The sequence below is a fragment of the Streptomyces sp. NBC_00483 genome, from assembly GCF_036013745.1.
GTDB lineage: Bacteria > Actinomycetota > Actinomycetes > Streptomycetales > Streptomycetaceae > Streptomyces.
Map to the genome: position 1 here is coordinate 2,565,339 of NZ_CP107880.1, position 908,939 is coordinate 3,474,277.

Here is a 908,939-nt window from a genome sequence, read left to right on the forward strand (position 1 = left end):
CGGCACGGCGAGGGCGCGCCCCTGAAGGCCGTACGACAGCGTCTTGAGGCCGAGCCGGAGTTCCTCAAGCAGGGGCCGACGGCGGTCCTGTACTCGGTCGCGGACGCCACGGTGGACCACTACCTGGAGGTCGCGGCCGAGCTGCAGACCGACCTGGAGGAGCTGGAGACGGAGGTCTTCTCCCCGCAGGGCGGCGGCACCCGTGACACCGCCGAGCGGATCTACACGTTCAAGCGCCAGATCCTCGAATTCCGGCGCGCGACCGGGCCGTTGACGGTGCCGCTGGACCGGCTCGCCGGGGTCGGACCGTGGGGCCTCGCCGCCGTGCCGTTCGTGCACGAGGAGGCGCGGCCGTTCTTCCGCGACGTGAACGACCACCTGACGCGGGTCAACGAGTCCGTGGACGGCCTGGACCGCCTCGTGTCGGACATCCTGTCCGCGCACCTGGCGCAGATGAGCGTGCGGCAGAACGACGACATGCGGAAGATCTCCGCGTGGGCGGCGATGGCCGCGGTGCCCACGATGATCGCGGGCGTCTACGGCATGAACTTCGACCACATGCCGGAACTGCACTGGGTGTGGGCGTACCCGGCGGTGATCGCACTGATGGCCGGCCTGGAACTCCTGCTGTTCCGCACGTTCAAGCGCCGCGGGTGGCTCTGAAGCGGCTCGGGCTCAGGCGAACTCGGCCGCCGTGGCCGCGGAACCGCCCAACGCATCCCGCCGCTCCGGCATCCGCAACGACACCATCCGCCGCCAGCCGCCCAGGCGCTCGTACGCGTACACGCCGTGGATCCCCGCAGCAAGCGCAGCGGCCTTCGGCTTCGGCCAGCCCAGGACGCGACCCATGTGGTCCATGACGGCGAGGCTGACGTCCCGGTAGACGGCGATCTCCGCCATGGCGCACTCGCGCAGGATGCGCTGGATGGTACGGCCGTGACCCGCGTACGCGAAACGCAGCAACTCCTCGTGGCAGTACGCGAGATGGTTGTCCTCGTCGTTGGAGATCATCTTGACGGCGCGGCCGAGGTCGGGGTCGTCGGCGAAGTGCTTGCGGAGCATCACCATCTGCTCGGAGGCCCGCTGCTCGGTGACGCGGCTGTGCGCCAGGTACGTCACGATGTTCTGCACGGAGAGCCGCTCGTCGCGCCGCAGCTGGTCGTGCGCGAGCCCGATCCCGTGCTTCTCCAGAAGCATCGTGTAGTCGGCCTCGGCGGGGACGGGCGCCGGCTCCAGACCGCGCTTCTTCATGAGGGCGTTGAAAATCCGCCCGTGCTTGTCCTCGTCCGCACCGTGCCGCGCGATCTTGGGGGCGAGGCCGCGCTCGCTCTCGGGGACCAGCGCGGCGATCCGCCCGTTCTCCCAGCCGCCCTGGGACTCACCGCTCGCCGCGATGGAGCAGAACAGCCGGAACGACTCGTCGTTGTCGATGATCTCCTGGAACAGACTCTTGGCCGACAGCATCCGCAACCTCCACCTCGCCGCACCCGACTCCGCAGTACTGCAAAGTCCGAGTCAAATGCGGGACATGAGGCAGGGCAACAGATATGCGGGTCAACTCGTCCGAACGGAGGACACGGGGCGCGGGACGAGCCGTAACCAGGCCCCTCGTGGCGCGTTGTGCAAGGCGTCGGCCGTGGCGGGGAAGACCCCCCGAGCCCCCACCACGGCCGCAGAAGAACTTTCCTGGATCCTTACGCCAGCCCGGCGCGCTCCATCGCCTCGATACCCGCGCGCAGCGAGGCCAGGCGGTCGGCGAGCGTGAGCCCGGCCGGGTTGATGGTCAGCGTGGTGACACCGGCCTCGGCGTAGGCCCGCATCCGGTCGGCGATCCGGTCCACGGAGCCGAGCAGCGTGGTGGAGTCGATGAGCTGCTGCGGGATCGCCGCGGCCGCGCCCTCCTTGTCGCCGGCCAGGTACTTGTCCTGGATCTCGGCGGCCTCCTTCTCGTACCCCATGCGCTGCGCGAGCTGGTTGTAGAAGTTCTGCTTACGGCTTCCCATGCCGCCCACGTAGAGCGCGGTGTACGGCCGGAACATGTCGGCGAGCGTGCTCACGTCCTTGTCCTCGCCAAGCGCAAGCGGAACCGTCGGACAGACGTCGAAGCCCTCCATGGTCTTGCCGGCCTTCTCGCGGCCCGCCCGGATGTGCTGGAGCGCGGTCTCCTCCAGGTGCTCGGCAGCCGGGAAGATCAGCAGGGCGCCGTCGGCGATCTCGCCGGTCTGCTCCAGGTTCTTCGGGCCGATCGCGGCGATGTAGAGCGGAATCTGCTCGCGCTCGGGGTGCACGATCAGCTTCAGCGGCTTGCCGGGCCCGTCCGGCAGCGGGAGCGTCCAGTGCGCACCGTCGTGGGAGACCCGCTCGCGGCTCATGGCCTTGCGGATGATCTCGACGTACTCGCGGGTGCGCGCCAGCGGCTTGTCGAACTTGACCCCGTACCAGCCCTCGGAAACCTGCGGACCGGAGACACCGAGGCCGAGCCGGAAGCGGCCCCCGGACAGCGAGTCGAGGGTCGCGGCCGTCATCGCCGTCATCGTGGGCTGGCGGGCCGGGATCTGGAAGATCGCCGAGCCGACGTCGATCCGCTCCGTCTGTGCGGCGACGTACGCGAGGACCGTGGCGGCGTCGGAACCGTAGGCCTCGGCGGCCCAGCACACCGAGTAACCGAGCTGGTCGGCCTCCTTCGCGACGGCCAGGTTGTCCGCGTCCATCCCCGCGCCCCAATAGCCGAGGTTGATGCCGAGCTTCATTGACCACATCCCCTTAACGCCTTGCCGGTTCCAGTGAATTACCCATGGGTAAGGTGCCTCGCCCGGCACCCTAACCCGGCGACCCCGGCGACAGATATCCACAGGGGCCCCGTTCCTGACCTTCGGCCAGTAACCTCAGCGCCCATGGAGCAGAGGCATCTCGGCCGCACCGGCCTGCGTGTGTCCCGGATCGGACTCGGCACCCTCCTGTGGGGCCGGGACACCGACGAGCACGACGCCGCCGACCTGATGAAGGCCTTCTGGGAAGCGGGCGGCACGCTCGTCGACACGGCCGACGTGTACGGGGACGGGGAGTCGGAGTATCTGCTCGGCAGGCTCATCGAGGGCCTGGTGCCGCGGCGAGATCTGGTCATCTCCACGAAGGCGGGCAGCGTGCCCGATCCCGACCGGCGCTTCGACGGCTCGCGCGGGCACCTGCTCTCCGCGCTCGACGCCTCGCTCGCCCGGCTCGGCACGGAGTACGTCGACCTGTGGCAGGTGCACGCGTACGACCCCGGGACCCCGCTCGAGGAGACGCTCCAGGCCCTCGACATCGCGGTCAGCAGCGGGCGTGCGCGCTACGCGGGCGTCTCGAACTTCTGCGGCTGGCAGCTGGCCAAGGCCGGTACGTGGCAGCTCGCCGCGCCCGGCACGCGCACGCGTCTCGCCAGTACGCAGATGGAGTACTCGCTGCTGCAGCGGGGCGTGGAGCGCGAGGTGCTGCCGGCGGCGCTGGACCTCGGTATGGGCCTGCTGCCCTCGTCGCCGCTGGGCCGCGGGGTGCTGACCGGCAAGTACCGCTCCGGCACCCCGACCGACTCGCGGGGCGGCTCGGACCACATGGCGCCGTTCGTCGAGCCGTATCTCGACGAGGCGGCAGGGCACATCGTGGCCGCGGTCGCGACGGCGGCGGACGGGCTCGCCGTGACGCCGCTGCAGGTGGCCCTCGCGTGGGTCAGGGACCGGCCGGGAGTGGCCGCGCCGATCGTCGGCGCGCGCAACGCGCAGCAGCTCACGGAGGCATTGTCAGTGGAGGCCCTTAGTCTTCCTGACGAGATCTGCCAGGCGCTCGACGATGTGTCGGCGCCCGTGCACCGCTATCCCGATCAGGACTGGAGCACGTTGTGAGTACGGAGTCCGCTGCCGCGGAGAACGAGTCAGGGGCCCGCCCCGACACGGATCCGGCTGCCGCCGCGAGCGCGGAGGCGGAGCCGGTGTCGGCGGACGGCGCCGGGGCCGGGGCTGCCGCCTCCGAGGCCGGAACCGCCGACGCCGAGGCGGCGGCCGGGACGGATGGCGCGGAGGACCGCGAACCCGAAGCCGCGGCGGCCGGGGCCGACGACGCCGAGGACTTGGCGGGCCGGGCCGACGGCGCGGAGGACAGCGCCGAAGGGGCGGAGGCCGCCGACGCGGGGGCGACGCCGGACGAGGTCGACGCGGAGGCCGAGGACGACGCGGACGACGCGGACGACGCGGACGACGCCGAAGCCTCTTCGAAGGATGGTGCCGCGAAGGGCGCCGAGGTGTCCGAGGCCGAGGCCGAGTTGGCGGCGCAGCGGGAGTTCCGGGAGCGGATCGCGGAGCGGAAGGCCGCCAAGGAAGGGCCGATCGACGCCGGGACGAAGCTGAGCGGGACCGCCGCCGACCTGCTGGCCGCCGTGCGCGCGGTGGAGAGCGGGGAGAAGCCGGCCGCCGCCCCCGTGCTCGCGCGGCCCGAGCCCGAGCCGCGGCAGGACGCCCCGGCCGCCGCCCCCGCCGAACCCGTGCGCAGGCCGCAGGCCACAGTTCATACGGGCGCCGACCCGGAAGCCGTCGACTCGGTGCGGGCCGTACTCGCCGAGGGCGGGGCTCCCGAATCGCTGGCCGGCGCGGCCGCCGCGGCCCTGGGCGAGGGCGCGGGCGACGAACTGCGCGCGGATCCTTGGCAGTTGCTGCGGGTGAGCGGGGTGCGCCCCGAGCAGGCCGACGGGTTCGCGCGGGCGCTGCTCGGCGCGGAGTGCGGGCCCGACGACGAGCGGCGGGGCCGCGCCGTCACCGTATGGCTGCTCGAGCAGGCCGCGAACGCCGGGCACACGGCCCTCGACCTGTCGGTGCTCGCCGAGGCGCTCGGCAAGCAAGGGGTTCCCGATGCGGAGGAGGCCGTGCAGAGCGCCGTCGCGGAAGGCGACGCGCTGATCTTCCACGACCCCCTGGAGGAGGCGCCGATCCCCGCGCCCGCCGCCGAGGAGGACGGCGAGGAGGAAGAGGCGGAGCGGCCGGTACGCGTCCTGGTCGGTCTTGAGCGGTACGCGCTCGCCGAGGAGAGCCTCGCCGACGGGCTGGCCCGACTGCTCAACTCCGCGCCCAAGGACGAGGGTTCGGCCACCGCAGGACTGGAGGAGGCCGCCGCGGTCGAGCGCGGCACGACGGCCGAGCTGATCCGGGCGATCGCCGCGCACCGCCTCGTCCTGCACACCGGCGGCGAGGCGGCCCGTGCCGAGCCGATCGCCGCGGCGGCCGCCGCGGGCAAGCTGGGCCTGCGGGTGTGCGTCGCCGCGCACGGTGCGGACGGCCGCCGCCGGGCCGCCGAGCTCCTCGGCCCGGACGCGCCCGAGACGGCCACCGCGACCGTCGCGGGCCTGCTCGCGCAGGCGGAGGGCCCCGGGCTCGACCAGGACGGGGCGTTCGCCCTCGACGTCCTGGTCGTCCTGGACGCGCCGCAGTTGGACGTGGGCGACGCCGCGATGCTCGTGGAACTGCTTGCCGACGGGACGTGCCTGGTGCTCAGCGGAGACCCGGGGACGCTGTGGTCGGCGGGCCCGGGCCGGGTCTTCGCGGACGTCGCCGCGGCGGAGATCTGCCCGCGCATCGCCTCCCGCACGCCGGACTTCGGACCGATCGGCGAGCTGGTCTCCGGTATCGGCATCGGTGAGCTGAACCAGGTGGAGGCGCCCGGCAAGGAGGTGGTGATCGTTCCGGTGCGGGACCCGGCCGAGGCGATCCACCGCACCGTGCAGCTCGTCGCGGACTCGGTGCCGCGGGCGATCGGAGTGCCGGCCGAGCAGACGCAGGTGATCACGCCGGGGCACGGGGGCGCCGCGGGGACGCGGGCGTTGAACGTGGCGCTGAAGGAGCGGCTCAACCCGGGGCCCGGGCGGTTCGGGGGCTTCGACCCCGGTGACCGGGCGGTGTACGTGACCGGGCGCGGGCGGATCCGGTCCGGCGTGGTCGTCGGGGCCGACGCGGAGGGCCTGCGGCTCGAGTGCGACGGCGCCCCCGTCCTCGTACCGAAGGAGCAGGTGGAGCAGGGGGCCGTGCGGCACGGGTGGGCCGTGACCGGACATCAGGCCGTCGGGGTCCGGTGGCCCGCGGCCGTGGTCGTACTGCCCGGCGATGCCACGCAGGCGCTCAGTCGCCCCTGGGTCTACACGGCCTTCGGTCGCGGCGAGCGGCACCTCTCGGTGGTCCACGGCGCGGACACGGCCCTCCCGCGAGCCGTATCGGAGATCGCAGCCAAGCCACGCACCACACGACTGCGAGGCTTGGTCGCTGCCCAGGTACCGCAGCCGTAAATCAAGCCCCGCGAATCCAGCCCGCTCTTCGGACGAGAGCTCGCGGGGTCCGGGGCAGAGCCCCGATCCTTCCAGCCCCGCCGGCGTTTGAGGCGCGGGGTCCGGGGCGGAGCCCCGTGGCGTGGGGCACCGCTCCGGCGGATGTCAGCGGTCCGGGTCCTCCAACGGCGCGTCCGGCCCGGAGGGCTCGTCGGGGTCGAACTCGTCGTCGTCGAAGACCGCGCTCACATCGAAGCGGCACACGACCCGCTGCGGGTCGACCTGCTCGAAGGGGGCCTCCAGCCACTCACCGGGATCCGTGGAGTCGTCCGACGCCGTGACCCAGAGCGTGGAGTCGCCCTCCTCCAGGCCGAACTCCTTGTGCCGGGAGGCGATTTCGTCGGGCTCGAACTCGCCGAAGAGGACGCCGAGCGCGGCGTGCACACTGCTGCCCGCCCCGTTCGCCGCCTCCGCGTCCGGCTCCGCCTCCAGGTCGGCGACCCGCCCGGCCTGGGCGAGGAGACGCTGCGGCTCGACCACGGCGTAGTCGCGTCGGATCAGCACGCTCAGCGCGTTCGGCTCCTCCGGTCCCGCGTACGGCGGCAGCGAGTCCTCGCTGCCGGGGATCTCGAAGGGGGTGACCTCGTCGTAGCGGTCGTAGAGGAGCTCGTCGTACTCCTCGGCCGCGGCGGCGAGTTCGTTGAACGCTTCGTAGACGGCCGGATCGTCTTCTCCCGACCGGCGCTCGACCGCCGCCAAGTGGACGTCGAGCGCAGCCTTGACCGCCTCGGCGGCGGCGCGTACCTCGGCAGCGGTGGGCTGCGCAGCATCAGACATAGTGCAGACGCTATCCGTACCGGGCCGCTGCCCGCACAATAGATGCGATGCCGGAATACGAATTCGTCGACGTGTACGTACCGCGCGGGGTCTCCCGCAAGGACGCGACACGTCTGCTGACGGACCATGCAGAGTACGGACACTGGGAGTTGGACCGATTGAGCCTGCGCCGCGACGGCAGTCGCCGCGTGCGCCTGCGCCGACGGATCATCCGCCAGGTGCGGGCCACATGGTGACCTGAGGGCAGGCCGAGCCCCTCGGGCAGGAATCGAAAACGGAGCGGGCCCCGTCCGTGCGGGGCCCGCTCCGTTTTCGTAGTGCCTGATGTCACGCCGCCGCGTTCGCCCGCCGGTAGAGCAGCGCGCCCGCGAGCAGCGCGCCGCCGGCGAGCGGGATGACCGCGCCGATCGGCACCGAGCTGCCGGTCTCCGCGAGCTCGCCGGTCGCCGCCCTCGGGCTGCCCGTCTGCCCGAGCTGGGACTCGCCCTTGGGCATGTCGACGGTCTGCGTGCCCGGAACGTTGCCCCCGCCCGAGTGCTCCGAGGAGCCTTGCGGGTCCCCGGCGCGCGAGGGCGGGGTGTTCGAGTCCACCGGGGGCGTGGTGGTGCCGCCGCCCCCGCCGTCGTCGGAGCAGCCGTTGCCGGTCGTCCCGTTGCCGACCGAGCCGGCGCCGATGGAGTTCCCGCACCCGTTCACCGGCACGTGAATCGGGACCGACACGTGGTTGCCGGAGCCGACACCGGGCGAGTCGCTGGTGTTCCCTCCGGTCTGCGCGCCGCCGTCCGAGGACTGGTCGCCGGCCTTGTCGCCGCCGCCCGAGCCGCCGCAGTCGTTGCCCGACGCCGGGTTGAGCAGTCCGACGACGTTGATCGTGTTGCCGCAGACGTTCACCGGGACGTCCACGGGCGCCTCGACGGAGTTGCCGGACAGGACGCCCGGCGAGTCCGACGAGCTTCCGTTCGCACTCGAGTCCGCGTGCGCGTAGCCGCCGGTGACGGCGAGTACGCCGGACGCGGCCGCCACGGTGATCAGGCCCTTCCGCATGACCTGTCGCATAGGTTTCCCTGCCTTGCCTTATTAAGTCTTGCCCTGGAACCGTGTCCAACCCGTCGGCCCCGGAGTGCATGGCTCGCACTCCGGGGCCGTGGGCTCAAACCCTCAAGGGGTGAGGCACAACAACGTGTCAGTCGTTGGCGCAGGTGTTACCGAAGGCAGGGTTCAGCAGCCCGATCACAGAGACCGTGTTGCCGCACACGTTCACCGGCACGTGGACCGGGACCTGGATGACGTTGCCCGAAACGACGCCGGGGGACTGCGTGGCAGCACCCTGAGCGCCGGAGTCGGCGACGGCCATGCCCGCACCCGCGAGAACCAGACCACCAGTGGCAGCCGCAGCGGCGATGACCTTCTTGAGCATTATTCCTCCTAGTTGGCAATGCAGTCCCAGCCGCGGACTGCACTCCCTGTAACGAGGAAGAACTGATGGGGCTACGAGCGTACGGAGCCTTTCACTCTTTCCGGTCCATTACGCACGCGCGAACGATTTCCGACCTTGTGCCGGGTTGACGTCAGGACGCGTCGATGAAGCGGTCCAGGACCCGCACACCGAACTTGAGGCCGTCCACCGGCACCCGCTCGTCGACGCCGTGGAACATGCCGGCGAAGTCCAGCTCGGGCGGCAGCTGCAGCGGCGCGAAGCCGAAGTTGCGGATGCCGAGCTCCACGAAGGACTTGGCGTCGGTGCCGCCGGAGAGCATGTACGGGATGGCCTTGCCGATCGGGTCCTCCGCCTCGATCGAGGTCTTCATGGCCTCGACGAGCGCCCCATCGAACGTGGTCTCGACGGCCTTGTCCGCGTGCACGTCCGAACGCTTGACCTTCGGGCCGAGGATCCGGTCGAGGTCGGCGAGGAACTCGTCCTCGTGGCCGGGCAGGAAGCGGCCGTCGACGTTGGCGGTGGCCTCGCCGGGGATCACGTTCACCTTGTAACCGGCGTTCAGCTGCGTGGGGTTCGCGGTGTTGGAGAGCGTGGCGCCGATCAGCTTGGCGATGCCGCCGAGCTTGGCGATGGTCTCCTCCATGTCCTCCGGGTCGAGCTCGGTGCCGAGGGCGTCGCCGAGCTCGTCGAGGAAGTGCCGGAGCGTCTTGGTGACGCGGACCGGGAACTTGTGGCGGCCGAGGCGCGCGACGGCCTCGGACAGCTCGGTGATCGCGTTGTCCCGGTGGATCATGGAGCCGTGTCCGGCGGTGCCGGCCACGGACAGCTTCATCCAGTGCATGCCCTTCTCTGCGGTCTGGACGAGGTAGAGCCTGCGCTGCTCGTTCACCGTGAAGGAGAAGCCGCCGACCTCGCTGATCGCCTCGGTGACGCCCTCGAAGAGGTCCGGGTGGTTGCGCACCAGGTGGCGGGCGCCGAAGACGCCGCCGGCCTCCTCGTCGGCGAGGAAGGCGAGGACGATGTCGCGCGGGGGCTTGCGGCCGGTGCGCAGCCGGTCGCGGACGACCGCGAGGGTCATCGCGTCCATGTCCTTCATGTCGACGGCGCCGCGGCCCCAGACACAGCCGTCGGCGATCTCGCCGGAGAACGGGTGGTGGGTCCAGTCCGCCGCGTTCGCCGGGACGACGTCGGTGTGGCCGTGGATGAGGAGGGCGGGCCGCGACGGGTCCTCGCCCTCGATCCGGGCGACCGTGGAGGCGCGGCCGGGGTGGGACTCGAAGATCTTCGGCTCGAGGCCGACCTCGGCGAGCTTCTCCGCCGTCCACTCGGCGGCCTTGCGCTCGCCCGGGCCCGAGTGGTCGCCGTAGTTACTGGTGTCGATCTGGATCAGTTCGCGGCAGAGGTCGACGACCTCGTCCTGTCCGGAGACCGCCCTGCCCGTGCTCGGCTCGCTCACGCTGGTTCCTCTCTTGCCGTGGATACCTCTCATCCTCTCTCCCCCGGCCCCCGGACCCAAGGCCGGGCGCCTCTCGTCACGTGCCGTTCACAGGCGGGGGCACCGGGCCGGGGGGCTGATCGAGGCACTCCGAATCCCTGGTAATGTTCTCTGTGTCGCCGCGGGAAACGCCCCGCACACAGGCGGCAGACACCTTGTCCGGGTGGCGGAATGGCAGACGCGCTAGCTTGAGGTGCTAGTGCCCTTTATCGGGCGTGGGGGTTCAAGTCCCCCCTCGGACACAGAGAAAGACCCCAGATGATTCTGGGGTCTTTTGCGTTGCCCGGCACCGACGGAGGGGTGCGTTGCGTCACGTGATGCAATGGACCTTCGACGCAACCTGGGGGTGCAGCGGGACGTGTGGGCGAACAGGGAGCCCGGCAACGGCGGTTTCCGTCCGCTGGACGACAAGGATCCGCGGACGGCCGGCGGATACCGCCTGGTCGCGGGGCTCGGCTCCGGTGGCATGGGCCGCGTCTATCTGTCGCACACGCCGGGCGGCCGGGCCGTCGCGGTCAAGGTGATCAGACCCGAGCTGGCCGAGGACCCCGAGTTCCGCCGCAGATTCCGTACCGAGGTCGCCGCGGCGAGCAAGGTGCACGGGCTCTACACGGCGCCGGTCGTCGACAGTGACACGGAGAGCCCGGTGCCGTGGTGCGCGACCGCGTACGTGCCCGGGCCCTCGCTCGCGGAGGCGGTGCGCGAGCACGGGCCGCTGCCGGTGGACACGGTGCTGCGGATGACGGCCGGGATCGCGGAGGCGCTCCAGGCGGTGCACGACGCGGGGATCGTGCACCGCGACCTGAAGCCGTCGAACGTGCTGCTGGCCTCCGACGGGCCCCGCGTCATCGACTTCGGTGTGGCGCGGGCGGCGGACGCGACGTCCGTGACGCGCAGCGGGTCGGCCGTGGGCACGGTCGCGTACATGGCTCCGGAGCAGGTGCTCGGCGGCTCCGCGAGCGGCTCGGCCGATGTGTTCGCGCTCGGCCAGACCGCGGTGTTCGCCGCCACCGGGAGCACCGCGTACGGGGAGGGCGATCCGCACGCGGTGCTGTACCGGGTCGTGCACGAGGAGCCGGATCTGTCCAAGGTCCCGGACCCCCTGCGGGAGTTGATATCCCGCTGCCTCAGCAAGCCGGCCGATGACCGGCCGACGGTGCGGGAGGTCATCGAGACGGTCCAGGTGATCCGTGAGTCGTTGCCCGGTGGTCCCGGGCCCGCGACGGACGCCTGGCTTCCGGGTGAGCTCGCCGAGGGGATCGCGGCGCGTGCCGAGGGGGCCCGGGTGACCGGGGCGGAGCCGACGGGTCATGCGACGCCGCCGCGCGGTGCCACGGGTCCCGACGAGACGCCCGGGAGCGCCGCCCCCGCCGGTGTGTTCGGGCCGCCCGTCGCGTTTTCCCAGGAACCGACCGCCGGGCAGGGGCAGCAGGGCCATCCGGCGACGGCCCCCGACAGCCCCTCTCCCGTCGCACCTCTGGGCGCCGAGACCGCCGCCGTGAGTACGGAGCCCCGACGCAGGCGCTCCCGTGCCTGGCTGATGGCGGCCGCCGGGGTCGTGCTGGTCGCGTGCGGCGCGGCCGCCACGCTGTATTTCGTGCCCGGTGGCCGGCAGGCCGACGGAGCGGCAGGTCCTGCGGCCTCCGGCCACCCCGAGGCGACGCGCTCCGCGTCGAAGTCGGCGTCCGCGTCGAAGTCCGCCTCCCCGAGCGCCTCGAAGTCGCCGAAAGCGTCCAAGTCGGGTGCGGCGCCCGCCCCTTCGGGCTCGGCCGCGGACCCCACGTCCGCTCCCCCGACGGATCCCACGAGCGGGCCCCCGACCTCGGCGCCCCCGCTCCCGTCGACGTACAACGGCATCGTGATGACGGACAGCCAGGACCTGTATCTCGCGGACGATCCGGTGCGGGCCAAGCCGGACGACGGGCAGTCGACCGAGGATCTGACCTACGCCGTCTACAGCAACGGCGCGGTGCTGGCGCCCGGCACCACCTCGGGGAGTTCGCTCGCGCTGCTCCCCGCCGGGCAGCCGGGCACCCGCGAAGCGTGCCGCAACGCGCATGCGGCCAAGGACTCCTACTGGGTCTACGACCTGCCGGTGGGGCAGCGCCTGTGCCTGGACGCCGGCTCGGGGGACGTCGGGCTGCTGACGCTCCGGGGCAAGACGGAGGGCAAGAACGTCACCCTGGACGCGAAGGTCTGGCGCAACGCCGGCCGGTAGACGCACCAAAAAGCCCGCCGGACCGCGAGGTCCGGCGGGCTTCGTGTGTGGCGCCTACTTGGACTCGACGGCGTGGCCGCCGAACTGGTTGCGCAGCGCCGCGATCATCTTCATCTGCGGCGAGTCCTCCTGGCGGGAGGTGAAGCGCGCGAAGAGCGACGCGGTGATCGCCGGCAGCGGCACGGAGTTGTCGATGGCCGCCTCGACGGTCCAGCGGCCCTCGCCGGAGTCGGCGGCGAAGCCGCGCAGCTTGTCGAGGTGCGTGTCCTCGTCCAGCGCGTTGACCGCGAGGTCGAGCAGCCAGGAACGGATGACCGTGCCCTCCTGCCAGGAGCGGAAGACCTCGCGGACGTTGTCCACGGAGTCGACCTTCTCCAGGAGCTCCCAGCCCTCGGCGTAGGCCTGCATCATGGCGTACTCGATGCCGTTGTGGACCATCTTGGAGAAGTGGCCCGCGCCGACCTTGCCCGCGTGGACGTAGCCGAAGTCACCCTCGGGCTTGAGGGCGTCGAAGACCGGCTTGACCTTGGCGACGTTCTCCTCGGAGCCGCCGACCATGAGCGCGTAGCCGTTCTCCAGGCCCCACACACCACCGGAGACACCGGCGTCGACGAAGCCGATGCCCTTGGCGGCGAGCTCCTCGGCGTGCTTCTCGTCGTCGGTCCAGCGGGAGTTGCCGCCGTCGACGACGATGTCGCCCTCGGAGAGCAGGCCGCCGAGCTCGTCGACGGTCGACTGGGTGGCAGCGCCGGCCGGAACCATCACCCAGACCACGCGCGGGCCCTCGAGCTTCTCGACGAGCTCCTGGAGGGAGGCGACGTCGGAGACCTCGGGGTTGCGGTCGTAGCCGATGACGGTGTGGCCGGCGCGGCGGATGCGCTCGCGCATGTTGCCGCCCATCTTGCCGAGACCGATGAGACCGAGCTGCATGTCAGTTCACTTACCTTCAGTGCTAGTTGAGGCTGTTTGAGGCTGGTTGCGGGCTACTTGCGGCCGCGCAGCGCGCGGTACGTGCCGACCAGGGACTGCGTCGAGGCGTCGAGGCCGGGAACCTCCGCGCCCTCGGTGAGGGCGGGCTCCACTCGCTTGGCGAGGACCTTGCCGAGCTCGACGCCCCACTGGTCGAAGGAGTCGATGTTCCAGATGGCGCCCTGGACGAAGACCTTCTGCTCGTAGAGGGCGATGAGCTGGCCGAGGACCGACGGGGTCAGCTCGCGCGCGAGGATCGTCGTCGTCGGGTGGTTGCCCTTGAACGTGCGGTGGGCGACCTGCTCCTCGGCGACGCCCTCGGCGCGCACCTCCTCGGCGGTCTTGCCGAAGGCGAGGGCCTGGCCCTGCGCGAACAGGTTGGCCATCAGCAGGTCGTGCTGGTCCGCGAGGGTGTCGGACAGCTCGTCGACCGGCTTCGCGAAGCCGATGAGGTCCGCCGGGATCAGCTTCGTGCCCTGGTGGATGAGCTGGTAGTAGGCGTGCTGCCCGTTGGTGCCGGGGGTGCCCCAGACGACCGGGCCCGTCTGCCACTCCACGCCGCGGCCCTGGCGGTCCACGGACTTGCCGTTGGACTCCATGTCGAGCTGCTGGAGGTACGCGGTGAACTTGGAGAGGTAGTGCGAGTACGGCAGCACCGCGTGCGACTGGGCGCTGTGGAAGTTGCCGTACCAGACGCCGAGGAGGCCGAGCAGCAGCGGCGCGTTCGCCTCGGCCGGGGCCGTGCGGAAGTGGTCGTCGACCAGGCGGAAGCCGTCGAGCAGCTCGCGGAAGGCGTCCGGGCCGATCGCGATCATCAGCGAGAGGCCGATGGCCGAGTCGAAGGAGTAGCGGCCGCCGACCCAGTCCCAGAACGCGAACATGTTGGCCGTGTCGATGCCGAACTCGGAGACCTTCTCGGCGTTCGTCGACAGGGCGACGAAGTGCTTCGCGACCGCCGCGTCGTCACCCAGCGCCGCCAGCAGCCAGGAGCGCGCCGCCTTCGCGTTGGTGATCGTCTCGATCGTCGTGAAGGTCTTGGACGCGATGATGAACAGCGTCTCGGCCGGGTCGAGGTCGCGGACGGCCTCGTGCAGGTCGGCGCCGTCGACGTTCGACACGAAGCGGAACGTCAGGTCGCGGGCGGTGAACGGGCGCAGCGCCTCGTACGCCATGGCCGGGCCGAGGTCCGAGCCGCCGATGCCGACGTTGACGACGTTCTTGATCGCCTTGCCGGTGTGGCCGGTCCACTCGCCCGAACGGATCTTGTCCGCGAAGGCGGCCATCTGGCCGAGGACCTCGTGCACCTTCGGCACGACGTTCTCGCCGTCGACCTCGACCACGGCGTCGGCCGGGGCGCGCAGGGCCGTGTGCAGCACGGCGCGGTCCTCGGTCGTGTTGATCTTCTCGCCGCGGAACATGGCGTCGCGCTGCCCGAACACGTCGGTGGCGGTGGCCAGTTCCTGGAGCAGGGCGAGGGTCTCGTCCGTGATCAGGTGCTTGGAGTAGTCGATGTGCAGGTCACCGACGTCGAGCGTGTAGCGCTCGGCACGGGCCGCGTCCTTCGCGAACAGGTCGCGCAGGTGCGTGCCGTTGAACTTCGCGCGGTGGTCCTCAAGGGCCGTCCACTGCGGGCGGCGGGTGAGGAAGGGGGCGGTGTCAGGCATGTTGAACGGACTCCTTGGTGACTTTGCCGTGGGCGGCTGCCTGCAGGGCCACGGCGTACATCTCGTCGGCGTCGAGGCGGCGGAGCTCCTCCGCGATCAGCTCGGCGGTGGAGCGGACCTTGAGGGCCAGGGTGCGCTCGGGCTGGCCGGGAAGGGTCAGCTTGGCGAGCGGGCCCTCGGGGCGGTCGATGCGGATCTCGCCGGCCGGCGTGCCGAGGCGGACCGCGGTGACGACGGGGCCGTCCGTGGTGACCCGCTCGACCTTGACGCCGAGCCGGGCGCCGAGCCAGCGCGCGAGCAGTTCGGCGCTGGGGTTGTCGGCCTCGGACTCGACGGCCGCGGAGACGATCTCGGCGCGGGCCTGGTCGAGCGCGGCGGCCAGCATGGAGCGCCACGGGGTGAGCCGGGTCCAGGCCAGGTCGGTGTCGCCGGGCGCGTAGGACTTCGAGCGCTGGGCGAGCGCGGCGACCGGGTCCTCGACGGCGTACGCGTCGGTGATCCGGCGCTGGGCGAGCGCGCCCAGCGGGTCCTTGGCGGGGTTCTCCGGCGCGTCCACGGGCCACCACACGACGACCGGGGCGTCGGGCAGCAGCAGCGGCAGGACGACGGAGTCGGCGTGCTTGCCGACCTCGCCGTACAGGCGCAGCACCACGGTCTCGCCGGTGCCGGCCTCGGAGCCGAGGCGGACCTCGGCGTCGAGCCGGTTGCCGTGGCGTTCGCGGGCCAGGCGCTTGGTGCGCCGGATGACGACGAGGGTGCGCGAGGGGTGCTCGCGGGACGCCTCCTGGGCGGCCTTCGTCGCGTCGTACGCGTTCTCCTCGTCCGTGACGATGACCATCGTCAGGACCATGCCCACGGCGGGGGTCCCGATGGCGCGGCGCCCTTCGACGAGCGCCTTGTTGACCTTGCTTGCCGTGGTGTCGGTCAGGTCGATCCTCATGGCCTGCGCCAGCTCCGTCCGTCTCGTGCGAGCATCTCGTCCGCTTCCTTCGGGCCCCAGCTGCCCGAGGCGTACTGGGCGGGCCTGCCGACCTTGTCCCAGTTCTCCTCGATGGGGTCGAGGATGCGCCAGGACTCCTCGACCTCTTCCGTGCGCGGGAAGAGGTTGGCGTCGCCCAGCAACACGTCCAGGATCAGCCGCTCGTACGCTTCCGGGCTGGACTCGGTGAACGACTCGCCGTAAGCGAAGTCCATGGACACGTCGCGGATCTCCATCGACGTACCCGGCACCTTGGATCCGAAGCGCACCGTCATGCCCTCGTCCGGCTGAACGCGGATGACGATCGCGTTCTGGCCGAGTTCCTCGGTGGCGGTGTGGTCGAACGGGGAGTGCGGGGCGCGCTGGAAGACGACGGCGATCTCGGTGACGCGGCGGCCGAGGCGCTTGCCGGTGCGCAGGTAGAACGGGACGCCCGCCCAGCGGCGGTTGTCGATGCCCAGCTTCACGGCCGCGTAGGTGTCGGTCTTCGACGCCCGGTCGATGCCGTCTTCCTGGAGGTAGCCGGGGACCTTCTCGCCGCCCTGCCAGCCGGCCGCGTACTGCGCGCGGACCGTGGACTTCTCCAGGTCGTCGGGGAGCCGTACGGACTTGAGGACCTTGAGCTTCTCGTTGACCAGCGACTCGGCGTCGAACGCGGCCGGCTCCTCCATCGCCGTGAGGGCGAGCAACTGGAGCAGGTGGTTCTGGATGACGTCGCGGGCGGCGCCGATGCCGTCGTAGTAGCCGGCGCGGCCGCCGATGCCGATGTCCTCGGCCATCGTGATCTGCACGTGGTCCACGTACGACCGGTTCCAGATGGGCTCGTACATCTGGTTGGCGAAGCGGAGCGCCAGGATGTTCTGGACGGTCTCCTTGCCGAGGTAGTGGTCGATGCGGAAGACCTGCTCGGGCGAGAACACGTCGTGCACGATCGCGTTCAGGTCGCGTGCCGACTCCATGTCGTGGCCGAACGGCTTCTCGATGACGGCGCGCCGCCAGGATCCCTCGGGCGCGTCCGCGAGGCCGTGCTTCTTGAGCTGCTGCACGACCTTGGGGAAGAACTTCGGCGGTACGGAGAGGTAGAACGCGTAGTTGCCGCTGGTGCCGCGCTTCTCGTCGAGCTCGTCGACGGACTCGCGCAGCTGCTTGAACGCGGTGTCGTCGTCGAAGTCGCCGGGGATGAAGCGCATGCCGTCGGCGAGCTGCTGCCAGACCTCCTCGCGGAAGGGGGTGCGGGCGTGCTCCTTGACCGAGTCGTGGACGACCTGCGCGAAGTCCTGGTCCTCCCACTCGCGGCGGGCGAAGCCGAGGAGCGAGAAGCCCGGCGGCAGCAGGCCGCGGTTGGCGAGGTCGTAGACGGCCGGCATCAGCTTCTTGCGGGACAGGTCGCCCGTGACGCCGAAGATGACGAGCCCGGAGGGGCCCGCGACGCGCGGCAGACGGCGGTCGCGGGGGTCCCTCAGCGGGTTCTGCCAAGCGGTGGAGCTCACTTGGACTCAGCCTCCGTCAGGCGGGAGGAGACGGTGGAGAGCAGGTCGTTCCAGGCGATCTCGAACTTGGCGACGGCCTCGTCCTCGAGCTGCTGGGTGACCTCGTCGAGGGAGATGCCGAGCGCGTCGACGGCGGCCAGCTCGACGCGGGCCTGCTCGTAGCGGCCGGTGATGGTGTCACCGGTGATCTCGCCGTGGTCGGCGGTCGCCTTCAGGGTGCCCTCGGGCATGGTGTTGACGGTGCCGGGCGCGACCAGCTCGTCGACGTACAGGGTGTCCTTGTACGCGGGGTCCTTGACGCCGGTGGAGGCCCACAGCGGGCGCTGCTTGTTGGCGCCCGCGGCCTCCAGCTTGGTGGCGCGCTCGGTACCGAAGGCCTGCTCGAACGCCTCGTAGGCGAGACGCGCGTTGGCGAGGGCAGCCTTGCCCTTCGCCGAAGCGGACTCGTCCGTGCCGATCTTGTCGAGGCGCTTGTCGATCTCGGCGTCGACGCGGGAGACGAAGAAGGAGGCGACCGAGTGGATCGTGGCGAGGTCGATGCCGCGCTCGTGGGCCTTCTCCAGGCCGGCCAGGTAGGCGTCCATGACGGCCTGGTAGCGGTCGAGGGAGAAGATCAGCGTGACGTTGACCGAGATGCCGAGGCCGATGACCTCGGTGATGGCCGGGAGGCCCGCGAGGGTCGCCGGGATCTTGATCATCACGTTGGGGCGGTCGACGAGCCAGGCGAGCTGCTTGGCCTCGGCGATGGTGGCCTCGGTGTTGTGGGCCAGGCGCGGGTCGACCTCGATGGAGACGCGGCCGTCACGGCCCTGCGTGGCGTCGTACACCGGGCGCAGGATGTCGGCGGCGGCGCGCACGTCCTGCGTGGTCATCATGCGGACGGCCTCGTCGACGGTGACCTTGCGGACGGCCAGGTCGGCGAGCTGCTCCTCGTAGCCCTCGCCCTTGCCGATGGCGGCCTGGAAGATCGAGGGGTTCGTGGTGACGCCCACGACGTGCTGGGTCGCGATGAGCTCTGCGAGGTTGCCGGACTCGATGCGGGTGCGGGACAGGTCGTCCAGCCAGATGGAAACGCCTTCGTCGGACAGCGACTTGAGGGGTGCGACGGCGTTGCTCATGTTCTGCTTCATCTTCTTTCGGGCGTACGGGGTGGTGTTTCTCAGTGTGTGAGGGTCAGGCGCGGGCGGCGGCGAGAGCTCGTGCTTCCTTCAAAGAGGCGCGGGCCTTGTCGGCGACGTTCTCGGCGGTGAAGCCGAACTCGGCGAAGAGCGTGCCCGCGTCGGCGGAGGCGCCGAAGTGCTCCAGGGAGACGATGCGACCGGCGTCACCGACGTAGCGGTACCAGGTCAGACCGATGCCGGCCTCGACCGCCACGCGGGCCTTCACCGACGGCGGCAGGACGGCGGCGCGGTACTCGGCGTCCTGCTCCTCGAACCACTCGACGGACGGCATCGACACGACGCGGGTGGCGACGCCCTCGGCCTCCAGCTGCTCACGGGCGGCGACGGCGAGCTGGACCTCGGAGCCGGTGGCGATCAGGACGACGTCCGGGGTCCCCTTCGAGGCCTCGACCAGGACGTAACCGCCCTTGGCCGCGTCCTCGTTGGCCTCGTACGTCGGCAGGCCCTGACGGGAGAGCGCCAGGCCGTGCGGGGCCGGCTTCTCGGTGCCGCGCTTGAGGATCTCGCGCCAGGCGATGGCGGTCTCGTTGGCGTCGGCCGGGCGGATCACGTTCAGGCCCGGGATGGCGCGCAGCGCGGCGAGGTGCTCGACGGGCTGGTGGGTCGGGCCGTCCTCACCGAGACCGATGGAGTCGTGGGTCCAGACGTAGGTGACCGGGAGCTGCATGAGGGCGGACATGCGGACGGCGTTGCGCATGTAGTCGGAGAACACCAGGAAGGTGCCGCCGTAGATGCGGGTGTTGCCGTGCAGCGCGATGCCGTTCATCTCGGCGGCCATCGAGAACTCGCGGATGCCGAAGTGCACGGTGCGGCCGTACGGGTCGGCCTCGGCCAGCGGGTTGCCCTTCGGGAGGAAGGAGCTGGTCTTGTCGATCGTCGTGTTGTTGGAGCCGGCGAGGTCGGCGGAGCCGCCCCACAGCTCGGGGACGACCGGGCCGAGGGCCTGGAGGACCTTGCCGGACGCGGCGCGCGTGGCGACCTTCGTGCCGGTCTCGAAGGACGGCAGGGCGTCCTCCCAGCCCTCGGGGAGGCGGCCCGCAAGCACGCGGTCGAGGGTCGCGGAGCGCTCGGGGTTGGTGTTCCGCCACTCGGCGAGCTGCTTGTCCCAGGCGGCGTGCGCCTCGGCGCCGCGGTCGAGGGCGCCACGGGTGTGGGCGATGACCTCGTCCTCGACGATGAAGGACTGCTCGGGGTCGAAGCCGAGGACGCGCTTGGTGGCGGCGATCTCCTCGGCGCCGAGCGCGGAGCCGTGCGAGGCCTCGGTGTTCTTCGCGGTCGGGGCCGGCCAGGCGATGATCGTGCGCATCGCGATGATGGACGGCTTGTCGGTGACGGCCTTGGCGGCGGCGAGCGCCTCGTACAGGGCCTTCGGGTCGACATCGCCCTCGGCGGTGGGCGTGACGCGCTGCACGTGCCAGCCGTACGCCTCGTAGCGCTTCAGGACGTCCTCGGAGAAGGCGGTCGCGGTGTCGCCCTCGATGGAGATGTGGTTGTCGTCGTAGACGAAGACGAGGTTGCCGAGCTTCTGGTGGCCCGCGAGGGACGAGGCCTCGGCGGAGACACCCTCCTCCAGGTCGCCGTCGGAGACGATCGCCCAGATGGTGTGGTCGAAGGGGGAGGCGCCCTCGGCGGCCTCGGGGTCGAACAGGCCGCGCTCGTAGCGGGCGGCCATCGCCATGCCCACGGCGTTGGCGACACCCTGGCCGAGCGGACCGGTCGTGGTCTCGACACCGGCGGTGTGGCCGTACTCGGGGTGGCCCGGCGTCTTCGAACCCTGGGTGCGGAACGCCTTCAGGTCGTCGAGCTCCAGCTCGTAACCGGAGAGGAAGAGCTGGGTGTAGAGGGTAAGGCTGGTGTGGCCGGGCGACAGGACGAAGCGGTCGCGGCCGGTCCACTCCGGGTCGGCCGGGTCGTGCCGCATGGCCTTCTGGAAGATGGTGTACGCGGCCGGGGCCAGGCTCATGGCGGTGCCGGGGTGTCCGTTGCCGACCTTCTGCACCGAGTCCGCCGCCAGGAGGCGCGCGGTGTCGACGGCACGCTGGTCGCGTTCGGTCCACTCGAAGGGCTTCTCGAAGGGGTCGAGTCCGTCCGGTGTCTGCGTGCTCATCTGTCCAGCTTCCTTCACATCCGTTGTCCTGCCGAGGTACCAAAAGGCACCGCCCGACCGGGACCAAAGTCCCAGGTCGAACCACCTACGAATGTAAAGGTCATACTTTTCGCTCGACAGGTGCCCCCGTGCCAGCGTTCGGTGAAAATGGGACACACACATCGGTCGAAGTCAAGGAAAGTGGATGACGGAGCAGGACCCCTCACAGACGAGCGCACATCTGGGAACGGCGGCGCACATCCGCACCTATCCGTTCGACCCGAGCGCGAGCCTGTCCGGCGTCGGGATACAGGTCGGGCCGATGGGCTCCGAGGGTCCATGGGCGGGTGGCGTCGGGCTGTCGCGGCGCGTGCACCGCATCGACTTCCACGTCCTGCTGTTCTTCCGCGAGGGCCCCGTCCGCCACATGATCGACTTCACCGAGTACGAGGTGGGGGCCGGGGACATCCTGTGGATCCGGCCGGGGCAGGTGCACGGGTTCTCCGCGGACGACGCGTATGTCGGCACGGCGTTGACCATGCAGCCGGGCTTTCTGCCGCGGGCGATCGTCGAGGCGACGGGGCTCTACCGCTACGACCGGCCGCCGCTGCTGCACCCCGACCCGCACCAACTCGCCGCACTGGACGCCTCATTGGAGCAGTTGCGGCGCGAGTACCTGGACACGGTCACGCTGCCGCTGAGCCTGCACACGTCGGTGCTGCGGCACACCCTGACGGCCCTGATGCTGCGGGTCGCGCATGTGTCGGCGCAGGCCGCGGCGGAGGCGGAGGACGGGAAGCCGCAGCAGGACGCTGTGGCCTCTGCGTTCTCGCGGTTCCGTACGGCGGTCGAGCACGGGTTCACGTCCAACCACAGCGTCTCCGCGTACGCGGATGAGTTGGGGTACTCGCGGCGGACGCTGGTCCGTGCGGTGCGGGCGGCGACGGGGCTCACCCCGAAGGCGTTCATCGATCGGCGGGTGATTCTGGAGGCCAAGCGGATGCTTGCGCATACGGAGTTGCCGGTGGGGCGGATCGGGGTTGCGGTCGGGTTTGCGGACTCGGCGAACTTTTCGAAGTTCTTCCAGCAACACGTGGGGGCTTCGCCGGCCGGGTTTCGGGCGGAGCAGGTGTGACGTCCGGGTGGGGTTCGGCCAGCCGTGGTTGACGACTCGGGGCTCTGCCCCGGACCCCGCGCCTCAATCGCCGGCGGGGCTTAATTTGCTCGATCGCCGCCGAGGCCTGATCCATTCGATCGCTGCCGAGGCTTGATCCATTCGATCGCTGCCGAGGCTTGAACCATTGGCAGAATGAGGGGATGTCACGTCACACCCCCACCTGTCCCTGCGGGCTCCCCTCCCCCTACGAGAACTGCTGCGGTCGCTACCACCGTGGTGACGCGGCGGCGCCCACCGCCGAGGCGCTCATGCGGTCCCGGTATGCCGCCTTCGTGCGGCAGGACGGGGCGTATCTGATGCGGACCTGGCACCCGGACACGCGGCCGCCGGGTATCGACTTCGGTGACGCGCCGCGGTGGACCGGGCTTGAGATCTTGGAGGCGGCTGACGGGTCCGCGTTTCATCAGCACGGCACCGTCACCTTCCGCGCCCGCTACAAGGGCGGAGAGCTGCACGAGCGCAGTCGGTTCTCCCGGGTGGACGGGGCGTGGGTGTACGTCGACGGGGACTTCATCGAGTAGCCCCGACGTGTGGCCCGACGCGTAACTCCCGTTCCCTATACGGGAGTTCAGGGTGCCAGGATGTCCAGCTCGTGCAGCGCGCCCACCGCGATCTCGCGCGTGAGTTCCTCCGCGCGCTGCGCGTTCCCCTCCCGTACCGCCTCCGCGACCTTGACGTGCAGGCTGACCGCCGCCGGGTCCGGGTCCTCGAACATGACCTGGTGGTGGGTGCGGCCCGCGAGGACCTCCGCCACCAGGTCACCCAGGTGGGCGAACATCTCGTTGCCCGACGCGTTCAGGACGATCCGGTGGAACTCGATGTCGTGGCCGAGGTACGCCTCCAGCTGCTGGCCCCGTGACGTCGCCACCATGCCGAGCGCGCACTCGGTCAGCGCCGCGCACTGCTGCGCGCTCGCGGCCCGCGCGGCCAGACCCGCGGCGACCGGCTCGACCGCCGAGCGGAGCACCGTCAACGAACGCAGCTGGCGGGGGCGGTCGGCGCCCGCGAGGCGCCAGCGGATGACCTGCGGGTCGTAGACGTTCCACTCCTCGGCGGGCCGCACCGTCACGCCGACCCGGCGCCGCGAGGCCACGAGGTGCATCGACTCCAGGACGCGCACCGCCTCCCGCATGACCGAGCGGGACACCTCGAAGCGCTGCGCGAGTTCATCCGTACGCAACACGCTGCCCGCGGGGTACTCGCCCGCAGTGATCGCGGGACCGAGGCTGTCCAGTACACGGGCATGGAGGCCCCGGCTGCCCTCTGTGGTCATGGGAATACCCTAGCCCCGAGTCCAATGGTCTGACTTATACGTCACACCCCCTTGAATTAATCAGACCTATTGGGTTTCAGTGTGGTGTCACAGCGATGTCGACGAAGACAGCGAAGCGAGGCAGTACCCGATGAGCACCCCCCACGTCGTCGTGGTCATGGGCGTGGCAGGAACCGGCAAGACAACGATCGGTCCCCTGCTCGCCGAACGACTCGGCGTTCCCTACGCCGAGGGCGACGACTTCCACCCCCAGGCCAACATCGACAAGATGTCGGCCGGCACCCCCCTGACGGACGAGGACCGCTGGCCCTGGCTCGACGCCATCGGCCGCTGGGCGCACAGCCGCGCGGGACTCGGCGGGGTGGTCTCCAGCTCCGCCCTCAAGCGCAGCTACCGCGACCGCCTGCGGGCCGAGGCCCCCGGCGCCGTCTTCGTCCACCTCACCGGCTCGCGCGAGCTGATCGAGGACCGGATGGGGCATCGCGAGGGGCACTTCATGCCCACCTCGCTCCTCGACTCGCAGTTCGCCACGCTCCAGCCGCTCGCGGCGGACGAGGCGGGCGTGGCCGTCGATGTCGCGGGATCGCCCGAGGAGATCGCCGACCGGGCCACCGCGGCCCTGGCCGGGCTCGACTCCCCCGCCGCGACCGCGTAACCCCCCACACCGGCAAGTTCTCCCCCTCCCCCCACTCGTTCAAGGGATAAGACCGTGACCAGACTCAGCGTCGAGATGCTGGCAGCGGACACCGTCGAGCCGATCACGTCCGCGGGCCATGCCCAGCTCGGGATCGCCGTGCTCGCGGGAATCGCCGTCATCGTCCTTCTCATCACCAAGTTCAAGATGCACGCCTTCCTGGCGCTGACCATCGGCTCGCTCGCGCTCGGCGCGTTCGCCGGTGCGCCGCTGGACAAGGTGATCGAGAGCTTCAGCGCCGGACTCGGTGACACCGTCGCCGGCGTCGGCGTACTGATCGCGCTCGGCGCGATCCTCGGCAAGCTGCTCGCCGACTCCGGCGGCGCCGACCAGATCGTCGACACGATCCTCGCCAAGGCCGGCAAGTCCGGTGGCAAGGCCATGCCGTGGGCCATGGTGCTCATCGCGGCCGTGATCGGCCTGCCGCTCTTCTTCGAGGTCGGCATCGTCCTGCTGATCCCCGTCGTCCTGATGGTCGCCAAGCGCGGCAACTACTCGCTGATGCGGATCGGCATCCCGGCCCTCGCCGGTCTGTCCGTGATGCACGGCCTGATCCCGCCGCACCCCGGCCCGCTCGTCGCGATCGACGCGGTCGACGCCAACCTCGGGCTCACGCTCGCGCTCGGCATCCTCGTCGCCATCCCGACGGTCGTCATCGCGGGCCCGGTCTTCTCGAAGTACGCGGCCAAGTGGGTCGACGTCCAGGCCCCCGACAAGATGATCCCGGCGCGCGCCTCCGACGACCTGGAGAAGCGTCCGAGCTTCGGCGCCTCCGTGGCGACGATCCTGCTGCCCGTCGTGATGATGCTGTCCAAGGCCCTGGTCGACGTCATCGTGGACAACCCGGACGCCACCGTCCAGCGCGTCTTCGACGTGGTCGGCAACCCGATGATCGCGCTGCTCGCGGCCGTCGTCGTCGCCATGTTCACCCTCGGCCGCCCGGCCGGCTTCACCAAGGGCAAGGTGCTCTCCACCACCGAGAAGTCCCTCGGCCCGATCGCGGGCGTGCTGCTCATCGTGGGCGCGGGCGGTGGCTTCAAGGGCACCCTGGTCGACTCCGGTGTCGGCGAGATGATCATGGAGATCTCCAAGGACTGGGGGCTCCCGACGCTGCTGCTCGCCTGGCTCATCGCGGTCGTCATCCGCGTCGCCACGGGTTCGGCGACGGTCGCCACGGTCTCCGCCGCCGGTCTCGTCGCGCCCCTCGCGGCCGACATGACCGACACCCACACGGCGCTGCTCGTCCTGGTGATCGGCGCGGGTTCGCTGTTCTTCAGCCACGTCAACGACGCCGGTTTCTGGCTGGTCAAGGAGTACTTCGGGCTCACCGTCGGCCAGACCGTCAAGACCTGGTCGCTCATGGAGACCATCATCTCCGTGGTCGCCGGTGCGCTGGTGCTGCTGCTGTCCTTGGTGATCTAGCCGAGGACCGACTGCCCGAGCATGCGAAGAGGGCGTCCCCGCCGGTCGGCGGGGGCGCCCTCTTCGCATGGCACGGTCTTGCACGGCACGGCACGGTCACGGCTCGTCGAGCCACTCGCCGTGCTCCCGCGCGGCCCAGTCCCGGTCCACGAATCCCGTACGCAGGCCCTTGCGCGCCTCGGGGTCGCCGACGGCCATGCCGATGTGCCCGGCGAGCACGACACCGAGGGCCAGCGCCAGCCAGTCGTGCACGAAGGTGCTGCCGGTGCGCACGGTGAGCGGGGCGAGGTGCGTGAACCACATGAGCAGGCCCGTGCCTAGCATCACCAGGACGGCGCCGGCGAGCCAGGCCGCCCACAGTTTCTGCCCGGCGTTGAACTTGCCCGCCGGGCGGTGGCCGGGGCGCCGGTGCAGAACGGCGCGGAGCCACGCCTTGTCGTGGGGGCCGAACCGGTTGAGCCGGCCCAGGTCCGCGCGGAAGGCGCGGGAGACGAGGCCCACCAGGAACGGCACCGGCAGCAGCAGGCCCGACCACTCGTGCAGCGTGACCACGAGGGCGCGGCGGCCGACGAGTTCGGCGAGCTGCGGAACGTAGAGGCAGGCGGCCGTCACGACGCACACACCCATCAGGGCGGCCGTGGCGCGGTGCACCCAACGTTCGGCGCGGGTGAACCGGCGGACGGTGGCCGTGAGTTGTTCAGTTCGTGGGCTCATCGTCGCGTCCGTTCGAGCGGCCGACCCAGGCGTCGACGTCGTAGCCGCGCTCCTCCCAGTAACCCGGCTGTACGTCGTCGGTGACGGTGATCCCGGAGAGCCACTTCGCCGACTTGTAGAAGTACATGGGGGCGGCGTAGAGGCGTACCGGGCCGCCGTGCGCGTGGCTCAGGTCCTTGTCCTGCATGCGCAGCGCCACCAGTACGTCGGCGCGGCGCGCCTGTCGGAGCGTGAGGCTCTCGCTGTACGTGCCGTCGAAGCAGGTCAGACGTACGGCTTTCGCGGAGGGGCGCACCCCCGCGGCGTCCAGGATCCGCGAGAGCCGTACGCCTTCGAAGGGCGTGTGCGGGACCCGCCAGCCCGTGACGCACTGGACGTCGCGGACGAGGCGGGTCTGGGGCAGCGCCCTCAGTTCGGGGAGCGTGTACGTCGACGGGTGGTCGACCAGGCCGTCGACCTTGAGGCGGTAGGTGTCCGCGCTCTTGTGGGGGACGGAGGCGGCGACCGAGTAGTAGCGGAAGCCGCCGCCGTTGGGCAGTACGCCCGTGAGGCCGGTGGGGTCCTTCTGGGCGACGCGCTCGAAGGCGTGTTGGAGGGCGGGGGCCGCGGCCACGGTGAGCGCGCCTGCGCCCAGCATGCCGAGGACTAGGCGTCGGCCTACCGGTGGACCTTGGTTCGGTTTCACGTCTCGATTGCAGCACCGTTTGGGGGACGGGTACCAGGGGTTACGGCCCGCCGTCAGGGTTTCGTCACTTGTGGTTGCGCTCGCGGGGCTCTGCCCCGGACCCCGCGCCTCAAACGCCGGCGGGGCTGAAAAGATCGGGGCTCCGCCCCGGACCCCGCTGGCTCTCGTTCGAAAGGCGGGGCTTGAAATACGGGGTTCAGCGGCCCCGTCGCTCAACCCCCGCAGGGCTTGAAATGCTCAGCCGCCGGAAGCGCTTGAACGTTGGTCCAGCTGGAAGGCCTCGTTGCCCAGGCCGATGCGGGCGTGGGCCTGGGGGTTTCGGCGGCGGAGGAGCAGGCCGTATGTCGCGCCCGCGAGTGCGGCCAGGGCGATGATGCCGGGGAGGATCCAGTTGAGTGGGGAGTTCGGGCCCGAGCCGACCAGGACGTCGAAGTCCTTGACCGTGTAGCCGGCGATCACCAGGAGGGCGACGCCCGCCACGCCGGACGCCACGAGGCGCCAGGCCTGCGCGGCCGCGGCCCCGCGGCGCGCGAAGAACACGATGACGGCCAACGACGCCGTGGCCATGAGGAGGATGACGCCGAGCGCGCCCACGTTGCCGCCCCAGGTGAACAGGTGCAGGACCGGCGCCGTCGGGTCGCCGAACGGGCCGTCGTCGGCGATCGCGAAGCCGACGACCGCGACCAGCGAGATCACCGACTGCAGCACCGAGCTCTTGCCGGGCGCGCCGGTCGCCGTGTTCGTCCGCCCGAATCCGGCGGGCAGCAGCCCCTCGCGCCCCATCGCGAACGCGTACCGCGCCACCACGTTGTGGAAGCTGAGCAGCGCCGCGAACATGCCCGTCACGAACAGGACATGGACGACGTCCGTGAACGCGCCGCCCAGCCGGTCCTCCGTCAGGCCGAAGAGGAGGCCCGCCGACTGCTTCTGCGCCGCGCCCACGATGCCCGAGGGCCCCGTCGCCACCGTCATCGCCCACGAGCTGAACGCGAAGAACAGGGCGACGCCGCCGACCGCGAAGAACATCACGCGCGGCACCAGGACGTGCGGCCTGCTGGTCTCCTCCGCGTACACGGGGGCCTGCTCGAAGCCGGTGAACGCGGCGATGCAGAAGCACAGCGCCGTGCCGAGCCCGACGCCCGAGAGGGTCTCCGGATTGAAGGCATGCAGGGACAGGCCCTGAGGACCGGGGTCGCCGATGGCCGCGATGTCGAAGACGACCACCACGGCGACCTCGATCAGCAGCAGCACGCCGAGGACCTTCGCGTTCACGTCGATCTTCAGCAGGCCGAGCGCGCCAACGGCGAGTACGGCCACCAACGCCGGTATCCACCACGCCAGTTCGAGGCTCAGATACTGATCGGCGAGGCCCGCGACCTCGTAGCCGAACAGGCCGAAGATGCCGACCTGGAGCGAGCTGTAGGCGACGAGCGCGACGAGGGCCGCCGCCGCGCCGGCGGTCGGGCCGAGGCCACGGGCGATGTACGCGTAGAACGCGCCGGCGTTGTGCACGTGCCGGCTCAACTCCGCGTAGCCGACGCTGAAGAGGGCGAGCACGACGCCGAGGAGGAGGAAGAGCAGCGGCATGCCGACCACTCCCATCACCGCGAACGTCGTCGGCATGACGCCCGCGACGACCATCAGCGGGCCGGTCGCGGCGAGCACGGAGAGCAGCAGCCCCGCCGTACCGAGCCGCCCGGCGCGCAGCGCGCTCGTCTCGCCCAGATACGTGTGAATGGCCGGATCCGCCGTGGCCTCGGGCGGTCGCTCGCTCGCGCTCATTGGGGGCGTCCCTTCCTTCGTGCAGTGAAGTGAGGTGGGGTGAAGTGGGGTGCGGTGGGGCTTGGTTGTTGGCTGCTCTGCGTCCGTGCTCTACGCCGAGCCGAGCGCGGCGCTGCGCGCGACCCGGAACGCCTCGTACGGGTCCCGGTCGGGATACGACCAGGGGTACGGCGTGCTGTGCCGGCCGATCCGGTGGAACAGGGCGGCCGCCTCTGCGGGGCGGCCCTCGCAGTACTTGGCGTGCGCAAGGTAGTTGAGGTCGATGCGGCCGCGCGGGTGCGAGGCGCCGGGCCGGTCGCGCGCGGCGCCCCACTCCAACCACCAGTCGAACGCGGCCTTCAGCACGAGCCGGGCGCGCCGCCCCGACCAGTGCCCGGACGCCTTCGGGTCGTCGGCGAGCACACCCGCGCGCGCGAGCACCCGATAGCGCTCGGCGTGCGCGACGACCGGGAGCAGAGCCAACGGCGAGTCCTGCGTGACCTGTTCGGACGCCCAGGACGCGAAGTCGTACACCTCGTGCAGCGGGTCCTGCCCGACGTCGGCGCGCCGCTCGGCGAGCCGCGCGACCATCAGGTGGTGTGCGTGGTGATGCCCGGGATGCCGCAGCCGCACCTCGTCGAAGAGCCGCACGACGTCCTCCTCGCTGCCCAACTCCCGCTCCAGGAGCATGAGTCCGAGCAGGGGCGTCGGGTCGTCGGGCACGAGCTCCGACGCCTCCACGCATGCCGCGCGCGCCTTCTCGGGGCGGCCGCGGCCCTCGACGGCGCGCAACACGCCCGCGCAGGCGAGCAGGACGACCGCGTCCGTGGAGTCGGGTTCGGCGAGCAGCCAGTCGCGGGCCCAGACCCGGGCCGTGGGTTCGCCCGCGAGGCCAAGGACCCGGTGGCCGCGCAGGTCCCAGTCGGAACCGGTGGCGCGGAGCAGGGATCTGACCTCGGTCCAGCGGCCGCGGGCGAGCGCGGAGCGGGCCGCGACGAGTTCGGCGTCGTCGAGTGCGGGGTCGCCGAAGGGAGGGGTGTGCGCGGGCTTCTTGCGGGAGCGCCCGAGCGGAGGCGGAGGTGGGGGCACCGCGGCGGGGTCCTTACGAATGTTCAGATGTGGGTGAGATGGACGGCAAGACGATGATCAAGCACAGCAAACCGGTACGGAGGCGTCCGCGTCAAGGGCAGCCCGTGACGCACCTCACCAACTCGCCGAACCAGCAGGTGAGTTCGGACAAGCGGAAGGAGGCCGTAAGGAGGCGGCGGTCGCTCGCGCGCGGGTGGCCGCGCGGGCCGCTATCGTCGTCAGCGTGTCGGTTGTCGTCCTCGTCCTCTCCGTGAGCGCGGCGTTCTGTCTGGGCATCGGTTTCGTCCTCCAGCAGAACGCGGCGGTGCGGGCCCCGCTCAGCGACTTCCTCTCACCCCGGCTGCTGCTCGACCTGGTGCGCGTGCCGCGCTGGCTCGGCGGGATCGGCCTGATGGTGTGCGGGATGGTGCTGGGCGCGATGGCCCTCGGCCTGGGCGAGGTGACCCTCGTCGAGCCGCTGCTCGCCACGAACCTCCTCTTCGCCCTGCTGCTGTCGCGCCGTCAGACGAGATCCCCGCTCGGCCGACAGGGCTGGGCCGGGCTGTTGCTGCTCGCGGGCGGTGTCACGGCGTTCATCGTGGCCGGTCAACCGCACGGCGGCAGCGCGGTCACCGATCCGCTGCGGCACTGGCTGATCATCGGCGTGATGGTCGGCGGGGCGCTGTCCCTCGCGGCCCTCGCCAAGCGCTCCCGACTGAGCGCGGGCCCCGCGCTGCTCGCGGTGGCGGCGGGCCTGCTGTACGGGGTGCAGGACGCGTTGACGCGGGTGAGCGGGCAGCGGTTCGCCGCGGGCGGCTGGCCCGAGCTGTTCACCGGCTGGCAGCCGTACGCGGTGGCGGTGTTGGGGATCACGGGGCTGGTCCTGGTGCAGAGCGCGTTCGAGACGGCGCCGCTGCGGAGGTCGCTGCCCGCGCTCACCGCGGCGCAGCCGCTGGCCGGGATCGTGTGCGGCGTGGGCTTCCTGGGCGACCAGTTGCGGATGGACACGGGGGCGCTCGCCTGGGAGGCGGCGGGCCTGGCCGGGATCGTGGCGGGCGTCGTCCTGCTCGGGCTGCACCCCGCGATGCCGGGCGCCGCCGCGACCGGACGGGACCGGGTGGGAGCGCCCCTCTAACCTGCGGGGCATGAACCCCGCCGAAGTGAATCCCACCGAAGAGAACCGCACCGAAGAGACCCCCGCCGCAGTGGACCCGGCCGAGGAGATCCTCGACATCGTCGACGAGCACGACCACGTCATCGGCCGGTCACCCCGCGGCGAGGCCTACGCGAAGAACCTGCGCCACCGGTGCGCCTTCATCCTCGCCAGGAACCCGGCCGGCGACATCTTCGTGCACCGCCGCACCCCCACCAAGCTCGTCTTCCCCTCCCACTACGACATGTTCGTCGGCGGCGTGGTCGGCGCCGGCGAGACGTACGACAAGGCGGCGCTGCGCGAGGCGGAGGAGGAACTGGGGGTGAGCGGACTCCCGCAGCCCACCCCGCTGTTCAAGTTCCTGTACGAGGGCGATGCCGGCCAGTCCTGGTGGTCGTACGTCTACGAGGTCACCTTCGACCTGCCGGTGCGCCCGCAGGTCGAGGAGATCGACTGGCACGCCTTCCTGAGCCCCGAAGAGCTGGAGCGGCGGATCGGCGAGTGGGACTGGACGCCCGACGGGCTCGCGGCGTACGAGCGGTGGAAAGCGCACGGGTAATGTGCCGCGAGTGATCGAATTTGTACGCAGTATCCGTCTCTGGTTCGTGCCGGAGCGGATCAGAGACGAGGGTGACACTCCCGACTACCGCTTCTCGCTCGCCAACGAGCGCACCTTCCTTGCGTGGGTGCGCACCGCGCTCGCGCTGATCGGTGGCGGTTTCGCCGTGGACCAGTTCCTGCCGGACCTGCGCTGGGGCTGGCGCGTCGGGCTCGCGCTGGCGCTGCTCGCGGCGGGCGCGCTGTGCTCACTGCGGGCCGTGGGGCACTGGGTGCGCTGCGAGCTGGCGATGCGGCGCGGCGAGGACCTGCCGGTGTCGAAGTTCCCCGCGGTGCTCGGCGTGGTGGTGGCGCTCGTCTCGGTGGCCATGGTCGTCATCGTGTTCGTGGGGTGGGAGGGGTGAGCGAGGCGGGCGGTCCCGTGCGCGACCCCGGCCTTCAGCCCGCGCGGACGCGGCTCGCGTGGCGGCGTACGACGCTGTCGGGCACGGTCGCCGCGGTGCTCGCGGTGAAGGCGACGCTGAACAGTGGCGTCGGGCCCACGCGGTTCGTGGCCACGGCGCTGTGTCTCGTGCTGTGGCTCGGCTTCGTGGCGGTAGCCCACCAGCGGATCACCGGGCTCGCCCGGAACGAGGCCGCGCCGCCCGTGATGACCCGGCGGCAGGCGGCGGCCGCCGCGCTCTGCACGGTGGCGATCACGCTTTGCGCGGCGGTGCTCATCGCGTGAGGGCGCGGGGGCGCTCGTTCCAGTACATGAGGGCGCGGGGTCACTCGTCCCAGTCGACCGTGACCACCACTTTCCCGCGCGTGCGGCCCGACTCGCTCAACTCGTGGGCACGCGCCGCCTGCTCCAGCGGAAGCGTCTCGTCGACGTGCACCGTCACCACGTCGGCCTCCGCGAGCGCCGTGAGGCGGGCGAGGTCGGCGGCGTCGGGGCGCACCCAGCAGTAGCGGCCGCCGAGCCCGACCACGTCGCCGTCGGCGATGGAGGCGAGCCGGCCGCCGGGGGCCAGCAGTTCGGCGGAGACCCGGAGCGTCTCGCCGCCCACCGTGTCGAACGCCGCGTCGACGCCCTCCGGGGCGAGCGCCCGGACCCGTTCGGCGAGGCCGTCCCCGTAGGTGACCGGTTCGCCGCCCAGTTCCCGTACGTAGTCGTGGTTGCGCTCGCTCGCGGTGCCGATGACGCGCGCGCCGAAGTGCCGGGCGATCTGGACCGCGAACGAGCCGACGCCGCCGGCCGCCGCGTGCACGAGGACCACGTCGCCCTCCTGCACCTCCAGGCCGCCGGTCAGCACCTGGAGCGCGGTGAGCCCGGCGAGCGGAAGGCCTGCCGCCTCCTCGAAGGTGAGGTTGCGGGGCTTGCGGGCGAGGGTGCGCACGGGCGCGGCCACGTACTCGGCGAAGGTGCCGCGGGACAGGAAGTCCTCGCGTACGTAGCCGATGACCTCGTCGCCCGGCGCGAACTCGGTGACGGCGACGCCGGGTTGGACCACCACGCCCGACACGTCCCAGCCGGGGATCACCGGGAAGACGGGGTCGAGCAGCGCGTCCAGGTGCCCGGCGCGGCAGTGCCGGTCCACGGGGTTCACGGCGGCGGCCCGCACCTTCACCAGGACCGAGTCGGGCCCGACCTTGGGGTCGCGGATCTCGCCGTATTCGAGGACTTCGGGGCCGCCGTACGAGCGGTAACTGATCGCCTTCATGGCCGGAGGTTCCCATAGCCGAGAATATGGGGCATTCCGGACTAGCCTGTGAGGGTCAGCCAGGCCGTCCGTCACCGAAGGTGAGCGTCATGACCACCCTCCACCAGGAACACCCCGTTCACGAGCACACGCACGGCCCGTCCTGCGGTCACCAGGAGGTGCCGCACGGGGACCACGTCGACTACGCGCACGACGGGCATCTGCACGCCCAGCACGGCGGGCACTGGGACGAGTGCGAGCCGACGGGGCACGTCGCGCACGAGGGGCACGAGCACCGGCACGGCGCGGACTGCGGCCATGAGGCGGTCACCCACGGCGACCACGTCGACTACCTCCACGACGGCCACCGGCACGCCGCGCACGAGGGGCACTGGGACGACCACTGATCCGCTCGCGCGGAGGAGGTGGAGGGAAGGGCTCGGCGTGTTCCGTCGGGCCCTTCCGTCTGCCCGCGCGGCAGGGCGCCGTAAGAACGATCACGTTTCCGAGAGGCCCTGGACGCCATACCGACTGGTCGGCATGATGGGGCGCACTGTTGGCGGAAGTAGCCCCGGACGCTGCCCGGATTCGCTGCCCGGATTCTCGGAGGACCGCAATGAGCCATCCCCCAGGCCTCGATCTCGACCAGCTGCGCGCCCACCTCGACCGGGAGCGCCCCGGCCTGGTCACCGGGCCGCTGACCGGGCGGCTCATCGAGGGCGGGCGCTCGAACCTGACGTACCAGGTGAGCGACGGCGCCACGAAGTGGGTGGTGCGCAGGCCGCCGCTGGGGCATGTGCTCGCGACCGCGCACGACATGAAGCGCGAGCACCGGGTGATCGCGGGGCTGCACTCCACGAACGTGCCGGTGCCGGAGCCGGTGCTGCTGTGCGAGAACCCCGATAACGCGGCCGCCATCGGGTCGCCGTTCTACGTCATGGAGTTCGTGGACGGGACGCCGTACCGGACCTCCGACGAGCTGGCCCCGCTCGGGCCCGAGCGCACGCGCGCCGCGGTGCTCGGCCTCGTGGACACGCTGGTCGATCTGCACGCGGTGGACCCCGCCGCGGTCGGGCTCGGCGACTTCGGCCGGCCCGAGGGCTTCCTCGACCGGCAGCTGCGCCGCTGGGGCAAGCAGCTGGACGCGTCCCGCAACCGCGAGCTCCCCGGGATCGACGAGCTTCAGGCGGCGCTCGGCCGTGAGCTGCCGACCTCGCCCGCGCCGACGATCGTGCACGGCGACTACCGGCTCGACAACGTGCTCGTACGGCAGGATCCCGACGGGGTCGACCGGATCAAGGCGATCCTCGACTGGGAGATGTCGACGCTCGGCGACCCGCTCACGGACGTGGGTCTGCTGGCGATGTACAGCGCGCAGCTCGACATGCCCGACTCGCCCATCTCCACGACCGCTTCGGCGCCCGGCCACCCCTCCCCCGCCGAGCTGATCGAGCGCTATGCCGAGCGGTCGGGCCGCGATGTGTCGGCGATCGCCTGGTACACGGCGTTCGCCTGGTTCAAGCTCGCCGTGATCCTTGAGGGCATCCACTACCGCTACACGCTCGGCCAGACCGTGGGCGCGGGCTTCGACCGCATCGGCGAGCTGGTCCCGGTCTTCATCTCCCACGGCCTGAACACCCTCAAGGAGGGCTGAGCCGGCGGGCCCCGGGCCCTACGGTCGCAGCGCCCGCAGCAGCAGGTCCGCCAGTTGGTCGGCCAGTTGCTGCGGGGTCAGTGGGCCGTCGGGGCGGTACCACGTGGACAGGTGGTGGATCGAGCCGAAGTGGTAGTCGACCACCAGGTCGGCCGGCGTCTCGGTCGTGAAGACTCCGGTCTTCTGGCCCTCTTCGATCAGCGCCCGGAAGCGCTCGTGGTAGCGGCGCCGCTCGGCCCGTACCTGCTTGTTCTTCTCCGGGCTCAGATGGTGCATGGAGCGGAAGAAGATCGACGCGTCGTCGAGGTTGTCGATCGTCGTGACGACCACGTCCGCGGCGGCGGCCCGCAGCCGCTTCTCGACCGGCTCGTCCCGGTCGGCGAACGCGTCGAGCCGCTCCTGCTGGAGGCGCAGCACGCGCGCGTACACCTCGTGCAGCAGATCGTCCTTCGAGCCGAAGTAGTGGTAGAGGGCGCCCTTCGTGACACCCGCCGCCTCCACGATCTCCTGCACCGACGTGCGGTCGTAGCCGCGGTCGGCGAAGAGCCGGGTGGCGGCCGCGAGGAGTCGTTGCGGGACGGGCGTGCCGTCGCCGTCGGTCGTCCTGGGCACTGCCGCCACCTGCCTTTCCGTAGTTCTCGGCCTGAGCCTCGTACTGACGGGAACGCGGTTCCCGCCGGAGGATCTTCCCACTCGCCGGCCGCTCGCCGTCCACTCGCCGCCCGCCACCTGCGTCACGGCCTCACTGCCGCAGCTCCCTGCGCAGGATCTTGCCGCTCGCCGTCTTCGGGAGCTCGACCAGGACCTCGACCTCGCGCGGGTACTTGTACGCGGCGAGGCGCTCCTTGCAGTACGCGGACAGGTCCTCGGGGCTCGCTTCCGCCCCGGGGCGCAGGCTCACGTAGGCCTTCACGCTCTCGCCCCGGTACGCGTCGGGGATGCCGACGACCGCCGCCTCGCGCACGGCGGGGTGGCCGTAGAGGACGTCCTCGACCTCGCGGGGCCACACCTTGAACCCGGACGCGTTGATCATGTCCTTCTTGCGGTCGACGACGTACAGCCAGCCGTCCTCGTCCATGAAGCCGATGTCGCCGGTGCGCAACTCACCGTCGGGGAAGCCCTCTTCCGTCGCCTCCGGACGGCGCCAGTAGCCGGGCACGACCTGCGGGCCGCGCACCGCGATCTCGCCCTGCTCCCCGAAGGGCACGTCCTTCCCGTGGTCGTCGATGATGCGGACCACCGAGTCCGGCCCCGGCACGCCCACCGCGAGCGTCCCCGACGCCGGGTCGACGGGCGCCTCGACGCCCGGCGGCACGGACGCGCAGGGCGCCGTGCACTCGGTCAGGCCGTAGCCGTTGTGGATGTACGGGCCGAAGGCGGCGCGGAACTTCTCCACCAGGGCGGGCGGCACGGGCGCGCCGCCCGACGAGATCGAGTGGAAGGACGCGAAGTGCTCGCGCGTCGCCTGCGGCTGCGCGCCGAGCGCCATGAAGGCCGTCGAGGGGCCGACCGTGTACGCGGGCCGGTGCTCGGTGAACGCGTCGAGGACGACGCCCGGCTCGAAGCGGTAGGCGAGCGCGAGGGTGCCCGCGTTGGCGAAGGAGGCGACGAGCTCGCAGACCATGCCGGTGATGTGGAACAGCGGCGCGAGCGCGAAGTAGACGGCTCCTTCGGGCAGGCCGAGGCCCGTGCGCTGGCGCTCCGCGTTGAAGGTGATGTTGCGGTGCAGGTTGGTGGCGCCCTTCGGGGTGCCGCTGGTGCCCGACGTATAGCTGATCAACGCGATGTCGTCGCCGGACAGGTCGCGGTCGGCCGGTGCCTTGTGCCCCGCGTGCGCGACCGCGACGAGGTCGTCGGCGTCCGACGCCCCCGGTTCGACCCGCTCGAAGTTCAGCACCCGCTCGTCGCCCCGCGTCTGGAGGTCCAGCTCGCAGGCGGTCAGGGCGATGCGTACGGGAGAGTCGACCGCGGTCTCGCGCAGATACGACTCCCAGGCCCGGTCCGAGCAGACGAGCCCGGTCACCTCGGCGTCGTGCAGGACGTGCCGCACCTCCCCCGCCTTGTACATCGGGTTCACCGGGACCACGACGGCGCCCGCCTTGAACGCGCCGAGCAGCGCGAGCACGAAGTGCGGCGAGTTCTGCAGCATGATCGCGACGCGGTCGCCGCGCTCCAGGCCGCGGGCGGCGAGATGACCGGCCACGGAGTCGGAGAGCGCGTCCACGTCGGCGTACGAGAGGCGGCCGTCGAAGTAGGCGAGGGCCGCGCGGTCCGGGGCGCGGCGCACCGCGTCGGCGAAGGCGTGCACGACGGTGGCGGCCGGGGTGATCGGGGCCTTCTGCGCGTCGTTGAGGACGCCCAGCCAGGGCCTGGCCTCGTAGATCGAAGCGGACTGTCCCTGCGAATCGTGCACCATCGATCTCCTTCGAAAGCTCCCCGAAAGCTCCGGCCTGCCGGGCAGACTAACCAGTCGGTATGTCGCTGCGAAAGGGCTTCAGGGTGTCGGTTCGTTCCGCAGCGGGGATTCCGCGACTAGCGTGCGTGGCCACGCCAGTCCCCAAGATCACGGAGGTTCACCCATGAACGTGTCGAGACGAGGGCTGCTCGCGGCGAGTGCGGGCGTCGCGGGTGGCCTGGGCGTCGGCGGCGCAGAGGCGAGCGCCGCCCCCGGCAGCGTCGGAGCCGGCGGCCCCGGCATCGGTGGTCCCCGCCTTCGCACCGGCTTCGAGCGCCTCGTGGACAGCGGCTACGCGCTGCTCGCGGGCCAGAAGGTCGGCATGGTCACCAATCCGACCGGCGTCACCCGCGACGTACGGCACATCGTCGACGTGATGCACGCCGACGAACAGGTCGACCTGAAGGCGGTGTTCGGGCCCGAGCACGGCTTCCGCGGCACCGCGCAGGCGGGCGGTTCCGAGGGGAAGACCGAGGACCCGGCGACCAAACTGCCGGTCTACGACACGTACTTGAAGAGCGGTCAGGCGCTCGCCGACATCTTCACGGAGTCCGGCGTCGACACGATCGTCTTCGACATCCAGGACGTGGGCGCGCGCTTCTACACGTACATCTGGACGCTCTACGACTGCATGGAGGCGGCCCAGCTCGCCGGCAAGAAGTTCGTGGTGCTCGACCGCCCGAACCCGGTCACCGGACGGAACGCCTACGGGCCCATCCTGGACCGGAAGTTCGCGAGCTTCGTGGGCCGCCGCGAGATCGCGCAAGCGCACGGCATGACGGTCACCGAGCTGGCCCGCCTGTTCAACGCCGAGTACCTGGAGCACCCCGTCGAGCTGGAGACGGTGCTGATGAGCGGCTGGAAGCGGCGGGACTTCTACGACGCCTCCGGCCTGCCCTGGGTGCCGCCGAGCCCCAATATGCCGACGCCCGACACGGCCCTCGTCTACTCCGGCACCTGCATGTTCGAGGGCACCCTGCTCTCCGAGGGCCGCGGCACCACCCGCCCCTTCGAACTGCTCGGTGCCGAGGGCATCGACGCGAGCTGGGCGGCGGCCGCCAATGAACTCGCCCTGCCCGGCGTGCACTTCAGGGAGGCGTACTTCGCGCCGACGTTCTCCAAGTTCCAGGGCAAGACGATCGGCGGCGTCCAGATCCACGTCGACGACCGCGAGGCGTTCGAGCCGGTACGCACCGGCATCGGCCTCCTGGTGACGGCCAAGAAGGCCTGGAAGGACTTCGGTTGGCGTCCCGACAACGCGATCGACCGGCTCACCGGGTCCACGCGGGTGCGCACGATGGTCGACGCGGGCGCGTCCACGGACGAGATCGTCGGGGCGTGGCAGCAGGAGCTGGCCGCATTCCGGGGCGTACGGCGCAAGTACCTCACGTACAAGTAGCCGCCGAGTGACCGGCATCTCGGGATCCGGGACGGGCATTCCGAGATATTGACTGGACGGTACACGGACAACGACAGTTCGGTCGTGCTCAAAGACGAATCGACCAGGGAAGACCTCGCCGAGGCGGAACCGGCGCAGGCTCAGCCGGAGAGCCTGCGCCGCGTGGCCGTGGCCAGCTTCATCGGCACGGCCATCGAGTTCTACGACTTCTACGTCTACGGAACGGCCGCCGCGCTCGTCCTCAACGCCGCGTTCTTCCCGAACCTCACCCCGATCAACGCCACCCTCGCCTCGTTCTCGACGTACGCCGTCGCGTTCGCGGCCCGCCCGATCGGCTCGCTGATCTTCGGCCACTTCGGCGACCGGATCGGCCGCAAGTCGGTCCTGGTGGCCTCGCTGCTCCTGATGGGCCTGTCGACGGCCTTCGTCGGCCTGCTGCCCGGGTACAGCACCCTCGGCCTGTGGGCGCCGATCCTCCTCGTGCTGCTCCGGTTCCTTCAGGGCGTCGGCCTCGGCGGCGAGTGGGGCGGGGCCGCGCTGCTCGCCGTGGAGCACGCGCCGCGCGGCAAACGCGGGTTGTTCGCCGCGTTCCCCCAACTCGGCCCGTCCGTAGGCTTCTTCGCCGCCACCGGCATCTTCTGGCTGCTTTCCGAGTCCCTCTCGGACGACGCCTTCAAGTCGTGGGGCTGGCGCATCCCGTTCCTGCTGTCGTTCCTCCTCGTGGCGGTCGGCCTGTTCGTCCGCCTGAAGATCAGCGAGACGCCGGTCTTCGCCAAGGTGATGGCGGAGCAGGAGGCCAGCAGGGCACCGGCGTTGGAGGTCTTCAAGCGGCACCCGAAGGAGATCCTGCTCGGCGCGGGCGGCATGATCATCGCGTACGGGCTCTTCTACACGGCCACGACGTACTGCCTCGCCTACGGCACCACGACGCTCGGCATCCCGCGCTCCACGATGCTCGCCGTGTCGCTTGTGGCGTGCCTGTTCCTCGCGGCCGGCACCTGGCTCGCGGCGACCCGCTCCGACGGTCGCGGCCGCCGCAAGATGGTGCTCATCGGTTCGAGCCTCGCCATCGTGTGGGGCCTGGCCCTGTTCCCGCTGATGGACACCGAGAAGCCGGTGCTCATCGCCCTCGCGCTCGGCGGCGCCCTGTTCTGCATGGGCGTGGTGTACGGGCCGATGGGCGCGTATCTGCCGGAGCTGTTCGGGGCGAAGGTGCGCTACTCCGGCGCCTCCTTCGCGTACAACCTGGGTGGCGTCCTCGGCGGCGCCGTCTCCCCGCTCATCGCGACGCGACTGCAGAGCGCGCTCGGCTCTTCGTCGGTGGGCTGGTACGTCAGCGCCATGGCGGTCGTGTCACTGCTGTGCGTGCTGGCCCTTCCGGAGACACGGGAGCGTCAACTTGATTGATACGTCCGTCAATTGACGGCGGAACATCTGGCCAACCCCCGGGTACGGCGGGACGATGCGCGGCACGCGTTGCCGCACGACGCCTACCACGGGGGTTCGCCATGTCCGCACCCAAGGCACGTCAAGCACCTGAAGTCCACGTCCGGCCCTACTGGGAGCTGAGGTTCGACGCCGACGGCGATCCGGATCCCCGGCAGCTCGCCACGCTCCTGCGCGAAGCGCGCCAGGTGCGCGATCTGGTGGTCTTCGCGCACGGCTGGAACAACAGCCGCTCCATCGCGATCCGCCTGTACGACCGCTTCTTCGCGCCGTTCCCCGGCCTGGCGCCCGGCGCCTCCCTCGGCTACGTGGGCGTCCTGTGGCCGTCCATGCGGTTCACGGACGAGCAGATCCCGGACTTCGACCGGTCGGCCGCCGACTCGACCACGGCCGCCACCGTCCCGCGGACCACGCTCGACAAGGGCACCCGGCAGGGGCTCGCCGAGGCCTTCCCGCGCAGTGGGCCCGTCGTGGACCTGCTGGCGCGGCGCCTGGAGGAGCAGTCGGACGCGGCGTCCGCCTTCGACGAGTTCGGTGGTCTCGTACGGCAGTTGGTCGGGGTCGGGCCCTCGGTGTCCGGCTCCGACACCTCGGAGGACGGCGGGCCGCACAGCACGCCCGCGATGCTCCACGAGGACACCCGGGCGATGTGCCTGGAGTTCGCGGCGGCCCTGGAGACGGCGGCGGGCCCGGGCGCGGCGGAGGCCTTCCGGCTGCCCGGCGGGCTCGCCAAGGCGTGGAAGGGGGCGCATGAACTGCTGCGCCAGGCCACGTATTTCGCGATGAAGCGGCGGGCGGGAAAGGTCGGCAAGGCCGGGCTCGGTCCTGCGCTCGGGCGTCTCGCCGAGGAGGCGCCGAAGGTGCGCGTGCACCTGGTGGGGCACAGCTTCGGCGCGCGGCTCGTCTCCTTCGCGCTCGCCGGGATGCCGAAGGGCGTCCACAACGTGAAGTCCGTGACGCTCCTTCAGGGAGCCTTCTCGCACTACGTGTTCGCCGGCCGGGGCGCGCTGAAGGGGCGGCAGGCGCGGGTGGACGGGCCGCTGGTGGCGTGCTTCTCGCGGCACGACACGGCGCTGAGCGTGATGTACCCGCTGGCCTCGCGGCTTGCGGGCGACGACAGGACGCTGGTCGATCTCGGCGAGCGCTGGGGCGCCCTCGGGCACGACGGCTTCCAGGACGTCGACGGCGCGGTGCGCTTCACGCTGGCGGACGTGCTGCGGGCCGGGGTGCCGGGAGCGGGCTGTGTGAGCGTGGACGCGGCGCAGGTGGTGCGCAATGGGCCCCCGCCTTCGGGGGCCCACAGCGACATCTGTCACGCCGAGTTGGCGCGGGTGGTGCTGGGTGCGGGGCGGGTCACTACGTAGGCAACCCTGCGGTCGCCCTGTGGGTGCCCGCCCCGCCCCGGTTCACTCGCGGTGTGCCGGGAACTCCACGACCTGCTGGTACGTGGGCCGGTTCTGCCACTGGATGTTGCGGTGCGTGATGCCGCCGACGGCGCGGTGCCCGATGCTGTCGGCGCACCACTGGTCGCCCGCCTTGCAGGTGTCGTCACCGGGGTACACCTCGGTGGCGGGCTTGGCGGCGGCCTCGGCCAGCGTGGCGAGGAGGACGTCCCGGCAGGCCGAGAGGTCGCCGGAGCCGCAGTACGTGGCGCCGAGCTTCCCCTTCACCGGCTCGCCGAGCACCGACCTGAGGTCCTTGTCGGCGTAGCCCCACCAGCCGTACTGGAAGGACGATCCGGCGTGCGAGCCGGTCGGCCCGTGTCCGGCGGACGGCGCCTCGTCGACGGTCAGTTGTGCGGTGAGGGACTTGTAGAGCTCGTCGCCGAGACCGGGCTTGAACTCGGCCTCGACCATCAGCGGCCACCAGGCGTCCATGATCCGTACGGCGTCGGGATGCGCGTACGTCTTGGATCCGGCGGACGTCTGGTTGCGCTGGGCGCCCGCCTTCTCCCATGCCTCCAACTGCTGGACGGCCTTGGTCAGTTGCGGGTTGTCGAGGTCGCCAAGCGGCTTGCTGCGGATGACCTTGAGCATCTCCGGCAGCACCTGCTCGCCGCGCAGGTCCGTGACGGCGGCCTCCTCCATGGCCCGGGTGAGCGCGGCCCGGGTGACGCCGCCCCGCTCGGTGAGCTTCTTCACCCGGTCGTTCAGCAGGTCGGCGCGGTGGACCGCGCCCATGCTGAAGTTGGGTGACGAGAAGCCCTTGGCCTGCTTGTTGTTCCAGGAGACGTAGTAGTCCTGGTCGACCGAGTTCGGGTGCTGGGACGGGGGCGTCACGGCGGACGTGTTGTTCGCCGGGTCGAAGTCCTTCCACTCATAGGCCTGTTCGCCCCGCACCGGCAGCGACATGTCGACGTCCTTGGCGCGCACCGGGTTGGTGCCGCTGTTGTAGTACGCGATGTCGCGGGAGTCGGCGTAGAACCAGTTGAACGCGTAGTTGATGTGCTGGGCCGCCTTCTGGAACGACGCGGCGTCCTTGACGTAGGTCGGGTCGTTCAGCATCTGGAAGCCGATGATCGAGTCGGCCTCGTGGCGGTACGTGGAGCGAAGTGCCGTGTAGGCGACGGGTTTTCCGTCCACGGTGGCGCGGTGGCTGACGATCCCGTACTTCGTCCGGAAGACCTGCATCCGGTAGGAGCCGGCGGCCGTGGAGTCGGCGATCGTCGGCTTCCAGGCGTTCTTCTTCTCCAGCTTCTCCATGGGCGTGCAGGTGCCCCGGTACAGGTACGAGGTCGACTGCCTGGTGGGCGCGGAGCCGTCGGGCTCGCACAGCGGGACCGCGTACGTGTCGGTGATGTCCTGGGTCGCCGAGGTCGCGGACCACGCGTAGTCCTGGCCGCGGCCGAGCTGGACGTACATGCCGACGCCGGCGAAGGAGACGCCGCGCGCGCTGATGCCGGGGCCCTGGAGCTCCTGCATCATCAGCAGCTGCGGCGCGAAGTAGCCGGTCTGCGGGCCGAACACGGCGACCGGGTTGCCGGAGGCGGAGTGCTTGCCGGAGACGAGGAGGGCGTTCGACATGCCCTTCTTGGACGCCGACTGAGTGAACAGATCGGAAGGCAGCACGCCGTCGTCGTTCATGCCCTGGAGCGGCTTGAGCTTGGCGGGTGCCTTGACGGGGTCCTTCTTGGCCGCCGCCGACTCCGCCGCCGAGCCCTCCTTGTCGTACACGAGGGGCTCCTTCTCCACCGAGCCCTTGTCGGGGAGCGCCTCCCCGCGCGCGTTCTCCGGCTTCTCGCCGTACGGGAAGCGGGTGCCGTCGTGGATCGTGGTGACGGCCTCGGGGTCCTCGCGGCCGCGGAAGGCCTCCCAGACCTCGGTGCCCTTCTGGACGCCGTACTTGTCCTGCGCCTTGAGCAGCGAGAGCGCCGCGTCGACCTCTCCGCCGCCGCCGTTGCCGAAGAGTCCGCCGACCACGGAGGCCAGCGCGATCATGTCGGTCACCTTGAACGGCTGGATCTCGCCCACGTTCGTGATCGCGTCGACCTTGCCGGTGAGCACGTACTCACCGGGGAAGTAGCGGCCGCTCTTCGACTTCTCCCGATAGGCGTTGAGGCCGTCGATATAGGCCTGCGCGTCGTCCATGGCCTGCTTGCCGCGGGCCCCGCCGGTCTCCTTGATGGACTCGACCTGCTGTTCGAGATCCTTTTCGGTGTACGGGGCCTGCGGCCAGAACTCCTGCTCCAGACCCCGGTTCGCGAGGGCGCCGCCCGCGAACGACGTCAATTCGCCGCGGCCGATGTGACGGAACAGGTCGATCAACCAGAGGCGGTCCTGACCTGCGGCGAAGCCGGCCCCGAATTCTGTTCCGTAGCGCGAGGAACCTTTGATGTGGGGTACGCCGTTCTTCTTGTCACGGGTGATCGTCACATCCTCGCGGGGACGGGTGACGGAACCGACTTGATCGTCCTTGACACCGAAGGAGGAATCGTTGAAGAAGTTCGTGAGTGTGTCGTCGGTGAGGGACGGATACCCGGACGACAGCGCGTCATAGGGACCGAGCTGATCGTCGGCGTGCGGAGGCTGGGTACCCAGCAATTTGTTGCCGAGGATCTGGGCGAGTGTGGCGCTGCCGTTCGCTCCGGGCGGCAGGATGTCCGCGCACTGGCCCTTGCAGTAGTCGGCGGCCGGGGTCGGTTCGTCGGCGGCGGTCGCGGTCGACGTCGGCGAGAGCAGTCCGGCGGTGAGCACAAGTGCCGCCAGGGCCGTAACTCTCTTCGTAAGGCTTCCCATAAGGCTTCCCATGGCGCCGGAGGTTACCGACGGTTAGCCAAGGACAGAAGATGAACATGCGTCACGTTTTCGGAAAGCAACAGGAGTCACTCGGGTACTCCCCGGCCTCAGAAGGTGACGGTGATGGGCCCCATCGGAAATCGGATGGGACTCAGTGGCCTTCAAAGGGATCCGAATCGCGTGTCGATACGTCTACTCGGCGACGTCGCTTCATGGCTGCGGCGACGCCGACGTACGTGTGACGGAGGTGCAGGGCGATGGCCGGATTCCGAAGTCTGGCGAGACAGGTGCGCGATCCGCTGAGCGATCTGGCACTGCGGCGCTATTCACTGCGCAAGTGCCTTGAGAGATTTGCCCCTTACGGGCACCGAGCAACCTGGGACCACCTCTGCTCCCGGGCGGGGTTCGACCCCGAGGACCGCTCCCCCGACCCGGCCCGCCTCGTCGCGGCGCTGGAGGAGCTTGAGGAGGCGCGGGCCGTCTGGCTCGCGTACGAAGTCGCCTTCGCGGAGCGCAGGCGCAAGGAGAAGCACGACGGACTTCGAAGCCCGGGCAGCGTGGACGACTGGCACCGGCTGACCTGGGGAGGCTTCGGAGTCGCCTGGTGCGACGACCCTTCCGTGCATCCCGCCGAGCCGCTGGCCGAAGTGCTCCGCAGGCTCATCACGGCACTTGAGCGCGACCCTGGCGCGTGCTGCCCGGTGTGCACGGGCAGCTGCCTGGTCTGGCAGCACGATCTGGCGCACGAACCCTCGTCGGGCCCCGTGTGCACCCACTGCGGCATCGTCGTGCCGCGGCCCGTCCTCACCCCCATGGCACTGGCGGAGGCCAGGCTGGCGCGGCTGCTTGTCTCCGCGTAGGCCGGCCCGCCGGAACCAGGTGACGTACAGCGCGACGGGGGTGCGGCCCCGAGTTCGGCGCACCCCCTGATCCAAACGACAGGCCCTAGCTTGCCGCGCCTTCCAGGCGCTGCCGGTTGAGCAAGTACCGCGGTAGGTACGGCAGATCGGTGCGGACCGGGAAGTCCATGTCGTACGCGAGGCACGCGAGTGCGAGCGGGCCGAGCGCCACGCGGGCGCGCGGCGCCCCCGACCCGCCCCAGTAACCGGCGTGCTGCACAAGGGATTCCGCGAGCGCCTCGCCGAAGGCCTCGTGGTCGTGCGTGAGCAGCCGGTGGAACAGCGCGACGGGCTGGTAGTCGACGAGGTTGAGGAAGTCCTTCGGCGCGAGCGTCGCGGTGTCGGGGTGCGAGGCCTTGATGGTGGTGACGAGCCGGTCCACCACGTCGTCGACGGGGCGGCGCAGCCAGTGGCTCTGGAGGACATCGATCCAGTGCGCCACGTAGTCGTCCACCGGGGCGCTGCCGCGCAGTGTCTCGAGCGGCACCTGGCACAGGCGGGTGGTGCGCTCGCGGTCGCGGGTGACGAGGGTGAGGTAGAAGGCGTCGAGCCAGGCGCGGGCGGGGTCTCCCCCTGCTCCCCCTGCCTCCAACTCCCCGTCGTCCACCGGGGGTTCACCGTCCTTGCCGTGCGCGAACAGGGCGCATCCGCGCTGCTGCGCCGCGACCCAGGCGTCCCACGTCTCGACGCGGGCGGCGTCGGGGTCGCTCTCCGCGTGCGCGAGGGCGTGGACGAGCGCGGCGTCGAAGGACTCCGGCTCGGCGTCGGGCGCGGGCGGCCCGTCGGAGGCAAGCCGGCCCGCCCGGTCGAGCGCGCGCAGCGCCTGCATCACGTCGACGAGTTCGCGCGGCGGTCGCTGCTCGACGGTGCGGGACGCGTCGTCGATGTCGGTGAGCGAGGTGAGGCGCCCGTCGTGCCACCAGTAGACGCGGGGCGAGAGTGGTCCCGGGCCTTCGTCGTGGGCCCGGACGGCGTACGTGGCAAGGTCGTTCAGCGCGTCGGCCGCGCTCCCGTCGACGATCGGGTGGAAGGCGAGCAGGTGCCGGGTGGGCACGGCGACGAGGGCGCCCGCGTCCGGCATCCGGCGCCCGGTGACCTCCGCGACGACCTCGGGCAGCACGACGGCCTTGGTCGCCACGGAGTGCGCGTCGCCGTACACGGAGTAGAGGACGGGGTGCCCGTCGAGCCGGACCTCCTCGTGCCGCATCGGCGCCCGGATCAGGGCACGCTGCGCGGCGCCCCACAGCGCGTCGGCGCCGGCCCGCTCCACATCCTCCTCGGTCAGCAGGCGTACGGAGTCGGGCCCGTCGAGCGCGAGCGCGAGGCGCAGCCCTTCGGCGACCTCGCGCGCGTGCACCGGCACGGCCCCGCCGGCGGCGTCCGCGGGCACGAGCCGCAGACACGTCCCCGCGAGCAGTTCCTCGGCGTCCTCGCCGCCCCGCGAGGCGTCCGCAAGCGCCGCGAAGTGGGCGTCTACGAGCGCGGGCCAGTCCTCCTCGGGCGCCTCCGCGCACCGCAGCGCCAGGTTCGCCAGCGGGAAGAGGTGACCGTCGCGCTCGACCGCGTCGCCGACGAGGACCAGGCCCGCTTCCGCCCCGGCTTCCGCCCCGAATCGCGCCCGCACGCTCTCGGCGACGAGCGACCGGAGCCGCTCGGCCTGCGGTGTCGCGAGCATGGGCAGGTGCGAATCCGGAGCCTCGTTCTCAATCACGGTGGCGACTCTACGAGGCGTGGGGCGCGCGTGACGGACGAGTGGGAAAACGCCCCCCGACCGCGTCAGGGCGTGATCACATCCGTCTGGATCGCCAGCTTGAACTCGGCCAGCGTGATCGGCACCTTCAGCGCGGTGTCCCCGGAGCGGGCCGAGACCTTGAAGCCGAGCGGGGTGCCGGGGTGCACGAACATCTGCCAGGTGTACGAGCGGTACTGGCCGCCGCCCGTGGGCGAGATGTCCGTGGTGGCGGTGGAGTCGTAGCCGGTGGAGAGGCGCAGCGGGTCGCGCACGAAGCGGGCGCGGTACTCGGACGCGCGGGTGTCCGCGTCCCAGAAGACGAGGGCGGACAGCGTGCCCCAGCCGTTGTGGCTGGGCCATATCAGCCCCGAGCGGGCGTCCGGGTACCTCGACGAGCCGCCGCCGCCCGCCGGGTCGTGCATGGTCCACGGGTCGTACGACTCCTCGGCCGCCGCGTACGGGAAGCGCACCAGGTGGTAGCCGTCGTTGTCGTAGACCAGTGATTGCGGTCCCGTGCGGGCGGACTCGTACTTGAGTGAAGTGATCGCCACTGCCATGCCGTTCGGCCTCCCCCGTCTGACGTGTGCGACGCATGGTCGCGCCAACCACGGCCACCGACAAGGGGTGTTGCGGACTCCCGTGCGGACTACGGTGCGACCTACTGTGCGGCGACCCCGACGATGAGGACCCGCGTCCCCGGCTCCAACGGGCGCCAGCGGTGGGCGAGTCCGGCGGCGCAGTACAGCGTGTCGCCGCGCTCCAGGACGTAGTGGGTGTCGTCCACCTCGGTCTCGATCGAGCCGTCGGCGACGTACATGACCTCGTCCCCCGCGTGCCGGAAGACCCGGTCCCAGTCGTGGTCGCCGGTGAACTCCAGGGCGTGCAGCCGCTGTTCACCCCGGACGAGCGGGCGCGCGCCGTCGGCCATCGCGGGCTTCTCCGCCGCGCGCACCACGTCGACCGGGCGGGGCGGCTCGGCGGACGCGAGGAGTTCGACGGCGGTGGTGTCGAGGGCGTCGGCGATGCGCTGCAGCGAGCCCATGCTGGGGCGCGAGCGCCCGTTCTCGACCTGACTGAGGAACGGGACGGAGACCCCGGCGCGGCGGGCCACCTCGGCGAGGGTCAGCTCCAGGCCGCGGCGCCTGCGTCGAATGCCCGGTCCCACGTTCATGAACTTGTAACGCCCTCTCGCTTCGGCCCCTGTTCCCCGGCACCCTACCGCCGTGGTTAACTACTTAACCAGTACTTAAAAAAGTTAACCACCGATGACAAGTACTGACGACAACCACTGACGTCACCACTGGATGGAGTGCCTCCATGGCTCGTGTCGACCAGAACCAGCGCCGCCGCCGCGGCACCGGACTCCTCGCCCTCGACGAGGACGCCGCGTACCGGGGTTACACGCTCTTCGCCCCGCTGACCGGCACCGGCGAGGTGTACCTGATCGACCTGCACGGCGAGGTCGTCCACCAGTGGAACCTGCCGAACCGCCCCGGCCGGCACGCGCGGATCCTCGCGAACGGGAACCTCGCCTACAACGGCGTACTGCCCGACGAGCCCGCTCTCTTCCCCATGTGGCACAAGTACCGCGGCGGCCTCATGCAGGAGATCACCCCGGACGGCACGGTGCTGCGCGAGCACCGCGACCCGCTTCAGCACCACGACGCCCACCACTACGGCGACGGCCGGATCCTCTACACGGCGCTCGAAGCCCTGACCGGTGACGCGGCCGCCGCCGTGCGCGGTGGCGTGCCCGGCTCCGAGGCGAGCGGCCAGGGCGGCGACACGATCTGGGCGGACACGATCGTCGAGGTCGACGCCGAGGGGAACACGACCTGGGAGTGGAAGGTCTCCGAGCGCCTCGGCCGCGAGGACTTCCCGCTGCACCCGGACTACGCCCGCGAGCACTACCCGCTCATCAACAGCGTGCTGCCGCTCGCCGACGGGAACATCCTCGCCAGCTTCCGCTCCGTGTCGGCCGTCGTCGTCATCGAGCGCGCCACCGGCGACATCATCTGGCGTTCGGAGCCGGGCGTCGTCTCGCAGCAGCACTGCCCGACCGAGCTGGAGAACGGCAACTTCCTCGTCTTCGACAACGGCGTCTTCCGCCCGCGCTGGGACGTGCCGTTCAGCCGCGTCATCGAGATCGAGCGCTCCAGCGGCAAGATCGCGTGGGAGTACCACGACCCGGCGCGCGAGTCGTTCTTCGCGCCGTTCATGGGCAGCGCCCAGCGCCTCCCGAACGGCAACACCCTGGTCACCGACTCCCCCGCGGGCCGGCTCTTCGAGGTCACGGCCGACGGCTACCTGTGCTGGGAGTACATCGTCCCGTTCTTCGGCGGCTACTCCGAGGAAGAGGTCCGCAAGCTCTTCCCGTCCGAGCCCAACGCCGTGTTCCGCGCCTACCGTTACTCCGCGGCCGAGCTGCCGTGGCTGAACCGGTGACCGCGACCGCCGCACCACCGGTCGCACCGGTCGACGAGCGGCTGCCTCTCAAGCGCCTCGTCCCCCTCGCCTGCCAGCACGTGCTGGCGGGCGTGGCCGCGCCCGTCTCCTCCGTCATCCTCATCGCGACGACGCTGAAGCTGTCGACGACGCAGACGGCCTCGCTGCTCAGCGCGACCCTCGTGCTGTGCGGCGTGGGCGCGCTGCTCCAGTCGCTCGGGGTGGCGGCGCTGCGGGTGGGCGCCCGGCTGCCGTTCCTGATGCTGCCGGGCGGCGCCGCGGTGGCGATCTTCCTGCAGATCGCGCAGGAGTACGGCCCGGCGACGGCCTCGGGCTCCGTCCTGGTCGCGGCCGCGTTCCTGCTCTGCGTACTCCCCTTCTACGGACGCCTGGTCCGGCTGTTCCCGCCCCTGGTGATGGGCACGACGGTCGTCCTCATCGGCATCAACATGATCAAGGTGACCGCGCCCATGGTCGCCTCCGGTCCGGGCCTCGGCTTCGCGACGCTCGGCGTGATCGCGGTGTTCTTCCTCGTGCTGCGGGGTGTGTGGCGGCAGATGGCGGTGCTGCTCGGCCTGGTCTGCGGCACGGTGATCGCCGCGCTCATGGGCACCGACCTCGAGGTGGCGCACGGCGGTACCTTCGCGCTGCCCGACCCCTTCCCGTACGGCGCCCCGCACTTCGACCTGCTCGCCGCCATCCCGCTCCTGGTCTTCGCCCTCGCCTCGCTCGCCGAGGCCACCGGGCAGACGGTCCTCAACAGCGAGGCCGTGGGCCGCACCCCCGACGCGGGCCGCGACGTGCCGCGCATCGCCCGCGCCGACGCGCTCGTCTCGCTCGTCTCCGGGCTCTTCGGTACGTCGCTGATGGTGACCAGCGCCGAGAACATCGGCATCGTCCAACTCACGCGCGTACGCAGCCGGTTCGTGACGGCGGCGGCCGGTGTGCTGCTGATCCTGTGCGGGCTGATCACGCCGCTGACCCGTGTGCTCGCGGCGATCCCGGAGCCGGTGGTCGGCGCCGCGGGCCTCGTCATCTACGCGGTGATCGCGGTCATGGGCTTCGGAATGCTCTCCCGTACGGACCTCTCGCACGGAACCGACAGCGTCGTCATCGCGCTCGCCCTCGTGATCGGCATGCTGCCGATCGTGTCTCCGGAGATGTACGCGGAGCTGCCGACGTGGGCCCGCACCCTGTTCGGCAGCGGGGTCGCGGCCGGGGCGATCGCGGCGGTCGTGCTCAGCGCGGTCTTCCGGGCGCTCGGCCCGAGGCTCACGCCTCCGCGGGACGCTCCCGGCGCTCCCCCATCAGACGGGAGCCCGTGAGGCGCTCGCCGAAGACGTCGTCCGGGTTGGACAGGACACAGGTCTCCAGGGAGAGACACCCGCACCCGATGCAGTCGGTCAGGTGATCCCGCAGCCGCCCCAACTGCTTGATCCGCTCGTCCAGTTCGGACCGCCAGACCTCCGAGAGGCGGGCCCAGTCGTCCCGGTTCGGGGTGCGCTCCTCGGGGAGTTCGGCGAGCGCGTCGCGGATCGTGGCGAGCGGGATGCCGACGCGCTGGGCGGCCCGGATGAAGGCGACGCGGCGCAGGGTGTCACGGCAGTAACGGCGCTGGTTGCCGGAGGTGCGGCGGCTGGTGATCAGGCCCTTGGACTCGTAGAAGTGGAGCGCGGAGACGGCGGCGCCGCTGCGCGCCGACACCTGGCCGACGGTGAGCTCGTGGATCTTCTCCGGAATCTGTGGCACCCACCCGAGAGTAGACGACCCTAGTGCGGGCGCGGCCTCGTTGTTAGAGTGCCAAGTGGTCTGAGCAAGCGCTTAGAAAACTCTCCTGGGAGGTCACTGAACATGGCGGAGCCGCGCGTTTTCAAGGACGTCGACGACCTGAAGGGCGCCGTCGGCGAGCAGCTCGGGTACAGCGACTGGGTCGAGATCGAGCAGAGCCGCATCGACCGGTTCGCCGAGGCCACGGGCGACCACCAGTGGATCCACGTCGACCCGGAGCGCGCGAAGGAGGGCCCGTTCAAGACGACCATCGCGCACGGCTACCTCACCCTGTCGCTGCTGCCCCTCTTCGGCCCGCAGCTGATGAAGGTCGAGGGCATGAAGATGGGCGTCAACTACGGGACGAACAAGGTCCGTTTCCCCGCCCCCGTCCCGGTGGGCTCGCGACTGCGCGCCACCGCGAAGGTCACGGACGTGGCGGACGTGGCCGGCGGCGTACAGGTCACCGTGGCGTTCAGCGTGGAGCGTGAGGGCGGCGACAAGCCGGTGTGCGTCGCGGAGTCGGTGTCCCGCTACTACCTCTGAGCTACCTCTGGGCGCTCACCATGCGCAGCACGAGGTCGGCGTAGAGAGCGCCGACCTCGTCCGGCGTGCGGGGGCCCTCCGCGTTGAACCAACGGGCGACGTCGATGCAGAGGGAGAGGATCGCGACGGTCGTGCCCGGCACGTCGGGGACATCGAACTCCCCGGCCTTCACACCGTCGTTGATGATCTCCCGCACCGAGGCGTCGCTCTGCCGGCGCAGCGCCACGATCTCGGGCCGGTTCTCCTCGCCCAGCGAGTCCAGCTCGTACTGGACGACGCGCGCGGTCATGTGGTGCCCCGCGTGCCAGCGGACGAAGGTCCGGACGGCCTCGGCGAGCCGCTCGGCGGCCGTGCCCTCGCTCTCGACCGCACGGCGCAGGATCGCCAGGGCCTTGTCGTGGCCGATCCGGCTGATCCTGAGGAGCAGCTCTTCCTTGGTCTTGTAGTGGATGTAGAGCGCGGCCGGGCTCATACCGGCGCGGCTCGCGATGTCGCGGGTCGTGGTCGCGTGGTAGCCGCGCTCGGCGAACGCCTGCACCGCCGCGACGAGCAGCCGCCGGGCCGCGTCGGGTGTGACATCGGCCCACGGCATCTCGTCCATGGCCTCGTCCGCACCGCGCTCGTCCTGCGTCATCGCTGCACTCACATCCTCCCGTGGGGCTGGTGCCACACCCTACCCTCCGGGGTGAGCGAGCGCTTAGAGCCCGGTTTCCGGGAACGGGACGCGATTCATCCGGCGTCCGCCGTCATGTCCGCCGTCATGTCCCCCACCATGTCGGCCAGGATCGTGCGCACCGTGTCCAGGCCGAGGTCCGGGTGGAGGAAGGCGAAGCGGGCCACCGTCTCGCCCTCCCACACCGTCGGCACCACGAAGGCGATCTGCCGTTCGAGGAGCCGGCGCGACCAGGCGTCGTAGTCCGCGGGCCCCCAGCCGGTGCGGCGCAGCAGCACGACCGAGAGTTCGGGATCGCGCAGCAGTTCCAGGCCGTCGGTGGCGCGGATCAGTTCGGCGCTCTCCTCGGCGAGCCGCCGCCCGGCCTCGACGGCCTCCCGGTAGGCCTCCGTGCCGTGCACCGCGAGCGAGAACCAGAGCGGAAGGCCGCGGGGGCGGCGCGTGAGGTGGTACGCGTAGTCGCTCGGGTTCCATTCCTGCGGGGCGTCGGTGTGGATGCAGTCCAGGTAGGAGGCGTCCTGGGTGTGGACGGCGCGGGCCAGGGCGGGGTCGCGGTACAGGATCGCGCCGCAGTCGAACGGCGTGAACAGCCACTTGTGCGGGTCGATGACGAGGGAGTCGGCGTGCTCGATGCCGGCGAACCGCTCGCGCAGCCGCGGCGAGAACAGGGCACCGCCGCCGTAGGCCGCGTCGACGTGGAACCACAGGCCGTGGTCGCGGGCCGCGTCGGCGATGCCCGCGAGGTCGTCGATGATGCCGGCGTTGGTGGTGCCGGCGGTGCCGACGACGGCGACCACGCTCTCGGGGTCACCGTCGGCCGCGAGCGCGGCGCGCACCGCGTCGCCGGTCAGCCGGTGGTCGTCGGTGGGCACCACGAGCGCCTCGACGCCCATGATCCGCAACGTGCTGCCGATCGACGAATGGGCCTGGTCGCTGACCGCGATCCGGGGCCGCTCCACGGGGCGCCCTTCGGCCGTACGGGCGGTGTCCCTGGCCACCAGGAGTCCGGACAGGTTGCCCGCCGACCCGCCGCTGACGAAGCAGCCCCCCGCCCCGCCGGGCATCCCCGCGAGATCGGCGAGCAGCCGCAGCACCTGGTTCTCGGCGGCGACGGCGCCGGACGCCTCCAGCCAGGAGACGCCGTGCAGCGAGGAGGCGGACAGCACCATGTCGAAGAGGGCGGCGGCCTTGGTCGGGGCGCCGGGGATGAACGAGAGGAAGCCCGGGCTGTCGCAGGAGACGACGGTCGGTTCTATGTGGTCGGTGAACAGCCGCAGCACGTCGTCCGGGGCGGACGGGCCGCCGCCCAGGGCGCCCTTGAGGGCGGCTTCGAGCTCGGCCGCGTCACCGAGCCTGCCGAGCGGCGCCGGGTCGAGGCGCAGCCGCTGCTCGACGTGGTCGAGGACCGTGCGGGCGAGGGCTTCGTCATGGCTGTGCAAGGTGCCGTACCTCCAGGGACGCGGGTGCCGGGGGTTCCCGGTGGGCACGGTTCGCTATTTGGACTCGGCCGGACCCATTTCGGAGGCTAACCACAACCCGCGTCGCTGGTCAACGAGTTCGCCCCCTCGGGGACCCTTCAGCTCCCGCCGTTCGCCTCGAAGTGGTCGAGCAGCGCGAGGAATTGCCGGCCGGAGTCCTCCAGGTGCTCGCGCATCCGGGCCTCCGCGGTCTCCGCGTCACCGGCCAGGACGGCGAGCGCGATGGCCCGGTGCTCCTCGCAGAACACCCGCGAGAGGTCCCGGTCCGGCGGGTAGACGAGGGTCCAGTCGCAGTCCAGCCAGAGCGCGTTGCCGCGGACGAACATCTCGGCGCGGGCCCGTTCCACCGCCTCGCCGAGGACCTCGTTGCCGGCCGCTGCGGCGACCGCCAGGTGGAAGCGCGAGTCGACCTGGTGATAGGCGGCGAGGTCGGCGACCTCCTCGTCGAGCATCCGCACCAGGGCCCGCCGGTCGGCGGTGGAGCCGCGCCGCGCCGCGAGCGCGGCCGCGAACGGTTCGACCGCCGTCCGGTACTCCATGTAGTCGCGGATGGTGGCCCTGAAGTCGGCGGCCACGGCCGCCCGTTCGCCCTCGACCGCCGGGGCGGGGCGCACCCGTGTCCCTCCGGAGCGGCCGAGCGTGGTGACCACGAGGCCCTCCTCGGCGAGCCTGCGCACCGCCTGGCGGACGGTGTTGCGCCCGACACCAAGCGACGCGGCGAGCTCGCGCTCGGCCGGCAGCCTGCTGCCCGGCGCGAAGCCGCCCAGGGCGATGCGCTTGCGCAGGATCTCGGTGACCATGTCGCGCGAGGGCCTGCGCTGCCCCGGCCGCTCCAGCGGATCGGGGCGGCGCGCCCCCGCGCCCGCGCCGTCGGTCCCGCTCCCGGCTTCCGCCTTCACCACGCGTCCTCCCGGTCGTCCTCGTCGCCATCGGATGGCCTCCGGACGCGAACTCGCCCGCCCCGAAGCCTTATTGGATTCGGTGCGGACCCTATTGACAGGGCTTCTCCGCCGCTCGTAGCGTCCCGGTACCACTTTATGGGTCCAATCGAATCCATAGTCCTTGGCCCTGTTCCCCGGTCGGCCGTCCCCGCCCCGCGCGCCCCCCGCGGGCCCGCCGTCCTGCCCTCAGAAGGAGCCCCGGTCCATGACGACTCCCCCAGCCCGACCACCCGCGGACGCGGACGCCCCGCCCGAAGTCGACGGCAGGCGCAGCCCGTTGCGCATCGCCACCGCCACACTGATCGGCACCACTGTCGAGTGGTACGACTTCGCCATCTACGGCACCGCCGCCGCCCTGGTCTTCCCCAAGTTGTTCTTCCCCGAGATGAGCCCCGCGCTCGGCGTGCTCAGCTCCTTCGCCACCCTCGCCGTGGGCTCCCTCGGCCGGCCGCTCGGCGCGCTCCTCTTCGGGCACATAGGCGACCGCTACGGGCGCAAGCACGCCCTCATCGGCTCCCTGCTCCTGATGGGCGCGTCCACGTTCCTGATCGGGCTGCTGCCCGGCTACGCGGTGGCCGGGGCGCTCGCCCCCGTACTGCTGCTGATCATCCGCGTCCTGCAGTCGCTCGCGGTCGGCGGCGAATGGGGTGGCGCGGTCCTCTACGCGGTGGAGAACGCACCACCGCACCGCAAGGCGCTGTACGGCTCCTTCCCCCAAGTCGGCGACGGCCTCGGCTTCTTCCTCGCCACCGGCGTCTTCACCCTCGCCTCGCTGCCGGGCCACGACGCGCTGCTCGCCTGGACCTGGCGCATCCCCTTCCTGCTGTCGAGCGTGCTCGTGGTCACCGGCCTGATCATCCGCAGCCGCCTGGAAGAGGCGCCGGAGATCAAGGAGGCGCTGCGCGAGGAGCGGGAGGCGGGCGGGGCCGCAGGCAAGCTGCCCGTCCTCGACGTCGCGCGCGGTTCGTGGCGGACCTGGCTGCTCGCCACCGGAGCCTTCCTCGTCACCGTCGGCGGCTTCTACGTGATCGTCACGTTCATGTCGGCCTACGCCGTGTCCCAGTTGGGCTTCACGGAGGCGCAGACGTCGGCCGCGGGGATGTTCGCGTCGGTCGTGGTGATCGTCTTCACCCCGCTCACCGCGCTGCTGGGCGACCGGTTCGGCGTCCGGCGCGTCACGCTCGTCGGGATGGCGGCCCATCTGGTCGTGGCGTTCCCGATGTTCTGGCTCGCCGGATCGCACACCCTCGTGGGCCTGTGGGCGGGCATGGGGCTCGGCATGCTCGCCAGCACCATCGCGTACGCCACCGTCGGCACGATGGTCACCGAGTGGTTCCCGCCGCGCGTGCGCTACACGGGGCTCTCGCTCGGGTACCAGATCGCCGGCCTGATCGGCGGCGGCGCGGTGCCGCCCCTGGCGCAGTGGATGGCCGGTTCCTCGGGCGCCTCCTGGACCCCTGTGGCAGTCCTGTTCATCGTGATGGCGCTGGTCAGCATCGGCTGCGTGGCCCTCCACCGGCGGATGACCGCACCGGATTCCGCCGCACCTGATTCCGTCGCACCTGATTCCGCCCAGTCCACCCCGTCCGTCGCCGACACCGTGCCGCAGGAGGCCCGATGACCGACACCACCACATCTCCCGCCGCTCCCGCCGCGAGTGACTCCGGGCGCGCCCATCTCGAGCGGATCGCCAGGCGAGCGGCCGACGCCGCGGCCTCGGCGCCCGCCTGGTCCTCCCCGTACGAGGGGGCGGGCCCCGAGGTGCACGCCCGGATCGACGCCGAAGTCGAGGACCTCGGCGCGGAGTTGCTCGGCCTCGGCCACGCCCTGCACGCCGACCCCGAGCCGGGCTTCGAGGAGCATCGCGCCGTCGCCCGCGTCGCCGACCTGCTGCGGGCCCACGGCGTCACGGCACAGGTCGGGGTGCACGAACTACCCACGGCGCTGCGGGCGTCGGCCGGTTCGGGCGGCGGCCCGACCGTGGCGGTGCTGGCCGAGTACGACGCGCTGCCCGGCATCGGTCACGGCTGCGGGCACCACATCATCTGCGCCGCGGCCGTCGGCGCCTTCCTCGCGCTGGTCCCCGTCCTGGAGCGGACCGGCGGCACGGCCGTGCTGCTCGGCACGCCCGCCGAGGAGAACGGCACCGGCAAGGAACTCCTCGCCCGCGCCGGGGCGTTCGACGGGATCGACGCCGCCGTGATGATCCACCCCTCGTCGGGGCCCGACCTCTCCGACGCGCCCTTCCTCGGCCTTCGCGAGGTGGTCGTCGAGTACACGGGGCTCGCCGCCCACGCCTCCGCCGCACCGTTCATGGGCCGCAACGCCCTGGACGCGGTGGTCGCCGCCTACCAGGGGGTCGCCGCGCTGCGTCAGCACATCCTCCCGGACGACCGGGTGCACGGCGTGATCACCGACGGCGGCTCGCGCCCCAACGTCGTGCCCGAGCGCGCGGCGGCCCATTTCTATCTGCGGGCCGCCACTGTGGAGTCGCTTGCGGAGCTCTCCGACCGGGTCCAGCGGATCTTCGAGGGCGCCGCGGCGATGACCGGCACGACCGTCACCACCCGCTGGGACGACTGCCCGCCCTGTGTCCCCGTCCGGCACAACGACGTCCTCGCGGCGCGTTTCGCCCAGCACCTGACGAGCCGGGGCCGCACGGTGCTGCCCGGCAGCGCCGCGCCGGACTCCGCCCGCGGCTCCACGGACCTGGGCAACGTCAGCGTCCGCATCCCGGCCATCCATCCCATGCTGTCCGTCGCCCCGGCCGGAACGGCCCTGCACACCGCCGACTTCGCGGCGTGCGCGCGGGGCGCGGAGGCCGACCGGGCGGTCCTCGACGGCGCGGCGGCACTGGCCCGCACGGCCGCGGACCATCTCGCGGACGCATCCCTACGGGCAGCGGTGGAAAGGGAGTTCGCGGAGGCGGGCGGCGCCCTGGACGTCCCGAAACTGCTGTCCGCTCCGGCGTCTTCCTGACCCCGTCACGCTGCCCCCGTCACACCACCGGTTTGAACGGGTCGTGGTCCGCCAGGATCTTCTCCAGGCGGGCCTGGTCGACGCGGCTCACGATCTGGCCCGCCTCCTGGCGGTCCCTGATCACCTTGGCCAGTGTGAACGCCGAGGTCGTGAGGTAGAGGACGGCGATCGCCAGGAACGCGCGGATCCAGCCGCTGACGTCGAGGCTGTAGATGCCGATGGCCGTCGCGGTGAGAGCGACGACGAAGGATGCGACGGCCTGTCCGTAGAAGGCCACGGTGTTCTGCTGCTTGACCGGTGTGTCACTCATGCCGCACAGCATGGAGCGGATGGGGTCGTGGCCCCATCCGCTCCCGTACTCAACTGCGTACTCAGAACGCCGAGACACCCGTCAGCGCGCGGCCGATGATCAGCTTCTGGATCTGGCTCGTGCCCTCGTAGAGGGTCATGACGCGGGCGTCGCGCAGCAGCTTGCCGACGGGGTACTCGTCGATGTAGCCGTAGCCGCCGAAGACCTGGAGGGCGTTGTTCGCCGCGCGGACCGCCGCCTCGGACGCGAACAGCTTCGCCTTGGACGCCGCCGTCGCGAAGTCCTCGCCGCGGTCGATGAGATCGGCGACGCGCCAGGTAAGCAGCCGGGCCGCGTCCACGTCGACGGAGATGTCCGAGATCAGCTCCTGCACCAGCTGGTACGAGGCGATGGACTTGCCGAACTGCTCGCGCTCGCCCGCGTATCCGACGGCCGCGTCGAGGGCGGCCTGGGCTATGCCCACGCAGCCTGCGGCCACCGACATCCGGCCCTTGGCGAGCGCGGACATGGCGATCGAGAAGCCCTTGCCCTCCGGGCCCATCAGCGCGGAAGCCGGCACGCGGACGTCCTCCAGGACCAGCTCGGCCGTGGTCTGGCCGCGCAGGCCGAGCTTGCCGTGGATGGTGTTGCGGGTCAGGCCCGGGGTGTCGGTCGGGACCAGGAAGGCGGAGATACCCTTGTGGCCCGGGGTGTCGTTGGTGCGGGCAAAGAGAAGGACGACATCGGCCCACGTGCCGTTGGTGATGAAGATCTTGGTGCCGTTGATCACGTAGTCGTCGCCGTCGCGGACGGCACGCGTCTGGAGATCGGCCGGGTTCGAGCCGTGGCCCGGCTCCGTGAGACCGAAGCAGCCGAGCGCCTCGCCGGCCGTCAGCCGCGGGATCCAGTGCCGCTTCTGCTCCTCGCTCGCCCACTGCTGGATCGGCTTGGTGACCAGGCCGAGGGAGACCGAGACGATGCCGCGCACCGACGAGTCCCCGCGCCCCAGCTCCTCCGTGACCAGCGTGTACGCGAGGTGGTCGCCGCCCGAGCCGCCGTACTCCTCGTCGATGGTCAGGCCCAGGAAGCCGACCTCGCCGAGCTTCTTGACGATGCCCCGGTCGACCTCCTCGGACCGGTCCCACGCCACCACGTTCGGCGCGATCTCGCGGTCCACGAAGTCCTTGGCGAGCCGGCGCACCGCCGTCTGCTCCTCGCTCAGCTCCAGGTTCATGGCCACTCCCGCGTGAATCGAATCGTAAAGCAGTTAATTAGCACTGCTAGTTTTTGGCTTGCAGCCCTACTATGTGCCGCATGGCCCGACCGCGCAAGCCCCTCCTGAGCAGAGATCGCATCGTCGACGCGGCCCGCGCCCTCGTCGACACCGAGGGCCTCGCCGCCGTCTCGACGCGTCGACTCGCCGCCGAGCTCGGGGTGAGCGGGCCCTCCCTGTACAACCACTTCCGCACGAAGGACCAGATCCTGGAGGCGGTCGCCGACTCGGTGAGCGCGCAGGTCGACCTGTCGATGTTCGACACGGACGACGGGCGGGACTGGCGCACCGCGCTGCACGACTGGGCCGTCTCCTACCGGGCGGCGCTGCGCGCGCACCCGAACATCGTCCCGGTGCTCGCGCAGGGCCCCGGCCGCCGCCCGGCCGGACTGCGGCTCGCCGACGCGGTGTTCGGCTCGATGGTCGACGCCGGGTGGCCGCCGCCGCAGGCCACGTCCATCGGCGCGCTCATGCGGTACTTCGTGACGGGATCCGCGCTCGGCTCGTTCGCGGGCGGCTTCCCCGACGACGAGGCGGCGTACGACCCCGCCGACTATCCGCACCTCGGCCAGGCGCATCTGCTCGCCGAGCGACAGGAGATCGTCGACGACCGGGCCTTCGAGACGGGGCTCACGGCGCTGCTCGACGGGCTCGCGGTGCAGTACGAGCAGGTGGCGGCGGGGACGCACTGATATTTCGGCAGCCCACCGGCCGCTGACGTATCGGCAGCCATCGACCGCTGTCGTATCGGCAGCCACCGACCGCTGACGTATCGGCGGCCGCCGAAGCGTGCCGGGGTCATCCTTGACGCATGGCCGCCTCGAAGGAACCCGGCGCTCCGCGCCTCGCCGCCCTCGCCTCGCTGATCGCCGACGAGACGCGGGCCGCCTGCCTGCTCGCGCTGCTCGACGGCCGGGCGTGGACGGCGGGCGAGCTGGCGCGGCACGCGGGCGTCGCGGCGTCGACCGCGAGCGAGCACCTCGGCAAGCTCGTCGCGGGCGGGCTGCTCGCCGAGGAGCGGCAGGGCCGCCACCGGTATCTGCGGCTCGCCGACGCGCAGGTCGCGCAGCTCCTGGAGGGCCTCGCCGGGTACGCCGTGCCGGACGGAGGCGAGCGGCCTCCCACACTGCGGGCCGCGTCGGCGCGGACCGCGATGGCCCGCGGGCGGACCTGTTACGACCACCTGGCGGGCCGGCTCGGGATCACGGTCACCGACGCGATGGTCGAGCGGGGGCTGCTGCGGGCCGACGCCGAATCCGGCGGATTGGGCGGATTGGGCGGATCCGGCGACTCCCCTACTCCCTCCACCTTCGCGCTCACCGACGCCGGGCACGGCTGGTTCCGGACGCTCGGGGCACCGCTGGAGCCCGGACCGCGGCGGCCGCTGACGCGCGGCTGCCTCGACTGGACGGAGCGCCGTCTCCACCTCGCAGGACGGGCGGGCGCCGCGCTGTGCGCCCACGCCTTCGCGGCCGGCTGGGTCGAGCGGGTCGGCTCCGAGCGGGCGGTGCGGGTGACCGGGGCCGGGGAGCGGGCGCTGCGGGCCGAGCTGGGAGTGACGGCGCCGCGCTGAGCGGGCGCCGTGGCGCGTTCCCGCCCCCGCCCGGGATCTTCCCCGGAAGTAGCTGTAGCGTACATTCGCCGGGCCGGGAAACATCTTCGTAACACGGGAGCGGCGCATGGCGCAGACGGTGGATGCCGCGATTCACCAGGAAATCGGGCAGAGTTGGGCGACTGGTTGTAGACAGTTCGCGCTGCGCGTGCTGCGCGGGATCGGGCAGGTGACGTTCCTGCCGCGCGCGCTCACCGGCGCACTGTTCGCCGCGGCCCTGTTCTCCGCCGGGTGGGAGTACGGGCTCTACGGGGTCGGGGGCGCGGCCGTCGGCACGCTGGTCGCGGCGCTGCTCGGCGTGGAGAAGGAGCGGCTCACGCTCGGCATGGAGGGCTTCAACGCCTGCCTCGTGGGCGTGAGTTGTGCCGTCTTCCTCAACCCCGACCAGCTGTCCTCGGTGCTCGTGGCCCTGCTCGGCTGCGCCGCGGCGACCGTGGCCACCGCCGCCGCGGGGCGGGCCCTCGGGGCGTGGGGGCTGCCCGCCCTGACGCTGCCGTTCTGCCTCGTGGCGAGCGTCATCACGCTGGCCGCGCCCGGGTTCGCGCGGGTGTGGACCGGCGGGGGCGGCATCGCCGCGTTCCCGCAGGCGGTGTCCGGGGCCAGGACAGGACTCCAACTCGACGATGCCGTGCGGGGGTTCTTCGCCGGATTCGGCCAGATCTTCCTGATGCCGCAGTGGTACGCGGGGGCCCTGGTGCTCGCCGGGCTGCTGGTGGCCGGGCCGCGGGTCGCGGGCGTGGCCTGCCTCGGGAACGTCGCGGGCATGGCGACCGCGTGGGCCCTCGGCGAGCCCGCCGCGCAGCTGGCCGACGGCACGTCCGCGTACAACGCGGTGCTGGTCGCGCTCGCGCTCTGCGGGGTGTTCCTCGAGGGCACGCGGCGTACGGTGCCGTATGCCGTGGCGGGGGCGGTCGCCGCGACGGTGTGCGCGCCTGCGTTCGGTGCCTTGGCGGCGCCGGTGGGCGGCCACATGTTCACGTGGCCGTTCGCACTGACGACGTTGGTGTTCCTCGTGGCGGCGCGTTCGTTTCCCCGGTTGGTGTCACCAGGGGCGGCCTGAGTTCCGTCTCGCGGGGTCCGTGGTGACGCTCTCGGGGCTCCGCCCCGGACCCCGCTGGGGATCGGCATATCCAGCCCCGCCGGCGTTTGAGGCGCGGGGTACGGGGCGGAGCCCCGATCCTTTAAGCCGACTCGAGCGCGGCGACGTCCAGTTTGCCCATCTTCATCATCGCGGCCAGCACCCTCGCGGCCCGCGCCTCGTCCGGGTCGGCGAGGAGTTCGACGAGCCGGCGCGGAACGATCTGCCAGGACAGCCCGAACTTGTCCTTGCACCAGCCGCACGGCCCGCCCTCGCCGCCGTCCGCCGTGATCCGCTCCCACAGCCGGTCGACCTCGGCCTGGTCGGCGCAGTCGACGGAGAGCGAGACCGCTTCGTTGAACTTGAACTCGGGGCCGCCGTTCAGCGCCTGGTACTCGTTGCCCGCGAGCCGGAACTCCATGGTGAGGACGGAGCCGGGCACACCGGGCCCCTCCTTGCCCCAGCGCTGGACCTCCAGGATCTCGGAGTCGGAACCGGGGAAGAGCGACATGTAGAAGTCGACGGCTTCCTCGGCCTTGCCGTCGAACCACAGACAGGGGCGGATCTTCTGAGCGGTGGCGGGCATGGTGGGCCTCCTGGTTCCCGATCCGGCGCGGTGCCGGCCTGTATCAGGCTTCTCCTTCTACAGACCGGACGCCAGCCGGGAACTCATCGGCCGCGGCATCGCCAAAACCGGAGCAACGCCAAGACCGAGGCATCGCCAAAACCGCGGCATCGCTAAAACACGACGAGCGCCCGGCCGCCCTTGCCCGCCACCATGTTGTCGAACGCCGCCGGGATCCCGTCCAGCGCGATCCGCTCGGTCACGAGCGTGCTCAGGTCGAGGCGGCCCTCGCGGATGTGCTCGGCGAGCACCGGGAGGTCCTGGGCCGGGTCGCAGTTGCCGTAGACGCAGCCGGACAGCGTGCGGCCCCAGTGGAAGATCTCCAGGGCGTTGAAGGTGACCTGCTGGTCCTTGCCGCCGATGCCGACGACGGTGGTGCGGCCGCCGCGCCGGGTGGACTCCCAGGCGGTACGGATCGTGACGGCGCGGCCGACGCACTCCACGGCCACGTCGACGCCCTGCTTGTCCGTGAGCCCGCGGATCTCGCGCGCGGTCGTCTCGGAGGCGACCACGTAGTCCGTGGCGCCGGCCGCGCGGGCCAGCGCCTCCTTCTCCGGGGAGACGTCGACCGCGATGATCTTCGAGGCACCCGCGATGCGCGCGGCCTGGAGCGTGGCGAGGCCGACGCCGCCGACGCCGTACACCGCGACGGTCTCCCCCTCCCGTACGCGGGCGGAGTGGTGCACGGCGCCGTAGCCGGTGAGCACGGCGCAGCCGAGCAGGGCCGCGTCGATGAGCGGGACGCCGTCCGGCACCGGCAGGACGCAGTTCGCGGCGACGACCGTCTCCTCGGCGAACGCGGCGACGTTCAGGCCCGGGTGGAGGTCACTGCCGTCGGACGCGCGCTTCGCGTGGATGTTGGCGGCGCCGGTGAGGGCGTTGGCGCACAGCCACACCTCGCCGAGCGTGCAGGCGTGGCAGCTGCCGCAGGAGGGCGCCCAGTTGAGGACGACGCCGTCACCGGGGGCCACGTGCGTGACGCCGTCGCCGACGGAGACGACGGTGCCCGCGCCCTCGTGGCCGAGGACCGCGGGGACCGGGACCCGCATCGTGCCGTTGGTCAGGGACAGGTCGGAGTGGCAGACACCGGCGGCGGCCAGCCGCACCCGGACCTGGCCGGGCCCCGGTTCGGGCAGGTCGATGTCGGCGATCTCCAGCGGGGAGCCGACGGCGGGCAGTACAGCGGCGCGGACCATGATGAGCACAACTCCCTGAGCGAGTGCGGGATGTCACGTACGTGCCGATCCAAACTAGCGTCGCTAGTTTCCGGGGTCCAGGGGGTACCGGGGTGGAGGCTCAGTGCCGCTGGTGATCCTTCTCGCGTCGACGGAGGCGCGGAGCCCGTGTCCTCGCCCGCACGGAGCCGCGCCTGTCGCCGCCCCGGACCCCGAGCCCGGCGGCCACGAACAGCAGCCCGCCCAGCATCACGAACGGCGCCGCCGTACCCGCCACGCCCGCGATCAGGCCCGCCGACGCGGGCGCCGCGACCTGGCCGAGGCGGTTGCCGGTCAGCCGGAGCGCCAGGGCGGTGGAGCGGGCCTCCGCGGGGGCGGCCTGGACGACCGTGGTCATGGAGAGCGGCTGGCCCACCCCGAGGCAGAAGCCGAGCACGATCAGCATCGCGCCGAGCGCCCACACCGGCACGGGCAGCGCGATGCCCGCGCACAGCACCGCCGCGAGCAGGCACGTGGTGGCGATCAGGGCCGTCCTGCCGAGCCAGTTGATGAGCGGGGTCATGACCAGGCGGCAGGCGACCGTCGCCCCCGCGCGCAGGCTCAGCAGCACGCCGACCACGGACGGCGCGATCCCCCGGTGCTCGCCCACTACCGGCAGATACGCCGTGAGGATGTCGGTGGCCGACAGGACGGCGAGGCTGATGAAGATGCCGCCGGGCACGCCGCGGGTGCGCAGGATGCGGTGCACGGGAACCCGGGAGGCCTCCTTCGTGCGCGAACCCGGCTGCGTACGACGGGACTCGATACGCCATAGCGACGTCACGGCCAGCGCGCAGACGCCCGCCGACACGAGGAGCGCGAGCGCGCTCGTACCCACCATGTCGTGGCCGTCGATCAGGGCGCCGGCGGCGATCGGCCCGACGAGCTGGCCGAGGGAGGCGCCGATGGTGAAGTGGCCGAAGTTCCGGTCCTGGTCCTCGGGCGCGGACTGCCGGGCCACGATCGACTGGGCGCCGATGACGAAGCACAGATGCCCGAGCCCCATGACACCGCTCCAAGCGGCCATCGACACCAGGCTGTTCGCAAGTCCGCTCATCGCGCACCCACCCGCGATGAGGACGACGCCCACCGGGAGCAGCGGCGCGCACCGGCCGTGGTCCGTGCGCCGGCCGAGCGGCACGGCGGCGAACAGCGGGAGCAGCGCGTAGACCCCCGCGATGACGCCGACGGCACGCTCGTCGGCGCCGAGCGCGAGGGCCCGGTAGGAGACCGCGGGCCGCGCCATCGACACCGCCCCCTGCGCGAAGCTGAAGGCGATGACGAGGCGGAGCAGCCAGGCACGGCTCATGAGGTCACAGGATTCATCGGGTCTCGGCACTCATCGGCTCTTGGAACTCATCGGGTCTCGGCACTCATCGACTCTCGGGATTCATCAGTTCTCGGGATTCATCGGTCACACGATTCCGAACAGCAGACCCGCGCCGAGGACGACCAGCGCGGTCAACGCCGCCCATTTCACCGTGAACTTGGTGTGGTCGCCGAACTCGACCTTAGCCATGCCCACGAGCACGTAGACCGCCGGGACCAGCGGGCTCGACATGTGCAGCGGCTGTCCGGCGAGCGAGGCGCGGGCGATCTCGAGGGTCGAGACGCCGTGCGCGTTCCCGGCCTCGGCGAGCACCGGCAGGATGCCGAAGTAGAAGCCGTCGTTGGACATGAAGTACGTGAACGGGATGGACAGCACGCCCGTGACGAGTGCCATGTGCGGGCCCATCCAGTCGGGGATGCCGCCCACGACCCACTTCGCCATGTGGTCGACCATGCCGGTGCCCTGCAGCACGCCCGTGAAGACGGCGGCGGCGAAGACCATGCCCGCGACGTTGAGGACGTTCTCGGCGTGCGCGCCGATCCGGGCCTTCTGGTCGGTCATGTTCGGGTAGTTGACCGAGAGCGCGAGCGCGGCGCCGAGCATGAAGAGCACCGGGATCGGCAGCAGCTCCATGATCATGGAGGCCAGGAGCACCACCGTGAGCGCGGCGTTGAACCAGTAGAGCTTGGGGCGCAGGGTGGCCCGGTTCGGGTCGAGCCCGGAGAACGTCTCGCCCTCGTCGTTCTCGTACGAGGGGGTGGAGGCGGATCCGCCACCGGCGCCCGCACCGGTCCCCTTGCTGCCGCTGCCGGCACCGACGAGCACCTTCTCCTCGACGGTCTCGGTGACCGTGAGGTCCTCGTCCAGGGAGAGGTAGCCGAGCCGCTTGCGCTCCCGGCGCCCGAGCACGTACGAGAGGGCGAACACGAAGAGCAGTCCCACGCCGAGCGCCGGGATCATCGGCACGAAGATGTCGCTGGCGTCCACCTTCAGGGCGGTGGCGGCGCGGGCCGTCGGGCCGCCCCAAGGCAGCGTGTTCATCACGCCGTTGGCGGTCGCGGCGACACCCGTCATCACGATGAGGCTCATCTTCAGGCGCTTGTACAGCGGGTACATCGCCGAGACGGTGATCATGAAGGTGGTGGAGCCGTCGCCGTCGAGCGAGACGATCGCGGCGAGCAGGGCCGTGCCGACGACGATGCGGATCGGGTCGGCCTTCGCGAACTTCAGGATGCCGCGCACGATCGGGTCGAAGAGGCCGACGTCGATCATCACGCCGAAGTAGACGATCGCGAACATCAGCATGGCGGCGGTGGGCGCGAGATCACCCACGCCCGCGAGGACGTACTCACCGAGGTGCGCTCCCTTGCCCACCAGTACGCAGAACAGCGCCGGGATGAGCACGAGCGCCGCGATGGGCGACACCTTTTTCATCATGATCAGCACCAGGAAGGTGGCGATCATGCCGAAACCGAGGATGGTCAGCATGGGGAGGGGCCCTCTCACGTCTACGTTCGCCTTCGAACAGCCGCCGTGGGGGAGGCAGCCAGCGCGACGCTAGGTGGGCCGAACAATCGTTAACAAGACGTTGACACGCGAGCAATAAGCGCAAAACTCCAGGTCACGAGCAGTTCGCGCGCGTGCTGCGCGCGAAAGGCGTCAGTCGAGCACCCGCGCCAGATACGCCCGCAGCAGCTCCCGCACCTCCCCGATCACCGCTGCGTCCCCGCGCTCCGGGTCGATGCGGAACGCGAGCCGGACCAGGGCGTCCGCGGATTCGACGGCGACCAGGAACGCGCGGCGCAGCGCGGGGTCCGGGGTGCGGTCGAGGCGTGGGGCGAGGAGGTCCGTGAGGGTGTCGGCGACGCGGTGGTTGGGGTCGGCGTCCGGGGCGCCCACGGGGAGCTGGGTGCCGAAGTCGACCAGGGAGAAGCCCGGCGCCGTGCGCTTCATCGCGAGGTACTCGTCGAGCACCGCGTCCATCGCGGCCCGCCAGTCGCCGGTGGGGACGTCCCTGAGGCGCGCGGTGACCCGCCGCACGTACCGGTCGAGATTGCGCTCGGCCAGCGCGTCGACCAGGGCCCGCTTGTTGCCGAAGAAGCGGTAGACCGAGCCGATGGGGACCTCGGCGCGGTGCGCGACGGCGCGGGTGCTCAGCTCGTCGTAGCCCGTCTCGTCGAGAAGTTCGGCACAGGCGTCGAGAATCCGGGACAGACGCTCGGCGCTGCGCCGCTGAACGGGCTTGCGGCGCAGGGGCGTTGGATGCTCCATGAAGGCCAGACTACGGTGACGCGGTCAGGTCCGCGGTGGCCTGGACGGGCTTGTCCGCGACCGCCCACACCGTGTGGTCGTCGGCGTAGAGGCGGGCGGTGAGGTGGTGGGTGCCGCGGTGCAGGCGGGTGCCGGGGAGGCGGTAGTCGACGGCGCGCAGCCGGGCGAGGCAGCGGCCGTCGAGGTAGAGCCGGGCGTAGCCGCGGCGCTCGACGGCCCGGGCCGGGGTGCCGTGAGGGCTGAGGCGGAAGCGGCGTACCCAGATGCGGACCTCCCAGCCGCCCTCGGGGCCCGTCTGCGGCTTCACGATCAGGCCGATCTCGGGTGCGCCCTCCACCGGGACCTGGCGGTAGTGACGGCCCGCGGCGTCGGTGCGCGAGAGGACCTCCCCGGCATCCCGCGGTCCGTTGTCATCGGCCCCGCAGCCCACGGCTCCGGCGAGCAGGGCGCAGGTCAGCAGCGCCGCGGCGGCCGCGCGGAGAGCAGGAAGGCTGGGCATGTTCGGGACGGTAGAGGACCGTTGGCGTTCGGCGGATCCCTCGCGGGGAGGACGCTCGCGGGCCTCCCCTCGGCCGCTGGTACCGCCGCGCGTCAGCCATACGACGGACGGTGATGGTCTTGCGCCACCCACCCGCGAATCCTACGGTGTTGCATAGGAATCATTGACCAGGGAGCGATGATGAGCGGGGACGTACGCAAGACCGCCGAGGGGCTGACCTACCTCTCCGGCTTCGGGAACGAGCACGGGTCCGAGGCCGTGCCGGGGGCCCTGCCCGAGGGGCGCAACTCGCCGCAGCGCGCGCCGCTCGGCCTGTACGCGGAGCAGCTCAGCGGCACCGCCTTCACCGAGCCGCGGGCGCACAACCGCCGCTCGTGGCTGTACCGGATCCGCCCGTCGGCGGCGCACCCGGAGTTCAGCCGCATCGACAACGGCGGGGTGCGCACGGCCCCGTTCACCGAGACCGCCCCCGACCCCAACCGCCGTCGCTGGAACCCGCTGCCCGAGCCGGCACCCGGCACGGACTGGCTGGCCGGCCTGTGGACGCTGGGCGGCAACGGCGACGCGACGCAGCGCACCGGCATGGCCGTGCACCTGTACCACGCCAACTCCCCCATGAACGACCGGGTGTTCAGCGACGCGGACGGTGAACTGCTGATCGTCCCCGAGCACGGCGGACTGCTGCTGCGCACGGAGTTCGGGGTGCTCGCCGCCGAGCCGGGCGAGGTCGCACTGATCCCGCGCGGCGTGCGCTTCCGGGTCGAGCTCCTCGACGAGTCCGCACGCGGGTACGTGTGCGAGAACTACGGCGCCCCGTTCCAACTGCCCGACCTCGGGCCTATCGGCGCCAACGGCCTGGCGAACGCGCGGGACTTCAGGGCGCCGGTCGCCGCGTTCGAGGACGCCGAGCGGCCGGTCGAGGTGGTCAACAAGTTCTGCGGGAACCTCTGGTCCGCGGCCTACGACCACTCCCCGCTCGACGTCGTCGCCTGGCACGGCAACCACGTCCCGTACGTATACGACCTGCGCCGCTTCAACGTCATCGGGACCATCTCGTACGACCACCCGGACCCGTCGATCTTCACGGTGCTCACGTCGCCGTCCGACACCCCGGGTCTCGCGGGCGTCGACTTCGTCGTCTTCGCGCCGCGCTGGCTGGTGGGCGAGGACACGTTCCGGCCGCCGTACTTCCACCGGAACGTGATGAGCGAGTACATGGGGCTCATCGAGGGCGCGTACGACGCGAAGGCCGAGGGCTTCGTGCCGGGCGGCGGCTCGCTGCACAACATGATGTCGGCGCACGGGCCCGATCGGGACACGTTCGACAAGGCGAGCGCGGCCGAGCTCAAGCCGCAGAAGGTCGACGACGGCCTGGCCTTCATGTTCGAGACGCGCTGGCCCGTCACCCTCGCCCCACAGGCCGGGGCCGCCGGGCATCTGCAACGCGGCTACGACGACGTATGGCGTGGCCTGGAGCGCCACTTCCGCGGATAGACCCCATGGCCGCCGCATTGCACCACTCCCCCGACGACCGGTACGGATAACCCGTGACGTCATTCGCCCCGGACTCGATCGTCCTGAACCGCAAATTGCCGCTCTGGTATCAGGTGTCGCAGTCCCTGCGCGCCTCGATACTCGGAAGATCGCCGCAGGACCCACTGCGCCTGCCCACCGAGGAGCAACTCGCGGGGCACTACGGGGTCTCCGTGCTCACCATGCGTCAGGCGCTGAAGGAACTGGAGGACGAGGGACTCATCACGCGGCACCGGCGCCGCGGCACGTTCATCGAGCCGGATGCCCAACAGGGCGCGCCGGTACGCCTGTTGGGCTCGGTCGACGCGATCGTCGCGCAGCAGTCCGGCATGACGACACGGCTGCTCGACCACGACACGGTGCCGGTCCCCGTGGCCTTCGCCGAGTACTTCCCGGGGGTCGGGGCCGTCCCCACGTACCACCGGCTGCGCTTCGACGAGAAGACCGGCGAACCGACGAACCACGCCCGCAACTACCTCCGTCCGGACCTCGGCGCCCGCGTGGACCTCGCGGACCTGGAGCGGTGGCCGATGACGAAGGTGCTGCGGGACGTGGTCGGCGTGCGGATCAGCCGGATCACGGACTCGGTGCAGGCGCGGCTCGCGGATCCGGAGACGGCGCGGCTCCTCGAAGTTCCGCTGCTCAGTCCGATCCTGCACTACACGGGTGTCACGTACGACGAGGAGGGCAGGGTGTTGGATGTGGCGGTGATCCATTACCGGGGGGACCGGTTCTCGTTCACGGTGACGTTGGACGCGGATTGACCAATTCAGCCCCGCCTGCGTTTGAGGCGCGGGGTCCGGGGCGGAGCCCCGCGACCGCAACACCGTTGCCGCGAAAGGGGGAGACGTACCATGCCGGTCGTGACGAACGACCCGCTCACCGAGGCCATCGGGCTCGCGGACCTCATGCCGTGGTCCGTGGCACCGCTGCGTACGGGACGCGGCTGGCCGGTCGCTCCGGACGCCGCGTCCCTGAAGGCCCGTTGGAACGCCTTCGTGCGCGCCGGGCAGGACGAGCGCGAGGCGCTCCTCGAACCCTCACGCGCCCGCACCCTGCACACCGCCGCCGCCCAGCTCCCCGGCCAACGCACCGGCACGGAGCCGCTCGCGCACGCCGACGGGTCCTGCCCGGACCCCGTACCGCTGCTGCACGGCCCGTTCGACGAGCAGTGGCTCATCCCCGACCAGCGACTGCTCGACGCGGCGCGCCCCGAGCTGTGGCGGGTCGCGGACGAGCGGCAACTGTTCATGGTCGAGCAGGGGTACGTGCCCGACGCCGGCGGCCCCGCGCTGCTCGCGTCCGCCGTCCTCCCGGAGGGCCGCTCCCCCGCCGGTCGGCCCGGCCGCATCCGCCCGCTGTACCGCCGCCCCGGCGGCGCGGAGCCGAACGTGGCGCCGGGCCTGCTCACCCACCTCTCCGGCGCGTACGACCAGGAGGTGACGGCGGCCGATCTGTTCGCCTGGATCCTGGTGGCGGGCGCCCGCGACGGCTCCCCCGACATCCGCGTGCCGCTGCCGGACGACGCGGACGTGTGGGAACGCGGGGTCGAACTCGGGCGCCGCGTCCTGTGGTTGGAGCGGCGCGGCACGGATGCCGACCGCCCCAAGCTGCCGGGCGGCCGCCGCCCGTATGTGCGCTCCCCGTTGCCGGCCCGGCCCACGGAGCTCCTCTACGACCGCGAGGAGGAGGCCCTGGTCTCCGGCGACGGACGTATCTCCCCGGTCCCCGCGGCGGCCTGGGCCTTCCACGTCAGCGGGGTCGGGGTCCTGGAGCAGTGGTTCGCGCGCCGCACCGCACCCGCCGAGGCCGGCACGCTCGCGGCCCTGCGCCCGTCGACCTGGCCACAGCCGTGGACGTCACAACTCCTGGAACTCATCACGGTCCTGACGCTCCTCGCGGAACTCGCCCCGCAACAGGACGAGTTGCGCGAGGCCGCCCTCGCGGACCCGATGACGACGAAGGACCTGGAACGGGCCCGCGTCCTCCCGGTCCCGGACTCCGCCCACCGCCCCGCCTCGGTTCTCGACCACCAAGAGGAGGGCCCGGGAGGCCAGTTCGCGATCCTCTGAACCCGCCCGGTGAAGCCCGCCCGGTGTGAGCGCGGCGGCTCACCCCGCCGCGAACCCCTCCAACGTCCTCCGCAGCGCCCGCTCGAACACCGCCTCCAGGTCGATCGGGCCCGCGTCCTCGGCGAACGACGCCGCGAGGCGCGGGTACCGGCCCGAGGCCACCTGCCCGCCCAAGTAGGCGATCCGTACCGCCTGTTCCTGCTCTGCGCTCCACGGTAGGGAGCGCGTCCGCTCGGCCGTCGCGATCTCGTTGGCGACGTACGTCGTGACCACGCTCGTCACCGCCGCGACCAGCTCCATCTTCGTGCCGTACGGCAGGTCGAGCGGGTCGAGGCAGGTCAGGCAGTACTCCAGGTATGCGAGCGCGTTCGGGCTGAAGCCGTAGACCGGTGACATCAGCCCCGGCAGCCACGGATGCCGGTGCATCAGCGCCCGCGACTGCCGGGCGAGGCCGAGGATGTCCGCCCGCCAGTCGCCGCTCGGCTCCGAGAACGTGTACTCGGAGCTGACGGCGTCGACCATCAGCTCGTACAGGTCCTCCTTGCGCGGCACGTAGTTGTACAGCGACATCGTGCCCATGCCCAGCTCACCGGCGATCTTCCGCATGGACACCGCGTCGATGCCCTCGGCGTCGGCGACGCGGACCGCCGTCGCCGCGACGTCGGCCCTGCTGTGCGCAGGCCTCGGCCCCCGCCCGGCGCGCTCGGGGCGCGCCCAGATCACTTCGGGTTCGGCCGCTCGGCCCGCCATTGATCATCACCTCGCGCACCATCCTAGTTACGTACACCGTACGTAGTGCGCTACGGTGGGGCCATGACTTCTACGTACGCTGTACTTAGTGAAGGTCTGGAGAAGCGCTTCGGGAAGGGACCGAAGGCCGTGCACGCCGTGCGCGGCCTGGATCTGGCGGTCCGCGAGGGCACGGTGTGCGGTCTGCTCGGGCCGAACGGGGCCGGCAAGACGACCGCGGTCCGACTGCTCACGACGCTGCTCCGCCCCGACGCGGGCACCGCGCGTGTCGCCGGGCACGACATCACCGCGGACCCGCAGTCCGTCCGCCGCCGCATCGGCGTCACCGGCCAGTACGCGTCGGTCGACGAGGACCTCACAGGCCGCGAGAACCTCCGCCTGTTCGCCCGCCTGCTGCGCGCGCCGGGCGGCCGGGCCCGCGCCGACGAGCTGATCGAGCGCTTCGATCTGACCGAAGCCGCCGACCGCACGGCCCGTACGTACTCCGGAGGCATGCGCCGCCGCCTCGACCTGGCCGCGAGCCTGATCACCCGCCCCGCCGTGCTCTTCCTCGACGAGCCGACCACCGGCCTCGACCCGCACAGCAGGAACGGCATCTGGGAGGCCGTGCGCGAGCTGTCCTACGAGGGCACGACCGTCGTCCTGACCACGCAGTACCTGGAGGAGGCCGACCAGCTCGCCGACGACATCGTGCTGATCGACGAGGGCCGCGCCGCCCACTCGGGCACGCCCGCCGAGCTCAAGGCGCAGATCGGCCACTACGCGGAGGTCGTCGTGGCCGAGGAGGCGGGCGAGCAGGCGCTGCACGCGGCGGCCGTCGTCCTCGACCAACTCACCGGTACCCGGCCCCGGTTGGACGCGGAGCGCCGCACCGTGGGCGCCGTCGTCCTCGACCCTGCCGTCACGCTCCCCCGCGTCGTACGCGAACTCGACGCGTCCGGCGTCCCGTTGCTCGACGCGACGCTGCGCCCGCCCACCCTCGACGAGGTGTTCCTGCGCCTCACCGTCACCGATCGCGCCCCCACAGGGACCCAGGAGGTCGCCGCATGAGCACCGCCATCCTCTACGACGGCACGGCCATGCTCGGCCGGCACCTCCAGCGCGTCCGGCACGCCCCGGCCATCCTGATCATGACGCAGACCATGCCGATCGTGTTCCTGCTGTTCTTCGGCTACGTCTTCGGCTCCGCGCTCGCCATGCCGGGCTCGGACTACCGGGCGTTCCTGGTGCCGGGCATGCTCGTGGCGACCGCGGCGAACGGGATCATGACCGGGATGTTCGGCGCCGCCCAGGACTCGCACCGGGGCGTGATGGACCGCTTCCGTACGCTGCCGATGAGCCGGGCCGCTGTGCCGCTCGGGCAGGCGGTCGCCGATGTGCTGACGACCGCGGTGGGCCTGGTGCCGCTCGTGCTCGTGGGGCTCGCGATGGGCTGGCGGATCGAGGGCGGGCTGCCTGCGGCGCTCGGCGCGTTCGGGCTGCTCCTGCTCTTCCGGTTCGGCGCGACGTGGGTCGGGATCCTGCTCGGGCTCGCCTCGCAGAGCGAGGAGGCGGCGGGGCAGTTGGGCGGCGCCACGTTCATGCTGCCGCTGCTGTCGAACGCGTACATCCCGACCGACGGGATGCCGGGGTGGGTGCGCACCCTCGCCGAGTGGAACCCGATCAGCGCGGTGGCCACGGCCGTGCGCGAGCTGTTCGGCAACGCGCCGGTGCCGCACGGCGCGGCCTGGCCCGTGGCGCATCCGGTGGCGGGCTCGCTGGCCTGGTGCGCGGTGCTGCTCGCGGTGTGCGTGCCGCTCGCCGTCCGCCGCTACACGCGCGGCGGACGGTGAACAGCCGTACGTTCAGGGCTACTTCTGCGGCTCGAGCGCCGGCCCCAGCGAGGAGAACTTCTCCTGGGACACGACCCGCTTCGGCGGCCACGTGATGTTGCTCGGCGGCCACTTCTGCCCGGTCTTCTTCTGGAACCACGCCGGCGGCTCGTACATGGGCGGCTCATAGCCGTCCGGGATCGCCGTCTTCCACTCGACGTCCTTCGTGCGGTCCTTGAACTCGTCCTTGATCGCCTTGAGCCGCTCCGGCTGGGTGATCAGGTCGACCGCCGTGGCCGCCAGATACTTCGCGGCGGCGAGCACGGCCGCCTGCCCGGGGGCCGCGGCGGCGCAGGCCGCGGTGGACCAGGTGTGCATCTTCGTGCCGATGGGGGCGAGCGCCGAACCCATCGACACGGTCGGCACGTTCCAGCTGATGTCCGCGACGTCGGTCGAGCCGCCGCCGAGGAACACCGGGTCCGGCGGCTTGAGTTCACCCACCTTGTCGTGCATCCCGGCTTCGGGAAGCCCGAGCGACTTCTGCAGATCCTTCGCCAACTGGTGCGCCTCCGCGCTGAATTTCGGCGGGCCGATCTGCCGCATGTTGTCGTGCAGCAGCTCCGCGAAGGACTTGGAGGGCAGCTGGTTCCAGCATGCGGAGGTGATGCGGTGCCGCACCGTGGTCTGCGAGGCCTTGGCGGCGGCCTCGGAGATCGCGATCACCTTGTCGAGCAGCACCTGGACGCGGGCGGTGCTGCCCTCACGCACGTAGTAGCTGATCTCGGCGATCTCCGGGGTGACGTTGGGGATGTCGCCGCCGTTGTTGATCACCCAGTGCAGCCGGGCGGAGGGCGCCATGTTCTCCTCGCGCAGGAACTCCGACATGGTCGCCATCATCACGGCGGCGTCGAGCGCGGACTTGTTCCCGAGCGGGGTGCCGCCGTGTCCCGCGACGCCGAGGAACGTGAAGGTCACGGCGGTCATGGCGTTGCTGGTGCCCCAGCCGGTGGCGTTGGCGGTGGAGGGGTGCCAGTCGAGGAAGGCGTCGAGGCCCTCGTACACGCCCTTGCTGACCGCGTACGTCTTGCCGATCAGGGTCTCCTCGGCGGTGGAGCCGAAGAACTTCACGGTGACCGGGAGCTTGTGCTGCTTGGCGGCCTGCGCGACCGCTGCCGCCGCGGCGGCGGCCGCCGTGCCGAGCGCGCTGTGCCCGCAGCCGTGTCCCGGGCCGTAGCTCGGGGCGAACGGGTCGTGGATGTACTCGCGCGGGTCGTGGTGTCCGACGCCCTTGTTCTGCGAGAGGCCGGGCAGCGCGTCGTACTCGCCGCTGAACCCGAGCACCGGGCCGCCGCTGCCGTAGGAGTAGGTCGCGGTGAACGCGGTCGGGAAGCCGGCGGTCCCGAACTTCACGTCGAATCCGGCCCGTTCGAGGAAGCCGGCCTCGGCGAGCGAGGAGTTCCACTCGCGCAACGACAGCTCGGCGTGCTCCCAGATCTCCTCGTTCAGGCCCGTGATGCGGGAGCTGTTGGCGCCGATCCAGCCGAGGGCGGCGGTCTTGGCCGGACTGTCCTCCGCGAGGCCTTCGGGCGCCTTGTATTCGAGCGGGGCCGCATCCGAGGCGTCCGCCGCGGCGGCCATCGCCGGGTCCGCCTGGGCGGTCATCGCCGCGGTGGTCACTCCGGCGGCGCCGAGCATCTGCATGATGCGGCGTCTGCTGATCTGCGGTCCGGGCGTGGACTCGGGCAGCTCGTGCTCGTGGTGGTCGTGCAGGTCACACACGCGTACCTCCCGGGGGTGAGGTGGGTGTAGCTGTAACTGCCATCGACGATCACGCGCCACAGTGGACCCTGGAGGTTGCCCCGTCAACATCTGTGCGTGACAAGGGCGTTACGCGATGTATGGAGACGCGGGCACGACAAAGGCCCGCATCGTCCTCCTTGCCGGAGTGTCCGCCGCGTGCCGTGGGGATGACGGTCGCTGTGATGCGCGGCGATACACCGGACGGCGCGGAGGCGCGATACGGGCCTTGTCTGTCGCTGGAGCGGCCGCTGTCTAGTGGCCGCCGAAAAGCGAGCGACGAAGCCGCCGCAGTGGCGCGAAGAGCGAGACCCTCCGCATCCGTGCGCGGCTGTCGCTGCGCTTGTGCGCTGTGTCACGCGTGGTCAGCTCGCGCATCAGCGACGTCGCCTCCACCGTCTCGCGCTGCGGGACGGCAGGACCGCCGAGCACCGAGAGATGGCGGTCAAGGCGCGAACTGGTCGCACTGTTCCCGCAGGTGATCGCAGGCACTCGCGGCCTGCTGCGCACTGTTATCTGTTCCATGTCACTCCCCACCCGTACGAGGGCACCCAGCCCGGGCAGGTTAACCCTATCGCCCCAGCGCGACACTCGTGTATCCCGGTCGCAGTATTCACCTCCCTCGTAAGGGGGTTGACGGTTCGAAAGCGATCACTCTCCGAATCCGACCGATTCCAGGGCGAGTTGGACAAGTGGGGCTCCTGAGGGGCGCACAGAACCGCCGTCCGGCTCCGTCGTGACAGCGAGTGAGGAGGTGTCCGGAGTCAAGCCGGTGGCCACCACCGGCGTGTCGGAGCCGTCCTCGGGCAGCACACCGAGGGAGCGCGGCGGCGCCGAGGGCTCCATCAGCCACAACTGGTGGGCCTTGCCGCGGGGCGGCGCTTCGAGACCTGTGACAGTGATCACCGCGCTGCCCCGCTCCGGCGACGCGACGACATTCAGCCCGTCCGCGCGGACCGCGCTGGCGTCCGGAGCCGCGAGCACCGCCGCCACCTCGCGCGCGGCGGCCCGCTGCTCGTCGAGTTGGTCCGAGGTGCGCTCCAGCTGTACGGCGAAGAGCGCGGCCACGGTGAGCGCGCCCGCCCCCGTGGCCACGCCGAGCGGAACGAGGAGCCCACGCGCGCGTGGCGCGGTGCGGGGCCGGTCCGCCGCGGGGGCATGGGCCGCGGGAACCTGGGCCGTGACCTGTACGGCGGTCAGCACCCGCTCGCGCAGCTCGGCGGGCGGGGCCACGGAGGCCGAGCAGGCGAGCCGCACCGAGCTCTCCGTCAGCGCGCGCACCTCGTCGGCACAGGAGTCGCAGCGCGTCAAGTGCCGCTCGAACCGCGCCCGTTCGCGGTGTTCCAGGGCGTCAAGGGCATAGGGCGCGGCGAGGGTGTGGGCACGCGGGCCCCAGAGGACCCTGTGGCTCTTCGGGATGCGGTCGTTCATGCGGCGTCCCCCAGGCAGGCGCGCAGCCGTGTGAGACCGTCGCGCATCCGCGTCTTGACGGTGCCGAGCGGAACGGAGAGGCGCTGCGCGACCTCCCGGTAGGTGTACCCCTCGTAGTAGGCGAGGGTCACGGAGCGGCGCTGGAGTTCGGTGAGCCCTTCGAGGCAGCGGCGCACCCACTCGCGGTCCAGGTTGGTCTCGACCTGCTCGGCGACCTCGTCGAAGGCGGTGCGGTGCCAGCGGCTCGCGGCGCGCTCCTCGCGCTCCCTGGACGCGCGGGCGCTGCGCACCCGGTCGACCGCTCTGCGGTGGGCGTGGGTGAGCACCCAGGCCATCGCGGTGCCCCGGCGCGGGTCGAAACGGGCGGCGTCGCGCCACAGTTCGAGGAACACCTCCTGGGCGACCTCCTCGGACTGGGCGGGGTCCCGAAGCACCCGGAGCACGAGCCCGTACACCGCGCCCGACACCAGCTCGTACAGCTCCTCGTACGCCCGCACGTCCCCCTGCCCGACCAATGGCAGCAACTTGTCCGCCCGCATCGGTTCCCCTCCCGCCCGGCGGCGCGGCCCGGTGCCGCGCCGCCCCCACTACGTGGTTCGCGGCCGGGCCCGGTCCGGATCGGGGGCGCCGCGAAGTTTCGTGAAGGAAGTACGGGCGGACGGGCGCGGAACGCGGGCCCGCCGCGCGGCAATCCGCTACGCATCGATCCGCGGACGACCAATCCGCCGGGCGCGGTGCGCCGAATGGCTTGGCGTCAACCGCACTTCGTGCACGGACCGCGTGAGGACGGACCCATGACCTCTCAGTCAGCGAAGCCATCGAAAGCATCGGCTTCGGAAAGCCCAGACATGGCACGCGGCGCACCCCGCGCACGCATGCGGCGCCGGGGGCTGGCGCTCCTGGTCTGCGGCGGCCTCGCCGCGGGCGGTGTCGCGGCCGCCGGCGCGACGGGCCTCGGCCCGCAGCGGGCCGAGGCCTCCAGCCACCGCGAGGCCCCCCTGATCTCGGGCCAGCCCCAGTACGACAACACCGACGTGTACGCGTTCGTGAGCCCCGACAAGCCGGACACCACGACCCTGGTGGCCAACTGGACCCCCTTCGAGGAGCCCGCGGGCGGCCCGAACTTCTACCCGTTCCCCGAAGACGCCCATTACGACGTGCACATCGACAGCGACGGCGACGCGCAGGGCGATCTGCTGTACCGGTGGACGTTCAAGACCCACACCAAGAACGGGAACACGTTCCTCTACAACACCGGCCCGGTGAAGAGCCTCGACGACCCGAACCTCAACGTCACGCAGACCTACGACATCGATCTGCTGCGCCTGAAGGACCAGAAGATCGTGTCCAAGTCGAAGATCGCCGACGATGCCCCGGTGGCGCCGTCGAACGTCGGCAAGGCGTCGATGCCCGACTACAAGACGCTGCGCGACCAGGCGGTCAAGAAGGTCGGCGGCGGCGTCACCTCGTACGTGGGCCAGGCCGACGACCCGTTCTTCCTCGACCTGCGCGTCTTCGACCTGCTGTACGGCGGGAACCTCTCGGAGGTCGGCCGGGACACGCTCAAGGGCTACAACGTGAACACGGTCGCCCTCCAGGTGCCCACCGCGTTCCTGACGGAGTCGAAGGACCAGCCGACCATCGGCGTGTGGTCGACGACCTCGCGCAAGGATGCGAAGGGCGACTGGACGCAGGTGTCCAGGCTCGGCAGCCCGCTGGTCAACGAAGTGGTGAACCCGCAGAAGGTCAAGGACCGCTTCAACGCGTCCTCGCCGTGGAACGACAGCCAGTTCCTGCCGTTCGTGACCGAGCCCGAACTGCCCAAGCTGATCGAGTCGATCTACAAGATCAAGGCTCCGAAGACACCGCGCAACGATCTGGTGGACGTCTTCCTGAAGGGCGTGAAGGGCCTCAACCAGCCGCCGGGCGTGCGCCCCTCGGAGATGTTGCGCCTCAACACGTCGATACCGCCGACGAGTTCACCGAAGCGTCTCGGTGTCCTCGAGGGCGACAAGGCGGGCTTCCCGAACGGGCGTCGGCTCTCCGACGACGTCGTGGACGCCGAGCTCCAGGTCGTCGAGGGCGAGCTCCTCGGCAAGAAGAACGACCTGGGCGACGCCGTCGACGCCAACGACAAGAAGTTCGAGTCGACCTTCCCGTACGTGGCGCTGCCCACGGAGGGCTCGCGCGGGCCGCTCGCCAAGAACAAGACGCAGAGCGACACCGAGGTCCGCGACCAGCTCACCGGCAGCTCGGTGTCCTCGGACTCCGGCGACGACGACACGCTCGTGACGGCCTCCCTCGCGGCGGCCGGCGCCGGCTTCCTGCTGATCGGCACCGCGCTCGTGTGGTGGCGCAGCCGGAGCAGGCGGCGCGCGGGCTTCGGTCCGCCGTTCTCCGGCTGAGCGCTTCTGGTCGTCCCAGGCAACCCACCGACCGGCGCGGCCCGCGTGCCTGATCCTCCCCACCGCGGGCCGCGCCTTCCACTCGTCTCTTTGTCTCTTCACCGCTTCGTCTCTTCACCTCGTCACCTCGTCACCTCTTCGTCTCTCGGAAATTGTCCCTAGGAGCGCGCATGCAGGCCTTGTCCGGCAAGGGGATCGGGGCGTCGGGGCTCGGGCGGCTGCTCGCCCTGGGCGCCGCGCTCGCCCTCGCCCTCACCGCGGGCGCCCTGGTCGCCGACGACGGCTCCCCGCCGAAGGCCGTGACCACGGGCAGCGCCCCGAACCCGGCACCGGCCCGGCTCGCCTCCGGCGACCTCGACCGGGGCGTGTCCCAGCTGCAGAAGCACCTGAAGGCCCAGCCCAGGGACCACGCGTCGTGGGCGTCGCTCGGCACGGCGTACGTCGAGCAGGCGCGGGTGAGCGCCGACCCGTCCCGCTACCCGCAGGCCGAGCGCGCCCTGGCCCGCTCCCTGAAGCTGCGCCCCGGCAACGACCCGGCGCTCGCCGGGCAGGCCGCGCTCGCCGCGGCCCGGCACGACTTCGACGGGGCGCTGCGCCTCGCGCGGGGGGCCCTGAAGGTCAACCCCTACGGCGAGGCGGCACTGGCACTCCGCGTCGACGCGCTCGTCGAACTCGGTGACTACAAGGGCGCATTGAAGGCGGCGGACGTCGCGGACTCGCGCCGCCCCGGCATCCCGAGCTTCACCCGCTTCGCATACGTACATGAGCTGCGCGGCGACGTCACGACGGCGCGCAAGGTCCTGGACCGGGCGCTCGCCGGCGCCACGTCGCCCGGCGACGTCTCGTACGTGGCCACCGCGCTCGGCCAACTCGACTGGCGCCAGGGCGAGTACAAGAACTCCCTGCGCCACTACGCGACGGCGCTGCGCGCGGACCCGGCCGCGGTCGCCGCCCTGGAGGGGCGCGGCAGGGCGCGGGCCGCGAGCGGGAACACGGCGGGCGCGATCCGTGACCTGAAGACCGTCGTCGCGCGCGCCCCGCTGCCGACCGCGCTGGTGGAGCTCGGCGAGCTCTACGAGGCGCGCGGCGACGACAGGGCGGCGAAGCGCCAGTACGCCCTCGTCGGCACCTGGCTGCGACTCGCGCGCGCGGGCGGCGTCGACGTCGACCTGGACACGGCGCTCGCCTCCACGGAGCACGGCGACCGGGCCGCGGGCCTCAAGGCGGCGCGCGCCGAGTGGCAGCGCCGGCACACCGTGCACACGGCGGACGCGCTCGCCTGGGCGCTGCACGCGGCCGGGCGCGACAAGGAGGCGCTGCCGTACGCGCGGCGGGCCACGGCCACCGGATTCGGCGAGGCCGCGTTCCTCTACCACCGGGGCGTGATCGAACTGGCCGCGGGCGACCGGGCCGAGGGCCGCGAGCTGCTGCGCGAGGCGCTGGACCGCAACCCCGCCTTCTCGCCGCTGGGCGCGAAGGCGGCGCGGGCGGCACTGGCCGGGGCCACGGGGAAGGAGGCGGGACGATGAGGCGCTGGAAGCGGTACGTCGCGCTGCCCACGGCTCTCGGCGCCGCCACGGTCGGGCTCCTCCTGGCCGGCGCCCCGGGGGCGGCCGCGCACCCGCTCGGCAACTTCACCGTCAACCACTACGACGGGCTGCTCGTCGGCCGCGACGCCCTGCGCGTCGACCACGTGGAGGACCTGGCGGAGATCCCGACGCAGCAGGTGCGGCCCGAACTCGACGAGCGGGGGCGGGCGGTGTGGGCGAAGGAACGCTGCGCGAGTGCCGCGCGGAGTGCCAAGGCCGACGTCGACGGGCGTCGGGCCGCCCTTGAGGTGCGTACGGCCGACGCACGCCTGCGCCCCGGCCAGGCGGGACTCAAGACGCTGCGCGTGGAGTGCGCGTTCACCGCGCCGCTGCGCGAGAAGCAGGGCGAGACACACGGCGAGAAGGTGCGCGTCGAGCTGCGCACCGGCGTCGCCAAGGGCCCGGGCTGGCGGGAGATCACGGCGCGCGGCGACCGGATGACACTGAAGGCCTCGAACGTGCCCGCCACGTCGATCTCGGACCGGCTGACGCGCTACCCGAAGGACCTGCTGTCCTCGCCGCCCGACCGGGTCGCGGCCTCGGTCACGGCCGTGCCCGGCGGCCCGGCGGCCCCTGCGACGGACGGCGCGGCCGACGCCGACGGCGGGCGTCCGATCGGCTCCGAGGTGCTCCCCCGCGGCGCCGACCGCTGGACCGAGGCCCTCACAGGACTGGTGTCGCGGCACGAACTCGGCCCCGGTTTCGGGGCGTTGGCGCTCGGCATCGCGATGGTCCTCGGCGCACTGCACGCGCTCGCGCCAGGACACGGGAAGACCCTGATGGCGGCGGCCGCCGCGGCCCGCAGCCGGGCGAGGCTCCGGGACGTGCTGCCGCTCGCCGCGTCGGTGACGGTCACGCACACGCTCGGCGTGATCGCCCTGGGCGTCCTCGTCACGGCCGGCTCCGCTGCCGCACCCTCGGTGATCGCCTGGCTGGGCCTGGCGAGCGGTGTGCTGGTCACGGCCGCGGGGGTGGGCCTGCTCCGCAGGGCGTGGCGCTACCGCGCGGCGGCACGGGCGCACACACACGACCATGACCATGAGCATGACCACGGGCACGAGCACACGCATGACCACGGGCACGGGCACGATCACGGCCACGCGCATCCGCATCCCCACCCGCACCCGCACCCGCACCCGCACCCGCACCCGATGCCTCAACCCACCCTCCGTGGAACCCTGTTCCTCGGATTCGCCGGAGGCCTCGTCCCCAGCCCCTCGGCCGTCGTCGTGCTCGTCGGCGCCTCCGCGCTCGGCAAGGCGTGGTTCGGCCTGTTGCTCGTGTTCGGCTACGGTGCCGGACTCGCGCTCACCCTCACCGCGGTCGGCTTCACGGTGGTGCGCATCGGCGGCCGGATCGCGCAGTCCCTCGCGGATCTGCCGCGGCCGGGACGCGGCCCGCTCGCCGCGTTCGTACGCCGCGGTCTGAGCCGCGCGGTGCCGTTCGGTTCGGCCTTCGTCGTGGTGGCCCTCGGCTGCGGATTGGTGTTCAGGGGGGCCGCAACAGCGCTCGGTTGAGCTACTTTTGTTCAGACTTGTCGTGTCGCGCTTGCTTGTCTTCCCACGAATGGGGGCGCCCGTGGTTGAGCGTGTGGTCGCCGGAAGGTACCGGCTGCTCGACCCCCTCGGCGAGGGCGGCATGGGCACCGTGTGGCGGGCCCGCGACGAGGTGCTCGGGCGCGAGGTCGCCGTGAAGGAGGTGCGCGCGCCCGCCGGGCTCCCGGACGCCGAGGTGCAGCGGATGTACGCGCGCCTGGAGCGGGAGGCGTGGGCCTCGGCGCGGATCACGCACCGCAACGTCGTGACGGTCTACGACGTGGCCACCGAGGAACAACGCCCGTGGATCGTCATGGAGTTGGTCCGCGGCGTCTCGCTCGCCGAGCAGTTGGACGCGGAGGGCCCGATGCCCCCGGCCTACGCCGCGCACATCGGCGCCGAGGTGCTCGCCGCGCTGCGCGCCGCCCACGAGGCGGGCGTGCTGCACCGCGACGTGAAGCCCGGCAACGTACTCCTGTCGAACGAGGGCAGGGTGGTGCTCACCGACTTCGGCATCGCCATGGTCGAGGGGACGCAGGCCCTCACCATGACGGGCGAGGTCATCGGATCGCCCGAATTCCTGGCCCCGGAAAGGGCGTTGGGGCGCACCCCGGGGCCCGAGTCGGACCTGTGGTCGCTCGGTGTGCTGCTGTACGCGTCCGTGGAGGGGCACTCGCCGTTCCGCCAGGACACCCCGCTCAGCACGCTGCGGGCCATCGTGGACGAGGAGTTGCCGCCGCCGCACCGCGCGGGGCCGCTGGCGCCCGTGATCGAGGGGCTGCTGCGCAAGGATCCGTCCCAGCGGACCCCGGCGTCCGAGGCCGAGCAGAACCTGCGCATCGTCGGTTCGGGCGGCACCCTGCGCGCCGGCCCGGTGCAGGCCTCCCCGCTCGCCTCGCAGCCGACGATGACGTCGCAGCAGGCGCACACGCCCGTCCCTCCCCCGACTCCGCTCCCGATGGGCGCCCCGCAGACGGCCACCACGGCCCCGGTCCGCGCCGAGCCCGACTCCCGCTACCCGCGCCGCGCATCGAGGGCCATGATCGCGGGCATCGTGGTCCTCCTCCTCGCCATCGGAGGACTCACGTACGCCATGCTCAACCGCGACGCGGACCCCAACGGGAACACGAGCAACGGCGGTGGCACGTCCGGGGGCGGAAACAGCGGGAACAACGGGGGCACCACGGGCGACAACAACGGCGGCAGCGGGGGCGACACCGGCGGCGGCACCACCGGCGACAACAACGGCGGCAGCAGCGGCGGTTCCACCAACGGAGGGAACGGCGGCGACGGCGGTTCCGGCAGCGGCGGCCACACGACCACCCCGGCCCAGTCCGTCAAGGTCAACGTCCGCGCGGTGCGCGGCAGTTACTAGGGCCCGTGCCCGCCGCCGGCCGCCGCGGCCCCGGCCTTCGCCGCGACGATCACGGTGGGCCGCGCACCCGCCTCCGTGCAGTACCGCTGGGTGGTGCGGGGCGGCGAGGCCTCGGACCCCGGCTGGAAGACGCTGATCGTCCCCAAGGGCGCCGCGAACAAGGCCCGTACGGTCACCACCACGCAGACTCACTACGAAGAGGGCGGGACGCTGCGCGGGCAGATCGGTGTCGAGGTGCGCAGCCCGGTGGCGGTGACGTCCAACTACGTCTCGTACGCGATCACGTGCAAGGTGGTGACCCCGACGACCGGGGCCACCACCGGTTCACCCACGTACTGAGGTCCGCGCACCGAGGTCCGCGGACCGGGATCCGGCTACGCGGCGGAGGCGAACACGGGCAGGTAGCCGCCCGACTGCCCGGCGGCCGTGGGGTGGTACGACTCGCCGATGTTCGCCCAGTTGACACTGTGCAGCCACGCGGCGCCGGAGCAGATCTCGTGCCCGGTAAACGTGCTGGTCACATCGCCGAAGGCGAAGCCCCTGGTCGCGGCGTTCTCCTTGATGGTGGAGTTGAGGAGGTCCGCGGCGCCGTTGATGGCCGAGCGCTCGTTCTCGGAGAGGCCCGCCACACAGGTGCCGCTGAGCTTGTAGAAGCGGGGGTAGCCGAGCACCACCACGTGGGCGGCGGGCGCCTTGGTGCTGATCGCCGAGTAGACGTCGGAGAGCTTGCTCGGCAGGGTCGAAGTGACGTACGCACGAGCCTCGTTGACGCGCTTCACGCAGGTGGACTCGGAGTACAGGACACAGGTCGTCATGACGTCGGCGAAGCCCGCGTCATTGCCGCCGATCGAGATGGACACGAGCCCGGTCCCCGCGCCGAGCGGGCCGAGCTGGTTGGCGATGACATCACCCGTACGAGCACCCGAGCACGCGGTGAAATTAAAGCTTGAGGGTGAGTGGGCCGCTGCCCACAAGGCCGGGTACGCCTTCGTGGAGCGCTTGCAGGCGCCGCTGTCGGCGTCGTAGCTGCCGGCGCCGACACCGGAGGAGTAGGAGTCGCCGAGGGCCACATAGCCCGTGGCGGCTGCGGAGTCGGCGGCTTGCGCGGCTGTGGCCCCGGTCAGGGCTGCCACCGCGGCAAGGACGAAAGAGGAGACGTGGGCCGCAATCCGGAAAGATCTCATGGAACCTCCCTTTAGCAGGATCAGCAGGGTCTCTGCCGCCCGCTCGCGTTGCAGGTTCATGCCAGGGATATGACATACCCTCAGCTCATCGACGCTACGCCCGTAGAGCGCCGACCAACTGGACCGCAGGGATCCGGAGTTGCCCCTGTGGCCTCCTTGACGCAGGCCCGGGACTGCGCCACATTGAAGCCCGGCATCCGGCGCGTCGGGGGGCAAAGTCGCCAATGCAGACCATCGGCATCAAGCCGTCTTCATCGGACGGCCTTCAGCTGCTCGCGGGGGCGGGCGTCGTCGCGGGAGGCGCGGGTCTCGTTCTCGCGCTCTCGCACGCCGGATCCCCGCTGCGCGGACCACTCGCGCTCTTCTTCCTGCTCGCCGCGCCCGGCGTCGCGTTCGCGGCCGCCCTGCGCGGGCTCGATCCGTGGGCCCGGGCGCTCACCTCGGTGGCCGGCGCGATCGCGGTCGTCATGCTGGTCGCCCAGGGCATGCTCGCCGTGCACCGCTGGTCGGTGGACGGCGGAGTGCTCGCCGTGGCGGTACTCAGCGCTTCCGCTTTTCTTTTGCAATGGATCATCCGACAGCTGCGTGGGGGCGCGGCCCAGGAGATTCGCAAACGGATCGGGAAAATCCACTAAGAGGGGACGGAAGTTAAGGAAATGGCCAAAACAATAAAAACGTGAGGCCTCGTTCCAGGTCTTGCCATACAGTCTCAATCATCAATACCGTCGTACATCCACCCGCATCGGACCAGCACGAAATGCGATCTAGGGGAGGGACCGAGGTCGCGAAGGTCCGGGGCGGGGCGCGGCAGGGGGGTGCCGCGTTCCGGTGAGCCCGCTCGCTCCGGCGTCCGGGGGAGCCGGGTCGCGTGCCGCGCGACCGGTCCGACAAACCGGTGTGCAATGCCAGCTCACCCGGCCTGTACGGAGAGGTCTTCCGGCACGGCCGTGAGTGAGAACCCCCCTTTCGAACCGGACACGAAGCCGGACCGCCCGGGGGCGGGCGGTCCACCGGACGAGAGGGACCAGACTCATGAGCAGTTCCGTTGTGCCTCCAGTGATACCCGAGGGGACATCGCCGGAAGGCAGAATTCCCGCCCGTTACCGGGCCATCTCCACGCACCTGGCGATCGCGCCGCGGGTCAGCGTGGTCATTCCGGCCATGAACGAGGCGGAAAATCTTCCGTACGTCTTCAAGACTCTTCCCGACTGGATCCACGAAGTCGTTCTGGTGGACGGAAATTCCACCGACAACACCGTGGAAGTGGCCAGGGAATTGTGGCCGGAAGTCGTGGTCGTACCGCAGCGCGGAAAGGGCAAGGGGGATGCCCTGATCACCGGCTTCACGGCCTGCAGCGGCGACATCATCGTCATGGTCGACGCGGACGGCTCCGCCGACGGCCAGGAGATCGTCTCCTACGTCTCCGCGCTCGTCTCCGGCGCCGACTTCGCCAAGGGCTCGCGGTTCGCCAACGGCGGCGGCACGGACGACATGACGCCCATCCGCAAGCTCGGCAACTGGGCGCTGTGCTCGGCGGTCAACGCCAAGTTCGGCGCCCGCTACACCGACCTCTGCTACGGGTACAACGCGTTCTGGCGGCACTGCCTGGACGACATCGACCTCGACTGCACCGGGTTCGAGGTGGAGACCCTGATGAACATCCGGGTCGTCAAGGCCGGCCTGAAGGTCCAGGAGATACCGAGCCACGAGTACCTGCGCATCCACGGCGCCAGCAACCTGCGCGCCGTCCGGGACGGCCTGCGCGTACTCAAGGTCATCATGAAGGAGCGCTCGAACCGTCGCGCCCTGCGCAGCAGGCAGACCGCATCGAAGCTCACCCTCGTGCGGGGGGACGGGTCTTGACGGAGCGACACGGCACGCGGATGACGGCGTCCGTCGTCATCTGCGTGTACACCGAAGACCGTTGGAGCGACATCCTCGCCGCCGTCGACTCCGTGCGCGCACAGTCGTACGCCGCCCTGGAGACGCTCCTCGTCGTCGACCACAACCCGGCCCTCCTCGACCGTCTCACCAAGGAGTTCGACGGCGAGCAGGGCGTCGAGGTGCTGGCGAACGCGGGGCCGCGGGGTCTTTCCGCCGGGCGCAACACCGGGATCGCCGCCGCGCGCGGCGACATCGTCGCGTTCCTCGACGACGACGCCGTCGCCGAGCGGGACTGGCTGCACTGGTTCGCCGCCGGATACGCCGACCCGCGCGTCCTCGCGGTCGGCGGGCACACCGAGCCGATCTGGGCCTCGGGGCGCAGGCCCCGCTGGTTCCCTGAGGAGTTCGACTGGGTGGTGGGCTGCTCGTACAAGGGCCTGCCGCGCGGCAAGGTCGAGGTGCGCAACGTGCTCGGTGGCAACGCCTCGTTCCGGCGCGGCGCCTTCGACATCGCGGGCGGCTTCGCGACCGGCATCGGCCGGGACGGCGACAAGCGGCCGCTGGGCTGCGAGGAGACGGAGCTGTGCATCCGGATCACGCGGGCGAGACCGGACGCGGTGCTCCTGATCGACGACCGGGCCGTCATCCACCACCGGGTGCCGGCCGGCCGTGAACGCTTCGCCTACTTCCGTACGCGCGCCTACGCCGAGGGCCTCTCCAAAGCTCTTGTCGCCCGAAGTGTCGGCGCGGGCAAGGGACTTGAGACCGAGCGCGCCTACTCGACGCGGGTGCTGCCGGTCGGAGCGGCGCGCGGCGTACGGGACTTCGCGCTGGGTCGGGCCGGGGGCGCGGGCCGCGCCGGGGCGATCGTGGCCGGGGTGCTGGCGGCGGCCGGGGGCTATGCGCTCGGCAGCTGGCGGGCGCGCGGCGCGGGCGCGACATTCACCGTGGCGGAGATCGACGCGCCCACGAAGGAAGTCGGGAGAACGGAGGCGGTGGCGTGAGCGCCCAGCAGCGGTGGTCCTACGGCGGGTCCGTGCCGATCCTCATGTACCACGCCGTCTCCCCCGACCCGAACCCCGAGACCCGTCAACTGTCGGTGTCTCCGGCCCAGTTCGCCGAGCAGATGGAACTGCTCGCCGATCACGGCTGCACGCCGCTGACCACCGCCGAGCTCGCCGGGATCTGGCGCGGCGGCGGCCGGGCGCTCCCGGACCGGCCCGTCCTGATCACCTTCGACGACGGCTACGAGGGCGTGCACACGCACGCCCTGCCCAGCCTCGCCAAGCACGGCTTCGCATCCACCCTGTTCGTCTCTACGGGGTGGCTGCGCGGCGCGTACGACACCGGGGGCGGGCTCGACGCGATGCTCGACTGGCCCCAGGTGCGGGCGCTCGCCGGGCAGGGCATGGAGATCGGCGGGCACAGCCACACGCATCCGCAGCTCGACCAACTCGACGACACGGACCTGGAGTTCGAGCTGCTGCGCTGCCGGGAGATCGTCGCCGGCGAGCTGGGCCCGGCGCCGGTCTCCTTCGCGTATCCGTACGGGCATTCCGACCGGCGGGTGCGGCAGGCGGTGCGCGCGGCCGGGTTCGCCCAGTCGCTCGCCGTCGGCAACGCGCTGGCCCGGCGGCCCCAGGGCCCCTACGCCCTGCGGCGGGTCACCGTGCGCCGCTCGACCGACGTCACCGAGTTCGAGCGGATCGTCGACGGCCGCGCCATCGGCCGCACCTTCGCCAGGGACCGTGCCCTCACCAAGGGGTACGCCGTGGTCCGCAGAGCCCGGCAGGCCCGCCGCAAGGCGACCGCCCTGCTGCCCGGCCCGCTCCGCCAGAAGGGCCCACGTACCCGTGTCTGACACGACGACCACCCGCGCCAAGGCCGACCCGGCCACCACGACCGACGCCGGATCCCCGGCCCTCGCAGGACGCCGGCTCAGGCTGCCCGGCATAGGGCGCGGCAAGAAGGGCACAGAAGACGGCATGGGCGGGTCGGGGGGCGGGAGCCAGCTGTTCCGGAACGCCTATGCGCTGATGCTGAACACCGGCATCTCCGGCGTGCTCGGCGTCGGCTTCTGGCTGGCCGCCGCGCACTACTACACGGCGGACGCGGTCGGTCAGGGCTCGGCCGCGATCGCGGCGATGAAGTTCCTCGCGGGCCTCACCGCCGTGACGCTGACCGGGGCCCTCGCCCGCTTCATCCCGGTCGCGGGGCGCGCCACCGGGCGGTTCATCTTCCGTACATACGCGGGGAGTTCGGTCGCCGTCGCGTTCGCCGCGCTGATCTTCCTGCTCACGCTCGACGTGTGGGGACCCTCGTACAGCTTCCTGCACGGGACGCTGAACGGGCTCGGGTTCATCGCCGCCGTCATCGCCTGGTCGCTGCTCACGCTGCAGGACGGGGTGCTCACCGGGCTGCGCAGCGCGCTGTGGGTGCCGGTGGGCAACACGGTGTTCTCGCTGGTGAAGTTGGGGCTGCTCGTCGCGTTCGCGGCGTCGTTCGCGGCGACCGGGGTGTTCGTGTCGTGGGTCGTCGCGATCGCGTTCTCGGTGGTTCCGCTGGGCCTGCTCGTGTTCCGGCGGCTCGTGCCGCGGCACATCGCGGCCACGGACAGCAAGGCGGAACCGCCGTCGCTGCGCGAGATGGGCCGGTTCCTCGCGGGCGACTACACGGGTTCGCTGTTCTCGCTCGCCGTCGTCTACCTGGTGCCGGTGCTCATCGCCTCGCAGGTCAGCTCGGCGGACAACGCGTACTTCTACATCGCGACCACCATCGGCGGCACGGTCAACCTGCTGGCCATCAACATGGGTGCCTCGCTGACCGTGGAGGGTTCGCACGATCCGGCGCAGCTCGCCGCCAACACCCGGGCCGCGCTGCGCCGCATGGCCCGCATCATGCTCCCGATCTGCGCCCTGCTCTTCATCCTCGCGCCGTTCGTGCTGCACGTCTTCGGCGCCGCCTACGCGGACGCGGCGACCCCGCTGCTGCGCTGGTTCGCGGTCGGGGCGGCGCTGCGGGTGGTCATGGAGACGTACTTCGCGGTGCTGCGCGCGCAGAGCCGCACCTCCGGACTCGCCTGGCTCCAGGGCCTGTTGTGCCTGCTCGTGCTCGGTCTCACGCTGCTGCTCCTGCCCCGGATGGGGCTCACCGGCGCGGGTGTCGCCGAGATCTCCTCGCTCGCCGTGATCGTGGCGATCGCCGCGCCGAAGCTGTGGCGCGTGGTGCGCGCCGCGCCCGCCACGGCGCCGCCCGAGGACGCGCCGCGCGACGGCGACCTGGCCGACCTCGGCACGCCGAAGTTGGAGCCGGCCACGAAGGACGGACCCAAGTGGGCGCTGCGGGACGCGATGGACTCGGACACGCTGCAGCTCGCGGTGCAGCTGAACCTGGACCACCAGGAGCGCCGGCCCGACATCCGCCCGGGACCCGTGACACCGCCGGCCGGCACCCGCAGGCCCACGTGGGTGACCACGCCGCCCTCCTCGCCCGCCGCCGCCTCCGCATCCGTCCCTGCCTCCGCTGCCGCCTCCGCCTCCCAGGCGTCGAGCGACATCCGCGGGGAGGACGACTCGACCGTCCTTCCCGACCCGTATCCGGAGGCCGTCGACCTGGCCTTCGACACCGAAACCGGATTCGAGCCCGAATCCGACCTCGAATCCGACTTCGAGTCCGAACTCGGCTCCGGACCCAGCGTCGAGCCGGACTCGGAGCAGGATCCGGACGCCCCGGTACGCCCCGCCCGGCCGGCGGAGCGGCCCCGGCTCACCCCCACCGTCGTCGTCCTCGCGCTGCTGCTCGTGGCGGCCATCGGGCTCTACTGGGGGCCCGTCCTCGGGATGGGCGAGGCCGATCTGGACCGGATGGGCGGGCTCGGACTGATCTCCGTCCTGCCCCCCGTGACGCTGCTCGGCGCGGCCCTGCTCATCGGCGTCTTCGCCTCGCTCCTGTGGCTCGAACGCCCGCACAAGCGCCTGCTGTTGCTCACGCTGCTCGCCACGGTCGTGTCCCTGCACGCGCTGCCCGCCGTCATCGAGGCGGAGCCGCGGTTCGCGACGGCCTGGCAGCACCTGGGCTTCATGGACTACATCGACCGCACCGGCTCCGCGGTCCCCGACCTGGACGCCCGCTGGAGCTGGCCCGGCTTCTTCGCCGCGGCCGCGTTCCTCGCGAAGGCCTGCGGCGTCAACGATCTGACCGAGGTCATTCGCTGGTGGCCGACGGCCATCCAACTCCTCTACCTGGCACCGATGTTCCTGCTGCTGCGCTCCCTGCGGGCGAGCTGGCGTGCCAAGTGGACCGGTGTCTGGATCTTCGTCCTGAGCGGCTGGGTGGGCCAGGACTACTTCTCGCCGCAGGGCTTCACGTATCTCCTCTATCTGGTCTTCGTGGCGATCCTGCTGGTCTACTTCCGGGCGCCCCGGATGCTGTGGTCGAAGCGGCGCCCCGGGGAGACCGAGGTCGCGCCGACCGACAGACGGCAGCGCGCGGTGCTGCTCGTCGTCCTGATCGCCCTGTTCGCGGCGACGGTCCCGGCGCACCAGCTGACCCCGTTCGTGATGCTGGGCGTCCTCGCGGTCCTGGTCGTGGTCGGCAGGTCCGAACTGCGCGGCCTGCCGCTGCTGTTCGGCGTCATCGTCGTCGTCTGGCTGGGCTTCCTCGCCGAGCCGTACTGGTCGGGGCACTTCAACGACCTGTTTGGCGGCATCGGAGGCGTCGGCGGCAATGTGACGTCCTCGGTCTCCGGCCGTATCCAGGACGGCAGTTCGTCCCACAAGCTCGTCCTCTACACGCGCGTGCTGCTCGCCGGCTCCGTCCTGGCGTTCGCCTGCTGGGGCTGGTGGCGGCGCCGCGACTGGAAGTACCGCGAGCGCTCGCTGCTCGTGCTGGCCTTCGTGCCGTTCCTGGGCTTCGGCATGCAGTCCTACGGCGGCGAGATGGCGCTCAGGGTCTTCATGTTCGCCCTGCCCGGCGTCGCGCTCCTCGCAGGCCTCGCGCTGTTCCCGCGCACCGGCATCACGGCGAAGGAACGCGACAAGGACCGCATCAGCCTCGCCCCGCTGGCCGCGCTCATGGCTGGCCTGGTACTCATGGGCGGCTTCCTGGTGGCCCGTTGGGGCAACGAGCCGTTCGAGCGGATCCGCCCGGGCGAGGTCGCGGCGATGGACTACGTCTACGCCCACGACGACCCGACCGTGCGGCTGCTGTGGATGAGCAACGACACCGTCGAGAACGTGACGCCGTCGCTGCCGTGGGGCGCCCGCGACATGGAGAAGGTCCAGTACGTGCCGACGCTCGCGCCCGTCGACCCGGTGCTCGTCGGCTCCCTCGTCAAGGCGCTCAAGGACGCGGGCCCCAACTCGTACCTCATGCTCAACAAGAGTCAGGTCGTCTATCTCCAGATGGACGTCGGCTACTCCAAGGCCTGGCCCACGCGCCTCGTCGAGAACCTGGACCGGCGCGAGGAGCTGAAGAAGGTCTACGTCAACGCGGACGTGACCATGTACCAGCTCCGCAAGGAACCGCCGGGCCCGGTCGCGAAGGCCGAGCCGGGGCCGATCGGGCCGCAGATCACCTGGACGCCGTGGTCGCTGGTGGGCGCGCTCGCGGCGGCCGCCCTGATCGTGCTGCTCACGGCGCGCGAGGTGGTCCGGGTCGCGCTGCGGCCGAGCGTGCGTCAACTCCAGTGGTTGCAGAGCACGTTCTGGTTCTCGCTGCCGCTGCTCGCGGTGGTGCTCGCGTCGCTGATCCAGCGGTTCATCACCATGGGCCTGAACTGAGGACGGGTCTGAACTGAGGACGGGCCTGAGCTGAGGACGGGTCTGAACTGACGACGCGCAGGGGGTGAAGTGGCTGCGGCGGCACTACCGCCGCAGCCACTTCACCTCGTAGCCCCGCATCTCGAACCGCTTGCCGTCGATCTTCGCGTTGATCGGCCGCTTCAGTGTGTTCACGACGAGCACGGTCTTGTCGTCGGCGAGCACCCGCACGTTCGGCACGTCGTCCTTGGCCACCGACACCTTCTCGAACTTCGTGCCGGGCCCGAACTCCTCGTTGAACCGCGACACCAGGCCGTACATCGGCAGCGCGCCGCCGCCGGAGGCACGGTCGGTCGGCCGCCACAGACAGCCGGCGCAGCCCGTGCCCTTCTCGTCCTCGGGGTTCCAGTAGAACCCGGACGTCGCCCCGCCCATCACCATCGCGATCATCCCGGAGGCCTGCACGGCGACGCGGTGCGGCTCGCTCCAGCCCTGCCGCTCGTCCCTGCTGTCGGCGGGCTCCACGTAGTACTCGGCCCACCACAGCGGCAGCCCGTCGGTCTCCCGCTCGATCCACTCGCCGACGTCGGTGAACTTGTCGGTGGCGGCGAACTCGTCCGGCAGCATCTCGTCGTCGTTCGTATAACTGGACCCGTCGACGACGACGAAGTCGGCGCCCGCCTTGTTCTTGTTCCAGTAGTCGAAGGCGTCGACGATCCGCTGGTCCATCCGCCCCCAGGCGCCCTTGACCTCGTCGGAGGTGCCGTCGGTCTGCTGGGGATGGTGACTGTCCATGACGAGATAGGGACCGCCGACCATGATGTCTCTGTCAACCTTCTTCAGGGCCTTGTAGACGAGGTTGTAGAGCTTCGTGTACCCCTCGTAGTCCCAGCGGCCCTTGCCGTCGTTCCAGAAGCCCTTGAACTCGTTCCAGACGATGAAGTGCCGTACGTACGGGTACCGCTTGGCGACCGTCGCCGCGAGGTTCGCGTAGTCCTTGTAGTGCTCGGGGGACGGCGCGGTCTCCAGGCTGGCCTGGCTCCAGTCCGTGTTGCCGACGCCGGCCTTGCCGCCCTTCATCCAGTCGGGCGCGCAGCAGAGCGTGACCACGGGTGTACCGCCGGACTTGCGGATGAAGTCGATCCGCCGGTCCATCTCCTCGAACTGGTAACGCCCCTTCACCGGCTCCGGGTTGCTCGCGCCCCAGCCCATGATGTGCTGGTTCTGCGGCATCGGCCGCTCCCCCAGCAGCTTCTCCGCTCGCTCGGTCGCTGCGGACGAGCCCTCGTCGGCGGAGAACTGCGTGTGCGTGAACCCCCAACCGACCTGCGGACCCAGCTCCTTCGGCGGCGCACCGGGCGTGCCGTGCACCCTGTCACCGTCCGTGGTGGTGCCCGCGGTGCTCTGTTTGCCGTCCGGAAGCGTGTTGATCACGGTCAGCACCAGCGCCAGTACGGCCATGCCCACGCCGAGCAGGGCGATGAGTCGCCATCGCCGCGCCCCCGATTCCCACCCATGACGTCCCATCAAGGACAAGGGTAACGAGGGGAGTTGGCGGAAGGACCAGCTCCGCTGCCACGGACTCGTAACGAGGTTCGACGGCCGGGGTGCGCGTGGCGGCCGGTACGAGGCCGGGGCACGCTGCGGAAATTGCCTGCGGGAGACCCGTTCGTGCCGGATCATGGCGGCATGTCTGCGAACCCTTTCGACGCGCTGCCGGTCCGGCTGGGCGTCGACGACAGCGACTCACCCTCCGACGTCGTCGACGCGCTGTTCCTCGGCCGCTTCGCCACGGGCGAGCAGCCCTACTCGCACGCGATGAACATCGACCGGGTGCGCACCGCCGCGACACTGCTGCCGCCGAACGCCCGGGTGCTGCGTTCCGCGCGCGACGAGGACCGCAGCGCGACGCTCGCCGAGGGCGACGGGTGGACGCTGCTCATCTCCCGGTGGAGCAGGGGCGCGGACGTCACCGTGACGGCGACGACGGCGGAGCTGGCGGAGAAGGTCCTGGGGCAGGCCACGGACGGTGCGGCCGACGAGCCGGAGCCGCAGCCGGAGAACGTGGCGATGGGCTTCTGGTACGTGTCCCCGCGCCGCGGCCCGCACCGCACGACGCGCCAGATCTCGGCCGGCACCTGGGAGGAGGTGCGCCCCAACTACACGGCGCCGGTCGCCGAGGCGATGGACGAGCTGATGAAGACGCGCCCCGAGGACATCGCGGGCCGCCTGCTCCTCCTGCACGGCCCGCCGGGCACGGGCAAGACGTCCGCCCTGCGCACCCTGGCCCGCTCGTGGCGTGACTGGTGTCAGGTCGACTGCGTCCTCGACCCCGAACGGCTCTTCTCGGACGTCGGCTATCTGATGGACATCGCGATCGGCGAGGACGACGGCTCGGCGAACGGGCGTTGGCGCCTGCTCCTCCTGGAGGACTGCGACGAACTGATCCGCGGCGAGGCCAAGCACACGGCGGGCCAGGCGTTGTCGCGGTTGCTGAACCTGACGGACGGCCTGCTCGGCCAGGGCCGCAACGTCCTGGTCGGCGTCACCACCAACGAAGACCTGGAACGCCTCCACCCCGCGGTGGTCCGCCCCGGCCGCTGCCTGGCCCGCATCGAGGTCTCCCCCTTGACCCGCCACGAGGCGACGGACTGGCTCGGCACGGACGAGGGCGTGGGCCGCGAGGGCGCGACACTGGCGGAGCTGTACGCGCTGCGCCGCGGAGTGTCTCCGACGTCGGTCCCGGACCAGCGGGGCGGGACGGAAGCCGGGCTTTACCTGTAGGCCCAGCCCCCCTACGCCACGGGGCTCCGCCCCGGCCCCCGCGCCTCAATCGCCGGCGGGGCTGGATTTGCCCCGCCTACGCGTACGCCGCGCGCACCGCGTCCCGGGCCGCGGAGAGGGCGGCGTCCTCCGACAGGCCAAGCCGCCGGACCCGCTCCGCGTACGCCTGCGCCGCCGCCGACGCCTCCCGCTCCGCCGCATCCCCAGCGGACGCGATAAGCGTGCCGTTGCGCCCCCGCGTCTCGATCACCCCGTCCGTCTCGAGGGCCCGGTACGCCTTGGCCACCGTGTTCGCGGCGAGGCCGAGCTCCTCGGCGAGCCCGCGGACCGTGGGCAGCCGGTACCCGACGGGCAGCACCCCCGACCGGGCGAGCTCGGAGATCTGGGCCCGCACCTGCTCGTAGGGCGCGGCACTGTCGTCAATGCGGATCTTCAAGGTCACGCGGTCGATTCTCCCGCAGCACCGAAAAATAGGAGGCACCCGGTGGCGCGCGGCGCGTAGCGTGCGCCCCCATGACCGTGATCGTGCGCGCGCTGCACCTCGACCGTCCGGCCGACACCGAGGCCTTCGCCCGGATCCGCCGCGCCTGCCTCCCCGCCATGCTCGCGACCCCGGCCTCCGTCGCGTACGCCGCCGCAAACGCCCACCCCGACGCCCACTACCGCCAACTGCTCGCGCAGACCGGCGACGGCGAGATGATCGGCACGGCGCAGGTGGGCGTCGCGTACGACAGCCCGGAACCCGGCCAGGGCTACGCGAACGTATACGTTCACCCGGAGCACACGGGCCGCGGCGCCGGCACCCTCCTCCTGCGCACGGCGGAGGAGCATCTCGCCCAGCACGGCGCCACGGAGGTGCACTGCTGGGCCCTGGACGCCCCGCGCAATCTCGCCTGGGCCGCCGCCCGCGGCTACCGCGCAAGCCGCAGCGCCCATTTCCTCCGCCTCGACCTCACGGCCGACACCCTCCCACCCCGCCAACTCCCTCCGCCGAACGTGGAGTTGCGCACCGCCTCCGACTACGCGGCGGACCCGCGCCCCCTCTTCCACCTGGACGCGGAGGCCACCAGCGACGAACCGGGCGACATCCAGGCCGAACTCACCGATTACGACCAGTGGTTGCGCGACACCTGGCACCAGCCCCTCCTCAACCACGACCTGACGACGGTCGCAGTCGTGGACGGCACCCCGGCAGCCTTCACCGCGGCCCTCACCGACGGCGAAGGGCGCTACCTCTCGGGCATGACCGGCACGGCCCGCGCCTTCCGCGGCCGCGGCCTCGCCAAGCTCGCCAAGAACGACTCCCTGCACCGGGCCCGCGCGGCCGGCATCACCGTGGCGTACACGGGAAACGACGCCGGCAACGAACCGATGCTCGCGATCAACAAATGGTTCGGCTACACACTCGACACGACGGAGATCCGCCATGTCCGCACCCTCGCCCTCAGCCTCCCTCACTGACAACGCCCTCCAAGTACACCTGATCAAAGCGGGCCGCACAAAGATCAGTTACCCGGTGGACCTCCTCCACGACGACGGCACCCGCATCACGGTCCGCGGCCCCTGGGCGGGCGACGGCGTACGCGACTTCGGCTTCGTCCAGTTCGCCCCCGGCGACGTCTTCACCGAGTACTACTGGCGCGACCGCTGGTACGCGGTGAAGGAGGTCCGCGCGGCGGACGGCTCCCTCAAGGGCTGGTACTGCGACATCACGCGCCCCGCCGTGCGTACCGACGACGGCGACATCCGCTCCGAGGACCTCGACCTCGACCTGTGGGTGTCGGCGGACGGCAGCCAGGTGATCCGCCTGGACGAGGACGAGTTCGCCGACAGCGGCCTCACCGACCGGGACCCGGCCGCCGCACAGGCGGCGACGCGGGCCCTGGACGACCTCGAACGCCTCGCCAAGCAGGGCGGGTTCACCGCCCTGCTCGCCCGCCAACCGCTCACATAACAGCAACCACCGCGTACCGCTCGTCCGCGACCTCCCGCCCCCACAGCCGCGCGTCCCCCGACAGCGGCTCCCGCCGGACGTCCGCGACGAGCGGCGCGAGCACGTCCGCCAGCCGCGCCGCAGGTATCCCGGCCGGACTCACCTCACCCCACACCCCCTCCACCAGCACGAGCCGCCCACCGGGCCGCAGCAGCGAAACCCACCGCCGTAGCACGGCCGCGACATCGGGCAGCATCCACAACACATGCCGTGCGAGCACCACGTCGTACGCCCCCGCCGCCACCGGCGGCTCCGCCGCGTCCCCGAGCAGAAACTCCGCGTCGCGCCCCACGAGCTTGCGCCGGGCGAGTTCCAGCATTCCCGGCGCACTGTCCACTCCGGTCACCCGATGCCCCCGCTCGGCCGCGAGGAGTGACATACTCCCCGTCCCGCAGCCGATGTCGACCACGTCACCGGCCTCCTCCGGCAGCCACCCGGCAAGCCTCTCGGCCCAGGCGGCACGCACCTCGGGATCCCGCAGCCCATGGTCGGGTTCGTCGTCGAACTCCCCCGCCATCGCGTCCCAGTCGATCGCGCCTTCGGACGTTCCCCCATATGTCGTCATGGCCCCACCGTGACATCCGCCACTGACAATTGCGCTTCGAAGGGCCACGCTCCGGGAAAAGGTCTACAACGACGCAACGTTGGAACGCGTGTAGGCAGGTACAGGAGGCACCATGCGCCGAGTGACCATGCACAAGCCGACCGGGGCGAGCACCATCACGCGCCGACTGCGCGAAGACACGGCCGACATGAAGCAGGACCGCCCCGAAGTGCGCAAGGACGTCCGCAAGACGTGGTGGCCGGACGAGTGAGCGGGGCCGGACGGATGCTGCTGAGACCCGAGACCCTGATCCGTCAGGACGACCCCAGCCGCTTGCGGTAATGGACGCGGTCGTAGGGGCCGTCCGCGCGGCGCTCCACGACCTCGTATCCGTAGCGCGGGTACAGCTCCTGGTTCTCCCACATGAGTGCGTTCGTGTACAGCCGCACCTCGAACAGCCCAAGAGCACGCGCATGCTCCTCCACGAAGGTGAGCAGGCGGCGGCCCACCCCCTGCCCGTGGGCGTCGGAGTGGACCGCGATGCTGTCGAGGAAGAGGTGGTCCGGGCGGGCCTCGACGACCACCAGGCCGAGCACGTCCGGTTCCCCGGTGACGTACACGCGGCCCGCCGTCACGTTCGCCGCGTGGTCGGCCTCCATGGGCGCGGGCACGACGCCGATGCGCTCGATGTAGTGGTGGTACGCCGCGTCCGTGACCGCCTTGACGGCGGGCACGTCCGCGGCCGTCGCCCGGCGGATCGCGGTTTCTCGGCTCTCGTTGGTCATGCCGTCCTGTTTACGTCACTTCCCCTCCCGCGCACCACCAGCTTCTTCAGCAGCGGCCACGCCACGATGAGCAGGACGACCGCGTAGACCGTCACGGAGAACGGCGTGTTGACCAGTCCGCTGACGCTGCCGTCGCTGATCTGGAGGGCGCGGCGCAGCTGTTGCTCGGCGTTCGGGCCGAGGATGACGCCGATGACGGCGGGCAGCACGGGGAGTCCGTAGCGGCGCATGCCGAAGCCGATGAGGCCGATGACCAGCAGGATGACGAGGTCGATGGCCTCGCCGCCGACCGCGTACGCGCCGACCGCGGCGAAGAAGAGGATGCCGGCGTAGAGGTACGGGCGGGGGATGCGCAGCAGCTTCGCCCAGACGGGGGCCAGCGGCAGGTTCAGGGCCAGGAGCAGCACCATGCCGACGAAGAGGGAGGCGATGAGGCCCCAGACCAGTTCCGGTTCGCGTTCGAAGAGGAGCGGGCCGGGCTGGATGCCGTACTGCTGGAAGGCCGCGAGCATGACCGCGGCGACCGCCGTGGTCGGGAGGCCGAGCGTCAGCATCGAGACCAGGGTGCCGGCCGCGGATGCCGAGGACGCCGATTCGGGGCCCGCGACGCCTTCGATGGCGCCCTTGCCCCACTCGTCCTTGTGCTTGGACAGGCGCTTCTCGGTGACGTAGGAGAGGAACGTGGGGATCTCGGCGCCGCCCGCGGGGATCGCGCCGAACGGGAAGCCGATGAGCGGGCCGCGCAGCCAGGACTTCCAGGTGCGCTTCACGTCGGAGGTGCCGAGCCAGGGGCGGCCGACCGGGATCGCCTCGCCGCTCGTGCGGCGCAGATGGGCGGCCACCCACAGGGCCTCGCCGATGGCGAAGAGGCCGACCGCGACGATGACGACGTCGACGCCGTCGGCGAGCTGCAACGAGCCGAAGGTGAGCCGCTGTTGGCCGGTCATCTGGTCGAGGCCGACCAGGCCGATGGTGAGTCCGATGAGGAGTGAGGCGAGGCCGCGTACGCGGGAGGAGCCGAGCACCGAGGTCACCGCGATGAACGCGAGGACCATGATGGCGAAGTAGTCGGGCGCGCCGATGTCGACGGCGAGCGAGGCGACCTTCGGGGCGAGGGCGACCAGCAGGATCGTGCCGATCATGCCGCCGGCGAAGTGTCCGATGGCGGCGGCCGCGAGGGCCTGCGCGCCGCGTCCGGACTTCGCCATGGGGTTGCCCTCCATGGCGGCGACCACGGCGGCGCTCTCGCCCGGGGTGTTGAGGAGGATCGAGGTCGTCGAGCCGCCGAACATGGCGCCGTAGTAGATGCCCGCGAACATGATGAACGCGCCGGTGGGTTCGAGTCCGTACGTCACCGGGAGCAGCAGGGCGACCGCCATCGCGGGGCCGATGCCGGGCAGGACGCCGATGGCCGTGCCGAGCAGGACGCCTATCGCCGCCCAGAGGAGGTTGATGGGGGTGAGGGCCGTACCGAAGCCGTCGAGGAGGGAGTTGAGGGCGTTCATGGGGTCACAGCACCTCCATCAGGGGGCCGCCCGGCAGGGGGACGCCGAGCAGGTTGTTGAAGAGGACGAAGGTGAGGAGGGAGAGCCCGGCGGCGATCAGGGGGTCGCGGGTGAGGTGGCGGCTGCCGAGCGCGTACGCCGCGCCCCAGAACAGCAGCGCGCCCGCGAGCGGGAAGCCGAGCGGTTCGATGAGCACGGCGGTGGCGAGGAAGACGCCCGCGAGCAGCAGCACGGTGCGCCAGTCGGCGGGTTCGGACAGGTCGACGTCCTCGCCGGCCTCGGCCTCTCCCCTGCCGCCGCGCAGTACGTCGACGGCGAGCAGGACGGCGACGGCGAGCAGCCCGATGCCGACGACGATCGGCACGGTCTTCGGGCCGACGGGGCCGCGCTGGGCGATGTCGACGTTCATGGTGAGCGCGTCGGTGAGGACGAGCAGGCCGAGCGCCAACAGCAGGACGCAGACGCCGAGTTCGGAGTGTTCGCGCAGCCAGGACGTGCGCGTGGCCTCGTCCGGGCGGGTCTCGGTGGCGGTCACGGGCTCTACCGGATTCACAGGCCCAGCTCCTTCAGTACGGACACGACCCGCTTGTCCTCGGCGTCGAGGAACGTCCCGAAGTCGTCGCCGACGAGGAAGGCGTCGTCCCAGCCGTTCGTCTTCAACGACTTCTTCCACTCCTTGGAGGCGTGCAACTTCCGTACCAGGTTGGTGAGTTTGTCGCGCTGGGTGCCGGACAGGCCGGGCGGGGCGACGATGCCGCGCCAGTTGGTGAAGTTCACGTCGTAGCCGGACTCCTTGAGCGTGGGCCCGTCGAGGCCGGCGGCGCGTTCGGGTCCCGTGACGGCGAGGAGGCGCAGTTCGCCGCTCTTGATCTGGTCCAGGTACTCGCCGACGCCGGAGACGCCGAAGGCGACCTTGTTGCCGAGGATGGAGGCGAGGAGTTCGCCGCCGCCGTCGAACGGGACGTAGTTGACCTTCTTCGGCTGGATGCCGGCGGCGCGCGCCATCAGCATGGGCGCCAGATGGTCGGGGCCGCCGGGCGAGGAGCCGCCTCCGACGGGCAGCTTGCCGGGGTCCTTCTTCCAGGCGTCGATGAGCTGCTTGATGTTCTTGTACGGGGAGTCCTTCGCGACCACGACGACATCGGGCTCCTCGGTGAGCCGGGCGATGGGCGTGGTGTCGGCGAGGGTCTTCGGGGAGTGGTTGGAGCGGGCCGCTCCTACGACGCCGAGGCCCATGGACATCGCGAGTTTTCCGTTGCCGTGTTCGCCGACGAGGCGGGTGAGGCCGACGGTGCCGCCGGCGCCGGGCAGGTTGAACACCTCGACGTTGTGGGTGAGTTCGGCGTCCTCCGCGTTCTTGGCGGCGGTGCGCGCGGTGATGTCGTAGCCGCCGCCGGGGGTGTTGGGGACCATGAGGCGCAGGCCGGGGATCTGGGTGCCGGTGTCGGCGCCGCTGCCCGTGGTGAGCAGCGGCGGCCCCACCAGGACGAGCAGCGCGGCCCCGAGCAGGGCGAGGGGTGTGCGCAGGCGCACGTGTGCCACCTACTTCTTGGGATCGTTTTGACGGCGGGCTGGTTGTGAGGTGGCCCACATGTTGCCCACGCGTTAACAAGCTGTCTCCCTTCCGCAAGCAACGGACGTTGTGGTCCTTGTGGTCGCGCACCTACTCTGCGCCAGTGACAAAGGTCTTGATCAAGGTCTTGATCGTGGACGACGACTTCATGGTTGCGAAGCTGCACAGCCGGTACGTGTCCGCGATGGACGGGTTCGTGGTGGCCGGGGTGGCGCACGGCGGCGCGGAGGCGCTGCGTGCCGCGGAGTCGCTGCGGCCCGATCTGGTGCTCCTGGACGTGTACTTGCCGGACATGGACGGCATCGAGGTGTTGCGGACGCTGCGGGCCGCGGAGGAGCGGGATCCGGCCCGTACCGCGGTGGACGCGCTGTTCATCACGGCGGCGCGGGACGCGGAGGTGGTGCGGGCGGCGCTGCGGGCGGGGGCGCTGCACTATCTGATCAAGCCGTTCAACCAGGCCGCGCTGCAGGAGCAGTTGAGGCATGTGGCGGCGCTGCGGACCCGCCTCGACGATCTGGACGAGGCGCGTCAGGAGGACGTCGACCAGATCTTCGGCGCCCGCCCGCCGGGTTCGCGGGAACTGCCGAAGGGCCTCGCCGCGCACACCGCGGACCTGGTGGAGCAGACGCTGCGCGCCCACCCGGACGGCCTGTCGGCGACGGAGTGCGCCCAGGAGGCGGGCTCGCTGTCGCGGGTGAGCGCGCGCCGGTACCTGGAGTTCTTCGCGGGGACGGGGCGGGCGCGGGTGTCACTCCGGTACGGCGGGACGGGGCGGCCGGAGCGGCGGTATCGGTGGGTGTCCTGAGGCGGGACGCATGGGCGCCCCGAGGGCGGTACGCGTGGGTGTCCTGAGCGGAGTCTGAGGGGCGTCTTAAGGGGGCCATAAAGATCCACTCGGAGCGCTCCCAAGGGCCGAACAGTGCGTTTTTTCGGGCTAACTTCCTTGCCGCACCCCCCGATGCACTCGATGCACTCGGTGCACCCAATGCACTCGATCAAGGAGTACCCCCATGCCCGCAAGCCGTCGCAAGCTCGCCGCGCTCACCACGGTCGGAGCGATCCCCCTCGCCCTCACCGCCCTGTCCGCTACGCCCGCGGCAGCGCACGGCACGCTCGGCGATCCGGCCAGCCGGGTCGCCGCCTGTTACGCGGAGGGCGCCGAGAGCCCCACGTCGGCGGCGTGCAAGGCGGCGGTCGCCGAGGGCGGCCCGCAGGCCCTGTACGACTGGAACGGCATCCGTGACGGCGAGGCCGGCGGCAAGTCCCAGGAGAACATCCCCGACGGCAAGCTGTGCTCTGCGAACTCCGACGAGTTCAAGGGCATGGACCTGGCCCGCGACGACTGGCCCGCGACGAAGGTCTCGGCGGGCTCGTACACCTTCAAGTACAAGGTGACCGCCCAGCACAAGGGCACCTTCAACCTCTACATGACGAAGCAGAGCTACGACCCGTCGAAGCCGCTGAAGTGGTCCGACCTGGACCTGGCGAACCCGGTCGCGACGAAGACGGACCCGACGGCATCGGGCGGCTACTACACGTTCTCCGGAAAGCTCCCGGACCGCACGGGCCGCCAGCTGATCTACGGCATCTGGCAGCGTTCGGACAGCCCGGAGGCGTTCTACTCCTGCTCGGACGTGACGTACGGCGGCGCGTCCACCGCCTCCGCCACGACGAAGGAGGCGACGACGCCCTCGGACGAGCAGATCGCGGCGGACGCCGACAAGTCGACGGTCGACCACAGCGGCATGGACATGGGCGACGACACCCACAAGACCCACGAGTCGGCCGCGCCCGCCGCCGACGCCAACTCCCCCGCCGCGCAGGGTGGTTCGCAGAACCTCGCGGAGACGGGCGGCGACTCCACCACCCCGTACATCGCGATGGGTGGCGCGGCCGCCCTGGCGATCGGCGCGGCGGGCCTGTTCGCCTCGATGCGCCGCCGCGCGACGGCGACCGGCCGCCACGGCCGCTGACCGCAGCGCCATCGACCGGACCGCCGTCTCCCTGTTCTTCGGGAGGCGGCGGTCCTCATGCATGGATCGGACGGACCGTCACCAGGTGGGCCGGATCGGCCCGTTGGGCGCAATGGCGAGCAACCGCTCCGCGAGCGCGTGAGCCTCCCCTTCCCCGAGCCGCTCCACCCAGGGCCGCACCGCTTCGGCGGCGGCCTCTTCGGCGGCCCGAGTGCAGTCCCACCCGCGCCCGGTCAGCACGACGAGCCGGGCCCGCGCGTCCTGCGGATGGGGCCGCCGCTCGGCATACCCCTTGCGCACCAGCTCGTCGACGAGCTGACTCGCGGCCTGCTTGGTCACACCGAGGTGGGCGGCGAGTTCCGTGGCGGTGGCGTCCCCGTAGGAGAGCCGCACGAAGGCGAAGCCGTGGGCGGGCCGGATGTCGCCGAACCCCCTGGCCACGACCCCTTCGTGGATACGTCGCGTCAACTCGCTCGCGGCGGCGAGCAGGGCGGAGGTCAGGCTCAGGGCTTCGGCGTTCTGCACGCGGCCATTCAAACACCCTTGACGAGATGGTCAAGCAGCCTGACTATATGGTCAAGCAGCTTGACCATCCCGCAAGACAAGCCGCTTGGCCATCGTGCAAGAAGAGCCGTCAAGACAAGCCATGAAGGAGAAGCCATGCCGGTGATCCGCGCCTCGGAGGCCGTCGTCCACGAACTGCACGGCGTCCGCTTCGTCTCGTACGCCACCCCCGCCACCGGCAGCAAGGAGCTGTGCGCCTGGCGGGGCGAGATCCCCGCGGGCACGAAGGGGCCCGCACACACGGTCTCCCGCGAGGAGATCCTCCACCTGCTGACCGGCACCCTGCGACTCTCCCTCGACGGCACCCCGCACACCCTCGCGCCGGGCGACACCGCGATCGTGAACGCGGGCACGGCGCTCGGGGTGGAGAACCCTGCGGACGAGCCGGCGACGATGTGGGTGACGACATCGGTGGGTCTTGAGGCGGAGCTGGCGGACGGGACGCGTATCGCTCCGCCGTGGGCCCGGTAGCGCCGTCCGGTCAGGCCGCGTGCGGGGGCGCAGCGGCCGGGCGGATCGCGGTCGGGCCGAATTTCCTTCGGGCGCGGTCGACCGCGTCCTCGATGCGGCGGTCCCGCTCGTCGGTCGGGTCGAACAGGAGCTGCCGGGAGGCCAGTTCGGCCGGGACCAGGCGGTCGGCGCGCAGGGCGATGGAGCGGACCCGGGCCCGCTGCAACCCGAGCCGGTCGTGGAGTTCGTACGCGAGTGAGGTCAGCGTCGGGGTGTGGGCGGACGCCTCACGCAGGGCGCGGGTACGCGTGGTCGCGCTGCGGTCCACGTAGCGGACGGTGAGGGTGAGGGAGCGGGTCGTCTGCTCCTCGGCGCGCAGCCGCAGGCCGAGCCGGTCGGTGAGGGCGAGCAGTGCGGCGCGCTGCCGGTCGCGGTCCAACTCGTCCTGCGGGAAGTCGTGTTCGACGCGGATCGAGCGGGCCGGGGCCGCCGGGACCACCGGTGTCGGGTCGAGTCCGCGGGCCGCGTCGTACAGTCGGCGCCCCGCGGCGGCGCCGAGGATCCGCTGCAGGGTGCCGAGCGGCGCGGCGGCGATCCTGCCGACGCTGTCGAGGCCGTACGAGGACAGGGTGCGGGCGGTCGCGGGCCCCACGCCGTGCAGGGCGGCGGCGGACTTATGGGCGAGAAAGGCGGCGACCGCGTCCAGGTCGTCGGGCAACTCCCGTACCGCCGACGGCGGCCCGTCGACGGCGACCATCCGGGCCAGCATCGGATTCGCGGCGACGCCGATGGTCGAACGCAGCCCGTAAAGACCTCCGGTCCGTGCCCGGATCCGCTCGGCCAGAGCCACCGCGTCCGTGCCGAAGTAGCGCAGGCCGCCCGTGACATCGGCGAGCGCGGCGTCCGGCGGCAGCGCCTGCACGAGGGGCGTGAACTCGGCCAGCAGGGAGAGCAGATGGAGGTAGAGCTGTTCGTCCACCAGGTCGTGGAAGTGGACGTACAGGATCTGCGTCGGCACCGCTTCCTCACTTCCTCGCGTCGTCCGCGTCATCCCGCGCTCCCCGGACTCTGATGCCACAACTTGCGGCTCTGCTTGACGGGTTCGCCGGGTGGCTGAAGGTCCGCCCAGGGATGCAGGTCGTAGCCCGTCTCCAGGCGGATGCTGCGGCCGTCCACCGCCGTGTCCGTCGCGGGGCGCTCCGCGGTGAGCCGGTCCGTCACCGCGGACAGGCCGCCCGTGCGGCGCAGTTCGGCCAGTTCGGCCAGGTCCCAGGCGGCGGATCCGGTGACCGACAGCGCCTTGCCGCTGCCGCCGCCCCTGCGCTGCACCACGCCGCGTACGAGCAGCAGCCAGGAGTGGAAGACGGTGTGCGCGCTCGCGTCGTGGCTGTCCTCGAAGAACGCGCAGTCGACAAGGCCCGAGGTGTCGTCGAGCGTCGTGAAGATGACGCGCTTGCCGGAGCGGACCGGCGGCGTCTGCACGGCGCCCTTCGCGCCGGCGACCAGGACCACCTGCCCGTGCGGCAGATCCTTCAGCCGGTGCGCGGAGGCCACCCCCAGCTCGTCGAGCAACTCCCGGTGGTCGCCCAGGAGATGGCGCGAGGTGTCCATGCCGAGCACGCCGAGCTCGGCGCCGAGCCGTTCGACGTCGTCGAGGTCGGGCAGCTGGGCGGGGGCGACCGTGTCGGGGGCCGCGTCGGTCTCGCCGAGCGCCAACTGCCCCTGCGCACCGCCCCGCCCGCTCCGCTGCGACTCGGCGATGTGCAGCATCAGGTCCCGCCGGTTGCGACCAAAAGCGTCCAACGCGCCTACCTGCGCGAGTCGTTCGGCGACCGGCCGGGACGGGCGGGCGCGGGAGAGGAAGTCCTGGAGCGAGACGTAGGGGCGCCCCGCGACGATCCGCTCCGCCTCGGCCTCGCTCATGCCGCGCACATCGTCGAGCGCAAGCCGGATCCCGTGAACGAAACCGCCGAAACGGCCGGAACCATCCCCACCATCAGACACCAGTTCGATTCGATAGGCCGGGTCCGACGCGTTCACATCGAGCGGCAGCACCGGCACCCCCCACCGCCGCGCGTCCGCGAGCAGCAGCCGCTTCGGGTACATGCCGGGGTCGTGCGTGAGCAACCCCGCGTAGAACGCGGCCGGATGGTGCGCCTTCAGCCATGCCGACTGGTACGACGGCACGGCGAACGCGACGGCGTGCGCCTTGCAGAACCCGTACGCACCGAACGCCTCGATGATCTCCCAGGTCCGTTCGACGACCTCCTCCGCGTATCCGCGCCCCCGCGCCTGCCGCCCGAACCAGGTCCGCACCCGCCCGACCTGGTCCGCCTTCGAGAGCGCCCGCCGCGTGTAGTCGCCGAAGGCGAGGCTGCACCCGGTCATCACGTGCAGGATCCGGATGATCTGCTCGTGGAAGACGACCACGCCGCACGTCTCCTCCAGCGCGTCCTTCAGATCCGGATGCGGGTACGCGGGTGCCTGCTTGCCGTGCCGTGCCTTGATGAACGGGTCGACCATGTTGGCCGCGACCGGCCCGGGGCGGAACAGCGAGATGTCCACGACCAGGTCGTGGAAGGTCTCGGGCAGCAGCCGCGCGAGCAGATCGCGCTGGCCCGGCGACTCGGTCTGGAAGCAGCCCAAGGTCTGGGAGGACTTGATGAGTTGATACGTCTTCGGGTCGCCCGGCGGCACCTGTTCCGGGTCGTCGAGTTCGATACGCCGGCCGGTCACCCGCTCGATCTCCCCCACCGAGTGCGCCATCGCGGACTGCATCCGCACCCCGAGCACGTCGAGCTTGAGCAGCCCGAGGTCCTCCACGTCCTCCTTGTCGAACTGGGACATGGGAAAGCCCTCGGTGCTGGTCGGCACGACCGGGGTGCGCCCCAACAGGGTCGTGTCGGAGAGCAGCACCCCGCACGGGTGCATGGCGATCCCGCGCGGCAGCGCGTCGAGCGCCTCGACCAGGTCCCACATCCTGCTCCCCCCATACGCCTCCGGGTCGATGCCGCGCAGCTCCGGCAGCTCCTGGAGCGCGGAGCGGGCGTCGCGGGCGCGGATGTGCGGGAAGGACTTGGCGAGCCGGTCCACCTCGGCCGGCTCCATGCCGAGAGCGAGGCCCACATCTCGTACGGCATGGCGGACCCGGTAGGTCTCCGGCATGGACACGGTCGCCACCCGCTCGGGCCCGAAGCGGTCCAGGATCGCCCGGTAGACCTCCAGGCGGCGGGCGGACTCCACGTCGATGTCGATGTCGGGCAGCTCCATGCGCTGCTCGGACAGGAAGCGCTCCATGAGGAGCCCGTGTTCGACCGGGTCGGCGGTGGCGATGCCGAGCAGATGGTTGACCAGCGAGCCGGCGCCGGAGCCGCGCGCGGCGACCCGGATGCCCAACTCCCGCGTGTCGGACACCACTTGGGCGACGGTGAGGAAGTACGAGGCGTAGCCCTGCCGTTCGATGAGGCCCAGCTCGTCCTCCAGGCGCTCCCAGTACCGGCGCTTGTAGTCGTAGCGGCGGGCCAGCATCGCGGCATCGCAGCGCGAGCGAAGCACCCGGTCGGGGGTGCGCCGGGCGGCGCCGACGAGGTCCGGTTCGGGGAAGTGCACCCGGCCGAGCCCCAGGTCGTCCTCGGGGTCGACACGGCAGGCCTGGGCGGTCTCCTCGGTGACGGTGAGGAGGCGGCGCGCGGTGTTCTCGCGGTATCCGGCGGCCTCGGCCACCTTCAGGGCGATGTCAGCCATGTCCCCTGCGGGCTTGAGCCACCGCTCGCCGCTGTCGAGCGTGCCGCGCGGGTCGATCGGCACCAGGCGGCGCGCGGAGTCAAGCACGTCCGCGACCGGCCCCTGTCCGGCGTCGGCGTAGCGGACGGCGTTGCTGAGTACGGGGGCGATCCCCTGGTCCGCGGCGAATCCGAGGGCGCGGGTGGCGTGCCGCAGGGAGCCGGGTCCGGTGCCGCTCAGGCCGTGGGAGACGACCTCGATGCGCAGCGCCGCGCTCCCGTACCGCTCCCGCCAGGGCGCGAGCAGCCGGGCCGCGCGGTCCGGGCGACCGGCGGCGAGCGCGCGGCCGACGTCCGAGTCGGGGCCGAGCAGTACGAAAACGTGCTCCGCGCCCTCTTCGCCGAGCGCGTCCCAGGGCAGCAGCGGGCGGCGGCCCTGTCCGGAAACGGCGGTGACATCCCGGTGCGCCGCGGTGACGAGCCGGCACAGTTCGGCCCAGCCGTCCGCGCCGTCCCGGGCGAGGAACGCCACACGCTGCGCCGTCTCGTCGACGAACGCGCCGCCCCTGGCCGGTGCGCGCCGCCGTTCGGTGCGCTCGGCCGCCTCGACGGGCGCGGCCACGGCGAGGTCCACCCCGAACAGTGGCCGGATGCCGGCCCGGCTCGCGGCCTTGGCGAAGCGGACGGCGCCGCCGAGGGTGTCCCGGTCGGTCAGGGCGAGCGCGTCGAGGCCGCGCGCGGCGGCCCGCTCGGCGAGCGCGTCCGGGTGCGAGGCCCCGTACTGCAGGGAGAAGCCTGAGGCGGTGTGCAGATGCGTAAAACCCCGCATCCGAACCACCTCGCCACTACTCCCCCCTCTATCCGACCTGTCACACCAGCCTCATCAGGGCCGATGCCCTCACCGTAAACCATGTTCGAATACTTGTGCGAGTCGAAACCGCCACCCGGGAGCCACCGCCCAGGAACCCGCCACCCACCCGTTCGGCCCTCCCCGACTGCATGAGCCGGGGCCTCACCCGAGCGTTGAGGCATGAAGTTCGCCGAAGAGTTCAAGAACGCCGTCACCCCCAGAGCCGCGCTCCTCGTCATCGGTGTCCTGGCTCTCCAGCTCCTGTTCATCACCTCGTACGTGGGCGCGCTGCACAATCCGAAGCCGAAGGACGTCGCGTTCGGCGTCGTCGCGCCGCAGCCCGCGGCGGCGAAGCAGCTCGCGCAGCAGCTGGACAAGCTGCAGGGGTCCCCGCTCGACGCGCGGGTGGTCAAGGACGCGAAGACGGCGCGCGAGCAGGTCCTGAACCGGGAGATCGACGGCGCCCTGGTGTTCCACGCGAAGGGCGCGCAGGACACCCTCTACGTCGCGTCCGGCGGCGGCACCGTTCTGGCGTCCGCGCTGGAGGGGCTGGCCACCACGATCGACGCCCAGCAGCAGCGCACGGTGAAGACCGTCGACGTGGCGCCGGCATCGGTGCAGGACTTCGACGGCCTCTCGGCCTTCTACCTCGTCGTCGGCTGGTGCGTCGGCGGCTATCTGTGCGCCTCGATCATGTCGATCAGCGCCGGGTCCAAGCCGGCGAGCCCGCAGCGCGCCGCCATCCGGCTCGGCTCGCTCGCGGTCTTCTCGATCGTGGGCGGCATCGGCGGCTCGCTGATCATCGGCGACTCGATCCTGGGCGCGCTGCCAGGATCCTTCTGGGGCCTGGCCGGGCTCGGCGCCCTGATCACCCTCGCGGTCGGCGCGATCACGCTCGCCCTGGAGGAACTCACCGGCGTCGTCGGCATCGGTCTCGCGGTGCTGCTGATCGTCGTCGCGGGCAACCCGAGCGCGGGCGGCGCCTTCCCGCTGCCGATGCTGCCGCCGTTCTGGCAGGCGATCGGCCCCTGGCTGCCGCCGGGCGCGGGCACCTGGGCGGCCCGCTCCATCGCCTACTTCAAGGGCAACGACCTCACCCAGTCCCTGCTCGTCCTGTCCGCGTGGGCGGTGGTGGGCATCGCCGCGACGCTGCTCGTGTCGGGCCTGCGCGAGAAGCGGCGGGGTGTGCGGACGGCGGCCGCGACGGAGCCCGCCGAATCGTGACGATCCCGCACCGCTCGCGCAGTTCCTCGACCGCCTTCGCGTACGACTCCACGCCCTCCTCGGGAGTGGCCGCCGACAGGCCGAGCATCTTCGCGATGTCCTGGAGCCGCTCGGGCGCCCTGTACGTCTCGGCCTTCGGCCACGAAAAAAGCCCCGCCCCCGGTCTCCCGGGGGCGGGGTACAAACGTGCCGGTCAGCCGATTTCCGTGCCCGTGGCGGAGAGCGCTTCCGTCACCGGCTGGAAGAAGGTCTCGCCGCCCGACGTGCAGTCGCCGCTGCCGCCGGAGGTGAGGCCGACCGCCGAGTCGCCCGAGAAGAGCGAGCCGCCGCTGTCACCGGGCTCGGCGCAGACATCGGTCTGGATGAGGCCGTTGACGATGTCGCCGTTGCCGTAGTTCACGGTGGCGTCCAGGCCCTTCACCGTGCCGTCGTGCACCTGCGTGGTGGAGCCGGAGCGGGTCACCTTCATGCCCACGGTGGCTTCCGCCGCCTTGGTGATCTGCTGCGCGGAGCCGTTGTAGAGGTTGACCTCGCTGGGGTGGTCGACGTCGGCCGAGTACTTCACGAGCCCGAAGTCGTTGTCCGGGAACTGGGAGTCGGCGTTCGTGCCGATCTCCTGGCCACTGGAGTCCGACCACGTGGAGATCGACTCGGTGCAGTGGCCCGCCGTCAGGAAGAACGGCTCGCCGCCCTTGGTCACGTTGAAGCCGAGGGAACAGCGGCCGCCACCACCGGAGATGGCGTCGCCGCCCGCGATGAACGGCTTGAACTCGCCCTGGCTGCGCTTGAGTTCGGCCTTGCCACCGAGCTTCTCGACGACCCCGGTGAGCTGGTTCCAGTCGGAGCCCTTGACCGTGCGGTCGGCGGTGACGACGACCTTGTTGGTGGCGGGGTCGACGGCCCAGGACGTGCCCGGGATGGTCGCGTCCTGCTTCAGGGTCGTCCGTGCGCCCTTGAGCTCGGCCAGCGAGTTCTGGACGACTCTGGCCTTCGCGCCGGCGGCCTGCGCCGTCTGCGCGGCCTCGTCGTTCAGGACATTGACGACGAGCTGCTTGGTCTTGGCGTCGTAGTAGCTGCCCGCCGATTCCTCGCCCAGGTCCTTGGTCAGGCTCGAGGCGAGAGTTCCGGCCTTGGCGATCGAGAGTTTCTGGGCCACCAGGTCGGGTGCGTCGGTGCTGGCGTTCGCAGTCTGGAAGGTGATGCCCGCTGCGGCCAGGGCGAAGATTCCCGCTCCGACCACTGCGGCGCGCCGCTTGGGTATGCGTCGGTGCTTCAACTCACGTCCTCCTGTGGGGGGTTGGGATACCGGTTCGAGTGGGGACGGACCGGATCCGTGAGGCTGACGGGCCCACTATCCCGACCGTCACAGGGAGCACACAAGGTCGACTTCCGGACGCGCGTTCGCCAAACGTCGTACGCCCTTCACCACTTGGGTGCGCCCCCGCGCCGCACGTCGATCCCCACTGCAAACACACCGTGCACCCGCGGATGAGCGGAGGGCGAGGTCTAGTCCTGTCCGGATTTCGCCCCTGCTTGCTCACCGTTGACCACGGGCTCGGGGGTGCCCGCCGCGCTCTTCTTCTCGAACACGGGCGTGGGCGCCGGTGTCTCGGTGAGCCCCGGCAGTGCCCCCTCGGCGAGTTGGGTGACGGCCGCCTTCGCCGCGTGCGCCGCGTCCCCGGGCGTGGCCCGCTCCAGGAAGCGAAGGAGCTCGACCGGGAACGGCAGCACCAGCGTCGAGTTCTTCTCGGCAGCGACCGCCACCACGGTTTGCAGCAGCCGGAGTTGGAGCGCGGCCGGCTGGTCGGACATCACCTCGGCGGCCTGGGCCAGCTTCTTCGAGGCCTGCAGCTCGGCGTCGGCGTTGATGACGCGGGCCCGCCGTTCACGGTCGGCCTCGGCCTGCCGGGCCATCGACCGCTTCATGGTCTCCGGCAGCGATACGTCCTTGATCTCGACCCGGTCGATCTGCACACCCCAGCCGACGGCCGGGCTGTCGATCATCAACTCCAGGCCCTGGTTGAGCTTTTCGCGGTTCGACAGGAGATCGTCGAGATCACTCTTGCCGATGATGGAGCGCAGCGACGTCTGCGCCATCTGCGAGACGGCGAACCGGTAGTCCTCGACCTGCACCACGGCCTCGGCCGCGTCGACCACCTTGAAGTAGATGACGGCGTCCACCCGCACCGTCACGTTGTCCCGCGTGATGCCGTCCTGCGCGGGCACCGGCATCGTCACGATCTGCATGTTGACCTTACGGAGCCGGTCCACGAACGGCACGACCATCGTGAACCCCGGCCCGCGCACCGACCGGGTGAGCCGGCCGAGCCGGAACACCACCCCGCGCTCGTACTGCTTGACGACCCGCGCCGCGGACATCACGTAGACCCCGCCGGCGCATAAGACGGCCACTCCCGCCGTCACCAGTTCCTCGACCATCTCACGGTCCCCCAGGGTCCGAAGTGGGCGCAAAAGGCGTGTACTTCGACGGTAGCCCCGTAAGGGACACATAGGGAGAGCCCGCACACAGGGAGAGCCCCCGCCCGGCCGAAATGGCCGGACGGGGGCTCCTGCTGCTGGCTGCGGCTGCCGAACGTGACGCGAGGTGGAGCGGTCGGATCAGTAGACGCTCACGCCGTACGCGCTGAGTGCCTCGGTCACCGGCTGGAAGAACGTGGTGCCGCCGGAGGAGCAGTTGCCGCTGCCGCCGGAGGTGAGGCCGTAGGCGGTGGAGCCGCCGTACAGCGGGCCGCCGGAGTCGCCGGGCTCGGCGCAGACCGTGGTCTGGATGAGGCCGGAGACGACGTCGCCGCCGCCGTAGTTCACGGTGGCGTTGAGGGCGGTGACCCGGCCGCTGTGGATGCCGGTGGTGGAGCCGCGGCGGGTGACGGTGGTGCCCACGGACGGCGTGGCGGCACGCGTGATGTCCACGCTGCCGACCATGCCGGGAGGCGTGGAGACCCCGGTCGCGTACTTGACGATGCCGTAGTCGTTGCCGGGGAAGCTGGACCCGGTGGTGCTGCCGACGGTCGTGGTGTGACCGGAGTTGGACCACCAGGTCCCGGCGCCGTCGGTGCAGTGACCGGCGGTCAGGAAGTAGTAGGCCCCTGCGCTGTTCTTGACGTTGAAGCCGAGTGAGCAGCGCCAGCTGCTCGCGTAGATGGCGTCGCCGCCGGACACCAGCTTCTTGAAGGTGCCCGCCGTGCGCTCGATCTTGAGTGCGCCCGCGGTGTCACCCGCTTCCTTCTGGATCTTGTTGATCTCGGCCTGCGAGACCGTGCTGTCGACGGTGACGACGACCTGTTTGGTCTTGGCGTCGACGGCCCACGCGGTGCCGGCGACATCGGCGGAGCGCACCGCGTCGCGGGTCTGCGTGAGTTCCGCTGCGCTGAACGTGTTCGCTGTGTCGGACGCGTTGGCGGAGGGAATCGCGAAAGCTGCCACGGCGAGGAGACCGGAACCGACGGCGATCAGCCGGGTCGATCTGGCTCTGCCGCTGCGGGGGGTACTGCGCTTGATCCTCACTGCTCGTTCCTCCCATAGGGAAGTCGGGGGCCCTCGTGGGGATGGGGCCCGTGAGGCGCAGCCAGGCGCACGGCGAGGATCCGGATTCCGGACACGTCGTGCTCCTGACAATCGCTGAACGGGAGTATTCGCCCGCTCAACTGCCTGCACAAGAGCGCCTTTTGGACTTCCGCCGGATCTCCGCAATACGCCCCCGCCCCGCTGGAGGAAGTGCGGGGCGGGGGCGTTCCGGGTCAACGGGACAGCGCAGGCACCCGCCGTGGCCGCGTGCGCACCCCGATCACCTGGTCCATCAGCGCGCCGAGCACATCGCGTACGGACGCCCGGGTCCGGGCGTCGCACTCGATGACCGGCACCTCGTCGCCGATGCCCAACGCCTCCCGAATCTCGGCCAGTTCGAACCGTTCGGCACCCTCGAACCGGTTCACGGCGAGCACGAACGGCGCCCCCTGCGCCTCGAAGTAGTCGAGCGCGGGGAAGCAGTCCTCGATCCGCCGGGTGTCGACGAGCACCACGGTCCCGAGGGCGCCCTCCACCAGGTCGTCCCAGAGGAACGAGAACCGGTCCTGCCCGGGTGTGCCGAACAGATACAGCGCGAGGGTCGGATCGAGCGTGATGCGGCCGAAGTCGAGGGCGACCGTGGTCGTCGTCTTGTCCTCGACCCCGTCGAGCGAGTCGACGCCCACGGAGACCTGCGTGATGGAGGCCTCGGTGTCCAGCGGTTCGATCTCGGAGACCGCCCCGATGAACGTGGTCTTGCCGACGCCGAGCCCACCGCTGACCACGATCTTCACGGCCAGCGGGGCGATGCGTTCAGAGCGCCCTGACATGGTCCCTGATCCTTTCGAGGGTGTGGAGCGGCAGCTCCGCGGGTTGCGAACACGACAGGCGGCCGCCGACGACGAGGTCGGCCACGAGCACCTTGGCGACTCCGAGCGGAACCCCCACCGCCTCCGCGACCTGCGCGACGGTCGTGGGTTCCTGACACAACGTCACGATGCGCTGGTGCTCGAACGCGAGCGGCGCGGCCCCCTCCGCCGCGTCGAGCGCGACCACGAGGGTCTCCAGGCGCAGATCGGACTGCGCGGGCAGGGAGCGCCCACCGGTGATGATGAAGGGACGGACGAACTGCCCCTCGTCCGGCACTTCGGATGGTTCGCTCATCGCGGCAGCGTCTCCCGTAGGTCGGCGATGAGCGTCGGCGTGAGGAGGTCTCCCGCCCGTTCGGCGAGGACTGCCATCTCGTAGCCCACGAGCCCGAGTTCACCGCTGCTGTCGGCGAGCACGCCGAGGCAGCTGCCGTCGCGGATCGCCGAGACGAGCAGGAAGCCGCGCCCCATCTCGATCATGATGAGTTTCACGCCGTCGAAGCTGTACCGCTTCGAGGCGCTGCGGGCGAGGCTGGAAAGGCCCGACACGATGGCGGCGAGCCGGTCCGCCTCGGTGCGGTCGAGCCCGTCCGACACCGCGATGAGCAGCCCGTCGGAGGAGACGGCGACGGCATCGCGCACACCGTCGGTGGAGCGGACGAAGTTGGCGAGCAGCCAGTTGAAGGTCTGCGAGTCGCCCCGCGTGTCGACGGTGGTCACTTGGTGTCGTCCTGCCCTTCGGCGCCGTCCCCGGCCTCGGTGTTCTCCTGCGCGGCGGCCTTCTTCTGCGTGGCGGCGCGCTCCTTCTCGACGCTGATGGAGCCGCGCATATGGGCGCTGCGCAGGCCCGACAGCATCCCGGACACGCCATCGGGGGTGCGCTCCGCGGCGGGTCCTTCGGGCGCGGGCGACGACGGCGGCGGGGCCGTCTCGTGCACGGCCTTGGAGATGGCGCTGCGCTGCGGCCGTTTGACCAGCCCGTTGCGGGTGCGGGAGGCGGAGGACGCCGAACCGGCGGTCTTCGTACGGGACTTGGCCTCGGCTCCCGCGGCGACCGGCGTCCGGGCCTCCTTGCGAGGGGCGGGCAGCGTGGCGGGCCGCACGGCCGACTCCTCGGGCTTCCCGGCCTTCTCGCCCATGTCGGCGATCTCGGCCTTCCCGACCTTGGGCCTGGCCTCCGTGAGCAGCCCCGCGGGCACCAGAACCCGGGCCACCACACCGGCGGCGGGCGCCTCGCCGAGCCGCACCTCGATCCCGCACTTGCGGGCGAGCGCGCCGACCACGAAGTGGCCGAGGAACCGGGTGGGTTCGGCCATGAAGCTGGCGTTCCCGGAGAGCCGTACGTTGGCCTCGGCGAGGGCCCGGGTGTCCATGCCGAGCCCGTGGTCGACGATCGCGACGAGATAGCCCTCGCTGGTGCGCCGCCCCTCGATCTCGACGTCGGAGTCCGGCGGCGAGAAGCTGAGCGCGTTCTCCACCAACTCGGCCAGCAGGTGCGAGAGTTCGGCGACGACCGAGCCGGAGATGTGGGCGGGCTCGACGCGCCGCAGCGTGACCCGCCGGTACTCCTCGACCTCGGACAGCGAGGCCCGCAGCACGTCCGTGACGGACAGCGGCGTCGACCAGGTGCGCGGGCTCGACTCGCCCGCGAGGACGAGCAGGGATTCGGCGTTGCGGCGCATGCGGGTGGCCAGGTGGTCGAGTTCGAAGAGGTTGGCGAGGGTGTCGGGGTCGGCGTCCTCGTGCTCCAGCTTGTTGATGAAGCTGATCTGCCGGCGCACCAGGTTCTGGTTCCGCCGCCCGAGGCTGACCAGCGAGTCGGTGGCGTTCCTGCGCAGCACGGCCTGCTCGGTGGCGAGGTCGAAGGCGGCGCTCTGCACCCGGTCGAAGGCGTCGGCGACCTCCCGCACCTCGGCGCCCGCGCGGGCGTCCAGGGCGAGCGGCGCGGGCGGTTCGGGCGAGGCGTCGCCGGCCGTCTGCACGGCGGCGACGGCCTGCGGCAGCCGCGCCCCCGCCACCTCGCGCGCCTCCCGGGCGAGCCCGGTGAGCGGCGCGGACACGGAGCGTACGCAGTCGTAGGCGAGCGCGCCGAGGGCGGCGATGACGGCGAGCGCGAGAAGCACGAACAGCAGCAGGTCGCGCTGGGCCGAACTCTCCAGCTGCGCGGCCCTGTTCTCGACGTCGGCCCCGATGGAGACCTGCACGTCCCGCAGCCCGTTGATGGTCGACGTCATCGTGTCCCACCAGGCCGAGGGCGGTACGTCGCGGGGGCTGAGCCGGCCCGCACCGTGCACGGCGGTCGACTCGTAGCCGAGGGCCCGCTCGGCGTCGGGCGTGCCGAGCGCCGCGTCCAGGCGGCGTTCCTGCGCGTCCGTCGCGGTGCGCGGGAAGGTGTCGAGCGCGGCGAGCCGGCCGGAGCGGATCTCCATGAAGGCGCTGTAGTCGTCGCCGCGGAAGTGCCCGCCGGCCCGCACCGAGCCGAGCACGATGGCCCGCTCCTGCCCCATGAACTCCTTGGCGGAGCCCAGGGTTTGGAGTGACTGGTAGGAGTCGCGCAGCGGTCCGTCGGCCACGTCGTCGAGGGCCCGGCCGAGCCCCACGAGCTCGGCGATGGTGTGCGTGAAGTAGTCGAAGGTGGGCTTCACCTGCCCGGAGCCGTCGTCCGCGCCCTTGCGGATCCCGGCGAGCGAGTCGAGCCGCCCGAGCGCGTCGGACGCGGCCGCGGAGGTGCCCCGCTCGTCGAGCGCGTCCTGAAGGGCGACGCGCGCGGTGTCGGTCGACTTGCGCTGGGCGGGCAGCTTGGCGCTGAACTGCCGCACCCCGCCGACGTATCCGGTGGTGAGGCCGCGCTCCTTCTGAAGCTCGTGGACGAGCCCCTGGAGGGTGACCTCGAGCCGGGCGTCGGCGGCGGTCGCCGCGGCGTTGCGGTAGCCGGAGATCTGCTCGGCCGCGAAGAAGCCGAGCAGGGCGAGGAGCACGGCCGTGGCCAGGGCGAGGATGCGCAGGAGTCGTGTGCGGATGGTTCTGGGTCGGGATGAGGCGGTGACGGATGCCGTCACCGACGAGACGAGGTCCACTGAAATGCCTTATGGAGGGGGCGAGTTGACGGTGCGGAAACGGTGCTTCCGCGCCGGGCCAACGAGCCCTCACCGGCCCCGGTCACCTCATCAGGTGGTTGTTTTACACCACCGAAACAGGCTTTCCGGAGGCGTGCAGGTGACCCCGCACCACACGTTCGGACCACCCCGGCCCGTATACAGGGCCAGCGCCTCACAGCCCGCAGTCAGAATCCACGGCCACAGCCCGCAGTCACAGACCGCAGTCACAACACGAGCAGCAGTCACAGCAGTCGCAACAATCGGGTCCGTCGCAGTTCCGGCAGCAGCCCTCGCGCTTCTTCCGGGACCACGCGCCCTCGTACTCCTCGGCGCAGCACACCTTGCAGGTGCAGCAGAGCCCGATCGCGACGGCGCACCCGGCGAGCAGCCCCCGCTTCCCCGGCTTCGGCGACTTCCCGAAGAAATCACCACCGCCCGGACCACCGGGCCCGCCGGGACCACCCGGGCCTCCGGATCCGCCTGGTCCGCCGACGCCGTTCGGATCGCCGCCGTAGGGGTTGCCACCGCCGTAAGGACTCCCGCCGCCATGGGCATCGCCGCCGCCGTACGGATTCCCGGACCCGTACGCCTCGTGGCCCCCATGCGCTCCATGCCCATGCGCATGCGCCTCGGCCCCGAACGCCCGGTCCACCGAGCGCCCCAGCTCGTGCGCGAGCAGCAAGTGCGCCAGCTTGCCGTCCACGAAGTCGACGTCGCGCAGCGCGAGCCGGATGCCGTGCAGGGCGTCGTCGGCGAGGCGCCGCGCCTCGGCGAGCGACGTGCCGGTGGCGGACAGCGGGTTCCAGGCGCCGGCCCCGGCATCGGCGTCCTGGTCCTCGACGGCGTCCAGCAGATGTGCGAGCCGCCCGAACAACCGGCCCACCTCGGCGAGCGGCTCGGCGTTCCCCGGCCGCCCGGCCAGCATCGCCGTGTGCGCGAAGGCGGCGGCGGTCGCGGTCTCGGTCGGCTCGGTCACGGTCAGGACGGAGCCGCCGGGCCCGGCGAGCGCCTCGATCCCGGCCTGCCGCTCGACGGCGTCGAGCAGGACCGCCGTGTCGAACCCGACGTCAGATCCGGTACGGGCACCGGCCCTTCCCCAGCTCGCGGCGACCCTCCGCGCGGCCACGGCCACCGGCCTGCGCGCGAAAAGACCGTCCCGGTCGTCGACGTGATCGCACACCTTCGCCGACGCGAGCACCAGGGAGACCGCGGCGGCGAGCCGCGCCCCCTCGCCCTGCGCGACGGACGCGCCGCGCATGCCCCGCAGCGGACAGGGCCCGGCCTGCCGCCGCCACGCACCGGCCGCACCGGACCGCTCGCTCTGAGCCTCCGTCAGGACGGAGATGAGCAAACCGTCGTAGTTGGTGACGACACGGGCGAACTGCCCGTGGTCGCCGCGCAGTGCCAGACAGAGCCCGCAGAGGTGGGCCATCCACTGGGTTTTGAGGCTCTCACCGAGCCGATGAGAGCAGGGCCGGACCATGCCGAACAAGAAGACTCCCCCGTACGCCGAATGACGGCCCGTCACCTGGACCGCGCGACGACGGCATCGTATCGAGCCCTTGCGCGACCTTCCCGTTCACCCGTACGCACCGAAGGTCACCCATACGCCGTGAAGAATCATATTTCACTCACCATCAGCAGCCGTGTCCCGTACAACCCTTGGGAACTCCGGCATGAACAAGCGCAGACTGTGCACCAGTACCGTCACGAAAGCCCCGCGCGGCGGCTATCCCCTTGGCGTCACGTCTGCATCATGGACGAACATTGGGGATGCACGACATGCGGAACGCAGAGGAACCGCTGTGAGAGGAGGCGTCCATGGGATCGGTGCGCAAGGCGAGTGCCTGGCTTGGCCTCGTCGACGACAACGATGAAGAGCGTTACTACGACGACGACTACGACGAGGGGCCCGAGCCCGCCACCGCCGGCGACGCAGCCTGGGTCACGGACCCGCGCGTGAAGGTCGCCTCCGAGGAGGCCCAGGAGAAGGGCCGCCGGATCGGCACCGTGACCCCGGACAGCTTCCGGGACGCGCGGCGCATCGGAGAGATGTTCCGGGACGGGGTTCCGGTCATCATCAACCTCACGGCGATGGAGGCGTCCGACGCCAAGCGCGTGGTGGACTTCGCCGCGGGCCTGATCTTCGGGCTCCGGGGTTCGATCGACCGGGTCGCCACGCGGGTGTTCCTGCTGAGCCCCGCGGACACGCAGATCGTCTCCGGCCGTGACACCAAGGAACCGACGGACGGTTTCTTCAATCAGAGCTGAGCGGTTCGGGGGCCTCCCCCGGACCGCACGTCACGCGGCCGAGGACGCCGAAGACTCCGCCGGTGACGAAGCCCGCCGCGGCGCCGCCACGTCCGCGTCGTCCGCCGCGGGCGCCTCGTCCGCCTCCTCGCACTCCATCCGCTTCGGCAGTCGCAGCGCGGCGACCGCCCCGAGGAACAGCAGCACCGCGCTGACGACCAGCGTGACGTGCAGACCGTGCACGAACGCGGCGCGCGCGGCCTCCCGCACTGCGTCCCCCGCCGCGCCACCGAGCTGCGCAGCGATCTGGTACGCCTCCCCCAGCGAGTGCCCCGCGGCGGTCGACGTGCCGTCGGAGACCCCCGGCACATGGCCGAGCCCGGGCGCGTACGCCGCGTTCATCACGGAGCCGAGCAGCGCGATACCCATGCCGGCGCCCAGCTGGTACGAGGTCTCGCCGATCGCGGCCGCACCGCCCGCGTCGTCCGCGGGCGCCTCCGTGAGCATCGACTCGTAGGCCCCGAACAGCGTGGTCTGGAAGCCGAAGCCGAGCAGGACGAAGCCGAAGCCGAGCAGCCACGGCTGGTCCTGCTGGCCCATCGCGCAGAGCATCAGCACCGCACAGGCGGTGAGCGCGAAGCCGGACGCGACCATGGCGCGCGGCCCGAAGCGGCGCAGGTTCGCCGAGCCCAGGACGCCCGCGGTCATCGCTGCGAAGGTCAGCGGCAGCATCCGCAGGCCGGTCTCGAGCGGGCTGAGGCCGAGCACCAGCTGGAGGTACTGGACCGCGATCAGTTCGAGGCCGACGAGGGCGAGCATCGCGATGACGATGCAGCCGACGGACGTGGAGAACGCGACCCGCGAGAACAGCTTCATGTCGATGAGCGGGTGCTCGCGGCGGCGCTGGCGGCGCACGAAGAAGAAGAGCAGCACGACGCCGACGACGAACGGCAGCACGGCCTCGGCGTCGAGCAGATCGCGCTTGGTGCCGAGCTCCTTGATGCCGTAGACGACACCGAGCACGCCGAGCGCGGCAAGCAGCGCGCCGAACAGGTCCCACGGACCGTCGCTGCGCCCCTTGGACTCGGGCACGAGGACCCGGCACAGCGGCAGCATGATCAGCATCAGCGGGATGTTGATGAGGAAGACGGAGCCCCACCAGAAGTGCTCGACGAGGAAGCCGCCGAGTACGGGCCCGGTGGCGGCGCCGACCGCGGCGACCGCGGTCCACACGCCGATCGCGACGGCCCGCTCGTGCCGGTCGGGGAAGACGTCGCGCAGGATCGAGAGCGTCGCGGGCATGATCATCGCGCCGCCGATGCCGAGGATCGCGCGGGCCACGATGAGCACCTGCGCGGTGTCGGAGAACACGGCGAGCGCGGAGGCCGCGCCGAACAGGCCGTAGCCGAGCAGCAGGATCTTGCGGCGGCCGACTCTGTCGCCCAGCGTGCCGAACAGGATCAGCAGCGAGGCGCACACCAACGGATACGCGTCGCCGATCCACAGGAGCTCGACGGAGGTGGGCTTGAGGTCCTCGGTGACCGCGGGCAGCGCGACGTAGAGGATGGTCGAGTCGAGGGCGACCAGAAGCAGACTTGTGCACAGGACGACGAGGACGACCCAGCGGTGGGGTCGGGTTCCCATGGCGGCCAGGCGCCCGAGTGCGCGCCCGGAGGCCGTGTTCGTCCCGGACATGTACGTACCTCCCAGTGTTCCTCGCGTTCGGCGGTTCCCAGGACTGGGGAGGCCATTGGCCTTGTCCTGGTTCCGGCTCGGGAGGAGCGGTCTCCCGGCCCCGCGGCGATAAGGCGAGTAAGCCGTCAGCGTACGCGAGTTCTCGCCAATGACACGTGGCGGACCTCTCAAGGCCCCCGCGAGCGGGTGTGGCGTGCACCACTCGCGGGAAAGGGGCCTGCTGGCGAGGCGCAGGGGACGGATGCCGATAATCGGGGCCGTGACGGAAGTGGACCAACGACATCGACCCTCGCCGCGGCATGCCGCGCCCGCCCTGCTCGGATACGCCGCGGTGCGGGCGCTCGGCCTGCTGGTGCTCGCGGTGTGGAGCGCGGCGACGGGCAAGAGCGCGCACACACTGCTCACGGCCCGCTGGGACTCGCTCTGGTACACGCGGATCGCCGAGCACGGCTACGGCTGGTCGGTGACGCTGCCCGACGGCACCGTGCACTCGAACCTCGCGTTCTTTCCGCTGCTTCCGTGGCTCGAACGCTTCGTCTCGGCGGTCAGTCCGCTGTCGTACGCGGACGCGGGCCTCGTGGTGAGCCTGCTGGCCTCGCTGGCGGCGGCGTGGGGGATCTTCGCCGTCGGGGATCTGCTGCACGGGCGGGCGGCCGGGATCTGGCTCGCCGTGCTGTGGGGTGCGCTGCCCGTCGGGATCGTGGCGTCGATGGCGTACAGCGAGGCGCTGTTCACGGCGCTCGCGGCGTGGGGACTGTACGCGGTGCTGCGACAGCACTGGGTGAGCGCAGGGCTGCTCGCCGCGCTCGCGGGTCTGACCCGGCCGATCGGGGCGGCCGTCGTGGTGGCGGTGTGGGTGGCGGCGGCGCTGTGGATCGCGAAGGAGCGGCGGGCTTCGTGGCGGCTCGCGCTCGGGGTGCTGCTCGCCCCGGCGGGTGCGGCGGCGTACGTGCTGTGGGTCGGGCAGCGAACCGGTGGCGGCCTCTTCGGCTATCTCGACGTGCAGGCGCAGTGGGGCAACGGCTTCGACGGGGGCGCGGCCTTCGCCGGGTTCGTCGCCGATCAGTTCACGTCACCGCTGGGCGCGCTGGCCGGGATCGGTCTGATCGTCGGGGTCGCGCTGGTGATCTGGCTGTACGTCGCCGGGGTGCGGCAGCGCCAGCCCGTGCCGGTGCTCGTCTACACGGGCATCGTGGTCGTGCTCGCGCTGTGCGCCTCGGGGTACTTCGGCTCGAAGCCGCGGCTGCTGCTGCCCGCGTTCCCGCTGCTGCTGCCGCTCGCGGTGGCGCTCGCCCGGTGGCGTACGGGCAGGTCGGCCTGGGTGGTCGGCGGTCTCGCAGCGTTGTCGGCGGCCTACGGAGCGTTCTGGTTGAACGGGTCCGGGCCGCCATGAGCGGTGAGTGAACGGCCAATTCCGCACGGGCATCAGATGAACGCATTCATAAGCGTCATATAATGGGCCCCGGAAACGATCTTTGAATTCAGGAATCTTTCCTTCCGGGTGGCTGAAATCGTGGGAATATTCGGCCACCTGAGATCAATCCCACATCACATCGTCATCACAAAGCCCCTGATTCGTTCTTGTCCACCTGCCGGTCGCTGTAGCGTCGATTGGGTGCGTACCGAACGAAACCTGACCCGCCGTGTGGAGCGGGTCTTCGCCAGGCTCGATCGCGAGCCCGAACGACCGACCCATGTGGACATGCCCCACATGAGCCGGCACCGGGTCGTGCTCTTCGGGCTGACCCTGTCCTTCTACCTCACGATCGTGGTGGCGGTGCTCACCACGTCGTGGCTGGTCGCTGTCGACTGGCAGGTCATGTTCTTCCGGCCGTACCAGCAGTGGCCGGACATCCACGCCTTCCTCGACTACTGGGTCGTCCTCGGCCAGCGCGGTCCGACGGCCGTGATGGTGATGTCGTGGCTGGGCTGGCGTTCGTGGCGGCAGCACACGCTGCGCCCGCTGCTGATGTTCGGCACCTCGCTGCTGCTGCTCAACGTGACGGTGGGCGCCGCCAAGTACGGCATGGGCCGCGCCGGCCCGCACTACGCCACGACCATCGGGTCGAGCGAGATGTGGCAGGGCGGCGACATATTTCCTTCGGGCCACACCGCGAACGCGGTGGTGACCTGGGGCATCCTCGCCTACCTCGCCTCCACCCCGCGGGCCAGGCGCTGGCTGTCCGCGGTCTCCGCGGTGATCTCCCTGAGCGTCGGCCTGACCACGGTCTATCTCGGTACGCACTGGCTGAGCGACGTGCTGCTCGGCTGGGCCGCGGGCCTGCTCATCCTGCTCGCGCTGCCCTGGTGCGAGCCGCTGGTGGCCCGCGCGGAGGCCTGGATCCTCTCCTGGCGTGACCGCCTGCTCGGCCGCCGCTCCGGCGCCCGGCTGCCACAGCCGGAGTCCGAGCCGGTTCCGGTCCCGGCGCTGACCACGGCCGCCCGCACACGCGAGTCCGCCGGGGCCACCAGATCGAGCCGCCAGCTGCTCCCACAGGGCCCGCACACCCCGCGTGGCGAGCGCACACCGATCACCCCGGCAGGCAGCCGCCGACCGAACACGGAGAGACTCACGCGCGGGACGCCGTCGACGAGAACGGTGTCCTGAGCGCGCCCACAGACGGCGGGGCCCGGTACGCACAGCCAAGCCCCGCACCACGAAGGCCCCCGAACCTCTTGCGGGTTCGGGGGCCTTCGCACGCTTCAGGGGCCTTCAGGCGGCCACTCAGGGGGCCTCAGCCCTTCCAGCAGCGCGTCACCTTTCCCTCGGTGACCTCGAAGTTGAGCCGCCCGGCCAGGTACTCCATGGTGATGATCGCGCCCGGCGGCAGCTGCCTGACGGTCGACCAGCCACGCGCGCCTGCCTGTGACTCGGCACTGGGCGCGTCGAGCCCGACGTACGCGTCCGGATTGTCCTGTGGTTCCGCCGGCGGGGTGGGGATGGGTGCCATGCGGCCACGGTAGGCCGCGGGTCACGCTTTTGTCACAAGATCACGACAGTTGTTTCTTAGGAGTTCCTCACACGATCGGGCGTTCCTTGTCTCTTACTTGCTCCTTACTTTCACCCGTAACACCCGGCCCTATCGAATTCCCGCGGTCCGCCTAAAAGCCTCCGCCGGGCCGCCTCCACGAGCCCTGCACGCTTTTGCGCAATTCCCCGGACATTCCGAATCCGACGGCGGCACGGGCGAGTTGAGGCCGTCCGGGAATTGTCTGTTCATGCCAGAAACAGCGGTACGCCCTCTGTCGCCACGGGGGCCGCGCGAGCATCATGGCCTGAGTCCGCAGCAGGCCCGAGGCGCGCAGCAGAGCAGCGAGGGGGCAAGCGATGGGTACGACCGGGGTGCAGGCCGGGCCTGCGACGGTGGGGGCCGCGCGCGAGCGACGTCCGGGCCGGGTCGTCGTGGACTGGCTGACCACGACCGACCACAAGAAGATCGGCCACCTCTACCTGGTCACGTCGTTCTGCTTCTTCCTCATCGGCGGGGTGATGGCCCTGCTCATGCGGGCCGAACTGGCCCGTCCGGGCATGCAGATGCTCTCCAACGAGGAGTACAACCAGCTGTTCACGATGCACGGCACGATCATGCTGCTGCTGTTCGCGACGCCGACCTTCGCCGGCTTCGCCAACGAGATCATGCCGCTGCAGATCGGCTCGCCGGACGTCGCGTTCCCGCGCCTGAACATGCTCTCGTACTGGCTGTTCGCCTTCGGCGGCCTGATCGTGCTCGGCTCGCTCATCGTGCCGGGCGGGGCCGCGGACTTCGGCTGGTTCGCGTACGCGCCGCTGAACAGCCTGACCCGCTCCCCCGGCATCGGCGCCGACCTGTGGATCATGGGGCTCGCGCTCGCCGGGTTCGGCACGATCCTCGGCTCGGTGAACTTCCTGACCACGATCATCGGGATGCGGGCGCCCGGCATGACGATGTTCCGGATGCCGATCTTCACGTGGAACACGCTGTTCACGTCGATCCTGGTGCTGCTCGCGTTCCCGGTGCTCGCGGCCGCGCTGCTCTGCCTGGAGGCGGACCGCCGGTTCGGGTCCGTGGTGTTCGAGGCCCAGTACGGGGGCGCGCTGCTGTGGCAGCACCTCTTCTGGTTCTTCGGGCATCCGGAGGTCTACATCATCGCGCTGCCCTTCTTCGGGATCATCAGCGAGATCCTGCCGGTCTTCAGCCGCAAGCCGATCTGGGGCTACTCGATGCTGGTCGGCGCGACGATGGCGATCACGGGCCTGTCGGTGGTCGTGTGGGCGCACCATATGTTCGCCACCGGCGGGGTGCTGCTGCCCTTCTTCTCGTTCATGTCGTTCCTGATCGCGGTGCCCACGGGCGTGAAGTTCTTCAACTGGACCGGGACGATGCTGAAGGGCTCGCTGTCCTTCGAGACACCGATGCTGTGGTCGATCGGCTTCCTGACCACGTTCCTCTTCGGCGGCCTGACCGGCGTCATCCTCGCCTCGCCACCGATGGACTTCCATGTCACCGACTCGTATTTCGTGGTGGCGCACTTCCACTACGTGGTGTTCGGCACGGTCGTCTTCGCGACCTTCGCCGGCTTCTACTTCTGGTGGCCGAAGCTGACGGGGAAGCTGCTCGACGAGCGGCTCGGCAAGATCCACTTCTGGACGCTGTTCGTCGGCTTCCACACGACGTTCCTGGTCCAGCACTGGCTGGGCGCGGAGGGCATGCCGCGCCGGTACGCGGACTACCTGGCGGCGGACGGCTTCACGGCGCTGAACACCCTCTCGTCGATCGGCGCGTTCCTGCTCGGCCTCTCCACGCTGCCGTTCCTCTACAACGTCTGGAGGACGACGAAGTACGGGGTGAAGGTCGAGGTCGACGACCCGTGGGGGTACGGCAGGTCCCTGGAGTGGGCGACGGCCTGCCCGCCGCCGCGCCACAACTTCGTCACGCTGCCGAGGATCCGCTCGGAGTCCCCGGCGTTCGACCTGCACCACCCGGAGTTCGCGGCCTTCGAGAACCGGCCGCTGGAGTCAGGGCAGAAGGAGAAGGACTAGGGCCCACCGGGTCCTAGCTCTGGACCGAACTCACCTGCACGGAAAGGTCGTTGGCCCCCGTATAGTAGGCCTCCGAGGCCAGTTCGCCGCGACCCTGGACGGTCACCCGCGTCACCGGGTACGTGAAGATCGGCTTCTTGTCGGCGATGTCGTCGAGCAGCCGGGCGAGCCGCACCTGCGGTCCGTCGTCCCCCGCGGGCCGCAGCCACAGGTCCCAACGGCCCTCGCGCAGCTCGTCGTAGCCGATGCGGAGCGTGAACCGCGGTCCGTCCCAGTCCAGTTCGCCGCGGAGCACGGGGCCGCGCACCGCGCGGGAGCGGATCTCCGCGTACGCCTTCGCCGTGAAGTCGGCGCCGTAGACCCGTCCGTGCACGGTCAGCTCGCCGTCGGCGATGAGCAGTTCACCGGCCTCCGCGTGCGGCGCCCGCAGCCAGCTGCGCACGGTGAGGTTGCCGTGCTTGGTGGCGTACGGGATGCGCACGGCGACGTAGCCGCGCGAGCCGCTGGGCGCCCGGTCCACCAGTGAGCGCAGGTCGTTGACGCCCGGCATGAGCCGCACCGGCTCGTCCCCCGAGACCTGTGCGTACGCGTCCCAGCGGCCCTCGGCGAGGGAGACGCTTATCGGCAGCGACGCACGCAGCCGCCCCTCGCCGGTCGGCGTCAGCGGCAGCCGCACCGTGTGTCCCGAGGCCCGGTCGACGAGCAGCAGGTGCGCCGGGTCGGGCGAACCGTGGTCGGTGACGTCGAAGGTGAGCCCGCCGGCTGAGTCGGCGATGCAGTCGGCTCGGGGCGGCATGCGGACGCTCCTGTCGCTGTCTTCGGGGCACGGCGGTGGCGGAGCCGTGGGGGCGGTCATACGGGATGTCCCTTCCGCTGCGGCCGGAGGGCGTCGCGCACCGCGTAGGCGCCGCCGAGGAGCGAGCCGCGGGCCCGGTGCAGCAGCCCGAGGGAGCCGCGGCCGGTGAGCGAGGCGAACAGGTCCTCGTAGCGCTGGGCGATCCGCGCCGGGTCGAAGCGCTCGGAACCCCTGAGGGCGCGGGCGCTCATCTCCTGGCGCAGGGTGTCGTTGTTGATGAGTTCGAGCAGGCCGCCGGAGATGGCATCGACGCTGCCGACCTTGACGAGCCGGCCGTCGACACCGTTGTCGATGATCTCGCCGGGGCCGTGCGGGCAGTCGGTGGCGACCACTGGCAGACCGCAGCGCATCGCCTCGACGATCGTCATGCCGAAGGACTCGAACCTCGACGTCACCGCGGCGAGGGAACCTTTCGCCCACTCCGGCTCTATGGGGTGGGCGGGCCCCATGAGGTACACGTGGTTGTAGAGGCCGAGCTCGTCGATGAGCGTGCGCAGCTTGTCCTTCTGCTTGCCGCCCCCGTAGATGCGCAGGCGCCAGTCGGGCCGCTCGGCGCGCACCTGGTCGAAGGCGCGCACCAGCAGGTCGTAGCGCTTCACGGGCGCGAGCCTGCCGGCCGCCACGACCCACTTGCCGCTGCCGTCGGCGGGCGCGATGCCGGGCTGCGGAACCGGGTTGGGCATCGCCTCTATGCGCACGCCCGGGAGGCGCAGCTGCTCGCGGTAGGCGAAGGCGTCTGCCTCGGTGGTCGTGGTCAGCGCGTCGAGGCGCGGGTAGCTGCCGCGCAGTTCACGGCGGAGCTCGGTGGAGTGCGTGCCGAGGGTGAGGTGCTCCTGGCCGACGCGCAGCACTCCGCGCCTGGTGTCACGGGCGAGGTGCACATTGAGCCCGGGCCGGGTGCCGACGACGACGTCGGCGTCCAGCGAGCCCAGGTGTTCGGCGATCCGCCGGTCGGTGAGCGCGCTGTACTGCTCGTAGCGCCCCTCGCTGCGCGGGAAGACCGTGGCGGGCAGCTGGAACTCCGGGTCGTCGCCCTCGTACCCCGCGGCGCCCTTGCGCAGGTCGACCAGGTGTCGGACCCGCACGCGCGGGTCCGGCGCGAACACCGGTTCGTCCCGGTGCCGGAAGACGGATACGACCTCCACGTCGTGGTGGTCGGCAAGCGCGCTGGCAAGGTTGTACGTGGTGCGGATCGTCCCTCCGATCCCGTACGCATTGTGAATCAGGAAAGAAATCTGCATGCGCCCTCGTATCTGTCTGAACAGTCCGTCTTCTCCGCCTACCGGGTAGTTAGACGGAGATGGCCTGGCGAGGGTTGTTCCTCATCATCATGTTGTTCCTGAACAGATGCGGAATTGGTAGCTGTTTTCGGGAACCAACTGGCCAAATCACCCATCTGGGGTCACATCATGGCTGGTAGGAGAGCTGCGGGACGTCAGAACAGGTGTGCGTCATACCACCGTTCTGGGTGACCCAGCCCTTCGTGTCGGTCCATCTCGCGACCGACAGGCACGTCTCTCGAGTTCTCGGCGGCTCCGCGAGCCTCGCGAATGTCACGGGAAGCAGCAGGCCATCGGCCGAGTACCGTACTCCGCGCTCCATGAAACGGTCGACGCACGCACGCGTGACCGTCCGGCAGGAGCGGACGGCGTCCGTGAACCACATCGCGGCGGCCCAGCCCTCCAACTGCCACTGCGAGTGCGTCCTCAGATGCTTCGTGGCATCGCGGAAGGCGCGTACGGCGGGGTGCCCGGTGTCCTCATAGTTGCGGCTCGCGCCGGTGACCCACAGGGAGGCGCGGCAGTGCGGCGCGTCCTTGTAGGCGGACCGGACGGACGAGGTCCAGTTCTGTACGTTCGTGACCTTCGCGGTGACGCGGGCGCCGACCTGGTCCATGGCCTCGCAGAGCCGTGCGTTGCCGTGCGCGTCGACGGCGTCGAAGACGAGGTCGACCTTCTCGTCCTTGAGGTCGGCGGCCGCGGCCCGGAAGTTGGGCAGCGCGAAGTCGAGCTGCTCGGTGACGACGCGGTAGCCCTCGGCCTTGAGTCCGCGCGTCACCAGGCGGGCGTACGCGGCCGAAGCGGCCTGGTTGTAGGAGACGACGGCGGCGGTGCGGGCGCCGTGCTCGCGCTTGAAGTAGCGGTAGACCTCGGTGCCGCCGTACAGCTTCCCGCCCCAGCCCGGCGTCCCGTTCCGCGGCGCGAGGCTGCCGTAGATCCCGTACAGGTGCGGGTAGGTGTCGTAGGCGGCGCCGATCGGCTGACCGCCGATGTCGGGCACGCGCGCGTGGGAGACGCGTTCCGCGCCCGCGTAGTCCAGCGCCGTGGTGGCCACCAGGGCGACGACCTTCTGCTCGTCGACGAGTTTGTGCACGCAGGACGTGTTGCCGACACCGCTGCCGCCGTCGTCGCACAGGTGCACCTCGACGCGGCGCCCCTGAATGCCGCCCTGCCGATTCAGGTTCCGGAAGTACGCCTGTGCACCGTCGCGGGTGTCGGTGAAGGTGGCGCCGCCGACGGGGCTGGTGGCGCTGGTGATGATGCCGACGTGGAGGGGCGCGGTGGAGCGTGGCGCGGGCGCGGAGCGGTCCTCGAAGTCGCTCTCCGGCAGCCGGGACCCGCAGGCCGCGACGGCCACCAGGGCCAGCCCCGCGACGAGGGCCTCAGCAGCCAGGGCCCGGCGACGCATTCCCGCTCAGCTGCACCAGCGCGCACAGGGTGTTGACGGACACCTTCCAGGTGCCGCCCTGCTCGACGGACGTCCCCTTGGCATCGGGCAGCACCGTCGCGCCCTTGAGGGCGAGTGCGTACGTCACGTCCGCCTCGCTCCCCGAGGTGAAGGCGACCTTGGTGACGGTGGCCTCCACCTGGCCTCCGCGCTTGTCGCCGCTGAAGCCCTTCAGGACCGGGCGCATCTTGGCGCCGTTCTCCAGGACGGCCTCCTTCTCCTCCATCGACACCTTCGGGTCGAAGAACTTCTTCCAGTTGGCCTTGATCTCCTTCTCGGCGGCGGCCCGGTCGGCGGGCCCGCTCCCACCGGGCCGCTCCGACGAGGGCTCCTTGCTCGTGGGCTCCTCGTTCGTGGGCTCCTTGCTCGTGGTCGGCTTCGAGCTCGGCGTCGGCGGGGCGCTGTCGTCACCGCCGCTGTCGTCGCCGCAGGCCGCCAGGGCGGGGCCGAGAACCAGGGCCAGGGCGAGCGCGAGCGCCGGGCCCCGTCCGCGAGTCGCGCGAGGTGTGCGGAGTGTGCGAGGTGTGCTCCCGAAAACCATCAGGCTCACCGCCGGGTGTCGGTCCGGGGGCGGGCCGACTGGATCAGAGTGATCGGCCAACTGTCCCCGGAGCTTTCCGAGTTGGACTCCAGAAGGCATAGTGCAAGCGATCGGCGGACAAGACCAGACACACGCGCACACCAGTGGGGGCCGGCGATGCGGACTGCCCGACTACGTTCTGTGCACCCGGCCCTGTGGGCGGGGCTCGCGGCGCTCGCCGTCGGGGCGGCGCTCTGCGTGGTCGGCTGGTACGGAATGTCGGGCGAACGCTTCGCCGAGCGCCAGCTCCCCTATCTGGCCTCCTGCACGGTGCCGGGCGCGGCCCTGATCGTCGCGGGCGCGGTGCTCCTCACGTACGGCAGGAACACACTCGCGACGTCGCGCGTGGAGCGCCTCTACGAGCTGCTGGTCACGGCCGATCCGGCGCCCGACACCCTGGATCCCGCACCCCTGGCCGCCTCCAGCGGCCGGCTGCTGATGATGCCGGGCGGCACGCTGTGGCACCGCGCCGACTGCCCGCTCGTCGAGGGCAAGCCGCGGGCGGTCCCCGCGGACGCGGGCGCGATCGCGGAGGCGGGCCTGGTCCCGTGCCCCATCTGCGAACCACCCAACGGGAGTTGAGGAGTCCGGGTCGTGTCGTCCCTCACGTACGACCTCACGCTCGCCGGACTCTCGGTGGGAGCGGCGGCGGCGCTCACCGGGATCGGCCTGATCGTCACCTACCGGGCGACAGGCGTCCTCAACTTCGCGCACGGCGCGATCGCGATGCTCTGCGCGTATCTGCTGCGGCAGTTGGTCGTGGTGTGGGAGGTTCCGCTGTGGGCGGCCGCGGCGCTGGTGCTCCTGGTGGTGGCGCCGGGGTTCGGACTCGCCCTGGAACGCTGGGTGTTCAGGCCGCTGGCCGTGTCGGGCGGCGATCCGGCGCGCACCCTGGTCGCCTCGATCGGCGTCTTCGTCCTCCTCGTCGGGGCCGCGGCGCTGCTGTGGGGCACGGGAGCGCAGGAGGACGCGCCGCGGCTGCTCCCCGGGGAGCCGTGGGGGCAGCTCGCGGTGGCCTGCGCGATCGGGGTCGCGGTGTGGGCGGTGACGCGCTGGACACGGTTCGGGGGTGAGCTGCGGGCGGTCGTCGACAACCGTCCGCTGGCCGTGCTCGGCGGGATCGACGCGGACCGGGTCGCGGCGGCGGGCTGGGCGTTCGGCACGTTCACCGCGGGCCTGACGGGCGTACTCCTGGCCCCCTACGTACGCCTCGACCCCTACGGTCTGCCGTTGCTGGTGATGGAGGTCGTGGCGGTGGCGGTCGCGGCGGGCATGCGGCGACTCGGGGTGGCGGTGGGGGCGGCGCTCGCGATCGGGGTCGCGCAGAGCCAGTTGACGCGGCTGCATCCGCGCGGGTGGGCCGAGCCGCTCGTCCAGGCGGTGGGGGCGAACCTGTTCGTGGTGGCGCTGCTGATCGCGGCGCTCGCGCTGCCGGGGGTGGGCGGGAAGGGGGCGTTGCCGACGGCGGTGACGCGCCGAACACGGGCCGCTCCGCGGGAGGCGTGGCTGGTGGCGGGAGTGCTGTTCCTGCTGCCGCTCGGTTTCGCGGGTTCGGACCTGCGGACGTCGATCCAGGTCCCGGCGCTGGCATTGATCCTGCTGTCGCTGGTGTTGGTGACGGGAAGGGCCGGCCAACTGGCCCTGGGCCAAGGCGCATTCGCAGGCCTGGGCGCCCTGTTCGCCACATTGCTGGCGACGGGGCGGTTCCCGGGCCTCCCCCAACTCCCGGGACTGGCAGCCCTCTTGGTGGCGGTTCTGCTGGTGGCCCCACTGGGCCTCCTGACCGCCGCGCCCGCGATCCGGCGACACGGCCTCGCGCTGGCGCTGGCGACATTCGCGGTGGGGGTCGGGGTGAGCCGATTCGTGTTCGCGCAGCCGTACGCGACGTCGGGCCTCACGCCGCCGCGCCCCGCGGGCTTCGGGGACGACCGGGCGTTCTACATACTCGAACTCGCGCTCCTCGCTGGGGCGTTGATGGTCATGGCAGGCCTGCGACGGGGACGAGTGGGCAGGGCGCTCGCGGCGGTCCGGGACCACGAGGCGGGCGCGTCGGCGGCGGGGGTCGGGGTGCCGGCGCTGAAGGTCGCGGTGTTCGTGGTGGGGGCGGGCCTCGCGGCACTGGGAGGCGGCCTGCTGACGTTCGGCCTGCACTCCTTCGACCCGTCGGCGTACGACCCGATACGCGGCCTGCTGTGGTTCGCGGCGATAGTGGTACTCGGCGCGGACAGCCCCTTCGCCGCACTGCTCGGCGCGGGCCTCTTGGTGGGCCTGGACGCGGGAGCCCGCGGCGGCGTGGCAGCACTGGCCATCGGGGTACTGGCGGTGCTGGTGGGACGGGGGTTGGGCGTACGGGGCTGGGGTCGGGACCGTGGTCGTCTGACCGGGCGGGGGGCGGCGGCCCGGGAGATGCTGGCATTTAAAGCCCCTGCGGCGTTTGAGCAGGCCTTTCAAGCCCCCGCGACATTTCAAGCCCCTGCGGCGTTTGAGCAGGCCTTTCAAGCCCCCGCGACATTTCAAGCCCCTGCGGCGATTGAGCAGCGGGGTCCGGGGCGGAGCCCCGTGACGTGGGTACGGACGACCGCAACGAGACCGGCCCCCGCCACACTCACCGCCACCCACCTCACCGTCACCTACGGCCCCCACCCCGCCCTCCAGGACGTACGCATCCGGCTCCCCAGCGGCAGCGTCACCGCCGTCGTGGGCCCCAACGGCGCCGGAAAGAGCACCCTGTTCCACTGCCTCGCCGGAACCGTCCGCCCCGACACCGGCCGGGTCCGGCTCGGACAACGCGACGTGACCCGGCTGCCGGCACACGCCCGGACCAGACTCGGCATCGCACGGACCTTCCAACAGCTCGTCGTCTTCCCCTCGTTGACCGTGGCCGAGAACATCCGGATCGGCGCCGAACAGGGCCGCGTACGGGACCCGGCAGCCACGGAACGGATGACGCGCCTGTTCGGACTGCGGGGCGAGCAGGAGACGCGCGGCCTCCCCACGGGAACGCTGCGCCGCGTCGAACTGGCCCGCGCACTGGCCGGCGACCCGCACGTGCTGCTGCTCGACGAACCGACCGCAGGCCTCGACCCCGCAGAGGTCGCCGCCCTCGCCCGGCTCCTGCGGGCGCTCGCCGCCGACGGCGTCGCCGTGCTCGTCGTCGAACACGATCTGGACCTCGTCGCCGAACTCGCGGACACCGTCCACGTGATGGCGGCGGGCCGCATCGTGGGCTCCGGCGCGCCGGACTCCGTCCTCGACCGCACCCCGGAGCCCTCATGACGTCCGGCACCGGCACCGGCACCGACGCCGGCATCCAACTGCGCGACGCCCGCGTCCGCTACGGCCCCTTGGAGGCCCTTCACGGCGTCACCCTCACCGCCCCCGCCCACGCGCTCACCGTGCTGCTCGGGCCGAACGGCTCCGGTCGCACCACCGCCCTGCGCGCCCTCGCCGGCACCGTACGGCTCGCCGCAGGGTCCGTCGTGTGGGACGGAGTCGACGTCACCCGGCACACCGCCCACGCCCGCGCCGCGGCGGGCCTGCGTTTCGTACCCGACCGGCAGGCCGTCTTCGCCGACCTCACCGTCGCCGAGAACCTCCGACTGGCAGCAAACAAAGCGACAAACAGAGCAGCAACCAAAGCGGCAACCAAACGGGACTTCGACGCCGCCCTCGACGCGTACCCCGAACTGCGCCCCCTCCTCGCCCGCCGCGCCGGCACCCTCTCCGGCGGTGAGCAGCGGATGCTCGCCGTCTCCCGCGCCCTGCTCGCCCCCGCCCGCGTCGTCCTCGTCGACGAACCCACCCAGGGCATGGCCCCGCCGGTCGCCACCCGCACGTACGCCCTCCTGCGCGAACTCGACGCCTGCGTGGTGCTCGCCGAGCAACGCCTGCCGCCCGGCCTGCGCGGGACTACGAACGAGGCGACGGTGATCGTCTACGAACTCGGCCGCGGCACGGTCGTGTTCCGCGGCGAGGCCACCGAGACCCCGCCGCGCCGACCGGACCCGATCAGCCCGACGACTTCCCGGGCTCGGGAATGACCAACGTCGCCCCCTCCTCCAGCCGGTCCGGGTGCGACCCGATCACGTCGCGGTTGGCCTTGTAGAGCGCCTGCGCGCCGCCCTCCACCTTGAAGCGCCGCGCGATGGACGACAGCGTGTCGCCGCGCTGCACCACATGGACGCGGCCCTTGAGCCCGTACCGCTTGGAGCAGACCGGCCACGCCTCCCAGCCCTGGGTGCGCAGCACCTCCTCCGCGACCTTGATCTGCTCGGCACGGGTCGCGAGGTCGGCGCGCGGCGCGTACTTCAGGCCGCCGTGCTCCTCCCACGTGGACTGCTGGAACTGGAGCCCCCCGTAGTAGGAGTTGCCGGTGTTCTCGTCCCAGTCGTTGCCGCTCTCGCACTCCGCGAGGCAGGACCACGGCCACTCGGTCTTGGCACAGTCGTACGGTTCGGCGGCATCCGCCCTGGCGTCGAGGGCCGGCAGCGCGGTCAGTGCGAGCAGCACGCCCAGCAGGGCCGCCGCCCACCGCCGCGGGCCGTGCGCCTTCGGAAACGTAGCGGTCACGTCCATAGCGCGGACGCTAGGCAGCCGGTGTGCGGCCGCCCGTCGTGCCGCGCCGTGCCCGCCGCGTGGCCCCACCCGGTCGGCGGACCGGGTGGGGCCACGCGGCGCATGTGCGGTCAGGCGAGGCGCAGCCGCTGCCCCGGCATGATCAGGTCGGGGTCACCCCCGACCACCGACTGGTTCGCGGCGTACAGGCGCTGCCAGCTGGTGCCGTGGGCCGCGGCGATGCTGCCGAGGGTGTCGCCGCTGCGGACGACGTAGCCGCCACCGCGGGCGGCGCCGCGGTTCGTGTGGCCGGAACCGCGCTGCTTCTGCGCGGCCCGGGGAGCCGCCTCGGGCGCGGCCTTCGGGGCGGCCTTGGGCGCCGCCTTGGGCACGGCCTTGGGCACGGCCTTGGGCGCCGACTGGACGCCCGGGGCGCCGCCGTACGCCCCGGCCCGTGCCGAACATGTGGGCCATGCGCCCCATCCCTGCGCACGCTGCACCCTGGTGGCGACAGCGATCTGCTGCCCCCTGCTGGCCCGGTCGGCCGTCGCGGCGTACGCACCGCCGCCGTACGCACGCCAGGTGCCTGCCGAGAACTGAAGCCCTCCGTAGTAGCCGTTCCCGGTGTTGATCTGCCAGTTGCCACCGCTCTCGCAGCGTGCGATGCGGTCCCAGACGCCACCGTCCGCCGCTTGGGCGGGGCCGGCGAGGGCGAGGAGACCGAGCGGGGCGGCGAGGGCCACCCCGGTGAAGACCGCTGTCGTGCGAGCCATACGGTTCGGCGCGGACATGAGAATCCCTCTCGTGGACTGCTCGTTGCGGACGGCGGTGGAATCTAGGCAGCGCAAGAGGGCCACGGCAACCAACGGCTCGTCCCGCCAGGCCAGTTCGCCGTTACCCCGGGTACCGGCGATTTTCGGCCAACCGATACATACAGTGATTTCAGTATTTGTCGACCTGTCGTCCTGGCGATCTGTGACTCAGCTCACCGGTCCAACTTCCTTGGAAAACCAACAAGTTGGCGGGGAGTGACGGATTCCGGGCGGTCGTTCACGGTGTGCGCCGGATGAGGTGATTCCGTTCCGATCCGGGCGTGACCGAGGACACAGATCATCCGTTGTCCCTTCATAAGCACTCGCCTGACCGCGACCGATCACCCCGATCGGTCCAACAGATCCCTGAGGAGTCCCCGTGCCTCGCTTGCTCGACGTCAGCAACGACGTACGCGCCGAGATCGGCGACGAAGAAGCCGACCGGCTGATGGCCGGTGACAACGCCCCCGGCAGTTACGACTGCACCTCCTGTCGCACGCCCGGCGACTCGCAGCAGCAGCCGACCAGCACCGTCCTGTTCGTCGGCGACGAGACCGCCGTGCTCGCCTTCGCCCATGCCACCTGCCTGCCCTCGCAGGTCGTCCAGGTCGCGGAGGACCAGCTGCAGGGCGCCGTGCAGTCCATCGGCGGCGGGCAGGACGCCGCCGACCGGCCGGACGGCGGCACCCCGGCCGCGGCATCGCAGGCCGTGCTCGGAGTGACCAGCGGCCTCGTGCTGATCGGTGACACGACGCACCCCGCCCTCGTCGTCGAGCCGACCGGCCCCATCGCCCGCCCCGGCACGACCACGGACGGGGACGACTTCCTGCCGCTCCTGATCGAGCAGGGCTTCATGCCGGCCACCACGCTGGACGCGGTCCCCTCGGTCCTCGGCGGCTGGTCGGTGCTGCTCGCCATGGGCCAGCTGCACGCGATCCTGCAGCCCGGTACCGGCGGCTCCCCCGGCCAGGTCGCCTGGTGGCAGGCGCACCAGCCGCTCCTGGTGACGGAGGGCTGGCGGACCGCGGCGAACAAGACGCAGACGGTGCTCGTCTTCGCCGCCTCCTCCGGCTCGATCGGCCACCAGCCGCGTGAGGACCTGCTCCGTCAGGCCCTCGACAAGGCCGCGGCGAACGGCCGCCTGGTGGCCGCCGCCATGCCGCTCGCCGGCACCTGAGCCACCCCGGCGGCACCGCACGGGCCCCCACGAATGCGCCGGTCACACCGCTGACAGCCCGCAACAGCGCAGGCCAAGGGCGCATCCGTCGGGGGCCCGGTTCGTTGGCACATACGTGCACCCATACGACCCCACCTCATCCCCCGCGCCCGGTTCCACCCCTTCGTCCCGACGACACCAGCCGTATCAGAACCCCATCCCGTCGATGCGTCCCGCGGCGGACCAGCCGGGCGGCCATTCCGGAGGTGGCCACGCGGGGGGCGGCCCCTCGGTGACCCCCATCTACGACGCCCTGTACGCGGAGTACAGCCGGTCCTTCCGGACGCTGCCCGGCGACCGCAGCGGCGAGGAGGACCTGGGGTTCAGGGGCTTCGACCCACTGCACGGCCCGCGCCCGCACCATCCGCCGCGCTGGCAGCCGTACCCGCCGCAGCACACCACGGGACGGCACTACCCCGCGGCGCTGCCGCCGGGTCCGCGCCGGGAGCACTGACCTCCCCAGGGCCTAGGGCCCTTCACAGAAAAACGCCGCCGAGTGGATGTCTCCACCGGCGGCGTCCGTCCGAGCGACCTCCTAAAGAGGCTGCCTACTTCTTCCTGCCGCGCTTCTCACGCACGCGTACGGAGATCTGGATCGGCGTGCCCTCGAAGCCGAACTCCTCGCGCAGGCGGCGCTCCACGAAGCGGCGGTAGCCGTGCTCGATGAAGCCGGAGGAGAAGAGCACGAACCGGGGCGGCTTGGAGGCGGCCTGCGTGCCGAACAGGATGCGGGGCTGCTTGCCGCCGCGGACCGGGTGCGGGTGGGAGGCCACGAGCTCGCCGAGGAAGGCGTTGAGCCGGCCCGTCGGGACCCGCGTCTCCCAGCCGTCGAGGGCCGTCTCGATCGCGGGGACCAGCTTCTCCATGTGCCGGCCCGTGCGCGCCGACACGTTCACCCGGGGCGCCCAGGCGACCTGGGCGAGCTCGGTCTCGATCTCGCGCTCCAGGTAGTAGCGACGCTCCTCGTCGAGGGTGTCCCACTTGTTGAACGCGAGGACGATCGCGCGGCCCGCCTCGACCGCCATCGTCACGATCCGCTGGTCCTGGATGGAGATCGACTCGGAGGCGTCGATCAGGATGACCGCGACCTCCGCCTTCTCCACGGCGGCGGCGGTGCGCAGCGAGGCGTAGTAGTCGGCGCCCTGCTGCAGGTGGACGCGCTTGCGGATGCCCGCCGTGTCGACGAACTTCCAGGTGACGCCGCCGAGTTCGATCAGCTCGTCGACGGGGTCGCGGGTGGTGCCCGCCTGCTCGTTGACGACGACGCGGTCCTCGTCGGCCACCTTGTTCAGGAGCGAGGACTTGCCGACGTTCGGGCGGCCGATCAGCGCGATCCGGCGCGGTCCGCCGAGCCCGGCGCCGCCGAACTGCTGCTGCGGGGCCTCCGGCAGCGCCTCCAGGACGGCGTCGAGCATGTCGCCGGTGCCGCGGCCGTGCAGCGAGGAGACGGGGTGCGGCTCGCCGATGCCGAGGGACCACAGGTACGAGGCGTCCGCCTCGCCGCTCGGGCCGTCGACCTTGTTGGCGCAGAGCACGACGGGCTTGTTGGCCTTGCGCAGCAGGCGCACGACGGCCTCGTCGGTGTCGGTGACGCCGACCTTGGCGTCGACGACGAAGACGACGGCGTCGGAGGCCTCGATCGCGTACTCGGCCTGCGCGGCCACGGACGCGTCGATGCCGAGCACGTCCTGCTCCCAGCCGCCGGTGTCGACGACCTTGAAGCGGCGGCCCGCCCACTCGGCCTCGTACGTGACGCGGTCACGGGTGACACCGGGCTTGTCCTCGACGACGGCCTCGCGGCGCCCGATGATGCGGTTCACCAGGGTCGACTTGCCGACATTCGGGCGGCCGACGACGGCGAGGACGGGCAGCGGACCGTGGCCCGCCGCGTCGAGCGCGCCATCGACGTCCTCGACGTCGAAGCCCTCCTCCGCGGCGAGCTCCATGAACTCCGCGTACTCAGCGTCGCCGAGCTCCCCGTGCTCGTGTTCCGGGGATCCCTCGGGCTGGATCTGGTCGTTCATGAAGTCCGTACCTCGTCGTTCATTCGTGGTGATCGGTGGACCGCCGTTTCGTGTACCGCGTTCCACTACTGAAAGTCTCGCTCAGCGCCCGGTCAGGCGCCTGGCATGGTCCAGGTGGCCGCTGAGCCGCTCCTGGATGCGCACGGTGGCTTCGTCGAGCGCCTTGCGGGTACGCCGCCCGCTCCCGTCGCCCGCGTCGAAGGGGTCGCCGAAGACGACGTCGACGCGGCTCCTGAGCGGGGGCAGCTTCTTTATCAACCGTCCCGGGCGCTCCGTGCTTCCCAGGACCGCGACCGGAACGATCGGCGCCCCGCTGCGCACCGCGAAGTACGCGAGTCCGGCCCGCAGCGACGCGAAGTCGCCGTCGCCGCGCGTGCCCTCCGGGAAGATGCCGAGGACGCCACCGTCGGCGAGGACGCCGAGCGCCCGCGTGATGGCGGTGCGGTCGGCGCTGGTGCGGTCGACCTTCACCTGCCCGATCCCGTCGAGGAAGGGGCCGAGCGGTCCGACGAACGCCTCCTGCTTGATCAGGAAGTGCGTCGGACGCGGGGCGACGCCCATGACCATGGGGCCGTCGATGTTGTGGGAGTGGTTCACCGCGAGGATCACCGGTCCGGCCGCCGGGACCCGCCAGGATCCCAGGACCCGCGGCTTCCACAGCCCGTACATGAGGCCGACGCCGATGCGCCGACCTACTTCGGCGCCTCGCTCGGAGGGCGCTTCCGTCACTTGGAGGCTCGCTTCTCCTCGACCAGGGTGACAACGCACTCGATGACCTGCTGCAGCGTGAGGTCGCTCGTGTCGACCTCGACGGCGTCGTCGGCCTTGGCCAGCGGCGACGTCTTGCGGCTGGAGTCGGCCTTGTCGCGGGCGACGAGCGCCTCCTGCGTGGCCTTCACGTCGGAGCCCTTGAGCTCGCCGGAGCGGCGGGCGGCGCGGGCCTCGGGCGAGGCGGTGAGGAAGATCTTCAGGTCGGCGTCGGGCAGCACGGTCGTACCGATGTCACGGCCCTCGACGACGATGCCCTTCTCGGCGCCGAGCGCGATGGTGCGCTGCAGCTCGGTGATCCGGGCGCGCACCTCCGGGACGGCGCTGACGGCGCTGACCTTGGAGGTGACCTCGCCGGTGCGGATCGGGGCGGCGACGTCCGTGCCGTCCACCGTGATGGTGGGGGCGCCCGGGTCGGTGCCGGAGACGATGTCGGCCTTGCCGGCGACGGCGGCGATCGCGGACGGGTCGTCTAGGTCGATGCCGTTGGTCACCATCCACCAGGTGATCGCCCGGTACTGGGCGCCGGTGTCCAGGTAGCTCAGGCCGAGCTGGGCGGCGACGGCCTTGGAGGTGCTCGACTTGCCCGTGCCGGAGGGTCCGTCGATGGCGACGATCACTGCTGCGGCGGCGGTCGCGGCGGTTTCCATAGGTGACGGACACCTTTCTCAGTGCACGGGGGCATGGGTACGAGGCGCGGAAGCGCCCCGCACAAGGTTACTGGCTCTGGAAGACCCCTTCTTACGTACCTCCACCGGCGCCCCTGCCGACACTGCTACTGACGCATCGCCCAGCCGCGCTCGCGCAGCGCGGCGGTCAGCTTCGGCGCCTGCACCGGCTGCACCATGAGCTGGACGAAACCGGCCTGCTGCCCGGTCGCGTGCTCGATCCGCACGTCCTCGATGTTGACGCCCGCGGCGCCCGCGTCGGAGAAGATCCGGGCCAGCTCGCCCGGCTGGTCGGAGATGAGAACGGCCACGATCTCGTACGCCGCCGGGGCCGCGCCGTGCTTGCCGGGGACCCGGGACTGGCCCGTGTTGCCGCGCCGCAGCATCGTCTCGACGCCGTCCACGCCCTCGCGGCGCTTGGCGTCGTCGGAGGACTGGAGGTGGCGCAGGGCCTGCACCGTCTCCTCCAGGTCGCCCGCGACGGCGGAGAGCAGATCGGCGACGGGGCCCGGGTTCGCGGAGAGGATGTCGATCCACATCCGCGGGTCCGAGGCCGCGATCCGTGTCACGTCGCGGATGCCCTGCCCGCACAGCCGTACGGCGGCCTCCTCGGCGTTCTCCAGGCGGGCCGCGACCATGCTGGAGACCAGGTGCGGCATGTGCGAGACGAGCGCGACGGCCCGGTCGTGGGCGTCGGAGTCCATCACGACCGGGACGGCCCGGCACAGGGCGACCAGTTCCAGGGCCAGGTTCAGGACCTCGGTGTCCGTGTCACGGGTCGGGGTCAGCACCCACGGCCGCCCCTCGAAGAGGTCGGCGTCGGCCGCGAGCGGGCCGCTGCGCTCACGGCCCGACATCGGGTGCGTACCGATGTACGGGGTGAGGTCGAGGCCCAGTTCCTCGAGCTCGCGGCGCGGGCCGCCCTTGACGCTGGCGACGTCGATGTAGGCACGGGCCAGGCCGCGGCGCATCGCGTCGGCGAGCGAAGCGGCGACGTGCGCGGGCGGCACGGCGACGATGCACAGGTCGACGGGCCCCTCGGGCGCCTCGTCGGTCCCGGCGCCGAGCGCGGCGGCGGTGCGGGCCTGCCCGGGGTCGTGGTCGGCGAGGTGCACGCTGACGCCGCGCGAGGCGAGGGCCAGGGCGGCGGAGGTGCCGATCAGGCCGGTGCCGATGACGAGTGCGGTTCTCACTGGGCGATGTCCTTGCGGAGGGTGGCCGCGGCACCGAGGTAGACGTGCGCGACCTCGGCCTTGGTCCGCTCGGTCTCGATGTGCGCGAGGATCCGGACGACGCGCGGCAGGGCGCCGGCGATGTCGAGTTCCTGCGCACAGATCAGGGGCACGTCGACGATGCCGAGCTTGCGGGCGGCGGCCGCCGGGAAGTCGGAGTGCAGATCGGGGGTGGCCGTGAACCAGATCGAGATCAGGTCGTCGGCGGTCAGCTCGTTGCGCTCAAGGACGGCGGTGAGCAGCTCGCTCACCTGCTCGTCCATGTGGCCGGCCTCGTCCCGTTCGAGTTGGACGGCGCCCCGGACCGCTCGTACCGCCACGTCACTGCCCCTTTTCCACGTACGCGCAATTGGATAGGAGGCCAGCGTAATCAAGCCGGGAGGCGCGGGTGCGCGGCGCCCGTCTGCCGAGACGGACGCCGCGGGGGTCCGCCGCCGCGTCAGAGCTTCTGCTGCTTGATCAGATGCTCGATTCAGAGCTTCTGCTGCTTGATGAGGTCCTCCAGGGACCCGGACGACGGCACCTGGCCCTCGGGGGTGAGCTTGTCGACGACCTGCGGCAGTTCCCGCGCCACCTGCGCGGCCGCCTCGTCGCGGCTGACGCCCGCCTCTCCCGCGACCCTGTCGAGGGTCTCGTCGGGCACGGCCTGCTTGACCTGCTCCGGGCTGAGCGCCTGGTTGTCGCCCGTGCCGACCCACGAGTCGAGCTGGCCCTTGTCGACCAGACCGGACTTCGTGATCATCTCGAGGAGGCCGCCCAAGGGGTTGGACCCGGCGCTCGTACCCATGCCGCTCGTGCCCGCCCCGCCCGCGCCCCCTCCGAGCAGCCCGCCCAGGAGCGAGCCGAGGATGTTGCCGCCGCCGGAACCCCCGCTCTGGCCGCCCCCGCCGAGGAGACCTCCGAGCAGACTGCCGAGATCGTTACCGGCCATGGTCACGCGCCTTTCGGGACATTCACCTGTGAGGAAACCCGGACCACCTCAATGTCACCCGAACCGCCCCCTGTCGCCACCCGGCCGGAGCTGCTTGCATGGAGCGGTACCGCTGCCGCCTCGGGGGGAGGCTCGGCCATGAAGCGCTCCGGGCCGTTGTACACACTGCTCGCCGGACTGGCCCTCGGCCTGTTCGTGTTGTCGCTCAACGCGACGACGGGCGAGGGCACTTCGTCGTACGGGGAGGCTCCCGCCGCGACGGCATCGCCCGCGCCCTCCACCTCACCCTCGTCCAAGGCCTCCGCCTCGGCCGAGCCGTCGGCGTCGCCCTCGAAGGCGAGCCCGACGCGGACGGCCCGCGCCAAGACGAGCTACGCGGGCCGCACCGACGACGACTCGTCCGCGATCTCCATATCCATCCGCGGCGACAAGGCGATCGCCTACTTCTGCGACGGCCGCACCAAGGAGTCGTGGCTGAAGGGGAACGTCGAGGACAACGGCGAGATGAAGCTCTCCGGCAAGCACGGCGCGAAGCTGGACGGCAGGCTCACCGGCGACCGGGTGCGCGGCACCACGACCGTCGAGAAGCGCCCCTACGGCTTCACGGCGAAGAAGGCCGTCAAGCCGTCCGGCCTGTACCGGGCGACCACCGAGGTGCGCGGCGCGGAGATCGACGGCGGCTGGATCGTGCTGCCCGACGGCCGCCAGGTGGGCATCGTGCGCCGTGACGACAAGCCGTCCGCCGCGCCGCCCATCGACCCGGATTCGGGGGCGGTGACGGTCGACGGCGACAGTCTGACGGCCCGCCCGGTCGTCCCTTGAGGAGCATGTAGAGGGTTCAGAGAGGGTTCCCATGACCGTCGACCCGAACGCCGCCACCCAGAACTTCCCGAACCCCGACCACCGCAGGCCGTCCGCGGCCCGCTATCTGGTCCCCGCGCTCGTCGCGGCGGCGGTGGCCGTGGCGCTCGGCGCGTACGGCAAGGTGCACGACCCGGCGGGCACGGCGTTCAACCTCGCCGGCTTCTCCAGCACGAGCGCGGTGAAGTCCTGGCTGGGGACGGCGGCCTTCGCCTTCGCGCTCGTCCAGATCGTCTCGGCGTTCATGGTGTACGGGAAGCTGGGCGGCCCGTCCTGGGCGCCTGCGCTGCACCGCTGGTCGGGCCGGATCGCGTTCCTGCTCGCGGTGCCGGTGGCGGTGCACTGCCTCTACGCGCTCGGCTACCAGACGTACTCGACGCGGGTCATGTGGCGCTCGCTCCTGGGCTGCTTCTTCTTCGGCGCGTTCAGCGCCAAGATGCTGCTGCTGCGCACCGAGCGGCTGCCGGGCTGGCTGCTGCCGGTGGTGGGCGGTCTTGCGTTCGCGGTGCTGACGCTGCTCTGGTTGACGTCTGCACTGTGGTTCTTCCGGACCGTGGGAGTGACGACATGAAGCGCACCACCACATCACGCAGGAGCGTCCTGATCGCGGGCGGCGCGGGCGCGCTCGCGGTGGGCTGCAGCAAGTACGGGGACGAGGACCAGGGCGGCGGAGGCGACGACCAGGCGCCGTCCTCCGAAGCGCCGGAGGAATCCGAGGCACCGGAGGGCTCCGAGGGGGCGGACGACTCCGCCAAGCCCTCCTCCGGCGAGCCCGAACAGCCACCCGCCGGCGACGAGTTGGCGAAGACGTCCGACATCCCGGTCGGAGGCGGCAAGGTCTTCCCCGACGACAAGGTCGTGGTGACGCAGCCCGCCAAGGGCGACTTCAAGGCGTTCACCGCGGTGTGCACGCACCAGGGCTGCACGGTCAAGGACGTCTCCGACGGCACCATCAACTGCCCGTGCCACGGCTCGAAGTTCAAGGTCGCCGACGCCTCGGTGGCGAACGGCCCGGCCCGGAGCCCCCTCGGAGCCCGCCAGATCAAGGTCACCGGAAATTCGATCACGCTGGCCTGACGGGCGTCCTACGCTCCGGGGATGAACCCGCAAGACCTGGTGCGCGACCACACCATCTACTCCTGCGTCATGGGCTCCCGCGCCTTCGGCCTGGCCACGGACGCGAGCGACACGGACCGCCGTGGCGTGTACCTGGCCCCGACGCCGCTCTTCTGGCGCTTCGAGAAGCCGCCGACGCACGTCGACGGGCCGGCCGAGGAACAGTTCTCGTGGGAGCTTGAGCGCTTCTGCGAACTCGCGCTGCGCGCCAACCCGAACATCCTGGAGTGCCTCAACTCCCCGCTGGTCGAGCACATCACGGACACGGGCCGCGAACTCCTGTCCCTGCGCGAGGCGTTCCTCTCCCGCCGGGCGCACGAGACGTTCGCCCGGTACGCGGCGGGTCAGCGCAAGAAGCTGGAGGCGGACGTCCGCACGCACGGCGCCCCGCGCTGGAAGCACGCCATGCACCTGCTCCGCCTCCTGACCTCCTGCCGCGACCTGCTGCGCACGGGAAAGCTGACGATCGACGTGGGCCCGGACCGCGAGTCGCTGCTCGCGGTGAAGCACGGCGAGGTGCCCTGGCCGGAGGTGGACCGCCGCATGACGCGCCTGGCAGCCGAGGCGGAGGAGGCGGCGTCCCACACCCCGCTCCCCGCGGAGCCGGACCGCGCCCGGGTCGAGGACTTCCTGATCCGCACGCGCCGGACCTCAGCCCTGGAGACGCAGCCGGACCACTAGGGCCCGTCGTCATGCTCGCCGACTCCCCCGCCCCGCCCCACCGAATTACGCCGCGTCCCACTCCGCCCCGAACCCCAGCAGCTCGTCCCGGTGCTCGATGCGCTCCATCCAGTCCGCAGGCCACGCGTCGGCGCCGAGGTGGGCGCCGGCGAAGGCGCCTGCCAGGGCCGCGATCGAGTCCGAGTCGCCGGAGGTGCACGCGGCGCGGCGCAGGGCCAGGACCGGTTCGCCCACGAACATCAGGAAACACAGCAGAGCCGTGGCCAGGGCCTCCTCCGCGATCCAGCCGGCTCCCGTGGCCAGGCAGGGGTCGGTCTCGGGGGACGGCTCACGCAGCGCGTCCCGCAGCCGGTCGAGCACGCCGAGGCACTCGTCCCAGCCCTGGGCGATGAACTGCTGCGGCGTGGGGGCGTCGCCGCGCCGCCACAGGTCGCCGAGCCAGGCCTCGTGGTACGTCTCGCGGTTCTCGTACGCGTACGAGCGCAGCATCCCGACGAGCCCGGTCGGCTCGGCGCCCTCGGCGAGGAGGCGTACGGCGTGTGCGGTGAGGTCGGCGGCGGCGAGGCCCGTGGGGTGGCCGTGCGTGAGGCCCGCCTGCAACTGGGCGCCGCCCGCCCGCTGTTCGTCGCTCAGGCCAGGAGCGAGCCCGAGGGGCGTGACGCGCATGTTGGCGCCGCAGCCCTTGGAGTGGATCTGGCTGGCCTCCTGCCAGGACCGGCTCCCGGTCTCGAGCAGTCCGCACGCGCGCAGGCAGGTGTTGCCGGGCGCGCGGTTGTTGTCGGGCGAGCGGTACCAGTCGACGAACTCCGCGCGCAGCGGCCGCGCGAAGCCCTCCGGCCCGAGCGTCCCGCTCCCCGTACCGGTGCGCAGCGCCCGCGCCACGGCGAGCGCCATCTGCGTGTCGTCCGTGATGTACGCGACGGGGTGTCCTGGCAGCTCCATCTCCCGCCAGGGCCCGTGCTTGTCGAGGATGGCGGGTACGTCACTGAACTCGGTCGGGTAGCCGAGCGCGTCCCCGAGGGCGAGGCCGAGCAGCGATCCGGTGGCGGGGCGGCTGGTCGTCATCGGCGGGACCTTTCCGAGGGCTCGTGCGCGGGGCGCAGCAGCGGTGGGTGCAGGGACGTGGCGTCTCCGGCCCGGTACAGCGCCGCGGGCTTGCCGCGCCCTCCGGTGAGCCGGGACGCGCCGGGGACCTGCTCGACGAAGCCGGGCGTCGCGAGCACCTTGCGCCGGAAGTTCGCCGGGTCGAGGTCGGTCCCCCACACCACCTCGTAGACCTGCCGCAGCTCGCCGAGCGTGAACTCGCGCGGGCAGAAGGCTGTGGCCAGGCAGGTGTACTCCAGCTTCCCGCCGACCCGGTCGTGCGCGTCGGCGAGGATCCGGTCGTGGTCGAAGGCGAGCGGGCCCTGCGTCCCGTACGGCAGCCAGTCGGCCCGCGCCGCGTCCCCGCCGCCGTGCGCCTGCGGGGCGTCCGGCACGAGCGCGGCGAACGCGACGGAGACCACCCGCATCCGGGGATCGCGCCCCGGTTCGCTGTACGTACGCAGCTGTTCCAGATGCAGCCCTGCGACATCGGCGAGCCCGGTCTCCTCGGCGAGTTCGCGCCGGGCCGCGCTCTCCGCGGACTCGTGCGGCTCCAGGAACCCGCCGGGCAGCGCCCAGCGCCCCGCGTACGGATCGTGACCGCGCTCGACGAGCAGGATGTGCAGCCGCCCGGACCGGAGCGTGAACACGGCCAGGTCGACGGTGACGGCGAAGGGCTCGTAGGCGTATTTGTCGTAGCCCGCCACGGGGCTGTTGTCGGACATGCGGAGACCCCCTCCCTTATTGGTCCAACAGACTCTAAAAGGAGGGGGTCACCGCACACAAGACCCGGGCGTGAACGCCCGCGGGCCGACCTACAGGTCGACCTCCTGCATCAGCATGCCGACCTCGGTGTTCGAAAGACGCCGCAGCCAGCCCGACTTCTGGTCGCCGAGCGTGATCGGCCCGAAGGCGACCCGCACCAGCTTGTCGACCGGGAAGCCGGCCTCGGCCAGCATCCGCCGCACGATGTGCTTGCGGCCCTCGTGGAGGGTGACCTCGACCAGGTAGTTCTTGCCGGTCTGCTCGACGATGCGGAAGTGGTCCGCGCGCGCGTACCCGTCCTCCAGCTCGATGCCGTCCTTGAGCCGCTTGCCCAGGTCACGCGGGATCGGGCCGACGAGGTGCGCGAGGTACACCTTCTTCACGCCGTACTTCGGGTGCGTGAGGCGGTGGGCCAGCTCACCGTGGTTGGTGAGCAGGATGACGCCCTCGGTCTCGGTGTCGAGCCGCCCGACGTGGAACAGCCGCGTCTCACGGTTGTTCGTGTAGTCCCCGAGGCACTGGCGCCCTTCGTTGTCCTCCATGGTGGAGACGACACCGACCGGCTTGTTCAGTGCGAAGAACTGGTACGACTGCGTGGCCACGGTCAGACCGTCGACCTTGATCTCGTCCTTCTCCGTGTCGACACGCAGGCCCTGCTCGACCACGATCTCGCCGTTGACCTCGACACGGGCCTCGTCGACCAGCTCCTCGCAAGCACGCCGCGAACCGTAACCGGCGCGCGCCAGCACCTTCTGCAGCCGCTCGCCCTCCTGCTCCGCGCCGGGGAAGGTCTTCGGGAGCTTGACCTCCGGCTTGCCCGCGTACCGCTCGCGGTTGCGCTCCTCGGTCCGCGTCTCGTACTCACGCGAACGCGAGGGAGCCGTGCGGCCGCGGCCGCCCGACTGCTGCTGCCCGCGCTTGGGGCCGCCCTTGGCACCGCCGCGCGCGGAGGCGCCGCGGCCCGACTTCGAACCCTCCCTGGAGGGGTTCGGCCCTACGTCGTAGAGCCGCTCCTCGGGACGCGGCCGCTTCGGGCGGGCGGGCCTGTCGTCACGCTTGTCGTCGCGCTTGTCGGCGCGGTTGTCGGCTCGGTTGTCGCCGCCGCGCCTGTCGTCGCGGTTGTTGCCGGCGCCGCGCTGGTTGCCGCGGCCCCCGCTGTTCCCGCCGCGGCCGCTGCTGTTGCCACCACGGCTCCCGCCGTTGTTTCCGCTGCTGTTCCTGCCGCTACTGCTTCGCATCAAAGTTCCGTCTAGTCGTGTACATCCCCGACACCCGGCGCATCGGGTGCGTCCGGGTCGAACGACGGGACCCCTTCCTGCGTATCGCCCTCGATCGCGTCCGCCTCGGGGAGGAAGGGCGCGAGTTCCGGCAGCTCGTCCAGGCCACGCAGGCCCATCCGCTCCAGGAAGTAGTTCGTCGTCCTATACAGGATCGCACCTGTTTCGGGTTCCGCGCCCGCCTCCTCCACCAGACCCCTCTGCAACAGGGTTCTCATGACCCCGTCACAGTTCACTCCGCGCACCGCGGAGACCCGGGAACGGCTGACCGGCTGCCGGTACGCGACGACGGCGAGGGTCTCCAGGGCCGCCTGGGTGAGCCTCGCCACCTGCCCGTCCAGCACGAAGCCCTCGACGGCTGCGGCGTACTCCGGCCGGGTGTAGAACCGCCAGCCGCCCGCCACGAGCCGCAGCTCGAAGCCGCGCCCCTGTACGCGGTACTCGTCGGCCAGCTCCCGCAGCGAGTCGGTCACGGCCCTCCTGGGCCGCTGCAGGATCTTGGCCAGGTGCTCCTCGGTGGCCGGCTCGTCGACCACCATGAGTACGGCTTCCAGGGCGGGCTTGAGATCGAGCTCCGCCACGCCACCGGGGTCCGGCTCGCTCACGTGGCAGCCTCCTTCTGGTCGGGTTGGTCAGGCACCTCGGGCGCCCGGTCGAACTCGTCCGTCACCACGGGCTCGGTCCCGCCCTCTCCCCCGGTCCAGCGCACGATCAGCTCGCCCAGCGGGGTCTCCTGCTCAAGGCCGACGGCCTTCTCCCGGTACAGCTCGAGCAGCGCGAGGAACCGGGCGACGACGGTGAGCGTGTCGTCGGTGTCGGCGACAAGCTCCCGGAACCGGGCCTCACCGACCTCTTTCAACCTGGCGACGACGAACTGCGCCTGCTCCTGCACGCTCACCAGCGGCGCGTGGATGTGCTCGACGTACACCTGCGGCTCGGGCTTGGGCTGCATCGCCTTCACGGCCAGCTTGGCGAAGCCCTCGGCCCCGATGTTGATGACGACGTCGGGCAGCAGCTCGGCGTGGTGCGGCTCGAGCCCGACGGTCCGCGGATACCGCCGCGCCTCGTCCTCCATCCGCCCGCTGAAGATGTCGGCGATCTGCTTGTACGCGCGGTACTGCAGCAGCCGCGCGAACAGCAGGTCCCGCGCCTCCAGGAGGGCCAGATCGGCCTCGTCCTCCACCTCGGCGGTGGGCAGCAGGCGGGCGGCCTTCAGATCGAGCAGCGTCGCGGCGACGACAAGGAACTCCGTCGTCTGATCAAGATCCCAGTCGGTCCCCATGGCCCGGATGTGGGCCATGAACTCATCGGTGACCTTGGACAGCGCGACCTCGGTGACATCGAGCTTGTGCTTGGAGATCAGCTGCAACAGAAGATCGAACGGCCCCTCAAAATTATCCAGCCGAACCTTGAACTTCCCGTCATCGACATCAGCGGCCCCCTCCCGGGAGCCAACCTCCGCCTCGGCCTCCGCACCGCCTCCGGACTCCGCACCACGTCCGGCCGCATCATCCGGCTCCGCCGCCCCCGCCTTGGGCAATCTGCCGCCTTGGGCGGCAGGGTGGGCAAGGCGGCCCCCGGCTCCGGCCGAAGGTTCCGACGGCGCCGACCCCGGTTCAGGCTCGACCGGCTCCGGCTCCGCCTCCGGCGAGGAGAGCGCACCACGGCCGAGCGCACGCCGAGGCGCACCCCGGTCGGGCGGAGACGCAGACGATTCGTTCACGGACATCAACGCAGGACGCTACCCGGCCAGGGGCTAGCGCCCCCGTAGCCGACGCACAAGAATGCTCGCGTCCCCACGGGACTCAAGGTCGGCCAGCACCACGGCAACCGCCTCACGCACAATGCGCCCCCGGTCGACCGCGAGCCCGTGCTCACCACGCAGCACGAGCCGCGCGTGCTCGAGGTCCATCAGCTCCTCGGCGGACACGTACACGGTGATCTTCTCGTCGTGCCGCTCACGCCCGCTGGGCCGCCGATTGGCCGCCCGCGCCCGCTTCCGCGCCGCGGCAGAACCCCGCCCACCGGAACCTTCCTGCGCCCCGCCGGAGGCCCTGCGAGCCGCCTTCTCCGCGCCTTCCGCGGCAGCGGCCCGGGTCCGCGACCCGGCGTCCGACTCGGCCTCGGAGGCGGAGTGCTCACCGGAACCGGAGGACGCGGGAGCCGCCTCGGCGTCACCCTCGGAGGCCGCGGCCGCCTCGTCGCTCTCCCCGGCAGGCGAGGGAACCCGCGCCTCCCCGTTCGCCGAGCGTCTCGGGGACGACGCCTGCAGCCCCATGCCCCCGGTCGTACGGAACAGTTCGTCGGCCCCCGGCAGACTCACTCGGCGTGACACCGGGCGAGCACCTCCCTGGCGAGCTGGCGATAGGCCGCGGCACCGACCGAGTTCGAGGCGTACGTCGTGATCGGCTCACCGGCGACCGTGGTCTCCGGGAAGCGAACGGTTCTGCCGATCACCGTGTGGTAGACGTTGTCGTCGAACGCCTCGACCACGCGCGCGAGCACCTCACGGCTGTGCACGGTCCGCGAGTCGTACATCGTGGCGAGGATCCCGTCGAGCTCCAGGTCCGGGTTGAGCCGCTCCTGGACCTTCTCGATCGTCTCGGTCAGCAGGGCCACACCACGCAGCGCGAAGAACTCGCACTCCAGCGGGACGATGACCTTGTGAGCCGCGGTCAGCGCGTTGACGGTCAGCAACCCCAAGGACGGCTGACAGTCGATCACGATGTAGTCGTAGTCGGCCATCAGCGGCTTGAGCGCCCGCTGCAACGTGGACTCGCGCGCCACCTCGCTGACCAACTGCACCTCGGCAGCGGACAAGTCGATATTGCTGGGGAGCAGGTCCATGTTCGGAACGGCGGTCTTCAGCAGGACCTCGTCCGCGGCCATCCCCCGCTCCATGAGCAGGTTGTAGACCGTGAGGTCGAGCTCCATCGGGTTCACGCCGAGGCCGACCGACAGGGCACCCTGCGGGTCGAAGTCGACGAGCAGGACCCGGCGCCCGTACTCGGCGAGCGCGGCACCCAGGTTGATGGTCGACGTGGTCTTGCCGACGCCGCCCTTCTGGTTGCACATCGCGATGATCTTCGCCGGGCCGTGGTCGGTCAGCGGTCCTGGAATCGGGAAGTACGGCAACGGACGCCCGGTGGGACCGACGCGCTCGCGGCGCTGGCGAGCAGCGTCGGGGGCGAGCGTGGCCGCGTACTCGGGGTCGGGCTCGTACTCGGCGTCGGGGTCGTAGAACGACCCCTCGGGCAGGGTGTCGTAGTCGGCGAAGTGGCTTTGTGTGTCGCCACTTCGGTCGCCGGCCATGGCGTTCACGTGATGGCCATCCATGCTCTGGTCTGCTGTCTGCGTCGGCGTCTGCTGGGGGATGCCCTGATAACTGCTCTGGTGGGCAGCGAAGGTACGCACAGCGACGGGGCCGACAGCCTGAAGCCCCGCGGGAACCTGTCCGCCTGGCTGGCCACCTCCGGGAGTAAATGTCGACTCATTCACAAGTCGTCTTACCTCCTTGGATATGACCAGGAACATTTATCGATAGGTCAGCGTGGCACCATGCCGACGGTTGGCGACTCTATGGCGTGTCACCGGTCCGCAGCAACACAATCCGCCGGACCCGGCCCGATGTGTCGGTAACGAAACACCCTCATGTCAAGGGCGTACGACGGCTCTTCGGTGCATTTCGTCGCCTCGCGAATCGGGTAAAGGGTTACGTTCGCGGCGAGTTGACCATGTCCGGACCCGTACCGATCCATTACACGTACGGCCGGACCCCTCACAAGGTCCGGCCGTAGGCGTGAGATTGACGACTTTTGTTGACGTCGCCCGCAAGATGGGTCAGCCGAGGAGGCTCTCAAGGTCGAGGTGCTCGAGGCCGTGCGCCTCCGCGACCTCCTTGTAAACAACCTTGCCGTCATGGGTGTTGAGGCCCAGGGCAAGGGCCGCGTCGCGGCGCAGGGCCTCGGCCCAGCCGCGGTTGGCGAGCTCCACGATGTACGGGAGCGTCGCGTTGGTCAGCGCGTACGTCGAGGTGTTCGGGACCGCGCCGGGCATGTTGGCGACGCAGTAGAAGACCGAATTGTGCACCTTGAAGGTCGGCTCGGCGTGCGTGGTCGCGTGCGAGTCCTCGAAGCAGCCACCCTGGTCGATCGCGATGTCGACAAGGACACTTCCGGGCTTCATACGGGACACGAGCTCATTGGTGACCAGCTTCGGCGCCTTGGCACCCGGGATGAGGACGGCACCGATGACGAGGTCGGCGTCGAGGCAGGCCTTCTCCAGCTCGAAGGCGTTCGACATGACCGTCTGGATCTTCGTACCGAAGATCTTGTCGGCTTCCTTGAGCTTGTTGATGTCACGGTCGAGCAGGGTCACGTGGAAGCCCATGCCGATGGCGATCGTCGCGGCGTTCCAGCCGGAGACGCCGCCGCCGATGACGACGGCCTTGCCCGCGTGCACGCCCGGCACACCGCCGGGCAGTACGCCGCGGCCGCCGTTGGCGGCCAGCAGGTGGTAGGCGCCGACCTGCGGGGCGAGGCGGCCCGCGACCTCGGACATCGGGGCGAGCAGCGGCAGCTGGCGGTTCGCGGTCTCGACCGTCTCGTACGCGATGGCGGTCGCGCCCGACTCCAGGAGCGCGTCCGTGCACTCCTTGGACGCGGCCAGGTGCAGGTACGTGAAGAGCGTCTGGTCCTTGCGGAGGCGGTGGTACTCCTCCGCGATCGGCTCCTTGACCTTCAGCAGCAGGTCCGCCGTGGCCCAGACCTCGTCAGCGGTGCCGAGGATCTGCGCGCCGGCCGAGACGTACTCGGCGTCCGTGATCGAGGAACCCACACCGGCGTTCTGCTCGACGAAGACCTGGTGGCCGTGGCGTACCAGCTCATGGACGCCGGCAGGGGTGATGGCCACCCGGAACTCGTTGTTCTTGACCTCGCGGGGGATGCCGACCTTCATCGTCGATCACGGTCCTTGGCTCAGGGATTAAACGGGCAATGCACTACATACCGGCACACCACGGGACGCACCGGAGACGCCACGGATGACCGCGGCAGAGCCAGTCTAATGAAGGTTATTGAGCTGTCTAGCCTTTCGATGCATCAATCTTCAGCGGATGCGCTACGGATTTCGCAGGTGTTAGCGGCTTGTTCCGAAGGGTTTGCTTCCGCTCCGTCGGAGCCGGTGAGCTCCTCTCCCAGCATGCGCTCGGCCGCACCCCGGTGCAGCTTGGCCGCGGCGGGATCGCCGAGCCGGTCAAGGGTGTCGGCGAGGCGCAGCTGGAGCGCGGCCTGCAGCCGTGCGTCCTTCGCCTGGCGCGCCCACTCGATCGCCTCCTGGCAGGTGTGCAGCGACTCCTCGGGCCGGCCTGCGTATTCGAGCACCCGCGCCAATTCGCTCAACGCCCGCGCCTGCGCGGGCACATCGCCCTCCTTGCGGTACCCGGCGACGGCCGAGCGCAGCGACCGCTGCGCCTCGCCGTAGCGGCCCGCGTACGTGTGGACTCCCGCGATACGTCCATGAAGGCGCGCGGCGTCGGCCCGCTCGCCGCGCGTGAGCCGCTGGGCGAGGGCCCTTCCGTACCAGTCGGCGGCCCGCTGCCAGTCCCCGAGCGACTGGTAGGCGCCGCCTACGGATTCCATCGCGCGGCCCGTCGCGTACGGGTCCTGTGCGGCGCGCCCGGCGTCGAGAGCGGCCCGGTAGCGGGCCAGTGCCTCGTGCGTGCGGCCGGTCTGCGCGTCGAGGTCGGCGAGGTTGAGCAGGGCCGCGGCCTTCTCCCTCGGCAGGTTCCGGCGCTCGGCGACATCGAGCACGAGCCGGTGGATCCCGTACAGCTCGGGCGCGGCGTCCTCGGTCCCCCGGTGCGCCACGATCGCCCGTACGAGAGCGGCCATCAGGCGCCGGGCCAGCGTGTCCAACTCCCCGTCGGCGACGGCCAGTCGGGCCGCGGCGAGCAGCGCGGGCTGCCGCGCGCGCAGCCACTCGGCGGCCGCCTCCCGGTCGGCGAAGCGCAGGGCGCTCGGCAGGCCCGCGAGCTTCTTGCGGGCCGGGGAGTCGAAGGGTTCGGTGACGGCGCGGCACGAAGTGAGCAGCCGCACGGTCCGCTCCAGCATCCGGGCGCGGGCCAGCTGCACCTCGCCCGGCCGGTCGACCGTCTCGGTGAGGCCGCGCAGGAACGGCGCGAGGCAGCCGGGCACCTCGTACTGCGGCAGCTCGGAGTCCAAGCCGCGGACCAGGCCGAGGGTGACGAAGGCGTCGAGGGTGGAGTGGGCCGCCGCGACCGAGCAGCCGGCGAGCGCCGACGCGGTGTGCGGGTCGACATATCCCTCTGGGGCGAGGCACAGGTAGCGCAGTATCCGGGCGGCGGGCCCCGGCAACGATTCGTAGGAGAACCGGAAGACGCGGGCGAGAGCGGACCCGTCGGGCTCCAGGGCGTGCAGCTGCTTCGCCAGGTCGGCGACGGATTCCTTGGGGCGTGCGGCGAGCCAGCCGCCTGCGATCTCCAGGGCGGCGGGTCCGGCGCCGCACAGTTCCACCAGGGACTCGGCCGAGCGCGGGTCGCAGGTGACGCGGACCGAACCGGTGTGCCGGGTGAGGAGTTCGAGCGCGGCCTTGGTGTCGAGGCCGCCGAGCGTGCAGGGCCGTACATCCGGGATGCCGGTCAACGGCCCTTCGGCGACGGCCACGGCGAGGCAGTCCGGGGTGTCGGGGAGCAGCGGGTCGACCTGCTCGGCGCTGCCCGCGTCGTCGAGCAGCAGCACCACGCGGCGCACCGCGAGTCCTTCGCGCAGCCGCTCGGAGAGGTCGTCGGCGTTCTCACCGGGTGGGGCGGGCAGTTCGAGGGCGTCCAGCAGGTCGCGGAGGACGCGTTCGGTGGGGACGGGGGTGCCGTCGGGGGCGGTGAGGCGGGTCCGCAGGGTGCCGTCGGGGTACTGCTCGCGGACCTCCCGCAACAGCTCTTCGGCGAGGGCGGTACGCCCCGTGCCCGGGCGCCCGGCGATGAGCAGCACCCGCGCACGAGGCGCCTTCCGCCCGGAGAGCGTGTCGAGCCCGGCCCGCTCGATGTCGGACCGAAGCTGCGACAACTCCCTTTTACGCCCCAGAAACTGACGCTCCGCCACCTCCTGCCCCCGACGGGTGCGACGCCGCTTGCGGGACCGTCCGGGGGCCGACTCGACCTCCGTCACGTCGTCCGACTCGACCGCCTGATCCGTCACGGGCCACGCTCCGTCTCACCCATCCCCTCCGGGGGTCGGCAGGGGGCGATCCCGAGCCTAGTTGAGGGGGTGAGGGTGCCCCTGGCGGGCGGCGCGCACATATCCCCTGATCGGATCAGCGGATGATGTGACCTACAACGGGGTTCCGCCCTGTTGGCCCACACCCTTGGGCGGTCCGCCGCCACCGCCTTGGGCAATCTGCCGCCTTGGGCGGCAGGGTGGGCAAGGCGGCGCCCCGGTGCCGCGCAACCAGTACCGCAGGGCCCCGCCCCGGACAGGGCTACGCCGTAGGTGTCACGCCTCGAACGGCCGCGCCGGCCACTCCGCCAGCGCCGGGCGGAGGGCGTCGAGGCCGTCGCCCGCCAAAGCAGCGGCCAGCGAAAGCGCGCCCACCACAAGGCAGTTGTTGTGCAGCTCACCCGCGAGCACACCCCGGACCAGCTCGGCCAGAGGAACGCGGGCGAACTCCATGTCCGCCTCTTCCTCCTCCACCTCGAACCGCTCACCCTCCGCCTCGGAGAGGTCCCGCGCGAGGAAGATGCGCACGGCCTCGGAGCAGCCGCCCGGCGTCGTGTAGACGTCGGTGAGGACCCGCCAGTCCTCGGCTTTGACGTGCGCCTCTTCGTACAGCTCGCGCTGCGCCGCGTGCAGCGGGTTCTCACCGGGGATGTCCAGCAGGCCCGCCGGGATCTCCCAGAGCTTCATGCTCACGGGGTGCCGGTACTGCTTGAGGAGGAGCACCCGGTCCTGGTCGTCGAGGGCCACCACGGCCACCGAGCCGGGGTGCACCTGGTAGTCGCGCCGGGCGACGGAGCCGTCCGGCATCACGACGTCGTCCGTACGTACGGAGGTCTTGTTCCCGACGAAGGGGGTGTCGGTCGCCCGGACCTCCCACTCCTCGGCGGTGTCCACGAGCGGCGTGTTGGCCGTCATACCGAAAGCCCTCCTACGTACGCATGAGCTGTACTCATAAGAAACCGGGGCGCACGCCACAAAAGGCGTACACCCCGGTTACCGTACATCGCTTGTGTTACAAGCCCCGCAGAGCCCTTACTTGGCCTTCTTGGCCCCCGCGGAACCGGCCGAGCCACCCTTCGCGGCAGCGACCTTGCGCTCCACGGCCGCCTTCACCAGACCGGCGAACAGCGGGTGCGGACGCGTCGGACGCGAGCGCAGCTCCGGGTGCGCCTGCGTGGCGACCAGGTACGGGTGGACCTCACGCGGGTACTCGACGTACTCGACGAGCTTGCCGTCGGGAGACAGGCCGGAGAACTGCAGGCCCGCCTTCTTCTCCAGCTCGGCGCGGTACGCGTTGTTCACCTCGTAGCGGTGACGGTGGCGCTCCTCGACGTACTCCTTGTTGTCGTACACCTCGCGCACGATGGAGCCCTCGGCGAGCTTCGCCGGGTACATGCCGAGCCGCATGGTGCCGCCCATGTCGCCCTCACCGGCGACGATGTCGAGCTGCTCGGCCATGGTCGAGATGACCGGGTGGGCGGTGGCGGCGTCGAACTCCGTGGAGTTGGCGTCCGGGATGTCGGCCAGGTTCCGCGCGGCCTCGATCACCGTGCACTGCAGGCCGAGGCAGAGACCGAGCAGCGGGATCTTGTTCTCGCGGGCGAACTGGATCGCGCCGACCTTGCCGGACACGCCGCGGTCGCCGAAGCCACCGGGGATGCAGATCGCGTCGACGTCAGCGAGCGTCTTCTTCGCGCCGGCCGGCGTCTTGCAGTCGTCCGACGTGACCCACTTGATCTTGACCTTGGCCCGGTTGGCGAAACCGCCGGCGCGCAGCGCCTCGGTCACCGACAGGTAGGCGTCGGGCAGGTCGATGTACTTGCCGACCAGCGCCATGACGATCTCGTGGTCCGGCTTGTGGACGCGGCCGAGCAGGTCGTCCCACTGCGTCCAGTCCACGTCGCGGAACGGCAGGTCGAGCTTGCGGACGGCGTACGCGTCCAGGCCCTCGCTGTGCACGACCTTCGGGATGTCGTAGATCGAGGGGGCGTCGGGGCAGGCGACGACCGCGGCCTCGTCGACGTCGCACATCAGGCTGATCTTGCGCTTGATCGCGGTCGGGACCTCACGGTCGCAGCGCAGCACGATGGCGTCCGGCTGGATACCGATATTGCGCAGAGCCGCAACCGAGTGCTGGGTCGGCTTCGTCTTCAACTCACCCGACGGGCCGATGTACGGCAGGAGGGAAATGTGGACGACCAGCACATTGTCGCGGCCGACCTCGTGGCGGACCTGGCGGACCGTCTCCAGGAACGGCAGCGACTCGATGTCGCCGACGGTGCCACCGACCTCGGTGATCACGACGTCGACCTCGTCCGTCGCCATGCGGCGGATGCGGTGCTTGATCTCGTTCGTGATGTGCGGGATGACCTGGACGGTGTCGCCCAGGTACTCGCCGCGCCGCTCCTTGGCGATGACCTGCGAGTACACCTGGCCGGTGGTCACGTTGGCCGAGCCGTCGAAGTCGATGTCGAGGAAGCGCTCGTAGTGGCCGATGTCCAGGTCGGTCTCGGCGCCGTCGTTGGTGACGAACACCTCGCCGTGCTGGAAGGGGTTCATCGTGCCCGGGTCGACGTTCAGGTACGGGTCGAGCTTCTGCATGACGACACGGAGGCCACGGGCCTTGAGCAGCATGCCGAGGCTGGAGGCGGTGAGGCCCTTACCGAGGGACGAGGCGACACCCCCAGTGACGAAGATGTGCTTGGTCGTCGAAGATTTCGGCTGCATGGCCAAGAGGGGGCTCCCGTGGTCGCGGTCGTGGGGGTGCGTGCCGACGCGCTCGCCCTGGTTTTCGGGAGGCGCCGTCGCTGCGGTTCGGGGGTTCTATGACCACCGGCTCACGGGCTACCAGGGTATCAGCGACGGGAGGAGGCTGCTTCCGGCCACGCTCCGCGCACAGCCCACCACGCAGGTGGGACAAGGCCCGGGCACTCACTCGTACGGCCGAAACCCGATGTACTGAGCGGCACGCGGATCACTTGAGCGCGTCGTATCCTGCTCGGACACTCGGCTGGCGAGTCACAACGGAATACGGCGTCACGACGGCAACACCCCCGCCCGTCCCCCACCGTTCACCGGAGCACTCCGTCCGTTCGCCACGCCCCACCCGGAACAACCGGCTCGTCAGATCGTTTGACAACGACGTATCCAGACGGCGTATCAACGGAAGAACACGATCCGTCGTCTCATCCCCCCACCACCCCCAACTCTTCGCTCCAACTTTTCCCTCCAACCGTGGCCGTTCGACTGGAGATGCACGTGGCCGGGCGCATCGAGGATTACGCACTCATCGGAGACATGCAGACCGCCGCCCTGGTCTGCCGGGACGGCACAGTGGACTGGCTGTGCCTGCCCCGCTTCGACTCGCATGCCATTTTCGCCGGGCTGCTCGGCACCGAGGACCACGGCTTCTGGCGCCTGGGTCCCGCCCATGCGTCCGATACCGAGCCGCCGAGAGCGGCGCGGCGCGGATACCGCGGCGACTCGCTGGTGCTGGAGTCGGAGTGGGACACGCCGCGCGGCACGGTGCGGGTCACCGACTTCATGCCGCCGCGCGACGGCGCACCCCAACTGACCCGGATCGTGGAGGGCGTGAGCGGGCGCGTGCCGATGCGCTCGACGCTGCGCATGCGCTTCAGCTACGGCCGGATCACTCCGTGGGTGCACAAGGTGGACGGTCGTACGGTCGCCGTGGCCGGGCCCGACTCCGTGTGGCTGGACTCGGAGACCGAGACGTACGGCAAGAACCTCACGACGTACTCGGACTTCACGGTGGCGCCCGGTGACCGGGTCGCCTTCACGATCCAGTGGCAGCCCTCGCACCACCAGCAGCCGCCGCTGCCGGACCCCCAGGGCGCCCTGGCGGCGACGGAGCAGTTCTGGCGGGAGTGGGTGGAGCACTGCACGTACCACGGCCCGTACCGCGAGGCCGTCGTCCGCTCGCTCATCACCCTCAAGGCTCTGACCTACGCGCCGACCGGCGGCATCGTCGCCGCGCCGACGACCTCGCTGCCCGAGGAGATCGGCGGCGTACGGAACTGGGACTACCGCTACACGTGGCTGCGGGACGCGGCGATCACCCTCTCGTCCCTGCTGCGCACCGGGTACCGGGAGGAGGCACGGGCCTGGCGCGAGTGGCTGCTGCGGGCGGTCGCAGGGGACCCGGAGAACCTGCAGATCATGTACGGCATCGCGGGCGAGCGGGAGCTCGGCGAGGCGGAGCTGGACTGGCTGCCCGGATACGAGAACTCGGGGCCCGTCCGGGTCGGGAACGGGGCGGCGCACCAGCTCCAGCTCGACGTGTACGGCGAGGTCACCGAGGCGCTGCACCTGGCGCACATGACGGGTCTCGCGAGGAACGACTACGCGTCGCTGCTGCAGTTGAAGCTGATCCGCTATCTCGAAGGCCACTGGGACGAGCCGGACGAGGGCATCTGGGAGGTGCGCGGTCCGCGCCGGCACTTCGTGCACTCGAAGGTCATGGCGTGGGTCGCCGTGGACCGCACCATCAAGCTCATCGAGTCCGGGGACGCCGACGGCCCGCTGGAGAAGTGGCGCGACCTGCGCGACGACATCCACAGGGACGTCTGCGAGAAGGGTTACGACAAGGAGCGCAACACCTTCACGCAGTCGTACGGCAGCAAGGAGCTGGACGCGTCGCTGCTGCTGATTCCGCAGATGGGCTTCCTGCCGCCCGACGACAAGCGCGTCATCGGCACCATCGAGGCGATCCAGCGGGAGCTGTCGACGCCGGACGGCTTCATCCTGCGGTACCCGACGGACAGCGAGGACGGCAGCGTGGACGGACTGCCCGGTGATGAGGGGGCGTTCCTCGCCTGCTCGTTCTGGATGGCGGACGACCTCGCGATGATCGGCCGGGTCGACGAGGCCCGCAAGCTCTTCGAGAAGCTGCTGGCCCTGCGCAACGATCTGGGCCTGCTCGCCGAGGAGTGGGACCCGCGGTTGCAGCGCCAGGTGGGCAACTTCCCGCAGGCGTTCAGCCACGTGCCGCTGATCGACACGGCGCTGCGGCTGACGGCTTCGGGCGCGTACGGCGGTTAGCGCGGGGCGACGGGCGGGGGCGGAGATGTTGCGCGGGCGTGTGCGCCGGTAGCGTCCGTGTCATGGACAGCACCTCGCCCGAGTTCTCCGCCTTCTCCTCGCCCGGTGGCATCACCGTGCGGCGCGCCCTGGAACTGCCGGGGCTACGCAGCGGTCTTCCCGAGGTGGTGGCGGGCGGGGAGCGTTTGCAGCGGACCGTGCGCTGGGTGCACGCCGGCGAGGTGCCGAACATCGCGTCGCTGCTCAAGGGCGGCGAACTGCTGCTGACCACGGGCTACGGGGTCGGGACGCGCCCCGCCGAACAGCGCGCCTTCGTGCGCAAGCTGGCCGAGCGGGGCATCGCGGCGCTCGTCATCGAGCTGGGTCAGCGGTTCGCGCGGCTGCCCGCGGCCCTCGTGGAGACGGCGCGGGCGGCGGGCCTTCCGCTGGTGCAGCTGCACCGCGAGGTGCCGTTCGTGACGGTGACGGAGGAGATCCACACCGAGATCGTCAACGGGCACTACGCGCTGCTGCAGCGGGCGGAGGAGGTGCACCGGCGCTGCACGGACGCGCTGCTTGGTGGCGGCGGGGTCCCTCAAGTCCTGCGAATTCTGGCCGAGTTCAGCGGGAACCCGGTCTTCCTTGAGACCGCCGACGGCCAGCTGCTCTACGCGGCCGGGGCCGACGACGACATCACCGATCCGCTCCAGGTGTGGGAGGGCATGCGCGGCACGCACCAGGACGAGCCGCCGGGCGGGGCAGTCCTCGTGGACGTGCCGGGCGGCGGCCCGGGAGCCGGGTCCGTGCGGGCCAGGCTCGTGCTGCTGCCCGTGTCGGGGGCGCTCGCGCCCGTGCACCGGATCGCCGCCGAACGGGCCGCCGGGTCGCTCGCCGTGGTGCTGATGCAGGCCCGCCAGGAGGAGGAGCTGGCCGCGCGCGGACGCGGCGACTTCCTCACCGACCTCGCGGAGGGCCGGATCACGCCGGACGACGCCCCGGCGCAGGCCCGCGTCCTCGGCTTCAAGCCGACCGGGAGCGGTCCGCTGCTGCCCGTGGTGATGAGGCTGCCGGGTACGCCGGAAACGCCGATGGGCCTCTCGCCGGGCGGCGGCTGGGCGGTGCTCGCGCGGGCCGTGTCGGAGGAGTTGGCCTCGGTCGGGGTGCCGGTGCTGCTTGGCGTGCGCCCCGTGGAGGGGCGGGTGCCGCTGCTGCTCGGGCTCCGCTCGGACTCGGAGCGCGCGGCGGTCGCTGACCGGGTCGCGGCGGCGCTGCGGGCGGGCGTGGCGCGGGCCGGGATGCAGCGGGCGGGCGGGCTGCCGCCGGTCGTGGTGGTCGGCGGGGCGGGCGGCTGGGCCGCGGCGGCGGCAGGACTGCGGCACGCGGCGGAGACGGCGACGGCGGCGCAGGGCCTGGACGACCGGCCGTGGTTCGACGCGCGGCGCCTCGACATCGACCTGCTGCTGTGGCGGCTGTCCCGCCGCGACGAGGACGCCCTGGCGGCGTTCGTGGAGCGGGCGATCGGCCCGCTGCAGGAGCACGACCGACGGGCGAAGCCGCCGCTGCTGCCCACGCTCCAGACCTATCTGGCGCACGCGGGCCGCAAGGCGGAGACGGCGCGCGAACTCCATCTGAACCGGCAGACGCTCTACAACCGCCTCGCGCGGATAGGCGAGTTGCTCGGCACGGACCTGGACGATCCGCAGACGGTGCTCGCACTGAGCCTGGCACTGCGCGCACGGCGACACACCTCGGCCACGCCCTAGCCTCCGCGGCAGCGCCCGGGGCTTCTAGTGATAGCCCGTCAACTCGTCATAGACGCTCAGCACTTGGGCGACCGTCGCGTCCTCGGTCGGCCAGGACGCCGCCTGCACGGCGCCGCGCTCCTTGAGTTGGTCCCGCCGCAGGGGATCGGCGAGGAGCCGCTCCACGGAGCGGGCGAGCGCGGGCGCGTCTCCGTAGGGAACCAACTCCGCGCCGTCGCCGACCAGTTCGGCCATGCCGCCGACATCGGTCGCCACTAGGGGTACGCGCGCGTGCAGCGCCTCCTGCGCGAGCAGCGAGCGGGACTCCCAACTGCTGGGCAGCACCGCGACATCGGCGGCGTGCAGCAGTTCCGCGACGTCGTCGCGACGCCCCGCGAGCCGCACCGGTAGCCCCTCGGCCTCGATGCGCCGCTGGAGGGCGGGCCGCTCGGGCCCCTCCCCCGCGATCACCAGCAGCGGCGCGGGGTCGAGCCTGAGCAGCGCGTGCGCGGCGTCGAGCAGTACGTCGTAGCCGCGGTGCCGCTCCAGGCTGCCGACGGCCATCAGCAACGGCCGGTCCACGCAGCCGAGTTCGGCCCGCGTCTTGCTGCGGATGCGCTCGGCCTCCTCGCCCTCTGGGAGCGGTCCGCGCGGCGCGGGGAAGGACACCGCGGCGAGCCGGGCGTCCCGCGCGCCGCGCGCCCGCGCCCGGTCCACCAGGTCGGAGGAGGTGCCGAGGACGACGGCCGCCGCCCTGGCCACGCGCCGCTCCAGCGCGCGCAGCAGGTGGGCGCGGGCCCCCTCGGCGTACGAGCGGGTGTGCCAGGTGACGACGAGCGGGACGCGGCGGCCGCTGAGCGCGAGGGCGGCGCGCAGCCCGGCGTGCAGCCCGTGCGCGTGCACGAGGTCGGCGTCGGTGCAGGCGACGCGGAGCGCGGCGACGGACGCCGGGTCGCTGCGGCGCGGCACCGGAAGGTGGTGGGCGCCCGCGTCCTCGAACCCGTACGCCCGCTCGGCCGCCATCGGCGCGCACACCGTGACACGCACCCCACGGGCCACCAACCCCGAGGTCAGGGACCGGACATGGGCGCTGCTGCCCGCACTGCCGCCGCCCAGCACCTGCACAGTGCGCAGCGTCGGCTGTCCGTGCGCTGACGGGCTGCTGGGGTGGCTCACGCGGCCGGGCTCCTGAGGGGTGTCGGCGAACTCGGTAGGTACGGAAGGGGTTAGGTATACGGAGAGTACGGGCTCAGGGATACGTATACCGTCGGTCCCCCAGGATGCCAGCCCGTACCGACGTTCCGGCACCGGTCGCCCTCCCTCACCGCCAGAGCATGGGCAACACGGCACACCGGACCACTCGCATGGGTGAGTTGAGAGGCCCGATGCTTACGTAAGCGGACGCTGGGCCAGCGCGCTCACCCGGTCCCCGTACACGGCCGCCGCGACGAGCCCGGCCGCGTGCGCCACCAGGCCGGGCCGCCCGTTCCCCGCGACGATGGCGACGCCGACGGCGGCACCGAGCGCGTGCGCGCCCGCGTCGCCGAGCATCCCGCGCTCGGCGAGATCGTCGGGCAGCACCGCGGCGGCGGCGCCCATCGGCGCGGCGGCGAGCGGGCCGCGCAACAGACCGGGAGCGCCCAGGGCGAGGGTCACTTGGGCCGCGCGCCCCGGTCGTACGTCGACGAGGTTGACGAGGTGCGCGGTGCCCGCGATGACGACGCCGGCGAGCGCCTTGTCGACAAACCGCTCCTTGAGCAGCCCGCCCGCGACGAGCCCCGCCGCCGAGATCCCGAACAACTTCACGGCGCCGCTGGTGAGTTCGCCGTCCCGCAGAGCACCCAGATGGGCCCGGAAGCCGCGCCGCGGATCACCGGCCCCCGCCACGTCGTCGTATCCACCGCAGGCCCCGGCCACGAGCGTGGCGAGCACTGCGGCGCCGCGCGCGCCCGGCTCCGCCGCGACGAGCGCCCCCGCCGCGACTCCCACCGTGGCGGCGGGCCCCGGACACAGATCGACGGTCCGCCCCGCGTAATTCTTCCGCTCCCCGACACCGTCGGGCTTCACACGCCGCAAAAGACTGAGCACACCACGGGTGACACCTGCAGCGACTGCGGCGGAATCAAGCCTCGCCAGTGGTCGAGGCGCAGGGCCCCAATCAAGCCCCGCCGGCGATTGAGGCGCGGGGTCCGGGGCAGAGCCCCGCGACCGGCGGACGCCCGACCGCAACGACAACATCACGCATCCGCCCGAGCCGCCGCCAACAACTCTTCCGCATGCGCCCGCGCCGTCTCCGAGTCCTCCTGACCCGCCAACATCCGCGACAACTCCCGCACCCGGTCCTCACCTTCGAGCACCGTCACCCCGGAACTCGTCACGGACCCGTCGTGGGTCTTCTCGACCAGGAGCTGCCGGTCGGCGAACGCGGCGACCTGCGGCAGGTGCGTGACGACCACGACCTGCGCCGACCTGGCGAGCTTGGCGAGGCGCCTGCCGATCTCGACGGCGGCCTTGCCGCCCACGCCCGCGTCGACCTCGTCGAAGAGATACGTAGGTACCGGATCGTTGCCCGCGAAGACGACCTCCACGGCGAGCATCACGCGCGACAGCTCACCGCCGGACGCGCCCTTCGCGATGGGCCGGGGCGGCGCGCCGGGGTGCGGGGCGAGCAGCAGCTCGACCTCGTCGACACCACTGGGCCCGCACACCACGTTCCGCCCGTCGACCTCGACGCCGTCGGCGGCGTCCGTCTCGGTATGCCGGATGTCGAAGGAGACCCGGGCGTGCGGCATCGCCAGCGAGGAGAGTTCCTCGGTCACCGCGGCCGCGAAGCGGTCGGCCGCCTCCACGCGCGCGTGGGTCAGTTCCTGCGCCAGTACGCCCAGTTCGCCGCGGAGCGACTCGCGCTCCGCGGTCAGCTCGCCGATCCGCTCGTCGTCGCCGTCGAGCTCGAGAAGGCGCGCGGCGCTCGCCTCGGCCCAGGCCAGCACCGCCGTCACGTCCTCGCCGTACTTGCGGGTGAGCGTCGTGAGTGCCGCCCGCCGCTCCTCCACCGCGGAGAGCCGCAGCGGGTCGGCGTCCAAATCGTCCGCGTAGCCCGCGAGTTCGGCGGCGACATCGGTGAGCAGGATCTGCACCTCGCCGATCCGCTCCGCGAGCGTGCCGAGCGACGAGTCGTGGGAGCGCACGGCCTCCAGGGCCCGGTGCGCACCGCCGACCAGCGTCTGCGCGTCGACGCCCTCCGGGTCCTCGGGGTTCCCTGCGAGCGCGGCGTGCGCGGCGGCCGCCGCCGAGGCCAGCGCCTCCGCGTGGCCCAGCCGGGAGGCCTCCTCGGCCAGCTCCACGTCCTCGCCGGCCCTGGGCTCCACGGCGCCGATCTCTTCGAGCCCGAAGCGCAGCAGATCCGCCTCCTGCGCCCGCTCGCGGGCGCGCGTGGTGATCTCCTCCAGCTCGGTGCCGACGGCCCTCAGCCGCTTGTATACGGCTCCGTACTTGGCGAGCGGCGCCGCGACGGCGTCCCCCGCGTACCGGTCGAGCGCCTGCCGCTGCCGGCCGAGCTTCAACAGTCCCTGCTGGTCGGTCTGGCCGTGCACGGCGACCAGTTCGTCGGCCAGCTCGCCCAGCACACCCACCGGCACGGACCGCCCGCCCAGGTGCGCCCGGGAGCGCCCCTCGGCGGACACGGTGCGGCTGAGCAGCAGCACCCCGTCCTCGAGCTCGGCCCCGGCCTCCTCGGCCCGCTCGCGCGCGCCCGAGTCGGCGGGCACGGCGATGCGCCCCTCGACCACGGCGTTCTTCGCGCCGATCCGTACGAGCGCGGGGTCGGCCCTCCCGCCCAGCAGCAAGCCGAGACTGGTGACGACCATGGTCTTGCCCGCGCCCGTCTCACCGGTGACCGCCGTGAAGCCGGGCGAAAGCTCGACCACGGCGTCGTCGATGACTCCGAGCGACCGTATCCGCATCTCCTCCAACACGCCTCTGACCTTACGAGGTCGAAGGCCGTCCGTGCGACGGACCCCGGCCCCCTACCCCGATTCCGCAGGTAGGAGGGCCGTTACGGCGACAAACCTTCACGCCGCCGTCACTCGAACGTGCCGGTCAGTGCGGGGCGCCGCGCCACCCGGCGACCGGGAGCGCGAACTTGGCCACGAGCCGGTCGGTGAACACCGCGTGGTGCAGCCTGGCCAGCCGGACCGGCACCTCGCCCCGGCGCACCTCGATCCGCGCGCCCGGCGGCAGCTCCACGGTCCGCCGGCCGTCGCACCACAGCACGCCGTGCGGCGTGTGCTGCTGCACCTCGACGGCGAGCACCGAGTCCGGCGACGTGATGAGCGGCTTGGCGAACAGGGCGTGCGCGCTGATCGGCACCATGAGCAGCGCCTCGACCTCGGGCCACACCACGGGGCCGCCGGCGGAGAACGCGTAGGCCGTGGACCCGGTCGGGGTCGCGCACACGATGCCGTCGCAGCCGAATCCCGTGACGGGCCGGCCGTCGATCTCGAGCACGACCTCCAGCATCCGCTCGGGCTCGATCTTCTGGACGGCCGCCTCGTTGAGCGCCCAGTCCCGGTGCACGACGTCGCCGTTGCGGTGCACGGCGACGTCGATCGTCATGCGCTCCTCGACCTCGTACTCCTTGGTGACGACGCGGTCGACGACCTTGTCCAGGTCGTCGCGCTCCGCCTCCGCGAGGAAGCCGACGCGGCCCAGGTTCACCCCGAGCATCGGCACCCCGGACGCCCGCGCGAACTCGGCGCCGCGCAGCAGCGTCCCGTCCCCGCCGAGCACGATGAGCAGCTCACAGCCGTCGAGACAGGCCGGCGTGGCCTCCTTCACCGTTTCCACGGAGTCGGGCAGCGGCAGGTCCTCGGCCTCGGACTCCAGTACCCGCACGCCGAGGCCGCTGCGCAGCAGCCCCTGTACGACGAGTTCGGCGCTGCGGATCGCAGCGGGCCGCCCCGTGTGGGCGAGCAGGAAAACCGTACGAGCTCGGGTCTGTGTCAACGCGGCCCCTCCGCCACTGCGCGATCTACGTCGGCCGGGTCGAGCTGATCCGCCCCGGCACGCAGCCACAGAAAGTACTCGACGTTCCCGGACGGTCCCGGCAGGGGGCTCGCGGTCACGCCGCGCACGCCGTATCCGAGCTTCCATGCCTGCTCGGCGACCCTGCGCACCGCCTCGGCCCGCAGTTCGGGGCTGCGCACGACGCCCCCGCTGCCGAGCCGCTCCTTGCCCACCTCGAACTGCGGCTTGACCATCATCACGAGATCCGCCTCCGGAGCCGCGCACCGTACGAGGGCGGGCAGCACAAGGCCGAGCGGAATGAAGGACAGGTCCCCGACCACGATGTCCACGGGTACGTCATCGATCGCCTCCAGCGTCAATTCGCGTACGTTCGTACGGTCCTTGACGGTGACGCGTTCATCGCTCTGCAGTGACCACGCGAGCTGCCCGTAGCCGACGTCGACGGCGACGACGTGCGCGACGCCGGCCCGCAGCAGCACATCGGTGAAGCCACCGGTGGACGCACCCGCGTCCAGCGCCCTGCGCCCCTTGACGTCGAGCCCCTGCGGACCGAACGCCTCCAGCGCGCCCGCGAGCTTGTGCCCGCCGCGCGAGACGTACTCGGGGTCGCTGTCGTCGGCCGCGACGACGATGGACACGCCCTCGTTGACCTGCGTCGCGGGCTTGGTCGCGACGATCCTGGCGACGCTGACCCGGCCCGCGGCGATCAGCTGGCTCGCGTGCTCGCGCGAACGCGCCAGCTTGCGGTTGACGAGTTCGGCGTCGAGGCGGCGACGTGCCACACCTGCCACGGTGGTTCAGCTCCTGTTGTCATACGTAGACGGGGACGGGGGACGTGCGTCCAGCGCGTTCAGCGCGTTCCGCAGCCCCTGATGTACATCCTCGTACACCTCGGCGTGCCCGTCCGCGGCGAGGTGGTCCACATCGCCGAGCCGTTCCAGCGACGCGTCCACCTCGGGGGTGCCCGTGGGGGTGCGCCCGATGCCGAGCGGGGCGGGGGCCGCGGGGTCGTACGAGGGTTCCGCTGCCGGTTCCCGCGCGGGTTCCGGCACGTCGGTGGGCTCGGTGGGCGTCTCGCTCATGCCCCGACGCTACCCCGAAGCGCCGGTGTACCGTCGATCACGATGGCGACGACTGAGGAGTGCCGGGCGGCGCTCGACAAACTCTCGGACAACATGGCGGGGGCCGACGGGGACGTGCGCACGGCCGCGGCCCTGGACCGCTCGCTGAGCTGCCGGATCACCGACCTCGACGTGACGTTTTCCGGCCGACTCAAGGACGGCCGGATCGAGGTCCTCGACACGCGCCCCGGGCCGCCCTCCGAGAAGGCGCAGATCCGGCTCGCGATGACCGGCGACGACCTGGTGTCGATGGTCGACGGCGAGCTGAACTTCGCTAAGGCGTGGGCGTCGGGACGCGTGAAGCTCGAGGCCTCGTTCCGCGACCTGCTGCGGCTCAGGACGCTGCTGTAGCGGTCTCCTTGCGGCGCGCGTGCCGCGCGGCCGGCACCACCAGCGGGGTCCCCGTCTCCGGGTCGTCGATGACCTGGCACTTCATGCCGAAGAGCTGCTCGACGAGCTCGACCGTGACGATGTCCTTGGGCGCGCCCTCCGCGATCACCGCGCCGTCGCGCAGGGCGATGAGGTGGGTGGCGTAGCGGGCCGCGTGGTTGAGGTCGTGCAGGACGGCGACGAGCGTGCGCCCCTGCTCCTCGTGCAGCTCGGCGCAGAGGTCGAGGACGTCGATCTGGTGCTGGATGTCGAGGTACGTCGTCGGCTCGTCGAGCAGCAGCAGCGGCGTCTGCTGGGCGAGCGCCATCGCGATCCACACACGCTGGCGCTGGCCGCCGGAGAGCTCGTCGACGTACCGCTCGGCGAGCTCGGCGACGCCGGTGGAGCCCATCGACTCCTGGACGATCCGCTCGTCGTCGGGCGACCACTGGCGCAGCAGTCCCTGGTGCGGGTAACGGCCGCGGGCCACGAGGTCGCCGACGGTGATGCCGTCGGGCGCCACCGACGACTGCGGCAGCAGGCCGAGCGTCTTGGCGACCTTCTTGGCGGGCATCGACTGGATGACGCTGCCGTCGAGCAGGACGCGGCCCGCGCTCGGCTTGAGCATCCGCGACAGGGCACGAAGCAGCGTGGACTTACCACAGGCGTTCGGGCCGACAATCACCGTGAAGGAGTTGTCGGGGATCTCCACCGACAGCTTCTCGGCGATGACGCGCTGGTCGTATCCGAGGGTCACGTCGTCGGCTATCAGCCTGTTCACTGCGGTGCTCCTTTGGTTCGTACGAGGGATGTGCGGGCCGCGCGAGGTCATATCCGCCCCGCCTTCCGCTCAGTGACCAGCAGCCACAGAAGATAGATGCCGCCGACGACGCCGGTGACCACGCCGACGGGCAGCTGGTCGGCGCCGAACGCCCGCTGCGAGACCAGGTCGGCGACGATCAGCAGGGCCGCGCCCAGGATCGTCGACGCCGCCAGGTTCGGCCCCGGCGACTTGGTCAGCCGGCGGGCGATCTGCGGCGCGGTCAGTGCCACGAAGGTGACCGGGCCCGCGGCCGCGGTGGCGGCGGCCGTCAGTACGACGGAGGCCGTGAGCAGCAGCAGCCGGGTGCGCTCGACGCGCACGCCGAGGCCGCCCGCCGCGTCGTCGCCCATCTCCAGCATCCGCAGCGGGCGCGCGGACGCGGCGACGATCGGGATCAGCACGACGAACATGATCAGCAGCGGCCAGACCTGCGTCCAGTCGCGGCCGTTGAGCGAGCCGGTCATCCACACGGTCGCGCGGGCGGCGTCCACGAAGTCGGCCTTGGTGAGCAGATAGCCGTTGATCGCGGTCACGAACGCGGAGACGCCGATGCCGACGAGGACGAGCCGGTAGCCGTGCACGCCCCGCTTCCACGCGAGGACGTAGATCGCGACCCCGGTGACGAGTCCGCCGACGAGCGCGCCGATCGCGACCTGTCCCGCGCTGCCCCCGAAGATCACGATCATCACGAGCGCGCCCGCGGTCGAGCCCTGCCCGAGGCCGAGCACGTCCGGGCTGCCCAGCGGGTTGCGGGAGACGGACTGGAAGAGCGCGCCGGACAGGCCGAGCGAGGCGCCGACGAGCAGGCCGACGAGGACCCGCGGAAGCCGCAGGTCGTTGATGATGAATTCCTGGCCGGCGTCGCCATTGCCCACGAGGGTGCGCAGCACGTCGGAGACCGGGATCGGGAAGTCGCCGGTGCCGATGAGGAAGACGCTCGCGGCGAGCGCCGCCACGAGGAGGATCGCCACGACGACGAGCGAGCGGACGTCGAGCCGGAAGGAGAGGCCGCCCGGGGTGCGTATCGCCTTGGTCCCGGCCTTCTTGGTACGGGTCTCGGTCGCGGTCACAGCTGGGCCATCCTTCGGCGACGTACGAGCACGATGAAGACCGGCGCGCCGATGACGGCCGTGACGATGCCGACCTGGAGCTCGGACGGGCGGGCCACGATCCGGCCGATGACGTCGGCGCCGAGCAGCAGGACGGGCGAGAGGACCGCCGCGTACGGCATGATCCAGCGCATGTCGGGGCCGGTGAACGAGCGGACCATGTGCGGCACCATCAGGCCGACGAAGGCGATCGGGCCGCAGGCCGCGGTGGCCGCGCCGCACAGCAGTGTCGCGGCGACCATGCTCAGGGCGCGGGTGCGGCCGAGGTGGGCGCCGAGCGCGCGGGCGGTGTCGTCGCCCATGGCCATGGCGTTGAGCGGGCGGGAGAGCAGCAGCGCGAGGACGGCGCCGACGGCGATGAACGGCCACACCTGCTCGATGGTGTGCATGGTGGACGTGGCCAGCGAGCCGACCTGCCAGAACCGCATCCGGTTGAGGGCCATGTCGTCGGTGATCATCACCGCGTAGAGATAGCCGGAGAGCGCCGCGTTGATCGCGGTACCGGCGAGCGCGAGCCGCACGGGCGTCGCGTTGCGGGTGCCGCCGAGCGCGTAGACGAGGACACCCACGGCGGCGGCGCCCGCGAAGGCGAACCATACGTAGCCGGTGAGCGAGGTCACCCCGAAGAAGCTGATGGCGGAGACGACGGCGGCCGAGGCACCCATGTTGATGCCGAGGATGCCGGGGTCGGCGAGGGGGTTGCGGGTCAGCGCCTGCAGGACGGCGCCGGCGAGGCCGAGCGCGATTCCGGCCAGCAGGCCGAGCAGGGTGCGCGACACCCGCTCACCGACGACCACGTCCGCGTAGTTCCCGGTGTCCTGGAACAGGCCGTGCCAGACCTGGTCCAGGGAGAGCGGTTTGGCGCCCACGGCGATGCTCGCCACAAGGACGGCCACCAGCACCAGGACAGACGCGAGCAGCCCGACGGTACGTATCACCGCACGACGGTCGGGGGGCGCGGGAGCGGTCACCGCGCTGGCTTCGGGAGGACTGTCGACCAACACGAAGTTAGGTTAGCCTACCCTGCAACTCCACGACATCACGGTCCCGCCGCCTTGGGCAATCTGCCGCCAGGGGCGGCAGGGTGGGCAAGGCGGCACCCCGATGCGGGGCGAGCACACGTCCACCCCCACCCCGTCGCGGCTCCGAAGCGCGGGCGCGCTAAACCCCCAACCGTGCCACCGCCTTCCCCGTATCCAGCTCGCAAACCCCGTCCCCGGCCGCACTCCACGCCGCCGCACACAGCGCCCGCAGCCCGTCGATCGCCTCGCCGTCCCCCTCGATGCGCAGCTCCCCGTCCCCGGCGATCGCGGTCCAGCCCCCGCACCGGAACCCGCCGTCGCCGCCCTGAACCTCCTCGACCTCCGGCTGCCCGGTGAGCAGGCCCCGCAGATCCACATCCACATACGTGGGCCGGTGCTGCGGCGGCGCGGCGAGCAACTGCGCGGCATCGGTGACACCGGTCAGTACGAGCAGCGAATCCACGCCCCCGTTGAACGCCCCCTCGATGTCCGTGTCGAGCCGGTCGCCCACCACCAGCGGGGTCTTCGCGCCGGTCCGCAGAATCGTCTCGCGGTGCATCGGGGGCAACGGCTTCCCCGCGATCTGCGGCTCAGCACCCGTCGCGATCCGGACGACCTCGACCGCCGCCCCGTTCCCCGGCGCGATCCCGCGCGCACTCGGAATCGTCAGGTCCGTATTGGAGGCGAACCACGGCACACCCCGCGCGATCCCGTAACAGGCCTCGGCGAACCGCCCCCACGCCATGTCCGGCCCGCCGTACCCCTGCACCACCGCGGCCAGATCCTCGTCGGCGGAGTCCACCGGCACGAGCCCCCGCTCACGCAGGGCCACCCGCAGCCCTTCGCCCCCGATCACCAACACCCGCGCCCCTTCGGGCACTTGCTCGCTGATGAGCCGCGCGACGGCCTGCGCCGACGTGATGACATCGTCGGCCCCGGTCGGGATCCCGAGCTCGGTCAGATGCTCGGCCACGGCGTCCGGCGTGCGCAGCGCGTTGTTCGTGACGTACGCGAGCCCCATCCCGCCGTCGCGCGCCACGGCCAGCGACTCGACGGCATGCGCGATGGCCTGCCCGCCCGCGTACACGACCCCGTCGAGATCCAGCAGCGCCGTGTCATACGCCTCGCTCAGCTCTCGCGCGCTACCACCGGGCCGCAGCCGGGCCCCACTGTCGGCCGTCCCGCTCGCACTGTGGCCCTGGCTCATTCCGCATCTCTCCTCGGTCGATCCCACTCCCCCGATCATCCCTCACGGCACTGACACTCGTACGATGCGGGGATGAACACTGCAGGTCGCACGGCACAGTCGGGCACCAACGGCCTGGATCTGATCCCGTTCAGGGGCGTCCGCTACGTCCCCGAACAGGTCGGCAGCCTCGCCGCCGTGACCTCGCCCCCGTACGACGTAGTCGTACGGCCGGACGGTCTGCTGCACCTGGAGAACGCGGACCCGCACAACATCGTCCGCCTGATCCTGCCGCAGGCCGTGGAGCCCCGGACCCGCAACGAACTGGCGGCCGCCACCCTGCACCGCTGGCTCGCCGAAGGCGTCCTCGCCCCCGACGCCGAACCAGCCTTCTACGTATACGAGCAGCGCAACGGCGACATGCTGCAGCGCGGCATCATCGGCGCCCTCCACCTCTCCGAGACCTCGGAAGGTGTGGTCCTCCCCCACGAGGACGTCATGCCGCATGTGGTCGAGGACCGGGCGGGGCTGATGCGCACGACGGCCGCGAACCTCGAACCGCTCCTGCTGACCTACCGGGGCAACGGCAACGCGACCGGCGCCACCGCCGTCATCGAGCGCACGGTCCAGCACGCCCCGCTCCTCGCCACGACCACCGAGGACGGCTACAGCCACCGCCTCTGGGCGCTCACCGACCCCGCCGACCAGCGCCAGGTCCAGGACGGTCTCGCCACCCACCAGGCGTTGATCGCGGACGGCCACCACCGCTGGGCCACCTACCTGCGTCTGCGCACCGAACACAGCTCGCCGGGCCGCACCCCCTGGGACTACGGCCTCGTCCTCCTGGTCGACACGGCCCGCTACCCCCTCCGGGTCCGCGCCATCCACCGCCTGCTGGGCCGCCTCCCCCTCGACCGGGCACTGGCGGCGGCCGGCCCGCACTTCCGCGTACGCGAGGTCGCCGGCCCGCTCCCGCACGCGATGGAAGCCCTGGCGAAGGCGGCGTCCCACGGCAACGCCTTCCTCCTCACCGGCACCGAGGACACGTACCACCTCCTCGACCGCCCCGACCCGGCGCTCCTGGACCGTACGATTCCGGCCGATCGCCCCGAGGCCTGGCGCACCCTCGACGCCACGGTGCTGCACTCCACGCTCCTCGGTGACGTCTGGGGCATCCCGGAGGACTCCCCCGCCGACGTCACGTACATCCACGACACGCAGGCGACGGTCGACAAGGCGCGCCACGACGGCGGCACGGCGGTCCTGATGCACCCGGTCCGCGAGGAGGTCGTCCGCGAGCTGGCCCGCCAGGGCGTGACGATGCCCCGCAAGTCCACGTCGTTCGGCCCGAAGCCGGCCACGGGCCTGGTACTGCGCACATTGACGGACGACTGAGAACGACGGCCGACAACGACGAACGGGCGGGCTCCCTGAGGGAGCCCGCCCGTTCTTCATGTCACGTTCTACCGCTCGTCGCGCTCTTCGCGCTCGACGCCGTCGCTGTCGGCGTCGCTGTCGGCGTCGCTGTCGTCCTGAGGCGCCGGGGCGCCGTCCTCGGCACTGTCGTCAAAGGCGTCCACGAACTCGACACCGTCCAGCTCGGCGAGCCGGTCGGACGCGTCCGTGCTGCCGTCCTTGTCGGACTCGACGGCCTTGGCGAACCACTCCCGCGCGTCGTCCTCGCGCCCGGCCTCCAGCAGTGCGTCGGCGTACGCGTAGCGCAGACGCGCGGTCCACGGCTGCGTGGCGTTCGAGGCGAGCTCGGGGCTCTGCAGGGTCACGATGGCGGCGTCCAGCTGCCCCATGTCCCGTCGCGCACCGGCGGCCACGAGCCGCATCTCGACCTGTCCGGCCTTGTCCAGCTTCGACACCTCGGGGGCGCCGGCCATGTCCAGCGCCTTCTCGGGACGCCCGAGCCCACGCTCGCAGTCGGCCATGAGCGGCCACAGCTCCGCGCTCCCGGTCATCCGCCGCGCGGCCCGGAACTCGGCGAGCGCCTCGCTGTACTTCTGGGTCCCGTACGCGGCGAAGCCAGCGGCCTCCCGCACGGCGGCGACGCGCGACGCGAGACGCAGCGCGATCCTGGAGTACGCGTACGCGCGCTCCGGGTCCTCGTCGATCAGCCGTGCCACCATCACGAGGTTCATGGCGACATCCTCGGCGAGCCCCCGCGGCAGGGACTGAAGCTCCTGCTGCACGCTCTTGTCGAGCTCGGCGCCGGAAACGTCGTCCGGGATCGGCAGCCGCTTGATCGGCTCACGGTCCCGCTCCCGGTCGTCCCGGACCCGGGGCCCACCACGCCGGTCGTCACGGCGGTCGTCGCGGCGGTTGTCCCGCCCGTCGTCACGCCGGTCGTCGCGCCCACGGAACCCACCGGGACGCCCGCCCCGGTCATCGCGCCGGAAGCCACCACCGCGGTTGTCGTCGCGCCGGTCATCGCGACGCGGCCCACGGTCACGGTCGCGGTCGTCGCGCCGGAAGCCGCCACCGCGGTTGTCATCACGACGGTCATCACGACGGTCATCGCGACGGAACCCACCGCCACGGTTGTCATCGCGACGGTCATCGCGCCGGAAGCCACCACCGCGGTTGTCATCGCGACGGTCATCACGACGCGGCCCACGGTCACGGTCCCGATCACCGAACGAACGGTCATCGCGACGGTCGTCACGGCGGAAGCCGCCGCCACGGTTGTCATCACGACGCGTGTCGTCCCGACGGTCGTCCCGACGGAACCCACCGCCACGGTTGTCGTCGCGCCGATCGTCACGACGCGGCCCACGGTCACGGTCGTCGCGCCGGAAGCCGCCACCGCGATTGTCATCACGACGGGTGTCGTCCCGACGGTCATCGCGACGGAAGCCACCACCGCGGTTGTCGTCCCGCCGGTCATCGCGACGCGGCCCACGGTCACGGTCGTCGCGCCGGAAGCCGCCACCACGGTTGTCATCGCGCCGATCGTCACGGCGGAACCCGCCGCCACGGTTGTCATCGCGACGGGTGTCGTCCCGACGGTCATCCCGCCGGAACCCACCACCGCGGTTGTCGTCGCGTCGATCGTCCCGACGCGGCCCACGGTCACGGTCGCGGTCGTCGCGCCGGAATCCGCCGCCACGGTTGTCATCACGACGGGTGTCATCACGACGGTTGTCGTCGCGCCGGAACCCACCACCGCGGTTGTCATCGCGCCGGTCATCACGACGCGGCCCACGGTCACGGTCCCGATCACCGAACGAACGGTCATCACGCCGGTCGTCACGCCGGAAGGGCGGACGCTCCCGGTCGCCATCCCGACGGTCCCGACGCGGGGCCCCGCTGTTGCCGCGGAACCCGCCCCGATCCCCCCGGTCACCACTGTCCCGTCGGCGCTGATCGCGCTCCGGACGCTCATCGGGAGAGTTGGTGGCCATCGGTTGACTCCTGTCTTCGGTACCGCAGTCATTCTCGCGCAACCGGGGTGCCGGCGCGCTCCGAGAAAAGCTCTGGAAATACAAAAAGGACCCTTGGTCCCAGCATGTGTGCCGGGACCAAGGGTCCTCTCAAAAATAGTTCGGCGGCGTCCTACTCTCCCACAGGGTCCCCCCTGCAGTACCATCGGCGCTGTGAGGCTTAGCTTCCGGGTTCGGAATGTAACCGGGCGTTTCCCTCACGCTATGACCACCGAAACCCTTTCAGACATCCCTCAAAAGGGATATGTGAACAGGGCGGCGAACTAGCACACTTTTCAATTGATAAGTGAAACTGTTCAGCCAGCACAACTGTTCGTTGTCTGGGAACAACACAGTGGACGCGAGCAACTGAGGACAAGCCCTCGGCCTATTAGTACCGGTCACCTCCACACCTTGCGGTGCTTCCAGATCCGGCCTATCAACCCAGTCGTCTACTGGGAGCCTTAACCCCTCAAAGGGGGTGGGAATACTCATCTCGAAGCAGGCTTCCCGCTTAGATGCTTTCAGCGGTTATCCTTTCCGAACGTAGCCAACCAGCCATGCCCTTGGCAGGACAACTGGCACACCAGAGGTTCGTCCGTCCCGGTCCTCTCGTACTAGGGACAGCCCTTCTCAATATTCCTACGCGCACAGAGGATAGGGACCGAACTGTCTCACGACGTTCTAAACCCAGCTCGCGTACCGCTTTAATGGGCGAACAGCCCAACCCTTGGGACCGACTCCAGCCCCAGGATGCGACGAGCCGACATCGAGGTGCCAAACCATCCCGTCGATATGGACTCTTGGGGAAGATCAGCCTGTTATCCCCGGGGTACCTTTTATCCGTTGAGCGACGGCGCTTCCACAAGCCACCGCCGGATCACTAGTCCCGACTTTCGTCCCTGCTCGACCCGTCGGTCTCACAGTCAAGCTCCCTTGTGCACTTACACTCAACACCTGATTACCAACCAGGCTGAGGGAACCTTTGGGCGCCTCCGTTACTCTTTGGGAGGCAACCGCCCCAGTTAAACTACCCATCAGACACTGTCCCTGATCCGGATCACGGACCCAGGTTAGACATCCAGCACGACCAGAGTGGTATTTCAACGACGACTCCACAACCACTGGCGTGGCCGCTTCAAAGTCTCCCACCTATCCTACACAAGCCGAACCGAACACCAATATCAAACTATAGTAAAGGTCCCGGGGTCTTTCCGTCCTTCTGCGCGAAACGAGCATCTTTACTCGTAGTGCAATTTCACCGGGCCTATGGTTGAGACAGTCGAGAAGTCGTTACGCCATTCGTGCAGGTCGGAACTTACCCGACAAGGAATTTCGCTACCTTAGGATGGTTATAGTTACCACCGCCGTTTACTGGCGCTTAAGTTCTCAGCTTCGCCACACCGAAATGTGACTAACCGGTCCCCTTAACGTTCCAGCACCGGGCAGGCGTCAGTCCGTATACATCGCCTTACGGCTTCGCACGGACCTGTGTTTTTAGTAAACAGTCGCTTCTCGCTGGTCTCTGCGGCCACCCCCAGCTCATGGAGCAAGTCCAATCACCAGGAATGGCCCCCCTTCTCCCGAAGTTACGGGGGCATTTTGCCGAGTTCCTTAACCATAGTTCACCCGAACGCCTCGGTATTCTCTACCTGACCACCTGAGTCGGTTTAGGGTACGGGCCGCCATGAAACTCGCTAGAGGCTTTTCTCGACAGCATAGGATCATCCACTTCACCACAATCGGCTCGGCATCAGGTCTCACCCTCATGTCTCCCGGATTTACCTAGAAGACGGGCTACACCCTTACCCCGGGACTACCATCGCCCGGGCTGGACTACCTTCCTGCGTCACCCCATCGCTCACCTACTACCAGCTTGGGCCGGCGGCTCCACCACTTTCCATTCCCCGAAGGGTCCGGAACGGCTTCACGGCCTTAGCATCACTGGATTCGATGTCTTTCGCGTCACAGCGGGTACCGGAATATCAACCGGTTATCCATCGACTACGCCTGTCGGCCTCGCCTTAGGTCCCGACTTACCCTGGGCAGATCAGCTTGACCCAGGAACCCTTAGTCAATCGGCGCACACGTTTCTCACGTGTGTATCGCTACTCATGCCTGCATTCTCACTCGTGAACCGTCCACAACTACCTTCCGGTGCTGCTTCACCCGGCACACGACGCTCCCCTACCCATCACAGCGGGCGTTGGCCCTATAGCTGCAATGACACGACTTCGGCGGTACGCTTGAGCCCCGCTACATTGTCGGCGCGGAATCACTTGACCAGTGAGCTATTACGCACTCTTTCAAGGGTGGCTGCTTCTAAGCCAACCTCCTGGTTGTCTCTGCGACTCCACATCCTTTCCCACTTAGCGTACGCTTAGGGGCCTTAGTCGATGCTCTGGGCTGTTTCCCTCTCGACCATGGAGCTTATCCCCCACAGTCTCACTGCCGTGCTCTCACTTACCGGCATTCGGAGTTTGGCTAAGGTCAGTAACCCGGTAGGGCCCATCGCCTATCCAGTGCTCTACCTCCGGCAAGAAACACACGACGCTGCACCTAAATGCATTTCGGGGAGAACCAGCTATCACGGAGTTTGATTGGCCTTTCACCCCTAACCACAGGTCATCCCCCAGGTTTTCAACCCTGGTGGGTTCGGTCCTCCACGAAGTCTTACCTCCGCTTCAACCTGCCCATGGCTAGATCACTCCGCTTCGGGTCTTGAGCGCGCTACTAAATCGCCCTATTCGGACTCGCTTTCGCTACGGCTTCCCCACACGGGTTAACCTCGCAACACACCGCAAACTCGCAGGCTCATTCTTCAAAAGGCACGCAGTCACGACGCATTGAGTAAACTCAATGCGCGACGCTCCCACGGCTTGTAGGCACACGGTTTCAGGTACTATTTCACTCCGCTCCCGCGGTACTTTTCACCATTCCCTCACGGTACTATCCGCTATCGGTCACCAGGGAATATTTAGGCTTAACGGGTGGTCCCGCCAGATTCACACAGGATTTCTCGGGCCCCGTGCTACTTGGGTGTCTCTCAAACGAGCCGTTAATGTTTCGACTACGGGGGTCTTACCCTCTACGCCGGACCTTTCGCATGTCCTTCGCCTACATCAACGGTTTCTTACTCGTCTCACGGCCGGCAGACCGTAAAAGAGAGATCCCACAACCCCGCACACGCAACCCCTGCCGGGTCTCACACGTATACGGTTTGGCCTCATCCAGTTTCGCTCGCCACTACTCCCGGAATCACGGTTGTTTTCTCTTCCTGCGGGTACTGAGATGTTTCACTTCCCCGCGTTCCCTCCACACTGCCTATATATTCAGCAGCGGGTGACAGCCCATGACGACTGCCGGGTTTCCCCATTCGGAAACCCCCGGATCAAAGCCTGGTTGACGACTCCCCGGGGACTATCGTGGCCTCCCACGTCCTTCATCGGTTCCTGGTGCCAAGGCATCCACCGTGCGCCCTTAAAAACTTGGCCACAGATGCTCGCGTCCACTGTGCAGTTCTCAAACAACGACCAACCACCCGTCACAACCCACCGAAGCGGATTTTTACCGGGGCCGGCACTGAAGGCGACCATCACGGCCGTACCTTCAGACACCCAACAGCGTGCCCGACACCCTCGCCACTCGTGATCAGCTTTCCACGCTCCGAAGAGCAGTACTTGCAGCCCGAGATGACTGACGGTGCCGAATAATCAACGTTCCACCCATGAGCAACCACCGTCGAACGTTTGCCGACGTAGTGGCCTCTGACCTCGTCCCGAAGGACTCGGTAAGAAGTGCTCCTTAGAAAGGAGGTGATCCAGCCGCACCTTCCGGTACGGCTACCTTGTTACGACTTCGTCCCAATCGCCAGTCCCACCTTCGACAGCTCCCTCCCACAAGGGGTTGGGCCACCGGCTTCGGGTGTTACCGACTTTCGTGACGTGACGGGCGGTGTGTACAAGGCCCGGGAACGTATTCACCGCAGCAATGCTGATCTGCGATTACTAGCAACTCCAACTTCATGGGGTCGAGTTGCAGACCCCAATCCGAACTGAGACCGACTTTTTGAGATTCGCTCCACCTTGCGGTATCGCAGCTCATTGTATCGGCCATTGTAGCACGTGTGCAGCCCAAGACATAAGGGGCATGATGACTTGACGTCGTCCCCACCTTCCTCCGAGTTGACCCCGGCGGTCTCCTGTGAGTCCCCATCACCCCGAAGGGCATGCTGGCAACACAGAACAAGGGTTGCGCTCGTTGCGGGACTTAACCCAACATCTCACGACACGAGCTGACGACAGCCATGCACCACCTGTACACCGACCACAAGGGGGCGCCTGTCTCCAGACGTTTCCGGTGTATGTCAAGCCTTGGTAAGGTTCTTCGCGTTGCGTCGAATTAAGCCACATGCTCCGCTGCTTGTGCGGGCCCCCGTCAATTCCTTTGAGTTTTAGCCTTGCGGCCGTACTCCCCAGGCGGGGCACTTAATGCGTTAGCTGCGGCGCGGACAACGTGGAATGTTGCCCACACCTAGTGCCCACCGTTTACGGCGTGGACTACCAGGGTATCTAATCCTGTTCGCTCCCCACGCTTTCGCTCCTCAGCGTCAGTAATGGCCCAGAGATCCGCCTTCGCCACCGGTGTTCCTCCTGATATCTGCGCATTTCACCGCTACACCAGGAATTCCGATCTCCCCTACCACACTCTAGCTAGCCCGTATCGACTGCAGACTCGGGGTTAAGCCCCGAGCTTTCACAATCGACGTGACAAGCCGCCTACGAGCTCTTTACGCCCAATAATTCCGGACAACGCTTGCGCCCTACGTATTACCGCGGCTGCTGGCACGTAGTTAGCCGGCGCTTCTTCTGCAGGTACCGTCACTTTCGCTTCTTCCCTGCTGAAAGAGGTTTACAACCCGAAGGCCGTCATCCCTCACGCGGCGTCGCTGCATCAGGCTTTCGCCCATTGTGCAATATTCCCCACTGCTGCCTCCCGTAGGAGTCTGGGCCGTGTCTCAGTCCCAGTGTGGCCGGTCGCCCTCTCAGGCCGGCTACCCGTCGTCGCCTTGGTGAGCCATTACCTCACCAACAAGCTGATAGGCCGCGGGCTCATCCTTCACCGCCGGAGCTTTTAACCCCCATCCAGGAGAATGGGAGTGTTATCCGGTATTAGACCTCGTTTCCAAGGCTTGTCCCAGAGTGAAGGGCAGATTGCCCACGTGTTACTCACCCGTTCGCCACTAATCCACCCCGAAGGGCTTCATCGTTCGACTTGCATGTGTTAAGCACGCCGCCAGCGTTCGTCCTGAGCCAGGATCAAACTCTCCGTGAATGTTTCCCCGTCATCGGGGTGACACACACGAGAGCGGAACAGTCGGAGGAATAATCCGACCGTTCACAGCGTCCTCGCTGTGCGCCTGCCGACCCAAAGGCCTGCAGGACTTTTCAAAGGAACCTCGCCCCAGCAGATGCTGGAGACGGGGTATCAACATATCTGGCGTTGATTTTTGGCACGCTGTTGAGTTCTCAAGGAACGGACGCTTCCTTTGTACTCACCCTCTCGGGCTTTCCTCCGGGCGCTTCCCTTCGGTCTTGCTATTTTGCGTTTCCAACTCTACCAGACCCGTTTTCCGTTCCGTTTCCGGTTCGGATTTCATTTCCGGTGGCCGTTGGAGGGCCTTTGCCTTTCGGCGTGTCCACCACATTAGCCGAATCTCCCGGCAACTCATAATCGAGTTTCGCAGGTTCGAATTTCGGCATGCGAGCACGCCGAAAAGACCCCGCCGAGGGAAGTCGTAATGAGTGGTTTGGCCGCTTCCGGAGGTTGGCTGAGCGCCTGATCCGGCTTCAGCGGCTCGGGCCACATTACGGATCCCGTAGGGGTGCGTCAAGTTGAGCGGCGGCGAGGCGTATGGGCCCGATAAGGGCTCACCGTCGGGTCGTTGGCGACCCAGAAGCGCCAGGGGTGGACGCCGCCCTCGCCGGACACTCCGGTGCGTGGACCGTTGCGTACCTGGTCAGCGGGGACGGGGGTGCCGTGCAGGACTCTCAGCGGGGAGTCCGTTCGGGCGCAGGCGTCGGTGCCGTCCAGGGATCGGTCCACGCCGAGGGCCGTGGCCATGCGGGCCGGGCCTTTGGCCAGTTCCTTGTCGTTCCGGGCCGATAGTCGACGTTTGCGGGCCAGTTCGGCGCCCTCGATGATCTCGCCGGCGCGGAGCAGCACGGCGCTCGCCCTGCCCTCCTCACCGCAGACCAGGTTCATGCAGTGCCACATGCCGTAGGTGAAGTAGACGTATACGTGTCCGGGGCGCCCGAACATCACGCTGTTGCGGGCGGTTCGGCCTCTGTATGCGTGGGACCCGGGGTCGTTCGCGCCGTCGTAGGCCTCGACCTCTGTGAGGCGGAGCTCGATCGGTCCGTCCGGAGTGGATCGGACCAGCGTGCGTCCGAGTAGGTCGGGGGCGACGTCCAGTACAGGTCGGTCGAAGAACTCACGTACAAGGGGCGTACGGTCAGGGGCCGCGATCATGCCCTCCGAGGGTAGTGGAGCGGTCGGGACAGGCGCTCGCGGAACCGGGCGCAGCTGTCCCGCGTATGTAGTGAGCAGTATCAGCAGTGGTTCGCACACGGAGGAGATCGAGGCATGGGGTTCAAGCGGCTGTTGGCGAGTCTGGGCGCGGGCGGGGCGTCCGTGGAGACGGTGCTCACCGAGGTCAATGTCGTGCCCGGTGGTGTCGTTCAGGGTGAGGTGCGGATCCAGGGCGGGTCCGTCGACCAGGAGATCGAGGGCCTTTCGGTCGGTCTGCAGGCGCGGGTCGAGGTCGAGGGGAACGACCAGGAGACGAAGCAGGACATCGAGTTCACCAAGGTGCGGCTCGGGGGCGCGTTCGAGCTCAAGGCGCAGGCCGTGCACGCCGTTCCGTTCGGGCTTGAGATCCCGTGGGAGACGCCCGTCACGATGATCGACGGGCAGCAGCTGCGCGGCATGAACATCGGGGTGACGACCGAGCTGGAGATCGCCCGGGCCATCGACTCGGGTGACCTCGACCCGATCAATGTGCACCCCCTGCCGTCCCAGCAGGCGCTTCTCGATGCCTTCATCCGCATCGGCTTCCGGTTCAAGAGCGCGGACATGGAGCGCGGCCACATCCGGGGTACGCGACAGAAGCTGCCGTTCTACCAGGAGATCGAGTTCCACCCGCCGCAGCAGTACCGGGGGCTCAACCAGGTGGAGTTGAGCTTCGTGGCCGACGACCGGGAGATGGACGTCGTACTGGAGATGGACAAGAAGCCGGGGCTGTTCAGCGAGGGCAGCGACACGTTCCGGTCGTTCGTCGTCGGGCACCAGGACTTCCAGGGCACGGACTGGTCGGCGTATCTGCACCAGTGGCTGTCCGAGGTCGGCAGCAAGAGGAACTGGTTCTAGGGTTTCAGGAGCAGGGTCGACAGACTCTGTGGAACCAGAGTTTCCGTAGATCCAGGAGGTGTCGTTGTGACCGAGCAGCCCCAGAGGGCTTCGCTTCCTCATGACTTTCATCCGCAGGTGCCGTCGTTCACCGTCGTGAGCCAGGACTTCGAGCCGGGCGGGACGCTGGACGACGCGCAGGTGTACGCGGCGGGCAACACCTCGCCGCACCTGCGCTGGGAGGGCTTCCCGGCGGAGACCAAGAGCTTCGCCGTGTCGTGCTTCGACCCGGACGCGCCGACCGGCAGCGGGTTCTGGCACTGGAGCGTGTTCGACATCCCGGCCTCGGTGACCGAACTGCCGGTGGGTGCCGGCAGCGGCAAGTTCGAGGGGCTTCCCGAGGGCGCCGTGCAGGTGCGCAACGACTATGGGACGAAGGAATTCGGGGGCGCCGCGCCGCCTCCCGGGGACCCCGCCCACCGTTATGTGTTCACCGTGTACGCGGTCGACCAGGAGAAGCTCGGCCCGGACTCCGATGGCACGCCGGCCTTCGTCGGGTTCAACCTGCGGTTCCACACGATCGCCCGGGCCCAGGTCATCGCCGAGTACGGGGCGCCCGCCGAGGGCTGAGCCAAACCTCGGCGTTCATGGAACGTTTGCCCGCCTCTGGTCATGGAATTGATCAGGGGCGGGCATTTTTCTGCCTGGGGCTACAGATATTGCGTTGTCCATCTCGGCGTGCACGGCCAGAGTTGACGCACGGACGCCGAGGGGTGATCCGGTGCGTATGTGTACGGGAGGTGGGCAGGGTGCGGGACACACTGGTGCTGAACGCGAGCTTCGAGCCGCTCTCCACGGTGACGCTCAATCGAGCCGTCGTGTTGGTGCTGCAGGACAAGGCCGTCGTTGAGCAGGTCCACCCCGAGCTGCGCATGCGTGGTGCCGCGATCGATATTCCGGTGCCCCGGGTGATCAGGCTGTGCAGGTATGTCCGGGTGCCGTTCCGAAGACGCGCGCCGTGGTCCAGGCGGGGCGTGCTCATTCGGGATCAGCACCGGTGCGCGTACTGCGGCAAGCGGGCGACGACCGTCGACCACGTGGTGCCGCGGTCGCACGGCGGTGCTGATTCGTGGTTGAACACGGTGGCGTCCTGCGCCGCCGACAATCACCGCAAGGCGAACCGGACGCCCGAGCAGGCGGGGATGCCGCTGCTGCGGCAGCCGTTCGAGCCGACTCCCGCCGATGCGATGCTGCTGTCGCTCGGTGCCGGTGGGCGGGCCGGGCTGCCGGAGTGGCTGGCGCAGACCGCCGCGTAGGGACATGACGCGAGGGCCCGCCGACCTGATGGTCGGCGGGCCCTCGCGTTGTTCGACGTACTAGTCGATCGGCGGCTGCTCGCGGCGCGGCTGGGGCGGCGTCGGCATGACCGGCGGTGTCTTCGCGTCGCTGGCGCCCGGCATGGAGCCGCCGAAGTTGCCGAACGCACCTGAGAGGCCCTTGAGGGCGTCGCCGATCTCGCTGGGGACGATCCAGAGCTTGTTGGCGTCGCCCTCGGCGATCTTCGGGAGCATCTGCAGGTACTGGTACGAGAGCAGCTTCTGGTCCGGGTCTCCGGCGTGGATGGACTCGAAGACCGTACGGATGGCCTGGGCCTCACCCTCCGCGCGCAGGGCCGCGGCCTTCGCCTCACCCTCGGCCCTGAGGATCGCGGACTGCTTCTCACCTTCGGCGGTGAGGATCTGGGACTGGCGGATGCCTTCGGCGGTGAGGATCGCGGCGCGCTTGTCACGGTCGGCGCGCATCTGCTTCTCCATCGAGTCCTGGATGGAGGTGGGCGGCTCGATCGCCTTGAGCTCGACGCGGTTGACGCGGATGCCCCACTTGCCGGTGGCCTCGTCGAGGACGCCGCGCAGCGCCGCGTTGATCTCCTCGCGGGAGGTCAGGGTCCGCTCCAGGTCCATGCCACCGATGATGTTTCGCAGGGTGGTGACCGTGAGCTGCTCGATGGCCTGGATGTAGCTGGCGACCTCGTACGTGGCCGCCCTCGCGTCCGTCACCTGGTAGTAGATGACGGTGTCGATGTTGACGACCAGGTTGTCCTGGGTGATCACCGGTTGCGGCGGGAACGGCACGACCTGCTCGCGGAGGTCGATGCGGTTGCGGATCGAGTCGATGAACGGGACGACGATGTTCAGGCCCGCGTTCAGCGTGCGTGTGTAGCGGCCGAAGCGCTCGACGATGGCGGCGCTCGCCTGCGGGATGACCTGGATGGTCTTGATCAGCGCGATGAAGACCAACACCACCAGAATGATCAGGACGATGATGATCGCTGACATCGAGTCTCCCGTGCCCCTCGTACCGTTCGTACCGTCGTGGTCCCGGCGCCCTCGCGCCGGAAGATCATGAGGTCTTGCGCAGTCGAGTGTGTCAGAACTGCCCACGTGGCGGGGCTGGTTCGGATCACCTGTCGGTTCACATGACGATCGCGGTGGCGCCTTCGATGTCGATCACGTCGACCTGCCGGCCCGGCTCGAACGCCGCGTCGGCGTCGAGGGCGCGGGCCGACCAGATCTCGCCGCCCAGCTTGATCCGGCCGCCCTCCTGTCCGTCGACGCGCTCGACGACGACGGCCTGTTTGCCCTTCAAGGCGTCCACGCCGGTGGCCAGTTGGGGTGGTTCCGCGCGCTGGCGCCTGGCGATGGGGCGTACGACCACGATGAGGGCGCACGACACGGCGGCGAAGACCACCACTTGGAGGACGGCACCGCCGCCGAGGCCTGCCGTGACGGCGCCCGCCACGGCGCCGACGGCCAGCATGCCCAGCTCGGGCATGGCGGTGAGGACGAGCGGGATTCCCAGTGCGGCCGCCCCGATCAGCCACCACACCCATGCGTCGATGTCTGCCACATGGCCATGGTAGATCCGCAACTCCCGCGCGGACAGGGGACGTCCGGCCTGCGCGGGAGCGCGAAGGGTCAGCTGAGGGGCAGGCCCGTGGCGGTCCAGCGGCCGTTGTTCTCCTCGACGACCAGCGGGAGGCCGAAGCACTTGGAGAGATTGCGGGAGGTGAGCTCGAGCTCGATCGGGCCGGCGGCGAGGATCTGGCCCTGGCGGATCATCAGGACGTGCGTGAAGCCGGGGGCGATCTCCTCGACGTGGTGCGTCACCATGATCATCGAGGGGGCGATCGGGTCGCGGGCGAGGCGGCCGAGGCGGCGCACCAGGTCCTCGCGGCCACCGAGGTCGAGGCCCGCCGCGGGCTCGTCGAGGAGCAGCAGCTCGGGGTCGGTCATCAGGGCGCGGGCGATCAGCGTGCGCTTGCGCTCTCCTTCGGAGAGCGTCCCGAACTTGCGGTCCAGGTACTCGCTCATGCCGAGCCGGTCGAGGAACGCGCGGGCGCGCCGCTCGTCCATCTCCTCGTACTCCTCCTGCCAGCCGGCCGTCATGCCGTACGCGGCGGTGAGCACGGTCTGCAGGACGGTCTGCCGCTTGGGCAGCTTGTCGGCGAGCGCGATACCGGCGACGCCGATGCGCGGGCGCAGTTCGAAGACGTCCGTGCCGGGCTTGCCGAGGGTCTCACCGAGGATCGTGGCGGTGCCGCTGCTCGGGTAGAGGTAGCTCGAGGCGACGTTCAGGAGGGTGGTCTTGCCCGCGCCGTTCGGTCCGAGGATGACCCAGCGCTCCCCCTCCTTCACCGACCAGGAGACCTGGTCCACCAGAGCCCGGCCCTCGCGGACCACGGATACGTCCTCCAGCTCCAGTACATCGCTCATGAGCGCGTTGTCTCCCATTGCAGTCTCGTCTGTTCGCCGCGTCCGTCATGCCTTCGCATAGTTCCTGCTCGGCACGGCCCCCAGGGAAAACTTACGCCACCGCCCCCACGGTCCATTCCATCGGTCGGGCTTTTGGCAGCTTTGCGGGCTTCTAAGGTGGGGCGCATGCTCACTGAACCACGCTCCGGACGCCTGGCGGCCTGGGGAAATGCCCTTCTTGGCGGATTTGTCGCGCCCGATGACGCGGCGCTCGCGATTGTCGCCGAGGACACATCGCACCGTGTGGCGGGGCTTCCGGGCGAGGACGGGCCCGTCGGTCTGACGCTGGCGCTCGGCCGACTGAGGGCGCTCGGCGTCGGCGGGCTGCGCGTGGCGCTGCCCGCGCCGGGCCATCCGCTGGGGCTCAGCGGGCCGCCGGAGTTCAACGCGCGGGCCCTGGAGGCCGAGGAGGCGGTGGTCTGTCACGGCGCCGCGCTCGGGCTCGTTCCCGACGTCTACGAGGTCGGCCCCGAGGGCGATCTGCACGTCTCGGTGACGTGGCACTGCCTGCCGGTGCGGGAGGCGCCGCCGGCGGATGTGCCCTCGCTCGGCGAGGCGGAGCGGGAGCTGGCGGAGGCGCTGCGGGACGCAACCGAGATGCTGACGCGGCTGGACGTCGCCGGGTCGGGGCCGGTGTCCGAGGCCGCCGTGGACGCGTACCGGGCGCGGGCCGAGCGGGGGCGCGAGGCGCTGGCTCCGGGGTATCCGGGGCGGGCGGTGCGGGTGCTCGAGCTGGCGCAGCGGGTGGGACTGCTGATCTCCGTGGCGTACGAGAGCGGGCACGGGGGCGCGGTGAGCGCGTCGGAGATGGGGGCGCGGGCGCTCGCACTGCGCCCGGTGGAGCGGACGGCCCGGCGCGCGCAGGTGGCCGCGTACAACGCGTTCGTGGAGGAGCGGGAGCGGGGCTGAGCACAGGGCCGGGAACGAGGGAAGGCCCCCACGGACCGGGTCCGTGGGGGCCTTCCTGTGCCTCGGGGGCAGCGAACCTCAGTTGTTCGCCGCGGTGTTGCCGAACGCCGGGTTCAGCAGGCCGATGACGTTGACGGAGTTGCCGTCGACGTTCACCGGGACGTGAACCGGAACGCCCACGTTGTTGCCCGAGCCGACGCCCGGGGAGTTCGCGGCCACGCCGTCGGCGCTCGAGTCGGCAAAGGCGGCACCGGCGGAGGCACCCGCAGCAATACCGGCGACGGCGACGGCCACGGCGGCCTTCTTGGCGATGTTCATGAGAAGCGTTCCTCCAGATATTGCGGTCCGACCCCAGCCGCGGGGTCGCACGCTGAGAAACGCGTGGGGCGCGTGGTGGACACGGGGCGAACGCCCGATCCGCCCGATTGGATCAATAGGCCGACGAATCGACCAGCCGCGCTATCGAACAGGGGAGCCGCCCCAAAACGCGGACCGGCCCCACGGGGAAAACCCCGGGGGCCGGCGAACCCTGAGCACACGTCAGCCGTTGTAGCCGTCGTTCGCGAACGCCGGGTTGAGCGCGCCGATCACCGAGACGGTGTTGCCCACGGCGTTCACCGGGATGTGGACCGGGGCCTGGATCAGGTTGCCCGAGCCGACGCCCGGGGACTTCACGGCGTGGCCGTGGGCCTGCGCACCGTCGGTGGCGGAGGCGAGGCCCGCACCGGCAGCGACAAGGCCGCCGGCCACGAGGGTGACGGCCGCGGCCTTCTTCAGGTTCTTCACTTCTGGATCCTCCTCAGCGGTCGCCGCGACATGACCGCCGCAGCACGCATTGGAGAACGCGCCACCGCCGGAAGGGATACGCCGTCCGGGGGACATCCACACGACGGTATGAATTCCAGAACGGAGCGCGACGCTCCGTGTTGCCGTCGCGTCCGTGCGCCCGCGCGTGCCTCTCGGCCCACGACGCCGCGTCTCAGCGCCCACGACGCCGCGTCTCAGCCCGCGGCGCCGTGTCGCACGGCCCACAGGGCGGCCTGGGTACGGTCCGCCAGGTCGAGCTTCATCAGGATGTTCGAGACATGGGTCTTCACCGTTTTCTCGGAGAGGACGAGGGCGCGGGCGATCTCCCGGTTCGAGCGGCCGTCGGCGATCAGGCCGAGCACCTCGCGCTCGCGCTCCGTGAGGGAACCGCCCCTCCCCTGCCCGCTGTTGGTCTCCTCCTGGGCCAACAGGGCACCAGCGACCTCGGGTTGCAGCAGGATGTGGCCCGCGTGGACGGAACGGATGGCGCCGGCCAGGGCGTCGGGGTCCACGTCCTTGTAGACGTAACCGGCTGCCCCCGCGCGCAGGGCGGGGACGACGGTGCGCTGCTCAGTGAAGCTGGTGACGATCAACACCTTCGCGGGGTTGTCGAGTTCGCGGAGCCGGCGCAGGGCGTCGACTCCGTCCATCACCGGCATCTTGACGTCCATCAGGACGACGTCGGGCTTCAACTCCTCGGTGCGGGCGACTCCTTCGGCGCCGTCCGCCGCCTCGCCGACGACCTCGATGTCGCCCTGCACCTCCAGGAAGGTGCGCAGGCCCCGGCGGACGACCTGGTGATCGTCGACCAGCAGTACCTTGATCTGGTCAGCCACCGGGGACCTCCATCTCGATCGTGGTGCCCTTGCCGGGCTCCGATTCCACTGTGAGTCTGCCGCCGACCCCGCTGGACCGGTCGCGCATGGAGACGAGGCCCAGGTGGCGGCCCGCGCTGCGGATCGCCTTCGGGTCGAAGCCCGCACCGTCGTCGGTGACGCGCAGCACGGCGCCCTGGCCTCGCTTGTCGAGCGAGACCCGGATCTTCTCTGCTCCGGAGTGGCGCAGCGCGTTGTGCAGCGCCTCTTGGGCGACGCGCAGCATCGCCTCCTCCTGGGCGGCGGGCAGCGCCTTTATGCCGCTGGTGGTGAAGGTGAGGTGCGCCGCGTGGGCGCGGTCGAGCACCTGGATCTGGGTGCGGAGGGTGGCGACCAGGCCGTCCTCGTCGAGCGCCGCGGGGCGCAACTCGACGACGGCGGCGCGCAGTTCGTCCGCGGCCTCCGCCGCGAGCTCCGCCACATGACCCAACTCCCCTTTGGCGCGCTCCGGGTCACGGTCCATCAGGGTCGCCACGGCCTGTGCGGTGAGGCGCAGCGAGAAAAGCTTCTGGCTCACCGCGTCGTGCAGTTCGTGGGCGATCCGGGAGCGCTCCTCGGCGATGGTGAGCTCGCGGCTGCGCTCGTAGAGGCGGGCGTTCGTGAGCGCGATGGCCGCGTGCTGGGCGAGGATCCCGAGCAGTTCCTCGTCGTCCTGCGTGAAGCCGCAACCGCCTTGCGGTTTGGGGCAGTTCTTGTTGGCGAGGAAGAGTGCGCCGATCGTCTCCTCGCCGTCCTTGATGGGCAGGCCGAGGAAGTCGGACATGTCCGGGTGGGCGGAGGGCCAGCCCTCGAAGCGGGGGTCCTCGCGGACGTCGGCGAGGCGCTCCGTCTTCGCGTCGTGCAGCATCGCGGCGAGGATGCCGTGCTGGCGCGGCAGCGGGCCGATGGCCTTCCACTGCTCCTCGCTGACGCCGTCGACGACGAACTGGGCGAAGCCCCCGTGGTCGTCCGGCACTCCGAGCGCCGCGTACTCGGCGTCGAGCAGCTCGCGGGCCGAGGCGACGATCGTCTTGAGGACGTCGCGCACCTCGAGATGCCTGCTCATGGCGAGGAGCGCGGCACTCACCGCGGCCAAGCCTGTACGTGGACCCTGACTCATGAGCTCACCGTACCGGCGGGGTGTGACAGCCGGATCGGACCGATGGCGCCCTCCGCCTAGGTCGGTCGGCGTAGGGCGAAGGGCCCTGCGTTGTTGCTGCTCGCGTACGAGGTGCCGAGGGCCGCCGCGTTCCTACGTTGAGGACACGACGCACAACGGTGACGTACTCAAGGGGACGGTTGTCATGACGGTAGCGATCATCACGGGGGCTTCGCGGGGGTTCGGCAGGGCGTTGGCGACGGCTCTGGCCGAGCGGGGCTGGGACCTGGTCCTGGACGCGCGCTCCGCCGGGCCGCTGGAGGACGTGGCGGAGCGGCTGCGCAAGCACGGTGGGGCGGTGACGGCCGTGCCGGGCGATGTCGCGGACGGCGGGCACCGGGTGGAGCTGATCGCCGCGGCATGGGAGCTGGGCGGGCTCGATCTGCTGGTGAACAACGCGAGCGTGCTGGGCGCCGAGCCCCTGGTGCCGCTCGGCCGTCACTCGCTGGACGACTTCAGGTCGGCGCTGGAGGTCAATGTGGTGGCGCCGCTCGGTCTGCTCCAGGAGGCGCTGCCGCTGCTGCGCGAAGCGCCGGCCGGGACGGTGATCAGCATGAGTTCGGACGCGGCCACGGAGGCGTATCCGACCTGGGGCGGCTACGGGTCGACGAAGGCGGCCCTCGACCAGCTCGTGGCCGTGCTCGCGGTGGAGGAGCCGGGCCTGCGCGTGTGGGCGGTCGATCCGGGCGGGATGCGGACGGACATGCTGGCGGCGGCCGAGCCGGACGAGGATCTGAGCGAGGTGCCGCGCCCCGAGGACGTGGTCCCCGCCTTCCTGAGCCTCCTTGACCGGCGCCCCGCGAGCGGGCGCTACTCGGCCCCGTCCCTCCTGGAGGCGTGATGGCGCTCGCGCTGCGGGTGCCCGAGGAGCTGTCGGCGCGGGTCCCGGCCGAGCAGCGGGGGCCCGGCCGGGACAGATCGTCCGTACGCCTTCTGGTGTCGCGCGGCACCGATGCCGCCCATCACCGCTTCCCCGAGCTGCCGTCCGTGCTGCGGGCCGGGGATCTGCTCGTCGTCAATACGTCTCCTACGTTGGCGGCCGCCGTGGACGGGACGGTGGGGCACGCGCGTGTAGTCGTGCATTTCTCGACGCGCGGCGACGACGGGCGCTGGGCGGTCGAGCTGCGGGACCCGGACGACCGGGGCACGACGCTGCCGCGCGCTGGAGGGCCCCCGGGGGCCGTGGTCGCGCTCCCCGGCGACGTACGCCTCACCTATGAGGAGCCGCTGGCGGCCGGGAGCGAGCGGCTGTGGTGGGTGCGGGCGACCGGGGACGTGCTCGCGCTGCTCGGCCGGCGCGGGCGGCCCATCCGCTACTCCTACACGGAGCGGGATCAGCCGCTGGCCGCCTACCAGACGGTGTTCGCGCTGCCGTACGCCGCGGGGGCGGGCAGCGCGGAGATGCCGAGTGCCGCGCGGCCCTTCACGGAGTCGATCGTGTCGCGGCTCGTGAGCCGGGGGGTGCAGTTCGCGCCGATCACGCTGCATACGGGGGTGGCGTCCGCCGAGTCGCACGAGCCTCCTTATGCGGAGCGTTTCGAGGTGCCCGAGGCGTCGGCCCGCCTGATCAACGCCGCGAGGGCCGCGGGGCAGCACGTCATCGCCGTCGGGACCACTGCCGTGCGGGCCGTCGAGTCCGCCGTCGACGGCGACGGGGCCGTACGGGCGGCGCGTGGCTGGACGGATCTCGTCGTGACGCCCGGGCGCGGTGTGCGGGTGGTGGACGGGCTGCTGACGGGGCTGCACGAGCCGGAGGCCTCCCACCTTCTGATGCTGGAGGCGGTGGCGGGGCGGGCCGCTGTGGACCGTGCGTATGAGGAGGCGCTGAGGGGGCGCTACCTCTGGCACGAGTTCGGCGACGTGCACCTCATCCTGCCGGAGGAGAGGCCTCACGCTGTGCGTTGCAGTGGCAACCACGAGTGAGTTCGGGAGGGGGCGCGTGTGACGCCGCGCATAGGGCCCACGTCACGTACGAAGGTCCGTAGTGGATGAGTAAGGGACTTTGGTCCGTTGCTGCACTGGGGCAGGAAGTCGGACATTGGCTTCTTGCCCCTTTTTGCGCCTCCCCGGCCCACTACCCGGGTTCGTAGGTCACACCTTTGCCTCGGCATTTTGCGGCCGCTAAGAATGTCCATCGTTGTTCGGCGCCGCGGGGTCCTACCCGCGGCGTTCGTGTCCCAAACACGACCGTCCGGTCCCCCGGCCCGCGAGCGACTTCCGTTCTTAGAGAGGTCCCCATCTCATGTCCAAGCACGCCAACGCCGGCCATAGTCAGCTGACCCGCACCCACAAGTTCTCGCTCGCCGGTGTCGCCGCTCTCGGCGCCGCCGCCCTCGCGGTGACGCTGGTTCCGGGTCAGGACACCCAGGCCCAGGCGAAGGACGAGACGGTCGCCGCCGCCCCGGTCGCGTTCACCACCGACGCCGGTGCGAAGCAGATCAAGGACGTCCACGCCAGCGTCACCGACCAGCAGGCCGCCGCCAGCGAGAAGGCCAAGCAGGCCGAGGCGAAGGCGAAGGCCCGCAAGGAGGCCGAGGCGAAGAAGAAGGCCGAGGCCGAGAAGAAGGCCGAGGCCGAGGCCAAGGCGAAGGCCGAGGCGCAGGCGAAGAAGGAGCGCGAGGCCAAGCAGGCCGCCGCGCGTGCCGCCGCCCGCAAGCCGGTCTACGCCAACAACCTGGACGGCTGGATCAAGGAATCCCTCGCCATCATGAAGGACAAGGGCATTCCGGGCTCGTACGACGGCCTGCACCGCAACATCATGCGTGAGTCGGGCGGCAACCCGAACGCGGTCAACGGCACGGACGTCAACGCCCAGAACGGCACGCCCTCCAAGGGCCTGCTGCAGGTCATCCAGCCGACCTTCGACACGTACCACGTCGACGGCACCGCCAACAGCCTGACCGACCCGGTCGCCAACCTCGTGGCCGCGGCCAACTACGCGGCCGACAAGTACGGCTCCATCGACAACGTGGACAGCGCGTACTGATTCCTGTAGTCGGGACCTCCAGGTCCGGCACACGCTGAACCCCCACGGCACGAAGGGCGGCACCCACAGGGTGCCGCCCTTCGTGTGTCCCTACGGACTCTCCTACTTGCGCATGACCTCGGGCTCGTGCCGGCGCAGCAGGCGCGCGACGGCGAAGCCGCAGACGACGGCGAGCACGATCAGGACCGTGAGGTTGATGCCCCACTGGGTGACCGAGTGCTCCCACAGCGGGTCGAGGTCGTTCGGGTTCTGCGGGTCCCACGGTGGCATCAGCTTGCTGAGGTCCAGAGTGGCGCCCGCGGCGCCCACCGCCCAGCGGGACGGCATCAGCCAGGCGAACTGCTCGAGGCCCACGGTGCCGTAGATCTGGAAGAGCACACCGGTGAACACGACCTGGACGATCGCGAACATGACCAGCAGCGGCATCGTCTTCTCGGACGTCTTCACCAGCGCGGAGATCACCAGGCCGAACATCATCGACGCGAAGCCGAGCGCGATGATCGAGATGCACAGCTCGGCGGCCGGCGGCAGCACGAGGCCTTCCTTCGGCAGCTCGCGCGGGATGAAGCCGATGGCGCAGATGATGACGCCCTGGAACGCCGTGATCACGCCGAGGACGATGACCTTGGACATCAGGTACGCGGAGCGGGACAGGCCGGTGGCCCGTTCTCGCTCGTAGATGACCCGCTCCTTGATCAGCTCGCGGACCGAGTTGGCCGCCGCGGAGAAGCACATGCCGACCGCGATGATCAGCATGATCGTGCCGGCGTCCCCGTTGAACTTGGCCGGTGGCTTGGGCGGGCCCAGGCCGAAGTCGGCCGGGATGACCACCGAGACGAGGCCGAGGACCGCGGGCAGGATCACCATCAGGCCGAGGAAGCCCCGGTCGGAGGCGATCACCGACACATAGCGGCGGATCAGCGTGAACAGCTGGGAGCCCCAGGGCTGCGTCTTGGGCGGTTTGATCGCGGAGGGCGGCGCCACCGGATCCGACTGCGCGGCGACGGCGTCGATGTCGGCCGCGTACATCTGGTAGTGCTGCGAGCCCTTCCAGCGGCCCGCCCAGTCGTAGTCGCGGTAGTTCTCGAACGCCGAGAACACGTCGGCCCACGTCTTGTAGCCGAAGAAGTTGAGCGCCTCCTCCGGCGGGCCGAAGTAGGCGACGGCGCCGCCAGGACCCATCACAAGGAGCTTGTCGCAGAGCGCCAGCTCGGCCACCGAGTGGGTGACCACGAGGACCGTGCGCCCGTCGTCGGAGAGACCGCGAAGCAGCTGCATGACGTCGCGGTCCATGCCCGGGTCGAGGCCGGAGGTCGGCTCGTCCAGGAAGATCAGCGACGGCTTGGTCAGCAGCTCCAGGGCCACCGACACGCGCTTGCGCTGGCCACCGGAGAGGGAGGTGACCTTCTTCTCCTTGTGGATGTCCAGCTTGAGCTCGCGCAGCACCTCGTCGATGCGCTGCTGGCGCTCCTGCTCGCTGGTGTCCGCGGGGAAGCGCAGCTTGGCGGCGTACTTGAGCGCCTTCTTGACGGTCAGCTCCTTGTGCAGGATGTCGTCCTGCGGGACCAGACCGATGCGCTGGCGCAGCTCGGCGAACTGCTTGTAGAGGTTCCGGTTGTCGTAGAGGACGTCGCCCTCGTTGGCCGGACGGTAGCCCGTGAGCGCCTTCAGGAGCGTCGACTTGCCGGAGCCCGACGGGCCGATGACGGCGATCAGCGACTTCTCCGGGACGCCGAACGAGACGTCCTTGAGGATCTGCTTGCCGCCTTCGACGGTGACCGTCAGATGGCGCGCGGAGAAGGAGACGTCACCGGTGTCGACGAACTCCTCGAGCCGGTCGCCGACCAGGCGGAACGTGGAGTGGCCCACGCCCACGATGTCGTTCGGCCCAAGGAGGGTCGTGCCGCCCTTGGGGATCGGCTGGCCGTTGACGTACGTGCCGTTGTGCGAGCCGAGGTCGTGGATCTCGAAGCGGCCGTCGGGCGACGCGTGGAACTCGGCGTGCAGGCGCGAGACCTGGAGGTCCGAGACCACCAGCTCGTTCTCCAGGGAGCGGCCGATGCGCATGACGCGGCCGAGCGACAGCTGGTGGAACGTGGTGGGGCTGCGGTCGCCGTACACGGGCGGGGCCCCCGCGACCCCGCCGGCGCCCTGCTGCTGCGGCACCCACTGCGCCTGCGGCGGCTGTTGCTGCCGTGGCGCCTCGCGCTGCTGGGGCGCCTGTTGGGACGCCTGTTGGGACCAGCTCGGCTGCTGCTGGTACTGCTGTGGTGACGGCTGCTGCGCGAGGCCCGCGGCCTGCTGCTGCGCCTGGTGCGGCGTGGCAACGGCGGCGGCGCGGGCGCTGCCCTGCGCGGTCAGGCACGGGCCGTCGGTGGAGTTGCCCAGGTGCACGGACGAACCGGGGCCGATCTCCATCTGGTGGATCCGCTGCCCCTGCACGAAGGTGCCGTTGGTCGAGCCGTGGTCCTCGATGACCCAACTGCGGCCGCCCCAGCTGATCGTGGCGTGACGCCAGGACACCCGGGCGTCGTCGAGCACGATGTCACCCTGCGGATCACGTCCGAGGGTGTACGGCCTGGACGCGTCGAGCGTCCAGGTCCTGCCATTCAATTCCAGTACGAGATCAGGCACTCCATGCCCCACTGAGTTGTCCCCCGAGTTTTTCCCCCGACATGGGGAGTCTAGGGATGTCGAACATCGTGAGGAACTATTTCAGGAAGCCCTCCGTGACCGAAAGGCGGGCCTTGCGCGAAGCCCGTTCGTACCTCCCGCACACCCCTTGGCTCCCGCCCCGTTGACGGTACGGATGCGGCCCCGGAGAGTGGTAAGAGCCCACAACTCCCCACGGATCATGAGCAACTGGGATCTCAGGGGGCGAGGCGGGGCGGATCGGGGGGTCCTTGATGGCCTTGGCGGACAGCGGCCAAGATGCGAAGCGGCGCGCGCGCCTGCCCGTCGGCGATGTCCTGCTGTCCGCCGTGGCCGCGGTGAGCTGGGCATTCATCGCGATGGCCGGAGTCGCGGCGCTCGGCCTGCACTTGCTGGAGGCGGATACGGCCGCTTCGCTCGGGCCGATGACGGCCGCCGTGGTGGCGCTCGCGGCAGGCGGCCGTGTGACGCCTGCCGGGGACGTCTCGGCCTTCGGAATCGAGGGCGCGCAGGCGGACGCCGCGATCGACATCGCGCCGCTCGGTGTGGGTCTGGTGGGCGCGCTCGCAATCAGCTGGTTCTTTCTACGCTCCCTGCGCGCGGCCGGAGTTGAGGTGGCGCCCGGCGAACTCCTCGCGCGCGCGGGCGCCGTGGTGGCGCTCTTCGTGGCGATGATGGGCGGCCTCGCCTGGGCCGGTCACGACGTCATCACGATCGACGGCTCGCAGCTGGGGCTCGACAAGATTCCGGGCGGCGGGGACAAACTTCCGGGGGGCATAGCGGACAAGCTGCCGGGCGGGATCGGTGACGCGCTGCCCGACCGGATCGGCGACCTGGTCGACGCGAAGGCCTCCGTCGGGTTCACCGTGGAGACGGTCCCTTCGTTGCTCGGCGCCGCGGCGTTCGTCGTGGGTGTTCTGGTGATCGCCCTGCTCGCGTCGCGGCGCACTCCGCTGCCGCGCGCGCTCGCCCCGCTGAACCGGACGGTCCGCCCGGCCGCTTCGGCGCTCGTGGCGGTGCTGCTGATGGCGGTCGTCGCGGGCCTGGCAGCGGCGGCGTACGCGGCGATCGGCGACGACCATCCGAAGCGGATCGCGGGCGCCGCGCTGCTCGGGGCGCCCAACGGGGTGTGGCTCGGCATTCCCCTCGGCCTCTTCGTGCCCTGGGACGGCAAGGCGACGGGTGAGCTCGCGAAGCTGCTGCCGGATCCGCTGGACGAGCTGCTCAGGGTGTCGTCCGACGAGCCGATGACGCTGGGGCGGCTCGCGGAACTCGACGGCAGGGTGTGGCTGTTGGGCGTCGCGGCGGCCGTGATGATGCTGCTCGCCGGGGTGCTGACGGCCGTGCGCTCACCCGTGACGAAGGGCGTCCTGGGGTTCGCGGGGCGGTGCGCGTTGCGACTGGGCGGCGTGACGGCGCTCGCGCTGCCGCTCCTTGTGTGGCTCACCGGGGTGTCGGCGGGGGCCTCGCTCTCGGTCCTCGGCTTCGACGCGTTCGGGGCGGGGATCGAACTGCACGGGCAAGTCGGGATGGCGGTGCTGCTCGGGGCGGCGTGGGGGGCGGGGGCGGGGGCGCTGGGCGCGGTGCTGGCGTATGTGACCGGGGCCGCTCGGCGGGCCGCTCCGCCGGGGGACGGGACAGTGGGGGCGGCGGGGCCGTATCGGCCCAGTAGCCCGTATCGGCCCGCCAACCCCGATACGAATCCGTATCTGCGGCCGTACGACCCGTGACGGGGAGCCGTGGAACGGTCGCGGGGCTCTGCCCCGGACCCCGCGGGTCTCGTCCACAAGGCGGGGCTTGAAAACCGGACCCCGCCGCTCAGTCGCCGCAAGGGCTTGAAGGGCCGGACACCTGCCTGAATCGCCGGCGGGGCTTACATAGTGGGCGTGATTGCGGGGGCCGTACACAGGACCGATAACGTAGGCGCCATCATGAGCGCTTCGCAGCCCCAGCCCACCGCTGATGCCCCTCCCGTGGACGTTCCGGCGGATGTCCCCACTCTCCTGGTCAAGATCTTCGGCAAGGACCGGCCCGGCATCACCGCCGGGCTCTTCGACACCCTCGCCGCCTACTCCGTGGATGTCGTCGACATCGAGCAGGTCGTCACGCGCGGCCGCATCGTCCTGTGTGCCCTGGTGACCCAGCCGCCGGCCGGGCTCGAGGGGGATCTCCGGTCGACCGTCCACAGCTGGGCCGAGTCGATGAAGATGCAGGCGGAGATCATCTCCGGCATCGGCGACAACCGTCCGCGCGGCACCGGACGCTCCCACGTCACCGTCCTCGGTCACCCGCTCACCGCCGAGTCGGCCGCGTCGATAGCGGCCGCCATCACCGGCACCGGTGGCAACATCGACCGTATCTTCCGGCTCGCGAAGTACCCCGTGACGGCAGTCGAGTTCGCGGTGTCCGGCACCCCGACCGAGCAGCTGCGCACGGCCCTCGCCACCGAGGCGGCGAAGCTGGGCGTGGACGTGGCGGTCGTCTCGGCCGGACTGCACCGGCGCGCGCAGCGGCTCGTCGTGATGGACGTCGACTCGACGCTCATCCAGGACGAGGTGATCGAGCTGTTCGCGGCGCACGCGGGCTGCGAGGACAAGGTCGCCGAGGTGACGGCGGCGGCGATGCGCGGCGAGCTCGACTTCGAGCAGTCGCTGCACGCGCGCGTGGCGCTGCTCGCGGGCCTCGACGCCTCGGTCGTGGAGAAGGTGCGCAGCGAGGTCCGGCTGACGTCGGGCGCGCGCACCCTGATCCGTACGCTCAAGCGCCTCGGTTACCAAGTGGGCGTCGTGTCCGGCGGATTCACGCAGGTCACGGACGATCTGAAGGAGCGCCTCGGGCTCGACTTCGCCCAGGCGAACACCCTGGAGATCGTCGACGGGAAGCTGACCGGCAGGGTCACGGGCGAGATCGTGGACCGCGCGGGCAAGGCGCGCCTGCTGCGGAGGTTCGCCACCGAGGCCGGGGTGCCGCTCGAGCAGACCGTGGCGATCGGTGACGGCGCGAACGACCTGGACATGCTGAACGCGGCCGGGCTCGGCGTCGCCTTCAACGCCAAGCCGGTCGTGCGCGAGGCAGCGCACACCGCGGTGAACGTACCGTTCCTCGACACGGTGCTGTACCTGCTGGGCGTCACGCGCGAAGAGGTCGAGGCCGCGGACGCGCAGGGCGCCTAGAGCGCGTAGGACGTCGTGCGTGGGGCCCGGTACCGGTCGTCGGTACCGGGCCCCACGTCGTACGTATGAAGGACGGGCGGTGGCGGTTACTCGCTCGGCGCCCAGTAGTCGACGAGCGTGGCGGTGCCGGGCTCCAGGCTCTTCCACGGTCCGGTGAACGTGAGCACGGAGAACGCGGCGGTCGGGAAGCCACGTCGGTCCAGCCGCTGCCGGGCGTCTTCGTCGGCGTCCGCGGCGAGGATCTCGGAGAGGGCCTGCACGCCGGGGTTGTGGCCGATCAGTACGGCATTGTGCACGTCGTCGGGGGTCTCGTTCAGCACGGCGATCAGTTCGCCGGGCGATGCTTCGTAGATCCGCTCCTCGTACACGGTCTTCGGTCGCTCCGGCATCTCCTGCACGGCGAGCTTCCAGGTCTCACGGGTACGCGTGGCGGTCGAGCACAGGGCCAGGTCGAAGGAGATGCCTGCGTCGGCCAGCTTGCGGCCGGCGACGGGGGCGTCCCTGCGCCCCCGCTCGGCGAGCGGCCGCTCATGATCGGAGACCTGCGGCCAGTCCGCCTTGGCATGCCGGAAAAGGACAATCCTGCGGGGTTCTGCGACGCTCATGTGTCCCAGCTTCGCATGAAACCCTCGGCCGGGCGCAGGGAGTTGACGGGGTCACCCGGCACGAGTGAACGGCCCTGTATGGGCCCTGGGGCCTGTCGTTTGGATCAGGCCCTAGCGGAGCACCAGGTCCTTCGCGCGGCCCAGGATGTCGACCAGGCTCGGTTCGCCCGCGACGGCCTGGGCGTCGGCCGGGTTGAGGATCAGCAGGAGCAGTGCCACGAAGGCCACGGCCGGCAGCACGATCGCCCACCACGGCAGCCGGATGTCGACGCGACCCGTGGCTGCCACGTCGGGCCGGGTGTGTGTGGGGGCTGACATCGACATGGCTGCTGCCTCCGGGGGCCGTGTTCCGTGGGTGCGCTTCGTCCGGTGCGCCGACTCTCTCGGCGACACTTCGAAGCTACGGAACCGGGGGCCTCGGGCCCATCCGGTGATCCACCCACTTCACCCTGACACTGGCCCCCTAGGGGATGGTGGAGTTAACCCCACCACGGCCCCGCGGACCCGCCCTACGGTGCGGCGATGGACGCGATGATGCCGACGACGACGGTGACGGCCAGCATCGCGCCGAGCACGAGGAGCAGCTTCTTCTGGCCGTTCTGGGGATTCGGCTCGAGCACAGGCGACATGCGCCAAGTGTCGCACCTGTCCCCGCCCCTCAGGACGCCGGGGCGGCCTTGGTCGTGTCGCCCGCCTCGTCCTCGACGGTGCGGTTGCGGCCCGCGAACACGCCCACCACGATCTGCGGCACCATCAGTGCGGCCATGAACGCGATCGGGACGCCCCAGCCGCCGCTGTGCTGGTTGAGGACGCCGACGAGCAGCGGCCCGGGGATCGAGATCAGGTAGCCGGTGGACTGCGCGAAGGCGGACAGCTTGGCGACACCCACGCCCGTGCGGGCCCGCATCCCGACCATGGTGAGCGCCAGCGGGAAGGCGCAGTTGGAGATGCCGAGCAGCACCGCCCACGCCCAGGCGCCGGAGGCCGGGGCGAAGTACAGGCCCGCGTAACCGGCGAGACCGCACAGGCCGAGGGCGATCACCATCGGCCCCTGGCTGGGCAGCCGGGCGGCCATCCGCGGGATGACGAAGCCGAGCGGGATGCCCATCGCCATGGTGACGGCGAGCAGTACGCCCGCGGTGGACGCGGAGACCCCCGAGTCGCGGAAGATCTGCGCCATCCAACCCATCGTGATGTACGCGGCCGTGGCCTGGAGCCCGAAGAAGACGGCGAGCGCCCAGGCGGTACGGCTGCGGGCGATGCGCAGACCGCTTCCTTCGGAGGCCGCGGCGGACTCGGCGGCGGGTGAGGCGGCGGCCGCCAGGGTGGACGTGTCCTTCTTGCCCACGAGCGGCAGCCAGGCCAGCGCCGCCGCGACGGCGAGCACCGCCCACACCGCGAGCCCGGCCTTCCAGTTCCCGCCGAGCGCCGAGGTCACCGGCACCGTCGCGGCGGCCGCGGTGGAGGTGCCGAGCGCGAGGGCCATCGAGTACAGGCCGGTCATGGTGCCGACCTTGTCGGGGAACCAGCGCTTGACGATGACCGGCATCAGCACGTTGCTGACGGCGATGCCCATCAGGCCGAGCGCGCTGGCCACGAGGAAGCCGGCGGTGCCGCCGGTGAACGGGCGGATGACGAGGCCCGCGGCGATGGCGAACATGCCGGCGCAGACGACGGCGCTCGGGCCGAAGCGCCTGGCGAGCCGGGGCGCCATCACGCCGAAGATCGCGAAGCAGAGCGGCGGCACGGAGGTGAGCAGGCCGGCGACGCTGCCGCTCATCCCGAGCCCGTCGCGGACCTCTTCGAGGAGGGCGCCGAGGCTGGTGATGGCGGGCCGCAGGTTCACCGCGGCGAGCACGATGCCGACCACGACCAGCCGGACCACCCACGCGCGCGGGGCGGGCTTCTCGGCCTGCACGGGGGTCTCGGGGGCGGCGCTCGGTGGTGCCATCGTCGGGGTTTCCTCACTAGCCATGAGACCCATCTTAGAATCATGGGATGATTGGTTGTCCAATCGGTTCGCTACCGTACGACCTCCGCCTGCACGAAGGAATGTCATGCCGCTGACCTCGCCCCAGCGCTCGGCCCTGTCCGAGCAGGTCATCTCCGCCCTGCGCGCCCAGATCTCCTCGGGCGAGTGGCCGGTGGGCTCCCGCATCCCGACGGAGCCCGAGCTCGTGGAACAGCTGGGTGTGGCCAGGAACACGGTGCGGGAGGCGGTGCGCGCCCTCGCGCACAACGGCCTCCTTGACATCCGGCAGGGCTCGGGCACGTACGTCGTGGCGACGAGTGAGCTGGCGGGCGTCATGCAGCGGCGGTTCGCGGAGGCCGCCCCGCAGGACATCGCCGAGCTGCGCGCCACGCTGGAGTCGAGCGCGGCGAAGTTCGCGGCGGAGCGGCGCACCGAGCGCGACCTGAAGCAGCTCGACGCGCTGCTCGTGCGGCGCGAGGAGGCCTGGTCGTCCGGGGACACGGAGGCGTTCGTGTCGGCGGACGCGACGTTCCACCTGGCCGTGGTGGCCGCGTCCCACAACGACGTACTGACGGCGATGTACGCGGACCTCGGCGAGGTCATGCGGGACTGGCTGCGCGAGGACGTCGGCGAGCGGCTCACCGCGGAGAACCACATGGACCACACGACGCTCGTCGACGCGATCCGGGTGGGCGACGCCGAGGCCGCCGCCAAAGAGGCCGCGCGCTATCCGTTCGACTGCCGCCCCGGCCGGCTCACCGCGCCGGCTTCCGGTGACTGACCCACGCGGTCCGCACGTTCTTCCAGCACCGCCCGTCCAGCCGCAGGGTCTCGGCCGGGAACACCGCCTTCGGGCGTGAATCGGTGTCGATGTCCCACCACTCGTCGCACTCGATGTGCAGGGCGACTCGGTCGATCGTGGGATACGGGTTGTGACAGGTCGCGCTCACGAGATCCCGGTCGATGTCGATCCGGCAGTCCGCGCCGAAATGCTCCCGCTTCTTCTCGGCCACGCGCGCGTGGCCGCCCTTTTCGGCCGTCGCCCCCTGCGCCTGCGCGCACGCGGCGACGTACGGCAGCGAGAGCAACAGGACGACGGCGGCGGTGAAACGGGGGTGCAGACGCACGTAGGGACCTCCTCGCACCAGCGTGCGCGGAGGTCCCTACCGCCCGCCCGGCCGGTGGGCCGAACGAGTGAGCTAGGTGTCAGGCCCCGATGGCGTGCAGACCGCCGTCGACGTGCACGATCTCGCCCGTCGTCTTCGGGAACCAGTCCGAGAGCAGCGCGACGATGCCCTTGCCCGCCGGCTCCGGGTCCTCGAGCTTCCACTCCAGCGGGGAGCGGTTGTCCCACACCGCCGCCAGCTCGCTGAAGCCGGGGATCGACTTCGCGGCCATGGAGCCGATCGGGCCCGCCGAGATCAGGTTGCAGCGGATGTTCTGCTCGCCCAGGTAACGCGCCATGTAGCGGTTCGTCGCCTCGAGAGCGGCCTTGGCCGGGCCCATCCAGTCGTACTGCGGCCACGCGAACTGCGCGTCGAAGGTGAGGCCGACGACGGAGCCGCCCTCGTTCATCAGCGGCAGCAGCGCCATCGTCAGCGACTTCAGGGAGAAGGCGGAGACGTGCATGGCGGTGGACACGGACTCGAACGGCGTGTTCAGGAAGTTGCCGCCGAGCGCGTCCTGCGGCGCGAAGCCGATGGAGTGCACGATGCCGTCGAGGCGGCCGCCGAGCTGCTCGCGGACCTGGCCCTCCAGGCGGGCGAGGTGCTCGTCGTTCGAGACGTCGAGCTCCAGGACCTTGACCTTGTCGGGCTCCGGCAGCTTCTTGGCGATGCGCTCGGTGAGCGTCGGCCGCGGCCAGGCGGTGAGGATGATCTCCGCACCCTGCTCCTGGGCCAGCTTCGCGGTGTGGAAGGCGATGGAGGACTCCATCAGCACACCGGTGATGAGGATCTTCTTGCCCTCGAGGATTCCAGCCATGGTGTCAGTGACCCATTCCCAGTCCGCCGTCAACCGGGATGACGGCTCCAGTGATGTACGCGGCGTCGTCGGAGGTCAGGAACTTCACCACTCCGGCGATCTCCTCGACCTGCGCGTACCGGCCGAGCGGCACCTGCGACACGATGCCCTTGCGCTGCTCGTCGGTGAGCGCCTGGGTCATGTCGGTGTCGACAAAACCGGGGGCGACGACGTTGAAGGTGATGTTGCGCGACCCGAGCTCACGGGCGAGGGAACGCGCGAAGCCGACCAGACCCGCCTTCGAAGCGGCGTAGTTCGCCTGCCCCGCCGAGCCGAGCAGGCCGACCACGGAGGAGATCAGCACGACGCGGCCCTTCTTGGCGCGCAGCATGCCGCGGTTGGCACGCTTCACGACCCGGAAGGTGCCGGTGAGGTTGGTGTCGAGGACGGACGTGAAGTCCTCCTCGGACATGCGCATGAGGAGCTGATCCTTGGTGACGCCCGCGTTGGCGACGAGGACCTCGACGTTGCCGTGCTTCTCCTCGATCTCCTTGTAGGCGGCGTCCACCTGCTGGGAGTCCGTGATGTCGCAGCGGACGCCGAGAGCGCCGGCGTCGACGAGCTCCTTGGGGGGCTCTCCGGAGCGGTAGGTGAAGGCCACCTTGTCGCCCTGCTCCAGGTAGGCGCGGGCGATGGCGAGGCCGATGCCCCGGTTTCCCCCGGTGACGAGAACCGAGCGGCTCAACGGATCACCCTTTCGTTTCGGCGGTCAGGTACGCCTTGAACCTATCCGGCCCCGGCACCGGGTGCCGAATCCGGGGGCGACAGGGCGAGGGGGTGCTGTCTGTGGGGTTCCCACAGACAGCACGTGTCGTGGTTCACTCACACGCACTGCGCCGCGACAGAAGGGGAAGCCGCCCATGGCCCACGAGATCGATCAGTCGTTCCTCGCACTGCCCTTGAGGGCACTCGCCGACGCCGCCCTCGCGCGCGCACGCGCGCTGGGAGCGGACCATGCGGACTTCCGGCTCGAGCGGGTGCGCGGCGCGTCCGTGCGGCTGCGGGACGCGAGGCCCTCGGGCTCCTCCGACAGTACGGACCTGGGCTATGCGGTACGCGTGGTGCACGGCGGGACCTGGGGGTTCGCCTCCGGTGTCGATCTGACGATGGGCGGCGCGGCGAAGGTGGCCTCGCAGGCCGTGGCGATGGCGAAGCTGAGCGCGCAGGTGATCAAGGCGGCCGGGTCCGACGAGCGCGTGGAGCTGGCCGATGAGCCGGTGCACGCGGACAAGACCTGGATCTCCTCGTACGAGGTCGACCCCTTCACCGTCCCGGAGGAGGAGCGGGCCGGGCTGCTCGCCGACTGGAGCGCGCGGCTGCTCTCGGCGGACGGGGTGTCCCACGTGGACGCCTCCTTGTACTGCGTCCACGAGAACAAGTTCTACGCGGACACGGCGGGGACCGTCACGACGCAGCAGCGCGTGCGGCTGCACCCGGAGCTGACGGCGGTCGCCGTGGACGACTCCAGCGGCGAATTCGACTCGATGCGCACGATCGCGCCGCCGGCGGGGCGCGGCTGGGAGTACCTCACCGGGACCGGCTGGGACTGGGACCGCGAGCTCGCCGAGATCCCCGAGCTGCTCGCCGAGAAGATGCGCGCGCCGAGCGTCAAGGCGGGCGCGTACGACCTGGTCGTGGACCCGTCCAACCTGTGGCTGACCATCCACGAGTCGATCGGGCACGCCACCGAGCTGGACCGCGCGCTCGGCTACGAGGCGGCGTACGCGGGCACCTCCTTCGCCACCTTCGACCAGCTCGGGAAGCTCAAGTACGGCTCCGAGATCATGAACGTGACCGGTGACCGGACGGCCGAGCACGGGCTCGCGACCATCGGGTACGACGACGAGGGCGTGGCGGGACAGTCCTGGGACCTGGTGAAGGACGGGACCCTCGCCGGGTATCAACTCGACCGGCGCATCGCCAAGTTGACCGGCTTCGAGCGCTCCAACGGGTGTGCCTACGCGGACTCCCCCGGGCACGTCCCCGTGCAGCGGATGGCGAACGTGTCGCTCCAGCCGGATCCGGGCGGGCTCGCGACGGACGACCTGATCGCGGGGGTCGACCGGGGGCTCTACCTCGTGGGCGACCGGTCGTGGTCCATCGACATGCAGCGCTACAACTTCCAGTTCACGGCGCAGCGCGCGTACGCGATCCGGGGCGGGAAGCTGGCCGGGCAGGTGCGGGACTTCGCGTACCAGGCGACGACCACCGACTTCTGGGGCTCCATGGCGGCGGTCGGCGGCCCGCAGACGTACGTACTCGGCGGCGCCTTCAACTGCGGCAAGGCCCAGCCGGGCCAGGTCGCCTCCGTCTCGCACGGCTGCCCCTCCGCCCTCTTCAAGGGCGTCAACATTCTGAACACGACGCAGGAGGCGGGTCGATGAGCCCCCGTACGTCCGGGACCAAGCCGTACGAGATCGTCGAGCGTGCCCTCGAGCTGTCGCGGGCCGACGGCTGCGTGGTCATCGCCGACGAGACGTCCACCGCCAATCTGCGCTGGGCGGGCAACGCGCTCACCACGAACGGCGTCACGCGCGGGCGCACCCTCACCGTCGTCGCGACGGTCGACGGCAAGGAGGGCACGGCGTCCGGCGTCGTGTCCCGGTCGGCCGTGACCGCGGACGACCTGGAGTCGCTGGTGCGCGCCGCCGAGGAGGCCGCGGCCAAGGCGGGGCCCGCCGAGGACGCGCAGCCGCTGGTCGGCGACGTACCGCACTCCCCCGACTTCACGGACGCTCCCGCCGAGACCTCGTCCGCCGTCTTCGCGGACTTCGCGCCGGCGCTCGGCGAGGCGTTCGCGCGGGCCAGGGCGGGCGGCCGGGAGCTGTACGGCTTCGCCAACCACGAGCTGACCAGCAGCTATCTCGGTACGTCGGCGGGGCTGCGGCTGCGTCACGACCAGCCCAACGGGACCCTTGAGCTGAACGCCAAGTCGCACGGCCGCAGGCGGTCCGCGTGGGCGGGGCGCTCGACGCGGGACTTCAAGGACGTCGACCCGGCGGCGATGGACGCGGAGCTCGCGACCCGGCTCGGGTGGGCCCAGCGGCGTATCGACCTGCCCGCCGGGCGCTACGAGACGCTGCTGCCGCCGACCGCCGTGGCGGACCTGCTGATCTACCAGATGTGGTCGTCGGGGGCGCGGGACGCGACCGAGGGCCGCACCGTGTTCTCCAAGCCGGGCGGCGGTACGCGGGTGGGCGAGCGGCTCAGCGAGCTGCCGCTGACCCTGCGCAGCGACCCTCGGGAGCCGGGGCTCGAATCGGCCCCGTTCGTCCTCGCGCACGCCTCCAGCGACGCGTCTTCGGTGTTCGACAACGGGCTGCCGGTCGGCGCCACCGACTGGATCTCCCGGGGAGAGCTCAAGCACCTCACGACGACCCGGCACAGCGCCGCGCTCACCGGGCACCCCGTCGCGCCCGCCATCGACAACCTGATCCTCGACGGCGGCGGCGCGAAGTCCCTCGACGAGATGGTGGCCGGTACCGAGCGCGGGCTGCTGCTCACCTGCCTCTGGTACATCCGCGAGGTCGACCCGGCGACGCTGCTGCTCACCGGCCTCACCCGCGACGGCGTGTACCTCGTGGAGAACGGCGAGGTCGTGGGCGAGGTGAACAACTTCCGGTTCAACGAGTCGCCGATCGGCCTGCTCGGCCGGGCCACGGAGGCGGGGCGCACGGAAAAGACGCTGCCCAGGGAGTGGGGCGACTGGTTCACCAGGGCCGCGATGCCCGCGCTGCGGGTGCCGGACTTCAACATGAGCTCGGTCAGCCAGGGCGTCTGAGCCGTCCCGGACAACTCGGTACGGCGCTGTCGGTGGGCGCCCATAGACTGGCAGGGTTCCAGCAGACCTGTTCAAGGAGACCAAGAACCGTGACCGACATCGTCGACGAGCTGAAGTGGCGTGGCCTGTGGGCCCAGTCCACTGACGAGGACGCACTGCGCAAGGCGCTCGCGGACGGTCCGGTCACGTTCTATTGCGGCTTCGACCCGACCGCGGCCTCCCTGCACGTCGGACACCTGGTGCAGGTCCTCACCATGCGCCGGCTCCAGCAGGCGGGCCTGCGCCCGCTCGCCCTGGTGGGCGGGGCCACGGGCCAGATCGGCGACCCGCGCCCGACGGCGGAGCGCACGCTGAACGACCCGGAGACGATCGCCCAGTGGGTCTCCCGGCTCCGCTCGCAGATCGAGCCGTTCCTCGACTTCGAGGGCGAGAACGCGGCGACGATGGTGAACAACCTGGACTGGACCGCCGGGATGTCCGCGATCGAGTTCCTGCGTGACATCGGCAAGCACTTCCGGGTCAACAAGATGCTGACCAAGGACTCCGTGGCCCGCCGCCTGGAGTCCCAGGAGGGCATCAGCTACACCGAGTTCAGCTACCAGCTGCTGCAGGGCATGGACTTCCTTGAGCTGTACCGCCGCTACGGCTGCACGCTCCAGCAGGGCGGCTCCGACCAGTGGGGCAACCTCACGGCCGGGCTCGACCTGATCCACCGCCTGGAGCCGGACGCGGTGGCGCACTGCGTGGCGACGCCGCTGATGGTGAAGGCCGACGGCACCAAGTTCGGCAAGACCGAGGGCGGCGCCGTCTGGCTGGACCCGGAGATGACGACGCCGTACGCGTTCTACCAGTTCTGGCTGAACGTGGACGACCGGGACATCTCGACGTACATGCGGATCCTGTCCTTCAAGTCCCGCGAGGAGCTCGAAGAACTGGAGAAGCAGACCGAGGAGCGACCGCAGGCGCGTGCCGCGCAGCGCGCGCTTGCCGAGGAGCTGACGACGCTGGTGCACGGCGCCGACCAGACGGCCGCCGTGATCTCCGCGTCGAAGGCGCTGTTCGGTCAGGGCGACGGGAACCTGGCGGACCTGGACGAGGCGACGCTCGCCGCGGCGCTCGCCGAGCTGCCGAAGGCCGAGGTCGCCGAGCTCGGTCCGGTCGTCGACCTGTTCGCCGAGGTCGGCCTCGTCGCCAGCAAGTCGGCCGCGCGCCGCACCGTGAAGGAGGGCGGCGCGTACGTGAACAACGTCAAGGTCGCCGCCGAGGACTTCGTACCGGGCGCGGACGAGCTGCTGCACGGGCGGTGGCTGGTGCTGCGGCGCGGCAAGAAGAACCTCGCGGCCGTGGAGGTCAAGGGCTCGTAGCGCGACATGTGAGTGCCCCGCACCCCTCTCGGGGTGCGGGGCACTCGCGCGTCTAGGCCTTGCTCTTGTTCCCGCGCAGCGCCACCCACAAGCGGTCGCCCACGCCGACCACGACCACCGCTCCGATCAGCTGCAGCAGGTGGCGGATCCAGTCGATGCCGCCGGTGTCGTTGACGCCCATCCCTGTGGCCGCCCAGTTGCCCAGGACGCTGCCGATGATGCCGAAGACCACCGTCAGCCACAGCGGGATCTGCTGTTTGCCGGGCAGGATCGCCTTTGCGATCAGACCGAGCACCAGGCCCACGATGATCGCCCACAACCAGCTCATGTCGTCGCCTCCTCGCGCGGTGCGGGATGCCGAACGGCCACCCACGCGATCAGTGTCACCGCGTACGCCATACGGCGCATGTCGGACAGCTCCGTACGTGGTACTGCGCAGGCCACGCCCCCAGGTCGGGCCCGCCCCCGGTCTCGTAGCCGACGCATACCGGGCGTACCGTGGACGCAGTCCGGTCCGGGGAGATGCCGGTTAGCTGGCGGGTGGTGGAGTGTGATGCGGAAGCGCAAGGACAACGGTGGGGCCGAGGTTTTCCGGATCACGGGCGCCCGGCAAGGGCTCGCCGACGACATCCGCGGCCGGCAGCGCCGTTACATCATCTCGATGTCCGTCCGCACCATTTCCGTGATCCTCACCGCAGTGCTGTGGAACGTGGAGCGCCACGTCGCCATCGTGACGCTGGTGCTCGGCGTACTCCTCCCCTACGTCGCCGTGGTCTTCGCCAACGCGGGCCGGGAGAACGCCCCCTCGCTTCCGTCGACCTTCGTGCCCGCGCCCTCGCGCCCCATGATCTCGCCGGTACCGGCCGCCGACGCCGCGGAATCCGCCCCGGAGGACCGGGTCTGAGCGAGGTCCGACCCGGGTGCACAATCGGTCGACAAAGCTCAAGAAAAGCTCAGATCAATCATGTTGTTCCGGTGCCGGGCAGCGGGTCCCCCGTGACATACTGCGTGAGCGCTCCGCATCCCCCGTCGGAGCGACGGACCGACGCCGGGCAGCTCCCCCCGTGGCTGCTCGGCGTCGCCATTTCTGTCGCCGTTTCCGGGGTCTTCCAAGGGCCTTTTCGGGGCGCGTTCCAGGGCGTTTAAGGTTGACGCGTGAACCTCGCGAACCTCTCCGGACCGTCGCCCGAAACTCCCCAGTGCTCGGCCAAGGGCTGTCGCGCCGACGCGGTGTGGGTGCTCGCGTGGAACAACCCGAAGCTGCACACTCCGGAGCGCCGCAAGACGTGGCTGGCGTGCGACGAGCACCGCGAGCACCTGACCAAGTTCCTCGACCTGCGCGGGTTCCTGAAGGATGTCGTGGCGCTGGCTGAGTGGGACGCCCCCGAGACCGAGAACGAGAGCGGGACCGAGGGCTGAGGCCTCGGCCCTCGCTCCCCCTCAGCCGCCGATCGCCGACATCGGGCGGTCCGGCTGAAGGAACGACGGGTCGTCGAGACCCGAGCCCGCCTTCTTGCCCCACATGGCGCGCTTCCATATAGCGGCCAGCTCCTCGTCCGGCATGTCGGAGCGCAGGGCTGCCCGCAGATCCGTCTCCTCCGTGGCGAACAGGCAGGTGCGGACCTGGCCGTCCGCCGTGAGCCGCGTGCGGTCGCAGGCCGAGCAGAACGGGCGGGTCACCGAGGCGATGACGCCGACGCGGTGCGGCCCGCCGTCCACGATCCAGCGCTCGGCCGGCGCGGAGCCCCGCTCACCGTCCCCTTCCTCGGTGAGCTCGAAGCGCGTACGCAGCGAGGTGAGGATGTCGCCCGCGGTGATCATGCCCTCGCGCTTCCAGCCGTGCTGGGCGTCGAGCGGCATCTGCTCGATGAAGCGCAGCTCGTAGTCGTGCTCGACGGCCCAGGCGAGGAGGTCGGGGGCCTCGTCCTCGTTCAGCCCCGGCATCAGGACGGAGTTGACCTTCACCGGGGTCAGGCCCGCGTCGCGCGCCGCTTCGAGGCCCTCGATGACGTCCTTGTGCCGGTTGCGCCGGGTCAGGGTCTTGAAGACGTCGGGGCGGAGCGTGTCCAGCGAGACGTTGACCCGGTCGAGGCCCGCCTCCTTGAGCGCCTGCGCCGTGCGCTTCAGCCCGATCCCGTTCGTCGTCAGGGACATCTTCGGGCGGTGCTCCAAGGCCGCGACCCGCTCGACGATGCCGACCAGACCGGGCCTGAGCAGGGGCTCGCCGCCGGTGAAGCGGACGTCGGTGATGCCGAGGTCGGTGACCGCGATGCGGATGAGGCGGACGATCTCGTCATCGGTCAGCAGGTCGGGCTTGGACAGCCACTGCAGGCCCTCCTCGGGCATGCAGTACGTACACCGCAGATTGCACCGGTCGGTCAGCGAGACCCGCAGGTCGGTTGCCACTCGGCCGTATGTGTCGATGAGCACGTGGGCCCCCTCCCTCGGCGTGTTCTTTCCCTACTGATCCCGAGCCTACGTGACAGGTATGACAGCGGCAGGCCTGCAAACCGACGAGTGTGCCGTGCCCCGCGTCGTAGGGATCTACGACGCGGGGCACGGCACACGGGGAACAGAGCGGGTCAGTGGGCTCCGGTGCCCGTCAGGGAGCGGACCTCGAGCTCCGCGTACTTGCCCTTGTCGGCCTTCTCCTTGCCGATGTACGTACCGAGGACGCCCAGCAGGAAGCCGACCGGGATCGAGATGATGCCGGGGTTCTCCAGCGGGAACCAGTGGAAGTCGATGCCCTTGAACATGGAGGTCTTCGGGTTGCCCGAGACGACGGGCGAGAAGAGGACCAGGAAGACCGCAGTGAACAGGCCGCCGTAGATCGACCACAGCGCGCCGCTGGTGTTGAACCGCTTCCAGAAGAGCGAGTACAGGATCGTCGGCAGGTTCGCCGAGGCCGCGACGGCGAAGGCCAGGGCCACCAGACCCGCCACGTTCAGGTCGCGGGCGAGCGCGCCCAGGGCGATCGAGACGATGCCGATGAAGACGGTGGCCCAGCGGGCCGCCTTCATCTCCTGCTTCTCGGTGGCCTGCCCCTTCTTGATGACGTTCGCGTAGATGTCGTGCGCGAACGAGGAGGACGAGGCGAGGGTGAGGCCCGCGACGACCGCGAGGATCGTGGCGAAGGCGACCGCAGAGATCGAGGCGAGCAGGATCGCGCCCCAGCTGGAGTCGACGCCGCCCAGATGGAGCGCGAGCAGTGGCGCCGCCGTGTTGCCCGCCGGGTTGGAGGCGATGATCTCCTCCGGTTTGATGAGCGCGGCCGCGCCGAAGCCGAGCGCGATCGTCATCAGGTAGAAGGCGCCGATGATGCCGATGGCCCAGTTGACCGACTTACGGGCCGCCTTGGCGGTCGGCACCGTGTAGAAGCGGATCAGGATGTGCGGCAGGCCCGCCGTGCCGAGCACGAGCGCGATGCCGAGCGAGATGAAGTCGATCTTCGACGTGGCGGTGATGCCGTACTTGAGGCCGGGCTCCAGGAACGCCGATCCCTTGCCGCTGGTTTCGGAGGCCGTGCCGAGCAGGTCCGAGACGTTGAAGTCGAACTTCAGGAGCACCAGGAAGGTGAGCAGAATCGTGCCCGCGATCAGGAGCACCGCCTTGACCATCTGGACCCAGGTGGTGCCCTTCATGCCGCCGATGGTGACGTACACGATCATCAGGACGCCGACGAGCGCGACGATGCCGATCTTGCCCGCGTCCGAGGTGATGCCGAGCAGCAGCGAGACGAGGACGCCCGCACCCGCCATCTGCGCGAGCAGGTAGAAGATCGAGACGACGATCGTCGAGGTGCCGGCCGCCGTGCGGACCGGGCGCTGGCGCATCCGGTAGGCGAGCACGTCGCCCATCGTGTAGCGGCCGGAGTTGCGCAGCGGTTCGGCGACCAGGAGGAGCGCGACGAGCCAGGCGACCAGGAAGCCGATCGAGTAGAGGAAGCCGTCGTAACCGAAGAGGGCGATGGCGCCCGCGATGCCGAGGAACGACGCGGCGGACATGTAGTCGCCGGATACCGCGAGTCCGTTCTGGAAGGCGGTGAACTGGCGGCCGCCCGCGTAGAAGTCGGACGCGCTCTTGGTCTGGCGGCCGGCCCAGACGGTGATAACGAGGGTCGCGAGGACGAACACCGCGAACAGGCTGATGATCAGCGGCCGGTGCTCGCTGGCCTCACCGGCGGCGAGTACGTGCAGTGCGGGGCTCATGCGCCGCCCTCCAGACGGGACTTGATGGCCTCGGCCTTGGGGTCGAGCTTCGCGGCGGAGTACCGCGAGTACCACCAGGCGATGAGGAACGTGGTGAGGAACTGGGCGAGCCCGAGGATGAGGGCGACATTGATGTTGCCGAACACCTTGGTGCCCATGAAGTCGCCCGCGTAGTTCGACAGCAGCACGTACAGGAGGTACCAGGCGATGAAGGCGACGGTCAGCGGGAAGGCGAACGAGCGGTGCGCGCGGCGCAGTTCACCGAACTCCGCGCCCTCCTGCACCTCGATGAACTTCTCGGTGGAGGGCAGCGCGGGCCCGTCGTGCGGGCTGCCCTGCTGCGGTGTTGGTGCGTCGGTGGCCACGGACTCTCCTCGCAATGGGGGTGCTGTCTCTCAAACCTCAACGTGATCTGGATCACGTGGGCCGGGTCGCGATGGTAGAGCTCCCCGACCCCCTGCACAACGGCACGGGAGCACGGTCGACGCGGTTCAACTCGCCTTGTTTCTTTCGGAACTCGTTGATGACCTGCGGCAACCAGGGATACGTTCACACCGCACCACGCGTCATGTACCTGCCCGGAACCCACTCGTGTACCGGGCATTTCCATAAACGACGGATGATGTGGAGACCCCATGGCTCATCTGCCTTCCAGACGCCTGCCCGCCGGACGCCTGTCGTCCCGGCGCCGCCTGGCCCTCGCCCTGCCGGTCGGTATCGCGCTGACGGCCTCCTTCGGTTTCCTGCCGTCCGCGTCGGCGACTCCCGTCGCCGACTCGCCCTCGGTGGCGACCAGTTCGGCCTCCTCACTCGCGTACGTGGTGAACACGCGCGGCACCGATGCCCGCACGATCTCCTCGGTGACCAAGGCGATATCCGCGGCGGACGGCTCCATAGTCGAGACGTACGCGAAGATCGGCGTCTTCGTCGTGCACTCCTCGAACCCCGACTTCGGCAAGCAGGTACGCGCGGCCAAGGGGGTGGCCACGGCGGGCGCGACCCGCACCGCGCCGTTCAGTGCGGCCGGCACCACCGAAGAGGGCGCCGTCCAGAAGCTGTCGAAGGCGGACGCCAAGTCCGTTGCCGCGCAGGCCACTTCCGCCCAGGAGCCGCTCGAGGCCGACCAGTGGGACCTGCGGGCGATGGGCGCCGACAAGGCCGCGAAGATCAACCCCGGCAGCAAGAAGGTCACCGTCGGCGTCATCGACACCGGCGTGGACGACACCCACCCCGACCTCGCCCCGAACTTCTCCGCCTCGCAGTCCGCGAACTGTGTCGGCGGCAAGGCGGACACCTCGCCGGGCGCCTGGCGGCCCGCGAACCCGGACCATTACCACGGCACGCACGTCGCCGGTGAGATCGCGGCCGCGCGCAACGGGATCGGCGTCGCCGGTGTCGCCCCGGGCGTGAAGGTCGCGGGCATCAAGGTGGCCGACCCGGTCAGCGAGCTGTTCTACCCGGAGAGCGTGGTCTGCGCCTTCGTGTTCGCCGCCGACCACGGCATCGAGGTCACCAACAACAGCTATTACGTGGACCCTTGGCTCTACAACTGCATGGACGACCCCGACCAGCGGGCCATCGTCGACGCGGTCAACCGGGCCCAGCTGTACGCCCAGAAGAAGGGCACCCTGAACCTGGCGTCGGCGGGCAACTCCAACCACGACCTCGACTCCGACGCGATCGTGGACGACTCGAGCCCCGACGACTCGACGCCGGTGAACCGCACGATCGACCCGCACACCTGCTTCGACATCCCGACCCAGCTGCCGGGTGTCGTCACGGTGAGCGCGACGGGCGTGAACAAGGCCAAGTCGTACTACTCGACGTACGGCAACGGTGTCATCGACATCGCGGCGCCGGGCGGCGACAAGTACCAGAAGCCGGCCGACACCCCGTCGAAGGACGGCCGCATCCTGTCCACGCTGCCGGGCAACCAGTACGGCTGGCTGCAGGGCACGTCGATGGCCTCGCCGCACGCCGCGGGCGTCGCCGCGCTCCTCAAGTCGACGCATCCGAAGGCCACTCCGGCGCAGCTCCAGTCCCTGATGAAGGCGCAGGCCGACAAGGAGCCGTGCCCGACCGCGTACGACGGGGACGGCGACGGCACGGTCGACGCGGTCTGCGAGGGCCCCGAGCGGCGCAACGGCTTCTACGGGTACGGGATCGTCGACGCGCTGAAGGCCGTCAAGTGACGTACGCCGTACGGAACATGTGAGGCGGGCAGGGGACGGGTGGCGCACGCCACCCGTCCCCTGTGTGTGCCGCCCGTGTGCCGGGGCCAGGTGCTGCGCGATAGTGCGGACATGACACATGCGCCCCATCTGCCGGTCGACACCCGGGCCGCGTGGGCGGCGCTCGGCGGCGACCCCGCCCTGCTCGCCCGCATTTCGTACCGCACGCGCGCGGGTGCGCTGCCTGCCCGCCTCCCCGCCGTCGACCTGGCAAGAGCCGTCGTCGGCTGCTGCTCCCTCGCCGCCGCCGAACTGGCCGCCACGCGCGCGAGGCACTCCCTCGGCGCCATACGGGTGCGGGTCGACGACGGCGCGGTGGCCACCGCGTTCACCAGCGAGCGGCATCTGCTGATCGACGGGCGCGTGCCGGTCAACTTCGCGCCGCTGTCGCGCTTCTGGCGCACGCGGGACGGCTGGCTGCGCACCCACGCGAACTATCCGCACCACCGGGCGCGGCTGTGCGCGGCCCTCGGGGTCGGCATGGACGCGACCGTGGACGAGGTGGCGCCGCTGCTCGCGGAGCGCTCCGCGCTCGAGATCGAGGAGACGGTCTACGCGGCCGGAGGCCTGGCCGTCGCGCTGCGCACGCCCGAGGAGTGGGCCGCGCATCCGCAGGGCGCTCAGGTGGCGGCCCGTCCGCTCTTGGCACTCGACCGGGTCGACGCGGCGCCGGCCAGGGCGCTGTCGCGCGGGGTGCTCTCGCCCGCGGCCGGGATCCGGGTCCTCGATCTCACCCGCGTCATCGCGGGTCCTGTCGCCACGCGCACCCTGGCGCTGCTCGGCGCGGACGTGCTGCGGGTGGACACGCCTCAGCTGCCCGAGGCGGCGGACGCGCACGCCGACACCGGTTTCGGCAAGCGCTCGACCCGGCTCGACCTGACGGACGGGGCGGACCGGCGCACGTTCGACGAACTGCTCGCCGGCGCGGACGTGGTGGTCACGGGGTACCGGCCGGGCGCGCTCGACCGGTTCGGGCTCGCTCCGGAGGCGCTCGCCGAGCGGCGGCCCGGGCTCGTGGTGGCGGCGCTGTCGGCCTGGGGCGGGTACGGGCCGTGGAACGGGCGGCGCGGCTTCGACAGCCTCGTCCAGGTGGCGGCGGGCATCGCGGCGACGGAGGGCTCCCCAGAGCGCCCCGGGGCGCTGCCCGCGCAGGCACTCGACCACGGTACGGGCTATCTGCTGGCGGCGGCGGTGCTGCGCGCGCTCACCGAGCAGACGGCGCAGGGCGGTTCGCGGGTGGTGCGGCTGGCGCTCGCGCAGACGGCGGCCTGGCTCGTGCAGGGGGCGCGCCCGAGCCCGAGTGGGTATGACGAGCGCGCGGAGCCGTACGAGGCGGACGATCCGGCCGCCTGGCTGACCGAGGCGGACAGCCCGGTCGGACGTCTGCGGCACGCCCTGCCGCCCCTGTCGTTCGACGGCGGACCGGCGAACTGGGCGCGCCCTCCCGGGTGCTGGGGCACGGACGAGGCCGGGTGGCTGCCGGCGGGGTGAACCGCGGGGCCGCGAAATCGCGTCCTACGTAGACGTGAACCGACGCAGCGCAGCACCGGACCCGGCCGCACCTGGTCCGGACCCGTATGACCCACTTGTTGGTCTGCGCTTGCCGGGGTCCGTGCCGCCTGGTGAAGATCCAGTGGTGAGTTCCATACCGCCGCCCACCGAGGCGCCCGTTTCCGTCGGGGCCGACGTCTCCCTGCGCAGACCCGGCGCGGGGCGCGCCGTCGCCCTGCTCGTACTCGTGGCCGTGGCCGCACTGATCCCGATGCTCGGACCGCGCGCGGCGCTCGACGGCACCGGTGAGGCGTCGGCGCCCGGCGTCGGCGTGATCGCGCTCCTGCGCACGGTCCTGTTCGCGGCGTTGTGCGTCCAGGCGGGCGAGGTGTTCGCCGGGTTCCTCGCGCGCAGGGTGGACCCGATGCGGGAGCCGCCCCGCACCTGGTCGGCGTACGCGCCGTGGGCGGGGTTCGCGGCAGCGCTCGGGCTCGCCTCCGTGGTGGCCTCCGGGAATCTGATCCCGCACAGCGTCGCGGCGTTGGACATCGGCGGCCTGGGCGGCACACGTGACGGCACGCTCGCGCTCGTGGAGGTCAACGGCTTTCTGCTCGCGGCCCTGTGCGCCCGCTGGCGGCGTCCCACGACGGCGCTCCTCCCGCTGGCCGCCGTGGCCGTGGCGGAGGCGCTGCGGGCGCACCCCGCGGCCGAGGACAGTGCGCTGCTCGGCTCGGGGCTCACCCTGGTCCATCTGGTCTGCGCCGCCCTGTGGGTGGGCGGACTGCTGTACGTACTGCGCACGACGCACGCTTGGCGCACGACCGCCCCGGAGGCGGGCACGGCGCTGCTCGGCCTCTACGCGCGCGTGGCCGCGGTACTGCTCGCGGCCATCACCGCGACGGGTGTGTGCAGCACGCTGCGCAGGATGCCGCCGAGCACGGTCGTCGACCAGCTGACGACGACGGCCTACGGGCGCGTGCTGCTCGCGAAGGTGCTCCTCGTCGCCGTCGTCGCGGCTCTCGCCCTGGTGTCGCGGCTGCGGCTGCGCCGCGCCCCTGACCGCACGAACGCCTACGCGCCCGCGCGTGCGGAGGTCGTGGTCCTGGCGGTCGTGGTGGCGGTGTCGGCGGCGCTGACGGCGTTGCCGGTGCCGATCCGCTGGTGAGCCGGCGCCTCCGTAGAGGCGCCCCGCACAGGCCCTAGTTGGTGACCATCACCTTGAGGGCGGTGCGCTCGTCCATCGCCTTGTAGCCACCGGGCACGCCCTCGATGTCGACCGTCATGTCGAAGACGGGCGACGGGTCGATGGTCCCGTCCAGGACGTCGGGCAGCAGGTCGGGGATGTACGTGCGGACGGGGGCGACGCCGCCGCGCAGCGCGATGTTGTGGTCGAACATGACGCGCAGGTCGACTCCGCTGCCGCTGCCGTGCGGGACGCCGACGAAGCCGATGGCGCCGCCGTCGCGGGTGATGTTCACGGCGGTGTTCATGGACTGCTCGGTGCCGACGGCCTCGATCACGGAGTGCGCGCCCTGGCCGCCGGTGAGTTCGCGGACCGCCGCGACCGCCGCCTCACCGCGCTCCGCGACGACGTCCGTGGCGCCGAAGCTCCGTGCGATGTCCGTACGCACCTGGTGGCGGCCGAGCGCGATGATCCGCTCGGCGCCGAGCCGGTGGGCCGCGAGGACCCCGCACAGGCCCACGGCGCCGTCCCCGACGACGGCGACGGTCGAGCCCTTGCGCACGCCCGCGCCGAGCGCCGCGTGGTGGCCGGTGCCCAGCACGTCGGACAGCGTCAGGAGGGCGGTCAGCAGACGCTCGTCGGAGGCGGCCTCGGCGGGCAGCGCGACGAGCGTGCCGTCGGCGTACGGGACGCGCACGGCCTCGCCCTGGCCTCCGTCGTGGCCGACCGCGCCCCAGAATCCGCCGTGCTCGCAGGACGTGGTCAGGCCCTCGCGGCAGTAGTCGCACACCCCGTCCGACCACATGAAGGGCGCGACGACCAGGTCTCCGCGCTTGAAGACGGACACCTCGGAGCCGGTCTCCTCGACGATGCCGAGGAACTCGTGCCCGATGCGCTGCCCGGGCTGCCGCGCGGCCTCGCCCCGGTAGGCCCAGAGGTCGCTGCCGCAGATGCAGGCGCGCAGGACACGCACCACGGCGTCCGTGGGCAGCGCGACGGCGGCGTCCGGAACGTCCTCCACGCGCATGTCGTACGGGGCGTGGATGGTGGTGGCGCGCATGGGCTGTTCCTTCGTGCAGGTCCCGCAATCGATGCAGGTCAGTGAGCGATGCGCCGGGTTTCGACGCGTCCTTCACGGTACGCCGAAGGGGCCGCGGCCCGCTCCCCGAGCACGCCACGGGCGAGCAGGTACTGCGCCGCTACGTAGGTGCCCATGACCCAGAAGTCGGGGCGCGGCAGGGCGGGCCAGTCGGCGATGCCCGTGGCGATGAGCGAGTCCGAGAGCAGGAACAGCGCGCCGCCGACGCCCGCCGCCACCCCGAGCCGAGAGGACGCGAACGCCATACAGGTCAGCAGCACGCTGTACGCGGCGACGGGTACACGCATGTCCGCCGGCAGATCGGGCCACAGGGCGGCCACCGTCACGACGAGCGCGACGCCGTAGGCGGCCCCGAGCAGCGCACCACGCGCGCGTACCGTCCCCTGCCGCTTGAACAGCACCAGATAGCAGACGTGCCCGACGGCGAAGGCGCCCATCCCGGCGAGGAACACGGTGTCCTGGTCGAACAGCAGCAGCACGTCGCCGCACCACCCGAGCAGCAGGGCGGCGCACAGCAGCCGGGGGCCGCGGCACGCGATCACGTAGGCCGCGAGCAGCGGCATGAGCAGGGGCTTGAGGACGACGTGCGCGCCTTCCGCGCCCGCGAGCAGCGCGCCGAGGTCGGCGGCGCACGCCACGAAGAACGCGGCGCGCCACATCGGGGCGGCAGGCCTCACGCGGCGCCCTCGGTGACCTTCTGCGGGGCGTTCGTGGCGCCGACGGGCTCCGGCTTCCACCCCGGCCCCCGGAAGACCCTCCCGGCCCGCTCACGCCAACCGGTCGCGGCCCTCAAGTCCTTGGCGATGGCCGCGTACTCGTGGGTGGCGACGCGCAGCGGGTTGTACGTGCCGATGTTCTTGGTGAGCCCGAACTCGGGGCGCTCGACCTCCGCCACCCACGACCCGAAGAGCCGGTCCCAGACGATGAGGATCCCGCCGAAGTTCCGGTCCAGGTAGCCGCCTTGGGAGGCGTGGTGGACGCGGTGGTGGGAGGGCGTGTTGAAGACGAACTCGAAGGGACGCCACATCTTGTCGATGCGCTCGGTGTGGATCCAGAACTGGTACACGAGGTTGACCGAGGAGCAGAACGCGAGCGCCGCCGGGTGCACGCCCAACGCGATGAGCGGCAGGTAGAACGGCCACACGGTCAGGCTCGTCCAGGGCTGCCGCAGCGCCGTGGTGAGGTTGAAACTGCGGCTGGAGTGGTGCACCACGTGGCACGCCCACAGGATGCGGATCACGTGGTGCCCGCGGTGCGACCAGTAGTAGAAGAAGTCCTGGCCGAGCAGCATCAGCGGGATCGTCCACCACAGGACGGGCACGTGCAGCGGCGTCAGTTCGTAGACCGCCGTGTAGATGGCGACGATCGGGATCTTCCACAGGAAGTCGAAGACCAGGCTTCCGAGCCCCATGGTGACGCTGGTCGCCGCGTCCTTGGTCTCGTAGCCGGCGGCATCCTCGTCGGGGTGGATCCGGACGCTGATGATCTCCACGATCGTGAGCAGCACGAAGGCGGGGATCGACCACAGCACGGCATCGGGCAGGTTCGGGGACGGCATGCGTGCACCGTAAGGGCGTGCAAGGCGCCCCGGCTAGAGGTAGTTACTGACAAGTATTACCCCCGGTAAAGGGTCAAACTCCGGCCGCACCCAACAAAGAACCCGCCGCATACGTGACGGCCATCGCGAGCACGGCGGCGCGCAGCCAGTTGAGTCGCGAGCCGAGCGCGCCGCCGTGGGACTCGTCATGGGTGGACTGCGCTCCGGGTTCCGTCACGCGGTGAGCATGCCGCCCGGCGCGTCACCACACGCGTACCGACGCCCCTGGTGCGAACACCGGGCTCGTCGCGTCCGCGGGCGTCTCCTTGAGCGGTTCGTCGATCTCCGCGACCGTGGGGCCCACGCGGGCCGCGATGGGGTCGAGGAGGCCGAGGTCGAACCCGTAGACCCGGGCCGCGTTGCCGCCGACCATCGCGGCGATCTCGTCCTTCGGGAGCCCCGCGTAGGCGATGCGCAGGCCCTCGCGCGTGTACGGGTGCGTGCCCTCGTCGTGCGGGTAGTCGCTGCCCCACATGATCTTGTCGAGGCCGATCCGGTCCCGTAGGGGCACTTCGTGGGGCCGCATGAAACTCGCGCCTACGTAGCAGTTCTCGCGCCACACAGTGGAGGGGCCCTTGCCCATCGAATCGGCAAGCCCCGCACCGAACTTGGCCTCGGCCGTGTTGGCCTTCGTGGCCGCCCTGACCAGGCGCGCGTGGTAGTAGTCCAGCATGTCCAGGACGCCGGGGATCCAGCCCGAGCCCTGCTCCGTGAGGACGAGCCTCAGGTCGGGGTGCTTACGGAAGGCACCGCCGAAGACGAGGTGCCACAGGGCGCGGTGCGAGAACCACGTCGTCTCGACCATGAAGACCGCGCGGGCGGCCGGCTCCTCGCCGAGCGGCGGGGACGCCGAACCCGCGTGGTGGTTGACCGGGACGCCGAGCTCGGCGCAGGTCCGCCAGATCGGGTCGTACGTCGACGAGTAGAGCTCCGGGAGGCCCGAGCCCGGCGGCGTACCGGGCAGCAACAGGCCGCCTTTCAGACCCGCTTCGGCCCCCCAGCGAATCTCCTTGACGGCCTCGTCGACGTCGTTGAGGAGGATCTGGAAGACGCCCGCCCTGCGGCCGGGGGCGGCGGCGCAGAAGTCCGCCAGCCACCGGTTGTGGGCCCGCAGCCCCGCCCAGCGCTGCTCGAACTCCTCACGCGTGGGCGCGGGCGCCATGAGCGAGGCCGACGGGAAGAACGGCGGGATGGTGTTCGGGAAGACGACCTCGGCGACGATGCCGTCCCGCTCCAGCTCCTCGACGCGCCTCTCGGAGTTCCAGTTCCGGTCGGCGGTGTCGGCGAGCAGGTCCGCGTACGGGTTCACGTAGCCGGCCGCCCACGCGTCGAACGCGTCGTGGTGCCGCGCCTCCAAGTACGGCTTGTAGTCGAGGAGATCGGCGCCCGCGTGGCAGTCCGCGGAGATGACGGTGTACCGGTCGTCGGAAGGGTGCGTAGGGCTCATGGGGTCACCCCGATGTTCGGGAAGTCGTGCTCGGTCAGCCAGTGCCTGCCCACCTCGCGCGAGCGCGCCCAGGACGCCTCCACGGCGCTCTGGTCGGCGTCTTGGCCGAGGTCGGCCGGTGTCGGGCCGATGCGGGCCGCGAGCGGGGCCAGCTTGGCGGTGTCGAAGCCGAACACCTCGGCGGCGGACAGGCCGAGCATCCGCCGGGTCTCGGAAACCGGGATGTCGTGGAAGGTCTTCTGCAACCACGCGCGCGTGTCGGGCCACGTCCCTTCGGGGTGCGGGAAGTCGCTGCCCCACAGGATGTTGTCGACGCCGATCTCATAGCGCTGGGCGAGTTCGCGGCGCTTGGTGTTGGTGGCGCAGACGAAGACCTGCCGGTCCAGATACTCCGCCGGGGAGCGCTTCAGCTCGGCGAACGGGGACAGCTTCTTGCCGCCGTGCGCGCCCAGGTAGAGGCGGTCCATGAACCACAGCAGGTTCGGCAGCCACCAGCAGCCGGACTCGGCGACACCGAACTTCAGCCCCGGATGCCGCTCGAAGGCGCCCGACCACAGCAGGAACCAGAGCGGCCTGGCCGGCCACCACGTCACTTCGCTTACGTAGATGCCGAGATGGTCTCCGTACTCGTGCCGCGGAGCCGCCCCCGAGTGCGTCACCACCGGCATCTCGCACTCGGCCGCCGCCGCCCACACGGGGTCGTAGCGGCGCGCGTGGTACGGGTCCTGGTCGACCCACATGGAGGGGATCATCAGGGCGCCGAGCCCCGACTCCTTGGCGCGGTGGATCTCGGCGACGACCTTGTCCGGGTCCGCGGTGACGGGCAACAGGGCGACGCCGCAGTGCCGTTCGGGGTTCTGCCCGACGAACTCGGCGAGCCAGCGGTTGTGGGCCTGCGCGCCCGCCATGCCGAGCTCGGGGTCCTGGTCGCCGGAGAGGCCGAGGCCGACGCCGAAGGGCGCCGCCGTCTGGCTGTCCACGGCGTCCGCGTCGGGGAAGACGACCTCTGCGGCCACCCCGTCGCCGTCGAGCTCCTTGAGGCGCTGTGCGGAGTCCCAGCCGCCGCGCAGGCCCTCTTCGTTGTCCTCGAACCACTTGGCGGCGAACGCGTCGTTGCGGATGCCGAGCCGGGTCGCCTCCTCGCGGCGCTTGTCCCGCTCGCCGAGGAACTCGTCGAAGTCGCGGTGGAAACGGCTGTCCAGGTAGGGCCGGTACTCCTCGGTGGGCAGCCCGGCGTGGCAGTCGGAGGAGATGATCAGATAGGGGTCCTGGTGGTCCTGATTGCTCATCGTGCGTCCCTCCTTAAGGGAAGGTCACTCGGACTCAGTCGAGAATTCGGACTCAGTCGAGAATGAAGCTCTCCAGGTACGCCGGGTTCGCCCGGTCCAGCATCGACTGCGACCGCCCCCGGATCTGCTTGTCGCTGTGCTCGCTCTCGGGAAGCAGCCAGAACCGGTCCGCCGCGATGCCTTCCGCGACGAAGTCGGCGACCTCCTCCACGGGTGTGAACGCGATCTCGTTCCCGGCCTCCTTCATGGCGGCCTCCCACTGGTCGAGGCTGCGGTAGGGCGTCTTACGGGGACGCTCCTTCGCGAACCGGTCGGGCCGGTTGCGGTGCGACTCCCACAGGCCCGTGCGCAACATGTGGGGGCCGGGGAACAGCACGGACGCGCCCACGCGCGCGTGCTCCGCCTTCAGATGCGCGTACAGCGACTCGGTCATGGTCACGACGGCCGCCTTCGTCACCGCGTACACGGACGCCGTCGGCAGCGGCGCGATGCCGCCGTCCCCGGAGGACGTGTTGACGATGTGGCCGGGTTCGCCGCCCTCGATCATGCGCGGAACGAAGGCCTGGATGCCGTGGAAGACACCCCACACGTTGACGTTGAACGCCCACTTCCAGTCGTTCGGTTCGTGCTGCCACATGCGGCCCTCGGCGCCCGAGCCGACACCCGCGTTGTTGCACAGCACATGGCAGGCGCCGAACGTCGCGTACGTGTCCGCCGCCAGGTCCATGACCTGCTCGCGCTCGCCGACGTCGACCACGCGCGCGTGCACGGTCGCCCCGGTGTCGCGCAGTTCGGCGGCGGCCGTCTCCAGGGCGCCCTTCTCGACGTCGGCGAGGACCACCTTCAGGCCGTCCGCCGCGAACCGCCGCGCCATGGCGAGCCCGATCCCGCTCGCCGCGCCCGTGACGACGGCGACCTGTCCTGCGCGGAGCTCCATGTCAGGCGCTCCCCTCGGGCGGGCCGTCGTGGATCTGCTGCGGGTCGTCGTAGCGCTGGTGGATGTACGGGAGCAGGGCCTCGGCGCTGACCCGCTCGACGACCTTGCCCTTCTGGTCGGTGGTCTTCTCGCCGATGGTGATCTCCACCAGGGAGCGCACCGGAAGGTCGGCGATCGGGTCGTACATGGACTCCCGCAGGACGATGTCCCCGGTGATCCGCTCCAGCTTCCTGACCTTCTCGTTGCGCAGGCAGTGCACGAGGACCGGCTCCGCGTCGAAGCCCGAACCGTCCACTCCTGGAAGGAACTTGAAGTAGAAGTCGGTCTTCTGCGACGGCTCGGGCAGCGGCAGGCTCTCGCTCACCGCGCCGCGCACCTCGACGAACGCGATGCCGTGCCGCGCGAGCGCCGCCTTCACGACGAGCCCTTCGCGCTCCACCGTGACCTCGCCGAGCTTCTTCGGTTCGCCGAAGACCTCGCGCCCGCCGATCAGCGCCCGCTCGTGCGTCATCGGCATGACGAGCGGATACCAGCCCTGCACTCCCCCGTGCTCGGCGGCGACGGCCACCGAGCCCGCGCCGAGCGGATAGCCCGGCAGGTCGACCTTGCTGATGTTGGCCCGCACCAGGGGCCGGCCCGTGGGCTTCAGCGGCGGCGGCAGCACCGCGGCCACCGCGTCCGGATCGGATTCCCACACGGCCACCACACCGGTGGACCAGATGTCGGGAAGCTTGCTGCTCGCCGAGCGCGAAGCGGCGATCTCCGCCTCACTGCGCGCTCCGTACCGTACGCGTGCCATGTCGTACCACCCTTCGTACGAGACGTGATGGGGGTCGTTCGGTCGTTCGCGAGGCGCCTGTAACACAGTTACACCGGAGGCGATGAAGGGTAAAGACACATGCACCGGCCGGTCGATGACACGACAGACCGCGGGAGACGGGGAGGGCGAGGCATGACGGCACGCGCACCGCTCACCCGCGAAGAGGTCGTCGCGGTCGCCGCCGACCTCGTCAAGCAGCACGGCCCGCAGGCGCTCACCATGCGCAAGCTCGCGGCCGAACTGGGCACGGCCGTCACGTCGATCTACTGGCACGTCGGCAACCGCGAGTCCCTGCTCGACGCCCTCGTGGAGCGGACCGTCGCCGACCTCGGCGGCTTCCGGCCCCGCGGGGCCACGCCACAGGACCGCGTCCTCTCCGTCGCCCGCACACTGCGCCGCCGGCTGCGCGCCCACCCGCATCTGATCGCGATGGTCCATGAACGCGGCCTCACCGAGCGGATGTTCCTGCCCGCACAGCAGGCGCTGGTGCACGAGGTGCACGCCGCGGGACTGCGCGGGGCGCCCGCCGCCGAGGCCGTGCGCGCGGTCCTCTTCCAGGTCGTCGGCCACGTCCTCGTGGAGCGGAACAGGGAGCGCGCCCCGGCGCAGCACCCGCGCGAGGAGGAACTCTGGGGCGCGGGCACGGCGGAGGAGGACCGGGTGCTGGCCCGCGCGCTCGCCGCGCCCGCCGACCCGGAGCGGATCTTCACAACTTCGGTACGCGCCCTGGTGAAGTCGCTCCTGGACCCGCCCACTTGAGCCGTGAGGTGATCCGCGACACGGCTTGCGGGGCAGGCGGCGACCGGAGTGTCAGTCACGGCCCGTATCCTCTGGGACCATGCTCGAAGACCATCCGACCGCAGCGTCCGCAGCCTCCTGGCCGGCCGCGTATCCGCAGGGATACGCGGTCGTCGACGTGGAGACCACCGGCCTGTCCCGGGACGACCGGATCATCTCCGCCGCCGTCTACCGCCTGGACGCGCGGGGCGATGTCGAGGACCACTGGTACACGCTGGTCAACCCGCAGCGCGACCCAGGACCCGTGTGGATCCACGGCCTGACGACGGACGTGCTGACGGCCGCCCCGCTGTTCGCGGACATCGCCGAGGAGTTCGCCGCGCGCCTGGACAACCGCGTCCTGGTCGCGCACAACGCGGTCTTCGACTGGTCGATGATCGCCCGCGAGTACGCGCGTGCGGAGCGCACCGCTCCGGTCCGCCAGCGCCTGTGCACCATCGCGCTCTCCAAGGAGCTGGGCCTGCCGCTGCCCAACCACAAGCTGGAGTCCCTCGCGGCGCACTTCGGCGTCGTACAGGAGCACGCGCACAACGCGCTGGACGACGCGCGCGTGCTCGCGGAGGCGTTCCGCCCGAGCCTGCGCACGGCCGCGGCGGACAATGTGCGGCTTCCGCTGCTCGAATGCCGCCCGCTCACCGAGTGGGCGGAGGGGTCGGTGCCGCGTCAGCCCGGGTCCTCCTCCTACCGGGGAGGCGGCGGGGGCACCTGGCGCGCCTCGCGCAAGCGCCCCGCCTGCCCGTACCCGAACCCGGGCCGCTACGAGCCGGACAAGCCGCTCAAGCAGGGCATGCGGGTGGCGTTCTCCGGGGACACTTCGGTCGACCGTGAGCTCCTGGAGGACCGGGCCGTCGACGCGGGCCTCCATGTGGCGACGAGCCTGTCCCGGCTCACCAGCCTCCTCGTGACCAATGACCCGGACTCGTACACCTCGAAGGTCGTGAAGGCGAAGCAGTTCGGGACGCCGGTCATGGACGAGGCGGCGTTCGGACAGCTGTTGCAGGACGTGGCACCGGCGGACGGCTCGTAGGCCACACGCGGGGGCCACTCGCGTAGGCCACCGGTCCTGGCAGACGGGTGAACGCGGGGCGACTCGCCCCGTCACCGCTCGCCCGGCGCCGCTTCGGACACCCACCCTGTGGCGCATGGCACGTTGTGAAGTCTGCGGAAACGACTACGGCATGTCCTTCGAGGTCCATGCCCAGGGAGCGGTCCACGTCTTCGACTGCTTCAGCTGCGCCATCCACCGCATGGCGCCGATCTGCGAGCACTGCCGGTGCCGCATCATCGGGCAGGGCGTCGAGGTCGACGGGCACTGGTTCTGCGGGGCGCACTGCTCCCGCGCGGAGGGGAAGGTGGGCATCGTCGACAACGTCTGAACCCTTCGGCACACGCCCGCCACAATCGGGCACACCCCACTGAAAGCACCCCATGCCCGCCGCTGTACGGTCATGGGGTGTACCGCTTCCTGTTGACCCGGCAGTGGGTGATCCTCACCCTGGTCGCCCTCGTCCTCATCCCCACGATGATCCGGCTGGGCATCTGGCAGATGCACCGCTACGAGGAGCGCGACGCCAGGAACCAGCTGGTCACGGACGCGCTCAACGCGAAGCCCGTACCCGTGGAGGACCTGGCGTCCCCCGGACACGTCGTCAACAGCCAGGAGCGGTACCGCTCGGTGACCGCGAAGGGCCGCTTCGACACCGACGACGAGCTCGTGGTGCGACGCCGCGTCAACGCCAACGAAGAGGTCGGCTACCACATCCTGACCCCGTTCGTCCTGAACGACGGCAAGGTCCTGCTGATCAACCGCGGCTGGATCCCGGCGAACGGGGCGCAGACCTCCTTCCCGAAGGTCCCCGCCCCGCCGCGCGGCGAGACCACCGTCACCGGCCGTCTGATGCCCAATGAGACGACCGCGGCCAGCGGCATCAAGGACATCAAGGACCTGCCCGCCCGGCAGGTCATGCTGATCAACAGCAAGCAGGAGGCCGAGCGCCTCGGCAGGACGGTGCTCGGCGGCTACGTCGCCCAGACCGCGCCCGAATCGAAGAGCGGAACCCCCGAGCTGGTCGGAGCCCCCGGCAAGGAGGACTCCGCGCTGAACTACGCGTACGCGATCCAGTGGTGGCTGTTCGCCGCCGCGGTGCCCGTGGGCTGGGTGGTGCTGGTGCGGCGAGAGCTGCGGGAGCGGCGTCGCAAGGAAGAGACGGCCACGTCCGAGGCCGAGACGCCGGCCGCCGTCGCCTGACCGGGCGCCGCGCGGGCCCCCGAAAAGTGGTCCACCCGAAATGTGATGCAACCCCGGGCCGATGACGGGGAACCCATGGCGTGTGCGCCCACATATCGAGGATTACGCCCTCATCGGTGACCACCAGACCGCCGCACTCGTCGGCAGGGACGGGTCGATCGACTGGCTGTGCCTGCCCCACTTCGACTCCCCCGCCTGTTTCGCCGCGCTGCTCGGCAGCGAGGAGAACGGCCACTGGCGGCTCGCGCCCAAAGGTGCGGAACACTGCACCACGCGCGCGTACCGCCCCGGCTCCCTCGTGCTCGACACCGAGTGGGAGACGCCGGACGGCAGCGTCCGCGTCACCGACTTCATGCCGCAGCGCGACCGGGCCCCGGACGTCGTCCGCATCGTCGAGGGCCTCAGCGGACGCGTCACCCTGCGCGGCACGCTGCGCCTGCGCTTCGACTACGGCTCCGTCGTGCCGTGGATGCGCCGCGTCGACGGGCACCGGGTCGCCGTCGCGGGCCCGGACTCGGCATGGCTGCGCAGCGAACCGCACGTCCACACGTGGGGCGAGGACTTCGGCACCCACTCTGAGTTCACGGTCGAGGCCGGCGAGACCGTCGCCTTCGTCCTGACCTGGCACCCCTCGCACGAGCAGCGCCCGCAGCCGGTCGACCCGCACGAGTCGCTGCGGCACAGCCTGGAGGACTGGCAGGCGTGGGCGGACCGCTGCCGCTACGAAGGCCCGCATCGGGAGGCCGTGCTCCGCTCCCTCCTCACGCTGAAGGCCCTCATCTTCGCGCCGACCGGCGGCATCGTGGCCGCCCCCACCTCCTCGCTGCCCGAGGAGATCGGCGGCGTACGGAACTGGGACTACCGGTACTGCTGGCTGCGCGATTCGACCCTGACGCTCGGCGCGCTGCTCTCGGCCGGCTATCTCGACGAGGCCGAGGCCTGGCGCGACTGGCTGCTGCGGGCCGCCGCCGGCGATCCGGCCGACCTGCAGATCATGTACGGGCTCGCGGGCGAGCGGCGCCTTCCCGAGCAGGAGCTCGACTGGCTGGACGGCTACCACGGCTCCCGCCCCGTGCGCGCGGGCAACGACGCCGCGCACCAGCTCCAGCTGGACGTGTACGGCGAGGTCGTCGACTCCCTCGCGCTCGCCCGCCGCGAGGGCCTTGAGGCCGGGCCGCACGCCTGGCGGCTGCAGTTGGCGCTGCTCGACTTCCTGGAGGAGACGTGGCGCGAGCCCGACGAAGGGCTGTGGGAGGTGCGCGGGCCGCGCCGGCACTTCGTGCACTCGAAGGTCATGGTGTGGGTCGCCGTCGACCGCACCGTGCGCGCCATGGAGGACGACCCGCGGCTGCCCGGCGACATCGACCGGCTGCGCAAGCTGCGCGACGCCGTCCACCGGGAGGTGTGCGAGCGCGGCTACGACGCGGAGCGCGGCACGTTCACCCAGTTCTACGGCTCGTCCGAACTGGACGCCGCGCTGCTGCTCATCCCGCGCGTGGGCTTTCTGCCACCGGACGACCCGCGTGTACTCGGCACGGTCGACGCGGTCCGCGACGAGCTGTCGTACGACGGTCTCGTGCACCGCTACAGCGCGGACGAGTCCGGCGTCGACGGGCTTCCGGGCCAGGAGGGCGCCTTCCTGGTCTGCTCGTTCTGGCTCGCGGACGCGCTGCACATGACGGGGCGCACGAAGGAGGCGCGCGAGCTGTTCGAACGGCTCGTGGCGCTCTGCAACGACGTGGGGCTGCTCGCCGAGGAGTACGACCCCGCGGCGGGCCGGCTGCTCGGTAATTTTCCGCAGGCGTTCAGCCATATCGGCCTCGTGGGCACGGCACTGACCCTGTTCGGCGCGGCGGACGAGGGAGAGGGAGGATAGGGCCATGGATCTTGGACTGAAGAACCGTGTGTACGTAGTCACCGGCGCGACGCGGGGCCTCGGCAACGCGGCCGCGCGCGAGCTGGTCGCCGACGGCGCCAAGGTCGTCATCAGCGGACGCGACGACCAGAAGGCCAAGGAGGCGGCGGCCGAGCTCGGGCCGAACGCGTACGGCGTCGCCGCCGACAACGCCGACCCGGACGTCGCCGAGCGCCTCATCGGGGCGGCCCGCGAGCAGTTCGGCGGCTTCGACGGGATTCTGGTGAGCGTCGGCGGGCCCGCGCCCGGCTTTGTCGCCGACAACACGGACGAGCAGTGGACGGCCGCGTTCGAGTCCGTGTTCCTCGGGGCGGTGCGGCTCGCGCGGGCGGCCGCGGCGCAGCTGGACGAGGGCGGGGTCATCGGGTTCGTGCTGTCCGGCTCCGTACATGAGCCGATCCCCGGGCTGACCATCTCGAACGGGCTTCGTCCCGGGCTCGCCGGTTTCGCCAAGTCCCTCGCGAACGAGCTGGGGCCGCGGGGCATCCGCGTCGTGGGGCTGCTGCCCGCGCGTATCGACACGGACCGGGTGCGCGAGCTGGACGGGATGGCGGCGGATCCGGAGGCGGCACGGACGGCGCAGGAGTCCCGTATCCCGCTGCGTCGGTACGGAACTCCGGAGGAGTTCGGGCGGGCCGCGGCGTTCTTCCTGTCACCCGCCGCGTCGTACCTCACCGGTGTGATGCTGCCGGTGGACGGCGGCTTCCGGCACGGGTTCTGAAAGAAGTCGAGCCCGCCCGGCGTCAATCGCCGGACGGGCTCGAAATGTGCTCGTTCTCAAACGCTGGGCGGGCTCGAAACCGGCTCAACTCACCCGTTCCGCACGGTGCTTGACCGCCCGCAGGCGGACCTCGGTCGGGAGTTCCTCCAGGCCCGCCGATTCCCTCGCCTGCCTCAGGGAGTCCTGGCTCAGGAGCCGGAGCGCCTCGCCGGGAACCGCGTGCGGCTCCAGGGTGAGGGTCGCGCGGGCCTGCGGAGTGGAGCGGCGGCCGGTCAACCGCACATGGGCCCGGTCGACCCCGTCCAGGGACTCCGCACCGCTCACGAGGACGTTCTCCAGGGCCCGGCCCCGCAGCAGCGCCCCCTCGCCGTCGCCGCTGTCGACCAGCACCTCGGCGAGCCTGCGGCGCCGCAATTGGGCCACCAGCCACCACAGGGTGAGCAGCACGACGACGCCGAGCACGGCGATCACCGTCGGCCAGAACCAGCCCTCGTCGTGCCAGCGCGCCCGGTCGGCATCGCTGACCAGCACATCGTCCGGGCCGTCGTGGATCCACCACGACGGCGGCTTCACCCCGAGCCCGACGGCGAGCACCGAGCCGCCGCCGACTACGAGGACGAGCCCGAGCAACCCGAGCACGATCCGGTTGACGGTCCTGAGCACGCCGCTCACCCTTTCTTCCCCGGCCGTGCGACACGCACGGACAGGCCGGGGGCCTTGCCGAGCCCGAGCTGCTTGATCCCGTCGCCGAGTGTGGCGTCCAAGTCGGCCCGTACGTCGTCGAGTTCACGGAAGTGCGAGAGCGCCCGCACGTCCACCTTGCGGCGCTTCATGCGGACCCGTGCGGACTGCACGCCCGCCACCTCCATGGCCCGGTCGCGCAGCACCATCGCGGCGGCGTCGCGGTGCAGCACCGCGCGAACCTCCGGATGTGTACGGCGCATCGGCAGCAGGGCGCGCAGTCCCGGCGTCGCCGCGAGCACGATCAGCCACAGGCCGAGCGCGGCCGCGACGCCCGCGCCGATGAGGACGGCGGTGTCGTCGAGGGTCCGCGTGGACAGCTCGTCGGCGAGCGTCCGCCGCCACTGCATGGACCCGTGCCCCGCCCGCACCGCTGCCACGTCGTAGAGCAGCAGTCCCGCGGCGGCCAGAATCACCAGGGCCACGATCGCGGCGGGGACGCGCCGCCCCGACCAGAAACGGCTCGCCTTCTGTTCGCTGTCCAGCGTGGGGTGCGGCTCGTACGAAGCGGCGGACGCCGACTGGTCGAGCTCGCTCTCCTCCCGCTCGACCACCGGAATCGGCCGGGTGGGTTCGCTCATCGGATCCTCCCCCGGTCCGTTCCACGGGTGTGCGCCGAGTGCAGCCGCTCGACCTGGACGGCCACCTCGGGCACTTCCATTCCCGCCAACTCCCTTACCCGCTGGGACACTTGACGACGCACGGCACCGCACTGGCGGCCGATGTCCGTCGGGTACTCCAGCTCAAGGCTGATCCGGACCCGCGCGCTGTCCTGTCGTACGGTGACCGTGGCGCCCGGCGCCGCCCCGTCCTCGGGGATCCGGTCGAGTGCCTCTCGTGCCGCGTGCGCGGCGATCTTCGCGACGACCCGGTCGGCGATCCGGGTCGCGCCGCGCTCGGCCGGCGCGACCTGTGCCGCCATCGGTCACCCCCGCCGATCGCCGCGCGAACGGAAGAACTCGCCGACTTCCAGGTCCCCTTCCAGGAACCTGCCCGCGACGAAACCGATGGCGCCGAGCGCCGCCACCAGCAGGAAGGCCCCGAAGCCGCCGAAGTATCCGGCGAATCCGAGGGCCATGCCGGCGATCATGCCGACCACGGCCAGATTCATCGTGCGCTCCTCCTAGGGAAGCCCGTAGCTACGCCCACAGATCTCATTGGAGTCGTGACTCCGGCTCTTCGTCCTCCTCGTCCGGCAGCTTCACGTCGCTGACGGCGATGTTGACCTCGACGACCTCGAGCCCGGTCATGCGCTCGACGGCGACGATCACGTTCTCCCTGACGGCGCGCGCGGTGTCCGCGATCGACACGCCGTACTCGACGACGATCTCCAGATCGAGCGCCGTCTGCACCTCGCCGACCTCGGCCTTCACCCCGCGCGACACGGACTTGGTGCCGCCGGGAACCCGGTCGCGCACCGCGCCGAACGTGCGGGAGATGCCGCTGCCCATGGCGTGGACGCCGTCGACGTCGCGCGCCGCGAGGCCCGCGATCTTCTCGACGACGCCGTCGGCGATGGTGGTCCGTCCCCTGCTGGCGGGGTCGCCACTGCCCCGCTTGGTCACATTGGTCCTGGCTGCGGTCGAACCGGGCGTCTCGCCCGGCTTCTGCGCGGTGTCACTCATCGGGCCGTCCCCTCGGTGAGGTGGGATCTCGGTGGGGTGCTGCTTTCTTTTGCCCACATTAAGTGCGGTTACCCGAAGGCGCGCCCGCTATGGGGCAGCCTGGGGCAATGACGGCTGATCGATGGACACAGGCAGTGCGTACGCAGCTGGGGCTCGGCAGGCTGTTGCCGCTCGGCGGGCCCGGTGACGGTGCGTGGATCACGGAACCGGCGGCGACACAGGCGCTGCGCCGTGCGGTGCAAGGGGTGCGCGGCGTACGGCTCGGCGCCCTGCGCCTCGGGCTCGCCGACCCCGACGCGGCGGAGGAGCCCGCGGTGCCGGCCCCACCGAGCGCGCTGCCGCCGGGGCCTTTGCGGCTCACGGCGGACTGTGCGGCGACGGCGGAGGAACCGCTGCCGGTTGCCGCCGATCGGCTGAGGGAGGCGCTCGCGGGGGCGGCGGATCGGGTCGGCCTGGTGGTGGCGGAGGTCGACCTCCAGGTCACGGCGCTGCTCGATGAGGCCGATCAGGTGGCGGACTCGGATCCCGGTGCCTCGGATGAGCCGGAGCCGGCGCCCGCTCCGAAGTCGGCGGGCGCCTCCGGGGACGCGGATCGGGTGGCGGAGGCGGTGCTCGGGGTGCCGGGAGTGACGCGGCTGACCGGGACGCTCGGTGGTCTGGGGCGGGCGGTCCACATCGAGGACCACTCCGGCGAGGCGTCCCTCCCCCGCCGTCACGTACGCGTGGAGCTGGGGGTGTCCGCGGACGCGCGGGCGATCGAGGTGACCGGGGCCGTCCGGGCGGCCGTGGCCAGGGCGCTTCCGAACAATCCGACCGTTGCGGTGCTGGTCACGGAGCTCACGACGTAGATCGCCCCCGCCGCCCCTTCCCGTCCCGTCCCTGGGGGCTGCGCCCCCAGACCCCCCTGCCCTCAAACGCCGGGCGGGCTGAAGTGGCGTCAGTAGACGTCGGACGGGCTGAAGTGGCTCTCAGTCGCCGAGACCCGCCAGGTCCCGGAGGCGGCGGCCCTGGGCCGCGCGCTCCGCGGTGCGCTGGTCGTCGAGGGTGCGGTCGGACGCTCCCTGGAGCAGTGCCTTCGTCTCGATCACGGCGTCGCGGGGCGCTGCGACGAGGGCCGCGACCAGGTCCTGGGTCGCGTCCGTGAGCTCGGCCGCGGGGACGGACACGTTGGCCAGGCCGCTGCGGACGGCCTCGTCGGCGTGGACGTAGCGGCCGGTGACGCAGATTTCGAGGGCGCGCGCGTATCCGACCAGCGAGACGAGCGGATGCGTGCCCGTCAGGTCCGGCACCAGGCCGAGGCTGGTCTCGCGCATGGAGAACTGCACGTCGTCGGCGACGACGCGCAGATCGCAGGAGAGGGCGAGCTGGAACCCGGCCCCGATGGCATGCCCCTGCACCGCGGCGACGGACAGGATGTCGCTGCGCCGCAGCCAGGTGAACGCGTCCTGGTACTCGGCGATCGTCGCGTCGAGGACGTCGTCGTCGCCGCGCGCCAGGTCGAGGAAGGACGGCTCACCGTCGAAGCCCTCGGGCGTGAAGGCCTGACGGTCGAGGCCCGCGGAGAAGGACTTGCCCTCACCGCGCACCACGACGACCCGCACGGACCCCGGCAGAGCACGCCCGGCCTCGCCCAACGCCCGCCACAGAGCGGGACTCTGGGCGTTGCGCTTGTCCGGGTTGGTCAGGCTGACCGTGGCGATCGCATCGTCGACGGTGAGCCGGACGCCGTCCTTGTCGAGCAGCGGTGCGGGCAGGTTCATCTGGACCTCCGGGTCTGCGCAGCCGTACGGCACGTAGTCGCACGAGACGTAAGTGACTGCACAGTAACCACCCGGCCGGACAGCGGACCGACCGGGTGGTCAGTTGGAGCCAGTGAGCTGGGCGAGCCCTGCGAGGGTCAGGCCGACGTGGCCTTGTTCTTGCCTCGCGTGGCCCCGCCGCGTCCCCGCAGCGTGACCCCGGATTCGCTCAGCATCCGGTGCACAAAGCCATACGAGCGACCGGTTTCCTCGGCCAATGCCCGAATACTCGCACCGGAGTCGTACTTCTTCTTCAGGTCTGCCGCGAGCTTGTCGCGCGCGGCGCCGGTTACCCGGCTGCCCTTCTTCAGAGTCTCGGCCACCCGTGCCTCCTCGTGGGAAGTGCGCTCTGGATTTCCCATGATCACCCCTTGCGGGCTTCCTGGCCACCCATTCGGCAAGGTCCATAGACCCTCAATTACCGGCGCGACGGGGATCCACACGAGTGGAATCGAGAATTCCGGCGGATTTTCGCGGCCCCGGAAAACGCATGCGCGACAGAACTGGCAGGTCAGCCACGGCCCAGGCGCCGCAAGGGCGCCATGCACGACGAGGCCCCGAATTCCGTGCACGACACACCTGGGTACGAGGAGATCTCACCCAGATGAAGGATCACGGATCGGCCGAATGATCCAGACGGAGTGGATCATTCAATGGATCAACCGGTGCCCACCGAGTGGATCACCCGGTGATCACCGAGTCGACCACCCGGTGATCACCGAGTTGATCATGCGAGGGCCACGAGATCCGCGTACGTCTGGCCCCACAGGTCCTCGATTCCGTCCGGAAGCAGAATGATCCGCTCCGGCTGGAGGGCCTCGACGGCGCCCTCGTCGTGCGTGACGAGGACGACGGCGCCCTTGTAGGTGCGCAGCGCGCCGAGGATCTCCTCGCGGCTGGCCGGGTCGAGGTTGTTCGTGGGCTCGTCGAGGAGCAGCACGTTCGCGGACGACACGACGAGCGTGGCGAGCGCGAGACGGGTCTTCTCGCCGCCGGACAGGACCCCGGCCGGCTTGTCGACGTCGTCACCGGAGAACAGGAACGAGCCGAGCGTCTTGCGGACCTGGATCAGGTCGAGGTCGGGGGCCGCGGAGCGCATGTTCTCCAGGACCGTGCGCTCCGGGTCGAGGGTCTCGTGCTCCTGCGCGTAGTAGCCGAGCTTGAGGCCGTGGCCCTCGATGACCTGCCCCGTGTCGGGCTTCTCCGCGCCGCCGAGGAGCTTGAGCAGGGTCGTCTTGCCCGCGCCGTTGAGGCCGAGGATGACGACGCGCGAGCCCTTGTCGATGGCCAGGTCGACGTCCGTGAAGATCTCCAGGGAGCCGTACGACTTCGACAGGCCCTCGGCCATGAGCGGCGTCTTGCCGCACGGCGAGGGCTCGGGGAAGCGCAGCTTGGCGACCTTGTCGGACTGGCGGACCTCTTCGAGGCCCGCGAGGAGCTTGTCGGCGCGCTTGGCCATGTTCTGCGCGGCGACGGTCTTGGTCGCCTTGGCGCGCATCTTGTCGGCCTGCGCGTTCAGCGTCGCGGCCTTCTTCTCGGCGTTCTGACGCTCGCGCTTGCGGCGCTTCTCGTCGTCCTCGCGCTGCTGCTGGTAGAGCTTCCAGCCCATGTTGTAGACGTCGATCTGGGAGCGGTTGGCGTCCAGGTAGAAGACCTTGTTGACGACCGTCTCCATGAGTTCGACGTCGTGGGAGATGACGATGAAGCCGCCGCTGTACGTCCTGAGGTAGTCGCGCAGCCAGACGATCGAGTCCGCGTCCAGGTGGTTCGTGGGCTCGTCGAGGAGCAGCGTGTCCGCGTCCGAGAAGAGGATGCGGGCCAGTTCGATACGGCGCCGCTGACCACCCGAGAGCGTGTGCAGGGGCTGGCCGAGCACACGGTCCGGGAGGTTCAGGGCGGCGGCGATGGTGGCGGCCTCGGCCTCGGCGGCGTATCCGCCCTTGGTGAGGAACTCCGTCTCCTGGCGCTCGTACTGCCGCAGCGCCTTGGCCTGCGTGGCGCCCGAGCCGTTCGCGATGCGCTGCTCGTTCTCGCGCATCTTGCGGATCAGGGTGTCCAGACCGCGGGCGGAGAGGATGCGGTCGCGGGCCAGCACGTCGAGGTCGCCGGTGCGCGGGTCCTGCGGGAGGTAGCCGACCTCGCCGGAGCGGCTGATGGTGCCGCCGGCCGGGATGCCCTCGCCGGCCAGGCACTTCGTGAGGGTCGTCTTGCCCGCTCCATTGCGGCCGACCAGGCCGATGCGGTCGCCCTTGGCGATACGGAAATTGGCGTTCTCGATGAGCATGCGCGCGCCCGCGCGCAGTTCGATGCCGGATGCGGTGATCAAGGGAGGTACTCCAGGACAGGATTAACGGCTGGTTGACAGGGCGGGGGGCCAATCAGCGCCGCTAATGCACCCAGAGAAGGAACGTCATACGAACCAGTTTACCGGTGACGTGCAAGCTCTTTTCCCAGGTGTGCGTGTCCCCCGTTCGGCCCTCGGATCCGACCTCTCTGACCAGGGACGTAACAGGATGAGGGGGTCGATGACCGGCGAGAAGGCGGTGCGCATGCAGTTCGACGACGACGCGCGTCTGGACACATCGGAGGTCCAGGACGTGCGCGGCAGCCGGCTTCCGGGCGGCAAGGCGGCCATGGGGGGCGGCTTCGCGGGTGTGATCGCGCTCGTCCTCGGGCTGCTCTTCGGCACGGACCAGTTCGGGCTCTCCGCCGAGGACACCAGTGCCCCTGTGGCGACGATGTCCAGCGAGGCGCAGGTCCAGGAGCAGTGCCGGACGGGCTCGGACGCGAACAGCAGGCAGGACTGCCGGACGGTCGCCGTGGTCAACAGCGTGCAGGACTTCTGGGGCGCGGAATTCGGGCGCAGGAACGCCACGTACACGCCCGCGTCGACGGTGTTCTTCACCAACCAGGTCGCCACCGCGTGCGGCTCGGCGACCTCGTCGGTCGGGCCGTTCTACTGCCCCGGCGACCGGCGGGTCTATCTCGACCTCGGCTTCTTCGACGAGCTGCGCACCAAGTTCGGTTCGAGCGGCGGGCCCTTCGCGCAGGCGTACGTCGTGGCGCACGAGTACGGGCACCACGTGCAGAACCTGATGGGCACGCTGACACGCGCCCAGGACGGGCGCACGGGCGAGAACAGCAACGCGGTGAAGGTCGAGCTGCAGGCGGACTGCTACGGCGGCGTGTGGGCGCGGCACGCGACGAAGACGCCCACCGAGTCCACCGGCCGGCCGCTGATCACGAGCCTCACCGACGCGGACATCCGCGACGGCCTGGACGCCGCCGCGGCGGTCGGCGACGACCGGATCCAGGAGCGGTACCAGGGGCAGGTGACGCCCGAGACGTGGACGCACGGCTCGGCCCAGCAGCGCCAGCAGTGGTTCTACCGGGGCTTCGAGAGCGGCGACATGGCCCAGTGCAACACCTTCCGGTGAGACCGGGCCGCTGACGTCCTACACGCCGCCGGTGTGCACCTGGAAGGCCGCCCTGCGGACCGCCTTCGCGAGGGCCGGGTCGGGGTGCGCGGCGGCGAGCGCGACGAGCACCTGCACCGTGCGCGGGTGCCCGACGGCGCGCACCTCCTCGATCAGCGCGGGCACGGTCGGCTGCACCGCGGCCTCCAAGTGCCGTACGAGGAGGAGGGCTTCGCCGTGGTCGGCGACGGCGGCGGCGGTGTCCACCCACAGCCAGGTCGCCTCCTCGCGGCTGAGCACCGTGTGCACGTCCTCGGGGTCGGCGCCCTCGTACTCGGCGAGCCACAGCAGGACGTAGGGCCGCAGGTGCGGGTCGTCGGCGGCGCGGCGGACCTCGGGCTCTGCGGGGGCGCCGACGACCCGCAGCGCCTCGAAGGCGAGGCCGCGCAGCAGGGCGTCCTCGCCGCGGGCGGCGTCGAGGAGGTCGGTGACGGCGGTGCCGATGTCGCGGGCGGCGAGCCAGGCCCGGTACTCGTCGCGTGCGGCCTTCGGGCGCAGCCGCGCGCAGCCGCGCAGCATGTCCTCGGCGGACACCTCGATGTTGCCCGCGGGCGACTGGGCTGCGACGCAGATCTGCTCCAGCTTGACCCACACCGCCCAGCTGCCCAGCGGGGTGAGGGTGGCGTGCCCGTCGTCGTACGTGAGCGCGCCCACGGCGGCGAGGCCGTGCAGGGACCAGTCGAGCAGCGGGCGGAGCGGGGTGTCCTGTGGGGGCGTCGGTTCCGAATCAGCAGGGGCGGCGCGCAGCGCCTCGTCCGAAGGGCGGTGGTGGGCGACGGGCGGGACGTAGGGGATCTCGCAGCGTTCCGTGCGCAGTTCCGTGACGCGCTGGTCGAGCAGGTCGAGGAGCTGGGCCGCGGCGACCCGGTCCGCCATCAGCTGAAGGAAGCTCAGCAGCTGCGGCATCGCCTCGACGACCTCGGCCACCGCGGCGGGGCCGACCTCCTCGGGCGCCGGGTGGACCAGCGACCAGGCGTCGAACAGGGCGACCCAGCCGCGCAGCACGGCGGTGTCGTCGCGGTCCCAGGCGCGCAGCCGCCAGCCGGGCCGGGCGCTGGCTCCGTGCACCTCGACGAGTCCGGCGAGGCGGGCCGTGTCCCAGTCCGCGCGGACCTGATCGACCGTCAGCCCGAGCTCTTCCGCGGCGCGCAGGGCGGTCACGTCGGAGAGAGTGCCCTTGCCGTCGCGGGCGGCCATGTTGTTGCCGGGGCCGATCCTGGTGTCCGCCCAGCGGGCCACGCGGACCGCCGCGGCGAGGTCGCGGCGCGCGGCGCGGGCGAGCTCCGCGGGCGGTGGGGTGCCCTCCGGTGGGCGGGGTGCGGGACGGCGTGCGGCGACCGGCCGCGGGGTCGGGGCGGCCAGGGGCTGGCGGCGCGGGCTGACGAGTCGGAGCCGGGAGTCGCGCGGGGTACGGGACGTCACGAAGGGCAGTCTCTCGGTTGACCCTGCCAATTCCCAAACGGGCGCCCTGTGGAGCCGCTACATCAACGGCGTCAGGAACCTTCTCAACGCCTCCTCATAGCCCTTCGCGTCCGCGTTCCACATCGCGTTGTGCGGGGCCTCGTCCACCTCGTGGAGGGTGACCAGGTCCGGGCGGTGGTCCGCGAGCCGGCGGGAGAGCGCCCACGGGGACACCTCGTCGCCGGGGCCGTGGATCAGGAGCGTGGGGACCTTGAGGGCGCGCGGGTCCGCGGCCTCCGAGAGGCGGTCGCCGCGCAGGCCGGTGCGGCCCTGGGCGGCGCGGACCGCGAGCGGGAGCAGCGGGCCCGGGGTGCGGCGGGCGCGGGCCAGGGCGCGCAGCGTCGCCTCCCAGCTGAGCACCGGCGAGTCCAGGACGAGGCCCTTGACGCGGTCGCGCAGCGCCGAGTGGGCCGCCGCGTGCAGGGCCATCGCGGCGCCCGTCGACCAGCCGAGCACGATGACGTCCCGGGCGCCGTAGCGCACGGCGTAGCGGATCGCCGCGTCCAGGTCGCGCCACTCCGTCTCGCCGAGGTGGCCGAGGCCGTCCGGGGAGCGGGGCGCGCCGAGGTCGCCGCGGTAGGCGAGGTCGAGCACAGGGAACTGGTGGTGGTGCAGGAACTCCATGAGGTTCATGGGGTGTTCGCGGGTGGTACCGAGGCCGTGCACGGTGATCACCCACGTGTCCCGGGTGCCGGGCACGAACCAGGCGGGCAGCGCGCCGAGTTCCCCGGGCACGTCGACGTCGGCGTGGTCCAGGCCGAGCGCGGCCTTGGGGTCACCGATGTGCACCTGGGGCGTGAGCCAGGCCTTGGCGCCGGGCTCCAGGGTGCCGTGGGTGACCCGCTCCAAGCGGCGTACGACGGTATCGGCGGAGGTCGTGGCCGATTCGACGACCGGACCGACCACCGCGTGGTAGCCGTCGCCCTGCAACCCGTACCTGCCGGGGCGCAGCGAGGCCAGGTCGCGGGTCAGGGTGACCTGGCCCGCGGCGGTGGCGTGCACGGTGAGTCGGGGTTCGGTGGGCAGCGGGCGGCCTGCGGGCGCCTTGAGCGCTGCGTCGCTGGCCAGACGGCCCGCGGCGATCGCGGCGGCCGAGGCCCCTAGGACGGCGGTGACGGCAGCGGCCGTCGCTTTGGCGGTGCGCACCCGTCCAGTGTCCTGGCCCGCGCCCGCCCCGGCCAGTGGGGCGACGGGTACGAGTGACACAAACAGCGCGGACCGGTCACCGCGCGCCCTGCTGTCCGTACCCGCTCAGCCGCTCCCCCACCTCGCGCAACTGCTCTCCGGTCAGCAGCGACGGGGTCAGGCCGGGGACGGAGTGGGCGGTGAGCCACAGGCGGCACATCCACTCAAGTTGGGCTGTGCGGTCGTAGGCAGCGGCGAGGGTGTCTCCGTATGTGAGGGCGCCGTGGTTCTGAAGTAGGCAACCCGTGCGCCCGGCGAGGGCGCGCAGCATGTTCTCGGCCAACTCCTGTGTTCCGTACGTGGCGTAGGGGGCGACCCGGACGGGGCCGCCGAGCGCCGCCGTCATGTAGTGCACGGGCGGGAGCTCGGCCACGAGCGTGGAGACCGCGGTGGCATGCACGGCGTGGGTGTGCACGACGGCGCGGGCGTCGGTGTGCCGGTAGACCGCGAGGTGCATGGGGAGCTCGCTGGTCGGCTTCAGGGTGCCGGCCCGCCGCTCGCCGTCGAGGCCGAAGGCGACGAGATCGTCCGGGCCGAGATCCTCGTACGGGACGCCGGTCGGCGTGACGAGGACCAGGTCGCCTTCGTCTCCGCGCACCCGTACCGAGACGTTGCCCGAGGTCCCGACGACCAGGCCGTCGGCCACCGTCCGACGGGCCGTCAGCACCAGTTCCTGCCATGCCTCGTCGAGTTCCTGAAGCTGTGTCATGGCGCGCATCCTGTCAGCCTCTTGGCGCGGCAGCCGGAGCGGATGGGCGTGGAGTCCGACCCTCCGGAATCCCCCATATGGGCATTGATCACTCTCTGGTGTTATCTGGCCGACCTTGGACGGGTAATTGATGATCTCTCGCTACTCTCTGGGAGTTCCCTGGGGATTTGTCATGTACGTCGTCACTTTCGGGGGTCACCATGGCTCGCAGCCGCACAGCGTCCTCGCGTCGCCGCCGCGCCGCCGCGCTCACGTCCGTCGCCGCACTGACCATCGGCGGCACCCTGCTCGCGGAGCTGCCGGCCCAGGGCGCGGACAAGCCGCGCGGGCACGACGTCTCGTCGCACCAGAAGAACGTGAACTGGCAGAAGGCGAAGAACAAGGGCGCCCGGTTCGTCTACGTCAAGGCGACCGAGTCCACGAACTACCGGAGCCCCTACTTCTCCCGGCAGTACAAGGGCGCCCGCAACGCGGGCATCGTCCGCGGCGCCTACCACTTCGCGCTGCCGCAGAAGTCCTCCGGCAAGGCACAGGCCTCGTACTTCGTACGCAACGGCGGGGCCTGGCGGCGCGACGGCTGGACGCTGCCGCCCGCGCTCGACATCGAGTACAACCCGTACGGCAAGGGCAAGCACCCCTGCTACGGGCTGCGGAAGTCGACGCTGGTGTCCTGGATCAGCTCCTTCAGCAACGAGATCGTCCGCAGCACCGGGCGCCGTCCGGTCATCTACACCAACGCGCGATGGTGGAAGCAGTGCACCGGCAACAGCCGGGCCTTCGCCGCCAACCACGCGTTGTGGCTCGCCCGGTACGACGAGCGCGCCGGCTCACTACCGGCAGGCTGGACCTACTGGACGTTCTGGCAGTACGCCGACAGCGGCCGGCTGCCGGGTGACCAGAATCTCTTCAACGGCTCGATGGCCCAGCTCAAGCGGTTCGCGAAGGGGTAGTCGAAAGGCCCGGCCGAAGGTCCCCGGAGCCCTTGGTTCCGGGGCCGTGGCGACCTCGAACCGGAACCGGCGGCGCCGCCTCGTGACAAGCCGAGCAGAGCCCCTCCGGATCGGGTCACCGGGGCGCCCGGCCCAGTTCATCTTCCGTTCACTCGGGCTCTTTACGTTCCAAAGAACCACTGACGTCCAACCGAAGCCTGGGTAAATGGAACACATCACGCTGCTCCTAGCGATCGTGATCGTTACCGCGCTGGTCTTTGATTTCACCAACGGTTTCCACGACACCGCCAACGCGATGGCGACGACCATCTCGACTGGCGCTCTCAAGCCGAAGACGGCGGTGGCCATGTCCGCCGTGCTGAACCTCGTCGGAGCGTTCCTCTCCGTCGAAGTCGCGAAGACGATCTCCGGCGGCATCATCAATGAGGACGGCCTCAAGACAGAGGTCATCTTCGCGGCGCTGGTAGGCGCCATCCTCTGGAATCTGCTGACCTGGCTGCTCGGCCTGCCGTCCAGCTCCTCGCACGCCCTGTTCGGTGGCCTCATCGGCGCCGCGGTCATGTCGATGGGCTGGTCCTCGGTCAACGGCGGCACGGTCGTCACCAAGGTGCTGCTGCCCGCGGTGGCCGCGCCGCTCGTCGCCGGCATCGCCTCGATGCTGGCCACCCGCCTCACGTACCGGATCAGCAAGAAGACCGACCAGAAGGCGACCGCCAAGGGCTACCGCGCCGGGCAGATCGCCTCCGCAGGTCTCGTCTCCCTCGCGCACGGCACGAACGACGCGCAGAAGACGATGGGCATCATCACCCTCGCCCTGATCACCGGCGGTGTGCTCGGGCACGACGCCGACCCGCCGCTGTGGGTCATCGTCTCGGCCGGTATGGCCATCGCGCTCGGCACCTATCTGGGCGGCTGGCGCATCATCCGCACCATGGGCAAGGGCCTCACCGAGCTCGCGCCGCAGCAGGGCTTCGCGGCGCAGACCAGTGCGGCGACCGCGATCCTCGCCTCCTCCCACCTGGGCTTCTCCCTCTCCACCACGCAGGTCTGTTCCGGCGGTGTGATGGGTGCGGGCCTCGGCCGCAAGGGCGGCGTCGTCCACTGGTCCACCGCCACCCGGATGTTCGTGGCGTGGGGTCTGACCCTGCCGGCCGCGGGCCTCGTGGGCGCGGGCGCCGAGTTCCTGACCAAGCAGGGCCCGTGGGGCATCGGCCTCACCGCCGCGCTGCTCGTGACCGGCTCGGCGATCATCTGGAAGCTGTCGCGCCGCAACTCCATCGACCACACCAACGTCACGGCGGACGAGCCGCACACCGCCCCCGCGCAGGAGGCCCCGGGTGTCGTGACGACCGCGATCGCCTCGGTCTCCCCGCCGCCGGTGGGCACGGTCGAGACGGTCGAGCCGGAGGCGAAAATACCCGCCCAGCCGAAGGCCGGTGCGGTGAGCGACCCCGCGCGCCCCGCCGGCGTCACGCTGTAGCGCAGAAGGAAGCAGGACAGGAATGAAGATCGACTGGGCGGCCCTCGGCTCCGTCTTCGGTGTCTCTCTCGTCATCACCGTGGCCCTCGTCGGCCTGTTCACCCTCGGCATCGTGGGCCTCTCCAAGCGGGAGTCGGCGGCGCGTGACGGTGGCTCGGCGGCGGTCGCGACGTCCGGGGCGTATGCCTGCTTCGCACTGTGCGCGGCGGCCGTGGCCTACGGGATCTATCTGATCGTGGCCTGATACGCAGTCATACGTGAGCGGGGTGCGGGACGCGACGTCCCGCACCCCGCTTGCGTGATCAACAGCAAGTTGACGTGCCAACTCGGAGCGTGGTGGACTTCCCCCGCCATATACGGCAGCAGTTGAGGAAGCCGGTGCGAATCCGGCGCGGTCCCGCCACTGTGAACCCCCTTCTTCAAAGGGGTGAGCCAGGAACTCTTGCTGCCGGTCTCGTCGAACCAGGGCGTGGACACCCTGAGTGAGGACACCTACCGCCATGCTCGCCCCGCGCGGCACTTGGCGGCACGAGCGCGTGTATGCGTGCGGTGCCGCCGCCGGAATCTTCACCGACCTTCTTCTCGGCGATCCGCGCCGTGGGCACCCCGTCGCCGGATTCGGACGCGCCGCCGCGGCCGTCGAGCGCGGGCTCTGGCGGGACCACCGTGGCGTGGGCGCCCTGCACACCGTGGTGTGTGCCGGTGGCGCCGCCGGTGTCGCGGCCCTCGCGTCCCGTCTCGTACGTCGCTCCCCCGTCGCCTCCGTCGCGTTGACGGCCGCAGCCACCTGGGCCGTCGTCGGCGGCACCTCGCTGGGCCGGGAGGCACGCGGCGTAGGGGCCGCCCTTGAGGCCGGGGACGTGGAGCGCGCGCGGGAGCTGCTGCCCCGACTGTGCGGCCGTGATCCGCAGGGGCTCGACGCCGACGGGATCGCCCGCGGCGTCGTCGAATCCGTCGCCGAGAACACCTCCGACGCCGTCGTGGGCGCGCTCGTGTGGGGCGCGCTCGGCGGGGTGCCGGGCCTGGTCGCCTTCCGCGCCGTGAACACGCTCGACGCGATGGTCGGGCACAAGTCCGTGAAGTACCGGCGGTTCGGCTGGGCCTCGGCCCGCCTCGACGACGTGGCCGGCTGGCCGGGGGCACGCCTCACCGGCGCCCTCGCGGTCCTCGCCGGTGGCCGCCCCCGGCAGGCGCTGGACGCGTGGCGGGCTGACGCGCGGCGCCACCCCAGTCCGAACGCCGGCGTCGTCGAGTCCTCCTTCGCGGGGGCGCTCGGGGTGCGGCTCGGCGGGACCTTGGCGTACGGCGGCCGGGTCGAGCACCGGCCGGTGCTGAACGCGCCGGGGCGCGCGGTCGAGGTGCGTGATGTGGATCGGGCCGTGCGCTTGTCGCGGCGGGTGTCTCTGTTGGCGTTGGGAGTCTGTGTGGGTGCGCGAGTCTTTGTGGGTGCGCGACGGATACGAGCGCGGGGGCGGCGATGACGGGCGGAGGGCTGCTCGTCGCGGGGACCACCTCCGACGCGGGCAAGAGTGTCGTCACCGCCGGGATCTGCCGGTGGCTGGCGCGCCAGGGCGTGAAGGTCGCGCCGTTCAAGGGGCAGAACATGTCCCTGAACTCGTTCGTGACCAGGGAGGGCGCCGAGATCGGCCGGGCGCAGGCCATGCAGGCTCAGGCCGCGCGGGCCGAGCCGAGCGCGCTGATGAATCCGGTGCTGCTCAAGCCCGGCAGTGACCGCAGCAGCCAGGTCGTGCTCATGGGGAAGCCTGTGGGCGAGCTGAGTGCGCGCGGGTTCTTCGGGGGGTCTGGGGGGTCGTCCCCCGGGGAAAGGCTGCACGGGGGGCGGCAGGCGGCGCTGCTCGACACCGTGGTGGGGTGCCTGGAGGAGCTGCGGGCCACCCATGACGCCGTGATCTGTGAGGGCGCCGGGTCGCCCGCCGAGATCAATCTGCGGCGGACCGACATCGTGAACATGGGGCTTGCGCGGGCGGCGCGGCTGCCGGTGCTTGTCGTGGGGGACATCGACCGGGGCGGGGTGTTCGCGTCCTTCTTCGGGACGACTGCGCTGCTGGCGCCTGAGGACCAGGAGCTCCTTGCCGGGTATCTGGTGAACAAGTTCCGGGGTGACGTGAGCCTGCTGGAGCCGGGGCTCGACATGCTCAAGTCCCTTACGGGGCGCGACACTTACGGCGTGCTTCCGTTCCAGCACGGGCTCGGGATCGACGAGGAGGACGGGCTCCGGGTGTCCCTGCGGGGGGCCGTACGGGAGTCGGTCGTGGCGCCGCCCGTGGGCGAGGACGTGCTGCGGGTCGCCGTGTGTGCGGTGCCGCTGATGTCGAACTTCACCGATGTGGACGCGCTGGCCGCCGAGCCCGGTGTCGTCGTGCGGTTCGTGGACCGGGCCGAGGAGCTCGTCGACGCGGATCTGGTCGTGGTGCCGGGGACGCGGGGGACGGTGCGGGCGCTGGAGTGGTTGCGCGAGCGCGGGCTTGCGGACGCGCTTGCGCGGCGGGCCGCCGAGGGGCGTCCGGTGCTCGGTATTTGCGGTGGGTTCCAGGTGCTCGGCGAAACGATCGAGGACGAGGTCGAGTCGCGGGCCGGCGTCGTGGACGGGCTCGGGCTGCTTCCCGTACGGGTGCGGTTCGAGGCCGAGAAGACGCTTGCGCGGCCGGTCGGGGAGGCGCTCGGGGAGTACGTCGAGGGGTACGAGATCCATCACGGGGTCGCCGATGTGCGGGGCGGCGAGGTGTTCTTGGACGGGTGCCGGGTTGGTTCCGTGTGGGGGACGCATTGGCACGGGTCGCTTGAGGCGGACGGGTTTCGGCGGGCGTTCCTTCGGGAGGTCGCGGCGGGGGCCGGTCGACGGTTCGTTCCGGCGGCGGATACGTCGTTCGAGGCGTTGCGGGAGGAGCAGCTTGATCGGCTCGGGGGTCTGATTGAGCGGCATGCCGATACGGATGCGTTGTGGCGGTTGATCGAGGGGGGTGCGCCTGGGGGGTTGCCGTTTGTGCCGCCCGGGGCGCCGTGATGGGAGTCGCCCCCGCCGCCCCTTCCCGTCCCGTCCCCGGGGGCTGCGCCCCCGGACCCCCGAACAGATTGCGCAGTTCCCCGCGCCCCTAGATACGTCCCACTCGCTGGAGGTTGTTGGCTGATGCCTACCCCCTTTCCGTTCACCGCTGTCGTCGGGCAGGACGATCTGCGGCTTGCTCTGTTGTTGAATGCTGTGTCGCCTGCCGTGGGTGGTGTGCTCGTGCGTGGGGAGAAGGGGACTGCCAAGTCCACCGCCGTGCGGGCGCTCTCCGCGTTGATGCCGGATGTCGATGTCGTCGCCGGATGTCGGTTCTCGTGTGATCCGGCGGGGCCGGATCCGCAGTGCCCGGACGGGCCGCACGCCGAGACTCCTGGTACCCAACGCGGCGCGCGCATGGTCGAGTTGCCCGTCGGGGCATCCGAGGACCGGCTCGTGGGCGCGCTCGACATCGAGCGGGCGCTCTCCGAGGGCGTGAAGGCCTTCGAGCCGGGGCTCCTTGCCGACGCCCATCGCGGGATTCTGTATGTGGATGAAGTGAATCTGCTGCATGACCACTTGGTCGACCTGCTGCTTGATGCTGCTGCCATGGGTGCCTCCTACGTAGAGCGTGAGGGTGTCTCCGTGCGGCATGCCGCGCGTTTTCTGCTCGTTGGGACGATGAATCCCGAAGAGGGCGAGCTGCGGCCGCAGTTGCTCGACCGGTTCGGGCTGACCGTGGAGGTCGCGGCTTCGCGTGAGCCGGAGCAGCGGGTGGAGGTCGTCAAGCGGCGGCTCGCCTACGACGACCACCCGGAGGAGTTCGCCGGGCGGTGGGCCGAGGACGAGGCCGAAGTACGGGCCAAGATCGTCGCCGCGCGTGAGCTGCTCCCCCAAGTACGGCTCGGTGACCGGGCGTTGACGCAGATCGCGGCGACGTGCGCGGCCTTCGAGGTGGACGGCATGCGCGCCGACATCGTGATGGCGCGCACCGCCACCGCGCTCGCCGCCTGGGCGGGGCGCACCGACGTGCTGGCGGAGGACGTGCGGCAGGCCGCGCTGCTCGCGCTCCCGCACCGCAGGCGCCGGAACCCCTTTGACGCGCCGGGTCTTGACGAGGACAAGCTCGACGAGACCCTGGACGAGTTCGCACCCGAGGACGAGCCCGAAGGGAACTCCGAGGGCGACGGGGACGGGGACGACGATCCCGACGGGGGGCCCGACGGTGGCGGCCCCGGTGGTGGCGTGCCGCCGCAGGACGGGCCGCACGACGCCCCGCAGGAGACCAAGGACCCGCAGGACACGCAGAACCCGCAGGACGACGCTCCGGCCGGTGACGACCGGGAGGACTCCCCCGAGGAGCCCGCCGCCGCCCCCGCGTCCGGCGGCGGAGCCCCCGAGGAGAAGCCCGTGGCGGCCGGCGAGCCCTTTCGTACGAAGATGCTGAGCGTTCCCGGCCTCGGCGAGGGAGCCTCGGGGCGGCGGTCCCGGGCGCGTACCGAGCACGGCCGCACCACAGGGGCGACGCGGCCCCGCGGCGCCCTGACGAAGCTGCACCTGGCGGCGACCGTGCAGGCCGCGGCCCCGCACCAGCGGGCGCGCGGCCGTTCGGGCCGGGGGCTCGTCGTACGCCGCGACGACCTGCGGCAGGCGACCCGCGAGGGGCGCGAGGGAAACCTCGTCCTGTTCGTGGTCGACGCCTCGGGGTCGATGGCGGCGCGGCAGCGGATGACCGCCGTGAAGGGCGCCGTCCTGTCGCTGCTGCTCGACGCGTACCAGCGGCGGGACAAGGTGGGACTCGTGACCTTCCGGAAGTCGGCGGCCGAGGTCGCCCTACCGCCCACGTCGAGCGTGGACGCGGCGGCGAGCCGCCTCGAGTCGCTGCCGACCGGCGGGCGCACCCCGCTGGCGGCCGGACTCCTCAAGGCGCACGAGGTGCTGCGCGTGGAGCGGCTGCGGGATCCGGCGCGGCGGCCGCTGATGGTCGTCGTGACCGACGGGCGGGCGACCGGCGGCCCCGAGCCCGTGCAGCTGGCGGGCCGCGCGGCCGGGCTGCACGCCGCCGAGGGGACGGCGAGCGTCGTCGTCGACTGCGAGACCGGCATGGTGCGGCTCGGGCTCGCCACCGAACTCGCGGGTCGGCTGGGCGGCACCGCCGTCACGCTGGACGAGCTGCGGGCGGACTCGATCGCCGGGCTCGTGAAGGACGTCACTGGAACGCAGAACACCATCAGGAGGGCCGCTTAAATGCCGCAGGGACAGCCGAGTGTCGTACCGAACGACGGGCTGACGACACGTCAGCGTCGCAACCGCCCGCTGGTGTTCGTGCACACCGGCATCGGCAAGGGCAAGTCGACGGCCGCGTTCGGGCTCGCGCTGCGCGCCTGGAACCAGGGCTGGCCGATCGGGGTGTTCCAGTTCGTCAAGTCGGCGAAGTGGAAGGTCGGCGAGGAGAACGCGCTCAAGACGCTCGGCGCGAGCGGCGAGGGCGGCACCGTGGCCTGGCACAAGATGGGCGAGGGCTGGTCGTGGGTGCAGCGCGACGATCAGGCCGACAACGAGGAGAAGGCGCGCGAGGGCTGGGAGCAGGTCAAGCGGGACCTGGCCGCCGAGACGTACAAGCTGTACGTGCTCGACGAGTTCGCCTACCCGATGCACTGGGGCTGGATCGACGTGGACGACGTCATCGAGACGCTGCGGAACCGCCCCGGGCAGCAGCATGTCGTCATCACCGGCCGCAACGCCCCTGAGAAGCTGGTCGAGTTCGCGGATCTCGTCACCGACATGTCGAAGGTGAAGCACCCGATGGACGAGGGCCAGAAGGGCCAGCGGGGCATCGAGTGGTAGTCGACGTTCCCCGCCTGGTGGTCGCCGCGCCCGCCTCCGGCACCGGCAAGACGACCGTGGCGACGGGCCTGATGGCGGCGTTCGCCGAGCGCGGGCTCGCCGTGTCGCCGCACAAGGTGGGGCCCGACTACATCGACCCCGGCTATCACGCGCTCGCGACCGGGCGTCCCGGGCGGAACCTCGACGCGTACATGTGCGGGCCCGAGCTCGTCGCCCCGCTGTTCGCGCACGGCTCGGCGGGGTGCGAACTCGCCGTCGTGGAAGGCGTGATGGGCCTGTTCGACGGTGCGTCGGGAGAGGGCGAGCTGGCCTCGACGGCGCACGTCGCGAAGCTGCTCAAGGCCCCCGTCGTGCTCGTCGTCGACGCCTCCTCGCAGTCGCGGTCGGTGGCGGCGCTCGTGCACGGCTTCGCCTCCTTCGACCCCGAGGTGCGCCTCGCGGGCGTCATCCTCAACAAGGTCGGCTCCGACCGCCACGAGGAGCTGCTGCGCGAGGCCATGGAGGAGGTCGGCGTCCCGATGTTCGGGTCCCTGCGCCGCACCCCCCAAGTAGCCACGCCGTCACGCCACTTGGGCCTGGTCCCGGTGGCCGAGCGCAGCACGGAGGCGGTGGACTCGGTCCGGGCGTCGGCGACGATGGTGCGGGAGGGGTGCGACCTGGAGGGGTTGCTGGCACTGGCCCGTACGGCGCCACCGCTGGAGACGGAGGCGTGGAGCCCTCCGGAGGTCGCCGCGACGCCGGACAGGCCCGTCGTGGCGGTGGCAGGAGGCGCAGCCTTCACCTTCTCGTACACCGAACACACGGAACTCCTCCGCGCGGCCGGCGCCGACGTCGTCACGTTCGACCCGCTGCACGACGAGGCCCTCCCGGAGGACACCGCGGCGATCGTCATCGGTGGCGGCTTCCCCGAGGTCTACGCCCCCGAGCTCTCCGCCAACGAACAGCTCCGCAAGGCCGTGGCCGAGCTGGCCCGCGGCGGCGCCCCCGTGATCGCCGAGTGCGCGGGCCTGCTCTACCTCTCCCGCTCGCTCGACGGCCGGCCGATGTGCGGGGTGCTCGACGCGGACGCGAAGATGTCCGGCCGGCTGACCCTCGGCTACCGGGACGCCGTGGCCCTGTCCGACAGTCCGCTCACCCCGGCAGGGGCCCGGCTGCGCGGCCACGAGTTCCACCGGACCGTCCTCGAGCCGGGCGCGGGGCCCACGCCCGCCTGGGGCATGCGGCTGCCGACGCCGCGCGTCGAGGGCTTCGCACAGGGCGGCGTGCACGCCAGCTATCTGCACACGCACTGGGCGGCGCTGCCGGACATCGCGCACCGTCTGGTCCAGTGGAGCGGCGCACGGTGAACGGGTCACCCCGCGAGCCCCACCACGAGCCAGATGAAGGCCGCGCCCGCGACGGTGCACAGCAGCGTCGAGCGGGCCGGGTGCTCGTGGTGGGCCTCGGGAAGGATCTCGGCGGCGGCCAGGTAGAGCAGCACGCCGCCGAAGAAGCCGAGATAGCCGCCGAGCAATTGCTCCGGAATGGTGAACAGGAGCGTGGACGCGGCGCCCACGACCGGCGCCGCGGCGTCCGCGAACAGCATGATCAACGCCTTGCGGCGGGCGTTCCCGTAGAGCCGGGTGATCGTGTACGTGTTGAAGCCGTCGGCGAAGTCGTGGGCGATCACGGCGAGCGCCACGGCGGTGCCCATGCCGCCGCCGATCTGGAAGGCGGCGCCGATCGCCATGCCGTCCATCAGGCTGTGCCCGACCATCGCGGACGCCGCTGTGATCCCCACCTCGGGGGCCCGGCCGCCCGACGCCCCTTCCTCCGCCCCGTGGGCGGCCTGGCGGCGGGCCAGCAGGTGCTCCATGATGTGCGCCCCGAGGAATCCGGCCACGAACAGCAGCAGCGCCGCCGGCACCCCGAACACCTCGCCGCCCGCCGCTTCCAGTGCCTCGGGCAGCAGGTCGAGGCCGACCACGCCGAGCATCAGGCCACCGGCGAGGCCGAGCACCAGGTGGCGCCGGTCGGTGACCCGCTGCGCGGTCCAGCCGCCGACCAAAGTCATCAAGAAGGCGCTCAGCGCCACGATCACGGCCATGGCCCCTTGCTAACCCATCCGGGGGCCTCCGCGCACATCCTGCGGGGCGTGGTCGTCGGTGTCGGGGCCCGGTCCGGCGCCCCGGCGGACGAAGTTCTCGGGCTCGTCCGGGCCGCGCTGGCCGAGGCGGGCGCGACGGATGTCCTGGCGCTCGCGACGGTCGACGCCAAGGGCCGGGAGCCCGGCATCGTCGCGGCGGCAGAGGCGCTGGGCGTGCCCCTGGAGACGTACGACGCCGAGCGGCTCGCCGCCGTTCCCGTGCCGCACCCGTCCGCGCGGGCCCGCGACGCGGTGGGCACCCCGTCGGTCGCCGAGGCCGCCGCGCTCGTACGGGGCGGTGAACTGCTCGTCCCGAAGCGGACGTCGGCCGGGGCGGGCGGGGGTCCGGGCCGGGTGACGTGTGCGGTGGCGCGGCCGGGGTAGGGACCGGCCCTGCTTCTCCCTCCTCCTGGATTCCCCCTCTCGACCTCCCCGCAAGGAGCCCGTCCCCATGCACACCCCTCCCCCGGCCCTGCTCGCCGCCCTGGAGCAACGGCTCGACGACGTTCTGGGCGGCGGCCCCCGCACACCGCGCGACCGGGCCGATGTGACCGTGCTGCTCGTCGGGGCCGGCTCGGCCGACTCCGCGGCCAACGCCGAACTCGCTGCCGCCGCACGGCTGTTGTGGGAGGGCAGCGGCTACGCGGGCGTGGAGCCGGCGTATGTGTCGGCGGCGCCGGACGTGCCCGCGGGGCTCGACCGGTGTGCGGCGCTCGGCGCGCGGCGGGTCGTCGTGCTGCCCTACGGAGCCCTGCCCGCGCAGCGGCTCCACGCGCAGGCCGTGGGGTGGGCCGCGGCGCATCCGGAGGTGGACGTGCGCTGCGCGGCCGCCCCGGACGTGGCGGACCCGGTCGGCGGACCCGATCTGCGGCACCACGGGGACGCGGAAGTCCGCGACGACGGCGAGAAGTTGACGGATCTCGCGGTGAACGTGCGCACGGGCACGCCGCCGTCCTGGCTGCGGGAGCACATCGCCGGGTCCCTGGAAGGGCTCGCGGCGTATCCCGACGGGCGGGCCGCGCGGGCCGCGGTGGCGGCGCACCACGGGGTGCCGGTGGAGCGGGTGCTGCTCACGGCCGGGGCGGCGGAGGCGTTCGTGCTGCTCGCGCGGGCGCTGCGGGTGCGCAGGCCCGTGGTCGTACACCCTCAATTCACCGAGCCCGAGGCGGCGTTGGAGGATGCCGGGCACGCGGTGGGGCGGGTGCTGCTGCGGGAGGAGGACGGGTTCCGGCTCGATCCGGCGCTCGTGCCGCACGACGCGGATCTGGTGGTCGTCGGCAACCCCACGAACCCGACCTCGGTGCTGCACCCGGCGGACGCGCTGACCCGGCTGGCGCGCCCCGGGCGGTTCCTGGTGGTCGACGAGGCGTTCATGGACGCCGTGCCGGGCGAGCGCGAGTCCCTGGCGGGGCGGACGGACGTGCCGGGGCTCGTGGTGCTGCGGAGCCTGACGAAGACGTGGGGCCTTGCCGGGCTGCGGGTCGGGTATGTGGTGGCGGAGCCGGAGGTGGTGGCGGCTCTTGAGCGGGCGCAGCCGTTGTGGCCGGTGTCCTCGCCCGCGCTCGTCGCCGCGCAGGCGTGCGTGTCCGCCCGCGGGGTGGCGGAGGCGGCGGACGCGGCGGTTGCCGTCGCGGCGGACCGGGAGTATCTGGTGGGCCTGCTGCGGGGGTTGGCGTCGTACGGGGTGTCGGTGGCCGGGCCCGCGGAGGGCCCGTTCGTCCTGGTGCGGATCCCGGGCGCGGGTTCCGTGCGGGAGCGGTTGCGGGGTATCGGTTTCGCGGTGCGTCGCGGCGACACCTTCCCGGGCCTCGGCCCGGACTGGGTCCGCCTCGCGGTCCGGGACCGCGGCACCTGCGACAGTTTCGTCGCCGCGTTGGCCGGGGTTCTGCATTCAAGCCCCTGCGGCGATTGAGCAGCGGGGTCCGGGGCGGAGCCCCGAAAACCCCGGCGCCGCAGGGGCTGAAAGTGCCGCAGGCGGCCCGAACAGTTACGCCCGGCTACGGCCCCGGCGGGCCATCGCCACCGCTCCACCGCCGGCGGCAAGCAGCACGATCGCGCCGCCCGCGATGTACGGAGTCATCTCGTTGCCACCCGTCTCCGCGAGGTCCTGCTTGTCGGCCGCCGGCTGCGCCTGCGTCTTCTGGACCGGGGTGTCGGCCTTCTCACCCTGAGGCTCCGGCTTCGGCTTGGGCGCCGGCGCCTCCGCCGCCTTCGGCGTCTCGCACGTGGCCTCCGCGAGCGTGACCTCGCCGTCGACCTCCGCCACGTTGAGGTTCAACGGGTTGACGTGCACCTTGAGTTGGAGGGCGGATGCCGCCGCCGTGGTGTCCGTCGTGGACCGGTTGGAGAGGCCGAGCGTCACCTCGCCGACCCCCGGGACCTTGATGGACGTCGTGCCGCCGGTCGACAGCGTGATCTTCTTGCCGAGGACGGTGACGCCGCCCAGCAGGTTCGACTCGGCGACCGGCTTCTCGCCCGCCACGCACGTCGCCTTGGACGTCACCTGGCCGACCTCGATCAGGGAGAGCAGCGGAAGGCCCGGGACGTGGACCTTGGCGTGGGCGAGCTCCGTGAAGCCCTCCGCCGTGTCGCCCTCGACCGTGGCCTTCGTCCGCGCCACGTCGGCGCGCAGCACGCTGAACGGCTGTCCGCCGTCGACCCCGTCCAGCTGGGCGGTCAGCGCGGTCTGGTCAGCGCTCTTGGGCGCCTGCACCTCGTTCAGCGAGACCTTGAGCGGGACGTTCACGGTCTTGTTGAGGAGGGATACGTCGAGTCCTGTGCGGAGCACGACCGCGCCGGCCTTGCCGCCGCTGTGCTCGGTGGCCGCGGCCGGGCCCGCGGTCGCGAGCACGGTGGGGCCGAGGGCGAGCGCGGTGACGGCGGCGGTCGCGGCGACGCGACGGGCGGGCGTGCGCAGGACGGTGGTCAGGGTGGAGCTGGGCATGCTGGTGGGACCCCCATAGAGAGCTGAACCGGGACAGCGCCGGGACGGGACGGTCCCGACTGGTCATCGTTGAGGGAATCTTTACGCACTGAGAGTGAACGGTCAGCAACGAGGCGTGAGTTCACCCCAACGGGGCGTTTCCGCGCACGTCTTCGAATCTTCGGGCTCGCGCGTTCCCATCCGCCCCACCGCTGTCGCCCACAGGTCGCTCGTACTGTCGATGCGCCGCTCGTACGCGGGTTGACCGCGCGGGCGCCGCCAAGTGGTGTGCAACGAGCCCCGGGGCGCGGGAGTAACGCTGCGTCAACCCACCACGTTGCCCCGCAGCACGATCCTGCGCGGCGCCGCCAACACCCGTACGTCCTCGCGCGGATCGGACCCGTAGACCACGAGGTCCGCGGGCGCGCCCTCCTCCAGGCCGGGGCGGCCCAGCCAGGAGCGCGCGCCCCACGCCGTCGCCGAGAGCGCCTCGACGGGCGGGATGCCGGCCCGCACCAGCTCCTCGACCTCGCCCGCAACCAGGCCGTGCGCGAGGGAGCCGCCCGCGTCCGTGCCGACGTAGACCGGGATCCCGGCGTCGTAGGCATTGCGGACGGTGTCGTAGCGGCGGTCGTACAGGCGGCGCATGTGGGCCGACCAGTCGGGGAACTTGCTCTCGCCGCCCGCCGCGAGCTGCGGGAACGTGGCGATGTTCACGAGGGTCGGGACGATCGCCACGCCGCGCTCCGCGAAGAGCGGGATGGTGTCGTCGGTCAGGCCCGTGGCGTGCTCGATGCAGTCGATGCCCGCCTCGACGAGATCGCGCAGCGAGTCCTCCGCGAAGCAGTGGGCCGTGACGCGGGCGCCCAGGCGGTGCGCCTCGGCGATCGCCGCCTCGACCGCGTCACGCGGCCAGCAGGCGCCGAGGTCGCCCGTCCCCCGGTCGATCCAGTCGCCGACGAGCTTGACCCAGCCGTCGCCACGCCGCGCCTCCTGGGCGACGTACGCGACGAGCTCATCGGGCTCGATCTCGTGCGCGAAATTGCGAATGTAACGACGTGTGCGGGCGATGTGGCGGCCGGCGCGGATGATGCGCGGCAGATCCTCGCGGTCGTCGACCCAGCGGGTGTCGGAGGGTGAGCCCGCGTCGCGCAGCAGCAGCGTGCCGTGGTCGCGGTCGGTCAGGGCCTGCTTCTCGGCGGTCTCGGCGTCGACGGGGCCGTGCGTGCCGAGCCCGACGTGGCAGTGCGCGTCGACCAGGCCCGGCAGCGCCCAGCCCTCGACCGTGGTGACGTCGGGGCCCGCCGTCACGGGCCGGTCGTATGCGATCCGGCCGTCCACCACCCACAGTTCGTCGCGTACGTCGTCGGGCCCGACGAGGACCCGTCCCTTCACGTGCAGTACCCCGCCAATACTCATGCGCGCAGCCTATGAGGCGGTGGGTACGCTCGACACCGGCACCCGTACGAACCCGTGAGCGAAGAGAGCACCACCGTGACGCATCCGTTTCTCGACCTGGCCCCGTTGAGCGCCGAGCATTTCGCCTCCATCGAGGACCGCGTGGCCCGGCTGATGGACACCTCGCAGAACGTCGTGATCATGCAGGGTGAGGCTCTGCTTCCGCTGGAGGGCGCGATCCGTGCCGCCGCGGGCCCCGGCACGGTGGCGCTGAACGTGATCACCGGCCCGTACGGACAGACCTTCGGCGACTGGCTGCGCGACTGCGGCGCCACCGTGCACGACCTGGCGGTGCCCTTCCACACGGCCGTCACCGCCGAGCAGGTCGGGCAGGCGCTCGCCGAGCACCCCGAGATCGACTTCGTGTCCCTGGTGCACGCGGAGGCCGCGACCGGCAACACCAACCCGGTCGCCGAGATCGGTGAAGTGGTGCGGGCGCACGGTGCGTTGTTCTACCTGGACGCGGTGGCGTCGATCGCCGCCGAGCCGGTGCTCCCGGACGCGTGGGGCGTGGACCTGTGCGTGATCGGCGCGCAGAAGGCGATGGGCGGTCCGGCCGGTGTCTCGGCCGTGTCGGTGAGCGCGCGGGCCTGGGAGCGGATGGCCGCCAACCCGAACGCGCCGCGCCACTCCTACCTCTCGCTCCTCGACTGGAAGCAGCGGTGGGTGGACGGCGGCCGCAAGGCGCTGCTGCACGCGCCGGCGCAGCTGGAGATGCTCGCCCTGGAGGCGTGCGTGGAGCGCATCGAGGGCGAGGGCCTGGACGCCCTGATGGCGCGGCACGCCTCGGCCGCCGCCGCCACCCGCGCCGGAACGCTCGCACTGGGCGGTGGACTTGAGCCATACGTCCACGAAGCCCGGGACGCCGCCCCTGTCGCCACTACACTGCGCGCTCCGGCCGGTACGGACGCCCGTGAGCTGGTGGCGAAGGCGCTGGCCGTGGACCCGGTCCTGCCACTGGTCGCGGGTGGTGGCGCGCTCGCCCAGGAGATGATCCGGGTCAACCACTACGGTCCGCAGGCGACCCGTGGCGTCGTGCAGTCCTCGCTCGCCGCGCTCGGCGGGGCGCTCGCGGAGGCCGGGTTCGAGGTCGATCTGGAAGGGGCGCGAAAGGCGGTCGCGGCCGCCTGGGAATAAGCGCCCCGGCGCGCGAACCCGCGCACTCACCACTAGGCGTCGCCCTTTTCGGGGCGGCGCCTTTGTTTTTATCCAGGAATTGTTCAGACAGAATTGTCCCGCGTTTTATCAGAGTCATCCGGCGAGGCTTCCTGTTCTGCTTCTGCCCGCTTTCCCGCACCGTAAACACTCAGGTTTCGTCAACGGGAACCGACGTAATTCGGACTCGTCTCGTAGCGATTACGACGCTGTGACGTACTCCACACGAATTTAGATACGCCCGTTTTGTCCGGCTCAAACCGGGACATATCGCCGCGATTTCGTGCGCGCGCCCACCTGCGCGCGATAACACAGAAGCCCTCGTTACGTAACCCCTTCCGCGGGTGCAATCCCGGAAATTGCTCGGTAAATTCAATTTGCATGACCGCCGCACAAGCGCAATTCCTGGAAGTCGCCGAAGTGGCCCCGGTCCCCGACGGACTGAAGATCGACCACCCCGAGGTGGCCGACGGTGCCGCGATCTGGCGTATCGCCCGCGACTCGAAGGTGCTCGACCTCAACTCCTCCTACAGCTACCTGCTGTGGTGTCGCGACTTCGCCGCCACGTCGGTGATCGCCCGCGACGAGAAGGGCGAGGTGGCCGGTTTCATCACCGGTTACGTACGTCCCGACCGACCCGACATCCTCGTGGTGTGGCAGGTCGCCGTGGACGCTGCGCAGCGTGGGCGCGGCCTGGCGGCCGCGCTGCTCGACGGGCTGGCCGCGCGGGTCGCGGCGGCGCGTCCGGTCACCACCCTCGAGACCACCATCACGCCCGACAACGCCGCGTCCCAGGCCCTGTTCACCTCGTTCGCCCGCCGGCACCGCGTCGGTGTGGCCCGCACGGTGCTGTTCGACGCGGGCCTGTTCCCTGACGACGGGCACCTGCCCGAGGAGCTGTACCGCATAGGCCCGCTGGCCTGAGCGCGCCCTCGACCCCACTCATCCCGCCCCCCCCTCATCTCCCCTCCCTAGAGGAGTTTTTGCTGTGACCATCACCCAGCCGGACCTGAGCGTCTTCGAGACCCTTGAGTCGGAGGTGCGCAGCTACTGCCGCAGCTGGCCCACCGTCTTCGATCGGGCCCAGGGCAGCCGTATGTACGACGAGGACGGCCACGAGTACCTCGACTTCTTCGCCGGTGCCGGATCGCTCAACTACGGCCACAACAACCCGGTCCTGAAACGCGCCCTGATCGACTACCTGGAGCGCGACAGCGTCGTGCACGGGCTCGACATGTCGACCTCGGCGAAGCGCAACTTCCTGGAGTCCTTCCAGAACATCATCCTGCGCCCGCGCGACCTGCCCTACAAGGTCATGTTCCCGGGCCCGACGGGCACCAACGCCGTCGAGTCCGCGCTGAAGCTGGCGCGCAAGGTCAAGGGCCGCGAGTCGATCGTGTCCTTCACCAACGCCTTCCACGGCATGTCGCTCGGCTCGCTCGCGGTGACCGGCAACGCGTTCAAGCGCGCGGGCGCCGGCATCCCGCTGGTGCACGGCACGCCGATGCCGTTCGACAACTACCTCGACGGGCAGACGCCGGACTTCATCTGGTTCGAGCGCCTCCTGGAGGACTCCGGCTCCGGCCTGAACACGCCGGCCGCCGTGATCGTCGAGACGGTCCAGGGCGAGGGTGGCATCAATGTCGCCCGCGCCGAGTGGCTGCGCAAACTGGCGGATGTCTGCGAACGTTGGGACATGCTCCTCATCGTGGACGACATCCAGATGGGCTGCGGCCGCACCGGTGCCTTCTTCTCCTTCGAGGAGGCGGGCATCACGCCGGACATCGTGACCGTTTCGAAGTCCATCAGTGGGTACGGGATGCCCATGTCCCTGTGCATGTTCAAGGCGGAGCTCGACGTCTGGGAGCCGGGCGAGCACAACGGCACGTTCCGCGGCAACAACCCCGCGTTCGTGACGGCCGCCGCTGCCCTGGAGACGTACTGGACCGACGGCGCGGCCATGGAGAAGCAGACCCTGGAGCGCGGCGAGCAGATCGACGAGGTCCTCGCCGCCCTGCGCACGGAGTACCACGAAGAGATCGTCGAGTACCGCGGCCGCGGCATGGTCTGGGGCATCGAGTTCCGTGACAAGGACCGTGCCAACAAGGTCGCCAAGCGGGCCTTCGAGCTGGGCCTGCTCATCGAGACCTCCGGCCCCGACAGTGAGGTCGTCAAGCTGCTTCCGGCACTGACGATCACGCCGGAGGAGCTGGACGAGGGGCTGCGCACGCTCACCCGAGCCGTGCGCGAGACCGTCTGACACGCACCACAAAGTTACGAGGAAAGGCAGCAACTCACCGTGATTGTCCGTTCGTTCAAGGAGATAGAGAACACCGACCGGCACGTGAAGTCGGCGACCGGCACCTGGGAGAGCAAGCGCATCGTGCTTGCGAAGGAGAAGGTCGGCTTCTCTCTGCACGAGACGATCCTCTACGCGGGCACCGAGACCGACATGTGGTACGCCAACCACATCGAGGCCGTGCTGTGCGTGGAGGGCGAGGCCGAGCTCACCAACCGGGAGACCGGTGAGACGCATTGGATCGAGCCGGGGACGATGTATCTCCTGGACGGTCATGAGAAGCACACCATGCGCCCGAAGACCGACTTCCGCTGCGTCTGCGTGTTCAACCCTCCGGTGACCGGACGGGAGGACCACGACGAGAACGGCGTCTACCCGCTGCTGACAGAGGACGAGGAGGCCTGATCCCGATGACGACCGCACCCGACATCACGGACCTGTACCCGACGCGAGGCGCCTCCGAGGTGGCCACGCCGCGTGTCGACCCGGTCGTCTGGTCGGCGGAGGGAGCGCGAGGGCCGATTCGCCAGTCGGACCTCGCTTCCTTCGAGCGGGACGGCTTCCTCGCCATCGACGAGCTGATCGGCCCGGACGAGATCGGCACCTACCAGGCCGAGTTGGACCGTCTGGTGACCCACCCGGCGATGCGCGCCGACGAGCGTTCCATCGTCGAGAAGCAGTCGCAGGAGATCCGCTCGGTCTTCGAGATCCACAAGATCAGCGAGGTCTTCGCCAACCTGGTGCGGGACGAACGCATCGTGGGTCGGGCCCGTCAGATCCTCGGCTCTGACGTCTACGTCCACCAGTCGCGAATCAACGTCAAGCCCGGTTTCGGGGCACGGGGCTTCTACTGGCACTCGGACTTCGAGACCTGGCACGCCGAGGACGGCCTGCCGAACATGCGGACGGTGTCCGTCTCCATCGCGCTGACGGAGAACTACGACACCAACGGCGGGCTCATGATCATGCCCGGCTCGCACAAGACGTTCCTCGGCTGCGCGGGTGAGACGCCGAAGGACAACTACAAGAAGTCGCTGCAGATGCAGGACGCGGGCCTGCCCTCGGACGAGGCCCTCGGCAAGTTCGCCGACGCACACGGCATCAAGCTGTTCACCGGCAAGTCCGGCTCGGCGACCTGGTTCGACTGCAACGCCATGCACGGCTCCGGCGACAACATCACCCCGTACCCGCGCTCGAACGTGTTCATCGTGTTCAACAGCGTGGAGAACACGGCGGTGGATCCGTTCGCGGCGCCGGTAAGGCGTCCGGAGTTCATCGGGGCGCGGGACTTCACTCCGGTGAAGTGATCCTCGTAGGCGCACGAGTTGGGGCGGGACCGTGATCGGTCCCGCCCCAACTGCTGTTACGGGTATTACCGGGCCGGGTAGTCCGTGTAGCCCTTCTCCGTGCCGCCGAAGAAGGTCGCCGGGTCCGGGGTGTTGTACGGGCCCTCGCTGCTGAGGCGGGCCGGCAGGTCCGGGTTGGCGAGGAAGAGGGCGCCGAAGCTGAGGATGTCGGCGACTCCCTCCTCGACCAGACCGAGGGCCCTGTGGTCGGTGGGGCCATCGGTGTGCGCGTTGAGCACGAAGGGGCCGCTGAACCGCTTGCGCAGATCGACGGTCACCTCGCGGCTCTGCTCGCCCACCTCCAGTACGTGCAGGTAGGCGAGGCCCAGCGGTTCCAGGGCGTCGACGAGCGCGGTGTAGGTCTCGACCGTGTCGTGGTCCCCCATGGAGTTGTACGGGTTTCCGGGCGACAGGCGGATGGCGGTGCGCTCGGCGCCGATGGCGTCGGCGACGGCCTTGACCGCCTCGACGGCGAACCGGATCCGGTTCGCGACGCTGCCGCCCCACTCGTCGGTGCGCAGGTTCGTGCCGGGCGACAGGAACTGGTGGATCAAGTAGCCGTTGGCCCCGTGCAGTTCGACGCCGTCGAAGCCGGCCGCGACGGCGCCGCGGGCGGCCTCGGCGAAGTCGGCCACGGTCGCGCGGACCTCGTCCGAGGTGAGCTTGCGCGGGGTGGTGAAGTCCTGGAAGCCCTCGTTCGTGAAGGCCTGGCCCTCCGGGGCGACGGCGGACGGGGCGACCGGAGCGCCGCCGTCCGGCTGCAGCGACGGGTGGCCGATCCGGCCCGCGTGCATGACCTGGGCGAAGATCTTGCCGCCCTCGGCGTGCACGGCGTCGGTGACCGGGCGCCAGGAGGCGACCTGCTCCGCGGTGTGCAGGCCCGGCGTCCAGGCGTAACCCTGACCCACGGCCGATGGCTGGATTCCCTCCGTGACGATGAGCCCCGCGGAGGCGCGCTGCGCGTAGTACTCGGCGGTCAGGGCGGTGGCTGTGCCGCCGTCGCCGGCCCGGCTGCGGGTCATGGGGGCCATGGCTATGCGGTTGGCCAGGCGGGTGCCGGGGAGGTCGATGGGGTCGAAAGCGGTGGTCATGGCTACTCCGTTCAACGGGATGCGACACAGGTCGACAAGAGGACGACACGTAGGCGACACAAGGCGGCAATAAAACATTGGTCGGCCAAGCAATTGAGCCGACTTCACTGTAGCTCATTAGTTGGCCGGCCAAGGTAATGTTGCGGACAAGCCGAAAGGAGCCCTCATGTCCCCCACCGCCGACGACCCCGCCTGTACCGGTCAGATCCCGGTCGCCGCCCGCAGCGGCCCCGTCAGCCTGGCCCTCTCCCGCGTCGCCCGGCTGCACCGGATCGCCGCCGGGCAGCGGTTGCGCGGGCTCGGCCTCTATCCGGGGCAGGAGTTCGTGATGATGCACCTGTGGGACAAGGGGCCCGTGCGTCAGTCCGAGCTGATCAAGACGCTCGACCTGGATCCGTCCACGGTCACGAAGATGCTGCAGCGCCTGGAACAGTCCGGGCACGTGCGCCGCACCCCCGACCCGGGCGACCGCCGCGCGTCCCTCGTCGAGGCGACGGACCGCAGCTGCGGGCTCCTGGAGGATGTGGCCGGGGTGTGGGGAGCACTGGAGGAGCAGACCCTTGCGGGGCTCTCCGAGCGGGACCGGGCGGAGTTCGCGCGGCTACTGGGCGTCGTCGAGGGCAATCTGTGCGCGGAGGCCGGGGCGGAGGAGTGCCCGTAGGGGTTACTCAGGGGCCGATGGGCCTGTGCTCGGTGGGCCTGTGCCGGACGGACCTTCGCCCGGTGGGCCCCCGGCCGCTCACAGCCAGGCCAGTCGGGCCGCCCGGTCCAGGAGGGTGCGGGCCGCCGTCGGGTCGCCGGTGCCCGGCGGGAGGGCGTCGGGAGTGGTGCGGCCGCCGATGAGGAGGCAGAAGTCGACCGGATCCAGGGCGAGTTCGGCCCGCACCGGTTCGTCCTCGGAGCCGAGGATCCACTCCGTGGTGCGGCTCGCGTCCGTGACGGTGAGGGCGACGGGCGGGGCCTTGGGGCCGAGCGCCTGGCCGAGGATCCGCACGGCCAGCCGGACCAGCTGCCACAGATGACCGGCGGGCGGCGGGGGCACGGGGCGGTCCAGGGCGCGGCCGATGTCGTAACCGTGGATCCACGTCTCGAAGGCGCGGACCAGATAGTGCTCGGCGACGGGCAGCCGCGCCCCCATCAACGTAGCGGCCTGCGCGGCGAGTTCGGGGTCGCGGGCGGCCGGAGCGGCGAGCAGCTCGGCGGCCCGGGCGTGCCAGACGGCGACGGTGGCGTGCGGGTCACGCGCGTGTTCGTGGGCGATGACCGTTCGGGTGCGGGCCTCCCAGACCGTGCGCCAGTCGCCGTCGCCCGCCGCGTCGGCGGGCGGTTCGTGGGCCGGCAGCCCCAGGTGGACGGCCAGCGGCTCGTCGGCCGCGATGAGGTGCGCGACCGTGTCGCGCACCGTCCAGCCGTGGACCACCTCCGTGGACCATGCGTCGTCCGCCTCGGCGAGCAGCGCCTGGAGGGCGGCGACGGTGGCCGCGTAGGGCTGGGCGTGCGGGGCGGTGGTGGGGGCGGCACGGGGTGCGGGCGGGCGGCGGGCCAGGGCCGCGGCGAGCGGTCCGGTGTCGGTGCGGAGCGGCGGGTGCCCTGCCGCGTCGTCCTGCGGCGCTCCGGCCGTGCCGTGCCCGTTCGCCCCGATACCGACTCCGGTCCCGTTCTCGTTCCCGTTCGTCCCGTGTTCGTTCGTCCCGTGTCCGTTCGGACCGTGTCCGTTCGGACCGTTCAGGGTCCGTACCGTCGCCCTCAGCCGTTCGGCCTCGGCGGCGCACTCCTCGCAGTCCGCCAAGTGGGCGGGGACTGTGCGCTGTTCGTCGGCCGGGAGGGCCTGAAGGGCCCAGGCGCCCAGGAGTTCGCTCACTGTCGCGTGGTCGCGCGCGTCCGTGGCCATCAGGCACCCCTTTCATGGGCCTCGTAGCCCGGCTCCGCCGGGTCCGCCAGGGTTTCGGCCAGGCGGTGCAGTGCCGTGCGCAGGCGGGTCTTGGCGGTCCCTTCCGGGATGCCGAGTTCCACCGCCGCCTGACGGTACGTCCGGCCCGCGAAGTACGCCAGATGCACCACCTGCCGCTGATGCAGCGGGAGTTGGGCCAGGGCCGAATGAAGGAGCAGCGAACGCTCACGGTCGACGACCCGCTCGTCGGGCCCCGGGTCGGGGGCCGGGATGGCGTGCAGCGCCGCGTCGTCCGCGGTGACGGCCTTGCGGTGCCGGGCCTCGCTGCGCACCCAGTCGACGGCGCGGCGGTGCGCCAGCATGCTCAGCCAGGTACGGAGCGAGCCGCGCTGTGCGTCGAAGGCATAGGGCCGCGCCCACAAATACGCGAAGACCTCCTGTGCCACGTCGTCCGCCGCCCCCGCCGAGCGGGTCACACGCACGGCGACGCCACGGACGAGCCCGTTGTACACGTCGTACGCCTCGGAGAGCGCGGCCTCGTCACCGTAGACGAGACGTCGGTGCAGGTCGGCGTCGTCCGCGACCCGTTCCTTGGGGTCGTACGCACCCGTACGGGCCACCGGCACCACCACCTCCGGGTCCTGTCCGCGGACGGGAGTCCGGCGGCAGGGCCTAGTGCCTTCCTAGCGTCCTGGGGAGCCGGGCGCCAGGGTCCGGCCGGACTTCAGGGGGAGAGCGCGTCGCTTCACGAGGAGAGCGCGTCGAGGAGGCGGTCGGCGTCGGCGGGCGTGTTGTAGAGGTGGAAGGAAGCCCGCAAGTTTCCTGCCCTATTGGAGAGTTCGATGCCTGCGCGCTGCAATTCGGCTTGCTTCACGCCGAGTTCGGGGACCGACACGATCGGGGAGCCGGGCGAGCGCACCGGCTCGTGCCCGAGCCGCGCGAGGCCCGCGCGGAACCGGTCCGCGAGCGCGAGGTCGTGGGCGTGGATCGCCTCCGGGCCCAACTCCTCGATCAGGGCGAGGGACCGGCGGGCCCCGGTGTACGCGACGAGGCTCTGGGTCTCGTCGAACCGGCGGGCCGAGCGGGCGGGTTCGGTGACGGGCCCGTAGCAACTGTCCCAGGGGTTCTCCCCCGAGACCCAGCCGCCGAAGACGGGCGTGAGCGCGTCGAAGCCCTCGGTGTCCTGCGGCCCCACGAAGAAGACGGCGCCGCGCGGGCAGGTCAGCCATTTGAAGCCGACGGAGGCCAGATAGTCGGCGTCGGCCGCCTGCGCGGCGACCGGGTACCAGCCCGCCGCCTGCGAGACGTCGACGTAGAGCCGGGCGCCGTGCGTGCGGGTGGCGGCGCGCAGTGCGGGCACGTCGGCGACCCTGCCGTCGGCCGACTGGGCCGCGCTCACCGCGACGAGCGCGGTGCCGGAGCGTACGGCGTCGGGCAGCGCGTCGAGCGGCACGGCGCGGACCTTGAGGTCGCCGCGTACGTGGAAGGGGTTGACGGTGGAGCTGAAGTCGCCCTCCGCCGTGAGGACTTCGGCGCCGGCGGGCAAGGATGAGGCGATCAGGCCGCTGTAGACGGCGACGGACCCGCCGGTCGCGACCCGGCTCACGGGCACGCCGACGATCCGCGCGAAGGCCGCCCGGGCCTCCTCGACGTCGGCGAAGAGCGAGTCCGGGGAACGGCCCTCGGTCATGTCGGTGATCGCGGCCCGCATCGCCTCCCCGGCCCGCGCCGGGAGCAGTCCGGAACTCGCGGTGTTCAGGTAGGTGGTGGCGGGGGTGTACTGCGCGCGGACAAGCTCCGCGTCGAGGACCTGGGCTGTGGCCTGAGCCTTGACCTGGGCCTTGACCTGGGCCTGGTGCTCACCGGAAGTCTCCATGGCACCCACTGTGCCCCGCCACCAACTACCCGTCCATTGCGAATAATTACGGAGTACGCCTAAGCGCTGCTTATGTGCGCAGGTCGGGTGGGTGCGTGGCGGGGGCCGAGTGCTGGGTGGTTCAGGCCTGCGGCACCGCGCAGCCGTCGGGGCCGCAGGCGTCGCCGCCGTCCGCGCTGTCGATGACGGTGAGCGGGGAGCGGTCGGCCCACGCCTGGGTCAGCGCCTGCGTGAACACCTCGGCGGGCTGGGCGCCGGAGACGCCGAACTTGCGGTCGAGCACGAAGAACGGCACGCCGTTCGCGCCGAGCTCCGCGGCCTCGCGCTCGTCGGCGCGCACCGCGTCCGCGTACGCGTCGGGGTCGGCGAGCATCGCCCGGACCTCGCCCTCGTCGAGACCGGCCTCGACGGCGAGCCGCACGACGGTCTCCTCGTCGCCGAAGACGGAGGACTCCTCGGCGAAGTTGCCCCGGTACAGGGCGTCGATCATCGCGTCCTGTACGCCCTTGTCCTTGGCGAGGTGGAGCAGCCGGTGCAGGTCGAAGCTGTTGCCGAAGTCGCGGCCCTCGGTGAGGTACGGCAGGCCGAGGGCGCCGGCCTGCTGCCCGAGGCCCTGCTCGTTGGCGGCGGCCTGGTCCTCGCTGATGCCGTACTTCTTGGCGATGTACGGGACCACGAGGCCGGTCTCCCCCGGCTTGGCGTTCGGGTCGAGCTCGAAGGACCGGTGCACGACCTCTACGTCGTCCTTGTGCGCGAACCCGTCGAGCGCCTCCTCGAAGCGGGCCTTGCCGATGTAGCAGAACGGGCAGTTGATGTCGGTCCAGATCTCGACGCGCATGGAGGTTCTCTCGGTCTCTCGTTCCGGGGTACGGAGCGTGTACGGGGGGCGGTGCGGGTGTGCGGGGTGCGGTGCGGGTGTGCGGGTTACGGCTGCGCAGGAGTGTGTCCCTGCGTTCCGCTACAACCGGATGGTCCCTCCGCTCATTCCCTGCCGGGCGTGAGCCGCATCCGGCGGTGTGTGCTCCCGCTGCCCTCCGGCCCCTCGTCGACCCAGCCGTGCCGGGCGTAGAAGGCCTGGGCGCGGGTGTTGTCCCCGTGCACGATGAGATGGACCTCGGCGACGTCGTCGACCCGCCACTGCTCGACGCAGGCGGCGTGCAGCTCCGTGCCGATGCCGCGGCTCCAGTGGTCGGGGTCCACCTGGAACTGGTACAGCACGGCCGTGTCGGCCGGGGCCTCGTCGGGCCGCCGGAAGGAGGCGAGCCCGACGACGACGCCGTCCCTGACACAGACGAGTACGTGCCCGTGCGGCCGGGCTATGGCCACCGCCCACCGCTCGACCCACGCGCTCGGGTCCCCCTCGTCCGGGAACCCTTCCCGGTAGTACGTGGCACGGGCTCTGCGGTGCAGGGCGGCGAGAACGGGGGCGTCGGCGGGGACGGCGGTACGGATCATGCTCCGAAGGACGCGGGGCGATGACCTCCGGGTTTCACCGGGGTGGGGGCGGGCGGCGTGTTTTTGTACGGGTGGGTGGAGCGGGGGGCCGTCCGGCCCTTGGGGGGATAGCGCTAGAGGTAGTGCCTGACCAGCCCCGGGGAGCGCCTTTACGTCCCAAGGGGGCGTCCGTCTTGTTGTCCGGGTGGGGCGGGGCCTGTTTGCCCAGGCGCTGGGCGGCGGGCTGTCGCGCAGGCGCCAGGCGGCGGGCTGTCGCGCAGGTAGGGCGGGGCCCATCGCCCAGGTAGGGCGGCAGCTTGTTGCCCGCGTAGGGCCAGCCGCCACGGTCGGCAAGCGGTACCGACCGGCAGGCGCCCCCACGGCACCGTGCAAACCGCCCCGGTCGGGAGCGCCCCAACCTCCCAGCGCGGCCGGTTTCCCGGAACAGGACCGGGAACGGGAACGGTCGGCCAGCGGTAGCGGTAGCGGTAGCGGCGACAGACGCCTCACGGCACCGTGCGAGCCGCCCCGGTCGTGCACCCCGTCAGTCCTCCGCTCCCTCCCTCGCCCATCTCCCACCCACCGCCCCCTCCGGGGGCGTCGGTCGCAGTGCGCGGGCCCGGCGCCCCCGGGCCGAAGCCCAACGCGCTCCCCCGCCTGGCGCCCACACCGCAGGCACGCGCGGCAAGGGACGCCGACTATCAGGAGCGGGCACTCCGCGGCAGGACCGAAGCCCCTGAGCGAGGAGGGGAACCGGCCGATCCACAGCCCCGCCCAAAGGCGTGACCGGGCGGGGTGGACAGTTGCCCGTGGCGTCCGGCCTCGCGAGGCCGGGACCGTCGGCCACATCGAGCGGGCAGCCACAGCAGGCAACGGCCCGAACCAACCGGCCCGCCCCGTCCGCCTCAGCCCCCATCCACGGCGAGCCCGTAGGGCCGAAACCCCCGGAGGGGCGGGTGGGTGAGAGGTGAGCGCGGAACGGGAGTCGGGCCGAGCCAAGCCAGGCCACGCGAAGCCGAGAGGCGGATGACCGGTCGGGGCCGACAGCCGTCCCCGGGTGGCCTGCCGACGCCGTCGCCCTTCTGCAACGGGGGCCGGCCCAGACTCCGGCGTGGCCACCCGGACCGAAGCCCCCGAAGGGGACGGGTGGGTCGGAGATGAGTAACGAACGGGACCAGGCCAAGCCAAGCCGCAGGCCACGCGAAGCCGAGAAGCGGGCGATCGGTCGGGGCCGACAGCCGTCCCCGGGGCGGCCTACCGGCACCGTCGCTCTTCTGAAACGGGGGCCGAGCCAGACTCCGGCATGGCCCCCGGACGGCCCCATCCGGACCGGGCCAACCGGGCGGTGCCACCCGGGCCGAAGCCCCCGGAGGGGGCGGGTGGATGGGAGATGAGCGAGGAACGGAAGCCGGGCCGAGCCAAGCCGCAAGCCACGCGAAGCCGAGAAGCGGGTGACCGGTCGGGGTGGGCAGTCGCCCCGGGGCGGACGGCCGGGGCGACTGCCCGTCTGGAACGGCGTCCGCGCCAGGCCCCGGCCCGGACCACCCGGACCACGTCCACCCCGACCGAACGCATCCGGGCCGAAGCCCCCGGAGGGGGCGGGAGGGTGGGAGGTGGGCGAGGAACGGGGCCCGGGGCTGGGCCACGGCGCAGGTAGAGCGGGCCGAGGGCGTTGGCTACCTCAAGCGGGTAGCCGCACCAGGCCGGGGGCATCAGCCACATCAAGCGGGTCACCGGTCGAGGCCAACAGCCTCAGCCACCCCAAACAGGTAGCCGACCGAGGCCAACAGCATCAGCCACCCCCAACGGGTAACCGACCGAGGCCCCCACCGGACCCCCCCCGTTATGTTTTCCGCGGTCCTGCAAGAGGGCCGCTGGCCTCCGGGCCCGGCATGGCTGTTCCCCCCTGTCGAAGTCGATGACCTGGGGGGTGGTGCCACCGGGCCCGAGAGGCGCCGTTGGAGACGCTGATGAGAGGCCCGACCACCGCCCCGCCGAGCGCAACGCCCGGCCATACACGGGTGGCAGGTCTGCATAACGTGGATGCGCGCACGACGCCAACGCCCAGGCCAGCACACACGAGATCCGTTCGGGAGGACGGCTTGATGGACCACGACGAGATAGGTGTCTTCCTGGGCCTGGACGTCGGCAAGAGCCACCACCACGGCCACGGACTTACCCCGGCCGGCAAGAAGGTCTTCGACAAGCAACTGCCCAACACCGAACCGAAATTGCGGGACGTCTTTGACAAGCTGAAGACCAAGTTCGGCACCGTCCTGGTCATCGTGGACCAGCCCGCCTCGATCGGCGCCCTGCCCCTGACGGTGGCCCGGGACACCGGCTGCAAGGTCGCCTACCTGCCCGGCCTGTCGATGCGGCGGATCGCCGACCTCTACCCCGGTGAGGCCAAGACCGACGCCCGCGACGCCGCGGTCATCGCGGACGCTGCCCGCACCATGCCGCACACCCTGCGCTCGCTAGAGCTGACCGACGAGATCACCGCCGAACTGACGGTGCTGGTCGGCTTCGACCAGGACCTCGCCGCCGAGGCCACCCGCACCAGCAACCGGATCCGCGGCCTGCTCACCCAGTTCCACCCGTCCTTGGAACGAGTCCTCGGCCCTCGCCTCGACCACCAGGCGGTCACCTGGCTGCTGGAACGCTACGGATCGCCTGCCGCGCTGCGGAAAGCCGGACGCCGCAAGCTCGTTGAGGTGATCCGGCCCAAGGCCCCGCGCATGGCGACGCGGCTGATCGACGACGTCTTCGACGCCCTCGATGAACAGACCGTCGTCGTTCCGGGCACCGGCACCCTGGACATCGTGATCCCGTCGCTGGCCCGCTCGCTCGGCGCCGTTCACGAACAACGCCGGGCCACGGAAGCCCAGATCAGCGCCCTGCTGGAGGCCCACCCTCTTTCGAAGGTCCTGACGTCGCTGCCCGGCGTCGGCGTCAGGACCGCCGCCACCTTGCTGGTCACCGTCGGCGACGGCACCGGCTTTCCCACCTCCGCCCACCTCGCCTCCTACGCCGGCCTCGCGCCGACCACGAAGGCATCGGGCACCTCGATCCACGGCGAACACGCGCCCAGGGGCGGCAACCGCGTCCTCAAACGCGCGATGTTCCTCTCCGCGTTCGCCGCCCTGCACGACCCCGCCTCCCGCGCCTACTACGACAAATGCCGGGCCCGAGGAAAGACCCACACCCAAGCCCTCCTCCGCCTCGCCAGACAACGCATCAACGTGCTCTTCGCAATGCTCCGCGACGGCACCTTCTACGAACCCCGAACGCCTCGCCTCGCTTGACGAAGGACATAGAGGCACCCCCCCGCCGAACCCCCCGGTCAGGACCCGTCCCGGAGGCCCCTCGGCCACGTCGGGCGGAACTCGATGTGGTCGTACGTGACCACGCAGCCCTCGCCCACCGGGGACTGGGCCAGGAAGCCGATCAGGGCCGCCGACGCGGACTTCTCGTCGCCCAGGGAGAAGATGCGGATGAACGTCCACGTCGAACCGTCGGTCGAGGCGTGGAACGCGAACGCCGAGCCCGTGCGGCTGACGCGGAGCCAGACCGAGGAGCCCGGCACCACGAAGGCGTTCGCATCGTCGGAGTGCCCCCGCGTCACCACCGTGCAGATCGTGGGCTCGTCCGGGGACCGCTCGAAGCAGAGCTTCGCCCACTCCCGGTCGCCCACGTGAACGTAGAGCACCCCCGCGTCGAAGGCCGCGGCGAAGCCGACCGTGACGCGGGCGATCAGCTGGAAGTCCCCGTCGGGAGCCCCGAGGAGGCGCGGCGCGTCCGACGCCGGTTCGAGCGAGGACCCCGTCGGCGGCACGAAGCGGTCCTGGCGGGGCCCCGCCCACCCGGTGAGCACCCCGTCCTCGTACGACCAGTGGCCGTCGGGTCCGTACGTGCGCAACGGGAAGGGCAGGGGCGGTATTTCGAGATCCATGCCGCCAGTCTCGCAGGGGCCCGCGGGCCCCGTCCGGTCGGAGCCTCAGTTCTCCAGGCGGCCGTTGAAGCGGCGCGGCAGCCCCAGCGGGTTGTCGTCGCGCAGCTCCTGCGGCAGGAGCGCCTCCGGCGTCGTCTGGTACGAGACCGGGCGCAGCCAGCGCTCGATCGCGGTGCCGCCCACCGACGTGGACGTCGACGTCGTCGCCGGGTACGGGCCGCCGTGGTGCTGCGCGGGCGCGACCGCGACACCGGTCGGCCAGCCGTTGACGAGGACACGGCCCGCGATGGGCGTCAGCTCGGCGAGGATCTCCGCGCCGCGGCCCTCGCCGGCGGCCTCGGACGAGGACAGCTGGACGGTGGCCGTCAGGTTGCCGGGGAGGCGGTTAAGCACCGCCGTGATCTCGTCGGCCGTCTCGTAGCGGGCGACGACCGTGACCGGGCCGAAGCACTCCTCCAGGAGGAGGTCGTGCGCGCCGCCCTCGGTCGCGAGGCGCGTGGCCGGAACCGTGAGGAAGCCGGGCGCCACCGTGTGCTCGCTGCCCGCGCCGGGGGTCACCGGGGCGTCCACGTCCGGGAGTTCGGCCCGCTCGGCGACACCGGCGATGAAGTTGTCGCGCATGCGGTGGTCGAGCAGCACGCCGGAGGCGGTGTCGCTGACGGCGGCCGTGAGGGACTTGACGAGCGTGTCGCCCGCCTCGCCCTTCGGCGCGAAGACGAGGCCCGGCTTCACGCAGAACTGGCCGACGCCCAGCGTCATCGAACCGGCGAGCCCCGTGCCGATCTGGTCGGCGCGCTCGGCGGCCGCGGCCTCGGTGATCACGACCGGGTTCAGCGAGCCCAGCTCGCCGTGGAACGGGATCGGCACCGGACGCGAGGAAGCGGCGTCGAAGAGCGCGCGCCCACCGCGTACGGAACCGGTGAAGCCGGCCGCGGACACCAGCGGGTGCTTGACCAGCTCGACGCCCGCGTCGAAGCCGTGCACGAGGCCGAGCACGCCCTCCGGGATGCCGTGCTCGGCGGCGGCCCGGCGGATGATGGAGGCGACCAGCTCGGAGGTGGCCGGGTGGTCGGGGTGCGCCTTGACGACGACCGGGCAGCCGGCCGCGAGGGCGCTCGACGTGTCGCCGCCGGGCACGGAGAAGGCGAACGGGAAGTTCGAGGCCGCGTAGACCGCGACGACGCCCAGCGGGATCTTGTAGCGACGCAGGTCCGGGATGGGCGGCGTCGCCGTGTCGTCCGGGTGGTCGATGACGACGCCGAGGAAGGCGCCCTCGTCGACGATCTCCGCGAACTTCCTCAACTGGAAGCAGCTGCGGGTGAGTTCACCGGTGAGCCGGACCGGGCCGAGCGCGGTCTCCGCGTCCGCCGCCTCGACGAGGTGGTCCTTGGCCTCTTCCAGGCGGTCGGCCGCGGTGCGCAGGAACGCGGCACGGACGGCACGGTCGGCGAGGGCGGCACGGGCGGCCTGCGCGGCGCGCACCGCCTCGTCCACTTCCTGCGCCGTGGCCTCGTCCGCGACCTGCTCCCGCTGCTTCCCGGTTCGGGGGTCGACACTCCAGACTGGTGTTGCTGCCACGGCACATTCCTCCAGCTTTTCTCGCCGCGCACCAGGGTGAGCAACGAGGATCGTTCGATATACTGAACGCTGTCTCTGATGATGAACTACTCACCGAGACTATTTCTCGTCGAACGAAGGGGTCAAGGGCGATGTCGGCAGACGAGACGGGGGCCGCGGCAGGCGGCGGACAGGTCAAGTCCGCGGTGCGGACCGTGGAATTGCTCGAGTACTTCGCGGGCCGCCCCGGGATGCACTCCCTGGCCGCGGTCCAGGAGGCCGTCGGGTACCCGAAGTCCAGCCTCTACATGCTGCTGCGCACGCTCGTCGACCTCGGCTGGGTGGAGACGGACGCGACCGGCACGCGGTACGGCATCGGCGTCCGCGCCCTTCTCGTCGGCACCTCGTACATCGACGGGGACGAGGTCGTGGCGTCGGCCCGCCCCACCCTCGACCGCCTCTCCGACGACACGACGGAGACCATCCACCTGGCCCGGCTCGACGGCACGAACGTCGTCTACCTCGCCACCCGCCAGTCGCAGCACTACCTGCGCCCCTTCACCCGCGTCGGCCGCCGGCTGCCCGCGCACTCCACGTCGCTCGGCAAGGCGCTGCTCGCCACCCACACCGACGAGCAGGTCCGCAAGCTGCTCCCGGAGACGCTCCCGTCGCTGACCGAGCACACGATCACCGACCGCGAGAAGCTCATCGAGGAGCTGCACCAGATTCGGGAGCAGGGCTTCGCGGTCGACCGCGAGGAGAACACGCTGGGCCTGCGCTGCTTCGGCGTGGCGATCCCGTACCGCACCCCGGCCCGGGACGCGATCTCCTGCTCGGTCCCGGTGGCGCGCCTCACGCCCGCCCACGAGCAGATGGTCAAGGACGCGCTGTTCGACGCCCGCGACCGACTGACCCTGGCGACGCGGAGGCTCTGATGGATCTGGCCCTGCGCCCTGTCCTCCCCGGCGACCTGCCGGCCCTCTTCCGTCAGCACAACGACCCCGAGTCGATGCGCACGGCCGCGTTCGTCTCGCCGAAGTCGGCGGACCGGGACCTGTTCGAAGCGCACTGGCACCGGATCCGCGAGCAGTACGTCGTACGGACCGTGCTGCTCGACGGCGCCGTGGCCGGCAGCGCGGCGGTCTACGGCGAACCCGGCGAGCTGGAGGTCACGTACTGGATCGACCGCGCGCACTGGGGTCGCGGCGTGGCGACGGCGGCGCTGCGGGCGCTGCTCGCGGAGGTCACCGAGCGTCCCCTGCACGCCCGTGCCGCCGCCGACAACAAGGGCTCGATCCGCGCCCTGGAGAAGTGCGGGTTCGTCGTCACCGGGCACGACCGGGGCTTCGCGCACGCGCGGGGCGAGGAGATCGAAGAGGTCGTGCTGCGGCTCGGCTGACCGGGCCGGCCGTCCGGTTCCCCACATGACTGGCCCGCCCCCCGTTCCCCACATGACCGGCCCGGCCGGCCGGTTCTCCACATGAACGTACGGTGAGAAATCGCACGGTCAGGAACGAATTGCGCCGGGCCACTCGTCTTTTCGTACGCAATGAACAAGACGATCAGGCGCGCCTCCGTCTTCACGCTGCTCCTCGTGTTCGCCCTGTTGATCAGGGCGACCTGGGTGCAGTTCTACGACGGCCAGGCCCTCGCCAACAGCGACGACAACCGACGGAAGACGATCTCGCAGTACGCGAATCCGCTCGGCGACATCATCGTGGGCGGAAAGGCGGTGACCGGCTCGAAGAAGACGGGCGAATCCAGCGACCTGAAGTACAAGCGGACCTACACGGACGGTTCGCTGTACTCGGCGGTGACCGGCTACACCTCACAGGTGTACGGAGCCACCCAGCTCGAGGGGATCTACCAGGGCGTGCTCGACGGCACCGACACGCAGCTGAAGAGTCCGCTGGACACACTCACCGGCAAGAGCAGCGACCCGGGTGACGTGATCACGACGATCGATCCGGGCGTGCAGAAGGCCGCGTACAGCGCGCTCGGCGACAAGAAGGGCGCCGCCGTCGCCATCGACCCGGACTCCGGCAAGGTCCTCGGCATGGTGTCGACGCCGTCCTTCGACCCGTCGAAGATCAGCGGTTCCGGTTCCTCGGACGCCGCGGCGTGGAAGAAGCTCGCCAAGGACAAGGAAACGCCGACCACGAACCGGGCGCTCAAGCAGGCGCTGCCGCCCGGCTCGACGTTCAAGCTGGTGGTCGCCGCGGCGGCGCTCGAGGACGGCCTGGTCTCGTCGATCGACCAGAAGACGAACACGCCGAACCCGTACAAGCTGCCGGGTACAGCTACGTACCTGAAGAACGAGACCACCTCGATGCCCTGCGAGGACGCCTCGGTCCGCACGGCGCTGCAGTACTCCTGCAACACCGTCTTCGGAAAGCTCGCCGACGAACTGGGCCAGGACAAGGTCAAGGCGATGGCCGAGAAGTTCGGCTTCAACGACGAGAAGACGGACGTTCCCGTGCGGGCCGCCAAGAGCAACTATCCGTCGAAGATGGACGACGCTCAGACAGCCCTGTCCGGCATCGGCCAGTTCGACGTGACGGCCACGCCGCTGCAGATCGCGATGGTCTCCGCGACCATCGCCAACGGCGGCGAGCAGGCGTCCCCGCACATGGTGTCGCAGGTGACGGACGCCGACGGCGACGCGGTCAAGTCCTTCGAGGACGGCGACGACACCCGCGTGATCAGCGAGTCGACCGCCTCGCAGCTGCAGTCCGCGATGCAGACCGTGGTCTCCAAGGGCACCGCCACGGTCGCGCAGATGGACGGCGCGACGGTCGGCGGCAAGACCGGTACGGCGCAACACGGCGAGAACAACAGCGAGACCCCGTACGCCTGGTTCACCTCCTACGCGAAGGACGACTCGACCGGCAAGCAGGTCGCCGTGGCGGTGCTCGTCGAGCAGTCGGACGCGGCCCGCTCCGAGGTCAGCGGCAGTGGCCTCGCGGGTCCTGTCGCCAAGGCGATGATGGAGGCGGCACTGAAGAACTGACGCCTCATCAATCACAGTTCCACCGAAGGGTGTCCGGTATCACGGACACCCTTCGGTGCTTCGTACACAACGCTGGTACGCTCACGCCTCCCCCATCGGGCCGCCACTGTGAGGGAGGGATCGTGTGAGCACGGTTGTGGACACCCGGGACGATTCCGCTTCCGCCGAGTTTCATGCCTTCTTCGAACGGCACCACCGTGAACTCGCCCGCCTCGCCCACCTGTTGACCGGAGAGGCGGATGCCGCGGACGACCTCGCGGCGGACGCCCTGCTCGCGCTCTGGCACCGCTGGGACCGGGTGCGGGACGCCGAGCACCCGGTCGCGTACGCGCGCGGCGTCGTCGCCAACCTCGCGCGCACCCGGATCCGCAGCGCGGTGCGCGAGCGGCGGCGCGTGGCCCTCTTCTGGTCCGGCCGACAGGACCGCACCGAGGGGCCCGACGTGCCGGCGGTCGTCGATGTGCAGGACGCGCTGCGCGAACTCCCGTTCCGCAAGCGGGCCTGCGTGGTGCTCCGGCACGCCTTCGACCTCTCGGAGAAGGACACCGCGCTCACGCTCGGCGTCTCGGTCGGTACGGTGAAGAGCCAGACCTCGAAGGGCATGGCCGAGCTGGAACGACGACTGGGACACGGCGAACTGAACGGTCGGACGCCCGGGCACGTACGCTCGGTCGGCGCCGCACTCGACGCCACGGAAGGAGGGCGTGGATGAGCGAGGAGCACCTTCGGCAGCAGCTGCGCGAGGCCGCCGACGCGCACCGGCCCGACCGTGCGCGGATGCTCGCCCGCGTCGAGCGCGGCATGCACGAGCAACCCGCCACGGACGAGCCCGAGCGGCGGCCCGCGGTGGGCTGGGTGCGGGTCGCCGGGATCACCGCGGGTGTCGTGGGGGCGCTCGCCGTGGGCGGCTTCGCGGTCGGTTCGGCGCTGCGCCCCGATCCGGCGCCGCGGCAACAGCAGGTCGCCGTGTCACCGACGCAGACGCCCCGCGGCGGCAACCCGCTGTGGGCGGACGGTTCGGTGGACCCCGGCTCCAACGCCTACTGGGCCCAGTCCAACGTCACGTTCAAGACAAAGAGCCAACTCACCAGTCTTACGGTCGAGTTGCGGGTGGCGCAGACCGGGAAGGTCAACAGCACGGGCCACTGGAGCTCCCTGCCCGCCGGCGACTTCACGGAGTCCGTCACCGAGCGGGACGGGTTCCTCGTGTACCGGTGGGTGCTGAGGCCGGGGCGTTCCGTGCCGGTGGGTGAGCATGTGTTCGCCGGCCAGTACAACCACGCCGAGGGCGGGCGGGACGCGGGGGACGACGACTATGTGGTGACCGGGCGGACGGGTGGAGGCCAACGGGTCTCCGTGGATGGGGACTTCGCTCCGGTTTCGGGACGCCGGGGGTGACGACTCGGGGCTCCGCCCCGGACCCCGCGCCTCAAACGCCGGCGGGGCTGATATTGCGCGGCAACCCTTCTTCCGTCGGTGACCACTGAAGGGCATGACCAACACATCAGGACACACTCATCGCCGCCGCACCACCCGTCGCAGAGCCCTGCTCGGAGGGCTCGGTGCGCTCACGCTCACCGGGGGCGCCCTCATGGCGAGCGGCATGCTCGGTACGGCCGGGGCCGCCTCTGCCTGGCCGACGGCCACCGGCACCAAGGCCGTCAGCAGCTCGATCTCCGTCTCGGGCACGTACGACGGCGGGCTCAAGCGCCACTACGGCTCCGGGGACCTCGGCGGCGACGGACAGGAAGAGGGCCAGGACCCGATCTTCAACCTGAAGGACGGCGCCACCCTCAAGAACGTGATCATCGGCTCCCCGGCCGCCGACGGCGTGCACTGCGCGGGCAGTTGCACGCTGCAGAACGTGTGGTGGGAGGACGTCGGCGAGGACGCGGCCACCTTCAAGGGCTCGTCGTCCGGCTCCGTCTACACGGTGTACGGCGGCGGCGCGAAGAAGGCCGACGACAAGGTGTTCCAGTTCAACGGCGCCGGCAAGCTCGTCGTCACCAAGTTCCAGGTCTCCGACTTCGGCAAGCTGGTCCGCTCCTGCGGCAACTGCTCGACGCAGTACAAGAACCGCAACATCACCATCAACGACGTCGACGTGACGGCGCCGGGCAAGTCGCTCGTCGGCATCAACTCGAACTACGGCGACACGGCGGCCCTGCGCAATGTGCGCATCCACGGCGACAGCAGCAAGAAGATCAAGCCGTGCGTCCGGTACGAGGGCAACAACACCGGCGCCGAGCCCAAGGAGCTGGGCAGCGGCCCCGACGGCACGTACTGCCGGTACACGGCCTCCGACCTGACGTACGACTGACCGAGCGTCCGTGGGGCGTGGCCGCCCGGCGGCGGCCACGTCCCACGGACCCATCGACGTCAGTCCACGTAGTACGTCGGGTTCGGGAGCTTGTACGTCCTGTCCGCGTAGCCGCCCTCCAGGTCCGAGTACTGGTCGCCGAAGTTGCCGACGATGTCGTAGCCACGGGACTCGATGTGCTTCCGCGTCCCCGCCTTGTACTGCACCGTCGTGCAGTTCCAGGCGGCGGCCGTGGCGCAGTCGGCCAGGTACGCGGGCGGGTCGGCCTTGTCCTTGAGGAAGACGTGGTCCGCGTCGAGATCGACGTCGATGCCGACCTTCTTCAGGTTCTCCACGGCGGCGGAGCGCTGCGTCTCACCGAGCCCCGAGTTGTAGAAGACCTCGACGCCCTTGGACTCGGCGTAGCGGATGAGCGCGGGCGTACCGAAGACGGCGGGCCGGTCCGCCTTGCCCACGTACTCCTTCCAACTGGCGTCGTTGTAGACGTAGTTGGTCTTCTTCTCGTAGTCGAGGCTGAGCAGCAGCGTGTCGTCGATGTCGAAGACGATCGCGGGCTTGCCGCCCTTGCCGTGGTGCTTCTTCGCCGCCGCGGCGATCTGCCGCTTCGCGCCCTTCTCGATGCGGGCGAGGTCCTGGGCGTACGGGCTGTCGGGCGAGGCCTGCCAGACGCCGTCGGCGTCCTGCTGCGCGCCGTAGTAGGAGTCGATCTCCTTGGTGAGGAGGCCGATGTTGTGCGGCTCCGCGGTGGACTTGTCGTTCGCTCCGCCCGCGTCGGCGGAGCCGGCGGTGACGACGCCGGCGAGTACGAGGGAAGCGACCGTCGCTGTGGCGGCGGCGAGATGGCGCTTACGCATCGGTGACGTGATCCAATTCTGGCCGTGACGGCTGTGGCAACCGTCGGGGTCGGGGGGACTCCGTGCAGGTGAATGCATGTCTACGCGCATCACATGAGTCCCGCGACCGGCTTTACCCGATCGATACCCGACGCCGATATGGCCGCACCATTGCTCCTGCATGGCGCCTTGTTGACCGTGCCTTGAAGGGGGCCCTTCTAGGGTCGGAGGAAGCGCTTCGACCCACAGAATGCGGGCTCCCACCGTGACCGTGACCCCGACGAGTCTCCTCCCCCTCGCCGCCGGCGACCGCGCCACCTCACCGGTGCTCCTCGGCCTCTTCGCCGTGGGCGGCCTCATCGCCATGGCGGCCGGTCTGAGCTGGGCGTTCGACGTCCGCGGCCTGGCCCCGGTGGGCTACCTCCGCGTCCTGGGCGCCGCGTTGACCCTCGCGGGTCTGGTGCTGCTGTTCGTCACCTACGCGTTGTGGCATCTGGGCTGAACCTGCGCGTTGTGGCACCTCGGCCGACGGGCGGCTACAGCACGTCGTCGAGCCAGCCGAAGACCGCCTCCTGCATCGGCTCCACGAAGACATGCCCGAGCCCCGGCCACGTCTCCGTCCGCAGCCGGTCGTCCGCGTGCCGGGAGCGCCACACGGTGTGCATCCGGGCGTACGCCGCCTCGACGCCCTCGGCGGTGAAGAGCGTGTCATCCGCGCCGTCGAGGAAGTACATCGGCCGGGGCGCGGCGATGCTCGCGACGTCGGGGATGTCGAGATGTCGAGCGAGCCCCGGGTGGAGCATGTAGTACGAGGACTGACCGCGCAGGGTGTTGTTGCCGGGCACCATCATTTCCTTCAGGCCGGTCATCCAGCACACGCTCACGGCGGCCGCGACGGCGTCGCTGAGCGCGGCCGTCTGCCAGGCGCGGTAGCCGCCCATGGAGAAGCCGACGGCGGCGACGCGGCGCCGGTCGACGCGGTCGAGCCCGGAGAGGAAGGCGGCGGCGCGGGCGTCCTCGCGGGCCACCAGCCCGGCCAGTGACGAGCCGAGGTTGTAGAAGTTACTGGCCAGGGCCTGCTGTTCCTCGTACGTGACGGGTCCGCGGTCGCCCCAGCCGTACGCGTCGAGGCAGAGCACGACGTAGCCGCGGCGCGCGAGTTCGTCGCCGACGAAGCGGCCGGTGAAGTACTTCTCGGCCCAGGCCTGCGCGGAGGCGAGGCGGGTGTCGTCGTACCAGGGACGGACGAACTTCTCCTTTCCGATGTCGAACCTGGCGCCGTGGTCGTGCAGGAGCAGCACGGCCGGGAAGGGACCCCGGCCGGCCGGGGTGAGCAGGGCGCCCCGCACCCGCTCGTAGCGGGTGAGGGAGACGTCGACCAACTGGCGGGTGAATCCTTCACCTTGGGAGGCCTCGCCGAAGCGCGGCGCGTACGGAACGTCGTCCTGCCGGTCGACGAGGAGCAGTTCCTCGACCTTGGCGCGTGCGGCCCGCCGCCATGCTCCGAAGTCCCGGACCGGTGAATTCCCCCACGCCAATGGGTAGTCGAGCTCGCGCTTGAGGAGTGGGTGGAAGTCCGGCAGGTTGCCGCCGACGAGTTCGGCGGCCTGTGCCTCGCCGGCTCCGCCCGCCCCTGCGGCGGTGGCGAGCGTCGCCGCGGCGGCTCCGGTCACGAACCGACGGCGGCCCATCGGAACCTCACGCATACGGCCTCCAGTCACCGAGGTAGGTCTTCCGGGTGTGCGAGGCGGCCTGCCCCGCGGTGAGCTGCGGGCGGTTCTCCGGAACCGAGATCGCGGCGCCCGGACCGGAGTTGGCGTACTCGGCGAACCGCATGCTCTGCCAGGGATACGCGTCCCGCATGTTGGTGTACGGCGCGGCCGGGTCGATGCCGGGGCCGAGCCACGAGTCCCGTACGACGAGGGAGGGCCGGGCCGTCGTCTCGTACGAGGGCACCCACGGCCTCGCCAGTTTGTACGCGGCGTCCTCGGCGCCGGAGGTGAACCGGCAGCGCACGGCCAGGAATCCGTGCGGGTTGGCGCGGGCCGTGGCCGGGGCGAAGACCATGCCCTTCGGGGTGAAGTCGACGTCGCGCGCGAGGGTGCGGAAGTGGCAGCGCTCGAAGACCGCGGTGCCGCGCCCGAAGACGAAGTCGACGTCTCCTTCGACGTAGCAGTCGCGGAAATACTGCCGGTCGAAGGCATCCAGCGTGGTGGTGTCGGCGAAGAGCGTGTCCTGGTGGCCGAGGAGGCGCACGTCCTCGAAGAGGGTCCGGTCGCCCGTCACATACGCGGCGACGGCCTGGGTGCCCGTGATCTCCGGGTGGTCGGCGCGCAGCCAGTCGTTGGCGAGGGTGAGGCCGCGGACGGTGAGGCCGGGCGCGGCGGAACTGAAGGTGGCGGAGCCGGCCGTGCCGTAGGTTCCGGAGCCGTCGGGCTTCTGCGTGCCGTTGGCGTTGTCGTACACGATGACGGTGTCGCGGGGGTCGGCGCCCTCGGCACCTCGTATAATCAAGTCCCGTGCGGTAGCGGGGACTTGGACGACTCCACGGTATGTTCCCGGGTGCACGACGATGGTGCGGCCCGGCCCGTCCACCGAGTCCACGGCCGCCTGCACCGAGTCGCCGCGCCTGACGTGCAGTGTGCGCGGATGAGGGCGGGGCCGGGCGGCGGCGACGGTGGACGCGGCGAGGGCGCCCGAGGCGGCGGCGAGCAGCGTACGGCGGCGGATCATCGGCGCGTCCCCTCCCCCGGCTCCCAGTCACCGAGGTAGGTGGCGCGGGTCGCCGACTCGGCCTGTGCGCGGGTGAGTTGGGGCCGGTTCTCCGGTACGGACACCTCGGCGCCGGGGCCGGTGTTCCGGTACTCCGCGAACCGCTGGTTCTGCCAGGGGAAGCCGTCCGACATGTTCGTGTAGGGCGCGACCGCATCGATGCCGCGGCCGAGCCGGGATTCGCGGACGACGAGGGCGGGCCTGGCCGTCGTGTCGGAGCTGGGCACCCAGGGGCGGGCCAGCTTGTAGTACGCGTCCGGGGCCGTGGAGTCGATCCGGGCGCGGCTCACCAGGAAGCCGCGCGGGTTGGCGCCCGCCGTGGACGGCGCGAACACGAAGCCGTACGGCGCCGAGGCCAGGTCGGTGCGGTCGAGCGTCCGGAAGTGACAGCGTTCGAAGACCGCCGTGCCGCGCCCGAAGACGAAGTCGACGTCGCCCTCCGCGTAGCAGTCGCGGAAGTACTGGCGGGCGAAGGCGGTGAGCGCGGTCGAGTCGGCGTACAGGGTGTCCTGGTGGCCGAGGAACCGGCACGTGAAGAATGCCGAGCGGTCGCCCATGACCTTGACCGCGACGGCCTGCGTCCCGGTGATCTCCGGGTGGTCCGCGCGCAGCCAGTCGTTGGCGAAGGTGAGGTGGTGCGCGGTGAAGCCGTCGGGGCGCAGGGTGACGGTGGCGCTTCCGGTGGTGCCGTATGTGCCGGAGCCGTCGGGCTTCGGGGTGCCGGCGGCGTTGTCGTACACGATGACCGTGTCGCGGGGGTCGCCGGAGGCGCCGATCCAGGTCGTGCCGGTGGCCGTGGCAGGGACGGTGACCGTTTCCCGGTAGGTGCCGGGGGCGATCACCAGGGTGTGGCCGGGGTCCGTTGCGGCGGAGGCGGCGGCTTGGACGGTGGTGAAGTCGCCCGCGCCGCGGGGGTGTACGTAGAGGGTGGTCGGGGTGAGGCGGGCCCTCGGTGAGCCGTAGCGGCCGAAGGGGTGTCGACGGTTCGGTGTGGCGTGGGCCGGTGTGGCGGTGGCGCTCAGGGCGAGCGCCGCGCCCGCGATGAAGCGTCTTCTGCCTAGGCGGGTGGGCATGGTGCGGCTCCTCGGAATGTGGCCGGCGATTGAGGCGCACGTCTCGGGGCTCCGCCCCGGACCCCGCGCCTCAATCGCCGGCGGGGCTCAATTGGCCGGACCGGCGCCCCGCGCGACCACCCGCGGCACCGACTTCACCGGGTCGACGTCCTTGCGGAGCGTCGGCTTCCAGCCCGCGCCTTCGCGGAGGGGGGCGTCCGCGTGGGTCGCGTTGTAGGCGGACACGAGGTCGGCCGGTTTGCCGTTGACCTGGTTGCCGGTGGTCGTCAGCGGATAGTCGTTCCAGCGGTGCAGGACGGCGCCCGCCCCGGTCCCCTTCGGCAGCGTGAACGCGTTCTTCTCCGCGTAGAGCTGCGATTCGAAGCCGATGCCGAACGAGTACGCGTAATCGGCGTTGCCCACATACGAGTTGTTGTAGACGTCGACCTGCCCGAAGCGGACGCGCGGGGCCCGCTCGACGAGGTTCTTGAAGAGGTTGTGGTGCAGCGTCACGCGCAGCTTGCCGCGGTCCGTGGCGGCCGCGCCGTCGCTGTTGCCGATCATCAGGGTCTTGTCGTGGTCGGCGAAGACGTTCCAGGAGGCGGTCACGTAGTCGGCGCCCTTGACGATGTCGAGCTCGCCGTCGTGCTGCTGGTAGATGCGGCCGTAGTAGCTGGGCAGCGTGGAGTCCGGGTGGTCGCCGTCGGTGAACTCGTTGTGGTCCAGCCAGACGTGCGTGGAGTTGTAGACGACGGCCGAGTCGTACTCGGAGTTCCAGTTGCCGGTGTCGCCGTCCGTCGGGTCCCACTGCGGGAAGCAGTCGAGCGGGGACTCCAGGGTGAGGCCGCGCACGATGACGTTGTCGACGCCGTTGATCTGGAGGCTGCCGCCGACGATGCCGGGGTTCTTGCCGACTCCGATGATCGTGGTGTTGGCGGGCACGTCCGCCTTGATGGCCTTGGCCTGGGCGGCGGCCGACGCGGCGCGCAGGTCCTCCTGCTCGCCGGTCACCTCCTTGTCGTAGCCCCAGGTGGCCGGGTCGTAGTCGGCGAGGTACTGGTCGAGGTCGTAGCCGTCGGCGGCGAAGTCCGCGCAGGTCGCGCCGTCCGCGTCGAGAGTGCCCTTGACCTTGATGATCTTCGGGGCTGTGCCGCCCGCGGCGAAGGCGGCCTTCAGCCCGGCCCAGGTGGTGACGGTGTAGACGTGCGCGGCGTCGGCGGTGGCGCCGCCCGTGGTGCCGGTGGTGGCCGAGCCCCAGCCGTCGCCCTTCGCGAGGGTCTGCCGGGCGGGGTCGTGCCCGTGTCCGTGGGGCTCGGCGGCGCCTGCGGAGGCGACCGTGCCGGTCATGGCGAGGACTACGGCGGTGCAGCCGGCGACACCGGCGGCGACGAACGCGTATGTCTTGCTGGATCTCATCTACGGCTCCTGGCGCACTGGTTGAGGGAAGTCAGGCGGGGGTGGTCCCGGCGAGCCAGGACAGGCGCGACTGCCACGCCGGGTCCAGCTCGTCGATCTCGTCTCCGACGCGGCGCACGTCGCGGTGCGCGAGCACCTTGCGGTCGAGCAGCTCGGTGGCGACGAGGCGGGCCACGGCAATCGCTCCGGGCGGATTGAAGTGCGTGTTGTCCTGCTCCGTGGCCGTCCAGTTGAAGTACGTCTGCGTCTCGTCGACGCCGAGCTTCTGCCACAGGGCGAGGGACAGCGCCTGGATGTCGAGCAGCGCGACGCCCTCCTGCTCGGCGAGGGCGCGCATCGCCGCCGGGTAGTCGCCGTGGGTGGGCAGGGAGTTGCCGCTCGCGTCGAACTTTCTGCGCTCGACGGCGGTGGCGAGCACCGGGCGGGCGCCCTTGGCCCGCGCCCCGTCGACGTACAGCTTCAGATACTCCTGGTACGTCGACCAGGGCTCGGTGTAGCGCGTGGGGTCGGCGCTCTTCTCGTCGTTGTGCGCGAACTGGATCAGGAGGAGGTCGCCGGGGCGGATGGCGGCGAGGATCGTGTCGAGGCGGCCCTCGTCGACGAAGCTCTTCGAACTGCGGCCGTTGACCGCGTGGTTGGCGACCCGGACGCGGTCGGAGAGGAAGAGCGGGAGGGCCATGCCCCAGCCGGTCTCGGGCTTGGCGTCGAGGTACTTCTGGGCGGCGGTGGAGTCGCCCGCGATGAAGAGGGTCCGCCGGTCGTGCCGGGCGGTGGCCGCCGACGCGGGAGACGCGAGGGCCGCCGCGAGCGGGAGGGCCGCGAGGGCGGCCAAGGTGGCTCTGCGGGTGGTTATTCGGGGGGTTCTTCGGGTGGTCGACACGTCGATGTGCCGTCCTTTCATGGGCGTGCTTCATGAAGGTGATGGGTGGTGAGGGGGGTGTGGTGGGGTCGGCGGCGGGAGCCGCGGGGCACGGGGCGTCCCGCAGCCGACCCGGTCAGCGGTGAACAGGCGCGCAGAGGCGGCTAGTTGGCCTGCTGCTTCCACTCAGCCTGCGCCTTGTTGAGCTGGTCGGCGAGCGAGTCCAGGAAGGCCTTGGCCGTCATCTTGCCGAGCATGACCTTCTGGAAGTCGTCCTCGTTGTCGGCCTTGGAGATGGTGTTCCAGTCGGGCAGGTAGTACGGCAGCTGCACGATCTTGGTGGTGCCGGACTGCAGGGCCTCGGCGGCGAGCTTCGTCGGCTCGGACTCCTGCACCCAGTCGTCCTTGGCGGCCTCGGTGTTGGCCGGGATCTGCTTGGCCGACTCGTTCCACTTGCTGTTCTCCGCGTGCGAGGCGGCGAACTCCATGAACTTCCAGGCAGCCTTCTTGTTCTTGCTCGCCTTGAACAGGCCGAGCCCGTCCACCGGGTTGGAGACCTGGACGCGGGTGCCGTCCGGGCCCGTCGGGTTGGGGATGCCGCGGAACTTGGTGCCGAAGGCCTTCACGTGGTCGCCGTACGAGCCGAGGTTGTGGCTCAGCATGCCGATCTTGCCGCTGTCGTACTGCGCGACCATCTTCGTGAAGTCGTTGTTGACGTCGGCGGACGGCGTCGCCTTCTTGTAGAGGTCGGCGTACTTCTGCAGCGCGGCCACGTTCTTGGGGTCGTTGACCGTGGTCTTCGTGTTGTTCGCGTCCCAGAACGACGTGATGCCGCTCTGCCCGTACGACGCGTCGAGGGCCTGCGCGATGGAGCCCTCGCCGCCGCGGATGGTGTAACCGAACTCGTTCTTACCGGTGTTGGTGAGCTTGGACGCCGCCTCGAAGAACTTGTCCCAGGTCGTCGGCGCGCCGAGGCCCGCCTTCTTGAACAGGTCGGTGCGGTAGTAGAGGACACCGTTGTTGGCGGAGGTCGGCAGCTCGTAGAGCTTGTCCCCGGCGCCCGCGGACTTCACCGACTCCATGAAGGCGTCGTTGAGCTTCCCGTTGAGCGGGCTCGTCGCTATGCGCTCGTCGAGCGGTTCGAGTGCGCCCTGCGCGGCGACACCGGCGAGCATCGCGGTGCCCACGCCGCCGACGTCGGGCAGGCCGCCGCCCTGGATGGCGGTGTCGTACTTGGACTGCACGTTCTCTGCGGGGATGCCGACGTACTTGACCTTGATGTTCGGGTACTTCTTCTCGAAGTCCTTGATGACCTCCATCCAGACGTCGCGGCGCACGGCCGTGTTGTTGTCCCAGAAGGTGATCTCGCCCTTGCCCGAGCCCTCGTCCCCCTTGTCACCGCCGGACCCGCTGCCGTCGTCGCCGCAGGCGGTGGCGGTCAGGGCGAGGACGGTACTGATGGCGACGGCCGTGCCGGTGCGCCGTGCGGATCTGCGGATGCCGCTGCGGGTTCCTCTGCGTGCGCTGATGGTCATGATCGGCTCTCTTCTTCTGGATCCAACTGGAGGGTGGTGCTGCGAAAGTGCGTGAACCGGGCGGCGCCGGCGGCCTGACCGCCAAGTGGTGCCGCCGCGAACAGGCCGAGCAGGGCGCCGACCCAGCGCCAGGGCTGCGCGGCGAACACCTGGCCCGAGCGCCGGAAGCCGTCTCCGGTGTCGACGAAGAAGCGGCAGCGGGCCCCGTCGGCGATGTCGACGCGCAGCCGCGCCGTCGCGTCGGGCGCCGCGCGGGGATGGGCCGCGTCCCGTTCCGCATCGGCGGTGGTCTCGGCGAACCGGTGCACCACGTGGGCCGCTCCGTCCGCCCCGCGTTCGAGGCCGATCCAGGAGTACGCGTCACCGAGCACCACAAGTCCGGCTCGGGCACCGGGAGTTGTGGCGTCGAGCCGCAGGTCGACCTCCACCCGGCTCGGCAGGAGCGGCAGCCGCTGGGTCAGCAGATGCGGTACGCGGCGCAGGTCGCGCACCCCGTCGGCGGAGCGCACGCAGTCGAGCAACAGCCCGTCCCCGTCGTGCGAACTCGTCCAGTCCGACTCGGAGTTGGCCGTCCACTGCCACTGCGGACCGAAGCGCCCGCCGGGAAAGGTGTCGTCCGTCGCGGGCGCCGCCGCCGGACACAGCGGCAGCGCGGGCTTCTCGTGTACGTCGACGGGGGCGCCGTCGTCGCCGATCACCGGCCACCCGGAGGCGTCCCAGCGCATCGGCTGCAGGTGCACCACCCGCCCGTACGGGCCGCGCTGCTGGAAGTGCAGGAACCAGTCCTCACCGGCCGCCGTGCGCACCCATGGACCCTGGTGGGGGCCGTTGACGTCGGTGTCGCCCTGTTCGAGCACGACCCGTTCCTCGTAGGGGCCGAAGAACGAGCGGGAGCGGAAGGCGCCCTGCCAGCCGGTCTCCACGCTGCCCGCAGGGGCGAAGATCCAGTACCAGCCGTCGTGCCGGTAGACCTTGGGGCCCTCAAGGGTGAACCAGCCGGGGATGCGGTCCCCGTCGATCAACACCGTTCCCTCGTCGAGGAGTTCGCTGCCGTCGGGCGCCATGCGGTGTCCAGTGAGCCGGTTCTTGATGCCGGCGCGGGACTTCGCATAGGCGTGCACGAGGTACGCCTCGCCGGTCTCCGCGTCCCACAGCGGGCAGGCGTCGATGAGGCCCTTGCCCGCCTTGAGCAGATGGGGTGCCGTCCAAGGCCCCTCGATCGAGGGCGAGTTGATCTGGTAGATGCCGTGGTCGGGGTCGCCCCAGACGATCCAGAAGCGGTCGTCGTGGTGGCGGATCGACGGCGCCCACACGCCGCAGTCGTGGCGCGGGGTGGTGAACGCCTCGGCGGGTTCGAGCCTGTCGAGGGCGTGCCCGACGAGCGTCCAGTTGACGAGGTCGCGGGAGTGCAGCAGCGGCAAACCGGGGACGCGGCCGAAGCTGGACGCGGTCAGGTAGAAGTCGTCACCGACGCGGACCACGTCGGGGTCGGACCAGTCGGCGGCGAGCACGGGGTTGCGGTACGTGCCGTCGCCCAGGTCACCGGTTCTGTTCGGCGCGCGGTTCATGCGGCCACCGCCTTTCGGACGAGCGTCGTGGCCCGCTTCCGGTCGAGCGTGCCGTCGGCGACGACCGTGACCACGCGGCGTACGGCGGTGTCACCGGGACCGATGGGCAGCCGGTCGGCGGAGGCGAGCGAGGAGCCGACGCCCGGGTACTCGTCGGTGCGGACGAACCACGGGTCGCGGCGGGTCTCGGCGGTGGCGCCCGCGAAGACGAGGGTCCAGCCGTCGCCCGCCATGGCCAGCCAGTCGGCGGGGCGGCCGTGGACGGCGGACTCGCCCGCACCGTCCGCGGTGAACACGGCCGGGGCCGCGGCCTCCTTCGGCGCCCGCCAGAAGAAGCCTCCGTACGCGGCGCCGGGGCGGCCGTTGGTCGCCGGGCTGCCGATGCTCAGCGCGTCGTCCGACGGGTTGGTGAGCGAGAACGTGAAGTCCAACGCCCAGGCGTCGTCGGCCAGTTGGGTGACGGCCACGGTGCGGCGCTCGCGCAGGAGCGGCACGTAGTCGTCCGTGATCCAGTCCAGGTCCTGCACGAACCCGTCCGGGTCGCACAGCTTGAACTCGCGGTGCCGCTGCTCGCCGTGGTTGTCGAGCTCGGTCGGCCCCCGGCCCTCGACGTAGGTGCGCCCGCCCCAGAAGTTGCGCCCCGCGACGTCCGGCACGGCGACGCCCACCCCGAGGTGGTGCAGGTGGTCGGCGGGCGCGGACTCGGTGACCGGGGTGCCGGCGAGCGTGGTCACCGGATGCAGGAAGGGGCGCGGCGAGAGGCGCCGTTCGACGTCGGGGCGGATCTCGTAGCGGGCGACGGGGCGGCCCGCGCAGCTCAGTGTCAGCGGGGCGGTGACAAGACCGTGCATGGTTCGGGTCATGACGAGGCCTCCGCTCCGGAGCGGGCCCAGGACGCGCCGAGCCCGGCGAAGCCGGTGAGTCCGTCGGCGCTCGCTGCGACGAGCCCGTCGGCGCCGTGCACCACCCGTCGTACGGTGTCGGGCCGGTCGGCGGGCACCACGCTCCACGCGTCCGCGGGCAGCGCCAGCGGGGCGGGAGCCCGCCGGATCGCCTCGACCACGCGCATGAACGCGCCGGTCGACGCGGGCGGCACGAGCAGCGGCGTCTCCCTGTCGGTGGCGAGGTGCTCGACGAGGTTCGCCAGCAGGTCGGTGCGCCCGTGCACGGTCTCCTCCGGGCCGTGGCCCGCGCGCTGCACGAGGACGCGGTCCTGCTTGTACCAGAACGTGATTCGGCCCTGACTGCCGTGCACGATCACGTACGGCTCGTCGGGCAGCTCGGCGCACAGGGTCGCGGCGACGGTGACGCGCGATCCGGTGCGGGTGGTCAGCTCGACGTACGAGGTGTCGTCGGCCTCGATGTCGTTGGCGCGGTACAGCTCGGTGCGGATCGCGGTGAGGTCGCCGCCGCCGGTCGCGCCGTCGAGGGCGAGGGAGGTGGCGACGGCGTGGGCGAGGGGGTTGGTGAGCACGCCGTCGACGACGTCGACCGTGCGGCCCGTACCGCTGCCGTCGTCGAGGCGGCGGCGCCCGGCCCAGGGGGCGCGCCGGTAGTAGGCCTCGTCGCGGGCCCAGGCTCCGGCGGCGCCGATGCCGAGGGGCTCACCGATGGCGTCGTCGCGTACGAGATCCCGTACATGGGACACCGCGTGCGAGCCGAGCGACTGGAAGCCGACCTGGCAGGCGATCCCCGCCGCGGCCACCCCGGCCGCCATCCGCTCGTATTCCGTATATGACGGCGCGGGCGGCTTCTCCAGGAGCAGGTGCACACCCCGCTCGGCGGCCACCAGGGCCAGATCCGTGTGCGTGGGGATCGGGGTGCAGATGATCGCGATCCGGGCGCCGGTGCGGTCGAGCAGCTCCCCGAAGTCGGCGGACTGCACGACGTCCCCGGCATCGAATCCTTCGAGCTCCGCCGCGTCCAGCGGCCGCAGCTCGCACACTCCGGCCAGCTTCACCCGCCCCGCTTCCGCGAGGTTGCGCAGGTTGTTCAGGTGCCAGCGTCCGTGCCCCCGCGCGCCCGCGAGGACGACGGGAACGGGCTCGTGCTCCGTGCTGCTGTTGCGTGTCTGCATGATCGGCTTGATCTTCATAGTGCTTGTCATCCCTTCACCGCCCCCGCGCTGAACCCCGTGACGAGCCATTTCTGAATGAATGCGAAAACGATCACGACGGGCAGCGCGGCCACGACGCCGCCGGCGGCGAGCGCGCCCAGGTCGACGGAGTCGGCGCCCATGAGCGTGGCGAGGCCGACCGGGATCGTCTGCTTGTCCTGGTTGGAGAGGAACATGAGGGCGAACAGGAAGTGGTTCCAGCTGTGCACGAAGGCGAAGGAACCGACCGCGATCAGCCCAGGTCGCAGAAGCGGGAGGACGACGGCGCAGAAGGCGCGGAAGCGTCCGCAGCCGTCGACCCAGGCGGCCTCTTCGAGCGTGTACGGCACGTTCTTGATGAAGCCGCTGATGAGGATCATCGTGAGCGGCAGCTGGAAGACGGTCTCGGCGATGATGACGCTGCCGAGCGAGTTGATCAGCCGCAGGTTGGCGAAGATCTGGAACAGCGGGACCAGCATCAGGGCGCCCGGAATGAACTGCGAGCACAGCAGCGCGAGCATGAAGCCCTGCTTGATCCGGAACTTGAAGCGGGCGAGCGCGTAGCCGCCGGCCAGCGCCACCACCGTCGTCATCAGCATCGAGGCGAGGCCGACGAGCAGGCTGTTCTGGAAGAAGATCGCGAACGACCGCTCGTTCCACACCTTGTCGAAGTGCTCGAAGGTGAGCGGCCACGGCACGAGGGACGTGGATCCGGCGGGCCGGAACGCGAACAGCAGCATCCAGTAGAACGGGATGAGCGTGAAGAGGAGATAGACGCCGAGCGGGACATAGATCTGCCAGCGCGGCACGTCCTCCCAGGAGGGCCCGCGGTCCTTCTTGGAGGGGCGGAGGGCGGCGCGGTGCCTGCCGCCGCCCGTCGTGGTGGCGGGCGCGGTCGTGGTGGCGGTCAATTCGGCTTCCTTGACGGTCACTTGTCCTCGCCCCCGAACTTGCTCAGGCGGAGATAGATCATCGAGCAGAACAGGAGGATCACGAAGGCGATGGACGTCAGCGCGGACGCGTAGCCGAAGTCGTGGCTGTCGACGGCGATGGAGGCGATGCGCAGCGGCAGAGTGGTCGTCTCACCCGCGGGTCCGCCGCCGGTGAGGGTGTAGAGCAGGTCGACGTTGTTGAACTCCCACACCGCGCGCAGCAGCGTGGACAGGATGATCGCGTCCTTGAGGTGCGGCAGCGTGATGTGGAAGAACTGGCGGAGCCGGCTCGCCCCGTCGACCTCGGCGGCCTCGTACAGGTCCTTCGACACGGACTGCAGGTCGGCGAGGATGAGGATCGCGAAGAAGGGGACGCCGCGCCAGAGTTCGGCGGTGACGACGGCGGGGAAGACGGTCGCGGTGTCCGAGAGCCATGAGGTCCCGTACGTTCCGATGCCCATGTCCGCGAGATAACGCGTGATGCCCGTCTGGGAGTTGTAGAGCAGCATCCAGACGGCGGAGGTCAGCACGCCGGAGACGGCCCACGGCGAGAAGACGAGCGCGCGGGCCATGCCGCGGCCGACGAACGTCTGGTTGACCACGAGCGCGAGCCCGAGGCCGAGCAGTAGTTGCAGCACCACCTGGACGACGACCCATTGGAGGCTGAAGCCCAATGTCCGCCAGAAGTCCGGGTCGTTGGTGAACGCGGTGACGAAGTTGTCGAGTCCCGCGAACCCGTTGCGCCACGGCTTGGTCGGGTTGAAGTGCTGCACGCTGTAGTAGAAGACGCTGATGACGGGATACGCGATGAAGCCCAGCATCAGCAGCCCGGCGGGCGCGATCAGCAGATAAGGGAGCCTGCGCGGGGTGGCTGACTTGCGGCGCCGGGGCGGCGAGGCGCCCCCCGGTGCTTTGGCCACGGCTGCGGCTTGGGCCATGACGGGAACTCCGTTCTCGGTGGCTCAGGTCGGTGCTTCGTTGGTTCTCTTGCTTTTCTTGCTTCTTCGCAGGCCGTAGAAAGCGCTTGCACGGCCCACACATCGAAGCGCTTCGCAAACGATGTTCGAGGTGTCGGTGACTCAGCTCGCGTACGGGTCCGCAACCGTGCCGGGCCCCGCCAGGAAGGCGAAGTCGCAGCCGGTGTCGGCCTGGGTGATCTGCTCGTTGTAGAGCACGCCGTAGCCGCGCTCGTGACGCTCGACGGGCGGCGTCCAGTCGCTCCTGCGGCGCTCCAACTCGTCGTTGCTCACGTCGAGTTGAAGAGAGCGAGCGGCGACGTCGAGCGTGATGGTGTCCCCGCTGCGGACCAGCGCGAGCGGTCCGCCGACGTGCGACTCGGGGGCGATGTGCAGGACACACGCCCCGTAACTCGTGCCGCTCATCCTGGCGTCGGAGAGCCGCACCATGTCGCGCACGCCCTGCTTGAGCAGATGGTCGGGGATGGGCAGCATCCCGTACTCGGGCATGCCGGGCCCGCCCTTGGGTCCCGAGCCGCGCAGCACCAGGACGCTGTCGGCGGTGATGCCCAACTCCGGGTCGTTGATGGTGCGTTGCATGGTCTTGTAGTCGTCGAAGACCACGGCCGTGCCGGTGTGCTTGAGCAGCCGCGGCTCGGCGGCGATGTGCTTGATGACGGCGCCGTCGGGGCAGAGGTTGCCGCGCAGGACAGCGACGCCGCCCTCGGCCGCGACCGGGTTCGTACGGGTGCGGATCACGTCGTCGTTGTGGACCTCGACGCCCACCACTTGCTCACCCAACCGCCCGTTGACCGTGGGTCGTTCGAGGTGCAGAAGGTCGGTGATCCGGGAGAGGAACGCGGGCAGGCCACCGGCGAAGTAGAAGTCCTCCATCAGATACGTCTGTCCGCCCGGCCGCACGTTCGCGAGCACGGGAACGGTGCGCGCGACGCGGTCGAAGTCGTCGAGGCTCAGCGGCACTCCGGCCCGCCCGGCCATGGCGATGAGGTGGATGACGGCGTTGGTGGAGCCGCCGAGCCCGAGCACCGTGGTGACGGCGTCCTCGAAGGCCTCGGGAGTGAGGATCTCGGAGGGCCTGAGCGCGGTCCAGGCGAGGTCGACGGCGCGCCGCCCGGAGGCCGCGGCCATCCGCTCGTGCGCGGAGTCGACGGCCGGGATCGAGGAGGCGCCCGGCAGCGTCATGCCGAGGACCTCGGCCGCCGCGGTCATGGTGGACGCGGTCCCCATGGTCATGCAGTGGCCGGGCGACCTCGCCAACCCGCCCTGGAGTTCCCGCAGTTCGCAGTCGGTGAGGTTGCCCGCGCGGTGCTCGTCCCAGTACTTCCACATGTCGGTGCCGGAGCCGAGGGTCTCGCCGCGCCAGTGACCAGGCAGCATCGGCCCGGCCGGCACGAAGATCGCCGGCACGTCGGCGGACGCCGCGCCCATGAGCAGGGCGGGGGTCGACTTGTCGCAGCCGCCGAGCAGCACCGCCGCGTCGACCGGGTAGGAGCGCAGCAGCTCCTCGGTCTCCATGGCGAGCAGGTTGCGGTAGAGCATCGGGGTCGGCTTCTGGTACGTCTCCGAGAGCGTGGAGACGGGGAATTCGAGCGGGAAGCCGCCCGCCTGCCACACGCCCCGCTTCACGGCCTCCGCCCGCTCCCGCAGGTGTACGTGGCAGGGGTTGATGTCGGACCAGGTGTTGAGGACGGCGACGACGGGGCGGCCCTCGTACTCCTCGCCCTCGTAGCCGAGTTGGCGCATCCGGGCGTTGTGCGACCAGGTGCGCAGCTGCCCCTCGGTGCCGTACCACTGGTGGGAGCGGAGCTGTTCGGGGCTCAGCCTCCGGTTGTCGGACCCTCTCCGGTCGGTACTCATATGGACCACCCCGCGGCGATCTCGGCGACCTCGGCGCGCGCCGCCTCCGGCAGCTCCTTGCTCGGCGGACGGACGTCGCGGCGGCACAGGCCGAGGGAGGCCAGGGCCTCCTTGACGACGGTGACGTTGTTGGCGGAGGCGTCGGCGCCGCGCAGTTCCTCGAAGCGGCGGATCTGCTCCCACACCTTCATGGCGGCGGCATAGTCGCCCGATCGAAGCGCTTCGATCATCGACAGCGAGACGCTCGGCGCGACATTCACGAGCCCCGAGGTGAAACCGGTGGCGCCCGCGGAGAAGTAGGAGGGCGCGTACGGCTCGGCGAGCCCGGCCACCCAGACGAACCGGTCGAGGCCCGCGTCCCGGGCGAAGCCGGCGAAGCGCGAGGCGTCCGGCACCGCGTACTTCACGCCGATCACGTTCGGGCAGGCCGCGCCGAGTTCGGCGAGCCGGGCGCCGGGGAGCGCCGCGTTCCTGAGGTACGGGACGACGCCGAGCTCGGGCACGGCCCGCGCGATCGCCCGGTGGTAGTCGACCCAGCCGACCTCGGAGACGTACGGGTGCACGGGCTGGTGGACCATCACCATGTGGGCGCCGTGCTCACGGGCGTGCCGGGCGGCCTCGATCGCGGTCGGCACGTCGTGCCCGACGCCGACCAGGACAACGCCCCGCTCCCCCACCTCGGCGAGGGTCAACTCCGTGACGAGGCGGCGCTCTTCGGGGGTGAGGGCGTAGAACTCGCCGGTGTTCCCGTTCGGAGTCAGAGTGCGCACGCCGGCGTCGAGCAGGCGCCGCAGCAGGGACCTGTACTGCACCTCGTCGACGGATCCGTCCTCGGCGAACGGGGTCACCGGGATCGCGACCACATCGGCGAGAGCGGCGCGCTGGGTCTCGAACACGGCCGGCGAGTGGGGTCTCCCCTGCTCGTACGGAGCGGAGAACGTGGGGATGGTCATGAGTGGTGCTCACCCTCTTCTTCCCGGTCCTCCCGCGCTTCGGGGAAGGCCCGTTGGACGAACGACGCGATGTGGTCACGCAGCGCGCGCGAGGCCCCCTGGGCGTCACCGGCGAGGGCGAGCTCCAGGATCTCCCGGTGCTCGGCGGCCTCCCGGTCCCACGAGGGGTCGGCGGCCCACGCCACCGCGGACACCAGGGCGGCCTGGTCGCGGACCTCGTCGAGCATCCTGCCGAGCAGCGGGTTGCCGCACGGGAGGTACAGGGCGCGGTGGAACTCCCGGTTGGCGAGCGAGCGTTGGGCCGTGTCGCTCGCGGTGGCGGCGCTGTGCAGCGCGTCGCGGGCGGCGTCGAGGGAGGCGCGGCGGCACACGGTGCGGCGCAGCGCCTCCGGCTCGAGCAGCAGCCGCACGTCGTAGACCTCGCGGGCCATGTCGGCGTCCACCATGCGCACCGTGACGCCCTTGTACTGGCTCATCACGACGAGTCCGGTCCCGGCGAGGGTCTTGAGCGCCTCGCGCACCGGGGTCTTGGAGACCCCGAACTGGGCGGCGACATCGGTCTCCACCAGGGCCTGGCCGGGTCGCAGCCGCCCCGTCAGGATGCGGTGCTTGATCTCCTCCAGGACGTACTGGGTACGGGAGGGGATCGGCGTGGGCACAGAGGTCATGCGGGCCTCTCGTATGGCGTATCGCGTCTCATATATGACGTACGAAGTACGACGCGTTGAAGCTAGAAGCACGGCCCTGTTTCGTCAACGCTTCCGACGAAAGAAGTTCACACAACTTCCATGAATCTTGCGGAAGTTGATCCTCCGCCGCGCTTCGCCGCCGAATGCCTGCCGCCGACCGCCTGCCACTACCGGCCGCCACCGCCCGTCAGAGCCCCGCGAGCGCCCCTGCCACCGCTTCCAGGTCCCCGTCCGACGCGAGCCCCGCGTGGTACAGCCGCAGCTGCGTCGCACCCAGGTCGCGCGCGGCCCGGACGTCCTCCGCGAGCGTGTCCGGGCTGCCGCCCATGCCGCGTACGACGGTGAAGTTCGCTGCGACGACGCCCCTGCCCTGCTCCGCGAACGGGCGCACCAGGCCCGCGCCGCCCGTGCAGGGCACGACGACGCCGTCGGCGACGGAGAGGATGTGCTCCGGGTCGACGCCGGCGTTGGCGCCGCAGTGGTACGAGACCGGGTCGGCGTGCAGCAGCACCTGGAAGTCTGCGGGGGCCGCGGCCCGTACCGCCGCCACGGCCGCTTCCTGGAGGGTGCGGGCCGTGGTGTCGCGGTACGCGCGCGTGGCGGCCGCGGTCTCGGCGCCGAGCAGCTTCTCGACCGTCGCCCAGCCGTCGTCCGTCACCCTCCCCCGCCATACGGGATCCAGGGCCGACCGAACGGACACCGCCAATTGCTCGGGATCCAGGCCGTGTTGCCCGTAGCCCTCGCGGCAGGATTCGCAGAAGCACAGCGACATCAGGTACTGCCCGGCCTCGCCGAGACCGACGCCGCCGATCTTGTCGTGGGCGTGCAGATGCGCGAGGCCGTACCAGCCGAGCGATTCGAGTTCGGTGCCGCGCGCGCCGGGGCGCGTCGCCGCCTCCGCCGCCAGGTCGACGAGGTACACGCGCGTGGCGGGCTGCGCGATGCACGGCGCCCACGGGTAGCGGTCTCCGTAGGCGTTGACGACGGAGGTGCCCGGATGCTCGGCGCCCATCCGGGAGTTGTGGGCGAGCACGACCCATGTGTGGACGTCGAGACCGGCGCCCGCGAGGGCCTCGGCAGCCTCTCCGTAGGCGTCGCCGGGGGCCCAGTCTCCGGCCTCGTGCGGCGCCAACTCCCGCCTTTGCCAGCGCTGTTGGTCGACGGGGTACAGCACGGCCGCGTGCTCCGCCGTCACGATGCGGTGGCGCGGATGGCGGGGCGTCAGCGCGCGCGTGGAGTGGTACGCGGCGGCGAGGGTGACCTGCTGGACGCCGAGGTCGGCGATGCGGCGGGCGGCGTCCGGGTCGCCGTTGACGTCCCAGGGGTAGACGAAGGTGGATGTCCTCATGCGTCGGCTCCTTCCACCAACTTGGCGCCCTGCTCGATGAGTTCGACGAGCCGCTCGATGTGTTCCGCGCGCGGCTCGTGCAGCGGCGGCCGCACCCCGCCGACATCGAGTCCGCTGAGCCGTACACCCGCCTTCACGAGGGAGACCGCGTACCCCCGCCCCTGGTTGCGGAGTTCGACGAGGGGCCGGTAGAAGCCGTCGATGAGCCGGTTGACCGTGCTGTCGTCGCCCGCGTTCAGCGCCTTGTGGAAGGCCTGCGCGAGCTCGGGCGCGAAGGCGAAGGCGGCGGAGGAGTAGAGGGTGACGCCGATGCCGCGGTAGGCGAGGCCGGTGAGTTCGGCGGTGGGCAGACCGTTGAAGTAGAGGAACTCCGGCGCCCCCTCCGTCCGTACGGCGCTCACGATCCGCTGCATCAGGTCCAGGTCGCCGAGCCCGTCCTTGAGCCCGATCACCTTCGGGTGGCGGGAGAGCGCGACGACGGTCTCCGGGGTGAAGACCGCGTTGTCGCGCTGGTAGACGATGGTGTCGAGGGAGGTCGCGTCGGCCAGCTCGGTGTAGTGCCGCAGCAGCCCCTCCTGTCCTGCGACGACGAGATACGGCGGCATCGCCAACAGGCCGTCCGCGCCCGCCCGTTCGGCCGCGCGCGCGTACCGGACCGCGAGTGCGGTGCCGTATCCGGCGCCCGCGACGACGGGTACCCGGCCCGCCGTCGCCTCGACCGCGGCCGCGACGCAGTCCTCGAACTCCTCGGGCGTGAGGGCGTGGAACTCCCCGGTGCCGCAGCAGGCGAACACGGCGGCGGCCCCGGCCTCGACGCCGCGCCGGACATGGGTGCGGTAGGTGTCGAGGTCCACGGCCCCGTCGGACCCGTAGGCGGTGACGGGGAAGAACAGCGGCCCGCTGGGAATGCTGAGGCGAGCGGCGAGAGGGGCTGAGGTCACGAGCTCTCCCTGAGCGCACACATCGCACGATGTGCACATTTGTGATCCGCGTTTACATTTCTGAACAACACCACGGTAGGACGCCCTTCAGGGGCCGGTCAAGCACACAAAAGACGCGAACTCACAAGGTACGCACGCCTCTTGACTGGCACTGCAGGGCTTCATAGCGTTGTCCCGCATCCATGAATGTGAATGCCGCTCACGCAACCGGAGATCACACGCATGCCAGTCCCTTCCCGTTCCCGCACCATCCTGCTCACCGGCGCGGCCGGCGGACTCGGCACCCTGATGCGGGAGCTGCTGCCCCAGTACGGCTACGAGCTTCGCCTGCTCGACGTGCGCCCCGTCGAGGACGCGCCCGACGCGATCGTCGCCGACCTCAACGACACGGACGCGCTGCGCGAGGCGGTGCGCGGCGTCGACGGCGTGCTGCACCTCGCCGGGATCAGCCTGGAGTCGACGTTCGAGAAGATCCTCGACTCGAACATCAAGGGCACGTACCACCTCTACGAGGCCGTGCGGGAAGAGGCCGCGTCCCGCGAGGACGGCACGGCCCCGCGCATCGTCTTCGCCTCCTCCAACCACGCGATCGGCTACACGCCGCGCCCGCACGTGGAGGACGGCGCGCCGCTGGTCCCGGTCGAGACGCTGCGCCGCCCCGACACGTACTACGGCCTGTCGAAGTCGTTCGGCGAGGACCTCGCCCAGTTCTACTGGGACCAGCACGGCATCGAGACCGTCTCCGTGCGCATCGGCTCCTGCTTCAAGGAGCCCACGGACGTCCGCATGATGTCGGTGTGGATGAGCCCCGCGGACGGCGCCCGCCTCTTCGACGCGGCACTGACCGCCGAGAAGGTCGGCCACACCGTCGCCTACGGCTCGTCCGCCAACACCCGCCTGTGGTGGGACCTTTCGAGCGCCCGCGCCCTCGGCTACGAGCCGCAGGACAACTCGGAGGCGTACGCGGAGAAGCTGCTGGCCGAATACGGCCCGCTCAGCGACGACAACCCGGCGCACCAGTACATGGGCGGCCGCTTCGTCAACGACCCGCCGATCTGGCCCTACTGAGCACGACGGAGCACGACTGAGCACGGCACTTCCAGGCGGGCGGGCACCGAACGGGCCCGCCCGCCGCCTTGTTCGGGCATCCGCCCCGCCCGAACCCACATGATCCCCCGCTCCCCCGCAGGTCCGCGCCGGACCGCGCGCCCCGCGAAACGGGCAGGAACGGGCGGCATCGGGCCCGCTAGGGGCCTGTTCACCTCGGTGTACCCCCGGTACAACTTCCGGTACGGGTCCTTCCGGGCCCGAACGGGCAGTGTCGGGTACGGAGGAGGTCGGCGGGCATGAGCGCGGAGGAACGACAGCGTGAGATCGTGCGGGCGGCGCGGCACTCCGGCTCCGTCGACGTCACGGAGCTCGCGGCCGCACTCGGTGTCGCGAAGGAGACCGTGCGCCGGGACCTGCGGGCCCTGGAGGACCACGGCCTGGTGCGGCGCACGCACGGCGGGGCGTATCCGGTGGAGAGCGCCGGGTTCGAGACGACGCTGGCGTTCCGCACGACGATGCACGTGCCGGAGAAGCGGCGGATCGCGGCGGCCGCCGCGGATCTGCTCGGCGACGCCGAGACGGTCTTCGTCGACGAGGGTTTCACGCCGCAGCTGATCGCCGAAGCGCTGCCGCGCGAGCGGCCGTTGACCGTCGTCACCGCCTCCCTCGCGACCGCGGGCGCGCTCGCCGAGAACGACAACACGACCGTGCTGCTGCTCGGCGGCCGGGTCCGCGCGGGCACGCTCGCGACCGTGGACCACTGGACGTCGAAGATGCTCGCCGGCTTCGTCGTCGACCTCGCCTACATCGGCGCCAACGGCATCTCCCGCGACCACGGCCTGACCACCCCCGACCCGGCCGTCAGCGAGGTGAAATCGCAGGCCGTCCGGGCGGCGCGGCGCACCGTCTTCACGGGCGTGCACACCAAGTTCGGCGCGACCAGCTTCTGCCGCTTCGCCCCGGTGGGCGCCCTGGAGACGATCGTCACCAGCACCCAGCTGCCCGCGTCCGAGGCCCACCGCTACTCACTGATGGGGCCTCAGGTCATCCGCGTCTGATCCACCCACGACTCCACCGGCACGGGGGCGGGTTCCGCACACCCGTCGACGTACCGCTTCATCCCGGTAAATCCCCTCCATCCCTTACGTCCAGGAGCATCGATGCGAACCCAGAGCCGACGCAGGCCACCAGGCCCCCTGCTCGTGATGGCCGCCGCAGGGACGCTGCTCACCCCCCTCCTGTCCGGCTGCTGGGCCGGCGCCGGCGGGCTCGGCACGGGCGGTGACTCCCTCAACGTCCTGATGGTCAACAACCCGCAGATGGTCGAGTTGCAGAAGCTCACCGCCCGCCATTTCACGCGGGAGACCGGCATCAAGGTGAACTTCACGGTGCTGCCGGAGAACGACGTCCGCGACAAGATCAGCCAGGACTTCGCCAATCAGGCGGGCCAGTACGACGTCGCGACCCTCTCCAACTACGAGATCCCGATCTACGCCCGCAACGGCTGGCTGCGCTCGCTCGGCCCGTACGTCGGCAAGGACAAGGGCTTCGACCAGAAGGACATCCTCGCCCCCATGCGCGAGTCCCTCACCGGCGACGACGGGAAGCTGTATGGCGAACCGTTCTACGGCGAGTCGTCCTTCCTGATGTACCGCAAGGACGTCTTCGCCAAGAAGGGCCTGAAGATGCCGGAGCACCCGACCTGGCAGCAGGTCGCGGACCTCTCGGCGAAGGTCGACGGCGCCGAGAAGGGCATGAAAGGCATCTGCCTGCGCGGGCTGCCCGGCTGGGGCGAGTCGATGGCGCCGCTGACCACCGTCGTGAACACCTTCGGCGGCACCTGGTTCGACAAGGACTGGAAGGCGCGCCTCGACGACAAGGGCTTCAAGGACGCCACCAAGTTCTACGTCGATCTTGTCCGCAAGCACGGTGAGTCCGGCGCCGCCCAGGCCGGCTTCGCCGAGTGCCTCAACAACCTCACCCAGGGCAAGACCGCCATGTGGTACGACGCGACCTCCGCGGCGGGCTCCCTCGAAGCGTCCAAGTCACCGGTCAAGGGCAAGATCGGATACGTGGCGGCGCCCGTCGAGAAGACGAAGTCGAGCGGCTGGCTCTACACCTGGGCCTGGGGCCTCCAGAAGGCCTCCCCCAACCCCGACAAGGCCTGGAAGTTCATCTCCTGGGCGTCCGGCAAGGAGTACGAGAAGCTCGTCGGCGAGAAGTTCGGCTGGGCCAACGTGCCCGCGGGCAAGCGCGCCTCCACGTACGAGATCCCGCAGTACCGCAAGGAGGCGGCCCCCTTCCAGGCCCAGACGCAGGCCGCCATCGAGGGCGCCCGGCCGCGCGACCCGGGCGTGCAGCCGCGGCCCGCGCCCGGCATCCAGTTCGTCGGCATCCCCGAGTTCACCGACCTCGGCACCAAGGTCTCGCAGGAGATCAGCGCGGCCGTAGCCGGACGCCAGTCGGTCGATTCGGCCCTGGCCAAGTCCCAGAAGCTCGCCGCCGAGATCGCGAAGGAGTACGAGGGCCGATGACCACGACCACCGCTCCGGCACCTCGCGCCACCCACGCGCCGGTCGCCCCGAACACCCCGAGCAAGCTGCGCGCGTGGGCGACCCGCGCGCCGCTGCTCCCCGCCCTGGTCTTCATGGTCGTGGTCACCCAACTCCCCTTCGTGGCGACGCTCGTGATCTCGTTCTTCGACTGGAACGCGCTGTACCCGGACGCCCGCGAGTTCACCGGACTCGGCAACTACTCCGAGGTCCTCACCGACCCTGACCTGCGCAAGTCCGTCCTGACCACGATCGTCCTGACGGTGTCGGTGGTCGTGGCGAGCCTGGTGCTCGGGCTGTGCCTCGCGCTGCTGCTCGACCGGCGGTTCAAGGGCCGCGGCCTGGTCCGTACGCTGCTGATCGCGCCGTTCCTGATCGTCCCGGTCGCCGCGGCCCTGCTGTGGAAGCACGTCCTCTACAACCCCGAATACGGGCTGCTCAACGGCCTGTTGCACTACGTGGGCGGCCCCCAGCCCGACTGGATCTCGAACACCCCGCTGCTCGCGGTGGAGCTCTCCCTCGTCTGGCAGTGGACGCCGTTCATGATGCTGATCCTGCTCGCGGGGCTCCAGTCGCGCTCCGCCGAGCAGATCGAGGCCGCCCGCGTGGACGGCGCGGGTCCGTGGCAGATCTTCCGCCATCTCACGCTGCCGCATCTGCGCAGGTACCTGGAGCTGGGCGCGCTGCTCGGTTCGATCTACATCGTGCAGAACTTCGACGCCGTCTTCACCATCACGTCCGGCGGCCTCGGCACGGCCAACCTGCCGTACACCGTCTACCAGTCCTTCTACCAGGCCCACGAGAACGGTCTCGCCTCGGCGGCCGGCGTCCTGGTCGTCATCGGCTCGATCATCATCGCGACGTTCGCGCTGCGCGTCGTGTCGTCGCTGTTCCGTGAGGAGGTGTCACGCTGATGACGTTCTCAACTTTCCTGCGCGGCAAGGGACTTGGGCTGCTCGCCTGGCTGGCCGGCATCCTCTTCTTCCTGCCGATCGCCTGGATGGCACTGACGTCCTTCCACTCGGAGTCGGACGCGGCCACCAACCCGCCCTCCTTCGCCGCCTCGCTCACCCTCGACGGCTACCGCGACTTCTTCGGCGCGGACGGCGGCGCGAGCCCCTGGCCCGCGCTCATCAACTCGACGGTGGCCTCGCTCGTCGCGACGGCGCTCGTGCTGGTGCTCGCGCTCCCGGCGGCGTACGCGCTGTCGATCCGCCGGGTCCGCAAGTGGACCGACGTCCTGTTCTTCTTCCTCTCCACGAAGATGCTGCCGGTGGTGGCGGGCCTGCTCCCGATCTACCTCTTCGCGAAGAACACCGGCTTCCTCGACAACATCTGGCTCCTGGTCATCCTCTATACGTCGATGAACCTGCCGATCGCGGTGTGGATGATGCAGTCGTTCCTGGCGGAGGTGCCGGTCGCGGTGATCGAAGCGGCGCAGATCGACGGGGCGCGCCTGCCGACGGTCCTGACGCGGGTGGTGGCGCCGATCGCCCTGCCTGGCATCGCGGCGACGGCCCTGATCTGCTTCATCTTCTCCTGGAACGAACTCCTCTTCGCGCGGGTGCTGACCGGCGTCGTCGCCCAGACCGCACCCGTCTTCCTGACCGGCTTCATCACCAGCCAGGGCCTGTTCCTGGCGAAGGTGTGCGCCGCGTCCCTCGTGATCTCCCTGCCGGTGCTCGCGGCAGGGTTCGCCGCCCAGGACAAGCTCGTCCAGGGCCTGTCCCTCGGAGCGGTGAAGTGAGCGGGGGATCGAGCGGGGGATCGAACAACATCCGTACGTGTCTTGGAGGTTGCACATGAAGGCCGCGATCGTCGAATCGGTGGGCAAGGTCGTCGTCGGCGAGGTGCCGGACCCGACACCGGGCCCCCGCGACGTGATCGTCGAGGTCGCCGCCTGCGGGCTCTGCGGCACCGATCTGCACATCCTGCAGGGCGAGTTCGCCCCCACGCTGCCGGTGGTGCCGGGCCACGAGTTCGCGGGCACGATCGCCGAAGTGGGGCGTGATGTCACTGAGTTGAGGGTGGGCGACCGGGTGGCCGTCGACCCCTCCCTGCACTGTCACGAGTGCCGCTATTGCCGGGCCGGGCGGGGCAATCTGTGCGAGCGGTGGGCGGCGATCGGGGTGTCGACGGCGGGCGGGGCCGCGCAGTACGCGGTCGCCCCTGTCGCCAACTGTGTCCCGCTCCCCGATCACGTAGAGACCCAGGACGCGGCGCTCATCGAGCCGCTTTCCTGCGCGGTGCGCGGCTACGACGTCCTGCAATCACGGCTCGGCTCGCACGTGCTGATCTACGGCTCGGGCACGATGGGCCTGATGATGCTGGAGCTGGCCAAGCGGACCGGCGCGGCGAGCGTCGACGTGGTGGACCTCAACGCGGACCGCCTCAAGACGGCCCAGCGCCTCGGTGTCTCGGCGTCGGCGGCGAACCCGGACGAGCTGGACCGCCCCACGGGCTGGGACGTCGTCATCGACGCGACCGGCAACGCGGCGGCGATCCAGGACGGCCTCGGCCGCGTCGCCAAGGCCGGCACGTTCCTCCAGTTCGGCGTGGCGGACTACGCGACGCGCGTGACGATCGACCCGTACCGCATCTACAACCAGGAGATCACCATCACCGGGTCGATGGCGGTCCTGCACAGCTACGAGCGGGCGGCGGAGCTCTTCGCGGGCGGCGTCCTGGACCCGTCCGTGTTCATCAGCGACCGCCTGCCGCTCGACAACTACCCGGGGGCACTGGACCAGTTCGCCTCGGGCGTGGGCCGGAAGATCGTCGTGGTGCCCTGACGCACGGCAGTGCGGGCCCGCCTCTTCGGCCGGGCCCGCCCGCTGCCTGCGGCCGTCAGTGTCGCGGTCCGCGACGGCCCTTGCCCTCACCGGGCATGCCGTCGTCCTTCGGGTTGTCGTACTCGATCTTCTCCTTGCGGACAGTGTCGGAGATCTCCTTCGTCTCCGTGACCTTCTCGGTCTCCAGCCGGACGCGCTCGACCGGGACGGTCTCCTTGCGGACGACCGCACGCTCCGCGTGCAGCGTCACCTCGGTCTCCGCCTCGCCGATCGTGGCCTTCGCGCCGTCGCCCTCACGGATCGGTTCGCGCACGACGCGGACCTCTTCGTGGGACACCGGCACCGACGTGGTGACGTTCTCCGTCTCCACCGTCTTGCGCAGGTGTGCGTGGCCGACCTCCTGCTCCTCGACGCCCACGCGCAGGCGCTCCTCGGAGCGGATCATCTCGTCGGCCTTGCGGTCGCCTTCGGCGTCGGGACCGGAACGCATGGCCGGCTCCCGCGCCGCGGCACCCGCGTGCCGCCCGGCGTCCGACCGGGCACCGGCTCCGGCGCCCATGGCACCGGCCGCGCCCGCGGCGCCCGCCGTGCCTGCCGCGCCCATCCGGCCGGTGTCCGCCTGACCCGGCCGCTGGGGCTGGGTGCCGGCGGCGCCCGCGGCGGGGCGCGTCATGCCGTAGTGCGCGTACAGCTCGCTCTTCTCGTCCTCGTCGAGGTGCTGGTCGGCGTCGACCCGCGGGGCGTCCTTGACGGCTTCCTTCGTGTACCGCACGTTGAGCCGGTCACTGTCGTGCGTGGCCCCGCTCAACGGCACGAAGGTCTCCTTCATACCGAAGAGGCCGGTCTTGACCGTCACCCAGTCGGCGTTGCCGGTCCTGTCATCCAGGTAGACCCGCTCGACGCTGCCGATCTTTTCCCCAGTGCGGTCGTAGGCGGTGAGCCCGACAAGGGCATCCGGGTTGTTGATCTCGCTCTGCGTCATGCGTGATCACTCCCTTCGGGACATGGAGGCGGCTGGTGGCCGCCGCGTGGGCCATGTGCCTCAGGTCCATCCCGCGCCGGACCCGGGGAGTTCGCAACAAGGGGCTTCACTGGGCGTAGCCGTAACACCTGGTGGGAGTGCCTTTGCGGCCCCGTGCGGGGCCGCAGGGCACGGCCCGGCCGAATTCGCCGGGCGCCGCCATACGGGTGAACAGTTGATGTTCACAACAGCCCCCGCGCCTCCTACAGCGACTTCGCCGCGGGCTTCACCATCCCGCGCACCGTCCGTGACTTCACGAACTCGCCGATCGCCGTCATCTCCCACTCGCCGGAGAACTGCTTGATGAGCTTCGCCATCATCACGCCCGTCTGCGCCTCGGCGTTCGTGAGGTCGAAGCGGACCAGCTCCTCGCCGCTCGCCGCATCGATGAGGCGGCAGTACGCCTTGGCGACCTCGGTGAACTTCTGGCCCGTGAACGAGTTCACCGTGAAGACCAGGCCCGTGACCTCCTGCGGGATGCGGCCCAGGTCCACGACGATCACCTCGTCGTCACCGCCGCCCTCGCCCGTGAGGTTGTCGCCGGAGTGCTTGATCGCGCCGCCCACGATCGAGAGCTTGCCGAAGTAGCAGCTGTCGACGTGGTTGCGCTGCGGCCCGTACGCGATGACCGACGCGTCCAGGTCGATGTCCTTGCCCCGGTAGGCGGGCTCCCAGCCGAGACCCATCTTGACCTGGGAGAGCAGCGGCTTGCCGCCCTTGACCAGGGACACCGTCTGGTTCTTCTGGAGGGAGACGCGGCCCTTGTCGAGGTTGATCTTGCCGGAGCCGGGCGCCGGGGCGGGCGCGGCGGCGGCAGCGGCGGGCGCTGCGGCCGGCGCGGGCGGGGCCGTCCGCGGGTCGAGCGGCGGCGTCGTCGGCGCGGGCATCGCGGCCGGCGGGGCGGGCGGAGCCTGCGGGGCCGGAGCCGCGGCGGGGGCCGCAGGCTCCTCGACCGACACACCGAAGTCCGTGGCGATACCCGCAAGCCCGTTCGCATACCCCTGGCCCACCGCGCGTGCCTTCCACGCGCCGTTCCTCAGGTACACCTCCATGACCACCAGCGCCGTCTCCGCGCCGAGCTGGGGCGGCGTGAACGTGGCGAGGACCGAGCCGTCGTCCGCGCCGCGGATCGTGGCCGTCGGCTCCACGCCCTGGAACGACTGGCCCTCGGCGTCCGGGCTCGCGGTGACGACGATCTTCTCGATGCCCGGCGGGACGGCGGCCGTGTCCACCGTGATGGAGTCCGGGGCGCTGCCGCCGCCCGATGTGTACGTCACACCGGGCCCCGAGGGCTGGTTGTAGAAGATGAAGTCGTCGTCCGAGCGCACCTTGCCGTCGGCGGTGAGCAGCAGGCCCGATACGTCGAGCCGCACGGGCGCCGTGACGTCCACCGTCACGCGCTGCACGGCGAGCGGGATGTTCGAGCCGGGAGTCATTGCGGTCATGCCTGGGGTAACGATCGACCCCGCTTTACCGTTCCCTTACCCGGGACTTTCGCAGAGGACTTTTCTCCCTCCCGCACGCCTGCGGCGCGTAGCTGCGACGCCGGGCGGTCAATTTGCGAGAGTGCCCTTCGTGAACATGCACAAAGGCCACCAAACCGGACCGGCGGGTGAAGACCCCCATCTGGACGACCCGACCACCGCCGAGGGGGTCACCGACGCCGGTGACCTCGGGTACAGCAAGAGCCTCAAGCCCCGGCACATCAGCATGATCGCGATCGGTGGGGCGATCGGCACGGGGCTCTTCCTCGGTGCGGGCGGCAACCTCGCCAAGGCGGGACCCGCCCTCGCGTTCGCCTATGCGATCTGCGGCGTGTTCGCCTTCTTCGTGGTGCGGGCCCTGGGCGAACTGGTCGTGCACCGGCCCTCCTCCGGCTCCTTCGTGAGCTACGCACGCGAGTTCCTCGGCGAGCGGGGCGCGTTCGTGGCCGGCTGGATGTACGTACTGAACTGGTCCTCGGCCGGGATGGCGGACATCACCGCCGTCGCCCTGTACGTGCACTACTGGTCGATGTTCACGACGATCCCGCAGTGGGTGCTGGCCGCGGTCGCCCTCGCGATCGTGCTGACCATCAACCTCATCTCCGTGAAGAGCTTCGGTGAGATGGAGTTCTGGTTCGCCATCGTGAAGGTGGCGGCCCTGGTGCTGTTCCTGCTGATCGGGATCTTCTTCCTGGTGACGGGCAAGCCCGTGGACGGGAACTACGACCCCGGCATCTCGCTCATCAGCGACAACGGCGGATTCTTCCCGCTGGGCGTCATGCCGGTCGTCCTCATCACGCAGACCGTGGTCTTCGCGTACGCGGCGGTCGAGATGGTCGGTGTGACGGCAGGCGAGACCGCGGAGCCGGAGAAGGTCGTACCGAAGGCCGTGAACTCGATCATGTGGCGTGTCGGCATCTTCTACGTCGGCTCGGTCGTGATGCTGACGCTGCTGCTGCCCTGGACGGCGTACTCGGCGGGCGAGAGCCCCTTCGTGACGGTCCTGTCGAAGATCGGGGTGCCGTCGGCCGGCGGGATCATGAACCTGGTGGTGCTGACCGCCGCGATGTCCTCGCTCAACTCCGGGCTCTACACCACGGGCCGCATTCTGCGCTCGATGTCGATGGCGGGCTCCGCCCCTTCGTTCACGGCCCGGATGAGCGGCAGCCACGTCCCGTACGGCGGGATCCTGCTGACGGCGACGGTGGCGATGTTCGGGGTCGCGCTCAACGCGTGGCTGCCGGAGGACGCGTTCGCGATCGTCACGAACATCTCCTCGCTCGGCGTCATCTCCACCTGGTGCATGATCATGCTCTGTCACCTGGTGTTCGTGCGGCGTGCCCGGGAGGGCGTCGTGCACCGGCCCGCGTTCCGGCTGTGGGCCTCGCCGTGGATCGAGCTCACGACGATCGCGTTCCTGCTCGCCGTGATCGTGATGATGTGGTTCGACAAGGACGGCGCGGGCCGCAACACGGTGCTGATGCTGATCCCGATCGCGGTGTGCCTGACGATCGGCTGGTACGCGGTGCGGGGGCGGGTCCACCGGATCGCCTCCGAGCGCGAGGCGCCGCCGGTGGACCCGCTCCAGTGACCGCTCAGCGCTGACGCTTCCAGGGGCCCTTGATCGCCAGCATGATGCCGGGGTTCTGGATGTTGGCGTAGAGGGTCGAGCCGTCGGGCGAGAAGGTCACGCCCGTCATCTCGCTGTACTCCGGCTCCGTCTCGGTGCCGATGTTGAGGTCGTTGCGCGCGATCGGGTACGTACGGCCCCGCTCGGTAGCCCCGAACAGGTGCTGGATGCCCTCGCCGTCCTCGGAGATGACCAGACCGCCGTACGGGGAGACGGTGATGTTGTCCGGGCCGTCGAGGGCGCCGTCCTTCGACGGGTCCGGGTTGACGCCGAGCAGCACCTTCAGGGTGAGGGTGCGGCGCTTGGGGTCGTAGAACCAGACCTGGCCGTCGTGCGCGACGGGGCTCTCCTCGCGGGCGTACGAGGAGACGACGTAGGCGCCGCCGTCACCCCACCACATGCCCTCGAGCTTGCGGGCGCGGGTGATCTCGCCGTCCTTGAACTGCTTGCGCGTGGAGACCGACTTGGCGTCGCGGTCGGGGACGTCGACCCAGTCGACGCCGTACGTCGTGCCGAGCTTCGTGGCGCGGGACAGGTCGTCGACGAAGCGGCCGCCCGAGTCGAAGCACCGGGTCGCCTGCAGCACGCCCGCGTCGTCGGCGAGGCCGCGCAGCTTGCCGCGGCCGTGCTCGAAGCCCTTCGGCGGAACCCAGCGGTAGAGCAGGCCGTTGGGGCCGGAGGCGTCCTCGGTGAGGTAGGCGTGGCCGCGCTTGGGGTCGATGACGACGGCCTCGTGGGCGTACCGGCCGAACGCCTTGATGGGCTTGGGCGCGCGGTTGGCCCGGTGGTCCGCCGGGTCGACCTCGAAGACGTAGCCGTGGTCCTTGGTGAAGCCGTTCTTACCGGCCTTGTCCTCGGTCTCCTCGCAGGTCAGCCAGGTGTTCCACGGGGTGTGCCCGCCCGCGCAGTTGGTGGCGGTGCCCGCGATGCCGACCCACTCGGCGACCTCGCCGCCGCGGCGCACCTCGACGACGGTGCAGCCGCCGGCCGCCATCGGGTCGTAGACGAGGCCCTCGGTCAGCGGCACCGGGTGCGGCCAGTCGGCGCGGGCGCCCGCCAGCTCGTGGTTGTTGACGAGCAGCGTGGCGCCGCGCGGGCCCGCGAAGGTGGCGGTGCCGTCGTGGTTGGAGGGGGTGAACTCGCCGGACTCCAGCTTGGTCTTCCCGCAGTACGTGATGACCTTGTACGAGAAGTCCTCGGGCAGCGCGAGGATGCCGTCGGGGTCGTCGATCAGCGGGCCGTAGCCGACGCCCTTGTCCTTGCCCTTGAATACGTCGACGTCCGCGTCGTCGGTGGCCGCGAGGGCGTTCGGCGCGGTGGCCAGGGAGCCGACGGACCCGGCGAGTGCGATACCGGCGCCGGTGGCCGCGGATCGTCTGGTGAAGTCCCTGCGAGTGAGCGACATGCTGGCTGTCTCCCGTAATGATCGATGAGAGTGAACGGGCCCTGTTTTCGGCCATACGTTCTCGCTCGCGTATAAACGGCGGTTGAACACCGTCCAACGCCAAGGGGCCCACCTCCATGACTTCCGTGAATTCCGTGAACCTTCCGCCGTCCGGCCGCCGCGTCCTCGTCTCCGGGGCCTCGCGGGGCCTCGGCCGGGCCCTCGCCCGCGCCTTCGCGGCGAACGGCGACCGGGTGGCAGTGCACTACGGCTCGCGGGAGGACGAGGCGCAGGCCACGCTCGACTCGCTCGCCGGGGAGGGGCACGTCCTCGTCGGCGGCGACATCTCCGACCCCGAGGGCGCGGCGTCCGTCGCCGAGCGGGCGGCCGAGGGCCTCGGCGGCCTCGACGTCCTGGTCAACAACGCGGCCGTGAACCTGCCGCATCCGCCGGCCACCACCCCGTACGAGGAGTGGACCCGGCTGTGGCAGAGCCATGTCTCCGTGAACCTGCTCGGCACCGCGAACCTCAGTCACCTCGCCGCGCAGCGCATGATCGGGCAGGGCACGGCGGGCCGGATCGTCAACATCGGCTCGCGCGGCGCGTTCAAGGGCGAGCCCGACCACCCGGCGTACGGAGCGACGAAGGCCGCCGTGCACGCGCTCGGCCAGTCCCTCGCGGTGGCGCTCGCGCCGCACGGGATCGGGGTGGCGTCGGTGGCGCCCGGCTTCATCGAGACGGAACGGGTGGCGCACCGGCTGACCGACGAGGTGCGCGCGCAGAGCCCGTTCGGCCGTGTGGCCTCGGCCGAGGAGATCGCCGATTCCGTCCTGTGGCTCGCCTCACCGGCCGCACAGTGGGCCTCCGGCACCGTCCTCGACCTGAACGGCGCTTCGTACCTGCGTACGTGAGAATCTTCGTAAAGAAGGTCAACAGGTGCATCACGCACCCAAACCCAAGATTTCACGCAGAACGCCTTGACCGGACTGCCGTGCGGCAATAGACAGACTGGAGCAGAGAGTCTCCTGCCCGCATCACCCACCGAGGGGGTGGCGAGCCGATGGACGTACGACAGGCACGCGGCCTCCATGAGAGCCGGCTGATGAAGCTGGCCCATGTCACCGGAGTCGGGACCGGGAAGGACGAGCACTCGGGCGAGGACGTCATCGTCGTCTTCGTGACCCGCAAAGTGCCCCGCGACCGGCTCCGTGCGGAGGATGTCATCCCCACAGCACTCGACGGGGTACCGGTGCGCGTGCTCGCGATCGGCGAAGTGCGCGCGCAGGATGACGAGTTGTGAGGTAACCCCCGCACTTCAGTGAAAGTCAGGGGAAGAAGAGGTGGTCTGGCGTGCGCCAGCCCGAATTGATGCGCGGACCCGCCGGAGGACAGCTCAGCGACAGCTCCCGGCAGCAAGCGACCAGTGACTTCCTGCGGCGCGAGGCGCCCCTTGCCAATGTGGTCGGCTTCGGCCACGGCGTGAAATGGCAGAACGGCGAGCCGACGGGCGAGGAGGCCGTTCTCGTCTTCGTGACCCAGAAGGTGCCCGAATCGCTGTTGCCCGAGCGGGATGTGATTCCGCGTCAGATGGACGACGGCACCCCGACCGACATCGTGGCCGTCGGCCACATCTCCGCCCAGCGCCGGCAGAGCCGCCCCTCCGGAGCCCGCTCCGAAGAGGTCACGTACGGCCCCGACGGCGGTATCTCCCAGCAGTTCTCCGGCGCCGGCCAGCCCCTGCTCGAAGACCTTGGCGGCCTGGGAACCTTCGAACCGCAGCAGCTCGTACGCCGCATGCGGCCGTGCCCCTCCGGCTTCTCGGTCGGCAACGTGTCCATCACCGCGGGCACCCTCGGCAGCGTGGTCTACGACTTCCTGCGGGGCGCCACGGTGGACCCGCCGGGACCCGGGCTCGGCACCCCGGCGAAGTTCTACATCCTCTCCAACAACCACGTCCTCGCCGACTCCAACCGGGCCCAACTGGGCAGCGCCATCGTGCAGCCCGGCCGGTTCGACGGCGGCACGGACCCCGCGGACCGCATCGCCACGCTGTCCCGCTTCATCACCATCCAGTTCGCCCCGCAGACCCCGCTGGAGCGCCAGAACAACGTGGTCGACGCGGCGCTCGGCGAGGTCCCGTTCCAGGACGCCACGCGCGAGCAGTACTTCAGCGGCGCGCCGCGCGCCTGGCGCCGCAAGGCGAACGTCGCGGTCGGCGACCTCGTGAAGAAGACGGGCCGCACGACGAACGTGTCCTTCGGCCGGATCATCTCGGTCGACGCCACGGTCGACGTCAACTACGGCACGGCGGGCACGGCCCGCTTCAAGGACCAGATCCTCACCACGGTCATGTCGGCCGGCGGCGACTCCGGATCCCTGGTCACGTCCTACGACAACGTGGCGGTCGGCCTGCTGTTCGCCGGTTCGTCGACGGTCACGGTCGAGAACCACATCGAGAACGTCCGCGCGCTGCTGCGTGTGGAGATCTCCGAGCAGCTGGCATAGGAGGTGACGTGATGAGCACTCAGGCACGCAAGGGCAAGGGCCAGACCCGCGGGGAGCACCGCTTCCACAACCCGCAGGGCGCGGAGGTCAAGACGCGCGACGAGGCGTTCGCCGCGCAGCGCGACGTCTCTGCGGAGGCCCTCACGGTCGACTGCAAGCTGGAGCTGAACAACGGCTCGGTCACCTTCGCCATCACCGCGAAGGTAAACCCGAACACGCACCCCTTCGTGGTGACCGGCGGCCAGATCACGTCCGGCATCTGCGGCGCCCCGTGGGACATCACGGGCGGCTTCATCGGCGACACCATCCGCCTGGACGCGAAGCGCTCGGGCCAGGGTTCCTGCGCCTCCACGATCACCGTGGTCGGCGAATTCCAGAACCCACCGTCGTACCGCGGCACGTACGGCTTCGACGGCGCGTCATCGTCGTTCAAGCACACGACGCGGTATCTGTGCTGACCCACTGAAGCCCCGCCTTTCAAACGAGAGCCAGCGGGGTCCGGGGCAGAGCCCCGGGTCCGCAACACCGTTGCGGACCCGGGGTGACGCCCCCTCAACTTCCGTTGGCGGACCGAGCCTTGAACGCCGCCTTACGCGCCTCCTTGGCCACCTTCTTATCCGGGTGAAGACGCCCCATCGCCTCCAACACATCCGCGGTAGCGGGATGCTCAACCCGCCACGCCGCAGAGAAAAACCCACTGTGCTGCGCCGCAAGCCCCTCCACCAACGCCTGCAGCTCGTCCGAGTTACCTTCCACCGAAAGCTGCGCAGCGATCGTGTCGACGGTCAGCCAGAACACCAGGTCCTGCGACGGCGCCGGCACACCCGCGAACCCGTGCTCGGCCAGCCACACCCGGGCAAGCCCACCCAGCTCCGCATCGTCGAGGACCTCCCGCAGCGCCGGCTCGGCCTCCGCGCCGACCAGCGACAGCGCCTGCTGACACCGCAGCCGCCGCAGCGGCCCCCACTCGTCGGCCCCACGCGCCGCACCCAGCAACTCCCGCGCCGCGCCCAGCGGTTCGCGCCGCGCGAGCCATCCCTCGATCTCGACCTGCGCCGCGGCCTGCGGAAACGCGGCGGTGCCGTCGAGCAGCGCGTCCGCGCCCTTGTCGGCGAGGTCGCCGACGGCCGGGGCGTCCAGACCGGCTTCGAGCATCCGCGCCCGGACCCCGTACAGGCCGAGAGGCGTGAGCCGCACCATCCCGTAACGGGAGACGTCACCGTCGTCGACGGGCTCGGCCACCGGCTCCTCGGCGTCCGCCATGAGCGCCTCGTCGACCGGCTGGAACTCCACGAGGCCGATCGGGTCGAGCAGCCGGAACTGGTCGTCGAGCCGCATCATCGCGTCCGAGACCTGCTCAAGGACGTCGTCCGTCGGCTCGCCCATGTCGTCGGGCACGATCATCGACGCGGCGAGCGCGGGCAGCGGCACGGCCTCCTCGCCGGCGCCGCCCTCGCTGACGGTCAGCAGATACAGATTGCCGAGCACGCCCTCCAGGAACTCGGACTCCGCCTCGGGGTCCCAGTCGAGCTGCGAGAAGTCGATCTCGCCGCCCTCCTCCATGGCTCCGACCAAGTCGTCGAGGTCGGGCACACTGGCGTCGGCGAGCACGGTGTCGAGCGCGCCCAGCCACAGCGTGAGCACGTCGGCGGGGCCGCCCGAGGTGAGCGTGCCGAGCTCCTCGCCGACCGTGACAGTGCCCTCCTCCTCGTCGACGATCTCCACGAGGCCGGTGTCGACGGCGATGCGCCAGGCCTCGCTCGCGTACGCGGCGCCATCTTCGTCGTCGGTGAGCGCCAGCTCGGCCGCGGCGGCGGGCAGCTGCTCCTCGACGAGTTCTCCGCCCGCGCCGACCCGGGTCTCGGGGCCGGCCCAGCGGGCGAGCTTCACCGCGCGGGACAGGAGGGGGGTGGCAAGGGCGTCCCGCGCCAGCTCCGCTTCGGCGGGCAGCCGCACCGGCGGCAGGGGGGAGCTGTCTGACATCGGCTGGTTCTCCTAGGGGGACGTACATGAGGCCTACGTTGCGACCGCCCAGCCTAGACGGATTTGCACCCATGCTGCCGGGTTCACTGACCGGTCGACTTCCCCTAACGTCCCCGACACCCGCGAAACCTTGACAACTCGCGCGCGCAGGACGGAAATTGACGCGCGTAGAAGTACACAAGGGCGTACGGCGCCCACGACGCGCCCCGCCCCGCGGCCCCCGCTCCGCCACCACGTCCCGGCACCCGCCGGCCGCACGTCCCCGGAGGATCCGTTGTCCCATTCGACGTCCCACCCGTTCTCCCGCTCGCGCCTCGCCGCGCTGACCGTCGCCTGCGCGGCGGTGTCCGGCACCCTCGCCACGCTCCCCGCCCACCCGGCCGCGGCCGCCGACGTCGCCATCCACGACATCCAGGGCGCCGCCCGCATATCCCCGCTCGCCGGACAGCAGGTCACGGGCGTGACGGGGGTGGTGACGGGCGTCAGAACGTACGGCTCGTCCCGCGGCTTCTGGTTCCAGGACACAAGTCCCGACGCCGACCCGGCCACCAGCGAGGGCGTCTTCGTCTTCACGAGTTCCACTCCCACCGTGAAGGCCGGAGACGCCGTCACCGTCTCCGGAACGGTCTCCGAGTACGTGCCCGGCGGCGCCTCCTCCGGCAACCAGTCGCTCACCGAGCTGACGAAGCCGACCGTGACCGTGAACTCGTCGGGCAACCCGGTGCCGGTCACCACGATCAGCGACAAGTCGGTCCCGGACGCGTACGCGCCGAAGGGCGACCCGGCGGCGAACGGTTCGATCGACAAGCTGCCGCTGCGCCCCAGGGCGTACGCCCTCGACTACTACGAGTCCCTGGAGGGCCAGAACGTCCGCGTCGGCTCCTCCCGGGTCGTCACAGCGTCCGACGCGTACGGCGAGCTGTGGGTCACGGTGAAGCCGCACGAGAACCGTACGAAGCGCGGCGGCACCCGCTACTCCTCGTACGAGGACCAGAACGGCGGACGCCTGCAGATCCAGTCGCTCGGGGCGATCGACGACTTCCCGGTGGCCGACGTCGGCGACACCCTGACCGGCGCCACCGAGGGCCCGCTCGACTTCAACCAGTACGGCGGATACACGCTGGTGGCACGGGAGTTGGGCAACCTGAAGCAGTCCGGCCTCCAGCGCGAGACGACCCGCGCGCAGAAGCCGGGCGAGCTGGCCGTGGCGACGTACAACGTGGAGAACCTCGACCCGTCCGACGCCACCTTCGACGCGCACGCGGCCGCGATCGTCGACCACCTCCGCTCGCCCGACATCGTGTCCCTGGAGGAGATCCAGGACAACAACGGCGCGAAGAACGACGGGACGGTCGCCGCCGACGCGACGATGGGCAAGCTGATCGACGCGATCGTCGCCGCGGGCGGGCCCCGCTACGACTGGCGGTCGATCGACCCGGAGAACAACAAGGACGGCGGCGAGCCGGGCGGCAACATCCGCCAGGCCTTCCTGTTCAACCCGGACCGCGTGTCCTTCACCGACCGCCCCGGCGGCGACGCCACCACGCCGGTGGGCGTGACCAGCAAGAACGGCAAGGCGGCGCTCACCGCGTCGCCCGGCCGCGTGGCGCCGGGCGACGCCGCGTGGGCGAACAGCCGCAAGCCGCTGGCCGGCGAGTTCACGTTCCGCGGCAAGCCCGTCTTCGTGATCGCCAACCACTTCGCGTCCAAGGGCGGCGATCAGGGCCTGACCTCCCAGTACCAGCCGCCCGCGCGCTCCTCCGAGACGCAGCGGCACGCGCAGGCGACGGCGGTGAACGCCTTCGCCAAGGACATCCTGAAGGCGCAGCGCAACGCGGACGTGATCACGCTCGGCGACATCAACGACTTCGAGTTCTCCGGCACGACGCAGCGCCTGGAGGCCGGCGGCGCGCTCTGGTCGGCGATCAAGAGCCTGCCGAAGCACGAGCGTTATACGTATGACTACCAGGGCAACAGCCAGGTCCTCGACCAGATCCTGATCAGCCCGTCGATCGTGGCGAAGGACGCGTTCGCGTACGACAGCGTGCACATCAACAGCGAGTTCCACGACCAGATCAGCGACCACGATCCGCAGGTGCTGCGCTTCCGCCCCTGAGGGGTACGGGGCCTGCGCCCCAGGCGGCCCAGGCGGGTCGGGCCGTCACGCGAAGATCTGTGCCAGCCAGTCGCCCCACTCGACCTCGTTCCGCCCCGCGTCCGCGTCCGGCGCGAAGTCGTGCACGCTGACGCCGACGGGGGCGCCCCAGTGGCCGCGCCCGAAGAAGCGGTACAGGGCGTCCTCGGTGCGCAGCCCGAGGAAGTAGGCGTTGCGGTAGTCGAGCACGGCGTCCAGGGCCTGTCCTTCCGGGCCCTGGACGCGGACCCGCGCGCCCTCCGTCGCATCGGCGGGCAGGTCGAGCGCGCGGCCGACGGCGGTGAGTGCCTCGCGGTTCGCGGAGCTGCGGGGCCCGTCGACCGTGGCGAAGGCGATCGGGCGGCCCGCGAAGTGCGTCACGTACTGGCGCAGCGTGTGCAGGTAGAAGTCGGTGTGCTTGTCGGCGCCGTCGTAGAGGTCGTCCCAGTTCTCGGTAAAGACGCCGCTGTGGACGTAGTGGACCCGGGACCGGCTGCCGCCGTCGCGCGGCTCGATGACCCAGTCGATCTGGTTGAGCGGCTGCCCCGAAGGCAGGGCGGCCGGGTCGTCGGAGCGGACGGTGAGCCGGCGCGGCGGGTCCCACACGGTCAGCACGGAGCGGAAGGGGCCCTCGCCGCCCTCCTTGGGCACGTACTCCATGGGCCACAGCCAGCCGCCGGCCCCCATGGTGACGGCGTCCCACAGCTGCTGGGGGCCGACGTCGACCTCGAACTCACGGGGGATCTCGAACGGCTTCGCGCCGGCCCGGGACCCGCTCATGACCGCCGCCTTCGTCGCATGGATTCACGGTCCCACAGGTCGCCCGACCCCGCCCCCGCGCGACTACCCACCGCCTCCCATCGCCCGCCCCAGGCGCGACAACTGCCCCTGGAACCAGTCGAGTCGGGCCTGGAGCAGCGCCGCCTCCGCGGCCAGTTCGGGCATCCCGGGAGCGACCCCCTGCGGCCCCGCGCCCGGTGCGGCGCGCACCCGCAGCCCGTCGCCCGCGAGCCGGGCGAACGCCTCCAGGGTCCAGCGCGGCCGCCCGCCCACGCACCCCGCGCAGGCGCCCTCCAGCACCAGCCGCCCTGCACGCCCCCACCCGGCGTCGGCGAGCACCGCCGCCTCGGCGCCGCACGGGCACGGACCGATGGTGGCGGAGCACACCCGCTGGCGCCCGTAGCGGAAACCGCGCTCGAACCGGATGTAGGGCCCGAGGACGGAGACTTCGAGCAGCGCCGCTCTGCGGTACTCCGCCTGCACCAACATCCCTTGCGCGCACCGGCGTTCGTGTACGCAGTGGAATCCGCAGTCGCAGCGCCGGTGCGGTGCGCGATGGCGCCGCCCGTACACGCAGCGCGCCTCGTCGAGCACCTTGTAGGGCGCGGCGGCGCCGAGCGAGACACCCAGAAATCCGGCGCTCCCACCGTCCGCGTCGATCACGGGGTGGGCGATTTTATAACCGGTGGGCGGCTCCGTCGGGCGCTCCTGAGGGAGCCGCAGCCTCATCGCGCGGCCGGGACCTCGGCGGGCTCCGGTACGGCTTCGCGCACGGCGGCTTCGGCCACCAACTCCTGAGCCTTGTCGTCCACTTCGGGCCGCTCGGTCTCCTGCGGCGCTTCTTCGGCGATTCCGGTGGCGAGTGCTTTGCCGAGCCTCATGGTGCCTCCCCTGAACGGCCTTCGGCGATCCGGTTGCCGGTCACCGGCCTCTCATGGTGGCGCATACGACCCGATTTGGCACCAGCGCGTTCGGCATCCTGTACGAGCAGGGCATGCTCGTCGGCCACCACGGCCTCGGCCACGGCCACCACCCGCTCCCCCGCGAGTCTCAACCCTGCCTGCGACCAGGGCTCGGGCGCCGGGTGCCGGCGCCGCCACCACACGGCGCAGGCCGCGTAGACCCCACTCGCACACATCACCGCGGGCGCGGCAAGCGCCATCACCACGTCTCGCACCACACGCACCTCGCGAACGGACCAGCATCTTCCATGCAGTTCATCGGGTTCCCGCCGCGCCACCTGAAGCGCACATCTCAGCCAAAACGGATGTCGGGTGACGAATTCAAGCCCCGGCGTTCCGCTTCCACGTCGACTCTTCAGCAGTGCTTGGCACCACCTCGTAGCAGAATTAAGTGGAGCTACATCGCGCCCGGGCCGACACTCCCCTCATGACGGACGCAACCCCACATCCCTCCCCCTTCAACCGCGCCCTGTGTGCCATGGTCACGCCCTTCACACGGACGGGGACGCTCGACCTGGGCGCCGCCCAGAAGTTGGCCGACCAGCTGGTCACCGAGGGCTGCGAGGGCCTCGTCCTCTCCGGCACGACCGGGGAGTCGCCGACCACGACGGACGCGGAGAAGGCGGACCTCGTACGGGCGGTGCGCGAGGCGGTCGACGGCCGCGCAAAGGTCGTCGCCGGCATCGGCACGTCCGACACCCGCCACACCGTCGATCTCGCCCATCAGGCCCAACAAGCGGGTGCCGACGGCCTGTTGGTGGTCACCCCGTACTACAGCCGTCCGCCGCAGGACGCGATCGAGGCGCACTTCCGCTCGATCGCCGACGCCACGGGCCTCCCCCTGATGCTGTACGACATCCCCGGCCGCACCGGTACCCGCATCGAGCCGGACACGATGATCCGGCTCGCGGGCCACCCCCGGATCGTCGCCGTGAAGGACTGCGCGTACGACCTTCTCGGCACCCAACGGGTCATGTCCGAAACGGACTTGGCGTACTACACGGGCTGCGACGAATACGTCCTGGCGCTGTACGCACTGGGCGGCGCGGGCTACGTATCGACGGTGGCGAACGTGGCGCCCGCCGCCTTCCGCGCCATCATCGACGCGTACGACGCGGGCGACACGGCGGAGGCCGCGCGCCGCCAACAACTCACCATCCACCTCACCCAGTTGATGATGAGCGCGGGCCTGCCGGGAGCGGTCACCGCGAAGGCCCTCCTCGGCGGCCCGGTCCGCGCGCCGCTGCGGCCCGCCGGCCAGGAGGCGACCGACGGGCTGCGGGCGGCGCTCGAGAAGCTGCTCGGCGCGTCCTGAAGGGTCAGGGCGCTCAGCGCGTCCTGATGGCGCAGGTCGCTCAGCGTGTCGCGAACTGGGGCTCCCAGCGCCCCGGATAGTCGGCCGACGCCTTGCGGAAGTCGCTCAGCTGGACGACCTTGTCGCTGCCGACCGTCACCAACAGCAGCTGGTTGTGGAACTCGCCCTTGCCGCCGCACTTCTTGGGGTCGCAGCCCCAGGCGATGAGCCGCTTGTCGTCGGCCCAGGCGAGCAGTTGCTGCGCGGGCAGCCTGTCGACGAGCTTGCCGGTCCGCGCGTCGTTCACGGCGACGGCGATCTTGTCGCCCTTGCCCGCGAAGTCCCCTCCGGCGAGCTTCCCGTTCGGCGAGAGCCCCGACTCGGAGTACATCAGCCAGTGCCGCAGCTTCGCGGGCGTCGGCACCTGCTTGCCGTCGAGGGCGTAGGCCTGCGGGCCACCGTTCGTGATCGAGGTCGTGACCACCAGGTCGCCGTCGGGCGAGAACTGGAAGTCCTCACGGGCGTTGTGGTCGAACTCGTCGCCCTTCTGCGGCGCCGCGGCCCACTTCCCCTTCCCGCTGTCCAGGTCGACGATCGAGAACCCGGTCCTGGACGGATGTCCGACGCTCGGCTCGTCCGGACCGCTGCCGTCGTTCATCGGCCGGTCCTTGTAGAGATGGTCCGGATCGGTCTTGTACGTCGTGACGACGAGCTTGGCGCCGTCCGCCGAGAACGCGGCCCCGGCGGCCCCCTGCGGCACCGGGATCCAGCGCGTCACCTTGTTCGTCGCCAGGTCGAGGATGCCGACCCGCTTCGCGGGCAGCTTCTTCTCCAGGACGGCGGCGGTACGCAGCCCCGGGGCGACGGTCAGCCAGGACCACGCGGTGGTCTTCCGGTAGGTCTTGGTCGTCGGGTCGAGCACCCCGTACGTGCGGGTCAACCGGCCGTCCCCGTCGGCGAACTTGACCGACTTGTACGTGACGAACGAGGCGAGCGCCGTGCGCCCCGCCGCGATGGCGTCCTTGGGCGGCGACTGGTCCGGGTGCGCGACGACGTCGGCGGAGCCGATCACGTCCGCGGGCGGGGCGTCCTCCGCGTCGTCCATCCGCGGCACCACCACCGCGGCGACGACCACCGCGGTCGCGGCCACGAACGCACCCACGGCCGTACCGGTCCGGCGCCTGCGCCGTGCCGCCAGGACCCGGTCGGCGAGGTCGCCGGGCGCGGGCCCGACGCTGTCGGCCTGCTCGCGCAGCGCCTCCTTGAGCATGACGTCGACGTTCACGGGCGCACCTCCACCGGGGCGTAGTCACGGGAGGACGGCGGCAGGTCGTCGCCGTCCTGTGCCAGTTCGGGGGCGAGCCCGCGCAGCTTGGCGAGCGCCCGGTGGGTCGTGGAACGCACGGTGCCCACGGAGATGCCGAGCACCCGGGCGACATCGCCCTCCGGCAGGTCCTCGAAGTACCGGAGCACGAGCACGGTGCGCTGCCGCGCGGTGAGCCGGGCGAGCGCGGCCCGCAGGACGACGCGCAGTTCGGCCTCGGCCGCCCCGTCGCTCCCCGCGGCCCCGTCCGGCACACTTCCGTAACTGACCTCCCGCTTCGGCCACTTCAGCCGCCACCGGCTGATCTGCTGCCGGTAGAGGACCTGGCGCACATACGCCTCCGGGTCCTCGATCCGGTCCCATCTCCCGGCCACCTTGATCAGCGCGCTCTGCAGCAGATCCTCGCCCGCGTGCCGATCGCCACCACTGAGCAGCACGGCGGTCTTCAACAACGCGGACGACCGCCCCGCCACGAACTCCCTGAACCTCTCCGCACCCGCATCCCGTACGGCATCCATCGCCACCTTCTCTTCCCCCCGGGATCCCCCGGCTGTTCCCGCTGTCACCCGTGATGACGTGTGCGACCCCGGGCCGCTATGCCTCCCCAAGGGGAAGAGATCGGCCAACATCTGTTCCGCGGTGCGCCTGTTTTCGCTCGATTGTGGCGGATGGAACGGGGACATCCGAATGAGAGGACACAGTTCCACTTCAGCGGAAAACCACGACTTTCCTGTCTATTTCAGTACCTTCCGGTGATCGCGCTCCGTCGCGACGCACATGAGGCGGGCACCACCCCTCACCGGAGAGATGTGCCCTTCGTGTGCGTCTTTCGTGCTGGCCACGTGATCCCCGGCGGCGCGTTTCCGTGCCGTGCCGCGCCACCCCTGCGTGAAGAACGGGGTAGCGGTGCGTGATCGGCGGGCCGGCGAAGGGCGGGAAGAGCTGGTTCAAGCCACCGAGATCAACTCCGTTGTTCCGGCGATGACCAGGCCCTTACATTCCTGCCTGGCGCCGCCTGGGTGATCGCGAGACCAATCCGGGTGGCGCCAACGACCGTAATCCGAACGGCAGTTGAAATTCCGAACACCGCCGTTCCCACGAAAGGACATGTCCATGCGTGTCAGAAGGCTGGCCCTGGCCGGCGCCGTCACCCTCGCGGGTCTCGGCACCGCGCTGTCCACCGCCGGTACGGCGAACGCCGCCGAGAGCTGCACCAGCGGTTACGCGTGCCTCTACTACAACAGCAACTACTCCGGTGCCTTCTACCGGCAGTACTTCAACATCTCCAACTACGCCAACTACTACTTCAGCGCCAGCGCCTCCGGCAGCGCCGGTGCCGGCCTCCCGGTGAAGAACAACGTCGCCTCGGTGGACAACTGGGACTTCTACAACGGCATCCGCATGTACTACAACAGCAACTACTCGGGTGCTTCCCAGCCCATCGGCGCCGGCGGCCAGGCCAACCTGAACACGACGCTCAAGAACGAGAACGCGTCGGGCAAGTTCTACTAGGCCGACCCGAGTTCATCGGAACGCCGCGTCTGTAACGCTTCGCGGCTCGCAAGGCGTCTAACGAAGAAAAGAAGGGGTGTGCTGCCCAATGCAGCTGGGCAGCACACCCCGCTTCGCAGTCTAGCCAGTGGCCCTCCCCCACCCGAGAGAACCAACGTCACCTGAAGGATGAGCATCACCATGCGCAGGCGCCCTCTTCCCCTGTCTCTGATCGCCTTCGGCGGCATCGCCACTGTGCTGGCCGTGGCCGGCTGCGACTCCTCCTCCGGTTCGGGTGGCTCCGTCGACACCGCCTCCGTACCCAGCGCCTCCGCCGCGCCCAAGCTGGCCTCCACGACGGACAAGTCGCTTCCCATCGAGGCGTACATGTACACGAAGGACCAGACCGACCAGCTGAACAACGCGGTCGTGACGCTCCGCCAGGACTGCATGCAGAACTTCGGGTTCACCTACGCGGACCAGAAGGCGCAGAAGATGTTCCAGCCCAAGAGCATCACGCAGTTCCGGTACGGAATGACGGACGCCGACGACGTGGCCGTGCACGGTTACAAGCCCGCGGGTTCGGAGAAGAAGGTCGTCAAGCCGGCCCCGGTGAAACTGCCTCCGGCCGCGACCACGGCCCTGACCGGCACCAACGACGCGAACGTCAAGCCGGGTTCGACCGAGGCCAAGGGCGGTCAGGACATCAACGGCAAGAAGGTCCCGGCCGGCGGCTGCATCGGGGAGGCCAACCGCAAGCTGGGCGCCACCTCCGCGCAGGGCTTCGGGGACGCGCCCGTCGTGGTGAAGGTCAACACCGACAGCTGGGCCAAGTCGTACAACGACAAGCGGGTCCGGGCGGTGTTCACCAAGTGGTCGGCCTGCATGAAGCAGAAGGGGTACGCCTACGCCGACCCGATGAAGGCCGGCGACGACCCCCAGTGGCAGAAGACGACCACCGCCACCCCTCGTGAGCAGCAGGTCGCCTCCGCCGACGTCGCCTGCAAGCAGAAGAACAACGTGCTGGGCGTCTGGTACTCCGTCGACGTCGCCTACCAGAAGCAGATGATCGAGCAGAACGCCGAGGCGCTGAACGACGTGAAGAAGCGGCTCGACAAGCAGTTGAAGCTGGCGGCCCAAGTCGCGTAACGCGGCAGGCACTTCGCGGCGTCCACGACGTGTGAAGTGCGCACCGGGACCTGACGGCCACCAGACGACGAGCGCCGGACGCCACCGGCCTGGAGAGACACGATGATCGAATCCGAGGCCCGCAGCGCCCGCGGCGCCGCCGACATGCCGGGCGAGGACACCCTGCCGGTCGAGGACACGGCGCCCGTCGACCGTCCTCCGCGCGCTGGGCGCGGCCGGCGGCGGCGCGGCGACGTACCGACGGACGGCAGTCCGGGCGGGGACGCCGGGCTCGGGCGTCGGCGCCGGGTCGTGGCCCTCGTCGCGGGCGGCGCGCTGGTGCTGACCGGCGCGGGTGTCGCCGCGTCGCTGGTGGTGCGGTCCCCCGCGCAGGTCGCGGCCGAGGCCAAGGCCCCGCACCAGGGGGTGCTGACCGCGCCCGTGGAGAAGCGGGTGCTGAAGGACTCCGTCGTGCTGCGCGGCACGGTGGCGGCAGGACAGTCCGTGGACGTCACGGTGTCGGGGGCGGCGGGCACCGCGGGCACGAGCCGCTCCGTCGTCACCAAGGCACCCAAGCCGGTCGGCTCCAAGGTCGTGGCGGGGCAGGTGATCGCCGAGATTTCCGGGCGCCCGGTGTTCGCCCTCAAGGGGAAGGTTCCGGTCTACCGGGACCTGAAGTCCGGGGCGACCGGTGACGACGTGGCTCAACTCCAGTCCGCACTCGCCCAGTTGGGTCATGCGTCGAACCCGGACGCGCGCGGCACGTTCGGCTCCGGCACCCGCCACGCCCTGGCCGCCTTCTACACCTCCATCGGCTACGACCCGGTCTCCGCGCAGACCGACGGCGCGACCGCCGTGCAGGAGGCACAGGACGCCGTGACCGCCGCGGAGCGGACGGCGCAGGACGCCGAGGACGCCCGTGCCGCGCACGCGACACAGGAGACCCGGCGGGCCGCGGACCGCGCGGACCAGGACCTTCAGCGGGCCCGCACCCGGCTGGGCAAGGCGCAGGCCGAGGCGGGACCCATGCTCCCGGCCTCGGAGGTGGTGTATCTGTCGGGGTTCCCTGCGCGGGTGGACAGTGTGTCCGCGGTCCTCGGCTCGGCGGTCACGGGCAAGGTGATGACGCTGTCCGCGGGACGCCTCGTGGTGGACGGCTATCTCCAGGAAGCCCAGAAGGGCCTGGTCAGGACGGGGCAGAAGGCGGAGATCCTGCAGGAGCAGACGGGTAAGACGACGCGGGCCGAGGTGCGGTCGGTGGCGGACACCCCCGAAGCGGCCGAGCAGTCCGACGACGGCTCCGCCGCATCGACAGCGGGTGGTGGCGGCGGCGAGGCGGGCTCCGGACAGCAGTCCGCGGCCCAGGGCTACCGAATGGTCGTGGCGCCCGACACCCCGCTCGCCTCGGGCGCCGTGGGCCAGGACGTACGGCTCACCGTCGAGGCGGCGTCCACCGAGGGTGAGGCGCTCGTCGTGCCGGTCTCCGCCGTCTCCGCCGCGTCGGACGGCGGCACGGTCGTCACCGTCGTCACGTCCGGCGGCAAGCAGCGCAGGGTCGCGGTCCGCACCGGCACCAACGGCGACGGTTATGTGGAGGTCAGGGCGGTGGACGGCGCGGCGCTCGGCGAGGGCGACCAGGTCGTCACCGGTATCCGGTCCGGCTCGGGGGACGCCGGGTGAGCGTCGACGAAGGAGCGGCGCGGCCGCCCGTCATCGAGTTCCAGCGGGTCGCCCTGACCTATCCGGGTCCGCCGCCGGTGCCCGCCCTGCTTCCCTGTGAACTACGTATCGAGCAAGGGGAGTTCGTGACCGTGGTCGGCCCGTCCGGGTCCGGCAAGTCGACGTTCCTGAACATCGCGGGACTGCTCGACGCGCCGACCGAGGGGCGGTACCTGCTCGACGGCATCGACACCGGCGCGCTGCGCGACGGCGACCGCACCGCGCTGCGCGGACGCCGCATCGGATTCGTCTTCCAGTCCTTCCATCTGCTGCCGCACCGCAGCGCCCGGGAGAACGTGCAGCTGGCCATGGTCTACAACGACACCCCGCGCGGTGAACGCGCGGGCCGCGCCCGCGAGGCGCTGGAGCAGGTCGGGCTCGGCCACCGCCTGGACGCGGCGCCGACCCGGCTGTCCGGCGGTGAGCGCCAGCGGGTGGCGATCGCCCGCGCCCTGGTGTCGCGGCCCTCCCTGCTGCTGTGCGACGAGCCGACCGGCAACCTCGACAGCAAGAACGCCGAGTCGGTCCTCGTCCTCCTCGAAGAGCTGCACCGCTCGGGGATGACGGTCCTCGTCATCACGCACGACCCGGCGGTGGCGGCGCGCGGCGCCCGTACGGTGGCCATCCGCGACGGTGTCCTGCGCGAGCAGGTGGCGGTATGAGCGGCCGCCGCGGCACCGGCCGGCGCCGCCCCGCCCTGCGGTGGCCGGGCCGCCGGCGCCGTGACCCCGCCGTCGAGCCCTCCGTGCTCAACCCCCGCGATCTGCTCGGCGAGTCCCTGGCCGGTGTGCTCCAGCGCCCGGCCCGCTCCGCCCTCACCGCGCTCGGCACCGTCCTCGGTGTCGGCACGTTCGTGGCGATCCTCGGCCTCACGGCGACGACGTCCTCGCAGATCGACTCCCGGTTCAACGCGCTGACCGCGACCGAGGTCAACGTCGACGACGTGGGCATCGAGCAGAACGAGTTCGTCCACCTCGCCTTCCCCAAGGACGCCGACGCGCGGATCGAGCGGCTCTCCGGGGTCGAACACGCGGGCGTGTACTGGACGGTGGACACCCGTGGCACCGACGCCACCGTCCGCTCCTCGCCCGTCGGCGACGCGGCGGACGGCGAGCGGGCGGGCATCGTCGCCGCTTCGCCCGGGGTCATCGAGGCGGCGGTGCCGCACATGGCCCAAGGGCGGATCTACGACGAGTACGCGGAGAAGACCGCCCAGCCCGTCGTGGTGATCGGCGCCGGGATGGCCAGACGGCTCGGCATCACCACCCTGGAGACCCGGCCCGCGCTGTTCATCGGGGACCAGCCGTTCACCGTCGTCGGCATCATCGACGATGTGGAGCGCAAGGCGGACCTGCTGCTCTCGGTCGTCGTCCCGCGCTCGACCGCGCTGAAGACCTGGGGCGAGCCGGAGTCCGGTGGGGCCAAGATGCTCATCTCCACGAAGATGGGCGCGGCCCGCCAGGTCGCCCACCTCGCCGCGACGGCCCTGCGCCCCGACCACCCCGAGTACTTCAAGTCGGTCCCGCCGCCCGACCCGCGCACCCTGCGCGGCAACGTGACGGACGACCTTCAGCAACTGTTCCTGCTGCTCGCCGCGATCTGTCTGGTCATCGGCGCCGTGGGCATCGCCAACACGACGCTGGTGGCGGTCCTTGAGCGCACCGGCGAGATCGGGCTGCGCCGCGCCCTGGGGGCCCGTGGCGGGCACATCACGGCGCAGTTCCTCGCCGAGTCCGGGGCGATGGGCGCGCTGGGCGGGCTGATCGGGACGAGCCTCGGCACCCTGACCGTCGTCGGGGTCGCCATCGCCCGGGACTGGACGCCGGTGCTGCACACGTCGACGGTGGCTTCGGCACCCGTCATCGGGCTGGTGACCGGTGTGGTGGCGGGCCTGTATCCGGCGTGGCGGGCGGCGCGCATCCAGCCGGCGGAGGCGCTGCGGCGCTGAACCCGCGAAACAGCGGCGCTGCTCGGGGCCTTCGGACCAGACCGGTCCGAAGGCCCCGATCGCGTTCGAGCACGGCGAAATTCGGCGTCCTGAGGGTGTAACGCGACGGCCGTGCCAAGGCGTCATCAGTGTGGAGCGTACGCACGGTCGGGAGGGGACACAGATGCGCGGATCAGCGCACCGGACCGAGGAGATCGAGGAGTTCATGCGGACCGTCAGCCCGAGCCTGTTCCGGGCCGCGCTGCTGGTCTGCGGGGACCATCATCTCGCCGAGGACCTGGTGCAGACGACTCTGGGCAAGGTGTTCGTGTCCTGGCGGCGCGTACGCAAGGCCGACCACCCACCGGCGTATGTGCGCGCCATGCTGATGCGCACCTACCTCTCGTATGTCCGGCTGCATCGGACATACGAGAAGCCGGTGGGCGAGCTGCCGGAGCAAGTGTCGGGCGCTCGCGACCCGGCCCTGCGGCTGACGCTGGTGAACGCACTGGCACAGCTTCCGCCGCAGGACCGGGCCGTGGTCGTCCTGCGCTACTGGGAGGACCGCAGCGTCGCCCAGACCGCCGCCGAACTGGGCCTGAGCGAGGGCAATGTGCGCATCCGCAGCATGCGGGCGCTGAAGATCCTGCGCGGCACCCTGGCGGGCCAGCACGACATCCTCACGGGGAAGTAGGTAGGGAGCAGCCATGAAGCGAGTGGAGCGGCCGGGACACCACCGGGCCGAGGGGGACGTGAGGAACCAGGTAAGCCAACTGTCGGGTGAGGAAACGGAGTTCGAGCGCCGCCTCGGTGCCCTCCTGGACGGTTACGCGGAGGACGCGCCCGCCCCCACCGACACCCTGGTGGCCGGTGGACTGGCCCGGGGCCGACGGATGCGCGCCCGCCGCAGGGCGCTGTGGGGCGCGGGCACCGTGGCCTGCGCGAGCGCGCTGGCCGCGGTGGTGGTCGTGTCCTGGGGCGCCCCGAACCGGGCACCGGCCCAGGCGGGCGGTGTGACCATCCCCGAGTTCGCGCCGGCCGCCGCCGCGACGGGGGCGCCGCCGGGCAAGACGGCGCTGACCGGGAAGGAGGCCGTCGCCGAGCTGCGCGACCTGCTGCCGGAGGGCGAGGCGACGGGAGCCCACTGGTGGGACGGCAACGACGACCAGGCACGGCCCGCCGCGGGCGGCCGGCTGCTGCTGGACGGCGCCGAGGTCACCGTCGACGTGCAGGGCAACTTCCAGCTGACCGGCGCCGACGGGCTCACCAAGGATGCGGCCCGCAAGGCGGCCCGGTCCACGGACGGTCGGCAGGACAAGAGCGGGAAGGCGGCACCCGACAAGTCGGCGGCGGCGCAGCGCGCCAAGGAGGAGAGCAAGAGCGACGGCAAGAACATACGCCCCGCCACCCGCGCCGAGCTGCGCACGTTCTACTCCTGCGCCGCCCGGACCGCGTCCGACGCCACCCTGTCCGGCTGCGCCGCCCGCAACCTCACCGACGGCTCGGTCCTGATCACATACCAGGAACGCCACGGCGACCTCGTGGAGCGCACCGCCGACCTGCTGCGCAAGGACGGCACCCGCGTGGTGCTGACCACCGCCAACGCCGCCGACGCAAAGAAGGGCCCCGCGAGCACCGCCACTCCCCCGCTCACGACGGAGCAACTGACTGACATGGCACGCAGCAAGACATGGCAGCCCTGGGTGTAGCCGGGTGTAGCCGGCCGAGCAGACCAGACAGTGAGGTCCCCGCCTCCCCGAACCAGGTACGGATACTCATGCCGACGTCGCGCCCCGGGGCGACCATGGAGAGAGACCGAGCACGGCAGCACCCGCTGCAGCACCCACGGGGAGACCGATGAACGCCCGCACTCTTCTGCGCCTGACCGTCACCAACCCGGCGTCGGCGATCTACCTGGGACTCGTCGGTGCGTCCGTCGTGTTCACGGCCGGTGTCGTGCTCTTCTCTTCGGACCCCGGCTTCGTCGGCGTCTGGCCCTTCTTCCTCACCGCCCCCACCTCCCTCATCATGATGGGGATCATGGGCGCGGTCGGGGGCCTGGACGCCCCCGTCTGGCTCCTCGCCATCGGCCTGGCCGTGAGCGCCCTGCTCCAGTCCCTGGCCCTGGGCGCCACCCTCCAGGCCCTGCGCGGCCGCCACCTCGGCCGGACCGCCTGACACCCTCCCGGTACAGGCGAGCGCCCTCCCGTGAACCACGGAAGGGCGCTCGCCTGTACCGGCTGCCGCAGGTCACGGCCGTCGATGATCAGTTGTGGCTGTGCAGCACCTCGTTGAGGCCGCCCCACACCGCGTTGTTCGGGCGGGCCTCGACCGTGCCGGTCACCGAGTTGCGGCGGAAGAGGATGTTGGAGGCGCCGGAGAGCTCGCGGGCCTTGACGACCTGGCCGTCGGGCATCGTGACGCGGGTGCCGGCCGTGACGTACAGACCGGCCTCGACGACGCACTCGTCGCCGAGCGCGATGCCGACGCCGGCCTCGGCGCCGACGAGGCAGCGCTCGCCGATGACGATGCGGACGTTGCCGCCACCGGAGAGCGTGCCCATCGTGGAGGCGCCGCCGCCGATGTCCGAGCCGTCGCCGACGACGACGCCGGCGGAGATGCGGCCCTCGACCATCGACGTGCCGAGCGTGCCGGCGTTGAAGTTCACGAAGCCCTCGTGCATGACCGTGGTGCCCTCGGCGAGGTGCGCACCCAGGCGGACGCGGTCGGCGTCGGCGATGCGCACGCCCTTCGGGGCGACGTAGTCCGTCATGCGCGGGAACTTGTCGATCGAGGTGACGGAGAGGTGCAGGCCCTCCGCACGGGCGTTCAGGCGCACCTTCTCGACGTCGTCGACGGCGACCGGGCCGAGCGAGGTCCAGGCGACGTTGGCGAGGAAGGCGAACTGGCCGTCCAGGTTCACGCCGTGCGGCTTGACCAGGCGGTGCGAGAGCAGGTGCAGACGCAGGTACACGTCGTGCGCGTCGAGCGGCTTGTCGTCGATGGACCCGATGACCGTGCGTACCGCGACGATCTCCACGCCACGGCGGGCGTCGGGGCCGATCGCCTTCGCCGCGCCCTCACCGAGCAGCTCCACGGCCTTCTCGGCGGAGAGCTTCTCGGTCCCGGCCGGGCCGGGCTCGGCGACGAGCTCGGGCGCGGGGAACCAGGTGTCGAGAACGGTGCCGTCGGTGGTGACGGTGGCGAGGCCGGCGGCGACGGCGCCGGTGGAGCGGGGACCTGCGGGGGAAGGTGAGGTGTCGGTCATGCCCCAAACCTAATCGGCACCGGCCCGCGGAGGCTAACCGGTCCTGGCCCCCGTCTCACGTGCCGGGCGCCGGCCGCCCGACCGCCCCTGTGTCACCGAATCAGCCGCGCCAGCATCTCCCGCGTGTACCCGGCGTCGTACTCGCCGCCGGTCAGCAGCACTTGGAGCGAGATGCCGTCCATCAGCGCGACGAGTGCCCGCGCGGTGACCGGGTCGGTGCGCCGGGCGACGAGCTCGGCGAGCTCCTCGCACCACTCGGCGGCGACGGGCCGCAGGGCGGGCCTGCGCAGCGCCGCCAGATACAGCTCGTACTCCAGCTCCACGCCGTCCCGGTCCCCGGCCAGCCACTCGCCGAGCACCTCGGCGAGCTCGTGCGGGAGGTCGCTGCCGGGGTCCTGGAGCCCGCCGTGCGCCGCGACGACCTTCGCGAAGCCCTCGTTGGTCTGCCGCAGCGCGGCCACCATCAGCTCGTCCAGGGTCTTGAAGTGGTACGTGGTGGAGCCGAGCGGCACGTCGGCCTCGCGGGCGACGGTGCGGTGGCTGAGCCCGCCGATCCCCTTCGACCCGACGACCCGGATCGCGGCGTCGATGATCCGCTGGCGGCGCTCGGGGTCGTAGCGGCGCGGCGCCATCAGTGCGCCCCGCCCAGATTGAGCAGCACGACCCCGCCGATGACGAGGACGATCCCGCCGACCTTGGCGAGCGTCAGCCCCTCCCCCAGGAACAGCATGCCGATCGCGGCGATGACGGCGGTGCCGGCGCCCGCCCAGATCGCGTAGGCGGTGCCGATCTGCACGGTCTTCAGCGTCTGCGCGAGCAGCGCGAACGCGACGATGTAGCCCGCGACGGTGACCAGCGAGGGCCAGAGCCTGCTGAACCCCTCGCTGTACTTCATGGCGGTGGTGGCCCCCACCTCGGCGGCTATGGCGCCGGCCAGCAGCACGTATCCCATGTGTACGAGTGTACACATCGATGCGTACGCCCGTACACAACCGGGGCAAAAACAAGCCCCTCCGGCGATTTCCGCCGGAGGGGCTTGATCAGCTCACACGAAGCTCACACGTTGAAGCCCAGCGCCCTCAGCTGCTCGCGGCCGTCGTCCGTGATCTTGTCCGGACCCCACGGCGGCATCCAGACCCAGTTGATCCGCAGCTCGTTGACGATGCCGTCGGTCGCGGACTTCGCCTGGTCCTCGATGACGTCCGTGAGCGGACAGGCCGCCGACGTCAGCGTCATGTCGATCGTCGCGATGTTCGCGTCGTCGACGTGGATGCCGTAGATCAGGCCCAGGTTGACGACGTCGATGCCCAGCTCGGGGTCGACGACGTCGTACAGCGCCTCGCGGACCTCCTCCTCGGAGGCCGGCTTCATCTCCACTGCCGTGCTGTCACTCATGCTGTCTTCGCCTCCTCCGCGAAGGCTTGAGCCGTCGCGTCCTTCCACGCCATCCAGCTCAGGAGGGCGCACTTGACTCGGGCCGGGTACTTGGAGACACCGGCGAACGCGACCGCGTCCTCCAGGATCTCCTCCATGTCGTCGTCCGGCTCCAGCTGCCCCTTGGACTGCATCAGCTCCAGGAACGTCGCCTGGATCTTCCGCGCGTCCGACAGTTCCTTGCCGACCAGCAGGTCGTTGAGGACGGAGGCCGAGGCCTGGCTGATGGAGCAGCCCTGGCCCTCGTACGACACGTCCGCGATCTTCTCGCCGTCGTACTTCACGCGGAGCGTGATCTCGTCGCCGCACGTCGGGTTGACGTGGTGCACCTCGGCGTCGCCGTCCCGCAAGCCCCGGCCGTGCGGGTGCTTGTAGTGGTCCAGGATGACTTCCTGGTACATCGAATCCAGCTTCACTGTCCCCAGCCCTTAACCGAAGAAGTTCCGTACGTGCTCCAGGCCGTCGACCAGAGCGTCGATCTCGCCGGGCGTGGAGTACAGATAGAACGACGCTCGCGTGGTCGCAGGAATTCCGTACCGCAGGCAGACCGGCCGCGCGCAGTGGTGGCCGACCCGGACCGCGATGCCCAGCTCGTCGAGAACCTGGCCCACGTCGTGCGGGTGGATGTCGCCGAGCGTGAAGGAGATCGCCGCGCCCCGGTCCTCGGCCGTGGTGGGGCCGATGATCTTCAGGTCGGGGACTTCCTGGAGGCGCTTGACCGCGTACTCGGTCAGCGCGTGCTCGTGGGCGAGGATCTTGTCCATGCCGATCGAGTTCAGGTAGTCGATCGCCGCACCGAGGGCGATGGCCTGCGAGATCGGCGGCGTACCGGCCTCGAACTTGTGCGGCGCCGGAGCGTACGTCGACGAGTGCATCGACACGGTCTCGATCATCTCGCCGCCACCGAGGAACGGCGGCAGGTCCTCGAGGAGTTCCTGCCGGCCCCAGAGCACGCCGATGCCGGTCGGGCCGCACATCTTGTGGCCGGTGAAGGCGACGAAGTCGGCCTGCAGGGCCTGCACGTCGAGCGGCATGTGCGGCGCGGCCTGCGAGGCGTCGATGCAGACCAGGGCGCCGACTTCCTGGGCGCGGCGCACGATGGCCTCGACCGGGTTGTGGGTGCCGAGGATGTTCGACACGAGCACGAAGGAGACGATCTTCGTCTTCTCGGTGATGATCTCGTTGATGTTGCTCAGGTCGAGACGGCCGTCGTCCGTCAGACCGAACCACTTCAGCTTCGCGCCGGTGCGCTGCGCGAGCAGCTGCCACGGAACGATGTTGGAGTGGTGCTCCATCTCCGTGATCACGATCTCGGTCTCGTGATCGACCTTGTACGGCTCGTCGGCCCAACCCAGCATGTTGGCAACGAGGTTGAGCGACTCCGAGGCGTTCTTCGTGAAGACGACCTCGTCGCGGCTCGGCGCGTTGATGAACGCGGCGACCTTGTCGCGCGCGCCCTCGTACAGCGCCGTGGCCTCCTCGGCGAGCACGTGGACGCCACGGTGGACGTTCGCGTTGTGCTGTGTGTAGTACTCGTCGATGGCGTCGAGGACCTGGCGCGGCGTCTGCGAGGTCGCCGCGTTGTCCAGGTACACGAGCTTCTTGTCATCGTGAAGCACCCGGTCGAGGATCGGGAAGTCCTTGCGGATCGCCTCTGTATCAAGGAGGCCCGGCAGCTGTGTCACGCAGATACGCCACCCTTCGTGTACTTCTCGTAGCCCTCGGCCTCGAGGGTGTCGGCCAGCTCGGGGCCGCCGGACTCGACGATGCGGCCCGCCGAGAAGACGTGCACGAAGTCCGGCTTGATGTAGCGCAGGATGCGCGTGTAGTGCGTGATCAGCAGCGTGCCGACCTCGCCGGTCTCGCGGACGCGGTTGACGCCGTCCGAGACCTGGCGCAGGGCGTCGACGTCGAGGCCGGAGTCGGTCTCGTCGAGGATCGCGATCTTCGGCTTGAGGAGCTCCATCTGGAGGATCTCGTGGCGCTTCTTCTCACCGCCGGAGAAGCCCTCGTTCACGTTGCGCTCGGCGAAGGCCGGGTCCATCTGGAGGGTCTCCATCGCGCCCTTGACCTCCTTCACCCACGTGCGCAGCTTCGGGGCCTCGCCGCGGATCGCGGTGGCCGAGGAGCGCAGGAAGTTGGAGACGGAGACGCCGGGGACCTCGACCGGGTACTGCATGGCGAGGAACATGCCGGCGCGGGCGCGCTCGTCGACGGACATCTCGAGGACGTCCTCGCCGTCGAGGGTGACGGTGCCCTGCGTGATCGTGTACTTGGGGTGACCCGCGATGGAGTAGGCGAGGGTCGACTTGCCGGAGCCGTTCGGGCCCATGATGGCGTGCGTCTCGCCCTGCTTCACGGTGAGGTCGACGCCCTTGAGGATCTCCTTCGTGGCGTTGTCGGCCTCGACGGTGACGTGCAGGTCTCGGATTTCAAGCGTAGCCATGGGTGTCTCAGGACTCCTGGGTGAGGGAGGCGGTGACGTCGACGAGGACGTTGCCCCCTTCGATCTGTACGGGGTAAACGGGGACGGGGCGCGTGGCGGGAAGGCCGGACGGCTTGCCGGTGCGCAGGTCGAAGGCGGAGCCGTGCAGCCAGCACTCGATCTGGCAGTCCTCCACCTCGCCCTCGGAGAGCGAGACGTTCGCGTGCGAGCAGATGTCGTTGATCGCGAACACCTCGCCCTCGGTGCGGACGACCGAGACCGGCGTGCCGTCGAGCTCGACCCGCATGGGGGTGTCGCTCTCCAGCTCGCTGAGGTCACAGGCGCGTACGAAGGCCATCAGACCGTGGCCTCCAGCTCGGCCGCGATCTTCTCGAGCAGGCGCTCCTCGATGTCCGGGACACCGATCTGCTGGACCAGTTCGGCGAAGAAGCCGCCGACCACGAGGCGGCGCGCCTCGTCGGCCGGGATGCCGCGGGCCATCAGGTAGAAGAGCTGCTCGTCGTCGAAGCGGCCGGTCGCCGAGGCGTGGCCCGCGCCGACGATCTCGCCGGTCTCGATCTCGAGGTTCGGCACCGAGTCGACCCGCGCGCCGTCCGTGAGGACCAGGTTGCGGTTCAGCTCGTACGTGTCCGTGCCCTCGGCGGCGGCCTCGATGAGGACGTCACCGATCCACACGGCGTGCGCGTTGTCGCCCTGGAGCGCGCCCTTGTAGACGACGTTGGACTTGCAGTGCGGGGTGGCGTGGTCGACCAGGAGGCGGTGCTCCTGGTGCTGGCCCGCGTCCGTGAAGTACAGGCCGAAGAGCTCGGCCTCGCCGCCCGTGGACGCGTAGTTCACGCGCGGGTGCAGGCGGACGACGTCGCCACCAAAGGTGACGACGACCGACTTGAAGGAGGCGTCGCGGCCGACGAGCGCGTTGTGCTGCGCCACGTGCACGGCCTTGTCGTCCCAGTCCTGCACGGACACGACGGTCAGCTTCGCGCCGTCGCCGAGCAGGAAGTCGACGTTGGCGGCGAGCACCGCGTCACCGGTGTGGTCGATGACGACGACGGCCTCGGCGAAGGCACCCAGCTCGATGACCTGGTGGCCGTAGGCGACGCCGCCCTCGCCGTGCACGGCGATCCGGATCGGCTCGTCGAGGACGGTCTCCTTGGGCACGGAGACGACCGACGCCTGCTCGAACGCGGAGTACGCCTGCGCGGCGACCCGGTCGACGGGCTTGCCGGCCTTGCCGACGCGGGCGTCGTCGCGGCCGACCGACTCGACGGTGACGCCGGCCGGGGCCTGGACGTCGACCTTCACGCCGGTGCCGGTCGCGGTGGCGGTGCCGTCGTGCAGCCCGCGCAGCCGCTCCAGCGGCGTGAACCGCCACTCCTCCTCACGGCCGTGCGGGACCGCGAAGTCCTGCACGTCGTAGGACGGGGGCGCGCTCATGCGCGTGGCGACGGTCGACTCGGCGGCGACCGCGATGTTTCCGGTGGTCGTCGACCCCGCCGGGATGTTCTGAGCCTCAGCCATGGCTGTCGTAGTGCTCGCTTTCGGTTACGTAAGTGACGTGATGGAGAAGGCAGTTGGCGGCCCTGGGGGCTAGCCGACCGCGCCCTCCATCTGGAGCTCGATCAGCCGGTTGAGCTCGAGCGCGTACTCCATGGGCAGCTCCTTGGCGATCGGCTCGACGAAGCCGCGCACGATCATCGCCATGGCCTCGAACTCGCTCATGCCTCGGCTCATCAGGTAGAAGAGCTGGTCCTCGGAGACACGGGAGACGGTCGCCTCGTGGCCCATGGACACGTCGTCCTCGCGGACGTCGACGTACGGGTACGTGTCGGAGCGCGAGATCGTGTCGACGAGCAGCGCGTCGCACAGCACGTTGGACTTCGAGCCGTGGGCGCCCTCACCGATCTCGACGAGACCGCGGTACGACGTACGACCGCCGCCGCGCGCCACGGACTTCGAGACGATGTTGGACGACGTGTTCGGCGCCATGTGGACCATCTTGGAACCGGCGTCCTGGTGCTGGCCCTCGCCCGCGAAGGCGATGGACAGCGTCTCACCCTTGGCGTGCTCGCCCATCAGGTAGACGGCCGGGTACTTCATGGTGACCTTGGAGCCGATGTTGCCGTCGATCCACTCCATGGTCGCGCCCTCGTACGCCACGGCGCGCTTGGTGACCAGGTTGTAGACGTTGTTCGACCAGTTCTGGATGGTCGTGTAGCGGCAGCGGGCGCCCTTCTTGACGATGATCTCGACGACCGCGGAGTGCAGCGAGTCCGACTTGTAGATCGGCGCGGTGCAGCCCTCGACGTAGTGGACGTAGGCGTCCTCGTCGACGATGATCAGCGTCCGCTCGAACTGGCCCATGTTCTCCGTGTTGATACGGAAGTAGGCCTGGAGCGGGATCTCGACGTGCACGCCCTTCGGCACGTAGATGAAGGAGCCACCCGACCACACGGCGGTGTTCAGCGACGCGAACTTGTTGTCGCCGACCGGGATGACGGTGCCGAAGTACTCCTTGAAGAGCTCCGGGTGCTCCTTGAGGGCCGTGTCGGTGTCCATGAAGATGACACCCTGCTCCTCCAGGTCCTCACGGATCTGGTGGTACACGACCTCGGACTCGTACTGGGCCGCGACACCGGCGACGAGGCGCTGCTTCTCCGCCTCGGGGATGCCGAGCTTGTCGTACGTGTTCTTGATGTCCTCAGGCAGGTCCTCCCAGGACTCCGCCTGCTTCTCCGTGGAGCGCACGAAGTACTTGATGTTGTCGAAGTCGATGCCCGACAGGTCCGAGCCCCAGTTCGGCATGGGCTTCTTGCCGAACAGCTTCAGGCCCTTGAGACGGAGCTTGGTCATCCACTCCGGCTCGGACTTCTTGGCGGAGATGTCCTTGACGACGTCCTCGTTGATACCGCGCTTGGCAGAGGCGCCGGCCGCGTCCGAGTCCGCCCAGCCGTATTCGTACTTGCCCAGGCCGTCGAGCTCAGGGTGGGCAGTCTCCTCGATGGGGAGAGTCATGCGGGGTTCCTCCCGGCCGTGCTTGCAGATGCGTTGGTGGTCGTGTTGGGGGTGTTCTTGGGGATGAACGTCGTGCAGACCCCGTCGCCATGGGCGATGGTGGCCAGTCGCTGTACGTGAGTACCGAGCAGCTGGGAGAACATTTCCGTCTCCGCCTCGCACAGCTGCGGGAACTGCTCGGCCACGTGGGCGACTGGGCAGTGGTGCTGGCAGAGCTGCTCACCGACCGGTGCGCTACGCGCCGTAGCAGCGTACCCGTCCGCGCTCAAGGCCCTCGCCAGGGCCTGGGCGCGCTCTTCGGGGGCTGCCGCCTCGATCGCCGCCTTGTAGGGACCTGCCTGTGCGGCGATCCGTGCGCGGGCGAAGGAGACGAGCGCCTCGTCGCCGCCGGCCTGCTCCTTGATCCAGCGGAGCGCTTCCGCGGCGAGCTTGTCGTAGGACTGGTCGAAGGCGTCCCGGCCGCAGTCGGTCAGCGCGAACACCTTGGCGGGGCGACCGCGGGTGCGGGCCCCGTAGACACGCTGGTCCCTGGGCTCCACGACCTTGTCCGCTCCCAGTGCGTCGAGGTGGCGGCGTACGGCGGCCTGGGTGAGGCCGAGGCGCGCTGCCAGCTCGGCGACGGTGGACGGGCCGTGGTCCAGGATGGAGCGCGCGACACGGTTGCGGGTGGACCGCTCCCCGGTCGCGAGCTCCTCAGGGACCTCGCCAACGTTTTTCACAACGCCATTGTTGCGTAATTCCTCAGACCCTGACAAGCGCGGCGGTGATCGGCGCTCGGTGCCGTACATCACTTAGGTGAACCTAAGTCATTACGTGCCGTGACCTGCGGAAACGATCTTTGATCGATCGGAACGCAGGTCGGACCGCCTATCGGGCCGCTCATGCGGGAAAGGCCCACGCCGACTAATTCCGTGGCGCCCGGACACCCCCGCGAGGACACTCTCTCCATGCCCACACCCCTCCCGACCGGCCCACTCGTCACGCAGGCGTCCCTCACGGCGGATCTCCGGGCGCTCGGCGTCCGATCGGGCGACACCCTCCTCGTCCACACCTCCCTCAGCAGCCTCGGCTGGGTGAACGGCGGAGCCGTCGCGGTCGTCCGCGCCCTCCTCGACGCGCTCGGTACCGAGGGCACCCTCGTCGTACCGACGCAGTCCGCGGACATCTCGGACCCGGCCGAGTGGAGCCGCCCGCCGGTCCCGCGCGCGTGGTGGGAGACGATCCGGGCGACCATGCCCGCGTACGACCCGGCGAGCACGCCCACGCGGGGCGTCGGCGTCGTCCCGGAGGCCGTACGGACCTGGCCGGGGGCCCTGCGCAGCGCGCACCCGCAGACGTCCTTCGCGGCGCTCGGACCGTGCGCCGCCACGGTGACCGAGGGGCACGCGGTCGACTGCCGGCTCGGCGAGCACAGCCCGCTGGCACGCCTGGAGGAACTGCACGCGCGCGTGCTGCTCCTGGGCGCCGGATACGAGGCGTGTACGGGCTTCCACCTGGCCGAGTACCGCGTCCCGGGCGGCCACGAGGACGCCGGGCGGCCGGGGCCCCACGGCTGGGAACACGTGCGCGAGGTGGCGATCGACTCCGACCGGTTCGACGAGCTGGGCGCCGCCTTCGAGCGCGACACCCCGGTCGTCCGCGGCCGGGTCGGCGCCGCCGAGGCCCGCCTCTTCCCGCTCGCGGACGCCGTGGCCTACGCGGAGAAGTGGCTGCCCGCGCACCGCCCCGCCGCCGTTTGACCGGTCCGCGGCCTTCTTGCGCCCCGCGCGTCCGGGAGCCGCGCCGCGTCCCTAGACTTGCCCACCATGCGAAGTGAGCCAGTCGTCCACATCACCGGTCTGGTGAAGCGGTACGGATCCAAGACCGCGGTCGACGGCCTCGACCTCACGGCTGCCCCCGGCATCACGGCCGTCCTCGGCCCCAACGGCGCGGGCAAGACCACCACGATCGAGACCTGCGAGGGCTACCGCAGGCCGGACTCCGGCACCGTCCGGGTCCTCGGCCTCGACCCGGTCAAGCAGGCCTCCGCGCTGCGCCCCCGGATCGGCGTCATGCTGCAGTCCGGCGGCGTCTACTCCGGCGCCCGCGCCGACGAAATGCTCCGCCACATCGCCAAGCTGCACGCCCGTCCGCTCGATGTGAACGCCCTCATCGAGCGCCTGGGACTCGGCAGCTGCGGCCGCACCACCTACCGGCGCCTGTCCGGCGGCCAGCAGCAGCGGCTCGCGCTCGCCATGGCCGTCGTGGGCCGGCCCGAGCTCGTCTTCCTCGACGAGCCGACCGCGGGCCTCGACCCGCAGGCCCGGCACGCCACCTGGGACCTGGTGCGGGACCTGCGCGCCGACGGCGTCTCCGTCATCCTCACCACGCACTACATGGACGAGGCGGAACAGCTCGCCGACGACGTGGCGATCGTCGACGCCGGCAAGGTCATCACGCAGGGCTCCCCCGAGCAGCTGTGCAAGGGCGGCGCCGAGAACACGCTCCGCTTCTCCGGGCGTCCTGGGCTCGACGTGGCCTCGCTCCTCAAGGCCCTGCCCGCCGACGCCGCGGCCGTCGAGCTCACCCCCGGCTCCTACCGCGTCAGCGGCAAGGTCGACCCCCAGCTCCTCGCGACGGTCACCTCCTGGTGCGCCCAGCACGGCGTGATGCCGGAGAAGATCTCCGTCGAGCGGCACACCCTCGAAGACGTATTCCTGGAAATGACCGGGCGGGAACTGCGCTGATGAGCACGAATGGAGCTGCGCCGATGAGCGCCACCGAGACCCAGCGCGGCACCGGTACGTACGCACCGAGCCCCGGAGCCGCCCCGCTCCCCCGCATGATCGCGACCCAGGCCGCGCTCGAGACGAAGATGCTGCTGCGCAACGGCGAACAGCTGCTGCTCACGGTCGTCATCCCGACGCTGCTGCTCGTGCTGTTCTCGGCGGTCGACATCGTCGACACGGGTTCCGGCAAAGCCGTCGACTTCCTCGCCCCCGGCATCCTCGCGCTGGCCGTGATGTCCACGGCCTTCACCGGCCAGGCCATCGCCACCGGCTTCGAGCGGCGCTACGGGGTCCTCAAGCGGCTCGGCGCCTCTCCGCTGCCGCGCTGGGGGCTGATGACGGCGAAGACGCTCTCGGTTCTGGTCACCGAGGTGCTCCAGGTCGTCCTCCTCACGGTCATCGCGTTCGCGCTCGGCTGGTCCCCGCACGGGAACCCGTTCGCCGTTCTCCTCCTCCTGGTGCTCGGCACGGCGGCGTTCTCCGGTCTCGGTCTCCTGATGGCGGGCACGCTCAAGGCGGAGGCCACGCTGGCCGCGGCGAACCTCGTCTTTCTGCTCCTCCTGGTCGGCGGCGGCGTCATCGTGCCGCTCGACAAGTTCCCCGACGCGGCCCAGTCGGTCCTCGGCCTGCTGCCCATCTCGGCGCTCTCCGACGGCCTGCGGGACGTGCTGCAGCACGGTGCGGCGATGCCGTGGGGCGACCTGGGGATCCTGGCCGTCTGGGCGGTCGTGGGGCTGGGCGCGGCGGGGCGCTTCTTCCGCTGGGAGTGAGCGCGCGGCAGGCCCGCGGGAGCGTAACTTGCGTCACAGATGGCCCAGTTACGTCCCCCTCGTGAAGCCGTGCACAAGCGGCCGCCTACGATGGGCCCGTGCCAAAGCTGACCCCCACCGACGCCGCGCGGGCGCTGCGCAATCCGCTCGCCTTCATCGCCGAGTACTGGACTCCCACTCAGCGGACCGTCCAGCGCGCGGCCATGTCCGCCGTCGTCATGACGGTGCTCATCGTCTGCACCGGCGGCGCCGTGCGCCTGACCGGCTCGGGCCTCGGCTGCCCGACCTGGCCCAAGTGCACCGACCAGTCGCTGACCGCGACGAGCGAGATGGGCTTCCACGGAGCCATCGAGTTCGGCAACCGCATGCTCACCTACGTGCTGTGCGCCGCGGTCGGCTGGGCGATCATCGCCGCCCGCTCGCAGAAGCCGTGGCGGCGCACGGTGACCCGGCTCGGCTGGGCCCAGTTCTGGATCGTGATGGGCAACGCGGTGCTCGGCGGCATCGTCGTCCTGGTCGGCCTCAACCCGTACACGGTGGCGGCCCACTTCGTCCTGACCACCACCCTGCTCACGGTCGCCGTCGTGATGTGGCAGCGCACCCGTGAGGGCGACTCCGAGCCGCGCCCGCTGGTCGGCAAGGCCATCAAGCAGCTGGTCTGGGCCCTGGTCGCGGCGGCGGCGCTGCTGATCCTCGTCGGCACGGTGGTGACCGGCGCGGGCCCGCACGCGGGCGACTCCAGCGACGTCCACCGGATGCCGCTGGACTGGGAGACGGTCGCGAAGGTGCACGCGGTCCTGGCCTGGATCGTGGTGACGCTGACCTTCGCGCTGTGGTTCGTCCTGAAGGCGGTCGACGCCCCCAAGGGCCCGCTGCACCGCACCCGCGACCTGTTCCTGATCCTGCTCGCGCAGGGCGTCATCGGCTACGTCCAGTACTTCACGGACCTGCCGGAGATCCTGGTCGGCCTGCACATGCTGGGCTCGGCGCTGGTGTGGATCGGGGTGGTGCGCGTGGTGCTCTCGCTGCGCGAACGCCCGGTGTCGGAGCCGGATCTCCTGTCGAAGCCGGGCCAGGAACTCTCGGCGGTCTGACGCCCCCGTACGGGTTCGGGAACGCTCAGGCAGCTCCGAGCCCGTACACCCTCCGCGCCGTCCCCGACGCGATCATCCCGGCGACCCGCTGCGCGTCGCTCAGCGACCACGCCCCGTCGGCGACCCACTCCCCGAGCACCCGCCCGAGCGCCTGCCGGAAGAGCCGCGCGCCCACCACATGCAGCTCGGGCAGCCCCTGCGCCCCGGTCGAGAACAGCAGCTTCCCGAACGGCGCCAGCTCCAGGAACTCCGCGAGCAGCCCCGCCGCCCGCGCCCCCGTACGGGCGAGCGCAGGCCCCAGGTCCGCGTAGACGTGCGGGAAGACGCCCGCCAGATGCGCCGCGTGGCGGTGGTACGGGTAGCCGTGCAGCAGCACCACGTCCGTGCCGAGCCCCGCCGTGGCGCGGGCGAACTCGGCGAGCGCCACCGGATCCGTGTGGTCGAGGTCCCCCCAGCGCAGTTGCAGCGGGCGCCCCGATGCGACCGCGACCCACAGCAGGTGCCGCAGCAGCACCGGGTCCCTGAGGGCGCCGCCGACCTGCCGCCCCGCCAGCCACCGCCCCGCCGCGCCGCGCACCTCGCCAGGTCCCGGCGGCTGCGGCTCGAGCGCGAGCCCGTGGCGTACGCCGGCGACCGAGGTGAAGGCGACCGCGCCGGAGGACGCGGCGTGCACCGATTCGGCGAGGTTGGCGAGGAAGGAGTCGACGGTCCCAGAGGTGTCCGCGACCTGCTCCGCGAGGAGTTCGAGGCGGACGATCTCGTGGGCCTCGCTCAGGGCTGCGGAGGCCAGCTCGGCGGGCCCGGTCAGATCGTCGGCGAGACCCGTGTCCACGAGATACGTGGTGATGCCGCTGCCGCGCAGCAACCTGCGCCCCGCCTCGACGACGCCCAGCTCGCGGCGCCTGGCCAGATAGCGGGCGGGCGGACAGTGGGGTTCCAGACCGAGCAGCGGCGGGCACCAGCGGCGCACCGCGAACCCGGTCTGGGTGTCGAAGAAGGTGGTGCCGGGAGCAGGCGGCCCCTCACCCCGGCCGAGGTGGGCCTCGAAAGTCCCGAGGCCCAGCTCCGTACGCAGCACCCCATGGCAGTACTGATCCACGAGGGACGGCGTTTCGATCATCCGGGCTCCCCGTATATGGACCGTGCTCCTACAGTCCTAACGGGTGAACGGGTGTTTGGTGTTGCTCGACATCGGAGCCGCACAAACGCCCGATTCAACCGCCGAGCTGGATGCCCGCCATCCGCTTCCATTCGTACGGGCCCGTCTCGACCTTGGCGGCGAAGTCGCCGTCGAAGTCCTCGTGGACGGTGATGCCCGCCTTCTCGACGGCCTTCTGCGCGACCTCGTACGTCGACGCCACCAGGTCGCCCCAGCCGCCGTCCTCGCCGACGAGCACGATGCGCGTGCCGTGCTCACCGATGTACGCGAGCTGTCCCTCGGCACCGCCGTGCGCCTTGGCGAACGCGCCGATCTGCTGGGCCAGCTTGGCCGCCCGGCGCTCGTCCTTGGCTGCCTTGCGGGGCGCCTCAATCGTCTGAGTCTCTGCCATGGACAGGATGCTACCGACGAGTAGTCAAACAAGCGATAAGTGGGGTGCGTGGCCTGGGCCACGCACCCCACTTATCGAGGACTTCTTATGAAGTTCAGCGCAGGAACGGATCCACCGCGATCGCCACGAACACCAGCGACACATAGGTGATGGACCAGTGGAACAGCCGCATCTCCTTGAGCTTCCCGCCCGTGACCTCGGCCTTGGCGCGGTTCTGCAGACCGTGCGCCTCCCACAGCCAGAACCCGCCGGCGAGCAGCGCGACCGCCGTGTAGAACCAGCCCGTGTAGCCGAGCGGCTGGAGCAGCAGCGAGACCGCCACCATCACCCAGCTGTAGGCGACGATCTGCCTGGCCACGACCTTGTTGGAGGCGAGGACCGGAAGCATCGGAACGCCCGCGCGCGCGTAGTCGTCCTTCACCTTCATGGAGAGCGGCCAGTAGTGCGGCGGCGTCCAGAAGAACATGACCCCGAAGAGGATGACCGGCGCCCACGACATGGAGTTCGTGACCGACGACCAGCCGATGAGGACGGGCAGACAGCCCGCGATGCCGCCCCACACGATGTTCTGCGCCGTACGACGCTTCAGGATCATCGTGTAGACGACTACGTAGAAGAGCAGTGCGCCCAGGGACAGCCAGGCGGACAGCCAGTTCACCGCGAAGCCGAACAGCAGCGTCGAGATCACCGCGAGGGCGATACCGAACGCCAGGCACTCGTTCGGGCTGACCATGCCGGTGACCAGCGGACGCTGCGACGTGCGCTCCATGAGGGCGTCGATATCGCGGTCGTACCACATGTTCAGGGCGTTGGCACCGCCCGCGGAAAGGTAACCGCCGAGGCAGGTGATCAGCACGAGCCGAAGGTCGGGCACACCCTGTTCGGCAAGAAACATCACCGGAACCGTGGTGATGAGAAGCAGTTCGATAATTCGCGGCTTGGTCAGCGCCACGAATGCCTTGACTCGGGCCCCGAACGGCCGCTGACCCCGGCTGCTGCTCGTGTTGCTCGTCCCGAGCGCTCCCGGTGGACGGGATTCGACGGCCGTCACGCACACCCCTGACAGAGACTCCAGCGAGCCCCCGATGCGGACCACTTGATGTGAAGTCCCGGTAAAGGCTCGCGCGTACCACGCCACTCTAGACGTTGCCCATACCCAGCCCTTCGTGGGGGTGGGTCGTGTTGGCCCGCATGCCGTAACGCCCCTTCGGGCCCCTCATTGGAGGCCCCTGCGGATGAGCAATTCCGACCACGGATGAGCCCCCATCTGAGCGGCCGCGTATTCACGTGTCGAAAGCGCGTCGATCCGCGTCAGGAGGCGGATCCGACAGACTCCCGGCAGTCTGGAATGACTCGAAAAAAAGCACGTTCAAGCGAGGGTAGGCTCGACAACGGCTGGTGACAGACGTCACCGGCATGAGACATGTGGAGAGGAGCCCTGACCCAGGGTGAGCACCAAGCCGACCACCACAGACTTCGAGTGGACCGATGTGGACCAGCGGGCCGTGGACACCGCTCGCGTCCTGGCCGCCGACGCCGTACAGAAGGTCGGCAACGGCCATCCCGGTACGGCGATGAGCCTGGCCCCGGCCGCGTACACCCTCTTCCAGAAGGTGATGCGGCACGACCCGGCGGACGCCGACTGGGTCGGGCGGGACCGTTTCGTCCTGTCCGCGGGTCACTCGTCCCTGACCCTTTACATCCAGCTCTACCTGGCCGGCTTCGGCCTGGAGCTGGACGACCTGAAGGCGTTCCGTACCTGGGGCTCCAAGACGCCGGGCCACCCGGAGTACGGGCACACCACTGGTGTGGAGACCACCACGGGGCCGCTCGGCCAGGGTGTCGCCAACGCGGTGGGCATGGCCATGGCCGCCCGCTACGAGCGCGGCCTGTTCGACCCCGAGGCCGCTGCGGGCGAGAGCCCCTTCGACCACTACATCTACGCGATCGCCGGTGACGGCTGCCTTCAGGAGGGCATCTCCTCCGAGGCGTCGTCCATGGCCGGGCACCAGCAGCTCGGCAACCTGATCCTGCTGTGGGACGACAACCACATCTCGATCGAGGGCGACACCGAGACCGCGGTCTCCGAGGACACCTGCAAGCGCTACGAGGCCTACGGCTGGCACGTCCAGCGCGTCGAGCCGAAGGCCGACGGCGACCTCGACCCCGAGGCCGTCCACAACGCCATCGAGGCCGCCAAGGCCGTGACGGACAAGCCGTCCTTCATCGCCCTGCGCTCGATCATCGCCTGGCCCGCCCCGAACGCGCAGAACACCGAGGCCGCGCACGGCTCGGCGCTCGGCGACGACGAGGTGGCCGCCACCAAACGCGTCCTCGGCTTCGACCCGGAGAAGTCCTTCGAGGTCTCCGACGAGGTCATCAGCCACACGCGCGGCGCCCTGGAGCGCGGCGCGCAGGCGAAGGCCGAGTGGAGCAAGCAGCTCGCCGAGTGGCGCAACGCCAACCCGGAGCGGGCCGCCGAGTTCGACCGCATCAACGCGGGCGAGCTGCCGGCCGGCTGGGAGGAGAAGCTCCCTGTCTTCGAGACCGGCAAGGGCGTCGCCACCCGTGCCGCCTCCGGCAAGGTGCTGCAGGCGCTCGGCGCTGTGATCCCCGAGCTGTGGGGCGGCTCCGCCGACCTCGCGGGCTCGAACAACACGACGATCGACAAGACGTCGTCGTTCCTGCCCGCCGGGAACCCGCTGCCGGAGGCCGACCCGTACGGCCGCACGATCCACTTCGGTATCCGTGAGCACTCGATGGCCGCGGAGATGAACGGCATCGCGCTGCACGGCCACACGCGCATCTACGGAGGCACCTTCCTGGTGTTCTCCGACTACATGCGCAACGCCGTGCGCCTGTCGGCCCTCATGTCGCTGCCCGTCACCTACGTGTGGACGCACGACTCCGTCGGCCTCGGTGAGGACGGCCCGACGCACCAGCCCGTCGAGCACCTCGCGTCGCTGCGCGCCATCCCCGGCCTCAACGTCGTCCGCCCCGCGGACGCCAACGAGACGGCGATCGCCTGGCGCGAGATCCTCAAGCGCGGCAAGAAGGAGTACGAGGTCTCGCACCCGCACGGCCTGTCGCTGACCCGCCAGGGTGTGCCGACGTACGAGGCCAACGAGGACACCGTCAAGGGCGGCTACGTCCTCGTCGAGGCCTCCAAGGCCACGCCGGACCTGATCCTGATCGCCACCGGCTCCGAGGTGCACGTGGCCGTCGAGGCCCGCGAGCAGCTGGAGGCCGAGGGCATCGCCACCCGCGTCGTCTCGATGCCGTGTGTCGAGTGGTTCGACGAGCAGGAGCAGGGGTACCGGGACAGCGTCCTGCCGCCCGCCGTGAAGGCGCGCGTCGCCGTCGAGGCCGGGATCGGTCTGACCTGGCACCGCTTCGTCGGTGACGCCGGTCGCATCGTTTCGCTGGAGCACTTCGGCGCGTCCGCCGACGGCAAGGTCCTCTTCAAGGAGTTCGGCTTCACCGCGGAGAACGTGGCAGCCAAGGCCAAGGAATCTCTCGCCGCGGCCAAGCGCTGACGCCCATACACGACCTGTAGGAGATGCAATTTCCATGACAGACGCACTCAAGCGCCTCTCCGAAGAAGGCGTCGCGATCTGGCTGGACGACCTGTCGCGCAAGCGGATCACGTCCGGCAACCTCGCCGAACTGATCGACGAGCAGCACGTCGTGGGCGTCACCACCAACCCGTCGATCTTCCAGAAGGCGATCTCCAGCGGTGACGGTTACGAGCAGCAGCTCGCCGACCTCGCCGCCCGCAAGGTCACCGTCGAAGAGGCGATCCGCATGATCACGACGGCGGACGTCCGTGACGCCGCCGACATCCTGCGCCCGGTCTTCGACGCGACGGGCGGCCAGGACGGCCGCGTGTCGATCGAGGTCGACCCGCGCCTGGCGCACAACACCAAGGCGACGGTCGCCGAGGCCCGCCAGCTCGCGTGGCTGGTGGACCGGCCGAACACGCTGATCAAGATCCCGGCGACCAAGGCGGGCCTGCCCGCGATCACCGAGACGATCGGCAACGGCATCAGCGTCAACGTCACGCTGATCTTCTCCCTCGAGCGCTACCGCGAGGTCATGGACGCCTACCTCGCCGGCCTGGAGAAGGCGAAGGCCAAGGGCCTGGACCTGTCGACGATCCACTCGGTCGCCTCGTTCTTCGTGTCCCGCGTGGACGCCGAGATCGACAAGCGGATCGACGCCCTCGGCACGGACGACGCCAAGGCGGCGCGCGGCAAGGCCGCCCTCGCCAACGCCCGGCTCGCCTACGAGGCGTACGAAGAGGTGTTCGGCAGCGACCGCTGGGCCGCGCTCGACAAGGCGCAGGCCAACAAGCAGCGTCCGCTGTGGGCCTCGACCGGCGTCAAGGACAAGGCGTACAAGGACACCCTGTACGTCGACGACCTGGTCGCTCCCGGCACGGTGAACACCATGCCGGAGGCCACCCTGGAGGCGACGGCCGACCACGGCCAGATCACCGGCAACACGATCGCGGGCACGTACGACCAGTCCCGCAAGGAGATCGAGGCCGTCGAGAAGCTGGGGATCTCGTACGACGAGGTCGTGCAGCTCCTGGAGGACGAGGGCGTCGAGAAGTTCGAGGCGGCCTGGAACGACCTGCTGAAGTCGACCGAGGCGGAGCTCAAGCGCCTCGCCCCCTCGGAGGGCTGATCCCTTGACCGCACACGGAGCGAACAACAATCCGCTCCGTGACGCCGCCGACCGACGGCTCCCGCGCATCGCGGGGCCGTCGGGCCTGGTGATTTTCGGCGTTACGGGCGATTTGTCACGTAAGAAGCTGATGCCCGCTGTTTACGACCTGGCGAACCGGGGTCTCCTCCCGCCCGGCTTCTCGCTCATCGGGTTCGCCCGTCGCGAGTGGCAGGACGAGGACTTCGCGCAGGAAGTGCACGACGCGGTCAAGCAGCACGCGCGCACGCCGTTTCGCGAGGAGGTCTGGCAGCAGCTCATCCAGGGGATGCGCTTCGTCCAGGGCAACTTCGACGACGACGACGCGTTCGAGAACCTCAAGTCGACCATCAACGACCTGGACAAGTCGCAGGGCACGGGCGGCAACTTCGCGTTCTATCTCTCCGTGCCCCCCAAGTTCTTCCCGAACGTGGTCCAGCAGCTGAAGAAGCACGGCCTCGCGGACGCGCCCGAGGGCTCCTGGCGGCGCGCCGTCATCGAGAAGCCCTTCGGCCACGATCTCGCCTCCGCCCAGGACCTCAACGCGATCGTGCACGAGGTGTTCGACCCGGACCAGGTGTTCCGGATCGACCACTACCTCGGCAAGGAGACCGTCCAGAACATCCTGGCGCTGCGCTTCGCCAACCAGATGTTCGAGCCGATCTGGAACCGGTCGTACGTCGACCACATCCAGATCACGATGGCCGAGGACATCGGCATCGGCGGCCGCGCCGGCTACTACGACGGCATCGGCGCCGCCCGTGACGTCATCCAGAACCACCTGCTCCAGCTGATGGCGCTGACCGCCATGGAGGAGCCCGCCTCCTTCGACGCGGACGCACTCGTCGCCGAGAAGGCCAAAGTGCTGGGCGCCGTGAAGCTGCCGAAGGACATCGGCAAGGACACGGTGTTCGCGCAGTACGCGGCCGGGTGGCAGGGCGGCGAGAAGGCCGTCGGCTACCTCCAGGAAGACGGCATCGACCCGAAGTCGAAGACCGACACGTACGCGGCCGTCAAGTTGGAGGTGGACAACCGCCGTTGGGCGGGCGTGCCCTTCTACCTGCGGACCGGTAAGCGTCTTGGGCGTCGCGTCACCGAGATCGCCGTCGTCTTCCAGCGGGCGCCGCACTCCCCCTTCGACCACACGGCGACGGAGGAGCTGGGGCAGAACGCGATCGTGATCCGCGTCCAGCCGGACGAGGGCATCACGGTCCGCTTCGGCTCGAAGGTGCCAGGCACGTCGATGGAGATCCGGGACGTCTCGATGGACTTCGCCTACGGCGAGTCCTTCACCGAGTCGAGCCCCGAGGCGTACGAACGGCTCATCCTGGACGTCCTGTTGGGCGACGCCAACCTCTTCCCGCGCACGGAGGAGGTCGAGCTGTCCTGGAACATCCTCGACCCGATCGAGGGCTACTGGGACAAGCACGGCAAGCCCGCGCAGTACCCGTCCGGCACGTGGGGGCCCGCCGAGGCGGACGAAATGCTCGCACGAGACGGACGGAGCTGGCGGCGCCCATGAAGATCGACCTGACGGACACCACGTCCAGCAAGATCAACAAGGCCCTCGTGAAGGGGCGCCGGGCGATCGGCACCCCCGCCGTCGGCATGGTGCTGACCCTCGTCATCGTCACCGACGAGGAGAACGCCTACGACGCCCTGAAGGCCGCCAACGAGGCCTCGCGCGAGCATCCCTCGCGCACCCTCGTGGTCATCAAGCGCGTCTCGCGCTCCCCTCGCGACCGTACGAAGTCCCGGCTCGACGCCGAGGTTCGCGTGGGCGCCGAGGCGGGCACCGGCGAGACCGTCGTCCTGCGCCTGTACGGCGAGGTCATCAACCACGCCCAGTCGGTCGTCCTGCCGCTGCTGCTGCCGGACGCCCCGACGGTGGTGTGGTGGCCCGTGGACGCGCCGCTGGACCCCGCGAACGACCCGCTGGGCGCCCTGGCCCAGCGCCGCGTCACGGACACGTACGCGGCCGAGCAGCCGGTTCACGAGCTGGAGGCCAGGGCCGAGTCCTACGCTCCCGGCGACACGGACCTGTCCTGGACCCGGATCACGCCGTGGCGCTCCATGCTGGCCGCCGCGCTCGACCAGGTGACCTGCGACGTCACCTCGGTCGAGGTCGAGGGCGAGGAGTTCAACCCGAGCTGCGAGCTGCTCGCGATGTGGCTCGCGGACCGGCTCGACGTCCCGGTGCGGCGCAGCCTGTCGGCGGGGCCCGGGCTCACCGGCGTACGCCTGGAGTCCACCTGCGGCCCGATCGTCCTCGACCGGGCCGACGGCACCCTCGCCACGCTCTCCATCCAGGGCCAGCCGGACCGCGCGGTCGCGCTCAAGCGCCGCGAGACGTCCGAGCTGATCGCGGAGGAGCTGCGCCGGCTCGACCCGGACGACACGTACGCGGCCGCGCTGCGGTTCGGCGTGGACCGGCTGGGCGAGCCCGAGGACCAGAAGACGGTGCCGGAGTCGGTGTCGTCGGCAGCCTCGGCCGCTCCGGCGGCGGCGCCCGCACAGAAGGCGGCCGCGAAGAAGGCACCGGCCAAGAAGGCCCCTGCCAAAAAGGCTCCGGCCAAGAAGGCAACGACGAAGTGAGCGCAGACAAGTGAGTGCAGCACCCCAACTCGTCGTCCACCGCGACAAGGAGCTGATGGCGCAGGCGGCCGCGGCCCGGCTGATCACCAAGATCGTCGACGCCCAGTCCGCCCGCGGCTCCGCCTCCGTCGTCCTGACGGGCGGGCGCAACGGCAACGGCCTGCTGGCCGCGCTGAAGGCGGCGCCCGCCCGGGACGCGATCGACTGGGGCAGGCTCGACCTGTGGTGGGGCGACGAGCGCTTCCTGCCGGACGGCGACCCCGAGCGCAACTACACGCAGGCGAAGGAGGCGCTGCTCGACGCGGTGCCGCTCGACCCCGCGCGCGTGCACCCCATGCCCGCGTCGGACGGGCCCTTCGAGGTGGAGGCCGCGGCCGAGGCGTACGCGGCCGAGCTCGCGAACGCCGCGGGACCCGAGGACCACGGCCCCGCGCCGACCTTCGACGTCCTGATGCTCGGCGTCGGCCCGGACACGCACGTCGCGTCGCTCTTCCCCGAGCTTCCGGCGGTCCGCGAGACGGAGCGCACGGTCGTCGGCGTGCACGGCGCCCCCAAGCCCCCGCCCACCCGCACCACGCTCACGCTCCCGGCGATCCGGGCCGCGCGCGAGGTGTGGCTGCTGGCCGCGGGCGAGGACAAGGCGAAGGCCGCGGCGATCGCGCTGTCCGGCGCGGGCGAGATCCAGGCCCCTGCCGCGGGGGCGTACGGCCGCTCGCGCACGCTGTGGCTCCTGGACGCGGCCGCGGCGTCGCAGCTGCCGCCGGAGCTGTATCCGCCGGCCGTCTCGTAACAGCGGCTGCTCGTCACAGCGGCTTACGTAGTCGAAGGCCCCGCTTCTTTAAGAAGTGGGGCCTTACGCGTACTGCGGCACCCGGTAGTCGGAACCGTCGTTCTCCCGTACGAGGAGGCCGTCCGTGACGCAGTAGCGGCGCAGCGCCGCCGTGTCGTCGTGGACCGTACGCAGCGCCTCGTTGACCTCGCGCTCGCTGTAGGTGCGCTCGGCGTCGAAGAGGGTGCCCGTGAGGTGCACCAGGAGTTCATGGCGGACGGCGGGCCGTACCGGTATGGCCGTCAGCCTGCCCCGGGAGAAGAATCCCGTGAGGTGACGCGGAACGCCCGTGGTGGGCTCAGGGGTCCGGTGGCGGCGGAAGACCTCGGGTCCCGCCCGCAACGAGCCGTCGTCGAGGCGCTCGACGAGGCCGGCGCCGATCAGCTTGCCGAGGTGCTTGCGGGCCACCGGGGAGTCGGCCTCGCGCGGCGGCAGGTCGTCGAGGACGATGCGCGCGTAAAGCCTGAGTCGTTCGGGGTCGGCGAGCGCCGACATGAGCTGATCCACAGGGTGCCTCCCGGCAGGGTCACGGACGGGCAGTCTCACCCGCCGGAAGGACTTTGCGCACCCCAATAATGCTTAACGTCCTCGCAGCTCCCGGTACTTCGCTACGAGCGCCTGCGTCGACGTGTCGAGACCCGGTACGTCCTCGCCCTCGGTGAGCGCCGGTTCGACGCGCTTGGCGAGCACCTTGCCGAGTTCGACGCCCCACTGGTCGAAGGAGTCGATGTTCCAGACGGCGCCCTGCACGAACACCTTGTGCTCGTAGAGGGCGACCAACTGCCCGAGCACGGACGGCGTGAGGTCCTTCGCGAGGATCGTGGTCGTCGGGTGATTGCCCTTGAACGTCTTGTGCGGCACCAGCTCCTCGGGCACCCCCTCGGCGCGCACCTCGTCGGGCGTCTTGCCGAACGCGAGCGCCTGGGTCTGCGCGAAGAAGTTGGCCATGAGGAGGTCGTGCTGGGCGACGAGCCCCGGCAGCAGATCGGCGACGGGCTCGGCGAAGCCGATGAAGTCCGCCGGGATCAACTTCGTTCCCTGGTGGATGAGTTGGTAGTAGGCGTGCTGTCCGTTCGTGCCCGGCGTGCCCCACACCACGGGGCCGGTCTGCCAGCCGACCTCCTCGCCGTTCCTCTGCACGTACTTGCCGTTCGACTCCATGTCGAGCTGCTGGAGGTACGCCGTGAACTTGGAGAGGTAGTGCGAGTACGGCAGCACGGCGTGCGACTGGGCGTCGTGGAAGTTGCCGTACCAGATGCCCAACAGGCCCATCAGCAGAGGGACGTTGGACTCGGCGGGCGCCGTGCGGAAGTGCTCGTCGACGAGGTGGAATCCGTCGAGCATCTCGCGGAAGCGGTCGGGACCGATCGCGATCATCAGCGCCAGGCCGATCGCGGAGTCATACGAATAACGTCCGCCGACCCAGTCCCAGAACTCGAACATGTTGTCCGTGTCGATGCCGAACTCCGACACCTTCTCGGCGTTCGTCGAAAGCGCCACGAAGTGCTTGGCGACGGCTTCCTGACTGGCCCTCAGCTCGGTGAGCAGCCAGTCGCGCGCGGACGTCGCGTTGGTGATCGTCTCGATGGTGGTGAAGGTCTTCGAGGCGATGACGAACAGTGTCTCGGCCGGGTCCAGGTCCCGTACGGCCTCGTGCAGATCGGCCCCGTCGACGTTCGACACGAAGCGGACGGTGAGGTCGCGGTCGGCGAAGGAGCGCAGCACCTCGTACGCCATCGCGGGCCCGAGGTCGGAGCCGCCGATGCCGATGTTGACGACGTTCCTGATCCGCTTGCCGGTGTGCCCGGTCCACTCCCCCGACCTGACGCGGTCGGCGAAGGCTGCCATCTTGTCGAGCACGGCGTGCACGCCCGGCACCACGTTCTCGCCGTCGACCTCGATCACGGCGTCCCGCGGGGCGCGCAGCGCGGTGTGCAGGACGGCGCGGTCCTCGGTCGTATTGATCTTGTCGCCGCGGAACATGGCGTCACGCAGGCCGAACACATCGGTCGCGGCGGCCAGCTCGCGCAGCAGCCGCAGCGTCTCGTCGGCGACCAGGTGCTTGGAGTAGTCGACGTGCAGGTCACCGACCCGCAGCGTCCAGTCGGACCCGCGCGCGGGATCGGCCTCGAACAACTCCCGCAGCTGTACGTCTCCCAGCTGCTCCCGGTGCTTGACGAGCGCCTGCCATTCGGGCGTCTGGGTGAGTGCTGTCTGCTTGTCGGACGCGTTCATCTCGAACTTCAGCCTTCTCTCGTACCTGCGTACGTACGGTGCCCCGCTGCTCCCGTCCAACCTAATTGATCAGGGTGAATCGGGCCTTTCCGCGGCCACACGAAAGAGGTACGAGAAAGGGCCGGGCACCTTCTCAAGTGCCCGGCCCTTTTCGGCCGGTCAGATCTCGCCCCGCAGTTTCGCGAGCGCCTCGGCGAGGATGGCCTCGCCGTCCGCATCGCTGCGCCGCTCGCGCACGTAGGCCAGATGCGTCTTGTACGGCTCCGTACGCGGCGGGGCCGGCGGGCTGTCCCGGTCCTGCCCGGCAGGGAAGCCGCAGCGCGGACAGTCCCAGGTCTCCGGCACCTGCGCGTCGGAGGCGAAGCTCGGCTGCGTCTCGTGCCCGTTCGAGCACCAGAAGGAGATGCGCAGGCGCGGCGCGGACTCGCCGCGCTCGGCCTCGCCCATCGGCCCCGCCCCGACCCGACTTCCTCGGATCGCGTTGCCACTTGCCACGGTCGTAACTCCCTGCGTGATGGTGCCGCGAAGCGTGTCGGCGTTCGCGCTTCGCCGCGGAGCGCCTCAGTCTACGTAAGGCCCAACGCGCGTCCAGTGCTTGGAGTTACATCGCTCCCCAGACGCAAGCCCCATGATAGGCCGCGTTGTTGAGCGCGTACCGAACATGGGGCTTTACGTGGGAGATATGCGGTTGTGACGGGCCGGCCCGAAGGACCGGGGCCCAAAAATTACCTGTTGATCTTCATCAGAATGCCGAGCACCACGATGCACGCGAACCACAGGAGACCGATCACGATCGTGATCCGGTCGAGGTTCCGCTCGGCGACCGAGGAGCCACCGACCGAGGACTGCATGCCGCCACCGAACATGTCGGAGAGGCCGCCACCCTTTCCCTTGTGCATGAGCACCAGGAGCATCAGCAGCAGGCTGAAGACGATCAGGGCGATCGAGAACCCCATAACCACGGCTGGACCAACTTCCTCGGAACTTTTCGGACGACGGGGCCGAAGCTCGGTATAGAGCTACGGCCCCGCCAGGGTACGACGTATGGCGGCTAGCGCCTACTCGCTGCTCGTGTCACTGCTCGTGGAAGCGAACGATCTTGACGAACTCGTCGGCGTCCAGCGAGGCGCCGCCGATCAGCGCGCCGTCGATGTCGGGCTTGGACATGATCTCCGCGACGTTGCCGGACTTCACCGAGCCGCCGTACTGGATGCGGACCTTGTCGGCGACGTCCTGCGAGTACAGCTCGGCGAGCTTGCCGCGGATCGCCGCGCAGACCTCCTGCGCGTCGTCGGCGCCGCACACCTTGCCGGTGCCGATGGCCCACACGGGCTCGTACGCGATGACGATGGTCTCGGCCTGCTCGGCGGGCAGGTCCTTGAGGCCGCCCTCGACCTGGCCGAGCGTGTGGGAGACGTGGTTGCCCGCCTCGCGGACGTCCAGCTCCTCACCGACGCACAGGATCGGCGTCAGGCCGTGCTTGTACGCGGCCTTCACCTTGCCGTTGACGATCTCGTCGGTCTCGTCGTGGTATTGCCGGCGCTCCGAGTGGCCGATCGCCACGAAGGTGCACTTGAGCTTGGCGAGCATCGGGCCGGAGATCTCACCGGTGTACGCGCCGGAGTCGTGCGCCGAGAGGTCCTGGGCGCCGTACTTGATCTTGAGCTTGTCGCCGTCGACCAGCGTCTGCACGGAGCGCAGGTCGGTGAACGGCGGAAGGACGGCGACCTCGACGGAGTCGTAGTCCTTGTCCGCGAGAGCGAAGGCGAGCTTCTGGACGTGCGCGATGGCCTCGAGGTGGTTGAGGTTCATCTTCCAGTTGCCCGCCATCAGCGGCGTGCGGCCCTGTACGGGAGCAGTCATGCGGGGTCAGTCCTCCAGTGCGGCGAGACCGGGCAGCGTCTTGCCCTCGAGGTACTCGAGGGAGGCGCCACCGCCGGTCGAGATGTGGCCGAATGCCTTCTCGTCGAAGCCCAGCGTACGGACCGCCGCGGCGGAGTCTCCGCCACCCACCACGGTGAAGCCGGGAGCGTCGATGAGGGCCTGGGCGACCGCCTTGGTGCCCTCGGCGTAGTCGGGGTGCTCGAAGACGCCCATCGGGCCGTTCCAGAACACGGTCTCGGCGTCGACGAGCTTCGAGGCGTACAGCTTGCGGGTCTCGGGGCCGATGTCCAGGCCCTCCTGGTCGGCCGGGATGGCGTCCGCGGCGACGGTGGTGGGGTTGGCCGGGGCCTTGGTCTTGAGGTCCGGGAACTCGCCCGAGACCAGGACGTCGACCGGGAGCACGAGCTCCACGCCGTTCTTCTCGGCGCGCTCCATGTACTCGGTGACGGTCGGGAGCTGGTCCTCCTGGAGGAGCGAGATGCCGACCTCGTAGCCCTTGGCCTTGAGGAAGGTGTACGCCATGCCGCCGCCGATGAGGAGGCGGTCGGCCTTGCCGAGCAGCTGGTCGATGACGGCCAGCTTGTCGGAGACCTTGGCGCCGCCGAGCGCGACCACGTAGGGGCGCTTGACGTCGTCGGTGAGCTTCTTGAGGACGCCGACCTCGGTGGCGATGAGGAACCCGGCGTAGTGCGGAAGCCGCTTCGGCAGGTCGTACACGGAGGCGTGCTTGCGGTGCACGGCGCCGAAACCGTCGCCTACGTAGACGTCGGCAAGGTTCGCGAGCTGCTCGGCGAAGTCGCCGCGCTCTGCGTCGTCCTTGCTCGTCTCGCCGGCGTTGAAGCGCAGGTTCTCGATGACGGCGACCTGGCCGGGCTCCAGGCCGTCCACGGCCTCGTTGGCCGCGGGGCCGACCGTGTCCTGGGCGAAGGCGACCGGCTTGCCGAGCAGTTCGCCGAGGCGCTCGGCGGCGGGCAGCAGGGAGAACTGCGGGTCCGGGGCGCCCTTCGGACGGCCCAGGTGGGAGGCGACGATCACCTTGGCGCCCGCGTCGGCCAGGGCCTTGATGGTGGGCAGGACGGCGCGGATGCGGCCGTCGTCGGTGATGAGGCCGTCGGCCAGCGGCACGTTGAGGTCGGCGCGGACGAACACCCGCTTCCCGTCGACCCCTTCGGCGAGAAGTTCCTCAATCGTCTTCATGGATGGGCTCCTTGAGAGGGCTGGTCGTGCACGTTCTTGAGAGGGCGAGCCTCGAAGGCTGAACCGTGGCGGCTGACGCGCGAAGGGTCCGGACTGTCGCGCGGCATCGCGCGGGTCCGGACCCTTCGCTCACATCTGAGTGCCTTGCTGCTCCAGAACCTTAGAGGTTCAGAGCTGGCCGCCGACGAAGACCGTGAGGTCGACGAGACGGTTGGAGTAGCCCCACTCGTTGTCGTACCAGCCGAGGATCTTCACCGAGTTGCCCTCCTGGACCATGGTCAGGGAGGAGTCGAAGGTGCAGGAGGCCGGCTCGCCGACGATGTCCGAGGACACGATCGGGTCCTCGGTGTAGTACAGGATGCCCTTGAGCTCGCCGTCCGCGGCCTTCTTGAACGCGGCGTTGACCTCTTCCTTGGTGGTCTCGCGCTGCAGCTCCACGACCAGGTCGGTGGCCGAGCCGGTCGGGACCGGGACGCGCATCGCGATGCCGTCGAGCTTGCCCTTGAGCTGCGGCAGGACCAGAGCGGTGGCCTTGGCGGCGCCCGTCGTGGTCGGAATGATGTTCTCCGCGGCGGCACGCGCGCGACGCAGGTCGCTGTGCGGGAAGTCCAGGATCCGCTGGTCGTTCGTGTACGCGTGAACCGTCGTCATCAGGCCACGGTTGATGCCGAAGTTCTCGTCGAGAACCTTCGCCATCGGCGCCACACAGTTGGTGGTGCACGACGCGTTCGAGATGACGTGGTGGTTCGCCGGGTCGTACTGGTCCTGGTTGACGCCCATCACGATGGTGATGTCCTCGTCCTTGGCCGGAGCCGAGATGAGGACCTTCTTGGCGCCGCCGGCGATGTGCTTCTCGGCGTCGGCCTTCTTCGTGAAGATGCCCGTGGACTCGATCACGATGTCGACACCGAGCTGGCCCCACGGGATGTCGGAGGGGTTGCGCTCGGACAGCACCTTGATGGTGTGGCCGTCGACCGTGATGGTGTCCTCGGTGTGCGACACCTCGGCCTTGAGGCGGCCCAGGATGGTGTCGTACTTCAGAAGGTGTGCGGTGGTCGCGGTGTCACCCAGGTCGTTGACAGCAACGATCTCGATGTCTGCACCCTGGTCAAGAAGGGCGCGGAAATAATTGCGACCGATGCGGCCAAAGCCGTTGATGCCTACGCGGATCGTCACGAACCGATCTCCTCGTTGGTACGCCGGAGTATCGACGCCGGCGAGATTTATTTGGGATGTCCCCGACCGCCTCCGACCCTACCTCCCATAAGCGCTCGGGGTGACATCGAGCGACTCCATGCAGGACACAGCGACCCGTACTCGTGAGTAACGTACGGGTCGCCGTGTATTTCGGGGGTAATTCAGACCCCGATCAGTCGCTAATTGAGCGCAGGGCCTTTCTGATGAGCGCATTTCTGTCGGCTGTCGCGGTGACGTGTTCCAGACCGAATCCGAGGAGCACGGTGTCCGGCGTGCTGATCGCCCCGTAGGTCGTGAACAGGTCCTTGGCGAGCGCCCAGTCCTTCACGGCGGGCGGGCTGCCCGCGGGTGGTCCGGGGACGCTCCAGACGCCCAGGGACGTCTCGAAGCCCTCGGTGTCGGTGGCCTGTCCCCCGATGACGACGGAAGCGTTGTCGGCGCGCACGCCCTCGCCGCCGGTGCCGGGGTCACTCACGTAACTCAGGGACACCTCGACGGACTTGCCGGCGTAGGCGCTCAGGTCGTACGTGACCGTCTTCCAGTCGTCCGAGGAGCCGGTGAGGCTGTTCCACTGCCCGGAGGTACCGGTGTTGCCGCAGGCGGCGCCGCCCGGTGTCAGGTAGCGGGTGAGCGCCGGGTGGTCCTCCAGGAAAAAGCCGGCCTCGCACTCGGTGGGCACCTTGTTCGAGGTCAGACCGTCCTTGTCCGGCAGGGTCGTCCAGTCCTCCGCACCGGTCGTGTGCGCCTCCAGGAGCACGTGGTCGTAGCCCGGTTCGGTGTCCCACAGGAGTTGCATCCGCAGGGACGGCTGCTGGGCCGCGGTGACCCCGGTGAGGTCGACGGTGCGGGTCAGACGCTTGTACGCGTCGTCCGTGTGGACGGCGGCCGCCATGCCCGCACCCTCGTACTGGCCGGCTCCCGCACTCTTGAACTTCGGCAGGGTCGCGGAGGTCGCCTCGTACAGGCCCGCGCCGTTCAGCGGGTTGCCGGGGGCGTCGCCGAGGGACGCGGCGATGCCTTCGAGGGCGCCGGAGCCGTCGAATCGGGTCGCCACAGGGGCGGCCGTACGCGAGTAGGCGCCCAGGTAGTACTGGCTGAAGTCGTTCGTCGTGGTGTCGCCGATGTCGACGGAGCCGCCCGCCTTCTCGCCGGCCTCGACGAGCTTGCCGCCCTCGTTCAGGTAGTCGCGTATGGCGAGTTGAGTGGCGAGGGCCGGACGGTCGGCGCTCGTGTAGTGGACGACCGCCTTGAAGTGGCCGAGGACGGCGAGGGGGTCGGGAGCGCCCTGCTTCGCGACGTTCCAGACGGCCGCGGAGTGGCCCGCAGCCTTGAGCGCGGCTACGTAGGCGGCCGATTGCACACCTGCGGCGTCGTTCTCCGCGACGACAAGAGTGTCGCCCTTGTCGCGTGCGGCGACGCTGTAGGTGAAGTGCTCGCTACTTGTGCGCTTTCCGGATTTCGTCCGTCCCGTGAACCACACCTCTACCTTGTCGCCGACATCGGCGTCCTCGACCTCCGCCCTATAGGCGTCGAAGTGCAGATTGTCTTCGCCGCCGTAGGTCTCGCCGCCCTTCCAGGCGCGCAATTTCTCATCGTGCGAACGGCCGCCATTGACGCGGTAGTTCAGCTCCTTGTCGGACACGGACTTCCGCGCGGTCACGGAGACTTCCTGGTCGCCACCGCGGGCGTACGAAGTCGTGAACTTCGCCGGGGTGAAGTCGGGCGCCTCCATGCCGACCGAGGACGACGGCTGGTCCGGGTGCGAGGCGGTCTCGGCGACCGACATCGCGAAGGGGATGTTCTTCTGGAACTCGGCCTGGATGAGCTTCTCGTCGTCCGGGAACGTGAAGACCGACGCGCAGTCGGCGGCGTTCCACGCGTCATTGGGGTCGACGTTCGACGCGGTCTGGCAGGTGCTCATCTCCGGCGTGAACATCGAGACGCCGTTGACGTTGCCCGCGTGCCCGTCGGCCTCGCCGTTCGTCGTGTACAGCTCCGAGGAGACCTGCGGGTGGTAGCCGGGGATCGCGGACTTCTCCGGGGTGCCGGCGAGCGCCTTGTAGAGCACGTCGTCCGGGGTCGGTGTGGCGACCTGCCAGCCCACTCCGTAGAGCAGCAGTTCGGCGGCCGAGTGGTAGTTGATGGCGTAGTCGAAGCCGACGCGCTTCTCGAAGGCGTCGACGGCCTTGGTCTCCGGCTCGGAGTTCGGGCTCGCGCCACGGTAGGTCTGGTTGGCGGGCTCGGGGGACGAACCCTCGTCGTCGTAGCCCCACTTGTAGGCGAAGTTGCGGTTGAGGTCGACGCCGTCGCCGGTGGTGTACTTGCCGTCGCCGTTGTTGTCGCGCATGTTCTTGCGCCACTGGCGGTTGGCGGCGTCCTTGAACGTCCAGTCGTAGCCGTCGGGGTTGGCGGAGAGGACGAACCACATCTCCGTGGAGTCGACGAGCTTCTTGATGCGCGCGTCCTTGGAGTAGTTGTCCACGTAGTGGTGCATCAGGCGGCGGGTCATCTCCGGGGTGATCCACTCGCGCGCGTGCTGGTTCGACATGTAGAGCACGGACGGCTTCGCGCCGTCCTTGACCTTCTTGGCGCCCTTGCTGAGCTTGAGCGCGAGGATGTCCTGACCCTGGAGCGTCTTGCCGATGGAGACGACCTTGGTGAGGTCGGGGTGCTCCTGGCCGGTGCGGAGGATCTCCTCCTGGAGGCCGCCCGTGCCGCTGTACGGGCGGAAGACGCCGTCGCCCGCGGCCTTCACGCGGGACGTGGCCTTGGCGGTCAGCTTGTGCTCGGTGAGCTCGACGCCCTTCTTACGAAGGCCGTCTGCCTGCTTGTCGGTGAGGTAGACCTCGACCTTCGAAGTGCCCTTGTCGGGCGCCTGCTCGCCGAGTTCGTGGCCGTCCTGGCCGGCCTGAAGGAGCAGCGGTATCTGCTCCTTCGACACGTCGGCGCGGAACACCTTGACGGCGTCCGCGCCGGGACTGTCCTTCGCCGGGCCGTTGTCCGCGTAGGCGACGGGTGCCAGTGCGGCGCCTCCCACCCCCAGAACAAGCGCTCCGACAGCGAGGATCGATCTCGCTCTTCGTCCCGCTCTTCCTGCTCTTCGACGCATGAGCCCCCCTTGCAGTTGTCTGCCACGGTTGTGGCGTGATGCCGCAGAAGCGAACAAGCGTCAGAATCGTGACAGTTCATGGTCAAGTCAAGGGGGCCTCAACTCCCGTTCGCGGACGCGGAAAAGCCGGTGGCGGCGCCCGGGATCGGGCGCCGCCACCGGCTTTTCGGAGCTGTCGTGCGGATCAGCTCACCATGTTGTCGTGCGGATCAGCCCACCATGTTCTGCGCGAGGCTCTCCGCCATCTCCTCCGTCATCTCCTCCGCCATGTCCTCCGTGATGTTGGACTCCGTGCCGGGGATGCCGAGGTCCTGGGCCCGCTTGTCCGCCATGGCCAGCAGGCGGCGGATGCGGCCCGCGACGGCGTCCTTGGTCAGCGGCGGGTCCGCGAGCGCGCCCAGCTCTTCCAGGGAGGCCTGCTTGTGGTCCATGCGCAGGCGGCCCGCGGCGGCGAGGTGCTCGGGCACGTCGTCGGCGAGGATCTCCAGGGCGCGCTGCACCCGGGCGCCGGCCGCGACCGCGGCGCGGGCCGAGCGGCGCAGGTTCGCGTCGTCGAAGTTCGCGAGGCGGTTCGCCGTGGCGCGGACCTCGCGGCGCATCCGCCGCTCCTCCCAGGCGAGCACCGACTCGTGCGCTCCCATGCGGGTGAGCAGCGCGCCGATCGCGTCGCCGTCGCGCACCACCACGCGGTCCACGCCGCGCACCTCACGGGCCTTGCTCGCGATCTGCAGCCTGCGGGCGGCGCCGACCAGGGCGAGCGCCGCCTCCGGGCCCGGGCACGTCACCTCGAGCGAGCTGGAGCGCCCCGGCTCGGTGAGCGAGCCGTGCGCCAGGAACGCGCCGCGCCAGGCCGCCTCCGCGTCACAGGTGGCCCCCGAGACCACCTGCGGCGGCAGGCCCCGGATCGGACGGCCGCGGCCGTCCACCAGGCCCGTCTGGCGGGCCAGCTGGTCGCCGCCCGCCACCACTCGTACAACGAACCGCGAGCCGCGGCGCAGCCCGCCGGGCGCCATCACGATCAGCTCCGAGCTGTGCCCGAAGATCTCGAGAATGTCCCGCTTGAGCCGCCGTGCGGCCATCGCGGTGTCCAGCTCCGCCTCGATCACGATGCGGCCGCTCACCAGGTGAAGGCCGCCCGCAAACCGCAGAATGGCCGAGACCTCGGCCTTCCTGCAGCAGGTCCGGGTGACGGGAAGCCGGGAGATCTCGTCCTTCACCGCTGCCGTCATCGCCATGGGCCGATCCTTCCATGCATCCGAAAAATACGGTCGTACGCGGCGGCCAACAGCTCCGGGTCGTGCCTCGGAGTGCCGTCGGGCCTGGCCACCGGCGCCAGCTCGACCGCGGCACCGAAACGCTCCTTGGCGGAGTCGATGAGCTCTTCGCGGTCGGGCACGGCGGCCTCGTCGGCCAGCACCACGTCCAGGGCGAGTTTAGGTGCGTGTCGTCCCAAAACTTCCAAATGACGCTGCGGGGAGAACCCCTCAGTTTCTCCGGGTTGCGGCGCGAGGTTCAGCGAGAGGACCTTGCGGGCCTTCGTCTCGACCAGCGCGTCGAGCAGCTCCGGGACCAGCAGATGCGGAATCACGGAGGAGAACCAGGAGCCCGGGCCCAGCACCACCCAGTCCGCGTCGAGCACCGCGGCGACCGCCTCCGGGACGGCCGGCGGATCGCGCGGCACCACGTGGACGGACTGGACCTCGCCGCGGGTGAGCGCGACCGTCGCCTGACCGCGCACGGTCTCGATGTCGTCCGGGCGTGTCGGATCGTGCCCCTTCACCAGTGCCTGGAGTTCCAGCGGGACGGCGGACATGGGCAGCACACGGCCCTGCGCGCCGAGCAGCTTGCCGACCAGGTCCAGGGCCTGCACATGATCGCCGAGCTGCTCCCACAGGGCGACGATCAGCAGATTGCCGACCGCGTGCTCGTGCAGCTCGCCCTTGGACTGGAAGCGGTGCTGGATGACGCGGGCCCAGGTCTGGCCCCAGTCGTCGTCCCCGCACAGGGCCGCGAGGGCCTTGCGCAGGTCACCGGGCGGCAGCACGCCCAGTTCGTCGCGCAGGCGGCCACTGGAGCCCCCGTCGTCGGCGACCGTGACGACGGCCGTGAGGTTGTTCGTGATGCGGCGCAGCGCGGCCAGGGACGCCGACAGGCCCATGCCGCCGCCCAGGGCCACCACCTTCGGGGTGGCGCCCTTGCCCGGCTTCACCGGCGAGGTCCTGCGGCGGATCCTGCTGGTGAGCCGCAGGGTACGTCCCGTCATTCCCGTCCCATGTCGCGGTGGACGACCACGGTCTCCACGCCCTGCGCGGCGAGGCGGGCGGCGAGCTTCTCCGACGTCGCGACGGAGCGGTGCTTGCCGCCCGTACAGCCGACGGCGATCGTCACGTAGCGCTTGCCCTCACGGCGGTAGCCCGCGGCGATCAGCTGGAGCAGCTCGGTGTAGCGGTCGAGGAACTCCTTGGCGCTGGGCTGCGAGAAGACGTAGTTCGAGACCTCTTCGTTGAGCCCGGTGAAGGGGCGCAGCTCGGGAACCCAGTGCGGGTTCGGCAGGAAGCGCATGTCGACCACGAGGTCGGCGTCGACCGGCAGGCCGTACTTGAAGCCGAACGACATGACGGTGGCCCGCAGCTCGGGCTCCTCGTCGCCGGCGAACTGGGCGTCCATCTTGGCGCGCAGTTCGTGGACATTGAGGCTGGAGGTGTCGATGACCAGGTCCGCGTCGCCCCGCAGCTCGCGCAGCAGTTCGCGCTCGGCGTCGATGCCGTCGACGATGCGGCCGTCGCCCTGGAGGGGGTGCGGACGGCGCACGGACTCGAAGCGGCGCACCAGGGCCTCGTCGGAGGACTCCAGGAAGACGATGCGCCGCGTGACGTGCTTGGCCTCCAGGTCCGCGAGGGACTGCCGGAGGTTGTCGAAGAAGCGCCGTCCCCGTACGTCGACGACGACCGCGATCCGCGCCACGTTGCCCTGCGAGCGGGCGCCGAGCTCCACCATGGTGGGGATCAGTGCGGGCGGCAGGTTGTCGACGACGAACCAGCCGAGGTCCTCCAGGCACTTCGCTGCCGTGGAGCGGCCCGCGCCGGACATCCCGGAGATGATCACGAGCTCGGGGATGGCGGCGTCGGGGACACCCGGCGCCTCGGCGGTCTTGCCGGCTCCCGCTCCGGTGTCCGAGTCCGCGCCCGTGGCGGTGTCCGAGTCCGCGCCCGTGCCCGCGCCTGGTTCCGTACCTGGTTCTGTCCCTGATCCGGTGCCCGTGCTCACTTGTGCTCCGTGCTGTGGTTGCGGCTGTTCCTGTGCTGCGGGGCCCTCTGGCGTGCCGCTGGTGTCGCTGCTCTCGTGGTCCTGCTCGCTCATGACTCCTGCCCCCGTCGTTCTTCCGGGGCACCCGCGCTGACGGGGTCCCCGCCGGTCGGCACGTCCGTCGTGCCGTCCTCGTCTTCCATGATCTCTCCGGTGGCCGTGTTCACCGCGGGCGCAGCGGGTGCGGCCTTGGCGAAGGCCACCACGATGGCCTCGGCCGTCTTGCGGCCTATGCCGGGGACCTCGCAGATCTGGTCGATGGTGGCGGCCCGCAGCCGCTTCACCGACCCGAAGTGCTTGAGCAGTGCCTGCTTGCGCGAGTCCCCGAGCCCCTGCACATCGTCCAGCGGGCCCGCCCTGAAGCGCTTGGCCCGCTTGCTGCGCTGGTAGGTGATCGCGAAGCGGTGCGCCTCGTCGCGGACGCGCTGGAGCAGATAGAGCCCTTCGCTGGTCCGGGGAAGGACGACCGGGTCCTCCTCGTCCGGCACCCAGACCTCTTCGAGGCGCTTGGCGAGGCCGCACACCGCGATGTCGTCGATGCCGAGCTCGTCCAGGGCCCGCTTGGCCGCCGCGACCTGCGGCTGGCCGCCGTCGACCACCACGAGCTGCGGCGGGTAGGCGAACTTCTTGGGCCGGCCGTCCTCCTCCGTGAGGCGCGACTCCTCGACCACCGTCTCCTCGCCCGCGTCCGGCTCCTCGTCGGACCAGTCGCGGGACTTCTCCTGAGCGGCAAGGTAGCGCTTGAAGCGGCGGGTGATGACCTCGTGCATGGAACGGACGTCGTCCTGTCCCTCGAAGCCCTTGATCTCGAAGCGGCGGTACTCGCTCTTGCGGGCAAGACCGTCCTCGAAGACGACCATGGAGGCCACGACGTCGTCACCCTGGAGGTGCGAGATGTCGTAGCACTCGATCCGCAGCGGAGCGCCGTCCAGGTCGAGGGCGCCGGCGATCTCCTCCAGCGCGCGCGAGCGCGTGGTGAGGTCGGAGGCGCGCTTCGTCTTGTGCAGGACGAGCGACTGCTGCGCGTTCCTGTGGACCGTCTCCATGAGCGCCTTCTTGTCGCCCCGCTGCGGGATGCGCAGCGACACGTTCGCCCCGCGGCGCTCCGTGAGCCAGGCCTGGACGGGCTCCAGGGGGTCGGGCAGCGCGGGGACGAGGACCTCCTTGGGGACGGCGTCCCCGGTCTCCTCCCCGTAGAGCTGCTGCAGCGCGTGCTCGACGAGGTCACCGCTGGTGACCGCCTCGACCTTGTCGGTGACCCAGCCGCGCTGGCCGCGCACGCGTCCGCCGCGCACATGGAAGATCTGGACGGCCGCCTCCAGCTCGTCCTCTGCCAGGGCGATCAGGTCGGCGTCGGTGGCGTCGGTGAGGACGACCGCGCTCTTCTCCATGGCCTTCTTGAGCGCCTCGACGTCGTCGCGGAGGCGGGCCGCCCGCTCGTACTCCATCTCGTCGGCGGCCGCGGCCATGTCCTTCTCCAGGCGTCGGATGTACGTCCCCGTACGCCCCGCCATGAAGTCGCAGAATTCCTCGGCCAGTTCGCGGTGCTCGTCGGGCGTGACGCGGCCCACACAGGGCGCCGAGCACTTGCCGATGTAGCCCAGCAGGCAGGGGCGGCCGGTGCGCTCCGCGTTCTTGAACACGCCCTTGGAGCAGGTGCGTACCGGGAAGACGCGCAGGAGCAGGTCCACGGTGTCGCGGATCGCCCACGCGTGCCCGTACGGACCGAAGTAGCGCACGCCCTTCTTCTTCTGGCCGCGCATCACCTGGACCCGCGGGAAGTCCTCGTTCATCGTCACCGCGAGGTACGGGTAGCTCTTGTCGTCGCGGTACTTGACGTTGAACCGGGGGTCGTACTCCTTGATCCAGGAGTACTCCAGCTGCAGCGCCTCGACCTCCGTGGACACCACCGTCCACTCCACGGACGCGGCCGTGGTGACCATCGTGCGCGTACGGGGGTGCAGGTTCGCCAGGTCCTGGAAGTAGTTCGCCAGGCGCTGGCGCAGGCTTTTCGCCTTCCCGACGTAGATCACCCGGCGGTGCTCGTCGCGGAACCTGTACACCCCTGGAGAGTCGGGGATCTGTCCCGGCTTGGGGCGGTAGCTGGAGGGGTCGGCCATGTCAGACACCCTACTGGCGGTGTGTGACAGTTCGGGGTGCCCGGCGGCGGTGGCGCCGGGCACCCCGAAGTCTTGTCGGGGGCTGGGCGGCACGCTTCAATGCCGGGTGACTTGTTCCCAGTGGCGGCCCGCGGGCGCAGCGCGCACAAGCAGGAGGCCCGGATGCGGCTCGGCGAACGACAAGTGAACGCGGCACAGGCACCGGACCTGGCGGGAGCCCTGCGCTCCGGCCCGTTCCACAGCGCCCTGCGGGCCGCGATCATCGCCCGGCAACTGCCGCTGCACCGCGTACGGCACCATCTGGCCCGCCGAGGCGTCACCATCGGCCTCACCAGCCTGAGTTACTGGCAGCAGGGCGCGCGGCGGCCACAGCGTCCGGAGTCGATGCGGGCGGTGCGCGCCCTGGAGGAGATCCTCGAACTGCCCGAGGAATCGCTGATCCGGCTGCTCGGCCCGGTTCCCGAAGCGGCCGTGCCCAAGCGCCCGGCGACCCGCTCGTACCGGTCGCTCATCGAGGCGTCCGGGGCCGTCGAGCGGCTGCTCGCGGAGCTGGAGACCCCGCTGGACGGCGGGCTGCACACCGTCGGGCACCACGAGCGGGTGCGGATCGGCGCGCACCGGCAGCTCCAGGGCAGGGACTCGCAGCAGATCGTGCGGGCGCACCGCGACGGCGTGGACCGTTATATGGCCATCCACCATGGCGCCCCGGGGTGTTCCCCGGCGGATGTGGCGGTGTACGCCATGGAGAACTGCCGTACGGGGCGGGTGCGTTGGGACGACGGGACGGGTGTCCTGGTCGCGGAGCTGCTCTTCGACGCGCGGCTGCGGGCCGGTGACACCCATATGTTCCAGTACGGCTTCGAGGACGGGACGGCCAGGTCCGCCACCGAGTACGTCCGCGGGTTCGGCTCCGCCGGGGGGGGGCAGTACGCGCTCCAGGTCCGGTTCGCGGACGACGCGCTGCCCGTGCGCTGTCACCGCTTCGTCCAGCGGTCGGCCGCGGGCCCGCGCGACGGCCGCCACGAACTCGCCCTGAGCGGCCCCCACCGGTCGGTGCACATGGTGGAGCCGCAGGTGCGGGCGGGCCTTGTGGGCATCGGGTGGGACTGGGAGTGAGGGGCCGGGAGTGCTGGGGCCGGGTGTGATGGGACTGGGTCCGGGAGTGGATCGTGCCCGGATGCAGGGCGTACGTGCCCGGGTCCGCGGCGTGCCTGCCCGGTTCGCGTGAGGCGGGTGCCGCGCCCGGCGTGAGGCTCTAGCGTCGACGTGAACAGCGGGCCCCACCACACCCGCCGCACGCACGCCCGCCCGAAAGGAAGCACCGTGATTGTCGTCGCCGGAGAGGCACTGATCGACCTCGTCCCACAGGGCGTGCCCACCGACGGCGGACCCGTCACCGAGCTGCCCGCCCTCGCCCCGCGGCTCGGCGGCGGCCCGTACAACACGGCGGTGGCGCTCGGCCGCCTCGGCTCGTCCGTGGCGTTCTGCTCGCGGGTGTCGCGGGACGCCTTCGGGGAGGCCCTGCTCGGCGGCCTGCGGACGGCCGGGGTGGATGTGTCCCCGGTGCAGCGGGGCGACGAGCCGACGACGCTCGCCGTGGCCTCGATCGGGGCCGACGGCTCCGCCGGGTACTCCTTCTACGTGGAGGGGACCGCCGACCGGCTCTTCGCGGTGCCCGAGGCGCTGCCGGCGGGCACGCGCGCGGTGTCGTTCGGCACCTGCTCGCTGGCGCTCGAACCGGGCGCCACCGCGTACGAGGACGTGATGCGCTCGGCCGCCGCGCAGGGCCTGTGCACGGCGCTCGACCCGAACATCCGGGCCGGCCTGATCCCGGACGCGGACGCCTATCGGGCCCGCTTCAAGAGCTGGCTCGCGTCGACGACGCTGCTGAAGCTCTCCGAGGAGGACGCCGAGTGGCTGGGCGGCACCCCGCAGGAGTGGCTGGCCGCGGGGCCCGCCGCCGTGGTGATCACGCGCGGCGGGGAGGGGCTCACCGCGCTCACGCGGGACGGGGGCGAGTACTCGGTGCCGGGCGAGCGGGTCGACGTCGTGGACACGATCGGCGCCGGTGACACCGTCAACGCCGCGCTGCTGCACGGGCTTTCGCGCCAGGACGCCCTCTCCCCCGCCGGGATCGCCGGGCTCGGCGGCGACGACTGGTCCCGGCTGCTGCGGTTCGCCGCGCGGGCGGCGGCGGTCACCTGCTCACGGGCGGGCGCGGAGCCGCCCTACGCCACCGAACTGGTGGGTCCCGCCTGGTGAGGACCGGCCGAGTACTGAACGCGCGGCGCCCCGTGGGGAGTTCCCACGGGGCGCCGTCGCTCGTCCACCGGCGGGGCCGGACCTCTGTCAGGCCTTGCGGGCCTTCCCGGTCGCCTTCTTGGCGGCGGGCTTCTTCGCCGCGGCCTTGGTGGACTTGACCGCCGTCGCCTTCTTCGCGGCCGGCTTGGCGGCGGCCGCCTTCGCCGTGGCCGTCTTCTTGGCGGGCGCCTTCGTCGCCGCCACGGTCTTCTTCGCCGCCTTACGGGGGCGCGCCGCGGGCACGGCCGCGTCGCTGACCCGGTCGGCGCCGAGGACATCGCGCAGGAACTTGCCGGTGTGGCTCGTCGGGACGGCCGCGACCTCCTCCGGAGTGCCCTCCGCGACGACGAGACCACCGCCGCTGCCACCCTCGGGGCCCATGTCGACGATCCAGTCGGCGGTCTTGATCACGTCGAGGTTGTGCTCGATGACGATGACCGTGTTGCCCTTGTCGACGAGGCCCGAGAGCACCGTGATGAGCTTGCTGATGTCCTCGAAGTGCAGACCGGTCGTCGGCTCGTCGAGCACGTACACCGTGCGGCCCGTGGAACGCTTCTGCAGCTCACTGGCGAGCTTCACGCGCTGCGCCTCACCACCGGAGAGCGTCGGCGCGGGCTGCCCGAGCCGGACGTAGCCGAGGCCCACGTCGTTGAGCGTCCTGAGGTGCCGAGCGATCGCCGGGACGGCCTCGAAGAAGCTCAGCGCCTCCTCGATCGGCATGTCCAGGACCTCGGAGATGGACTTGCCCTTGTAGTGGACCTCAAGCGTTTCCCGGTTGTAGCGCGCACCGTGGCAGACCTCGCACGGGACGTACACGTCCGGCAGGAAGTTCATCTCGATCTTGATGGTGCCGTCGCCCGAGCAGTTCTCGCAGCGGCCGCCCTTGACGTTGAAGGAGAAGCGCCCCGGCAGGTAGCCGCGGACCTTCGCCTCGGTCGTCTCGGCGAACAGCTTGCGGACGTTGTCGAAGACTCCGGTGTACGTCGCCGGGTTCGACCGCGGGGTGCGGCCGATGGGCGACTGGTCGACGTGCACGACCTTGTCGACGAGGTCGTCGCCGTCCACGCGCGTGTGCCGGCCGGGAACGGAGCGCGCCCCGTTCAACTCCCTTGCCAGGTGCGTGTACAGGATGTCGTTCACCAGCGTCGACTTGCCGGATCCCGATACGCCGGTGACGGCCGTGAGGACGCCCAGCGGGAACGACACGTCGATGTCCCGGAGGTTGTTCTCCTTGGCGCCGTGCACGGTGAGGCGGCGTCCCGGGTCCACGGGCCGCCGGATGTCCGGCATCGCGATGGCCTTCTTGCCCGCCAGGTACTGGCCGGTCATCGACTCGGGGTTAGCCAGCAGCTCCTTCAACGGACCGCTGTGCACGACCTTGCCGCCGTGCTCGCCCGCGCCGGGGCCGATGTCGACGATCCAGTCGGCGACCTTGATCGTGTCCTCGTCGTGCTCGACCACGATGAGCGTGTTGCCCATGTCCCGGAGCCGGACGAGCGTCTCGATGAGCCGGTGGTTGTCGCGCTGGTGCAGACCGATGGACGGCTCGTCGAGCACGTACAGGACGCCGACGAGTCCTGAACCGATCTGGGTGGCGAGCCTGATGCGCTGGGCCTCGCCGCCGGAGAGGGTGCCCGCCGCGCGGTTGAGCGACAGATAGTCGAGGCCGACGTCGACCAGGAAGCGCAGCCGCTCGTTGACCTCCTTCAGGACGCGCTCGGCGATCTTCTTGTCGCGCGCGTTCAGCTTCAGCTCGCTCAGGAAGTCGGCGCAGTCGCTGATGGACATGGCCGAGACCTCGGCGATCGACTTCCCCATGACCGTGACGGCCAGGATCAGCGGCTTCAGTCGCGTGCCCTCACAGGTCGGGCAGGGCACCTCGCGCATGTAGCCCTCGAAGCGCTCGCGGCTCGCGTCCGACTCGGCCTCGCTGTGCCGGCGCTTCACGAACGGGACGGCGCCCTCGAAGGGCGTCGTGTAGCGGCGCTCGCGCCCGTACCGGTTGCGGTAGCGGACCTCGATCTGCGTCTTGTGCCCGTTCAGGAGCGCCTTCTTGGCGCGCTGCGGGAGGCCGGCGAAGGGGATGTCCGTACGGAAGCCGAGCGCGTCCGCGAGGGCGCCGATGAGGCGGCCGAAGTAGTCCTTCGTGTGCCCGTGCGACCACGGGTGGATGGCCCCCTCGTCGAGCGACTTGTCCTCGTCGGGGACGATCAGCTCGGGGTCGACCTCCATGCGCGTACCGATGCCGGTGCAGTCGGGGCAGGCGCCGAAGGGCGAGTTGAAGGAGAAGGAGCGCGGCTCCAGCTCCTCGAAGGACAGGTCGTCGTACGTGCAGTACAGGTGCTCCGAGTACATGCGCTCGCGCTCCGGGTCGTCCTCGGGGAGGTCGACGAAGTCGAGCACGACCATGCCGCCGGAGAGGCCGAGCGCGGTCTCCACGGAGTCGGTCAGGCGGCGCTTGGCGGAGCTCTTCACGGTGAGGCGGTCGACGACCACCTCGATCGTGTGCTTCTCCTGCTTCTTCAGCGTCGGCGGCTCGGACAGCTGGATCGTCTGCCCGTCCACGCGCGCGCGGGAGTAGCCCTTGGTCTGCAGGTCGCTGAAGAGGTCGACGAACTCGCCCTTGCGCTCGCGCACGAGCGGCGACAGGACCTGGAAGCGGCTGCCCTCGGGCAGCTCGAGGACCTTGTCGACGATGGCCTGCGGCGACTGGCGGGCGATGGGCCGGCCGCACTCCGGGCAGTGCGGCTTGCCGACGCGCGCGAAGAGCAGGCGCAGGTAGTCGTAGACCTCGGTGATGGTGCCGACCGTGGAGCGCGGGTTGCGCGACGTGGACTTCTGGTCGATCGAGACGGCCGGGGAGAGGCCCTCGATGAAGTCGACGTCCGGCTTGTCCATCTGGCCGAGGAACTGGCGGGCGTACGAGGACAGCGACTCGACGTACCGGCGCTGCCCCTCGGCGAAGATCGTGTCGAACGCGAGGGAGGACTTACCGGAGCCCGACAGACCGGTGAAGACGATGAGGGAGTCGCGCGGGAGGTCGAGCGAGACATTCCGAAGATTGTGCTCGCGCGCGCCACGGACGATGAGACGGTCGGCCACGCCGGTCCGCACCTTTCTTGAGAGACAAGTGACAGGGGCGGGCCCCCGTCTCTCGAGGTCTGACTCTCAAGGGCGCTCACGCCACGATCGAGGCGGAGCAGCCCTGAGAAGACTGTCCTTCGAAGACTAGAGGGAGCCACTGACAACGCCGGTCGGATTCCCTGGGTGGTAACAAACTCGACCCACCAGAACTTCCAGCATGCCCGACGCCGCCCTCGACCATATAGCACGTACATTCGATTCACGCGGATCGTAGGCCTTCGTAGGCCACCTTCACCCGAACGTGTGGCGGGGCTATCGTCGGCGCCATGAGTGATCATGTGCGCGACCTGGCGTCAGTACGCGAAGCGACCGACCGGCTGCTCGCCGCGGTCGGCACCCTGGACAACTCCACTGTGACCGAGCCGTCACGGCTTCCGGGGTGGAGCCGCGGGCACGTTCTCGCCCACCTCGCCCGTAACGCGGACGCGCTCGTCAACGTCCTCGAGGGCCGCCCCATGTACGAGAGCGCCCGCTCCCGCGACGCCGACATCGACCGGGACGCCCCGCGCGGACTGCGCGAGCAGCTCGGCGACGTACAGGACAGCGCCGAGCGCTTCCAGCGTCTGGGGGCCGAGGACGCCGACTGGGCCCGCACGGTGGAGCTGCGCAACGGTGTGAAGGATCTCGCCTCGAACGTGCCGTTCCGGCGCTGGATCGAGGTCGAGCTGCACCACGTGGACCTCGGGATCGGATACGAACTGGAGGACCTCTCCGCCGAGTTCACCCAGCGGGAGATCAACTTCCTCGCGAAGCGGTTCCGCGACCACCCCGGCCTGCCGCCCCTGCTGATCAAGCAGGACGACGGCCGGATGATCTCCACGGGGGCCGTTCAGGCGCTCACCCTTGAGGAGATCAAGGCCGACGCTCCCGTCCCACTCGGCATCGTCATCCGGGGCCGCCAGGCGGACCTCCTGGGCTGGCTCGCGGGCCGCAGAGACGGCGGCGCCCTCACCGTCGACCGGGGCTCCCTGCCGCCCCTGCCCCCGCTATAGGCTGAATCCATGACGTACAGCGGAGCGGTGAAGGTCGGCGGCCCGGCGGATGTGCACGAGTTGCAGGACCTGATGATCTCCAAGGTCGCGGTCGGGCCGATGGACAACAACGCCTACTTGTTGCGCTGCCGCGCGACCGATCAGCAGCTCCTGATCGACGCGGCCAACGAGCCGGAGACGCTGCGGCACCTCATCGGCGAGGACGGCATCGGGGCCGTCGTCACCACGCACCGGCACGGCGACCACTGGCAGGCCCTCCAGGAGGTCGTCGAGGCGACCGGCGCGCGCACGTACGCGGGGCGCGAGGACGTCGAGGGGATCCCGGTGGCGACGGACGTCGCCGTCGCCGACGGGGACACGATCGAGTTCGGTCGGATCACGCTCACGGCCCGCCACCTGGTCGGCCACACGCCCGGTTCGATCGCCCTGGTCTACGACGACCCGCACGGCCACCCGCACGTCTTCACCGGTGACTGCCTGTTCCCGGGTGGCGTGGGCAACACGTGGAAGGACCCCGAGGCCTTCGCGAGCCTCATCGACGACGTGGAGACGAAGATCTTCGGCACGCTGCCGGACGAGACATGGGTCTACCCCGGCCACGGGGGCGACACGACGCTGGGCGCCGAACGTCCCCACCTCCAGGAGTGGCGCGAGCGGGGCTGGTGACTTGTAGGCGGGCCGTTTCGCCGCGGCCCGCCCTGTAGCGGCGTTTTACGCCTGCGCCGTCCCCGGTGCGGCGAGCGCCGCCACCCGCTCGACGCCGAACGCGTATCCCTGCACGCCGCATCCGGCGATCACGCCGTCGGCGCGCAGCGATACGTAGGAGTGGTGCCGGAACTCCTCGCGCTGGTGGATGTTGGAGATGTGGACCTCCACCACCGGCATGCCGTCACAGGTGTTGAGCGCGTCCAGGATCGCCACGGAGGTGTGCGAGTAGGCGGCCGGGTTGATGACGACGCCCACGTGGTTCTCGCGCGCCTCATGGATCCAGTCGACGAGCTCGCCCTCGTGGTTGGACTGCCGGAAGTCCACGGTGGCGCCGTGCGCGGCAGCCGCCTTCACGCACAGGGCCTCGACGTCGGCGAGGGTGTCGCGGCCGTAGATCTCAGGCTGGCGCTTGCCGAGCAGGTTCAGGTTCGGGCCGTTGAGAACCATGATCGGGGCGTTGGCGAGCGTGCGCGGCACGAGGGACCTCCGTAGAAGAGCGTTTGCTCCTTGAGGGTCTATCACGGCGCCACTACCTCCCGAAGGGCGGTGGGTAGAGGGCGGTCAGGGCGTGACGGCGAGCTCGATGTACGCGGCGAGGATCACCAGATGGACGCCGCCCTGCAGCGGTGTGGCACGGCCCGGAACGATGGTGAGGGTCGCGACCACCATCGTCAGCGCGAGCAGCACCATGTGGGTGGCGCCGAGCCCGAGGACGAGCGGCCCCGTCAGCCAGTACGAGGCGATGGCGACGGCCGGCACCGTGAGGCCGATGCTGGCCATGGACGAGCCGAGCGCGAGGTTGAGGCTGGTCTGCACGCGGTCCCTGCGAGCCGCGCGGAGCGCCGCGATCGTCTCGGGCAGCAGCACGAGCAGCGCGATGATCACGCCGACCACCGCCTGCGGCATGCCCGCCGCCTCCACCCCCTGCTCGATCGTCTTCGAGACGCCCTTGGTGAGTCCGACGACGGCGACGAGGGCGAGCCCGAGCAGGCCGAGGCTGAACAGGGCGGTCCGAGTGCTCGGCACGTCGGCGTGGTCGTCCGCGTCGATCACCTCACCGTGCTTGGTGATCGGCAGGAAGTAGTCGCGGTGGCGCACGGTCTGCGTCGCGACGAAGAGCCCGTACAGGACGAGCGCGGCGACGGCCGAGAAGACCAGCTGGGAGGTGGAGAACTCCGGGCCGAGCTTGCTGGTGGTGAAGGTCGGCAGGACCAGGCAGAGCGTCGCGAGCGTGGCCACGGTGGCGAGGGCTCCGCCGGTGCCCTCGGACTGGAAGATCGCCACGCGGTGCCGCAGCGCGGCCGCGAGCAGGCTGACGCCGACGATGCCGTTGCAGGTGATCATGACGGCGGCGAACACGGTGTCGCGGGCGAGTGTGGAGCTCTTGGCCCCGCCGTCGGCCATCAAGGTGACGATCAGCGCCACCTCGATGATCGTCACGGCCACCGCGAGCACGAGCGAACCGAAGGGCTCACCGACCCGGTGGGCGACGACCTCCGCGTGGTGCACGGCAGCGAGCACGGAGGCCGCGAGGACCACCGCGACGACGGCGACCACGGCCCCCGGCAGCTCGCGCCCCCAGGTGAACGCGAGCAGCACGATCGCGATCAGCGGCACCACCACGGTCCACTGGGTACTCAGCGCCCGCACTCTGGTGATCATTCATCGATGGTGCCGGTGGCGCGGCGGGGGCGCGACTTCGGCGGTGGCGGCGGACGGACGCAGGGCACCGGGAGCGTAGGTCACTTGAGTTCGCGGATGTCTTTGAGGTCGCAGTTGATGAAGGCCGGCGGGCGGGTGCACAGGGCCGAGAGGCGCTGGTTGAGCTCGGCCACCTCGGGGCGTTCGTTGCTGCGCATCGCGTCCTCGTAGGACTCGAACTCGATGACCGCGAGATAGCGGCCCGTGGTGTCCCGGTCCTTCAGCATCATGCGGTGCGTGGGGCCGCCCGATACGCCCTTCATCTGCTGCTCGAACGACTCGAGCAGCTCCCGCATCTCGCCGAACCGCTGGGACTCGAAGTCGATGATCTGGACGAACTTCATGGGGGCCTCCCCCGTCGTGCCCTCGCGCCCCTGCGGGACGCGCTCAGGACACAACGAAGCACCGGGAGGGGCACGCGGCAATCGGCCGCGCACCGCTCCCGGTGCTGGTAATTCCTACGCTCGACGCCGTCAGGCCTCGATGCTGTCCTTCTGAGCCTCTTCGGCCGCGTCCCTCTCGGCCTGCTTCTTCGAGGCGATGAGGCTGGTGATCGTCGTGATGATCAGGACGCCGCAGATGACGGAGAGCGAGACCGGGATGGAGATCTCCGGTACGTGCACCCCGGACTCGTGCAGCGCGTGCAGGACCAGCTTCACGCCGATGAAGGCGAGGATCACCGACAGGCCGTAGCTGAGGTGGACCAGCTTCCTGAGCAGGCCACCGATGAGGAAGTACAGCTGGCGCAGGCCCATCAGCGCGAACGCGTTCGCCGTGAAGACGATGTACGGGTCCTGGGTCAGGCCGAAGATCGCCGGGATCGAGTCCATCGCGAACAGCACGTCGGTCATACCGATGGCGAGCATGACGACCAGGAGCGGCGTCATGACCTTCTTGCCGTGCTGCCGGATGAAGAGCTTCGTGCCGTGGTACTGGTCCGCGACACCGAACTTCTTCTCGATCGACTTCAGGACGCGGTTCTCGTCCCAGTCCTCCTCTTCCTCGTCGGACATCGCCTCCTTGATGAGCTTCCAGGCGGTGTAGATGAGGAAGGCACCGAAGATGTAGAAGACCCACGAGAAGTTGGCGATGACCGCCGCGCCCGCCGCGATGAAGATCGCTCGCAGAACCAGGGCGATGAGCACACCGAACAGGAGCACACGCTGCTGCAGGTGGGTCGGGACCGAGAACTTCGCCATGATCAGGATGAAGACGAAGAGGTTGTCGACACTGAGCGACTTCTCCGTGATGAAGCCCGCGAAGAACTCACCGCCGGCCTGGCTGCTCCCCCAGATCATCACGCCGACGCCGAACAGCGCGGCGAGCACGATCCAGACGATGGTCCAGATGCCCGCTTCCTTGATCGATACGTCGTGGGGCTTTCGCCCGATGAAGAAGTCGACCGCAATGAGGGCGCACAGACCGAGAACGGTCAGCACCCACACAGTCATTGATACGTCCACTACTGCGCCTCCGGCGTCGTACGGCTACTGATCAGCGTCGTCGCTGCCGGAGGTCTCTTCCACCCGAGCGCCTTGGCGCGTCTCGGGCCGGCGCCCCGGGATCGACCGCCTTCTGGCCTGTCGTCCGTACTGACGGGAACGCCGCGTTGGAGTACTCCCCTCCGCGTCAAGGAGCGTACTAGAAACACCCATGGAAGGTAAAGGGGAAGGTAAAGTAGTCACCAAGTTCGCAGGTCAGAGGCCCCTCTGCCGACGGGCTTTCGTCACCTCCGCGAGCACCTGCCGCAGGATTCCGCTGCCCGGCGGGACCGTCGACGGCTCGTACGTCCATGCGTGGCCCACCCACGGGTCGGCGAGGTGTCCGTCGGGCACGGGCGTCAGGCGCAGCAGCGCGCGCCACAGCGGGTCGAGCAGCGGTCCGTACTCGGCGGCGTCCTCCCGGTCGGCCACGACCATCAGGTGCACGCCGACCGGCGGCCCCTCGTCCGCGAGGTAGCGCAGCCGGTTGATGTCCCGGTCGTCGAAGCCGTGCGGAAAGTCGTGCACGACCAGGAGCTGCTCGGCGACGTCCAGGTCCGGTGGCAGCGCGTCGGCCGCGCCCGCCCGGGCCGCCATCTGTACGAGGTCCACGCGCTCGGTCAGCCGGGTCAGCGTGTCCGCGACGCCCGCCGCGCCCCTGGCCGGCGGACCGGCGAGCACGCCCGCGTCCACGAGCGGCGCGAGCGCGCCCGCAGCGGTGCCCGCCGGGTCGATGACGTGCACGCTGAACTCGCCCGCCGGGTAGGCCGCGAGCAGCCGGGCCGCATGGAGGACGGCGGTGTGGGCGGCACGCGCGCGTAGTGCGTCGGCGTCGGCGAGGCCGTCGGCGGCGGACGGCCCCGCGTCGATCCACAGTCCGCGCTCCAGCGGCAGCCGTACGAGCATCGGGATGCGCAGCCCCACGCTCTCGCTCTCGGGCAGGCTCAGCTCCCCGAGACGGACGGCCATGGGGGTCTCCACGGGGCTGCGGTAGGCGTGCCAGCAGGGGCTGTCCCAGCCGGCGTACGCCGCCGGGAGGGCGGGCTCGACGACCTCGCCCTCGGCGGCGAGCTGCGCCAGGTCCCGGTCGAGCGCTTCCCTGGCCCGGTCGACCAGGGCGCCGTGCCTGGCGCGGGCGGCCTCGCGCGCGGCGTCGCCCCGGCCGTCGAGGCGGCGGCGTGGATCTGCGGAGTCGGCGAGGAGCCCGTCGAGCTCGCGCTCCAGGCGGGAGTCCGCGAAGTCGACGGCGCTGCGGTACGCGGCCGTGGTGCGGGCCAGGTCCTCGAACATGCCCCACACCTGGTTGTAGAGCCGCTCCTCCAGGGACCAGCCCGCCGCGTCCCCGGCGACCGGCGTTGCGGGCTGCTGCGCCGGCGCGGACGGTACGGGTTCCCGGCGGCCGGGGTGCGTGTAGTCGATGGGGTCGTCCGGTGCCGCGGTGGGAACGGTCGCGGGGGCGGCCGGGGGCAGGGCGCCGGAGGCGTGGCCCGCGGTGGCCGCCGCGCGGACGTGGGCCCCGTCCGCGGTTTCCGAGGTACGCGGCGGGGGCGCCACCGCGCGGTCGCGGCCACGGGCGACGGCGTCATGGATGGAGCCCGCGAGGGCCTGCGCGTCCGGCAGGCCCTGGTCGGCGAGGAGCCCGGCGAGGCCCTCGGCATAGCCCTGGCCCACGGCGCGCACCTTCCAGGCGCCGTGCCTGCGGTAGAGCTCCAGGGCGACGACGGCCGACTCCGTGTCGAGGTCGGTGATCGTGTAGCTGGCTTCCTCCGCGCCGTCCGGCCCCCTGACGGCGACGAACGGGGCCGCCGCGGCGCCGAACCGTGCCGGACCGGCGTCGCTCACGGGCAGCGCGAGCAGCACGGTGACGCGGTGCACGTCCTGCGGCAGCGCGTCCAGGTCGACGGCCAGGCGGTGGTCGGCCGCGGCCTGGCGCGGGACTTCGAGGCCCGGCAGCGCGGGCGCGCCGGGGTGGGCGATCCGGTCCGCGCCCCGCACGGCGCCCCGGTCGTCGGCGAGCGTGGCGCCCGCGACGACCGGGTGGCCGGCCGACACCCGGATCTCCAGACGGGTCTGGGTGAGGGGGTGGTTCTGGCCCCTCACCAGTTCGGCCGCCATCGTGGGTCCGCTACAGGCTGGGCAGGATCGAGGGCATCAGGTCCTGGAACGTGCGGCCGTTGGCCGCCTCGCCCAGGGCTGTCATCTTCCAGCCGGGGCCCGCACGGTGCACCTTCGCCATGATCTGCGCCGTGTACTTGCCGCCGCCGTCGAGCGTGTAGCGGGCGAGCTCCTGCCCGTTCGTCTCGTCGACCAGGCGGCAGAACGCGTTCTGCACCTCCTGGAAGGTCTGCCCCGTGAAGGAGTTGACCGTGAAGATGATCTGGTCGATATGGACCGGGACACGCTGCAGGTCGACGACGATCGACTCGTCGTCGCCGCCCTGTCCCGCGCCGCCGACCAGGTTGTCACCGGTGTGCCGCACCGAGCCGTCGTCGCTGACGAGGTGGCGGAAGAAGACCACGTCGACAGGCTGCTTGTCGGCGAAGAGAACCGCTGACGCGTCGAGGTCGATCTCGCGCGTGCGGGTGCCGAACAGGCCGCGCCGAGGGGCCGCCTGCCAGCCGAGTCCCATCCGTACCGCGGTGAGGGTTCCCCCGCCCTGCTTCTCCAGGCTGATGGCCTGACCCTTGGTCAAGTCGATGCCCACGCGCTGTCCCCTCTCGAACCGTCCCCTGTTGCCGCGCCATATGCGCGGTGAGGGCCTGTCGTTTGGATCAGGCCCTGGTCCAAACCCTAGAGGGCGGCACTGACAACGCCGCTACCACGGGCGGGGTTTTGTGGCGGTCCTGCAACACACCCCCGGCACCCCGCCCGTCGTGGCAGGTCAGGCGATGCCTGCCTCCTTCATCTGCCGCAGTTCCTTCTTCATCTCCGACACCTCGTCGCGCAGCCGTGCCGCGACCTCGAACTGCAGGTCCGCGGCGGCGGCCCGCATCCGCTCGGTCATCTCCTCGATCTGCTCGGACAGCTCGGCCGCGGGACGGTCGGTGGGAACCGTCTCGTCCGCCTTGCCGCGCTTCTTCTTGGCCGGTGCCTTGTCCGCCTTGCCGGCCGCTGAGACGGGGGTCTTGGCTCCCTTTCCGTCCTTGCCGCCCTTGCGGTAGCCGCTGCCGAGCAGTGCCTCCGTGTCGACGTCCTCGCGCGCGATGGACGCCACGATGTCGTTGATCTTCTTACGGAGGGGCTGGGGGTCGATCCCGTTCGCCTCGTTGTACGCGACCTGCTTCTCCCGGCGGCGGTTGGTCTCGTCGATGGCCTTCTCCATCGCCGGGGTGATCTTGTCGGCGTACATGTGGACCTGGCCCGAGACGTTTCGCGCCGCGCGGCCGATCGTCTGGATCAGCGACGTGCCGGAGCGCAGGAAGCCCTCCTTGTCGGCGTCGAGGATCGCGACCAGGGAGACCTCGGGCAGGTCGAGGCCCTCACGCAGCAGGTTGATGCCGACCAGGACGTCGAACTCGCCCGCGCGCAGCTCGCGCAGCAGCTCGACACGGCGGAGCGTGTCGACGTCGCTGTGCAGGTAGCGCACCTGGATGCCGAGCTCGATGAAGTAGTCCGTGAGGTCCTCGGCCATCTTCTTGGTGAGCGTGGTGACCAGGACGCGCTCGTCCTTCTCCGTGCGCATACGGATCTCGTGCACCAGGTCGTCGATCTGGCCCTCGGTGGGCTTCACGACGACTTCCGGGTCGACGAGGCCGGTGGGGCGGATGATCTGCTCGACGTAGCCGTCCGCGCGCGCGAGCTCGTACTTGCCGGGGGTCGCGGACAGGTAGACGGTCTGGCCGATGCGCTCCTGGAACTCCTCCCACTTCAGCGGGCGGTTGTCGAGCGCGGACGGCAGCCGGAACCCGTGGTCCACGAGCGTGCGCTTACGGGAGGCGTCGCCCTCGTACATGGCGCCGATCTGCGGCACGGTGACGTGCGACTCGTCGATGACGAGCAGGAAGTCGTCCGGGAAGTAGTCGAGCAGCGTGTTCGGCGGGGAGCCGGGCTCGCGGCCGTCGAAGTGCATCGAGTAGTTCTCCACGCCGGAGCAGGAGCCGATCTGGCGGAGCATCTCGAGGTCGTACGTGGTGCGCATGCGAAGGCGCTGGGCCTCGAGCATCTTGCCCTGCTTCTCGAGCTCGGCGAGGCGCTCCTCCAGCTCCTTCTCGATGTCGTTGGCCGCGCGCTCCAGGCGCTCGGGGCCGGCCACGTAGTGGGTCGCCGGGAAGATGTACAGCGAGTCGTCGTCGCTGATGACCTCGCCGGTGAGGGGGTGGAGGGTGGAGAGCGACTCGATCTCGTCACCGAACATCTCGATGCGGACCGCGAGCTCTTCGTAGACGGGGAAGATCTCGATGGTGTCGCCGCGCACCCGGAACGTGCCGCGCTGGAACGCCACGTCGTTGCGCGTGTACTGGATGTCCACGAAGCGGCGCAGCAGGTCGTCCCGGTCGAGCTCGTCCCCGACCTTCAGGGAGACCATGCGGTCCACGTACTCCTGCGGAGTACCGAGGCCGTAGATGCAGGAGACGGAGGCGACCACGACGACGTCCCTGCGGGTCAGCAGCGAGTTCGTCGCGGAGTGGCGCAGGCGCTCCACCTCCTCGTTGATCGAGGAGTCCTTCTCGATGTACGTGTCCGACTGCGGCACGTACGCCTCGGGTTGGTAGTAGTCGTAGTACGAGACGAAGTACTCGACCGCGTTGTTCGGAAGCAGCTCGCGGAACTCGTTGGCCAGCTGGGCGGCCAGCGTCTTGTTCGGCGCCATCACGAGCGTGGGGCGCTGGAGCTTCTCGATCATCCACGCCGTGGTGGCGGACTTGCCGGTGCCGGTCGCGCCGAGCAGGACGACGTCCTTCTCGCCTCCCGTCACGCGCTTCTCCAGCTCGGCGATGGCCGCGGGCTGGTCACCGCTGGGCTGGTACGGGCTGACGACCTCGAAGGGTGCCACCGTGCGTTCGATCTTGGATACGGGCCGCATGGAATCAACCGTACGACCCACCACTGACAACCGGGCCCGAACCACTGTCAGGCCCTATGGGTCACTAGTCCTGCGGTGCGCGCGAAGCCGATCGCCCGAGGGGGCGGCGCAGGCGCGAGGCGGCCGGCGCGGGGGTCCCGAGCCGGTCCTTCGCCGCTCGGCTGTCACGCCAGTCGGGGCGGCCCGTGACCAGCATCGGGTCGAAGACGACGACCACCCCGGCCAGGAGCAGGAAGCTCAGCGGGCCGATCAGCATGGGGGCGAGGATGGCGGTGGCCGGGTCCCCTCCGAGGGAACCGGCGGCATCGGTGTGCGCGTGGACGCTGACTCCCGCCATCGCCATGTAGTGCATCCCCGATACGGCGAGCCCCATGACCATGCTGGCGCCGAGGCTCCACATGATGCCCCGTACCTGGACGGCCGCCCACAGGGCGGCGGTCGAGGCCGCCATGGCGATCACCACTGAGGCTGCCACGGTGAACGTGTTGTAACTGATTGTCCCGTGAAGGCGCATTCCAGCCATTCCCAGGTAGTGCATCGATGCCACTCCGAGGCCCGTGATGGTGCCTCCGGTGAACAGAGCGGTGCCGGTCGCGCCCTTGTAGCCGACGATGAAGACGCCAATGCCGACCATCAGGATGGCCAGGCCGAGGCTCGCGAACGTCGTCAGCGGGTCGTAACGGATCGGCATGCCCTCCACGCTGAAGCCCATCATCGCGATGAAGTGCATGGTCCAGATCCCGGAGCCGATCGCCGCGGAGCCCAGCGCGAGCCATCCGACCCGCCAGGTGTTGGCGACGAGCAGGGATCTGGTGGTGCAGCGCAGTCCCAGGGCCCCTCCGAGGCAGGCCATGAGATACGCCACCACCGGGGTGACGAGCCCGTAACTGAAGCCGTCCACCGAGCCCTGCATGCGTGACAGCCCTTCCGCCTGGATTTCCGTGAGATGTGCAGCTCGTCCCTTCGCGCGCGGCGGCCGGAGCGACCGCGGGTGAGGCAGAGATTAAAGCGCACACGGGAACGTCCGAACGATTTTCCGGCAAAGAAACCGGCCGCACGACACGGGGGTCGACCGCACTTGAGTGACTCCATTCAACTCGTGACCATCCTGCGCCTACTTTTCGTTCGCTCTCAGCTGTCAATCTCGTACAGTCCGTGATCCCACGACGTATGAGGAGCACACGTGCACGCACGCGCAGCAGCCGCTCTGACCTCAGTGGCGGGCTCCGTCGTCATCGGTGTCCTGGTCCTGCCGACCGCCGCACAAGCCGCCCCCGCACACAACAGAACCGCGGTCGTCGCCCACCGCGGGGCCTCCGCCTACGCCCCCGAGAACACCCTGGCAGCCATCGACAGGGCGCACGCCCTGGGTATCACCTGGGTCGAGAACGATGTGCAGCGCACCAAGGACGGCGCCCTGGTCGTCCTCCACGACACCACGCTGGCCCGCACCACCAACGTCGAGCAGGTCTATCCCGACCGCTCCCCGTGGAACGTGGCGGACTTCACCTCGAACGAGATCGCCAAGCTGGACGCGGGCAGTTGGAAGGGCGTCGAGTACACGGGCGCCCGGATCCCGACGCTCCACGAGTACCTGCGGCGCGTCGACCGCAACCATCAGAAGCTGCTCATGGAGATCAAGTCGCCCGAGCTGTACCCGGGCATCGAGGGCCAGATCCTGCGCGAGCTGCGCAGGGACGGCTGGCTGGACTCCTGGGACGTCAAGCACCGGCTGATCATCCAGAGCTTCAACGCGGACAGCATGCGGACCCTGCACGCGCGGCGCCCGGACATCAAGACGGGCTTCCTCGGCACACCCGCCGTGTCCGAGCTTCCCGCGTACGCGAAATTCGCCGACCAGATCAACCCCTCGCACACGACGATCTCGGCGGACTACGTGAAGGCGGTGCACGCGCTCAAGGGCCCGCACGGCAAGCCGCTCGAGTCCTACACCTGGACCGTCAACGACGCGAAGACCGCGCAGCAGGTGGCCGGCTTCGGCGTCGACGGAATCATCAGCAACGCCCCTGACGTGGTGCGGGCGGCCGTCGGCGGCTGACCCGCCGGGCGTTGTCAGTGCCCGGCCGTACCGTGGTCGGCATGAACGCCACTGGACCAAGCGAGACCACTCCCGCCGCGCCGCGGCAGGCCGTGTGGGCCGTCGTGCGCAGTGACATCGGCCCGCTGCTGCTCGCCGCGACGGACGCCGGTCTGGTGAACGTGGTCTTCCACGCCACCGACGCGGTGCGGGACAAGGCACTCGACCGGCTCGGCTCCCGACTCGGGACCGAGCCCGTCGAGGCGCCCGAATCCCCCCTGCTCGCCGAGGCGATACGGCAGTTCGCGGAGTACTTCGCCGGCCGTCGGCGCGAGTTCGATGTGCCGCTCGACTGGTCACTGATCTCCGGGTTCAACCGGGAGGTGCTGCGCGAGCTGTTCGCCGGGGTGCCGTACGGGGCGGTCGTCGGGTACGGGGATCTGGCCCACCGGGTCGGACAGCCCGGAGCCGCGCAGGCCGTGGGCCTGGCGATGGGGTCGAATCCGCTGCCGGTCGTGGTGCCGTGCCACCGGGTCGTGGAGCGCGACGGCGGGATCGGCGGCTTCGGGGGCGGACTCGAGACGAAGCGGAAGTTGCTCGCGCTGGAAGGGGTGTTGCCCGAGCCGTTGTTCTGAGACGGTCCCGGGGCGGGGCGGATGCCTGCAGTCCGCGGGTTGATCGGGGCGGGGGTGTGCGTTGAGCACGGATGAGGGGCGGCTCGATCGGCCGAAGGCCGCGGAACCGGGGCCTGGGCCGGGGGTCGGGCCGGTGCAGCAGCGTACGCAGCGGGTGCTCGTCGCCTCGCAGATACTGGGCGGGCTCGGGACCGCCACCGGGATCGCGCTGGCCGCCGTGCTCGCCAAGAAGGTCAGCGGGGACGAGGCGCTCTCCGGCCTCGCGTCCACGGCGAGCGTCGCGGGGACCGCGGTCCTGTCGGTGCCATTGGCGGCGCTGATGAACGCGCGCGGACGGCGGGCCGGTCTCGTACTGGCCTATCTGATCGGCACGCTGGGGGCCGTGGTCACCGTCGTCGCCGCGGCGATCGGGAGCTTTCCGCTGCTGCTCATCGGCCTGATGGGATTCGGCGCGGCCTCGTCCGCCAACCTCCAGGCCCGGTATGCGGCGGCCGACCTGGCCGAGCCCGACCGGCGGGCCCGCGCCATCTCGACCGTCGTCTGGGCCACCACCATCGGCGCCGTCCTCGGCCCGAACATAGCGGCGCCCGCGGGCCGCAGCGTCTCCGGACTCGGCATACCGGCGGAGGCCGGGCCGTTCGTCTGGGCGGCCGGGGTGTTCCTGATATCGGCGGCCGTGGTGCACGTACTGCTGCGCCCCGACCCGCTGTTGACCGCGCGATCCCTGGCTCCCGCCGAGGATCAGTCGCCTGCCGCGCGCTCCATACGGGCGGGGTTCGCGGCCGTGTCCGCGTCCCCGCGCGCCCGGCTCGCGCTGGTGACCGTGGCGGTGTCGCACACGGCGATGGTGTCCGTCATGTCGATGACCCCGGTGGACCTCGAACACCACGGCGCGGGCATCGAGTTGATCGGGCTCGTCATCAGTGGGCACATCGCAGGCATGTACGCGTTCTCGCCGGTGATGGGCCGTCTCGCCGACAAGTTCGGGCGTCTCACGGTGATCGGGCTCGCGGTGGGCCTGCTCGCGTGCGCGGCGCTGCTCGCCGGGACCGCGGGCGGGCACCACGGGCAGAGCGCGGCGGCCCTGTTCCTGCTGGGGCTCGGCTGGTCGGCCGGGCTCGTCGCGGGCTCCGCGCTGCTCACCGACTCCGTGCCGCAGGCCGCGCGGGCCGCCGCGCAGGGGCTCTCCGATCTGACGATGAGCCTGTCGGCGGGCATCGGCGGCGCGGCGGCGGGCCTCGTGATGGCGACGGCGAGCTACGCGTGGCTGAACCTGGCCGCGGCGTGCCTGCTGCTCCCGCTCGGGGCGTTGGCCCTGTTCACGCGGCGGGCCCGACACCCGTAGCGGGACCCAACACCCGTAGCGGGAGGGGACGTTCGTACGCGGGTCAGCTCAGGGTGATGTGGTACGCCTTGCGCAGCGTCTCGTGCACGGTCCACGTCGTCCGGTCGCCCTCGCGCAGCACGGCGGCCGTGCCGGGGCCGAGCTCCAGGCTCTCGCCGCCCTCGACCGCGACGGTGGCGCGGCCGCTGACGACCACGAACAGCTCGTTCGCCTCGGTGTCGGTGACCACGCCGGGCGTGATCTGCCAGATGCCGCGCAGCTGCTTGCCGTCGGCCGACTCCCACAGCACCTTTCCGGTCACCTCGGGGGCGCCGGAGGCGATCTGGGCGGGGTCGAGAGGCTCGGGTTCGAGGTCCACGTCCGGGACGTGGACGGCGAAGGAGCCGAGGGCGGTTGCGGGTCGATCGTTCGTGGTCATGGCCAGTCACCGTAGATGACCTGCGCCCCTCCTCTCACTGGACGGCCTGTGCCGTACGGGCCCCGCCGACTGGACGGCTCGTCGAGGCTTCAACAACCCGTCCCGGAGGGCTCCTCAGAACGCCGTTTCGGTAGCAGACTCCGCCATGCGCACAGCCGGAGCATCCCGCAGAGCGAGTCACGGAGCCGAAGGGACGGCGATCAGGCATGAGCGGAAACAGGGCAGTCGCATATCTCAAGCCGGGAGCGGTGGAGGTCAGGACCATCGAGCACCCGACGCTCGAGCTGAAGGACGGGCCGGGGGTGGCGTCGGCGAACGTGGGCCGGACCTGTCGGCACGGCGTGATCCTCAAGGTGCTCGCCACCAACATCTGCGGCAGCGACCAGCACATGGTGCGCGGCCGCACCACGGCGCCCGAGGGCCTCGTCCTGGGGCACGAGATCACCGGCGAGATCGTGGAGAAGGGGCCGGACGTCGAGTTCCTGGACGTCGGGGACATCGTCTCCGTGCCGTTCAACATCGCCTGCGGGCGGTGCCGCAACTGCAAGGAGCGCAAGACCGGCATCTGCCTGAACGTCAACCCGGCACGGCCCGGGGCGGCTTACGGCTATGTCGACATGGGCGGCTGGGTCGGCGGTCAGGCCGAGTACGCCATGATCCCCTACGCGGACTTCAACGCGCTGCGCTTCCCCGACGCCGACCAGGCGCGCGAGAAGCTCCTCGACCTGACCATGCTCTCCGACATCTTCCCGACCGGATTCCACGGCGCGGTGACGGCGGGCACGAAGGTCGGTTCGACCGTGTACGTGGCCGGGGCCGGGCCCGTCGGGCTCGCGGCGGCGGCATCGGCGCAGCTCCTTGGCGCAGCCGTCGTGATCGTCGGGGACATGAACGCCGAACGGCTCGCGCAGGCACGGAGTTTCGGCTGCGAGACGGTCGACCTCACGCGCGGCACGGTGGAGGAGCAGGTCGCCGAGATCCTCGGCGTCCCCGAGGTGGACGCGGCCGTGGACGCGGTCGGCTTCGAGGCCCGCGCACACGGTCCGGACGCGCCCGAGGCGCCGGCCACGGTCCTCAACTCCCTGATGGGGCTCACGGCGGCCGGCGGCGCGCTCGGCATCCCGGGCCTGTACGTCACCGACGATCCGGGCGGCGTCGACCAGGACGCGCGCACCGGAACGCTGAAGGTGCGGCTCGGCCTCGGCTGGGCGAAGAGCCACCAGCTCACGACGGGGCAGTGCCCGGTGATGCAGTACAACCGGGGCCTGATGATGGCGATCCTGCACGAGCGCGTGCACATCGCGAAGGCCGTCAACGCGACCGTCATCGGCATCGAGGACGCGCCGCGCGGCTACGCGGAGTTCGACCAGGGCGCGAGCCGTAAGTACGTCCTCGATCCGCACGGTGTGTTGAGCGGCGCCCGACCGGTCTGAGGCCGGGTCTGAGGTCGGTCCGAGGTCGGTCGGCCGAGGAATGTGGGCTCCACGCGCGCGTGGGGCCCACATTCCGGTTCATGGAGCGTTTGGGGGCAACACGCGTCCGCCAGGGATGTCAGTGGAGCGGGGGAAGATGTCAGAGGTGGCAGTCAACTGACCGGAGGCGGAGGCATGTTGATCGTTTCGGAGGAGGTGCGGGACGCGGTCGGGGCGGGGCGCCCGGTGGTGGCTCTCGAGTCGACGATCATCGCGCACGGGCTGCCGAGGCCGCGCAATCTGCGGGTCGCGCACGAACTGGAGAAGGTCGTACGCGACGAGGGTGCCGTGCCCGCGACGATCGCGGTGCTCGACGGGCGGCCGCATGTCGGCCTGGACAAGCAGCAGTTGGAGCGGGTGGCGAACGACGACGCGATCCGCAAGCTCAGCCACCGCGATCTCCCACCGGCGGTGGCGACGGGCGCGAGCGGCGCGACGACCGTCTCGGCGACGGCGCTGCTCGCGTCGCAGGCCGGGGTGCGGGTGTTCGCCACGGGTGGGCTCGGCGGGGTGCACCGGGGGTGGACGCAGACGCAGGACGAGTCGGCGGACCTGGGTCTGCTCGCGCGGACCCGGATCACCGTGGTGTGCGCCGGTGTGAAGTCGATCCTGGACGTGCCCGCGACGCTGCAGCGCCTGGAGACCCTGGGGGTGTCCGTGGCGGGCTATCGGACCGAGCGCTTCCCCGGCTTCTATCTCGCCGACTCGGGCGAGCCGGTGGACTGGACACTGCGCTCTCCGGGTGAGGTGGCGGCTGTGATGCGCGCCCAGGACGACCTGGCCGCGGGCGATTCGGCGTTGATCCTCGCCAATCCCGTACCGGAAGCGGAGCAGTTGGATCCGGCGTTGCACGCGCGCGTGCTGGAGAGCGGGCTGCGGGAGTGCGAGCGGCAGGGCGTCGGCGGGCAGGCCGTGACGCCCTTCTTGCTCGACTACTTGGCGCGGCGGACGAAGGGCGCGTCCTTGGAGGCCAACCTGGCGGCCGTACGCGGGAACGTGCGGCTCGCCGCGCGCGTCGCGGTGGCCTGGGCCGCGGTGTGACGGGGGCCGGCGGCGGGGCGTTGCTGGTGGTCGGCGACGTCGTGACGGATGTCGTCGCGCGGCATCGTGGGCCGCTTGCGACGGGCACGGACACGGCGGCCTCGATCCGTACGGTGCCGGGTGGCGCCGGGGCCAACGTGGCGTGCTGGGCGGCGTACCAGGGCTGCCGGGACGTGGTGCTGCTCGGGCGGGTCGGCGTGGACTCCGCGCGGTGGCACGAGGAGGAGCTCGTACGGTGCGGGGTGCGGCCGCGGCTCGTGGTGGACGCGGAGGCGCCGACCGGGGCGGTGATCTGCCTCGTGGATGCCGGTGCCGGGGGTGAGCGGACGTTCTTGGCGGACGGTGGGGCTTCGGTGCGGGTGGGGCCCGAGGACTGGTCGCCGGAGTTGCTCGACGGGGTCGGGCTGCTCCATCTGTCCGGGTACCTGTGCTTCTCCGCCACCGGGCGGGAGTTGGTGTCCGCAGCCGTGGCCGATGCACGCGCGCGTGGTGTGCCGGTGAGTCTGGATCCGGCGTCGACCGGGTTCCTGCGGGAGCTCGGGGTCGAGCGGTTCCTTGCGCTGGTGGACGGGGTGGATGTGCTGGTGCCGAGCCGGGACGAGGCGGTGTTGCTGAGCGGGGAGCCGGGGGCGGAGGGGGCGGCGGCGAAGTTGAGCGGGCGGTTTCCCGTGGTGGTGGTGAAGGCGGGGGCGGCGGGGGCGTGTGTGGCGCGGGGCGGGGTGGTCCGCGAGCGGGTGGGCGCCGCGGCGGGGGTGGTGGTGCGCGATTCCACGGGGGCGGGCGACGCCTTCACCGGAACGGTCCTCGCTGCGCGGCTCCGGGGTGCGGGGTGGCGGGAGTCCGTGACTGAGGGGTGCCGGGCGGGGGCGGTGGCGGTGGGAGTGGTGGGCGGGAGGCCACCTGGGTGGTCGACCGGGCCCGCGTGACTGCTGCGTGGCACCGGGGTCGTTGAGCTGTATCGGGGCGGACGCCCACGGTGGCCGACGCGCGGCACCGGAGTTCGACGCTTTGCCGAGGTGGGCGCCTGTCGTTCTGGTTGCGCGGCACCGAGGTCCGCCGCTTTGCCGGGGTCGGCGCCTGTCGTTCTGGTTGCGCGGCACCGAGGTCCGCCGCTTTGCCGGGGTCGGCGCCTGTCGTGAGGGATGCGCGGCACCGGGGCGCCGCCTTGCCCACCCTGCCGCCCAAGGCGGCAGATTGCCCAAGGCCGCGCCGGCACCCCGTCGGGCCGACGCCCCCGGAGGGGGCGGGCGGGTGGGAGATGGGCCGGAGCCGGGCGATTGCCTGCGGGCGGGCGGGACAACTCAAGCCCCGCTCTGGGACGAGACTCGCGGGGCCGGGGCAGAGCCCCGAGGCCGTAACGCCGATTCGGCACCATCAGCCCCGCCGGCGATTGAGGCGCAGGGGCCGGGGCGGAGCCCCGTGGCGTAGGGCGGTCGGGCGCAACAGGCGGAGCCCCTGGGCGTAAGGCGATCCGCCGCAACAGGCAAGGAGCCGTATCGCGGCGGATCGGTCCAGGCCCCGCCGGAGGCGAGCGCGCCTACCTTTTGCCCCACGCCGAGATCAGCGGAGCCGTCGCCAGGTCCATCGTGCCCTCGGCCACGTTCGCCAGATGCTGGTCGATCTCGGCGTCCGTTGCCAGGCCCGCCGTCACGAGCTGCTCGCGGATCTGCCCGACCGTCGCCGTCTCCAGCGCCGTACAGGCCGGCGACGCCAGCGGAAAGTACGCGTCCGCCTCGACCTGCCGCAGGCCCGCCGCACGCAGCAGCCCCGGCAACTTGCGGCCGTACGACAGGTCGGCGCCACGCTCAGCAAGCAGGGAACGGAAGCCGTGCCGCAGGCGGTTGGCCAGCTCCTGCGCGGGCCCCGCCTCGTCCGGGCAGAGCAGGGGCTGAAGCGCCGGGTCGGCATCCTCGATGAGCAGCCGCCCGCCGGGGCGAAGCGCACGGATCATCGACGCCAACGCCCGCTCCCGGTCCGGGACATGGACCAGGACGAGCCGCGCGTGCACCAGGTCGAAACTCTCCGCGGGCGGCTCGTCGACACCGATGTCGTGGCGCCGCACCTCGACGGGCGTCCGCGGCGTGGCGGTCTGCCAGGACGTGTCGATGTCGGTGGCGAGGACCCGCCCGGTCGGCCCGACCTTCCGCGCGAGCCACGAGACCACCGACGTACCACCTGCCCCGACCTCCCAACAGCGCCAGCCGGAACCGATACCGAGACGCTCGATGTGCCGGAACGTCGTGGGGTCGAAGAGGACCGAGAAGGCGTCGAAGCGCCGCCCCGCCTCCGGCTGCTGGTTGTCGAGGAGGTACGCGTGCTCGCCTGATCGCATCATGAACCGATCATCCCAGCCCAATCGTTGGATACGGGACATTGCGCAGCGGAGCGGAGCCTTCCGTTCCCACAGGGGTGGACGCACTGTCGGTGACCGCTGGCAGACTGGCCCACCAAGTCATCTTCGCGACGGAATCGCGATGGAAAGCGGATGGGAAACGGGAGGGGCCGAGCATGTCGATGGCGGGCAATCTGCGGAAGGTCGGCGGTCTGCGCAGGGTGGGCAGCCTGCGCAAGGTCGCGCGGCTCGCGAGGCGGACGCCCAAGGTCGACCTGAGCCACCCGGCGCGCTCCCCGCTGGGCTCCGCGGTGGTCAACTGCGTGACCTATCGGGACGGCGTGCGCGAGTCGGGCGGCAGCGATCTCGTCGAGTCGGTGCGCGCGGTGCGCAAGGCGGCGGACGGATTCGTCTGGCTGGGGCTGCACGAGCCGTCGGAGCTGGAGTTCGCGGACATCGCCGAGATGTTCGACCTGCACCCCTTGGCCGTGGAGGACGCGGTGCACGCGCACCAGCGCCCCAAGGTGGAGCGGTACGGGCAGACGCTCTTCGCGGTCCTGAAGACGGTCTGCTACGTCGACCACGCGGAGCTCACCGCGACCAGCGAGGTCGTGGACACCGGCGAGATCATGGTGTTCCTCGGCCAGGACTTCGTCATCACGGTGCGGCACGGCCGGCACGGCTCCCTCGGCCCCGTGCGCGAGCGCATCGAGGCGGACACGGAGCAGCTGGCCAAGGGCCCGGCGGCGGTGCTGCACGCGATCGCGGACAACGTCGTCGACGACTACCTGACGGTGATCGACGAGGTCCAGGCGGACATCGACGAGGTCGAGGCGGACGTCTTCGCGCCGAACGGCGCGAAGGCCGACCCCGGCAGGATCTATCAACTCAAGCGCGAGCTGCTCGAGTTGAAGCGGGCCGTGGTGCCGCTGACCCGGCCGATACAGGAACTCTCGGGGCGCCCCTTCCCCGCCGTGCCGCCGGAGATACAGGCGTACTTCCGCGACGTGTCGGACCACTTGCTGCGGGCGGCGGAACAGATAGCGTCCTTCGACGAACTGCTCAACTCGATCCTCCAGGCGCATCTGGCGCAGGTGACGGTCGCGCAGAACGAGGACATGCGCAAGATCACGGCGTGGGCCGCCATCGTGGCCGTGCCGACGATGGGCTGCGGCGTCTACGGCATGAACTTCGAGAACATGCCGGAGCTGCACTGGCGGTTCGGCTATCCGCTGATGATGTCCGTCATCGCCGTGATCTGTTTCGTCGTCTACCGGGGATTCAAGCGCAACGGCTGGCTGTGAGCCGAAGAACCGCACGCGCACAGGGCCGCACGGGCCCCACGGCCGCACCGCGCGGGACAGTCACCCGCTCCACGCCGGGTGGCGCGGGTCGTCCGCGCGGATGACGACGTCGGCGCTCGCCGCGGGGTCCGTCTCGGAGTCGTAGCGCTCGAAGGCCGGGAGCGTCCACTGCTCGGACTCGGCGGTACGTCGTCGCAGCGCGCCCTGCGACAGGCTCACGTGAACGGTCAGGTCGAAGGGGAACCAGTGGTGCAGGAGGAGGGGGCCGTGCATCAACAGCACTCCGCCGGGCGGGAGTTGGACGTATCCGCTGCGGGTCGCGCGGTCCGCGACCGGGTCCCACAGGTCGGGCAGGACGCGGCCCGTGCCGTCCGGTTGGAGCGGTCCGAACACCTCGCGCCACAGGGCGCCCGTGTCGAACCAGCCGCTGTAGTACGCCTCGACGTCCTGGTGCCCGTACTCGAACCGGAGCGAGGCCGGGCGCAGAAAGCCTTCCGTGCCGACCGTGAGCGAAGACCGGCCGCGGACGCGCAGGGCCTCGGAGACGAGCGCCGCGAGTTCATCCGGGCGGGCGGCCTGTGCTCCGTCGAGGGCGACCTTCACCCACGGGCCGCCGTCGGCCGGCTTCAGGTCGAGCAGCCGCTCGGCGAGGGTGTCGCCGAGCCGTTCCCAGGTGATCGCTTCAAGTCGCACGCACTCCATGATGCAGGGCACGCCCGGGCGGGCATCACGCCCGTATGACCAGAGCCACCCCACCACTGCCCAGAGCCACCCCACCACTGCCCAGAGTCGCCCCGCCGCAGGCCGCACACACCACCCCCGCACCGGTCCTCGCGCGCAGCCCCCTCGTCTTCCAGCCGGTCAAGCGCAAGCGGTGCGGCGCCTGCCGTCGGGGGCCGCTCGGGCTCCTGACCCTGGAGGGCGGGCAGCCCCGCTGTCTGGACTGCGCCGACCTGGGGCACCTCGTGTTCCTGCCGCGCGGGGACACGGCGCTGACCCGCAGGGCACGCGAGGAGAGCGCGCTCTCGGCCGTCGTCGTGCGCTTCCATCGGCGGCGTGGGCGGTACGAGCGGCAGGGCGTGCTCGTCGAGGAGCAGGCGCTCGCGCGGGCCGAGGCGCGCTGTCTGGCCGACGCGGAGGCGCGGGCCCGGCGGCGGGCGCGGGACGCGGCGCGGCGGGCGGCGCAGGACGCGGTGTTCGTGGCGGAGTTCGCGGCGCGGATCCGGCGGCTGTTTCCCGGTTGCCCCGAGGACCGGGCGGCGGCGATCGCCGCGCATGCCGGGGCGCGCGGGAGCGGGCGGGTGGGCCGGAGTGCGGCGGGCCGGGCGCTTTCGGAGGGTGCGGTCGCGGCCGCGGTGCGGGCCGCCGTGCGCCATGTGGACACGCCCTACGACCGGCTGCTGATGGAGGGCGTACCCCGGAGGGAGGCGCGGTCCCGGGTGACCGAGGCCGTGGCGGCGGTACTGGACGGGTGGCAGGGGCCCACTCCCGCCCCATCCACCGCTCCCGACCCGTACGCCACCGGCACCCCCGCCACCCTCGACAGCTCCACCGCTCTCACGGCACTCCACGAAACCGCCACAACCGGCACCGTTCGCTCAATGTAATCGTGAAATCACTGTCCACAACCGACAAACTGCGGCATGATCCCTCTTGTTAGGGGGGCGCATGATCGAAGGTCCGTATTTCGCACTGGTCGTGCTGGGGGCGGTCTGGTGCGGGGTGAGCTCAGGGGTGTTCATCGCGTTCTCCACGTTCGTGATGCGCGGCCTTGGCGCGCTGCCCGCCGCGCAGGCGATCGCCGCGATGAACGCCATCAATATCGCCGCCCTCGCGCCGCCGTTCATGGTCGTCTTTCTCGGCGCCGCGGTGCTGTGCGCGGTGATCGCGGTCGTGACGTTCGTGCTCTGGCCCGAGGCCGGCACCGTCGAGCTGCTTCTCGGCTGCGCGCTGTATCTGGCGGGCACCTTCGGCGTGACGGTGCTGGCGAACGTGCCGCGCAACGCTGCGCTCGCCGGCCTCTCCGGCGACGAGGAGTCCGAGAGCAGCGCCGCGCAGTGGCGGACGTATCTCGCCGAGTGGGTGCGATGGAACCACGTACGGGCCGCGACGGGCGCCGCCGCCTCGGGCCTGTTCGTGCTGGCCCTGACGTGAGCTGACGTGAGCTGGGGCGCCCCGCGCCCACCCGACGTATCGTGACGAAAAGAGCCAAAGCCAGAGCCAGCAGTCACGGCGTAGGGAGACGGCCATGGCCGACCCCAAGGGCTTCCTCACCACGCCCCGGCGGGATGCGCCGCGCCGCGCCGTCGGGGAGCGGGTCCGCGACTGGGACGAGGTGTACGTCCCCGGCGGCCTGCTGCCGATCATCGAAGCGCAGGCCGACCGCTGCATGGACTGCGGGATCCCGTTCTGCCACGAGGCGTGCCCGCTGGGGAACCTGATCCCCGAGTGGAACGACCTGGTCTCGCGGGACGACTGGCAGGCGGCGAGCGAGCGCCTGCACGCCACGAACAACTTCCCGGAGTTCACCGGCCGCCTGTGCCCTGCCCCGTGCGAGGCGGGCTGCGTCCTCGCCATCAATCATCCCACCCGTCTCCCACCACCACCCTCAACCGAGGCCCTACGGGCCGCCCCTCCTTCTCCTGTGACCATCAAGAACGTAGAGGTCGCCATCGCCGACCGGGCCTGGGACGAGGGCTTCGTGTCCGCACAGCCGCCCGACCGGCACAGCGGACGGACCGTCGCCGTCATCGGCTCGGGCCCCGCCGGGCTCGCGGCCGCGCAGCAGCTGACGCGGGCCGGGCACACCGTCGCCGTGTACGAGCGGGACGACCGGCCGGGCGGGCTGCTGCGGTACGGGATCCCCGCGTTCAAGATGGAGAAGCACCATCTGGACCGCCGCCTCGACCAGTTGACCAAGGAGGGTGTGCGGTTCCGTACGTCGACGGAGATCGGCCGGGACCTCGAAGCCGCCGACCTGCGGTCCCGCTACGACGCCGTGATCATCGCGACCGGGGCCACAAAATGGCGCGAACTCGACGTTCCTGGGCGCGAGTTGGCAGGCGTCGAGCAGGCGATGGAGTACCTGCCGTGGGCCAACCGCACGTACGAGAACGCGAAGCGCACACCCCTGGACGCACAAGACACCCAGGACGCTCAAGAGACACAGGAGTCACCACTCACCGCCACCGGCAAACACGTCGTCATCGTCGGCGGCGGCGACACCGGCGCCGACTGCCTGGGCACGGCGGTCCGTGAACGGGCCGCGTCCGTCACGCAGTTGGACATCTACGACAGGCCGGACGACACGCGCGACGAGGACGTCGAGCCCTGGCCGACGTACCCGAAGCTGTACCGGCTCTCCGCCGCGCACGAGGAGGCCGGTGAGCTGCGCACGGCCCCGGCGGCCGACGCGGACGCCCGGCTCTTCGCCGCCTCCACGCTGCGCCTCACAGGGGACGCCGCGGGACATGTTCGTGCGCTGCACCTCGAGGAGGTGGACGCGGCGCGCCGGCCGCTGCCGGGAACGGAGCGGACACTGCCCGCCGATCTGGTGCTGCTCGCGCTCGGCTTTCATGGGCCCGAGCGTCAACCCGGTGGTCTCATCGACCAGTTGGGCCTCGACGTCGACGAGCGGGGCCGTCTCGCGCGCGATGCCGCCTTCGCGACGGATGTGCCGGGCGTGTTCGTCGCGGGTGACGCGGGGCGCGGCGCCTCGCTCGTGGTGTGGGCGATCGCCGAGGGAAGGGCGGCGGCCGCCGCGGTCGACCGCTGGCTGACGGGGCGGACGCAATTGCCGGAGCCGATCGGGGCGCACGACCGACCGATGACCGTCTGAGTGGCCCGAATCGCCCACCCGAACGCGGGCGATCCGTGGCGCGTCACGACAGCAGAAAGTCCGCGGCCCCCGACTTCGCCCCTTCGATGAACGCGGTGATCTCACCGATGGTGTAGATCAGCGCGGGCCCGTCCGGGTCCGAGGACTGACGTACGGCGACGCGCCCGTCGGCCAGCTTCATGGCTTCGAGGCAGTTGCCTCCGTTGCCGCCGCTCCACGGCTTGTGCCAGCCTTCGCTGCCGAGCTCGCGCGCGGGCATGCCGTTGTAGATCGGCTCGCCGTCGACGCCGCGTATTCGGTCCTTGATCGAGTCCATTCACAGCTCCTTGCGGAGATCGCGGAGGATCTCCTTTGTGCGTTGCGCCGTCGCGGCATGCGCCGCCATGCGGTCCATGACTTCCAGGTGGGTGGCCACCTCGGGGCGCGCGTCGAGATAGACGGCGCCTGTCAGGTACTCGCTGTAGACCATGTCCGGCAGTTCTGACATGGCAAATCGGAACAGGACGAAGGGTCCGTACGTGCCCGGGTGCGGGCCCGCGGCGAACTCCGCGACCTGAAGCGTCACGTTCGGCAGCTCCATCGCCTCGAGCAGCCGGTCGATCTGGGCGCGCATCACGTCCATGTCGCCGACGGGGCGGCGCAGGGCGGTCTCGTCCATCACGACCCACAGGCGGGGCGCGTCCTCGCGGGTGAGCAGGGCCTGGCGCTGCATCCGCAGGGCGACATGCCGCTCGACCACGTCCGGGTCGTCGGCGACAGCGCGGCCTATCGCCCCGGACGTGAACACCCCGCGCGCGTAGTCCTCGGTCTGGAGCAGGCCGGGCACGAAGTGCGGGTCGTACGACCTGATGAGCCGGGCCGCGCCCTCCAGGCTCACGTACATGGAGAACCAGCCGGGCAGGATGTCGTGGTACCGCTGCCACCAACCCGGCTTGTTCGCTTCCTCCGCGAGCTGCACGAAGGACGTGGTCTCGTCGTCGGCGACGCCGTAGGCCTTGAGGAGCAGCTGGACGTAGGGGATGCGCAGGGAGACCTCGGCGGTTTCCATGCGGCGGATCGTCGCGGCGGTCACGCGGAGTACTTTCGCGGCCTCCTCGCGCTTGAGCCCGGCGCCCTCGCGAAGGTCCTGCAGTCGGCGGCCGAGAACGACCTGGCCGACCGTCGGCGCGGACCGAGGTTCGCTCACGCCCCCTACCTCCCAGTAGTCCCGATGTCTGAATCCCGCCACTTTTCATCGCGGGAAAAGGTCCGAAAGACGTCCCTCACCGGCCGTTTCCCTGCGATTCACCCCCGATGGGGGCCGTGTGGCGCGCTGTTGCGAGCAGTCTGCCATGCCCACTCCACACGGCATACGCCACTCTGCACTTTTCAGAGTGGCCCTTGCCAAGTGTTCATGGCGGGGAGATAGTGGCAAGCGTGACTCCGTCTGCGCCTTTAGGAACAGAAGTCGGCGAAACTACGCTCGGTGACCGTTCGGGTACCCCGACAGGGGCCCACCCGTCGGCTGCCCGTCGCAGCAGTTTCGAACTGGCTCCCCACCCGGGCTCCGCCGCTCAGGCCCGGCGCGTGACGCGCACCCACCTCAGTGCGTGGGGCGCGTGCGAGGACACCTGTGACGCGGCGGCCCTTGTCGTGTCCGAACTGGTCACGAACGCGATCGTGCACACCGCGAGCCGGCGCATCCACTGCGAACTGCGCGAGCTGCGCGACGCCTCCGGTGACCGGCTGCGTATAGCGGTCCGGGACGAGGGGTGCATACCCGGCGACGCCCGCGTGGGCCGCGTCGCGCCCGAGGAGGAGCACGGCAGAGGGCTGCTCCTCGTGGCCGCGGTCGCCACGGCGTGGGGCGCCCAGGAGACCGGGCCCGGCCTCCTCGTCTGGGCCGAACTGCCCCGCGACGAGCGGGAGCCGCAGCCGCCTGGCCCCGTCCCCGGCGCATCGGACGGCGCCGGATGGGCTTGGTGAACGCCCGCCCCTGTCGGACGGCGGGCGGAGGAACGACGAACGTGCGAAACAGGATCGGATGGGCGTGGTGACAACGGGCAAGCGGACGATGCACTTGAACTCGCTGGCCGGGCTGGCCCGGAGGCGTCGCCCCCGGCGTCCGGAGCAGGCGGAGACTCCGCGTCCGGGCTGCGCGCCTCCCGTGCGGCTCAGCGTGCCCGCGGGCATGACCGCGCCGCTCGGCTGCGACGCCGTCGCGGTGCCCGAGGAGTTCGGCCGGGCGATGGCGAAGCGCCTGCCGCGGATGGGCTGTGTCTACGCGGACGGGGCGCACTGGTGGTGGCTCGTGCCCTCGGACTCCGATGTGTCCCTGGAGTGGCCCGCGCCCGCGCGCTACACGGCGGGCGCGCTGGTGCCGGACGTGCCGCGGGCACCCGCCCTGGTGCACCGTCCGGAGGGTTCGGTGCCGTACACGCCGCCGATTCCGCTGTATCTCGCACTGTGCCGGGTCACGGGGACCACGCCGGTGTGGTCGCGGTCGGTCGGCGCTTCGTAACGCACTCTTCCCGCGACGATGTCAGCCCACGAGATCGGCCACCGGCTCCCGCACGATCACCAGGAACGCGTCCGTCGCCAAGTCCATGATCACCTCGGCCGGTTGGCCCTCCTGGCGGCGCCTGTTCGCGTACTCCTCCGCGGGCCAGGAGCCGCGGGGCCCGCCTGCCGGGAATCGTTGCAGTACCACTCGTCCATTCACCATCGTTCGTCCCTGCCCCCGTGATCGTGCCGATGTACGGCGCCCCACGCGTCCGGGCGCTTCATGAGGGAGAACGCTGACAGGGGCACTCCCGGCTCGCAACGTGACGATAATGACACCGAGTTGATACGAGGTCAGGTCGCTCGGTCGACGTCTTCGGTCGACGTATTCGTCCTCAGTCGACGTATTCGTCGTGGTAGCGCACGCGCGCACTGCCCGCAGGGGCCCCGAGAGCCGACGCGCGCCCCTCCGGTTTCTCCCACTCCTCCTGGCGGCCCAGGGCGGTGAGGTCCAGGAAGTTCGTGGTGAACCCGATGTGGTCCATGCCGCGGGCGAACGTCGAGTACGTGTGGAACACCCGCTCCCCCTCGCGCAGGAAGCAGCTGATCGCGGGCTGCTCCTGGAGGGTGCCGTCCTCACCCGTGAACGTGGCGCCGAAGTCCTGGTTGAAATCGCTGAGATGGGACGAGTACCAGGGCACCGTCCAGCCCATCCGCGCCTTGAACGGCAGGATCCGGGTGAACGGCGCGCGCGACACCGCCACGAACTCCGTGCCGCGGGCCCGCAGATGCGCCAGGTGCCCGATCTGGTCGAGGAATCCGGAGCAGCTGGGGCAGCCCGCGTCCCAGTCGGGCGCGAACATGAAGTGGTAGACGACGAGTTGTGGACGCCCCTCGAACAGGTCGAGCAGCTCCGACTTCCCGTCCGGGCCCTCGAAGACGTACGACTTGTCGATCTCGACCATGGGCAACTCGCGGCGCCGCGTGTTCAGTTCGTCCCGCGCCCGGGTCGCCGCCTTCTCCAGGGCGAGCAGCTCCTCGCGCGCGGCGCGCCATTCCTCGCGCGTGACCACCTTCGGCAGCCCCATGCTTCCTCCTCGGGTCGTGTCTCTCGGAGGGGTGACCGGAGGGCTGTGCGGAACTCATCGCTTCGGCGAAAGTTTTTTGAAGTGGTCCCGATTTCCCCCGGAAGGGGCCCTGATTCTCCGGAAGCGGCCCTGATTCCTGAAGGAGCGCTGTCCTCCCGGCGGAGCCGCTGGCACGCTGGCCGCCCCGGCCCTTCCGGGCCGGCCCTAGGACGGAGCACACCATGCTCGTCGGTACCTGGAACCTGGAGAACCTCTACCGCCCCGGCGGCCCCTACGGCCCGCGCGACAAAGCCGCGTACGAGGCGAAACTGGCCTCGCTGGCCGCCACCCTGAAGAGCCTGAGCCCCACCCTGCTCGGCGTGCAGGAGGTCGGCGACCCGGCGGCGCTCGACGATCTGGTGCAGCTGCTCGACGGCCGGTACCGGGTGCTGCTGTCCGAGTACCCGGACGAGCGCGGGATCCGGGTCGGCTTCCTCACCAGCGTGTTCATGAACGTGGTCGGGGACACCGCCGAGTTCCCCGCAGGCCTGCGCCCGGTGCAGGTCGACGACACGGGCAGGACCGCGGACCGGATGGGGCGGGGCGTGCTCGCCGTGCACTTCTCGACGCGGGCGACGTGGCTCACGGCTGCCGTCTGCCACCTCAAGTCGAAGCTGCTCGGGTATCCGGGCGGCAGGTTCTTCCCGCGCGACGAGGGTGAGCGGGCGCGCTACGCGGCGTACGCGCTGCAACGGCGGGCGGCGGAGGCCGCCACCGTGCGCACCTTCGCGGACACCCTCATCGGGGCGGGCGGCCAGGGCGTACGTGTCGCTCTCATGGGCGACTTCAACGACGAGGTGGCCGCCTCGACCACCCAGATCCTGCAGGGCCCGCCCGGCTCCGAGATCGGCACGCCCGGCTTCGACCACCCCGACAAGGGCGACGCGCGGCGGCTGTGGAACGTGGCGCCGCTGATCCCCGAGGAGCAGCGGTACTCGCGGGTGCACGAGGGCCGCCGCGAGCTGATCGACCACGTCTTCGTCTCGCACGAACTGCTCGGCCACGTCGTCCGCGCGAGCACCGGCCCGTCCCGGGAGCAGTCCGACGCCGAGCTCGAAGCGCTGCCGTCGGTGAGCGACGATCCGGCCGAGCGGCGGGACGCGCCGGGCTCCGACCACGCCCCCGTATGGGTCGACCTGCGCCCCTGAACCCCCTGTCTGCGCCCCAGAACTCCCCGTTACGCGGCGAGTTCCGCGAGCAGCACGTCGATCCTGCGCGCGTGCTGCTCGGGCACCCGCCCGGTGTCGTCCACCTGCACCGCGCACGCGGTCGTCGCGTCGACGAGCCGCTCCAGCACGACGGTCACCTGCCGCGAGCCGTCCGAGTGCCGCGCGAGCACCGGCAGTTCGGCGGCGGCGAGGTCGACGGCGGCCCGCGCCTGCGCGAGCGTCCGGTACGCCTCGCGCCGCAGCGCCCACCGCCCGTGCCGGTCGACGCCCTCCGCTCCCCCGGCGCCCTTGGCTCCTTGCCCGGACTCGCTCAGCACATGCCGTACGTAGGCGTGGGCGGCGTCGTGCGCGACGTCGAGCCGCACCCGCACCCCGCCGCCGCGGTGCCCGCCCGGCAACGGCAGATGACCGGCGACCAGCACGATGGCGCAGGCGAGCAGCGTCTCGGTGATCCGGCCCCAGGACGCCTGCGGCTCCCCGCCCACCATCACCAGGGACAGTACGAGGACGGTGACGACGGCGGTCTGCGCGGCGAAGTGCCGGGTGGCGACGGGGATCAGCGCCCCGCAGGCGGCGACGAGCGCGACGAGCCCGAGGGGCTGCGGCAGCACGGCGGCGAGCCCCGCGAAGAGGACCGCGCCCGCGATGGTCCCGGCGGCCCGGCACAGCGCGCGCGAGGCGAGCGGCCCGAGGTCCGGCTTCACGAGAAAGACGGCGGTGGCGGGCAGCCAGTACCAGTGCAGCGGGTGCAGGGCCTGGGCGACGGCGGCGCTGGCGCCGAAGGAGAGCCCGACCCGGACGCCGTACTCGCGGCCTGCGGGACCGGCCACCCTGCGCAGCACTCCGCGCACGGACGCGCGCCGCCGGCCCGACGGCAGATGGACAGCGGCCCCGTCGAAGGCCTCGGCGGCCCGCAGCAGCGCCTCGTCGAGGGCGCGAAGACCCGCGCCGGCGCGGGCGGGAGCGGGCAGCGCGCCGGGCGCATCCCCGGTCCGCACGGCGGCGGCGAGCCGGCGCGGCCCCTCCCCGGCCCGCGCGGGCACCGGCTCCCCGGTCCAGGCGAGCGCGGTGGCGGCCTCGGCGAGCGGGAGGGCGGCGGAGTACTGGCGGCGCAGGCGCCGGGTGGCCGCCGAGCGGCCGGGCCGCAGGGCGTCCTGCGCCTGGTCGAGGGCGGCGGTCAGCGCGACGCGCCGGGCCTGGGCCTCGGGTCCGCCGACGGCGTCGAGCAGCCGGGCCACGGCCTCGTACACGGAGGCGACGGCGGCACGCTCACCGTCGTAGAGGTAGCCGAGCCCCTTCGTACGTACGGGAGAGGGCAGCAGCAGTCGCAGCAGGATCAGCCACGCGGCGCCCCCGGCGAACAGCAGCGCGCGCTGCCAGGCGGGCTCCGGAAGCGGCATCCCGGCGCCTATCGCGACGGTGACGAGGAACTGGGTCCCGGCGGAGGACGAGACGGGCCCGACGGCACTGAAGGCACCGCCCACGAGCCCGAGCACGGCGAAAAGGCAGGCGATGAGCGCTCCGGTCGGCAGCGCACCGCCGATGAAACTGCCGACAGTCATCCCCAGAGCACCGGCCAGCGCGGGCCCGCCGAGCCGCGAGACGGCGGCGAGCCGCGGACCCGGCCGGTCGTTGACCCCGGCGAGCATCGCCCCGAGCGCGAGCAGCACCCCACTGGAAGGCCGCCCGGCGGCGACGGCGACGAGCAGCAGCGGCCCGCCGGCCAGGGCCCCGCGCACGACGGCGGGCCAGGGCACGGGAGCGCGCTGGGCGCGCAGGGCGTGACTCAGCCAGGGCGGAAGCGAATGGGGGCGGCGCATGACGGTGAGCAGACTCCTGTCGTACGAACACGGAGGGTGCCGGGCGCCGTCGGCCAGCCTGAACTGGTTTCTCAAGCGTAAGCGGAGTTGTTGGAGAGGAGGAAACAGCGAGGTTTCCGGAATGTGACACTTGACCGTGCCCACGCGACGTACTCCTGAGAACCATGGCGGCTGGCCGGATCTTCCCGGCGACACGGCCTTGACCATCCACGTCCCGGAGGCGGACGCCCTGGTCCGCACGCCGTCGAGGGCCCACGTCACGCTCCTCTACCCGTTCCTCCCGCTGGACCGGATCACGCCGGAGGCGGACGCCGACCTGCGCGCCCTGTTCGCGGCCACCCCACAGATCGCGCTCAGCTTCACCGCGGTACGCCGCTGGCCGGGCGTCCTCTACCTGCCACCGACACCTGACGACCCCCTCCGCACCGTGACGAAGGCGATACGCGAACGCTGGCCGGAGGCGGTGCCGTACCGGGGCATCTTCGGCGACGAGGGCCTGGACCCCCACCTCACGCTGGCGAGCGGCGCGGGCACGGACGACATCCCGGAGACGGAGTTCACGGCGGCGCTGCCGCTCCATGCGCGCGTGGAGTCGGTGAAGCTGATCGTGACGGAGGGGGCGGGTACGGGGTGGCGCGACCTCCGCACGTACGCGCTCGGCCTTCAGGCCTGCTGAGCCTCGGCGACGGCCCGCGCCATCAACTCCCGCGCCCGGTCCACGAGTTCTTCGAGGCCGAGCGCCGGGTCCCCGACCACCCGGTCGATCCCCCGCAGCCCGGCCCGCTCCAGCAGCCGCTTCTCGTTGGTCACCCACTCCCCGCGCGCGGCGAGCACCGCGTGCCCGGCCTGCATCGCGGCGCCGGCCACGGCCCCGAGAACCTCGGCGCGCGCGCCGAGGGGCACGCTGTTCCCCTTCGCGTAATCGAGGGTGATCGAGGCGCGCCCCCACCACACCTCGGGGGCCGCCTTGCGCAGAGCGGCGGGGTACCCGTCGGGCCTGGGCATCTCGCCGCGCAGCACCCGGTTGACGGCGAGCTCGGCGACGACGAGATACGACGGAATCCCGGCGAGGTGGAACATCAACGGCTCCCAGTGGAACCGTCCGGCCTCGGCCTCGGCCAGCTCGTGCTCGACGCTGTCGAGATCCCGGTAGTGCACATCGACGCGCCGCCCGTCGACGCTGAGCCAGGCACCACCGTTGAAGACGCCCCCGCCCCAGCCACCGATCTCGGAGACCTCCCCCTCCCACCCGACGTCCCGCAGGTGCCGGGGCTCGAACAGCCCCTCGCTCCCCCGGTAGTACACGGCGGTGTCCCAGTCGCTCGCGGCGGTGTGCGTCCCTTGCGCCCGCGACCCGCCCAGCGTCACGGCGTGCACCCCGGGCAGGGCGTCGAGCCGGTCTGCGAGGCGGTCGAGGAAGACGTCATCGGTGACGGATTCGGCGGTCATGCGGCCACGCTAAGCGAGCGAAGGCTCCGGCGTCAGGCCGCCAGTGCGGCCGACTCGGCCCGCTCCCGCCGGCACACCACCCCGTACACCCCCGCCCCCACCGCCGTCCCGATGAACCACGAATACGCCGCCACCGAGTCGAAGTACGGGACAAGGGCGAGGACCACGGCCAGCGCCGCCGACGGGACGAACGCCGCCACGGCCTTCGGGTTCACCCCGTGCCGGTAGTAGTAGCGGGAGCCCGGCCGCGCGTCGAAGAGTGCCTCCGTGTCCACCCGGCCCCGCTTCACCCAGAAGTAGTCGAGCATCAGGATGCCGAAGAGCGGGCCCAGGAACGCGCCGAGGCCGCCCAGGAAGTAGTTCACGACGTCCGGGTTCGAGTACAGGTTCCATGGCGTGACGAGGAGGGCCAGCACGGTCGAGATCGCGCCGCCCACCCTGAACGTGATCTTCTGCGGCCAGACGTTCGCCAAGTCGTAGGCCGGGGAGACGAAGTTGGCGACGATGTTCACGCCCATCGTGGCGATCGCGAAGGTCAGGGCGCCGAAGACCAGCACCCAGGTGTTGCCGATCCTCGCCACCAGCATCGCGGGGTCGGTGATCGCCTCGCCGAAGACCTCCACGCTGCCCGCCGTCACGACAACGGACAGCACGACAAAGGCAGTTGAGTTGACCGGCAGGCCCCAGAAGTTGCCGCGCCGCACGGTCCGGTAGTCCGGCGCGAAGCGGGAGAAGTCGCAGAAGTTGAGCATCAGGGTGCCGTACGTGGCGAGGATCAGGCCGATCGCGCCGAACCACTGGCGGAATTGTTCGCCCGTGGAGACCGGGTGCGGTGTCGACGTCAGCGAGATCGTCCAGCCCGCCTTCGCCCAGATCCAGATCGCGAGGGCGAGCATCACCACCCAGATCGCGGGTCCGCAGAAGTCCTGGAACTTGCGGACCGACTCCATGCCGCGCGTGATGATCAGGGACTGAATCAGCCACAGGGTGAGGAAGGAGGCCCAGCCCAGCGCGTGCAGGCCGAGGAACGAGTGTTCCGTCCATGACTTCGTGCCGGGGAACGCCGCCAGCACCATCACGTTCACCGCCACCGAGGCCAGGTACGTCTGGATTCCGTACCACATGATGGCGATCACGGCCCGGACGAGCGCCGGGATGTTCGCTCCCCAGACGCCGAAGCTGATCCGACTGACGACCGGGAACGGGACGCCGTGGCGCTGGCCGATGCGGCCCATCGCGTTGCAGCCGATGTAGATCAGGACGAAGCCGATGAGCAGTGCGGTGAAGACCTGCCAGGCGTTGAGGCCGAGCACCAACAGGCCTGCCGCGAACGTGTAGTTGCCGAGGTTGTGGACGTCGGACATCCACAGGGCGAAGAGGTCGTAGACCTTCCACTTGCGCTCGCGGGCCGGCGCCAGGTCCTCGTTGGTCAGGCGCGGATCGGGCGGCACGTGGGTGATGGACTGGGAATGCACTGGCTCGGCCACGGACATGGCGCTCCTCCGACAAGAAGGTTTGGTATACCAATACCGCGCGATGGTCCCGCTGCCGACACCGCCCGGCCATGTCCGCGCGGTTACATCTCCGTAAATCCACCCCGCTTCCCCTGCCCCTCGGGGACATCGACGAAGATGGACCCATGACGACGGCAGGATCGGTGGAGCCCCTGGGCGCGGTGCGCGAGCGCGTGCTCACGGCCTTGCGCGAGGACATCATCGGCGGGCACCGGCGGCCCGGCGACCGGCTCGTCGAGCGGGAGCTCGCCGAGCGCTTCGGGGTGTCCCGGGTCCCCGTCCGCGAGGCGATCCGGGCGCTGCTCGCCGAGGGCTTCGTGACGTACGAGACGCCCCGCAGGGCCGTCGTGCGTACCCTGACCCGCACCGATGTCACCGAACTGTACGAGCTGCGCGAGGCCTTGGAGGTCTACGCCGCCGGGCTCGCGGCCGAGCGGGCCACCCCGGACGACCTCAAGGAGCTGGAAGGGCTGCTCGAACGGGCCACGCGTGCCACGCGCGAGGGCGACGCCGAGACCAACACGGACGTCAACTCCCGTTTCCACGACCGGCTGTTGGAGATGGCCCGCAACGAGCTCATCGTGTCCGTGATGCAGCCCGTCGGCGGGCGGCTGCGCTGGCTCACGCGGCGCGCCGAGGAATGGTCCCAACAGCTCGTCGAGCACCGGGAGTTGTACGAGGCGATGGCCGGCGGCGACGCCGAGCGGGCGCGGGCGGTCGCCCTCACGCACGTCCGCACCAACTACCACTTCACCGTGCGTCATCTCTTCGACGACGACCCCACCGCGTAGCAGCAGGAGTACTCGAGCCCGTGCGCACCACCACCCTCATCGGCGCCGCCCGCACCCGCCCCTGCACCCTCGTCGTGTGCCGGGGCTGCTGCTGCGGCGACGCCCGCAAGTACCCCGGCTACGACCACGACTGGCAGCTGGAGCGCTGGCAGGCGGCGGCGCGGACCTCGCAGGGGCGGTTCGCCGTGCGGGTCGTCGACTGCCTGGGGCCGTGCGACCAGGCGAACGTCGTCGTCCTCCAGCCCTCCGCCCAGGGCCGCGCCCGTGGCGGGAAGGCCACGTGGATCGGCTGGTCCATGGGCGACGACGCGACCGACGAGGTCCTGGCGTGGGCGGAGGCCGGCGGGCCGGGTCTCGCGCCCGCCCCGATCGCCCTGGAGCTGCAGTTCATCGAGGCGCAGGGCGAGCGCGTCAGGCGGCGCCGCTCCCGCTGAGCCTGTCCGGCCCGGCGAACCGGTCGCCCGGCCCGCCGAACCTGTCCAGGGCCGCGACCAGTTCATCGGTGATGCCGGGCGCGCCCGCGTTGTGCCCCACGTCGTCCACGACGATCAGCTCGGCGTCCGGCCAGGCCTGCGCGAGCCGCCACGGGATGCCGAGCAGATTGCCCAGGTCCACCTTCCCCTGCACCACCACCGCCGGAACCCCCTTGAGCAGCGGCAGGTCGCGCAGCACCGTGTCGGGCCCGTCCAGGAAGTGGTTGCGGGAGAAGTAGTGCGTGACGGTACGCGCGAAGCCGTACCGGAAGTCCGGGTCCTGGTAGCGGGGCACGGAGCGCGGCGGCTGCGAGACGCACGCCGTCTCCCAGTCGGTCCAGGCGAGCGCCGCCCGCTCGCGCACGGCCGGGTCGGGCGACTCCAGGAGCCGGTTGTACGCGGCAGCGAGGTCACCGTCCCGCTCCCCCTCGGGCAGCCCGTCGAGGAACGCGGCGAACGCCTCCGGGAACACCGCGCCGAGCCCCCGCGTCAACAAGTCGACTTCTTCCTGGCTGCCCGTCGCCAGGCCCGTCAGAACGAGTCCGGAGATGGCGTCCCGGTGCGTCTGCGCGTACCGCAGGGCCAGGACGGACCCGAAGGACACGCCCCACACCAGCCAGCGCTCGATGCCGAGGTGGGCGCGGAGCAGTTCCAGGTCGGCGATCAGCTTCGGCAGCGTATTGACGCGCATGTCGGTGTCGTACGCACTCGCCGGCGGTGTGGAGCGGCCCGCGCCGCGCTGGTCGAGCAGCACGATCCGGTAGCGCTCCGGGTCGAACAGGCGCCGGGTGAAGGGCGCGGCCCCGGACCCGGGCCCGCCGTGCAGCACGACGGCGGGCCTGCCCCGCGGATTGCCACAGGTCTCCCAGTGGATCCGATTGCCGTCACCCACGTCCAACAGGCCCTGGGCATAGGGTTCGAGCGGCGGATACAGAGGCATCCGGCGAACCTACTACCCGTCCGCCGCGCACCGCCTCCGAGTCAATGGACCTTGATGCTGCGCATCCGCCCGTACGCGTACACACAGCCGGCGAGTGCCAGGTCGGACAGCAGCATGAAGCCGATGGAGTACGAGTTCTGCGCGCTGTAGATCGCGCCCATGACCAGCGGCGGGACGAAGCCGCCGAGGCCGCCGATGGCGCCGACGATACCGGTGACCGAGCCGACCTGGGACGGTGGGGTGACCTGTGCGACCAGGGCGAAGACGGCGCCGCTCGCGGTGCCGAGGCCCGCGCCCATGACGAGCATGTCGAGCGTGCCGCCCGGGGCCAGATGCGGGTTGAAGGCCTGCACGATGGCGAAGATCGCGACGACGGCGAGCGCCCAGGCGGTGACGACCGCCGGGTGGACCCGGTCGGAGAGCCAGCCGCCGATCGGCCGGAAGATGACGGTGACGAGGGCGAACCCGGCGGCCTTGGTGCCCGCGTCGACGGGGTCGAGGTCGTACCAGGTCTTCAGGTACGTGGGCAGATACGTGCCGTACGCGACGATGCCGCCGAAGCCGATCGCGTAGAGCGCCGACAGCTCCCAGGTCACCTTCAGCTTCCCGGCCTCGCCGAGGCGCTGGCCGAGCGAGGTCGTCGGGATGGTGCGGCCGGGGTGGTCGCTGATGAGGAACCAGGCGATCACCACGAACGCGGCGAGCGCGATCGCGACGACGTAGAACGGCAGGTTCTCGCCGTGCTTGGCGATGCGGGGCGTGAGGTAGCCGGACAGCGCCGTGCCGCCCATGCCCATGCCGAAGATGCCGACCGCAGCGCCGCGCTTGGCGGGCGGGAACCAGGAGTTCACCAGCGGGACCCCGATGGCGAACGTGGTGCCGCCGAGGCCCAGCAGGAAGCCGACGAGGATCATGGCCAGGTACGAGTCCCTGGCCACCGTCACAAGCAGCACGGGGATGATCGTCGCCGCTGTGACCAGCGGGAACATCAACTTGGCGCCGAACTTGTCGGTCAGGGCGCCGACCGGGATCCGGCCCAGCGAGCCGACGATCACCGGCACCGCGACCAGGAAGGACTGCTCGAACGAGCTGAGCCCCAGGGACTCGCCGAAGGCACTGCCGAGCGGGGCGATGAGGTTCCACGCCCAGAACGTGAGCGCGAAACCCACGGTCGCCACGATGAGGTTGCGGTAGGCCGCCGCGGGCGGCTTGGACGTCGTCTCCTGCGCTGTCTGTGCTGCCACACGGCCACGCTAGGAAGCGGGCGGGCTCCCAGCCTGCGGAGTTGGGCCGAACGGGTGGAGCCCGGCGGCGCGCGCCGCGTCCCGCAGCACGCCGCGCAGCATCTCCGGGGTGAGCCGGCCGGTGAAAGTGTTGCGCTGGCTCACGTGGAAGCAGCCGAAGAGGGAGAGCCTCTCGATGCCCTCAGCCCCCTCAGTCCCTCCAGTCCCTTCGAGGTCGACGCGAGTGCCGTGGGCGAAGGTGGGGCGCGGGCGCGGTACCGCCCAGCCCGCCTCGGCGAAGGCCGGCAGCGCCGCCTGCCAGCCGAACGCGCCGAGCACGACGACCGCGCGCAGGGTGGGCCGCAGCAGGTTCAGCTCCTGGACGAGCCAGGGGCGGCAGGTGTCGCGTTCGGCCGGGGTCGGCTTGTTGGCGGGTGGCGCGCAGTGCACGGGCGACGTGATGCGGACGCCGTGCAGGGTCAGCCCGTCGTCGGCGCTCACGGCGTCCGGCCGGGACGCGAGCCCGATGTCGTACAGGGCCCGGTAGAGGACATCGCCCGACCGGTCCCCCGTGGCTGCTTCTACTGGGGGACGCCCCCAGACCCCCGGCCCGGCCCGTCCGGTTGGCGCCGTGCGCGGCGGGCGCGAGGCCGACGATCAGGAGCGGCGCGTCGTGCGGCCCGAAGCCGGGCACCGGGCGCCCCCAGTACGTCCAGTCGGCGAAGGCGGCGCGCTTGGTGCGCGCGACCTCCTCGCGCCACTCGACGAGCCGCGGGCAGGCCCGGCAGCCGCTGATCTGCTCGTCGAGTTCACCGAGACCGTCCATGCACCCGACGACAGGGCTACGTGAACGCGGCCCCCAGCGCCACGAACGCGCAGATCAGCACGAACAGGATGGCCAGCAGCGGCCACACGAACCGCAGGTACTTGTCGTAGCCGACCTTGGCGAGGGCCACGCCGCCGATGGTGACGGCGGTCGTCGGCACCCACAGGTTCATCCAGCCGCTGGCCGCCTGCCACGCCGTGACGACGACCGCGCGCGAGACGTCCGCGAAGTCGGCGAGCGGCGCGAGGATCGGCATGGCGAGGGTGGCGTGCCCGGACGTGGACGGGATGAGGAAGGCGAGCGGCAGGTTCACGAGGAAGACGATGATCGCGAAGACGCCGGACGAGGTGCCCTTCACGACGCCCTCGATCGCGTGCAGCACCGTGTCCGTGATCTTCGAGTTGTTCATGATCACGGTGACGCCGCGGGCCAGCAGGATGACGAGCGCGGGCGACACGAAGTCGGCGGCGCCCTGGACGATCGTCGAGCTGAGCTTCTGCTCGCCCATCCGCGCGACGATCCCCACGAGCACGGCCGCGACGAGGAAGAGCGCCGCCAACTGCGGGAAGGACCAGTCGAGTTCGAAGCCGTACGGGGTCGCGTCCGCGTCTCCGGTCAGGGCGCTCGCCCAGGGCACCACCGAGAAGATCATGAAGGCGAAGACCAGCGCCGTGGCGACCAGAACTCCCTTGTGCAGGCCGGTCAGTTCGGGCACATCGGCCGCCTCGGTGGCCGTCTCGTCGAGGTCCCGGTCCCCCGGCAGGAAACCCGAGACCGAGCGTGCCGGGTCGCTCCGCACCCGCTTCGCGTAGCGGATGACGTACGCGATGGTGACGCCGGTCAGCACGATCCACATCGCGAACCGCAGCGCGACGCCGTCGCCCAGTGAGATGTCGGCGGCCGAGGAGGCGACGCCGGTCGCGAACGGGTTGACCGTCGAGCACAGCACGCCGACGCCCGCGCCGAGGATGATCGCGCCGACCGCCGTCATCCGGTCGTAACCGAGCGCCAGCATCAGCGGCACGATCAGGCCGTAGAAGCCGAGCGTCTCCTCGGCGAAGCCCTCGACCGTGCCGAGGACGGAGAAGACGGCCATGACGCCCGCGATGAGCAGCGCCCCGCGTTCGCGAAGCCGGTGGGCGAGGCGGCCGATGCCGCGGTCGAGTGCGCCGGTCGCGAAGACGACGGTGATGAACGCGCCGATGGCGAGCACGAAGAGGAAGACGCCCGCACTGCCGTACAGATCACCGGAGTTGTCGGGCGAGACGAGGGCGGTCTTCGGGTCCTGGATGCCGTAGAGGCCGTTGACCGGGGCGAGGAACAGGTCGTTGAGACGGTCGACGAAGGACTGCCCGGAGTCGACGCGCTGATACGTGCCCTCGACGGGCGCGCCCTCACGGTTCCTGTCGTACTCCCCCGACGGGATCAGGAACGCGAGCAGCCAGATCGCGATCGTGACGACGGCGAGGACGGTGAGGGCACTGGGGAAGGTGAACTTCCTTTTGGCCGGGGGCTGTTCGGGGGCCTCGGTGGTGTCGGCGGTGCTCATGAGCCGCTCCGGAAGTCGGCCGCGTACTCGCGTACGAACGCGCACATCGCGACGACCGTGGCGTGCAGTTCGGAGAACAGGACGCGTTCGTTGGGGGCGTGCAGATTGCAGAGGTTGTCCTGCGCGCCGAAGAGCAGTACCTCGGCGTTCGGCGCGGCCTGCGCGAGGCCGTTGACCAGCGGGATGGAGCCGCCGGTCGCGACGTACGAGGCGTCGGCGCCCCACGCCTCCTTGAGCGCGGCGCGGGCGGCGCGGTAGGCGGGGCCGCCGGTGTCCGCCTCGTATCCGGGCCCGGTGTCGCCGGGGGTGACGGTGAGCGCGACGCCGAAGGGCCGCAGGGAGCGCAGATGCCGTACGAGGAGGTCCTGGGCCTCGCGCGGGTCCTGCTGGGGATGGAAGCGCAGGTTCAGCTTGGCGCGGGCGTGTGGGACGACGGCCGAGGCGGCGCCCGCCACGCTCGGTGCGTCGAGGCCGATGACGGTGATCGCGGGGCCGCTCCACAGGCGCTCACCGAGGGTGCCGCTGCCGAGCAGCGGGAGGCCCTCCTCGACGCCGGCGAGCTCGCGGAACTCCTCGTCGGTGTAGCCGGCGCCGGTCCACGGGTCGCGGCGCAGCCCCTCGACGGCGACGTCCCCGTGCACGTCGTGCAGCGTGGACAGGGCCTTGAGGAGGACGAGCAGGGCGTCGGGGGCCGCGCCGCCGAACTCGCCGCTGTGGCGGGCCTCTTCGAGCGTGCGGACCTCGACGGTGACCTCGGCGGCGCCGCGCAGGCCGGTGGTGAGGGTCGGGGTGCCGGGCCGGAGATTGCCGAGATCGGCGATGACCATCGCATCACAGGCGAACCGCTCGGGGTCGGTCGGCGGATAGCCGTCGAAGGGGCTGCCGTACTCCTCCTGCCCCTCGAACACGATCTTGACGCCGACGGGCGGTCGACCGCCGAAGGCGCGCAGCATGCCCAGATGCGCGATGACGTTCGACTTGTCGTCGGCGATGCCACGGGCCCGCAGCCCGCCCTCGATCGCGGTCGGCTCGAAGGGCGGCGACTTCCACAAGCTCTCGTCGCCGGGCGGCTGCACGTCGTAGTGGGAGTAGAGCAGGACGGTCGGGGCGTCGGGCGTGGGCGGCGGGATCTCGCCGAAGATCACCGGCGCGGTGTCGGGCAGGTCGAGGGTCTCGACGTGCTCCACGCCCGCGTCCCGCAGCAGCCCGACGAGCAGGTCGTGCGCCTCGCGCACCGGCTCCTCCGGGTAGCCGGGGAAAGCGACGGAGGGGATGGCGGCCAGCCGCTCCAGGTCGGACCGCAGCCCGTCCATCAGTCGGTCGACCGCGGCCCGCGGGTCGCCGGTCGGGTCGATGGCATCCGTGCCGTCCATGTCTTGTGCACCCCTCGCTGTCGATTACGCTCCTTTCGCCGGGATTATCCGGTCTGGGCGGGGGCGGTTCGGCCGGGGCTCGCCGAGGGTCACGACAACGGGTTCGGGGCGCGGCCCACGCGGGACTATCGTCGGACGCATGGCATCGCAGACACCGGGGACACCACAGGCGCCGGACGGGCCGGGCGGCGGCGGGAGCGTGCGGGTCGACAGCTGGATCTGGGCGGTACGCCTGGTCAAGACACGCTCGGCGGGCGCCGCCGCCTGCAAGGGCGGGCACGTCAAGGTCAACGGGACGAGCGTCAAGCCCGCCCACGCGCTGCGCATCGGCGACGAGGTGCGGGTGCGCCGGCCCGGCGAGCACGAGCGCCTGGTCGAGGTCAAACGCCTCATCCGCAAACGGGTCGGGGCACCGGTCGCCGCCGAGGCCTACGTCGACAACTCCCCACCGCCGCCCCCGCGCGAGGTGATCACCCCGATCGGCATCCGCGACCGCGGCACGGGCCGCCCCACGAAGCGCGACCGCAGGGAACTGGAACGCCTGCGCGACATCTTCGGCCAGGGCGGCCCGAACTAAGCCTCCACCTCCGGCACTTGAGCCACTTCAGCCCTGCGGCGGTCGATCCACTTCATGCCCCCTGCGGCACTTGAGCCATATCAAGCCCCGCAGGGGGCACCTCCCAGCGTTAGCTGGGGGAGATTGAGGCGCGGGGTCCGGGGCGGAGCCCCGTGGCGTAGGAGCGGCGCCCGGACCCAACGAACGCCCCGTGACGTGGAAGTGACGCCCGAGCCCCACCGACTCCCCGCCCCGTCACACCGGCACCGCCCGCACCCAGGACCCGTCCTCCGTCAGCATCCGGTCGACCTTCAAGTCCGCCTGCGCCAGCGCCTGTTCGAACTCCTCCGGGGTGAGCGGACGCGCCCGGTACGTCTGCGTCCACACCGCATCAGGGAACACGTACTCGACCTTCACCGACCGCACGCCGTCACCGACCGGCTCCGAGTGGAGCTTGCGGATCGTGAACCCGCCGCCGGGCCCGGTCACCTCACGCGGCAGCCCCTCGTGCGCCCCCGGCCGCTCGCGCTGGATCAACACGCAGCCGTCGTCGGCGACATGGCGCCTGCACGTGGCGAGCATCCCCGCCCGCACCTCCGCGTCCCCGGTGTGGACGAGGATGGACCCGAGCAGCACCGCGTCGAACGTCTCGCCGAGGTCGAGGCTCTCGATGGAGCCGCGCACCGTGCGCGCACCCCGGACCCGCTCCAGCATCTCCGACGACTCGTCCACCGCCGTCACCCGAAACCCCCGCTCGACGAGCGGGTGCGTCACGCGGCCGACCCCACAGCCGAGTTCCAGCAGAGTCGCGCCTGCGGGCACGGCGCCCGCGACGACATCCGGCTCGTCCTCGACCACGAGCCGCGAGTACAGCTCCACGGCACAGCCGTCCGGCGTGATCGCGCCCGGCCCCGTGCCCTCATATCCCGTACGCATCTCAAGACCCATGCAGAGCCAACGAACCGCCCGCGGGCGCCGTTCCCGCCCTACGCCGCTTCACCCGTGAGTGGCATGCTGGGAGGTGCAGCACCCCGAGGGGATGGTGACCATGCGCCCGACGCCCCCGCCACACTTGATCCGCACCGGTGACGAACCGGTCACCGCCCGCAGCCCGCTGCGCCTACGGCTCGGCCTCGCGCTGTTCGGGCTCGTGTGGACGGTCTTCGGCACCGTCGCGTTCCTGCTCGCGCACCGCCCGGGGTGGGCGCTGGCCTGCGGAGTCCTGTGGCTGATCACGACGGTCGACCTGTTCATGATCCTTCGGCACATCCGCCAGGGCCCGCACTACCAACCGGGCCGGGACGTTCCGCCGTACCGCAAGCCCCGGTAGGGCCCTGGCGGCCCTCAGTCGTCGAAGCGCGCCGCCGCCAGGTAGTCCGGCTGCGGGTCGAGCGCGGCGGCGAGGCGGAAGTGCCGCCGGGCCTGCTTCGGGCGCGACCACCGCTCGTACGTCCTGGCCAGCGCGAAATGCGCGAACGCGTTGTCCGGCTCGCGCTCCAGGACGATCGTGAACTCCAGCTCGGCCGCCCGCAGTTGCGCGGCGGCGAAGAACGCGCGGGCCCTCAGCAGCCGGGCCGCCGTGTGCTCCGGATAGAGGGCGAGCACGTCGTCCAGGAGCTTCACCGCTCCGCGCGGATCGCGCGCGGCCAAGAGCTGCTCGGCGGCGCGATAGTCGATGACGTGCGTCTCCGGGGTGGCATCGGGCACGACGAACCTCCTCCTGGTGTCGACATGGTCAACACCATGGACCGTAGGGGCTATTCCTGCCCGCGGCCCCTACAGAGAACACGTGCCCGGAACACGCGGCGCGATCAGCGCGAGCGGCTCAGGGACACCGTGAGCACCATGCCCACGAGCACGAGAAGGGCGCCGGCGATCATGAAGGCCCGGTCCACGCCGGGCCGTTCGCCACCGAGCAGCACGGTCTCGCGCGGGTCCTCGGTGTCGTACGCGACGCTGACGACCCGGCCGGCGGGCAGCGGCCGCCGCTTGCTGGGCGGCACCGGAGAGACGACCTCCACGACCTGCCCGTCGCCCGTCTCGAACTGGAGCAGCGGCCGCTCGGACCCCGGCTGCGGCGGTTTGACCAGGGCCTGCGCGATGTTCCCCGCGTCCTGCACGCGACGGCTCCGCTGAAGTCCGTACGCGCCCGCGATCAGCGCCACCAGACCGCCGAGCGCGGTGCAGGCGGCGAGAACGATCACGCGGTCGCGGCACGCGCCCGGCGCGCCAGCTCCGCCCAGACCTCGTCGGCCCGCTCCCGCAATCGCTCCAGCGGTACGTCGTTGTCGATCACGATGTCCGCGATCTCCAGCCGCTTCTCGCGGGTGGCCTGCGCGGACATCCGGGCCCGCGCGTCCTCCTCGCTCATGCCGCGAAGCCGGGTGAGGCGGTCGAGCTGGGTGTCGGGGCTCGCGTCGACGACGATCACCAGGCCGTAGAGCGGGGCCAGCCCGTTCTCCGTGAGCAGTGGCACGTCGTGGACGACGACGGAGTCGGGGCCCGCGGTGGCTTCGAGCTCGGCGGAGCGGGTGCCGACCAGCGGATGCACGATCTTGTTGAGGGTGGCCAGCTTGTCGGAGTCCGCGAACACGACCGAGCCGAGCTTCGGCCGGTCCAGGTTCCCGTCCGGGGCGAGCACCTCGGTGCCGAACGCCTCGACGACGGCCGCGAGCCCCTCGGTCCCGGGCTCGACGACCTCCCGCGCGATCTTGTCGGCGTCGATCAGCACGGCTCCCCGCTCCACGAGCAGCCGTGACACCTCACTCTTGCCGGCACCGATTCCGCCGGTCAGCCCCACCTTCAACATAAGCGGAAGCTTAGAGCCTGTGATCAGGCGTCGCCTTCGCGTTCCGCCAGGAACTTCTCGAACTCCTGGCCGATCTCGTCCGCCGACGGGATGTCCAACGGCTCCGCCAGCATGTTGCCCCGCTGGTCAGCTCCCGCGGACGCGTCGTACTGGTGCTCAAGGCCCTGGACCAGGGAGACCAGCTCCTCGTCGCCCTCCTGCACCTGCCGGTCGATCTCCGTCTGCGTACGGTGCGCGTCCGTGCGCAGCCCGTGCGCGACGCCCGGCAGCACCATGCCGGTCGCTGCGGTGATCGCCTCCAGGACGGTCAGCGCGGCGTCCGGGTACGCGGAGCGGGCGATGTAGTGCGGGACGTGCGCGGCGACGCCGAGGACGTCGTACCCGGCCTCCATGAGGCGGTACTCGACGAGGGCCGCGGCGCTGCCCGGCACCTGCGCCTCGTCGAACGGGCTGGCGTGCCCCGGCACCAGGTCGGTGCGGTTGCCGTGCGGGGTGAGGCCGACGGGGCGGGTGTGCGGGACGCCCATCGGGATCCCGTGGAAGTTCACCGCGAGGCGCACCCCGAGCCGCTCCGAGATCTGCCGCACCGCGGCCGCGAAACGCTCCCACTCGACGTCCGGCTCGGGCCCGGCGAGCAGCAGGAACGGCGCACCCGTCGCATCCTGCACGAGCCGCACCTCGAGCACCGGCACCTCGTACTCGGTCCACCGGTCGCGGCGGAACGTGAGCAGCGGGCGGCGGGCCCGGTAGTCCACGAGCCGGTCGTGGTCGAAGCGGGCCACCACCTGGTGCGGCAGCGAGTCGATGAGCCGCTCGACGATCTGGTCGCCGGTCTCACCGGCGTCGATGTAACCGTCGAAGTGGTAGAGCATGACCAGTCCGGCCGACTCCTGGGCAAGCGCCATGTCCACGGCGGCGAGCCCCTTCGGCTCCCATGAATACAGTTCCTGCGGATCAAGCACAGTGACCGCTCCTCCTCGTGTTCCACCACAAGAACGCACGGAACGGGTGCGGGCATTCCCGCCCGCACCCATTCTCAGCAGCCTCTTACGAACATAAGCAGCGCGTCAGTTGGCCATCACGCGCGCGTGCAGCTTGCCGACCGCCCGCCTGGCCGAGGTGAACGCCCCGTGCTGCCAGGCGTCCGTGTAGCTGAGCCAGTCGCCGGCGAAGTAGACGCGGCCCGTCGGTTCGTTGAGCGGCTTGTAGCGGGGGTCGTCGGGCCCGCCGGGGGTGTCGTGCCAGGCGGCCTCCAGGTGCGGGGTCTGCCGCCAGTGGTGCGAGAACGAGGTCGCCAGCTCGGTCCGGTACTTCTCGCCGTAGATCTTCACGCCCTGCGCGACGGCCCGCGCCTCGCGCGCCGCGGGGCTGAGCTTCGCGTACTTGTCGGCGTCGGTGTCGTAGTTGTAGTAGCCGATCATGAGGCCGCGCTCGCCGTGGAACCCGTACGACGGGTGCCAGATGTGGCTGAGGTCCATATCGGTCTCGGTGATGCCGCCGTAGATCCGGTGGTCGGTCTCCCACCACCGGATCCGGTACTCCAGGCCGATCTTCCCCGCGGACTGCGGTGTGATGGCCTGCAGGGCGCTCTGCACGCCGGAGCCGAGGTTGTGCGGGATCTTGGCGAGGATGTTGGGCGGCAGCGCGCCCACGCAGTAGTCCGCCTCGACGACCCGGGTCCGCCCACCCTGCGTATACGTGACGGAAACCCCGTCCCCCTTGTCCATGATCTTCGCGACGACGGCCCCGGTGCGTATCCGCTCCGCGCCGATCGCCTTCGTCAGCGCCTTCGGTATCTGATCCATCCCGCCGACCGGCTGGAACATCAACATGGCCTGGTCGTAGCCGAATTCGAAGGAGAAGTAGCGCCCGACCCCACTGGCGAACACGTCGGACGCGGACGGCACGTCCCCGAGGACCGTGCCCGGCGTCCCGGTCGCGGCGGGCACGGTGGAGTACCCGCGCCGGTCGCACCCTTCGTAGGTGAGCTTGTCCCCCAGCGACCCGAAGTCCTTCAGGAACTCCACGAGCCGATCCTGATCGGCAGCGGTCAGCTCCTTGTCCAGCGCCCCCTTGCCGGAAGCCTTCGCGAGCAACTCACTCACATACCCATAGACGTCGGCCTTGGCGGTCCGATACCGCACGGGCTTCGCCATCCCGGCGCCCTCGTTGAAGAGATAAGCGTCAGCATTCGTGTTGGTGAACACCTCGATGGGCACGCCGAGTTCACGACAGTAATCCAGGGTGACCATCCACTGCGGAAGTCTCGCCGGGCCCGCGTTCATGTACTGCCCGTCGCTGAACCGGGCGGTCTGCTTGTTCCCGTACGTGTCGACGGTCGAATCGCCGCCCCGCACCGTGAAGTTGCGGCCACCGGTCCGGCCCCTGGCCTCCAGGACCGTACAGTCGTAGCCGGCCTTGCCCAGCTCGTACGCGGTGGCGAGCCCGGCGATGCCGCCACCCACGATCACGACTTTCGCGGCGCCACGCCCGCTCAGCGAGAAGTCCCCCGACCGCGGCGCGCGATACGGCAGTTCACGCTGCGCCGCCTGCGCGGTGGGCGCGAGCCCGAGCGCCCCCATGGTGGCGAACATGGCCCCGGCACCCCCACTGACCCCCACGCTCCGCAAAAACGCCCGCCGACTACTGCCACCGACCTTTGCCTGTGCTGCCGCCACGATGCCCAGCTCCCCTCGGACCGCACTCGATCAAGAACGACCCGGGGATCGTGTCAACGCCCTGTTACACCCCGCCCCCACCTCGTGTATCCGCCACGTTTCTCTTGAGCCAGGGGGCAGGTAGCCCAGGGGCGCGGGGAACTGCGCGCGCAACCACGCCCTACGCCGCACAGCGGACAAGGCCCCCCTCTGTGGCCCAGGGCACAAAAAAACGGTTGGGCCGCACCAAAAGGTGCGACCCAACCGCTAACTACCTGCTAGCGCAGAGCGTTTCAGCTCTGGCCACCCGCCAGCTTCTCGCGAAGCGCGGCAAGCGCCTCGTCCGAGGCGAGCGCGCCGGAGTTGTCGGCCGTCTCCGAGGAGTACGAACCGCCGCCACCGCCGCCGCTGCCACCGGAGGCGGCCGGAGCCGCAGCACCGGCGGGAGCCGCAGCACCCTCGGCCTCGGCCTGAGCGTCGGCCTCGCGGGACTTGATGACCTGAGCCTGGTGCTGCTCGAAGCGCTGCTGCGCCTCGGCGTACTGGCCCTCCCAAGCCTCGCGCTGGGTGTCGAAGCCCTCGAGCCAGTCGTTGGTCTCGGGGTCGAAGCCCTCGGGGTAGATGTAGTTGCCCTGGTCGTCGTAGGACGCGGCCATGCCGTACAGGGTCGGGTCGAACTCGACGACCGACGGGTCGGCGCCGAAGGCCTCGTTGGCCTGCTTCAGCGAGAGGCTGATGCGACGACGCTCGAGGTCGATGTCGATGACCTTGACGAAGATCTCGTCGTTGACCTGGACGACCTGCTCCGGGATCTCCACGTGGCGCTCGGCCAGCTCGGAGATGTGGACCAGACCCTCGATGCCCTCGTCGACGCGGACGAACGCACCGAACGGAACCAGCTTCGTGACCTTGCCGGGAACGACCTGGCCGATCTGGTGCGTACGGGCGAACTGCTGCCACGGGTCTTCCTGCGTCGCCTTCAGCGACAGGGAGACACGCTCGCGGTCCATGTCGACGTCGAGGACCTCGACGGTGACTTCCTGGCCGACCTCGACAACCTCGGACGGGTGGTCGATGTGCTTCCAGGAGAGCTCGGAGACGTGGACGAGACCGTCGACGCCACCCAGGTCCACGAAGGCACCGAAGTTGACGATCGAGGAAACGACGCCGGAGCGGACCTGACCCTTCTGCAGGGTGGTGAGGAACGTCTGGCGGACCTCGGACTGGGTCTGCTCGAGCCAGGCACGGCGGGACAGGACCACGTTGTTGCGGTTCTTGTCCAGCTCGATGATCTTCGCCTCGAGCTCCTTGCCCACGTAAGGCTGAAGGTCGCGGACGCGGCGCATCTCGACGAGGGAGGCCGGCAGGAAGCCACGGAGGCCGATGTCGAGGATGAGACCACCCTTGACGACCTCGATGACGGTACCGGTGACGATCCCGTCCTCTTCCTTGATCTTCTCGATCGTGCCCCAGGCGCGCTCGTACTGAGCACGCTTCTTGGACAGGATCAGACGGCCTTCCTTGTCCTCCTTCTGGAGAACCAGGGCCTCGATCTCGTCGCCGACGGCCACGACCTCGTTCGGGTCGACGTCGTGCTTGATCGAAAGCTCTCGGCTCGGGATGACACCTTCGGTCTTGTAACCGATGTCGAGGAGAACCTCGTCCCGGTCAACCTTGACGATGACGCCGTCGACGATGTCGCCATCGTTGAAGTACTTGATCGTCTCGTCGATGGCGGCGAGGAATGCTTCCTCGTTACCGATGTCGTTGACCGCAACCTGCGGGGTGGTGGCGGTGGTCTCGGTGCTGCTCGTCATGTGGGAAAGGGCTCCGGCGGACATTGAAAGTCGGGGGGTACTGCTACGCCGGGAGCCCGTTTCGCTCTGAAGAAGCCAGACAGCCTTGGAAGCGCCGAATCCGGAGCTCCGTGAGGAAACCGGTGGCGCCTCGACAACCGAGGGGACATGCAACAGATGCGAGCACAGCCTGCTATGTCCGAGGTGCGCAGGCCCGCAGCGCAACTTGTAGCATACGGGGGCAGCCGGACAGGGTCAATGCGCGAAGGCGCACACCCGGGGCGGATCGCCGCATACCCGGCACAAAACCTGTCTCACAAGGCCACTGGCATCGCAGAGCGGCACATTATTACGAGGGAGCCGATCATCCAAGAGTCCGGACCAATGGAAGCGCACGACTCCCCCTCGACGGTCGACGACGACTCGACGGCGACCCGGCGGGACGCGGACACCACGGAGAGCTCGCGGGCCAACCGCGGCTGGTGGGACAGGAACGCGGACGACTACCAGGTGGAGCACGGCACGTTCCTCGGCGACGACCGTTTCGTGTGGTGCCCCGAGGGGCTCGACGAGATGGAGGCCGAGCTGCTCGGCCCGCTCGACGACCTCGCGGGCAAGGACGTCCTGGAGATCGGGGCGGGCGCCGCGCAGTGCTCGCGCTGGCTGCTCGCCCAGGGCGCGCGCCCCGTCGCCCTCGACCTCTCGCACCGCCAGCTCCAGCACGCCCTGCGCATCGACGGCGGCAAGGTGCCGCTCGTGGAGGCGGACGCCGGGGTGCTCCCCTTCAAGGACGGCTCCTTCGACCTGGCCTGCTCCGCGTACGGGGCGCTCCCCTTCATCGCGGACCAGGTGCAGGTGATGCGCGAGGTGCACCGCGTGCTGCGGCCCGGCGGGCGGTTCGTCTTCTCCGTCACGCACCCGATCCGCTGGGCGTTCCCCGACGAGCCGGGCCCCGAGGGCCTGTCCGTCGCCGCCTCGTACTTCGACCGCACTCCTTATGTGGAGCAGGACGAGGAGGGGCGGGCCGTGTACGTCGAGCACCACCGGACCATCGGGGACCGGGTGCGGGACGTGGTGGCGGGCGGCTTCCGGCTCGTCGACCTCGTGGAGCCGGAGTGGCCCGAGTGGAACACACAGGAGTGGGGCGGCTGGTCGCCGCTGCGCGGGAACCTGATCCCGGGAACGTCGATCTTCGTGTGTGAGCGAAGCGAGTAGCGAGTAGGGGTCGCCCCCGGCCGGAGGCTGGGGGCGAGACTGAGGGGGTGACCGCTCCCTCCTCCCCCTCTTCTGTTCGTGACGAGGCGCTGCAAGCCCTCCCCGTACGGTCCGCGCTGCCCGCGCTGACGTCCGCGCTCGACGCGGACGGGGCCGCGGTGCTCGTGGCGCCACCCGGCACCGGCAAGACGACCCTCGTACCGCTGGTGCTGGCCGGGCTGCTCGACGAGGACGCTCCCGTACGTCGTGTGGTGGTCGCCGAGCCGCGGCGGATCGCGGCCCGGGCGGCGGCGCGGCGGATGGCGTGGCTGCTCGGCGAGAAGGTCGGGGAGCGGATCGGCTACACGGTGCGCGGCGAGCGCGTCGTCGGGCCGCGCACCCGCGTCGAGGTGGTCACGACGGGTGTACTGCTGCAACGGCTGCAACGGGACCAGGAGTTGAGCGGCGTCGATGCCGTGATGCTCGACGAGGTGCACGAGCGGCACCTCGACGCGGACACCGTGGCCGCCTTTCTGTGGGACGTACGCGAGGCGCTGCGGCCGGAGCTGAAGCTGGTCGCGGCGTCCGCGACCACGGACGCCGAGGGGTGGGCCTCGCTGCTCGGGGGCGCCCCGGTCGTCGAGGCCGAGGGCGTCTCGTACCCGGTGGACGTGGTGTGGGCGCCGCCCGCGCGTCCGGTGCGGCCGCCGCACGGGATGCGGGTGGATCCGGCACTGCTCACGCATGTGGCGTCCGTGGTGCGGCGTGCGCTCGCCGAGCGGGACGGCGACGTGCTGTGTTTTCTGCCGGGCGTCGGGGAGATCGCGCGGGTGGCCGGGCAGTTGGGCGCCCTGGGCGAGGTGGACGTGCTGCAGGTGCACGGGCGGGCGCCGGCCGCCGTGCAGGACGCGGTGCTGTCGGCGGGTGCGCGGCGGCGGGTCGTGCTCGCCACGGCCGTCGCGGAGTCGTCGTTGACCGTGCCGGGGGTGCGGGTCGTCGTGGACGCGGGGCTCGCGCGGGAGCCGCGGGTGGACCACGCGCGCGGGTTGAGCGCGCTGACGACCGTACGGGCTTCCCGTGCGGCCGGGACACAGCGGGCGGGACGGGCCGGGCGTGAGGCGCCGGGTGTGGTGTACCGGTGCTGGGAGGAGGCGGAGGACGGGCGTCTTCCCCGCTTCCCCTCCCCCGAGATCAAGGTGGCGGACCTGACGGCGTTCGCGCTTCAAGTGGCGTGCTGGGGCGACCCGGACGCGTCGGGGCTCGCGCTGCTCGACGCGCCTCCCGGCGGGGCGATGGCGGCGGCGCGGGCCACTCTGGCCGTGGTGGGTGCGGTCGAGGGGGAATCCGGGCGAGCCACCGAGCGGGGTGGGCGGTTGGCTCGGCTCGGGGTGCATCCGCGGCTGGGGCGTGCCCTTGTAGACGCGGCTCCCGTGGTGGGCGCGCAGCGGGCGGCCGAGGTGGTCGCGCTGCTGAGCGAGGAGCCGCCGCGGGAGTACGGGGACGATCTTGGCGGGGCGTTGCGGGCCGCTCGGCGGGGACGGGACGCGTATGCCGGGCGGTGGGCGCGTGAGGTTCGACGGCTGGCCCGTCTGGTCTCGGAGTCCGCGCCTTCGGCGCGGGAGACGCCCCACCCACCCACGCGAAACGCCGCACCGGAAGGTTCCAGTAGCGACGATCACGTCGCCGGAGTCGTCGCCGCGCTCGCCTTTCCCGAGCGGGTTGCCCGGCGCGTCGGCGGCTCGTTCCTCATGGTTTCCGGGACCCGCGCCGACGTCCCCGACGGGTCCGCTCTGCGGGACGCCGAGTGGGTGGCCGTCGCCGTCGCCGACCGACCCGTGGGGGCCGGGCACGCGCGCGTGCGGCTCGGCGCGGTCGTGGACGAGGAGGTCGCCCGAAGGGCCGCCGCGTCACTGCTGCACAAGGGCGACGAAGTGGCGTGGGCGGGCGGCGAGTTGGTGGCCCGGCACGTCACCCGGCTCGGCGCCGTCGAACTCGCCGTACGGCCGCTCAAGAACCCCGCCCCCGGCCTCGTACGGGGCGCTCTGCTCGAAGGGTTGCGGCGCGAAGGGCTCGGGCTGCTGCGGTGGAGCAGGGACGCCGTGGCGCTGCGGGAGCGGTTGGCGTTTCTGCGGCGGCACGTCGGGGAGCCGTGGCCGGACGTGAGCGACGATGCGCTGCACGCGCGCGTGGACGAGTGGCTGGAGCCGGAGTTGAGCGCGGCGCGGCGCCGGGCGGACCTCGGGCGGATCGACGCCGGGGAGGCGCTGCGGCGGCTGCTGCCGTGGGCGGGCGGCCATGCGGCGCGCCTGGACGAACTGGCGCCGGAGCGCCTCGGGGTGCCCAGCGGCTCGCGGGTGCGGCTCGACTACTCCGATCCCGAACAGCCGGTACTGGCGGTGAAGTTGCAGGAGATGTTCGGGCTGCGGGAGACACCGCGGGTGGCCGGGGTCCCCGTGCTCGTACACCTGTTGTCGCCGGCCGGGCGGCCCGCCGCCGTCACCGCGGACCTGGCCTCGTTCTGGGGCGACGGCTACCGCTCCGTGCGGGCCGATCTGCGCGGCCGCTACCCCAAGCATCCGTGGCCGGAGGACCCGGCGGCGGCCGAGCCCACGCGGCACACGAACGCCCGCCTCAGACGCTGACCGGGTCGGGCTCCGGCTCGGTCACCGGCGCGTCTTCCGGCTCGCCGGGGCGCCGGCTGCGCGCCTCCAGCCACAGCGACAGCGCGAGCAGCACCACGCCGAGGGTGAGGAAGCCCCACGGCAGGTAGGACGTGAGCAGGAGGACGAGGACGCGCTGGGACTTGACCAGGTCGACCGTCGACTCGGTGAAGTCGGGGCGCATCTTGACGTGGCCGGCAAACGCGGTGATCTTCTTGTCGGGGTCGCTCGCGAGCAGCGTGCCGCCGCGCATCTCCTCCTTGTGGATCTCCTCCCCGTACACGGGGGCGCCGGTCGTCGGGTCGACCCAGAACTTGCGGACCGTCGTGTAGTACATCTTGGTGCCGGTCTTGGCGACGGACTCCGGGGTGATGCCCTTGACGGGGAGCTTCTTGGGGAAGGGGACCTTTGTCCACGGGATCGTCTGCTCGAAGTAGTAGACGTCCAGGCCGTGGAACTTCTGGGTGCCCTTGTAGTGGATGGGGCGGGTGACGCGGGCGCGCGCGTCGAAGTACTCGTAGTCGCGCCGCTCCGTCAGGAAGGGCCACTTGAACTCGATGCCCTCGCGCCTGACCGCGTCGCCGTCGACCGATTCGCCCTTGGCGTGCACGGGCGCCGAGCTGTGGGCGTCGAAGATGTAGCGCTCGGGGATCTGGGAGACCATCTTGCCGTCGGGCCCCACTACGTAGGTGAGGCCGTCCCAGACGACGACATCGCGCCCGGCGGACTCCTCCACCTTGTTCGACGCCTCGACGTTGCCCTTGAGGGTCTGCACGATGCTGAGCTTGGGGACCTTCTTCTCCTTCATGGTCCCGTAGTCGACGAGGGTCGCGTTCTTCGCCTCCAGGACCATCGTCTGGTACTGGCTCGGCGGGATCTTCGCGAGGCGCGGGAACGCGTACCAGCGCATCAGCGGGGACATCGCCGTGAAGAACACGGCGAAGGCGAGCAGGATCAGGCTGGCCTTGCGGCGCATCGCGGCGGCCCTCCTCAACTACGGTCGTGGCACGGGCTCTTACGGGTGTTTGGGCACGGAGTGCAGCAGTGGTTTCGGGGATGTCTCGCCCGGCGGGGCACCGACCGCGGTCATGGTGAGGACCAGGGCGAGCGCCGCGGCGAGACCGATCGCCGCGGCGACGAGAGCACGCATGTCCGACCTCCCTGCAGCCTTGCGGCACACGGAATCTGATGAGGCGTCAGGCCTCTGGGTCGGTGCACCGTAGCAACGCGGAGCGGGAATGAGAACACGTTGTACGGGACGTAGTTGAGCCCCCGACCGGTGTCCGGTCGGGGGCTCAACTCGGGGCCGTGCGGCAGGTGTTACGAGGAAGCGGGCGCGGTCACCTTCAGTTCGACGTCGAGCGTCGCGCCGCCCGTCGTGGTGACGCGCAGCAGGAACGTGCCGGCCGTGTCGTCCGCGTACAGCTTCGGCAGCGTGAAGTGTCCGTCGGCGTCGGCCTTCAGGCCCTTGAGGGTGCGGATCGTCTTGCCGTCCGCGTCCTTGAAGTAGGGGCCCTTGTCCGCCTCGGTCGCGTCCTCCTTGGACGTGATGAGGGTCGCGGAAGCGGCGACCTTGTCGGCTGCGGCGCCCTTGTATGTCGCCTTCAGCTCGACGGCCTTGTCGAAGGTGCCGCCCGCCTCGCAGGTCAGCGCGTCGGCGTCGGCCCGCTCCAGCTTGTCGGCGCGCGCGGTGACCGTCGCCGTGTGGGCGGGGCCGGTCACATTGCGGCCGACGACGGTGGTGCTGACCTTGAACTGGCCGGTCTTCTTCCCCGCCTTGAGCGCCGGTGCGGTGGCCACGCCCGAGCTGTTCGTGGTGACGGTGGCACTGGTGGCGCCGCCGGAGAACGTGGCGTCCGTGGCGCCGACGATCGCGAAGCGGATCTTCGCGGAGCCGACGGCGGAGCCCGCCGCGTTCTTCGCCTTCACCTTGACCCGCGCGCTGAAGGAGTCGTCCTGCAAAGCGGCGAGGGTGCCGGTGCCCGCGTCGGCGAGCTTGGTGACGGACGCGGTGGGGCTGGTGGTGGGCGGCGGAGTGGTCCCGCCCGGGCTCTCCGAGCCGCCACCGCCGGTGTTCCCACCGGGCTTGGTCGAACCGCCACCCGGGCTCGTCGAGCCGCCGCCGGGAGTCGTCGAACCGCCGCCGGACGGGGGCTTGGACGGGTTCTTCGTGGTCGGCGACTCCGACGGGCGGTCGGTGGGGCTCGGCGACGTGCTCGCGCCGCCGCCGCTCGGGTGCTTGGGCAGCACGCCGGTGCCGTCGGGGACCGAGTGGGAGTTCTTGCGGTAGAACTCCAGCCACTTCAGGACGGTGGCGAGGTAGTCCGAGGAGTTGTTGTAGCTGAGGATCGCCTTGTTGAGGTCCAAGGCGTTCGACAGGTCGCGGTCGGCACGGCACAGATAGTGGCCCGCGGCGAGGGCGGCGTCGTAGACGTTGTTCGGGTCCTTCTTGCCGTCGCCGTTGCCGTCGCGGCCGGCCCACTCCCACGTGGAAGGGATGAACTGCATGGGGCCCACCGCCCGGTCGTGGGTGGTGTCGCCGTCGTAGGAGCCGCCGTCGGTGTCGGTGATCTTCGCGAAGCCGTTGCCGTTCAGGGGCGGGCCGAGGATCGCGTGGAGCGTGGTGCCGTCCGCGTCGACGTCGCCGCCGCGGGCCTGGCCCGACTCGACCTTTCCGATCGCGGCGAGCAGTTGCCAGTCCAGATTGCAGCCGGGCTTCGTGGTGCCTATCTCGGATGCAGCCTTCTTGTAGGCGTCGAGGACGGTCGCGGGTATGCCGGAGTCGTCGCCGCCCTTCCCGCCCGTGCCGGGCGAGGTGGTCGGGTCGTCGGTGGGGCTGTCCAGCGAGGGCAGGTCGCTGTAGTAGTCCGGGTCCGTCGCCGAGTCCGGCGGAGTGCCGTCGGAGCGGTCCGCCGCGGAACTGCCGCCGTCCGGGTGCGGAGGGCTCACTCCGGGTGCCTGGGACGCGGACAGGGCCGCCACCGCCGCGGCGGCGACCGCGGCCGTCATGACTCCTCTGCGCAGTCGCCTGCCGAATACCGCCGCCATTCCGCGAGCCCTCCCCTTGTCGCCTTTACCGACCCGCCACGCTCCCCAGCGCACGGATCCCGCCGACCCTACGACAACTTCCGCCGCACAGACACCCGTTCGTGCCCGGTATTGAACGATTGCGCCACAACGGATGCCGTACGATTCCACGCTTGCACGTACGGGACGACAGGGGGCCATGTGCCGTTCACCATCAGCCATGCAGCGGCTGTGCTGCCCTTTGTGCGGCGGGACGGTTCGGGGCGCGGTCCGCTCGTTCCCGCGCTGCTCGTCGCCGGGTCGTTCGCGCCCGACCTCACGTACTACGCGGCGGGCGTGCTGCCGGGGGCGATGGGATTCGGCTCGTTCACGCACTCGTTCACGGGTGTGTTCACCGTGGACGTGGGGCTCGCGCTCGCGCTGGTGGCCTTGTGGGCGCTGATCCGGGAGCCGGTGCTCGGGCTCGTACCGGGGCGGGTGCGGGGCCGGGTGGGGGCGGTGCTCCGGCCTTCTCGGCGGCGTACGGGATGGTGGCCGCTGTGGTGGTACGTCTCCGCGGCGCTCGGCGCCACGACGCACGTCGTGTGGGACGCCTTCACGCACCCGGACCGCTGGGGCCTGCGCCTCTTCCCCGTCCTCGGCGAGACGTTCGCCGGGTCGCCGCTCTACTGGTACGTCCAGTACGCCGGTTCGGCCGCCGCCCTCGCCGTACTCGCCGCGTTCGCGTGGTGGGCGGTACGGGGCGCCACCCCCGCCGAGACGGGCCCGGCACCGTCCCCCGGCGAGCGGTGGCTGGCGTGGACCCTGATCGCGGGCTGCGCCTGTGTCGCGGGCGCGTTGCGGGTGGCGAACTGGCTGTCGTACGTCGACGGGGCCGGGCTCACCTGGCAACCGTGGGAGATCATCCCGGCGCTGTGCTTCGGGGCTGGGGCGGGCCTCGGCGTGGGGGTGGTGCTGTACGCACTGGTGAGCCGTTTCAAGCCCCGCCGACGCGCACAGTCACCTCAAGCGGCGCCGACGACTGCAGCCAATTCAAGCCCCTCCGGCGATTGAGGAGCGGGGTCCGGGGCAGAGCCCCGATCATTTCAGCCCCGCCGGCGTTTGAGGCGCGGGGTCCGGGGCGGAGCCCCGTGACGTGAGCCGGGCGCGGGCCGCGACAACGCAACCCGCACCCCGCACCCTCCCGACCGCCGGAGGCTAATGCGCCGCAGACTCCCAGTCCGCACCAAGCCCCACCGACACATCCAGCGGAGCGCGCAGCTCAACCGCCCCGGCCATTTCCCGCCGCACCAACTCCTCCGCCGCAGCGGCCTCACCGGGGGCGATCTCAAGCACGATTTCGTCGTGGACCTGAAGCAGCATCCGCGACTTGAGCTTCGCCTCCGTGAGCGCCTTGTCCACGTTCAGCATCGCGATCTTCACGATGTCCGCGGCGGTGCCCTGGATCGGCGCGTTGAGCGCCATCCGCTCGGCCATCTCGCGGCGCTGCCGGTTGTCCGAGTTCAGGTCGGGCAGGTAGCGGCGGCGCCCCAGCATCGTCTCCGTGTACCCGGTGGCGCGCGCCTCGTCGACGGCCCGCCGCAGGTAGTCCCGTACTCCGCCGAACCGCTCGAAGTACGTGTCCATCAGGCCGCGCGCCTCGCCCGGGTCGATGCCCAGCTGGCCGGAGAGGCCGAAGGCGGAGAGGCCGTACGCGAGCCCGTACGACATCGCCTTGATCTTGCGGCGCATCTCCGCGTCGACCGCGTCCCGCTCCACTCCGAAGACCTGCGAGGCCACCGTGGTGTGCAGGTCCTCGCCGGAGTTGAACGCCTCCAGGAGGCCCTCGTCCTCGGACAGGTGCGCCATGACGCGCAGTTCGATCTGGCTGTAGTCGGCCGTCATCAGCGACTCGTAGCCCTCCCCGACGACGAAGCCGCGACGGATCGCGCGGCCCTCGTCGGTGCGGACCGGAATGTTCTGCAGGTTCGGGTCGGTCGACGACAGGCGTCCCGTCGCCGCCACCGTCTGGTTGAACGTGGTGTGGATGCGGCCGTCCGCCGCGATCGTCTTGATCAGGCCCTCGACGGTGACACGGAGCTTGGCCTGCTCACGGTGGCGCAGCATGATCACGGGGAGTTCGTGGTCGGTCTGCGTGGCCAGCCAGGCGAGCGCGTCGGCGTCCGTCGTGTACCCGGTCTTGGTCTTCTTCGTCTTCGGAAGGTCGAGTTCCTCGAAGAAGACGGCCTGGAGCTGCTTGGGGGAGCCGAGGTTGAACTCGTGCCCGACGGCGTCGTGCGCCTCCTTCACCGCCTGCTGCACGGCGCCCGCGAACATCTGCTCCATCGACTCCAGGTGGGCGCGGTCGGCGGCGATGCCGTGCCGCTCCAGGCGCGCGAGGAGCGTGGACGTGGGCAGCTCGATGTCGGTGAGCAGATCGGCGGCGCCGACCTCGCCCAGGCGCGTGCCGAAGGCCTCGCCCAGGTCGAGGATCGCGCGGGCCTGCACCATGAGCGCGTCGGCCTCCGCCTGGTCGTCCTCGTCGGTACCGAACGCGAGTTGACCGTCGGCCGCGCCGGCCGGGGCCAGCTCGCGGCCCAGGTACTCGAGCGACAGCGCGTCGAGCGCGAAGGAGCGGCGGCCCGGCTTGACCAGGTACGCGGCGAGCGCCGTGTCCATGGTGATGCCGTCGACGCTCCAGCCGTGCTCGGCGAAGACCCGCATCACGGACTTGGCGTTGTGCAGCACCTTCGGCTTCTTCGCGTCGGCGAGCCACGCGGCGAAGGCCTTCTCGTCGCCCTCGTCCAGCGTCGACGGGTCGAACCAGGCGGCCTCTCCCCCGGCGGCGGCCAGCGCGACCTCGGTGACCGAGCCCGTACCGAGCGACCAGGTGTCGACGGACGCGAGGCCCAGGACGGCCTTGCCGTGCTCGGCCAGCCACGGCGCGACCTCGCCCGACGCAAGGACCTTCCCGTCGAGCTCGACGCCCGGCTCCGCCGGGGTCTCCTCGGCCTCCTCGGCCCCCGGGTCGACGGCGAACAGGCGCTCGCGCAGCGACGGGTTACGGATCTCCAGCGTGTCCAGGATCATCGCGATCGCCGTACGGTCGTACGCCTCGCGCCCCAGGTCGGTGACCGTCTTCGGCAGCTCGACGTCACGCACCATCTCGGTCAGGCGCCGGTTCAGCTTCACGGCCTCGATGTGGTCCCGGAAGTTCTGCCCCGCCTTGCCCTTGACCTCCTCGGCGCGCTCGACCAACTCCGCGAACGAACCGAACTGGTTGATCCACTTCGCGGCCGTCTTCTCGCCGACACCGGGGATGCCCGGCAGGTTGTCCGACGGGTCGCCGCGCAGCGCCGCGAAGTCCGGGTACTGGGCCGGCGTGAGCCCGTACTTCTCCTCGACCTTCTCCGGCGTGAACCGCGTGAGCTCGGAGACGCCCTTGGTGGGGTACAGCACCGTCACGTTCTCCGAGACCAGCTGGAACGAGTCCCGGTCGCCGGTGACGATGAGCACCTCGAAGCCCGCGGCCTCGGCCTGCGTCGCGAGCGTCGCGATGACGTCGTCGGCCTCGAAGCCGTCGACCGCGAAGCGCGGCGTGTGCATCGCGTCGAGCAGCTCGCCGATCAGCTCGACCTGGCCCTTGAACTCGTCCGGCGTCTTCGAACGGTTCGCCTTGTACTCGGTGAACTCCTCGGAGCGCCACGTCTTGCGGGACACGTCGAACGCCACCGCGAAGTGCGTGGGCTCCTCGTCGCGCAGCGTGTTCGCCAGCATCGACGCGAAACCGTAGATCGCGTTCGTCGGCTGCCCCGTCGCCGTCGTGAAGTTCTCCGCGGGCAGCGCGAAGAATGCCCGGTACGCCAGCGAGTGCCCGTCCATGAGCATCAGGCGGGGGCGCCCGCCCGAGCTGCTGTCTGCTGCCTTCGCCACCGGATCCACCGTCTTCTTCGCCGTCTTCGCTGCTGCTTTCTCTGCCACGCCCACGATCCTGCCACGCCCCACTGACAGCCCGCCCGTCTCCCACCCCCGCCCTTGCAAAGAATCGCTGCGCGATGCCCCTCCTGACTCCACCTCGGACCGCCACCGGCGTTGTCACACCCCCGTGCGAAGATCGGAGACGTAGCTCACAGCACGGCATCGCAGCATCGCAGGACCTGCTCAAAGGGGAGCCGAACCATGGCAAGCAAGCCGCCCGCATCCGACCCGGTACAGGACGCGCCGCAGGTCGCGGCGCCGCAGCACCATGCCGCCGGGCTCCCCGCCGTGAAGCACTCGCTCAAGATGGCCCGCGAGCAGATGGGCGTGAAGCGGACCGCGCTGACGCTGCTGCGCGTCAACCAGAAGGACGGCTTCGACTGCCCCGGCTGCGCCTGGCCCGAGCCGGAGCACCGGCACGCGGCGGAGTTCTGTGAGAACGGGGCGAAGGCGGTCGCCGAGGAGGCCACCCTGCGCCGCGTGACGCCGGAGTTCTTCGCCGCGCACCCGGTCAAGGACCTCGCGACGCGCTCCGGGTACTGGCTGGGCCAGCAGGGCCGGCTCACGCACCCCATGCTTCTGGAAGGAGGGGGTCCTGACGAGGGCGGCACCCACTACGAGCCCGTCTCGTGGGAGCGCGCCTTCGACATCATCGGCGAGGAACTCGAAGCGCTCGCCTCCCCCGACGAGGCCGTCTTCTACACATCGGGGCGCACCAGCAACGAGGCGGCGTTCCTCTACCAGTTGTTCGCCCGCGAGTTCGGCACGAACAACCTGCCCGACTGCTCGAACATGTGCCACGAGTCGTCCGGTTCCGCGCTCACGGAGACCATCGGCATCGGCAAGGGCAGCGTCCTCCTGGAGGACCTCTACAAGTCGGATCTGATCATCGTCGCCGGGCAGAACCCGGGCACGAACCATCCGCGCATGCTCTCCGCCCTGGAGAAGGCGAAGGCCGGCGGCGCGAAGATCATCTCGATCAACCCGCTGCCGGAGGCGGGGCTCGAGAAGTTCAAGAACCCGCAGACCCCGAAGGGGATGACCAAGGGCGCCGCGCTCAACGACCTGTTCCTGCAGATCCGCCTCGGCGGCGACCAGGCCCTCTTCCGCCTCCTCAACAAGATGATCCTCGACACTGGAGGCGCCACCGACGACGCCTTCATCGCCGAACACACCCACGGCTACGAGGAGTTCGCCGCGGCCGCCCGCGCCGCCGACTGGGACGAGACGCTCGCGGCGACCGGCCTCTCCCGCGCCGACATCGAGCGCACCCTGGAGATGGTCCTCGCCTCCAAGCGCACCGTCGTGTGCTGGGCCATGGGCCTCACCCAGCACAAGCACTCCGTGCCGACGATCCGCGAAGTGGTCAACTTCCTGCTGCTGCGCGGCAACATCGGACGGGCAGGCGCCGGCGTGTGCCCCGTCCGCGGCCACTCCAATGTGCAGGGCGACCGCACGATGGGCATCTTCGAGCGCCCCGCGCCCGCGTTCCTCGACGCCCTGGAGAAGGAGTTCGGCTTCGCCCCGCCGCGCGAGCACGGCTTCGACGTCGTGCGCGCCATCCGCGCCCTGCGCGACGGCCAGGCCAAGGTCTTCTTCGCGATGGGCGGCAACTTCGTCTCGGCCTCACCCGACACGGACGTCACCGAGTCGGCGATGCGCCGCGCCCGCCTCACCGTTCACGTCTCCACGAAGCTGAACCGCTCGCACACCGTCACCGGCGCCCGCGCCCTGATCCTGCCCACCCTCGGCCGCACCGAGCGCGACCTCCAGGGCAGCGGCGAGCAGTTCGTCACCGTCGAGGACTCCATGGGCATGGTCCACGCCTCCCGCGGCCGCCTCGACCCGGCGAGCCGGCACCTGCTGTCCGAACCGGCCATCGTCGCCCGCCTCGCCCGCCGCGTCCTCGGCGCCGAATCGGCCACGCCCTGGGAGGAGTTCGAGAAGGACTACGCGACGGTCCGCGACCGCATCGCGCGCGTGGTCCCCGGCTTCGAGGACTTCAACAAGAAGGTCGCCGATCCGAACGGGTTGGCGCTCCCGCACGCCCCGCGCGACGAGCGCCGCTTCCCCACCACCACCGGCAAGGCCAACTTCACGGCCGCGCCCGTCGAGTACCCGCGCGTACCCGAGGGCCGCCTGCTCCTGCAGACGCTGCGCTCGCACGACCAGTACAACACCACGATCTACGGCCTCGACGACCGCTACCGCGGCATCAAGAACGGCCGCCGCGTCGTCCTCGTCAACGCCGACGACGCCAAGGACCTCGACCTCGCCGAGGGCTCCTACGTGGACCTCGTGAGCGAGTGGAGCGACGGCGTCGAGCGGCGCGCGCCCGGCTTCCGCGTCGTGCACTACCCGACGGCCCGCGGCTGCGCGGCCGCCTACTACCCGGAGACGAACGTGCTGGTGCCGCTGGACGCCACCGCCGACACCAGCAACACACCCGCGAGCAAGTCCGTCGTGGTCCGCCTGGAACAATCCAGGACCGACTGAGCGTTTGCTCAGCCGCGTGGGCGGCTCAAGACGCCCACGCGGACGACTCAAGCCACGTAGACGACTCAAGCAAGGCACGACGAACGGAGCCGGGCGCCATGGGCGAGCAGAACCACACGCAGTTCCCGCAAGAGGTCATCGACGAGTACGCGGCACTCGGCATCGACCTCGTCGCCCTGTTCTCCGCCGGACACCTCGGCACGCGCATGGGCATCGAGATGAAGGAGGCCTCGGCCGAGCGCGTCGTCGGCACCATGCCCGTCGAGGGCAACACCCAGCCCTACGGGCTGCTGCACGGCGGCGCCTCCGCCGTGCTCGCCGAGACCCTCGGCTCCGTCGGCGCGATGCTGCACGGCGGCAGCGGCAGGATCGCCGTCGGCGTCGACCTGAACTGCACGCACCACCGCAGCGCCCGCTCCGGCCTCGTCACCGGCGTCGCCACCCCGCTGCACCGCGGCCGCTCCACGGCGACGTACGAGATCGTCATCACCGACGAGCAGGACAGACGGGTCTGCTCGGCCCGCCTGACCTGCATGCTCAAGGAAGTCGCGGACGCGCCCACCGCATAGCGGAGGAAGTCCCGGACGCGCCCACCCCATAACGGAGGAAGCACCGGAGCACCCACCGCACAGCGGAGGACAGCCGGACGCCTACCGCTTGGCGGTCGGCGCCACCGGCAGCGTCACCGCACTGTCCCCGGCGCGCACGGTCATCCTCGTGCCCGCCGGGTAGCGCAGCGTGTAGTCGTAATCGGTGGAGATCAGGACGACCCCGAGCCGGTGCCCCGCCTTGAAGACATAGTCCTCGGGCTGCATGTCCCACTTCAGCCGGTACTCGCGGCCCTCGACGACCTTCGACTGACGCGCGTACGACACCCGGTTCCGGGCATCGAGCCAGCCCCGCGTCACGATCTTGTAGTCGACCGTCTCGGTGCGGTGCTTCGAGCGGTACGCGCACCCCGTCTCACCGGCGAGGCCCGGCACGCCCTCGCCGTAGCAGACCTGCTGCGAGGTGTCGGTGACCGTGCCGGAGGTGGCGCGGGTGTCCCGCCCGTAGTCGACGAGCAGCGCGGTCACGTACGGCGACGTACCGGCCAGCGAGGCCCGCACATCGACCTCGGGCACGCCATTGAGCCGGACGTCCTTGTCCAGCGCCCCCGTCGTGTACGCGAGCCGGTTCGGGTTCGCGTCGTCCGGCGACGTCACCAGCTTCTCCGCGGCGACCGTCCGACCCGCGTCGGTCAGCGACTGCACGCTCTTGGGGCCCGCCTTGCTCCCCAGCGTGCCGTCGGCGCGCATCCGAAGCGTCGTCGAGCGCGTACCGGCCGCCGGCCAGTCACTCTGCTGCTTCCAGCTGAAGTCGGCCTGCTCGACGTCGACCCTGGGCTCCTTCGTGACGCCGTTGTCGATGCCGTACAGATAGTGGTCGAACCAGTGGTGGACCTGGCTCAGCCACTCCTCCATGCGCAGCGGCATCGGATTGGCGTGCCCGGCCTGGTGCAGCCACAGCTTGCGCGGCACATGGTTCTTCTTCAGCGCCTCCCACAACTGGCCCGCGTTCTTCGTCTTCACGTTCCAGTCGTTGAGGCCGTGCACGACGAACGTCGCCGCCTTGATCCGGCCGGCGTCCTTCAGATAGTCGCGCTCCTGCCAGTACGGCGACCAGTCACCGGTCGCCCGGTCCTGGTCACGCTCCAGCGAGTCGAGCACCGGTTTGCAGATCTCCCGGTCGGCCCGCGAGTACACGTACCTGGCGAGCACGTCGGTGTCCTCGCCCTGGTACGTGCCGGGCGCCACGACACCGCCGTTCGCGCGGTAGTAGTCGTACCAGGAGGAGATCCCGGAGATCGGCACGATCGCCTTCAGGCCTTCAACTCCCGTACTGGCGACGGCAGTCGGCAGCGTGCCGTTGTAGGAGATGCCCATCATGGCGGAGTCACCGGTCGACCAGTCCGCGCGGATCGGGTCGCCCTCCGTGTCCCAGCCCTTGGCGCGGCCGTTCAGCCAGTCGATCGCGGCCTTCGCGCCGAGCGTCTCGTTGCGACCACCCGAGGTCGGACAGCCGGTGGAGTCGCCGGTACCGAGGCTGTCGACCTCGGCCACGGCGTAGCCGCGCGGCAGGAAGTAGTTGTCGTAGTACCCGCCGTACGCCACGGCCGGTCCCGTCAACCCTGCCTTGTCCGGAGCCTGTTGGAACTTTCCGCCCGACTCCGGAAGCCCGTCCTCGTCCAGGTCGACGACATGGTTCGGGACATCGTTGCCACCCGCCCAGTACGGGCTCGCCTCGACGATCGTGGCGACCTTCAGGCCCGCCGTCTCGGTCTCCTTGGGCCGCAGAATCCGCATGCGCACGGTGTCGCGCTTACCGTCGCCGTCACTGTCGGCCTCCGTCTGGACGTCGACCTTCTGCAGCACGGCGTCCGCGCGCGAGAAGACGGGCTGCGTCTCACGATCCTTGATCTTCAACTCCGCCTGCCCGGCTGAGGGTTGCACGGCATACGCGGACGGGGCGGCCACGGCCGCCACCAGCGCACACACCAGGGCCAGGCCGAAGCGTCTCTTACCGGTGGATCTCACCATCGTGCCTCCAAGGGCGCGTTCAGGAGTTCACTCACGGGACGGGAGGTGACGTGAGGCATTCCATCGCGCCACGCCCTGTCCGACCAGGGGGCGTCCCCAACTCACGCGTCCTGTACCGCCACCACCGGACCCGATCTAACTCACGCGCCCTGTACCGACACCAACGGAGCCGCTCCAACTCCCCCACCCTGTACCGACACCGCCGGACCCGCTCCAACTCCCCCACCCCGCCCCACCATTGGCGGACCCACCCCCTCCGCCCTACCGTCGAGCATGACCGGCATCGGGCCCGTCGAGCCGCACGAACCGGCGGCCGACAGCCACCCCCGCGCGCCGCACCCCACCGACATCGTCGGCACCGACTCCCCGCGCCCGTACGACCGTTGGACCGCACAGCCCCCGCGCAGGCGGCACCTCCTCCTCGCCGGCCTCGTCGCCGTGACCGCCGCCGCGGGCACCCTCCTACTCCCCCGCCCCGAGCGGCCCCGCCCCGGCGCCACCCGACCCCTACCCCACGCCCTCGACATGGCCTACCTGGATCTCACACTCACCAACCGGCGGGCCAGAGAACTGCACAGCTTCATCTTCGTCGAGCGCTATCCGCACGACCTCCTCACCCTGCTGCGCGCCCGCTGCAAAGAACCTCGCGCCGAACTCACACAGCGGTAACACTCGGTTACCTCTGCCGCAACGAAGCAATGCGAACGTCGCACCGCGTAGCCCTGTCGACGCGCACGGGGCGTACCCGACCATGTCGATCTTGAGAACACCCCGCTCCACGACGGGACTTGAGGTGATCTTGGTCCGCCCCGCCCAGCCGGGACGCCCGGCATAACAAGAACGTCACAGCCTCTTCCGCACCCACGCTCCACCCCGCCACCTGCGCTTATAGTCACGGCCAGTCACCGCGCCGCCGGGCGCTCCACTTGCACGGCCCCTGTACCACTCCGTACGGCCCGGCGAGACACACGGCCCCTGGACCAGGGGACCGCGCCAGGGAGAGGAATGATCGTGCGACACCGTTCTTTGCTCATACTCACTTCCGTGCTCACCACCGGAGCACTCACGCTCACCGCCTGCGGTTCGCGCGACGACGACAAGAAGTCCAGCGGCGGAGACAACACCACCGTGGTCATCGGCGTCGACGCCCCGCTCAGCGGCGACCTCTCGGCCATCGGTATCGGCATCAAGAACTCCGTCGACCTGGCCGCGAAGACCGCCAACAAGAACAAAGAAGTCAACGGCGTCACCTTCAAGACCGAGCCGCTCGACGACGTCGCCAACCCCTCCACCGGCGGACAGAACGCCACGAAACTCGTCGGCATGGACGACGTCCTCGGCGTCGTGGGACCGCTGAACTCCAGCGTCGCCCAGTCGATGCAGAAGACCTTCGCCTCCGCCAACCTGGTCCAGGTCTCCCCCGCGAACACCGCACCCGAACTCACCCAGGGCGCCAAGTACGCGACCAAGAAGGCCCGCCAGTTCGACACATACTTCCGCACCGCGACCACCGACGCGCTGCAGGGCCCCTACGCCGCCCAATACGCGTACAAAACCCTCAAGTTGAAGACCGTCTACTCCGTCGACGACAAGAAGACCTACGGAGCGGGCCTCGCCCGCACCTTCCGCCAGGAATTCACCAAGCTCGGCGGCAAGGTCATCACCACCGACCACATCAACCCCGACGACCGCGACTTCGGCGCCATCGCCACGAAGATCAAGAACTCCAAGGCCGACTTCGTCTACTACGGCGGCGAATACCCGGCCGGCGCGCCCCTGTCCAAGCAGATCAAGGACGCCGGAGCCAAGATCCCCGTCATCGGCGGCGACGCCCTCCAGAGCGCCGACTACACCAAGCTCGCAGGCAAGGCCGCCGAAGGCGACTTCGCCACCTCCGTCGGCGCCCCGCCCGCGAAGCTCGACACCGCCAAGAAGTTCATCGCCGACTACAAGGCCGCCGGCTACGACGAGCCCTACGAGACCTACGGCGCCCTCTCCTACGACGCCGCCTGGACCATCATCCAGGCCGTCAAGCAGGTCATGGCCGACAACGACGGCAAGCTTCCCAGCGACCCCAAGGAAGCCCGCAAGAAGATCAGCGAAGCCACCCAGAAGGTCTCCTTCAACGGCGTCACCGGCCAGGTCTCCTTCGACAAGTACGGCGACACCACCAACCGCACCCTCACCGTCTACCAGGTCAAGGGCGGCGAGCACACCCCGGTCAAGACCGGCGAGCTGGAAGCGCAGTAACGCGAAGGGAGCGCCCGGCACCCCGGACGCTCCCCCAGTACCGCAGCAAGCGCGGGGGGCCCACCAACAGCCCCCCGCGCACCTGTACTTGACACCACCACCCACGGAGGCCCAGCGGTGCACGATCTGCCGCAACAGCTGGTCAACGGCCTGATCCTCGGAGCCCTGTACGGCCTCATAGCCGTCGGCTACACCATGGTCTACGGCATCATCCAGCTCATCAACTTCGCCCACGGCGAGATCTACATGATCGGCGGCTTCGGCGCCCTCACCATGTGGCTCTTGCTCCCCGGCGGAACATCACTCATCGTCGCCCTGCCCCTCATGCTCCTGATGGGCATCGCCTGCTCCGTCCTCATCGCCGTCGGCGCGGAACGTTTCGCCTACCGGCCCCTCAGAAACGCCCCACGCCTCGCCCCGCTCATCACCGCCATCGGCCTCTCCATCGCCCTCCAGCAGGCAGTCTGGGCCTTCTACCCCGACGCCAAGGCCGACCGCACCTTCCCCCAGTTCGAGGGCGGGCCCATCGACCTCGGCGCCATCACCCTCCAGCGCGGCGACCTCTTCCTCATCATCGCCGCCCCCATCTGCATGGCCGGCCTCGCCTACTTCGTCGCCAAAACCCGCACGGGCCGCGCCATGCAAGCCACCTCCCAAGACCCCGACACCGCCAAGCTCATGGGCATCAACACCGACCGCATCGTCGTCACCGCCTTCGCCATCGGCGGCGCCTTCGCAGCCGTCGCCGCCATGGCCTACGGCCTCAAATACGGCCAAGTCGGCTTCAAAATGGGCTTCATCGCCGGCCTCAAAGCCTTCACCGCAGCCGTACTCGGCGGCATCGGCAACATCTACGGCGCCATGATCGGCGGCCTCACCCTCGGCCTCGCCGAAGCCCTCGCCACCGCCTACATCGGCGACATCCCCGGCATGGAACTCTTCGGCGGCGGAGCCTGGAAGGACGTCTGGGCCTTCGCCCTCCTCATCCTCGTCCTCCTGCTGAGGCCCCAAGGCCTACTCGGCGAACGCGTCTCGGACAGGGCGTGACCACCATGACGACAACCACAACCACAGCCGGCGCCAAGACCGCCGCCCTCCCGCTCCCCGAAAAGGCAGCCCGCTACGGCACCGCGGCCGGAGCCCTCCTCACCCTCGCCAGCACCTTCCTCGCCTGGACCTGGACAGACGAATTCCCCGGCGACCTCACCGTCACCGGCTACCCCGGCGGACTCCAAGTCCTCACCCTCGTCGGCGCACTGCTCACCCTGCTGCTCGCCCTCTCCGGACTCGGCACCCGCGGCCTCCAATGGCTCACCCCCGGCGGCACCACCGCCCCCACCCTCCTCCTCGCCCTCGGCACCCTCGGCACCACCGGCTACACCATGGGCGCCATCTCCGCGAAACTCGGCGGCACCGCCAACCTCGAACCCGGAGCCTGGATCGCGGGCATCGCAGCCCTCGCCACCACCCTCCTCGCCCTCGGCCTCCCCGCCGACACCCCCGACCCCGAAGCCACCAACCCCTGGCGCCGCTTCCGGGCCGCCCTCAAAGCCCCGGCCCCACGCCCCAGCACCATCAAGCTCCCCGCGTGGGCCGAAATCCTCCTCATCGCCGTCGCCTTCGGCATCGGCCTCTACGTCTTCACGTACGGCATCGACACCGAATACGGCGAACTCTTCGTCGGCTACCTCATCATCGTCTCCTTCGGCGCAGCAGGCCTCGCCAAAGCCGGCCTCCTCGCCCGCATCACCGGCCTCACCAACAAACACCGCAACATCAGCCTCACCGCCGCCTTCGTCGCCGCGGCAGCCTTCCCCTTCACCCAGACCAACGACACCTACACCAACGTCGCCGCCAACATCCTCGTCTTCGCCACCGTCGCCCTCGGCCTCAACGTCGTCGTCGGCCTCGCAGGACTCCTCGACCTCGGCTACGTCGCCTTCCTCGGCGTCGGCGCCTACGCCGCAGCCCTCGTCTCCGGCAGCCCCGACTCCACCATCGGCGTCCACTTCCCCTTCTGGGCAGCCGTACTCACCGGCGCCGCAGCCTCACTCGTCTTCGGCATCGCCATCGGAGCACCCACCCTCCGCCTCCGAGGCGACTACCTCGCCATCGTCACCCTCGGCTTCGGTGAAATCTTCCGCATCACCATGAACAACCTCGACGGCGACTCAGGACCCGACGTCACCAACGGCCCCAACGGCATCCCCAACATCCCCGACCTCAAAATCTTCGGCTTCGACCTCGGCGAAACCCACACCGTCCTCGGCGTCGACCTCGGCCGCTTCGCCAACTACTACCTGCTGATGCTGTTCTTCACGATCATCGTCGTGACCGTCTTCCGCCGCGCCAGCGCCAGCCGCATCGGCCGCGCCTGGGTCGCCATCCGCGAAGACGAAACAGCCGCCCGCGCCATGGGCATCAACGCCTTCCGCCTCAAACTCCTCGCCTTCGCCCTCGGCGCCTCCCTCGCAGGCATGGCCGGCAGCGTCCAGGCCCACGTCCAATACTCGGTCACCCCCGACCAGTACAAATTCGTCGAGAACGCACCACCCAACTCCGCGTTCCTGCTCGCCGCAGTCATCCTCGGCGGCATGGGCACCGTCAGCGGCCCCCTCATCGGCGCGGCCCTGCTCTACCTCATCCCGGCGAAACTCCAATTCATCGGCGACTACCAACTCCTCCTCTTCGGCATCGCGTTGATCCTCCTCATGCGCTTCCGCCCCGAAGGCCTCGTCGCCGACAAACGCCGGCAACTCGAATTCCACGACACCGGCCAACTCGACGTCCCCGAACAAACAAGCCTCACCGGCGCCGGTACGGCACCCACCAAGGCCGGAGCGTGACCACCATGACCACAGCGACGACCAACACGGTGCTCCAGGCAAGCGGCGTCACCATGCGCTTCGGCGGCCTCACCGCAGTACGAGGCGTCGACCTCCACGTCGACCAAGGCGAAATCGTCGGCCTCATCGGCCCCAACGGCGCCGGAAAAACCACCTTCTTCAACTGCCTCACCGGCCTCTACGTCCCCACCGAAGGCAAAGTCTCCTTCCAGGGCAACACCCTGCCGCCCCAACCCCACCTCGTCACCCAGGCAGGCGTCGCCCGCACCTTCCAGAACATCCGCCTCTTCGCCAACATGACCGTGCTCGAGAACGTGTTGGTGGGTCGCCACACACGAACAAAGGAAGGCCTGTGGTCGGCCCTCCTACGAGGCCCCGGCTTCCGCAAAGCCGAACGCGGCAGCGAAGAACGCGCCATGGAACTCCTCGACTTCATCGGCCTCTCCCACAAACGCGACCACCTCGCCCGCAACCTCCCCTACGGAGAACAGCGCAAGCTCGAAATCGCGAGGGCACTGGCCAGCGAACCGGGCCTCCTCCTGCTCGACGAACCAACCGCCGGCATGAACCCCCAAGAGACCCGCGCCACCGAAGAGTTGGTCGTCGCCATCCGCGACATGGGCATCGCCGTCCTCGTCATCGAGCACGACATGCGCTTCATCTTCAACCTCTGCGACCGCGTCGCCGTCCTCGTCCAAGGCGAAAAACTCGTCGAAGGCACCAGCGAAGAAGTCCAGGGCGACGAACGCGTCATCGCCGCCTACCTCGGCACCCCCTTCGAAGGCGCCCCCGAAGACACCGCGATCGAAGAAGTCCAGGCCGCGGAAGCCCAGGCCGGCGGGGAAGGAAACGACCAGTGACCGCACTGCTCGAGGTCGAGGACCTCAAGGTCGCCTACGGCAAGATCGAAGCCGTCAAAGGCATCACCTTCAGCGTCGAAGAAGGCCAGGTCGTCACCCTCATCGGCACCAACGGCGCCGGAAAGACCACCACCCTGCGCACCCTCTCCGGACTGCTGAAACCCTCGGCCGGCAAGATCAGCTTCGCCGGGGAACCCTTGGCATCCGTACCCGCGCACAAGATCGTCGCAATGGGGCTGGCCCACTCCCCCGAAGGCCGCCGCATCTTCCCCCGCCTCACCATCGCGGAGAACCTCCAACTCGGCGCGTTCCTCCGCCGCGACCAGGCAGCCGTCGAAAAGGACATGCAGCGGGCCTACGAGCTGTTCCCGATCCTCGGGGAACGAAGGAAGCAGGCGGCGGGAACGCTGTCCGGCGGCGAGCAGCAAATGCTGGCAATGGGACGGGCGTTGATGTCCCAACCCAAGCTACTGATGCTCGACGAACCGTCCATGGGCCTCTCGCCGATCATGATGCAGAAGATCATGTCGACGATCTCGGAACTCAAGGCCCAAGGCACGACCATCTTGCTGGTCGAGCAGAACGCCCAAGCGGCGCTGTCACTCGCCGACCAAGGACATGTGATGGAAGTCGGCTCCATCGTCCTCTCCGGCAGCGGCGAAGACCTCCTCCACGACGAATCCGTACGGAAGGCCTACCTCGGCGAGGACTGATGGCTTTACGTGCTTTACGTGGATGTGGCTGAGGCCCGCACCCCCGAACCGGGATGCGGGCCTCACACACGTAACGAGCGACGTCAGCCCTTCGACGCCTTCTTCTCCTCGGCATCCTGAATGACCGCCTCGGCCACCTGCTGCATCGACAACCGGCGATCCATCGACGTCTTCTGAATCCAACGGAACGCAGCGGGTTCGGTGAGCCCGTACTCCGTCTGAAGAACCGACTTCGCCCGGTCCACCAGCTTCCGCGTCTCAAGACGCTGCGTAAGATCCGCGACCTCGTTCTCCAGCGTCTTCAACTCCGTGAAGCGCGACACGGCCATCTCGATCGCCGGAACGACGTCACTCTTACTGAACGGCTTCACCAGATACGCCATCGCACCGGCGTCGCGCGCACGCTCCACCAGATCGCGCTGCGAGAACGCGGTCAGCATCAGAACAGGGGCGATCGACTCACCGGCGATCTTCTCCGCCGCGCTGATGCCGTCCATCTTCGGCATCTTCACGTCGAGGATCACCAGGTCGGGCTTGTGCTCACGGGCCAGCTCGACGGCCTGCTCGCCGTCGCCGGCCTCGCCCACGACGGAGTAGCCCTCTTCCTCGAGCATCTCTTTGAGGTCGAGGCGGATGAGGGCCTCGTCCTCGGCGATGACGACGCGGGTCGTCAGCGGCGGGACGTGCGACTTGTCGTCGTCGACTGCGTCTACGGGCTCGGGCGTCTCGGGGGCGGTCACGGGGGCGCTCCTTGTTTGGGCAGGCTAGGGGCTGCCCCTAGAGCCTACCTAGCTGCGACTGCCTCCGATGACCCGGTACACTTCCCGACAGTTCGACAGCCCGCCCGGTTGGAGGAACTGGTCAGACTCGCGGTGCTCAAACCACCGTGCCTACGGGCATGTGGGTTCGAATCCCACACCGGGCACTTCGCTAGAAGCGGATGTTCACGTTCTCGTGAACATCCGCTTTTTGCTGCATGGCGTCACCGGCCGTCACGCACTGTGCTCACATGAACTATCACGGAACAGCCGTACGACAGCGGGCGCTCACACTGCTCAGGGACGGCGCCAAGAACGCAGACGTGGCGCGCAGCCTCGCCGTCCCTCTCGGCACAGTCTCGTACTGGCTCCACATGGACCGAGCGAAACGGGGTGAATGCCCCGGCTCACACGATCCGACCTGCCCGCGCTGTGACGGTCGGCCGCTGGACGCGGCCGCGTACTCGTACCTGCTGGGCCAGTACCTGGGCGACGGCCACATCAGCCACTACTCGGGGCACCGCGTCCCCAACCTGATGATCACCTGCGCCGACGCCTGGCCGGGCATCGCGGACGAGACGGAACGGGCGATGCGGGCCGTCCTCCCGGACAACAGCGTCTGCCGCGTACAGCGGACCGGCTGCCACAACGTCAAGGTGTACTCGAAGCACCTCCCCTGCCTCTTCCCCCAGCACGGCCCCGGCAAGAAGCACGACCGCAAGATCACGCTCGCCTCCTGGCAGCAGGAGATCGTCGATGCCCACCCGTGGGAGTTCGTCCGGGGGCTCATCCACTCCGACGGGTGCCGGATCACGAACTGGACGACGCGGCTCGTCGGTAGTGAGCGCAAGCGCTACGAGTACCCGCGGTACTTCTTCACCAACAAGTCGGACTGCATCCGGCAGCTGTACACCGACACCCTCGACCGGCTCGGCGTCACGTGGACGCACTGCACCCGGCACGGGAACCCGTACAACATCTCGGTCGCCCGCAAAGCGGACGTCGCTCTCATGGACGCCCACGTAGGTCCCAAGTACTGACCCCGCAATAGGAGCCGTCACACCCGCCCCGCCCACCCCCTGGGACCTGCCCCAATTCCCCCAGGAACCCTTGACCGCCCCACCCGCCTCAACGGAAGTTCGGGTTCACACCCACCACCCGCCCGAAGAGGTACGCATGAGCCCGATCAACCGGCGCCGCTTCGTCGCGGCCGCGGCAGGTGCCGCCGCGGCTGCCGTGGCCGTGAGCCCGGAGTCCGCGTTTGCCGCACACAGACCCGGCGGCGGCCAGGCCTCAGGGAACAGCATCAGCGCGACGGACGAGGGCGACTTGAACTACGACGACGACACCGACTTCACCAACGCCGACAAGGGCTTCATCGCGGCGCTCACGCCAGGCGTGATCAAGAACGCGGACGGCAAGGTCGTCTGGGACGCCGACGGGTACGACTTCCTCAAGAAGGACGCCCCCGCAACCGCCAGTAAGAGCCTGTGGCGGCAGTCGCAGCTCGTCAGCAAGCAGGGGCTGTACAAGGTCACCGACCGGATCTATCAGGTGCGCGGGCTCGATCTGTCGAACATGACGATCGTCGAGGGCGATACCGGGCTCATCGTCATCGATCCCCTGATCTCCGCCGAGACGGCCGCCGCCGCGCTGAAGCTGTACCGGGACCACCGCGACGCCGCGGACAAGAAGGTCACGGCGCTGATCTACACGCACCCGCACGTCGATCACTTCGGTGGCGCGTACGGGATTCTGCCGGACGGGGCCGGCGACGTACCTGTCGTCGCGCCCGAAGGGTTCCTGGAGCACGCGGTCTCGGAGAACGTGTACGCGGGTACGGCGATGACGCGGCGTTCCTCGTACATGTACGGCGCGCAGTTGCCCAAGTCGGCGAAGGGGCAGATCGGTTGTGGTCTCGGGCAGAACGTGTCGTTGGGGACTGTGGGGCTGATCCCGCCCACCAAGAGCATCACGAAGACCGGGCAGGTCGAGACGTTCGACGGGGTGCGGATCGAGTTCCAGATGACGCCGGGGACCGAGGCGCCGGCGGAGATGAACTTCGTCTTCCCTGATCTGCGTGCGGTGTGTATGGCGGAGAACGCGACGCACACGATGCACAACATCATCACGCTGCGTGGCGCGCAAGTGCGGGATGCTCGTGAGTGGGCGCATTACCTCAACGAGTCGATCGATCTGTTCGCGGGTCGGGTGGATGTGGCGTTCGCGTCGCATCACTGGCCGACGTGGGGTGGCGAGGAGATCACCGAACTACTCGCGGTACAGCGGGACTTGTATGCGTACATGCATGATCAGACGCTTCGGATGATCAATATCGGGATGACCGGTAAGGAGATCGCCGAGGAGATTCAGCTGCCGCCCGCGCTGAACGTGTGGGCGAACCGCGGTTACTACGGTTCGCTCAGTCACAACGTGAAGGGGATCTATCAGCGCTACATGGGCTGGTTCGATGCCAATCCGGCCCATCTCTGGGAGCACACGCCGGTCGATGAGGCGAAGCGGTACGTGAAGGCCCTGGGCGGGCGGACGGCGACTGTCGCCAAGGCGAAGGGGTTCGTGAAGGACGGCGACCTGCGGTTCGCCGCCACACTGCTCAATCATGTCGTGTTCGCGGATCCGGAGCACAAGGCCGCCAAGACTGAACTGGCCGCGATCTACGCGAAGTTGGGGTACGCGACCGAGAACGCGGTGTGGCGGAACTTCTATCTCACGGGTGCGATGGAACTGACGGACGGGGTCACGCCCGGTAGGTCGACGTCGGTGAGTCCGACGATGATGATGGCGCTGAGTGTCGACCAGTTGATCGATTCGGTCGCGATTCGGATCAATGGGCCCAAGGCGTGGGATCTGAAGTTGAAGATGGACTGGAGCTTCCCGGCGCTGGGTGTCGTCTATCACCTGACGTTGCAGAACGGTGTGTTGACGTACAAGAGCGACGACAAGGCCGACAGTGGTGCGGGTGTGACGCTGTCCATGACCAAGCCGCAGCTCCTCGCCTTGTTGGGCGGGAAGGGGCTGGGGGACATCGAGGTGTCGGGTGATGCGTCGCTGTTGCAGAAGTTGCTGGGCGTGGTCGAGAAGCCGGATCCGAATTTCGCGATCGTGACCCCGTAGTCGTGGCCTCGTAATCGGGGCCCCGTAGTCGTCCTGGGCATGTACGGGGTTCATGCCCAGGATCATGCGTAGGGGCCGCACCCTTTGCCGATGGGTCGCGGCCCCAATTACGTACAACTGCCTGCTACTTGGGGCTGTCGTCCTCGCCGATGTGGTGGATGCGGACGAGGTTCGTGGAGCCGGGGACGCCGGGAGGGGAGCCGGCCGTGATGACGACGGTGTCGCCCTTCTTGCAGCGGCCGATCTTCAGGAGTTGTTCGTCGACCTGGGCGACCATCGCGTCGGTGGAGTCGACGTGCGGGCCGAGGAAGGTCTCCACGCCCCACGTGAGGTTGAGCTGTGACCGCGTTGCTGCCTGCGGGGTGAAGGCGAGCAGGGGGATCGGGGAGCGGTAGCGGGAGAGGCGGCGGACGGTGTCGCCGGACTGGGTGAAGGCGACCAGGAATTTCGCGCCGAGGAAGTCGCCCATTTCGGCTGCTGCGCGGGCGACTGCTCCGCCTTGGGTGCGGGGTTTGTTGCGTTCGGTGAGGGGCGGGAGGCCCTTGGCGAGGATGTCTTCTTCGGCTGCGGTGACGATGCGGCCCATGACCTTGACGGTTTCGATCGCGTATTTTCCGACGCTGGTTTCACCGGAAAGCATGACGGCGTCGGTGCCGTCGATGACGGCGTTTGCGACGTCGCTCGCTTCGGCGCGCGTGGGCCGGGAGTTGTCGATCATCGAGTCGAGCATTTGGGTCGCGACGATGACGGGCTTGGCGTTGCGCTTGGCGAGTTTGATGGCGCGCTTTTGGACGATCGGGACTTGTTCGAGGGGCATTTCGACGCCGAGGTCGCCGCGGGCGACCATGATGCCGTCGAATGCGGCGACGATGTCGTCGATGTTGTCGACGGCTTGGGGTTTTTCCACCTTGGCGATGACGGGGAGGTGGCGGCCTTCTTCGGTCATGATGCGGTGGACGTCTTCGATGTCGCGGCCGCTGCGGACGAAGGAGAGCGCGATGATGTCGGCTCCGGTGCGCAGGGCCCAGCGGAGGTCGGCTTCGTCCTTGTCGGAGAGGGCGGGGACGGAGACGGCGACTCCGGGGAGGTTGAGGCCCTTGTGGTCGGAGACCATGCCGCCTTCGATGACGCGGGTGCGGACGCGGGGTCCGTCGACTGCGGTGACTTCGAGGGTGACTTTGCCGTCGTCGACGAGGATGCGTTCGCCGGTGGTGACGTCTTGGGCGAGGCCGTCGTAGGTGGTTCCGCAGGTTTGGCGGTCGCCTTGGATGCCGCTTTCGACGGTGATGGTGAACTCGTCGCCGCGTTCGAGTAGTACGGGTCCTTCGCTGAATCGGCCGAGTCGGATCTTCGGGCCTTGAAGGTCGGCGAGGATTCCGACGCTGCGGCCGGTCTCGTCGGAGGCCTTTCGCACGCGCTGGTAGCGCTCCTCGTGTTCGGCGTAGGTGCCGTGGCTGAGGTTGAAGCGGGCTACGTCCATTCCGGCTTCGACGAGTGCCTTGATCTGCTCGTACGAGTCGGTGGCGGGGCCCAGGGTGCAGACGATCTTTGCTCGGCGCATCTTTCGAGCCTAAACCTTACCGACGGGTAGAGATTTGGTCGGTCATGACTACTCAACGACCTTTGCGTGAAGGGCTATTGACAAGGCTTGAATTTGGGCGACACTGCGCTCTGATGAGCGGCTGTGTGGCTCAGAGTTTCGGCGGGTGCATCGTAAAGCGGGCGTTGACCTGGGCCCGTACGCGTTGGCGTTGGGGTTCGAGGTCGAGTGCGGGGGCGGGTTCGGGTTCGGCGCCGGCGAAGGCGGCCGTGCGCATCATGCCGCGGGGCATGGCGCGGTCGGACATGGTGGGGTCGTCGGCGCCGATGTCGGCGATGTCGATGAGTGCGGCGAGGGTGGTGTCGAGGGCTTCGGCGTATTCGCGGGCGCGTTGGACGGCTTCGCGGACGGCTTGTTGCCTTGCTCGGGCGTGTACGGGTGAGGTGGGGCGCAGGGACCACCAGGGGCCTTCGACGCTGGTGAGGTCGAGGTCGGCGAGGCGGGTGGTGAGTTCGCCGAGTGCGGTGAAGTCGGTGAGGTCGGCGGTGATGTGGACGCGGCCGTGGTAGGTGCGGATGCGTTCGCCGCGGCCGCGTTTGGTGAGTTCGGGGGTGATGGAGAGGGCGCCGGTGGCGGTTGTGTCGACGGCGTCTCCGTAGCCCTTGATGAGGTCGAGTACGTGGGTGTTGCGGTGGGTGAGGTCTTCGAGGGCGGTGCGGCGGTCGGTGCCGCGGGCGGTGACGGTGATGCCGATGCGGGCGAGTTCGGGTTCGGCTTCGATGTGGGCTTCTCCGCGTACCGCTATGCGCGGTGCGTTGGGAGTGGCGGTGGGGTGGTCGTTGGTCATGCGCCCACCTTGTCATCACCGAAACGAAACCTTGTGAGGCTGTTGCGAGTTGGGGTTGGTGAGTAAGAATCTACGCGCGTCATCATGGCGTACACGTAGACGAGGAGACTCCGATGTCGTTGGACCGTAGATCTTTTCTCGCCAGGTCGGCCGGTACGGGTGCCGGGGTGGCCCTGGCCGGTGCCGTCGCCGCGCCTGCCTCCGCCGCGGCAAAGCCGAAGAAGCAGAAGCGGTACGCGTTCACGGTGATGGGGACGACGGATCTGCACGGTCACGTCTTCAACTGGGACTACTTCAAGAACGCCGACTACGTGGATGCGGCGGGCAATGCGCAGGGTCTGGCGCGGGTTTCGACGTTGGTGGATCAGGTGCGTGCGGAGAGGGGCCGGGGGAACACCCTTCTCATCGACGCCGGGGACACGATTCAGGGCACCCCGTTGACGTACTACTACGCGAAGGTCGATCCGATCACGGCGGCCGGTGGTCCGGTGCATCCGATGGCGCGGGCGATGAACGCGATCGGGTACGACGCGGTGGCGTTGGGCAATCACGAGTTCAACTACGGCATCGAGACGCTCAGGAAGTTCGAGTCGCAGTGTGAGTTTCCGCTGCTGGGTGCGAATGCGGTGGATGCGAAGACGGAGAAGCCGGCGTTTCCTCCGTACTTCATGAAGCGGCTGCGTACTCCGCACGGCAAGGATGTGAAGGTCGCGGTTCTGGGGCTGACGAATCCGGGGATCGCGATCTGGGACAAGGCGTATGTGCAGGGTGTGTTGAAGTTCCCGGGGCTTGAGGAGCAGGCGGCGAAGTGGGTGCCGAAGCTGCGGTCGATGGGCGCGGATGTGGTGATCGTGTCGGCGCATTCGGGGGCGTCGGGGCAGTCTTCGTACGGGGATCAGGTGCCGTATGTGGAGAACGCGGCGGCGAATGTCGCGAAGCAGGTGCCGGGGGTCGACGCGATTCTGGTGGGGCACGCGCACGTCGAGATCGAGCAGCAGCTGGTGGCGAACGAGAAGACCGGGAAGACGGTCGTTCTCTCCGAACCACTGTGTTTTGCCGAGCGGTTGGCGCTGTTCGACTTCGATCTGGTCTGGGAGAAGGGTCGTTGGACCGTCGAGTCGGTGAAGGCGTCGCTGCGGAACACGAATGCGGTGGCGGACGATCCGGAGATCTCGAAGTTGCTGCGGGAGCAGCACGAGACGGTGGTGGAGTACGTCAATCAGGTCGTGGGGACGGCGAAGCAGGCGCTGACGACGGTTGATGCCCGGTACAAGGATGCGCCGATCATCGATCTGATCAACAAGGTGCAGGCGGATGTGGTGACGAAGGCGTTGGCGTCGACGGAGTACGCGTCGCTGCCGGTCCTGTCACAGGCGTCGCCGTTCTCGCGTACGTCGGAGATTCCGGCGGGGGACGTCACCATCCGGGATCTGTCGAGCCTGTATGTGTACGACAACACGCTGGTGGCGAAGTTGCTGACGGGTGCGCAGGTGCGGGCGTATCTGGAGTATTCGGCGGAGTACTTCGTGCAGACGGCGGCCGGGGCAGCGGTGGACGTGGACAAGCTGACGAACGCGAACAATCGGCCGGACTACAACTACGACTATGTGTCGGGGTTGACGTACGACATCGATATCGCGCAGGCGGCGGGTTCCCGGATCAAGAACGTGAAGTTCGACGGCAAGGATCTGGATGACGCGGCGCAGTTCGTGTTCGCGGTGAACAACTATCGGGCGAACGGTGGCGGCGCGTTCCCGCATGTGGCGTCGGCGAAGGAGCTGTGGTCGGAGTCGACGGAGATCCGGACGCGGATCGCTGAGTGGGTGACGGCGAAGGGCGTCCTCGACACGGCGGACTTCGCTTCGGTGGATTGGAAGTTGACGCGGGACGGGACGCCGGTGTTCGCGCAGTGAGCCGTAGCCGTCCGGCGGTCAGTCCTGGAGTTTGACCATGGTGCCGCGTTCCCTTGTCTGTTGTCCGGGCAGGGGGGCGCGGTTTTCGTGTCCGGTGAGGCCGAAGGTGGTGAAGGCGGTGCGCCGGGGCTGCGGGTAGGGGTCCTTGCCGGTCAGCGAGTTGAGGATGGTGGCGCTGCGCCAGGCGGCGAGTCCGAGGTCGGGGGCGCCGACGCCGTGGGTGTGGCGTTCGGCGTTCTGGACGTAGACGGAGCCTTGGACGCGGTCGTCGAGGACGAGGCGGAACTGGTCGTCGATGCGGGGGCGTTCGGAGTGGTCGCGGCGCAGGTAGGGGTCGAGGCCGGTGAGCATGCCGCTGAGGGGGCGTTCCTTGTAGCCGGTGGCGAGGACGACGGCGTCGGTGGTGAGGCGGGAGCGGGTGCCCTGTTGGCGGTGTTCGAGGTGGAGTTCGACCTTGGTGGTGGCGACGCGTCCGGCGGTGCGGATGCTGACGCCGGGGGTGAGGGTGGCGTCGGGCCAGCCGCCGTTCAGGGTGCGCTGGTAGAGCTCTTCGTGGATGGCGGTGATGGTGTCGGCGTCGATGCCTTTGTGGAGCTGCCATTGGGCGGGTACGAGGCGGTCGCGTTCTGCCTCGGGCAGGTGGTGGAAGTAGTGGCTGTAGTCGGGGGTGAAGTGTTCGAGGCCGAGCTTGCTGTACTCCATGGGTGCGAACGCGTCGGTGCGGGCGAGCCAGGTGATCTTCTCGTGGCCGGCGGGGCGGGCGCGCAGGAGGTCGAGGAAGATCTCGGCTCCGGACTGTCCGCTGCCGACGACGGTGATGTGTTCGGCTGCGAGCAGGCGTTCGCGGTGGGTGAGGTAGTCGGCGGAGTGGACGACGGGCACGGTGGGTGCTTCTTCGAGGGGCCTGAGGGGTTCGGGTACGTAGGGGGCGGTGCCGACGCCGATGGCGACGTTCTTGGTGTAGGTGCGGCCGAGGGCTTCGGCTTCGCCTTCGGCGTCGAGTTGGGTGAAGTCGACTTCGAACAGGGCGCGTTCGGTGTTCCAGCGGACGGCGTCGACCTGGTGGGAGAAGTGGAGTCCGGGGAGGTTCTCGCTGACCCAGCGGCAGTAGGCGTCGTATTCGGCGCGCTGGATGTGGAAGCGCTCGGCGAAGTAGAAGGGGAAGAGGCGCTCGCGGGTCTTGAGGTAGTTGAGGAAGCTCCAGTGGCTGGTGGGGTCGGCAAGGGTCACCAGGTCGGCGAGGAACGGGACTTGGAGCGTGGCGCCTTCGATGAGCAGGCCGGGGTGCCAGTGGAAGGCGGGGCGCTGTTCGTAGAAGGCGGTGTCGAGTTCGGTGAGGGGGTGGGCGAGGGCCGCGAGGGAGAGGTTGAAGGGGCCGATGCCGATGCCGACGAGGTCGCGGGGTTCTTCGGTGGGCCGTGTTGCGGGGTTGGGGGTGGGCGCGGCTGTCATCGCGGCGTGTGTCCTTCCACCAGTTCCAGGAGGGCGGTGAGGTCTTCGGGGGTGGCGTGCGGGTTGAGCAGGGTGGCTTTGAGGTGGAGCTTTCCGTCCATGCGGGCGCGGCCGAGGACGGCGCGGCCTTCGGTGAGCAGGGTGCGGCGGATCGCGGCGATGGTTTCGTCGGTGGCGCCGGTGGGCCGGAACAGGACGGTGGTGAGGGTGGGGGTGTCGTAGAGCTCGAAGTGCGGGTGTGCGTCGATGAGTTGGGCCAGGTGGTGGGCGAGGGCGGTGACGTCGTCGACGAGGGCGGCGAGTCCGGTGCGGCCGAGGGCTTTGAAGGTGACGGCCGTTTTGAGGATGTCGGGGCGGCGGGTGGTGCGCAGGGAGCGGCCGAGGAGGTCGGGGAGCCCGGCTTCGGTGTCGTCGTCCGCGTTGAGGTAGTCGGCCTGGTGGCCGAGCGCGCCGGTTTCGGCGATGTCGCGTACGGCGAGGACGCCGGCGGCGACGGGTTGCCAGCCGAGTTTGTGCAGGTCGAGGGCGACGGTGTGGGCGCGGGCGAGGCCGTTCAGTTTGGGGGCTTCGCGGGGGCTGAAGAGGGCGCCTGCGCCGTAGGCGGCGTCGATGTGGAGGCGGGCGCCGTGCCGCTCGCAGATGTCGGCGATTTCTGGGAGCGGGTCGATGAGGCCTGCGTCGGTGGTGCCTGCGGTGGCGGCGACGAGTTTGGGTCCCGGGAGTGCGGTGAGTGCCTCGTCGAGGGCGGCGGGGTCGAGGGTGCCGGCGGGGGCGGGCACGGTGACCGGTTCGGGGAGCCCGAGGAGCCAGGCGGCGCGGGCGAGGCTGTGGTGGGCGTTGGCCCCGACGAGGAGGCGGACGGGTTCGCCGGGGGCGGCGGCCTCACGGGCTAGGAGGACGGCGAGCTGGTTGGCTTCGGTGCCGCCGGTGGTGACGAGGGCGTCGGGTGTGGCGTGGGTGGGGGTGGCCTGCCCGCGTGCGGGGTGGGTGGGTGCGGCCTGCTCGCGTGAGGCGTGGGCGCCTGGGCCGTAGACCTCGTGGGCGAGGGTCGTGGTGACGAGGGCTTCCAGGGCGGAGGCGGCGGGGGCCTGGTCCCAGGAGTCCATGGAGGGGTTGAGCGCGCTCGCGGCGAGGTCGGCGGCGGTGGCGACGGCGAGTGGCGGGCAGTGCAGGTGGGCGGCGCACAACGGGTCGGCGGGGTCGGCGGCGCCTTCGGCGAGGGCGGTGACGAGGGTGCGCAGAGCCTCTTCGGCTCCGGTGCCGTGGACGGGCAGCAACTCCCCGACGTCGTGGTGGAGTTGCGCCGTGACGGCCTCGGGTCCGCCCGCCGGGAGTGGGCCGCCCCGGTGGGCGGCGCCCTTGTGCAGGGCGTCGAGGACGGTGGTGAGCAACGGCCGCAGGGCGTCGGGGCCTTGGGTACCCCCGGCGAGGGGCGGCGTGCTGCGCATACGGGTCCTTTGCGTGGTTGGCGTACGTGATGCCTCAGCTTGCCTTTTGCCTGCTGATGCGTCCGCCGTACCTACGAAGCTGACCCGAAAGGGGTATGGGTGGGGGCGGGGGTGGGGGGCCTGTGCTAGGGCCCTTCTGACGGATCAGGCTGGATGCGGGCGGCCGTGAATGTTCGGTGCCGGTGAGCGGGGGCTGGTGCGTGCAGCTGCAAGGCGGAGGAGGGCGTCAACGCGGAGCGTTGGCAACCGACGACAACGCCGCAGATGGGCGTGCCAGGGCCCGCGACTCCAGCAAGATCCGTCAGAAGGGCCCTAGGCCCGTCCGGGGGTGGTGCGGAGGAGGTGGCTTGCGCCGGGTGGGGTCGGCAGGGGTGAATCCGCCGCGCGGGGCTGGGGGTCGTCGTTCCGTCTTGGGTCATGTGCCGCTTGGCCTGTTTCCCGCTCATCTCCCACGGGGGCCCTCCGGGGGTTACGGCTCGTCTCGGGCTCCGGTCAGTCCGGGGCTCCGGTCCGTCCGGGAATGCGGCCCCTCCGGGACTCCGGACCGTCCAGGACTCCGGACCGTCCGGGGCCCGACTCCCGTGGGCCCTCACCGGGGTTGGGTCCTGAGGGCTGCGCGCCAGGTCCCGTCGCCCTGCGGGCTTGTCCTCAAACGCCGGACAGGCTTGATCAGGTCGGCCTCCGCGCCGCCTGGCAGTCCACCTCCCACCTCCGACCACGGCTTCCCGCCCGTGACGACGAAGACCACCCCGCCACCGCCTTGGGCAATCCGACGCCGAGCACGGCACCCCACCCGTGGCGGTGGGCCGTCACCGCCTTGGGCAATCTGCCGCCTGGGGCGGCAGGGTGGGCAAGGCGGCGCACGGTGCCGCGCGCTCATTGCCTCGGGGCCGACCACGGCAATCCCGGAACCACGGTGCCGGGCAACAAGGACGGCGGGCGTCGGCCACGGCGCTGCGTTCACACCCCGGTGTGGCGCGACCAGTACAACGACCCAGCGGAAACGTCCGCTACCCCGCGCGGCCGACGTCCCCGGAGGGGGCGGGTGGGTGGGAGATGGGCGGGGAAGGCGTGCGGGAGCACCGGGGGCTGTGCGCCCGTTGCTCCCTTCGCCCTCCCCCAGGTGCCGTCCCCGGCGGTATCCCGAAACCCCGGTTCCCGACGCCCGACTCCCGGCCCACGGCCCCGGCTCCCGGCTCCCGGCTCCCGGCTCCCGGCTCCCGGCTCCCGGCTCCCGGCTCCCGGCTCCCGGCTCCCGGCTCCCGGCTCCCGGCTCCCGGGGACAGTGCAACGGGCGTCGGCACCCAGCACGGGGCAAAGCGCCGGGGCCGCGCACCCGTTCCGAGGGCCCCGGCCCCGGTGACCCGCCCCTACGCCCCGCGTACCTTCAACGCCCGGCGCAGGTCGTCCAGTTGGTCGGACAGTTTGCGGCGCAAGGCGGGGGTGGCGTCCGCCGCGTGCTGCTCGCCCACGCGGAGCGTGTCCGTGTCGATGGCGTACACGGGGAACGCGTGGCGGCCCGCCGCCTCGGCGATCGCGGGGCCACGGCGCGCGGCGAGCGCGGTGGCGTCGGTGAAGTAGCGGGGGACGTAGCCCCGCAGGAGGTCGGCTTGTTCGGGCTGCCAGAAGCCCTGTGCGGTGGCGATGAAGAGGTAGTTGGACAGGTCGTCCGCGGGGTTCGTCGTGAACATCGCGGACCACGCCTCCGCCTTGGTCTGCGGGTCGGGCAGCGCGGCGCGGCAGCGGGCTGCGCCTTCTTGCCCGGAGGCGCTGGGGTCGTGGGCGAGTTCGGCCTCGATGACGGCTTCGTCGACGGCGCCGAGGACGCTGAGCCGGCCGAGGATGCGCCAGCGCAGTTCGGGGTCGAGTTCGGGTCCGCCGGGGACGGCCCCGGAGTCGTACCAGTCGCGGATGACGTCGGCGTGCCGGGCGGCGTCGATGAGGTGGCGTACGGCGGTGAGGCGGAGCCCTGGGTGGCTGCCGTCCTCGGTGCGGCGTACGAGGTCCTCGCACAGGGTGGTGATGAGACCGAGGGCCTCGGGCCGCTCCGCGGGGTCGGTGTAGCGGTCGGCGACCTGGGTGTGGGCGAAGGCGAGGACGCCCTGGACGAGGGCGAGGTCGCTCTCCTCGGGGAGGTGGGCGGCGACCGTCTCCAGGTAGCTGGCGGGTGCGAGTGCGCCGTCGCGGACCATGTCGCGCAGTGTGGTCCACACGATGGTGCGGGTGAGGGCGTCGGGGATGCCGGACAGGCCGCGCAGGGCGGCTTCCTCGGACGCGGTGTCGAGGCGGATCTTGGTGTAGGTGAGGTCCTGGTCGTTGGGGACGATCAGGGCGGGGCGTCGGCCGCCGAACGTCAAGTCCCCTCCAGCGAAGGGGACTTCCACGTCGAGGCGTTCGCGCAGGACGAATCCGCGCGGGTCGGCGGGAGCGTGGTCGTACAGGCCGATGGCGATGCGGTGGGGGCGGCTGCCCTGTCGGTCGACGGCGAGGCTCCAGGTGCCGTCGTTCTCGGTCACCGACGTGGTGAGGGTGTCGACGCCGGTGGTGCGCAGCCACGTGTCGGCCCAGGCGTGCACGTCGCGTTCGGTGCCGGAGGCGAGGGATTCGATGAAGTCGGCGAGGGTGGCGTTGCCGAATTTGTGGCGCTTGAAGTGGGTGTTGATGCCGGCGAGGAAGTCCTTCTCGCCGAGCCAGGTGACGAGTTGGCGCAGCGCGGAGGCGCCCTTGGCGTAGGAGATTCCGTCGAAGTTGAGGAGGGCGGAGGCCGTGTCGGGCACGGATTCGGGGGCGACGGGGTGGGTGGAGGGCCGCTGGTCGGCGTCGTATCCCCAGGTTTTGCGGGCGACACCGAAGTCGATCCAGGTGTCAGTGAAGCGGGTGGCCTCGGTGAGGGTCTGGTAGCCCATGTATTCGGCGAACGACTCGTTCAGCCAGATGTCGTCCCACCACTTGAGGGTGACGAGGTCGCCGAACCACATGTGGGCCATCTCGTGGGCGATGACCATGGCGCGGGTCTGTCGCTCGGTGTCGGTGACGGCGGAGCGGTACACGAACTCGTCGCGGAAGGTGACGAGGCCGGGGTTCTCCATGGCTCCGGCGTTGAACTCGGGGACGAAGGCCTGGTCGTAGGAGTCGAAGGGGTAGGGCTCTTCGAACTTCTCGTGGTAGCGGTCGAAGCACGCGCGCGTGACGTCGAGGATTTCGTCGGCGTCGGCGTCGAGGTGGGGTGCGAGGGAGCGGCGGCAGTGCAGGCCGAAGGGGAGGCCGCGGTGTTCGGTGCGGATGGAGTGCCAGGGGCCTGCGGCGACGGCCACCAGGTAGGTGGAGAGCAGGGGGGTGGTGGCGGCCTGCCAGCGGCCCTCCCCCACGTGTTCGGTGGTGCCGTTGGCGAGGACGGTCCAGCCTTCGGGGGCGGTGACGGTGAGGTCGAAGGTCGCCTTCAGGTCGGGCTGGTCGAAGGCGGCGAAGACGCGCTGCACGTCTTCCATGAACAGCTGCGTGTACGTGTACGTCTCACCGTCGGTGGGGTCGGTGAAGCGGTGCATGCCCTCGCCGGTGTGCGAGTAGCGCATGGAGGTGTCGATGCGCAGCTCGTGGGCGCCTTCGGTGAGGCCGGTGAGCGGGAGCCGGTTGTCGGCGAGGGTGGCGGGGTCGAGGGGCTGCCCGTCGAGGGTGGCGGAGCGCAGGGCGGCGGGCTTGAGCTCGACGAAGGTGTCGCCCGCGGTGTGCGCGGTGAAGCGGATCGCGGTGCGGGAGTCGAAGGTGTCGTCCCCGACGGTGAGGTCGAGGTCGACGGTGTATCGCTCGACGTCGATGAGCTGGGCTCGGGTCTGCGCTTCGCTGCGCGTCAGTACGGGCATGCGGTAATGCTGCCGCATGCCACTGACATCGGGACAGGGTGGATCATGTGGCGGTTCGCCGGGGTTGCGGCCTCGGGGCTCCGCCCCGGACCCCGCTCCTCAATCGCCGGAGGGGCTTGATCTGCTCAATCGCCGCAGGGGCTAAATTTGGTCACCGTTTCGTGTCCTCGGCGATGAGTTCGTGGTGGCGGATGACCTCGCTGATGATGAAGTTGAGGAATTTTTCGGCGAAGGCCGGGTCGAGTTTGGCGTTCTCCGCGAGTTGGCGCAGGCGTTCGATCTGGCGGGATTCGCGGGCCGGGTCCGCCGGGGGCAGGTCGTGGTGGGCCTTGAGGTGGCCGACCTGCTGGGTGCATTTGAAGCGCTCGGCGAGCATGTGGACGACGGCGGCGTCGATGTTGTCGATGCTGTCGCGCAGGCGGGCGAGCTCGGCGCGCACGGCCGGGTCGACCTCGTTCGGCTTGCTGGTGGTCATGACGGATCAGCCTACGTGGAGCATGGGTGGGTCGTCGGGGTCGGGGATCTTGTCGGACCAGCCGCCGGGCACGGCGCGGCCCTGTTGTTCGCGGAATCGGACGGGTGCGGTGCCGACGCGGCGGGTGAACAGGCGGGAGAAGTAGGCGGGGTCGTCGTAGCCGACGCGGCGGGCGACGGCGGCGACGGGGAGTTCGGTGGCGGCGAGGAGTTCCTTGGCGCGGCCGAGGCGGATGCCGAGGAGGTAGTCCTTGGGGCTGCAGCCGGCGCCGCGGCGGACGGCGGTGCGCAGTTCGGCGGGGGTCATGCCGTGCCGTGCGGCGTGTGCGGCGACGGAGAGGGGCTGGAAGGCGTCGCGTGCGAGGGCCTGGAGGACGGGGTGGCCGTCGGGGGCCAGGTCGGCGCGGGCGCGGCGCAGGGCGACGAGGAGTTCGTGGACGGCGGCGCCGGTCTCCACTTCGAGGAGCGGGTTGCCGCGGCGGGCGGCGCGGGCGATGCGGCCGACGGCGGCGCGGGCCTGGGCGGCGTCGGAGAGGGGGACGACGGGGCGGTCGGGTTCGATGTAGCCGAGTTCGGTGTAGGTGGCGGTGGCGGGCCCGGTGAAGTCGACGAAGCACTCGTCCCAGCCGGTGTCGGGGTCGGCTCCGTAGTGGTGGGGGCGGCCGGGGGTGAGCCAGATCAGGGCGGGTGCGGTGACGGTGCGGCGGGGTCCTTCGGTGTCCTGGTACCAGCCGCTGCCCGCGGTGACGACGACGGCGACGTGGTGGTCGAGGGTGCGGGGTCCGACGGTGGGCAGTGGCCCGTGCTGGAGTCCGACGCCGAGGCAGACGAGGCCGAGGCGGTGGTGGGCCGGGCTGGGCGTGAAGTACCGCATCCAGGTGTGGTACGTGGGCATTTGTCCCCTCCCGTGGTGGTGCGTGCGGGCGTCCCCGTCCAACACCGGCCGATCTTTGTCCATGGACCCCGTCGGCCGCCAGAGGTGAGGGTGGCGGCCGGTGGGTGCCGCGCCCATCGGGCAAAGAGGAGCACGTGATGACGGATTTCCGGGTGGGCGGGGACGACTTCGAGGTGGACGGGCGGCCGGTGCGGCTGCTGTCGGGGGCCTTGCACTACTTCCGGGTGCACGAGGAGCAGTGGGCGCACCGGCTGCGGATGCTGCGGGCGATGGGCCTGAACTGTGTGGAGACGTACGTGCCGTGGAATCTGCACGAGCCGCGTCCCGGTGAGGTGCGCGACGTGGCGGCGGTGGGGCGTTTCCTGGACGCGGCGCGGCGGGAGGGGCTGTGGGTGGTCGTGCGGCCGGGGCCGTACATCTGCGCGGAGTGGGAGAACGGGGGGCTTCCGCACTGGGTGACGGGGCGGCTCGGGGCGCGGGTGCGGACCGGGGACGCGGAGTTCATGGCGGCGGTGGAGCGCTGGTTCGGGGTGTTGTTGCCGCAGATCGTGGAGCGGCAGGTGGACCGGGGCGGTCCTGTGCTGATGGTTCAGGTGGAGAACGAGTACGGCAGTTATGGCTCGGACCACCGTTATCTGCGGGCTCTTGCCGATCTGCTGGTGGGGCTCGGGGTGTCGGTGCCGCTGTTCACGTCGGACGGGCCCGAGGACCACATGCTGAGCGGGGGTTCGGTTCCTGGGGTGCTGGCGACGGTGAACTTCGGCTCCCGCGCGCGTGAGGCCTTCGAGTCGCTACGTAGGCACCAGGCCACGGGGCCGTTGATGTGCATGGAGTTCTGGTGCGGCTGGTTCGACCACTGGGGTGCGAAGCACGTCGTGCGGGATCCGCGGGAGGCGGCGGACGCGCTGCGGGAGATCCTGGAGTGCGGGGCGTCGGTGAATCTGTACATGGCGCACGGCGGAACGAGTTTCGGGGGTTGGGCGGGCGCGAACCGGGGTGGCGGCGAGCTGCACGAAGGGCCGCTGGAGCCGGATGTCACGTCGTACGACTACGACGCCCCGATCGACGAGTTCGGCCGCCCCACGGAGAAGTTCTGGCTGTTCCGTGAGGTGCTCGCCGCGTACGCGGAGGGACCGCTGCCCGAGGTGCCGCCGCAGCCCCCGGCCCTCGCGGGTCCGGTCACGGCCCACCTGACGGTGTTCACGGCCCTGGACGGGGTGTTGGAGGCGCTGGGTGGTCCTGAGGCGGAGTACGCGGTGCCGCCGTCGTTCGAGGACCTGGACGTGGACCGTGGCCTGGTGCGGTACGCGGTGACGGTGCCGGGGCCGCGGCAGCCGTATCCGTTGCGGGCGCGCGGGCTGCGGGATCTGGCTCTCGTGTACGTCGACGGGGAGCGGGCCGGGGTGCTCACAGAGGAGGAGCCCGATCTGGCAGAGCCGGTTGCGGGGCACGCGCGCGCGGAGCTGTGGGTGGAGTCCCTGGGGCGGGTCAACTACGGGCCGCGCACGGGTGAGTCGAAGGGGATCACGGGCGGGCTGCTGCACGAGCGGCAGTTCCTGCACGGGGTGCGGGCGCGGGGGCTGCGCCTGGACGCGTTCACGGCTTCCGGGGTTGCCGGGCTGCCGTCCGCGGCGGCCGAGGGCGAGGGGCGGGGCCTGCACCGGGGGTCGTTCCAGGTGTCGGGGGCCGGGGACGCGGCACTCGAACTGCCGGGCTGGGGGCGGGGCTTCGTGTGGGTGAACGGGTTCTGCCTGGGCCGCTACTGGTCGGCAGGTCCGCAGGACGCCTTGTACGTGCCGGGTCCGGTGCTGCGCGAGGGCGTGAACGAGGTGTGGGTGCTGGAGCTCGATCGGGCCGGGGAGCCGCGGGTCGTGTTGCGTTGACGCGGGCGGGCCCCGGGGGACGTTCCCCGGGGCCCGCCTCGGCGCCTCAGACGATCTCGGCTCAGACGATCTCGGTTCAGACGATCTCGGTTCAGGCGAACTCTGTTCAGACGATCTCGGTGACCTCGAAGGCGTCCAGGGCGAACTCGGCGGTGCCGTCGTCGCCCGTCTTGCGCAGGCCCACCCAGGCCTCCCCCTTGTCCGGTGCGGTGAACTCGTAGGTGAGCGTCGCGGGTTGGGTGGCCACGGGCAGGTCCTCGCGGGACAGTTCCTTGGCCTCCGGGCTGTCGGCCGCGGTGATCCAGGCGTACTGGCCGGCCTTCTCGTTCTCGTAGCGGAAGGAGACCCGGTACCGCTTGCCGGGCTCGAAGCGGGCCGTGTGCGGGACGGTGCGGTAGACGAGGCCGGTGTTCTCGCCGCGCGACTTGAGGGACTGGGTGCCGTCGACGACGTCGTCGATCGCCTTCCCGTTCCAGCCGCGCTGGGTGTACGGCGCGTGCCGCTGGGCGATGTGGGTGCGCGGGTCGGTGGAGCCTCCCGCGTCGCCCTTCACGAACGGGCCCCAGCCCTGGGGGACGTGTTCAAAGTCCTCGTGGGCCACGGTTCCGGCGGGCAGGTTCGGTGCGGGCGACTTCACGATACGTACATTGTCGAAACGGACCCGCGCCGAACCGGCCGCAGCGCGCAGGGCGAGGGTGACCGGGCCGCCACCGGCCGGGACGGTGAAGTACGTGGTCATCCGCTGGAAGCGGGTGTCGTGCTTGCGGTCGGCGGCCACGTGGTTGCCGGCGGTGGAGGTGTCGGTCCGGTTCGTGGCAGTCACTCCGTCGACGGTGCGCACCTCCAGGGTGGCCGTGCGCCGCTCTCCCGCCTTGGCGCCGACCTCGACCTGCACGGACGCGGCGTAGCTGCCGGGGGCGAGCCGGGTCAGCCGCTGGGAGACGGTGGCGGCGGCGCCGGGGCCGATGACGAGTTCGTGGTCGCCGAGGTCGCTGCGCTCGACGGAGGCGGGCCCGGTGACCGTCCAGCCCTTCAGGGAACCGGAGTTGAAGCCCGGGTCGCGCAGCGGCGTGCCCTGGCCCCAGTCGGGCGCGCGGTCGAGGTCGGTGCGGTCCCGGTAGAGGACGTAGGGCCGGTCGGCGTCGGCCTTCAGCGTCACCTTGCCGCCGGACACGGTGACGTACGAGTCGAAGACGCGGCCCTGGTCGGTGAGCCGGTACAGGGCCACCTTGGCCCTGCTCTCCCACGCACGCGGGAGCCGCCAACTGGTGCTGCCGCCCTGCGGGTTGTAGTGGTACAGCTTCGTCGGGTCGGCGGCTCTGCGCGGTTCCCAGGGCAGCAGATAGGTGCCGGCGTCGTAGACGAGGCGGCCGTCGGTGGTGATGCGGCGGGCGCCGGAGGCGTCGGTGACGCTCGTCTTCGTGGCGCCGGAGAACGTGATCTCGTGCTCGCCCCAGGTCTTGATCGGCTGCGCCTGGAGGTACTTGGCGGGCAGCGAGTGCGTCCAGATGAGGCGGTAGAAGTCCGTCCAGTCGGTCTTGCCGGTCCAGCCCTCGAAGTTGCCCATGCGGGCGACGCCGAGGAGGGTGGGCCACTTGTCGGCGAAGACGTCCTTCTGGTGGTGGCGGATGAAGCGGATCAGCTTCGAGTTGATGCCGCGCGAGGTGTCGGGGCCGTAGTCGGTCTCGGTGGCCCAGTGCGACCAGAGCGAGGACCTCTCGAACCCGTGGCCCCACTCGGACGTGACGTTCCAGCCCTGGCCGCGGAAGGCGCGCTGGAGGCGGTCGGAGGTCCAGCCGGACTCCCGGAACACGTCGATGTAGAGGGTGTTGAGGCCGTCGTCGGTGTCGCGGCGCAGGTCGGCGAAGCGCCCCACGATGTCGCCGGAGACGAGGTCGCGGCGCTGGTCGATGCGGTAGCTCTGGTCGAGCCAGTCCCACTGCTCGTCGCTCTTGTCGACGAGTTTCTCGGAGAAGGCGTTCGCGACGGGGTAGGACTCGGTGGCGTTCACGTGGACGGCGAAGTCGCTGTTCCACTTCTTGCCCTCGCGGACCAGGGTGTTGAGATCGTCGAGGCCGCCCGCGCGCGCGTTGTAGTTCCCGGCGTAGTCGGGGTGCGCGGAGTCGTGGCCCTCTGACTGATAGCCCTTGAGGAGGGTGTACTGGCGCAGCCCGTCGGTGGCCAGGTGGATCCGTTTGACGTTGTCGAGGGTCGCGAGGAACGGGTTGGTGGCCTGTGACGCGAAGTTGAACGGGATGTGCGGGACGACCCGCAGGTGCTGTTCGTCGGCGCCGCGCGGGGTGTGGGCGATGTCGCGGAAGGCGATGGCGGCGTCCTGCCAGTCGACCTTGCCGTCGCCGTTCCGGTCGCCGGTCACGACGACCGTCGCGTACGGGAGGGGTTCGGTGGCGTCGACCGGGGCGGTGGCGGCGCGGTGTGTCCACTGGCCGGGGGCGAGTCGGGCGGCGGTGTGGCCTTCGCGGCGCACGGTCTCGCGCCACAGGCGGCCGTTCTCCCAGGTGGTTCCGGCGGCGCTGTCGGGCTTGTCGTAGCTGGTGTTGGTCTCGATCGCGCCGCCGAGCCGATCGTGGGCGACGACGGCGTAGGCGCAACCGGTGGGCGCCTGGGCGGGGCTGTCGGTGGTCGGGGTGACGAGGGTGTCGCCGCTCTTGGCCTTGTCGAGCTGCACGGTGGCGGCGAGGAGGGCGGCGCCGGGCTGGTCGCTGCGGACGGACAGCAGGGCGAGGCCGGGGAACTGGAGGGTGCCGACGCGCAGTTGCGCCGTGTCGCTGATCTTCGTGACGCGCCAGTCGACCTGGTGCCCCTCGACGGCGATACGGATGTCGATGGTGGTGCCGCCGGTCAGGGTGAGGCGGTAGTCGGCGCGGTCGGCGGCGGGCGTGCACGTCACCTTCGGGGTGTGCTCGGCGCCGTCGATCAGGAGCGTCGTGACCGGGTCGGGCTGTGCGTGCAGGACGGCGCCGGTGGCGCGGTCGGTGTAGGAGACGACGAGGGGGAAGGCGGTACTGACGCGGACGTCGAGGTCCCGGGAGCGGATGACCGCTCCGTCGGCGGCGGTCGCGGTGGCCGTGGGGGTCGCGGCGCGGGCCGTGCCGGTCAGGGCGAGGCCGAGTGCGGCACCGGCCCCGCCGACCGCCCCGGCGGCGACGAGGGATCTGCGGCTGGGGCCGGGCGTCGCGTCCCGCGGGTCGCTGCCGGGTCGGGCCGGCCGGCCGGGGCGGCCCGGCTCCACCTCCTCGCCCCTCGAACTCTCCGAGTTCTCCGACGGCTGGCCTTGGGGCTGCTCGGGCACGGCGCACTCCTTCTCACGGCGGCTTGGCGTGTCGATCACGATGCGCCGGGCGGGGCGGGAGAGCCCATGGACAAAGGGGCGGCAGGTCTTGGATTAATGGCCGTACTCTGGAGGCGCCGGGTACCGGCCCGGCGGACCCAGGGGGTGCGCGCGTGGCGGACGGCGGACCGGTGGTGCACGGCTATCCACATCTGGAGACGGTGCGGTCGGCGATCACCGCGCTCTACAAGCGGCTCTCCTACGACTCGGTGCACACGTTCTCGTCGAGTGTCGCCCCGGTCGATGTCGCGTTCAGCGACGTCGACGATCTGTATCTGGGTGTGCAGCGGGTGGCGCGTGAGCTGGTGCGGCACTATCGGCTCCCGGACGCGCGGATGATCGTGAGTTTCCGGGAGATGCGGCATGCGGCGAGCGTGGAACTGGCGGCGGGCCCCGAGTACTTCATCGAGTTGAACGACCGGTTCCGTACGCATCGCCGGGACATCGGCGCGGCGCTCGCCCACGAGATCATGCATGTGTATCTGCACCGTCTTGACCTGTCGCTGCCGGGGACGCGGGACAACGAGATCCTGACCGATACGGCGGCCACGTATCTGGGTGCGGGCTGGCTGTTGCTGGACGCCTTCCGGGAGGATGCGGCGTCCTCGCAGAAGCTGGGCTATCTGACGCCTGAGGAGTTCGGGTACGTGCTCGCGAAGCGGTCCCTCGTCTTCGGTGAGGGACCGGAGACGTGGTTCACCAGTCCGCAGGCGTACTCGGCGTACGAGCGGGGTCTTGAGCAGGCGCGGCGGGACGAGCGGCAGCCGCCGATGACCGCGGCGGGGTGGGCGGGGCGGCGGCGTTATGCGAAGGACCGCCGGTACGCGCAGGACCACGGGCCGCGCGGGCTCGACCCGGCGAGCCCCTACACGTTCTCGGCCGCGGCCGACGGCGACGGGGCGTCGCGGCGGGGTGGTGGGCTGCGGGTGGCGTTCGCGTGCCCGACGTGTCATCAGCGGATCCGGGTGCCGGTGCGGGGCCGGGTGCGGGCGCGGTGCGCGCTGTGCCGGACGGTGTGGGAGTGCGACACGTAGGCGCACCGCGCGCCTCTTGAAGACGCGCCTCCAGAAGGCGGCGACGGCGCTGCGGCGGGAGAGTGCGTGGCCGAACTCCCCCGCCGAACCGCCGAACCGCCTCGCGAGCGTCACGACGCCCCGTACACACCCCCCGGCACGGCCGCGCGCGCCAGCAGCTCACGGGCCACGTCCCCCGCGCCCGCCGGCGTCCACCGCTCCTCCTTGTCGACGGTCGGGCCCGGCCGCCAGCCCTCCATCACGGTGATCCGGCCCGCCTCCACCTCGAAGACCCGCCCGGTCACGCCGTCCGCCGCGGCCCCCGAGCCGAGCCATACGACCAGCGGTGACACGTTCTCCGGCGCCATCGCGTCGAAGGCTCCGGACCCGGGTGCCGCCATGGTCTTGGCGAACGTCGCCTCGGTCATCCGGGTGCGGGCGGCCGGTGCTATCGCGTTGACCTGCACGCCGTAGCGCCCCATCTCGGCGGCCGCGACCAGGGTCAGGCCGAGGATCCCGGCCTTCGCCGCGCTGTAGTTGCCCTGCCCGACGGACCCCAACAGGCCCGCTCCGGAGGACGTGTTGACGACCCGGGCCGCCGGTGTGCGTCCGGCCTTCGACTCCGCCCGCCAGTACGCGGCGGCGTGCTTGAGCGGCAGGAAGTGGCCCTTGAGGTGGACCCGCATCACGGCGTCCCAGTCGTCCTCGTCGAGGTTGACGAGCATCCGGTCGCGCAGGAACCCGGCGTTGTTCACCAGTGTGTCGAGGCGCCCGAAGGTGTCGACGGCCGCCGCGACGAGCGAGGCGGCACCTTCGGAGGTCGCTATGTCCGCGCCGTGCGCCACGGCCTCGCCGCCGGATTCCCGTATCTCCTGGACGACTTGGGCCGCCGGGCTGTCCGGGGCGGGGGCGCCGTCCAGGCCCACCCCCAGGTCGTTCACGACGACCTTCGCGCCTTCGGCCGCGTACGCGAGGGCGTGCGCGCGTCCGAGTCCGCGGCCCGCTCCCGTGACGGCGACCACCCGCCCCGCGCACAGGCCTCCGCCACCGGCTCCACCGTCTTCGCCGACCGGCTTCGCATCCGTCATCTCACGCCTCCTTGTTGGCAGTTGCCGCGTCCTTGTTGGCCGTTGCCGCGTCCAGGAACGCGGGGAGCTCGCCGCCGCCGTGCATCAGCAGGCTCGCCCCGGTGATGTACGAGGCGGCGTCCGACGCCAGGAACACGGCGGCGTCGCCGACCTCGCGCGGCTCGGCCAGGCGCCCCATGGGCACGGTCGCGCCCACCGCGGCGATGCCCGCCTCATCGCCGTAGTGCAGTTCGCTCAGTTCGGTGCGGACCATGCCGAGCACCAGGGTGTTCACCCGTATTCGGGGCGCCCACTCCACGGCCATGGACCGCGCGAGGTGCTCCAGGCCCGCCTTCGCGGCCCCGTACGCCGCGCTGCCCGGCGAGGGGCGGCTGCCGCTGACGCTGCCGATCATCACGATCGAGCCGCGCGCGGCGTCGAGCTTCTCGCGGGCGGCCAGGGACGCGGTCAGCGCCGCCGTCAGATTCAGTTCGAGCACGCGTGCGTGCCGGACCGCGTCCGCCTCGGCGAGCGGGCGGTACGGCGTGCCCCCCGCGTTGTTCACCAGCACGTCCACCCGGTCTAGGCCCGCGAACAGCTCCTCCACGGCGGCCGCGTCCCGCAGGTCGACCGGTATGAACTCGCAGCCGTCCAGCGGTTCTTCGGGCGGTCTGCGGGCGCAGATGATCACCCGCGCCCCGGCCCGCGCGAAGGCCCCGGCGATCCCGGCGCCCACTCCTCTCGTGCCGCCGGTGACGACGACGACCCGACCGCTCAGATCCATCCCGGACCCCTTCCCGACCCTTTCGGGTCCACTTGCGCCGACCGCTGCCCGCCCCATTCCGCTCCCCCTCGCCGCCTGCTACCGTCATCGACGTACCAAACAAACGTTAGGTGGAAAGGTAGCTGAACGCCATGGGTGTCTCCACCTCCTCACCCGAAAAGGGCATCGCCGTCGTCACGGTCGACTTCCCGCCCGTCAACGCGCTGCCGGTGCAGGGCTGGTACGACCTGGCGGACGCCGTGCGAGCCGCGGGCCGCGATCCCGATGTGCGCTGCGTCGTGCTGACCGCGGCCGAGACCTCCCGTGGGTTCAACGCGGGGGTGGACATCAAGGAGATGCAGCGCGAGACGGCTGCGGCGGGCGGCGGCCACAGCGCGCTTCTCGGCGCCAACCGCGGCTGCTACGAGGCGTTTTCGGCGGTGTACCAGTGCGAGGTCCCGTTGGTCGCGGCGGTCGCCGGGTTCTGCCTGGGCGGCGGCATCGGACTCGTGGGGAACGCGGACGCGATCGTGGCGAGCGACGACGCGACGTTCGGCCTGCCCGAGCTGGACCGTGGCGCGCTCGGCGCGGCCACGCACCTGGCCCGCCTCGTCCCGCAGCACCTGATGCGCGCGCTGTTCTATACATCCCGTACGGCCACGGCCGCCGAACTGCAGGCGCACGGCTCGGTGTGGCAGGTCGTGCCGCGGGGGCAGCTGCGCGAGGCGGCCCTGGAGCTGGCCCGCGACATCGCCCGCAAGGACGGCTATCTGCTCCGCCTCGCCAAGTCCGCGCTCAACGGGATCGACCCCGTCGACGTGCACCGCAGCTACCGCTTCGAGCAGGGCTTCACCTTCGAGGCGAACCTGAGCGGGGTCGCCGACCGGGTCCGCGACACCTTCGGACAGGAGACCGAGCGATGACGATGACCAATGGGGGCAAGGCCGACAAGACGCTGTCGCCCGACGACGTGGTCGGGCGGCTGCGCAGTGGCATGACGATCGGCATCGGCGGCTGGGGCTCGCGCCGCAAACCCATGGCGCTGGTGCGGGCGTTGCTGCGCAGCGATGTCACGGACCTGACCGTCGTCTCGTACGGGGGCCCGGACGTCGGGCTGCTCGCGGCCGCCGGGAAGATCCGCAAGCTGGTCGCGGCGTTCGCGACGCTCGACTCCATCCCGCTCGAGCCGAACTTCAGGGCGGCGCGCCAAAACGGCGCGTTCGAGCTGATGGAGATCGACGAGGCGATGTTCATGTGGGGGCTGCACGCGGCGGCGAACCGGATGCCGTTCCTGCCCGTGCGCGCCGGGATCGGCTCGGACGTCATGCGGGTCAACCCGGGCCTGCGGACGGTGACTTCGCCGTACGAGGACGGGGAGACGTTCGTGGCGATGCCGGCGCTGCGCCTCGACGCTGCTCTGGTGCACGTGAACCGGGCGGACCGCGCGGGCAACGGCCAGTACCTGGGCCCTGACCCGTACTTCGACGATCTGTTCTGCGAGGCGGCGGACAGCGCGTACGTGTCGTGCGAGCAGTTGGTCGACGGCTTCGGGGCGGACACCGTGCCGCAGACGCTGCTGGTCAAGCGGCATTCCGTGACGGGTGTCGTGGAGACGCCGAACGGGGCGCACTTCACGTCCTGCGTGCCCGATTACGGCCGCGACGAGGCGTTCCAGAAGCTGTACGCGAGCACGCCCTGGCCCGAGTTCGCCGAGCGGTTCCTGCCGCCCGGCGGTGACGAGAAGCAGTACCAGTCCGCCGTCCAGGCCTGGCACGAGGAGCAGAAGTGAGCGTCACCAGCAGTGTCACCGCTACGGATGTGTCCCGCGCCGAGTACTGCGTGATCGCGTGCGCCGAGGCCTGGCGGGACAACGGGGAGGTGCTGGCGAGCCCGATGGGACTGATCCCGTCCGTGGGGGCGCGCCTGGCCAAGCGCACCTTCTCCCCCGGCCTGCTGCTGACCGACGGCGAGGCGATGGTGGTCGGGCTCGACGGCGCGGCGGAGGGCTGGCTCCCGTACCGGCAGCATCTGACGATGGTCACCGGCGGGAAGCGGCACGTGATGATGGGCGCGAGCCAGATCGACCGGTTCGGCAACCAGAACATCTCGTGCATCGGCGACTGGGAGCGGCCCGACCGGCAGCTCCTCGGGGTGCGCGGCGCCCCGGTCAACACGCTGAACAATCCGGTGAGTTACTGGGTCCCCAAGCACAGCCGCCGGGTCTTCGTCGAGAAGGTCGACATGATCAGCGGGGTGGGCTATGACAGCGCGGCCGCGGCGGGCCCTTCGGCGACGCGGTTCCACCGCATCCCCCGTGTCGTCACGAATCTGGCCGTCCTGGACTTCGACACCGAGGACCACGCGATGCGGCTGGTCTCCGTGCATCCGGGCGTCACGGTGGAGGAGGTCCAGGAGGCGACGGGGTTCGCACTGGTGCTCCCGGAGGGCGGCGAGGTGCCGCGCACGCGGGAGCCCACGGCCGCGGAGCTGCGGCTGATCCGGGAGGTCATCGACCCGAAGGCGACGCGGGACCGGGAGGTCAAGCCGGTATGACGCCACCCACGCCGCCTTCCGAACCGGCCCCGGCCTCCGCCGCGTTCACGATCCCGACGCCCCTGACCCGGCTCACCGGCGTGCGCCACCCCATCGTGCAGACCGGCATGGGATGGGTCGCGGGGCCTCGCCTGGTGTCGGCGGCGGCGAACGCGGGGGCGCTCGGCATCCTCGCGTCCGCCACCATGACGCTCGACCAGCTGCGCTCCGCCGTACGCGAGGTGAAGTCGCGCACGGACCAGCCCTTCGGGGTGAACCTGCGGGCCGACGCGGGGGACGCGCGCGAGCGGGTCAAGGTGATCGTCGACGAGGGCGTGAAGGTCGCCTCGTTCGCGCTGGCCCCCTCGCGCGAGCTGATCGCCGAACTGAAGGACGCGGGCGCCGTCGTGATCCCCTCGATCGGGGCGCGCCGGCACGCCGAGAAGGTCGCGGCGTGGGGCGCGGACGCGGTGATCGTGCAGGGCGGCGAGGGCGGCGGGCACACCGGCGAGGTGGCGACGTCGGTGCTGCTGCCGCAGGTGGTGGACGCCGTCGACATCCCGGTGGTCGGGGCGGGCGGCTTCCGCGACGGCCGGGGCCTGGTCGCCGCGCTCGCCTACGGGGCGGCCGGGGTCGCCATGGGGACGCGTTTCCTGCTGACGTCGGACTCGACGGTGCCGGACGCGGTGAAGGCGAAGTATCTGGCGGCGAGCGTCAAGGACGTCACGGTGACGACGGCGGTGGACGGCCTTCCGCACCGCATGCTGCGCTCGGAACTGGTCGACTCCCTGGAGAACGCGGGGCGTACGCGCGCGTTGCTGCACGCCGTGCGTCGTGCCACGGGCTTCAAGAAGCTCTCGGGCCTGAGCTGGCCGCAGATGGTGCGGGACGGCCTCGCCATGAAGCACGGCAAGGACCTCACGTGGAGCCAGGTGCTGCTGGCCGCGAACACCCCGATGCTCCTGAAGGCCTCCATGGTCGAGGGCCGCACCGACCTGGGCGTCATGGCCTCGGGCCAGGTCGCGGGCCTCATAGAGGACCTGCCCAGCTGCGCGGAGCTGGTCGACCGCGTGATGACCGAGGCCCGTAAGACGCTGGAGTCCCTCCCCACCCCACCCTGACCGGGCACGACAACGGCCCGCCTCCGCAAGGGAGTTCATGTATGCCGCGCACGTACAGAACAGGGCACGCGCACGGAACAGGGAACACGTACGCAGCGGCGGCGCTCTCGCGGCGCCGGGCGCTCGGCGCCGCGCTCGGCACGGTCACGGCGCTCGCCGCGGCCCCGGTCGCCGCGGCGACGCAGGGCCGTCCGGCCACCGGTGGCATCCGGCAGATCCCCCTCAAGGGCGCGGTGAACGTCCGGGACATCGGCGGCTACCGGGCGCGAGGCCGCGGCCGGGTCCGGTACGGGCTCGTCTACCGGGCCGACGCGCTGAGCGATCTCACCGACGCGGACGTGGCGCGGGTCGACGGCCTGCGGCTCGCCGAAGTGGTCGACTTCCGGGTGCCGTTCGAGGTGCGCACGGACGGCGCCGACCGGCTGCCAGCAGGCCTTACGGTGACCGCGCGGTCCGTATCCGACGGCGGCCAGTACGAGCAGCTGATGGCCGCGATCGGTTCGAAAGACCCGGCGGTGCAGCAGGAGTTGCTCGGGAACGGCAAGGCTGCCGCGGCGATGCGCGCCACGTACCGGATGTTCGTGAACGACGCGGCCAACCGTGCGCGGTTCGGGGAGACGCTCCGGGACGCGGCGTACGGCGGTCGTGGCGCGCTGCTGTACCACTGCACGTCAGGGAAGGACCGCACGGGCTGGATGACGTACGTGCTGCTGAGCCTGCTCGGCGTGGACCAACGGGCCGTGGAGCGCGACTACTTGGCGTCGAACGCGTTTCGCTCCGCGCATGACGCCGAGGTGCGGGAGGGGCTGCGGCAGGCGGGGCTGATGCGGGACCCCGACCTGTTGATCCCCGTCCAGGAGGTGCGCATGGAGTATCTGGACGCGGCGCGTGAGCAGGTGCGGTACGCCTTCGGCGGGATGCGTCGGTACGTTACCGAGGGGCTTGGCGTGGATCGCCGCGCGGTGGGGATGCTGCGGGCGCGCCTGGTGGAGTGAAGGCCCCTCCGGGTGTTGCGCGGCCAGGGGGGCGGAGGTCACGGGGCTCTGCCCCGGGCCCCGCTCCTCAATCGCCGGAGGGGCTCTATTTTGGCTAAGCCGCCTGCTGGCGCGGGCCGCGGGGGCCGCGGCCGCGGCGGTTGCCGCCCGAGCCGGACGAGGCCGCACCGCCGTTGGCGGATCCGGAGCGGCGGCGGCCACCGGCCGCGCCACCCGAGTTCGTGCGCTGGCCCTCGGCGCCCGCGGCGCGACCCGCACCGGTGCCCGCGGCGCGGCCGTTGCCGCCGCCGTTGCCGGAGCCGCCGCGGGAGCGGCGGGAGCGGCGCGGCTTGGCCGCGGCGGCGGGAGCGGCCGGCTCCGGCACGGCGATGGCCACGGCGACACCGGACGGCTCGCGCGCGCCGGTGATCTCCGTCAGTGCCTCGTCCGTGGAGCGGACCTGCGTCGTACGCGGCTGGATCTTGGCGTCCCGCATCAGGCGCTGCACATCGCGCTTCTGCTCGGGCAGGACCAGGGTGACGACGCTGCCGGACTCGCCGGCGCGGGCGGTGCGGCCGCCGCGGTGCAGGTAGTCCTTGTGCTCGGTGGGCGGGTCGACGTTGACGACGAGGCCGAGGTCGTCGACGTGGATGCCGCGCGCCGCGACGTTCGTGGCGACGAGCGCGGTGACCCGGCCGTCCTTGAACTGCTCCAGGGTGCGGTTGCGCTGCGGCTGGCTGCGGCCGCCGTGCAGCGGAGCCGCGTACACGCCGGCGGCGAGAAGCCGCTTGGCGAGCCGGTCGGCGGAGCGCTTGGTGTCGACGAAGAGGATGACGCGGCCTTCGCGGGCGGCGATGCGCGCGGTGACGGCCTTCTTGTCGGTCTCGTCGGCGAGGTGCAGGACGTGGTGCTCCATCGTCGTCACCGCGCCCGCGGACGGGTCGACGGAGTGCACGACGGGGTCGCTGAGGAACTGCTTGACGAGCCGGTCCACGTTCTTGTCGAGCGTCGCGGAGAACAGCATCGTCTGGCCGCCCCGCTCGACCTGCTTCAGGAGCGCGGTGACCTGCGGCATGAAGCCCATGTCGGCCATCTGGTCGGCCTCGTCGAGCACCGTCGTGCGCACCGAGCCGAGCACGCAGTCGCCGCGCTCGATGAGGTCCTTGAGGCGCCCGGGGGTGGCGACGACGACCTCGGCGCCGCGGCGCAGCGCGCCGGCCTGGCGGGAGATCGACATGCCGCCGACGACGGTCGCGACGCGCAGCTTCAGCGCGGTGGCGTACGGGGTGAGGGCGTCGGTGACCTGCTGGGCGAGCTCACGCGTGGGGACGAGGACGAGCGCGAGAGGGGACTTCGGCTCGGCCTTGGCGCCGGTCGTGTGGGTGAGCAGCGGGAGGCCGAAGGCGAGGGTCTTGCCGGAGCCGGTACGGCCGCGGCCGAGGAGGTCCCGTCCGGCGAGCGAGTTCGGGAGCGTCGCGGCCTGGATGGGGAACGGCTCCGTGACGCCCTGCTCACCCAGCGTCTTCAGAAGGGCGGCCGGCATGTCGAGCTCGGCGAAGCTGTCCACCGCGGGCAGCGCGGGAGTGGTGTTCTCCGGCATGGTGAATTCGCTCGGCGGCGCGGACTGTTGCCTGCGGCGCTGCTCGGGGGCGCGGCGCTGCCCGGCTGCGGGACGGGGGCGGCGGGACGGGCGGGCAGAACTGGCCATGCGGCGATGCCTTCCGGGACGGGACAGCAGGAACCGGGGCCCGCACCATAGCGGTGCGGGCCCCGGCCCGGTGATGCTCGATCCGACACCCGCCGGTCAGCCCGGCGGTGTCGAGTGATCTACGAGCGAGATCAGGCGGGGAGGATGTTCTCCGCCTGCGGGCCCTTCTGGCCCTGCGTGACGTCGAACGTCACCTTCTGGCCCTCCTGGAGCTCACGGAAGCCCGAGGTGGCGATGTTCGAGTAGTGGGCGAAGACGTCGGCGCCGCCGCCGTCCTGCTCGATGAAGCCGAAGCCCTTTTCCGAGTTGAACCACTTAACGATACCGGTGGCCATGTCGTTCTCCTTAAGAACAGGTAGCAGTCCCCATTCCAATAACGCCCAGGTGAACGCCGGAAACCAGGAAATTTCCCGGGAAAACAATAATGCGCCTGAGGAACATTCCCGTCAGGCGCACATAAAGTCTATGGGTACCAAAACTGCAACGTCGTGAATCTTAGCATGCGACGTCACCGGACCGCGATCCCGTCCAGGACCATCGACAGATACTGGCGCGCGATCTCCTCCGGACTGTGCCTCCCGCCGGGCCGGTACCAGGACGCCGCGACCCACACGGTGTCGCGTACGAACCGGTAGGTGAGGCGGATGTCGAGGTCGGCGCGGAAGACCTGGTCGGCGACGCCGCGCTCCAGGGTGGTCAGCCAGGTCTTCTCGAACCTGCGCTGCGACTCGGCGAGGAACGCGAAGCGTTCCTGCGCGACGAGCTGCTGGGACTCCCGCTGGTAGATGGCGACGGCGGCGCGGTGCCGGTCGATCTCCCGGAAGGACTCGGTGACCAGCGCCTCCAGCGTCTCCCTCGGCCCGAGTGCGTCGTCGAGCACGGTGTCGTAGCCGGACCACAGCTCGTCGAGGAAGCCGCGCAGGATCTCCTCCAGCATCGATTCCTTGGAGTCGAAGTGGTAGTAGAGGCTGCCGGCGAGCATGCCCGCGTGGTCGGCGATCTTGCGGACCGTCGTGGCGTTGTAGCCCTGCTCGGCGAAGACCTCGGCCGCGGTGTGCAGGAGCTCGCCGCGCCGCTCGGGCGCGGCGTTCGTCGACTGGGACTTCTTCTTCGCGGGCTTCGCGGGCTTCGTTGACTTCGTAGGCACGGGCCCATTGTCCCGGGCATCGGGGTCGCCGGGCGAAGTGGTCCCCGCCCATCACCCCATCGGCACGGGCGAATCGTCATGTCCGAGGCATCCGTCCGGCCGACGCGCCGCCGTCGGCGGAGACCTCGGCGCCGGTGAGGTAGGAGGCGTCGTCGGAGGCGAGGAACGCGACGAGCCGGGCGACCTCCTCGGGCCGGCCGATGCGGCCGAGCGCGGCGGCCGGGTGCTCGGTGGTGCCGAGGTGGGCGGTCATCGCCGTGTCGATGGCGCCGGGGAAGACGGCGTTGACGCGGATGCCGTCGCCGCCGAGTTCGAGGGCGGCGGTGCGGCTCAGCCCGCGCAGCCCCCACTTCGCGGCGCCGTACGAGCCGTGCCCCCAGATGCCCTGGACGCCGGCCTGCGAGGAGATGTTGACGATCGCGCCGCCCCGCTCCCCCGCCCGCATGGCGGGGACGACGGCCTGGACGCCCAGGAACGGGCCGACGAGGTCGACCTTGAGGATCCGCTCCAGCTGGGCCGGATCCTCGTCGACGATGGGTGACGTCGTGTAGATGGCGGCGTTGTTGACGAGGATGTCGAGCTGCCCGTACGCACGGACGGCGACGTCGACGGCGTGCGCCCAGGAAGCCGCTTCGGTGACATCGAGTCTCACGAACCGCGCGGCGTCACCGAGATCATCGGCGACCTTCTCCCCTTCGGCCACGAGGACGTCCCCGAGCACGACCCGTGTCCCGCGCGCCACGAGTTCGCGGGTGATGGCCTCCCCCATGCCGCGGGCCCCACCGGTCACGAGGGCGACCTTCCCGGCCAGTTGCCCACGTTGCTCACTCGTCGTCGTACGAGGCGGGCTCGTCACAGGCGCTCGATGATCGTGACGTTGGCCTGGCCGCCGCCCTCGCACATCGTCTGGAGGCCGAACCGGCCGCCGGTGCGCTCCAGTTCGTGCAGCAGGGTCGTCATCAGCTTGCTGCCGGTGGCGCCGAGGGGGTGGCCGAGGGCGATCGCGCCGCCGTTGACGTTGACCTTCTCGGGGTCGGTGCCGGTCTCCTTGAGCCAGGCGAGGACGACCGGAGCGAACGCCTCGTTGATCTCGACGAGGTCGATGTCGTCCATGGTCAGGCCGGTCTTCTTCAGCGCGTACGCGGTCGCCGGGATGGGCGCGGACAGCATCCGGATGGGGTCCTCGCCGCGTACGGAGAGGTGGTGGATGCGGGCCCGGGGCGTCAGCCCGTGTTCCCGTACGGCCTGTTCGGAGGCGATCAGCAGGGCCGCCGCTCCGTCGGAGACCTGTGAGGAGCAGGCGGCGGTGATGGTGCCGCCCTCGACGACCGGGTTCAGGCCCGCCATCTTCTCCAGGGTCGTGTCCCGGCGCGGCCCCTCGTCTGCGGTGACGTCCCCGTAGGCGACGGACTCCTTCGCGAACCGGCCCTCGTCGATCGCGCGCAGCGCCCGCTGGTGGGAGCGCAGCGCCCACTCCTCCTGGTCCTGCCGCGTGATGCCCCACTTCTCGGCGATGAGTTCGGCGCCGTGGAACTGGTTGACGGGCGCGTCGCCGTAGCGGGCGCGCCAGCCCTCGCTGCCGAGGAAGGGGCCCTCGGTGAGGCCGAGCGGTTCGGCGGCCTGCCGGGAGGCGAAGGCGATCGGGATCATCGACATGTTCTGTGTGCCGCCCGCGACGACGAGGTCCTGTGTCCCGGAGAGCACGCCCTGCGCCGCGAAGTGGATGGCCTGCTGGGAGGAGCCGCACTGCCGGTCGACGGTGACGCCCGGCACCTCCTCGGGAAGCCCCGCGGCGAGCCAGCAGGTGCGGGCGATGTCGCCGGCCTGCGGGCCGACGGTGTCGAGGCAGCCGAAGACGACGTCCTCGACGGCGGCCGGGTCGACCCCGGTGCGCGCGACGAGCTCCTTCAGGACATGGGCGCCCAGGTCGGCGGGGTGGACTGCGCTGAGCCCGCCCTTGCGCCGCCCGACGGGCGTACGGACCGCATCGACGATGTAGGCCTCGGCCATGACGCATCAACTCCAGTCTCTTCTAAGGGTGGTGGGGTTGGGCTATCCCGTCGAGCACCATCGCGAGGTACTCGCGGGCGATCTCCTCGGGGCTGTGCCGGCCGCCCGGCCGGTACCAGGACGCGGCGACCCACACGGTGTCGCGCACGAACCGGTAGGTGAGCCGAATGTCGAGGTCGGCGCGGAACGCCCCGGCCGCCACGCCTTCTTGGAGGGTGGTCAGCCAGGTCTGCTCGAACTTGCGCTGCGACGCGGCGAGGAACGCGAACCGCTCCCTGGCCGCGAGCGCCTTCGACTCCTTCTGGTAGATGGCGACGGCGGGCCCGTGCCGGTCGATCTCCCGGAACGACTCGGTGACCAGGGCCCGCATCGTCTCGCGCGGCCCGTGTCCGGCGGCGAGCACGGTGTCGTAGCGACCCCACAGCTCGTCGAGGAAACCGCGGAGGATCTCCTCGACGATCGAGTCCTTGGAGTCGAAGTGGTAGTAGAGGCTGCCCGCGAGCATCCCCGCGGCGTCGGCGATCCGGCGCACGGTGGTGGCGTCGTAGCCCTGCGCCGCGAACACCCCGGCCGCCGCGGCGAGGAGCTCTTGGCGCCGCTCGGGCGTGGGGCTCATGCGCGCTGGCTGCTGACGGAGACGGTTTCGCCGGTCATGTACGAGGAGTAGCCGGAGGCGAGGAAGACCATCACGTTGGCCACCTCCCAGGGCTGTGCGTACCGGCCGAAGGCCTCCTTCTCGGTCAGCTCGGCGAGCAGTTCCTCGGAGGTGACCTTCGCCAGGTGCGGGTGCATGGCGAGGCTGGGCGCCACCGCGTTGACCCGCACTCCGTACTCGGCGGCCTCTATCGCGGCGGTCCTGGTCAGGGCCATCACGCCGGCCTTCGCTGCGGCGTAGTGCGCCTGTCCGGCCTGGGCGCGCCAGCCGATGACGGACGCGTTGTTGACGATCACGCCGCCGCGGCCGGTGTCGCGGAAGACGCGCAGGGCGGCCCGGACGCACCGGAACGTCCCGTTCAGGGTGACGTCCAGGACCTTCGTCCACTGCTCGTCGCTCATGTCGACGAGCGCCGAAGTGCCGCCGAGGCCCGCGTTGTTGACGACTATGTCGAGCCTGCCGTGCCGCTCCGCGGCGTGCGCGAAGAGTGCCTGCACCTGCTCCTCGTCGGTGACGTCGCAGGCTTGCGCGGAGACCCGGTCGGCGCCGAACTCGGCGGCGAGGGCCGCTTCGCTCTCCTTCAGTCGGCGTGCGTGCGCGTCGCTGATGACGACGCGGGCGCCCTCCTCCAGGAAGCGGCGGGCGGTGGCGCCGCCGATCCCGGCGCCTGCGGCCGCGGTGATGACGGCGCCGCGCCCGTCGAGCAGTTGATGCCCGGGCACGTAGTCAGGGGCGACGGAACTCATACGCGCACCTCTTTCGGCAGGGAAGGCCTCGACGCTGTCCACGCCCATAAGCTAACCTACCAAACACTTGTTAGGGAAGGATGATTCCGATGCCCGCAGCGCACGCCGCCGAGACCGGACCCGACGCCGGTCCCGGCACCGGTCCCGGCACTCCCGTCCTGTACGAGGTCAGGGGCCGGGTCGCCCACGTGACGATGAACCGCCCGAAGTACCGCAACGCCCAGAACTCGGCGATGACGTACGCCCTGGACTCCGCCTTCTACCGGGCCGCCGAGGACGAGGCCGTGAAGGTGATCGTGCTCGCGGGCGCGGGCGAGCACTTCTCGGCGGGGCACGACATCGGGACGCCGGAGCGGGACGCGCATCTGCCGTTCGAGCGGCGGGCCGGGCTGTGGTGGGACCACTCCGACAAGCGGGGCGCCGAGTCGCGGTTCGCCCGTGAGTCGGAGGTGTACCTGGGCATGTGCAGGCGCTGGCGCGAGCTGCCGAAGCCGGTGATCGCCTCGGTGCAAGGGGCGTGCGTGGCGGGCGGGTTGATGCTGGCCTGGGTGTGCGACCTGATCGTGGCGAGCGAGGACGCGTTCTTCGCCGACCCTGTCGTCCGGATGGGGATACCGGGCGTCGAGTACTTCGCGCACCCGTGGGTGATGCCGCCGCGGATCGCCAAGGAGTTCCTGTTCACGGGCGAGCGGATGAGCGCGCGCAGGGCGTACGAGGTGGGGATGGTCAACCGGGTGGCGCCCCGGGACGAACTGGCGGCGGCCACGCGTGACTTGGCGGACCGGGTGGGTGAGATGCCGCGGCTCGGGCTCGCGCTGACCAAGCGCGCGGTGAACCAGGCGGAGGATCTCCAGGGCCTGCACGCGGGCATGGACTCGGTCTTCGGCCTGCACCACCTGGCGCACGCGCACAACGCGGAGACGGCGGCGGACTCCCTGGGCGGCATGGACGTCCACGCCATGAAGGAGGCGGGCGCCCGATGAACCTGGAGTTCACCCCGGATCAGGACGCGTTCCGCGAGGAGGCGCGGGCGTGGCTCGCCGAGCACGTTCCGGCCGAGCCGCTGCCCTCCTTGGAAACCGCCGAGGGCTTCGCCGCGCACCGCGCGTGGGAGGCCGAGATGTCCGCGGACCGCTGGTCGGTCGTCTCGTGGCCCGAGGAGTTCGGGGGCCGCGGTGTCGACATCTTCAAGTGGCTGATCTTCGAGGAGGAGTACTACGCGGCGGGGGCGCCGGGCCGCGTCTCGCAGAACGGCATCAACCTCCTCGCGCCCACGCTCTTCGACCACGCCACGGACGAGCAGCGGGCGCGCGTGCTGCCGTCGATGGCGAGCGGTGAGGTGATCTGGGCGCAGGCCTGGTCGGAGCCGGAGGCGGGTTCCGACCTGGCGGCGCTGCGGTCGCGGGCGGTGCGCACGGACGGCGGGTGGCGCTTGCGCGGGCAGAAGACGTGGTCGTCGCGGGCGGCGTTCGCGGACCGGGCGTTCGGCATCTTCCGTACGGACCCGGAGGCGGCCAAGCCTCATCACGGGCTCACGTACTTGATGTTCGACCTGCGCGCGCCGGGTGTCACGGTCCGGCCGATCGGCCGCATCGACGGCAAGCCGGCCTTCGCCGAGCTGTTCCTGGACGACGTGTTCGTGCCCGACGAGGACGTGATCGGGGAGGTCGGCAAGGGCTGGCGCATCGCGATGTCGACGACGGGGAACGAGCGGGGGCTCATGCTCCGCTCCCCCGGCCGCTTCCTCGCCTCCGCGGACCGGCTGCTCGAGCTGTGGCGGGAGCGCGGCGCGGACCCGGCGGTGCGGGACCGGGTGGCGGACGCGGTGGTGGGGGCGCGCGCGTACCAGCTGTTCACGTACGGCAACGCGTCGCGGTTCGCGGCGGGTGAGCAGATAGGGGCGGAGTCGAGCCTGAACAAGGTGTTCTGGTCGGAGTACGACATCGCGCTGCACGAGACGGCGCTCGAACTTCTCGGCGCCGACGGAGAGTTGGCGGACGGCGAGTGGGCCGAGGGCTACACCTTCTCGCTCGCGGGGCCCATCTACGCCGGTACGAACGAGATCCAGCGCGACATCATCGCCGAGCGGCTGCTCGGCCTGCCGAAGGGACGCCGCTGATGAGGTTCCTCCTGGACGCGGAGCAGGCCGAGTTCGGCCGCACGCTCGACCGGATGCTCACGGCGGCGGACACCCCTTCGGTGGTCCGCGCGTGGGCGGGCGGCGACGCGGGGCCCGGGCGGGCGCTGTGGGGGCGGCTCGCGGAGGCGGGCGTGTTCGCGCTCGCGGTGCCGGAGGCGTACGAGGGGGTGGGCCCGCTTCCCGTGGAACTGGCCTTGTCGTACGTGGAGTTGGGGCGGCACGCGGTGCCGGGTCCTGTGGTCGAGACGGCGGCGGTGGCGACGTTGCTGAGCGGCACGGAGGCCGCGAAGGAGTGGCTGCCGCGGATCGCGGCGGGAGAGGTGGTGGCCACCCTGCCTTCCGGTCCTTACGCGCTGGACGCGGACGCGGCGGACGCCGTCTTCATGGTGGACGGTGACGCGGTGCGGCTCGCCGCCGGGTACGGGCCGCTGCGGGAGTCGGCCGACCCCGCGCGGCGCCTGTTCGTGCCCGAGGGGGGCGAGGTCGTGGCGCGCGGCGCGAAGGTGCGGGAGGCGTCGGAGATGGCGGCACTTCTGACGGCGGCGCAGGCGCTCGGCGTGGGCCTGGAACTACTCCGCCGCACGGTCGACTACGTCCGGCAGCGCGAGCAGTTCGGCGTGCCGGTCGGCTCGTTCCAGGCGGTCAAGCATCGCCTCGCGGACGCGCTGGTGGGCCTGGAGTTCGCGCGCCCGCTGCTGTTCGGAGCGGCACTCACGATGTCCCCGTCCGACATCGCAGCGGCGAAGCTCTCAGCGGGCGAGGCGGCCTACGCGGCAGCCCGTGCAGCTCTCCAACTCCACGGCGCCGTGGGCTACACGGAGGAGCTGGACCTGTCCCTATGGCTCCGCAAGGCCCGCCCACTCCGGGACGCATGGGCCACACCGTCCGCGTGCCGCGCGCGAATCGTGGCATAGCGGCCCCCGTAACGGTCACGCGGCACCGGGGCGCCGCCTTGCCCACCCTGCCGCCCCAGGCGGCAGATTGCCCAAGGCGGTGGCGATCGACCGCAACGGGTGGGGAGCCGTGCCTGCGGCGGATTGCCCATGGCCGTGGCGGCGTCGGCCGCAGCGGTTGGCGGAGGTTGCCCAAGACGGGGCGACGTCGACCGCGACGGGTGGGGAGCCGTGGCCGTCGCCGGATCGCCCAAGGCGGCGCCGGCACCCCGTCGGGCCGACGCCCCCGGAGGGGGCGGGTGGGCAAATCAAGCCCCTGCGGCGCTTGAGCAGCGGGGTCCGGGGCGGAGCCCCGAATCCGTAACGCCGGTCCGGCAAAACCAGCCCCGCCGGCGATTGAGGCGCGGGGTCCGGGGCGGAGCCCCGTGGCGTAGGACCGGTACCGGGTCAGGAACGGGCACCGGTCGCCAAGTCGCACAGACACTCGCTTAATGTGTGCCGCATGAAACGCGCAGGCTGCCTGCTCCTCTCCTTCGTCGCCGTGGCCCCCCTCGCCACCGCCGCCGTCTACCTCCTGTCACCGGACGACAAGCAGGACGGCGCGGGCCCACGCCCCACCACCTCCGCCCCGGCCCGCCCCGGCAACCAGTCGGAAGCGGAGCGCAAGGCCGACGACAAGGTGATCGCAAGCCTGCCTCCCGGCCTCGCCGCCCCGCAGAAGAAGGACCTGGCCCAGCAGATCGTCGCCAGCGCCGAGAACTCGACCCTCAACTGGCGTGGCCAGTACGGCTACATCGAGGACATCGACGACGGCCAGGGCTACACGGCCGGCATCATCGGCTTCTGCACCGGCACCCACGACCTGCTGACCCTGGTCGAGCGCTACACCAAGACCCACCCGGACAACGGCCTCGCCCGCTACCTCCCCGCCCTGCGCAAGGTCGACGGCACGGACTCCCACAAGGGCCTCGACCCCGGCTTCACCGCGGCGTGGAAGCAGGAGGCCACGCACAAGGCCTTCCGGGACATCCAGGAGAAGGAGCGCGACCGCGGCTACTTCGACCCCGCGGTCCGCCTCGCCAAGCTCGACGGCCTCGGCACGCTCGGCCAGTTCGTCTACTACGACGCGATGGTCCTGCACGGCCCCGGCACAAGCCCGAACGGCTTCTACGGACTGCGCGAGGCGGCCCTCAAGGAGGCCGACACCCCGTCGCAGGGCGGCAGCGAGAAGAACTACCTCGACATCTTCCTCGACCTGCGCCGCAAGGCCATGAAGTCCAAGAACCCCGACCGCGACACCACCCGCATCGACACGGCGCAGCGCCAGTTCCTCTACGACGGGAACCTGTCCCTGAAGACTCCGCTGACGTGGAAGGTGTACGGCGAGACGTTCCACGTCGACTGACGCGACCGAGCCCGAAGCCCCCCGAACGCACCGCGACGCCCGCCCAGCGTCCGGTCGGGGACTTTATAGGGCGAGCGTCGCGCTCAGTTCCGTACGCCGTTGTACGGGACGTTTCAGCGGCGGACCGTCACACGGCCAGCGCGCGGTCCGTCGGGCGGATCGGAGCGTGCAGCTCCGACACCCCGGTCAGGAAGCGGTCCACGCCGCGGGCGGCCGAGCGGCCCTCCGCGATGGCCCACACGATGAGGGACTGGCCGCGGCCGGCGTCGCCCGCCACGAACACACCCGGGACGTTCGTCTGGAACTCGTCGTCGCGGGCGACGTTGCCGCGCGCGTCGAGGTCGAGGCCGAACTGCGAGACCAGGCCGTTCTCCTGGTCCGTGCCCGTGAAGCCCATCGCGAGGGTGACCAGCTGCGCCGGGATCTTGCGCTCGGTGCCGGGCTTGTTGACGAGCTTGCCGTCGACGAACTCGACCTCGGCGAGGTGCAGCCACTGGACGTTGCCGTCCTCGTCGCCCTCGAAGTGGGTGGTGCCCGCAGAGTAGATGCGCTCGCCGCCCTCCTCGTGGGCCGAGGTGACCTTGTAGAGCATCGGGAACGTCGGCCACGGCTGCGTGGTCGTGTTCCGGTCGTCGTTCGGGCGCGGCATGATCTCCAGCTGCGTCACCGAGGCGGCGCCCTGGCGGTGGGCGGTGCCCACGCAGTCGGCGCCGGTGTCACCGCCGCCGATCACGACGACGTGCTTGCCCTCGGCGGTGATGGGCGGCTGGACGTAGTCGCCCTCCTGCACCTTGTTGGAGAGGGGCAGGTACTCCATCGCGTAGTGGATGCCGTTCAACTCGCGGCCGGGGACCGGGAGATCACGCGACACGGTCGCACCCGCGGCCACGACGACGGCGTCGTAGCGCTTGCGCAGGCCCGCGGCGTCGATGTCGCGGCCGACCTCCACGCCGGTGCGGAACTTGGTGCCCTCCGCGCGCATCTGCTCGATGCGGCGGTTGATGTGGCGCTTCTCCATCTTGAACTCGGGGATGCCGTAGCGGAGCAGGCCGCCGATGCGGTCGGCGCGCTCGTAGACGGCGACCGTGTGGCCGGCCCGCGTCAGCTGCTGGGCGGCGGCGAGACCCGCCGGGCCCGAGCCGATGACGGCGACGGTCTTGCCCGACAGGCGCTCGGGGATCTGCGGGGCGACGTCGCCCCGGTCCCACGCCTGGTCGATGATCGAGACCTCGACGTTCTTGATGGTCACGGCCGGCTGGTTGATGCCGAGCACGCACGCCGACTCACAGGGCGCCGGGCAGAGGCGACCGGTGAACTCCGGGAAGTTGTTGGTCGCGTGCAGGCGCTCCTGCGCGGCCGACCAGTCCTCGCGGTACGCGTAGTCGTTCCACTCGGGGATCAGGTTCCCCAGCGGGCAGCCGTTGTGACAGAACGGGATGCCGCAGTCCATGCAGCGGGACGCCTGCTTGCTGATGATGGGGAGCAGGGACCCGGGAACGTAGACCTCGTTCCAGTCCTTGACGCGCTCGTCGACCGGGCGGGTCCGGGCGACTTCGCGCCCGTGGTTGAGAAAGCCCTTGGGATCAGCCATTGGTCGCCGCCTCCATCATCTTCTCGGTGATCTCGGTCTCCGAGAGACCGTCTCGCTCGGCGGCGTCCTTGGCGGCGAGCACTGCCTTGTACGTGCTGGGGATGATCTTCGTGAACCGGGCCACCGAGGCGTCCCAGTCGACGAGGAGCTTCTCGGCCACCGTCGAGCCGGTCTCCTCGGCGTGGCGGCGCACCACGTCGTGCAGCCACTGCTTGTCGGTGTCGTCGAGGGGCTCGACCGCGGACTGGTTACCGGCGTTCACGTCGGCGAGCTTCATGTCGATGACGTACGCGATGCCGCCCGACATACCGGCCGCGAAGTTGCGGCCCGTCTCGCCGAGGATCACCGCGTGGCCGCCGGTCATGTACTCGCAGCCGTGGTCGCCCACGCCCTCCGAGACGACCGTGGCACCGGAGTTGCGGACGCAGAAGCGCTCGCCGGTGCGGCCGCGGAGGAACAGCTCGCCGCCCGTCGCGCCGTACGCGATGGTGTTGCCGGCGATCGTCGAGTACTCGGCGAGGTGGTCGGCGCCGCGGTCCGGGCGGACGATGACGCGGCCACCGGAGAGGCCCTTGCCGACGTAGTCGTTGGCGTCGCCCTCCAGGCGCAGCGTCACACCGCGCGGCACGAAGGCGCCGAAGGACTGGCCGGCGGAGCCCGTGAAGGTGATGTCGATGGTGTCGTCGGGCAGGCCCGCGCCACCGAACTTCTTCGTCACCTCGTGGCCGAGCATGGTGCCGACCGTGCGGTTGATGTTGCGGATGGCGACCTGGGCGCGGACCGGCTGGGCGTCCGTCTGGTCGTTGGCGGCGAGGGCGTCGGCGGCGAGCTTGATCAGCTCGTTGTCGAGCGCCTTCTCCAGGCCGTGGTCCTGCTCGATGATCCGGTGACGGACGGCGCCCTCGGGCAGGTCCGGCACGTGGAACAGCGGCTCCAGGTCGAGGCCCTGCGCCTTCCAGTGGTTCACGGCCTGCTCGGTGTCGAGGAGTTCGGCGTGGCCGACGGCCTCCTCGATGGAGCGGAAGCCCATCTCGGCGAGCAGCTCGCGGACCTCTTCGGCGATGAACTTGAAGAAGTTGACGATGTACTCGGCCTTGCCGGAGAACCGCTCGCGCAGCGTCGGGTTCTGCGTGGCGATGCCGACCGGGCAGGTGTCCAGGTGGCAGACGCGCATCATGACGCAGCCGGAGACGACGAGCGGCGCGGTCGCGAAACCGAACTCCTCGGCGCCGAGCAGCGCGGCGATCAGCACGTCGCGGCCGGTCTTCAGCTGGCCGTCGGTCTGCACGACGATGCGGTCGCGCAGGCCGTTGAGCAGCAGCGTCTGCTGGGTCTCGGCGAGGCCGAGCTCCCAGGGGCCACCGGCGTGCTTCAGCGACGTGAGCGGCGAGGCGCCCGTGCCGCCGTCGTGACCCGAGATCAGGACGACGTCCGCGTGCGCCTTGGACACACCGGCCGCGACCGTACCCACGCCGACCTCGGAGACCAGCTTCACGTGGATGCGGGCCTGCGGGTTGGCGTTCTTGAGGTCGTGGATCAGCTGAGCCAGGTCCTCGATGGAGTAGATGTCGTGGTGCGGCGGCGGGGAGATGAGGCCCACGCCCGGCGTCGAGTGACGCGTCTTGGCGACCCACGGGTAGACCTTGTGGCCGGGCAGCTGGCCGCCCTCGCCGGGCTTGGCGCCCTGGGCCATCTTGATCTGGATGTCGTCGGAGTTGACCAGGTACTCGGAGGTCACACCGAAGCGGCCGGAGGCCACCTGCTTGATCGACGAGCGGCGCGCCGGGTCGTACAGGCGCTCCGGGTCCTCGCCGCCCTCACCGGTGTTGGACTTGCCGCCCAGCTGGTTCATGGCGATGGCGAGGGTCTCGTGCGCCTCCATGGAGATGGAGCCGTACGACATGGCGCCGGTCGAGAACCGCTTGACGATCTCGGAGGCCGGCTCGACCTCGTCGATGGAGATCGGCTCGCGGCCCTCGGACTTGAAGCCGAACAGGCCGCGCAGCGTCATGAGGCGCTCGGACTGCTCGTTCACGCGGTCCGTGTACTTCTTGAAGATGTCGTAGCTGCCCGAGCGCGTGGCGTGCTGGAGGCGGAAGACCGTCTCCGGGTCGAACAGGTGCGGCTCGCCCTCGCGGCGCCACTGGTACTCGCCGCCGATGTCGAGCGCGCGGTGCGCGGGCGCGATGCCGGAGGCGGGGTACGCCTTGGCGTGCCGGGCGGCGACCTCCTCGGCGATGACGCGCAGGTCGGCGCCGCCGATCTTGGTGGTGGTGCCGTTGAAGTACTTCTCGACGAAGGCCTCGTCGAGGCCGACGGCCTCGAAGACCTGGGCGCCGCGGTAGGAGGCGACGGTCGAGATGCCCATCTTGGACATGACCTTGAGGACGCCCTTGCCGAGCGCGTAGATCAGGTTCCTGATCGCGTCCTCGGCCTCTATGTCCTTGAGGAACGTGCCGGCGCGGACCAGGTCCTCGACCGACTCCATGGCGAGGTACGGGTTGACCGCCGCGGCACCGAAACCGATGAGCAGGGCGACGTGGTGGACCTCGCGCACGTCACCGGCCTCGACGAGGAGGCCCACCTGGGTGCGCTTCTTCGTACGGATGAGGTGGTGGTGGACGGCCGCGGTGAGCAGCAGCGACGGGATCGGCGCGTGCTCGGCGTCGGAGTGCCGGTCGGAGAGCACGATCAGGCGGGCGCCGGCCTCGAGGGCGGCGTCGGCCTCGGCGCAGATCTCGTCGATCCGGGCGGCGAGCGAGTCGCCGCCGCCGTGCACCCGGTACAGGCCGGACAGGGTGACGGCCTTCATGCCGGGCATGTCGCCGTCGGCGTTGATGTGGATGAGCTTCGCGAGCTCATCGTTGTCGATCACCGGGAAGGGCAGGGTGACCGCGCGGCACGTGGCGGCCGTGGGCTCGAGCAGGTTGCTGCCGGGGCCCAGCGGGGAGCGCAGCGAGGTGACGAGCTCCTCGCGGATCGCGTCCAGCGGCGGGTTGGTGACCTGCGCGAACAGCTGCGTGAAGTAGTCGAACAGCAGCCGCGGGCGGGCGGAGAGCGCCGCGATCGGGGTGTCCGTGCCCATCGAGCCGATCGGCTCGGCGCCGGCCTTGGCCATCGGTGCGACGAGGATGCGGAGCTCTTCCTCGGTGTAGCCGAAGGTCTGCTGGCGGCGCGTGACGGAGGCGTGCGTGTGCACGATGTGCTCGCGCTCGGGGAGGTCGGAGAGCTCGATCTCGCCGGCCTCGAGCCACTCCTCGTAGGGGTGCTCGGAGGCGAGAGCGTTCTTGATCTCCTCGTCCTCGATGATGCGGTGCTCGGCGGTGTCCACGAGGAACATCCGGCCGGGCTGCAGGCGGCCCTTCTTGACGACCTTGGCCGGGTCGATGTCGAGGACGCCGACCTCGGAGCCGAGGACGACGAGTCCTTCGTCGGTGACCCAGTAGCGGCCGGGGCGCAGACCGTTGCGGTCGAGAACGGCGCCGACCTGGGTGCCGTCGGTGAAGGTGACGCAGGCCGGGCCGTCCCAGGGCTCCATCAGGTTGGAGTGGTACTGGTAGAAGGCGCGCCGGGCCGGGTCCATGGAGGCGTGGTTCTCCCAGGCCTCCGGGATCATCATCAGGACGCTGTGCGGCAGCGAACGGCCACCGAGGTGCAGCAGCTCAAGGACCTCGTCGAAGGAGGCGGAGTCGGAGGCGTCCGGCGTACAGACGGGGAAGGTCCGCTCGAGGTTGTCCGAGTCTCCGAACAGCTCGGAGCCGAGCTGCGACTCACGGGCGCGCATCCAGTTGCGGTTGCCCTTGACGGTGTTGATCTCACCGTTGTGCGCGACGAAGCGGTACGGGTGCGCGAGCGGCCACGACGGGAACGTGTTCGTGGAGAACCGGGAGTGCACGAGCGCGATCGCGGAGGCGAAGCGGCGGTCGGACAGGTCCGGGAAGAAGGGCTCAAGCTGGCCGGTGGTCAGCATGCCCTTGTAGACGATCGTGCGCGCGGAGAGCGACGGGAAGTACACGTCGGCCTCGCGCTCGGCGCGCTTGCGCAGCACGAACGCCTTGCGGTCGAGCGCGATGTCCTTGGAAGTGCCGTCCGCGACGAAGACCTGGCGGAACGCCGGCATCGTCGAGCGGGCGGTGGCGCCGAGGAGCTGCGGGGCGACCGGGACCTCGCGCCAGCCGAGGACGTTCAGGCCCTCTTCGGCGGCGATCGTCTCGATCCGCGAGACGAACTCCTCGGTGCCCTCCTCGGGCAGGAAGGCGATACCGACAGCGTACGAACCGGCCTCGGGGAGGTCGAAGTCGACCACCTCGCGCAGGAAGGCGTCCGGAACCTGGGACAGGATGCCCGCGCCGTCGCCCGAGTCGGGCTCGGAGCCGGTGGCACCGCGGTGTTCCAGGTTTCGCAGGACGGTCAGCGCCTGCTCGACCAGCGTGTGGCTCGCCTCGCCGGTGAGGGTGGCCACGAACCCGACGCCACAGGCGTCGTGCTCATTTCGCGGGTCGTACATGCCCTGGGCAGCAGGGCGAGCATCCATGTGCGACCAGGTCTGGCCGCTGTTGGAATGCTGGGACGGCTGGCGCGAGGTACGCATCGGCTCTCCCGTCGTCGTCGTGGCAAGGTACGTGCCGAGGGACGACGTTGGCCCTCTGCGGAGAAGTGCAACTCAAAAATTTCGTGCAAGTTACATGATGGAGCGGTTCTCGGGAACCGGATACTGCGTTCCAACATGCGGACACCGCGGGTGGCGGCGGGAGAGGCCTGGCCGGGCAGATCGATGACCGAGGGCCGGGGTGGTGCTGGCGTGCGCCGCGGGCCTCATTGCCCCCAGCGCTTACGGCTCATGCCCCGTGGTCTCGCAATCGAAACCGCGCGGTAACGACTACTTATGCAAGGCGCTGTATAGGCATCTTCAGGCCACGGCCGCGACCCGTCAACCAGCAAAAGTGCCGAAGATGCTCCCCAGGAGATACGTCACACCCGCCGCGGCACCACCGAGGACCAACTGCCGCAATCCGCTGAACCACCAGGAACGCGCCGTCACCTTGGCCACGACGGCCCCGCACGCGAAGAGTCCGAGGAGCGCGAGCAGCACGGCGGGCCACAGCGCGCTCGCCCCGAGCAGATAGGGCAGCACCGGGATCAGGGCGCCGAGCGCGAACGACCCGAAGGACGAGACGGCGGCGACCGTCGGCGAGGGAAGATCGCCGGGGTCGATGCCCAGCTCCTCCCGCGCATGTATCTCCAGGGCCTGCTCGGGGTCCCGCGACAGCTGCCCGGCCACCTTGTGCGCGAGCTCCGGCTCGACGCCGCGGGAGATGTACAGCTCGGCGAGCTCCCGCTCCTCGTCGGCCGGATGCTTCCTCAACTCGCGCCGCTCGACGTCGAGTTCGGCCTCGACCAGCTCGCGCTGGGAGGCGACGGAGGTGTACTCGCCCGCGGCCATGGAGAAGGCTCCGGCGGCGAGGCCCGACAGCCCGGTGATGATGATCGTCTGCTGCGAGACGGCGCCGCCCGCGACGCCGGCCATGAGCGCGAAGTTGGAGACGAGCCCGTCCATCGCGCCGAAGACCGCGGGCCGCAGCCAGCCACCGTTGACATCGCGGTGGGTGTGGTTGTCCCGGTGGGCGTCGTGCAGATCCGCCCCGGTCTCGATGATGGTCATGCTCGTGGACCCCGCTCCCCTGTGACTGCTGACTACCGACTGCCGTTTGCGAGCTGCCGTTGACGAGTCCGAAAGTACGCGCGAAAAATCGACCCTGCCAGCAAGGAAGGCCGTACTTACCTGCGGTTTTGCGCCCTGCGCAACACGCTGACCTCCACCTTCCCGGACTAGCCCGTGAGGTGGATCACATGATGGGTGCGTTGACGGGCAGGGAAACAAGGACGCAACATCCGTAAACGTTTACAGAAGCGGGAAACGTTTACAGCATGACGGCGACAGCATGACGGCGAAGGGGGCAGGCGCGGTGCCGAGGACCACGACGCAGGCGACGGCGGCGGCGACCGGTGGCGGTCAGCCGACGATCATCTCCATCGCCGAGCGCGCGGGGGTCTCCATCGCGTCCGTCTCCCGCGTGCTCAACGGGATCGGGGCCCGCCCCGCGACCGTCGAGAAGGTCGAGCGCGCCGCCGCCGAACTCGGCTATGTGCCGAACGCGGTGGCCCGCTCCCTCAAGGACGGCCGCACCCGCCAGCTCACCTTCGCGATGCCCGACATCGGCAACCCGGTCTATGTGGCGATGGTCCGCGCCATCCAGTCCGTCGCGAAGGCCGCCGGGTACCGCCTCCTCCTGCACTCCACGGACGCCGTCGCCGAGGACGAACTCGCCGTGCTCCGCAGCCTCGGCGACCGCACCAGCGACGGCCTCATCCTGTGCCCCATCCGCATCACGGACGCCCACGTGGACGCGCTGCGCTCGGCCTCGGGCCCGGTCGTCGTCATCGGCTCACTGCCCAGCGGCGTCCCCGTCGACAGCGTGCGCGCCGACTCCGTCGAGGGCGTCGCGCTCGCGGTGCGTCATCTGTACGAGACGGGCCGGCGCCGCATCGCCTTCGTCAACGGCCCCGCCGACACGGTTCCCGGCCGCAAGCGCGGCGAGGGCTTCCGCAAGGCCCTCGCGGACTGCGGCCTCGTATACGACCCGGAGCTCGTGGTGCACACGGACTTCGGCATCGAGTCCGGGGCCACGGCCGCCGAGTCGCTCCTCGACCTGCGGCCCGACGCGGTCTTCGGCGCCAACGACCAGCTGGCCCTCGGCGCCGCCCGCGCCCTGCACGCCCGTGGCCTGCGGATACCCGAGGACGTCGCGGTCGCGGGGATGGACGACAGCGTGCTCGCGCAGGCCGGCTGGCCCCCGCTGACCAGCGTCGACCTGGGCTCCACCGAGCGCGGGCGACGCGCCGCCGAACTGCTGCTGCACCGCCTCGACACCCCGGAAGCACCCGGAAGCACCGCAGAGAACCCCGCTCCCCGCTCCACCACCGCCCCTCCCCGCCTCGTCGTCCGCGCCTCCACGGGCCGGGCGGCGCCCGACAGTTGAGACATCGAGGATTCCCATGAGTCTCACCGCGCCCCGGGACAACGCCGTCCCCGGCAGCCGCGGCACACCACCACCCCGCACGCCGGGTCAGCGCAAGCGAGCGCTCGGCCTGGACCGGGGTGCGTGGTTCCTGCTGATGCCCGCGCTGATCCCGATTCTGATACTCAGCGTGGTCCCGCTCCTGTACGGCCTGTCGCTCGCGTTCACCGACTCGCAGGCCGGGCGGACCGCTCCCACGCAGTTCATCGGCCTGGACAACTTCCTCGACCTGCGCCACGACTCGCTGTTCTGGGAGTCGTTCCGGATCGGCCTGGTCTGGGCGGTGTCCGTGACGGCACTGCAGTTCGTCTTCGCGCTCGGCCTCGCGCTGCTGCTCAACCAGAATCTGCGTTTCCGCTGGATGGCCCGCACCCTGGCGCTGGTCCCGTGGGCGATGCCCGAGGTCGTCGTCGGCATCATGTGGCGGCTCGTCTACCACTCGGACGCGGGCATCCTCAACAAGACGCTGACCCAGCTCGGCCTGATCCACGAGAACGTCGACTGGCTCGCGGACCTGTCGTACGCGCTGCCCGCCGTGATCGTCGTGGGCGTCTGGGCGGGCATGCCGCAGACGACGGTGGTGCTCCTCGCCGGACTGCAGAACGTGCCGGTCGAGTTGCGTGAAGCCGCGCAGATCGATGGCGCGGGGATGTGGCGCCGGTTCACGGCCGTGACCTGGCCGGCCCTGAAGCCGGTGGTCATCGCCATCACCGCGCTCAACTTCATCTGGAACTTCAACTCCTTCGGCCTGGTCTACGTACTGACGCAGGGCGGGCCCGGCGGGAAGACGCGGCTCCCGATGCTGTTCGCGTACGAAGAGGCCTTCAAATACGGGCAGTTCGGGTACGCCGCCGCGATGGGCCTTGCGATGGTCGCGGTGATCGCGGTGCTGCTGACGCTGTTCCTCCGTAAGAAGCTGAAGGAAGACGTGGAGGCGGCGGCATGAGCGCGAGTACGACACTCCCCCGGGTCGCGGGCCGCGCAGGTCAGTACGTGGCGCTGCTCTGCTACATGATCTTCCTGGCCTTCCCGTTCCTGTGGCTGATCTCGACGTCCTTCAAGTCCCCGCAGGAGCTGGGCGCGATCGACCCGAGCTGGCTGCCGCAGCATCCGAGCCTGGACAACTACCGCGCCGCGTTCGACGCGCAGCCGCTGCTGCACTCGGCGCTCAACAGCCTGGTCGTCGCGGTCAGCGCCTCCGTGATCTCGGTGGCGATCGCGGTCCCGGCCTCGTACGTCATGGTCCGGTACAGGTCCCGGGTCAGCCAGGCGGGCACGGGCTGGATCCTGGTCAGCCAGATGTTCCCGTTCGTGCTGATCATCATCCCGCTGTTCCTCGTCCTGAAGAACCTGCGGCTGATCGACAGCCTCTTCGGCCTGATCATCGTCTACGTCGTCTGGAACCTGCCCTTCTCGCTCTGGATGCTCCAGGGCTACGTGAAGTCGGTGCCGCGCTCCCTGGAGGAGGCCGCGGCGGTGGACGGCGCGGGCCGGCTGCGCACGCTGACCAGCGTGGTCCTTCCGCTCCTCGCGCCCGGCCTGGTGGCCACGCTGATGTTCAGCTTCGTGACCGCCTGGAACGAGTTCTTCTTCGCCCTCGTCCTCCTCAAGTCCCCGGAGAACCAGACGATGTCGGTCATCCTCACCCGCTTCCTCGGCGCCGAGGGCGTCGCCGACCTGGGCCCGCTCGCCGCGGCCTCGGTCCTCGCCACGATCCCCAGCCTCGTCTTCTTCGCGCTGCTCCAGCGGCGGCTCGTCGGCGGCATGCTCAGCGGGGCGGTGAAGGGCTGATGCGCTCCAGGATCCTCGCGGCGGCCGCGGCCTCCCTCTCCCTCGCGCTGCTCGCCGGCTGCTCCGGGTCCGACTCGGACTCCGATTCGGCGAACGGCACGGTCACCCTCGAATTCCTCAGCCTCGCCTGGCAGAAGGAGTCCATCGAGGCGAACAAGGCCCTGGTCGCGAAGTGGAACGACACCCACTCCAAGGTCAAGGTCAAGTACGTCCAGGGCGTCTGGGACAGCATCCACGACCAGATGCTGACCTCCTTCGAAGGCGGCAAGGCGCCGGACATCTTCCACGACGACGCCTCCGACCTCACCGACTTCGGGCACGGCGGCTACCTCGCCGACCTGAGCCCCTACCTGCCGAAGTCGCTGCGTGCGGACATCCCGAAGGCGTCCTGGGCCACGACGACGTACGGAAAGAAGATCTACGGCATCCCGTTCCTCCAGGAGCCGCGCGTACTCGTCGTGAACAAGAAGCTCCTCAAGCAGTCGGGCGTACGTACACCCACGGTCCAACACCCTTGGTCCTGGGCCGAGTTCGAGCGTGCGAGCAAAAAGCTCACGCGCGACAGGAACAAGGACGGCAAGCCCGAGCAGTACGGCGTCGCCTGGTCGATGAAGGAGCCCGTCACCCAGTCCGTGAACCTCGCCCTGTCCACCGACGGCAAGATCTTCTACAAGGACAAGGACGGCAAGAACGAGATCCGCTACGGCGCCGCCGACTCGGCCGTCGCACGACTGATCAACCGGCAGGTCAACACGGCGCACAGTGCGCCCAAATCGGCGCTCGGCATGGCCGGTTCCGACACGCTGCCCGGCTTCTTCGCGGGCAAGTACGCGATGCTGCCGCTCAACTTCTCGTTCCGGCAGCAGGTCCAGCAGCAGGCCCCCAAGGGCTTCGACTGGACCGTCCTGCCGATGCCCTCCGGCTCCGGCGGCCTGGCCCAGGGCGTCGCCCCGCAGACCCTGTCCGTCTCCGAGGACAGCAAGCACAAGAAGGCGGCGGCCCAGTTCATCGCCTACCTCACACAGGCCGACCACCAGGTACAACTGGCGCGCGGCGACTGGCTGTTGCCCACCAGCCGCGAGGCACTCAAGGACCCGTCCCTGACCACCGACAAGTACGGCTGGAAGACCGGCTCCGAGATGGCCGCCTCGCTGCGCCCGTCCCCGGTGCTCGGGGTGCGGGGCTACGCCGAGTGGAAGGACAAGATCGCCACTCCGGCCTTCCAGGAGTACTACAACGGCGCGTTCGGCGTAACAGAGCTGCGCAAGCGCCTGGCGGACGACGGCAATCTGATTCTGAACCGCTACCAACGCTGAGCACCACCACTCGCACCACCAGCACAACCCCAGAGATGAGCACGAACACACCATGAGCGTCAGCGTCGAACCGGACCCTCCCTCGGAGGGACCTCCTTCGGAGGGGCTTTCCTCGGAGGGGCCGGCACAGCCACGCAGACTCCGTACCGTTCCGCACCCGCCCCCCGCGGCCGCGATCTCCCTGCGGGATCGCGCCCGCGGGGCGCTCCTCGGCCTCGCCGTCGGTGACGCGCTCGGCGCGCCCGCGGAGAACATGAAGCCGTCCCAGATCCGCGAACGCTGGGGCCGCATCGAGGGGTTCGTGTCCGCCGACCCGGCCGGCACGGACGACACGGAGTACGCGATCTTCTCGGGCCTGCTCCTCGCCGAGCACGGCGCGGGCCTCACCATCGGGCACGTGGAGAAGGCCTGGCACACGTGGATCGCCGACCGTGACGAGGGCCCCTTCAAGGGAGCCGGCTTCAGCGAACGCGGCACCCTCGAAAACCTCCGCCGGGGTCTCGCCGCCCCCATCTCCGCCCAGCACCGGCACGCCTGGAGCGACGGCCTCGCGATGCGCGCGGCGCCCTTCGGGGTGTACGCGGCGGGCCGCCCCGCGGAGGCGGCCCGCCTGGTGTCGATCGACGGCACGGTGTCGCACGACGGGGAGGGCATCCACGGCGGCCGCGCGGTCGCGGCGGGTGTGGCAGCGGCGATGGTGAGCCACAACCCGGACGCGGTGGTCCAGGCGGCGCTCTCGGTCGTCCCCGAGGACTCGTGGACGGGGCGCTCCCTGCACCGCGCGGTCTCCACGGCGCGGCGCGCGCGCCGCGACCCGGACGGCACGCAGCTCTCCATGGAGCGGGCGGTCCGCAAGGCCGTCGTCATCGGCGGCTACCCGTGGACGGACCTCGCCCCCGAGGCGGTCGGCCTCGCGTTCGGCGCGTTCGCGGTGGCCCGCGGCGACTTCCGCGAATCGGTCCTCACGGCGGTCAACATGGGCCGCGACGCGGATACGACGGCGGCGGTGGCGGGCGCGCTGGCCGGTGCCCTGTGCGGCGAATCGGCGATCCCCTCGCACTGGGCGACGGCGATCGGCCCGGTCCGCGGCAGCTGCCTCCCCTCCATGGCAGGCCGCCACGTCCTGGACGTGGCCGACCGCTTGACCCCACCTCCGCCGGACCGCGAGGGGGCGGTGGCATGACCGCCGACCACACCTCGGGTCTCCGCCCCGGAAACGGGGCCGCATCCACCAATCAAGCCCCTGCGGCACGCCCAAGCGCAGGTCCGGACATTCAAGCCCCTGCGGCGATTGAGCAGCGGGGCCCGGGGCAGAGCCCCGCGAGCGGGGCAACATCCGCCAATCAAGCGTCTGCGGCGCACTCAAGCGCAGGTCCGGACATTCAAGCCCCTGCGGCGATTGAGCAGCGGGGTCCGGGGCAGCGCCCCGCGACCGCAACCGCATCCGCCGCCACCGGCGCCGACCGTATCGAGGGGCTGCTCCTCGGAATCGCCGCAGGGGACGCGGCCGGGTGGCCCTCGGGGCGACACCGCGCGGCACGGCTCCCGGACTGGACGAGACGCCTCACCCGCGAACTGGACACCTTCGCGGAGCAGAACGCCACCACCACCCTCCCCGTCCCCATCGCCCTGAACCAACCCCCGGAACCCCTCCGCCTCGGCCCGTCGGACGACGCCGAATGGGCCGCGTTCACCGCACACGCCGTCCTCGCCGCCTACGCCCACGGCCTCGGCGACCTCCCACCCGACCACCGCGTCCGCTCTTCCCTCTCCCTCGCGTGGAACACCCTCTCCGACGAGATCGCCGCGGCAGCGGCCCGCGCCGACGAGATCGAATCCGCCGACATCCCGCTGCGCGCCCGCATCTCCGTACGCGCGGGCCTCGGCAACCTCGCCGCGGGCCTGCGCCCACCCGCCACCGGCCACGACAACCCGCACTACTTCGACGACGCCGCCTGCGTCCGCGCCGCGGTCCTCGCGGTCGTCCACCCCGGCCAGCCCGAACTCGCCGCGGAACTCGCCGAGTTCGACGCCCGCTACACCCAGGACGGCGACGGCGTGCACGGCGCCCGCGCGATGGCGGCCGCCGTCGCCACCGCACTCGGCGGCGCGGACGTCGACGCCTGCGTGGACGCCGCACTCGCCCAACTCCCCGCCGGCACCGAGATCCACCGCAACGCCCACAGGGCCGTAGAGCTCGGACGCGCCGCCGCGGCGGCCCGCCCAGGACAGCCCGGCAACGCGTTCGCGCTGGTCCCCGTCCTGGAACACGAGATCGTCGACCACGTCTACAGCTACGGCATCGCTGCGGCCGAGACCGTCCCGGTGGCGCTCGCCATGGCGACGGCCGCCGCAGGCTCGGTCACCGAGGCCGTACCCACCGCGGCCTGCCTGTCCCGCGTCGCCGACTCGGCGCCGGCCCTGACCGGCGCCCTCACCGGCGCGATCGGCGGCGCGGACGCGCTGCCGCACACCTGGCGGGACGCCTGCGACATCCTCGCGGGCTGCGCGCTGCCGCAACTCGCGGGAACCCAACTGACGACCGTGGCCGACCGGCTCGCCCGCGCCACCTCGAACTCCCTTGCAGCGGAAGGAACTTCAGCATGAGCTTGGAAGACCGCACCACCGGCGCCCTGGTCGGCGCGGCCGTGGGCGACGCGCTCGGCGGCCCGGTCGAGGGCTGGACACCGGAGGCCATCGCGGAGCGGCACGGCGGCCGGGTCCGCGGCATCGTGGAGCCGTTCCACAAGGACGACTGGAAGACGGCACGGCCCATCGCGCCGTACCACAAGGGCGACGGCCACGTCACCGACGACACCCTCATGACACACGCGCTGATCCGCGTCTACGAGAAGGTCCGCGACCACCTCGACGCGTACGCGGTCGCCGACCACCTGGTCCCCGACCTCATCACAACTCCCCGCTGGATCCCGGAACTCGAAGCGGAGGCCCTCCCCCTCCAGCGCCTCTTCCTCGCCGAGAAGTGGATCGTCGCGCGCATCCACTACGGGCACGTGGACCCGCGCGAGGCGGGCGTCGGCAACATCGTGAACTGCGGTGCGTCGATGTACATGGCCCCCGTAGGCGCGGTCAACGCGGGCAACCCGCTGAAGGCGTACGAAGAGGCACTCGATGTCGCCGGGGCCCACCAGAGCTCGTACGGCCGCGAGGCGGCAGGCGTCTTCGCGGCGGCGGTCGCGGCGGCGTACAAGCCGGGCGCGACGCCGGAGTCGGTGGTCGAGGACGCCCTCGCCCTCGCCAAGGACGGCACGCGGTCGGCGATCGAGGCGGTCTGCGAAGTGGCCGCCCGCTACGACGACTTCGAGGACGCGCTGAAGCCGCTGCGCGAGGCGGTCACCCCCTTCGACACGGTCGGCCCCGAGTACCGCAAGCCCTCGCTCGGCGCCCGCCGCCCCTCCCGCCTGCACGCCATCGAGGAACTCCCGGTCGCCCTCGGCATGCTCCTGGTCGGCCGCGGCGACTTCCGGCACACCGTGCTCGGCTCGGTCAACTACGGCCGCGACTGCGACTCGATCGCCACGATGAGCGGGGCGATCGTCGGCGCGCTGTACGGGGAGGGGGCCGTGCCCAAGGAGTGGAGCGCCGAGATCGCGCGGGCCAGCAAGCTGGACCTGCACGGTCCCGCGGCCTCGCTCGCGCGGGTCACGCGTGAGGTGTACGCGAAGGACGTGGACCGGCGCCGGGATCACGATGCCGCGTTCGCGGCGGTGGCGGGGCTGTGATGCTCCGCGTCACCTGGGTGCAGCCCGAGGATCTGATCGGCCATGAGTTGCGTCAGGCGGCGCAGGACGGCCGGGACGCGTCCGCGGTGCGGGACCGCTGGGTGGCGGCGGGCGGTCACCTGGCGCCCGACCGCGCCGGCGCGTCCGCCGTCCCGGCGTCACCCGAACTACGCGCCCTGGCCGAGCACTTGCTCGACGAACTCGCGACGCTTAGCTCACCGCTACCGGAGCCGACGGACCTGTCGGCGATCGAATCCGCAACGAAGGACTCTCCCCCACCCCGCCCCTTCCCGAAACTGGGGGCTCCGCCCCCAGACCCCCGCTCCTCAAACGCCGGAGGGGCTGAATACCCAGCCCCGCCGGCGATTGAGGCGGCCCGTCCGGCAGGACTTTCGGGAAGGGGCGGGGTGGGGGATCGCCTCCACGCCGCCTGGCTCGGCCGAGCCGTCGGCTGCCTCCTCGGCAAACCCGTGGAAAAGCTCCCGCTCGAGGGCATCCGGGCCATCGCCCGGTCCACCGGGAACTGGCCGCTGAGCGGCTGGTTCACGGAGGCCGGCCTGGACCCGGAGCTCGCCACCCGCTACCCGTGGAACCGCCGCAGCGCCCCCACCTCCCTCGCCGAAAACATCAACGGCATGCCGGAGGACGACGACCTCAACTACCCCCTCCTCGCCCTGCTGTTGATCCAGCGCCACGGCACCGACTTCACCACGGCCGACGTCGCCAAGCTCTGGCTCGACGAGCTCCCCGCGGGCCGCACCTTCACCGCCGAACGCATCGCCTACCGCAACCTCCTCACCGGCCTCGAACCCCCGCACACGGCGACCCACCGCAACCCCTTCCGCGAATGGATCGGCGCCCAGATCCGCGCCGACGTCTTCGGCTGGATCGCCCCCGGCGACCCGGCCCTCGCGTCCCGTCTCGCCCATCGGGACGCCGTTCTCACGCACACCGCGAACGGCGTGTACGGCGCGATGTTCACGGCCGCCACCATCGCCACCGCCGCTACGGGCACGGCCGACGTACACACCGCGCTCCGATCCGGTCTCGCCGTCGTACCACCGCAGTCGCGCTACGCCCAAGCCATCAACCTCGGCATCGAACTGGCCGCGAAACACCCGGACTTCGACACCGTCGTCGACGAGCTGCACGCCGCCTACGCCGACCACCACTGGGTCCACGTCCTCCCCAACGGGGCCCTCCTCGCAGCCGCCCTCACCCACGCCGACGGCGACTTCGAGGGCTCCATCTGCCGCGCGGTGTCCGGCGGCTGGGACACCGACTCCAACGGCGCGACCGCCGGCTCGATCGCGGGCCTGCTCGCCGGTCACCCCGAAGCGCTCGGCGACCGCTGGACGCATCCGCTGAAGAACCGCCTGTCGACCTCCGTCGCCGGCTTCGACGGCATCGGCTTCGACGAACTGGCCCGGCTCACCCTGGAGGCCCGCACATGACGAACCCTCAACAGGACACTTCCAAGGGCCCGTTGACCGGCCTGCGCGTCCTCGATCTCGCCACCCTCTTCGCCGGGCCGATCTGCGCCACGATGCTCGGCGACTTCGGCGCCGAGGTCATCAAGGTGGAGCACCCCCGCAGGCCCGACCCCTCCCGCGGCCACGGCCCGTCCAAGGACGGCATCGGCCTCTGGTGGAAGACCCTCGGCCGCAACAAGAAGAACCTCACCCTCGACCTGTCATCGCCCGGCGGCCGCGAGATCCTCCTCAAGCTGGTCGCCGAGTCCGACGTCGTCATCGAGAACTTCCGCCCCGGCACCCTGGAGAAGTGGCACCTCGGCTGGGACGAGCTGAGCGCCGCCAACCCGCGCCTGGTCCTCGCCCGCGTCACCGGCTTCGGACAGTTCGGCCCGTACGCGCGCCGCCCCGGATTCGGCACGCTCGCGGAGGCGATGAGCGGTTTCGCCGCGATCACCGGACAGCCCGACGGGCCGCCGACCCTCCCGCCGTTCGGCCTCGCCGACTCCATCGCCGCGCTCGCCACCTCGTACGCGATCATGGCGGCGCTGCGCGGACGCGACACGACGGGCCGCGGCCAGGTCGTCGACATGGCGATCATCGAGCCGATGCTGTCGATCCTGGGCCCGCAGGCCACCTGGTACGACCAGCTCGGCTACGTCCAGCCGCGCACCGGCAACCGTTCGACGAACAACGCCCCGCGCAACACGTACCGCACCCGCGACGAGAAGTGGGTCGCTGTGTCGACCTCCGCGCAGTCGATCGCGGAGCGTGTGATGCACCTGGTGGGACGGCCCGAGTTCATCGACGAGGAGTGGTTCGCGACGGGCTCGGGCCGCGCCCAGCACGCCGACGAACTCGATGCGGCCGTCGGCGGCTGGATCGCCTCCCACACCCGCGACGAGGTGGTCGCGGCCTTCGAGAAGGCGGAGGCCGCCATCGCCCCGATCTACGACATCCGCGACGTCCTGGCCGACGAGCAGTACCAGGCCCTCGACTCGATCACCGAGCTCCCCGACCCGGACCTCGGCACGGTCAAGATGCAGAACGTCCTCTTCCGCCTCTCCGAGACCCCCGGCTCCATCCAGTGGACGGGCCGCCCGCACGGTTCGGACACCGACGAGATCCTGGACGGCCTCGGCCTGTCGCAGGCGGACATCGTGTCCTTGCGGGAGGCTGGTGCGGTATGAGCGAGTCGCTGGAAAAGACGTTCCTGACCTGGCTTTACGTGCCCGGGGACCGCCCCGACGTCGTCGCCAAGGCGCTCGGTTCGGGCGCCGACGTCGTCCTGGTCGACCTGGAGGACGCGGTCGCCCCCGACCGCAAGACGTACGCGCTCGACGCCACCGTCGAACTCCTCGCCGACAAGCACAAGACACCGGTGCACGTCCGCGTCAACGCGCTGGACGGCCCGCTCGCCGAGCAGGAGGTACGCCGCCTCACCCCGCTCCCCGGCCTCGACGCGCTGCGCCTGCCGAAGGTGGGCGGCCCCGCGGACCTGACCCGCGTACAGGACTGGGCGGTCGAAGTGCCGCCCCTGTACGCCCTGTTGGAGTCGGCGACGGGCGTCGAGCACGCCTATGACATCGCCGCGCACCACGCCGTGCACGGCATCGCGCTCGGCGAGGCGGATCTCCGCGCCGACCTCGGCGTCACGGACGCGGCGGGCCTCGCGTGGGTGCGCGGCCGGGCCGTCGTGGCGGCCCGTGCGGCCCAATTGCCGCCACCGCCGCAGTCCGTCTACCCGGACGTCCGCGACACGGAGGGCCTGGCCCGGTCCTGCGCCGAGGGCCGCGCCCTGGGCTTCCTCGGCCGCACGGCGATCCACCCCCGCCAGCTCCCGGTGATCGAGGAGGCCTTCCGCCCGACCGAGGCGGAGGTGCGGGCGGCCGAGGAAATCGTGTGCGCGGCGGCCACGGAGGCGGGCGCCCTGGCCCTCCCGGACGGCCGCTTCGTCGACGCGGCAGTGGTCGCGGCCGCGCGCAGAACGCTGAGGCTGGCCCGATCGAGCCCGTCATCGAGCGCGCTCTAGGACATCAGGCACAAGCAAAGGGCGCCGAACCAACTGGTCCGGCGCCCCATGGACGTACAGCCGAAGACCGTCAGGTCTTCTTCGCCTCGCTCTTCGCCTCGCTCTTCGTGAGGTCGACGTCGTCCTCGACGGCACTGTCACCGTCACCGTCGCTCTCGTCCTCCGAACCGTCGGAGACCCCCGGCTCGACGACCTCCTCGCGTCCGGGACGCTTCTTCGAGGACACCACCATGTAGATCACCGCGAGTACGAAGACACCCAGCGCCGTCCAGTCGTTGAGCCGCAGGCCGAGGATGTGGTGCGCGTCGTCCACGCGCATGTACTCGATCCAGAACCGGCCCACGCAGTACGACGCGACGTACAGCGCGAACGCCCGCCCGTGCCCGAGCTTGAACTTCCGGTCGGCCCAGATGACAAGCAGCGCGACGCCGATGCACCACAGCGACTCGTACAGGAACGTCGGGTGGTACGTGCCCGGCACCCGCCCGTCCGTGTCCGAGGTGATCTTGAGGGCCCAGGGCACATCGGTGGCCCGGCCGTACAGCTCCTGGTTGAACCAGTTGCCCCAGCGGCCGATGGCCTGGGCGAGGGCGATACCGGGCGCGATCGCGTCGGCATAGGCCGGCAGCGGGACGCCGCGGCGGCGGGCCCCGATCCAGGCGCCGACCGCGCCGAGCGCGATGGCGCCCCAGATTCCGAGGCCTCCCTCCCAGACCTTGAAGGCGTCCACCCAGTCACGGCCCTCGCTGAAGTACAGCTGGTAGTCCGTGATCACGTGGTAGAGGCGACCGCCGACCAGGCCGAAGGGCACCGCCCACACGGCGATGTCGGCGACCGTGCCGGGCCGCCCGCCGCGGGCGACCCAGCGGCGGTTGCCGAGCCAGACGGCCACGAAGACGCCGATGATGATGCAGAACGCGTAGCCGCGCAGCGGAATGGGTCCGAGATAGACCACTCCGCGCTCGGGGCTGGGAATGAAGGCAAGTTCCATGGCAGGTCCGACGCTACCGTGCCGGGCCGCGCGCACGGCGGGCAGCCCGGCAACGGCTGAGTAACGGCTCCGACTACTTGTTCGCGGCCTCGACCATCTTCTTGAACTTGGCCGGGGTCAGGCTCTGGTCCTCCAGGATGTTCTTGCCGTTGAGCAGCACGGTCGGCGTGCCCGAGTGGCCCGCGTCCTGGAACGCCTTGTACGACTTGTTCACCCAGCTGTCGTGCTTGCCGTCGTTCACACACGACTTGAACGTCGACGTGTCCAGGCCGTCGACCTTGCCCGCGAGCTCGATCAGCTTGTCGTTGTTCGCGAAGGCGTCGTCGGTCTCCTCCGGCTGGTTCTCGAACAGCACGTCGTGGTAGTCGCGGAACTTCCCGGCGTCCTGGGCGCAGCCCGCCGCGTTGGCCGCGCGCAGGGAGCCGGTGCCCTTCAGGTTCGAGTCGATGAGCGTGACGAGGTGGTACTCGACCTTCAGCTCACCGGAGTCCTCCAGCTCATGGATCGTCGACCGGTACGCGTCCTCGAAGCTCTTGCAGGCGGGACAGCGGAAGTCCTCCCAGACCGTGAGCGTCGACTTCGCGGTGTCCTCGCCCGCCGGGATCGCCAGCTTGTCCTTGCCGGTGGCGCCCTTGGGCGCGACCACCGGCCCGGCATCACTGGAACTGTCGTCGCCCGAATTCGCGGCGACCACCCCGATCACCGCGGCCAGGCCGAGCACGCACACCACGGTGGCGCCCACGATCAAGGTCCTGCGCCGCTTCTCAGCGGACTTCTGCTTCTGGCGCTCGGCGGCAAGGCGTTCGCGGGCCGCGCGCTTTCCCTCTCGGTTCTTCTCGCTCACACCAGCGCCAACGAACCGGGAAGGCACGAGCGTGCCTTCCCGGTCCGGTTTCCATCCGTATGGGTGACGTAACTCCCTGTTACTACGGGGTGGTTACTAGGCCTTGGCCCGTACGCCCGCGGCGAGTTCACCGGCGAGGGCGCGCACCGCTTCGAGTCCGGCCTTCTCGTCCGGGGCGTCCAGCATCCGCTTCACGAACGCCGAGCCGACGATGACCCCGTCCGCGAAGCCCGCGACCTCCTTGGCCTGCGTCGCGTTGGAGACGCCGAGGCCCACGCACACGGGAAGGTCGGTCGTGGCCTTGGTGCGCTCGACGAGTTCCTTGGCCTGGTTGCCGACGGACTCGCGGGTGCCGGTGACGCCCATCAGGGACGCCGCGTACACGAAGCCCGAACCGGCGGCCGTGATGGTGGCGAGGCGCTCGTCCTTGCTGCTGGGCGCGACGACGAAGACGGTCGCGAGACCGTGCTTGTCCGCGTGCTCGCGCCACACCGCCGACTCCTGCACCGGCAGGTCCGGCAGGATGCAGCCGGCGCCGCCCGCCTCGGCGAGCTCGGCGGTGAACCGCTCGATGCCGTAGCGGTCGATGGGGTTCCAGTACGTCATGACGAGGACCGGCTTGCCGGTGGCCTCGTGCGCCTCGCGCACGGTGCGCATGACGTCCTTGATCTTCAGGCCGCCGCGCAGCGCGATGTCGTCGGCGGTCTGGATGACCGGTCCGTCGAGCACCGGGTCGGAGTGCGGCAGGCCCACCTCGACCACGTCGGCGCCGCCGTCGAAGGCGGCCTTGATCGCCTCGATGCCGCCGTCGACGGTCGGGAATCCGGCGGGCAGGTAGGCGATGAGGGCGGAGCGGCCCTCGGCCCTGGCACCGGCCAGGGTGTCGTTCAACAGCTGTACGTTGCCGCTCACTTGGCATCCCCCTCGATCTCGGCCTGCTCGCCCTCGGCGTCCGCGGCGACGGCCGCGTCCGTGTCGTAGAGGCCGAAGTAGCGGGCCGCGGTGTCCATGTCCTTGTCGCCGCGCCCGGACAGGTTGACGATGATCAGCCCGTCCTTGCCCAGCTCCTTGCCGACCTCCAGCGCGCCCGCGAGGGCGTGCGCCGACTCGATGGCCGGGATGATGCCCTCGCTCTGCGACAGGAGGCGCAGCGCCTGCATGGCGGCGTCGTCGGTGACCGCGCGGTACTCGCCGCGGCCCGAGTCCTTCAGGTAGGCGTGCTCGGGGCCGATGCCCGGGTAGTCCAGGCCCGCCGAGATCGAGTACGGCTCGGTGATCTGGCCCTCCTCGTCCTGGAGGACGTAGGAGCGGGAGCCGTGCAGGATGCCGGGCTCGCCCGCGCTGAGCGTCGCCGCGTGCTCGCCGGTCTCGATGCCGTGTCCGGCCGGCTCGCAGCCGATCAGACGGACGTCGGCGTCCGGGATGAAGGCGTGGAACAGGCCGATGGCGTTGGAGCCGCCGCCGACGCAGGCGATCGCGGCGTCCGGGAGACGTCCTGCCCGCTCCAGGATCTGGCGGCGGGCCTCGACGCCGATGACGCGGTGGAAGTCGCGGACCATCGCGGGGAACGGGTGCGGTCCCGCGACCGTGCCGAAGAGGTAGTGCGTGCGGTCGACGTTGGCGACCCAGTCGCGGAACGCCTCGTTGATGGCGTCCTTGAGGGTGCGGCTGCCGGACTTCACGGCGATGACCTCGGCGCCCAGCATGCGCATGCGGGCCACGTTCAGGGCCTGGCGCTGGGTGTCGATCTCGCCCATGTAGATGGTGCACTCGAGGCCGAACAGCGCGCAGGCGGTGGCGGTCGCGACGCCGTGCTGGCCCGCGCCCGTCTCCGCGATGACGCGGGTCTTGCCCATCCGCTTGGTGAGCAGGGCCTGGCCGAGCACGTTGTTGATCTTGTGCGAACCGGTGTGGTTCAGGTCCTCGCGCTTGAGGAAGATCCGGGCGCCACCGGCGTGCTCGGCGAACCGGGGCACCTCGGTGAGGCTGCTGGGGCGGCCGGTGTAGTTGACGAGGAGGTCGTCGAGCTCGCGGGCGAACTCCGGGTCGTTCTTGGCCTTGTCGTACTCGACGGCGACCTCGTCCACGGCGGCGACGAGGGCCTCCGGGATGAACTTGCCGCCGAACGCGCCGAAGTAGCCCTCGGCGCTCGGGATCTGACCCTCGGGGTCGGGAATGAAGTACTCGCTGGGCATGCGTAACCCTCACGGTGAGTTGGGTGGTGACTGGTCGCCGTGGGGGCGTGGGTGGTCGCTGTCAGGCACGGTCCCGCGCCCCTTGATGGGGCCAAAGGTACGTACTCGACCGCGGGCGGCGATGACGCACGCGCCCGCGTGGCGGTGGCCGCCTGTGAGGTGGCCGTCTGTCCAGTGGCCGACTGTGAGGTGGCCGCCTGTCAGGAGAAACCCGCGCCCCTAAAGGGCGCCTCGCCATCGCATGCCGTTGATCTGGCCCGGCTCCGCGCCGATGTGGTACCTGACCCGCCTGCCGCGCACACGGCGCGCCGGAGCCCGGCAGCCGCGGGGGCGGCAACCGGGAGCGAGGCGGGAGGCAATGGCCATGGCGGAGAGTTTACCGTCCGTGCCGCAGGGCGGGGTGGGCGCCGGCGGCGACGAGGTCGGCGACGGCGGACTTCGGGTCACGGCCGGTCACCAGGGACTCGCCGACGAGGACGGCGTCCGCGCCCGCGTTGGCGTACGCGATCAGGTCGTGCGGGCCGCGCACGCCGGACTCGGCGACCTTGACGATGTGGTCCGGGATGTCCGGGGCGACGCGCTCGAAGGTGCCGCGGTCGACCGAAAGGTCCTTGAGATTGCGGGTGTTGATGCCGATGATCTTGGCCCCGGCGTCGATCGCGCGCTCCACCTCGTCCTCGTCGTGCGCCTCGACGAGCGGCGTGAGGCCGATGGAGACCGCGCGCTCGATGAGGGACTCCAGGGCGGGCTGCTCCAGGGCGGCGACGATCAGCAGCGCGAGGTCGGCGCCGTACGCGCGGGCCTCCCACAGCTGGTACGACGTGACGATGAAGTCCTTGCGCAGGATCGGGATGTCGACCTTGGCGCGGACGGCCTCCAGGTCGGCGAGCGAGCCACCGAAACGGCGCTGCTCGGTGAGGACGGAGATGACGGCCGCGCCGCCCGCCTCGTAGTCGGCGGCGAGGGCGGCAGGGTCGGCGATCGCGGCGAGCGCGCCCTTGGAGGGGCTGGACCGCTTGACCTCGCAGATCACCTTGACGCCGTCGCCCTTGAGCGCGGCAACCCCGTCCTTGGCCGGGCGAGCCTTCGCCGCGCGCTCCTTGAGCTCGTCGAGGCTGACGCGCGCCTGCCGCTCCGCAAGGTCGGCACGGACTCCGTCGATGATCTCGTCGAGCACACTCACGCGAGCGGACTCCTTTCCGGGCATCCCCTGGGTGTTCATCTGGTCCTTGTGAATGGTATCCGTCAATGGGCGAAGGTCCCGCATCCGGTTGACGCCGGTCCCACTACCTGGACAAACGCAGTTGATCAAGGGGTTAGGAAGCCACCGAAGGGCAGGTTCCGGACAACGGTGAAGGCGAGCACGACCCCGCCGACGATCCACAGCTGTACGCGGCCCAGCGCGAGGCTCACGGCCCTGCCGCGGGCCGCCCGCACCGCCCACACCGTCCAGATCACCGCGAACAGCGCGTAGCCGACGACGGCGAGGGCATTGGCCCCGAACGCGCCCGAGAGGTCCCCGTGCGCGACCGCGTGGGCACTGCGCAGCCCGCCGCAGCCGGGGCAGTAGGCGCCCGTGAGCTGGAGGAACGGGCAGGCCGGGTAGTGGCCGGGCTCATTGGGGTCGACGGCGCCCACGTAGGCGAAGGCGAGGGCGACGCCGCCGAGCACGCCGAGCGGGACGGCGAGTCGGCGCAGAGCGCCGGAACGGGGGGTCTTCTCGGTCTTCTCGGTCTGCTCCGACATCTCCACGGTCACCCGTGAATTCTGCATCCGCGGGCCCGGGACCGCTCCCCGGAAAACACGAAAGGGGCGGGACGGCCGGTCGGTCGGCCGCTCCACCCCTTTCGCGGGTATGTGCGAGGACTCAGGCCTCCGAGCCCGCGGGGCGCGCAGCCCCGGTGGACTTGAGCTGCAGCTCGGCACGCTTCGGCTTGCCCATGCCCATGGCGCTCATCAGGCCGCCGGCGACCGCGGCGATCGCCAGCAGGGCCATGCCGGCCCAGAAACCGGCGACGTTGCCGATCACCATGAAGGCGCCCGCGACACAGAAACCGATGAAGGCGATGATGACACCGGTCCAGGCGGCCGGGGTGTGTCCGTGGCTGCTGTCCGCCATGGCTTGCTCCTCGTTGCTTATGGCCTATGCGTACGCATGACGTACGACGTTCCCATCTATTGTCCCGCACTCGCGCACCAGCTCGGAACGCGGGGTCCGGGCCTACGTCCAGGACCTGGTCCAGGACCTATGCGCCGGTCGGGTCCTCGCCGCGGTCGAGGGCCTTCCAGAGCTCCTCGGGGCGGTCCGGGTCCACGGCCTTGGCGCGGCGGGTCCGCGGGGCGCCGGAGCGCTCGTAGCGGCCGCCCATCGACGGCCAGGCCGCGCCGTAGATCACGGCGAGGATCCCGGCGATCAGGATGAGTGCGCCGCCGGCCGCGGAGACGTACGGCCACGCGGTGTTGCTGAGCGCGTGGATGGTGGCGGAGGCGTCACCCGCGGCCTGCGCCGCCTTCTCGTCGAGCGCGGCGCTGTCACGCGCGCCGAGCACGGCGGCGGCGACGGCGCCCGCGCCGCTGAGCGCGAGCAGGAGGGCGACCAGGACGCGGCCGACCTTGCGGACCGCGAAGACGGCGACGAGCGCGGCGAGGCCCACTATGGCGAGGGCCGCGGGCACGCCCGTGACGTCGCTGCCCTCGGCGGTCAGCGGCAGCTTGCCGCCGGCGACGGCGGCGACGCCCGAGCACCACTCCTGCCGGGAGGCGAGCAGGGCGATCGCGGCTCCCGCGGCCCCGCAGAGCAGGGCGACGGCGAGGCTGCGCCGGCCATTCGGCGAGGAAGCAGCCGGCTCGGCCGGCTCGGCGGCATCGTTACGGGGGTGCGGTACAGCAGTCACGTACTCCACTATCGCCTGTCTGTACGGGTTTACGTGACCCGGGGGCCGGAGTCGTGCGTCACTTCACAGCGTCCGATGCCTCACAGTCGGTTCGCCGTGTGCACGGCGCGCAGCACCGCCGCCGCCTTGTTGCGGCACTCGGTGTCCTCGGCGACCGGGTCGGAGTCGGCGACGACACCCGCGCCCGCCTGCACATACGCGGTCCCCTCGCGCAGCAGCGCGGTGCGGATGGCGATGGCGGTGTCGGAGTCGCCCGCGAAGTCGAGGTAGCCGACGCAGCCGCCGTAGACGCCGCGGCGCGACGGCTCCAGCTCGTCGATGATCTGCAGCGCACGCGGCTTCGGGGCGCCGGACAGGGTGCCGGCCGGGAAGCAGGAGGTCAGTACGTCGAAGGCGGTGTGCCCCTCGGCGACGGTTCCCGTCACGGTCGAGACGATGTGCATGACGTGCGAGTACTTCTCGATGGACATGAAGTCGACGACCTCGACGGAGCCGGGCTCGCAGACCCGCCCCAGGTCGTTGCGCCCGAGGTCGACGAGCATCAGGTGCTCGGCGCGCTCCTTGGGGTCGCCGAGCAGCTCCTCCGCGAGGTCGTGGTCCTCCTGCGGGGTCGCGCCGCGCGGCCGGGTCCCGGCGATCGGGTGCACCATGGCGCGCCCGTCCTCGACCTTGACGAGGGCCTCCGGCGAGGAGCCGACGACGTCGAATCCGTCGAAGCGGAAGAGGTACATGTACGGGGACGGGTTCGTGGCCCGCAGCACCCGGTAGACGTCCAACGCGCTTGCGGTGCAAGGGGTTTCGAAGCGCTGGGACGGGACGACCTGGAAGGCCTCGCCCGCGCGGATGCGCTCCTTGATGTCCTCGACGGCGTCCTGGTACTGCTTGCCGCCCCACAGCGCCGTGAACTCCGGGAGCTCGGACGGCGGGAGCGCGGCGGGGGCGGACTCGACCGGCTTGGAGAGGTCGGCCTCCATGGCGTCGAGGCGGGCGACGGCGTCGGCGTAGGCCTCGTCGACGCCGGTCTCCAGGTCGTTGTGGTTGATCGCGTTGGCGATCAGCAGCACCGAGCCGTCCCAGTGGTCGAGCACGGCGAGATCGCTGGTGAGCAGCATCGTCAGCTCGGGCAGCTTGAGGTCGTCCCGCTCCCCCGGGCCGACCTTCTCCAGGCGGCGCACGATGTCGTACCCGAGGTAGCCGACCATGCCGCCGGTGAACGGGGGCAGACCCTCGTAGCGCGGGGTGTGCAGCGTCTGGACGGTGGCGCGCAGGGCGGCGAGCGGGTCGCCGTCGACCGGGACGCCGACGGGCGGCGTGCCCAGCCAGTGGGCCTGCCCGTCGCGCTCGGTCAGCGTGCCGGCGGAGCGCACGCCGACGAACGAATAGCGGGACCAGGAGCGGCCGTTCTCCGCGGACTCCAGGAGGAACGTGCCGGGCCGCTCGGCGGCGAGCTTGCGGTACAGGCCGACGGGCGTGTCGCCGTCCGCGAGGAGCTTGCGGCTGACGGGGATCACTCGGCGGTCGGTCGCGAGCTTGCGGAAGGTCTCGAGGTCCATGGCAGGAGCCTACTTCCGTCGGGGGGACGCCCCGCGCGCCTGGTCGAGGGGTGGACGGCGCCCCGCTAGAAGGGAGCGGTGACGAAGACCAAGAGCTACAAAAACGCACGCATGGCGAGCGCCCTGTCCGGTGTCGCCCTCGCCGCCGTCGCCGTGACCGCGCTGACCGGCGCCGCTCCCGCCCCCGGCGACTGGGCCGCGCCCCCGCCCGGCGAGGTCGAGGCGCGGGTCGAGGCCGCGGGCCTGGAGATGCTCGACTCCGAGAAGCTGACCATGCACATCCACCCCCACCTCACCGTGTACGCGGGCGGCCGCCAGGTGACCGTCCCCGCCGACATCGGCATCGACCGCTCCGGCAAGAAGCCCCGCTTCAGCCCGCTGCACACGCACGACACGACCGGCACCGTGCACGTGGAGTCGGCCCAGTGGCAGGACTTCACGCTCGGACAGCTCCTCACGGAGTGGGGCGTGCGCCCCCAGTGCACGGCCGAGGTCGACGGGTCCCCGGTGGCGGGGGACCCGGCCCGGATCGTCTTCCGGGACCGTCAGGAGATCACGCTGCGCTGTCGCTGACCGGCAGCTCGTCGCGGTCGAAGCAGGTGCGGGCGCCGGTGTGACAGGCGGCGCCCACCTGGTCGACCTTGACGAGCACGGTGTCGGCGTCGCAGTCGAGGGCGACCGACTTCACGTGCTGGAAGTGGCCCGAGGTGTCGCCCTTGACCCAGTACTCCTGGCGGCTGCGCGACCAGTACGTGCAGCGGCCGGTGGTCAGGGTGCGGTGCAGCGCCTCGTCGTCCATCCAGCCGAGCATGAGCACCTCGCCGGTGTCGTACTGCTGGGCGATGGCGGGAACCAGGCCGTCGGCGCTCCGCTTGAGGCGGGCGGCGATGGCGGGGTCGAGGCTGCTGCTGGGTACGGGCGAGCTGGTCATATGGACCATTGTGCCGCGCCGAGTCGAACGTCCACTGTCCGGTGCGGCGCGGGCGGTCGTAGGCTGGCGACATGTCGACCCATGCCAAGCGTGAACGACTTCTGCTCGCCGACCTGTTGGAGGCGTCGGGCCCGGACGCCCCCACCCTCTGTGAGGGCTGGAACACCCGGGACCTCGCGGCGCATGTGGTGGTGCGCGAGCGCCGCCCGGACGCCGCGGGCGGGATCCTCGTCAAACAGCTCGCGTCCCGCCTGGAGCGGGTGCAGGCCGAGTTCGCGGAGAAGCCGTACGAAGAGCTGATCCAGCTGATCCGCACCGGTCCGCCGCGCTTCTCGCCCTTCTCCCTCAAGCAGATCGACGAGGCGTCGAACGCGATCGAGTTCTACATCCACACCGAGGACGTGCGCCGTGCGCAGCCCGACTGGACGCCGCGCGAGCTCGACCCGGTCTTCGCCGACGTCCTGTGGTCGCGCCTGGAGCGGATGGCGCGGGTGATGGGCCGCAAGGCGCCCGTCGGCCTGGTGCTGCGCCGCCCGGACGGCCAGACGGCGGTGGCGCACCGCGGCGCCCCCGTGGTCACGGTCACGGGCGCGCCCGCGGAGCTGGTGATGTTCGCGTTCGGCCGGCAGGAGGCGGCGGACGTCGAGATGGACGGCGAGAAGTCGGCCATCGACCGGCTCACGGAGACGAAGGCGCTCGGCCTGTAGCGGGTGTGCCGGTGTGGGGCAGGGCGTGCAGCGCCAGCCCCAGTTCGACGAGGTCGGCGGGGCGGGCGAGGCTCCGGCCCGTGAGCTGTTCGCAGCGGCGCAGCCGGTTCAGGACCGTGTTGCGGTGGCAGTAGAGGCGGGTGGCGGCGCGCTGCGCGGAGCCGTCGCAGTCCAGCCAGGCCGTCAGTGTGTCGAGCAGCAGGGTCCGGTCGGTCGGGGGCAGGGCGAGCAGGGGGCCGAGCACCCGGTCGGCGAGGATCCGGCCGAGTTCGGGCGCGGCGGCGACGAGCGCGGCGGGCAACTGCTCGTCCAGGAGTACGGTGCCGCCGCCCTCCGGGCAGATGCGCAGCGCGGTCTCGGCGAGCCGCCGGGCGCCGCCCACCGCGGCGAGCCCTTCGACGGCGGGGCTGATGCCGACGCGCAGGCCGGGCTTGCGGTGGCAAAACTCCCTTAGCGCGACGGCGAGTTGAGCCGCGCCCAGTCCACCCAGATCGACGATGGCGCGTTCGGTCCCGTCGGCCGTGTGCCACACGGCCCGTACGCCGTGCGGCAGGGTGGGCCGGGGCGCGCCCCGGCTGCCGCCGACGGCGATCAGCACCGCGTACCGGCCGCGTTCGGGCAGATCGAGTGCGGCTGCGGCGTCGGGCAGGTCGGCGATGCGGGTGGCGCCGTCGAGGAGGGCGGCGGCCATCAGGCGGCGCCGGTTCTCACGCCGCCAGGTGAGCTCGCGCTCGGCACGCCGATACGACTCGGCGACGTGCGTGCAATGTTCATCGACGAAGTTCCACACATCGACGGCAAGATGCACCAGCAGATGCGCATCCTCGGGATGCCGCAAGGTCACCTCGTCGACGAGCGCCTGCCAGACCAGGGCGCCGCCGAGCCGGAAGGCGTGCGACACGGCGTCGAGCGGAAACCCGCGGGCCGCGCGGGCGGCGCCGATCCGGGCGGTGCAGGCGCGGGCGGCGTACCGGTTGCGCGGAGGGTCGAGCAGGGAGGCGACGCTGTGTCCGAGCGAGCGGTGGATCTCCGCGCGTACGTCGCCGGGGTCGACCTCCAGTGCGGCGCGGTAGGCCGGCTCCTGCTCGTACAGCTCCGCCGTCAACCGGTCGGTGAGCGCGGGGAGTTGACCGAGGAGCGGGCGTGCGGCGCGGCGCAGCACGGCGACCGCGTCCGATCCGGCGCCGGTCCGTGGGTGTGGTCGGGGACGTACGAGATGCGCGGGCATGGTGGTCCTCCACGGCTCGGCTCACGAGTCCGCAGAATGACATACCGTCTGGTCGGTCTCCAGCCCTCTCTGCAAACGTGCAGGTGAGTGGGGGCGGGTACCGGGGTTACGGGCACCTCCACGGAGGCGGTCGACCTCCCTCACGCCACGGGGCTCCACCCCGGACCCCGCGCCTCAAACGCCGGCGGGGCTGGGATGATCGGGGCTCCGGCCGACCCCTGCGCCTCAAGCGCCGGTAGGGCTGGGAAGGCCAGGGTTCCGCCTGACCCCCGCGCCTCAAGCGCCAGCGGGGCCCAAAGATCGGGGCTCCGCCCCGGACCCCGCTGCTCAAGCGGCGCAGGGGCTCAAAAATGCCGACCTCCCCGCCCATCTCCCACCCACCCGCCCCCTCCGGGGGCGTCGGCCCGACCCCGTCACGGCAAGCGCCATCGGCACGGCACCCCACCTGTGACGGTCGACCGCACCCGCCTTGGGCAATCTGCCGCCTGGGGCGGCAGGGTGGGCAAGGCGGCACCCCGATGCAGCGCACCCCTCACGACAGGCCCCGACCCCGGCACAGCAACCGGGCCCCGGGCAGGCCGAAGCCCCCGGAGGGGGCGGGCGGGTGGGAGATGAGCAGGCACCGGCGCAGCCGGACAAGGACCGGTGCCGCGCGCTGAGCGCAAGGGCGCCCACCCCGGTACAGCCCCAAGACCCGGTGCCGCGCAACCAGGACGGGAGGCGCCGACCACGGCACGGTCAGACCCCGGTGCCGCGCAACAGCTACGACAGGCCCCGCCCCCAGCACAGCAGCCGGGCCCCCGGACGGGCCAAAGCCCCCGGAGGGGGCGGGAGGGCGGGAGATGACCGGGCACCGGCACAGCCGGAAAGGCACCGATGCCGCGCGCCGAGCGCAAGGGCACCCACCCCGGCGCAGCCGGACAAGGACCGGTGCCGCGCGCTGAGCGCAAGGGCGCCCACCCCGGCACAGCCCCAAGACCCGGTGCCGCGCAACCAGGACGGGAGGCGCCGACCCCGGCACGGCGGCACCCCGGTGCCGCGCAACAATTACTCGGGGACCGGCCCCGGGGCCCACGCGCGGCGCGCTCAGGCGCGGCCCGCCGCCTCCGTGCGGTCCACCAGGCGGGCCAGTTCCACGCGGGAGCGCACGCCGAGGCGGTCGAAGACGTTGCGGAGGTGGTGGTCCACCGTGCGGGGGCTCACCGAGAGCCGGCGGGCGACCTCGCGGTTGGTGTCACCCTTCGCGACGCGGCGAGCGATGCGCAACTGCTGAGGCGTCAACTCGGCGAGTCTGCCCGGAGGTTCACTGTCACCCGGGGACTCGCCCGTGGCGCGCAGTTCGGCCGCCGTCTGCACGGCCCAGACCGTCGCCCCGCACCGTTCGAAGGCGACCAGGGCGTCACGCAGCAACGCACGGGCCCGCGCAGGACGGCGCGTGCGGCGCAACCACTTGCCGTACAGGGCCAGGGTGCGGGCCCGCTCGAAGTCGCCGCCCGTCCGCTCGTGCCGGGCCAGGGACTCCTCGAAGCGGGACTCGGCCGTCGCCGGATCGCTCGCCGCCAACAGGGCCTGGCAGCGAGCGAGTTGTGCCGGAGCGAGCGGATCGTGGCCGCGTTCGACCCACACCGTGAACTCACCGACCGCGGCCTGCGCCCCACCCGGCTCACCCGCGAGCACCGCCGCCTCCACCAGACAGGGAACGGCCAGCATCCGGATGCCGAAGTGCCCCCGCCGCGGGCCGGGGCCGATGAGCGGCCCGAGTCGTGCGGCCGCCCGCGCCGCGTCTCCCCGCGCCAAGTCCGCACGGGCCAACGCCCATTGGGCGAGCGTCGCAGCCTGCACCAACCCGTGCCGGTCGGCAACGTGCTGCGCGGCGGCGGCATGCCGGGCGACGGTGTCGACGTCGCGGTCGAGCGAGGCGACGAGGGCGAGGACGGCGTGCTGATGCGCGAGCACGTTGCGCTGCCCCGCCGCGAGCGCGGTCCGCACCCCCTCCTCGGCATGGGCGCGAGCCCGTACGTGCCGCCCGGAGCGCAGCTCACCGTAGGCGAGCAGCTCCAGGGCGCGCGGCAGTTCGGCCCCCGCGTCCCGGTCCCGCGCGGCCGCGAGCGCACGGCTGCCGAGACGGCAGGCCGCGTCCACGTCCCCGGCGACGAGCGCGGCGGCCCCGGCCCGCAGCAGCACCCCCGGCTCCCGCTCCCCGGCGGACCGTGCCACGACCCGCCGCAACGCGACCCGCCCCACCCCGGCCCGCTCCCCGAGGGACGCTGCCATGCCGACCCGGTAGTCGAGAGCGGAGTCCGCCGGTCGCGCACGACCGCCGTGCTCGACCGCCTCCCGGTACCCCGCCGAGTCCCCCAGCGCCCAGGACGCCTCCGCCGCACCGAGGCGCGCTTCGAGGGCGGCCGGCTGTGCACAGAGGCGGGCCGCCAGCAACAGGGATTCACGGGCGTCCGCCACGGGACCGTCGCGCAGCGCCAGCAGGCCCCGGATCAGAGCGGCGCGGCCCCGTACGGCCTCAAGGCCCGCCAAGTCGCCGAACTCGCCCACCTGGTGCAGGAGTTCACGCACACGGTGCGGGCGGCCCGCCAGCCTCGCGTGGTCCGCCGCCGCGACCAGCCACTCGGCGCGGACCGCGGGGTCCTCGGCGAGTCCTGCCGCGTGGGCGAGCGCCGTGCAGCGCTCCCCGTGGGGCGCGCCCTCCGCCGCCGCCAGTTCCGCGCCGAGCCCCGGGTCCGGGTAGGCCGCGCCGAGCGACCGGTGCAGCAGCCTCGCCGACCGCTGCCGCTCCCCCGTCGCCGCGGCGGCGAGCAACCGGTGCGCTGCCCTGCGCCGCTCCGGCTGCACGGCCTCGTAGAGCCTGCGCCGCCCCGGCAGCCGCAGCCGGCCGTCCGGATCGCGCCTCAGGCCCGCCCGCTCGGCCGCATCCAAGGCGTCCGCGCCGAGCCCGGCCGCCGCGGCGGCCCGCAGCACGAGCCCCGCGTCGACGCCGGCCCCCTCGGGGTCGGCCTCGTACGCGGCGGCCGCAAGCAACAGCACGGTTCTTCCGCTCACTTGCCGCACGCTAGTGGCGAACCGCCGCACGCACAGCGCCGGTTGGGATAAATCCCAACCGGCACATTGTTGTCCTGTGCCACCGCACAGAACGTCGGAACCTCGTGACGTCGGAACCTCATGACGTCAGAACCTCGCGACGCCACGACATCACAACGTCACGACATCACAACGTCACGACGTGTGCGGGCAGTTGCCCCGGTACTCCGCGATCGTGAGGCTGGAGGCCGGCAGCGGGCAGAGGAACTGCTCGTACCGGGTGTCGTTGTCGATGAAGCGCTTGAGCCACGAGATGCTGTACTTCGCGATCGTGGTGTTGGACGAGTTGGGCGTGAAGTGCGTGGCCCCGCGCAGCTCCAGGTACGCCTTGTCGAGCGAGCTCGGCAGGCTTCCGTAGAACGGTTCGGAGTGCGTGGCGACCGGCGCGATGGTGTCACCGTCCGCGCCCACCACGAGCGTCGGGGTCTTGATCTCGGGCCAGCTCTTGTCGGTGTTCCAGCCGGTGAGGGGTATCGCGGCCTGGAGCGAAGGACGGCTCTTGGCCGCTTCGAGGGTGCCGCCGCCGCCCATGGAGTGGCCCATGACGCCGAGCCGACTCGTGTCGATGCGGGTGCGCACCGAGCTCTGCTGGGTCAAGTAGTCGAGGGCGGACAGGAGTTGGCGGCCCCGGCTGTCCGGCTGGTCGAGCGTGGTGTTGGTGTCGATCGTGAAGACGACGAAGCCCTGCGACGCGAGGCGCGGGCCCAGCCAGGCGATGGACGACTGGTACGCCGTGTAGCCCGGCGAGATCACGACGGCGCCGAACGTGCCGTCCGCCGTCGACGACGGATAGTAGATGGTGCCGCCGCCGAAGCCGCTCACACTCAGCGAGGACACACTGGCCTGCGAGACGGAGTAGGAGCCGCGCGAGGCCTCGATGCTGGAGACGGTCGGGGCGGGGCCACGCTCGTAGGGGTTCTCGGCCGCCTCGGCGGTCAGGGCCTGCTGGGTGGCGAGGCCGCCGAGGGCCAGCAGGGTGGCAAGTCCCGTACGGATCAGGCGGGTCCGGAACTTGCTCGCGGCTCGCCCGGCGTGCACGGGGGGCGCCGCACTTCTGTGCTGCTGCACGATGACGGGTTCCTCTCGGAAGGGCGGAGCCCGTCCCGAGGGCGCCGCCGTGGTCACTGACAGCGACCACGGTGGCGCCGGTTCCGCCTCACCCGCATCGGCGAAATCACCGGTCTCGCGGAGAAGTCACCGGTCTCGTACGGCAGTCGGGCAGTCGCCCCCTCCGTCAGCGGACGGGGTGACCCGCCTCGCGCAGCGCGCCCTTGACCTCACCGATGCGGAGGTCGCCGAAGTGGAAGACGGACGCGGCGAGCACCGCGTCCGCGCCCGCGGCGACGGCCGGCGGGAAGTGCTCGAGCCTGCCCGCACCGCCCGACGCGATGACCGGCACCGACACGTGCTTTCGGACGGCCTCGATCATCTCGATGTCGTAGCCGTCCTTGGTGCCGTCGGCGTCCATCGAGTTGAGCAGGATCTCGCCCGCGCCCAACTCGGCGGCCTGGTGCGCCCATTCGACGGCGTCGATGCCGGCCGACTTGCGCCCGCCGTGCGTCGTCACCTCGAAGGAGCCCGATTCCGTGCGGCGCGCGTCCACGGACAGGACGAGCACCTGGCGGCCGAAGCGCTCGGCGATCTCCCGGATGAGGTCCGGGCGGGCGATGGCGGCGGTGTTGACCCCCACCTTGTCCGCGCCGGCGCGGAGCAGCTTGTCCACGTCCTCGGCGGTGCGCACGCCGCCGCCGACGGTGAGCGGGATGAAGACCTGCTCCGCGGTGCGCCGCACCACGTCGTACGTGGTCTCACGGTTGCCGGAGGACGCGGTGATGTCCAGGAAGGTCAACTCGTCGGCGCCCTCGGCGTCGTAGACCTTCGCCATCTCGACGGGGTCGCCCGCGTCGCGCAGGTTCTGGAAGTTGACGCCCTTGACGACGCGGCCGTTGTCCACGTCGAGGCAGGGGATGACTCGGACGGCGAGCGTCATACGGAGACCGCCTCCAGCGCCTCCTCCAGCGTGAACGCCTTGGCGTAGAGCGCCTTTCCGACGATGGAGCCCTCGACGCCGAGCGGGACAAGGGACGCGATCTCGCGCAGGTCGTCGAGGGACGAGACGCCGCCGGAGGCGACGACCGGGCGGTCGGTGGCCGCGCAGACGTTGCGCAGCAGCTCCAGGTTCGGGCCCTGGAGCGTGCCGTCCTTGGCGATGTCCGTGACAACGTACCGGGCGCAGCCCTCGTTGTTGAGGCGCTCCAGGGTCTCGTACAGGTCGCCGCCATCGCGGGTCCAGCCGCGGCCGCGCAGCGTCGTGCCGCGGACGTCCAGGCCGACCGCGATCTTGTCGCCGTGCTCGGCGATGATCTTGGCGACCCACTCGGGGTCCTCCAGGGCGGCGGTGCCGATGTTGACGCGGGTGGCGCCGGTGGCGAGGGCGGCGGCGAGCGAGTCGTCGTCGCGGATGCCGCCGGACAGCTCGACCTTGATGTCCATGGCCTTGGCGACCTCGGAGATCAGGGCGCGGTTGTCGCCGGTGCCGAACGCGGCGTCGAGGTCGACCAGGTGCAGCCACTCGGCGCCGGAGCGCTGCCAGGCGAGGGCCGCCTCCAGCGGGGAGCCGTAGGAGGTCTCGGTGCCGGACTCGCCGTGCACGAGGCGAACGGCCTGGCCGTCGCGGACGTCGACGGCGGGGAGGAGTTCGAGCTTGTTGCCCACAGGGTTCACGCTCACAGTACGGAGATCCAGTTCTTCAGCAGCTGCGCTCCGGCGTCGCCGGACTTCTCGGGGTGGAACTGCGTCGCCCACAGCGCGCCGTTCTCGACGGCGGCGACGAACGGGCCGCCGTGCGTGGACCAGGTGACCTTGGGCGCACGCATGGAGGGGTTGTGGACTTCGAGCTCCCAGTTCTGCACGGCGTACGAGTGCACGAAGTAGTAGCGCTCGTCGGTGTCGACGCCCGCGAACAGCTGGGAGTCCCCCGGCGCGTCCACGGTGTTCCAGCCCATGTGCGGGACGACGTCGGCCTTCAGCGGTTCGACGACGCCGGGCCACTCGTCGAGGCCCTCGGCCTCCACGCCGTGCTCGATGCCGCGCGCGAACAGGATCTGCATGCCGACGCAGATGCCCATCACGGGGCGGCCGCCGGCGAGGCGGCGGCCGACGATCCAGTCGCCGCGCGCCTCCTTCAGACCGTTCATGCAGGCGGCGAACGCGCCGACGCCGGGCACGAGCAGCCCGTCGGCGTTCATGGCCCTGTCGAAGTCGCGGGTGATCTCGACGTCGGCGCCCGCGCGGGCGAGCGCGCGCTCTGCGGAGCGCACGTTGCCGAAGCCGTAGTCGAAGACGACGACGCTCTTGGTGTTGTCGGCCGACATCAGTAGAGCCACTCCATCCGCAGGATTCCGGCGACGAGACACATCGCGGAACCGATGCCCATCAGCACCACGACGCTCTTGGGCAGTCCTTGCTTGTGGAAGGACCAGGCGCCGCCGGCGAGGAAGAGGCCGACGAAGATCAGTACCGCGGACAGGCCGCTCACAGCGCGCCCTTCGTGGAGGGCAGGATCCCGGCGGCGGCCGCGCGCGGGTCGATCTCGCTGGCGTAGCGCAGGGCGCGCGCGAGGGCCTTGAACTGGCACTCCACGATGTGGTGCGCGTTGCGCCCGTACGGGACGTGGACGTGCAGCGCGATCTGCGCCTGCGCGACGAAGGACTCCAGGATGTGCCGGGTCATCGTCGTGTCGTACTCGCCGATCATCGGCGCCAGCTTCTCGGGCTCGGTGTGCACGAGGTACGGGCGTCCTGACAGGTCGACCGTCACCTGGGCGAGCGACTCGTCGAGCGGCACGGTGCAGTTGCCGAACCGGTAGATGCCGACCTTGTCGCCGAGCGCCTGCTTGAAGGCGGCGCCGAGGGCGAGGGCGGTGTCCTCGATGGTGTGGTGCGAGTCGATGTGCAGGTCGCCCTCGGTCTTCACCGTGAGGTCGAACAGGCCGTGCTTGCCGAGCTGGTCGAGCATGTGGTCGTAGAAGCCGACCCCGGTCGCGACATTGACCTTGCCGGTGCCGTCGAGGTCGATCTCGACGAGGACCGAGGTCTCCTTGGTCGTACGTTCAACACGTCCTACGCGGCTCATGCGCCCCGCTCCTGACTGTTCATTCGGTCCTTCTTCACTTCGCGAGCCGCGTCCAGGAACGCGTCGTTCTCTTCGGGGGTGCCGACGGTCACCCGCAGGCGTCCCGGGACTCCGTTGTCACGGATCAGGACGCCGCGGTCGAGGATGAACTGCCACACGGCGCCCGGGTCCTCGAAGACGCCGAACTGGATGAAGTTGGCGTCGGCGACGGTGACATCGAAGCCGAGCCCCTCCAACTCCCGGACGACACGGTCGCGTTCGGTCTTCAGCTGCTGCACGTACTGGAGCAGCGTGTCGGTGTACTCCAGGGCGGCGAGCGCCGTCGCCTGGTTCACGGCCGACAAGTGGTAGGGCAGACGCACCAGTTGGACGGCGTCGACCACGGCCGGGTCGGCGGCGAGGTAGCCGAGCCGAAGGCCGGCCGCGCCGAAGGCCTTGGACATCGTCCGCGAGATGACGAGGTTCGGGCGGCCCTCGAGGAGCGACAGCAGCGAGGTGCCGTGGCTGAACTCGGTGTACGCCTCGTCGACGATCACCATCGCGTCCCGCCCGGCGGCCTCGTACAGCGCGAGGACGTCCTCGGCCGCGACCGCGTTACCGGTGGGGTTGTTGGGGCTGGTGATGAAGACGACGTGCGGCTTGTGCGTCCGGATCGCCTCGACGGCGGCCGGTACGTCGAGCGAGAAGTCGGCGCGGCGCGGGGCGCTCACCCAGCCGGTGTTGGTGCCGCGGGCGAGCAGCGGGTGCATCGAGTACGAGGGCTCGAAGCCGAGCGCCAGCCGGCCGGGGCCGCCGAAGGCCTGGAGGAGCTGCTGGAGCACCTCGTTCGACCCGTTGGCCGCCCACACCTGCTCGTAGCCGACCTCGTAGCCGGTCGTACGGGTCAGGTACCTGGCGAGTTCCGTGCGCAGCTCGACCGCGTCCCGGTCCGGGTAGCGGTTGAGCTCGCGGGCCGCGTCGGCGACACGCTCGGCGATCCGCTGCACAAGGGGCTCGGGCAGCGGGTACGGGTTCTCGTTCGTGTTCAGCCGGACGGCCACGTCCAACTGCGGTGCACCGTAAGGGGACTTGCCGCGCAGTTCCTCGCGTACGGGAAGGTCGTCGATCTTGGTCACTGGTTCTTGGGTACCTTCCACCCGCTGTGCAGGTCTAGTTCGCCTCCGGCAAAACGGGCCTTGATCGCCGCGCCGTGCGCGGGCAGGTCCTCTGCGTCGGCGAGCGTCACCACGGTGGCCGCGACCTCGGCGAGGGCGTCCTTCGTGTAGTCGACGATGTGGATGCCGCGCAGGAAGGACTGGACGGAGAGGCCGGACGAGTGGCAGGCGCAGCCGCCCGTCGGCAGCACGTGGTTGGACCCGGCGGCGTAGTCACCGAGGGAGACGGGCGCCCACGGGCCGACGAAGATCGCGCCCGCGTTCTTGACGCGCTGGGCCACGGCGGAGGCGTCGGCGGTCTGGATCTCCAGGTGCTCGGCCCCGTACGCGTCGACGACCTTGAGGCCGTCGTCGAGCGAGTCGACGAGCACGACCGCGGACTGCCGCCCCTTGAGGGCGGGCACGATCCGGTCCTCGACGTGCTTGGTGGCGGCGACCTGCGGCTCCAGCTCCTGCTCCACGGCAGCGGCGAGTTCCTCGCTGTCCGTGACGAGGACGGCGGCCGCCAGCGGGTCGTGCTCGGCCTGACTGATCAGGTCGGAGGCGACGTGCACCGGGTCGGCGGTGGAGTCGGCGAGGACCGCGATCTCGGTCGGGCCCGCCTCGGCGTCGATGCCGATGCGTCCCGTGAAGTAGCGCTTGGCGGCGGCCACCCAGATGTTGCCGGGGCCGGTCACCATGTTCGCCGGGGCGCAGGACTCCGTGCCGTACGCGTACATGGCGACGGCCTGGGCGCCGCCGACCGCGTACACCTCGTCGACGCCGAGAAGCGCGCAGGCGGCGAGGATCGTGGGGTGCGGAAGTCCGCCGAATTCCTTCTGCGGCGGGGACGCGAGCGCGATCGACTCGACGCCCGCCTCCTGCGCCGGTACGGCGTTCATGATCACGGACGACGGGTAGACGGACCGGCCACCGGGCGCGTACAGGCCGACGCGCTCGACCGGCACCCACTTCTCGGTGACGGAGCCGCCCGGCACGACCTGCGTCGTGTGGCTGCTGCGGCGCTGCTCGCGGTGGACGATGCGGGCCCGGCGGATGGACTCCTCCAGGGCGGCGCGCACGGCGGGGTCGAGATCGGCGAGCGCCTTGTCGATGGCCTCGGCCGGAACCCGTACGGCTTCCAGCTTCACTCCGTCGAATTTCTCTCCGTACTCGATCAGCGCCGCGTCGCCACGATGATGCACGGCCTCGCAGATCGGACGCACCTTCTCCAGGGCGGCCGAGACATCGAAGTCGGCTCGGGGCAGCAGCGAGCGCAGGGCCTGGCCCTCGGGGAGGGCGGCGCCGCGCAGATCGATTCGAGAGATCACAGAACAATTCTCTCAGACGCGGGTTTACGCTCGGCGCCCTGTATCAGTGGCTGATACCCGCAGGGCGGTGTCACCGCAAGTGTTCAGACGGTCACACAGCGGGCATGAACAGTTGTACGAACCAGCGGGTGTCACGGGGGAGGCAGAACAGACGTGGTCGAGGGGACGACCGGCAACGGCAACGGGGACGTGCCGGACGGGCTGACCGCCACCGAGGTGGGGATGTGGCAGGCGTTCCGCAACGGAAGCGTCTACGACCTGCGCACCGGGGACAGCGGGCGGGACGATCCGCACGGCGGCCACCCCTGGGGCCCGGAGCGCAGCGTGCGGGCGCGCATCGTGGCGTGGCTGCTGCTCGACGGCCCGCCGGCGCTCGACGGGCGGGTCTCCTCGCTCAAGCTCCAGGGCGTACAGATCACGGACGTCTTCGACCTCGCGGGCGGCAACGTCGTCCCGTACCTGGAGATGAAGGGCTGCCGCTTCGAGAAGGAGGTGCTCCTCCCGGAGGCGCACTTCACGACCGTGCGGCTCATCGGCTGCTCGGTGCCCCGCCTGGAGGGCGCCCGGGTGCACACGGAGGGCGATCTGCACCTCGCCCGCTGCCGTTTCCACAAGGGGATCCGGCTCACGGACGCGCACATAGGGACGGACCTGCTGCTCAACCAGGCCGTCGTGTTCAGCGACCGGCGCGGGAAGTCGATCATGGCGGACGGGCTCACGATCGGCCAGGATCTCCAGGCCGAACTGCTCGAGACGCACGGCGAGCTGAGACTGCGCAGCGCGACGGTCGGCGTCTCGCTGTCGCTGCGCGGCGCCAGGCTGAACAGCAGCCGGGGCCGCTGGGCCCTGAACGCTCCGCAGATGTCGGTCGAGCGGACCCTGTACCTCGGCCCCGCCGCGCTCGGCGGCCCGCTCCTCAACGGCGGCATGACGCCCGCCCGCGGCACCCGCGTGCAGCGCTTCGAGTGCGTGGGCGGGGTGCGGCTCGACGACGGCCGGTTCGGCGACGCGCTCGACCTGGACTCGGCGCGCTTCACGATGGAGAACGAGCAGGAGGTCTCCATGCGCCGCGTCCAGACCCCGGAACTGCGCTTCCTCTGCGACAAGCCGAAGCGCGGCCGGATCGTGCTGTCCGGCGCGCGGGCGACGAACCTGGTCGACAGATCGACCAGCTGGCCGGGCCCCGGCCAGCTCCGCCTCGGCGGGTTCCAGTACGAGAACCTCATCGCGTCCGGCCCCTTCCCCCTCGCCCGCCGCCTCGACTGGCTCGCCGACGCGACACCCGAGTACAGCCCGGAGCCGTACGAGCAACTGGCCACCGTGCTGCGCAACAGCGGCGAGGACTCCGACGCCCGCGCGGTGCTGCTCGCCAAGCAGCGCAGGCGCCGCGAGACGCTGCCGATCGCGGCGAAGGTGTGGGGCTACGTCCAGGACTGGACGGTGGCGTACGGGTACCGCCCCGGCCGGGCCGCGCTGTGGATGGCGATCGTCTGGGCGCTCAGCACGGTCGCCTTCTCCCAGGCCCCGCACCCCCGCATCAAGCCCGGCGAGGGCCCGGTCTGGGACCCGGCCCTCTTCACCCTCGACCTCCTCCTCCCCGTCATCGACCTCGGCCAGGCCGGCAGCTGGCAACTCCGCGGCCCCTGGCAGTGGGCCTCGGCGATCCTGGTCCTCCTGGGCTGGATCCTGGCGACGACGGTGGCAGCGGGCGCAACGCGACTGCTCCGCAGAAGCTGATCAAGCGGCGCTGGCATATCAAGCCCCGCCGGCGATTGAGGCGCGGGGTCCGGGGCAGAGCCCGCGACGTCATCTCCGTTGCCGCGCACACAGCACCCCGCCCGGCCCCCGGCCAAGACGCGGCAAAGAACCACCCCACCCCGTGCAACCTTCCACCCACCCCAACCGTCAACCCACCGCGACCCGCACCCATGCCCCACGTCCCGCGCAGAAGGAGGCCCCGTGCCATTCCTGCGCGCCCTCATCCGCACCACCCGCATGCTCCGCCACACCACCTCCCTGGGCATCGGCCTCCCCCCGGACGAGGACCTCCTCCTCGACGCCCCGGACGACCGCCTCGCCCCCGCCCTCGTCGCAGCCGGCCGCGGCGACCACGGCCCCGCCGCGAAGGCCCTCGCCCTCACCCGCGAAGCCGCCGAGTGGGAGAACCGGGACCGCGGCGTGCAACGCCTCGCCGCGTTCGCCGCCGCCCGCCCCGAGTGGTTCGAGAACTGGCAGGAGGCCTCGCCGCACGACCCCGACCTGCTCCTCGTCAAGGCCGAACTCGCCGTCACCCGCGCCCTCGCCGCGCCCGCCCACGCCGAGCTCCTGCGCGAGGTCACCCCGCTGATCCTGGCCGCGGCCGAGTCCGACCCCCGCGACCCGGTCCCCTGGCGCATCGCCCTGGACCACGCCCGCGGCACCAACGCCCCGCACACCGAGTTCGAGCAGCTGTGGGCGCGGGCGGTGCGCCGCTCCCCGCACCACTACGGCTGCCACGTCGCGGCCCTGCGCTATCTGTCGGCCGCCTGGTACGGCTCGCACCGCGAGTGCTTCGACTTCGCGGAGCGCGCCGCGCAGGACGCCCTGCCGGGCTCGCTCCTCCAGGCGCTCCCGGCCCGCGCGGCCCTCGCGTATCTGACGTCCGGCGCCCCGCGCAGCGGCATCCCCCGCGCCCGCCTGGACGCCGCCGTCGACCTCGCCGTGGAGCTCTCCCGCTCGTACGAGCCCGCGGATCCGTGGCCCGCCGAGGTGCGCAATCTGCTGACCTGCGTACTGGTCGAACTCGAACGCTGGGAGGACGCCCTCGAGCAGCTGCGGCTCATCGGCCCGTACGCGACGTCGTTCCCCTGGGACCGGCTCACGGACGACCCGCTGGGCCATTTCATGGAGCTGCGCGGACAGGTCCGGCTCGAAGTCGCGGCGACGATGCCGCTGCGCGGCGGACCGCTCCGCTCCGACGACCATTACGCTTGACCGACGTGACCACCGTCCGACTTCCGCTGTTCCCGCTCAACTCGGTGCTGTTCCCGGGACTCGTGCTCCCGCTGAACGTGTTCGAGGAGCGCTATCGCGCCATGATGCGCGATCTGTTGAAGGCGTCGCCCGACGATCCGTCGGAGCCCGACACCGAACCGTCCACCTCTGAGGAGCCCCGCCAGTTCGTGGTCGTCGCGATCCGCGACGGCCACGAGGTCGCGCCCACCTCGTCCGGTATGCCCGACGAGGTGACCACGAAGGAGGCGGGCACGGGCCCGGCCGCGGGCTTCGGCGACGACCCCATCACGTCCTTCCACGCCGTCGGCTGCATCGCGGACGCCGCGACGATCAGGGAGCGCGCGGACGGCAGCTACGAGGTGCTGGCCACGGGCACGCGCCGGGTGAAGCTGCACTCGGTCGACGCCTCGGGCCCGTATCTGACGGTCGAGGTGGAGGAGCTGCCCGAGGAGGACGGCGAGGAGGCGGGCGCCCTCGCGGAGGGCGTGCTGCGCGCGTTCCGCTCGTACCAGAAGCGCCTCGCGGGTGCCCGTGAGCGCTCGCTGACGACGGGCGCGGAGCTGCCGGACGAGCCGTCGGTGGTGTCGTATCTGGTCGCGGCGGCCGCGGTCCTCGACGTACCGACGAAGCAGCATCTGCTGGAGGCCGAGGACGTGGCGTCCCGGCTGCGCGAGGAGCTGACGCTGCTGCGCGCGGAGACGGCGATCATCCGCCATCTGCCGTCGCTGCCGGCGACGGAGCTCACCCGGCAGTCGACCAGCCTCAACTGACGTCACTCAACTCACCCAGGGAAGCAGCACGTTGGCGAAGAAGGCCAAGAAGCAGAGCCAGACCGGAGGCACTCCCGCGACCGTCGCCCTGACCACCGCGGGCACCCCCTTCACGGTCCACTCCTACGAGCACGACCCCGCGCACGCCTCGTACGGCGAGGAGGCCGCGGAGGCGATGGGCGTGTCCCCGGACCGGGTGTTCAAGACGCTCGTCGCGGACGTGGACGGCGCGCTCGTCGTCGGCGTCGTGCCGGTGGCGGGCCAGCTCGACCTGAAGGCGCTCGCGGCGGCGGTCGGCGGCAAGCGCGCCACCATGGCCGACCCGGCGCTCGCGGAGCGCACGACCGGGTACGTACGCGGTGGCATCTCGCCGCTCGGGCAGCGCAAGAAGCTGCGCACGGTCATCGACTCCTCCGCCGAGAAGCACGACACGATCTGTGTCTCGGCGGGGCGTCGCGGGCTCGAAGTCGAGCTGGCGCCAAGGGACTTGGCGGCCCTCACGGATGCCGTGCTCGCCCCTGTCGGACGTGCGTGACCCCTCGACGCGCCCCGCTTCTTCGACTAAGCACCTGAACATGTCGAAGAAGACGCGCAAGCGGAAGTGGCGGATCAAAAAGGGCAAGGCCAACCACGGGCACCGGCCCGCCTAGGGTCTGTCGTTTGGATCAGGCCGGATCAGGGAGCGGGGTAGTGGGGCCTCCCCTGCTCGAGCGAAGCCGAGAGCTTGGGGAAGCGTGCGATCGCAAGGCGGAGGAGGGAGTCGACGCGGAGCGAATGGGGCCTCCCCTGCTCGAGCGAAGCCGAGAGCTTGGGGAAGACCGACGACAACGCCGCGAGCGTGCGTGCCAGACCCCGCGACCCCGGCCTGATCCAAACGACAGGCCCTAGGAGCCAGGGGCTCTCACGGTCAGCGCGCGCTCAACCGGCCGCGGATGTCGTCGAAGTGTGAATGCACGGCGGCCTCCGCGGCCTCCGCGTCCCCGGCCCGCACGGCGTCGACGATCCGGCCGTGCATCCGGGCCAGCTCCGCGCCGTCCGCGTCCTCGGGGGCGCGCCCGATGTCCTGCGCCCGCGACTGGTGAAAGGCGCTCCAGAACGCGTCGAGCAACTCGCTGAGCAGCCGGTTCGCCAGCGGCCCGTACAGCGCGAGATGGAACTCCCGGTCGGTCGCGGCGTCGATCGCCCCTCCCCCGGCGACCTCTTCGTGCATCCGCCGTACGAGCCCGTCGAGCACATCGAGCTCCGGCTTGCCGAGCCGACCCACGAGGCTGCTCATCAGGCCCGCCTCCAACGCCTCCCGCATCTGCAGCAGTTCGAGCAGGCTGTCCTCGCCCCTGCGGTGCCCGACGACGGTGCGGAACGCGAGCCCGTCGATCAGCGGCTCCAGCGACATCGACCCGACGTACGTCCCGAAGCCGCGCCGGATCTCCACGATGTGCTTGGCCTGCAGCGACTTCAGGGCCTCGCGCAGCGAGTTGCGGCTGACCGAGAACCGTTCCATCAGCTCGGTCTCGGTCGGCAGCGGATCGCCGGGGCCGAGACCGCCCTCGACGATGAATTCCTTGATCTTCTGCTGCGCGTCGTCCGCGACCAGCGCTCGCATTCAGGCCCCTCCTGTGATCTTTCCCGTGCTCTGCCGGATTCTTCGAACCCTTGACAGTGTGCTCGACGGTGGAGCACTGTCACCTCCAGGACGTAGGACATCCTACGTCCCATCTCCGTACACCATCAGTTAACCCTGGAGTCCACCGCCATGACTCTCCGAGCCCCGCTCCCCGCTCCCTTCCGGGGCGTCGTTCCGCCGCTGGTCACCCCGCTCACCGCCGAGGGCGAGGTGGACGTCGCGTCGGTGCGGCGGCTCGCCGAGCACCTCATCGGCGCCGGGGTGCACGGCCTCTTCATGCTGGGCTCCAGCGGCGAGACGGCCTACCTCACGGACGCCCAGCGCCGCACCGCCCTGGAGGCCGCCGTCGACGCGGCAGGGGGCCGGGTCCCGGTCCTCGCCGGCGTCATCGAGACGACGACGGCCCGGGTCCTGGAGCGGGCCCAGGACGCCGTGAAGGCGGGCGCCGACGCGCTCGTGGCGACCGCGCCGTTCTACACGCGCACCCACCCGACCGAGATCGCGAACCACTTCCGGCGGCTGCGCTCCGGCGCGGACCTGCCCCTGTTCGCGTACGACATCCCGGTCGCCGTGCACAGCAAGCTCGGCCACGACACGATCCTCGAACTGGCCGCCGACGGCACCCTCGCGGGCCTCAAGGACTCCAGCGGCGACGAGGGCTCCCTGCGCCGCCTGCTCGCCCCGCTGCGCGCCGCGGCCCCCACGTTCTCGGTGTTCACGGGCGCCGAACTGACCGTGGACGGCGCCCTCCTCGCGGGCGTCGACGGCGTCGTCCCGGGCCTCGGCAACGTGGACGCGCACGGCTATGTCCGGCTCTACGAAGCCGCCCTCGCCGGCGACTGGGACGCGGCCCGCACCGAGCAGAACCGGCTCGCCGCACTGTTCGCGATCACGGACGCCGGCGACCCGGCCGTCATGGGCGGCTCGTCCTCGGCACTCGGCGCGTTCAAGGCCGCCGTCCACCTCCAGGGCGTCATCGACTGCCCCGCCACGGCCGCGCCGCAGATCCCGCTCGGCGAGGCCGAGTTCGCGTACGTCCGCCGCCACCTGGTCGAGGCCGGCCTGCTGCCCGCCTGACCCTCCACCTCCCCGCCTCACCTGTCGCACCCTGGATTCGACGATGACTCCTGGCACCACCCCCGCGGCCGCCTCCGGCCGCTGGTACTCCGACATCGGCCCCGCCCGGTGGAAGTCCTTCTTCGCCGCCTGGATCGGCTACTTCCTCGACGGCTTCGACTTCGTCCTGATCACCCTCGTACTGACCGAGATCGGCGACGACTTCGGCCTGTCGTCGGTCGAGCAGGCGAGCCTGGTCTCCGGCGCGTTCATCACGCGCTGGCTGGGCGGCGCGGTCCTCGGCGCGCTCGGCGACCGCTTCGGCCGCAAGTCGGCGATGGTCGTCTCGATCGTGCTCTATTCGTTCGGCACGTTCGCCTGCGGTTTCGCGTGGGACTACACGAGCCTGTTCACCGCGCGCCTGCTGATCGGCATGGGCATGGCGGGTGAGTACAGCGCGAGCGCCACGTACGTCCTGGAGAGCTGGCCCGCGAAGCTGCGCAACCGCGCGTCCGGCTTCCTGATCTCCGGCTTCTCGCTCGGCGGCGTCGTCGCGGCCGAGGTGTACGAGCTCGTGGTCCCGGGCCACGGGTGGCGCTGGCTGTTCTACATCGGGCTCTTCCCCGTGGCGATCGCGCTGTGGGTGCGGCGGGCGCTGCCCGAGGCGGAGGAGTGGCAGGAGCAGGTGGCGGACGCCGGTGAACGGCCCAACCCGTTCCGCCCGCTGTTCGCCACGCGCCGCCTCGCGACGGTCAACACGGTGCTGGTGGTCGTGGCGACGGGCGCCCTGTTCGCGGTGTTCACGCCGCTCGGCGGAGGCGCGGTGCCGCTGCTCTCCGTGGTGGCGGCGGCCTGTCTGCTGGCCTTCACGGTCCAGCTGGGCGGCCGCAAGCGCTGGCTGCTGTACGTGGCGCTGACGGTGACCGTGTTCTGCGCGTTCCTCTACAGCTGGCCGGTGCAGGCGCTGCTGCCGACGTACCTGAAGACCGAGCTGGGCTACTCCCCCTCCGAGGTCACCGACGCCCTCTTCTGGGCGGGCTTCGGCACGGCGGTCGGCTGCGTCGTGGCGGGCTTCATCGGCGACCGGTTCGGCACGCGGCGCGCGTACGCGGTGACGCTGATCGTCGGCCTCGCCTTCGTCTTCCCGGTGTTCGCGGTCCACGACAGCCCGGTGGGGCTCGGCATCCTGCTGTTCTGCATGCTCGCGTGCATGCAGGGCATCTCGGGCCTGCTCCCCAAGTACATCGCGGGCCACTTCCCGACCGAGACCCGCGCGGCGTCCCTCGGCTTCACGTACAACGTGGGAGCCCTCGGCGGCGCGGTCGCCCCAGTGCTCGGCGCACGGCTGGCCTCGGGCATGTCACTCGGCCAGTCCCTGGCGATCCTGACGTCCGCCCTCACGCTGCTGGTGATCGTCCTGATCGGCTTCAACATCCCGACCCGGCTCAGCCGCCTGGTGGACAAGGAGGGGCCGAGCGATTATCTGGCCGAGGAGGGATCAGCGGCGGAGCACGTCACCGTGCCTCCCGCGCGGCACGACTGACTCCGTGGGTTACGGGGCCGTGGGCGCGGCGGAGCCGTCACCCTGCGTCCCGTACGGCGTCGCGAAATACGGATCCGGGTCCCGCGGCCCGAACAACCCGGTCAGTCCGAGATGCACGACCAACGCGGCCAGCGGCCACGCAAGCAACGCGCCCTTGGCGTTCAACTCCAGGGGCGCATCGAACACCACCCCCTTGCCAACGGCCTTCGCATGCGCCGCAACGTTCTGCGCAGGCCCGAGCCAGACGCCGAACCGCCAGGCGAGCACGCCACCGAGCAGACTGCCCAGGGCCAACCCCACAACCAGGGGAACGCCCCCGCGCCTGCGCCACAGGAAGACAGCCGCACCGGTGACGACGCCGAACGCGAGCCCGAGCAGGGTGAACGTTCCGTCGATGCCGATGGCCTGCTCGCCCTCGGTGTCCTTGAGGTAGACCGCCGACGCGTCCGAGACCAGCGGGACCCGGGGCGCGAGCCACAGCCACAGCGCGCCGAGCGCGAGCCCCACCACCGCGACGCCGACCGTCACGACGGCGGCCTCGCGCAGTTCGGCCCGGAGCCCGGGACCGTCCTCCTGGGGGTCCTGGGGCGCGGGCGGCAGATGTCCTGTCATGGGGTCGGGGGCCTGCCAGGGGTTGCTGTGCCCGTTGTTGTGCGGGGGCTGATGGGGTGGCGGTGTCAGCGGTGCGGTCACCCTGCCATCGTGCCAGGCGTCGCTGTGCGGCGCGTCAGGGCCTGTCTGAAGTTCCCCCGCGGGGGAACTTCAGACAGGCCCTAGCGGACGGCGGCCCGACGGTAGGCCCACGTCGCCACGGCCAGCGAGGCGACGCCGACGACCGCGCAGACGCCCAGGTCGAGCAGGACCACGCCCCAGTCGGGGTGCGCGGCGAAGGTACGCGCGAACGCCTCGACCCCGTACGTCGACGGGAGCAGGTCCCGCGCCCACTGCACGAACTCCGGCATCCGGTCGGCCGGAAGCACGCCGAGCAGCAGCGCCGCGGACATGCCCAACTGGCCGAGCAGCGTGGCCAGTTCGGGCCGGGGCGCGAGCAGGCCGAGCGCGGCACCGAGGCCGGCGAGGGCGGCGCCCGCCAGCGGGATCACCGCGGCGAGCACCCACAGGTGGGCGAGCGGCAGCTGGAACATCAGACAGCCGACGACCGCGGTGACCACGGTCCCCGGCACGGTGAACGAGGCGTACGCCCCCGCGGCGCCGAGCACCACGGAAGCGGGCGGCACCGGCAGCGTCGCGTAGTGGTCGAGCCCCCCGGCCGCCCGCAGCTGCCCGAAGTACTGGGCGAGCAGGTTCAGCGCGACGAACGCGACGACGAGCACCGCGGAACCGGCCACCACGGCCTGCGCCTCACGGCCGCCTTGCTCGACGACGCCGCGCATCAGGATCATGATGCCGATGCTCTGGAACGTCGCCACGAACAGCAGCGGGATCCGGGCCACGCGGGCCCGGCTGAGCTGCGCCCGGTAGACGGCGGCGAGCGCGGGCAGGAAGCGGGCGCGGGGCGCGAGCGCCTCTTCGGCGGGGCCCGGCGCGGGCGCGGGGCGCGCGGGCGCGGAGGCGACCGCGGGAGCGGTGGGAACGACGCTCATGCCTTCACCAGGCCCTTCACTCCGCTGCGGCTCCCGCCGAGCGCCAGGTACACGTCCTCCAGGCTCGGCGTCGCGAGCGTGAAGTCGTCCAGGAAGTCGAAGGCCGGGCCACCGGTGACGGCGGCGACGGCGGAGCGGGCCGCGTCCGGTTCGAGCCGCAGCGACCAGCGCCGCCCCGATTCCACGGCGTGTGGGCGCAGCCGCGCCACCTCGTCGAGCTCCATCGGAGCTTTCTCCCGCCACACGAGTTCCACGCGCACCTCGCCGGCGACACGTTCCTTGAGGCCCGCGGGGGTGTCGCAGGCGATGACGCGGCCCTGGTCGAGCACGGCCACCCGGTCGAGCACGGTCTCGGCCTCGATCACGTTGTGGGTGACGAGCAGTACGGTCGTGCCGCGCTCGGCCCGCCGCCGGTCGACGGCGCCCCAGACGGCGCGCCGGGCGACGGGGTCCATGCCGGTGGTCGGCTCGTCGAGCACGAGCAGCGGCCGCTCGCCGACGAGCGCGGACGCGAAACAGGCGAGCCGCCGCTGCCCGCCGGACAGCTTCTTGATCGGTCGCGAGGCGAGCGGGGTGAGACCCAGCTCGTCGAGTACGTCGTCGCGCGCGGCCCGGGCGTCCTTGAGCGGGAGCCCCCGCAGGCGCCCGGTGGTCTCGGCGGCCAGCGCGACGGTCAGCTCGTCCAGCGCGGTCGACTCCTGCCCGAGGTAGGCGAGGATCCGGGAGGCGCGCTCGGGGTGCCGCACGATGTCGTGGCCGAGGATCTCGACGCTTCCCGCGTCGGGGCGCATCAGCCCGGTCAGCTGCCGTACGAGGGTGGACTTACCGGCCCCGTTCGGCCCGAGGAGCCCGAAGATCTCCCCGCGCCGGATGTCGAGGTGTACGTCGTCCGTGGCCCGCAACTCCGGCGTACCGGGCACACCACGGCGCCCGCGCGAAGCCGGATACGTCTTCCGGAGCCCCCGCACCGCGCACACCACAGCACCCCCGTGACGCTGAGGGGCGACGGCATCGGTGCGCATACTCACGAGGAAGGAGCCTACGGGGTCCGGCGTTCACGATTGCACGCGGGGCGGGACATTTCCCACGCCTGCCGTACACCCGGCTCCCCCACACCTACGCCACGGGGCTCCACCCCGCCAACCCGCCCGCCTACTCGGCCGCAGCCGCGTGTTCGGCCGTCCGGACGTCGATCTCCCGCCAGAACCCCGCCCGGATCGCATACCGGTCGTGCTCGTCGATCTGGTCGTCCTTGTGCGCAAGCAACCCGAACCGCGCCGCGTACCGCAGCAACTCACCGTCGATCCGGTGCGGCACCCGCGGATACATGGTCGACAGCTTCTGCAACTCCGCCTGCTCCCCCAACCGCTCCCGCCACCGCCGCGCGAACACCTGCCCGACCTCGTACGGATCCCCGCCGACCGCGGTGATGTCCTCCTCGCGGTCGGCCCACCGCTGCTCCGCCGTGGTGAGCTGCGCCAGCGTCGGCAAGGACGCCACATCGGCCGGCTCCCCACCGCCCCCGGGCCGCTCGACCCACCCCTTGTCGGACGACCACCGCAGCGTCGCGTTCGCGGGATGCTGCGCGACCTGCGCCCCCGGCCCACGCAACGCGGCGAGGTCCTTGGGCGTGGGCACGCCCTTGCCGCCGCCGGCCCGGTCCTCCTCCGAAGCCTGCGAAGCCCCCGCACCGTTCTCACCGTGCCCGGCAGGCGCATGCTGCCCGGGCGCCGCGCCCCCGGCCTCCTCCACGGAACGCCCCGCGGAGGAGAGCGCCGACTCGGGCAGCGGCGCGGACAGGATCGCGGCGATCTCCGGGCGCGGCACGGGCGGCGGGGCGCAGATCCCGCCGAGCTCCTTGGCGCGTACGGCCTTGGTGATCCAGGACCGGTCGAGCACCCGCCGCTCGTCGGCCTCCGCGACCAGGTCCTCGGACTGGTTGTAGTCGCCGTCGGCGGCCTGCACCGCCCACAGGTGGACGGCGACACCGTGCTCCTTGGCGGCCATCATGCCGGGCAGCAGATCCCCGTCCCCGGTCACGAGCACAATGTCCGAGCAGGCACGATTGCGGGCCAGCTCGGTCAGCTCGGCGTGCATCGCCGCGTCGACACCCTTCTGCGCCCACCGCCCGTCGGACCGGGTCAGCGCGCCGAGCCGGACGGTGACCCGCGGCATCACCCGCAGCCGCCGGTGCTCGGGCTGCGGCACCCGGTCCGGCGCCCCGTCGAACCAGTAGATGCGCAGCAGATCCCGCCCGGTCTCGGCCTCGGCGCGCTCGCGCAGTCCCTGGATGAGGGCGGCATGGTCGACATGAATCCGGGAGCGGGACGGCTCGCCCGCGAGCAGGCTCGCCGCGGCCCCCAGCAGATATCCGGCATCCACCAGAACGATGCAACGATCCACGCGATCCACCCTCTTTCAGCCGACCTGCCAGCAGTCCGGACACGCTCCACGGGACGGCTCCCGCGGCTTCGCTTCGGGTTTCCTTCGAGTCTGCCCGACCGCGGTGGGGTTAACGGCCCGAACTGGATCTTCGGCGTGGCGGAAGCCGTGAACTCGGGGTGTCCACCCCGCGAAGATCACCCGTTACGAACGGTAATACCCCGAAATGCGTTCTTCCTCCGACTGTGTGAATCTGAAGCCGGCCCTGGCCCCTAGATCCCCCGCAGGAGGCAGATCACCATGGCCAAGAACCGTAAGCAGAACCGCCATCAGCAGAAGGCGGCCCAGGCCGCTCAGCCGGACGAGCAGGCCCGGTCCTCGGCCATGGAGGCCCAGGCCAAGTCGGCCGTGGAGGCGACTCCGGGCGACGTGGCCCGCAAGCACCGCGAGCGCCGCTTCGGTCACAACTGAGGCGCCTCGTAAGGCAGTTGACACAAAGCGAGGGGCGCACCCGGAAGTCCGGGTGCGCCCCTCGCGCGTGTCTCGGCGCGGTCAGCCTGCCAGGCAGGAAGGACCGAGCAGCACCTTCAGGTCGCCGTACAGCGCCGGATCGGGCTTCACCCGGTGCCGGTCGAGCCGCAGCACCGTGGTCTTGCGCGGCCCCTGGAGCTTGATCCGCACCTCGCTGTCGCCCCGGTGGTTGGTGAGGATCTCGCCGAGCCGGCTGATCATCGGCGGGGTCACCTTCAGGGCCGGGATCGTGAGGGTCACCGGCGCGTTGGTCCCCGCGTTCGACAGGTCGGGGACCTGCATCTCCATGGCGACCAGGCGCGGCACGTCCTCCCGCTTGTCGAGGCGGCCCTTCACGAACACCACGGCGTCCTCGACGAGCTGCGTGGACACCAGCTGGTACGTCGCCGGGAAGAACATGCACTCGATGGAACCGGCGAGGTCCTCGACGGTCGCGATCGCCCAGGCGTTGCCCTGCTTGGTCATCTTGCGCTGGAGGCCCGAGATGATGCCGCCGACCGTGACGACCGCACCGTCCCCGAAGTCGCCGCCGGTGAGCTGGCCGATGCCCGCGTCGGCCTTGTCGGAGAGCACGTGCTCCAGGCCGAAGAGCGGGTGGTCGGAGACGTACAGGCCGAGCATCTCGCGCTCCTGGGCGAGCAGGTACGTCTTGTCCCACTCGTCGGTGGAGAACTCGACGTCGAGGCCGAAGCCCGGCTCGTCGCTCTCCCCCTCGCCCATGCCGCCGAAGAGGTCGAACTGTCCCTCGGCCTCCTTGCGCTTCACCGCCACGACGTTGTCGATCATCGGCTCGTACTGGGCGGTGAGGCCCTTGCGGGTGTGGTTCATCGCGTCGAAGGCGCCGGCCTTGATCAGCGATTCCGTCGTCCGCTTGTTGCAGGCGGCGGCCTCGATCTTGTCCAGGTAGTCGGGGAACGAGGTGAACTTCCCCTTCGCCTTGCGGGCCCGGACGATCGACTCCACCACGTTCGACCCGACGTTGCGGACCGCCTCCAGGCCGAAGAGGATCACGTCGTCGCCCTGGGCGGCGAAGTTGTGCACCGACTCGTTCACGTCCGGCGGGAGGACCTTGATCTTCATGCGCCGGCACTCGTTGAGGTAGACGGCCGACTTGTCCTTGTCGTCCTTGACCGAGGTGAGCAGCGCGGCCATGTACTCGGCGGGGTAGTTCGCCTTCAGGTACGCGGTCCAGTAGGTGACCAGGCCGTACGCGGAGGAGTGCGCCTTGTTGAACGCGTAGCCCGCGAACGGGACCAGGACGTCCCACAGGGCCTGGATCGCCGCGTCGGAGAAGCCCTTCTTCTTCGCGCCCTCCTGGAAGAGGACGAAGTTCTTCGCCAGTTCCTCGGGCTTCTTCTTGCCCATCACGCGGCGCAGCACGTCGGCCTCGCCGAGCGAGTAGCCGGCGACGATCTGCGCGGCCTTCTGCACCTGCTCCTGGTACACGATCAGGCCGTAGGTCAGGCCGAGCGTCTCCTTCAGGGGCTCTTCGAGCTCCTTGTGGATCGGCGTGATCTCCTGCCGGCCGTTCTTGCGCTCCGCGTAGTTGATGTGCGAGTTCATGCCCATCGGGCCCGGCCGGTACAGGGCCGAGACGGCGGAAATGTCCTCGAAGTTGTCGGGCTGCATCTGGCGCAGCAGCGAACGCATCGGGCCGCCGTCGAACTGGAACACACCGAGCGTGTCACCGCGGCAGAGCAGTTCGAAGGTCTTAGGGTCGTCCAGCGGGAGATCGAGCATCTCCAGGTCGATGCCCTTGTTGGAACGCACCATCTTGACGGCGTCGTCCATGATCGTCAGGTTGCGCAGCCCCAGGAAGTCCATCTTCAGGAGGCCGAGCGACTCGCACTGCGGGTAGTCCCACTGCGTGATCGTCACGCCGTCGGTGTGCCGGGTCCACAGCGGGGCGTGGTCGACGATCGGCTCGCTGGACATGATCACGCCGGCCGCGTGCACACCCATCTGCCGGACCAGACCCTCGACGCCCTTGGCGGTGTCGATGACCTTCTTGACGTCCGGCTCGTTCTCGTACATCCCCCGGATCTCGCCGGCCTCGCTGTAGCGCGGGTGCTGGGAGTCGGTGATGCCGGAGAGGTCGATGCCCTTGCCGAGGACGTCGGCGGGCATCGCCTTGGTGAGGCGGTCGCCCATCGCGTACGGGTAGCCGAGCACGCGCGCGGAGTCCTTGATCGCGTTCTTGGCCTTGATCTTGCCGTAGGTGCCGATCATGGCGACCTTGTCGGCGCCGTACTTCTCGGTCACGTACCTGATCACTTCGACGCGCCTGCGCTCGTCGAAGTCGATGTCGACATCGGGCATGGAGACGCGCTCGGGGTTGAGGAACCGCTCGAAGATCAGGCCGTGCGTGATCGGGTCGAGGTCGGTGATGCCCATGGCGTACGCGACGATCGAACCGGCCGCGGAACCACGGCCCGGACCCACCGCGATGCCGTTGTTCTTGGCCCACATGATGAAGTCGGCGACGACCAGGAAGTACCCCGGGAACCCCATCTGGATGATGATGTCCATCTCGTACTCGACCTGCTTCTGGCGGTCCTCGGGGACGCCGCCCGGGTAGCGGCGGTTCATGCCGACCCGGACCTCCTCCTGGAACCAGGTGATCTCCGTGAAGCCTTCCGGGATGTCGAACTTCGGCATGAGGTCGCGCTTCTCGAACATGCCGGTCGTGTCGATCTGCTCGGCCACGAGCAGCGTGTTGCGGCAGCCCTCCTGCCAGGCGTCCGAGGAGTCGATGGCGTACATCTCGTCCGTCGACTTCAGGTAGTAGCCCGTGCCGTTGAACCGGAAGCGGTCCGGGTCGGAGAGGTTCTTGCCGGTCTGGATGCACAGCAGCGCGTCGTGCGCCGTCGCCTCGTTCGCGTACGTGTAGTGCGAGTCGTTCGTCACCAGCGGCGGGATGCCGACCTTCTTGCCGACCCGCAGGAGGTCCTCGCGGACCCGGTGCTCGATGTCGATGCCGTGGTCCATCAGCTCCAGGAAGTACCGGTCCTTGCCGAAGATGTCCTGGTACTCGGCCGCCGCCTTGACCGCCTCGTCGAACTGGCCGAGGCGCAGGCGGGTCTGCAGCTCACCGGAGGGGCAGCCGGTGGAGGCGATGATGCCCTCGCTCCACTGGGAGAGCGTCTCCTTGTCCATGCGCGGCCACTTCTGCAGCCAGCCCTCGGCGTACGCGTCCGACGACAGCTTGAACAGGTTGTGCAGCCCCGTGCTGTTCGCCGCCCACATCGTCTTGTGGGTGTAACCACCGGAACCGGAGACGTCGTCGCGCTTCTGGTGCGGCTGGCCCCACTGGACCTTCCGCTTGTTGCGCCGGGACTCCGGGGCGACGTAGGCCTCGATGCCGATGATCGGCGTGATGCCCGCCTTCTCCGCGGTGTGGAAGAAGTCGTACGCCCCGTGCAGGTTGCCGTGGTCGGACATCGCGATGTGCGTCATGCCCATGTCGCCGGCGGCCTTGAACATGTCATTGAGCCGCGCCGCACCGTCCAGAAGCGAGTACTGGGTGTGCACATGCAGGTGCGTGAAGGGCGGCTTGGACACGGTGGGGGCCTCCAAAGGAAAACACGATTCAAAAGGGGCGGCGCGCAGCGCCTCGTTGAGGGGTGGCGGTCGGGTGACGGGCGGGCCTGGGGGACAGCTTGGAAGTCTACGACCGGTCACTGACAACCGGCGGGCACTCCGGAGTACGGTCGTGCGTTGGACCGAACAGAACATCTGTCCCACGCATCAGCACCGCGTACCGCAGATCCCGCCCCACCCCGCACCAGGAGGCACCCAGCGATGTCGGAACCGCAGCCCACCGCTGAGCAGCGCGGCGAGCAGATTCTCTCCGTCTTCGACACCGCGTTCGGCGAGCTCCTCGCCGCCGACCCCGCGGCCTTCCGGGTCAAATTCCGCAAGATGGCGGCCTCGGCCTTCGCGTTCTACCGGGGCACGGCCTGCCTGTTCTACGGGGACGTGGAGCGCGAGCAGCACGGCGGGCCGTACCTGGACGAGCGCACCAGCCGGGTGTGGATCCACGGCGACCTGCACGCGGAGAACTTCGGCACGTACATGGACTCCACGGGCCGGCTGATCTTCAACGTGAACGACTTCGACGAGGCGTACGTGGGCCCCTTCACCTGGGACCTCAAGCGCTTCGCCGCCTCCATGGCGCTGGTCGGCTACTCGAAGGCGCTGAGCGACGAGCAGATCACGGACCTCGTGCGCACGTACGCGGCGGCCTACCGCGAGCGCATCCACGCGCTGGCGACCGGCGCCAAGAGCGACGAGGTGCCGCCCTTCACGCTGGACACGGCCGAGGGCCCCCTCCTGGAGGCGCTGCGCGACGCCCGCTCGCTGACCCGTTTCGGCCTGCTCGAGTCCATGACGGAGATCCGCGAGTTCGAGCGCCGCTTCGCCGAGGGCGGCGGCAGCATCGAGCTGGACGCGGCGACGCGCTACAAGGTGCTCGCGGCGTTCGACGGGTACCTGGAGACGCTGCCGGAGGCCTCCTTGTCCCGCCCCGACTCGTACCGGGTGAAGGACGTGGTCGGGCGCCGCGGCATCGGTATCGGCTCCGCGGGCCTCCCCTCGTACAACATCCTTCTGGAGGGCAACAGCGACGCCCTCGAGAACGATGTCGTGATCTATATGAAGCAGGCCCAGACCCCGGCCGTCTCGCGGCACATCACCGACCCGGCGGTCCGCGAGTACTTCCAGCACGAGGGCCACCGCACGGTCATCTCGCAGCGCGCCCTGCAGGCGCACGCCGACCCGTGGCTGGGCTGGACGGAGCTCGACGGGGCCGGGCAGCTGGTCGCCGAGATCTCGCCGTACGCGGTGGACCTGGACTGGGGCGACATCGACGAGTACGAGGAGATCGCGGCGGTCGTCGCCGACCTCGGCCGGGCCACGGCGACGATGCACGCGGCGGCGGACGACCAGTCCGGCGAGTCGCTCGTCCCGTTCTCCACGGAGCGCGCCATCGACGCGGCGATCGCCGCCGACGAGGAAGGCTTCGCGCCCCTGCTGGTCGACTTCGCGCACTCCTACGGGGCACGCGCGCGTGCGGACCACCAGATCTTCGTGGACCTGTTCCGCAACGGCCGGATCCCGGGGCTGTGAAAGGTGCTGTGAATCGGCCCCCTTTAGGCATCGCTTACAGGAAGCCATGGCACACTCTGCCGCGATGGACGACATATCCGGGACCCAGCTACGAGTGATGCGCGCGGCGCTGTTCACGGCCTGCGCCGTGACGCTGTCCGTCGCGTCGCACGTGCTGCTGTCCCGGGCCCCGCTGCCCCTCACGACGGTCGCCGCGATCACCGCGGCCGTCTTCGTGATCGCGTACGCGCTGGCGGGACGCGAGCGCGGCTTCGGCCGGATCGCGGCCCTGCTCGTCCCGCTGGAACTGGCCGCCGACACGGTCTTCACGACCGGCCAGCACGTCTGTTACGGCCGGGCGGGCGGCCCCGTCGCGGGCCCGCTGCGCCAGTTCGGCTTCGACGTCCTGTGCGCGGGGAACGTGGGCACACCGCTGGCCCGGATGACAGGCGGCAGCACGGAGCGGGCCGCGGCCCTCTTCGCGCACACCGACCCGGCGGCCTCCTGGCTGCTCCTCGGCGCGCACGTCGCCGTCGGTCTGCTCGCGGCCGCCTGGCTGCGCCGCGGTGAGCAGGCCCTGGCCCAACTGCTGCGCGCGGTGGCCGCCTTCGCGTTCCGGCCGCTGCTCATCGCGTTCGCCGCGGTCACCGTCCGGCGCGAGCCCACCGTCCGCCTTCCGCGCCCCGCCACGCGCGTACCGGCCTCCCGCACCCGGCTCTGGGTGCACTCCGTAGGACGGCGCGGGCCGCCGTGCCCCGCCGCCTGAGCCACCGTCCGGCTCGGGCTCCGGCACGGCAGTCCCCCATACGCATGTCACTCACCTACGGAGCACAACCATGAGCAAGCGCAACACCCAGGAAGCGAAGACCGCGGCCCGTGAGCGGCTGCGCGTCGAACGCGAGCGCCAGGCCAAGCGGGAGAAGACGAAGCGGCAGGCGATCGTCGGCGTCTCCATCGTCGCGGTCCTCGCGATAGCCGGCGGCGTCGGCTACGCGGTGATGCAGGCCAACAAGCCCTCCCACTGGGAGACGGCGATGGACGCCAAGTCCTCCGCCGTGAAGGCGCCCGCGAACACCTCGGGCAAGGACGGCACGACCGTCGTCATCGGCAAGTCCAGTGCCAAGAAGACCATGAAGATCTACGAGGACTCGCGCTGCCCGGTCTGCGCCTCCTTCGAGCAGACGGTCGGCCCGCAGCTCCACAAGGACGTCGAGGCCGGCAAGTTCAAGATCCAATACATCGGCGGCACGTTCCTCGACGGCGACAGCGCGGCCAAGGGCGACGTCGGCACCAACGGCGAGGGCTCGAAGAACGCGCTGAGCGCGCTCGGCGCGGCCCTCAACGTGAGCCAGGACGCCTTCCTCGACTACAAGACGGCGCTCTACTCGGCGAAGTTCCACCCCGAGGAGAGCGACGACAAGTTCAAGGACGACGACTACCTGATCAAGATCGCCGACACCGTGGACTCGCTCAAGGGCAACAAGGCGTTCCAGAAGGCCGTCACGGACGGTACGTACGACGACTGGGCCATGAAGATGTCCAAGTCGTTCGACACCAACAAGGACGACGTCACCGGCACCCCGAGCCTGGTCGTGGACGGCAAGAAGCTGACCGGTTCGGACGGCCAGAACGCTCCGATGACCGTGGCCGAGTACAAGACCGCGACGGAGAAGGCCCTCAAGGGCTGACGTTCTCAAGGGCTGACGTCCTCAAGAGCTGACGTCGGGTCCAAGCACAGACGAAGAGCGGGCGAACCTTTCGGGTTCGCCCGTTCTCTGTATCTACCAGTCAGTAGTCTGACCGGCTGTGACCAGTCGACTTCATCAATCCGTTCCCAGACCCACGCCGAGCACGGCGAGCGCCCCGAGCCGCCGTACGGTCGTCAAGGCCGCGGCCGCGGGTGCCGCGCTCGCCGGACCGCTCGCCGCCGCTGCCCCCGCCCACGCCGCCGAAGCCCCCGCCTTCCTGCACGGCGTCGCGTCCGGCGACCCGCTGCCCGACGGGGTCCTGCTGTGGACGCGCATGACGCCGGCCGCCGACGCGGTGCCCGGCTCCGGCAAGGGCCCCGATGTGCGGGTGGCGTGGGAGATAGCAGAGGACAAGGCCTTCCGTCAGATCGTCGGCCGGGGAACCGTGACCGCGAGCGCCGCCTCCGACCACACGGTCAAGGCCGATGTAAGGGGCCTGCGCCCGGCGACCGCCTATTACTTCCGCTTCTCCGTGGACACCGCCCACTCACCCGTGGGCCGCACCCGCACCACCCCCGCCGCCGACGCGTCCCCCGACGGCCTGCGCTTCGGCGTCGTCTCCTGCGCCAACTGGGAGGCCGGCTACTACTCCTCGTACCGGCACCTGGCCGCCCGCAGCGACCTGGACGCGGTCCTGCACCTCGGCGACTACCTCTACGAGTACAAGACGGGCGAGTACCCGACCGCCGATTACACCGTCCGCGAGCACCGGCCGACCCACGAGATCGTCTCGCTCGCCGACTACCGCACCCGGCACGGCCAGACCAAGACCGACCCCGACGTACAGGCGATGCAGGCCGTGCACCCGCTGATCGCGATCTGGGACGACCACGAGTTCGCCAACGACGCCTGGTCGGGCGGCGCGGAGAACCACACGCCGGACACCGAGGGCTCCTGGCAGGCCCGCCAACAGGCCGCGAAGCAGGCCTACTTCGAGTGGATGCCGGTCCGCCCGTCCACCGCGGGCACGGTCTTCCGCCGCCTGCGCTTCGGCAACCTGGCCGACCTCCACCTGCTCGACCTGCGCTCGTTCCGCTCGGAGCAGTCGAGCGTCGGCAACGGAGCGGTGGACTCCCCGGAGCGTACGATCACCGGCCGCGCCCAGCTCGACTGGCTGAAGTCCGGCCTCACCGCCTCGGACGCGCGCTGGAAGCTGGTCGGCACCTCGGTGATGATCTCGCCGGTCGCCTTCGGTTCGCTGCCCGCCCACATCGCGGGCCCGCTGGCCGAGCTGCTCGGCCTTCCGAAGGAGGGCCTGGCGATCAATGTCGACCAGTGGGACGGCTATACCCACGACCGCGCCGAGCTCATCTCCCACCTGCGCGAGCACGCCGTCCGCGACACCGTCTTCCTGACCGGCGACATCCACATGGCGTGGGCCAACGACGTGCCGGTCAAGGCGGCGACGTATCCGCTGTCCCCCTCCGCCGCGACGGAGTTCGTGGTCACGTCCGTGACCTCCGACAACCTGGACGACATCCTGCACGTCGCCCCGGACACGCTCTCCACGGTCGCCGAGGGCGCCATCAAGGCGGCCAACCGGCACGTGCGCTGGCTGGACATGGACCGCCACGGGTACGGCGTCCTGGACGTCACGGCCGAGCGCACACAGATGGACTTCTACGTGATCTCCGACCGCGCGGACCAGAGCGCGACGTCGGCCTGGCAGCGCTCGTACCGCACCCTCACCGGCACCCAGAAGGTCGAGCGGGCGGACTCCCCCGTCGCGTAAAGCGGACTCTCCCCCGTCGCGTAAAAGCGCCGCCTACAGCGTTTCGAGGAAGCCGAGCGCCACCCGCCAGGTGGCCTCGGCGGCCTCCTCGTCGAAGTCCGGCAGGTCGGGGTCGGTGTAGAGGTGGCCCGCCCCGGCGTACCGGTAGACCTCCACGTCGGCCCCCGCGCGCCCCATCTGCAGGTACCAGGCGGTCAGCCAGTCGTCCGTCTCGAAGGGGTCGGGCTCGGCGACGTGCAGCTGGACCGGGAGCTCGTCCACGGTGACGCCCTCCGCGATGTCGGACGTGCCGTGCAGGAGCAGCAGCCCCTTCGCCTTGTCGTCGCCGAGGGCGAGGGTCTGCGCGGTCGCGGCGCCGAACGAGAACCCGGCGTAGACGAGACCGCGGTCGGAGTAGGGCGCGGCCGCCAGGACGGCGCGCTTGAGCAGCTCGTCCTTGCCGATCTCGTCCTTGAAGGCCATGCCCTCCTCGACGCTGTCGAAGGTGCGGCCCTCGAAGAGATCAGGGGTCCACACCTCGTGCCCGGCGGCCCGCAGCCGGTCGGCAGCGGCCTCGACGGCGGGCCGCAGGCCGAACGCCGAATGGAAAAGCATGATGTTCATGGGCTCCATGGTGCCAGGGCCCCCGCAGGTTGGGCGCGCCCGATCCCGGTTACCGTCGTGGCATGGAGAACGTACTGCGTCCACTGATCGTCATTGGTGGCTCGGTCGTGCTCACGCTGTTGGTGGGGTGGGCGGTCGACCGGTTGCTGCTCCGCACCGACCAGCGCCACCACGAGACGCCGCTGTGGGGACTGCTGCGCCGCTGCCGGCTGCCGCTCCAGCTCGTGCTCTGCGCGGCGCTGCTGCGGGGCTCGTACGACCAGACGGGCGTCGCGAAGGAACACGGCGGCACAGTTGGAGAAACGCTCAACCTGGTCCTGATCGGCGCCACCGCCTGGCTCGCCGTCCGGATCTCCTCCGCCGTCGTCGAGTCGTCGTACGCCCGCTACGCCAACGCCCAGCGCGATCCGGCCCGGGTCCGCCGTGTACGCACCCAGGTCACCCTGATCCAGCGCGTCGTCATCGCGGTCGTCGGCGTGGTCGCGGTGGCCGCGATGCTCCTGACGTTCCCGTCCTTCCGGGCGGCCGGCGCCTCGCTGCTGGCCTCGGCGGGACTCCTCGGCATCGTCGCCGGTGTCGCCGCGCAGTCCACGCTCGGCAACCTCTTCGCGGGGCTCCAGATCGCGTTCGGCGACATGGTGCGGATAGGCGACACCGTGGTCGTGGACGGCGAGTGGGGCACGGTCGAGGAGATCACCCTCACCTTCCTCGCCGTACGCACCTGGGACGAGCGGCGCATCACCATGCCGGTCTCGTACTTCACGTCGAAGCCGTTCGAGAACTGGTCGCGCGGCGGTGCCCAGATGACCGGCACCGTCTTCTTCCACCTCGACCACAGCGCGCCCGTGCCCGAGATGCGCGAGAAGCTGCACGACATCCTGCGCGAGTGCGCCGCCTGGGACGGCCGCGACTGGGGCCTCGCCGTCACCGACACGACGCCCAGCACGCTCCAGGTCCGCGCCCTGGTCACCGCCAAGGACGCGGACGACATCTGGACGGTGCGGGTCACGGTCCGCGAGCAGCTCGTGCGCTGGCTGACCGATCAGCACCCGTACGCGCTGCCGCGGATCAACACGGCGACGGCCCTGGTCGCCCCGGACGAGGCGGACTCCCTGCCGGAGCACGTGCTCAGCCGCAACGGCCGGGCGCCCCGCACCGGCAGAGGCTAACGCCCCAGGCACTCCCCGCCGTTGACCTGGACGATCTGCCCGGTGACATGGCCGCCGCCCGGCGACGCCAGCCACAGCACGGTGGCCGCGATGTCCTCGGGCGTCCCGGCGCGGCCGGTCGGGATGGCGTCGACCCGGCGCCGGTAGTCCGCCTCGGGCATCGAGGGCCCGAAGAACTCGGTGTCCTCGATGTAGCCGGGCGCGATGGTGTTCACGGTGATGCCGCGCGGGCCGAGGGCCTTGGCGAGGTCGTACGTGTACGGGTGCAGGGCCGCCTTGGAGCCGCCGTACGAGCCCGAACCCGAACCGCGCAGCGCGGCGATGGAGGACAGGAACACGACCCGGCCGCCCGGCGAGGCGAGGTGCTCACGCAGCGCCTCGGTCAGCAGGACCGAAGTGAGCGTATTGATACGGAAGTTGGCGTTCCAGTCGTGGGCGACGGCGTCGAGCGGATCGGTCCCCTCCGGCGCCGGGAGCGACCGGCCGCCGATCCCGCCGGCGCTGTGCACCATCACGTCGACCGTGCCCTCGAACGCCTCGAGCGCGAAGTCGGCGGCGCCGCGCGCCCCTTCGACCGTGCCGAGGTCGGCCGGATACCTCATCGCACCGGGCACATCGGCCTTCTCCAGGACCTCGATCCGCCGCCCGACCAGCAGTACCCGGTCCCCCTCCGCGGCGAAGGCCTTCGCCGCCGCGAGCCCGATTCCCGTACCGCCTCCGGTGATTATCACGTTGCGTGCCATACGCACGAGCCTAGAACGCCACACCGGCCACAGGACAATCTCTAACGCAGACTGCGCACATCCAGTTTCCTGAGCACCCGGTCGACCACCTCCGGGTCGGAGCCCGGTTCGCTGCGGGCCGCGAGGACCTCGTGCCGGGCCGCCGACATCATCTCCGCCTGGATCCGGCGGATCCGCTTGATCCGGGCGACCCGCTTGGTCTGCTTCTCGCGCCGTTCGTCCGCGCCGATCTCCGGGTTGATGCGCAGGCCGATGTCGTAGGCGCGGCGCACCATCTGCTCCTGCACCTCCTCCGGCAGCTCCTCGACCTCCTCGATCTCCTTGAGCCGCCGCTTCGCCGCCTTCGCGGCCCGCAGCGCGAGCTGCCGCTCGAACTCCCGCTCGGCGGTGTCGTCGCTGCGCACCCCGAGCTTGCGCACCAGCCACGGCAGGCTCAGGCCCTGCAGCACCAGGGTCGCCATGATCACCCCGAACGCGAGGAAGACGATCTCGTCCCGCTCCGGGAAGGGCGAACCGTCGTCCATGGTCAGCGGGATGGCGAGGGCCAGCGCCACCGAGGCCACACCGCGCATTCCGGCCCACCACATGACGACCGTCTCGCGCCAGCTGACCGGAATGTCCTCGTCGACGTCGCGCCGCATGTGCATCCGCCGTGTCACCCACGTCATCGGCAACAGCCACAGCAGCCGTACGACGATGACGACCCCGACGACCGCGCCCGCCCAGCCGAACATCTCGCCCCAGCGGCCCTCCGCGGTCCTGACGACGTTGTGCACCTCCAGGCCGATGAGGCCGAACGCGACGCCCGTGACGAGGGTGTCCACGACGTCCCAGAAGGCCCGCCCGGTGAGCCGCGTCAGCACGTCGTCGGCGTCGAAGGCGTGCTCGGCCAGGAACATGGCCGTGGTCAGGACCGCGAGCACGCCCGAGCCCTTGAGCTCCTCGGCGAGTACGTACGAGGCGTAGGGGATCAGGAGCGTGAGCCCGATCTGGAGCGTGGCGTCGCCGAGGTAGCTGATGAGCTTGTTGGCGACCCAGCCGAGCCCCCAGCCGACGGCGATGGCGACGACCGCGGACAGGACCAGGTCGAGCGCGGCGCGCGGCAGCGAGAAGGTGCCGCTGACGGCGGCGGCGATCGCGACGTGGTAGAGCACGATCGCGGTCACGTCGTTGAACAGGCCCTCGCCCTCCAGGATCGACACCATGCGCCGGGGCAGGCCGAGTTGGCCCGCGACGGCGGTCGCGGCGACCGGGTCGGGCGGCGCCACAAGGGCGCCGAGCGCGACGGCCGCGGCGACCGGCAGGCCCGGCACGATGGCGTCGGCGGTGAAGGCGACCGCGGCCGTGGTGACGAATACCAGGGCGACGGCGAGCAGGAAGATCGGCCGTTTATTGGCCGCGAACTGGCGCCAGGACGTGCGGTGCACGGCCGCGTAGAGCAGCGGTGGCAGCACGAGCGGGAGGATCAGATCCGGGTTGATGTCGACATTCGGCACCGCCTGGATCAGCGCCAGGGCGATGCCGAGCAGGGTCATCAGGACCGGGGAGGGCAGGCCGAGCCGGTCGCCGAGGGGGACGGTCAGCACGGCCCCGAGCAACAGCACGAACAGCAGGGCCAATTGATCCACCGGGGGCTCCGACCAGACTCGACGATCATGTGCGTTCCGGCCTCAAGGGTGCCACGCGCATCGGATCAAACCGGTCTTATCGGGGCCCGGTGACCACGGTGCCGGGCCGCCGGGATGCCGCCGCTGTCTAGCCGAGCGTCTTCCGCATCGCACGGTGGTCGATGCCGGCGTCGAGGAACTCCGGCCCGTACGCGATGTATCCCAGGCGCTCGTAGAACCCCAGCGCGTGCGTCTGCGCGTGCAGGTCCACGGCGGCGAGCCCGCGCGCGCGGGCCGCGTCCTCGATGGCCCGCACCAGCGCGGCGCCGACGCCGAGGCCGCGCGCCGCCTTCGTCACGGCGAGCCGCCCGAGAGCGCCGACGTCCGCCGCCCCGCCGTTCTTCACGGCGGCGGCCTCGCCCGTCAGCAGGCGGCCAGTACCGAGCGGCTCCCCGTCCTGCCGGACGGCCAGGACGTGCACCGCCCCGGCGTCGTACGCGTCGTACTCGAGGTCCTCGGGCACGCGCTGTTCGACGACGAAGACCTCCTTGCGGACGGCGAAGCAGGCCTGCCGGTCCACTTCGTCCTCCGCGACGCGGGTCACATACGCGGGAAGGGGGGTGCTCACGCGCTCTCCGCCCTGACCCTGTCGAGGGCCGTCTGCAGATCCTCCGGGTAGTCGCTCTCGAACTCGACCCACCGGCCGTCCGACGGGTGCTCGAAACCGAGCCGCACCGCGTGCAGCCACTGCCGCGTGAGACCGAGCCGCTTCGCGATCGTGGGGTCCGCGCCGTACGTCAGGTCGCCCACGCACGGGTGCCGGTGCGCCGACATGTGCACGCGGATCTGGTGGGTACGCCCCGTCTCCAGCTTGATGTCGAGGAGCGAGGCGGCGCGGAAGGCCTCGATGAGGTCGTAGTGCGTGACCGACGGCTTGCCCTCGGCGATCACGGCCCACTTGTAGTCATGGTTCGGGTGGCGCCCGATGGGGGCGTCGATGGTGCCGCTCATGGGGTCGGGGTGGCCCTGCACCAGCGCGTTGTAGCGCTTGTCCGGGACGCGCTCCTTGAACTGGCGCTTCAGCGACGTGTACGCCCGCTCCGACTTGGCGACGACCATCAGGCCCGACGTGCCCACGTCGAGCCGGTGCACGATGCCCTGGCGCTCCGCGGCGCCGGACGTCGAGATCCGGTAACCGGCGGCGGCGAGGCCACCGATCACCGTCGTTCCGGTCCAGCCGGGGCTGGGGTGGGCGGCGACCCCCACGGGCTTCATGATCACGACGATGTCGTCGTCGTCGTGCACGATCTCCATGCCCTCGACGGGCTCGGCGACGATCTGTACGGGAGCGGGCGCCTGCGGCATCTCCACTTCCATCCAGGCGCCGCCGTGCACCCGCTCTGACTTGCCCACGACCGAGCCGTCCACCGCGACCTTTCCGGCGGCGGCGAGCTCGGCGGCCTTGGTGCGGGAGAAGCCGAACATGCGCGAGATGGCGGCGTCTACGCGCTCGCCCTCCAGGCCGTCGGGTACGGGCAGGGTGCGGACCTCGGGAATCGTGCTCACGCATCGAGTATGCAGGAGCGCACCGACACTCCCGCACACGAGCCCCGTGACCTCGGTCTTTGTGCGCCTCGGTGGTCCTGCGCCGCGGGCCCCGCGCCCCAGTCCTTGCCTCAGTCCTTGTGGACGGACCCGTCGGGGTCGATGCCGCGGAAGGACAGCAGCACGATCAGGATGCCGCCGCACACGATCGCCGAGTCGGCGAGGTTGAACACCGGGTAGTGCTTCGGCGCGATGAAGTCCACCACGGCACCCTCGAAGACGCCCGGCGCCCGGAAGATCCGGTCCGTGAGGTTGCCGAGCGCCCCGCCGAGCAGCAGGCCGAGGGCGATCGCCCAAGGTGTGCTGTAGAGCTTCCGGGCGAGCCGTGCGATCACGACGATCACGGCGGCCGCGATCAGGGTGAAGATGATCGTGAAGGCCTCGCCGATGCCCCAGGCGGCGCCCGGGTTCCTGATCACCTCGAGCTGCAGCCAGTCACCGATGATGTGGATGGCGTCGCGGTGCTCGAGCTTCGCCACCACGATCAGCTTGCTGCCCAGGTCCAGGACGTACGCGAGCGCGGCCACGACGAACAGCACGGCGATCCGCCGCCTGCCCTTGGGCCGGTCCTGGACCTGCTCGTCGACCTCATCGGGCCGCTCCGGCTCGGCTGCCCCCGCGTCCGGGGAATCCGGCGTACCGATGATGCGCTCCGCCTCTGCCACGTGAGTCCCTCAACCTAGTACCTGACTGAGGACGAGAGTACGGCACGCGGAGCCGCGCCCCCATGGGCCGGTGGCCCAAGTGCGGGCGCGGGCGCGGCGGTCGCTTGTGCGGGCGTGGCGGTCGCTCAGTTGCGGCGCTCCTGCTTCTGCTTGCACTCGACGCACAGGGTCGCGCGCGGGAACGCCTGCATGCGCGCCTTCCCGATCGGGTTCCCACAGTTCTCGCAGAGCCCGTACGTGCCCGCGTCCAGGCGCTCCAGGGCCCGCTCGGTCTGGAGCAGCATCTCCCGCGCGTTGGCCGCGAGGGACATCTCGTGCTCGCGGGTGATGTTCTTGGTGCCGGTGTCCGCGTCGTCGTCGCCGGCCCCGTCCCCGGAGTCGCGCATCAGCCCCGCGAGGCCCTCCTCGGCGGCGGCGATCTCGTGCCCGAGCCGCAGCACCTCGGTCTGCAGCTCGGCGCGCGCCTCCTCGGCCTCCTCCGGGGTCCAGGGGTCCTCGCCCGGACGGACGGCCAGCTCACCGGGTTCGGCGGTGCCGCGCGCCTTGGGAACCGCGCCCGGCTTCTTGGTCGCCGTGGCCGTGCCCTGAGTCTTCTTCGCAACCACTGTCGTGGCTCCCGTCTGCTTCGCGGCCTCGGCCGCGTCCTCGGTCGCGGAGGCGACCGTCTTCTTCGCGCCCTTGCGTCCGCCCGCCGGGCCGACGCCGTCCGCCTTCTCCCCCGTCTCCTCGGCGTGCGCACCCGTCTTCCCGGCCCCCGGGTCCTTGCCCTCCGCCTTCGCGGCTGCGGTGGACTTGGCCGCGGTCTTCTTCTTGGCTGCGGCCTTCTTGGCGTCCGCGGCCTCGGCTTCGGCCCCGGCCGCCGCCGGCGTGGCACTCTCCTCGGCCTCAGCCTTCTCCGCAGCCGCCTTCTTGGTCGCGGCCGTCTTCTTGGTCACGCTCTTGGTCGCGCTCTTCGCCGGCGCCGCCTTCTTGGTCGTGGCCTTCTCCGGTGCCGCCTTCGTAGACGTGGCCTTCGTAGGCGTGGTCTTCGCAGTCGTCTGCTTGCGGGTCGTCGTGTGCGACGCGGCGGACGACTTCTTCTTGCCGGTGGGCGTCTCCTTCGGCTCAGGCGTCGTCGACGCCTTCGCCCCGGCCGCGTCCTTCCCGGCACCGCCGGAGGCCGCCGCGCCCGTGGTTCTGCCGGACTCCGACTGCTGATCGGCGGTCTTCTTCGCCACCATGGTCGCGGCCCCTTCACAATTTGTGATCTTGCTCGCGAATCGTGCTGGGACGATAAATCGACTCCAGGCCCGCGGCAACGGGGCGCACCACGGGACCCGCCCCCGCGTGACGGCCTCGTGACCGACCCGCGAGGAACCTGCAAGCGTTGTGCCCAGCTCCCCGCTTGGTAATCCGCCGCTCTCACGGCCACCCCCGGCCCGCCCGGTGACCACCCAGGATCGGACAGCCGGCGTATGGCCATTCGGGTCACCGGACGCACCCGCACCCCGTCCTCCCGGGCCCCCGCGAAAACCGGTCTGCCGCCCCCTCCCGGGCGCCGTACACTGGGCGGAGCGAAAAGCGTGGATGGGGCCGAGTAGCGGCGTACGCAGCCAAGAGCGAACCGGGGACGGTGGAAGCCCGGCGGCGAGCGCGACGCGAAGATCACCCCGGAGCCGCCGGAAGAACACCGCAGCCCGCAAGGCGCGGCCAGTAGACCCGGCATCGCGACCCCAATGAGGGGGCTCACCGGAGCGCACCACGCCCCGGCGGGCCAAGGAGGGTGGTACCGCGGGAGCGCGCCGCACACGGCGCAGCAGCCTCTCGTCCCTCCGACGGAAGAAGGCAGATCCGCCGGAGGAAGACTGATGACGCAGTACCGCCAGGTGCCCGCCCAGGTCGACCTGCCCGCCCTCGAGCACGCGGTGCTCGACTTCTGGGACGAGCAGAAGATCTTCGCCAAGACCCTGGAGCAGTCCGAGGGGCGCCCCGAGTGGGTGTTCTACGAGGGCCCGCCCACGGCCAACGGCATGCCGGGCGCCCACCACATCGAGGCCCGCGTCTTCAAGGACGTGTTCCCCCGGTTCCGTACGATGCGCGGCTACCACGTGGCCCGTAAGGCGGGCTGGGACTGTCACGGCCTCCCGGTGGAGCTGGCGGTCGAGAAGGAGCTCGGCTTCAGCGGCAAGAAGGACATCGAGGCGTACGGCATCGCCGAGTTCAACGCCAAGTGCCGCGAGTCCGTGACCCGGCACACCGACGCCTTCTCCGACCTGACGACCCGCATGGGCTACTGGGTCGACCTCGAAGACGCGTACCGGACGATGAACCCGGAGTACGTCGACTCGGTCTGGTGGTCGCTGAAGGAGATCTTCAACAAGGGCCTGCTGGTCCAGGACCACCGCGTCGCTCCCTGGTGCCCGCGCTGCGGCACCGGTCTGTCGGACCACGAGCTGGCCCAGGGCTACGAGACGGTCGTGGACCCCTCGGTCTATGTCCGTTTGCCGCTCACCTCCGGTCCGCTGGCGGGCCAGGCCGCTCTCCTGATCTGGACGACGACCCCGTGGACCCTGGTGTCCAACACGGCCGTCGCCGCGCACCCCGACGTGACGTACGTCGTCGCCACGAACGGCGAAGAGAAGCTCGTCGTCGCCGAGCCGCTCGTCGAGAAGGCGCTCGGCGAGGGCTGGGAGACGACCGGCGAGTCCTTCACCGGCGCCGAGATGGAGCGCTGGAAGTACCAACGTCCTTTCGAACTCGTAGAGTTCCCGGCCGACGGTGCGGAGGCGCACTACGTCGTCAACGCCGACTACGTGACGACCGAGGACGGCACCGGCCTCGTCCACCAGGCCCCGGCCTTCGGTGACGACGACCTCAAGGTCTGCCGCTCGTACGGCATGCCGGTCGTGAACCCGGTGCTGCCCGACGGCACCTTCTCCCCCGAGGTCCCCCTCGTGGGCGGCGTCTTCTTCAAGAAGGCCGACGAACAGCTGACCGAGGACCTTCAGAACCGCGGCCTGCTCTTCAAGCACATCCCGTACGAGCACAGCTACCCGCACTGCTGGCGCTGCCACACGGCGCTGCTCTACTACGCGCAGCCGTCCTGGTACATCCGCACCACGGCCGTCAAGGACCGTCTCCTTCAGGAGAACGAGAAGACCAACTGGTTCCCGGAGACCGTCAAGAACGGCCGCTTCGGCGACTGGCTGCAGAACAACATCGACTGGGCGCTGTCCCGCAACCGCTACTGGGGCACCCCGCTGCCGATCTGGCGCTGCGAGGAGAACCACCTCACCTGCGTCGGCTCGCGCGAGGAGCTCTCGCGGCTGACCGGCACGGACCAGTCGTCCCTCGACCCGCACCGCCCGTACATCGACGACGTCACGTTCACGTGCACCCATGAGGGCTGTACGCAGACGGCGGTGCGCGTGCCCGAGGTCATCGACGCCTGGTACGACTCGGGTTCCATGCCGTTCGCGCAGTGGGGCTACCCGTACAAGAACAAGGAACTCTTCGAGTCCCGCTACCCGGCGCAGTTCATCTCCGAGGCCATCGACCAGACGCGCGGCTGGTTCTACACGCTGATGGCGATCGGCACGCTGGTCTTCGACAAGTCCTCGTACGAGAACGTGGTCTGCCTCGGCCACATCCTCGCCGAGGACGGCCGCAAGATGTCCAAGCACCTGGGCAACACGCTGGACCCGATCCCGCTGATGGACCGTCACGGCGCCGACGCTGTGCGCTGGTTCATGGCGGCCGGCGGCTCCCCGTGGGCGGCCCGCCGCGTCGGCCACGGCACCATCCAGGAGGTCGTCCGCAAGACGCTCCTCACGTACTGGAACACGGTCGCCTTCCAGGCCCTGTACGCGCGTACGTCGCAGTGGGCGCCCAGCGAGGCGGACCCGGCCCCGGCCGACCGCACGGTGCTCGACCGCTGGCTGCTGTCCGAGCTGCACCAGCTCACGGACGAGGTCACCACGGCCCTCGAGGCGTACGACACCCAGCGCGCCGGCAAGCTGCTCTCGGCGTTCGTCGACGACCTCTCCAACTGGTACGTGCGTCGCTCGCGCCGCCGCTTCTGGCAGGGCGACAAGGCTGCCCTTCGCACCCTGCACGACGTGGTGGTGACGATCACTCAACTGATGGCGCCGCTCACGCCGTTCATCGCGGAGCGCGTGTGGCAGGACCTGGTCGTGCCGGTCACCCCGGACGCCCCGGAGTCGGTGCACCTGTCCTCGTGGCCCGAGGCCGACCGCGCGGCGATCGACCCCGAGCTGTCGACGCAGATGGCGCTGGTCCGCCGGCTCGTGGAGCTCGGTCGCGCCACGCGCGCGGAGTCGGGCGTCAAGACCCGCCAGCCGCTCTCGCGCGCGCTGGTCGCGGCGACGGGCTTCGCCGGCCTCTCCCCCGAGCTCCAGGACCAGATCACGGAGGAGCTGAACGTCTCCTCCCTGGCCTCGCTCTCGGAGGTCGGCGGCAGCCTGGTGGACACCACCGCCAAGGCGAACTTCCGTGCACTCGGCAAGCGGTTCGGCAAGCGCGTCCAGGACGTGGCGAAGGCGGTCGCGAACGCGGACGCGGCGGCGCTGTCCCTGGCCCTGCGCGAGGGCAACGCCTCGGTGGAGGTCGACGGCGAGAAGATCGACCTCGCCCCGGATGAGGTCATCATCACGGAGACGCCGCGCGAGGGCTGGTCCGTGGCCTCGGACTCCGGCGCCACGGTGGCGCTCGACCTCGAACTCACGGAGGAGCTGCGGCAGGCGGGCCTGGCCCGTGACGCGATCCGCCTGATCCAGGAGGCCCGCAAGAACAGCGGCCTGGACGTGGCGGACCGGATCGCCCTGCGCTGGACGTCCACGGACCCGGCGGTGATCTCGGCCCTGACCGAGCACGCGGGCCTGATCGCCGACGAGGTCCTCGCCACGGACTTCGCCCAGTCCGAGGCGGACGACACGTACGGCTCCGCCTTCACGGACGAGGGCCTGAGCCTGACGTTCCACCTCCGCAAGGTCTAGCCGCACCGGGGTTGCACCCCGGGGGCTCCGCCCCCGGACCCCCTTGCCCTCAATCGCCGGGCGGGCTTGATAAATCAAGCCCCTGCGGCGATTGAGCAGCGGGGTCCGGGGCAGAGCCCCGAGGCCGGAGGAACGGCCGACCGTCACGATCCACGCCCCAAGGGCCGCCTCGCCAGAAACGTTTCTGTCGAGACGGCCCTTCGGCGTTTCGTACCCCCTACGCACACCAGAACGCCGACCGGAACGCACACCCCCACCGACCAGCAAAAAGGCCTTGGCCCGGATCGCAGAAACGATCCGGGCCAAGGCCTGAATGAATGCCGACGCCTAGCTACTACCTGGCGCTACAAGCAAACGCGCCGCTCAGTTGTCGTCCTCGTCGATGAGGAACCCACGCATCGGCGAGGGCGCCTGCCCCATCGGCGACGGGCCCTGGGGCCGCACCGGAGCCATCGGCTGCGTCATCGCGGGCGACATCTGCTGCTGGCCGCCGCCGTACGACGGACCGCCGTTCTGCTGGTTGCCACCGCCCATCGACTGGTTGCCACCACCGTAGGACGGCGCACCCGCACCGGCCGGAGCCATGGAAGGCGCCGGGGACGGCGGCAGGCTCGCGGTCGCCGGCGTACGCGGCGGAGCCAGCGAGTCGTCGGCCTGGGTCTCCAGCTGGCGCAGCTGCGACTCCAGGTACGACTTCAGACGCGTGCGGTACTCGCGCTCGAAGCCGCGCAGGTCCTCGACCTTGCGCTCCAGCGTGGCGCGGGCGGACTCCAGGGAGCCCATCGCTACGCGGTGCTTCTCCTGCGCGTCCCGCTCCAGGGCATCGGCCTTGGCACGGGCGTCACGCTCAAGACCCTCGGCACGGCTGCGCGCCTCGCCGACGATCTTGTTCGCCTCGGAGCGGGCCTCGGCGATCGCCTGGTCGGCGGTCTGCTGGGCCAGCGAGAGGACACGGGCGGCGCTGTCGCCACCGGGGCCCTGACCGGGCTGCGGCAGCTGCGGGCCACCGTGGCCGCCCATGGGACCGCCCATCGGGCCGCCCAGCTGCGGCTGCTGGCCCATCGGCCCCTGACCCATCGGGCCGGGACCCTGCGGGCCACCCTGCGGACCGTGTCCACCAGGACCGGCCGGCAGCTGCGGGGCACCGCTCGGCAGCTGGGGCGGGCCGCCCATGGGGCCGCCCATCTGCTGCTGCGGCGGGCCCGATATACCAGCGGGCACCGGGGCGCCCGGGCCTCGCATGCCCTGCGGGGGACCCTGCTGCTGGTCCTGCGGACCACCCTCGGGTCCACCGGGACCGCCAGGTCCACCGGGGCCACCAGGACCGCCGGGACCCTTGCGCATCCCGCCCTGCTGCTGGTTCTGCGCAGCGGCGCGGGTGGCTGCGGCTAGTTTCGCCCGCAGGTCTTCGTTTTCTCGGAGAAGACGGGTCAGTTCGGCTTCGACCTCATCGAGGAAGGCATCGACCTCGTCCTCGTCATAGCCTTCTCGGAGGCGGACGGTCGTGAACTGCTTGTTCCGCACGTCCTCGGGGGTCAACGGCATCTCTTCACCTCAACGTTGTCGTCGGCATTCGGCAAGACCGTAGTTGACATCGTGCTCACAGCCGGCTCACGACGGAGATCAGGATGTAGACGATGATCATCAGTACGAAGAAGGACAGGTCGAGCGCCACGCCCCCGAGACGCAGCGGCGGAATGACCCGCCGCAGAAGCTTGAGCGGCGGATCAGTGACAGTGTAGGTGGCCTCCAGAACGACCACCATCGCCTTGCCGGGTTGCCACGAGCGGGCGAACTGGAAGACGTAGTCCATGACCAGCCGGAAGATCAGCACGATGAGGAAACACATCAGCGCGATGTAGACCACATCAAAAACCACGCCCATGTCGGCGGTTCCCTCTCCCCTGTTACTCGTGCCTTGTGACTAGTTGGTAGCTAGCCGTCGTACTTTGCTGCGTCTCAGCTCTGGTTGAAGAACCCGCCCTCTGCGATACGGGCCTTGTCCTCCGCCGTGACATCGACGTTAGCAGGCGACAACAGGAACACCTTCTGTGTCACTCGCTCGATGCTCCCGTGAAGACCGAACACAAGACCGGCGGCAAAGTCGACAAGTCGCTTCGCATCGGTGTCGTCCATCTCCGTCAGATTCATGATCACCGGAGTGCCCTCACGGAAGTGTTCCCCGATGGTACGGGCCTCGTTGTAGGTCCGGGGGTGCAATGTGGTGATGCGGTAGGGCTCCCGCTCGGACACGACCTTGGGCATGATCACCGGTGCGTTCTTCTCCAGGCTCTGACGTTCAGGTGTGATGGATGCCACGGGGGCGATTCGTGCGGGACGTCCGGATTCAGCGGCAAGCGAAGCAGGTTGGCGCACCGGTTCACGCTGCGCCGGGGGCTGCACCACTCTGACCGATTCCTCCACATCCGTCGCGGCATGGGAGTTGTGTGACTGATGCGACGGCTCGTGCCGTCGACGGTCACGCTCGGGCTCCGGGTCGAGTTCGGGCTCGAAGTCGTCATCGGGGTCGAATCCCCGGCCGTCGTACCCATCGTCCTCCACGAGGCCGAGGTAGACCGCCATCTTGCGCATCGCGCCGGCCATTCTCTGAGTCCTCCGCTCTGTGGTGGATCGGCTGACGTCAACCAAAGTGCCCGCGATCCACGTGGCCTCCCCGCCCATCAGCGAGAATGACCATATTTTCTGCTGTGGTCCGACTTCTTCGCGACGTTACCCGAGCCGGGGTCGGACACCGAGGACCGCCGTACCGACGCGCACATGTGTCGCTCCGGCCGCCACAGCCTGCTCGAGGTCCGAACTCATCCCTGCCGAGACCATGTTCGCAGCCGGATGGGCCGCGCGCACGGCAGTCGACAAATCCATGAGCCGCTCGAACGCCGCCTGTTGCCGCCCCGCGTAGGCCCCGGTGAGCGGCGCGACGGTCATCAGTCCGTCGAGCCGCAACCCCGGAGCCTCGGCCACGCGCGCGGCCAACTCCTCCACTCCGCCGGGGCCGATGCCCCCGCGCTCCCCCCGGCCGTCCGCGCCGGCGTCGAGCGCGACCTGGATCAGACAACCCAGTTCACGCTCGGCCCGCACGGCCTCCTTGGAGAGCGCCGTGACGAGCTTGCCCCGGTCGACGGACTGCACCAGACCGGCGTAACTCGCCACGGAACGGACCTTGTTGGTCTGAAGCTGACCGACAAAGTGCCAAGTAAGCGGCAGATCCGAGCATTCCGCGGCCTTGGGCGCCGCGTCCTGGTCCCGGTTCTCCGCCACGTGCCGCACCCCGAGCCCGGACAGGATCCGTACATCGCTCGCGGGGTAGGTCTTGGTGACCACGATGAGGGTCACGTCGTCCCGCTTGCGCCCGGCCGCCGCACAGGCCGTGGTGATACGTTCCTCCACCGTGGCCAGGTTCGCGGCGAGCTCTGCCGTACGTTCCTGAAGGTTCGTCATGTCGTCTCAGTCCAGCCAGACATAGCCGGCGAGTCGGCCGGTGGCCTTGTCGCGGCGGTACGAGAAGTGATCGTGCGACTCAAGTGTGCACACCGGCGACCGCTCCCGGTCACGCACCCCGAGCCGCTCCAGCTGGGCATGCACACCCGCGGTCACATCGACGGCCGGGGTGCCCCAGCTGGTCTCGGCGTACGCCGCCGGTTCCACCGCCGCGACCTCGGCCCGCATCTCGGCCGGCACCTCGTAACAGCGCCCGCAGACCGCGGGTCCCGTACGGGCGATGATCCGGGCCGGCTCGGCGCCCCGCTCCACCATCGCCCGGACCGCAGCCGGCACCACCCCGGCGACCATGCCGGGGCGTCCCGCGTGCGCGGCGGCTACGACCCCGGCGACCGGGTCGGCGAGAAGAACGGGGGTGCAGTCCGCCGTCAGCACGGCGAGCGCGAGTCCGCGCCGCGTGGTGACGAGGGCGTCGACGCACGGAATGTCGGCTTCGGTGGGCCAGGGCCCGTCTACCACCGTCACGTCGGGGCCGTGCACCTGGTTCATCCACACGACACGGGAGGCCTCGAGACCGAGGGCCTCCGCGGCCAGCTCCCGGTTGCGCAGCACGGCTTCGGAGTCGTCGCCGACCGCGCCGCCGAGATTGAGCTCCTCGTACGGAGCGGCGCTCACCCCGCCCCACCGGTCGGTGAAGGCGAAGTGCGCGCCACTCTCGGAAGACACTGTGTGATGTTGTCCTGTCACTGCGGTGATCCGACCTGCTCCACGATCACGTTCAGAAACACGTGATCACTTGAGGAAGTCCGGCACGTCGAGCTCCTCGGCCTGGCTGTCCGGGTAGGACGGCCGCGGAACCTGCGGGGCGGTGGCCGGGGCCGCCGGGGCCTCGTTCACCGGGGCGGGCGCCTCGGCCGGCGGGGTCGGCGGCTGCGGCTGGGACTCCTCGCGCTGGGTGACGCTGCCGAGGTTGCCGAAGGCCGGACGCGCGGGCTCGGGGGCCGGCGTCGAAGGCCGCGGCGGCGCCGCCGACTCCTCACGCTTCGCGGTCGACGAACCGACCACATTGTCCCGCTTGTTCGGCGGCTGTCCGCCGTCGAAGCCGGCGGCGATGACGGTGACCCGCACCTCGTCGCCGAGCGCGTCGTCGATGACGGCGCCGAAGATGATGTTCGCCTCGGGGTGGGCCGCCTCGCTGACCAGCTGCGCGGCCTCGTTGATCTCGAAGAGACCGAGGTCCGAGCCGCCGGAGATGGAGAGCAGTACGCCGCGGGCGCCGTCGATGGACGCCTCGAGGAGTGGCGAGGAGATCGCCATCTCGGCCGCCGCCACCGCGCGATCGTCGCCGCGGGCGGAGCCGATGCCCATCAGGGCCGAACCCGCCTCGGACATCACGGACTTCACGTCCGCGAAGTCGAGGTTGATGAGCCCCGGGGTGGTGATGAGGTCGGTGATGCCCTGGACACCGGAGAGCAGGACCTGGTCCGCCGACTTGAAGGCGTCGAGGACGGAGACCTGCCGGTCCGAGATGGACAGGAGCCGGTCGTTCGGAATGACGATGAGGGTGTCGACCTCTTCGCGGAGCTCGGCGATGCCGTCCTCCGCCTGGTTCGCCCGGCGCCGACCCTCGAAGGTGAACGGCCGTGTGACCACACCGATCGTGAGGGCGCCCAGCGAGCGCGCGATGTTGGCCACGACGGGTGCGCCGCCGGTGCCGGTGCCGCCACCTTCACCGGCGGTGACGAAGACCATGTCGGCCCCCTTGAGGACCTCCTCGATCTCCTCGCGGTGGTCCTCGGCCGCCTTGCGTCCGACGCCCGGATTGGCTCCGGCGCCGAGTCCGCGGGTGAGTTCACGGCCGACGTCGAGCTTGACGTCCGCGTCGCTCATCAACAGGGCTTGCGCATCGGTGTTGATGGCGATGAACTCGACGCCCTTGAGACCGACCTCGATCATCCGGTTGATGGCATTGACACCACCGCCGCCGACACCGATGACTTTGATGACTGCGAGGTAGTTCTGCGGTGCTGCCACGTCGAAGGCCTCTCGCCTCGAGTTACGTGTCGCCGCCTCGCGTTCTACGGTGCGACGACTGATGCCGAATTGGGGCGGTCCGGACTACTAGTTGACTACTAGTCGACTGCCGACCCGAACCCTAACGCTGAAGTTTAGGGTTACCAGTGTGTCTGTTTCCTGGACTCTTCCGAACCTGACACTAAGTCGACAAGTGGCGCCCGTTCAACGAACACGCCGAACCTCCCGTTTTTCTTTTCACCCTATGTGATCAGCCATGTCGATGCCCAACCAGGGTGCTGGCCTGCATCAATGTGCGTCAACTCCCGGACGCGGCAGGGGCCGTGGGAACACTCACGTCCAAGTGCCTGCCCTTCGGCTCGGCTTTCATGAGTGCGGTGAGAGTGCGTGCCTTCGTGTCACCCTGCTCGGCACTCCCCCAGTCGACGGTCCGCTCTCCGGTCAGCTCCAGCGAGATGGCGTCGTACGAACGGACCTTGACGGTCCGCGTGTCACGCGCGACCGACTTCGGAAGCTGCCCTGCGACCCGCACCGCTTCCCGTACCAGCCGGTTGGGGCCGAAGCGCCGCAGACTCGCTTCGGCGCGCCCCTGATCCGGCGTCAATTCCAGGCGGGGAACGTGCTTCAGGGGCTTGTCGACCGTCGCGAACCGAACGCCTTCACGGTCCACTTCGACGAACTTGTCTGAATTTCTGCCGTCTTCGACAATCAGGACCGGCTTGCGCTCCGTCACTTTCAACCCGATTCCGTGCGGCCATAAACGGACCACATCAACCGAGTCAATTCGGGGCAATTTCCGGCGCAGCCGGTCCTCAATGGCGTCCGTGTCGACGGAGACCAGCGGGGCGCCGACCGGTACGGCGGCCGCGTCCCGGACCTGAGACGGCGTCAGGACCCGGGTGCCGGAGGGCTTGACGCGCTCCACGCGCAGCCACGGCGAGCCGTACAGCAGCCAGGTGCCGCCCGCGCCGAGCAGCACGAGCAGTACTCCGGCCACGACAAGGGTGCGCACGCTCGGCATGCGCACCCATCCCGCGGCGGGGGGCGGCTCGGACGCCTCCGACGACTCTCGTTCGCGATCGGTCGTGATGGGTCCGGCCACTGTCCCCTGCCCTTACATTCGTCGACTCGCTAACGACGCGAGTTGATCGCCTCGTACACCATCCCGACGAGCAGGTCGTCGGCGTCCCTGCGGCCGAACTCGGCGGCCGCGCGGGACATCTCGTACAGCCGGTGCGGGTCGGCGAGCACGGGCAGGACATTGGCCTGGACCCACTCGGGGGTCAGTTCCGCGTCGTCGACCAGCAGGCCGCCGCCGGCCTTGACCACCGGCTGGGCGTTGAGCCGCTGTTCGCCGTTGCCGATGGGCAGCGGGACGTAGGCGGCCGGGAGTCCGACGGCGGAGAGCTCGGCGACGGTCATCGCGCCCGCGCGGCAGAGCATCATGTCGGCCGCGGCGTACGCGAGGTCCATCCGGTCCACGTACGGTACCGGGATGTAAGGGGGCATCCCCGGCATCTGCTGGACCTGCGGCAGTTCGTTCTTGGGGCCGACCACGTGCAGCACCTGGATGCCGGACCGCTGGAGGAGCGGCGCGACGCGCGTGACGACCTCGTTCAGGTGGCGGGCACCCTGGGAGCCGCCGGAGACGAGCAGCGTCGGCAGGTTCGGGTCGAGGCCGAACGCGGCGCGCGCCTCGGGCCGCTTCTGCGCCCGGTCGAGCAGGGCGATGGTGCGGCGCAGCGGGATGCCGATGTAGCGCGAGTTGCGCAGCTTGCTGTCGGGCGAGGAGACCGCGACCTGCGCCGCGTACCGCGAACCGATCTTGTTGGCCAGGCCGGGCCGCGCGTTGGCCTCGTGCACCACGATCGGCACGCCGAGCCGCTTGGCCGCGAGATAGCCGGGCAGCGCCACGTAGCCGCCGAACCCGACGACCGCGTCCGCCTTGGTGCGCTCCATGACCTGCTCGGCCGCCTTGATGGTGCCGCGCAGCCGGCCGGGAACCGTGATCAGTTCGGGCGTGGGCTTGCGCGGCAGCGGTACGGCGGGGATCAGCGCCAGGTCGTAGCCGCGCTCCGGTACGAGACGGGTCTCAAGGCCGCGTTCCGTGCCCAGGGCCGTGATGCCCACGGTCGGGTCCTGCCTGCGCAGGGCGTCCGCGAGGGCGAGCGCCGGCTCGATGTGGCCGGCGGTCCCCCCACCGGCGAGTACGACATGCACCGAAATTCACCGCTCTCTGGACGGACGCGCCGAGGCGCGCCGTCGCATCGTGTTCCATCTCATCCCCCGGACTCCCGGGCTCCGCCGCATGGCGAGGGCAGCCCGCGCCGCCGGCTCGTCCCGCGCGAACGCGATCAGCAGCCCCACGGCGAACATGGTCGGAAGCAGCGCGGACCCCCCGTACGAGAACAGCGGGAGCGGGACTCCGGCGATCGGCAGCAGGCCGAGCACCGCACCGATGTTGACCACGGCCTGTGCCGTGATCCACGTCGTCACGCCTCCCGCGGCATAGCGAACGAAGGGGTCCTCCGTGCGTCCGGCCACGCGGATACCCGCATAGCCTAGAGCCGCGAACAGGGCGAGCACCGACAGCGTCCCCGCCAGGCCCAGTTCCTCACCGGTGATGGCGAAGATGAAGTCGGTGTGCGCTTCGGGAAGTTGTCCCCATTTTTCCACACTCGCTCCGAGGCCGGAACCGAAGAGTCCGCCGGAGGCCAGGGCGTAGATCCCGTGCAGTCCCTGCCAGCACATGTCGCCGGGCCCTGCATCGGCGCTGCCCAGGCAGGCGAGGCGGGCCATGCGGTTCGGGCTGGTCTTGATGAGGAGCAGGCCGATCATGGCGGCCACCGAGAGCACGCCCACGAAGAGCCGCGTCGGCGCCCCGGCCGTCCACAGCAGGCCGAAAAGGATCGCGGTCAGCAGGATCGCGGTGCCCATGTCGCCGCCGAGCATGATCAGCCCGAGCAGCATGAAGGCCACCGGAACGAGCGGCACCAGCATGTGCTTCCACTGGGTCAGCAGCCGCTTGTCGTGCTTGCGCGCCAGCAGATCGGCGCCCCACAGGATCAGCGCCAGCTTCCCGAACTCGCTGGGCTGCAGCATGAAGGGGCCGCCGAGCGAGATCCAGTTCTGGTTGCCGTTGATCGACACCCCTATCCCCGGCACCTGCACGAGGACCATGAGGAAGACGCTGACGGCGAGGATCGGGTAGGCGAGCGCCCGGTGCAGCTTCACCGGCATCCGCATCGCGACCAGCAGCAGGACGCCGCCGATGACGGCCGCGACGAACTGCTTGCGGAAGAAGTACGAGCTGGACAGGCCCATCTGCAGGGCCGTGATCATCGAGGCCGAGTAGACCATGACCAGGCCGAGGACCGTGAGCAGCAGCGCGGCACCGATGATCAGGTAGTACGCCGTGAGCGGCCGGTCCCAGGCGCGCTTGGCCTGGGCGTACAGGCGGTGCACGGGGTTGACCCGGGCCCGGTAGACCTTGCTGGTCCTCCGCGGCGGTGCGGCGGGGCGCCCGGTCGTGCGGGGAGGACTGCTACCGGCCATGACCGTCCCCCACCGATGAGCCGTACGTCTGCGCTGCCACGTTCCCCTCCCGAAGGGTGCCCGGCGTCACCGGGCGCCCTCTCGAGCCCCGTCAGACGCTGGTGGCGCCCAGTTCGCGGACCGCTTCCGCGAACGCCTCGCCACGCTTGTTGTAGTTCGTGAACATGTCCATCGACGCGCAGGCCGGGGCCATCAGCACGGTATCCCCCGTGCGGGCGAGCCGCGCGGCCTCCTGGACCGCCGCCGACATCGCCCCAGTGTCGGTCCGGTCGAGGTCGACGACCGGTACTTCCGGGGCGTGTCGCTGCAGGGCTTCCCGGATCAGGGCCCGGTCCGCGCCGATCAGGACGACACCGCGCAGCCGCTTCGCCGCGCCCGTCACCAGCTCGTCGAAGGTCGCGCCCTTGGCGAGCCCGCCCGCGATCCACACGATGGACTCGTACGAGGCCAACGACGCCTGGGTGGCATGGGTGTTGGTCGCCTTGGAGTCGTCCACGTACGCGACGCCGTCCACGTCGGCGACGTGCTCGATGCGGTGGGCGTCGGGGCGGAAGTTCCGCAGTCCCTCGCGTACGGCCTGGGGCTCGACGCCGAAGGCGCGGGCGAGGGCCGCCGCGGCGAGCGCGTTGGCGATGTTGTGCGGGGCCGGCGGGTTGACGTCGGTGACCTCGGCGAGTTCCTGGGCGTTCTTCTGCCGGTTCTCGACGAAGGCGCGGTCGACCAGGATGCCGTCCACGACGCCGAGTTCGGAGGGGCCGGGGGTGCCGAGGGTGAAGCCGATGGCGCGGCAGCCCTCGTCGACGTCGGCCTCGACGACCAGGTCCTCGGTCGCCTTGTCCGCGACGTTGTAGACGCAGGCGACCTGGTTGCCCTCGAAGATGCGGCCCTTGTCGGCGGCGTACGCCTCCATGGAGCCGTGCCAGTCGAGGTGGTCGGGTGCGAGGTTCAGGACGGCGCCGGAGTGGGCGCGCAGGGAGGGCGCCCAGTGCAGCTGGTACGAGGAGAGCTCGACGGCGAACACGTCGTAGGCGTCGTCGCCTTCGAGGACGACGTCGATGATCGGCGTACCGATGTTGCCGACGGCGGCCGTGCGCAGGCCCGCCGCGTCCAGGATCGACGCGAGCATCTGCGTCGTCGTGGTCTTGCCGTTGGTGCCGGTGATCGCGAGCCAGGGCGCGGCGTCCGGGCCGCGCAGCCGCCAGGCGATCTCGACGTCGCCGACGACGTCGACGCCGGCCGCCGCGGCCTCCGCGAACAGCGGCGAGGAGGGCTTCCAGCCGGGCGAGGTGACGACGAGTTCGGTGCCCTCGGGCAGTGTGGTCGAGTCCCCGAGCTGTACGGAAATCCCCGCTTCTTTAAGAAGAGCGGCCTTTTCGCGGTGCGCCTCGCTGTCGCCACCGTCCACGACGGTCACCGACGCGCCGAAGCCGGCCAGGGCGCGGGCGGCACTGATGCCGCTCACACCGAGACCGGCAACGGTGATGTTCTTGCCGTCCCAGGGGGAGGTCACTTCTTGGCTGCCCATCCTGCGTAGAAGAGGCCGAGTCCGACGATCACGCACATGCCCTGGATGATCCAGAACCGGACCACCACAAGGACTTCGGACCACCCCTTGAGTTCGAAGTGGTGCTGGAGTGGCGCCATCTTGAAGACGCGCTTGCCGGTCATCTTGAAGGAGCCGACCTGGATCACGACGGACATGGTGATCAGGACGAACAGGCCACCCAGGAGCGCGATCAGGAGCTCCGTGCGGGAGCAGATGGCGAGGCCCGCGAGGGCGCCGCCGAGGGCCAGCGAGCCCGTGTCACCCATGAAGATCTTGGCGGGCGAGGTGTTCCACCACAGGAAGCCGAAACAGGCGCCCATCAAGGCCGATGCGACCACCGCCAGGTCGAGTGGGTCTCTGACCTCGAAACACGCACCTGGGTTGGTGAGGGTCTGCGCGTTGGCGCAGGACTCCTGGAACTGCCAGACACCGATGAAGGTGTACGCACCGAAGACCATCACGGAGGCGCCGGTGGCGAGGCCGTCGAGGCCGTCCGTCAGGTTCACGCCGTTCGACATCGCGAGGATCATGAACAGCGCCCAGACCACGAACAGGACCGGGCCGATCGACCAGCCGAAGTCCTCCACGAAGGAGAGCTTGGTGGATGCGGGCGTATTGCCGCGCACATCCGCGAACTGGAGTGAGATCACCGCGAAGGCGATACCGACGATCAGCTGTCCGGCCATCTTGGCCTTGGCTCTGAGGCCGAGCGAACGCCGCTTGACGATCTTGATGTAGTCGTCGAGGAAGCCGACGAGACCCATGCCCGCCATCAGGCCGAGCACGAGCAGACCCGACAGGGTCGGCGCGGCACCGGTGATCAGCTTGCTGAGGAAGTACGCGATGAGGGTCGCCAGAATGAAGGCGATACCACCCATGGTCGGCGTGCCGCGCTTGCTGTGGTGCTCGCGCGGGCCGTCGTCACGGATGAACTGGCCGTAGCCCTTGCGCGCAAGGAGCTTGATCAGCAGCGGCGTTCCGGCAAGCGTCAGGAAGAGACCGATGACGCCCGCGAACAGGATCTGCTTCATCATCAGGCATCAACCCCACCCTGCACGTCCGCGAGCAGCGCCTGTGCCACGCTCTCCAGACCCACCGACCTGGATGCCTTCACGAGCACGACATCTCCCGGGCGCAGCTCGCTGCGCAGCAGGTCGATCGCCGCCTGTGCGTCGGACACGTGCACCGACTCCTCACCCCACGAACCCTCGTTATAGGCGCCCAGTTGCATCCAGGACGCTTCCCTGCCCCCGACTGCAACGAGCTTGCTGACGTTGAGCCGGACGGCGAGCCGTCCGACGGCGTCGTGCTCGGTCAGCGACTCGTCGCCGAGCTCGGCCATCTGCCCGAGCACCGCCCACGTCCGGCGCCCCCTGCCCATGGCCACCAGCGCGCGCAGCGCCGCTCGCATGGACTCGGGGTTCGCGTTGTAGGCGTCGTTGACGATCGTGACGCCGTCCGAGCGCTCGGTGACCTCCATCCGCCAGCGGGACAGGTTGCCCGCCTCGGAGAGCGCGAGGGCGATCTCCTCCACGGACATGCCAAGGTCATGGGCGACGGCGGCCGCGGCGAGCGCGTTCGACACGTGGTGCTCACCGTACAGGCGCAAGGTCACGTCGCTGCACCCGGAGGGTGTGTGCAGGCTAAAGGCGGGCTGTCCGGTCTCCGTGAGCCGGACATTCTCGGCGCGTACGTCGGCGCCGGCGGCCTCTCCGAAGAACAGCACCTTCGCCTTCGTGCGCGAGGCCATGGCGCGCACCAGCGGGTCGTCCGCGTTGAGGATCGCGGTGCCGTCGGCGGGAAGGGACTCCACCAGCTCGCCCTTCGCCACCGCGATCTGCTCGCGGCCGCCGAACTCGCCGATGTGCGCGGTCCCGACGTTCAGGACGACTCCGACCTTCGGGGGCGTAAGGCCCGTCAGGTACGTGATGTGGCCGATGCCGCGGGCGCCCATCTCCAGGACGAGGAACTGCGTCTCGTCGGTGGCGGTGAGTGCGGTCAGCGGCAGTCCGATCTCGTTGTTGAACGAGCCGGGCGTGAAGACCGTGTCGGCCTTGCGGCGCAGTACCTGGGCGATCAGGTCCTTGGTGCTGGTCTTGCCGGCCGAGCCGGTGAGGCCCACAAGGGTGGCGCCGAGGCGGGCGACCACGTGCCGGGCGAGCGCACCGAGCGCCGCCTGGACGTCGTCGACGACGATGGCGGGGGCACCGACCGGGCGCGACGCCAGCACGGCGACGGCTCCCTTGTCGACGACCTCGCGCGCGTAGTCGTGGCCGTCGACCCGCTCGCCCACGAAGGCGGCGAACAGGCTTCCCGGCTCGACCTTGCGCGAGTCGATGACGACCGGCCCGGTGACCCGGACCTGCGGGTCCGGTATGTCGTACGTCTGCCCGCCGACGGCTGAGGCGATCTCGGCGAGGGAGAGGGCGATCACAACTTCATCCCTGGGTTTTCTGGTGGTCGACGGTGGCTGCGGCCGCCTCGATGGACGCGCGGAGCACCTTGCGGTCGTCGAACGGGCGGACCACACCGGCGATGTCCTGGCCCTGCTCGTGGCCCTTGCCCGCGATGAGCACCGTGTCGCCGGGCTCGGCGCGCGCCACGGCGGCGGCGATGGCGGCGGCCCGGTCCTCGAACACGGCGACGTCGCCCCGCTCGTGGGCCGGCACGTCGGCGGCGCCCGCGAGCATCGTGGCGAGGATCGCGAGGGGGTCCTCGGAGCGCGGGTTGTCGGCGGTGAGGATGGCCGTGTCGGCGAATCGCGCCGCGGCCGCGCCCATCGGCATCCGCTTGGTCTTGTCGCGGTCGCCGCCGCAGCCGAGCACGATGTGCAGCTTGTTCTCTGTGACCTTGCGCAGCGCCCGAAGGACGGACTCCACGGCGTCGGTCTTGTGCGCGTAGTCGACGACGGCGAGGTACTTCTGGCCGGCCTCCACGCGCTCCAGGCGGCCGGGCACGCCGGGTACGGCGGCGACGCCGTCGGCCGCGGTCTGCGGGTCGATCCCGGCGACGGCGAGGGTGACGATCGCGGCGAGGGTGTTCGCGACGTTGAAGGGGCCCGCCAGCGGCGCCTTGGCGGTGATCCGCTCGCCCTTGGGGCCGACGACGGTCAACGTCGAGTCGAAGGGGCCGACTTCGACGTCCTCGGCGCGCCAGTCGGCGTCCGGGTGGCCCTCGGCGGAGAAGGAGACGACCGGGACCTCGGACTCGTCGATGAGCCGGCGCCCGTACTCGTCGTCGAAGTTCACGACGCCCTGTTTGCTGCGGGCCCGCGTGAACAGCTTCGCCTTCGCCTGGAAGTAGTCCTCCATGTCGGAGTGGAACTCCATGTGCTCCGGGCTCAGGTTGTTGAAGACCGCCACGTCGAAGACGCAGCCGTCCACCCGGCCCAGCACGAGGGCGTGGCTGGAGACCTCCATGGCGACGGCGTCGGTGCCGCGCTCACGCATGACCGCGAACAGCGCCTGGAGATCGGTGGCTTCCGGAGTGGTGCGCTCGGACTTGATCCGCTCGTCGCCGATCCGCATCTCGACCGTGCCGATGAGGCCGGTGCTGCGGACCGTCTTGAGACCGCCCTCGATGAGATACGCGGTGGTGGTCTTGCCCGAAGTACCGGTGATGCCGATCTGGAGCAGGTCCTTGCCGGGGTGGCCGTAGATCGTGGCGGCCAGCTCGCCCATCCGGCTGCGCGGGTTGTCCACGACGAGCGGCACCAGGCCGGCCTCGGAGACGCGCTCCCAGCCGGCCGGGTCGGTCAGCGCCGCGACGGCGCCGAGCGAGGCGGCCTGCGCGGCGAAGTCGGCGCCGTGCGCGCGGGCTCCGGGCAGCGCGGCGTACAGATCGCCGGGGCGCACCGCACGGGAGTCATGGGTGATGCCGGTGATCTCTGCTACGGCCCTGGGCGTGGAGACACCCAGTTGATCGGCGAGTTCCGCGAGGGATGTGGCGGAGACCTCAGCCGGTCGCGGCGGCCCGGGGTATGTCACGGGTGCGCCCTTCTGGGTGGTTTGGGACTGATCAGCGTGTGGCACGGCGTGAGCGTACCGGGCCCACCCCCCGCCGGGCGAAGCGAGGGGCGTGGCGCGGGGCGGTTCCCCGGATCGGAGGTGATGGCAGTCACGGCGCCCTCACGGCTAGTAAGTGATCATGGTCACGGCCCGTCCTGGCTGGAATGCGTCAGGGCTCGAACGTCACGGGCAGCCGGGCCGGCTTGTTGCCCGTGGGCGGGGCCTGAAGCGACTTCAGGGCGAACTCCATGACCTTCTTGTAGATCGGGCCACAGATCTGGCCGCCGAAGTAGCCGCCCTTGGTGGCGTTCTGGATCGCGCAGTAGACCGTGACGCGCGGCTTGTCGGCGGGCGCGAAGCCGGCGAACGACGACGTGTAGCCCTTGTAGCGGCCGGTGGCCGGATCCACGCGGTTGGCCGTGCCCGTCTTGCCCGCGACGCGGTAGCCCGGGATGCGCGCCTTCGCACCCGTGCCCTCTTCGTCGTCGACCACGGACTCCAGCATCTGCGCGACGGTCTTCGCCGTCTTCTTGCTGACGACGCGGGTCTCCTTGGGCTTCGCCGCGGGCGTGAACCGCCCGTCGGGGCCCTTGGTGCCGCGGACGAGGCTCGGCTCGACCCGTACGCCGTCGTTGGCGATGGTCGAGTACACGGAGGCGGCCTGCATCGCGTTGATCGAGAAGCCCTGGCCGAACGGGATCGTGTACTGCTGCGAGGTCGACCACTTGTCGGCGGGCGCGAGGATGCCGGACGTCTCACCGGGGGTGCCGAGGCCGCTCTCCCTGCCGATGCCGAACTTCCGCAGGTACGAGTAGAGCGTCTTGTTGGCCGCCGGCTGCGTCTTGCCGAGCTGGCCCGTCGCCAGGATGGTGCCGATGTTGCTGGACTTGGCGAGCACGCCGTTGAGCGTGAGGTGCCAGGTCGGGTGGTCGACGTCGTCCTGGAAGAGCCGGTCGCCGCGGTGCAGCCGGTTGGGCACGGTGACATGGGTCCCCGGCGTGGCCGCGTTCTCCTCGAGGACGGCCGCCATCGACATGACCTTGGCGGTGGAGCCCGGCTCGTACGCGTCCTGGAGCGCGGCGTTGCCGAGGGCCGAGGCCTTCGCGTCCGCCAGGTCGTTCGGGTCGAAGCCCGGCGCGTTCGCCATGGCCAGGACCTCACCGGTCTTGGTGTCCTGCACTATCACGTAGCCGCGGTCCGCCTTCGACTCCTTGACCTGCTCGTCGATCGCGTTCTGCGCGGCCCACTGGATGTCTCGGTCGATGGTCAGCTCGACGTTCGAGCCGGGGACCGCGGGCTTTTCGGTGCTGCCCGCGGTCGGCACCTGCTGGCCGCCGGACTGGGCGTAGCGGATCTTTCCGGCCTTGCCCGCGAGCTCCTTGTCGAGCTGCTGCTCCACGCCGCCGCCGCCCTTGCCGTCGGCGTTGACCCAGCCGAGGACGCCCGCGGCGAGGTCGCCGTTCGGGTAGACGCGCTTGCTGCTGGGATCGGCGACCACGCCGGAGAGCACGCTCGCCTCGCGGCCCGCGGCGTTCGCCTTCTCGTTCAGCGTGGTCCTGAGGTCCTTGATCTGCTTCCAGACCTGCGGCGTCTGCCGCGGGGCGAGCCGCACGTACCGCGTGTTCTTCGTCTTCAGCTTCTTGGTCAGCTCGGCCGCGTCGACCCCGATGATCGGCGACAGGAGCGCCGCCGCCTGCTCCGGCGCGTCGTCGACCTTGGTGGCCTTCTTCGTGAAGAGCGTCGGGTCGGCGGTGATGTCGTACGCGTCCACGCTCGCGGCGAGCTCGACGCCGCTGCGGTCCGTGATGCCGCCGCGCTCGGCGGCGATGGAGTGGCTGACGTACCGGTTCAGCGAGGCCTTCGCCGCGTACGCGCTGGCGTCCACGCCCTGCACCTGGAAGAGGCGGACGACGAAGACCATCAGGACCAGCGTGAGACCCAGGCTCACCATGCGCAGGCGCGGCCTGGGGCTGCCCAGACGGAGCCTGGAGGGCGCCTTCGGCTTCGGCGGGGCGGGGCGCGGGCGGCGCGCGGCCGGGCGGCCCTGCTGCGCGGCCTTGGACCCGGCCTTCGGCGCGGGCCTGGCGGTGCGCTTGGCCGCCCCCTTCGGCGCGGGCTTGGGCGCGGGCCGTCCGGTGCGCGGCGGGCGCGCGGGTCCTGGCACGCGGCGGCGCGGGGGCTCCCTGTCGGTCATGGCGTCACCTGCCGGTGCTCGAAGGGGAAGGCTCGACCGAGGAGTTCGGACTCGCCGACTCGGACGGACTGGCGGAAGGAGAGGTGCTGGCCGATGGGGACGGGCTCGTGGAGGGCGAGGCACTCGCGCTTGCGGCCACCGGCGCCTTCGTCGGCTCGACGCGGGGCGGGGCGGGCGGCCCGGCCGCAGGGCTCGGCCTGCCCTTGACGGTGCCGTTCGGCTCAAGGAACACGGGGTCCCCGCCAGGCACCATGCCGAGCCCGCGGGCGCGCCGCAGCAGGGCGTCGGGCGCCGAGTAGGAGTCGACGTCGCGCTGGAGTTCCTGCTCGTCGTCGGTGAGCTCGGTGGTCTGCTTCTTGAGCTTGGTGAGCTGGAACGAGCCCTCGTTGAGCGAGGAGTTCAGCATCAGGAGCGTGATCAGCCCGCCGCCGAGGAGCAGCACGACGAGGAGGACGAACGGGGTGCGTGCGGCTTGCGTGCCGCCGGACGGGCCGAGCGGGAGCAGCCGCGCAAGGCGGGCGGCCCTGCCGCGCAGCGAACCTTTCGAGCCACTGCTGGCGCTCATGACCACCCCTCCACGCGCGCGTACGTCACTCGGCCGTCACCCCTCGACATCCTCGCGGATGCGCTGCGCACCCCGCAGCCGTGCCGGAGCGGCGCGGCGGTTCTCCGCGACCTCTTCCTCCGTGGGGAGTTCGGCGCCACGCGTGAGCAGCGTGAGCCGGGGCTGGTACTGCTCGGGGACGATGGGCAGTCCGGGCGGCGCCGTATTGCCGGCTCCGGCCGCGAACACCTGCTTGACCAGGCGGTCCTCGAGCGAGTGGTACGACAGGACGGCGATCCGGCCGCCGACCGCGAGCGACTTCACGGCCCCCGGGATCGCCCGCTCGAGCACGCTCAGTTCGCCGTTGACCTCGATGCGCAGGGCCTGGAAGGTGCGCTTGGCCGGGTTGCCGCCGGTGCGCTTGGCGGCCTGCGGCAGGGAGTCGCGGATCAGCTCGACGAGCCGGGCGCTGTTGCTGAACGGCTCCTTCTCGCGCTCGCGCACAATGGCCGAAACAATGCGCTTGGCCTGCTTCTCCTCGCCGTACTGGCGGAGAATCCGCACCAGTTCACCCGGCGGGTACGTGTTGAGCACCTCGGCGGCGCTCATCCCGGCCGACTGGTCCATGCGCATGTCGAGCGGCGCGTCCTGCGCGTACGCGAAACCGCGGTCGGCCTCGTCGAGCTGCATGGAGGAGACGCCGAGGTCGAACAGGACGCCCTGCACCTTCGGGATGTCCAACCGGTCGAGGACTTCGGGCAGTTCGTCGTAGACGGCGTGCACAAGGGTGGCCCGGTCGCCGAAGGGCGCGAGCCGCTCGCCGGACAGCCGCAGCGCTTCCTTGTCGCGGTCGAGCGCGACGAGGCGGCAGGAGGGGAACGTGGAGAGCAGCGCTTCGCTGTGCCCGCCGAGGCCGAGCGTGCAGTCGACGACGGCCGCTCCCGGCTGGGCGAGTGCCGGAGCCAACACGTCCAAGCAGCGTTGGAGCATGACCGGAACGTGTCGCTGGCTCAAGGGTCCCTCTCAGGTCCGGCGTGGGGGCGTACGCACTGCCGGGTCCCCGCCCGCTCGTGAAGGGGAAGTGGTCCGTCGGCGCCGGGGAAGTGACGCCGGCCGACCGGAGCGGGAGGAGGCCGAGCCGTACGTACGCGCCGCGCACGCGGGGAGCGTTCCGACAGGTGCCAGGGCGGCAGTGCCGGGATCTCCGTGTTGCATCGTTGCGTGGTTATCTGGGGTCGGCGTCACTTTAGTCCACGGTGCCCCCCGGTCAATCAACCGGTCGATGAAGCGGACTGCGCGTCGCGGCCACGACGACCCGGACGCGCGAATCGGGTGAATTCACCCGAGCGGCCGAGGTCGCGGCCCTGCTGTGGGCTCGCTCACAACAAGGCTCAATGACGTTCTTTGTCCGCTCTCACAGCGGGCCCGGACCAGGCGTGACGGCTACCGTCATAGTCATGACGACTTCTGCTCACCTCCCCTCTGGAGCCCCCTCCGAAGGCGCCATACCCGCCGACGGCAGCGTGACCGACCGCCTCGTCGAAGCGAACGGGCAGTACGCCGCGGCGTTCTCCGACCCGGGCATGGACGCGCGCCCGGTGCTGCAGGTCGCGATCGTCGCGTGCATGGACGCCCGCCTCGACCTGCACGCCGCCCTCGGCCTCGAACTCGGCGACTGCCACACGATCCGCAACGCGGGCGGCGTCGTCACCGACGACGTGATCCGCTCCCTGACCGTCAGCCAGCGCGCGCTCGGCACCCGCAGCGTGGTCCTCATCCACCACAGCAACTGCGGCCTCGAAGGCCTGACCGAGGACTTCAGGACCGACCTGGAGATGGAGGTCGGCCAGCGCCCCACCTGGGCCGTCGAGGGCTTCCGCAATGTCGACCAGGACGTGCGCCAGTCCATCCAGAAGGTGCGCACCTCCCCGTTCCTGCTGCACACCGACGACGTGCGCGGCTTTGTCTTCGACGTGAAGACGGGCCTGCTGCGGGAGATCGAACCGGCCTGACACCCCGCCCGATCGCGGTCGACCTTCCTCTCAAATGACTCCAAGGCCTGACATATCGCGGCCAGTTGTCCACAGGCGAGTGACACGAACCGGTAACGCCAACAAGAATGCGTGTGTGACATCCGCACGAGCGGCGAACATCTCGTGCGCGCTGTCCGTGTATCGGGGTGGGCCGGTTCGCGTCGTTGCGCGTCGGCCCGGAAAGTACGGGCCGAGGAGGGCTGGGTGACGACCTATGACGATCGAGCGAGCCTCACTGATCTGACCACCACCGCGGAGCGTGTGCGCGGGTCGGTGGAGGCTGTGATCGAGGGCAAGCCAGAGGTCGTACGACTCTCGCTGACCGTGCTGCTCGCCGAGGGGCATCTGCTCATCGAGGATGTTCCGGGCGTCGGCAAGACGATGCTGGCGAAGGCGCTCGCGCGGTCCATCGACTGCTCGGTGCGCCGCATCCAGTTCACGCCCGACCTGCTGCCCTCGGACATCACCGGGGTGTCCATCTGGGACCAGCAGCGGCGGGACTTCGAGTTCAAGCCGGGCGCGATCTTCGCGCAGATCGTGATCGGGGACGAGATCAACCGCGCGTCCCCGAAGACGCAGTCCGCGCTCCTGGAGTCCCTGGAGGAGCGCCAGGTCACCATCGACGGGACGACCTACGAACTGCCCAGCCCCTTCATGGTGGTGGCCACCCAGAACCCGGTCGAGATGGAGGGCACCTACCCACTGCCCGAGGCCCAGCGCGACCGCTTCATGGCCCGCGTCTCCATCGGCTATCCGAGCCCGGAGGCCGAGCTGCAGATGCTGGACGTGCACGGCGGCGTGAACCCGCTGGACGACCTGCAGCCGGTGGCGCACGCGCACGAGATCGTGAAGCTCATCGACGCCGTGCGCACGGTCCATGTCGCCGACGCCGTACGGCGCTACGCGGTGGACCTGGTCACCGCCACGCGCACGCATCCCGACCTCAGACTCGGCGCATCCCCGCGCGCGACGCTGCACCTGGTGCGCGCGGCCAAGGCCGCCGCGGCCCTCGCAGGCCGTGAGTACGCGCTGCCCGACGACGTGCAGACGCTGGCCGTGGCAGTCCTGGCGCACCGTCTGCTGCCCACCGCCCAGGCCCAGTTGAACCGGCGCACCGCCGAGCAGGTCGTCCTCGACATCCTGCAGCGCACCCCGGTCCCGGCCGCGGAGCCCCGCGCCGCGCAGACCTACGACTCGACGACGCCCCCGCTGTACGGCCAGCAGCCGCCCGGTCCGCGGAGGCTGTGATGACACCGGGGGGACAGGCAGGGAGTTACGCGCCGGATCCGGGGGGCGGATTCACGGACGGTGGCGCGGGCAAGAACGTCGGCGACAAGAGCGGTCTGCGCACCGCCCTCGCCGGACTCACCACGCGCGGCCGTTCGTTCCTGGCCGCCGGCATCGCGGCGGGGATCTGCGCGTACGTCCTCGGGCAGAGCGATCTGCTCCGGGTCGGCCTGCTGCTCGCGGCGCTGCCGCTGGTGTGCGCGGGCGTCCTGTACCGCACCCGCTACCGGGTCGCGGGCAGCCGCAAGCTCTCCCCCGCGCGCCTACCGGCGGGTTCCGAGGCACGCGTGCACCTGCGCATGGACAACATCTCCCGGCTGCCGACAGGCCTGCTGATGCTCCAGGACCGGGTGCCGTACGTGCTCGGGCCGCGGCCCCGGTTCGTCCTCGACCGGGTCGAGGCGGGGGGCCGCCGCGAGGTGTCCTACCGGGTCCGCTCCGACCTGCGCGGCCGCTATCCGCTCGGCCCGCTGCAGCTGCGCCTGAGCGACCCCTTCGGCATGTGCGAACTGACCCGGTCCTTCTCGACGTACGACAGCCTGACGGTGATCCCGCGCGTGACGGCGCTGCCTCCGGTGCGGCTCACCGGTGAGGCCAAGGGGTACGGGGACGGGCGGCAGCGCTCGCTCGCGCTGGCCGGCGAGGACGACGTGATCCCGCGCGGCTACCGGTACGGGGACGATCTGCGCCGCGTCCACTGGCGCTTGACCGCGCGCTACGGCGAGCTGATGGTGCGCCGCGAGGAGCAGCCGCAGCGGGCCCGCTGCACCGTGCTGCTCGACACCCGCGCGCCCGCCTTCCAGGGCGCCGGGCCCGACTCGGCCTTCGAGTGGGCGGTGTCCGCCACGGCCTCCGCCCTGGTGCACATGCTCGAACGCGGCTTCTCCGTCCGCCTGTTGACGGACACGGGCAACGCGGTGCCGGGCGAGGGCACCGACGGCTTCGCGGGCGCGAGCCAGGAGTCGGCCGACGCGGCGGGCCTGATGATGGACACGCTCGCCGTCGTCGACCACTCCGACAGCGGCACGCTCTCCGCCGCGTACGACGTGCTGCGCGGCGGCAACGAAGGACTTCTGGTGGCCTTCCTCGGCGATCTGGACGAGGAGCAGGCCTCCGTCGTCGCCAAGATGCGCCGCCGCAGCGGTGGCGCGCTCGCCTTCGTCCTGGACAGCGACTCCTGGACCCAGGGGCCCGGTGCGCCGGTCTCGGAGCGCTGCACCGAGCGGCTGCGGATGCTGCAGGAAGCGGGCTGGACCGCGGTGGCCGTGCCGCACGGCGCCTCCCTCGAGGAGCTCTGGCGGCAGGCGGACCGGGAGCGTACGGGACTGTCCGCGCCGGCCGGTCCCCCGCGTTCCCCGAACACTTCAGGGGGTTGGTCATGAGCGGCGGCGCCCGCCTGTCGATCTGCGCCACGCTGGCCACGTTCCTGGCCTCGTGCGCGCTGCTCCCGCTGGTCGACCGGTCCACCTGGCTGTTGCAGACCGCGATCCTGCTGGTGATCCAGGCCGCGGTGGGCGCGCTCGCCCGCCGGGTGCCGCTCGCCCGCCCGCTGACCGTGGCGGCGCAGGCGCTGGTGTCGCTGCTGCTGCTCACCGTCCTCTTCGCCCGCGACCAGGCGATCGCCACGGTCCTGCCGGGCCCCGAGGCCTTCCGGCACTTCGGCGTGCTGCTCCAGGCGGGCGGCGAGGACGTGGGGCAGTACGCCATACCGGCGCCGCTGACCGACGGCATCCGGCTGATGCTGGTGGGCGGCGCGCTGGTGATCGGTCTTTTCGTGGACGCCCTCGCGGTGACGTTCCGCAGCGCGGCCCCGGCCGGGCTGCCGCTGCTCGCCCTGTACTCGGTCGCCGCCGGGCTCTCCGAGGGCGGCGCCGACTGGCTGTGGTTCCTGCTCGCGGCCGCCGGCTATCTCCTGTTGCTGCTCGCGGAGGGGCGCGACCGGCTCTCCCAGTGGGGCCGGGTGTTCGGCGGCGCCGGGCGGGCGCCCGGCGGGTCCACGCCCGTGCAGGAGGGCGGCGGGGGCGGCGCCCTGGCCCCGGTCCGCACCGGCCGCCGGATCGGCGCCGTCGCCCTGGGGATCGCCCTGGTGGTGCCGCTCGCCCTGCCCGCCCTGGACGGCGGGCTCCTCGGCCCGTCCGGCAAAGGTGTGCGCGGCGGGGCCGGGGGCGGCGGCACGATCTCCGCGGTCAACCCGCTGGTCTCGCTGCAGAACAGCCTGAACCAGCCGGAGGACCGGGAGGTGATGACGTACCGGACGAACACGGACGAGACGTCCGACATGTATCTGCGGATCGTGGCGCTCGACGAGTTCGACGGCACGACCTGGCGCCCCTCGGTGCGCAGCATCGACGACGTGCCGTCCCCCCTGCCGGATCCGCCGGGCCTGGGCGCCGACGTGCGCAGGACCCAGGTGCGGACGTCGATCTCGGCGGCCGACTGGTACGCGCAGGACTGGCTGCCGATGCCCTATCCGGCGACGCAGGTGGGGATCGACGGGCGCTGGCGGTTCGAGCGGGTCGGCCGGACGCTGGTGGGCGACCACGGGCAGACCACGCGCGGGAAGACGTACACCGTCGACAGCCTGATCGTGCGGCCGACACCGCAGCAGCTCGCCGCCGCGGGCGAGCCGCCCGGCGACATGGTCCGCGAGTTCACCAAGGTGCCCGCCTCGCTTCCGGACGTGGTGCGCACGACCGCGCTCAAGATCACCGAGGGCGCGTCGAACAACTACGAGCGTGCGGTGAAGCTGCAGGACTACTTCGCGGTCAGCGGCGGGTTCACGTACAACACGGAGGTGCGAGCCGGCAGCGGTTCCGCCGCGATCGCCCGGTTCCTGAGGCAGAAGGAGGGCTTCTGCGTCCACTTCTCCTTCTCGATGGCCGCCATGGCGCGCACGCTGGGCATCCCGGCCCGTGTCGCGGTCGGCTTCACGCCGGGCGTGCCCGCGGGTGAGGGGAAGTACTCGGTGGGCCTGCGCGACGCGCACGCCTGGCCCGAGCTGTACTTCGAGGGCGTCGGCTGGACCCGCTTCGAGCCCACGCCCAACCGCGGCACGGCCCCGGACTACACGGTCGAGAACAACCCGGCGGGCAGCCCCAGCAATCCGGCGGCGCCCAGCGAGTCCGCCTCCGCCACGCCCTCGGCCCCGGAGCCCTCGACGTCCGAGAGCTGCTCGGTGGCCCAGCGCAAGGAGGGCAGCTGCGCCAGCACCGCGCCTGCGGTCGTGGGCGGCTCGCCGGACGACGGGCCGCCGTTCGGCACGATCGCCGTGGCGGCTCTGATCGCGCTGCTGGTCGTCGCGGTGCCGCTGCTGCCGATGCTGTGGCGCAGGCGGGTCCGGGCACTGCGGCTCGGTTCGGCGGGCCGCACGGACGCCGATGCCGCCGGGCGCACCCTGGCCGCCTGGCGCGAGGTCACGGACACGGCGTGGGACCACGGCATCGCGCCGGACGACTCGCAGACCCCGCGGACGGCGGCGGCCCGCATCGTCCGGATCGGTGAGCTAGAGCCCGATGCGGCCGACAGCGTGCACCGGGTGGCCGCGGCGGTGGAGCAGGTCCTGTACGCGCCCCGGCCCCGGCCCGCGTCGGGTCTGGGCGAGGACGTGCGCCGCCTGCACGACGATCTGCACGCGAAATCGAGCCGGTCGACCCGGCTCCGGGCGACGTTCGCGCCCCGCTCGACCGTCCGGGTGGTGTGGGCGGCGGCGCGGCGCTGGGAGTCGTTCACCCTGAGCGTGCGCGGCCGGTTCACCCGGCCGACGCGACCGACCCGCCAGGAAGGCTGAGCGGGGCCGGCCCCCACGGCGGGGCCGGTCCACGACAGCCGGGCCGGTCCCCCATATCCAGGCCGGTCCTCCACGGCCGGGCCGGTCCCCCACGGCCAGAAGGCTTGTTACAACCAGAGAGGCTTGTTACGCAGAAAGGGTGACCGCACGACGCGGTCACCCTTCACACTCGTATGCCGACGGCCTGCTCCTAGCGGCCGCCGCCACCCTGCTCGTCCCGGCGGCGCTGCCAGCGCTGCTCGATGCGGTCCATCATGGAGCGCTTCTGTTTGCCCTGCCGTCGCGTCGCCGGCGCGCCCGGCGCGGTTCCCGCGGATCCGGCCGCCGGCTGCTCGCCTGGTTTGGGGGCCTTGCGCCAGCCGGTGACGGCGAGCACGGCACACCCCAGCATGACGAGGAACCCCACCACGCTGATCCAGATCTGCTGCGCGACCATTCCTGCCATGAGGAGCGCGATACCCACCAGGAAGCCCACGACTGCCTGGTAGACCCGACGTCGGGTGTATGTACGCAGCCCGCTTCCCTCAAGCGCTGTCGCGAACTTGGGATCTTCGGCGTACAGCGCTCGCTCCATCTGCTCGAGCATGCGCTGCTCGTGCTCCGAGAGCGGCACGGAGTCCTCCTCATCGTGCAGTCGCCGGGGCGACCGGGGGTCCCCTTCAGGATAGGCAGGGAATCGCCCCCGTGAAACCCGCCCCTCTACGCCAACTTCGCCATTGCCGACCACGACACGGCGTCCCGGCTCACAGGGCGACATGCCCCGGAGGCCGACCCGTCATGCCGGACCGTCACCTCAGATCATACGGCGCCGAGCGCCCGATCGGGGGGCCTGTGGCGTACTCCATCAAACGCTGCGCCGCTGATCAGCGGCAGCGCCCGGCCACCGGTCGGCCCGGTCAGCCCTCTTCGGCCACTCGCTTCTCACCGAGCACGTGCAGTTGCGTGGCCACGGCATGGAAGGCGGGCAGCTCCGCGGCGGCCGCCTCGAGCTTCAGCAGCTCCCGCTGCGCGCTCGGCTCGGTGTCCACGAGGACGCCCGGGACGAGGTCCGCGAAGACCCGCACACCGTGCACCGCGCCGACGTCCACTCCGGCCCCGACGAGGAGCTCCGTGAGCTGCTCGGCCGTGAAGCGGCGCGGCACCGGGTCGCCCTCGCCCCAGCGGCCGGCCGGGTCGTCGAGCGCGTGCCTGGCCTCCTTGAAGTGCCCCGCGAGGGCCCGCGCGATGACGGCGCCGCCGAGGCCCGCGGCGAGCAGGCTGAGCACGCCGCCGGAGCGCAGCGCGCCCACGGCGTTGCGCACGCCCTCCGCGGGCTCCTCCACGTACTCGAGGACGCCGTGGCACAGGACCGCGTCGTATCCGTCGCGCTCGACGACGTCGAACAGGCCCGAGACATCGCCCTGGACGCCGCGCACCCGGTCGGCGACACCGGCCTCCGCCGCCCTGCGCTCCAGGGCGAACAGCGCGTTCGGGCTCGGGTCGACGACGGTGACGCGGTGGCCCAGCTGGGCGACCGGCACCGCGAAGTTGCCGCTGCCGCCCCCGGTGTCGAGTACATCGAGAACCCCGTGGGCCTCGCTCCCCGCCGACTTGGCGCGCCGGTCGAGGGCGTCCTGGAGGACGTCCCAGACCACGGCGGTACGGAGGGAGGCGCGGGGCCGCGAGGAGTCGGAGCGCGGTGACGTGGTTCGAGGGTGGTGATCCGACACGGCAGGTGACTCCTCGGGGCGGCTCCGACCGGCGGCGGAGCAAGTACTGGTTCGGGCGCCTCCACCCTAATGGGCGCGGCCCTGCACCCATGCCATCCGTGCGCCGCCGGCCCGCTACCCCGCGTCCTGCACCTTTCCCGGGCTCGCGCGCTCGTCCCCCTCCCGCCGGGGCTGGGGCAGCACCGGCTGCAGCACGAGCGCGCGCTCGACCAGGCGCAGGAACATCGCCACGTCACGCAGCAGGTCGTCGGCGTCGCGTGCGGTGGCCGCGTCGCGGATGCCCGCCTCCGCGCGGGCCCGCTTGGTGGCGCCCGAGGCGAACAGGATGCTCCACTCCGCCAGTTCGGGGGCTATCTCGGGGAGCACTTCCCACGCGCTGCGGATCTTGGCGCGGCGCCTTGGCGTGGACTCGGGCCTGCCGCGCGCCGCGAGCACGGCGGCGGCGGTGCGCAGCGCGGCGAGATGGGCCGTGGCGTACCGCTCGTTCGAAGTCTCGAGCACGGACGCCTCGTCGAGTCCGGCGCGGGCCTGGGCGAGCAGATCGAGGGCGGCGGGCGGAGCACCGGCCCGGCGGAGCACCGGGTGGATGTCGCTCGCCGGTCCGGTGGGTGAGGGGGCAGGGCCGGTGGCGCCGCGGCGGCGGGTGGCAGCTGCGGTGGGTGCCTTGTGTCCAGCCATGACGAACCTCCTGTCGTCTGTGTGACGGCGCTGTGGCCGTATGTGTCCATCGTGGGGTACGCCACTGACAATCGGCCCTGACCAGGCATTTTGCTTCGATCGGAAGTTCGGGCTAACTTTTGCACTGACCAGTCAGTTCAAAGAGGTGCCCAGGGGGAACCATGGACGGCCCGGCAAGCGGGGCGACGAGCGCGGACGAGCACGGGGCGACGGCCGGAGCCTCGGTGGCCGCCACGGAGTTCGGCCTGAAGGGGCCGCGGGGCTGGGCCTTCCGGGGCATCGACGTCGACGCGGCGGCGGGCTCGCTCGTCGCGATCGAGGGCCCCTCCGGCAGCGGGCGCACCTGCCTGCTGCTCGCGCTGACCGGGCGGATGAAGCCGAGCGAGGGCACGGCGCGGGTCGGCGGGATGCGGCTGCCGAAGCAGCTGACCGCCGTACGCAGGATGAGCGCGCTCGCGCACGTGCCCGGCGTGACGGAGCTCGACCCCGCCCTGACCGTGGCCGAGCACCTGCGCGAACAGGCGCTGCTGCAGCGGAGGTTCGACGGAACGCTCCGCGGGCTGCTGCGTACGCCCGCCGAGCGGCGGGCCGAGGCGAGCCTGCGCATCGACGCCGCGCTCGCCGCCGCGGGGCTCGACACCGAGACGCTGCCGAAGGGCTCCCGCACCTCCGTGCGCGACCTGGAGCGCCTCGAAGCGCTGCGCCTCTCCCTGGCGCTCGCGCTCATCGCCCGGCCGCGCCTGATCGGCGTCGACGACACCGACCTGAAGCTCGCGGACGCCGAGCGGGCCGAGATCTGGGCCCAGTTGCGGGCCGTGGCCGACGCGGGCACGACGGTCGTCGCCGTGTGCAGCGAGGCCCCCGAAGGGGCCGTCGTCGTATCGACCGCCCCGGTGAACACCACGAACGACACCGCGAAGGAGACGGCCGATGCGCTCGCCGAAGCTCGCCGCGCTTGAACTCAGGCGCTTCGGCAGGGGAAAGCTGCCGCGTGCCGCACTCGTCGCGCTTCTGCTGCTGCCGCTGCTCTACGGGGCGCTGTACCTGTGGTCCTTCTGGGACCCGTACGGCAAGCTCGACAAGATCCCCGTGGCGCTCGTCAACGACGACCAGGGAGCGACGGCCGCCGGCAAGAAGGTCACCGCGGGCGACGACATCACCAAGGGGCTGTACGACAGCGACACCTTCCAGTGGCACGAGGTCGACTCCGCGCAGGCCAAGAAGGGCCTGGAGGACGGCACGTACTACCTGTCGCTGACCATGCCGAAGGACTTCAGCAAGCGCATCGCGTCGAGTTCGGGTGAGTCGCCCGAGACCGGCGCCCTCCAGGTGCGCACGAACGACGCGAACAACTACATCGTCGGGCAGATCTCCCGGACGGTCTTCTCCGAGGTGCGCTCCGCGGCGTCGAGCAACGCGTCGCGCTCGTTCCTCGACAAGATCTTCGTGTCCTTCTCGGACATCCATGACGCGACGCAGAAGGCGGCCAAGGGCGCGGACCAGCTCGAGGGTGGCATCGGCAAGGCCAAGAAGGGCTCGAAGGACCTGGCCGACGGCCTGAAGGACGCCAAGAAGGGCAGCGGCGACCTGGAGAGCGGCCTGACCAAGCTCACCACCGGAGCCGGTGACCTGGAATCGGGCTCCCGACAGGTCTCCGACGGCACGCAACAGCTCGCCGACAAGGTGAACGGCGCCGCCGATCAGGTACGCCCCTTCCTGAAGGGCAACAAGAAGGCGATCGCCGACACGGCGCGGCTCGTCGCCGACTCCGCGGCGGGCGTCCGGCACAACCTGGACGACCTGGTGAGGATCGCCCCCACCGCGCGCACGGGCGCGCACGCGGGGTCCGACGCCCTGGACGCCGTCTACGAAAGGCGCTGCGAGAAGGCGGTGATCAACGATCCCGCCTGCCCGGACCTGAAGAAGGCCAAGACGGCCGCGAACGACGTCGCCACGATCTCCGACGACCTGAACACGCTCATCCAGGACGAGCACGGGAACCTCGGCCAGATGGACAGCCACCTGGCGACGCTCCAGGAGCAGTCCGAGGCCCTGGCCAAGAACGCCCCGACGCTCGACAAGGACCTCGACAACGCGGTCGCCCAGATCAACAAGCTCAACGACGGGGCGGGCCAGGTCGCCGCGGGCGCCCAGAAGCTGCACACGGGGCTCGGCACGGCGCAGTCCGGATCGGCCGAACTCAACTCCGGGGTCGGCGAGTTGAAGACCGGTGCGAACGACCTGAACGGCGGCATGTTCCAGCTGGCCGACGGCTCGGGCAAGCTCGCCGGCGGACTGCACGACGGCGTGCAGAAGATCCCCGACTACGACAAGAAGGACCGCGATCAGCGCACCGGGGTGATGGCCGACCCCGTCCAGCTGGCCTCCCAGTCGCTGCACAAGGCGCCCAACTACGGGACGGGCTTCGCGCCCTACTTCATCCCGCTCTCCCTGTGGGTGGGCGCGATGGTCGCCTACATGTTGATCCAGCCGATGAACCGGCGCGCCCTCGCTGCCGGCTCCTCGTCCTGGAGGGTGGCGTTCGCGGGCTGGCTGCCCGTGGCCGCGCTCGGGTTCCTACAGGTGGCGGCCCTGATGTCCGTACTGCACTGGGCACTTGGGCTGCAGATGCTGCACGCGGCGGGAACCGTCGGCTTCCTGTTCCTGGTCACGGCGTGCTTCGCGGCGATCGTGCAGTGGCTGAACGCGCGCTTCGGGGCGGCGGGCCGCATCCTTGTGCTCGCCTTCCTGATGCTGCAGCTGACGTCGGCGGGCGGCACCTATCCGGTGCAGACGAGCCCCGGCTTCTTCAACGCGCTGCACCCGTTCCTGCCGATGAGTTACGTCGTCGAGGCCCTGCGGCGACTGATCTCCGGCGGCGGGCTCGGGCCCGTGTGGCAGGCCTGCGTGGTGCTCACGGCGTTCACGGTGGGCGCGCTCGCTCTCACGGCGTGGACGGCCCGGCGCAAGCAGGTGTGGACGCTGGACCGGCTGCACCCGGAGCTGAGCCTGTGAGCGCGCCCACATCGGCTCCTGTGAGAATCAGGGGCATGGAAAGCAGCACACGGCGCCAGGCCACCCGGCAGAAGCTCTACGAGGCCGCGGTCACGCTCATCGCGGAACAGGGCTTCTCCGCCACCACGGTCGACGAGATCGCCGAGCGGGCCGGGGTCGCGAAGGGCACGGTCTACTACAACTTCGCCAGCAAGTCGGTCCTCTTCGAGGAGCTGCTGCGGCACGGCGTCGGGCTCCTCTCCGCCTCCCTCCGGGAGGCGGCGCAGAAGTCGGACGAGAACGGCGGCAGCAAGGTCGACGCCCTGGACGCGATGATCCGTGCGGGTCTCGAGTTCATCGACCAGTACCCGGCCTTCACCCAGCTCTACGTCGCCGAGCTGTGGCGCACCAACCGTGCCTGGCAGTCCACGCTCGCCGTGGTCCGCAACGAGACGGTGGCCGTGGTCGAGGACGTTCTGCGGGCCGCGGTGGAGAGCGGTGAGCTGAGCGAGGAGATCGATGTGCCGCTCACGGCGGCGGCCCTCGTGGGCATGGTCCTCGTGGCCGCCCTGGACTGGCAGGCGTTCCAGCCCGAGCGCTCGCTGGACGATGTGCACGGCGCGCTCTCGCTGCTGCTCCAGGGGCGCGTGGGCGGCGGGCAGCCGCTGACGGGCAAGGCCTGAGGCACAGCTGCCGGGCCCTAGGGCCCTTCTGACGGATCTTGCTGGAGTCGCGGGGTCTGGTGCGTCAGAAGGACCCTAGCCCGGCACAAATGAAGCGCCGGTCCGGCAGGGCCTGTGGTCGTTCTCAGGCCTCACCGGACCGGCGCATCCCCCGTGGATCCCCGTTGTTCCCCCGTGGATCCCCCGTTTCCCCCGTTGGACCCCCGTTAGGTCTCCCTCCAGGGTCCCCCGTGCTCACTCCCGCCCTTGCGGGCGAGAGGAGCGGCAAGAGGCACTCGATCCGTTCCGCCGCCCCGTGTCGGCGGTGCCGCATCCGTGCCCCTCTCCGTGGTCTCCACTCTTCCGTCTGCGCAGGTCCGGACCCATCCGCGTATCTACTCATCTCCCCGACTAGGTACGGATACTCAGACGTCCGCGCTCAGGCCCAGGCGCACTGCGTGCCCGCACTCAGCGGTCCACCGGCCGCCGCGACCTGGCGGCGGTGTTGTCAGTGGTGGCGGATAAGGTCCCTGGCATGGCACGAATTGCGGTGATCGGCGCAGGGATGGGCGCCATGGCGGCCGCCGCTCGGCTGGCCGTCGCGGGCCACCGACCGGTGGTCTTCGAGCGCGCGTCGACGTACGGCGGGTCACTGGGCCGCATCGAGCGCGACGGCTTCGCGTTCGACACGGGCCCGGGGCTGCTCCATCTGCCCGCGGTCCACCGGGACTTGTTCATCAAGACCGGCAAGGAGCCGCTGGAGGACCTCGTCGGCCTCACCCAGATCGAGCCCGCCGTGCGGCACGTCTTCGCGGACGACACGACGACGGACCTGCCGAACGCGCGGCGGGCTGGCGTCGCCGAGGCGCTGGACGCGGCGATCGGTCAGGGCGCGGGCGGGCGCTGGTCGGCGTTCATGAACCGCGCGCGGGAGGCCTGGGACCGCTCGCGGCGCCCGCTGCTCGAAGAGCCGCTGTGGCCGAACTGGCAGGTGCTGGCCGACCGCGAGCCGTACCCCGCGGTCGTGCACAAGCGGGTCCTGCGCAAGGACCGCGCGGCGGCGACGCTCGCCGAGATCGGTGCGCTCGAGCTGGGCGGGGAGCCGCGCCTCGTGGCGCTCCTTGAGCAGTACGCGCTGGCGAGCGGTCTCGATCCCCGTACGGCCCCTGCGAGCGCGGCCGTGCTGCCCTACATGGAGCAGACGTTCGGGACATGGGCGGTGACCGGCGGAATGCGGGCCCTCGCGGACGCCGTGCACGCGCGCTGCCTGAAGCGGAAGGTCGAGTTCAGATTCGGCTCGGCCGTCACCCGGATCGTGGAGAAGGACGGGCGCGCGGCCGGTGTGGAACTGGCCGACGGCACGGTGGAGGAAGCCGAGTTCGTGGTGGCGGGCGTCGCCCCGGGCGTGCTCGGCGGGCTGCTTCCGGGTCGGCCCGTGCGCGCCGAGGGGCCGGCCCAGCGCGAGTCGGCGTGGCCGAGCCGGATGACCGTGCACCTCGCGCTGCGCGGGGCCCGGCCGACGGCCACCCCGCACCGGACGGTCGTGCACGGGGCGGACCGGGACGCCGAGTTGGCCTGGCTCTTCGAAGGCGGCGCGGCACCTTCGAGACCGACGGTGGCGGTGCTGCGCACCGATGAGGCGACGGCGGTGCCGGACGCCGAGCACGAGGCGGTGACGCTCACGGTTACGGTTCCGTCGCACGCGCGCGTGGGCGAGGCCGACGTGGAGCGGGTCCTCGCGGCGGCCGAGCGTGCGGTGCCCGACCTGCGCGAGCGGCTGCTGTGGCACGAGGTGCGCACCCCGCAGGACATCGCAGAGGCCACCGGGGCCGAGGGCGGCGCCGTGCCGGCCCCCGCGCTCGCGGCGGCGGGCGGCGAGCTGCTGCACGCGCCGAACACCACGGCCCTGCCCGGTCTGACGACCGTGGGCGGCTGGTCCCACCCGGGCGGCGGCCTGCCGCACGCGGGCATGTCCGGCGCGCTGGTGGCGGGCCTGATCGTGGAAGGACCGGACTTCCAGGGCTCGCAGTGAGCCATGGGCGCCTGCGTGAACTGCGGTAGCCCGCAAAGAGCCCCGAGCGCCTCAGGCTGCTCGGGGCTCCGCGTTCAGTACCTGGTTCGGTACCAGGTCCGGTACTTGGCTCAGTACCTGTACTGCTGCTCGTTGTACCCGTTGTTGTCGTAACCGGCGTTCGGGTCGTGCTGCGGGTACGCCGGGTACTGCTGCTCGGGCGGCAGTTCACCGCCGTAGGTCTGCTGCCCGTCGTTGTTGCGCTGCTGCGGTACCCAGACGCCGCCGGGAGGTGTCTCCCCGCCGTAGCCCGCGGCCGGCGCGTACGGGTCGGCGTAGCCCTGCCCGGCGGCGTACGGGTCGCCGTACTGGGGCTGCGCCGGGTAGGTCTGCGTCCCGATGTACGGGTCCGAGTACGGGGCGGCATACGGCTGCTGAGCCGGGTCGTAGCCGTAGCTCTGCTGGTCGTAGCCGTAGGCCCCGGCGTCGTAGCCGTAGTCCTGCATCCCGTGCGCCGCCTGGGCGGTCTGGGCGTACGGCGAGTCCTGATAGACGCCGTACTGGCTGGTGTCGTCGGGCATCGGCTCCGGGGCGTACACGGCCGTGCTCTCGGCCGCCGACTCCGGGACCGGCGCGTACTCGGGGACCGGCGCGTACTCCTGCGGCGCCTGCTCGTACTCCAGGTCCGAGACCTGGAGCGTCGGGTCCTGGTGCAGCTCCTTCTCGGAGCGCCGCCCCCGGTCGATGCCGGGAACACCCGGCACGCCCTTGAGGGACCAGCCCGCGGCGAACCCGCGGCGGAACGACAGCGTGACGTACGTCTGCCCGATCGCGAACGCGATGGCCCCGACCCCGATGACGTACACCGAAGGAATAAGGACACCGATCACGACTCCGAGGAAGCCGCCGAAGGCCAGCAGCCGCCAGCGCAGCCGCGCCTTGTACTGCAGCAGGACCTCACCGAGGAGCCACAGTGCCACCAGTCCGAACGCGACATAGAGGACCGCCCAGCCCATGTACGCCCCTCTCGTACGGCCGTAGCCCTGGTGGGTACGGCGAAGTCAGCCCCGCTCTTGGTGCAGGCCCAGGTTCTCGTAGATCTCCAACGTCGCCGTGGAGTTGTTGAGCGTAATGAAGTGCAGACCCGGCACTCCCTCGTCAAGCAGCTTGGCGCAAAACTCCGTAGCGAACTCGATGCCAATGGAGCGTACAGCGGCTGGATCGTCTTTTGCTGTGAGGATTCGCTCTTTCAACTCCGGAGGGAAGTCCGCGTTGCTCAACTTGGGCAGGCGTTCGAGCATGCGCACGCTCGTCACCGGCATGCATTCCGGGATGATCGGCGTCTCGCAGCCGGCCGCGGCGACCTTGTCGCGCAGCCGCAGGTACTCCTCCGGGTAGAAGAACATCTGCGTGATCGCGTAATCGGCGCCCGCGCGGCACTTGTCGACGAAGTGCCGCACGTCGGAGTCCCAGTCCGCCGAGCGCGGGTGCATCGCGGGGAATGCGGCGACACCGACGCAGAAGTCCCCGGACTCCTTGATCAATTCAACGAGTTCGGCCGCGTACGTGAGGCCTTCGGGGTGCGAGATCCAGTCACCCATGGGGTCACCGGGCGGGTCGCCACGGACCGCGAGCATGTTCCGGATACCGGCGTCGGCGTACTGGCCGATGATGTTGCGCAGTTCGGCGACCGAATGCTCGACGGCGGTGATGTGGGCCACCGGCGTCAGCGTCGTGTCGGCGACGATCTGCTGGGTCTCCTTGACGGTGCCCGCGCGCGTGGAGCCGCCCGCGCCGTACGTCACGGAGACGAAGTCGGGCGAGACCGCCTCTACCCTGCGCAGGGCGTTCCACAGGTTGCGCTCGCCCTTCGCGGTCTTCGGCGCGGAGAACTCGAACGAGAAAGCCGTCTTGCCGGGCGCGAGCATGTCGCGCACGGTGCGGGCACGATCAGTCCTGGTGGAAGCGGTACCTAGGGCCATACGGGCAGGTTACTGACGGATATCCAAAGCCCCTAATCCCCGTCCACCTTGCGGACAGGCCACCAGGACGGCCGTTACCGGCGGATTTCTTCGGGACCGCGCGGGTCAGACGGCACGCAGGCGCTTCGCGAACTCGGCTGCCGCGGCGGCCGGATCGTCGGCCTCCGTGATGGCCCGGACGACGACGGCTCTGCGGGCGCCCGCCTCCAGCACCTCGTCCAGGTTCGTGAGGTCGATGCCGCCGATCGCGAACCAGGGGCGGTCCGTGCCCAGACCCGCCGTGTAACGCACCAGGTCCAGGCCGGGGGCGTACCGCCCGGGCTTGGTCGGGGTCGGCCAGCAGGGGCCCGTGCAGAAGTAGTCCACGCCCTCCTGGACGGCGGCCGCGGCGGCCTCGTCCTCGGCGTGCGTGGAGCGGCCGATGAGCACGTCCTCGCCGAGGACGGCGCGGGCCGCGGGGACCGGCAGGTCGCCCTGGCCCAGGTGCAGCACGTCCGAGCGGATCGCGTGGGCGATGTCCGCGCGGTCGTTGACCGCGAGCAGCTTGCCGTGGCGACGGGCCGCATCGGCGAACACCTGGAGGTGCTCCAGCTCCTCGCCGGCCTCCATGCCCTTGTCGCGCAGCTGCACGATGTCGACGCCGCCGGCCAGCACGGCGTCGAGGAACTCCGGCAGATCACCCTGGCGCCTGCGCGCGTCGGTGCACAGGTAGAGCCGCGCATCGGCGAGCAGCGCGCGCTTGGACGATTCCGCCATGAAGTCCCCCCGTGGGTCGTGCGATGTCGGTGGCGTGCGCACCACGAGGCTCGCGGTGCGCACGCCGGACAGTTGTCAGGTCAGACGGCGAGCGCCTGGGCGCGGCGCTTCACCTCCGTGCCGCGATTCTCGCTCAAGGCCTGCGCGGGCGTGCCCGGCAGGCTCGGGTCGGGGGTGAAGAGCCACTCCAGCATCTCTTCGTCGCTGAAGCCGTCGTCCCTCAGAACCGTCAGGAGGCCGACGAGCCCCTTGACGATCTTGTCGCCGTCGATGAAGGCGTCGGGCACGTGCAGCGCCCTGTTCTCACCGCGGCGCACGGCGATCAGCTGGCCTTCCTTGACCAGCTGTCGCACACGCGTCACCTCGACATCGAGCTGTTCCGCGATGTCGGGGAGGGTGAGCCAGGCAGGGACAAGAGCATCGATCTTTGCGTCAATCTCGGTCACAGGACAAGCCTGCCATCCCGGACTGACACTCGGAAGCCGGGCCGGTGCGGATGGGCCACGGCTACTCCCGTTTCGCCCCTTCCGGCACGTTCTGTCACGCCTTGGATGTCACCGCGGACTTCAGCGGGCGGGCCGGATCCGCGAGGAGCTCCGGGTCGAGCGCGGTCTCCGCCTGGATGAGCTTGCGCCCTTGGGCCAGGTCACGCGGCTTGCCGACGGCGAGGACCGCCACCAGGGCGCCGCCACGCAGCCAGCACACCGACCAGGCGGCGCCGGCGGGGTTGCCGCGCCACACCGTCGTGTCGGCGCCCGCGTGGTGCCCGGCGTACTGCACGAACCGGCCGAACTGCTCGGACCAGAAATAGGGCACCGGGTCGTACACCGCCGGGGTCTCGCCGACGATGTTCGCCGCCACCGTGCGCGGCCCCTGCAGCGCGTTGTCCCAGTGGTGGACCATGAGGCGCTCCCCGTAGCGCCCCGAGGGGAACGAGGAGCAGTCCCCCACCGCGTACACGTCGGGCACGGACGTGCGCAGCCCGTCGTCCGCGATGACCTCGCGGTGGGCGCCGAGCTCGATGCCGGAGCCGGCCAGCCAGCGGGTGGCGGGGCGGGCGCCGATGCCGACGACGACGGCTCCCGCGGGCAGCCGCGTGCCGTCGTCGAGGACCACGATGCCCGGCTCGACGCTCTCCACGCGCGCGTTGGTGCGCAGCTGGGCTCCGGCGTCGGCGTACCAGGCCGCCATGGGGGCGGCGATCTCGGCGGGCAGCGCCCCGGTCAGCGGCCGTTCCGCGGCCTCCACCACCGTGACGCGGCAGCCGGCCTCACGGGCCGCGGTGGCGAACTCGGCGCCGATCCAGCCGGCGCCCACGACCACCACGTCGTGCTGCTCGGCGAGGACGGGCCGCAGCCGCTCGGCGTCGTCGAGCGTGCGCAGCAGGTGCACTCCGGGGGCGGATCGCGTGCCCGGCAGCTGGACGGGCTCGGCGCCGGTCGCCACGACCAGCACGTCGTACGGGACCGGGCCCTCGGCCGTGTCGAGCTCGTGGTCGCCGGGCCGCAGCCCGGTCACCTCGCGGCCCAGCTCCAGGGAGACGCCGAGCGCCTCGAAGTCCACGTCGAAGGCCGAGCCCTCGGCCTTGCCGAGCAGCACCGCCTTGGACAGCGGAGGCCGGTCGTACGGCTGATGGGGTTCGGCGCCCAGCAGCGTGACCGCGCCGGCGAAGCCTTGTTCGCGCAGCGCCACCGCCGTCTGCACACCGGCCATGCCCGCGCCCACGATGACGACGTTCCGCTGCCCCGAAGGCGCTCCGCTCCCGCTCCGCTGCTCACTCACGGGATCAACCTTAGGCACCTGATCTTTCGTCAGTCAGCGGTGCGGGCCACTCCCGCGCCGTGACGTCCTGCACATGTGCCGGCGGTTTAGCGATCAAGACAAGGGCGGCGCCGCGGCGCTCACACCCGGCCGGGGAGCTCCTCGACCACGCTGGTGCCGCTGCCCGCCTGCGACTCCCACTCCCAGGTCTCGTCGAGGCGCACCCGGCCGTCCGGGAGCTCGGACACGGTCGAGACGCAGTGCCCGGAGGAGGTCGTTCCGTCGGTCTTCAGCTGTACGTAGCGGAAGTCGATCCCGTCCCCGGAGCGCGTGCCCACAAGGTGCCCCTCCACGACATCGCCGCCTACGTAGGCGGCCGAAATCCGGCCGTCCCTCTCCCGGTACGTGAAGCGGGTCCGCGTACCCACCTGCCCCGGTGCCTGGTCGACAACAGGGGACAGAACAAGACCGTCGAGAGAACGGGCCACGGGCTGAGACTCCCTTACTGGAGGCCATGGTGAACGGCTAGGGTGGCCAACGTAGAGCACTCGCGGGAGCCCGTACGCAGCGGGCTGAGAGGGAGGCTGGAGCGGCCTTCGACCGTACGAACCTGATCCGGGTCATACCGGCGAAGGGAGGGGCTTGACGCCCATGTCGTCGACGCCATCCGTTCATTCGCACACCTGCGACGTCCTCGTCGTCGGTGGCGGCATCATCGGTCTCGTCACCGCTTGGCGGGCCGCGCAGCGCGGTCTCTCCGTCGCGGTCGCGGACCCCGAACCAGGCGGCGGGGCCGCCCAGGTGGCGGCCGGAATGCTGGCCGCCGTCACCGAACTCCACCACGGCGAGCAGACGTTGCTCGGCCTGAACCTCGCCTCCGCGCGCCGCTACCCGGACTTCGCGGCCGAGCTGTCCGAGGCCGCCGGGCAGGACCTCGGCTACCGCGCGTGCGGCACGCTCGCGGTGGCGCTCGACGCCGACGACCGCGCCCACCTGCGCGAACTGCACGCGCTGCAAACGAAGTCGGGGCTCGGGTCCGAGTGGCTCTCGGGCCGCGACTGCCGCCGCCTCGAACCGATGCTCGCCCCGGGAGTGCGCGGCGGACTACGCGTCGACGGGGACCACCAGATCGACCCGAGAAGGCTCGCGAGCGCCCTCGTGACGGCCTGTGAGCGCTCCGGCGTGACCTTCCACCGGTCGTGGGCCGAAAGGCTCTGTGTCGTCCGCGACCGGGCGCGCGGCGCGGTCCTCGCCGACGGCACCGAACTCGCCGCGGACCAGGTCGTGCTGGCGGCGGGCAGCCGCAGCGGGCAGCTCGCGGGGGTGCCCGACGCGGTGCTGCCGCCGGTCCGCCCCGTGAAGGGCGAGGTGCTGCGCCTGACGGTGCCGAAGCGGTACGCGCCCTTCCTCAGCCGCACGGTCCGCGCGGTCGTGCGCGGCAGCCACATCTACCTGGTGCCGCGCGTCAACGGCGAACTCGTCGTGGGCGCCACCAGCAACGAGCTCGGCTGGGACACCACGGTCACCGCGGGAGGCGTCTACGAACTCCTGCGGGACGCCCACGAACTCGTCCCCGGCATCACCGAACTCCCGCTCACCGAGACCCGCGCGGGTCTGCGCCCCGGCTCCCCCGACAACGCCCCGCTGCTGGGGCCGACCGTCCTGCCCGGCCTCCTCCTCGCCACCGGCCACTACCGCAACGGCGTGCTCCTGACGCCGATCACCGGCGACACCATGGCGCACGCCCTGACCACGGGTGAACTCCCGGAAGAGGCCCGCCCGTTCACACCGCAACGCTTCGGCACCGCCCTCTTGGAGCAGCCCGCATGAAGGTCCACATCAACGGCGAGCCACGCACGGTGGTCGCGGGCACCACGCTCGACCTCCTGGTCACCACGCTCACCACCGCCCCCAAGGGCGTCGCCGCCGCCCTCAACGAAATCGTCGTCCCCCGCACGCAATGGCCCGCCACGGCGCTCTCCGACGGAGACCGCGTCGAGGTCCTCACGGCCGTACAAGGAGGCTGAACCGTCCATGGCCGACGACACTTTCGTCCTCGGGGGCGACGCGTACTCCTCGCGTCTGATCATGGGCACGGGCGGGGCGCCCAGCCTCGACGTCCTGGAGCGCGCCCTGATGGCCTCCGGAACCGAACTCACCACCGTGGCGATGCGCCGCGTGGACGCGGGCGTGCACGGCTCGGTGCTCTCCGTCCTGGAGAAGCTGAACATCCGGGTGCTGCCGAACACGGCCGGCTGCTTCACCGCGGGAGAGGCCGTCCTGACGGCCCGCCTCGCGCGCGAGGCGCTCGGCACCGACCTGGTGAAGCTCGAGGTCATCGCCGACGAGCGCACCCTGCTGCCCGATCCGATCGAGCTGCTCGACGCCGCGGAGACGCTGGTGGACGACGGCTTCACGGTCCTGCCCTACACGAACGACGACCCGGTCCTGGCCCGCAAGCTGGAGGACGTGGGCTGCGCGGCGATCATGCCGCTCGGCTCCCCCATCGGCTCCGGGCTCGGCATCCGCAACCCGCACAACTTCCAGCTGATCACCGAGCACGCGCGCGTGCCGGTGATCCTGGACGCGGGCGCGGGCACGGCCTCCGATGTGACACTCGCCATGGAACTCGGCTGCGCCGGTGTGATGCTCGCCTCGGCGGTGACCCGCGCGCAGGAGCCGGTCCTGATGGCCGAGGGCATGCGGCACGCGGTGGAGGCGGGTCGGCTCGCGTACCGCGCGGGGCGCATCCCCAAGCGCCATTTCGCGGAGGCGTCCTCGCCCATGGAGGGGCGGGCGCGGCTCGACCCGGAGCGCCCCGCCTTCTGACACGGGCGCACGGCGACGCCGGTCACAGCTGTGCTGCAGGACGGGCCCAGTCCGGCAGCACGCGGTCTGCCTGTCGGTCACTCCTCGTACACTCGCCTGCGTGGACACGACCCTTCAGGACCCGTTGCTCGGGCACGTGCTCGACGGCCGGTACCGCGTCGACGCACGCATCGCGGTCGGCGGGATGGCCACGGTCTACCGGGCCGTGGACACCCGCCTCGACCGCGTGCTCGCGCTCAAGGTGATGCACCCCTCGCTGGCCGCCGACGCCTCGTTCGTCGACCGTTTCATCCGCGAGGCCAAGTCGGTGGCCCGCCTCTCGCACCCCAACGTCGTGGGGGTGTACGACCAGGGCACCGACGGCGCGTACGTGTATCTGGCGATGGAGTACGTCGCCGGCTGCACCCTGCGCGACGTGCTGCGCGACCGGGGCGCGCTGCGGCCCCGCGCCGCCCTCGACATCCTGGAGCCGGTCCTCGCCGCGCTGGGAGCGGCCCACCGCGCCGGCTTCGTGCACCGCGACATGAAGCCGGAGAACGTCCTGATAGGGGACGACGGCCGGGTCAAGGTGGCGGACTTCGGCCTGGTCCGCGCGGTGGACACGGTCACGAACACCACGGGCGCGGTCCTCGGCACGGTCTCGTACCTGGCGCCCGAGCAGATCGAGAACGGCACGGCGACACCGAGCGTCGACGTCTACGCGTGCGGTGTCGTGCTCTACGAAATGCTCACGGGCAGTAAGCCGCACGCGGGCGAGTCCCCCGCCCAGATCCTCTACAAGCACCTCCACGAGGACGTTCCCCCGCCCTCGGCGGCGGTCCCCGGCCTCCCCTTCGAGCTCGACGAACTGGTCGCGTCGGCGACGGCGCGCACCCCCGAGGTGCGCCCGTACGACGCCGTGGCGCTCCTCGGGCAGGCCAGGGGCGCCCGGTCGACGCTCACCGACGTCCAGCTGGACGCGGTGCCGCCGCAGGCGCTCGACACGGAGTACGTGGGGGCCGACGACCGTACGAGTGTGATCCCGCGCGCGCTGGGCACGCCCGTACAGCTGCCGCTGCCCACGGACTCCGCGGACCAGGCGCAGCTCAACCGGACGAGCCGCCTGGAGATGCCGCCGCCCCTGCCTCCCACGGCCCCCGGGCCGGCGCACGGCAGCGGTCGCGGCCCGCAGCGCCGCACCCTCGCGATTCTCGCGGCGGTCCTGCTGGTCCTCGGCCTCGGCACCGGCGTCTGGTACATCAACTCCGGCCAGTTCACGAAGGTCCCGTCCGTCCTCAACCAGACGCAGACGCAGGCCGAGAAGCGCCTGGCCGACGCGGACCTGGAGCGAGGCACGGTCACGCGCGCGTACAGCGACACGTACAAGCGCGGCACCGTCATGGACAGCGACCCGGGTTCCGGCGACCGCATCCGCAACGGCGGGACGGTGGACCTGACCGTGTCCAGGGGCGCGAAGACCGTGAAGGTCCCCAACCTCAGCGGCACCCCGCTGGACAAGGCGAAGAGCGATCTCAAGAAGCGCGATCTCGAACCGGGCATGACCACCAGGAAGTTCAGCGACCAGATCGCCAAGGGCTCGGTGATCAGCACGGATCCCGGCGCGGGCAAGACGCGCAAGGCCGGTTCCGCCGTCGCCCTGGTCGTCTCCAAGGGCTCCCCCGTCGACGTCCCCGACGTCACGGGCGAGTCCGAGCAGGACGCCATCGCCGACCTCGAGGACGCGAGCCTGAAGGCCGAGATTTCCACGAAGCGGGTCAACTCCGAAGAGGACAAGGGCAGTATCGCCCGGCAGTCCCCCGCGGAGGGCAAGCAGCTCGCCGAGGGCGACACGGTGACCCTGACGATCTCCAAGGGCCCCGTCATGGTCGAGGTCCCCGATGTCACGGGCCTCAAGGTCGACGAGGCGAAGTCTCAGCTCAGCGCGGCGGGCTTCGAGGCGGAGGAGAACCGCGGCCTGCTCGGCCTGTTCGGTGACACGGTCAAGAGCCAGTCGGTGGAGGGCGGCGACGAGGCCCCGAAGGGCTCCAGCATCACGATCACCATCCGGTAGCGGCGGCCCGGCCGCGGGCGTTCGAACACGCATGACACCCTGGGCCGGGTGAACAGCAGCATCCGCAACCCGATCGGCGGTCACGTTCCCGTGGCCGGCGGCCTCGCGTCCGTAGGCCTCTCCTACGCCCGTGACCTCAAGGCCGAAACCGTCCAGGTCTTCGTGGCCAATCCCCGCGGCTGGGCCACTCCGCCCGGCAACCCCAAGCAGGACGAGGACTTCCGCGTCCAGTGCGCCGCCGAGAACATCCCGGCGTACGTCCACGCCCCGTACCTGATCAACTTCGGCTCGCACACCGAGGCGACCGTGGACAAGTCCGTGGACTCCCTGCGCCACTCGCTGCGCCGGGCCCGCGCGATCGGCGCCCTCGGCGTCGTCGTGCACACCGGCTCCGCGACCGGCGGCCGGGAGCGTGAGGTCGCCCTCGCGCAGGTCCGCGAGCGCATGCTGCCGCTGCTCGACGAGCTGACCCACGAAGACGACCCGTTCCTGCTCCTGGAGTCGACCGCGGGCCAGGGCGCCTCGCTGTGCTCGCGCACCTGGGACTTCGGCCCGTACTTCGACGTCCTCGACCGCCACCCCAAGCTGGGCGTCTGCCTCGACACCTGCCACATCTTCGCGGCGGGCCACGACCTCACGGGCCCGGCCGGCATGAAGCAGACCCTCGACCTGCTCGTGGACACGGTCGGCGAGGGCCGCCTCAAGCTGATCCACGCCAACGACTCCAAGGACGTCGTGGGCGCCCACAAGGACCGGCACGAGAACATCGGCTCCGGCCACATCGGCGAGGACCCGTTCCGTGAGCTGCTGGCCCACCCCGCGACCGAGAACGTTCCCCTGGTCATCGAGACACCCGGCGGCAAAGAGGGGCACGCGGCCGACGTGGCCCGACTGCAGGGGTTGCGCAGCGCCTGACGTCAACGAGGACGTCAATCGCTCACGCTGCGCGGAGCACGCACGGCCCGGCGCCGACTTCATGTCGGCGTTCCGGGTCGCGCTCGCCGCTTCGCCGGCGATCGCCTTCGTGGTGACGACCCCGGTCAACCGCTGGATGGTCGGCCGCGGCAAGGGCCACGCGGTAGTGCACCAGTACCACTGACCCCCAGGGGGTACCGGAAGCCTGGCGAGAGGCCTAGAACTCGGGCCCTTCCCCGGGCCCCTCCTGGTACGAGTACCGCTGCTCACGCCACGGGTCGCCCACGTTGTGATACCCGCGCTCCTCCCAGAATCCGCGCCGGTCCGCCGTCATGTACTCGACGCCGCGCACCCACTTCGGGCCCTTCCAGGCGTACAGGTGGGGCACCACGAGGCGCAGCGGGAAACCGTGCTCCGCGGTGAGCAGTTCGCCGTCCTTGTGCGTGGCGAAAATGGCCCGCTCGGACGCGAAGTCGGACAGCCGCAGGTTGGACGAGAATCCGTATTCGGCCCACACCATCACATGGGTGACATCGGGCCCGGGAGGGGCGAGCTCCAGGATCGTGGAGGCGCGTACGCCGCCCCATTCGGCGGCCAGCATGCTGAACTTCGTGACGCAGTGCAGATCGCCGACCACGGTCCCGTACGGCAGCGCCGCGAACTCTTCGTGGTTCCAGCAGTGCTTGTCACCGTCGGCGGTCGCGCCGAAGACCCTGAACTCCCAGCGCTCGGGCCGGAACTTGGGCACCGGGCCGTAGTGCGTGACGGGCCAGCCGCGCTGCAGACGCTGCCCCGGTGGAAGCTCCGGCTGCACTGCTCCCCCAGACTCGCGACCCACCGGATGACCCATGCCTCCATCCTGACAGACCTGGAGCAGTGGACGTGACCACGCCCACTCCGCCCGGACCTGCCACGACCGTTGATTCGGGCAACTCCTACTAAGCGTGCACTTACTGGACGCACTCGTGTGCCGGTGCAAGGATGCGCGAAACCTGCCCAGTAACCGCTTGGAAGGAGCCTCTGCGATGCAGGGCGACCCCGAGGTCATCGAGTTTCTCAACGAGCAGCTGACGGCCGAACTCACGGCCATCAATCAGTACTTCCTGCACGCGAAGATGCAGGACAACTTCGGCTGGACGAAGCTCGCGAAGTACACACGCTCCGAGTCGTTCGACGAGATGAAGCACGCGGAGGTGCTGACCGACCGGATCCTGTTCCTGGACGGCCTGCCGAACTACCAGCGGCTCTTCCACGTCCGGGTCGGCCAGACGGTCACCGAGATGTTCCAGGCGGACCGGCAGGTCGAGGTCGAGGCGATCGACCGTCTGAAGCGGGGCATCGAGGTGATGCGCGGCAAGGGCGACATCACGTCTGCGAACCTTTTTGAGTCGATCCTCGAGGACGAGGAGCACCACATCGACTACCTGGACACGCAGCTGGAGCTGGTGGAGAAGCTGGGTGAGGCGCTGTACATCGCGCAGCTCATCGAGCAGCCGGAGGGCTAGAGCTAGGCCGCTTCCGGAAGTTCCGCCGACTCGGCCTGCGGCGCGAGGGCAACGGCCGAGTCGCCCTGCTCGACAAGCTCCCTGCGGGGGCACGCGCTCCGGCCGAGCAGTGCCTGGATCCGGCGGACGCAGGAACCGCAGTCGGTGCCGGCCTTGCAGGCCGACGCTATCTGGCGGGGGGTGCAGGCACCGTCCTCCGCGTGCTTCTTGACCTGCGCCTCGGTGACACCGAAGCAGTTGCAGACGAACACGCGGTTCACCTCCCGGTCGGACCGTCGTCGGGACTCATAGGCAGCGCCGTCCCGATTGATCGGTGAGGCTAACCTAACCTTACCCGGCCGACCGGAAGCACAAAAGTGCCGTGGGGCGCGGATCCTTGTGATCCGCGCCCCACGGCGTTACCCACGGTCAATGGCCGTCACTGGTCGCGGTACATCTCCGCCACCAGGAACGCCAGGTCGAGCGACTGGCTGCGGTTGAGGCGCGGGTCGCAGGCCGTCTCGTAGCGCTGGTGCAGATCGTCGACGAAGATCTCGTCGCCGCCGCCCACGCACTCGGTGACGTCGTCACCGGTGAGCTCGACGTGGATGCCGCCCGGGTGCGTGCCGAGCGCCTTGTGGACCTCGAAGAAGCCCTTGACCTCGTCGAGCACGTCGTCGAAGCGCCGGGTCTTGTGACCGGAGGCCGCCTCGTACGTGTTGCCGTGCATCGGGTCGGTGATCCAGGCGACCTGCGCGCCGGACGCCGTGACCTTCTCCACCAGCTCGGGCAGCTTGTCGCGGACCTTGTCGGCGCCCATGCGGACGATGAAGGTCAGCCGGCCGGGCTCGCGGTCGGGGTCGAGGCGCTCGATGTACTGCAGCGCGTCCTCGGCCGTCGTCGTCGGGCCGAGCTTGATCCCGATCGGGTTGCGGATCTTCGAGGCGAACTCGACGTGCGCGTGGTCGAGCTGACGCGTGCGCTCGCCGATCCAGACCATGTGGCCCGAGACGTCGTACAGATTGCCCGTACGCGAGTCCACGCGGGTCAGCGCCGACTCGTAGTCGAGCAGCAGCGCCTCGTGGGAGGCGTAGAACTCGACCGTCTGGAACTCGGCCGGGTCGGTGCCGCAGGCGCGCATGAAGTTCAGCGCGTTGTCGATCTCGCGGGCGAGCTTCTCGTAGCGCTGGCCCGACGGGGACGACTTCACGAAGTCCTGGTTCCAGGCGTGCACCTGGCGCAGGTCCGCGTAGCCGCCCGTGGTGAAGGCGCGCACGAGGTTCAGCGTCGAAGCGGACGCGTGGTACATCTGCTTCAGGCGCTCGGGGTCCGGGATCCGGGCCGCCTCGTTGAACTCGAAGCCGTTGACGGAGTCGCCGCGGTAGGTCGGCAGCGTGACGCCGTCGCGGGTCTCGGTGCCCTTGGAGCGCGGCTTGGAGTACTGACCGGCGATCCGGCCGACCTTCACCACCGGCACCGAGGCGGCGTACGTCAGCACGGCGCCCATCTGGAGCAGGGTCTTCAGCTTGTTCCGGATGTGGTCGGCGGAGACGGCGTCGAAGGCCTCGGCGCAGTCGCCACCCTGGAGCAGGAACGCCTCTCCCTTGGCGACGGCCGCCAGGCGGTTGCGCAGCTGGTCGCACTCGCCGGCAAAGACGAGCGGCGGATACGACTCGAGGTCCGCGATCACATCGCGCAGAGCCTCGGCATCGGGGTACTCGGGCTGCTGCGCCGCGGGCAGGTCTCGCCAGGTGTTGCCAGCGCTTGCGCTGGTCTTAGCGTTCACGGTCACCTCGTAAACATTACGGGGTCATGCCGCCCGTCCATCCCCCCGCTCATCTTTTGAGACGGACGCGACACGTCTGAGCCCCACGCGCGGGCATCGGGTACGGTGACGCTCATGTTCGCGCAACTTCTGCACCGCACCTGGTGGTGGACCGCACATCCGGCGGCCCACTGACTGCGCGTATCTGAAACCGCGAAGGCCGCCCGAGGGGCGGCCTTCAGTGTTTTACGACACCGGCTGTTCCTCCCGAACGACTCCCGACAGTCTCTGGAAGGAACACCCTCATGCTCGACTCACTGCTCACGGGCGACCGCCCCTTCGCGCTTCTGCGCCGCCGCACCCCTGGCCGCGAGCACGACACGGTCGAGGTCCTGACCGGCCCGGTCGCCGAGTACGAACGCCTCGCCGACATCCCCGAAGGGCTCGCCCTCGTCCCCTTCCGGCAGATCAGGGAACGCGGCTTCGACGTCCGCGACGACGGCACCCCGCTCACGGTCCTCACCCCCGAGGAGTCGTACGAACTCCCGCTCGCCGAGGCCCTCGAACAGCTTCCGCGGCACGACGTCCAGGTCCGCGACGGCGGCTTCGACGTCGACGACGACGCGTACGCCGACATCGTGGGCCGGGTGCTGCGTGAGGAGATCGGGCAGGGCGAGGGCGCGAACTTCGTGATCCGCAGGACGTACGAGGGTGAGATCGCGGGATTCTCGCGGGCCGACGCCCTCGCGCTGTTCCGGCGGCTGCTCGACGGGGAGCGGGGCGCGTACTGGACGTTCGTCGTGCACACCGGGGACCGGACGCTGGTGGGCGCGAGCCCCGAGGTGCACGTCCGGATGTCCGGCGGCACCGTCGTCATGAACCCGATCAGCGGCACGTACCGCTACCCGGCCGAGGGCCCGACGCCCGAGCACCTGCTGGACTTCCTCGCCGACGGCAAGGAGATCGAGGAGCTGTCGATGGTCGTCGACGAGGAGCTCAAGATGATGTGCACCGTCGGCGACATGGGCGGTGTCGTCGTCGGTCCGCGGCTCAAGGAGATGGCGCACCTCGCGCACACCGAGTACGAGCTGCGGGGGAAGTCGACCCTCGATGTGCGGGACGTACTCAAGGAGACGATGTTCGCGGCCACCGTCACCGGCTCGCCCGTGCAGAACGCGTGCCGCGTCATCGAGCGGCACGAGGTCGGCGGCCGCGGCTACTACGCGGGCGCGCTCGCGCTCGTCGGCAGGGACGCGGGCGGGGCGCAGACGCTCGACTCCCCCATTCTGATCCGCACCGCCGACATCGACGCCTCCGGGCAGCTCCGCGTCCCGGTCGGCGCGACCCTCGTGCGCGGCTCCGACCCGGCGAGCGAGGTCGCGGAGACGCACGCGAAGGCGGCGGGCGTGCTGGCCGCGCTGGGCGTGCGCCCCGCACGCCCGCGTGCCGAGAGCACGCGGCCCGCGCTCGCCGACGACCCGCGGGTGCGGGCGGCGCTCGACGGGCGCAGGTCGGCGCTCGCGCCGTTCTGGCTGCGGATGCAGAAGCGCGAGAACGAGCTTTCCGGGCACGCGCTCGTCGTCGACGGCGAGGACACCTTCACCGCGATGCTGGCGCACGTGCTGCGCTCGACGGGGCTCGACGTGACGGTGCGGCGCTACGACGAGAAGGGCCTGCGGGAGGCGGTGCTCGCACACGAGGGCCCGGTCGTGCTGGGCCCCGGCCCCGGCAACCCCTCCGACCTGACCGACCCGAAGATGCGCTTCCTGCGCTCACTGACCGCCGACGTGATCCGCACGCACGAGCACGGCGTGCTCGGCGTCTGCCTCGGGCACGAGCTGATCGCGGCGGAGCTGGGCCTGGAGATCGTCCGCAAGGAGGTGCCGTACCAGGGCGCGCAGACCGACGTCGAGGTGTTCGGGCGGACCGAGAAGGTCGGGTTCTACAACAGCTTCGTGGCGTCCTGCGACGACGCGGCGGCGACCGAACTGGCGGCGCACGGCGTGGAGATCAGCCGGGACCGGGCGACGGGTGAGGTGCACGCGCTGCGCGGGCCCTCCTTCGGGGGCGTCCAGTTCCACCCGGAGTCGGTGCTTTCGCTGCGCGGCGCAGGGATCGTACGGGAGCTGCTGGCTCAGCTGGTCGACGGCGCCTCTGCGGGGACCAGCACGTTCTCGGAGCGGCGCCCGGCCTGATAGTCGAGGACGTTCTGCACCGTGGTCTCGATGATCTGTCCGACCGCGTCCACGGTGTAGTACGCCTGGTGGGACGTGACCAGGACGTTCGGGAACGTGACGAGGCGGGCCAGGGTGTCGTCCTCGACGACGTCGAGGGACTTGTCGAGGAAGAACAGGCCCGCCTCGGCCTCGTACACGTCGAGGCCGACGCCCGCGAAGCGGCCCTCGCGGAGCTCCGTGACCAGGGCCTTCGTGTCGATGAGGCCGCCGCGGCTGGAGTTGATCAGGATCGCGTCGTCCTTCATGGCGCGCAGCGCGGCGGCGTCCACGATGTGCTCGGTGGCGGGCAGCAGCGGTACGTGCAGGCTGACGACGTCGGCCTCGGCGAACAGCTGCTCCTTGTCGACGTACTTCATGCCGAGGGCCGTGCAGTTCGGGTTCTCGGCGACGTCCCAGCCGAGCAGGTTCATGCCGAAGCCGTGCGCGATCCTGGTGAAGGCCTCGCCGATCTTTCCGGTGCCGAGCACGCCGACGGTGCGGCCCCGCAGATCGCGGCCCATCAGCCCGTCGAGGCGGAAGTCGAAGTCGCGGGTGCGGGTGCTGGCGCGGACGATGCGGCGGTTGACGGCCATCGCGAGGGTCCAGGCGAACTCGGCGACCGAGTACGGCGAGTAGTACGAGACGCGGGACACGGTCAGGCCGAGCCGCTCGGCGACCTGTAGGTCGATGTTGTTGAAGCCCGTGGAGCGCTGGGCGATCAGCTGCGTGCCGCCGGCCGCGAGGGTCTGCAGCACGCGGTGGTTGAGGGTGGCGTTGACGCTGGTGGAGACGATCTCGTAGCCGGCCGCGATCGGTGCGGTGTCCTCGTTGAGGAAGACGTCGAGGCAGCGGACGTCGTGGTGCCCTTCGAAGGCCTTCTCGATCAGAGGCTTTTCGTCGGATTGCACGCCGAATGCGAGGATCTCCATAGAGGGAGTGTATGTACGGCCTTTCCGTACGGCACACGGAGCCGTGGATCGGTTGCGCAGTTCCCCGCGCCCCTGAAGACGCCTACCCGAAGAACACGCCGACCTCTTCGTACAGAGCGGGATCCACTGTCTTGAGGCGGGCCGTCGCGTCCGCGATAGGCACCCGCACGATGTCCGTCCCCCGCAGCGCCACCATCTTCCCGAAGTCCCCGTCCCGCACCGCCTCGATCGCGTGCAGCCCGAACCGCGTGGCCAGCCAGCGGTCGAACGCGGACGGCGTGCCGCCCCGCTGCACATGGCCGAGGACCGTCGTCCGCGCCTCCTTGCCCGTCCGCTTCTCGATCTGTTTCGCCAGCCACTCCCCCACGCCGGAGAGGCGCACGTGCCCGAAGGAGTCCAGGGACTCGTCCTTCAGCACCATGTCGCCGTCGCGCGGCATCGCCCCCTCGGCGACGACCACGATCGGGGCGTACGAGGAGCGGAAGCGGGAGGTGACCCAGGAGCAGACCTGCTCGACGTCGAAGCGCTGCTCGGGGATGAGGATGACGTTGGCCCCACCGGCGAGGCCGGAGTGCAGCGCGATCCAGCCCGCGTGCCGGCCCATGACCTCGACGACGAGGACCCGCATATGGGACTCGGCGGTGGTGTGCAGCCGGTCGATGGCCTCCGTGGCGATGCCGACGGCCGTGTTGAAACCGAAGGTGTAGTCCGTACCCGAGAGGTCGTTGTCGATGGTCTTCGGTACGCCGACGACCTTGATGCCGTACTCGTCCGCGAGCCGGGCCGCGACGCCGAGGGTGTCCTCGCCGCCGATCACGATGAGGGCCCCGACCTCCTGCTTGGCGAGGTTCTCCTTGACGCGGCGGATGCCGTCCTCCGCCTGGAGGGGGTTGGTCCGCGAGGAGCCGAGCACGGTGCCGCCGCGGGGCAGGATGCCGCGCACCGCGGGGATGTCGAGAGGGACGGTGTCGTTCTCCAGGGGGCCGCGCCAGCCGTCCCGGAACCCTACGAAGTCGTAGTCGTACTCCTGCACACCCTTGCGCACGATGCCCCGGATGACAGCGTTCAGTCCGGGGCAGTCACCGCCTCCGGTCAGCACTCCGACCCTCATGGCGTAACTCCCTTGTCACGGCGAGTGGTTGGGGCCACTCTCCCGCGCGGGGTCAGTCGTCGTCCAGACCTCGCTCGATCGCGTACCGGACGAGTTCCACGCGGTTGTGCAGCTGGAGTTTGCCGAGGGTGTTCTGCACGTGGTTCTGGACCGTGCGGTGCGAGATGACCAGTCGCTCGGCGATCTGCTTGTAGCTCAGGCCCTTCGCGACGAGGCGCAGCACCTCGGTCTCCCGGTCCGTGAGCTGCGGGGCGGCGCCCGACTCGTCGGCGTCACCGGCCGGGGACGGGTCCGATGCGAGCCGCCGGTACTCACCGAGGACGAGGCCCGCGAGGCCCGGCGTGAACACGGGGTCGCCGACGGCGGTGCGCCCCACCGCGTCGATCAGTTCGTCCGTGGAGGCCGACTTGAGCAGATAGCCGGTGGCACCGGACTTCACCGCCTCCAGTACGTCGGCGTGCTCACCGCTCGCGGACAGCACGAGGACGCGCAGGCGGGGGTCGGCGCCGACGAGTTCCTTGCAGACCTGGACGCCGGGCTTGGCCGGCAGGTTCAGGTCGAGGACGAGGACGTCGGGCCCCGCGGCCTGCGCGCGGCGCACCGCCTGCTCGCCGTCGCCCGCCGTGGCGACGACCTCGAAGCCGGCCGCGCCCAGGTCGCGGGCGACGGCGTCGCGCCACATCGGGTGGTCGTCGACCACCATGACCTTGATGGATCCGTTCGGTTCGCTCATCTCTCCGGTCCTGCCTTCCCCCGTGGCCCGTACGGGCCGCTTTCGCTACTTCTTCGGTACGCGCAGTTCGACCTCGGTGCCCTGGCCGGGGACCGAGATCAGCTCGGCGGTGCCGCCGATGTCGCGCAGCCGGCCCCGGATCGACAGGGCGACGCCGAGCCGGCCCTCGCCCTCGGCCTGCGCGAGGCGGCCCTCCGGGATGCCGGGGCCGTCGTCCCGCACCGTCACGATCACCGCGTCCGACTCGTCCTCGACGAGGATCCACGCGCTGGCGTCCGCGCCCGCGTGCAGACGCACATTGTCCAGGGCGGCACTGACGGCGGCGGCCAGTTCGCGGGCCGCGGCGGGCCGCATCGGCACCGGGGCGCCCGGCTCCGAGAAAGTGATGCGTCCACCGGCGTGCCCGGCAAGGAGGGGGCGCAGATCGCGCGGGCCCGCGCCCTCGTCCTCGGCCGGTTCCGCCGGCTCCACCACAGTGCGTACGACGGCGCCGGCCTCCGCGTCCTCGGACGCACGCGAGGCGGGTACGAGGCCCCCGGCGACCAGCGTGCGCAGCGCGACCTCCTGCTCGCCCGCCATCCGGCCGAGCTCCGCCGCCTCACCGCCCAGGGCGGTGCCGCGGCGCTGCACCATCGCGAGGACCTGCAGCACGCTGTCGTGGATGTCGCGGGCGAGGCGCTCCCGCTCGCGCGTCGTCGCCTCGATCTCCAGGGCGCGGGCGAGGGTGCGCTCGGAGGCGCGGGCCACCTCCACGACGTAGCCGATCGCGATGGAGGCGATGCAGACCAGAAGGACGCTGTGGATGAGGCCGCGGGTGATGTCGCCGCGCTGCAGCACATTGGCGACGCCGATGAGCAGGGACGCTCCGGCTGCCCACCGCCAGCCGCCCTTGAGCGCCCAGGCGAGGACGGCGCCCGCCGTCCAGATCGACGGCAGCGTGGAGCCCCCGGTGACGGCCCGCTCGTGCCCGGCGACCGGCGAGAGCAGGATGCCGGCGACGGCGATCGTCAGGTCGGCGGTGAGGAACCGCTTGGTGCAGCGCCGGGCGCCCGACACCTGCGGCAGCGTCGCCAGCGTCCACACCGCGAGGACCGCGAAGTAGCCGGCGCCGACCCACGGGCGCTCGTACACCTCGTACGAGGAGGCGAACAGCCCGATCGCGTAGACGAGGGTCAGCAGGCGGTACCCGGTGAGCGCGCGCCACAGCGGCTGCTCGACCGACATCCGCACGACCCGCTCGCGCCCGACCGCGTTCCCCATGTCCCCTGTCCCCCCGTTGGCACTTCCGGGTACTTCTGCTCCTGCGCCCTCCTTGGGACGACGCGGCTAGGAGCCGTCCCGTTCCTTCTCCAACGCCTTCTTCGCCGCTTCCCTCTCGGCCTTGGCCGCCTTCTCCGCGTCCGCGATCTGCCGCTTGGCGGCCGTCGCGTACACGTCGACGTACTCCTGGCCGGAAAGCTTCATGATCTCGTACATGACCTCGTCGGTGACAGCCCTCAGGACGAAGCGGTCGCTCTCCATGCCGTGATAGCGGCTGAAGTCGAGGGGCTTGCCGATGCGGATGCCCGGGCGCATCAGTTTGGGCATCACCTTGCCGGGAGGCTGGATCTTCTCCGTGTCGATCATGGCGACGGGGATGACGGGGGCGCCGGTGGACAGTGCCACGCGCGCGAGGCCGCCCGGCTTGCCCCTGTAGAGGCGGCCGTCGGGGGAACGCGTCCCCTCCGGGTAGATGCCGAACAGCTCGCCGCGCTCCAGGACCTCGATGCCGCTCTTGATGGCGGCCTCGCCGGCGCCCCGCGAACCGGAGCGGTCCACGGGCAGCTGGCCGACGCCCTTGAAGAAGGCGGCCGTCATCTTTCCCTTGACCCCGGGGGTGGTGAAGTACTCGGCCTTCGCGATGAAGGTGACCTTGCGGTCGAGGACGGCGGGAAGGAAGAACGAGTCGGAGAACGAGAGGTGATTGCTGGCGAGAATCGCGGGGCCCTCGGCGGGGATGTTCTCGAGGCCCTCCACCCACGGCCGGAAACCGAGCTTCAGCGGCCCTCCGATGGCCACCTTCATTGCGCCGTAGATCAACCCACTGCCTTCCCTCGTGCCCGGACCTCGTACCGGGACCAGTCCGAGGATCCGACCTTAACCCGCGGGGCCGCCCCGGGGCCCGACGACCCTGGCCGACCTGCTTGCCCGGCCGGGGGTCCGGGGGTTGTCCCCCGGGAAGACACAGCACCCGCGGGGCCGCCCCGGGGCCCGACGACCCTGGTCGGTGTCAGTCCGGTCGCGTACCGTGAGGTTCACGTCGCTGTTGCTCGTCAGCTCGTTCCCCTGCACGTCCGTCCACCGTTTCTCTGCCATGAACAGGAGACCGAAGGTGCCGGTCCTTCCTGGAGCCGAGCCGTACCGCCACGACGGTGGCGAGGTCGGCGTCCTCCTCTGTCACGGATTCACCGGATCGCCCCAGTCGCTGCGGCCCTGGGCCGAGTACCTCGCCGAGCGCGGGCTGACCGTCTCGCTCCCGCTGCTGCCGGGCCACGGCACGCGCTGGGAGGACCTGTCCGTCACCGCCTGGCAGGACTGGTACGCGGAGGTGGACCGCGCCCTGCGCGAGCTCACCGACCGCTGCTCCCACGTCTTCGTGTGCGGCCTGTCGATGGGAGGCGCGCTCGCCCTGCGCCTCGCGGCCAAGCACGGGGACCGGATCGCGGGCCTCGTCCTGGTGAACCCGGGCAACAAGGTGCACGGCCTGTCCGCGTACGCGCTCCCGGTCGCCCGGCACTTCGTGAGCACGGTCAAGGGCATCACCAGCGACATCGCCAAGGAGGGCGCGGACGAGGTCGGCTACCCCCGGGTTCCGCTGCACGCGGCGCACCAGCTGCGCATCTTCTTCCGGATCGTGGACCGTGAACTGCCGCAGGTGACGCAGCCCCTGGTGGTGCTGCACAGCGTGCACGACCATGTGGTGCCGCCCGCCGACTCGGCGCGGGTGCTCGGCCGCGTCTCGTCCACGGACGTCACGGAGATCCTGCTGGAACAGAGCTACCACGTGGCGACGTTGGACCATGACGCGGACCGGATCTTCGAGGAGAGCTACGCGTTCTTCGACCGGCTCGCTCCCGAAGTCGGCAAGATCCCCAGCGAGGGCGTGGAAGGGACGAGCACCGGTGACTGAGCAGGAGCGGGGCGGGTCCGAGCGGCCGGACAGCTCGGAGCCGCACGACCAGGAGGAGACCGGCGGGCAGTCGCGCGATCCCCTGCTGCCGAGCGACGAGGACGCGGCGTGGGCGGCGATCGTCGCCGGTTACGGGGAGGAGCCGCCGGACCCGCCGGGCGCCAAGCCGTTCAAGTCGGTGGAGGACCTGGCGCTGCTCGAACCGGAGACCAACGATGCGCCGAAGCGGCCGTCGGACGCGCGGCGGAGCACCACGGAGAAGGACGCCCCGGACCAGGACCGCGGTCAGGACCGGGACCAGACCCAGTCCCAGGACCAGGACCCGGATCGGGGCAAGCAGGGCCCGCTCGGCTCCTCGGTCTCCTTTGCGCCGGGCATCGCCTCCACTCCAGGACCGCGCGACCACGCGCCGCCCGCGCCCTCGGACGACGACTTCGGCGGCGCCGACGAGGGCCACTTCGTCCCGCCCGAGCCGCCCCCGCTGCCGGAGGGCGACGTCACGGCCAGGTTCGCCTGGCTCGCGGTGGTCGGCGGCCCGATCCTGCTGCTCCTCGCGGTGCTGCTGGGCTGGGACATGACGTGGTGGCTGGCGACACTGTGCATCGGCGGCTTCCTCGGCGGCTTCGGCACGCTCGTCGCCCGGATGTCACCGGGCGACGACGAGGACGGCGACGACCCGGGCCGCGGCGCCGTGGTCTAGAACGTGATCTAGGACTACGTGGCGGGAACGCGGAGGGCGGCGAGCACCGGCAGATGGTCGGTGGCCGCCCTCAGCTCGTCCCGGTCCAGGAAGTCCGGCACCCCGCACCCCAGCACCTCGATGCCCTTGGTGGCGAGGATCGCGTCGATACGCTGATGGGGATCGGCCGGCGTCGAGGTGTACTCGCCGCCCCAGGGCCGGGTCGCCCAGGCGTCGTTCAGGGTGCGCGCGAGGCGCCGGAAGGTGCGCCCGCCGGGCCGCTCGTTGAGATCGCCGCCCACGACGGCGTGCTCCACCCCCATACCGGCGACCCGGTCGAGGAGCATCCCGCCCTGCGCGTACCGCTCGTCCTTCTGCAGGCTCAGATGGCAGCTGACGACACCGAGCCGCGCGTCCCCGAACCGCACGACGGCGGTCGCGAAGCCGCGCCGGTGCAGTCCCGGCGTGAGCGGCAGCAGTACGTCCTCGGTGCGCTCGACGGTGGCGCGCAGCGAGCAGAGCAGCGCGGGCCCTGCGGCGCTGCCGCCCCCGGAGAGGATCACCAGGTCGGCCGCGCGGGCGAGCCGGGCGAGCTGCTTGCGCCAGCGGAAGAACCGGGGCGCCTCCTGGATCAGTACGAGGTCCGGGGCGCAGGCCTTCATCACGCGGGCGAGGGCGACGGGGCTGTCGCGCATCGAGCGGATGTTGTAGCTGAGGACGCGAATGACGGCCGAACCGTCCGCTTCCGTACGGGACTTGGGAAGTTCGGTGCGTTCTTCGGGGAGCGAGCCGGAGTCCATGAAGATCAAGATACGCCGGTGCCCGCCGCCCCCACGGGGAACGACGGGCACCAGGTGCGCATGTACGTCACATGACGGGGTCGGGCTCCCGCGCCAGGTCGGCGGCGCCGACCATGCCCGCCTTATTGCCCAGCTCGGCCGCGATCACGTCGGCCACGGGCCGCCAGTTGCCGCCGACCAGCCACCGCTTGTACGACTTGCGGATCGGGTCGAGGACCAGCTCGCCCTCGTCCGAGAGGCCGCCGCCGACGATGAACGCCGACGGGTCGAACAGCGAGGCCAGGTCGGCCAGGCCCGCGCCGGCCCAGCGGGCCAGCTCGCGGTACGAGTCGACGGCCACCGGGTCGCCCTCACGGGCGGCCGAGGAGATGTGCTTGCCCTCGATGCCCTCGGGGCTGCCGTCGCCGAGCGAGAGCAGGTACGAGGCGTTCTCCGGCGTCGCGTTCGCCCGCTGCTTCGCGTAGCGGACGAGCGCGCGGCCCGACGCGTACTGCTCCCAGCAGCCCTGCGAGCCGCAGCCGCACAGCAGGCCGTCCGGCACCATGCGGATGTGGCCGAACTCGGCAGCCACGCCGAAGTGACCGCGGCGCAGCTTGTTGCCGATGATGACGCCGCCGCCGAGGCCGGTGCCGAGGGTGATGCAGATGACGTTGCGATGGCCCTTGCCCGCGCCGAACTTGTACTCGCCCCAGGCGGCCGCGTTCGCGTCGTTCTCGACGATCACGGGCAGCTTGACGCGCGCTTCGACCTTCTCCTTCAGCGGTTCCTGACGCCAGTCGATGTTCGGCGCGAAGTACACGGTGGAGCGCTGACGGTTGACGTAGCCGGCCGCACCGATGCCCACGCCCACGATCTCGTGCCCGGCCCTGGCACCTTCCACGGCCGAGGCGATCGCGTCGACGATCCCGTCAGGCGTGGAAGGCGTCGGCACCTTGAACGTGGAGAGGATGTTGCCCTCCTCGTCGACCACGCCGGCCGCAATCTTCGTGCCGCCGATATCGACGCCGATGGTGAGTCCCATGAATCCCTCAGTTCGGTCGAGCCCCGCTAGGGCCCACCCTAACCGAGCAGGGGCCCGGCCCCCGGCTCAGTCCAGGTCGATGTGCTCTCCACCGGGGCCTTCGTCCTCGGGGCCCTTGGGATCCTCGGCGTCCTTCGGTGGGGCCGGCTCCTGGGTGCGCTGGGTCCAGCGGCGCTCCTGGCCCTCGACCGCGGAGCGGTAGGCGGCGAGCAGTTCGTTGCCCGCGGCGGCCAGGTGGTCGAACACGTCGGCGTTCCGGTCGATGACCGGCTCGATGACGGAGCGGGCCTGCCGTACGGCCTGCTTGGCGACCTGCTCCGCGGTGCCCTGGGCGACCGGGCCGAGGAACGGGGCCTGCACGGACGAGAGCTTGTCGGTGACGGCGTCGACGAGCTTCTTCAGCTCCTCGGCCGCGGATCCGGGCGGCGGCCCGTACTCGGCCCTGCGGCGGGCCCGCTCCTCCTCGAGATCCTCGGCGCACGCCTTCTCCCAGGCGTCGGCGTCGACCTGCTGGGCGGGTTGCTCGGTGGCGTCGCTCATGACGGCTGACTCCTGCGGAGAGCTGGACCGGTTACCCCTTCGACGTTACCCGAACGGGTGCGCCCCGTTCACCGGGTCTGCGGCCACAGATCCGGATCGGGGGCAAAGCGGACCCGGAGCTCGCCGTCGACGAGCCCCGCGCCGGCCACGGTGCAGCGGCGGGGCGCGGAGGGCAGCGGGACGATACGCCGGAACGGGCCCGCGCCGACGACCAGTTCGTCGCCGCGCCGCATCAGGCTCAGCTCCTCGCGGACGGCCCCGGGCAGCGGTATCCGCCACACCAGGACGCCGTCCTCGCCGAGCCGGTCCTCCACGGGCCACGGGGTACGGGGGCCCGGCAGGGTCGCGGGCACCGGTACGTCCAGGTCCCCGGGGCGCGGGTCGCGGCCCAGGTGGGGCAGCTCGTGCGCGCCGGGCCACTCGGCGACGACCTTGCGCTGGCGGGCGGCTGCGTCGGCGAGCCACGGGTCGGTGGAGCCGTCGGGGAGCACGCGGTTGGCGACGACCGACTCGACGTCGAGCCCGTACAGGGCAAGGCCGGTGCGGGTGGTGCGCAGGGTCTCGGCGGCGGCCCGGGTGGGCTCGGCGACGAGTCGTACGCGGGTGGTGGCGGCCTCGATCACGGCCTGCGCGGCGGCGAGTTCGGCGTCCCAGCGGGCGGCGGACTCGTACAGCCACTGCCCGGGCATCGGCACCCCGGCGAGCCGGCCGAGCACGGGGCGCAGGGCGCGCGCGGCCTGCCGCTCCGCGGGGAGCAGGCGGCGCAGATAGCGGCGGAGCTGCTCGGGCAGGGCGAGCGTGTCGATGGCGCGGGGCGCGGGCGGCAGGTCGACGACGAGCAGGTCGTACGGCCCTTCGGCGCTGTCCCGCAGGGCGCGGAGCAGCGCGAGCTCCTCGCTGCCGGGGAGGGGCGTGACCTCGTCCGCGTCGAGCCGGGCGGCGCCGAGGAACTCGAGGCCGGAGGCGGCGCGGTCCTGGAGGGCGAGGAGGTCGCGGCGGAAGTCGTCGGCCGGGGTGAGACGGACGACGTCGACGTCCGTCAGTTCGGCGACCGGGTCCGCGGTGATCAACCTCGTACGCACCCCTTGCCGGGCGGCCCGTTGGGCGGTGGCGGCGGCGACTGTGGTGCGGCCGGCGCCGCCGGGGCCGGTGACGAGAAGGGTGCGCATGGAGTGTGAGGCTACCTGTGGTTCCGGCCACCGTTGTCTGCTGCCCGGAACCGGGGGCGAGGTCTCGGGGCTCTGCCCCGGACCCCGCGCCTCAATCTCCCCCAGCTCACGCTGGGAGGTGCCCCCTGCGGGGCTCTAACTGCCCGACTCCACCCGCTTCTTCAGGCCCGCCAGCGCGCGGTCGATGATGACCTTCTCGGCCTTGCGCTTGATCATGCCGAGCATGGGGATCTTCACGTCGACCGTGAGGGAGTACGTGACCTCGGTCCCCTCGCCCGCCGGCTTCAGCACGTACGAGCCGTCGAGGGAGCGCAGCATCTGGGACTTCACGAGGGTCCAGGAGACCTCGTTCTCGCCGGCCCAGGTGTACTTGAGCGTCTGGTCGTCCTTGATCGCCCCGGCGTCCATGACGAGCCGGACCTGTTCGGCGCGGCCGGCCTCGTCCTCGGCGATGACCTCCGCCTCCTTCACCTCACCCGTCCAGTCCGGGTAGCGGGCGAAGTCGGCGATCACCCCCATGACATCGGCGGGGGCCGCCTCGATCGTGATGCTCGAGCTGGTGTGTTCCGCCATCGCCGTGGCTCCTCCGGATACCGGTCTGGGTGCGCCGTGCCTGCCTGCGTGTGTGTCCCGTGAAGGCTATCGCGCGCATGCGCTGTCGCTGTCACCACTCCAGTGCCCAGGGCCTGCCCGACCCCGCGAAGTGGCCGACATTCACGCATTCCGTGGACCCGATCCGCATCCGTCGCGCGAGCGGCTGGTGGACGTGGCCGAAGAGCGAGTACCGGGGCCGGGTCCGGCGAATCGCCTCGAGGAGGGCGCGGCTGCCGCGCTCGAACCGCCGCGCCACGGTGTCGTAGACGAGGTCGGGAACCTCCGGCGGGATGTGCGTGCACAGCACGTCGACCTCGCCCACGGCCTCGATCTTCGCGGCGTACTCCTCGTCGTCGATCTCGTACGGCGTGCGCATCGGCGTGCGGAGCCCGCCCCCGACGAAACCGAAGACCCAGCCGCCGATCTCGACGCGCTCCCCGTCGAGCACGGTCGTGCCGGGGGCGGCGTACTCACTCCAGAGTTTCGGCATATCGACATTGCCGTAGGTCGCATACGTCGGTGTGGGGAACGCCGCGAACATCTCCGCGTACTGCTTCCTCACCGCTTTTTCGATGGCCGGCACACGGTCTATGCCCGCCCAGAGCTCCGCTCCGAAGGCACGCGCCTCCTCGAAGCGACGGGCGGTGCGCAGTTCAACGATGCGGTCCGCGTTCTCGACTCCGAACAATTCGGGGAAAATGCCGCGCGCATGATTTGCGTAATCAAGGAACAACACCAGGTCACCAAGGCAGATGACGGCATCGGCGCCGTCTCCCGCTCGTGCGAGGTCGGTGGAGTTTCCGTGCACATCGCTGACCACATGTACGCGCATGCCGATCACCCTAGGACGATGGGTCCCGGAATGGGTAGAGGCGGCCGGACCTGCGGTTACTTCCGAGTCGGTCGGCTTCTGGACTAGGGTGCGAGAACAGTCGCGGCGGCGTGTGACGCAGCGAACATCTGGTCCGACCCCCCTATCGAAGAAGCAGTACCGATGGGTAACGTCCGGGCAGTCCAGTCGTGTTCAGTTCAAACAATGAGCGCCGCCGAGTTGGAGCGGACAATTCATTGATGCACTGTGCACCTGCCCGATCTTGGACCGCACCGACGCATCACAGAAGAGTGGCGCCGGCGCCCTACGAGGAGCAGCAGTCTTGCGCGAGTTCAGCCTTCCCGCTTTGTACGAGGTCCCCGCGGACGGCAATCTGACCGACATCGTTCGCAGAAACGCCGCGCAGCACCCGGACGTCGCCGTGATCGGCCGAAAGGTCGGCGGCACGTGGCAGGACGTCACGTCCGTCCAGTTTCTCGCCGAGGTGCGCGCGGCCGCCAAGGGCCTGATCGCGTCCGGCGTGCAGGCCGGCGACCGCATCGCGCTCATGTCGCGCACCCGCTACGAGTGGACGCTGCTCGACTTCGCGATCTGGAGCGCGGGCGCGATCACCGTCCCGGTCTACGAGACGAGCTCGCCCGAGCAGATCCAGTGGATCCTCGGCGACTCGGGCGCGGTCGGCATCCTCGTCGAGCTGGACGCGCACGCCGCGGCCGTCGCCTCCGTGCACGACCGGCTGCCCGAGCTGCGGCACGTCTGGCAGATCGACGGCGGGGGCCTCGACGAGCTGTACCGCGCCGGTGCCGAGCTCTCCGACGGCATGGTCGACGACCGCAGCGCCATCGCGAAGGCCGACGACCCGGCGACCATCGTCTACACCTCGGGCACCACCGGCCGCCCCAAGGGCTGTGTCCTCACGCACCGCAGCTTCTTCGCGGAGTGCGGCAACATCGTGGCGCGCCTCGGCCCCCTGTTCCGCACGGGCGAGTGCTCCGTGCTGCTCTTCCTTCCGGTGGCGCACGTCTTCGGCCGCCTCGTCGAGGTCGCCTCGCTGATGGCCCCGATCAAGCTGGGCCACGCCCCCGACATCAAGCACCTCACCGATGAACTGGCCGCGTTCAGGCCTACGTTGATCCTGGGCGTGCCGCGCGTCTTCGAGAAGGTCTACAACTCGGCGCGGGCCAAGGCGCAGGCCGACGGCAAGGGCCGGATCTTCGACAAGGCCGCCGACACGGCGATCGAGTACAGCCGCGCGCTGGACACGCCGAACGGCCCGTCGCTGGCCCTGAAGCTCAAGTACAAGACGTTCGACAAGCTCGTCTACGGGAAGCTGCGCGCCGTCCTCGGCGGGCGCGGCGAGTACGCGATCTCGGGCGGCGCGCCGCTCGGCGAGCGGCTCGGCCACTTCTTCCGCGGCATCGGCTTCACGGTCCTGGAGGGCTACGGCCTCACCGAGTCCTGCGCGGCCACGGCGTTCAACCCGTGGGACCGCCAGAAGATCGGCACGGTGGGTCAGCCGCTGCCGGGGTCCGTGGTCCGGATCGCCGACGACGGCGAGGTGCTGCTGCACGGCGAGCACCTCTTCACCGGCTACTGGAACAACCAGGGCGCCACCGAAGAGGCCCTGGCCGACGGCTGGTTCCACACCGGCGACATCGGCACGCTGGACGAGGACGGCTACCTCCGCATCACCGGCCGCAAGAAGGAAATCATCGTCACGGCGGGCGGCAAGAACGTCGCCCCGGCGGTGATCGAGGACCGCATTCGCGCGCACGCGCTCGTCGCCGAGTGCATGGTCGTCGGCGACGGCCGCCCGTTCGTCGGCGCGCTCGTCACCATCGACGAGGAGTTCCTCGGCAAGTGGGCCGCGGACCACGACAAGCCGGTGGGCTCGACGGTGGCATCGCTGCAGAACGACCCCGACCTGCTGGCCACGATCCAGGCGGCCGTGGACGACGGCAACGCGGCGGTGTCCAAGGCGGAGTCGGTCCGCAAGTTCCGCATCCTCGGCGCCCAGTTCACCGAGGAGTCGGGCCACCTGACGCCTTCGCTGAAACTGAAGCGGAATGTCGTGGCGAAGGACTACGCGGACGAGGTCGAGGCGATCTACCGCGGCTAGCGGTACCGGGTGGCATCCGCCGCGGCGCGTTGGTGTGCGGTGCGGCGGATGTTGCGTTTACGCCTCGGGGCTCCGCCCCGGACCCCGCTGCTCAATCGCCGCAGGGGCTTCATTGACCGGCACCGGGGTGCCGCGCAACCAAAACGGCAGGCGCCGACCCCGGTACCCGGCTACAGCAACCCCCGCAACCGCTCCGCCAGCAAATCCCAGCGCCACTTCTCCTCGACCCATTCGCGGCCCCGCTCGCCCATCCGGCGGCGGAGTTCCGGGTCCTGGAGGAGCGTCACGATGCGGTCCGCGGACTCCGCTTCCGAGCCGCCACGGACGACCCACCCCGTCTCACCGTCGAGCACCGCGTCCGGCGCGCCGCCCGAGTCGCCGGAGACGACCGGGAGCCCGGTCGCGGAGGCCTCCAGGTAGACGATGCCGAGGCCCTCGACGTCGAGCCCGCCCCGCCGCGTACGGCACGGCATCGCGAACACGTCCCCCGCCCCGTAGTGCGCGGGCAGCTCCTCCCACGGCACGGACCCCGTGAAGCGCACCGAGTCCGCGACCCCGGTCTCGGCGGCCAGCTTGCGCAGGTCCTTCTCGTACGGCCCGCCGCCCACGATCAGCAGCACCGCGTCCGGCACGGCCGCCAGGATCTTCGGCATGGCGAGGATCAAGGTGTCCTGGCCCTTGCGGGGCACCAAGCGCGAGACGCACACCACCACCGGCCGGTCCGTGAGCCCGAGCCGCGCCCGTACGGCATCCCCACCCGACCCCGGGTGGAACGTCTTCTCGTCGACCCCCGGCGGAAGCTGCTCCATCCGCTCCGCCGCCGCGGGCGTGAGCGCCGCCGCGATGCGCGAGCGCGTGTACTCACCGAGGTACGTGATCGTGTCCGTGCCCTCCCCGATCCGCCGCAACAGCTGCCGGGACGCGGGGAGTTGGGCCCAGCCCGCCTCGTGCCCGTGCGTCGTCGCGACGATGCGTGAGGCGCCCGCCCTGCGCAGCGCGGGCGCCATCAGGCCGAGCGGCGCCGCCGCCCCGAACCACACCGACGTACAGCCGTGCGCCCGCAGCAGTCCCGCCGCGCGCTTGGTCACGCGCGGGGTCGGCAGCAGCATCGTCGTGTTGTCGCGCACCACGGTGAACGGCTGCTCGGCGTCGAAGGCCGCCGTGGCCTCGATGCCCTCGCGGGTGCGCTTCCACGTCGAGGCGTAGACGACGAGCCGCTCCGGATCCAGGCGCAGCGCCATGTTGTGCAGGAACGCCTGGATCCCACCGGGGCGCGGCGGGAAGTCGTTGGTCACGAGCAGTGTCTTCGGTGTCTGGCGCATCACCGCCGACAGTACCGAACGCGCCCGGCGGTGGCCGCCGCGCCGCGGGGTCCATGGCCAGGCCACAGGGCTTCCCGGCATCATGTATCGAATGAAGACGCGAACGCCCGCCGGGCTCCTGGTCACCTGGGTACTGACCCGCGCGCTGCTTCTGCTGTGCGTCTTCAAGGTGATCGTTGTTCCGGGTCCCGACGTCACCAGCGACGTCCACGTGATTTACCAGGGCTGGTTCGATGTGCTGCGCACCGGAACGTTCCCTCTGGACGACGTCACGTGGCAGTACCCGCCGGCCGCCGCGATGGCGATCCTCTCCCCCGCGCTGCTGCCCTTCCTGGAGTACGCCTCCGCCTTCTTCCTGCTCGCGTTCCTGGCGGACGCCGTCGTCCTGCTGATGCTCCTCTACGTCTCCGAACGGCGGGGCGGATCGCGGCGCGGCACCTGGGTGTGGGTCATCGGGCTGCCACTGCTCGGACAGACCGTCTACGCGCGCTACGACGTGATGGTGACGGCCGTCGCGATCGCGTCGCTGCTCGCGGCGGCCCGGCATCCGCGGGCCGCGGGCGTCTTCGCGGCGATCGGCGCGATGATCAAGGTGTGGCCGGCGCTGCTGCTGGTCGGCACGCGGCGCGGCCGGGCCGCCCGGCAGACGTGGGGCACGGCGGTCCTGACAGCGGCCGGGCTGCTCGTCGCCTTCACGCTCGCGATGCCGGGCGCGCTCGCCTTCCTCACGTTCCAGAAGAACCGCGGCACCGAGGTGGAGTCCCTCGGCTCACTCGTCTTCCACGTGGCGCGCCAGTTCGGCTGGAACGGCACGGTGCAGCTGAACTACGGCTCGGTCGAGTTCCTCGGCCCGTACGTGGACGTGGTGAGCACCCTGGCGCAGGTACTCACGGCGCTCGCGTTCGGCTGGCTGCTGCTGTGGCGGTTCAAGGCGCGCGCCTGGCAGCCCGCGACGCTCGCCGACGCGGGCCTGACGGCGGTGCTGCTGTTCACGACGACGAGCCGCGTGATCAGCCCGCAGTACATGGTGTGGCTGGTGGGCGTCGCGGCGGTCTGTCTCCTCTTCCGCGACAGCCGGATGACGCTGCCGGTGTGGCTGGTGCTCGCGGCGACCTTCGTGACGTTCCTGGAGTTCCCGCTCTACTTCGGCAACGTGGTCGCCAGCGACCCGATCGGCGTCACCCTCCTCCTCGTACGCAACGGCCTGCTGGTCGTGGCCTCCCTCAGCGCCTGCCGCCGGCTGTGGCGCGCCACGGTGACCGAACCCCGGCGCGCCGAGCACGCCCCTGCGCCCACCCCGACCTCGCGCGACAACGCGGTACCGACGCCCTAGGGCCCAAAAATCAGCCCAGCTCGGACCGCACGTACTCCCGCCACTGCGCCACGAACTCCTGCTCGTCGATGCCGAGGGCCTGCCGCAGCGCGCCGTCGACGGCCCCTTCCCGCTGCTTGTGGCCGCCGACCGCCTTGTAGAACGCGTTGAGCTTCGCCTCGCCCCAGCGGTCCGCGATCATCCGGCAGGCCAACCAGCCGCTCTCGTACGCGCGGGCGAGCTTGGCGGAGTCGCCGGAGAAGCCGAAGTCCTTGTCGTCGGGGAGCCGTGCCGGCGCCGCGCTCTGCTCGACCGCGCGGCGCAGTTCGGGCGCCGCCTGGCCCGGTGTGCGGTCGCTCTCGCGGTAGCCCGCCCAGTCCGCGTACCCCTCGGAGAGCCACAGCGGGGTCGCGGCGGACGTCGCGCGGCGGGTGGCGACGTGGGCGGTCTCGTGGGTGAGGACGACCTGCTTGCCGACCTCGCCGAGCACGCCGTACGCCTCGGGGTTGAGGATCACCCGGTCCGCGGGCGCCGTGCTGGGACCGCCCGCCTCGCCCGTCGTGACGGCCGCGATCCCCTGGTAGCCGGCGGCGGGCGAGCCCAGCAACTCGCCCATCTCGTCGAGGGACTCGGGCACCAGAACGACGACCCGGCGCGCCCAGTCGCCGCCCCATGCACGCTGCACCGAGGGCACCGCCTCGTCGGCGAGCTTCGCGTAGGAGCGCAGTTCGGAGCGTGGTTTGCCGACCCCGAGCACCAGGCTGTGCGCGCCCTTCACCGCGGCCACCTCCCCCTGCTCCCACAGCTGTTCGCCCGCCTTCTTCCCGGGCCGGTCCCCAATGACGTACCAGCCGTCGTCGCCGTGGCCGAGCGTCAGCCTGCGCTCGGCAACGACGGGCGCCTTGTCGTAGCCGTCGATGCGGTAGCGCAGTTCGGCGGTGGCGGTGGCGCGGGATCCGGAGCGCTTCAGGTGGGTGAGCTTGTACTGCCAGGAGTCGAGCGGGACCTCGGAGAGGTCGTCGAGCAGGCCGGGCTCCGCGCTGCCCGTCGACCGGTAGGCGGGCCCGTCCCGGGTGACGACCGCGTGCGCCCGCTGGTCGAGCACCCGCTGCACGGCGGACGCGTCGGCACCCTTCGGCCCCGCGTCCCTGCCGCACCCGGAGAGCGCGGAAAGCCCTACGAGCAGGGCGCCCAGTGCCACCGCACTCCCCGCCCTGCCCACCGCACGCCCTCGACCAGCCATCTTGTCGATCGTACGGCTAGGGTCCTTCTGACGGATCAGGCTGGACGTGGTCGGCTGTCATGTTCGGTGCCGGTGAGCGGGGGCTGGTGCGTGCAGCTGCAAGGCGGAGGAGGGCGTCAACGCGGAGCGTTGGCAACCGACGACAACGCAGCAGATGTGCGTGCCAGGGCCCGCGACTCCAGCAAGATCCGTCAGAAGGGCCCTAAGTCCCGCGGGAGGCATCAGACGCGGGTCACGGATGAGACGGGCATCATGCCGACCGGGTCGTAGCGCACCGGGGCGCCCGGGTGCGGCGCGTGGATCACCTGGCCGTTGCCCGCGTAGATGCCGATGTGGTGGGCGTCGGAGCCGTACGCCACGAGGTCGCCGGGCTGCGCCTGGGAGAGCGGGACCTGGCGGCCCGCGTACCGCTGCGCCTGCGAGGTGCGCGGCAGACCGATGCCCGCCTGCCCGTACGACCACTGCATCAGGCCCGAGCAGTCGAAGCCGGAGGGCCCTGTGGAGCCCCAGACGTACGGCTTGCCGAGCGCCGACTTGGCGGCGGCGAGCGCGGCGGCAGCGCGGTCGGAGGAGGCGGGCCCCGCACCGGCCAGATCGGGGCGGGCGCCGCCACGCGAGGCCCGGTCGTACGCGGCCCGCTCCCCGCTCGGCATCGCGTTGAGCAGTTGCCGCGCCTTGGCCAGCTTCTTCTCCACGGTCTGCTTGTGCTGCCTGACGGCCTTGCGGGCGGCCTCCAGCTCGGCGAGCTCGGACCGCGCCTCGGCCCTGCGCTGGTCCAGATTGCGCTGGGCGCCCCGCAGTTCGACCAGCTCGCCCGCGTGCCGCGCGCCGATCCGGTCGAGCGTGCCGGCCTTGTCGAGGTAGCCGTCCGGGTCGGAGGAGAGCATCAGGGCGAGCGAGGGGTCCATGCCGCCGGACCGGTACTGGGCGCCGGCCACCACGCCGAGCGCGCGCCGCATCGCGTTGATCCGCTCCTGCCCGCGGGCCACCTGGTCCTGGGTGTCGGCGAGTTCCTTGCGGAGCTTGTCCGTGCGCTCGTCGGCCCGGTTGAACGCCTCGGTGGCCTCCTCGGCCTGCTCGTACAGGCGGTCCACCGCGGCCTTGCCTGCGGCGGGCCTGTCCTGCGGCGCCGCGCCCGCGGGTGCTGCGCCGAGGGCCGCTGCCGCGGAGGCCGCGGCCACGCCCAGAACGGTCGCTCGCGTACTCCGGTCGAGGCCCGAGTGCCGAGAGTGCGAGATACGGCGATGAGAACCCACGGGTTGCCGCTCCCCTTCCGCTGACGGACCCCCGTGATCGGGGGAATGCGCGCCGACAGTAGTCGGGCGACTACCGCCTGACCAAAGACCGTTCAGGGGACACGCAGCGCGGCGCCCCGCCTCTGACGCAGGTCATGGGCGGGGCGCAGGGGTCAGCGCGGGTCCGTGGAATTCGCCCGAACGGGCGCGTTTCCAGGGCACGTTGGGAAGTGGAAAGCGGGCCCTTCCAGCGAGTCCGCCGGGAGGGCCCGCTTCGGCCGCGACGGTCAGATGCGGCGGGCGGTCTGGTAGGGACCGACCGTGTCCATCGACTCGTAGCGCACGCTGGCACCGGGGTGCGGGGCGTGCAGGACCTGACCGTTGCCCGCGTACAGGCCCACGTGCTCGGTGTTGTTGAAGAAGACCAGGTCACCGGGCTTGAGCTGGCTCCTGGCCACCTCGGTGCCCTCACCGATCTGCGTGTACGTGGTCCGGGTTATGGAGACACCGGCCTGGTTGTACGCCCACTGGGTCAGGCCCGAGCAGTCGTAGGAGTTGGGGCCCGAGCCGCCGGAGACGTACGGCTTGCCGATCTGGCTGGCGGCCGCGGACAGGGCGGCGGAGGCGCGGCCCGAGGCGGGCAGCGCGTCGCCGAGGTCGACACGGCTGGCGGAGTCGCGGCTGGCGCGCTCCTGCTCGGCGGCCATCTTGGCCCGCTGCTCGGCGGTCAGCGTGTTGAGCAGCTTGCGGGCCTCCGCGAGCTTGCCCTGGACCTGGTCCTTCTTCTTGCCGAGCTCGGTGCGCGTGTCGGCGAGGTCCTTGAGCTTCTGGGAGGCCTCTGCGCGCTCCTGGGCGAGCGTGCGCTGCTTCTCCTGGACCTTCTTGAGCGACTCGAGCTGCTGGGCGCTGAGCGAGTCGAGCGTGGAGGCCTTGTCGAGGTAGCTGTCCGGGTCCGAGGAGAGGAAGAGCTGGACCGAGGGGTCGATGCCACCGGAGCGGTACTGCTGCCCGGCGAGCGTGCCGAGGCCGGAGCGCAGCTCGTTGAGGTCGTCCTGGCCGCGGGCGACCTTGTCCTGGAGATCGCCGATCTCCGACTCGAGCTTCTTCTGCTTCTCCTTGGCCCCGTTGTAGTGGTCGGTCGCGAGACCGGCCTCTTCGTAGAGCTTGTCGACCTTGGCCTTGACTTCACTCTTGCTGGGCTTCGGTGCGGCGTTGGCGGCCTGAGAAGTAAGGGCCACGGCAGCGGCGGCGGTCGCGGTGAGCACGGTCACGCGGGTGCGGCTCGGCTGCTTGGGTCGACGGTGGGACGCCACGAAGGCGAGCTCCTTCTTCCTCCAGCCGCCTACCGATGCGCCGGCGGGCGGTGTCCCTCCACCGTCACCCCTTTTAGGTGATCACCCGAGCGGAGGTTCGAGCCGACCCTAGTGACCTCTTCGTGATCAGTTCAAATCCCTCAGAGAAAAAACTCCGTCACTCGCTGCATTCTTTGCACTCAACTCACATGCAGTGATGTCCGCTTGACGCTACGTTGCGTGAAGGTTTCGCCAATTCGGGCATTCGACACGGATGTTGCGCGTGTGACATAGGTAACTCGGGGCCCCTTTTGGTCGAACGTCAGCCGTGCGAGAGTCGTTTCAGGAGCACCACGGAGGCGACCGGGCGTGCCCCCGCCTTCGCGATGCCGTCCGCGACCTCCCGGTCGGTCGACACGACGATGACGGGGCGGCCCGACGGCTCGGCGCGCACGAGCTGACGGATCAGCTCGTCCGCCGTGACCCCCGGTTTGGAGAACAGCACCCGCACCCCGCGCGGCGGCGCGAGCAGTACGGGCGCGGCGAGTTCGGCCCCGTCGAAGACACAGGTCACCTCGGCCCCGGTCTGCGCCGCGAGCTGCGAGAGCGAACCGAGCAGGCGCAGCCGCTGCTTCTCCAGGGGCATCGTCGGATACCCGGTCTTCGTGACGTTGTAGCCGTCGACCACGAGGTGGGCCTGCGGAAGCGCCAGCAACTGGTCGAGGATCGCCGGGTCGTGCTCGTGCAGGGCGCGCGCCGCGATGTCCTTCGGCGTCATCCGGCCCGGCTCGACGGCGTCCACGGAGTCGGCGGGCCGCGAGGACACCGGCGGCAACGCGAGCTCCCTGCGCAGCCCCTGGGCCGCGTCCAGGACCGTGTCGAGCAGCAGCCGCACCCGCATGTCCTCGATGCTGCGGCCCTCGCGGGCAGCCCTGCGGGAGGACTCGAGGGCCGACTCCGCCTCGCCGAGCCGCGATTTGAGCCGGCGCGACTCGCTCTCCGCGGCGGACACCTGGGCCTGCCCCTCGGCGCGCACCGCGTCGGTCTCGACCTTCGCCTTGCGCACGGCGGCCTCGCCGCGCTTCACGTCACTGAGAGCGGCCCGCAGCTTGCGCTCCACGGAGGCGACCTCGCGCTTGGCGGCGTCGAGCTCCGAGCGGAGCCGCTCCGCCTCGGTCCTGGTGTGGGCCCTGGCCTCGGCCAGATCAGCGCGCAGCCGCTCCAGTTCGGCGCGGGTCTCGTCGTCGGCGCGCTCGGCGTCGGCCCGCTCCGCGTCCTCGCCCGCGGCGGCGACGAGCTTCACCCAGCCGACGGGCCGCAGCACGTAGGCGGCCGCCGCCACGTCGAGCGGATCGGCCGCGGGCGGCGGGGAGCTCGCCTCCAGGGCGGCCGCGAGCTCGGGCTGCGCGTCCCGCAGGCGCTCCCCGATGCGCTGCCGGAACAGCGGGTCGCTCTCCAGGGCCGCGGCCATCGCGTTGCCGGCGAACTTCATCCGCCGGGTCGGGGTGAACCGGGCATACTGCCGCAATTGCGCCGGAAGTTCACCTACCGTCAGACCGCCGAAGCCGTCCGACGCGATCTGCACGACCCGTCGTCGTACCCCTTCGGGCAGCGGTCGGTCGAGCACCTCGGCGGCGCCGCCCTCCCCGGCCTCCCCGCCTGTGCTCTCCACCATCCGTCACCCCAATGTCGCTGTGGAGCCGCTCCTCAGGAGTCGGCGCCCGGCCTGTCCACCAGTTCCACCTGATCCACCGCGTTGCACCAACGACAGCGCACCGACTCGATGGTCTCACTGACCACCTCGCGCTCCTCCACCTTCGGCTCACCGGCCAGGTCCAGGTGGACGTACTCGACGACCTTTGAGGACCGCGTGACGTCGAAACGCGTCAGATTGCCGCACAGGGTGCAGCGCCAGCGGGTGGTGGCGGTCGGCAGGGGAACCGTCATCGAGTGGTGCCTTCTTCCGGATGCATACGGATTGCGTGGTGCTGCTTTATTGCCCGTAACCCTACGGCCTGCCGTACGCCGCCCGCTCCCCGCCTTGCGTCATGCTCTGTCCATGATCGGCAATGGGCGCTCCGCGATCGACAGGCTGACCGCATTCCTCAGAGGTCACCCGGCTCCGGTCACGTACAGCATCATCGCGGTCTGCTGCGTGGTCTTCGTACTGTCCCCGGCCTCGGGTCTCAACCCCGGATACGGCACCGGGGACCAGCTGCTCGCCGCGCAGAGCGCCTACTTCGAGCGCTGGGGAGTGGTCCCCGACGAATTGTTCGACGGTTCACCAGCGGCCCTGCTCACCCCTCTCACGGCCTTGTTCGTGCACGGCAGTTGGCTGCACCTGCTGGGCAACATGCTCTTCCTCTACGTCTTCGGGGCAATGGTCGAGGAACACATGGGCCGCCTCTCGTACGCCCTGTTCTATGGGGTCAGCGGCTATGTGGCGCTGCTCGGGTACACGCTCGCGCACACCGATTCCGACCAGAGCCTGGTCGGCGCGTCGGGGGCGATCTCGGCGGTCCTCGGCGCGTTCCTCTTCTTGTTCCCCGAAGCCCGCGTGACGAGCCTGTTCCCCTTCCTCCTGTTTCTGCCGCTGCGGTTTCCGGCGTGGGTGGTGCTGCCGTTCTGGGTGTCGCTGCAGTGGGTGGCGGCGGGGCAGGACAGCCAGGGGCCGGGGGTGGCGTATCTGGCGCACCTCGTGGGGTTCTCCGTCGGGTTCCTCTACGCGTGGGTGAGGTACAGGGGGCGGGCTAGAGTTGAGGCGACCCATGCCACGGCCACCGAGGGAGACAGCCAGCCGTGATCACCGCGATCGTGCTCATCAAGACCAGCGTGGACCGGATCCCCGAGATCGCCGAGTCGATCGCGGCTCTGGACAACGTGAGCGAGGTCTTCTCCGTCACCGGCACCTACGACCTGATCGCCATGGTCCGGGTCGCCCGCCACGACGATCTGGCGGACGTCATCCCCGGGAAGATCAGCAAGATCCAGGGCGTCGAGGGCACGGACACGCACGTCGCGTTCCGTACGTACTCGCAGCACGACCTGGAGGCGGCGTTCGCGATCGGCCTCGACGCGTAGCGCCTCCGCGCGAAAAGCCCCGTATGAAGGAGACCGAGATCCGGGTGGCGTGCAATCCGTTCAACGTCCTGTGCGGGGAGCGCGGCGTCACCCGCGTCTTCGGCCCACAGAAGGGCGCGACGCCCACGCAGGTCGAACAGCCGGCGGCCGGCCTGGGCCGCGGCGGCGAGTTCCTCACGGACGCCACCGAGCGGGCCCTACGGATGATCGTCCTCGGCAGCCGACTCCGTACGGCCCCTCAGCCGGATCGGGCGACCCCCAATCCGGATCAGGCGCTCGCCGTGTCCGGCACGCAACGCCCGTCCTCGGTGCGGTAGTTCCACCGCGCGCCGTCCTGGACGAGCTCCTTCACGGCGGCCACGAAACGCTCCACGTGCTCGTCCGGCGTGCCGGCGCCGAAGCTGACGCGGATGGCGTTGAGCGACTTCTCGCCCGGCGCGGCCTCCGGGGCGCCGCACTCGCCCTGCTGCTGCGGGTCGGAGCCGAGCAGCGTGCGCACCAGCGGGTGGGCGCAGAACAGGCCGTCACGGACCCCGATCCCGTACTCGGCGGAGAGCGCGGCGGCAAAGTGCGAGGAGTTCCAGCCGTCGACGACGAAGGACAGCACGCCCACGCGCGGCGCATCGTCCCCGAACAGGGACAGCACCTTCACCTCGGGCACCTCGGCGAGGCCCTCCTGGACCTTGCGGATCAGGTATTGCTCGCGGGCGACGAGGTTGTCGAACCCGGCCTCGGTGAGCGCCTTGCAGGCGGAGGCGATGGAGTACACACCGATGACGTTCGGCGAACCGGCCTCGTGGCGGGCGGCGGTGGCGTGCCACTCGACGTCCACGCCACCGTCCGTGCGGCGCGCGACCTTCTTGGACGCGCCACCACCGGCGAGGTACGGCTCGGCCTCCGTCAGCCAGTCGGAGCGGCCGGCGAGCACACCCGAGCCGAACGGGGCGTACAGCTTGTGCCCGGAGAAGGCGACCCAGTCGACGTCCAGGTCCTGGACGGAGACCGGGTGGTGGGGCGCGAGCTGCGCGGCGTCGAGCACGATGCGGGCACCGTGCGCGTGAGCGGCCGCCGCGAGCTCGCGCACCGGCCAGAGCTCACCGGTGACGTTGGAGGCACCGGTGACGCAGACGAGGGCCGGACCGTAGGGGTCGCGGTCGGCGAGGGCGCGCTCCAGGGTGGCGACGGCCTCGCCGGGGGTGCGCGGCGCGTTCAGGTACGTCACGCGGGCGTCGCGCCACGGCAGCAGCGACGCGTGGTGCTCGGTCTCGAAGACGAACACCTCGCAGCCGGCGGGCAGCGCGGCGGCGAGCAGGTTGAGCGAGTCGGTGGTGGACCGGGTGAAGACGACCTGGTCGTCCTCGCGGCAGCCGAGGAACTCGGCGACGGCGACCCGGGAGTTCTCGAACAGGTCCGTCGACAGCTGCGACAGGTACCCGGCGCCGCGGTGCACGCTCCCGTAGTACGGCGCGTAGGCGGCGACGTCGTCCCAGACCCGCTGGAGGGCGGGCGCGCTGGCGGCGTAGTCGAGGGCGGCGTACGTGACCTCGCCGCCGTGGACGAGCGGCACGGTGACGTCCCGGCCGAGGACCTGAAGCGGGGCGATGGTCTGAGTACAGGCGGCGGCGTCGACGGAAACAGACATGAGTGAACTCCCTGGCGCGATAAGCGAATTGACCATGCCGGAACCAGAACCACGTGGCTCGACAGCATGGAAAGAAAGATGAAACGGGTACGCGGAGGCGGGGCCGAAACGCCCTATCGCATTCGCTTGCTCACGAGACTGCTCCCTTGAGGACCAGGACCCCAGGGCTGCGACATTCACCGATGTCGAGGGGCCCGCGCTTGCCGCACGCCTTGCTGCGCACGGCCTGGTCTTCACCCAGGGCACCCCGCCACGGACGGAGGGTTGCCGGACAGCGGGCTGGGGCCTTCTACAGTGAAATATCACCGCGCTGTCACTCATGACCTTGAAAAGCATCCTGCCACACGTCTCGGATACGGCAAGGGCGCAGTCCAAAATCCGGACTGCGCCCTGCGTCACATCTGACGCGTGCTCAGCGGTTGCTGGCCGCCACCCACCGCTCCAGGGCGGCCTTCGCCGCGCCGGAGTCGATCGACTCGGCCGCCCGGTCCATGCCGGCCCGGATCTGCTCCACGAGCGTGCCCTCGCCGGGCCGCACGGCCACCAGGGCCGCCGCCGAGTTCAGCAGCACCGCGTCGCGCACCGGCCCCTGCTCGCCGTCGAGGAGGCGCAGGGCGACCTCCGCGTTGTACGAGGGGTCGCCGCCGCGCAGCGCCTCGATGGGCACGATGTCGATGCCGACGTCGCGCGGGTCGAAGGACTCCTCGCGCACGGCGCCGTCGCGCACCACCCACACGCGCGACGTTCCCGTGGTGGTCAGCTCGTCGAGCCCGTCGTCACCGCGGAACACCAGGGAGGAGTTGCCGCGCTCGGCGAAGACCCCGGCCACGATCGGCGCCATCCGGGCATCGGCCACGCCGACGGCCTGCGCCTTCACCTTGGCCGGGTTGGTCAGCGGGCCCAGCAGGTTGAAAACCGTGCGGATGCCGAGCTGGCCGCGCGCGGCGCCCGCGTAGCGCAGCGCGGGGTGGAACTTTATGGCGAAGCAGAACGTGATGCCGGCTTCCTCGGCGACCTCGGGCACCCGCTTCGGCGACAGGTCGAGATTGACGCCGAGCTTCTCCAGTACGTCGGAGGAGCCCGAGGCGGAGGAGGCGGCACGGTTGCCGTGCTTGACGACCTTGGCGCCGGTGCCCGCGATGACGATCGCCGACATCGTGGAGATGTTGACGGTCTTGGCGCCGTCGCCGCCGGTGCCGACGATGTCGACGGTCTCGCCGGGCACCTCGATCACGTTGGCGTGCTCGTACATGCCGCGTACGAGACCGGTGATCTCCTGCACGGTCTCGCCCTTGGCGCGCAGCGCCACCGCGAACCCGGCGATCTGGGCGTCGGTCGCCTCGCCCCGCATGATCCGGTCCATCGCCCACGCGGTGTCGTCGGCGCTCTGGTCACGGCCTTCGAGCAGGCCGTTCAGGACGGCGGGCCAGGAACGGCCCGCCGCGGTGTTGCCTCCAGCGGGGTTCAAAGCGCTCATGGCCGCTCCTGTGTGCATCTGTGGGTCGAGGGTGGTGCCGACCCCACCCTATCCAGGTCCCGGGACCGCAAAGAGCCCCCGTCCAGGCACTGGACGAGGGCTCCCGCGGTGGCTTACAGCGACGATTCAGAGATCAGTGGTGGCCGTGGCCGCTGGTGATCTCCTTGTACTCCTCGGCGGTCGGCTTCGGGATCTGGTTGTTCTCCCCGTAGTAACCGCGCGAGAGCTTGCCACGCAGCTTCTGCAGCCGCGTGACCTTGCGCTCGACACCGTTCTCGTCGACCGCCGGGCCGAGCTCGACCGGCGCGTACTGCTCGTGCGCCGTGAGCGTGTGCAGGGCCTCCTGGTCGAGCGGCTCGTGCACCTCGACGAACTCACCGTGCGGCAGGCGCTTGATGATGCCGGACTCGCGTCCGTGCAGCACCTTGTCCTTGTCGCGGCGCTGGAGGCCGAGGCAGATCCGCTTGGTGACGATGAAGGCGATGACCGGTCCGACGAAGAACGCGATCCGGACGAACCAGGTGATCGCATTGATCGACAGGTGGAAGTGCGTGGCCCAGAGGTCGTTACCACCACCGATGAGCAGCACCATGTACCAGGTGATCCACGCGACACCGAAGGCCGTACGCGTCGGAGCGTTGCGCGGGCGGTCCAGGATGTGGTGCTCGCGCTTGTCGCCGGTGACCCAGGACTCGATGAACGGGTAGACCGCGATCGCGACCAGGACCAGCGGGAAGACCACGACCAGCGGGATGGCCACGCCCAGGACGAGCGTATGACCCCAGAAGTCGATCTCCCAGCCCGGCATCACTCGAATCAGGCCTTCGGAGAAGCCCATGTACCAGTCGGGCTGTGCACCGGTGGACACCTGGTCGGGCCGGTACGGTCCGATGGCCCAGATCGGGTTGATCGTGGCGATCGCGGCGATCACCGCGATGACGCCGAAGACCAGGAAGAAGAAGCCACCCGCCTTGGCCATGTAGACCGGCAGCAGCGGCATGCCCACGACGTTCTTGTTGGTCTTTCCGGCACCCGCGAACTGCGTGTGCTTGTGGTAGAAGACCAGGATCAGGTGGGCCGCCATCAGGCCGAGCATGATGCCCGGCAACAGCAGGATGTGGATCGAGTAGAACCGCGCGACGAAGTCGCCGCCGGGGAACTCTCCGCCGAACAGGAAGAACGACATGTACGTACCGACGATCGGCACGGACAGGATCGCGCCCTCCATGAAGCGGACACCGGTGCCGGAGAGCAGGTCGTCCGGGAGCGAGTAACCGGTGAAACCGGTGAACATGCCCAGGACGAACAGCAGGAAGCCGAAGACCCAGTTGACCTCACGCGGCTTGCGGAACGCACCCGTGAAGAACACGCGCATCATGTGCACGAACATGCCCGCGAGGAAGATCAGCGCGGCCCAGTGGTGGATCTGCCGGATCAGCAGGCCACCGCGCACATCGAAGGAGATGTGCATGGTCGAGTTGAAGGCCTCCGACATCAGCTGCCCCTGGAGCGGGACGTAGCTGCCGTCGTAGGTGACCTCGTTCATCGACGGGTGGAAGAACAGCGTCAGATACACACCCGTGAGGATGATGATGATGAAGCTGTACATGCAGATCTCGCCGAGCATGAAGGACCAGTGGTCCGGAAAGATCTTGCGCATGTTGGACTTGGCCAGGGAGTAGATCCCCAGACGTCCGTCGGCCCAGTCGGCTACGCGCTCGCCGGCCGGAGCCTTCTCGCGCGCAGGCGCGTCGTTCGTGGTCGTAGTACTCATCCGCGCTCCCAGAAGGCAGGACCGACGGGCTCAGCGAATTCGCTCAGCGCCTCGAGGTGACCCTCTTCGTTGACGCCGATGCGCAGCTGCGGCAGCGCGTGACCGGCAGGACCGAAGATCACCCGGGCGCCGTCGGAGAGGTCGAAGGTGGACTGGTGGCACGGGCACAGCGCGTGGTGCGTCTGCTGCTCGTACAGCGAGATCGGGCAACCGACGTGGGTGCAGATCTTCGAGTAGGCCACGATGCCCTCGTGGGACCACTCGAGTTCCTGCTTGTCCTTGATGTTCTCCGGCTGGATGCGGACGAGCATCAGGGCGTCCTTGGCGATCTTCTTCTGGAATTCCTCGTCGTGCTCCTCCAGGCCCTCGGGCTTGGCGAAGGTGAGCGAGCCGACCGCGATGTCCGAAGGACGCAGCGGCTCGTTCGTGTTCATGTTGACGAGGGTCAGGCCCTTCTTCCACGACGTGGTGCGCAGCTTCTTCTCGGGCAGCGGCCCGAGGTCACGAAGCAGGACCACACCGGAAAGGGGCACCAGCGCGAGCGCGCCGAACAGGGTGTTGCGGATCAGCTTGCGCCGGCCGAACTGCGACTCGCGGGCGCCGTCGGCGAAGTCCTGCAGGACCTTCGCCTTGACCTCGGGCTCCGCCTCGATCGGGTGCCGCTCCTGGATGACCTCTTCGTCGGACATCAGGGTGCGGGCCCAGTGGACCGCGCCCGCGCCGATGCAGAACAGGGCCACGCCCAGGGTCAGGCCGAGCGCGAAGTTGAGCGCGCTGATGTGCCCGATCGGGAAGACGTAGATGCTCGTGTCGACGTCGATGGTGACGTACGAGGCGATGAAGCCGACCGTGGCCAGCATCGACACCATGAACAGGAAGGCAACGACGCGCTCGGACCGCTTGGCGGCCCGCTCGTCGAGGTCCTGGATCCGGTGCTCGTGGGGCGGCAGACCCGGGTCGGTGAAGGGCTCGTCCTTCACCGCGACCGAGCCGTGCTCCTCGGCGTCCTGCTCAGTGGGCAGGTTCTCTTCTGGAATGTCTTGGCTACTCATGACTTCTTGGCCTTTGCGGTCCGAGCGGCAACCCAGATGGCGACGGCGATCAGACCGCCAAGACCGAAGATCCAGGCGAACAGGCCCTCACTGACCGGGCCGAGCCCGCCCAGCTTGAGTCCGCCAGGGCTCTCGGTCTTGTCACCGTTGACCGCGTCGAGGTACGCGATGATGTCCTTCTTGTTCTGCTTGGTCATCGTCGTGTCCGGGAACGACGGCATGTTCTGCGGGCCGGTCTGCATGGCCTCGTAGATGTGCTTCGGGGCGACACCCTCGAGGCTCGGTGCGAACTTGCCGTGTGTCAGCGCGCCACCCTCACCAGTGAAGTTGTGGCACTGCGCGCAGTTGGTGCGGAACAGCTCGCCACCCTTGGCGATGTCCGCGCCGTTGGCGCTGTAGTCCTTGGCGGTCGGCGTGACCGGACCGGCACCCAGCGACGCGATGTACGCCGCGAGCTGGTCGATCTCGGCCTGCGAGTAGATGACCTTCTTCTTCGGGACCTGCGCGCCCGGCTGCTGGGCCGGCATACGGCCGGTACCGACCTGGAAGTCGACGGCGGCGGAGCCGACACCCACGAGGCTCGGCCCGTCGGAGGTGCCCTGACCGCCGGTTCCGTGGCAGCTGGCGCAGCCTACGGAGAAGAGCTTCTTGCCCTCGTCGATGGCGAGGGACTGGGCGGTTTCATCGGCCTGCGCCTTGTCCGCGGGTGCGAACGCGGCGTACAGCCCCCCGGTGGCCGCCAGCGCGAGGAGTAGGACGACGACCGCCGCCAGCGGATGGCGTCGTCGTGCGGAGAGCTTTTTCACGGATTACCCCGGTGTCAGGATCTTCTGCGTCGGTGCTGCGGAAATGTGTCGGGTACTTCGCCCGATGCTGTGATCGTCGAACTACTTGATCAGGTAGATCGTGGCGAAGAGGCCGATCCAGACGACGTCCACGAAGTGCCAGTAATAGGACACGACGATGGCGGCTGTCGCCTGATGATGGGTGAACTTCCGGGCCGCGTACGTCCTGCCGAGGACGAACAGGAAGGCGATGAGGCCACCTGTCACGTGCATGCCGTGGAAGCCGGTGGTCAGGTAGAACACCGAGCCGTACGGGTCGGAGGAGAGCGAGAGCCCATCCTTCTTGACCAGCTCGGTGTACTCGTAGACCTGACCGCCGATGAAGATCGCACCCATGATGAAGGTGACGATGAACCACGAACGGAGCTTCTTCACGTCGCCGCGCTCAGCGGCGAACACGCCCATCTGGCACGTGAGTGAGGAGAGCACCAGGATCGTGGTGTTCGTCGCGGAGAACGGAAGATTCAGCGCATGCGCCATTTCCTTCCAGTGATCCGGCCCGGTCACCGATCGCAGGGTGAAGTACATCGCGAAGAGGGCCGCGAAGAACATCAGCTCGGAACTCAGCCAGATGATGGTTCCGACGCTGGTGAGGTTCGGTCGATTGACCGACGGGTGCGCGTGCCCGGTTTCTACTGTCGTTGCTGTCGCCACGACCGACATTATGTCGGTCGCTTATCTCGCCCTCACTCCGGGGGGTGCCGTTCGGAGTGTCTGGGTGGTGTGTCCAGCCCAAATGGCCCATCGGAGCCGCGTGCGAACCGGTGTTGACGGGGTGTCGGGAGGAGTAGGCTCCGCGCAGTTACGTTCTTGGGCTCCACCGACCGACAACGCCTCGGAGGAACGATGCAGTCGACCGCGACGGTTCTGGTCTACAGCGACGACGCCAACACGCGCGAGCAGGTGCGCCTCGCGACAGGCCGACGGCCCGCGTCCGACACCCCCGAGGTGCAGTTCATCGAATGCGCGACGCTTCCGGCCGTCATGAAGGAGCTGGACCGCGGCGGGATCGACGTCTGTGTGCTCGACGGCGAGGCCGCTCCCGCGGGCGGCATGGGCGTGTGCCGGCAGATCAAGGACGAGATCTTCCACTGCCCGCCGGTGCTGCTCCTGATCGGCCGCCCGCAGGACGCGTGGCTGGCGACGTGGAGCCGCGCGGAGGCGGCTGTGACGCTCCCTGTGGAGCCCGTGGAGTTCGCCGAGGCGCTGGCCTCCCTGCTGCGCTCCCGGCTCGCTGTCGGCGCCTGAGGCGCCCGCACGGGCCGGCTGCCGTCGGCTCCCGCACGCGCCGACTCCCGTACACCGATGGCGTACGGGAGTCGGAAGTCACACCGCTGATCCTGCCGGGCGGCCTCAGACCTGAGGGCTGAGCCGTGCCTGGAGGGCCGGGTCGGGCTTGTCGGCCTTCTTCGTGAGGGCGCTGCCCGCCTTCCACTTCTTCCAGCTGACGTTCCAGTCGCCGAACCCGTTCCCGAACGGGTCCATTTCCGAGCCGTAGCTGTTGACGACCTTCACGATGTCGCCCTGGCGCACGGTGTCGAAGAACCAGGCGGCGTTGTTGGTGCTCATGCCGGTGCAGCCGTGGCTGACGTTCGCTGAGCCCTGCGCGCCGACCGACCAGGGCGCGGCGTGCACGTACTCGCCGCTCCAGGTGACGCGGGTCGCGTAGTACACGGGCAGGTCGTACGAGTCCGAGGAGCCCTCGGAGATGCCGATCGTCTCGCCCCGCATCCGTACGTAGTACTCCTTGCCGAGCACCACCTTGACGCCGTTTCGGGTCTCGTAGCCGGCCTTGCCGGTGGTGACCGGGATGGAGTTGATCTCCTTGCCGTTGCGGTAGACCGTCATGGAGTGCGAGCCGGCGTCGGTGACGGCCACGATGCGGTCGCCCGTGCTGATGGTCAGCGGCTTGGAGCTGCCGCCCCAAAGACCGTCCCGGATCTTCACGCCCTCCAGCCTGCTGGAGGCGGTGATTTTCGCCTGTGTGGGCCAGTACCCCTTGGGGCGGTAGTGCAGTTCGGTGCTGTCCACCCAGTACCAGGAGCCGTCCACGGCGGGCTTGGAGTCGACCTGCAGGGAGCGCTCCACCAGCGCGCGGGACTTCTCGTCCCGGACGGGCTTGTTGAGTTCGGCGGTGATCGGCTGTCCGACGCCGTATGTGCCCTTCTGCGGGCCGAACGTGACCTTGAGGGCCTTCTCCTTGCCCGGGTGGCCGGTGTCGAAGCCCAGGACCTTGCGGCCGGGTCCGCCGTCCTCGTCCTCGGTGCTCACCCGGACCGTGTAGCGAGTGTCCGCGGTCAGCGGGGCGGTGGTGTGCCATCTCGTGCCGTCGACGGAGAGTTCGCCCGCGACATAGCGGCCCATGGCGTCCTGGGCGGTGACGTCGGTGATGCGGGACTCGTCGCCCTGGGCGGTGACCTCCAGCGGCTTGTCCGGGTCCGCCTTCTTGGCGCTGCCCGCGGGACCGCTGAAGGAGATCTGGCTCGCCGCGTCGTACGGCTTGGCGGAGAGCGGGTGGGAGGAGTTGCCGCATGCCGCTGTGCTCGCACCGAGTGCGGCCACCAGCACGGTGCAGCCCAGAACCGTACGGATACGCGGTGAGTGGTTCATGACCTCACCGTAAGAAGGAACTCCCGGTCCAGCGCGGCGAGTGAGCCGCACGGGGCAACAGACAACACACCGACGGGCCCGGACACTCCATCAGGAGTGTCCGGGCCCGTCGGTTACGGAAGTTCAGTACCGGTCAGCCGCAGCTCACTGGTTCTGGTTCTCGCCGCGGTAGTACTCGAAGACCCAGCCCCACAGGCCGAACATGATGATCGGGGCCGAGAAGTACAGCAGCCACCAGCCGATGGCCACGGCCAGGAACGCGAGCGCGCCACCGACCCCGAGCGCGAGCGGCTGCCAGGAGTGCGGGCTGAAGAAGCCCACCTCGCCGGCGTCGTCCGCGACGTCGGCCTCCTTGTTGTCCTGGGCACCGGTGTCGACACGCCGGGCCGTGAAGGCCAGGTAGTAGCCGACCATGATGCACAGGCCGAACGCCAGGAAGAGCGCCGTCGTACCGGCCGGCTCCTTCGACCACACGCCGTAGACACCGGCCATGATCAGGACGAAGAGGCTCAGCCAGATGAACATCTTGCCTTGGACCTTCACTTGCCGGCCTCCTTAGCAAGGGCCTTGTCGCCGTGACCGGCGTTCTCAAGCTGGTCCAGGGCGGCGATCTCCGGGTGGTGCAGATCGAACGCCGGGGATTCCGAACGGATGCGCGGCAGCGTGAGGAAGTTGTGCCGCGGCGGCGGGCAGGACGTCGCCCACTCCAGCGAACGGCCGTAACCCCACGGGTCGTCGACCTCGACCTTCTTGCCGTACTTGGCGGTCTTCCAGACGTTGTAGAGGAACGGCAGGATCGACAGGCCGAGCAGGAACGAGGAGATCGTCGAGATCGTGTTCAGCGCGGTGAAGCCGTCGGCCGCGAGGTAGTCCGCGTAACGACGCGGCATGCCCTCGACGCCCAGCCAGTGCTGCACCAGGAACGTGCCGTGGAAGCCGATGAACAGCGTCCAGAAGGTGATCTTGCCGAGACGCTCGTCGAGCATCTTGCCGGTCATCTTCGGCCACCAGAAGTGGAAGCCGGCGAACATCGCGAACACGACGGTGCCGAACACCACGTAGTGGAAGTGCGCCACCACGAAGTACGAGTCCGAGACGTGGAAGTCCAGCGGCGGGGCCGCCAGGATGACGCCGGTCAGACCACCGAAGGTGAAGGTGATCAGGAAGCCGATCGTCCAGAGCATCGGTGTCTCGAAGGACAGCGAGCCCTTCCACATCGTTCCGATCCAGTTGAAGAACTTCACGCCTGTTGGGACGGCGATGAGGAACGTCATGAAGGAGAAGAATGGAAGCAACACACCGCCGGTGACGTACATGTGGTGCGCCCACACCGTCACGGAGAGGCCGGCGATCGCGATCGTCGCACCGATGAGGCCGGAGTAGCCGAACATCGGCTTGCGCGAGAAGACCGGGATCACTTCGGAAATAATTCCGAAGAATGGTAGGGCGATGATGTACACCTCTGGGTGTCCGAAGAACCAGAAGAGGTGTTGCCATAGCAATGCCCCGCCATTACTGGCGTCGAATACATGGGCACCGAACTTGCGGTCCGCCTCCAGGGCGAACAGCGCGGCGGCCAGCACCGGGAAGGCCAGCAGGACCAGCACACCGGTCAGCAGCACGTTCCACACGAAGATCGGCATGCGGAACATCGTCATGCCAGGAGCGCGCATGCAGATGATCGTGGTGATGAAGTTGACCGAGCCGAGGATCGTGCCGAAGCCGGAGAAGGCCAGACCCATGATCCACATGTCGGCGCCGATGCCCGGCGAACGGACCGCGTCCGACAGCGGGCTGTAGGCGAACCAGCCGAAGTCGGCGGCGCCCTGCGGGGTGATGAAGCCACCCACCGCGATCAGCGAGCCGAACAGGTACAGCCAGTAGGCGAACATGTTCAGCCGCGGGAACGCGACGTCGGGGGCGCCGATCTGGAGCGGCATGATCCAGTTCGCGAAGCCGGAGAACAGTGGCGTCGCGAACATCAGCAGCATGATCGTGCCGTGCATCGTGAACGCCTGGTTGAACTGCTCGTTCGACATGATCTGCGTGCCGGGACGAGCCAGTTCGGCGCGCATGAAGAGCGCCAGGACGCCGCCGATGCAGAAGAACGCGAACGACGTGACCAGATACAGCGTGCCGATGGTCTTGTGGTCAGTGGTGGTGAGCCACTTGATCACCGTCGCGCCGGGGCTCTTGGGCCGGGCCGGCAGCTCGTTCTCGTACGAGTCGCTTGCTGCCGCGGCACCCTGGGGTTCGTTGAGGATGCTCACAGGTTCTTCGTCTCCCGGTCCTTCTCGTGGTCCGTCTGGGCGATGCCAGCCGGGACGTAACCGGTCTGCCCCTTCTTGGCGAGGTCCTTGAGGTGCTGCTGGTAACGCTCAGGAGAGACGACCTTCACGTTGAACAGCATCCTGGAGTGGTCGACGCCGCAAAGCTCGGCGCACTTGCCCAGGAAGGTCCCCTCCTTGTTGGGGGTCACCTCGAAGGAGTTGGTGTGGCCCGGGATGACGTCCTGCTTCATGAGGAACGGCACCACCCAGAAGGAGTGGATGACGTCACGCGAAGTCAGAACGAAGCGGACCTTCTCGCCCTTGGGGAGCCAGAGGGTCGGGCCGGGGTTGTTGGTCTGCGGGTTCCGCTCGCCAGGAGTACCGACCTCGTAGACACCACCGGCGTTCGCCGGGAAGTCCTCCTTGAAGCGCTTCGGAATCGCCGAGAGCTCCTTGGAGGTCTTGGCGTCTCCGTCGACACCCGGCACGTTCTCGACGTAGTTGAAGCCCCAGCTCCACTGGTAGCCGACCACGTTGACGGTGTGCGCGGGCTTGTCGTCGAGCTTCAGAAGCTTCGACTCGTCGCGCGCGGTGAAGTAGAAGAGGACCGACACGATGATCAGCGGAACAACCGTGTACAGCGCCTCGAGCGGCATGTTGTACCGCGTCTGAGTTGGAACCTCGATCTTGGTGCGGCTGCGCCGGTGGAAGATGACACTCCACAGGATCAGCCCCCACACCAGCACGCCCGTGGCGAGCGCTGCCGCCCACGAGCCCTGCCAGAGGGAGAGGATCCTAGGGGCCTCCTCCGTCACCGGGGTGGGCATACCAAGACGAGGGAAGTCCTTGTATGTGCAACCGGTAGCGGTTACCAGGATCAGGCCCGCAGTCAGCACCTGCGGCAGCTTCCGCCGCATCGGGCGCCGCGACGAGCGGTCGGAGCCGTTGGGACTCACGTAGCGCCTTCCCGAGAGTCTCGCCCGCGCTCTTTGGTTGGCTACGGCCGCCATCTCGCTGGTCGCTCGCCGCCCTGGCACACGGGCAGGGGTTTGGATGTTTATGCGGACCAAACCCTACTGGACGCTATTTGGGGTTGCGCGGGGAGGGTGCCTAACGCGCCGCGGGTCACTCCGAAGGGTGGGATCGGGCCGCGTTTGAGGGTTTCTGACGGGGGGTCGGGGTGGGGGTGACCTTCGGAGGTGGGGCTTGGCTGCTCCGGTGGGTGGGGGTCAGTCGTGGCTGGGGTGCGCAGTTCCCCGCGCCCCTGGAGGGAGGTGGGGCTTGGCCGCTCCGGCCAGTGGCGGTCCGGCGTGGCTGGGGTGCGCAGTTCCCCGCGCCCCTGGAGGGAGGCGGGGCTGGCCGGTCCGGCGGGTGGCGGCCGATCGTGGTTGGCGTGCGCAGTTCCCCGCGCCCCTGGAGGGAGGCGGGGCTTGGCCGCTCCGGCCGGTGGCGGTCCGGCGTGGCTGGGGTGCGCAGTTCCCCGCGCCCCTGGAGGGAGGCGGGGGCTGGCCCCTCCGGCGGGTGGGGGTCAGGCGTGGTTGGCGTGCGCAGTTCCCCGCGCCCCTGGAGGGAGGCGGGGGCTGGCCGACCGGCCTGTCTAGGTGTGCCCCGCGGTGGAGCCGGTGGTGTCACGGGTCCGCGGCCCTGAGGGGCGACTTCGCCCCGGCGCCCCTTAGCGTTGCGGCGTGGCGTACTTCGATGTTGCTTCGGCTGCTCCTCTTCATTCCGTCGCGCGGCAGGCGTTGCAGGCCTCGCTTGATGAGGGGTGGGCCGATCCGTCCCGTTTGTACCGGGAAGGACGACGGGCGCGGCTGTTGCTTGACGCCGCGCGGGAGGCGGCCGCCGAGGCCGTGGGGTGTCAGGTTGACGAGCTCGTGTTCACGTCGTCGGGGACGCGAGCCGTGCACGACGGGATCGCGGGGGCGCTCGCCGGGCGGCGGCGCGCCGGGAAGCATCTGGTCGTGTCAGCTGTCGAACATTCGGCCGTGCTCCATTCGGCGGCAGCACACGAAAACCTCGGCGGGTCGGTGACTCAGGTCGGGGTGGGGCGCGAAGGGCGCGTCACCGTCGAGGCGTTCCGGGATGCGCTGCGCGAGGACACCGCGCTCGCCTGCCTGCAGTCCGCCAACCATGAGGTGGGGACCGAGCAGCCGGTCGCGGAGGTGGCCGAGGTGTGCCGGGCTGCTGGAGTTCCGTTGTTCGTGGATGCGGCGCAGTCCTTGGCCTGGGGGCCGGTGGCGGGTGAGTGGTCGGTGCTCGCCGGGAGTGCGCACAAGTGGGGCGGCCCGGCCGGGGTCGGTCTGCTCGTCGTACGGAAGGGGACGCGGTTCGCCCCTCAAGGGCCCGCCGACGAGCGGGAGTCGGGGCGCGCCGCCGGTTTCGAGAACATTCCGGGCATCGTGGCCGCGGCCGCGTCGCTCCGGGCCGTCCGGGCGGAGGCCGCCGAGGAGGCGGCGCGGCTCAGGGAGTTGACGGAGCGGATCCGGACCCGGGTGCCGGAGCTGCTGTCGGACGTGGAGGTCGTCGGGGATCCGGTGCGACGGCTGCCGCACCTGGTGACGTTCTCGTGTCTGTACGTCGACGGGGAGAGCCTGCTGCACGGGCTCGACCGTGCCGGTTTCTCCGTTTCGTCCGGGTCGTCCTGTACGAGCAGCACGCTGACGCCCAGCCATGTGCTGCGCGCGATGGGCGTGGTGAGCGAGGGGAACGTACGGGTGTCGCTGCCTCTGGGCACGGAGGCTGCCGAGGTCGAGCGGTTCCTCGACGTGCTGCCGGGTGTGGTGGGCGACGTACGGGAGAAGCTGGGCGCGCCGGTCGCCGGTGCGGAGGGCACGGCCGATGCGGTGACCGTCGACGCGCTGGGACTGACCTGCCCCCAGCCGGTCATCGAACTCGGCAGGGCGATCGGCGGGGTGCGGGTGGGCGGCACGGTGACCGTCCTCGCGGACGACGAGGTGGCCGCGATCGACATCCCGGCATGGTGCTACACCCAGGGCCACGAGTACGTACGAGCAGAACCCCGGACTGCTGGGGGCGCGACATACGTGGTGCGCAGGACCGTGTAGCCCAGGGGCGCGGGGCTGTGTCGATATGCGGCTCCGCCGCGTGGGCGCAAACCCGGCCACGAACAGACCGCAGCCGCGCTACTCGGCACGAGAGCAGCAACGGCCGCGGTCCCGACCGAGGCGTCAGCCCAGGTGAGCCTCGACCTCCCCCGCGGCCACGTCCCCGTACTGCTTACGGAACCGGTCCATGAACGGCGCCCGCCGCAACTCGTACTCCTGGGTGCCGAGCGTCTCGATGACCAGCGTCGCGAGCATGCATCCGACCTGCGCCGCACGCTCGTGCGAGACGCCCCAGGCGAGGCCGGACAGGAAGCCCGCGCGGAACGCGTCGCCGACGCCCGTCGGGTCGACCTTGGCCTCCTCCTGCGGGACGCCGACCTCGAGCGGGTCCTCGCCGGCCTTCTCGATGCGGACACCGCGCGCGCCGAGCGTGGTGACGCGGTGGCCGACCTTGCCGAGGATCTCGGCTTCGGTCCAGCCGGTCTTGGACTCGATGAGTCCCTTCTCGTACTCGTTGGAGAAGAGGTACGTCGCGCCGTCGAGGAGCGTCCGGATCTCCTCGCCCTCCATGCGCGCGATCTGCTGCGAGAAGTCGGCGGCGAACGGGATCGACCGGCTTCGGCACTCCTCCGTGTGTCGGAGCATCGCCTCCGGGTCGTCCGCGCCGATGAGGACCAGGTCGAGACCGTCGACGCGGTCCGCGACGGTCTTCAGCTCGATGAGCCTGGCCTCACTCATGGCCCCCGTGTAGAAGGAGCCGATCTGGTTGTGGTCCGCGTCCGTGGTGCACACGAAACGGGCCGTCTGCAGGGTCTCGGAGATCCGGACGGACTCCGTGTCCACGCCGTGGCGGTCCAGCCAGGCGCGGTACTCGTCGAAGTCCGAGCCGGCGGCGCCGACCAGGATCGGGTTCGTGCCGAGCTGCCCCATACCGAAGGCGATGTTGGGGCCGACGCCTCCACGTCGTACGTCGAGGGCGTCGACGAGGAAGGAGAGGGAGACCGTGTGCAGCTGGTCCGCGACGAGCTGGTCGGCGAAACGGCCGGGGAAGGTCATCAGGTGGTCAGTGGCGATGGAGCCGGTGACTGCGATTCGCACGGCGTGAGCACGCTTCCTGAATAAGGGGAGGAGTTGACGCTTCACGCTACCCGCTCGGGGTGCGCGGGCTGAAGTATGGAAAATGCCCGATAGCGGGTCTTTCTTCGGATGTCACCTCAGGGCTACCGTGCCGTCATGACCTACGACGCGTCAGGCATGGTCCAGGACGATCTCGCGGCACTGCGCGGTGACTGCGTCCGGATGCTCCCGCACTGGGTGACACCGCCGGCGCCATGGGAGGTCGAGCGGCCCGGCGCCGCGCCCGGCCCCTCCGGAATTCACGGGGTCGTCGTGCCCGAGTCGTCCGCGCGGCTGATCGACTCCATGGCCGGTTTCGGCGACTGACGGGTTCCGGAAGGGAACCGCGCGTCCGCCCGCCCCGTCCCATCGGTGTCCCCGGTGAGAAGGAGCGATGCGGTGAGCAGCGAAGAGCGGACGCGGGACCGGCTCCCGCGACGGCGCACGGCGGCTGTCGTGTCGGTCGCGGCGGCCGTCCTGCTGGCCGGTGGCGGCGGCGCGTATCTGGCGGCGAACGCGATGGGCGGGTCCGAGGGCGAGGGGTCGGGCCGACCCGGCGACGCCGGCCCGGGCACTCCCCCGCCGCTCGCCCTGGACGGCTACTCCGACGCCGCCCCCTCCTCCGGCACGGCGCCGCCCGGCATCGCGCCCGGCGAGCCGGACCCGAACGGCACCCGCTACAAGGCGACCGGTGATCTCCCGGCGGGCCCGGGGAAGGCGCCCGTGTACCGGGCCCGCGGCGAGGTGACCGCCGCCGAGGCCGGCACGCTCGCCGAGGCCCTCGACGTACCGGGGAAGATGCAACGGTCGGGTGACGCCTGGAAGGTGGGTCCGGCGAAGGACGGTTCGGGGCCCTCGTTGCAGGTGAGCCGGAAGGCGCCGGGGACCTGGACGTACTCCAGGTACGCGCCGTCCGCCGGCAGCAAGTGCGGTGGCGTGGCGAAGTGTTCGGACCCGACGGGCGGGGGCAGTTCCAAGGACGCGGTCAGCGAGGCCGCCGCGAAGAAGGCCGCCGCTCCACTCCTGAAGGCCCTCGGCCAGGACGACGCCAAGCTGGATGCCGGTCAACTCATGGGCGCCACCCGCGTGGTGAACGCCGACCCGGCGGTCGGCGGGCTGCCGACGTACGGCTGGTCGACCGGGATCCAGGTCGGTTCGGACGGTCAAGTGGTGGGCGGGAGCGGCCAGTTGAAGGCGCCGTCCAAGGGTGACACGTATCCGACGGTGGGGGCGCGCGAGGCCCTTGAGCGGATGAACGGGGCGGCGGCCGGGGGCCGGGTGTCCGTCGGTGGGTGCGCGAGTCCGGTGCCGCTGGGCGAGGACAAGGACGCGGACTGCGCTTCGGCGCCGCCCAAGCCGTCCACGGTCGCCGTCACCGAGGCGACGTTCGGGCTCGCCGCGCACACCGTCGCGGGGCGGCAGGCGCTGGTGCCGTCGTGGCTGTTCGAGGTGCGGCCGAGCGGGTCGGACGCCGCGTTCACGGTGACGTATCCGGCGGTGGAGCCCAAGTACCTTGCGTCGCCGAAGAGTTCACAGCCGAGCACGAAGCCCACGCCATCGAATCCCTCGAAGCCCTCCGAGCCCTCCGACAAGGCGGGCGGTGACACCCGCACCGTGCACGTCCAGGGCTACAGCGCCAAGGGCAGGACCCTGACCCTGCACTTCACGGGCGGGGTGTGCGCGAAGTACACGGCGTCGGCGAGCGAGTCCGGGGGCCGCGTGAGCGTGAAGGTCACCGAGACGCAGAAGAAGGGCACCGTCTGCATCGAGCTGGCGAAGTTCTATACGTTGCAGGTGACGCTGGACGAGCCGCTGGGCGAGCGGAAGGTGGTGGCGGCCGACGGGGCCACCGTGCGGCCCGCGCAGAAGAACGCGCCCGGCGGGGTCGAGCCCGCGCCCCGCGGCTGAGCGCCCGGAGCAATGCCGAAGGGGCGGTCCCCGCGGGGGCCGCCCCTTCGCGCGTTACAGCTGTACGGCTTAGCTGAACGAGTCGCCGCAGGCGCAGGAGCCCGTGGCGTTCGGGTTGTCGATCGTGAAGCCCTGCTTCTCGATGGTGTCGACGAAGTCGATGGAGGCGCCGCCCAGGTACGGGGCCGACATGCGGTCGGTGACGACCTTCACGCCACCGAAGTCCTTCACGACATCGCCGTCGAGCGAGCGCTCGTCGAAGAAGAGCTGGTAACGCAGGCCGGAGCAGCCACCGGGCTGAACAGCCACACGCAGGGCCAGGTCGTCACGGCCTTCCTGGTCGAGCAGAGCCTTGACCTTGGAGGCGGCTTCGTCGCTGAGGATGATGCCGTCGCTGACGGTGGTGGTCTCGTCCGATACGGACATCTACATCTCTCCCGGGTTGTTCGGAGACTGCTTGCCGACCATTGCAACCGGCAAAGGCCCGGATCCATTCCGGGTTTCGCACTTCTTCTCTTCATGCTCGCACACCGTGCGCCGACGGGGCACGGCCTGGGTCCGGCGGATTGCGTCACATCGACGACATTGCCATCGTCAAACTGACGTGAAGCACGTATGATAGATAACGTCAAATCGACGAAAAGTCGAGCAGAGCGAAGAAAGGGTGCGTGACGTGACCACGGCCCAGTCCCCCCAGGCCCCCGTTGACCTGGATGTTTCCCCCACGCCTCTGGCGCTCCTGCTGCTCGGCCGCGAGGCCGACCCCAAGAGCGAGCGCGGCGTGGAGTGCCCCGGCGACCTGCCCTCACCGTCCGACCCGGACCTGGTGGAGCGGGCGCGCGCGGCCAAGGAAAAGCTCGGAGACAAGGTGTTCGTGCTCGGACACCACTACCAGCGCGACGAGGTCATCCAGTTCGCCGACGTGACCGGGGACTCCTTCAAGCTGGCGCGGGACGCGGCGGCCCGGCCCGAGGCCGAGTACATCGTCTTCTGCGGTGTGCACTTCATGGCCGAGTCGGCCGACATCCTCACCGGCGACGAACAGAAGGTGGTCCTGCCCGACCTCGCCGCCGGCTGCTCCATGGCGGACATGGCGACGGCCGAGCAGGTCGCCGAGTGCTGGGACGTGCTGACCGAGGCCGGCATCGCCGAGTCCGTGGTCCCCGTCTCGTACATGAACTCCTCCGCGGACATCAAGGCGTTCACGGGCAAGCACGGCGGCACGATCTGTACGTCCAGCAATGCCGAGCGCGCGCTGAACTGGGCGTTCGAGCAGGGTGAGCAGGTCCTCTTCCTGCCCGACCAGCACCTCGGGCGGAACACCGCGGTGCGTGACCTCGGCATGTCGCTCGACGACTGTGTCGTCTACAACCCGCACAAGCCGAACGGCGGTCTGAGCGTCGAGGAGCTGCGGGCCGCGAAGATGATCCTGTGGCGCGGGCACTGCTCCGTGCACGGGCGCTTCTCGCTGGAGTCGGTGGAGGACGTGCGGGCGCGCATCCCCGGGGTGAACGTCCTCGTGCACCCCGAGTGCAAGAACGAGGTCGTGGCCGCGGCGGACTACGTCGGGTCGACCGAGTACATCATCAAGGCGCTGGAGGCGGCGCCGGCCGGGTCGAAGTGGGCCATCGGCACGGAGCTGAACCTCGTACGCCGCCTCGCGAACCGGTTCGCCTCCGAGGACAAGGAGATCGTCTTCCTCGACAAGACGGTCTGCTTCTGCTCGACCATGAACCGGATCGACCTGCCGCACCTGGTCTGGACGCTGGAGTCCTTGGCGGACGGCCAGCTGGTCAACCGCATCGAGGTCGACCGCGAAACGGAACAATTCGCCAAGCTCGCCCTTGAGCGGATGCTGGCGCTTCCGTAGGTGTAATCCGCCGCCTTGGGCGATCTGCCCCGGTCAAGCCCCACCGCCTTGGGCAATCTGCCGCCAAGGGCGGCAGGGTGGGCAAGGCGGCACCCCGGCGCGGGGCGAGCGCTTCATCAGGCGCCCGCCCCGCTCCCCCAGCTCGAACTACACGTTCGCCGGCTCCGGCTCCGTGGCCGGGGACTGGGGCGGGACCCCGCCCCCGTCACCCTTCTTCGCCGCCCGCTTCGCCGCCCGCCGCTCCTTGCGGAGCTCCAGCATCGCGTAAAGCGTCGGCACGAGAAGCAGCGTCAGCAGCGTCGACGAGATCAGACCGCCGATCACGACCACGGCCAGCGGCTGCGCGATGAACCCGCCCTCGCCGGTGACGCCGAGTGCCATCGGGAGCAGGGCGAAGATCGTCGCCAGGGCCGTCATCAGGATCGGCCGCAGCCGGTGCCTGCCGCCCTCGACGACCGCCTCCACCACGCCCAGGCCCTGGGCCCGGTACTGGTTGATGAGGTCGATCAGGACGATCGCGTTGGTGACCACGATGCCGATGAGCATCAGCATGCCGATCATCGCCGGGACGCCCATCGCCGTGCCGGTGGCGACCAGCAGACCGATCGCGCCCGTGGCCGCGAACGGGATGGAGACCAGCAGGATCAGCGGCTGGGCCAGCGAACGGAACGTCGCCACCAGGAGCATGAAGACGATCGCGATCGCCGCGAGCATCGCCAGGCCCAGGTTCTTGAACGCGTCGTCCTGGTCCTCGCTGACGCCGCCGATGGTCGCCGTGGCGCCCTTCGGCAGGTCCAGCGAAGAGAGCTTCGTCTGCAGGTCGGCGCTGACCGCGCCCGTGTTGTCGCCGTCCGGCTTCGCCGTGATCGTCGCCGCGCGGGCGCCGTCGATCCGGGTCATCGAGACAGGACCGTCGACCGTCTTCACGGTGGCGATGTCCCCGAGGGTGACACCGCCGGGGCCCATCGGCAGCTTCTTCAGCTCGGCCATGGTGGTGGCCGGCTTCGCCGACTTCACGACGATGTCGCGCTCGGTGTCGTCGATCGTCGCCTTGCCGCTGGTGGTGCCGCGCACCGCCTGGGTGACGGCGGCACCGAGCGTGGTGTCGTTGAACCCGGCGGCGGCCGCCTTGGAGTTGGCCTTCACCGAGATCCGCGGCACCGACTGCGACAGGTCGCTTGAGACGTCGGTGACGTCGTCGAGGCCTGCAACCGCGTCGCGGACCTGCTCGGAGGCCTTGTCAAGGACGGTGCCGTCGGAGGCCTTCACGACCACGGACAGGTCCTGGCTGCCGAAGCCGTCACCGGCCGCGATCGTCGTCGTACCCACGCCGGAGAGCTGTCCGAGCTCGCGCTCGATGCGCTTCTGCGTGGCCTCGTACGTCGAGCTGTCCTTCAGCTTCACCTGGTACGACGCCTGGTTGGTGTCGGTGCCGCCGCCGAAGGCCGCCATGAAGCCGGAGGAGCCGATGGTGACCTGGTAGTCCTCGATCTCGTCGATGCCCGAGAGCATCTTCTCGATCTTCTTCGCGGAGGCGTCGGTCGCCGACAGGCTGGTGCCGGGCTGCAACTCCTGCTTGATAGAGAGGACTTCCTGGTCGCCCTGGTCGAAGAAGTTCGTCTTGAGCATCGGCGCCATGCCGAACGTGCCGACGAGCACGACCACCGCGATCAGCAGCGAGGTGAACCGGCGACGCGTCGCGAACCGCAGCACGGGAACGTAGATCCGCTGCAGCCAGGAGCGCGCCTCCTTCTCCTCGGCCTTGCGCCTGGCCTCCTCCGGGTCGACGCCGCGGGCCGCCTTGGGCGGACGCAGGAACCAGAAGGAGAGGACCGGGACGACCGTCAACGACACCAGCAGCGAAGCGAGCAGCGCCGCCGTCACCGTGATGGAGAACGAGCCGAACAGCTCGCCCACCATGCCGCCGACCAGGCCGATCGGCAGGAAGACCGCCACGGTCGTGAGGGTGGAGGAGGTCACCGCGCCCGCGACCTCGCGGACCGCCTTGAGGATCGCCTCCCTGCGTTCCTCGCCGTAGCCGAGATGACGCTTGATGTTCTCCAGGACGACGATCGAGTCGTCGACGACGCGGCCGATCGCGATGGTCAGCGCGCCGAGCGTGAGCATGTTGAGCGACAGGTCGCCGGTCCACAGGACGATCAGCGCGAGGACCACGGACAGCGGGATGGAGACCGCCGTCACGAGCGTCGAGCGCAGCGAGGCCAGGAAGATCAGGATCACGATGACCGCGAAGAGCAGGCCGAGCGCGCCCTCCGTGGTCAGGCCCGAGATGGACTTCGAGACCGCCGGGCCCTGGTCGCTGACGACGGTGACGTCGGCGCCGGAGCCGAGGTCGTCACGGAGCTGCGGCAGCTTGTCCTTGACGGCCTTGGAGATGGCGACCGCGGAGCCGTCCTGGTCCATGGTGACCGCGAGCGACAGGCTGGGCTCGCCGTCGGTGCGGGTGATCGAATCGGCCGTGGACGGCTGCTGCTTCACCGTGGCGATGGCACCGAGGCGTACGGGCTTCTTGACGCCCTCACCCGTGATCATCAGGTCCTGGAGCTGCTTCAGGGACGTGAAGCCGCCGCCGACCTGGACCGTGCGGTTCTTGCCCGCCTCGTCGAGCGAGCCCGCGGGCATGGTGGCGCCGCCGGCCTTCAGGGACTCGGCGAGGGTCTGGGGGTTCACCCCGGCCGCGGCCATCTTCCGGTCGCTGGGCGTGACGTCGACCTGAAGGTCGCGGACGCCGTCCACCGTCACCTGGGAGACGCCGTCGATGTCCTTCAGCGTCGGCACCACGGACTTGTCGAGCTGGTCGGCGAGCGCCTGCTGGTCCTTGTCGGAGGTGACGGCGAGGACGACGGTCGGGATGTCGTCGGTCGAGCCGGCCACGACCTGCGGGTCGACGTCCTCGGGCAGCTGGGCGCGGGCCCGGTTGACCGCCTGCTGGACGTCGGCGACGAGCTGCTTGCTGCCGTCCGAGCCGTAGTCGAACTGGGCCATCACCAGGGCGTTGCCCTCGCTGGCCGTCGACGTGACGCCGGTGATTCCGTCGACCGCGTCGATGGAGTTCTCAAGAGGCTCGACGACCTGCTTCTCCACCACGTCCGGGGACGCGCCCTGGTAGGGGGCGATGACGGAGACCATGGGCAGTTCGATCGAGGGCAGCAGCTGCTGCTTGAGTTGAGGGATCGCGATCGCGCCGAAGACGATCGCGATGATCGAAATCAGCCCGATGAGGGCGCGTTGGGCGAGGCTGAATCTCGACAGCCAGGACATGGATCGGGTCTCCGTGGGACGTGAGCGGAAGATGAGGGCCGGGCCATGACAACCGGTGCGGTGTCACGCGTGGGGCCCACGGTCCACCCTCGGTCATGCGTGCGACCCGATTCGTCGCTCCCAGGTCCCGTTCTTGTCCGTCACCTACTGCGCCCGTAGTACGCGCCCGTCAGGGTCACTCCACCCTTGGACGTACCAGGCCCGATTCGTACGCGATGACGACGAGTTGGGCGCGATCGCGGGCGCCCAGCTTGGCCATGGCACGGTTGACGTGGGTCTTCACAGTGAGCGGGCTGACCTCGAGGCGCTCGGCGATCTCGTCGTTGGAGTGGCCGCCCGCGACCTGGACGAGGACCTCGCGCTCGCGCCCGGTGAGCGCGCCGAGCCGCTCGGCGCTGCCGTCCGTGGGGCGGGCCCCCTCCTCGTAACCGTCCCCCTGCGCAAGGAACTTGGCGATCAGGCCCTTGGTCGCGAGGGGCGAGAGCAGGGCGTCGCCCGCGGCCGCGACCCGCACGGCGCCGAGCAGTTCGTCGGGCTCGGCGCCCTTGCCGAGGAAGCCGGAGGCGCCGGCCCGCAGCGACTGCACCACGTACTCGTCGACCTCGAACGTCGTCAGCATCACGACGTGTACGTGGCCGAGCTCGGGGTCGGCGCTGATCTCGCGGGTGGCGGCGAGGCCGTCGGTGCCGGGCATCCGGATGTCCATGAGCACGACGTCGGGGCGCTCGGAGCGGGCGAGCCGGACGGCCTCGGCGCCGTCGGACGCCTCCCCCACCACCTCCATGTCGGGTTCGGAGTCGACGAGCACACGGAAGGCGCTGCGCAGCAGGGCCTGGTCGTCGGCCAGCAGGACCCTGATCGTTGCGCTGGTCATGTGGTGGCGTCCTCGGAGGTGTCGGTGCCTTCGGCGGGGGCGGCGCCGCTGGTGCGGGCCTTGGTCGGAAGGATCGCATGGACGCGGAAACCGCCGCCGTAGCGCGGTCCCGCGGTGAGGGTGCCGCCGAGCGCGGTGACGCGTTCGCGCATGCCGAGGAGGCCGTGGCCGCCGTGCCTGTCGCGCTCCGCCGCCGCGTCGGGGTCGCTCGGGTAGTCGCCGTAAGCGGCCGTGGCGCCGGGGCCGTTGTCGAGGATGGTGACCTCCACGTTCGGTCCCACGCGCACGACGCTGACCTCGGCCTTGGCGTCGGGGCCCGCGTGCTTCTGTACGTTCGTCAGCGCTTCCTGCACGACGCGGAAGGCGGCGAGGTCGACGGCGGCGGGCAGGGCGGGGGCCTCCTTCGCGCGGGCCACCTCCACGGGCAGGCCCGCGTGCCGGAAGGTGTCGACGAGGTCGTCGAGCCGGTCGAGTCCCGGGGCGGGCTCGGTGGGCGCCTCCGGGTCCCCGGTCTGCCTCAACAGGCCGACGGTGGCGCGGAGTTCATTGAGCGCGGAGCGGCTGGCCTCGCGGACATGGCCGAGGGCCTCCTTGGCCTGGTCGGGCCGCCGGTCCATGACGTGTGCGGCGACGCCGGCCTGCACGTTGACGAGCGCGATGTGGTGGGCGACGACGTCGTGCAGATCGCGGGCGATCCGCAGCCGCTCCTCGGCGACGCGGCGTCGCGCCTCCTCCTCGCGGGTGCGTTCGGCGCGTTCGGCGCGCTCCCTGATCGCGGTGACGAAGGCGCGGCGGGAGCGGACCGCGTCACCCGCGGCCGCGGCCATGCCGGTCCACGCGAAGATCCCCAGATTCTCCTGGGAGTACCAGGGCAGCGGTCCCGCGAACATGGCGACGCCGGTCAGCAGCGCCATCGAGGCGAGGCCGACGCGCCAGGTGGTGGGGCGGTCCATGGTGGCGGCGACCGTGAAGAGGGCGACGACCGCGGACATCACGACGGGGGCGCGGGGGTCGCCTGTGACCAGTTCGACGACGGAGACGGCGGAGGTCGCCGCGAGTACGCAGAGGGGGGCGCGGCGGCGGAACACGAGGGCGGCGGCGCCGAGCAGCATCAGGACGAGGCTGAGCACGTTCGGGGTTCTGGCGCCCCAGGCGTACGTTCCCTCCGGGCCGTGCGGGTCGACGAAGGAGCCGGCGACCATGCAGAGGAGGACGCCGAGCGCGAGGGTGGCGTCCAGGGCCAGCGGATGCGTCCTGGCCCACCGTACGAAGCGGTTCACCGGGTTCACGGTAGCGCGCTCGCCTGCCGGCGGAACCGGGTGTCGGGGGTGCGGCAGCCGGGGGGCCTGAGCCGTGCCGGGGTCGACGCCTCCCGCGATCGGTGCGCGGGGCCGTGCGACCTGCCCGCACCGGTCCGGTGGCCGCGGTCAGCCTGGCGCGACACCGGGGTGGCGCCTCGACCGGGGCCAGGCCTCAGGCCATCGCCACGCCGAACGTCGCCGGGCTCGAGGCGGCCGCCCCGATCACGCGGCATCGGGGGTCGGCACCACCCGGCGCGAACCCCACAGGCACGCCCCGACCCTGCCCCCGCGGCGCCCTCGCCCATCTCCCAGGGGCTTCGGCCCACCGGATCCCCGGGTACATCGCGGCCGGCGCCTACCGCAAGTGCTGCGCTGAGCCGGGGCGTTGGGGCTCGCCGGTCGCTCTCAGGCCATCGCCACACCGAACGTCACCGAGCTCGACGCAGCCACCCTGATCACGCGACGCCGGGGTTCGGCCACCACCCGGCGCGAACCCCACGGGTACGCCCCGACCCTGCCACCCCGGCACCGTGCGACCTGCCCCGCACCGGGCCGACGGCCCCAGTCAGCCTTACGCGGCACCGGGGTGGCGCCTCGACCGAGGCCAGGCCTCAGACCATCGCCGCGCCGAACGTCGCCGTGCTCGACGCAGCCCTGGCCACGCGGCGTCGACGTTCGGCGGCCACCCGGCGCGAACCCCACGGGTACGCCCCGACCCTGCCACCGCAGCGCCCTCGCCCACCCGCCCCCTCCAGGGGCTTCGGCCCACCGGATCCCTGCGTACGCCGTGGCCGGCGCCTGCCGCAAGTGCTGCGCTGAGCCGGGGCGTTGGGGCTCGCCGGTCGGTTTCGTTGCGGCGCCAACGGGGTGACGGCTTCGGTGCGCAGTGCGCCGTGACGGTCCTTGTCCGCCGCGCCGATTGCCCGCCCACAGCCCACCCTCGGGTCCCAGGGGCGGGCGCCTGCCGTATCGGACACGCGGCACCGTGAGCCGGCTCGCCCACCCTGTCGCTCAAGCCAGCGGATTACCCAAGTCGGGGCAGGCCTCACCGCCTCGGCAGGGAAGTCGTGCCCGGCGGCAGAGCGGCCGAAGCGGCGCCCGCGGCTCGCCCTCACGGGAGGGAAACCTGGCCGGGCAGCGAGCGGCCGAAGCCCCGCCCGCGCCTCGTTCTCACGGGAGGGGGCCGGCCGGGCGGCCGAGCAACCGAACTGGCGCCCGAGCCTGGCCGTCACGGGTGGCGTCACGGATGGGGATCCGGGCACGGGCGGCGGGCGGCCGAAGCGGTGCCCGCGCCTCGCCCTCACAGGCGGAAAGCCGGGCCGGGCCGCGGGCGGCCGGAGGGGGCGGGTGGGTGGGAGATTGGCGGGGGAACGGGCCGGAAAACGGGTGAAGGAAATCGCAGCGCCATCGGCGAGGGGCCCGCAGCGTAGGGGCCGCAGCGTCGGTGGCCGCCAAGCCGACGGCGGAACGTCCAGGCCATGAGCGAGGGATCCCGCGCCAAGGGGCGGCGAGGCGAACCGGGGCCAGTGAGGTTCCGATGAGGCACACCGGACCCGTGAGGTTCCGGCGTTCCGCTGCGCCGCAGGCGACCGCGGCGCCGGGACTACCCCGGGATCAGGCCGTCGTCGCTGAGCATGTCGCGGACCTCCGCCAACGTGGCGTCCGCCGCCGGCAGGATCAGCTCCGACGGCTCCAGGGCGTCGTCCGGCAGCGGAGCGCCCAGGCGGCGGACCGCGTCCAGGAGAGCGGCGAGCGTACGGCGGAAGCCCGCCTCGTCGCCGCTCTCCATCTCCGCGAGGAGTTCGTCGTCGAGCTTGTTGAGTTCGGTGAAGTGGTCGTCCGCCAACTCCACCTGGCCCTCCCCCATGATCCGGACGATCATGTCGGCCTCCTCAAGGCACTACAGCTCTACCGCTCAACAGGCAGTACAGGCACTACTGCTTGTCGAAGCGCGGGGTGTCCTGGGGCTGCGCTTGCGAAGGCTGAGCCTGCTCCTGTCCGCCCTCGAGCGCCTGCTGCGACGAGGACGAGCCACCGGACAGCTCCGCCTTCATGCGCTGCAGCTCCAGCTCTACATCCGTACCACCGGAGAGCCGGTCCAGCTCGCTCTGGATGTCGTCCTTGGCGAGACCGGACGAATCGTCGAGCGCGCCGGAGGCGAGCAGTTCGTCGATGGCGCCGGCCCGCGCCTGCAGTTGGGCCGTCTTGTCCTCGGCACGCTGGATCGCCATGCCGACGTCGCCCATCTCCTCGGAGATGCCGGAGAACGCCTCCCCGATCCGGGTCTGCGCCTGCGCCGCGGTGTACGTGGCCTTGATCGTCTCCTTCTTCGTGCGGAAGGCGTCGACCTTCGCCTGCAGCCGCTGCGCCGCGAGAGTGAGCTTCTCCTCCTCGCCCTGCAACGTCTGGTGCTGCGTCTCCAGGTCCGTGACCTGCTGCTGGAGCGCGGCACGGCGGGACAGGGCCTCACGGGCCAGATCCTCCCGGCCGAGCGCGAGCGCCTTGCGGCCCTGGTCCTCGAGCTTGGACGACTGGGACTGGAGCTGACCGAGCTGCAGTTCCAGGCGCTTGCGGGACGTCGCCACGTCCGCGACCCCCCTGCGTACCTTCTGGAGCAGCTCAAGCTGCTTCTGGTACGAGTAATCGAGGGTCTCGCGCGGGTCCTCGGCCCGATCAAGGGCCTTGTTCGCCTTCGCGCGGAAGATCATCCCCATACGCTTCATGACACCGCTCATGGGCTTCGCGCGCCCCCTTCTGACAGATCCAGCGTTGGTCCAGCTCCAGCACTGCGACAGAAACCACAGTACGGGTCCTGCCTCTATTACCGCACTGTTCAGGTACGGATGCGCTCATCCCCGAGGACGACTGCTTCCGGCCCCGCTCCGGCGCAAGGAGTAGATGACCCCTGACGACAGGACGCGGGACGTTGCCGGATCGTTCCCCACTGCACAGTGGTCGATGCATGACCACCACGTACCCTGGCGATTGTGTTCCGTAGCCGATCCAAGGACGACAAGGCCCAGGCCGCGCAGGCCAAGGTGACCCAGTCCCAGCAGCCCAGAGACCCCCAGGCGCCCAAGGGCCGCCCCACGCCTAAGCGCAGCGCGGCCCAGACGCAGCGCCGCAGCGTGGCCAACACCAAGATGTCGCCGAAGGAGGCCCGCACCCGCTCGCGCGACGAGCGCCGCACCGCGATGCAGCGCCAGCGCGAGGCGCTGGCCAACGGCGACGAGCGTTACCTGCCGGCCCGTGACAAGGGCCCGGTGCGCAAGTTCGCGCGCGACTTCGTCGACTCGCGCTTCGCGATCGCCGAGTACTTCCTGCCTATGGCGGTGGTCATCCTCGTCCTGAGCATGATCCGCGTCGGTTCGCTGCAGAACATCGCGCTGCTGCTGTGGCTGTTCGTGATCGTCGCGATCGTCGTCGACTCGGCCGTGACCGGTTTCCGCCTGAAGAAGATCCTCGCGCAGAAGTTCCCGAACGAGCGCCGCAAGGGCGCCGTCGCGTACGCGCTGATGCGCACGCTGCAGATGAAGCGACTGCGCCTGCCGAAGCCGCAGGTCAAGCGCGGAGAGCGGCCCTGAGCACGGACAGCACAGAGTCTTTCGCCGGCGATGCTGTGCACTCCTGGCTGGACAAGCTCGGCGGACTTCGCAACATCGTGCGGCAGGAGCTCGTGGCCAGGCAGCTCGACGAGCAGCTGGCCGCGCGGTTCCCCGTCGGTCAGCGGCTGCGGGTGCTCGACGTGGGGATGGGCCAGGGCACGCAGGCCCTGCGCCTCGCCCGCGCCGGGCACAAGGTGACCGGCGTGGAGCAGGATCCGGAGATGGTCGCCGTGGCGGGCCGGGCGCTCGCCGCGGAGCCCGCGGGGGTCCGTGACCGGGTCCGCCTCGTGCAGGGCAACGGCATGGACACCGGTGTGCACTTCCTGCCGGGGAGCTTCGACGTCGTGCTCTGTCACGGCGTCCTGATGTACGTCGACGATCCCGACGCGCTGCTCGCGGGCCTGGCCCGGATGCTGGCGCCGGGCGGCCTGCTCTCCCTCGTGGTGCGCAACGGGGACGCGCTCGCGATGCGGCCGGGGCTCGCCGGTGACTGGATCGGTGCCCTCGCCGCGTTCGAGTCGGTGAAGTACACGAACCGGCTCGGGCTCGATGTCAGGGCCGACCGGCTCGATGCGCTCACGGAGACGCTTGCCGGGATCGGGGCGCCGTTGCATGCGTGGTACGGGGTGCGGGTCTTCACGGATCAGGCCGCGGATGGCGCGGGGGCGCCGGAGCACGGGGAGTTGCAGACGTTGCTCGCCGCGGAGGAGAAGGCCGGTCGGTCCGACCCGTACCGTCGGGTGGCGGCGCTTCTGCATTTGTGCGGGGTGCGTGGCTGAGGTCGACCGAGGGTTCTGCCTCGGCCGACCTCAGTTCGGCGGATGTGGTTGAGGTCGCGGGGCTCCGCCCCGGACCCCGCTGCTCAATCGCCGCAGGGGCTTGATTTGGGGCTCTGCCCCATACCCCGCGCCTCAATCGCCGGCGGGGCTCAAAAAGCTCAACCGCCCCAAGGGCTTGAAAGGCTCAGCCGCCGGCGGGGCTTGAAGGGTCAGTCGTCGGCAGGGGCCGCAGTAGCCGACGTGTCCTCCGCGTGGAGGCTCATCGGGCCGTAGATGACCTTGTCGTCCTCGCTGAGCGTGACCTGGTCGGCGCCGCCGTCCGCGAGTTGCTTCCAGTACTCGCCGATCCAGGACTCGGCGTCCCCCTGCGTGGTGAACTCCTCGGGCTGTACCGCGGGAGCCACCTCCGTCCCGTCGGACTTCTCGAACCGCCACGTCCACGCCGCCATGTCAGCCTCCCGGTTACGGATGTCCGATGTCCCCGGAAGCCTATCCGGGCGAGCGTCGATCAAGGGGGCGCGGGAGGATCTTCCTGTGGAACTGACACTGCTCGGCACCGGCGGCCCCGACGGGCTGCCCCGCCCCGACTGCCCTTGCGCCGCCTGCGCGACCGCGCTCGGCCGCGACGCCCGTGCCGCGACGGCGGTCCTGATCGACGGAACGCTGCTGCTCGACCTGACGCCCGGGGCCGCGTTCGCCGCGGCCCGTTCGGGGCACAGCCTCGGCGGCGTACGGCAGGTGCTGCTCTCGCATCCGCACGACGGGCCCGCGGTCGAGGTGCCCGCGGGGCTCCCGCAGCCCGGCCGGGTGCCGGACGGCCGGGAGCTCGCGCTGCTCACCGGGCACCGGGTGCGGGCGCTTGCCCTGGACGCTCCGGGCACCGGCTACGAGGTGACGGGGCCCGAGGGCGAGCGGCTGCTCTATCTCCCGCCGGGCACCGCGCCCGCGGGCTTCGAAGAGGCGCGGGCGCCGTACGAGATGGTCCTCGCCGATGTCGTCGGCCGCCCCGACGCGCTCGCCCGGCTGCGCTCCGCGGGGGCGATCGGCCCGACCACCGATGTCCTCGCCGTCCATCTGGACCACGACGTCTTCCCGGGCTCCGAGCTCGCGCGGCGGCTCGCGGCCGCGGGCGCGCGGGCCGTGCCGGACGGCACGACCCTGGACGTCGGCACGTACGAGGACGTGCCCGATGTGCCGCGCAGGACGCTGGTGCTCGGCGGGGCGCGGTCCGGGAAGTCGGTGGAGGCGGAGCGGCGCCTGGAGGCGTTCCCCGATGTGCTGTACGTGGCGACCGGCGGGACGCGCGGCGGGGACACGGAGTGGGCGCAGCGGGTGGCCGCGCACCGGGAGCGGCGGCCCGGATCCTGGCGGACGGCCGAGACCTGCGATCTGGTACCGCTGCTCGACGATCCCGAGGACACGGCTCCGCTGCTCGTCGACTGTCTGTCGCTGTGGCTGACGTACGCGATGGACGAGGTCGGGGCCTGGGACGACGCCGAGTGGGCGGGCGGTGGCGAGAAGGCGCTGCGGGAGCGGGTGGCCGAGCTGGTCGACGCGGTGCGGCGCTCCCGGCGCACCGTCGTCGCCGTCTCGAACGAGGTGGGGTCGGGGATCGTGCCCGCGACCGCGTCGGGGCGCCGCTACCGGGACGAACTCGGCCGTCTGAACGCGGCGTTCGCGTCCGAGTGCGAGCACGTGCTGCTCGTCGTCGCGGGTCAGCCGCTCGCGCTGCGCGGCTGACCCGGATCCGTTTCTCCTACTCCTACGCGTCCGGGTCGCGGCGCGCGATCACCCGGTAGGCGTTGGAGAAGCGGGTGCGGCGGGCCAGAGGTGCGAGGACCCGGTCGGCCGCGCAGGCGGCGAGGAACGCGGGTGCGACGGCGTACATGAGGACCTTGCGCAGGATGCGCTGGGCCCCGCCGGGGGCCTTGGTGCGCCACGGGTCGTCGGCGTCGGGCAGGTGCCGGCCCGCGAACAGGGCGAGTCCTGCCGCGAGATCCAGCGGGACGTGGGGCTCGCTGCGGTCGACGGCGACGACCGTGTAGCCGAGGGCGCGCAGTTCGGCGCGGAGGTTGGCGAGCGGGATCAGATGCAGGTGCTGCGGCTGGAAGTACGAGATCCACCACTTCCCGAGCAGCTTCGCGAAGCGGCTCTCGGGGTCGGGGAGCTCGATCATCAGATGCCCGCCGGGGCGCAGCACACGGTGCGCGGCCTTCAGTTCCTCGCGCGGATCGCGGGAGCGGCCCAGGTAATGGAACATGCTCAGCGCGTCGTAGCCGCCCTCGAGGCCGGGGGCGAGATCGGTGAACAGGCCCTGGTGGGCCCGCTCGACGCGGCCCGCCCTGCGGCCCTCCTCGACGCCTTCGCCGCTGTCGAGGCCGTCGAAGGCCGTGTACGGCAGGACCTCTTGGGCCACCGCGGGGAAGTGGCCCTGGCCGGTGCCGATGTCGAGCCAGCTCTCCGGTTCGATGAACGTGGCGAGAGCGCGGGCGCGGGACCGGTCGCGATGCGTGGAGGTGCGCGCGCGGAAGATCCACTCGGCCTGGTCGGCGTAGCGGCCCTCGCAGAAGTCCCGGTAGTAGAAGTCCAGGCCCTCGGGGGTGAGGCGGGGGTTCTGGAACGAGTGGGCGCAGGACCCGCACTGGACGAGGGTGAAGCTGCCGGGCTTGTGCTGGAGGAGGTCGGTGGTGCGCAGGCGGGTCCGCAGCCGGGTGCTGCCGCACCAGGGGCAGTCGGGGCGGCGTGGCTCGTGGAAGCGTTCGGTGCCCTGGGCGAGTTCGGTGAGGTAGGCGGGGCGGCGCTCGGCGACGGCCTGGGGGGTGGCGGGGGCGGTCAAGGTGAGGCCTCCAGTCATGGCAGTCATGGTCTGCGTTGCCGCAACGAGCGCGCGAGATATGACAATTCGACGCGAACATGAACGCAACCGATCATCTCCGAGCAGTTCATGACACCCGGGAGGCGACTCACCGGCCGTCGTCGGCGTCCGCCGGACGGACGCACCCATCGGTGTCCTGTGACGGAGGGTGCAGCTGGGGCCAGACCCTCGCGACGGCCGGTACTGTTCGGCGAATGAGCTCGCTGAACCTCGACGACTTCACCGATCTGATCGAGCGCCCCGACGGCGGCACCCGCCGCGACGCCGAGGAGCGCAGGGCCCGCTTCGCCGTGCCGCCGGGCGCCCTCGGCCGCCTCGACGAACTGGGCGAGTGGCTGAGCGCCGCCCAGGGCGCGGTGCCCGTGCGACCGGTCGCGCGGCCGCGCGTGGTCCTCTTCGCGGGCGACCACGGCGTGGCCGGGCTCGATGTGTCGAAGCGGCCCGCGGGCAGCGCGGCCGGCCTCGTACGGGAGGTCGTCGAGGGCGCCTCCGCGGGCGCGGTGCTCGCGCGCCGGCTCGGCGTCGGCGTGCGCGTCGTCGACCTCTCCCTGGACTGCGAGCCCGACGAGCTGCCCAAGACCGTCGACAACCGGCGCGTGCGGCGCGGCTCGGGGTGCATCGACACCGAGGACGCGCTCACCCTCGAAGAGGCGGAGGCCGCGTTCCGCGCGGGCATGGCGGTCGCCGACGAGGAGGCCGACTCCGGTACGGACCTCGTCGTCCTCGGCGACATCAGCGTCGGTGGCACGACGGCGGCGGCCACGCTGATCGCCGCGCTGTGCGGCACGGACGCGTCCGTGGTGACGGGCCGCGGCGGCGACCCCATCGACGACCTCGCCTGGATGCGCAAGTGCGCGGCGGTCCGTGACGCGCTGCGCCGGGCCCGCCCCGTCCTCGGCGACCAGCTCCAGCTCCTCGCCACGGTGGGCGGCGCCGACCTCGCGGCGGCGACCGGCTTCCTGCTCCAGTGCGCGGTGCGGCGTACGCCCGTACTTCTGGACGGCGTGGTCTCCGCGGCCTGCGCGCTCGTCGGCCAGCGCGTCGCGTTCCGCGCCCCCGACTGGTGGCTGGCCGCCCACGCCAGCGGCGAACCGGCCCAGGCGAAGGCGCTCGACCGCATGGCCATGGACGTACTCCTCGACCAGGACGTCCGGGTGGGCGGCGGCGCGGGGGCGCTTCTTGCGCTTCCGCTGGTCCAGGCGGCGGCCGCCTTGGCGGCGGAGCTGCCGGAGGGTGCGGGTGCGGCGGAGCCGGCCGACCAGGAGGCGTAAGGGGGCGGCCCCCCCGGCCCCACGCCACGGGGCTCTGCCCCGGACCCCGCGCCTCAATCGCCGGCGGGGCTGGATTGGCCCACCCGCCGCAGGGCTGGATTGACCTACCTGTCGCAGAGGCTTGATTGGTCCAGCCGCCGGCGGGGCTTGATTGGTCCAGCCGCCGGCGGGGCTGAAAGATCGGGGCTCCGCCCCGGACCCCGCTGCTCAAACGCCGCAGGGGCTGGAATTGCCCACCCAAAGGCCTGGTCACAGCGCCGGGTACGCTCCAGCGGTGTCTGCGACAACCTCCCCCGCCTCCCTTCCCGACGGCATGCGTTTTGCGTTTGGGACGCTCACCGTTCTTCGGGTGAAGGTCACCCGCTGGGACCGTGCGGCCGCCCGGATCGGGATGCTCTGCGCGCCGCTCGCCGGTCTGGTCGTCGGCCTCGCCGCGGCCGCGGTCGGTGTGGCGTTGACCTTCCTCGGAGCGGACGCGCTCCTCGCCGCCGTCGCCGCCGTCGCGGTGCCGGCCGCGCTGACCCGCGGACTGCACCTCGACGGGCTCGCGGACGTCGCCGACGGCCTGGGCAGCGGGAAGCCCGCCGACGACGCGCTGCGGATCATGAAGCAGTCGGACATCGGCCCCTTCGGCGTGGTCACGCTCGTCCTGGCCCTGTTCGCCCAAGTCGCCGTCCTGGCCGACCAGTTCGGGCAGTCGTGGTGGCGCGGCGCCCTCGCCGCGACCGTCTCCGCGGTGACCGCGCGCCTCGCCCTGACCTTCGCCTCCCGCACCGGCGTACCGGCCGCCCGCCCCGAGGGCCTCGGCGCGGCGGTCGCGGAGACGGTGTCGCGGCGGGCGGCGCTGATCACGGGGGCCGTGGTGGTCGCGGTGACCGCCGCCCTCTCGGTCCAGGCCGCCCTGGCCGTCGTCCTGGGCTGCGCCGCCGCCGAACTCCTGTCGCGCCGCTGCGTCTCCCGATTCGGAGGCGTAACCGGCGACGTCTTCGGCGCACTCGCCGAAACAGCGGCCACGGCGGCACTGGTGATCCTGGCCCTCGGCTGATCCCAGCGGCGGGGCGCACCTGGACGAAGCACCCCAAGAACGACGGGCGTAGGCTCGGCCCCGGGCGGGCCAACTACCCCCGGCCCCGGCGAAGAAGCCGGGGTTCACCCGATGAAAGAGGGACCTCACCACCGTGACTGCTCTGACTCTCAGCACCGCCGCGGCGACCGGCCTGCGCGCCGACGCGATCGTCGTCGGCGTCGTGAAGGGCGACAAGGGCCCGGTCGTCGCGCACGGCGCGGAAGCCGTGGACAAGGCGTACGACGGAAAGCTCGGTTCCGTCCTGGAGACCCTCGGCGCCAGTGGCGGCGAGGGCGAGGTGACCAAGCTCCCGGCGCCGTCCGGCCTCAAGGCGCCGCTCGTGCTGGCGGTCGGTCTCGGCGGCGAGCCCGAGAAGGACGGCGCGTACGACGGCGAGGCGCTGCGCCGCGCCGCCGGTGTCGCGGCCCGCGCCCTGGCCGGTTCGAAGAAGGCCGCGTTCGCGCTGCCGGTCGACGACGCCGAGGACGTCGGCGCGATCGCGGAGGGCGCGCTGCTCGGCGCGTACTCCTTCGACGCGTACAAGGAGTCCGCCCGGGAAGCCAAGGACGCGAAGGCCCCGAAGGACGCGAAGAAGAACGGCCGGGCCCCGCTCGCCGAGGTCGCGATCCTCGGCGGCAAGCCCCGCGACAAGGCGTACAAGGCGGCCGTCGAGCGCGCCCTCGCCCTGGCCGAGGAGCTCAACCGCGCCCGCGACCTGATCAACACCCCGCCGAACGACCTGAACCCGGAGTCCTTCGCCGCCGTCGCCCAGGCCGCGGCCAAGGAGCACGGCATCAAGGTGCAGGTGCTCGACGAGAAGGCCCTGGAGAAGGGCGGCTACGGCGGCATCCTCGGCGTCGGCGCCGGTTCCGCCTCGGCCCCGCGCCTGGTGAAGCTCTCGTACAAGAGCTCCAAGGCGAAGAAGCACCTCGCCTTCGTCGGCAAGGGCATCACGTACGACTCGGGCGGCATCTCGCTGAAGCCCGCCGGTCACAACGAGACGATGAAGTGCGACATGGCCGGCGCCGCCGCCGTGTTCGCCGCCGTCGTCGCCGCCGCGCGGCTCGGCCTCGAGGTGAACGTCACCGGCTGGCTGGCGCTCGCCGAGAACATGCCGTCGGGCTCGGCCACCCGCCCCGGCGACGTGCTGCGCATGTACTCGGGCAAGACGGTCGAGGTGCTGAACACCGACGCCGAGGGCCGCCTCGTCCTCGCCGACGCCATCGCCAAGGCCTCCGAGGAGACTCCGGACGCAATCGTCGACGTCGCGACGCTGACCGGCGCGATGATGCTGGCGCTCGGCGCCCGCACCTTCGGCATCATGGCCAACGACGACGCCTTCCGCGGCTCGATCCACGAGGCCGCGGAGGAGGTCGGCGAGCCGGCCTGGCCGATGCCGCTCCCGGCCGACCTGCGCAAGGGCATGGACTCGTCCACCGCCGACATCGCCAACATGGGCGAGCGGATGGGCGGCGGCCTGGTCGCCGGCCTGTTCCTCCAGGAGTTCGTCGGCGAGGGCATCACGTGGGCCCACCTCGACATCGCGGGCCCGGCCTTCAACGAGTCGGCCCCGTTCGGCTACACGCCGAAGGGCGGCACCGGTTCCGCGGTCCGCACGCTGGTCCGTCTCGCGGAGCGGACGGCGGCGGGCGACCTCGGCTGAGGCCCCGCGCACACCGCGCAATCGCTGCATAAGCGCTGAACAGCCCCCGGGTGCACGACCCCGGGGGCTGTTCGCTTTGAACGAAATCTGCGTGTTTGTCCCCGCTCGTCACAGCTGTTTCCGGTGTAACAGCCGTCTCACCCCCCAGCCCGACGTCCCGACTCCCGCCGACAAGTGCGAGGATGGGGTACGGCAGGACAGGGCCCTCACCCAGGGCCGAAGAACGAGCGGCCGAACACCCCGCCGCCCGGTCGTCGGAGACCGGCGTACGGCGCACATGCATGGAGGACGTGACGTGGCGAACGACGCCAGCACCGTTTTCGACCTAGTGATCCTCGGCGGTGGCAGTGGCGGTTACGCCGCGGCCCTGCGCGGAGCGCAGCTGGGCCTGGACGTCGCCCTGATCGAGAAGAACAAGCTCGGCGGCACGTGCCTGCACAACGGCTGCATCCCCACGAAGGCTCTGCTGCACGCCGGTGAGATCGCGGACCAGGCGCGCGAGAGCGAGCAGTTCGGTGTCAAGGCCACCTTCGAGGGCATCGACATCAACGCCGTCCACAAGTACAAGGACGACGTGATCTCCGGCCTGTACAAGGGCCTGCAGGGCCTCGTGGCCTCGCGCAAGGTGACGTACATCGAGGGCGAGGGCAAGCTCTCCTCCCCGACGTCCGTCGACGTCAACGGCCAGCGTGTCCAGGGCCGCCATGTCCTCCTCGCGACCGGCTCCGTGCCGAAGTCGCTGCCGGGCCTGGAGATCGACGGCAACCGCATCATCTCCTCGGACCACGCGCTGAAGCTGGACCGCGTCCCGGAGTCCGCGATCGTCCTGGGCGGCGGCGTCATCGGCGTCGAGTTCGCCTCGGCGTGGAAGTCCTTCGGCACCGACGTCACGGTCGTCGAGGGCCTCAAGCACCTCGTCCCGGTCGAGGACGAGAACAGCTCCAAGATCCTGGAGCGCGCCTTCCGCAAGCGCGGCATCAAGTTCAACCTCGGCACCTTCTTCGAGAAGGCCGAGTACACGCAGGACGGCGTCCGCGTGACCCTCGCCGACGGCAAGACCTTCGACGCCGAGGTCCTCCTCGTCGCCATCGGTCGCGGCCCGGTCTCCCAGGGCCTCGGCTACGAGGAGCAGGGCGTCGCCATGGACCGTGGCTACGTCCTCGTCGACGAGTACATGCAGACCAACGTGCCGACCGTCTCGGCCGTCGGTGACCTGGTCCCGACCCTCCAGCTCGCGCACGTCGGCTTCGCCGAGGGCATGCTGGTAGCGGAGCGTCTGGCCGGCCTGAACCCGGTTCCGGTCGACTACGACGGCGTGCCGCGCGTGACCTACTGCCACCCGGAGGTCGCCTCCGTCGGTATCACCGAGGCCAAGGCCAAGGAGATCTACGGTGCGGACAAGGTCGTCGCTCTGAAGTACAACCTTGCGGGCAACGGTAAGTCCAAGATCCTGAAGACCACGGGCGAGATCAAGCTCGTGCAGGTCAAGGACGGTGCCGTGGTCGGCGTCCACATGGTCGGCGACCGCATGGGCGAGCAGGTCGGCGAAGCCCAGCTGATCTACAACTGGGAAGCGCTGCCCGCCGAGGTCGCCCAGCTCGTGCACGCGCACCCGACGCAGAACGAGGCGCTCGGCGAGGCCCACCTGGCCCTCGCGGGCAAGCCGCTGCACTCGCACGACTGAGCCACGCCCCTGTCGCACCTGGGGCGCGACGACCGACCACCACAGACTTCCGCACTGCGTTGCCGCGCATTGCACATCGTTAAGGAGCAACCGAAACCATGCCGGTTTCCGTATCCCTTCCGGCGCTCGGTGAGAGCGTCACCGAGGGCACTGTCACCCGCTGGCTGAAGGCCGAGGGCGAGCGCGTCGAGGTCGACGAGCCGCTGCTGGAGGTCTCGACCGACAAGGTCGACACCGAGATCCCCTCGCCCGCCGCCGGCGTGCTTGCCTCCATCAAGGTCGCCGAGGACGAGACCGTCGAGGTCGGCGCCGAGCTGGCCGTCATCGACGACGGTTCCGGTGCCGAGGCCGCCGCGCCCGCCCCGGCCGCCGCCGAGGCCCCGGCCGCCGAGCCCGCCCCGGCCCAGGAGGCTCCGGCCCCCGCCGCCGAGCCGGCCCCCGCTGCCGCCCCCGCCGCCCCGGCCGGTGGCGCCTCCGGTACCGACGTCGTGCTGCCCGCGCTGGGCGAGTCGGTCACCGAGGGCACCGTCACCCGCTGGCTGAAGGAGGTCGGCGAGGAGGTCGCGGAGGACGAGCCGCTGCTCGAGGTCTCGACCGACAAGGTCGACACCGAGATCCCCTCCCCCGTCGCCGGCGTTCTCCTGGAGATCACCGTCGCCGAGGACGAGACCGCCGAGGTCGGCGCCAAGCTCGCCGTCATCGGTGCCCCGGGTGCCGCCCCGGCCGCCGCCGAGACTCCGGCTCCGGCCGCTCCGGCCGCCGCTCCGGCCCCGGCCCCCGCGCCGGCTCCGGCTCCGGCCGCCCCCGCGGCTCCCGCCGCCCCGGCCGCGCCCGCCGCCCCCGCTGCTCCGGCCCCCGCGCCGGCCGCGCCGGCCCCGGTCGCCCCGTCCGCCCCGGCCACCCCCGCCGCGCCGGCCACCCCGGCCGACGAGGGCGCGTACGTGACCCCGCTGGTGCGCAAGCTCGCCTCCGAGCACGGCGTCGACCTGTCCACGGTCAAGGGCACCGGCGTCGGTGGCCGCATCCGCAAGCAGGACGTCACCGCCGCTGCCGAGGCCGCCAAGGCCCAGGCTCCGGCCGCTGCCGCCCCGGCCGCCGCCAAGGCCGCCCCGACCCTGGAGGCTTCGCCGCTCCGTGGTCAGACGGTCAAGCTGCCGCGCATCCGCAAGGCCATCGCGGACAACATGCACAAGGCGCTGCAGGAGCAGGCCCAGCTGTCCTCGGTCATCGAGGTCGACATCACCAAGCTGATGAAGCTGCGCAACAAGGCCAAGAACGGCTTTGCCGCTCGCGAGGGCGTCAAGCTCTCCCCGATGCCGTTCTTCGTCAAGGCCGCCGTCCAGGCGCTGAAGGCCCACCCGGTCATCAACGCGCGCCTGAACTACGACGAGGGCACCATCACCTACTTCGACTCCGAGAACGTCGGCATCGCCGTCGACTCGGAGAAGGGCCTGATGACCCCGGTCATCAAGGGCGCGGGTGACCTCAACATCGCGGGCATCGCCAAGAAGACCGCCGAGCTGGCCGACAAGGTCCGCAACAACAAGATCGCCCCGGACGACCTGTCCGGCGCGACCTTCACGATCTCCAACACGGGATCGCGCGGCGCCCTCTTCGACACCGTCATCGTCCCGCCGAACCAGGTCGCCATCCTGGGCATCGGCGCCACGGTCAAGCGCCCGGTCGTCGTCTCCGACCCGGAGCTCGGTGACACGATCGCCGTCCGTGACATGACGTACGTGACGCTCTCCTACGACCACCGTCTGGTGGACGGCGCGGACGCCGCCCGCTACCTGACGACGGTCAAGCAGATCCTCGAGGCCGGCGAGTTCACCGCCGAGCTCGGTCTGTAAAGACAGCACGCGGTCTGTAAAGACAGCAGGTGCACGACGGCGCCCCCGACCGGAACCTTCCGGTCGGGGGCGCCGTCGTACGCGCGCGTGCGTAGCCGCACGCCCGGGCGGGCACCCCCTTCTGTAGCCCGCCCCGACAAACGCTCTCTGTAACCGGCATCACCCGTCGCATGCGCGGCCGTACCACGTCCGGCCAGGGCAGCGGCCGTATTGTCTAAGGGTCCCCGCCGACCCACCGGGTCCACCCTGCCAAGGAGCCCCCATGACCGCGCCCGTCGTCCACTCGCTTCGCGATCAGATCCGCGAGCACATCGTCGAGGGGATCGTCAGCGGCCGCTGGAAGCCGGGCGAGCGCATCGTGGAGCGCCGGATCGCGACCGAGCTTGAGGTCTCCCAGACCCCGGTGCGGGAGGCGCTGCGGGAGCTGGAGTCGCTGCGGCTCATCGAGTCGGCGCCGAACAAGGGCGTGCGCGTACGGAACCTCTCCGCGGCCGACCTGGAGGAGTCCTACCCCGTCAGGGCGGGCCTGGAGGCCATCGCGGCCGAGCTGGCGGCCGAGCGGCTCGCCGACGACTGCTCGGCCCTTGAACCCCACGTAGAGGCGCTCTACAGGGCCGACCAGGAGGCGGACGGGACCGCCCAGGTGCGGCACACGGTCGCCTTCCACCGGGAGCTGGTGCGGGCCGCGGACAACTCCGTGCTGTTCCACACCTGGGAGGGGCTCGGCATCGAGGTCTTCACCGCGCTGTCCATCCGCTGGCTGGGCACGGTGCAGCAGTCGTACGCGGAGGAGCACGCCGATCTGGTCGCCGCGTTCCGGCGGCGCGACCCGGAGATCGCGGCCTTGGTCAAGGCCCACGTACTGGGATGTGCGCCCCGCGCATGAGGGGTCACCGTCCGCTTCTCTGACCAGGCACTCCGTGCCCTGATCAAGAAAAACCGCCGACACTCTGTGCCGACTTTCTCGATCTGAAGAGATTTTGCGGGTGAATCCTTTGATCGATCATCGATCAGGGAGTTACAGTCACCGACGGGCCACGCGACGGCGTCGCATAACGACTCCGTACCGGGACCTCGCCCTGTCCTGCCAAAGACAAAGGGCACCCCCACCCCACCCCCTTCGACTCAGGAAGGCGTGCGGCGACTATGACCGACCCCATGCGCATCCAGCCGAGCGAGCTCGACCAGCTCCCGGACCGTGACCCCGAGGAGACCGCCGAATGGCGGGCCTCCCTGGACGCCGTCACCAAGGCGGCCGGGCCACACCGTGCCGCGTACCTGATGCGGCGCACCCTGGAAGGCGCCGAGGCGGGCGGCCTGGCGCTGCCGAAGCTTCTTGAGACGGACTACGTCAACTCCATCCCCACCGCCGCCGAGCCGGAGTTCCCCGGCGACGAGGAGATGGAAGCCAAGATCACCGCGTACAACCGCTGGAACGCGGCCGCGATGGTGACCCGTGGCTCGAAGCACGGCGTCGGCGGCCACATCGCCACCTTCGCCTCGGCCGCCTGGCTGTACGAGACCGGCTTCAACCACTTCTTCCGCGGCAAGGAGGGCGACGGCTCGGGCGACCAGCTCTACATCCAGGGCCACGCCTCGCCCGGCATCTACGCCCGCGCGTTCCTCGACGGCCGCCTGTCCGAGCAGCAGCTCGACAACTTCCGCCGCGAGGCCGGGGGCAACGGCCTGCCGTCGTACCCGCACCCCCGTCGTCTTCCCTGGCTGTGGGAGTTCCCGACGGTGTCCATGGGCCTCGGCCCGCTGTCGGCCGTCTACCAGGCGCGGTTCAACCGCTACCTGACGGCGCGCAACATCAAGGACACGTCGAACTCGCACGTCTGGGCGTTCCTCGGCGACGGCGAGATGGACGAGCCCGAGTCGACCTCGGCGCTCACGCTCGCCGCCCGCGAGGGTCTGGACAACCTGACCTTCGTCATCAACTGCAACCTGCAGCGCCTTGACGGCCCGGTCCGCCCGAACTTCCGCGTGGTGCAGGAGCTCGAGGCCCAGTTCCTCGGCTCCGGCTGGAACGTCATCAAATCCATGTGGGGCAACGCCTGGGACGAGCTCTTCCAGCTCGACACCACCGGCGCCCTGCTGCGCCGCCTGCGCGAGGTCCCGGACGCCCAGTTCCAGACGTACCAGACGCGCGACGTCGCCTACATCCGTGAGAACTTCTTCGGCACCGACCCGGCGCTCATCGAGCTCGCCAAGGTCCTGTCCGACGACAAGATCTCCGAGTGCTTCCACACCTCCCGCGGCGGCCACGAGCCCCGCAAGGTGTACGCGGCGTACAAGGCGGCCGTCGAGCACAAGGGCAAGCCGACCGTGATCCTCACCCAGACGGTGAAGGGCTTCACGCTCGGCAAGGGCTTCGAGTCCAAGAACGCCAACCACCAGATGAAGAAGCTGACGATCGACGAGTTCAAGGGGATGCGTGACCTCCTTGACCTGCCGATCCCGGACAGCCACTTCGAGGACGGCGTCGTCCCGTACGCCCGTCCCGCGGAGGGCTCCCCCGAGCTGCGCTACCTCGCCGAGCGTCGCGCCGCCCTCGGCGGTCCCGCCCCGGCCCGCCGTACGCAGCCGCTCGCGCCGCTGCCCGCGCCCGCGGACAAGGCGTTCGCGTCGTTCGACAAGGGCTCCGGCACGCAGACCGTCGCCTCGACGATGGCGCTCGTACGGCTCCTCAAGGACCTCGTACGGGACAAGACGTCCGGCAAGCGCTGGGTGCCGATCATCCCCGACGAGGCGCGCACCTTCGGCATGGAGTCGCTGTTCCCGTCGCTCGGTCTGTACTCGCCCAAGGGCCAGACGTACGACCCGGTCGACCGCGACCAGCTCATGTACTACAAGGAGTCCGAGTCCGGCCAGATCCTCAACGAGGGGATCAACGAGGCCGGTTCGCTCGCGGACTTCATCGCCGCCGCCACGTCGTACTCGACGCACGGCGAGCAGATGATCCCGCTGTACATCTTCTACTCGATGTTCGGCTGGCAGCGCACGGGCGACCAGTTCTGGCAGCTCGCCGACCAGATGGGCCGCGGCTTCGTCGTCGGCGCCACGGCCGGCCGCACCACGCTCACCGGTGAGGGTCTGCAGCACGCGGACGGCCACTCGCCGATGATCGCGGCCACCAACCCGGCGGCTCTCTCCTACGACCCGGCGTTCGCCTACGAGATCGCGGTCATCATGAAGGAGGGCCTGCGCCGCATGTACGGCGAGGCCAAGCCGGGCGAGGACCAGGACGTCTTCTACTACCTGACGGTCTACAACGAGCCGATGCCGCAGCCCGCGAAGCCGGCCGTGGAGGGTCTCGACGAGGCCATCATCAAGGGCCTCTACCGCTTCAACACGGCGGAGACCGCGGGTGTGGACGTGGCGGCCGCGAACGCCCCGCGCATCAACCTCATCGGTTCCGGTACGGCGATCCACTGGACGCTCAAGGCGCAGCAGCTGCTCGCCGAGGACTGGGGCGTGGCCGCCGACGTGTGGTCCGCGACGTCCTGGACCGAGCTGCGCCGCGACGCCCTGGAGGCCGACGAGGCGCTGCTGAACGGCGAGGAGCGGGTGCCGTTCGTCCGCCAGGCGCTTGCCGGCGCCGAGGGCCCGGTCCTGGCCGTGTCCGACTACATGCGTCAGGTCCCCGACCAGATCGCGCAGTGGGTCGAGCAGGACTACACCTCGCTGGGCGCCGACGGCTTCGGCCTCTCGGACACCCGTGAGGACGCCCGCCGCCACTTCGGCGTCGACGCCGAGTCGATCGTCGTCGCGTCCCTCGCCCAGCTCGCCCGCCGCGGCGAGGTCAAGGCGACGGCCGTGAAGGAGGCGCGCGAGCGCTACGGCCTGTAGTACCCGAAGCACGGGCTTGTGCGTGCCCCGTCCCGATTGCCGGGACGGGGCACGCGTGCGTGAATGGACGCGTCGTGGCGAAGGCCGTCCGCGGGAGGCGCTGTTCCGTGAAGATCTCCAAGACCCCCTCCGCTCCCTGCTGGGCGGACCTGTCGAGCACCGACCCGGAGGCGGCCCGGTACTTCTACGAGGCCCTGTTCGGCTGGCGTACGCGCTCGTCCGACGACCCCACGGTCGGCGGCCACGGCACGTTCGCGCTCGACAGCCCGGACGGACCGAAGGTGGCCGGGGTCGGCCCGGTGCTGCGCCCCGGACAGCCCGCCGCCTGGCTGCCGTACTTCCAGTCCAGCGGCATCGACGCGGTCACCGCGCGCGTGAGCGGCAACGGCGGCCGGGTCGTCTCCGGCCCGATCGGCGTCCCCGAAGAGGGCAGGCTCGCGGTCTGTCAGGACCGGGCAGGCGCGGTGTTCGGCTTGTGGGAGCCGCAGGAGCACGCCGGTTTCCAGGCGGTGAACGTGCCGAGCAGCTTCTGCTGGTTCGAGCTGCTCACCCGGGACGGCGCGGGCTCCGTCGACTTCTACCAGTCGGTGCTCGGCTGGGGCACCGAGCGGAACGGCGCCTACACGAACTGGACCGTCGCCGACGAGGCGTTCGGCGGCATGGTCGACATGTCGACCGGTGAGTTCCCGCCCGAGGTGCCTTCGTACTGGAATCTGTACGTGGCCGTGGACGATCCGGACGCGGTGGCGGAGCGCTGCGTGGAGCTGTCGGGGCAGGTCCTGGTGCAGCCGACGACGATCGAGCCCGGCCGGTTCGCGATGCTCGCGGACCCGCAGGGCGCGGCGTTCTCGGTGATGCGCTTCGCCGCTTGAGCGGGTCCCGTTGTCAGTGGGGCGGTTCATGATGGCCGTATGCGTGCTGCCCGCCTGATCAAGATGGTGCTGTTGCTCCAGTCCCGGCCGTCCATGACCGCGGCCGAGCTGGCGCGCGAGCTCGAGGTGTCCGAGCGGACGGTGACGCGGGACGCGCAGGCGTTGTCGGAGGCCGGGGTTCCGGTGTACGCGGACCGGGGGCGGGTCGGCGGGTACCGGCTGATCGGCGGGTACCGGACGCGGCTCACGGGGCTCGCGCGGGGCGAGGCGGAGGCGCTGTTCCTGTCGGGGGTGCCGGGGGCGCTGCGCGAGATGGGCCTGGAGGACGCGGCGTCGGCGGCGCACCTGAAGGTGTCGGCGGCCCTGCTGCCCTCCTTGCGGGACGCGCCGCGGACGGCGGCGCAGCGCTTCCATCTGGACGCGCCGGGCTGGTTCCAGGAGCCGCAGACGCCCGAGCTGCTGCCCGCGGTCGCGGAGGCGGTGTGGGAGGACCGTGTGGTGCGGGTCCGCTATCGCCGCACTTCACTGGGGCAGTCGGAGGACGTGGAGCGGGAGTTGGAGCCGTACGGGCTCGTGCTCAAGGCGGGCGTCTGGTACCTGGCGGCGGCGGTGCGCGGGGCGGATGTCTTCCGGGTGTACCGGGTCGACCGGTTCACGGCGGTGGAGCCGGGCGAGGAGCGGTTCGCGAGGGTCGAGGGGGAGGACGCGTTCGACCTGCCGGCGTTCTGGGAGGAGCGGGCGGCGCAGTTCGCGCGGGCACTGCTGCGGTCGGAGGTCGTCGTCCGGCTCACGCCCTCGGGGGTACGTCAACTGCCGTACGCCACCGATCCGGCGTCCGCGCGCGAGGCGCTGGAGTCGGCGGGGGACGCGGACGCGGAGGGGCGGGTGACGGTGACCCTGCCGGTCGAGTCGGAGGACGTGGCGTACACGCAGCTCATGGCGCTCGGGCCGGAGGCGGAGGTGGTGGCTCCGGCGGCGCTGCGGGAGCGGTTCGCGCTGGCCGCGCGGCAGATGCGGGAGTGGTACGGCTGACGGGTGCCTCGCCGCGAGGGGGCGTCCCGGGCGTGCCGTGGGCATGTGCATGCATAACGAAGTGGAGCAGCTCCCGCGCTCGGCGTGCGCCCCATCGGTACAGGGCCGATGCTGGTCCCGTGATGGACGAGACCGAGTTCTGGGAGATCGTGGACAGTACGCGTGAGGCCGCGGGTGGCGACCCCGAGGACCACGCCGAGCTGCTCGTCGAACGGCTGCTGCGGTCCGATCCGGATTTCGTGCTCGACTTCGCCCGGCACTTCGAGTCCCGGTACAACCGGGCGTACCGGTGGGACCTTTGGGGCGCGGCGTGGGTCCTGCTGGACGGGGCGAGCGACGACGCCTTCGACTACTTCCGGTGCTGGCTGATCGGCCAGGGCCGGGAGATGTTCGAGGGGGCGCTGCACGATCCGGATTCGCTGGCGGAACTCCTGGACGACTTCGACGAGGAGGTCGACGGGGACGGTGAGGAGATCGGCTTCGCGGCGGACGAGGCGTACGAGCAGCTGACCGGGGTGGTCGCACCGGACCTGGGCCTCGCCCCCGCGCCCCCGGAGCCGGAGGGCACGCCTCTGGACTTCGAGGACGACGGGGTGATGGCCCGTACGTATCCCCGCCTCACGGCCCGCTTCGGCTGACATCCGCGCCGGGGCCGGGGCCACCCGTTTCCGTTACGCGGCACCGTGGCGCCGACGCCCCCGGAGGGGGCGGGTGGTGGGAGGTGGGCGGGGCAAATCCAGCCCCGCCGGCGTTTGAGGCGCGGGGTCCGGGGCGGAGCCCCGTGGCCGTAACGCCGGTTCGGCACAATCAGCCCCGCTCTTGGACGAGAGCCCCGGGGCGTAGGGGCCCCGTCCGGCTCACGCCGCGTGGATCGCCTGGTCCACTCCGGGGTGGGCGAACTCGAAACCGGATTCCAGCAACCGCGTGGGCACGGCCCGGGTGGACCCAAGAACGTCACCCGACATCTCACCGAGCACCACCCTCAGCACCGCCGACGGAACCGGCAGCACCGCAGGCCTCCGCAGAACCCGCCCCATCGCCTCCGTCACCTCCCGGTTCGTCGCCGGCTGCGGCGCCGTCAGGTTCACAGGCCCGGCCACGTCACCCGCATCCAAAAGGTGCCGCAGCGCCGCCACATGATCGTCGAGCGCGATGTACGACCAGTACTGCCGACCGTCCCCCATCCGCCCACCGAGCCCCGCCTTGAACAGCGGGAAGAGCTTGCCCCAGGCCCCACCGCCCCGCGCCACGACAAGACCGGTGCGGGCGAACACCGTACGGATGCCCGCCTGGTGCGCGGGCGCTGCCGCCGCCTCCCACTCGACGCAGAGCGAGGGCAGGAAGCCGTCGCCCGCCGGCGCCGTCTCGTCGACCGTGCGGCTGCCCGTGTCGCCGTAGTAGCCGACCGCGCTGCCGTTGAGGAAGACCCGCGGCGGCGTGTCCAGCCCGGCCGCCGCCCGCGCGAGCGTCTGCGTACCGAGGACCCGGCTGTCGCGGATCTCCCGCTTGTACGCGGCCGTCCACCGATGGTCGCCGACCCCGGCCCCCGCGAGGTTGACGATCGCCTCGCAGCCGGCGAGCCGGGACGTGTCGACGTAACCCTCCTTCGGATCCCAGCGGGCCTCGTCCGCCGCCCGTGGCGCGCGCCGCACCAGGCGCACCACGTCGTGCCCGTCGTCCGTCAGGGACCGCACCAGGGCCGAGCCGGTGAGTCCGGATGCGCCCGCCACCGCGAAACGTGTCATGGGACCCATCCTGCCCGTCGTACAGTCGGCCGCATGTCAGCCCCCGAGGACTCCGTGGCCCACATACGTTTCGCCGTCCCCGAGGACGCGCCCGCGCTCGACCGCCTCGACCGGGACACCTGGTCGCATCTGCACGCGGTGACGGCGCTCGACCCGGCCCCTTCGCCGTTCTTCAACGAGCGTTTCGGCCCGCGCGACCACCTCGTCGCCGAGCTCGACGGCGTGCTCGTCGGCTACATCCGCCTCGGCCTCCCCACGCCCCTGGAGGCGAACGCGCACGTACGGCAGATCATGGGGCTCGCGGTCGCCGACGCGGCCCGCGGGCGCGGCGCCGGCCGGGCCCTGGTGCGGGGCGCGATCGAGCTGGCACGGCGGCAGGGCGCGCGCCGGATCACGCTGCGCGTCCTCGGCCACAACACCCCGGCCCGGAAGCTGTACGAGGCGGAGGGCTTCGTCATCGAGGGCGTGCTGCCCGGGGAGTTCCTGCTCGACGGGTCGTACGTGGACGACGTGCTGATGGGACAGCCCCTGTAGCCCGTCCGGCGCGGCGCAGTCACGGCGCGGTCACGGCGTGCGACGGGCCCCGACTCGTAGCAGGGTGAGGTGGAACGTCCGTCGCGAAGGGAGCCGAAGCCGGCATGACCTGGCCCGTGGCGCGCCGCAGGGACGAGGCGGAGCGTGCCTGGCTGCGCGGTGCGCCGCCGCCGCGCTGGTTGCGGTGGCTGCCGATCGCTCTGCTCGTGGTCCTGTACGCGCTTCAGGCCCCCACGGGATACCGGTTCGAGCTCGCGTTCCCGCTCGCGGCCATCCCCCCGCTCGCCGCGCTGTCGTACGGTCCCGTGGCCACGGCCCTGTACGGCGGCTTCGTCCTCCTGCTCCTGGAACTGCCTCGCACCGGCTTCGGGCGCCCCGGCGACAGTGACGTACTGACGGTGGGTCTCGTCGCCGTGCTGAGCACGGCGATCGCCCTGGTCCGCAGGCGCAGGGACGAGCAGCTGGTCACGGTGCGCACGGTCGCGGAGGCCGCCCAGTTCGCGGTGCTGCCGCCGCTGCCCGAGCGGGTCGGCGCCGTGTGCTGCGCGGGCCTGTACCGGGCTGCGCACCGCGGCGCCCTGGTCGGCGGCGACCTCTTCGACGTGCGCAAGGGCCCGACCGGCGTGCGCGCTGTCGTCGGCGACGTACAGGGGCACGGTCTGTCGGCGGTGGGCACGGTCGCGGGGCTGCTCGGCGCGTTCCGGGAGGCGGTGCTCGACCAGCCGGACCTGGAGGGCGTGGCGGCGCGGCTCGACCGGCGGCTCGTGGTGGACACGGCGGAGGACGAGCACGCGGAGCTGTTCGCGACGGCGGTGCTGCTCGAATTCCCCGACCCCTCCCCCGGCGAGGCGCCCGTCGTGCACGTCATCAGCTGCGGCCACCCGCATCCGCTGCTGCTGCGCGACGGACGGGTGACCGAGCTGGACGTGCCGTCGGGGGCGCCGCTCGGTCTCGGCCTCGCGGAGGTCGCGCCGCCCGAGCGGCTCACGGTCGAACTGCTGCCCGGGGACCGGCTGATCGCCCCGACGGACGGGGTGACGGAGGCGCGGAACCGGGTCGGGGACTTCTATCCACTCGCCGACCGGCTTCCGCAGTTCGCGGGCGAGGATCCGGCCGGGCTCACGGACGCGGTGTGGCGGGACGTCATCCGGTTCGCGGGATCGGTCAGGGACGACCTGACACTGCTCGTCTTCGCCCCTCTCGTGTCCGCTCCCGGCGCCACGCGGACCCCGGACGTGCCTCACGAGGCGTGAGGTGTGAACGTAGGCGCATGAAGAACCCGGGACTCCCGCGCCGCCAGGGACACCGCCGAACCGCGGTCACCGCCTCCGTACTGCTGCTGCCGCTCGCCGTCTCCACGTTGTCCGCCTGTTCCGACGACGACGGGGCGACCAATCCGCCGCCCACGGCCTCACCCGCCGCGACGGCGAGCGGCGCCCGCTGTGTGACGGACCGGCCGGCCGACGACAAGGGCCCGGACGCGAAGCCGCGCGCGAAGGCCGCGTACACGGTCGACGACAAGACCGTGAAGGCGAAGTCGCACAAGGAGTTCAAGACGACGAAGCGCGACGAGTCCGCGCTGCTCGTGTCCGGTTCCGGGAAGCTGACGACGCGCGACGCGAAGATCATCAAGCATGGCGGCACCTCGTCCCTCACCGCGTCCGACGGGCACGGCCTCAACGCGGCCGCGCTCGCCCGCGACGGGGGGACGCTCACGATGTCCGGCGGCCGGATGTCCACCCAGGACAAGGGCTCGATCGGGGTGTTCGCCGCGGGCAAGGACGCGAAGGCCACGCTCAGCTCGGGCGGCATCAGGACGCACGGCGCCTCCGCACACGGCGTGGCGGCCGCGCACGGTGGCACCCTCGGCCTGACGTACGTGGAGATCGACACGGCGGCCGCGCAGGCGGCGCCGGTGGCCGTGGGGCCCGGCGGCGGGAAGGTCACGGTGTCCGGCGGCACGATGACCTCGGCGGGCTGCGGGTCGCCGGGCGTGCAGACGGAGGGCGACGTCTCCCTGTCGCAGACGCTGTTCGACCTGGCCAACTCGGAGGCGTTCACCGTGGAGGCCGGGGGTTCGCTGTCCCTGAAGGACGTCCGGGCGTCCGCGGCGGCGGGCGGTGTCGTGCTGCGCGGCGACGGCGCGACCTCGTACCGGATGACCGGCGGGGCGGTCCAGGCGTCCGACGGTGACATCTTCGCGGTCCAACAGGCCGACGCCGACATCGAGTTGAGTGGTGGCGCCGATGTGAAGACGAAGGACGGCAAGCTGCTGCGGGTCACGGACAAGGGCACGGCGACGTTCCGCGCGAACAGCGAAAAGCTGAAGGGCAGCGTGGCCGTGACGAAGGGCTCCTCCGCCACCCTCGACCTGACAGGCTCCACCGACCTGGACGGCAAGATCGTGGGGGCGGCGTCGCTGACGCTCGGCCCCAGGACGCAGTGGTCCGTGTCCGGGGACTCGGCGCTGAAGGGCCTGAAGCTGGCCGACGGGGCGAAGGTCTCCGACGTGATCGTGGGCAACGGTCACACGGTGACGTACGACAAGGCGTCGAGCCCGGACCTGCACGGGAAGAAGTACCAGCTGGAGGGCGGCGGCACGCTCAAGCCCGCGTAGGACCGGGCCGGGCTGGAGCCGGGGCGCTAGCGCCGTTTTTGCAGCGCCGCGGCCCGCTCCCTGATCTCGGGCAGCTTCCCCATCAGGGCGAGGCCGGGGCAGAACGTCTCGTAGCCGTCACGGTGCCCGGAGACCGCGAAGAAGTTGTGGGCCGTGCCCGTCCTGAAGCGGGCCAGGTCGTTGCTGGACACCAGGCGCACGTGCGAGCGCGGGTCGATCCCGGAGAGGCCCAGCTTCCAGGCGGAGACGGCGGCGATCGCGTCGGTCATCGCCTTCGGCACCGGGGTGCCCTCGGTGAACGTGCCGATCGCGGCGATCCCCGCCGTGTCCCGGTTGAAGCCCTGCGTGTGGGCGCCGACGACGGGCCGTCCTGTGCCGCCCGCGCGCCCCTCGTAGACGGTGCCGCAGCGGTCGACGAGGAAGTTGTAGCCGATGTCGTCCCACTCCTTGCCGCCCGAGGCGCCGCTGCCCGCCTGGCCCGCGTACAGGTAGCGGATGATGCGCGGCGAGTCCGCGCAGTCGTAGTCGTTCGGCGAGTCGGTGTGGTGCAGGAAGACGGCCTTGACGCGGTCGCCGTAGCGGACCGGGTCACGGTGGTACGCCTCGGCTCCCGCGAGCCAGCGCGAGCGCGGCACGATCCGGGGGCGCTCCGCCGGCACCCGGCCGCCCATGCGGCTGCCCACGCGGCCGCCCACGGGCGCGACCCGCTTCGCCGACACCGCGGAGGCCGGCAGCTCGCCGCGGGCCGTGGCCGCGAAGCGCTCGGGCCCTGGCCGGTCGACCGTCGCGGCACACAGCAGAAGGAGCCCGAGGGCCAGGGCTCCGGGCAGCCAGCGCAACTTTCTCCGTACGAGGTGCACGCCTCCCACCCTGGGCCCGGCGCGGCCTGTGCGGTCAGCCACAGTGGGCCAGGTGGTGGAACCATCGGGGGCACCCGGGCGTTTCTTACCGGTATGGACCTCCACATACTCGACGTGCTGCTGCTCGTGGTGGCCCTCGCCTACGCCGTGTCCGGCTACCGGCGCGGACTGCTCGCGGGCTGCGTCTCACTGGCCGGGTTCGTGGGCGGTGCGGCCGTCGGCGTCTGGCTGCTGCCGTTCCTGATGGAGACGGTCACGCCGGGCACCACTTCGGCCACGATCGTCGCCGTCCTCACGGTGCTCGTGCCGGCGGTCGCCGGGCACGGGCTCGCCGGGCTGCTCGCGGCGCGGGTGCGCGGCGGGATGTCGCACGCGCCGGGCCCGCTGCGCGTGGCCGACGGGGTGGGCGGTGGCGCGGCGACCGCGGTGGCCGTCCTGGTGGTGGCGTGGGTGGCGGGCAGCGTCCTCGTCGCCTCGTCCTCCACGGTCCTCAACCAGGCGATCCGGAACTCCTCGGTGCTCGGCGCGGTGCAGCACTCCATGCCGTCGACGACCCCGTCCTGGTTCTCGCAGGCCACAGGGGCGCTCACCTCGGCGGGCTTCCCGCAGGTCTTCGACCCGTTCGCGAGCGAGCCACCCGCCAAGGTGGCCAAGCCGTCCGGGGACAACGTGACGGCGAAGGCGACCGGCGCGGCCCAGCGCAGCAGCGTCAAGGTGCAGGGCGCGTCCGGCACCCAGGGCCGCGAGGGCAGCGGTTTCGTGTACAGCTCCGAGCACGTCATGACCAACGCGCATGTGGTCGCGGGCATCGACGACCCGACGGTGCGGGTGGGCGGCACGGGCCACGCGTACGAGGCGAAGGTCGTCCTCTTCGACCCGGACAAGGACGTGGCGGTCCTCTACGTCCCCGGGCTCGACGCCCCGTCCCTCCGCTTCGACGACTCGGCCGGGCGCGGCGACGCCGCCGTGGTCGCGGGCTACCCGCAGGACGGCGGCCTCGACCTCCAGGCCGCCACCGTCGACGACACGATCAAGGCGGCGGGCCAGGACATCTACGGCTCCGGCAACGTCACGCGCGACATCTACTCGATCCGCTCCACGGTCCTGCCCGGCAACTCCGGCGGCCCGCTCCTCGACACGGACGGCGAGGTGTACGGAGTGGTGTTCGCCCGGTCCACGACGGACGACGGGACGGGCTACGTGCTGACGGCGGACGAGGTGTCGTCCGACGCGCAGCGGGCGGCGTCGGCGACGACGGCGGTGGACACGGGGGCGCTGGTCTCTTCCTAGGACCCGTCCCCTGGTCGTGCGGAGGTCAGCTCAGGGACTTCCCGGTCGGGACGACGACTCCGTACAGGTCGGTGATCGTCGCCATCGCCCCGAGGTGCAGCTGCTCGGCGGGCACCTCGACGCCGCCGACGGAGGTCAGGGGGCGCGTGGCGCAGGCGTCGGCGACCACGGTGGGCCGGTTGCCGCGCAGGAACGCGCCCTGCGCGGTGAACTGCACGCACATGTGCGACATGAACCCGATCACGATGACGTCCTTGTGGCCCGCGGCGTCGACGCGCTCGCCCAGGTCGGTGCCGACGAAGGAGTCCGGGGCCGGCTTGACCACGACGGCCTCGCCCTCGGCGGGCGCCACGTCCGGGTGGATCTCCCCGATCTCGGCGCGGATGTCGTACGCGGAGCCCTCGCCGCCGTCGTGCTGGACGTGGACGATCGTCGAGCCCGCCGCGCGGGCCCGGGCGAGGAGTTCGGCGGCGTTGTCGAGGGCGGTCCGCCAGCCCTCCAGCTCCATCACGCCGCGGGTGTAGGTGTTCTGGTAGTCGACCAGGATCAGCGTCGCGTCGGCGAGCGAGGCGGGCGTCTCGTCGAGGCCGTTGAGGGTGCGCAGAGTCGTTGTTGGCATGCCTGAAACGCTACGAGCGGCGCCGCCATGTCGGCAATGACGGCTAACATGCAGATTCGGACACAGCCAGGGAGAGGGGCCCACCGTGAGCGGCGGGAGCACCACCGAACGACTCGTCGTCATCGTGCTCTTCGAAGGCGTCGACACGCTCGACGTCACGGGCCCGCCCGAGGTGTTCGCGCTGGTCAGGCGCGAGGGAGACGCCACCTACCGGGTCCTGCTCGCCGCCGAGACCCTGGACCCGGTCACCACCTCCGCGGGCGTACGCGTCCTGCCCGACGTCACCTTCGACGACGCGGCCCGCCTGAGCATCGACACCCTCCTCGTGCCGGGCTCGGTCGAGGCCGACCCCGAGCGCGGGGTACGCGCCCTTGCGGAGCCCGCGGTGGTCGACCGGGTGCGGGCGCTCGCGGGGCGGGCCCGCCGGGTCGCGTCCGTCTGCGTCGGGGCGCATCTGCTCGCGGCGGCCGGGCTGCTCGACGGCAGGCGCGCCACCACCCACTGGTCGACCGCGCGCCAACTCGCCGATGAGCACCCGGAGATCGACGTCGACCCCGACCCGATCTTCATCCGCGAGGGGGACATCTGGACCGGGGCCGGCATCAGCTCCTGCCTCGACCTGTCCCTCGCCCTGGTCGCCGACGACCTCGGCGAGCCGACGGCGCTGCGGGTGGCGCGGCAGCTGGTGATGTACCTGAAGCGGCCGAGCGGCCAGAGCCAGTTCAGCGTGCCGCTGGCACAGGCCTCCACGACGCGGCGCGTGGAGGACCTGCGTCAGCACATCACCCGGCATCTCGGAGAGCCGCTCACCGTCGCGGACCTGGCCGGGCACGCCCACGTCAGCGAGCGTCAGCTCACCCGGATCTTCAAGTCCGAACTGGGCACGACACCGAGCGCGTACGTCGAGTCGGCGCGCGTCGAGCGGGCCCGCCAGCGACTCGAATCGTCCGACGACACGCTCGACCGCATCGCCTCCACCTGCGGTTTCGGCACGACGGACACGCTGGTGCGGGCGTTCCGCCGACAGCTCGACACGACACCGACGGCGTACCGGCACCGCTTCCGCGTCTCCGTATAGCGGCCCATCCGTATCGCGGCCCATCCGTATCGCGGCCCATCCGTGCGACGGCTCAGTAGTGGGTGCCGCCGTCGATACGGATCTCCGTACCGGTGATGAACTTCCCGTCCTCGGAGGCGAGCATCGCGACGACGCCGGCCACGGACTCGGGCCCGGCGAAGCCCGCACCCAGTGAGGGCGACAGCTTCGCGAACAGGCTCCAGTCGGTGTCCTCGGGCAGGCCGGGGCCCTGGCTCTGCCTGCTCTCGCCGGAACCGTCGGTCATGCCGGACGCGATGGAGCCGGGCTGCACGGCGGTGAACCGGATGCCCTGCTTGCTGTACTCGGCGGCCAGCGCGTGCGTCATGGACTGGATGCCGCCCTTGCTCGCCGCGTACGCCGCCATGTACGGGTGGGCGAACATCGCGGACGTGGAGCTGAAGTTGACGACGGCGGGGCCCTCGCCCCGGAGCAGCGCCGGTATCGCCTCGCGGATCATGAGGAAGGTGCCGGTGAGGTTGACCGCGAGCACCTGGTTGAACTCGGCGAGCGTGGTCTTCTCGGTGTGCGAGGAGCGCAGGATGCCGGCGGCGTTGACGAGTACATCGAGGCCGCCCAGCGCCCGCACGGCCCCGGCCACGGCGTCGCGCACGGACGCCTCGTCGGCGATGTTCACGACGACGGTGGTGAGGTGCTCGGCGTCGGCGCCGGCCTTGGTGACGGTGTCCTCGAGACCGGCCTCGCTGACATCGGCCGCGACGACCCGGCCACCCTCCGCCAGCATGCGCAGCACGGTGGCCTGACCGATGCCGGATCCGCCACCGGTGACCAGCGCACGACGCCCTTCGTAACGAGTCAGGTGCTTCAGGTTGTTGGGGCGGTTGGGGCGGTTCATGACGACTCCTTGCGTTCCTGTGTGCGTCCTCGCACGCCGGCCACCGTACGCTTCGGTGGCACGTTTTGCCATAACGGCGTTTCGTGCCAGTTCATTCCCGGTGCGGTTACGCTTCGTCGGGTGAACGAGCCCAGAACGCCCTCTCCGTCGCCTGCGCAGCCCTCACTGACCGAACGCCGCAAAGCGGCGACCCAGCTCGACATCGCCCGCGCGGCGATGGAGCTGTTCACCGAGAAGGGCCCCGACGGCACCACGGCCGAGGAGATCGCGCGCGGCGCCGGAGTCGCGCTGCGCACCTTCTACCGCTACTTCCGCAACAAGCAGGACGCGGTGGGCCCGCTGCTCGCGTCCGGCGGCGACCGCTGGCGCGAGCTGCTGGCCGCGACGGAGCCGGGCACGCCGCTGCCGCAGGCCCTCGAATCGGCCGCGGCGGCGACGCTTTCACCTCCGGACGAGGCGGCGGAGGAGGCGCTTCAGGGCACCCGGACGCTGCTGCGCGCGGCGCAGGACGACCCGGCACTGCGTGCCGTCTGGTACCGGGTCAACCAGGAGTCGGAGGAGAAGCTCCTCCCGGTGGTGACCCACCTCGCGGGCCCCGATGCGGACCCCCTGGAAACCCGCCTGACCGCAGCCGCGGCGACCGACGCGATCCGAGTGGCCCTGGAACTCTGGTCCACGACAAACGCCCCCACCTCCGGCCCGAACTCCCCGGCATCTTTGGCGATCCGCGGGTTGCGGCGTTTGGCGGCGGGTGACTGATGGCGGGGACCGTCCGGTGACCGGCCCGCGGAAGCCGTGTCGTACGGCCGCGGGACGCGTCGCGCACGGGGGCGCAGGGGCGTGCGACCGTCGTGCCCCCGTGCCGCCCCCACGCGCGACTGCCCGGTGCGTGCGCCGCGCCTACGCTCGAGTTCCCTGGTCCCCGAACTCAGGTATCCCGAGGGCGCGTTGAGGGCATGAGCCCCCGGACGCCAGCCACCCGACCCGCCGGAGGCACGCCGTGCTCGATCCTGCAGACGAAAGTTCGGGAGCCATCGTCGTCGTGGGCGCCGGGGTCGCGGGGCTCGCGGCGGCACGGCACCTGGCCAGGGCGGGCCTGCGCCCGCTGGTCCTGGAGGCCGCCACGGGCATCGGCGGCCGCATGTCCACCGAGAAGGTCGACGGGTTCCGCCTCGACCGGACCGGCCGGCCGCTGTGCACCTCGTACCCCGAACTGCGCCGCAACCCCGCCCTCGCTCCCCTCGCCCTGCGCCGCTTCTCCCCCGGCGCGCTCGTACACAGCGGCGGGCTGCGCCACCGGGCGGGCGAACCCACCGGCCCCCGGCGCACAAGGGGCGCACTCAACACGGCACGCGCCTTGGCGAGCGCCCCCCGGAGTCCGCGCGGCACGCGCCCCACCATCGGCAGCCCGCTCGACCACGCGCGCCTGGGCGCATCCCTGTCCCGGCTCGCGGCGACCGAGCCGTCCCGCCTCCTCGCCCGCCCCGAACTCCCCACCGCCCAAGCCCTCTTGACCCGAGGCCTGCCACCCCCGACCCTCCACGGTTTCGTACGCCCCCTGCTCTCGGCCCTGCTCTGCGACCCGGACCTCCGCACCTCCAGCCGGTGCGCCGACCTCGCCCTGCACGCGTACGCGGCGGGTCGGCTCGCCGTGCCGGAGGGCGGCGCCGACGCGCTGCCGGAGCTGCTCGCGGCGGGCCTGCCGCCCGGCACGGTGCACACCGGCGTACGGGCCACGGCGGTCGCCACGACCTCGGTCACGACGACCGAACTCGGCCAACTCCCTTGCCGCGCCGTGGTGTTGGCAACCAGCGCGCACGACGCCGCCGAACTCCTCCCCGGCCTGCGCGTCCCCGCCTTCCACGAGGTCACGGTCGTGCACCACGCCGTGCCCGAGCCGCCACTCGCCGAACCCGCGCTGCTGCTCGACGCGGACCGGCTCGGCCCGGTCGCGCATACGTCGGTGATCAGCCAGGTGGACCCCACGAGAGCCCCGGCGGGCCGCGCCCTCGTCTCCTCGACGGTCCTCGGCCCACCTCCCACGGACCGCGAACTCCGCACCCAACTCGGCGCCCTCTACGGCACGTCGACCGCCGACTGGGAAACCCTGGCCGTGCACCACGACCCCCACGCCGTACCGGCGATGCCGCCCCCGCACGACCCGCGCCGCCCGGTCCGCCTCCTCGACGGCCTGTACGTGTGCGGGGACCACCGGGACGCCGGCACGGTGCAGGGCGCCCTCCACTCGGCCCGCCGAGCGACCCACGCGCTCCTGACGGACCTGGGCATCCCCGCCCCCAACGCACCCCCGATCCCCAACGCCGCCTAACCCCTCATACCGCGCCCGCCTCCGTGGCCCAACTCCGGGGGCGGGCGCCCCCACCCTCCGGGGGTGACCCGGCCACGCCCCCGACCCCGACGCCGCGCAGCAGACCCCGACCCCGGACCACCCCCACCAACCTCACCCCAACGCCGCAACCCTCTCCCGATACCCCCGGACGGGCCCCGCATCGCGATACGGCTCCAACCGCCTCTCGAACTCCCGCACATACTCATGCGCCCGCACCGACCGCATGTCCGCCGCGGCCGACGCCGCCTCCGCCCCGAGCGCGCACGCCGAGTCCAGCTCGCCGAGACCCAGCCGCGCCGACGCCAGCACCACCCGGCAGAAGAGCCGGCTGCGCGCGAACCCCGGCGCCCGCAACTGCAGCGACCGCTCCGCATGCTGCGCCGCGGCCCGGTACTGCTGCAGGTCCCTGTGACAGTGCCCGAACTCGTCCGCCAACTGCGCCTCGTCGAAGAACCGCGCCCACGGCGGCACCTCGTCCCCCGGCCGCACCGCCCCGAGCGCCCGCTCGGCCCGCACCAGCGACGCCGTGCACGCCCGCACCTCGCCGAGCACCCCGTGCCCACGCGCCTCCACGGCGTGCAGCAGCGCCTGCACCGCGGGCGGCGCCGAAGCCCCCACGCCCTGCTGCGCCACCCGCGCGAGCTGCACCGCCTCCCGCCCGTGCCCGAGATAGACGGCCTGCCGGCTCATGGTGACCAGCACGTACGACCCGTACATCCGGTCCCCCGCCGCCTGCGACAGCCGCAGCGCCTGTACGAAGTACCGCTGGGCAAGACCGTGCGCCGCGATGTCGTACGAGGTCCAGCCCGCGAGCCGGGTCAGATCGGCGACGGCGCAGAACAGCCGCCGCCCGTGCTGCTCCCCGTACGCCCCGCGCAGCATCGGCTCGGCCTCGTGCTCCAGGTACCGCACGAGGGCCTGCCGCGCGTGCCCGCCCCCGTACGCGTGGTCGAGCGCGCGGAACAGCTCGCCCACGGAGCGCAGCGCCGCGATGTCCCCGCTCGTCACCCGGTGCCCGGGCCCGCGATCGGTCTGCCCCCGCTGCCGCGGCACGGCGACGCCCACCGCCTCCAGCGCCACGCCGGGCCGCCCCTGCACCGGCACCCGCTGCAACTGCTCACCGTGGGCCACCCGGTCGTCGGCGCGACCGATCAGCCAGTCGCGGCTGGGCACGACGAGCCCCGCCGGGGTGAACGCGATCTTGCGGAGTTCGGCATGGCTGCCGGAGTCCTTGCGCCACAGACCGCTGACGATGTCGACGGCCTCCTCCGGCGATGCCGCGAACTCCAGACCCGCGTACACGGGCGCACACGCGTCGAGCCCGAGGTCCTGCGCGGAGAGGCGGCGGCCGAGGCGGCGTGTGAACACCTCGGCGATGAGCGCGGGTGTCGTCCCTCTGGGCTGCTGTCCGCGCAGCCACCGGGTCACGGATGTCTTGTCGTAGCGCAGGTCAAGCCCGTGTTCGAGCCCTAGCTGGTCCACGCGGCGCGCGAGGCCCGCGTTGGAGAAACCGGCCTCCGCGATGAGCGCGGCGAGCTGGCGGTTCGGGGTGCGCTGCGGAGGTCGTTCCGTCATGCTGTGCGTTTGCCTTCCGGGCCCTTGGAAGCGGTAAAGGGGGGCCATTGAGTGCCCCCCTTTAGTCGCTGCTCCCTCATGGAACGGCGTGCGCCGTGACCGGCTCCCGCTCACGGACGGCGCTGAAATTATCACGGAGCGCACACGGCGTCCCCCAATCAGCCGAGCCGAACCCCTCCTTCATCCGATCGTGTGACAAACCGCGCGAGGGGTGGACGGCTGAGCCGTAATCCGGGAGCCGTACAGTTGCTCCGGGCGCGTTATATGCACGGTGAAGGTTCTTAGGGAGGCACTTGCCGTGAGTGAGTTCCGGTTCGTCCGCATGGGATTCGGTGCGGACATGGTCGATTACCAGGTCGCCTGGGACGAGCAGCGCCGTGTGCACGCCGCTCGCTTCGCCGACGAGGTGCCCGACACCTGCCTGCTCCTTGAGCACCCGCCCGTCTACACGGCCGGCCGTCGCACCGCCCCCGAGGAGCGCCCGCTCGACGGCACTCCGGTCATCGACGTGGACCGCGGCGGCAAGATCACCTGGCACGGCCCGGGTCAGCTCGTCGGCTACCCGATCCAGAAACTTCCGCGCCCCGTGGACGTCGTCGCGCATCTGCGCCGCCTGGAGGACGCGATGATCGCGGTCTGCGCCGAGTTCGGCATCGAGGCCGCGCGCGTGGAGGGCCGGGCGGGCGTCTGGGTCCTCGGCGGCCCGATCGAGGAGCGCACGACCCTCAGCGAGCACGGAGGCCTGTCCCTGGACTTCAATCCGCGGCTCAGCAGCGAGGACGAGGAGTTCGACCACCGCCTCGTCGGCCCCGAGTACGCGCCCTCGAACGCGGGCCAGCGGCACGAGGACCGCAAGATCTGCGCCATGGGCATCCGCGTCGCCAAGGGCGTCACGATGCACGGCTTCGCGCTGAACGTGAATCCGGACACGTCGAACTTCGACAAGATCATCCCCTGCGGCATCCGCGACGCGGGCGTCACCTCCCTCTCGTACGAGCTCGGGCGCGAGGTCACGATGGACGAGGTGCTGCCGATCGCCGAGAGGCATCTGCAGGACGTCCTGGGGAACGCGCACCTCGAGCCGCGCGCCGTCGAGAAGGCCTCGGTCTAGCCCGCACAAGGCCTCGGTCTGGTCCATACGGGGAATGCACCCCGCAGGCCGCCGGTTGGCCACCCGTAAGGGCCATGAACATCACGGGCGTACCCTGATGTACGCCGAGGAATCAAAGCTTTAGGGAGCCGGTCGTGTCCGCAGTCGCACCCGACGGACGCAAGATGCTGCGCCTGGAGGTCCGTAACGCTCAGACCCCCATCGAGCGCAAGCCCGAGTGGATCAAGACCCGGGCGAAAATGGGTCCCGAATACACGAAGATGCAGAACCTCGTGAAGTCCGAGGGCCTGCACACGGTCTGCCAGGAGGCGGGCTGCCCCAACATCTACGAGTGCTGGGAGGACCGCGAGGCCACCTTCCTCATCGGCGGTGACCAGTGCACCCGGCGCTGCGACTTCTGTCAGATCGACACCGGCAAGCCCGAGCCGCTCGACCGTGACGAGCCGCGCCGCGTCGGCGAGTCCGTCGTCACGATGGACCTGAACTACGCCACGATCACCGGCGTCGCCCGCGACGACCTGGAGGACGGCGGCGCCTGGCTGTACGCGGAAACGGTCCGGCAGATCCACCGCCAGACCACCAACCGCGCCGACGGCCGCACCAAGGTCGAGCTCCTCGCCCCCGACTTCAACGCGAACCCGGAGCAGCTGGCCGAGGTCTTCTCCTCCCGCCCCGAGGTCTTCGCGCACAACGTCGAGACGGTCCCGCGGATCTTCAAGCGGATCCGTCCGGGCTTCCGCTACGACCGTTCGCTGAAGGTCATCACCGAGGCCCGCGACTTCGGCCTGGTCACCAAGTCGAACCTGATCCTCGGCATGGGCGAGACCCGCGAGGAGATCAGCGAGGCGCTGCGCCAGCTGCACGACGCCGGCTGCGAGCTGGTCACCATCACGCAGTACCTGCGCCCCTCCGTGCGGCACCACCCCGTGGAGCGCTGGGTCAAGCCGCAGGAGTTCGTGGAGCTGAAGGACGAGGCCGAGCAGATCGGTTTCTCCGGCGTCATGTCGGGCCCGCTGGTCCGTTCCTCGTACCGCGCGGGCCGGCTGTTCCAGATGGCCAAGGAGCAGCGTCAATCAGCTGCTCCGCAGCGGGGAGGCTCGTACACGGCCTCGCAAGCCGTGTGAATTCAGGCACAAGAGGCTACTGATCGGTAGTGGCCGGTATGACGCGGTCCTGACGATCCCCGCAGCTGGGGGCACCGTCAGGGCCGCGTCTGCGTTTGCGGCGCGAGCGTCAAGGCTTCATTGGCGTTTGACCGTCCGGTCACGCCCTGGTAACACCAATCAGTGACTCTGGAATCACGCCCCGTACATCCCGTGCCACAGCCGTGATCACCCTTCGAGGGGGGACCTCAACCATGCAGGCCGCGCCCGTCCGCGCCACCGCCATCCCGACCGTCACCGACGCACTGCGCGCCGTCGAGTCGCTGCTCATGAGCAGCGGCCAGCGCACCGCTCGCCGCAATGCCTGGACCTCGGTCCTGGAGGACCGCCGCCGCGCCAAGGACCGTGTCGAGGCGCAGCGCGTCCTGGAGGCCGTCGCGGCCCGGGGCTGAGAGATCTCGGGGGCCGACGCGGGTTCTACCCGCTTCACCGGCCACGTAGACTTCAAGACATGGCGAGGAAGGAAACTGCAGCGGACGCTGCTAACACCGGGCGGCTCAAGCAGATCGCTCAGACCTACAAGATGACCCGCAGGGTCGACACCAAGATCGGTCTCATTCTCGCGGGTGTGGGAATCGTCACCTTCGGTGTCCTCCTCGCGATCGGCTTCTTGATCGGTCACCCCATCTACCTCGGAATTCTCGGCCTCCTGCTCGCTTTCCTCGCGATGGCGATCATCTTCGGGCGCCGAGCCGAGAAGGCCGCCTTCGGGCAGATGGAGGGACAGCCCGGCGCGGCCGCGGCCGTGCTCGACAACATCGGACGTGGTTGGACGACGACCCCCGCGGTCGCCATGAACCGCAGCCAGGACGTGGTGCACCGCGCGGTCGGCAAGGCCGGCATCGTGCTCGTCGCGGAGGGCAACCCGAACCGGGTGAAGTCGCTCCTCGCGGCCGAGAAGAAGAAGATGGCCCGCATCGTCTCCGACGTCCCGGTCCACGACTTCGTGGTGGGCACGAGCCAGGGACCCGAGGGAACGGTTCCGCTGAAGAAGCTCCGTACGACGATGCTCAAGCTGCCGCGCGTGCTGACCGGACCCCAGGTGACCGCGACCAACGACCGGCTGAAGGCGATGGGCGACCTCATGTCGAACATGCCGCTGCCGAAGGGTCCGATGCCCAAGGGGATGAAGATGCCCAAGGGCGGCGGCGGCCGGGCCCGCTGACACGCTCCGCTGCTTCTACGCGAACGAGGCGGGCCGGAACCTGATGGTTCCGGCCCGCCTCTCCTACGTTTCCGCGTGGGCTGGTCTGTGCTGATCGCGGTGCGGCTCGCGTGTCGCCGTGGTCCCGTTCGCGCAGTTCCCCGCGCCCCTAACTGCGGACCTGCACCGCCTTCGCGACGCGGTCGTGCAGGCCGCGGCCGTCGCGGTCCCAGATCAGCGCCGGGATGGCGACGCACAGCAGCACCGAGCGGGCCAGCACCCGGCCGATTCCGATGCGCCCGCCGGCCTCCGAGACGACCCGCAGGCCGAAGAGGCGCTTCCCGGGCGTGCAGCCGATGGTGCCGACCGTGAGCACGCTGAGTGCGAAGAAGATGAGCAGCGCCCAGTTCCCCGTCGCCTGGTTGTAGCCGTGCGTGACCAGGCCGTATGCGATCAGCATGCACAGCGCCCAGTCGACGACGAGGGCTCCGATGCGGCGGCCGGGGCGCGCGATGGAGCCGGGTCCGTGCTCGGGCAGGCCGAGCTGTTCACCGCGGTAGCCGAAGTCGGCACCCGCCTGTTCCATGGCCTCACGAGGCCCGGACAGCCACGATCCCATTGCTTCCCTGTTGTCCACGCGTCAACGGTACTGCGCCGCTCTCCTGATGCGGTCCCGACCCCTGCTCCGGTTAACTTGGGCGAAACAAATGGGTCATGCTTGAGAAATCACGTCTGCCTATGGTCGGGTCCCAGCGTGTGCCACCGCACTGGTCGCGCGATCGAGCTGCCAAGAGCTGCAACCCCGCCCCTCCCCGGGTGGGAGTAGGAGGAGTTGGATGTTCCAGAACGCCGATGACGCCAAGAAGTTCCTCGCGGACGAGGACGTCAAGTTCGTCGACGTCCGCTTCTGCGACCTGCCGGGTGTGATGCAGCACTTCACGGTGCCGGCTGCGGCGTTCGACCCGGACGAGGAGCTCGCCTTCGACGGCTCCTCCATCCGCGGCTTCCAGGCCATCCACGAGTCCGACATGGCGCTGCGCGCGGACCTCTCCACCGCCCGCGTGGACCCCTTCCGCCGCGACAAGACGCTGAACGTCAACTTCTTCATCCACGACCCGATCACGGGCGAGCAGTACTCCCGTGACCCGCGCAACGTGGCGAAGAAGGCCGAGGCGTACCTCGCCTCCACCGGCATCGCCGACACGGCGTACTTCGGCCCCGAGGCCGAGTTCTACGTCTTCGACTCGGTCCGCTTCGAGACCTCCGCGAACCGCTCGCTGTACGAGATCGACTCCGAGGCGGGCGCCTGGAACACCGGCGCCGTCGAGAACAACCGCGGCTACAAGGTCCGTTACAAGGGCGGTTACTTCCCGGCCCCGCCGGTCGACCACTTCGCCGACCTGCGCGCCGAGATCTCCCTGGAGCTGGACAAGAACGGCCTGCAGGTCGAGCGCCAGCACCACGAGGTCGGCACCGCCGGCCAGGCCGAGATCAACTACAAGTTCAACACGCTGCTCGCCGCGGCCGACGACCTGATGCTCTTCAAGTACATCGTGAAGAACGTCGCCTGGCGCAACAACAAGACCGCGACCTTCATGCCGAAGCCGATCTTCGGTGACAACGGCTCGGGCATGCACGTCCACCAGTCGCTGTGGCAGGGCGGCTCCCCGCTCTTCTACGACGAGCAGGGCTACGCGGGCCTCTCGGACATGGCGCGCTACTACATCGGCGGCATCCTCAAGCACGCCCCGTCCCTCCTCGCCTTCACGAACCCGACGGTGAACTCGTACCACCGCCTGGTGCCGGGCTTCGAGGCGCCGGTCAACATGGTCTACTCGCAGCGCAACCGCTCCGCGGCCATGCGTATCCCGATCACGGGCTCGAACCCGAAGGCCAAGCGCGTCGAGTTCCGCGCGCCGGACCCGTCCTCGAACCCGTACCTCGCCTTCTCGGCGCTCCTGATGGCCGGCCTCGACGGCGTCAAGAACAAGATCGAGCCGGCCGAGCCGATCGACAAGGACCTGTACGAGCTGGCTCCCGAGGAGCACGCCAACGTCCAGCAGGTCCCGACCTCGCTCCCCGCGGTCCTCGACGCCCTGGAGGCGGACAACGAGTACCTGCAGGCCGGCGGCGTCTTCACGTCCGACCTGATCGAGACGTGGATCGACTACAAGCGCACGAACGAGATCGCCCCGATCCAGCTGCGCCCGCACCCGCACGAGTTCGAGCTGTACTTCGACATCTAAGCCGTCCCGCAACCCCGGACGCGCTCGTCGTCGAGGGCCCGGTCTCCCCCATCAGGGAGGCCGGGCCCTCGGGCGTTTCGGGAGGCGGTGGGTCATGTCGGGGGCGGGGGAAGCTCGCCGGGCGGGAAACGGGTAAACGCCTTAAACTCGGGCAAGTCGCACACGCTGACAAGCCTCGGAGGAGTGCCGTCATGAGCAATCTGTTCGTCGTCGCCTATAACGACCTCGCCACCGCCGACCAGGTCCGCAACCGGCTTCTGGAGATGTCCAAGGAGCACCTCGTCGAGCTCGAGGACATCGTCGTCGTCGAGCGTCGGGAGTCCGACGGGAAGATCAAGCTGCACCAGGCCGTGAACCACACCACGATGGGCGCCACGGGCGGCGCGCTGTGGGGGAGCGTCATCGGCATGCTCTTCCTCGTGCCGTTCCTGGGGGCCGCCGTGGGCGCCGCGGCAGGAGCCGCCGGCGGGGCCGTCACGGACACCGGGATCAACGACAACTTCATGAAGGAACTCAGCCAGAACCTGAAGCCCGGCGCCGCCGCGCTGTTCGTCCTCGTCAAGCAGGCCGCCAAGGACAAGGTCGTGCCCGAGATCGCCACGTACGGCGGTCAGCTGGTGCAGACCTCGCTGAGCAACGACGACGAGGAGGCGCTGCGCGAGATGCTGCAGAAGAGCCAGTCGAAGGCAGAGGCGCCGGCGTCGGCTTAGGCGTCGGTCACTGGGCGAGGAGTTCGGGCAGTCGGCCCTCGGTGACCTCGCGGGCCACGTCGGCCAGCTTGCGCCGGTGGGAGCGCGCGTAGCCCCGCAGGCCGGAGAACGCCTCGTCCAGTGACAGTCCGTGCCGGGCGGCCAGGATGCCCTTGGCCTGCTCCACGACGACCCGGCTGGACAGCGCGTGCTCCAACTGGCCCGCGAGGACCTGGGTTTCGTTCAGTTCGCGCTGCAGCGTGAGGGTGTGCCCCGCGACCTCGGCGAAGAGCCGGACCAGAGCGAGGGCCTCCTCGTCCAGCGGCTTGTCCGCCGCGGTGAACAGCACCAGTGCGCCGATCTCCTCGTCCCTGCCGTGCAGCGGAAGCGCGGTCGCCCGGCCGAAGCCGAGAGCCTGGGCCCGGACGGACCAGCGCGGCCAGCGCAGCTGCGCGGAGTGCGTGGTCACATCGACGTCCACGAGGGCACAGCCCGTCGTACGGGCGTCGTAGCCCGCGCCCTCCCCCCAGCGGGCGGCATCGGCCGCGAGGGCGCCGAGCGAGGGATCCGTGCCGTCGGTGAGGAGGGGCGTGCGGCCGCCGGGCACGTACGCCACCAGCGCCCCGCGCGCATGGAACAGTCGCCTGCCCCCTTCGGCGAGGGTGGCCAGCAGGGTCTGTGTGTCAAGGGGGTCGCTAGCAGCTCCGCCCGTCAACTCGGCAAATACCGCGGCGACTTCCTGCTCTCGCAGTGTCACGGTGGAGACCTCTCAGCCGAGTTGGAGTCGTCCCTGGACGATATCCTGAGCGACGTCGCCGATGGGACGACTGTCCCCGAAGGCGCGTGCTTTGACCAGTTCCAGCGCGTCCGGTATGCGACAGCCGAGCTGGACGGCCACCATGCCCGCGGCCTGGTGGACCTCGGCGCGGTAGTCGATTCCTCCGAACAGGCCGGGTACCGCATCCGCGCCCAGGAAAACGTTGCGGGTCAGAGAATCTGCGACCTGTGTGATGGTCGCGGTGGACGTGGCGTCCGCGCGCACACCGAAGGCGGCCAGAGCGCCGATGCAGCTGTCGGCGGACCGCAGGGGAACGGCGAGGACATGGCCGATTCCGAGCCCCTCGGCCGCGGGACCGTACCCTGGCCAGCGGTCCGTCAGCACGTCCCCCGAGGCGACGACCGCGCAGCGGCCTTGCACCGCATCACGCGCCGGCCCCTCGCCGAGGATGTACTCCAGGTCCTGCGCGGCGCGCGAGGGGCCGTCCGACGAGGCGGTCGCGATCTGGTTCCGCTCGAGGTCGACGAGGGTGATCGCGGCACTCTCGGTCCCGCAGGCCTCCGCGACCCCCGTCATGAACAGCGGGGGCCGCCCTCCCGTGGCCGCCCAGCTGGCGGCGCGTCGGGCATGGGATTCCAGGAGCTCCGCGGCCACCTCGTGCCGCCTCGCGCTCGTCCGGTGGATGTGCGCCAGGCGGGCATGGAGGTCGCCGCCGCTCTCCTCGGCCAAGTTCGCATACCTGCGGGCAAGGCTCAGCTCGCGGTCGGCGCGTTCACGAGCGCGGGCCGCTCGCTGCCAAACGGCTGCCGCCTGTTCCGCCGAGCTCCCCCCGAGGGTCATGCCCTCAGCGTACGCCCAGGGAACGGATCAGGAGGCTCCGTTGCTCCGGCCGTCCTCCTCCATCAGCAGCACGACGCCGCCGTGGTGCCCGCCGAACGGGCTGCAGTTCACGGTGCAGTTGATGCTGCGGCCGAGTCGGTTCACGGCGGCGATCATCACCGGCTCGCCGCGGCTGCTGGTCCTGATGCACTCCTCCACGGCCTCCCGCAGCGGCCGGGTGGGCAGCCCGAAGTCGAGGTCGAAGAAGGGCTCGTCGACCGCCTCGTCCTGGCGCAGCCCCCACAGGTCGCTCGCGCCCCGGTTCCAGCTCTTGACCCTGAGGCTCTTGTCGAGGACGACGATGGCGGCCGCGATGGAGGTGAGGACCCCTTCCAGGAAGGCGCGGGTCTCGTCGAGCTCGTCGCTGCGGATCCGCATTTCCTCGTTCATCGTCTCCAGTTCCTCGTTGCCGGACTGGAGTTCCTCGTTCGTGGTCTCCAATTCCTCGTTCGTGGACTGGAGTTCCTCGTTGGTCGTCTCCAGCTCCTCGATGGAGGACTGAAGTTCCTCGTTGGTGGTCTCCAATTCCTCGTTCGTGGACTGGAGTTCCTCGTAGGCCGTCTCCAGGTCCTCGCGTACGCGCTTGACCTCGGCCTTGAGCTGGGTGGCCACGGTCACGTCGGTGAACGAGATGTGGGTGGCCGCCGGTACTCCCCCGACGCCGATCAGCGGCTGGACGACGATGTCGAAGTACTGGACGTCCTCGCCGACCCGGCGCTGCGCCCCGTTGACCCGCAGTGTGCGGCGCTCGTGCGTGGCCTGGTCGATCAGTGAACGCAGCTCGACGGGCCGGTAGGAGATCTCGAGGTCCCGGAAGGGGCGGCCGATGTCGTTCGTGGTGAGGGCGAACTGCACGCGCGCGTGGTTGTTGATGAGGACGACGATGCCCTCGGGGTCCACGGCGAGGGCGGCGCCGGGCGAGGCGTCGAGGACCAGGTCGCGCAGCTGGCGGTTGCGGGCCAGGCTCTGCGTCTCCCCGGGCTGGCTGCCGCGCAGCTTCACCGGGGCCGGCTGGTAGGTCGTCGTCGCTCCGCCCGGGCGGCGGCGGAAGATGCGCTGGCGCATGCTGATGACGTCGAACCGGTCCGCGTCGTTGAGCAGCATCTCGGCCTTGCCGAGGAAGAGGAAGCCGCCCTCGCGCAGCGCGAAGTGGAACCGGTCGACGATCTGCGTCTGCGCCTCGACGTTGAAATACATCAGGGCGTTGCGGCAGACCAGCAGGTCGAGGCGGGAGATGGGGGCGTCGCGGGTGATGTCGTGGCGGCCGAAGATGACACGGCGGCGCAGATCGGAGCGGAAGCTGAACTGCGAGCCGTTCTGCTCGAAGTACCTCTCGCGCAGTTCGGCGCTGAGCGACTCCAGGGACTTGGCCGGGTAGAGGCCCGAGCGGGCGTCGCGCAGCGCCTCGTCGTCGACGTCCGTACCGTAGATCTTGACGCGGTTGAGGGCGTCCTCAAGGCCGAGCGCCTCCGCGAACATGATCGCGAGGGAGTACGCCTCCTCGCCGCTGGAGCAGCCCGCGCTCCACACCCGGATCTCCTCCTCCGGGCCGAGCTGGGCCAGGAGCTCGGGGACCACCTCGTGCTGCAGATACGTCCAGGCGTCCGCGTCCCGGAAGATGGACGTGACGTTGATCAGGATGGTGTTGAAGAGGGCGCTGAACTCGTCGGCGTTCGTCTCCAACTGGTCGCGGTAGTCGGCGTACGAGTCGATGCCCACGTCGCTCATCCGCTTGCGGATGCGGCGCCCCAGGGAAGTGCGCTTGTATCCGGTGAAGTCGAAGCCGCGGGCGTCCCGCAGGAACCGGAGCAGTTCCTCCAGTTCCTCGTCGGTCTCCGCGTCGCGCGGCGCCTCGCTCATGGTCCGTCCTACCTACTGCCTCTTGATGTCGACGAGTCCGCGGATCGCCGCGGAGATTTCCTCCAGAGGTAGCACGAAGTCCGCCGCCCCCGTACCCACCGCCGCCTCCGGCATGCCCCTGAACTCCGCGGTCTCCGGGTCCTGCGCGATCACGGTACCGCCCCGCGCCTTCACGGCGTCCACGCCCTTGGCGCCGTCGTTGCCCGTGCCGCTCAGGACGACGGCGACGGCACGGGCCCCGTAGGCGTCGGCGACGGATTCGAAGAGCGGGTCGGCGGACGGCCGCAGGAAGTGCACCCGGTCCCCCAGGGAGAGGCCGAGGGTGCCGTCCCGGTCCACGAGGAGGTGCCGGTTGGGCGGCGCGATGTGGACGGTGCCGGGCCGAGCCTGCTCGCCCTCTTCCGCGAGTTTGACGTGCAGGCCGGTGCGGCGGTCGAGGATCTCCGCGAGCACGGTGCGGTGGTGCGGGTCCATGTGCTGGACGACGAGGACGGGCACGGGCAGGTCGGCCCCGAGCCCGCCGAGAACGGTGACAAGGGCATGGATGCCACCCGCGGACGCGGCAACTGCGACGATGTTGAAGCTGTCGTGGGTACGGTCGGCACTGATCGGTGACGGCACAGTATTGACCCTAAACTCCCGACGGGCCTGCGGCTACGGATACGGGGGGGCGGGCGGCCGTCAGGCGCCGGGCGCCGCCGTCAGCACCCCCGCCGAAATCGCGGACCGCAGCACCGCGTGGTCCCGGTCGGTCTGCTCGGCGTAATGCATCGCGAACGCGGCGACCGCACGGTCGAAGACGTCCTTGCCGCCGAGGTAGGACGCGAGGGCGACGCGGTCTCCGGAGCGGGCGTGCGCCCGGGCGAGGGCGGCGCCGCACAGCCGGGCGTAGGCGAGGAGTTCGTCGGGCGGCATGACGTTGACGTCGGCGGAGCCCTTCATGTCGCGCAGTTGACGCCAGTAGAAGGAGCGGCCCTGCGGTCCCGTCATCCAGCCGAGGAAGATGTCGCCCGCCGCCTGGAGGAGGCGCTGTCCCGACACGACGCGGTGGCCTGGATGGATGTACGGGCCGTGGTTCGGGATGTGGTCCTCGACGACGGACCGGGTGGCCTCCTTGATCTGGAGGAACAGCGGGTCGTCCGCGTCGCGTCCGGCGAGCAGCACGATGAAGCAGCGGGTGCCGACGCTGCCGACGCCGACGACCTTGCGGGCCGCGTCGACGAAGCGGTAGCGGTCGAGCAGCCGGCGGCGTTCCTCGGCGAGCGTGGAGCGGTAGTCGCCGAACATCTTGCGGACGGCCGCGGCGTCGGAGACCCCGGCCGGCTCGAGGAGCGGCGGGTCGTACGCGATGCGGCGGCGGCCTTCGGGGGTGGTCTCGGTGAGCTTGCCGAGGGCGTGCAGGCTGGTACGGCGGGTGGCCTGGGCGAGGGTGTGCTCGGCGCGGCGGCGGTGGCGTCCGGAGCGGATGAGCGGGAGCAGCGCGTGGGCGTCGATGCGCTCGTACCAGACGGCGAGCTCACCGAGCGGGGCCAAGCGGCGCATATTGGTGCGGTACGCGGTGACGGAGCCGAGGGCGGCGAGGTGGGCGTGCTTGTCGGAGTGGCCGTTGTCGCGGGCGGCGACGGCTATGGAGGCGGCGAGGCGTTTGACGTCCCATTCGAAGGGGCCCGGGTACGTCTCGTCGAAGTCGTTGAGGTCGAAGAGCAGGGCGCGGTCCGGCGCGGCGAACAGGCCGAAGTTCAACAGGTGGGCGTCGCCGCAGAGTTGGACGGTGAGGCCCGTGTGGGGTGTCGCCGCAAGGTCGTCGGTCATCACGGCGGCGGCGCCGCGCAGGAAGGCGAACGGGCTCGCCGCCATCCGCCCGTAGCGGATGGGCAGCAGGTCGCGGAGCCGGTCGGCGCCCTGCCGTTCCAGGGTGACGACGGGGTCGGGGCGGTCGGCGGACGGGATCCACGGGCCGTGCGAGGAGCGGGGGCTGTGCTTGCGGGCCCGTCTGCCCTGGTCGGCGCGTTCGGCGGGGCTGCTCATGGCGGGCGCCCCTTCGGTCAATGACGCAGGGCGCGGGAGACCTCGGCGGTGATGTCACCGTCGAGGGAGTGGGTGCTGCGGGCGGTCGCGTCCTTGGAGTCGCCGCCCTGCACATCGTTCACGTTGAGCACGACGGTGTCCACCAGCTTGTCGTCGCCGTTCCTGAAGCCGACCTGGACGACGTACGACTTGGTGTCCGACGCGCCGTTGCTGACGGTGACCGGGACCGTGGTGCGGTCGCCGTCGGATTTCACGTCGCCGAGCTTCACGTCGCCCTTGGCGTCGACGCCGTCCTTGAAGTCGTTGAACTTCTGCTGCGCCTCCGCGGTCGCCGACGCCACCACGTCCGCACCCCTGGACGCGGCCGAGGAGGCGGCGGAGGCGGCCTTCGACGCGGCGCTGGAAGGGCCATCGCCGTCGTCGGAGCAGCCGGCCGCGGCCACGGTCAGGGCCGCCACGCACAGGGCCGCGCCCACGGCCCGTACGCCTCGTGAGCCTCGTGCGCCTCGTCGTACGTCCGCCATCGCCGACTCCTCCGCTCGACCACCACTGCAGGTTGCCTCAGTCAACGTTGGGGCAGGGTCGGGGCGCATGCCAAGGGGGGCAAACAGGTGACCTTCGCGGCACCGCGGCAGGCAGGATGTGCCGCATGAACACGAAGAGCACAGGGACCGTGCGGCACATCGGTGACGACGAGCGGCGCGTGCGGCTCGCCCGCGCGCACCGCCTCGCCCCCTCGGCGCGTGCGGACCGCGCCGAGGACATCGCGCGCTCGCTCGTGGCGCTGCACGGCACGGATCCGGCGACCGTGTATCTGGCGGTGGGGGCGCGGCTCGCGGAGCCTTCCGGGACGGTCGCCGACGTCGAGCGGGCGCTGTACGAGGACCGCAGCCTGGTGCGGATGCACGGGATGCGGCACACGGTGTTCACGTTCCCGGCGGAGCTGGCGGCGACGGTGCACGCGTCGACCGGGCTCGCGGTGGCGGCGAAGGCGCGGGCCGGACTGCTCAAGGACATCGCGGGCGGCAGCGACGGGCGCCTCACGCCCGAGTGGCTGGCGGAGGTGGAGGCGTCGGCGCTGGCCGCGCTCGAGCGGCGCGGGGAGGCCACGGTGACCGAACTCGCGGGGGACGAGCCGCGGTTGAGGGAGCAGTTCACGTACGGCAGGGGCAAGAGCTACGAGGCCGAGCAGACCGTGTCGTCGCGGCTCATGCGGGTGCTCGGGGTGGAGGGGCGGGTCGTACGGGGCCGGCCGCTCGGCTCGTGGACCTCGACGCAGTTCCGGTGGGCGGTCGCGCCGCCGCACCCGGAGCTGCCGGTCGCCGAGGCGCAGGCGGAGCTGCTCCGGCTGTGGCTGGGGGTGTGCGGGCCCGCCACGGAAGGGGACCTCAAGTGGTGGACGGGGTGGAAGGTCACCGATGTACGCAAGGCGCTGGCCGCGGTGGGGGCGGTGACGGTGTCACTGGACGGCGGTGGCACGGGGTACGTGCTGGCGGATCAAGTGGACGCGCCGGAGGGTGACTTGGAGCCGTGGGCGGCGCTGCTGCCGGGTCTCGACCCTACGTCGATGGGGTGGCAGGAGCGCGACTGGTACTGCCCGCCGGAGCTGCGCCCCGCGCTCTTCGACGGCAGCGGGAACATCGGGCCCACGGTGTGGTGGGGCGGGCGGATCGTGGGTGGGTGGGGGCAGGGTGCGGGTGGCGAGGTGGTGTGGCGGTTGTTGGACGCGTCGGGTGGGCGGGTCGCTGAACGGGCGGTTGCCGCGGAGGCGGAGCGCCTCGCGGCGTGGCTGGGTGGGACCCGGGTCACGCCGCGGTTTCGTACGCCGTTGGAGAAGGAGTTGGCGTCGATGTGAGCGCAGGCGGCGACGAGGCCGAGGTCGCGGGGCTCTGCCCCGGACCCCGCGCCTCAATCGCCGGCGGGGCTTGATTGAGTTACCGGCTGTAACGCATCAGCGCCCGCACCATGTGGCACGTCGTGTCCGATGGCGGGTGGATGCCGACGCGTTCGGCCGTGGCGCGGATCCTGCGGTTGTGGGCCTGGTTGGGGAGGTAGACGCCGGAGTCGAGCAGGGCTATCGCCAGGCGCATGGCCTTCAGGCGGCGGTTGTGGGTGATGTACCAGTCGCGGGGGCGCCCCGCGGGGAGCGGCCTCTTCGCGAGTGGTGTGTACGGCAGATCGAACAGCAGCGGAGCGGCGGCAGCGGGCACAGGCATCCTCCTGTCGCGAACGTCCGAGAGCCCCCGTAGCCCTCGAACACTGCTTCTATTCTACCGCCGACCACTGACAAAAGCCGCTGGCCAGAGCCCAGTTGAGGGGCGCCGCACGGCTTCACTCGCGTACCGTTGACCCCATGGAGATCTGGATCAACCCGGCCTGCTCGAAGTGCCGCAGCGCGCTCACCCTGCTCGACGCGGAGGGCGCCGACTACACGGTGCGCCGCTACCTGGAGGACGTGCCGACGCCCGACGAGATCCGCGCCGTGCTCGGCCGGCTCGGCCTCGAGCCGTGGGACATCACCCGCACCCAGGAGGCCGACGCGAAGGAGCTCGGCCTGAAGGGCTGGGCGCGCGACGCGGACAGCCGTGAGCAGTGGATCGAGGCGCTCGCCGCCCACCCGAAGCTGATCCAGCGCCCGATCATCACGGCCGAGGACGGCACGGCGGTCGTGGGCCGCAGCGAGGAGTCGGTGCGCGAGGCGATGACGCGGCGCTAGCCTCACCCACCGCACGCGGCACATCGCATACAGGACCACGGGCCACTTCCCGCCCCGCACCACTCAGGTAACACGGGGTTCACAAACGAGCAACGGCCGAGAAACCCCCTGGTGACAGAGTTCCCGGCAGTTCGAGACCCGCGTGAATGAGGAAGTGGCCCCGTGACCTTCAAGGCTGAGTACATCTGGATCGACGGCACCCAGCCGACGGCCAAGCTCCGTTCGAAGACCAAGATAATCGGGGGTCAGCCGCAGGGCCTGGACACGCTTCCGGTGTGGGGCTTCGACGGCTCCTCCACCAACCAGGCCGAGGGCCACGCCTCCGACCTCGTGCTCCGCCCCGTCGCCCAGTACCCGGACCCGATCCGTGGTGGCGACGACATCCTCGTCATGTGCGAGGTCCTGAACATCGACATGACGCCGCACTACTCCAACACGCGTGCCGCACTCGCCGAGGTCGAGGAGAAGTTCGGCTCGCAGGAGCCGATCTTCGGCATCGAGCAGGAGTACACCTTCTTCGAGGGCGACCGCCCGCTCGGCTTCCCGGTCGGCGGCTTCCCCGCCGCGCAGGGCGGCTACTACTGCGGCGTCGGCGCGGACGAGATCTTCGGCCGTGACATCGTCGAGAAGCACCTCGAGCACTGCCTGGACGCCGGTCTCGCCATCTCCGGCATCAACGCCGAGGTCATGCCCGGCCAGTGGGAGTTCCAGGTCGGCCCCGTGGGTCCGCTCCAGGTCTCCGACGAGCTGTGGATCGCCCGCTGGCTGCTCTACCGCACCGCCGAGGACTTCAACGTCTCCGCGACCCTCGACCCCAAGCCGGTCAAGGGCGACTGGAACGGCGCGGGTGCGCACACCAACTTCTCCACGAAGGCGATGCGCGAGGGCTACGACGCGATCATCACCGCGTGCGAATCGCTCGGCGAGGGCTCCAAGCCGCTCGACCACGTGAAGAACTACGGCGCCGGCATCGACGACCGCCTCACCGGTCTGCACGAGACCGCCCCGTGGGACGAGTACAAGTACGGCGTCTCCGACCGCGGCGCCTCGGTCCGCATCCCCTGGCAGGTCGAGCGGGACCGCAAGGGCTACATCGAGGACCGCCGCCCGAACGCCAACGTCGACCCGTACGTCGTGACGCGGCTGCTCGTCGACACCTGCTGCACCGCCCTCGACAAGGCCGGCCAGGTCTGACGGCGCCGGCCGGGTCCGAATCCGGCCATCCGCTTCGGGAGGGTGTCCACATTGTGTGGGCGCCCTCTCGTTCGCGTGACGCATCTGTTTCAATGAGGGCATGGCCAGTCTTTACCGGAACAGCAGCTCGTGGGGTCGTCGGCACGACCTCGAGCCGTTCTGGCCGTCCCGCCAGCACCACGACTTCGACCGTGTGTGTCGCCGCGTGAGGAACGCGCGGGCCCTCTAAAGCCGTTGCCCCGGCCGCCCCGGCCTTCGGCCCGCGCGCATGACGTACGTCCCGCTCCCCGACGTCCTCTCGCGCGAAAAGAGTTGACCATGGCTTCTGCCCTGCTGACCGACCCGCTCATCTCCGTCGACACCGCCTGCCGCACGGTGCACGTCGCGGGCCGCCAACTCGACCTCACCTACCTGGAGTTCGAGCTGCTCGCCCATCTCGTCGGGCACCCGCACCGCGTGCACACCCGCGACACCCTCGTCCACACCGTGTGGGGATACGGGCATGTGGGCGACGGCCGCACCGTCGACGTCCACGTCGCCCGGCTGCGCCGGAAGCTGGGCGCCGAGCACCGGGACACCATCCGTACGGTGCGCCGCGTCGGCTACAAGTACACGCCACCCACCGGCAGTTGAGGTGAATTCCGGGGGCCGATTGAACAGGGTCGGCCCCCGTTGCGTACGTAGTCCCATGGGACGCACCTCACGGAAACGGCGCTCAACGCTGGCGACGCGCATGACCATCGCGTCGGCCGCACTGCTCCTGGGCGGAGGTGGGCTGGTCGCGGTCAACGTGTACGCGTCGGCCCACGAGAACTCGGCCGACGGGCAGGACGCGGGCAGCGGGACGCAACAGACACAGCAGACGCAACAAGTGGCCACCATCGACTGTCCGGACGTCGGCGCACAGCTGTCCGACGTACCGGGCGGCGCCCGCGACAAGGTCGACGGTGAACTCGCCACCCTGGACACCCAGATCACGCAGGCCTACAAGCGGCTCTCCACGACGCGGGACGCGGCCGCGCGGGACCCGCGGTTCGTACAGAACAGCATCATGGAACCGCTGAAGAAGAACCGGGGCGCCATCCTCGAGCGCATCCGCCTGGAGATGGAGCGCCGCGGCGGACAGGCCCCCGACGGCATGAACGACATGGCCGAGTGCACGGCCCAGCCCCAGGAGGGCGAACAGCAGCCCCCGGACGGGCAGGACGACGGCTCGGACCAGGGCGGCGGTGACCAGGCCGGAGGCGACCAAGGCGGCGGCGACCAGGCCGGAGGCGACCAGGGAGGCGACGACCAACAGCAGGGCAACGGCGGACAGGCCGGCAACGGCCCCTTGGCCGCCGACTTCGCCGACATCACCAAAGTCCAGCCCAACGTCCAGAAGCCCCAGAACGGCGACAACGCCTCGACCGGTACCTTCACGACCCGCTGCGGCGTGAACGACAACAAGAAGTTCAACACCGACAACATCATCGTGGCGCCCGGCGTGACCAACGGCGCGCACCACCTGCACGACTACGTGGGCAATCAGGACAACGACGCCTTCTCCAGCAACGACGACCTGGCGAACGCCGACACCACCTGCCAGAACCAGGGCGACAAGTCGACGTACTACTGGCCGGTGCTGCGCCTTCAGGACGGCACGGAGGACTTCGACGCCGACAAGGACGGCGGCGGCAAGGAAGGCAACGTCGGCAAGGTCCTCCAGGCCCAGAAGGCGAGCATCAAGTTCGCCGGGAGCCCGCAGAGCGACGTCGTCGCGATGCCGAAGTTCCTGCGCATCATCACCGGTGACGCCAAGGCGTTCACCAACGGAACGGCGAACGCGAACGCGCACTGGAGCTGCACCGGCTTCGAGGACCGCCAGCTGACGGACAAGTACCCGCTGTGCCCCGACGGCTCGAAGGTGGTGCGCAGCTTCGCGTTCCAGAGCTGCTGGGACGGGCAGAACATCGACAGTGCCAACCATCGCACTCACGTGGCATTCGCCGACCAGGCCGGCAACTGCCCGCAGAATTTCAAGGCCATCCCGCAGCTGAAGATGCGCCTGGTGTACGACGTGCAGACGCCGACCATCGAGAACGGGCAGGTGAAGAACCCGTTCGCCGTGGACGGCTTCCCCGAGCAGCTGCACAAGCCGATCACGGATCATGACGACTTCATCAACGTCTTCGACGACGCGACCATGCAGAAGGTCGTGGACTGCATCAACAAGGGCGATCGCTGCACCTGAGCGATCGCCCCACCCCGGCCGCTGCGCGGCCGGTTCAGCGGCGACCCTCGTACCCGGAGAGCTACCCCGCCTTGTGACCCCCACCACCACTACTCCCCGTGTGGTGCGAGGCGGGCTTCTCCAGGGTCCCGCCGAGCCGGCCGCGCAGCTTCGTGAGCTGTGCGGCGCCGCCGACCGCGATCCACTTGGGTCCGACGAGGTAGACGCCGCCGTAGTCGTTGGCCTGGTCGAACCACTGGGCCTGGCCCTTGTCGGTGGTGAAGGTGGCGAGGATGTAACGGCCGTCTCCCGCACCGCAGTTGGCCTGCCGGATGTCGGCCGCGTCGGTCTGGATGTCGGGGCGGCAGCCCGCCTCCTTCGCCAGGTGTTCCAGGCTTCCGGAGGCCGTACGGGGGATCTTCGGCGTGTCGCCCTTCGGGGCCCCGTCGGAGCCGCCCGCGCCGCATCCGGTCGCGGCCGCGAGCAGTACGGCCGCCGCCACCAGCATCTTCCTCATTGCGTTCTCCTGTCCCGTACGTTCCGTTGCTACCGTGCGCCGCACCAACCGCGACGCAAGGGGGGTACACGTATGTCCGCACCATCGCGACGCACTGTTCTCGGCACGACGGCCGCCATCGGCCTCGGCACGGCCCTGGGGGCCGGTGCCCCGGCCGCCCAGGCGGCTCCGCGGCCGACTGCCGCGGGGAAGGTGCCCGTTCTTGATACGGCTGAGGCGCGCGCGACACTCAACCGTCAACTGCCGCACCATGCGGACCAGTTCCGTCTCAGACTGATGGCCGCGAGCGGCACGGAGGACCGTTTCCGGGTGACCGGGACGCAGGGCCGCATCACGGTGTACGCGACGACCCCGGCGACGCTGCTCGCCGGGGTCCACTGTTTTCTGAAGTACGAGTGCGGGGCGCACATCGCCTGGAACGGCTCCCAGCTCGACCTGCCGGACCGCCTCCCGGCCCCCTCGAAAACGCTGGAGCGCAGCACCCCGCTCCCCCACCGCTTCGCGCTCAACGACACCAACGACGGCTATACGGCGCCCTTCGCCGACTGGTCGTACTGGGAGCGCGAGATCGACATCCTCGCGCTGCACGGCTGCAACGAGGTGCTGGTCATCGCGGGCATGGAGGCCGTCTACCACCGCGTCCTGAAGGACTTCGGCTACAGCGACGAGGAGGCGCGGTCCTGGCTGCCCGCCCCGTCCCACCAGCCGTGGTGGCTGCTGCAGAACCTCTCCTCGTACGGTGGTCCGCTCTCGCCCGAACTCATCGAGCGGCGCGCCGAGTTGGGGCGAAGAATCGTCGACCGGCTGCGCGCGCTCGGCATGAGACCGGTGATGCCCGGCTACTACGGGCACGTGCCGAAGGAGTTCGTGGCGCGGAACGGCGGGGACGCGCACGTCGTGCCTCAAGGGGTGTGGCACGGCTTCGAGCGCCCCGACTGGCTCGACCCGCGCACCGCGTCCTTCGCCCAGGTGGCGGAGTCGTTCTACGGGCACCAGAAGGACCTGTTCGGTGAGATCGGCGCCTTCAAGATGGACCTGCTGCACGAGGGCGGCACGGCCGGTGACGTGCCGGTCCCGGACGCGGCGCGCGGTGTCGAGGCGGCGCTCCAGAAGTACCGGCCGGGGGCGACGTGGGTGATCCTCGGGTGGGAGGCGAACCCGCTGCCCGAGCTGATCGACGCGATCGACAAGAAGAAGATGCTGATCGTGGACGGGGTGTCCGACCGGTTCACCTCCGTCACGGACCGCGAGAAGGACTGGGGCGGCACCCCGTACACGTTCGGCACGATCCCCAACTTCGGTGGCCGTACGACGATCGGGGCCCGCGCGCACATCTGGGAGCAGAAGTTCTTCGCGTGGCGCGACAAGGCGAACAGCGCGCTGGCCGGTACGGCGTACATGCCGGAGGGCACCGACCGGGACCCGGCGGCGTTCGAGCTGTGGTCCGAACTCGCCTGGATGGACGGGAAGTTGGACCGGGCGGACTGGTTCGCCTCGTACGCCGACTTCCGCTACGGGCGCCGCGACAAGGGCGCCCGCGCCGCCTGGCAGGCGCTCCACGACACGGCGTACCAGCACAAGGCGGTCGAGCGCTCGGACCCGCACGAATCGCTCTTCGCGGCCCGTCCCGACCTCGCGGCCGACCGCGCCTCCTACTTCGCGCCACGCGCCCTCACCTACGACCCGGGCCGTTTCGACGCGGCGCTCGCCGGACTCCTCGGCGTCGGCGGGAAGTTGCGGGGCAGCGCGGCCTACAAGTACGACCTGGTGGACGTGACGCGGCAGGCCCTCGCGCACCGCAGCCGCCAGCTCCTGCCCCAGTTGAAGGCGGCGTACGCGGACAAGGACCGGGCCACTTTCAAGGCGCTGTCGACGCTGTGGCTGAAGCTGATGCGGCTCTCGGACGACGTGACGGGCACCAACTCGGCGTTCCTGCTCGGCCCTTGGGTCCAGGACGCCCGGAACCTCGCCACGAACGACGCCGAACGCGCCGAGTTCGAGCGCTGCGCGAAGGCGCTGATCACGGTGTGGGGCGACCGGGCCACGTCCGATCCGGGCAACCTCCACGAGTACGCCAACCGCGACTGGCAGGGCCTGATCGCCGACTTCTATCTGCCGCGCTGGCAGAAGTGGCTCGACGAGCTGTCCGACGCGCTGGCCGCGGGCCGGGAGCCCGCGAAGGTCGACTGGTTCGCGTTCGAGGAACCGTGGACGCGCGAGCGCAAGGACTATCCGCTGCGGGCCTACGGAGATCCGTACCGGACGGCGTCGCAGGTCCGCGACGTCCTCGCGCGCGCCCCGTACCAGGGCTCCGTGACGGTCGCCGCCGAACCGTCCGCCTTCCCGCCGGGCGGGCACGCGCGCGTGGTGGCCACGTTCCATAACGTCAACGGGCTGCGCGCGACGGGCCGCGTCGACTTCGAGCTCAAGGGCATCGACGCCGAGCCCACGGGCTCCACATCCCTGCCGGGCGTGGCACCGGCCGGAGAGGGCACGGTGACCTGGCAGGCGAGCGCGCCCGGCACCCCGCTCGACAAACCGCTGCGCCCGCTCCCGTACACGATCGACGTCCAATACGGTCCGGCCGGCGAGAAGCAGGTCACCCACGTCCACAAGGGCACGCTGTTCGAGGCCGGGCCGCCGGCCGACATCTGGCGGACGTACAGCAACAACGCGGCGGTCTTCGGGCAGCTCGACGAGCGGTTCGCGATCGACGGCGGCGGCGCCGACCTGTGGAAGGGCACCGCGGAGTTCGGCGCGCTGTACCGCGCGAACGCGTTCAGGGACGGTTCGGCGGCCGTGGTGCGGGTGGACACGCAAGAGGTGACGGGTCCGTGGGCGCGCGCCGGGATCATGGTGAGCAACTCGATCGGCGGCTCGGGGGCCTTGGGCTTCGCGAACCTGTCGGTCACGCCCGCCAACGGCGTCGTCCTCTCCTACGACAGCAACGGGGACGGCACCCTCGACACGTACAAGCGGCTCACCGGGATCAAGGCGCCGGTGCTGCTGCGGCTGTCCCGGGCGGGCGACTCGTACACCGGGGAGTGCTCGACGGACGACGGCGCCACGTGGCGGACGGTCGCGACCGTGCCGGCGCCGAAACCCGCGGCCACGCAGGACGTGGGCATGTTCATGAGCGCGACGAACGGCGGGAACGGGACGCGGGGCACGGTGGAGTTCAGCGGGTGGAAGCTGAGCTGATCCGATCCACGTAACTCCGGTGACACCGGGGCGCCGCTGTGTGAGAGTGCCCCGGTGAGCACCGAGAGCAGTGACTGGGAAGAGCGCATCGCGGCCGCGTGGGCGACGATCGACACCTACGACGAGGCCGGCGCGGGTGAGTTCCGCGCGCTCATCGACGGGCTCGCCGCGGAGTTGCCGGCCGACAGCTCCGTCGCCCCGTTCGAGCGGGCCTCCGCCTTCGACTCGACCGGCCACTCCGACAAGGCGGTCCCGCTGTACCAGGAGGCGCTGCGCCTCGGCCTGAACGGCTACCGGGGGCGCCGGGCCAGGATTCAACTGGCCAGCTCACTGCGGAACATGGGGCGCCCGGAAGAGGGCGTCGCGCTGCTCGAACCGGAATTGACCGCTCCTGGCGACGAGTTGGACGACGCGGTGCGGGCGTGCCTGGCACTGTGCCTGTCGAGTCTCGGCCGCGACAGGGAGGGGCTCGCCCTGGTGCTCGGCGCGCTGGCGCCCCATCTGCCCCGATACCAGCGGTCGATGGCGAACTACGCGAAGGCGCTGGTCGTGTCCGAATAGGCCTGTGCGGGGAGTGACGGCTGTGACCATCCCACGATTCGCTCGTTCAGCTGAACGTGCAGTCAAAGGTGCAGCAGCAATCAACGCCCCCGTCCGCAGCGCCGGCCGCCGTCATCGACGTCGAGCAGGCCGAGGCCGCCCTGGTCGAGCACTACCCACGACTGGTACGGCTCGCCTACCTCGTGCTGCCGCCGGGCCTCGGCCGCAACCGCCGCGTGCTGACCGCCCACTCGGTAGTCCAGCGGGCCCTCCCCCGCGGCCGCACCGCGGACGCGCCCGCGCCGATTCCCGCCCAGCGCGACTCCGCGGGCCGCACCGGCGACCCCGGCTTCGCCTACGTACGCCTGAAGGTGCTGCGCAGCGCCCTGGAGGCGGGCCTTCCGCTGCGGCGCACGGCCTGGCCCAAGCGGGCGCAACTGCCGCCGCTGCTGCCGCAGGTGTGGGGTCTCAGGCTGTTCCCGAAGTCGGGCGGCGCCGATGAACTCGCCCTGGATCAGCAGCTTTCCGCGCTGAGCGGCCCCGCCCGCGCGGCCTACGTGCTGCGCGGCCTGGAGCGTCTCGACGACGCCGCCGTCCGCGCGGTCCTCACCGAGGCGGGGTGCACGCAGGAGGACGCGGCCGCGGCCCTCGCCGAGGCGCGTGGCCTCGCGGCCGACGCCGGGTCCTGCACGGAGCTCCTGGAGTCCCCCGAGTTCGACCCGTGCTCCCTGCACGCGCGGCCCACCGATCTGATGCGGCGCCGCCAGCACCTGAAGGCGGCGATCGCGGCGGTCGCGGCGACCCTCGTGTGCGGGGCGCTGCTCGGGCTGCCGGGCGAGGGCTGGGCCCCGGACGGCGCGGCGGCCCCGCCGTACGCGAAGAACCCTGCGGGTCAGGCGGCCCTGAACCCGGCGAAGCTGCACAAGGTCGCGCCGGACACGTGGAAGACGTCGGCCCGCACGGACTTCTCGGTGTGGCCCGCGCGCGGCTCGCTCACCGGGGACAAGGAGCTGCTGCGCAGGGCGCTCGCCGTGTGGGCGCGGCCTGGCGGCTCCGTGAAGGTCTCGGCGACACCGGGCACCCCGGCGGGCGCACCGCCAGGACCACCGCAGCTGCTGTACGCGGGCGAGCTCGACCAGGCCCGCGTCGTGCTGCTCTACGACGGGTTGCGCATCGTGCGCTACGCCGAGCCGAAGAACGGCACGAGCGGTGCCGCGCTCGACTTCGCGCGGGTCGACGGGGCGGCGGACGCCCAGTCGAGCGCCGTGGTGATGGACCGGGCCGACGGCAACGTCCGCTATCTGACCGCCCCTTGGGTGGCCGGGGCCGCCACCCGCGACCTCCTGAAGCCGTCCGCGGGGGCGCGGGCCCTGTCGCGTACGAAGGACGGCGTGACGGCGCCGTTCCCGAGCCCGGCGCTCGCGACGTCCTGCACGTCGTGGAACGCGCTCGCGCTGACCGACTCGACCGGCACCCGGCTCACCACCGACCTCGGCGAGCTCGTGCCCGCGCACCTCACGTCCGGCAGCCCCGCCGAGCCCCGCGAGGCGCGGCCCGCGGACTGGGCGACGACCGCGTGCTCGCTCGCGGCGGCGCGCTCGCACGGGGTGCGCTCGGTCAACTCCTGGGCGTACGCGCGCCAGGCCCTGCCGGAGTCGAACGGGACGGCGGAGTGGTGGTGCACGCGGGCCGACACGTGGCGGGGCGGCGGGCCGCGCACCCTCGCGCTGTTCCGGGCGCCGGGGGCGGACGCGGCTGTCGTCGCGGCGAAGTCGCAGTCGTCGCCCGCGTGCGGCTCGCGTGATCCGCAGGTGCTTGCGGGTGTGCGGTGGAAGTCGCGGGAGGGGGCGTGGTACCTGGTTGCCGCGGGCAGTGCGGGGGTGAACTCGGTGTCCGCGTCCGGGCGGTCGGCCTCCGGGCGGATGCTGGCGGTGCGGGTTGCGCGGGGCGCGGATGTGTCGTTGTCGGGGCGGACGGCTCGGGGGGCCAAGGTTCAGCCCTTGAGGTAGCTCACGTCGTGGGGCTCTGCCCCGGAGGCATCGTCGCTTGCTGACGATCACGTAAAGAAAGTCGCGCACGAGGGGTGTCCACTCGCCCTACCCGTCAGTACATTGACGCCATGTCTAATACGCGCGTCCCGTTGAAGGCACGCCAGGTGTCGTTCGCCTGGGACAGGACCCCGTTGCACTGGTTGCCGGACGACCCGTTCAGCACGCACACCATCAACGTCCTGCACCTCCTGCTGCCGGCAGGCGAACGCTGGTTCGTGCACGTCTACAAGCAGGTGCTGCCGTACATCACGGACGAGCGGCTGCGTGAGGACGTCATCGGGTTCATCGGCCAGGAGGCCATGCACTCGCAGGCGCACGACGAGGTGCTGCCGCATCTGCGGGAGCAGGGGCTCGACCCGACGCCGTACACCGCCCAAGTCGACTGGTTCTTCGAGAAGTTGCTGGGCGACCGGACGCTGCCGCCTGGCAAGGCGCGGCAGTGGTGGCTGATGGAGCGGGTCGCGCTGATCGCGGCGATCGAGCACTACACGGCGTTCCTCGGCAACTGGGTACTGAACGCCGAGGAGCTGGACCGGCGCGGCGCCGACCCCACGATGCTGGACCTGCTGCGCTGGCACGGCGCGGAGGAGGTCGAGCACCGGGCGGTGGCCTTCGAGCTGTTCGAGCACCTCGACGGCAGCTACCGGCGCCGGGTGCGCACCTGGGCTACCGCCTTCACCGCGCTCGTCTTCCTGTGGCAGCGCGGCGCGCGGTTCTTCATGGAGAACGACCCGACGCTGCTCGACGGCAAGGCCACCTGGAAGGACTTCTACCGCAGCGGCAAGCGGGGGGTGCTGCCGACGCCCGGGGCCATGGCGCGGTCCATCCCCCGCTATCTGAGCCGGAGTTACCACCCCGACCAGGAGGGTGACACCGCTCAGGCCGTCGCCTACCTCGCCTCGTCGCCCGCCGCGACCGCGGCCGAGACCCGGGAGGCCGCACGGCAGGGAGCCGCCCGATGAACGGCCGTACGCTGCGCAAGGCCGTGGTCGTCGCCGGGGCCGCGTACGTCGTGCGCCGGGCCATGCGGCGGCGTGTGCAGCGCTCGCCCCTGTGGCCGCTGCCCGCGCTGGAGGAGCCGACGTCGGGACGGCCGCGGGCCCGCGCGCTGAACCTGCTCGTCACGCGACACGAAGAGATCGCCGAGGGCGTCGTACAACTCCGCCTGGAAGGACGGGACTTGCCCTCCTGGAAGCCGGGCGCACACCTCGACCTCGTGCTCCCCTCCGGGCTCGTACGGCAGTACTCGCTGTGCGGCGACCCCGAGGACACGTCGTCGTACACCGTCGCCACGCGGATCGTCCCGGCGGACGAGGGCGGGCGCGGCGGGTCGAGCGAGGTGCACGAGCAGGTGCGCGACGGCATGGAGGTCGAGGTGCGCGGGCCGCGCAACCGCTTCCCGCTCGACGCGGAGGCGCCCGCGTACGTGTTCGTCGCGGGCGGCATCGGCATCACCCCGATCCTGCCGATGCTGCGGGAGGCCGCGGCGCGGGGTGCCGACTGGAGGCTGCTGTACGGGGGCAGGTCGCGGGCCTCGATGCCGTTCGTGGAGGACGTGGAGAAGCTGGGCGGCGAGGTCGCGGGCCGGGTCACGGTCGTGGCGGAGGACGAGGACGGGCGGCCCGACCTCGCCGCCGCGCTCGCGGACACCGCGCCCGGCACGGCCGTGTACTGCTGCGGACCCGAGGGCCTGATGGCGGCGGTGGAAGCCGCCCTCCCCGAGCACTGCACGCTGCACAGCGAACGGTTCACGCCACGCAATTCGGCCGAGGGCAACGGCCCGTTCGAGGTCGAGCTGCGGCGCAGCGGCAAAGTGGTGGACGTCTCCGCCGACACGACGGTGCTCGCGGCGGTCCGCTCGGCGGTGCCCGCGATCGCGTACTCCTGCGAGCAGGGCTTCTGCGGAACGTGCCAACAGCGCTTCCTGGAAGGGGAGATCGAGCATCGCGACGAGTTGCTCACGGATGCCGAGCGCGCCGACTCGATGCTGATCTGCGTTTCGCGGGCCCGTGGCGAGCGTCTGGTTCTCGACCTCTAGTGCGGGAGGGCGGGGGCGGTGACCGGGGGGCGGTTGGCAGGCCGGAATCGCTCGGTAGAGTGTTCGGCATGACTACCGGGGTGCGGCGCAGGATGGGAGTCGAGGAGCGGCGGCAACAGTTGATCGGGGTCGCACTCGAACTGTTCAGCAACCGCTCCCCCGACGAGGTCTCCATCGACGAGATAGCGGCCGCCGCGGGCATCTCGCGGCCGCTGGTCTACCACTACTTCCCGGGCAAACTCAGCCTGTACGAGGCCGCGTTGAGGCGGGCGGCGCAGGATCTGGCCGAGCGGTTCGAGGAGCCGCAGGAGGGGCCGCTCGGGGCGCGGCTGCTGCGCGTGATGGGGCGCTACTTCGACTTCGTGGACGAGCACGGGCCGGGGTTCTCCGCGCTGATGCGGGGTGGTCCTGCCGTCCCCGCGGGCGGAGCCTGCTCAATGAGCACCGCGTCGGCGACGAACGCGCTGATCGACTCCGTCCGGCAGGCGGCGTACGTCCAGATCCTCGCGCATCTGCGGGTGGCGGCGCCCTCCGCGCGCCTCGAACTCGTCGTCCGCTCCTGGATCTCGCTCGCCGAGTCGACGGCGCTGATCTGGTTGGACGGGCGCCGTATCCCCCGGGCGGAGCTTCAGCTCCAGCTCGTCCACGACTTCGCGGCGCTGGCCGCGGTGAGCGCGGCGTACGACGAGGAGATGGCGGGCCTCCTCCGCCACATCCTCGCGGACGAGCCGGTGGACGGTCCCTTCGCGGCCCTCATCACCCGCCTCGCGGCACTGGCGCCGTCCCCCGGGGTCCCCGCGGCGGCGGGCTGAGCCCGGACCTCATCGCGGCGCGGTACCGGGGTCTGACCGTGCCGTGGTCGACGTCGTCCCCACCATTACGCGGCACCGGGGTCTCACCGTGCCGTGGTCGGCGCCTCCTGTCCTGGTTGCGCGGCACCGGGTCTTGGGGCATTGCCGGGGTGGGCGCCCCTGCGCTCGGCGCGCGGCACCGGTCCTTGTCCGGCTGCGCCGGGGTGGGCGCCCTGCGCTCGGCGCACGGCATCGGCCCCTGTCCGGCTGCGCCGGTGCGGTCATTTCCCACCCGCCCGCCCCCTCCGGGGGCTTCGGCCCGTCCCGGGTCCGGGTCGCTCTGCCGGGGCGGGGCCCGTCGTAAGGGGTACGCGGCACCGGGGTGCCGCCTTGCCCACCCTGCCGCCCCAGGCGGCAGATTGCCCAAGGCGGGGCGGCGTCGGCCGCGACGGGTGGGGAGCTGTGCCTGCGGCGGATTGCCCAGGGCGGGACGGCCTCGACCGCAGCGGGTGCGGAGCCGTGCCTGCGGCGGATTACCCAAGGCGGTGACGGCCGACCGCAACGGGCGGGGGACCGTGCCGGGCGGCAGATTGCCCAAGGCGGGTGCGGTCGACCGTCACGGGTGGGGAGTCAGGGTTGGCGTTACCCCAAGTCGGCGGGCGTCGACCGTAATCGGTGGGGAGCCGTGCTTGCGGCGGATTACCCAAGGCGGTGACGGCCGACCGCAACAGGTGGGGCCGTGCCGGGCGGCAGATTACCCATGGCGCGTGCGGTCGACCGCAGTGGGGGGAGCCGTGGCGGGCGTTACCCAAGGCGGGGCGGCGTCGACCGCAACGGGTGGGGAGTCGCGGCTCGCGGAGGTTGCCCAAGGCGGGGGCGGCGTCGGCCACGGCAGGACGGGGAGCCGTGGCCGGCGCCGGATCGCCCAAGGCGTGGTGCGGCACCCCGTCGGTCCGACGCCCCCGGAGGGGGCGGGTGGGTGGGAGATGGGCGGGGGGCCGGGCGATTGCCCGCGGGCGGGACAATGCGAGCCCCGCGGCGGGTGGGTATTTCCAGCCCCGCTCTTGGACGGGAGCCCGCGGGGTCCGGCCAGGACCCCGGGCCCGTAACGCCGGTTCGGCGCATTCAGCCCCGCCGGCGCTTGAGGCGCGGGGGCCGGGGCGGAGCCCCGAGTCCGTAACGCCGGTTCGGCACAATCAGCCCCGCCGGCGCTCAAGGCCCGGGGGCCGGCCAGGACCCCGGGCCGTAACGCCGGTTCCGCACAATCAGCCCCGCCGGCGCTTGAGGCGCGGGGTCCGGGGCAGAGCCCCGTGGCGTAGGGGGACCTGCCGCGTCAGTCGGCGACGGCCGAGCGGTACGTCGGGTCCAAGTCCCGCACCTCGGCAGAGAGATGCACGCCCGCCGGCTCCTTGACGTGCGCCGGAAGCGCCGCCAGAACCGCCTCGGCGAGCGCCGTCTTCGCCTCCTCCGTACGCCCCGCCAACAGCGCGATCTCCACGTGCACGAGGGAGGCGGGACCGTCCCCGACCACCGTGGTCCCGACCTCGCGGAACCGCGTCTTGCACGCGGGGATGCGCGCAGCCACGATGTCGACGGCCGCCTGGTGCACGGCCGCGGCGAGCCCGGCCCGGTCGAGGCGGTCGTCGAGGTCCGCGGAGTGGTCGACGGTGATCTGCGGCATGGGGCCCTCCGAGGTGTCGTGGTGCGTGCGCACACGCGTGTCGGCGCCAACCTTCACCCGGAAGCGCCCGACCGCACAATCACGTCCCGCCCAGCGGACGCACCGCCGGACACCGCGGACCGCACCGCCGAACACCACGAAGCACGCCGCACCACCGAACACCCCGACACCCGGACACCGCGGACCGCACCGCACCGCCGGACACCACGGAGCACGCCGCACCGCCGGTCGCCCCGGAGCGCACCGCACCACCCGACATCCGCCACCCGCTCACCGCGAAGCACGCCACACCGCCGAACACCCGGCACCCGGCACCCGGCACCCGGCACCCGCCCCACCCGTCACCGCGAAGCGCGCCGCACCGCCCAACACCCGGCCACCCCGCCACCCCGCCACCCGCTCACCCCGAAACCCGCCGCACCGCCAACAGCGCGATGTCGTCCGCCCTGTCACGCTCGAACTGCGCGAGAAGCGCATCGCACAGGTCATCGGGCGCGGCAGGCGCACCCGTGGCGGCGCGGCGCAGTTCCTCCAGGGACACGGACAGATCGATGCCGCGGGTCTCGATGAGGCCGTCGGTGACCATGAGGAGGCGGGCACCGGGGGCGAGGTCGAGCACGGTGGGTTCGGGATGCGGCAGGCCGATCCCGAGCAACGGCCCCGCCGCGTCCGCGTACCGGGCCGCGCCGCCGACCGGCACGATCAGCGGCGGGATGTGCCCCGCGTTGGCCACCCTCGTACGGCCCGTCGCGGGGTCGACGAGGGCGAGGCACAGCGTGGCGGTGAGCTGCGGGTGGTAGTGCTGGAGCAACCGGTCGAGGCGGGTCGCCAAGCGGTCGGGGTGCGGGTCCTCCAGGCAGTAGGCGCGCAGCGCGTGCCGGAGCTCGACCATCACCGTGGCCGCGTCGAGCGAGTGCCCCACGACGTCGCCGACGCCGACGAGCACGCCCTCGGGGGTGGGCAGCGCCGCGTAGAAGTCGCCGCCCATCTCGGCCTCCTGGGAGGCGGGCTCGTAGCGGAAGCCGACCTCCAGGCCGGCGAAGGCGGGCAACACGGCGGGCAGGAAGTTGTGTTGCAGCGTGTGGGCGACATGCCGCTCCTGCTCGTACATGACGAGGGGTTCCGCGGCGAGCGCGATGGCGCGGGCGAGCTGGGCGACGAGCGGCCCCGTCCTGCCGTCCGGGTCGGTGAAGTCGGGCGTGGCCAGACACACGGGGAGCCGGCCGTCGCGGGTGCGGGAGAGGGTGAGCCGGGCGCCGCCGGGCCCGAAGTACGCCTGCGGCCACGCGGCCCCGGGCCGCAACGTGGTGCGCACGCCGCCGGGCCTGCAGCTGATCCGCCGCACCAGCTCGACGGCCCGCTCGCGCGCCGCGGCGTCGGGCCCTGCGGGCGCCGCCGCGCTCCGGCACAGGCCCGTGTGCACCGCGCCGCGGTCCCCGAGGACGAACACGGCGGCGTCGCCCCCGGTGAGCCGGGCCGTCGCGGCGGCCGCCGTCCGGGCGAGTTCGGCGAGGTCGCGGGCTCCCTGCACGTCGCGGACGACCCGGGAGAGCAGCGTGAGATGGTCGAACTGGGCCTGGGTGTCGGTGAGTTCGCGGGCCCCGCGGATCGCGGCACGCACCACGGCGCGGATCTCCTCCGGTTCGGCGGGCACCGTCAGATACGCCTCGCCGCCCGCGTCGAGCGCCCGGCAGCGGTCCGCGGGCGCGGAGGGGCGGGCGGAGAAGTGCACGACGGGGATCCCGGCGAGCGAGGGCAGCGCCTTGACCCTGCGGCACAGCTCGAACCCGCTGAGGTCGGGAAGGCCCACGTCCACGAGCGCCACATCGGGCAACTCCCCCGCGCGCAGCCGCACGTCGAGCTCGACGAGGGCCTCGCCAGCGGAGCCGACCGGGACGACGACATGACCCGCCCGGCTCAGGACGGCGCCCAGCGCATACCGACTGGCGGCACTGTCGTCGACCACCAGGACGGTGCATCCGACGTCGGCCCCAGGTCTCTGAACCTTGTCGTTCACGAGCAGGCCCCTCGGGGGAAACGGAGCGGCGCGGGCCCCCTAGGGCCCTTCCGACGGATCTTGCCGGAGTCGCGGGGTCCGGCACGCACCGGGCCCCGCTCGCCGACACCGAACGTGTGCGGCCACCCGCATCCAGCCCGACCCGTCAGAAGGACCCTCGGCTCGCCGGAACAAACTACCGCCGGACAACCCCTCCGCGACCTGCCCTTCGTCCGGTTCACCGTTCCGGGTGGCGGTGGCCCAACCCGGCTTACCCGCCCGGTACTTCCCGTTCGGTGGGCAATGCGGCGAGTGACGGGTAAGGTCGCGTCCCGTGACCGCACGCCTTGCCGACATCGCAGCACAAGCGGGGGTCAGCGAAGCGACCGTCAGCCGTGTGCTCAACGGGAAGGCGGGGGTCGCCGCGGCCACCCGCCAGTCCGTCCTCGCCGCCCTCGACGTGCTCGGCTACGAGCGCCCCGTGCGCCTCAAGCAGCGCAGCGCGGGCCTCGTAGGACTGATCACCCCGGAACTCGAGAACCCGATCTTCCCCGCGCTCGCCCAGGTCGTGGTGCAGGCCCTGACCAGGCAGGGTTACACGCCCGTCCTGGCCACCCAGACCCCCGGCGGCTCCACCGAGGACGAGCTCACGGAGATGCTCGTCGACCGCGACGTCAGCGGCATCATCTACGTCTCCGGGCTGCACGCCGACACCACCGCCGACCCGCAGCGCTACGAACGTCTCCGCGGCCAGGGTGTCCCCTTCGTACTCGTCGACGGGTACGCGCCGGCGGTCGCTGCGCCCTTCATCTCGCCGGACGACCGGGCCGCGTCCCGGCTCGCCGTGACGCATCTGCTCTCGCTCGGCCACACCCGCATCGGCCTGGCCGTGGGTCCGCGCCGCTTCGTCCCCGTACAGCGGAAGATCGAGGGCTTCGTACGCACGATGGCGGAGCGGCTCGACCTGCCGGAGGACCAGATCGAGCACGACTTCGTGCAGCACTCCCTCTACACCCTGGAGGGTGGGCAGGCCGCGACCTCCGCGCTGCTCGACCGGGGCTGCACCGCGGTGGTCTGCGCGAGCGACATGATGGCGCTCGGTGCGATCAGGGCGGTGCGCGAGCGCGGCATGGACGTGCCGAAGGACGTCTCCGTCGTCGGTTTCGACGACTCTCCGCTGATCGCGTTCACCGATCCGCCGCTGACCACGATCCGCAAGCCGGTGCACGCGATGGGTCAGGCAGCGGTGCACACGCTGCTCGAAGAGGTCGGCGGCACGCCCGCGCCGCCGAGCGAATTCGTGTTCATGCCGGAGCTGGTGGTGCGGGGGTCCACGGCCGCGTCAGCAGCGGTGTCCGTAGGGGTTCGGCCTCGTCCGTAGGGCGTAGCGGGTGCGCCCGTGACCCGCCCAAGGGATGATCGGTCGGGGGGTCGGAATCTGGCAGACTCTGTGCCTATGGGTGAAACGACCGTGACGACACGTGAAGGCCGAAAAGGGGCCACACCGTCACCCATCGCGGAAGACCGCGCGGGGCGTCGCCTTCGGGCGCCGCGGCGTCCGCGACTCTGGTTCGAGATCCTGCTGATCGCGGTGAGTTACTACACGTACTCCCTGATCCGCAACGCGGTCCCGGAGCAGAAGGCACAGGCGCTGCGCAATGCCGACTGGATCTGGCGGGCCGAGCACAGCCTCGGTATCGCCGTCGAGCAGGCAGTCAACCATGCCGCGAATTCGGTGAGTTGGCTCATCGTCGGCATGAACTACTACTACGCGACACTGCACTTCGTCATCACGTTGGGCGTCCTGGTGTGGCTGTTCCGCTGCCATCCCGGCCGCTACGCGGCGACCCGTCTCGCGCTGTTCGCGACGACGGCGGTCGCCCTCGTCGGTTATTACTTCTATCCGCTGGCGCCGCCGCGGCTGATGAGCGGCGGCCACTTCGTCGACACCGTCGCGGTGCACCAGACCTGGGGCTCGATGGCCTCGGGCAACCTGAAGAACATGTCGAACCAGTACGCGGCGATGCCGTCGATGCACATCGGCTGGTCGCTGTGGTGCGGCATGACGATCTTCGCGCTGGCCTCGGTGCCGTGGGTGCGGGTCCTCGGGCTCGCGTACCCGGCGCTGACCCTGGTGGTCATCGTGGCGACCGCGAACCACTTCTGGCTGGACGCGGTGGGCGGCGTGCTGTGCCTGGCGTTCGGGTTCGCGGTGGCGCGGGCCTGGTACGGGGCGCTGCCGTATGCGCTGCCGCGTCTTGTGGCACCACCACTGGTGCCGGTCAAGGCGTAGGGAACGGGGGCGTCGAGCGCCCCCGTTCCTCTGGGCTCAGGCGCCCCGGTGCGTGATCCGGCCGTCCGTCACGGTGAGGACGACGGGGGCCTCGGCGACCTCGTCCGCGGAGGCGGTGACCGGGTCGAGGCCGAGCACGGTGAGGTCCGCGCGCAGGCCGACCGCGATCCGGCCGCCTTCCGCCGCCCGACCCGCGGCGATCGCCGCGTGCGATGTGACGCCCTCCAGCGCTTCGAGGCCGGTGAGCCCCTGTGCGGGCCCGGCCGCGCCCTCCGGCACGCGCGCCATGGCGAGCACCTTCCGGGCGTCGTAGTGGGCGATCGGCCAGTCCGAGCCGAGCGCGAGGACGGCGCCCGCGTCCCGCAGGTCACGGGTGCGCCAGGCGCGGGCGGCGCGCGCGTCGCCGAGCCGCTTGGACCACTCGTCGCTGTGGTCGCCCTTCGTGTACGCGGTGTGCGGCGGCTGCATCGACGCGGCGACGCCGAGCGCGGCGAACCGCGGGATCGTGTCGTCGGGCACGGACTCGATGTGCTCGATCCGGTGCCCGCCCCGGCCGCTCTCCCCGAGCGCCTCGATGGTGTCGAGGGCGTGCCGGACGGCGGCGTCGCCGATGGCGTGCGTCGCGGTGCGCACACCGGCCGCGTGCAGGTGACGTACGGCCTCGCTGTACGCGGCCGGGTCCGGCCAGAACGCGTCGGTGCCCTGGCCGTGGCAGTCGGCGTGCTCCAGCCAGGCGGTGCCGCCCTCGACGGTGCCGTCCATGAAGAACTTGACGCCGCCGACCGTCCAGCGCCGCCCACCCCGCTTCTGCAACTCAACGAGCTCGTCGAGCCCGGCCTCGTCCACCCCCGGCATGCACCAGGGCGAGACGGTGAGCCTCATCGGCAGATCGGTGTCCTCCTCCACGGCGGCGAGCAGATCGAGCCCCGACCCGTCCATGACGTGCGCCCCGGTAAGGCCGGTGGCGGCCATCGTGCTCAGCAGCTCGACGAGCCCGGCGCGGCGGTCCTGGTCCGAGGCCCGGGGCGCGACCTCGTACACCAGGTCCATGGCGGCGTGCTCGACGAGGTACCCGGTGGGCCGCCCCTCGCCGTCGCAGACGACCTCGGCCCGCTGGTCGAACGACCGCGGCCCGGTGATCCCGGCGGCGTCCAGGGCGGCGCCGCTGACCAGCGCGGAGTGGCCGTCGTACAGCCGCAGGAAGGCGGGCGCGCCACCGAGCACGTCCTCGATCAGCTCGCGGTGGATGGGCCGCCCCTCGAAGGCGTTGTGGTCGAGCCCCCACCCGACGACCCACCCGCCGAGCCGGTCTGCTGTACGCAGGGCGGCCCGGAGTGCGTCGAGGTCCTGTACGCCGCTGAGATCGACGCCGGTCGCCATCTCCAGGCCCCAGACGGGGTGACTGTGGGAGTCGACGAGGCCGGGCATCACGTGGGCGCCGGCGAGGTCGAGCCGTTCGGTGCCGGGGCCCTGCCAGTCCCGTACGAGTTCGTCCGTGTCACCGACCGCCGCGATACGGCCTCCGGCCACGGCCAGGGCGGTTGCCTCCGGCCGGGTGGGGTCGAGGGTGCGGATGTGGGTGTTGGTGAGGAGGAGGTCGGCGGATGGCATGGTGCGGGTGACTCCGTTTCTGGTCGCGCTGTTGCGGGTGCCGACTACTGTCGCGTCGGCGAGTGCGGTTCTTGCTGTGGCCGGGTTTGCGCCCCGCGGCGGAGCCGCAAATCGACACAGCCCCGCGCCGGCCCCTAATCGCCGAACCGTGCGTACGTCTCCGGGCGGGAACGCCGTAGACGCCACGCCAAGGTCAGGCCCAGGACGAAGACTGCCGGGGCCACCGCCAGGAGGATCCAGTTGACCAAGGGGGACGCGCCCGTGAACAGGTCGATGTGGGTGGCGACCAGCCCGATCGCCACCGCCAGGAGCAGCGTCGCGGCGACCGGGGCGACGATCGTCCGCAGCGCGCCCTCCTGGTGCGTGATCCGGCGGAAGAAGAACGGGACGGCGAGCGCCGCGAGGAGTTGGAGGGCCATCAGGCCCAGCATGCCGGGGGTGTTGACCCACAGGAGGAGCTGGTCGTACGGGTCCGCCCCGGCCGCCCAGAAGCCGAGCACGACGACCGCGCCGAGCACCGTCTGCGCGAGCCCGGCGACGTACGGGGAGCGGTGCTTGGGGTGGATGCGGGCGACGGCGCGCGGCAGGACGCCCTCGTCGGCGAGGGCGAGCGCGTACCGGTTGATCGCGTTGTGGAAGGCGAGGAGCGAGGCGATGACGCTGGTGACGATGAAGACGTGCATCAGGTCCGCCGCCCAGCCACCGACGAACGTGGTGATCGCGGTGAAGAAGAGGTTCGCCGGGTCGCTGCCGGCCGCCTTGACGACGGCCGCGTCGCCGAAGGACTGGATGGCGATCCAGACGGTGAACGCGTAGAAGAGGCCGAGGAACGCGACCGCGATGTACGTGGCGCGGGGCACGGTGCGGTCCGGGTCGCGGGCCTCGCGCCGGTAGATGACGGTCGACTCGAACCCGGTGAACGCGGCGAACGCGAAGGCGAGGACGGCGGCCGTGCCGGGCACGAGGACGTTGCCGGGCGTGAAGGAGGCCAGGGACAGGCCGTGCGCGCCGCCCTTGAGGAGCACGCCGCCCGCGAGCAGGATCAGGATGCCCGTCTCCGCGACCAGCAGGACGCCGAGCAGCTTGGCGCCGAAGTCGATCGAGCGGAAGCCGCCGTACCAGATCAGGACCAGACCCACGAGGGAGACCGGCAGCCAGGGCACGTCCGCGCCGAACAGGGAGTGCACGGTGTCCTGGGTCGCCGAGCCGAGGAGCCCGTAGACGCCGATCTCCATGCCGTTGTAGCCGACCATCGCGAGCAGCGCCGCCCCGATTCCGGCCGGTTTGCCGAGGCCCTGCGCGATGTACGAGTAGAAGGCGCCGCCGCCGGTGACGTGGCGGCTCATCGTGGTGAAGCCGATGGCGAAGACGGCGAGGGTGATGCCGGCGAGCAGGTATCCGGCGGGCGCTCCGACGCCGCCGAGGGAGATGGCGATGGGCGCGACGCCCGCCATGACGGTGAGCGGGGCGGCGGCGGAGATCACGAAGAACGCGATGTCGGACGTGCCGAGGGTGCCTGTGCGAAGGCCGGTCGGCGCGCTCGGCGGTGCGGTCTTCGTCTTCGTCTTCGTCTTCGTCTTCGTCTTCGTCTTCGGGGAGGTCACGGGCATGCGGCAGGAAGCCCCTCTGGAGGACGGCCCGCACTGCGGCGGACGGGCGTAAATCTAAAGGCTTTCGGTTTTCGCAATGTAGCCTCCCGTTGGGCATACGGGAAGACCCGATTTTGTGGAGCCACTGAGGAGGGACCTGGATGGGGCGGCCGCGCACACCCCTCCTCGACCGGGAGCGGATCACCACGGCGGCGCTCGGCATCGTCGACGAGAACGGCGAGTTCAGCGTCCCGCAGGTGGCGCGCAGGCTCGGCGTACAGACGGGTTCGCTCTACCACCACGTGGAGGGCCGCGACGGCATCGTGGAGCTGCTGCGCGAGCGGATCTGCTCCGCGATCGACGAGACGCCGCTGACCTCGGGCCTCCCGTGGGACGAGGCGATCGCCGGGTGGGCCCGCTCCTACCGTGCCGCGTTCGCCGCGCACCCCAAGGCGATCCCGCTCCTGACGACCCACCCGGTGCGGGCGCCCCGGGTCCTCGCGCAGTACGAGCTGGCGGTGGCGCTGCTGCTCGACGCGGGGTTCGCGCTGCCGGACGTGATGCCGGTGATCATCGCCCTGGACAACATGGTGCTCGGTTCGGCGCTGGACATGGCGGCGCCCGACACGATGTGGGAGCCGACGGAGGAGGGCCTGACCCCGTTGCTCGAACGAGCCCTGGGCGCCGGACTCGAGGGGCGCACGGACGCGGCGTTCGAGCTGGCGCTCACCGGGTTCGTGGCGCGGTGCCGGGTGCTGCTGGACGCGTAGGGCCCGTGTAGGGGTCGCGTAGGGCGTCAGGACTTTAGTCCCGTGCGTTCACGACCGATGGCATCTGCCGTCGCGGCCCGTCCGAGGGGATCGTCGGAGGTCCAGACCTCGACGTACGGACGGAGGGCCGGTTTCATGGCACTGGCAACGGCGACAGCAGCGGTACGCAAGGGCGCGGCAGGCGCGAGGGTGGCGGCTCCGGGCGACGACGCCCACCCCTTCGGCGCGCTGCAGCGCAAGCATGCCCCCGACGACGAGCGGACGGCCGCGGCGATGGCGCTCGCCCACCGGGGGCCTTCGGGTCTGCCGTGGCTGTCGGAGACGACGTCGGCGAAGGTGGCGTAACCGAGCCGTCCGCTCCGCCACTGGGCCCCGCCGCCTTGGGCAATCTGCCGCCAGGGGCGGCAGGGTGGGCAAGGCGGCACCCCGGCGCCGGGCAGGCGCTACGCGAGGCCCCCACCACGGCCCCGCCACGCGGCACCCGGCACCCGGCACCCGGCACCGTCACCCGCCGTAGAACCGCTCCTCCATCACGGCCCGCGCCCGCCGCGTCGTACGCCGATAGTCGTCGAGCATGTCCCCGACGTGCCCGGGGTCGTACCCCAAGTACCGCCCGACCGCGCCGAGTTCACGCCCGTCCGAGGGAAACGTGTCGCCGGGCCTGCCCCGCACCAGCATCACCGCGTTGCGCACGCGCGCGGCAAGGACCCACGCCTCGTCGAGGATCGCCGCGTCCTCGGTGGGGATCAGTTCGGCGGCGCACGCGGCGGCGAGGGCCTCGCGGGTGCGGGTCGTACGCAGACCCGGTTCCACCCAACCGTGCCGCAGCTGGAGCAGCTGCACCGTCCATTCGACGTCGGAAAGACCCCCGCGGCCCAGTTTCGTGTGGAGCGTGGGGTCGGCGCCGCGCGGCATCCGCTCCGACTCCATGCGCGCCTTGAGGCGGCGGATCTCCAGTACGGCATCGTCGCCCAGGCCCTCGGCGGGGTAGCGCAGCGGGTCGATCAGGTCGATGAACGACCGACCCAACTCCTCGTCCCCGGCCACGTATTGGGCCCGCAGCAGCGCCTGCGACTCCCAGACCAGGGACCAGCGGCGGTAGTACGCCTCGTAGGACTTGAGCGTGCGCACCAGCGGGCCCGACTTGCCCTCGGGGCGCAGGTCCGCGTCGATGAGCAGCGGCGGATCGGCGCTCGGCAGGGCAAGGAGCCGGCGCATCTCGGAGACGACCTTGTTCGCGGCCTGCGCGGCCTCGTGGTCGTCGACGCCCTCGCGCGGTTCGTGCACGAACAGCACGTCGGCGTCGGAGCCGTAGCTCAGCTCGTGCCCGCCGAAGCGGCCCATGGCGATGACGGCGAAGCGGGTGGGCAGGGTGTCGCCCCAGCCGTCGCGGACCACGGCGCGCAGCGTCCCGGCGAGCGTGGCGGCCGTCAAGTCCGATACGGCGGAGCCCACTTGGTCCACCAGGGCGCCCTGGTCGGCGACCGCGGGCGTGTCCTCGGTGCCGTACGAGGCGATGATGTCGGCGGCCGCCGTGCGCAGCAGCTCGCGGCGGCGCACCGCGCGCGCCGAGGTGACCGCCTGCTCACCGGTGTCCGCGCGCCGCACCGCCGCGAGCGCCTCCTGCTCCAACTGGGCGTGCCCGCGCGGCTCCAGGCCCCGCTCGTCGCCGAGCAGCGCCACCGATTCGGGGGCGCGCATGAGGAGGTCGGGGGCGAGGCGCCCTGCGGACAGGATCCGCGCCAGGTTCTCGGCGGCCGCGCCCTCGTCGCGCAGCAGCCGCAGATACCAGGGCGTCTTGCCCAACGCGTCCGACACGTTGCGGAAGTTGAGGAGCCCGGCGTCAGGATCCGCCGAATCCGCGAACCAGCCGAGCAGTACCGGGAGCAGCGTCCGCTGGATGGCGGCCTTGCGACTGACGCCGGAGGCCAGCGCCTCCAGGTGGCGCATCGCGGCGCTCGGGTCCGCGTAGCCGAGCGCGACGAGGCGCTCGCGGGCGGCGTCGGCGCGCAACCTGGTCTCGCCGGGGGCGAGTTGGGCGACGGCGTCGAGCAGCGGCCGGTAGAACAGCTTCTCGTGCAGCCGGCGGACGACGGATGTGTGCCGCCGCCAGGCCCGCTTGAGGTCCGTGATGGGTTCGGTGCGCATGCCCATCGAGCGGCCGATGCGGCGCAGGTCGGCATCGTCCTCCGGCACCAGGTGGGTGCGCCGCAACTTGTAGAGCTGGATGCGGTGTTCGAGGGTGCGCAGGAAACGGTAGGCGTCGTCGAGCTGCACGGCGTCGACCCGGCCCACGTATCCGCCGTCGGCGAGTGCGGCGAGCGCCTTCAGGGTCGTACTGCTGCGCAGCGCGGAGTCCGAGCGGCCGTGCACCAACTGCAGCAGCTGGACGGCGAATTCGACGTCTCGAAGGCCGCCGGGCCCGAGCTTCAGCTCCCGGTCCTTCTCCCCCGGCGGGATGTTGGCCACGACCCGCTTGCGCATCTTCTGCACGTCGGGCACGAAGTTGTCCCGCTCGGACACCTGCCACACCATCGGCGACACGGCCGCGACGTACTCCTCGCCGAGTTCCAGGTCGCCCGCGACCGGGCGGGCCTTGAGCAGCGCCTGGAACTCCCAGGTCTTGGCCCAGCGCTGGTAATAGGCGAGGTGCGAGGACAGCGTGCGTACGAGCGGCCCGTTGCGCCCTTCCGGCCGCAGATTGGCGTCGACGGGCCAGATGGTGCCCTCGACCGTCGTGTCGGAGCAGATCCGCATCATGTGCGAGGCGAGCCGGGTGGCGGCCTGGATCGCCTTCCCCTCGTCGGCGGAGCCGTCGGCGGGCTCCCCGACGAAGATGACGTCGACATCGGATACGTAATTCAGCTCATGGCCACCGCACTTGCCCATCGCGATCACGGAGAGCCGGCACAGCGCGGCGTCGGCGGGAGACGCCGCTCGGGCGATGGCGAGGGCCGCGCGCAGGGTCGCCGTCGCCAGGTCGGCGAGTTCGGCGGCCGTCTCGGTGATGTCGGTCGTGCCGCACACGTCGCGGGCGGCGATGGACAGCAGGCAGCGCCGGTAGGCGACGCGCAGCGACACCTCGTCGGTGGCCTCGGCGAGCCCCTGCTCGAACTCCTCCACGCCGGGGTGCAGATCGCCCGACTCGTACGTGACGAGGGCCCGCCAGTCCTTCGAGTGCCGGGCCAGGTGGTCGGCGAGCGCCTCGGAGGAACCGAGCACGCCGAGCAGCCGGTCGCGCAGCGGCTTCGCCGCGACGAGCGTGTCGAGCAGCTCGCGCCGCGCCGTCTCGTCCTCCTGCGCCTCGACCAGCCGGACGAGGCCGAGGAGCGCCAGGTCCGGGTCGGCGGCGCCGCCGAGCGCGTCCAGGAGCAGCGGGTCGGAGCGCACGGCGGACAGGGCGGGGGCGTCGAGCAGTCGCTCAGCGGTGGACGGATCGGTGAAGCCGAGTCGCAGCAGCCGCGTGAAGGTGCTGCTCCTGCGGCCGCCCGTCCACCCTCCCCCTTCGTGCGGCACCGACGTCATTGCCCGGCCTCCTGTTCGATCAACGGTGGCCTTGAGCCTACTGCGCTCCGGGCTGCACCGATGAGTTGTGCGACCGCGGCAGGTCCCCACTCGTGTACGAGTGGCCCCGTACACGGAGAGGACCGCCCACGATGCCGCACGACGCCCGCACCGGCACGCCGCACACGTCGCTCGACCCTCGCTACAGCTCCCCCGGCGCCGAACCCACCTCGTGGGCGGCAGCCGAAAAGCTACTGACCGGCGCCGAACTCTTCTGGATCTCCACGGTGCGCCCCGACGGCCGCCCCCACGTCACACCCCTCCTCGCCCTCTGGCAGGACGGTTCCCTGCACTTCACCTCCGGCGCGCACGAACGCAAGTCGCTCAACCTCACCGCGAACCCTGAGGTCGTCCTCACCACCGGCACGAACACCTGGGCGGCGGGCTTCGACGTGGTGGTGGAGGGTCCTGCGACACGAGTCACGGAGCCGGAACGCCTCCACGCCCTCGCCAAGGCCTGGGAGGAGAAATACGGCCCGGCCTGGCACTTCGAGGTCCGCTCCGACGGCGCATTCCAAGGCCAAGAAGGCCCATCGCTCGTCTTCTCAGTCACCCCGAACACGGTCTTCGGCTTCGGCAAGGGCGAGGAGTTCACCCAGACCCGCTGGCAATTCGAGTGACCACCCGGCGCCGGTGGGCCGGAACCGACAATTCACCCCTACCGTTACGTCCATGGACATGACCCTGGAAGTGCTCACCATCCCGGTCTCGGACATCGACCGCGCCAAGGCCTTCTACGTCGACAAGGTCGGCTTCCACTGCGACATCGACGCCGAAGTGATGCCGGGCGCCCGCATCGTCCAGCTCACGCCCCCGGGATCCGGCTGCTCGATCGCCCTCGCCTCCGGCATCCCGAGCCCCACGGGCACGGCGACCCCCGGCACGTACCACGGCATGCAACTGTGCGTCACCGACATCAAGGCGGCCCACGAAGAGCTCCGCTCCCGCGGCCTCGACGTCTCGGAACCGATCCAGTACGCCCCCGACGACGGCGGCACCTTCATGCACTTCACGGACCCGGACGGCAACGGCTGGGCCATCCAGGAATACCGCAAACGCTCCGCTGTGCCGCTGCGGGACACCCTGTAGCCGCCCCGACCTCAGGACGTTCGACCACGCCCCCAGCCGCAGGCTCCGGTCCCGCCGCAGCAGGAAGCCCCGGCCGACCGGCCGACGAAGAAGCGCCGCGTCTTCCTCTGGTTCTTCCTTGCGGTCCAGGCCCTGTTCCTGGTGTGGATGATCGCGGGCGCGAACAGCGGCGGTTCCGGCGACTGCGGCACCCTCGACGCCCAGACCTGCAAGGACGCCGGCGACGTGGGCACCGCCATCGGCCTGGGCCTGTTCCTCGCCCTGTGGGCGGTCGTCGACATCATCCTCGGCGTCTCGTACGACATCTACCGCCTCTGCAAGCGCTGACGTAGCGGGCCGCCGAGACAGAACGAACGGGCCGGGGAAACCCCGGCCCGTTCGTCGTGGTGCAATGCCGCGCCCTACAACACCGGCAGGTTCTTCCGCAGCTCGAACGCCGTGACCTCGCTGCGGTACTCCTCCCACTCCTGCTTCTTGTTCCGGAGGAAGAAGTCGTAGACGTGTTCGCCGAGGGTTTCCGCGACCAGTTCTGAGCGTTCCATCAGGGTGATCGCCTCGCCCAGGTTCTGGGGAAGCGGCTCGATGCCCATCGCGCGGCGTTCCGCGTCGGAGAGGGCCCAGACGTCGTCGTCGGCGCCCGGAGGGAGTTCGTAGCCCTCTTCGATGCCCTTGAGGCCGGCCGCCAGGAGGACCGCGTAGGTGAGGTAGGGGTTCGCGCCCGAGTCGATGGAGCGGACCTCGACGCGGGCCGAGCCCGTCTTGCCGGGCTTGTACATCGGGACGCGGATGAGGGCCGAGCGGTTGTTGTGGCCCCAGCAGATGTAGGACGGGGCCTCGCCGCCGGCGCCCGCCGTGCGCTCCGAGCCGCCCCAGATGCGCTTGTAGGAGTTCACCCACTGGTTGGTGACCGCGGAGATCTCGGCGGCGTGCTTCAGCAGGCCCGCGATGAAGGAGCGGCCGACCTTGGAGAGCTGGTACTCGGAGCCCGACTCGTAGAAGGCGTTCCTGTCGCCCTCGAACAACGACAAGTGCGTGTGCATGCCGCTGCCCGGGTGTTCCGAGAACGGCTTCGGCATGAACGTGGCCTGGACGCCCTGCTCCAGCGCGACCTGCTTCATGACCAGGCGGAACGTCATGATGTTGTCCGCCGTGGAGAGCGCGTCCGCGTAGCGGAGGTCGATCTCCTGCTGGCCCGGCGCACCCTCGTGGTGGCTGAACTCGACCGAGATGCCCATCGACTCGAGCATGGTGATCGCCTGGCGGCGGAAGTCCATGCCCACGTTCTGCGGGGTGTGGTCGAAGTAGCCGGAGGTGTCCGCGGGCACCGGGCGGGTGCCGTCCAGCGGCTTGTCCTTGAGCAGGAAGAACTCGATCTCGGGGTGGGTGTAGAAGGTGAAGCCGAGGTCCGAGGTCTTGGCCAGGGCCCGCTTCAGGACGTAGCGCGGGTCGGCGAAGGACGGCGAGCCGTCGGGCATCAGGATGTCGCAGAACATGCGCGCCGTGCCGGGGGCCTCGGCCCGCCACGGCAGGACCTGGAAAGTGCCCGGATCCGGCTTGGCGATCATGTCGGACTCGTAGACCCGGGCGAAGCCCTCGATCGCCGAGCCGTCGAAGCCGATACCCTCGTCGAACGCCTGTTCCAGCTCGGCCGGAGCCACGGCCACCGACTTGAGGAAGCCCAGCACGTCCGTGAACCACAGACGTACGAACCGGATGTCGCGCTCCTCAAGGGTACGGAGCACGAATTCCTGCTGCTTGTCCATCTCTCGCTTCCACCCATCCTTGCTGGTCAGGCCTGCTGCTCCCACGCCGCCCAGAGGGCCTGGTCACATCCCACCACACGACCGTTTCCGACGCGTTGCCGACCTTGATCGTCACTGACCGGCCGGTGATGTGTTCATAGTGCCTGTCGAACACCCCAGGGTCATAGTGCCCGCCTTCCGAGCCGTGCCACCCGGTGGCCGACGCGGCACCGCACGACGGGCGGCGGACCGCCCACCGATGCGCCCAAATCGGCCTATCGCGACCGTAGTTGAGCCGACTTGACGTCTTCTTGATCGTCTCATTTCCCCCGCGTGAACGGTTGTTGGCAAGAGTGGGCTTTTCTTCGTGTGCATTACACATGCACCTCGGCGTCTCCAGCACCTCTATCCAGGGGGGACCACATGAGATCCAACCGCGGCACACGCCGCACCCGGGCAGGCCTGAGCATCGCGGCCACCCTTCCGCTGCTCGCCGGCGCCCTCGCCCTCGCCGCGCCCGCCCACGCCCAGCCGAGCCGCGACACCCTCTCCGGCACCAAGCCGCTGTGGGCCACCGGCGCCGCCGACAAGGGCGACACCACGGACAGCGGCAAGGTCGGCGCGCGCGTCTACCTCGCCGGCCGGGACGCGAAGGGCCTCGCCTCGTACGCGAAGTCCGTGGCCGACCCGTCGTCCGCGCAGTACCAGAAGTATCTGAGCGCCAAGGAGGCGCGCAGCCGCTTCGGGGCGACGAAAGAGCAGATATCCGAGGTCACGGCCTGGCTGAAGTCCGCAGGCCTGACCGTGACCGGCTCCACTACGCACTACCTCTCCGTGTCGGGCGACGTGGCCGCCATCGAGAAGGCCTTCGGCACCCAGCTGCACGACTACACCAAGGGCGGGCACACCTACCGCGCCCCGTCCGGCGCCGCCTCCGTGCCCGCCTCCCTCGACGGCGCCGTGCTCACGGTGACCGGCCTGGACAGCGCCCCGCACAAGGCGACGAAGCAGGACGAGCTGCCGCCGCCGAGCGCCGTGTTCCGCAACGCGGGCCCGTTCTCCACGTACTACGGATCCAAGACCGCGACCACGCTCCCGGACGCGTACGGCACCAAGGTCCCGTACGCCCCGAAGGGCTACACCGGCAAGCAGCTGCGCGCCGCGTACGGCGCCGGCAAGGCGACCGGCAAGGGTGTGAAGGTCGCGATCACCGACGCGTACGCCTCGCCGACCATCGCCAAGGACGCGGCGACGTACGCGAAGAAGCACGGTGACGCGCCGTACAACACACGGCAGTTGAAGCAGGTGCTGCCCAAGACGTACACGAAGACCGAGGAGTGCGACGCGGCCGGCTGGTACGGCGAGGAGACCCTCGACGTCGAGGCCGTGCACGCGATGGCCCCGGCCGCCGACATCACGTACGTGGGCGCGGCCTCCTGCTACGACGACGATCTGCTCGACTCGCTCGGCAAGGTCGTCGACAACCACCTCGCCGACATCGTCTCCAACTCCTGGGGCGACATCGAGGCCAACCAGACCCCCGAGCTGGCCGCCGCGTACGACCAGGTGTTCCAGCTCGGCGCCGTCGAGGGCATCGGCTTCTACTTCTCGTCCGGCGACAACGGCGACAACGTCGCGTCGACGGGTACGAAGCAGGTCGACACGCCCGCCAACTCGGCGTGGGTGACGGCGGTCGGCGGCACCTCGCTCGCCGTCGGCAAGGGCGACAAGTACCAGTGGGAGACCGGCTGGGGCACGCTGAAGTCCAACTTGGCGGCGGACGGCAAGAGTTGGACCGACTTCCCGGGCGCGTACAACTCGGGCGCGGGCGGCGGCACCAGCAAGACGGTCGCGCAGCCCGACTACCAGAAGGGCGTCGTGCCGGACGCGCTGGCGAAGGCGAACGGCGGCACGCACCGCGTCGTCCCGGACATCTCCGCCATCGCCGACCCGAACACCGGCTTCCTGGTGGGCCAGACGCAGACGCTGCCCGACGGCACGCAGGGCTACGACGAGTACCGCATCGGCGGCACCTCGCTCGCCGCGCCCGTGGTCGCCGGTGTGCAGGCGCTCGCGCAGCAGACCGGCGGCGGCAAGCCGCTCGGCTTCGCGAACCCGGCGATCTACGACCGGTACGGTTCGGCCAAGTACCACGACGTGGTGGACCAGCCCAAGGGCAAGGACCTCGCCGTGGCGCGCGTCGACTTCGCGAACAGCTACGACGCGTCGGAGGGTCTGCTCACCTCGGTGCGCAGCCTCGGCAAGGACGCCTCGCTGAAGGCCGTCAGGGGCTACGACGACGTGACGGGGGTCGGCTCGCCGGCTCCGGGTTACGTGAACTCGTACCGCCGCTGACCGAAGGACGTCCCGGCGGCGGGTGGGCGCTCACCTCGCCGCCGGGGCTCAGGACTCCGAGCCGATCGCCGGGTCGCGGTGGTCCGGGTGGATCCAGCTCGGCTTGCGGAACTTGAGGAACGCGACCGGCGCCGCGACGCCGAGGACGAGCAGACCGCCACCGACGATCAGCAGATAGCGCCACAGCGGCCCGGTGTCGTACTGGTCCGGCGGTACGAAGCCGATCACGAGCGCGAGCACCGAGGCCACGAACCCGATGCCCGCGACGGCGGTGACGGCCGGGACGACGAAGCCGCGCGGCACGTCCGGCTGCGAGCGCCGCAGCCGCACCACGGCCACGAACATCAGCAGATACGCGACCAGATAGATCTGGATCGTGATGACGGAGAACATCCAGTACTGGCTGGAGACGTTGTCGCTGAACGCGTAGAGGACGCCGATGAGCGTCGTGAGCACGCCCTGGGCGATCATCACGTTCTGCGGCACGCCGTACTTGTTGAACTTCTGTAGGACCGGCGGCAGATACCCCTCCTGCCGGGACAGCAGCACGAGCCCCTTGGCCGGTCCGGCGAGCCACGTCAGCATGCCGCCGAGCGCCGCGCACACCAGCATCACGCCGACGATCCTCGTCATCCAGCCGACCCCGAAGTGGTCGAAGAACGCCTGGAACGCCTGCATAAGACCTGCGGTCAGGCTGAGTTGCTTCGCGGGCATCACCCAGCTGATCGCGAGGGCGGGCAGGATGAAGATCAGGAGTACGAGTCCCGTGGCGAGGAAGATCGAGCGCGGGTACTCGGCGCGCGGGCTGCGCAGCGACGACACGTGCACACCGTTCATCTCCATGCCCGCGTAGGACAGGAAGTTGTTGACGATGAGGACGAGGCTGGCGAGGCCCGTCCACGGCGGCAGCCAGTGGCTGGAGTCCATGGGGGCGGCGGACGGGTTGCCCTGCCCGAGGAAGACGATCCCGAGCACGACGAGCACGACGCCGGGGATGAGCGTGCCGATGATGAGCCCGAGGGACGACAGGCCGGCGATGGTCTTCGTACCGCGCGAACTCACGTACACACCGGCCCAGTACAGGACGACGATGCAAATCGCGACGTACAGGCCGTTCTCGGCGAGGCTCGGGTGGATGACGTACGCGAAGGTGGACGCCACGTAGGCGAGCAGGCTCGGGTAGTACGCGATGGTCATGGCGAACTGGCACCACACGGCGATGAACCCGAGCGGCTTGCCGAGCGCCTCGCTGACCCAGCGGTAGATGCCGCCGGTCCAGCCGGAGGCCAGTTCGGCGCCGACGAGGGCGGTGGGCAGCAGGAAGACGACGGCCGGGAGCAGGTAGAGGAAGACCGCGGCGAGTCCGTACAGCGCCATGGAGGGCGAGGGCCGCAGGCTGGCGACGGAGGCCGTGGTCATCAGGCCGAGAGTGACCCACGAGATGAACTGGCGGCGGGTGCCGTCGTCCGACGCGACCGATTCCCCGTGCCCCGAATTATCCGTTGTCGTCATGGGCTCATGATCGGCTCGGGGCGGGGAGGGCGCACGTCGCGGGATACCGGTAGGGGGTAGGGTGCGGGCATGGCGAGGACGAGGAGCGGCACGGGGCGGTGGCAGCGGTTGCTGCTGTTCGCGGCGCTGCTCTTCGGGATCGTGGTGATGCATACGTTGGGGCATCCGTCGGGGCATTCGGCGGGGCGCGACGGGGCGATGCCGATGGGGAGCGCGCACGTCGCGACGGCCGAGCACGGTTCCCCGCACGACTCCGCCGCCACGGTTCACGAGCGCCCCGACTCCCCCGGCCACGGCGGCATGGATCCGCTGAACGTATGCCTGGCCGTGCTCGGCTCGTTCACGCTGCTGTTGCTGACGGCGGCGGTGCTGCGCCCGCTGCTCGTGGCGGCGGCTCCGGGACCGCGCGCCCGCGGACTCTCCTTCGCCCAGCGACCCAACCCGCCACCTCCCCGAGGACTCCTCTCCCGGCTGTCGGTGCTGCGCATTTAGGCCTGCGCACGGTTTCGCGCGCCTGAATCGCACCACACCCATCAACACCGACAGTTACCGACAGTTGAGGTACTCACCCATGCGCAAGCAGTCCCTTCCGCATGCCCCGGCCCGGCGCACCTTGCTTGGGGCGGCGATCGCCGCCGCCGGCACCGGAGCCCTGGCCGCCTGCTCCTCCGGCGCTTCGTCCGGCCACAACGGGCATGGCGCGCCCGGATCCGCATCCGGCGGCGGCTACGTCGACCCGGCGGGCGAGGAAGTCGCCGCCGCCGAACGGAAGCGCTCTGGGGGCGGCCGGGTCCGCGAGGTCCGGCTCACGGCCGCCGCGACTCGCCTCGACCTGGGCGACCGCACCGTCAAGTCCTGGTCGTACGGCGGCGATCTGCCCGGCAAGGAGGTCAGGGTCACGGCCGGCGACACGCTCGCCCTCACCCTCGCCAACCACCTCCCCGAGCCCACGTCGATGCACTGGCACGGCATCGCGCTGCGCAACGACATGGACGGGGTGCCGGGCCTGACCCAGAAGTCCGTGGCACCCGGCGCCGACTTCACGTACCGCTTCAAGGTCGCTCACCCCGGCACGTACTGGTTCCACCCGCACTCGGGCACGCAGCAGGACCGCGGCCTGTACGCGCCACTGATCGTGGAGGACCCCAAGGAGCCCCTTTCCTACGACAAGGAATGGGTGGTCATCCTCGACGACTGGGTCGACGGGGTGGCCGGCTCGACGCCGGACGCGGTACTGAAGGAGCTGCGCTCGGGGATGGACCACGGGGACGGCTCCGGCAGTTCGGACGGCGGCCACTCCGGCCACGACATGCCGGGGATGGAAGGCATGTCGATGCACTCCGCGAAGTCATCCCCCGCACCCTCGATGGAGGGCCCGTCCCGCATGATGATGGGCGCGAAGAGCGACCTGCTGGGTGGCGACGCGGGTGACGTGAAGTACCCGTACTACCTCGTCAACGGCCGTACGCCCGCGGCCCCTTCATCGTTCAAGGCCCGCCCCGGCGACCGCATTCGGATCCGGTTCATCAACGCGGGCGGCGACACGGCGTTCCGCGTCGCGCTCGGCGGCCATGAGATGACGGTGACGCACACGGACGGCTTCCCGGTGCGGCACGCGAAGACGGAGGCGCTGCTGCTCGGGATGGGCGAGCGGTACGACGTGCTGGTCACGGCGGGCGACGGGGTGTTCCCGCTGACGGCGCTCGCGGAAGGCAAGAAGGCGTCGGGCCTTGCGGTACTGCGTACGAGCTCGGGTACGACGCCGAAGGCCACATCCCGCCCCAAGGAACTGGACGGCCGCCTCCTCACGGCGGACAAGCTCCGCCCAGCCGACTCGGTGGCCCTCCCCTCCCGCAAGCCGGACCGCACGATCAGGCTCCGGCTGACCGGCGGGATGGCCAAGTACGACTGGGCGTTCAACAAGAAGCCGTACGACCCGGACGAGCGCTACCCGGTGCGCGCGGGCGAGCGGGTCCGCCTGGTCTTCGCCAACTCGACGTCGATGTGGCACCCGGTCCACCTGCACGGCCACACGTTCTCCCTGCCGAACGGCCCCCGCAAGGACACGGCGATCGTCCTCCCGAACCGCACCCTGACGGCCGACTTCGACGCGGACAACCCCGGCCTGTGGATGCTCCACTGCCACAACGTGTACCACTCGGAGGCGGGCATGATGACGGTCCTGGGCTACCGGCACTGACCACCGCACATGACTGAGGGGCGGGACACACGCCTGTGTCCCGCCCCTCAGCCGCGCCGTTGGCGGCGCCTGTCAGCGCCGCACCGTCTCCTGCTCCGTCGGGACATGGGAGGCCACCAAGCGGCCCGGTGTGGCCGTGGCGCGGCCGCGGTCGACCGCGTATGCGAGCGAGGCGACGGCCACGCCGAGGACGGCGAGGGCTGCGCCTGCGAGGGCCGGGGAGGTTACGGCGAAGCCGGCGGCGAGGGTGAGGCCGCCGATCCAGGCGCCGCCGGCGTTGGCCAGGTTGAAGGCTGCCTGGTTCGCGGACGAGGCGAGGGAGGGGGCCGCGGAGGCCTTCTCCATCACGATCAGCTGGAGCGGGGAGCCCGTCGTGAACGCCGCCATGCCGAGGAGGAAGACCGCGAGCGCCGCGCTCCACTCCGTACGCATCAGGAGGGGGAAGAGGGCGAGGACCACGGCCAGTGAGGTCAGGCCGCCGAAGAGCGTGCGGCGCAGGGAGTGGTCCGCGAGGCGGCCGCCCATGAGGTTGCCGATCGTGGCGCCGAGGCCGAAGAGCGCGAGCAGCAGGGTCACGGACGCGTCCGCGAAGCCCGCCGCGTCGGTGAGCATCGGCGTGATGTAGCTGTACGCGGCGAAGAGCGCTCCGAAGCCGGCGACCGTCGTGCCGAGCGCGAGCCAGACCGGGAGGGACTTCAGGGCGCGCAGTTCGCCTCGCAGACCCGCGGCCGTCTCGCCGTGGCCGTGGTCCGCGGGGACCAGCGCAAGCAGCGCCGCGATCGCGACGAGCCCGATCGCGCTGACCGCGAGGAACGTGGCGCGCCAGCCCAGCTGCTGCCCCATCGCCGTCGCGGCGGGCACGCCGACGACGTTGGCGATGGTCAGACCGAGGAACATGAGCGAGACCGAGCGGGCCTTGCGCTCCGGCGCGACGAGCGACGTCGCCACCACCGCGCCGACGCCGAAGAACGCCCCGTGCGGCAGCCCGCTCACGAAGCGGGCGAGCATGAGCGAGTGGTAGTCGGGGGCCGCCGCCGAGACCGCGTTGCCGACGACGAACAGTGCCATCAGGCCGATGAGGACGCGGCGGCGCGGCATCCGCGCGGTGACCGCGGCGAGCAGCGGCGCGCCGATGACCACACCGAGCGCGTACGCGGAGACGAGGTGTCCGGCATCCGGGATCGATATGTGCAGGTCGTCGGCGACATTGGGCAGCAGGCCCATGATGACGAACTCGGTCGTGCCGATGCCGAAGGCGCCCACGGCGAGCGCGAGCAGGGCGAGGGGCATGAAGGAACTTTCGGGTAGCGAGGGGGAGGTAGGTACGTAAGTTTACGTACGGAACAAAGTCTCGCCCATCGACTATTCCGTGAGGTTAAGGCGCCGTGACGAGCGGCGAACCGCTGAACGTCACAAGTCCACGCGCGCCGCGATCGGCAGATGGTCGCTCCCGGTCGCCGGCAGCGTCCACGACGTGACCGGCTCCACACCCTTGACCATGATCTGGTCGATGCGCGCCATCGGGAACGCGGCCGGCCAGCTGAACCCGAAGCCGCTGCCCGCCGCGCCCTGCGTGGACCGCATCTGCGCGGTGACCCCGTTCAGGGCGCGGTCGTTCATGGTGCCGTTCAGGTCGCCGAGGAGGACGACCTTCTCGATCGGCTCGTCGGCGATCGCCTCGCCGAGCGCGTCCGCGCTCTTGTCGCGCTGGCTGGCGGTGAACCCGGAGTTGAGCTTCACACGCACCGACGGCATATGGGCGACGTACACCGCGACCTTGCCCTGCGGCGTCGCGACGGTCGTGCGCAGCGCCCGCGTCCAGCCCAGCTTGATGTCGACGGCCTGGGTGCCGGCGAGCGGGTACTTGCTCCACAGCCCGACCGTGCCCTGGACCGTGTGGTACGGGTAGGCCTTCGCGAGCGCATCCTGGTACGACGGCAGCGCCTGCGCCGTCACCTCCTCCAGCGCGATGACCTGCGCGCCGGACGCGGCGACGTCCTTCGCGGTGCCCGCCGGATCGGAGTTCTCCGCGTTCACGTTGTGCGTGACGACGGTCAGATCGCCGCCGCTGCCCGTCTTGTCGGTGAGCAGCCCACCGAACAGGTTGAACCAGACGATCGCCGGGGCCAGCACCGCGATCACCGCGGTCGCCGACCTCCGTACGAGGCCCAGGACGAGCAGCACCGGAATGAAGACACCCAGCCACGGCAGGAACGTCTCGATCAGGGAGCCGAGGTTGCCGACGGTGTTGGGGATCTGCGCGTGCAGCAGCATGACGAGCGCGAGCAGGATCGCGAGCACCGCGAGGACGATGCCGCGCCGCCAGTAACCGCGGTCGCCCAGCGGTCGGCCGCCCTGACGCCGGAACCGGGCCCCGGGTCCGGTGGTCCCGGTTCCGCTGCTGTCGCCGCCCTTGTACGCCTGCGCCATGCCGTCGTCGCCTCACTGCCTGCCGTGCCCGCTGCCCCCGCCAAACAGTAGGCGATGAGCAGCGGCTTTCCGTTCCGTCACGCCCGCGCTGCCGAGCGCGGACGTCAACGTCTCTACGACCACGGTGACGTACGCGGTGGCGTGCTGAGTTCCGTACGACCGGCCCGGAAGGGACGCTGTGACGAAACCCGCACATCGGCCACCTGACATCGACACCCGGCACGGATACCCGGCGTCAGTGACCGGCGCGCAACCCCGCCAGCACCGTATCGACGATCCGCTCGGCCAGGTCCTCCGCCAGCGGCGCGTCGGACCGCATGACCGTGCGCAACAGCATCGGCCCGGTGAACAGATCCGCGGCGAACTCGACGTCCGTACCGGCCGGCAGCTCCCCGTCGGCGACCCCGCGCCGCACCACGTCGTGCGTCGCGCGCCGCCGCGGGTCCACGACGAGCTCGTGGTACGCGTCCCAGAGCCTCGGCAGGGTCTTCATCTGCGCGAGAACGTTGTGCAGCAGGGCGGAGGTGCGCATGCTGAGGCCGCGCCTGCGCATGTGCTCGAGGATCCGGACGAGGTCGTCGCGCATCGAGGTGCCGGGCAGTTCGGAGTCCGGTTCCTCGATGGAGGCGACGACGTCGACGAAGAGTGCCTCCTTGCCGCTCCAGCGCCGGTAGATGGTGGCCTTGCCGACGCCTGCGGTGCGGGCGATCCGCTCGATGGACAGCTCGGTGAGCGGCACGCCCTGTTCGAGGAGTTGGATGACGCCCTCGATGATCGCCTGTTCGACGGCCTCGCTGCGCGGACGGCCGCGCGCGGGGGCGGCAGGGGCCGGGGCCCCGGGGATCCTTCGCCGCCGCGTCTGCCCCTCGGCCCGTTCCGTGCCCGCGTCCACCGCGCTCCGCCTTTCGCCGCGCCCCGGGCCCCGCCGCTGTGGCGGGCCCCGGCGCATTCTCTCAACCAGCAGGTCAGTGGCGGATCAGTGGCCCGCGCCGACCTTCTCCGGCTGCTCGCCGCTCTGCCCGGCCGGCGGATCCTTGGGCTTGCGCGGCAGGAACATGCCGGTGAGGACGGCGCTGAGCACGGCGACGCCCGCACCGCACAGCGCGGTGATGTGCATGGCGTTCACGAAGGAGTCATTGGCGGCCCCCACCAGCGCCTCGCCGCGCGGCCCGAGCTTCTCGGCGACGCCGAGGGTGGCCTCGATGGACGCGCCCGCGGCGTCCCGGAGTCCGGCGGGCAGCGGCAGCAGCTGGTCCTCGATCCCGTTCTTGTACGCGGTGGACAGCACCGAGCCGAGCACGGCGATACCGAGCGCGCCGCCGACCTGACGGAAGGTGTTGCTGAGCGCGGAGGCCGAACCCGCCTTCTCGCGCGGCAGCGACTGCATGATGACGACGCTGGTCGGCGTCATGACGTGGGCCATGCCGGTGCCCATGAAGAAGAAGATGACCTCCATGATCCACATCGGACTGTCCTCGTCGAGCAGGGTGAACGCGGCGAGCATGGCCGCGAGCAGCACCAGGCCCCCGGTCGTGGTGACGCGCACGCCGAGCCTGTCGACGACGAGCCGGGCGCGCGGCGCGAAGATCAACTGGGCGGCGGCGAGCGGCAGCAGGAACGCGCCGGTCTGCAACGGCGAGTAACCGCGCACGCTCTGGATGTAGAAGGACGCGAAGAACGTGACACCCATCATCGCGAAGAAGACGAGCGCGATGCCGGCCATGGCGGCCGAGAACACCTTGTCCTTGAAGTAGTTGATGTCGAACGACGGGTGGTCGCTGCGCTTCTCGTACAGCACGAAGGCGACCAGGACGGCGAGGCCCGCGGCGATGGTGGCGAGCACCTGGGGGCTGGTGAAGTCGCCCTCGTCGCCGCCCTTGATGATCCCGTAGACGAGCAGCACGAGACCGACGACGGACAGTACGACGCCGACGAGGTCGACCCGGCCGGGTTTCGGGTCCCTGGAGTCCGGCACGAGCGCGAGCATCAGCACGATGGCGATGATCACGATCGGCACGTTCACGAGGAAGACCGAGCCCCACCAGAAGTGGTCGAGGAGCAGTCCCCCGGTGATCGGCCCGATCGCGATGGCGAGCCCGACGCCGCCGGCCCAGATGCCGATGGCCTTCGGCTGCTCGTCCCGCTCGAAGACGTTCATCAGGACGGCGAGCGTGGCCGGCATGACGAAGGCCGCGCCGAGTCCCATCACCGCGCGGAACGCGATGAGTTGGACCGGCGTGCCGGACTCGGCGGCGAGCGCGGAGCCGAGGCCGAAGACGACGAGGCCGCCGATGAGGACCTTCTTGCGGCCGATGCGGTCGCCGAGCAGTCCCGCCGTGAACAGCAGGCCCGCGAAGACGAGCGTGTACGCGTTGATGGCCCACTCGAGCTCGCTCTGCGAGGCGCCGATGCCGATGGGCTCGGGGGTCGAGATCGTCTTGATCGCGACGTTCAGGATCGAGTTGTCGAGGACGACGATCAGCAGGCTCAGCATGAGCACGCCGAGGATCACCCATCGACGGCGGTGCACGGACTCGGGTACGCGGGACCCCTGGGAGTCCCGGGAGTCCTGGGAACCCTGGGGGTCCCGAGGGGCGTCAGGAGTGGTCATGTGAACGACCCTAGCCCCATTACGATACGGAACCGTCTCGTATTTAAAGTCTCGCGGAAAGCCTTGCCGAGGCTTTACGTGGACGGGGCACGGGTTCGGTGGGGGCCTGGCGCGGGATCGGGATGGGGCCTGGCGCGGGGGCGGCACGCGGTGCCACCATGGAGGCGATCCGGGGACGCCGTCAGGGCGCCTCGAGACGACATGAAGGAGCCGTTGCGATGACGCAACCCACAGAGCTTTCGGCTGCCCAGAACACCCAGAACATCCAGCAGGCCCAGCAGGCCCAGCAGACATCGAACGACCAGAGCGCGCAGAACGCCCAGAAGTCCACCGTGCTGTACGGGGGCAAGGGCTCGCGGCGGGTCACGGTCCGGGACATCGGCCTCGCCAAGGAGCGGGGCGAGAAGTGGCCCATGCTCACCGCGTACGACGCGATGACGGCGTCGGTCTTCGACGAGGCAGGCATCCCCGTGATGCTGGTCGGCGATTCGGCGGGCAACTGTCACCTCGGGTACGAGACGACGGTGCCGGTCACCCTCGACCAGATGGTGCTGCTCTCGGCGGCGGTGGTACGCGGCACGTCCCGCGCGCTGATCGTCGGTGACCTGCCCTTCGGGTCCTACCAGGAAGGGCCGACGCAGGCGCTGCGCTCGGCGATGCGGCTGGTGAAGGAGGCCGGGGTCGGGGCGGTGAAGCTGGAGGGCGGCGAGCGCTCGCACGACCAGATCAAGCTGCTCGTCGACGCCGGGATCCCGGTCATGGCGCACATCGGACTGACCCCGCAGTCGGTCAACACGCAGGGCTACCGGGTCCAGGGGCGCGGCGAGGAGGCGGCGCAGCAGTTGCTGCGCGATGCCAAGGCCGTCCAGGACGCGGGGGCGTTCGCGGTCGTCCTGGAGCTGGTTCCGGCGGAGCTCGCGGCCGAGGTGACGCGCACCCTGCACATCCCGACCGTCGGCATCGGGGCCGGGGCCGGTACGGACGCGCAGGTCCTGGTCTGGACGGACGCGCTCGGCCTCACCGGCGGGAAGATGCCGCGCTTCGTGAAGCAGTACGCGGATCTGCGGGGCGTGATGTCCGACGCGGCGAAGGCGTTTGCGGAGGACGTCATCGGCGGAACGTTCCCTCAGGAGGAGCACTCCGTCCACTGAGCCAACCCGGTACGACCGCGGCCCGCCGAACTTCCCCCATCGGCGGGCCGCGCTGTGCTCCGCGGGTGACCGGGGGGGTGGGGGCGGCGCCGCGGGTGGTGGTGCGGGGGCGGCGCCGGGCGGTGGTGCGGGGCGGCGTCGGGCAGTGGCACTGGGGCGGCGCAGGGCAGCTCCGGGCGGTGGCGCAGGGGCGGCGTCGGGCAGTGGCGCGGGGGCGGCGTCGGGCAGCGCCGGGCGGTGGCGCAGGGGCTACGGGGGCCGTCCGGGGTGGGAGGTCTGCGGAGGCCGGGGCGAACGGGGCCGCGGTAAGTGACGGCGTCCCGGGGCGCCGGGCGGTTTCTCGCCGCTGGGCGACTCTTCGTTCCCTTCCCCCCGCCGTGCTTGCCTCCTTTCCGTGCCTGCCTCCTTTCCTCTCCTCCGCTCATCTCCCACCCACCCGCCCCCTCCGGGGGCGTCGGCCACGCGCTGCCCGGCCTGCACCGGGACCGCTCCCCCGGCCCCGGCGAAGTTGCGCCCACGGGGCTCCGCCCCGGACCCCGCGAGTCTCGTCCCAAAGCGGGGCTTGATTTGCGCCGCCCTTCCGGGACGTGAGCCTCACGGGCTGCCGCCACCCCACCTCGGGCAATCTGCCGCCCAGGGCGGCAGGGTGGGCAAGGCGGCCCCCGGTGCCGCGCACCCATCACGACAGGCGCCGACCCCGGCCCCGGACGGGCCGAAGCCCCCGGAGGGGGCGGGCGGCGGGAGATGAGCGGATGCCGACGCAGCCCGAGAAAAGACCATGCCGCACCGCCCCTCCGGGACGTCCGCCTCACAGGATGCCGCCACCCCACCTCGGGCAACTCGATTTGCCCCACCCCACCGGAACGTCCGCCTCACGGGCTGCCGCCACCCCACCTCGGGCAATCTGCCGCCCAGGGCGGCAGGGTGGGCAAGGCGGCCCCCGGCACCGCACACCCATCACGACAGGCGCCGACCCCGGCCCCGGACGGGCCGAAGCCCCCGGAGGGGGCGGGCGGCGGGAGATGAGCGGATGCCGACGCAGCCCGAGAAAAGACCATGCCGCACCGCCCCTCCGGGACGTCCGCCTCACAGGACGCCGCCACCCCACCTCGGGCAACTCGATTTGCCCCACCCCTCCGGAACCTCGACCCCACAGGGCGCCGCCACCCCAGCTCGGGCAATCCACCGCCCAGGGCGGCACCGTGGGCAAGGCGGCCCCCGGTGCCGCGCACCCATGACCGAAGGCGCCGACCCCGGCACCGCCCCCGCCCCGGACGGGCCGAAGCCCCCGGAGGGGGCGGGCGGCGGGAGATGAGCGAGGACCGGCACAGCCGGAGGAGGGACGGTGCCGCGTACTCGTACCGCAAACGCCCACCCCGACAATGGCCCGCTCCCAAGCGCCGCCCACCGGAAACGGGAGATGAGCGAGGGCCGGCACAGCCGGAGGAGGGGCGGTGCCGCGTACTCGTACCGCGGACGCCTGACCCGGCATTGGCCCGCGCCCAAGCGCCGCCCACCGGAAATGGGAGATGAGCGGGGACCGGCGCAGCCAGAGAAGGAGCGGTGCCGCGCACTAGTGCCGCAAACGCCCACCCCGACAATGGCCCGAGCCCAAGCGCCGCCCACCGGAAACGGGAGATGGGCGGGGACCGGCGCAGCCAGAGAAGGAGCGGTGCCGCCTGCCAGTGCCGTAGGCGTCCACCACCAACCCGCCCACCCCCTGTCGGCACCGTATCGGCGGCAGCCACCCGTTGTCGGTCGGGTGTCGGTGGGTTGTCGGTGGGGGCTGACACCTTGAGGGCATGACGCGAATCGACAAGAACTCCGTGAGCGACCGACCGGTCGCCGTATCGGTGAGGGGACTGGTCAAGCACTACGGCGCGACCAAGGCCCTGGACGGCGTGGACCTGGACGTACACGAGGGCACCGTCATGGGTGTCCTCGGTCCGAACGGCGCCGGCAAGACCACCCTCGTCCGCTGCCTCTCCACCCTCATCACCCCCGACGCCGGCACGGCGATCGTGGCGGGCTACGACGCGGTGCGCCAGCCCCGCCAGCTGCGCCGCGTGATCGGCCTCACCGGCCAGTACGCCTCGGTCGACGAGAAGATCTCCGGCCGGGAGAACCTGTACATGATCGGGCGGCTGCTCGACCTGTCCAGGAAGGACGCCAAGGCCCGCGCCGACGCCCTGCTGGAGCGCTTCTCGCTCACGGACGCCGCCGGCCGCCCCGCGAAGACGTACTCCGGCGGTATGCGCCGCCGCCTCGACCTCGCGGCGTCGATGATCGGCCGCCCGCACGTCCTCTACCTGGACGAGCCGACGACCGGCCTCGACCCCCGTACGCGTAACGAGGTGTGGGAAGAGGTCCAGAGCATGGTGCGCGACGGCGTCACCGTCCTGCTCACCACCCAGTACATGGAGGAGGCCGAGCAGCTGGCCTCCGAGCTCACCGTCGTCGACCACGGCAAGGTCATCGCGCGGGGCGGCATCGACGAGCTCAAGGCGAAGGTCGGCGGCCGCACCCTGCGGATCCGCCCGGCCGACGAGCTGGAGCTGCGCCCGCTGGCGCACGCGATAGACGACATGGGGCTCACGGGCCTCGCCACCACCACCGTGGACACCCACTCCGGGTCCGTCCTGGTCCCCGTACTCAGCGACAAGCAGCTCACCGCCGTGGTCGGCGCGGTCACCGCGCGAGGCATCACGATCGGCTCCATCACCACCGAACTGCCCAGCCTGGACGAGGTGTTCCTGTCCATCACCGGCCACAAGGCCTCCGCCCCGGAGGACGCCAGGCCCGAACTCGAGGAGGCCGCCGTATGAGTGCCACCACCCTTGCCGCTCCCACCGCGGCCCCCACGATCACCATCGAGGCCGACCCCAAGATCGGCCTGAGTGGCCATCTGCGTCACACGGGCGCGCTGATCCGCCGCAATCTGCTGTGGATCCGCAACGACCCGGAGTCGATGATGGACGCGGTCCTGATGCCGATCGTCTTCACCCTCCTGTTCGTGTACGTCTTCGGCGGCTCGATCGGCTCCGCGATGGGCGGCGGCCAGGACGCGTACGTGCAGTACGTGATCCCCGGCATGGTCGCGATGATGAGCATGAACATCGCGCAGGGCGTCGGCACCGGCTTCAACGAGGACTTCCAGAAGGGCATCATGGACCGCTTCCGGTCCCTGCCCATCGGCCGCGGATCGGTGCTCATCGCCAAGGTGGTCGTGGAGATGCTGCGGCTCCTCGTCGCCACCACGGTCCTGATGATCGTCGCGCTGCTCGTCGGATTCGACATCACCAGCTGGGCCGGTCTGTTCGGTGCCATCGGCCTGACCGCGCTGTTCGGCTCCGCCCTCATGTGGATCTTCCTGACGCTCGGCGTGGTCATGAAGAGCGCGCAGGCCGTGCAGGCCATGGGCTTCCTCGTGATGATGCCGCTGCAGTTCGGCTCGTCGATCTTCGCGCCGACCAAGTCGATGCCGGGCTGGCTGCAGGCCTTCACCGACTGGAACCCGATCTCGTCCCTCGCGGACGCCTGCCGCGGAATGATGGTCGGCGGCCCGGTCGCCCACGACCTGTGGGTGACCCTCGGGTGGACGGCAGTGCTGACGGCCGTCATGGCGCCGATCGCGATCCGTAAGTTCACCACCAAGAGCTGACCCCGCGCAGAACGGGTCCGGGCGACCGGGTCGATTCGCGTCGGTCGTCAGTCGTCCAACAGGGCGGTGGCCTCCTCCAAGGAGAGGCCGCCGCCCTCTGCGTATGCCCGCTCGTACGTCGCCTCGTCGAGCAGCGCGCGGGTCTCCGCCGCGGCGGCCGCGCGCCAATTTCGTTCGAGTACGGCCGGCTTGTGGCCCTCGGGCATCGCCGCGTCGGCCGCGCCCATGAGCCGCGCGGCGGCCACCGCGTCGCCCTCCCCGCCCCGCTGGACGATGGCCCGGGCCGCCGTGCACAGATGCAGCCCCACCAGTTGCGGCATGACGAGCGCGGCCAGCGGGTCCCGCGCGATGTCGAGGCAGCGCCGTACGTTCGCGACGGCGTCCTCGGTGTGCCCGTCGACGGTGTCGATCATCGCCTCCATGCCGATGGTCATGCCGTGGAAGAACCCGATCTGCACCACCCTGAACTCACTGCGCAGCAAAGCGAGTTGCTCACGGGCCTCGACGGTGCGGCCGGTGAACGAGAGATGGGAGACGAGGAAGAGGCGGGCGGCGGGCCTGGACTCGTTGGTGTGCCGGCGCCCGTCCTCCAGCGACTCCCACAGCAGCGCCTCGCCCCCCTCGATGTTCCCCTGCTCGATGAGCGTCTGGCCGAGCCTGACCTGGAGGATCGCGGCCTGGGAGTGGGCGCCCATGCTGTGCGCGACCTCACGGGCGCGCGTGTAGTCGGCGGCGGAGCCCTCGAAGTCGCCGAGCTTCTCGCGCGCCTCACCGCGCGCGGACAGCGCCTCGGCCGTCCCCCACTCGTCGCCGAGCCGACTGAACAGCTCCAGCGACTCGTCGGCGTACGCGAGCCCTTCCTCGGCCCAGTCGCTGCGGTTGGCGAACACGTTGGCCCGCATCTGGAGGACGAGCGCCAGCTCCCAGTCGTAGCCGAGCTCGCGGCAGGTCCGCGTGGACACCGCGGCGAGCTCCTGAAGCCGGCCCATGTCGCCGGTCAACAGGACGGCGAAGTACCAGATGTTGCCGGGCGGGCGGCAGGCCTGCGGGAGGTCGGCGCGGTAGGTCTCGAGGACGGCGCGCAGCCGGTCCTGGCCCACCTCCGTCTGCCAGTGGTCCATCTCCATGTCCATGTAGCCGAGCCGGCACAGATGGACCTGGCGGCGCGCCTCTTCGAAGAGCTCGCCGGTCAGCGGGGGCGGGGTGTCGGTGCAGCGATCGAAGATCGGCGGGGCGGGGCTGCCGGGCCCGGCGAACGGGTCGGGGCCGAGCGCCGCGGCCTCCCCCGTCCACGTACGGGCGTCGACGCGCAGGTCCCGCATCTGCCAGAACCAGGACAGGGACAGGACGAGGCTGAACGCCTCCTGCTCGTCACGCGCCGCGACCGCGTGCCGCAGGGCCGTGCGCAGATTCTCGTAGTCCCGCTCGATCCGGGCGATGGCGGCGCGCTGGCCGCTGCCGCGGAGCAACGGGTCGGTGGTGCGGGCGAGTTCGCGGTAGTACGTGAGGTGGGCGCGCTCGGCGGCGGGGCGCTCCCCGGACTCGTCGAGGCGGTCGTCCGCGTACTCGGAGACGGTTTCGAGGAGGCGGTAGCGCATGTCGCCGCTGCCCTCCTCCGGGGCGGCGACCACGAGCGACTTGTCGACGAGGGAGGCCAGGGCGTCGAGCGCGTCCGGACCGCAGACCGACTCGGCCGCGGACAGGTCGCAGCCGCCGCTGAACACGGAGAGGCGGGCGAGGGTGGCGCGCTCCGGCTCGTCGAGCAGGTCCCACGACCAGTCGACGACCGCGCGGAGCGTCTGCTGGCGGGGCAGGGCGGTGCGGGCGCCGGAGGTGAGGAGACGAAATCGGTCGTCGAGGCGGTCGGCGATCTGGCGGGGCGTGAGCATGCGCAGGCGCGCCGCGGCGAGTTCGATGGCGAGCGGGAGGCCGTCGAGGCGGCGGCAGATCTCGCCCACCGCGTCCGGGGCCTCGTCCACGGTGAAGCCGGGGCGCACGGCGGCGGCGCGCTCGCCGAACAGCCGCAGCGCGTACGGCTCCGGGAGCGGTTCCACCGGGTACAACAACTCGCCCGGTACGCCGAGGGGTTCGCGGCTCGTCGCCAGGATCGTGACACCGGGGCAGTGGGCGAGGAGGTCGTCGGCGAGGGCGGCGGCCGCGTCGATGACGTGCTCGCAGTTGTCGAGGATCAGCAGGAGCCGGCGGTCCTCGCAGTGCTCCACGAGCCGCACGAGGGGGTCGTCGCCCTGCCGCTCCCCCGCGACGCGAAGCTCTTCGGCGCCGGCGCCGCGCAGCACGGTCTCCCGGGCCCCGAGCGCACTGACGACCGCCTCCGGCACGGCGGCCGGATCACTGACCGGCGCCAACTCCGCGAGCCACACACCGTCCGGGGCGGTCCCGACCCCCTCCGCGACCTCCTGCGAAAGCCGCGTCTTGCCCGCGCCGCCGGGCCCGAGCAGCGTGACCAGCCGCACGCGGCCCAGATCGGCACGGATGGCATCGATGTCGCCCGTGCGCCCGACGAACGAGGTGAGCCGGGCGCGGAGGTTACCCGGGGCGGGGGCCGAAGTGGGTGCGGCCTGCGCCGGGGGCCGCCTTGCCCACCCTGCCGCCCCAGGCGGCAGATTGCCCAAGGCGGCGGACTCGTCCGCACCGTCCAGCCCCTGTGGCGGGTGGGCCAAATCCAGCCCCTGCGGCGATTGAGCAGCGGGGTCCGGGGCGGAGCCCCGTGGCGTGAGCAACTCCTCGTGCAACGCTCGGAGTTCCGGCCCGGGATCCGCCCCCAACGTGTCCGCCAACCCCCGCCGCACCCCCTCGTAAGCGGCCAGCGCCTCCGCCCCCCGCCCCGCGGAGCGCAACGCCCGCAGCCGCAGGACCTGCAACGGTTCGTCCAACGGATGCGCGTCACAGAGCGAGGTCAGCTCCGGCAGCACCTCATCCGCCCGGCCAAGCGCCAGATACGCGGCAAGCCGCGTGCGCCGGGCGTCGAGGTGCCGGGTGTCCCACCGCGTGGTCTCGGTCGACCGGTCCGGGAGATCGGCGAGGGCGGGCCCCCGCCACAACGCGAGCGCGTCGTCGAGAAGGTCGAGCGCCTTCTCCGGGGCACCGTCCGCGAGGGCCCGCGCCCCGTCGGCGGTCAGCCGCTCGAAGCGGAACAGGTCGACGTCGTCCGCGGCGGCGGCGAGCCGGTAGCCACCCTCGGACGAGGTGATCACCTCCGCCCCCAGAGCCCTGCGCAGCCGCCCGATCAACGCCTGCAGCGCACCCGCCGCGTCCGCGGGCGGCTCCTCGCCCCACACCTCGTCGACGAGAAACGCGACAGGTACGGCGCGGCCGGGCCGCAGCGCGAGCACCGTGAGCAGGGCACGCAGCCGCGCCCCGCCGACCGGGACGGCCGTGCCGTCGTCGCGGAATGCCTGGGTGGTGCCGAGGATGCGGTAGCGCACGGACCTATTCTCCCTGCTGCCGTTCGACCACCGCGCCTGGTACCTGCCTCGACCTCGTCATGCCCCTACCTTGTCCGGAACTCCCGCAGTACCGCGACACGTTTCCCGCATACAGCGAGTACGTTCGGTGAGCCAGCCGACCAGTCTGCCCCGGGAGTTCCACCCCATGACCACCGCCACCGCACGCCGCGGCGACAACAGGATCAGCCCCGTCTTCCTCGGCATCGCCGCGATCACGGCGGTGGCCGGCTGGGCGGTGTGGACGGACTTCGCGTCCCAGCCGGGCTTCGCGGTGTTCCTGTTCGTGACGGGCGCCTGGGTCGTCTCGCTCTGTCTGCACGAGTACGCGCACGCGCGCACGGCGCTGCACAGCGGCGACATCTCGATCGGCGCGAAGGGCTATCTGACCCTGAACCCGCTCAAGTACACCCACGCGCTGCTCAGCATCGTGCTCCCGGTCATCTTCGTGATCATGGGCGGGATCGGACTGCCCGGCGGCGCCGTGTTCATCGAGCGGGGGCGGATCCGGGGGCGCTGGCGGCACAGCCTGATCTCGGCGGCGGGACCGCTGACGAACGTGCTGTTCGCGATCGTGTGCACGGCGCCGTTCTGGCTGGACGCGCTGGACGGGGTGCCGGACACCTTCCGTTACGCGCTCGGGTTCCTCGCCCTGCTCCAGGTCACCGCGGCGATCCTGAACTTCCTGCCGGTGCCGGGCCTGGACGGGTACGGGGTGATCGAGCCGTGGCTGTCGCAGAAGGTCCGGCGGCAGGTGGAGCCGTTCGCGCCGTTCGGTCTGCTCGCCGTGTTCGCCGTGCTGTGGATCCCGGAGATCAACCAGTGGTTCTTCGACGCGGTCGACTGGGTCCTTGCCGCGCTCGGCGTGCACGAGTGGGACACGTACTGGGGCCTGCAGTTCTACCGGTTCTGGCAGGGCACCCCGGAGATCCCGACGTTCACGCAGTAGGCGAGATTCAGGCAGTGGGCGAGGTCAGGCGGTGGGCGCGGCCTGGGCCTGCGTGGCCTGCTTCTCGGCCTTCGCCTTGCGCAGGTAGAACCACGTCATGTTCGACGTGACACCCGCGATCAGCACCCACACGATCCCGAGGAAGCTGCCCTCGACGAAGGAGACCACGGCCGCCACGACGGCCAGGGCGCAGACGACCAGGGAGAACAGTGCGATGCGGGGCATGGGGGTCGGCTCCAGACGGCGGCGCGGCGGGTAGTACGCCGACCAGTGTCCCCCATGCCCCGTGAGCGCCGGAAGGCACCCCGTACGTGCCTATACGTCGGTTACGCGCAGTCCCGCGTGCGCCTTGTAGCGGCGGTTCACCGAGATGAGGTTCGCGACCAGGGACTCGACCTGGTGGGCGTTCCTGAGGCGGCCCGAGAAGATGCCGCGCATACCGGGGACGCGGCCGGCGAGCGCCTGGACCGTCTCCACGTCGGCACGCTCCTCGCCGAGCACCATCACGTCGGTGTCGATCTCGTCGACCTCCGGGTCGATGAGCAGCACGGCCGACAGGTGGTGGAAGGCGGCGGTGACCCGCGAGTCCGGGAGCAGCGCCGCGGCCTGTTCCGCCGCGCTCCCCTCCTCCGGCTTCAGGGCGTACGCGCCCTTCTTGTCGAAGCCGAGCGGGTTGACGCAGTCGACGACGAGCTTGCCCGCGAGGTCCTCGCGCAGGGCTTCGAGGGTGGCGCCGTGGCCGTCCCACGGCACGGCGACGATCACGATGTCGCTGCGGCGGGCGCACTCGGCGTTGTCGGCACCCTCGATGCCGAGGCCGAGCTCGTCGGCGGCGGACTGCGCGCGCTCGGCGGCGCGGGATCCGAGGATCACCTTCTGGCCCGCGCGGGCGAAGCGGTAGGCGAGGCCCTTGCCCTGGGGTCCGGTTCCGCCGAGGACGCCGACGACGAGTCCGGAGACGTCGGGGAGGTCCCAGGGGTCCTTGGCCGGGGCCTTCTGGCCGCTCGGGCTGCTTTCGGTAGAGGTCATGCAGCGACCCTACTCAAGGGTATGTGTCTCGTACGGGCGGACTTCCCTCGAACCAGACGAACCGGCAGACCACTTGAGGCACCATGCGACCCCATGGACGCCGTACGAGTAGCACTGCTGCGCGAGGTACTCGCCGGAACCGAATGGCCCTCCGCCACCCGCCGCTTCGCCGGGGCGCTGCGTTCCTCGGTCGCCGCGCACGGTGGCGGGCTCCTCCTCGTGGGCTCCCCGACGTACGAGCCCTGGCATCTGGCGGCCCATCTGGTCGACGAGGCGGCCTGGTCCGGGACGCCCGAGCTGGCCCCCACCCTCGTACGGCACGCGGCGCGTCCGGACGACCCCGCGCATCTGGCCGTCGGCCTCGGCCGGCTCGAGGCGGCGCGGCGCGGCGAGACGCTCCTCGTGGTCACGCCGACCGAGCCGGGCGCTCCTCTCCTCGAGCGGGTGCACGATGCGCGCCGCGCGGGGGCGACGATCCTGGCGCTCGACGCGGAGGCCGCCGGCGGTGGGGATCTGCACGCCATGGCCCATGACGGGCTGAGCGTTCCCGGCGACACCGACCTCGATCTCGACACGGTGCAGCATCTGGTCAGTGCGGCGGCCGGTGAGAACGCGGCAGCCGCTCCGCGGGGGCGGCGGGGGTTTCGGGATCGGCTGTCCCGGCTTGCGGATCACTTGACGGCGCCGCCGCCCGCGCGGTGGTGAGGTGTCGCCCACCCGCGCGGGGCTCTGCCCCGGACCCCGCGGGCTCTCGTCCTACTGCGGGCTCTCCTTATTCCACTTGGGATCGTTGTCCCACTCCAGGTTTCGTTCCTTCGCGGTGTCCATCGCGTGTTGGGCCTCCTCGCGGGAGGCGTAGGGGCCGAAACGGTCCTTGTTGGGGCACTCCGGCCCCTCCTCGACCTTCTTGTGCTCCAGGCAGTAGTACCACTCGCCCGGCTTTCCGACGGTTCGCTTCTTGAACAGCGCCACGGCGGCTCCTCTCGTCCCCGCCATGCTCCCCCACGCGCGCTCGTTACACTCGCTGGCATGTCTGGTCAGTCGGGGGCGTCGTCCGCCCTGCTCGTTCCGGGGGAGATCTCCCCCACCCGTTCCGTGCCCGGGAACATCCGGCGCCCCGAGTACGTCGGCAAGCCCGCGCCGACCCCGTACACGGGCCCCGAGGTGCAGACCCCGGAGACCGTCGAGGCGATGCGGATCGCCGGACGGATCGCCGCGCGGGCCATGGCGGAGGCGGCGAAGGCGATCGCCCCGGGTGTCACCACGGACGAGTTGGACCGGATCGCGCACGAGTACATGTGCGACCACGGCGCGTACCCGTCCACGCTCGGCTACCGCGGCTTCCAGAAGTCGCTGTGCACGAGCGTCAACGAGGTCATCTGCCACGGCATCCCGGACTCGACCGTCCTCAAGGACGGCGACATCGTCAACCTCGACGTCACCGCGTACATCGGCGGCGTGCACGGCGACAACAACGCCACGTACCTGGTGGGCGACGTCGACGAGGAGTCGAGGCTGCTCGTCGAGCGGACCCGTGAGTCCCTCGACCGCGCCATCAAGGCCGTCAAGCCGGGCCGCCAGATCAACATCATCGGCCGGGTCATCGAGTCGTACGCGAAGAGGTTCGGGTACGGCGTCGTGCGCGACTTCACCGGGCACGGCATCAGCTCGTCGTTCCACAGCGGCCTGATCATCCCGCATTACGACTCCCCGCAGGCCACGACCGTGATCCAGCCCGGCATGACGTTCACGATCGAGCCGATGCTCACGCTCGGCACGTACGAGTACGACATGTGGGAGGACGGCTGGACCGTCGTCACCAAGGACCGCAAGCGGACCGCCCAGTTCGAGCACACGCTCGTCGTCACGGAGAGCGGCACGGAGATCCTCACGCTGCCGTAGGCGACGCCTCTCGCGCATCGAGCCCGCCCCTTTGTGGGGCGGGCTCTGCTGTTTACGTTCCCCTGATCGGAGAACCGGGTAGGTTTTTACCGACAGCGTGTCGGGAAGGCTGTAATCTTAGGCAAGCCTAACCTAATTAATACTCATCGGCGGAGGCCCCCTTATGGACACCCCGTTCTCCACTCTGATCCGCACCGCTTCGCACGAGCAGCACACGGAGGCGGAGACGTCGACGTTCATGGGTGATCTGCTCGGCGGGCGGCTCGGCGTGGACGCGTACGCGCGGTACACGGAGCAACTGTGGTTCGTTTACCGGGCACTTGAGGACGGCGCCAAGCACCTTGCCGAGGATCCGGTGGCCGGGCCGTTCATTCAGCCGGAGCTGCTGCGCGTACCCGAGCTGGAGCGCGACCTCGCACATCTGCGGGGTCCTGACTGGCGGGAGACCGTGTCCGCGCTGCCGCAGACGCGGGCGTACGCGGAGCGGGTCGCGGAGTGTGCGGCGTCCTGGCCGGGTGGGTATGTGGCGCACCACTACACGCGCTACCTGGGCGACCTCTCGGGTGGGCAGATCATCCGCGACAAGGCGGAGAAGACGTGGGGGTTCGCGCGCAAGGGGGACGGCGTGCGGTTCTACGTTTTTGAGGGCGTTTCGAACCCTGCGGCGTTCAAGCGGCACTACCGGGAGCTGCTTGATGCGATCGCCGTGGATGAGCTGGAGAAGCAGCGGGTTGTCGCCGAGTGCAAGGCGGCGTTCGCCTTGAATACGGGGGTGTTTCGCGGGCTGGGCGAAGAGTTTCGGTCGGCCGCGTGATCGTTTCGCGGCACCGGCGTTACGGCCTCGGGGCTCTGCCCCGGACCCCGCGCCTCAATCGCCGGCGGGGCTGGAAATGCTCACCCGCCGCCGACCCGTCAAGCTAGCCGAACCCGGCCGCCCACCTCTATCGAACCCCCCGGCTGGGGTGCCGTCAGGATTTGGGAGCCGCGGCCCTGGCGGATGTTGAGGGCGCGGCCGAGTCGACCGGTCAGCGCCAGTGCCGCCGCTCCCGTCGCCTCGTCCTCCACGATGCCGTCGCCGCGGCCGGGGAAGCCGCGGGCCCTGACCCGGCCCGCCGCCTCGTCCTCCCAGGCCCACGCGTAGATCCACTCCCCCGCCGGAGGAACCGGCAGCGCGTCGACCTCGGCGACGGAGTCGTACTGCCGCAACGTACGGCCGGTCACCCACTCCGCGCGCGCCTCGACCCAGCTGAACTCGCCGTCCTGGCGCGCCCCGACGATCCCCGCGGGCACGACGAGTTCCGGTACGTCGAGCAGCCAGGCCGTGCCGACGCAGGGGTGCCCGGCGAACGGCAGGCGCGCGGTCGGCGTGTAGATGTCGATGACGCCGCGCTCGGGGTCGTCGACGAAGACCGTCTCGCTGAAGCCCAATTTGGTGGCGAACGCCTGCCGTTCGTCCCGGTCGCGCAGGCGGGAGCCGTCACGGACGACGCCCAGCGCGTTGCCCTCCCCGCCGTCGGGGGCGCAGAAGACGCGCACCACGTCGTACTCGATGCCGTACTCGTTCATGCCGGAAGTCAACCACGCGACATCCGGCGCTTGACCGGCACTTGACCCTCCCCTGACTTGCCCATGGGTGGCACTGAGGTAAGCCTCATATAAGTTAGGTCCGCCTTAGTTACCCCCTGTTCCTGTGCACCCCCTGTACTGCTGCTGTACGTCTTGGAGCCTGCATGCGCGCCGCCCGACTCACCGTTTCCACTGCCGTCGCCGCGGTCGCCGTTCTGACCGCCGTCACGGGCTGCACCCAGAAAAGCGACGCCAAGGGCGCCGGTTCCGGTTCGATCAAGGTGACCGCCGACGACGACAGCTGCAAGGTCTCGAAGAAGCAGTTCCCGGCGGGGCACGTGGAGTTGGCGGTCGAGAACAAGGGGTCCCGGGTCACCGAGGTCGAGATCCTCTTCCCGGACGACCGGATCGTCTCCGAGCGCGAGAACATCGGCCCCGGCACCAGGCACAGCCTCACCGCCGAGGTGAAGAGCGGCGACTACCGCATCGCCTGCATCCCGGGCATGAAGGGCAAGGGCCACCGCCAGGACGTCAAGGTGACCGGCGGGAAGAGCACGGCGAAGCGGGACCCGCGGCTCGACGACGCCGTCGCCGCCTACCGCCAGTACACCCAGACGCAGGCCGACGAGACGCTGCCGAAGGTGAAGACGTTCACCGACGCCGTCCGCGACGGCGACCTGAAGGCGGCCAAGAAGGCGTACGCCCCCTCCCGTATCGGCTGGGAGCGCACCGAGCCGGTCGCCGAGTCCTTCGGTGACATCGACCCGAAGGTCGACGTGCGGGCCGACGGCCTCGAAGAGGGCCAGAAGTGGACCGGCTGGCACCGCCTGGAGAAGGCGCTGTGGAAGGACAAGAAGATCGGCAAGACCGAGAAGGGGCTCGCCGACCGGCTCGACAAGGACCTCGAGGACTGGCAGCAGCGCGTCGGCAAGGCGGAGATCACGCCCACCTCCATGGCCAACGGCGCCAAGGAGCTGCTCGACGAGGTCGCCACCGGCAAGGTCACCGGCGAGGAGGAGCGCTACTCGCACACCGACCTCGTCGACTTCAAGGCCAACGTCGAGGGCGCCGAGAAGGCGTACGAGCTGCTCAAGCCGGTCGCGTCGAAGAACGACGCCGCACTGACCAAGGAGCTGGACAAGCAGTTCGCCGCGCTCGACACGCTGCTCGACAAGTACCGCGAGGACAAGAGCAGTTACGAGTTCACGTCCTACGACAAGGTCGGCAAGGCGGAGCAGAAGGAGCTGTCCGACGCGGTCAACGCGCTGGCGGAGCCGCTGTCCAAGCTGGCCGCCGCGGTCGTCAAGTAGCCATCGTCAAGTAGCCGAGTACATGCACACGCACCACGAGGAGAGGGCCGCCATGGCGGACGACGAGACCTCCAACTCCCCTTCCCCTTCCCGGCGTTCCCTGCTCACCGTCGGCGGCGCCGGGCTCGCGCTCGGCGCCGCGGCCGCGGGCGGCGCCGTCGCCCTGGCCCGGTCCGACGACGGCTCGGACATGCAGCCCGCCGGCGAGGCGGGCGGCGCGGTGCCGTTCCACGGCGCGCACCAGGCCGGGATCGCCACGGCGGTGCAGGACCGGCTGCACTTCGCGGCGTTCGACGTGAAGACGGCCGACCGCGAGGAGTTCGTGCAGCTCCTGAAGGACTGGACGAAGGCCGCCGCGCGGATGACCGAGGGGCACACCGTCGGCGAGGGCGCGTACGGCGGGCTCGTCGAGGCGCCGCCGGACGACACGGGCGAGGCGCTGGGACTTCAGCCGTCCCGGCTCACGCTGACGATCGGCTTCGGCCCCTCCCTCTTCGAGAAGCACGGGAAGGCCCTCGGCATCGCCGACAGGCGCCCGGAGGCGCTCGTCGACCTGCCGAAGTTCCCCGGCGAGAACCTGGAGAGGACCCGCAGCGGCGGCGATCTGTGCGTCCAGGCCTGCGCCGACGACCCGCAGGTCGCCGTGCACGCCATCCGCAATCTCGCCCGGATCGGCATGGGCAAGGTCGCCATCCGCTGGTCGCAGCTCGGCTTCGGCAAGACGTCGTCGACGACGCCGGACGCGCAGACCCCTCGTAACCTGATGGGCTTCAAGGACGGCACCCGCAATATCGCGGGCACCGAGAAGGGCCGCCTCGCCAAGCATGTGTGGGTGGACTCTCCGGGCGACGGCGCCGGCTGGATGAAGGGCGGCTCGTATCTGGTCGCCCGCCGGATCCGGATGAACGTCGAGACCTGGGACCGTACGTCGCTTCAGGAGCAGGAGGACGTGTTCGGCCGGGACAAGGGTGTGGGCGCTCCGGTCGGCAAGGCGAAGGAGCGCGACGAGCCGTTCCTGAAGGCGATGAAGCCGGACGCGCACGTGCGGCTCGCGCACCCCGACTCCAACCACGGGGCGACGCTGCTGCGCCGCGGCTACTCGTTCACCGACGGCACGGACGGCCTCGGCCGGCTCGACGCGGGCCTGTTCTTCCTCGCGTACCAGAAGGACATGCGCAAGGGGTTCATCCCGGTGCAGCGCAGCCTCGCGACCGACGCGCTCAACGAGTACATCCAGCACGTCGGTTCGGCGGTGTTCGCGGTGCCGCCGGGAGTGCGGGACGGCAGTGACTGGTGGGGCCGCGGCCTCTTCGAGCAGAAGCACAAGGAGGCGTGAGACGCGATGTTCGCGAACTATCTGATCGGGCTGCGTGAAGGGCTCGAAGCCAGCCTCATCGTGTGCATCCTCGTCGCGTACCTGGTGAAGACGGAGCGCAGGGACGCCCTGAAGCCGGTGTGGGCGGGGATCGGGGCCGCCGTCCTCGTGTCGCTCGCCTTCGGCGCGGGCCTGGAGTTCGGCTCGCAGGAGCTGACGTTCAAGGCGCAGGAGGCGCTCGGCGGTTCGCTGTCGATCATCGCCGTGGGCCTGGTGACGTGGATGGTGTTCTGGATGCGGCGCACGGCCCGGCACCTGAAGACGGAGCTGCACGGAAAGCTCGACAGCGCCCTGCAGATGGGCACGGTGGCGCTGGTCGTGACGGCGTTCCTCGCGGTGGGCCGCGAGGGCCTTGAGACGTCGCTGTTCGTGTGGACGGCGGTGCACGCCACCAGCAACGGCACGACGGACCCGGTGATCGGCGCGCTGCTCGGGCTCGCCACGGCGGTGTTCCTCGGCTGGCTGTTCTACCGGGGCGCGCTCCGCATCAACCTGGCGAAGTTCTTCACGTGGACCGGCGCGATGCTTGTCGTCGTGGCGGCGGGCGTCCTCGCGTACGGCTTCCACGATCTCCAGGAGGCCGGATTCGTCGGCGGCCTCAACAACCTGGCGTTCGACATCAGTTCCACGATCGCGCCCGACGGCTGGCTCGGCACGCTCCTGAAGGGCGTCTTCAACTTCCAGCCCGACCCGACGGTTCTTCAGGTAACCGTCTGGTTCGTCTACCTTGTCCCCACTCTCGCCCTGTTCTTCGCGCCTCCCGGACTGTTTTCCCGCAGGGTCGCGGCAGTGCGGGCCTCCTCTTCCCGGTAGGGTTCGGGCCCGTGGCAGGGGCTGGGAGCGGAAGGTGAGTCGAACGTCATGAGCGAGGCCAGGAACAGGTTCGGCCGACCGGTCGCGGCGGCTGCGGCCGCGGTCGTGCTGTCCCTCACCGCCGGCGGCTGTGTGACCGTGCACGGCGAGTTGGAGATCGTCCCGACGACCACGAAGGGGCAGGCGGCGCGCGCCGTCGACGCCTTCGTGGACGCGTACAACGAGGCGGAGAAGAACTACGACGCCGACGCCGACGCTAAGTACGTCACCGGGGCGCTCGGCGCGATCGACGCGGCGAAGCTGAAGGCCGGTCGCGCTCTCCACCCGGACGGCAACCCGAAGCACGTGCCGCTGGAGCTCACCGACACGCAGATCACGGTGCCGAAGAAGGCGGGCTGGCCGCGCTGGTTCGTGTCGAACTCGGACACCGAGCGGGTCCCCGGCTACCGCTGGGTGATGGTCTTCACCCGCAACGCCGAGAACGCGCCGTGGGCGGTCTCGTACCTGTCGCTGTTCCGCGAGGGCACGGTCCCCAAGTTCAAGCAGGACAAGGACGGCCTGGGCGAGGCCGTCGACCCGGACGAGTCGGGTCTCGCGCAGCGTCCGAAGGACATGGGCAAGAAGTACATCCAGTACCTCAAGAAGGGCGGGGACGGCTACGTCCCGGGCCTGCACACCACGCGCTGGCGCCAGACCCGCGACAAGATCGACACGCGCCCCGGCCTCACCACGCAGTTCATCGACGAGCCCCTCACCGAGGGCAACTACGCGCCTGTGGCCCTGCGCACCGAGAACGGCGGCGCCCTCGTCTTCTTCACGACCCGCCGCTACGAGAAGCTGACCGCGTTCCCCGGCAGCAACCTGCCCACGATCGGGGAGGACGTGAAGGCGCTGATGAAGGGCGAGCCCAAGCAGTCGGCGATGTACGGCTACGTCTCCGGCCAGGCGGCCATCGACCCGCCGAAGTCCTCGGGGAAGGTGAACGTGGTGTCGCGGGTGGAGGGCATCACGACGGCCGAAGGCAGCTGACGGTCACCCGTTGTCGCGGTCCCGGGGCTCCGCCCCGGACCCCGCCGGCTCTCGTCCAGATGCGGGCTTGATCACGGCCACGCCGACGTGTAGTCCGGCTCCTCCGCCCCCACATACCGCGCACACGCATCCGTCAACGTTTCCAACAACGTCAACGGATCCGGAAGCGGATGCTCCAGACCCCGCACCCAGAACACCTCCCGCTCACCGGGCAACCGCGCCGGCGGCACCAGAACGTACGACCCACGGCAGTGCCACCGCAGCCCGGGATGCTCGTCCATGGTCTCGGGATGGCAGTCCAGCTCGCAGGGCCACCACTCGTCCTCCTCGTCCGGCGTCCCGCGCGTCGCCGTGAAGAAGAGCATGCGGTCACCGCCGGACTCGGCGACGGGCCCGACCTCGATCCCGGCGGCAAGGAGCCGCTCCAGCGCCTCGTGCCCGGCGTCCAGCGGAACGTCGAGGACGTCGTGGACCATGCCGGTCGCGGTGATGAAATTGGCCTGCGGCTGATGCCTCGCCCAGCGCTCGATCTGCGCGCGGTCCGTCGTGGACTGGGTCTGCCAGGCGAAGGAGACGGGGTGCCTGCCGGGGGTCGGACAGCCGACGCGATTGCACGAACATCGGTAGTCGGAAGGGTACGCGGCCGGGGCCAGCGGCAGTCCGGCGGCGGCAGCGGCGAAGAGCAGGTCCTCGCGGGCCGCATCGGCGGCCGCGGTGTCCTTCGGGCCGCGCGCGCCCCTCAGCCACCGTGCGATGAGGCCGCCCGTCGTGCGCCCCTCGGTACCGCTCCGCCCGCCGAATCGGCGGCCCTGCTCCGCGCCCATCAATCCCCTCACCATCGCCGTCGAGCGACTGCTGTCGTGCCGAGTCCGGATGAACCTTGGACCAAAAGTGTCCCACCATCCTGCGCCTCGGGTGGCCACAGTCCATATCCGGGGTATGTGAGGGGTCTTCTCCGGCTAGTTGCGGGGGCCGATGCCGTAGAGGGCGTACTCGACGATCGTGTCCGCGTACGCGTGGTCCAGCGGGCCGGTGTTCTGCAGCCAGCGCTGGGCGAGCGGGCCGGAGAAGAGGTCGCGGGCGACCAGTGGGTCGACCCCGGCGCGGATCTGGCCGGCCTCCTGCGCGGCGCGCAGCCTGGCCGCGTACAGGTCGAGTCCGGGCATGAGGAGCTTGGCGACGAAATCCTCGGCGAAGTCGCGGTTGGCGAGTCCCTCGGCGGCGAGCGCGCGGGCCGGGGCCTCGAAGCGGGGGTCCTTGAGCTCGTCGACGGTGGCGCGCAGCACCAGCTTGAGGTCTGCCTCGATGTCGCCGGTGTCGGGCAGGGAGTCGAAGTCGAGCGGGTAGTCCGGGTGCTTCTCGGCGGCGGCTTCCTGGTTGCGCTCGCCGAGGTCGATGAAGGCCTCCATCAGGACCTCGGCCTTCGAGCCCCACCACCGGTAGATCGTCTGCTTGCCGACACCGGCGCGGGCGGCGATGCCCTCGATGGTGGTGCGCGGGTAGCCGATCTCTCCTACGAGGGCGAGGGCGGCGTCGTAGATCGCGCGGCGGGAACGTTCGCTGCGGCGGGTGGCGTCGGGGACGGCCTTCTTCGCCGACTGGCTCTTCGTGTCTGACATGGTTCGAATGTAGCAGCGCGCGAGCCGAGACGTTCCGTCTTGCGAGGCCTTGACAAGACGCACCGTCTCGCTCACAGTGGAGCACATCCAGGCAACGAGACGATACGTATCGTTGCGGCGCAGCGGCTCAATGACCCAAGGAGATACGACCATGACCCGAGGTGGAGCAGGCGGCATGCTGGGCGTCGGTGGCGCCCGCAGCAACATGTCCCGCAAGGCGATGCGCGGCGGCGGCCGTGGTGGCCGCGTCGGCGGCGGAGGCACCGACCCCGTGGCGCAGAAGCGTGAACTCCTGCGCAGGCTGCAGGAGAAGAACGGCACGCACGACGCGTCGTGATCAGAGCCGGCCGTGAACCACCCGTTCGGTTCACAGCCCCGAGGGCTCCTCCGACCGCACCATGGGCTTCACCCAGCCCTGCGGTCGGAGGAGCCCTCATTGCGTAATCCGAGCCTTGTCGAACGTCGCGCCACACCCCGGCGCTATCTCATGTGCCCACCGGCACACTTCAAGGTCACGTACTCGATCAACCCGTGGATGGACCCGACGAAACCCGTCGACGTCCCGCTCGCGGTCGCCCAGTGGGAGGTCCTGCGGGATCGCTACCGCGGGCTCGGTCACACCGTGGAACTGCTCGACCCGCGCCCCGGCCTCCCGGACATGGTGTTCGCGGCGAACGGCGCGACCGTGGTGGACGGCCGGGTGCTCGGCGCCCGATTCGCGCACCGGGAACGGGAGGCCGAGGCCGCCGCGCACCTGGAGTGGTTCCGGGCGCACGGCTACGCCGAGGTCCACGAGCCCGTCCACGTCAACGAGGGCGAGGGCGACTTCGCCGTCACCGCCTCGTACGTACTCGCGGGGCGGGGCTTCCGGGCCTCGCCGCTGTCGCACGGGGAGGCGCAGGAGGTGTTCGGGCGGCCGGTGATCGGGCTCGATCTGGTGGACCCGCGCTTCTATCACCTGGATACGGCGCTCGCGGTCCTGGACGACGCGGACGACTCCGTCATGTACTACCCGGCGGCGTTCTCGCCCGGGAGCCGGGCGGTGCTGCGGCGGATGTTCCCCGACGCGCTGATCGCCTCCGAGGAGGATGCGGGGGCCTTCGGCCTCAACGCGGTGTCGGACGGCCGGAACGTGGTGCTGCCGCAGGGGGCGGTGGGGTTGTTCGGGCCGCTGCGGGAGCGGGGGTTTGTGCCGGTGGGGGTGGATCTCGGCGAGTTGTTGAAGGGGGGTGGGTCGGTGAAGTGCTGCACGCTTGAGCTGCGCTGAACGGGAGGCGTGGCCGGGGTCTCGGGGCTCTGCCCCGGACCCCGCTCCTCAATCGCCGGAGGGGCTTGATTTGCCGGAGCCGCTTAATTAGGCCGAGGCCACTCGTCTCCCCACTCCACGTTCCGGGCCTCGCGGTAAGCGGTGCCGTGCTTCTTCGTCACCGTGGTCCGGGTCAGGCCCCCCTTCGACTCGCAGAGGTCGAGGAGGACCTGGCCCTTGCGGGTCTGGGGCTTGCGGATCACGCGGGCCTCGGCGGGTGTCGGGTCGAAGCGGGTCGCGGCGACGTAGGCGAACTTCTCGTCCTCGTACGCGAGGGAGCCACCCTTGACCTGGCGGTGGAGGGAGGAGCGGGCGACCCGGGCCGAGAAGTGGCACCAGTCCGTGCCGGGCACGATGGGGCAGGCGGCGCTGTGCGGGCAGGGCGCGGCCACCTGGAATCCGGCGGCGATGAGCCGGTCCCGGGCCTCGATGACGCGGGCGTAGCCGTCCGGGGTGCCGGGTTCGATGATCACCACGGCGCCGGTGGCGGCCCGCGCGGCGGCGTCGACGACGACCGCCCGGTCGGCCTCGGTCAGCTCCTTGAGCACGTACGAGACGGTGACGAGGTCGGCCTCGGGGGTGTCGTGCGCGCCGATCCGCCCCCGCTCCCAGCGTACGGAGTCCGCCAACTCGCCCTGGGTGGAGGCCAGTTCGCGGCCGAGGTCGAGTGCGGGCTGTGACCAGTCGACGACCGTCGTGGCCCGCTCCCCCGGCCACACGTCCTGCGCCGCCCACACGGCCGCGCCCGTGCCGCCCCCGATGTCCAGGTGCCCGGCGGGCCGCCAGTCGGCCGCGGCGTCCAGCGCGTCGAGCGCGGAGCGCACCGCCTCGAACGTGGCCGGCATCCGGTACGCCGCGTACGCCACGACGTCGGCCCGCTCGCGCAGGATCGGGGCGTCGGTCGGGGTGGTCCCCCGGTAGTTCGCGATGAGCCGCTCGACGGCCTTCGCCGCCTGCGTGGGCGGGAGGCCGTCGAGGAGTGCGGCGAGGGTGGACCGGAGGGTGTCGGAGGCCGACTGGAGCGGGGCGTTCACCCCGCGATTCTACGGAGCGGTGGCGGTGGTCACGGGTCCGCGTCAGACCACGGCCCGCGCCAGCCGGTTCGCCGCCGCCACCCGTGGGCCGTTGGCGGGACCGCGGCGGCGGGGGTGCACGGTGTTGGCGAGCAGGACCAGGAACGTGTCGGTCGCCGGGTCGATCACCAGCGACGTGCCCGTGAAACCGGTGTGGCCCGCCGCGCCGCGCCCCGCCAGTTCGCCCATGAACCACGACTGGTCGAGGCGGAAGCCGAGGCCGGGCGGGGTCAGCATCAGGTCGACGAAGTCGGGGCCGAGGATGCGGGCCGTGCCGTAGGAGCCGCCGGTCAGGAGGGTGCGGCAGAGGACGGCCAGGTCGTACGCCGTGGAGAAGAGGCCCGCGTGACCGGCCACGCCGCCGAGCGCCCAGGCGTTCTCGTCGTGCACCTCGCCGCGCACCATGCCCCGCTCCGCCTTCGCCCAGGGGCGGCGCTGGTCCTCGGTGGCGGCGGCGCCCGGGCACGGCCCGTACGACGTGGCGGTCATGCCGAGGGGGCGGGTGATGCCCTCGCGGATCAGGACGTCGAGGGGGTGGTCCGTGACGCGTTCGAGGACGTGCTGGAGGAGCAGCATGTTCAGGTCGGAGTAGAGGTAGTCGCCCGGTGGTGAGGACGGTGCCTCCGCGCGCAGCAGGGCCAGCCGCGCAGCGGCGTCCGGGGCGTCGTACAGCGGGAGTTCGGGGCGCAGGCCCGAGGTGTGGGTGAGGAGCTGGCGGACTGTGATGGCGCCCCTGGCGGCGGCCTTGAACTCGGGGACGTACGCGCCGACCTTCGCGTCGATGCCGAGTCTGCCGCGCTCGATCTGCTGCACGGCGGCGATCGAGGTGAAGAGCTTGGTGAGCGAGGCCAGGTCGAAGGGGGTGTCCACCGTCATCGGGACGCGGGCCTCGGGCGGCAGCTCGATGCCGGTGTCCGTCGCCTCGTCGTACGACGCGTAGCGCGCCGCCCAGCCGTGCGCCGCCTCCGCCGCGATCACCGGGCCGCGCCCCGCGAGCACGACGACCCCGGCGCACCAGGGCCGGGCGCCCTCGGGCAGCCGGCGCACATCGGAGAGGAGCCCGGCGAGCTGCTCCCCGTCGAGCCCCGCCCGCTCGGGGGTGTCGTGGCGCAGTCTCGGCGCGTTCAGCGCTGCTCACCCGCCGCGCGCTGTTGCCAGGGGCGGCACAGGGTCACGAAGGCGAGCGCCGCCACCAGGCCGCTGACGAGCTGGACCGTCGCCATCGGGACCGCCGTGTGCTCGCCCGCGATGCCGACGAGCGGCGAGGCGATCGCGCCGATCAGGAACGAGGACGTGCCGAGCAGCGCCGACGCGGAGCCCGCCGCGTGCGGGGTGCGCATGAGGGCGAGGGCGTTGGTGTTGGGCGTGGTCAGGGCCATGCAGGCCATGAGGACGAAGAGGCCGGCGGCGATGGGGGCGAGGCCGAGTTCCTCGGGCGTTCCGAAGGCGCCGCTCGCGGCCAGGAGGAGGAAGGCGGCGGCGAGGACGACCAGGGTGAGGCCGATGCCGAGCACCTTGTCGAGGTTGACCCGGCCGACGAGCACCTTGCCGTTGAGCTGGCCGATGGCGATCAGGCCGATCGAGTTGAGCCCGAAGAGGAGGCTGAACGTCTGCGGGGACGCCCCGTAGATCTCCTGGATCACGAACGGGGAGGCCGATACGTAGGCGAAGAGCGCCGCGAACGCGAAGCCGCCGACGACCGTGTAGCCGAGGAAGACGCGGTCGGCGAGCAGTCCGCGCATCGTGCGCAGCGCCTCCATGGTGCCGCCGCTGTGCCGCCGCTCCGGCGCGAGGGTCTCCGGCAGGAACTTCCACACGACGGCGGTGAGCGCGATGCCGATGACGGTGAGCACGATGAAGACGCCGCGCCAGTCGGTGAACCGCAGGATCTGGCCGCCGATGAGCGGGGCCACGATCGGGGCGATGCCGGAGATCAGCATCAGCGACGAGAAGAACCGGGCCATCGCGACGCCGTCGTAGAGGTCGCGCGCCACGGCGCGGGCGATCACGATGCCCGCCGAGCCCGCGAGTCCCTGGAGGAGCCGGAAGGCGATGAGGAGGGCGGCGTTCGGCGCGAAGGCGCAGATCGCGGTGGCCACGATGTAGATGAGCAGGCCGACGATCAGCGGTCTGCGCCGGCCCCACTTGTCGCTCATCGGGCCGACCACCAGCTGCCCGAGCGCCATGCCGGTCAGGCACGCGGTGAGGGTGAGCTGGGCGGTGGCGGCCGAGGTGTGCAGGACGCCCGTGACCTCCGGCAGGGCCGGGAGGTACATGTCCATGGAGAGCGGCGGTACGGCGGTGAGCCCGCCGAGGAGGAAGGTGACGAGGAGGCTCGCGCCGGCCCCGACCACCACCTTGGGAACGGGCGTCGGGGTGGCATCACGGACCTCACCGGTCGCGTTCTCCCCCATGGTGCTCCCGGTGGAACATCCGCTGTCCTTCATCCCGTTGCCCCTCGTTTCCCTTCGTCTCTCCCGGCCATCTGTGCGATTCCCTATGCTCTCAGCTCGGCGGTGCGGTCGAGACCAATATCTGGAGTGGGTGGGCACGATGGTGAAGCGGGTGCGCTGGGGAATCCTCGCGACGGGCGGGATCGCCGCGTCGTTCACGGCCGATCTGCTGGATCTGCCGGATGCCGAGGTGGTGGCGGTGGCCTCGCGCACGGAGGCCTCCGCGAAGGCGTTCGCGGAGCGCTTCGGGATCGAGCGGGCGTACGGCGACTGGGCCTCGCTCGCCGCGGACGAGGACGTCGATGTCGTGTACGTCGCGACGCCGCACGCAGCGCACCGGGAGGCGGCCGGGCTCTGTCTGGAGGCGGGACGCGCGGTGCTGTGCGAGAAGGCGTTCGCACTGAACGCGCGGGAGGCGGCGGAGCTGGTGACGCTGGCGCGCTCGCGGGGCGTGTTCCTGATGGAGGCCATGTGGATGTACTGCAATCCGCTGGTGCGGCGGATGAAGGCGCTCGTCGACGAGGGGGCGATCGGTGAAGTCCGCACGGTGCAGGCCGACTTCGGTCTCGCCGGCCCCTTCCCGCCCTCGCACCGGCTGCGTGATCCGGCGCAGGGCGGCGGCGCGCTCCTCGACCTCGGGGTGTACCCGGTGTCGTTCGCGCAGCTGCTGCTCGGGGAGCCCGCTGCCGTGACGGCGTCCGCGCAGCTCTCCGAGGAGGGCGTCGACCTCCAGACGGGGATGCTGCTCTCGTGGGACAACGGCGCCCACGCGCTGCTGCACTGCGCGCTCAACGCCGGTACGGGTGTGACCGCTTCGGTCACCGGGTCGGCCGGGCGGATCGACGTGCCGGGCGGGTTCTTCTCCCCGGAGCGGTTCGTGCTGCACAGGGACGGGCGGGACCCGGAGGAGTTCGTGGCGGCGCCGGAGGACGGGCCGCACGACTCGATGCGGCACGAGGCGATCGAGGTGATGCGGCGGGTCCGGGCGGGCGACACGGAGTCGCCGCTGGTGCCACTGGAGGGTTCGCTCGCCGTGATGCGGACGCTCGACACCGTCAGGGAACGGGTCGGCGTCCGCTATCCCGGCGAGCACTGAGGGTGCCTACGCGGGCTTGAGCCCCGGCTCACCGGCGGCCGTCACGAACGAGGCCGCCGTGGTGAGGGCCGCCCCCGGCGTGGTCACCGCGGACACCGTCTTGAAGTCGGCCCGTGCCGCCTCCTGCCCCAACTCCACGGTCACGTAGCCGCGTTGACCGTTGTAGTGCTTCATGTGCGGGTTGCGGTCGAGGTACCCGGCCCAGTTGGCCGGCTTGGCGGAGCCGTCCTTGCCGCTGGTGATCGACGTCGTGACGATCTCGGTGCCGACCGTGCGCGAGCCCTGGTCGGCGGCGTCCCGCTTGATGTCCATGGCGTACGAGACGTGGACGTCGCCGGTGAGGACCATCAGGTTCTCGACGCGGGCGGCCTCGGCGCCCTTGAGGATCCGCTCGCGGGAGGCCGGGTAGCCGTCCCAGGAGTCCATGGAGAGCGTGCCGTCGCCCGCGGGGTTGGCGCGGCGGGCGAAGGTGACCTGTTGCGGGACGACGTTCCACAGCGCCCGCGAGTTCCGCCAGCCGTCGGTCAGCCAGCGCTCCTGGGTGAAGCCGGGCAGCGTCTGCGAGGCGGCCTCGGACTCGGGCGTCGGGGCCTTCCAGCCGTCGCCGTTGGCCTGGTCGGTGCGGTACTGGCGGGTGTCGAGGATGTCGAACTGGGCGAGCCGGCCCCAGTGCAGCCGCCGGTAGAGCCGCATGTCGGGGCCGCTCGGCACCTGGGGGCGGCGCAGCGGCTGGTTCTCCCAGTACGCGCGGTACGCGGAGGCGCGGCGCAGCAGGAACTCCTCGGGCGGGTTGCCGTTCTCGTCGGTGTCGCCCGCGTAGTTGTTCTCGGTCTCGTGGTCGTCCCAGGTGACGACGAAGGGGTGCGCGGCGTGCGCGGCGCGCAGGTGCTCGTCGCTCTTGTAGAGGGCGTACCGCAGCCGGTAGTCCTCCAGCGTCACGGTCTCCCGGTTGAAGACGTCGGGCAGCACGCGGTCGGTGTAGTTCCGGGCGCCGCCGACGGAGGTGACGGCGTACTCGTAGAGGTAGTCGCCGAGATGGAAGACGACGTCCACATCGTCCTGGGCCAGGTGCTCGTACGCGGTGTAGTACCCGTCGTGGTACGCCTGGCAGGACACGGCGGCGAGGGTGAGCGCGGAGGTCTTCGCGCCGGCGGCGGGCGCGGTGCGGGTGCGGCCCGCGTCGCTCACCCAACTCCCCACGCGGAAGCGGTAGTAGTACACGCGCCCCGCATCGAGCTTGTCGACCTCGACGTGCACGGTGTGGTTGTACTCGGGGTGCGCGGTGGTGGTGCCGCGCCGCACCACGCGCCGGAACTTCTCGTCGAGCGCCAGCTCCCAGGCCACGTCGACGCGGGCGGCGGGCAGGCCGCTGCCGGTCTCGTACGGGGACGGGGCGAGCCGCGTCCACAGCAGCACGGAGTCGGGCAGCGGGTCGCCGGAGGCGATGCCGAGCGTGAAGGGATCGCTCTTGATCTTCCGGGCGTCGAGCTCGGCGGCGGCCGCGGTGCCCGCGGTCGGGAGGTTGGTCGCGAAGGCGAGCGCGGCGGCGGCGCCGGTGACGGTCAGGAATCTTCTGCGGCCCAAGTGCTGGGCAGCGACACGGAGTTCGGCTGCGTGCTGCGGTATGTGAGGCATGAAGCGTTATTGCAGTGGCCGGGGACGACGGTGGACTGTCGCGTACACAACAGCCACATGGCGGATCGATGATCTCCGCGTGGCCGCGCGACCCGTACGCTGCCGCCTCATGAACGCTTCGCAAACGGACACCGCTTCGCGCACCGCCGTCGTCACCGGCGCGGGCTCCGGCATCGGCCGGGCCGTCGCCCTCGAACTGCTGCGCGCGGGCTGGCGTGTGGCCCTCGCGGGCCGCCGCACCGAGACGCTGGAGGCGACCGCGGCCCTCGCCCCGGACGCCGACTCCCTCGTGGTCCGCGCGGACGTGTCGGACGCCGATGCCGTGGCGGCCCTCTTCGCCACCGCTGCGGACCGCTTCGGCCGCCTCGACCTGCTGTTCAACAACGCGGGCACGTTCGGCCCCGGCGGCGTGGGCATCGAGGACCTGGAGTACGACGCGTGGCGGCAGGTCGTCGACGTGAACCTCAACGGGGCGTTCCTGTGCGCGCAGGCGGCGTTCCGGCAGATGAAGGAGCAGGACCCGCAGGGCGGCCGGATCATCAACAACGGCTCCATCTCGGCGCACGCGCCGCGCCCGCGTTCGATCGCGTACACGACGACGAAGCACGCGCTGACCGGCCTGACGAAGTCGCTCTCCCTGGACGGCCGCCCCTACCGGATCGCCTGCGGCCAGATCGACATCGGCAACGCGGCGACCGACATGACCGAGGTCATGCAGCGCGGCATTCCGCAGGCGAACGGGGAGCTGGCGGCGGAGCCGGTGATGGACGTCGCGGACGTGGGCCGCACGGTGCGGCACATGGCGGAGCTGCCGCTGGAGGCGAACGTCCAGTTCGCGACGGTGCTGGCGACGAACATGCCGTACATCGGCCGCGGCTGAGTCCAGGCTCCTCCCACGATCCGGTGTGTGGACTTGATCCACTGCACTACTGTCACTCGAACGGGCCTGCGCACCAGGTGCGGGCCGGACGAGTGCCGGACGGTGAGGTCATGACCTGCTCACGTTTTCGTACATCTCGTAATTCCCGCTCCGGGCGCCTCGACCTGGGGCTGCTCGCGCTGCGCGTCGGCACCGGCGGGGTGCTCGCCGCGCACGGCGCGCAGAAACTCCTCGGCTGGTTCGGTGGCGGCGGGGTGTCCGGCACGGCCGCCGGCATGGAGGCCATGGGGTACCACCCGCCCAAGGCGAGCGCCATCGCCGCCGGGCTCGGGGAGGCGGGCGGCGGAGTGCTGCTCGCGCTCGGGCTCGCGACGCCGGTGGGCGGGGCGGCCGCCGCCGGGACCATGGCGGGCGCGGCCGCGGTGCACGCGCCGAACGGGTTCTTCGCGATGAGCGGCGGCTACGAGTACCCGGCGTTCCTCGGCTTCGCCGCGGCGGGCCTCGCGGTGACCGGGCCGGGCCGCTACTCCCTGGACCACGCGCTCGGCCACGCCCTGAACCGGCACTGGATGGTGCCGGCGGCGCTCGTCGGGGCGGGCGCGGCGGCGGTGGCCGTGGTGGCGTCCCGCAACAAGCAGGTGGCCGCGCGCCAGGACGAGAAGGAAGAGGAATAGCGTCGTCCCTCGTGACTACGGACGACGACAACGACCTGTGGGCGACGGTCGACCGGCTGCGCGCCTGGCTCGACGACAACAACGCGCGCCCGCCCCAAGAGGCCCTTCTCCTACGGCTGTTGAAGCTCTCCGAGGAGGTCGGCGAGGTCTCCCAGGCGGTGATCGGCGCGGTCGGCCAGAACCCCCGCAAGGGCGTCAGCCACTCTTGGGGCGACGTCGAGTCGGAGCTGTGCGACGTGGTGGTGACGGCCCTGGTCGCCCTCGGCACGCTTACGCAGGATCCGCGGGGGGCGTTGCGGGCGCACGTGGCGAAGGTGGCGGAACGCTCCCTGGGCCGTTCTAGTCCCGGCGACGGTTGAGCCAATTTAGCCCCTGCGGCGATTGAGCAGCGGGGTCCGGGGCAGAGCCCCGAGGCGTGTCGACGGGGAGCCGTCTGCTCAATCGCCGCAGGGGCTAAATCAGAGCCACCCCAACTCCCGCAGCAGCGGCACCACCTGCCCACCGACCGCCGGCGCGAGCCGTACGTCGCCCAACCCGTCGGTCCACCTCATCGCGGCCAGCTCCGCCGCAGGCGACGGCTCACCGGACAACGTGGCCCCGAAAACCACCATCCGCATCGGCACGCCCTCAAGCGCCGCCACGTCCTCCACCACGGCGAGCCGCTCGACGTCACCCGGCACGACCCCGAGCTCCTCGTCCAGCTCGCGCGCCAACGTCTCCTCGGGGCACTCCCCCGGATCCGGCTTGCCACCCGGAAGATAGAAGACGTCCGGCGCGGCCTGCTTGCTGACGACGAGCAGCCGCCCGTCCCGCACAACGGCCGCGGCTACCACGTCCATCACTGTTCCCTGCTGCATGCGGCGATTCTCTCCCGGCTACGCTGACGCCGTGGACAACGGCATCGTTACAGCGGTCAGCAGCAACGGCACCTACTCCTTCACCAAGCCGAACCGCGAGAGCATCACGCTGCTCGCGGGGCTCGGTGTCGACGGAGACGTGCACGCGGGCGTCACCGTCAAGCACCGCTCGCGCGTCGCCCAGGACCCGACGCAGCCGAACCTCCGCCAAGTGCACCTGATGCACGAGGAGTTGTTCGAGGAGGTCGCAGGGGTGGGGCACGCGGTGCGGCCCGGTGACCTCGGCGAGAACGTCACCACGCGCGGCATCGACCTGCTCGCCCTGCCCACCGGGGCCCTGCTGCACTTCGGCGAGGGCGGCGCCGTCGTCGAGATCACGGGCCTGCGCAACCCGTGCGTACAGATCGACGCGTTCCAGGACGGACTCCTCAAGCGGGTCGTGGGCCGGAACCCGGAGACCGGCGAACTGGTCCGGAAGGCCGGTGTCATGAGCGTCGTACGGGAGGGTGGCGAGGTCCGCCCCGGTGACGCGATCCGGGTGGAGCTGCCGGCCGAGCCGTTCCGGCCGCTGGAGAGGGTCTGAGATGCCCGAGCACGAGAAGCCCGTCGTCGTCCCGTACGACCCCGAATGGGCCGCCGGTGGGCGGGAGTTGTGCGCCCGGCTGCGGGAGCGCCTCGGCCCGTCGGCGCTGCACGTGGACCACATCGGGTCCACCTCCGTGCCGGGCATGGCCGCCAAGGACATCTACGACGTGCAGGTGAGTGTCGCGGATCTGGATGCGGCCGCGGACGTCTTCGAGGCGCCGCTGGCCGCGCTCGGGTTCGTACGCTCGCCGTATCTGCGCGATCACGTACCGGCCGGGCGCGAGGCCGACGAGGACCCCGCCGACTGGGCCAAACGGTACTGGTCGCGGCGGAGCGGCACCGCCCCGGACGTCAACCTGCATGTCCGCAGGGCGGGTTCGCCGAACGAGCGGCTCGCGCTGCTGTTCCGGGACTGGTTGCGCGCCACGCCGGACGCGGTCCCGGCGTACGCGCGCTTCAAGTACGCACTCGCCGAGAACGTCCCCGACACCGGCACGTACGCCGACGTGAAGGACCCCGTCGTCGACCTGGTCGCGGTCGTCGCTGAGCAGTGGGCGGCGGCCACCGGCTGGCGCCCCCACCCGTGACCCCGCGGCAGTGGAGCGCACAAGGTGAACGGCTACCATCGCCGCCATGACTGACAGGCACCGAAGCACCGAACTCCCGCGCCTGGGTGTGGCCATCGTCACCATGGGAAATCGGCCCAAGGACGTGGACGCCCTCCTGGAATCGGTGGCCAAGCAGGATGCGGTGCCGGCCCGCGTCGTCATGATCGGCAACGGGACGCCGCTGCCCGCGTATCCCGGCTACCCGTTCGAGGTCACGACGGTCGAGCTGGACGAGAACCTCGGCTGCCCCGGCGGCCGCAACGTCGCCCTCGCCCGGCTACGCGAATTCGGCGACGTGGACGTGGCCGTGGAGCTGGACGACGACGGGCTGCTCGTCGACGCCGACGTGTTCTCGACCATTCAGCGGCTGTACTCGGAAGACCCGAGGCTCGGCATCGTCGGCTTCCGGATCGCCGACGAGCTCGGTGAGACCCAGCGCCGCCATGTCCCGAGGCTGCGCGCAAAGGATCCGATGAAGCGGGGGCTCGTGACCGCGTTTCTCGGTGGCGCGCACGGTTTCTCGATGAAGATGCTCGACGAGACCGGCGACTGGCCCGCCGACTTCTTCTTCACGCACGAGGAGACCGATCTTGCGTGGCGGGCGCTGGATGCCGGCTGGAAGGTGCTGTACGAGCCGTCGCTGCTGCTCCAGCACCCGAAGACGTCCCCGGCCCGGCACGCCGTCTACCACCGGATGACCGCCCGGAACCGGGTGTGGCTGGCCCGCCGCCGCCTCCCCCTCCCGCTGATCCCGCTGTACCTGGCGGTGTGGACCGGGATCACGCTGCTGCGTACGAGGTCGCTCGGCGGCCTGCGCGCCTGGGCCGGCGGCTTCGCGGAAGGGCTGCGCGCCTCCGCCGGGGAGCGCCGCCCCATGCGCTGGCGGACGGTGTGGCGGATGACGCGGCTCGGCCGCCCGCCGCTGATCTGACGGGCGACGGACGGCCGGGCTCGGGCGGTCAGGACTGCGTGCGCCGCCTGCGCGTGGCGTACACCGTGCCCGCACCGGCCGCGGCGATCAGCGCGGCGGCAGCGGCCAGCGGACCGGCCGGGACGTCGGCACCGGTCGAGGCCAGCGAACCTCCGGTGGTGGAACCGGTGCCGCCCGTCGTCGAGCCGGTGCCGCCCGTGGTGCCCGAAGTGCCGCCGCTCGTACCGCCGTTGGGCCCTGTGGGGAGTTCGGCGTTCTCGTCGAGGGAGACGGCCGCGGTGACCGGGTCGAGCGCGGCGCCCGCCTCGTAGAAGCCGCCGAAGGCCTTCGCTCCGCCGGCGGTGAGGGTGGCGGCGGCGCCGTCCACCTCGACGACGTCGTTCTTCGCGGTCAGGGCGCCGGAGCCGAGCTTCAGGGTGGCCACGGTCAGACCGTCGTACGTGGAGACCTTCCCGGTCTCCTGGTCCTTGCTGGAGACGTCGGCGACGAGCTTGCCGCTGCCGCCCTCCGCCGTCACGCGCAGCTCGCTGAACTGCAGGTCGAGGGCGTACTCGCCGCCCTCCTCGTGGCCGAGGAAGCGGACCTTGCCGGCGAACTTCGCGTCCAGCGACTTGGCGTCGGCGTCGTAGCTGCCGCTCGCGTCGCCGAACCGGTACCCCGAGCCGTTCTTGCCCGCGCCGCCGGAGAGTTCGACCTTGCCCTTGGCGATCGGCCCGGTGATGTACGTACGGAAGGACTCCTTGACGCCCCAGTCCAGGTTGCCGTCGACGATCTCGCCGGAGACGGCGGCCGCGGGGGCCGTCGACGCGGCCGCGGTCGGCTTGCCGGTCGGGGTCGCGGTCTTCGTGGGCTTCGGCGCCGCCGTGGCCGTGTCGGTCGGGGACGGTGACTTCGTCGGGGGCTTGGTCGGCGCGGGCGAGGTCGGGGCAGAGGCCGCGGTGACGGTCAGCGTCGCCGGGTCGAGGGCGGTGCCCGCCTCGTACATCCCGTTGAAGGCCTTGGCGCCGTCGGCGGTGAGCGTCGCCGGGATGTCCTTGAAGGTCATGGCGCCGCCCGCGCCCTGGCCCGGCTTCACGGCGGACAGGTCGAGCGTGGCGAACTCGATGTCGTTCTGGGTGCTGCCGTTGAGCGTGACGTCGGCGTCGATGTGACCGGTCGTGCCGGAGGTCACCACCTTCACGTCGGCGACCTTGATGTCGAAGCGGTGGGCGGTGGAGGCGAACCGGACGGCGCCCTTGAACTTCGTGTCCGTGCCGTGCGTCGCCGTGTCGTACGTTCCCGTGCCGCCGCCGAAGGTGAAGGCGCCGTTGCCGGCGGCCTGCGTGGCCCCGTCGGTCGCCTCGATCTTCCCGAGGGCGATGCCGGTGACGTACTTGCGGAAGGACTCCTTGATGCCCCAGTCGAGCGTTCCGTCCTTCAACTCGACGCTCGGCGCGGCCTTTTCGGCACCGGGAGCGGCCTTTTCGGCGGCGAAGGCGGGCAGGCTCAGCGCGCCGCTGCCGAGCGCGACGGCGGTCGCGGCGGCGAGGGCTATGGGGTGTCTGGTGATCGGGTGGCCTGTGCGAGACATCTGCTTCTTTCCTCAACTCTTCGAGTGGGAGCGCCCGTTCAGGGGCGCGGGGAACGGCGCGAGCGAAGGACCAGGAATCCGACGGCGGCGAGCACGAGGGCCACGACGGCGACGATCCCGGAGACCGCGCCACCGGAGAGCCCCGAACTCTCGGCCGCCGAAGTGGACTTGGCCTTCGGGGCGTCGGAGCTGTGGGCGGGACTGGGCGAGGCGGAGCTGCCGAGGTCGGGCAGCGCGGGCAGTGCGGCGTCGGCGTCGAGCGCGACCGCGAGGGAGACCGGGTCCATCGCGACCCCCTTGCGGTACATGCCACCGAAGGCCTTCGCCCCGGCGGCGGTGAGCTTCGCCGGGGCCTCGTCGACCCGTACGAGCCCGTCCTTCGCGGCGAGTTCGTCGACGTCGAAGGTCACGAGTGCGGTGTCCTTACGGGTGCGGCCGTCGCCGGTGACGTCGGCGCGCAGCGTGCCCTTGCCGTCGGCCACGTCGACGGCCACGTCCGCGAACTTCAGGTCGAGCCCGTGTTTCCCGGTGAACCGCACGGACCCGGTGAACTCGGCGTCCAGGGTCTGCTTCTTCTTGTCGTACGACCCTTCGCCCTCGGGGAAGCGGAACAGCGCGCCGCCGTCCCGCGCCCCGTCGGCGAGCTTCCATTTCCCCTGGGCGATGTCCCCGGTGACGTACTCGCGGAAGGTGCGGCGCACGCCCCAGTCGACAGCTCCGTCCCGGACGGTGCCGGTGCCTGTGTCGGTGTCGTCCTTCTTGGCCTTCTTCTCCTTGGACCCGGCCGTCGCGGTGGGGGAAGGCTTCGCGGGGTCCTTCTTCGGCTCGACGTCGGCGGACAGGCTGACCGGGTCGAGCGCGGTGCCCGCCGTGTAGTAGCCGGCGAAGGACTTGGCGCCCTGCGAAGTGAGCGTGGCGGGAACACTGTTGAGGGTCACGGCGTCGCCGTCGCCCTTCATGTCGATCCCGCCCAGGGAGAGGGAGGCGAAGGGCACCTGGCGGGACGACGTGACCGTCCCGGTGCCCTTCGCCTTGCTCACGACATCGACGTAGAGCGTCCCGCCGCCGCCCGCGATACGGACGGACGGGTTGCTGATCGTCATGTCGAGTTCGTGCGAACCGTCGTCCTTCTTGTGTCCGACGAAGTGCACACCGCCGGAGAACGAGGAGTTGAAGGCGCCGGTCGAACCGTCGTAGCCGCCGCTGGCCGAGTGGAAGCGGAACCCGCTCGCGCCGACGGTCGCCGCTCCCCCGGTCAGGGTGTAACTCCCCTTCGCGATGGGCCCGGTGATGTAGCTCTGGAAGGACGACTTCACACCCCAGTCGAGCCGGCCGCCCTGCACGGTACGGGTCGCGGCGTGCGCTCCGGGGGCCGGCAGCAGGGCGGCGAGCAGGCCCGCGAACAGGGCGAGAGCAAAGACGCGTAGGGGTGCGCGTCGAATCATGACGGTTCCTCCGGGACTCCAGCACCAGACGCCACAGGGTCCTGACGCAGACTCTGGCGACTTAGGTAAGGCTAACCTAAACTATGATCGCTTCTGCCAACAGCCCCTCCGCTTGCAACAGCCCCTACGCTCACGACAGGACGGACCCCGCGTGCCGACGCCAGCCGCTCCCGCCCCGCCCGCCACCCGACGGCCCGGCCTGCTGATCTCCGTACTCGTCGCCGTCCTCGCGCTGGCCGCCACGGCCTGCGGCGGCGGCTCCACGAAGACGAATGCAGGGACGAACGCGGGGACGGACGCGACCGGATCCGGCGGCGGAACCAAGTCGTCCGCGACCTCGAACCGCCTCGAACCGCTCGCCCCTTCGCCGAAACCGGAACTCCCGGCGACCGTCACCTCGGCCGACGGCAAGAAGGTCACGGTGAAGCGGGCCGACCGGATCGTTCCGCTGTCGGGCAGCCTCAGCGAGATCGCCTTCGCCCTCGGGCTCGGCAAGCGGGTCGTGGCGCGGGACATCACGGCCACGTTCGACCAGGCGAAGAAGCTGCCGGTGGTCACCCGCAACCACGACGTCTCCGCGGAGAACGTGCTCTCGCTCAAGCCGGACCTGGTCCTCGCCGAGACGACCTCGGGCCCCGACGAGGCGATGGAGCAGATCCGCGACGCGGGCGTCCCGGTGGTCGTGATCGACCCGGCGAAGGGCCTCGACGACGTCGGCACCCGCATCCAGGCGGTCGCGAAAACACTCGGAGTCCCCGCCGCCGGGCGGGAGTTGACGCAGCGGTCGGAGGACCGGATCGCTGCCGTACAGAAGGACATCCCGGCGCGGCACGGCGACGAGCCGCGCGTCGCCTTCCTCTATCTGCGCGGCTCGGCCTCCGTCTACCTCATCGGCGGCAAGGAGTCCGGCGCGACCTCACTCCTGAAGGCGGCGGGCGCGGTCGACGCGGGCGCGGACTCGGGCCTGAAGAAGGACTTCACCGCGATCACCAGCGAGGCCCTCGCGAAGGCCGCGCCGGACGCGATTCTCGTCATGGCCAAGGGACTTGACTCCGTCGGCGGCATGGACGGACTGGTGAAGATCCCCGGCGTCGCCGAGACCCCGGCAGGCGTCGACCGCAGGGTCGTCTCCGTCGACGACGGCGTGCTGCTCAACTACGGCCCGCGCACGGACCAGGTACTGAGATCGATCGTGGACCAGCTGTACGGGAAGGACGGCGCGTGACATGGCGGCGACGGTGACGAAACCCACGGCGCCCGGAGCGCCACCCGCCGAACCGCGTCCCCAACACCGCAGCAGAGCATGGGTTCTGACGGCCTGTCTGATCGCGGCCCTGATCACCCTCGCCCTGCTCTCGGCGGGAATCGGCGCTTACCACATCGCACCCCTGGACGTGCTCGCCTCCGCCCAGCACCGCCTGGGCCTCGGCGGGCAGGCGCTCGACCGGGTCGGCGAATCCGTCCTGTGGAACGTGCGCCTGCCCCGCGTCGTCCTCGCCCTCCTCGTCGGCGCCTCGCTCGGCTGCGCGGGCGCGCTCATGCAGGGCGTGTTCGGCAACCCGCTCGCCGAGCCCGGCGTCATCGGCATCTCGTCGGGCGCGGCGGTCGGCGCGGTGGCCTGCATCGCACTCGGCCTGAACTTCTTCGGTACGTGGACCATCACGGCCTGCGCGTTCGCGTCGGGCCTCGCGACGGTCCTGATCGTCTACGTGATGTCCCGCTCGGGCGGCCGCACGGAGGTCGTCACGCTCATCCTCACGGGCATCGCCGTGAACGCCTTCGCGGGCGCCCTGATCGGCCTGTTCCTCTCCTACGCCGATGCCGCCGCCGTCAACCAGATCACGTTCTGGCAGCTCGGCTCGCTGGCGCAGGCGACCTGGCCGAAGGTGCTCGCGGTGCTGCCCTGCGCGGCCGTCGGCCTGCTGGTCGCGCCCTTCTACTCCCGGAAACTGGACCTGCTGTCGCTCGGCGAACGCCCGGCCCGGCACCTGGGCGTGGACGTCGAGAAGCTCCGGATCACGCTGATCCTCGTCATCGCACTGCTCACGGCGGCGGCCGTGGCGGTCTCCGGCGTCATCGGCTTCGTCGGCCTGGTCATCCCGCACCTGCTGCGGATGCTCGCGGGTCCGGGACACCGCTTCCTGGTCCCGGGCAGCGCCCTCGGCGGCGCCGCCGTCCTGGTCGCGGCCGACCTCGCCGCCCGTACGGTGGCGGCCCCCGCCGAACTCCCCATCGGGGTGCTCACCGCGCTGACCGGCAGCCCGTTCTTCTTCTGGCTGCTGCGCCGCACCCGCCGTAAGCAAGGAGGCTGGGCATGAAGGGCCGTTGGAGCACGCTGCTGCGGGGCCCGCGCCACCGCGCCCTGCCCGAGCGGTACGCCGCCGGGGACACGGTCGCCGAGGCCCGCGCCCTGCACGTGCACCTGGGCGGCAGGCCGGTCCTGTCCGGCGTCGACCTGGACGTGCGGGCGGGCGAGGTGCTCGCGCTGGTCGGGCCCAACGGGGCGGGGAAATCAACCCTGTTGGCGGCCCTGGCGGCGGATCTCCCGGCCGCCTCCGGCGAGCTGCGTGTCCACGGGCGGGCGGCCGACGCCTGGTCACCGGCCGAACTGGCGCTGCGCCGTTCCCTGTTGCCGCAGTCGGCGACGCTCTCCTTCCCGTTCCCGGTGGCGGACGTCGTCCGGATGGGCCGGGCGCCGTGGGCGGGCACGGAACGCGAGGACGAGGACGACGCGGCGGTCGCGGCGGCCCTCGCGGCGACGGAGACCGCGGCCTTCACCGCCCGCCCCTTCTCGGCGCTGTCCGGGGGCGAGCGCGCCCGGGTGGCGCTTGCCCGGATCCTCGCCCAGTGCGCGGGGCTGCTGCTCCTGGACGAGCCGACGGCCGCGCTCGACCTGCGCCACCAGGAACTGGTGCTGCGGGTGTGCCGCGAACGGGCCGCCGCGGGCGACGCGGTGGTCGTCGTCCTGCACGACCTGGGCCTGGCCGCCGCGCACGCCGACCGGGTGGCGGTGCTGCACGAGGGACGCATCACGGCGCTCGGCCCGCCGGCCGAGGTGCTCGAAGGTCCGCTGCTCAGCGACGTGTACCAGCACCCGGTCGAGGTGCTGCCGCACCCGCGGACCGGGGCACCTCTGGTGGTGCCGGTACGGCCGTGACTGGTTGGGTGTCCCCATGGTCGTCGTCATCACGAGCGTCATCGCGGTCCTCGGCACCCTGCTGGGCGCCGCACTGAGCCACATACTGCAGAGCCGCACGGCCGCCCGCGGCCAGGACTTCACGCGCACGGAACGGCTCCGCCAGGAACGCATCGACGCGTACTGCGCGTTCGGCGGGGCGCTCGCCAACTATCGGCGGGGGCAGCTGGATCGCTGGTTCCCCGAGCACGTCGACCGGCCCGGCGAGACGGCCGACGTGCACGAACTGCGGCGCGAGGCCTTTCGGTTGAGGGCGGCGGCGATGGAGGCGATGTTCCGCGTCGAGCTGCTCACCGAGGCCCCGTCGCTGGCCGTGCTCGCCCAGGAGGCGATGGCGTCCGTCGACCGCATCCCCACGGCCGACGACCGCGAGGAACTCCGGGTCGTACGCGACGAGTCGCGCGGCCTCATCCACCAGTTCATCGCGGCGTCCCGCCCCCACGTGAACCCGGCCTGATCCAAACGACAGGCCCTATGACCCGCCTCAGATCGACTCCAGACTCCGCCCCGTCGTCCGCGGCCCCAGGATCCGTACGTTGAGGCACAGAATCAGCATCAGCACACCCGACCCGATGAACACCGCGTCCGCGCCCAGGTCCTCGAGCACGTCGATCGCGATGAACGGCAGCACGACCGAGGTGAGCCGGGACAGCGAGTACGCGATGCCGATGGCGCTGGAGCGCATGCCCGTCGGGAAGATCTCCGTCTGGTAGACGTGGAAGGCGTTCGAGAAGACGTTGCTGCTGACGGTGAGCAGGAAGCCCGCCCCGACGATCAGCCAGGACGCCTCCGCGAACCCGAAGACCAGGCCGAACGCGGCGATCCCGAGCGCCGACAGGATGATGAGCGTGCGCCGCTCGATCCGGTCGATCAGCGGCACGGACAGCGCCGAGCCCACCGGGTAGCCGAGGTAGCTGAGGGCCGCGTAGGTGAGGGACTCCGTGACGGTGTGCCCCTTGGCCTGGAGGACGACCGGAGCCAGCGAACCGAAGCCGTAGTAGCCGACGGTCTGAAGGATCTGGAAGATCCACCACATGACGGTGCGGCGCGCGTACGGGGCCTTGAACATCTGGCCCAGCGGCACCTTCGCGGCGGCCGGTTCCGGGGTTTGGGCGGTCCCGGCGGTCTCGGCGCGCGGAGCCGGAATCGCCGCGGGTTCCGCACCCGCCTGAGCCTCGATGCCCCGCACGACCGCGTCCGCCTCGGCCGTCCGCCCTTGCGAGGCCAGCCAGCGCGGCGACTCCGGCAGCCGGGTCCGCAGGAGCTGAATGAACGCGGCACCGAGCGCGCCCCCGACGAGCAGCCAGCGCCAGCCGTCCACCCCGAACAACTCGTGCTTGGCCACGAGTCGGGCGCCGAGCAGCGCGGCGACGGGCACGCCGACGAAGCCGAGGGTGTAGGCCCAGGCGATGTAGCGCCCGCGCACCTTGCGGGGCAGGAACTCGGCCAAGTACGTGTCGACGAGGACCAGTTCGGCGCCGAGCCCGAGCCCGGCGAGGAAGCGGAGCACGGAGAGCTGGGTGGCGTCCTGCGCGAAGGCGCACGCCAGCGAGAACAGCGAGTAGAGCCCCAGGTTGACCAGGAACATCTTGCGCCGCCCGAACCGGTCGGCGAGCACGGACAGCACGTTCGCGCCGACGAACATGCCGAGGAACCCGGAGGCGATCAGCCACGACTTCTCGGTGCCGGACAGCTGCCAGGACTCGGCGAGCGCGGCGGCGAGTACGCCGCCGAGGAACACCTCGTAGAGGTCGAAGAAGGCACCGATGCCGACGATCGCGGTCAGTCGGCGGTGCCACGGCCCTACGGGCAGCCGGTCGAGCCTGCCGACCGGGTCCGTGCTGTCGATGTCGTTCGTGTCCGGGGTTGTGGCGGCCCCCGTGACGCCGTGCTCACTCATGCTCACAGACGCTAGCTGTAAGCGGCACGTAAATGAAGAGGCAATTCCCCCTCTCCGCACCTTCCTCACCTGCGCATACGCCCCGCATCTCTTTACACAGCCATTACTCGCATACTGGACATAACCCCTATCCACTTGAAAGGCGGACTCATGCCCACGGACGCCGACACGACCGAACCGGACACAGCCCTGGAAGTGGGCGAGTGGACCACGCTCGACAGCGGCCTCGCCGTGACGATCGACGAGATGGAGACCTTCTCGCCCACCTATCTGGACCGGGACCACGAGGACGGTGACACCTACGTCAGCTTCACGGTCCGCGTGAAGAACATGGCCCCGGGCGTGCGCCGCGCCATGCGTGCGCACCACGCCGAGCACCCGCGCCGCGCGCCGCGCAGGGGCTACTCCAGCGAGGCCGCGCACACGAGGGCGGTCGAGCAGCACACCAAGGCGCGCTCCGACGCGCTGCGCCGCGCGAAGGGCGGCGTACGGATGCGCCTCACCGCCCGCGTCCAGGTGTGGGCGGGCGATACCCGGGCCGTCCGCACGTACGACGCCGACCAGGACATCCTCACCGGCCTGCACACCGAACTGCGCCGCCGCCGCACCGGCACCACGACCTACGCCTTCCGCGTCCCGGCGGAGGGCCTGGACGACCTGCGCATCCGCGTGAGCCCCGCGGTGAACGGCGCGACCCGCGAGTCCGCGGACTGGGCGGCATCCCTCACGGCCCCACCGGAGGACCTCCTCGACGACTCCCTGATACGGGAGCCCGTGGAGCAGGCCCCCGCAGAGGAGGCCACGGACGAGGCCCACGAAACGGAGCACACCCCGAAGAAGCGCAAGCAGCGCCGTCAGGAGAAGCGGGACCACCGCCGCCAGCAGATCCGCTCCACGCACGGCGCGGCACTCTGACCGTGGTCGGAGGTGTGAGCGGCAGACGAGTCGGGCTGTACGCCGGGTTCTGTCACCCGAGGCCCTCGCGGGCCTCGGGGAGACGGCCATCCATCTAGGACCGGCGTTGCCACCGGCCTCCTGCGGTCTACCCGCGAACATCGGGCGGGCAGCCCTCGATCGTCCGCGCAGAACCGTCTCCGAAGAGGCGGTCCCTCTTGACCTTGCTCCAGGTGGGGTTTACCTAGCCGCCTGAGTCACCTCAGGCGCTGGTGGTCTCTTACACCACCGTTTCACCCTTACCGAGGGCCTTGCGGTCCCCGGCGGTCTGTTTTCTGTGGCACTGTCCCGCGGGTCACCCCGGGTGGCCGTTAGCCACCACCTTGCCCTGTGGAGCCCGGACGTTCCTCGGGAGGTTCCGAAGAACCCCACGCGGCCGCCCGCCCGGCTCGTCTGCCGTGCCGACCATGCTACCCGTGCCGGTGGTCCGTCCCGGACCGTGTCCGCCGCGCCGTCCGCACGGTCACGGCCGCAGCGCCTCCACCCCCGTCCGCCACGCCCTCGCCAGATCCGCGCCGCCCGGAAAGCGGCCGTGGATCTCCAGGATCACCATGCCGTGGGCGAACGCCCAGGCGGCGCGAGCCAGGTCCGCGTCGTCCGCGCAGGTGCGCATCAGGGGGGCCGCCGCGCGCTCCTCCAGGCCGGCGGGCAGCGCGTGCCGGGGCAGCGGGCGCTCAGTGGAGAGGCAGTAGAGGTGGGGGTGGGCGAGGGCGTAGGCGCGGTAGGCGTCGGTGAGGGCTTCGAGGGAGCCGGGGGCCCGGCGCTCCGCCTCCTCGCAGGCCTCCGCCGACTCCGTGAGCATCTGCGCGACGAGCTCCACCTCGACGGCCTGCTTGTCGGGGAAGTGCTTGTAGAGGGACGGGGCCTTGATGCCGAGGCGGTCGGCCAGGGCGCGCATCGTGAGGGCGTCGGGCCCGGACTCCTCCAGGAGGGTGCGGGCCTCGGCCGCGATCTCGGTGGCGCGGGGCGTGAGCCGCCGCCCTTCCTTCAGGTCAGGCACGCTGGAAGCCCTCCTTGGTCCGCAGCCCGTAGCCGAAGGCGCGATCGTACGAGATGTGGGCGAGCCAGCCGCAGAAGCCCGCGAAGAGCGGCGCCCACTGGATGATGGGCAGCACCGTGTACGCCGCCATGAGGGCGAGCGGGACCAGGGCGCGGTGGGCCGCGTTGTAGAACGGCACGGCGCGGGGCGGGAGTTGACCCTTCTCCATCGGCCGGGTCTCGCCGATGCCGGCCAGGAACGTGAAGTCGGGCGCAAGGAAGAAGGCGACGGCGAACAGACCCGCGAGCCAGCCGTGGTTCACGGCTTCCAGGACCGCGAACGCCGACCAGAAGAGCGCGTTCACGAGCCACGCGGTGCGCCGGACGACCATGAGCGGCTTGCCCGTGACGGTGGTGGTGGCGGGTGCTGTCGTGCTCATCGGGACCTCCCGGAGAGTCGGTGGCGTCGACGACGCCGCGGCTAACGTTGTTAGCCGAACCATGGGAAGACCGTACGGCTAACGTTGTTAGCCGTCAAGCCTTTGCCGTGCGGCTCGCTTGACCCTGCCGTAGCGTCAACGTTTCTACTGAGGTCATGCGGATCGGAGAGCTGGCCCGGATCGTCGGTGTCACCACACGCGCCATCAGGCACTATCACCACCTCGGACTGCTGCCCGAGCCCGAACGCCTTGCCAACGGGTACCGGGAGTACGGGCTGCGGCACGCCATCGAGCTCGCCCGGATCCGGCGCCTGACCGAGCTGGGGCTCGGGCTGCCCGAGGTACGGGACGTGCTCGCGGAGGACGCGGGGCGCGACCTCGTCGAGGTGCTCGCAGAGCTGGACGCCGACCTGGCCCGCCAGGAGGCCGCCATCCACGAGCGGCGGGACCGGCTGCGGGCCCTGTTGTCCGACGCCGAGCGGGGGCGACTGCCTGCCGAGGGACCGCTCTCCCCCGAACTGACCGCCTTCCTGGGCGGGTTGGAACCCGTGGACGAGGAGTCCCCCATGGCCGCGAAGGACCGTGAAGTACTGGCCCTGATCGACACCACCGCCCCGCCCGAGGTCCGCGAACAGCTGATGGCGGAGCTGGTGCCCGTCTTCGACGACCCGGCGACGCGGGAGGCGACACTCGACGTGTACGCCCGCCTCGACGCGCTGGCCGACGCCGACCCGGACGACCCGCGGGTGGCGGAGGCGGCCCGCGCCCTGCTCGCCTTCCTGCCGAAGGAGCTGCCGAGCGCGCCGCCGCCCGGCGTCCCCGACAGTCACGGCGCCGCTGTACTGGATCTCTTCCTCTCCGACTTCACCCCGGCCCAGGCCGAGGTGATCCGCCTCGCCCTGAGGATGGCAGCCGGGGACGGTGCGCCGTGACTGCGCTCCGGACGTCGCTGCGCGTCCCCGCCGGTGTCCGCCGGATCGTCGGGCACGAGCTGCGGGTGGTCGTGAGCCTTCTGCGGTGGGTGGCGCGACGCCCCCACGGCGTTCCGGTCGGGGCGAGCGCCTTTCCGTACGCGCGGGGTCAGGCCGTGATGATGTACGGCATCACGTTCGTGTGCGTCGTCGAGTCCGTCGGGATGTGGGCGCTGCTGCGCGACTGGCCCACGCTCCACCACGTCGTCCTGTTCCTCGACGTCTACACGGTGCTGATGGTCCTCGGCCTGCACGCGGCGTCCGTCACCCGGCCGCACGTGGTCACCGATGACGCGCTGCGGGTGCGCCGGGCCGCCCATGTGGATCTGCGGATACCGCTGGAGCTGATCGCCTCGGTGCGCCGCGAGAACAAGTACACGCACACGCCGCGCGAGGGCGAGCTGAATCTGGATGTCGGCGCCCAGACCAGCATCACTCTCGAACTCGCCTCCCCCGTACGGCACTTCACGTTCCTCGGGCGTCCGCAGGACATCCGCCTGGTGCGGTTGCACGCGGAGGATCCCGAGCGACTCGCGCGCACTCTGGAGCAGCGGCTCACGCCGGCGTGAACAGCACCTTCGTCGAGCCCGGGTCCGCCTGCGTGAGCCGGACCCGCAGCCGCTCCCCCAGCGGCAGCGCGGCCGCACCGCCCTCGACCCGGGCGACGACGGCGGGCTCGGTCAACTGCACGGTCCCGGCGGCCGGTTCGCGGTCCTTCACGTCCACCACCACCGCGTCGAAGACCTCGCCGACCCGGTGCCTGAGGAGCGCCGCCTCGACGATGTCGACGCACTCGCGCTCCACGGTGTTCGCCCGCCGGGTACCGTCCGCCATCTCCTTCGGGAGACCGTCAAGCGCCGTCAACACCCATTCGGGAACGCCTCGTTCGGCGCACGCGGCCAGGCACAGCTCGGACGCGTAGCGGTCGACGAGGCGGCGCAGCGGGGCCGTGCAGTGGGTGTAGGGCGCGGCGACGGCGGCGTGCGTGGCGAGGGCCGGGGTCTCGCCACCGCGGAAGGCCGTGTAGCCGGCGCCGCGCAGCAGCGTCGTGCACTCCTGGAGGAACGCGGCCTGGTGCGGAATGCGCGGGTCGAGGGAGCGGACGAGGTCGGAGTACGGGACGTGGTGCGGCCACTCGATGTGCAGCGCGTGCGCGGTGCGGCGCAGCCGGCCGACCGCGCCGTCGGGGGCGGCGGGCAGCGTGCGCAGGATGCCGGTACCGGCCGCGAGCATCAAGTCGGCGGCGGCCATGCCGGTGAGCAGCGAGATCTGGGCGTTCCACGAGTCGGCGGGCAGCGGGGCCCGGTAGGCGAGTTCGTACGCGGTGTCGCTCGCGACGATCTCCTGCTCGGGCACGTCGAGCGAGATGCCGCCGCGCTCGACCTCCAACTGTTCGCGCAGCAGCCCGATGTCCTTGAGCAGGGCGACCGGCTCCTCGGCGCTCCCGTCGTCGATGGCCTTCTGCACGCCCGCGTAGTCGAGCTTGGCGCGGCTGCGGACGAGGGCGCGGACGACATCGGTGGACTCGGCGCGCCCGTCGGCGTCCAGGTCGATGGTCCACAGGACGGCCGGGCAGGTCTGGTCGGGCAGCAGGCTGGCGGCGCCCTCGCTGAGCACGGTGGGGTGCAGCGGGACCTTCTCGTCGGGGAAGTAGAGGGTGGTGACGCGGCGGTGCGCCTCGAGGTCGAGGGCGCCGCCGGGTGCGACGTACGCGGCGACGTCGGCGATCGCGTACCGCACGCGGTAGCCGCCGCCGGGGCGCCGGGACAGGTGCATGGCCTGGTCGAGATCGGTGGACGTCGGCGGGTCGATCGTGAAGAAAGGGATCGCGGTCTCGTCGAGGTCCGGCAGCCACGGCGGATCGGCGGCAACACGCTCCGCTTCCGCGACCACGTCGGCCGGGAACTCCTCGGGCACCTCCAGCTTCGTACGCAGTTCGCGCAGCACGGCACCGAGCGGCTCCCGTGCCGCGCCGGTCACTCGCAAGTGGCGGCGGGGCATGGCACGAGCGTAGGCGCGGGTCGCGGGGACGGCACGCCGTAGGCTGGGGCGTCGATCGACCGTTGTTCCGTACGTGCTTGAGGAGTGCCCCGTGCTTGTGCTGTTGCCGCCGTCGGAGGGTAAGGCCGCTTCCGGACGCGGGGCGCCGCTGAAGCTGGAGGGACTCTCGCTGCCGGGGCTCGCCGAGGCGCGGGCGGCGGTCCTCGACGAGCTGGTCGAGCTGTGCGGTGCCGACGAGGAGAAGGCACGCGAGGTGCTCGGCCTGAGCGAGGGGCTGCGCGGCGAGATCGCCAAGAACACGGAGCTGCGCACGGCGGGCGCGCGCCCGGCCGGCGAGATCTACACGGGCGTCCTGTACGACGCCCTGGACCTGGCCTCCCTCGACGGGGCCGCGAAGAAGCGGGCGGCGAAGTCGCTGCTCGTCTTCTCCGGCCTGTGGGGCGCGGTCGGCGTCACCGACAGGATCCCCTCCTACCGGTGCTCGATGGGCGTGAAGCTGCCGGGGCTCGGCGCGCTCGGGGCGTACTGGCGCGGGCCGATGGCCGAGGTGATGCCGGAGGCCGCCGGGGACGGGCTCGTCCTCGACCTCCGCTCGTCGGCGTACGCGAGCGCGTGGAAGCCCAAGGGCGAGGTCGCGGAGCGGACGGCGACGGTGCGCGTGCTGCACGCGCCGACCCGCAAGGTCGTCTCCCACTTCAACAAGGCGACCAAGGGGCGGATCGTCCGGTCGCTGCTGATGGCGGGGTCCGCGCCGGCCGGACCCGCCGAGCTCGTCGACGTACTGCGGGACCTCGGTTACGTCGTGGAGGTCGAGGAGCCCGCGAAGGCCGGGCGGCCGTGGAACCTGGACGTACTGGTGGACGAGGTCCACTGAGACCCAGCGATCCAGGGGTCCACGGGTCCAGCGATTGCAGCATGCGCAACGCCCTTTGCGCATGCTGCTGCGGGCGGGGCAGGATGACCCCATGACCTCCTCCTCTGACGCCGCCGCCACCTCGGCCGCCTCCGCCTCCGTGCTGGATCTCGCCCCCGTCGTCCCCGTCGTCGTGGTGGAGGACATCGCCGACGCGGTGCCGCTCGCGCGGGCGCTCGTCGCGGGCGGCCTCCCCGCCATCGAGGTGACCCTGCGCACGCCCGCCGCGCTCGACGCGATCAAGGCGATCGCCGCGGAGGTCCCGGACGCCGTCGTCGGCGCGGGCACCGTGATCAACCCCGCGAACGTCGCCGACTCGGTGGCCGCGGGCGCCCGCTTCCTGGTCAGCCCCGGCTGGACGGACACGCTGCTCGACGCGATGAAGGAGTCGGGCGTGCCGTTCCTGCCCGGCGTCTCCACGACGTCGGAGGTCGTGGCGCTGCTCGAGCGCGGCGTGCAGGAGATGAAGTTCTTCCCGGCGGAGGCCGCGGGCGGCACCGCGTACCTGAAGTCGCTGGCGGGCCCGCTGCCGCAGGCCCGCTTCTGCCCCACGGGCGGCGTCTCGCCGGCCAACGCGCCCGGCTACCTGGCGCTGAAGAACGTCGGCTGCGTGGGCGGCAGTTGGATGCTCCCGGCCGACGCGATCGCGGCGAAGGACTGGGACCGGGTGGAGGCCCTGGCCCGCGAGGCGGCGTCGCTGCGCTGAACCGGCTGAACTATGTGAGGTGCGCTGTCTCGTTGAGGCAGCGCACGCTCGCGTTCCCGTCCGCGTAGTACGCGACCGTGGTCAGGGACGCCGCCGCGAGCTCCATGCGGAACATCGCCTCGGCGGGCGCGCCGAGCGCGAGCCGCACCAGCGTCTTGATCGGCGTCACATGGCTGACCAGCAGGGCGGTGCGCCCCCGGTACGCGGCGGTCAGCCGGTCCCGCGCCTCGGCGACCCGCTCCGCGACCTCGGCGAAACTCTCGCCCCCACCGGTCGGGGCGGCGTCGGGCGAGGCGAGCCAGGCGTTCAGGTCGTCCGGGTAGCGGGCGCCGGCCTCCTTGAACGTGAGCCCCTCCCACGCCCCGAAGTGCGTCTCGCGCAGCCCCTCGTCGACCTGTACATCGAGCCCGAGCCGCGCGGCGGCGACCTCGGCGGTCTGCCGGCACCGGGCGAGCGGCGAGACCACGATCACCTCGACGTCACCGCGGGCGGCCAGCGCGTCGGCAGCGGACTCAGCCTGCCGCCACCCGACGTCGGACAGCTCGGGGTCCCCGCCCCCACTCCCGGAGAACCGCTTCTCCGGAGTCAGAGCGGTCTCCCCGTGCCGCAGCAGGAGAAAGGTGGCGGGGGGACTCAGATCAGGGGGCGCCACATGTTCCTCTCGGGCATCGGCGATCGGGCATATTGAGCCCCTGCGGCGATTGAGCAGCGGGGTCCGGGGCAGAGCCCCGCGACCGCAACGCCGTCGGGCCGCAACATTCCTACAGCCCCGACTCCGACGTCCGCACCAGAATCCGCCGACAGTTCTCACACCGCACCACCGCGTCAGCGGCCGCCGCACGGACCTCGTTCAGCTCCGTGATGTTGAGCTCGAGCCGGCACCCCTCACAGCGCCGCTGGAACAGCTTCGCCGCGCCGACGCCGCCCTCCTTCTCGCGAAGCTTGCCGTACAGCTTCAGCAGGTCCTCCGGGATCGACCCGGCGACGACCTCACGCTCCTTGGTGGCGGCGGAGATGTCGGCGTCGAGGACGGCAGCCGCCTCGTCGCGCCGCGCGGTCGCGTCGTCGGCCTTGGCCTGCACCGAGGAGAGCCGCTCGGCCAGCTCACCCGCGCGCTCCTGCGCGGACTCACGGCGCTCCATGACCTCGAGGACGACGTCCTCCAGGTCACCCTGGCGCTTGGCGAGCGAGGCGATCTCGCGCTGCAGGTTCTCCAGGTCCTTGGGGGACGTGACCGCGCCGGAGTCGAGGCGCTTCTGGTCACGGGCGGCACGCTGGCGGACCTGGTCGACGTCCTGCTCGGCCTTGGTCTGCTCGCGGGCGCAGTCGCTCTCCTCGGTCGTCGCGGCGACGTGCAGGTCGCGCAGCTGCGTGAGGTCCTTGGTCAGCGACTCGATCTCGGCGTGCTCGGGCAGCGACCGCTTCTTGTACGCGAGCTGCTGGAGGCGGGTGTCCAGGTCCTGGACGTCGAGAAGACGGATCTGGTCGGCGGGCGCGGCGTTCAGTTGGGGGCTCCAAAAGTAGATACAGATGCGGGGTTGGACGCCGCGTGGGCGGTCCAGGGATCGGTGACCGTCTTCGAGACGTGGACCCGCAGGCCCCATCCCTCGCGGTCGGAGATCTCGTCGAGCTGAGCTGCGGCCAGCTCGCACCAGGGCCACTCGGTGGCCCAGTGCGCCGCGTCGAGCAGCGCGAGAGGTGTGGTTTCGCGGGCCTCGCTCACCGGGTGGTGGCGCAGGTCCGCGGTAAGGAAAGCATCGACGCCCGCCGCACGCACATCGTCGAAGAGGCTGTCGCCGGAGCCACCGCTCACGGCGATCGTACGCACGGTCGCGTCGAGGTCCCCCGCGACGCGGATGCCCTGCGCGGTGGCCGGCAGCCGGTCGGCGGCGCGGCCCGCGAGCTCGCGCAGCGTCAGCGGGTGCTCGAGCTCGCAGACCCGGCCGAGGCCGCGGCGGCCCGCGGGGTCGGTGGGGTCCGGGACCAGCGGGCGTACGACGCGGACGTCGAGGGCGCCCGCGAGTGCGTCGGAGACGCCGGGGTCGGCCTTGTCGGCGTTGGTGTGCGCGACGTGCAGCGCGATGTCGTTCTTGATCAGCGTGTGGACGGCTCGGCCCTTGAACGTGGAGGCCGCCACCGTCGTCGTACCGCGCAGGTAGAGCGGGTGGTGCGTGACCAGCAGGTCCGCGCCGAGCTTCACCGCCTCGTCGACGATCTCCTGGACCGGGTCGACGGCGAACAGGACCCGGCTGACCTCGGCGTCCGGATCACCGGCGACCGTGCCGACCGCGTCCCATCCCTCGGCGAGGGCCGGGGGCCAGAGGGCTTCGAGCGCGGTGGTTACTTCAGACAGACGGGGCACGCACACAGGTTACCTGCGCCGCCCGCCCCACCCCCAAGCCCGGCGGTCCCGGAAGAAGGCAGCAGGAGAGCACACCGCACTCACGGTTCACAGCCAATTCGGGGCATGGCCCACCTTTCGTGTGAAACGGCGGGCGCGAGGTGCCACGGAGGTTCGTGCGAAAACTAGCGTCGGCCCGAACAAGCGGAGGTGACTGATCCATGACGGCCCTGGCCACGGAACCCACGCCGGAGACTCGGGCACGACCGCCGCACACCGGATGTGTGCTCACGATGGACTCGACGTACGCGGCCCGCCTTGCGCAGCACGGCGCGAGCCCGGACTCCTGGTTTCCCGAGCGCTGGACCCTGGACGGACCCGAGCCGTACGCGGTCCCGCTGCCCGGCCCCCAGCCGGAGGAGCCCGGCACCGCCGTGCTGCCCCTGACCGACGGCCGGGTGCTGATCCACCGCGCCGCCGCCGGGCGCCAGCTGTTCTCGCTGCTCTACCCGACGGGCCCCGGCACGGGCGAGGTGCCGCTCGGCGCCGTGGAGTGCGAGGAGCTGACCCTCCTGCCGCCCGCGCCCGACGGGCGGTGTGCCTACGCGCTGGCGGCCGGCGAGGAGTCGACCGCGGTGTGGCAGGTGGCGGGCGCCGGCTTCGGGCCCGAGCTGCTCGCCGAGGTGCCGGGACGCTGCTCGGGCGGGGTATGGCTGTCCCGCGAGGCCCGGCTGCTCGCGCTCGACCGCGCACCCTCGGAGGCGGACGGCGGCGGCCCGGTGAAGACGGTGGTCGTGGACCTGGACCGGGGCGGCGAGGTCTCCCCGCTCCTCCAGATCGCCGAGGACAGCGAGGACCGGCTGCTCCTCGCCGATCTCGACAGCGGCCTGATCCTGCTCCACTCGGACGCCCCGACGCCGGGTGAACTCCGGCTCGGCTGGGGCGTGTTGGGCAGTACGCTGCCGATCCGCTTCCCGGAGTCCCTGCGCCTCGCCGACTGCGAGCTGACGCCGTTCGCCATCCAGCCCGGCCAGTCGCTGATGCCGGAGGGCTGCGCGGTGGCGCTGCACGTGGCGAGCGCGGAGGGCGGCTCCCCGTGGCTCGGCCTGTGGCGGCCCGCGGAGGGCCGGATGCACCAGGTGGCGGCGCCGGCCGGCTGGCTCGCGGGCAGCGGCTTCTTCTCGCGCGACGGGGTGCTCTCCCTCCCGTACGTCACCGAGGACGCGCCGTGCGGCCTCGCGAGGATCCCCATGCCCGAACCCTGCCCGCGGCGGCGGGAGCCGAAGGAGGAATCCGCACCGCCGGAGCCCACCGCGACACGCCCCGTCCCACTGGCGCAGGCGCCCCTCGGTGGCCGTACCACGGACCGTTAGACTCGCCCGGCTGCAACTGAAGGATCTTGTACGTGTTTACGGGGTGAATGTTCCGATGGCGGAAGGCAACGGCACGGATGTCGAGTTCGACTCGGAGGCGGCGCGCCATGCGCGGGGCGGCTCGGGTCGGCACCGCGGCGAGGTGTCCTCGCCGCCCATGGCGGGCGGCGACCAGGAGTCGAGGCCGCGCGGGCGGCATCGTGGGCCGCGCGCCGATGAGGCGTAACGCTCGACACTCGATGTGAGGAAACGTATCTCTGAGGGGCCCGGCACAAGCCGGGCCCCTCAGTCGTGTGTGCGGTCGGGCTCAGCCGTGCTTGAGGCCGAGCACCTCCGCGGCCGCGAACGTCTCGTTCGGGGGCCGGTCCTTGTAGTGCGGCGTGAGCACCGCGTCGAGCTCCTCGTACGTGAACGCGTCCTTGGCCGTGTCGAACTTCGCCTGCACCCTGGGCCGGTCGACGACGGCGACCATGCCGCCGTGCACCACGAGCAGCTGGCCGTTGACGTTCCCCGCGGCGGGCGAGGCGAGGTAGCCGACGAGCGGGGCGACGTGTTCGGGCGCGAGCGGGTCGAGCCCGTCCTCCGGCTCGGCGAACCCGGCGAAGACGTCCTCCGTCATACGGGTACGGGCCCGCGGGCAGATGACGTTGGCAGTGACGCCGTACTTGGCGAGGGCGAGCGCGGTGGAAGTGGTGAGCCCCACGATGCCGCCCTTCGCGGCGGCGTAGTTGGGCTGACCGGCCGAGCCCGCGAGGAACGCCTCGGACGAGGTGTTGATGATGCGCCCGTACACGGGACCACCGGCGGCCTTCGAGGCCTCGCGCCAGTGGCGGGCCGCGAAGTGGCTGGTGTTGTAGTGCCCCTTGAGGTGGACGTGGATGACCGAGTCCCACTCCTGCTCGGTCATCGAGAAGATCATGCGGTCGCGCAGGATGCCGGCGTTGTTGACGAGGATGTCCAGTTGGCCGTACGTGTCGATCGCCAACTGGACGAGTTCCTGGGCCTGTTGGTGATCGGCCACGTCACCGGTGTGCGCGGTGGCGGTACCGCCCGCGGCCTCGATCTCGGCGACGACCTGTTCGGCGGGCCCTGCGGCGGCGTCACCGGAGCCGTCCCGGCCGGGCTGCCCGAAGTCGTTGACGACGACGTTGGCGCCGAGGCGGGCGAGTTCGAGGGCCTCGGCGCGGCCGAGGCCGCGGCCGGCTCCGGTCACGATGGCCGTGCGGCCGTTGAGCGGCGTTGACATACGTTTCGGCTTCCTCTCGGGTCTTTGAGCCGCGGCGGTGCTGGTGGCTACAGCTCGATGCACGTCCTCAGGGCGGAGCCCGTCCTCATCTGGTCGAGCGCCTCGTTGATCTCCGCCAACGGCACCCGGTGCGTGATCAGCGACTCCAGGTCGATCCGCCCCGCCCGCCACAGCGCGATCGCCCGCTCGTAGGACTGGAGCACATCCCCGCCCCCGTACATCGACGGCAGGATCTTCTTCTCGTCGAAGAACAGCTCGAACATGTTGAGTTGAAGGAAGTCGTCCATGGCGCCGGCGCCGACGACGCAGAGCGTGCCGCCGCGCCGCGTCGTGTCGTACGCCGTGCGGGCGGTGGCGGACTTGCCGACGACCTCGAAGACGTAGTCGAAGCCCTCGCCGCCGGTGATGTTCTGCTTGGCGTCGGCCAGTTCGTCGGGCGAAATCGCCTGCGTCGCACCGAACTTGAGGGCCGCCTCGCGCCGCGATTCGACCGGGTCGACGGCGACGATCTGCGCCGCGCCCTTGAGCCGCGCGCCCTGGATCGCGGAGATACCGACGCCGCCGCAGCCGATGACGGCGACGGACGAACCGGCCGCCACATCAGCGGTGTTGATCGCGGCGCCGAGCCCCGTGGTGACGCCGCAGCCGATGAGCGCCGCGATGTCGAAGGGCACGTCGTCGGGGATCGGCACGGCGCAGGCCGCGTTGACCACGACCTCCTCGGTGAACGTGCCGGTCCCGGCGAAGCCGAAGACGTCGCCGCCGGGGCGCTTGAAGTTGGGGGTGCCCGCGTTCATGAACCCGGCGAGACAGAGCTCGGTCTGGCCGCGCTTGCAGGCGGGACAGGTGCCGCAGGCGGGCAGCCAGCACATGAGGACCCGCTGGCCGGGGGTCAGGTTCGTGACGCCGTCGCCGACGTCGATGACCTCGCCCGCGCCCTCGTGTCCCGGGATGAACGGGGCCGGCTGCGGCAGCACCCCGTTCATCGCGGAGACGTCGGAGTGGCACAGACCCGTGGCGCGCAGCCGGACCCGTACCTTGCCCGGCCCGAAGCCGACCGTCTCGACGTCGTCGAACACCTCGAGTTTGTCCTGGCCTATCTCCTGCAGTACGGCTGCTCGCATGGCGTGCGGCTCCTTCGTACGTCGTTGTACCGGTGGTCAGTTGTGCTCGACGAGCGTGTCCGCGAGCACCGGGGCGTCCTCGCGCTCCGCGGCCGTGACCGTCACCTGCACCCGGCCCGGCTCCTGCCACATGCGGATGCGCAGCGTCTCGCCGGGGAAGACGATCCCGGCGAAGCGGGTGCTGTAGCGGGTGATGCGGGAGACGTCGCCGCCGAGCGCCGTGTCCGCGACCGCCTTCAGCGTCATTCCGTACGAGCACAGGCCGTGCAGGATCGGCTTGTCGAAGCCGGCCAGCTTGGCGAACTCCGGGTCGGCGTGCAGCGGGTTCCAGTCGCCGGAGAGGCGGTAGAGGAGGGCCTGGTCCTCGCGGATGGCCCGTTCGACGGTGCGGTCGGGGGCGCGCTCGGGGACCTCAAGGCGTGCGGAGGGCCCGCGGTCACCACCGAATCCGCCCTCCCCCCGTACGAAGATCTGGGAGTCGCTGGTCCACAACGGGCCGTCCGCGTCGGCGACTTCGCTGCGCAGGACGAGCACGGCCGCCTTCGTCTTGTCGTAGACGGCGGCGACCCGCGACGTGGTCGTGGCCCTGCCCTTGACCGGGATGGGGCGGTGCAGCTCGATGGTCTGGCCGCCGTGCAGCACGTGGGCGAGGTTCACGTCGATGCCGGGCGCGGAGAGGCCGCCGACCACGCCCATGCCGGCGCCCGCGACGGTCGCGAAGCTCGGCAGGACGTGCAGCTTCGACTCGAGCGTGTAGCGCAGCTCATCGGGGTCGGTGGCGGGGACGCCCGCGCCGAGGCCCAGGTGGTAGAGCTGGATGTCCTTGTGGTCCCAGGTGATCTCGGCGGACCTGGGCTCGGCGGCTACGGCCTTCGCGGCGTCGATGGGCATAGAGGCTAACGCTCCTAAGGCTGGTCAAGACCTCGGTGCGACCGTCCGCACCGTCGGCCGCACCGAGGTCGTCACGGGCCGGAGACCAGTACGCGTACTGGTTCTAGAACCTGTTTCATTCCTCCGGCGATCCCCATGTATAGCCAAGTGCGGTTGGCTTGGGAAGAGTCGCGAACGGGTTTTCTGACGCTACGTCAGATGCGGACTATTGTGTGGGTGGGGCGCCCCCGCCGTCGACGGCCGTGACATTTGTACTGCTGATCCGGGGACAAGCGGATCTGCCCTCCCTTGGGTGCCCCTTCGTACGCTTCCGGCATGACATCGAAGACGAAGGCGGCCGGCCGGGAGTGCGACAGGCGGGACCGGGCGGGCAAGCAGGACTGGCCCGTCGCCGGCATCGGCGGCGCACGGGTGAACGGGTACTCGATGCTGCCCTGGCTGCTCCTCGGCCTCGGGGCGCTCTCGAACCTCCTCCAGGGCGACACCCCGAACCCCTGGGTCGGCGGCCTCGGCCTCCTGACCTTCAACTCCCTCTACATCTACGTGTCGTTCCGGTCCTTCGTCCCGGCCACCCGCGACGCCCTCTCCACCCGCCTCGCGCTGCTTGCGATGGCCGTCGTGACATGCGCGCTCGCGGGTCTGTACGGCAGCAGCTGGGTGGCGTTCTTCCCGCTGCTCGGGCTCGCGGCCGGGGCGGCGATGCGGGGGCGGCACCTCGCCAAGGTCGCCATCGTTCTCTCCTCGCTCGGCGGCGCCATCGCCGGTGCGCAGAGCCCGAGCGTGGGCGCGACCGTCGGCTACGCCACGTTCCTGTCGACGATGGTGACCGCGGCGATCCTCTCGCTCGGCGAGACCGTACGGGAGCTGCGCGCGACCCGGGAGGAGCTGGCGCGCAACGCGGTGGCCGAGGAACGGCTGCGCTTCTCCCGCGACCTGCACGATCTGCTCGGCCACACGCTTTCGGTGATCGTGGTGAAGTCGGAGGCCGCGCGCCGTATCGCGCCGCGCGACATCGACGCGGCGCTCGAACAGGTCACCGACATCGAGGCGGTCGGCCGGCAGGCGCTCACCGAGATCCGCGAGGCGGTGAGCGGGTACCGGGAGGGCAGCCTCGCCACGGAGCTGGACCGGGCGCGCTCGGCCCTCACGGCGGCCGCGATGGAACCCGTCGTACGGCAGTCGGGGCCGCCACTGTCGGCGCGGACGGAGGCGTTGCTCGGGTGGGTGGTGCGGGAGGCCGTGACGAACGCGATCCGGCACAGCGCGGCGACGACCTGCACGATCACCATCGAGGGTGCGATCGAGGGGGCGGACGACCTGGTCCGGCTCCGGATCACGGACAACGGGGCGGGCCCCGCACCCGGCGTCGGCGGCACCGGCCTCAAGGGCCTGACCGAACGCCTCGCGGCGGCGGGCGGCTCCCTGGAGGCGGGCGAGTCCCCTGCGGGCGGCTTCGAGGTCCGCGCGGAACTCCCGACGACGGACGCGCCCCTCCCCTCTTCCGGGCTCTCCCAGGACCCCCGGGGCGTCTCGTCCTAGAACAGCCCGCTCCACTGGGCTCCGCCCGAACCTGGCAGCCCCACGCCACGGGGCTCCGGCCCGGAACCACCCCCGGCCCCGCCACCGCGCAGCCCCGCACGGCGGACCGTAACCTCTCCCCCGTGACGGACATGCCGCAGGACCACCGCCCCGCCAAAAGCATCCGCGTACTGCTCGCGGAGGACCAGGGCATGATGCGCGGCGCCCTCGCGCTGCTCCTCGGGCTCGAACCGGACCTCGACGTCGTCGCCCAGGTCGGCAGGGGCGACGCCATCGTCGACGCGGCGCTCGAGCACCGCCCCGACGTCGCACTCCTCGACATCGAACTCCCCGGCCGCAGCGGTCTCGACGCCGCCGCCGAACTCCGCGACGAGGTCCCCGACTGCCGGGTCCTGATCCTGACCACGTTCGGCCGCCCCGGCTATCTGCGCCGGGCGATGGAGGCCGGGGCCGCCGGGTTCCTCGTCAAGGACGGCCCGGTCGAAGAACTCGCCGAGGCGATCCGCACGGTGCTGCGCGGCGAGACGGTCGTCGATCCGGCGCTGGCCGCGGCGGCGCTGGGCGCTGGACCGAATCCGTTGACCGCGCGGGAGGCGGACGCGTTGCGGGCGGCGGCGGACGGGGCGACCGTCTCCGACATTGCCGGGGAGCTTCATCTGTCGGAGTCGACCGTGCGCAATTACCTGTCGGCGGCGATCGGGAAGACGGGGGCGCGCAATCGGACGGAGGCGTTGCGGGCGGCTTCCGAGAACGGGTGGCTGTAACGGGGTTGCGGTCTCGGGGCTCCGCCCCGGCCCCCGCTGCTCAATCGCCGCAGGGGCTTGATGGCCCCGACCGTTCCCCGCCCCGCATACCCGCCAGCACCACCACCGCAGCCACCACCAAAATCCCCGCCCCCACCGCAAACGCCCCCGCATACCCCCGGGTCAGCGCAACAGGGTCCACCGAACCCGCGGCGCGACTCGTCGCCACCGTCGACAGGATCGCAAGGCCCAGCGAACCGCCCAGCGTCCGCGACGTGTTGACCAGGCCGGAGACCAGACCCGCGTCGCCCGCCGCGGCGCCCGACGTCGCCAGCGAGGCCAGCGGTGTCATCGCGCAGCCGGCGCCCGCCATCATCACGATTCCGGGCAACATGATGGCCGTGACGTACCCGCCGTCCGCGCTCATCGTCGACTGCCACAGGAATCCGGCCGCGGTCACGAGCACACCCACCGCCGCCACGTTCCGCGCGCCGTAGCGCGGCATGAGGCGCGGCGCGAACTTCGAGCCCGCGACGACCGCCAGCGAGCTCGGCACCAGCGCGAGCCCCGCCTCGATCGGCGTGTAGCCGAGCACGTTCTGCGCGTACAACGTCATGAAGAACCACATGGCGAACGAGCCCATCCCGCACACGAACATCGCCGCGTTCGCGACCGCCACCGATCGCACCTTGAACAGGCCGAGGGGCATCAACGGCACCCTCGTACGCGCCTCCACCACCAGGAACGCGACGATCAGCAGCAGCGCGACCCCCAGCGGCACCAGCGTCGCGGCATCGCCCCAACCCTGCTCCTCCGTCTGCACGATGCCGTACGCGAGGACCGCCGTGCCCGCCGTCACGAGCACCGCGCCGGGCAGGTCGAGCCGGCGCTCGCCGCCCGCGCGGGACTCCCGGATCCAGCGGGCCGCCGCCGCGAGGACGACCGCGCCCAGCGGAACGTTGATCAGAAGCACCCAGCGCCAGTTGAGCCCCTCCGTGAGGACGCCCCCGACGAGCCCGCCGGCCGCGCCGCCGCCCGCCCCGACGGCGGTCCACGTCGCGATGGCCCGCGCCCGCGCGGCCCCTTCCGGAACGGCCGACGTGAGGATCGTCAACGTAGAGGGAGCCAGGACCGCCGCGCCGAGGCCCTGCACCGCCCGCGCCGCCAGCAGCTGCCAGCCCTCCTGCGCGAGCCCGCCCGCGAGCGACGCCAGCGTGAACAGGCCGAGCCCGACCAGGAACATCCGCTTGCGGCCGAAGAGGTCGCCGGCCCGGCCGCCGAGGAGCATGAAGCCGGCGAACGCGATCGAGTACGCGTTCACCACCCACTGCAGCCTGCTCGCGCTGAGCCCGAGGTCGGCGCGCATCGACGGCAGCGCCACGTTCACCACGGACACGTCGAGGACGACGAGGAACTGCCCGGCGCAGGCCACGGCCACCACCAGCCAGGCGGGCGGGGCGGCGGGCGCGCGGCCACGGGAACGTATCGCGTCGTCGGAGGCCGCTGCGGAAGCGGCGTCGGGGGGAGTCTGGGCCATGCGTGTCATGGTCTCAGTCGCCCGGCACCCCGTACATCCGGATTTCGCCGCAGACGCCGTGGGCCGCCGGGCATAGGTCCACGGTCCTAGGTCCTGTCGTCAAACTCCCGTCGTCGCCCGGAGGGCGGTCCGGCGGCGTCTGGGGCGTGCGATCGCAAGGCGCCGGGAAGTCCTCGTAGCGGAGCTACTAGGACTTTTCGGCAACGCCGCGAGCGTGCGTGCCAGACGTCGCCGGGCAGACGGGAGTTTGACGACAGGACCTAGGCCCCGTCTTCAGGAGTCTTCGGCATCCCGACTGCGGGCCTCACGCCCGCCGCAGCATCGTCACCACCGCCGCGCCGCCGAGCCCGATGTTGTGCGCGAGCCCGACCCGCGCACCCTCCACCTGCCGCGCGCCCGCCTCGCCCCTCAACTGCCAGGTCAGTTCGGCCGCTTGGGCGATGCCGGTCGCGCCCAGCGGGTGCCCCTTGGAGATGAGGCCGCCGGAGGGGTTCACCACCCACTTCCCGCCGTACGTCGTCGCGCCCGCCTCGACGAGCTTGCCGGACTCGCCCTCCGCGCACATGCCGAGCGCCTCGTACGTGAGGAGTTCGTTGATGGAGAAGCAGTCGTGCAGCTCGACGACGTCCACGTCCTCGATGCCGAGACCCGACGCCTCGTACACCTGGCGGCCCGCGTCCCGCGACATGGGCTGTCCGACGACGTCGATGCAGGACCCGGACGCGAAGGACTCCTCGGTGTCCGTCGTCATCGACTGGGCCGCGATCTCGACCGCCTTGTCGCCCAAGTCCCTTTCCTCAACGAAACGTTCGGAGACCACGACCGCCGCCGCCGCTCCGTCCGACGTCGGCGAGCACTGCAACTTGGTCAGCGGGCTGTGGATGGTCTTGGCGGCGAGGATCTCGTCGACCGAGTACGCGTCCTGGAACTGGGCGTACGGATTATTGACGGAGTGCCGGTGGTTCTTCGCCCCCACCGCCGCCAACTGCGCCTCGGTCGTGCCGTACCGCTCCATGTGCTCGCGCGCGGCGTCGCCGAAGATCTGGGCGGTGGGCGGCGACATCTCGAAGCCGTGGCGGGCCGCCATGATGCCGTAGTGGCGGGCGACGGGCGACGTCTTGAAGTCGCCTCCGTCGGCGCCTCCGCCCAGCGCGCCGCGCTGCATCTTCTCGAAGCCGAGCGCGAGCACACAGTCGCTGATCCCGCCCTCGACGAACTGCCGCGCCATCATCAGCGCGGTCGAACCCGTCGCGCAGTTGTTGTTGACGTTGTAGACGGGGATGCCGGTCAACCCCAGTTCGTACGCGGCCCGTTGGCCTGCCGTCGAGGCCTGGAAGCAGTAGCCGACGGGGGCCTGCTGGACGTCCGCGTACGCGACACCGGCGTCCGCGAGCGCCGCCGTTCCCGCCTCCTTCACCATGTCCCAGTACTGCCAGTCCCGGGTCTCGGGCTTCTCGAACTTGGTCATGCCGACGCCGACTATGTACGACTTCATGGCTGCGAGCCCTCCTGCCATTAACTGACGATGCGTCAGATACTGGCAGGGTGGGCCGCCCAACGGAAGGGGCCTCAGGCGTTGGCCTAAGAGGGTGACCCCATGGATTGGCCTCAGCGACCCAGCAGCCCCTCGATCTCGCCCTCCCCATAACCGAGTTCGGCCAGCACCTCCCTGCTGTGCTGCCCCAGCGTCGGCGGCGCGGAGCGCACCGCCGGGCGGGCGCCGCGGAACGTGACGGGGAACGCGACCTGCTGCAACGGCCCCACGTCCGGGTGGTCCACCTTCTGCACCATGTCGAGGGCCGCCGTCTGCGGGCAGTCGTAGACCTCGTCGAGGGTGCGGATGGCCGTGACGGGCACGCCGAGCGGCTTGAGCAGGCCGACCCAGTGGGCCACCGACTCGTCGACGAGGACCGACTCCAGCTTGGCGTTCAGGGCCGTACGGTTCGCCACCCTGTCCCGGTTGCTCGCGAAGCGCTCGTCGTCCGCCCACTCCGGGTGGCCGAGGGCGGTCACGAGGCGCCGGAAGAGCGCGTCGTTGCCGACCGCGATCACGAAGTGCCCGTCGGCGGCCCGGTACGCCTGGTACGGGACGAGGCTGGGGTGGCCCGAGCCGAGGCGCCCCGGCCGCTCGCCCGTCGCGAAGTAGCCCGTGGCCCAGTTGATGTGCAGGGCGAGTTGGGACTCGTAGAGGGAGGTCGTGACGTACTGGCCGCGGCCCGTTCGCTCGCGTTCGACGAGGGCCGCGTTCACGCCGATGAGGCCGAAGAGGGCGGCGCCGAGGTCGCCCATCGCGTAACCGGCCTTGACGGGCGGCCCGTCCGGCTCACCGGTCAGCGACATCAGTCCGGCCGACGCCTGCGCCACCATGTCGTAGCCGGGTTCGTCGCGCAGCGGCCCGGTGTCGCCGAAGGCGGAGATGTGCAGGATGACCAGGCGCGGATAGCGGGCGCTCAGCTCCTTGTAGTCGAAGAGCCGGGCGAGCGACGACCCCGGCCGGAAGTTCTCCACCATGACGTCGGCGTCGGCGAGCATCCGGTGCACGGCGTCCTGCCCCGCCTCCGACTTGAGGTCGAGGGCGACCGAGCGCTTGTTGCGGTTGGCCGCCAAGTAGTAGGTGGCGTCGGGGCCGTTGAAGGGCGGACCCCAGGAGCGGGTGGGGTCGCCGCCCTCGGGGTGCTCGACCTTGATGACGTCGGCGCCGAGGTCGGCGAGCGACATGGTGACGTACGGACCCGCGAGGATCTTGGAGAGGTCGACGACCTTCATGCCGCTCAGAGGCGTGTCGGGCGTGTCACGCGTTTCAGGCACGGTGGGTCTCCTGGAGATCGGCGAGCGGGACCTGTCCACCGTCGGCCAGCGCGGCGAAGTGGTCCAGGGCGGTGCGGGGCAGCGCGGCCGGGTCGTCGGCGAGCGCCGTGTACGCGCGGGCGACGAGGAGGGCGCGGCCGTCACCGGTCGTACGGGCCTCGTGGTCGGCCTGGTCGTACAGGAGGGTCTCCATGACGGCGCGGGTGAGCTCGTCGGCATACCGACCGACCCTCATCTCCTGCTCATCTAGCGGGAGTTGGAGGAGTTCATCCCCCTTCTTGCGCAGCGTCTCCCAGCGGTCGACGGTTGCAGGGCGGTCGCCGTAGGTGTCGGCGAGGGTGATGTGGGCGCTCTGGCGGCGCATGCAGCGCAGGACGTCGAGGGCGATGACGTTCGAGGAACCCTCCCAGATGGAGCCGAGGTGGGCGTCGCGGACGAGGCGCGGGTTGACCCAGTCCTCGATGTAGCCGTTGCCTCCGCGGATCTCCATGGCCTCGCCGGTGACGGTGCGGGCGCGCTTGCACAGGGTGTGCTTGGCGAGGGGGGTGAGGGCGCGGACGAGCGCGCGGGCGTCCGCGTCGCCTTCGTCGGCGGCGCTCAGCCGGGCCGCGGCTTCCAGCACCAGGTGCAGGGCGGCCTCCGTGTCGAGGATCATCGGCAGCAGCGTGGCCCGCATCAGCGGCTGGTCGAAGAGGGGCTTGCCGAAGACCTCGCGCACGCGGGTGTGGTCGACGGACTCGCGGACGGCGCGGCGCATCAGGGCGGTGGCGCGCATGGCGTTGGAGAGGCGGGAGACGTTGAGCATCTCGGCCATCTGCCGGAACCCGTTGGCGAGTTGACCGACGGGCGTCGCGTACGCCTCGTCCAGTGTCACCTCGCCGCTGGCGATGGAACGCGACCCCAGCTTGTCCTTGAGCCGGTCGATGCGGATGGCGTTGCGCGTGCCGTCGGGGCGCAGCCGTGGGACGAGGAACATGCCGAGCCCGCGCGTCCCCTCTCCCTGCCCGGGGACGCGGGCGAGGGTGAGGATGACATCGGCGGACGGATTGGAGGCGAACCACTTCTTGCCGGTGAGGGTCCAGTGGTCGCCCTGCTCGGCGGCGACGGTCTCCGTCAGCCCTACGTCCGTTCCCCCCTGCTTCTCCGTCATGAACATCGCGCCGGAGGACCGGAGTTCGGGATCGGTGGAGGAGAGAGCCGCTATCTCGTCGGCGTACCGCTCGGGGTCGAAGAGGCGCAGGATGCGGGCGGCGGAGTCGGTCATGGAGAGCGGGCAGGCCATGCCGAACTCGGACTGTACGTAGAGGTAGGACAGCGCGTACTTGACGGTGTGCGGGACCTTGGTGGGCCAGCCGAGGACGCCGGGCCTGTGGGACATCGCGGCGAGGCCGAAGCGCTCGTAGGCGATGGCCGCCGCCTTGTCGTGGGCGGGGTGGAAGTCGACCTCGTCGATCCGGGTGCCGTCGGGAGCGTACTGGACGAGCCGCGGCGGGTTGGCGTCGGCGAGGGCGGCCTGGCGATTCAGCTCCCCGGCGGCCAGTTCACCGAGTTCGACGAGGAGCGGTTCGACCCGCTCACGATCCTCGACGGACAGCACACGCCCGAGGGCGGGACGCAGGACGGGGTCACGGTCGGCGTAGTTCATGGAACCTCCAGGTCCACATCAAGCCCCTGCGGCGATTGAGGAGCGGGGTGCGGGGCCAATCAAGCCCCTCCGGCGATTGAGGAGCGGGGCACGAGGCGGAGCCCCGATCTTTCGAGCTCCAGGGGCGTTTGAGCAGCGGGGTCCGGGGCGGAGCTCCGCTCTTCAAGCCCCGCCGGCGATTGAGGCGCGGGGTCCGGGGCGGAGCCCCGTGGCGTCAGAGGCAGCGGCGTCAGGGTCAGCCGGAGCGTTCTCACCCGTCCGCGCCAACAGCGGCAGCACACCCGCCAGCGTGATCCCCGTGTACGCCAGCCCAAGCGCAACAACCGGCCAGATCGAGTCGAACGAGGTCAACAGGTACTGCGAGACGATCGGCGCGGTCCCCGCGAAGAGCGTCGTACACAGCTGGTACGACAACGACATCCCGGTGTACCGGACTTCGACCGGGAAGACGCGCGCAAGGATCCCCGCAAGCGCCGCGTAGTACATGGCATGCGGGAAGGTCGCGATCCCCATCCCCAGAACGGCAAGCCAGAAGTTCCCCGTCCCCACCAGCACGAACATCACCGGCAGCACCACGAATTCAGGTATCAGCATCCACAACACGGCCTTGCGCACAGGCCACTTGCTCGCCAGCACCGCACCGAAGGGCTGCACAATCACCTGCACCACGAGCGCGAGCGCGATGACAGTGAGGAACGTCGACCGGTCGAAGTCCAGGTCGGACGTGGCCCACGACAACGCGAACGTCGTCTTCACGTAGGTGATGGCGACACCGGCGGTCCCCGCGAGCACGCCCAGGAACACCAGCAGCGGATAGCGACTCAGCACGGTCTTGATGGGCAGCTTGACCGGCTTGTTACGGGCGAGCGCGGCCCGCATCTCCGGCGTCTCGGCAAGCTTCAACCGAATGAAGAGCCCAACAGCAACAAGCACCGCCGAGAACAGGAACGGCACCCGCCACCCCCACGACTCGAAGGCCGCGTCCGGGAGTTGGGCGATGCCGAGGAAGGCGAGCGTGGCAAGCAGATTGCCGACCGGCGAGCCCTGCTGGGCGAACGCCCCGTACAGCAACTTCCGGTTGGGCGGCGCGTATTCGGTGGCGATGAGCACGGCGCCGCCCCACTCACCGCCCATCGCGACACCCTGGATCATCCGCAGCAGCACGAGCAGGATCGGCGCGGCGGCGCCTATCCGGTCGTATCCGGGCAGCAGCCCGACGCAGAAGGTGGCGCCGCCCATCATGGTGAGCGTCGTGATCAGGGCCTTCTTGCGGCCGTACTTGTCACCGAAGTGCCCGAAGATCAGTCCGCCGAGGGGGCGGGCGAGGAAGCCGACCCAGAACGTGGCGAAGGCGGCCAGCGTGCCGACGGCGGGCGAGGCGTCGGCGAAGAAGATCTTGCCGAGGAGCAGCGCGGAGGCCGATCCGTAGATGTAGAAGTCGAACCACTCGATGGTGGTGCCGACGAACGCGGTGACCCCGGCGCGGCGGGCATCCCGGGCGAGGTCCGGATCGGGGGCCGGATCGGGGGCGGGCGCCGCCGGCTCGGAGGCGGGGACCTCGTGCGGGGCGGGGGCGTCGTGCGGCATGCGAGCGTCCTCTCGGTGCGGCGGGTCCCGCCCGTCCGGCGCGGACACCGAGGCCCGTGCACGCTCCGTCGCGAGACGCAGATCACTCTGCCCTCACGCATTAGGCGCTGTCCAAGACCAATTCCGGGTCCGATTGAGCTGCGATCGCGCGCAATCAGCTCCCGGAGTCCGAAGCCGCCGGGGCGTCCTCCGGTGTCGGCAGCACCTCCTGTGCCACCCGCAGCACCGCCTGCAACGCCGCCGACGGGTTGCCGCTGCGCCAGCCGAGCGCGATCGGCAGGACCGGCACCTCGTCCCCGGCCAGCGGCCGGAACACCACATGTTCCAGGTGGATGTTGCGCGCCGACTCGACGACGACGGCGACGCCCACACCCGCGCCGACGAGCGCCAGCATGTTGTACGAGTCCGGGGCCTCCTGCGCGATCCGGGGCGCGAACCCGGCGTCGTGGCACGCCTGCACCATGGCGTCCCGCACCGCCGACTCGCGGGAGAGCGGGAAGGTGACGATGGGCTCGTCGGCGAGCGCGCGTACGGGGACCTCGGCGCGGTCCGCGAGGGGGTGGCTGTCGGGCAGGGCGAGGACGAGGCGCTCCATGCGGACGACGCGGGCGGTGATGCCGCGCCGCACCGGCAGCGCCACGAAGCCGATGTCGAGCGTGCCGTCGGTGACCCGGCGCAGCGCCTCGCCGCTGTAGGTCTGCCCCTCCAACACGAGCTCGATCCCGGGCAGTTGAGATGTCACGGCCCGAGTGAGCAACGGCAGCGCCGCATAACTACTGGCCCCGGCGAACCCCACCGAAACCCTCCCGACCTCCCCCAGGTGCGCGGCCCGCACCGTCCTGTGCACGGCGGAGGCATCCGCGAGCAGCCGCCGGGCCGGCTCCACGAGCGCCTGCCCGGCGGAGGTGAGGCGGACGGTGCGGGTGGTCCGGTCGAAGAGCTTCACGCCCAGGTCGCGCTCCAGCAGCTTGATCTGCTGACTGAGCGGCGACTGGGCGATATGCAACCGCTCCGCGGCCCGCCCGAAGTGCAACTCTTCCGCTACCGCTACGAATCCGGTGAGGTGTTTCAGCTCCACGGGGTGACCCTACGGGTGCGGCTGCCGGGGGCAGGTCGTCCCCGTGCGCGCCCACACGTGGCTGGGCGCGCAGTTCCCCGCGCCCCTTCTGGCCCACCTTCCGCCTCGGCCAGCGGGTCCGGGGCGGTGCCCCGCATTTTCAGCCCCTCCGGCGTTTGAGGAGCGGGGCGCAGGGGCGGAGCCCCGCTCTTTCAGCCCCTGCGGCGATTGAGCAGCGGGGTGCAGGGGCGGAGCCCCGCCGGGTGACCTCAGTCCCTCGGCAACCCCAGGATCCGCTCCGCCACCACATTCAACTGCACCTGCGTCGTCCCACCCGCAATCGTCAGGCACCGCGACAACAGGAACCCGTGGAGCGCCCGCTCTCCCGCCCCCTCGCGGAGCGCCCCCGCCGGGCCGAGGAGTTCGAGGGCCAGTTCCGCGACCTTCTGCTGGTGCGGCGTCTGCACCAGCTTCCGCACCGACGCACCGGCCCCCGGTTCCTCCCCTGCCACCTGAAGCATGGTCGTACGGAGTCCGATGCAGCCGAGCGCATGCGCCTCCGCCGCGAGGGCACCGATGCGGGCCCGGTACGCGCCGTCGAGGTCGCCCGACCGTGCGAGCAGCGCCTCCAGGCCCGTGTCGAACGTCAACTGGTCGGCCATGTGCACCCGTTCATTGCCGAGCGTGTGCCGGGCGACCCGCCAGCCGTCGTCGACCTCACCGACGACGGCGTCGGCCGGCAGCACCACGTCGTCGAAGTAGACCTCGTTGAAGAGGGAGTCGCCGGTGATCTCGCGCAGCGGCCGGATGTCGATGCCCTCGGTGTTCTTCATGTCGAGGACGAAGTAGGTGAGGCCCTTGTGCTTGGGCGCGTCCGGGTTGGTCCGGGCGAGCAGGATGCCGTGGTCCGCCCACTGCGCGGCGCTCGTCCACACCTTCTGCCCGTTGATCCGCCACCGCCCGTCGGGCATCCGCTCCGCCTTCGTACGCAGCGAGGCGAGGTCGGAGCCCGCGCCCGGCTCCGAGAACAGCTGGCACCACAGCGTCTCGCCGCGCAGGGTCGCCGAGAGATGGCGGTCGCGCTGCTCCTGGGTGCCGTACGAGATGAGGGAGGGCACGACCCACGTGGCGATGCCGAGGTCGCTGAGCTTCACCCCGGTCGCCTTCAACTCCTGCTGCACGGCGAGCTGTTGGACCGGTCCCGCGCCGAGTCCGTACGGGACCGGCAGGTGCGGCGCCGCGTACCCGGTGGGCGCGAGGGCCCGCCGCGCGGCCTTCGGGTCGAGCCCCCGCGCCCCCTCGATGACACCCCGGGCCGCCTCCCGGTACCCGTCCGCCTCGGCGGGCAGCGCGAACCGCAGCTCGCGGCGGACGCCGGACTCGGCAAGCCGCACGGCGCGCAGCCGGTGCGCGTCCCCCGCGCCGAGCAGCTGGCGGGCGACGACGGCTCTGCGCAGATAGAGGTGGGCGTCGTGCTCCCAGGTGAAGCCGATGCCGCCGAGGACCTGGATGCAGTCCTTGGCGCAGGAGTACGCGGCGTCGAGCGCGGTCCCCGCGGCGAGCGCGGCGACGAGCCCGCGCACGTCCTCGCCGGCGCCGTCACTCCCGCCCTCCCCCTCCCCTTCATCGAGCGCCCTCGCCGCATCCCACGCCAGCGCAGCCGCCTGCTCCACCCGCACCAACATGTCCGCACACAAGTGCTTGACGCCCTGAAACTGCCCGATCGGCCGCCCGAACTGCTCGCGCACCTTGGCGTGTTCGGCCGCGGCGTGCAGCGCCCAGGCCGCGGTGCCGCAGGCGTCGGCGGCCAGCAGCACACCCGCCAGGTCGCGCACGAGCGTGCCGTCCACGGCGAGGATCCGGTCGGCGGGCACGACGGCGCCGGTCGCCGTCACCTCGGCGGTGGGCCGGGTGGGGTCCCCGCTCTCGTGCGCGCGCACGGTGAGGCCGGAGGTCTCGGCGTCGGCGGCGAACCACACCACGCCGTCGGCGCTCTCCGCCGCGAGGACCAGCAGGTCGGCATCGGCGCCGGTGAGGACGGGTGGCGCCACGCCGTCGAGCACGAGCCCGTCGGGGCCCGCGACGGCGCTGAGCCCGCCGGGCCCGAACGCGACCGCGCCGATCCGCCCCCCTTCGGCGAGAGCGCCGGTGAGCTCACGCCGCCCCGCCCTGCGCAGCACTTCGGCGGCGAGCACGCTGCCGACGAACGGCCCGGGCAGCGCCGCGCGCCCCGCCTCCTCCACGACCACCGCGAGATCGAGCAGGGTCCCGCCCCCGCCGCCGTACGACTCGGGGAGGTGCACCCCGAGGAGGCCCTGACCGGCGAGACCGTCCCAGTAGGAGGGCCGGTGGCCGGGGGCGGCCGGGGCGTCGAGCAGCTTGCGCACCTCGTCGGGCGGTACGGCGCGCGCGATCCAACCGCGCGCGGCGTCCGCGAGTTCCCGCTGTTCCTGCGTGATGGCGATGCCCATGCGGCGCACGGTAGAACACGTTCCAGTAGACCGGAAGACCAAATCTGACACCGGGTCAGAAACAGGCGTTCACCGAACGGCGACGTAATGAAGAGGTAAAGGATTCCGCTCGTACGACGACCGTCGGAATAGTCGCCCCAGCAGACCGGTTCGACATACACACAACCTGCCCGCACCACGACCGCACACCGATCGCACAACGCGCGCCCCGAGCCCGGCGGCGCGCGTTCGCCGTCCTCAGCGACACGTCCCAGTATGTGGACCCAGACCGCCTTCCGGAGGCCTTCCTTCATGTCCCAGCCGACGACTCAAGCCCGCCCGTCAGGCGGCGTCGTCCCCGTCCTCGCCTTCGCCGGCATCACGGTGGCGGTCATGCAGACGCTGCTCGTGCCGGTGATCAAGGACCTGCCCGAGCTGCTGAGCACCGCCCCCTCCAACGCGACCTGGGTCATGACCTCGACCCTCCTCGCGGGCGCCGTTTCGACGCCCATCATGGGCCGCCTCGGCGACCTGGCCGGCAAGCGCCGGATGCTGCTCACCAGCCTCGCCATCATGGTGTTGGGTTCCCTGGTCTGTGGCTTCACGGACAACCTGCTCGTCATGATCGTGGGCCGCGCGCTCCAGGGCTTCGCCATGGGCGCCATCCCGCTCGGCATCGGCCTGATGCGCGACATGCTGCCGCGCGAGAAGCTCGGCTCGGCGATGGCCCTGATGTCCTCCTCCATCGGCGTCGGCGGCGGACTCGCCCTCCCGGCGGCCGCGCTCGTCGCCCAGCACGCCGACTGGCACGCGCTGTTCTTCGGCGCGGCGGGCCTCGGCGTCGTGGCCATGGTGCTCACCGTCTTCTTCGTCCCCGAGAGCCCGCTGCGCGCACAGGGCACCTTCGACGTCGCGGGGGCCATCGGCCTCACCGTCGGCCTCATCCTCTTCCTCCTGCCCATCACCAAGGGCAGTGACTGGGGCTGGAGCTCGGGCACGACGATCGGCCTGTTCGCCGCGGCGCTCGTCGTCCTCCTCGCCTGGGGCGCGATGGAGCTGCGTCTGAAGGCCCCGCTGGTCGACCTGCGTACGACGGCCCGCCGCGAGGTCCTGCTCACGAACCTCGCGTCGATCATGGTCGGCGTCGCCTTCTACGCGATCTCGCTGGTCCTGCCCCAGCTGCTCCAGCTCCCGAAGGAGACGGGCTACGGCCTCGGCCAGTCGATGGTCGTCGCGGGCCTGTGCGTGGCACCGCTCGGCCTGACGATGATGCTGATGGCGCCCATCTACGCGCGCCTGTCCGCCGCGTTCGGCCCGAAGGTCACCCTCCTCCTCGGCCTGCTGATCATCGCGATCGGCTACGGCGCGGGCATCGGCCTGATGAGCGCCCCCTGGCAGACGATCATCATCGCGGTCCTGGTCGGCGCGGGCATCGGCCTCGCCTACTCCTCGCTGCCCGCGCTGATCATCGGCGCGGTGGACGCGTCCGAGACGGGCGCGGCCAACGGCCTCAACACCCTGATGCGCTCCATCGGTACGTCGGTGTCCTCCGCGGTCATCGGCATGGTCCTGGCCAACACGGCGAACAACGTCGGCGGCGTCGCCGTCCCGACGATGCACGGCTTCCGCGTCTCCTTCCTCATCGCCACGGGCGCGGTCGCGGTCGGCGTGCTGCTCGCCTTCGGCCTGCCGGGCCGCAGCAAGCCGACGGTCCAGCTGCGCGCCAGCAGCGAGGAGGACGCGATCCTCGAACGCGTGGAGGAGGCCCTCGCCGCCCAGTTCCACGGCCGCGTCCTCGACCCGGCGGGCCTGCCGGTGCCGCGCGCCAAGGTCACCCTGATCGACCGCCGCGGCCGCCAGGCGGGCTCGGCCCTCACGGACACGGAGGGCGAGTTCGCCCTCGACGTCCCGACGGGCGGCTCCTACGTCCTCGCGACCACGGCCTCCGGCCACGCCCCGCGCGCCTCGGCCGTCACCCACCACGGCGAGAACCGCCCGGTGCGGGTGGAGCTGGCACTGGAGTCGCTCGCCGAGACGGTCCGGTAGGCGGTAGTCGGGCTGCGGGAGGCCCTGTACGGAGGAGGCGCGGCACGCTACAGCGTGCCGCGCCTCCTCCGTTTTCGCCGCCGAGATCTCGTAGCGGCGTCAGCTCCCCACGTCGAACTTCGCCTCCACACCCATCAGTTCGGACACGTCCGACCCCACCGCCAGTTCCTCCGGAGCGGCCCCCCGCCGGAACAGCCGCGCCGCATACGCACCCTCCACGGACGCACGCGCACCCGCGACCCGCAGCCACGACCCCTCCCGCAGCCCGAGCACCGGTACGTCGTTCTCCTCCAGGAACTCGGTGAGGCGCTGCTCGCGGGTCTCGCCCTTGTGGGTGGAGGACGGGTCCGGGTCCAGGTAGTGCGGGTTGATCTGGAACGGGACCAGGCCCAGCGTCTCGAAGGACGGGGGCTGCACGATCGGCATGTCGTTGGTCGTACGGAGGGTGGGCGCGGCCATGTTGGTGCCGGCGCTGGCACCCATATACGGCAGGCCCGCGCGGACCGCCTTCGTCACCGCGTCCCGCAGCCCGGTGCGGTACAGCGCGCTCAGCAGCCGGAACGAGTTGCCGCCACCGATGAACACCGCGTCCGCCGCCGCCAGTTGGGCCAGCGGATCGCCGCCCTCGTGGACGCCATGGACAGAGATCCCCGCACCCTCCAGCGCGCCGCGCACCTTCGCCGTGTACGCGTCGTGGTCGGCGAGCGCGTACGGCACGAACGCGAGGCGGGCGTTCGGCGGCAGGAAGCCGGTCACGGTGTCGAGCGCGTGCTCCAGGTAACCCCGGCCGTGCTGGGTGGAATTGGAGAGCAGCAGAAGGTTCACGACGGGGTCGCTCCGATCAACGTAATCAACAAGCTGTGCATGACGTAATCAACAGGCTGTGCATAAAGGTCAGTTGGTGGCGGGCCGGCCGCGGCGGGTGCGCTGGGGCGGATGCGTGAGCCTGCGCTCAAGGAGGTGCGCCGCCTTGCGCAGTGCGTCGAGGCGGTCCTCCGGCCCGTCCGGGAAGCTCTCCTTCGCGCCGCCGAGGCTGAGGCTCCCGTACGGTTCGCGGCCGAGGAAGACGGGCACGGCGACCGTGCCGATCCCGGCGTCGTACTCGCCGACCGTCCACGCGTAGCCCCGGGCCCTGACCTGGAGGAACTCCCGCTCCAGCTCGTCCGCGTCGGTCACCGTGCGCTCGGTGAAGCGGGCCATGGGGCGGCCGCGGAACAGCCGGTGGCGTTGATCGTCGGGCAGGAACGCGTAGTACGACTTGCTCGTCGCGCCCGCGTGCGCCGGGTACAGCTCGCCGACCAGCGGGTAGTAGCGCAGCGGCCCCGACTCCCCCTCGACCGCCGCGACGCACCGCATGTGGAAGCTGTCGGGCAGGCAGAACAGGACCGTGTCGCCGGTCGCCGCCCGCAGTTCCTCCAACACCGGCCCCGCCAGCAGCTCCAGCGAGCCCGAACGCTCCCAGAGCCGGCCTAGCCGCAGCACCGCGGGCCCGATCCGGTAGCGCCGCGTCACGGGGTCCGAGACCAGAAAGCCGCGCCCGGCCAGCGTCGAGAGCAGCCGCTGTGCGACCGACGTGTCCCAGCCGAACTCGGCGGCGACCTCCGTCACGCCCCAGTCGGGCCGTGTCCGCTCGAACGCGAGCAGCACGAGGAGGGCCCGGTCGACGGTCTGCAAGGCGCCGGCCGGGGTCTTCCGGTCGAGCGGGATCTCCGGCACGCCATCTCACCATCCAGACCTGTATTGCAAATAACGGGAAATGCTTGCGGGCAACGCTATCCGATCCGGAATCTGCTGTCAGTACCGGTGGAAATCGCGACCGGGCGCAGCGCGGTGAGCGCGGCGCAGTGAGCAGTGAGAGGGACTCCGCATGCTGAAGTACGTCCTCGATGTCGTCGATCTGCTGGACGACCCTGACGCCGACGGCAAGCGCGCCGTCGCGTATCTCGACTCGGTCGCGGGCCCGGAGGGCTCGGGCGCCGAGATCACCACCGTCGAAGGCGAGCGCGGGTCCACCGACTTCGTCCTCGTCCGCATCCCGGGCGCCAAGGGCCGCACCGGCGGCGGCGACGCCCGCACGCTCGGCGTCGTCGGCCGTCTCGGTGGGGTCGGTGCCCGGCCCGAGATGACCGGCCTGGTCTCCGACGCGGACGGCGCCGCCGCCGCGCTCTCCACCGCCGCGAAGCTCCTCGACATGCGCCGCCGCGGCGACGTACTCGACGGGGATGTGGTGATCGCCACCCACATCTGCCCGGACGCACCGACCGCGCCGCACGACCCGGTCCCGTTCATGGACTCGCCCGTCGACATCGCCACGATGAACCGCCACGAGGTGACCGCCGACATGGAGGCCGTGCTCTCCATCGACACCACCAAGGGCAACCGCATCATCAACCACAAGGGCCTCGCCCTGTCCCCCACCGTCAAGGAGGGGTGGGTGCTGCGGGTGAGCGAGGAGCTGGGCGAGCTGCTCGCCGTCGTCACGGGTGAGCCGTTGGTCACTTATCCAGTGACAACGCAGGACATAACGCCATACGGTAACGGCGTCCACCACATCAACTCGATCCTCCAGCCGGCCACGGCGACCGCCGCCCCGGTCGTCGGCCTCGCGGTCACCTCGGCCGCCGCGGTCCCCGGCTGCCAGACCGGTGCCAGCCACGAGACCGACATCGCGGCCGCGGCCCGGTTCGCCGTCGAGGCCGCGAAGGCGTACGGGGGCGGGCGCGTCGACTTCCACGACGCCGCGGAGTTCGACGCCCTCGTGAGCCGCTACGGCCCGCTCACCCACCTGCAGACCCTCGGCAACGCAAACGCACCTACGGAGTCGTGACGCCATGGCCACCACCAAGAAGAGCGTGGGCAGCGACGACTACGCGCTGTCCAGAGTCCCGAAGGACAAGCGGCTCGGCTTCTGGACGATGCTGCTCCAGTGGCTCGCCCAGTCCGGCTCCATCTCGCAGTTCACCCTGGGCGCCACGATCGGCGTCGGCATGACCTTCGGGGACGCCTTCCTCGCCTTCACGCTCGGCGCGGTCATCCTCGAGATCGTCATCTTCCTGATCGGCATGGCGGGCATGCGCGAGGGCCTCGCGACGCCGCTCCTGACCCGCTGGGTCGGCTTCGGCCGCAACGGTTCGGCGCTGGTCAGCTTCGTCATCGCGGTCAGCCTCGTCGGCTGGTTCGGCGTCCAGAACACGATCTTCGGCGACAGCGTCTCGTCACTGGTCGGCGGCCCGTCATGGCTGTGGTGCATCGTCGCGGGCCTCGCCATCACCGTCCTGGTGATCTTCGGCTTCCGCTACATGGCGGTCATGGCGAAGATCGTCACGCCCCTCTTCTTCGCCATGGTCGCCTGGTCCGTCGTCGACGCACTCTCCGACCACTCCATCGGCGACCTCATCAGCTCCCCGCCGCCCGGCCAGGCCATCCCGCTCTCGGTCGCCGCGACCGCCATCGCGGGCGGCTACATGACCGGCGCGATCGTCTCCCCGGAGATGACCCGCTACAACAAGAAGGGCGCGCACGTCTTTCTCCAGTCGGCGTCCTCGATGATTCTCTCCGAGTACATCGTGGGCCTGACCGGCGTCCTGCTCGGCCACATGGTCAAGAGCGACCAGGTCTCGCAGATCGTGCTCTCCACGTCCGGCGTCTTCGGCGTCCTCGTCGTCCTGATGTCGACCGCGAAGATCAACGACTGGAACCTGTACGGCTCCTCGCTCGGCGTCGTCAACTTCTTCCAGGTCGTCTTCAAGAAGCGCCTGCACCGCGGCGCGGTCACCATCGCCCTCGGCGTAGCGGGAACGGCCCTCTCCGCAGTGGGCATCATGACCCACTTCACCGAGTTCCTCTCGGTCCTCGGCGTGGCCATCCCGCCCATCGGCGGCATCGTCGTCGCCGAGTACTGGGTCGTCCGCACGATGCGCAAGCCGCTCGACGAGACCCGCGAGGCCGGCACCCTCCCCGCCACCTCCCCCACCTGGGTCCCCGCATCCCTGGTCATCTGGGCCGCGGCCTTCTGCGTCGGCAAGTTCTACGACGGCGGCATCCCGGCCCTGAACTCCCTGGCCACCGCGTTCGTCCTCTACACCGTGCTCGGGCTGCTCGGCTGGATCAGGACGTACGGCACCACGACCCTGACCGACGACGAGGAAACGCACCCCGCCGCGGCCGAACACACCCCCGTAGGAGCGGCATGACCACCCCCGCCACCTCCGCCGTCCTCGCCTCCGAGGACGCCCAGCGCGAAGTAGTCGAACTCTGCGCCGAGTTGATCCGCTTCGACACGTCCAACCCGACCAGCGACGAGCGGGCCTGCGCCCGCTGGGTCGAGGACAAGCTCACCGAGGTCGGCATCGAGTCCGAGTTCGTGGAGAGCGCGCCGGGCCGCTCCAGCGTCATCGCCCGCATCGAGGGCACCGACCGCACCCGCGGCGCCCTCCTCGTCCACGGCCACCTCGACGTCGTCCCCGCCGACGCCACCGAATGGCAGGTCCCGCCCTTCTCCGGCGAGATCCGCGACGGCTATCTCTGGGGCCGCGGCGCGATCGACATGAAGGACACGGTGGCCGTCATGCTGGCCACCGCCCGCCACTTCGCGCGTACGGGTACGAAGCCGTCCCGCGACCTGGTCCTCGCGTTCCTCGCCGACGAGGAGGCGGGCGGCAAGTTCGGCGCGCACTGGCTGGTCGAACACCGCCCCGACCTCTTCGAGGGCGTCACGGAGGCCATCGGCGAGGGCGGCGGATTCTCGTACGCCCTCGACGACACCCGCCGCCTCTACCCGATCGAGAACGCCCAGCGCGGCATGGCCTGGATGGAACTGACGGCGAACGGCCGTGCCGGCCACGGTTCATCGCCCAACGCCGAGAACGCGGTCACGGACCTCTCCGAGTCCCTCACCCGCATCGGCCGCCACACCTTCCCCATCCACCTCATCGAACCCGTACGCGCCCTGCTCCAGGAGGCCGCCGACCTCCAGGGCGTGGAGATCGACTTCGAGGCCGACGACCTGGACACGGAACTCGCGAAGCTCGGCCACGTAGCGGACTTCATGCAGGTGGTGCTCCGCAACTCCGCGAACCCCACCATGTTCACGGCCGGTTACCAGACCAACGTGATCCCCGGAAAGGCGACGGCCCGCGTCGACGCCCGCTTCCTCCCCGGCCACGAGCAGCAACTCCTCGACGCCATCGACGCGTTGCTCCTCCCGTCCGTCTCCCGCGAGTGGGTCAACCACGACATCGCGATGGAGACGACCTTCGACGGCCCCCTCGTCGACGCCATGTGCGACGCCGTCCGCGCCGAGGACCCGGACGGCCACCCCGTCCCGTACTGCAACCCGGGCGGCACCGACGCCAAGGCCTTCACCCACCTCGGCATTCGCTGCTTCGGCTTCAAGGGCCTGAAGCTGCCCGCCGACCTGGATTACGGGCGTCTGTTCCACGGGGTGGACGAGCGGGTGCCGTTGGAGGGGCTGCGGTTCGGGGTGCGGGTGATGGTGCGGCTCTGGCAGGCGTGCTGAGGGCCGCACGCGGGGGGGGGACTGTGACGTGTGGCCACGATTTGGTCGTGGTTACGCGTCACAGTCCCCCCTCCCCCTCCGACCTCAGCCCCGCCCGCGTAGGGCAAAGTGATCAGCATGAGCATCACAAGCCACAGCCACACCCCCTCCCCGGAGATCCTCGCCGCCTTCGAGAGCGCCAAGGGATTCATGCCGCGCGGTGAGGGACTCGCGCTGTACGGCGCCGCCGTCGAGGCCGGGGCGCTCGGGCTGCCGCTCCTTGAGGTCGGGACGTACTGCGGGCGGTCGACCATCCTGCTCGCCGACGCCGCACGCGCGGCCGGCGTGAGCGCGCTCACCGTCGACCACCACCGCGGCAGCGAGGAGCAGCAGCCGGGCTGGGACTTCCACGACCCGGAGACCGTGGACCCGGCGGTGGGGCTCATGGACACCCTCCCCACGTTCCGGCGCACGCTGCACGCGGCGGGCCTGGAGGACCACGTGGTCGCGCTCGTCGGGAAGTCGCCGCAGGTGGCGAAGGCCTGGGGCGGGCCGCTCGGGCTCGTCTTCATCGACGGCGGGCACACCGACGAGCACGCCACCGCGGACTACGAGGGCTGGGCCCCGCACGTCGCCGACGGCGGCTACCTCGTCATCCACGACGTCTTCCCCGTGAAGTACGACGAGTGGACGGGGCAGGCGCCGTACCGCGTGTACCAGCGGGCACTCGCGTCCGGGGCGTTCACCGAGGTCTCTGAGTGCGACTCGCTGCGCGTCCTGCGCCGAAGTGGCGCAGGGATCTGAGCCCACGGTTAAGGTCAGCAACGTGTCGTATGTAGGTCCGGAACCCGATGGCTTCGATCCCGATGGGTGGGACGGCAGTGGCGGATCGCCACGCCGCCGCTTCAGCGGGCGTCCCGTACTCGTCGCCTTTGCCGCGCTGGTGCCGACGGCGCTCGCGGCGTGGCTGGTGTGGCAGGTCGTGAGCGGGCCGGGTGAGAGCGAGCCGCCGAAGGTGCTGCCCGCGCCCGGCCAGTCCTCGACCGTCTCGCCCTCGCAGAACTCGCAGGACTCCCAGGGCTCGCAGGGCGGGAAGGCCTCGGCGAGTCCGGCGCCGTCGAAGTCCGAGAAGCGGTCCGCCTCGCCGTCGAAGTCGAAGGCGTCCAAGGAGCCCGCCAAGCCCGCCGGCGGCTCCGGCCCCCTCAGGGGCAAGCTCGTCGTCATCGACCCCGGCCACAATCCGGGCAACTTCCGGCACACGACCGAGATCAACCGGTCGGTGAACGTGGGCAACGGCTCCAAGGAGTGCGACACCACCGGTACGTCGACGAACGCGGGCTACACCGAGGCCCGGTTCACGCTGGACGTGGCGAAGCGCATGCGGACGGTCCTTGAACGGCAGGGCGCGACCGTCCAATTGACCCAGAACGGGAATCGCGCCTGGGGCCCCTGCGTCGACGAGCGCGCCAGGATCGGCAACACCGCGAAGGCCGACGCCGTCGTCTCCGTCCACGCGGACGGCTCGGGCGAGGGCAACCGCGGCTTCCATGTGATCCTTCCCGCATCCGTGCGCGCGGGAGCCGCCGACACCACGCCGATCGTGAAGCCCTCGCGCGACCTCGGCGAGCGGATCGCGGGCCGCTACGTGAGGGCCACGGGCCAGGCCCCGTCGAACTACGTCGGTGGCGGCACGGGCCTCGACACCCGCAGTGACCTGGGAGGACTCAACCTCTCCAAGGTTCCGAAGGTCTTCATCGAGTGTGGCAACATGCGGGACTCGCAGGACGTCGAGCGACTGACCTCGGACGCGTGGCGGCAGAAGGCGGCGCAGGGCATCTCTGAGGGAATCATGAGTTTCCTCGGCGGGTAACTGTCACCCTATGGATCTCGGCAGACACTCCCCGGACCCGGGCGATAGTGTCCTCCGTACGATGTGGGGCCACCCCTGCGCTATGCGCCGCCTCCACCGATGACCGGACGACTGACGAAGGACTTGAAGTGAATATCCGCTCCCTCACTCGAGGCGACGGCGTGGTGATCGGAGCAGCGGTATTGCTGTTGATCGCCTCGTTCCTCGATATCTACTCGTACGACGGGGCGCCCGACAGCGTCGAGTTCCCGAATTCCTGGGAGAGCGGCCCGCTTCTCATGAGCGTGGTGCTCGCGGGCGTCATCGGTGCCGTGCTCATCGTGCTCAGCCGCGGTACGGCGCAGCCCCGCAAGGTCGCGGGGATCGACCTCGGCCAGTTCGGCCTCGCGGCCACGGTGCTGGCGGCGTGGGCGGCGCTCGGCAACGTCTTCGACCCGGCCGGCGGCATCGACAACATGGGCAGCGGCGCGTCCGACGGTCCGACCGCCGGCATCGGCCTCATCCTCAGCCTCGTCGCCACGCTGATCATGGCCGCCGCCGCGATCGCGACGCCGCTGGTCCCGGCCCTGAAGGGCGCCCTCCTCGGCGCCCCGCGCCCGCAGCAGCCGCAGCCGTACGGCGGTCAGCCGCAGCAGGGTTACGGCTACCCGGGTGCCCAGCAGCAGCCCGGCGGCCCCGGCCAGCACCAGCCCTACGGCGCACAGCAGCCCGGTCCCGGCCAGCAGCAGCCGTACGGTGGCCAGCCGCAGCAGCAGGGTGGCGCCCCGGCGCCGCAGGCCGCCGCGCAGCCGCAGGCCGCGGACTTCTCGCCGTTCTGGTTCGCCGTGCCGGTGCCGCGCCCGCTCTTCGCGGAGGACGGATCGCAGGCCCAGATCGCGGAACTGGCGCCCGGTACCTGGTACTTGGCGGTCGAGCAGCGGGGCCCCGGCCTCGTCGCCCAGACCCAGGACGGCCGCCGCGGCGTGCTCCAGGACACCACGGGGATCCAGCGCGGCTGACCCCGGCCGAAGTCTTTCGAGGCCCCTCGCCCGTCTTCCGGGTGGGGGGCCTTTCGCGTACAGTCGCGCACCGAAAGCCTGAACTGATGGTCCATCAGATATGTCCTCGGACATGGGGGTGCACATGCGGCTCGGAATCGCACTCGGCTACTGGGGGCGCGGACCGAACCCCGATCATCTTCAACTCGTGCGTGATGCCGAGGAGTTGGGATACGAATCGGTGTGGACGGCGGAGTCCTGGGGCAGTGACGCGTTCACCCCGCTCACCTGGTTCGCCGCGCACACCTCGCGGATCAGGCTCGGCACGGCGATCGCGCAGATGGCCGCCCGCTCCCCCACCACGACCGCGATGCACGCGCTCACCCTGGACCACCTGTCGGGCGGCCGGATGATGCTGGGCATGGGGCTCTCAGGGCCGCAGGTCGTGGAGGGCTGGTACGGGCGCCCGTTCCCCCGCTCCCCGCTGACGGCCACCCGCGAGTACGTGGACGTGGTGCGGCAGGTGCTGCGGCGCGAGGGACCCGTCGAGGTCGACGGGCGGTTCCACTCGCATCCGTACCGGGGCGAGGACGGCACCGGGCTCGGCAAGGCCCTCAAGCCGATCACGCACCCCCTGCGCCCCGATCTGCCGATCCTGCTCGGCGCGGAGGGGCCGAAGAACATCGCGCAGACCACGCGGATCGCGGACGGCTGGCTGCCTCTGTACTGGTCGCCGAAGCGGACGGACGTGTACGAGGCGTCGCTCACCGACCTGCCCGAAGACTTCACCATCGCGCCCATGGCCCGCGCGAAGGTCTGCGACGATGTCGCCGAGGGGCTGCTCCCGGTGAAGGCGATGCTCGGCTTCTACATCGGCGGCATGGGGCACGCGACCCGCAACTTCCACGCCGATCTCATGGCGCGCATGGGGTACGAGGCCGAAGCCCGGCACATCCAGGACCTGTTCGCCGAGGGGCGCAAGGAGGACGCGGTGCTCGCCGTGCCGGACGCGTTCGCCGACGAGATCTCGCTCGTCGGACCGCGTGAACGGATCGCGGAGCGGCTGGAGTTGTGGCGCAAGGGCCCGGTGACGGACCTGCTGGTCCTGTCCCCGGACCCGCACACGCTGCGCGTACTGGCCGAGCTGAACTCGTAGGCCCTGAAGGGCGCTAGGAGCCCTTCGTGAGTTGCGAGGCCGACGGGACCTTGTTCGTCACTTCGGCGCCCGCGTCCTTGCCCGCGTCCTTGACGCCGCTGATGACCTCGTTGAAGGAGGAGGTCACGTCGCCGAGGCCCTCGCCCTTGCGCAGCTTGGTCGACAGACCCTTCAGCGACGCGATGCCGGCCGACAGCGGTCCGACTGCCTTCGAGAGCGTCGGGTCGCCCTCGGCGTTCTTCGAGGCGGCCTTCAGCCGGTTGTACGTGAACGCGCCCGCGAGGCCCGCCTTGACGAGCGCGAACCTGCGGCCGTCCGCACCGGCCTTGAACTTGCCCGCGCGGTACGGCTTCACGATCCACTGATACGTGGCACCCGCCGCGAGCCCCGCGTTCGCCGCGAACCTGGTCTTGGCGAACTTCTGCTTCTCGGCCTTCGTGGTGGCGCTCGACGACGCCTTGGTCGCGGACGCCGAGTCACTGTCGGAGCCGCACGCGGTCGCGCCGGCGAGCAGCGCGCCGCACAGCATCAGGGCCGTGAGCAGACGTCGCAGGGGAAGAGGGGAACGGGTTACCACCGACTACCTCCGTGGCTGAAGTGGCACTCGTGGCAGCGTCACCCGGCCGCTGCGCGTGTGCCACTTGAGGAAGCCCGTACGGGTTTGATCGGGGTCGACGCGGCAACCCGGAAGAACATGTCTGCGAATCGGCATTACCGAGGGACCAACGAGGCCGCCCGGACCGTGGCGATCGTCGCCGATGCACTGGCCGTGATCCTGGGCCTGTGGATCCTGATGTACCTACTGGACGCGAACCGCGGCAACGACCTGGTCCAGATCGTCCACGACGCGTCCGCGTGGCTGGCCGGCTGGTCCCATGACCTCTTCACGTTCGACGCGGACTGGGCCCGCGTCGTCGCCGGCTACGGCCTCGCGGCCGTCGTCTACCTCTTCATCGGCCACGCGATCGCCAACCGACTGCGCAGGTACTAGTCCCTGTCGGCCGGGCAGCAGTCCGGCTCGACGCCGGTCGGCAGGAGGTCGCCGCCGAACACGGAGCACGTGGCCTCGTCCCCGCCGAGGGCCGCCACCGCGAGCAGCACGGAGCCCGCGGTCCACGTGGTCAGCTCCTCCGGCCAGATGGCCTTGTCGTCGAAGACGTAGCCCGTCCAGTACAGGCCGGTCTTCGGGTCGCGCAGGTGCTGGATGTCCTGGAGGATCTCGAGCGCCCAGTCGGACTCGCCCATCGCCCAGAGCGCGAGGGCGAGTTCGGCGCTCTCGCCGCCGGTCACCCACGGGTTGGGCACCACGCAGCGCACTCCGAGGCGGGGCACGACGAACGTGTCCCAGTCGGCCTGGATGCGGGCCTTCGCCTCGGCTCCGCGCACGGCGCCGCCGAGGACCGGGTAGTACCAGTCCATCGAGTAGCGGCCCTTGTCGAGGAACCGCTCGGGGTGGCTGCGGATGGCGTGCCCGAGCGCGCCGAGCGCCAACTCCCAGTCGGGCTGCGGCTCTTCGCGCTGTTCGGCGATGGCGAGCGCACAGCGCAGGGCGTGGTGGACGGACGAACTGCCGGTGAGGAGCGCGTCGTTGACGGGCGTGCCGTCCGGCTCGCGCTTCCAGCCGATCTGGCCGCCGGGCTGCTGGAGGCGGAGCACGAACTCCGTCGCCGCGCACACGGCCGGCCACATGCGGTCGAGGAAGGCGTCGTCGCCGGTGGAGAGATAGTGGTGCCAGACGCCCACGGCGATGTACGCGACGAAGTTGGACTCGCGCCCGTGGTCCGTCACGTCGTCCGGGTCGCCGTCGCGGTAGGCGGCGAACCAGGAGCCGTCCTCACCCTGGTGCCTGGCCAGCCACTCGTAGGCGCGCCCGGCGGCCTCGTGCTCGCCGGCCACGTCGAGCGCCATGGCGGCCTCGGTGTGGTCCCACGGGTCGAGGTGGTGGCCGCGGAACCACGGGATGGCCCCGTCCGCGCGCTGCACGGCGAGTATTCCGGCGACGGTCTGCGCGGCCTGATCCGCCGTCAGCACGCCGGGGAGTACGAGGAGTTCGGTCCGCTCAGGGCTGCTCACTCAGCGGCCCCGTCGGCCTTCGGCAGGTGCGGCTTCGTGGCGTACGCGACGAAGCTCTTGCCGACGACGGGGTTGAGGAGCCCCTCGGCGACCCGGGTGAGCGCCGGCTTCTTCATGATGTCCCAGACCAGGAGCTTGTGGTACGCCTTCACCGGCAGCGCCTTGTCGTTGTCGACGCCGAAGGCGCACTTGAGCCACCAGTACGGCGCGTGCAGCGCGTGCGCGTGGTGCGTACCGTACGGCTTGAGGCCCGCCTCGCGCATCCGGCCGAGCAGCTCGTCGGCCTTGTAGATGCGGATGTGACCGCCCTCGACCTCGTGGTACTCGTCGGAGAGCGCCCAGCAGACCTTCTCGGGGCCGTAGCGCGGCACGGTGACCGCGATCCGGCCGCCCGGCTTGAGCACGCGCACCATCTCGGCGAGCACCCCCTTGTCGTCGGGGATGTGCTCCATCACCTCGCTGATGATGACGACGTCGAACGACTCGTCGGGGAAGGGGAGTTGGAGCGCGTCACCCTCCATGGCGGTCGCGGTGGCGCCCGCGGGGGCCTCGCCCGCCTCCTTCATCGCGGCGAACCACTTGGCGACCTCGGCGATCTCGTCCTTGTTCTGATCGAGGGCGACGACCTGCGCCCCGCGCCGGTAGCACTCGAACGCGTGCCGTCCGGCCCCGCACCCGAGATCGAGGACGCGGTCGCCCGCGGCGAGCGGGAAACGGGTGAAGTCGACGGTCAGCACGTGGCCCTGCTTTCCTGGGGGGTTTCGGTGACAACTTCGTTGCGCATGGGGCGAGTCGACCGGGGAGCGGTCTCCATCGCCTCGCGGTAGAGCTCTGCGGTGCCCTGCGCGGCGCGCGCCCACGTGAAGCGTTCCAGGACGCGGGCGCGGCCTGCCGCGCCGAGCCGGGCGCGCAGTTCACGGTCGCCGAGCAGCCGGGCGAGGGACTCGGCGAGCGCGCCCGGGTCGGCGGTCGGCACGGCGAGGCAGGTCTCGCCGTCGCGGCCTGCGACCTCGGGGATCGCGCCGCCGGTGGTGGCGACGAGCGGGGTGCCGGTGGCCATGGCCTCGGCGGCGGGCAGCGAGAAACCCTCGTAGAGGGAGGGCACGCAGGCGACCTGCGCCGAGCGCACGAGGTCGACGAGCTCCTGGTCGCTGATGCCCTTGACGAACTCGACGGCGCCTTCGAGGCCGTACCGCGCGACGGCCTGCGCGACAGGGCCCTCCTCGGGCCGCTTGCCGACCACGACCAGATGCGCGTCCGGCTGCTCGGCCCGCACCTTGGCGAGCGCTTCGACGAGGAAGACGAGGCCCTTGAGCGGCACGTCGGCGCTGGAGGTCGTCACGATCCGGCCCGGCACCTCCGCCACGGCCGGATTCGGCGAGAACAGGTCGGTGTCGGCGCCGATGTGCACGACGTCGATCCGCCCGGGGCGCACACCCAGGTGCTCGACGATCTCGTCGCGGGACGTGCCGGAGACGGTGACCACGGACGGCAGCCGGCGGGCGACGCGCTTCTGCATGCGCGTGAACGCGTACCAGCGGCGCTTGGACATCCGCTGCTGCCAGTTCTCGGCGGCGTCCAGCTCCAGCTGCCGGTCCACGGTGATCGGGTGGTGGATGGTGGTGACGAGCGGGCCGCCGATGTCCCCCAACAGCCCGTACCCGAGCGTCTGGTTGTCGTGCACGACGTCGAACTCGCCGCGTCTCGCCCGTAGATGACGGCGGGCGCGCAACGAGAACGTCAGCGGCTCGGGGAAACCGCCGGTCCACATGGTTCCGACTTCAAGAGCGTCGACCCAGTCGCGGTACTCGGCGAGCTTGGGTGTACGAAAGGGGTCGGGGCTGCGGTACAGATCGAGGCTCGGCAGCTCGGTCAGCGAGAGACCCGCGAGGTCCTCGCCCTCGTCGAGCACGGGGTACGGCTGGGAGCCGATGACCTCCACACGGTGCCCGAGCCGGACCAGCTCCCGCGAGAGGTGCCGGACGTATACGCCCTGACCACCGCAGAACGGGTTGCCTTTGTACGTGAGGAGAGCGATACGCAACGACTCCGCGGTCACTCCAGGCCACCCTTCTTCCTGCTTGCCCGTGGACACTACGTGGGGACGCTAATCTAGAACAAGTTTCAGACTTGATCGTTCAAGAGCATCGAATCTACCGGCTGGTAGCCGGGCCGTAAGAGGTGGATCAGGTGATTCACGCCACGGCTGGCGCCACGGGACACGGAAAGCTTTCTGATGACAGCTCCGGACGCGAGAACCACCACCCGCACGAGCCCCGCGCTCACTGAGCGTCAGGAGGCCAGGCGCCGTCGCATCCTGCACGCGAGCGCCCAGCTCGCGGCGCGCGGTGGCTTCGACGCGGTGCAGATGCGGGAGGTCGCCGAATCGTCCCAGGTCGCGCTCGGCACGCTGTACCGCTACTTCCCGAGCAAGGTGCACCTCCTGGTCGCCACGATGCAGGACCAGCTCCAGCACATGCACACGACGGTCCGTAAGCGGCCGCCGTCCGGCGACTCCCCCGCGGAGCGGGTGGCCGAGACGCTCATGCGGGCCTTCCGTGCGTTGCAGCGGGAGCCGCATCTCGCGGATGCGATGGTGCGGGCGCTGACCTTCGCGGACCGGAGCGTGAGCCCTGCGGTGGACCAGGTGTCGCGGCAGACCACGGCGATCATTCTTGACGCGATGGAGCTCGACGACCCGACCCCGGAGCAGTTGTCCGCGGTGCGGGTCATCGAGCACACGTGGCACTCCGCGCTGATCACGTGGCTCTCCGGCCGCGCCTCCATCGCCCAGGTCAAAATCGACATCGAGATGGTGTGCCGGTTGATCGATGTCGCGTCTCCTCGTCAGCCGTGACCTGGACCGGCGTTGCGCTCTCGGGGCTCCGCCCCGGACCCCGCTGCTCAATCGCCGCAGGGGCTTGAATTGGGTCTCCGGCCCGAGACCCGTCGCCTCTCGATGGAGAGTCCGGGTAAATCAAGCCCCGCCGGCGATTGAGGCGCGGGGTCCGGGGCGGAGCCCCGTGGGCGCAACCACGGCCCAGGCCGCGATTCAATCCTCCGGCGGAAAAACGACCTCCCCCGTATCCGCCAGCGCCAGCGTGATCGCCTCGACGGGGCAGCCCTCCGCCGCCGCGAGGATCTTCTCGTTGGCGTCGGACTCCGGGTCGACCGGGTGCGACTGCCGCGCGCTGTCGAGGCGGAACCCGTCCGGCGCGGTGTTCACACACATCGCAGAGCCGATGCACACGCTCCGGTCGACCTCCACATGCCACCGGTCACCCATGTTCAGCTCGCCTCCGGCTCGTAGCCCGCGGGCAGGTGGATCATCTTGTGCTCGAAGTACTCCCCGTACCCCTCGGGCCCGAACTCCCGGCCCAGGCCCGAGTTCTTGTAGCCGCCGAACGGCCCGAGCATGTCGAGGCTGAACGTGTTCACGCTGTACGTGCCCGTACGGACCTGCCGCGCGATGTCGACGCCGTGCGCGGTGTCGGCGGTCCACACGCTGCCGCTGAGGCCGTAGTCGGAGTCGTTGGCGATCTTGATGGCCTCGGCCTCGTCCCCGTACGGGAGCAGGCAGATGACCGGGCCGAAGATCTCCTCGCGGGCGATCCGCATGGAGTTGTCGACGTCGCCGAAGAGGGTCGGCTCGACGTACCAGCCCTGCTCGAAGCCCTTAGGGACCCCGCCGCCGGTGAGAATCTTGGCGCCCTCCTGCTGGCCGATGCGGATGTAGTCGAGGGAGCGCTGCTGCTGGCGCTGGGCGACGAGCGGGCCGAGTTCCGTGGCCGGGTCGAGCGGGTCGCCGATCTTCAACGCCGACGCCGCCGTGGAGAACGCGTCGGCGAACTCGTCGTAGCGCGAGCGCGGGACGAGGATCCGGGTCTGCGCCACACAGGCCTGGCCGTTGATCATCCAGGCGAACGGGACGATTCCGGAGACGGCGGCGCCCGCGTCGGCGTCCTCCAGGATGACGGCCGCGGACTTGCCGCCGAGTTCGAGGGTGACGCGGGTGAGGTTGCGCGAGGCGACCTCCATGACGCGCTTGCCCGCGGCGACGGACCCGGTGAAGGAGACCTTGTCGACGCCGGGGTGCCCGACCAGGTACTCGCTGACCTCGCGATCGGCGGGGAGGATGGAGAGCACGCCCTCCGGGAGCCCGGCCTCCGTGGCTATCTCGGCGAGCAGATACGCGTCGAGCGGCGTCTCCGGCGAGGTCTTGAGGATCACCGGGTTGCCGGCGAGCAGCGCGGGCGCGAGCTTCGCGGCGGCGGTGAACTGCGGGACGTTCCACGGGACGATGGCCGCGACGACGCCGACGGGCTCGCGCCGCACGAGGAGCTTGCCGAGGGCGCCGTCGCGCGCCTCCTCGTACGTGAAGTTGCGGGCGACGTTGATCGCGGAGTCCCAGACCATCATCGCGGCGAGCGCCTGCACCATGACGCCCGAGGTGTAGGGGGTGCCGTTCTCGCTGCTGATGACGCGGGCGATCTCCTCGTGCCGGACCGCGAACGCGTCCTTGATCTTCGTGATGATCTCGATGCGCTCGTCGAGGCTCATCCGCGGCCAGGGGCCGTCCTCGAAGGCGCGGCGGGCGACGGCCACGGCGCGGTCGACATCGGCCGGCGCGGCATGCGGCACCCGGCCGAAGACCTCGCCGGTGTGCGGCGAGACCACCTCGATGACGTCCTTGCCGAGCGGGTCGGTCAACTCCCCGCCGATGAACAGCTGTCCGTATTCCAAGAGCTCGGTCATGGCTGACATCCTCACGTCACGACAGTCGACGATGCCTCACGTCCGATTCCAGCTCCCGACACGAACCGCGCGGGCTCGGTCATGGCTGGCATCCTCACGCACGACATTTCTGACGGTGTTTCAGAACTGATACCAGTTCTAGTTGCGATCCGGAAGGGTGGTGCACCGCACACGGACACCCGACCGGACCCCCTCGCGCATACGGTTCGCCCGGGCGACCATTGAAACGAGTTCTACAAGTTCCCGTACAGTGGCGGCAGTTCGTAGGGGCGGCAGTACGGCTGGAGCGGCGGAAGGCGACCGATGGACGAGGCGACGCAGGTGACCGACCACAGCGGGGGCGTGCACAGCATCCGCGTACCGATCCCCGACAACCCGCTCGGCTTCACCCTCGTCTACCTGGTCGACACCGACGCGGGCCCGGTCCTGATCGACACCGGCTGGGACGACCCGACGTCCTGGGACGCACTGACCACCGGCCTGACCGCCTGCGGAACCAGCGTCGAGGAACTGACCGGCATCCTGATCACCCATCACCACCCGGACCACCACGGCCTGTCGGAGAAGGTGCGGGAGGCCTCCGGCGCCTGGATCGCGATGCACGAGGCGGACGTGGCGGTGGTCCGGCGCACCCGGGAGAACAAGCCGGCGCGCTGGTACGCGTACATGGTGCGGAAGTTGGTCGCGGCCGGTGCGCCCGAGGACCACATCGCCCCGCTGATCGCGGCCCGCGACTCCGGCAAGCAGCGCCAACTTCCGGGCTTCGCCCCCGCGTTGCCGGACCGCACCATCACCCCAGGTGACCTGCTCGACCTGCCGGGCCGCAGGCTGCGCGCGATCTGGACGCCGGGCCACACCCCGGGGCACGTATGCCTGCACCTGGAAGAGGAACACCCCGCTGGCCGCGCGGGCAACGGCCGCCTCTTCTCCGGCGACCACATACTGCCCGGCATCACCCCGCACATCGGCCTGTACGAGGACCCGGACGACGCCACCGTCACCGACCCGCTCGGCGACTACCTCGACTCGCTCGAACGAGTGGGACGGCTCGACCCGGCGGAGGTCCTCCCGGCACACCAGCACACGTTCACCGACGCCCCGGCGCGCGTGGCCGAGTTGCTGGACCACCACGAGGACCGCCTGACCGGCCTCCTCACCCTCCTCTCCTCCCCCCTCACTCCATGGCAGCTCGCCGAGCGCATGGAGTGGAACCGCCCGTGGGCCCAAATCCCTTACGGGTCACGGACGATCGCGGTGTCGGAGGCGGAGGCACATCTGCGCCGTCTCCAGAAGGCGGGCCGGGTGGAACAGGTCTCGGGCAGCGACCCGGTGACGTACCAAGCAAGCCCGCACTAGGACAAGTTCCCGCCCCGGGAGGATCTTTGCCGTGCCCTGATGGAAGGCCCGCCCCCGCAGGCGTATGTTCTGGCCTCAAGGGCTCGCAAGAGCTGGAACGACAAGGGGGCGCCCGCCGATGACGCCGGACGAGGCAGTGGTCGGCCAAACGGGGAAGCTGGTTGTCGGCACACGTGGGGCCGGTGGTCCGGGTGAGGTGTTGGTGCAGGTCAGGGGCGGGACCGAGACCTTTCTCGCGTACTCGGACGAGCCCCTGGAACGGGGCGCCACCGTGCTCGTGATCGAGTCCCGCGGATGCCGGCAGGTCGTGGTCATGGCCTGGTCCGACCCTCTTCTCTCCGGCGGCGAGGGCGACGCCCGCTAAGGAGACGTACAGGCATGTTCGGATATCGCGTTCCCGCGCCCGACGAGGCGATGCTGATCTCGGGCGGCAGGCGGGGACTTGGGGGAGCGCCGTTCCGCGTCGTCACCGGGCACGGGAAGTTCGTGCTCCCCGTGTTCCGCAAGACCCGCTTCCTGTCGCTCGCGATGAGCGAGGCGGAAGTCGTCGAGAAGTGTGTGACCAAGCAGGGCATCGCCCTGACCGTGCGCGCCGTGATCGCCTTCAAGGTCGGCAACGACCACGAGTCGATCGTCAACGCCGGTCAGCGCTTTCTCTCCGACCAGGACCAGATGTCGGTCCTCACCGGCCGCATCTTCGCCGGTCATCTGCGCTCGATCATCGGCTCGATGACGGTCGAGGAGATCGTGACCGAGCGGCAGAAGCTCGCCACGGAGGTCCTCGACACGTCGAAGGCCGAGATGGCGAAGATCGGCCTGCACGTCGACTCGCTGCAGATCCAGTCCATCGACGACGGCCAGACCGGGTACATCGAGGCGATGTCGCGCCCGCACAAGGCCGCCATCCAGCGGCAGGCGCAGATCGCGCAGGCGCAGGCCACGCAGGCGTCCGCCGAGGCGGAGCAGGCGGCGGCCCGTAAGCAGGCCGAGTACGCGCGGGAGACCGCGGTCGTGCAGGCCGAGTACAACGCGCAGGTCGACCGGGCGAAGGCGCAGGCCGACCAGGCGGGCCCGCTCGCGCTCGCCCACGCCCAGCAGGAGGTCCTCGCGGCGCAGACGGAACTGGCCATGAGGCAGGCCGAGTTGCGGGAGAAGCAGCTGGTGTCGGAGGTCGTCAAGCCGGCGCAGGCCGACGCGGAGCGCATCCGCGTCCTGGCCCTCGCCGAGGCCGAGCGGATGAAGATCCAGGCGGAGGCGGCGGCGTCGTACGACCGGGTCGCCCTCGACCGCATGCTCATCGACCAGCTGCCACAGATCGTGAAGGAGGCCTCGGCGGGCCTCGCCGGGGCGAACGTCAACGTTCTGAACGGGGCGGACGGCCTGGGCGAGATCGCGGCGGGCCTGGTCGGCCAGGGCCTCACCATCCTGGACTCGGTCCGCAAGAACCTCTCCGGTGACGGGGCGGACGGGTTCGGCTCGGCGGTCGAGCCCTACGTGGGCGCTCCGCGCGGCAGCGACGACGGCCCGGTCGACGTCCGCTGACCACCGGCACCGGCGTTACGGCCTCGGGGCTCTGCCCCGGACCCCGCGCCTCAATCGCCGGCGGGGCTAGAAATGTCCACCGCCGGCTTTCAAGCCCCTGCGGCGATTGAGCAGCGGGGTCCGGGGCAGAGCCCCGATCTTTTCAGCCCCGCCGGCGTTTGAGGCGCGGGTGGCCGGGGCGGAGCCCGGGGGGCCGGAACCACCCCGCCGGGTACAGTAAGGGCGTCGTCAGTACGTACGTACGAGGGGAAGCCGGTGCAAATCCGGCGCTGACCCGCAGCCGTGACAGCCGGAATGCCTCGTACGTACGCGCTCGGCTCAGGACCGTCGAGGAATACGGAGCCGGAGCCGCCCGGTACCCCCGCGTGCCGCGCCGCCCCGCTCCCCACAGGGAGAGGCACCCGCCCCACCATGAACATTCGCCGCAGCGCCGCGCTCGTCGCCGCGACCGTCGCCATCGGCGCCATGGGCGCGCAGGCCGCGAGCGCGGACAGTGCCTCCCCCTCGCCGAAGACGGTCGTCCCGTCGGGCCTCTACGGCAAGGGCGACCCCACGTACGACGGAGTCTGGCGGCAGTCCCTCGCGCTCGTCGCGCAGGACACCGTGGGCGTCGAGCCCGCCAAGAAGGCCGTCGACTGGCTGGCCGGGCAGCAGTGCGAGAACGGCGGCTTCGCCGCCTTCCGCGCCGAGCCCACCAAGCCCTGCGACGCCAAGACCAAGATCGACAGCAACGCCACCGCGGCCGCCGTCCAGGCCCTCGCCGCGGTCGGCGGCCGTGACGGCGAGGTCGCCAAGGGCGTCGACCGGCTGAAGAAGAGCCAGAACGCCGACGGCGGCTGGGGCTACAGCCTCGGCATGGACAGCGACGCGAACTCCACGTCCGTCGCCATCGGCGCCCTCGCCGCGGCCGGCGAGAAGCCGTCCGAGGTGAAGTCGAGCAAGGGCAAGACCGGCACCGACGCCCTCGCGTCGCTCGCCCTCCCCTGCTCCAAGGGCAAGGACGGCGGCGCCCTCGCCTACCAGCCGGACAAGAAGGGCAAGCTCGCCGCGAACGCCGACGCCACCGCGGCCGGTGTGCTCGGCGGCCTCGGCACCGGCTTCGCGCCCGGCAAGGGCACGGCCCCGGACGCGTACACCTGCGAGGACGGCAAGAGCGCGGCGGACATCGCGCACAACGGCGCCGTCTACCTCCAGAACCAGCTCGACACCCACCTCTACCTGAAGTCCCAGCTGGCCGGCGCCACCGATCAGCCCGACTACGGCAACACCGCCGACGCGGTCACCGCCGTCGCCGCTGCGGAGGGCGTCAAGGCCACGAAGGACTCGTACACCTGGCTGGAGAAGAACGCGAAGGGCTGGGCCGCGCAGACAGGACCCGCCGCCTACGCCGAGCTGATCTTCGCGGCGCACGCCACCGGCAACGACCCGCGCGACTTCGGCGGGACGGACCTGGTGAGCGCGCTGAACAAGACCGGCCCGGAGCCCGCGTCCACGAAGTCGTCCGCTTCGGACTCGGACGAGAAGAAGGACGACGGCGGTGGCGGCGCCAACTGGTGGATCATCGGCGTGATGTTCATCGCAGCCGTGGGCGCCGGTTTCCTGCTCAGCGGCCGCAAGAAGCAGCAGCCGTGACCGCGCGCAGGTCGGCCGGGCTCGGCGGGCTCGTCATCGCAACTCTCGTCGCGCTCCTCGCCATGACCGTCGCCCCGGCGCAGGCGGCCGGGTACCGGTACTGGTCGTTCTGGGAGCAGGACGGCTCCAAGAACACCAAGAACACATGGACGTACGCGACGGCGGGCCCCTCGCAGAGCAAGCCGGACGACGGTGATGTGCAGGGCTTCCGGTTCGCGGTGAGCGCGGACTCGAAGGACGCGAAGCAGCCGCGCGGCGCCGCCGACTTCGACGCAGTCTGCGAGGACACCCCCGCCAAGGACGGCAAGAAGCGGATCGCGCTCGTCATCGACTCCGGCACGGCGGCCGACGCCCCGTCCGGCGAGACCCCGCCGAAGCCGCGCTCCGCGTGCGCGCAGGTCGCCGAGGGCGCGACGAGCGCCGACGCGCTCGCCGCCGTCGCGAAGCCGCTGCGCTACGACAGCAGCGCGATGCTGTGCGCGATCTCCGGGTACCCGAAGTCGGGCTGCGGCGATCAGGTGTCCTCGTCGAAGGACCCGGAGTCGAACGACCCGGACAAGGCGTCCGAGAAGCCCGCAGCGAAGGACTCCGGTTCGGACGGCGGCCCCTCGGTCGGCCTCATCGCCGGTGTCGCCGTGGTCGTCGTGCTCGGCATCGCGGCCGGCGTGCAGGCCCGACGCCGCCGCCGCTGACGCATGGCCGCCTCCCAGCTCCGCGCCCCCAGGGCCCACCGCTCCAACTCGCTGCACCCGGGCGCCTGGTGGATCTGGGCACTCGGCCTCGGCACGGCCGCGTCCCGCACCACGAACCCGCTGCTGCTCGCGATGCTGATCGGTGTCGCCGGGTACGTGGTGGCGGCGCGCCGCACCGAGGCGCCGTGGGCGCGTTCGTACGGGGCGTTCGTGAAGCTGGCGCTGGCCGTGCTCGGTATCCGCCTGGTCTTCGCGACGCTGCTCGGCTCGGCGATCCCGGGTACGCACCTGCTGTTCACGCTGCCCGAGGTGCCGCTGCCGGAGTGGGCGCAGGGCGTGCGAATCGGCGGCCCGGTGACGCTGGAGGGCCTGGTCTTCGCGCTCTACGACGGCCTGAAGCTGGCCACCCTCCTCATCTGCGTGGGCGCCGCGAACGCGCTCGCCTCCCCGTCCCGGCTGCTCAAGTCGCTGCCGGGCGCGCTGTACGAGGCCGGGGTCGCGGTCGTCGTGGCGATGACGTTCGCCCCGAACCTGGTCGCGGACGTCCGCAGGCTGCGGGCGGCGCGACGCCTGCGCGGCCGCCCGGACCGCGGTCTGCGCGGACTGCTCCAGGTCGGACTCCCGGTCCTGGAAGGCGCGTTGGAGCGCTCGGTCGCGCTGGCCGCCGCCATGGACGCGCGCGGCTACGGCCGCACCGCCGAGGTGCCGCCCGCCGTCCGCCGCGCCACGGCCGCGCTCACGCTGGGCGGCCTCATCGGGGTGTGCGCGGGAACGTACGGGCTGCTCGCTGCGTCCGGCGCCGGATACGGGCTCCCGGTGCTGCTGGCCGGGGTCGCCGCCGCGCTCGGCGGGCTGTGGCTCGGCGGCCGGCGCACGGTCAGGACCCGCTACCGGCCCGATGTGTGGGGGGTACGGGCCTGGTTGGTCGCGGCGTCCGGGGCGGTGGCCGCGGCGGTCATGATCTGGACCGGCACCCAGGACCCGGCGTCCCTCCAGCCGCCGGTGGTCCCGCTCGCGGCGCCGGAGCTGCCGCTGTGGCCGGCGGCGGGCATCCTGCTCGGCCTGCTCCCGGCCTTCCTCGCACCCGTTCCCGACAGGCCGATTCCCGACGGGCCGATTCCCGACAGGCCGATTCCCGACAGGCCGATTCCCGACAAGCCGACGGAGGCGTCGTCATGATCCGCTTCGAGAACGTCTCCGTGACCTACGACGGTGCCTCGCACCCCACCGTCGACGGCATCCATCTCCACGTCCCCGAGGGCGAGTTGATGCTCCTCGCGGGCCCGTCCGGGGTGGGCAAGTCCACGCTCCTCGGAGCGGTCAGCGGACTGGTCCCGCACTTCACGGGCGGCACGCTCGCGGGCCGGGTCACCGTCGCCGGCCGCGACACCCGCACCCACAAACCGCGCGAACTCGCCGATGTCGTCGGCACGGTGGGCCAGGACCCGCTCGCGCACTTCGTGACAGACACGGTCGAGGACGAACTCGCGTACGGCATGGAGTCGTTGGGCCTGACCCCACCGGTCATGCGCCGCCGCGTGGAGGAGACCCTCGACCTCCTCGGCCTCGCCGACCTGCGCGACCGCCCCATCGCCACGCTCTCCGGCGGCCAGCAGCAGCGCGTCGCGATCGGCTCCGTCCTCACCCCGCACCCCCAGGTCCTCGTCCTCGACGAACCGACGTCCGCCCTCGACCCGGCAGCGGCGGAAGAGGTCCTCTCGGTCCTGCAACGCCTGGTCCACGACCTGGGCACCACAGTCCTGATGGCCGAACACAGACTGGAGCGGGTCATCCAGTACGCGGACCAGGTGGCACTGCTCCCGGGCCCGGGCAAGCCACTGGTGGTGGGCCCCCCGGCGGAGGTCATGGCGGTCTCCCCGGTGTATCCCCCGGTGGTGGGCCTGGGCCGCTTGGCAGGCTGGGACCCACTCCCCTTGACGGTCCGGAATGCGCGGCGCGCGGCGACCGACCTGAAACACCGGCTCGCGCAATCAACGCCGGGGGCCGATCGAGAAGCTCGGGCAAATCAAGCCCCTGCGGCGATTGAGCAGCGGGGTATGGGGCAGCGCCCCAAGAAAGCCCCGCTTTGGGACGAGAGCCAGCGGGGTCCGGGGCAGAGCCCCGCGACGTCAACCACGTTGGCCGCAACCAAGAACCTGGGCGTACGCCGGGGACGGATCGAAGCCCTCCGCCACATCACCCTCACGGTCACCACCGGCGAGGTGCTCGCCCTGATGGGCCGCAACGGCGCCGGCAAATCCACCCTGCTCTCCACCCTCGTCGGCATGATCAAGCCGACCTCCGGCACGGTCACGACCGGCGGAGCCGTCCCCCACAAGACCACCCCCCGCGACCTCATCCGCAAGGTGGGCCTCGTCCCCCAGGAACCCCGCGACCTGCTCTGCGCGGACACAGTCGCAGCGGAGTGCGCAGCCGCGGACAAGGACGCGTCCGCCACCCCCGGCACCTGCCGCACCCTCCTGACCGACCTCCTCCCCGGCATCGCCGACGACACCCACCCCCGCGACCTCTCCGAGGGCCAGCGCCTCACCCTGGCCCTGGCGATCGTGCTGACGGCGGCCCCGCCGCTCCTCCTCCTCGACGAGCCGACCCGCGGCCTGGACTACGCGGCCAAGTCCCGCCTCGTCGCGATCCTGCGGAAACTCGCGGCCGAGGGCCACGCCATCGTCATGGCGACGCACGACGTGGAGCTGGCGGCGGAGCTGACCCACCGCGTGGCGATCCTCGCGGACGGCGAGATCGTGGCGGACGGCCCCACCCCCGACATCGTCACGTCGTCCCCGTCCTTCGCCCCGCAGGTCGCGAAGATCCTGGCGCCGCAGCGCTGGCTCACGGTTTCCGAGGTAGAGAAGGCCCTGGCATGACGGGGACCACGACACCACCGCCCGTCACGGGCCGCGCGACCCCTGTACGCCTCGGCCCCCGCTCCATCGCGGCGCTGCTCCTGGTGAGCGCGGTCGGCGTGGTCGGCATCGGCTGGCCGCTGATCACCGGGCCCGGGTCCGAGGTGAACGCGCACGCGCAGGACGCGCCCTGGCTGTTCGCGGCGCTGCTCGTGCTGCTGGTCGCCGTGGTCGCGGCCACGATCTCGGAGTCCGGCATGGGCCCCAAGGCGGTGGCGATGCTCGGCGTGCTGGCCGCGGCGGGGGCGGCCCTGCGGCCCATCGGCGCGGGGACGGCCGGCCTGGAGCCGATGTTCTTCCTGATGGTCCTGAGCGGCCGGGTCCTCGGTCCCGGCTTCGGCTTCGTCCTCGGCTCGCTCAGCATGTTCACCTCGGCCCTGCTGACCGGGGGCGTGGGTCCCTGGATGCCGTTCCAGATGCTGTCGATGGGCTGGTTCACGATGGGCGCGGGGCTGCTCCCCGGCGCCCACGCCCTGCGCGGCCGCGCCGAGCGCTTCATGCTCGCCGCCTACGGCTTCCTGGCCGCGTTCGCGTACGGCACGATCATGAATCTCGCGGGCTGGCCGTTCATGAACGCGCTGGCCTCCTCCGTGGCGTACCAGCCGGACGCCGCGCTGCACGAGAACCTGGCCCGCTTCCTCGCGTACTGCGCGGCCACCTCGCTCGGCTGGGACCTGGGGCGCGCGGCGCTCACCGTCGTCCTGACGCTGGTCGCAGGCGGCGCCGTGCTCAAGGCGCTGCGCCGGGCCACACGGCGGGCCGCCTTCGAGGCCCAGGTCACATTCGACGAGCCGCGGGCGTGAAGCCCCCCACATGACCCACGTCACGTACTAAGCGGGACCGTAGTCCCTTGGTGCACCTTCCTTACGTCACACAACGGACATTTACCCCACCATCCACCAAGTCCGACCTTCCTTAGTAAAAGCCAACATTGCTTCCACCCGTCGGTCTTTGTTTCTGTGGAGGAACCGCAAGGCACCACGCCCTGCCACCCCCGTCCCCCACGGAAGGTCACGTTTTGTCCGCCACGCTCCTGCGCCGTATCGCCACTCCGAAGAAGGCCATCGCCGGCGTCACCCTCGCCGCCGCCACGACCGGTTTCCTCTTCGCATCGGCCCCGGCCCAGGCCGCGTCGACGTCGGGCTCGGCGAAGGCCATCGCCCAGCAGAAGATCTCGAACTCGGCCCAGTTCAGCTGCTTCGACAAGATCGTGTCCCACGAGAGCGGCTGGAACCCGAACGCGACGAACGCCTCCACCGGTGCCTACGGCCTCGTCCAGGCGCTGCCCGCCAACAAGATGGCGTCGGCCGGCGGCGACTGGAAGACGAACCCCGAGACGCAGATCGAGTGGGGCGTGAAGTACATGAACGACCGCTACGGCAGCGCCTGCGGCGCGTGGGACCACTGGCAGTCCAACGGCTGGTACTGATCGCCTCCGGCGTTGACCCGGCCATCCCCTCGCGGCGATTGAGCCTTTCAAGCCCCTGCGGCGATTGAGCCATTCAAGCCCCTGCGGCGATTGAGCCATTCAAGCCCCTGCGGCGTTTGAGCAGCGGGGTCCGGGGCGGAGCCCCGAGACGTCAGCCCCGATGTGGGTTGCGGCCTCGGGGCTTTGCCCCGGCCCCCACCGCTCAATCGCCGCGGGGGCTTAATTGGCTCACCCGCGCCGGAGGCGACCGGAACGTCACAGCCGCTGGATGATCGTGCCGGTCGACAACGCCCCACCCGCACACATCGTGATGAGCGCGAACTCCTTGTCCCGCCGCTCCAGTTCGTGCAACGCCGACGTGATCAGCCGCGCCCCCGTCGCCCCCACCGGGTGTCCGAGGGCGATCGCGCCGCCGTTCACGTTCACCTTCTCCAGGTCCTGCTCGAAGACCTGCGCCCAGCTCAACACCACCGAAGCGAACGCCTCGTTGATCTCGACGATGTCGATGTCCTTCAGGGACATCCCCGCCTTGCCGAGCACCGCCCGCGTCGCGTCGACCGGCCCGTCCAGGTGGTAGTGCGGGTCCGCGCCGACCAACGCCTGCGCGACGATCCGCGCCCGCGGCTTCAGCTTGAGCGCCCGCGCCATCCGCTTCGACGCCCACATGATGGCGGAGGCCCCGTCGGAGATCTGCGAGGAGTTGCCCGCCGTGTGCACGGCCGTCGGCATCACCGGCTTGAGCTTCGCGAGGCCCTCCATGCTCGTGTCACGCAGACCTTCGTCGCGGTCGACGAGCCGCCACATGCCGTGCCCCGAGGCCTGCTCCTCCTCCGTGGTGGGCACCTGCACCGCGAACGTCTCGCGTTTGAAGCGCTCCTCGGCCCAGGCGGTGGCGGCCCGCTCCTGGGATATGAGCCCGAGCGAGTCCACGTTCTCCCGCGTCAACTCCCGCCTGCGCGCGATGCGTTCGGCAGCCTCGAACTGGTTGGGCAGGTCCACGTTCCACTCGTCGGGGAACGGCTTTCCGGGCCCGTGCTTGGACCCTGACCCCAGCGGCACCCGCGACATCGCCTCGACACCGCACGAGATGCCCACGTCGATGACGCCCGCCGCGATCATGTTCGCGGTCATGTGCGAGGCCTGCTGGGACGAACCGCACTGACAGTCGACCGTCGTCGCGGCCGTCTCGTACGGCAGGCCCATCGTGAGCCAGGCCGTGCGCGCCGGGTTCATGGACTGCTCGCCCGCGTGCGTGACCGTGCCGCCGACGATCTGCTCGACGCAGTCCGGCTGGATACCGGTGCGGCCGAGGAGCTCGCGATAGGTCTCGCCCAGTAGATAGGCGGGATGCAGATTGGCCAGCGCGCCGCCGCGCTTGCCGATCGGGGTGCGTACGGCTTCGACGATGACGGGCTCGGCTGCCATGACCTACGTCCTCTCCAGGATTCCCGGACCAGCACGACCAGAACTGGACAGACTTCGCGGACCTCGTGCTCACGAAACTAGAACGCGTACCAGTTCTGCTTGCAGTCTCGGGTCCCTTACCCCCGGTACGCAAGGGGCGTGCACGCACAACGCACTGAACCAACACGACCGGGGGCCTTGCTACTTCTAGAACCCGTTATTACCTTCACAGCCACAACTGACGGAGCGTCAGACCACCACGGGAGTGACTCCATGCCGTGCCCCGCGCTGCCCGACGGGTTCGACTTCACCGACCCCGATCTCCTCCAACACCGCGTGCCCCACCCGGAGTTCGCCCAACTCCGGCAGACCGAACCGGTCCGCTGGATCCAGCAGGAGACCGGCATCTCCGGCTTCGACGACTCCGGCTACTGGGCCGTGACCCGACACGCGGACGTCAAATACGTCTCCACTCACCCGGAGATCTACTCGTCCAACATCAACACCGCCGTGATCCGCTTCAACTCCTCGATCGAGCGCGACCAGATCGAAGTACAGAAGATGATCATGCTGAACATGGACCCGCCCGAGCACACCCGGGTGCGCCAGATAGTGCAGCGCGGATTCACTCCGCGCGCCATCCGGTCCCTGGAGGAGAAGCTCCGGAGCCGCGCCGGCGACATCGTCGCCAAGGCGGTCCAACAGGCGGGACCCGACGGCTCGTTCGACTTCGTCACGAATGTCGCCGTCGAGCTGCCGTTGCAGGCCATCGCCGAGCTCATCGGCATCGAGCAGAAGGACCGCTCCAAGGTCTTCGACTGGTCCAACAAGATGGTCGCGTACGACGACCCGGAGTACGCGATCACCGAGGAGATCGGCGCCGAGGCCGCCATGGAGATCGTCGGCTACGCGATGAACCTCGCGGCCGACCGGAAGAAGTGCCCGGCCAAGGACATCGTGAGCCAGCTGGTCGCGGCCGAGGACGAAGGCAACCTGTCCTCCGACGAGTTCGGCTTCTTCGTGATCCTGCTCGCCGTCGCCGGCAACGAGACGACCCGCAACGCCATCACCCACGGCATGCACGCCTTCCTCACCCACCCCGACCAGTGGGAGCTCTACAAGCGGGAGCGCCCGAGCACCACGGCCGAGGAGATCGTGCGCTGGGCGACCCCGGTCGTCTCCTTCCAGCGGACCGCCACGCAGGACACCGAACTCGGCGGACAGAAGATCAAGGCGGGCGACCGGGTCGGCATCTTCTACTCCTCCGCCAATCACGACCCGGAGGTCTTCGAGAACCCGGACACCTTCGACATCACCCGCGACCCCAATCCACACCTCGGCTTCGGCGGCGGCGGACCGCACTTCTGCCTCGGCAAGTCCCTGGCGATCCTGGAGATCGACCTGATCTTCAACGCGCTGGCGGACGCGGCGCCTGATCTGCGTCTCGCGGGCGACCCCCGACGACTGCGCGCGGCGTGGCTGAACGGAGTGAAGGAACTTCAGGTGGGCATTTAAAGCCCCTGCGGCGATTGAGCAGCGGGGTTCGGGGCGGAGCCCCGAGACCTCAACCTCGGCGCCGCCACAAACGCCCGTGGCCCCGACAACAAGTACGTAAGCCCGAACCCGGCCCCCACCACCACCGCCCCGCCCACCGCATCAAGCACCCAATGGTTCCCCGTCGCCACGATCGCGGACACCGTGAACAAGGGGTGGACGAGGCCGAGCGCCTTCATCCACCACTTCGGGGCGAGGGCCACGATGACGAGGCCGCACCACAGGGACCAGCCGAAGTGCAGCGAGGGCATCGCCGCGTACTGGTTGGTGACCGCGGTGAGCGTCCCGTAGTCCGGCTGGGAGAAGTCCTGCACGCCGTGGACCGTGTCGATGAAGCCCAGCGTGGGCATCAGGCGCGGCGGCGCGAGCGGGTACAGCCAGAAGCCGACGAGGGCCAGGACCGTCGCGAAACCGAGGGAGGTGCGCGCCCAGCGGTAGTCCGCGGGGCGGCGCACGTAGAGGACCGCGAGGACCGTCAGCGGCACCACAAAGTGAAAGGACGTGTAGTAAAAGTCGAAGAAATTGCGCAGCCATCCGACCGATACCACCGCATGGTTCGCCCAGTGCTCGATGTCGATGCCCAGGAACCGCTCCACCGCGTGCACCTGCGCCCCGTGCTCCTCGGCACGCGGCCTGCCCCCCGCCGCGACGATCCTGACCTGCTGATACGCGGAGTATCCGACGCGAATCAGGAGCAGTTCGAGCAGCAGGTTGGGACGGGCCAGCGCGCGCCGCCACACCGGCAGCAGCGGCACCCACGCCCAGCGGGCGGGGACCGGCTCCGTATAGACGGTGGGCCGCGCGGCCCCGAAGGCCGGATCCGTGCGCCGCAGGAAGGGGACGGCGCAGGCCGCGGCGAGCACCGCGACCAGCACGAGGTTGTCCCGCAGCGGCGCGAGCACCGGCAGCTGCGGCAGTACCGCGGAGGCCGGCAGCGTCATCACCAGGACGACGGCGACCGGCCACACCGCCCGGTCGGCGGTCTTGGCCCCCACCCGGCCGACCACCGCGAGCAGCACCCACAGAAGCTGGTGCTGCCAGGTCGTCGGGGACACGGCGACCGCGACACAGCCGGTGACCGCGACGGCGAGCAGCAGCTGCCCGTCGCGCGCGTACGCGATGGAGCGGCGCAGGCCGAGCACGGCCACGGCGGCGCCGAGGGCCAGGAAGAGAGCGATCTCCAGCGGCCCGGCGAGGCCGAGGCGCAGCAGCATGCCGTGCAGTGACTGGTTGGCGGTCGCGGCCGGATCGGCGGCGAGACCGGTGCCCGCCACGTGATGCACCCAGTACGTCCACGAGTCCTGCGGCATCGCGAGCCAGGCGATGCCGGTGCCCGCGGCGAAGGCGGCGCCCGTCGCGGCGGCGGCCCGCCTGCGCCCGGTGAACCACAGCAGCGGCGCGAACAGCAGCACGGTCGGCTGGAGCGCGGCGGCGACGCCGATCAGGACGCCGGACGCCGTCTGCCCGCGCACCGCGAAGCAGCCGAGCAGCACGAGCAGGACCGGCAGGATGCTGGTCTGGCCGAGCGTGAAGGCGTTGCGCACCGGCAGCGACAGCATGAGCAGGCTGATCGCGACGGGCGCCGCGAACAGTGCCGTACGCCGTGACACGGGCGGCGGCAGGGCGCGCGCGGCGACCACGCCGAGCGCGACGACCAGGGCAAGCGAGCCGAACGTCCAGCCCCAGCCCAGCGCTTGCTCCGCCGCGCGCGCGAGCGGCTTGAGGACGAGCCCCGCGAACGGCGGGCCGGTGAACCGGTCGGGCCCGTCGTACAGCGAGCCGCTGACATGCAGCACCCCATCGGGTCCGATCCAGGTCTCCAGATCGGTGAGGCGCTCACCCGGAGGAGCGCTCAGCACCGCAACAAGTTGACGCGCGCCCAGTACGGCCGCGATCACCCACAGGCCGGCGCGCAGCACGCCGAGCCGCCCCGTCACCGGAACCGTGGATCCCGGCGCCGCCCCTCCATGCTCCGCGTTCGCCACGCCTTTCGGACCTCCCGCTCAACTCGGCCGGATCACCGACATTCACCGCACATCCCGATAAGACGCAGGCAACTGCTCCTTCACCTGTCTGTCCACCGGAATTTGACGGGTAGGCAGTGTCTTCGGCCACTTTGTCCCGGCCTTCACACGTGCGGTTCCTTGACATAGATCACAAGAATTTGCATCAGCACCGTGCGAAGGCTTTGACGTTTCCCCAGGCCAGAGAGGGTTTCCTCACGGAGGGAAGTTAACTGAACACTACCCGTTGCGGGCGCGGGCGCCCCTATGGTCGATGCGTCGGCCGTTCCGCGTGAACGGCCGTTGCTCATGTCCCCGACGAAAGGAAGGCGAAGGACCCGTGTCCAGCGCCACTTCCATCGCCCCCAGTACCGTCCGGTCCTCCGCCCCCACGAAGGACCGCACCTCATCCGAGCCCACCACCACCGACCCCGCGCTGGTCAAGCGCGCGGTCAAGGCGGCAGCCCTCGGCAACGCGATGGAGTGGTTCGACTTCGGCGTCTACGGCTACCTGACCGCGACGCTCGGGCACGTCTTCTTCCCCGCGGCATCGAGCACGGCACAGGTCCTGTCCACGCTCGGCACCTTCGCCGCCGCCTTCCTCGTGCGCCCCATCGGCGGCGCCTTCTTCGGCCCGCTCGGCGACCGCATCGGCCGTCAGCGCGTCCTCGCCATCACCATGATCATGATGTCGGCGGGCACCTTCGCGATCGGCCTGATCCCGTCGCACGGCGCCATCGGCATCTGGGCCCCGGTGCTGCTGATCGTGGCCCGCATGGTGCAGGGCTTCTCGGCCGGTGGTGAGTACGGCGGTGCCTGCACGTTCATCGCCGAGTACGCACCCGACAAGCGCCGCGGCTTCTTCGGCTCGTTCCTCGAGCTCGGCACGAACGCCGGTTACGTCGCCGGTGCCGCGCTCGCGACGGTGCTCACGACGACGATGGCCACCGACGACCTCTACAGCTGGGGCTGGCGCATCCCGTTCCTGGTCGCGGGCCCGATCGGCCTGGTCGGCCTCTACGTCCGGATGAAGCTCGAGGAGACCCCGGCGTTCAAGAAGCTGGCGGACGAGGCCGAGGCGAAGGAGAAGTCCCGCCCGAAGCCGAAGCTGAAGGAGATGTTCGTCGGCAACGCGAAGCCGATGTTCCTGTGCATCGCGCTGGTCCTGGTCTTCAACGTGACCGACTACATGCTGCTCTCCTACATGCCGACGTTCCTCAGCGAGGAGCTCAGCTACGACGCCACGCACGGCACGCTGATCCTGATCGGCGTGATGCTGCTGATGATGGTCGTGCAGCTCCCGATGGGTATCGCCAACGACCGCTTCGGCCACCGCTGGGTGATCGGCATCGGCTGCGCGGGCTTCCTGGCGCTCTCCGTCCCCGCGCTGCTGCTGATCCAGCAGGGCTCGACGTGGGCGATCGCGCTCGGCCTCGCCGCGCTCGGCCTGCTGCTCGTCTCCTTCACGTCGTCGATGCCCTCGACGCTGCCGGCTCTGTTCGACACGAAGGTCCGCTACGGCTCCCTGGCCGTCAGCTTCAACCTGTCCGTCTCGATCTTCGGTGGTACGACGCCGCTGGTCGTGGCCTCCCTCATCGCGGCCACGGGCAACCTGATGATCCCGGCGTACTACATGATGGCCGCGGCCGTCATCGGCGGTATCGCGGTGTGGCGCATGAAGGAGTCCGCGGGCAAGCCGCTGCCGGGCTCGCCGCCGGCGGTGTGACGCACGCGTAGTTCTTCGAGGTTCTTCAACACTCGCAGTTCTTCAAGCGGGCGGGGCCGGAGCGATGTTCATCGCTCCGGCCCCGCCCGCTTTTCCTTTCCCCGTGCCTACGCTCCCGTGCCTACGCTGACGGCCATGACGACTCACCCACACTCCGGTCCGCCCGAGTCCGCGGCCGCCGTCGACGCCTACCTCGGCGACCTGCTCGCCCCCGCCGACGAGGCCCTGGCCGCGGCCCTCGCCGACAGCGAGGCGGCGGGCCTGCCCGGCATCAACGTCTCGGCCACCAACGGGAAACTGCTGAACCTGATCGCCCGCATCCAGGGCGCCCGCCGGATCCTGGAGATCGGCACGCTCGGCGGCTACAGCACCATCTGGCTGGCCCGCGCGCTCCCCGCCGACGGAGCGCTGGTCACCCTCGAGTACAGCGCCCGGCACGCAGAGGTCGCCCGCGCCAACATCGCCCGCGCGGGCCTGGACAAGGTCGTCGAGGTCCGGGTGGGCGCGGCGCTCGACTCACTGCCCGGCCTCGCCTCCGAGGGCCCCGACTTCGACCTGGTCTTCATCGACGCGGACAAGGTCAACAACCCGCGCTACCTGGAGTGGGCGCTGCGTATGACGCACCCGGGCAGCGTGATCGTCGTCGACAACGTGGTGCGCGGCGGCCGCGTGACGAACGCCGACTCCACGGAGGGCGACGTCGTCGGCACCCGCGCCGCGCTCCAACTCCTCGCGGACCACCCGAGGTTGGACGCGACGGCGATCCAGACGGTGGGCTCGAAGGGGCACGACGGCTTCGCGCTGGCCTACGTGAGTTCGTGACAGAAGCCGACGTGCACGCTGCGCGGCCCGCTCCGGTCGGCCACGAGCACCTCACCGGAGGAGCCGCGCGGCAGCGTCGCCACCCCGCCGTACGCGACGGGCTGACCGGGCCCCTGTCCCTGCTCCTGCGGCCCGAACCGCACCCGCACCTCGGAGGCGGGGTCGTCCTGCGAGCCGCGCAGCCAGAACAGGATCCAGTCGCCCTCCGGCCCGCACCGGAACTCCAGGTGCACCCGCGAAACGAACAGCCAGTCGTCCGGGGTCACGAGCCGGCACACGCTCGCGTCGCGGCCGACCCGCAGCACGGCTCCCGGCTCGCTCCGGGCCTCGGCCATGGTCATCGCGGCCGTCGCCCCCTCGTCGCCACCCGCCATGGTGGCCATGGTCAGTTCGAGCACCGCGCACCCCCACCACCGTCGTGCCTTGGTCACCCGTTGTCCCTCGCAGCCTATGGCGCCACGATCCGCTCTGGGACACTTGCTTCATGACCGAACGCAAACCGCCCGGAGTCAGCTCGGGATTGGCGGCAGGCGCGGCCGGGGCGCGAGTCGGCCTGAGAGGGCGCTGAGGCACGATGGACGCATGAGCATCGTCAAGATCAATGTGCTGACCGTTCCCGCCGAGCAGCGGGAAACCCTGGAGAAGCGCTTCGCATCGCGCGCCGGCGCCGTCGAGAACTCCGACGGCTTCGAATGGTTCGAGCTGCTCCGTCCCATCGAGGGCACGGACGACTACCTGGTGTACACGCGGTGGCGTGACGAGGAGTCGTTCCAGGCCTGGATGGAGGGCCCGATGAAGTCGGCCCACCAGGGCGGCGGCGACCGCCCGAAGCCGGCGTCGAGCAGCGCCGCGGTGTGGTCCTTCGAGGTCGTCCAGCAGGCGTCCCCCAAGTCGGCGTAACACCTCCGGCGCGGTAGGTGGGGACGCCCTGTGTCCGGACTCATCCACCGGCTACCCCGGTCCCGGGCATCCGGCCCGGGACCGGGGTAGCCGGGCCGGATGTCCCCGGGGTGACCGGGCCGGATGGGCCCGTGCAACCGGGCCGCGGGCAGCTCCCGGGTGACCGGTGCGACCGGTCCCCCGAGGCGCCAGGCCTCAGAGGCTCAGCAGCCGCTCCGCCGTCTCCCGGTAATCCCGGAGGGCCTGGCGGAGTTGTTCCGTGTCGTCCGGGGTGCCCTGCCAGGACGTGCGCAGGGTGCGGCGGTGGCTCGCGAGGGTTTCCGTGAGCCGGGCCGTCAGGTCCTCCAGGACGTGGTCGGCCTCCTCCACTGCTGCGCGCGGCTCGTCGACGAAGCCGGTGAGCGCGTGCCGCAGGCGGCCTTCGAGTTCATCGCGCTCGCCCGCCGGGACGAGGCCGGAGCGCCGCCCGGCACGTGTTCCGTGCTCGGGACCGGCCTGGCCACCCGCCACGGGGCCCGCCTCACGGCCCACCGGGGGGTCCACCCCTCGGCCCACGCCGCGATCCACCGCGGGATCCACCCCACGGCCCGCCCCGCGATCAACCGCCGGGTCCGCCTCACGCCCCACCATGGGGTCCACCTCACGGCCCACCGGCCGGCCCACCGTGGAGTCCACCCCACGGCCCGCCCCGCGATCAACCGCCGGGTCCGCCTCACGGCCCACCGTGGGATCAACCTCACGGCCCATCCGGCGGCCCGTCCCGCGATCCGTCTCACGCCCCACCGTAGGATCCACCGCGACCCCCTTGTCGACGCCGTCCGCCTGTGCCCGTTCGATGTGCGTCATCGATCTCAACTCCCCTTCGCCAGGCGTCCCTTGAAGACGCCGTGCCGCTTGTCCCGGTGGTCGTGTGCGGGGCGGTCCGAGGTGTGGGCGCGGGGCGTCGCGCGGTCCGGGCCGACCAGTTCGTCGAAGAGCGGCCGCGCCTCGACCATCGCCTCGCGCAGCTCCTCCGTACCGGCCCTGCTCTCTTCCGCGCTACCCGTGCGGGCGTGCGCCGCGCGGTGCACGCGCCGGTATCCGTGCACGTGCGGGCCGTGATGGACGGAGAGCGCGTCGAGTTGCTCGTCGTAGCTGCCGCCGTCCGGGAAGCCGCGCTCGTGCGCCAGTTCGGCGAGGAGCAGATCCGCCTCGGCGACGGCGACGTCCGGGGATTCGACGAAGCGTTCCTGGGCGTCGGCCCAGCGCGTCAGATAGCGCTCACGGGCGGCGGGGTCCAGCGGCTGCTCGCGCAGCGCACCGTGCCGCCGCACACGCTCGGCCAACTCCCGCTCGGCGGCCCTGGTGTCGCCGTCGTGCCGGGCCACGGCCCGCTCGTACTCGGGCCCGAACCTGCGCCGCAGCCCGCGCCCGCCACGGGGTGTGGTCCGCGCGGCGAAGAACCCGGCCGCGACCACGATCACGACCCCCACCACGACCAGAGCGATGATCAAGCCTGTGGACATGACTGCCTTCCCTCAACTGTGGCTGTTGCACGTCGAGTTGCCAGGGCAGCCGTGCTGAAACAGATCGGTACCGGCCACGGCGTATTCCGGTTGCGCCCAACCACCCCACCGGCCTCACCATGTGCCATGAACACCATGTCGTGGACTGTCACCCCGGAGCCGTACGACTCCCCCGCAGCGGCCGCGCTCTGGCGCGCGTACTACACGGAGGTGAGCGACCGCTGGTATCTGCTGCACAAGGGACACGCGACGGATCCGGTCGAGCTGGAGCGGGGGGTCGCCGCCGCGTCCGGCAGCGAACTCGCGCCGCCGCATGGGCAGTTGTTGCTCGCGCGGTACGCGGGTGAGCCCGCGGGGACGGCAGGCGTACGGGTGGTGGACGCGGTCACGGCCGAGCTCACGCGCGTCTACGTACGCGAGGAGCTGCGCGGCAAGGGCGGCGCCGCGCTCCTGGTGGCCGCCGCCGAGGACGCGGCCCGCGCGCTCGGCGCCGCCGCGATCCGCCTCGACACCCGCAGCGACCTGGTGGAGGCCCGGTCCCTGTACGCGCGGCTCGGCTACGAGGAGACGGCGCCGCACAACGACGACATCTACGCCGAGCACTGGTTCAGGAAGTCGCTGGCGTCGCCCCCGCGCCCGCATGCGGCCGCTCCCCGTCCGAGCCGCACATCTCCATGTTGAGGTCGGCCACCAGCCGGACGAGGTCACGGGGGCGGTCCGGGCCCCACCAGTCGCCGAGCAGCTCGGCGAGGGACTCCTCGCGGGCCTGCGCGAGGCGTTCGGCGACCACGCGGCCCTCGTCGGTGAGAATCAGGTCGGGGCCCTCGCGCACGGCGAGGCGACGCTCCTCGACCTGACGGGCCGCGTCGAGGATCACCGGCAGCGGGATCGCCGTGTACTCGGCGAGCACGCCCGGCTCGGCCCACCCGTTGCGATGGGTGCGCAGAACCAGCCAGCTCGCCGCGGGCAGCAGGTCGTAGCCGGCCTTGGCGGTGATCTTCTCGTACACCTCGCGGCGCCCCTCGCGGCTGCCGAGCGTGGACAGGGCGCGCGCCGCCTCGTCGTACGAGGAGCGTTCGACGGGGTTGCTGGCGAGCGTCTCGGTGACATCGGGCGCGGTGACCGAGCCGCGCAGCGGGTCCTCGTGCAGCAGCAGCGCGAGCGCGAAGGCGAGCAGCGTGACCGGCACCGCGTACAGGAAGACGTCGGTGATGGACGTGGAGTAGGCGTGGATGACCGGCGCCCGCACGTCCGGCGGGAGGGAGGCGATGCCGCGCGGGTCGGCGCCGAGCGAGTCCGGGGTGACGCCCGGCGGCAGCTGCCGTCCGGTGAGGGCGTCGGCGAGCCTGCTGCCGAGCTGGTTCGCGAAGATCGTGCCGAAGATCGCCACACCGAACGAGGCGCCGATGGAGCGGAAGAACGTGGCGCCCGATGTGGCCACGCCCAGATCCTCGTACGGGACGGCGTTCTGCACGATCAGGACCAGGACCTGCATGACGAGGCCGAGGCCCGCGCCGAAGACGAAGAAGTACAGGCTCATGATGCCGGTGGCCGTGTGCTCGTCCATGTTGTGCAGGAGCAGCAGCCCGATCAGGGTGATGGCCGTGCCGGCGACCGGGAACATCTTCCAGCGCCCGGTGCGGCTGACGACCTGCCCGGACACGGTGGTCGACAGCAGGATGCCGAAGACCATCGGGAGCATGTGCACACCCGACATGGTCGGCGTGACACCCTGCACGACCTGGAGGAACGTCGGCAGGTACGTCATCGCGCCGAACATCGCGAAGCCGATGACGAAGCTGATGATCGCGGAGAGGGTGAAGGTCCTGACCCGGAACAGATGCATCGGAAGGACCGGCTCCTGCGCCCGGAACTCCACGAAGACGAAGGCCACGGCGAGTACGACGCCGAGCGCCGCGAGACCGATGATCTGCGGCGAGCTCCAGGCCCACGTGGTGCCGCCGAGCGAGGCGACCAGGACGAGGCAGGTGGCGACGGAGGCGACGAGGAACGTGCCTAGGTAGTCGATACGGTGCTTGGTGGAGCGGACCGGGATGTGCAGGGCCGCGGCGATCACGAGGAGCGCGACGACGCCGATCGGCAGATTGACGTAGAAGACCCAGCGCCAGCTCAGATGCTCCGTGAACAGTCCGCCGAGCAGTGGCCCGAGCACACTCGTCGCACCGAAGACGGCACCGAACAGCCCCTGGTACTTGCCGCGTTCACGCGGCGAGACGATGTCGCCGACGATCGCCATGGACAGCACCATCAGGCCGCCGCCGCCGAGTCCCTGCAACGCACGGAAGCCGATCAACTGCCCCATGTTCTGCGACAGTCCGCACAGCGCGGACCCCACCAGGAAGATGATGATGGCCAGTTGGAAGAGCTTCTTGCGCCCGTACTGGTCACCGAGTTTTCCCCACAGCGGGGTCGCCGCCGTCGCGGCGAGCATGTACGCGGTGACGACCCAGGACAGGTGCTCCAGGCCGCCCAGATCGCTGACGATGGTCGGCAGGGCCGTCGAGACGATCGTCTGGTCGAGCGAGGCCAGCAGCATGCCGAGCAGCAGCGCGCCGATCGACACGAGGACGCCGCCCGACTTGGCGTTCTCCTTGGGTGCGGCGGGAGCTCCGCGACCACTGTCTCCCGGCCCCACGGTGTCGACGTCCTGGCTGCTCATGGCCACCTCCGAAGCCGGCCCTGCACGGACGTGGCCGGGTGCTTGGTACTTCCCATCCTGGTCGGTGTGACCAGGTTTGGCCTGTTGAGTCGTGCGGCGCGCGAAGTTTTCCGCGGCGCCGTCCGGTCACTGCGTGCACACGGGTGCTGACGAGCGTTTATGGGACCGGCGGCTGCGGCCGGGTCCTACGGGTCTGCATAATGCGCTGCAGAGGCGCGGCGGGGGGCCGAAGCGCTCGGAGGGGGTTCGTAGCGGTGAGCGAAGAACGTCGTACGTGTCCGGAGTGCGGGGCCGGGGCAGGTCCCGACGGCGCACCGTCCTGCGCCTGCGAGCCGGAAGCCTTCGCTCCGCTCCGCGTCCGCCCCTATGTCTCGCTCTCGGAGCCCTCGCAGCCGACGCCGCCGCGGGCCGCCGACCCGTACGCGTATCCGCCGCCGCCCCCGCACGCCGCGGGCGATGACGCCGACGACCCTGCACCGGACGAGCCGGCCCGGCACGGCCGGATGCTGCTGCTCTCCGCGGTCACGGCCGTGCTGAGCGTGGCGACCCTGGTCACGGTGCTGATCACATCGCCGGGCGACGACGGCGCCTCGGCCTCGGACAACACGGCCGCGACGGCGACAGCGATGACACTCACCCCGTCCCGCTCGGCGCCTCCCACCACGCGCTCCGCGTCCCCGTCGGCGACGGACCCCACGTCCGCCCCGCCCTCCCCCTCACACTCCCGGACGATCACGCCGTCCCCCACTCCGACCAGCAAGAAGCCCGAGTCGGACTCGAAGAAGCGCAGCAAGAGCCCGTCCCCCTCGACCTCCCGCACGACGTCGTCGTCGAGGCCGTCGGACACGACGACACTGCGCAAGGGCGACAGTGGCCGCGAGGTCGCCGAACTCCAGTGGCGCCTCAAGCAGTTGAACATCTACGTAGGCGAAATCACCGCCGACTTCGACAGCCCCACAGAAACCGCCCTCAGCACCTACCAACTCTCCCGCGGCATCAAGACCGACGAGCAAGGCGAATACGGCCCAGCAACACGCACGGCCCTAGAGAGGGAGACCGGCGGAGAACGGGGGCCTGAGCACGGGTAACTCGGGGCGCGGGGCTGTGTCTATTTGCGGCTGCCGCCGCGGGGCGCGCCCAGCCACTACAGGGCGCAATCCGCGGCGTCCCCAAACCTCTATGCCCCAGGGCAAACCGTCACCCCAGGTGCAGCGCAACTCCCCCACCGGCCAAAACCTCAACCCGTACGCCCGAAAGATCCGGCACACACACGGTCGCCCCGTGCGCCCCGGCCCTCGGCCCAACCCCCACAACCCGCATCCCCGCGGCGCGCCCCGCCGAGATACCCGCCCCCGAGTCCTCGAAGACGACGCAATCCGCCGGATCGACCCCCAACTCGGCCGCACCCTTCAGGAACCCCTCGGGATCGGGCTTACTGGCCCCCACGTTCTCCGCGGTCACCCGCACCGCCGGATACGCGAGCCCCGCCGCCCCCATCCGCGCCGTCGAGAGCGCGAGATCGGCCGAGGTGACGAGGGCGTGCGCGACGCCACCCTCGACGAGCGACTCGAGGAAGCGCGGGGCGCCCGGCACGGCGACGACGCCCTCCACGTCGGAGGTCTCCTCGGCGAGCATCCGCGCGTTGTCCGCGTAGTTCTCCTCCATCGGCCGCTCGGGGAGCAGCTCGGCCAGCGTGGCGTGGGCCTGGCGGCCGTGCGCGACGGAGAGGACGTACTCCGCGTCGAATCCGTGGTCGGCTGCCCAGCGGCGCCAGATCCGCTCGACGACGGCGTCGGAGTTGACGAGCGTGCCGTCCATGTCGAGGAGAAGTGCGCGCGCCTTCAGAACAGTGGGAACAGTGGGCGTGGCCGACATCGGCGGGCTCCAGACTGCGGAGGGCTACGGAGAGCTGCGGAGGCAGAAGGGAAACAAGGCGGCCCCGCCCGCTGGTCAGGGTTGAACGGGCGGGTGCCACTTTGTTTCTCCACGATACAAAAACTCACCCGAAGATCGCCACCCGCCCCCCGCTCTCCACGCCGGCGCCCCCTGCGCCGCAGCTCAGCGCCGCCGCTCGACGCCCCCGCTCACCCCCCGCTCACCCGCCGCTCAACCCCCGCTCACCGCGTCGTCGGCGGCGACGACGGGAACGTCTTCGTATACGGATTCGGCAGCCCCGGCGGCGCGATCAGCGCGACCTGAGGCACCCCGGGCTGCGGCACCGGCGGGGTCATCTGCGCCTTCGGGACCCGCGGTGGCCCGGTCTGCTCGGCGAGGGCCTGGTCCATGTTGACGAGGCCGGTCTTCTCCAGGACCTCCATGTGGTCGCGCACGACGTCGTTGGCCTCGTTCGCGAGCCGCCGTATCTCGGAGTTCTGGGTGGTGGCCCGGATATTGCTGATGGCCGGGAAGATCTGCCCGTGCGTCACGCGCATGATGTTCGACGCCGTGGAGTCGAACTCCTTGCCGCCCTTGGACTCCACGGTCGCCACGAACTGCTGTTGTTGTGGCGTGGGTTGGTTGGGCAGGGTGATGCCCAGATCCTGGGAGATCTTGCGGCAGCTGGCGTCCAGCAGGGAGTGCCCCACGATGAGGTGCTGTCCGGCCGTCTTCATCTCCGGCGTCGTTCCCCGCTTCAACACCTCCTGGCCCAGGGGGAATTCCCACAGCCCCGCAGACCTGACCTTGACCACGAAGTCACGGTCGGCCTCGGTGAGTGGGCCCCAGCGGGTGCTGCCGACGACGCGCGCCTGCGTCGTGGTCGTGTTCTGCACACCGAGCATGGCCGGATAGGCCAGGGCCGAGACGGTCACGATCAACGCGCCGATCACGAAGAAGTTTCCGGCCGTGGAGCGCGAGAGTCGCATGGTGCCTCCAGTCGCGAACAAGGGACACCGGAGAGTACGGACGCGAACCCCGGTCCGATCAGCGCTCGGCGAAAAATCCCCTCGTTCTTTTTCGCGCCCGGCCCCCGCCAACTCCTGTTTTGCCGGGCCTACTTGTGATCGACCTCCCGGCCCGCCACCATATTGACGCGACCCTGCCACACCGGGCGCCCCACAGCACACCGCACGGCAGGTCCCACGTAACTCCACCCCACCCCAAGGGAGTTCACATGCGCCCCACCTCGACCTCGCGCCGCATACGCCCGGTCTACGCGCGTCGATCCACGTTCGCCGCGGCCGCCACCGGCGTCACCGCGCTCGCCCTACTGCTCGCCACCCCGTCCGCCCAGGCCGCCCCGCCCACCCCTGTCAGCGCCGCCACCGCCCGTACGTACCTCGGCGAGCTGACGGAGAAGGCGGAAGGTTCCTCCGACGGCTACAGCCGCGAGAAGTTCCCGCACTGGATCACCCAGTCCGGCGCGTGCAACACCCGCGAGGAAGTCCTCAAGCGCGACGGAAAGAACGTCGAGACGGGCTCCGACTGCGCGGCCACGTCCGGCAGTTGGTACTCGGAGTACGACGGCGCGACCTGGACGGCCTCCGGCGACGTGGACATCGATCACATCGTCCCGCTGTCCGAGGCGTGGAAGTCGGGCGCCAGTGCCTGGACCAACGACGCGCGCCAGGGCTTCGCCAACGACCTCACCCGGCCGCAGCTCATCGCGGTCACCGACAACGTCAACCAGTCCAAGGGCGACCAGGACCCGGCCGAGTGGATGCCCTCGCGCACCGCGTACACCTGCACGTATCTACGGATGTGGGTCCAGGTGAAGCACTACTACAAGCTCAGCGTCGACCCGGCGGAGAAGTCCGCGATCCAGTCGGGGCTCAGCGGCTGCTGAGGGCTCTACCAAGGCCTGCGCCGAGGGCTCTGCAGAGGCCTCTGCCGGGGCCCTCGCCGAGGCCTCTGCTGGGGCCCGCGGAAAACAGGGCCGGTGGAACCGCCCCACCCACCTCCGACGTTCCGTACCGTACGGTGCCGGAACGTCGGAGGACCGAAGGGGAGGCGATCACGTGGCGAGGCTGCGCCTTGGACCACTGCTGCGGTACGTGGACGAGGAGACGGCGACGGTGTGGGTCGAGGCGAGTCGGCCCTGCGTCGCCGAGGTGCGCTGCGCGGACGGCGCGTCGGGCAGCGCGCCCACGTTCCAGGTCGACGGGCACCACTACGCGCTGATCCCGGTCACCGGGCTCACGCCCGGCACACGGACCACGTACGAGGTGATCCTCGACGGCGGCGGGGTCTGGCCGCTGCCGGACTCGCCGTACCCCGCCAGCACCATCCGCACCCCGGCGTACGAGACGGACGCCCCGGTCCGCGTCACCTTCGGCTCCTGCCGCTGGGCCGCTCCCCCGGCCGCGGAACACGACCCCGTGGGCCCCGACGCCCTCGACACCCTGGCCGCCCGCATCGCCGCGGACCCGGACGGCGAGCGCCCCGACGTCCTCGTCCTCCTCGGCGACCAGGTCTACGCGGACGAGGTCTCACCAGCGACGCAGGCGTGGCTGTCCCGCCGCCGCGACCTGTCGGAGCCACCGGGCACGGAAGTCGCGGACTACCAGGAGTACACGCACCTCTACTACGAGTCGTGGCTCGACCCGGAGGTCCGCTGGCTGCTCTCCACGGTGCCCAGCTGCATGATCTTCGACGACCACGACCTGATCGACGATTGGAACACCAGCGCCTCCTGGCTCGCCGAGATGCGCGAGATCCCCTGGTGGCGCGAGCGCCTGCTGAGCGGCCTGATGTCGTACTGGGTGCACCAGCACATCGGCAATCTGTCACCGGCGGCGCTCGCCACCGACCCGGTCTACGCGGCCGTCCGGGCCACCCCCGACGGCACGGACGCGCTCCGCGAGTTCGCCGCCCGCGCCGACACGGACCCCGACTCGGTCCGCTGGAGCTACCGCCGCGACTTCGGCCGCGTACGCCTTCTCATGGTGGACACCCGGGCGGCCCGCGTCCTCGACGAACAACACCGGGCGATGCTCTCGCCCGGCGAGGCGAAGTGGCTGCGCGAACAGACCCTCGCGGACCACGGCACGTACGACCACCTCCTCATCGGTACGTCGCTGCCCTGGCTGCTCCCGCACCTCATCCACGACGCCGAGGGGTGGAACGCGGCGCTGTGCCGGGGCGAGCGAGGGGCGCGCTGGGCGCGGTTCGGTGAGGATCTGCGGCGCAGGGCGGACCTTGAGCACTGGGCGGCGTTCCCCAAGTCCTTCGACGCGCTCGCGGACCTGATCGCCGAGGCCGGCTCGGGGTCCGCCGCGCCCGCGACGATCTCGGTCCTCTCCGGTGACGTCCACCACGCCTACGTCGCCGAGCCGACCTGGCCCGCGACCGCCGAGGCCCCGAGCGCCCGCGTCCTGCAACTCACCTGCTCCCCGGTGCACAACTCCGTCCCGGCATCCATACGCGTCGGCTTCCGCTTCGGCTGGAGCCGCTTCGGACGGATCATCGGCCGCCGCTTCGCCCGCCACGCCCGCGCGGCCACACCACGCATCGCCTGGCGCCGAACGGGCGGCCCCTGGTTCGGCAACCAACTCATGACCCTGACCCTCCGCTCCCGCACCGCCCACCTGACCCTCGACCAGGCGGACGCACGCCGGGGCTTGGTGCGGGCGGAAAAGCGGAGGCTGACGTAGTTCAAGCCCCGGCGGAGGCTGACGTAGTTCAAGCCCCGGCGGAGGCTGACGTAGTTCAAGCCCCCGGCGGCGATTGAGCAAATCAAGCCCCGCCGGCGATTGAGGCGCGGGGTCCGGGGCAGAGCCCCGAGCCCGTAACGCCGGTTCGGCAAAATCAGCCCCGCCGGCGCTTGAGGCGCGGGGCCCGGGGCGGAGCCCCGTGACGTAGGCCCGGCCGGCCGGCACCAACCCGCACCGACCAACGCCCCACCCCAGGTGAGACGGACCACACCCCCACCGACCCGCACCACCCCCGGCAGGGAACCGGCATGATGAGGCCGTCCATCCGCTTCCCAGCAGCCCCACATGCCTCGGGAGTCCCACCTTGCCCGTCCCCCACCCCGAGCACCCCACGCACCCCGCACCCCCCACGTTCGCCCTCGCCATCGTCGGCGCAGGCCCCCGCGGCACCAGCGTCCTGGAACGCCTCACCGCATCGGCGGACGAACTCCTCCCGCCCGGGACCCGGCTCACGATCCACCTGATCGACCCGCACCCGCCGGGCGCGGGCGCCGTCTGGCGCACGGACCAGGCTCCGGAACTCCTCATGAACACGGTCGCCTCGCAGGTCACCCTGTTCACCGACGACAGTGTCGACTGCTCGGGCCCGATCCGCCCGGGCCCGAGCCTGTACGAGTGGGCCCTGCGGCACGACGCGGCACTCGCCCCCGACGCGTACCCGACCCGCGCCCAGTACGGGCGCTACCTGCGCTGGGTGTTCGCCGAAACGGTGGCATCCGCCCCGGAGTCCGTAGAGGTCGTCCCACACGCCACCCGCGCCGTCCGCCTCGACGACGCCTCCGGCACCGGCACCCCCGGCGCCGCGGACGGCCTCCAGACCCTCACCCTCGCCGACGGCCACCGCCTCACCGGCCTGCACGCCGTCGTCCTCACTCAGGGCCACCTGCCCACCGCCCCCGCCCCGGCCGAGCGCGACCTCACCGAGTACGCCCGCCGGCACGGCCTGCGCCACCTCCCGCCCGCCAACCCGGCCGACCTCGACCTGAGCCCCCTGGCCCCCGGCGAACCCGTCCTCCTGCGCGGCCTCGGCCTCAACTTCTTCGACCACATGACCCTGTTGACGCAGGGCCGCGGCGGCCGCCACATACGCACGGCGGACGGTGGCCTGCGCTACCTCCCCTCGGGCAACGAGCCCCGCCTGTACGCGGGTTCACGCCGCGGCATCCCCCACCAGGCGCGCGGCGACAACGCCAAGGGCGCGTACGGCCGCCACCAACCCGCCGTACTCACCCCCGAGTTGATAGCCGGATTCCGCAAACGGGCCGACTCCGGCGACGCCCCCGACTTCCTCGCCGACATATGGCCGCTGGTCGCGAAGGAGGTCGAAACGGTCTACTACGAGACGCTCCTGCGGGCCACGGACACCCGACGCCGCACCGACGACTCCTTCCGCGAGCGCTTCCTCGCCGCGCCCCACCGCTCCCGCCAAGAGGCCGCCGTTCTCGGCGAGTTCGGGATTTCCGAGGATCTTCTGTGGTCCTGGGACCGCGTCTCACGCCCCGCTTCGGGCCGCACGTACACCTCTCCCGCCACATGGCGCGCCTGGCTTCTCGGCCATCTTCGCGAGGACGCCGCGCACGCCGCGCTCGGCAACGTGGAAGGCCCGGTGAAGGCCGCCCTCGACGTGCTGCGCGACCTGCGCAACGAACTTCGGCTCGTCGTCGACCACGGCGGCCTGACCGGCGTCTCGCGCCGCGACCACCTCGACCGCTGGTACACCCCGCTCAACGCGTTCCTGTCGATCGGGCCACCCCGGCGACGTATCGAGGAGCTGACCGCGCTGATCGAGGCCGGCGTCCTGACCGTCGTCGGGCCGCGCATGGAGGTGACGGTGCGGGACGGCCGTTTCGTCGCGCACTCGCCCGACGTACCCGGTTCGACCGTGAGGGTCACCACACTCGTCGAGGCCCGGCTGCCCGAGCCCGACCTCCGCAGGACCGCCGACGACCTGCTGATACGCCTCCTCAAGACCGGCGGCGCCAGGCCGCACACGGTCGACGGGCACGAAACCGGAGGCCTCGACGTCACGCCCCGCCCGTACCACCTGATCAACCGTCAAGGTCGGTCGCACACACGGCGGTTCGCCTTCGGAGTGCCCACCGAGGGGGTGCACTGGGTGACCGCCGCGGGGGCCCGTCCGGGGGTCGACTCGGTCACCCTCTCCGACGCCGACGCGGTGGCCCGCGCCGCCCTGCGCACGACCGGAGCGGACCCCGCCACACCCGAAGCGGAAGCCGATTCGGAGGGCGATCATGGCCGGATGTTGAACTTGCAAGCACTAATTAGGTTCCCCTAATCTTTGGCGCCCCACACCGGTGGCGGCAGCGGCGATGAAGGCGCTCCTCGCGCCGGTGCTCTCGGTTTCGTCCCCACCGACCGAAGGAGCCCCACCATGACTGGACGTCTCAACCGCGCCCAGCCCTACGCTCTCGGCCTCTTCCGCATCGTCATAGGCCTGCTCTTCGCCTGCCACGGCGCCGCTTCGCTCTTCGGCGTCCTCGGCGGGGCGATGGGCGGCGGCAGCGTCGAGACCGGCGTCTGGCCCGCCTGGTACGCGGCCGTGATCCAGCTCGTCGGCGGCGGCCTCGTGCTGCTCGGCCTCGGCACCCGCTTCGCCGCCTTCATCGCGTCGGGCTCGATGGCCTACGCGTACTTCAAGGTCCACCAGCCCGAGTCGCTGTGGCCGCTCCAGAACGGCGGCGAGGCCTCCGTGCTGTTCTGCTGGGCGATGCTGCTGCTCGTCTTCACCGGCTCCGGCGCGCTGGGCCTCGACCGCCTCTTCGCCGGACGCGGCGAACGGGTCGAGGACACGGCACGGACCGGCGAGGCCGTCCCGGCCTGAGGTTCCGCGCGTACAACGGCGGCCCGCTCCCCACGTGAACTCGTGGAGGGCGGGCCGCCGCCGTACGCGTACTTACACGTAAGACCTCAGGAGATCGAGGTGAACGGCACCGAGAAGCACGCCACCCGGTCCCCCGACGCGCCCGGCTTGTCGTGGATCACGATGGAGCCCGCGCCGCCGTGCCGCAGCCCCCACGACTTGTGCACCTTCGCGCCGCCATTGCCCTTCGCGTCGGCGGTGAAGTCGAGCCAGAGCTCGTTCTCCGCGGTCACCCGCTTCGGGTCCACCACGTTCTGGTAGTGCCCGCCCGCCGCCTCGGGGTCGGCGCCGCACGACTTCTGATGCACGTGCGCGCCGTACTTGTGGCCCGGTACGAGCCCTCTCACCCGCATACTCACCGTCATGCCGGACGAGTCGGTCCCGTGCTGCGACACCTCGATCGACGACGCCGGGGGCACGAGGGCCTTGTCGTACGTGAGCGCCGAGGACGCGACGAACGCGTTGGGCGGCGAGAAGTGCCCCGCCATCCGCACCCAGTAACTCGCCGTCGCGCTTGCGCTGCCGGTGGTCACCGCGAGCGCGGCCGCCGCCAGGACACCTGTCACGATTTTCGCCTTCATTTCCGTTTCCTCCGATCACTTGGGGTCACCAGACCCGTCCTGTACCGACTTTTTGGTACGGGACGTGACCGACCCATCACGGCAGGAACACGCGGGAACGTGAGATCAGGAACAACTGTGCCCCTTTCGCCACTTCAGCCACTTCTGAGGCGTACGCTGTAGAGCTGTCATGTCAGCCGCTCCTGTCGGGAGGAACGGCCGGAAATCACCGGAACGGTCCGTACGGGAGTAGGCGAACAGTGCTGCAAGGTGTCCTGGGGTCACTGACCGACAGTTCGTGGATCTACGCGATCGTGGCGCTCTCCGTCGTCTTCGACGTGTTCGTGCCCGTGCTGCCCAGCGGCTTCCTCGTGATCGCCGCGGCCACCGCGACCGCGGGCGGCGCTGCCGCCACCGGCGGCGTGCCGCACCCCGACCTCCCGGACCTGCTCGCCCTCACGCTCTGCGCCGCGACGGCCTCGGTCCTCGGCGACCTGGTCGCCTACCGGATCGCCTGGCGCGGCGGCGAGCGCCTGGACCGCGCCCTCGCCCGCTCCCGGCGCCTGAGCACCGCGCAGGAACGTCTCGGCGGGGCGCTCGCGCGCTCCAGCGGCGGGCTGCTCGTGATCATCGCCCGGTTCGCGCCCGCGGGCCGCTCGGTCGTCTCCTTCGCGGCCGGTACGGCGCACCGCCGGGTCCGCGAGTTCCTGCCGTGGTCGGCCGCCGCGGGCGTGGCCTGGGCCGCGTACAGCGTGGCGCTCGGCTACTTCGGCGCGCAGTGGCTCGGCGCGAGCTGGCTCTCCACCGTCGTCTCGGTCCTCGCTCTGGTGGGCGCGGGCGCGGTGGCGGCGTATGTGATGCGCAGGCCGGCACCGGCGACCCAGGAGGCCTGAGCCGCTCCGCTCGGCCTTCGGCTCAAGAGGCCTGAGCCGCCTCCCTCGGCTCCTTCGAGTGCGCGGCCCCGCGCACCTCCAGGCCGTCGAGCAGCTCGGCGGTCGCGCGGGCGATGTCGTCCACCGCCCGTTCGAACACCTCGCGATTGTGTGCGGCCGGCGCCCGGAAGCCGGACACCTTCCGCACGTACTGCAGGGCTGCAGCCCTGATCTCGTCCCCGGTGGCCTCTTCGGGGAGCGCGGGCGGGCGAAGGGTCTTGATGCTGCGGCACATGCCTCCAGTCTGCCGCCGGTCAGCGCTCCGCACCCGGCGATCGCCCCACGGCCGGGCATCCAACGGCCGGGCCCCCGATCGACCACACGTTCGCGTGAACCACCCGATGAAGTACCCGAAGTTGCTCGCACCCTGAATTCGAACAGACGTACCATTGCCGGGTGGCAGCGACCGATGATTCCGACTTCGACTACCCCGGCGACCTTCTCGCCGGCCAGGCAGAGCTGCATCAGATCAGGGCCGAGCTCCTGGCCCTGCTCAAGCGGCTCCCCTGGTCGGTCGAGCCCCACGACGCAGTCATAGACACGCAGGGCTGGCGCAAGACGGAGCGCGCGGCCTCGCCCGGCTGGAGCGAGGACGATCAGGCGGAGGTGGAGAAACTCCGCAGGCGCGAGCTGGAACTGGCCGTCTTCGTGACGTGCCATCGGTACTGGTCCGAGCTGAAGGGCGGCGACGCGGTGCGGGCCCGCGCACGCCTCAAGCACGTGCACGACGAGCCCGCACACGACGCCTCCGGGAACGACGAAGGTCCCGGCAACGACGAAGGTCCCGGCAACGACGAAGGTCCCGGCAACGACGAAGGCCCCCGGGCTTGATCGCCTGAGGGCCTTCGTTCATCGTGCTTCACGGTGGGCGCGGACGGTTTCGAACCGCCGACATTCTGCTTGTAAGGCAGACGCTCTACCCCTGAGCTACGCGCCCGTGATCCCGGCGTGTGGCCAGGACGAATGGACAGACTACCTTGCCGGTGCCGATGCTCCGCAATCCCGTGACGGCCGCGACGCCTGCGGGGGTTAACCCCCCTCGGAATCCGGTGGCCGTCCACATCCCGGAGGCGATCCCCACCCCCGTACGTTCATGAGTGCCGGCCACCGGGTCGGTGCCGCAACACCGGGTTCCACACGGGGAGTTCACCATGTCAGTCCGCTCGCCTCGCACCGTCCGCGTCCTGGCCGCCGCCGGAGCCGCGGTCGCCGTCGCGACGCTCGCGACCGCGTGCGGGGCCGACTCCTCCGACGACGAGAAGCCCCAGCACCGCTCCTTCGCCCTGCACGGCAGGACGCTCACGGTCGACTCGGACGACTCGCGGCTCGACCTGGTCCCCGGCGACGGCGACCAGGTGAAGGTCACCCGGTGGTTCCAGGGCTCCACCGTGATCGGCTCCTCGCCGAAGGCGACGTGGAAATGGCAGTCCGACGAGGACCGGCTCACCCTGCGCCTGCACTGCAACGGCCTCATCGCCGACTGCTCGGTCCGGCACCGCGTCGAGGTGCCGCGCGGCATCGCCGTGGCCGTCCGCAACGACGACGGCAGTGTCCACGCCCGCGACTTCAAGAACGGGCTCGACATCACGACGAGCGACGGCTCGGTCCGCGTCGAGAACGCCTCGGGCCCACTGCGCCTCACCGGCGAGGACGGATCCCTGCACGCCTCCGGCATCGACGCCCGCCGGGTCACCGTCCACAGCGAGGACGGCAGCGCCCGGGTCGACCTGCGCACGGCCCCCGCCCGCGTCGAGGCGAGCACCCAGGACGGCGCCCTGACCCTCGGGCTGCCCGGCTCCGCCGCGTACGACGTCACCACCGACACGCAGGACGGCGCCGTCGATGTCTCCGTCCCGCGCGACACCCACAGTGACCACCGGGTATCCGCCCGCACCGAGGACGGGAAAGTCACGGTCCGAACCGCGAACTAACCGGCCCGTGTATTCGTTCTTAACCGGTGGGAGAATGGACACCGGTTAAGAACCGTACGGGCAGCACAGGAGAGGTTTGTGACGGCGACGACGACATCCATGCGACAGCATCCGTCGTCCCCCGACCGTGATCCACGCCCTCGCGGGGACCGCCGCCGCTCAGGCCCGCTCCGGGACTTCGTCACCCTCACCCTCCTGCCCCTCCCGCTCCTCACGGCCGCGCTCACGGGCGCGTTCAACGCCGGGGGCACCCGGCGGTGGTTCGGGGGCCGCGCCGAGTCGCAGCGCGCGCAGGCGCAGACCGCCAAGGACGATGCGGCCGCCGCCTTCTACGAGCTGGACACCGCCCAGCGGGATCTGCGGATCTCGATAGAGACGATCACCGCGGTCGACGACTCGCCGGCGGCCCGCCGCGCCGTCGACGACTTCGCGGCGCTCGGCCGCCGTATCGACGAGGTCAGCGGGCAGTACATCACCGCGGTCGACGCGCACGACCTGGACAGGGACGACCTGGAGGCGTCCGCCGCCTCCCGCGCCCATGCCCAACTGACGCAGGCGAAGCAGCAGTTGACGCAGGTCAAGCAGGACCTGGACCGCTTCGCGCAGGGCATCGGACCGCTGCTCGGCAAGGCGGAGACACAGCTCGCGCGGCTCGCCCCGTCCGTGGAGCGCGCCCGGCAGTCCCTGCTTGCGGCGACGACCGCGCTCGACTCCGTACGGCAGGCGGGCCTGAAGGCCGACGACCTGGCGGCCCGGCTCGCCGCGCTCGGCCCCGAGCTGACCAGGCTGAACCAGGGGGCGGGGCAGCACGGCGTACCGGAGACGCTGGAGCGCGCGGAGCGGGTCGCGCGGGATGCCGAGAGGGTACGGGCGGAGGCCGAGCGGCTGCCCGAGCGGGCGTCCGAGATCGACCGCAGGCTCGTCTCGCTGCGGACCCGCGCGCAGGCGCTCCAGACGCGGGCGGGGCAGGTCGAGCCGGTGCTCAGCGAGCTGCGGCGCCGGTTCACCGTCGCGTGCTGGCAGGACCTCCAGTCCGTGCCGGACATGGCCGCGGAGAACGTGCGGCAGGCCGAGTCCAAGCTCGCCGAGGCGCGTTCGGCCCGCGAGAGCCAGGACTGGCCGAACGCGACGGCGCTGCTGTCCACGGTCCGTGCCCTGCTGAACGCGACGGACGAGTCGGTGTCGGCGGCCTCCGACCGCCTGCAGCGGCTGAACGCGGTGGCGAAGGATCCGCGGGCGGAGATCGACCGCACCCGGTTCGCGATCCGGGACGCGCAGCGCCTCGCGATGGCGGGCCGCTCCACGCCGGACCCGCGGCACGCCCGCCCTCTCGACGATTCCGTGGCCCGCCTGGACCGCGCCGTCGCGGGCCTGGAGGGGCGCCACCCCGACTACTGGCACTTCCTGACCGAGACGGAGGGCGTGCGGCGGACGGTGGCCCGCGTGGTCACGCAGATCCGGGAGGACCGGGGCGGCGGCGTCTGAGGTTGGCGTTCGCCGGGTGACGGGCGGACCCTTGAGGTACGTAAGTCACTTACGTACGTCAGGTGCACACGTGCCGCGTGCGAGGAGGCGAGGCGATCATGTCCACGCACGTACTCCACCCCGGTCCCCATCCCCGACGCCATGTCACGCTCGACGAGCATCTGCCCCTCGATCACCGGCTCAGCAAGGTGTACCGCACCGGCGCGGGCCTGATGGGGCTCGTCCTGCTGGCGTTCGGGATCCTCGGGCTCATCGACAAGATCGGCTTCTTCGACACCCGCGGGGACACCGTCGCGGGCCTCAGTACGAACGGCGCGCTGAGCGTCCTGTCCATCTGCGTCGGCCTGCTGCTCTTCGTCGGCATGGTGATCGGCGGCAACTTCGCGTCGACGCTCAACATGACGCTGGGCATCCTGTTCATCCTCAGCGGCTTCGTGAACCTGGCCCTGCTGGACACCGGCTTCAACTTCCTGGCGTTCCGCATCCAGAACGTGCTGTTCAGCTTTGTCGTCGGCGTGCTGCTGATGTGCTTCGGCATGTACGGACGGGTGAGCGGATCCCTCCCGCACAACAACCCGTACTGGCAGGCCAGGCATAGCCAGGCACACACCAACTGACCAGGTCTGACCGTACTCTTGGCGCATGCCACGCTACGAGTACCGCTGCCGCAGCTGCACCACCACGTTCGAACTGTCCCGCCCCATGTCCGCCTCCGCCGCCCCGGCCACCTGCCCCGAGGGCCACGAGGACACGATCAAGCTCCTCTCAACGGTCTCAGTAGCCGGCACAACCTCCACCCCACCCGCCGGGGCCGGCGGAGGCGGCGGCTGCTGCGGAGGCGGCTGCTGCGGCTGACCCCTCACGACTGCGGCTGCGGCTGCGGCTGCGGCTGCGGCTGCGGCTGCGGCTACTCACGGTCGGCTCCGCCCCCGCCTTGGGCAATCCGCCGCCAACCCGGCTCCCCACCCCTGGCGGTCGACCGCCACCGCCTTGGGCAATCCGCGCCACCCCCGGCTCCCCACCCCTGGCGGCCGACGCCGCCCCGCCTTGGGCAATCCGCGCCACCCCCGGCTCCCCACCCGTGGCGGTCGACCGCACGCGCCTTGGGCAATCTGCCACCAGCCCCGGCTCCCCACCCCTGGCGGCCGACGCCGCCACCGCCTTGGGCAATCCGCGCCACCCCCGGCTCCCCACCCGTTGCGGTCGACCGCACGCGCCTTGGGCAATCTGCCGCCTTGGGCGGCAGGGTGGGCAAGGCGGCACCCCGGTGCAGCGCGCCCATCACCTCAGGCGCCGACCCCGTCGCAGCCCAAAAGACCCCGGTGCCGCGCACCCCTCACGACGGGCGCCAACCCCGGCACGGCACAGCTAAGGCGCGCCCCCGCCTCCGGCCACCCTCACAGCGCCCCGAGAAACCCCCGCAACACCGCCTCCCCCGCAGCAACCCCCCGCTCCCCCAACACCGTCACCCCGGGCGACACCCACCCCACATCCGCCAGTTCACCGTGCCCCGGCCGCCACCCCCGATCCACCACGCGGAGCAAATCCGCATCCAGCAACGAATCCCCCGCCCCCAACGTCAACCCCGCCCCAACCCTCCGCGCAACCTCCGAAACCGCCGCCCCCTTGGTCAACGGCTTCGGCACGGCATACACCTTCCGCCCCTGAAGCGACACACCCCACCCGACCCCGTCGGCCCACTCCCCGAGCTCCTTTACCCACCCCTCCGGCAGCGCCGCCCGGTCGACGACCAGGTACGCGAACAGATCCTCCGCGACCCGCTCCTTCAGCAGCCACGCCGGATCCGCCGCGGCAACCATCCGCTCCCGCACCTCCCCGAGCGGCGCACACTCCGAGTCGAGCCGCTCCCCGACCGCACGCCGCCACTCCGGGTCCGACACCCCGTCGACCAGCAGGTGCCCACCGTTCGCACAGATCGCATACGTCGGCGCCGCCCCCGGCAACCGCACCCGCGCATACTGCTCCCGCGTCCGCGTGGTCGTGGGCACGAACACCGCGCGCCGCCCCAGCTCGACCAGCAACTCGGCGGCGTCCTCGGTGACGTACGACAGGGGTCTGCCCTCGTACACCTCGACGCAGAGCAACCGCGGCGCCTCGGCATCGGGCATCGTCAGGCCGAGCGCGCCGGCGGAGTAGATGAGCGTACGGTCGAGGTCACTCGCGACGACAACGGGCGTGGTCACTTGGCCGCCACCGCCTTGCCGTCCGTCCCCGTCGCCCCACGCGTGAACTTCGGATGTATCAACCCGACGCAGGTGTACGGCAGTTGGTCCACCAACTCCACCGGAACCCCCCGCTGCTCCGCCAGCAACCGCACATGGTCGAGGTCCGCCCCCGCGTCCGCCCGCGCCAGGATCTTCCACGGCACCCGCCGCAGCAGCACCCGCGTCGTCTCGCCGACCCCGGGCTTCACCAGGTTCACGTCGTGGATCCCGTACTCCTCGCTGATCCGCTCCACGGCCGCCCACCCTTCCCACGTGGGCGCCCGATCGACCCCCTGCAACTCCTTGGCCTCGGCGTCGACCGCGTCGGCGACCTCCGCGAACCGCTCCTCCACCGCATCGAGGAACCGCCCGGAGACGTCCGAACCGGCCAGCTCGGAGTAGAACTTCGCCCCGTGGAAGTCATCGGGCCCGACCAGGTCGGACCGCAGCACCGTCCGCGAAATCAGCCCGGACACCGTGGAGTTGAGACACGCCGAGGGGATGAGGAAGTCCTCCCGCGTCCCGTACGTCCGCACGCACGACCCCGGGTCGGCGAGCACGGCGATCTCCGGGTCGAACCCTTCGAACTCGGCGACCGCGGCCGCGAGTTCCCGCGTGATGGCGCCCTTGCCGGTCCACCCGTCCACGAACACCACATCCGCCGGATCGTGGTGCGCGGCCAGCCAGCGCAGCGCGTTCGCGTCGATCCCCCGTCCGCGCACGATCGACACCGCGTAGTGCGGCAGCTCGAGCCCGTGCCGTCGCAGCGCCCAGCGACGCATCAGCACTCCCACCGGCGTCCCCGCGCGCGCGAGCGACACAAGGACCGGTCGCGGCGAGCGCTCGGCGAGCACCGTCTCGGTGACCACGCCCACCGCGTGGGCTATTCGCCCCGCCGACGCCTCAAGAGCCGCGTGGAACAACTCCTGGTACTGCGCGCTGGGTTGGTACTCGACGGGCAGCGACTCCGCGTAGTGCGCGCCCCCGCCCTGAATGGCCTCCTCGCGCTCCTCGGTCGGCGCCTCCAGCTGGACGTCCGACAGGTCCTGGAGCAGCCACCCCACCTCGTCCGGCGCGTACGAGGAGAACGCGGGACCGCGCAGCGGCTCGGGCAACGGCATGGAGGACCTTTCCTGAGGAACGTACGACGGCACCACGGCCACGACCACCCGCGACGCGTGCGCGGCCACCTGCTCCAACAGCCCGCCCGGGCCGTCGAGTTCAGCGGTGTCGCCCACCGAGTCGAGCACGACGACGACCGTGTCGAAGCCGCCCCCCGCGACGTTGTACGCGAACCGGTCTCCCGGCCCGTCCGCCGGCGCGTCGTGCGCCGGGAAGACGAGGCGGCTGCGGATCGCGTAGCCGGGGTCGTCGACGGCGAGGACGGGCGAGCGGGTCGTGGTGGAGTACGCGACGTCGGCGCCCGCCGCCTCCAACTCGGTGGCGAGGCGCAGCGGCGCGTACATCAACTCCTCGTTGCCGAGGACGAGCACGCGCCCCTCGCCGAGGTGCGGCGCGAGGCGCGCGGCCATGTCGGGCAGCGCCGCTTCGAGGCGCTCCCGGTGCTCCGGTGTGAACCCGTGCCGTCCGCCGTCCGGCAGGCCCCGCGGCCAGCCGAGGTCGTCGAGGCGCACCAGCTCGGCGCGCTCCCGGCGGGGTGCGGGCAGCTGCCCGCCCTCGTGCGCGGCGACGAGAGCCTGCCCCTTCTCGAGCACCCCGTCCGGCAGCTCCACCGTGCCGCGCGCCGCGACCACCAGGTCGACCCGCGCCCCTATGTCGCGCGCGAACTCCTCGAGCCGCCCCTGGTCGCCCGGCGAGCGCATGTCGACGAGCGCGACGATGACGTAGTGCTCGCGCGCGTGCAGTTCGTGCAGCGCCCTGATGGTGTTCAGGACCGTGTTCCCCGTGGAGAACTCGTCGTCGACGAGGACCAGCGGGCCGTCCCCCGCGAGCAGGTGCGGGTCCTCGGGCAGCAGCAGGTGCGAGGTGGCGTGCGAGTGGGACTCCTCGAAGCCGCCCGCGCGGGCCACGCCCTCGACCGGCCTGCGCGTGGAGTGCAGATAGGTCGCGAGGGCCAGACCGTCGGCGACCGAGTGCCCGAGTCCCGTCGCCGTCTCGGCGTAGCCGAGGACGACCGCGCGGCGCGCCGCCTCGTCGCCCAGCAGTTCCCTTACGCGGACGCCGAGTTCACGCCCCGCGCCCCACACCACGGATGGGCGCTGCGGAACGTGCTTGCCCAGCACGTTCGACACCAGGAGGTGGGCGCGCTTGGGGTTGCGCCGCAGCGCGAGCCCAAGCAGTCCGGACAGCTCCCGGTCACCCGTCAGCCCGACCCCGAGCCGCTCGGCGACCCACTCCCCCGACCACACCACGTTCCCGCTGCCTCTCGCCTCACGCACCCCGAATTCACGCACCCCGAAAGCCCGACTCTCCTCGTCCCTCATCCCGGCAACCCGGCCGTCAGCAGCTCCACGAACCCCACGTCCTCCCGCGCCACCCCGAACGCCTCCGCGCGCCGCAGCGTCCGCTCCGCCCATGCGCGGTGCGGCTTCACCTCGTTCATCTTGTTCGTGTACGCCGACCGGAGCACACCGCCACCGTCCCGCTCGGGCCGCAATATGTCGCGGGCGTCGCTGTACTCCTCGTGGCTGACGACGGAGAGCGCGTGCACGGGCAGCACGTGCGTGGGGTGGATGCAGGTCTTGCCGAGCAGTCCGTTGGCCCGGTCCAGTTCGATCTCGCGCAGCAGCCCGTCCATGTCGTGCTGGATGAGCGCCTGCCGCAGGTCGTCGGCCCGCCCCTCCAGGAAGGGGCTGCGGCGCAGCTGCGGCTTGAACATCCGCTCCTGGTGGCGGAAGTACTCCCAGACGGGCCCGGTCACCGTGAACCCGGTGCCGTCCGCCCGGCCCAGCAGATTGACCACGTCACCGATGACGGAGGCCACGATCTGGACGTCGTACGCCGTCATGTCCGCGGGCCTGCGCAGCCCGTACGCCGAGCAGAAGTCGGTGACGCCGAGGCGCAGCGCGAGGACGCGGTCGCGGTACTTGTCGACGGCGCGGGCGATGCCGGCCAACGTCTCGCCGCGGGTCTCCAGGTGCAGCAGATCGGGCGACTCCAGGACCGGCATGGCGAAAAGCCGACGTCCGGTGGCCGCCTCGGCGGCGGTGAGGGCCTCCAGGAAGGGGACGCCCCGCTCCTCGGTGAACTTGGGCAGCACGAATCCGGACAGCAGGTCCACGGAGCTGCCGAGCCGTGCCACGAGATCGGTGATCTGCTCCGGGGCCCGTACCCGGATGAAGAGCAGGGGCGGCTCGGCCCCCTCGGCGACCCGGCCCGCGAGCTCGGCGAACTGCCGCATCAGGTTCTCCTCGGCGCCCGGCACCTCGCCGTCGTGTATCGAGTCCTCCAGGCACAGCACCATGGAGACGACGCCGCGTCCGGCCTGCTTGAGCACGTCGTCCGCGAGCTGGGGGCGGGTCGCCGGACTGTAGAGCGTCGCCCCGAGTGCCGCCGCGAGCATGCGGGGCGGGGAGCCCGCGGTGAAGTCCCGCGGCTCCTCGTGGAACAGACGCTCCCGCACCTCAGGGGCGATGTGCCCGAAATGACGCATAAGACTCCCCCGTACTGCCGGTCCACCCGAAATGATGTGGCCGGTAATAGTACGTACAAGGGTGTGTCAAAGGTTCCCGTCCGTAATGAAGTTCTGGTAACTGGCGCATGTCGTGTGCTGTTTTCCGGGCCTCGCGCGCGGCGGGCGAGGCCTGCGCACAGAGATGTCGATCTTTGCACCCCGCGTTGTCCCGACCAGGAGCGGGGAGGCAGGATGACCGCATGACGCACGCGATGCTCAAGGGGGCGAACGTCCCGTTCGACGCCACGGCGGTGCGCGCCGTGCTCCGCTGGTCCTCGGGGCAGGGCGCGCCGACCGTCGACGCTTCGGCGCTGCTGCTCACGGCCGACGGACGCGTCCGGTCCGACGGGGACTTCGTCTTCTACAACCAGCCGCGCCACCCCTCGGGGAAGGTCTGGCGGCTCGGCCAGAAGCGCGTCGCGGACGGCATGACGGACACCGTTCAGGCGGACCTCTCGGGCGTTCCCGAGGAGATCACCCGGATCCTCGTGACGGCCTCCACGGACCCGGACGCCACTCCTTTCGAGACCGTGCGGTCGCTGCGGCTGTCCCTCTACGACGCCGGGGCCGAGGGCGCCGAGCCGATCGCGTACTTCGATATCAAGCCAGAGACCGGTGCCGAGACCGCGTTGATCTGCGGCGAGCTGTACCGGCGCGGTGACGGCTGGCGGCTGCGCGCGGTCGGCGAGGGCTACTCCGACGGCCTGGTGGGCCTCGCCACGGACTTCGGCATCTCGGTCGACGAATCCGCCGAACCCGATGCCGCTTCCGCCGACGGGCCCGAGCCCGTGCCCGGCCCCCCGGTCGCCGAGCCCGCGCCGCCCCTCGTGGCTCCCGGACCGATGCCCGAGGCCGCTCCGGTCGCGGCGACGTCGTTCCCGCTGCCGCCCCAGCAGCCGCCCTCGTACGGTTATCCGCCCGCGGCCGCCACCCAGCAGCAGCCGCCCGCGTACGGGTACCCGCAGCCGGTGTCGGCGTGGCCCGACCCGGCCTTCAAGCTCCCGCCGCAGGGGCCGCAGTTCATCGGCCAGTGACGGACTTGTAGCCCCGGCCCCACTGCAGGCCCCACCCGTACAGCCGGTCGAGCTCGGCCTGGAACCCGTACACGAAGCGCACTTCGCGACGTACGACGAAGTCGCCCTTCACGTTCTCGATGGAGACCACGGCGCACGAGCGGGCCTGCGGTGCCCGCTCGTCGAGGCTGATCTCGATCCGGGGGCCGTTGCTCGGGTACAGCGTCACGTGGGCGTGCGTACGGTCGAACGCCGGCGTCTGGTCGTAGATGTAGACGAACACCAGCAGGCGCTTGATGGAGTCGCGGTGATCGAGATTGACGTAGATCGTCTCACCGGACGCCGAGCCGAACCGGTCGTCACCGCTGAGCTTCACGTACGGCGCCTCGTTGAGCGCCCCGAAGAAACTGCCGAGCGGCTGTACGACACCCTTCGTGCCGTCCTTCAGCTCGTACAGGCAGCCGAGGTCGAGGTCCACATTGACCATCGACTGGGTGTGTGCCTGCACCACATCGGGCTTGAACATGCTGAACGGATGCCGCACCAGGCTGTTCCGCTTGGAGCCGCCGATGTCCGAAGTCCGCATCCGCCACGACAGGTTGACCCGCAGGTTGCCGGTGGCCGCGCCCTGTTTGGAGAGCGAGACGACCGGATGTCGCTTGGTGAGTTCGATCGAGTTGGTCGCCGCGCTGCCCGAATCGAACTCGAACTGTGCGGAGTTCCCGCGCCATACCCTGTCCCAGAAGGACATACCGCCCCCAAGTGCCGCCGTACATGCCGACGGGGCGGCCGCTGAGGACTTGTCCTCGTACAACCGCCCCGCTCAAAGCGTTCCAGGAATGCCCCAGGGGTCAAACCCGTGAATCAGACTCCTGATGACACCTCGGTCTTGTCCGAACTCCCGGAGTCGCCCTCGGCCGCCGCGAGGCGCTTGTTGCGCCGCACGGAGGACAGGAACGACCAGGCGATCAGCACGACTCCGATGAAGCCCGTGATGAGCTCGCTGATCTGGTACTGGATGGTGACCAGAAGGATCACGGCGAGCGCGCCGATCGCGTAGTGCGCGCCGTGCTCCAGGTACACGTAGTCGTCCAGGGTGCCCTGGCGGACCAGGTAGACCGTGAGCGAACGGACGTACATGGCACCGATACCGAGGCCGAGGGCCATCATCACGATGTCGTTGGTGATGGCGAAGGCGCCGACCACGCCGTCGAAGGAGAAGGACGCGTCCAGGACCTCGAGGTAGAGGAACATGAAGAACGCGGCCTTGCCGGCCATCACGACCGCCGACTGCGGCTTGCCCTCGCGCTTGGCCTTCTCCTCGGCCTCGTGCTCACGCTCCTCCTCTTCCTCGAGACGGTGCTCGAAGAAGCCCGACAGACCGTTCACGACGAGGTACGTGATGAGGCCCGCGACACCCGCGAGCAGCACGGTGGCCTGCTTGTCCGCGTGGGCGCCGCCGTGCTGGTGCGCGTTGACCGCGACGGTCATGGAGGCGATGAGCAGCACGATCAGGGCGATGCAGACCGACAGCATGTCGACCTTGCCGAGCTTGGCGAGCGGGCGCTCCAGCCAGCCGAGCCACTTGATGTCGCGCTCCTCGAAGATGAAGTCGAGGAAGATCATGAACAGGAACATGCCACCGAAGGCGGCGATGGACGGGTGCGCGTCCGTGACCAACTGCTGATAGCGGTCGGGCTGGTTGAACGCGAGGTCGACCGCCTCGACCGGGCCCAGCTTGGCGCTGATGGCGACGATCACGACAGGGAAGACCAGCCGCATACCGAAGACGGCGATGAGCACGCCGATCGTGAGGAAGATCTTCTGCCAGAAGGCACTCATCTTCTTCAGGATTCCGGCGTTGACCACCGCGTTGTCGAAGGAGAGCGAGATCTCCAGGATCGCGAGGATCAGGACGACCCCGAAGGCCTCCCATCCGTCGTAGAACACCGCGGCAATCAAGCCGAGCACGGTGATCGCGAACGACCAGCCGAAGGTTTTCAGAACCACTGGCTACCCCATCATGTGTACGGGTTTCCCCGTGCTGGTTGTACGGGGCTCCCCCGCTCCGCGCACGGCTTTACACTGCATTCTTCCGGGGGACGACCCCCGGACCCCCAGCAGGAAAACCCCGGAACCGCCCGAGCTTGAACCTCACCAGGAAAACGCTTTAGGAAACGTTGACTCCGAAGTCTAGAGCGATGCCCCGGAGCCCGGACGCGTACCCCTGGCCGACTGCCCGGAACTTCCACTCTCCTCCGTATCGGTACACCTCGCCAAAGATCATGGCAGTTTCGGTGGATGCGTCCTCAGAGAGGTCATAACGGGCGAGCTCCTGGCCGTCCGCCTGGTTCACGACACGGATGAACGCGTTGCTGACCTGGCCGAAGGTCTGGCCGCGGTTGTCCGCGTCATGGATGGAGACCGGGAAAATGATCTTGTCGCAGTCGGCCGGCACCTTGGAGAGGTCGACCAGGACCGACTCGTCGTCGCCCTCGCCCTCACCGGTGAGGTTGTCCCCCGTGTGCTCGACCGAACCGTCGGGGCTCTTGAGCTGGTTGTAGAAGATGAACCACTCGTCACCCATGACCCGGCCACCGCTGCAGAGCAGTGCGCTGGCGTCGAGGTCGAAGTCGGCTCCGGTGGTGGAGCGCGCGTCCCATCCGAGCCCGACCAGGATCTGTGTGAGGTTGGGTGCGGCCTTGGAGAGGGAGACATTGCCTCCCTTGGCGAGTGTGACGCCCATGATCGTGGTCCTCCCCGAGGTGTGGTGGTGCTGTGGTCGAGCGCGTCCGGCGCCGCACTGGAGGTGCGGCGCCGGACGGGATGAACGTGCTGCGGTGCTTCGGCTCAGACGTTGACGCCGAAGTCCTGCGCGATGCCGCGCAGACCCGACGCGTAGCCCTGGCCGACAGCGCGGAACTTCCACTCCGCCCCGTTGCGGTACAGCTCACCGAAGACCATCGCGGTCTCGGTCGAGGCGTCCTCGGAGAGGTCGTAACGGGCGATCTCGGTGCCGCCCGCCTGGTTCACGACGCGGATGAACGCGTTGCGCACCTGGCCGAAGGACTGCTGACGGCTCTCGGCGTCGTAGATCGACACCGGGAACACGATCTTGTCGACATCGGCCGGAACCGAGGCGAGGTCGACCTTGACCTGCTCGTCGTCGCCCTCGCCCTCACCGGTGGTGTTGTCACCGGTGTGCTCGACCGAGCCGTCCGCGCTCTTCAGGTTGTTGAAGAACACGAAGTCCTGGTCGTTGCGGACCTTGCCCTCGGCGTTCGTCAGGATGGCGCTGGCGTCGAGGTCGAAGTCCGTACCCGTGGTGGTACGGACGTCCCACCCGAGGCCCACGACCACGGCCGTGAGGCCAGGGGCCTCCTTGCTCAGCGATACGTTGCCGCCCTTGCTGAGGCTGACTCCCACGAATCCTCCCTATGGTCTCTAGGGGCGGGGAGCCCCCGTAGTGCTCTGGTATCGGATCAACGTCTGGATCCTAGTAAGGGGTTCCCGCCCCGGCGAGGGATCCTGCACGGTGTCGTCCGCCGGTACTCGCCCTACAGGGCGTCGATCGCCTTGACGTACTCGTTCAGGTCACGCGCGTCGGGCAGGCCGTTGACGACGGTCCAGCGGACGACGCCCTCCTTGTCGATGATGAACGTGCCGCGCACCGCGCAGCCCTTCTCCTCGTCGAAGACGCCGTACGCGCGCGAGGCCTCGCCGTGCGGCCAGAAGTCGCTCAGGAGCGGGTACTCCAGGCCCTCCTGCTCGGCGAAGACGCGCAGCGAGAACGGGGAGTCGTTCGATACGGCGAGCAGCTGCACGTCGTCGTTGACGAACTTCGGCAACTCGTCACGCAGCGCACACAGTTCCCCGGTGCACACCCCGGTGAAGGCGAACGGGTAGAAGAGCAGCACCACGTTCTTCTCGCCCCGGAAGTCCGAGAGCTTCACGGTCTCGCCGTGCTGGTTCTTGAGCTCGATCTCCGGAGCCTTGGTGCCGGCCTCGATCGCCATGGTGAAGCTTCCCTTCCGTGGGGCTGTTCGGGTGGCTTCAGCCTAGTTGGCCGCGTTCGGGCGCCGCCGCGCAGGTGGGTGCGGGGGCGCCCGACCATGCGTGAGGGCCCCCGCGGGCGCTGTGGCGCACCTGCGGGGGCCCTGGGTTCTCGTTCCGCCGCGACTGCTATCGCTTCTTGGCGGCTGCCTTCGGTGTGGCCAGACGGCTTGCGGTCCAGTCCTTACCCGCGCTGACGCTCTTGCTCGCGGTCAGGCCCGCCGTAGTGGCGGCCTCGCCGATCTCACTGGCCTCGACGTAACCGTCGCGGCCGGTCTTCGGCGTCAGAAGCAGGATGGACCCGCCCTCCTCCATGTAAGCGATGGCATCCACCAGCGCATCAGTAAGGTCCCCGTCGTCATCACGGAACCAGAGCACCACGGCGTCAGCCACGTCGTCGTAGTCCTCGTCGACGAGCTCGGAGCCGATAGCCGCCTCGATGGTCTCTCGGAGCTCCTGATCGACGTCGTCGTCGTAGCCGATCTCCTGGACCACCTGGTCGGTCTGGAAACCAAGCCTTACGGCAAGGTTCGTTTCCGCGTGGTCCGCGGTCGCGCTCACGGATTGCCTCCTGATCGTGTTTACGAAGTTGTCTACAGCCTCGCGTACGCGCGAAGCATTGGCCGTAGTCCACACGTGCGCGACGGATCGCGCAAGTACCCGGCCGTCAAGACCGCCGAAACGGTGACTTTCCAGGCTGTGTCACCGCAACTCCTGTCAAGGATCCCCGCTGGCCAGTGATGTATGCCACAGCGATCTGTCAGCTTTGCCCGTCACTGCCCGAGCACTGAGGGCGACCGGCGTCCGTCGCCCCTCACAGAACACCTGAGCGAAATCGGCGTATCGTGACGGTTTGAGCGCGACGGCTGGTGGGACACGGACCGGACCTCGAATTACCTCTCGGTAGAGATGACGATTCCGAATTCGAGGTACACGATGGACAACGGCGTACCCGGCGTACCCGACAGTGGAACAGTGGCATCACCGACAGTGAAGGAACAGCGTGGTTTCCGGATCCGATCGCAACCCGATCATCATTGGCGGTCTCCCCAGCCAGGTCCCGGACTTCGATCCCGAAGAGACCCAGGAGTGGCTCGACTCCCTTGACGCCGCAATCGACGAGCGCGGCCGCGAGCGGGCCCGGTACCTGATGCTCCGGCTGATCGAGCGGGCCCGCGAGAAGCGCGTGGCCGTGCCCGAGATGCGCAGCACGGACTACATCAACACGATCGCCACCAAGGACGAGCCGTTCTTCCCCGGCAACGAGGACATCGAGCGCAAGGTCCTCAACGCGACGCGGTGGAACGCGGCGGTGATGGTGTCCCGCGCCCAGCGGCCCGGCATCGGCGTGGGCGGTCACATCGCCACCTTCGCCTCCTCCGCCTCCCTGTACGACGTGGGCTTCAACCACTTCTTCCGCGGCAAGGACGAGGGCGACGGCGGTGACCAGGTCTTCTTCCAGGGCCACGCCTCTCCGGGCATCTACGCCCGCGCCTATCTCCTGGACCGGCTCAGCGAGGAGCAGCTCGACGGCTTCCGCCAGGAGAAGTCGAAGGCGCCCAACGGGCTGTCCTCGTACCCGCACCCGCGTCTGATGCCGGACTTCTGGGAGTTCCCCACCGTCTCCATGGGCCTCGGCCCGCTCGGCGCGATCTTCCAGGCCCGGATGAACCGCTACATGGAGGCCCGCGGCATCGCCGACACCTCCAAGTCGCAGGTGTGGGCCTTCCTCGGCGACGGCGAGATGGACGAGCCCGAGTCGCTGGGCCAGCTCTCCATCGCCGCCCGTGAGGGCCTCGACAACCTCACCTTCGTCGTCAACTGCAACCTGCAGCGCCTCGACGGCCCGGTGCGCGGCAACGGCAAGATCATCCAGGAGCTCGAGTCCCAGTTCCGCGGCGCCGGCTGGAACGTCATCAAGCTGGTCTGGGACCGCAGTTGGGACCCGCTGCTCGCGCGGGACCGGGACGGCGTCCTGGTCAACAGGCTGAACACAACGCCCGACGGCCAGTTCCAGACGTACGCCACGGAGACCGGCGACTACATCCGCGAACACTTCTTCGGCGACGACCACCGCCTGCGCGCGATGGTCGAGAACATGACCGACAAGGAGATCCAGCACCTGGGCCGCGGCGGTCACGACCACAAGAAGATCTTCGCCGCGTTCACCGCCGCCAGGGAGCACAAGGGGCAGCCGACGGTCATCCTGGCGCAGACGGTCAAGGGCTGGACCCTCGGCCCGAACTTCGAGGGCCGCAACGCCACGCACCAGATGAAGAAGCTGACGGTCGACGACCTCAAGGGCTTCCGCGACCGGCTGCACATCCCGATCACCGACGCGCAGCTGGAGGGCGGCGCCCCGCCGTACTACCACCCCGGCCGGGACTCCGAGGAGATCCAGTACATGCACGACCGCCGCAAGGCGCTGGACGGGTACGTCCCGACCCGCGTCGTGCGCGCGAAGCCCCTTCAGCTCCCGGACGACAAGGCGTACGCGGGCGTCAAGAAGGGCTCCGGGCAGCAGTCGATCGCCACCACGATGGCCTTCGTCCGGCTGCTCAAGGACCTGATGCGGGACAAGGAGATCGGCAAGCGCTTCGTGCTGATCGCCCCCGACGAGTACCGCACCTTCGGCATGGACTCCTTCTTCCCGAGCGCGAAGATCTACAACCCGCTCGGCCAGCAGTACGAGTCCGTCGACCGTGAACTCCTGCTCGCCTACAAGGAGTCGGCCACCGGCCAGATGCTGCACGACGGCATCTCGGAAGCGGGCTGCACGGCCTCGCTGATCGCCGCCGGATCCGCCTACGCGACCCACGGCGAGCCGCTGATCCCGGTCTATGTCTTCTACTCGATGTTCGGTTTCCAGCGCACCGGCGACCAGTTCTGGCAGATGGGCGACCAGCTGGCGCGCGGCTTCGTCCTCGGTGCGACCGCCGGCCGTACGACGCTGACCGGCGAGGGCCTCCAGCACGCGGACGGGCACTCGCAGCTGCTCGCCTCGACCAACCCCGCCTGCGTCGCCTACGACCCGGCGTACGCCTACGAGATCGCGTACATCGTCAAGGACGGTCTGCGCCGGATGTACGGACCGACCGCCGACGGCAAGCCGGGTGAGGACGTCTTCTACTACCTCACCGTCTACAACGAGCCGATCCAGCACCCCGCCGAACCGGCCGATGTCGACGTCGAGGGCATCCTCAAGGGCATCCACCGCATCAGCACCGGGACTTCGGGCTCGATCCCCGCCCAGATCCTGGCGTCGGGCGTCGGCGTCCCGTGGGCGATCGAGGCGCAGCAGATCCTCGCCCAGGACTGGAACGTGCGGGCCGACGTCTGGTCCGCCACATCGTGGAACGAACTGCGCCGCGACGCAGTGGAGGTGGAGCGCCACAACCTGCTGCACCCGGAAGAGGAGCAGCGCACGCCCTACGTGACGCAGAAGCTGTCCGGCGCGCAGGGGCCGTTCGTCGCGGTCTCCGACTGGATGCGCGCCGTCCCCGACCAGATCGCGCGGTGGGTGCCCGGCACGTACCAGTCGCTGGGTGCGGACGGTTTCGGTTTCGCGGACACCCGGGGCGCCGCACGTCGCTTCTTCCACATCGACGCCCAATCGGTGGTGGTCGGGGTGCTCACGGAGCTGGCGCGCGAGGGCAAGGTCGACCGCTCGGTCCTCAAGCAGGCGATCGACCGCTACCAGCTGCTCGATGTCGCGGCCGCCGATCCCGGCGCGGCCGGGGGCGACGCCTGAGCGGTGTCTGCCTGAGCGGTGCGCGGTGCCCGCCTGAGCGGTGCCTCGGCAAAGGGCGGCGAGAGCCTCGGCCTCGCCGCCCTTCGGCATCTACCGACTCGCGCTCAGAACGCTCCTCCCGCGAGCGGCCCTGCCGCAGAGGCCAGCGAGACCACCGCGAGCAGAGTGACGATCGCGCCGAGCACGACCGCGACGAGTGCCGGTACCGACTGTGTGCCGGTCCAGCGTCGGCCCATGGCCAGCCAACCGCAGACGACGGCGACCGGTCCGAACACGATCCCCAGGCTGAAGAAGCCGACGATCGCGCAGATGAGGCCGATGATTCCGAGCGACGCGCGGTCCGGCCCGGTCCGTGACCCTGCGCGGCCACGTGAGCGGGGGTGCTTGCGCGTGGTGTGTCCGAAGCCCGCCATCATCACTCCCTGAGTTCTTCCGGTGCTTCCGGTTCTTCCGGACTCGGGCGATGCTTCGGGTACCCCGCTTGCCGCGGTCTATCGCGCGCGTACTCCACTGTCCCTGTCGGGACTGTCCCTGCCGGGCCCTTATTGCTCCCAGACCTTGAACGCCCGCGCGCGGTAAGGGGATTCGGGCTCCCACGTCCCGCTGCCCGGGTACGTCTGGAACTCGCCGGTCTCCGCGCACACCGCGGATTGGTAGGTGGTGACGGGACGGCCCGTGCGGTTGGCGAGGGACGCCGCGCTGCTCCCCTCCGGCAGCGCGATGCAGCTCTCGATGTCGATATCGGCCAGCTCATAGGCGTGCCGGGACCCCTTGAACCCGCTCTTGCCCCACAGACACAGCTCCCCCGCCGCGCAGTCGCCCAAGGTCGGTGGCGCCGCCGCGGTGGCGAGGCCCGGAGTGAGCGCCACCGCGGCGAGCGCGGTCGCGGCGGCAGCCGTGGTCATGAAAGTACGCATGTGCTTCAACCCCCGTGTCGTGTCGACCAGTTGCGTTCGCGACTGATCGCCTGCCAGACACTCTGGCCCGGAAGCTCTGGTTCCGGGAAGGGCTGTCGAGGGACGTCACCCTGATAAGCGAAAGCCCCCGGATCGTTCCCGGGGGCTTCCCTCGTACGAGCGGTTTCGCGCAGCTCAAAGGTGATTTCACGCGACCCGGCCCGATGGCCGGCCGTCAGATGTGCGCTGCGCCCGCGCCCGCCTCCGCGTTCTCTCCGCGCTTGGTGAGCAGCGCGACGAAGATGGCGACGACGGCGACACCCGCGGCGACCAGGCAGGCCATGCTCATGCCCGAGATGAAGGTGTCCTGCGCAACGCCCGTGATCTTCTCGGCGAGCGCCGGCGGGGCGCCCGGCGGCACCGGCGCGACACCGACCTGGACCGCCTCCGACGCCTGGCCCAGCTGGGCGTGCGTGAGCGGCGGGAGCCCGGCGCCCGTCCAGTTCCCGGCGAGATCGCTGTCGACCTTGGACGCCATGACGGCGCCGAGCACGGCGGTGCCGAGGCTTCCGCCGATCTGCATCGCGGCCTGCTGGAGTCCGCCGGCCACGCCGGAGAGCTCCAACGGGGCGTTGCCCACGATGACTTCCGTCGCTCCGACCATCACGGGCGCGAGGCCGAGCCCCAGCAGGGCGAACCAGACGGACATGATCCCGCTGCCCGTTCCCGGTTCCAGCGTGGACATCCCGTACATGGCGACGGCGGTCAGCGTCATGCCGCCGGCCAGCGGGACACGAGGGCCGAACTTCGTGATCATCGCCCCCGCCAGCGGGGAGCCGACGATCATCATGCCGGTCAGCGGCAGCAGGTGCATTCCGCTCTCGACCGGGCTCATGCCGTGCACGTTCTGGAGGTAGAACGTCACGAAGAACAGTCCGCCCATGAACGCGATGGCCATCAGCACCATCAGCACCACACCGGCCGACAACGGCACGGACCGGAACAGGGCCAGCGGGATGAGTGGTTCGGCGACGCGGGTCTCCCAGAGCGCGAACAGCACGAAGCACAGCACAGAACCGGCTATGAACGTCCAGGTCATGCCGTCGCCCCAGCCCCAGGTCGGCGCCTTGATGAGCGCCCAGACCAGGCAGAACATCGCGCCGGACAGCAGCACGATGCCGAGGATGTCGAAGGACCGCGGCGCGTTCTCGGCACGGTGGTCCAGGAGGATGAAAACCCCCAGGGCCAGGGCGAGAACGCCGATGGGGACGTTGATGAAGAAGACCGACTGCCAGCTGACGTGCTCGACGAGCAGCCCGCCGACGATCGGCCCACCGGCGGTCGAGGCGCCGATGACCATGCCCCAGATACCGATCGCCATGTTCAGCTTCTCGGCGGGGAACGTGGCGCGCAGCAGGCCGAGCGCGGCAGGCATGAGCAGTGCCCCGAACAGGCCCTGGAGCACGCGGAAGGTGACGACGAAGGCGATGCTGTCGGACAGGCCGATGGCCCCCGACGCGGCGGCGAAGCCGACGACACCGATGAGGAACGTCTGCCGGTGACCGAATCGGTCACCGAGCTTGCCCGCGGTGATCAGCGTGACCGCGAGGGCGAGGAAGTAGCCGTTGGTGATCCACTGGACGTCGGCGAAGGTCGCGCCGAGGTCCTTCTTAATAGTCGGGTTGGCGATCGCGACGATGGTGCCGTCGAGGGCGACCATCATGACGCCGATCGCGACGGAGAAAAGTGTCAACCAGGGGTGACCGCGCAGCCCCTTGGTCGGTGCCGGGACGTGCTCGGGCTCCGGAACCCGATCCGCCTTGTCGACAGTGGTCTGACTAGTCATGTGTTCGAGGCTAATGACAGCCACTGACAGTTGGCGAATCATTTCACAAGTCAGCGACTGTCACGTCGCTCACACTAGGGTGAGCTGCACAAACGGCAAGAAAGAGAACCATGACGGATCGAATCAACCTGCGTGAACTCAAGAAGCAACGCACTCGAAACGCCTTGCTGCGCACCGCACTTGAGCTCTTCACGACCCAGGGGTTCGACCGGACGACGGTCGACGAGATCGCCGACGCATGCGGAGTGTCCCAGCGCACGTTCTTCCGGTATTTCGCGAACAAGGAGGAGGTCGCGCTCGCGGTGCAGCAGACGGTGGAGTCCCGCTTCGTCGCCGCGCTGCATGAACGCCCCTTGGGGGAAAGCCCGTTCGAGGCGCTGCGGCGGACCGTACTCGGCACATGGGATGCGATGAGTCGCGTCGTGGAGGAGCTCATCCCGCTCGAACTCCACATGCGGACCTACCAGATGATCGAGTCGACCCCCTCCCTGCTCGCCGTTCACCTGCGCCGCTCCATCGAACTGGAAGAGGAACTCGCGCGCGTGGTCGCCGAACGCGAAGGCCTCGACGTGGACAGTGATCCGCGGCCGCGTGTGGCCGTCGCCGCCTTCGGTGGCGTCATGCGGATGACCGGACGCCTGTGGGGCGCGGGAGAGGACGCGAGCATCGAATCGATCCGCGCGCTCACCGAGTCGTACCTGGATCACTTGAGGCCTTCACTGGCCGGGCAATGGCGCCGCGACCAGGGATGACACAGCGTGAGGCCACCAATGCACCTGCGTCCGGTTTTACCCAAATACACCACATGAAACGTGATCCGCCTCACCTCATTCACGGTGCCGCATGCGCTTCTCCTAGGGTGTCCCGCAGTGACTTCCTTCGATACCTCTCCCCAACTCAACGTCTGGCGCGCACTGCTTGCGCTGGTCGTCGTGTTCGTCATGCTGGCCACCACCGGCTGGACCGCGGTGCGTCATCAGCGAGGCGTCACATCTCCGCTCCAGACCGCGCTCACTTCTTGGGAGCACGGCCGGATAAACGGACATGCACTGCCCGCGCACGACGGCTCCCCCAACCGCCTCGCGCATTTCTTCGGCTCGCTGAGCGCCCACCAGCGCGGCGAGCTCGCCGCCCGGTATCCGCTCGCGGTCGGCAATATGAACGGTGCACCTGTAGAGCTGCGCTATCGCGCCAACCGCATCGCGCTCGACCAGGCCCGCCAGGTCGAGCACAAGCGCATGTACGACAACCGGTTGTCGTCCGTCGGACACGCCGACGCGAAGAAGCGCATGAACCGGTTCGCGTCCCTGGAGAAGCCCGATCGCAAGATCCTCTCCTTCGACCCTCTGGGCGCCGGCCGGGTCGCCGAGGTCTTCGGTGACCTCGACAAGGCCCAGCGGGTGTCCGTCGTGGTGCCGGGAGTGGACACGAACGTGCTCACCTTCGAGCGCACGTCCCGCCAGTACTCGGCACCCGTGGGCATGGCGCGCTCCCTGTACGGCGCCGAGCGCAGCGCCAGTCCGCACACGCGTACCGCGGTCGTCGCGTGGGCCGACTACACCGCGCCGGCCGGCCTGGGTGTGGACGCCGCCACGGCGATGCGCGCCGAGGACGGAGCAGTGCGGCTCAACGCCATGCTGCGCGGTCTGCCCGGCCGGTCCTCCGTCGCCCTGTACTGCCACAGCTACGGCTCGGTGGTGTGCGGCGTCGCGGCGCACCACATGCCGGGGCGGGTCAGCGACATCGCGGTGGCGGGCAGTCCCGGTATGCACGCCCAGAGCGCGGCGGGCCTGAACACGCACGCGCGCGTGTGGGCCATGCGCGACAAGGACGACTGGATCCAGGACATTCCCTACATGGAGGTGGGCGGTCTCGGTCACGGAGCGGACCCCGTCTCCTCCGCTTTCGGCGCACGCGTCCTCGCGGCCGGCGACTCCAAGGGGCACACCGGCTACTTCGTGCCGGGCACCGAGAGCCTCGCCAACTTCGCCGACATCGGCACCGGCGGGTACAAGACAGTGCACTGCGCCGGCGGAGGTCAGGGCTGTCTGGACGGTTTCTCCGGGAACGTCTCCGCCTGACGCGCGTAGAAAGTGCTGAAACAGCGGTCTGCCACGACAGGCGACGGAGACGCGCGCTCCGCCTACGATGAGCCACATGGGTGACGTACTGGCCGGATTTCATGCCGCCTGGGAGTTCGAGTCCGACTCCGTGCTCATCCGCTTCGAACGGGGGATCCGCACGCCGAAGCTCCTTCAGGCGCTGGGCGAACGCCGCATCCCCCTGGAAGCGGTCGCGGCGGTGTCCCTGACGCCTGGAAAACGCGGGACCGTCGTGCTGCACGCGGTGCCGCGGCCGGGCGCGGACCCCCTGATGGACGCTGCTGCGGGTCAGCTCAAGGAGGGGAGCGACCCGTACCGCCTCGTGCTGCCAGCCGAGCGGGAGACGCTCGGCGAGTACTACGCGGACGAGCTGCGGGCGAAGATCTCCGACCACGAAGACGTGCGCCCGGAAAAGTATCTGGTGGCGCCTCCAGAGGCGCCCCGGCAGTTCAAGGCCTACGACGGGAAGGCCACGTTCGACGGAGACTCGGTGGCCTTCCGGTGGTTCTGGACCGGGGCGTCCTCCGCGAAATGGAAGGCCGGGGACAAGACGTTCCCGATCTCGGACCTGAGCGGCGTCGAATGGCGCTCGCCCGAACTCTTCGAGGGCCATCTGCGCCTGCTGCCCCGGGACGCTTCCGGGGAACAGCCCGGTCAGGCGGACCAGGACCCGGCCGCGGTCGTCTTCGGCCTCGGCTACGGTCCGGTGCACGAGTCACTGCCGTTCGCCGCCTCGGTGCTGGCGGCCGTGCGGGCGTCCGGACCGGCGCCGCCGCAGGGCGGGGCGTTGTGCACCGAATCGGCGGGGGCCGGAAGGCGCGATCCCGCGGACATCGCCGACCGCATCCGGCACCTGGGCGAGCTGCACCAGGCGGGTCTGGTGACCGACGCGGAGTTCACGTCGAAGAAGGCCGAGCTGCTCGCCGAGCTGTGACCTCATACCTGGGTAGGGGGTGCGGTTGAGCACTCCGGTATGACGGCACGACCGGGCCCGGGTGTCTACGCTGATCTGGCCATGAGCACTGCACCGCCATCTCCCGAGAAAACGCCCCGCCCGCCGGACGACGGTTCCGGCCCGGCGGGCTCTCGGCGCATGACCGGAGCGGTGCGTGGGCTGGGCGACCGGATTGCCTGGGCCGGTTCGACACTCACCGCGGCCCTGGGCGACGACCGGTCGGAGCCCCTGCTGGCACACGCGCCCCGCCGTTGGATGCGGCTGTTGCCCTATCTGCTCGCGCTGGGCTTCACCGCGGCGCTGATCCCGACCACGACCCAGGTATTGGCGAACGACTACGGGGTCGGCGGCGGACTGGCCGCTGCGATCGGCGTGGCCCAGTCCGCTCCCCTGGTCCTCGCGGTGAGCCGCCCGCTGACCGCCTGGTACATCATGATCACCGCGGCCGTGCTGGGCGCGATCCCTGTGCTTCAGGGGGACGCCCACAATCCCTCGCCGTGGACGGTCATGATGATCGTGGCCTACGTGGTGCTGTGCATCGCGCTGGCTCTGCGGGAGAGCCGTCGCGTTCTCGTGAACATCTGGCTGGTCACCGTCGCCGCCAGCATCGTGGTCGGCATCTTCCGCGACAGCACCAGTCAGGACACGGGGGTGCTCCTCATCGTCCTGAGCGGTGGGGTGCTGCTCCTGGGCGCCCTGCTGCGGGAGCGCGGCGAGACCAGACGCAAGCTCGTCGCGCAGGAGACGATCAGCGAGGCCGAGCGGACCCGCAGAACACTGCTCGAGGAGCGGGCCAGGATCGCGCGCGAGCTGCACGACGTCGTCGCCCACCACATGTCGGTGATCACCGTGCAGGCGGACTCCGCGCCCTACCGGCTGCAGGACCTGCCCGACGAGGCACGCGAGGAGTTCGAGTCGATCGCCACGGGTGCGCGCGCGTCACTGACCGAGATGCGCCGTCTCCTCGCGGTCCTGCGCAGCGAAGAGGCGCAGGGCGACCTGGTCCCGCAGCCCGGCCTCGCGCACCTGCCGCAGCTGGTCGAGGCGACCGTACGAGGCGGGGTGCCGGCCGAGCTGTCCTATCCGGAGCTGGCTCTCGTCGTGGAGCTGGCCCAGGTGTCTCCGGCGGTGGACCTCTCCGCGTACCGCATCGTGCAGGAGGCGCTGTCGAACGTGGTGCGGCATGCTCCGGGTGCACGGACCCAGATCTCCATCAGCCTCGACGGGGACGCCCTGCTGGTGGTCGTGGTCAACGGGCCGGCCGCGGAACCGGTATCGCCTGTCGAATCGACCGCCGGTACCGGACACGGGCTGATAGGGATGAACGAGCGCGTACGGTTGGTCGGCGGCACGCTGGACGTGGGCCCGCTGCCCGACGGAGGTTTCCGTGTCGCGGCCCGGCTCCCATTGAGCGTGCCCGACTCCCCGACGGCATAAAGGAATTCGGCACGCATGACCATTCGCGTGATCATCGTCGACGACCAGACCATGGTGCGGGCGGGTTTCGCCGCGCTGTTGAACGCACAGAGCGACATCGACGTCGTGGGAGAGGCCCCGGACGGCAAGGAAGGCGTCCAGGTGAGCCGCTCCACGCATCCCGATGTCGTCCTCATGGATGTCCGGATGCCCGAGATGGACGGGCTGGCCGCAACGAAGGAACTGATGGACCCGCCGCCCGGCGTGGTGCACCGGCCGAAGGTCCTGATGCTCACCACGTTCGACGTCGACGACTATGTGTACGCCGCACTGCGGGCGGGCGCGTCCGGGTTTCTGCTCAAGGACGCGCCACCGGCCGATCTGATCTCCGCGGTGCGCGTGATCGCGGCCGGTGAGGCACTGCTCGCTCCCACGGTCACCAAGCGCCTCATCGCGGACTTCGCCAAGACCCGCCCCGCAAACCGCAAGAGCCACGATCCGCTCCTGAAGACCCTGACCCCGCGTGAGTCCGAGGTTCTCGAGCTGATCGCGCGCGGACTGTCCAACCAGGAGATCGCGCAGAAGCTGGTGCTGGCCGAGCAGACGGTGAAGACCCATATCGGCCGTGTGCTGGCGAAGTTGGGCCTGCGCGACCGGGCGCAGGCCGTGATCTTCGCGTATGAATCGGGTCTTGTAGAGCCCGGCGGACGGTGATTCGCCACTCCTGAGGCGTCCGACCCCCTACTGCGGTATCAGTCATCAATACCCAGGTATCAAGGGCTGGTTGGCTCCCCAGTGTGACGTCCCGGCCGCGTCCGTCCTCCTACCTTCCCCTCGTCACACCATTGGACGAAGGGGAGACGGGCGATGGGCCTGAGCTCATGGAAACAACGCGGCCGTCGCGCCGTGGCGGCCGCCGCGCTCACGGCAATCGCCGTGTCCGGCACGGCGGGTTGGGCATCGGGCCAGGAGCAGCGCCCGCTCACCGGCCCTCCCCCGGGCACCGCTTCGTGGCGCGCGGACGATTCACTGGGCCGCGGTCTGCCTGACCCCGCGACAGCAAGGCCTGCTCAAGTCGCCGCCTTCTTCCGCGGGTTGAGCGCAGCGGAGCAGCGCGCTCTGGTCGCGCGGCACCCGTCGGTCGTCGGCAATCTGGACGGTGCCCCGGTCGCTCTGCGGTACGAGGCGAACGCGCTGTCGCTGCGGGCCGAGCAGGCCAGGTCCCGCGCCGACGCCAAGGACCGCACACTTACCGAGCAACAGCGCACCTCGGCGCGTGCGCTCGCCGACCGCTGCTCCCAACTGCTCGCTCAAGGCCGCCGGATACTCGCCTTCGATCCCCGCGGGCGTGGCCAGGTCGCCGAGGTCTACGGGGACCTGGAGACGGCTCGGCATGTCTCCGTGATCGTGCCGGGTTCCGATATCGACCTGGGCACGTTCGACCGGACCAGGGACGTCTACGGGACACCGGCCGGGATGGCGCGCTCGCTGCACCGGGCGACGGCCGGGCGGACGGCCGTGGTGGCGTGGGCCGGATACACCACTCCGGTGGGTCTGGGCCCGGATGCGGCCACGGGCCGGCTCGCCGAAGCGGGAGCCCCCAGGCTGGCCCGCTTCGCGCAGGGCCTCACCGCGGCCGGCGCCCCGAAGCCGACCGTCTTCTGCCACAGCTACGGGTCGGTGGTGTGCGGGCTCGCCGCGTCCCGGCTTCCCGCTGCGGACCTTGTGGCCCTCGGTTCACCCGGAATGCATGCCGACACGGTGGCCGAACTGCACACCCGCGCCAGGGTGTGGGCGGCCCGGGACAACAGTGACTGGATCGGCAAGGTGCCGAACGTCGAGCTGTTCGGTCTGGGACACGGCACCGACCCGACCGACCCCTCCTTCGGAGCCCGCCGGGTGCCTGCCGAGCAGGCCCAGGGCCACACGGGCTACTTCGCGCCGGGCACGGACTCGCTGCGCGCCTTCGCCGACATCGCCACGGGAGCTGCGTCATGACCGCCACTTCTCTCCGCACTTCCGTGTCCTCGGCCATCGCCTCGGTCGAAGCGAAGACCCCGGCCCACCGGGATCGGGCAGTGGACGGGCTGCGGGCGTTGGCCCTGCTCGCCGTGCCCGCGGGTCACTGGCTGCTCGCGGGCTTCACGCTGGACCCGCGGGGCGCCCTGCACAATGCGAGCCCGCTGAGCAGCTTCGGCTTCTTCGCGCCCCTCAGTTGGGTGTTGCAGATGCTCGGGGTCTTCTTCCTCGTCGGCGGATACGCGTCGGTCCTGTCGTTCCGGCGGGCCCGGGAGCGTGGCACGTCGACGGCCGGTTGGCTGCGGGGCAGGCTCGCCCGTCTGGGCCGTCCCGTGCTGGGCGTGACCGCGGTGTGGGCCGCGCTGGCGCCCTTGCTGTACGCCCTTGGGGTACCCCTGCCGACGTTGCGCACAGCTTCCACCCTGGTGATACAGCCCCTGTGGTTCGTCGGCATCTACACCGTGATCACCGCGCTCACACCGTGGTGCATCAAGGCGGCGCACAGGCTCGGTGCCTGGTCCGTGGTCCCACTGATCGGATCGGTCGCCGTCGTCGACTTCCTCCGGTACGGCCCCTTCTCCTCGGCCATGCCGTCGTGGCTGAGCCTGCTCAATCTCCTTCCGGGCTGGATGTTCGCCTATCAACTCGGCGTCTGCTGGGGCGAGAAGAGACTCGGAAAGCGGGGGGCCTGGGCGCTGCTCGTCGGTGGAACGACTCTGTTCGCGGCCTTGCTGCTGCTCTTCCACTACCCGGCGTCGATGGTCGGGGTACCGGGCGAGGCGCGGACGAACTCGCACCCGCCGTCGCTGCTGGTCCTCGCCCTTGCGGCCGCACAGAGCGGCGCCGCGATACTGGTGCGGGACCGCCTGGCCAAGCTGCTGCGCCGCCCGGCCCTGTGGGCACCGGTCGTGGTCATCAACCTGTCGGCGATGACCATCCTGTGCTGGCACCAGACGGCGCTGCTCGCGGCGGCGATACCCGGCTCGTTCGCCGGCGCGATACCGGGCCTCACGACGGCACCGGACACGCTCGCCTGGATAGCGGTCCGCCTCGCGTGGCTACCGCTGTTCGCGACTCTGCTCATCCTGATAGGCCGCTATGCGCGGGGCTTCGAGGCACCGTGGAAGCAGGTGAGTCGGGGGCGGCGGGCGCTGGCGGGGCTGCTCGCCGCCGGGTTCGCGGTGTTCGCGCTGGGGCTGGCGTGAGGCCCCGCGGGCCTCACTGCCGCCCCTCCCCTGGCGGTCCGGCTACTCGCGGCCCGCCGACGTGAAGGCCATGTCCGCGTAGCGGTCGCCCGAGACCTTCGCGGCGATGGGCTCGAGGAGCGCCAGTTCCTCATCGGTGAGCACGACCTGGGTCGCCGCGGTGTTCTCCTCGACGCGCGTGCGCTTGCGGGTGCCGGGGATCGGGACGACGCCGAGGCCGAAGGCTCCCGCCTGTTGCTGCACCCAGGCCAGGGCGACCTGGCCGAGTGAGGCGCCGTGGGCGTCGGCGACCTGACGGACCGGCTCCAACAGGGCCGCGTTGGCTGCGGCGTTGTCCCCGGTGAACCGGGGCTGGTGGCGGCGGAAGTCGTCGTCGGCGAGTTCCTTGTCGGCGGAGACGAAGGCGCCGGTGAGGAAGCCACGCCCGAGTGGGGAGTACGGCACGAGGGCGACGCCGAGTTCGGCGGCGGCGGGCACGACCGAGCGTTCGATGTCGCGGCTGAACAGCGACCACTCGGACTGGACGGCCGCGATCGGATGGACGGCCTGGGCGGCGCGCAGTTCGGCGGCGGTCACCTCACTCAGGCCGAGGTACTTGACCTTGCCGGCGGCGACGAGTTCGGCCATCGCGCCGACCGTCTCCTCGATCGGCACCTTCGGGTCGCGGCGGTGCATGTAGTACAGGTCGACCGAGTCGACGTCCAGGCGTTGGAGGCTGGAGTCGATGCAGGTCCTGATGTAGGCGGGGTCGTTGTTGATGACGCGCTTGTACGGGTCGCTCGGATCGGATCCGATGGCGAACTTGGTCGCAAGGACGAGCTCGTCGCGATGCGCCTTGACGAAAGGAGAAAGGAACTTCTCGTTCTCACCGGCACCGTAGGCGTCGGCGGTGTCGTACAAGGTGACGCCGAGTTCCAGCGCCCGCTCCAGGGTGGCCCTGGCCTCATCGGCGTCCGTCGGTCCATAGGCCCAGCTCATTCCCATGCAGCCGAGGCCCTGAATGCCCACCACGGGCCCGTTCTTTCCCAACTCAACAGTGGAAATGCGCCGCTGCTCGCTCGCCTGCGGCGACCGCTCCGTGCTGCTCATGCGGTTCAAGCCCCCTCCGGCGCCGGTCGGGCACCCGCATAGAAGTCGATCTTGTAGTCCAGTACGGACAAGGTGTCCTGCAGCTCCGCCACCCGGTTCAGGACGTCGCGGCGGGTCGCTTCCAGGAGCTCCCTGCGTTCGTCGAAGGTCTCCTCGCCCCGGCGCACCAGCTCGGCGTAGCGCACCATGTCGGCCACCGGCATCCCGGTGAGCCGGAGCTTGCCGACGAGCGACAGCCAGTCCAGGTCACGGTTGCTGTAGCGGCGCTGCCCGGTGTGCGAGCGGTCGACGTCGGGCATCAGGCCGATCCGCTCGTACCAGCGCAAGGTGTGGGCGGTCAGTCCGGTGAGGGCGACGACCTCGCTGATCGTGTAGTGGTCCTGGCCCTCGGGGCGGGGATGTGAGTGGGGTGCCGAGGCACAGTTGTCGGTCTTCCGGGTCGCCGCGCGGGAGCGGGACGTGGTCTCCATCACCGTCATGGCCCCCACGCTAGAACCTTGGAGTGCACTCCAGGCAAGCACGGCACAGGAAATAGGGCGGCACACGAAATAGGGAGGACACCTCGAAGACGGCCCGGTTACGGTGCGGGCCATGACTGCCGTACGCCGTGCCACGCCCGCCGACGCCGAAGAACTGGTCCGCCTGCGCAAGATCATGCTGGACTCGATGAGACCGAGCGACGACCTGGAGTGGCAGCCGTACACGGCGCGGGTCCTGCGGTCCCATCTGGCCGACGAGGGCGGCCCGTTGGCGGTATTCGTGGTCGAGGCACCGGACGTTCCGGGCACGCTCGCGGCCTGTGCGACCGGCACCATCAACCTCAGCCTGGGCGGTCCCGGAAACCCCGAGGGCACTGCGGGACACGTCTTCAATGTCTGCACCGATCCCGCGCACCGACGCCGCGGCTACTCGCGGGCCTGCATGGAGGCGCTGCTGGCCTGGTTCAAGGAGCGCGACGTGCGCCGCGTCGATCTGCACGCCTCCGCCGAGGGCGAGCCCCTGTACTCCTCCCTCGGCTTCGCCCGCACTCCCGCGCCCGCCATGAGGCTGACTCTCTGACGCCGTCAGCGAGGAATTAGGCTCGTACGCATGCAGAGCCTCGCGTTGATCGAGAACTGGCCGGTACCGACCGCCGCAGCAGCCGTCGTCCGTGCGGACGGCACAGTGCTGGGGACCCGGGGACCCACGGCCCACCGTTTCCCGCTGGCCTCGGTCACCAAGCCGCTCGCGGCCTACGCGGCGCTGGTCGCGTACGAGGAGGGGGCGATCGAGCTGGAGGAGCCGGCGGGCCCCGAGGGCTCTACGGTCCGGCACCTGCTCGCGCACACCAGTGGCCTCGCCTTCGACGAGCACAAGACGACGTCGGAGCCGGGCACCCGGCGGCTGTACTCGAACGCGGGCTTCGAGGTCCTCGGGGACCACATCGCGAAGGCGACGGACATCCCGTTCGGCGAGTACCTGCGCCAAGCCGTGCTCGAACCGCTGGGGATGACGGGGACGGCGCTCGACGGATCGCCCGCCAAGGACGGTGTGTCGACGGTGGACGACCTGGTGCGGTTCGCCGCCGAGGTGCAGGCGCCGCGACTGCTCGACCCGCGGACCGTGGCCGAGGCGATGACCGTGCAGTACCCGGGCACGAAGGGTGTGCTTCCGGGGTACGGGCACCAGAACCCGAACGACTGGGGGCTCGGATTCGAGATCCGGGACCACAAGTCGCCGCACTGGACGGGCAGTTCGTCGTCGCCGCGGACGTTCGGGCACTTCGGGCAGTCGGGCACGTTCCTGTGGGTGGACCCGGATGCCGGGGTGGCCGCTGTGGCGCTGACGGACCGGGCGTTCGGGCCGTGGGCGGCCGAGGTGTGGCCGCCGTTCACCGACGCGGTGCTCGCGGAGGTCTGACCGCGGGGCGGGGTGGCCCGCCTCGGGTACCGCCCGCCTCAGGTCACCACCCTCTTCGGGCCACCATCCGCCTCGGGTCACCCGCCGCGAATCAGTCGCCCATCTCCCAGATCAGCAGCTGGGTCTCCGTCGTCGCCAGCACCTCGAGGTCGGTCTCCGCGGTGATGCGGGCGGCGTCCCCGTCGGCCAACTCCGTGTCCCCGAGCCGCACTTCGCCCTGCACCACGTGGACGTAGACATGGGGGGCGGCCGGCACCTCTCCGCGCTCGCCCGCCGCCAGGCGCCGGACGTGCAGCATGGCGCCCGCCGCGGGGACGTCGTAGGGGGTGGAGTCCGCGATGCCGTGCACCACCTCGTACGCCGGGTCACCGCCCGGGGCGAGGGGGGCGAGCCACATCTGGACGAAGGTGAGGGGCTCGACGCCGTCGTTGCGTTCGACGTGGCGGACGCCCCCGCCGGAGCTGAGGCGCTGCACATCGCCGGGACGGACCACGGACTCGTGACCGGATGAGTCGCGGTGGGTGAGCTCACCGGTGACGACCCAGGTGACGATCTCCGTGTGGCTGTGGGGGTGTTCGTCGAAGCCGGCGCCCGGCGCGAGGCGTTCCTCGTTGCAGGCGAGGATCGCACCGAAGCGCAGGTTGTCCGGGTCGTAGTGCGGGCCGAAGGAGAACGCGTGGAGGGATTCGATCCCCTCCTCGGGTTCGCCGCCGACATAGCGGTCGCCGGAGCGGCGTACATCAATCACGCGGTACACGGTAGCCCCCGTTTCCGGCCGTTCGACGGGCTCACCTCGGACCCTCCACTCCGCTGAGGCGTCCCGATAAGGCAGTCTTGTCCCCGTGCCCCAATCGGAATCAGAGCAGCCCTCAGCGAACGAACCAGCGGACCGTCGAGGCGGCCCCGCGGAGCCTCACCCGCACTCGGCGACCCTGAAGCGCCTGGAGAAATCGTCCGGGGCACTCGCCGCGCAGGCGATTACGCGCATGGACGAGACGTTGTCCTGGTACCGGGCGATGCCTCCGGAGAACCGGTCGTGGATCGGTCTGGTGGCGCAGGCGGGCATCGCCGCGTTCACCGAGTGGTTCCGGCACCCGGACGCCCCGCAGGCCATCTCGACGGATGTGTTCGGCACCGCGCCCCGGGAGCTGACCCGGGCGATCACGCTGCGCCAGACCGTGGAGATGGTGCGGACGACCATCGAGGTCATGGAGTCCGCCATCGACGAGGTGGCGGCGCCCGGCGACGAGAGCGTGCTGCGGGAGGCGCTGCTCGTGTACGCACGGGAGATCGCCTTCGCGACCGCCCAGGTGTACGCGCAGGCCGCCGAGGCGCGGGGCGCCTGGGACGCGCGACTCGAGTCGCTCGTGGTGAACGCCGTCCTGTCCGGGGAGGCCGACGAGGGTGCGGTCAGCCGGGCCGCGGCACTCGGCTGGAACTCCCCCGAGCACGTGTGCGTGGTGCTCGGCACGGCGCCCGACGGGGACAGCGAGCTGACGGTGGAGGCGATCCGGCGGGCCTCCCGCCACGCCAAGCTGCAGGTCCTGACCGGGGTGCTCGGAAACCGGCTCGTCGTGATCGCGGGCGGCAGCGACAATCCGTTGGCCGTGGCGAAGTCGCTGATCGGCCCGTTCGCGGCGGGCGCCGTGGTCGCCGGGCCCGTGGTGCCCGACCTGTTGGCCGCCACGCGGTCCGCCCAGGCCGCGGCCGCCGGGCTCAAGGCGTGCAGCGCCTGGCAGGACGCTCCGCGTCCCGTTCTGGCGGACGATGTACTTCCGGAGCGCGCGATCGCAGGAGACCCCGCCGCGCGAGAGCAGTTGGTGGAGGAGATCTACAGACCGCTCGAGGAAGCGGGCTCGGCGCTCCTCGAGACGCTCAGCGTCTACCTGGAACAGGCAAGCAGTCTGGAGGGCGCGGCCCGGATGCTCTTCGTGCATCCGAATACCGTCCGCTACCGGCTTCGACGTGTGACCGACGTCACCGGATGGTCGCCTTCGGATGTCCGCTCGGCCTTCACCTTGCGCATCGCTCTCATCCTGGGGCGTCTGGCCGAGGCCGATCCCCAGTCGTAGGCTTTTGTCGGGGGCCTACAATTCCCCCTTCGGTTCTTCGTCCCTGTCCCCACCGGCGGCCCGACCCGTCCCCAAGAGAGAGTGTGAGAGTGCTCGTACTCGTCGCTCCCGGCCAAGGCGCCCAGACGCCCGGCTTCCTGACTCCCTGGCTCGAACTCCCCGGTGCCGCCGACCGCGTTGCCGCGTGGTCCGACGCCATCGGCCTCGACCTTGCCCACTACGGCACGCAGGCCGACGCGGACGCGATCCGTGACACGGCCGTCGCCCAGCCGCTCCTTGTCGCGGCCGGGCTGCTCTCGGCCTCCGCGCTCGGCGATGTGGCGCCGGGCGCCGTGGCGGGGCACAGCGTCGGTGAGATCACCGCCGCGACGTTCGCTGGGGTGCTCGACGAGGCCGCCGCGCTGAAGCTCGTGCGCACGCGTGGTCTGGCCATGGCGGAGGCCGCGGCGATCACGGAGACCGGGATGTCGGCGCTGCTCGGCGGCGACCCCGAGGTCACCGTCCCGCACCTGGAGAAGCTGGGCCTGACTCCGGCGAATGTGAACGGCGCGGGCCAGATCGTGGCCGCCGGCACGCTGGAGGAGCTGGCCGCCCTCGAGGCCGACAAGCCCGAGGGGGTGCGCCGCGTGGTGCCGCTGAAGGTGGCGGGCGCGTTCCACACCCGGCACATGGCACCGGCCGTGACGAAGCTGGAGGAGGCCGCCAAGGAGCTGGCCCCGGCCGACCCCACGGTCACGTATGTCTCGAACAAGGACGGCAAGGCCGTCGCGACCGGCGCCGAGGTGGTCTCCCGCCTGGTCGGCCAGGTCGCGAACCCGGTCCGCTGGGACCTGTGCATGGAGACGTTCCAGGAGCTCGGTGTGACCGCGCTCATCGAGGTGTGCCCGGGCGGCACCCTCACCGGGATCGCCAAGCGCGCGCTCCCCGGCGTCAAGACTCTCGCCCTGAAGACCCCCGACGACCTCGACGCAGCCCGCGCCCTGATCGCCGAAGTAGCCGCAGCAGCCACGGCCTGACAAGGAGATCCGAGCAGCATGTCGAAGATCAAGCCCAGCAAGGGTGCCCCGTACGCGCGCATCCTCGGCGTCGGCGGCTACCGCCCGACGCGGGTCGTGCCGAACGAGGTGATCCTCGAGAAGATCGACTCGTCCGACGAGTGGATCCGCTCGCGCTCCGGCATCTCCACCCGTCACTGGGCCAGTGACGAGGAGACCGTGGCCATGATGTCGGTCGAGGCGTCCGGCAAGGCCATCGCGAACGCCGGCATCCGGCCGGAGCAGATCGGCTCCGTGGTCGTGTCGACCGTCTCGCACTTCGCGCAGACGCCGGCCATCGCGACGGAGATCGCGGACAAGCTCGGCACGGACAAGGCCGCCGCGTTCGACATCTCCGCGGGCTGCGCCGGCTTCGGCTACGGCCTCACGCTCGCCAAGGGCATGATCGTCGAGGGCAGCGCGGAGTACGTGCTGGTCATCGGCGTGGAGCGACTCTCCGACCTGACCGACCTGGAGGACCGCGCGACGGCCTTCCTGTTCGGTGACGGCGCCGGTGCCGTGATCGTCGGCCCGTCCCAGGAGCCCGAGATCGGCCCGACCGTGTGGGGCTCCGAGGGCGACAAGGCCGGCACCATCAAGCAGACCGTGCCGTGGGACACGTACCGCATCGGTGATGTCTCGCAGCTGCCTCTGGACTCCCAGGGCAACGTCAAGTTCCCTGCGATCACGCAGGAGGGCCAGGCGGTCTTCCGCTGGGCCGTGTTCGAGATGGCGAAGGTCGCCCAGCAGGCGCTGGACGCGGCCGGGATCAACCCGGACGACCTGGATGTCTTCATTCCCCACCAGGCCAACGAGCGGATCATCGACTCGATGGTGAAGACTCTGAAACTGCCGGAGCACGTCACGGTCGCCCGTGACATCCGCACCACCGGCAACACGTCGGCCGCCTCGATTCCGCTCGCTATGGAGCGGCTTCTGGCGACCGGCGAGGCGAAGAGCGGCGACACCGCGCTCGTCATCGGCTTCGGGGCGGGTCTCGTGTACGCCGCCACGGTCGTTACCCTCCCCTAGGCATCCTGTGCGGATCTTCGATCCGAACCGGATGCCGCCACACCCTCTGGATACACACCGAAGGAGCGCCACAATGGCCGCCACTCAGGAAGAGATCGTCGCCGGTCTCGCCGAGATCGTGAACGAGATCGCCGGGATCCCCACCGAGGACGTCCAGCTGGACAAGTCCTTCACCGATGACCTGGACGTCGACTCGCTGTCCATGGTCGAGGTCGTCGTCGCCGCCGAAGAGCGCTTCGACGTCAAGATCCCGGACGACGACGTCAAGAACCTCAAGACCGTCGGCGACGCCACGAAGTACATCCTCGACCACCAGAACTGAGCCACAAGCCTCAGTCAGTTGGTCAGTCGCTCCGCCACCCGGCGGTGGCGCCGCTGAATCCCTCGGATCCGTTGGAGAAAGAATTCCTGTGAGCTCGACCAATCGCACCGTGGTCGTCACCGGTATCGGCGCAACCACACCGCTGGGTGGCGACGCGACATCCACCTGGGAGGGCCTCGTCGCCGGACGTTCCGGCGTCAAGCCCCTTGAGCAGGAGTGGGCCGCCGACCAGGCGGTCCGCATCGCGGCGCCGGTCGCCGTTGAGCCGGGCGAGGTCATCCCCCGCCCGCAGGCCCGCAAGCTGGACCGTTCCGCGCAGTTCGCGCTGATCGCCGCCAAGGAAGCCTGGGCCGACGCCGGTTTCACCGACAAGGCGGGCGACGACCCGGCTGTCGACCCCGACCGTCTGGGCGCCGTCATCGCGTCCGGCATCGGCGGCGTGACCACGCTCCTCGACCAGTACGACGTGCTGAAGGAGAAGGGCGTACGCCGCGTCTCCCCGCACACCGTGCCGATGCTGATGCCCAACGGCCCTTCGGCCAACGTGGGCCTGGCCGTGAACGCCCGCGCGGGTGTGCACACGCCGGTCTCCGCCTGCGCCTCCGGCGCCGAGGCCATCGGCTACGGCATCGAGATGATCCGCACCGGCCGCGCCGACGTCGTCGTCTGCGGTGGCACGGAAGCGGCCATCCACCCGCTGCCCATCGCCGCGTTCGGCAACATGATGGCGATGTCCAAGAACAACGACGACCCGCAGGGTGCTTCGCGTCCCTACGACACGGCCCGGGACGGGTTCGTGCTCGGTGAGGGCGCCGGCGTCATCATCCTGGAGTCGGCCGAGCACGCCGCCGAGCGCGGCGCCCGCGTCTACGCGGAGGCGGTCGGCCAGGGCATCTCCGCCGACAGCCACGACATCGTGCAGCCGGAGCCGGGGGGCCGCGGCATCGCGCACGCCCTGCAGAACCTGCTGGACAACACCGACCTGGACCCGGCGGAGATCGTGCACGTCAACGCGCACGCGACGTCGACGCCCGCCGGTGACATCGCCGAGCTGAAGGCGCTGCGCAAGGTCTTCGGTGACGACGCCGACCACTTCGCCGTCTCCGGCACGAAGTCGATGACCGGGCATCTGCTCGGCGGCGCCGGTGGTGTCGAGTCCGTGGCGTCGGTGCTCGCGCTGTACAACCGCATGGCTCCGCCGACCATCAACGTCGAGAACCTCGACCCGGAGGCCGAGGGCACCGCCGACGTCGTCCGTGGCGAGGCGCGCAAGCTGCCCGTCGACGGTCGGATCGCCGCGCTGAACGACTCGTTCGGCTTCGGTGGGCACAACGTGGTGTTGGCCTTCCGCACGGTCTGACGCTCCGCTGAACGTGGGAGTGGGCCTGCCCTGGGGTACCGGGCGGGCCCACTCCGTTTTTCGTGTGCGTATGTGTGTGGCGTGATCGGTGCTTGCGGGTGCGGATTCGCTGTGGGTTTGCGCAGTTCCCCGCGCCCCTGAAAAGCAGATCCCCGTGCCCCCCCCACTGGGCGACCCTCACCTCAGCGCCCACCTCGAGAAAAGGCCGGGATTACACCACCTGGTGGAGCCATCTCACGGGGGCGCCCTCGCCGGCGTAGCGGAAAGGCTCCAGTTCGTCGTCCCAGGGCTTGCCGAGGAGGGTCGCTAGTTCGACCTCCAGGTCCGTCTCGCCGGCCTTGGAGCGGGTCAGTGCGGCGCGCAGGCGGTCCTCCGGGATGAGGATGTCGCCGTGGATGCCGGTGATGGCGTGGAAGATGCCGAGTTCGGGGGTGGCGCTGTAGCGCTCGCCCTCGGCGGCGGCGCAGGGTTCGGCCGTCACCTCGAAGCGCAGCAGCTGCCAACCGCGCAGCGCGGAGGCCAGCTTGGACGCGATGCCCGCCTCGGCGCGCCAGGAGAACTCTGATCTCCAGGTGCCCGGCGCCGCGGGCTGCCTGATCCAGTCGAGGCTGACGCGCGCGCCGAGTACGCCCGCGACCGCCCATTCGACGTGCGGGCACAGCGCGCGCGGAGCGGAGTGCACGTACAGAACTCCACGTGTCGTCACCGGGACCTCCAGTGTGGGTCGAGGTTCGCCTTCCCCAGCGGCCTCGCGCCCGTGCCGAGCCTTCTTCCCTTGTCGTCCGGAACGAAAAGGTCCAGACAAAAAGGGACACATCTGACGTGTAGTAATTTAGCGGAACCGGTACAGCGGGCCCCCAGTGGGTCGACCGGGGATCCCGGGGCGAGGCTATCGCGCAGCAGCGCAAGGAGTGTGACGTACTGTCGGTCCCGGGGCTCACAAACACCGACCTTTCACCCGGCGGGAGGCAACCCCGCCCCCGCGGGCGACGTCAGACGGGTCGGGCAAGGGCCGGTGAGGGCGAGCGAGAGGCAGGAGGGCCGATGCGGAAGCGTAGCGACCGTGGCGACCGGCCGTTCGCCATTCGGGCCGCTGTCGCGGCTGTGACGGCCTCCGTGCTCGGAGCCGGCTCGCTCGTCGCGTGCGACGCCACAGGTGACAACTCCCCCGGTCCCGCCGGCTCCCCGAGCTCCGCGAAGCCGTCGCCGAAGCCCACTCCCACGTGGGACACGAAGCCCCGGTCGGTTGCCGCGGTGGGTGACTCGATCACGCGCGGCTTCGACGCGTGCTCGGTGCTCTCCGACTGCCCCAAGGTGTCGTGGGCGACGGGGACGGACAAGTCGGTCAAGAGCCTGGCCGTGCGGTTGCTCGGTGAGAGCCGCGCCAAGACGCACAGTTGGAACCACGCCCGGACCGGGGCGCGGATGGCCGATCTGCCCGAGCAGATGAGCCTGGCGGCGGCCGAGAAGCCGGAACTCGTGACGGTCATGGCCGGCTCGAACGACGCATGCCGCCCTACGGCCGCCGGAATGACCCCTGTCGCGGACTTCCGGGCCGACTTCGAGGAATCCCTGCGCCAGTTGCGGCGCACGGCGCCCAAGGCGCAGGTGTACGTTCTGAGCGTGCCGGATCTGAAGCGGCTCTGGTCGCAGGGGCGGGCGAATCCGCTGGGCAAGCAGGTGTGGAAGCTCGGCATCTGCGCCTCGATGCTGGCCGATCCGGACGATCTGAACTCCGCGGCCACCGCGCGGCGGGACTCCGTGCAGGCGCGCGTGAAGGCGTACAACGAGGTGCTGCGCGAGGTCTGCGCAAAGGACAAGAAGTGCCGGTACGACGGCGGGGCCGTGTTCGGGTACAAGTTCGGGCAGGCGCAGTTGAGCGAGTGGGACTGGTTCCACCCGAGCGTGAACGGGCAGGCCCGGCTCGCCGCGCTCGCGTACCGCGGGGTGACGGCCGAGCAGCCGTAGCAGCCTCCCCAACCAGGGCCTGGCGCGCGGGCGTAGGGTCGCGATCATGAGCAGCGAACTCTTCGGCACCCTGCCCGACCCCGACGGCACGCCCGTCCACCGCTGGATCCTGGAGCGGGACGGAGTGCGGGTACGCATCCTGACGTACGGCGGGATCCTGCAGTCGGTGGAGGTGCCCGACCGGGACGGCGCCGTGGCCGACGTGGTGCTCGGGTTCGCCGATCTGGACGGGTATCTGACGCACCCGGAGCCGTATCTGGGCGCGGTGGTCGGGCGGTACGCGAACCGGATCGCCGGCGGCCGGTTCCCGCTGGACGAGCGGATCTACCACCTCGCGCAGAACAACGGGCCGAATTCGCTGCACGGCGGTGAGCGCGGCTTCGACAAGCGGGTGTGGGACGCGGAGGCCGTCGGGGAGCACGGGGTGCGGCTGAGCCGTGTGTCGCCGCACGGCGAGGAGGGATTCCCGGGGCGGGTCGAGGTCTCGGTGACGTACGAGTTGGAGGCGGGCGGGGCGCTGCGGATCTCGTACGAGGCCGTCACGGATGCGGCGACGCATGTGAACCTGACCAATCACACGTACTGGAATCTCGGCGGGGCCGCGTCCGGGAGCGCGGGCGGTCATGAGCTGCGGATCGCCGGTGGGCGGGTGACGGCCGTCGACGAGGGGCTCATTCCGACCGGGGAGCTGGTCGATGTGGGCGGGACGCGGTTCGATTTCCGGGAGAGCCGGAAGGTCGGGGGCGGGTACGACCACAACTATGTGCTCGACAAGGGGGTCGGCGGCGAGGCCGTGGAGGTGGCCGAGTTGTGCGATCCGGCGTCGGGGCGGGTGTTGGTGGTGGGGACGACTGAGCCGGGTGTGCAGTTGTACACGTCGGACGGGTTCGATGCGGCGTTGCCGTTTGCGCCCGGGGACGGGATCGCGCTGGAGACGCAGCACTTTCCGGATTCGCCGAACCGGGTGGAGTTTCCGTCCACCGTGCTGCGGCCGGGGGACGTGTACCGGTCGCAGACGGTGTATCGGTTCGGGAACCGGGGTTGACGACTCGGGGCTCTGCCCCGGGCCCCGCGCCTCAATCGCCGGCGGGGCTTGAAATGCCCGGGCTCACGTCCAGAGCGGGGTCGAAATGCCCGGGCTCACGTCCCGCAAGGGCTTGAAGGGCAGGGGCTCACGTCTCGGAGGGGATTGGAGGGCAGGGGGTTGAGAGGCGGGTGTCGGTCAAGGAGCGGCCTGCCAGGACCTCGTACGGGCCGGGGGCCAAGGACCACGCCTGCGTCGTCTCGTCCCAGGTTTCGAAGGCGCGGCGGGGGAGGTCGATGGTGGCCGAGACCGTCTCGCCGGGGGCCGCGGTGACCGTGGTGAAGCCGGCCAGCCAGCGGGTGGGGCGGGTCTCGTCGCGGTCCACCGGGGACAGGTAGAGCTGGACGACCTCGCGGCCGGGGCGGGAGCCCGTGTTGCGGAGGCGGACCGTCGCCGTGGTGCCGTGGACCTCGAGCGACTCGTACGCCCAGTCGGTGTAGCCGAGGCCGTGACCGAAGGGGTAGGCGGGGACCGCGCCCGACTTCTCCCAGGCGCGGTAGCCGATGAAGACGTCCTCGGTGTACGGGAGTTGGCCGTCCACCGGAGTCACCTGGGTGACCGGCGCGTCGGCCAGCGAGCCCCACGTGGTGGGGAGGCGGCCACCCGGTTCCTCGGCTCCGGTGAGGACGTCAGCGAGGGCGGCGCCGCCCTCCTGGCCGGGGAACCACGACAGCAGCACGGCGGCGACGTCCTCGCGCCACGGCATCTCCACCGGGGAACCGGAGTTGACGACCACCACGGTGTTCGGGTTGGCGGCGGCCACCGCGCGTACCAACTCGTCCTGGCGGCCGGGGAGTCGGAGGTCGGCGCGGTCGAAACCCTCGGACTCCACGCGGTCCGTCGTGGCGACCACGACGACGGCGACCTCGGCGTCACGCGCAGCGGCGACGGCCTCGGCGAGCAGGGTGTCGGCGTCCTGGCGCGGGTCGAGGTGCATGAGGCTGAACATCACCGCGGGCAGCGGCATCGCGAGGGACTTGTCGAGGGTGTGGAGGAGGGAGATCTCGACCGGCTGCCCCTGCGTCAGCGTCACCTTGCCGCGTTCCACCGGGGCGCCGATGAACGCCTCGAAGGGGTCGGACTCGGGGCCCATGGCCTGCGCGCCCTCGTACAGGACGGTGCCGTCGACGGTGAGGGTGAAGGCGCCGAGGCCGCGCGTTCCGAAGGCGTGGTCGCCGCTCTCGCGCGGCGTGAAGGTGCCGGTCACCTCAATGCTGTGCAGGGCCTCGTGGGTGACGCCGGCGGGCAGGTCGCTGCCGAGCCACTGGACCTGGCCGTTCGGGAGCGTGCCCTCCCCTAGGACGGCGCCTTCGGCGTCGCGGCAGACGGCGCGGAGTGCGAACCCCTTGTCGGCGACGGCGAGTTCGTCGCTCGGGTCGGCGCCGACGCTGTAGGTCAGCGACGGCAGCGCGGCGGTCAAACCGTCGAGCGGCGAGACGATCCGGGACGGGAAGACGGTGGCGGAGCCGCCACCGAGGACGCGGGCGTCGCGCGCGGCGGCCCCGATGAGGGCGACCCGCGCGTCCGAACTCAGCGGCAGCACACCGGAGTTGCGCAGGAGAACGAAGGCGCGGTGGGCGATCTCGCGGGCCAGGGCCCCGCCGTCGACCTCCGCCGGCGGCTCACCGACGACGGGTTCGGCACCTTCGAGGGCGCCGACGCGGGCGGCGAGCCGCAGCACATTGCGTACGGCCCCGTCGACCTCGGACTCGTCGACCTCGCCGGAGCGGACGGCCTCCACGAGCGCCGGGCCGTACACCGTCAGCGGGCCGGGCATCGCGGCGTCCAGGCCGCCCTTGATGTCTCCGACGGTGGAGCGGGCGGCCATCCAGTCGGAGACGTTGAAGCCGTCGAAGCCCCACTCGCCGCGCAGGATCTCGTTGACGAGGTGGCGGTGTTCGGTCATCGAGGTGCCGTTGACCGCGTTGTAGGCGGTCATGACGCCCCACGGGCGGGCGTTCTTGACGATGGCCTCGAAGGGGGCCAAGTACAGCTCGCGCAGGGCCCGTTCGGAGACCACGTTGTTCACCGTGAAGCGGTCCGTCTCCGCGTCATTCGCCACGTAGTGCTTCATGGTCGTGCCGACGCCGCCGGACTGCACGCCCTGGACGTAGCCGGTGCCCATGAGCCCGGCGAGGTACGGGTCCTCGCTGTACGTCTCGAAGTGGCGGCCGCCGAGCGGGGAGCGGTGCAGGTTCACGGTCGGGGCGAGCAGCACGTGGACGCCCTTGCGGCGGGCCTCCTGGGCGAGCAACACCCCTGCCCGGCGGGCCAGTTCGGGGTCCCAGGTGGCGCCGAGCGCGGTCGGTGACGGCAGCGCGATCGACGGGTCGTCGGCGCTCCAGCGCACTCCGCGCACGCCGATGGGGCCGTCGGACATGACGAGGGACTTCAGTCCGATGTCGGGGACCGCGGGCAGCGACCACATGTCCTGGCCGCCGAGCAGCCGGGCCTTGGTGTCCAGATCGAGCTTGCCGAGCGCGGCCTCGACCGCCGCCTCGCGGGCCCGGTCGGCCCGCCCCTTACCGTCGTCCGCCTGCTGCGCCATGCCGGCACCTCCTCGTCGAAGTCTGGGCAGCTCCATCCTGCACCCGTCACTTGTGGAACGGTAGGTTTCGTTATCTTGCCGTTATGTACGGGAGCGGGGTACGTCACGGCCGTGACGTACCGTGACCGCATGAGCAGCGCCAGGACCGCCAGGAGCCAGGAACGCCGGGCCGAGATCTTGCGGGCCGCGCTCGACGTCATCGCCGAGCGCGGTTACCGGGGCGCGAGCCTGGCGGCGGTGGCCGAGCGCGTGGGGCTGACCCAGCAGGGGCTGCTGCACCACTTCCCCACCAAGGAGGCGCTGCTCGTCGCCGTCCTCGAGGAGCGCGACCAGTGGGACTCGGTGCCCAGCAGCCAGTGGCGGCTCGATCTGCTCGGCACGCTGGTCGAGTACAACGCGATGCGGCCCGCGATCGTGCAGACCTTCTCGGCGCTGCTCGGCGAGTCGGTGACCGAGGGGCACCCGGCGCGGGAGTTCTTCACTCAGCGCTACGCCGACGTACGGGGGGCCATGACCGAGGTGCTGCGCGCCGAGTACGGGGAGCGGCTGCCGGGCGGGCTCACGCCCGAGCGGGCGGCGCCGCTGCTCGTCGCGGTGATGGACGGCCTGCAGTACCAGTGGCTGCTCGACCCGGAGGCCGTGGACATGCCCGGCGCGGTGCGCGACTTCCTGGAACTGCTCGCCGTGGAGGGCTAGTTGGAGCCGGTCAGGACTGGTTGGTCCACCCCTGGCCGTGCTGCGGCCCCGACCACTGCGCGTTCTGCCCCTGACCCGGCCCCTGACCGTGCGCTCCCGGCCACTGCGCCTCGGGGCCCGGGGTCTGCGCGTGCGCCGGCTCCGGGGCGCCCGATTCACCCTCGAGTTCGCGGACCATCAGCGTCGCGCCGGCCACCGCACCGGGCATCAGGAACACCGCGACGAACGGGACCAGGAACGCGAGGGCCAGCGGCGTACCGAAGCCCCACGCGAGGCCCCGCCGCGAGCGCAACACGGCGAGACGCTCACGGACTTCGCGGTTGCGGCGCTGCCACGCCACCGACGTCAGCTCCTCCGTGAGGAAGTAGCCGGTGACGAAGAAGCCGATGACCGGGATCACTGTCTGGCCGACGAACGGGATGAACCCGAGCGCGAAGAGGAGGATCCCCCACAGGACGGCGCGCATGAGCAGCCGCAGGCTGTCGCGGGCCGAGATCCACAGTTCACGCATGAGCGAGAGGCCGGACTCCGGGGCGTGGCCACCGCTCTCGGCCCGGTCGACCTCCTCGGACAGCGACTCGTAGAAGGGCTGGCCGATCAGCAGGGTCACCGCGGTGAAGGTGAGCACCGCGAGGAGCAGGGCGAGGGCGAAGAGGACCGCCGTGAGGAAGCCGCGGAACACGCCCTGCCACGGGGAGGTCCAGTCGTCGGCGAACGGGGTGGACCAGGAGATGAAGTCGCCGCCCCAGACGCCGAGGCAGACCAGCGCCGCCGCGTACAGGACGAGGGTGATCAGCCCCGGCAGCAGGCCCCAGCCGTACTGCTTTCCGTGCTGGGCAACCCAACGCTGCCCCTTCATCAAATAGCCGAAGCCCGCCCCGAGATCACGCATGGCGCAAACCTTACGGGACGGGCCCGGCCCACAGAAAAGACCGGCGGATCAGGCTCAGACGGTGAGCGTGACCGTGATGTTGCCGCGGGTCGCCTTGGAGTACGGGCAGACCTGGTGGGCCTTCTCGATCAGGGACTTGGCGGTGGCCGCGTCCACGTTCGGGATCGCGGCGGCGATCTCGACGATGATGCCGAAGCCCTCGTCGTTCTTGCCGATGCCGACGTTGGCCGTGACGGTCGAGCCGGACACGTCCGCGCCCTCCTGGCGGGCGACGACGGCGAGCGCGCCCTGGAAGCAGGCGCTGTAGCCGGCCGCGAAGAGCTGCTCGGGGTTGGTGCCCTCACCGGAGCCGCCCTGCTCCTTGGGCGGGTTGACGACGAGGTCGAGCTTGCCGTCGCTGGTGGAGACGCGGCCGTCGCGGCCGTTCTCCGCGGTGGCGGTGGCGGTGTAGACGACGTCGGACTGCGTGATGGCCATGGTCGTACTCCCTGGTTCCAGAATGCGGAAAGTTTCATCCGTTAGATGGAAGCAGCGTATCGAATGCGCAGAGGAACGAAAGTGGCCCCCGTCACAGAGGACGAGGGCCACCCGGCAGGAACGCGGAACGTCAGAGCTTGACGACCATCTTGCCCGTGTTGTCGCCGCGCAGTACCCCGAGGAACGCCTCCAGGTTGTTCTCGATGCCCTCGACGAACGTCTCGCGGTACTTGAGCTCGCCCGAGCGGACCCACGCGCCGACCTCCTGCACGAACTGCGGCTGCAGGTCGTAGTGGTCGCCGACGAGGAAGCCCTCGATGCGGCCGCGGGTCTGGATGAGGCGGGAGAGGTTGCGCGGGCCGGGGGCCGGCTCGGTGGCGTTGTAGACGGAGATCGCGCCGCAGATGGCGATGCGGCCGTCGCGGTTCAGGCGCGCGATGGCGGCCTCGAGGTGGTCACCGCCGACGTTGTCGAAGTAGACGTCGACACCGTCGGGAGCGGCCTCCTTCAGGAGGGTGTGGACGTCGCCCGTCTTGTAGTTGAAGGCGGCGTCGAAGCCGTACTCCTCGATGAGCAGCTTGACCTTCTCGTCCGAGCCGGCCGAGCCGATGACCCGCGAGGCGCCCTTGAGCTTGGCGATCTGGCCGACCTGGCCGCCGACCGCACCGGCCGCGCCGGAGACGAAGACGCTGTCGCCCTCCTTGAAGTCCAGCGTGCGCAGCAGGCCCGCGTAGGCGGTGAGGCCCGTCATGCCGAGGACACCGAGGTACGTGGACAGGGGCGCGGCGTCCGGGTCGACCTTCACGGCCTGCTTCGCGTCGAACGTCGCGTACTCGCGCCAGCCGAAGAAGTGCAGCACATGGTCGCCGACGGACACGCCCTCGTCGTTCGAGGCCAGCACGACGCCGACGGCGCCGCCCTGCATGGCCTTGCCCAGCTCGTACGGGGCGACGTACGACTTCGCGGCGCTCATCCGGCCGCGCATGTACGGGTCCACCGAGACGTACAGGTTCTTGACCAGCACCTGGCCGGGGCCCGGCTCGGCCACCGGGGCCTCGCGCAGCTCGAAGTCCTCGGGCTTCGGCCAGCCGACAGGACGGCTGGTCAGGACCCACTCGCGGCCGGTGGCGGGGATCTGGGGGGTGTCGGCGGTCATGCGCTGATCCTTTGTCGAGGGGGCGGAAGCACGTGGGCCGAAGCATGCAAGAAATACTTCAGTACCTGAAACAACAATGCTCCTGAATATTTCATGATGTCAAGCAACTGGGTACGCTGGTGCGTATGGCCGCAACGAGTTCCCCCCGCACGGACCCCCTCACGCTCGAGGTCGTCGAGCTGATCGGGGAGATTGTCGCGCGCTACCACCAGGAGTACGAGGAGGCCGCCTCGCGGCACGGGCTCACCGGGGCGCAGGCGCGGGTGCTCGGGCTGCTGTCCCTCGGACCGCTGCCGATGCGGCAGGTGGCGCAGCGGCTGAAGTGCGAGCCGTCGAACGTGACGGGGATCGTGGACCGGCTGGAGGCCCGCGATCTCGTGGAGCGGCAGCCCTCGCCGGGCGACCGCCGGGTGAAGGTGGCCGCCGCCACCGCCGAGGGGCGGCGGATCGCGCGGGCCCTGCGTGAGTCGCTCGACTTCGCGCGGGAGCCGCTGGCCGGACTGTCGCAGGAGGAGCGGGTGGCGTTCCGGGACATGTTGCGGCGGATGCTCGGGACGGACGTCGGGGCGGTCTGAGCCCACCGGCACCACACACCGTCCGGCTCTACGTACACCACCACAGGAAGCGCTCGCACGACTCCGAAGGGCTCGGCTCCGCCGTGGCCGTGGCGGAGGCCGAGCGGGAGGGTGAGGGCGTCGGGCGGGAGCTCGTGGAGGAGCGGGGTTCGGACGTGGTCGGGGCGGGGCGCGACGCCCGGTGGGTCGCATCGGCGTCCACAGGGCCCGAGGTCCGGGTGCGCTCCGGCGGCGCCGTGGCGGGGGCCGACGACGTACGGGAGGCGCGGGACGCGGGTGGGGTGGTGCGCCCGGCCGTGGCGGACGGAGACGTCGCGTCGGTGTCCTTCGTAGGGGCTGCGGACGTGTCCGGTGCCGCCTGGGTGGTGGCGCCGTCGCCGGAGGGCTCCCCGCCGAGTTCGACGACGCCGAATCCGGTGCCGCCCACGGCGAGCGCGAGGCCCGCGGCGGCGAGGAGGGTGCGGCCGCGCCGCCGGGAGCGCGACAGGCGGTGGGAGCGGATCCGGGCGGGTATGCCCTCGCGCTCGTCTTCCCCTTCAACTGCCGCTTCCTGTGCGGCGATTGACTCTCCGTAGGCGCGCACGGCCTCTTCCGGGGTGCCGCACCCCGGGCAGGCCAGGGCCCCGTTGAGATGTCTGCGGCACGGATGGCAGTAGTCGTCCATGAGCAATGGAGGCTAGGCGCGGGGCCCGT

General features: G+C 70.8%; 824 protein-coding genes, 3 tRNA genes, 3 rRNA genes, 1 other RNA gene, 7 pseudogenes and 4 riboswitches (1 of these 842 only partly in view). Of the genes and pseudogenes, 383 read left to right on the top strand and 455 right to left on the bottom strand.

Annotated elements, in window-relative coordinates:
* Window positions 1-663 carry the 3' portion of a magnesium/cobalt transporter CorA gene (gene corA, locus OHA73_RS11210; protein ID WP_267071027.1) on the top strand. Its footprint begins 339 nt before the window's first position, so only the last 663 of its 1,002 coding nucleotides appear in the window; the start codon falls outside the window, past its left edge; the stop codon is at window positions 661-663.
* A 12-nt stretch (window positions 664-675) separates the two neighbouring features.
* Here the strand turns inward: corA and OHA73_RS11215 are convergent, their stop codons facing one another.
* Window positions 676-1,464, bottom strand: coding sequence for a ferritin-like domain-containing protein (locus OHA73_RS11215; RefSeq protein WP_327654959.1), 789 nt, complete (start codon window positions 1,462-1,464; stop codon window positions 676-678).
* A gap of 230 nt (window positions 1,465-1,694) precedes the next feature.
* Window positions 1,695-2,750: an LLM class F420-dependent oxidoreductase gene (locus OHA73_RS11220; RefSeq protein ID WP_327654960.1), complete on the bottom strand. Its 1,056-nt coding sequence runs from the start codon at window positions 2,748-2,750 to the stop codon at window positions 1,695-1,697.
* 144 nt (window positions 2,751-2,894) lie between these two features.
* On the opposite strand from OHA73_RS11220, the gene OHA73_RS11225 reads away from it, so the two are divergent.
* Complete coding sequence (locus OHA73_RS11225; protein WP_267071025.1) at window positions 2,895-3,878, top strand: aldo/keto reductase; 984 nt, start codon at window positions 2,895-2,897, stop codon at window positions 3,876-3,878.
* Window positions 3,875-6,301 (top strand): helix-hairpin-helix domain-containing protein, encoded by a 2,427-nt coding sequence (locus OHA73_RS11230; RefSeq protein WP_327654961.1) that lies wholly within the window; start codon window positions 3,875-3,877, stop codon window positions 6,299-6,301. The genes OHA73_RS11225 and OHA73_RS11230 overlap by 4 nt, the downstream gene beginning before the upstream one ends.
* A 144-nt stretch (window positions 6,302-6,445) precedes the next feature.
* Here the strand turns inward: OHA73_RS11230 and OHA73_RS11235 are convergent, their stop codons facing one another.
* Window positions 6,446-7,117, bottom strand: coding sequence for a hypothetical protein (locus OHA73_RS11235; protein ID WP_327654962.1), 672 nt, complete (start codon window positions 7,115-7,117; stop codon window positions 6,446-6,448).
* Window positions 7,118-7,164: 47 nt separating this feature from the next.
* Here OHA73_RS11235 and OHA73_RS11240 point away from each other — a divergent pair, with 47 nt between their 5' ends.
* Window positions 7,165-7,353: a DUF5703 family protein gene (locus OHA73_RS11240; RefSeq protein WP_111666225.1), complete on the top strand. Its 189-nt coding sequence runs from the start codon at window positions 7,165-7,167 to the stop codon at window positions 7,351-7,353.
* Window positions 7,354-7,444: 91 nt separating this feature from the next.
* Here the strand turns inward: OHA73_RS11240 and OHA73_RS11245 are convergent, their stop codons facing one another.
* The 3 genes from OHA73_RS11245 to OHA73_RS11255 all read right to left on the bottom strand — a co-directional run bounded on the left by OHA73_RS11245 (window position 7,445) and on the right by OHA73_RS11255 (window position 10,011).
* Window positions 7,445-8,173, bottom strand: coding sequence for a chaplin (locus OHA73_RS11245; protein WP_323187278.1), 729 nt, complete (start codon window positions 8,171-8,173; stop codon window positions 7,445-7,447).
* A gap of 127 nt (window positions 8,174-8,300) precedes the next feature.
* Window positions 8,301-8,534: a chaplin ChpH gene (chpH, locus tag OHA73_RS11250; RefSeq protein WP_266721413.1), complete on the bottom strand. Its 234-nt coding sequence runs from the start codon at window positions 8,532-8,534 to the stop codon at window positions 8,301-8,303.
* Window positions 8,535-8,685: 151 nt separating this feature from the next.
* Complete coding sequence (locus OHA73_RS11255; protein WP_266721412.1) at window positions 8,686-10,011, bottom strand: M20/M25/M40 family metallo-hydrolase; 1,326 nt, start codon at window positions 10,009-10,011, stop codon at window positions 8,686-8,688.
* A gap of 196 nt (window positions 10,012-10,207) precedes the next feature.
* On the opposite strand from OHA73_RS11255, the gene OHA73_RS11260 reads away from it, so the two are divergent.
* Window positions 10,208-10,292 (top strand) — tRNA-Leu (locus OHA73_RS11260).
* An 80-nt stretch (window positions 10,293-10,372) separates the two neighbouring features.
* Entirely contained in the window at window positions 10,373-12,268 is a 1,896-nt protein-coding gene (locus tag OHA73_RS11265) for a serine/threonine protein kinase (RefSeq protein ID WP_327654963.1), read from the top strand.
* 54 nt (window positions 12,269-12,322) lie between these two features.
* On the opposite strand, the gene gnd is transcribed toward OHA73_RS11265, so the two are convergent.
* Genes gnd through tkt (OHA73_RS11295) form a run of 6 tightly spaced genes read right to left on the bottom strand, consistent with a single transcriptional unit; the run spans window position 12,323 to window position 20,658 of the window.
* On the bottom strand, window positions 12,323-13,198 hold the full coding sequence (gnd, locus tag OHA73_RS11270; protein WP_327654964.1) for a phosphogluconate dehydrogenase (NAD(+)-dependent, decarboxylating): 876 nt from the start codon (window positions 13,196-13,198) through the stop codon (window positions 12,323-12,325).
* A gap of 53 nt (window positions 13,199-13,251) precedes the next feature.
* The gene (pgi, locus tag OHA73_RS11275) at window positions 13,252-14,901 is read right to left on the bottom strand and encodes a glucose-6-phosphate isomerase (protein ID WP_266721407.1); all 1,650 of its coding nucleotides are present in this window, start codon (window positions 14,899-14,901) and stop codon (window positions 13,252-13,254) included.
* The gene (gene opcA / locus OHA73_RS11280) at window positions 14,894-15,841 is read right to left on the bottom strand and encodes a glucose-6-phosphate dehydrogenase assembly protein OpcA (protein ID WP_266721405.1); all 948 of its coding nucleotides are present in this window, start codon (window positions 15,839-15,841) and stop codon (window positions 14,894-14,896) included. Before opcA (OHA73_RS11280) ends, pgi (OHA73_RS11275) begins: the two co-directional genes overlap by 8 nt.
* Window positions 15,838-17,370: a glucose-6-phosphate dehydrogenase gene (zwf, locus tag OHA73_RS11285; RefSeq protein WP_266721403.1), complete on the bottom strand. Its 1,533-nt coding sequence runs from the start codon at window positions 17,368-17,370 to the stop codon at window positions 15,838-15,840. The genes opcA (OHA73_RS11280) and zwf (OHA73_RS11285) overlap by 4 nt, the downstream gene beginning before the upstream one ends.
* Entirely contained in the window at window positions 17,367-18,488 is a 1,122-nt protein-coding gene (gene tal / locus OHA73_RS11290) for a transaldolase (protein WP_327654965.1), read from the bottom strand. Before tal (OHA73_RS11290) ends, zwf (OHA73_RS11285) begins: the two co-directional genes overlap by 4 nt.
* Before the next feature lie 55 nt (window positions 18,489-18,543).
* Window positions 18,544-20,658 (bottom strand): transketolase, encoded by a 2,115-nt coding sequence (gene tkt / locus OHA73_RS11295; RefSeq protein ID WP_266721401.1) that lies wholly within the window; start codon window positions 20,656-20,658, stop codon window positions 18,544-18,546.
* 184 nt (window positions 20,659-20,842) lie between these two features.
* Here tkt (OHA73_RS11295) and OHA73_RS11300 point away from each other — a divergent pair, with 184 nt between their 5' ends.
* A complete protein-coding gene (locus OHA73_RS11300) occupies window positions 20,843-21,772 on the top strand; it encodes a helix-turn-helix domain-containing protein (protein WP_266721399.1) in 930 nt (309 codons plus the stop codon).
* A gap of 182 nt (window positions 21,773-21,954) precedes the next feature.
* Entirely contained in the window at window positions 21,955-22,335 is a 381-nt protein-coding gene (locus OHA73_RS11305) for a YchJ family protein (protein WP_327654966.1), read from the top strand.
* Between the two features lie 47 nt (window positions 22,336-22,382).
* Here the strand turns inward: OHA73_RS11305 and OHA73_RS11310 are convergent, their stop codons facing one another.
* Window positions 22,383-23,087 (bottom strand): FadR/GntR family transcriptional regulator, encoded by a 705-nt coding sequence (locus tag OHA73_RS11310; protein WP_327654967.1) that lies wholly within the window; start codon window positions 23,085-23,087, stop codon window positions 22,383-22,385.
* A gap of 130 nt (window positions 23,088-23,217) precedes the next feature.
* On the opposite strand from OHA73_RS11310, the gene OHA73_RS11315 reads away from it, so the two are divergent.
* Window positions 23,218-23,742, top strand: a complete 525-nt coding sequence (locus tag OHA73_RS11315) for a gluconokinase (protein WP_266721393.1) — start codon at window positions 23,218-23,220, stop codon at window positions 23,740-23,742.
* Window positions 23,743-23,796: 54 nt separating this feature from the next.
* Complete coding sequence (locus OHA73_RS11320) at window positions 23,797-25,203, top strand: GntT/GntP/DsdX family permease (RefSeq protein ID WP_266721391.1); 1,407 nt, start codon at window positions 23,797-23,799, stop codon at window positions 25,201-25,203.
* A gap of 96 nt (window positions 25,204-25,299) precedes the next feature.
* On the opposite strand, the gene OHA73_RS11325 is transcribed toward OHA73_RS11320, so the two are convergent.
* The 4 genes from OHA73_RS11325 to OHA73_RS11340 form a co-directional block, all read right to left on the bottom strand.
* The gene (locus OHA73_RS11325) at window positions 25,300-25,917 is read right to left on the bottom strand and encodes a cytochrome b/b6 domain-containing protein (protein ID WP_327654968.1); all 618 of its coding nucleotides are present in this window, start codon (window positions 25,915-25,917) and stop codon (window positions 25,300-25,302) included.
* Window positions 25,901-26,554, bottom strand: a complete 654-nt coding sequence (locus OHA73_RS11330; protein ID WP_327654969.1) for a molybdopterin-dependent oxidoreductase — start codon at window positions 26,552-26,554, stop codon at window positions 25,901-25,903. Before OHA73_RS11330 ends, OHA73_RS11325 begins: the two co-directional genes overlap by 17 nt.
* A 285-nt stretch (window positions 26,555-26,839) precedes the next feature.
* Window positions 26,840-28,384: an APC family permease gene (locus OHA73_RS11335; RefSeq protein ID WP_327654970.1), complete on the bottom strand. Its 1,545-nt coding sequence runs from the start codon at window positions 28,382-28,384 to the stop codon at window positions 26,840-26,842.
* Window positions 28,385-28,474: 90 nt separating this feature from the next.
* Window positions 28,475-29,452 carry a hypothetical protein gene (locus tag OHA73_RS11340; protein ID WP_266721386.1) on the bottom strand — a complete coding sequence of 326 codons (978 nt, stop codon included), beginning with the start codon at window positions 29,450-29,452 and terminating at the stop codon, window positions 28,475-28,477.
* 223 nt (window positions 29,453-29,675) lie between these two features.
* Here OHA73_RS11340 and OHA73_RS11345 point away from each other — a divergent pair, with 223 nt between their 5' ends.
* From OHA73_RS11345 to OHA73_RS11360, 4 genes are all read left to right on the top strand, one after another.
* The gene (locus OHA73_RS11345; protein WP_327654971.1) at window positions 29,676-30,566 is read left to right on the top strand and encodes a DMT family transporter; all 891 of its coding nucleotides are present in this window, start codon (window positions 29,676-29,678) and stop codon (window positions 30,564-30,566) included.
* Between the two features lie 70 nt (window positions 30,567-30,636).
* The gene (locus OHA73_RS11350) at window positions 30,637-31,143 is read left to right on the top strand and encodes an NUDIX hydrolase (protein ID WP_327658445.1); all 507 of its coding nucleotides are present in this window, start codon (window positions 30,637-30,639) and stop codon (window positions 31,141-31,143) included.
* 10 nt (window positions 31,144-31,153) lie between these two features.
* Complete coding sequence (locus tag OHA73_RS11355) at window positions 31,154-31,546, top strand: YidH family protein (RefSeq protein ID WP_266721383.1); 393 nt, start codon at window positions 31,154-31,156, stop codon at window positions 31,544-31,546.
* The gene (locus OHA73_RS11360) at window positions 31,543-31,869 is read left to right on the top strand and encodes a DUF202 domain-containing protein (protein WP_266721382.1); all 327 of its coding nucleotides are present in this window, start codon (window positions 31,543-31,545) and stop codon (window positions 31,867-31,869) included. Before OHA73_RS11355 ends, OHA73_RS11360 begins: the two co-directional genes overlap by 4 nt.
* Window positions 31,870-31,909: 40 nt before the next feature.
* On the opposite strand, the gene OHA73_RS11365 is transcribed toward OHA73_RS11360, so the two are convergent.
* Window positions 31,910-32,845 carry an NADP-dependent oxidoreductase gene (locus tag OHA73_RS11365; protein ID WP_327654972.1) on the bottom strand — a complete coding sequence of 312 codons (936 nt, stop codon included), beginning with the start codon at window positions 32,843-32,845 and terminating at the stop codon, window positions 31,910-31,912.
* A gap of 89 nt (window positions 32,846-32,934) precedes the next feature.
* Here OHA73_RS11365 and OHA73_RS11370 point away from each other — a divergent pair, with 89 nt between their 5' ends.
* Window positions 32,935-33,231 (top strand): hypothetical protein, encoded by a 297-nt coding sequence (locus tag OHA73_RS11370; protein WP_266721379.1) that lies wholly within the window; start codon window positions 32,935-32,937, stop codon window positions 33,229-33,231.
* Between the two features lie 209 nt (window positions 33,232-33,440).
* On the top strand, window positions 33,441-34,478 hold the full coding sequence (locus OHA73_RS11375) for a phosphotransferase family protein (protein WP_327654973.1): 1,038 nt from the start codon (window positions 33,441-33,443) through the stop codon (window positions 34,476-34,478).
* An 18-nt stretch (window positions 34,479-34,496) separates the two neighbouring features.
* Here OHA73_RS11375 and OHA73_RS11380 read toward each other — a convergent pair whose 3' ends face one another.
* Both OHA73_RS11380 and OHA73_RS11385 read right to left on the bottom strand, forming a co-directional pair.
* A complete protein-coding gene (locus OHA73_RS11380) occupies window positions 34,497-35,090 on the bottom strand; it encodes a TetR/AcrR family transcriptional regulator (RefSeq protein ID WP_266721375.1) in 594 nt (197 codons plus the stop codon).
* Window positions 35,091-35,220: 130 nt separating this feature from the next.
* Entirely contained in the window at window positions 35,221-36,894 is a 1,674-nt protein-coding gene (locus tag OHA73_RS11385; RefSeq protein WP_327654974.1) for a class I adenylate-forming enzyme family protein, read from the bottom strand.
* Between the two features lie 163 nt (window positions 36,895-37,057).
* Between OHA73_RS11385 and OHA73_RS11390 the strand changes: the two genes are divergently transcribed.
* From OHA73_RS11390 to OHA73_RS11400, 3 genes are all read left to right on the top strand, one after another.
* Window positions 37,058-38,332: an exo-beta-N-acetylmuramidase NamZ family protein gene (locus OHA73_RS11390; protein ID WP_327654975.1), complete on the top strand. Its 1,275-nt coding sequence runs from the start codon at window positions 37,058-37,060 to the stop codon at window positions 38,330-38,332.
* 84 nt (window positions 38,333-38,416) lie between these two features.
* Complete coding sequence (locus OHA73_RS11395; RefSeq protein ID WP_267071010.1) at window positions 38,417-39,739, top strand: MFS transporter; 1,323 nt, start codon at window positions 38,417-38,419, stop codon at window positions 39,737-39,739.
* 101 nt (window positions 39,740-39,840) lie between these two features.
* Window positions 39,841-41,142: a serine-threonine protein kinase gene (locus OHA73_RS11400; protein ID WP_327654976.1), complete on the top strand. Its 1,302-nt coding sequence runs from the start codon at window positions 39,841-39,843 to the stop codon at window positions 41,140-41,142.
* A gap of 42 nt (window positions 41,143-41,184) precedes the next feature.
* Here the strand turns inward: OHA73_RS11400 and OHA73_RS11405 are convergent, their stop codons facing one another.
* Complete coding sequence (locus tag OHA73_RS11405; protein ID WP_327654977.1) at window positions 41,185-44,013, bottom strand: penicillin acylase family protein; 2,829 nt, start codon at window positions 44,011-44,013, stop codon at window positions 41,185-41,187.
* Window positions 44,014-44,270: 257 nt separating this feature from the next.
* Between OHA73_RS11405 and OHA73_RS11410 the strand changes: the two genes are divergently transcribed.
* Entirely contained in the window at window positions 44,271-44,873 is a 603-nt protein-coding gene (locus OHA73_RS11410) for a hypothetical protein (protein ID WP_266721364.1), read from the top strand.
* A gap of 85 nt (window positions 44,874-44,958) precedes the next feature.
* Here the strand turns inward: OHA73_RS11410 and OHA73_RS11415 are convergent, their stop codons facing one another.
* From OHA73_RS11415 to OHA73_RS11425, 3 genes are all read right to left on the bottom strand, one after another.
* Window positions 44,959-46,623 (bottom strand): immunity 49 family protein, encoded by a 1,665-nt coding sequence (locus OHA73_RS11415; protein ID WP_327654978.1) that lies wholly within the window; start codon window positions 46,621-46,623, stop codon window positions 44,959-44,961.
* A gap of 65 nt (window positions 46,624-46,688) precedes the next feature.
* Entirely contained in the window at window positions 46,689-47,201 is a 513-nt protein-coding gene (locus OHA73_RS11420) for a hypothetical protein (RefSeq protein WP_266721360.1), read from the bottom strand.
* A gap of 101 nt (window positions 47,202-47,302) precedes the next feature.
* Window positions 47,303-47,815 (bottom strand): helix-turn-helix domain-containing protein, encoded by a 513-nt coding sequence (locus OHA73_RS11425; protein ID WP_267071006.1) that lies wholly within the window; start codon window positions 47,813-47,815, stop codon window positions 47,303-47,305.
* A gap of 146 nt (window positions 47,816-47,961) precedes the next feature.
* On the opposite strand from OHA73_RS11425, the gene OHA73_RS11430 reads away from it, so the two are divergent.
* Together OHA73_RS11430 and OHA73_RS11435 are read left to right on the top strand one after the other, a co-directional pair.
* On the top strand, window positions 47,962-49,089 hold the full coding sequence (locus tag OHA73_RS11430) for an aryl-sulfate sulfotransferase (protein ID WP_327654979.1): 1,128 nt from the start codon (window positions 47,962-47,964) through the stop codon (window positions 49,087-49,089).
* The gene (locus OHA73_RS11435) at window positions 49,086-50,414 is read left to right on the top strand and encodes a uracil-xanthine permease family protein (RefSeq protein ID WP_266725591.1); all 1,329 of its coding nucleotides are present in this window, start codon (window positions 49,086-49,088) and stop codon (window positions 50,412-50,414) included. Before OHA73_RS11430 ends, OHA73_RS11435 begins: the two co-directional genes overlap by 4 nt.
* Here OHA73_RS11435 and soxR read toward each other — a convergent pair.
* Complete coding sequence (gene soxR / locus OHA73_RS11440; RefSeq protein ID WP_327654980.1) at window positions 50,362-50,838, bottom strand: redox-sensitive transcriptional activator SoxR; 477 nt, start codon at window positions 50,836-50,838, stop codon at window positions 50,362-50,364. The genes OHA73_RS11435 and soxR overlap by 53 nt on opposite strands.
* A 102-nt stretch (window positions 50,839-50,940) precedes the next feature.
* Between soxR and OHA73_RS11445 the strand changes: the two genes are divergently transcribed.
* Window positions 50,941-51,402, top strand: coding sequence for a MaoC family dehydratase (locus tag OHA73_RS11445; RefSeq protein ID WP_267071003.1), 462 nt, complete (start codon window positions 50,941-50,943; stop codon window positions 51,400-51,402).
* Between the two features lies 1 nt (window position 51,403).
* On the opposite strand, the gene OHA73_RS11450 is transcribed toward OHA73_RS11445, so the two are convergent.
* From OHA73_RS11450 to OHA73_RS11460, 3 genes are all read right to left on the bottom strand, one after another.
* Entirely contained in the window at window positions 51,404-52,036 is a 633-nt protein-coding gene (locus OHA73_RS11450) for a TetR/AcrR family transcriptional regulator (RefSeq protein WP_266721351.1), read from the bottom strand.
* Window positions 52,037-52,131: 95 nt separating this feature from the next.
* Window positions 52,132-53,514, bottom strand: a complete 1,383-nt coding sequence (locus OHA73_RS11455; RefSeq protein ID WP_327654981.1) for a pyridoxal phosphate-dependent decarboxylase family protein — start codon at window positions 53,512-53,514, stop codon at window positions 52,132-52,134.
* Between the two features lie 137 nt (window positions 53,515-53,651).
* Window positions 53,652-54,455, bottom strand: a complete 804-nt coding sequence (locus OHA73_RS11460) for a FadR/GntR family transcriptional regulator (RefSeq protein WP_267071001.1) — start codon at window positions 54,453-54,455, stop codon at window positions 53,652-53,654.
* Between the two features lie 244 nt (window positions 54,456-54,699).
* Here OHA73_RS11460 and OHA73_RS11465 point away from each other — a divergent pair, with 244 nt between their 5' ends.
* Complete coding sequence (locus OHA73_RS11465; protein ID WP_327654982.1) at window positions 54,700-56,115, top strand: MFS transporter; 1,416 nt, start codon at window positions 54,700-54,702, stop codon at window positions 56,113-56,115.
* A complete protein-coding gene (locus OHA73_RS11470) occupies window positions 56,112-57,473 on the top strand; it encodes a M20 family metallopeptidase (RefSeq protein ID WP_327654983.1) in 1,362 nt (453 codons plus the stop codon). Before OHA73_RS11465 ends, OHA73_RS11470 begins: the two co-directional genes overlap by 4 nt.
* A 19-nt stretch (window positions 57,474-57,492) precedes the next feature.
* Here the strand turns inward: OHA73_RS11470 and OHA73_RS11475 are convergent, their stop codons facing one another.
* On the bottom strand, window positions 57,493-57,783 hold the full coding sequence (locus OHA73_RS11475) for a YiaA/YiaB family inner membrane protein (protein ID WP_266721342.1): 291 nt from the start codon (window positions 57,781-57,783) through the stop codon (window positions 57,493-57,495).
* Between the two features lie 61 nt (window positions 57,784-57,844).
* A complete protein-coding gene (locus OHA73_RS11480) occupies window positions 57,845-58,996 on the bottom strand; it encodes an acyl-CoA dehydrogenase family protein (RefSeq protein WP_266721340.1) in 1,152 nt (383 codons plus the stop codon).
* An 80-nt stretch (window positions 58,997-59,076) separates the two neighbouring features.
* Between OHA73_RS11480 and OHA73_RS11485 the strand changes: the two genes are divergently transcribed.
* The 3 genes from OHA73_RS11485 (at window position 59,077) to OHA73_RS11495 (ending at window position 61,707) form a co-directional block, all read left to right on the top strand.
* The gene (locus tag OHA73_RS11485; RefSeq protein WP_266721338.1) at window positions 59,077-59,727 is read left to right on the top strand and encodes a TetR/AcrR family transcriptional regulator; all 651 of its coding nucleotides are present in this window, start codon (window positions 59,077-59,079) and stop codon (window positions 59,725-59,727) included.
* A gap of 119 nt (window positions 59,728-59,846) precedes the next feature.
* Window positions 59,847-60,608: an ArsR/SmtB family transcription factor gene (locus OHA73_RS11490; RefSeq protein WP_327654984.1), complete on the top strand. Its 762-nt coding sequence runs from the start codon at window positions 59,847-59,849 to the stop codon at window positions 60,606-60,608.
* A 106-nt stretch (window positions 60,609-60,714) separates the two neighbouring features.
* Window positions 60,715-61,707, top strand: a complete 993-nt coding sequence (locus OHA73_RS11495) for an urea transporter (RefSeq protein ID WP_327654985.1) — start codon at window positions 60,715-60,717, stop codon at window positions 61,705-61,707.
* 121 nt (window positions 61,708-61,828) lie between these two features.
* Here OHA73_RS11495 and OHA73_RS11500 read toward each other — a convergent pair whose 3' ends face one another.
* The 6 genes from OHA73_RS11500 to OHA73_RS11525 form a co-directional block, all read right to left on the bottom strand.
* Window positions 61,829-62,311 carry a VOC family protein gene (locus OHA73_RS11500; RefSeq protein WP_266721334.1) on the bottom strand — a complete coding sequence of 161 codons (483 nt, stop codon included), beginning with the start codon at window positions 62,309-62,311 and terminating at the stop codon, window positions 61,829-61,831.
* A 152-nt stretch (window positions 62,312-62,463) separates the two neighbouring features.
* The gene (locus OHA73_RS11505; protein WP_267070993.1) at window positions 62,464-63,546 is read right to left on the bottom strand and encodes a Zn-dependent alcohol dehydrogenase; all 1,083 of its coding nucleotides are present in this window, start codon (window positions 63,544-63,546) and stop codon (window positions 62,464-62,466) included.
* A gap of 100 nt (window positions 63,547-63,646) precedes the next feature.
* On the bottom strand, window positions 63,647-64,873 hold the full coding sequence (locus tag OHA73_RS11510; RefSeq protein ID WP_266721330.1) for an MFS transporter: 1,227 nt from the start codon (window positions 64,871-64,873) through the stop codon (window positions 63,647-63,649).
* Window positions 64,874-64,978: 105 nt separating this feature from the next.
* A complete protein-coding gene (locus OHA73_RS11515) occupies window positions 64,979-66,382 on the bottom strand; it encodes a CitMHS family transporter (protein WP_327654986.1) in 1,404 nt (467 codons plus the stop codon).
* Between the two features lie 171 nt (window positions 66,383-66,553).
* Entirely contained in the window at window positions 66,554-67,165 is a 612-nt protein-coding gene (locus OHA73_RS11520; protein WP_327654987.1) for a TetR/AcrR family transcriptional regulator, read from the bottom strand.
* A gap of 10 nt (window positions 67,166-67,175) precedes the next feature.
* A complete protein-coding gene (locus OHA73_RS11525) occupies window positions 67,176-67,664 on the bottom strand; it encodes a hypothetical protein (protein WP_266721325.1) in 489 nt (162 codons plus the stop codon).
* A 180-nt stretch (window positions 67,665-67,844) separates the two neighbouring features.
* Between OHA73_RS11525 and hmgA the strand changes: the two genes are divergently transcribed.
* The 3 genes from hmgA (at window position 67,845) to OHA73_RS11540 (ending at window position 71,269) form a co-directional block, all read left to right on the top strand.
* Entirely contained in the window at window positions 67,845-69,158 is a 1,314-nt protein-coding gene (gene hmgA, locus OHA73_RS11530; RefSeq protein ID WP_327654988.1) for a homogentisate 1,2-dioxygenase, read from the top strand.
* Window positions 69,159-69,211: 53 nt separating this feature from the next.
* The gene (locus OHA73_RS11535; RefSeq protein WP_266721322.1) at window positions 69,212-69,961 is read left to right on the top strand and encodes a GntR family transcriptional regulator; all 750 of its coding nucleotides are present in this window, start codon (window positions 69,212-69,214) and stop codon (window positions 69,959-69,961) included.
* 90 nt (window positions 69,962-70,051) lie between these two features.
* The gene (locus tag OHA73_RS11540) at window positions 70,052-71,269 is read left to right on the top strand and encodes a type ISP restriction/modification enzyme (protein WP_327654989.1); all 1,218 of its coding nucleotides are present in this window, start codon (window positions 70,052-70,054) and stop codon (window positions 71,267-71,269) included.
* A gap of 39 nt (window positions 71,270-71,308) precedes the next feature.
* Here the strand turns inward: OHA73_RS11540 and OHA73_RS11545 are convergent, their stop codons facing one another.
* Window positions 71,309-72,019 carry a TetR/AcrR family transcriptional regulator gene (locus tag OHA73_RS11545; RefSeq protein ID WP_266721319.1) on the bottom strand — a complete coding sequence of 237 codons (711 nt, stop codon included), beginning with the start codon at window positions 72,017-72,019 and terminating at the stop codon, window positions 71,309-71,311.
* A 63-nt stretch (window positions 72,020-72,082) separates the two neighbouring features.
* Here OHA73_RS11545 and OHA73_RS11550 point away from each other — a divergent pair, with 63 nt between their 5' ends.
* Both OHA73_RS11550 and OHA73_RS11555 read left to right on the top strand, forming a co-directional pair.
* Window positions 72,083-73,069 (top strand): ATP-binding cassette domain-containing protein, encoded by a 987-nt coding sequence (locus tag OHA73_RS11550; protein ID WP_327654990.1) that lies wholly within the window; start codon window positions 72,083-72,085, stop codon window positions 73,067-73,069.
* Entirely contained in the window at window positions 73,066-73,851 is a 786-nt protein-coding gene (locus OHA73_RS11555; protein ID WP_327654991.1) for an ABC transporter permease, read from the top strand. The genes OHA73_RS11550 and OHA73_RS11555 overlap by 4 nt, the downstream gene beginning before the upstream one ends.
* Before the next feature lie 18 nt (window positions 73,852-73,869).
* Here the strand turns inward: OHA73_RS11555 and OHA73_RS11560 are convergent, their stop codons facing one another.
* The 4 genes from OHA73_RS11560 to sigK all read right to left on the bottom strand — a co-directional run bounded on the left by OHA73_RS11560 (window position 73,870) and on the right by sigK (window position 77,597).
* Window positions 73,870-75,609, bottom strand: coding sequence for an amidohydrolase (locus OHA73_RS11560; protein ID WP_267070986.1), 1,740 nt, complete (start codon window positions 75,607-75,609; stop codon window positions 73,870-73,872).
* A 273-nt stretch (window positions 75,610-75,882) separates the two neighbouring features.
* On the bottom strand, window positions 75,883-76,152 hold the full coding sequence (locus OHA73_RS11565; RefSeq protein ID WP_266721311.1) for a hypothetical protein: 270 nt from the start codon (window positions 76,150-76,152) through the stop codon (window positions 75,883-75,885).
* A 126-nt stretch (window positions 76,153-76,278) separates the two neighbouring features.
* Entirely contained in the window at window positions 76,279-77,058 is a 780-nt protein-coding gene (locus tag OHA73_RS11570; protein WP_267070985.1) for an anti-sigma factor, read from the bottom strand.
* On the bottom strand, window positions 77,055-77,597 hold the full coding sequence (gene sigK / locus OHA73_RS11575; protein ID WP_327654992.1) for an ECF RNA polymerase sigma factor SigK: 543 nt from the start codon (window positions 77,595-77,597) through the stop codon (window positions 77,055-77,057). The genes OHA73_RS11570 and sigK overlap by 4 nt, the downstream gene beginning before the upstream one ends.
* A 309-nt stretch (window positions 77,598-77,906) precedes the next feature.
* Here sigK and OHA73_RS11580 point away from each other — a divergent pair, with 309 nt between their 5' ends.
* The 4 genes and pseudogenes from OHA73_RS11580 to OHA73_RS11595 all read left to right on the top strand — a co-directional run bounded on the left by OHA73_RS11580 (window position 77,907) and on the right by OHA73_RS11595 (window position 84,301).
* Window positions 77,907-79,463 (top strand): DUF4331 domain-containing protein, encoded by a 1,557-nt coding sequence (locus tag OHA73_RS11580; RefSeq protein ID WP_327654993.1) that lies wholly within the window; start codon window positions 77,907-77,909, stop codon window positions 79,461-79,463.
* 170 nt (window positions 79,464-79,633) lie between these two features.
* A complete protein-coding gene (locus OHA73_RS11585; protein ID WP_327654994.1) occupies window positions 79,634-80,992 on the top strand; it encodes a tetratricopeptide repeat protein in 1,359 nt (452 codons plus the stop codon).
* Window positions 80,989-82,569 (top strand): nickel transporter, encoded by a 1,581-nt coding sequence (locus tag OHA73_RS11590; protein WP_327654995.1) that lies wholly within the window; start codon window positions 80,989-80,991, stop codon window positions 82,567-82,569. The genes OHA73_RS11585 and OHA73_RS11590 overlap by 4 nt, the downstream gene beginning before the upstream one ends.
* 49 nt (window positions 82,570-82,618) lie before the next feature.
* A pseudogene (locus OHA73_RS11595) lies at window positions 82,619-84,301 on the top strand (serine/threonine-protein kinase).
* 35 nt (window positions 84,302-84,336) lie between these two features.
* On the opposite strand, the gene OHA73_RS11600 reads toward OHA73_RS11595, so the two are convergent.
* Complete coding sequence (locus OHA73_RS11600; protein ID WP_266721299.1) at window positions 84,337-85,146, bottom strand: SGNH/GDSL hydrolase family protein; 810 nt, start codon at window positions 85,144-85,146, stop codon at window positions 84,337-84,339.
* 224 nt (window positions 85,147-85,370) lie between these two features.
* Between OHA73_RS11600 and OHA73_RS11605 the strand changes: the two genes are divergently transcribed.
* The 5 genes from OHA73_RS11605 (at window position 85,371) to OHA73_RS11625 (ending at window position 92,810) form a co-directional block, all read left to right on the top strand.
* Window positions 85,371-85,781, top strand: coding sequence for a hypothetical protein (locus OHA73_RS11605; protein ID WP_327654996.1), 411 nt, complete (start codon window positions 85,371-85,373; stop codon window positions 85,779-85,781).
* Between the two features lie 397 nt (window positions 85,782-86,178).
* Complete coding sequence (locus OHA73_RS11610) at window positions 86,179-87,009, top strand: glycosyltransferase family 2 protein (protein ID WP_266721295.1); 831 nt, start codon at window positions 86,179-86,181, stop codon at window positions 87,007-87,009.
* 20 nt (window positions 87,010-87,029) lie between these two features.
* Entirely contained in the window at window positions 87,030-88,034 is a 1,005-nt protein-coding gene (locus OHA73_RS11615; RefSeq protein ID WP_327658446.1) for a glycosyltransferase family 2 protein, read from the top strand.
* 44 nt (window positions 88,035-88,078) lie between these two features.
* Window positions 88,079-88,891, top strand: a complete 813-nt coding sequence (locus tag OHA73_RS11620) for a polysaccharide deacetylase family protein (protein ID WP_327658447.1) — start codon at window positions 88,079-88,081, stop codon at window positions 88,889-88,891.
* Window positions 88,884-92,810: a lipopolysaccharide biosynthesis protein gene (locus OHA73_RS11625; RefSeq protein ID WP_327654997.1), complete on the top strand. Its 3,927-nt coding sequence runs from the start codon at window positions 88,884-88,886 to the stop codon at window positions 92,808-92,810. The genes OHA73_RS11620 and OHA73_RS11625 overlap by 8 nt, the downstream gene beginning before the upstream one ends.
* An 84-nt stretch (window positions 92,811-92,894) precedes the next feature.
* Here OHA73_RS11625 and OHA73_RS11630 read toward each other — a convergent pair whose 3' ends face one another.
* Entirely contained in the window at window positions 92,895-94,316 is a 1,422-nt protein-coding gene (locus tag OHA73_RS11630; RefSeq protein ID WP_327654998.1) for a GH39 family glycosyl hydrolase, read from the bottom strand.
* A gap of 162 nt (window positions 94,317-94,478) precedes the next feature.
* Between OHA73_RS11630 and OHA73_RS11635 the strand changes: the two genes are divergently transcribed.
* Window positions 94,479-95,573, top strand: a complete 1,095-nt coding sequence (locus OHA73_RS11635) for a DUF5925 domain-containing protein (RefSeq protein WP_266721289.1) — start codon at window positions 94,479-94,481, stop codon at window positions 95,571-95,573.
* Between the two features lie 76 nt (window positions 95,574-95,649).
* Here the strand turns inward: OHA73_RS11635 and OHA73_RS11640 are convergent, their stop codons facing one another.
* A complete protein-coding gene (locus tag OHA73_RS11640) occupies window positions 95,650-96,015 on the bottom strand; it encodes a GntR family transcriptional regulator (protein WP_327654999.1) in 366 nt (121 codons plus the stop codon).
* Between the two features lie 71 nt (window positions 96,016-96,086).
* Between OHA73_RS11640 and OHA73_RS11645 the strand changes: the two genes are divergently transcribed.
* On the top strand, window positions 96,087-97,034 hold the full coding sequence (locus OHA73_RS11645) for a GNAT family N-acetyltransferase (RefSeq protein ID WP_327655000.1): 948 nt from the start codon (window positions 96,087-96,089) through the stop codon (window positions 97,032-97,034).
* Window positions 97,000-97,527 (top strand): DUF402 domain-containing protein, encoded by a 528-nt coding sequence (locus OHA73_RS11650; protein WP_327655001.1) that lies wholly within the window; start codon window positions 97,000-97,002, stop codon window positions 97,525-97,527. The genes OHA73_RS11645 and OHA73_RS11650 overlap by 35 nt, the downstream gene beginning before the upstream one ends.
* Here OHA73_RS11650 and OHA73_RS11655 read toward each other — a convergent pair.
* The gene (locus OHA73_RS11655; RefSeq protein ID WP_327655002.1) at window positions 97,520-98,131 is read right to left on the bottom strand and encodes a class I SAM-dependent methyltransferase; all 612 of its coding nucleotides are present in this window, start codon (window positions 98,129-98,131) and stop codon (window positions 97,520-97,522) included. The two genes, OHA73_RS11650 and OHA73_RS11655, sit on opposite strands and share 8 nt — an antisense overlap.
* A 112-nt stretch (window positions 98,132-98,243) precedes the next feature.
* Here OHA73_RS11655 and OHA73_RS11660 point away from each other — a divergent pair, with 112 nt between their 5' ends.
* Window positions 98,244-98,381, top strand: coding sequence for a hypothetical protein (locus OHA73_RS11660; RefSeq protein ID WP_267070975.1), 138 nt, complete (start codon window positions 98,244-98,246; stop codon window positions 98,379-98,381).
* Between the two features lie 43 nt (window positions 98,382-98,424).
* Here OHA73_RS11660 and OHA73_RS11665 read toward each other — a convergent pair whose 3' ends face one another.
* Genes OHA73_RS11665 through OHA73_RS11680 form a run of 4 tightly spaced genes read right to left on the bottom strand, consistent with a single transcriptional unit; the run spans window position 98,425 to window position 101,933 of the window.
* Window positions 98,425-98,895, bottom strand: coding sequence for a GNAT family N-acetyltransferase (locus OHA73_RS11665; protein WP_327655003.1), 471 nt, complete (start codon window positions 98,893-98,895; stop codon window positions 98,425-98,427).
* The gene (locus OHA73_RS11670; protein ID WP_267070973.1) at window positions 98,892-100,400 is read right to left on the bottom strand and encodes a tripartite tricarboxylate transporter permease; all 1,509 of its coding nucleotides are present in this window, start codon (window positions 100,398-100,400) and stop codon (window positions 98,892-98,894) included. Before OHA73_RS11670 ends, OHA73_RS11665 begins: the two co-directional genes overlap by 4 nt.
* Before the next feature lie 4 nt (window positions 100,401-100,404).
* Window positions 100,405-100,935, bottom strand: a complete 531-nt coding sequence (locus OHA73_RS11675) for a tripartite tricarboxylate transporter TctB family protein (RefSeq protein ID WP_443063207.1) — start codon at window positions 100,933-100,935, stop codon at window positions 100,405-100,407.
* 14 nt (window positions 100,936-100,949) lie between these two features.
* Window positions 100,950-101,933, bottom strand: a complete 984-nt coding sequence (locus tag OHA73_RS11680) for a Bug family tripartite tricarboxylate transporter substrate binding protein (protein WP_327658448.1) — start codon at window positions 101,931-101,933, stop codon at window positions 100,950-100,952.
* Window positions 101,934-102,088: 155 nt separating this feature from the next.
* Between OHA73_RS11680 and OHA73_RS11685 the strand changes: the two genes are divergently transcribed.
* The gene (locus tag OHA73_RS11685; protein ID WP_327658449.1) at window positions 102,089-102,778 is read left to right on the top strand and encodes a response regulator; all 690 of its coding nucleotides are present in this window, start codon (window positions 102,089-102,091) and stop codon (window positions 102,776-102,778) included.
* Between the two features lie 205 nt (window positions 102,779-102,983).
* Entirely contained in the window at window positions 102,984-103,946 is a 963-nt protein-coding gene (locus OHA73_RS11690) for a lytic polysaccharide monooxygenase auxiliary activity family 9 protein (protein WP_327655005.1), read from the top strand.
* 78 nt (window positions 103,947-104,024) lie between these two features.
* Here OHA73_RS11690 and OHA73_RS11695 read toward each other — a convergent pair whose 3' ends face one another.
* Window positions 104,025-104,471 (bottom strand): MarR family winged helix-turn-helix transcriptional regulator, encoded by a 447-nt coding sequence (locus OHA73_RS11695; RefSeq protein WP_267070972.1) that lies wholly within the window; start codon window positions 104,469-104,471, stop codon window positions 104,025-104,027.
* 135 nt (window positions 104,472-104,606) lie between these two features.
* On the opposite strand from OHA73_RS11695, the gene OHA73_RS11700 reads away from it, so the two are divergent.
* Window positions 104,607-104,981, top strand: a complete 375-nt coding sequence (locus OHA73_RS11700) for a cupin domain-containing protein (protein ID WP_267070971.1) — start codon at window positions 104,607-104,609, stop codon at window positions 104,979-104,981.
* A 10-nt stretch (window positions 104,982-104,991) separates the two neighbouring features.
* Here the strand turns inward: OHA73_RS11700 and OHA73_RS11705 are convergent, their stop codons facing one another.
* Both OHA73_RS11705 and OHA73_RS11710 read right to left on the bottom strand, forming a co-directional pair.
* Window positions 104,992-106,011 (bottom strand): DNA polymerase Y family protein, encoded by a 1,020-nt coding sequence (locus OHA73_RS11705; RefSeq protein ID WP_327655006.1) that lies wholly within the window; start codon window positions 106,009-106,011, stop codon window positions 104,992-104,994.
* Window positions 106,008-109,511, bottom strand: coding sequence for a DNA polymerase III subunit alpha (locus tag OHA73_RS11710; RefSeq protein ID WP_327655007.1), 3,504 nt, complete (start codon window positions 109,509-109,511; stop codon window positions 106,008-106,010). Before OHA73_RS11710 ends, OHA73_RS11705 begins: the two co-directional genes overlap by 4 nt.
* A gap of 201 nt (window positions 109,512-109,712) precedes the next feature.
* On the opposite strand from OHA73_RS11710, the gene OHA73_RS11715 reads away from it, so the two are divergent.
* Entirely contained in the window at window positions 109,713-110,756 is a 1,044-nt protein-coding gene (locus OHA73_RS11715; protein WP_327655008.1) for a DUF3533 domain-containing protein, read from the top strand.
* Between the two features lie 193 nt (window positions 110,757-110,949).
* Here OHA73_RS11715 and OHA73_RS11720 read toward each other — a convergent pair whose 3' ends face one another.
* From OHA73_RS11720 to OHA73_RS11755, 8 genes are all read right to left on the bottom strand, one after another.
* Entirely contained in the window at window positions 110,950-112,032 is a 1,083-nt protein-coding gene (locus tag OHA73_RS11720; RefSeq protein ID WP_266721262.1) for a S1 family peptidase, read from the bottom strand.
* Between the two features lie 230 nt (window positions 112,033-112,262).
* Window positions 112,263-113,195: a slipin family protein gene (locus tag OHA73_RS11725; protein ID WP_266721261.1), complete on the bottom strand. Its 933-nt coding sequence runs from the start codon at window positions 113,193-113,195 to the stop codon at window positions 112,263-112,265.
* 180 nt (window positions 113,196-113,375) lie between these two features.
* Window positions 113,376-114,281: a S1 family peptidase gene (locus OHA73_RS11730; protein ID WP_327655009.1), complete on the bottom strand. Its 906-nt coding sequence runs from the start codon at window positions 114,279-114,281 to the stop codon at window positions 113,376-113,378.
* A gap of 233 nt (window positions 114,282-114,514) precedes the next feature.
* On the bottom strand, window positions 114,515-115,111 hold the full coding sequence (locus OHA73_RS11735) for a GTP-binding protein (protein ID WP_327655010.1): 597 nt from the start codon (window positions 115,109-115,111) through the stop codon (window positions 114,515-114,517).
* On the bottom strand, window positions 115,095-115,445 hold the full coding sequence (locus OHA73_RS11740; protein WP_266721257.1) for a DUF742 domain-containing protein: 351 nt from the start codon (window positions 115,443-115,445) through the stop codon (window positions 115,095-115,097). Before OHA73_RS11740 ends, OHA73_RS11735 begins: the two co-directional genes overlap by 17 nt.
* Window positions 115,442-115,870 (bottom strand): roadblock/LC7 domain-containing protein, encoded by a 429-nt coding sequence (locus OHA73_RS11745; RefSeq protein WP_266721255.1) that lies wholly within the window; start codon window positions 115,868-115,870, stop codon window positions 115,442-115,444. The genes OHA73_RS11740 and OHA73_RS11745 overlap by 4 nt, the downstream gene beginning before the upstream one ends.
* Window positions 115,867-118,227, bottom strand: a complete 2,361-nt coding sequence (locus OHA73_RS11750) for a sensor histidine kinase (protein WP_267070966.1) — start codon at window positions 118,225-118,227, stop codon at window positions 115,867-115,869. Before OHA73_RS11750 ends, OHA73_RS11745 begins: the two co-directional genes overlap by 4 nt.
* A gap of 232 nt (window positions 118,228-118,459) precedes the next feature.
* A complete protein-coding gene (locus OHA73_RS11755) occupies window positions 118,460-119,740 on the bottom strand; it encodes a DUF5685 family protein (protein WP_327655011.1) in 1,281 nt (426 codons plus the stop codon).
* Window positions 119,741-120,069: 329 nt separating this feature from the next.
* On the opposite strand from OHA73_RS11755, the gene OHA73_RS11760 reads away from it, so the two are divergent.
* Window positions 120,070-120,519 (top strand): cell division protein SepF, encoded by a 450-nt coding sequence (locus tag OHA73_RS11760; protein ID WP_266721249.1) that lies wholly within the window; start codon window positions 120,070-120,072, stop codon window positions 120,517-120,519.
* A gap of 30 nt (window positions 120,520-120,549) precedes the next feature.
* On the opposite strand, the gene OHA73_RS11765 is transcribed toward OHA73_RS11760, so the two are convergent.
* Window positions 120,550-122,193, bottom strand: coding sequence for an MFS transporter (locus tag OHA73_RS11765; RefSeq protein ID WP_266721247.1), 1,644 nt, complete (start codon window positions 122,191-122,193; stop codon window positions 120,550-120,552).
* A 241-nt stretch (window positions 122,194-122,434) separates the two neighbouring features.
* Here OHA73_RS11765 and OHA73_RS11770 point away from each other — a divergent pair, with 241 nt between their 5' ends.
* Window positions 122,435-123,586: a hypothetical protein gene (locus OHA73_RS11770; RefSeq protein ID WP_327655012.1), complete on the top strand. Its 1,152-nt coding sequence runs from the start codon at window positions 122,435-122,437 to the stop codon at window positions 123,584-123,586.
* Window positions 123,587-123,808: 222 nt separating this feature from the next.
* A complete protein-coding gene (locus tag OHA73_RS11775; RefSeq protein WP_266721243.1) occupies window positions 123,809-124,801 on the top strand; it encodes a phosphatase PAP2 family protein in 993 nt (330 codons plus the stop codon).
* A gap of 127 nt (window positions 124,802-124,928) precedes the next feature.
* Here the strand turns inward: OHA73_RS11775 and OHA73_RS11780 are convergent, their stop codons facing one another.
* The gene (locus OHA73_RS11780) at window positions 124,929-125,144 is read right to left on the bottom strand and encodes an I78 family peptidase inhibitor (protein WP_266721242.1); all 216 of its coding nucleotides are present in this window, start codon (window positions 125,142-125,144) and stop codon (window positions 124,929-124,931) included.
* Window positions 125,145-125,521: 377 nt separating this feature from the next.
* On the opposite strand from OHA73_RS11780, the gene ctaD (OHA73_RS11785) reads away from it, so the two are divergent.
* Complete coding sequence (gene ctaD, locus OHA73_RS11785) at window positions 125,522-127,213, top strand: aa3-type cytochrome oxidase subunit I (RefSeq protein WP_327655013.1); 1,692 nt, start codon at window positions 125,522-125,524, stop codon at window positions 127,211-127,213.
* A gap of 13 nt (window positions 127,214-127,226) precedes the next feature.
* On the opposite strand, the gene OHA73_RS11790 is transcribed toward ctaD (OHA73_RS11785), so the two are convergent.
* From OHA73_RS11790 to OHA73_RS11805, 4 genes are all read right to left on the bottom strand, one after another.
* Window positions 127,227-128,009, bottom strand: coding sequence for a hypothetical protein (locus tag OHA73_RS11790; protein ID WP_327655014.1), 783 nt, complete (start codon window positions 128,007-128,009; stop codon window positions 127,227-127,229).
* A gap of 56 nt (window positions 128,010-128,065) precedes the next feature.
* Window positions 128,066-129,310, bottom strand: coding sequence for a glycosyltransferase family 4 protein (locus tag OHA73_RS11795; protein WP_266721236.1), 1,245 nt, complete (start codon window positions 129,308-129,310; stop codon window positions 128,066-128,068).
* Window positions 129,311-129,476: 166 nt separating this feature from the next.
* Entirely contained in the window at window positions 129,477-130,757 is a 1,281-nt protein-coding gene (locus tag OHA73_RS11800) for an ABC transporter substrate-binding protein (protein ID WP_327655015.1), read from the bottom strand.
* Entirely contained in the window at window positions 130,732-131,337 is a 606-nt protein-coding gene (locus tag OHA73_RS11805) for a hypothetical protein (protein WP_267070959.1), read from the bottom strand. The genes OHA73_RS11800 and OHA73_RS11805 overlap by 26 nt, the downstream gene beginning before the upstream one ends.
* Before the next feature lie 156 nt (window positions 131,338-131,493).
* On the opposite strand from OHA73_RS11805, the gene OHA73_RS11810 reads away from it, so the two are divergent.
* Genes OHA73_RS11810 through OHA73_RS11820 form a run of 3 tightly spaced genes read left to right on the top strand, consistent with a single transcriptional unit; the run spans window position 131,494 to window position 135,416 of the window.
* Complete coding sequence (locus tag OHA73_RS11810; protein WP_327655016.1) at window positions 131,494-131,958, top strand: hypothetical protein; 465 nt, start codon at window positions 131,494-131,496, stop codon at window positions 131,956-131,958.
* Window positions 131,959-131,970: 12 nt separating this feature from the next.
* Window positions 131,971-134,652 carry an ABC transporter permease subunit gene (locus OHA73_RS11815; protein WP_327655017.1) on the top strand — a complete coding sequence of 894 codons (2,682 nt, stop codon included), beginning with the start codon at window positions 131,971-131,973 and terminating at the stop codon, window positions 134,650-134,652.
* Window positions 134,649-135,416: an ATP-binding cassette domain-containing protein gene (locus OHA73_RS11820; protein ID WP_327655018.1), complete on the top strand. Its 768-nt coding sequence runs from the start codon at window positions 134,649-134,651 to the stop codon at window positions 135,414-135,416. Before OHA73_RS11815 ends, OHA73_RS11820 begins: the two co-directional genes overlap by 4 nt.
* Here the strand turns inward: OHA73_RS11820 and OHA73_RS11825 are convergent.
* Together OHA73_RS11825 and OHA73_RS11830 are read right to left on the bottom strand one after the other, a co-directional pair.
* Window positions 135,385-135,951: a LysM peptidoglycan-binding domain-containing protein gene (locus OHA73_RS11825; protein WP_267070955.1), complete on the bottom strand. Its 567-nt coding sequence runs from the start codon at window positions 135,949-135,951 to the stop codon at window positions 135,385-135,387. The two genes, OHA73_RS11820 and OHA73_RS11825, sit on opposite strands and share 32 nt — an antisense overlap.
* Window positions 135,952-136,061: 110 nt before the next feature.
* Window positions 136,062-136,721 (bottom strand): LysM peptidoglycan-binding domain-containing protein, encoded by a 660-nt coding sequence (locus OHA73_RS11830; RefSeq protein ID WP_327655019.1) that lies wholly within the window; start codon window positions 136,719-136,721, stop codon window positions 136,062-136,064.
* Window positions 136,722-137,121: 400 nt separating this feature from the next.
* On the opposite strand from OHA73_RS11830, the gene OHA73_RS11835 reads away from it, so the two are divergent.
* On the top strand, window positions 137,122-137,919 hold the full coding sequence (locus tag OHA73_RS11835; protein WP_266721220.1) for a hypothetical protein: 798 nt from the start codon (window positions 137,122-137,124) through the stop codon (window positions 137,917-137,919).
* Window positions 137,920-138,190: 271 nt separating this feature from the next.
* A complete protein-coding gene (locus OHA73_RS11840) occupies window positions 138,191-138,412 on the top strand; it encodes a hypothetical protein (protein ID WP_266721218.1) in 222 nt (73 codons plus the stop codon).
* A 94-nt stretch (window positions 138,413-138,506) separates the two neighbouring features.
* Here the strand turns inward: OHA73_RS11840 and der are convergent, their stop codons facing one another.
* The 6 genes from der to OHA73_RS11870 form a co-directional block, all read right to left on the bottom strand.
* Entirely contained in the window at window positions 138,507-139,982 is a 1,476-nt protein-coding gene (gene der, locus OHA73_RS11845; protein ID WP_327655020.1) for a ribosome biogenesis GTPase Der, read from the bottom strand.
* An 81-nt stretch (window positions 139,983-140,063) separates the two neighbouring features.
* Window positions 140,064-140,711, bottom strand: a complete 648-nt coding sequence (locus OHA73_RS11850) for a lysophospholipid acyltransferase family protein (protein WP_266721214.1) — start codon at window positions 140,709-140,711, stop codon at window positions 140,064-140,066.
* The gene (gene cmk, locus OHA73_RS11855; RefSeq protein WP_266721212.1) at window positions 140,708-141,400 is read right to left on the bottom strand and encodes a (d)CMP kinase; all 693 of its coding nucleotides are present in this window, start codon (window positions 141,398-141,400) and stop codon (window positions 140,708-140,710) included. Before cmk ends, OHA73_RS11850 begins: the two co-directional genes overlap by 4 nt.
* A 125-nt stretch (window positions 141,401-141,525) precedes the next feature.
* Entirely contained in the window at window positions 141,526-142,611 is a 1,086-nt protein-coding gene (locus OHA73_RS11860) for a prephenate dehydrogenase (protein WP_327655021.1), read from the bottom strand.
* A complete protein-coding gene (gene aroH / locus OHA73_RS11865; RefSeq protein ID WP_266721209.1) occupies window positions 142,608-142,970 on the bottom strand; it encodes a chorismate mutase in 363 nt (120 codons plus the stop codon). The genes OHA73_RS11860 and aroH overlap by 4 nt, the downstream gene beginning before the upstream one ends.
* 152 nt (window positions 142,971-143,122) lie before the next feature.
* Window positions 143,123-143,581 carry a YidB family protein gene (locus OHA73_RS11870; protein WP_266721207.1) on the bottom strand — a complete coding sequence of 153 codons (459 nt, stop codon included), beginning with the start codon at window positions 143,579-143,581 and terminating at the stop codon, window positions 143,123-143,125.
* Between the two features lie 138 nt (window positions 143,582-143,719).
* Here OHA73_RS11870 and OHA73_RS11875 point away from each other — a divergent pair, with 138 nt between their 5' ends.
* The 4 genes from OHA73_RS11875 to OHA73_RS11890 are packed head-to-tail and all read left to right on the top strand — an operon-like array spanning window position 143,720 to window position 146,239.
* The gene (locus OHA73_RS11875; protein ID WP_267070950.1) at window positions 143,720-144,403 is read left to right on the top strand and encodes a hypothetical protein; all 684 of its coding nucleotides are present in this window, start codon (window positions 143,720-143,722) and stop codon (window positions 144,401-144,403) included.
* 31 nt (window positions 144,404-144,434) lie between these two features.
* Window positions 144,435-145,013: a DUF6529 family protein gene (locus tag OHA73_RS11880; RefSeq protein WP_327655022.1), complete on the top strand. Its 579-nt coding sequence runs from the start codon at window positions 144,435-144,437 to the stop codon at window positions 145,011-145,013.
* A complete protein-coding gene (locus tag OHA73_RS11885) occupies window positions 145,010-145,519 on the top strand; it encodes a Rieske (2Fe-2S) protein (RefSeq protein ID WP_327655023.1) in 510 nt (169 codons plus the stop codon). The genes OHA73_RS11880 and OHA73_RS11885 overlap by 4 nt, the downstream gene beginning before the upstream one ends.
* A 21-nt stretch (window positions 145,520-145,540) precedes the next feature.
* Window positions 145,541-146,239, top strand: a complete 699-nt coding sequence (locus OHA73_RS11890; RefSeq protein WP_327655024.1) for a nucleotidyltransferase domain-containing protein — start codon at window positions 145,541-145,543, stop codon at window positions 146,237-146,239.
* 45 nt (window positions 146,240-146,284) lie between these two features.
* Here OHA73_RS11890 and OHA73_RS11895 read toward each other — a convergent pair whose 3' ends face one another.
* From OHA73_RS11895 to OHA73_RS11945, 11 genes are all read right to left on the bottom strand, one after another.
* Entirely contained in the window at window positions 146,285-147,304 is a 1,020-nt protein-coding gene (locus tag OHA73_RS11895) for an ADP-ribosylglycohydrolase family protein (protein ID WP_327655025.1), read from the bottom strand.
* Window positions 147,301-148,047 (bottom strand): NUDIX hydrolase, encoded by a 747-nt coding sequence (locus tag OHA73_RS11900; protein ID WP_327655026.1) that lies wholly within the window; start codon window positions 148,045-148,047, stop codon window positions 147,301-147,303. The genes OHA73_RS11895 and OHA73_RS11900 overlap by 4 nt, the downstream gene beginning before the upstream one ends.
* Window positions 148,048-148,137: 90 nt before the next feature.
* On the bottom strand, window positions 148,138-149,325 hold the full coding sequence (locus OHA73_RS11905; protein ID WP_327655027.1) for a pseudouridine synthase: 1,188 nt from the start codon (window positions 149,323-149,325) through the stop codon (window positions 148,138-148,140).
* An 11-nt stretch (window positions 149,326-149,336) separates the two neighbouring features.
* On the bottom strand, window positions 149,337-149,969 hold the full coding sequence (gene scpB, locus OHA73_RS11910; RefSeq protein WP_327655028.1) for an SMC-Scp complex subunit ScpB: 633 nt from the start codon (window positions 149,967-149,969) through the stop codon (window positions 149,337-149,339).
* Complete coding sequence (locus OHA73_RS11915) at window positions 149,966-151,093, bottom strand: segregation and condensation protein A (RefSeq protein WP_327655029.1); 1,128 nt, start codon at window positions 151,091-151,093, stop codon at window positions 149,966-149,968. Before OHA73_RS11915 ends, scpB begins: the two co-directional genes overlap by 4 nt.
* Before the next feature lie 27 nt (window positions 151,094-151,120).
* Window positions 151,121-151,699, bottom strand: a complete 579-nt coding sequence (locus tag OHA73_RS11920; RefSeq protein WP_327655030.1) for a hypothetical protein — start codon at window positions 151,697-151,699, stop codon at window positions 151,121-151,123.
* A complete protein-coding gene (locus OHA73_RS11925; RefSeq protein WP_266721186.1) occupies window positions 151,684-152,862 on the bottom strand; it encodes a ParA family protein in 1,179 nt (392 codons plus the stop codon). Before OHA73_RS11925 ends, OHA73_RS11920 begins: the two co-directional genes overlap by 16 nt.
* Before the next feature lie 342 nt (window positions 152,863-153,204).
* Entirely contained in the window at window positions 153,205-154,320 is a 1,116-nt protein-coding gene (gene ald / locus OHA73_RS11930) for an alanine dehydrogenase (RefSeq protein ID WP_327655031.1), read from the bottom strand.
* A 143-nt stretch (window positions 154,321-154,463) separates the two neighbouring features.
* The gene (locus OHA73_RS11935) at window positions 154,464-156,446 is read right to left on the bottom strand and encodes a tetratricopeptide repeat protein (protein WP_327658450.1); all 1,983 of its coding nucleotides are present in this window, start codon (window positions 156,444-156,446) and stop codon (window positions 154,464-154,466) included.
* Window positions 156,447-156,872: 426 nt separating this feature from the next.
* Window positions 156,873-157,511 (bottom strand): NUDIX domain-containing protein, encoded by a 639-nt coding sequence (locus OHA73_RS11940; RefSeq protein WP_266721182.1) that lies wholly within the window; start codon window positions 157,509-157,511, stop codon window positions 156,873-156,875.
* A 117-nt stretch (window positions 157,512-157,628) separates the two neighbouring features.
* Window positions 157,629-159,323, bottom strand: a complete 1,695-nt coding sequence (locus OHA73_RS11945) for a CTP synthase (protein ID WP_266721180.1) — start codon at window positions 159,321-159,323, stop codon at window positions 157,629-157,631.
* Between the two features lie 531 nt (window positions 159,324-159,854).
* On the opposite strand from OHA73_RS11945, the gene OHA73_RS11950 reads away from it, so the two are divergent.
* Both OHA73_RS11950 and OHA73_RS11955 read left to right on the top strand, forming a co-directional pair.
* Window positions 159,855-161,657 carry a glycoside hydrolase family 15 protein gene (locus tag OHA73_RS11950; protein ID WP_267072938.1) on the top strand — a complete coding sequence of 601 codons (1,803 nt, stop codon included), beginning with the start codon at window positions 159,855-159,857 and terminating at the stop codon, window positions 161,655-161,657.
* A 62-nt stretch (window positions 161,658-161,719) separates the two neighbouring features.
* Entirely contained in the window at window positions 161,720-163,399 is a 1,680-nt protein-coding gene (locus tag OHA73_RS11955) for a PucR family transcriptional regulator (RefSeq protein WP_267070939.1), read from the top strand.
* A gap of 24 nt (window positions 163,400-163,423) precedes the next feature.
* Here OHA73_RS11955 and OHA73_RS11960 read toward each other — a convergent pair whose 3' ends face one another.
* The 6 genes from OHA73_RS11960 to OHA73_RS11985 all read right to left on the bottom strand — a co-directional run bounded on the left by OHA73_RS11960 (window position 163,424) and on the right by OHA73_RS11985 (window position 169,485).
* Entirely contained in the window at window positions 163,424-164,554 is a 1,131-nt protein-coding gene (locus OHA73_RS11960; protein ID WP_327655032.1) for a glycosyltransferase family 4 protein, read from the bottom strand.
* Window positions 164,555-164,767: 213 nt separating this feature from the next.
* Entirely contained in the window at window positions 164,768-165,514 is a 747-nt protein-coding gene (locus tag OHA73_RS11965; RefSeq protein WP_443063208.1) for a hypothetical protein, read from the bottom strand.
* Between the two features lie 101 nt (window positions 165,515-165,615).
* Window positions 165,616-167,340 (bottom strand): DNA repair protein RecN, encoded by a 1,725-nt coding sequence (recN, locus tag OHA73_RS11970; protein ID WP_267072936.1) that lies wholly within the window; start codon window positions 167,338-167,340, stop codon window positions 165,616-165,618.
* Between the two features lie 136 nt (window positions 167,341-167,476).
* Window positions 167,477-168,382: an NAD kinase gene (locus tag OHA73_RS11975; protein WP_327655033.1), complete on the bottom strand. Its 906-nt coding sequence runs from the start codon at window positions 168,380-168,382 to the stop codon at window positions 167,477-167,479.
* On the bottom strand, window positions 168,379-169,194 hold the full coding sequence (locus OHA73_RS11980; protein WP_267070936.1) for a TlyA family RNA methyltransferase: 816 nt from the start codon (window positions 169,192-169,194) through the stop codon (window positions 168,379-168,381). The genes OHA73_RS11975 and OHA73_RS11980 overlap by 4 nt, the downstream gene beginning before the upstream one ends.
* A gap of 6 nt (window positions 169,195-169,200) precedes the next feature.
* Window positions 169,201-169,485 (bottom strand): hypothetical protein, encoded by a 285-nt coding sequence (locus OHA73_RS11985; RefSeq protein ID WP_327655034.1) that lies wholly within the window; start codon window positions 169,483-169,485, stop codon window positions 169,201-169,203.
* 42 nt (window positions 169,486-169,527) lie between these two features.
* Between OHA73_RS11985 and OHA73_RS11990 the strand changes: the two genes are divergently transcribed.
* A complete protein-coding gene (locus OHA73_RS11990; protein ID WP_267070935.1) occupies window positions 169,528-169,875 on the top strand; it encodes an SCP2 sterol-binding domain-containing protein in 348 nt (115 codons plus the stop codon).
* Here the strand turns inward: OHA73_RS11990 and OHA73_RS11995 are convergent.
* The 4 genes from OHA73_RS11995 to OHA73_RS12010 all read right to left on the bottom strand — a co-directional run bounded on the left by OHA73_RS11995 (window position 169,859) and on the right by OHA73_RS12010 (window position 174,054).
* Window positions 169,859-170,725, bottom strand: coding sequence for an ABC transporter ATP-binding protein (locus OHA73_RS11995; RefSeq protein ID WP_267070934.1), 867 nt, complete (start codon window positions 170,723-170,725; stop codon window positions 169,859-169,861). The genes OHA73_RS11990 and OHA73_RS11995 overlap by 17 nt on opposite strands.
* On the bottom strand, window positions 170,722-171,786 hold the full coding sequence (locus OHA73_RS12000) for a FecCD family ABC transporter permease (RefSeq protein WP_327655035.1): 1,065 nt from the start codon (window positions 171,784-171,786) through the stop codon (window positions 170,722-170,724). The genes OHA73_RS11995 and OHA73_RS12000 overlap by 4 nt, the downstream gene beginning before the upstream one ends.
* Window positions 171,783-172,829, bottom strand: a complete 1,047-nt coding sequence (locus tag OHA73_RS12005; RefSeq protein ID WP_266721160.1) for a FecCD family ABC transporter permease — start codon at window positions 172,827-172,829, stop codon at window positions 171,783-171,785. Before OHA73_RS12005 ends, OHA73_RS12000 begins: the two co-directional genes overlap by 4 nt.
* 157 nt (window positions 172,830-172,986) lie before the next feature.
* The gene (locus OHA73_RS12010; RefSeq protein WP_327655036.1) at window positions 172,987-174,054 is read right to left on the bottom strand and encodes an HAD hydrolase-like protein; all 1,068 of its coding nucleotides are present in this window, start codon (window positions 174,052-174,054) and stop codon (window positions 172,987-172,989) included.
* Window positions 174,055-174,126: 72 nt separating this feature from the next.
* Between OHA73_RS12010 and OHA73_RS12015 the strand changes: the two genes are divergently transcribed.
* Window positions 174,127-175,428 carry a DUF1015 domain-containing protein gene (locus OHA73_RS12015; protein ID WP_267070931.1) on the top strand — a complete coding sequence of 434 codons (1,302 nt, stop codon included), beginning with the start codon at window positions 174,127-174,129 and terminating at the stop codon, window positions 175,426-175,428.
* Window positions 175,429-175,496: 68 nt separating this feature from the next.
* Here OHA73_RS12015 and OHA73_RS12020 read toward each other — a convergent pair whose 3' ends face one another.
* From OHA73_RS12020 to OHA73_RS12045, 6 genes are all read right to left on the bottom strand, one after another.
* Window positions 175,497-176,231 (bottom strand): tetratricopeptide repeat protein, encoded by a 735-nt coding sequence (locus OHA73_RS12020; protein ID WP_267070930.1) that lies wholly within the window; start codon window positions 176,229-176,231, stop codon window positions 175,497-175,499.
* Window positions 176,177-177,277, bottom strand: coding sequence for a hypothetical protein (locus OHA73_RS12025; protein WP_327655037.1), 1,101 nt, complete (start codon window positions 177,275-177,277; stop codon window positions 176,177-176,179). The genes OHA73_RS12020 and OHA73_RS12025 overlap by 55 nt, the downstream gene beginning before the upstream one ends.
* A 304-nt stretch (window positions 177,278-177,581) precedes the next feature.
* Window positions 177,582-177,698: ribosomal RNA gene (gene rrf, locus OHA73_RS12030) — 5S ribosomal RNA — on the bottom strand.
* Between the two features lie 134 nt (window positions 177,699-177,832).
* Window positions 177,833-180,955 (bottom strand): 23S ribosomal RNA (locus OHA73_RS12035).
* 314 nt (window positions 180,956-181,269) lie between these two features.
* Window positions 181,270-182,795, bottom strand: a 16S ribosomal RNA gene (locus tag OHA73_RS12040).
* Together the 16S, 23S and 5S rRNA genes form the textbook arrangement of a ribosomal RNA operon.
* A 555-nt stretch (window positions 182,796-183,350) precedes the next feature.
* Complete coding sequence (locus tag OHA73_RS12045; protein ID WP_267070928.1) at window positions 183,351-183,992, bottom strand: DNA-3-methyladenine glycosylase; 642 nt, start codon at window positions 183,990-183,992, stop codon at window positions 183,351-183,353.
* A gap of 114 nt (window positions 183,993-184,106) precedes the next feature.
* On the opposite strand from OHA73_RS12045, the gene OHA73_RS12050 reads away from it, so the two are divergent.
* The 3 genes from OHA73_RS12050 (at window position 184,107) to OHA73_RS12060 (ending at window position 186,184) form a co-directional block, all read left to right on the top strand.
* Window positions 184,107-184,889, top strand: coding sequence for a sporulation protein (locus OHA73_RS12050; protein WP_266721153.1), 783 nt, complete (start codon window positions 184,107-184,109; stop codon window positions 184,887-184,889).
* Between the two features lie 66 nt (window positions 184,890-184,955).
* Entirely contained in the window at window positions 184,956-185,498 is a 543-nt protein-coding gene (locus tag OHA73_RS12055; protein WP_266721152.1) for a YbhB/YbcL family Raf kinase inhibitor-like protein, read from the top strand.
* Between the two features lie 179 nt (window positions 185,499-185,677).
* Window positions 185,678-186,184 carry an HNH endonuclease gene (locus OHA73_RS12060; protein ID WP_266721151.1) on the top strand — a complete coding sequence of 169 codons (507 nt, stop codon included), beginning with the start codon at window positions 185,678-185,680 and terminating at the stop codon, window positions 186,182-186,184.
* A gap of 60 nt (window positions 186,185-186,244) precedes the next feature.
* Here OHA73_RS12060 and OHA73_RS12065 read toward each other — a convergent pair whose 3' ends face one another.
* The 3 genes from OHA73_RS12065 to OHA73_RS12075 all read right to left on the bottom strand — a co-directional run bounded on the left by OHA73_RS12065 (window position 186,245) and on the right by OHA73_RS12075 (window position 188,641).
* Window positions 186,245-187,204, bottom strand: coding sequence for an SPFH domain-containing protein (locus OHA73_RS12065; RefSeq protein WP_266721150.1), 960 nt, complete (start codon window positions 187,202-187,204; stop codon window positions 186,245-186,247).
* A 136-nt stretch (window positions 187,205-187,340) separates the two neighbouring features.
* Window positions 187,341-187,775 carry an NfeD family protein gene (locus OHA73_RS12070; protein WP_266721149.1) on the bottom strand — a complete coding sequence of 145 codons (435 nt, stop codon included), beginning with the start codon at window positions 187,773-187,775 and terminating at the stop codon, window positions 187,341-187,343.
* 68 nt (window positions 187,776-187,843) lie between these two features.
* Window positions 187,844-188,641, bottom strand: coding sequence for an ABC transporter ATP-binding protein (locus OHA73_RS12075; protein WP_266721148.1), 798 nt, complete (start codon window positions 188,639-188,641; stop codon window positions 187,844-187,846).
* A gap of 165 nt (window positions 188,642-188,806) precedes the next feature.
* On the opposite strand from OHA73_RS12075, the gene OHA73_RS12080 reads away from it, so the two are divergent.
* Window positions 188,807-189,589, top strand: coding sequence for a hypothetical protein (locus OHA73_RS12080; RefSeq protein ID WP_327655038.1), 783 nt, complete (start codon window positions 188,807-188,809; stop codon window positions 189,587-189,589).
* Window positions 189,590-189,667: 78 nt separating this feature from the next.
* Here the strand turns inward: OHA73_RS12080 and OHA73_RS12085 are convergent, their stop codons facing one another.
* The 4 genes from OHA73_RS12085 to OHA73_RS12100 form a co-directional block, all read right to left on the bottom strand.
* Window positions 189,668-189,907, bottom strand: a complete 240-nt coding sequence (locus tag OHA73_RS12085; protein ID WP_267070927.1) for a chaplin — start codon at window positions 189,905-189,907, stop codon at window positions 189,668-189,670.
* A 222-nt stretch (window positions 189,908-190,129) separates the two neighbouring features.
* Window positions 190,130-190,375: a chaplin gene (locus OHA73_RS12090; protein WP_266721145.1), complete on the bottom strand. Its 246-nt coding sequence runs from the start codon at window positions 190,373-190,375 to the stop codon at window positions 190,130-190,132.
* 215 nt (window positions 190,376-190,590) lie between these two features.
* Entirely contained in the window at window positions 190,591-191,232 is a 642-nt protein-coding gene (locus tag OHA73_RS12095) for a response regulator (RefSeq protein ID WP_267070926.1), read from the bottom strand.
* On the bottom strand, window positions 191,225-192,370 hold the full coding sequence (locus OHA73_RS12100; protein ID WP_327655039.1) for a GAF domain-containing sensor histidine kinase: 1,146 nt from the start codon (window positions 192,368-192,370) through the stop codon (window positions 191,225-191,227). Before OHA73_RS12100 ends, OHA73_RS12095 begins: the two co-directional genes overlap by 8 nt.
* A 184-nt stretch (window positions 192,371-192,554) precedes the next feature.
* Here OHA73_RS12100 and OHA73_RS12105 point away from each other — a divergent pair, with 184 nt between their 5' ends.
* From OHA73_RS12105 to OHA73_RS12115, 3 genes are all read left to right on the top strand, one after another.
* Window positions 192,555-193,250 carry an SDR family NAD(P)-dependent oxidoreductase gene (locus OHA73_RS12105; protein WP_266721142.1) on the top strand — a complete coding sequence of 232 codons (696 nt, stop codon included), beginning with the start codon at window positions 192,555-192,557 and terminating at the stop codon, window positions 193,248-193,250.
* Window positions 193,250-194,332, top strand: a complete 1,083-nt coding sequence (locus OHA73_RS12110) for an S-adenosylmethionine:tRNA ribosyltransferase-isomerase (RefSeq protein WP_327655040.1) — start codon at window positions 193,250-193,252, stop codon at window positions 194,330-194,332. Before OHA73_RS12105 ends, OHA73_RS12110 begins: the two co-directional genes overlap by 1 nt.
* Window positions 194,333-194,651: 319 nt before the next feature.
* The gene (locus tag OHA73_RS12115; protein ID WP_327655041.1) at window positions 194,652-195,395 is read left to right on the top strand and encodes a transglycosylase SLT domain-containing protein; all 744 of its coding nucleotides are present in this window, start codon (window positions 194,652-194,654) and stop codon (window positions 195,393-195,395) included.
* Window positions 195,396-195,497: 102 nt separating this feature from the next.
* On the opposite strand, the gene OHA73_RS12120 is transcribed toward OHA73_RS12115, so the two are convergent.
* On the bottom strand, window positions 195,498-198,029 hold the full coding sequence (locus OHA73_RS12120; RefSeq protein WP_443063060.1) for an FHA domain-containing protein: 2,532 nt from the start codon (window positions 198,027-198,029) through the stop codon (window positions 195,498-195,500).
* Between the two features lie 272 nt (window positions 198,030-198,301).
* Between OHA73_RS12120 and OHA73_RS12125 the strand changes: the two genes are divergently transcribed.
* Complete coding sequence (locus tag OHA73_RS12125) at window positions 198,302-199,777, top strand: streptophobe family protein (RefSeq protein WP_327655043.1); 1,476 nt, start codon at window positions 198,302-198,304, stop codon at window positions 199,775-199,777.
* 201 nt (window positions 199,778-199,978) lie between these two features.
* The gene (gene serB, locus OHA73_RS12130; protein ID WP_266721136.1) at window positions 199,979-201,220 is read left to right on the top strand and encodes a phosphoserine phosphatase SerB; all 1,242 of its coding nucleotides are present in this window, start codon (window positions 199,979-199,981) and stop codon (window positions 201,218-201,220) included.
* 86 nt (window positions 201,221-201,306) lie between these two features.
* On the opposite strand, the gene OHA73_RS12135 is transcribed toward serB, so the two are convergent.
* From OHA73_RS12135 to OHA73_RS12150, 4 genes are all read right to left on the bottom strand, one after another.
* Window positions 201,307-201,825, bottom strand: a complete 519-nt coding sequence (locus OHA73_RS12135) for a SixA phosphatase family protein (protein WP_266721134.1) — start codon at window positions 201,823-201,825, stop codon at window positions 201,307-201,309.
* Window positions 201,826-201,936: 111 nt separating this feature from the next.
* On the bottom strand, window positions 201,937-202,143 hold the full coding sequence (locus tag OHA73_RS12140) for a hypothetical protein (protein WP_267070919.1): 207 nt from the start codon (window positions 202,141-202,143) through the stop codon (window positions 201,937-201,939).
* Window positions 202,144-202,334: 191 nt separating this feature from the next.
* Window positions 202,335-202,445, bottom strand: a complete 111-nt coding sequence (locus tag OHA73_RS12145) for an SGM_5486 family transporter-associated protein (RefSeq protein WP_266725572.1) — start codon at window positions 202,443-202,445, stop codon at window positions 202,335-202,337.
* 38 nt (window positions 202,446-202,483) lie between these two features.
* Complete coding sequence (locus OHA73_RS12150; protein WP_327655044.1) at window positions 202,484-203,800, bottom strand: CynX/NimT family MFS transporter; 1,317 nt, start codon at window positions 203,798-203,800, stop codon at window positions 202,484-202,486.
* An 82-nt stretch (window positions 203,801-203,882) separates the two neighbouring features.
* Here OHA73_RS12150 and OHA73_RS12155 point away from each other — a divergent pair, with 82 nt between their 5' ends.
* A complete protein-coding gene (locus OHA73_RS12155) occupies window positions 203,883-204,578 on the top strand; it encodes a FadR/GntR family transcriptional regulator (protein ID WP_266721128.1) in 696 nt (231 codons plus the stop codon).
* Here the strand turns inward: OHA73_RS12155 and OHA73_RS12160 are convergent.
* The 3 genes from OHA73_RS12160 to fabG all read right to left on the bottom strand — a co-directional run bounded on the left by OHA73_RS12160 (window position 204,553) and on the right by fabG (window position 206,504).
* On the bottom strand, window positions 204,553-204,924 hold the full coding sequence (locus tag OHA73_RS12160) for a hypothetical protein (protein ID WP_266721126.1): 372 nt from the start codon (window positions 204,922-204,924) through the stop codon (window positions 204,553-204,555). The genes OHA73_RS12155 and OHA73_RS12160 overlap by 26 nt on opposite strands.
* A gap of 79 nt (window positions 204,925-205,003) precedes the next feature.
* Complete coding sequence (gene fabI / locus OHA73_RS12165; RefSeq protein ID WP_327655045.1) at window positions 205,004-205,780, bottom strand: enoyl-ACP reductase FabI; 777 nt, start codon at window positions 205,778-205,780, stop codon at window positions 205,004-205,006.
* Window positions 205,781-205,784: 4 nt separating this feature from the next.
* Window positions 205,785-206,504, bottom strand: a complete 720-nt coding sequence (gene fabG / locus OHA73_RS12170) for a 3-oxoacyl-[acyl-carrier-protein] reductase (RefSeq protein ID WP_266721122.1) — start codon at window positions 206,502-206,504, stop codon at window positions 205,785-205,787.
* Between the two features lie 175 nt (window positions 206,505-206,679).
* Between fabG and OHA73_RS12175 the strand changes: the two genes are divergently transcribed.
* The 3 genes from OHA73_RS12175 (at window position 206,680) to tyrS (ending at window position 210,964) form a co-directional block, all read left to right on the top strand.
* Window positions 206,680-208,203 carry a TldD/PmbA family protein gene (locus OHA73_RS12175; RefSeq protein WP_327655046.1) on the top strand — a complete coding sequence of 508 codons (1,524 nt, stop codon included), beginning with the start codon at window positions 206,680-206,682 and terminating at the stop codon, window positions 208,201-208,203.
* Complete coding sequence (locus OHA73_RS12180; protein WP_327655047.1) at window positions 208,200-209,600, top strand: metallopeptidase TldD-related protein; 1,401 nt, start codon at window positions 208,200-208,202, stop codon at window positions 209,598-209,600. The genes OHA73_RS12175 and OHA73_RS12180 overlap by 4 nt, the downstream gene beginning before the upstream one ends.
* Window positions 209,601-209,689: 89 nt before the next feature.
* Window positions 209,690-210,964, top strand: coding sequence for a tyrosine--tRNA ligase (gene tyrS, locus OHA73_RS12185; protein WP_327655048.1), 1,275 nt, complete (start codon window positions 209,690-209,692; stop codon window positions 210,962-210,964).
* Between the two features lie 52 nt (window positions 210,965-211,016).
* Here the strand turns inward: tyrS and OHA73_RS12190 are convergent, their stop codons facing one another.
* The gene (locus tag OHA73_RS12190; protein ID WP_266721115.1) at window positions 211,017-211,292 is read right to left on the bottom strand and encodes a GlsB/YeaQ/YmgE family stress response membrane protein; all 276 of its coding nucleotides are present in this window, start codon (window positions 211,290-211,292) and stop codon (window positions 211,017-211,019) included.
* Between the two features lie 225 nt (window positions 211,293-211,517).
* On the opposite strand from OHA73_RS12190, the gene OHA73_RS12195 reads away from it, so the two are divergent.
* Together OHA73_RS12195 and OHA73_RS12200 are read left to right on the top strand one after the other, a co-directional pair.
* Entirely contained in the window at window positions 211,518-211,868 is a 351-nt protein-coding gene (locus tag OHA73_RS12195; RefSeq protein ID WP_266721113.1) for a DUF3099 domain-containing protein, read from the top strand.
* Between the two features lie 251 nt (window positions 211,869-212,119).
* Window positions 212,120-212,383, top strand: coding sequence for a hypothetical protein (locus OHA73_RS12200; RefSeq protein WP_267070914.1), 264 nt, complete (start codon window positions 212,120-212,122; stop codon window positions 212,381-212,383).
* Between the two features lie 21 nt (window positions 212,384-212,404).
* On the opposite strand, the gene moaA is transcribed toward OHA73_RS12200, so the two are convergent.
* From moaA to OHA73_RS12215, 3 genes are all read right to left on the bottom strand, one after another.
* Window positions 212,405-213,394, bottom strand: coding sequence for a GTP 3',8-cyclase MoaA (gene moaA, locus OHA73_RS12205; protein WP_266721109.1), 990 nt, complete (start codon window positions 213,392-213,394; stop codon window positions 212,405-212,407).
* A gap of 152 nt (window positions 213,395-213,546) precedes the next feature.
* Window positions 213,547-215,172, bottom strand: coding sequence for a solute symporter family protein (locus OHA73_RS12210; protein WP_266721107.1), 1,626 nt, complete (start codon window positions 215,170-215,172; stop codon window positions 213,547-213,549).
* Complete coding sequence (locus OHA73_RS12215) at window positions 215,169-215,537, bottom strand: DUF485 domain-containing protein (protein ID WP_266721105.1); 369 nt, start codon at window positions 215,535-215,537, stop codon at window positions 215,169-215,171. Before OHA73_RS12215 ends, OHA73_RS12210 begins: the two co-directional genes overlap by 4 nt.
* A 270-nt stretch (window positions 215,538-215,807) precedes the next feature.
* Here OHA73_RS12215 and OHA73_RS12220 point away from each other — a divergent pair, with 270 nt between their 5' ends.
* The 3 genes from OHA73_RS12220 to OHA73_RS12230 all read left to right on the top strand — a co-directional run bounded on the left by OHA73_RS12220 (window position 215,808) and on the right by OHA73_RS12230 (window position 220,059).
* Window positions 215,808-217,364, top strand: coding sequence for a S8 family serine peptidase (locus OHA73_RS12220; protein ID WP_267070913.1), 1,557 nt, complete (start codon window positions 215,808-215,810; stop codon window positions 217,362-217,364).
* Window positions 217,365-217,475: 111 nt separating this feature from the next.
* The gene (locus OHA73_RS12225; RefSeq protein WP_327655049.1) at window positions 217,476-218,894 is read left to right on the top strand and encodes a CoA transferase; all 1,419 of its coding nucleotides are present in this window, start codon (window positions 217,476-217,478) and stop codon (window positions 218,892-218,894) included.
* Window positions 218,895-219,039: 145 nt separating this feature from the next.
* The gene (locus OHA73_RS12230) at window positions 219,040-220,059 is read left to right on the top strand and encodes a CopD family protein (RefSeq protein WP_443063061.1); all 1,020 of its coding nucleotides are present in this window, start codon (window positions 219,040-219,042) and stop codon (window positions 220,057-220,059) included.
* Window positions 220,060-220,093: 34 nt separating this feature from the next.
* On the opposite strand, the gene OHA73_RS12235 is transcribed toward OHA73_RS12230, so the two are convergent.
* The 8 genes and pseudogenes from OHA73_RS12235 to OHA73_RS12270 form a co-directional block, all read right to left on the bottom strand.
* Window positions 220,094-221,137: a zinc-dependent alcohol dehydrogenase family protein gene (locus OHA73_RS12235; protein ID WP_266721100.1), complete on the bottom strand. Its 1,044-nt coding sequence runs from the start codon at window positions 221,135-221,137 to the stop codon at window positions 220,094-220,096.
* A 38-nt stretch (window positions 221,138-221,175) separates the two neighbouring features.
* Complete coding sequence (locus OHA73_RS12240; RefSeq protein WP_327658452.1) at window positions 221,176-221,835, bottom strand: lysoplasmalogenase; 660 nt, start codon at window positions 221,833-221,835, stop codon at window positions 221,176-221,178.
* A 14-nt stretch (window positions 221,836-221,849) separates the two neighbouring features.
* Window positions 221,850-222,734 (bottom strand): sterol desaturase family protein, encoded by an 885-nt coding sequence (locus OHA73_RS12245; RefSeq protein WP_266721098.1) that lies wholly within the window; start codon window positions 222,732-222,734, stop codon window positions 221,850-221,852.
* 79 nt (window positions 222,735-222,813) lie between these two features.
* A pseudogene (locus tag OHA73_RS12250) lies at window positions 222,814-222,951 on the bottom strand (VIT1/CCC1 transporter family protein); the annotation flags it as partial.
* 24 nt (window positions 222,952-222,975) lie between these two features.
* Entirely contained in the window at window positions 222,976-224,220 is a 1,245-nt protein-coding gene (locus tag OHA73_RS12255) for an amidohydrolase family protein (RefSeq protein WP_327655050.1), read from the bottom strand.
* Window positions 224,217-225,509, bottom strand: coding sequence for an amidohydrolase family protein (locus tag OHA73_RS12260; protein ID WP_266721094.1), 1,293 nt, complete (start codon window positions 225,507-225,509; stop codon window positions 224,217-224,219). The genes OHA73_RS12255 and OHA73_RS12260 overlap by 4 nt, the downstream gene beginning before the upstream one ends.
* Window positions 225,510-225,561: 52 nt before the next feature.
* A complete protein-coding gene (locus OHA73_RS12265) occupies window positions 225,562-226,446 on the bottom strand; it encodes an SDR family NAD(P)-dependent oxidoreductase (protein WP_267070907.1) in 885 nt (294 codons plus the stop codon).
* Between the two features lies 1 nt (window position 226,447).
* Complete coding sequence (locus OHA73_RS12270) at window positions 226,448-227,245, bottom strand: acetoacetate decarboxylase family protein (RefSeq protein WP_266721090.1); 798 nt, start codon at window positions 227,243-227,245, stop codon at window positions 226,448-226,450.
* A gap of 153 nt (window positions 227,246-227,398) precedes the next feature.
* Between OHA73_RS12270 and OHA73_RS12275 the strand changes: the two genes are divergently transcribed.
* The 6 genes from OHA73_RS12275 to OHA73_RS12300 all read left to right on the top strand — a co-directional run bounded on the left by OHA73_RS12275 (window position 227,399) and on the right by OHA73_RS12300 (window position 232,948).
* Window positions 227,399-228,025, top strand: coding sequence for a TetR/AcrR family transcriptional regulator (locus OHA73_RS12275; RefSeq protein WP_327655051.1), 627 nt, complete (start codon window positions 227,399-227,401; stop codon window positions 228,023-228,025).
* 79 nt (window positions 228,026-228,104) lie between these two features.
* Complete coding sequence (locus OHA73_RS12280) at window positions 228,105-229,091, top strand: DEDDh family exonuclease (protein ID WP_266721086.1); 987 nt, start codon at window positions 228,105-228,107, stop codon at window positions 229,089-229,091.
* 115 nt (window positions 229,092-229,206) lie between these two features.
* Entirely contained in the window at window positions 229,207-229,440 is a 234-nt protein-coding gene (locus tag OHA73_RS12285) for a hypothetical protein (RefSeq protein ID WP_266721084.1), read from the top strand.
* A 77-nt stretch (window positions 229,441-229,517) separates the two neighbouring features.
* Window positions 229,518-230,312, top strand: a complete 795-nt coding sequence (locus tag OHA73_RS12290; RefSeq protein ID WP_327655052.1) for an SURF1 family cytochrome oxidase biogenesis protein — start codon at window positions 229,518-229,520, stop codon at window positions 230,310-230,312.
* Between the two features lie 82 nt (window positions 230,313-230,394).
* Window positions 230,395-232,188 carry a glycoside hydrolase family 15 protein gene (locus OHA73_RS12295; protein WP_327655053.1) on the top strand — a complete coding sequence of 598 codons (1,794 nt, stop codon included), beginning with the start codon at window positions 230,395-230,397 and terminating at the stop codon, window positions 232,186-232,188.
* Window positions 232,189-232,192: 4 nt separating this feature from the next.
* Entirely contained in the window at window positions 232,193-232,948 is a 756-nt protein-coding gene (locus tag OHA73_RS12300) for an SDR family oxidoreductase (RefSeq protein WP_266721078.1), read from the top strand.
* A gap of 84 nt (window positions 232,949-233,032) precedes the next feature.
* Here OHA73_RS12300 and amaP read toward each other — a convergent pair whose 3' ends face one another.
* From amaP to OHA73_RS12325, 5 genes are read right to left on the bottom strand one after another with little or no spacing between them, the layout of a single operon-like run.
* Window positions 233,033-233,611 carry an alkaline shock response membrane anchor protein AmaP gene (gene amaP / locus OHA73_RS12305; protein WP_327655054.1) on the bottom strand — a complete coding sequence of 193 codons (579 nt, stop codon included), beginning with the start codon at window positions 233,609-233,611 and terminating at the stop codon, window positions 233,033-233,035.
* 5 nt (window positions 233,612-233,616) lie between these two features.
* A complete protein-coding gene (locus tag OHA73_RS12310) occupies window positions 233,617-234,270 on the bottom strand; it encodes a DUF6286 domain-containing protein (protein WP_266721074.1) in 654 nt (217 codons plus the stop codon).
* Complete coding sequence (locus OHA73_RS12315; RefSeq protein ID WP_266721072.1) at window positions 234,267-234,611, bottom strand: Asp23/Gls24 family envelope stress response protein; 345 nt, start codon at window positions 234,609-234,611, stop codon at window positions 234,267-234,269. The genes OHA73_RS12310 and OHA73_RS12315 overlap by 4 nt, the downstream gene beginning before the upstream one ends.
* A gap of 3 nt (window positions 234,612-234,614) precedes the next feature.
* A complete protein-coding gene (locus OHA73_RS12320; RefSeq protein ID WP_266721070.1) occupies window positions 234,615-234,800 on the bottom strand; it encodes a hypothetical protein in 186 nt (61 codons plus the stop codon).
* 43 nt (window positions 234,801-234,843) lie between these two features.
* The gene (locus tag OHA73_RS12325) at window positions 234,844-235,314 is read right to left on the bottom strand and encodes an Asp23/Gls24 family envelope stress response protein (RefSeq protein ID WP_266721068.1); all 471 of its coding nucleotides are present in this window, start codon (window positions 235,312-235,314) and stop codon (window positions 234,844-234,846) included.
* A 107-nt stretch (window positions 235,315-235,421) separates the two neighbouring features.
* On the opposite strand from OHA73_RS12325, the gene OHA73_RS12330 reads away from it, so the two are divergent.
* The gene (locus OHA73_RS12330) at window positions 235,422-236,162 is read left to right on the top strand and encodes a nucleopolyhedrovirus P10 family protein (RefSeq protein WP_327655055.1); all 741 of its coding nucleotides are present in this window, start codon (window positions 235,422-235,424) and stop codon (window positions 236,160-236,162) included.
* Window positions 236,163-236,282: 120 nt separating this feature from the next.
* Here the strand turns inward: OHA73_RS12330 and OHA73_RS12335 are convergent, their stop codons facing one another.
* The 3 genes from OHA73_RS12335 to OHA73_RS12345 all read right to left on the bottom strand — a co-directional run bounded on the left by OHA73_RS12335 (window position 236,283) and on the right by OHA73_RS12345 (window position 239,439).
* The gene (locus OHA73_RS12335) at window positions 236,283-237,074 is read right to left on the bottom strand and encodes an enoyl-CoA hydratase/isomerase family protein (RefSeq protein ID WP_266721064.1); all 792 of its coding nucleotides are present in this window, start codon (window positions 237,072-237,074) and stop codon (window positions 236,283-236,285) included.
* A gap of 137 nt (window positions 237,075-237,211) precedes the next feature.
* Entirely contained in the window at window positions 237,212-237,436 is a 225-nt protein-coding gene (locus OHA73_RS12340) for a helix-turn-helix domain-containing protein (protein WP_266721062.1), read from the bottom strand.
* Window positions 237,437-237,840: 404 nt separating this feature from the next.
* Window positions 237,841-239,439 carry an ABC-F family ATP-binding cassette domain-containing protein gene (locus OHA73_RS12345; protein WP_327655056.1) on the bottom strand — a complete coding sequence of 533 codons (1,599 nt, stop codon included), beginning with the start codon at window positions 239,437-239,439 and terminating at the stop codon, window positions 237,841-237,843.
* Between the two features lie 223 nt (window positions 239,440-239,662).
* Here OHA73_RS12345 and ypfJ point away from each other — a divergent pair, with 223 nt between their 5' ends.
* Window positions 239,663-240,550, top strand: coding sequence for a KPN_02809 family neutral zinc metallopeptidase (gene ypfJ / locus OHA73_RS12350; RefSeq protein WP_266725566.1), 888 nt, complete (start codon window positions 239,663-239,665; stop codon window positions 240,548-240,550).
* Window positions 240,551-240,568: 18 nt separating this feature from the next.
* Here the strand turns inward: ypfJ and OHA73_RS12355 are convergent, their stop codons facing one another.
* The 3 genes from OHA73_RS12355 to OHA73_RS12365 form a co-directional block, all read right to left on the bottom strand.
* A complete protein-coding gene (locus OHA73_RS12355) occupies window positions 240,569-242,011 on the bottom strand; it encodes a hypothetical protein (protein ID WP_327655057.1) in 1,443 nt (480 codons plus the stop codon).
* A 57-nt stretch (window positions 242,012-242,068) separates the two neighbouring features.
* Complete coding sequence (locus tag OHA73_RS12360) at window positions 242,069-243,196, bottom strand: alpha/beta hydrolase (protein WP_327655058.1); 1,128 nt, start codon at window positions 243,194-243,196, stop codon at window positions 242,069-242,071.
* Window positions 243,197-243,272: 76 nt separating this feature from the next.
* Window positions 243,273-243,944 (bottom strand): class II aldolase/adducin family protein, encoded by a 672-nt coding sequence (locus tag OHA73_RS12365; RefSeq protein ID WP_327655059.1) that lies wholly within the window; start codon window positions 243,942-243,944, stop codon window positions 243,273-243,275.
* Window positions 243,945-244,144: 200 nt separating this feature from the next.
* Between OHA73_RS12365 and OHA73_RS12370 the strand changes: the two genes are divergently transcribed.
* The 8 genes from OHA73_RS12370 (at window position 244,145) to OHA73_RS12405 (ending at window position 253,571) form a co-directional block, all read left to right on the top strand.
* On the top strand, window positions 244,145-244,894 hold the full coding sequence (locus OHA73_RS12370) for a lysozyme (RefSeq protein ID WP_327655060.1): 750 nt from the start codon (window positions 244,145-244,147) through the stop codon (window positions 244,892-244,894).
* Between the two features lie 205 nt (window positions 244,895-245,099).
* Window positions 245,100-246,374 (top strand): inorganic phosphate transporter, encoded by a 1,275-nt coding sequence (locus OHA73_RS12375; protein WP_266721053.1) that lies wholly within the window; start codon window positions 245,100-245,102, stop codon window positions 246,372-246,374.
* 22 nt (window positions 246,375-246,396) lie between these two features.
* On the top strand, window positions 246,397-246,618 hold the full coding sequence (locus OHA73_RS12380; RefSeq protein ID WP_266721051.1) for a hypothetical protein: 222 nt from the start codon (window positions 246,397-246,399) through the stop codon (window positions 246,616-246,618).
* A 77-nt stretch (window positions 246,619-246,695) separates the two neighbouring features.
* Window positions 246,696-246,837, top strand: a riboswitch (cobalamin riboswitch).
* 37 nt (window positions 246,838-246,874) lie between these two features.
* Window positions 246,875-247,855 carry a cobalamin biosynthesis protein gene (locus OHA73_RS12385; protein WP_327655061.1) on the top strand — a complete coding sequence of 327 codons (981 nt, stop codon included), beginning with the start codon at window positions 246,875-246,877 and terminating at the stop codon, window positions 247,853-247,855.
* Entirely contained in the window at window positions 247,852-249,399 is a 1,548-nt protein-coding gene (locus tag OHA73_RS12390) for a cobyric acid synthase (protein WP_327655062.1), read from the top strand. Before OHA73_RS12385 ends, OHA73_RS12390 begins: the two co-directional genes overlap by 4 nt.
* A gap of 123 nt (window positions 249,400-249,522) precedes the next feature.
* Window positions 249,523-251,625, top strand: a complete 2,103-nt coding sequence (locus OHA73_RS12395) for a putative cobaltochelatase (RefSeq protein WP_327655063.1) — start codon at window positions 249,523-249,525, stop codon at window positions 251,623-251,625.
* Window positions 251,626-252,225 carry a cob(I)yrinic acid a,c-diamide adenosyltransferase gene (cobO, locus tag OHA73_RS12400; protein ID WP_267070894.1) on the top strand — a complete coding sequence of 200 codons (600 nt, stop codon included), beginning with the start codon at window positions 251,626-251,628 and terminating at the stop codon, window positions 252,223-252,225. It abuts the gene before it with no gap.
* Window positions 252,219-253,571, top strand: coding sequence for a cobyrinate a,c-diamide synthase (locus tag OHA73_RS12405; RefSeq protein WP_327655064.1), 1,353 nt, complete (start codon window positions 252,219-252,221; stop codon window positions 253,569-253,571). Before cobO ends, OHA73_RS12405 begins: the two co-directional genes overlap by 7 nt.
* 5 nt (window positions 253,572-253,576) lie before the next feature.
* Here the strand turns inward: OHA73_RS12405 and OHA73_RS12410 are convergent, their stop codons facing one another.
* Entirely contained in the window at window positions 253,577-254,311 is a 735-nt protein-coding gene (locus OHA73_RS12410; RefSeq protein ID WP_266721039.1) for a ZIP family metal transporter, read from the bottom strand.
* Window positions 254,312-254,356: 45 nt separating this feature from the next.
* Here OHA73_RS12410 and OHA73_RS12415 point away from each other — a divergent pair.
* Window positions 254,357-254,731, top strand: a pseudogene (locus OHA73_RS12415) (cobalamin biosynthesis protein); the annotation flags it as partial.
* A 70-nt stretch (window positions 254,732-254,801) separates the two neighbouring features.
* Window positions 254,802-256,262 carry an Rv2231c family pyridoxal phosphate-dependent protein CobC gene (gene cobC, locus OHA73_RS12425; protein ID WP_443063062.1) on the top strand — a complete coding sequence of 487 codons (1,461 nt, stop codon included), beginning with the start codon at window positions 254,802-254,804 and terminating at the stop codon, window positions 256,260-256,262.
* A gap of 75 nt (window positions 256,263-256,337) precedes the next feature.
* Here cobC and OHA73_RS12430 read toward each other — a convergent pair whose 3' ends face one another.
* Complete coding sequence (locus OHA73_RS12430; RefSeq protein ID WP_266721037.1) at window positions 256,338-257,294, bottom strand: SCO1860 family LAETG-anchored protein; 957 nt, start codon at window positions 257,292-257,294, stop codon at window positions 256,338-256,340.
* A 303-nt stretch (window positions 257,295-257,597) separates the two neighbouring features.
* The gene (locus OHA73_RS12435) at window positions 257,598-258,692 is read right to left on the bottom strand and encodes an amidohydrolase family protein (protein WP_327655065.1); all 1,095 of its coding nucleotides are present in this window, start codon (window positions 258,690-258,692) and stop codon (window positions 257,598-257,600) included.
* Window positions 258,693-258,767: 75 nt separating this feature from the next.
* Between OHA73_RS12435 and OHA73_RS12440 the strand changes: the two genes are divergently transcribed.
* The 5 genes from OHA73_RS12440 (at window position 258,768) to thpD (ending at window position 263,492) form a co-directional block, all read left to right on the top strand.
* On the top strand, window positions 258,768-259,868 hold the full coding sequence (locus tag OHA73_RS12440) for a pyridoxal-phosphate-dependent aminotransferase family protein (protein WP_327655066.1): 1,101 nt from the start codon (window positions 258,768-258,770) through the stop codon (window positions 259,866-259,868).
* A 399-nt stretch (window positions 259,869-260,267) separates the two neighbouring features.
* On the top strand, window positions 260,268-260,810 hold the full coding sequence (ectA, locus tag OHA73_RS12445) for a diaminobutyrate acetyltransferase (protein WP_266721032.1): 543 nt from the start codon (window positions 260,268-260,270) through the stop codon (window positions 260,808-260,810).
* 64 nt (window positions 260,811-260,874) lie between these two features.
* Window positions 260,875-262,146 (top strand): diaminobutyrate--2-oxoglutarate transaminase, encoded by a 1,272-nt coding sequence (gene ectB / locus OHA73_RS12450; RefSeq protein ID WP_266721030.1) that lies wholly within the window; start codon window positions 260,875-260,877, stop codon window positions 262,144-262,146.
* Window positions 262,147-262,185: 39 nt separating this feature from the next.
* The gene (locus tag OHA73_RS12455) at window positions 262,186-262,590 is read left to right on the top strand and encodes an ectoine synthase (RefSeq protein ID WP_266721029.1); all 405 of its coding nucleotides are present in this window, start codon (window positions 262,186-262,188) and stop codon (window positions 262,588-262,590) included.
* A 5-nt stretch (window positions 262,591-262,595) separates the two neighbouring features.
* Window positions 262,596-263,492, top strand: coding sequence for an ectoine hydroxylase (thpD, locus tag OHA73_RS12460; RefSeq protein ID WP_266721027.1), 897 nt, complete (start codon window positions 262,596-262,598; stop codon window positions 263,490-263,492).
* A 65-nt stretch (window positions 263,493-263,557) separates the two neighbouring features.
* Here the strand turns inward: thpD and OHA73_RS12465 are convergent, their stop codons facing one another.
* A complete protein-coding gene (locus tag OHA73_RS12465) occupies window positions 263,558-264,622 on the bottom strand; it encodes an alkene reductase (RefSeq protein WP_327655067.1) in 1,065 nt (354 codons plus the stop codon).
* A gap of 166 nt (window positions 264,623-264,788) precedes the next feature.
* Here OHA73_RS12465 and OHA73_RS12470 point away from each other — a divergent pair, with 166 nt between their 5' ends.
* Window positions 264,789-265,283: a MarR family winged helix-turn-helix transcriptional regulator gene (locus OHA73_RS12470; protein ID WP_266721023.1), complete on the top strand. Its 495-nt coding sequence runs from the start codon at window positions 264,789-264,791 to the stop codon at window positions 265,281-265,283.
* A gap of 78 nt (window positions 265,284-265,361) precedes the next feature.
* On the opposite strand, the gene OHA73_RS12475 is transcribed toward OHA73_RS12470, so the two are convergent.
* From OHA73_RS12475 to OHA73_RS12495, 5 genes are all read right to left on the bottom strand, one after another.
* Window positions 265,362-266,513, bottom strand: coding sequence for a maleylpyruvate isomerase family mycothiol-dependent enzyme (locus OHA73_RS12475; RefSeq protein WP_327655068.1), 1,152 nt, complete (start codon window positions 266,511-266,513; stop codon window positions 265,362-265,364).
* Complete coding sequence (locus OHA73_RS12480) at window positions 266,513-267,145, bottom strand: sigma-70 family RNA polymerase sigma factor (RefSeq protein WP_443063063.1); 633 nt, start codon at window positions 267,143-267,145, stop codon at window positions 266,513-266,515. The genes OHA73_RS12475 and OHA73_RS12480 overlap by 1 nt, the downstream gene beginning before the upstream one ends.
* A gap of 113 nt (window positions 267,146-267,258) precedes the next feature.
* Window positions 267,259-268,389, bottom strand: coding sequence for an aminotransferase class V-fold PLP-dependent enzyme (locus OHA73_RS12485; RefSeq protein ID WP_327655070.1), 1,131 nt, complete (start codon window positions 268,387-268,389; stop codon window positions 267,259-267,261).
* Between the two features lie 121 nt (window positions 268,390-268,510).
* The gene (locus tag OHA73_RS12490; RefSeq protein ID WP_267070886.1) at window positions 268,511-269,227 is read right to left on the bottom strand and encodes a DsbA family oxidoreductase; all 717 of its coding nucleotides are present in this window, start codon (window positions 269,225-269,227) and stop codon (window positions 268,511-268,513) included.
* Window positions 269,228-269,370: 143 nt separating this feature from the next.
* Window positions 269,371-269,844: a GNAT family N-acetyltransferase gene (locus tag OHA73_RS12495; protein WP_327655071.1), complete on the bottom strand. Its 474-nt coding sequence runs from the start codon at window positions 269,842-269,844 to the stop codon at window positions 269,371-269,373.
* Window positions 269,845-271,928: 2,084 nt separating this feature from the next.
* Here OHA73_RS12495 and OHA73_RS12500 point away from each other — a divergent pair.
* Entirely contained in the window at window positions 271,929-273,128 is a 1,200-nt protein-coding gene (locus OHA73_RS12500; RefSeq protein ID WP_443063055.1) for an IS110 family transposase, read from the top strand.
* Window positions 273,129-273,166: 38 nt separating this feature from the next.
* On the opposite strand, the gene OHA73_RS12505 is transcribed toward OHA73_RS12500, so the two are convergent.
* Together OHA73_RS12505 and OHA73_RS12510 are read right to left on the bottom strand one after the other, a co-directional pair.
* Window positions 273,167-273,775: a DUF1349 domain-containing protein gene (locus OHA73_RS12505; protein WP_267070885.1), complete on the bottom strand. Its 609-nt coding sequence runs from the start codon at window positions 273,773-273,775 to the stop codon at window positions 273,167-273,169.
* Between the two features lie 45 nt (window positions 273,776-273,820).
* Window positions 273,821-275,353 carry an aldehyde dehydrogenase (NADP(+)) gene (locus tag OHA73_RS12510; RefSeq protein ID WP_266721013.1) on the bottom strand — a complete coding sequence of 511 codons (1,533 nt, stop codon included), beginning with the start codon at window positions 275,351-275,353 and terminating at the stop codon, window positions 273,821-273,823.
* Between the two features lie 131 nt (window positions 275,354-275,484).
* Here OHA73_RS12510 and OHA73_RS12515 point away from each other — a divergent pair, with 131 nt between their 5' ends.
* From OHA73_RS12515 to OHA73_RS12540, 6 genes are all read left to right on the top strand, one after another.
* Complete coding sequence (locus tag OHA73_RS12515) at window positions 275,485-276,267, top strand: IclR family transcriptional regulator (protein ID WP_266721012.1); 783 nt, start codon at window positions 275,485-275,487, stop codon at window positions 276,265-276,267.
* Complete coding sequence (locus OHA73_RS12520) at window positions 276,267-276,731, top strand: GNAT family N-acetyltransferase (RefSeq protein ID WP_327655072.1); 465 nt, start codon at window positions 276,267-276,269, stop codon at window positions 276,729-276,731. Before OHA73_RS12515 ends, OHA73_RS12520 begins: the two co-directional genes overlap by 1 nt.
* Window positions 276,732-276,881: 150 nt before the next feature.
* Window positions 276,882-278,342 (top strand): peptidoglycan D,D-transpeptidase FtsI family protein, encoded by a 1,461-nt coding sequence (locus OHA73_RS12525; RefSeq protein WP_327655073.1) that lies wholly within the window; start codon window positions 276,882-276,884, stop codon window positions 278,340-278,342.
* Between the two features lie 124 nt (window positions 278,343-278,466).
* Entirely contained in the window at window positions 278,467-279,054 is a 588-nt protein-coding gene (locus OHA73_RS12530; protein ID WP_327655074.1) for a SigE family RNA polymerase sigma factor, read from the top strand.
* Window positions 279,051-279,740 carry a hypothetical protein gene (locus OHA73_RS12535; RefSeq protein WP_327655075.1) on the top strand — a complete coding sequence of 230 codons (690 nt, stop codon included), beginning with the start codon at window positions 279,051-279,053 and terminating at the stop codon, window positions 279,738-279,740. The genes OHA73_RS12530 and OHA73_RS12535 overlap by 4 nt, the downstream gene beginning before the upstream one ends.
* 94 nt (window positions 279,741-279,834) lie before the next feature.
* Window positions 279,835-280,662, top strand: coding sequence for a pectate lyase (locus tag OHA73_RS12540; RefSeq protein ID WP_266721003.1), 828 nt, complete (start codon window positions 279,835-279,837; stop codon window positions 280,660-280,662).
* Between the two features lie 59 nt (window positions 280,663-280,721).
* Here the strand turns inward: OHA73_RS12540 and OHA73_RS12545 are convergent, their stop codons facing one another.
* A complete protein-coding gene (locus OHA73_RS12545; protein ID WP_327655076.1) occupies window positions 280,722-281,516 on the bottom strand; it encodes an HAD family acid phosphatase in 795 nt (264 codons plus the stop codon).
* A 250-nt stretch (window positions 281,517-281,766) separates the two neighbouring features.
* On the opposite strand from OHA73_RS12545, the gene OHA73_RS12550 reads away from it, so the two are divergent.
* The gene (locus tag OHA73_RS12550) at window positions 281,767-281,997 is read left to right on the top strand and encodes a hypothetical protein (protein WP_266720999.1); all 231 of its coding nucleotides are present in this window, start codon (window positions 281,767-281,769) and stop codon (window positions 281,995-281,997) included.
* A 34-nt stretch (window positions 281,998-282,031) separates the two neighbouring features.
* Here OHA73_RS12550 and OHA73_RS12555 read toward each other — a convergent pair whose 3' ends face one another.
* The 16 genes from OHA73_RS12555 to OHA73_RS12630 all read right to left on the bottom strand — a co-directional run bounded on the left by OHA73_RS12555 (window position 282,032) and on the right by OHA73_RS12630 (window position 300,489).
* Window positions 282,032-283,201, bottom strand: coding sequence for a dienelactone hydrolase family protein (locus OHA73_RS12555; protein WP_327655077.1), 1,170 nt, complete (start codon window positions 283,199-283,201; stop codon window positions 282,032-282,034).
* Window positions 283,194-284,225, bottom strand: coding sequence for a pectinesterase family protein (locus OHA73_RS12560; RefSeq protein ID WP_327658454.1), 1,032 nt, complete (start codon window positions 284,223-284,225; stop codon window positions 283,194-283,196). The genes OHA73_RS12555 and OHA73_RS12560 overlap by 8 nt, the downstream gene beginning before the upstream one ends.
* The gene (locus OHA73_RS12565; protein ID WP_327655078.1) at window positions 284,225-285,340 is read right to left on the bottom strand and encodes a pectinesterase family protein; all 1,116 of its coding nucleotides are present in this window, start codon (window positions 285,338-285,340) and stop codon (window positions 284,225-284,227) included. Before OHA73_RS12565 ends, OHA73_RS12560 begins: the two co-directional genes overlap by 1 nt.
* 87 nt (window positions 285,341-285,427) lie before the next feature.
* The gene (locus OHA73_RS12570) at window positions 285,428-286,735 is read right to left on the bottom strand and encodes a pectate lyase family protein (protein ID WP_327655079.1); all 1,308 of its coding nucleotides are present in this window, start codon (window positions 286,733-286,735) and stop codon (window positions 285,428-285,430) included.
* Between the two features lie 31 nt (window positions 286,736-286,766).
* Window positions 286,767-287,636 carry a rhamnogalacturonan acetylesterase gene (locus OHA73_RS12575; RefSeq protein ID WP_327655080.1) on the bottom strand — a complete coding sequence of 290 codons (870 nt, stop codon included), beginning with the start codon at window positions 287,634-287,636 and terminating at the stop codon, window positions 286,767-286,769.
* 122 nt (window positions 287,637-287,758) lie between these two features.
* A complete protein-coding gene (locus OHA73_RS12580; protein WP_327655081.1) occupies window positions 287,759-289,129 on the bottom strand; it encodes an ABC transporter substrate-binding protein in 1,371 nt (456 codons plus the stop codon).
* Window positions 289,126-290,697 (bottom strand): glycoside hydrolase family 43 protein, encoded by a 1,572-nt coding sequence (locus tag OHA73_RS12585; RefSeq protein ID WP_327655082.1) that lies wholly within the window; start codon window positions 290,695-290,697, stop codon window positions 289,126-289,128. The genes OHA73_RS12580 and OHA73_RS12585 overlap by 4 nt, the downstream gene beginning before the upstream one ends.
* The gene (locus tag OHA73_RS12590) at window positions 290,694-291,560 is read right to left on the bottom strand and encodes a PmoA family protein (protein WP_327655083.1); all 867 of its coding nucleotides are present in this window, start codon (window positions 291,558-291,560) and stop codon (window positions 290,694-290,696) included. The genes OHA73_RS12585 and OHA73_RS12590 overlap by 4 nt, the downstream gene beginning before the upstream one ends.
* Window positions 291,557-292,774, bottom strand: coding sequence for a Gfo/Idh/MocA family protein (locus OHA73_RS12595; protein WP_327655084.1), 1,218 nt, complete (start codon window positions 292,772-292,774; stop codon window positions 291,557-291,559). The genes OHA73_RS12590 and OHA73_RS12595 overlap by 4 nt, the downstream gene beginning before the upstream one ends.
* A gap of 26 nt (window positions 292,775-292,800) precedes the next feature.
* Window positions 292,801-293,724, bottom strand: coding sequence for a carbohydrate ABC transporter permease (locus tag OHA73_RS12600; protein ID WP_443063064.1), 924 nt, complete (start codon window positions 293,722-293,724; stop codon window positions 292,801-292,803).
* On the bottom strand, window positions 293,721-294,662 hold the full coding sequence (locus OHA73_RS12605) for a carbohydrate ABC transporter permease (RefSeq protein ID WP_266720981.1): 942 nt from the start codon (window positions 294,660-294,662) through the stop codon (window positions 293,721-293,723). The genes OHA73_RS12600 and OHA73_RS12605 overlap by 4 nt, the downstream gene beginning before the upstream one ends.
* A 141-nt stretch (window positions 294,663-294,803) precedes the next feature.
* Window positions 294,804-296,558, bottom strand: a complete 1,755-nt coding sequence (araD, locus tag OHA73_RS12610) for an L-arabinonate dehydratase (protein WP_327655085.1) — start codon at window positions 296,556-296,558, stop codon at window positions 294,804-294,806.
* Window positions 296,555-297,511, bottom strand: coding sequence for a dihydrodipicolinate synthase family protein (locus tag OHA73_RS12615; RefSeq protein ID WP_327655086.1), 957 nt, complete (start codon window positions 297,509-297,511; stop codon window positions 296,555-296,557). The genes araD and OHA73_RS12615 overlap by 4 nt, the downstream gene beginning before the upstream one ends.
* On the bottom strand, window positions 297,508-298,179 hold the full coding sequence (locus OHA73_RS12620) for a GntR family transcriptional regulator (protein ID WP_266720975.1): 672 nt from the start codon (window positions 298,177-298,179) through the stop codon (window positions 297,508-297,510). The genes OHA73_RS12615 and OHA73_RS12620 overlap by 4 nt, the downstream gene beginning before the upstream one ends.
* Window positions 298,180-298,387: 208 nt before the next feature.
* Window positions 298,388-299,548, bottom strand: coding sequence for a hypothetical protein (locus OHA73_RS12625; RefSeq protein ID WP_327655087.1), 1,161 nt, complete (start codon window positions 299,546-299,548; stop codon window positions 298,388-298,390).
* On the bottom strand, window positions 299,545-300,489 hold the full coding sequence (locus OHA73_RS12630; RefSeq protein ID WP_327655088.1) for a 5-dehydro-4-deoxyglucarate dehydratase: 945 nt from the start codon (window positions 300,487-300,489) through the stop codon (window positions 299,545-299,547). The genes OHA73_RS12625 and OHA73_RS12630 overlap by 4 nt, the downstream gene beginning before the upstream one ends.
* A 222-nt stretch (window positions 300,490-300,711) precedes the next feature.
* On the opposite strand from OHA73_RS12630, the gene OHA73_RS12635 reads away from it, so the two are divergent.
* The 6 genes from OHA73_RS12635 to OHA73_RS12660 all read left to right on the top strand — a co-directional run bounded on the left by OHA73_RS12635 (window position 300,712) and on the right by OHA73_RS12660 (window position 306,883).
* Window positions 300,712-301,557, top strand: a complete 846-nt coding sequence (locus tag OHA73_RS12635) for an NAD-dependent epimerase/dehydratase family protein (protein WP_327655089.1) — start codon at window positions 300,712-300,714, stop codon at window positions 301,555-301,557.
* A gap of 278 nt (window positions 301,558-301,835) precedes the next feature.
* On the top strand, window positions 301,836-302,597 hold the full coding sequence (locus OHA73_RS12640) for a DeoR/GlpR family DNA-binding transcription regulator (RefSeq protein WP_266720966.1): 762 nt from the start codon (window positions 301,836-301,838) through the stop codon (window positions 302,595-302,597).
* Window positions 302,598-302,699: 102 nt separating this feature from the next.
* Window positions 302,700-304,073, top strand: coding sequence for an ABC transporter substrate-binding protein (locus OHA73_RS12645; RefSeq protein WP_267070868.1), 1,374 nt, complete (start codon window positions 302,700-302,702; stop codon window positions 304,071-304,073).
* Window positions 304,070-305,005, top strand: a complete 936-nt coding sequence (locus OHA73_RS12650; protein ID WP_327655090.1) for a carbohydrate ABC transporter permease — start codon at window positions 304,070-304,072, stop codon at window positions 305,003-305,005. The genes OHA73_RS12645 and OHA73_RS12650 overlap by 4 nt, the downstream gene beginning before the upstream one ends.
* Window positions 305,005-305,838 (top strand): carbohydrate ABC transporter permease, encoded by an 834-nt coding sequence (locus tag OHA73_RS12655; RefSeq protein ID WP_266720960.1) that lies wholly within the window; start codon window positions 305,005-305,007, stop codon window positions 305,836-305,838. Before OHA73_RS12650 ends, OHA73_RS12655 begins: the two co-directional genes overlap by 1 nt.
* Window positions 305,839-305,893: 55 nt before the next feature.
* A complete protein-coding gene (locus OHA73_RS12660; RefSeq protein WP_327655091.1) occupies window positions 305,894-306,883 on the top strand; it encodes a zinc-dependent alcohol dehydrogenase family protein in 990 nt (329 codons plus the stop codon).
* Between the two features lie 55 nt (window positions 306,884-306,938).
* On the opposite strand, the gene OHA73_RS12665 is transcribed toward OHA73_RS12660, so the two are convergent.
* Window positions 306,939-307,865: a PRC and DUF2382 domain-containing protein gene (locus OHA73_RS12665; RefSeq protein WP_266720956.1), complete on the bottom strand. Its 927-nt coding sequence runs from the start codon at window positions 307,863-307,865 to the stop codon at window positions 306,939-306,941.
* 242 nt (window positions 307,866-308,107) lie between these two features.
* Window positions 308,108-309,340 (bottom strand): TerD family protein, encoded by a 1,233-nt coding sequence (locus OHA73_RS12670; protein ID WP_327658455.1) that lies wholly within the window; start codon window positions 309,338-309,340, stop codon window positions 308,108-308,110.
* A 145-nt stretch (window positions 309,341-309,485) separates the two neighbouring features.
* On the opposite strand from OHA73_RS12670, the gene OHA73_RS12675 reads away from it, so the two are divergent.
* Window positions 309,486-310,979, top strand: coding sequence for an amino acid permease (locus tag OHA73_RS12675; RefSeq protein ID WP_266725556.1), 1,494 nt, complete (start codon window positions 309,486-309,488; stop codon window positions 310,977-310,979).
* Between the two features lie 4 nt (window positions 310,980-310,983).
* Here OHA73_RS12675 and OHA73_RS12680 read toward each other — a convergent pair whose 3' ends face one another.
* Window positions 310,984-312,423: an alkaline phosphatase PhoX gene (locus OHA73_RS12680; protein ID WP_327655092.1), complete on the bottom strand. Its 1,440-nt coding sequence runs from the start codon at window positions 312,421-312,423 to the stop codon at window positions 310,984-310,986.
* Window positions 312,424-312,539: 116 nt separating this feature from the next.
* Between OHA73_RS12680 and OHA73_RS12685 the strand changes: the two genes are divergently transcribed.
* The 4 genes from OHA73_RS12685 (at window position 312,540) to OHA73_RS12700 (ending at window position 315,365) form a co-directional block, all read left to right on the top strand.
* Complete coding sequence (locus OHA73_RS12685; protein WP_267070864.1) at window positions 312,540-313,313, top strand: SDR family NAD(P)-dependent oxidoreductase; 774 nt, start codon at window positions 312,540-312,542, stop codon at window positions 313,311-313,313.
* A gap of 149 nt (window positions 313,314-313,462) precedes the next feature.
* On the top strand, window positions 313,463-313,702 hold the full coding sequence (locus OHA73_RS12690) for a hypothetical protein (RefSeq protein ID WP_266720952.1): 240 nt from the start codon (window positions 313,463-313,465) through the stop codon (window positions 313,700-313,702).
* A gap of 50 nt (window positions 313,703-313,752) precedes the next feature.
* Entirely contained in the window at window positions 313,753-314,907 is a 1,155-nt protein-coding gene (locus tag OHA73_RS12695) for a hypothetical protein (RefSeq protein ID WP_266720950.1), read from the top strand.
* An 11-nt stretch (window positions 314,908-314,918) separates the two neighbouring features.
* Window positions 314,919-315,365: a hypothetical protein gene (locus tag OHA73_RS12700; protein WP_267070863.1), complete on the top strand. Its 447-nt coding sequence runs from the start codon at window positions 314,919-314,921 to the stop codon at window positions 315,363-315,365.
* A gap of 94 nt (window positions 315,366-315,459) precedes the next feature.
* On the opposite strand, the gene OHA73_RS12705 is transcribed toward OHA73_RS12700, so the two are convergent.
* Window positions 315,460-316,890: a hypothetical protein gene (locus tag OHA73_RS12705; RefSeq protein ID WP_327655093.1), complete on the bottom strand. Its 1,431-nt coding sequence runs from the start codon at window positions 316,888-316,890 to the stop codon at window positions 315,460-315,462.
* Window positions 316,891-317,164: 274 nt separating this feature from the next.
* Here OHA73_RS12705 and OHA73_RS12710 point away from each other — a divergent pair, with 274 nt between their 5' ends.
* Window positions 317,165-319,006, top strand: a complete 1,842-nt coding sequence (locus tag OHA73_RS12710; RefSeq protein ID WP_327655094.1) for an endonuclease/exonuclease/phosphatase family protein — start codon at window positions 317,165-317,167, stop codon at window positions 319,004-319,006.
* Between the two features lie 45 nt (window positions 319,007-319,051).
* On the opposite strand, the gene OHA73_RS12715 is transcribed toward OHA73_RS12710, so the two are convergent.
* From OHA73_RS12715 to OHA73_RS12730, 4 genes are all read right to left on the bottom strand, one after another.
* Window positions 319,052-319,804, bottom strand: coding sequence for an SRPBCC domain-containing protein (locus OHA73_RS12715; RefSeq protein WP_327655095.1), 753 nt, complete (start codon window positions 319,802-319,804; stop codon window positions 319,052-319,054).
* Window positions 319,805-319,867: 63 nt separating this feature from the next.
* On the bottom strand, window positions 319,868-320,533 hold the full coding sequence (locus OHA73_RS12720; protein ID WP_327655096.1) for a hypothetical protein: 666 nt from the start codon (window positions 320,531-320,533) through the stop codon (window positions 319,868-319,870).
* The gene (locus tag OHA73_RS12725) at window positions 320,530-320,685 is read right to left on the bottom strand and encodes a hypothetical protein (protein ID WP_266720939.1); all 156 of its coding nucleotides are present in this window, start codon (window positions 320,683-320,685) and stop codon (window positions 320,530-320,532) included. Before OHA73_RS12725 ends, OHA73_RS12720 begins: the two co-directional genes overlap by 4 nt.
* Window positions 320,682-320,981, bottom strand: a complete 300-nt coding sequence (locus OHA73_RS12730) for a hypothetical protein (RefSeq protein ID WP_327655097.1) — start codon at window positions 320,979-320,981, stop codon at window positions 320,682-320,684. The genes OHA73_RS12725 and OHA73_RS12730 overlap by 4 nt, the downstream gene beginning before the upstream one ends.
* A 212-nt stretch (window positions 320,982-321,193) precedes the next feature.
* Between OHA73_RS12730 and dapA the strand changes: the two genes are divergently transcribed.
* Entirely contained in the window at window positions 321,194-322,081 is an 888-nt protein-coding gene (gene dapA / locus OHA73_RS12735; RefSeq protein WP_327655098.1) for a 4-hydroxy-tetrahydrodipicolinate synthase, read from the top strand.
* Window positions 322,082-322,121: 40 nt separating this feature from the next.
* Here the strand turns inward: dapA and OHA73_RS12740 are convergent, their stop codons facing one another.
* On the bottom strand, window positions 322,122-323,345 hold the full coding sequence (locus OHA73_RS12740) for a WD40 repeat domain-containing protein (protein ID WP_327655099.1): 1,224 nt from the start codon (window positions 323,343-323,345) through the stop codon (window positions 322,122-322,124).
* Window positions 323,342-323,902: a SigE family RNA polymerase sigma factor gene (locus OHA73_RS12745; RefSeq protein ID WP_266720932.1), complete on the bottom strand. Its 561-nt coding sequence runs from the start codon at window positions 323,900-323,902 to the stop codon at window positions 323,342-323,344. Before OHA73_RS12745 ends, OHA73_RS12740 begins: the two co-directional genes overlap by 4 nt.
* A gap of 595 nt (window positions 323,903-324,497) precedes the next feature.
* On the opposite strand from OHA73_RS12745, the gene OHA73_RS12750 reads away from it, so the two are divergent.
* The 8 genes from OHA73_RS12750 (at window position 324,498) to OHA73_RS12785 (ending at window position 331,827) form a co-directional block, all read left to right on the top strand.
* Window positions 324,498-324,896, top strand: a complete 399-nt coding sequence (locus tag OHA73_RS12750; RefSeq protein WP_266720930.1) for a peptidase inhibitor family I36 protein — start codon at window positions 324,498-324,500, stop codon at window positions 324,894-324,896.
* 180 nt (window positions 324,897-325,076) lie between these two features.
* On the top strand, window positions 325,077-326,024 hold the full coding sequence (locus tag OHA73_RS12755) for a hypothetical protein (protein WP_266720928.1): 948 nt from the start codon (window positions 325,077-325,079) through the stop codon (window positions 326,022-326,024).
* Between the two features lie 102 nt (window positions 326,025-326,126).
* Entirely contained in the window at window positions 326,127-327,683 is a 1,557-nt protein-coding gene (locus tag OHA73_RS12760) for a peptidoglycan-binding protein (protein WP_327655100.1), read from the top strand.
* Complete coding sequence (locus OHA73_RS12765; RefSeq protein ID WP_266720924.1) at window positions 327,680-328,384, top strand: ABC transporter ATP-binding protein; 705 nt, start codon at window positions 327,680-327,682, stop codon at window positions 328,382-328,384. The genes OHA73_RS12760 and OHA73_RS12765 overlap by 4 nt, the downstream gene beginning before the upstream one ends.
* Window positions 328,381-329,670 (top strand): ABC transporter permease, encoded by a 1,290-nt coding sequence (locus OHA73_RS12770; RefSeq protein ID WP_267070853.1) that lies wholly within the window; start codon window positions 328,381-328,383, stop codon window positions 329,668-329,670. Before OHA73_RS12765 ends, OHA73_RS12770 begins: the two co-directional genes overlap by 4 nt.
* 163 nt (window positions 329,671-329,833) lie before the next feature.
* Window positions 329,834-330,343, top strand: coding sequence for a SigE family RNA polymerase sigma factor (locus tag OHA73_RS12775; protein ID WP_266720920.1), 510 nt, complete (start codon window positions 329,834-329,836; stop codon window positions 330,341-330,343).
* Window positions 330,344-330,356: 13 nt separating this feature from the next.
* Complete coding sequence (locus OHA73_RS12780; RefSeq protein ID WP_327655101.1) at window positions 330,357-331,358, top strand: hypothetical protein; 1,002 nt, start codon at window positions 330,357-330,359, stop codon at window positions 331,356-331,358.
* A 148-nt stretch (window positions 331,359-331,506) separates the two neighbouring features.
* A complete protein-coding gene (locus OHA73_RS12785; protein ID WP_266720916.1) occupies window positions 331,507-331,827 on the top strand; it encodes an SCO4225 family membrane protein in 321 nt (106 codons plus the stop codon).
* An 88-nt stretch (window positions 331,828-331,915) separates the two neighbouring features.
* Here OHA73_RS12785 and dapD read toward each other — a convergent pair whose 3' ends face one another.
* The 11 genes from dapD to OHA73_RS12840 form a co-directional block, all read right to left on the bottom strand.
* Window positions 331,916-332,917 carry a 2,3,4,5-tetrahydropyridine-2,6-dicarboxylate N-succinyltransferase gene (gene dapD, locus OHA73_RS12790; RefSeq protein WP_266720914.1) on the bottom strand — a complete coding sequence of 334 codons (1,002 nt, stop codon included), beginning with the start codon at window positions 332,915-332,917 and terminating at the stop codon, window positions 331,916-331,918.
* 92 nt (window positions 332,918-333,009) lie between these two features.
* Window positions 333,010-333,549 (bottom strand): TetR/AcrR family transcriptional regulator, encoded by a 540-nt coding sequence (locus OHA73_RS12795; protein ID WP_266720912.1) that lies wholly within the window; start codon window positions 333,547-333,549, stop codon window positions 333,010-333,012.
* Window positions 333,549-333,869, bottom strand: coding sequence for a DMT family transporter (locus tag OHA73_RS12800; RefSeq protein ID WP_266720910.1), 321 nt, complete (start codon window positions 333,867-333,869; stop codon window positions 333,549-333,551). Before OHA73_RS12800 ends, OHA73_RS12795 begins: the two co-directional genes overlap by 1 nt.
* A gap of 104 nt (window positions 333,870-333,973) precedes the next feature.
* Window positions 333,974-334,312 carry a metal-sulfur cluster assembly factor gene (locus tag OHA73_RS12805; RefSeq protein ID WP_266720908.1) on the bottom strand — a complete coding sequence of 113 codons (339 nt, stop codon included), beginning with the start codon at window positions 334,310-334,312 and terminating at the stop codon, window positions 333,974-333,976.
* The gene (sufU, locus tag OHA73_RS12810) at window positions 334,309-334,767 is read right to left on the bottom strand and encodes a Fe-S cluster assembly sulfur transfer protein SufU (protein WP_266720906.1); all 459 of its coding nucleotides are present in this window, start codon (window positions 334,765-334,767) and stop codon (window positions 334,309-334,311) included. The genes OHA73_RS12805 and sufU overlap by 4 nt, the downstream gene beginning before the upstream one ends.
* Window positions 334,768-334,779: 12 nt before the next feature.
* On the bottom strand, window positions 334,780-336,036 hold the full coding sequence (locus OHA73_RS12815) for a cysteine desulfurase (protein WP_266720904.1): 1,257 nt from the start codon (window positions 336,034-336,036) through the stop codon (window positions 334,780-334,782).
* On the bottom strand, window positions 336,033-336,797 hold the full coding sequence (sufC, locus tag OHA73_RS12820) for a Fe-S cluster assembly ATPase SufC (RefSeq protein WP_266720902.1): 765 nt from the start codon (window positions 336,795-336,797) through the stop codon (window positions 336,033-336,035). Before sufC ends, OHA73_RS12815 begins: the two co-directional genes overlap by 4 nt.
* Window positions 336,798-336,804: 7 nt before the next feature.
* Window positions 336,805-337,134: a bifunctional 3-phenylpropionate/cinnamic acid dioxygenase ferredoxin subunit gene (locus OHA73_RS12825; RefSeq protein WP_266720900.1), complete on the bottom strand. Its 330-nt coding sequence runs from the start codon at window positions 337,132-337,134 to the stop codon at window positions 336,805-336,807.
* Window positions 337,134-338,315, bottom strand: coding sequence for a Fe-S cluster assembly protein SufD (gene sufD, locus OHA73_RS12830; protein WP_266720898.1), 1,182 nt, complete (start codon window positions 338,313-338,315; stop codon window positions 337,134-337,136). The genes OHA73_RS12825 and sufD overlap by 1 nt, the downstream gene beginning before the upstream one ends.
* Window positions 338,316-338,384: 69 nt before the next feature.
* Window positions 338,385-339,809: a Fe-S cluster assembly protein SufB gene (sufB, locus tag OHA73_RS12835; protein ID WP_266720897.1), complete on the bottom strand. Its 1,425-nt coding sequence runs from the start codon at window positions 339,807-339,809 to the stop codon at window positions 338,385-338,387.
* Window positions 339,806-340,528: a helix-turn-helix transcriptional regulator gene (locus OHA73_RS12840; protein ID WP_327655102.1), complete on the bottom strand. Its 723-nt coding sequence runs from the start codon at window positions 340,526-340,528 to the stop codon at window positions 339,806-339,808. Before OHA73_RS12840 ends, sufB begins: the two co-directional genes overlap by 4 nt.
* A gap of 228 nt (window positions 340,529-340,756) precedes the next feature.
* Here OHA73_RS12840 and OHA73_RS12845 point away from each other — a divergent pair, with 228 nt between their 5' ends.
* The 4 genes from OHA73_RS12845 (at window position 340,757) to OHA73_RS12860 (ending at window position 344,441) form a co-directional block, all read left to right on the top strand.
* Window positions 340,757-341,548, top strand: coding sequence for an aminoglycoside N(3)-acetyltransferase (locus OHA73_RS12845; RefSeq protein WP_267070847.1), 792 nt, complete (start codon window positions 340,757-340,759; stop codon window positions 341,546-341,548).
* Window positions 341,549-341,614: 66 nt separating this feature from the next.
* On the top strand, window positions 341,615-342,535 hold the full coding sequence (locus OHA73_RS12850; protein ID WP_267070846.1) for an ABC transporter ATP-binding protein: 921 nt from the start codon (window positions 341,615-341,617) through the stop codon (window positions 342,533-342,535).
* A gap of 23 nt (window positions 342,536-342,558) precedes the next feature.
* Window positions 342,559-343,347: an ABC transporter permease gene (locus tag OHA73_RS12855; RefSeq protein WP_266720891.1), complete on the top strand. Its 789-nt coding sequence runs from the start codon at window positions 342,559-342,561 to the stop codon at window positions 343,345-343,347.
* Window positions 343,348-343,445: 98 nt separating this feature from the next.
* The gene (locus OHA73_RS12860) at window positions 343,446-344,441 is read left to right on the top strand and encodes a COX15/CtaA family protein (protein WP_267070845.1); all 996 of its coding nucleotides are present in this window, start codon (window positions 343,446-343,448) and stop codon (window positions 344,439-344,441) included.
* A 25-nt stretch (window positions 344,442-344,466) separates the two neighbouring features.
* Here the strand turns inward: OHA73_RS12860 and OHA73_RS12865 are convergent, their stop codons facing one another.
* The 3 genes from OHA73_RS12865 to OHA73_RS12875 all read right to left on the bottom strand — a co-directional run bounded on the left by OHA73_RS12865 (window position 344,467) and on the right by OHA73_RS12875 (window position 347,048).
* Window positions 344,467-345,561 carry an amidohydrolase gene (locus OHA73_RS12865; protein ID WP_267070844.1) on the bottom strand — a complete coding sequence of 365 codons (1,095 nt, stop codon included), beginning with the start codon at window positions 345,559-345,561 and terminating at the stop codon, window positions 344,467-344,469.
* Between the two features lie 94 nt (window positions 345,562-345,655).
* A complete protein-coding gene (locus OHA73_RS12870; protein WP_266720885.1) occupies window positions 345,656-345,991 on the bottom strand; it encodes a hypothetical protein in 336 nt (111 codons plus the stop codon).
* Between the two features lie 94 nt (window positions 345,992-346,085).
* Complete coding sequence (locus tag OHA73_RS12875; protein WP_266725554.1) at window positions 346,086-347,048, bottom strand: heme o synthase; 963 nt, start codon at window positions 347,046-347,048, stop codon at window positions 346,086-346,088.
* A 391-nt stretch (window positions 347,049-347,439) separates the two neighbouring features.
* Between OHA73_RS12875 and tkt (OHA73_RS12880) the strand changes: the two genes are divergently transcribed.
* Genes tkt (OHA73_RS12880) through pgl form a run of 5 tightly spaced genes read left to right on the top strand, consistent with a single transcriptional unit; the run spans window position 347,440 to window position 354,083 of the window.
* Window positions 347,440-349,527 (top strand): transketolase, encoded by a 2,088-nt coding sequence (tkt, locus tag OHA73_RS12880; RefSeq protein WP_266720883.1) that lies wholly within the window; start codon window positions 347,440-347,442, stop codon window positions 349,525-349,527.
* A gap of 34 nt (window positions 349,528-349,561) precedes the next feature.
* A complete protein-coding gene (tal, locus tag OHA73_RS12885; protein ID WP_267070842.1) occupies window positions 349,562-350,680 on the top strand; it encodes a transaldolase in 1,119 nt (372 codons plus the stop codon).
* A gap of 4 nt (window positions 350,681-350,684) precedes the next feature.
* On the top strand, window positions 350,685-352,220 hold the full coding sequence (gene zwf / locus OHA73_RS12890) for a glucose-6-phosphate dehydrogenase (protein ID WP_327655103.1): 1,536 nt from the start codon (window positions 350,685-350,687) through the stop codon (window positions 352,218-352,220).
* Window positions 352,217-353,293, top strand: coding sequence for a glucose-6-phosphate dehydrogenase assembly protein OpcA (gene opcA, locus OHA73_RS12895; RefSeq protein ID WP_267070841.1), 1,077 nt, complete (start codon window positions 352,217-352,219; stop codon window positions 353,291-353,293). Before zwf (OHA73_RS12890) ends, opcA (OHA73_RS12895) begins: the two co-directional genes overlap by 4 nt.
* A 10-nt stretch (window positions 353,294-353,303) precedes the next feature.
* Window positions 353,304-354,083, top strand: a complete 780-nt coding sequence (gene pgl / locus OHA73_RS12900; protein WP_327655104.1) for a 6-phosphogluconolactonase — start codon at window positions 353,304-353,306, stop codon at window positions 354,081-354,083.
* A gap of 63 nt (window positions 354,084-354,146) precedes the next feature.
* Here the strand turns inward: pgl and OHA73_RS12905 are convergent, their stop codons facing one another.
* The 12 genes from OHA73_RS12905 to uvrC all read right to left on the bottom strand — a co-directional run bounded on the left by OHA73_RS12905 (window position 354,147) and on the right by uvrC (window position 369,170).
* Window positions 354,147-354,368, bottom strand: a complete 222-nt coding sequence (locus OHA73_RS12905; protein WP_266725553.1) for a DUF2087 domain-containing protein — start codon at window positions 354,366-354,368, stop codon at window positions 354,147-354,149.
* A 333-nt stretch (window positions 354,369-354,701) separates the two neighbouring features.
* A complete protein-coding gene (gene pgi / locus OHA73_RS12910) occupies window positions 354,702-356,357 on the bottom strand; it encodes a glucose-6-phosphate isomerase (RefSeq protein WP_267070839.1) in 1,656 nt (551 codons plus the stop codon).
* A 159-nt stretch (window positions 356,358-356,516) separates the two neighbouring features.
* Window positions 356,517-356,852: an RNA polymerase-binding protein RbpA gene (locus tag OHA73_RS12915; RefSeq protein WP_266720873.1), complete on the bottom strand. Its 336-nt coding sequence runs from the start codon at window positions 356,850-356,852 to the stop codon at window positions 356,517-356,519.
* A 230-nt stretch (window positions 356,853-357,082) separates the two neighbouring features.
* Entirely contained in the window at window positions 357,083-357,313 is a 231-nt protein-coding gene (gene secG / locus OHA73_RS12920) for a preprotein translocase subunit SecG (protein ID WP_266720871.1), read from the bottom strand.
* A 118-nt stretch (window positions 357,314-357,431) separates the two neighbouring features.
* A complete protein-coding gene (tpiA, locus tag OHA73_RS12925; protein ID WP_266725552.1) occupies window positions 357,432-358,187 on the bottom strand; it encodes a triose-phosphate isomerase in 756 nt (251 codons plus the stop codon).
* A 39-nt stretch (window positions 358,188-358,226) separates the two neighbouring features.
* A complete protein-coding gene (locus tag OHA73_RS12930; protein WP_327655105.1) occupies window positions 358,227-359,438 on the bottom strand; it encodes a phosphoglycerate kinase in 1,212 nt (403 codons plus the stop codon).
* 168 nt (window positions 359,439-359,606) lie between these two features.
* Window positions 359,607-360,614: a type I glyceraldehyde-3-phosphate dehydrogenase gene (gene gap, locus OHA73_RS12935; protein ID WP_266720867.1), complete on the bottom strand. Its 1,008-nt coding sequence runs from the start codon at window positions 360,612-360,614 to the stop codon at window positions 359,607-359,609.
* 193 nt (window positions 360,615-360,807) lie between these two features.
* Window positions 360,808-363,744, bottom strand: coding sequence for a M14 family metallopeptidase (locus tag OHA73_RS12940; protein WP_266720865.1), 2,937 nt, complete (start codon window positions 363,742-363,744; stop codon window positions 360,808-360,810).
* Window positions 363,745-363,953: 209 nt separating this feature from the next.
* Window positions 363,954-364,979 (bottom strand): DNA-binding protein WhiA, encoded by a 1,026-nt coding sequence (gene whiA / locus OHA73_RS12945; RefSeq protein ID WP_266720863.1) that lies wholly within the window; start codon window positions 364,977-364,979, stop codon window positions 363,954-363,956.
* Window positions 364,970-366,007 (bottom strand): gluconeogenesis factor YvcK family protein, encoded by a 1,038-nt coding sequence (locus tag OHA73_RS12950; RefSeq protein ID WP_266720861.1) that lies wholly within the window; start codon window positions 366,005-366,007, stop codon window positions 364,970-364,972. Before OHA73_RS12950 ends, whiA begins: the two co-directional genes overlap by 10 nt.
* Window positions 366,004-367,104, bottom strand: coding sequence for an RNase adapter RapZ (gene rapZ / locus OHA73_RS12955; protein ID WP_327655106.1), 1,101 nt, complete (start codon window positions 367,102-367,104; stop codon window positions 366,004-366,006). Before rapZ ends, OHA73_RS12950 begins: the two co-directional genes overlap by 4 nt.
* Entirely contained in the window at window positions 367,101-369,170 is a 2,070-nt protein-coding gene (gene uvrC / locus OHA73_RS12960) for an excinuclease ABC subunit UvrC (RefSeq protein WP_266720857.1), read from the bottom strand. Before uvrC ends, rapZ begins: the two co-directional genes overlap by 4 nt.
* 162 nt (window positions 369,171-369,332) lie before the next feature.
* Here uvrC and OHA73_RS12965 point away from each other — a divergent pair, with 162 nt between their 5' ends.
* A complete protein-coding gene (locus tag OHA73_RS12965) occupies window positions 369,333-370,286 on the top strand; it encodes a hypothetical protein (RefSeq protein WP_327658456.1) in 954 nt (317 codons plus the stop codon).
* A 207-nt stretch (window positions 370,287-370,493) separates the two neighbouring features.
* Window positions 370,494-371,432 (top strand): carbohydrate kinase family protein, encoded by a 939-nt coding sequence (locus tag OHA73_RS12970; protein ID WP_327655107.1) that lies wholly within the window; start codon window positions 370,494-370,496, stop codon window positions 371,430-371,432.
* Between the two features lie 87 nt (window positions 371,433-371,519).
* Here OHA73_RS12970 and uvrA read toward each other — a convergent pair whose 3' ends face one another.
* Window positions 371,520-374,573: an excinuclease ABC subunit UvrA gene (gene uvrA / locus OHA73_RS12975; RefSeq protein ID WP_267070836.1), complete on the bottom strand. Its 3,054-nt coding sequence runs from the start codon at window positions 374,571-374,573 to the stop codon at window positions 371,520-371,522.
* A gap of 308 nt (window positions 374,574-374,881) precedes the next feature.
* Here uvrA and OHA73_RS12980 point away from each other — a divergent pair, with 308 nt between their 5' ends.
* Both OHA73_RS12980 and OHA73_RS12985 read left to right on the top strand, forming a co-directional pair.
* Complete coding sequence (locus OHA73_RS12980; protein WP_266720851.1) at window positions 374,882-375,607, top strand: maleylpyruvate isomerase family mycothiol-dependent enzyme; 726 nt, start codon at window positions 374,882-374,884, stop codon at window positions 375,605-375,607.
* Window positions 375,608-375,616: 9 nt separating this feature from the next.
* The gene (locus tag OHA73_RS12985) at window positions 375,617-376,273 is read left to right on the top strand and encodes an MBL fold metallo-hydrolase (RefSeq protein WP_266720850.1); all 657 of its coding nucleotides are present in this window, start codon (window positions 375,617-375,619) and stop codon (window positions 376,271-376,273) included.
* Between the two features lie 45 nt (window positions 376,274-376,318).
* Here the strand turns inward: OHA73_RS12985 and aroQ are convergent, their stop codons facing one another.
* The 8 genes from aroQ to OHA73_RS13025 all read right to left on the bottom strand — a co-directional run bounded on the left by aroQ (window position 376,319) and on the right by OHA73_RS13025 (window position 385,433).
* Complete coding sequence (gene aroQ, locus OHA73_RS12990; RefSeq protein ID WP_266720848.1) at window positions 376,319-376,792, bottom strand: type II 3-dehydroquinate dehydratase; 474 nt, start codon at window positions 376,790-376,792, stop codon at window positions 376,319-376,321.
* Between the two features lie 84 nt (window positions 376,793-376,876).
* Entirely contained in the window at window positions 376,877-377,977 is a 1,101-nt protein-coding gene (locus OHA73_RS12995) for a calcium:proton antiporter (RefSeq protein ID WP_266720846.1), read from the bottom strand.
* 80 nt (window positions 377,978-378,057) lie between these two features.
* On the bottom strand, window positions 378,058-378,360 hold the full coding sequence (locus OHA73_RS13000) for a hypothetical protein (protein ID WP_266720844.1): 303 nt from the start codon (window positions 378,358-378,360) through the stop codon (window positions 378,058-378,060).
* Between the two features lie 129 nt (window positions 378,361-378,489).
* Complete coding sequence (locus OHA73_RS13005; protein ID WP_266720842.1) at window positions 378,490-379,479, bottom strand: TerC family protein; 990 nt, start codon at window positions 379,477-379,479, stop codon at window positions 378,490-378,492.
* A 234-nt stretch (window positions 379,480-379,713) separates the two neighbouring features.
* On the bottom strand, window positions 379,714-381,612 hold the full coding sequence (locus OHA73_RS13010; protein ID WP_267070832.1) for a TerD family protein: 1,899 nt from the start codon (window positions 381,610-381,612) through the stop codon (window positions 379,714-379,716).
* 10 nt (window positions 381,613-381,622) lie between these two features.
* The gene (locus tag OHA73_RS13015) at window positions 381,623-382,189 is read right to left on the bottom strand and encodes a TerD family protein (RefSeq protein WP_443063209.1); all 567 of its coding nucleotides are present in this window, start codon (window positions 382,187-382,189) and stop codon (window positions 381,623-381,625) included.
* Between the two features lie 189 nt (window positions 382,190-382,378).
* A complete protein-coding gene (uvrB, locus tag OHA73_RS13020; RefSeq protein WP_266720836.1) occupies window positions 382,379-384,520 on the bottom strand; it encodes an excinuclease ABC subunit UvrB in 2,142 nt (713 codons plus the stop codon).
* A gap of 64 nt (window positions 384,521-384,584) precedes the next feature.
* Entirely contained in the window at window positions 384,585-385,433 is an 849-nt protein-coding gene (locus OHA73_RS13025; protein WP_266720834.1) for an MHYT domain-containing protein, read from the bottom strand.
* 270 nt (window positions 385,434-385,703) lie between these two features.
* On the opposite strand from OHA73_RS13025, the gene OHA73_RS13030 reads away from it, so the two are divergent.
* The 3 genes from OHA73_RS13030 to OHA73_RS13040 all read left to right on the top strand — a co-directional run bounded on the left by OHA73_RS13030 (window position 385,704) and on the right by OHA73_RS13040 (window position 388,538).
* The gene (locus OHA73_RS13030) at window positions 385,704-386,579 is read left to right on the top strand and encodes a glycerophosphodiester phosphodiesterase (RefSeq protein ID WP_443063065.1); all 876 of its coding nucleotides are present in this window, start codon (window positions 385,704-385,706) and stop codon (window positions 386,577-386,579) included.
* A 41-nt stretch (window positions 386,580-386,620) separates the two neighbouring features.
* A complete protein-coding gene (locus OHA73_RS13035) occupies window positions 386,621-387,193 on the top strand; it encodes a methylated-DNA--[protein]-cysteine S-methyltransferase (RefSeq protein ID WP_327655108.1) in 573 nt (190 codons plus the stop codon).
* 133 nt (window positions 387,194-387,326) lie between these two features.
* Window positions 387,327-388,538, top strand: coding sequence for an MFS transporter (locus OHA73_RS13040; protein ID WP_327655109.1), 1,212 nt, complete (start codon window positions 387,327-387,329; stop codon window positions 388,536-388,538).
* Between the two features lie 43 nt (window positions 388,539-388,581).
* Here OHA73_RS13040 and OHA73_RS13045 read toward each other — a convergent pair whose 3' ends face one another.
* Window positions 388,582-388,956, bottom strand: a complete 375-nt coding sequence (locus OHA73_RS13045) for a cupin domain-containing protein (protein WP_266720828.1) — start codon at window positions 388,954-388,956, stop codon at window positions 388,582-388,584.
* Window positions 388,957-389,162: 206 nt separating this feature from the next.
* Between OHA73_RS13045 and fdhA the strand changes: the two genes are divergently transcribed.
* The 3 genes from fdhA to OHA73_RS13060 all read left to right on the top strand — a co-directional run bounded on the left by fdhA (window position 389,163) and on the right by OHA73_RS13060 (window position 392,395).
* A complete protein-coding gene (gene fdhA / locus OHA73_RS13050) occupies window positions 389,163-390,389 on the top strand; it encodes a formaldehyde dehydrogenase, glutathione-independent (protein ID WP_266720826.1) in 1,227 nt (408 codons plus the stop codon).
* Window positions 390,390-390,563: 174 nt separating this feature from the next.
* Window positions 390,564-391,469, top strand: coding sequence for a pseudouridine-5'-phosphate glycosidase (locus OHA73_RS13055; RefSeq protein ID WP_327655110.1), 906 nt, complete (start codon window positions 390,564-390,566; stop codon window positions 391,467-391,469).
* Window positions 391,466-392,395, top strand: a complete 930-nt coding sequence (locus OHA73_RS13060) for a carbohydrate kinase family protein (RefSeq protein WP_327655111.1) — start codon at window positions 391,466-391,468, stop codon at window positions 392,393-392,395. Before OHA73_RS13055 ends, OHA73_RS13060 begins: the two co-directional genes overlap by 4 nt.
* A 611-nt stretch (window positions 392,396-393,006) precedes the next feature.
* Here the strand turns inward: OHA73_RS13060 and OHA73_RS13065 are convergent.
* Window positions 393,007-393,804 (bottom strand): methyltransferase domain-containing protein, encoded by a 798-nt coding sequence (locus tag OHA73_RS13065; protein WP_266720820.1) that lies wholly within the window; start codon window positions 393,802-393,804, stop codon window positions 393,007-393,009.
* A 173-nt stretch (window positions 393,805-393,977) separates the two neighbouring features.
* On the opposite strand from OHA73_RS13065, the gene OHA73_RS13070 reads away from it, so the two are divergent.
* Window positions 393,978-395,105 (top strand): magnesium and cobalt transport protein CorA, encoded by a 1,128-nt coding sequence (locus OHA73_RS13070; RefSeq protein WP_266720818.1) that lies wholly within the window; start codon window positions 393,978-393,980, stop codon window positions 395,103-395,105.
* 60 nt (window positions 395,106-395,165) lie between these two features.
* On the opposite strand, the gene OHA73_RS13075 is transcribed toward OHA73_RS13070, so the two are convergent.
* Entirely contained in the window at window positions 395,166-395,807 is a 642-nt protein-coding gene (locus OHA73_RS13075; RefSeq protein ID WP_327655112.1) for a uridine kinase, read from the bottom strand.
* Between the two features lie 35 nt (window positions 395,808-395,842).
* Here OHA73_RS13075 and OHA73_RS13080 point away from each other — a divergent pair, with 35 nt between their 5' ends.
* From OHA73_RS13080 to OHA73_RS13090, 3 genes are all read left to right on the top strand, one after another.
* Window positions 395,843-396,712, top strand: coding sequence for a DUF2293 domain-containing protein (locus OHA73_RS13080; protein WP_327655113.1), 870 nt, complete (start codon window positions 395,843-395,845; stop codon window positions 396,710-396,712).
* 61 nt (window positions 396,713-396,773) lie between these two features.
* Window positions 396,774-397,259: an anthrone oxygenase family protein gene (locus OHA73_RS13085; protein ID WP_266720813.1), complete on the top strand. Its 486-nt coding sequence runs from the start codon at window positions 396,774-396,776 to the stop codon at window positions 397,257-397,259.
* Between the two features lie 94 nt (window positions 397,260-397,353).
* The gene (locus OHA73_RS13090; RefSeq protein WP_327655114.1) at window positions 397,354-398,943 is read left to right on the top strand and encodes a glutamate synthase subunit beta; all 1,590 of its coding nucleotides are present in this window, start codon (window positions 397,354-397,356) and stop codon (window positions 398,941-398,943) included.
* A gap of 43 nt (window positions 398,944-398,986) precedes the next feature.
* On the opposite strand, the gene OHA73_RS13095 is transcribed toward OHA73_RS13090, so the two are convergent.
* Window positions 398,987-399,259: a DUF397 domain-containing protein gene (locus OHA73_RS13095; protein WP_266720810.1), complete on the bottom strand. Its 273-nt coding sequence runs from the start codon at window positions 399,257-399,259 to the stop codon at window positions 398,987-398,989.
* Window positions 399,260-400,129, bottom strand: a complete 870-nt coding sequence (locus OHA73_RS13100; RefSeq protein ID WP_266720808.1) for a helix-turn-helix domain-containing protein — start codon at window positions 400,127-400,129, stop codon at window positions 399,260-399,262.
* Window positions 400,130-400,470: 341 nt separating this feature from the next.
* On the opposite strand from OHA73_RS13100, the gene OHA73_RS13105 reads away from it, so the two are divergent.
* Complete coding sequence (locus OHA73_RS13105) at window positions 400,471-400,908, top strand: ATP-binding protein (RefSeq protein ID WP_327658457.1); 438 nt, start codon at window positions 400,471-400,473, stop codon at window positions 400,906-400,908.
* Window positions 400,909-400,966: 58 nt separating this feature from the next.
* Window positions 400,967-401,443, top strand: a complete 477-nt coding sequence (locus OHA73_RS13110) for a hypothetical protein (protein WP_266720804.1) — start codon at window positions 400,967-400,969, stop codon at window positions 401,441-401,443.
* A 21-nt stretch (window positions 401,444-401,464) separates the two neighbouring features.
* Here the strand turns inward: OHA73_RS13110 and OHA73_RS13115 are convergent, their stop codons facing one another.
* Complete coding sequence (locus OHA73_RS13115; protein WP_266720802.1) at window positions 401,465-401,647, bottom strand: hypothetical protein; 183 nt, start codon at window positions 401,645-401,647, stop codon at window positions 401,465-401,467.
* A gap of 172 nt (window positions 401,648-401,819) precedes the next feature.
* Entirely contained in the window at window positions 401,820-402,512 is a 693-nt protein-coding gene (locus OHA73_RS13120; RefSeq protein ID WP_267070824.1) for a DUF899 domain-containing protein, read from the bottom strand.
* Between the two features lie 221 nt (window positions 402,513-402,733).
* On the opposite strand from OHA73_RS13120, the gene OHA73_RS13125 reads away from it, so the two are divergent.
* Window positions 402,734-403,699 (top strand): endonuclease/exonuclease/phosphatase family protein, encoded by a 966-nt coding sequence (locus tag OHA73_RS13125; RefSeq protein ID WP_327655115.1) that lies wholly within the window; start codon window positions 402,734-402,736, stop codon window positions 403,697-403,699.
* Between the two features lie 29 nt (window positions 403,700-403,728).
* Here OHA73_RS13125 and OHA73_RS13130 read toward each other — a convergent pair whose 3' ends face one another.
* Window positions 403,729-405,540 (bottom strand): FUSC family protein, encoded by a 1,812-nt coding sequence (locus OHA73_RS13130; RefSeq protein ID WP_327655116.1) that lies wholly within the window; start codon window positions 405,538-405,540, stop codon window positions 403,729-403,731.
* Between the two features lie 136 nt (window positions 405,541-405,676).
* Between OHA73_RS13130 and OHA73_RS13135 the strand changes: the two genes are divergently transcribed.
* Entirely contained in the window at window positions 405,677-406,216 is a 540-nt protein-coding gene (locus tag OHA73_RS13135; protein WP_327655117.1) for a 2'-5' RNA ligase family protein, read from the top strand.
* Here OHA73_RS13135 and OHA73_RS13140 read toward each other — a convergent pair.
* Both OHA73_RS13140 and OHA73_RS13145 read right to left on the bottom strand, forming a co-directional pair.
* Window positions 406,204-406,989, bottom strand: a complete 786-nt coding sequence (locus OHA73_RS13140) for a nucleotidyltransferase domain-containing protein (protein WP_267070821.1) — start codon at window positions 406,987-406,989, stop codon at window positions 406,204-406,206. The two genes, OHA73_RS13135 and OHA73_RS13140, sit on opposite strands and share 13 nt — an antisense overlap.
* A gap of 32 nt (window positions 406,990-407,021) precedes the next feature.
* Window positions 407,022-408,482, bottom strand: a complete 1,461-nt coding sequence (locus OHA73_RS13145; RefSeq protein ID WP_267070820.1) for an NCS1 family nucleobase:cation symporter-1 — start codon at window positions 408,480-408,482, stop codon at window positions 407,022-407,024.
* 146 nt (window positions 408,483-408,628) lie between these two features.
* On the opposite strand from OHA73_RS13145, the gene OHA73_RS13150 reads away from it, so the two are divergent.
* Both OHA73_RS13150 and OHA73_RS13155 read left to right on the top strand, forming a co-directional pair.
* Complete coding sequence (locus tag OHA73_RS13150) at window positions 408,629-409,294, top strand: GntR family transcriptional regulator (RefSeq protein WP_267070819.1); 666 nt, start codon at window positions 408,629-408,631, stop codon at window positions 409,292-409,294.
* Window positions 409,295-409,314: 20 nt separating this feature from the next.
* A complete protein-coding gene (locus OHA73_RS13155) occupies window positions 409,315-409,728 on the top strand; it encodes a (2Fe-2S) ferredoxin domain-containing protein (RefSeq protein WP_327655118.1) in 414 nt (137 codons plus the stop codon).
* Here OHA73_RS13155 and pip read toward each other — a convergent pair.
* The 5 genes and pseudogenes from pip to OHA73_RS13180 all read right to left on the bottom strand — a co-directional run bounded on the left by pip (window position 409,706) and on the right by OHA73_RS13180 (window position 415,678).
* Window positions 409,706-410,707 carry a prolyl aminopeptidase gene (gene pip, locus OHA73_RS13160; protein ID WP_327655119.1) on the bottom strand — a complete coding sequence of 334 codons (1,002 nt, stop codon included), beginning with the start codon at window positions 410,705-410,707 and terminating at the stop codon, window positions 409,706-409,708. The two genes, OHA73_RS13155 and pip, sit on opposite strands and share 23 nt — an antisense overlap.
* A gap of 41 nt (window positions 410,708-410,748) precedes the next feature.
* Window positions 410,749-411,951 carry a nitrate/nitrite transporter gene (locus OHA73_RS13165; RefSeq protein WP_327655120.1) on the bottom strand — a complete coding sequence of 401 codons (1,203 nt, stop codon included), beginning with the start codon at window positions 411,949-411,951 and terminating at the stop codon, window positions 410,749-410,751.
* A 9-nt stretch (window positions 411,952-411,960) separates the two neighbouring features.
* Window positions 411,961-412,756 (bottom strand): annotated as a pseudogene (locus OHA73_RS13170) (uracil-DNA glycosylase).
* Between the two features lie 16 nt (window positions 412,757-412,772).
* On the bottom strand, window positions 412,773-414,305 hold the full coding sequence (locus OHA73_RS13175; RefSeq protein ID WP_327655121.1) for a YfcC family protein: 1,533 nt from the start codon (window positions 414,303-414,305) through the stop codon (window positions 412,773-412,775).
* The gene (locus OHA73_RS13180; RefSeq protein WP_327655122.1) at window positions 414,302-415,678 is read right to left on the bottom strand and encodes a M20/M25/M40 family metallo-hydrolase; all 1,377 of its coding nucleotides are present in this window, start codon (window positions 415,676-415,678) and stop codon (window positions 414,302-414,304) included. The genes OHA73_RS13175 and OHA73_RS13180 overlap by 4 nt, the downstream gene beginning before the upstream one ends.
* 139 nt (window positions 415,679-415,817) lie before the next feature.
* Between OHA73_RS13180 and OHA73_RS13185 the strand changes: the two genes are divergently transcribed.
* Window positions 415,818-416,255 (top strand): RNA-binding S4 domain-containing protein, encoded by a 438-nt coding sequence (locus OHA73_RS13185; protein WP_327655123.1) that lies wholly within the window; start codon window positions 415,818-415,820, stop codon window positions 416,253-416,255.
* 234 nt (window positions 416,256-416,489) lie between these two features.
* Here the strand turns inward: OHA73_RS13185 and OHA73_RS13190 are convergent, their stop codons facing one another.
* Window positions 416,490-417,170, bottom strand: a complete 681-nt coding sequence (locus OHA73_RS13190; RefSeq protein WP_327655124.1) for a class I SAM-dependent methyltransferase — start codon at window positions 417,168-417,170, stop codon at window positions 416,490-416,492.
* Between the two features lie 112 nt (window positions 417,171-417,282).
* On the opposite strand from OHA73_RS13190, the gene OHA73_RS13195 reads away from it, so the two are divergent.
* Window positions 417,283-417,564: a DUF6343 family protein gene (locus OHA73_RS13195; protein WP_267070813.1), complete on the top strand. Its 282-nt coding sequence runs from the start codon at window positions 417,283-417,285 to the stop codon at window positions 417,562-417,564.
* A 14-nt stretch (window positions 417,565-417,578) separates the two neighbouring features.
* Here the strand turns inward: OHA73_RS13195 and OHA73_RS13200 are convergent, their stop codons facing one another.
* The 6 genes from OHA73_RS13200 to rpsA all read right to left on the bottom strand — a co-directional run bounded on the left by OHA73_RS13200 (window position 417,579) and on the right by rpsA (window position 423,517).
* Window positions 417,579-417,941, bottom strand: a complete 363-nt coding sequence (locus tag OHA73_RS13200; RefSeq protein WP_266720778.1) for a tetratricopeptide repeat protein — start codon at window positions 417,939-417,941, stop codon at window positions 417,579-417,581.
* 104 nt (window positions 417,942-418,045) lie between these two features.
* Entirely contained in the window at window positions 418,046-418,438 is a 393-nt protein-coding gene (locus tag OHA73_RS13205; protein ID WP_327655125.1) for a DUF3592 domain-containing protein, read from the bottom strand.
* The gene (coaE, locus tag OHA73_RS13210; RefSeq protein ID WP_327655126.1) at window positions 418,435-419,043 is read right to left on the bottom strand and encodes a dephospho-CoA kinase; all 609 of its coding nucleotides are present in this window, start codon (window positions 419,041-419,043) and stop codon (window positions 418,435-418,437) included. The genes OHA73_RS13205 and coaE overlap by 4 nt, the downstream gene beginning before the upstream one ends.
* 23 nt (window positions 419,044-419,066) lie before the next feature.
* Window positions 419,067-420,005 carry a PAC2 family protein gene (locus OHA73_RS13215; RefSeq protein WP_327655127.1) on the bottom strand — a complete coding sequence of 313 codons (939 nt, stop codon included), beginning with the start codon at window positions 420,003-420,005 and terminating at the stop codon, window positions 419,067-419,069.
* 105 nt (window positions 420,006-420,110) lie between these two features.
* Entirely contained in the window at window positions 420,111-421,637 is a 1,527-nt protein-coding gene (locus OHA73_RS13220) for a flavin monoamine oxidase family protein (protein ID WP_327655128.1), read from the bottom strand.
* Window positions 421,638-421,993: 356 nt separating this feature from the next.
* Window positions 421,994-423,517, bottom strand: coding sequence for a 30S ribosomal protein S1 (gene rpsA / locus OHA73_RS13225; protein ID WP_266720769.1), 1,524 nt, complete (start codon window positions 423,515-423,517; stop codon window positions 421,994-421,996).
* Between the two features lie 363 nt (window positions 423,518-423,880).
* On the opposite strand from rpsA, the gene OHA73_RS13230 reads away from it, so the two are divergent.
* Window positions 423,881-424,711 (top strand): class I SAM-dependent methyltransferase, encoded by an 831-nt coding sequence (locus OHA73_RS13230; RefSeq protein WP_266720767.1) that lies wholly within the window; start codon window positions 423,881-423,883, stop codon window positions 424,709-424,711.
* Between the two features lie 47 nt (window positions 424,712-424,758).
* Complete coding sequence (hrpB, locus tag OHA73_RS13235; protein WP_327655129.1) at window positions 424,759-427,332, top strand: ATP-dependent helicase HrpB; 2,574 nt, start codon at window positions 424,759-424,761, stop codon at window positions 427,330-427,332.
* Here hrpB and OHA73_RS13240 read toward each other — a convergent pair.
* The 3 genes from OHA73_RS13240 to OHA73_RS13250 form a co-directional block, all read right to left on the bottom strand.
* Window positions 427,322-428,326 carry a DUF3068 domain-containing protein gene (locus OHA73_RS13240; protein WP_327655130.1) on the bottom strand — a complete coding sequence of 335 codons (1,005 nt, stop codon included), beginning with the start codon at window positions 428,324-428,326 and terminating at the stop codon, window positions 427,322-427,324. The genes hrpB and OHA73_RS13240 overlap by 11 nt on opposite strands.
* 39 nt (window positions 428,327-428,365) lie before the next feature.
* A complete protein-coding gene (locus OHA73_RS13245; protein ID WP_266720761.1) occupies window positions 428,366-428,500 on the bottom strand; it encodes an SPW_0924 family protein in 135 nt (44 codons plus the stop codon).
* Window positions 428,501-428,670: 170 nt separating this feature from the next.
* The gene (locus OHA73_RS13250; protein ID WP_327655131.1) at window positions 428,671-430,398 is read right to left on the bottom strand and encodes a lytic transglycosylase domain-containing protein; all 1,728 of its coding nucleotides are present in this window, start codon (window positions 430,396-430,398) and stop codon (window positions 428,671-428,673) included.
* A gap of 180 nt (window positions 430,399-430,578) precedes the next feature.
* Between OHA73_RS13250 and OHA73_RS13255 the strand changes: the two genes are divergently transcribed.
* Window positions 430,579-431,430 carry a DUF4184 family protein gene (locus OHA73_RS13255; RefSeq protein ID WP_327655132.1) on the top strand — a complete coding sequence of 284 codons (852 nt, stop codon included), beginning with the start codon at window positions 430,579-430,581 and terminating at the stop codon, window positions 431,428-431,430.
* 144 nt (window positions 431,431-431,574) lie between these two features.
* Here the strand turns inward: OHA73_RS13255 and polA are convergent, their stop codons facing one another.
* Window positions 431,575-434,244 (bottom strand): DNA polymerase I, encoded by a 2,670-nt coding sequence (polA, locus tag OHA73_RS13260; RefSeq protein ID WP_266725549.1) that lies wholly within the window; start codon window positions 434,242-434,244, stop codon window positions 431,575-431,577.
* 291 nt (window positions 434,245-434,535) lie between these two features.
* On the opposite strand from polA, the gene OHA73_RS13265 reads away from it, so the two are divergent.
* Window positions 434,536-436,830: an FdhF/YdeP family oxidoreductase gene (locus OHA73_RS13265; protein ID WP_327655133.1), complete on the top strand. Its 2,295-nt coding sequence runs from the start codon at window positions 434,536-434,538 to the stop codon at window positions 436,828-436,830.
* Between the two features lie 98 nt (window positions 436,831-436,928).
* Window positions 436,929-437,399, top strand: a complete 471-nt coding sequence (locus OHA73_RS13270) for a PaaI family thioesterase (RefSeq protein ID WP_327655134.1) — start codon at window positions 436,929-436,931, stop codon at window positions 437,397-437,399.
* Between the two features lie 81 nt (window positions 437,400-437,480).
* Here OHA73_RS13270 and OHA73_RS13275 read toward each other — a convergent pair whose 3' ends face one another.
* The gene (locus OHA73_RS13275) at window positions 437,481-439,409 is read right to left on the bottom strand and encodes a Xaa-Pro dipeptidyl-peptidase (RefSeq protein WP_327655135.1); all 1,929 of its coding nucleotides are present in this window, start codon (window positions 439,407-439,409) and stop codon (window positions 437,481-437,483) included.
* Between the two features lie 273 nt (window positions 439,410-439,682).
* On the opposite strand from OHA73_RS13275, the gene OHA73_RS13280 reads away from it, so the two are divergent.
* The 6 genes from OHA73_RS13280 to OHA73_RS13305 all read left to right on the top strand — a co-directional run bounded on the left by OHA73_RS13280 (window position 439,683) and on the right by OHA73_RS13305 (window position 446,078).
* Window positions 439,683-440,078, top strand: coding sequence for a hypothetical protein (locus tag OHA73_RS13280; protein WP_327655136.1), 396 nt, complete (start codon window positions 439,683-439,685; stop codon window positions 440,076-440,078).
* Between the two features lie 342 nt (window positions 440,079-440,420).
* Window positions 440,421-441,659: a branched-chain amino acid ABC transporter substrate-binding protein gene (locus OHA73_RS13285; RefSeq protein WP_327655137.1), complete on the top strand. Its 1,239-nt coding sequence runs from the start codon at window positions 440,421-440,423 to the stop codon at window positions 441,657-441,659.
* Between the two features lie 117 nt (window positions 441,660-441,776).
* On the top strand, window positions 441,777-442,706 hold the full coding sequence (locus OHA73_RS13290; RefSeq protein WP_266720745.1) for a branched-chain amino acid ABC transporter permease: 930 nt from the start codon (window positions 441,777-441,779) through the stop codon (window positions 442,704-442,706).
* 5 nt (window positions 442,707-442,711) lie between these two features.
* Complete coding sequence (locus OHA73_RS13295; RefSeq protein WP_327655138.1) at window positions 442,712-444,505, top strand: branched-chain amino acid ABC transporter permease; 1,794 nt, start codon at window positions 442,712-442,714, stop codon at window positions 444,503-444,505.
* A gap of 5 nt (window positions 444,506-444,510) precedes the next feature.
* Complete coding sequence (locus tag OHA73_RS13300) at window positions 444,511-445,365, top strand: ABC transporter ATP-binding protein (protein WP_266720741.1); 855 nt, start codon at window positions 444,511-444,513, stop codon at window positions 445,363-445,365.
* Complete coding sequence (locus OHA73_RS13305; protein ID WP_266720739.1) at window positions 445,362-446,078, top strand: ABC transporter ATP-binding protein; 717 nt, start codon at window positions 445,362-445,364, stop codon at window positions 446,076-446,078. The genes OHA73_RS13300 and OHA73_RS13305 overlap by 4 nt, the downstream gene beginning before the upstream one ends.
* Before the next feature lie 83 nt (window positions 446,079-446,161).
* On the opposite strand, the gene OHA73_RS13310 is transcribed toward OHA73_RS13305, so the two are convergent.
* Window positions 446,162-446,818: an ANTAR domain-containing response regulator gene (locus tag OHA73_RS13310; protein WP_266720737.1), complete on the bottom strand. Its 657-nt coding sequence runs from the start codon at window positions 446,816-446,818 to the stop codon at window positions 446,162-446,164.
* A 102-nt stretch (window positions 446,819-446,920) separates the two neighbouring features.
* On the opposite strand from OHA73_RS13310, the gene OHA73_RS13315 reads away from it, so the two are divergent.
* From OHA73_RS13315 to OHA73_RS13325, 3 genes are all read left to right on the top strand, one after another.
* Window positions 446,921-447,003 (top strand) — tRNA-Leu (locus OHA73_RS13315).
* A gap of 84 nt (window positions 447,004-447,087) precedes the next feature.
* The gene (locus OHA73_RS13320; protein ID WP_327655139.1) at window positions 447,088-447,876 is read left to right on the top strand and encodes a helix-turn-helix domain-containing protein; all 789 of its coding nucleotides are present in this window, start codon (window positions 447,088-447,090) and stop codon (window positions 447,874-447,876) included.
* Window positions 447,877-448,012: 136 nt separating this feature from the next.
* Complete coding sequence (locus OHA73_RS13325; RefSeq protein WP_327655140.1) at window positions 448,013-449,971, top strand: alkyl/aryl-sulfatase; 1,959 nt, start codon at window positions 448,013-448,015, stop codon at window positions 449,969-449,971.
* A gap of 124 nt (window positions 449,972-450,095) precedes the next feature.
* Here OHA73_RS13325 and pyk read toward each other — a convergent pair whose 3' ends face one another.
* Window positions 450,096-451,532: a pyruvate kinase gene (gene pyk, locus OHA73_RS13330; protein ID WP_266720733.1), complete on the bottom strand. Its 1,437-nt coding sequence runs from the start codon at window positions 451,530-451,532 to the stop codon at window positions 450,096-450,098.
* A gap of 130 nt (window positions 451,533-451,662) precedes the next feature.
* Entirely contained in the window at window positions 451,663-452,358 is a 696-nt protein-coding gene (locus OHA73_RS13335; protein ID WP_327655141.1) for an SIMPL domain-containing protein, read from the bottom strand.
* A gap of 113 nt (window positions 452,359-452,471) precedes the next feature.
* Between OHA73_RS13335 and OHA73_RS13340 the strand changes: the two genes are divergently transcribed.
* Window positions 452,472-454,271 (top strand): bifunctional metallophosphatase/5'-nucleotidase, encoded by a 1,800-nt coding sequence (locus OHA73_RS13340; RefSeq protein ID WP_327655142.1) that lies wholly within the window; start codon window positions 452,472-452,474, stop codon window positions 454,269-454,271.
* 18 nt (window positions 454,272-454,289) lie between these two features.
* On the opposite strand, the gene OHA73_RS13345 is transcribed toward OHA73_RS13340, so the two are convergent.
* The 5 genes from OHA73_RS13345 to OHA73_RS13365 form a co-directional block, all read right to left on the bottom strand.
* Window positions 454,290-455,723 carry a lysine N(6)-hydroxylase/L-ornithine N(5)-oxygenase family protein gene (locus OHA73_RS13345; protein WP_327655143.1) on the bottom strand — a complete coding sequence of 478 codons (1,434 nt, stop codon included), beginning with the start codon at window positions 455,721-455,723 and terminating at the stop codon, window positions 454,290-454,292.
* Window positions 455,720-457,171 carry a pyridoxal phosphate-dependent decarboxylase family protein gene (locus tag OHA73_RS13350; protein WP_327655144.1) on the bottom strand — a complete coding sequence of 484 codons (1,452 nt, stop codon included), beginning with the start codon at window positions 457,169-457,171 and terminating at the stop codon, window positions 455,720-455,722. The genes OHA73_RS13345 and OHA73_RS13350 overlap by 4 nt, the downstream gene beginning before the upstream one ends.
* A gap of 1,370 nt (window positions 457,172-458,541) precedes the next feature.
* Window positions 458,542-461,031 (bottom strand): aminopeptidase N, encoded by a 2,490-nt coding sequence (gene pepN, locus OHA73_RS13355; RefSeq protein WP_327655145.1) that lies wholly within the window; start codon window positions 461,029-461,031, stop codon window positions 458,542-458,544.
* A gap of 151 nt (window positions 461,032-461,182) precedes the next feature.
* Window positions 461,183-461,506 carry a chorismate mutase gene (locus tag OHA73_RS13360; RefSeq protein WP_266720724.1) on the bottom strand — a complete coding sequence of 108 codons (324 nt, stop codon included), beginning with the start codon at window positions 461,504-461,506 and terminating at the stop codon, window positions 461,183-461,185.
* Between the two features lie 6 nt (window positions 461,507-461,512).
* Window positions 461,513-462,400, bottom strand: a complete 888-nt coding sequence (locus OHA73_RS13365) for a helix-turn-helix domain-containing protein (protein WP_327655146.1) — start codon at window positions 462,398-462,400, stop codon at window positions 461,513-461,515.
* 137 nt (window positions 462,401-462,537) lie between these two features.
* Here OHA73_RS13365 and OHA73_RS13370 point away from each other — a divergent pair, with 137 nt between their 5' ends.
* Entirely contained in the window at window positions 462,538-464,283 is a 1,746-nt protein-coding gene (locus OHA73_RS13370) for a glycoside hydrolase family 35 protein (RefSeq protein WP_327655147.1), read from the top strand.
* A 106-nt stretch (window positions 464,284-464,389) separates the two neighbouring features.
* Here the strand turns inward: OHA73_RS13370 and OHA73_RS13375 are convergent, their stop codons facing one another.
* On the bottom strand, window positions 464,390-467,536 hold the full coding sequence (locus OHA73_RS13375) for an endo-alpha-N-acetylgalactosaminidase family protein (protein ID WP_443063210.1): 3,147 nt from the start codon (window positions 467,534-467,536) through the stop codon (window positions 464,390-464,392).
* Between the two features lie 212 nt (window positions 467,537-467,748).
* Here OHA73_RS13375 and OHA73_RS13380 point away from each other — a divergent pair, with 212 nt between their 5' ends.
* A complete protein-coding gene (locus OHA73_RS13380) occupies window positions 467,749-468,669 on the top strand; it encodes a hypothetical protein (protein WP_266720716.1) in 921 nt (306 codons plus the stop codon).
* Between the two features lie 110 nt (window positions 468,670-468,779).
* On the opposite strand, the gene OHA73_RS13385 is transcribed toward OHA73_RS13380, so the two are convergent.
* Complete coding sequence (locus tag OHA73_RS13385) at window positions 468,780-469,736, bottom strand: SDR family oxidoreductase (RefSeq protein ID WP_327655149.1); 957 nt, start codon at window positions 469,734-469,736, stop codon at window positions 468,780-468,782.
* A 1-nt stretch (window position 469,737) separates the two neighbouring features.
* The gene (locus OHA73_RS13390) at window positions 469,738-470,499 is read right to left on the bottom strand and encodes an SDR family oxidoreductase (RefSeq protein ID WP_267070787.1); all 762 of its coding nucleotides are present in this window, start codon (window positions 470,497-470,499) and stop codon (window positions 469,738-469,740) included.
* Window positions 470,500-470,630: 131 nt separating this feature from the next.
* Here OHA73_RS13390 and OHA73_RS13395 point away from each other — a divergent pair, with 131 nt between their 5' ends.
* Genes OHA73_RS13395 through OHA73_RS13415 form a run of 5 tightly spaced genes read left to right on the top strand, consistent with a single transcriptional unit; the run spans window position 470,631 to window position 475,126 of the window.
* The gene (locus OHA73_RS13395) at window positions 470,631-471,401 is read left to right on the top strand and encodes an enoyl-CoA hydratase family protein (protein ID WP_267070786.1); all 771 of its coding nucleotides are present in this window, start codon (window positions 470,631-470,633) and stop codon (window positions 471,399-471,401) included.
* Window positions 471,398-472,267 carry a CoA transferase subunit A gene (locus OHA73_RS13400; protein ID WP_267070785.1) on the top strand — a complete coding sequence of 290 codons (870 nt, stop codon included), beginning with the start codon at window positions 471,398-471,400 and terminating at the stop codon, window positions 472,265-472,267. The genes OHA73_RS13395 and OHA73_RS13400 overlap by 4 nt, the downstream gene beginning before the upstream one ends.
* Window positions 472,264-473,031 carry a CoA-transferase subunit beta gene (locus tag OHA73_RS13405; protein WP_266720708.1) on the top strand — a complete coding sequence of 256 codons (768 nt, stop codon included), beginning with the start codon at window positions 472,264-472,266 and terminating at the stop codon, window positions 473,029-473,031. The genes OHA73_RS13400 and OHA73_RS13405 overlap by 4 nt, the downstream gene beginning before the upstream one ends.
* A gap of 50 nt (window positions 473,032-473,081) precedes the next feature.
* Window positions 473,082-474,131 carry an NAD(P)H-dependent flavin oxidoreductase gene (locus tag OHA73_RS13410; protein WP_266725546.1) on the top strand — a complete coding sequence of 350 codons (1,050 nt, stop codon included), beginning with the start codon at window positions 473,082-473,084 and terminating at the stop codon, window positions 474,129-474,131.
* 41 nt (window positions 474,132-474,172) lie between these two features.
* Window positions 474,173-475,126, top strand: coding sequence for a tyrosine-protein phosphatase (locus tag OHA73_RS13415; RefSeq protein ID WP_266720707.1), 954 nt, complete (start codon window positions 474,173-474,175; stop codon window positions 475,124-475,126).
* Between the two features lie 94 nt (window positions 475,127-475,220).
* Here the strand turns inward: OHA73_RS13415 and OHA73_RS13420 are convergent, their stop codons facing one another.
* The 7 genes from OHA73_RS13420 to OHA73_RS13450 all read right to left on the bottom strand — a co-directional run bounded on the left by OHA73_RS13420 (window position 475,221) and on the right by OHA73_RS13450 (window position 481,371).
* The gene (locus OHA73_RS13420; protein ID WP_267070783.1) at window positions 475,221-476,813 is read right to left on the bottom strand and encodes a DEAD/DEAH box helicase; all 1,593 of its coding nucleotides are present in this window, start codon (window positions 476,811-476,813) and stop codon (window positions 475,221-475,223) included.
* Window positions 476,814-476,944: 131 nt separating this feature from the next.
* Complete coding sequence (locus tag OHA73_RS13425) at window positions 476,945-477,148, bottom strand: cold-shock protein (protein ID WP_266720703.1); 204 nt, start codon at window positions 477,146-477,148, stop codon at window positions 476,945-476,947.
* Window positions 477,149-477,321: 173 nt separating this feature from the next.
* Window positions 477,322-477,960: a TetR/AcrR family transcriptional regulator gene (locus tag OHA73_RS13430; protein ID WP_323179704.1), complete on the bottom strand. Its 639-nt coding sequence runs from the start codon at window positions 477,958-477,960 to the stop codon at window positions 477,322-477,324.
* A gap of 76 nt (window positions 477,961-478,036) precedes the next feature.
* Window positions 478,037-478,816 (bottom strand): SDR family NAD(P)-dependent oxidoreductase, encoded by a 780-nt coding sequence (locus OHA73_RS13435; protein WP_327655150.1) that lies wholly within the window; start codon window positions 478,814-478,816, stop codon window positions 478,037-478,039.
* On the bottom strand, window positions 478,813-479,970 hold the full coding sequence (locus tag OHA73_RS13440; protein WP_266720699.1) for an acetyl-CoA C-acetyltransferase: 1,158 nt from the start codon (window positions 479,968-479,970) through the stop codon (window positions 478,813-478,815). The genes OHA73_RS13435 and OHA73_RS13440 overlap by 4 nt, the downstream gene beginning before the upstream one ends.
* Window positions 479,971-479,992: 22 nt before the next feature.
* Window positions 479,993-480,586 (bottom strand): TetR/AcrR family transcriptional regulator, encoded by a 594-nt coding sequence (locus OHA73_RS13445; protein ID WP_266720697.1) that lies wholly within the window; start codon window positions 480,584-480,586, stop codon window positions 479,993-479,995.
* Window positions 480,583-481,371 carry an SDR family oxidoreductase gene (locus OHA73_RS13450; RefSeq protein ID WP_327655151.1) on the bottom strand — a complete coding sequence of 263 codons (789 nt, stop codon included), beginning with the start codon at window positions 481,369-481,371 and terminating at the stop codon, window positions 480,583-480,585. The genes OHA73_RS13445 and OHA73_RS13450 overlap by 4 nt, the downstream gene beginning before the upstream one ends.
* A gap of 89 nt (window positions 481,372-481,460) precedes the next feature.
* On the opposite strand from OHA73_RS13450, the gene OHA73_RS13455 reads away from it, so the two are divergent.
* The 4 genes from OHA73_RS13455 to OHA73_RS13470 all read left to right on the top strand — a co-directional run bounded on the left by OHA73_RS13455 (window position 481,461) and on the right by OHA73_RS13470 (window position 485,809).
* Window positions 481,461-482,354 carry an enoyl-CoA hydratase gene (locus OHA73_RS13455; protein ID WP_327655152.1) on the top strand — a complete coding sequence of 298 codons (894 nt, stop codon included), beginning with the start codon at window positions 481,461-481,463 and terminating at the stop codon, window positions 482,352-482,354.
* Entirely contained in the window at window positions 482,351-483,490 is a 1,140-nt protein-coding gene (locus OHA73_RS13460; RefSeq protein ID WP_267070780.1) for an acyl-CoA dehydrogenase family protein, read from the top strand. The genes OHA73_RS13455 and OHA73_RS13460 overlap by 4 nt, the downstream gene beginning before the upstream one ends.
* Complete coding sequence (locus OHA73_RS13465; RefSeq protein WP_327655153.1) at window positions 483,490-484,425, top strand: acyl-CoA dehydrogenase; 936 nt, start codon at window positions 483,490-483,492, stop codon at window positions 484,423-484,425. Before OHA73_RS13460 ends, OHA73_RS13465 begins: the two co-directional genes overlap by 1 nt.
* Before the next feature lie 481 nt (window positions 484,426-484,906).
* Window positions 484,907-485,809, top strand: coding sequence for a chitosanase (locus tag OHA73_RS13470; protein ID WP_327655154.1), 903 nt, complete (start codon window positions 484,907-484,909; stop codon window positions 485,807-485,809).
* Between the two features lie 127 nt (window positions 485,810-485,936).
* On the opposite strand, the gene OHA73_RS13475 is transcribed toward OHA73_RS13470, so the two are convergent.
* From OHA73_RS13475 to OHA73_RS13485, 3 genes are all read right to left on the bottom strand, one after another.
* Window positions 485,937-487,400 carry a glutamate synthase subunit beta gene (locus OHA73_RS13475; protein WP_267070777.1) on the bottom strand — a complete coding sequence of 488 codons (1,464 nt, stop codon included), beginning with the start codon at window positions 487,398-487,400 and terminating at the stop codon, window positions 485,937-485,939.
* On the bottom strand, window positions 487,393-491,991 hold the full coding sequence (gene gltB, locus OHA73_RS13480) for a glutamate synthase large subunit (RefSeq protein ID WP_327655155.1): 4,599 nt from the start codon (window positions 491,989-491,991) through the stop codon (window positions 487,393-487,395). The genes OHA73_RS13475 and gltB overlap by 8 nt, the downstream gene beginning before the upstream one ends.
* 339 nt (window positions 491,992-492,330) lie before the next feature.
* Window positions 492,331-493,062, bottom strand: a complete 732-nt coding sequence (locus OHA73_RS13485; protein ID WP_327655156.1) for a VIT1/CCC1 transporter family protein — start codon at window positions 493,060-493,062, stop codon at window positions 492,331-492,333.
* Window positions 493,063-493,366: 304 nt separating this feature from the next.
* Here OHA73_RS13485 and OHA73_RS13490 point away from each other — a divergent pair, with 304 nt between their 5' ends.
* Genes OHA73_RS13490 through OHA73_RS13535 form a run of 10 tightly spaced genes read left to right on the top strand, consistent with a single transcriptional unit; the run spans window position 493,367 to window position 504,833 of the window.
* Window positions 493,367-494,440, top strand: coding sequence for a LacI family DNA-binding transcriptional regulator (locus OHA73_RS13490; RefSeq protein WP_327655157.1), 1,074 nt, complete (start codon window positions 493,367-493,369; stop codon window positions 494,438-494,440).
* A 16-nt stretch (window positions 494,441-494,456) separates the two neighbouring features.
* Entirely contained in the window at window positions 494,457-495,425 is a 969-nt protein-coding gene (locus tag OHA73_RS13495) for a carbohydrate ABC transporter permease (RefSeq protein ID WP_266720678.1), read from the top strand.
* A complete protein-coding gene (locus OHA73_RS13500; protein WP_266720676.1) occupies window positions 495,422-496,270 on the top strand; it encodes a carbohydrate ABC transporter permease in 849 nt (282 codons plus the stop codon). Before OHA73_RS13495 ends, OHA73_RS13500 begins: the two co-directional genes overlap by 4 nt.
* Window positions 496,270-497,586, top strand: coding sequence for an ABC transporter substrate-binding protein (locus tag OHA73_RS13505; protein ID WP_267070773.1), 1,317 nt, complete (start codon window positions 496,270-496,272; stop codon window positions 497,584-497,586). The genes OHA73_RS13500 and OHA73_RS13505 overlap by 1 nt, the downstream gene beginning before the upstream one ends.
* A gap of 52 nt (window positions 497,587-497,638) precedes the next feature.
* Window positions 497,639-498,769: an ADP-ribosylglycohydrolase family protein gene (locus OHA73_RS13510; RefSeq protein WP_267070772.1), complete on the top strand. Its 1,131-nt coding sequence runs from the start codon at window positions 497,639-497,641 to the stop codon at window positions 498,767-498,769.
* Window positions 498,766-500,193 carry an ADP-ribosylglycohydrolase family protein gene (locus OHA73_RS13515; protein WP_327655158.1) on the top strand — a complete coding sequence of 476 codons (1,428 nt, stop codon included), beginning with the start codon at window positions 498,766-498,768 and terminating at the stop codon, window positions 500,191-500,193. The genes OHA73_RS13510 and OHA73_RS13515 overlap by 4 nt, the downstream gene beginning before the upstream one ends.
* A complete protein-coding gene (locus tag OHA73_RS13520; protein ID WP_327655159.1) occupies window positions 500,190-501,329 on the top strand; it encodes an ADP-ribosylglycohydrolase family protein in 1,140 nt (379 codons plus the stop codon). The genes OHA73_RS13515 and OHA73_RS13520 overlap by 4 nt, the downstream gene beginning before the upstream one ends.
* Complete coding sequence (locus OHA73_RS13525) at window positions 501,329-502,783, top strand: ADP-ribosylglycohydrolase family protein (RefSeq protein WP_327655160.1); 1,455 nt, start codon at window positions 501,329-501,331, stop codon at window positions 502,781-502,783. The genes OHA73_RS13520 and OHA73_RS13525 overlap by 1 nt, the downstream gene beginning before the upstream one ends.
* A complete protein-coding gene (locus OHA73_RS13530; RefSeq protein WP_267070768.1) occupies window positions 502,780-503,991 on the top strand; it encodes a CaiB/BaiF CoA transferase family protein in 1,212 nt (403 codons plus the stop codon). Before OHA73_RS13525 ends, OHA73_RS13530 begins: the two co-directional genes overlap by 4 nt.
* Window positions 503,988-504,833, top strand: a complete 846-nt coding sequence (locus tag OHA73_RS13535; RefSeq protein ID WP_267070767.1) for an HpcH/HpaI aldolase/citrate lyase family protein — start codon at window positions 503,988-503,990, stop codon at window positions 504,831-504,833. Before OHA73_RS13530 ends, OHA73_RS13535 begins: the two co-directional genes overlap by 4 nt.
* Before the next feature lie 70 nt (window positions 504,834-504,903).
* Here OHA73_RS13535 and lgt read toward each other — a convergent pair whose 3' ends face one another.
* From lgt to OHA73_RS13585, 10 genes are all read right to left on the bottom strand, one after another.
* The gene (lgt, locus tag OHA73_RS13540) at window positions 504,904-505,824 is read right to left on the bottom strand and encodes a prolipoprotein diacylglyceryl transferase (protein WP_267070766.1); all 921 of its coding nucleotides are present in this window, start codon (window positions 505,822-505,824) and stop codon (window positions 504,904-504,906) included.
* 73 nt (window positions 505,825-505,897) lie between these two features.
* Entirely contained in the window at window positions 505,898-506,668 is a 771-nt protein-coding gene (locus OHA73_RS13545; protein ID WP_266720659.1) for a DsbA family protein, read from the bottom strand.
* A 96-nt stretch (window positions 506,669-506,764) separates the two neighbouring features.
* Window positions 506,765-507,580, bottom strand: a complete 816-nt coding sequence (gene trpA / locus OHA73_RS13550; protein ID WP_267070765.1) for a tryptophan synthase subunit alpha — start codon at window positions 507,578-507,580, stop codon at window positions 506,765-506,767.
* Entirely contained in the window at window positions 507,577-508,863 is a 1,287-nt protein-coding gene (gene trpB / locus OHA73_RS13555) for a tryptophan synthase subunit beta (RefSeq protein ID WP_266720656.1), read from the bottom strand. Before trpB ends, trpA begins: the two co-directional genes overlap by 4 nt.
* Window positions 508,864-509,082: 219 nt before the next feature.
* Window positions 509,083-509,229 carry a tryptophan biosynthesis modulator TrpM gene (gene trpM / locus OHA73_RS45750; protein WP_425835010.1) on the bottom strand — a complete coding sequence of 49 codons (147 nt, stop codon included), beginning with the start codon at window positions 509,227-509,229 and terminating at the stop codon, window positions 509,083-509,085.
* A 10-nt stretch (window positions 509,230-509,239) separates the two neighbouring features.
* On the bottom strand, window positions 509,240-510,046 hold the full coding sequence (trpC, locus tag OHA73_RS13565) for an indole-3-glycerol phosphate synthase TrpC (protein WP_266720654.1): 807 nt from the start codon (window positions 510,044-510,046) through the stop codon (window positions 509,240-509,242).
* Window positions 510,047-510,171: 125 nt separating this feature from the next.
* The gene (locus tag OHA73_RS13570; RefSeq protein WP_267072926.1) at window positions 510,172-510,609 is read right to left on the bottom strand and encodes a DUF2752 domain-containing protein; all 438 of its coding nucleotides are present in this window, start codon (window positions 510,607-510,609) and stop codon (window positions 510,172-510,174) included.
* Window positions 510,610-510,730: 121 nt separating this feature from the next.
* Window positions 510,731-510,982, bottom strand: coding sequence for an HGxxPAAW family protein (locus tag OHA73_RS13575; RefSeq protein ID WP_267070764.1), 252 nt, complete (start codon window positions 510,980-510,982; stop codon window positions 510,731-510,733).
* Window positions 510,983-511,109: 127 nt separating this feature from the next.
* Window positions 511,110-511,766, bottom strand: coding sequence for a TIGR02234 family membrane protein (locus tag OHA73_RS13580; RefSeq protein WP_266720652.1), 657 nt, complete (start codon window positions 511,764-511,766; stop codon window positions 511,110-511,112).
* 71 nt (window positions 511,767-511,837) lie between these two features.
* Window positions 511,838-513,310, bottom strand: a complete 1,473-nt coding sequence (locus OHA73_RS13585; RefSeq protein WP_327655161.1) for an anthranilate synthase component I — start codon at window positions 513,308-513,310, stop codon at window positions 511,838-511,840.
* Window positions 513,311-513,388: 78 nt separating this feature from the next.
* Between OHA73_RS13585 and OHA73_RS13590 the strand changes: the two genes are divergently transcribed.
* Window positions 513,389-513,883 carry a hypothetical protein gene (locus tag OHA73_RS13590; RefSeq protein ID WP_266720649.1) on the top strand — a complete coding sequence of 165 codons (495 nt, stop codon included), beginning with the start codon at window positions 513,389-513,391 and terminating at the stop codon, window positions 513,881-513,883.
* On the opposite strand, the gene hisI is transcribed toward OHA73_RS13590, so the two are convergent.
* Window positions 513,864-514,241, bottom strand: coding sequence for a phosphoribosyl-AMP cyclohydrolase (gene hisI / locus OHA73_RS13595; protein ID WP_266720647.1), 378 nt, complete (start codon window positions 514,239-514,241; stop codon window positions 513,864-513,866). The two genes, OHA73_RS13590 and hisI, sit on opposite strands and share 20 nt — an antisense overlap.
* A 71-nt stretch (window positions 514,242-514,312) precedes the next feature.
* On the opposite strand from hisI, the gene OHA73_RS13600 reads away from it, so the two are divergent.
* The gene (locus OHA73_RS13600; protein WP_266720645.1) at window positions 514,313-514,948 is read left to right on the top strand and encodes a TIGR03085 family metal-binding protein; all 636 of its coding nucleotides are present in this window, start codon (window positions 514,313-514,315) and stop codon (window positions 514,946-514,948) included.
* Here the strand turns inward: OHA73_RS13600 and OHA73_RS13605 are convergent.
* The 10 genes from OHA73_RS13605 to hisD form a co-directional block, all read right to left on the bottom strand.
* Window positions 514,920-516,176 (bottom strand): PucR family transcriptional regulator, encoded by a 1,257-nt coding sequence (locus OHA73_RS13605; protein WP_327655162.1) that lies wholly within the window; start codon window positions 516,174-516,176, stop codon window positions 514,920-514,922. The genes OHA73_RS13600 and OHA73_RS13605 overlap by 29 nt on opposite strands.
* A gap of 1,086 nt (window positions 516,177-517,262) precedes the next feature.
* Entirely contained in the window at window positions 517,263-519,230 is a 1,968-nt protein-coding gene (locus tag OHA73_RS13610; protein WP_327655163.1) for a helix-turn-helix transcriptional regulator, read from the bottom strand.
* A gap of 174 nt (window positions 519,231-519,404) precedes the next feature.
* A complete protein-coding gene (gene bdeA / locus OHA73_RS13615) occupies window positions 519,405-520,244 on the bottom strand; it encodes a bis(hydroxyethyl) terephthalate hydrolase (protein ID WP_267072925.1) in 840 nt (279 codons plus the stop codon).
* 259 nt (window positions 520,245-520,503) lie between these two features.
* Window positions 520,504-521,259, bottom strand: a complete 756-nt coding sequence (gene hisF, locus OHA73_RS13620) for an imidazole glycerol phosphate synthase subunit HisF (RefSeq protein ID WP_266720639.1) — start codon at window positions 521,257-521,259, stop codon at window positions 520,504-520,506.
* On the bottom strand, window positions 521,256-521,984 hold the full coding sequence (gene priA, locus OHA73_RS13625; protein WP_266725539.1) for a bifunctional 1-(5-phosphoribosyl)-5-((5-phosphoribosylamino)methylideneamino)imidazole-4-carboxamide isomerase/phosphoribosylanthranilate isomerase PriA: 729 nt from the start codon (window positions 521,982-521,984) through the stop codon (window positions 521,256-521,258). The genes hisF and priA overlap by 4 nt, the downstream gene beginning before the upstream one ends.
* Before the next feature lie 11 nt (window positions 521,985-521,995).
* Window positions 521,996-522,643, bottom strand: a complete 648-nt coding sequence (gene hisH / locus OHA73_RS13630) for an imidazole glycerol phosphate synthase subunit HisH (protein ID WP_266720637.1) — start codon at window positions 522,641-522,643, stop codon at window positions 521,996-521,998.
* A complete protein-coding gene (locus OHA73_RS13635; protein ID WP_266720635.1) occupies window positions 522,643-522,807 on the bottom strand; it encodes a hypothetical protein in 165 nt (54 codons plus the stop codon). The genes hisH and OHA73_RS13635 overlap by 1 nt, the downstream gene beginning before the upstream one ends.
* Window positions 522,804-523,403, bottom strand: coding sequence for an imidazoleglycerol-phosphate dehydratase HisB (gene hisB, locus OHA73_RS13640; RefSeq protein ID WP_266720633.1), 600 nt, complete (start codon window positions 523,401-523,403; stop codon window positions 522,804-522,806). Before hisB ends, OHA73_RS13635 begins: the two co-directional genes overlap by 4 nt.
* Window positions 523,400-524,518, bottom strand: coding sequence for a histidinol-phosphate transaminase (locus OHA73_RS13645; RefSeq protein WP_327655164.1), 1,119 nt, complete (start codon window positions 524,516-524,518; stop codon window positions 523,400-523,402). Before OHA73_RS13645 ends, hisB begins: the two co-directional genes overlap by 4 nt.
* A complete protein-coding gene (gene hisD / locus OHA73_RS13650; protein WP_327655165.1) occupies window positions 524,515-525,867 on the bottom strand; it encodes a histidinol dehydrogenase in 1,353 nt (450 codons plus the stop codon). The genes OHA73_RS13645 and hisD overlap by 4 nt, the downstream gene beginning before the upstream one ends.
* 222 nt (window positions 525,868-526,089) lie before the next feature.
* Between hisD and OHA73_RS13655 the strand changes: the two genes are divergently transcribed.
* The 4 genes from OHA73_RS13655 to ybaK all read left to right on the top strand — a co-directional run bounded on the left by OHA73_RS13655 (window position 526,090) and on the right by ybaK (window position 530,166).
* Window positions 526,090-527,604, top strand: coding sequence for an oxidoreductase (locus OHA73_RS13655; protein WP_443063211.1), 1,515 nt, complete (start codon window positions 526,090-526,092; stop codon window positions 527,602-527,604).
* Window positions 527,605-527,862: 258 nt separating this feature from the next.
* Complete coding sequence (locus OHA73_RS13660; protein ID WP_266725537.1) at window positions 527,863-528,840, top strand: hypothetical protein; 978 nt, start codon at window positions 527,863-527,865, stop codon at window positions 528,838-528,840.
* Between the two features lie 5 nt (window positions 528,841-528,845).
* Window positions 528,846-529,631 (top strand): LON peptidase substrate-binding domain-containing protein, encoded by a 786-nt coding sequence (locus OHA73_RS13665; protein WP_327655166.1) that lies wholly within the window; start codon window positions 528,846-528,848, stop codon window positions 529,629-529,631.
* 31 nt (window positions 529,632-529,662) lie between these two features.
* Window positions 529,663-530,166, top strand: coding sequence for a Cys-tRNA(Pro) deacylase (gene ybaK, locus OHA73_RS13670; RefSeq protein WP_327655167.1), 504 nt, complete (start codon window positions 529,663-529,665; stop codon window positions 530,164-530,166).
* Window positions 530,167-530,538: 372 nt separating this feature from the next.
* On the opposite strand, the gene OHA73_RS13675 is transcribed toward ybaK, so the two are convergent.
* Window positions 530,539-531,234, bottom strand: coding sequence for a FadR/GntR family transcriptional regulator (locus tag OHA73_RS13675; protein ID WP_327655168.1), 696 nt, complete (start codon window positions 531,232-531,234; stop codon window positions 530,539-530,541).
* Window positions 531,235-531,384: 150 nt separating this feature from the next.
* Here OHA73_RS13675 and OHA73_RS13680 point away from each other — a divergent pair, with 150 nt between their 5' ends.
* Window positions 531,385-532,332, top strand: a complete 948-nt coding sequence (locus OHA73_RS13680) for a dihydrodipicolinate synthase family protein (RefSeq protein WP_327655169.1) — start codon at window positions 531,385-531,387, stop codon at window positions 532,330-532,332.
* A gap of 43 nt (window positions 532,333-532,375) precedes the next feature.
* Window positions 532,376-533,854 (top strand): sialate:H+ symport family MFS transporter, encoded by a 1,479-nt coding sequence (locus OHA73_RS13685; RefSeq protein WP_327655170.1) that lies wholly within the window; start codon window positions 532,376-532,378, stop codon window positions 533,852-533,854.
* Window positions 533,855-533,863: 9 nt separating this feature from the next.
* On the opposite strand, the gene OHA73_RS13690 is transcribed toward OHA73_RS13685, so the two are convergent.
* The 4 genes from OHA73_RS13690 to OHA73_RS13705 form a co-directional block, all read right to left on the bottom strand.
* On the bottom strand, window positions 533,864-534,547 hold the full coding sequence (locus OHA73_RS13690; RefSeq protein ID WP_327655171.1) for a DUF2567 domain-containing protein: 684 nt from the start codon (window positions 534,545-534,547) through the stop codon (window positions 533,864-533,866).
* Between the two features lie 80 nt (window positions 534,548-534,627).
* Entirely contained in the window at window positions 534,628-535,458 is an 831-nt protein-coding gene (locus OHA73_RS13695) for an ABC transporter permease (protein ID WP_266720618.1), read from the bottom strand.
* Window positions 535,455-536,480 (bottom strand): ABC transporter ATP-binding protein, encoded by a 1,026-nt coding sequence (locus OHA73_RS13700; RefSeq protein ID WP_443063212.1) that lies wholly within the window; start codon window positions 536,478-536,480, stop codon window positions 535,455-535,457. The genes OHA73_RS13695 and OHA73_RS13700 overlap by 4 nt, the downstream gene beginning before the upstream one ends.
* A 130-nt stretch (window positions 536,481-536,610) precedes the next feature.
* Window positions 536,611-537,861, bottom strand: coding sequence for an NYN domain-containing protein (locus OHA73_RS13705; RefSeq protein WP_327655172.1), 1,251 nt, complete (start codon window positions 537,859-537,861; stop codon window positions 536,611-536,613).
* Between the two features lie 279 nt (window positions 537,862-538,140).
* Here OHA73_RS13705 and OHA73_RS13710 point away from each other — a divergent pair, with 279 nt between their 5' ends.
* Complete coding sequence (locus tag OHA73_RS13710; RefSeq protein WP_266720614.1) at window positions 538,141-538,311, top strand: hypothetical protein; 171 nt, start codon at window positions 538,141-538,143, stop codon at window positions 538,309-538,311.
* A gap of 81 nt (window positions 538,312-538,392) precedes the next feature.
* On the opposite strand, the gene dnaE is transcribed toward OHA73_RS13710, so the two are convergent.
* Window positions 538,393-541,932, bottom strand: coding sequence for a DNA polymerase III subunit alpha (gene dnaE / locus OHA73_RS13715; RefSeq protein ID WP_266720612.1), 3,540 nt, complete (start codon window positions 541,930-541,932; stop codon window positions 538,393-538,395).
* A gap of 240 nt (window positions 541,933-542,172) precedes the next feature.
* Here dnaE and OHA73_RS13720 point away from each other — a divergent pair, with 240 nt between their 5' ends.
* The 4 genes from OHA73_RS13720 (at window position 542,173) to OHA73_RS13735 (ending at window position 546,957) form a co-directional block, all read left to right on the top strand.
* A complete protein-coding gene (locus tag OHA73_RS13720; protein ID WP_266720610.1) occupies window positions 542,173-543,498 on the top strand; it encodes a DUF2252 domain-containing protein in 1,326 nt (441 codons plus the stop codon).
* Window positions 543,499-543,544: 46 nt separating this feature from the next.
* Window positions 543,545-544,243: a hypothetical protein gene (locus OHA73_RS13725; protein ID WP_327655173.1), complete on the top strand. Its 699-nt coding sequence runs from the start codon at window positions 543,545-543,547 to the stop codon at window positions 544,241-544,243.
* 70 nt (window positions 544,244-544,313) lie between these two features.
* On the top strand, window positions 544,314-545,165 hold the full coding sequence (locus tag OHA73_RS13730; RefSeq protein WP_266720607.1) for a thioredoxin domain-containing protein: 852 nt from the start codon (window positions 544,314-544,316) through the stop codon (window positions 545,163-545,165).
* Window positions 545,166-545,283: 118 nt separating this feature from the next.
* Window positions 545,284-546,957 (top strand): alkaline phosphatase D family protein, encoded by a 1,674-nt coding sequence (locus OHA73_RS13735; protein ID WP_327655174.1) that lies wholly within the window; start codon window positions 545,284-545,286, stop codon window positions 546,955-546,957.
* Window positions 546,958-546,990: 33 nt separating this feature from the next.
* On the opposite strand, the gene OHA73_RS13740 is transcribed toward OHA73_RS13735, so the two are convergent.
* Complete coding sequence (locus tag OHA73_RS13740; RefSeq protein ID WP_266720605.1) at window positions 546,991-547,560, bottom strand: dienelactone hydrolase family protein; 570 nt, start codon at window positions 547,558-547,560, stop codon at window positions 546,991-546,993.
* Window positions 547,561-547,622: 62 nt separating this feature from the next.
* Between OHA73_RS13740 and OHA73_RS13745 the strand changes: the two genes are divergently transcribed.
* On the top strand, window positions 547,623-548,729 hold the full coding sequence (locus OHA73_RS13745) for a mechanosensitive ion channel family protein (protein ID WP_266720604.1): 1,107 nt from the start codon (window positions 547,623-547,625) through the stop codon (window positions 548,727-548,729).
* Here the strand turns inward: OHA73_RS13745 and OHA73_RS13750 are convergent.
* The 6 genes from OHA73_RS13750 to OHA73_RS13775 form a co-directional block, all read right to left on the bottom strand.
* On the bottom strand, window positions 548,726-549,472 hold the full coding sequence (locus tag OHA73_RS13750; protein WP_266720602.1) for an SDR family NAD(P)-dependent oxidoreductase: 747 nt from the start codon (window positions 549,470-549,472) through the stop codon (window positions 548,726-548,728). The two genes, OHA73_RS13745 and OHA73_RS13750, sit on opposite strands and share 4 nt — an antisense overlap.
* A gap of 41 nt (window positions 549,473-549,513) precedes the next feature.
* Entirely contained in the window at window positions 549,514-551,100 is a 1,587-nt protein-coding gene (locus tag OHA73_RS13755; protein ID WP_267070747.1) for a Na+/H+ antiporter, read from the bottom strand.
* A 127-nt stretch (window positions 551,101-551,227) separates the two neighbouring features.
* On the bottom strand, window positions 551,228-551,707 hold the full coding sequence (locus OHA73_RS13760; RefSeq protein WP_327655175.1) for a GNAT family N-acetyltransferase: 480 nt from the start codon (window positions 551,705-551,707) through the stop codon (window positions 551,228-551,230).
* On the bottom strand, window positions 551,704-552,645 hold the full coding sequence (locus OHA73_RS13765; RefSeq protein WP_327655176.1) for an RluA family pseudouridine synthase: 942 nt from the start codon (window positions 552,643-552,645) through the stop codon (window positions 551,704-551,706). The genes OHA73_RS13760 and OHA73_RS13765 overlap by 4 nt, the downstream gene beginning before the upstream one ends.
* Window positions 552,646-552,755: 110 nt before the next feature.
* Complete coding sequence (gene lspA / locus OHA73_RS13770; RefSeq protein ID WP_266720594.1) at window positions 552,756-553,349, bottom strand: signal peptidase II; 594 nt, start codon at window positions 553,347-553,349, stop codon at window positions 552,756-552,758.
* Between the two features lie 125 nt (window positions 553,350-553,474).
* Complete coding sequence (locus OHA73_RS13775) at window positions 553,475-554,569, bottom strand: TraR/DksA family transcriptional regulator (protein ID WP_327655177.1); 1,095 nt, start codon at window positions 554,567-554,569, stop codon at window positions 553,475-553,477.
* A 627-nt stretch (window positions 554,570-555,196) separates the two neighbouring features.
* Here OHA73_RS13775 and ileS point away from each other — a divergent pair.
* Complete coding sequence (gene ileS / locus OHA73_RS13780; RefSeq protein WP_327655178.1) at window positions 555,197-558,343, top strand: isoleucine--tRNA ligase; 3,147 nt, start codon at window positions 555,197-555,199, stop codon at window positions 558,341-558,343.
* 363 nt (window positions 558,344-558,706) lie between these two features.
* Here the strand turns inward: ileS and OHA73_RS13785 are convergent, their stop codons facing one another.
* The 16 genes from OHA73_RS13785 to rsmH form a co-directional block, all read right to left on the bottom strand.
* Entirely contained in the window at window positions 558,707-559,888 is a 1,182-nt protein-coding gene (locus OHA73_RS13785; protein WP_266720588.1) for a DivIVA domain-containing protein, read from the bottom strand.
* A 55-nt stretch (window positions 559,889-559,943) separates the two neighbouring features.
* The gene (locus OHA73_RS13790; RefSeq protein ID WP_266720586.1) at window positions 559,944-560,228 is read right to left on the bottom strand and encodes a YggT family protein; all 285 of its coding nucleotides are present in this window, start codon (window positions 560,226-560,228) and stop codon (window positions 559,944-559,946) included.
* Between the two features lie 74 nt (window positions 560,229-560,302).
* A complete protein-coding gene (locus OHA73_RS13795) occupies window positions 560,303-560,947 on the bottom strand; it encodes a cell division protein SepF (protein WP_266720584.1) in 645 nt (214 codons plus the stop codon).
* A 126-nt stretch (window positions 560,948-561,073) separates the two neighbouring features.
* A complete protein-coding gene (locus tag OHA73_RS13800; RefSeq protein ID WP_327655179.1) occupies window positions 561,074-561,802 on the bottom strand; it encodes a YggS family pyridoxal phosphate-dependent enzyme in 729 nt (242 codons plus the stop codon).
* A 6-nt stretch (window positions 561,803-561,808) separates the two neighbouring features.
* A complete protein-coding gene (pgeF, locus tag OHA73_RS13805) occupies window positions 561,809-562,549 on the bottom strand; it encodes a peptidoglycan editing factor PgeF (RefSeq protein ID WP_443063066.1) in 741 nt (246 codons plus the stop codon).
* A gap of 45 nt (window positions 562,550-562,594) precedes the next feature.
* Complete coding sequence (ftsZ, locus tag OHA73_RS13810; RefSeq protein ID WP_327655181.1) at window positions 562,595-563,836, bottom strand: cell division protein FtsZ; 1,242 nt, start codon at window positions 563,834-563,836, stop codon at window positions 562,595-562,597.
* Between the two features lie 298 nt (window positions 563,837-564,134).
* Window positions 564,135-564,938: a cell division protein FtsQ/DivIB gene (locus tag OHA73_RS13815; RefSeq protein WP_327655182.1), complete on the bottom strand. Its 804-nt coding sequence runs from the start codon at window positions 564,936-564,938 to the stop codon at window positions 564,135-564,137.
* Window positions 564,939-564,967: 29 nt separating this feature from the next.
* The gene (gene murG, locus OHA73_RS13820) at window positions 564,968-566,056 is read right to left on the bottom strand and encodes an undecaprenyldiphospho-muramoylpentapeptide beta-N-acetylglucosaminyltransferase (protein WP_266720574.1); all 1,089 of its coding nucleotides are present in this window, start codon (window positions 566,054-566,056) and stop codon (window positions 564,968-564,970) included.
* 6 nt (window positions 566,057-566,062) lie between these two features.
* The gene (gene ftsW / locus OHA73_RS13825; RefSeq protein WP_266720572.1) at window positions 566,063-567,391 is read right to left on the bottom strand and encodes a putative lipid II flippase FtsW; all 1,329 of its coding nucleotides are present in this window, start codon (window positions 567,389-567,391) and stop codon (window positions 566,063-566,065) included.
* Window positions 567,392-567,482: 91 nt separating this feature from the next.
* Window positions 567,483-568,916, bottom strand: coding sequence for a UDP-N-acetylmuramoyl-L-alanine--D-glutamate ligase (gene murD / locus OHA73_RS13830; RefSeq protein ID WP_266720570.1), 1,434 nt, complete (start codon window positions 568,914-568,916; stop codon window positions 567,483-567,485).
* A complete protein-coding gene (mraY, locus tag OHA73_RS13835) occupies window positions 568,898-569,971 on the bottom strand; it encodes a phospho-N-acetylmuramoyl-pentapeptide-transferase (protein WP_266720569.1) in 1,074 nt (357 codons plus the stop codon). Before mraY ends, murD begins: the two co-directional genes overlap by 19 nt.
* Window positions 569,971-571,371, bottom strand: coding sequence for a UDP-N-acetylmuramoyl-tripeptide--D-alanyl-D-alanine ligase (locus OHA73_RS13840; protein WP_266720568.1), 1,401 nt, complete (start codon window positions 571,369-571,371; stop codon window positions 569,971-569,973). The genes mraY and OHA73_RS13840 overlap by 1 nt, the downstream gene beginning before the upstream one ends.
* Window positions 571,372-571,375: 4 nt before the next feature.
* Window positions 571,376-572,923, bottom strand: a complete 1,548-nt coding sequence (locus OHA73_RS13845) for a UDP-N-acetylmuramoyl-L-alanyl-D-glutamate--2,6-diaminopimelate ligase (RefSeq protein WP_266720567.1) — start codon at window positions 572,921-572,923, stop codon at window positions 571,376-571,378.
* A 190-nt stretch (window positions 572,924-573,113) separates the two neighbouring features.
* The gene (locus tag OHA73_RS13850) at window positions 573,114-575,138 is read right to left on the bottom strand and encodes a peptidoglycan D,D-transpeptidase FtsI family protein (protein WP_266720566.1); all 2,025 of its coding nucleotides are present in this window, start codon (window positions 575,136-575,138) and stop codon (window positions 573,114-573,116) included.
* Between the two features lie 4 nt (window positions 575,139-575,142).
* Window positions 575,143-575,703, bottom strand: a complete 561-nt coding sequence (locus tag OHA73_RS13855) for a septum formation initiator family protein (protein ID WP_266720565.1) — start codon at window positions 575,701-575,703, stop codon at window positions 575,143-575,145.
* A gap of 36 nt (window positions 575,704-575,739) precedes the next feature.
* Window positions 575,740-576,696 carry a 16S rRNA (cytosine(1402)-N(4))-methyltransferase RsmH gene (gene rsmH / locus OHA73_RS13860; protein WP_266720564.1) on the bottom strand — a complete coding sequence of 319 codons (957 nt, stop codon included), beginning with the start codon at window positions 576,694-576,696 and terminating at the stop codon, window positions 575,740-575,742.
* A 380-nt stretch (window positions 576,697-577,076) separates the two neighbouring features.
* Between rsmH and OHA73_RS13865 the strand changes: the two genes are divergently transcribed.
* The 4 genes from OHA73_RS13865 (at window position 577,077) to OHA73_RS13880 (ending at window position 582,789) form a co-directional block, all read left to right on the top strand.
* Complete coding sequence (locus tag OHA73_RS13865) at window positions 577,077-577,694, top strand: beta-class carbonic anhydrase (protein ID WP_266720563.1); 618 nt, start codon at window positions 577,077-577,079, stop codon at window positions 577,692-577,694.
* A gap of 225 nt (window positions 577,695-577,919) precedes the next feature.
* Window positions 577,920-578,963, top strand: coding sequence for an AAA family ATPase (locus tag OHA73_RS13870; RefSeq protein WP_266720562.1), 1,044 nt, complete (start codon window positions 577,920-577,922; stop codon window positions 578,961-578,963).
* Window positions 578,963-580,384, top strand: a complete 1,422-nt coding sequence (locus OHA73_RS13875) for a DUF58 domain-containing protein (protein WP_327655183.1) — start codon at window positions 578,963-578,965, stop codon at window positions 580,382-580,384. Before OHA73_RS13870 ends, OHA73_RS13875 begins: the two co-directional genes overlap by 1 nt.
* The gene (locus OHA73_RS13880) at window positions 580,381-582,789 is read left to right on the top strand and encodes a transglutaminase TgpA family protein (RefSeq protein ID WP_327655184.1); all 2,409 of its coding nucleotides are present in this window, start codon (window positions 580,381-580,383) and stop codon (window positions 582,787-582,789) included. Before OHA73_RS13875 ends, OHA73_RS13880 begins: the two co-directional genes overlap by 4 nt.
* Before the next feature lie 190 nt (window positions 582,790-582,979).
* Here OHA73_RS13880 and OHA73_RS13885 read toward each other — a convergent pair whose 3' ends face one another.
* The 3 genes from OHA73_RS13885 to OHA73_RS13895 all read right to left on the bottom strand — a co-directional run bounded on the left by OHA73_RS13885 (window position 582,980) and on the right by OHA73_RS13895 (window position 585,176).
* Window positions 582,980-583,402: a DUF3040 domain-containing protein gene (locus OHA73_RS13885; RefSeq protein WP_266720558.1), complete on the bottom strand. Its 423-nt coding sequence runs from the start codon at window positions 583,400-583,402 to the stop codon at window positions 582,980-582,982.
* A 283-nt stretch (window positions 583,403-583,685) separates the two neighbouring features.
* Window positions 583,686-584,498, bottom strand: coding sequence for a methyltransferase (locus tag OHA73_RS13890; protein WP_266720556.1), 813 nt, complete (start codon window positions 584,496-584,498; stop codon window positions 583,686-583,688).
* Window positions 584,499-584,612: 114 nt separating this feature from the next.
* Window positions 584,613-585,176, bottom strand: a complete 564-nt coding sequence (locus OHA73_RS13895) for an SAV_6107 family HEPN domain-containing protein (RefSeq protein WP_267070736.1) — start codon at window positions 585,174-585,176, stop codon at window positions 584,613-584,615.
* 161 nt (window positions 585,177-585,337) lie between these two features.
* Between OHA73_RS13895 and OHA73_RS13900 the strand changes: the two genes are divergently transcribed.
* The 4 genes from OHA73_RS13900 (at window position 585,338) to OHA73_RS13915 (ending at window position 590,864) form a co-directional block, all read left to right on the top strand.
* Window positions 585,338-586,135 carry an ATP-binding cassette domain-containing protein gene (locus OHA73_RS13900; protein WP_267070735.1) on the top strand — a complete coding sequence of 266 codons (798 nt, stop codon included), beginning with the start codon at window positions 585,338-585,340 and terminating at the stop codon, window positions 586,133-586,135.
* Window positions 586,107-588,191 (top strand): YhgE/Pip domain-containing protein, encoded by a 2,085-nt coding sequence (locus OHA73_RS13905; RefSeq protein ID WP_327655185.1) that lies wholly within the window; start codon window positions 586,107-586,109, stop codon window positions 588,189-588,191. The genes OHA73_RS13900 and OHA73_RS13905 overlap by 29 nt, the downstream gene beginning before the upstream one ends.
* Before the next feature lie 35 nt (window positions 588,192-588,226).
* A complete protein-coding gene (locus tag OHA73_RS13910) occupies window positions 588,227-588,853 on the top strand; it encodes a TetR/AcrR family transcriptional regulator (protein WP_266720548.1) in 627 nt (208 codons plus the stop codon).
* A 514-nt stretch (window positions 588,854-589,367) separates the two neighbouring features.
* Window positions 589,368-590,864, top strand: coding sequence for a phytoene desaturase family protein (locus OHA73_RS13915; RefSeq protein WP_327655186.1), 1,497 nt, complete (start codon window positions 589,368-589,370; stop codon window positions 590,862-590,864).
* A gap of 110 nt (window positions 590,865-590,974) precedes the next feature.
* Here OHA73_RS13915 and OHA73_RS13920 read toward each other — a convergent pair whose 3' ends face one another.
* The 6 genes from OHA73_RS13920 to OHA73_RS13945 all read right to left on the bottom strand — a co-directional run bounded on the left by OHA73_RS13920 (window position 590,975) and on the right by OHA73_RS13945 (window position 595,830).
* Complete coding sequence (locus tag OHA73_RS13920; protein WP_327655187.1) at window positions 590,975-591,859, bottom strand: hypothetical protein; 885 nt, start codon at window positions 591,857-591,859, stop codon at window positions 590,975-590,977.
* Between the two features lie 45 nt (window positions 591,860-591,904).
* A complete protein-coding gene (gene metF, locus OHA73_RS13925) occupies window positions 591,905-592,825 on the bottom strand; it encodes a methylenetetrahydrofolate reductase [NAD(P)H] (RefSeq protein WP_267070733.1) in 921 nt (306 codons plus the stop codon).
* Between the two features lie 105 nt (window positions 592,826-592,930).
* On the bottom strand, window positions 592,931-593,581 hold the full coding sequence (gene thiE, locus OHA73_RS13930) for a thiamine phosphate synthase (protein ID WP_327655188.1): 651 nt from the start codon (window positions 593,579-593,581) through the stop codon (window positions 592,931-592,933).
* Window positions 593,582-593,661: 80 nt separating this feature from the next.
* Window positions 593,662-594,027 carry an Rv2175c family DNA-binding protein gene (locus OHA73_RS13935; protein ID WP_266720538.1) on the bottom strand — a complete coding sequence of 122 codons (366 nt, stop codon included), beginning with the start codon at window positions 594,025-594,027 and terminating at the stop codon, window positions 593,662-593,664.
* Between the two features lie 94 nt (window positions 594,028-594,121).
* Window positions 594,122-595,363 (bottom strand): NAD(P)/FAD-dependent oxidoreductase, encoded by a 1,242-nt coding sequence (locus OHA73_RS13940; protein ID WP_443063067.1) that lies wholly within the window; start codon window positions 595,361-595,363, stop codon window positions 594,122-594,124.
* Window positions 595,364-595,482: 119 nt separating this feature from the next.
* Entirely contained in the window at window positions 595,483-595,830 is a 348-nt protein-coding gene (locus OHA73_RS13945; RefSeq protein WP_267070731.1) for a hypothetical protein, read from the bottom strand.
* Between the two features lie 52 nt (window positions 595,831-595,882).
* A riboswitch (TPP riboswitch) is annotated at window positions 595,883-595,996 on the top strand.
* On the opposite strand from OHA73_RS13945, the gene thiO reads away from it, so the two are divergent.
* From thiO to OHA73_RS13975, 6 genes and pseudogenes are all read left to right on the top strand, one after another.
* Window positions 595,994-597,172 carry a glycine oxidase ThiO gene (gene thiO, locus OHA73_RS13950; protein ID WP_327655189.1) on the top strand — a complete coding sequence of 393 codons (1,179 nt, stop codon included), beginning with the start codon at window positions 595,994-595,996 and terminating at the stop codon, window positions 597,170-597,172. It overlaps the preceding riboswitch by 3 nt.
* Window positions 597,169-597,369 carry a sulfur carrier protein ThiS gene (gene thiS, locus OHA73_RS13955; protein WP_266720532.1) on the top strand — a complete coding sequence of 67 codons (201 nt, stop codon included), beginning with the start codon at window positions 597,169-597,171 and terminating at the stop codon, window positions 597,367-597,369. Before thiO ends, thiS begins: the two co-directional genes overlap by 4 nt.
* A 7-nt stretch (window positions 597,370-597,376) precedes the next feature.
* A complete protein-coding gene (locus tag OHA73_RS13960) occupies window positions 597,377-598,171 on the top strand; it encodes a thiazole synthase (protein ID WP_327655190.1) in 795 nt (264 codons plus the stop codon).
* Window positions 598,172-598,271: 100 nt separating this feature from the next.
* Window positions 598,272-600,221, top strand: coding sequence for a Stk1 family PASTA domain-containing Ser/Thr kinase (gene pknB / locus OHA73_RS13965; RefSeq protein WP_327655191.1), 1,950 nt, complete (start codon window positions 598,272-598,274; stop codon window positions 600,219-600,221).
* Between the two features lie 48 nt (window positions 600,222-600,269).
* A complete protein-coding gene (locus tag OHA73_RS13970) occupies window positions 600,270-601,136 on the top strand; it encodes a deoxyribonuclease IV (protein WP_327655192.1) in 867 nt (288 codons plus the stop codon).
* 70 nt (window positions 601,137-601,206) lie between these two features.
* Window positions 601,207-601,320, top strand: a pseudogene (locus OHA73_RS13975) (DUF4396 domain-containing protein); the annotation flags it as partial.
* A 33-nt stretch (window positions 601,321-601,353) separates the two neighbouring features.
* Here the strand turns inward: OHA73_RS13975 and OHA73_RS13980 are convergent.
* A complete protein-coding gene (locus OHA73_RS13980) occupies window positions 601,354-601,986 on the bottom strand; it encodes a sulfite oxidase-like oxidoreductase (protein WP_266720524.1) in 633 nt (210 codons plus the stop codon).
* Between the two features lie 175 nt (window positions 601,987-602,161).
* Between OHA73_RS13980 and bfr the strand changes: the two genes are divergently transcribed.
* Window positions 602,162-602,641: a bacterioferritin gene (bfr, locus tag OHA73_RS13985; RefSeq protein WP_327655193.1), complete on the top strand. Its 480-nt coding sequence runs from the start codon at window positions 602,162-602,164 to the stop codon at window positions 602,639-602,641.
* 2 nt (window positions 602,642-602,643) lie between these two features.
* Here the strand turns inward: bfr and OHA73_RS13990 are convergent, their stop codons facing one another.
* Both OHA73_RS13990 and OHA73_RS13995 read right to left on the bottom strand, forming a co-directional pair.
* Window positions 602,644-602,901 carry a (2Fe-2S)-binding protein gene (locus tag OHA73_RS13990; RefSeq protein WP_266720520.1) on the bottom strand — a complete coding sequence of 86 codons (258 nt, stop codon included), beginning with the start codon at window positions 602,899-602,901 and terminating at the stop codon, window positions 602,644-602,646.
* A gap of 158 nt (window positions 602,902-603,059) precedes the next feature.
* The gene (locus OHA73_RS13995; RefSeq protein ID WP_266720518.1) at window positions 603,060-604,412 is read right to left on the bottom strand and encodes a class II 3-deoxy-7-phosphoheptulonate synthase; all 1,353 of its coding nucleotides are present in this window, start codon (window positions 604,410-604,412) and stop codon (window positions 603,060-603,062) included.
* A 278-nt stretch (window positions 604,413-604,690) separates the two neighbouring features.
* On the opposite strand from OHA73_RS13995, the gene OHA73_RS14000 reads away from it, so the two are divergent.
* Window positions 604,691-606,580: an anthranilate synthase family protein gene (locus OHA73_RS14000; protein ID WP_327655194.1), complete on the top strand. Its 1,890-nt coding sequence runs from the start codon at window positions 604,691-604,693 to the stop codon at window positions 606,578-606,580.
* Here OHA73_RS14000 and OHA73_RS14005 read toward each other — a convergent pair.
* The 5 genes from OHA73_RS14005 to OHA73_RS14025 form a co-directional block, all read right to left on the bottom strand.
* Window positions 606,520-607,530: a 2-hydroxyacid dehydrogenase gene (locus OHA73_RS14005; RefSeq protein WP_266720514.1), complete on the bottom strand. Its 1,011-nt coding sequence runs from the start codon at window positions 607,528-607,530 to the stop codon at window positions 606,520-606,522. The two genes, OHA73_RS14000 and OHA73_RS14005, sit on opposite strands and share 61 nt — an antisense overlap.
* Window positions 607,531-607,612: 82 nt before the next feature.
* The gene (locus OHA73_RS14010; protein WP_266720512.1) at window positions 607,613-608,641 is read right to left on the bottom strand and encodes a 6-phosphofructokinase; all 1,029 of its coding nucleotides are present in this window, start codon (window positions 608,639-608,641) and stop codon (window positions 607,613-607,615) included.
* Between the two features lie 52 nt (window positions 608,642-608,693).
* Window positions 608,694-609,374: a response regulator gene (locus OHA73_RS14015; RefSeq protein ID WP_266720510.1), complete on the bottom strand. Its 681-nt coding sequence runs from the start codon at window positions 609,372-609,374 to the stop codon at window positions 608,694-608,696.
* Between the two features lie 45 nt (window positions 609,375-609,419).
* On the bottom strand, window positions 609,420-610,634 hold the full coding sequence (gene macS / locus OHA73_RS14020) for a MacS family sensor histidine kinase (RefSeq protein WP_327655195.1): 1,215 nt from the start codon (window positions 610,632-610,634) through the stop codon (window positions 609,420-609,422).
* Window positions 610,635-610,700: 66 nt separating this feature from the next.
* Window positions 610,701-611,453 (bottom strand): lysophospholipid acyltransferase family protein, encoded by a 753-nt coding sequence (locus OHA73_RS14025; protein ID WP_266720506.1) that lies wholly within the window; start codon window positions 611,451-611,453, stop codon window positions 610,701-610,703.
* Between the two features lie 292 nt (window positions 611,454-611,745).
* Between OHA73_RS14025 and OHA73_RS14030 the strand changes: the two genes are divergently transcribed.
* Window positions 611,746-612,543 (top strand): alpha/beta hydrolase, encoded by a 798-nt coding sequence (locus tag OHA73_RS14030; protein ID WP_266725531.1) that lies wholly within the window; start codon window positions 611,746-611,748, stop codon window positions 612,541-612,543.
* The gene (locus tag OHA73_RS14035) at window positions 612,536-613,243 is read left to right on the top strand and encodes a hypothetical protein (RefSeq protein WP_327655196.1); all 708 of its coding nucleotides are present in this window, start codon (window positions 612,536-612,538) and stop codon (window positions 613,241-613,243) included. Before OHA73_RS14030 ends, OHA73_RS14035 begins: the two co-directional genes overlap by 8 nt.
* 14 nt (window positions 613,244-613,257) lie before the next feature.
* Here OHA73_RS14035 and OHA73_RS14040 read toward each other — a convergent pair whose 3' ends face one another.
* The 6 genes from OHA73_RS14040 to OHA73_RS14065 form a co-directional block, all read right to left on the bottom strand.
* Window positions 613,258-614,022: an endonuclease/exonuclease/phosphatase family protein gene (locus tag OHA73_RS14040; RefSeq protein WP_327655197.1), complete on the bottom strand. Its 765-nt coding sequence runs from the start codon at window positions 614,020-614,022 to the stop codon at window positions 613,258-613,260.
* Window positions 614,023-614,089: 67 nt separating this feature from the next.
* On the bottom strand, window positions 614,090-615,043 hold the full coding sequence (locus OHA73_RS14045; protein ID WP_266720500.1) for an ROK family glucokinase: 954 nt from the start codon (window positions 615,041-615,043) through the stop codon (window positions 614,090-614,092).
* A 66-nt stretch (window positions 615,044-615,109) separates the two neighbouring features.
* Window positions 615,110-615,583, bottom strand: a complete 474-nt coding sequence (locus OHA73_RS14050; protein WP_266720498.1) for a DUF5304 domain-containing protein — start codon at window positions 615,581-615,583, stop codon at window positions 615,110-615,112.
* A gap of 68 nt (window positions 615,584-615,651) precedes the next feature.
* On the bottom strand, window positions 615,652-616,752 hold the full coding sequence (locus OHA73_RS14055; RefSeq protein ID WP_266720496.1) for an ArsA family ATPase: 1,101 nt from the start codon (window positions 616,750-616,752) through the stop codon (window positions 615,652-615,654).
* A 135-nt stretch (window positions 616,753-616,887) separates the two neighbouring features.
* Entirely contained in the window at window positions 616,888-617,325 is a 438-nt protein-coding gene (locus OHA73_RS14060; RefSeq protein ID WP_327655198.1) for an SRPBCC family protein, read from the bottom strand.
* 91 nt (window positions 617,326-617,416) lie between these two features.
* Window positions 617,417-618,178, bottom strand: a complete 762-nt coding sequence (locus OHA73_RS14065) for a metallophosphoesterase family protein (protein ID WP_266725529.1) — start codon at window positions 618,176-618,178, stop codon at window positions 617,417-617,419.
* 322 nt (window positions 618,179-618,500) lie between these two features.
* On the opposite strand from OHA73_RS14065, the gene OHA73_RS14070 reads away from it, so the two are divergent.
* On the top strand, window positions 618,501-620,297 hold the full coding sequence (locus OHA73_RS14070) for an AMP-dependent synthetase/ligase (protein WP_266720492.1): 1,797 nt from the start codon (window positions 618,501-618,503) through the stop codon (window positions 620,295-620,297).
* A gap of 170 nt (window positions 620,298-620,467) precedes the next feature.
* Here OHA73_RS14070 and OHA73_RS14075 read toward each other — a convergent pair whose 3' ends face one another.
* Window positions 620,468-621,619: a glycosyltransferase family 4 protein gene (locus tag OHA73_RS14075; protein WP_267070720.1), complete on the bottom strand. Its 1,152-nt coding sequence runs from the start codon at window positions 621,617-621,619 to the stop codon at window positions 620,468-620,470.
* Window positions 621,620-621,710: 91 nt separating this feature from the next.
* Here OHA73_RS14075 and OHA73_RS14080 point away from each other — a divergent pair, with 91 nt between their 5' ends.
* The gene (locus tag OHA73_RS14080; protein WP_327655199.1) at window positions 621,711-622,952 is read left to right on the top strand and encodes a glycosyltransferase family 87 protein; all 1,242 of its coding nucleotides are present in this window, start codon (window positions 621,711-621,713) and stop codon (window positions 622,950-622,952) included.
* Window positions 622,953-622,962: 10 nt separating this feature from the next.
* On the opposite strand, the gene OHA73_RS14085 is transcribed toward OHA73_RS14080, so the two are convergent.
* From OHA73_RS14085 to OHA73_RS14105, 5 genes are all read right to left on the bottom strand, one after another.
* Complete coding sequence (locus OHA73_RS14085) at window positions 622,963-624,174, bottom strand: hypothetical protein (RefSeq protein ID WP_327655200.1); 1,212 nt, start codon at window positions 624,172-624,174, stop codon at window positions 622,963-622,965.
* Window positions 624,175-624,395: 221 nt separating this feature from the next.
* Entirely contained in the window at window positions 624,396-625,430 is a 1,035-nt protein-coding gene (locus OHA73_RS14090; protein WP_327655201.1) for a C40 family peptidase, read from the bottom strand.
* Window positions 625,431-625,696: 266 nt separating this feature from the next.
* Window positions 625,697-626,722, bottom strand: a complete 1,026-nt coding sequence (locus OHA73_RS14095; protein WP_266720482.1) for a C40 family peptidase — start codon at window positions 626,720-626,722, stop codon at window positions 625,697-625,699.
* 301 nt (window positions 626,723-627,023) lie between these two features.
* The gene (locus tag OHA73_RS14100; RefSeq protein ID WP_327655202.1) at window positions 627,024-628,376 is read right to left on the bottom strand and encodes an NYN domain-containing protein; all 1,353 of its coding nucleotides are present in this window, start codon (window positions 628,374-628,376) and stop codon (window positions 627,024-627,026) included.
* A 32-nt stretch (window positions 628,377-628,408) separates the two neighbouring features.
* On the bottom strand, window positions 628,409-628,648 hold the full coding sequence (locus tag OHA73_RS14105) for a hypothetical protein (protein WP_009309707.1): 240 nt from the start codon (window positions 628,646-628,648) through the stop codon (window positions 628,409-628,411).
* A 112-nt stretch (window positions 628,649-628,760) separates the two neighbouring features.
* On the opposite strand from OHA73_RS14105, the gene OHA73_RS14110 reads away from it, so the two are divergent.
* The 3 genes and pseudogenes from OHA73_RS14110 to OHA73_RS45755 form a co-directional block, all read left to right on the top strand.
* Complete coding sequence (locus OHA73_RS14110; RefSeq protein WP_266720472.1) at window positions 628,761-629,504, top strand: rhomboid family intramembrane serine protease; 744 nt, start codon at window positions 628,761-628,763, stop codon at window positions 629,502-629,504.
* Window positions 629,501-629,782, top strand: coding sequence for an Lrp/AsnC family transcriptional regulator (locus OHA73_RS14115; protein WP_266720470.1), 282 nt, complete (start codon window positions 629,501-629,503; stop codon window positions 629,780-629,782). The genes OHA73_RS14110 and OHA73_RS14115 overlap by 4 nt, the downstream gene beginning before the upstream one ends.
* A pseudogene (locus OHA73_RS45755) lies at window positions 629,746-630,099 on the top strand (glycerate kinase); the annotation flags it as partial. The gene OHA73_RS14115 and the pseudogene OHA73_RS45755, both read left to right, overlap by 37 nt.
* Here the strand turns inward: OHA73_RS45755 and OHA73_RS14125 are convergent.
* From OHA73_RS14125 to ctaE, 6 genes are all read right to left on the bottom strand, one after another.
* Entirely contained in the window at window positions 630,051-631,424 is a 1,374-nt protein-coding gene (locus tag OHA73_RS14125) for an aminotransferase class V-fold PLP-dependent enzyme (RefSeq protein ID WP_267070716.1), read from the bottom strand. The pseudogene OHA73_RS45755 and the gene OHA73_RS14125 overlap by 49 nt on opposite strands.
* 191 nt (window positions 631,425-631,615) lie before the next feature.
* Window positions 631,616-631,749: riboswitch (SAM riboswitch) on the bottom strand.
* A gap of 87 nt (window positions 631,750-631,836) precedes the next feature.
* Entirely contained in the window at window positions 631,837-632,901 is a 1,065-nt protein-coding gene (gene trpD, locus OHA73_RS14130; protein WP_266720466.1) for an anthranilate phosphoribosyltransferase, read from the bottom strand.
* A 133-nt stretch (window positions 632,902-633,034) separates the two neighbouring features.
* Window positions 633,035-634,675 (bottom strand): cytochrome bc1 complex cytochrome b subunit, encoded by a 1,641-nt coding sequence (qcrB, locus tag OHA73_RS14135; protein ID WP_267070714.1) that lies wholly within the window; start codon window positions 634,673-634,675, stop codon window positions 633,035-633,037.
* Window positions 634,672-635,727 carry a cytochrome bc1 complex Rieske iron-sulfur subunit gene (gene qcrA / locus OHA73_RS14140; protein WP_327655203.1) on the bottom strand — a complete coding sequence of 352 codons (1,056 nt, stop codon included), beginning with the start codon at window positions 635,725-635,727 and terminating at the stop codon, window positions 634,672-634,674. The genes qcrB and qcrA overlap by 4 nt, the downstream gene beginning before the upstream one ends.
* Window positions 635,724-636,533 carry a cytochrome bc1 complex diheme cytochrome c subunit gene (gene qcrC / locus OHA73_RS14145; RefSeq protein WP_266720460.1) on the bottom strand — a complete coding sequence of 270 codons (810 nt, stop codon included), beginning with the start codon at window positions 636,531-636,533 and terminating at the stop codon, window positions 635,724-635,726. The genes qcrA and qcrC overlap by 4 nt, the downstream gene beginning before the upstream one ends.
* A gap of 81 nt (window positions 636,534-636,614) precedes the next feature.
* Window positions 636,615-637,235, bottom strand: coding sequence for an aa3-type cytochrome oxidase subunit III (gene ctaE, locus OHA73_RS14150; protein ID WP_266720458.1), 621 nt, complete (start codon window positions 637,233-637,235; stop codon window positions 636,615-636,617).
* Window positions 637,236-637,418: 183 nt separating this feature from the next.
* Here ctaE and OHA73_RS14155 point away from each other — a divergent pair, with 183 nt between their 5' ends.
* Entirely contained in the window at window positions 637,419-637,820 is a 402-nt protein-coding gene (locus tag OHA73_RS14155) for a hypothetical protein (RefSeq protein ID WP_266720456.1), read from the top strand.
* 105 nt (window positions 637,821-637,925) lie between these two features.
* On the opposite strand, the gene OHA73_RS14160 is transcribed toward OHA73_RS14155, so the two are convergent.
* The 4 genes from OHA73_RS14160 to ctaC all read right to left on the bottom strand — a co-directional run bounded on the left by OHA73_RS14160 (window position 637,926) and on the right by ctaC (window position 642,408).
* Complete coding sequence (locus OHA73_RS14160; RefSeq protein ID WP_267070713.1) at window positions 637,926-639,182, bottom strand: L,D-transpeptidase; 1,257 nt, start codon at window positions 639,180-639,182, stop codon at window positions 637,926-637,928.
* A 144-nt stretch (window positions 639,183-639,326) separates the two neighbouring features.
* Entirely contained in the window at window positions 639,327-639,725 is a 399-nt protein-coding gene (locus tag OHA73_RS14165) for a cytochrome c oxidase subunit 4 (RefSeq protein ID WP_266720452.1), read from the bottom strand.
* Window positions 639,722-641,452 (bottom strand): aa3-type cytochrome oxidase subunit I, encoded by a 1,731-nt coding sequence (ctaD, locus tag OHA73_RS14170; RefSeq protein WP_266720450.1) that lies wholly within the window; start codon window positions 641,450-641,452, stop codon window positions 639,722-639,724. Before ctaD (OHA73_RS14170) ends, OHA73_RS14165 begins: the two co-directional genes overlap by 4 nt.
* On the bottom strand, window positions 641,449-642,408 hold the full coding sequence (ctaC, locus tag OHA73_RS14175; protein ID WP_266720448.1) for an aa3-type cytochrome oxidase subunit II: 960 nt from the start codon (window positions 642,406-642,408) through the stop codon (window positions 641,449-641,451). The genes ctaD (OHA73_RS14170) and ctaC overlap by 4 nt, the downstream gene beginning before the upstream one ends.
* 729 nt (window positions 642,409-643,137) lie before the next feature.
* Between ctaC and OHA73_RS14180 the strand changes: the two genes are divergently transcribed.
* The gene (locus OHA73_RS14180; protein WP_327655204.1) at window positions 643,138-644,517 is read left to right on the top strand and encodes a cysteine desulfurase/sulfurtransferase TusA family protein; all 1,380 of its coding nucleotides are present in this window, start codon (window positions 643,138-643,140) and stop codon (window positions 644,515-644,517) included.
* A 123-nt stretch (window positions 644,518-644,640) separates the two neighbouring features.
* Here the strand turns inward: OHA73_RS14180 and OHA73_RS14185 are convergent, their stop codons facing one another.
* Complete coding sequence (locus OHA73_RS14185) at window positions 644,641-645,615, bottom strand: carbohydrate kinase family protein (RefSeq protein WP_267070711.1); 975 nt, start codon at window positions 645,613-645,615, stop codon at window positions 644,641-644,643.
* 135 nt (window positions 645,616-645,750) lie between these two features.
* On the opposite strand from OHA73_RS14185, the gene OHA73_RS14190 reads away from it, so the two are divergent.
* Together OHA73_RS14190 and OHA73_RS14195 are read left to right on the top strand one after the other, a co-directional pair.
* On the top strand, window positions 645,751-645,960 hold the full coding sequence (locus OHA73_RS14190) for a hypothetical protein (RefSeq protein WP_266720442.1): 210 nt from the start codon (window positions 645,751-645,753) through the stop codon (window positions 645,958-645,960).
* Window positions 645,961-646,032: 72 nt separating this feature from the next.
* Window positions 646,033-647,541 carry a hypothetical protein gene (locus tag OHA73_RS14195; RefSeq protein WP_327655205.1) on the top strand — a complete coding sequence of 503 codons (1,509 nt, stop codon included), beginning with the start codon at window positions 646,033-646,035 and terminating at the stop codon, window positions 647,539-647,541.
* 69 nt (window positions 647,542-647,610) lie between these two features.
* Here the strand turns inward: OHA73_RS14195 and OHA73_RS14200 are convergent, their stop codons facing one another.
* Complete coding sequence (locus OHA73_RS14200; protein ID WP_266720438.1) at window positions 647,611-647,967, bottom strand: HesB/IscA family protein; 357 nt, start codon at window positions 647,965-647,967, stop codon at window positions 647,611-647,613.
* A gap of 238 nt (window positions 647,968-648,205) precedes the next feature.
* On the opposite strand from OHA73_RS14200, the gene nadA reads away from it, so the two are divergent.
* Complete coding sequence (nadA, locus tag OHA73_RS14205) at window positions 648,206-649,411, top strand: quinolinate synthase NadA (protein WP_403725169.1); 1,206 nt, start codon at window positions 648,206-648,208, stop codon at window positions 649,409-649,411.
* 147 nt (window positions 649,412-649,558) lie between these two features.
* Here the strand turns inward: nadA and OHA73_RS14210 are convergent, their stop codons facing one another.
* The 5 genes from OHA73_RS14210 to OHA73_RS14230 form a co-directional block, all read right to left on the bottom strand.
* Entirely contained in the window at window positions 649,559-652,693 is a 3,135-nt protein-coding gene (locus OHA73_RS14210; protein ID WP_327655207.1) for an efflux RND transporter permease subunit, read from the bottom strand.
* Between the two features lie 175 nt (window positions 652,694-652,868).
* Window positions 652,869-653,567: a response regulator transcription factor gene (locus tag OHA73_RS14215; RefSeq protein WP_327655208.1), complete on the bottom strand. Its 699-nt coding sequence runs from the start codon at window positions 653,565-653,567 to the stop codon at window positions 652,869-652,871.
* On the bottom strand, window positions 653,564-654,847 hold the full coding sequence (locus OHA73_RS14220) for a sensor histidine kinase (protein WP_266720430.1): 1,284 nt from the start codon (window positions 654,845-654,847) through the stop codon (window positions 653,564-653,566). Before OHA73_RS14220 ends, OHA73_RS14215 begins: the two co-directional genes overlap by 4 nt.
* Before the next feature lie 1,624 nt (window positions 654,848-656,471).
* Window positions 656,472-656,750, bottom strand: a complete 279-nt coding sequence (pspAA, locus tag OHA73_RS14225; RefSeq protein WP_266720428.1) for a PspA-associated protein PspAA — start codon at window positions 656,748-656,750, stop codon at window positions 656,472-656,474.
* A gap of 52 nt (window positions 656,751-656,802) precedes the next feature.
* Window positions 656,803-657,603: a PspA/IM30 family protein gene (locus OHA73_RS14230; protein ID WP_266720426.1), complete on the bottom strand. Its 801-nt coding sequence runs from the start codon at window positions 657,601-657,603 to the stop codon at window positions 656,803-656,805.
* A 252-nt stretch (window positions 657,604-657,855) separates the two neighbouring features.
* On the opposite strand from OHA73_RS14230, the gene OHA73_RS14235 reads away from it, so the two are divergent.
* Together OHA73_RS14235 and OHA73_RS14240 are read left to right on the top strand one after the other, a co-directional pair.
* Complete coding sequence (locus OHA73_RS14235; protein WP_266720424.1) at window positions 657,856-658,452, top strand: DUF3043 domain-containing protein; 597 nt, start codon at window positions 657,856-657,858, stop codon at window positions 658,450-658,452.
* 35 nt (window positions 658,453-658,487) lie between these two features.
* Window positions 658,488-659,252 (top strand): class I SAM-dependent methyltransferase, encoded by a 765-nt coding sequence (locus OHA73_RS14240; protein WP_443063068.1) that lies wholly within the window; start codon window positions 658,488-658,490, stop codon window positions 659,250-659,252.
* A gap of 209 nt (window positions 659,253-659,461) precedes the next feature.
* Here the strand turns inward: OHA73_RS14240 and OHA73_RS14245 are convergent, their stop codons facing one another.
* Window positions 659,462-659,701, bottom strand: coding sequence for a hypothetical protein (locus tag OHA73_RS14245; RefSeq protein WP_266720422.1), 240 nt, complete (start codon window positions 659,699-659,701; stop codon window positions 659,462-659,464).
* An 85-nt stretch (window positions 659,702-659,786) separates the two neighbouring features.
* On the opposite strand from OHA73_RS14245, the gene OHA73_RS14250 reads away from it, so the two are divergent.
* Window positions 659,787-660,992 carry a bifunctional adenosylcobinamide kinase/adenosylcobinamide-phosphate guanylyltransferase gene (locus OHA73_RS14250; protein ID WP_327655209.1) on the top strand — a complete coding sequence of 402 codons (1,206 nt, stop codon included), beginning with the start codon at window positions 659,787-659,789 and terminating at the stop codon, window positions 660,990-660,992.
* Window positions 660,993-661,014: 22 nt separating this feature from the next.
* On the opposite strand, the gene OHA73_RS14255 is transcribed toward OHA73_RS14250, so the two are convergent.
* Window positions 661,015-662,106 (bottom strand): class I SAM-dependent methyltransferase, encoded by a 1,092-nt coding sequence (locus OHA73_RS14255; RefSeq protein WP_267070704.1) that lies wholly within the window; start codon window positions 662,104-662,106, stop codon window positions 661,015-661,017.
* A gap of 215 nt (window positions 662,107-662,321) precedes the next feature.
* Between OHA73_RS14255 and cobT the strand changes: the two genes are divergently transcribed.
* From cobT to OHA73_RS14305, 10 genes are all read left to right on the top strand, one after another.
* On the top strand, window positions 662,322-663,398 hold the full coding sequence (gene cobT, locus OHA73_RS14260; RefSeq protein ID WP_327655210.1) for a nicotinate-nucleotide--dimethylbenzimidazole phosphoribosyltransferase: 1,077 nt from the start codon (window positions 662,322-662,324) through the stop codon (window positions 663,396-663,398).
* Window positions 663,399-663,711: 313 nt separating this feature from the next.
* Window positions 663,712-664,443, top strand: a complete 732-nt coding sequence (locus OHA73_RS14265) for an adenosylcobinamide-GDP ribazoletransferase (protein ID WP_327658459.1) — start codon at window positions 663,712-663,714, stop codon at window positions 664,441-664,443.
* 133 nt (window positions 664,444-664,576) lie between these two features.
* On the top strand, window positions 664,577-666,127 hold the full coding sequence (locus tag OHA73_RS14270) for a leucyl aminopeptidase (protein ID WP_327655211.1): 1,551 nt from the start codon (window positions 664,577-664,579) through the stop codon (window positions 666,125-666,127).
* A gap of 295 nt (window positions 666,128-666,422) precedes the next feature.
* Window positions 666,423-667,811, top strand: coding sequence for a dihydrolipoyl dehydrogenase (gene lpdA / locus OHA73_RS14275; protein ID WP_266720412.1), 1,389 nt, complete (start codon window positions 666,423-666,425; stop codon window positions 667,809-667,811).
* Between the two features lie 98 nt (window positions 667,812-667,909).
* The gene (gene sucB / locus OHA73_RS14280; protein WP_267070701.1) at window positions 667,910-669,664 is read left to right on the top strand and encodes a 2-oxoglutarate dehydrogenase, E2 component, dihydrolipoamide succinyltransferase; all 1,755 of its coding nucleotides are present in this window, start codon (window positions 667,910-667,912) and stop codon (window positions 669,662-669,664) included.
* Window positions 669,665-669,926: 262 nt separating this feature from the next.
* A complete protein-coding gene (locus tag OHA73_RS14285; RefSeq protein WP_266720408.1) occupies window positions 669,927-670,550 on the top strand; it encodes a GntR family transcriptional regulator in 624 nt (207 codons plus the stop codon).
* A 260-nt stretch (window positions 670,551-670,810) separates the two neighbouring features.
* Window positions 670,811-673,516, top strand: coding sequence for a pyruvate dehydrogenase (acetyl-transferring), homodimeric type (gene aceE / locus OHA73_RS14290; RefSeq protein ID WP_327655212.1), 2,706 nt, complete (start codon window positions 670,811-670,813; stop codon window positions 673,514-673,516).
* Window positions 673,517-673,623: 107 nt separating this feature from the next.
* Entirely contained in the window at window positions 673,624-674,388 is a 765-nt protein-coding gene (locus tag OHA73_RS14295) for a VOC family protein (RefSeq protein WP_266720404.1), read from the top strand.
* Between the two features lie 39 nt (window positions 674,389-674,427).
* Entirely contained in the window at window positions 674,428-675,420 is a 993-nt protein-coding gene (locus tag OHA73_RS14300; protein ID WP_327655213.1) for a helix-turn-helix transcriptional regulator, read from the top strand.
* A gap of 122 nt (window positions 675,421-675,542) precedes the next feature.
* Window positions 675,543-676,058, top strand: coding sequence for a DUF4240 domain-containing protein (locus tag OHA73_RS14305; RefSeq protein ID WP_266725525.1), 516 nt, complete (start codon window positions 675,543-675,545; stop codon window positions 676,056-676,058).
* Window positions 676,059-676,277: 219 nt separating this feature from the next.
* Here the strand turns inward: OHA73_RS14305 and OHA73_RS14310 are convergent, their stop codons facing one another.
* The gene (locus OHA73_RS14310; RefSeq protein WP_443063069.1) at window positions 676,278-677,165 is read right to left on the bottom strand and encodes a TIGR01777 family oxidoreductase; all 888 of its coding nucleotides are present in this window, start codon (window positions 677,163-677,165) and stop codon (window positions 676,278-676,280) included.
* 33 nt (window positions 677,166-677,198) lie between these two features.
* Between OHA73_RS14310 and OHA73_RS14315 the strand changes: the two genes are divergently transcribed.
* The 3 genes from OHA73_RS14315 (at window position 677,199) to OHA73_RS14325 (ending at window position 680,316) form a co-directional block, all read left to right on the top strand.
* Window positions 677,199-677,699 carry a GNAT family N-acetyltransferase gene (locus OHA73_RS14315; protein ID WP_266720398.1) on the top strand — a complete coding sequence of 167 codons (501 nt, stop codon included), beginning with the start codon at window positions 677,199-677,201 and terminating at the stop codon, window positions 677,697-677,699.
* A 104-nt stretch (window positions 677,700-677,803) separates the two neighbouring features.
* Entirely contained in the window at window positions 677,804-678,952 is a 1,149-nt protein-coding gene (locus OHA73_RS14320; RefSeq protein WP_327655215.1) for a PP2C family protein-serine/threonine phosphatase, read from the top strand.
* Window positions 678,953-678,969: 17 nt separating this feature from the next.
* Complete coding sequence (locus OHA73_RS14325) at window positions 678,970-680,316, top strand: hypothetical protein (protein ID WP_327655216.1); 1,347 nt, start codon at window positions 678,970-678,972, stop codon at window positions 680,314-680,316.
* A 26-nt stretch (window positions 680,317-680,342) separates the two neighbouring features.
* Here OHA73_RS14325 and OHA73_RS14330 read toward each other — a convergent pair whose 3' ends face one another.
* Window positions 680,343-681,176 carry a peptidoglycan recognition protein family protein gene (locus OHA73_RS14330; RefSeq protein ID WP_267070694.1) on the bottom strand — a complete coding sequence of 278 codons (834 nt, stop codon included), beginning with the start codon at window positions 681,174-681,176 and terminating at the stop codon, window positions 680,343-680,345.
* 93 nt (window positions 681,177-681,269) lie between these two features.
* Here OHA73_RS14330 and OHA73_RS14335 point away from each other — a divergent pair, with 93 nt between their 5' ends.
* Window positions 681,270-682,466 (top strand): MarP family serine protease, encoded by a 1,197-nt coding sequence (locus tag OHA73_RS14335; protein ID WP_266720390.1) that lies wholly within the window; start codon window positions 681,270-681,272, stop codon window positions 682,464-682,466.
* Window positions 682,467-682,491: 25 nt separating this feature from the next.
* Here OHA73_RS14335 and OHA73_RS14340 read toward each other — a convergent pair whose 3' ends face one another.
* Entirely contained in the window at window positions 682,492-683,085 is a 594-nt protein-coding gene (locus OHA73_RS14340) for a cysteine hydrolase family protein (RefSeq protein WP_327655217.1), read from the bottom strand.
* Window positions 683,086-683,170: 85 nt separating this feature from the next.
* Here OHA73_RS14340 and OHA73_RS14345 point away from each other — a divergent pair, with 85 nt between their 5' ends.
* Entirely contained in the window at window positions 683,171-684,163 is a 993-nt protein-coding gene (locus OHA73_RS14345) for a GlxA family transcriptional regulator (protein ID WP_327655218.1), read from the top strand.
* 52 nt (window positions 684,164-684,215) lie between these two features.
* Here OHA73_RS14345 and OHA73_RS14350 read toward each other — a convergent pair whose 3' ends face one another.
* Complete coding sequence (locus tag OHA73_RS14350) at window positions 684,216-685,037, bottom strand: SDR family NAD(P)-dependent oxidoreductase (protein ID WP_327655219.1); 822 nt, start codon at window positions 685,035-685,037, stop codon at window positions 684,216-684,218.
* A gap of 120 nt (window positions 685,038-685,157) precedes the next feature.
* On the opposite strand from OHA73_RS14350, the gene OHA73_RS14355 reads away from it, so the two are divergent.
* A complete protein-coding gene (locus OHA73_RS14355) occupies window positions 685,158-685,796 on the top strand; it encodes a TetR/AcrR family transcriptional regulator (protein ID WP_267070690.1) in 639 nt (212 codons plus the stop codon).
* 241 nt (window positions 685,797-686,037) lie between these two features.
* Window positions 686,038-687,366 carry an FAD-dependent oxidoreductase gene (locus tag OHA73_RS14360; RefSeq protein WP_327655220.1) on the top strand — a complete coding sequence of 443 codons (1,329 nt, stop codon included), beginning with the start codon at window positions 686,038-686,040 and terminating at the stop codon, window positions 687,364-687,366.
* A gap of 132 nt (window positions 687,367-687,498) precedes the next feature.
* On the opposite strand, the gene OHA73_RS14365 is transcribed toward OHA73_RS14360, so the two are convergent.
* Window positions 687,499-688,962, bottom strand: coding sequence for a regulator (locus OHA73_RS14365; protein ID WP_327655221.1), 1,464 nt, complete (start codon window positions 688,960-688,962; stop codon window positions 687,499-687,501).
* Window positions 688,963-689,260: 298 nt separating this feature from the next.
* On the opposite strand from OHA73_RS14365, the gene lipB reads away from it, so the two are divergent.
* The 4 genes from lipB (at window position 689,261) to OHA73_RS14385 (ending at window position 692,401) form a co-directional block, all read left to right on the top strand.
* On the top strand, window positions 689,261-690,073 hold the full coding sequence (gene lipB, locus OHA73_RS14370; protein WP_327655222.1) for a lipoyl(octanoyl) transferase LipB: 813 nt from the start codon (window positions 689,261-689,263) through the stop codon (window positions 690,071-690,073).
* A gap of 134 nt (window positions 690,074-690,207) precedes the next feature.
* Window positions 690,208-691,197 (top strand): lipoyl synthase, encoded by a 990-nt coding sequence (gene lipA / locus OHA73_RS14375; protein ID WP_266720374.1) that lies wholly within the window; start codon window positions 690,208-690,210, stop codon window positions 691,195-691,197.
* Window positions 691,198-691,430: 233 nt separating this feature from the next.
* On the top strand, window positions 691,431-691,628 hold the full coding sequence (locus OHA73_RS14380; RefSeq protein WP_266720372.1) for an SCO2195 family GlnR-regulated protein: 198 nt from the start codon (window positions 691,431-691,433) through the stop codon (window positions 691,626-691,628).
* A 59-nt stretch (window positions 691,629-691,687) separates the two neighbouring features.
* Entirely contained in the window at window positions 691,688-692,401 is a 714-nt protein-coding gene (locus OHA73_RS14385; protein WP_327655223.1) for a DUF4191 domain-containing protein, read from the top strand.
* Window positions 692,402-692,549: 148 nt separating this feature from the next.
* On the opposite strand, the gene OHA73_RS14390 is transcribed toward OHA73_RS14385, so the two are convergent.
* The gene (locus OHA73_RS14390; protein WP_266720368.1) at window positions 692,550-693,017 is read right to left on the bottom strand and encodes an RDD family protein; all 468 of its coding nucleotides are present in this window, start codon (window positions 693,015-693,017) and stop codon (window positions 692,550-692,552) included.
* A 199-nt stretch (window positions 693,018-693,216) separates the two neighbouring features.
* On the opposite strand from OHA73_RS14390, the gene glnA reads away from it, so the two are divergent.
* Together glnA and OHA73_RS14400 are read left to right on the top strand one after the other, a co-directional pair.
* A complete protein-coding gene (glnA, locus tag OHA73_RS14395; RefSeq protein ID WP_266720366.1) occupies window positions 693,217-694,626 on the top strand; it encodes a type I glutamate--ammonia ligase in 1,410 nt (469 codons plus the stop codon).
* Between the two features lie 191 nt (window positions 694,627-694,817).
* Window positions 694,818-695,336, top strand: a complete 519-nt coding sequence (locus OHA73_RS14400) for a DUF1269 domain-containing protein (RefSeq protein ID WP_266720364.1) — start codon at window positions 694,818-694,820, stop codon at window positions 695,334-695,336.
* A 7-nt stretch (window positions 695,337-695,343) separates the two neighbouring features.
* Here the strand turns inward: OHA73_RS14400 and OHA73_RS14405 are convergent, their stop codons facing one another.
* The 6 genes from OHA73_RS14405 to OHA73_RS14430 are packed head-to-tail and all read right to left on the bottom strand — an operon-like array spanning window position 695,344 to window position 701,384.
* Window positions 695,344-696,072 (bottom strand): GAF and ANTAR domain-containing protein, encoded by a 729-nt coding sequence (locus tag OHA73_RS14405; protein ID WP_327655224.1) that lies wholly within the window; start codon window positions 696,070-696,072, stop codon window positions 695,344-695,346.
* A 12-nt stretch (window positions 696,073-696,084) separates the two neighbouring features.
* Window positions 696,085-696,933, bottom strand: a complete 849-nt coding sequence (locus tag OHA73_RS14410; RefSeq protein ID WP_327655225.1) for a GAF and ANTAR domain-containing protein — start codon at window positions 696,931-696,933, stop codon at window positions 696,085-696,087.
* Between the two features lie 27 nt (window positions 696,934-696,960).
* Window positions 696,961-698,832, bottom strand: coding sequence for a CheR family methyltransferase (locus OHA73_RS14415; protein ID WP_327655226.1), 1,872 nt, complete (start codon window positions 698,830-698,832; stop codon window positions 696,961-696,963).
* Window positions 698,833-698,844: 12 nt separating this feature from the next.
* On the bottom strand, window positions 698,845-699,453 hold the full coding sequence (locus tag OHA73_RS14420) for a chemotaxis protein CheB (protein ID WP_266720356.1): 609 nt from the start codon (window positions 699,451-699,453) through the stop codon (window positions 698,845-698,847).
* A gap of 60 nt (window positions 699,454-699,513) precedes the next feature.
* A complete protein-coding gene (locus OHA73_RS14425; RefSeq protein ID WP_327655227.1) occupies window positions 699,514-700,860 on the bottom strand; it encodes a DUF2252 domain-containing protein in 1,347 nt (448 codons plus the stop codon).
* 17 nt (window positions 700,861-700,877) lie between these two features.
* A complete protein-coding gene (locus tag OHA73_RS14430) occupies window positions 700,878-701,384 on the bottom strand; it encodes a hypothetical protein (RefSeq protein ID WP_266720352.1) in 507 nt (168 codons plus the stop codon).
* A gap of 116 nt (window positions 701,385-701,500) precedes the next feature.
* Between OHA73_RS14430 and OHA73_RS14435 the strand changes: the two genes are divergently transcribed.
* Complete coding sequence (locus tag OHA73_RS14435; protein ID WP_443063070.1) at window positions 701,501-702,715, top strand: winged helix DNA-binding domain-containing protein; 1,215 nt, start codon at window positions 701,501-701,503, stop codon at window positions 702,713-702,715.
* Window positions 702,716-702,794: 79 nt separating this feature from the next.
* On the opposite strand, the gene OHA73_RS14440 is transcribed toward OHA73_RS14435, so the two are convergent.
* Complete coding sequence (locus OHA73_RS14440; RefSeq protein WP_443063071.1) at window positions 702,795-703,076, bottom strand: hypothetical protein; 282 nt, start codon at window positions 703,074-703,076, stop codon at window positions 702,795-702,797.
* Window positions 703,077-703,213: 137 nt separating this feature from the next.
* Between OHA73_RS14440 and OHA73_RS14445 the strand changes: the two genes are divergently transcribed.
* The 4 genes from OHA73_RS14445 (at window position 703,214) to OHA73_RS14460 (ending at window position 707,003) form a co-directional block, all read left to right on the top strand.
* Entirely contained in the window at window positions 703,214-703,576 is a 363-nt protein-coding gene (locus tag OHA73_RS14445) for an arsenate reductase family protein (RefSeq protein WP_267070682.1), read from the top strand.
* A gap of 162 nt (window positions 703,577-703,738) precedes the next feature.
* Entirely contained in the window at window positions 703,739-704,770 is a 1,032-nt protein-coding gene (gene glnII, locus OHA73_RS14450) for a glutamine synthetase (protein ID WP_266720344.1), read from the top strand.
* 129 nt (window positions 704,771-704,899) lie between these two features.
* On the top strand, window positions 704,900-705,403 hold the full coding sequence (locus OHA73_RS45760) for a winged helix-turn-helix domain-containing protein (RefSeq protein WP_443063072.1): 504 nt from the start codon (window positions 704,900-704,902) through the stop codon (window positions 705,401-705,403).
* A gap of 55 nt (window positions 705,404-705,458) precedes the next feature.
* Complete coding sequence (locus tag OHA73_RS14460) at window positions 705,459-707,003, top strand: DUF1996 domain-containing protein (protein ID WP_327655230.1); 1,545 nt, start codon at window positions 705,459-705,461, stop codon at window positions 707,001-707,003.
* 61 nt (window positions 707,004-707,064) lie between these two features.
* Here the strand turns inward: OHA73_RS14460 and OHA73_RS14465 are convergent, their stop codons facing one another.
* Complete coding sequence (locus OHA73_RS14465; RefSeq protein ID WP_327655231.1) at window positions 707,065-707,499, bottom strand: hypothetical protein; 435 nt, start codon at window positions 707,497-707,499, stop codon at window positions 707,065-707,067.
* A gap of 72 nt (window positions 707,500-707,571) precedes the next feature.
* On the opposite strand from OHA73_RS14465, the gene OHA73_RS14470 reads away from it, so the two are divergent.
* The 6 genes from OHA73_RS14470 to OHA73_RS14495 all read left to right on the top strand — a co-directional run bounded on the left by OHA73_RS14470 (window position 707,572) and on the right by OHA73_RS14495 (window position 716,141).
* Window positions 707,572-710,700, top strand: coding sequence for an alpha-N-acetylglucosaminidase (locus tag OHA73_RS14470; RefSeq protein WP_327655232.1), 3,129 nt, complete (start codon window positions 707,572-707,574; stop codon window positions 710,698-710,700).
* A gap of 54 nt (window positions 710,701-710,754) precedes the next feature.
* Complete coding sequence (locus OHA73_RS14475) at window positions 710,755-711,261, top strand: tetratricopeptide repeat protein (protein WP_327655233.1); 507 nt, start codon at window positions 710,755-710,757, stop codon at window positions 711,259-711,261.
* 68 nt (window positions 711,262-711,329) lie between these two features.
* The gene (locus OHA73_RS14480; protein WP_327655234.1) at window positions 711,330-713,249 is read left to right on the top strand and encodes a hypothetical protein; all 1,920 of its coding nucleotides are present in this window, start codon (window positions 711,330-711,332) and stop codon (window positions 713,247-713,249) included.
* A 110-nt stretch (window positions 713,250-713,359) separates the two neighbouring features.
* A complete protein-coding gene (locus OHA73_RS14485; RefSeq protein ID WP_327655235.1) occupies window positions 713,360-714,253 on the top strand; it encodes a metal-dependent hydrolase in 894 nt (297 codons plus the stop codon).
* Window positions 714,250-715,329, top strand: a complete 1,080-nt coding sequence (locus OHA73_RS14490; protein ID WP_327655236.1) for a PDR/VanB family oxidoreductase — start codon at window positions 714,250-714,252, stop codon at window positions 715,327-715,329. Before OHA73_RS14485 ends, OHA73_RS14490 begins: the two co-directional genes overlap by 4 nt.
* Window positions 715,330-715,397: 68 nt before the next feature.
* Entirely contained in the window at window positions 715,398-716,141 is a 744-nt protein-coding gene (locus OHA73_RS14495) for a TetR/AcrR family transcriptional regulator (RefSeq protein ID WP_266720328.1), read from the top strand.
* A 1,312-nt stretch (window positions 716,142-717,453) separates the two neighbouring features.
* Here the strand turns inward: OHA73_RS14495 and OHA73_RS14500 are convergent.
* Both OHA73_RS14500 and OHA73_RS14505 read right to left on the bottom strand, forming a co-directional pair.
* Window positions 717,454-717,801 carry a 5-carboxymethyl-2-hydroxymuconate Delta-isomerase gene (locus OHA73_RS14500; RefSeq protein ID WP_266720326.1) on the bottom strand — a complete coding sequence of 116 codons (348 nt, stop codon included), beginning with the start codon at window positions 717,799-717,801 and terminating at the stop codon, window positions 717,454-717,456.
* 400 nt (window positions 717,802-718,201) lie between these two features.
* Window positions 718,202-719,818, bottom strand: a complete 1,617-nt coding sequence (locus tag OHA73_RS14505) for a fused response regulator/phosphatase (RefSeq protein WP_327655237.1) — start codon at window positions 719,816-719,818, stop codon at window positions 718,202-718,204.
* 313 nt (window positions 719,819-720,131) lie between these two features.
* On the opposite strand from OHA73_RS14505, the gene OHA73_RS14510 reads away from it, so the two are divergent.
* Both OHA73_RS14510 and OHA73_RS14515 read left to right on the top strand, forming a co-directional pair.
* Window positions 720,132-721,178, top strand: a complete 1,047-nt coding sequence (locus tag OHA73_RS14510; RefSeq protein ID WP_266720322.1) for a LacI family DNA-binding transcriptional regulator — start codon at window positions 720,132-720,134, stop codon at window positions 721,176-721,178.
* Window positions 721,179-721,253: 75 nt separating this feature from the next.
* Window positions 721,254-722,090 carry a phosphatase PAP2 family protein gene (locus tag OHA73_RS14515; RefSeq protein WP_327655238.1) on the top strand — a complete coding sequence of 279 codons (837 nt, stop codon included), beginning with the start codon at window positions 721,254-721,256 and terminating at the stop codon, window positions 722,088-722,090.
* 36 nt (window positions 722,091-722,126) lie between these two features.
* Here OHA73_RS14515 and OHA73_RS14520 read toward each other — a convergent pair whose 3' ends face one another.
* Together OHA73_RS14520 and OHA73_RS14525 are read right to left on the bottom strand one after the other, a co-directional pair.
* On the bottom strand, window positions 722,127-723,701 hold the full coding sequence (locus tag OHA73_RS14520) for an amidohydrolase (protein WP_327655239.1): 1,575 nt from the start codon (window positions 723,699-723,701) through the stop codon (window positions 722,127-722,129).
* Window positions 723,702-723,835: 134 nt separating this feature from the next.
* Window positions 723,836-725,311, bottom strand: a complete 1,476-nt coding sequence (locus OHA73_RS14525) for an APC family permease (RefSeq protein WP_327655240.1) — start codon at window positions 725,309-725,311, stop codon at window positions 723,836-723,838.
* A 140-nt stretch (window positions 725,312-725,451) separates the two neighbouring features.
* On the opposite strand from OHA73_RS14525, the gene OHA73_RS14530 reads away from it, so the two are divergent.
* Both OHA73_RS14530 and OHA73_RS14535 read left to right on the top strand, forming a co-directional pair.
* Window positions 725,452-726,060, top strand: coding sequence for a TetR/AcrR family transcriptional regulator (locus OHA73_RS14530; protein WP_327655241.1), 609 nt, complete (start codon window positions 725,452-725,454; stop codon window positions 726,058-726,060).
* Between the two features lie 135 nt (window positions 726,061-726,195).
* On the top strand, window positions 726,196-726,405 hold the full coding sequence (locus OHA73_RS14535; RefSeq protein ID WP_327655242.1) for a hypothetical protein: 210 nt from the start codon (window positions 726,196-726,198) through the stop codon (window positions 726,403-726,405).
* A gap of 159 nt (window positions 726,406-726,564) precedes the next feature.
* On the opposite strand, the gene OHA73_RS14540 is transcribed toward OHA73_RS14535, so the two are convergent.
* The gene (locus OHA73_RS14540) at window positions 726,565-729,585 is read right to left on the bottom strand and encodes a bifunctional [glutamine synthetase] adenylyltransferase/[glutamine synthetase]-adenylyl-L-tyrosine phosphorylase (protein WP_327655243.1); all 3,021 of its coding nucleotides are present in this window, start codon (window positions 729,583-729,585) and stop codon (window positions 726,565-726,567) included.
* A 131-nt stretch (window positions 729,586-729,716) separates the two neighbouring features.
* On the opposite strand from OHA73_RS14540, the gene OHA73_RS14545 reads away from it, so the two are divergent.
* From OHA73_RS14545 to OHA73_RS14555, 3 genes are all read left to right on the top strand, one after another.
* On the top strand, window positions 729,717-730,244 hold the full coding sequence (locus OHA73_RS14545; protein ID WP_267070669.1) for a pyridoxamine 5'-phosphate oxidase family protein: 528 nt from the start codon (window positions 729,717-729,719) through the stop codon (window positions 730,242-730,244).
* Window positions 730,245-730,296: 52 nt separating this feature from the next.
* Entirely contained in the window at window positions 730,297-730,713 is a 417-nt protein-coding gene (locus OHA73_RS14550) for a VOC family protein (RefSeq protein ID WP_266720306.1), read from the top strand.
* A 147-nt stretch (window positions 730,714-730,860) separates the two neighbouring features.
* The gene (locus OHA73_RS14555) at window positions 730,861-731,040 is read left to right on the top strand and encodes a hypothetical protein (protein WP_267070668.1); all 180 of its coding nucleotides are present in this window, start codon (window positions 730,861-730,863) and stop codon (window positions 731,038-731,040) included.
* A 74-nt stretch (window positions 731,041-731,114) separates the two neighbouring features.
* Here the strand turns inward: OHA73_RS14555 and OHA73_RS14560 are convergent, their stop codons facing one another.
* On the bottom strand, window positions 731,115-732,476 hold the full coding sequence (locus tag OHA73_RS14560) for a glutamine synthetase family protein (protein WP_266720302.1): 1,362 nt from the start codon (window positions 732,474-732,476) through the stop codon (window positions 731,115-731,117).
* A 402-nt stretch (window positions 732,477-732,878) separates the two neighbouring features.
* Between OHA73_RS14560 and OHA73_RS14565 the strand changes: the two genes are divergently transcribed.
* On the top strand, window positions 732,879-734,810 hold the full coding sequence (locus OHA73_RS14565; RefSeq protein WP_267070667.1) for a S53 family peptidase: 1,932 nt from the start codon (window positions 732,879-732,881) through the stop codon (window positions 734,808-734,810).
* A gap of 48 nt (window positions 734,811-734,858) precedes the next feature.
* Here OHA73_RS14565 and OHA73_RS14570 read toward each other — a convergent pair whose 3' ends face one another.
* Window positions 734,859-736,322, bottom strand: a complete 1,464-nt coding sequence (locus OHA73_RS14570; protein WP_267070666.1) for an APC family permease — start codon at window positions 736,320-736,322, stop codon at window positions 734,859-734,861.
* Between the two features lie 69 nt (window positions 736,323-736,391).
* Between OHA73_RS14570 and OHA73_RS14575 the strand changes: the two genes are divergently transcribed.
* Both OHA73_RS14575 and OHA73_RS14580 read left to right on the top strand, forming a co-directional pair.
* Complete coding sequence (locus tag OHA73_RS14575; protein WP_267070665.1) at window positions 736,392-736,814, top strand: DUF6153 family protein; 423 nt, start codon at window positions 736,392-736,394, stop codon at window positions 736,812-736,814.
* Between the two features lie 79 nt (window positions 736,815-736,893).
* Entirely contained in the window at window positions 736,894-738,522 is a 1,629-nt protein-coding gene (locus OHA73_RS14580; RefSeq protein ID WP_327655244.1) for a multicopper oxidase family protein, read from the top strand.
* Between the two features lie 72 nt (window positions 738,523-738,594).
* Here the strand turns inward: OHA73_RS14580 and OHA73_RS14585 are convergent, their stop codons facing one another.
* The 4 genes from OHA73_RS14585 to OHA73_RS14600 form a co-directional block, all read right to left on the bottom strand.
* Window positions 738,595-739,812 carry an MFS transporter gene (locus OHA73_RS14585; RefSeq protein ID WP_266720292.1) on the bottom strand — a complete coding sequence of 406 codons (1,218 nt, stop codon included), beginning with the start codon at window positions 739,810-739,812 and terminating at the stop codon, window positions 738,595-738,597.
* Window positions 739,813-739,932: 120 nt separating this feature from the next.
* On the bottom strand, window positions 739,933-740,952 hold the full coding sequence (locus OHA73_RS14590; protein WP_267070663.1) for an endonuclease/exonuclease/phosphatase family protein: 1,020 nt from the start codon (window positions 740,950-740,952) through the stop codon (window positions 739,933-739,935).
* Window positions 740,953-741,187: 235 nt separating this feature from the next.
* Window positions 741,188-741,844 carry a TetR/AcrR family transcriptional regulator gene (locus OHA73_RS14595; RefSeq protein WP_371590771.1) on the bottom strand — a complete coding sequence of 219 codons (657 nt, stop codon included), beginning with the start codon at window positions 741,842-741,844 and terminating at the stop codon, window positions 741,188-741,190.
* 84 nt (window positions 741,845-741,928) lie between these two features.
* The gene (locus OHA73_RS14600; RefSeq protein ID WP_443063073.1) at window positions 741,929-743,563 is read right to left on the bottom strand and encodes an MFS transporter; all 1,635 of its coding nucleotides are present in this window, start codon (window positions 743,561-743,563) and stop codon (window positions 741,929-741,931) included.
* Window positions 743,564-743,826: 263 nt separating this feature from the next.
* Between OHA73_RS14600 and panB the strand changes: the two genes are divergently transcribed.
* The 3 genes from panB to OHA73_RS14615 all read left to right on the top strand — a co-directional run bounded on the left by panB (window position 743,827) and on the right by OHA73_RS14615 (window position 748,375).
* A complete protein-coding gene (gene panB, locus OHA73_RS14605) occupies window positions 743,827-744,714 on the top strand; it encodes a 3-methyl-2-oxobutanoate hydroxymethyltransferase (RefSeq protein WP_443063213.1) in 888 nt (295 codons plus the stop codon).
* Between the two features lie 1,802 nt (window positions 744,715-746,516).
* Window positions 746,517-747,539: an ATP-binding cassette domain-containing protein gene (locus tag OHA73_RS14610; protein ID WP_327655246.1), complete on the top strand. Its 1,023-nt coding sequence runs from the start codon at window positions 746,517-746,519 to the stop codon at window positions 747,537-747,539.
* Entirely contained in the window at window positions 747,536-748,375 is an 840-nt protein-coding gene (locus OHA73_RS14615) for an ABC transporter permease (protein WP_327655247.1), read from the top strand. Before OHA73_RS14610 ends, OHA73_RS14615 begins: the two co-directional genes overlap by 4 nt.
* 47 nt (window positions 748,376-748,422) lie before the next feature.
* On the opposite strand, the gene OHA73_RS14620 is transcribed toward OHA73_RS14615, so the two are convergent.
* A complete protein-coding gene (locus OHA73_RS14620; protein WP_327655248.1) occupies window positions 748,423-751,821 on the bottom strand; it encodes an AfsR/SARP family transcriptional regulator in 3,399 nt (1,132 codons plus the stop codon).
* 166 nt (window positions 751,822-751,987) lie between these two features.
* On the opposite strand from OHA73_RS14620, the gene OHA73_RS14625 reads away from it, so the two are divergent.
* Complete coding sequence (locus OHA73_RS14625; protein ID WP_327655249.1) at window positions 751,988-752,788, top strand: site-2 protease family protein; 801 nt, start codon at window positions 751,988-751,990, stop codon at window positions 752,786-752,788.
* 24 nt (window positions 752,789-752,812) lie between these two features.
* Here OHA73_RS14625 and OHA73_RS14630 read toward each other — a convergent pair whose 3' ends face one another.
* Window positions 752,813-753,013 carry a hypothetical protein gene (locus OHA73_RS14630; protein ID WP_267070658.1) on the bottom strand — a complete coding sequence of 67 codons (201 nt, stop codon included), beginning with the start codon at window positions 753,011-753,013 and terminating at the stop codon, window positions 752,813-752,815.
* Window positions 753,014-753,103: 90 nt separating this feature from the next.
* Window positions 753,104-753,817: an NADPH-dependent F420 reductase gene (gene npdG, locus OHA73_RS14635; RefSeq protein ID WP_266720276.1), complete on the bottom strand. Its 714-nt coding sequence runs from the start codon at window positions 753,815-753,817 to the stop codon at window positions 753,104-753,106.
* Between the two features lie 93 nt (window positions 753,818-753,910).
* Here npdG and OHA73_RS14640 point away from each other — a divergent pair, with 93 nt between their 5' ends.
* On the top strand, window positions 753,911-754,522 hold the full coding sequence (locus OHA73_RS14640) for a hypothetical protein (protein WP_267070657.1): 612 nt from the start codon (window positions 753,911-753,913) through the stop codon (window positions 754,520-754,522).
* A gap of 51 nt (window positions 754,523-754,573) precedes the next feature.
* Here OHA73_RS14640 and OHA73_RS14645 read toward each other — a convergent pair whose 3' ends face one another.
* Window positions 754,574-754,789, bottom strand: coding sequence for a hypothetical protein (locus OHA73_RS14645; protein WP_266720272.1), 216 nt, complete (start codon window positions 754,787-754,789; stop codon window positions 754,574-754,576).
* A gap of 57 nt (window positions 754,790-754,846) precedes the next feature.
* Here OHA73_RS14645 and map point away from each other — a divergent pair, with 57 nt between their 5' ends.
* Both map and OHA73_RS14655 read left to right on the top strand, forming a co-directional pair.
* Window positions 754,847-755,719 carry a type I methionyl aminopeptidase gene (map, locus tag OHA73_RS14650; RefSeq protein ID WP_267070656.1) on the top strand — a complete coding sequence of 291 codons (873 nt, stop codon included), beginning with the start codon at window positions 754,847-754,849 and terminating at the stop codon, window positions 755,717-755,719.
* 163 nt (window positions 755,720-755,882) lie between these two features.
* Window positions 755,883-756,533 carry a biliverdin-producing heme oxygenase gene (locus OHA73_RS14655; protein ID WP_266720268.1) on the top strand — a complete coding sequence of 217 codons (651 nt, stop codon included), beginning with the start codon at window positions 755,883-755,885 and terminating at the stop codon, window positions 756,531-756,533.
* A gap of 98 nt (window positions 756,534-756,631) precedes the next feature.
* On the opposite strand, the gene OHA73_RS14660 is transcribed toward OHA73_RS14655, so the two are convergent.
* Window positions 756,632-757,285: a PhzF family phenazine biosynthesis protein gene (locus OHA73_RS14660; protein WP_267070655.1), complete on the bottom strand. Its 654-nt coding sequence runs from the start codon at window positions 757,283-757,285 to the stop codon at window positions 756,632-756,634.
* Window positions 757,286-757,449: 164 nt separating this feature from the next.
* Here OHA73_RS14660 and efeO point away from each other — a divergent pair, with 164 nt between their 5' ends.
* Genes efeO through OHA73_RS14680 form a run of 4 tightly spaced genes read left to right on the top strand, consistent with a single transcriptional unit; the run spans window position 757,450 to window position 761,812 of the window.
* On the top strand, window positions 757,450-758,595 hold the full coding sequence (efeO, locus tag OHA73_RS14665) for an iron uptake system protein EfeO (RefSeq protein WP_267070654.1): 1,146 nt from the start codon (window positions 757,450-757,452) through the stop codon (window positions 758,593-758,595).
* A gap of 22 nt (window positions 758,596-758,617) precedes the next feature.
* Window positions 758,618-759,931 carry an iron uptake transporter deferrochelatase/peroxidase subunit gene (efeB, locus tag OHA73_RS14670; RefSeq protein WP_443063074.1) on the top strand — a complete coding sequence of 438 codons (1,314 nt, stop codon included), beginning with the start codon at window positions 758,618-758,620 and terminating at the stop codon, window positions 759,929-759,931.
* Between the two features lie 6 nt (window positions 759,932-759,937).
* Entirely contained in the window at window positions 759,938-760,783 is an 846-nt protein-coding gene (efeU, locus tag OHA73_RS14675) for an iron uptake transporter permease EfeU (RefSeq protein ID WP_266720262.1), read from the top strand.
* A 48-nt stretch (window positions 760,784-760,831) separates the two neighbouring features.
* A complete protein-coding gene (locus tag OHA73_RS14680) occupies window positions 760,832-761,812 on the top strand; it encodes a hypothetical protein (RefSeq protein WP_267070653.1) in 981 nt (326 codons plus the stop codon).
* A gap of 71 nt (window positions 761,813-761,883) precedes the next feature.
* On the opposite strand, the gene OHA73_RS14685 is transcribed toward OHA73_RS14680, so the two are convergent.
* On the bottom strand, window positions 761,884-762,636 hold the full coding sequence (locus OHA73_RS14685) for a bifunctional DNA primase/polymerase (protein WP_266720258.1): 753 nt from the start codon (window positions 762,634-762,636) through the stop codon (window positions 761,884-761,886).
* A gap of 135 nt (window positions 762,637-762,771) precedes the next feature.
* Window positions 762,772-763,431 (bottom strand): TetR/AcrR family transcriptional regulator, encoded by a 660-nt coding sequence (locus tag OHA73_RS14690; RefSeq protein WP_266720256.1) that lies wholly within the window; start codon window positions 763,429-763,431, stop codon window positions 762,772-762,774.
* A gap of 151 nt (window positions 763,432-763,582) precedes the next feature.
* On the opposite strand from OHA73_RS14690, the gene OHA73_RS14695 reads away from it, so the two are divergent.
* The gene (locus tag OHA73_RS14695; RefSeq protein ID WP_267070652.1) at window positions 763,583-763,768 is read left to right on the top strand and encodes a DUF6243 family protein; all 186 of its coding nucleotides are present in this window, start codon (window positions 763,583-763,585) and stop codon (window positions 763,766-763,768) included.
* A gap of 99 nt (window positions 763,769-763,867) precedes the next feature.
* Window positions 763,868-764,698 carry a dimethylargininase gene (gene ddaH, locus OHA73_RS14700; protein WP_443063075.1) on the top strand — a complete coding sequence of 277 codons (831 nt, stop codon included), beginning with the start codon at window positions 763,868-763,870 and terminating at the stop codon, window positions 764,696-764,698.
* Between the two features lie 83 nt (window positions 764,699-764,781).
* Here the strand turns inward: ddaH and OHA73_RS14705 are convergent, their stop codons facing one another.
* From OHA73_RS14705 to OHA73_RS14715, 3 genes are read right to left on the bottom strand one after another with little or no spacing between them, the layout of a single operon-like run.
* Window positions 764,782-765,771 (bottom strand): small ribosomal subunit Rsm22 family protein, encoded by a 990-nt coding sequence (locus OHA73_RS14705; RefSeq protein ID WP_327655250.1) that lies wholly within the window; start codon window positions 765,769-765,771, stop codon window positions 764,782-764,784.
* Window positions 765,772-765,813: 42 nt separating this feature from the next.
* Window positions 765,814-766,938 (bottom strand): serine hydrolase domain-containing protein, encoded by a 1,125-nt coding sequence (locus OHA73_RS14710; RefSeq protein WP_443063214.1) that lies wholly within the window; start codon window positions 766,936-766,938, stop codon window positions 765,814-765,816.
* Window positions 766,935-768,224: a multidrug effflux MFS transporter gene (locus OHA73_RS14715; RefSeq protein ID WP_267070650.1), complete on the bottom strand. Its 1,290-nt coding sequence runs from the start codon at window positions 768,222-768,224 to the stop codon at window positions 766,935-766,937. Before OHA73_RS14715 ends, OHA73_RS14710 begins: the two co-directional genes overlap by 4 nt.
* 139 nt (window positions 768,225-768,363) lie before the next feature.
* On the opposite strand from OHA73_RS14715, the gene OHA73_RS14720 reads away from it, so the two are divergent.
* Window positions 768,364-769,359, top strand: a complete 996-nt coding sequence (locus OHA73_RS14720; RefSeq protein WP_327658461.1) for a Gfo/Idh/MocA family protein — start codon at window positions 768,364-768,366, stop codon at window positions 769,357-769,359.
* 6 nt (window positions 769,360-769,365) lie between these two features.
* Here the strand turns inward: OHA73_RS14720 and OHA73_RS14725 are convergent, their stop codons facing one another.
* Window positions 769,366-770,994 carry an alkaline phosphatase D family protein gene (locus OHA73_RS14725; RefSeq protein WP_327655252.1) on the bottom strand — a complete coding sequence of 543 codons (1,629 nt, stop codon included), beginning with the start codon at window positions 770,992-770,994 and terminating at the stop codon, window positions 769,366-769,368.
* A gap of 109 nt (window positions 770,995-771,103) precedes the next feature.
* On the opposite strand from OHA73_RS14725, the gene OHA73_RS14730 reads away from it, so the two are divergent.
* The 3 genes from OHA73_RS14730 to OHA73_RS14740 all read left to right on the top strand — a co-directional run bounded on the left by OHA73_RS14730 (window position 771,104) and on the right by OHA73_RS14740 (window position 772,907).
* Entirely contained in the window at window positions 771,104-771,874 is a 771-nt protein-coding gene (locus OHA73_RS14730; protein WP_327655253.1) for an SDR family oxidoreductase, read from the top strand.
* A gap of 110 nt (window positions 771,875-771,984) precedes the next feature.
* A complete protein-coding gene (locus OHA73_RS14735) occupies window positions 771,985-772,548 on the top strand; it encodes a DoxX family protein (protein ID WP_266720242.1) in 564 nt (187 codons plus the stop codon).
* 11 nt (window positions 772,549-772,559) lie between these two features.
* Window positions 772,560-772,907: a MazG-like family protein gene (locus tag OHA73_RS14740; protein ID WP_327655254.1), complete on the top strand. Its 348-nt coding sequence runs from the start codon at window positions 772,560-772,562 to the stop codon at window positions 772,905-772,907.
* A 99-nt stretch (window positions 772,908-773,006) separates the two neighbouring features.
* Here OHA73_RS14740 and OHA73_RS14745 read toward each other — a convergent pair whose 3' ends face one another.
* Window positions 773,007-773,405 (bottom strand): NUDIX hydrolase, encoded by a 399-nt coding sequence (locus OHA73_RS14745; RefSeq protein ID WP_266720238.1) that lies wholly within the window; start codon window positions 773,403-773,405, stop codon window positions 773,007-773,009.
* Between OHA73_RS14745 and OHA73_RS14750 the strand changes: the two genes are divergently transcribed.
* Genes OHA73_RS14750 through OHA73_RS14760 form a run of 3 tightly spaced genes read left to right on the top strand, consistent with a single transcriptional unit; the run spans window position 773,404 to window position 775,529 of the window.
* Window positions 773,404-773,988 carry an MOSC domain-containing protein gene (locus tag OHA73_RS14750; RefSeq protein ID WP_327655255.1) on the top strand — a complete coding sequence of 195 codons (585 nt, stop codon included), beginning with the start codon at window positions 773,404-773,406 and terminating at the stop codon, window positions 773,986-773,988. The two genes, OHA73_RS14745 and OHA73_RS14750, sit on opposite strands and share 2 nt — an antisense overlap.
* A 1-nt stretch (window position 773,989) precedes the next feature.
* A complete protein-coding gene (locus tag OHA73_RS14755) occupies window positions 773,990-774,577 on the top strand; it encodes a GrpB family protein (RefSeq protein ID WP_267070646.1) in 588 nt (195 codons plus the stop codon).
* 46 nt (window positions 774,578-774,623) lie between these two features.
* Complete coding sequence (locus OHA73_RS14760) at window positions 774,624-775,529, top strand: glycosyltransferase family 2 protein (RefSeq protein ID WP_327655256.1); 906 nt, start codon at window positions 774,624-774,626, stop codon at window positions 775,527-775,529.
* 28 nt (window positions 775,530-775,557) lie between these two features.
* On the opposite strand, the gene OHA73_RS14765 is transcribed toward OHA73_RS14760, so the two are convergent.
* Both OHA73_RS14765 and OHA73_RS14770 read right to left on the bottom strand, forming a co-directional pair.
* Window positions 775,558-777,099 (bottom strand): HtaA domain-containing protein, encoded by a 1,542-nt coding sequence (locus tag OHA73_RS14765; RefSeq protein WP_327655257.1) that lies wholly within the window; start codon window positions 777,097-777,099, stop codon window positions 775,558-775,560.
* A 38-nt stretch (window positions 777,100-777,137) separates the two neighbouring features.
* The gene (locus OHA73_RS14770; RefSeq protein ID WP_327655258.1) at window positions 777,138-778,544 is read right to left on the bottom strand and encodes an HtaA domain-containing protein; all 1,407 of its coding nucleotides are present in this window, start codon (window positions 778,542-778,544) and stop codon (window positions 777,138-777,140) included.
* 151 nt (window positions 778,545-778,695) lie between these two features.
* Between OHA73_RS14770 and OHA73_RS14775 the strand changes: the two genes are divergently transcribed.
* Genes OHA73_RS14775 through OHA73_RS14790 form a run of 4 tightly spaced genes read left to right on the top strand, consistent with a single transcriptional unit; the run spans window position 778,696 to window position 782,197 of the window.
* On the top strand, window positions 778,696-779,769 hold the full coding sequence (locus tag OHA73_RS14775) for a heme/hemin ABC transporter substrate-binding protein (RefSeq protein WP_327655259.1): 1,074 nt from the start codon (window positions 778,696-778,698) through the stop codon (window positions 779,767-779,769).
* A 1-nt stretch (window position 779,770) separates the two neighbouring features.
* Window positions 779,771-780,862 carry a FecCD family ABC transporter permease gene (locus OHA73_RS14780; RefSeq protein ID WP_327655260.1) on the top strand — a complete coding sequence of 364 codons (1,092 nt, stop codon included), beginning with the start codon at window positions 779,771-779,773 and terminating at the stop codon, window positions 780,860-780,862.
* Window positions 780,859-781,701, top strand: a complete 843-nt coding sequence (locus OHA73_RS14785) for a heme ABC transporter ATP-binding protein (protein WP_327655261.1) — start codon at window positions 780,859-780,861, stop codon at window positions 781,699-781,701. The genes OHA73_RS14780 and OHA73_RS14785 overlap by 4 nt, the downstream gene beginning before the upstream one ends.
* Before the next feature lie 16 nt (window positions 781,702-781,717).
* Window positions 781,718-782,197: a hypothetical protein gene (locus OHA73_RS14790; RefSeq protein ID WP_266720223.1), complete on the top strand. Its 480-nt coding sequence runs from the start codon at window positions 781,718-781,720 to the stop codon at window positions 782,195-782,197.
* 27 nt (window positions 782,198-782,224) lie between these two features.
* Here OHA73_RS14790 and OHA73_RS14795 read toward each other — a convergent pair whose 3' ends face one another.
* On the bottom strand, window positions 782,225-783,640 hold the full coding sequence (locus tag OHA73_RS14795; RefSeq protein WP_327655262.1) for an MFS transporter: 1,416 nt from the start codon (window positions 783,638-783,640) through the stop codon (window positions 782,225-782,227).
* 150 nt (window positions 783,641-783,790) lie between these two features.
* Here OHA73_RS14795 and OHA73_RS14800 point away from each other — a divergent pair, with 150 nt between their 5' ends.
* The gene (locus tag OHA73_RS14800) at window positions 783,791-784,555 is read left to right on the top strand and encodes a hypothetical protein (protein WP_327655263.1); all 765 of its coding nucleotides are present in this window, start codon (window positions 783,791-783,793) and stop codon (window positions 784,553-784,555) included.
* A gap of 22 nt (window positions 784,556-784,577) precedes the next feature.
* On the opposite strand, the gene rnpB is transcribed toward OHA73_RS14800, so the two are convergent.
* The 3 genes from rnpB to OHA73_RS14815 form a co-directional block, all read right to left on the bottom strand.
* Window positions 784,578-784,986: RNase P RNA component class A (rnpB, locus tag OHA73_RS14805), an RNA gene on the bottom strand.
* A 71-nt stretch (window positions 784,987-785,057) separates the two neighbouring features.
* Complete coding sequence (locus OHA73_RS14810) at window positions 785,058-785,585, bottom strand: TetR/AcrR family transcriptional regulator (RefSeq protein WP_443063215.1); 528 nt, start codon at window positions 785,583-785,585, stop codon at window positions 785,058-785,060.
* Window position 785,586: 1 nt separating this feature from the next.
* Window positions 785,587-786,012: a DUF4260 family protein gene (locus tag OHA73_RS14815; RefSeq protein ID WP_266720215.1), complete on the bottom strand. Its 426-nt coding sequence runs from the start codon at window positions 786,010-786,012 to the stop codon at window positions 785,587-785,589.
* A gap of 155 nt (window positions 786,013-786,167) precedes the next feature.
* Between OHA73_RS14815 and OHA73_RS14820 the strand changes: the two genes are divergently transcribed.
* Window positions 786,168-786,944, top strand: coding sequence for a MerR family transcriptional regulator (locus OHA73_RS14820; RefSeq protein WP_327655264.1), 777 nt, complete (start codon window positions 786,168-786,170; stop codon window positions 786,942-786,944).
* The gene (locus OHA73_RS14825) at window positions 786,941-787,552 is read left to right on the top strand and encodes a hypothetical protein (protein WP_327655265.1); all 612 of its coding nucleotides are present in this window, start codon (window positions 786,941-786,943) and stop codon (window positions 787,550-787,552) included. The genes OHA73_RS14820 and OHA73_RS14825 overlap by 4 nt, the downstream gene beginning before the upstream one ends.
* On the opposite strand, the gene OHA73_RS14830 is transcribed toward OHA73_RS14825, so the two are convergent.
* On the bottom strand, window positions 787,539-788,984 hold the full coding sequence (locus OHA73_RS14830; protein ID WP_327655266.1) for an RNB domain-containing ribonuclease: 1,446 nt from the start codon (window positions 788,982-788,984) through the stop codon (window positions 787,539-787,541). The two genes, OHA73_RS14825 and OHA73_RS14830, sit on opposite strands and share 14 nt — an antisense overlap.
* 91 nt (window positions 788,985-789,075) lie before the next feature.
* Between OHA73_RS14830 and yaaA the strand changes: the two genes are divergently transcribed.
* Entirely contained in the window at window positions 789,076-789,858 is a 783-nt protein-coding gene (yaaA, locus tag OHA73_RS14835; RefSeq protein ID WP_327655267.1) for a peroxide stress protein YaaA, read from the top strand.
* A 91-nt stretch (window positions 789,859-789,949) separates the two neighbouring features.
* A complete protein-coding gene (eda, locus tag OHA73_RS14840) occupies window positions 789,950-790,603 on the top strand; it encodes a bifunctional 4-hydroxy-2-oxoglutarate aldolase/2-dehydro-3-deoxy-phosphogluconate aldolase (RefSeq protein WP_266720205.1) in 654 nt (217 codons plus the stop codon).
* Between the two features lie 10 nt (window positions 790,604-790,613).
* Here eda and OHA73_RS14845 read toward each other — a convergent pair.
* From OHA73_RS14845 to OHA73_RS14855, 3 genes and pseudogenes are all read right to left on the bottom strand, one after another.
* A pseudogene (locus OHA73_RS14845) lies at window positions 790,614-791,246 on the bottom strand (histidine phosphatase family protein); the annotation flags it as partial.
* Window positions 791,247-791,364: 118 nt separating this feature from the next.
* Complete coding sequence (locus tag OHA73_RS14850) at window positions 791,365-792,108, bottom strand: zinc ribbon domain-containing protein (RefSeq protein ID WP_323179753.1); 744 nt, start codon at window positions 792,106-792,108, stop codon at window positions 791,365-791,367.
* Window positions 792,105-792,965, bottom strand: a complete 861-nt coding sequence (locus tag OHA73_RS14855) for a Nif3-like dinuclear metal center hexameric protein (protein WP_327655268.1) — start codon at window positions 792,963-792,965, stop codon at window positions 792,105-792,107. Before OHA73_RS14855 ends, OHA73_RS14850 begins: the two co-directional genes overlap by 4 nt.
* 200 nt (window positions 792,966-793,165) lie before the next feature.
* On the opposite strand from OHA73_RS14855, the gene OHA73_RS14860 reads away from it, so the two are divergent.
* Together OHA73_RS14860 and OHA73_RS14865 are read left to right on the top strand one after the other, a co-directional pair.
* Window positions 793,166-794,317 carry a hypothetical protein gene (locus OHA73_RS14860; RefSeq protein ID WP_327655269.1) on the top strand — a complete coding sequence of 384 codons (1,152 nt, stop codon included), beginning with the start codon at window positions 793,166-793,168 and terminating at the stop codon, window positions 794,315-794,317.
* Between the two features lie 55 nt (window positions 794,318-794,372).
* Complete coding sequence (locus tag OHA73_RS14865) at window positions 794,373-794,543, top strand: hypothetical protein (protein ID WP_266720197.1); 171 nt, start codon at window positions 794,373-794,375, stop codon at window positions 794,541-794,543.
* Between the two features lie 81 nt (window positions 794,544-794,624).
* Here OHA73_RS14865 and OHA73_RS14870 read toward each other — a convergent pair whose 3' ends face one another.
* Genes OHA73_RS14870 through OHA73_RS14880 form a run of 3 tightly spaced genes read right to left on the bottom strand, consistent with a single transcriptional unit; the run spans window position 794,625 to window position 797,578 of the window.
* On the bottom strand, window positions 794,625-795,563 hold the full coding sequence (locus OHA73_RS14870; protein WP_266720195.1) for a 3-oxoacyl-ACP reductase: 939 nt from the start codon (window positions 795,561-795,563) through the stop codon (window positions 794,625-794,627).
* Window positions 795,564-795,610: 47 nt separating this feature from the next.
* A complete protein-coding gene (locus tag OHA73_RS14875) occupies window positions 795,611-796,687 on the bottom strand; it encodes a Zn-dependent alcohol dehydrogenase (RefSeq protein WP_266720193.1) in 1,077 nt (358 codons plus the stop codon).
* 36 nt (window positions 796,688-796,723) lie between these two features.
* Window positions 796,724-797,578, bottom strand: a complete 855-nt coding sequence (locus OHA73_RS14880; RefSeq protein ID WP_327655270.1) for a MaoC/PaaZ C-terminal domain-containing protein — start codon at window positions 797,576-797,578, stop codon at window positions 796,724-796,726.
* Between the two features lie 315 nt (window positions 797,579-797,893).
* On the opposite strand from OHA73_RS14880, the gene OHA73_RS14885 reads away from it, so the two are divergent.
* Window positions 797,894-799,117, top strand: coding sequence for a sensor histidine kinase (locus OHA73_RS14885; protein ID WP_327655271.1), 1,224 nt, complete (start codon window positions 797,894-797,896; stop codon window positions 799,115-799,117).
* Window positions 799,118-799,248: 131 nt separating this feature from the next.
* Complete coding sequence (locus OHA73_RS14890; protein ID WP_266725514.1) at window positions 799,249-799,881, top strand: response regulator transcription factor; 633 nt, start codon at window positions 799,249-799,251, stop codon at window positions 799,879-799,881.
* A gap of 40 nt (window positions 799,882-799,921) precedes the next feature.
* Here OHA73_RS14890 and OHA73_RS14895 read toward each other — a convergent pair whose 3' ends face one another.
* The 7 genes from OHA73_RS14895 to OHA73_RS14925 all read right to left on the bottom strand — a co-directional run bounded on the left by OHA73_RS14895 (window position 799,922) and on the right by OHA73_RS14925 (window position 810,965).
* On the bottom strand, window positions 799,922-801,397 hold the full coding sequence (locus OHA73_RS14895) for a DHA2 family efflux MFS transporter permease subunit (RefSeq protein WP_327655272.1): 1,476 nt from the start codon (window positions 801,395-801,397) through the stop codon (window positions 799,922-799,924).
* Between the two features lie 304 nt (window positions 801,398-801,701).
* Window positions 801,702-802,892 carry a lipid-transfer protein gene (locus OHA73_RS14900; protein ID WP_327655273.1) on the bottom strand — a complete coding sequence of 397 codons (1,191 nt, stop codon included), beginning with the start codon at window positions 802,890-802,892 and terminating at the stop codon, window positions 801,702-801,704.
* A 113-nt stretch (window positions 802,893-803,005) separates the two neighbouring features.
* The gene (locus OHA73_RS14905; RefSeq protein WP_327655274.1) at window positions 803,006-804,205 is read right to left on the bottom strand and encodes a CaiB/BaiF CoA transferase family protein; all 1,200 of its coding nucleotides are present in this window, start codon (window positions 804,203-804,205) and stop codon (window positions 803,006-803,008) included.
* The gene (locus tag OHA73_RS14910) at window positions 804,198-805,850 is read right to left on the bottom strand and encodes an acyl-CoA dehydrogenase family protein (protein WP_327655275.1); all 1,653 of its coding nucleotides are present in this window, start codon (window positions 805,848-805,850) and stop codon (window positions 804,198-804,200) included. Before OHA73_RS14910 ends, OHA73_RS14905 begins: the two co-directional genes overlap by 8 nt.
* Before the next feature lie 162 nt (window positions 805,851-806,012).
* The gene (locus tag OHA73_RS14915) at window positions 806,013-807,437 is read right to left on the bottom strand and encodes an MFS transporter (protein ID WP_327655276.1); all 1,425 of its coding nucleotides are present in this window, start codon (window positions 807,435-807,437) and stop codon (window positions 806,013-806,015) included.
* Between the two features lie 154 nt (window positions 807,438-807,591).
* Complete coding sequence (locus OHA73_RS14920) at window positions 807,592-808,515, bottom strand: LysR substrate-binding domain-containing protein (RefSeq protein WP_266720177.1); 924 nt, start codon at window positions 808,513-808,515, stop codon at window positions 807,592-807,594.
* 248 nt (window positions 808,516-808,763) lie between these two features.
* Entirely contained in the window at window positions 808,764-810,965 is a 2,202-nt protein-coding gene (locus tag OHA73_RS14925; protein ID WP_327655277.1) for an acyl-CoA dehydrogenase, read from the bottom strand.
* A 291-nt stretch (window positions 810,966-811,256) separates the two neighbouring features.
* Here OHA73_RS14925 and OHA73_RS14930 point away from each other — a divergent pair, with 291 nt between their 5' ends.
* Window positions 811,257-812,990: an MFS transporter gene (locus OHA73_RS14930; RefSeq protein ID WP_267070626.1), complete on the top strand. Its 1,734-nt coding sequence runs from the start codon at window positions 811,257-811,259 to the stop codon at window positions 812,988-812,990.
* 99 nt (window positions 812,991-813,089) lie between these two features.
* Here OHA73_RS14930 and pepE read toward each other — a convergent pair whose 3' ends face one another.
* Window positions 813,090-813,815, bottom strand: coding sequence for a dipeptidase PepE (gene pepE / locus OHA73_RS14935; RefSeq protein WP_327655278.1), 726 nt, complete (start codon window positions 813,813-813,815; stop codon window positions 813,090-813,092).
* A gap of 69 nt (window positions 813,816-813,884) precedes the next feature.
* Entirely contained in the window at window positions 813,885-814,706 is an 822-nt protein-coding gene (locus OHA73_RS14940; protein WP_266720169.1) for an IclR family transcriptional regulator, read from the bottom strand.
* A gap of 151 nt (window positions 814,707-814,857) precedes the next feature.
* On the opposite strand from OHA73_RS14940, the gene OHA73_RS14945 reads away from it, so the two are divergent.
* From OHA73_RS14945 to OHA73_RS14975, 7 genes are all read left to right on the top strand, one after another.
* Complete coding sequence (locus tag OHA73_RS14945; protein ID WP_327655279.1) at window positions 814,858-815,817, top strand: DUF1177 domain-containing protein; 960 nt, start codon at window positions 814,858-814,860, stop codon at window positions 815,815-815,817.
* 4 nt (window positions 815,818-815,821) lie between these two features.
* Window positions 815,822-817,183, top strand: a complete 1,362-nt coding sequence (locus tag OHA73_RS14950) for a cytosine permease (RefSeq protein WP_267070622.1) — start codon at window positions 815,822-815,824, stop codon at window positions 817,181-817,183.
* Window positions 817,180-818,508 carry a M20/M25/M40 family metallo-hydrolase gene (locus OHA73_RS14955; protein ID WP_327655280.1) on the top strand — a complete coding sequence of 443 codons (1,329 nt, stop codon included), beginning with the start codon at window positions 817,180-817,182 and terminating at the stop codon, window positions 818,506-818,508. The genes OHA73_RS14950 and OHA73_RS14955 overlap by 4 nt, the downstream gene beginning before the upstream one ends.
* A gap of 117 nt (window positions 818,509-818,625) precedes the next feature.
* Window positions 818,626-819,291: a class I SAM-dependent methyltransferase gene (locus OHA73_RS14960; protein WP_327655281.1), complete on the top strand. Its 666-nt coding sequence runs from the start codon at window positions 818,626-818,628 to the stop codon at window positions 819,289-819,291.
* Window positions 819,292-819,313: 22 nt separating this feature from the next.
* Entirely contained in the window at window positions 819,314-820,357 is a 1,044-nt protein-coding gene (locus OHA73_RS14965) for an N-acetylmuramoyl-L-alanine amidase (protein ID WP_327655282.1), read from the top strand.
* A gap of 128 nt (window positions 820,358-820,485) precedes the next feature.
* Window positions 820,486-821,355, top strand: coding sequence for a hypothetical protein (locus tag OHA73_RS14970; RefSeq protein WP_267070619.1), 870 nt, complete (start codon window positions 820,486-820,488; stop codon window positions 821,353-821,355).
* Window positions 821,356-821,479: 124 nt separating this feature from the next.
* Window positions 821,480-822,490, top strand: coding sequence for an LLM class F420-dependent oxidoreductase (locus OHA73_RS14975; RefSeq protein ID WP_327655283.1), 1,011 nt, complete (start codon window positions 821,480-821,482; stop codon window positions 822,488-822,490).
* Between the two features lie 13 nt (window positions 822,491-822,503).
* On the opposite strand, the gene OHA73_RS14980 is transcribed toward OHA73_RS14975, so the two are convergent.
* Entirely contained in the window at window positions 822,504-823,019 is a 516-nt protein-coding gene (locus OHA73_RS14980; RefSeq protein ID WP_266725510.1) for a hypothetical protein, read from the bottom strand.
* Between the two features lie 165 nt (window positions 823,020-823,184).
* Between OHA73_RS14980 and OHA73_RS14985 the strand changes: the two genes are divergently transcribed.
* A complete protein-coding gene (locus OHA73_RS14985; RefSeq protein WP_267070617.1) occupies window positions 823,185-823,481 on the top strand; it encodes a hypothetical protein in 297 nt (98 codons plus the stop codon).
* Here the strand turns inward: OHA73_RS14985 and OHA73_RS14990 are convergent.
* Genes OHA73_RS14990 through OHA73_RS15000 form a run of 3 tightly spaced genes read right to left on the bottom strand, consistent with a single transcriptional unit; the run spans window position 823,478 to window position 826,622 of the window.
* Window positions 823,478-824,563, bottom strand: a complete 1,086-nt coding sequence (locus OHA73_RS14990) for a prenyltransferase (protein ID WP_266720153.1) — start codon at window positions 824,561-824,563, stop codon at window positions 823,478-823,480. The two genes, OHA73_RS14985 and OHA73_RS14990, sit on opposite strands and share 4 nt — an antisense overlap.
* On the bottom strand, window positions 824,560-825,300 hold the full coding sequence (locus tag OHA73_RS14995; RefSeq protein WP_266720151.1) for a class I SAM-dependent methyltransferase: 741 nt from the start codon (window positions 825,298-825,300) through the stop codon (window positions 824,560-824,562). The genes OHA73_RS14990 and OHA73_RS14995 overlap by 4 nt, the downstream gene beginning before the upstream one ends.
* Window positions 825,294-826,622, bottom strand: a complete 1,329-nt coding sequence (locus tag OHA73_RS15000; RefSeq protein WP_267070615.1) for a glycosyltransferase family 4 protein — start codon at window positions 826,620-826,622, stop codon at window positions 825,294-825,296. Before OHA73_RS15000 ends, OHA73_RS14995 begins: the two co-directional genes overlap by 7 nt.
* Window positions 826,623-826,799: 177 nt before the next feature.
* On the opposite strand from OHA73_RS15000, the gene OHA73_RS15005 reads away from it, so the two are divergent.
* Window positions 826,800-827,420: a TetR family transcriptional regulator gene (locus OHA73_RS15005; RefSeq protein ID WP_267070614.1), complete on the top strand. Its 621-nt coding sequence runs from the start codon at window positions 826,800-826,802 to the stop codon at window positions 827,418-827,420.
* Between the two features lie 195 nt (window positions 827,421-827,615).
* Here OHA73_RS15005 and OHA73_RS15010 read toward each other — a convergent pair whose 3' ends face one another.
* On the bottom strand, window positions 827,616-827,849 hold the full coding sequence (locus tag OHA73_RS15010) for a ferredoxin (protein ID WP_266720145.1): 234 nt from the start codon (window positions 827,847-827,849) through the stop codon (window positions 827,616-827,618).
* Window positions 827,850-827,851: 2 nt separating this feature from the next.
* Entirely contained in the window at window positions 827,852-829,318 is a 1,467-nt protein-coding gene (locus tag OHA73_RS15015) for an aldehyde dehydrogenase (protein ID WP_267070613.1), read from the bottom strand.
* 303 nt (window positions 829,319-829,621) lie between these two features.
* Here OHA73_RS15015 and OHA73_RS15020 point away from each other — a divergent pair, with 303 nt between their 5' ends.
* From OHA73_RS15020 to OHA73_RS15060, 9 genes are all read left to right on the top strand, one after another.
* On the top strand, window positions 829,622-830,674 hold the full coding sequence (locus OHA73_RS15020) for an MBL fold metallo-hydrolase (protein ID WP_327655284.1): 1,053 nt from the start codon (window positions 829,622-829,624) through the stop codon (window positions 830,672-830,674).
* Between the two features lie 118 nt (window positions 830,675-830,792).
* The gene (locus OHA73_RS15025) at window positions 830,793-831,038 is read left to right on the top strand and encodes a hypothetical protein (RefSeq protein ID WP_266720139.1); all 246 of its coding nucleotides are present in this window, start codon (window positions 830,793-830,795) and stop codon (window positions 831,036-831,038) included.
* Between the two features lie 14 nt (window positions 831,039-831,052).
* The gene (locus OHA73_RS15030) at window positions 831,053-832,216 is read left to right on the top strand and encodes a flotillin family protein (protein WP_327655285.1); all 1,164 of its coding nucleotides are present in this window, start codon (window positions 831,053-831,055) and stop codon (window positions 832,214-832,216) included.
* Window positions 832,217-832,448: 232 nt separating this feature from the next.
* Window positions 832,449-832,524: riboswitch (adenosylcobalamin-variant (AdoCbl-variant) riboswitch) on the top strand.
* Between the two features lie 103 nt (window positions 832,525-832,627).
* Window positions 832,628-833,848 carry a prenyltransferase/squalene oxidase repeat-containing protein gene (locus tag OHA73_RS15035; RefSeq protein ID WP_266720135.1) on the top strand — a complete coding sequence of 407 codons (1,221 nt, stop codon included), beginning with the start codon at window positions 832,628-832,630 and terminating at the stop codon, window positions 833,846-833,848.
* Entirely contained in the window at window positions 833,845-834,540 is a 696-nt protein-coding gene (locus OHA73_RS15040) for an SCO2322 family protein (protein WP_443063076.1), read from the top strand. Before OHA73_RS15035 ends, OHA73_RS15040 begins: the two co-directional genes overlap by 4 nt.
* A gap of 3 nt (window positions 834,541-834,543) precedes the next feature.
* Window positions 834,544-835,719 carry an energy-coupling factor transporter transmembrane component T gene (locus OHA73_RS15045; RefSeq protein ID WP_327655286.1) on the top strand — a complete coding sequence of 392 codons (1,176 nt, stop codon included), beginning with the start codon at window positions 834,544-834,546 and terminating at the stop codon, window positions 835,717-835,719.
* Window positions 835,716-837,425, top strand: a complete 1,710-nt coding sequence (locus OHA73_RS15050) for an ABC transporter ATP-binding protein (RefSeq protein ID WP_327655287.1) — start codon at window positions 835,716-835,718, stop codon at window positions 837,423-837,425. The genes OHA73_RS15045 and OHA73_RS15050 overlap by 4 nt, the downstream gene beginning before the upstream one ends.
* Window positions 837,422-838,267: an ECF transporter S component gene (locus OHA73_RS15055; RefSeq protein ID WP_327655288.1), complete on the top strand. Its 846-nt coding sequence runs from the start codon at window positions 837,422-837,424 to the stop codon at window positions 838,265-838,267. The genes OHA73_RS15050 and OHA73_RS15055 overlap by 4 nt, the downstream gene beginning before the upstream one ends.
* A 215-nt stretch (window positions 838,268-838,482) precedes the next feature.
* The gene (locus OHA73_RS15060) at window positions 838,483-838,893 is read left to right on the top strand and encodes a transglycosylase SLT domain-containing protein (protein ID WP_266720127.1); all 411 of its coding nucleotides are present in this window, start codon (window positions 838,483-838,485) and stop codon (window positions 838,891-838,893) included.
* A 255-nt stretch (window positions 838,894-839,148) separates the two neighbouring features.
* On the opposite strand, the gene OHA73_RS15065 is transcribed toward OHA73_RS15060, so the two are convergent.
* Window positions 839,149-840,318 (bottom strand): steroid 3-ketoacyl-CoA thiolase, encoded by a 1,170-nt coding sequence (locus OHA73_RS15065; protein WP_267070606.1) that lies wholly within the window; start codon window positions 840,316-840,318, stop codon window positions 839,149-839,151.
* A 252-nt stretch (window positions 840,319-840,570) separates the two neighbouring features.
* Here OHA73_RS15065 and OHA73_RS15070 point away from each other — a divergent pair, with 252 nt between their 5' ends.
* Entirely contained in the window at window positions 840,571-841,812 is a 1,242-nt protein-coding gene (locus OHA73_RS15070) for a cytochrome P450 (RefSeq protein ID WP_266720123.1), read from the top strand.
* On the opposite strand, the gene OHA73_RS15075 is transcribed toward OHA73_RS15070, so the two are convergent.
* Complete coding sequence (locus tag OHA73_RS15075; RefSeq protein ID WP_443063077.1) at window positions 841,809-843,836, bottom strand: bifunctional glycosyltransferase 87/phosphatase PAP2 family protein; 2,028 nt, start codon at window positions 843,834-843,836, stop codon at window positions 841,809-841,811. The genes OHA73_RS15070 and OHA73_RS15075 overlap by 4 nt on opposite strands.
* 358 nt (window positions 843,837-844,194) lie before the next feature.
* On the opposite strand from OHA73_RS15075, the gene OHA73_RS15080 reads away from it, so the two are divergent.
* Both OHA73_RS15080 and OHA73_RS15085 read left to right on the top strand, forming a co-directional pair.
* On the top strand, window positions 844,195-845,580 hold the full coding sequence (locus OHA73_RS15080) for an MFS transporter (RefSeq protein ID WP_267070605.1): 1,386 nt from the start codon (window positions 844,195-844,197) through the stop codon (window positions 845,578-845,580).
* A 135-nt stretch (window positions 845,581-845,715) separates the two neighbouring features.
* Window positions 845,716-846,402 carry an O-methyltransferase gene (locus OHA73_RS15085; RefSeq protein WP_327655289.1) on the top strand — a complete coding sequence of 229 codons (687 nt, stop codon included), beginning with the start codon at window positions 845,716-845,718 and terminating at the stop codon, window positions 846,400-846,402.
* Here OHA73_RS15085 and OHA73_RS15090 read toward each other — a convergent pair.
* A complete protein-coding gene (locus OHA73_RS15090) occupies window positions 846,387-846,800 on the bottom strand; it encodes a hypothetical protein (RefSeq protein WP_327658464.1) in 414 nt (137 codons plus the stop codon). The two genes, OHA73_RS15085 and OHA73_RS15090, sit on opposite strands and share 16 nt — an antisense overlap.
* Before the next feature lie 184 nt (window positions 846,801-846,984).
* On the opposite strand from OHA73_RS15090, the gene OHA73_RS15095 reads away from it, so the two are divergent.
* On the top strand, window positions 846,985-847,302 hold the full coding sequence (locus OHA73_RS15095) for an antibiotic biosynthesis monooxygenase family protein (RefSeq protein WP_327655290.1): 318 nt from the start codon (window positions 846,985-846,987) through the stop codon (window positions 847,300-847,302).
* Between the two features lie 195 nt (window positions 847,303-847,497).
* Here the strand turns inward: OHA73_RS15095 and OHA73_RS15100 are convergent, their stop codons facing one another.
* Window positions 847,498-847,812 (bottom strand): hypothetical protein, encoded by a 315-nt coding sequence (locus OHA73_RS15100; RefSeq protein WP_327655291.1) that lies wholly within the window; start codon window positions 847,810-847,812, stop codon window positions 847,498-847,500.
* A 341-nt stretch (window positions 847,813-848,153) separates the two neighbouring features.
* Window positions 848,154-848,807: a hypothetical protein gene (locus tag OHA73_RS15105; protein WP_327655292.1), complete on the bottom strand. Its 654-nt coding sequence runs from the start codon at window positions 848,805-848,807 to the stop codon at window positions 848,154-848,156.
* 126 nt (window positions 848,808-848,933) lie between these two features.
* On the opposite strand from OHA73_RS15105, the gene OHA73_RS15110 reads away from it, so the two are divergent.
* Complete coding sequence (locus OHA73_RS15110; RefSeq protein ID WP_267070601.1) at window positions 848,934-849,488, top strand: GNAT family N-acetyltransferase; 555 nt, start codon at window positions 848,934-848,936, stop codon at window positions 849,486-849,488.
* Here OHA73_RS15110 and OHA73_RS15115 read toward each other — a convergent pair.
* A complete protein-coding gene (locus OHA73_RS15115; protein ID WP_266720083.1) occupies window positions 849,415-851,487 on the bottom strand; it encodes an MDR family MFS transporter in 2,073 nt (690 codons plus the stop codon). The two genes, OHA73_RS15110 and OHA73_RS15115, sit on opposite strands and share 74 nt — an antisense overlap.
* A gap of 254 nt (window positions 851,488-851,741) precedes the next feature.
* On the opposite strand from OHA73_RS15115, the gene OHA73_RS15120 reads away from it, so the two are divergent.
* On the top strand, window positions 851,742-852,575 hold the full coding sequence (locus OHA73_RS15120; RefSeq protein ID WP_327655293.1) for a peptidoglycan-binding protein: 834 nt from the start codon (window positions 851,742-851,744) through the stop codon (window positions 852,573-852,575).
* A gap of 109 nt (window positions 852,576-852,684) precedes the next feature.
* Here the strand turns inward: OHA73_RS15120 and OHA73_RS15125 are convergent, their stop codons facing one another.
* Together OHA73_RS15125 and OHA73_RS15130 are read right to left on the bottom strand one after the other, a co-directional pair.
* The gene (locus OHA73_RS15125) at window positions 852,685-853,362 is read right to left on the bottom strand and encodes an HAD-IA family hydrolase (protein WP_327655294.1); all 678 of its coding nucleotides are present in this window, start codon (window positions 853,360-853,362) and stop codon (window positions 852,685-852,687) included.
* A 242-nt stretch (window positions 853,363-853,604) separates the two neighbouring features.
* Window positions 853,605-854,351: a DUF4142 domain-containing protein gene (locus OHA73_RS15130; RefSeq protein ID WP_266720078.1), complete on the bottom strand. Its 747-nt coding sequence runs from the start codon at window positions 854,349-854,351 to the stop codon at window positions 853,605-853,607.
* Window positions 854,352-854,626: 275 nt separating this feature from the next.
* On the opposite strand from OHA73_RS15130, the gene OHA73_RS15135 reads away from it, so the two are divergent.
* From OHA73_RS15135 to OHA73_RS15150, 4 genes are all read left to right on the top strand, one after another.
* On the top strand, window positions 854,627-855,271 hold the full coding sequence (locus tag OHA73_RS15135) for an HNH endonuclease family protein (protein WP_327658465.1): 645 nt from the start codon (window positions 854,627-854,629) through the stop codon (window positions 855,269-855,271).
* Window positions 855,272-855,443: 172 nt separating this feature from the next.
* Window positions 855,444-857,078, top strand: a complete 1,635-nt coding sequence (locus tag OHA73_RS15140; protein WP_266720076.1) for an alkaline phosphatase D family protein — start codon at window positions 855,444-855,446, stop codon at window positions 857,076-857,078.
* Between the two features lie 364 nt (window positions 857,079-857,442).
* Complete coding sequence (locus OHA73_RS15145; RefSeq protein ID WP_327655295.1) at window positions 857,443-859,434, top strand: FAD/NAD(P)-binding protein; 1,992 nt, start codon at window positions 857,443-857,445, stop codon at window positions 859,432-859,434.
* A gap of 96 nt (window positions 859,435-859,530) precedes the next feature.
* Window positions 859,531-859,980: a DoxX family protein gene (locus OHA73_RS15150; RefSeq protein WP_266720072.1), complete on the top strand. Its 450-nt coding sequence runs from the start codon at window positions 859,531-859,533 to the stop codon at window positions 859,978-859,980.
* 86 nt (window positions 859,981-860,066) lie between these two features.
* Here the strand turns inward: OHA73_RS15150 and OHA73_RS15155 are convergent, their stop codons facing one another.
* A complete protein-coding gene (locus OHA73_RS15155; protein ID WP_327655296.1) occupies window positions 860,067-860,600 on the bottom strand; it encodes a superoxide dismutase family protein in 534 nt (177 codons plus the stop codon).
* Window positions 860,601-860,839: 239 nt separating this feature from the next.
* On the opposite strand from OHA73_RS15155, the gene OHA73_RS15160 reads away from it, so the two are divergent.
* Complete coding sequence (locus OHA73_RS15160) at window positions 860,840-861,472, top strand: DedA family protein (protein WP_327655297.1); 633 nt, start codon at window positions 860,840-860,842, stop codon at window positions 861,470-861,472.
* A gap of 22 nt (window positions 861,473-861,494) precedes the next feature.
* Here the strand turns inward: OHA73_RS15160 and OHA73_RS15165 are convergent, their stop codons facing one another.
* Window positions 861,495-861,746, bottom strand: a complete 252-nt coding sequence (locus OHA73_RS15165; protein ID WP_327655298.1) for a DUF2277 domain-containing protein — start codon at window positions 861,744-861,746, stop codon at window positions 861,495-861,497.
* 161 nt (window positions 861,747-861,907) lie between these two features.
* On the opposite strand from OHA73_RS15165, the gene OHA73_RS15170 reads away from it, so the two are divergent.
* Window positions 861,908-862,342 carry a hypothetical protein gene (locus OHA73_RS15170; RefSeq protein ID WP_327655299.1) on the top strand — a complete coding sequence of 145 codons (435 nt, stop codon included), beginning with the start codon at window positions 861,908-861,910 and terminating at the stop codon, window positions 862,340-862,342.
* A gap of 34 nt (window positions 862,343-862,376) precedes the next feature.
* Here OHA73_RS15170 and OHA73_RS15175 read toward each other — a convergent pair.
* A tRNA-Val gene (locus tag OHA73_RS15175) sits at window positions 862,377-862,448 on the bottom strand.
* Between the two features lie 214 nt (window positions 862,449-862,662).
* Between OHA73_RS15175 and OHA73_RS15180 the strand changes: the two genes are divergently transcribed.
* From OHA73_RS15180 to OHA73_RS15195, 4 genes are all read left to right on the top strand, one after another.
* Complete coding sequence (locus OHA73_RS15180) at window positions 862,663-863,442, top strand: DUF4097 family beta strand repeat-containing protein (RefSeq protein WP_327655300.1); 780 nt, start codon at window positions 862,663-862,665, stop codon at window positions 863,440-863,442.
* Between the two features lie 99 nt (window positions 863,443-863,541).
* Window positions 863,542-864,927 (top strand): hypothetical protein, encoded by a 1,386-nt coding sequence (locus OHA73_RS15185; protein ID WP_266720060.1) that lies wholly within the window; start codon window positions 863,542-863,544, stop codon window positions 864,925-864,927.
* A gap of 98 nt (window positions 864,928-865,025) precedes the next feature.
* Window positions 865,026-865,544, top strand: coding sequence for a DUF4383 domain-containing protein (locus tag OHA73_RS15190; RefSeq protein ID WP_327655301.1), 519 nt, complete (start codon window positions 865,026-865,028; stop codon window positions 865,542-865,544).
* Between the two features lie 25 nt (window positions 865,545-865,569).
* Window positions 865,570-865,782 carry an FmdB family zinc ribbon protein gene (locus tag OHA73_RS15195; RefSeq protein ID WP_267070591.1) on the top strand — a complete coding sequence of 71 codons (213 nt, stop codon included), beginning with the start codon at window positions 865,570-865,572 and terminating at the stop codon, window positions 865,780-865,782.
* A gap of 542 nt (window positions 865,783-866,324) precedes the next feature.
* On the opposite strand, the gene OHA73_RS15200 is transcribed toward OHA73_RS15195, so the two are convergent.
* From OHA73_RS15200 to OHA73_RS15210, 3 genes are all read right to left on the bottom strand, one after another.
* On the bottom strand, window positions 866,325-867,131 hold the full coding sequence (locus tag OHA73_RS15200; RefSeq protein WP_266720054.1) for an HAD family hydrolase: 807 nt from the start codon (window positions 867,129-867,131) through the stop codon (window positions 866,325-866,327).
* Entirely contained in the window at window positions 867,128-869,524 is a 2,397-nt protein-coding gene (locus OHA73_RS15205; RefSeq protein WP_327658466.1) for a phosphoribosyltransferase, read from the bottom strand. The genes OHA73_RS15200 and OHA73_RS15205 overlap by 4 nt, the downstream gene beginning before the upstream one ends.
* A gap of 68 nt (window positions 869,525-869,592) precedes the next feature.
* Window positions 869,593-870,765 carry an HpcH/HpaI aldolase/citrate lyase family protein gene (locus OHA73_RS15210; protein WP_327655302.1) on the bottom strand — a complete coding sequence of 391 codons (1,173 nt, stop codon included), beginning with the start codon at window positions 870,763-870,765 and terminating at the stop codon, window positions 869,593-869,595.
* A 221-nt stretch (window positions 870,766-870,986) separates the two neighbouring features.
* Here OHA73_RS15210 and OHA73_RS15215 point away from each other — a divergent pair, with 221 nt between their 5' ends.
* Window positions 870,987-871,820 carry a TerD family protein gene (locus tag OHA73_RS15215; RefSeq protein WP_267070588.1) on the top strand — a complete coding sequence of 278 codons (834 nt, stop codon included), beginning with the start codon at window positions 870,987-870,989 and terminating at the stop codon, window positions 871,818-871,820.
* Here OHA73_RS15215 and OHA73_RS15220 read toward each other — a convergent pair.
* The 6 genes from OHA73_RS15220 to OHA73_RS15245 form a co-directional block, all read right to left on the bottom strand.
* Window positions 871,807-872,550 (bottom strand): TerD family protein, encoded by a 744-nt coding sequence (locus tag OHA73_RS15220; protein ID WP_266720048.1) that lies wholly within the window; start codon window positions 872,548-872,550, stop codon window positions 871,807-871,809. The genes OHA73_RS15215 and OHA73_RS15220 overlap by 14 nt on opposite strands.
* Before the next feature lie 113 nt (window positions 872,551-872,663).
* Window positions 872,664-873,809, bottom strand: coding sequence for a DUF475 domain-containing protein (locus tag OHA73_RS15225; RefSeq protein ID WP_266720046.1), 1,146 nt, complete (start codon window positions 873,807-873,809; stop codon window positions 872,664-872,666).
* 160 nt (window positions 873,810-873,969) lie between these two features.
* Entirely contained in the window at window positions 873,970-874,545 is a 576-nt protein-coding gene (locus OHA73_RS15230; protein ID WP_327655303.1) for a TerD family protein, read from the bottom strand.
* 104 nt (window positions 874,546-874,649) lie between these two features.
* The gene (locus tag OHA73_RS15235) at window positions 874,650-875,225 is read right to left on the bottom strand and encodes a TerD family protein (protein WP_266720042.1); all 576 of its coding nucleotides are present in this window, start codon (window positions 875,223-875,225) and stop codon (window positions 874,650-874,652) included.
* Window positions 875,226-875,356: 131 nt separating this feature from the next.
* Window positions 875,357-875,815, bottom strand: a complete 459-nt coding sequence (locus OHA73_RS15240) for a peroxiredoxin (RefSeq protein ID WP_266720040.1) — start codon at window positions 875,813-875,815, stop codon at window positions 875,357-875,359.
* Between the two features lie 166 nt (window positions 875,816-875,981).
* Complete coding sequence (locus OHA73_RS15245) at window positions 875,982-876,413, bottom strand: DUF3052 domain-containing protein (RefSeq protein WP_266720038.1); 432 nt, start codon at window positions 876,411-876,413, stop codon at window positions 875,982-875,984.
* Window positions 876,414-876,855: 442 nt separating this feature from the next.
* Between OHA73_RS15245 and aceE (OHA73_RS15250) the strand changes: the two genes are divergently transcribed.
* A complete protein-coding gene (gene aceE / locus OHA73_RS15250) occupies window positions 876,856-879,603 on the top strand; it encodes a pyruvate dehydrogenase (acetyl-transferring), homodimeric type (protein ID WP_327655304.1) in 2,748 nt (915 codons plus the stop codon).
* Window positions 879,604-879,707: 104 nt separating this feature from the next.
* Here the strand turns inward: aceE (OHA73_RS15250) and OHA73_RS15255 are convergent, their stop codons facing one another.
* From OHA73_RS15255 to OHA73_RS15265, 3 genes are all read right to left on the bottom strand, one after another.
* Window positions 879,708-880,019: a small hydrophobic protein gene (locus tag OHA73_RS15255; protein ID WP_267070586.1), complete on the bottom strand. Its 312-nt coding sequence runs from the start codon at window positions 880,017-880,019 to the stop codon at window positions 879,708-879,710.
* A gap of 126 nt (window positions 880,020-880,145) precedes the next feature.
* A complete protein-coding gene (locus OHA73_RS15260; RefSeq protein ID WP_266720032.1) occupies window positions 880,146-880,520 on the bottom strand; it encodes a peptidase inhibitor family I36 protein in 375 nt (124 codons plus the stop codon).
* Window positions 880,521-880,734: 214 nt separating this feature from the next.
* A complete protein-coding gene (locus OHA73_RS15265) occupies window positions 880,735-882,345 on the bottom strand; it encodes an MFS transporter (RefSeq protein WP_266720030.1) in 1,611 nt (536 codons plus the stop codon).
* A gap of 110 nt (window positions 882,346-882,455) precedes the next feature.
* Between OHA73_RS15265 and OHA73_RS15270 the strand changes: the two genes are divergently transcribed.
* The 7 genes from OHA73_RS15270 (at window position 882,456) to OHA73_RS15300 (ending at window position 890,042) form a co-directional block, all read left to right on the top strand.
* The gene (locus OHA73_RS15270; RefSeq protein ID WP_327655305.1) at window positions 882,456-883,097 is read left to right on the top strand and encodes a TetR/AcrR family transcriptional regulator; all 642 of its coding nucleotides are present in this window, start codon (window positions 882,456-882,458) and stop codon (window positions 883,095-883,097) included.
* 117 nt (window positions 883,098-883,214) lie between these two features.
* Entirely contained in the window at window positions 883,215-884,426 is a 1,212-nt protein-coding gene (locus OHA73_RS15275) for an alpha/beta hydrolase (protein WP_266720027.1), read from the top strand.
* Window positions 884,427-884,502: 76 nt separating this feature from the next.
* Window positions 884,503-885,381 (top strand): DUF4429 domain-containing protein, encoded by an 879-nt coding sequence (locus OHA73_RS15280; protein WP_267070584.1) that lies wholly within the window; start codon window positions 884,503-884,505, stop codon window positions 885,379-885,381.
* An 81-nt stretch (window positions 885,382-885,462) separates the two neighbouring features.
* Complete coding sequence (locus tag OHA73_RS15285) at window positions 885,463-886,839, top strand: sensor histidine kinase (RefSeq protein ID WP_327655306.1); 1,377 nt, start codon at window positions 885,463-885,465, stop codon at window positions 886,837-886,839.
* A 15-nt stretch (window positions 886,840-886,854) separates the two neighbouring features.
* Complete coding sequence (locus tag OHA73_RS15290) at window positions 886,855-887,532, top strand: response regulator (protein ID WP_266720021.1); 678 nt, start codon at window positions 886,855-886,857, stop codon at window positions 887,530-887,532.
* A gap of 153 nt (window positions 887,533-887,685) precedes the next feature.
* On the top strand, window positions 887,686-888,816 hold the full coding sequence (locus OHA73_RS15295; RefSeq protein WP_327655307.1) for an alpha/beta hydrolase: 1,131 nt from the start codon (window positions 887,686-887,688) through the stop codon (window positions 888,814-888,816).
* Complete coding sequence (locus OHA73_RS15300) at window positions 888,813-890,042, top strand: acyltransferase family protein (protein ID WP_327655308.1); 1,230 nt, start codon at window positions 888,813-888,815, stop codon at window positions 890,040-890,042. The genes OHA73_RS15295 and OHA73_RS15300 overlap by 4 nt, the downstream gene beginning before the upstream one ends.
* A 42-nt stretch (window positions 890,043-890,084) precedes the next feature.
* On the opposite strand, the gene OHA73_RS15305 is transcribed toward OHA73_RS15300, so the two are convergent.
* Together OHA73_RS15305 and OHA73_RS15310 are read right to left on the bottom strand one after the other, a co-directional pair.
* Window positions 890,085-891,131, bottom strand: a complete 1,047-nt coding sequence (locus tag OHA73_RS15305) for an aldo/keto reductase (RefSeq protein WP_327655309.1) — start codon at window positions 891,129-891,131, stop codon at window positions 890,085-890,087.
* Window positions 891,132-891,136: 5 nt separating this feature from the next.
* Window positions 891,137-891,610 carry a MerR family transcriptional regulator gene (locus tag OHA73_RS15310; protein WP_266720014.1) on the bottom strand — a complete coding sequence of 158 codons (474 nt, stop codon included), beginning with the start codon at window positions 891,608-891,610 and terminating at the stop codon, window positions 891,137-891,139.
* A gap of 112 nt (window positions 891,611-891,722) precedes the next feature.
* On the opposite strand from OHA73_RS15310, the gene OHA73_RS15315 reads away from it, so the two are divergent.
* Window positions 891,723-892,190 carry a GNAT family N-acetyltransferase gene (locus OHA73_RS15315; protein ID WP_266720012.1) on the top strand — a complete coding sequence of 156 codons (468 nt, stop codon included), beginning with the start codon at window positions 891,723-891,725 and terminating at the stop codon, window positions 892,188-892,190.
* 30 nt (window positions 892,191-892,220) lie between these two features.
* A complete protein-coding gene (locus OHA73_RS15320) occupies window positions 892,221-893,030 on the top strand; it encodes a serine hydrolase domain-containing protein (protein WP_266720010.1) in 810 nt (269 codons plus the stop codon).
* 91 nt (window positions 893,031-893,121) lie between these two features.
* Here OHA73_RS15320 and OHA73_RS15325 read toward each other — a convergent pair whose 3' ends face one another.
* Window positions 893,122-893,778, bottom strand: coding sequence for a pirin family protein (locus OHA73_RS15325; RefSeq protein WP_267070578.1), 657 nt, complete (start codon window positions 893,776-893,778; stop codon window positions 893,122-893,124).
* Window positions 893,779-893,872: 94 nt separating this feature from the next.
* On the opposite strand from OHA73_RS15325, the gene OHA73_RS15330 reads away from it, so the two are divergent.
* The 5 genes from OHA73_RS15330 to OHA73_RS15350 all read left to right on the top strand — a co-directional run bounded on the left by OHA73_RS15330 (window position 893,873) and on the right by OHA73_RS15350 (window position 898,850).
* Window positions 893,873-895,102 (top strand): PucR family transcriptional regulator, encoded by a 1,230-nt coding sequence (locus OHA73_RS15330; RefSeq protein ID WP_443063078.1) that lies wholly within the window; start codon window positions 893,873-893,875, stop codon window positions 895,100-895,102.
* Window positions 895,103-895,191: 89 nt separating this feature from the next.
* Window positions 895,192-896,118: an ACP S-malonyltransferase gene (locus OHA73_RS15335; RefSeq protein WP_267070577.1), complete on the top strand. Its 927-nt coding sequence runs from the start codon at window positions 895,192-895,194 to the stop codon at window positions 896,116-896,118.
* Window positions 896,119-896,136: 18 nt separating this feature from the next.
* Complete coding sequence (locus OHA73_RS15340) at window positions 896,137-897,168, top strand: ketoacyl-ACP synthase III (RefSeq protein WP_266720005.1); 1,032 nt, start codon at window positions 896,137-896,139, stop codon at window positions 897,166-897,168.
* Window positions 897,169-897,241: 73 nt separating this feature from the next.
* Window positions 897,242-897,490, top strand: a complete 249-nt coding sequence (locus tag OHA73_RS15345; protein WP_266720003.1) for an acyl carrier protein — start codon at window positions 897,242-897,244, stop codon at window positions 897,488-897,490.
* An 88-nt stretch (window positions 897,491-897,578) separates the two neighbouring features.
* Entirely contained in the window at window positions 897,579-898,850 is a 1,272-nt protein-coding gene (locus tag OHA73_RS15350; protein ID WP_267070576.1) for a beta-ketoacyl-[acyl-carrier-protein] synthase family protein, read from the top strand.
* A 211-nt stretch (window positions 898,851-899,061) separates the two neighbouring features.
* Here OHA73_RS15350 and OHA73_RS15355 read toward each other — a convergent pair whose 3' ends face one another.
* Window positions 899,062-899,556: a DUF3145 domain-containing protein gene (locus OHA73_RS15355; RefSeq protein WP_327655310.1), complete on the bottom strand. Its 495-nt coding sequence runs from the start codon at window positions 899,554-899,556 to the stop codon at window positions 899,062-899,064.
* 338 nt (window positions 899,557-899,894) lie between these two features.
* Here OHA73_RS15355 and OHA73_RS15360 point away from each other — a divergent pair, with 338 nt between their 5' ends.
* Both OHA73_RS15360 and OHA73_RS15365 read left to right on the top strand, forming a co-directional pair.
* On the top strand, window positions 899,895-900,818 hold the full coding sequence (locus tag OHA73_RS15360; RefSeq protein WP_327655311.1) for an SGNH/GDSL hydrolase family protein: 924 nt from the start codon (window positions 899,895-899,897) through the stop codon (window positions 900,816-900,818).
* A 46-nt stretch (window positions 900,819-900,864) separates the two neighbouring features.
* Entirely contained in the window at window positions 900,865-901,863 is a 999-nt protein-coding gene (locus tag OHA73_RS15365; protein WP_327655312.1) for an aldose epimerase family protein, read from the top strand.
* 127 nt (window positions 901,864-901,990) lie between these two features.
* Here the strand turns inward: OHA73_RS15365 and OHA73_RS15370 are convergent, their stop codons facing one another.
* The gene (locus OHA73_RS15370) at window positions 901,991-904,450 is read right to left on the bottom strand and encodes a beta-glucosidase family protein (protein ID WP_327655313.1); all 2,460 of its coding nucleotides are present in this window, start codon (window positions 904,448-904,450) and stop codon (window positions 901,991-901,993) included.
* A 129-nt stretch (window positions 904,451-904,579) separates the two neighbouring features.
* Here OHA73_RS15370 and OHA73_RS15375 point away from each other — a divergent pair, with 129 nt between their 5' ends.
* Window positions 904,580-905,146, top strand: a complete 567-nt coding sequence (locus OHA73_RS15375; protein WP_443063079.1) for a TetR/AcrR family transcriptional regulator — start codon at window positions 904,580-904,582, stop codon at window positions 905,144-905,146.
* A 10-nt stretch (window positions 905,147-905,156) separates the two neighbouring features.
* Here OHA73_RS15375 and OHA73_RS15380 read toward each other — a convergent pair whose 3' ends face one another.
* The 3 genes from OHA73_RS15380 to OHA73_RS15390 all read right to left on the bottom strand — a co-directional run bounded on the left by OHA73_RS15380 (window position 905,157) and on the right by OHA73_RS15390 (window position 907,671).
* Complete coding sequence (locus tag OHA73_RS15380) at window positions 905,157-906,038, bottom strand: EI24 domain-containing protein (protein WP_267070572.1); 882 nt, start codon at window positions 906,036-906,038, stop codon at window positions 905,157-905,159.
* A gap of 54 nt (window positions 906,039-906,092) precedes the next feature.
* The gene (locus OHA73_RS15385; protein ID WP_327655315.1) at window positions 906,093-906,515 is read right to left on the bottom strand and encodes an organic hydroperoxide resistance protein; all 423 of its coding nucleotides are present in this window, start codon (window positions 906,513-906,515) and stop codon (window positions 906,093-906,095) included.
* A gap of 130 nt (window positions 906,516-906,645) precedes the next feature.
* Window positions 906,646-907,671 (bottom strand): NADP-dependent oxidoreductase, encoded by a 1,026-nt coding sequence (locus tag OHA73_RS15390; RefSeq protein WP_266719987.1) that lies wholly within the window; start codon window positions 907,669-907,671, stop codon window positions 906,646-906,648.
* A 125-nt stretch (window positions 907,672-907,796) separates the two neighbouring features.
* On the opposite strand from OHA73_RS15390, the gene OHA73_RS15395 reads away from it, so the two are divergent.
* Window positions 907,797-908,246 carry a MarR family winged helix-turn-helix transcriptional regulator gene (locus OHA73_RS15395; RefSeq protein ID WP_266719985.1) on the top strand — a complete coding sequence of 150 codons (450 nt, stop codon included), beginning with the start codon at window positions 907,797-907,799 and terminating at the stop codon, window positions 908,244-908,246.
* Window positions 908,247-908,274: 28 nt separating this feature from the next.
* Here the strand turns inward: OHA73_RS15395 and OHA73_RS15400 are convergent, their stop codons facing one another.
* Window positions 908,275-908,910, bottom strand: coding sequence for an SCO2400 family protein (locus OHA73_RS15400; protein WP_327655316.1), 636 nt, complete (start codon window positions 908,908-908,910; stop codon window positions 908,275-908,277).
* Window positions 908,911-908,939: the final 29 nt, after the last annotated feature.

Bases quoted from the DNA above. Each gene is read 5' to 3' on its own strand.
- OHA73_RS11215 (WP_327654959.1), bottom strand. From the start codon at position 1,464: ATGCTGTCGGCCAAGAGTCTGTTCCAGGAGATCATCGACAACGACGAG.
- OHA73_RS11220 (WP_327654960.1), bottom strand. From the start codon at position 2,750: ATGAAGCTCGGCATCAACCTCGGCTATTGGGGCGCGGGGATGGACGCG.
- OHA73_RS11225 (WP_267071025.1), top strand. From the start codon at position 2,895: ATGGAGCAGAGGCATCTCGGCCGCACCGGCCTGCGTGTGTCCCGGATC.
- OHA73_RS11235 (WP_327654962.1), bottom strand. From the start codon at position 7,117: ATGTCTGATGCTGCGCAGCCCACCGCTGCCGAGGTACGCGCCGCCGCC.
- OHA73_RS11240 (WP_111666225.1), top strand. From the start codon at position 7,165: ATGCCGGAATACGAATTCGTCGACGTGTACGTACCGCGCGGGGTCTCC.
- OHA73_RS11245 (WP_323187278.1), bottom strand. From the start codon at position 8,173: ATGCGACAGGTCATGCGGAAGGGCCTGATCACCGTGGCGGCCGCGTCC.
- chpH (WP_266721413.1), bottom strand. From the start codon at position 8,534: ATGCTCAAGAAGGTCATCGCCGCTGCGGCTGCCACTGGTGGTCTGGTT.
- OHA73_RS11265 (WP_327654963.1), top strand. From the start codon at position 10,373: ATGGACCTTCGACGCAACCTGGGGGTGCAGCGGGACGTGTGGGCGAAC.
- gnd (WP_327654964.1), bottom strand. From the start codon at position 13,198: ATGCAGCTCGGTCTCATCGGTCTCGGCAAGATGGGCGGCAACATGCGC.
- pgi (WP_266721407.1), bottom strand. From the start codon at position 14,901: ATGCCTGACACCGCCCCCTTCCTCACCCGCCGCCCGCAGTGGACGGCC.
- opcA (WP_266721405.1), bottom strand. From the start codon at position 15,841: ATGAGGATCGACCTGACCGACACCACGGCAAGCAAGGTCAACAAGGCG.
- tal (WP_327654965.1), bottom strand. From the start codon at position 18,488: ATGAGCAACGCCGTCGCACCCCTCAAGTCGCTGTCCGACGAAGGCGTT.
- tkt (WP_266721401.1), bottom strand. From the start codon at position 20,658: ATGAGCACGCAGACACCGGACGGACTCGACCCCTTCGAGAAGCCCTTC.
- OHA73_RS11300 (WP_266721399.1), top strand. From the start codon at position 20,843: ATGACGGAGCAGGACCCCTCACAGACGAGCGCACATCTGGGAACGGCG.
- OHA73_RS11305 (WP_327654966.1), top strand. From the start codon at position 21,955: ATGTCACGTCACACCCCCACCTGTCCCTGCGGGCTCCCCTCCCCCTAC.
- OHA73_RS11310 (WP_327654967.1), bottom strand. From the start codon at position 23,087: ATGACCACAGAGGGCAGCCGGGGCCTCCATGCCCGTGTACTGGACAGC.
- OHA73_RS11315 (WP_266721393.1), top strand. From the start codon at position 23,218: ATGAGCACCCCCCACGTCGTCGTGGTCATGGGCGTGGCAGGAACCGGC.
- OHA73_RS11325 (WP_327654968.1), bottom strand. From the start codon at position 25,917: ATGAGCCCACGAACTGAACAACTCACGGCCACCGTCCGCCGGTTCACC.
- OHA73_RS11330 (WP_327654969.1), bottom strand. From the start codon at position 26,554: ATGCTGGGCGCAGGCGCGCTCACCGTGGCCGCGGCCCCCGCCCTCCAA.
- OHA73_RS11335 (WP_327654970.1), bottom strand. From the start codon at position 28,384: ATGAGCGCGAGCGAGCGACCGCCCGAGGCCACGGCGGATCCGGCCATT.
- OHA73_RS11365 (WP_327654972.1), bottom strand. From the start codon at position 32,845: ATGAAGGCGATCAGTTACCGCTCGTACGGCGGCCCCGAAGTCCTCGAA.
- OHA73_RS11370 (WP_266721379.1), top strand. From the start codon at position 32,935: ATGACCACCCTCCACCAGGAACACCCCGTTCACGAGCACACGCACGGC.
- OHA73_RS11375 (WP_327654973.1), top strand. From the start codon at position 33,441: ATGAGCCATCCCCCAGGCCTCGATCTCGACCAGCTGCGCGCCCACCTC.
- OHA73_RS11385 (WP_327654974.1), bottom strand. From the start codon at position 36,894: ATGGTGCACGATTCGCAGGGACAGTCCGCTTCGATCTACGAGGCCAGG.
- OHA73_RS11390 (WP_327654975.1), top strand. From the start codon at position 37,058: ATGAACGTGTCGAGACGAGGGCTGCTCGCGGCGAGTGCGGGCGTCGCG.
- OHA73_RS11400 (WP_327654976.1), top strand. From the start codon at position 39,841: ATGTCCGCACCCAAGGCACGTCAAGCACCTGAAGTCCACGTCCGGCCC.
- OHA73_RS11405 (WP_327654977.1), bottom strand. From the start codon at position 44,013: ATGGGAAGCCTTACGAAGAGAGTTACGGCCCTGGCGGCACTTGTGCTC.
- OHA73_RS11410 (WP_266721364.1), top strand. From the start codon at position 44,271: ATGGCCGGATTCCGAAGTCTGGCGAGACAGGTGCGCGATCCGCTGAGC.
- OHA73_RS11420 (WP_266721360.1), bottom strand. From the start codon at position 47,201: ATGGCAGTGGCGATCACTTCACTCAAGTACGAGTCCGCCCGCACGGGA.
- OHA73_RS11425 (WP_267071006.1), bottom strand. From the start codon at position 47,815: ATGAACGTGGGACCGGGCATTCGACGCAGGCGCCGCGGCCTGGAGCTG.
- OHA73_RS11430 (WP_327654979.1), top strand. From the start codon at position 47,962: ATGGCTCGTGTCGACCAGAACCAGCGCCGCCGCCGCGGCACCGGACTC.
- OHA73_RS11445 (WP_267071003.1), top strand. From the start codon at position 50,941: ATGGCGGAGCCGCGCGTTTTCAAGGACGTCGACGACCTGAAGGGCGCC.
- OHA73_RS11450 (WP_266721351.1), bottom strand. From the start codon at position 52,036: ATGACGCAGGACGAGCGCGGTGCGGACGAGGCCATGGACGAGATGCCG.
- OHA73_RS11465 (WP_327654982.1), top strand. From the start codon at position 54,700: ATGACGACTCCCCCAGCCCGACCACCCGCGGACGCGGACGCCCCGCCC.
- OHA73_RS11470 (WP_327654983.1), top strand. From the start codon at position 56,112: ATGACCGACACCACCACATCTCCCGCCGCTCCCGCCGCGAGTGACTCC.
- OHA73_RS11475 (WP_266721342.1), bottom strand. From the start codon at position 57,783: ATGAGTGACACACCGGTCAAGCAGCAGAACACCGTGGCCTTCTACGGA.
- OHA73_RS11480 (WP_266721340.1), bottom strand. From the start codon at position 58,996: ATGAACCTGGAGCTGAGCGAGGAGCAGACGGCGGTGCGCCGGCTCGCC.
- OHA73_RS11485 (WP_266721338.1), top strand. From the start codon at position 59,077: ATGGCCCGACCGCGCAAGCCCCTCCTGAGCAGAGATCGCATCGTCGAC.
- OHA73_RS11490 (WP_327654984.1), top strand. From the start codon at position 59,847: ATGGCCGCCTCGAAGGAACCCGGCGCTCCGCGCCTCGCCGCCCTCGCC.
- OHA73_RS11495 (WP_327654985.1), top strand. From the start codon at position 60,715: ATGGCGCAGACGGTGGATGCCGCGATTCACCAGGAAATCGGGCAGAGT.
- OHA73_RS11500 (WP_266721334.1), bottom strand. From the start codon at position 62,311: ATGCCCGCCACCGCTCAGAAGATCCGCCCCTGTCTGTGGTTCGACGGC.
- OHA73_RS11505 (WP_267070993.1), bottom strand. From the start codon at position 63,546: ATGGTCCGCGCCGCTGTACTGCCCGCCGTCGGCTCCCCGCTGGAGATC.
- OHA73_RS11510 (WP_266721330.1), bottom strand. From the start codon at position 64,873: ATGAGCCGTGCCTGGCTGCTCCGCCTCGTCATCGCCTTCAGCTTCGCG.
- OHA73_RS11515 (WP_327654986.1), bottom strand. From the start codon at position 66,382: ATGCTGACCATCCTCGGTTTCGGCATGATCGCCACCTTCCTGGTGCTG.
- OHA73_RS11520 (WP_327654987.1), bottom strand. From the start codon at position 67,165: ATGGAGCATCCAACGCCCCTGCGCCGCAAGCCCGTTCAGCGGCGCAGC.
- OHA73_RS11525 (WP_266721325.1), bottom strand. From the start codon at position 67,664: ATGCCCAGCCTTCCTGCTCTCCGCGCGGCCGCCGCGGCGCTGCTGACC.
- hmgA (WP_327654988.1), top strand. From the start codon at position 67,845: ATGAGCGGGGACGTACGCAAGACCGCCGAGGGGCTGACCTACCTCTCC.
- OHA73_RS11540 (WP_327654989.1), top strand. From the start codon at position 70,052: ATGCCGGTCGTGACGAACGACCCGCTCACCGAGGCCATCGGGCTCGCG.
- OHA73_RS11545 (WP_266721319.1), bottom strand. From the start codon at position 72,019: ATGGCGGGCCGAGCGGCCGAACCCGAAGTGATCTGGGCGCGCCCCGAG.
- OHA73_RS11550 (WP_327654990.1), top strand. From the start codon at position 72,083: ATGACTTCTACGTACGCTGTACTTAGTGAAGGTCTGGAGAAGCGCTTC.
- OHA73_RS11555 (WP_327654991.1), top strand. From the start codon at position 73,066: ATGAGCACCGCCATCCTCTACGACGGCACGGCCATGCTCGGCCGGCAC.
- OHA73_RS11565 (WP_266721311.1), bottom strand. From the start codon at position 76,152: ATGGAACAGATAACAGTGCGCAGCAGGCCGCGAGTGCCTGCGATCACC.
- OHA73_RS11570 (WP_267070985.1), bottom strand. From the start codon at position 77,058: ATGAACGACCGCATCCCGAAGAGCCACAGGGTCCTCTGGGGCCCGCGT.
- sigK (WP_327654992.1), bottom strand. From the start codon at position 77,597: ATGCGGGCGGACAAGTTGCTGCCATTGGTCGGGCAGGGGGACGTGCGG.
- OHA73_RS11580 (WP_327654993.1), top strand. From the start codon at position 77,907: ATGGCACGCGGCGCACCCCGCGCACGCATGCGGCGCCGGGGGCTGGCG.
- OHA73_RS11585 (WP_327654994.1), top strand. From the start codon at position 79,634: ATGCAGGCCTTGTCCGGCAAGGGGATCGGGGCGTCGGGGCTCGGGCGG.
- OHA73_RS11590 (WP_327654995.1), top strand. From the start codon at position 80,989: ATGAGGCGCTGGAAGCGGTACGTCGCGCTGCCCACGGCTCTCGGCGCC.
- OHA73_RS11600 (WP_266721299.1), bottom strand. From the start codon at position 85,146: ATGAGATCTTTCCGGATTGCGGCCCACGTCTCCTCTTTCGTCCTTGCC.
- OHA73_RS11605 (WP_327654996.1), top strand. From the start codon at position 85,371: ATGCAGACCATCGGCATCAAGCCGTCTTCATCGGACGGCCTTCAGCTG.
- OHA73_RS11610 (WP_266721295.1), top strand. From the start codon at position 86,179: ATGAGCAGTTCCGTTGTGCCTCCAGTGATACCCGAGGGGACATCGCCG.
- OHA73_RS11615 (WP_327658446.1), top strand. From the start codon at position 87,030: ATGACGGCGTCCGTCGTCATCTGCGTGTACACCGAAGACCGTTGGAGC.
- OHA73_RS11620 (WP_327658447.1), top strand. From the start codon at position 88,079: ATGTACCACGCCGTCTCCCCCGACCCGAACCCCGAGACCCGTCAACTG.
- OHA73_RS11630 (WP_327654998.1), bottom strand. From the start codon at position 94,316: ATGGGACGTCATGGGTGGGAATCGGGGGCGCGGCGATGGCGACTCATC.
- OHA73_RS11635 (WP_266721289.1), top strand. From the start codon at position 94,479: ATGTCTGCGAACCCTTTCGACGCGCTGCCGGTCCGGCTGGGCGTCGAC.
- OHA73_RS11645 (WP_327655000.1), top strand. From the start codon at position 96,087: ATGACCGTGATCGTGCGCGCGCTGCACCTCGACCGTCCGGCCGACACC.
- OHA73_RS11650 (WP_327655001.1), top strand. From the start codon at position 97,000: ATGTCCGCACCCTCGCCCTCAGCCTCCCTCACTGACAACGCCCTCCAA.
- OHA73_RS11655 (WP_327655002.1), bottom strand. From the start codon at position 98,131: ATGACGACATATGGGGGAACGTCCGAAGGCGCGATCGACTGGGACGCG.
- OHA73_RS11660 (WP_267070975.1), top strand. From the start codon at position 98,244: ATGCGCCGAGTGACCATGCACAAGCCGACCGGGGCGAGCACCATCACG.
- OHA73_RS11665 (WP_327655003.1), bottom strand. From the start codon at position 98,895: ATGACCAACGAGAGCCGAGAAACCGCGATCCGCCGGGCGACGGCCGCG.
- OHA73_RS11670 (WP_267070973.1), bottom strand. From the start codon at position 100,400: ATGAACGCCCTCAACTCCCTCCTCGACGGCTTCGGTACGGCCCTCACC.
- OHA73_RS11690 (WP_327655005.1), top strand. From the start codon at position 102,984: ATGCCCGCAAGCCGTCGCAAGCTCGCCGCGCTCACCACGGTCGGAGCG.
- OHA73_RS11700 (WP_267070971.1), top strand. From the start codon at position 104,607: ATGCCGGTGATCCGCGCCTCGGAGGCCGTCGTCCACGAACTGCACGGC.
- OHA73_RS11705 (WP_327655006.1), bottom strand. From the start codon at position 106,011: ATGACGCGGACGACGCGAGGAAGTGAGGAAGCGGTGCCGACGCAGATC.
- OHA73_RS11710 (WP_327655007.1), bottom strand. From the start codon at position 109,511: ATGCGGGGTTTTACGCATCTGCACACCGCCTCAGGCTTCTCCCTGCAG.
- OHA73_RS11715 (WP_327655008.1), top strand. From the start codon at position 109,713: ATGAAGTTCGCCGAAGAGTTCAAGAACGCCGTCACCCCCAGAGCCGCG.
- OHA73_RS11725 (WP_266721261.1), bottom strand. From the start codon at position 113,195: ATGGTCGAGGAACTGGTGACGGCGGGAGTGGCCGTCTTATGCGCCGGC.
- OHA73_RS11735 (WP_327655010.1), bottom strand. From the start codon at position 115,111: ATGTCAGGGCGCTCTGAACGCATCGCCCCGCTGGCCGTGAAGATCGTG.
- OHA73_RS11740 (WP_266721257.1), bottom strand. From the start codon at position 115,445: ATGAGCGAACCATCCGAAGTGCCGGACGAGGGGCAGTTCGTCCGTCCC.
- OHA73_RS11760 (WP_266721249.1), top strand. From the start codon at position 120,070: ATGGGATCGGTGCGCAAGGCGAGTGCCTGGCTTGGCCTCGTCGACGAC.
- OHA73_RS11765 (WP_266721247.1), bottom strand. From the start codon at position 122,193: ATGTCCGGGACGAACACGGCCTCCGGGCGCGCACTCGGGCGCCTGGCC.
- OHA73_RS11770 (WP_327655012.1), top strand. From the start codon at position 122,435: ATGCCGATAATCGGGGCCGTGACGGAAGTGGACCAACGACATCGACCC.
- OHA73_RS11780 (WP_266721242.1), bottom strand. From the start codon at position 125,144: ATGGCACCCATCCCCACCCCGCCGGCGGAACCACAGGACAATCCGGAC.
- ctaD (WP_327655013.1), top strand. From the start codon at position 125,522: ATGGGTACGACCGGGGTGCAGGCCGGGCCTGCGACGGTGGGGGCCGCG.
- OHA73_RS11790 (WP_327655014.1), bottom strand. From the start codon at position 128,009: ATGCCGCCCCGAGCCGACTGCATCGCCGACTCAGCCGGCGGGCTCACC.
- OHA73_RS11795 (WP_266721236.1), bottom strand. From the start codon at position 129,310: ATGCAGATTTCTTTCCTGATTCACAATGCGTACGGGATCGGAGGGACG.
- OHA73_RS11800 (WP_327655015.1), bottom strand. From the start codon at position 130,757: ATGCGTCGCCGGGCCCTGGCTGCTGAGGCCCTCGTCGCGGGGCTGGCC.
- OHA73_RS11805 (WP_267070959.1), bottom strand. From the start codon at position 131,337: ATGGTTTTCGGGAGCACACCTCGCACACTCCGCACACCTCGCGCGACT.
- OHA73_RS11810 (WP_327655016.1), top strand. From the start codon at position 131,494: ATGCGGACTGCCCGACTACGTTCTGTGCACCCGGCCCTGTGGGCGGGG.
- OHA73_RS11820 (WP_327655018.1), top strand. From the start codon at position 134,649: ATGACGTCCGGCACCGGCACCGGCACCGACGCCGGCATCCAACTGCGC.
- OHA73_RS11825 (WP_267070955.1), bottom strand. From the start codon at position 135,951: ATGGACGTGACCGCTACGTTTCCGAAGGCGCACGGCCCGCGGCGGTGG.
- OHA73_RS11830 (WP_327655019.1), bottom strand. From the start codon at position 136,721: ATGTCCGCGCCGAACCGTATGGCTCGCACGACAGCGGTCTTCACCGGG.
- der (WP_327655020.1), bottom strand. From the start codon at position 139,982: ATGAACGACCAGATCCAGCCCGAGGGATCCCCGGAACACGAGCACGGG.
- cmk (WP_266721212.1), bottom strand. From the start codon at position 141,400: ATGGAAACCGCCGCGACCGCCGCCGCAGCAGTGATCGTCGCCATCGAC.
- OHA73_RS11870 (WP_266721207.1), bottom strand. From the start codon at position 143,581: ATGGCCGGTAACGATCTCGGCAGTCTGCTCGGAGGTCTCCTCGGCGGG.
- OHA73_RS11875 (WP_267070950.1), top strand. From the start codon at position 143,720: ATGAAGCGCTCCGGGCCGTTGTACACACTGCTCGCCGGACTGGCCCTC.
- OHA73_RS11880 (WP_327655022.1), top strand. From the start codon at position 144,435: ATGACCGTCGACCCGAACGCCGCCACCCAGAACTTCCCGAACCCCGAC.
- OHA73_RS11885 (WP_327655023.1), top strand. From the start codon at position 145,010: ATGAAGCGCACCACCACATCACGCAGGAGCGTCCTGATCGCGGGCGGC.
- OHA73_RS11890 (WP_327655024.1), top strand. From the start codon at position 145,541: ATGAACCCGCAAGACCTGGTGCGCGACCACACCATCTACTCCTGCGTC.
- OHA73_RS11895 (WP_327655025.1), bottom strand. From the start codon at position 147,304: ATGACGACCAGCCGCCCCGCCACCGGATCGCTGCTCGGCCTCGCCCTC.
- OHA73_RS11900 (WP_327655026.1), bottom strand. From the start codon at position 148,047: ATGTCCGACAACAGCCCCGTGGCGGGCTACGACAAATACGCCTACGAG.
- OHA73_RS11905 (WP_327655027.1), bottom strand. From the start codon at position 149,325: ATGCGAAGCAGTAGCGGCAGGAACAGCAGCGGAAACAACGGCGGGAGC.
- OHA73_RS11915 (WP_327655029.1), bottom strand. From the start codon at position 151,093: ATGTCCGTGAACGAATCGTCTGCGTCTCCGCCCGACCGGGGTGCGCCT.
- ald (WP_327655031.1), bottom strand. From the start codon at position 154,320: ATGAAGGTCGGCATCCCCCGCGAGGTCAAGAACAACGAGTTCCGGGTG.
- OHA73_RS11940 (WP_266721182.1), bottom strand. From the start codon at position 157,511: ATGACGGCCAACACGCCGCTCGTGGACACCGCCGAGGAGTGGGAGGTC.
- OHA73_RS11945 (WP_266721180.1), bottom strand. From the start codon at position 159,323: ATGCAGCCGAAATCTTCGACGACCAAGCACATCTTCGTCACTGGGGGT.
- OHA73_RS11955 (WP_267070939.1), top strand. From the start codon at position 161,720: ATGGACAGCACCTCGCCCGAGTTCTCCGCCTTCTCCTCGCCCGGTGGC.
- recN (WP_267072936.1), bottom strand. From the start codon at position 167,340: ATGCGGATACGGTCGCTCGGAGTCATCGACGACGCCGTGGTCGAGCTT.
- OHA73_RS11985 (WP_327655034.1), bottom strand. From the start codon at position 169,485: ATGAGCGAGACGCCCACCGAGCCCACCGACGTGCCGGAACCCGCGCGG.
- OHA73_RS11990 (WP_267070935.1), top strand. From the start codon at position 169,528: ATGGCGACGACTGAGGAGTGCCGGGCGGCGCTCGACAAACTCTCGGAC.
- OHA73_RS11995 (WP_267070934.1), bottom strand. From the start codon at position 170,725: ATGACCTCGCGCGGCCCGCACATCCCTCGTACGAACCAAAGGAGCACC.
- OHA73_RS12010 (WP_327655036.1), bottom strand. From the start codon at position 174,054: ATGAGCCAGGGCCACAGTGCGAGCGGGACGGCCGACAGTGGGGCCCGG.
- OHA73_RS12015 (WP_267070931.1), top strand. From the start codon at position 174,127: ATGAACACTGCAGGTCGCACGGCACAGTCGGGCACCAACGGCCTGGAT.
- OHA73_RS12025 (WP_327655037.1), bottom strand. From the start codon at position 177,277: ATGACCGTTCGTTCGGTGATCGGGACCGTGACCGTGGGCCGCGTCGTG.
- OHA73_RS12045 (WP_267070928.1), bottom strand. From the start codon at position 183,992: ATGATCGCGGCCCCTGACCGTACGCCCCTTGTACGTGAGTTCTTCGAC.
- OHA73_RS12050 (WP_266721153.1), top strand. From the start codon at position 184,107: ATGGGGTTCAAGCGGCTGTTGGCGAGTCTGGGCGCGGGCGGGGCGTCC.
- OHA73_RS12065 (WP_266721150.1), bottom strand. From the start codon at position 187,204: ATGTCAGCGATCATCATCGTCCTGATCATTCTGGTGGTGTTGGTCTTC.
- OHA73_RS12075 (WP_266721148.1), bottom strand. From the start codon at position 188,641: ATGAGCGATGTACTGGAGCTGGAGGACGTATCCGTGGTCCGCGAGGGC.
- OHA73_RS12080 (WP_327655038.1), top strand. From the start codon at position 188,807: ATGCTCACTGAACCACGCTCCGGACGCCTGGCGGCCTGGGGAAATGCC.
- OHA73_RS12085 (WP_267070927.1), bottom strand. From the start codon at position 189,907: ATGAACATCGCCAAGAAGGCCGCCGTGGCCGTCGCCGTCGCCGGTATT.
- OHA73_RS12100 (WP_327655039.1), bottom strand. From the start codon at position 192,370: ATGAGTCAGGGTCCACGTACAGGCTTGGCCGCGGTGAGTGCCGCGCTC.
- OHA73_RS12105 (WP_266721142.1), top strand. From the start codon at position 192,555: ATGACGGTAGCGATCATCACGGGGGCTTCGCGGGGGTTCGGCAGGGCG.
- OHA73_RS12110 (WP_327655040.1), top strand. From the start codon at position 193,250: ATGGCGCTCGCGCTGCGGGTGCCCGAGGAGCTGTCGGCGCGGGTCCCG.
- OHA73_RS12115 (WP_327655041.1), top strand. From the start codon at position 194,652: ATGTCCAAGCACGCCAACGCCGGCCATAGTCAGCTGACCCGCACCCAC.
- OHA73_RS12125 (WP_327655043.1), top strand. From the start codon at position 198,302: ATGGCCTTGGCGGACAGCGGCCAAGATGCGAAGCGGCGCGCGCGCCTG.
- serB (WP_266721136.1), top strand. From the start codon at position 199,979: ATGAGCGCTTCGCAGCCCCAGCCCACCGCTGATGCCCCTCCCGTGGAC.
- OHA73_RS12135 (WP_266721134.1), bottom strand. From the start codon at position 201,825: ATGAGCGTCGCAGAACCCCGCAGGATTGTCCTTTTCCGGCATGCCAAG.
- OHA73_RS12140 (WP_267070919.1), bottom strand. From the start codon at position 202,143: ATGTCAGCCCCCACACACACCCGGCCCGACGTGGCAGCCACGGGTCGC.
- OHA73_RS12150 (WP_327655044.1), bottom strand. From the start codon at position 203,800: ATGGCTAGTGAGGAAACCCCGACGATGGCACCACCGAGCGCCGCCCCC.
- OHA73_RS12155 (WP_266721128.1), top strand. From the start codon at position 203,883: ATGCCGCTGACCTCGCCCCAGCGCTCGGCCCTGTCCGAGCAGGTCATC.
- fabI (WP_327655045.1), bottom strand. From the start codon at position 205,780: ATGGCTGGAATCCTCGAGGGCAAGAAGATCCTCATCACCGGTGTGCTG.
- OHA73_RS12175 (WP_327655046.1), top strand. From the start codon at position 206,680: ATGGCCCACGAGATCGATCAGTCGTTCCTCGCACTGCCCTTGAGGGCA.
- OHA73_RS12180 (WP_327655047.1), top strand. From the start codon at position 208,200: ATGAGCCCCCGTACGTCCGGGACCAAGCCGTACGAGATCGTCGAGCGT.
- OHA73_RS12190 (WP_266721115.1), bottom strand. From the start codon at position 211,292: ATGAGCTGGTTGTGGGCGATCATCGTGGGCCTGGTGCTCGGTCTGATC.
- OHA73_RS12195 (WP_266721113.1), top strand. From the start codon at position 211,518: ATGCGGAAGCGCAAGGACAACGGTGGGGCCGAGGTTTTCCGGATCACG.
- OHA73_RS12210 (WP_266721107.1), bottom strand. From the start codon at position 215,172: ATGAGCCCCGCACTGCACGTACTCGCCGCCGGTGAGGCCAGCGAGCAC.
- OHA73_RS12220 (WP_267070913.1), top strand. From the start codon at position 215,808: ATGGCTCATCTGCCTTCCAGACGCCTGCCCGCCGGACGCCTGTCGTCC.
- OHA73_RS12225 (WP_327655049.1), top strand. From the start codon at position 217,476: ATGACACATGCGCCCCATCTGCCGGTCGACACCCGGGCCGCGTGGGCG.
- OHA73_RS12235 (WP_266721100.1), bottom strand. From the start codon at position 221,137: ATGCGCGCCACCACCATCCACGCCCCGTACGACATGCGCGTGGAGGAC.
- OHA73_RS12240 (WP_327658452.1), bottom strand. From the start codon at position 221,835: ATGTGGCGCGCCGCGTTCTTCGTGGCGTGCGCCGCCGACCTCGGCGCG.
- OHA73_RS12245 (WP_266721098.1), bottom strand. From the start codon at position 222,734: ATGCCGTCCCCGAACCTGCCCGATGCCGTGCTGTGGTCGATCCCCGCC.
- OHA73_RS12255 (WP_327655050.1), bottom strand. From the start codon at position 224,220: ATGAGCCCTACGCACCCTTCCGACGACCGGTACACCGTCATCTCCGCG.
- OHA73_RS12260 (WP_266721094.1), bottom strand. From the start codon at position 225,509: ATGAGCAATCAGGACCACCAGGACCCCTATCTGATCATCTCCTCCGAC.
- OHA73_RS12265 (WP_267070907.1), bottom strand. From the start codon at position 226,446: ATGGAGCTCCGCGCAGGACAGGTCGCCGTCGTCACGGGCGCGGCGAGC.
- OHA73_RS12270 (WP_266721090.1), bottom strand. From the start codon at position 227,245: ATGGCACGCGTACGGTACGGAGCGCGCAGTGAGGCGGAGATCGCCGCT.
- OHA73_RS12275 (WP_327655051.1), top strand. From the start codon at position 227,399: ATGACGGCACGCGCACCGCTCACCCGCGAAGAGGTCGTCGCGGTCGCC.
- OHA73_RS12280 (WP_266721086.1), top strand. From the start codon at position 228,105: ATGCTCGAAGACCATCCGACCGCAGCGTCCGCAGCCTCCTGGCCGGCC.
- OHA73_RS12285 (WP_266721084.1), top strand. From the start codon at position 229,207: ATGGCACGTTGTGAAGTCTGCGGAAACGACTACGGCATGTCCTTCGAG.
- OHA73_RS12300 (WP_266721078.1), top strand. From the start codon at position 232,193: ATGGATCTTGGACTGAAGAACCGTGTGTACGTAGTCACCGGCGCGACG.
- OHA73_RS12310 (WP_266721074.1), bottom strand. From the start codon at position 234,270: ATGAGCGAACCCACCCGGCCGATTCCGGTGGTCGAGCGGGAGGAGAGC.
- OHA73_RS12315 (WP_266721072.1), bottom strand. From the start codon at position 234,611: ATGGCGGCACAGGTCGCGCCGGCCGAGCGCGGCGCGACCCGGATCGCC.
- OHA73_RS12320 (WP_266721070.1), bottom strand. From the start codon at position 234,800: ATGAATCTGGCCGTGGTCGGCATGATCGCCGGCATGGCCCTCGGATTC.
- OHA73_RS12325 (WP_266721068.1), bottom strand. From the start codon at position 235,314: ATGAGTGACACCGCGCAGAAGCCGGGCGAGACGCCCGGTTCGACCGCA.
- OHA73_RS12330 (WP_327655055.1), top strand. From the start codon at position 235,422: ATGACGGCTGATCGATGGACACAGGCAGTGCGTACGCAGCTGGGGCTC.
- OHA73_RS12335 (WP_266721064.1), bottom strand. From the start codon at position 237,074: ATGAACCTGCCCGCACCGCTGCTCGACAAGGACGGCGTCCGGCTCACC.
- ypfJ (WP_266725566.1), top strand. From the start codon at position 239,663: ATGCAGTTCGACGACGACGCGCGTCTGGACACATCGGAGGTCCAGGAC.
- OHA73_RS12365 (WP_327655059.1), bottom strand. From the start codon at position 243,944: ATGACACAGCTTCAGGAACTCGACGAGGCATGGCAGGAACTGGTGCTG.
- OHA73_RS12370 (WP_327655060.1), top strand. From the start codon at position 244,145: ATGGCTCGCAGCCGCACAGCGTCCTCGCGTCGCCGCCGCGCCGCCGCG.
- OHA73_RS12375 (WP_266721053.1), top strand. From the start codon at position 245,100: ATGGAACACATCACGCTGCTCCTAGCGATCGTGATCGTTACCGCGCTG.
- OHA73_RS12380 (WP_266721051.1), top strand. From the start codon at position 246,397: ATGAAGATCGACTGGGCGGCCCTCGGCTCCGTCTTCGGTGTCTCTCTC.
- OHA73_RS12385 (WP_327655061.1), top strand. From the start codon at position 246,875: ATGCTCGCCCCGCGCGGCACTTGGCGGCACGAGCGCGTGTATGCGTGC.
- OHA73_RS12390 (WP_327655062.1), top strand. From the start codon at position 247,852: ATGACGGGCGGAGGGCTGCTCGTCGCGGGGACCACCTCCGACGCGGGC.
- OHA73_RS12395 (WP_327655063.1), top strand. From the start codon at position 249,523: ATGCCTACCCCCTTTCCGTTCACCGCTGTCGTCGGGCAGGACGATCTG.
- cobO (WP_267070894.1), top strand. From the start codon at position 251,626: ATGCCGCAGGGACAGCCGAGTGTCGTACCGAACGACGGGCTGACGACA.
- OHA73_RS12410 (WP_266721039.1), bottom strand. From the start codon at position 254,311: ATGGCCGTGATCGTGGCGCTGAGCGCCTTCTTGATGACTTTGGTCGGC.
- cobC (WP_443063062.1), top strand. From the start codon at position 254,802: ATGCACACCCCTCCCCCGGCCCTGCTCGCCGCCCTGGAGCAACGGCTC.
- OHA73_RS12430 (WP_266721037.1), bottom strand. From the start codon at position 257,294: ATGCCCAGCTCCACCCTGACCACCGTCCTGCGCACGCCCGCCCGTCGC.
- OHA73_RS12435 (WP_327655065.1), bottom strand. From the start codon at position 258,692: ATGAGTATTGGCGGGGTACTGCACGTGAAGGGACGGGTCCTCGTCGGG.
- ectA (WP_266721032.1), top strand. From the start codon at position 260,268: ATGACCGCCGCACAAGCGCAATTCCTGGAAGTCGCCGAAGTGGCCCCG.
- thpD (WP_266721027.1), top strand. From the start codon at position 262,596: ATGACGACCGCACCCGACATCACGGACCTGTACCCGACGCGAGGCGCC.
- OHA73_RS12465 (WP_327655067.1), bottom strand. From the start codon at position 264,622: ATGACCACCGCTTTCGACCCCATCGACCTCCCCGGCACCCGCCTGGCC.
- OHA73_RS12470 (WP_266721023.1), top strand. From the start codon at position 264,789: ATGTCCCCCACCGCCGACGACCCCGCCTGTACCGGTCAGATCCCGGTC.
- OHA73_RS12475 (WP_327655068.1), bottom strand. From the start codon at position 266,513: ATGGCCACGGACGCGCGCGACCACGCGACAGTGAGCGAACTCCTGGGC.
- OHA73_RS12485 (WP_327655070.1), bottom strand. From the start codon at position 268,389: ATGGAGACTTCCGGTGAGCACCAGGCCCAGGTCAAGGCCCAGGTCAAG.
- OHA73_RS12490 (WP_267070886.1), bottom strand. From the start codon at position 269,227: ATGCGCGTCGAGATCTGGACCGACATCAACTGCCCGTTCTGCTACATC.
- OHA73_RS12495 (WP_327655071.1), bottom strand. From the start codon at position 269,844: ATGATCCGTACCGCCGTCCCCGCCGACGCCCCCGTTCTCGCCGCCCTG.
- OHA73_RS12500 (WP_443063055.1), top strand. From the start codon at position 271,929: ATGGACCACGACGAGATAGGTGTCTTCCTGGGCCTGGACGTCGGCAAG.
- OHA73_RS12505 (WP_267070885.1), bottom strand. From the start codon at position 273,775: ATGGATCTCGAAATACCGCCCCTGCCCTTCCCGTTGCGCACGTACGGA.
- OHA73_RS12515 (WP_266721012.1), top strand. From the start codon at position 275,485: ATGTCGGCAGACGAGACGGGGGCCGCGGCAGGCGGCGGACAGGTCAAG.
- OHA73_RS12520 (WP_327655072.1), top strand. From the start codon at position 276,267: ATGGATCTGGCCCTGCGCCCTGTCCTCCCCGGCGACCTGCCGGCCCTC.
- OHA73_RS12525 (WP_327655073.1), top strand. From the start codon at position 276,882: ATGAACAAGACGATCAGGCGCGCCTCCGTCTTCACGCTGCTCCTCGTG.
- OHA73_RS12535 (WP_327655075.1), top strand. From the start codon at position 279,051: ATGAGCGAGGAGCACCTTCGGCAGCAGCTGCGCGAGGCCGCCGACGCG.
- OHA73_RS12540 (WP_266721003.1), top strand. From the start codon at position 279,835: ATGACCAACACATCAGGACACACTCATCGCCGCCGCACCACCCGTCGC.
- OHA73_RS12545 (WP_327655076.1), bottom strand. From the start codon at position 281,516: ATGCGTAAGCGCCATCTCGCCGCCGCCACAGCGACGGTCGCTTCCCTC.
- OHA73_RS12555 (WP_327655077.1), bottom strand. From the start codon at position 283,201: ATGCGTGAGGTTCCGATGGGCCGCCGTCGGTTCGTGACCGGAGCCGCC.
- OHA73_RS12565 (WP_327655078.1), bottom strand. From the start codon at position 285,340: ATGCCCACCCGCCTAGGCAGAAGACGCTTCATCGCGGGCGCGGCGCTC.
- OHA73_RS12570 (WP_327655079.1), bottom strand. From the start codon at position 286,735: ATGAGATCCAGCAAGACATACGCGTTCGTCGCCGCCGGTGTCGCCGGC.
- OHA73_RS12575 (WP_327655080.1), bottom strand. From the start codon at position 287,636: ATGAAAGGACGGCACATCGACGTGTCGACCACCCGAAGAACCCCCCGA.
- OHA73_RS12580 (WP_327655081.1), bottom strand. From the start codon at position 289,129: ATGACCATCAGCGCACGCAGAGGAACCCGCAGCGGCATCCGCAGATCC.
- OHA73_RS12585 (WP_327655082.1), bottom strand. From the start codon at position 290,697: ATGAACCGCGCGCCGAACAGAACCGGTGACCTGGGCGACGGCACGTAC.
- OHA73_RS12590 (WP_327655083.1), bottom strand. From the start codon at position 291,560: ATGACCCGAACCATGCACGGTCTTGTCACCGCCCCGCTGACACTGAGC.
- OHA73_RS12595 (WP_327655084.1), bottom strand. From the start codon at position 292,774: ATGCAGACACGCAACAGCAGCACGGAGCACGAGCCCGTTCCCGTCGTC.
- OHA73_RS12605 (WP_266720981.1), bottom strand. From the start codon at position 294,662: ATGGCCCAAGCCGCAGCCGTGGCCAAAGCACCGGGGGGCGCCTCGCCG.
- araD (WP_327655085.1), bottom strand. From the start codon at position 296,558: ATGAGTACCGACCGGAGAGGGTCCGACAACCGGAGGCTGAGCCCCGAA.
- OHA73_RS12615 (WP_327655086.1), bottom strand. From the start codon at position 297,511: ATGACCATCCCCACGTTCTCCGCTCCGTACGAGCAGGGGAGACCCCAC.
- OHA73_RS12620 (WP_266720975.1), bottom strand. From the start codon at position 298,179: ATGACCTCTGTGCCCACGCCGATCCCCTCCCGTACCCAGTACGTCCTG.
- OHA73_RS12625 (WP_327655087.1), bottom strand. From the start codon at position 299,548: ATGAGGACATCCACCTTCGTCTACCCCTGGGACGTCAACGGCGACCCG.
- OHA73_RS12635 (WP_327655089.1), top strand. From the start codon at position 300,712: ATGCCAGTCCCTTCCCGTTCCCGCACCATCCTGCTCACCGGCGCGGCC.
- OHA73_RS12640 (WP_266720966.1), top strand. From the start codon at position 301,836: ATGAGCGCGGAGGAACGACAGCGTGAGATCGTGCGGGCGGCGCGGCAC.
- OHA73_RS12645 (WP_267070868.1), top strand. From the start codon at position 302,700: ATGCGAACCCAGAGCCGACGCAGGCCACCAGGCCCCCTGCTCGTGATG.
- OHA73_RS12650 (WP_327655090.1), top strand. From the start codon at position 304,070: ATGACCACGACCACCGCTCCGGCACCTCGCGCCACCCACGCGCCGGTC.
- OHA73_RS12655 (WP_266720960.1), top strand. From the start codon at position 305,005: ATGACGTTCTCAACTTTCCTGCGCGGCAAGGGACTTGGGCTGCTCGCC.
- OHA73_RS12660 (WP_327655091.1), top strand. From the start codon at position 305,894: ATGAAGGCCGCGATCGTCGAATCGGTGGGCAAGGTCGTCGTCGGCGAG.
- OHA73_RS12665 (WP_266720956.1), bottom strand. From the start codon at position 307,865: ATGACGCAGAGCGAGATCAACAACCCGGATGCCCTTGTCGGGCTCACC.
- OHA73_RS12670 (WP_327658455.1), bottom strand. From the start codon at position 309,340: ATGACTCCCGGCTCGAACATCCCGCTCGCCGTGCAGCGCGTGACGGTG.
- OHA73_RS12675 (WP_266725556.1), top strand. From the start codon at position 309,486: ATGCACAAAGGCCACCAAACCGGACCGGCGGGTGAAGACCCCCATCTG.
- OHA73_RS12680 (WP_327655092.1), bottom strand. From the start codon at position 312,423: ATGTCGCTCACTCGCAGGGACTTCACCAGACGATCCGCGGCCACCGGC.
- OHA73_RS12685 (WP_267070864.1), top strand. From the start codon at position 312,540: ATGACTTCCGTGAATTCCGTGAACCTTCCGCCGTCCGGCCGCCGCGTC.
- OHA73_RS12690 (WP_266720952.1), top strand. From the start codon at position 313,463: ATGGACGTACGACAGGCACGCGGCCTCCATGAGAGCCGGCTGATGAAG.
- OHA73_RS12700 (WP_267070863.1), top strand. From the start codon at position 314,919: ATGAGCACTCAGGCACGCAAGGGCAAGGGCCAGACCCGCGGGGAGCAC.
- OHA73_RS12705 (WP_327655093.1), bottom strand. From the start codon at position 316,890: ATGTCAGACAGCTCCCCCCTGCCGCCGGTGCGGCTGCCCGCCGAAGCG.
- OHA73_RS12715 (WP_327655095.1), bottom strand. From the start codon at position 319,804: ATGAGCGGGTCCCGGGCCGGCGCGAAGCCGTTCGAGATCCCCCGTGAG.
- OHA73_RS12720 (WP_327655096.1), bottom strand. From the start codon at position 320,533: ATGAGGCTGCGGCTCCCTCAGGAGCGCCCGACGGAGCCGCCCACCGGT.
- OHA73_RS12725 (WP_266720939.1), bottom strand. From the start codon at position 320,685: ATGAGGCTCGGCAAAGCACTCGCCACCGGAATCGCCGAAGAAGCGCCG.
- dapA (WP_327655098.1), top strand. From the start codon at position 321,194: ATGACGGACGCAACCCCACATCCCTCCCCCTTCAACCGCGCCCTGTGT.
- OHA73_RS12745 (WP_266720932.1), bottom strand. From the start codon at position 323,902: ATGGATGCCGTACGGGATGCGGGTGCGGAGAGGTTCAGGGAGTTCGTG.
- OHA73_RS12750 (WP_266720930.1), top strand. From the start codon at position 324,498: ATGCGTGTCAGAAGGCTGGCCCTGGCCGGCGCCGTCACCCTCGCGGGT.
- OHA73_RS12755 (WP_266720928.1), top strand. From the start codon at position 325,077: ATGCGCAGGCGCCCTCTTCCCCTGTCTCTGATCGCCTTCGGCGGCATC.
- OHA73_RS12760 (WP_327655100.1), top strand. From the start codon at position 326,127: ATGATCGAATCCGAGGCCCGCAGCGCCCGCGGCGCCGCCGACATGCCG.
- OHA73_RS12770 (WP_267070853.1), top strand. From the start codon at position 328,381: ATGAGCGGCCGCCGCGGCACCGGCCGGCGCCGCCCCGCCCTGCGGTGG.
- OHA73_RS12775 (WP_266720920.1), top strand. From the start codon at position 329,834: ATGCGCGGATCAGCGCACCGGACCGAGGAGATCGAGGAGTTCATGCGG.
- OHA73_RS12780 (WP_327655101.1), top strand. From the start codon at position 330,357: ATGAAGCGAGTGGAGCGGCCGGGACACCACCGGGCCGAGGGGGACGTG.
- OHA73_RS12785 (WP_266720916.1), top strand. From the start codon at position 331,507: ATGAACGCCCGCACTCTTCTGCGCCTGACCGTCACCAACCCGGCGTCG.
- dapD (WP_266720914.1), bottom strand. From the start codon at position 332,917: ATGACCGACACCTCACCTTCCCCCGCAGGTCCCCGCTCCACCGGCGCC.
- OHA73_RS12795 (WP_266720912.1), bottom strand. From the start codon at position 333,549: ATGGCGCCGCGCCGCTACGACCCCGAGCGCCGCCAGCGGATCATCGAC.
- OHA73_RS12800 (WP_266720910.1), bottom strand. From the start codon at position 333,869: ATGGGATACGTGCTGCTGGCCGGCGCCATAGCCGCCGAGGTGGGGGCC.
- OHA73_RS12805 (WP_266720908.1), bottom strand. From the start codon at position 334,312: ATGAGTGACAGCACGGCAGTGGAGATGAAGCCGGCCTCCGAGGAGGAG.
- sufC (WP_266720902.1), bottom strand. From the start codon at position 336,797: ATGGCTACGCTTGAAATCCGAGACCTGCACGTCACCGTCGAGGCCGAC.
- OHA73_RS12825 (WP_266720900.1), bottom strand. From the start codon at position 337,134: ATGGCCTTCGTACGCGCCTGTGACCTCAGCGAGCTGGAGAGCGACACC.
- sufD (WP_266720898.1), bottom strand. From the start codon at position 338,315: ATGGCTGAGGCTCAGAACATCCCGGCGGGGTCGACGACCACCGGAAAC.
- sufB (WP_266720897.1), bottom strand. From the start codon at position 339,809: ATGACTCTCCCCATCGAGGAGACTGCCCACCCTGAGCTCGACGGCCTG.
- OHA73_RS12845 (WP_267070847.1), top strand. From the start codon at position 340,757: ATGCCCACACCCCTCCCGACCGGCCCACTCGTCACGCAGGCGTCCCTC.
- OHA73_RS12850 (WP_267070846.1), top strand. From the start codon at position 341,615: ATGCGAAGTGAGCCAGTCGTCCACATCACCGGTCTGGTGAAGCGGTAC.
- OHA73_RS12855 (WP_266720891.1), top strand. From the start codon at position 342,559: ATGAGCGCCACCGAGACCCAGCGCGGCACCGGTACGTACGCACCGAGC.
- OHA73_RS12865 (WP_267070844.1), bottom strand. From the start codon at position 345,561: ATGATCGAAACGCCGTCCCTCGTGGATCAGTACTGCCATGGGGTGCTG.
- OHA73_RS12870 (WP_266720885.1), bottom strand. From the start codon at position 345,991: ATGGCAGAGACTCAGACGATTGAGGCGCCCCGCAAGGCAGCCAAGGAC.
- tal (WP_267070842.1), top strand. From the start codon at position 349,562: ATGACAGACGCACTCAAGCGCCTCTCCGAAGAAGGCGTCGCGATCTGG.
- opcA (WP_267070841.1), top strand. From the start codon at position 352,217: ATGAAGATCGACCTGACGGACACCACGTCCAGCAAGATCAACAAGGCC.
- pgi (WP_267070839.1), bottom strand. From the start codon at position 356,357: ATGAACGCGTCCGACAAGCAGACAGCACTCACCCAGACGCCCGAATGG.
- secG (WP_266720871.1), bottom strand. From the start codon at position 357,313: ATGGGGTTCTCGATCGCCCTGATCGTCTTCAGCCTGCTGCTGATGCTC.
- tpiA (WP_266725552.1), bottom strand. From the start codon at position 358,187: ATGGCGGGCAACTGGAAGATGAACCTCAACCACCTCGAGGCCATCGCG.
- OHA73_RS12930 (WP_327655105.1), bottom strand. From the start codon at position 359,438: ATGAAGACGATTGAGGAACTTCTCGCCGAAGGGGTCGACGGGAAGCGG.
- OHA73_RS12940 (WP_266720865.1), bottom strand. From the start codon at position 363,744: ATGCGTCGAAGAGCAGGAAGAGCGGGACGAAGAGCGAGATCGATCCTC.
- whiA (WP_266720863.1), bottom strand. From the start codon at position 364,979: ATGGCGATGACGGCAGCGGTGAAGGACGAGATCTCCCGGCTTCCCGTC.
- OHA73_RS12950 (WP_266720861.1), bottom strand. From the start codon at position 366,007: ATGACGGGACGTACCCTGCGGCTCACCAGCAGGATCCGCCGCAGGACC.
- rapZ (WP_327655106.1), bottom strand. From the start codon at position 367,104: ATGAGCGAGCAGGACCACGAGAGCAGCGACACCAGCGGCACGCCAGAG.
- uvrC (WP_266720857.1), bottom strand. From the start codon at position 369,170: ATGGCCGACCCCTCCAGCTACCGCCCCAAGCCGGGACAGATCCCCGAC.
- OHA73_RS12965 (WP_327658456.1), top strand. From the start codon at position 369,333: ATGCGGCTCGGCGAACGACAAGTGAACGCGGCACAGGCACCGGACCTG.
- OHA73_RS12980 (WP_266720851.1), top strand. From the start codon at position 374,882: ATGAGTGATCATGTGCGCGACCTGGCGTCAGTACGCGAAGCGACCGAC.
- OHA73_RS12985 (WP_266720850.1), top strand. From the start codon at position 375,617: ATGACGTACAGCGGAGCGGTGAAGGTCGGCGGCCCGGCGGATGTGCAC.
- OHA73_RS12995 (WP_266720846.1), bottom strand. From the start codon at position 377,977: ATGATCACCAGAGTGCGGGCGCTGAGTACCCAGTGGACCGTGGTGGTG.
- OHA73_RS13000 (WP_266720844.1), bottom strand. From the start codon at position 378,360: ATGAAGTTCGTCCAGATCATCGACTTCGAGTCCCAGCGGTTCGGCGAG.
- OHA73_RS13010 (WP_267070832.1), bottom strand. From the start codon at position 381,612: ATGGCGGCCGAACTGGTGAGGGGCCAGAACCACCCCCTCACCCAGACC.
- uvrB (WP_266720836.1), bottom strand. From the start codon at position 384,520: ATGCGGCCCGTATCCAAGATCGAACGCACGGTGGCACCCTTCGAGGTC.
- OHA73_RS13025 (WP_266720834.1), bottom strand. From the start codon at position 385,433: ATGCAGGGCTCGGTGGACGGCTTCAGTTACGGGCTCGTCACCCCGGTG.
- OHA73_RS13035 (WP_327655108.1), top strand. From the start codon at position 386,621: ATGAACGCCACTGGACCAAGCGAGACCACTCCCGCCGCGCCGCGGCAG.
- OHA73_RS13045 (WP_266720828.1), bottom strand. From the start codon at position 388,956: ATGACCACGAACGATCGACCCGCAACCGCCCTCGGCTCCTTCGCCGTC.
- fdhA (WP_266720826.1), top strand. From the start codon at position 389,163: ATGAGCGGAAACAGGGCAGTCGCATATCTCAAGCCGGGAGCGGTGGAG.
- OHA73_RS13055 (WP_327655110.1), top strand. From the start codon at position 390,564: ATGTTGATCGTTTCGGAGGAGGTGCGGGACGCGGTCGGGGCGGGGCGC.
- OHA73_RS13065 (WP_266720820.1), bottom strand. From the start codon at position 393,804: ATGATGCGATCAGGCGAGCACGCGTACCTCCTCGACAACCAGCAGCCG.
- OHA73_RS13070 (WP_266720818.1), top strand. From the start codon at position 393,978: ATGTCGATGGCGGGCAATCTGCGGAAGGTCGGCGGTCTGCGCAGGGTG.
- OHA73_RS13075 (WP_327655112.1), bottom strand. From the start codon at position 395,807: ATGGAGTGCGTGCGACTTGAAGCGATCACCTGGGAACGGCTCGGCGAC.
- OHA73_RS13080 (WP_327655113.1), top strand. From the start codon at position 395,843: ATGACCAGAGCCACCCCACCACTGCCCAGAGCCACCCCACCACTGCCC.
- OHA73_RS13085 (WP_266720813.1), top strand. From the start codon at position 396,774: ATGATCGAAGGTCCGTATTTCGCACTGGTCGTGCTGGGGGCGGTCTGG.
- OHA73_RS13090 (WP_327655114.1), top strand. From the start codon at position 397,354: ATGGCCGACCCCAAGGGCTTCCTCACCACGCCCCGGCGGGATGCGCCG.
- OHA73_RS13095 (WP_266720810.1), bottom strand. From the start codon at position 399,259: ATGGACTCGATCAAGGACCGAATACGCGGCGTCGACGGCGAGCCGATC.
- OHA73_RS13110 (WP_266720804.1), top strand. From the start codon at position 400,967: ATGGGCGTGGTGACAACGGGCAAGCGGACGATGCACTTGAACTCGCTG.
- OHA73_RS13115 (WP_266720802.1), bottom strand. From the start codon at position 401,647: ATGGTGAATGGACGAGTGGTACTGCAACGATTCCCGGCAGGCGGGCCC.
- OHA73_RS13120 (WP_267070824.1), bottom strand. From the start codon at position 402,512: ATGGGGCTGCCGAAGGTGGTCACGCGCGAGGAATGGCGCGCCGCGCGC.
- OHA73_RS13125 (WP_327655115.1), top strand. From the start codon at position 402,734: ATGCTCGTCGGTACCTGGAACCTGGAGAACCTCTACCGCCCCGGCGGC.
- OHA73_RS13130 (WP_327655116.1), bottom strand. From the start codon at position 405,540: ATGCGCCGCCCCCATTCGCTTCCGCCCTGGCTGAGTCACGCCCTGCGC.
- OHA73_RS13140 (WP_267070821.1), bottom strand. From the start codon at position 406,989: ATGACCGCCGAATCCGTCACCGATGACGTCTTCCTCGACCGCCTCGCA.
- OHA73_RS13145 (WP_267070820.1), bottom strand. From the start codon at position 408,482: ATGTCCGTGGCCGAGCCAGTGCATTCCCAGTCCATCACCCACGTGCCG.
- OHA73_RS13150 (WP_267070819.1), top strand. From the start codon at position 408,629: ATGACGACGGCAGGATCGGTGGAGCCCCTGGGCGCGGTGCGCGAGCGC.
- pip (WP_327655119.1), bottom strand. From the start codon at position 410,707: ATGCCTCTGTATCCGCCGCTCGAACCCTATGCCCAGGGCCTGTTGGAC.
- OHA73_RS13175 (WP_327655121.1), bottom strand. From the start codon at position 414,305: ATGAGCACCGCCGACACCACCGAGGCCCCCGAACAGCCCCCGGCCAAA.
- OHA73_RS13180 (WP_327655122.1), bottom strand. From the start codon at position 415,678: ATGGACGGCACGGATGCCATCGACCCGACCGGCGACCCGCGGGCCGCG.
- OHA73_RS13185 (WP_327655123.1), top strand. From the start codon at position 415,818: ATGGCATCGCAGACACCGGGGACACCACAGGCGCCGGACGGGCCGGGC.
- OHA73_RS13190 (WP_327655124.1), bottom strand. From the start codon at position 417,170: ATGCGTACGGGATATGAGGGCACGGGGCCGGGCGCGATCACGCCGGAC.
- OHA73_RS13195 (WP_267070813.1), top strand. From the start codon at position 417,283: ATGCGCCCGACGCCCCCGCCACACTTGATCCGCACCGGTGACGAACCG.
- coaE (WP_327655126.1), bottom strand. From the start codon at position 419,043: ATGTTGAAGGTGGGGCTGACCGGCGGAATCGGTGCCGGCAAGAGTGAG.
- OHA73_RS13220 (WP_327655128.1), bottom strand. From the start codon at position 421,637: ATGTTCGCCACCATGGGGGCGCTCGGGCTCGCGCCCACCGCGCAGGCG.
- rpsA (WP_266720769.1), bottom strand. From the start codon at position 423,517: ATGACGAGCAGCACCGAGACCACCGCCACCACCCCGCAGGTTGCGGTC.
- OHA73_RS13230 (WP_266720767.1), top strand. From the start codon at position 423,881: ATGGAAGCGCACGACTCCCCCTCGACGGTCGACGACGACTCGACGGCG.
- OHA73_RS13240 (WP_327655130.1), bottom strand. From the start codon at position 428,326: ATGCGCCGCAAGGCCAGCCTGATCCTGCTCGCCTTCGCCGTGTTCTTC.
- OHA73_RS13245 (WP_266720761.1), bottom strand. From the start codon at position 428,500: ATGCGTGCTCTCGTCGCCGCGGCGATCGGTCTCGCCGCGGCGCTCGCC.
- OHA73_RS13250 (WP_327655131.1), bottom strand. From the start codon at position 430,398: ATGGCGGCGGTATTCGGCAGGCGACTGCGCAGAGGAGTCATGACGGCC.
- polA (WP_266725549.1), bottom strand. From the start codon at position 434,244: ATGCTCATGGACGGGCACTCGCTGGCGTACCGGGCATTCTTCGCGCTG.
- OHA73_RS13265 (WP_327655133.1), top strand. From the start codon at position 434,536: ATGGCAAGCAAGCCGCCCGCATCCGACCCGGTACAGGACGCGCCGCAG.
- OHA73_RS13270 (WP_327655134.1), top strand. From the start codon at position 436,929: ATGGGCGAGCAGAACCACACGCAGTTCCCGCAAGAGGTCATCGACGAG.
- OHA73_RS13275 (WP_327655135.1), bottom strand. From the start codon at position 439,409: ATGGTGAGATCCACCGGTAAGAGACGCTTCGGCCTGGCCCTGGTGTGT.
- OHA73_RS13280 (WP_327655136.1), top strand. From the start codon at position 439,683: ATGACCGGCATCGGGCCCGTCGAGCCGCACGAACCGGCGGCCGACAGC.
- OHA73_RS13295 (WP_327655138.1), top strand. From the start codon at position 442,712: ATGACGACAACCACAACCACAGCCGGCGCCAAGACCGCCGCCCTCCCG.
- OHA73_RS13300 (WP_266720741.1), top strand. From the start codon at position 444,511: ATGACCACAGCGACGACCAACACGGTGCTCCAGGCAAGCGGCGTCACC.
- OHA73_RS13320 (WP_327655139.1), top strand. From the start codon at position 447,088: ATGAACTATCACGGAACAGCCGTACGACAGCGGGCGCTCACACTGCTC.
- OHA73_RS13325 (WP_327655140.1), top strand. From the start codon at position 448,013: ATGAGCCCGATCAACCGGCGCCGCTTCGTCGCGGCCGCGGCAGGTGCC.
- pyk (WP_266720733.1), bottom strand. From the start codon at position 451,532: ATGCGCCGAGCAAAGATCGTCTGCACCCTGGGCCCCGCCACCGACTCG.
- OHA73_RS13335 (WP_327655141.1), bottom strand. From the start codon at position 452,358: ATGACCAACGACCACCCCACCGCCACTCCCAACGCACCGCGCATAGCG.
- OHA73_RS13340 (WP_327655142.1), top strand. From the start codon at position 452,472: ATGTCGTTGGACCGTAGATCTTTTCTCGCCAGGTCGGCCGGTACGGGT.
- OHA73_RS13345 (WP_327655143.1), bottom strand. From the start codon at position 455,723: ATGACAGCCGCGCCCACCCCCAACCCCGCAACACGGCCCACCGAAGAA.
- OHA73_RS13350 (WP_327655144.1), bottom strand. From the start codon at position 457,171: ATGCGCAGCACGCCGCCCCTCGCCGGGGGTACCCAAGGCCCCGACGCC.
- pepN (WP_327655145.1), bottom strand. From the start codon at position 461,031: ATGCCCGTACTGACGCGCAGCGAAGCGCAGACCCGAGCCCAGCTCATC.
- OHA73_RS13360 (WP_266720724.1), bottom strand. From the start codon at position 461,506: ATGACCACCAGCAAGCCGAACGAGGTCGACCCGGCCGTGCGCGCCGAG.
- OHA73_RS13365 (WP_327655146.1), bottom strand. From the start codon at position 462,400: ATGCCCACGTACCACACCTGGATGCGGTACTTCACGCCCAGCCCGGCC.
- OHA73_RS13370 (WP_327655147.1), top strand. From the start codon at position 462,538: ATGACGGATTTCCGGGTGGGCGGGGACGACTTCGAGGTGGACGGGCGG.
- OHA73_RS13385 (WP_327655149.1), bottom strand. From the start codon at position 469,736: ATGACGGATGCGAAGCCGGTCGGCGAAGACGGTGGAGCCGGTGGCGGA.
- OHA73_RS13390 (WP_267070787.1), bottom strand. From the start codon at position 470,499: ATGGATCTGAGCGGTCGGGTCGTCGTCGTCACCGGCGGCACGAGAGGA.
- OHA73_RS13395 (WP_267070786.1), top strand. From the start codon at position 470,631: ATGGGTGTCTCCACCTCCTCACCCGAAAAGGGCATCGCCGTCGTCACG.
- OHA73_RS13400 (WP_267070785.1), top strand. From the start codon at position 471,398: ATGACGATGACCAATGGGGGCAAGGCCGACAAGACGCTGTCGCCCGAC.
- OHA73_RS13415 (WP_266720707.1), top strand. From the start codon at position 474,173: ATGCCGCGCACGTACAGAACAGGGCACGCGCACGGAACAGGGAACACG.
- OHA73_RS13420 (WP_267070783.1), bottom strand. From the start codon at position 476,813: ATGGCCAGTTCTGCCCGCCCGTCCCGCCGCCCCCGTCCCGCAGCCGGG.
- OHA73_RS13425 (WP_266720703.1), bottom strand. From the start codon at position 477,148: ATGGCCACCGGTATCGTTAAGTGGTTCAACTCGGAAAAGGGCTTCGGC.
- OHA73_RS13440 (WP_266720699.1), bottom strand. From the start codon at position 479,970: ATGGCCGAGGCCTACATCGTCGATGCGGTCCGTACGCCCGTCGGGCGG.
- OHA73_RS13445 (WP_266720697.1), bottom strand. From the start codon at position 480,586: ATGAGCCCCACGCCCGAGCGGCGCCAAGAGCTCCTCGCCGCGGCGGCC.
- OHA73_RS13450 (WP_327655151.1), bottom strand. From the start codon at position 481,371: ATGAGTTCCGTCGCCCCTGACTACGTGCCCGGGCATCAACTGCTCGAC.
- OHA73_RS13455 (WP_327655152.1), top strand. From the start codon at position 481,461: ATGCCCGCAGCGCACGCCGCCGAGACCGGACCCGACGCCGGTCCCGGC.
- OHA73_RS13460 (WP_267070780.1), top strand. From the start codon at position 482,351: ATGAACCTGGAGTTCACCCCGGATCAGGACGCGTTCCGCGAGGAGGCG.
- OHA73_RS13465 (WP_327655153.1), top strand. From the start codon at position 483,490: ATGAGGTTCCTCCTGGACGCGGAGCAGGCCGAGTTCGGCCGCACGCTC.
- OHA73_RS13470 (WP_327655154.1), top strand. From the start codon at position 484,907: ATGAAACGCGCAGGCTGCCTGCTCCTCTCCTTCGTCGCCGTGGCCCCC.
- OHA73_RS13475 (WP_267070777.1), bottom strand. From the start codon at position 487,400: ATGGCTGATCCCAAGGGCTTTCTCAACCACGGGCGCGAAGTCGCCCGG.
- gltB (WP_327655155.1), bottom strand. From the start codon at position 491,991: ATGCGTACCTCGCGCCAGCCGTCCCAGCATTCCAACAGCGGCCAGACC.
- OHA73_RS13485 (WP_327655156.1), bottom strand. From the start codon at position 493,062: ATGACCATCATCGAGACCGGGGCGGATCTGCACGACGCCCACCGGGAC.
- OHA73_RS13495 (WP_266720678.1), top strand. From the start codon at position 494,457: ATGAGTCTCACCGCGCCCCGGGACAACGCCGTCCCCGGCAGCCGCGGC.
- OHA73_RS13500 (WP_266720676.1), top strand. From the start codon at position 495,422: ATGAGCGCGAGTACGACACTCCCCCGGGTCGCGGGCCGCGCAGGTCAG.
- OHA73_RS13505 (WP_267070773.1), top strand. From the start codon at position 496,270: ATGCGCTCCAGGATCCTCGCGGCGGCCGCGGCCTCCCTCTCCCTCGCG.
- OHA73_RS13510 (WP_267070772.1), top strand. From the start codon at position 497,639: ATGAGCGTCAGCGTCGAACCGGACCCTCCCTCGGAGGGACCTCCTTCG.
- OHA73_RS13515 (WP_327655158.1), top strand. From the start codon at position 498,766: ATGACCGCCGACCACACCTCGGGTCTCCGCCCCGGAAACGGGGCCGCA.
- OHA73_RS13520 (WP_327655159.1), top strand. From the start codon at position 500,190: ATGAGCTTGGAAGACCGCACCACCGGCGCCCTGGTCGGCGCGGCCGTG.
- OHA73_RS13525 (WP_327655160.1), top strand. From the start codon at position 501,329: ATGCTCCGCGTCACCTGGGTGCAGCCCGAGGATCTGATCGGCCATGAG.
- OHA73_RS13530 (WP_267070768.1), top strand. From the start codon at position 502,780: ATGACGAACCCTCAACAGGACACTTCCAAGGGCCCGTTGACCGGCCTG.
- OHA73_RS13535 (WP_267070767.1), top strand. From the start codon at position 503,988: ATGAGCGAGTCGCTGGAAAAGACGTTCCTGACCTGGCTTTACGTGCCC.
- lgt (WP_267070766.1), bottom strand. From the start codon at position 505,824: ATGGAACTTGCCTTCATTCCCAGCCCCGAGCGCGGAGTGGTCTATCTC.
- trpB (WP_266720656.1), bottom strand. From the start codon at position 508,863: ATGCCCAGCGAGTACTTCATTCCCGACCCCGAGGGTCAGATCCCGAGC.
- trpM (WP_425835010.1), bottom strand. From the start codon at position 509,229: ATGGCCATTGCCTCCCGCCTCGCTCCCGGTTGCCGCCCCCGCGGCTGC.
- OHA73_RS13570 (WP_267072926.1), bottom strand. From the start codon at position 510,609: ATGTCGGAGCAGACCGAGAAGACCGAGAAGACCCCCCGTTCCGGCGCT.
- OHA73_RS13575 (WP_267070764.1), bottom strand. From the start codon at position 510,982: ATGGCGGACAGCAGCCACGGACACACCCCGGCCGCCTGGACCGGTGTC.
- OHA73_RS13585 (WP_327655161.1), bottom strand. From the start codon at position 513,310: ATGGACCTCGAGACCTTCCGCAAGCTCGCGACCGACCGCCGAGTGATC.
- hisI (WP_266720647.1), bottom strand. From the start codon at position 514,241: ATGACCAGCTCGCCCGTACCCAGCAGCAGCCTCGACCCCGCCATCGCC.
- OHA73_RS13600 (WP_266720645.1), top strand. From the start codon at position 514,313: ATGTCGACCCATGCCAAGCGTGAACGACTTCTGCTCGCCGACCTGTTG.
- OHA73_RS13605 (WP_327655162.1), bottom strand. From the start codon at position 516,176: ATGCCCGCGCATCTCGTACGTCCCCGACCACACCCACGGACCGGCGCC.
- hisF (WP_266720639.1), bottom strand. From the start codon at position 521,259: ATGACGCTCGCCGTCCGAGTCATCCCCTGCCTCGACGTGGACAACGGC.
- hisH (WP_266720637.1), bottom strand. From the start codon at position 522,643: ATGTCGGCCGACAACACCAAGAGCGTCGTCGTCTTCGACTACGGCTTC.
- hisB (WP_266720633.1), bottom strand. From the start codon at position 523,403: ATGAGCCGCGTAGGACGTGTTGAACGTACGACCAAGGAGACCTCGGTC.
- OHA73_RS13655 (WP_443063211.1), top strand. From the start codon at position 526,090: ATGTGGCAGGCGTTCCGCAACGGAAGCGTCTACGACCTGCGCACCGGG.
- OHA73_RS13660 (WP_266725537.1), top strand. From the start codon at position 527,863: ATGCTCCGCCACACCACCTCCCTGGGCATCGGCCTCCCCCCGGACGAG.
- OHA73_RS13675 (WP_327655168.1), bottom strand. From the start codon at position 531,234: ATGCGAGCGCTGGTCGCGGACGACGCGCAGCAGAAGATCAAGGAATTC.
- OHA73_RS13680 (WP_327655169.1), top strand. From the start codon at position 531,385: ATGACTCTCCGAGCCCCGCTCCCCGCTCCCTTCCGGGGCGTCGTTCCG.
- OHA73_RS13685 (WP_327655170.1), top strand. From the start codon at position 532,376: ATGACTCCTGGCACCACCCCCGCGGCCGCCTCCGGCCGCTGGTACTCC.
- OHA73_RS13695 (WP_266720618.1), bottom strand. From the start codon at position 535,458: ATGAGCGTCGTTCCCACCGCTCCCGCGGTCGCCTCCGCGCCCGCGCGC.
- OHA73_RS13700 (WP_443063212.1), bottom strand. From the start codon at position 536,480: ATGCGCACCGATGCCGTCGCCCCTCAGCGTCACGGGGGTGCTGTGGTG.
- OHA73_RS13710 (WP_266720614.1), top strand. From the start codon at position 538,141: ATGGCCAAGAACCGTAAGCAGAACCGCCATCAGCAGAAGGCGGCCCAG.
- OHA73_RS13720 (WP_266720610.1), top strand. From the start codon at position 542,173: ATGTCGGAACCGCAGCCCACCGCTGAGCAGCGCGGCGAGCAGATTCTC.
- OHA73_RS13725 (WP_327655173.1), top strand. From the start codon at position 543,545: ATGGCACACTCTGCCGCGATGGACGACATATCCGGGACCCAGCTACGA.
- OHA73_RS13730 (WP_266720607.1), top strand. From the start codon at position 544,314: ATGAGCAAGCGCAACACCCAGGAAGCGAAGACCGCGGCCCGTGAGCGG.
- OHA73_RS13740 (WP_266720605.1), bottom strand. From the start codon at position 547,560: ATGAACATCATGCTTTTCCATTCGGCGTTCGGCCTGCGGCCCGCCGTC.
- OHA73_RS13745 (WP_266720604.1), top strand. From the start codon at position 547,623: ATGGAGAACGTACTGCGTCCACTGATCGTCATTGGTGGCTCGGTCGTG.
- OHA73_RS13750 (WP_266720602.1), bottom strand. From the start codon at position 549,472: ATGGCACGCAACGTGATAATCACCGGAGGCGGTACGGGAATCGGGCTC.
- OHA73_RS13775 (WP_327655177.1), bottom strand. From the start codon at position 554,569: ATGGTGGCGAAGAAGACCGCCGATCAGCAGTCGGAGTCCGGCAGAACC.
- ileS (WP_327655178.1), top strand. From the start codon at position 555,197: ATGACGCAGTACCGCCAGGTGCCCGCCCAGGTCGACCTGCCCGCCCTC.
- OHA73_RS13785 (WP_266720588.1), bottom strand. From the start codon at position 559,888: ATGCCGTTGACCCCCGAGGACGTGCGGAACAAGCAGTTCACGACCGTC.
- OHA73_RS13790 (WP_266720586.1), bottom strand. From the start codon at position 560,228: ATGGGCGTGGTTTTTGATGTGGTCTACATCGCGCTGATGTGTTTCCTC.
- OHA73_RS13795 (WP_266720584.1), bottom strand. From the start codon at position 560,947: ATGGCCGGCGCGATGCGCAAGATGGCGGTCTACCTCGGCCTCGTGGAG.
- OHA73_RS13800 (WP_327655179.1), bottom strand. From the start codon at position 561,802: ATGACGAACCTTCAGGAACGTACGGCAGAGCTCGCCGCGAACCTGGCC.
- ftsW (WP_266720572.1), bottom strand. From the start codon at position 567,391: ATGGCCGGTAGCAGTCCTCCCCGCACGACCGGGCGCCCCGCCGCACCG.
- murD (WP_266720570.1), bottom strand. From the start codon at position 568,916: ATGGGCAGCCAAGAAGTGACCTCCCCCTGGGACGGCAAGAACATCACC.
- mraY (WP_266720569.1), bottom strand. From the start codon at position 569,971: ATGATGAAGCAGATCCTGTTCGCGGGCGTCATCGGTCTCTTCCTGACG.
- OHA73_RS13850 (WP_266720566.1), bottom strand. From the start codon at position 575,138: ATGACCGACAGGGAGCCCCCGCGCCGCCGCGTGCCAGGACCCGCGCGC.
- OHA73_RS13855 (WP_266720565.1), bottom strand. From the start codon at position 575,703: ATGAGCGCCAGCAGTGGCTCGAAAGGTTCGCTGCGCGGCAGGGCCGCC.
- OHA73_RS13865 (WP_266720563.1), top strand. From the start codon at position 577,077: ATGACGTTCTTTGTCCGCTCTCACAGCGGGCCCGGACCAGGCGTGACG.
- OHA73_RS13875 (WP_327655183.1), top strand. From the start codon at position 578,963: ATGACACCGGGGGGACAGGCAGGGAGTTACGCGCCGGATCCGGGGGGC.
- OHA73_RS13880 (WP_327655184.1), top strand. From the start codon at position 580,381: ATGAGCGGCGGCGCCCGCCTGTCGATCTGCGCCACGCTGGCCACGTTC.
- OHA73_RS13895 (WP_267070736.1), bottom strand. From the start codon at position 585,176: ATGGCTGGACACAAGGCACCCACCGCAGCTGCCACCCGCCGCCGCGGC.
- OHA73_RS13900 (WP_267070735.1), top strand. From the start codon at position 585,338: ATGGACGGCCCGGCAAGCGGGGCGACGAGCGCGGACGAGCACGGGGCG.
- OHA73_RS13905 (WP_327655185.1), top strand. From the start codon at position 586,107: ATGCGCTCGCCGAAGCTCGCCGCGCTTGAACTCAGGCGCTTCGGCAGG.
- OHA73_RS13910 (WP_266720548.1), top strand. From the start codon at position 588,227: ATGGAAAGCAGCACACGGCGCCAGGCCACCCGGCAGAAGCTCTACGAG.
- OHA73_RS13915 (WP_327655186.1), top strand. From the start codon at position 589,368: ATGGCACGAATTGCGGTGATCGGCGCAGGGATGGGCGCCATGGCGGCC.
- OHA73_RS13920 (WP_327655187.1), bottom strand. From the start codon at position 591,859: ATGGGCTGGGCGGTCCTCTATGTCGCGTTCGGACTGGTGGCACTGTGG.
- metF (WP_267070733.1), bottom strand. From the start codon at position 592,825: ATGGCCCTAGGTACCGCTTCCACCAGGACTGATCGTGCCCGCACCGTG.
- thiE (WP_327655188.1), bottom strand. From the start codon at position 593,581: ATGGCGGAATCGTCCAAGCGCGCGCTGCTCGCCGATGCGCGGCTCTAC.
- thiO (WP_327655189.1), top strand. From the start codon at position 595,994: ATGTCGTCGACGCCATCCGTTCATTCGCACACCTGCGACGTCCTCGTC.
- thiS (WP_266720532.1), top strand. From the start codon at position 597,169: ATGAAGGTCCACATCAACGGCGAGCCACGCACGGTGGTCGCGGGCACC.
- OHA73_RS13960 (WP_327655190.1), top strand. From the start codon at position 597,377: ATGGCCGACGACACTTTCGTCCTCGGGGGCGACGCGTACTCCTCGCGT.
- OHA73_RS13980 (WP_266720524.1), bottom strand. From the start codon at position 601,986: ATGGGTCATCCGGTGGGTCGCGAGTCTGGGGGAGCAGTGCAGCCGGAG.
- bfr (WP_327655193.1), top strand. From the start codon at position 602,162: ATGCAGGGCGACCCCGAGGTCATCGAGTTTCTCAACGAGCAGCTGACG.
- OHA73_RS14000 (WP_327655194.1), top strand. From the start codon at position 604,691: ATGCTCGACTCACTGCTCACGGGCGACCGCCCCTTCGCGCTTCTGCGC.
- OHA73_RS14005 (WP_266720514.1), bottom strand. From the start codon at position 607,530: ATGGAGATCCTCGCATTCGGCGTGCAATCCGACGAAAAGCCTCTGATC.
- OHA73_RS14010 (WP_266720512.1), bottom strand. From the start codon at position 608,641: ATGAGGGTCGGAGTGCTGACCGGAGGCGGTGACTGCCCCGGACTGAAC.
- OHA73_RS14015 (WP_266720510.1), bottom strand. From the start codon at position 609,374: ATGAGCGAACCGAACGGATCCATCAAGGTCATGGTGGTCGACGACCAC.
- macS (WP_327655195.1), bottom strand. From the start codon at position 610,634: ATGGGGAACGCGGTCGGGCGCGAGCGGGTCGTGCGGATGTCGGTCGAG.
- OHA73_RS14040 (WP_327655197.1), bottom strand. From the start codon at position 614,022: ATGGACTCCGGCTCGCTCCCCGAAGAACGCACCGAACTTCCCAAGTCC.
- OHA73_RS14045 (WP_266720500.1), bottom strand. From the start codon at position 615,043: ATGGGACTCACCATCGGCGTCGATATCGGCGGCACGAAGATTGCGGCC.
- OHA73_RS14050 (WP_266720498.1), bottom strand. From the start codon at position 615,583: ATGAGCGACGCCACCGAGCAACCCGCCCAGCAGGTCGACGCCGACGCC.
- OHA73_RS14055 (WP_266720496.1), bottom strand. From the start codon at position 616,752: ATGCGCACCCTTCTCGTCACCGGCCCCGGCGGCGCCGGCCGCACCACA.
- OHA73_RS14060 (WP_327655198.1), bottom strand. From the start codon at position 617,325: ATGGCGGAACACACCAGCTCGAGCATCACGATCGAGGCGGCCCCCGCC.
- OHA73_RS14065 (WP_266725529.1), bottom strand. From the start codon at position 618,178: ATGCGCGTACATGTGGTCAGCGATGTGCACGGAAACTCCACCGACCTC.
- OHA73_RS14075 (WP_267070720.1), bottom strand. From the start codon at position 621,619: ATGCGCCAGACACCGAAGACACTGCTCGTGACCAACGACTTCCCGCCG.
- OHA73_RS14080 (WP_327655199.1), top strand. From the start codon at position 621,711: ATGAAGACGCGAACGCCCGCCGGGCTCCTGGTCACCTGGGTACTGACC.
- OHA73_RS14085 (WP_327655200.1), bottom strand. From the start codon at position 624,174: ATGGCTGGTCGAGGGCGTGCGGTGGGCAGGGCGGGGAGTGCGGTGGCA.
- OHA73_RS14100 (WP_327655202.1), bottom strand. From the start codon at position 628,376: ATGGTGGAGAGCACAGGCGGGGAGGCCGGGGAGGGCGGCGCCGCCGAG.
- OHA73_RS14105 (WP_009309707.1), bottom strand. From the start codon at position 628,648: ATGACGGTTCCCCTGCCGACCGCCACCACCCGCTGGCGCTGCACCCTG.
- OHA73_RS14110 (WP_266720472.1), top strand. From the start codon at position 628,761: ATGATCGGCAATGGGCGCTCCGCGATCGACAGGCTGACCGCATTCCTC.
- OHA73_RS14125 (WP_267070716.1), bottom strand. From the start codon at position 631,424: ATGTCTGTTTCCGTCGACGCCGCCGCCTGTACTCAGACCATCGCCCCG.
- trpD (WP_266720466.1), bottom strand. From the start codon at position 632,901: ATGAGCGCTTTGAACCCCGCTGGAGGCAACACCGCGGCGGGCCGTTCC.
- qcrB (WP_267070714.1), bottom strand. From the start codon at position 634,675: ATGAGTACTACGACCACGAACGACGCGCCTGCGCGCGAGAAGGCTCCG.
- qcrA (WP_327655203.1), bottom strand. From the start codon at position 635,727: ATGAGTAGCCAAGACATTCCAGAAGAGAACCTGCCCACTGAGCAGGAC.
- ctaE (WP_266720458.1), bottom strand. From the start codon at position 637,235: ATGTCGGTCGTGGCGACAGCAACGACAGTAGAAACCGGGCACGCGCAC.
- OHA73_RS14155 (WP_266720456.1), top strand. From the start codon at position 637,419: ATGCAGTCGACCGCGACGGTTCTGGTCTACAGCGACGACGCCAACACG.
- OHA73_RS14160 (WP_267070713.1), bottom strand. From the start codon at position 639,182: ATGAACCACTCACCGCGTATCCGTACGGTTCTGGGCTGCACCGTGCTG.
- OHA73_RS14190 (WP_266720442.1), top strand. From the start codon at position 645,751: ATGACCTACGACGCGTCAGGCATGGTCCAGGACGATCTCGCGGCACTG.
- OHA73_RS14200 (WP_266720438.1), bottom strand. From the start codon at position 647,967: ATGTCCGTATCGGACGAGACCACCACCGTCAGCGACGGCATCATCCTC.
- OHA73_RS14210 (WP_327655207.1), bottom strand. From the start codon at position 652,693: ATGTCCTGGCTGTCGAGATTCAGCCTCGCCCAACGCGCCCTCATCGGG.
- OHA73_RS14215 (WP_327655208.1), bottom strand. From the start codon at position 653,567: ATGACCAGCGCAACGATCAGGGTCCTGCTGGCCGACGACCAGGCCCTG.
- pspAA (WP_266720428.1), bottom strand. From the start codon at position 656,750: ATGATCGTCCGGATCATGGGGGAGGGCCAGGTGGAGTTGGCGGACGAC.
- OHA73_RS14230 (WP_266720426.1), bottom strand. From the start codon at position 657,603: ATGAGCGGTGTCATGAAGCGTATGGGGATGATCTTCCGCGCGAAGGCG.
- OHA73_RS14245 (WP_266720422.1), bottom strand. From the start codon at position 659,701: ATGGCGGCGTGGACGTGGCGGTTCGAGAAGTCCGACGGGACGGAGGTG.
- OHA73_RS14255 (WP_267070704.1), bottom strand. From the start codon at position 662,106: ATGACTGGAGGCCTCACCTTGACCGCCCCCGCCACCCCCCAGGCCGTC.
- cobT (WP_327655210.1), top strand. From the start codon at position 662,322: ATGAGCTCGCTGAACCTCGACGACTTCACCGATCTGATCGAGCGCCCC.
- OHA73_RS14265 (WP_327658459.1), top strand. From the start codon at position 663,712: ATGCGTTTTGCGTTTGGGACGCTCACCGTTCTTCGGGTGAAGGTCACC.
- sucB (WP_267070701.1), top strand. From the start codon at position 667,910: ATGCCGGTTTCCGTATCCCTTCCGGCGCTCGGTGAGAGCGTCACCGAG.
- OHA73_RS14285 (WP_266720408.1), top strand. From the start codon at position 669,927: ATGACCGCGCCCGTCGTCCACTCGCTTCGCGATCAGATCCGCGAGCAC.
- aceE (WP_327655212.1), top strand. From the start codon at position 670,811: ATGACCGACCCCATGCGCATCCAGCCGAGCGAGCTCGACCAGCTCCCG.
- OHA73_RS14300 (WP_327655213.1), top strand. From the start codon at position 674,428: ATGCGTGCTGCCCGCCTGATCAAGATGGTGCTGTTGCTCCAGTCCCGG.
- OHA73_RS14305 (WP_266725525.1), top strand. From the start codon at position 675,543: ATGGACGAGACCGAGTTCTGGGAGATCGTGGACAGTACGCGTGAGGCC.
- OHA73_RS14310 (WP_443063069.1), bottom strand. From the start codon at position 677,165: ATGACACGTTTCGCGGTGGCGGGCGCATCCGGACTCACCGGCTCGGCC.
- OHA73_RS14315 (WP_266720398.1), top strand. From the start codon at position 677,199: ATGTCAGCCCCCGAGGACTCCGTGGCCCACATACGTTTCGCCGTCCCC.
- OHA73_RS14320 (WP_327655215.1), top strand. From the start codon at position 677,804: ATGACCTGGCCCGTGGCGCGCCGCAGGGACGAGGCGGAGCGTGCCTGG.
- OHA73_RS14325 (WP_327655216.1), top strand. From the start codon at position 678,970: ATGAAGAACCCGGGACTCCCGCGCCGCCAGGGACACCGCCGAACCGCG.
- OHA73_RS14335 (WP_266720390.1), top strand. From the start codon at position 681,270: ATGGACCTCCACATACTCGACGTGCTGCTGCTCGTGGTGGCCCTCGCC.
- OHA73_RS14340 (WP_327655217.1), bottom strand. From the start codon at position 683,085: ATGCCAACAACGACTCTGCGCACCCTCAACGGCCTCGACGAGACGCCC.
- OHA73_RS14350 (WP_327655219.1), bottom strand. From the start codon at position 685,037: ATGAACCGCCCCAACCGCCCCAACAACCTGAAGCACCTGACTCGTTAC.
- OHA73_RS14365 (WP_327655221.1), bottom strand. From the start codon at position 688,962: ATGACGGAACGACCTCCGCAGCGCACCCCGAACCGCCAGCTCGCCGCG.
- OHA73_RS14380 (WP_266720372.1), top strand. From the start codon at position 691,431: ATGCAGGCCGCGCCCGTCCGCGCCACCGCCATCCCGACCGTCACCGAC.
- OHA73_RS14385 (WP_327655223.1), top strand. From the start codon at position 691,688: ATGGCGAGGAAGGAAACTGCAGCGGACGCTGCTAACACCGGGCGGCTC.
- glnA (WP_266720366.1), top strand. From the start codon at position 693,217: ATGTTCCAGAACGCCGATGACGCCAAGAAGTTCCTCGCGGACGAGGAC.
- OHA73_RS14400 (WP_266720364.1), top strand. From the start codon at position 694,818: ATGAGCAATCTGTTCGTCGTCGCCTATAACGACCTCGCCACCGCCGAC.
- OHA73_RS14410 (WP_327655225.1), bottom strand. From the start codon at position 696,933: ATGACCCTCGGGGGGAGCTCGGCGGAACAGGCGGCAGCCGTTTGGCAG.
- OHA73_RS14415 (WP_327655226.1), bottom strand. From the start codon at position 698,832: ATGAGCGAGGCGCCGCGCGACGCGGAGACCGACGAGGAACTGGAGGAA.
- OHA73_RS14425 (WP_327655227.1), bottom strand. From the start codon at position 700,860: ATGAGCAGCCCCGCCGAACGCGCCGACCAGGGCAGACGGGCCCGCAAG.
- OHA73_RS14430 (WP_266720352.1), bottom strand. From the start codon at position 701,384: ATGGCGGACGTACGACGAGGCGCACGAGGCTCACGAGGCGTACGGGCC.
- OHA73_RS14435 (WP_443063070.1), top strand. From the start codon at position 701,501: ATGTGCCGCATGAACACGAAGAGCACAGGGACCGTGCGGCACATCGGT.
- OHA73_RS14440 (WP_443063071.1), bottom strand. From the start codon at position 703,076: ATGCCTGTGCCCGCTGCCGCCGCTCCGCTGCTGTTCGATCTGCCGTAC.
- OHA73_RS14445 (WP_267070682.1), top strand. From the start codon at position 703,214: ATGGAGATCTGGATCAACCCGGCCTGCTCGAAGTGCCGCAGCGCGCTC.
- OHA73_RS14460 (WP_327655230.1), top strand. From the start codon at position 705,459: ATGGGACGCACCTCACGGAAACGGCGCTCAACGCTGGCGACGCGCATG.
- OHA73_RS14465 (WP_327655231.1), bottom strand. From the start codon at position 707,499: ATGAGGAAGATGCTGGTGGCGGCGGCCGTACTGCTCGCGGCCGCGACC.
- OHA73_RS14470 (WP_327655232.1), top strand. From the start codon at position 707,572: ATGTCCGCACCATCGCGACGCACTGTTCTCGGCACGACGGCCGCCATC.
- OHA73_RS14485 (WP_327655235.1), top strand. From the start codon at position 713,360: ATGTCTAATACGCGCGTCCCGTTGAAGGCACGCCAGGTGTCGTTCGCC.
- OHA73_RS14490 (WP_327655236.1), top strand. From the start codon at position 714,250: ATGAACGGCCGTACGCTGCGCAAGGCCGTGGTCGTCGCCGGGGCCGCG.
- OHA73_RS14495 (WP_266720328.1), top strand. From the start codon at position 715,398: ATGACTACCGGGGTGCGGCGCAGGATGGGAGTCGAGGAGCGGCGGCAA.
- OHA73_RS14500 (WP_266720326.1), bottom strand. From the start codon at position 717,801: ATGCCGCAGATCACCGTCGACCACTCCGCGGACCTCGACGACCGCCTC.
- OHA73_RS14515 (WP_327655238.1), top strand. From the start codon at position 721,254: ATGGGTGAAACGACCGTGACGACACGTGAAGGCCGAAAAGGGGCCACA.
- OHA73_RS14520 (WP_327655239.1), bottom strand. From the start codon at position 723,701: ATGCCATCCGCCGACCTCCTCCTCACCAACACCCACATCCGCACCCTC.
- OHA73_RS14525 (WP_327655240.1), bottom strand. From the start codon at position 725,311: ATGCCCGTGACCTCCCCGAAGACGAAGACGAAGACGAAGACGAAGACG.
- OHA73_RS14530 (WP_327655241.1), top strand. From the start codon at position 725,452: ATGGGGCGGCCGCGCACACCCCTCCTCGACCGGGAGCGGATCACCACG.
- OHA73_RS14535 (WP_327655242.1), top strand. From the start codon at position 726,196: ATGGCACTGGCAACGGCGACAGCAGCGGTACGCAAGGGCGCGGCAGGC.
- OHA73_RS14540 (WP_327655243.1), bottom strand. From the start codon at position 729,585: ATGACGTCGGTGCCGCACGAAGGGGGAGGGTGGACGGGCGGCCGCAGG.
- OHA73_RS14545 (WP_267070669.1), top strand. From the start codon at position 729,717: ATGCCGCACGACGCCCGCACCGGCACGCCGCACACGTCGCTCGACCCT.
- OHA73_RS14550 (WP_266720306.1), top strand. From the start codon at position 730,297: ATGGACATGACCCTGGAAGTGCTCACCATCCCGGTCTCGGACATCGAC.
- OHA73_RS14555 (WP_267070668.1), top strand. From the start codon at position 730,861: ATGATCGCGGGCGCGAACAGCGGCGGTTCCGGCGACTGCGGCACCCTC.
- OHA73_RS14560 (WP_266720302.1), bottom strand. From the start codon at position 732,476: ATGGACAAGCAGCAGGAATTCGTGCTCCGTACCCTTGAGGAGCGCGAC.
- OHA73_RS14565 (WP_267070667.1), top strand. From the start codon at position 732,879: ATGAGATCCAACCGCGGCACACGCCGCACCCGGGCAGGCCTGAGCATC.
- OHA73_RS14570 (WP_267070666.1), bottom strand. From the start codon at position 736,322: ATGACGACAACGGATAATTCGGGGCACGGGGAATCGGTCGCGTCGGAC.
- OHA73_RS14575 (WP_267070665.1), top strand. From the start codon at position 736,392: ATGGCGAGGACGAGGAGCGGCACGGGGCGGTGGCAGCGGTTGCTGCTG.
- OHA73_RS14580 (WP_327655244.1), top strand. From the start codon at position 736,894: ATGCGCAAGCAGTCCCTTCCGCATGCCCCGGCCCGGCGCACCTTGCTT.
- OHA73_RS14585 (WP_266720292.1), bottom strand. From the start codon at position 739,812: ATGCCCCTCGCCCTGCTCGCGCTCGCCGTGGGCGCCTTCGGCATCGGC.
- OHA73_RS14590 (WP_267070663.1), bottom strand. From the start codon at position 740,952: ATGGCGCAGGCGTACAAGGGCGGCGACAGCAGCGGAACCGGGACCACC.
- OHA73_RS14600 (WP_443063073.1), bottom strand. From the start codon at position 743,563: ATGACCACTCCTGACGCCCCTCGGGACCCCCAGGGTTCCCAGGACTCC.
- OHA73_RS14610 (WP_327655246.1), top strand. From the start codon at position 746,517: ATGACGCGAATCGACAAGAACTCCGTGAGCGACCGACCGGTCGCCGTA.
- OHA73_RS14615 (WP_327655247.1), top strand. From the start codon at position 747,536: ATGAGTGCCACCACCCTTGCCGCTCCCACCGCGGCCCCCACGATCACC.
- OHA73_RS14625 (WP_327655249.1), top strand. From the start codon at position 751,988: ATGACCACCGCCACCGCACGCCGCGGCGACAACAGGATCAGCCCCGTC.
- OHA73_RS14630 (WP_267070658.1), bottom strand. From the start codon at position 753,013: ATGCCCCGCATCGCACTGTTCTCCCTGGTCGTCTGCGCCCTGGCCGTC.
- npdG (WP_266720276.1), bottom strand. From the start codon at position 753,817: ATGACCTCTACCGAAAGCAGCCCGAGCGGCCAGAAGGCCCCGGCCAAG.
- OHA73_RS14640 (WP_267070657.1), top strand. From the start codon at position 753,911: ATGGACGCCGTACGAGTAGCACTGCTGCGCGAGGTACTCGCCGGAACC.
- map (WP_267070656.1), top strand. From the start codon at position 754,847: ATGTCTGGTCAGTCGGGGGCGTCGTCCGCCCTGCTCGTTCCGGGGGAG.
- OHA73_RS14655 (WP_266720268.1), top strand. From the start codon at position 755,883: ATGGACACCCCGTTCTCCACTCTGATCCGCACCGCTTCGCACGAGCAG.
- OHA73_RS14660 (WP_267070655.1), bottom strand. From the start codon at position 757,285: ATGAACGAGTACGGCATCGAGTACGACGTGGTGCGCGTCTTCTGCGCC.
- efeO (WP_267070654.1), top strand. From the start codon at position 757,450: ATGCGCGCCGCCCGACTCACCGTTTCCACTGCCGTCGCCGCGGTCGCC.
- efeB (WP_443063074.1), top strand. From the start codon at position 758,618: ATGCACACGCACCACGAGGAGAGGGCCGCCATGGCGGACGACGAGACC.
- efeU (WP_266720262.1), top strand. From the start codon at position 759,938: ATGTTCGCGAACTATCTGATCGGGCTGCGTGAAGGGCTCGAAGCCAGC.
- OHA73_RS14680 (WP_267070653.1), top strand. From the start codon at position 760,832: ATGAGCGAGGCCAGGAACAGGTTCGGCCGACCGGTCGCGGCGGCTGCG.
- OHA73_RS14685 (WP_266720258.1), bottom strand. From the start codon at position 762,636: ATGGGCGCGGAGCAGGGCCGCCGATTCGGCGGGCGGAGCGGTACCGAG.
- OHA73_RS14690 (WP_266720256.1), bottom strand. From the start codon at position 763,431: ATGTCAGACACGAAGAGCCAGTCGGCGAAGAAGGCCGTCCCCGACGCC.
- OHA73_RS14695 (WP_267070652.1), top strand. From the start codon at position 763,583: ATGACCCGAGGTGGAGCAGGCGGCATGCTGGGCGTCGGTGGCGCCCGC.
- OHA73_RS14715 (WP_267070650.1), bottom strand. From the start codon at position 768,224: ATGGGGGAGAACGCGACCGGTGAGGTCCGTGATGCCACCCCGACGCCC.
- OHA73_RS14720 (WP_327658461.1), top strand. From the start codon at position 768,364: ATGGTGAAGCGGGTGCGCTGGGGAATCCTCGCGACGGGCGGGATCGCC.
- OHA73_RS14725 (WP_327655252.1), bottom strand. From the start codon at position 770,994: ATGCCTCACATACCGCAGCACGCAGCCGAACTCCGTGTCGCTGCCCAG.
- OHA73_RS14730 (WP_327655253.1), top strand. From the start codon at position 771,104: ATGAACGCTTCGCAAACGGACACCGCTTCGCGCACCGCCGTCGTCACC.
- OHA73_RS14735 (WP_266720242.1), top strand. From the start codon at position 771,985: ATGACCTGCTCACGTTTTCGTACATCTCGTAATTCCCGCTCCGGGCGC.
- OHA73_RS14750 (WP_327655255.1), top strand. From the start codon at position 773,404: ATGCGGCGATTCTCTCCCGGCTACGCTGACGCCGTGGACAACGGCATC.
- OHA73_RS14745 (WP_266720238.1), bottom strand. From the start codon at position 773,405: ATGCAGCAGGGAACAGTGATGGACGTGGTAGCCGCGGCCGTTGTGCGG.
- OHA73_RS14755 (WP_267070646.1), top strand. From the start codon at position 773,990: ATGCCCGAGCACGAGAAGCCCGTCGTCGTCCCGTACGACCCCGAATGG.
- OHA73_RS14760 (WP_327655256.1), top strand. From the start codon at position 774,624: ATGACTGACAGGCACCGAAGCACCGAACTCCCGCGCCTGGGTGTGGCC.
- OHA73_RS14765 (WP_327655257.1), bottom strand. From the start codon at position 777,099: ATGTCTCGCACAGGCCACCCGATCACCAGACACCCCATAGCCCTCGCC.
- OHA73_RS14770 (WP_327655258.1), bottom strand. From the start codon at position 778,544: ATGATTCGACGCGCACCCCTACGCGTCTTTGCTCTCGCCCTGTTCGCG.
- OHA73_RS14780 (WP_327655260.1), top strand. From the start codon at position 779,771: ATGGCGGCGACGGTGACGAAACCCACGGCGCCCGGAGCGCCACCCGCC.
- OHA73_RS14785 (WP_327655261.1), top strand. From the start codon at position 780,859: ATGAAGGGCCGTTGGAGCACGCTGCTGCGGGGCCCGCGCCACCGCGCC.
- OHA73_RS14790 (WP_266720223.1), top strand. From the start codon at position 781,718: ATGGTCGTCGTCATCACGAGCGTCATCGCGGTCCTCGGCACCCTGCTG.
- OHA73_RS14795 (WP_327655262.1), bottom strand. From the start codon at position 783,640: ATGAGTGAGCACGGCGTCACGGGGGCCGCCACAACCCCGGACACGAAC.
- OHA73_RS14800 (WP_327655263.1), top strand. From the start codon at position 783,791: ATGCCCACGGACGCCGACACGACCGAACCGGACACAGCCCTGGAAGTG.
- OHA73_RS14815 (WP_266720215.1), bottom strand. From the start codon at position 786,012: ATGAGCACGACAGCACCCGCCACCACCACCGTCACGGGCAAGCCGCTC.
- OHA73_RS14820 (WP_327655264.1), top strand. From the start codon at position 786,168: ATGCGGATCGGAGAGCTGGCCCGGATCGTCGGTGTCACCACACGCGCC.
- OHA73_RS14830 (WP_327655266.1), bottom strand. From the start codon at position 788,984: ATGCCCCGCCGCCACTTGCGAGTGACCGGCGCGGCACGGGAGCCGCTC.
- eda (WP_266720205.1), top strand. From the start codon at position 789,950: ATGACCTCCTCCTCTGACGCCGCCGCCACCTCGGCCGCCTCCGCCTCC.
- OHA73_RS14860 (WP_327655269.1), top strand. From the start codon at position 793,166: ATGACGGCCCTGGCCACGGAACCCACGCCGGAGACTCGGGCACGACCG.
- OHA73_RS14865 (WP_266720197.1), top strand. From the start codon at position 794,373: ATGGCGGAAGGCAACGGCACGGATGTCGAGTTCGACTCGGAGGCGGCG.
- OHA73_RS14870 (WP_266720195.1), bottom strand. From the start codon at position 795,563: ATGTCAACGCCGCTCAACGGCCGCACGGCCATCGTGACCGGAGCCGGC.
- OHA73_RS14875 (WP_266720193.1), bottom strand. From the start codon at position 796,687: ATGCGAGCAGCCGTACTGCAGGAGATAGGCCAGGACAAACTCGAGGTG.
- OHA73_RS14880 (WP_327655270.1), bottom strand. From the start codon at position 797,578: ATGCCCATCGACGCCGCGAAGGCCGTAGCCGCCGAGCCCAGGTCCGCC.
- OHA73_RS14885 (WP_327655271.1), top strand. From the start codon at position 797,894: ATGACATCGAAGACGAAGGCGGCCGGCCGGGAGTGCGACAGGCGGGAC.
- OHA73_RS14890 (WP_266725514.1), top strand. From the start codon at position 799,249: ATGCCGCAGGACCACCGCCCCGCCAAAAGCATCCGCGTACTGCTCGCG.
- OHA73_RS14895 (WP_327655272.1), bottom strand. From the start codon at position 801,397: ATGGCCCAGACTCCCCCCGACGCCGCTTCCGCAGCGGCCTCCGACGAC.
- OHA73_RS14900 (WP_327655273.1), bottom strand. From the start codon at position 802,892: ATGAAGTCGTACATAGTCGGCGTCGGCATGACCAAGTTCGAGAAGCCC.
- OHA73_RS14910 (WP_327655275.1), bottom strand. From the start codon at position 805,850: ATGAACTACGCCGACCGTGACCCCGTCCTGCGTCCCGCCCTCGGGCGT.
- OHA73_RS14915 (WP_327655276.1), bottom strand. From the start codon at position 807,437: ATGCCGCACGACGCCCCCGCCCCGCACGAGGTCCCCGCCTCCGAGCCG.
- OHA73_RS14925 (WP_327655277.1), bottom strand. From the start codon at position 810,965: ATGGGCATCGCCATCACGCAGGAACAGCGGGAACTCGCGGACGCCGCG.
- OHA73_RS14930 (WP_267070626.1), top strand. From the start codon at position 811,257: ATGTCCCAGCCGACGACTCAAGCCCGCCCGTCAGGCGGCGTCGTCCCC.
- OHA73_RS14945 (WP_327655279.1), top strand. From the start codon at position 814,858: ATGCTGAAGTACGTCCTCGATGTCGTCGATCTGCTGGACGACCCTGAC.
- OHA73_RS14950 (WP_267070622.1), top strand. From the start codon at position 815,822: ATGGCCACCACCAAGAAGAGCGTGGGCAGCGACGACTACGCGCTGTCC.
- OHA73_RS14955 (WP_327655280.1), top strand. From the start codon at position 817,180: ATGACCACCCCCGCCACCTCCGCCGTCCTCGCCTCCGAGGACGCCCAG.
- OHA73_RS14960 (WP_327655281.1), top strand. From the start codon at position 818,626: ATGAGCATCACAAGCCACAGCCACACCCCCTCCCCGGAGATCCTCGCC.
- OHA73_RS14975 (WP_327655283.1), top strand. From the start codon at position 821,480: ATGCGGCTCGGAATCGCACTCGGCTACTGGGGGCGCGGACCGAACCCC.
- OHA73_RS14980 (WP_266725510.1), bottom strand. From the start codon at position 823,019: ATGCTGTGCGGCGCGCTGCTCGCCGGCGCGACCGCGTGCGGCTCCGAC.
- OHA73_RS14985 (WP_267070617.1), top strand. From the start codon at position 823,185: ATGTCTGCGAATCGGCATTACCGAGGGACCAACGAGGCCGCCCGGACC.
- OHA73_RS15005 (WP_267070614.1), top strand. From the start codon at position 826,800: ATGACAGCTCCGGACGCGAGAACCACCACCCGCACGAGCCCCGCGCTC.
- OHA73_RS15010 (WP_266720145.1), bottom strand. From the start codon at position 827,849: ATGGGTGACCGGTGGCATGTGGAGGTCGACCGGAGCGTGTGCATCGGC.
- OHA73_RS15015 (WP_267070613.1), bottom strand. From the start codon at position 829,318: ATGACCGAGCTCTTGGAATACGGACAGCTGTTCATCGGCGGGGAGTTG.
- OHA73_RS15020 (WP_327655284.1), top strand. From the start codon at position 829,622: ATGGACGAGGCGACGCAGGTGACCGACCACAGCGGGGGCGTGCACAGC.
- OHA73_RS15025 (WP_266720139.1), top strand. From the start codon at position 830,793: ATGACGCCGGACGAGGCAGTGGTCGGCCAAACGGGGAAGCTGGTTGTC.
- OHA73_RS15030 (WP_327655285.1), top strand. From the start codon at position 831,053: ATGTTCGGATATCGCGTTCCCGCGCCCGACGAGGCGATGCTGATCTCG.
- OHA73_RS15035 (WP_266720135.1), top strand. From the start codon at position 832,628: ATGAACATTCGCCGCAGCGCCGCGCTCGTCGCCGCGACCGTCGCCATC.
- OHA73_RS15045 (WP_327655286.1), top strand. From the start codon at position 834,544: ATGGCCGCCTCCCAGCTCCGCGCCCCCAGGGCCCACCGCTCCAACTCG.
- OHA73_RS15050 (WP_327655287.1), top strand. From the start codon at position 835,716: ATGATCCGCTTCGAGAACGTCTCCGTGACCTACGACGGTGCCTCGCAC.
- OHA73_RS15055 (WP_327655288.1), top strand. From the start codon at position 837,422: ATGACGGGGACCACGACACCACCGCCCGTCACGGGCCGCGCGACCCCT.
- OHA73_RS15065 (WP_267070606.1), bottom strand. From the start codon at position 840,318: ATGGCAGCCGAGCCCGTCATCGTCGAAGCCGTACGCACCCCGATCGGC.
- OHA73_RS15070 (WP_266720123.1), top strand. From the start codon at position 840,571: ATGCCGTGCCCCGCGCTGCCCGACGGGTTCGACTTCACCGACCCCGAT.
- OHA73_RS15085 (WP_327655289.1), top strand. From the start codon at position 845,716: ATGACGACTCACCCACACTCCGGTCCGCCCGAGTCCGCGGCCGCCGTC.
- OHA73_RS15095 (WP_327655290.1), top strand. From the start codon at position 846,985: ATGAGCATCGTCAAGATCAATGTGCTGACCGTTCCCGCCGAGCAGCGG.
- OHA73_RS15105 (WP_327655292.1), bottom strand. From the start codon at position 848,807: ATGTCCACAGGCTTGATCATCGCTCTGGTCGTGGTGGGGGTCGTGATC.
- OHA73_RS15110 (WP_267070601.1), top strand. From the start codon at position 848,934: ATGAACACCATGTCGTGGACTGTCACCCCGGAGCCGTACGACTCCCCC.
- OHA73_RS15115 (WP_266720083.1), bottom strand. From the start codon at position 851,487: ATGAGCAGCCAGGACGTCGACACCGTGGGGCCGGGAGACAGTGGTCGC.
- OHA73_RS15125 (WP_327655294.1), bottom strand. From the start codon at position 853,362: ATGTCGGCCACGCCCACTGTTCCCACTGTTCTGAAGGCGCGCGCACTT.
- OHA73_RS15130 (WP_266720078.1), bottom strand. From the start codon at position 854,351: ATGCGACTCTCGCGCTCCACGGCCGGAAACTTCTTCGTGATCGGCGCG.
- OHA73_RS15150 (WP_266720072.1), top strand. From the start codon at position 859,531: ATGACTGGACGTCTCAACCGCGCCCAGCCCTACGCTCTCGGCCTCTTC.
- OHA73_RS15155 (WP_327655296.1), bottom strand. From the start codon at position 860,600: ATGAAGGCGAAAATCGTGACAGGTGTCCTGGCGGCGGCCGCGCTCGCG.
- OHA73_RS15165 (WP_327655298.1), bottom strand. From the start codon at position 861,746: ATGTGCCGCAGCATCAAGACCCTTCGCCCGCCCGCGCTCCCCGAAGAG.
- OHA73_RS15180 (WP_327655300.1), top strand. From the start codon at position 862,663: ATGTCAGTCCGCTCGCCTCGCACCGTCCGCGTCCTGGCCGCCGCCGGA.
- OHA73_RS15185 (WP_266720060.1), top strand. From the start codon at position 863,542: ATGCGACAGCATCCGTCGTCCCCCGACCGTGATCCACGCCCTCGCGGG.
- OHA73_RS15190 (WP_327655301.1), top strand. From the start codon at position 865,026: ATGTCCACGCACGTACTCCACCCCGGTCCCCATCCCCGACGCCATGTC.
- OHA73_RS15195 (WP_267070591.1), top strand. From the start codon at position 865,570: ATGCCACGCTACGAGTACCGCTGCCGCAGCTGCACCACCACGTTCGAA.
- OHA73_RS15210 (WP_327655302.1), bottom strand. From the start codon at position 870,765: ATGCGTCATTTCGGGCACATCGCCCCTGAGGTGCGGGAGCGTCTGTTC.
- OHA73_RS15215 (WP_267070588.1), top strand. From the start codon at position 870,987: ATGACGCACGCGATGCTCAAGGGGGCGAACGTCCCGTTCGACGCCACG.
- OHA73_RS15220 (WP_266720048.1), bottom strand. From the start codon at position 872,550: ATGTCCTTCTGGGACAGGGTATGGCGCGGGAACTCCGCACAGTTCGAG.
- OHA73_RS15230 (WP_327655303.1), bottom strand. From the start codon at position 874,545: ATGGGCGTCACACTCGCCAAGGGAGGCAATGTCTCCCTCTCCAAGGCC.
- OHA73_RS15240 (WP_266720040.1), bottom strand. From the start codon at position 875,815: ATGGCGATCGAGGCCGGCACCAAGGCTCCGGAGATCGAGCTCAAGAAC.
- OHA73_RS15255 (WP_267070586.1), bottom strand. From the start codon at position 880,019: ATGATGGCGGGCTTCGGACACACCACGCGCAAGCACCCCCGCTCACGT.
- OHA73_RS15260 (WP_266720032.1), bottom strand. From the start codon at position 880,520: ATGCGTACTTTCATGACCACGGCTGCCGCCGCGACCGCGCTCGCCGCG.
- OHA73_RS15265 (WP_266720030.1), bottom strand. From the start codon at position 882,345: ATGACTAGTCAGACCACTGTCGACAAGGCGGATCGGGTTCCGGAGCCC.
- OHA73_RS15270 (WP_327655305.1), top strand. From the start codon at position 882,456: ATGACGGATCGAATCAACCTGCGTGAACTCAAGAAGCAACGCACTCGA.
- OHA73_RS15280 (WP_267070584.1), top strand. From the start codon at position 884,503: ATGGGTGACGTACTGGCCGGATTTCATGCCGCCTGGGAGTTCGAGTCC.
- OHA73_RS15285 (WP_327655306.1), top strand. From the start codon at position 885,463: ATGAGCACTGCACCGCCATCTCCCGAGAAAACGCCCCGCCCGCCGGAC.
- OHA73_RS15290 (WP_266720021.1), top strand. From the start codon at position 886,855: ATGACCATTCGCGTGATCATCGTCGACGACCAGACCATGGTGCGGGCG.
- OHA73_RS15295 (WP_327655307.1), top strand. From the start codon at position 887,686: ATGGGCCTGAGCTCATGGAAACAACGCGGCCGTCGCGCCGTGGCGGCC.
- OHA73_RS15300 (WP_327655308.1), top strand. From the start codon at position 888,813: ATGACCGCCACTTCTCTCCGCACTTCCGTGTCCTCGGCCATCGCCTCG.
- OHA73_RS15305 (WP_327655309.1), bottom strand. From the start codon at position 891,131: ATGAGCAGCACGGAGCGGTCGCCGCAGGCGAGCGAGCAGCGGCGCATT.
- OHA73_RS15310 (WP_266720014.1), bottom strand. From the start codon at position 891,610: ATGACGGTGATGGAGACCACGTCCCGCTCCCGCGCGGCGACCCGGAAG.
- OHA73_RS15315 (WP_266720012.1), top strand. From the start codon at position 891,723: ATGACTGCCGTACGCCGTGCCACGCCCGCCGACGCCGAAGAACTGGTC.
- OHA73_RS15320 (WP_266720010.1), top strand. From the start codon at position 892,221: ATGCAGAGCCTCGCGTTGATCGAGAACTGGCCGGTACCGACCGCCGCA.
- OHA73_RS15340 (WP_266720005.1), top strand. From the start codon at position 896,137: ATGTCGAAGATCAAGCCCAGCAAGGGTGCCCCGTACGCGCGCATCCTC.
- OHA73_RS15345 (WP_266720003.1), top strand. From the start codon at position 897,242: ATGGCCGCCACTCAGGAAGAGATCGTCGCCGGTCTCGCCGAGATCGTG.
- OHA73_RS15360 (WP_327655311.1), top strand. From the start codon at position 899,895: ATGCGGAAGCGTAGCGACCGTGGCGACCGGCCGTTCGCCATTCGGGCC.
- OHA73_RS15365 (WP_327655312.1), top strand. From the start codon at position 900,865: ATGAGCAGCGAACTCTTCGGCACCCTGCCCGACCCCGACGGCACGCCC.
- OHA73_RS15370 (WP_327655313.1), bottom strand. From the start codon at position 904,450: ATGGCGCAGCAGGCGGACGACGGTAAGGGGCGGGCCGACCGGGCCCGC.
- OHA73_RS15375 (WP_443063079.1), top strand. From the start codon at position 904,580: ATGAGCAGCGCCAGGACCGCCAGGAGCCAGGAACGCCGGGCCGAGATC.
- OHA73_RS15380 (WP_267070572.1), bottom strand. From the start codon at position 906,038: ATGCGTGATCTCGGGGCGGGCTTCGGCTATTTGATGAAGGGGCAGCGT.
- OHA73_RS15385 (WP_327655315.1), bottom strand. From the start codon at position 906,515: ATGGCCATCACGCAGTCCGACGTCGTCTACACCGCCACCGCCACCGCG.
- OHA73_RS15390 (WP_266719987.1), bottom strand. From the start codon at position 907,671: ATGACCGCCGACACCCCCCAGATCCCCGCCACCGGCCGCGAGTGGGTC.
- OHA73_RS15395 (WP_266719985.1), top strand. From the start codon at position 907,797: ATGGCCGCAACGAGTTCCCCCCGCACGGACCCCCTCACGCTCGAGGTC.
- OHA73_RS15400 (WP_327655316.1), bottom strand. From the start codon at position 908,910: ATGGACGACTACTGCCATCCGTGCCGCAGACATCTCAACGGGGCCCTG.